Source organism: Reyranella sp. GW821-FHT12G01 (genome assembly GCF_058806575.1).
This window is the reverse complement of record NZ_JBXAPV010000003.1, coordinates 55,113-790,173: the sequence shown is the minus strand read 5'-3', so window position 1 is coordinate 790,173 and position 735,061 is coordinate 55,113. Positions and strand designations below refer to the sequence as shown.

General features: G+C 66.6%; 699 protein-coding genes, 3 tRNA genes, 3 pseudogenes and 4 riboswitches (1 of these 709 running past the window's edge). Of the genes and pseudogenes, 397 read left to right on the top strand and 308 right to left on the bottom strand.

What is annotated here, in order from left to right:
• Window positions 1-97 precede the first annotated feature (97 nt).
• The gene (locus AC1RP5_RS28815) at window positions 98-607 is read right to left on the bottom strand and encodes a type III secretion system chaperone family protein (RefSeq protein WP_493116289.1); all 510 of its coding nucleotides are present in this window, start codon (window positions 605-607) and stop codon (window positions 98-100) included.
• A gap of 385 nt (window positions 608-992) precedes the next feature.
• On the opposite strand from AC1RP5_RS28815, the gene AC1RP5_RS28810 reads away from it, so the two are divergent.
• The 12 genes from AC1RP5_RS28810 to AC1RP5_RS28755 all read left to right on the top strand — a co-directional run bounded on the left by AC1RP5_RS28810 (window position 993) and on the right by AC1RP5_RS28755 (window position 10,993).
• The gene (locus tag AC1RP5_RS28810) at window positions 993-2,360 is read left to right on the top strand and encodes an ABC transporter substrate-binding protein (protein WP_493116287.1); all 1,368 of its coding nucleotides are present in this window, start codon (window positions 993-995) and stop codon (window positions 2,358-2,360) included.
• A gap of 171 nt (window positions 2,361-2,531) precedes the next feature.
• A complete protein-coding gene (gene ntrB, locus AC1RP5_RS28805) occupies window positions 2,532-3,380 on the top strand; it encodes a nitrate ABC transporter permease (protein WP_493116285.1) in 849 nt (282 codons plus the stop codon).
• A 7-nt stretch (window positions 3,381-3,387) separates the two neighbouring features.
• Window positions 3,388-4,293, top strand: a complete 906-nt coding sequence (locus tag AC1RP5_RS28800) for an ABC transporter ATP-binding protein (RefSeq protein ID WP_493116283.1) — start codon at window positions 3,388-3,390, stop codon at window positions 4,291-4,293.
• Window positions 4,290-4,736: a cyanase gene (gene cynS, locus AC1RP5_RS28795; RefSeq protein WP_493116281.1), complete on the top strand. Its 447-nt coding sequence runs from the start codon at window positions 4,290-4,292 to the stop codon at window positions 4,734-4,736. The genes AC1RP5_RS28800 and cynS overlap by 4 nt, the downstream gene beginning before the upstream one ends.
• Window positions 4,737-4,851: 115 nt before the next feature.
• Window positions 4,852-5,586, top strand: coding sequence for a GntR family transcriptional regulator (locus tag AC1RP5_RS28790; RefSeq protein ID WP_493116279.1), 735 nt, complete (start codon window positions 4,852-4,854; stop codon window positions 5,584-5,586).
• The gene (locus AC1RP5_RS28785) at window positions 5,583-6,416 is read left to right on the top strand and encodes a transporter substrate-binding domain-containing protein (protein WP_493116277.1); all 834 of its coding nucleotides are present in this window, start codon (window positions 5,583-5,585) and stop codon (window positions 6,414-6,416) included. The genes AC1RP5_RS28790 and AC1RP5_RS28785 overlap by 4 nt, the downstream gene beginning before the upstream one ends.
• Before the next feature lie 13 nt (window positions 6,417-6,429).
• A complete protein-coding gene (locus tag AC1RP5_RS28780; protein WP_493116275.1) occupies window positions 6,430-7,110 on the top strand; it encodes an amino acid ABC transporter permease in 681 nt (226 codons plus the stop codon).
• A complete protein-coding gene (locus tag AC1RP5_RS28775) occupies window positions 7,110-7,769 on the top strand; it encodes an amino acid ABC transporter permease (protein ID WP_493116273.1) in 660 nt (219 codons plus the stop codon). The genes AC1RP5_RS28780 and AC1RP5_RS28775 overlap by 1 nt, the downstream gene beginning before the upstream one ends.
• Window positions 7,766-8,533, top strand: a complete 768-nt coding sequence (locus tag AC1RP5_RS28770; RefSeq protein WP_493116271.1) for an amino acid ABC transporter ATP-binding protein — start codon at window positions 7,766-7,768, stop codon at window positions 8,531-8,533. Before AC1RP5_RS28775 ends, AC1RP5_RS28770 begins: the two co-directional genes overlap by 4 nt.
• A 9-nt stretch (window positions 8,534-8,542) precedes the next feature.
• Entirely contained in the window at window positions 8,543-9,457 is a 915-nt protein-coding gene (locus tag AC1RP5_RS28765; protein ID WP_493116269.1) for an aminotransferase class IV, read from the top strand.
• Window positions 9,458-9,492: 35 nt separating this feature from the next.
• Window positions 9,493-10,128: a hypothetical protein gene (locus tag AC1RP5_RS28760; protein WP_493116267.1), complete on the top strand. Its 636-nt coding sequence runs from the start codon at window positions 9,493-9,495 to the stop codon at window positions 10,126-10,128.
• Window positions 10,129-10,336: 208 nt separating this feature from the next.
• Complete coding sequence (locus tag AC1RP5_RS28755; protein WP_493116265.1) at window positions 10,337-10,993, top strand: glutathione S-transferase family protein; 657 nt, start codon at window positions 10,337-10,339, stop codon at window positions 10,991-10,993.
• 12 nt (window positions 10,994-11,005) lie between these two features.
• Here AC1RP5_RS28755 and AC1RP5_RS28750 read toward each other — a convergent pair whose 3' ends face one another.
• Window positions 11,006-11,269: an accessory factor UbiK family protein gene (locus tag AC1RP5_RS28750; protein ID WP_493116264.1), complete on the bottom strand. Its 264-nt coding sequence runs from the start codon at window positions 11,267-11,269 to the stop codon at window positions 11,006-11,008.
• 69 nt (window positions 11,270-11,338) lie between these two features.
• On the opposite strand from AC1RP5_RS28750, the gene AC1RP5_RS28745 reads away from it, so the two are divergent.
• The 5 genes from AC1RP5_RS28745 (at window position 11,339) to AC1RP5_RS28725 (ending at window position 14,514) form a co-directional block, all read left to right on the top strand.
• Window positions 11,339-12,073: an enoyl-CoA hydratase/isomerase family protein gene (locus AC1RP5_RS28745; protein ID WP_493116262.1), complete on the top strand. Its 735-nt coding sequence runs from the start codon at window positions 11,339-11,341 to the stop codon at window positions 12,071-12,073.
• A 4-nt stretch (window positions 12,074-12,077) separates the two neighbouring features.
• A complete protein-coding gene (gene proC, locus AC1RP5_RS28740) occupies window positions 12,078-12,875 on the top strand; it encodes a pyrroline-5-carboxylate reductase (RefSeq protein ID WP_493116260.1) in 798 nt (265 codons plus the stop codon).
• On the top strand, window positions 12,872-13,507 hold the full coding sequence (locus tag AC1RP5_RS28735; protein ID WP_493116258.1) for a TetR family transcriptional regulator: 636 nt from the start codon (window positions 12,872-12,874) through the stop codon (window positions 13,505-13,507). Before proC ends, AC1RP5_RS28735 begins: the two co-directional genes overlap by 4 nt.
• Window positions 13,508-13,636: 129 nt before the next feature.
• The gene (locus tag AC1RP5_RS28730; RefSeq protein ID WP_493116256.1) at window positions 13,637-14,071 is read left to right on the top strand and encodes a phasin family protein; all 435 of its coding nucleotides are present in this window, start codon (window positions 13,637-13,639) and stop codon (window positions 14,069-14,071) included.
• Between the two features lie 104 nt (window positions 14,072-14,175).
• The gene (locus AC1RP5_RS28725; protein WP_493116254.1) at window positions 14,176-14,514 is read left to right on the top strand and encodes a tRNA-binding protein; all 339 of its coding nucleotides are present in this window, start codon (window positions 14,176-14,178) and stop codon (window positions 14,512-14,514) included.
• A gap of 102 nt (window positions 14,515-14,616) precedes the next feature.
• Here AC1RP5_RS28725 and AC1RP5_RS28720 read toward each other — a convergent pair whose 3' ends face one another.
• Genes AC1RP5_RS28720 through AC1RP5_RS28710 form a run of 3 tightly spaced genes read right to left on the bottom strand, consistent with a single transcriptional unit; the run spans window position 14,617 to window position 17,578 of the window.
• Entirely contained in the window at window positions 14,617-15,492 is an 876-nt protein-coding gene (locus AC1RP5_RS28720) for an isocitrate lyase/PEP mutase family protein (RefSeq protein WP_493116252.1), read from the bottom strand.
• Window positions 15,493-15,506: 14 nt separating this feature from the next.
• Entirely contained in the window at window positions 15,507-16,577 is a 1,071-nt protein-coding gene (locus tag AC1RP5_RS28715; protein ID WP_493116250.1) for a TauD/TfdA family dioxygenase, read from the bottom strand.
• Between the two features lie 11 nt (window positions 16,578-16,588).
• A complete protein-coding gene (locus AC1RP5_RS28710) occupies window positions 16,589-17,578 on the bottom strand; it encodes a Bug family tripartite tricarboxylate transporter substrate binding protein (protein ID WP_493116248.1) in 990 nt (329 codons plus the stop codon).
• A gap of 106 nt (window positions 17,579-17,684) precedes the next feature.
• On the opposite strand from AC1RP5_RS28710, the gene AC1RP5_RS28705 reads away from it, so the two are divergent.
• Window positions 17,685-18,458, top strand: a complete 774-nt coding sequence (locus AC1RP5_RS28705; protein WP_493116246.1) for a GntR family transcriptional regulator — start codon at window positions 17,685-17,687, stop codon at window positions 18,456-18,458.
• A 161-nt stretch (window positions 18,459-18,619) separates the two neighbouring features.
• On the opposite strand, the gene AC1RP5_RS28700 is transcribed toward AC1RP5_RS28705, so the two are convergent.
• From AC1RP5_RS28700 to AC1RP5_RS28685, 4 genes are all read right to left on the bottom strand, one after another.
• Window positions 18,620-19,714 carry a branched-chain amino acid aminotransferase gene (locus AC1RP5_RS28700; protein ID WP_493116244.1) on the bottom strand — a complete coding sequence of 365 codons (1,095 nt, stop codon included), beginning with the start codon at window positions 19,712-19,714 and terminating at the stop codon, window positions 18,620-18,622.
• A 67-nt stretch (window positions 19,715-19,781) separates the two neighbouring features.
• On the bottom strand, window positions 19,782-21,137 hold the full coding sequence (locus AC1RP5_RS28695; RefSeq protein ID WP_493116242.1) for an ATP-binding protein: 1,356 nt from the start codon (window positions 21,135-21,137) through the stop codon (window positions 19,782-19,784).
• A complete protein-coding gene (locus AC1RP5_RS28690) occupies window positions 21,134-21,832 on the bottom strand; it encodes a response regulator (protein WP_493116240.1) in 699 nt (232 codons plus the stop codon). Before AC1RP5_RS28690 ends, AC1RP5_RS28695 begins: the two co-directional genes overlap by 4 nt.
• Window positions 21,833-21,838: 6 nt before the next feature.
• Window positions 21,839-22,330: a MarR family winged helix-turn-helix transcriptional regulator gene (locus AC1RP5_RS28685; protein ID WP_493116238.1), complete on the bottom strand. Its 492-nt coding sequence runs from the start codon at window positions 22,328-22,330 to the stop codon at window positions 21,839-21,841.
• A 102-nt stretch (window positions 22,331-22,432) separates the two neighbouring features.
• Here AC1RP5_RS28685 and AC1RP5_RS28680 point away from each other — a divergent pair.
• Together AC1RP5_RS28680 and AC1RP5_RS28675 are read left to right on the top strand one after the other, a co-directional pair.
• Window positions 22,433-22,929 (top strand): annotated as a pseudogene (locus AC1RP5_RS28680) (glutathione S-transferase N-terminal domain-containing protein).
• Window positions 22,930-23,061: 132 nt separating this feature from the next.
• The gene (locus AC1RP5_RS28675; protein WP_493116236.1) at window positions 23,062-23,994 is read left to right on the top strand and encodes a branched-chain amino acid aminotransferase; all 933 of its coding nucleotides are present in this window, start codon (window positions 23,062-23,064) and stop codon (window positions 23,992-23,994) included.
• Window positions 23,995-24,004: 10 nt separating this feature from the next.
• On the opposite strand, the gene AC1RP5_RS28670 is transcribed toward AC1RP5_RS28675, so the two are convergent.
• Window positions 24,005-24,565 (bottom strand): hypothetical protein, encoded by a 561-nt coding sequence (locus tag AC1RP5_RS28670; protein WP_493116234.1) that lies wholly within the window; start codon window positions 24,563-24,565, stop codon window positions 24,005-24,007.
• A 57-nt stretch (window positions 24,566-24,622) separates the two neighbouring features.
• A riboswitch (TPP riboswitch) is annotated at window positions 24,623-24,739 on the top strand.
• Here AC1RP5_RS28670 and thiO point away from each other — a divergent pair.
• The 6 genes from thiO to AC1RP5_RS28640 all read left to right on the top strand — a co-directional run bounded on the left by thiO (window position 24,735) and on the right by AC1RP5_RS28640 (window position 29,981).
• Complete coding sequence (thiO, locus tag AC1RP5_RS28665; RefSeq protein WP_493116232.1) at window positions 24,735-25,739, top strand: glycine oxidase ThiO; 1,005 nt, start codon at window positions 24,735-24,737, stop codon at window positions 25,737-25,739. Its footprint overlaps the riboswitch before it by 5 nt.
• Window positions 25,708-25,905: a sulfur carrier protein ThiS gene (thiS, locus tag AC1RP5_RS28660; RefSeq protein WP_493116230.1), complete on the top strand. Its 198-nt coding sequence runs from the start codon at window positions 25,708-25,710 to the stop codon at window positions 25,903-25,905. The genes thiO and thiS overlap by 32 nt, the downstream gene beginning before the upstream one ends.
• A 2-nt stretch (window positions 25,906-25,907) precedes the next feature.
• Window positions 25,908-26,684: a thiazole synthase gene (locus AC1RP5_RS28655; RefSeq protein WP_493116228.1), complete on the top strand. Its 777-nt coding sequence runs from the start codon at window positions 25,908-25,910 to the stop codon at window positions 26,682-26,684.
• Between the two features lie 3 nt (window positions 26,685-26,687).
• Complete coding sequence (locus AC1RP5_RS28650) at window positions 26,688-27,287, top strand: thiamine phosphate synthase (protein ID WP_493116226.1); 600 nt, start codon at window positions 26,688-26,690, stop codon at window positions 27,285-27,287.
• On the top strand, window positions 27,284-28,243 hold the full coding sequence (locus tag AC1RP5_RS28645) for a ThiF family adenylyltransferase (protein ID WP_493116224.1): 960 nt from the start codon (window positions 27,284-27,286) through the stop codon (window positions 28,241-28,243). Before AC1RP5_RS28650 ends, AC1RP5_RS28645 begins: the two co-directional genes overlap by 4 nt.
• 40 nt (window positions 28,244-28,283) lie before the next feature.
• Entirely contained in the window at window positions 28,284-29,981 is a 1,698-nt protein-coding gene (locus AC1RP5_RS28640; protein ID WP_493116222.1) for an FAD-dependent oxidoreductase, read from the top strand.
• Window positions 29,982-30,025: 44 nt separating this feature from the next.
• Here the strand turns inward: AC1RP5_RS28640 and AC1RP5_RS28635 are convergent, their stop codons facing one another.
• The 6 genes from AC1RP5_RS28635 to guaD form a co-directional block, all read right to left on the bottom strand.
• Complete coding sequence (locus tag AC1RP5_RS28635) at window positions 30,026-30,496, bottom strand: molybdenum cofactor biosynthesis protein MoaE (RefSeq protein WP_493116220.1); 471 nt, start codon at window positions 30,494-30,496, stop codon at window positions 30,026-30,028.
• Between the two features lie 4 nt (window positions 30,497-30,500).
• Window positions 30,501-30,752 (bottom strand): MoaD/ThiS family protein, encoded by a 252-nt coding sequence (locus tag AC1RP5_RS28630; protein WP_493116218.1) that lies wholly within the window; start codon window positions 30,750-30,752, stop codon window positions 30,501-30,503.
• On the bottom strand, window positions 30,749-31,360 hold the full coding sequence (gene pgsA, locus AC1RP5_RS28625; protein WP_493116216.1) for a CDP-diacylglycerol--glycerol-3-phosphate 3-phosphatidyltransferase: 612 nt from the start codon (window positions 31,358-31,360) through the stop codon (window positions 30,749-30,751). The genes AC1RP5_RS28630 and pgsA overlap by 4 nt, the downstream gene beginning before the upstream one ends.
• Window positions 31,335-33,221, bottom strand: coding sequence for an excinuclease ABC subunit UvrC (uvrC, locus tag AC1RP5_RS28620; RefSeq protein ID WP_493116214.1), 1,887 nt, complete (start codon window positions 33,219-33,221; stop codon window positions 31,335-31,337). Before uvrC ends, pgsA begins: the two co-directional genes overlap by 26 nt.
• Window positions 33,222-33,503: 282 nt before the next feature.
• On the bottom strand, window positions 33,504-34,229 hold the full coding sequence (locus AC1RP5_RS28615) for a PhoH family protein (RefSeq protein ID WP_493116211.1): 726 nt from the start codon (window positions 34,227-34,229) through the stop codon (window positions 33,504-33,506).
• Window positions 34,230-34,515: 286 nt separating this feature from the next.
• The gene (gene guaD / locus AC1RP5_RS28610; RefSeq protein WP_493116209.1) at window positions 34,516-35,835 is read right to left on the bottom strand and encodes a guanine deaminase; all 1,320 of its coding nucleotides are present in this window, start codon (window positions 35,833-35,835) and stop codon (window positions 34,516-34,518) included.
• Between the two features lie 77 nt (window positions 35,836-35,912).
• Between guaD and AC1RP5_RS28605 the strand changes: the two genes are divergently transcribed.
• A complete protein-coding gene (locus AC1RP5_RS28605; protein WP_493116208.1) occupies window positions 35,913-36,743 on the top strand; it encodes an alpha/beta hydrolase in 831 nt (276 codons plus the stop codon).
• A 68-nt stretch (window positions 36,744-36,811) separates the two neighbouring features.
• Window positions 36,812-37,033 carry a hypothetical protein gene (locus AC1RP5_RS28600; RefSeq protein ID WP_493116206.1) on the top strand — a complete coding sequence of 74 codons (222 nt, stop codon included), beginning with the start codon at window positions 36,812-36,814 and terminating at the stop codon, window positions 37,031-37,033.
• Here AC1RP5_RS28600 and AC1RP5_RS28595 read toward each other — a convergent pair.
• On the bottom strand, window positions 37,030-37,959 hold the full coding sequence (locus AC1RP5_RS28595; protein WP_493116204.1) for a metallophosphoesterase: 930 nt from the start codon (window positions 37,957-37,959) through the stop codon (window positions 37,030-37,032). The genes AC1RP5_RS28600 and AC1RP5_RS28595 overlap by 4 nt on opposite strands.
• 158 nt (window positions 37,960-38,117) lie before the next feature.
• Here AC1RP5_RS28595 and AC1RP5_RS28590 point away from each other — a divergent pair, with 158 nt between their 5' ends.
• On the top strand, window positions 38,118-39,257 hold the full coding sequence (locus AC1RP5_RS28590; RefSeq protein ID WP_493116203.1) for an SGNH/GDSL hydrolase family protein: 1,140 nt from the start codon (window positions 38,118-38,120) through the stop codon (window positions 39,255-39,257).
• Window positions 39,258-39,321: 64 nt separating this feature from the next.
• Entirely contained in the window at window positions 39,322-41,100 is a 1,779-nt protein-coding gene (locus AC1RP5_RS28585) for a GSCFA domain-containing protein (protein WP_493116202.1), read from the top strand.
• 1 nt (window position 41,101) lies between these two features.
• Here the strand turns inward: AC1RP5_RS28585 and AC1RP5_RS28580 are convergent, their stop codons facing one another.
• From AC1RP5_RS28580 to AC1RP5_RS28570, 3 genes are all read right to left on the bottom strand, one after another.
• Window positions 41,102-41,416 (bottom strand): hypothetical protein, encoded by a 315-nt coding sequence (locus AC1RP5_RS28580; protein WP_493116201.1) that lies wholly within the window; start codon window positions 41,414-41,416, stop codon window positions 41,102-41,104.
• A gap of 123 nt (window positions 41,417-41,539) precedes the next feature.
• A tRNA-Ala gene (locus AC1RP5_RS28575) sits at window positions 41,540-41,615 on the bottom strand.
• Window positions 41,616-41,672: 57 nt separating this feature from the next.
• Window positions 41,673-42,035: a TIGR02300 family protein gene (locus AC1RP5_RS28570; RefSeq protein WP_493116200.1), complete on the bottom strand. Its 363-nt coding sequence runs from the start codon at window positions 42,033-42,035 to the stop codon at window positions 41,673-41,675.
• A gap of 160 nt (window positions 42,036-42,195) precedes the next feature.
• Here AC1RP5_RS28570 and aroA point away from each other — a divergent pair, with 160 nt between their 5' ends.
• From aroA to lhpI, 6 genes are all read left to right on the top strand, one after another.
• A complete protein-coding gene (gene aroA / locus AC1RP5_RS28565; RefSeq protein ID WP_493116199.1) occupies window positions 42,196-43,539 on the top strand; it encodes a 3-phosphoshikimate 1-carboxyvinyltransferase in 1,344 nt (447 codons plus the stop codon).
• Window positions 43,536-44,168 (top strand): (d)CMP kinase, encoded by a 633-nt coding sequence (locus tag AC1RP5_RS28560; protein WP_493116198.1) that lies wholly within the window; start codon window positions 43,536-43,538, stop codon window positions 44,166-44,168. The genes aroA and AC1RP5_RS28560 overlap by 4 nt, the downstream gene beginning before the upstream one ends.
• Before the next feature lie 147 nt (window positions 44,169-44,315).
• Window positions 44,316-46,049, top strand: a complete 1,734-nt coding sequence (gene rpsA / locus AC1RP5_RS28555; RefSeq protein ID WP_493116197.1) for a 30S ribosomal protein S1 — start codon at window positions 44,316-44,318, stop codon at window positions 46,047-46,049.
• A 128-nt stretch (window positions 46,050-46,177) separates the two neighbouring features.
• Window positions 46,178-46,540: an integration host factor subunit beta gene (ihfB, locus tag AC1RP5_RS28550; protein WP_493116319.1), complete on the top strand. Its 363-nt coding sequence runs from the start codon at window positions 46,178-46,180 to the stop codon at window positions 46,538-46,540.
• A 73-nt stretch (window positions 46,541-46,613) separates the two neighbouring features.
• Complete coding sequence (locus AC1RP5_RS28545; RefSeq protein ID WP_493116196.1) at window positions 46,614-47,015, top strand: lipopolysaccharide assembly protein LapA domain-containing protein; 402 nt, start codon at window positions 46,614-46,616, stop codon at window positions 47,013-47,015.
• A complete protein-coding gene (gene lhpI, locus AC1RP5_RS28540) occupies window positions 47,012-48,007 on the top strand; it encodes a bifunctional Delta(1)-pyrroline-2-carboxylate/Delta(1)-piperideine-2-carboxylate reductase (protein WP_493116195.1) in 996 nt (331 codons plus the stop codon). Before AC1RP5_RS28545 ends, lhpI begins: the two co-directional genes overlap by 4 nt.
• Here the strand turns inward: lhpI and AC1RP5_RS28535 are convergent.
• Window positions 47,994-49,193 (bottom strand): CaiB/BaiF CoA transferase family protein, encoded by a 1,200-nt coding sequence (locus tag AC1RP5_RS28535; protein ID WP_493116194.1) that lies wholly within the window; start codon window positions 49,191-49,193, stop codon window positions 47,994-47,996. The two genes, lhpI and AC1RP5_RS28535, sit on opposite strands and share 14 nt — an antisense overlap.
• Window positions 49,194-49,501: 308 nt before the next feature.
• On the opposite strand from AC1RP5_RS28535, the gene AC1RP5_RS28530 reads away from it, so the two are divergent.
• The 14 genes from AC1RP5_RS28530 (at window position 49,502) to AC1RP5_RS28465 (ending at window position 65,863) form a co-directional block, all read left to right on the top strand.
• Complete coding sequence (locus AC1RP5_RS28530; RefSeq protein WP_493116193.1) at window positions 49,502-49,978, top strand: MarR family winged helix-turn-helix transcriptional regulator; 477 nt, start codon at window positions 49,502-49,504, stop codon at window positions 49,976-49,978.
• Between the two features lie 58 nt (window positions 49,979-50,036).
• Window positions 50,037-50,867 (top strand): FAD binding domain-containing protein, encoded by an 831-nt coding sequence (locus tag AC1RP5_RS28525; protein ID WP_493116192.1) that lies wholly within the window; start codon window positions 50,037-50,039, stop codon window positions 50,865-50,867.
• On the top strand, window positions 50,864-53,572 hold the full coding sequence (locus AC1RP5_RS28520; RefSeq protein ID WP_493116191.1) for a molybdopterin-dependent oxidoreductase: 2,709 nt from the start codon (window positions 50,864-50,866) through the stop codon (window positions 53,570-53,572). The genes AC1RP5_RS28525 and AC1RP5_RS28520 overlap by 4 nt, the downstream gene beginning before the upstream one ends.
• A complete protein-coding gene (locus AC1RP5_RS28515; protein ID WP_493116190.1) occupies window positions 53,569-54,999 on the top strand; it encodes a 6-hydroxynicotinate reductase in 1,431 nt (476 codons plus the stop codon). The genes AC1RP5_RS28520 and AC1RP5_RS28515 overlap by 4 nt, the downstream gene beginning before the upstream one ends.
• Window positions 54,996-55,841 (top strand): UPF0280 family protein, encoded by an 846-nt coding sequence (locus tag AC1RP5_RS28510; protein WP_493116189.1) that lies wholly within the window; start codon window positions 54,996-54,998, stop codon window positions 55,839-55,841. Before AC1RP5_RS28515 ends, AC1RP5_RS28510 begins: the two co-directional genes overlap by 4 nt.
• Window positions 55,838-56,425 (top strand): amino acid synthesis family protein, encoded by a 588-nt coding sequence (locus AC1RP5_RS28505; protein WP_493116188.1) that lies wholly within the window; start codon window positions 55,838-55,840, stop codon window positions 56,423-56,425. Before AC1RP5_RS28510 ends, AC1RP5_RS28505 begins: the two co-directional genes overlap by 4 nt.
• A 13-nt stretch (window positions 56,426-56,438) precedes the next feature.
• On the top strand, window positions 56,439-56,819 hold the full coding sequence (locus AC1RP5_RS28500; RefSeq protein WP_493116187.1) for a hypothetical protein: 381 nt from the start codon (window positions 56,439-56,441) through the stop codon (window positions 56,817-56,819).
• Between the two features lie 76 nt (window positions 56,820-56,895).
• Window positions 56,896-58,104 (top strand): ABC transporter substrate-binding protein, encoded by a 1,209-nt coding sequence (locus AC1RP5_RS28495; protein ID WP_493116186.1) that lies wholly within the window; start codon window positions 56,896-56,898, stop codon window positions 58,102-58,104.
• A gap of 66 nt (window positions 58,105-58,170) precedes the next feature.
• Complete coding sequence (locus AC1RP5_RS28490; protein WP_493116185.1) at window positions 58,171-60,048, top strand: ABC transporter permease; 1,878 nt, start codon at window positions 58,171-58,173, stop codon at window positions 60,046-60,048.
• The gene (locus AC1RP5_RS28485; RefSeq protein ID WP_493116184.1) at window positions 60,045-60,794 is read left to right on the top strand and encodes an ABC transporter ATP-binding protein; all 750 of its coding nucleotides are present in this window, start codon (window positions 60,045-60,047) and stop codon (window positions 60,792-60,794) included. Before AC1RP5_RS28490 ends, AC1RP5_RS28485 begins: the two co-directional genes overlap by 4 nt.
• Window positions 60,794-61,507: an ABC transporter ATP-binding protein gene (locus AC1RP5_RS28480; RefSeq protein ID WP_493116183.1), complete on the top strand. Its 714-nt coding sequence runs from the start codon at window positions 60,794-60,796 to the stop codon at window positions 61,505-61,507. Before AC1RP5_RS28485 ends, AC1RP5_RS28480 begins: the two co-directional genes overlap by 1 nt.
• 4 nt (window positions 61,508-61,511) lie before the next feature.
• Window positions 61,512-63,557 carry a hydantoinase/oxoprolinase family protein gene (locus AC1RP5_RS28475; RefSeq protein WP_493116182.1) on the top strand — a complete coding sequence of 682 codons (2,046 nt, stop codon included), beginning with the start codon at window positions 61,512-61,514 and terminating at the stop codon, window positions 63,555-63,557.
• A gap of 23 nt (window positions 63,558-63,580) precedes the next feature.
• Window positions 63,581-64,720 carry a mandelate racemase/muconate lactonizing enzyme family protein gene (locus tag AC1RP5_RS28470; RefSeq protein WP_493116181.1) on the top strand — a complete coding sequence of 380 codons (1,140 nt, stop codon included), beginning with the start codon at window positions 63,581-63,583 and terminating at the stop codon, window positions 64,718-64,720.
• Between the two features lie 3 nt (window positions 64,721-64,723).
• Entirely contained in the window at window positions 64,724-65,863 is a 1,140-nt protein-coding gene (locus AC1RP5_RS28465) for a mandelate racemase/muconate lactonizing enzyme family protein (RefSeq protein ID WP_493116180.1), read from the top strand.
• Between the two features lie 60 nt (window positions 65,864-65,923).
• Here the strand turns inward: AC1RP5_RS28465 and AC1RP5_RS28460 are convergent, their stop codons facing one another.
• From AC1RP5_RS28460 to AC1RP5_RS28450, 3 genes are read right to left on the bottom strand one after another with little or no spacing between them, the layout of a single operon-like run.
• The gene (locus tag AC1RP5_RS28460; protein ID WP_493116179.1) at window positions 65,924-67,522 is read right to left on the bottom strand and encodes a GMC family oxidoreductase; all 1,599 of its coding nucleotides are present in this window, start codon (window positions 67,520-67,522) and stop codon (window positions 65,924-65,926) included.
• Window positions 67,523-67,541: 19 nt separating this feature from the next.
• Entirely contained in the window at window positions 67,542-68,312 is a 771-nt protein-coding gene (locus AC1RP5_RS28455; protein ID WP_493116178.1) for an aspartate dehydrogenase, read from the bottom strand.
• 10 nt (window positions 68,313-68,322) lie between these two features.
• Window positions 68,323-69,597, bottom strand: coding sequence for an amidase (locus tag AC1RP5_RS28450; RefSeq protein ID WP_493116177.1), 1,275 nt, complete (start codon window positions 69,595-69,597; stop codon window positions 68,323-68,325).
• A gap of 85 nt (window positions 69,598-69,682) precedes the next feature.
• On the opposite strand from AC1RP5_RS28450, the gene AC1RP5_RS28445 reads away from it, so the two are divergent.
• The 3 genes from AC1RP5_RS28445 to AC1RP5_RS28435 all read left to right on the top strand — a co-directional run bounded on the left by AC1RP5_RS28445 (window position 69,683) and on the right by AC1RP5_RS28435 (window position 72,260).
• Window positions 69,683-70,234 (top strand): VOC family protein, encoded by a 552-nt coding sequence (locus AC1RP5_RS28445; RefSeq protein WP_493116176.1) that lies wholly within the window; start codon window positions 69,683-69,685, stop codon window positions 70,232-70,234.
• Between the two features lie 47 nt (window positions 70,235-70,281).
• The gene (rutA, locus tag AC1RP5_RS28440; RefSeq protein ID WP_493116175.1) at window positions 70,282-71,367 is read left to right on the top strand and encodes a pyrimidine utilization protein A; all 1,086 of its coding nucleotides are present in this window, start codon (window positions 70,282-70,284) and stop codon (window positions 71,365-71,367) included.
• An 89-nt stretch (window positions 71,368-71,456) separates the two neighbouring features.
• Window positions 71,457-72,260 (top strand): transglutaminase domain-containing protein, encoded by an 804-nt coding sequence (locus AC1RP5_RS28435; RefSeq protein WP_493116174.1) that lies wholly within the window; start codon window positions 71,457-71,459, stop codon window positions 72,258-72,260.
• Between the two features lie 201 nt (window positions 72,261-72,461).
• On the opposite strand, the gene AC1RP5_RS28430 is transcribed toward AC1RP5_RS28435, so the two are convergent.
• Both AC1RP5_RS28430 and AC1RP5_RS28425 read right to left on the bottom strand, forming a co-directional pair.
• Window positions 72,462-75,629, bottom strand: coding sequence for an efflux RND transporter permease subunit (locus AC1RP5_RS28430; RefSeq protein ID WP_493116173.1), 3,168 nt, complete (start codon window positions 75,627-75,629; stop codon window positions 72,462-72,464).
• 3 nt (window positions 75,630-75,632) lie between these two features.
• On the bottom strand, window positions 75,633-76,766 hold the full coding sequence (locus AC1RP5_RS28425; RefSeq protein ID WP_493116172.1) for an efflux RND transporter periplasmic adaptor subunit: 1,134 nt from the start codon (window positions 76,764-76,766) through the stop codon (window positions 75,633-75,635).
• A gap of 134 nt (window positions 76,767-76,900) precedes the next feature.
• Here AC1RP5_RS28425 and AC1RP5_RS28420 point away from each other — a divergent pair, with 134 nt between their 5' ends.
• On the top strand, window positions 76,901-78,373 hold the full coding sequence (locus tag AC1RP5_RS28420; RefSeq protein ID WP_493116171.1) for a tetratricopeptide repeat protein: 1,473 nt from the start codon (window positions 76,901-76,903) through the stop codon (window positions 78,371-78,373).
• An 18-nt stretch (window positions 78,374-78,391) separates the two neighbouring features.
• Here the strand turns inward: AC1RP5_RS28420 and AC1RP5_RS28415 are convergent, their stop codons facing one another.
• From AC1RP5_RS28415 to AC1RP5_RS28400, 4 genes are all read right to left on the bottom strand, one after another.
• Complete coding sequence (locus tag AC1RP5_RS28415) at window positions 78,392-81,034, bottom strand: M10 family metallopeptidase C-terminal domain-containing protein (protein ID WP_493116170.1); 2,643 nt, start codon at window positions 81,032-81,034, stop codon at window positions 78,392-78,394.
• A gap of 177 nt (window positions 81,035-81,211) precedes the next feature.
• Window positions 81,212-82,042, bottom strand: coding sequence for a universal stress protein (locus tag AC1RP5_RS28410; protein WP_493116169.1), 831 nt, complete (start codon window positions 82,040-82,042; stop codon window positions 81,212-81,214).
• Window positions 82,043-82,148: 106 nt separating this feature from the next.
• The gene (locus tag AC1RP5_RS28405; protein WP_493116168.1) at window positions 82,149-82,595 is read right to left on the bottom strand and encodes a protein tyrosine phosphatase family protein; all 447 of its coding nucleotides are present in this window, start codon (window positions 82,593-82,595) and stop codon (window positions 82,149-82,151) included.
• A complete protein-coding gene (locus AC1RP5_RS28400) occupies window positions 82,592-83,158 on the bottom strand; it encodes a VUT family protein (RefSeq protein WP_493116167.1) in 567 nt (188 codons plus the stop codon). The genes AC1RP5_RS28405 and AC1RP5_RS28400 overlap by 4 nt, the downstream gene beginning before the upstream one ends.
• 85 nt (window positions 83,159-83,243) lie before the next feature.
• Between AC1RP5_RS28400 and AC1RP5_RS28395 the strand changes: the two genes are divergently transcribed.
• Window positions 83,244-83,762: a DUF4142 domain-containing protein gene (locus tag AC1RP5_RS28395; RefSeq protein ID WP_493116166.1), complete on the top strand. Its 519-nt coding sequence runs from the start codon at window positions 83,244-83,246 to the stop codon at window positions 83,760-83,762.
• A 7-nt stretch (window positions 83,763-83,769) separates the two neighbouring features.
• Here the strand turns inward: AC1RP5_RS28395 and queC are convergent, their stop codons facing one another.
• A complete protein-coding gene (gene queC, locus AC1RP5_RS28390) occupies window positions 83,770-84,483 on the bottom strand; it encodes a 7-cyano-7-deazaguanine synthase QueC (RefSeq protein ID WP_493116165.1) in 714 nt (237 codons plus the stop codon).
• Between the two features lie 84 nt (window positions 84,484-84,567).
• Here queC and AC1RP5_RS28385 point away from each other — a divergent pair, with 84 nt between their 5' ends.
• The 5 genes from AC1RP5_RS28385 (at window position 84,568) to AC1RP5_RS28365 (ending at window position 88,352) form a co-directional block, all read left to right on the top strand.
• Window positions 84,568-84,999, top strand: coding sequence for a CBS domain-containing protein (locus AC1RP5_RS28385; protein WP_493116164.1), 432 nt, complete (start codon window positions 84,568-84,570; stop codon window positions 84,997-84,999).
• Between the two features lie 65 nt (window positions 85,000-85,064).
• Window positions 85,065-85,817, top strand: coding sequence for an SDR family NAD(P)-dependent oxidoreductase (locus tag AC1RP5_RS28380; protein ID WP_493116163.1), 753 nt, complete (start codon window positions 85,065-85,067; stop codon window positions 85,815-85,817).
• Window positions 85,814-86,827, top strand: a complete 1,014-nt coding sequence (locus AC1RP5_RS28375) for a P1 family peptidase (protein WP_493116162.1) — start codon at window positions 85,814-85,816, stop codon at window positions 86,825-86,827. The genes AC1RP5_RS28380 and AC1RP5_RS28375 overlap by 4 nt, the downstream gene beginning before the upstream one ends.
• Window positions 86,828-86,829: 2 nt before the next feature.
• A complete protein-coding gene (gene crcB / locus AC1RP5_RS28370) occupies window positions 86,830-87,207 on the top strand; it encodes a fluoride efflux transporter CrcB (RefSeq protein WP_493116317.1) in 378 nt (125 codons plus the stop codon).
• Complete coding sequence (locus AC1RP5_RS28365; RefSeq protein WP_493116161.1) at window positions 87,204-88,352, top strand: BaiN/RdsA family NAD(P)/FAD-dependent oxidoreductase; 1,149 nt, start codon at window positions 87,204-87,206, stop codon at window positions 88,350-88,352. Before crcB ends, AC1RP5_RS28365 begins: the two co-directional genes overlap by 4 nt.
• 57 nt (window positions 88,353-88,409) lie before the next feature.
• On the opposite strand, the gene AC1RP5_RS28360 is transcribed toward AC1RP5_RS28365, so the two are convergent.
• The 5 genes from AC1RP5_RS28360 to AC1RP5_RS28340 all read right to left on the bottom strand — a co-directional run bounded on the left by AC1RP5_RS28360 (window position 88,410) and on the right by AC1RP5_RS28340 (window position 92,727).
• The gene (locus AC1RP5_RS28360) at window positions 88,410-88,829 is read right to left on the bottom strand and encodes an Ig-like domain-containing protein (RefSeq protein WP_493116160.1); all 420 of its coding nucleotides are present in this window, start codon (window positions 88,827-88,829) and stop codon (window positions 88,410-88,412) included.
• Between the two features lie 269 nt (window positions 88,830-89,098).
• Window positions 89,099-89,539, bottom strand: a complete 441-nt coding sequence (locus tag AC1RP5_RS28355; RefSeq protein ID WP_493116159.1) for an EamA family transporter — start codon at window positions 89,537-89,539, stop codon at window positions 89,099-89,101.
• A 21-nt stretch (window positions 89,540-89,560) separates the two neighbouring features.
• A complete protein-coding gene (locus AC1RP5_RS28350; protein ID WP_493116158.1) occupies window positions 89,561-90,895 on the bottom strand; it encodes an MmgE/PrpD family protein in 1,335 nt (444 codons plus the stop codon).
• 4 nt (window positions 90,896-90,899) lie between these two features.
• Entirely contained in the window at window positions 90,900-91,826 is a 927-nt protein-coding gene (locus AC1RP5_RS28345) for a polysaccharide deacetylase family protein (protein ID WP_493116157.1), read from the bottom strand.
• A 1-nt stretch (window position 91,827) separates the two neighbouring features.
• Window positions 91,828-92,727 carry a polysaccharide deacetylase family protein gene (locus AC1RP5_RS28340; protein WP_493116156.1) on the bottom strand — a complete coding sequence of 300 codons (900 nt, stop codon included), beginning with the start codon at window positions 92,725-92,727 and terminating at the stop codon, window positions 91,828-91,830.
• 94 nt (window positions 92,728-92,821) lie between these two features.
• Here AC1RP5_RS28340 and xdhA point away from each other — a divergent pair, with 94 nt between their 5' ends.
• Window positions 92,822-94,207, top strand: a complete 1,386-nt coding sequence (gene xdhA, locus AC1RP5_RS28335) for a xanthine dehydrogenase small subunit (protein WP_493116155.1) — start codon at window positions 92,822-92,824, stop codon at window positions 94,205-94,207.
• Complete coding sequence (gene xdhB, locus AC1RP5_RS28330) at window positions 94,204-96,522, top strand: xanthine dehydrogenase molybdopterin binding subunit (protein WP_493116154.1); 2,319 nt, start codon at window positions 94,204-94,206, stop codon at window positions 96,520-96,522. The genes xdhA and xdhB overlap by 4 nt, the downstream gene beginning before the upstream one ends.
• Here xdhB and AC1RP5_RS28325 read toward each other — a convergent pair.
• The gene (locus AC1RP5_RS28325) at window positions 96,455-97,093 is read right to left on the bottom strand and encodes a TetR family transcriptional regulator (protein WP_493116153.1); all 639 of its coding nucleotides are present in this window, start codon (window positions 97,091-97,093) and stop codon (window positions 96,455-96,457) included. The genes xdhB and AC1RP5_RS28325 overlap by 68 nt on opposite strands.
• 73 nt (window positions 97,094-97,166) lie before the next feature.
• Between AC1RP5_RS28325 and AC1RP5_RS28320 the strand changes: the two genes are divergently transcribed.
• Window positions 97,167-97,592 (top strand): VOC family protein, encoded by a 426-nt coding sequence (locus tag AC1RP5_RS28320; RefSeq protein ID WP_493116152.1) that lies wholly within the window; start codon window positions 97,167-97,169, stop codon window positions 97,590-97,592.
• A gap of 47 nt (window positions 97,593-97,639) precedes the next feature.
• Entirely contained in the window at window positions 97,640-98,437 is a 798-nt protein-coding gene (locus AC1RP5_RS28315; protein WP_493116151.1) for an SDR family oxidoreductase, read from the top strand.
• Window positions 98,438-98,599: 162 nt separating this feature from the next.
• Here the strand turns inward: AC1RP5_RS28315 and AC1RP5_RS28310 are convergent, their stop codons facing one another.
• Genes AC1RP5_RS28310 through AC1RP5_RS28300 form a run of 3 tightly spaced genes read right to left on the bottom strand, consistent with a single transcriptional unit; the run spans window position 98,600 to window position 101,168 of the window.
• The gene (locus AC1RP5_RS28310; protein WP_493116150.1) at window positions 98,600-99,028 is read right to left on the bottom strand and encodes a GNAT family N-acetyltransferase; all 429 of its coding nucleotides are present in this window, start codon (window positions 99,026-99,028) and stop codon (window positions 98,600-98,602) included.
• A gap of 10 nt (window positions 99,029-99,038) precedes the next feature.
• Window positions 99,039-99,995 (bottom strand): hypothetical protein, encoded by a 957-nt coding sequence (locus tag AC1RP5_RS28305; protein WP_493116149.1) that lies wholly within the window; start codon window positions 99,993-99,995, stop codon window positions 99,039-99,041.
• A 3-nt stretch (window positions 99,996-99,998) separates the two neighbouring features.
• Complete coding sequence (locus AC1RP5_RS28300; RefSeq protein ID WP_493116148.1) at window positions 99,999-101,168, bottom strand: acetyl-CoA acetyltransferase; 1,170 nt, start codon at window positions 101,166-101,168, stop codon at window positions 99,999-100,001.
• 193 nt (window positions 101,169-101,361) lie between these two features.
• On the opposite strand from AC1RP5_RS28300, the gene AC1RP5_RS28295 reads away from it, so the two are divergent.
• From AC1RP5_RS28295 to AC1RP5_RS28265, 7 genes are all read left to right on the top strand, one after another.
• Window positions 101,362-101,763 carry a hypothetical protein gene (locus tag AC1RP5_RS28295; protein WP_493116147.1) on the top strand — a complete coding sequence of 134 codons (402 nt, stop codon included), beginning with the start codon at window positions 101,362-101,364 and terminating at the stop codon, window positions 101,761-101,763.
• A gap of 117 nt (window positions 101,764-101,880) precedes the next feature.
• Entirely contained in the window at window positions 101,881-102,765 is an 885-nt protein-coding gene (cyoA, locus tag AC1RP5_RS28290; protein ID WP_493116146.1) for a ubiquinol oxidase subunit II, read from the top strand.
• Between the two features lie 3 nt (window positions 102,766-102,768).
• On the top strand, window positions 102,769-104,742 hold the full coding sequence (gene cyoB / locus AC1RP5_RS28285) for a cytochrome o ubiquinol oxidase subunit I (protein ID WP_493116145.1): 1,974 nt from the start codon (window positions 102,769-102,771) through the stop codon (window positions 104,740-104,742).
• Window positions 104,739-105,338: a cytochrome o ubiquinol oxidase subunit III gene (gene cyoC, locus AC1RP5_RS28280; protein ID WP_493116144.1), complete on the top strand. Its 600-nt coding sequence runs from the start codon at window positions 104,739-104,741 to the stop codon at window positions 105,336-105,338. Before cyoB (AC1RP5_RS28285) ends, cyoC (AC1RP5_RS28280) begins: the two co-directional genes overlap by 4 nt.
• Window positions 105,338-105,646, top strand: coding sequence for a cytochrome o ubiquinol oxidase subunit IV (cyoD, locus tag AC1RP5_RS28275; protein WP_493116143.1), 309 nt, complete (start codon window positions 105,338-105,340; stop codon window positions 105,644-105,646). The genes cyoC (AC1RP5_RS28280) and cyoD (AC1RP5_RS28275) overlap by 1 nt, the downstream gene beginning before the upstream one ends.
• A gap of 11 nt (window positions 105,647-105,657) precedes the next feature.
• Window positions 105,658-106,167: a hypothetical protein gene (locus AC1RP5_RS28270; protein WP_493116142.1), complete on the top strand. Its 510-nt coding sequence runs from the start codon at window positions 105,658-105,660 to the stop codon at window positions 106,165-106,167.
• A gap of 6 nt (window positions 106,168-106,173) precedes the next feature.
• Window positions 106,174-107,385, top strand: coding sequence for an alpha/beta hydrolase family protein (locus tag AC1RP5_RS28265; RefSeq protein ID WP_493116141.1), 1,212 nt, complete (start codon window positions 106,174-106,176; stop codon window positions 107,383-107,385).
• A 35-nt stretch (window positions 107,386-107,420) separates the two neighbouring features.
• Here AC1RP5_RS28265 and AC1RP5_RS28260 read toward each other — a convergent pair whose 3' ends face one another.
• Window positions 107,421-107,597, bottom strand: a complete 177-nt coding sequence (locus tag AC1RP5_RS28260; protein WP_493116140.1) for a hypothetical protein — start codon at window positions 107,595-107,597, stop codon at window positions 107,421-107,423.
• Here AC1RP5_RS28260 and AC1RP5_RS28255 point away from each other — a divergent pair.
• The 6 genes from AC1RP5_RS28255 to AC1RP5_RS28230 are packed head-to-tail and all read left to right on the top strand — an operon-like array spanning window position 107,596 to window position 115,429.
• Entirely contained in the window at window positions 107,596-107,685 is a 90-nt protein-coding gene (locus AC1RP5_RS28255) for a potassium-transporting ATPase subunit F (RefSeq protein WP_493116139.1), read from the top strand. The two genes, AC1RP5_RS28260 and AC1RP5_RS28255, sit on opposite strands and share 2 nt — an antisense overlap.
• 7 nt (window positions 107,686-107,692) lie before the next feature.
• Window positions 107,693-109,402: a potassium-transporting ATPase subunit KdpA gene (gene kdpA / locus AC1RP5_RS28250; RefSeq protein ID WP_493116138.1), complete on the top strand. Its 1,710-nt coding sequence runs from the start codon at window positions 107,693-107,695 to the stop codon at window positions 109,400-109,402.
• Between the two features lie 12 nt (window positions 109,403-109,414).
• Window positions 109,415-111,463: a potassium-transporting ATPase subunit KdpB gene (gene kdpB / locus AC1RP5_RS28245; protein ID WP_493116137.1), complete on the top strand. Its 2,049-nt coding sequence runs from the start codon at window positions 109,415-109,417 to the stop codon at window positions 111,461-111,463.
• Window positions 111,464-111,474: 11 nt separating this feature from the next.
• A complete protein-coding gene (gene kdpC / locus AC1RP5_RS28240; RefSeq protein ID WP_493116136.1) occupies window positions 111,475-112,065 on the top strand; it encodes a potassium-transporting ATPase subunit KdpC in 591 nt (196 codons plus the stop codon).
• Window positions 112,066-112,080: 15 nt separating this feature from the next.
• Window positions 112,081-114,756, top strand: a complete 2,676-nt coding sequence (locus tag AC1RP5_RS28235) for a DUF4118 domain-containing protein (protein WP_493116135.1) — start codon at window positions 112,081-112,083, stop codon at window positions 114,754-114,756.
• Window positions 114,746-115,429, top strand: a complete 684-nt coding sequence (locus AC1RP5_RS28230) for a response regulator (RefSeq protein WP_493116134.1) — start codon at window positions 114,746-114,748, stop codon at window positions 115,427-115,429. The genes AC1RP5_RS28235 and AC1RP5_RS28230 overlap by 11 nt, the downstream gene beginning before the upstream one ends.
• Here the strand turns inward: AC1RP5_RS28230 and AC1RP5_RS28225 are convergent.
• The 15 genes from AC1RP5_RS28225 to hemP all read right to left on the bottom strand — a co-directional run bounded on the left by AC1RP5_RS28225 (window position 115,395) and on the right by hemP (window position 134,182).
• Window positions 115,395-115,844 carry a hypothetical protein gene (locus AC1RP5_RS28225; protein WP_493116133.1) on the bottom strand — a complete coding sequence of 150 codons (450 nt, stop codon included), beginning with the start codon at window positions 115,842-115,844 and terminating at the stop codon, window positions 115,395-115,397. The genes AC1RP5_RS28230 and AC1RP5_RS28225 overlap by 35 nt on opposite strands.
• Window positions 115,845-115,962: 118 nt before the next feature.
• Window positions 115,963-116,838 carry a hypothetical protein gene (locus AC1RP5_RS28220; protein ID WP_493116132.1) on the bottom strand — a complete coding sequence of 292 codons (876 nt, stop codon included), beginning with the start codon at window positions 116,836-116,838 and terminating at the stop codon, window positions 115,963-115,965.
• A 63-nt stretch (window positions 116,839-116,901) separates the two neighbouring features.
• Window positions 116,902-117,387 (bottom strand): hypothetical protein, encoded by a 486-nt coding sequence (locus AC1RP5_RS28215; protein ID WP_493116131.1) that lies wholly within the window; start codon window positions 117,385-117,387, stop codon window positions 116,902-116,904.
• Window positions 117,384-118,466, bottom strand: a complete 1,083-nt coding sequence (locus AC1RP5_RS28210) for a tetratricopeptide repeat protein (RefSeq protein ID WP_493116130.1) — start codon at window positions 118,464-118,466, stop codon at window positions 117,384-117,386. The genes AC1RP5_RS28215 and AC1RP5_RS28210 overlap by 4 nt, the downstream gene beginning before the upstream one ends.
• A gap of 8 nt (window positions 118,467-118,474) precedes the next feature.
• Window positions 118,475-121,147 (bottom strand): virulence factor SrfC family protein, encoded by a 2,673-nt coding sequence (locus AC1RP5_RS28205; RefSeq protein WP_493116129.1) that lies wholly within the window; start codon window positions 121,145-121,147, stop codon window positions 118,475-118,477.
• Between the two features lie 18 nt (window positions 121,148-121,165).
• A complete protein-coding gene (locus AC1RP5_RS28200) occupies window positions 121,166-124,132 on the bottom strand; it encodes a virulence factor SrfB (protein ID WP_493116128.1) in 2,967 nt (988 codons plus the stop codon).
• A 43-nt stretch (window positions 124,133-124,175) separates the two neighbouring features.
• Window positions 124,176-125,657, bottom strand: coding sequence for a hypothetical protein (locus tag AC1RP5_RS28195; RefSeq protein ID WP_493116127.1), 1,482 nt, complete (start codon window positions 125,655-125,657; stop codon window positions 124,176-124,178).
• Window positions 125,658-125,666: 9 nt separating this feature from the next.
• Window positions 125,667-126,959, bottom strand: coding sequence for a hypothetical protein (locus AC1RP5_RS28190; RefSeq protein WP_493116126.1), 1,293 nt, complete (start codon window positions 126,957-126,959; stop codon window positions 125,667-125,669).
• A 98-nt stretch (window positions 126,960-127,057) separates the two neighbouring features.
• Complete coding sequence (locus AC1RP5_RS28185; RefSeq protein WP_493116125.1) at window positions 127,058-127,837, bottom strand: heme ABC transporter ATP-binding protein; 780 nt, start codon at window positions 127,835-127,837, stop codon at window positions 127,058-127,060.
• Entirely contained in the window at window positions 127,834-128,868 is a 1,035-nt protein-coding gene (locus AC1RP5_RS28180) for a FecCD family ABC transporter permease (RefSeq protein WP_493116124.1), read from the bottom strand. Before AC1RP5_RS28180 ends, AC1RP5_RS28185 begins: the two co-directional genes overlap by 4 nt.
• Entirely contained in the window at window positions 128,865-129,737 is an 873-nt protein-coding gene (locus AC1RP5_RS28175) for a heme/hemin ABC transporter substrate-binding protein (protein WP_493116123.1), read from the bottom strand. Before AC1RP5_RS28175 ends, AC1RP5_RS28180 begins: the two co-directional genes overlap by 4 nt.
• Window positions 129,737-130,786 (bottom strand): hemin-degrading factor, encoded by a 1,050-nt coding sequence (locus AC1RP5_RS28170; RefSeq protein ID WP_493116122.1) that lies wholly within the window; start codon window positions 130,784-130,786, stop codon window positions 129,737-129,739. The genes AC1RP5_RS28175 and AC1RP5_RS28170 overlap by 1 nt, the downstream gene beginning before the upstream one ends.
• 12 nt (window positions 130,787-130,798) lie before the next feature.
• Window positions 130,799-131,575 carry an energy transducer TonB gene (locus tag AC1RP5_RS28165; RefSeq protein WP_493116121.1) on the bottom strand — a complete coding sequence of 259 codons (777 nt, stop codon included), beginning with the start codon at window positions 131,573-131,575 and terminating at the stop codon, window positions 130,799-130,801.
• A 62-nt stretch (window positions 131,576-131,637) separates the two neighbouring features.
• Window positions 131,638-133,887, bottom strand: a complete 2,250-nt coding sequence (locus tag AC1RP5_RS28160; RefSeq protein WP_493116120.1) for a TonB-dependent hemoglobin/transferrin/lactoferrin family receptor — start codon at window positions 133,885-133,887, stop codon at window positions 131,638-131,640.
• A 112-nt stretch (window positions 133,888-133,999) separates the two neighbouring features.
• Entirely contained in the window at window positions 134,000-134,182 is a 183-nt protein-coding gene (hemP, locus tag AC1RP5_RS28155) for a hemin uptake protein HemP (RefSeq protein WP_493116119.1), read from the bottom strand.
• Between the two features lie 90 nt (window positions 134,183-134,272).
• Between hemP and AC1RP5_RS28150 the strand changes: the two genes are divergently transcribed.
• Window positions 134,273-134,770: a hypothetical protein gene (locus tag AC1RP5_RS28150; RefSeq protein WP_493116118.1), complete on the top strand. Its 498-nt coding sequence runs from the start codon at window positions 134,273-134,275 to the stop codon at window positions 134,768-134,770.
• Window positions 134,771-134,781: 11 nt separating this feature from the next.
• Window positions 134,782-135,039: a hypothetical protein gene (locus tag AC1RP5_RS28145; RefSeq protein ID WP_493116117.1), complete on the top strand. Its 258-nt coding sequence runs from the start codon at window positions 134,782-134,784 to the stop codon at window positions 135,037-135,039.
• 2 nt (window positions 135,040-135,041) lie between these two features.
• Here AC1RP5_RS28145 and AC1RP5_RS28140 read toward each other — a convergent pair whose 3' ends face one another.
• Window positions 135,042-136,940 (bottom strand): potassium transporter Kup, encoded by a 1,899-nt coding sequence (locus AC1RP5_RS28140; RefSeq protein WP_493116116.1) that lies wholly within the window; start codon window positions 136,938-136,940, stop codon window positions 135,042-135,044.
• An 89-nt stretch (window positions 136,941-137,029) separates the two neighbouring features.
• Here AC1RP5_RS28140 and AC1RP5_RS28135 point away from each other — a divergent pair, with 89 nt between their 5' ends.
• A complete protein-coding gene (locus AC1RP5_RS28135; protein ID WP_493116115.1) occupies window positions 137,030-137,422 on the top strand; it encodes a carboxymuconolactone decarboxylase family protein in 393 nt (130 codons plus the stop codon).
• A gap of 5 nt (window positions 137,423-137,427) precedes the next feature.
• Window positions 137,428-138,339, top strand: a complete 912-nt coding sequence (locus AC1RP5_RS28130) for a phosphoribosylaminoimidazolesuccinocarboxamide synthase (RefSeq protein ID WP_493116114.1) — start codon at window positions 137,428-137,430, stop codon at window positions 138,337-138,339.
• Window positions 138,340-138,408: 69 nt separating this feature from the next.
• On the opposite strand, the gene AC1RP5_RS28125 is transcribed toward AC1RP5_RS28130, so the two are convergent.
• The 3 genes from AC1RP5_RS28125 to AC1RP5_RS28115 all read right to left on the bottom strand — a co-directional run bounded on the left by AC1RP5_RS28125 (window position 138,409) and on the right by AC1RP5_RS28115 (window position 142,178).
• Window positions 138,409-139,323, bottom strand: a complete 915-nt coding sequence (locus AC1RP5_RS28125; protein WP_493116113.1) for a TerC family protein — start codon at window positions 139,321-139,323, stop codon at window positions 138,409-138,411.
• A gap of 83 nt (window positions 139,324-139,406) precedes the next feature.
• Complete coding sequence (locus AC1RP5_RS28120; protein WP_493116112.1) at window positions 139,407-139,754, bottom strand: hypothetical protein; 348 nt, start codon at window positions 139,752-139,754, stop codon at window positions 139,407-139,409.
• 78 nt (window positions 139,755-139,832) lie between these two features.
• On the bottom strand, window positions 139,833-142,178 hold the full coding sequence (locus tag AC1RP5_RS28115; RefSeq protein WP_493116111.1) for a heavy metal translocating P-type ATPase: 2,346 nt from the start codon (window positions 142,176-142,178) through the stop codon (window positions 139,833-139,835).
• A gap of 38 nt (window positions 142,179-142,216) precedes the next feature.
• On the opposite strand from AC1RP5_RS28115, the gene AC1RP5_RS28110 reads away from it, so the two are divergent.
• From AC1RP5_RS28110 to AC1RP5_RS28090, 5 genes are all read left to right on the top strand, one after another.
• Window positions 142,217-142,492: a metal-sensitive transcriptional regulator gene (locus tag AC1RP5_RS28110; protein ID WP_493116110.1), complete on the top strand. Its 276-nt coding sequence runs from the start codon at window positions 142,217-142,219 to the stop codon at window positions 142,490-142,492.
• A 10-nt stretch (window positions 142,493-142,502) separates the two neighbouring features.
• Window positions 142,503-142,919: a cupredoxin domain-containing protein gene (locus tag AC1RP5_RS28105; protein WP_493116315.1), complete on the top strand. Its 417-nt coding sequence runs from the start codon at window positions 142,503-142,505 to the stop codon at window positions 142,917-142,919.
• Window positions 142,920-142,995: 76 nt separating this feature from the next.
• Entirely contained in the window at window positions 142,996-144,045 is a 1,050-nt protein-coding gene (locus AC1RP5_RS28100; RefSeq protein ID WP_493116109.1) for a TRAP transporter substrate-binding protein, read from the top strand.
• A gap of 13 nt (window positions 144,046-144,058) precedes the next feature.
• The gene (locus AC1RP5_RS28095; RefSeq protein WP_493116108.1) at window positions 144,059-144,658 is read left to right on the top strand and encodes a TRAP transporter small permease subunit; all 600 of its coding nucleotides are present in this window, start codon (window positions 144,059-144,061) and stop codon (window positions 144,656-144,658) included.
• Window positions 144,655-145,941, top strand: coding sequence for a TRAP transporter large permease (locus AC1RP5_RS28090; RefSeq protein ID WP_493116107.1), 1,287 nt, complete (start codon window positions 144,655-144,657; stop codon window positions 145,939-145,941). The genes AC1RP5_RS28095 and AC1RP5_RS28090 overlap by 4 nt, the downstream gene beginning before the upstream one ends.
• Window positions 145,942-146,013: 72 nt before the next feature.
• On the opposite strand, the gene AC1RP5_RS28085 is transcribed toward AC1RP5_RS28090, so the two are convergent.
• Together AC1RP5_RS28085 and AC1RP5_RS28080 are read right to left on the bottom strand one after the other, a co-directional pair.
• The gene (locus tag AC1RP5_RS28085; RefSeq protein WP_493116106.1) at window positions 146,014-148,101 is read right to left on the bottom strand and encodes a hydantoinase/oxoprolinase family protein; all 2,088 of its coding nucleotides are present in this window, start codon (window positions 148,099-148,101) and stop codon (window positions 146,014-146,016) included.
• Between the two features lie 5 nt (window positions 148,102-148,106).
• Window positions 148,107-149,894, bottom strand: coding sequence for a hydantoinase B/oxoprolinase family protein (locus tag AC1RP5_RS28080; protein ID WP_493116105.1), 1,788 nt, complete (start codon window positions 149,892-149,894; stop codon window positions 148,107-148,109).
• A gap of 174 nt (window positions 149,895-150,068) precedes the next feature.
• Here AC1RP5_RS28080 and AC1RP5_RS28075 point away from each other — a divergent pair, with 174 nt between their 5' ends.
• Window positions 150,069-151,250 (top strand): patatin-like phospholipase family protein, encoded by a 1,182-nt coding sequence (locus AC1RP5_RS28075; RefSeq protein ID WP_493116104.1) that lies wholly within the window; start codon window positions 150,069-150,071, stop codon window positions 151,248-151,250.
• Window positions 151,251-151,268: 18 nt separating this feature from the next.
• Here AC1RP5_RS28075 and AC1RP5_RS28070 read toward each other — a convergent pair whose 3' ends face one another.
• Entirely contained in the window at window positions 151,269-152,234 is a 966-nt protein-coding gene (locus AC1RP5_RS28070) for a Bug family tripartite tricarboxylate transporter substrate binding protein (protein ID WP_493116103.1), read from the bottom strand.
• Window positions 152,235-152,315: 81 nt separating this feature from the next.
• On the opposite strand from AC1RP5_RS28070, the gene AC1RP5_RS28065 reads away from it, so the two are divergent.
• Window positions 152,316-153,524 (top strand): CaiB/BaiF CoA transferase family protein, encoded by a 1,209-nt coding sequence (locus AC1RP5_RS28065; protein WP_493116102.1) that lies wholly within the window; start codon window positions 152,316-152,318, stop codon window positions 153,522-153,524.
• Between the two features lie 29 nt (window positions 153,525-153,553).
• On the opposite strand, the gene AC1RP5_RS28060 is transcribed toward AC1RP5_RS28065, so the two are convergent.
• Entirely contained in the window at window positions 153,554-154,279 is a 726-nt protein-coding gene (locus AC1RP5_RS28060) for an alpha/beta fold hydrolase (protein WP_493116101.1), read from the bottom strand.
• A 57-nt stretch (window positions 154,280-154,336) separates the two neighbouring features.
• On the opposite strand from AC1RP5_RS28060, the gene AC1RP5_RS28055 reads away from it, so the two are divergent.
• The 3 genes from AC1RP5_RS28055 to AC1RP5_RS28045 are packed head-to-tail and all read left to right on the top strand — an operon-like array spanning window position 154,337 to window position 157,011.
• A complete protein-coding gene (locus tag AC1RP5_RS28055) occupies window positions 154,337-155,482 on the top strand; it encodes an OpgC domain-containing protein (RefSeq protein ID WP_493116100.1) in 1,146 nt (381 codons plus the stop codon).
• Complete coding sequence (locus AC1RP5_RS28050; protein WP_493116099.1) at window positions 155,479-156,219, top strand: SGNH/GDSL hydrolase family protein; 741 nt, start codon at window positions 155,479-155,481, stop codon at window positions 156,217-156,219. Before AC1RP5_RS28055 ends, AC1RP5_RS28050 begins: the two co-directional genes overlap by 4 nt.
• 15 nt (window positions 156,220-156,234) lie before the next feature.
• Window positions 156,235-157,011, top strand: a complete 777-nt coding sequence (locus AC1RP5_RS28045) for a cyclase family protein (RefSeq protein ID WP_493116098.1) — start codon at window positions 156,235-156,237, stop codon at window positions 157,009-157,011.
• On the opposite strand, the gene AC1RP5_RS28040 is transcribed toward AC1RP5_RS28045, so the two are convergent.
• From AC1RP5_RS28040 to AC1RP5_RS28015, 6 genes are all read right to left on the bottom strand, one after another.
• Window positions 157,012-157,644 (bottom strand): LysE family translocator, encoded by a 633-nt coding sequence (locus AC1RP5_RS28040; protein WP_493116097.1) that lies wholly within the window; start codon window positions 157,642-157,644, stop codon window positions 157,012-157,014.
• Window positions 157,645-158,193, bottom strand: coding sequence for a carboxymuconolactone decarboxylase family protein (locus AC1RP5_RS28035; RefSeq protein WP_493116096.1), 549 nt, complete (start codon window positions 158,191-158,193; stop codon window positions 157,645-157,647).
• Window positions 158,194-158,225: 32 nt separating this feature from the next.
• A complete protein-coding gene (locus AC1RP5_RS28030) occupies window positions 158,226-158,813 on the bottom strand; it encodes a hypothetical protein (protein WP_493116095.1) in 588 nt (195 codons plus the stop codon).
• An 11-nt stretch (window positions 158,814-158,824) separates the two neighbouring features.
• Window positions 158,825-159,595 carry an aldolase gene (locus AC1RP5_RS28025; protein ID WP_493116094.1) on the bottom strand — a complete coding sequence of 257 codons (771 nt, stop codon included), beginning with the start codon at window positions 159,593-159,595 and terminating at the stop codon, window positions 158,825-158,827.
• A gap of 67 nt (window positions 159,596-159,662) precedes the next feature.
• Window positions 159,663-160,388: a DUF1194 domain-containing protein gene (locus AC1RP5_RS28020; RefSeq protein WP_493116093.1), complete on the bottom strand. Its 726-nt coding sequence runs from the start codon at window positions 160,386-160,388 to the stop codon at window positions 159,663-159,665.
• Between the two features lie 111 nt (window positions 160,389-160,499).
• Window positions 160,500-161,240: an RNA recognition motif domain-containing protein gene (locus tag AC1RP5_RS28015; RefSeq protein ID WP_493116092.1), complete on the bottom strand. Its 741-nt coding sequence runs from the start codon at window positions 161,238-161,240 to the stop codon at window positions 160,500-160,502.
• A 288-nt stretch (window positions 161,241-161,528) separates the two neighbouring features.
• Between AC1RP5_RS28015 and AC1RP5_RS28010 the strand changes: the two genes are divergently transcribed.
• The 3 genes from AC1RP5_RS28010 to AC1RP5_RS28000 are packed head-to-tail and all read left to right on the top strand — an operon-like array spanning window position 161,529 to window position 164,560.
• Complete coding sequence (locus AC1RP5_RS28010) at window positions 161,529-161,843, top strand: NIPSNAP family protein (RefSeq protein ID WP_493116091.1); 315 nt, start codon at window positions 161,529-161,531, stop codon at window positions 161,841-161,843.
• Between the two features lie 16 nt (window positions 161,844-161,859).
• Window positions 161,860-163,548 carry a thiamine pyrophosphate-binding protein gene (locus AC1RP5_RS28005; protein WP_493116090.1) on the top strand — a complete coding sequence of 563 codons (1,689 nt, stop codon included), beginning with the start codon at window positions 161,860-161,862 and terminating at the stop codon, window positions 163,546-163,548.
• A 31-nt stretch (window positions 163,549-163,579) separates the two neighbouring features.
• The gene (locus AC1RP5_RS28000) at window positions 163,580-164,560 is read left to right on the top strand and encodes a Bug family tripartite tricarboxylate transporter substrate binding protein (RefSeq protein WP_493116089.1); all 981 of its coding nucleotides are present in this window, start codon (window positions 163,580-163,582) and stop codon (window positions 164,558-164,560) included.
• A 51-nt stretch (window positions 164,561-164,611) separates the two neighbouring features.
• Here AC1RP5_RS28000 and AC1RP5_RS27995 read toward each other — a convergent pair whose 3' ends face one another.
• Window positions 164,612-165,685 carry a helix-turn-helix domain-containing protein gene (locus tag AC1RP5_RS27995; protein ID WP_493116088.1) on the bottom strand — a complete coding sequence of 358 codons (1,074 nt, stop codon included), beginning with the start codon at window positions 165,683-165,685 and terminating at the stop codon, window positions 164,612-164,614.
• 12 nt (window positions 165,686-165,697) lie between these two features.
• Window positions 165,698-166,303 (bottom strand): hypothetical protein, encoded by a 606-nt coding sequence (locus tag AC1RP5_RS27990; RefSeq protein ID WP_493116087.1) that lies wholly within the window; start codon window positions 166,301-166,303, stop codon window positions 165,698-165,700.
• A 296-nt stretch (window positions 166,304-166,599) separates the two neighbouring features.
• Window positions 166,600-166,676, top strand: a riboswitch (SAM riboswitch).
• A gap of 76 nt (window positions 166,677-166,752) precedes the next feature.
• On the opposite strand from AC1RP5_RS27990, the gene AC1RP5_RS27985 reads away from it, so the two are divergent.
• Window positions 166,753-167,964, top strand: coding sequence for an O-succinylhomoserine sulfhydrylase (locus AC1RP5_RS27985; protein WP_493116086.1), 1,212 nt, complete (start codon window positions 166,753-166,755; stop codon window positions 167,962-167,964).
• Between the two features lie 26 nt (window positions 167,965-167,990).
• Window positions 167,991-168,602 carry a TenA family protein gene (locus AC1RP5_RS27980; RefSeq protein ID WP_493116085.1) on the top strand — a complete coding sequence of 204 codons (612 nt, stop codon included), beginning with the start codon at window positions 167,991-167,993 and terminating at the stop codon, window positions 168,600-168,602.
• Window positions 168,603-168,707: 105 nt separating this feature from the next.
• On the opposite strand, the gene AC1RP5_RS27975 is transcribed toward AC1RP5_RS27980, so the two are convergent.
• Window positions 168,708-169,157 (bottom strand): MarR family winged helix-turn-helix transcriptional regulator, encoded by a 450-nt coding sequence (locus AC1RP5_RS27975; protein ID WP_493116084.1) that lies wholly within the window; start codon window positions 169,155-169,157, stop codon window positions 168,708-168,710.
• Window positions 169,158-169,236: 79 nt separating this feature from the next.
• Here AC1RP5_RS27975 and AC1RP5_RS27970 point away from each other — a divergent pair, with 79 nt between their 5' ends.
• The 15 genes from AC1RP5_RS27970 to AC1RP5_RS27900 all read left to right on the top strand — a co-directional run bounded on the left by AC1RP5_RS27970 (window position 169,237) and on the right by AC1RP5_RS27900 (window position 182,347).
• Complete coding sequence (locus AC1RP5_RS27970) at window positions 169,237-169,710, top strand: PaaI family thioesterase (protein ID WP_493116083.1); 474 nt, start codon at window positions 169,237-169,239, stop codon at window positions 169,708-169,710.
• Between the two features lie 130 nt (window positions 169,711-169,840).
• The gene (locus tag AC1RP5_RS27965) at window positions 169,841-170,749 is read left to right on the top strand and encodes a cation diffusion facilitator family transporter (RefSeq protein ID WP_493116082.1); all 909 of its coding nucleotides are present in this window, start codon (window positions 169,841-169,843) and stop codon (window positions 170,747-170,749) included.
• A gap of 60 nt (window positions 170,750-170,809) precedes the next feature.
• Complete coding sequence (apaG, locus tag AC1RP5_RS27960) at window positions 170,810-171,202, top strand: Co2+/Mg2+ efflux protein ApaG (RefSeq protein ID WP_493116081.1); 393 nt, start codon at window positions 170,810-170,812, stop codon at window positions 171,200-171,202.
• A 26-nt stretch (window positions 171,203-171,228) separates the two neighbouring features.
• Entirely contained in the window at window positions 171,229-171,855 is a 627-nt protein-coding gene (gene folE, locus AC1RP5_RS27955) for a GTP cyclohydrolase I FolE (RefSeq protein ID WP_493116080.1), read from the top strand.
• Between the two features lie 33 nt (window positions 171,856-171,888).
• Window positions 171,889-173,058, top strand: a complete 1,170-nt coding sequence (argE, locus tag AC1RP5_RS27950) for an acetylornithine deacetylase (protein WP_493116079.1) — start codon at window positions 171,889-171,891, stop codon at window positions 173,056-173,058.
• 14 nt (window positions 173,059-173,072) lie between these two features.
• Window positions 173,073-173,516, top strand: a complete 444-nt coding sequence (locus AC1RP5_RS27945) for a hypothetical protein (protein ID WP_493116078.1) — start codon at window positions 173,073-173,075, stop codon at window positions 173,514-173,516.
• A gap of 7 nt (window positions 173,517-173,523) precedes the next feature.
• Window positions 173,524-174,396, top strand: a complete 873-nt coding sequence (locus tag AC1RP5_RS27940; RefSeq protein ID WP_493116077.1) for a 2-dehydro-3-deoxygalactonokinase — start codon at window positions 173,524-173,526, stop codon at window positions 174,394-174,396.
• Window positions 174,393-175,022: a 2-dehydro-3-deoxy-6-phosphogalactonate aldolase gene (locus AC1RP5_RS27935; RefSeq protein ID WP_493116076.1), complete on the top strand. Its 630-nt coding sequence runs from the start codon at window positions 174,393-174,395 to the stop codon at window positions 175,020-175,022. Before AC1RP5_RS27940 ends, AC1RP5_RS27935 begins: the two co-directional genes overlap by 4 nt.
• A gap of 68 nt (window positions 175,023-175,090) precedes the next feature.
• On the top strand, window positions 175,091-176,050 hold the full coding sequence (locus tag AC1RP5_RS27930; protein WP_493116075.1) for an alpha/beta fold hydrolase: 960 nt from the start codon (window positions 175,091-175,093) through the stop codon (window positions 176,048-176,050).
• Window positions 176,051-176,109: 59 nt separating this feature from the next.
• Window positions 176,110-177,300, top strand: a complete 1,191-nt coding sequence (locus AC1RP5_RS27925; protein ID WP_493116074.1) for a mandelate racemase/muconate lactonizing enzyme family protein — start codon at window positions 176,110-176,112, stop codon at window positions 177,298-177,300.
• Between the two features lie 186 nt (window positions 177,301-177,486).
• Window positions 177,487-180,285 carry an autotransporter outer membrane beta-barrel domain-containing protein gene (locus tag AC1RP5_RS27920; RefSeq protein WP_493116073.1) on the top strand — a complete coding sequence of 933 codons (2,799 nt, stop codon included), beginning with the start codon at window positions 177,487-177,489 and terminating at the stop codon, window positions 180,283-180,285.
• A 12-nt stretch (window positions 180,286-180,297) separates the two neighbouring features.
• Entirely contained in the window at window positions 180,298-180,594 is a 297-nt protein-coding gene (locus AC1RP5_RS27915; RefSeq protein WP_493116072.1) for a hypothetical protein, read from the top strand.
• Window positions 180,595-180,710: 116 nt separating this feature from the next.
• A complete protein-coding gene (locus tag AC1RP5_RS27910) occupies window positions 180,711-181,304 on the top strand; it encodes a PadR family transcriptional regulator (protein WP_493116071.1) in 594 nt (197 codons plus the stop codon).
• On the top strand, window positions 181,301-181,621 hold the full coding sequence (locus AC1RP5_RS27905) for a DUF2218 domain-containing protein (protein ID WP_493116070.1): 321 nt from the start codon (window positions 181,301-181,303) through the stop codon (window positions 181,619-181,621). The genes AC1RP5_RS27910 and AC1RP5_RS27905 overlap by 4 nt, the downstream gene beginning before the upstream one ends.
• Window positions 181,622-181,690: 69 nt before the next feature.
• Entirely contained in the window at window positions 181,691-182,347 is a 657-nt protein-coding gene (locus AC1RP5_RS27900; RefSeq protein WP_493116069.1) for an FABP family protein, read from the top strand.
• Between the two features lie 6 nt (window positions 182,348-182,353).
• On the opposite strand, the gene AC1RP5_RS27895 is transcribed toward AC1RP5_RS27900, so the two are convergent.
• The 8 genes from AC1RP5_RS27895 to AC1RP5_RS27860 form a co-directional block, all read right to left on the bottom strand.
• On the bottom strand, window positions 182,354-183,868 hold the full coding sequence (locus AC1RP5_RS27895) for an ABC transporter substrate-binding protein (protein ID WP_493116068.1): 1,515 nt from the start codon (window positions 183,866-183,868) through the stop codon (window positions 182,354-182,356).
• 77 nt (window positions 183,869-183,945) lie between these two features.
• Entirely contained in the window at window positions 183,946-185,457 is a 1,512-nt protein-coding gene (locus AC1RP5_RS27890; protein WP_493116067.1) for an ABC transporter substrate-binding protein, read from the bottom strand.
• Between the two features lie 235 nt (window positions 185,458-185,692).
• Window positions 185,693-186,544, bottom strand: coding sequence for a nitroreductase family protein (locus tag AC1RP5_RS27885; protein WP_493116066.1), 852 nt, complete (start codon window positions 186,542-186,544; stop codon window positions 185,693-185,695).
• A complete protein-coding gene (locus AC1RP5_RS27880) occupies window positions 186,544-187,788 on the bottom strand; it encodes an MFS transporter (protein ID WP_493116065.1) in 1,245 nt (414 codons plus the stop codon). The genes AC1RP5_RS27885 and AC1RP5_RS27880 overlap by 1 nt, the downstream gene beginning before the upstream one ends.
• Window positions 187,772-188,614, bottom strand: coding sequence for a fumarylacetoacetate hydrolase family protein (locus AC1RP5_RS27875; RefSeq protein WP_493116064.1), 843 nt, complete (start codon window positions 188,612-188,614; stop codon window positions 187,772-187,774). Before AC1RP5_RS27875 ends, AC1RP5_RS27880 begins: the two co-directional genes overlap by 17 nt.
• 11 nt (window positions 188,615-188,625) lie before the next feature.
• A complete protein-coding gene (locus AC1RP5_RS27870; protein ID WP_493116063.1) occupies window positions 188,626-189,372 on the bottom strand; it encodes an aspartate/glutamate racemase family protein in 747 nt (248 codons plus the stop codon).
• A 2-nt stretch (window positions 189,373-189,374) separates the two neighbouring features.
• Window positions 189,375-190,094, bottom strand: coding sequence for a DNA-3-methyladenine glycosylase I (locus AC1RP5_RS27865; RefSeq protein WP_493116062.1), 720 nt, complete (start codon window positions 190,092-190,094; stop codon window positions 189,375-189,377).
• A gap of 5 nt (window positions 190,095-190,099) precedes the next feature.
• A complete protein-coding gene (locus AC1RP5_RS27860) occupies window positions 190,100-190,864 on the bottom strand; it encodes an alpha/beta fold hydrolase (RefSeq protein WP_493116061.1) in 765 nt (254 codons plus the stop codon).
• Between the two features lie 87 nt (window positions 190,865-190,951).
• Here AC1RP5_RS27860 and AC1RP5_RS27855 point away from each other — a divergent pair, with 87 nt between their 5' ends.
• Window positions 190,952-193,192, top strand: a complete 2,241-nt coding sequence (locus tag AC1RP5_RS27855) for an arylsulfatase (protein ID WP_493116060.1) — start codon at window positions 190,952-190,954, stop codon at window positions 193,190-193,192.
• Window positions 193,189-194,409 (top strand): MFS transporter, encoded by a 1,221-nt coding sequence (locus AC1RP5_RS27850; RefSeq protein ID WP_493116059.1) that lies wholly within the window; start codon window positions 193,189-193,191, stop codon window positions 194,407-194,409. The genes AC1RP5_RS27855 and AC1RP5_RS27850 overlap by 4 nt, the downstream gene beginning before the upstream one ends.
• Here the strand turns inward: AC1RP5_RS27850 and AC1RP5_RS27845 are convergent.
• Together AC1RP5_RS27845 and AC1RP5_RS27840 are read right to left on the bottom strand one after the other, a co-directional pair.
• On the bottom strand, window positions 194,396-195,355 hold the full coding sequence (locus tag AC1RP5_RS27845) for a Bug family tripartite tricarboxylate transporter substrate binding protein (RefSeq protein WP_493116058.1): 960 nt from the start codon (window positions 195,353-195,355) through the stop codon (window positions 194,396-194,398). The two genes, AC1RP5_RS27850 and AC1RP5_RS27845, sit on opposite strands and share 14 nt — an antisense overlap.
• A 10-nt stretch (window positions 195,356-195,365) precedes the next feature.
• Window positions 195,366-196,580 (bottom strand): CaiB/BaiF CoA transferase family protein, encoded by a 1,215-nt coding sequence (locus AC1RP5_RS27840; RefSeq protein WP_493116057.1) that lies wholly within the window; start codon window positions 196,578-196,580, stop codon window positions 195,366-195,368.
• A gap of 138 nt (window positions 196,581-196,718) precedes the next feature.
• Between AC1RP5_RS27840 and AC1RP5_RS27835 the strand changes: the two genes are divergently transcribed.
• The 8 genes from AC1RP5_RS27835 to AC1RP5_RS27800 all read left to right on the top strand — a co-directional run bounded on the left by AC1RP5_RS27835 (window position 196,719) and on the right by AC1RP5_RS27800 (window position 205,351).
• Window positions 196,719-198,170, top strand: a complete 1,452-nt coding sequence (locus tag AC1RP5_RS27835; RefSeq protein WP_493116056.1) for an amidase — start codon at window positions 196,719-196,721, stop codon at window positions 198,168-198,170.
• Between the two features lie 16 nt (window positions 198,171-198,186).
• Window positions 198,187-198,969, top strand: coding sequence for an SDR family NAD(P)-dependent oxidoreductase (locus tag AC1RP5_RS27830; RefSeq protein WP_493116055.1), 783 nt, complete (start codon window positions 198,187-198,189; stop codon window positions 198,967-198,969).
• A gap of 28 nt (window positions 198,970-198,997) precedes the next feature.
• On the top strand, window positions 198,998-200,161 hold the full coding sequence (locus tag AC1RP5_RS27825) for an LLM class flavin-dependent oxidoreductase (protein WP_493116054.1): 1,164 nt from the start codon (window positions 198,998-199,000) through the stop codon (window positions 200,159-200,161).
• A gap of 25 nt (window positions 200,162-200,186) precedes the next feature.
• Window positions 200,187-201,686: an amidohydrolase family protein gene (locus AC1RP5_RS27820; RefSeq protein ID WP_493116053.1), complete on the top strand. Its 1,500-nt coding sequence runs from the start codon at window positions 200,187-200,189 to the stop codon at window positions 201,684-201,686.
• Window positions 201,683-202,465: an aspartate dehydrogenase gene (locus AC1RP5_RS27815; RefSeq protein ID WP_493116052.1), complete on the top strand. Its 783-nt coding sequence runs from the start codon at window positions 201,683-201,685 to the stop codon at window positions 202,463-202,465. Before AC1RP5_RS27820 ends, AC1RP5_RS27815 begins: the two co-directional genes overlap by 4 nt.
• Window positions 202,465-203,691, top strand: coding sequence for a M20 family metallopeptidase (locus AC1RP5_RS27810; protein ID WP_493116051.1), 1,227 nt, complete (start codon window positions 202,465-202,467; stop codon window positions 203,689-203,691). Before AC1RP5_RS27815 ends, AC1RP5_RS27810 begins: the two co-directional genes overlap by 1 nt.
• Before the next feature lie 74 nt (window positions 203,692-203,765).
• Window positions 203,766-204,623 carry an ABC transporter substrate-binding protein gene (locus AC1RP5_RS27805; RefSeq protein ID WP_493116050.1) on the top strand — a complete coding sequence of 286 codons (858 nt, stop codon included), beginning with the start codon at window positions 203,766-203,768 and terminating at the stop codon, window positions 204,621-204,623.
• Window positions 204,624-204,643: 20 nt separating this feature from the next.
• Entirely contained in the window at window positions 204,644-205,351 is a 708-nt protein-coding gene (locus AC1RP5_RS27800; protein ID WP_493116049.1) for an amino acid ABC transporter permease, read from the top strand.
• A 28-nt stretch (window positions 205,352-205,379) separates the two neighbouring features.
• On the opposite strand, the gene dapA is transcribed toward AC1RP5_RS27800, so the two are convergent.
• The gene (gene dapA, locus AC1RP5_RS27795) at window positions 205,380-206,288 is read right to left on the bottom strand and encodes a 4-hydroxy-tetrahydrodipicolinate synthase (protein ID WP_493116048.1); all 909 of its coding nucleotides are present in this window, start codon (window positions 206,286-206,288) and stop codon (window positions 205,380-205,382) included.
• Window positions 206,289-206,321: 33 nt separating this feature from the next.
• Between dapA and AC1RP5_RS27790 the strand changes: the two genes are divergently transcribed.
• The gene (locus AC1RP5_RS27790) at window positions 206,322-209,177 is read left to right on the top strand and encodes an FAD-dependent oxidoreductase (RefSeq protein ID WP_493116047.1); all 2,856 of its coding nucleotides are present in this window, start codon (window positions 206,322-206,324) and stop codon (window positions 209,175-209,177) included.
• On the opposite strand, the gene hydA is transcribed toward AC1RP5_RS27790, so the two are convergent.
• Complete coding sequence (gene hydA, locus AC1RP5_RS27785; protein ID WP_493116046.1) at window positions 209,174-210,619, bottom strand: dihydropyrimidinase; 1,446 nt, start codon at window positions 210,617-210,619, stop codon at window positions 209,174-209,176. The two genes, AC1RP5_RS27790 and hydA, sit on opposite strands and share 4 nt — an antisense overlap.
• 127 nt (window positions 210,620-210,746) lie before the next feature.
• On the opposite strand from hydA, the gene AC1RP5_RS27780 reads away from it, so the two are divergent.
• Genes AC1RP5_RS27780 through AC1RP5_RS27735 form a run of 10 tightly spaced genes read left to right on the top strand, consistent with a single transcriptional unit; the run spans window position 210,747 to window position 220,399 of the window.
• The gene (locus AC1RP5_RS27780; protein ID WP_493116045.1) at window positions 210,747-211,751 is read left to right on the top strand and encodes a BMP family lipoprotein; all 1,005 of its coding nucleotides are present in this window, start codon (window positions 210,747-210,749) and stop codon (window positions 211,749-211,751) included.
• Entirely contained in the window at window positions 211,748-213,274 is a 1,527-nt protein-coding gene (locus AC1RP5_RS27775) for an ABC transporter ATP-binding protein (RefSeq protein ID WP_493116313.1), read from the top strand. Before AC1RP5_RS27780 ends, AC1RP5_RS27775 begins: the two co-directional genes overlap by 4 nt.
• Window positions 213,271-214,368 (top strand): ABC transporter permease, encoded by a 1,098-nt coding sequence (locus tag AC1RP5_RS27770; protein ID WP_493116044.1) that lies wholly within the window; start codon window positions 213,271-213,273, stop codon window positions 214,366-214,368. Before AC1RP5_RS27775 ends, AC1RP5_RS27770 begins: the two co-directional genes overlap by 4 nt.
• A gap of 2 nt (window positions 214,369-214,370) precedes the next feature.
• On the top strand, window positions 214,371-215,291 hold the full coding sequence (locus AC1RP5_RS27765) for an ABC transporter permease (protein ID WP_493116043.1): 921 nt from the start codon (window positions 214,371-214,373) through the stop codon (window positions 215,289-215,291).
• A 1-nt stretch (window position 215,292) separates the two neighbouring features.
• Complete coding sequence (locus AC1RP5_RS27760; RefSeq protein WP_493116042.1) at window positions 215,293-215,682, top strand: cytidine deaminase; 390 nt, start codon at window positions 215,293-215,295, stop codon at window positions 215,680-215,682.
• Between the two features lie 2 nt (window positions 215,683-215,684).
• The gene (locus AC1RP5_RS27755) at window positions 215,685-216,476 is read left to right on the top strand and encodes a purine-nucleoside phosphorylase (RefSeq protein WP_493116041.1); all 792 of its coding nucleotides are present in this window, start codon (window positions 215,685-215,687) and stop codon (window positions 216,474-216,476) included.
• Between the two features lie 5 nt (window positions 216,477-216,481).
• A complete protein-coding gene (gene deoA, locus AC1RP5_RS27750; protein ID WP_493116040.1) occupies window positions 216,482-217,804 on the top strand; it encodes a thymidine phosphorylase in 1,323 nt (440 codons plus the stop codon).
• Window positions 217,801-218,592, top strand: coding sequence for a phytanoyl-CoA dioxygenase family protein (locus tag AC1RP5_RS27745; protein ID WP_493116039.1), 792 nt, complete (start codon window positions 217,801-217,803; stop codon window positions 218,590-218,592). Before deoA ends, AC1RP5_RS27745 begins: the two co-directional genes overlap by 4 nt.
• Entirely contained in the window at window positions 218,589-219,548 is a 960-nt protein-coding gene (add, locus tag AC1RP5_RS27740; RefSeq protein WP_493116038.1) for an adenosine deaminase, read from the top strand. Before AC1RP5_RS27745 ends, add begins: the two co-directional genes overlap by 4 nt.
• Window positions 219,545-220,399, top strand: coding sequence for a 5'-nucleotidase, lipoprotein e(P4) family (locus AC1RP5_RS27735; RefSeq protein WP_493116037.1), 855 nt, complete (start codon window positions 219,545-219,547; stop codon window positions 220,397-220,399). Before add ends, AC1RP5_RS27735 begins: the two co-directional genes overlap by 4 nt.
• A 163-nt stretch (window positions 220,400-220,562) precedes the next feature.
• On the opposite strand, the gene AC1RP5_RS27730 is transcribed toward AC1RP5_RS27735, so the two are convergent.
• From AC1RP5_RS27730 to AC1RP5_RS27670, 13 genes are all read right to left on the bottom strand, one after another.
• Complete coding sequence (locus AC1RP5_RS27730; RefSeq protein WP_493116036.1) at window positions 220,563-221,654, bottom strand: ABC transporter ATP-binding protein; 1,092 nt, start codon at window positions 221,652-221,654, stop codon at window positions 220,563-220,565.
• 6 nt (window positions 221,655-221,660) lie between these two features.
• Window positions 221,661-222,512, bottom strand: a complete 852-nt coding sequence (locus AC1RP5_RS27725; RefSeq protein WP_493116035.1) for a carbohydrate ABC transporter permease — start codon at window positions 222,510-222,512, stop codon at window positions 221,661-221,663.
• A 16-nt stretch (window positions 222,513-222,528) separates the two neighbouring features.
• A complete protein-coding gene (locus tag AC1RP5_RS27720) occupies window positions 222,529-223,458 on the bottom strand; it encodes a carbohydrate ABC transporter permease (protein ID WP_493116034.1) in 930 nt (309 codons plus the stop codon).
• 27 nt (window positions 223,459-223,485) lie between these two features.
• On the bottom strand, window positions 223,486-224,805 hold the full coding sequence (locus AC1RP5_RS27715) for an ABC transporter substrate-binding protein (RefSeq protein ID WP_493116033.1): 1,320 nt from the start codon (window positions 224,803-224,805) through the stop codon (window positions 223,486-223,488).
• 132 nt (window positions 224,806-224,937) lie between these two features.
• A complete protein-coding gene (locus tag AC1RP5_RS27710) occupies window positions 224,938-225,201 on the bottom strand; it encodes a Dps family protein (RefSeq protein WP_493116311.1) in 264 nt (87 codons plus the stop codon).
• Between the two features lie 4 nt (window positions 225,202-225,205).
• On the bottom strand, window positions 225,206-225,421 hold the full coding sequence (locus AC1RP5_RS27705; RefSeq protein ID WP_493116032.1) for a Dps family protein: 216 nt from the start codon (window positions 225,419-225,421) through the stop codon (window positions 225,206-225,208).
• Between the two features lie 230 nt (window positions 225,422-225,651).
• Window positions 225,652-226,869, bottom strand: a complete 1,218-nt coding sequence (locus AC1RP5_RS27700) for an adenylate/guanylate cyclase domain-containing protein (RefSeq protein ID WP_493116031.1) — start codon at window positions 226,867-226,869, stop codon at window positions 225,652-225,654.
• Window positions 226,870-226,885: 16 nt separating this feature from the next.
• A complete protein-coding gene (locus AC1RP5_RS27695; protein ID WP_493116030.1) occupies window positions 226,886-227,863 on the bottom strand; it encodes an ABC transporter ATP-binding protein in 978 nt (325 codons plus the stop codon).
• Window positions 227,856-228,833 carry an ABC transporter ATP-binding protein gene (locus tag AC1RP5_RS27690; protein WP_493116029.1) on the bottom strand — a complete coding sequence of 326 codons (978 nt, stop codon included), beginning with the start codon at window positions 228,831-228,833 and terminating at the stop codon, window positions 227,856-227,858. The genes AC1RP5_RS27695 and AC1RP5_RS27690 overlap by 8 nt, the downstream gene beginning before the upstream one ends.
• Window positions 228,834-228,840: 7 nt before the next feature.
• On the bottom strand, window positions 228,841-229,695 hold the full coding sequence (locus AC1RP5_RS27685) for an ABC transporter permease (RefSeq protein WP_493116028.1): 855 nt from the start codon (window positions 229,693-229,695) through the stop codon (window positions 228,841-228,843).
• Window positions 229,692-230,627, bottom strand: a complete 936-nt coding sequence (locus AC1RP5_RS27680) for an ABC transporter permease (protein ID WP_493116027.1) — start codon at window positions 230,625-230,627, stop codon at window positions 229,692-229,694. The genes AC1RP5_RS27685 and AC1RP5_RS27680 overlap by 4 nt, the downstream gene beginning before the upstream one ends.
• Before the next feature lie 98 nt (window positions 230,628-230,725).
• Window positions 230,726-232,321: an ABC transporter substrate-binding protein gene (locus AC1RP5_RS27675; protein ID WP_493116026.1), complete on the bottom strand. Its 1,596-nt coding sequence runs from the start codon at window positions 232,319-232,321 to the stop codon at window positions 230,726-230,728.
• Window positions 232,322-232,665: 344 nt separating this feature from the next.
• A complete protein-coding gene (locus tag AC1RP5_RS27670; RefSeq protein ID WP_493116025.1) occupies window positions 232,666-234,276 on the bottom strand; it encodes a gamma-glutamyltransferase family protein in 1,611 nt (536 codons plus the stop codon).
• Window positions 234,277-234,371: 95 nt separating this feature from the next.
• Between AC1RP5_RS27670 and AC1RP5_RS27665 the strand changes: the two genes are divergently transcribed.
• Window positions 234,372-235,337: a Bug family tripartite tricarboxylate transporter substrate binding protein gene (locus AC1RP5_RS27665; RefSeq protein ID WP_493116024.1), complete on the top strand. Its 966-nt coding sequence runs from the start codon at window positions 234,372-234,374 to the stop codon at window positions 235,335-235,337.
• Window positions 235,338-235,339: 2 nt separating this feature from the next.
• Window positions 235,340-236,428, top strand: a complete 1,089-nt coding sequence (locus AC1RP5_RS27660) for an LLM class flavin-dependent oxidoreductase (RefSeq protein ID WP_493116023.1) — start codon at window positions 235,340-235,342, stop codon at window positions 236,426-236,428.
• 52 nt (window positions 236,429-236,480) lie between these two features.
• On the opposite strand, the gene AC1RP5_RS27655 is transcribed toward AC1RP5_RS27660, so the two are convergent.
• Entirely contained in the window at window positions 236,481-237,692 is a 1,212-nt protein-coding gene (locus tag AC1RP5_RS27655; RefSeq protein ID WP_493116022.1) for a CaiB/BaiF CoA transferase family protein, read from the bottom strand.
• A gap of 96 nt (window positions 237,693-237,788) precedes the next feature.
• Between AC1RP5_RS27655 and AC1RP5_RS27650 the strand changes: the two genes are divergently transcribed.
• The 4 genes from AC1RP5_RS27650 (at window position 237,789) to AC1RP5_RS27635 (ending at window position 240,713) form a co-directional block, all read left to right on the top strand.
• Window positions 237,789-238,709: a LysR family transcriptional regulator gene (locus AC1RP5_RS27650; protein ID WP_493116021.1), complete on the top strand. Its 921-nt coding sequence runs from the start codon at window positions 237,789-237,791 to the stop codon at window positions 238,707-238,709.
• 114 nt (window positions 238,710-238,823) lie between these two features.
• Entirely contained in the window at window positions 238,824-239,879 is a 1,056-nt protein-coding gene (locus AC1RP5_RS27645; protein WP_493116020.1) for a hypothetical protein, read from the top strand.
• A gap of 11 nt (window positions 239,880-239,890) precedes the next feature.
• Window positions 239,891-240,418: a UGSC family (seleno)protein gene (locus AC1RP5_RS27640; RefSeq protein WP_493116019.1), complete on the top strand. Its 528-nt coding sequence runs from the start codon at window positions 239,891-239,893 to the stop codon at window positions 240,416-240,418.
• Window positions 240,419-240,488: 70 nt separating this feature from the next.
• A complete protein-coding gene (locus AC1RP5_RS27635; protein ID WP_493116018.1) occupies window positions 240,489-240,713 on the top strand; it encodes a hypothetical protein in 225 nt (74 codons plus the stop codon).
• 166 nt (window positions 240,714-240,879) lie between these two features.
• Here AC1RP5_RS27635 and AC1RP5_RS27630 read toward each other — a convergent pair whose 3' ends face one another.
• The 5 genes from AC1RP5_RS27630 to AC1RP5_RS27610 form a co-directional block, all read right to left on the bottom strand.
• Window positions 240,880-241,662 carry a glutathione S-transferase family protein gene (locus tag AC1RP5_RS27630; protein WP_493116017.1) on the bottom strand — a complete coding sequence of 261 codons (783 nt, stop codon included), beginning with the start codon at window positions 241,660-241,662 and terminating at the stop codon, window positions 240,880-240,882.
• 14 nt (window positions 241,663-241,676) lie between these two features.
• Window positions 241,677-242,021 (bottom strand): Lin0512 family protein, encoded by a 345-nt coding sequence (locus AC1RP5_RS27625; RefSeq protein ID WP_493116016.1) that lies wholly within the window; start codon window positions 242,019-242,021, stop codon window positions 241,677-241,679.
• 14 nt (window positions 242,022-242,035) lie between these two features.
• Window positions 242,036-242,374, bottom strand: coding sequence for a Lin0512 family protein (locus tag AC1RP5_RS27620; protein ID WP_493116015.1), 339 nt, complete (start codon window positions 242,372-242,374; stop codon window positions 242,036-242,038).
• A 15-nt stretch (window positions 242,375-242,389) separates the two neighbouring features.
• The gene (locus tag AC1RP5_RS27615) at window positions 242,390-243,385 is read right to left on the bottom strand and encodes a Bug family tripartite tricarboxylate transporter substrate binding protein (RefSeq protein ID WP_493116014.1); all 996 of its coding nucleotides are present in this window, start codon (window positions 243,383-243,385) and stop codon (window positions 242,390-242,392) included.
• A 107-nt stretch (window positions 243,386-243,492) separates the two neighbouring features.
• The gene (locus AC1RP5_RS27610; RefSeq protein ID WP_493116013.1) at window positions 243,493-243,891 is read right to left on the bottom strand and encodes a DoxX family protein; all 399 of its coding nucleotides are present in this window, start codon (window positions 243,889-243,891) and stop codon (window positions 243,493-243,495) included.
• Window positions 243,892-244,101: 210 nt separating this feature from the next.
• Here AC1RP5_RS27610 and AC1RP5_RS27605 point away from each other — a divergent pair, with 210 nt between their 5' ends.
• The 4 genes from AC1RP5_RS27605 to AC1RP5_RS27590 all read left to right on the top strand — a co-directional run bounded on the left by AC1RP5_RS27605 (window position 244,102) and on the right by AC1RP5_RS27590 (window position 248,446).
• The gene (locus AC1RP5_RS27605) at window positions 244,102-245,154 is read left to right on the top strand and encodes an ABC transporter ATP-binding protein (protein ID WP_493116012.1); all 1,053 of its coding nucleotides are present in this window, start codon (window positions 244,102-244,104) and stop codon (window positions 245,152-245,154) included.
• 45 nt (window positions 245,155-245,199) lie between these two features.
• Window positions 245,200-246,528, top strand: a complete 1,329-nt coding sequence (locus AC1RP5_RS27600; protein WP_493116011.1) for an ABC transporter substrate-binding protein — start codon at window positions 245,200-245,202, stop codon at window positions 246,526-246,528.
• Window positions 246,529-246,594: 66 nt separating this feature from the next.
• On the top strand, window positions 246,595-247,551 hold the full coding sequence (locus AC1RP5_RS27595) for a carbohydrate ABC transporter permease (protein ID WP_493116010.1): 957 nt from the start codon (window positions 246,595-246,597) through the stop codon (window positions 247,549-247,551).
• Entirely contained in the window at window positions 247,544-248,446 is a 903-nt protein-coding gene (locus AC1RP5_RS27590) for a carbohydrate ABC transporter permease (RefSeq protein WP_493116009.1), read from the top strand. The genes AC1RP5_RS27595 and AC1RP5_RS27590 overlap by 8 nt, the downstream gene beginning before the upstream one ends.
• Before the next feature lie 3 nt (window positions 248,447-248,449).
• Here the strand turns inward: AC1RP5_RS27590 and AC1RP5_RS27585 are convergent, their stop codons facing one another.
• Window positions 248,450-248,620, bottom strand: coding sequence for a hypothetical protein (locus AC1RP5_RS27585; protein WP_493116008.1), 171 nt, complete (start codon window positions 248,618-248,620; stop codon window positions 248,450-248,452).
• A gap of 86 nt (window positions 248,621-248,706) precedes the next feature.
• Entirely contained in the window at window positions 248,707-248,910 is a 204-nt protein-coding gene (locus AC1RP5_RS27580; protein WP_493116007.1) for a hypothetical protein, read from the bottom strand.
• Between the two features lie 97 nt (window positions 248,911-249,007).
• Here AC1RP5_RS27580 and AC1RP5_RS27575 point away from each other — a divergent pair, with 97 nt between their 5' ends.
• Both AC1RP5_RS27575 and AC1RP5_RS27570 read left to right on the top strand, forming a co-directional pair.
• Window positions 249,008-249,469, top strand: coding sequence for a hypothetical protein (locus tag AC1RP5_RS27575; RefSeq protein ID WP_493116006.1), 462 nt, complete (start codon window positions 249,008-249,010; stop codon window positions 249,467-249,469).
• 24 nt (window positions 249,470-249,493) lie between these two features.
• Window positions 249,494-250,081: a hypothetical protein gene (locus AC1RP5_RS27570; RefSeq protein ID WP_493116005.1), complete on the top strand. Its 588-nt coding sequence runs from the start codon at window positions 249,494-249,496 to the stop codon at window positions 250,079-250,081.
• Window positions 250,082-250,230: 149 nt separating this feature from the next.
• Here the strand turns inward: AC1RP5_RS27570 and AC1RP5_RS27565 are convergent, their stop codons facing one another.
• Together AC1RP5_RS27565 and AC1RP5_RS27560 are read right to left on the bottom strand one after the other, a co-directional pair.
• Complete coding sequence (locus tag AC1RP5_RS27565; protein WP_493116004.1) at window positions 250,231-251,205, bottom strand: Bug family tripartite tricarboxylate transporter substrate binding protein; 975 nt, start codon at window positions 251,203-251,205, stop codon at window positions 250,231-250,233.
• Between the two features lie 25 nt (window positions 251,206-251,230).
• The gene (locus AC1RP5_RS27560) at window positions 251,231-252,151 is read right to left on the bottom strand and encodes an aq_1923 C-terminal domain (protein ID WP_493116003.1); all 921 of its coding nucleotides are present in this window, start codon (window positions 252,149-252,151) and stop codon (window positions 251,231-251,233) included.
• 155 nt (window positions 252,152-252,306) lie between these two features.
• Here AC1RP5_RS27560 and AC1RP5_RS27555 point away from each other — a divergent pair, with 155 nt between their 5' ends.
• Together AC1RP5_RS27555 and AC1RP5_RS27550 are read left to right on the top strand one after the other, a co-directional pair.
• On the top strand, window positions 252,307-252,729 hold the full coding sequence (locus AC1RP5_RS27555) for an OsmC family protein (protein ID WP_493116002.1): 423 nt from the start codon (window positions 252,307-252,309) through the stop codon (window positions 252,727-252,729).
• Between the two features lie 64 nt (window positions 252,730-252,793).
• The gene (locus AC1RP5_RS27550) at window positions 252,794-253,147 is read left to right on the top strand and encodes a hypothetical protein (protein ID WP_493116001.1); all 354 of its coding nucleotides are present in this window, start codon (window positions 252,794-252,796) and stop codon (window positions 253,145-253,147) included.
• Between the two features lie 3 nt (window positions 253,148-253,150).
• On the opposite strand, the gene xth is transcribed toward AC1RP5_RS27550, so the two are convergent.
• Genes xth through AC1RP5_RS27535 form a run of 3 tightly spaced genes read right to left on the bottom strand, consistent with a single transcriptional unit; the run spans window position 253,151 to window position 256,203 of the window.
• A complete protein-coding gene (xth, locus tag AC1RP5_RS27545) occupies window positions 253,151-253,924 on the bottom strand; it encodes an exodeoxyribonuclease III (RefSeq protein ID WP_493116000.1) in 774 nt (257 codons plus the stop codon).
• A gap of 4 nt (window positions 253,925-253,928) precedes the next feature.
• Complete coding sequence (locus AC1RP5_RS27540; protein ID WP_493115999.1) at window positions 253,929-255,785, bottom strand: ABC transporter ATP-binding protein; 1,857 nt, start codon at window positions 255,783-255,785, stop codon at window positions 253,929-253,931.
• 37 nt (window positions 255,786-255,822) lie between these two features.
• On the bottom strand, window positions 255,823-256,203 hold the full coding sequence (locus tag AC1RP5_RS27535; RefSeq protein WP_493115998.1) for a hypothetical protein: 381 nt from the start codon (window positions 256,201-256,203) through the stop codon (window positions 255,823-255,825).
• A gap of 73 nt (window positions 256,204-256,276) precedes the next feature.
• Here AC1RP5_RS27535 and AC1RP5_RS27530 point away from each other — a divergent pair, with 73 nt between their 5' ends.
• Window positions 256,277-257,617: a histidine-type phosphatase gene (locus AC1RP5_RS27530; protein ID WP_493115997.1), complete on the top strand. Its 1,341-nt coding sequence runs from the start codon at window positions 256,277-256,279 to the stop codon at window positions 257,615-257,617.
• A 140-nt stretch (window positions 257,618-257,757) separates the two neighbouring features.
• Here the strand turns inward: AC1RP5_RS27530 and AC1RP5_RS27525 are convergent, their stop codons facing one another.
• The 3 genes from AC1RP5_RS27525 to AC1RP5_RS27515 all read right to left on the bottom strand — a co-directional run bounded on the left by AC1RP5_RS27525 (window position 257,758) and on the right by AC1RP5_RS27515 (window position 265,451).
• The gene (locus AC1RP5_RS27525) at window positions 257,758-257,949 is read right to left on the bottom strand and encodes a hypothetical protein (protein ID WP_493115996.1); all 192 of its coding nucleotides are present in this window, start codon (window positions 257,947-257,949) and stop codon (window positions 257,758-257,760) included.
• A gap of 150 nt (window positions 257,950-258,099) precedes the next feature.
• Entirely contained in the window at window positions 258,100-259,968 is a 1,869-nt protein-coding gene (locus AC1RP5_RS27520; protein ID WP_493115995.1) for an HWE histidine kinase domain-containing protein, read from the bottom strand.
• A 23-nt stretch (window positions 259,969-259,991) separates the two neighbouring features.
• Window positions 259,992-265,451 (bottom strand): HAMP domain-containing protein, encoded by a 5,460-nt coding sequence (locus AC1RP5_RS27515; RefSeq protein ID WP_493115994.1) that lies wholly within the window; start codon window positions 265,449-265,451, stop codon window positions 259,992-259,994.
• A 180-nt stretch (window positions 265,452-265,631) separates the two neighbouring features.
• On the opposite strand from AC1RP5_RS27515, the gene AC1RP5_RS27510 reads away from it, so the two are divergent.
• From AC1RP5_RS27510 to AC1RP5_RS27485, 6 genes are read left to right on the top strand one after another with little or no spacing between them, the layout of a single operon-like run.
• Window positions 265,632-266,381, top strand: coding sequence for a FadR/GntR family transcriptional regulator (locus AC1RP5_RS27510; protein ID WP_493115993.1), 750 nt, complete (start codon window positions 265,632-265,634; stop codon window positions 266,379-266,381).
• Complete coding sequence (gene rpiB / locus AC1RP5_RS27505; protein WP_493115992.1) at window positions 266,378-266,824, top strand: ribose 5-phosphate isomerase B; 447 nt, start codon at window positions 266,378-266,380, stop codon at window positions 266,822-266,824. Before AC1RP5_RS27510 ends, rpiB begins: the two co-directional genes overlap by 4 nt.
• Window positions 266,825-266,867: 43 nt before the next feature.
• Window positions 266,868-267,659 (top strand): transporter substrate-binding domain-containing protein, encoded by a 792-nt coding sequence (locus AC1RP5_RS27500; protein WP_493115991.1) that lies wholly within the window; start codon window positions 266,868-266,870, stop codon window positions 267,657-267,659.
• A 28-nt stretch (window positions 267,660-267,687) separates the two neighbouring features.
• Entirely contained in the window at window positions 267,688-268,371 is a 684-nt protein-coding gene (locus AC1RP5_RS27495) for an amino acid ABC transporter permease (RefSeq protein ID WP_493115990.1), read from the top strand.
• Entirely contained in the window at window positions 268,371-269,015 is a 645-nt protein-coding gene (locus AC1RP5_RS27490; protein ID WP_493116309.1) for an amino acid ABC transporter permease, read from the top strand. The genes AC1RP5_RS27495 and AC1RP5_RS27490 overlap by 1 nt, the downstream gene beginning before the upstream one ends.
• Window positions 269,002-269,745, top strand: coding sequence for an amino acid ABC transporter ATP-binding protein (locus AC1RP5_RS27485; protein ID WP_493115989.1), 744 nt, complete (start codon window positions 269,002-269,004; stop codon window positions 269,743-269,745). The genes AC1RP5_RS27490 and AC1RP5_RS27485 overlap by 14 nt, the downstream gene beginning before the upstream one ends.
• 480 nt (window positions 269,746-270,225) lie before the next feature.
• Here AC1RP5_RS27485 and AC1RP5_RS27480 read toward each other — a convergent pair whose 3' ends face one another.
• Entirely contained in the window at window positions 270,226-270,918 is a 693-nt protein-coding gene (locus tag AC1RP5_RS27480) for a hypothetical protein (protein ID WP_493115988.1), read from the bottom strand.
• Window positions 270,919-270,924: 6 nt separating this feature from the next.
• The gene (locus tag AC1RP5_RS27475) at window positions 270,925-271,650 is read right to left on the bottom strand and encodes an ABC transporter substrate-binding protein (protein ID WP_493115987.1); all 726 of its coding nucleotides are present in this window, start codon (window positions 271,648-271,650) and stop codon (window positions 270,925-270,927) included.
• A gap of 46 nt (window positions 271,651-271,696) precedes the next feature.
• On the opposite strand from AC1RP5_RS27475, the gene AC1RP5_RS27470 reads away from it, so the two are divergent.
• From AC1RP5_RS27470 to AC1RP5_RS27450, 5 genes are all read left to right on the top strand, one after another.
• Window positions 271,697-272,089 (top strand): MmcQ/YjbR family DNA-binding protein, encoded by a 393-nt coding sequence (locus AC1RP5_RS27470; protein WP_493115986.1) that lies wholly within the window; start codon window positions 271,697-271,699, stop codon window positions 272,087-272,089.
• Between the two features lie 9 nt (window positions 272,090-272,098).
• On the top strand, window positions 272,099-273,634 hold the full coding sequence (locus AC1RP5_RS27465) for a carboxylesterase/lipase family protein (protein WP_493115985.1): 1,536 nt from the start codon (window positions 272,099-272,101) through the stop codon (window positions 273,632-273,634).
• Window positions 273,631-274,737, top strand: a complete 1,107-nt coding sequence (locus AC1RP5_RS27460; protein ID WP_493115984.1) for an enolase C-terminal domain-like protein — start codon at window positions 273,631-273,633, stop codon at window positions 274,735-274,737. Before AC1RP5_RS27465 ends, AC1RP5_RS27460 begins: the two co-directional genes overlap by 4 nt.
• 77 nt (window positions 274,738-274,814) lie before the next feature.
• A complete protein-coding gene (locus tag AC1RP5_RS27455) occupies window positions 274,815-275,174 on the top strand; it encodes a hypothetical protein (protein ID WP_493115983.1) in 360 nt (119 codons plus the stop codon).
• 76 nt (window positions 275,175-275,250) lie between these two features.
• Window positions 275,251-275,721, top strand: a complete 471-nt coding sequence (locus AC1RP5_RS27450) for a YaiI/YqxD family protein (protein ID WP_493115982.1) — start codon at window positions 275,251-275,253, stop codon at window positions 275,719-275,721.
• Window positions 275,722-275,849: 128 nt separating this feature from the next.
• Here the strand turns inward: AC1RP5_RS27450 and AC1RP5_RS27445 are convergent, their stop codons facing one another.
• The gene (locus AC1RP5_RS27445; RefSeq protein ID WP_493115981.1) at window positions 275,850-277,436 is read right to left on the bottom strand and encodes an ABC transporter substrate-binding protein; all 1,587 of its coding nucleotides are present in this window, start codon (window positions 277,434-277,436) and stop codon (window positions 275,850-275,852) included.
• Window positions 277,437-277,610: 174 nt separating this feature from the next.
• Window positions 277,611-278,702, bottom strand: a complete 1,092-nt coding sequence (locus tag AC1RP5_RS27440; protein ID WP_493115980.1) for an LLM class flavin-dependent oxidoreductase — start codon at window positions 278,700-278,702, stop codon at window positions 277,611-277,613.
• Between the two features lie 64 nt (window positions 278,703-278,766).
• Between AC1RP5_RS27440 and AC1RP5_RS27435 the strand changes: the two genes are divergently transcribed.
• The 3 genes from AC1RP5_RS27435 to AC1RP5_RS27425 are packed head-to-tail and all read left to right on the top strand — an operon-like array spanning window position 278,767 to window position 282,433.
• Entirely contained in the window at window positions 278,767-279,786 is a 1,020-nt protein-coding gene (locus AC1RP5_RS27435) for an extracellular solute-binding protein (protein ID WP_493115979.1), read from the top strand.
• Window positions 279,787-279,788: 2 nt separating this feature from the next.
• A complete protein-coding gene (locus AC1RP5_RS27430; protein WP_493115978.1) occupies window positions 279,789-280,781 on the top strand; it encodes an ABC transporter ATP-binding protein in 993 nt (330 codons plus the stop codon).
• The gene (locus AC1RP5_RS27425; protein ID WP_493115977.1) at window positions 280,778-282,433 is read left to right on the top strand and encodes an ABC transporter permease; all 1,656 of its coding nucleotides are present in this window, start codon (window positions 280,778-280,780) and stop codon (window positions 282,431-282,433) included. The genes AC1RP5_RS27430 and AC1RP5_RS27425 overlap by 4 nt, the downstream gene beginning before the upstream one ends.
• Here the strand turns inward: AC1RP5_RS27425 and AC1RP5_RS27420 are convergent.
• Complete coding sequence (locus AC1RP5_RS27420; protein WP_493115976.1) at window positions 282,415-283,092, bottom strand: FCD domain-containing protein; 678 nt, start codon at window positions 283,090-283,092, stop codon at window positions 282,415-282,417. The genes AC1RP5_RS27425 and AC1RP5_RS27420 overlap by 19 nt on opposite strands.
• A 131-nt stretch (window positions 283,093-283,223) precedes the next feature.
• Between AC1RP5_RS27420 and AC1RP5_RS27415 the strand changes: the two genes are divergently transcribed.
• Both AC1RP5_RS27415 and AC1RP5_RS27410 read left to right on the top strand, forming a co-directional pair.
• The gene (locus AC1RP5_RS27415; protein WP_493115975.1) at window positions 283,224-284,189 is read left to right on the top strand and encodes a Bug family tripartite tricarboxylate transporter substrate binding protein; all 966 of its coding nucleotides are present in this window, start codon (window positions 283,224-283,226) and stop codon (window positions 284,187-284,189) included.
• Window positions 284,190-284,281: 92 nt separating this feature from the next.
• Window positions 284,282-287,758 carry an AsmA family protein gene (locus tag AC1RP5_RS27410; RefSeq protein ID WP_493115974.1) on the top strand — a complete coding sequence of 1,159 codons (3,477 nt, stop codon included), beginning with the start codon at window positions 284,282-284,284 and terminating at the stop codon, window positions 287,756-287,758.
• Window positions 287,759-287,904: 146 nt separating this feature from the next.
• Here AC1RP5_RS27410 and AC1RP5_RS27405 read toward each other — a convergent pair whose 3' ends face one another.
• Window positions 287,905-288,576 (bottom strand): DsbA family oxidoreductase, encoded by a 672-nt coding sequence (locus AC1RP5_RS27405; RefSeq protein ID WP_493115973.1) that lies wholly within the window; start codon window positions 288,574-288,576, stop codon window positions 287,905-287,907.
• Between the two features lie 75 nt (window positions 288,577-288,651).
• Between AC1RP5_RS27405 and AC1RP5_RS27400 the strand changes: the two genes are divergently transcribed.
• Window positions 288,652-289,347, top strand: coding sequence for an SDR family oxidoreductase (locus AC1RP5_RS27400; protein WP_493115972.1), 696 nt, complete (start codon window positions 288,652-288,654; stop codon window positions 289,345-289,347).
• A gap of 144 nt (window positions 289,348-289,491) precedes the next feature.
• Here AC1RP5_RS27400 and AC1RP5_RS27395 read toward each other — a convergent pair whose 3' ends face one another.
• The gene (locus AC1RP5_RS27395; protein WP_493115971.1) at window positions 289,492-290,154 is read right to left on the bottom strand and encodes an HAD family hydrolase; all 663 of its coding nucleotides are present in this window, start codon (window positions 290,152-290,154) and stop codon (window positions 289,492-289,494) included.
• A 49-nt stretch (window positions 290,155-290,203) separates the two neighbouring features.
• Here AC1RP5_RS27395 and AC1RP5_RS27390 point away from each other — a divergent pair, with 49 nt between their 5' ends.
• The 3 genes from AC1RP5_RS27390 (at window position 290,204) to AC1RP5_RS27380 (ending at window position 292,400) form a co-directional block, all read left to right on the top strand.
• Complete coding sequence (locus tag AC1RP5_RS27390) at window positions 290,204-290,554, top strand: cupin domain-containing protein (RefSeq protein ID WP_493115970.1); 351 nt, start codon at window positions 290,204-290,206, stop codon at window positions 290,552-290,554.
• A 74-nt stretch (window positions 290,555-290,628) separates the two neighbouring features.
• Window positions 290,629-291,912 (top strand): aspartate aminotransferase family protein, encoded by a 1,284-nt coding sequence (locus AC1RP5_RS27385; RefSeq protein WP_493115969.1) that lies wholly within the window; start codon window positions 290,629-290,631, stop codon window positions 291,910-291,912.
• On the top strand, window positions 291,909-292,400 hold the full coding sequence (locus tag AC1RP5_RS27380) for a GFA family protein (protein ID WP_493115968.1): 492 nt from the start codon (window positions 291,909-291,911) through the stop codon (window positions 292,398-292,400). Before AC1RP5_RS27385 ends, AC1RP5_RS27380 begins: the two co-directional genes overlap by 4 nt.
• Here the strand turns inward: AC1RP5_RS27380 and AC1RP5_RS27375 are convergent.
• The 5 genes from AC1RP5_RS27375 to AC1RP5_RS27355 form a co-directional block, all read right to left on the bottom strand.
• Window positions 292,384-292,866: a redoxin domain-containing protein gene (locus AC1RP5_RS27375; RefSeq protein ID WP_493115967.1), complete on the bottom strand. Its 483-nt coding sequence runs from the start codon at window positions 292,864-292,866 to the stop codon at window positions 292,384-292,386. The genes AC1RP5_RS27380 and AC1RP5_RS27375 overlap by 17 nt on opposite strands.
• Before the next feature lie 155 nt (window positions 292,867-293,021).
• Window positions 293,022-293,765, bottom strand: a complete 744-nt coding sequence (locus AC1RP5_RS27370) for a substrate-binding domain-containing protein (protein ID WP_493115966.1) — start codon at window positions 293,763-293,765, stop codon at window positions 293,022-293,024.
• A 7-nt stretch (window positions 293,766-293,772) separates the two neighbouring features.
• On the bottom strand, window positions 293,773-294,696 hold the full coding sequence (locus AC1RP5_RS27365; RefSeq protein ID WP_493115965.1) for a 2-dehydropantoate 2-reductase: 924 nt from the start codon (window positions 294,694-294,696) through the stop codon (window positions 293,773-293,775).
• A 4-nt stretch (window positions 294,697-294,700) separates the two neighbouring features.
• Complete coding sequence (locus AC1RP5_RS27360; RefSeq protein WP_493115964.1) at window positions 294,701-295,252, bottom strand: HutD/Ves family protein; 552 nt, start codon at window positions 295,250-295,252, stop codon at window positions 294,701-294,703.
• A complete protein-coding gene (locus tag AC1RP5_RS27355) occupies window positions 295,249-296,319 on the bottom strand; it encodes an SDR family oxidoreductase (RefSeq protein WP_493115963.1) in 1,071 nt (356 codons plus the stop codon). Before AC1RP5_RS27355 ends, AC1RP5_RS27360 begins: the two co-directional genes overlap by 4 nt.
• Window positions 296,320-296,404: 85 nt before the next feature.
• Between AC1RP5_RS27355 and AC1RP5_RS27350 the strand changes: the two genes are divergently transcribed.
• Window positions 296,405-296,749, top strand: a complete 345-nt coding sequence (locus tag AC1RP5_RS27350) for a helix-turn-helix domain-containing protein (protein ID WP_493115962.1) — start codon at window positions 296,405-296,407, stop codon at window positions 296,747-296,749.
• 4 nt (window positions 296,750-296,753) lie between these two features.
• On the opposite strand, the gene AC1RP5_RS27345 is transcribed toward AC1RP5_RS27350, so the two are convergent.
• Together AC1RP5_RS27345 and curA are read right to left on the bottom strand one after the other, a co-directional pair.
• Entirely contained in the window at window positions 296,754-297,941 is a 1,188-nt protein-coding gene (locus tag AC1RP5_RS27345; RefSeq protein ID WP_493115961.1) for a CaiB/BaiF CoA transferase family protein, read from the bottom strand.
• Window positions 297,938-298,951, bottom strand: coding sequence for an NADPH-dependent curcumin/dihydrocurcumin reductase (gene curA / locus AC1RP5_RS27340; protein ID WP_493115960.1), 1,014 nt, complete (start codon window positions 298,949-298,951; stop codon window positions 297,938-297,940). The genes AC1RP5_RS27345 and curA overlap by 4 nt, the downstream gene beginning before the upstream one ends.
• Before the next feature lie 60 nt (window positions 298,952-299,011).
• On the opposite strand from curA, the gene AC1RP5_RS27335 reads away from it, so the two are divergent.
• The 7 genes from AC1RP5_RS27335 to AC1RP5_RS27305 all read left to right on the top strand — a co-directional run bounded on the left by AC1RP5_RS27335 (window position 299,012) and on the right by AC1RP5_RS27305 (window position 305,384).
• The gene (locus AC1RP5_RS27335) at window positions 299,012-300,148 is read left to right on the top strand and encodes a mandelate racemase/muconate lactonizing enzyme family protein (RefSeq protein ID WP_493115959.1); all 1,137 of its coding nucleotides are present in this window, start codon (window positions 299,012-299,014) and stop codon (window positions 300,146-300,148) included.
• Window positions 300,148-300,744: a YdeI/OmpD-associated family protein gene (locus tag AC1RP5_RS27330; RefSeq protein WP_493115958.1), complete on the top strand. Its 597-nt coding sequence runs from the start codon at window positions 300,148-300,150 to the stop codon at window positions 300,742-300,744. The genes AC1RP5_RS27335 and AC1RP5_RS27330 overlap by 1 nt, the downstream gene beginning before the upstream one ends.
• Before the next feature lie 76 nt (window positions 300,745-300,820).
• Window positions 300,821-302,077 (top strand): ABC transporter substrate-binding protein, encoded by a 1,257-nt coding sequence (locus tag AC1RP5_RS27325; protein ID WP_493115957.1) that lies wholly within the window; start codon window positions 300,821-300,823, stop codon window positions 302,075-302,077.
• A 29-nt stretch (window positions 302,078-302,106) separates the two neighbouring features.
• Window positions 302,107-302,970, top strand: coding sequence for a branched-chain amino acid ABC transporter permease (locus tag AC1RP5_RS27320; protein WP_493115956.1), 864 nt, complete (start codon window positions 302,107-302,109; stop codon window positions 302,968-302,970).
• Complete coding sequence (locus AC1RP5_RS27315; RefSeq protein WP_493115955.1) at window positions 302,967-303,953, top strand: branched-chain amino acid ABC transporter permease; 987 nt, start codon at window positions 302,967-302,969, stop codon at window positions 303,951-303,953. Before AC1RP5_RS27320 ends, AC1RP5_RS27315 begins: the two co-directional genes overlap by 4 nt.
• Window positions 303,943-304,668, top strand: a complete 726-nt coding sequence (locus AC1RP5_RS27310; protein WP_493115954.1) for an ABC transporter ATP-binding protein — start codon at window positions 303,943-303,945, stop codon at window positions 304,666-304,668. Before AC1RP5_RS27315 ends, AC1RP5_RS27310 begins: the two co-directional genes overlap by 11 nt.
• On the top strand, window positions 304,665-305,384 hold the full coding sequence (locus AC1RP5_RS27305; RefSeq protein ID WP_493115953.1) for an ABC transporter ATP-binding protein: 720 nt from the start codon (window positions 304,665-304,667) through the stop codon (window positions 305,382-305,384). The genes AC1RP5_RS27310 and AC1RP5_RS27305 overlap by 4 nt, the downstream gene beginning before the upstream one ends.
• Before the next feature lie 159 nt (window positions 305,385-305,543).
• Here the strand turns inward: AC1RP5_RS27305 and AC1RP5_RS27300 are convergent, their stop codons facing one another.
• The 5 genes from AC1RP5_RS27300 to AC1RP5_RS27280 are packed head-to-tail and all read right to left on the bottom strand — an operon-like array spanning window position 305,544 to window position 310,998.
• A complete protein-coding gene (locus AC1RP5_RS27300) occupies window positions 305,544-306,413 on the bottom strand; it encodes an ABC transporter permease (protein ID WP_493115952.1) in 870 nt (289 codons plus the stop codon).
• Window positions 306,414-306,424: 11 nt separating this feature from the next.
• Window positions 306,425-307,354 (bottom strand): ABC transporter permease, encoded by a 930-nt coding sequence (locus AC1RP5_RS27295; protein WP_493115951.1) that lies wholly within the window; start codon window positions 307,352-307,354, stop codon window positions 306,425-306,427.
• A complete protein-coding gene (locus tag AC1RP5_RS27290; protein ID WP_493115950.1) occupies window positions 307,354-308,352 on the bottom strand; it encodes an ABC transporter ATP-binding protein in 999 nt (332 codons plus the stop codon). The genes AC1RP5_RS27295 and AC1RP5_RS27290 overlap by 1 nt, the downstream gene beginning before the upstream one ends.
• Complete coding sequence (locus AC1RP5_RS27285; RefSeq protein ID WP_493115949.1) at window positions 308,349-309,353, bottom strand: ABC transporter ATP-binding protein; 1,005 nt, start codon at window positions 309,351-309,353, stop codon at window positions 308,349-308,351. The genes AC1RP5_RS27290 and AC1RP5_RS27285 overlap by 4 nt, the downstream gene beginning before the upstream one ends.
• A gap of 10 nt (window positions 309,354-309,363) precedes the next feature.
• Window positions 309,364-310,998 carry an ABC transporter substrate-binding protein gene (locus AC1RP5_RS27280; RefSeq protein ID WP_493115948.1) on the bottom strand — a complete coding sequence of 545 codons (1,635 nt, stop codon included), beginning with the start codon at window positions 310,996-310,998 and terminating at the stop codon, window positions 309,364-309,366.
• Between the two features lie 204 nt (window positions 310,999-311,202).
• On the opposite strand from AC1RP5_RS27280, the gene aqpZ reads away from it, so the two are divergent.
• The 3 genes from aqpZ to AC1RP5_RS27265 all read left to right on the top strand — a co-directional run bounded on the left by aqpZ (window position 311,203) and on the right by AC1RP5_RS27265 (window position 314,456).
• Window positions 311,203-311,895, top strand: coding sequence for an aquaporin Z (aqpZ, locus tag AC1RP5_RS27275; RefSeq protein ID WP_493115947.1), 693 nt, complete (start codon window positions 311,203-311,205; stop codon window positions 311,893-311,895).
• Window positions 311,896-311,956: 61 nt separating this feature from the next.
• Entirely contained in the window at window positions 311,957-312,322 is a 366-nt protein-coding gene (locus tag AC1RP5_RS27270) for a hypothetical protein (RefSeq protein ID WP_493115946.1), read from the top strand.
• A 34-nt stretch (window positions 312,323-312,356) separates the two neighbouring features.
• A complete protein-coding gene (locus tag AC1RP5_RS27265) occupies window positions 312,357-314,456 on the top strand; it encodes an adenylate/guanylate cyclase domain-containing protein (RefSeq protein ID WP_493115945.1) in 2,100 nt (699 codons plus the stop codon).
• A gap of 147 nt (window positions 314,457-314,603) precedes the next feature.
• Here the strand turns inward: AC1RP5_RS27265 and AC1RP5_RS27260 are convergent, their stop codons facing one another.
• The 3 genes from AC1RP5_RS27260 to AC1RP5_RS27250 form a co-directional block, all read right to left on the bottom strand.
• The gene (locus AC1RP5_RS27260) at window positions 314,604-316,541 is read right to left on the bottom strand and encodes a carbohydrate porin (protein ID WP_493115944.1); all 1,938 of its coding nucleotides are present in this window, start codon (window positions 316,539-316,541) and stop codon (window positions 314,604-314,606) included.
• A 111-nt stretch (window positions 316,542-316,652) separates the two neighbouring features.
• Entirely contained in the window at window positions 316,653-317,351 is a 699-nt protein-coding gene (locus tag AC1RP5_RS27255; RefSeq protein ID WP_493115943.1) for a PA4824 family protein, read from the bottom strand.
• A 43-nt stretch (window positions 317,352-317,394) separates the two neighbouring features.
• Window positions 317,395-318,324 carry a histone deacetylase family protein gene (locus AC1RP5_RS27250; RefSeq protein ID WP_493115942.1) on the bottom strand — a complete coding sequence of 310 codons (930 nt, stop codon included), beginning with the start codon at window positions 318,322-318,324 and terminating at the stop codon, window positions 317,395-317,397.
• 79 nt (window positions 318,325-318,403) lie between these two features.
• On the opposite strand from AC1RP5_RS27250, the gene AC1RP5_RS27245 reads away from it, so the two are divergent.
• Window positions 318,404-318,763 carry a hypothetical protein gene (locus AC1RP5_RS27245; RefSeq protein ID WP_493115941.1) on the top strand — a complete coding sequence of 120 codons (360 nt, stop codon included), beginning with the start codon at window positions 318,404-318,406 and terminating at the stop codon, window positions 318,761-318,763.
• A gap of 16 nt (window positions 318,764-318,779) precedes the next feature.
• Window positions 318,780-320,264: a protein adenylyltransferase SelO gene (locus AC1RP5_RS27240; RefSeq protein WP_493115940.1), complete on the top strand. Its 1,485-nt coding sequence runs from the start codon at window positions 318,780-318,782 to the stop codon at window positions 320,262-320,264.
• A gap of 172 nt (window positions 320,265-320,436) precedes the next feature.
• Here the strand turns inward: AC1RP5_RS27240 and AC1RP5_RS27235 are convergent, their stop codons facing one another.
• A complete protein-coding gene (locus AC1RP5_RS27235) occupies window positions 320,437-322,257 on the bottom strand; it encodes a sulfatase family protein (RefSeq protein ID WP_493115939.1) in 1,821 nt (606 codons plus the stop codon).
• 151 nt (window positions 322,258-322,408) lie between these two features.
• Between AC1RP5_RS27235 and AC1RP5_RS27230 the strand changes: the two genes are divergently transcribed.
• Genes AC1RP5_RS27230 through clcA form a run of 4 tightly spaced genes read left to right on the top strand, consistent with a single transcriptional unit; the run spans window position 322,409 to window position 325,595 of the window.
• Entirely contained in the window at window positions 322,409-323,038 is a 630-nt protein-coding gene (locus tag AC1RP5_RS27230; RefSeq protein WP_493115938.1) for a HupE/UreJ family protein, read from the top strand.
• A 49-nt stretch (window positions 323,039-323,087) separates the two neighbouring features.
• Window positions 323,088-323,471, top strand: coding sequence for a cobalamin biosynthesis protein (locus AC1RP5_RS27225; RefSeq protein ID WP_493115937.1), 384 nt, complete (start codon window positions 323,088-323,090; stop codon window positions 323,469-323,471).
• A gap of 54 nt (window positions 323,472-323,525) precedes the next feature.
• On the top strand, window positions 323,526-324,167 hold the full coding sequence (gene bluB / locus AC1RP5_RS27220) for a 5,6-dimethylbenzimidazole synthase (protein ID WP_493115936.1): 642 nt from the start codon (window positions 323,526-323,528) through the stop codon (window positions 324,165-324,167).
• A gap of 57 nt (window positions 324,168-324,224) precedes the next feature.
• Complete coding sequence (gene clcA, locus AC1RP5_RS27215; RefSeq protein WP_493115935.1) at window positions 324,225-325,595, top strand: H(+)/Cl(-) exchange transporter ClcA; 1,371 nt, start codon at window positions 324,225-324,227, stop codon at window positions 325,593-325,595.
• On the opposite strand, the gene AC1RP5_RS27210 is transcribed toward clcA, so the two are convergent.
• The 6 genes from AC1RP5_RS27210 to AC1RP5_RS27185 form a co-directional block, all read right to left on the bottom strand.
• A complete protein-coding gene (locus tag AC1RP5_RS27210; RefSeq protein ID WP_493115934.1) occupies window positions 325,592-326,683 on the bottom strand; it encodes a carboxylesterase family protein in 1,092 nt (363 codons plus the stop codon). The two genes, clcA and AC1RP5_RS27210, sit on opposite strands and share 4 nt — an antisense overlap.
• On the bottom strand, window positions 326,683-328,323 hold the full coding sequence (locus AC1RP5_RS27205; RefSeq protein WP_493115933.1) for a GMC family oxidoreductase: 1,641 nt from the start codon (window positions 328,321-328,323) through the stop codon (window positions 326,683-326,685). The genes AC1RP5_RS27210 and AC1RP5_RS27205 overlap by 1 nt, the downstream gene beginning before the upstream one ends.
• A gap of 15 nt (window positions 328,324-328,338) precedes the next feature.
• The gene (panB, locus tag AC1RP5_RS27200; protein ID WP_493115932.1) at window positions 328,339-329,175 is read right to left on the bottom strand and encodes a 3-methyl-2-oxobutanoate hydroxymethyltransferase; all 837 of its coding nucleotides are present in this window, start codon (window positions 329,173-329,175) and stop codon (window positions 328,339-328,341) included.
• A 24-nt stretch (window positions 329,176-329,199) separates the two neighbouring features.
• Window positions 329,200-330,732, bottom strand: a complete 1,533-nt coding sequence (locus AC1RP5_RS27195; RefSeq protein WP_493115931.1) for a sensor histidine kinase — start codon at window positions 330,730-330,732, stop codon at window positions 329,200-329,202.
• Window positions 330,733-330,919: 187 nt separating this feature from the next.
• Window positions 330,920-331,717: a response regulator transcription factor gene (locus tag AC1RP5_RS27190; protein ID WP_493115930.1), complete on the bottom strand. Its 798-nt coding sequence runs from the start codon at window positions 331,715-331,717 to the stop codon at window positions 330,920-330,922.
• Window positions 331,647-332,177 carry a hypothetical protein gene (locus AC1RP5_RS27185; protein ID WP_493115929.1) on the bottom strand — a complete coding sequence of 177 codons (531 nt, stop codon included), beginning with the start codon at window positions 332,175-332,177 and terminating at the stop codon, window positions 331,647-331,649. The genes AC1RP5_RS27190 and AC1RP5_RS27185 overlap by 71 nt, the downstream gene beginning before the upstream one ends.
• Before the next feature lie 176 nt (window positions 332,178-332,353).
• Between AC1RP5_RS27185 and pepN the strand changes: the two genes are divergently transcribed.
• Both pepN and AC1RP5_RS27175 read left to right on the top strand, forming a co-directional pair.
• On the top strand, window positions 332,354-335,008 hold the full coding sequence (gene pepN, locus AC1RP5_RS27180) for an aminopeptidase N (RefSeq protein WP_493115928.1): 2,655 nt from the start codon (window positions 332,354-332,356) through the stop codon (window positions 335,006-335,008).
• Between the two features lie 140 nt (window positions 335,009-335,148).
• A complete protein-coding gene (locus AC1RP5_RS27175; RefSeq protein WP_493115927.1) occupies window positions 335,149-335,559 on the top strand; it encodes a hypothetical protein in 411 nt (136 codons plus the stop codon).
• Window position 335,560: 1 nt separating this feature from the next.
• On the opposite strand, the gene AC1RP5_RS27170 is transcribed toward AC1RP5_RS27175, so the two are convergent.
• Window positions 335,561-337,135, bottom strand: a complete 1,575-nt coding sequence (locus AC1RP5_RS27170; protein WP_493115926.1) for a GMC family oxidoreductase — start codon at window positions 337,133-337,135, stop codon at window positions 335,561-335,563.
• Window positions 337,136-337,225: 90 nt separating this feature from the next.
• Here AC1RP5_RS27170 and AC1RP5_RS27165 point away from each other — a divergent pair, with 90 nt between their 5' ends.
• Complete coding sequence (locus AC1RP5_RS27165; protein WP_493115925.1) at window positions 337,226-338,464, top strand: Zn-dependent hydrolase; 1,239 nt, start codon at window positions 337,226-337,228, stop codon at window positions 338,462-338,464.
• Between the two features lie 130 nt (window positions 338,465-338,594).
• Here the strand turns inward: AC1RP5_RS27165 and hutC (AC1RP5_RS27160) are convergent, their stop codons facing one another.
• Window positions 338,595-339,314, bottom strand: coding sequence for a histidine utilization transcriptional repressor HutC (gene hutC / locus AC1RP5_RS27160; RefSeq protein ID WP_493115924.1), 720 nt, complete (start codon window positions 339,312-339,314; stop codon window positions 338,595-338,597).
• Entirely contained in the window at window positions 339,311-340,678 is a 1,368-nt protein-coding gene (locus AC1RP5_RS27155; protein WP_493115923.1) for a formimidoylglutamate deiminase, read from the bottom strand. The genes hutC (AC1RP5_RS27160) and AC1RP5_RS27155 overlap by 4 nt, the downstream gene beginning before the upstream one ends.
• A gap of 30 nt (window positions 340,679-340,708) precedes the next feature.
• Between AC1RP5_RS27155 and hutI the strand changes: the two genes are divergently transcribed.
• From hutI to AC1RP5_RS27130, 5 genes are read left to right on the top strand one after another with little or no spacing between them, the layout of a single operon-like run.
• The gene (gene hutI, locus AC1RP5_RS27150) at window positions 340,709-341,908 is read left to right on the top strand and encodes an imidazolonepropionase (protein WP_493115922.1); all 1,200 of its coding nucleotides are present in this window, start codon (window positions 340,709-340,711) and stop codon (window positions 341,906-341,908) included.
• Entirely contained in the window at window positions 341,905-343,446 is a 1,542-nt protein-coding gene (gene hutH / locus AC1RP5_RS27145) for a histidine ammonia-lyase (protein WP_493115921.1), read from the top strand. Before hutI ends, hutH begins: the two co-directional genes overlap by 4 nt.
• Window positions 343,443-345,104 carry a urocanate hydratase gene (hutU, locus tag AC1RP5_RS27140; protein ID WP_493115920.1) on the top strand — a complete coding sequence of 554 codons (1,662 nt, stop codon included), beginning with the start codon at window positions 343,443-343,445 and terminating at the stop codon, window positions 345,102-345,104. Before hutH ends, hutU begins: the two co-directional genes overlap by 4 nt.
• Window positions 345,105-345,151: 47 nt before the next feature.
• Window positions 345,152-345,829 (top strand): DUF1028 domain-containing protein, encoded by a 678-nt coding sequence (locus AC1RP5_RS27135; protein ID WP_493115919.1) that lies wholly within the window; start codon window positions 345,152-345,154, stop codon window positions 345,827-345,829.
• 60 nt (window positions 345,830-345,889) lie between these two features.
• Entirely contained in the window at window positions 345,890-346,042 is a 153-nt protein-coding gene (locus AC1RP5_RS27130) for a hypothetical protein (RefSeq protein WP_493115918.1), read from the top strand.
• On the opposite strand, the gene hutC (AC1RP5_RS27125) is transcribed toward AC1RP5_RS27130, so the two are convergent.
• The 5 genes from hutC (AC1RP5_RS27125) to AC1RP5_RS27105 all read right to left on the bottom strand — a co-directional run bounded on the left by hutC (AC1RP5_RS27125) (window position 346,027) and on the right by AC1RP5_RS27105 (window position 350,233).
• Entirely contained in the window at window positions 346,027-346,752 is a 726-nt protein-coding gene (hutC, locus tag AC1RP5_RS27125; RefSeq protein WP_493115917.1) for a histidine utilization transcriptional repressor HutC, read from the bottom strand. The two genes, AC1RP5_RS27130 and hutC (AC1RP5_RS27125), sit on opposite strands and share 16 nt — an antisense overlap.
• Before the next feature lie 7 nt (window positions 346,753-346,759).
• Window positions 346,760-347,542 (bottom strand): ABC transporter ATP-binding protein, encoded by a 783-nt coding sequence (locus tag AC1RP5_RS27120; protein WP_493115916.1) that lies wholly within the window; start codon window positions 347,540-347,542, stop codon window positions 346,760-346,762.
• A complete protein-coding gene (locus AC1RP5_RS27115) occupies window positions 347,539-348,315 on the bottom strand; it encodes an ABC transporter permease (RefSeq protein WP_493115915.1) in 777 nt (258 codons plus the stop codon). Before AC1RP5_RS27115 ends, AC1RP5_RS27120 begins: the two co-directional genes overlap by 4 nt.
• Window positions 348,316-348,447: 132 nt before the next feature.
• Entirely contained in the window at window positions 348,448-349,401 is a 954-nt protein-coding gene (locus tag AC1RP5_RS27110; protein WP_493115914.1) for an ABC transporter substrate-binding protein, read from the bottom strand.
• Window positions 349,402-349,426: 25 nt separating this feature from the next.
• Window positions 349,427-350,233, bottom strand: coding sequence for a phytanoyl-CoA dioxygenase family protein (locus tag AC1RP5_RS27105; protein WP_493115913.1), 807 nt, complete (start codon window positions 350,231-350,233; stop codon window positions 349,427-349,429).
• Window positions 350,234-350,366: 133 nt separating this feature from the next.
• Here AC1RP5_RS27105 and rutA (AC1RP5_RS27100) point away from each other — a divergent pair, with 133 nt between their 5' ends.
• Window positions 350,367-351,449, top strand: coding sequence for a pyrimidine utilization protein A (gene rutA / locus AC1RP5_RS27100; RefSeq protein WP_493115912.1), 1,083 nt, complete (start codon window positions 350,367-350,369; stop codon window positions 351,447-351,449).
• Window positions 351,450-351,659: 210 nt separating this feature from the next.
• Here rutA (AC1RP5_RS27100) and AC1RP5_RS27095 read toward each other — a convergent pair whose 3' ends face one another.
• Complete coding sequence (locus AC1RP5_RS27095) at window positions 351,660-353,339, bottom strand: dihydroxy-acid dehydratase domain-containing protein (RefSeq protein WP_493115911.1); 1,680 nt, start codon at window positions 353,337-353,339, stop codon at window positions 351,660-351,662.
• A gap of 217 nt (window positions 353,340-353,556) precedes the next feature.
• Here AC1RP5_RS27095 and AC1RP5_RS27090 point away from each other — a divergent pair, with 217 nt between their 5' ends.
• From AC1RP5_RS27090 to AC1RP5_RS27055, 8 genes are all read left to right on the top strand, one after another.
• A complete protein-coding gene (locus tag AC1RP5_RS27090) occupies window positions 353,557-356,709 on the top strand; it encodes an alpha-1,4-glucan--maltose-1-phosphate maltosyltransferase (RefSeq protein WP_493115910.1) in 3,153 nt (1,050 codons plus the stop codon).
• Complete coding sequence (treS, locus tag AC1RP5_RS27085) at window positions 356,706-360,008, top strand: maltose alpha-D-glucosyltransferase (RefSeq protein ID WP_493115909.1); 3,303 nt, start codon at window positions 356,706-356,708, stop codon at window positions 360,006-360,008. Before AC1RP5_RS27090 ends, treS begins: the two co-directional genes overlap by 4 nt.
• A complete protein-coding gene (gene glgB / locus AC1RP5_RS27080) occupies window positions 360,005-362,209 on the top strand; it encodes a 1,4-alpha-glucan branching protein GlgB (protein WP_493115908.1) in 2,205 nt (734 codons plus the stop codon). Before treS ends, glgB begins: the two co-directional genes overlap by 4 nt.
• Window positions 362,209-364,317, top strand: coding sequence for a glycogen debranching protein GlgX (gene glgX / locus AC1RP5_RS27075; protein ID WP_493115907.1), 2,109 nt, complete (start codon window positions 362,209-362,211; stop codon window positions 364,315-364,317). The genes glgB and glgX overlap by 1 nt, the downstream gene beginning before the upstream one ends.
• A complete protein-coding gene (gene treZ, locus AC1RP5_RS27070; protein WP_493115906.1) occupies window positions 364,314-366,083 on the top strand; it encodes a malto-oligosyltrehalose trehalohydrolase in 1,770 nt (589 codons plus the stop codon). The genes glgX and treZ overlap by 4 nt, the downstream gene beginning before the upstream one ends.
• Window positions 366,080-368,125: a 4-alpha-glucanotransferase gene (gene malQ / locus AC1RP5_RS27065; protein ID WP_493115905.1), complete on the top strand. Its 2,046-nt coding sequence runs from the start codon at window positions 366,080-366,082 to the stop codon at window positions 368,123-368,125. Before treZ ends, malQ begins: the two co-directional genes overlap by 4 nt.
• Entirely contained in the window at window positions 368,122-370,632 is a 2,511-nt protein-coding gene (treY, locus tag AC1RP5_RS27060) for a malto-oligosyltrehalose synthase (protein ID WP_493115904.1), read from the top strand. The genes malQ and treY overlap by 4 nt, the downstream gene beginning before the upstream one ends.
• Before the next feature lie 416 nt (window positions 370,633-371,048).
• Window positions 371,049-372,020 carry a hypothetical protein gene (locus AC1RP5_RS27055; RefSeq protein ID WP_493115903.1) on the top strand — a complete coding sequence of 324 codons (972 nt, stop codon included), beginning with the start codon at window positions 371,049-371,051 and terminating at the stop codon, window positions 372,018-372,020.
• A gap of 63 nt (window positions 372,021-372,083) precedes the next feature.
• Here the strand turns inward: AC1RP5_RS27055 and AC1RP5_RS27050 are convergent, their stop codons facing one another.
• The 5 genes from AC1RP5_RS27050 to AC1RP5_RS27030 form a co-directional block, all read right to left on the bottom strand.
• Window positions 372,084-373,694, bottom strand: a complete 1,611-nt coding sequence (locus AC1RP5_RS27050) for a fatty acyl-AMP ligase (RefSeq protein ID WP_493115902.1) — start codon at window positions 373,692-373,694, stop codon at window positions 372,084-372,086.
• 414 nt (window positions 373,695-374,108) lie between these two features.
• Window positions 374,109-375,029 carry a methylisocitrate lyase gene (gene prpB / locus AC1RP5_RS27045; RefSeq protein ID WP_493115901.1) on the bottom strand — a complete coding sequence of 307 codons (921 nt, stop codon included), beginning with the start codon at window positions 375,027-375,029 and terminating at the stop codon, window positions 374,109-374,111.
• A gap of 32 nt (window positions 375,030-375,061) precedes the next feature.
• Window positions 375,062-376,219, bottom strand: a complete 1,158-nt coding sequence (gene prpC / locus AC1RP5_RS27040) for a bifunctional 2-methylcitrate synthase/citrate synthase (protein WP_493115900.1) — start codon at window positions 376,217-376,219, stop codon at window positions 375,062-375,064.
• Between the two features lie 30 nt (window positions 376,220-376,249).
• Window positions 376,250-377,764: an MmgE/PrpD family protein gene (locus tag AC1RP5_RS27035; RefSeq protein ID WP_493115899.1), complete on the bottom strand. Its 1,515-nt coding sequence runs from the start codon at window positions 377,762-377,764 to the stop codon at window positions 376,250-376,252.
• Window positions 377,761-378,180 (bottom strand): acyl-CoA thioesterase, encoded by a 420-nt coding sequence (locus tag AC1RP5_RS27030; RefSeq protein WP_493115898.1) that lies wholly within the window; start codon window positions 378,178-378,180, stop codon window positions 377,761-377,763. The genes AC1RP5_RS27035 and AC1RP5_RS27030 overlap by 4 nt, the downstream gene beginning before the upstream one ends.
• Window positions 378,181-378,316: 136 nt before the next feature.
• On the opposite strand from AC1RP5_RS27030, the gene AC1RP5_RS27025 reads away from it, so the two are divergent.
• On the top strand, window positions 378,317-379,732 hold the full coding sequence (locus AC1RP5_RS27025) for a short-chain fatty acyl-CoA regulator family protein (protein ID WP_493115897.1): 1,416 nt from the start codon (window positions 378,317-378,319) through the stop codon (window positions 379,730-379,732).
• A gap of 171 nt (window positions 379,733-379,903) precedes the next feature.
• On the top strand, window positions 379,904-381,076 hold the full coding sequence (locus tag AC1RP5_RS27020; RefSeq protein ID WP_493115896.1) for a hypothetical protein: 1,173 nt from the start codon (window positions 379,904-379,906) through the stop codon (window positions 381,074-381,076).
• A 7-nt stretch (window positions 381,077-381,083) separates the two neighbouring features.
• Here the strand turns inward: AC1RP5_RS27020 and AC1RP5_RS27015 are convergent, their stop codons facing one another.
• The 3 genes from AC1RP5_RS27015 to metE form a co-directional block, all read right to left on the bottom strand.
• Window positions 381,084-382,160, bottom strand: coding sequence for a ribonucleotide-diphosphate reductase subunit beta (locus AC1RP5_RS27015; protein WP_493116307.1), 1,077 nt, complete (start codon window positions 382,158-382,160; stop codon window positions 381,084-381,086).
• Window positions 382,157-384,091, bottom strand: coding sequence for a ribonucleoside-diphosphate reductase subunit alpha (locus AC1RP5_RS27010; protein WP_493115895.1), 1,935 nt, complete (start codon window positions 384,089-384,091; stop codon window positions 382,157-382,159). Before AC1RP5_RS27010 ends, AC1RP5_RS27015 begins: the two co-directional genes overlap by 4 nt.
• A gap of 261 nt (window positions 384,092-384,352) precedes the next feature.
• Window positions 384,353-386,638, bottom strand: a complete 2,286-nt coding sequence (metE, locus tag AC1RP5_RS27005) for a 5-methyltetrahydropteroyltriglutamate--homocysteine S-methyltransferase (RefSeq protein WP_493115894.1) — start codon at window positions 386,636-386,638, stop codon at window positions 384,353-384,355.
• A 102-nt stretch (window positions 386,639-386,740) separates the two neighbouring features.
• Here metE and AC1RP5_RS27000 point away from each other — a divergent pair, with 102 nt between their 5' ends.
• From AC1RP5_RS27000 to AC1RP5_RS26985, 4 genes are all read left to right on the top strand, one after another.
• Window positions 386,741-387,634 (top strand): LysR family transcriptional regulator, encoded by an 894-nt coding sequence (locus AC1RP5_RS27000; protein ID WP_493115893.1) that lies wholly within the window; start codon window positions 386,741-386,743, stop codon window positions 387,632-387,634.
• The gene (locus AC1RP5_RS26995) at window positions 387,631-388,323 is read left to right on the top strand and encodes an epoxyqueuosine reductase QueH (protein WP_493115892.1); all 693 of its coding nucleotides are present in this window, start codon (window positions 387,631-387,633) and stop codon (window positions 388,321-388,323) included. The genes AC1RP5_RS27000 and AC1RP5_RS26995 overlap by 4 nt, the downstream gene beginning before the upstream one ends.
• A 137-nt stretch (window positions 388,324-388,460) precedes the next feature.
• Complete coding sequence (locus AC1RP5_RS26990) at window positions 388,461-389,933, top strand: calcium-binding protein (RefSeq protein ID WP_493115891.1); 1,473 nt, start codon at window positions 388,461-388,463, stop codon at window positions 389,931-389,933.
• A 40-nt stretch (window positions 389,934-389,973) separates the two neighbouring features.
• Window positions 389,974-391,167 carry a glycosyltransferase family 61 protein gene (locus AC1RP5_RS26985; protein WP_493115890.1) on the top strand — a complete coding sequence of 398 codons (1,194 nt, stop codon included), beginning with the start codon at window positions 389,974-389,976 and terminating at the stop codon, window positions 391,165-391,167.
• Here AC1RP5_RS26985 and AC1RP5_RS26980 read toward each other — a convergent pair.
• A complete protein-coding gene (locus AC1RP5_RS26980) occupies window positions 391,157-395,326 on the bottom strand; it encodes an ATP-binding protein (RefSeq protein WP_493115889.1) in 4,170 nt (1,389 codons plus the stop codon). The two genes, AC1RP5_RS26985 and AC1RP5_RS26980, sit on opposite strands and share 11 nt — an antisense overlap.
• Entirely contained in the window at window positions 395,323-396,006 is a 684-nt protein-coding gene (locus AC1RP5_RS26975; RefSeq protein ID WP_493115888.1) for a response regulator transcription factor, read from the bottom strand. The genes AC1RP5_RS26980 and AC1RP5_RS26975 overlap by 4 nt, the downstream gene beginning before the upstream one ends.
• Before the next feature lie 217 nt (window positions 396,007-396,223).
• Here AC1RP5_RS26975 and AC1RP5_RS26970 point away from each other — a divergent pair, with 217 nt between their 5' ends.
• From AC1RP5_RS26970 to AC1RP5_RS26935, 8 genes are all read left to right on the top strand, one after another.
• A complete protein-coding gene (locus AC1RP5_RS26970; RefSeq protein ID WP_493115887.1) occupies window positions 396,224-396,985 on the top strand; it encodes an alpha/beta fold hydrolase in 762 nt (253 codons plus the stop codon).
• 91 nt (window positions 396,986-397,076) lie between these two features.
• The gene (locus AC1RP5_RS26965) at window positions 397,077-398,399 is read left to right on the top strand and encodes an MFS transporter (RefSeq protein WP_493115886.1); all 1,323 of its coding nucleotides are present in this window, start codon (window positions 397,077-397,079) and stop codon (window positions 398,397-398,399) included.
• Between the two features lie 18 nt (window positions 398,400-398,417).
• The gene (gene cyoA, locus AC1RP5_RS26960; RefSeq protein WP_493115885.1) at window positions 398,418-399,464 is read left to right on the top strand and encodes a ubiquinol oxidase subunit II; all 1,047 of its coding nucleotides are present in this window, start codon (window positions 398,418-398,420) and stop codon (window positions 399,462-399,464) included.
• A gap of 16 nt (window positions 399,465-399,480) precedes the next feature.
• Complete coding sequence (cyoB, locus tag AC1RP5_RS26955; protein ID WP_493115884.1) at window positions 399,481-401,484, top strand: cytochrome o ubiquinol oxidase subunit I; 2,004 nt, start codon at window positions 399,481-399,483, stop codon at window positions 401,482-401,484.
• 3 nt (window positions 401,485-401,487) lie between these two features.
• Window positions 401,488-402,114, top strand: coding sequence for a cytochrome o ubiquinol oxidase subunit III (gene cyoC, locus AC1RP5_RS26950; RefSeq protein WP_493115883.1), 627 nt, complete (start codon window positions 401,488-401,490; stop codon window positions 402,112-402,114).
• Complete coding sequence (gene cyoD / locus AC1RP5_RS26945) at window positions 402,111-402,542, top strand: cytochrome o ubiquinol oxidase subunit IV (RefSeq protein ID WP_493115882.1); 432 nt, start codon at window positions 402,111-402,113, stop codon at window positions 402,540-402,542. The genes cyoC (AC1RP5_RS26950) and cyoD (AC1RP5_RS26945) overlap by 4 nt, the downstream gene beginning before the upstream one ends.
• Window positions 402,539-403,279 (top strand): SURF1 family protein, encoded by a 741-nt coding sequence (locus AC1RP5_RS26940; protein ID WP_493115881.1) that lies wholly within the window; start codon window positions 402,539-402,541, stop codon window positions 403,277-403,279. The genes cyoD (AC1RP5_RS26945) and AC1RP5_RS26940 overlap by 4 nt, the downstream gene beginning before the upstream one ends.
• A gap of 35 nt (window positions 403,280-403,314) precedes the next feature.
• On the top strand, window positions 403,315-405,678 hold the full coding sequence (locus AC1RP5_RS26935; protein WP_493115880.1) for a molybdopterin-containing oxidoreductase family protein: 2,364 nt from the start codon (window positions 403,315-403,317) through the stop codon (window positions 405,676-405,678).
• An 11-nt stretch (window positions 405,679-405,689) separates the two neighbouring features.
• On the opposite strand, the gene AC1RP5_RS26930 is transcribed toward AC1RP5_RS26935, so the two are convergent.
• The 3 genes from AC1RP5_RS26930 to AC1RP5_RS26920 form a co-directional block, all read right to left on the bottom strand.
• Complete coding sequence (locus AC1RP5_RS26930) at window positions 405,690-408,191, bottom strand: nidogen-like domain-containing protein (RefSeq protein ID WP_493115879.1); 2,502 nt, start codon at window positions 408,189-408,191, stop codon at window positions 405,690-405,692.
• A 278-nt stretch (window positions 408,192-408,469) separates the two neighbouring features.
• Window positions 408,470-409,666 carry an iron-containing alcohol dehydrogenase gene (locus AC1RP5_RS26925; RefSeq protein WP_493115878.1) on the bottom strand — a complete coding sequence of 399 codons (1,197 nt, stop codon included), beginning with the start codon at window positions 409,664-409,666 and terminating at the stop codon, window positions 408,470-408,472.
• A 122-nt stretch (window positions 409,667-409,788) separates the two neighbouring features.
• Window positions 409,789-409,878 (bottom strand) — tRNA-Ser (locus AC1RP5_RS26920).
• Window positions 409,879-409,998: 120 nt separating this feature from the next.
• On the opposite strand from AC1RP5_RS26920, the gene AC1RP5_RS26915 reads away from it, so the two are divergent.
• Window positions 409,999-410,346 (top strand): hypothetical protein, encoded by a 348-nt coding sequence (locus tag AC1RP5_RS26915; RefSeq protein ID WP_493115877.1) that lies wholly within the window; start codon window positions 409,999-410,001, stop codon window positions 410,344-410,346.
• A gap of 29 nt (window positions 410,347-410,375) precedes the next feature.
• Here the strand turns inward: AC1RP5_RS26915 and lepA are convergent, their stop codons facing one another.
• The 5 genes from lepA to rpmI all read right to left on the bottom strand — a co-directional run bounded on the left by lepA (window position 410,376) and on the right by rpmI (window position 416,319).
• Complete coding sequence (gene lepA, locus AC1RP5_RS26910) at window positions 410,376-412,178, bottom strand: translation elongation factor 4 (RefSeq protein WP_493115876.1); 1,803 nt, start codon at window positions 412,176-412,178, stop codon at window positions 410,376-410,378.
• Between the two features lie 6 nt (window positions 412,179-412,184).
• Entirely contained in the window at window positions 412,185-414,581 is a 2,397-nt protein-coding gene (gene pheT, locus AC1RP5_RS26905) for a phenylalanine--tRNA ligase subunit beta (protein WP_493115875.1), read from the bottom strand.
• Window positions 414,578-415,657, bottom strand: coding sequence for a phenylalanine--tRNA ligase subunit alpha (gene pheS / locus AC1RP5_RS26900; RefSeq protein WP_493115874.1), 1,080 nt, complete (start codon window positions 415,655-415,657; stop codon window positions 414,578-414,580). Before pheS ends, pheT begins: the two co-directional genes overlap by 4 nt.
• Window positions 415,658-415,752: 95 nt before the next feature.
• Entirely contained in the window at window positions 415,753-416,109 is a 357-nt protein-coding gene (gene rplT / locus AC1RP5_RS26895) for a 50S ribosomal protein L20 (RefSeq protein WP_428685987.1), read from the bottom strand.
• A 6-nt stretch (window positions 416,110-416,115) separates the two neighbouring features.
• Window positions 416,116-416,319, bottom strand: a complete 204-nt coding sequence (gene rpmI / locus AC1RP5_RS26890) for a 50S ribosomal protein L35 (RefSeq protein ID WP_068187876.1) — start codon at window positions 416,317-416,319, stop codon at window positions 416,116-416,118.
• A 204-nt stretch (window positions 416,320-416,523) separates the two neighbouring features.
• Between rpmI and AC1RP5_RS26885 the strand changes: the two genes are divergently transcribed.
• A complete protein-coding gene (locus tag AC1RP5_RS26885; protein WP_493115873.1) occupies window positions 416,524-417,282 on the top strand; it encodes an SDR family NAD(P)-dependent oxidoreductase in 759 nt (252 codons plus the stop codon).
• Here AC1RP5_RS26885 and AC1RP5_RS26880 read toward each other — a convergent pair.
• Both AC1RP5_RS26880 and AC1RP5_RS26875 read right to left on the bottom strand, forming a co-directional pair.
• A complete protein-coding gene (locus AC1RP5_RS26880; RefSeq protein WP_493115872.1) occupies window positions 417,279-418,106 on the bottom strand; it encodes an alpha/beta hydrolase in 828 nt (275 codons plus the stop codon). The genes AC1RP5_RS26885 and AC1RP5_RS26880 overlap by 4 nt on opposite strands.
• Window positions 418,055-418,363, bottom strand: a complete 309-nt coding sequence (locus AC1RP5_RS26875; protein ID WP_493115871.1) for a hypothetical protein — start codon at window positions 418,361-418,363, stop codon at window positions 418,055-418,057. The genes AC1RP5_RS26880 and AC1RP5_RS26875 overlap by 52 nt, the downstream gene beginning before the upstream one ends.
• A gap of 36 nt (window positions 418,364-418,399) precedes the next feature.
• On the opposite strand from AC1RP5_RS26875, the gene AC1RP5_RS26870 reads away from it, so the two are divergent.
• Window positions 418,400-419,299: a hypothetical protein gene (locus AC1RP5_RS26870; protein ID WP_493115870.1), complete on the top strand. Its 900-nt coding sequence runs from the start codon at window positions 418,400-418,402 to the stop codon at window positions 419,297-419,299.
• Window positions 419,300-419,323: 24 nt separating this feature from the next.
• On the opposite strand, the gene infC is transcribed toward AC1RP5_RS26870, so the two are convergent.
• The 3 genes from infC to AC1RP5_RS26855 form a co-directional block, all read right to left on the bottom strand.
• Window positions 419,324-419,860 (bottom strand): translation initiation factor IF-3, encoded by a 537-nt coding sequence (infC, locus tag AC1RP5_RS26865; protein ID WP_493116305.1) that lies wholly within the window; start codon window positions 419,858-419,860, stop codon window positions 419,324-419,326.
• A 57-nt stretch (window positions 419,861-419,917) separates the two neighbouring features.
• Window positions 419,918-421,861 (bottom strand): threonine--tRNA ligase, encoded by a 1,944-nt coding sequence (gene thrS, locus AC1RP5_RS26860; RefSeq protein ID WP_493115869.1) that lies wholly within the window; start codon window positions 421,859-421,861, stop codon window positions 419,918-419,920.
• Between the two features lie 200 nt (window positions 421,862-422,061).
• Window positions 422,062-423,198 (bottom strand): glycosyltransferase, encoded by a 1,137-nt coding sequence (locus tag AC1RP5_RS26855; RefSeq protein ID WP_493115868.1) that lies wholly within the window; start codon window positions 423,196-423,198, stop codon window positions 422,062-422,064.
• A gap of 59 nt (window positions 423,199-423,257) precedes the next feature.
• Between AC1RP5_RS26855 and AC1RP5_RS26850 the strand changes: the two genes are divergently transcribed.
• Entirely contained in the window at window positions 423,258-424,016 is a 759-nt protein-coding gene (locus AC1RP5_RS26850) for an alpha/beta hydrolase (RefSeq protein WP_493115867.1), read from the top strand.
• A gap of 93 nt (window positions 424,017-424,109) precedes the next feature.
• On the opposite strand, the gene AC1RP5_RS26845 is transcribed toward AC1RP5_RS26850, so the two are convergent.
• On the bottom strand, window positions 424,110-424,973 hold the full coding sequence (locus tag AC1RP5_RS26845; RefSeq protein WP_493115866.1) for an SDR family oxidoreductase: 864 nt from the start codon (window positions 424,971-424,973) through the stop codon (window positions 424,110-424,112).
• 36 nt (window positions 424,974-425,009) lie between these two features.
• Here AC1RP5_RS26845 and AC1RP5_RS26840 point away from each other — a divergent pair, with 36 nt between their 5' ends.
• From AC1RP5_RS26840 to AC1RP5_RS26830, 3 genes are read left to right on the top strand one after another with little or no spacing between them, the layout of a single operon-like run.
• Entirely contained in the window at window positions 425,010-425,861 is an 852-nt protein-coding gene (locus AC1RP5_RS26840) for a tetratricopeptide repeat protein (protein ID WP_493115865.1), read from the top strand.
• Between the two features lie 34 nt (window positions 425,862-425,895).
• Window positions 425,896-426,546: a hypothetical protein gene (locus tag AC1RP5_RS26835; protein ID WP_493115864.1), complete on the top strand. Its 651-nt coding sequence runs from the start codon at window positions 425,896-425,898 to the stop codon at window positions 426,544-426,546.
• A gap of 30 nt (window positions 426,547-426,576) precedes the next feature.
• Window positions 426,577-427,191, top strand: coding sequence for a hypothetical protein (locus tag AC1RP5_RS26830; RefSeq protein ID WP_493115863.1), 615 nt, complete (start codon window positions 426,577-426,579; stop codon window positions 427,189-427,191).
• 12 nt (window positions 427,192-427,203) lie between these two features.
• Here AC1RP5_RS26830 and rnhA read toward each other — a convergent pair whose 3' ends face one another.
• Genes rnhA through ispH form a run of 3 tightly spaced genes read right to left on the bottom strand, consistent with a single transcriptional unit; the run spans window position 427,204 to window position 429,577 of the window.
• A complete protein-coding gene (gene rnhA, locus AC1RP5_RS26825; RefSeq protein ID WP_493115862.1) occupies window positions 427,204-427,650 on the bottom strand; it encodes a ribonuclease HI in 447 nt (148 codons plus the stop codon).
• 9 nt (window positions 427,651-427,659) lie between these two features.
• The gene (locus AC1RP5_RS26820) at window positions 427,660-428,625 is read right to left on the bottom strand and encodes a homoserine kinase (RefSeq protein WP_493115861.1); all 966 of its coding nucleotides are present in this window, start codon (window positions 428,623-428,625) and stop codon (window positions 427,660-427,662) included.
• A gap of 1 nt (window position 428,626) precedes the next feature.
• Entirely contained in the window at window positions 428,627-429,577 is a 951-nt protein-coding gene (ispH, locus tag AC1RP5_RS26815; protein WP_493115860.1) for a 4-hydroxy-3-methylbut-2-enyl diphosphate reductase, read from the bottom strand.
• 121 nt (window positions 429,578-429,698) lie between these two features.
• On the opposite strand from ispH, the gene AC1RP5_RS26810 reads away from it, so the two are divergent.
• From AC1RP5_RS26810 to AC1RP5_RS26795, 4 genes are read left to right on the top strand one after another with little or no spacing between them, the layout of a single operon-like run.
• Window positions 429,699-429,941 (top strand): CDGSH iron-sulfur domain-containing protein, encoded by a 243-nt coding sequence (locus AC1RP5_RS26810; protein ID WP_493115859.1) that lies wholly within the window; start codon window positions 429,699-429,701, stop codon window positions 429,939-429,941.
• Window positions 429,938-430,474: a hypothetical protein gene (locus tag AC1RP5_RS26805; RefSeq protein WP_493115858.1), complete on the top strand. Its 537-nt coding sequence runs from the start codon at window positions 429,938-429,940 to the stop codon at window positions 430,472-430,474. Before AC1RP5_RS26810 ends, AC1RP5_RS26805 begins: the two co-directional genes overlap by 4 nt.
• Window positions 430,474-431,820 carry a (Fe-S)-binding protein gene (locus AC1RP5_RS26800; protein ID WP_493115857.1) on the top strand — a complete coding sequence of 449 codons (1,347 nt, stop codon included), beginning with the start codon at window positions 430,474-430,476 and terminating at the stop codon, window positions 431,818-431,820. Before AC1RP5_RS26805 ends, AC1RP5_RS26800 begins: the two co-directional genes overlap by 1 nt.
• Before the next feature lie 7 nt (window positions 431,821-431,827).
• Window positions 431,828-432,172 (top strand): gamma-glutamylcyclotransferase family protein, encoded by a 345-nt coding sequence (locus AC1RP5_RS26795; RefSeq protein WP_493115856.1) that lies wholly within the window; start codon window positions 431,828-431,830, stop codon window positions 432,170-432,172.
• Window positions 432,173-432,181: 9 nt separating this feature from the next.
• On the opposite strand, the gene AC1RP5_RS26790 is transcribed toward AC1RP5_RS26795, so the two are convergent.
• The gene (locus tag AC1RP5_RS26790; RefSeq protein ID WP_493115855.1) at window positions 432,182-432,637 is read right to left on the bottom strand and encodes a carboxymuconolactone decarboxylase family protein; all 456 of its coding nucleotides are present in this window, start codon (window positions 432,635-432,637) and stop codon (window positions 432,182-432,184) included.
• Between the two features lie 78 nt (window positions 432,638-432,715).
• Between AC1RP5_RS26790 and AC1RP5_RS26785 the strand changes: the two genes are divergently transcribed.
• A complete protein-coding gene (locus AC1RP5_RS26785; RefSeq protein ID WP_493115854.1) occupies window positions 432,716-433,585 on the top strand; it encodes a sigma-70 family RNA polymerase sigma factor in 870 nt (289 codons plus the stop codon).
• Here AC1RP5_RS26785 and AC1RP5_RS26780 read toward each other — a convergent pair.
• Window positions 433,582-434,160, bottom strand: coding sequence for a TetR/AcrR family transcriptional regulator (locus AC1RP5_RS26780; protein WP_493115853.1), 579 nt, complete (start codon window positions 434,158-434,160; stop codon window positions 433,582-433,584). The two genes, AC1RP5_RS26785 and AC1RP5_RS26780, sit on opposite strands and share 4 nt — an antisense overlap.
• Window positions 434,161-434,494: 334 nt before the next feature.
• Window positions 434,495-434,585: riboswitch (glycine riboswitch) on the top strand.
• Between the two features lie 3 nt (window positions 434,586-434,588).
• Window positions 434,589-434,692, top strand: a riboswitch (glycine riboswitch).
• Between the two features lie 80 nt (window positions 434,693-434,772).
• On the opposite strand from AC1RP5_RS26780, the gene gcvT reads away from it, so the two are divergent.
• From gcvT to gcvPB, 4 genes are read left to right on the top strand one after another with little or no spacing between them, the layout of a single operon-like run.
• On the top strand, window positions 434,773-435,894 hold the full coding sequence (gcvT, locus tag AC1RP5_RS26775) for a glycine cleavage system aminomethyltransferase GcvT (protein WP_493115852.1): 1,122 nt from the start codon (window positions 434,773-434,775) through the stop codon (window positions 435,892-435,894).
• A gap of 9 nt (window positions 435,895-435,903) precedes the next feature.
• Window positions 435,904-436,281 carry a glycine cleavage system protein GcvH gene (gene gcvH, locus AC1RP5_RS26770; protein WP_493115850.1) on the top strand — a complete coding sequence of 126 codons (378 nt, stop codon included), beginning with the start codon at window positions 435,904-435,906 and terminating at the stop codon, window positions 436,279-436,281.
• A 13-nt stretch (window positions 436,282-436,294) separates the two neighbouring features.
• Complete coding sequence (gene gcvPA, locus AC1RP5_RS26765; RefSeq protein WP_493115849.1) at window positions 436,295-437,641, top strand: aminomethyl-transferring glycine dehydrogenase subunit GcvPA; 1,347 nt, start codon at window positions 436,295-436,297, stop codon at window positions 437,639-437,641.
• Window positions 437,641-439,239: an aminomethyl-transferring glycine dehydrogenase subunit GcvPB gene (gene gcvPB / locus AC1RP5_RS26760; protein WP_493115848.1), complete on the top strand. Its 1,599-nt coding sequence runs from the start codon at window positions 437,641-437,643 to the stop codon at window positions 439,237-439,239. The genes gcvPA and gcvPB overlap by 1 nt, the downstream gene beginning before the upstream one ends.
• A gap of 241 nt (window positions 439,240-439,480) precedes the next feature.
• Here the strand turns inward: gcvPB and AC1RP5_RS26755 are convergent, their stop codons facing one another.
• The 6 genes from AC1RP5_RS26755 to AC1RP5_RS26730 all read right to left on the bottom strand — a co-directional run bounded on the left by AC1RP5_RS26755 (window position 439,481) and on the right by AC1RP5_RS26730 (window position 444,315).
• Window positions 439,481-440,011 (bottom strand): F0F1 ATP synthase subunit B family protein, encoded by a 531-nt coding sequence (locus AC1RP5_RS26755; RefSeq protein ID WP_493115847.1) that lies wholly within the window; start codon window positions 440,009-440,011, stop codon window positions 439,481-439,483.
• A complete protein-coding gene (locus tag AC1RP5_RS26750; RefSeq protein WP_493115846.1) occupies window positions 440,008-440,499 on the bottom strand; it encodes a F0F1 ATP synthase subunit B family protein in 492 nt (163 codons plus the stop codon). The genes AC1RP5_RS26755 and AC1RP5_RS26750 overlap by 4 nt, the downstream gene beginning before the upstream one ends.
• Before the next feature lie 86 nt (window positions 440,500-440,585).
• Window positions 440,586-440,810 (bottom strand): F0F1 ATP synthase subunit C, encoded by a 225-nt coding sequence (locus AC1RP5_RS26745; RefSeq protein ID WP_020698011.1) that lies wholly within the window; start codon window positions 440,808-440,810, stop codon window positions 440,586-440,588.
• Window positions 440,811-440,870: 60 nt separating this feature from the next.
• A complete protein-coding gene (locus tag AC1RP5_RS26740; protein WP_493115845.1) occupies window positions 440,871-441,599 on the bottom strand; it encodes a F0F1 ATP synthase subunit A in 729 nt (242 codons plus the stop codon).
• Between the two features lie 17 nt (window positions 441,600-441,616).
• Window positions 441,617-441,961 (bottom strand): AtpZ/AtpI family protein, encoded by a 345-nt coding sequence (locus AC1RP5_RS26735; RefSeq protein ID WP_493115844.1) that lies wholly within the window; start codon window positions 441,959-441,961, stop codon window positions 441,617-441,619.
• A gap of 152 nt (window positions 441,962-442,113) precedes the next feature.
• Window positions 442,114-444,315 (bottom strand): rhodanese-like domain-containing protein, encoded by a 2,202-nt coding sequence (locus tag AC1RP5_RS26730; protein WP_493115843.1) that lies wholly within the window; start codon window positions 444,313-444,315, stop codon window positions 442,114-442,116.
• Window positions 444,316-444,388: 73 nt separating this feature from the next.
• Here AC1RP5_RS26730 and AC1RP5_RS26725 point away from each other — a divergent pair, with 73 nt between their 5' ends.
• The 6 genes from AC1RP5_RS26725 to AC1RP5_RS26700 all read left to right on the top strand — a co-directional run bounded on the left by AC1RP5_RS26725 (window position 444,389) and on the right by AC1RP5_RS26700 (window position 451,073).
• Window positions 444,389-446,242 (top strand): transglycosylase SLT domain-containing protein, encoded by a 1,854-nt coding sequence (locus tag AC1RP5_RS26725; RefSeq protein ID WP_493115842.1) that lies wholly within the window; start codon window positions 444,389-444,391, stop codon window positions 446,240-446,242.
• A 2-nt stretch (window positions 446,243-446,244) separates the two neighbouring features.
• Window positions 446,245-447,396: a CaiB/BaiF CoA transferase family protein gene (locus AC1RP5_RS26720; protein WP_493115841.1), complete on the top strand. Its 1,152-nt coding sequence runs from the start codon at window positions 446,245-446,247 to the stop codon at window positions 447,394-447,396.
• On the top strand, window positions 447,393-448,016 hold the full coding sequence (locus tag AC1RP5_RS26715; RefSeq protein WP_493115840.1) for a cysteine dioxygenase family protein: 624 nt from the start codon (window positions 447,393-447,395) through the stop codon (window positions 448,014-448,016). The genes AC1RP5_RS26720 and AC1RP5_RS26715 overlap by 4 nt, the downstream gene beginning before the upstream one ends.
• A 90-nt stretch (window positions 448,017-448,106) precedes the next feature.
• Window positions 448,107-449,075, top strand: a complete 969-nt coding sequence (locus AC1RP5_RS26710; RefSeq protein ID WP_493115838.1) for a Bug family tripartite tricarboxylate transporter substrate binding protein — start codon at window positions 448,107-448,109, stop codon at window positions 449,073-449,075.
• Window positions 449,075-449,578 (top strand): tripartite tricarboxylate transporter TctB family protein, encoded by a 504-nt coding sequence (locus AC1RP5_RS26705; RefSeq protein WP_493115837.1) that lies wholly within the window; start codon window positions 449,075-449,077, stop codon window positions 449,576-449,578. The genes AC1RP5_RS26710 and AC1RP5_RS26705 overlap by 1 nt, the downstream gene beginning before the upstream one ends.
• A 10-nt stretch (window positions 449,579-449,588) precedes the next feature.
• The gene (locus AC1RP5_RS26700; RefSeq protein WP_493115835.1) at window positions 449,589-451,073 is read left to right on the top strand and encodes a tripartite tricarboxylate transporter permease; all 1,485 of its coding nucleotides are present in this window, start codon (window positions 449,589-449,591) and stop codon (window positions 451,071-451,073) included.
• Between the two features lie 100 nt (window positions 451,074-451,173).
• Here the strand turns inward: AC1RP5_RS26700 and AC1RP5_RS26695 are convergent, their stop codons facing one another.
• Window positions 451,174-451,647, bottom strand: a complete 474-nt coding sequence (locus AC1RP5_RS26695; RefSeq protein WP_216956439.1) for a cupin domain-containing protein — start codon at window positions 451,645-451,647, stop codon at window positions 451,174-451,176.
• A gap of 161 nt (window positions 451,648-451,808) precedes the next feature.
• On the opposite strand from AC1RP5_RS26695, the gene AC1RP5_RS26690 reads away from it, so the two are divergent.
• The 3 genes from AC1RP5_RS26690 to AC1RP5_RS26680 are packed head-to-tail and all read left to right on the top strand — an operon-like array spanning window position 451,809 to window position 454,128.
• The gene (locus AC1RP5_RS26690; protein ID WP_493115833.1) at window positions 451,809-452,579 is read left to right on the top strand and encodes a hypothetical protein; all 771 of its coding nucleotides are present in this window, start codon (window positions 451,809-451,811) and stop codon (window positions 452,577-452,579) included.
• Window positions 452,580-452,600: 21 nt separating this feature from the next.
• Complete coding sequence (gene moaB / locus AC1RP5_RS26685) at window positions 452,601-453,149, top strand: molybdenum cofactor biosynthesis protein B (RefSeq protein ID WP_493115831.1); 549 nt, start codon at window positions 452,601-452,603, stop codon at window positions 453,147-453,149.
• Window positions 453,142-454,128 (top strand): phosphotransferase, encoded by a 987-nt coding sequence (locus AC1RP5_RS26680; protein WP_493115829.1) that lies wholly within the window; start codon window positions 453,142-453,144, stop codon window positions 454,126-454,128. The genes moaB and AC1RP5_RS26680 overlap by 8 nt, the downstream gene beginning before the upstream one ends.
• Here the strand turns inward: AC1RP5_RS26680 and AC1RP5_RS26675 are convergent.
• Complete coding sequence (locus AC1RP5_RS26675) at window positions 454,123-454,533, bottom strand: hypothetical protein (protein ID WP_493115827.1); 411 nt, start codon at window positions 454,531-454,533, stop codon at window positions 454,123-454,125. The two genes, AC1RP5_RS26680 and AC1RP5_RS26675, sit on opposite strands and share 6 nt — an antisense overlap.
• A gap of 92 nt (window positions 454,534-454,625) precedes the next feature.
• On the bottom strand, window positions 454,626-455,093 hold the full coding sequence (locus AC1RP5_RS26670) for a GNAT family N-acetyltransferase (RefSeq protein ID WP_493115825.1): 468 nt from the start codon (window positions 455,091-455,093) through the stop codon (window positions 454,626-454,628).
• 93 nt (window positions 455,094-455,186) lie between these two features.
• On the opposite strand from AC1RP5_RS26670, the gene AC1RP5_RS26665 reads away from it, so the two are divergent.
• A complete protein-coding gene (locus AC1RP5_RS26665) occupies window positions 455,187-456,320 on the top strand; it encodes a PA0069 family radical SAM protein (protein WP_493115824.1) in 1,134 nt (377 codons plus the stop codon).
• Window positions 456,321-456,488: 168 nt separating this feature from the next.
• Here the strand turns inward: AC1RP5_RS26665 and AC1RP5_RS26660 are convergent, their stop codons facing one another.
• On the bottom strand, window positions 456,489-457,031 hold the full coding sequence (locus AC1RP5_RS26660) for a nucleotidyltransferase family protein (protein WP_493115822.1): 543 nt from the start codon (window positions 457,029-457,031) through the stop codon (window positions 456,489-456,491).
• 69 nt (window positions 457,032-457,100) lie between these two features.
• Here AC1RP5_RS26660 and rnhB point away from each other — a divergent pair, with 69 nt between their 5' ends.
• Genes rnhB through AC1RP5_RS26645 form a run of 3 tightly spaced genes read left to right on the top strand, consistent with a single transcriptional unit; the run spans window position 457,101 to window position 458,719 of the window.
• Window positions 457,101-457,670 (top strand): ribonuclease HII, encoded by a 570-nt coding sequence (gene rnhB / locus AC1RP5_RS26655; RefSeq protein WP_493115821.1) that lies wholly within the window; start codon window positions 457,101-457,103, stop codon window positions 457,668-457,670.
• Window positions 457,671-457,674: 4 nt separating this feature from the next.
• Window positions 457,675-458,070: a VOC family protein gene (locus AC1RP5_RS26650; protein WP_493115819.1), complete on the top strand. Its 396-nt coding sequence runs from the start codon at window positions 457,675-457,677 to the stop codon at window positions 458,068-458,070.
• A gap of 16 nt (window positions 458,071-458,086) precedes the next feature.
• Window positions 458,087-458,719, top strand: coding sequence for a glutathione S-transferase family protein (locus tag AC1RP5_RS26645; protein WP_493115818.1), 633 nt, complete (start codon window positions 458,087-458,089; stop codon window positions 458,717-458,719).
• Between the two features lie 5 nt (window positions 458,720-458,724).
• Here the strand turns inward: AC1RP5_RS26645 and AC1RP5_RS26640 are convergent, their stop codons facing one another.
• The gene (locus AC1RP5_RS26640; protein WP_493115817.1) at window positions 458,725-459,594 is read right to left on the bottom strand and encodes an aldo/keto reductase family oxidoreductase; all 870 of its coding nucleotides are present in this window, start codon (window positions 459,592-459,594) and stop codon (window positions 458,725-458,727) included.
• Window positions 459,595-459,681: 87 nt separating this feature from the next.
• Between AC1RP5_RS26640 and AC1RP5_RS26635 the strand changes: the two genes are divergently transcribed.
• Window positions 459,682-460,575 carry a LysR family transcriptional regulator gene (locus AC1RP5_RS26635; protein ID WP_493115815.1) on the top strand — a complete coding sequence of 298 codons (894 nt, stop codon included), beginning with the start codon at window positions 459,682-459,684 and terminating at the stop codon, window positions 460,573-460,575.
• Between the two features lie 132 nt (window positions 460,576-460,707).
• Window positions 460,708-461,820 (top strand): site-specific DNA-methyltransferase, encoded by a 1,113-nt coding sequence (locus tag AC1RP5_RS26630; protein ID WP_493115813.1) that lies wholly within the window; start codon window positions 460,708-460,710, stop codon window positions 461,818-461,820.
• Between the two features lie 14 nt (window positions 461,821-461,834).
• Here AC1RP5_RS26630 and mutY read toward each other — a convergent pair whose 3' ends face one another.
• Window positions 461,835-462,884 (bottom strand): A/G-specific adenine glycosylase, encoded by a 1,050-nt coding sequence (mutY, locus tag AC1RP5_RS26625; RefSeq protein ID WP_493115812.1) that lies wholly within the window; start codon window positions 462,882-462,884, stop codon window positions 461,835-461,837.
• Between the two features lie 52 nt (window positions 462,885-462,936).
• Here mutY and AC1RP5_RS26620 point away from each other — a divergent pair, with 52 nt between their 5' ends.
• From AC1RP5_RS26620 to AC1RP5_RS26600, 5 genes are all read left to right on the top strand, one after another.
• Complete coding sequence (locus tag AC1RP5_RS26620) at window positions 462,937-464,004, top strand: DciA family protein (RefSeq protein WP_493115810.1); 1,068 nt, start codon at window positions 462,937-462,939, stop codon at window positions 464,002-464,004.
• Window positions 464,005-464,060: 56 nt separating this feature from the next.
• Entirely contained in the window at window positions 464,061-464,723 is a 663-nt protein-coding gene (locus AC1RP5_RS26615; RefSeq protein ID WP_493115808.1) for a DsbA family protein, read from the top strand.
• Window positions 464,724-464,757: 34 nt separating this feature from the next.
• A complete protein-coding gene (locus AC1RP5_RS26610; protein ID WP_493115806.1) occupies window positions 464,758-468,414 on the top strand; it encodes an AAA family ATPase in 3,657 nt (1,218 codons plus the stop codon).
• Window positions 468,415-468,570: 156 nt separating this feature from the next.
• Window positions 468,571-469,758 (top strand): succinyl-diaminopimelate desuccinylase, encoded by a 1,188-nt coding sequence (dapE, locus tag AC1RP5_RS26605; protein WP_493115804.1) that lies wholly within the window; start codon window positions 468,571-468,573, stop codon window positions 469,756-469,758.
• A 4-nt stretch (window positions 469,759-469,762) separates the two neighbouring features.
• Window positions 469,763-470,347, top strand: a complete 585-nt coding sequence (locus tag AC1RP5_RS26600) for a hypothetical protein (protein WP_493115803.1) — start codon at window positions 469,763-469,765, stop codon at window positions 470,345-470,347.
• On the opposite strand, the gene truA is transcribed toward AC1RP5_RS26600, so the two are convergent.
• Window positions 470,297-471,085 carry a tRNA pseudouridine(38-40) synthase TruA gene (gene truA, locus AC1RP5_RS26595; RefSeq protein WP_493115801.1) on the bottom strand — a complete coding sequence of 263 codons (789 nt, stop codon included), beginning with the start codon at window positions 471,083-471,085 and terminating at the stop codon, window positions 470,297-470,299. The two genes, AC1RP5_RS26600 and truA, sit on opposite strands and share 51 nt — an antisense overlap.
• Before the next feature lie 4 nt (window positions 471,086-471,089).
• On the bottom strand, window positions 471,090-472,052 hold the full coding sequence (gene fmt, locus AC1RP5_RS26590) for a methionyl-tRNA formyltransferase (RefSeq protein ID WP_493115799.1): 963 nt from the start codon (window positions 472,050-472,052) through the stop codon (window positions 471,090-471,092).
• A 51-nt stretch (window positions 472,053-472,103) separates the two neighbouring features.
• On the opposite strand from fmt, the gene zapE reads away from it, so the two are divergent.
• The 10 genes from zapE to AC1RP5_RS26540 all read left to right on the top strand — a co-directional run bounded on the left by zapE (window position 472,104) and on the right by AC1RP5_RS26540 (window position 484,421).
• Complete coding sequence (gene zapE / locus AC1RP5_RS26585) at window positions 472,104-473,264, top strand: cell division protein ZapE (RefSeq protein WP_493115797.1); 1,161 nt, start codon at window positions 472,104-472,106, stop codon at window positions 473,262-473,264.
• 83 nt (window positions 473,265-473,347) lie between these two features.
• Entirely contained in the window at window positions 473,348-474,226 is an 879-nt protein-coding gene (locus tag AC1RP5_RS26580; protein ID WP_493116303.1) for a dienelactone hydrolase family protein, read from the top strand.
• A gap of 18 nt (window positions 474,227-474,244) precedes the next feature.
• The gene (locus AC1RP5_RS26575) at window positions 474,245-475,105 is read left to right on the top strand and encodes an alpha/beta fold hydrolase (protein ID WP_493115795.1); all 861 of its coding nucleotides are present in this window, start codon (window positions 474,245-474,247) and stop codon (window positions 475,103-475,105) included.
• Window positions 475,106-475,175: 70 nt separating this feature from the next.
• Window positions 475,176-476,138, top strand: a complete 963-nt coding sequence (gene mdh, locus AC1RP5_RS26570) for a malate dehydrogenase (RefSeq protein WP_493115793.1) — start codon at window positions 475,176-475,178, stop codon at window positions 476,136-476,138.
• Window positions 476,139-476,301: 163 nt separating this feature from the next.
• Entirely contained in the window at window positions 476,302-477,498 is a 1,197-nt protein-coding gene (gene sucC / locus AC1RP5_RS26565; RefSeq protein WP_493115791.1) for an ADP-forming succinate--CoA ligase subunit beta, read from the top strand.
• Complete coding sequence (gene sucD, locus AC1RP5_RS26560) at window positions 477,498-478,373, top strand: succinate--CoA ligase subunit alpha (protein WP_493115789.1); 876 nt, start codon at window positions 477,498-477,500, stop codon at window positions 478,371-478,373. Before sucC ends, sucD begins: the two co-directional genes overlap by 1 nt.
• Window positions 478,374-478,438: 65 nt before the next feature.
• Window positions 478,439-481,345, top strand: a complete 2,907-nt coding sequence (locus AC1RP5_RS26555; protein ID WP_493115788.1) for a 2-oxoglutarate dehydrogenase E1 component — start codon at window positions 478,439-478,441, stop codon at window positions 481,343-481,345.
• Between the two features lie 26 nt (window positions 481,346-481,371).
• The gene (odhB, locus tag AC1RP5_RS26550) at window positions 481,372-482,607 is read left to right on the top strand and encodes a 2-oxoglutarate dehydrogenase complex dihydrolipoyllysine-residue succinyltransferase (RefSeq protein ID WP_493115786.1); all 1,236 of its coding nucleotides are present in this window, start codon (window positions 481,372-481,374) and stop codon (window positions 482,605-482,607) included.
• 127 nt (window positions 482,608-482,734) lie between these two features.
• Window positions 482,735-484,147, top strand: a complete 1,413-nt coding sequence (gene lpdA, locus AC1RP5_RS26545; protein WP_493115784.1) for a dihydrolipoyl dehydrogenase — start codon at window positions 482,735-482,737, stop codon at window positions 484,145-484,147.
• 7 nt (window positions 484,148-484,154) lie between these two features.
• Window positions 484,155-484,421, top strand: a complete 267-nt coding sequence (locus AC1RP5_RS26540; protein WP_493115782.1) for a hypothetical protein — start codon at window positions 484,155-484,157, stop codon at window positions 484,419-484,421.
• 186 nt (window positions 484,422-484,607) lie between these two features.
• Here AC1RP5_RS26540 and AC1RP5_RS26535 read toward each other — a convergent pair whose 3' ends face one another.
• From AC1RP5_RS26535 to AC1RP5_RS26525, 3 genes are all read right to left on the bottom strand, one after another.
• On the bottom strand, window positions 484,608-485,408 hold the full coding sequence (locus AC1RP5_RS26535; RefSeq protein ID WP_493115780.1) for an anti-sigma factor family protein: 801 nt from the start codon (window positions 485,406-485,408) through the stop codon (window positions 484,608-484,610).
• Entirely contained in the window at window positions 485,405-485,911 is a 507-nt protein-coding gene (locus tag AC1RP5_RS26530) for a sigma-70 family RNA polymerase sigma factor (RefSeq protein WP_493115778.1), read from the bottom strand. The genes AC1RP5_RS26535 and AC1RP5_RS26530 overlap by 4 nt, the downstream gene beginning before the upstream one ends.
• Window positions 485,912-485,975: 64 nt before the next feature.
• The gene (locus tag AC1RP5_RS26525) at window positions 485,976-486,362 is read right to left on the bottom strand and encodes a COG4315 family predicted lipoprotein (RefSeq protein WP_493115776.1); all 387 of its coding nucleotides are present in this window, start codon (window positions 486,360-486,362) and stop codon (window positions 485,976-485,978) included.
• 201 nt (window positions 486,363-486,563) lie between these two features.
• Here AC1RP5_RS26525 and AC1RP5_RS26520 point away from each other — a divergent pair, with 201 nt between their 5' ends.
• Window positions 486,564-488,309, top strand: a complete 1,746-nt coding sequence (locus AC1RP5_RS26520; RefSeq protein WP_493115774.1) for a cation:proton antiporter domain-containing protein — start codon at window positions 486,564-486,566, stop codon at window positions 488,307-488,309.
• Between the two features lie 9 nt (window positions 488,310-488,318).
• Here the strand turns inward: AC1RP5_RS26520 and AC1RP5_RS26515 are convergent, their stop codons facing one another.
• Entirely contained in the window at window positions 488,319-488,999 is a 681-nt protein-coding gene (locus tag AC1RP5_RS26515) for a site-2 protease family protein (protein WP_493115773.1), read from the bottom strand.
• A 124-nt stretch (window positions 489,000-489,123) separates the two neighbouring features.
• On the opposite strand from AC1RP5_RS26515, the gene AC1RP5_RS26510 reads away from it, so the two are divergent.
• Genes AC1RP5_RS26510 through AC1RP5_RS26495 form a run of 4 tightly spaced genes read left to right on the top strand, consistent with a single transcriptional unit; the run spans window position 489,124 to window position 492,202 of the window.
• Complete coding sequence (locus tag AC1RP5_RS26510; RefSeq protein WP_493115771.1) at window positions 489,124-489,951, top strand: dienelactone hydrolase family protein; 828 nt, start codon at window positions 489,124-489,126, stop codon at window positions 489,949-489,951.
• 20 nt (window positions 489,952-489,971) lie between these two features.
• Entirely contained in the window at window positions 489,972-491,249 is a 1,278-nt protein-coding gene (locus tag AC1RP5_RS26505; RefSeq protein WP_493115769.1) for a carbohydrate porin, read from the top strand.
• A 12-nt stretch (window positions 491,250-491,261) separates the two neighbouring features.
• A complete protein-coding gene (locus tag AC1RP5_RS26500; protein WP_493115767.1) occupies window positions 491,262-491,789 on the top strand; it encodes a dihydrofolate reductase family protein in 528 nt (175 codons plus the stop codon).
• Window positions 491,786-492,202 carry a GNAT family N-acetyltransferase gene (locus AC1RP5_RS26495; protein WP_493115765.1) on the top strand — a complete coding sequence of 139 codons (417 nt, stop codon included), beginning with the start codon at window positions 491,786-491,788 and terminating at the stop codon, window positions 492,200-492,202. The genes AC1RP5_RS26500 and AC1RP5_RS26495 overlap by 4 nt, the downstream gene beginning before the upstream one ends.
• Here AC1RP5_RS26495 and AC1RP5_RS26490 read toward each other — a convergent pair.
• From AC1RP5_RS26490 to fsa, 4 genes are read right to left on the bottom strand one after another with little or no spacing between them, the layout of a single operon-like run.
• Window positions 492,180-492,884: an aspartate/glutamate racemase family protein gene (locus tag AC1RP5_RS26490; RefSeq protein ID WP_493115764.1), complete on the bottom strand. Its 705-nt coding sequence runs from the start codon at window positions 492,882-492,884 to the stop codon at window positions 492,180-492,182. The genes AC1RP5_RS26495 and AC1RP5_RS26490 overlap by 23 nt on opposite strands.
• Before the next feature lie 2 nt (window positions 492,885-492,886).
• Entirely contained in the window at window positions 492,887-493,819 is a 933-nt protein-coding gene (locus AC1RP5_RS26485; protein WP_493115763.1) for a tyrosine recombinase XerC, read from the bottom strand.
• A gap of 7 nt (window positions 493,820-493,826) precedes the next feature.
• The gene (locus AC1RP5_RS26480; protein WP_493115762.1) at window positions 493,827-494,558 is read right to left on the bottom strand and encodes a DUF484 family protein; all 732 of its coding nucleotides are present in this window, start codon (window positions 494,556-494,558) and stop codon (window positions 493,827-493,829) included.
• Window positions 494,559-494,573: 15 nt separating this feature from the next.
• Entirely contained in the window at window positions 494,574-495,230 is a 657-nt protein-coding gene (gene fsa, locus AC1RP5_RS26475; RefSeq protein WP_068192649.1) for a fructose-6-phosphate aldolase, read from the bottom strand.
• A 109-nt stretch (window positions 495,231-495,339) separates the two neighbouring features.
• On the opposite strand from fsa, the gene AC1RP5_RS26470 reads away from it, so the two are divergent.
• From AC1RP5_RS26470 to AC1RP5_RS26440, 7 genes are all read left to right on the top strand, one after another.
• Window positions 495,340-497,511, top strand: coding sequence for a primosomal protein N' (locus AC1RP5_RS26470; RefSeq protein ID WP_493115760.1), 2,172 nt, complete (start codon window positions 495,340-495,342; stop codon window positions 497,509-497,511).
• Window positions 497,512-497,698: 187 nt separating this feature from the next.
• Window positions 497,699-498,253: a F0F1 ATP synthase subunit delta gene (locus AC1RP5_RS26465; protein ID WP_493115758.1), complete on the top strand. Its 555-nt coding sequence runs from the start codon at window positions 497,699-497,701 to the stop codon at window positions 498,251-498,253.
• On the top strand, window positions 498,254-499,780 hold the full coding sequence (gene atpA, locus AC1RP5_RS26460) for a F0F1 ATP synthase subunit alpha (RefSeq protein ID WP_493115756.1): 1,527 nt from the start codon (window positions 498,254-498,256) through the stop codon (window positions 499,778-499,780).
• A 15-nt stretch (window positions 499,781-499,795) separates the two neighbouring features.
• Window positions 499,796-500,680: a F0F1 ATP synthase subunit gamma gene (locus tag AC1RP5_RS26455; protein ID WP_493115754.1), complete on the top strand. Its 885-nt coding sequence runs from the start codon at window positions 499,796-499,798 to the stop codon at window positions 500,678-500,680.
• Between the two features lie 36 nt (window positions 500,681-500,716).
• Entirely contained in the window at window positions 500,717-502,141 is a 1,425-nt protein-coding gene (gene atpD / locus AC1RP5_RS26450) for a F0F1 ATP synthase subunit beta (protein ID WP_493115752.1), read from the top strand.
• 4 nt (window positions 502,142-502,145) lie between these two features.
• Window positions 502,146-502,559, top strand: coding sequence for an ATP synthase F1 subunit epsilon (gene atpC / locus AC1RP5_RS26445; RefSeq protein WP_493115750.1), 414 nt, complete (start codon window positions 502,146-502,148; stop codon window positions 502,557-502,559).
• 113 nt (window positions 502,560-502,672) lie between these two features.
• Window positions 502,673-503,491 (top strand): ferritin-like domain-containing protein, encoded by an 819-nt coding sequence (locus AC1RP5_RS26440; RefSeq protein ID WP_493115749.1) that lies wholly within the window; start codon window positions 502,673-502,675, stop codon window positions 503,489-503,491.
• Window positions 503,492-503,543: 52 nt separating this feature from the next.
• Here AC1RP5_RS26440 and AC1RP5_RS26435 read toward each other — a convergent pair whose 3' ends face one another.
• From AC1RP5_RS26435 to rplU, 12 genes and pseudogenes are all read right to left on the bottom strand, one after another.
• A complete protein-coding gene (locus tag AC1RP5_RS26435) occupies window positions 503,544-504,014 on the bottom strand; it encodes an RNA pyrophosphohydrolase (protein ID WP_493115747.1) in 471 nt (156 codons plus the stop codon).
• A complete protein-coding gene (locus tag AC1RP5_RS26430; protein WP_493115746.1) occupies window positions 504,011-505,186 on the bottom strand; it encodes a divergent polysaccharide deacetylase family protein in 1,176 nt (391 codons plus the stop codon). Before AC1RP5_RS26430 ends, AC1RP5_RS26435 begins: the two co-directional genes overlap by 4 nt.
• Window positions 505,187-505,207: 21 nt before the next feature.
• Window positions 505,208-506,608: a S41 family peptidase gene (locus AC1RP5_RS26425; RefSeq protein WP_493115744.1), complete on the bottom strand. Its 1,401-nt coding sequence runs from the start codon at window positions 506,606-506,608 to the stop codon at window positions 505,208-505,210.
• A 130-nt stretch (window positions 506,609-506,738) separates the two neighbouring features.
• Window positions 506,739-508,331, bottom strand: a complete 1,593-nt coding sequence (gpmI, locus tag AC1RP5_RS26420; RefSeq protein ID WP_493115742.1) for a 2,3-bisphosphoglycerate-independent phosphoglycerate mutase — start codon at window positions 508,329-508,331, stop codon at window positions 506,739-506,741.
• Window positions 508,331-508,804 (bottom strand): PM0630 family protein, encoded by a 474-nt coding sequence (locus AC1RP5_RS26415; RefSeq protein WP_493115740.1) that lies wholly within the window; start codon window positions 508,802-508,804, stop codon window positions 508,331-508,333. The genes gpmI and AC1RP5_RS26415 overlap by 1 nt, the downstream gene beginning before the upstream one ends.
• A 213-nt stretch (window positions 508,805-509,017) precedes the next feature.
• Window positions 509,018-509,476 carry a 23S rRNA (pseudouridine(1915)-N(3))-methyltransferase RlmH gene (gene rlmH / locus AC1RP5_RS26410; protein WP_493115738.1) on the bottom strand — a complete coding sequence of 153 codons (459 nt, stop codon included), beginning with the start codon at window positions 509,474-509,476 and terminating at the stop codon, window positions 509,018-509,020.
• Window positions 509,473-510,546 carry a nicotinate-nucleotide adenylyltransferase gene (locus tag AC1RP5_RS26405; RefSeq protein WP_493115736.1) on the bottom strand — a complete coding sequence of 358 codons (1,074 nt, stop codon included), beginning with the start codon at window positions 510,544-510,546 and terminating at the stop codon, window positions 509,473-509,475. Before AC1RP5_RS26405 ends, rlmH begins: the two co-directional genes overlap by 4 nt.
• Window positions 510,543-511,826: a glutamate-5-semialdehyde dehydrogenase gene (locus AC1RP5_RS26400; RefSeq protein ID WP_493115734.1), complete on the bottom strand. Its 1,284-nt coding sequence runs from the start codon at window positions 511,824-511,826 to the stop codon at window positions 510,543-510,545. The genes AC1RP5_RS26405 and AC1RP5_RS26400 overlap by 4 nt, the downstream gene beginning before the upstream one ends.
• A 16-nt stretch (window positions 511,827-511,842) precedes the next feature.
• Window positions 511,843-512,958, bottom strand: coding sequence for a glutamate 5-kinase (gene proB / locus AC1RP5_RS26395; RefSeq protein WP_493115733.1), 1,116 nt, complete (start codon window positions 512,956-512,958; stop codon window positions 511,843-511,845).
• Window positions 512,955-513,980, bottom strand: coding sequence for a GTPase ObgE (gene obgE / locus AC1RP5_RS26390; RefSeq protein ID WP_493115731.1), 1,026 nt, complete (start codon window positions 513,978-513,980; stop codon window positions 512,955-512,957). The genes proB and obgE overlap by 4 nt, the downstream gene beginning before the upstream one ends.
• A 73-nt stretch (window positions 513,981-514,053) precedes the next feature.
• Window positions 514,054-514,326 (bottom strand): 50S ribosomal protein L27, encoded by a 273-nt coding sequence (gene rpmA, locus AC1RP5_RS26385; RefSeq protein ID WP_493115730.1) that lies wholly within the window; start codon window positions 514,324-514,326, stop codon window positions 514,054-514,056.
• Between the two features lie 28 nt (window positions 514,327-514,354).
• Window positions 514,355-514,648: pseudogene (gene rplU, locus AC1RP5_RS26380) on the bottom strand (50S ribosomal protein L21); the annotation flags it as partial.
• 356 nt (window positions 514,649-515,004) lie between these two features.
• Here rplU and AC1RP5_RS26375 point away from each other — a divergent pair.
• Window positions 515,005-515,094 (top strand) — tRNA-Ser (locus AC1RP5_RS26375).
• A 118-nt stretch (window positions 515,095-515,212) separates the two neighbouring features.
• Here the strand turns inward: AC1RP5_RS26375 and AC1RP5_RS26370 are convergent.
• Window positions 515,213-515,716, bottom strand: coding sequence for a DUF2059 domain-containing protein (locus AC1RP5_RS26370; RefSeq protein WP_493115728.1), 504 nt, complete (start codon window positions 515,714-515,716; stop codon window positions 515,213-515,215).
• A gap of 279 nt (window positions 515,717-515,995) precedes the next feature.
• Here AC1RP5_RS26370 and AC1RP5_RS26365 point away from each other — a divergent pair, with 279 nt between their 5' ends.
• The gene (locus AC1RP5_RS26365) at window positions 515,996-516,388 is read left to right on the top strand and encodes a hypothetical protein (RefSeq protein ID WP_493115727.1); all 393 of its coding nucleotides are present in this window, start codon (window positions 515,996-515,998) and stop codon (window positions 516,386-516,388) included.
• A gap of 25 nt (window positions 516,389-516,413) precedes the next feature.
• Here the strand turns inward: AC1RP5_RS26365 and AC1RP5_RS26360 are convergent, their stop codons facing one another.
• The gene (locus tag AC1RP5_RS26360; protein ID WP_493115726.1) at window positions 516,414-518,315 is read right to left on the bottom strand and encodes an ABC transporter substrate-binding protein; all 1,902 of its coding nucleotides are present in this window, start codon (window positions 518,313-518,315) and stop codon (window positions 516,414-516,416) included.
• Between the two features lie 311 nt (window positions 518,316-518,626).
• On the opposite strand from AC1RP5_RS26360, the gene AC1RP5_RS26355 reads away from it, so the two are divergent.
• Window positions 518,627-519,694 carry an acyltransferase family protein gene (locus tag AC1RP5_RS26355; protein WP_493115724.1) on the top strand — a complete coding sequence of 356 codons (1,068 nt, stop codon included), beginning with the start codon at window positions 518,627-518,629 and terminating at the stop codon, window positions 519,692-519,694.
• A gap of 12 nt (window positions 519,695-519,706) precedes the next feature.
• On the opposite strand, the gene AC1RP5_RS26350 is transcribed toward AC1RP5_RS26355, so the two are convergent.
• Genes AC1RP5_RS26350 through AC1RP5_RS26340 form a run of 3 tightly spaced genes read right to left on the bottom strand, consistent with a single transcriptional unit; the run spans window position 519,707 to window position 521,430 of the window.
• Window positions 519,707-520,327, bottom strand: a complete 621-nt coding sequence (locus AC1RP5_RS26350) for an SGNH/GDSL hydrolase family protein (protein WP_493115723.1) — start codon at window positions 520,325-520,327, stop codon at window positions 519,707-519,709.
• 39 nt (window positions 520,328-520,366) lie between these two features.
• Window positions 520,367-521,035 (bottom strand): TVP38/TMEM64 family protein, encoded by a 669-nt coding sequence (locus AC1RP5_RS26345; protein WP_493115722.1) that lies wholly within the window; start codon window positions 521,033-521,035, stop codon window positions 520,367-520,369.
• Window positions 521,035-521,430: a GtrA family protein gene (locus AC1RP5_RS26340; protein WP_493115720.1), complete on the bottom strand. Its 396-nt coding sequence runs from the start codon at window positions 521,428-521,430 to the stop codon at window positions 521,035-521,037. The genes AC1RP5_RS26345 and AC1RP5_RS26340 overlap by 1 nt, the downstream gene beginning before the upstream one ends.
• 109 nt (window positions 521,431-521,539) lie before the next feature.
• Here AC1RP5_RS26340 and AC1RP5_RS26335 point away from each other — a divergent pair, with 109 nt between their 5' ends.
• From AC1RP5_RS26335 to AC1RP5_RS26325, 3 genes are read left to right on the top strand one after another with little or no spacing between them, the layout of a single operon-like run.
• Window positions 521,540-523,093 (top strand): hypothetical protein, encoded by a 1,554-nt coding sequence (locus tag AC1RP5_RS26335; protein ID WP_493115719.1) that lies wholly within the window; start codon window positions 521,540-521,542, stop codon window positions 523,091-523,093.
• 56 nt (window positions 523,094-523,149) lie between these two features.
• Window positions 523,150-523,884: a bifunctional nicotinamidase/pyrazinamidase gene (gene pncA / locus AC1RP5_RS26330; RefSeq protein WP_493115717.1), complete on the top strand. Its 735-nt coding sequence runs from the start codon at window positions 523,150-523,152 to the stop codon at window positions 523,882-523,884.
• 11 nt (window positions 523,885-523,895) lie between these two features.
• On the top strand, window positions 523,896-524,891 hold the full coding sequence (locus tag AC1RP5_RS26325; RefSeq protein WP_493115714.1) for an aldo/keto reductase: 996 nt from the start codon (window positions 523,896-523,898) through the stop codon (window positions 524,889-524,891).
• A 12-nt stretch (window positions 524,892-524,903) separates the two neighbouring features.
• On the opposite strand, the gene AC1RP5_RS26320 is transcribed toward AC1RP5_RS26325, so the two are convergent.
• On the bottom strand, window positions 524,904-525,530 hold the full coding sequence (locus AC1RP5_RS26320) for a hypothetical protein (protein ID WP_493115712.1): 627 nt from the start codon (window positions 525,528-525,530) through the stop codon (window positions 524,904-524,906).
• An 87-nt stretch (window positions 525,531-525,617) separates the two neighbouring features.
• Between AC1RP5_RS26320 and AC1RP5_RS26315 the strand changes: the two genes are divergently transcribed.
• The gene (locus tag AC1RP5_RS26315) at window positions 525,618-526,232 is read left to right on the top strand and encodes a glutathione S-transferase family protein (RefSeq protein ID WP_493115711.1); all 615 of its coding nucleotides are present in this window, start codon (window positions 525,618-525,620) and stop codon (window positions 526,230-526,232) included.
• Window positions 526,233-526,249: 17 nt separating this feature from the next.
• Here AC1RP5_RS26315 and ybaL read toward each other — a convergent pair whose 3' ends face one another.
• Window positions 526,250-527,917: a YbaL family putative K(+) efflux transporter gene (gene ybaL / locus AC1RP5_RS26310; RefSeq protein WP_493115709.1), complete on the bottom strand. Its 1,668-nt coding sequence runs from the start codon at window positions 527,915-527,917 to the stop codon at window positions 526,250-526,252.
• 95 nt (window positions 527,918-528,012) lie between these two features.
• On the opposite strand from ybaL, the gene AC1RP5_RS26305 reads away from it, so the two are divergent.
• Window positions 528,013-528,990, top strand: coding sequence for a Bug family tripartite tricarboxylate transporter substrate binding protein (locus tag AC1RP5_RS26305; protein ID WP_493115708.1), 978 nt, complete (start codon window positions 528,013-528,015; stop codon window positions 528,988-528,990).
• A gap of 63 nt (window positions 528,991-529,053) precedes the next feature.
• Complete coding sequence (locus AC1RP5_RS26300) at window positions 529,054-530,031, top strand: Bug family tripartite tricarboxylate transporter substrate binding protein (RefSeq protein WP_493115706.1); 978 nt, start codon at window positions 529,054-529,056, stop codon at window positions 530,029-530,031.
• A 21-nt stretch (window positions 530,032-530,052) separates the two neighbouring features.
• Here AC1RP5_RS26300 and AC1RP5_RS26295 read toward each other — a convergent pair whose 3' ends face one another.
• Window positions 530,053-531,213 carry a mandelate racemase/muconate lactonizing enzyme family protein gene (locus AC1RP5_RS26295; RefSeq protein WP_493115704.1) on the bottom strand — a complete coding sequence of 387 codons (1,161 nt, stop codon included), beginning with the start codon at window positions 531,211-531,213 and terminating at the stop codon, window positions 530,053-530,055.
• Window positions 531,214-531,407: 194 nt separating this feature from the next.
• Here AC1RP5_RS26295 and AC1RP5_RS26290 point away from each other — a divergent pair, with 194 nt between their 5' ends.
• Together AC1RP5_RS26290 and AC1RP5_RS26285 are read left to right on the top strand one after the other, a co-directional pair.
• Window positions 531,408-531,998, top strand: a complete 591-nt coding sequence (locus AC1RP5_RS26290) for a biliverdin-producing heme oxygenase (RefSeq protein WP_493115702.1) — start codon at window positions 531,408-531,410, stop codon at window positions 531,996-531,998.
• Entirely contained in the window at window positions 531,991-534,552 is a 2,562-nt protein-coding gene (locus AC1RP5_RS26285) for an HWE histidine kinase domain-containing protein (protein ID WP_493115700.1), read from the top strand. Before AC1RP5_RS26290 ends, AC1RP5_RS26285 begins: the two co-directional genes overlap by 8 nt.
• Here AC1RP5_RS26285 and AC1RP5_RS26280 read toward each other — a convergent pair whose 3' ends face one another.
• On the bottom strand, window positions 534,553-535,770 hold the full coding sequence (locus AC1RP5_RS26280) for an MFS transporter (RefSeq protein WP_493115698.1): 1,218 nt from the start codon (window positions 535,768-535,770) through the stop codon (window positions 534,553-534,555).
• A 2-nt stretch (window positions 535,771-535,772) separates the two neighbouring features.
• A complete protein-coding gene (locus tag AC1RP5_RS26275; RefSeq protein WP_493115696.1) occupies window positions 535,773-536,717 on the bottom strand; it encodes an SMP-30/gluconolactonase/LRE family protein in 945 nt (314 codons plus the stop codon).
• Between the two features lie 87 nt (window positions 536,718-536,804).
• On the opposite strand from AC1RP5_RS26275, the gene AC1RP5_RS26270 reads away from it, so the two are divergent.
• The gene (locus AC1RP5_RS26270) at window positions 536,805-537,686 is read left to right on the top strand and encodes a hypothetical protein (RefSeq protein ID WP_493115694.1); all 882 of its coding nucleotides are present in this window, start codon (window positions 536,805-536,807) and stop codon (window positions 537,684-537,686) included.
• A 145-nt stretch (window positions 537,687-537,831) separates the two neighbouring features.
• Window positions 537,832-539,697: a dihydroxy-acid dehydratase domain-containing protein gene (locus AC1RP5_RS26265; RefSeq protein ID WP_493115693.1), complete on the top strand. Its 1,866-nt coding sequence runs from the start codon at window positions 537,832-537,834 to the stop codon at window positions 539,695-539,697.
• Between the two features lie 151 nt (window positions 539,698-539,848).
• Here AC1RP5_RS26265 and AC1RP5_RS26260 read toward each other — a convergent pair whose 3' ends face one another.
• From AC1RP5_RS26260 to AC1RP5_RS26240, 5 genes are all read right to left on the bottom strand, one after another.
• Entirely contained in the window at window positions 539,849-541,522 is a 1,674-nt protein-coding gene (locus AC1RP5_RS26260) for a hydantoinase B/oxoprolinase family protein (protein WP_493115689.1), read from the bottom strand.
• Window positions 541,519-543,585 carry a hydantoinase/oxoprolinase family protein gene (locus AC1RP5_RS26255; RefSeq protein WP_493115686.1) on the bottom strand — a complete coding sequence of 689 codons (2,067 nt, stop codon included), beginning with the start codon at window positions 543,583-543,585 and terminating at the stop codon, window positions 541,519-541,521. Before AC1RP5_RS26255 ends, AC1RP5_RS26260 begins: the two co-directional genes overlap by 4 nt.
• Before the next feature lie 2 nt (window positions 543,586-543,587).
• Window positions 543,588-544,550 (bottom strand): Bug family tripartite tricarboxylate transporter substrate binding protein, encoded by a 963-nt coding sequence (locus AC1RP5_RS26250; protein ID WP_493115685.1) that lies wholly within the window; start codon window positions 544,548-544,550, stop codon window positions 543,588-543,590.
• Window positions 544,551-544,574: 24 nt separating this feature from the next.
• Window positions 544,575-545,723: an aminotransferase class V-fold PLP-dependent enzyme gene (locus AC1RP5_RS26245; RefSeq protein ID WP_493115684.1), complete on the bottom strand. Its 1,149-nt coding sequence runs from the start codon at window positions 545,721-545,723 to the stop codon at window positions 544,575-544,577.
• 120 nt (window positions 545,724-545,843) lie between these two features.
• Entirely contained in the window at window positions 545,844-546,032 is a 189-nt protein-coding gene (locus AC1RP5_RS26240) for a CsbD family protein (RefSeq protein WP_493115683.1), read from the bottom strand.
• 353 nt (window positions 546,033-546,385) lie between these two features.
• On the opposite strand from AC1RP5_RS26240, the gene otsB reads away from it, so the two are divergent.
• From otsB to AC1RP5_RS26225, 3 genes are read left to right on the top strand one after another with little or no spacing between them, the layout of a single operon-like run.
• On the top strand, window positions 546,386-547,147 hold the full coding sequence (gene otsB / locus AC1RP5_RS26235; protein ID WP_493115682.1) for a trehalose-phosphatase: 762 nt from the start codon (window positions 546,386-546,388) through the stop codon (window positions 547,145-547,147).
• Window positions 547,144-548,943 carry a glycoside hydrolase family 15 protein gene (locus tag AC1RP5_RS26230; protein WP_493115680.1) on the top strand — a complete coding sequence of 600 codons (1,800 nt, stop codon included), beginning with the start codon at window positions 547,144-547,146 and terminating at the stop codon, window positions 548,941-548,943. The genes otsB and AC1RP5_RS26230 overlap by 4 nt, the downstream gene beginning before the upstream one ends.
• A complete protein-coding gene (locus tag AC1RP5_RS26225) occupies window positions 548,928-550,310 on the top strand; it encodes an alpha,alpha-trehalose-phosphate synthase (UDP-forming) (RefSeq protein WP_493115679.1) in 1,383 nt (460 codons plus the stop codon). The genes AC1RP5_RS26230 and AC1RP5_RS26225 overlap by 16 nt, the downstream gene beginning before the upstream one ends.
• Window positions 550,311-550,316: 6 nt before the next feature.
• On the opposite strand, the gene AC1RP5_RS26220 is transcribed toward AC1RP5_RS26225, so the two are convergent.
• Genes AC1RP5_RS26220 through AC1RP5_RS26205 form a run of 4 tightly spaced genes read right to left on the bottom strand, consistent with a single transcriptional unit; the run spans window position 550,317 to window position 553,834 of the window.
• Entirely contained in the window at window positions 550,317-550,835 is a 519-nt protein-coding gene (locus AC1RP5_RS26220) for a GNAT family N-acetyltransferase (RefSeq protein WP_493115677.1), read from the bottom strand.
• A 57-nt stretch (window positions 550,836-550,892) separates the two neighbouring features.
• The gene (locus AC1RP5_RS26215) at window positions 550,893-551,732 is read right to left on the bottom strand and encodes a protein NO VEIN domain-containing protein (protein ID WP_493115675.1); all 840 of its coding nucleotides are present in this window, start codon (window positions 551,730-551,732) and stop codon (window positions 550,893-550,895) included.
• 12 nt (window positions 551,733-551,744) lie between these two features.
• On the bottom strand, window positions 551,745-553,121 hold the full coding sequence (locus AC1RP5_RS26210) for a CoA transferase (RefSeq protein WP_493115673.1): 1,377 nt from the start codon (window positions 553,119-553,121) through the stop codon (window positions 551,745-551,747).
• Window positions 553,118-553,834 (bottom strand): alpha/beta hydrolase, encoded by a 717-nt coding sequence (locus tag AC1RP5_RS26205; protein WP_493115671.1) that lies wholly within the window; start codon window positions 553,832-553,834, stop codon window positions 553,118-553,120. The genes AC1RP5_RS26210 and AC1RP5_RS26205 overlap by 4 nt, the downstream gene beginning before the upstream one ends.
• A gap of 57 nt (window positions 553,835-553,891) precedes the next feature.
• Between AC1RP5_RS26205 and AC1RP5_RS26200 the strand changes: the two genes are divergently transcribed.
• From AC1RP5_RS26200 to AC1RP5_RS26190, 3 genes are read left to right on the top strand one after another with little or no spacing between them, the layout of a single operon-like run.
• Window positions 553,892-554,164, top strand: a complete 273-nt coding sequence (locus tag AC1RP5_RS26200) for a FeoA family protein (RefSeq protein WP_493115670.1) — start codon at window positions 553,892-553,894, stop codon at window positions 554,162-554,164.
• 23 nt (window positions 554,165-554,187) lie between these two features.
• On the top strand, window positions 554,188-556,074 hold the full coding sequence (feoB, locus tag AC1RP5_RS26195; RefSeq protein WP_493116301.1) for a ferrous iron transport protein B: 1,887 nt from the start codon (window positions 554,188-554,190) through the stop codon (window positions 556,072-556,074).
• Window positions 556,075-556,076: 2 nt separating this feature from the next.
• The gene (locus tag AC1RP5_RS26190) at window positions 556,077-557,393 is read left to right on the top strand and encodes a PepSY-associated TM helix domain-containing protein (RefSeq protein ID WP_493115668.1); all 1,317 of its coding nucleotides are present in this window, start codon (window positions 556,077-556,079) and stop codon (window positions 557,391-557,393) included.
• Here the strand turns inward: AC1RP5_RS26190 and AC1RP5_RS26185 are convergent, their stop codons facing one another.
• The 4 genes from AC1RP5_RS26185 to AC1RP5_RS26170 all read right to left on the bottom strand — a co-directional run bounded on the left by AC1RP5_RS26185 (window position 557,394) and on the right by AC1RP5_RS26170 (window position 562,125).
• On the bottom strand, window positions 557,394-559,133 hold the full coding sequence (locus tag AC1RP5_RS26185; RefSeq protein ID WP_493115666.1) for a glycosyltransferase family 39 protein: 1,740 nt from the start codon (window positions 559,131-559,133) through the stop codon (window positions 557,394-557,396).
• 116 nt (window positions 559,134-559,249) lie between these two features.
• Window positions 559,250-559,612, bottom strand: coding sequence for a DMT family protein (locus AC1RP5_RS26180; RefSeq protein ID WP_493115664.1), 363 nt, complete (start codon window positions 559,610-559,612; stop codon window positions 559,250-559,252).
• An 8-nt stretch (window positions 559,613-559,620) separates the two neighbouring features.
• Window positions 559,621-560,586, bottom strand: a complete 966-nt coding sequence (locus AC1RP5_RS26175) for a Bug family tripartite tricarboxylate transporter substrate binding protein (protein WP_493115662.1) — start codon at window positions 560,584-560,586, stop codon at window positions 559,621-559,623.
• A 102-nt stretch (window positions 560,587-560,688) separates the two neighbouring features.
• Complete coding sequence (locus AC1RP5_RS26170; RefSeq protein WP_493115660.1) at window positions 560,689-562,125, bottom strand: amidase; 1,437 nt, start codon at window positions 562,123-562,125, stop codon at window positions 560,689-560,691.
• Between AC1RP5_RS26170 and AC1RP5_RS26165 the strand changes: the two genes are divergently transcribed.
• From AC1RP5_RS26165 to AC1RP5_RS26155, 3 genes are read left to right on the top strand one after another with little or no spacing between them, the layout of a single operon-like run.
• Window positions 562,124-562,939 (top strand): TSUP family transporter, encoded by an 816-nt coding sequence (locus tag AC1RP5_RS26165; protein WP_493115658.1) that lies wholly within the window; start codon window positions 562,124-562,126, stop codon window positions 562,937-562,939. The genes AC1RP5_RS26170 and AC1RP5_RS26165 overlap by 2 nt on opposite strands.
• The gene (locus tag AC1RP5_RS26160; protein ID WP_493115657.1) at window positions 562,936-563,136 is read left to right on the top strand and encodes a hypothetical protein; all 201 of its coding nucleotides are present in this window, start codon (window positions 562,936-562,938) and stop codon (window positions 563,134-563,136) included. Before AC1RP5_RS26165 ends, AC1RP5_RS26160 begins: the two co-directional genes overlap by 4 nt.
• Window positions 563,133-563,936 carry a crotonase/enoyl-CoA hydratase family protein gene (locus tag AC1RP5_RS26155; RefSeq protein WP_493115655.1) on the top strand — a complete coding sequence of 268 codons (804 nt, stop codon included), beginning with the start codon at window positions 563,133-563,135 and terminating at the stop codon, window positions 563,934-563,936. Before AC1RP5_RS26160 ends, AC1RP5_RS26155 begins: the two co-directional genes overlap by 4 nt.
• Before the next feature lie 51 nt (window positions 563,937-563,987).
• Here the strand turns inward: AC1RP5_RS26155 and AC1RP5_RS26150 are convergent, their stop codons facing one another.
• Window positions 563,988-564,800, bottom strand: a complete 813-nt coding sequence (locus AC1RP5_RS26150; RefSeq protein ID WP_493115653.1) for an enoyl-CoA hydratase-related protein — start codon at window positions 564,798-564,800, stop codon at window positions 563,988-563,990.
• A 17-nt stretch (window positions 564,801-564,817) separates the two neighbouring features.
• On the opposite strand from AC1RP5_RS26150, the gene AC1RP5_RS26145 reads away from it, so the two are divergent.
• Together AC1RP5_RS26145 and AC1RP5_RS26140 are read left to right on the top strand one after the other, a co-directional pair.
• Complete coding sequence (locus tag AC1RP5_RS26145; RefSeq protein ID WP_493115652.1) at window positions 564,818-565,843, top strand: alpha/beta hydrolase; 1,026 nt, start codon at window positions 564,818-564,820, stop codon at window positions 565,841-565,843.
• 6 nt (window positions 565,844-565,849) lie between these two features.
• Window positions 565,850-566,398 (top strand): hypothetical protein, encoded by a 549-nt coding sequence (locus AC1RP5_RS26140; protein WP_493115650.1) that lies wholly within the window; start codon window positions 565,850-565,852, stop codon window positions 566,396-566,398.
• Between the two features lie 4 nt (window positions 566,399-566,402).
• Here AC1RP5_RS26140 and AC1RP5_RS26135 read toward each other — a convergent pair whose 3' ends face one another.
• Window positions 566,403-567,266: an isocitrate lyase/PEP mutase family protein gene (locus AC1RP5_RS26135; protein ID WP_493115648.1), complete on the bottom strand. Its 864-nt coding sequence runs from the start codon at window positions 567,264-567,266 to the stop codon at window positions 566,403-566,405.
• Between the two features lie 113 nt (window positions 567,267-567,379).
• Between AC1RP5_RS26135 and AC1RP5_RS26130 the strand changes: the two genes are divergently transcribed.
• Window positions 567,380-568,366: a Bug family tripartite tricarboxylate transporter substrate binding protein gene (locus tag AC1RP5_RS26130; protein WP_493115646.1), complete on the top strand. Its 987-nt coding sequence runs from the start codon at window positions 567,380-567,382 to the stop codon at window positions 568,364-568,366.
• Window positions 568,367-568,401: 35 nt separating this feature from the next.
• Here the strand turns inward: AC1RP5_RS26130 and AC1RP5_RS26125 are convergent, their stop codons facing one another.
• Together AC1RP5_RS26125 and AC1RP5_RS26120 are read right to left on the bottom strand one after the other, a co-directional pair.
• Window positions 568,402-569,364 (bottom strand): Bug family tripartite tricarboxylate transporter substrate binding protein, encoded by a 963-nt coding sequence (locus tag AC1RP5_RS26125; protein ID WP_493115644.1) that lies wholly within the window; start codon window positions 569,362-569,364, stop codon window positions 568,402-568,404.
• Between the two features lie 38 nt (window positions 569,365-569,402).
• Entirely contained in the window at window positions 569,403-569,894 is a 492-nt protein-coding gene (locus tag AC1RP5_RS26120) for a GFA family protein (protein ID WP_493115643.1), read from the bottom strand.
• A 56-nt stretch (window positions 569,895-569,950) separates the two neighbouring features.
• On the opposite strand from AC1RP5_RS26120, the gene AC1RP5_RS26115 reads away from it, so the two are divergent.
• Together AC1RP5_RS26115 and AC1RP5_RS26110 are read left to right on the top strand one after the other, a co-directional pair.
• Window positions 569,951-570,739, top strand: a complete 789-nt coding sequence (locus AC1RP5_RS26115) for an SDR family NAD(P)-dependent oxidoreductase (protein ID WP_493115641.1) — start codon at window positions 569,951-569,953, stop codon at window positions 570,737-570,739.
• Window positions 570,736-571,110, top strand: coding sequence for a lysozyme inhibitor LprI family protein (locus tag AC1RP5_RS26110; RefSeq protein WP_493115639.1), 375 nt, complete (start codon window positions 570,736-570,738; stop codon window positions 571,108-571,110). The genes AC1RP5_RS26115 and AC1RP5_RS26110 overlap by 4 nt, the downstream gene beginning before the upstream one ends.
• Before the next feature lie 140 nt (window positions 571,111-571,250).
• On the opposite strand, the gene AC1RP5_RS26105 is transcribed toward AC1RP5_RS26110, so the two are convergent.
• From AC1RP5_RS26105 to AC1RP5_RS26095, 3 genes are read right to left on the bottom strand one after another with little or no spacing between them, the layout of a single operon-like run.
• Window positions 571,251-572,144: a DMT family transporter gene (locus AC1RP5_RS26105; RefSeq protein ID WP_493115638.1), complete on the bottom strand. Its 894-nt coding sequence runs from the start codon at window positions 572,142-572,144 to the stop codon at window positions 571,251-571,253.
• Window positions 572,141-573,214 carry an LLM class flavin-dependent oxidoreductase gene (locus AC1RP5_RS26100; RefSeq protein WP_493115636.1) on the bottom strand — a complete coding sequence of 358 codons (1,074 nt, stop codon included), beginning with the start codon at window positions 573,212-573,214 and terminating at the stop codon, window positions 572,141-572,143. Before AC1RP5_RS26100 ends, AC1RP5_RS26105 begins: the two co-directional genes overlap by 4 nt.
• A gap of 16 nt (window positions 573,215-573,230) precedes the next feature.
• The gene (locus AC1RP5_RS26095; protein WP_493115634.1) at window positions 573,231-574,208 is read right to left on the bottom strand and encodes a Bug family tripartite tricarboxylate transporter substrate binding protein; all 978 of its coding nucleotides are present in this window, start codon (window positions 574,206-574,208) and stop codon (window positions 573,231-573,233) included.
• A gap of 297 nt (window positions 574,209-574,505) precedes the next feature.
• Between AC1RP5_RS26095 and AC1RP5_RS26090 the strand changes: the two genes are divergently transcribed.
• A complete protein-coding gene (locus tag AC1RP5_RS26090; protein ID WP_493115632.1) occupies window positions 574,506-576,410 on the top strand; it encodes a DEAD/DEAH box helicase in 1,905 nt (634 codons plus the stop codon).
• Window positions 576,411-576,413: 3 nt separating this feature from the next.
• Here AC1RP5_RS26090 and AC1RP5_RS26085 read toward each other — a convergent pair whose 3' ends face one another.
• Window positions 576,414-577,343: a 3-hydroxyacyl-CoA dehydrogenase family protein gene (locus tag AC1RP5_RS26085; RefSeq protein ID WP_493115631.1), complete on the bottom strand. Its 930-nt coding sequence runs from the start codon at window positions 577,341-577,343 to the stop codon at window positions 576,414-576,416.
• 86 nt (window positions 577,344-577,429) lie between these two features.
• Here AC1RP5_RS26085 and AC1RP5_RS26080 point away from each other — a divergent pair, with 86 nt between their 5' ends.
• Genes AC1RP5_RS26080 through AC1RP5_RS26070 form a run of 3 tightly spaced genes read left to right on the top strand, consistent with a single transcriptional unit; the run spans window position 577,430 to window position 579,425 of the window.
• Window positions 577,430-578,203, top strand: coding sequence for an enoyl-CoA hydratase/isomerase family protein (locus tag AC1RP5_RS26080; RefSeq protein WP_493115629.1), 774 nt, complete (start codon window positions 577,430-577,432; stop codon window positions 578,201-578,203).
• Window positions 578,204-578,214: 11 nt separating this feature from the next.
• On the top strand, window positions 578,215-579,018 hold the full coding sequence (locus AC1RP5_RS26075) for an SDR family NAD(P)-dependent oxidoreductase (RefSeq protein ID WP_493115627.1): 804 nt from the start codon (window positions 578,215-578,217) through the stop codon (window positions 579,016-579,018).
• Window positions 579,019-579,023: 5 nt separating this feature from the next.
• Window positions 579,024-579,425 (top strand): DUF423 domain-containing protein, encoded by a 402-nt coding sequence (locus tag AC1RP5_RS26070; protein ID WP_493115625.1) that lies wholly within the window; start codon window positions 579,024-579,026, stop codon window positions 579,423-579,425.
• Window positions 579,426-579,427: 2 nt separating this feature from the next.
• Here AC1RP5_RS26070 and AC1RP5_RS26065 read toward each other — a convergent pair whose 3' ends face one another.
• The gene (locus tag AC1RP5_RS26065; protein WP_493115623.1) at window positions 579,428-579,910 is read right to left on the bottom strand and encodes a CinA family protein; all 483 of its coding nucleotides are present in this window, start codon (window positions 579,908-579,910) and stop codon (window positions 579,428-579,430) included.
• Between the two features lie 3 nt (window positions 579,911-579,913).
• A complete protein-coding gene (locus AC1RP5_RS26060) occupies window positions 579,914-580,258 on the bottom strand; it encodes a DOPA 4,5-dioxygenase family protein (RefSeq protein WP_493115621.1) in 345 nt (114 codons plus the stop codon).
• Window positions 580,259-580,345: 87 nt separating this feature from the next.
• Between AC1RP5_RS26060 and AC1RP5_RS26055 the strand changes: the two genes are divergently transcribed.
• Together AC1RP5_RS26055 and AC1RP5_RS26050 are read left to right on the top strand one after the other, a co-directional pair.
• Entirely contained in the window at window positions 580,346-581,470 is a 1,125-nt protein-coding gene (locus AC1RP5_RS26055) for an acyl-CoA dehydrogenase family protein (protein WP_493115619.1), read from the top strand.
• 9 nt (window positions 581,471-581,479) lie between these two features.
• Entirely contained in the window at window positions 581,480-582,703 is a 1,224-nt protein-coding gene (locus AC1RP5_RS26050; protein ID WP_493115617.1) for an acyl-CoA dehydrogenase family protein, read from the top strand.
• Between the two features lie 170 nt (window positions 582,704-582,873).
• On the opposite strand, the gene AC1RP5_RS26045 is transcribed toward AC1RP5_RS26050, so the two are convergent.
• The 3 genes from AC1RP5_RS26045 to AC1RP5_RS26035 are packed head-to-tail and all read right to left on the bottom strand — an operon-like array spanning window position 582,874 to window position 585,826.
• Window positions 582,874-583,842 carry a tripartite tricarboxylate transporter substrate binding protein gene (locus tag AC1RP5_RS26045; protein ID WP_493115616.1) on the bottom strand — a complete coding sequence of 323 codons (969 nt, stop codon included), beginning with the start codon at window positions 583,840-583,842 and terminating at the stop codon, window positions 582,874-582,876.
• A 14-nt stretch (window positions 583,843-583,856) separates the two neighbouring features.
• Complete coding sequence (locus tag AC1RP5_RS26040; protein ID WP_493115615.1) at window positions 583,857-585,356, bottom strand: tripartite tricarboxylate transporter permease; 1,500 nt, start codon at window positions 585,354-585,356, stop codon at window positions 583,857-583,859.
• Entirely contained in the window at window positions 585,356-585,826 is a 471-nt protein-coding gene (locus tag AC1RP5_RS26035) for a tripartite tricarboxylate transporter TctB family protein (protein WP_493115613.1), read from the bottom strand. Before AC1RP5_RS26035 ends, AC1RP5_RS26040 begins: the two co-directional genes overlap by 1 nt.
• A gap of 104 nt (window positions 585,827-585,930) precedes the next feature.
• On the opposite strand from AC1RP5_RS26035, the gene AC1RP5_RS26030 reads away from it, so the two are divergent.
• A complete protein-coding gene (locus AC1RP5_RS26030) occupies window positions 585,931-586,734 on the top strand; it encodes an SDR family NAD(P)-dependent oxidoreductase (protein ID WP_493115612.1) in 804 nt (267 codons plus the stop codon).
• A 4-nt stretch (window positions 586,735-586,738) separates the two neighbouring features.
• Here the strand turns inward: AC1RP5_RS26030 and AC1RP5_RS26025 are convergent, their stop codons facing one another.
• Window positions 586,739-587,197, bottom strand: coding sequence for a flavodoxin family protein (locus AC1RP5_RS26025; protein ID WP_493115610.1), 459 nt, complete (start codon window positions 587,195-587,197; stop codon window positions 586,739-586,741).
• A gap of 25 nt (window positions 587,198-587,222) precedes the next feature.
• On the opposite strand from AC1RP5_RS26025, the gene AC1RP5_RS26020 reads away from it, so the two are divergent.
• Complete coding sequence (locus tag AC1RP5_RS26020) at window positions 587,223-590,582, top strand: carboxyl transferase domain-containing protein (protein ID WP_493115608.1); 3,360 nt, start codon at window positions 587,223-587,225, stop codon at window positions 590,580-590,582.
• Window positions 590,583-590,631: 49 nt separating this feature from the next.
• On the opposite strand, the gene AC1RP5_RS26015 is transcribed toward AC1RP5_RS26020, so the two are convergent.
• Complete coding sequence (locus AC1RP5_RS26015) at window positions 590,632-592,536, bottom strand: ABC transporter substrate-binding protein (protein ID WP_493115606.1); 1,905 nt, start codon at window positions 592,534-592,536, stop codon at window positions 590,632-590,634.
• Between the two features lie 181 nt (window positions 592,537-592,717).
• On the opposite strand from AC1RP5_RS26015, the gene AC1RP5_RS26010 reads away from it, so the two are divergent.
• Window positions 592,718-593,812: an alpha-hydroxy acid oxidase gene (locus AC1RP5_RS26010; RefSeq protein WP_493115604.1), complete on the top strand. Its 1,095-nt coding sequence runs from the start codon at window positions 592,718-592,720 to the stop codon at window positions 593,810-593,812.
• Window positions 593,813-593,850: 38 nt separating this feature from the next.
• Here the strand turns inward: AC1RP5_RS26010 and AC1RP5_RS26005 are convergent, their stop codons facing one another.
• Together AC1RP5_RS26005 and atzF are read right to left on the bottom strand one after the other, a co-directional pair.
• Window positions 593,851-594,603: an SDR family oxidoreductase gene (locus AC1RP5_RS26005; protein WP_493115602.1), complete on the bottom strand. Its 753-nt coding sequence runs from the start codon at window positions 594,601-594,603 to the stop codon at window positions 593,851-593,853.
• 69 nt (window positions 594,604-594,672) lie between these two features.
• Complete coding sequence (gene atzF / locus AC1RP5_RS26000; RefSeq protein ID WP_493115600.1) at window positions 594,673-596,448, bottom strand: allophanate hydrolase; 1,776 nt, start codon at window positions 596,446-596,448, stop codon at window positions 594,673-594,675.
• Between atzF and AC1RP5_RS25995 the strand changes: the two genes are divergently transcribed.
• The 4 genes from AC1RP5_RS25995 (at window position 596,419) to hpxZ (ending at window position 598,739) form a co-directional block, all read left to right on the top strand.
• Window positions 596,419-596,694 (top strand): hypothetical protein, encoded by a 276-nt coding sequence (locus AC1RP5_RS25995; RefSeq protein ID WP_493115598.1) that lies wholly within the window; start codon window positions 596,419-596,421, stop codon window positions 596,692-596,694. The two genes, atzF and AC1RP5_RS25995, sit on opposite strands and share 30 nt — an antisense overlap.
• Before the next feature lie 69 nt (window positions 596,695-596,763).
• The gene (locus tag AC1RP5_RS25990; RefSeq protein ID WP_493115596.1) at window positions 596,764-596,952 is read left to right on the top strand and encodes an AtzG-like protein; all 189 of its coding nucleotides are present in this window, start codon (window positions 596,764-596,766) and stop codon (window positions 596,950-596,952) included.
• On the top strand, window positions 596,949-598,331 hold the full coding sequence (locus AC1RP5_RS25985; RefSeq protein WP_493115594.1) for an AtzE family amidohydrolase: 1,383 nt from the start codon (window positions 596,949-596,951) through the stop codon (window positions 598,329-598,331). Before AC1RP5_RS25990 ends, AC1RP5_RS25985 begins: the two co-directional genes overlap by 4 nt.
• 9 nt (window positions 598,332-598,340) lie before the next feature.
• Entirely contained in the window at window positions 598,341-598,739 is a 399-nt protein-coding gene (gene hpxZ, locus AC1RP5_RS25980; protein WP_493115592.1) for an oxalurate catabolism protein HpxZ, read from the top strand.
• Here the strand turns inward: hpxZ and AC1RP5_RS25975 are convergent.
• Window positions 598,736-599,461, bottom strand: coding sequence for a FadR/GntR family transcriptional regulator (locus AC1RP5_RS25975; RefSeq protein WP_493115590.1), 726 nt, complete (start codon window positions 599,459-599,461; stop codon window positions 598,736-598,738). The genes hpxZ and AC1RP5_RS25975 overlap by 4 nt on opposite strands.
• 119 nt (window positions 599,462-599,580) lie before the next feature.
• Here AC1RP5_RS25975 and AC1RP5_RS25970 point away from each other — a divergent pair, with 119 nt between their 5' ends.
• From AC1RP5_RS25970 to AC1RP5_RS25945, 6 genes are all read left to right on the top strand, one after another.
• Window positions 599,581-600,600, top strand: coding sequence for a TRAP transporter substrate-binding protein (locus AC1RP5_RS25970; protein WP_493115588.1), 1,020 nt, complete (start codon window positions 599,581-599,583; stop codon window positions 600,598-600,600).
• A gap of 10 nt (window positions 600,601-600,610) precedes the next feature.
• The gene (locus AC1RP5_RS25965; protein WP_493115586.1) at window positions 600,611-602,485 is read left to right on the top strand and encodes a TRAP transporter large permease; all 1,875 of its coding nucleotides are present in this window, start codon (window positions 600,611-600,613) and stop codon (window positions 602,483-602,485) included.
• A 49-nt stretch (window positions 602,486-602,534) separates the two neighbouring features.
• Window positions 602,535-602,858, top strand: a complete 324-nt coding sequence (locus AC1RP5_RS25960; protein ID WP_493115584.1) for a hypothetical protein — start codon at window positions 602,535-602,537, stop codon at window positions 602,856-602,858.
• The gene (locus tag AC1RP5_RS25955; RefSeq protein ID WP_493115582.1) at window positions 602,855-603,841 is read left to right on the top strand and encodes an NAD(P)-dependent oxidoreductase; all 987 of its coding nucleotides are present in this window, start codon (window positions 602,855-602,857) and stop codon (window positions 603,839-603,841) included. Before AC1RP5_RS25960 ends, AC1RP5_RS25955 begins: the two co-directional genes overlap by 4 nt.
• Before the next feature lie 56 nt (window positions 603,842-603,897).
• Window positions 603,898-604,083: a hypothetical protein gene (locus AC1RP5_RS25950; protein WP_493115580.1), complete on the top strand. Its 186-nt coding sequence runs from the start codon at window positions 603,898-603,900 to the stop codon at window positions 604,081-604,083.
• Between the two features lie 177 nt (window positions 604,084-604,260).
• The gene (locus AC1RP5_RS25945; RefSeq protein ID WP_493115578.1) at window positions 604,261-605,397 is read left to right on the top strand and encodes a sensor domain-containing diguanylate cyclase; all 1,137 of its coding nucleotides are present in this window, start codon (window positions 604,261-604,263) and stop codon (window positions 605,395-605,397) included.
• Between the two features lie 54 nt (window positions 605,398-605,451).
• On the opposite strand, the gene AC1RP5_RS25940 is transcribed toward AC1RP5_RS25945, so the two are convergent.
• Window positions 605,452-606,483: a C-terminal binding protein gene (locus AC1RP5_RS25940; protein ID WP_493115577.1), complete on the bottom strand. Its 1,032-nt coding sequence runs from the start codon at window positions 606,481-606,483 to the stop codon at window positions 605,452-605,454.
• A 71-nt stretch (window positions 606,484-606,554) separates the two neighbouring features.
• Here AC1RP5_RS25940 and AC1RP5_RS25935 point away from each other — a divergent pair, with 71 nt between their 5' ends.
• The 5 genes from AC1RP5_RS25935 to AC1RP5_RS25915 all read left to right on the top strand — a co-directional run bounded on the left by AC1RP5_RS25935 (window position 606,555) and on the right by AC1RP5_RS25915 (window position 612,338).
• Window positions 606,555-608,087 carry an alkaline phosphatase family protein gene (locus AC1RP5_RS25935; protein ID WP_493115575.1) on the top strand — a complete coding sequence of 511 codons (1,533 nt, stop codon included), beginning with the start codon at window positions 606,555-606,557 and terminating at the stop codon, window positions 608,085-608,087.
• Between the two features lie 21 nt (window positions 608,088-608,108).
• Window positions 608,109-608,813 (top strand): protocatechuate 3,4-dioxygenase subunit beta, encoded by a 705-nt coding sequence (pcaH, locus tag AC1RP5_RS25930; protein WP_493115573.1) that lies wholly within the window; start codon window positions 608,109-608,111, stop codon window positions 608,811-608,813.
• On the top strand, window positions 608,810-609,373 hold the full coding sequence (gene pcaG / locus AC1RP5_RS25925) for a protocatechuate 3,4-dioxygenase subunit alpha (RefSeq protein WP_493115571.1): 564 nt from the start codon (window positions 608,810-608,812) through the stop codon (window positions 609,371-609,373). Before pcaH ends, pcaG begins: the two co-directional genes overlap by 4 nt.
• Before the next feature lie 5 nt (window positions 609,374-609,378).
• Window positions 609,379-610,680: a 3-carboxy-cis,cis-muconate cycloisomerase gene (pcaB, locus tag AC1RP5_RS25920; RefSeq protein WP_493115570.1), complete on the top strand. Its 1,302-nt coding sequence runs from the start codon at window positions 609,379-609,381 to the stop codon at window positions 610,678-610,680.
• Between the two features lie 74 nt (window positions 610,681-610,754).
• Window positions 610,755-612,338, top strand: coding sequence for an ABC transporter substrate-binding protein (locus tag AC1RP5_RS25915; RefSeq protein ID WP_493115568.1), 1,584 nt, complete (start codon window positions 610,755-610,757; stop codon window positions 612,336-612,338).
• Window positions 612,339-612,435: 97 nt separating this feature from the next.
• Here the strand turns inward: AC1RP5_RS25915 and greB are convergent, their stop codons facing one another.
• Window positions 612,436-612,987, bottom strand: a complete 552-nt coding sequence (greB, locus tag AC1RP5_RS25910; protein WP_493115566.1) for a transcription elongation factor GreB — start codon at window positions 612,985-612,987, stop codon at window positions 612,436-612,438.
• Between the two features lie 66 nt (window positions 612,988-613,053).
• Here greB and AC1RP5_RS25905 point away from each other — a divergent pair, with 66 nt between their 5' ends.
• The 14 genes and pseudogenes from AC1RP5_RS25905 to urtE all read left to right on the top strand — a co-directional run bounded on the left by AC1RP5_RS25905 (window position 613,054) and on the right by urtE (window position 624,728).
• Window positions 613,054-613,848, top strand: a complete 795-nt coding sequence (locus tag AC1RP5_RS25905) for an urease accessory protein UreD (RefSeq protein ID WP_493115564.1) — start codon at window positions 613,054-613,056, stop codon at window positions 613,846-613,848.
• A 49-nt stretch (window positions 613,849-613,897) separates the two neighbouring features.
• Window positions 613,898-614,200 carry an urease subunit gamma gene (locus AC1RP5_RS25900; protein WP_216956016.1) on the top strand — a complete coding sequence of 101 codons (303 nt, stop codon included), beginning with the start codon at window positions 613,898-613,900 and terminating at the stop codon, window positions 614,198-614,200.
• Between the two features lie 11 nt (window positions 614,201-614,211).
• Window positions 614,212-614,454: pseudogene (locus tag AC1RP5_RS25895) on the top strand (urease subunit beta); the annotation flags it as partial.
• A 75-nt stretch (window positions 614,455-614,529) separates the two neighbouring features.
• Entirely contained in the window at window positions 614,530-616,257 is a 1,728-nt protein-coding gene (ureC, locus tag AC1RP5_RS25890; protein ID WP_493116299.1) for an urease subunit alpha, read from the top strand.
• 2 nt (window positions 616,258-616,259) lie between these two features.
• Window positions 616,260-616,748: an urease accessory protein UreE gene (locus AC1RP5_RS25885; protein WP_493115562.1), complete on the top strand. Its 489-nt coding sequence runs from the start codon at window positions 616,260-616,262 to the stop codon at window positions 616,746-616,748.
• Window positions 616,741-617,424, top strand: coding sequence for an urease accessory protein UreF (locus AC1RP5_RS25880; protein ID WP_493115560.1), 684 nt, complete (start codon window positions 616,741-616,743; stop codon window positions 617,422-617,424). The genes AC1RP5_RS25885 and AC1RP5_RS25880 overlap by 8 nt, the downstream gene beginning before the upstream one ends.
• Before the next feature lie 8 nt (window positions 617,425-617,432).
• Window positions 617,433-617,849 carry a DUF3995 domain-containing protein gene (locus AC1RP5_RS25875; RefSeq protein ID WP_493115559.1) on the top strand — a complete coding sequence of 139 codons (417 nt, stop codon included), beginning with the start codon at window positions 617,433-617,435 and terminating at the stop codon, window positions 617,847-617,849.
• On the top strand, window positions 617,846-618,469 hold the full coding sequence (ureG, locus tag AC1RP5_RS25870) for an urease accessory protein UreG (RefSeq protein WP_493115557.1): 624 nt from the start codon (window positions 617,846-617,848) through the stop codon (window positions 618,467-618,469). Before AC1RP5_RS25875 ends, ureG begins: the two co-directional genes overlap by 4 nt.
• Window positions 618,470-618,490: 21 nt before the next feature.
• The gene (locus AC1RP5_RS25865; protein WP_493115555.1) at window positions 618,491-619,063 is read left to right on the top strand and encodes a HupE/UreJ family protein; all 573 of its coding nucleotides are present in this window, start codon (window positions 618,491-618,493) and stop codon (window positions 619,061-619,063) included.
• Between the two features lie 139 nt (window positions 619,064-619,202).
• On the top strand, window positions 619,203-620,459 hold the full coding sequence (gene urtA, locus AC1RP5_RS25860; RefSeq protein WP_493116297.1) for an urea ABC transporter substrate-binding protein: 1,257 nt from the start codon (window positions 619,203-619,205) through the stop codon (window positions 620,457-620,459).
• A 75-nt stretch (window positions 620,460-620,534) separates the two neighbouring features.
• On the top strand, window positions 620,535-622,148 hold the full coding sequence (gene urtB / locus AC1RP5_RS25855) for an urea ABC transporter permease subunit UrtB (protein ID WP_493115553.1): 1,614 nt from the start codon (window positions 620,535-620,537) through the stop codon (window positions 622,146-622,148).
• Window positions 622,145-623,263, top strand: a complete 1,119-nt coding sequence (urtC, locus tag AC1RP5_RS25850) for an urea ABC transporter permease subunit UrtC (protein ID WP_493115551.1) — start codon at window positions 622,145-622,147, stop codon at window positions 623,261-623,263. Before urtB ends, urtC begins: the two co-directional genes overlap by 4 nt.
• Window positions 623,260-624,030 carry an urea ABC transporter ATP-binding protein UrtD gene (urtD, locus tag AC1RP5_RS25845; protein ID WP_493115550.1) on the top strand — a complete coding sequence of 257 codons (771 nt, stop codon included), beginning with the start codon at window positions 623,260-623,262 and terminating at the stop codon, window positions 624,028-624,030. The genes urtC and urtD overlap by 4 nt, the downstream gene beginning before the upstream one ends.
• Window positions 624,031-624,032: 2 nt before the next feature.
• Window positions 624,033-624,728 (top strand): urea ABC transporter ATP-binding subunit UrtE, encoded by a 696-nt coding sequence (gene urtE / locus AC1RP5_RS25840; protein WP_493115548.1) that lies wholly within the window; start codon window positions 624,033-624,035, stop codon window positions 624,726-624,728.
• Between the two features lie 132 nt (window positions 624,729-624,860).
• Here urtE and AC1RP5_RS25835 read toward each other — a convergent pair whose 3' ends face one another.
• A complete protein-coding gene (locus tag AC1RP5_RS25835) occupies window positions 624,861-626,537 on the bottom strand; it encodes an N-acyl-D-amino-acid deacylase family protein (protein ID WP_493115546.1) in 1,677 nt (558 codons plus the stop codon).
• Window positions 626,538-626,647: 110 nt separating this feature from the next.
• Here AC1RP5_RS25835 and AC1RP5_RS25830 point away from each other — a divergent pair, with 110 nt between their 5' ends.
• From AC1RP5_RS25830 to AC1RP5_RS25815, 4 genes are read left to right on the top strand one after another with little or no spacing between them, the layout of a single operon-like run.
• Window positions 626,648-627,769 carry an NADH:flavin oxidoreductase/NADH oxidase gene (locus AC1RP5_RS25830; protein ID WP_493115544.1) on the top strand — a complete coding sequence of 374 codons (1,122 nt, stop codon included), beginning with the start codon at window positions 626,648-626,650 and terminating at the stop codon, window positions 627,767-627,769.
• A 30-nt stretch (window positions 627,770-627,799) separates the two neighbouring features.
• A complete protein-coding gene (locus tag AC1RP5_RS25825; RefSeq protein WP_493115542.1) occupies window positions 627,800-629,014 on the top strand; it encodes a CoA transferase in 1,215 nt (404 codons plus the stop codon).
• Entirely contained in the window at window positions 629,001-630,179 is a 1,179-nt protein-coding gene (locus AC1RP5_RS25820; RefSeq protein ID WP_493115540.1) for a 3-hydroxybenzoate 6-monooxygenase, read from the top strand. Before AC1RP5_RS25825 ends, AC1RP5_RS25820 begins: the two co-directional genes overlap by 14 nt.
• Before the next feature lie 40 nt (window positions 630,180-630,219).
• Window positions 630,220-630,729, top strand: coding sequence for an anthrone oxygenase family protein (locus AC1RP5_RS25815; protein WP_493115538.1), 510 nt, complete (start codon window positions 630,220-630,222; stop codon window positions 630,727-630,729).
• A 25-nt stretch (window positions 630,730-630,754) separates the two neighbouring features.
• Here AC1RP5_RS25815 and alsS read toward each other — a convergent pair whose 3' ends face one another.
• The gene (gene alsS / locus AC1RP5_RS25810; RefSeq protein WP_493115536.1) at window positions 630,755-632,416 is read right to left on the bottom strand and encodes an acetolactate synthase AlsS; all 1,662 of its coding nucleotides are present in this window, start codon (window positions 632,414-632,416) and stop codon (window positions 630,755-630,757) included.
• 89 nt (window positions 632,417-632,505) lie between these two features.
• Here alsS and budA point away from each other — a divergent pair, with 89 nt between their 5' ends.
• The gene (gene budA, locus AC1RP5_RS25805; protein ID WP_493115534.1) at window positions 632,506-633,342 is read left to right on the top strand and encodes an acetolactate decarboxylase; all 837 of its coding nucleotides are present in this window, start codon (window positions 632,506-632,508) and stop codon (window positions 633,340-633,342) included.
• Between the two features lie 81 nt (window positions 633,343-633,423).
• Entirely contained in the window at window positions 633,424-634,356 is a 933-nt protein-coding gene (panE, locus tag AC1RP5_RS25800) for a 2-dehydropantoate 2-reductase (protein ID WP_493115533.1), read from the top strand.
• A 36-nt stretch (window positions 634,357-634,392) separates the two neighbouring features.
• On the opposite strand, the gene AC1RP5_RS25795 is transcribed toward panE, so the two are convergent.
• A complete protein-coding gene (locus AC1RP5_RS25795; protein ID WP_493115531.1) occupies window positions 634,393-634,755 on the bottom strand; it encodes a hypothetical protein in 363 nt (120 codons plus the stop codon).
• Between the two features lie 339 nt (window positions 634,756-635,094).
• On the opposite strand from AC1RP5_RS25795, the gene AC1RP5_RS25790 reads away from it, so the two are divergent.
• Together AC1RP5_RS25790 and AC1RP5_RS25785 are read left to right on the top strand one after the other, a co-directional pair.
• Window positions 635,095-635,517: an ester cyclase gene (locus AC1RP5_RS25790; protein ID WP_493115529.1), complete on the top strand. Its 423-nt coding sequence runs from the start codon at window positions 635,095-635,097 to the stop codon at window positions 635,515-635,517.
• Between the two features lie 4 nt (window positions 635,518-635,521).
• Window positions 635,522-636,106, top strand: coding sequence for a TetR/AcrR family transcriptional regulator (locus AC1RP5_RS25785; RefSeq protein WP_493115527.1), 585 nt, complete (start codon window positions 635,522-635,524; stop codon window positions 636,104-636,106).
• On the opposite strand, the gene AC1RP5_RS25780 is transcribed toward AC1RP5_RS25785, so the two are convergent.
• Both AC1RP5_RS25780 and AC1RP5_RS25775 read right to left on the bottom strand, forming a co-directional pair.
• The gene (locus tag AC1RP5_RS25780) at window positions 636,060-637,694 is read right to left on the bottom strand and encodes an MFS transporter (RefSeq protein WP_493115525.1); all 1,635 of its coding nucleotides are present in this window, start codon (window positions 637,692-637,694) and stop codon (window positions 636,060-636,062) included. The two genes, AC1RP5_RS25785 and AC1RP5_RS25780, sit on opposite strands and share 47 nt — an antisense overlap.
• A 10-nt stretch (window positions 637,695-637,704) precedes the next feature.
• On the bottom strand, window positions 637,705-638,835 hold the full coding sequence (locus AC1RP5_RS25775) for an HlyD family secretion protein (protein WP_493115523.1): 1,131 nt from the start codon (window positions 638,833-638,835) through the stop codon (window positions 637,705-637,707).
• 64 nt (window positions 638,836-638,899) lie between these two features.
• Between AC1RP5_RS25775 and AC1RP5_RS25770 the strand changes: the two genes are divergently transcribed.
• The gene (locus AC1RP5_RS25770) at window positions 638,900-639,622 is read left to right on the top strand and encodes a retropepsin-like aspartic protease family protein (RefSeq protein WP_493115521.1); all 723 of its coding nucleotides are present in this window, start codon (window positions 638,900-638,902) and stop codon (window positions 639,620-639,622) included.
• Window positions 639,623-639,632: 10 nt separating this feature from the next.
• Here AC1RP5_RS25770 and AC1RP5_RS25765 read toward each other — a convergent pair whose 3' ends face one another.
• From AC1RP5_RS25765 to AC1RP5_RS25745, 5 genes are all read right to left on the bottom strand, one after another.
• The gene (locus AC1RP5_RS25765; protein ID WP_493115519.1) at window positions 639,633-640,595 is read right to left on the bottom strand and encodes a Bug family tripartite tricarboxylate transporter substrate binding protein; all 963 of its coding nucleotides are present in this window, start codon (window positions 640,593-640,595) and stop codon (window positions 639,633-639,635) included.
• A gap of 115 nt (window positions 640,596-640,710) precedes the next feature.
• The gene (locus AC1RP5_RS25760) at window positions 640,711-642,438 is read right to left on the bottom strand and encodes a hydantoinase B/oxoprolinase family protein (protein WP_493115518.1); all 1,728 of its coding nucleotides are present in this window, start codon (window positions 642,436-642,438) and stop codon (window positions 640,711-640,713) included.
• 147 nt (window positions 642,439-642,585) lie between these two features.
• Window positions 642,586-644,679, bottom strand: a complete 2,094-nt coding sequence (locus AC1RP5_RS25755) for a hydantoinase/oxoprolinase family protein (RefSeq protein WP_493115516.1) — start codon at window positions 644,677-644,679, stop codon at window positions 642,586-642,588.
• Window positions 644,676-645,815: a CaiB/BaiF CoA transferase family protein gene (locus AC1RP5_RS25750; RefSeq protein WP_493115514.1), complete on the bottom strand. Its 1,140-nt coding sequence runs from the start codon at window positions 645,813-645,815 to the stop codon at window positions 644,676-644,678. The genes AC1RP5_RS25755 and AC1RP5_RS25750 overlap by 4 nt, the downstream gene beginning before the upstream one ends.
• A 101-nt stretch (window positions 645,816-645,916) precedes the next feature.
• Complete coding sequence (locus AC1RP5_RS25745) at window positions 645,917-646,687, bottom strand: ferredoxin--NADP reductase (protein WP_493115513.1); 771 nt, start codon at window positions 646,685-646,687, stop codon at window positions 645,917-645,919.
• Window positions 646,688-646,953: 266 nt separating this feature from the next.
• Between AC1RP5_RS25745 and AC1RP5_RS25740 the strand changes: the two genes are divergently transcribed.
• Window positions 646,954-647,688 carry a DUF1194 domain-containing protein gene (locus AC1RP5_RS25740; RefSeq protein ID WP_493115511.1) on the top strand — a complete coding sequence of 245 codons (735 nt, stop codon included), beginning with the start codon at window positions 646,954-646,956 and terminating at the stop codon, window positions 647,686-647,688.
• Between the two features lie 32 nt (window positions 647,689-647,720).
• Here the strand turns inward: AC1RP5_RS25740 and AC1RP5_RS25735 are convergent, their stop codons facing one another.
• Window positions 647,721-648,722 (bottom strand): Bug family tripartite tricarboxylate transporter substrate binding protein, encoded by a 1,002-nt coding sequence (locus AC1RP5_RS25735; protein ID WP_493115509.1) that lies wholly within the window; start codon window positions 648,720-648,722, stop codon window positions 647,721-647,723.
• Between the two features lie 141 nt (window positions 648,723-648,863).
• On the opposite strand from AC1RP5_RS25735, the gene AC1RP5_RS25730 reads away from it, so the two are divergent.
• Window positions 648,864-649,118 carry a hypothetical protein gene (locus tag AC1RP5_RS25730; protein ID WP_493115507.1) on the top strand — a complete coding sequence of 85 codons (255 nt, stop codon included), beginning with the start codon at window positions 648,864-648,866 and terminating at the stop codon, window positions 649,116-649,118.
• 24 nt (window positions 649,119-649,142) lie between these two features.
• Here AC1RP5_RS25730 and AC1RP5_RS25725 read toward each other — a convergent pair whose 3' ends face one another.
• The 6 genes from AC1RP5_RS25725 to psrA form a co-directional block, all read right to left on the bottom strand.
• Window positions 649,143-650,735 (bottom strand): ABC transporter substrate-binding protein, encoded by a 1,593-nt coding sequence (locus AC1RP5_RS25725; protein WP_493115505.1) that lies wholly within the window; start codon window positions 650,733-650,735, stop codon window positions 649,143-649,145.
• Window positions 650,736-650,871: 136 nt separating this feature from the next.
• Entirely contained in the window at window positions 650,872-652,464 is a 1,593-nt protein-coding gene (locus tag AC1RP5_RS25720) for an ABC transporter substrate-binding protein (RefSeq protein WP_493115503.1), read from the bottom strand.
• A gap of 88 nt (window positions 652,465-652,552) precedes the next feature.
• Window positions 652,553-653,347 (bottom strand): phosphonate ABC transporter, permease protein PhnE, encoded by a 795-nt coding sequence (gene phnE, locus AC1RP5_RS25715; RefSeq protein WP_493115501.1) that lies wholly within the window; start codon window positions 653,345-653,347, stop codon window positions 652,553-652,555.
• A 3-nt stretch (window positions 653,348-653,350) separates the two neighbouring features.
• The gene (gene phnC, locus AC1RP5_RS25710) at window positions 653,351-654,202 is read right to left on the bottom strand and encodes a phosphonate ABC transporter ATP-binding protein (RefSeq protein WP_493115499.1); all 852 of its coding nucleotides are present in this window, start codon (window positions 654,200-654,202) and stop codon (window positions 653,351-653,353) included.
• Window positions 654,203-654,228: 26 nt separating this feature from the next.
• The gene (gene phnD, locus AC1RP5_RS25705) at window positions 654,229-655,236 is read right to left on the bottom strand and encodes a phosphonate ABC transporter substrate-binding protein (RefSeq protein ID WP_493115498.1); all 1,008 of its coding nucleotides are present in this window, start codon (window positions 655,234-655,236) and stop codon (window positions 654,229-654,231) included.
• Window positions 655,143-656,255 carry an iron-containing alcohol dehydrogenase PsrA gene (gene psrA, locus AC1RP5_RS25700; RefSeq protein WP_493115496.1) on the bottom strand — a complete coding sequence of 371 codons (1,113 nt, stop codon included), beginning with the start codon at window positions 656,253-656,255 and terminating at the stop codon, window positions 655,143-655,145. Before psrA ends, phnD begins: the two co-directional genes overlap by 94 nt.
• Window positions 656,256-656,374: 119 nt before the next feature.
• Here psrA and AC1RP5_RS25695 point away from each other — a divergent pair, with 119 nt between their 5' ends.
• Entirely contained in the window at window positions 656,375-657,286 is a 912-nt protein-coding gene (locus tag AC1RP5_RS25695; protein WP_493115494.1) for a LysR substrate-binding domain-containing protein, read from the top strand.
• Here the strand turns inward: AC1RP5_RS25695 and AC1RP5_RS25690 are convergent.
• From AC1RP5_RS25690 to AC1RP5_RS25650, 9 genes are read right to left on the bottom strand one after another with little or no spacing between them, the layout of a single operon-like run.
• A complete protein-coding gene (locus AC1RP5_RS25690) occupies window positions 657,240-657,998 on the bottom strand; it encodes an SDR family NAD(P)-dependent oxidoreductase (protein WP_493115493.1) in 759 nt (252 codons plus the stop codon). The genes AC1RP5_RS25695 and AC1RP5_RS25690 overlap by 47 nt on opposite strands.
• 33 nt (window positions 657,999-658,031) lie before the next feature.
• A complete protein-coding gene (locus AC1RP5_RS25685; protein WP_493115492.1) occupies window positions 658,032-658,832 on the bottom strand; it encodes an SDR family NAD(P)-dependent oxidoreductase in 801 nt (266 codons plus the stop codon).
• Window position 658,833: 1 nt separating this feature from the next.
• Window positions 658,834-659,388, bottom strand: a complete 555-nt coding sequence (locus AC1RP5_RS25680; RefSeq protein WP_493115490.1) for a carboxymuconolactone decarboxylase family protein — start codon at window positions 659,386-659,388, stop codon at window positions 658,834-658,836.
• 35 nt (window positions 659,389-659,423) lie between these two features.
• Window positions 659,424-660,239, bottom strand: coding sequence for an SDR family NAD(P)-dependent oxidoreductase (locus AC1RP5_RS25675; protein WP_493115488.1), 816 nt, complete (start codon window positions 660,237-660,239; stop codon window positions 659,424-659,426).
• Window positions 660,240-660,248: 9 nt separating this feature from the next.
• Complete coding sequence (locus tag AC1RP5_RS25670; RefSeq protein WP_493115487.1) at window positions 660,249-661,088, bottom strand: SMP-30/gluconolactonase/LRE family protein; 840 nt, start codon at window positions 661,086-661,088, stop codon at window positions 660,249-660,251.
• A complete protein-coding gene (locus AC1RP5_RS25665; RefSeq protein WP_493115486.1) occupies window positions 661,085-661,966 on the bottom strand; it encodes an MBL fold metallo-hydrolase in 882 nt (293 codons plus the stop codon). The genes AC1RP5_RS25670 and AC1RP5_RS25665 overlap by 4 nt, the downstream gene beginning before the upstream one ends.
• A 27-nt stretch (window positions 661,967-661,993) precedes the next feature.
• Window positions 661,994-663,106 (bottom strand): S-(hydroxymethyl)glutathione dehydrogenase/class III alcohol dehydrogenase, encoded by a 1,113-nt coding sequence (locus tag AC1RP5_RS25660; protein WP_216955902.1) that lies wholly within the window; start codon window positions 663,104-663,106, stop codon window positions 661,994-661,996.
• 56 nt (window positions 663,107-663,162) lie between these two features.
• On the bottom strand, window positions 663,163-664,143 hold the full coding sequence (locus tag AC1RP5_RS25655; protein WP_493115484.1) for an NAD(P)H-dependent flavin oxidoreductase: 981 nt from the start codon (window positions 664,141-664,143) through the stop codon (window positions 663,163-663,165).
• Window positions 664,144-664,146: 3 nt separating this feature from the next.
• Window positions 664,147-666,366: a CaiB/BaiF CoA transferase family protein gene (locus tag AC1RP5_RS25650; RefSeq protein ID WP_493115482.1), complete on the bottom strand. Its 2,220-nt coding sequence runs from the start codon at window positions 666,364-666,366 to the stop codon at window positions 664,147-664,149.
• Between the two features lie 124 nt (window positions 666,367-666,490).
• Here AC1RP5_RS25650 and AC1RP5_RS25645 point away from each other — a divergent pair, with 124 nt between their 5' ends.
• A complete protein-coding gene (locus AC1RP5_RS25645) occupies window positions 666,491-667,705 on the top strand; it encodes an LLM class flavin-dependent oxidoreductase (protein WP_493115481.1) in 1,215 nt (404 codons plus the stop codon).
• A gap of 66 nt (window positions 667,706-667,771) precedes the next feature.
• Here the strand turns inward: AC1RP5_RS25645 and AC1RP5_RS25640 are convergent, their stop codons facing one another.
• Window positions 667,772-668,596 carry a metal-dependent hydrolase gene (locus AC1RP5_RS25640; protein ID WP_493115480.1) on the bottom strand — a complete coding sequence of 275 codons (825 nt, stop codon included), beginning with the start codon at window positions 668,594-668,596 and terminating at the stop codon, window positions 667,772-667,774.
• A gap of 127 nt (window positions 668,597-668,723) precedes the next feature.
• Here AC1RP5_RS25640 and AC1RP5_RS25635 point away from each other — a divergent pair, with 127 nt between their 5' ends.
• The 3 genes from AC1RP5_RS25635 to AC1RP5_RS25625 are packed head-to-tail and all read left to right on the top strand — an operon-like array spanning window position 668,724 to window position 670,897.
• Complete coding sequence (locus AC1RP5_RS25635; RefSeq protein ID WP_493115478.1) at window positions 668,724-669,896, top strand: thiolase family protein; 1,173 nt, start codon at window positions 668,724-668,726, stop codon at window positions 669,894-669,896.
• A gap of 3 nt (window positions 669,897-669,899) precedes the next feature.
• Entirely contained in the window at window positions 669,900-670,295 is a 396-nt protein-coding gene (locus tag AC1RP5_RS25630) for a Zn-ribbon domain-containing OB-fold protein (protein ID WP_493115477.1), read from the top strand.
• 5 nt (window positions 670,296-670,300) lie between these two features.
• Window positions 670,301-670,897: an SH3 domain-containing protein gene (locus AC1RP5_RS25625; protein WP_493115475.1), complete on the top strand. Its 597-nt coding sequence runs from the start codon at window positions 670,301-670,303 to the stop codon at window positions 670,895-670,897.
• On the opposite strand, the gene AC1RP5_RS25620 is transcribed toward AC1RP5_RS25625, so the two are convergent.
• A complete protein-coding gene (locus AC1RP5_RS25620; RefSeq protein WP_493115473.1) occupies window positions 670,898-673,234 on the bottom strand; it encodes a xanthine dehydrogenase family protein molybdopterin-binding subunit in 2,337 nt (778 codons plus the stop codon).
• A 79-nt stretch (window positions 673,235-673,313) separates the two neighbouring features.
• Here AC1RP5_RS25620 and AC1RP5_RS25615 point away from each other — a divergent pair, with 79 nt between their 5' ends.
• From AC1RP5_RS25615 to AC1RP5_RS25605, 3 genes are read left to right on the top strand one after another with little or no spacing between them, the layout of a single operon-like run.
• Window positions 673,314-675,011 carry a hydantoinase B/oxoprolinase family protein gene (locus AC1RP5_RS25615; protein WP_493115472.1) on the top strand — a complete coding sequence of 566 codons (1,698 nt, stop codon included), beginning with the start codon at window positions 673,314-673,316 and terminating at the stop codon, window positions 675,009-675,011.
• The gene (locus AC1RP5_RS25610; protein ID WP_493115471.1) at window positions 675,008-675,535 is read left to right on the top strand and encodes a hypothetical protein; all 528 of its coding nucleotides are present in this window, start codon (window positions 675,008-675,010) and stop codon (window positions 675,533-675,535) included. Before AC1RP5_RS25615 ends, AC1RP5_RS25610 begins: the two co-directional genes overlap by 4 nt.
• Complete coding sequence (locus AC1RP5_RS25605) at window positions 675,532-676,551, top strand: asparaginase (RefSeq protein WP_493115470.1); 1,020 nt, start codon at window positions 675,532-675,534, stop codon at window positions 676,549-676,551. Before AC1RP5_RS25610 ends, AC1RP5_RS25605 begins: the two co-directional genes overlap by 4 nt.
• 12 nt (window positions 676,552-676,563) lie before the next feature.
• On the opposite strand, the gene AC1RP5_RS25600 is transcribed toward AC1RP5_RS25605, so the two are convergent.
• Window positions 676,564-676,950, bottom strand: a complete 387-nt coding sequence (locus AC1RP5_RS25600; protein ID WP_493115468.1) for a DUF983 domain-containing protein — start codon at window positions 676,948-676,950, stop codon at window positions 676,564-676,566.
• Between the two features lie 75 nt (window positions 676,951-677,025).
• Here AC1RP5_RS25600 and AC1RP5_RS25595 point away from each other — a divergent pair, with 75 nt between their 5' ends.
• Genes AC1RP5_RS25595 through cydB form a run of 3 tightly spaced genes read left to right on the top strand, consistent with a single transcriptional unit; the run spans window position 677,026 to window position 680,837 of the window.
• Window positions 677,026-678,402 carry an aminotransferase-like domain-containing protein gene (locus AC1RP5_RS25595; protein ID WP_493115466.1) on the top strand — a complete coding sequence of 459 codons (1,377 nt, stop codon included), beginning with the start codon at window positions 677,026-677,028 and terminating at the stop codon, window positions 678,400-678,402.
• A 12-nt stretch (window positions 678,403-678,414) separates the two neighbouring features.
• The gene (locus AC1RP5_RS25590) at window positions 678,415-679,833 is read left to right on the top strand and encodes a cytochrome ubiquinol oxidase subunit I (RefSeq protein ID WP_493115465.1); all 1,419 of its coding nucleotides are present in this window, start codon (window positions 678,415-678,417) and stop codon (window positions 679,831-679,833) included.
• Window positions 679,830-680,837 (top strand): cytochrome d ubiquinol oxidase subunit II, encoded by a 1,008-nt coding sequence (gene cydB / locus AC1RP5_RS25585; RefSeq protein WP_493116295.1) that lies wholly within the window; start codon window positions 679,830-679,832, stop codon window positions 680,835-680,837. The genes AC1RP5_RS25590 and cydB overlap by 4 nt, the downstream gene beginning before the upstream one ends.
• A gap of 111 nt (window positions 680,838-680,948) precedes the next feature.
• Here the strand turns inward: cydB and AC1RP5_RS25580 are convergent, their stop codons facing one another.
• Complete coding sequence (locus tag AC1RP5_RS25580; RefSeq protein WP_493115463.1) at window positions 680,949-681,299, bottom strand: hypothetical protein; 351 nt, start codon at window positions 681,297-681,299, stop codon at window positions 680,949-680,951.
• Window positions 681,300-681,348: 49 nt separating this feature from the next.
• On the opposite strand from AC1RP5_RS25580, the gene AC1RP5_RS25575 reads away from it, so the two are divergent.
• From AC1RP5_RS25575 to AC1RP5_RS25560, 4 genes are read left to right on the top strand one after another with little or no spacing between them, the layout of a single operon-like run.
• Complete coding sequence (locus AC1RP5_RS25575; protein ID WP_493115461.1) at window positions 681,349-682,143, top strand: alpha/beta fold hydrolase; 795 nt, start codon at window positions 681,349-681,351, stop codon at window positions 682,141-682,143.
• A 5-nt stretch (window positions 682,144-682,148) separates the two neighbouring features.
• On the top strand, window positions 682,149-683,324 hold the full coding sequence (locus AC1RP5_RS25570) for a M20 aminoacylase family protein (protein ID WP_493115459.1): 1,176 nt from the start codon (window positions 682,149-682,151) through the stop codon (window positions 683,322-683,324).
• On the top strand, window positions 683,321-683,854 hold the full coding sequence (locus AC1RP5_RS25565) for a hypothetical protein (RefSeq protein WP_493115457.1): 534 nt from the start codon (window positions 683,321-683,323) through the stop codon (window positions 683,852-683,854). The genes AC1RP5_RS25570 and AC1RP5_RS25565 overlap by 4 nt, the downstream gene beginning before the upstream one ends.
• Window positions 683,851-684,459 carry a DsbA family protein gene (locus AC1RP5_RS25560; protein ID WP_493115455.1) on the top strand — a complete coding sequence of 203 codons (609 nt, stop codon included), beginning with the start codon at window positions 683,851-683,853 and terminating at the stop codon, window positions 684,457-684,459. Before AC1RP5_RS25565 ends, AC1RP5_RS25560 begins: the two co-directional genes overlap by 4 nt.
• Window positions 684,460-684,471: 12 nt before the next feature.
• Here AC1RP5_RS25560 and AC1RP5_RS25555 read toward each other — a convergent pair whose 3' ends face one another.
• Both AC1RP5_RS25555 and AC1RP5_RS25550 read right to left on the bottom strand, forming a co-directional pair.
• Window positions 684,472-684,855: an HPF/RaiA family ribosome-associated protein gene (locus tag AC1RP5_RS25555; protein WP_493115453.1), complete on the bottom strand. Its 384-nt coding sequence runs from the start codon at window positions 684,853-684,855 to the stop codon at window positions 684,472-684,474.
• A gap of 130 nt (window positions 684,856-684,985) precedes the next feature.
• Entirely contained in the window at window positions 684,986-685,240 is a 255-nt protein-coding gene (locus AC1RP5_RS25550) for a DUF6356 family protein (protein ID WP_493115451.1), read from the bottom strand.
• Between the two features lie 109 nt (window positions 685,241-685,349).
• Here AC1RP5_RS25550 and AC1RP5_RS25545 point away from each other — a divergent pair, with 109 nt between their 5' ends.
• The 3 genes from AC1RP5_RS25545 (at window position 685,350) to AC1RP5_RS25535 (ending at window position 687,946) form a co-directional block, all read left to right on the top strand.
• Entirely contained in the window at window positions 685,350-685,811 is a 462-nt protein-coding gene (locus AC1RP5_RS25545) for an Lrp/AsnC family transcriptional regulator (protein ID WP_493116293.1), read from the top strand.
• Between the two features lie 75 nt (window positions 685,812-685,886).
• Window positions 685,887-686,882 carry a hydroxyacid dehydrogenase gene (locus tag AC1RP5_RS25540; protein ID WP_493115450.1) on the top strand — a complete coding sequence of 332 codons (996 nt, stop codon included), beginning with the start codon at window positions 685,887-685,889 and terminating at the stop codon, window positions 686,880-686,882.
• 83 nt (window positions 686,883-686,965) lie between these two features.
• A complete protein-coding gene (locus AC1RP5_RS25535; protein WP_493115449.1) occupies window positions 686,966-687,946 on the top strand; it encodes an aldo/keto reductase in 981 nt (326 codons plus the stop codon).
• On the opposite strand, the gene AC1RP5_RS25530 is transcribed toward AC1RP5_RS25535, so the two are convergent.
• Window positions 687,916-689,157, bottom strand: coding sequence for an MFS transporter (locus AC1RP5_RS25530; protein ID WP_493115447.1), 1,242 nt, complete (start codon window positions 689,155-689,157; stop codon window positions 687,916-687,918). The genes AC1RP5_RS25535 and AC1RP5_RS25530 overlap by 31 nt on opposite strands.
• Before the next feature lie 80 nt (window positions 689,158-689,237).
• On the opposite strand from AC1RP5_RS25530, the gene AC1RP5_RS25525 reads away from it, so the two are divergent.
• Genes AC1RP5_RS25525 through AC1RP5_RS25505 form a run of 5 tightly spaced genes read left to right on the top strand, consistent with a single transcriptional unit; the run spans window position 689,238 to window position 693,796 of the window.
• Entirely contained in the window at window positions 689,238-689,996 is a 759-nt protein-coding gene (locus AC1RP5_RS25525) for a TerC family protein (protein WP_493116291.1), read from the top strand.
• Window positions 689,997-690,037: 41 nt separating this feature from the next.
• Window positions 690,038-690,790 (top strand): SDR family oxidoreductase, encoded by a 753-nt coding sequence (locus AC1RP5_RS25520; RefSeq protein WP_493115445.1) that lies wholly within the window; start codon window positions 690,038-690,040, stop codon window positions 690,788-690,790.
• 1 nt (window position 690,791) lies between these two features.
• Entirely contained in the window at window positions 690,792-691,634 is an 843-nt protein-coding gene (locus tag AC1RP5_RS25515; RefSeq protein WP_493115444.1) for a phytanoyl-CoA dioxygenase family protein, read from the top strand.
• Window positions 691,635-691,636: 2 nt separating this feature from the next.
• On the top strand, window positions 691,637-692,551 hold the full coding sequence (locus tag AC1RP5_RS25510; RefSeq protein WP_493115443.1) for a polysaccharide deacetylase family protein: 915 nt from the start codon (window positions 691,637-691,639) through the stop codon (window positions 692,549-692,551).
• Window positions 692,552-692,566: 15 nt separating this feature from the next.
• The gene (locus AC1RP5_RS25505; RefSeq protein ID WP_493115441.1) at window positions 692,567-693,796 is read left to right on the top strand and encodes an adenylate/guanylate cyclase domain-containing protein; all 1,230 of its coding nucleotides are present in this window, start codon (window positions 692,567-692,569) and stop codon (window positions 693,794-693,796) included.
• Window positions 693,797-693,918: 122 nt separating this feature from the next.
• Here the strand turns inward: AC1RP5_RS25505 and AC1RP5_RS25500 are convergent, their stop codons facing one another.
• Genes AC1RP5_RS25500 through AC1RP5_RS25490 form a run of 3 tightly spaced genes read right to left on the bottom strand, consistent with a single transcriptional unit; the run spans window position 693,919 to window position 698,030 of the window.
• A complete protein-coding gene (locus AC1RP5_RS25500) occupies window positions 693,919-695,082 on the bottom strand; it encodes a serine hydrolase domain-containing protein (protein WP_493115439.1) in 1,164 nt (387 codons plus the stop codon).
• Window positions 695,079-697,163 carry a S9 family peptidase gene (locus AC1RP5_RS25495; protein WP_493115437.1) on the bottom strand — a complete coding sequence of 695 codons (2,085 nt, stop codon included), beginning with the start codon at window positions 697,161-697,163 and terminating at the stop codon, window positions 695,079-695,081. The genes AC1RP5_RS25500 and AC1RP5_RS25495 overlap by 4 nt, the downstream gene beginning before the upstream one ends.
• Window positions 697,164-697,181: 18 nt before the next feature.
• Entirely contained in the window at window positions 697,182-698,030 is an 849-nt protein-coding gene (locus tag AC1RP5_RS25490) for an HpcH/HpaI aldolase family protein (protein ID WP_493115435.1), read from the bottom strand.
• Between the two features lie 112 nt (window positions 698,031-698,142).
• Between AC1RP5_RS25490 and AC1RP5_RS25485 the strand changes: the two genes are divergently transcribed.
• Complete coding sequence (locus AC1RP5_RS25485; RefSeq protein WP_493115433.1) at window positions 698,143-699,057, top strand: D-2-hydroxyacid dehydrogenase; 915 nt, start codon at window positions 698,143-698,145, stop codon at window positions 699,055-699,057.
• A gap of 36 nt (window positions 699,058-699,093) precedes the next feature.
• Here the strand turns inward: AC1RP5_RS25485 and AC1RP5_RS25480 are convergent, their stop codons facing one another.
• Window positions 699,094-701,454: a DUF6600 domain-containing protein gene (locus AC1RP5_RS25480; RefSeq protein WP_493115431.1), complete on the bottom strand. Its 2,361-nt coding sequence runs from the start codon at window positions 701,452-701,454 to the stop codon at window positions 699,094-699,096.
• Between the two features lie 167 nt (window positions 701,455-701,621).
• On the opposite strand from AC1RP5_RS25480, the gene AC1RP5_RS25475 reads away from it, so the two are divergent.
• Window positions 701,622-702,203, top strand: coding sequence for a hypothetical protein (locus AC1RP5_RS25475; RefSeq protein ID WP_493115429.1), 582 nt, complete (start codon window positions 701,622-701,624; stop codon window positions 702,201-702,203).
• Window positions 702,204-702,222: 19 nt separating this feature from the next.
• Here AC1RP5_RS25475 and AC1RP5_RS25470 read toward each other — a convergent pair whose 3' ends face one another.
• Together AC1RP5_RS25470 and AC1RP5_RS25465 are read right to left on the bottom strand one after the other, a co-directional pair.
• On the bottom strand, window positions 702,223-703,242 hold the full coding sequence (locus AC1RP5_RS25470) for an LLM class flavin-dependent oxidoreductase (RefSeq protein ID WP_493115427.1): 1,020 nt from the start codon (window positions 703,240-703,242) through the stop codon (window positions 702,223-702,225).
• A gap of 24 nt (window positions 703,243-703,266) precedes the next feature.
• Entirely contained in the window at window positions 703,267-704,115 is an 849-nt protein-coding gene (locus AC1RP5_RS25465; RefSeq protein WP_493115426.1) for an amino acid ABC transporter substrate-binding protein, read from the bottom strand.
• A 75-nt stretch (window positions 704,116-704,190) separates the two neighbouring features.
• On the opposite strand from AC1RP5_RS25465, the gene AC1RP5_RS25460 reads away from it, so the two are divergent.
• Both AC1RP5_RS25460 and AC1RP5_RS25455 read left to right on the top strand, forming a co-directional pair.
• Window positions 704,191-704,649, top strand: coding sequence for a VOC family protein (locus AC1RP5_RS25460; protein ID WP_493115425.1), 459 nt, complete (start codon window positions 704,191-704,193; stop codon window positions 704,647-704,649).
• Between the two features lie 73 nt (window positions 704,650-704,722).
• Entirely contained in the window at window positions 704,723-706,219 is a 1,497-nt protein-coding gene (locus AC1RP5_RS25455; RefSeq protein WP_493115423.1) for an aldehyde dehydrogenase family protein, read from the top strand.
• A gap of 95 nt (window positions 706,220-706,314) precedes the next feature.
• Here the strand turns inward: AC1RP5_RS25455 and AC1RP5_RS25450 are convergent, their stop codons facing one another.
• From AC1RP5_RS25450 to AC1RP5_RS25440, 3 genes are read right to left on the bottom strand one after another with little or no spacing between them, the layout of a single operon-like run.
• The gene (locus AC1RP5_RS25450; RefSeq protein ID WP_493115421.1) at window positions 706,315-707,736 is read right to left on the bottom strand and encodes an amidase; all 1,422 of its coding nucleotides are present in this window, start codon (window positions 707,734-707,736) and stop codon (window positions 706,315-706,317) included.
• Window positions 707,733-707,933 (bottom strand): hypothetical protein, encoded by a 201-nt coding sequence (locus AC1RP5_RS25445; RefSeq protein WP_493115420.1) that lies wholly within the window; start codon window positions 707,931-707,933, stop codon window positions 707,733-707,735. Before AC1RP5_RS25445 ends, AC1RP5_RS25450 begins: the two co-directional genes overlap by 4 nt.
• Before the next feature lie 10 nt (window positions 707,934-707,943).
• On the bottom strand, window positions 707,944-708,840 hold the full coding sequence (locus AC1RP5_RS25440) for an acyl-CoA thioesterase (RefSeq protein WP_493115418.1): 897 nt from the start codon (window positions 708,838-708,840) through the stop codon (window positions 707,944-707,946).
• Between the two features lie 186 nt (window positions 708,841-709,026).
• On the opposite strand from AC1RP5_RS25440, the gene AC1RP5_RS25435 reads away from it, so the two are divergent.
• The 5 genes from AC1RP5_RS25435 (at window position 709,027) to AC1RP5_RS25415 (ending at window position 713,105) form a co-directional block, all read left to right on the top strand.
• The gene (locus AC1RP5_RS25435; protein WP_493115417.1) at window positions 709,027-709,326 is read left to right on the top strand and encodes an HU family DNA-binding protein; all 300 of its coding nucleotides are present in this window, start codon (window positions 709,027-709,029) and stop codon (window positions 709,324-709,326) included.
• A 172-nt stretch (window positions 709,327-709,498) separates the two neighbouring features.
• Window positions 709,499-710,287: a YdcF family protein gene (locus AC1RP5_RS25430; RefSeq protein ID WP_493115415.1), complete on the top strand. Its 789-nt coding sequence runs from the start codon at window positions 709,499-709,501 to the stop codon at window positions 710,285-710,287.
• Window positions 710,284-711,303 (top strand): ABC transporter substrate-binding protein, encoded by a 1,020-nt coding sequence (locus tag AC1RP5_RS25425; RefSeq protein ID WP_493115414.1) that lies wholly within the window; start codon window positions 710,284-710,286, stop codon window positions 711,301-711,303. The genes AC1RP5_RS25430 and AC1RP5_RS25425 overlap by 4 nt, the downstream gene beginning before the upstream one ends.
• 21 nt (window positions 711,304-711,324) lie before the next feature.
• A complete protein-coding gene (locus tag AC1RP5_RS25420) occupies window positions 711,325-712,485 on the top strand; it encodes an acyl-CoA dehydrogenase family protein (protein WP_493115412.1) in 1,161 nt (386 codons plus the stop codon).
• A gap of 71 nt (window positions 712,486-712,556) precedes the next feature.
• Window positions 712,557-713,105: a hypothetical protein gene (locus tag AC1RP5_RS25415; RefSeq protein ID WP_493115410.1), complete on the top strand. Its 549-nt coding sequence runs from the start codon at window positions 712,557-712,559 to the stop codon at window positions 713,103-713,105.
• Here AC1RP5_RS25415 and AC1RP5_RS25410 read toward each other — a convergent pair.
• Complete coding sequence (locus tag AC1RP5_RS25410; RefSeq protein ID WP_493115409.1) at window positions 713,102-713,461, bottom strand: winged helix-turn-helix transcriptional regulator; 360 nt, start codon at window positions 713,459-713,461, stop codon at window positions 713,102-713,104. The genes AC1RP5_RS25415 and AC1RP5_RS25410 overlap by 4 nt on opposite strands.
• A gap of 108 nt (window positions 713,462-713,569) precedes the next feature.
• On the opposite strand from AC1RP5_RS25410, the gene AC1RP5_RS25405 reads away from it, so the two are divergent.
• Window positions 713,570-714,436 carry an NmrA family NAD(P)-binding protein gene (locus tag AC1RP5_RS25405; RefSeq protein ID WP_493115407.1) on the top strand — a complete coding sequence of 289 codons (867 nt, stop codon included), beginning with the start codon at window positions 713,570-713,572 and terminating at the stop codon, window positions 714,434-714,436.
• A complete protein-coding gene (locus AC1RP5_RS25400) occupies window positions 714,433-714,909 on the top strand; it encodes an anthrone oxygenase family protein (protein WP_493115406.1) in 477 nt (158 codons plus the stop codon). Before AC1RP5_RS25405 ends, AC1RP5_RS25400 begins: the two co-directional genes overlap by 4 nt.
• Here AC1RP5_RS25400 and AC1RP5_RS25395 read toward each other — a convergent pair.
• Window positions 714,906-715,592: a DJ-1/PfpI family protein gene (locus AC1RP5_RS25395; protein WP_493115405.1), complete on the bottom strand. Its 687-nt coding sequence runs from the start codon at window positions 715,590-715,592 to the stop codon at window positions 714,906-714,908. The genes AC1RP5_RS25400 and AC1RP5_RS25395 overlap by 4 nt on opposite strands.
• 79 nt (window positions 715,593-715,671) lie before the next feature.
• Between AC1RP5_RS25395 and AC1RP5_RS25390 the strand changes: the two genes are divergently transcribed.
• Complete coding sequence (locus AC1RP5_RS25390) at window positions 715,672-716,631, top strand: GlxA family transcriptional regulator (protein ID WP_493115403.1); 960 nt, start codon at window positions 715,672-715,674, stop codon at window positions 716,629-716,631.
• Here AC1RP5_RS25390 and AC1RP5_RS25385 read toward each other — a convergent pair.
• The 3 genes from AC1RP5_RS25385 to AC1RP5_RS25375 all read right to left on the bottom strand — a co-directional run bounded on the left by AC1RP5_RS25385 (window position 716,620) and on the right by AC1RP5_RS25375 (window position 720,127).
• The gene (locus AC1RP5_RS25385) at window positions 716,620-717,939 is read right to left on the bottom strand and encodes an MFS transporter (protein ID WP_493115402.1); all 1,320 of its coding nucleotides are present in this window, start codon (window positions 717,937-717,939) and stop codon (window positions 716,620-716,622) included. The two genes, AC1RP5_RS25390 and AC1RP5_RS25385, sit on opposite strands and share 12 nt — an antisense overlap.
• A gap of 71 nt (window positions 717,940-718,010) precedes the next feature.
• Complete coding sequence (locus AC1RP5_RS25380; RefSeq protein ID WP_493115401.1) at window positions 718,011-718,886, bottom strand: TauD/TfdA dioxygenase family protein; 876 nt, start codon at window positions 718,884-718,886, stop codon at window positions 718,011-718,013.
• Window positions 718,887-718,897: 11 nt separating this feature from the next.
• Window positions 718,898-720,127 carry a serine hydrolase domain-containing protein gene (locus tag AC1RP5_RS25375; protein WP_493115400.1) on the bottom strand — a complete coding sequence of 410 codons (1,230 nt, stop codon included), beginning with the start codon at window positions 720,125-720,127 and terminating at the stop codon, window positions 718,898-718,900.
• A gap of 75 nt (window positions 720,128-720,202) precedes the next feature.
• On the opposite strand from AC1RP5_RS25375, the gene AC1RP5_RS25370 reads away from it, so the two are divergent.
• The 3 genes from AC1RP5_RS25370 (at window position 720,203) to AC1RP5_RS25360 (ending at window position 723,799) form a co-directional block, all read left to right on the top strand.
• Window positions 720,203-721,102: an SDR family NAD(P)-dependent oxidoreductase gene (locus AC1RP5_RS25370; protein WP_493115399.1), complete on the top strand. Its 900-nt coding sequence runs from the start codon at window positions 720,203-720,205 to the stop codon at window positions 721,100-721,102.
• 25 nt (window positions 721,103-721,127) lie between these two features.
• The gene (locus tag AC1RP5_RS25365; RefSeq protein WP_493115398.1) at window positions 721,128-722,102 is read left to right on the top strand and encodes a Bug family tripartite tricarboxylate transporter substrate binding protein; all 975 of its coding nucleotides are present in this window, start codon (window positions 721,128-721,130) and stop codon (window positions 722,100-722,102) included.
• A 104-nt stretch (window positions 722,103-722,206) separates the two neighbouring features.
• Window positions 722,207-723,799 (top strand): ABC transporter substrate-binding protein, encoded by a 1,593-nt coding sequence (locus AC1RP5_RS25360; protein ID WP_493115396.1) that lies wholly within the window; start codon window positions 722,207-722,209, stop codon window positions 723,797-723,799.
• Between the two features lie 63 nt (window positions 723,800-723,862).
• Here AC1RP5_RS25360 and AC1RP5_RS25355 read toward each other — a convergent pair whose 3' ends face one another.
• Window positions 723,863-724,543, bottom strand: a complete 681-nt coding sequence (locus tag AC1RP5_RS25355; protein ID WP_493115395.1) for a hypothetical protein — start codon at window positions 724,541-724,543, stop codon at window positions 723,863-723,865.
• A 168-nt stretch (window positions 724,544-724,711) separates the two neighbouring features.
• On the opposite strand from AC1RP5_RS25355, the gene AC1RP5_RS25350 reads away from it, so the two are divergent.
• The gene (locus tag AC1RP5_RS25350; RefSeq protein WP_493115394.1) at window positions 724,712-725,215 is read left to right on the top strand and encodes a hypothetical protein; all 504 of its coding nucleotides are present in this window, start codon (window positions 724,712-724,714) and stop codon (window positions 725,213-725,215) included.
• A 27-nt stretch (window positions 725,216-725,242) separates the two neighbouring features.
• Here the strand turns inward: AC1RP5_RS25350 and AC1RP5_RS25345 are convergent, their stop codons facing one another.
• Window positions 725,243-726,664 (bottom strand): amidase family protein, encoded by a 1,422-nt coding sequence (locus AC1RP5_RS25345; RefSeq protein WP_493115392.1) that lies wholly within the window; start codon window positions 726,662-726,664, stop codon window positions 725,243-725,245.
• A 31-nt stretch (window positions 726,665-726,695) separates the two neighbouring features.
• Between AC1RP5_RS25345 and AC1RP5_RS25340 the strand changes: the two genes are divergently transcribed.
• The 3 genes from AC1RP5_RS25340 to AC1RP5_RS25330 all read left to right on the top strand — a co-directional run bounded on the left by AC1RP5_RS25340 (window position 726,696) and on the right by AC1RP5_RS25330 (window position 728,384).
• A complete protein-coding gene (locus AC1RP5_RS25340; protein ID WP_493115390.1) occupies window positions 726,696-727,088 on the top strand; it encodes a hypothetical protein in 393 nt (130 codons plus the stop codon).
• Between the two features lie 70 nt (window positions 727,089-727,158).
• Complete coding sequence (locus AC1RP5_RS25335; RefSeq protein ID WP_493115389.1) at window positions 727,159-728,046, top strand: MBL fold metallo-hydrolase; 888 nt, start codon at window positions 727,159-727,161, stop codon at window positions 728,044-728,046.
• A gap of 11 nt (window positions 728,047-728,057) precedes the next feature.
• Window positions 728,058-728,384, top strand: a complete 327-nt coding sequence (locus AC1RP5_RS25330) for an NIPSNAP family protein (protein ID WP_493115387.1) — start codon at window positions 728,058-728,060, stop codon at window positions 728,382-728,384.
• A gap of 3 nt (window positions 728,385-728,387) precedes the next feature.
• Here the strand turns inward: AC1RP5_RS25330 and AC1RP5_RS25325 are convergent, their stop codons facing one another.
• Window positions 728,388-729,377, bottom strand: a complete 990-nt coding sequence (locus AC1RP5_RS25325; RefSeq protein ID WP_493115386.1) for a Bug family tripartite tricarboxylate transporter substrate binding protein — start codon at window positions 729,375-729,377, stop codon at window positions 728,388-728,390.
• Window positions 729,378-729,422: 45 nt separating this feature from the next.
• Here AC1RP5_RS25325 and AC1RP5_RS25320 point away from each other — a divergent pair, with 45 nt between their 5' ends.
• The 6 genes in view from AC1RP5_RS25320 to AC1RP5_RS25295 are tightly spaced (at most 40 nt apart) and all read left to right on the top strand, a layout consistent with a single transcriptional unit that may run on beyond the window.
• Window positions 729,423-730,397 carry a Bug family tripartite tricarboxylate transporter substrate binding protein gene (locus AC1RP5_RS25320; RefSeq protein WP_493115385.1) on the top strand — a complete coding sequence of 325 codons (975 nt, stop codon included), beginning with the start codon at window positions 729,423-729,425 and terminating at the stop codon, window positions 730,395-730,397.
• A gap of 2 nt (window positions 730,398-730,399) precedes the next feature.
• Window positions 730,400-731,209 carry an alpha/beta fold hydrolase gene (locus AC1RP5_RS25315; protein ID WP_493115383.1) on the top strand — a complete coding sequence of 270 codons (810 nt, stop codon included), beginning with the start codon at window positions 730,400-730,402 and terminating at the stop codon, window positions 731,207-731,209.
• A 40-nt stretch (window positions 731,210-731,249) separates the two neighbouring features.
• The gene (locus AC1RP5_RS25310; protein WP_493115381.1) at window positions 731,250-732,617 is read left to right on the top strand and encodes an ABC transporter substrate-binding protein; all 1,368 of its coding nucleotides are present in this window, start codon (window positions 731,250-731,252) and stop codon (window positions 732,615-732,617) included.
• A gap of 36 nt (window positions 732,618-732,653) precedes the next feature.
• A complete protein-coding gene (locus AC1RP5_RS25305) occupies window positions 732,654-733,532 on the top strand; it encodes a carbohydrate ABC transporter permease (RefSeq protein ID WP_493115378.1) in 879 nt (292 codons plus the stop codon).
• Window positions 733,529-734,383: a carbohydrate ABC transporter permease gene (locus AC1RP5_RS25300; protein ID WP_493115376.1), complete on the top strand. Its 855-nt coding sequence runs from the start codon at window positions 733,529-733,531 to the stop codon at window positions 734,381-734,383. Before AC1RP5_RS25305 ends, AC1RP5_RS25300 begins: the two co-directional genes overlap by 4 nt.
• A 39-nt stretch (window positions 734,384-734,422) precedes the next feature.
• Window positions 734,423-735,061, top strand: partial view of a DUF3142 domain-containing protein gene (locus tag AC1RP5_RS25295; RefSeq protein ID WP_493115375.1) — the 5' portion only. Its footprint extends 579 nt past the window's final position; only the first 639 of its 1,218 coding nucleotides appear in the window; its start codon is at window positions 734,423-734,425; its stop codon lies beyond the right edge, outside the window.

The window sequence follows — 735,061 nt, the reverse complement described above, 5'->3', positions numbered from 1 at the left end:
CCCCCCCCCCCCCCCCCCCCCCCCCCCCGCTGGGGACTATCCGAACAATGAAGTTTTTGTTTTTAGCGAGAGGGGGCGTCGGAAGGTCCTTGTCGGCTCAGGCTTCGCCGACCGTCTCCAGGATGGAGGCGGTCAACGCGTCGGCGGGGCTCTTGCCGGCCCAGACGACGTACTGAAAGGCGGGATAGAAGCGCTCGCTCTCGGTGATCGCCACCTCGACGAGGTCGTTCAGCTGTTCTGCCATCAAGCCCTTGGTCCCGCGCAGCGGGATGGCGTGGCGGAACATCGGCAGGCCTTCTTCGGTCCACAGATCGAAGTGGCCCAGCCACATCTTCTCGTTGATCAGCGCCAGCAGGCTGTGAATGTCGGTATGACGCTCGACCGGAATGCGCACGTCGTACGCGCAGGTGAAATGCAGCGCCTCGACGTCGTCGCGCCAGCTGAAGAACATGCGGTAGTCGCACCAGCGACCCGCGACTTCGACGGCGATTTCCCGATCGGAGGTCCGGTCGAAGGGCCAGTCGTTGGCGGTGACGACCTTCTCGATCATCTCGAGCGGGTTCAGGTCACCCTTCTGTCTGAGCCGCTCATGTCGAGATAACGCCATCGACCCACTCCCCAACCATTCCGCCGTGCGGCTCCAAGCGAGCCATTCTTGAGGCGGGTGGCCGACATATCGTGGTGGGCACCCAACAACCCACTAGCGCTAGCCTGCCACAATGGGGTCTTGGTTCGCAATTGGGAAATCCGACGGGTATGGGGAAAAGAGTCAGGGATTCCATGAATTTAATCCCCAACGTTAAGATTCGAGTCCGGAGATTCCGCAGGACGAATCGACGGAAGTTGCCAAAAATTTAAGCAATTATGACTCCGACCAGCGGATTACCCCGCATTTGCGCACCTCCTGAACGATTGGCACACGCCTTGCCTTTTCAGCCTCCAAGCACGGCCGGCGCCTGAGATGCCGGCGCAAAGACGTGGAGGAGGTTTTCATGTTCAAGGACCCGTTCGACCCCAAGGCCCTGCTCGGCCGCGGGACCTGCAGCTGCGGCGGCAACCACGCCCAGGCCGACCATGCCCGGCTGACCGCGTCCGCCGTGCCGGCCGGTGAGGAGGATCGCTGGAACCGTGTGGTCGACGCCGCCGTCCTGCGCGCGGTGTTCCCGGTGGATGCCCAGCGCCGCCAGTTCCTGAAGACGGTCGGCGCCGCCACGGCGATGGCCGCGATCTCCTCCGTCCTGCCGCTCGGCGCCGCCCGCGAGGCTTTTGCCCAGGGTGGCGCGCCGGAGAAGAAGGACCTCAAGGTCGGCTTCATCCCGATCACCTGCGCCACCCCGATCATCATGGCCCATCCGATGGGCTTCTATTCCAAGCAGGGCCTCAACGTCGAAGTCGTGAAGACGGCCGGCTGGGCGGTGATCCGCGACAAGTCGCTGGCCAAGGAATACGACGCCTCGCACATGCTCTCGCCGATGCCGATCGCCATCTCGCTGGGTGTCGGCTCGAACCCGGTGCCGTGGACGATGCCGGCGATCGAGAACATCAACGGCCAGGCGATCACCCTGGCCAACAAGCACAAGGACAAGCGCAACCCGAAGGACTGGAAGGGTTTCCGCTTCGCCGTCCCGTTCGACTACTCGATGCACAACTACCTGCTGCGCTATTACGTGGCCGAGCACGGGCTCGATCCCGACAAGGACATCTCGATCCGCTCGGTGCCGCCGCCGGAAATGGTCGCCAACCTGCGCGCCGACAATATCGACGGCTATCTCGGCCCCGATCCCTTCAACCAGCGCGCCGTGTTCGACGGAATCGGCTTCATCCACCTGCTGACCAAGGAACTGTGGGACGGCCATCCCTGCTGCGCCTTCACGGTCAGCAAGGAGTTCGCCACCCAGAACCCGAACTCCTATCGCGCGCTCCTGAAGTCGATCATCGACGCGACCGCCTATGCCCACAAGCAGGAGAACCGGAAGGAGATCGCCAAGGCGATCGCGCCGGCCAATTACCTGAACCAGCCCGAGACTGTGCTGGAGCAGATCCTGACCGGCACCTATGCAGATGGCCTTGGCGGCGTGAAGAAGGACCCGGAGCGCATCGACTTCGATCCGTTCCCCTGGAACCAGTTCGCCATCTGGATCATGACCCAGATGAAGCGCTGGGGTCAGCTCAAGGCCGACGTCGACTACGCCAAGGTCGCGTCCGAGGTCTACCTCGCCACCGACACCTCGACCATGATGAAGGAGATGGGCCTCACCCCGCCCGATCCGTCGAAGAAGACGATCGTGGTGATGGGCAAGCCCTTCGACCCCTCCAAGCCCGACGAGTACGTCAACAGCTTCGCGATCAAGCGGACCTGATCTCGTGACTTTGTCGGCTGGATCAAAGACCGGCCTCATCCTGAGGAGGCTGCGCAGCAGCCGTCTCGAAGGATGGGCTGCAGGCGCGGTGTCCGTGGCTCATCCTTCGAGACGCTCGCTGCGCTCGCTCCTCAGGATGAGGTCGTTACTCTTGGTGCGAGGGTGGCGCGCATGCTGAAGAACTCGCTCGGGCTGCGGGCGGGCCTGCTGTCGGTCCTGATCTTCCTGGCCATCGTCGGCATCTGGCAGCTTGCCACGATGCCGACGGCGGCGAGCGGTCCGGCGGTTGATCCGGAATACGCCAAGCTGGTCGGCGCCGCGGCGGCCACGGGACAGAAGTCGGCGATGCCGACGCCGGCCGATATCGGCGCCACGATCTGGAAGCACCTCTCCGATCCTTTCTATATCCGCGGCAGCAACGACAAGGGCATCGGCATCCAGCTCGCCTATTCGCTGGGCCGCGTGTTGCTGGGCTTCGGCCTCGCCGCCCTCGTGGCGATCCCGCTCGGCTTCCTGATCGGCATGTCGCCGCTGGTCTATCGCGCGCTCGATCCGTTCATCCAGATTTTGAAACCAGTGTCGCCGCTCGCCTGGATGCCGCTCGCGCTCTACACGATCAAGGACAGCGCCATCTCCTCGATCTTCGTGATCTTCATCTGCTCGGTCTGGCCGATGCTGATCAACACCGCGTTCGGCGTCGGCAGCGTGCGCCGCGAATGGCTGAACGTGGCGCGCACGCTCGAGGTCGGGCCCTTCCGCACCGCCTTCAAGGTGATCCTTCCGGCCGCGGCGCCGACCATCATGACCGGCATGCGCATCTCCGTCGGCATCGCCTGGCTGGTGATCGTGGCGGCCGAGATGCTCGTGGGCGGCACCGGCATCGGCTACTTCGTGTGGAACGAGTGGAACAATCTCTCGATCGCCAACATCGTGACCGCGATCCTGCTGATCGGCCTGGTCGGTCTCCTCCTCGATCAGGGCCTGGCCTATCTCGCCAGGCTCGTCACCTATCCGGAATAGGCGCGCCATGGAGCACCGTCCCCTGATCAGCGTCGAAGGGCTCGCGCGTCGCTTCGGCGAGACCGGCCAGCCAGCCGTGTTCGAGGACATCTGGTTCGGCATCGACAAGGGCGAGTTCTGCTGCCTGATCGGCCATTCCGGCTGCGGCAAGACCACGATCCTGAACGTGCTGGCCGGACTCGATAGTCCGAGCGGCGGCGCCGTCATCGTCGACAATCGCGAGATCGACGGGCCGAGCCTCGACCGCGCCGTGATCTTCCAGGGCCATGCGCTGCTGCCGTGGATGACGGTGATCGGCAACATCGCCTTCGCCGTCTCCTCGCGCTGGCCGAGCTGGGATCGCGCCAAGGTGCAGGAGCATGCGCGGAGGTTCATCGAGCTGGTCGGCCTCGCCGGCGCCGAGAACAAGCGGCCGGCGCAGCTCTCGGGCGGCATGAAGCAGCGGGTCGGCATCGCGCGTGCGCTTTCGATCCAGCCCAAGATGCTGCTGATGGACGAGCCGTTCAGCGCCCTCGACGCGTTGACGCGCGGCATGCTGCAGGACGAGGTGCTGCGCATCTGTGCCGACACGCAGCAGACCGTGTTCATGATCACCCACGATGTCGACGAGGCGATCCTGCTCGCCGACAAGATCGTGCTGATGACCAACGGCCCGGGCGCGCGCATCGCCGAGATCGTGGTCAACACCATGCCGAAGAACGAGCGGCATCGGAACGACCTGCACCGGCATCCGCAGTACTACGCGATCCGCAACCATCTCGTGGAGTTCCTGGTCAACCGCTCGAAGGCGTTCGACCAGGAGATCGCCGCGCATGGCTTCGATCCGAAGCGGCCGAAGCTGGTGAAACCAGGATTGTCGGCGGTCAATCCGCCGGCCGAGATCGTGCCTTTAACAACCGGGAGACGGCAATGAAGCGGGCTGAAGTCACAGAGAAGATCCTGACGGTCAAGCGGCTGAAGGAGATGACCTGGGAGGAGATCGCCAAGAAGATCGGCGGTGCCTCGAAGATCATCGTCACCGCGGCCTGCATGGGTCAGATGAAGATGACCAAGGAACAGGCCACCAAGGCCGGCAAGCTGTTCGGCCTCGGCAAGGAAGAAGTCCTGCTGCTGCAGGAAGTGCCCTATCGCGGCTCGCTGCCCCAGATCCCGCCGACCGACCCGCTGATCTATCGCTTCTACGAGCTGGTGCAGGTCTATGGCACGACCTGGAAGGAACTGATCCAGGAAGAGTTCGGCGACGGCATCATGAGCGCCATCGACTTCGACATGACGATGGAGCGCCAACCCGACCAGAAGGGCGACCGGGTGAAGATCGCCATGTCGGGCAAGTTCCTGGGCTACAAGAGCTACTGAGGTCGACCTCAAACGCCTCCCCATTCAAATGGGGAGGAAAGCCGACTTCTTGTGGAGTCGTCGTTCGATATGCCAGATTGTTGACAATCGACGATCAGGGTCTCCCGGAGGATTTTTGGCTCTTTCCGATCTTTCGACACCGGACGTAGGCGCGATTTTCCAGCGTGTGCCGAAGGCGACGTTGCGCGCGCACATCGTCGAGCGGCTGCGCGTGGCGATCCTCGCGGGCGACATTCCGCCCGGCGCGCCGCTGGTCGAGACGGCGCTATCGGAGCGGTTCGAGGTCAGCCGCGGGCCGTTGCGCGAGGCGCTGCGGCAGCTGATCGAGGAGACGTTGGTCGTGACGGTGCCCTACACCGGCACGCATGTCGCCGAGCTCTCGGTCGAGGACGTCCACGAGATCTATTCGCTGCGCACGGTGCTGGAGACCTTCGCCTTCGAGCAGGTCTGGCCACGCCGCGACGATCGCTTCCGCGCCGAACTCAGACGCCGCAACGAGGTGCTGATCGCCTCGATCGATGCCGGCGACGATCGCGCCAGCATCCTGAACGAGCTCGAGTTCCACGGCCTCGTCTACGAGGCGAGCGGCCACAAGCTCCTGCAGCGGGCCTGGCACGGTCTGCGCGGCCGGCTGCAACTCTACTGGGCGGCGCATCATCGCGCGCACGGGCGTCGCGGCCCCAGGCGCGACAGCCACGACAGTTACATCAAGGCGGCGTTCGGCTCGGACTTCGAGGCGATGAAGGCCGAGATCGCCGATCACATGCGCCGTGGCGTGGAAACGACGGAAAAGTTTCTGCGCACGATGCCGGGTTTGTCTGGGAAGCCGAAACGGGGAGACAATTCATGACCATCAATCGACGTTCACTGCTGACTGTCGCGGCCGCGAGTGCCGCGGCGCTGGCCATTCCCTTCGTCGCGCAGGCCCAGAGCACGCTCGACGAGGTGAAGAAGCGCGGCGTGCTGAGGGTCGGCGTCACGCAGGCGCCGCCCTGGTACTCCAAGGACCCCAAGACCGGCGAATGGGCGACGGGCCTCGGCATCTCGATGGGCAAGGCGATGGCGCAGTCGCTGGGCGTGAAGTTCGAGCCGGTCGAAGTGACGTGGGGCAATGCGATCGCTGCCCTCCAGGGCGACAAGATCGACCTGATGTTCATGCTCGACGCCACTTCAGAGCGTAAGCAGGCCGCCAACTTCCCGGAGGCGCCGCTCCTTTGGTATTCGCTCGCCGTCCTGGCGCGCGACGACCTCGACGCCAAGACCTGGGAGGGGCTCAACAAGCAGGGCGTGCGCATCGCCGTGCCGCAGGCCTCGACGATGGACCGCTGGGCGACCGAGCACACGCCCAAGGCCGACATCCAGCGCTTCCCCGGCAATGCCGAGGCGATCGCCGCCTTCCAGTCGGGCAGGGTCGATGCCGTGCTGCTCTTCCATCCGCCGCTTCTCGCCGCGCGCCAGCGCTTGGGCAAGGGCAAGATCGTGGTGCCGCTGCCCGCCGAATCGCAGCCGTCGAGTGCGGCGCTGCGCAAGGGCGACACCGCCTTCACCGAATGGGTCGATAAGCAGTTCGCCGACTACTACAAGAGCGGCCAGACGCAGAAGTGGTACGAGCAGGCGATCGCCGACTTCGGTCTCGATCCCAAGCTCGCGCCGCCGGTCATGAAAGAAATGATCAAGTAGGCGGCTCGGCCTCTTGGCCTATCAGTGGGACTTCTCGCCGGTCCTCGCCAACGCACCGTTGTTGGCGCAGGGCCTGGCGAACACGCTCAAGATCACGGGCACGGCGCTGGTCTGCGGCGTCGCGCTCGGTCTGGCGCTGGCCCTGCTGCGTCTTTCGCCGCGGCGGTTCCTGTCGTGGCCGGCCGGCTTCGTCATCGAGGTGTTCCGAACGACACCGCCTTTGGTGCAGCTCTTCTGGTTCTTCTTCGCCCTGCCGATCCTGGTCGGCATCGAGATGACGCCGTTCGTGGCCGGCGCCGTCACCTTCTCGATCCAGTCGGCGGCGTTCTTCGCCGAGGTGTTCCGTGCCGGCATCCAGTCGATCGAGCGCGGCCAGTGGGACGGCGCGCGGGCGATCGGCATGCGCCATGACCAGGCGATGCGCCGGATCATCCTGCCGCAGGCGGTGAAGCGCATGATCCCGGCCTTCATGGAGCGCGCCATCGAGCTCATGAAGACGACGACCCTGATCGCCACCATCTCCTATGCCGACCTGCTGTTCGCCGCCAACGAGGTCTCGCAGAAGACATTCAGGCCGCTCGAGACCTACACGGTCGTGGCGCTGATCTACTTCGTCGTGATCTTCCTCGCGAGCCAGATTGCGCGGCTCGTCGAGCTGCGTCTCGCGCGCAGCGGCGAATCGACGGTGCATTGATGCGCTGGGATTTCGCCTCCGTCTTCGACAACACCGACGCGCTGCTGGTCGGTGCGGCCGGGACCTTGCGCATCTTCGCGATCTGCCTGGTGCTGGGCCTCAGTCTCGGCCTCGTCGTTGGACTCGGCCGCTACTCCCGCAATCGTCTGCTCCACATACCGGCCACGATCTTCGTGGAATTCTTCCGCAACACGCCGGTGCTCGTGCAAATCCTGTGGTTCTACTTCGCGCTGCCGATCTTGCTGCCCTTCCAGATCTCGCCGCTCGCCGCCGCCTCGCTCGGCATCTCGCTCAACTCGGCGGCCTTCTCTGCCGAGATCTACCGCGGCGGCATCCAGTCGATCGAGACCGGCCAGTGGGACGGGGCGCGGGCGCTGGGCATGCGCTGGGGCCAGGCGATGCGGCGCATCATCCTGCCCCAGGCGCTGAAGCGCATGCTGCCCGCGTTGACCAACCGCGCCATAGAAATCTTCAAGATGTCGACGCTCGCCTCGGCCGTCGCCTATGTCGAGCTGCTGCAGCAGGGCAAGCTGATCGCTTCGCTCAACTACAATCCGATCGAGGCCTATACCGCCGTCGCGGTGATCTTCTTCGTCTTCCTGTGGCCGCTGGTGCAGTTCAGCTATTTCCTCGAGCGCCGGCTGAAGAGGGACGAATGACCATTCTTCACGTCTCGGGTCTCACCAAGCGTTTCGGCGCCACCGACGTGCTGCGCGGCATCGACCTCGACGTGAAGCGTGGCGAACGCATCGCGATCCTGGGCGCCTCGGGTTCGGGCAAGAGCACGCTGCTGCGTTGCCTCAACTTCATGGAACGTCCCGGCGGCGGCACGATCGCGCTGGATGGCCAGATGCTGGGCCGCGAGGGCCGGGCGGGGGAGCGAACCTATCGCGAGAGCGAGCTGATCCAGGTGCGCCAGCGCGTCGGCATGGTGTTCCAGCAGTTCAATCTCTTCCCGCACATGACGGCGATCGGCAATGTGATGGAAGGGCTGCGCACCGTGCGCGGCATGCCGAAGCCCGAAGCCGACGCACGAGCGCGCAAGGAATTGGCGCGCGTGGGACTCGCGGAGAAGGCGGACACCTATCCGGCCCATCTCTCCGGTGGCCAGAAGCAGCGCGTGGCGATTGCGCGCGCGCTGGCGATGGACCCGGAGATGCTGCTGTTCGACGAGCCGACCTCGGCGCTCGATCCGGAGCTGGTGGGCGAAGTGCTGAACGTCATCCTCGCACTGGCCGAGGAAGGCCGCACCATGCTGCTGGTCACGCACGAGCTGGGCTTCGCCTACCACGTCGCGACGCGCGTGATCTTCCTGGCCGACGGCGCGATCCACGAGCAGGGCACGCCGGACGAAGTCCTCAAGGATCCGAAGAAGGAGCGCACGCGCGCCTTCCTCGCCAGTCACAAGCAATTCAGCTTCTAGGGAAACGTCATGAGCAACGAGCAAGCGAGCGCCCAGGCCTATCTGGCCGATGCGCGCAACGACCAGGTGCTGGTCTACGTGAATGGTGCCTTCGCGCCCCGCAACGAGGCCAGCGTCTCGGTGTTCGATTCCGGCTTCGTGCTGGGCGATGGCGTGTGGGAAGGGCTGCGCCTCGTGAAGGGTCGCCTGATCAGCCTCGATGCGCACATGGACCGGCTGTTCGAAGGCGCGCGCTCGATCGATCTCGACATCGGCCTCGACCGTGCCGGCGTCATCAAGGTCGTGACCGACACCCTGGCGAAGAACGGCATGACCGATGGCGCGCACGTCCGCCTGATGATCACGCGCGGCCTGAAGAAGACTCCCAATCAGGATCCGCGCTTCGTGATCGGCAAGGCGACGATCGTCTGCGTCGCCGAATACAAGACGCCGATCCCCGAAGCCAAGGCCAAGGGCTATACGCTCTTCACCTCGACGTTCCGCACGACCAACCCCGACCAGTTCGACCTGCGCCTTAACTCGCATTCGCGGCTGAACCTGATCCAGGCGCTGATCCAGGCCATCAAGGCCGGGGCCGACGAAGCGCTGATGCTCGACCCGCGCGGCTTCGTGGCCTCGTGCAACTCGACCAACTTCTTCATCGTGCGCGGCCGCGAACTCTGGACCTCGACCAGCCTCTACAGCTTCAAGGGCATCACCCAGCAGAACGTGATCGACGCCTGGCGCGCCGCGGGCAACGTCGCGAAGGAATGCGACTTCACCCTTGCCCAGGTCTATTCCGCCGACGAGGCTTTCGTAACTGGCACCCTGGGCGGCGTCACCCCGGCCACGAAGATCGACGGCCGCCCGATCGGCGACGGCAAGGCCGGCAAAGTCACGAAGGAAGCGAGCGACCTCTATCTGAAGTCGGTCGGGGCGCTGTAGGCTCCCGGGTATCGTGACTCGGCACTGATTGGAACATGGGCATCAGGTCTCTTCCGCGGTTCCCAGTTCTCCTGAGTTGCCTGGCGATCGCCTTTGGCGACGTGGTGCTGACGGCCAACGTCGCCGTTGCACAGAACGCGGCATGGGTGATAGAGCACCCGAAGTTCGACGAACTTTGGCGTCGAATCTTGCCGATGCTCCAGGAACGCGACGGGTTCGTCGAGAAAGAGGACATCGAACGCGCCCTCGGCATTGACCTGCAGGAACTCGACGCGAGTGCGGTCAACGCCGCCAGATATGCCGTCGCATTCATACCGTTCATGCTGCGGGTCGAGTGGCGTCTCGACGGGAATACAACGCCCGCCGATCGCGCCGCATATCCGGACGTTACTGCCAGGTCGAGCGTGGTCATCCACTGGTACGAAGCCACCTTCGAAGCCTTCAATGCCAGTGCTGCCCTTGGGCTGGCCCGCAAGGATCTGCATCAGACCGGCTTCTTTTCGTGCCCACCTCCCTCGCCCCCACAGATCGGTGCCTCGCCTGCATGCTTCAGGAGGGTCCGTGGAGGGCCGTATCCCGCCACTGTTCGCGTCGACATGAACGCAAAGGACCCCGATAGGCGCTACACCATCGAATTCTACGGGGTGACTCGGGCAGAGTCGGCAAAGTGAAGAATGAGAAGGGTCCCTCGCTCCGCTCGGGATGACAGTTTTGCCCTCGCGCATGACGTGCGTTCCAACAACGTTGTGATCCCGAGCGTAGCGAGGGACCTTTGCTTCGCCGCGACAGCGCGAAAGTCACTCCAGAGGCAAGTTTCTTTCATCCACGACTTACCGAACTCCGTTCGGCAGAGCGGCCCGAGCAGTCTAGGCTCGCGCCATGAGCCAACCTTCGCCGACCTATCGCCTCCATTACTTCCCCGAGTCGGGCAACAGCTACAAGCTGGCGCTGATGCTGACCCTGTGCGGCCAGACCTTCGAGCCGGTCTGGACGGACTTCGGTGGCGGCGTCACGCGCACGCCGGAATGGCGCGCCACGGTCAACGAGATGGGCGAGATCCCCGTGCTTGAGGTGGACGGCGAGCGCTTGACCCAGACCGCGCCGATCCTGCTGCAACTGGCCGCTCGCTATGGCCGGTTCGGCGGCGAGAGCGAGGCGGAGAAGTTCGAGATCCTGCGCTGGCTGTTCTGGGATAACCACAAGCTCACCGGCTACATGGCGACCTACCGCTACAACCGCGCCTTCCTGCGGTCGGTCGATCCCGTCGTGCTCGACTTCCTGCGCAAGCGCATCGACGACTATCTCGGAATCCTGAACGGTCATCTAGCGGATCGCGCGTTTGCGATCGGCGACCGGCCGACCATCGCCGACATCTCGATGATGGCCTACCTGTCGTTCCCCAAGAACGAAGCCGGCTACGATCTCGCAGTCAGCCATCCCGCCGTGAATGCGTGGCTTCTGCGCATGGCGGCGCTTCCCGGCTGGAAGGCACCGTACGACCTGCTGCCCGGCAAGCGGCTGCACTGCTACGTGTAGCTACTCCGCCGCCTACGCTTCCGTGGTCGGCGTCCCGAGCTTGGCCTGCAGCTCGGCGATCTGCTTCTTCAGCTCTTCGTTTTCCTCGCGCGCCTTGGCGGCCATCGCCTTGACGGCGTCGAACTCGTCGCGACGCGGAATGTCCATGCCGTCCAGGATCTTGGCGATCTGGTCGCGGATGCGCGCCTCGACCTCGTCCTTCACGCCGGTCAGCGCACCCATCGCGCCGTTGGCTACCTTGGTGAGGTCGTCGATGAAGGGATTGCGGGTTTGCATGGCAGCTCTCCTGATGCGGCGAGTATGGGCGGCTGGTAGCATCCCGCGCAAGAAGCACTGGAGGACGCCGTGAGCCTGGTAAAAGTCGAGTCGAGCGAAGGTATCACCACCATCACCATGATGCGCCCGGAGAAGCGCAACGCGCTGACCCAGGAATTGTGTGACGGACTCTACGACGCCTATCGCGCCTTCGAGGAAGGCGACGACAAGGTCGCCGTGCTGCAGGCCGAGGGCCCTGCCTTCTGCGTCGGCGCCGACCTCACCAATGCGCCCGCCGCCATGTGGAAGGCCGTGCCACATGTCAGCCATCCCCTGACCAAGCCGGTCATTGCCGCCACCCAGGGATGGGTGATCGGCGGCGGCATCTGCCTCGTCATGACCTGCGATCTCATGGTGTCTGCGGATACGACGAAGTTCATGTACCCCGAGGCCAAGGTCGGCGTGTTCGGCGGCCTGATGCCCGGCATCGTTTCGCGCATGCCGCACAAAGTCGCGATGGAGCTGCTGCTGCTCGGCGAGGAGATCTCGGTGAAGCGCGCCTATGACGTGGGCTTCGTGAACAAGGTCGTGCCGCTGGGCCAGGAACGCGCCGAGGCGCGCCGCATGGCCACGATCATCGCCCAGTCCGCGCCGCTGGTGATCCGCACCCTGCGTGACTTCGCCAACCAGACGCTGCCGCGCGGCCCGGCCGAGAACTTCATCCCGGAGCGCTACAAGCTCGAAACCATCGCCAACTCCGAGGACCGCAAGGAAGGCGCCGCCGCCTTCCGCGAAAAGCGCTCCGCCAAATTCAAGGGACGCTGACATCATGGGCAAACTCCTGCTGGTCGGTTGCGGCAAGATGGGCGGCGCCATGCTGGATGGCTGGCTCGCCCGCGGACTCGTTGCAGCCGACATCGTCGTCGCCGAACCGGTCGAGGCGATCCGGCCCCGGCATGCCGGCGTCCGCGTCGTTTCCTCTTCGACCGAGATGGCGGAGACGCCGGAGATCGTCGTGCTGGCGGTCAAGCCGCAGTCGATGGACGAGACGCTGACCGATCTGCGGCGGTTTGCCGGCCAGGGTTCGGTGTTCCTCTCGATCGCGGCCGGCAAGACGCTGGGCTACTTCGCGGCGCGTCTCGGCCATACCGCCAAGATCGTGCGCTCGATGCCCAACACGCCGGCGGCGGTGCGTCAGGGCATCACGGTCGCGACGGCGGCAGCCAGCGTGACCGACGCCGAGAAGAAGCGCTGCCACGAATTGCTCGAAGCCGTCGGCCAGGTCCTGTGGGCCGACGACGAGGCGCTGATGGATCCGGTCACGGCACTGTCGGGCAGCGGCCCGGCCTATGTCTTCCTGCTGGTCGAGGCGATGGCCGCGGCGGGCGTGAAGGCGGGGCTGCCGGCCGAGATGGCCATGCAGCTCGCGCGCGCGACGGTCGCGGGCAGCGGCGAGCTGCTGAAGCAGTCGAAGGAGCCCGCGTCGCAATTGCGCGTTAACGTGACCAGTCCCGGCGGTACGACCGCCGCAGCCCTGCAGGTCCTGATGGCAAGCGACGGAATCCAGCCGGTGTTCGACAAGGCCCTCGCCGCGGCCTCGCATCGCTCGAAGGAGCTGGCGGGTTGAGCGAGACCGGGGATCAAACGGCAGACAAAGCCCTCGACGCCTTTCTCGGCCTGATCGCCGAGAAGGGCTTCGCCGCCGTGTCGTTGCGCGAGGTGGCGCAGGCGGCGGGCGTGGGCTTTGCCGATCTCTATCGGCTGCATCCCGACAAGATGTCCCTGGCGGCCGCGTTCATGGCGCGCATCGATGCCGAGGTCCTGGCCGGAACGGCGTCGACCGACGATCCCGAGGAGACCGCGCGCGACCGGCTGTTCGACGTGATGATGCGCCGCTACGACGCGCTGAAGCCCCATCGCGCGGCGCTGCGCGCGCTGCGCCGTGCGGGCACGCACGACCCGATGGTGGCCCTGGCGATGGGGCCGGCGCTGCGCCGATCGATGTCGGCGATGCTGGAGGCGGCGTCGGTGCCCAGTGAAGGCGTGTCCGGTGCGCTGCGGCAGAACGGGCTGCTGGCCATCCACTACGCCGTCTCGCGCGTGTTCGACAACGATGACACGGGCGATCTTTCGAAGACGATGGCAGCCCTCGATGGTCGCCTGAAGACGGCGGAGCGCTGGGCGCAACTCTTTGAAAAATATACGAAATCGCCGCGTTCACGTGATGCCGAAGAGGCGCCGGTTTCGCCCGCATGGTGAACGTTTTGTGCAGTGCACAAAAACAACCCTTGACTCGCTGCAGCGCATCCCTATTTTAGGCTTCGTTGTGCACCGCAGCAAAGGCGGGGCACCTAGCTCAGCCTTTGTTAGTCCTGCAGGAGAACTTCCATGTACGCCAACGGCGCCTTCAAGAACCCCTTCGCCGACTTCGACTTCAGCAAGATCTCCAGCGAGTTCAAGCTGCCGGCCGTCAACGTCGAGACCTTCGTCGAGACCGCCCGCAAGAACTTCGCGACCATCACCTCGGTCAACACCGCCGCCGTCGAGTCGATCAAGACGATCGCGCAGCGCCAGGGCGACATGGTCCGCGCCGCGATGGAAGACCTCTCCAAGCACGGCAGCGAAGTCCTCGCCGCCGCGACCGTCGAGGAGAAGGCCGCCAAGCAGATCGACTTCATGAAGAAGTCGTACGAATCGGCGATCACCAACTCCAAGGAGCTGGCCGACCTCTACACCAAGGGCCAGACCGAAGCCGTGACGGCGCTGAGCGCCCGCGTCGCCGAGCTGACCGAAGAGGTCAAGGCCGCGATCGCCAAGAAGTAAGCGTTTTTAGAGTAAGCGTGGGTCGGCCTGTCGCCGATCCGGAAAAAGGGGCCGCGTACGTGGCCCCTTTTCTTTTGCGTGCGGCGCTCTAGGGTCGTCGCATCATGACGACCATCGCTTACGAAGATTTCGAACGCGTCGACATCCGTGTCGGCACCATCGTCGAGGCCGCCCCCCTCGAAGGTGCCCGCAAGCCCGCCTATCGTCTGCTGATCGATTTCGGCGGCGAGATCGGCACGAAGAAATCCTCGGCGCAGATCACCGTGCACTACACGCCCGAAGAGCTGGTCGGCCGCCAGGTCGCCGCCGTGGTGAACTTCCCGCCGCGCCAGATCGGCAAGTTCATGTCGGAAGTCCTGACGCTCGGTTTCCCGGCCGGCGACGGCAGCGTGGTCCTGATCGCGCCGACCAAGCCCGTGCCGAACGGCGGGAAGCTGTTTTAGCCAGACGCGAGACGGCGATCACGGAGCGCGCAACTCCAGTTGCGCTCATGCCTTGATCGTCGGCCCAGTCCGAGCGCCACTGGAGTGGCGCGCTCCAATGACCTACTCCGCCGCCTTCGGCAGCGGCTCGCGGAAGCGGGTGCGGTAGCCGTCCCATTCGTCGGCGCCGGAGAGGCGGAAGCCCTGTTGCGGCGTGATGTCGGACAGCGGCGCGGGATGGCGGCCCTTGGCCTTGAGTTCGGCCAGCGCCGCGTCGCAGGCGCCGACCACGGTGCGCGTCAGCACGCCCGGCAGGATCATCACCGCGTAGTTCATCTTGCCGGCCTCTTCGATGGAGAGGTCCGGCGTCTTGCCCCTCCACACCATGTTGAGCAGGCACGGGCCCTTCACCAGCTTCGGCACCGAGGCCGTTTCCTCGAGCGTCTGCGGCGCCTCGACGAAGGCCATGTCGGCGCCGCCTTCGATCGCGGCATTGGCGCGGCGGATTGCTTCCTCGAAGCCCAGCACGGCGCGAGAGTCGGTGCGCGCGATGATGATGAAGTTGGGATCGACCTTGGCGCTCACCGCGGCGCGGATCTTGGCGACGTAATCCTCGATCGGCACGATGGTCTTGTCCTCGAGATGGCCGCACTTCTTGGGGAAGCCCTGGTCCTCGATATGGATGCCGGCGACGCCGCGCTTCTCGTACTCGCGCACGGTGCGGATCATGTTCAGCTCGTTGCCGTAGCCGGTATCGGCATCGGCGATCACCGGCAGCTTGATCGCGGTGGCGATGCGGCCGGCATTGTCGGCCATCTCCGACATGGTGACGAGGCCGTAGTCGGGATAGCCGAGGCTGGCCGCCGTGCCGGCGCCGGTCATGTAGACCGCCTCGAAGCCCGCGCGTTCGATCGAGCGGGCGGTGATGCAATCGAAGCAGCCCGGTGCCGCCACCATCCCGCGCTTCATGGCGTCACGGAAGATCTTGCCCTTAGACATGTCGCTTCTCCTCCTCAGGCGGCCTTCATGCCCATGGCCGTGGCCTGGCGGGCGTCGAAGCCCTGCCGTACTTCATCGTAGTTCTGGCCCTTCATCACGCCGCGCACGGCGCCGGGTTCGACAGTGCCATAAAACACCTCCCAGCTCTGCGGCAGTCGCCGCGAGTCGGGACGGGCCAGCCACAGCCGGTAGAGCGTGCGCTTCTTCCCCTCGTCGGCATGGTCCTCGAAGCTGGTGCGCGAGTGCAGCATCGTCTGGTTGCACAGGATCTGGAGGTCGCCCGGTTCGAGGTTCATGCAGAACATGTTCCCGGGCCGGCGCAGGATCGTGTCGAAATACTCCATCGCTTCGATCTGCAATTCCGAGAGCGGCGTCGCGCCATCGAGCTTCTGTGCGTTGACGATACGGTTGCGGTTCCACTTGCAGAAGACGCGCCCATTCTCCTCGGTGACGATCGGCGCGGGATACCAGGGGGCCTCGCCCTCGGACTGCTCGCCGTTGCGGCTGAACGTATAATCGGTCGCCAGGGCCGCGGCATAGTCGGGCCGCTCCACTTTGAGGATGTCGTAGGCGGTGGCGGCGCTTGCGCACATGCTCATGCCGCCGACCGGCGCCTGGTTGTAACAGGAGAGCAGCACGACGTCGGACCCATCGACATGGAAGTCGAGCTCGGCGTTGGAGTTGTAGCCGCGGCCGGTCGGGCTGCGGTAGCTCATGCCGGCGTTCTTCACTTCGGTGATGTAGTCGCTGGCGCGGTTCTGCGGACGCGCGACGCCGAAATGCAGGCCGATCGCCCAGGTCATCAGCCTGAATTCATCGGGTGTGACGCCCTCGCGCGGCAGGTTTTTCAGCAGGGCCATGCCACGCCCGTCGCGCACTTCGCGGAACGCAGCGGCGAGCGTCGGCACCGCGGAGCCCAGATCGAAATCCTCGCGGCGCCACGACAGGATCGGCCGGTCGGCCGGACCCGCCTTGCGCACCGTCGCGATCAGGTCGGCGCCCTCGGCCGGCGACAGCGCGTAGATCCAGCCTTTGTCCGTCTCGACATCGGCGACGGTCCAGGAAGTGGGAGAGGTCTTGGTCATCATGTCCTCCGTCAGTCCGCGGTCATGCCGAGCCGGCGGATCGTTTCGCCGGACTCCTTGAGGTCGCGCTGGAAGCGTTCGGTGAAGGCGGCCGGCGTGTCGCCGCCGGGCAGCGAGCCGTATTCGATGATCTTGTCGCGAAACGCCGGGACCGCGAGCACGCTGGCAATGTCCTTCTGGATCGCCTCGACGGTGGCGGGCGGCGTGCCGGCCGGCGCGAACAGGCCGTACCAGGAATTCTCGTCGAGGCCGGAGAAGCCCTGCTCCTTGAAGGTCGCGACGTTGGGCAGAGCGGGGATGCGCTGCGTGCCCATGATGCCCAGCGCCTTGAGCTTGCCCGCGTTGATCAACGACAGGCCCGAGGTGACGCTGGCGATGCCGACGTCGACCCTGCCGGCCGAGATGTCGCCGACGAACGAGGCCGCGCCCTTGTAGGGAACATTCATCAGCTTGATGCCGGCGCTGTCGAAGATGCGCTCGGCGAGCAGGCGGCTGCCGGGATCGGGACTGGCAGAGGTGCGCTTCTCGGGGCCCTCCTTGCGCACCAGTTCGACCAGGCCTTTCAGGTCGTTGGCCGGCAGGTCGGGCGTCGCGAGCAGCGTCGCGACCGGATAGGCGACCGCGGTGACCGGCGCGAAGGCCGTCGCCGTGTCGTAGGGCAGCTTCATCAGGTGGGCGTTGATCGCGATGCCCGAGACGGCGAGCACCAGCGTGTGCCCGTCGGGCTGGGCGCGGGCGACGAGGGCCGCGCCCACCGAACCGTTGCCGCCGGTGCGGTTGTCGACGATGACGGTCTGGCCCCACTTCTCCTCGAGGGCCTTGGCCATCAGGCGGCCGACGGCGTCGGTGCCGCCGCCCGGGCTGTAGGGCACGATGATGGTGACGGACTTGGTGGGGGTGAAAGCCGACTTGGAAGGTGAGGCGTTCTGCGCCACAGCAGGAGCCATGAGGGCGAACGCGAGCGCGATGCCGGCAAACGCGGCTGTGATACTCCTAGCCATCCTCTTTCCTCCTTTTTCATTGGTATATAGTTAGTACAACATGGTCATGGATACAGGCGCAAGCGGCCCCGGCAGTCAGGACCGAAAGGCGAAATCGGGTGTCGGCATGAAGCTGAACGCCGCCGGCGCGTTGTTGCACCGGCAGCTCTACGTGCTGCTGAAGGAGCAGATCGTCTCGGGCCGCTATCGGCCGGGAGAAGCGCTGCCGACGCAGGAGGCGCTCTGCCGAGAATTCTCGATCTCGCGGATCACGGTGCGGCGTGCGCTGTCGGACTTGGCCGACGATGGTTTCGTCCAGAACCGCCAGGGAGTCGGCGCCTTCGTCACGGCCAAGACCAGCGACACCAAGCACGGTCCGGATTTCAGCTTCATCGGCGACCTGCGGCGCACGCTCAAGGAAACGACGATGAGGATCCTGGCGCTCGATGTGGAGCGCTGCCCGCAGCCGATCGCCATTCCTCTCGGCCTGGCCGACGGCGAACAGGCGCTGCATCTCGTGCGCGTGCGGTCCTTCGAGAACCAGCCGGTGACCCTGCTCGACGGCTGGATTCCGCTGCCCTTCGCCACCTCGGTTACCGAGGAGGCGCTGAAGACCACCTCGCTGCACGAGCTGATCGCCGGCAGCTTCGAGCGGTTGGGCGGCGTCGCGCAGGAGGTCAATGCAGCCCTCGCCGATCCGTTCGTCGCGCGCGCGCTCGACGTCGAGATCAACTCGGCGACTCTCAAGATCGATCGCCTGGTGCACAACCGCGAGGGTGCGCCGGTGCACTACGTCACGGTGTGGACGACGCCCCAGCGCACCCGCCTCGTCATGGAGGTGAGTGCCGACGATATCGATGGCTACAACGTCGGGCGGCTGCTGCACGACGTCGGGAGATGATGTCGGATTCACCAACACAAACCTCATGCTGAGGAGCGCTCCGCGGGAGCGCGTCTCGAAGCATGGGCACGAGCACCGCGCCTGTTGCCCACCCTTCGAGACGCCGCGCTACGCGCGTCTCCTCAGGGTGAGGTGGATTGGTCGATTCGGGAAAGTAGCGCCTAGTAGACCTTGTGGATCCAGCCGTGCGGATCGGGCGCGCGGCCGCGCTGGATGCCGACCAGGGCGGCCTTCAGGTCCTCGGTCTTGGCGCCGGAGCCGCCATTGCCGATCTTGAACTCGCCGTCCTTGCTGCGCACCGTGCCGATCGGCGTGACGACCGCGGCGGTGCCGCAGGCGAAGGCCTCGCGCAGGCGGCCGCTGGCGGCATCGGCGCGCCACTGGTCGATCGAGTAGCGCTCCTCGCGGACGTCGACGCCCTTGTCCTTGGCGAGCGTGAGCAGCGAGTTGCGCGTGATGCCCGGCAGGATCGTGCCGCCGAGCGGCGGGGTGATCATCGAGCCGTCGTCGAAGACGAAGAAGATGTTCATGCCGCCCAGCTCCTCGACCCAGCGCTGTTCGACGGCGTCGAGGAACACGACCTGGTCGCAGCCATGGCGTGTCGCCTCGGCCTGCGCCTGCAGGCTGGAGGCATAGTTGCCGCCGCACTTGGCGGCGCCGGTGCCGCCCGGTGCCGCGCGGGTGAAATCCTGCGAGACCCAGACCGACACGGCGGGCGCATCGGTCTTGAAGTAGGCGCCGACCGACGAGGCGATGACGATGAACAGGTAGTCCGACGAGGGCTTCACGCCGAGGAAGATCTCGTTCGCGAACATGAAGGGCCGGATGTAGAGGCTGCCGTCGCCGTCGGGGATCCAGGCGCGGTCGATCTTCACGAGCTGGTCGACGGCCTCGAGGAACACGTCCTCCGGCAGGACCGGCATCGCAAGGCGCTCGGCCGACTGCGCGAAGCGGCGGGCGTTCTCCAGCGGGCGGAACAGCGTCGCGCCGCCGTCGGCGGTGCGGTAGGCCTTCAGCCCCTCGAAGATCTCCTGCGCGTAGTGGAGGACGGCCGAAGCCGGGTCCATCGGGATCGGCGCGCGCGGCTCGACCCGGGCGTCATGCCAGCCCTGGGACTCGTGATAGCGGATGGTCACCATGTGGTCGGAGAAGACCCGGCCGAAGCCCGGGTTCTTGAGCAGCGCCGCGCGCTGTTCGGCGGGAAGCGGCGACGAATGAAGATGGCGGCTGAACTGAAGCGACTGTGTCTTGGACATTTTTCTCTCGAAATATTTCCGTCACTCTATCACAGGCGGCCGGCCTGCAAGCCCCAGCGCGCAACGCTCATAGCGGAATTCGCACGATCACGCGCAGACCGCCGAGCGAGGAGGGGGCGAGCGTCACGTCGCCGCCATGGCTGCGCGCCACGTCGCGCGCGATGCTGAGGCCGAGGCCCACCCCGCCGGTATCGACGTTGCGCGATTCGTCGAGGCGGAAGAAGGGCCGGAACACGTCCTCGTACTTGTCCGGCGGGATGCCGGGGCCGTTGTCGTCGACGGTGATCTCGACCGAGGTCCGGCCGCGCACTGCCTCCAGCCGCACGTGGCTGGCATAGCGCAGCGCGTTCGACACGATGTTGGTCAGGCAGCGCTTGATGGCGATCGGGCGCAGCTCGACGGTCATGTCGCCCTTCCAGCCGAGGTCGAGGCTGGCATTGTCGCGCCGCGCGCCGGCCGCCACGTCTTCGAGGATCTCCGACAGGTCGGTCATCACCGGATCCTCGTCGCCCTCGCCGCGCGCGAAGGCGAGATAGCCCTCGATCATGCGCTGCATGTCGGCGACGTCGTCGGCCAGTTCCTTGGTCTCGGGCGAATCCGGCAGCATCGCCAGCGAGAGCTTCATGCGCGTGAGCGGCGTGCGCAGGTCGTGGCTGACGCCGGCCAGCATCTCGGTGCGCTGCTGGATCGAGCGCCGCAGGCGGATGCGCATCGTATGGAAGGCGGTGGCGGCGTTGCGCACCTCGCGGGTGCCGCCGGAGAAGGCGAAGTCGGGCACGTCGCGCCCCTTGCCAAGCGCGTCGGCCGCCACCCCGAGATGTTCGATGGGCACGAGTTCGCGTCGCATGAACCAGATGGCGAGGCCGAAGAGGACGAGGGCGAGGCCGAGCTGCGCCACGACATAGGCGAAGCTCGAGCCGAAGGTGAGGCGCACATGCGGCACCAGCACGTCCATCACGTCGCCGTCCGAAAGCTGGATCTCCACCAAGAGCTGGCCGCCGCCGATATTGTTGTCGAGGAAGAAGGGCCGCTTCAGGTCGGCGTTGAGCGCGCCCTGGACCTCGCGCGCGACGATGTCGAAATATTCCGGCTCCTTGAAGGGTCGCACGATGCCCTTGCGGAACGACACGAACAGCAGCAGGTCCTGGGCCGAGCGGCGCAGGATCCAGTTGCGGTGCTCGTCGTCGGGAAAGTCGGAGCGCAGCGAGATCAGCAGGCGCAGGTCGCGCACCAGCAGGATGGCCAGTCGGTTGGTCACGTTGTCGCCGCGCTGGCTGTAGAACCACCAGGCCGACAGCGCCTGCAAGAGCAGCATCGGCACCACGATGATGATCAGCGCGCGCGCGAACAGGGTTTGCGGAGAGTGCTTGTCCGACCAGTGTGCGATGCGCTCGAAGACGTCGCCGATCGCGCTCCACCTCATGCGTCGACCAGCCGGTAGCCCTGGCCGCGGACGGTGCGCAGGTAGCGGGGGAACGACGGGTCGGGTTCGATCTTGCGGCGCAGGCGCGTCACCTGCACGTCGATGGCGCGCTCGTTCACGTTGGCGCCGACCATCTTGCACAGCGTCTCGCGGCTCAGCACCTCGCCGATGCGGCCGGTGAAGGCGCGCATCAGGGTGATCTCGGCGTCGGTCAGCGCCACGCGCTTGCCCTTGTGGGTGAGCTCGCCCAGCTCGAGGTCGAATTGCATCGGGCCGAACGAGACCTCCCGCTGCGGTTCGGACGACGCGGTGGCGGGGCGTCCGCGGCGCAGTACGCTCTGGATGCGCAGCAGCAGCTCGCGCGGCTCGAACGGCTTGCCGAGATAGTCGTCGACGCCGGTCTCGAGGCCGGCGATGCGGTCCTTGGTCTCGACCATCGCCGTCAGCATGAGGATCGGCACGTCGTCGGTGCGGCGAAGCTCGGCCGCGAATTCGAGGCCGGTCTCGCCCGGCATCATGACGTCGAGCACGATCAGGTCGAAGTCGAGCGAGGTGATCCGCTGTCGCGCCTCCGCGGCGTTGGCCGCGGTCGAGACGCGGAAGTCGTTGCGCGACAGGAAGGACTTCAGCAATTCACGCAAGCGCGTGTCGTCGTCGACAACCAGGATGTGCGGCTTGTCGGACGAAACGTCCATGGCCCGCTAGCGGCCGCGCAAGCGCTTGTCGACCACCAGCCGCTCCGGCGGATCGAGCAGTCCGAGCAGGACCTTGCGGAAGCCCTCGACCGCTTCGGCGCCGGTCTCGCGATAGGCGCGCGCGAAGCGCTGGCTCTGGCGGTCGGTCAGATCGCGTTCCAGCTCCTGGCCCTTCGGAGAAAGCCACAGCAGCCGCTCGCGGCGGTCGCGGGCGCCGCTCTTCTGCTCGACATAGCCCTGCTCGATCAGATCCTTCAGCACGCGGCTGATCGACTGCTTGGTGACCTTCAGGATCGAGAGGAGGTGGCCCACGGTCTGGCCGGGATGTCGGCCGATGAAGTAGAGCGCGCGATGATGGGCACGGCCCAGCTGGTAGTGCCGGAGTTGCTGGTCGGACTCGAAGGTGAAGTCGCGATAGGCATAGAACATCAGCTCGATGCCCTGGCGCAGCTCTTCGTCGCGCAGGAACAGGGGATTGGCGGGGGCTCTGGATTCCACGTCATCTTTATAGAGCGGGCGCGTTGCGTTGACACCCCGCGCGAGCGGGTGTTACGGCGCGAGCCTCCTTCCAGACATTTTCTTTCTCCGTGCGAGGACGCCATGCTGACCGTTCACCATCTCGGCAAGTCGCAGTCCGAACGGATCGTCTGGCTCTGCGAGGAGCTGGGCATTCCCTACGACCTGAAGATCTACGACCGCGATGCGGTCACCCGGCTGGCGCCGCCCGACTACAAGGCACTGCATCCGCTCGGCTCTGCGCCGGTGATCCAGGACGGCGACGTCGTGCTGGCCGAGTCCGGCGCTATCGTCGACTGGATCATCGCGAAGCATGGCAAAGGCCGGCTGGTGCTGCCGCCCGACCATCCCGACTTCGCGCAATTCCTCTACTGGTTCCACTTCGCCAACGGCACGCTGCAGCCCGCGACGGGACGCAACATGATCCTGGGGAGGCTCGATCTCCCGGCCGACAATCCCCTGCTCAAGGCGATGACGGGGCGTCTCGGCCTCGCGCTCGGCCTCTTGGAAGCGCGGCCCGCCCGGCCTACCGGCGTGCGATGGAAAAGGGCGATCCCGGCATGGCGCTCCTCCTCACCTGAAAATCCTGACGAAAGATTCTTGCGCGGTCAGTGTGATTGACAAGGTCAGTATTATTGACCTAATTGAATAGATAGTTGTGATCTGTCGATCTCAAAAGACCCATTCGGAATCAATCTCAGGAGGATATCGCAATGTCCTTAACCATGGACGATCGGGACGGTTTCATCTGGCTGGACGGCAAGCTGGTGCCGTGGCGCGAGAGCCGCATGCATGTGCTGACCCATGCGCTGCACTACGGCTCCGCCGTCTTCGAGGGCGAGCGCATCTATGACGGCCGCGTCTTCCGCCTCGCCGCCCACAGCGCCCGCCTGATCCGCTCGGCCAACCTGCTCGACTACGACCTGCCCTGGTCGCGGGAACAGATCGACGAGGCGACCCGCGCCGTGGTGAAGGCCAACAACCTGAGCGCCGGCTACATCCGCCCGATCGCCTGGCGCGGCTCGGAGGTGCTGGGCGTGTCGGCGGTCGGCACGACGGTCCATCTCGCCATCGCGCCCTGGGCGCAGGAAGGTCGCCTGTCGGTGCAGGCGCGTGACGCCGGCATCAACGTCACCATGGCGAAGTATCGCCGGCCTTCGCCCGAGACGGCGCCGGGCCACGCCAAGGTGGCCGGCCTCTACGTGATCTGCGGCATCGAGAAGGACCGTGCACTGAAGGCCGGCTTCGACGATGCGCTGATGCTCGACTGGAAGGGCCGCATCGCCGAGACGACGGGTGCCAACATCTTCCTGGTGATCGACGGCAAGCTCGTGACCCCGACGCCGCACAACTTCCTCGACGGGATCACGCGCCGCGCGGTGATGGGCATGGCGAAGGCGCGTGGCTGGACGGTCGAGGAGCGCGACGTGATGCCGGAGGAGTTGGCGCAAGCCAGCGAGGTCTTCCTCTGCGGCAGCGCCGCCGAGATCGTGCCGGTCGGTTCGATCGACCAACATCACTTCCAGGCCGGCCCCATCGCCAAGACCCTGATGGCCGACTTCCAGAAGCTGGTGCGCCAACCCGACAGCGAGGGCTTCGGCGAGGCCACGCATCTCATGACGCCGGCCTCGTCGCTGGCGGCGTGACCTTCGCCGTCTACGGATCGTAGACGGCGACGAAGAGCACGGCCTCCCACGCTTCGACCCGCAAGGTCTTGCGGCGGGAGGCGAACCAGCACCGGACACGGCCATGGGCGATGCTCTTGCCCAGCTCATGGCCTCGCCGCAGATAGCCGATCTGCACGGTGGATCGGTCGGGCAGATCGACCTCGGCGCGCACTGCGTCCTCGCGATCTGTATTGTCGGGCTCGAGGATGAGGCGAACCTCGGCTCCGATCGTCACGTCGCCGATCCGCTCGAAGTCGCACGAGATCGCCGCGTAGGAGCCGCGCCAGCCCGACGACAGCGCCGCCTTGGCGTCCTTGTCGGCCTGCAGGGCCGCCAGAATCCCGTCTGTTGCCTCCCGGGGCAGCTCACGCGGCTTGATGCCGGTGGGCACGGTCTTTCGCCGATCGAGACCCAGGCTGCTGCCAATCGCACGGAAGACCGGCCGGAACAGCCAGACGACGACGCCAAGCACCAGTTCGGCGGCCAGGCCGATGACGGCAAAGACGGCTTCGAAGAGCGAGCCGATGATACAATCTCCATGGGCAGCCATGAATCATAAGCGATGCCGCTCCCGCTTGACATCGGGGGCCGCAATCCCCTTTTCTCGATGACGTCCGAGGGGTGCCCGACCTTCCTGCGGAAGACGGGCTGAGACAGCCGTATGGCTGAACCCTTTGAACCTGATCCGGGTCATGCCGGCGAAGGAACGGGAGCAAGCGTTGGATCGACCTGTCGTATCAATCATCGGAGCCGGCGTCGCAGGACTTGCCTGTGCCACGGAGCTCGCCGATCGCGGTATCGCCGTCGAGGTGCTGGAGCGCGCCGCCCATCTGGGCGAGGGCGCCTGCTCGTGGATGGCGGGCGGCATGCTGGCGCCGTGGTGCGAGCGCGCGACCACCGACGAAGCGGTGGCGCGCCTGGGCGCACCGTCGATCGACTGGTGGCGCAAACATTTCCCCGGCACGGTCAGCAAGGGCAGCCTCGTGGTCGCGCCGGCGCGCGATGCCGCCGATCTCACGCGCTTCGCCGCGCGCACCGAGCGGCACGAATGGCTCGATGGCGACGGCATCGCCGCACTCGAACCCGATCTCGCCGGTCGCTTCCGTCGCGCGCTGTTTTTCCCCGACGAAGCTCATCTCGAGCCGCGCAAGGCACTGGCATCCCTCGCGGCGGGTCTTGCAGCGCGTGGCGTTCCGATCCGGTTCGGGGTTGGCGCGACGCTGTCCGATGCTGGTTCGGACTTCGTCGTCGATTGCCGCGGCCTCGCGGCGCGCGATGCCTTGCCCGACCTGCGCGGCGTGCGCGGCGAGATGGTGGTCGTGCACACCAACGACATATCGCTGGCGCGGCCGGTGCGGCTGCTGCATCCGCGCATCCCGCTCTACATCGTGCCGCGGGGCGACGGGATTTTCATGATCGGCGCCACGATGATCGAGAGCGAGGAGCGCCGCGGCGTCAGCGTGCGCTCGGCGGTCGAATTGCTGAACGCGGCCTACACGTTGCACCCGGCCTTCGGCGAGGCGGAGATCATCGAACTGGGCGCCGACCTGCGGCCGACTTTTCCCGACAATCTGCCGTGCGTGCGACGCAACGGCCGCGTGCTGCACGCCAACGGTCTTTTCCGGCATGGTTTCCTGCTTGCGCCCTGGCTGGCGCGGGAAGTGGCCGACGCCGTTCTTCTGGAGACGAGAGATGCGGATATTCCTGAACGACGACATGCATGAGGTCGCGCCGGGCACTTTGGCCGCGGCACTCGAATCGCTTGGCTTCGGCGGTCGCAAGATCGCGACGGCGGTGAACGGCCGCTTCGTCGCCGCCGCCGCGCGGCCGCGCACCGAACTGGCCGACGGCGACAAGATCGAAGTCGTCGCGCCGATGCAGGGAGGATAACGATGTCGTCCTTCTATGGCGTCGAGCTGAAGTCGCGGCTGCTGCTCGGCACGTCGCGCTATCCCTCGCCGGCGGTCCTCGAACGCGCGATCAAGGCGTCGGCTGCGGAAGTCGTGACCGTCTCGCTGCGGCGCGAGAGCGGCGCGGGGAAGGCCGGGCAGGCTTTCTGGTCTCTCATCCAGTCGATGGGCGTGCGCGTGCTGCCCAACACCGCCGGCTGTCATTCTGTGAAGGAAGCGGTGACGACCGCCCACATGGCGCGCGAGCTGTTCGATACGCCGTGGATCAAGCTCGAGGTGATCGGCGAGGCCGACACGTTGCAGCCCGACGTGTTCGGCCTCGTGGAAGCCGCACGCATCCTCTCCGAGGACGGGTTCGAGGTGTTTCCCTACACGACCGAGGATCTGGTCGTGGCCGAGCGATTGGTCGAGGCAGGCTGCCGGGTGCTGATGCCGTGGGGTGCACCGATCGGTTCAGCGCGCGGCCTCAACAACGTCTATGGCCTGCGCTCGATGCGCGCGCACTTCCCCGACATCCCACTGGTGGTCGATGCCGGACTGGGCGTGCCCTCGCATGCCGCCGCTGCGATGGAACTCGGCTACGACGCGGTGCTGCTGAATACGGCGGTCGCTGAAGCGGGCGATCCAGTCGAGATGGCACGAGCCTTCGCGCTCGGCGTCGAAGCCGGCCGCGCCGCCTATCTTGCGCGCCCGATGGAACCGCGCGACATGGCCGTGCCGTCGACGCCGGTGATCGGCAAAGCCGCGCTTGGAGATTAAGAGATGCTCGATCCCTTCTATCCGGTGGTGCCCAATTCGGATTGGGTGCTGAAGCTGGTGCCCGTCGGCACGAAGCTCATTCAGCTCCGCATCAAGGACCAGCCCGAGGCCGAGATCCGCCGTCAGGTGCGCGAGGCCAAGGCGGTGTGTGTGCAGCACGGCGCCGACCTGATCGTGAACGACTACTGGCAGGTCGCCATCGACGAAGGCTGCGCCTGGGTCCATCTCGGCCAGGAGGATCTGGTCGATGCCGACGTGAAAGCGGTGCGCCGCGCCGGCATCAAGATTGGCGTCAGCACGCACGACCACGCCGAGCTCGACAAGGGTCTCGCCATCGATCCCGACTATGTCGCCTTGGGCCCGATCTGGCCGACCGTGCTGAAGCAGATGCCTTGGGCGCCGCAGGGCACCGAGCGTCTGGCCGAATGGAAGAAGCTCATTGGCGACAAGCCGCTGGTCGCGATCGGTGGCCTCACCCTGGAACGCGCGCTGCTCTGCCTGAAGGCGGGCGCCGACATCGCGTCGGTCGTGGGTGACATCGTCAATCACGCCGATCCGATCGCCCAGGCCAGGGCCTGGATCGCCGCGACGAGAAAGAAATGACCAACCGCTACGCCCGCCAGGCCGTGCTGCCCGAGATCGGCGAAGCGGGGCAGGCGCGCCTTGCCGCCGCCTCGGTGCTGGTGGTGGGTGCGGGCGGCCTCGGCTGTCCGGTGCTGCAGTATCTCAGCGGCGCCGGCGTCGGCCGTCTCACCATCGTCGATCACGATACGGTCGAGGAGACGAACCTCCATCGCCAGCCTCTCTACGGCATGTCCGACATCGGCAAGCCGAAGGTCGAGGCGGCGCGGGCTGTCCTGCAACGCTTCAATCCCGGCGTGCGCATCGACACGGTGCAGGAGCGCCTGACGCCGCAGAACGCCCAACGCCTCGTCGCGGATGCGGATGTCGTCGTCGACGCCGCCGACAGTTTTGCCGTGACCTACATGCTGAGCGATGCCTGCCATGCCGCGGCCAAGCCACTGGTCAGCGCCTCGGTGATCGGCATGACGGGATATGCCGGCGCCTTCTGCGGCGGCGGCCCCAGCTATCGTGCGGTGTTTCCCGAAGTCTCGGTCGATGGCGGCACCTGCGCCACGGTGGGCGTGATCGGCACCGCGGTCGCGGTGCTGGGCGGCCTGCAGGCGCATCTCACCCTTCATCTGCTGCTCGGCCTCGAACCGACGGCGCTGGGCCGCGTCGTCACCTTCGACGCGCGGCGGCTGGCGTTCGGAGGTTTCGGCTTCGAGGGTAGTCCGGAACCCGAAGGCCAGGTTTCGTTCATCGCGCCCGATGCCGTGCGGCCCGACGATATCGTGGTCGACCTGCGCGGTCTCGACGAAGCGCCGGTCTCGCCCTTCGCCGGCGCAAAGCGTCTGGTCGTCGATACGATCGACGAGCTCGGCACGCCCGACGGCCGGGTCGTGCTGGCCTGCCGCAGCGGCCAGCGCGCGTTGATGGCGGCGGACCGGTTGCGCGAGCGTGGTGTCACAAATCTTGCGCTGGTAGCCCTCGGCTAGAGCGGCCACAGTGGCCGCACTAGCCTGAAGGAGTTGCTGCGTGGCCGATCCTGTTCCGACGATGGAAGAAGCCCGTCGTCACCAGATGTATCCCGTCCTGTCGGCGGCGGAGCTGAAGCGCATCGGGCGCTTCGGCAAGAAGCAGCAGTTCAAGGCCGGCGAATTCCTGGCGCGGACCGGCGAAGACAGTCCCGGCATGTCCGTCATCCTGTCCGGCCGGATCGCGATTCTGGGTCATGACGGGCTGGGCCACGTCTCGCCCATCACCGACATGGGACCGGGCGATTTCGCGGCCGAGCTGGCCGAACTCTCCGGCCAGCCGGCGATGGTCGACGTCCGCGCCGAGGAAGACGTCGAGGCCCTGATCGTGCCGCACGACAGGCTGCGGGCGCTGATGGTGGCCGAAGCGGAGCTGGGCGAACGCATCATGCGGGCGCTGATCCTGCGCCGCGTCCGCCTGATCGAGGTCAACCTCGTCGGGCCGATCCTGGTGGGCGAACTCACCCAGCCCGGCATGATCCGCCTGCAAGGCTTCCTGACGCGCAATGGGCAGCCGCATACAATTCTCGATCCCGAGAACGATCCCGACGCGGCGAAGATGATCGAGCGCCTGTCGCCCGATCCCGAGGAGTATCCGCTGGTCGTCTGTCCCGACGGCACGGTCCTGCGCAATCCCAGCGAACAGGAGCTGGCGCTCTGCATCGGCCTGTTGCAGGAGAGCGCCGAGCCGAGGATCTACGACATCGCGATCGTGGGCTCCGGGCCGGCCGGTCTCTCCACCGCCGTCTATGCCGCGTCGGAAGGCCTGTCGGTGCTGGTGGTCGAAACCCGTGCCTTCGGTGGCCAGGCCGGCGCCAGCGCCCGTATCGAGAACTATCTCGGCTTCCCGACCGGCATCTCGGGCCAGGCGCTGACCGCACGCGCCTTCGTGCAGGCGCAGAAGTTCGGCGCGCAATTCGTCATCCCGCTCGAAGTAGCGCGGCTCGATTGCGGCGGCGGACTCGAACGCCCGATGACCCTGGAGATGACCGACGGCTGGCGGGTGCAGGCGAAGACGGTCGTGATCGCCTCGGGCGCGCGCTATCGCAAGCTCACGCTGCCCAACCTCGATCACTTCCTCAATCGCGGCCTGTGGTACTGGGCCTCGCCGATCGAGGCCAAGCTCTGCGTCAATGCCGAGGTGATCATCGTCGGTGGCGGCAACTCGGCGGGACAGGCGGCGGTGTTCCTGTCGGGCCATGCCGCGAAGGTCTGGATCCTCGTGCGCGGCAATGGCCTCGCCGACACCATGTCGCGCTACCTGATCGATCGCATCGCCTCGGCGCCGAACGTCGAGGTGCTGTCCGAGACAGAGATCGTCGAACTCGTCGGCTCCGAACAGGTCGGCCTGCGCAGCGTGAAGTGGCGACATCGTCCGAGCGGTGAAGATACGCATCGCCCGATCCGTCACGTCTTCCAGTTCCTGGGCGCCGAGCCCGCGACCGAATGGATGAAGGATTGCGGCATCGACGTCGACCGCACTGGCTTCATCCGCACCGGCGCCGACGTCGAGGCGCCGTGTCCCGAACGTCCGCCGGTCGCCTACGAGACCAACGTGCAGGGCGTCTTCGCCGTGGGCGACGTGCGTTACGGATCGGTGAAGCGTGTGGGTGCCGCGATCGGCGAGGGCGCGAACGTCGTCGCGCAGATCCATGGCGTGCTGGAAGCGATCAACGAGGCGGCCGAGAAGACGGCTTAGCTCATTTGGACCGCGGGCCTGGAGGCTCGCGGTCCGATGAGGAGCTACTTCTTCTCCCAGCGGGCGGCGGCTGCGTCGTCGTCCTGGTGGGCGCCGACCCATTGATCGCCCTTGGGCGTCTCTTCCAGTTTCCAGAAGGGCGCCTTGGTCTTCAGCCAGTCGACCAGGAACTCGCAGGCCTCGAAGGCAGCCTCGCGATGCGGCGAGCCGACGGCAACCAGCACGATGCGCTCGCCCGGTTCCATGCGGCCGTAGCGATGCACGATCAGGGTCGCTTCGAGCGGCCAGCGCTTCTGCGCCTCGGCCTCGATCTCCTCCAGCGCCGTCTCGGTCATGCCGGGATAGTGTTCGAGTGTCAGCGCATCGACCCGGTCGCGGTGATAGCCTTCGCGCACATGCATTTCGCGCACGAGACCGACGAAGATCGCGAGGCCGCCGATCCGCTTGTTGCCGTCGGTGAGGCGGGCCAGTTCCGCGCCGACATCGAAGTCGGCTTCCTGGACACGCACGGTCACGGGATCAGCCGCCGGTGAAGGGCGGGAAGAAGGCGACTTCGCGCGCGCCCGCGAGCTTCACGTCGAAGGTCGCCGTGCGCTGGTCGACAGCTGCGCCGAAGGCGGCCCCTTCGGCCAGCGCTTCGGCATGACCGGGGCTGCGATCGCGCAGCCACACGATGAGATCGCCCACCGTGTCGAGGTCGGCCGGCGGTGTGACCTCTTCCTCGGGCACGCCTACGGTCTTCTTCATCCAGGCGAAGTAGCGGATCTTCACTTCTGACCGCCCGACGCCGGCGTATCCTCCGCCATGTGGCGCAGGCCGGTGCGCAGATAGTCGTAGCCGGTGATGAGCGTCAGCGCAGCGGCGATCCAGATGAGCACGATGCCGGCCTGCGTGACCCACGGCGAGGCGGCATCGCCCACCAGCAGTGCGGCGATCGCGACCATCTGCACGGCGGTCTTCCATTTGGCGAGCGCGCTGACCGGCAGGCCGACGCGCAGCTCCGCCAGGAATTCGCGCAGGCCCGAGACCAGGATCTCGCGTGCGAGGATGATGAGCGCGGCCAGCACGTTCACGCCGGCCAGGGTGCTGTTGTCGACCAGCATGACCAGCGCGGCGGCGACCAGCAGCTTGTCGGCGATCGGATCGAGGAAGCGGCCGAAGCGCGAGATCTGGTGATAGCGCCGCGCGAAATAGCCATCGAACCAGTCGGTCACCGCGGCGGCTACGAACAGCGCCATCGACAGCCACTGCGTCCAGCCGCGATCGAGCCAGAAGCAGGCGACCACCAGCGGGATCGCCACGATCCGCGACAGGGTGAGCATGTTGGGAAGATTGAACAGCATCGCCGCAACCTTACCGGCCACCCCGGAAGTGGTCATGGATTTTTTGGGCGAGCGCCCCGGAGATTCCGGGCACCGACTTGATGTCCTCCAGGGTGGCTCCCGATACCGCACGGGCGCTGCCGAAATGATTGAGCAGCGCGCGCTTGCGGCCCGCGCCGATGCCCGGCACCTCGTCGAGCGCCGACCGGGTCAGGTCGGCCGCACGGCGCGTGCGGTGCGTGCCGATCGCGAAGCGATGCGCCTCGTCCCTCAGCCGTTGCAGGAAGTAGAGCACGGGATCGCGCGGCTCGAGCGAGAAGGGCTGCTTGCCGGTCATGAAGAACCGCTCGCGGCCCGCATCGCGGTCCGGGCCCTTGGCGATGCCGACCAGAGGAATGTCCTCGAGGCCGAGTTCGGCCATCACACCGCGCACGGCTTCGAGCTGGCCCTGGCCGCCGTCGATCAGCAGCAGATCGGGCCACTGCTCGTCGTCGCGCTCCGGGTTCTCCTTCAGCGCGCGCCCGAACCGTCGGTTCATCACTTCGCGCATCATGGCGAAGTCGTCACCCGCCGCGCCCTCGGTCTTGATGTTGAACTTGCGATACGAATTCTTGGTGAAGCCCTCGGGGCCGGCCACGATCATCGCGCCGATCGCCGCCGTGCCCTGAATGTGACTGTTGTCGTACACTTCGATGCGCTCGGGTGGAGCGTCGAGGCCGAACACGCGCGCCACGCCTTCGAGCAGGGTGCGCTGCGTGCCGCGTTCGGCCATGCGGCGGGCCAGCGCTTCGCGCGCATTGTTCACCGCCTGGTCGAGCACGTCCTTCTGGTCGCCGCGCTTGGGCTGGCGGATCTCGACCTTGTGGCCGGCCGAGAGCGCCAGCGCGTTTTCCATCAGCTCGCGCTCCGGGATGTCATGGCTGGTCAGGACCAGCTTGGGCGCTTGGCGCGCTTCATAGAACTGACCCATGAAGGCTTCCAGCACCTGCGGCTCGTCGAGGTCGCGTCCATGGCTCGGGAAGTAGGCGCGGTTGCCGAGGTTCTGGCCCGCGCGCAGGAAGAAGACCTGGATGCAGATCTGGCCGCTATCGGCGTGGGCCGCGAAGATGTCCGCCTCGTCGATCGACGGCAGGCTGATCGACTGGTGCGACGTGATGTGGGCCAGCGCGCGGATACGGTCGCGCAGGATGGCGGCGCTCTCGAATTCGAGATTGCCCGACGCCTGCTCCATGCGCTTGGACAGCGTCTGCTGGATCTCGCGATTGCGGCCGCCGAGGAAGCCGCGCACATCCTCGACGATGGCGTCGTATTCGGGCTTCTCGATGCGGCCGACGCACGGCGCCGTGCAGCGCTTGATCTGGTACTGCAGGCAGGGCCGCGTGCGGGTCGAGAAGACACCGTCCGAGCAGGAGCGCAGCGGGAAGGCGCGCTGCAGGGCGTAGAGCGTGCGGTTGACCGCGGTGGCCGAGGCGAAGGGCCCGAAATATTCGTTGGCCGGCTCGCGCGTGCCGCGATGCTTGGCGAGTTGAGGCCAGTCGGTGTCACGGCGGATCACGATGTAGGGGAACGACTTGTCGTCGCGCAGCAGCACGTTGAAGCGCGGCCGGAAGCGCTTGATCAGGTTGTTCTCGAGGAGCAGCGCCTCGGCTTCGCTGTCGGTGACGGCGAATTCCATGGTCCGCGTCGCCGAGACCATCCGGATCAGGCGCGTGGCGAGCCGGTTCGGCTGGGTGTAGGCGGCGACCCGGCTGCGCAGCGAGCGCGCCTTTCCGACATACAGAACCTCGCCCTCGGCCGAGATCATGCGGTAGACGCCGGGCTTGCGCGGCAGGGTCCGCACGAAGTCGGCGATGATCCGCATGCCGTCGGCAAGCGAGCCTTCGCTGGGGGGCTGATCGAGGTCGGTTTCGTCGGTCACGGGAGGCGGAGAATGGTGTCGCCGTCGCGCCCATACAAGGCAAACGGCGGCATGTGGGGAAGTCTGTGAAGAAGCCTGACGACCATCGGGCGTTACCGAAGAGTCACCATATTGACTCAATGTAAGAGGGGTGGCAGTCGCCTGCCACCCCTCCTTTAACCTTATGTTTTGACTAGGGTATTTCCCCTTTTATCTCAGTACAGAAAAAGCTGGCGATCCTTTTTGTTCCCGGATTGGTCCAATCGGCTGTCCCGCTTCGATCTGTGGATAAAATCGGTGGCTTTACAGCACCGACAGCATGCGGCCGACCAGCGGATGACGGACCACGTCGCCCTGCGTCAGGCGCACCACGGCGACGTCCTCGAGCCCTTCCAGTTTGGTGCCGATCGCGGCCAGTCCGGACAGTTCCGGCAGCAGATCAGTCTGGTCGGGATCGCCGGTCATCACCATCGTCGAATGCCAGCCGAGGCGGGTCAGCAGCATCTTGAGCTGGCCGTAGGTGCAGTTCTGGGCCTCGTCGATCAGCACGAAGGCATTGTTGAGCGTCCGGCCGCGCATGAAGGCGACGGGCGCGATCTCGATCGTGCCGTCGTCGAGATGCTGGGCGAGGCGCTTGGGGCCCAGGCGGTCGTTCAGGGCATCCCACAGCGGGCGCAGATAGGGATCGAGCTTCTCGCGCATGTCGCCCGGCAGGAAGCCCAGGTTCTCGCCCGCCTCGACGGCCGGCCGCGACAGCACGATGCGCGAGACGGTGCCGTTTTCCAGGGCTTCGACGGCGGCGGAGATCGCCAGGTAGGTCTTGCCGGTGCCCGCCGGCCCGAGGGCCACGGTCAGCGGTTTGGATTCTATCGCTTCCATCAGGACCCGTTGGTTGTCGCTGCGCGGCCTGACTTTCTTGATGTAGCTCTGGTCACGGTCATTGGCCGGAGTGTGGTCGAAGATGACGTTGTGAATACGGGCACCATCGATGGCGTGCAGCTTGGCTCGGCGTGCGGCGCGTTTGGCCATATTCTTACTCCGGTGTCTTGGTCAGGGGAGCGGGACCGATCGCCCAAAACAAAAACGCCCCCGGCGAGCGGAGGCGTTGGCGATCGATGGTCTGGCTGAAGGGTGATGCCGATAGGGCACGCGGTGGGAGTTCCACCGGTGAACCAAATTCCGTCGGGGGACATGTCCTCGAACGGATAAAAACCCTCCTTCAGCTACCGAAGGAACCCTAGTCCCAATCTCGCCCTTCGGCCACCATATTTATGGTCTGCCACTGAAATTTAACGCTAGGGAAAGCAATTCGTCTTCAGCGGGAATGGGCCAGCCGGCCGGCCACGTAGGTCGCCTGGACCGCCCGGTCGTCGCCCAGGATCATCTGCACGAAGAGCTGCTCGGCGAAGTCGCGGGCCTCGTCCATGCGGAAGGCGATCAGCGGCGTCGAGCGCATGTCGAGCACCACGAGATCGGCTTCCATGCCCGGGGCGATGCTGCCGACCTTGTCTTCGAGATGCAGCGCCGCCGCGGAGCCGCGCGTCGCGAGATAGTAGGCGTGGCCGGCCGACAGGGACTGGTGGTTGAGCTGCGCCGCCTTGTAGGCCTCGTTGAGCGTCTGCAGGATCGAGAAGGACGTGCCGGCGCCGAGATCGGTGCCGAGGCCGACGCGCACCGGCCGCTCGGCCCGCGTCGCGCGCGTGATGTCGAACATGCCGCTGCCCAGGAAGAAGTTCGATGTCGGGCAATGGGCGATCGCGGCATCGGCCGCATGCAGGCGCTGCAGTTCTTCGTCGCCCAGCCAGATGCCATGACCGAACACCGCGCGCTTCCCGCAAAGCCCGTGATGATCGTAGACGTCGAGATAGCTGCCGCGCTCGGGGAACAGCTCCTTGATCCACGCGACCTCGGCCCGCGTCTCGGCGATGTGCGTCTGCATCAGGCAGTCGGGATGCTCGCGCCACAGGGCGCCGGCAGCGGCGAGTTGCTCGGGCGAACTGCTGCCGGCATAGCGCGGCGTGATGGCGTAGAGCAGGCGACCGCGACCGTGCCATTTGCGGATCAGCGCCAGCGACTCGTCGTAGCCCGACTGGGCGGTGTCGCGCAGACCGTCCGGCGCGTTGCGGTCCATCAGCACCTTGCCGGCGGCCAGTCGCAGGCCAAGCGCCTCGGCTTCCTCGAACAGGATCTCGGCCGAATGGGCGTGGACGGTGCAGTAGACGCAGCTCGTCGTGATGCCGTTGCGCAGGTTCTCCTGCAGGAAGGTGCGCGCCACCTTTCGCGTATAGGCGCGGTCGGCGAACTTCAGCTCGGTCGGAAAGGTGTAGCGATCGAGCCAGTCGAGGAGCTGCGAGCCGTGGCTGGCGATCATCGGCGTCTGCGGGAAGTGCACGTGGGTGTCGACGAAGCCCGCCGAGATCAGTGCGTCCTTGCCGAAGTCGCGGATCTCGGTGCCGGCCGGCAGCAGCGGCGCGATACGGTCGGCGGGGCCGAAATGCGCGATGCGCCCGTCCTGCATGGCCACGATCGCGTCGGGTTCGTGGACGAGGGTCCGGTCGAGGCCGTCGCGGAACGGATCGCCGGTGTACGTGAGGGCCGGTCCGCGGATGGCCGTCAGTCGCGCTGGGGAAGACATCGCCGCGACGTTCGCACCGAACGTCAAAGCAGGAAAGGGTCGTGCTAGAGAAGAGGCCGGCAACGGAAGAGGTTGGAATGAGCGAGATCGTGTGGCGTGGCATGACGCGGGCTGAACTCGACAAGGCCTACGACAATACCAATGCGGTGGCCGATTCGGCCGCGCGCCGCGACGGCTGGATCGCGCGCAGCGAACGCTTCCGGGCGAGCCACGCCGAGGGACTCGACCTCGCTTACGGCCCGCGCCCGCGCAACAAGCTCGACCTGTTCCGCTGCGGCGCGGCCAAGGCGCCGCTGTTCGCCTTCATCCATGGCGGCTACTGGCAGCGCAACGCCAAGGAGACCTTTGCCTGCATGGCGGCCGGTCCGCTGGCCAACGGCATGGACGTCGCCTTCTTGGGCTACACGCTGGCGCCCGAGGCGACGCTGCCGCAGATCGTCGACGAGATCGCCCTTGCCGTGCGCTGGCTGCGCCGCGAAGGGCCGGCCCACGGCGTGGCGCAGGGGCGGCTGGTGGTGTCGGGCTGGTCGGCGGGCGGTCATCTTACCGCGACGACGCTCGCGATGGACGAGGTCGATGCCGGCCTCGCCATCAGCGGCATCTACGACGTCGAGCCCTGCCGGCTGAATTACCTCAACGACAATCTGCGGCTCACGGCGGCGCAGGCGGCGGAGACGAGCCCGATCCTGCATCTGCCGAAGAAGAGCGCGCCCGTCGTCGTGGCCTACGGCACCGGCGAACTGCCGGAACTGCAGCGCCAGTCGGTCGACTATCACGAGGCGCGCCGCGCGGCCGGCCTCGCCAGTGAGTTGTTGCCCCTGGGCGGCTTCAACCACTTCTCGATCATGGACCAGCTCGAAGCGGCGGACGGCGCGCTCGCGACGACGGCGGCGCGCCTCGGCAGGTGAAGATTCACTTCGCCGATGCATGACAACGTCAGGGCAGCGTAAGCAACCGCCTCTAGGTTCGCGCGCCTATGACGTTCCCCGAACTCAGCCATCACCAGCAGATCATCGTCCGGCGCCTCGCCCTCGGCCTGTCGCTGATCGGCCTTGGCGTGCGCCAGGATCTTTCGCATCTCGCGCGGCTGGGATTGGTGACGGGGAACCGGGACTTTCCGCAGCTCACCGACGAAGGCTTCGCCTGCCTGCATGCGATGCCGACGGACAAGGCGACGAACTCCTCCAGCCTGCGCTAGCGTCCGCAGCGCAAGGTGATGACGGCGATCTCGCCGCGGCAGTTGAAGCGGACCGGCGGATAGGCAACGCCGAGGCCTGAATTCGTGTAGCCGATCATCCGTCCGTGGCTCCAGCGACCGACGGCGCCGTGCCGGCATCTGGTCAGGGTGCTGAACACGGGCCGGCCTCCCGGCATGCAGATCTGGCCGCCATGCGTGTGTCCCGCGAGATAGAGCGCATAGCCTGCCGCCGACGCATGGTCCGCCATTTCCGCGGAATGGATCAGCGCAATGCGGCAGGTCTCCGATGATCCGCCGAGCGCCTGGCGCGCGGCCTCGGTGTAGAAGCTGTTCACGTCGTCCAGGCCGGTGACGCCCAGCCGCTCGCCGTTGCGCTCGATCACCGTCGACCGGTTGATCAGCACGTCGAACCCCAGGCTTTCGAGCGTGTCGGCCATCGCCTCGGAATCGTGATTGCCGAGGATGGCGAGGCGCGGTCCGCGCACCGTGACGCCCTGCAGCGCTTCCATGAGCAGGCCGGCCGACAGCGCGACCGGCGCGTGGTGGTCGCCGTGGACATCGCCGGTGAGGGCCATAAGATCGACCTCGACCCCGTCGAGCAGGCGGCGGGCCGCGGGAACCAGTTCCGGCAGCACGTCGAGATGCGTGTCGCTGAGATGCAGGATGCGATAGCCGTCGAAGGCCGGCGGCAGGCCAGGCACCTCGACCTCGAATTCGGTCCGCCGCAGGTCCAGGGCATTGCGAACGCCACGGCGGTAGAACGGCGTCAGCTTCAACCCCCAGGCGAACAGATCGAGAAGGCGTGTGAAGAGCGCCTTGTTGCGGCGCGAGCGCGGCCCGTCGGGCCCGTAGAAGCAGTCGCCGCCCTCGATCTGGCGCCGCACGGTAGCCCAGTGCGGGTCCCGGCCTTTGTCGGCTTCTGTCACGCTTGGTCCCTTATCGGACGAAGAAGGTGCCCTTCTTAATGCGCGGCATGCCCTGCGACAGTCAAATTTTTGCCTTTTCTTTCGGCGATTCGTATGACGTGCGTCACATGCTCTGTGGAGTTTCCTCAATGTTGGTTTGCCTGCCGGGAGGTTAAGGCATGAGCGTCGATCGAGAGGCGGCAAAAGCTGCCCCGAAGGGCGAACAAACGCCCGTCAAGAAAAAAGCCGGGATGGCGGCGACCTTGGTACTAACAGCAGGCTCGGTCCTGTTGTCGCTGGTGTTGCTCGAACTCGCGTGTCGCCTGTTGCTGCCGGGTCCCGGGACCCTGACGCACTGGCCCAACCTGGCGCGCGAGCGGATGGGCACCGGCCCGGACGTTGCCAGCATCCGATGCCAGTATGCGTTCGATGCGCAGATCGGCTGGACGTCGCCGCCCAATTGCAAGTCGCGCACCTACAACGCCGACGCCGACGGCTTCCGCCGCACGAACGTCACGACATCGCTCGCCGAGCCGCCCGTGCTGGTGACCGGCTCGTCCTTCGCCAAGGGCGACGAGGTGAACGACGACGAGACGTGGCCGGCCGATCTCCAGGCGCTGACCGGCCGCAAGGTCGTCAATGCCGGCGTCAGCGGATACGCGTTCGACCAGTCCGTCCTCAGCACCGAGAGGCTCGTCCCAAAGGTGAAGCCGCTGTTCGTCGTGATGAGCTTCACGCCCGGCGACATCAAGCGCAGCGAGCTGAAGGTCGCGTGGAGTCGCGAGAAGCCGTACTTCACCGCGACCGGCGGCAAGCTCGAGGAACACAACGCGCCGGTGCCGGGCCAGCCGAATGCGCCCGTGCCCTTGCCCGAGCCGGCGCGATGGCTCGGCCGTTTCGCCCTCGCCGATCTGATCGTGCAGCGGCTCGGCATCATGCAAGGCTGGTACTTCGACGAAGTCCGCGGCGCGCCGGCCGGCAGCGGCGAGGCCATCACCTGCCTGCTGATGCCGAAGCTTGCCGCGCTCGGCGTGCCGGTCGTGGTCATGGCTCAATACAGCCGCGAATACTGGACGCAGAGTGCGTCGCGCCGGGCCGAGGATCAGCGCGCCATCCAGACCCTCATGGGATGTGCCTCCAAGGCGGGGCTCATCCCATTCGACCTGTCCACGCCGATGAAGGCGGTGGTCGATGCGAAGGGTGTCGACGCGCTCTATCGCTCCGACCACCATTCGGCCGAGGGCAATCGGGTGGTGGCTGACATCGTCCTGCGCGAGCTGGTCAGTCGTGGCCTCGTGACCCAAACGGCGAACCGCTAGCGGCTGGACGCTTCCGGGAAGGCAATGTATCTGAAAACTGCGGATACATTGCGAGAACCTCCGGATGCCCGTTCGACGCATAAACGCCGCCGATGCCTTCGACACGTTGAAGGCAAATCCCGACAGTAGCTGGCCGCGACGCGACGATCCCGAGAACCGGTTCGCCCACTTCGCCGATCCTTCCTTTTCGCCCCGTTTCACGCTGGAGCCGGGGCAGCGCATCTTCACCATCGGCTCGTGCTTCGCCCGCAACGTCGAACGGACCCTGTCGACGCGCGGGTTCGACGTTCCGACGATGGCCGTCCACAACAGTGATTGCGGCCTGGGCGCCGACTGGGGCGGCGACCGTCTCGCGGCCATGAACAATTACGTTCCGGCGGCGATCGCGCCGCAGATCCGCTGGGCCTTCGGGCTCGACACGTTCGATATCGCGAAGCACGCCGTCGCGATGGGTCGCGATCGCTACGTCGATCTCCAGCTTCCGTCGGGCTTCCGGCCGATGTCGGCCGACGCGATCCTCCGGCGCCGCAACGTCATCAGCGAGATCTACCGCAGCCTCGCGGACAGCCAGGTGGTGTTGATCACGCTCGGGCTGATCGAGGCCTGGTACGACAATCTTTCCGGCCTCTACATCAATTGCCCGCCGCCGAAGAGCGCGATCCGCTCCGATCGCTCGCGGTTCGAGCTGCACGTCCTCGACTACAACGAGGTGGTCGCCTCGCTCGAACATCTCGTCGCGCTGCTGGGCCAGATCTGTCCGTCGGGCCATCGGGTGATCCTCACCGTGTCGCCGGTGCCGCTCACCGCGACGTTCACGACGTCGGACGTGGCGGTCGCGAACATGTACAGCAAGTCGGTGCTGCGGGCGGCGGTGGAGCCGCTGGTCGCTGCCCACGAGCACATCGAGTATTTCCCCTCCTATGAGAGCGTGGTCCTGACCGACCGCTCGGCGGCTTACGAGAACGATCAGGTGCATGTCGACGGCACGCTCGTGCGGTTCAACGTCGACCGCATGGTCAGGCGCTACGTGCGGGACGAGGCAAGCGCCACCGTCGCGGATGTGATCAGCCAGTCGCGCGCCGACGCCAAGGCGGGATTGTTCGGGGTCGGGCTGAAGCGTCTGCAGGAGGCCTGGACGCACCATGCCGGCGATCCCGCGCTCGCCGTTGCGCTGGCGCGGGCCCATCTCCGCGCCGGCAATGGCGCGGTGGCCGAGCGCCTTCTGCTGAAGCTCCTCGAGGCGAGCGAGAGTGTCGCCGCCCGCAACGTGCTGGCCAGCTACTACAACAAGAACGGGCGGCACCAGGAGGCGGCGCTGCACGCGGAGAAGGCGTGCGAAGCGGGCATGGTGCGCAGCGGCCGGCCGCTGCGGCTGAACAGGTCGCTCGAACGCATCGTCGCCTACTATCACCTGCAGCGCTTCGAGGAAGGGTTGGCGGTGCTGAACCGCACGACCTACGACCCGGAGAAGAGACCTCTGGTGGTCTACTGGAAGGCGCGCTTTCAGGAGAGGCTGGGCAAGACCGAGGAGGCCGAAGCCCTCTATCGCGAATGCAACGGATTGGCCGAGCAGACTGCCTACCAGGCCGCCTTCGCCGATTTCCTCGTTGCCCAGGGCCGCTGGCAGGAGGCCGCGGGATGGGTCGATCGCATTCTCGTCGTTGCGCCGGGAGACAAGGCGGCGCTGCGGCTGCGGACCGAACTGCGCAAGCGCGAGATCGGCAACGGCGCGACGGGCCGGATCAGTTCCCAGTTCCGGCTCCTGGGTCTGGCCCAGCGGCTCGGGCAGGCGCTTCCCTTTCGCGGCAAGCGCGAATCCGCCGCGCCCGATCAGAGCGATTGAGTTACGGCGTGGACGCTTGTCGGAGCGGCGGCGACAGCCAGATCGTGCCGGCCGGGCACAGGTTCACGATGTTGGAGATCAACTCGCCATTGGTCTCGAGAACGATCTCGCACTTACCGTAGCCGACCTCTTTCTCGAAGATGTGCAGGGAGCCCCGGTCGTAGATCGACTTCGCGCTGGCGTTCCTCGCCGCGAAGTCGCTGACCGGCTGGCCGATCCAGCTCGGTGACGGCGGCGCATTCTCGCGGCCGAGTTTGATTTCGCCGCAGCCGGCGAGGAGCAGGGAGAACAGCACGAGGGCGACGGTACGGAACATGCCGCGACGGTGCCCCGGAACGGCAGGGGCTGCAACTCTCATCCGTTCAGAGGACCTGCACCGGGAGCAGGCGTGTCGGCAAAACAAAAGGGCCAGCTCTTTCGAGCTGACCCTCTGTCTAGATGGTGGAGCCAAACGGGATCGAACCGTTGACCTCTACAATGCCATTGTAGCGCTCTCCCAGCTGAGCTATGGCCCCGAATTCCTTGGGAAGGCGCGAGGTTATAGTTCCTGCCTCGCGCGCTGGCAACAGCGTCTAGCGGTCGCCCTCTCCCTTGTCATCAACTTCGACTTCGACCTCGATATCGTCCTCGTCGTCATCGAGATCATCCCCTGTCAGCGCCTCGTCGCCGTCGACATCGGGCAAGTCGTCGCCGTCCAGGTCGTCCGACTTCTTCTTCGCGGCGGCCTTGGCGGCCGCTGCGGCCACGGCGGCGGCGGCTGCCGCTGCGGCGGCCGTCGCGGCGGCGGAACCGCGGCCACGGCGGACCTTAACGAAGTCCTCGCGATCGTGCTCACGCCCGCACTTGGGGCATTTGATCGGGCTCTTGCCCAGGTCGTAGAAGCGCGCTGCACAGCTCTGGCAGGTGCGTTTGGTGCCCCAGCTCGCTTTGACCACGCTGAATCTCCTGCAAATGCGCTGGAATCGGCCGAATGGGCCGCGAGGGAGGGCGTATGTCACGCGTCTTTCACCCTGTCAAAACCAAATTCCGGCATGCTACGAGGGCGCCGCGCCGCAATCCCGCCTTCTGCGCCCGCCTACTGTCGTGGAGTCCGCCTTGTCCGCTCACGCCGCCCCGGCCAAGCTGATCGCCCGCCCCGTCGACCGGCTTCAGGGCCGCGTCCGGGCGCCCGGCGACAAGTCCGTTTCGCACCGCTCCCTGATGTTCGGCGCCCTTGCGCTCGGCGAAACGAAGATCACCGGCCTTCTGGAAGGCGAGGACGTGCTGGCCACCGCCGCCGCCCTGCGCGCGCTGGGGGCACAGGTCGATCATGAAGGCGGCGGCGCATGGCGCGTGCGCGGATTTGGCGTCGGCGGCGCCCGCGAGCCCGACAATGTGCTCGACCTCGGCAATTCCGGTACCTCGGCCCGCCTGCTCTCCGGCATCCTGGCCAGCCATCGGTTCACCAGCTTCATGACCGGCGATGCCTCGCTGCGCCGCCGGCCGATGCAGCGGGTCATCGTGCCCCTGTCGCAGATGGGCGCGCGGTTCGAGGCGCGCGAGGGCGGCCGCATGCCGCTCGCCATCGTCGGCACCGACGAGATGGTGCCGATCGAATACCGCCTCCCCGTGGCCTCGGCCCAGGTGAAGAGCGCGATCCTCCTGGCGGGCCTCAATACCGCGGGCGAGACCACCGTGATCGAGCCCGAGGCGACGCGCGACCATACCGAGCGCATGCTGCGCCACTTCGGCGCCGAGGTGCGGGTGGGCCCGGCCGACGGCGGCGGCAAGCGCATCACCGTGGTCGGCTGGCCCGAGCTCAAGGCACGCGACATCGTCGTGCCGGGCGATCCCTCGTCGGCGGCCTTCGCGGTCGTGGCGGCGGCGATCCGGCCGGGCAGCGACGTGACGGTCGAGAATGTTGGCCTCAACCCGCTGCGCGCCGGTCTCTACGACACGCTGCGCGAGATGGGTGCCGACATCACCGCCGAGAACGCGCGCGAGGTCGGCGGCGAGCCGGTGGCCGATCTGCGCGTCAAAGGCAGCGAGCTGCGCGGCGTGGAAGTGCCGCCGGAGCGGGCGCCCTCGATGATCGATGAGTATCCGATCCTCGCCGTGGCGGCGGCTTGCGCCCGCGGCACGACGCGCATGCTGGGTCTGGCCGAATTGCGCGCCAAGGAAAGCGATCGGCTGGCCAGCGTTTCGGCGGGGCTTGCGCTGAATGGCGTGCGCCACGAGATGGGCGCCGACACGCTGTTCGTGCACGGCACCGGCGAAGCCCCGGTGGGCGGCGGGACGGTGGTCACCCATCTCGACCATCGCATCGCCATGTCGTTCCTCGTGCTGGGCTTGGCCTCGCGCGAGGGCGTGGCGGTCGACGACGGCTCGCCGATCGACACCAGCTTCCCCGGTTTTGCCCGTCTGATGGGCGCGCTCGGGGCCAGGATCGAGGCGGCGTGAGCAGAAGGCCGGTCATCACCATCGACGGGCCTGCCGGCGCCGGAAAGGGCACGCTCGCCCGCCGGCTGGCCGACCATTTCGGACTGCCCCATCTCGACACCGGCCTGCTTTACCGGGCGGTCGGGCTAAAGGCCGAGAAGACGGGACGCCCGCCGGTCGAGATCGCGGCGGGGCTGCAGCCGTCCGACCTGGCCGATCCCGAGCTTCGGACCGATGTGGCGGGCCAGGCGGCCTCGAAGGTGGCCGCGATTCACGAGGTTCGGGCCAACCTGCTGGATTTCCAGAGGAAATTCGCCCAGCAGCCGTCGGGCGCGGTTCTCGACGGCCGTGATACGGGCACGGTCATTTGCCCCGAAGCGCCGGTGAAATTGTTCGTGACGGCCAGCGCCGAAGCGCGCGCGGAACGGCGGTTCCGGGAGTTGCGCGACAAGGGGGTGGACACTATAAAGCCGCGCGTTCTTGCCGAGATGGCGGAGCGGGACCGTCGCGACAGCGAACGGGCGGCAGCACCACTCAAAGCCGCACCCGATGCTTTCCACCTCGATACCAGCGACATGGATGCCGATGCGGCTTTCGCCGCGGCTTTGGCATTCATCGAGCGCAAGGGCTTTCGATCTTCCGGGCCGTAAGTCGCCGCCGGCGGATCGAAGACTTTCAGCGGCGATTGCGCCGGGACGTGTCGTCCTTGCGTCGGTGTTTCAAGGCAGTGGATCCGCCGGACTTAACCGGTTGGCCGACGGGGCAAGCGTCCCGGGATCGATGATGGAGAGTTCTACATGGCTAAGGGCAGCGCCCTCCGTAAACCCGCGAACGACACGTCGAGCGACGAGTTCGCAGCACTTCTCGACGAATCGCTGGGCGGTTCGACGAGCTTCGAAGGACAGGTCGTCAAGGGCCGCGTCATTCGCATCGCCAACGATTTCGTCACCATCGACGTCGGCTTGAAGTCCGAGGGCCGCGTTGCCCTGCGTGAGTTCGCCAACGGCGGAACCGGGGCCCCCGAGGTCAAGGAAGGCGACACCGTCGACATCTTCGTCGACCGCATGGAAAACAAGGAGGGCGAGGCCGTCCTGTCGCGCGACAAGGCTCGCCGCGAAGAGGCCTGGACCGTTCTCGAGAAGGCTTTCACCGACCAGGAACGTGTCATGGGCACGATCTTCGGCCGCGTTAAGGGTGGCTTCACGGTCGACCTGTCGGGTGCCGTGGCCTTCCTGCCGGGCAGCCAGGTCGACGTGCGCCCGGTGCGCGATGTCGGTCCGCTGATGGGCCAGGCCCAGCAGTTCGCGATCCTCAAGATGGACCGCCGCCGCGGCAACATCGTCGTGTCGCGCCGCGCCGTCATGGAAGAGACCCGCGCCGAGGACCGCACCCGTCTGATGGGTGCACTGTCCGAAGGCCAGGTGCTCGACGGCGTCGTCAAGAACATCACCGACTACGGCGCGTTCGTGGATCTGGGTGGCGTCGACGGCCTGCTGCACGTCACCGACATCGCCTGGAAGCGTATCAACCATCCGTCGGAAGCCCTCACCATCGGCCAGCAGGTCAAGGTGCAGGTCGTCCGCTTCAATCCCGAGACGCAGCGTATCTCTCTCGGCATGAAGCAGCTGATGAGCGATCCGTGGGACGGCGCGGGTGCGAAGTACCCGGTCGGCCTCAAGCTCAAGGGCCGTGTCACCAACATCACCGACTACGGCGCGTTCGTCGAGCTGGAGCCGGGTGTCGAGGGTCTGGTCCACGTCTCCGAGATGAGCTGGACCAAGAAGAACGTGCACCCCGGCAAGATCGTTTCGACCTCGCAGGAAGTCGAAGTGATGGTGCTGGACGTCGACATGTCCAAGCGCCGCATCTCGCTCGGCCTCAAGCAGTGCATGGCCAACCCGTGGGAGAGCTTCGCCGAGAAGTTCCCCGCCGGCACCGAGCTCGAGGGCGAGGTTCGCAACATCACCGAGTTCGGCCTGTTCGTGGGTCTGCCCGGCGACATCGACGGCATGGTCCATCTCAGCGACCTGAGCTGGGACAAGGCCGGCGACGAGGCGATCCGCGACTTCAAGAAGGGCGACCAGGTCAAGGTCAAGGTCCTCGACGTCGACATGGACAAGGAGCGTATCTCGCTCGGCATCAAGCAGCTCGCCAACGACCCGTTCGAGACGGTCGGCGTGGTTGCCAAGAAGGGCGATGTGGTCACCGTCATCGTGGCCGGCATCCAGGACAACGGCATCGACGTCACGGTGCAGGACGGCATCCCGGGCTTCATCCGCAAGACCGAGCTCAGCCGCGACCGCTCCGAGCAGCGTCCCGACCGCTACGCGATCGGCGACAAGCTCGACGCCAAGATCACCAACATCGACAAGGCCTCGCGCCGCGTCGTGCTGTCGGTCAAGGCGCGTGAGCTCGACGAGGAGAAGAAGGCGATGGCCGACTTCGGTTCGTCCGACTCCGGCGCCAGCCTGGGCGACATCCTGGGCGCGGCCCTCAAGAAGAAGGCCGAGGCCGGCGACGACGACAAGTAGTCGTTTTCTCAAGGTTTACGGAAAGGCCGACCCGCAAGGGTCGGCCTTTTCTTTTGGTTTCAAGGGCTTAGGCTTGACGAGGCCGTTATTGAGTTTAATATCAAAGACTTAATCATTGTGCTCTGGGGCTGCATCGCCCCGCCCATGGAAACGCGATGACCAAGTCCGAGCTGATTGCCCGCCTGGCGGCCCGGAATCCGCACCTCTACCAGAGGGACGTCGAGCGGATCGTCGCCACCGTGTTCGACGAGATTTCCAAGGCGCTGGCCTCCGGTCACCGGGTCGAGCTGCGCGGTTTCGGTGCGTTCTCTGTGAAGAAGCGCGATCCGCGCACCGGCCGCAATCCGCGCACCGGCGAGCAGGTCGCCGTCGCGTCCAAGCGGGTGCCCTACTTCAAGACCGGCAAGGACCTGCGCGACCGCCTGAACAAGGAGGCCGCCCGCGCCGCCGGCCTGCTGCCGCCCGAACCGGCGGGCGACGACAAGAAGTAGCGCCTCGAAACAGCCTCTGCGCTGATCGTCCGCCTCGCGTCGCGGGGGCGCGGTGTGGCATGCTCCGCCCCGCATGAAATACCTCAGCCGCGCCTTTTTCCTGCTCTTCATCCTGATCGGCGTCCTGGTCGCCGTCAGCAATACGCAGCTGGTGCAGCTTGCGCTGTGGCCGCTGCCGCACATCGTCGTCCTGCCGGTCTATCTCCTGGTCATCGCCATGCTGATGCTCGGCGTCCTGGCGGGGCTCAGCATGGGCTGGTGGGCCGGACGGCATCATCGTCGCCGGGCCCGCGAAGCCGGCGGCGAGGCAGCGCGCCTCGATCGCGAAGTGACGCGTCTGCGGGCCGCGCAGAGCGTGCAGCAGGCCGCCGCGTCGACCGGTCCCGCGCCGCGCGACCAGCGCGCCCTGGAGCGGCAGAGCGCCCTGGTGGCGCCCGAACTCGGCTCGCCGGTCAGGCGAGGCCCGCTTTCATGAAGGTCCTCTCGGCGTCGGAGATCGACGCCGCCCTGGACGACCTCACGCTGATCGACCGGCTCGACGCGCTGTTTCGCGCGGGCTGCGAGATGCCGACGCGGCATCATCATCCGATCCGGGAGCCGCTCGGCCCCAACTCTGCCGATGCCATGCTGCTGCTGATGCCGGCCTGGACGACGGGTGCCTCCGGTCGCGTCGGCGTCAAGGTCGTGACGGTGTTCCCCGACAACGGCAAACGCTCGCTGCCCTCGATCTATGGCCAGTATCTGCTGCTCGACGGCAGCACCGGCGCGACGCTGGCGCTGCTCGACGGGACGATGCTCACCAAGCGGCGCACCGCCTGCGCCTCGGGTCTCGCCTCGCGCTACCTGTCGCGGCCCGACGCGTCGCGCCTGCTGATGATCGGCACCGGCGCGCTGGCGCCCGAGCTGATCCGCGTGCACGCCAAGGTGCGGCCGATCCGGGAGGTCGCGATCTGGGGCCGCACGCCGGCCCAGGCCGAGGCGCTGGCCGCCCGATTGTCGGCCTCGCTGCCGGCGGTGCTCGGCCGTCCGGTCGCAGTCCGGGCAGTTGCCGACCGCGAGGCCGCGGTGAAGGAAGCGGACATCATCTCCTGCGCCACGCTGTCCAAGGCGCCGCTGGTCGAGGGCGGCTGGCTGCGCGAGGGCCAGCACGTCGACCTGGTGGGCGCCTACACGCCGCAGATGCGCGAAAGCGACGATGCGGCCGTGGCACGCGCCCGTCTCTACGTCGACACCCGTGCCGGCGCCCTGAAGGAGGGCGGCGACATCGTCCAGGCGATCACGAGTGGGGCGATCCCGGCCGATGCCGTGATCGCCGACCTGTTCGAACTGACTCGTGGCCTGCAGGCCGGCCGTGCGGCCGGCGACGGCGTGTCGATCACGCTGTTCAAGTCGGTCGGCGCGGCGCTGGAAGATCTCGCCGCGGCCGAGCTTGCTGTGGAATTGGCGGCCGACGCTAGGGCTCGATAAGCGCGCCCGAGGTCTTCAGCGCCTCGATGTCGGTGGCACTGACGCCGGCCTCGGCCAGCACGGCGCGTGAATCCTGCCCCTGCAGCGGCGCCAGGGTGCGGATCGACGGCGGCGTCTTGCTCATGGTCATCGGCGGCTCGACCATCATGATCTCGCCTTCCGACGGATGCGGATATTTCTTGAAGAGCTTGCGCCAGACGAGGTGCGGGTCCTCGAACAGGTCGGCCGGCTTGGAGACCGGCGCGTTGGGGATCTGCGCCTGGTCGAGCAGCTTCACCCATTCGGCGGTGGTCCTCGAGGGCGCAATCGCCTCGACCATGGCGTACATGTCGCCGATATGCATCGAGCGCGCATTGATGGTCGAATAGCGCGGGTCCTGCAGCACCTCGGAGCGACCGACCAGTTCGAAGAAGTTGCGCCAGTGCTTGTCGTTGTAGGGCAGGATCGCCATCCAGCCGTCGAGCGTGCGGTAAGGCTTGCGGGTCCGGGCCAGCAGGCGCGTGTAGCCGACCTCGCCCTCGTCGCTGAAGGTCCGCTCCCACAGATGCTCGACCAGCAGCCAGGCCGACATGGTCTCGAACATCGGCACCTCGACGAACTGGCCCTCGCCGGTGCGCTGGCGGTGCATCAAGGCTGAAAGGGTCGAGAAGGCGAAGGTGAGGCCCACCGTCTTGTCGGCGATGATGGTCGGCGGATACTTCGGAACGTCGTCGCCGGCGGCGCGGCCCATCAGGTCGGCGATGCCGAAGCGGGCCTGGATGGCGTCATCGTACGCAGGCAGTTTTCCGTAAGGACCTTCAGCGGAATAGCCATAGGCGCCAACATAGACGATGTCGGGCTTAACCTTGCGGATCTCCTCGTAGCCAAGCCCGAGGGCCTCGATCGCCTGCGGCCGCAGTGCATGCACGAAGGCATCGGCCGTCGCCACGACCTTGAGCAGGGCCGCGCGCGCCTCCTTGTTCTTGAGGTCGAGGCAGAGCGAGCGCTTGTTGCGATTCACATAGAGATAAGTCGGTCCCATGCCCGGGGTCTTGCCGGGCTTGCCGATGTGGCGCACGGCATCGCCTTCGGGGGCCTCGACCTTGATGACGTCGGCGCCCTGGTCGGCCAGCAGCATCGTGCCGTAGGGGCCGAGGATGATGTTGGTGAGGTCGACGATCCTGATGCCTTCGAGCGCGCCGGGCATTGCTTCATCCTGTGTTGCGGGACTGTGCGGTCACACTGCCATTGCCTCGCCCGCACGTCATCGTCCCTGCCACTGCGTCGCAAAACGCTGGCGGAAATCCTTGAAGGCACAAAGATAAATGCCCGGCGGCCGAGAGGGACTCTGCGACCATTGGAACGGCAGGTTGCACGGACTTGAGAAGTTCGCGCTGCCGCTTCGTCATTGATGAGTCAAGCGCCTCGCGCATTCACCTTCGACAAAGAGTGTTATGTGACCGTTGTGCGACGCGCCTTGTCGGTGTAGCCAAGGAGCAGCAAGCCGGGGGGGCGATGCGAAGCAACGTTGCAAAGAAGCAGCTCGAGCCGAAGACGGCATCGAGCACGGCGGCATCCAGGCCCTATCGCATCGAAGACCAAATCGGCTACTTGCTGAGGCGCGCCCATCAGCGCGCGAGCTCGATCTTCCAGGGTGGCATTGGCGACCCCAACATCACGCCGACGCAGTATTCGAGCCTGGCGAAGCTGAACGAATATACCGAGCTGTCGCAGAACCTGCTGGGCCGTCTCGTCGGCATGGACAAGGCCACCATGCAGGGCGTGGTGCGGCGCTTGAAGGAACGCGGCCTGGTCGATTCGCGCCCCGATCCGGGTGACGCGCGTCGCACCTTGCTCAGCCTGACCACCGAAGGCCAGAAGCTGGTCAACCGGCTGCTGCTGAACGGACCGGCGGTCTCGCGCGAGACGCTGAAGCCGCTCAGTGCGCAGGAGCAGAAGCAGCTGCTCGATCTTCTCTCGCGGATCATCTGAACCCGACTCATTCGTTTGACTCGTCGATGGCGTGTGTCATCGTACGTACACGAACGACATGGGCGATTATCTCCGACCCCGAGACCTCGACGAGGCTCTCCAGGCACTGACCCGACCCTTCACGGTGCTCGCCGGCGGCACCGACTTCTATCCTGCGCGAGTCGGTCGGACGGTCACCGAGGACATCCTCGACATCGCGGGGATCGCGGCCCTTCGCGGAATTTCAGAGACCGAGAGCGGCTGGCGTCTTGGCGCCACCACGACCTGGAGCGAACTGGTCGAAACCAGCCTGCCGCCCGCGTTCGACGGGCTTAAGCAGGCGGCGCGTGAAGTCGGCGGCCGGCAGATCCAGAATGCCGGTACGATCGCGGGAAATATCTGCAATGCCTCGCCGGCGGCCGATGGCGTGCCGGCCTTGCTGGCGCTCGATGCCGAGGTCGAACTGGCGAGCCGCGAGGGCGTGCGTCGCCTGCCGCTCGCTTCCTTCATCACCGGCGTGCGCAAGACCGAGCGGCAGCCCGGCGAACTCGTCGTGGCGCTGCATGTGCCGCGTCCGCGCCATGACGCGCGAAGCGCGTTCCTGAAATTGGGTGCCCGACGCTATCTCGTGATCTCGATCGCGATGGCCTCGACTTTGGTCGAAGTCGAAGGCGGCAAGGTCGCGGCAGCTCGTGTCGCCGTCGGTTCCTGTTCGCCGGTGGCGCAACGCTTGCCGGCTCTGGAGCAGGCGTTGATCGGTGCACCGTTCGACGATCGTCTCGGCGAGCGGGTCGCGGCGGATCATATCGCGCCGCTGTCGCCGATCGACGACGTGCGCGGCAGCGCGGGCTATCGCAGCGATGTGGCCCTGGTCTTGCTGCGCCGCCTCCTGTCGAAGGTGGCCGCATGAAACTGGAATTCACCCTCAACGGACGCGACACGAGCTGGGACGGTGCGCCGGTCACGCGGCTGGCCGCGGCGCTACGCGACGATCTCGGTGTCACCGGCACCAAGATCGGCTGCGATGCCGGTGATTGCGGCGCCTGCACCGTGTTGCTCGATGGCCGGCAGGTCTGCGCCTGCCTCGTCGCGATGGGACAGGTCGGTGGGCGAAGCGTCGAGACGGTCGAAGGCCTCGAAAGCGGCGAAGACACGATCGCTGCGCTCCAGCAATCGTTCCTCGATCATGGCGCGGCGCAGTGCGGCATCTGTACGCCCGGCATGCTGATGGCCGCGCAGGAACTGGTGCGCCGGAACAGCAAGCCGACCCGTGCCGAGGTCGAGGACACGCTGGGCGGCGTGCTGTGCCGCTGCACCGGCTACGGCAAGATCGTCGATGCGGTGATGGATGTCGTGGCGCCCGTGCCCGCCGCCGCGCCATCGGCTGGCGAGGCCGTCGGTGCGCGCATCGTGAGGGTGGACGGGCACGTCAAGGTCACCGGACGCGACGTGTTCGGCGCCGACGCCATGCCGAAAGACGCGCTGTGGGTCAGGGTCGTGCGCTCGCCCTATGCGCGGGCGCGCTTCGAACTCGGCGATCTGGAGCCTTTGCGTCAGCGTCTCACCGCCGTGTTGACCGGGGCCGATGTGCCTTTCAACGGCTACGGCATCTATCCCGATATCAAGGACCAGCCGGTGCTGGCCGACGGGCTGGTGCGCTATCGCGGCGAGGCGGTCGTGGCGCTGGTCGGCGAGCGCGCCGAAGTCATGGCGATCCGCGACGACGAAGTGCCGATCACCTGGATGCCCGAGCCGCCCCTGTTCGGCGTCGATGCCGCGATGGCCGAGGATGCGCCGCTGGTCCAGGCCGACAAGCCGGGCAATCTTCTGCTGAAGGGCGGCGTGAAGCGCGGCGATGCGGCGGCTGCGTTCGAGGCGTGCGCTGCAGTGGCCGAAGGCACGTTCGAGACCGCCTTTGTCGAGCATGCCTATATCGAACCGGAGGCCGGCTGGGCCCTGCGGGTCGGCGACCGCATCGAGATCCATGCGACCACGCAGACGCCCTACATGGACCGCGACGAGGTCGCGAACCTGATGCGCCTGAAACCCGAGGCGGTTCGCATCGTGCCGACGGCCTGCGGCGGCGGCTTCGGCGGCAAGCTCGACCTGTCGGTACAGCCGTTGATCGCCATCGCGGCGTGGACGCTGGGACGCCCCGTGGCGCTGGTCTACACGCGGCCCGAAAGCATGGCCGCCAGCACCAAGCGGCACCCTGCGCGGGTGAAGGCCAGGTTCGGGTGCGATGCCGACGGCAAGCTTTTAGCCTGCGACGTGACCGCGATCTTCGACACCGGCGCCTATGCTTCGTGGGGACCGACCGTCGCCAATCGCGTGCCCGTCCATGCGATGGGGCCCTACGCCATTCCCAACGTGCGCACCTGGGGCGAGGCCTTCTTCACAAACGGCCCGCCGGCCGGCGCCTTCCGTGGCTTCGGCGTGCCGCAGGCGGCCATCGCGCATGAAGCGATGCTGGACGAGCTGGCCGACCAGCTCGGCATCGACCGGCTGGAGTTCCGGCATCGCAACGCCCTGCGCGCCGGCGACACGACGGCAAGCGGCCAGACGCTCACCCATTCGGCCGGTCTCGCACAGTGCCTCGACGCGCTGCGGCCGCATTGGAAGAAGGCGCATGAAGAGATTGCCGCCTTCAATGCAAAGGGCGGTTCGCATCGTCGCGGCATCGGTGTCGGCTGCATGTGGTACGGCATCGGCAACACCTCGATGTCGAACCCCTCGCGCATGCGCGTGGGCCTGTCGCCGGCCGGGACGCTGACGCTCTACAGCGGCGCGCTCGACATCGGGCAGGGCAGCAACACCATCATGATTCAGATCGCCGCCGATGCGGTCGGCCTGCCGGCGTCGCAGTTCGCGCTGGTGACTGGCGACACCGATCTCACCGCCGATGCCGGCAAGACCTCAGCGTCGCGCCAGACCTTCGTGTCGGGCAAGGCGGCGGAAAAAGCCGGTCAGGACCTGCGCCAGCAGATCCTGCGGCTGGCCAATGCCGGTCCCGATGCGACCCTGTCGCTCGATGGCGCGAAGCTCTCGGTGCGTGACGGGGCCGAGGTGCGCACCATCGATCTCGTCACGGCGGGGCCGCTGATGGGTGAGGGCACGTTCGATCCGCCGACCACGCCGCTCGATGCCGACGGCCAGGGCGTGCCGTATGCGACCTATGCCTTCGCGGCCCAGCTCGCCGAGGTCGAGGTCGATGTCGAACTGGGCACGGTGAAGGTGCTGCGCATCGTGGCCGCGCACGATGTCGGCCGGGCGATCAACCCGACCCTCGTCGAAGGCCAGATCCATGGCGGCGTGGCACAGGGGCTGGGCCTCGCGCTGATGGAGGAATATCTGCCCGGCCGCACCGAGAATCTGCACGACTATCTGATCCCGACTGTCGGCGACGTGCCCGAGATCGACTGCATCCTGATCGAGGATCGCGAGCCACTGGGCCCGTCCGGCGCCAAGGGGATCGGCGAACCCGCTCTCGTCCCGACGGCGCCGGCCATTTTGGGCGCGGTCCATCACGCGACCGGCGTCCGCGCCCACCGCGTCCCGCTGTTGCCGCACCGCCTGCGCGAGGCCATCGTCGCCCTGAAGGGAAAGCCGCAATGAGCGACGACATTTCGCTCTCGGAGGCCGAACGTAGCGCCGGCATCGTGCGCTGCGATGCCTGTCCCGTGCTCTGCCGTATCCGCCCCGGCCGCGCCGGCGCCTGCGATCGCTACGCCAACGAGAATGGCGCGCTCGTGCGGGTCGATCCGCTGGTGCTGCTGGCCAAACCCGATCTGCCGCGCGTCGCCTTCGTCGAGGGCAGCGAGGCGTGGCGCGGCGAACTGGGCAAAGGGGAAGGCGCGTTCGTCACCGGGATCGGCGCCACCACGACCTATCCCGACTACAAGCCCGCACCGTTCATCGTCTCGTCGAAGCATGACGGCGTCGACATGGTCACGGTCGTGACCGAGGGAATCTTCAGCTACTGCGGCGTCAAGGTGAAGATCGACACCGACCGCTATCTCGGGCCCGAGCAGGCGGCGGTGCGGGTGAAGGGCGAGGCGGTGGGGCATGTCACCACCGCCGAATACGGCTCGCAGATGCTGTCGCTGGGCGGCGTGCATCATCTCACCGGCGGCAGCAAGAAGGAGGGCGTCGTCACCTGCGACGCGCTGCTGGCGCTGTGCAATCGCGAGGCCGTCGAGCTCAGCATCGACGGCGGCTCGACGGTAGTGGTGCAGGCCGACAAGCCGCCGATCGTGAACGGCACGCTCGAGGAGCGCATGCGGGTCGGTTGCGGTTCGGCCGCCATCGGCATGTTCGCGCCGCAATGGAGGGACCATGTCGACGAGGTGATCGTGGTCGACGACCACATCACCGGCGTGCTGAGCGAGCATCAGGGCGGCGCCTTCCTCGACATGAAGCCGGCCGGCATCCGCGTGCGTGGCCGCCGCTCGACGCCGGGCCGCTACTTCCAGGTGGCCGAACCGGGCCTCGGCTGGGGCGGCACCAATGTCAGCGATCCGCTGGAGATCATCGAGAAGATCGATCCGAAGCAGGCCTGGCCCGGCTTGAAATTGCTGATGGTCTCGACGACCGGTGAGCATTCGGCCTGGTTCACGCTCGACGACGAGCTGAAGCCGCGGCCCGCCGAGATGCCGGTGCCGGTGCGCCATGTCGTCGAACGCATCGCCGAGAATTGCGAGCCGGCGCTCTGTACCGTGCTGTTCATGGCCGGGGCCGGCGGCTCGCTGCGGGCCGGCGTCACCGAGAACCCGGTGCGGCTGACGCGCTCGGTGCGCGAGACGCTGACCAAGGTGACCTTGGGCGGCGCGCCGGCCTTCGTCTGGCCGGGCGGCGGCATCACCCTGATGGTCGACGTGGCGCGCATGCCGGAGAAATCGTTCGGCTATGTGCCGACGCCGGCACTGGTCGCTCCCATCGAGTTCACCCTGCGCGCCGAGGATTATGCGGCGCTGGGTGGCTATGCCTCGCGCGCCGTCACGCTGGAAAGCGTGCTGGCGCATCACAAGGTCCGCATCGAATGAGCGCCGTCGCCGCCCGCCTCGGCGATGGACGACTGCATCTGCAGCACGGCCCGATCGACCTTTTAGTCGAGGCCTTCGGCGCGGCGGACGAAGTCGAGCGCGCCTATGGGCAGGCGGTCGAGCACTTTGGCGATATCCTTGCGACCTTGGTGGGCGAGCTTCCCGTGCTGCGCCGGTCGGTGACGGAGGCCTATCCGCTTCTGCAGGGACCGGTGGCGCGGCGGATGGCCGAGGCCGTGTGGCCGTATCGCGACGTCTTCATCACGCCGATGGCGGCGGTCGCCGGGGCCGTGGCCGACGAGATGCTGCAGGCGATGGTCCGCGGCCGTACGCTCGACAAGGCCTATGTGAACGACGGCGGCGACATCGCGCTCCATCTGGCGCCGGGCCAGTCGCTGCGCGCCGGCATCTTCGCGCAAGCCCTCGACGGCGTGGCGCTGCTGACGCACGAACGGCCGGTGCGTGGCATCGCGACCTCGGGCCGCGGCGGGCGGTCCTTCTCGTTGGGCATCGCCGATTCGGCGACGGTACTGGCGGCGACGGCGGCGGCGGCCGATGCGGCGGCGACGATGATCGCCAATGCGGTGAATGCCGATCATCCCGCCATTGAACGTCAACCGGCCCATGCGCTCGATCCGGACAGCGACCTCGGCGAGCGGCTGGTGACTGTCGCGGTGGGTGAACTGCCGTTGGAGATCGTCGACGCGGCGCTTGATCGTGGGTTGGCGGAAGCGCGGCGGCTCAGGCTGTGCGGGCTGATCGACAGCGCGGCGCTTTCGCTGCAAGGACATTGGAGACTCGAAACAGGCGGCACGCCGCTTGCTCTGTCGGAGGCGGGATGAGCGATCTGGTGAAGGTGCGGAAATACGTGGCGACGGTCGAGGAGACGCTGCACGACTTTGGCCCGGCGCTGGCGCGGCCGGTGACCAAGGCCGTGGTCGGCGGCGTGATCGCCAATCCCTATGCCGGCCAGCATGTCGAGGACATCCAGCCGATGATGAAGGCACTGGAGCCGCTCGCCATCGATCTCACTGAACGCGTGATGAAGATCCTGGGTGCCAAGGGCTCCGAGCTGGAAGCCTACGGCAAGGGCGCCATCGTCGGGCTGAACGGCGAGCTGGAACACGCCGCACTCTGGCACCAGCCCAGCGGCTTCGGCATCCGCCATGCGATGGGCGGCGCCAAGTCGATCGTGCCCTCCACGGTGAAGGTCGCGGCCGCCGGATCGCGCATCGACATTCCGCTGCATCACGTGACGGCGGCCTATGTGCGCAGCCATTTCGACGCCATCGAGTTCTGCGTGCCGGATGGGCCGCGTCCCGACGAGATCGTCTTCATCGTCGCCGCCTCGATCGGTGGCCGTCCCCATGCGAGAGTCGGCGGGCTGACGCCGGCCGAGATCAAGCTGGGGGATGGTCAGCGATGATCGGGAGGCAAGAATGAACGAAGACGCGCTGGCGGCGGCCATGAAGTCGATGGACGACTATATCGACGGGCTCAATCGCGGTGACGAGGCGGCGGTCAACAACGCCTGCAATTTCCCGCATGTGCGGCTGGCCGGCGGCAAGGTCGTCGTCTGGCCTAACCATGGCGACTACAAGCTCGGCGATTTCGTCGCCCGCGCCGGTGACGGCTGGCATCACAGCAAGTGGGACGAGCGCACGCCGATCCATGTCGGCCGCGACAAGGTCCATCTCAAGGTGAAGTTCAGCCGCTGGCGCGCGGACGATTCGCTGCTCAGCGTCTTCGAGACGATCTACATCGTGACCTTGCAGAACGGTCACTGGGGAATACAGGCGCGGTCGAGCTTCGCCGACTGAACGCTTGTGGGAGAGGGGCCGGCCTCGCTAGGGTCGGTTCACAGGGAATGTTTCACTCATAGAAGAGGGGGATCTCATGCTGACCCGCAATCGCCTGCTCGCCGGCACCGCCGCCCTCGTGGCGCTGTCGCTCGTCGGACCGGCCCACGCACAGGCGCCGATCAAGATCGGCGAACTCAACAGCTACAAGGTCTTCCCGGCCTTCCTCGAGCCCTACAAGAAGGGCATCGAGCTGGCGGTCGAGGAGGTGAATGCCGCCGGCGGCCTGCTGGGCGGCCGCAAGATCGAGGTCATCAGCCGCGACGACAACGGCAATCCGGGCGACGCCGTGCGCGTCGCCGAGGAACTGCTGAGCCGTGAGGGCGCCTCGTTCCTGATCGGCACCTTCCCGTCGAACGTCGGCCTCGCCGTCGCCGACTTCGCCAAGCAGCGCAAGGTGCTGTTCATCGCCGCCGAGCCGCTGACCGATAAAATCGTCTGGGACCAGGGCAACGCCTACACGTTCCGCCTGCGCACCTCGACCTACATGCAGACGGCGATGCTCATTCCCGACGCCGCCAAGCTGAACAAGAAGCGCTGGGCGATCGTCTATCCGAACTACGAATACGGCCAGTCGGCGACGGCGGCCTTCAAGAAGCTCCTGAAGGAGAAGCAGCCCGACGTCGAGTTCGTCGCCGAGCAGGCGCCGCCGCTCGGCAAGATCGATGCGGGCGCCGTGGCGCAGGCGCTGGCCGACGCCAAGCCCGACGCGATCTTCTCCTCGCTGTTCGGTCCCGACCTCGCGAAGTTCGTGCGTGAGGGCCAGACCCGCGGCCTGTTCAAGGGCGTCGAGGTGTTCAATCTCCTCGCCGGCGAGCCGGAATATCTCGATCCGCTGAAGGAGGAGTCGCCCGACGGCTGGTACGTCACCGGCTATCCGTGGAGCGAGCTGAAGACGCCCGAGCACACCAAGTTCCTCAACGCCTACCAGGCCAAGTTCAAGGACTATCCGCGCCTGGGCTCGGTCGTAGGCTACGCGACCGTGATGTCGGCTGCCGAAGCCATCAAGAAGTCGGGCTCGCTCGACCAGGAGAAGCTGGTCGCTGCCATGAGCGGGCTCAAGCTCATCACGCCGTTCGGCATGATCGAGTACCGGCCGATCGATCATCAGTCGACCATGGGCGCTTATGTCGGCCAGATCGGCATGAAGGACGGCAAGGGCTACATGAAGAACTGGCGCTTCGTCGACGGCAAGGACGCCCTGCCGAGCGACGCCGACGTCCAGAAGATGAGGCCGAAGAATTGATCATCGGACCGCGGACCTCCAGGTCCGCATCAAGATCATGAGCGGGTCTGGAGACCCGCGGTCCACATGACCCTTGCTTCCGTCATCATCCAGCTCCTGAACGGGCTGGCCGCCGCGGCGTCGTTGTTCCTCGTGTCGGCCGGCCTGTCGCTGATCTTCGGCGTCACGCGGATCGTGAACTTCGCGCACGGTTCGCTCTACATGCTGGGGCTCTACGGCACCTATTCGCTGATCCAGTTCTTTGGCCGCACGCCCCTGGGTTTCTGGGGCGCGGTCGTGCTGGCGGCACTCGCCGTCGGGCTGGTCGGCATCCTGATCGAGGTGCTGGTGCTGCGGCGCATCTATCGCGCGCCAGAGCTGTTCCAGTTGCTGGCGACCTTCGCGGTCGTGCTGGTGATCAAGGACATCGCGCTCTTCACCTGGGGCGCAGAGGACCTAGTCGGCCCGCGCGCGCCCGGCCTGTCGATGGCAGTGGAGATCATGGGCCGCCGCATCCCGGCCTACGACCTGCTGCTGATCGCCATCGGCCCGGTCGTGCTGGGCCTCATCTGGCTGCTGCTCACGCGCACGCGCTGGGGCGCACTGGTAAGGGCCGCGACGCAGGATCGCGAGATGGTGGGCGCGCTGGGCGTCGACCAGGCCAAGCTCTTCACCTCGGTGTTCTTCGTCGGCTCCGTGCTCGCTGGACTGGGCGGCGCGCTGCAGATCCCGCGCGAGCCGGCCAATCTCGAACTCGACCTCGCGATCATCGCCGACGCCTTCGTGGTCACGGTCGTGGGTGGCCTGGGCAGCATCGGCGGCGCGTTCCTCGCCGCCATCATCATCGGTGTCGCCAAGGCCTTCTGCATCGGCATCGGCACGGTCACCTGGTTCGGCTTCGAGATCTCGTTCTCGAAACTCACCCTCGTGGTCGAGTTCCTGATCATGGCGCTGGTGCTGGTGGTGCGGCCCTACGGCCTGCTCGGCAAGCCGCAGGCCGCGCAGCGCGCCGCGTCGGAGCCCGCCCCGCCGCTGCAGGTGCCGTCCTGGACCTTCGCGCTGGTCTGGCTGGCGCTGCTCGCAGCTGTGCCGCTGGTTGCCGACCGCTACGCCACCATCCTGCTGACCGACATCGTCTGCTTCGCGCTGTTCGCGGTCTCGCTGCACTTCATCATGGGCCCGGCCGGCATGGTCTCGTTCGGCCACGCCGCCTATTTCGGCATTGGCGCCTATGCGGCCGGTCTCCTGCTGAAGCGCTTCGGCCTGCCGATGGAGGCGGCGCTCCTGCTGGCGCCGCTGGTCGCCGGCCTCTTCGCCATCGTCTACGGCTGGTTCTGCGTGCGGCTCTCGGGCGTCTATCTCGCCATGCTGACCATGGCGTTCGCACAGATCAGCTGGTCGATCGTCTTCCAGTGGGATTCCGTCACCGGCGGCAGCAACGGCGTGTTCGGTGTCTGGCCGTCGGCGTGGCTCGCCGACAAGACGGTCTATTACTATCTGGCGCTCGTCCTGTGCGGCGCCGGCATCGTGTTCCTGTGGAGGGTGCTGTTCTCGCCGTTCGGCTATGCCCTGCGCGCCGGCCGCGATTCGCCGTTGCGCGCCGAGGCGATCGGCATCGACCTGCGCGGCTTCCAGTGGGCGGCCTTCGTGCTGGTGGGTGCGCTGGCCGGTCTCGCCGGCGCGGTCTACGCCTTCTCCAAAGGCAGCATCTCGCCGTCGAGCATTTCGATCGCTCAGTCGACCGACGGCCTGATCATGGTCCTGCTGGGCGGCGTCGAGACCCTGACCGGCCCGGTCGTGGGTGCGGCGATCTTCACCTGGCTGCGCGACGCGGTGGCGCGCAACACCGAGTTCTGGCGCGCCGTCATGGGCTGCGTGATCCTGCTGATCGTGCTGCTCTTCCCGCAGGGACTTGTAGGCGGCCTGAAGGCGCTGGTCGCGCGCTGGCGGGAGCAGCGCGCATGAGCGACGCGGTGCTGCAGGTCGAGGGGCTGCACAAGGCATTCGGCGGCGTGCAGGCGGTGGCCGACGTCTCCTTTGCCGTCTCGGCGGGCGAGATGCTGGCGCTGATCGGGCCGAACGGCGCGGGCAAGAGCACCTGCTTCAACATGCTGAACGGCCAGCTCGCGCCGGACTCCGGCATCGTGCGCCTCGAGGGGCGCGACATCGTGGGCCTGCGCCCGCGCGCGATCTGGCGGCTGGGCGTCGGCCGCACGTTTCAGATCACCGCCACCTTTGCTTCGCTCAGCGTCCGCGAGAACGTGCAGATGGCGCTCTACTCCCACGCCGGCCGCCTGCGCTCGCTGCTGTCGCGCTTCGGTGCGGCGTTCATTGCCGAGGCCGATGCGTTGCTCGACCAGGTCGGCATGCTCGATCAGGCGGAGCGGACCTGCGGCGTGCTGGCCTATGGCGACCTGAAGCGGGTGGAACTCGCCATCGCGCTCGCCAACGAGCCGCGCCTGCTGCTGATGGACGAGCCGACGGCCGGCATGGCGCCCAAGGAGCGGGTCGCGCTGATGGAGCTGACGGCGCGGCTCGCACGAGCGCGCAACATCGCGGTGCTGTTCACCGAGCACGACATGGACGTGGTCTTCACCCAGGCCGACCGCATCATCGTGCTCGACCGTGGCGTGCTGATCGCCGGCGGCACGCCGCAGGAAGTGCGCGCCAATCCGAATGTTCGCGCGGTCTATCTCGGGAGCACGCACTGATGCTCCCGGCGATGCTCCAGGTCGCCGACCTGCATGCCTTCTACGGCCGCGCCCATATCCTGCACGGCATCTCGCTGGAGGTGCGCGCGGGCGAGGTCGTGGCGCTGCTGGGCCGCAATGGTGCGGGCAAGTCGACGGCCATGAAGGCGATCATGGGTCTGGTGCCGCCGGCCCGCGGCGAAGTGAGCTTCGCCGGCCAGCGCATCGAGCGCCTGCCGCCGTATCGGATAGCGCGCCTCGGCCTCGGCTACGTGCCGGAGGAGCGGCGCATCTTCACCGAACTGTCGGTGATGGAGAATCTCGAGGTCGGTCGACAAGGTGCGCGCGCGGGCGTGCCGGTCTGGACCAAGGAGAAGCTGTTCAAGCTGTTCCCCAACCTCGCGCGCATGCGCGAGCGGCCGGGCGGGCGCATGTCGGGCGGCGAGCAGCAGATGCTCACCATCGCGCGCACCCTGATGGGCAATCCGAGCTGCGTGCTGCTCGACGAGCCGTCGGAAGGGTTGGCGCCCATCATCGTCGAGGAGATGGGCAATTCCATCCGCGCGCTGAAGGGCGAGGGCGTGTCGGTGATCCTGTGCGAGCAGAACCTGCACTTCGCGCTGGGTGTCGCCGACCGCGCCTACATCATCGAGAAGGGCCAGATCCGCTTCGGCGGCTCGATGGCCGAGCTGGCGGCCAACGATTCCCTGCGCGAACAATATCTGTCGGTCTGAACCCATGACGCCCAAAAGCACCTTCACCGTCGGCATCGATGTCGGCGGCACCTTCACCGACCTGCTGGCGATCGATCCGGCGTCCAACGAAGTGCGACTCGCCAAGGTGCCGACGACCGTCGACAACCAGGCGATCGGCTTCATGGCGGCGCTTGCAGCGGCGAGCCTCGATCCGGCTTTGCTGCAAGCCGTGGTGCACGGCACGACGACGACGACCAACGCGCTGCTCGAACGCAAGATCGCCAAGGTCGGCCTGATCACGACGAAGGGCTTCCGCGACGTGCTCGAACTGGGCCGCCGCACGCGGCCGCAGGCCTACGGGTTACGCGGCACCTTCACGCCGATGATCGACCGCGAAGTGCGGCTCGAAGTGCCCGAGCGCATGGATGCCGACGGCAAGATCCTGACGCCGCTCGACGAAGCCGCCGTGGCCGACGCCGCTAAAAAGCTGCTGGCGATGGGCTGCGAGGCGGTCGTCATCCATTTCCTGCACAGCTACATCAACGCCGCGCACGAACGCCGCGCCGCTGAGATCGTGCGCGGCCTGTGGCCCAACGACTATGTCACGGCAGGCCATGTCATCCTGTCGGAGTATCGCGAGTACGAGCGCGGCGTGACGGCGGCGGTGAACGCCTCGGTGCAGCCGGTGCTCGACCGTTATCTCTCGCGACTACGAACGGAACTGAAGGCCAAGGGCTTCGACCGCGACCTGCTGGTGATGCAGGGCAATGGTGGCACCATCTCCTCGCAGCTCATTGCCGAAGCGGCGGTGAACACGGTGATGTCCGGCCCGGCCTCGGGCGTGATGGCGGCGGCCTATACCGGCCGTGCCTCGGGCCATCCCAACCTGATCACCTATGACATGGGCGGCACCTCGACCGATGTCGGCCTGATCGAGAATGCCGTGCCGCAGGTCTCGGGCGAACTCGAACTCGAATATGCGATGCCGATCCATGTGCCGATGGTCGACGTGCACACGATCGGCGCAGGCGGCGGCTCGATCGCCTCGGTCGATGCGGCCGGCATGCTGCGTGTGGGACCTGAGAGCGCGGGCGCGCGTCCCGGTCCGATCTGCTACGGCCGCGGCGGTTCGGAACCCACCATCACCGACGCCAACCTGGTCCTGGGCCGGCTCAACCCCGACAAGCTTTTAGGCGTCGACCATCCGGTGACGCTCGACCATGTGCGCGGCCTCGTGCTGGAGAAGGTCGGCCAGCGGCTCGGCCTCGATGCCGAAGCGGCGGCCGCCGCGATCCTGCGCATCGCCAACGACCGCATGGCCGGCGCGGTGCGTCTCGTCTCACTGTCGCGCGGCCACGATCCGCGCGACTTCGCGCTGTTCGCCTTCGGCGGCGCCGGCCCCTTGCACGCGACGGCGCTGGCGCGCGAACTCGGCATCCCGACGGTGCTGGTGCCGGCGCGGCCCGGCATCACCAACGCGCTGGGCTGCGTCGTGGCCGACCTGCGCCACGACTATGTGCGCACGGTGAACAAGCCCTTGTCGGCCGTCGACGATGCCACGGTGGCGCGCATCTATGCCGAGCAGGCGACCGAGGGCGAGGCCACGATCGCGCGCGAGGGCGTGCCGGTGCGCGAACTGCGCTGCGTCCTCTCGGCCGACATGCAGTTCCAGGGGCAGAGCCATATCCTGTCGGTCGGTGTCGACAGCGCCGAGATCGGCGTCGCCGGCCTGCACAAGGCCTTTGCCGCTGCCTACTTCCGCCGCTTCGGCATCGAGCTGCCCGAGATCCCGCCGGTGCTGGTCAACCTGCACACGGCGGTGATCGGCGTGCGCCCGGAAATCTCGCTGGGTGCGCTCGCCGCCACCGAGCGCAGCACCACGCTGGCCGCCGCGAAGCTCGGCGCGCGCCGCGTCTGGTTCAGCGACGGCTGGCATGACACGCCGGTCTATGCCCGCGAGAAGCTGCCGCTCGACGCCACGCTCGAAGGCCCGGCGATCCTCGAACAGCTCGACTGCACCACCGTCGTCGAACCGGGCGACAAGGTGCGACAGGACACGCTCGGCAATTTGCTGATAACAGTCAGCTAACGAATAAAAGTCTGGAGGAAACGATGAAGGTGACGGACGTCGTCTGCCACATCCTGAGCTGCAAGGTCGACAAGCCCTTCGTCTCGGCGCGCGGCTGGGTCTATGGCACGCGCTCGACCTGTCTGGTCGAGATCACGACCGACGAGGGCATCACGGGCTGGGGCGAGTGCTACGGCCCCGCCGCCGTCGCCAAGACCTTCATCGAGACGCAGTACAAGGCGCGCGTGATCGGCAAGGATCCGTTCGATGTCGAGGCGATCTGGGAAGATCTCTACAACAGGATCAAGGATTACGGCACGACCGGCATGGCGATCTCGGCCATCTCCGGCATCGACATCGCGCTGTGGGACATCATGGGCCGCGCCGTGAACAAGCCGGTGCACAAGCTGATCGGCGGCGCCTATCGCAGCGAGGTCATTGCCTACGCGACCGGCCTCTACTTCATCGACATGAACAAGTTGATCGAAGAGGCGGTCGAGGAAGCGCTGGAGTTCAAGCATGACGGCTTCCAGGCGATCAAGATGAAGATCGGTCTGGGCGACCTGAAGCTCGACACGAGGCGCGTCACCGCGGTGCGCGAGGCGATCGGGCCCGGCGTTAAGCTGGCGGTCGACGCCAACCACTGTTTCTCGGTGCCCAACGCCATCAAGCTTGGCCGCATGCTGGAGGAGCAGGACATCCTGTGGTTCGAGGAGCCGGTCAGCCCCGAGGACCATGACGGCTATATCGAGGTGACGCGCGCCCTCGACATGGCGGTGGCCGGCGGCGAGAACGATTTCACCCGCTGGGGCTTCCGCGACATCATCGCGAAGAAGGCGATGGACATCGTGCAGCCCGACCTCTGCGCGGCGGGCGGCTTCTCGGAATGCCGCAAGATCGCGACGCTGGCCTCGGCCTTCGGCGTCGAATGCGTGCCGCATGCCTGGGGCTCGGCCATCGGCCTCGCCGCCACGGTGCAGTTCCTCGCCGCGTTGCCGGACCAGCCGCCGGCCTTCCGCCCGATGCCGCCGATGCTCGAGTTCGAGCAGACGCCGAACCCGCTGCGCGATCACCTGGCGCTGGAGCCGATCGTGCAGAAGAAGGGCATTGTGACCGTCCCGACGGGTCCGGGTCTCGGCATCGAGATCGATCGCGAAGTGCTGAAGAAATACAAGGTGGCCTGAGCGATGAAGATCGTCGACGTAAAGGCCTATCCGACCAGCTATCGCGTGCCGAAGGAGCTGCAGGTCTCGCTCGGCATCGGCACCATGACCAAGCGCGACTGCGTGATGGTCAAGGTGACGACCGAGGACGGGATCGTGGGCTGGGGCGAGAGCCATCATGCGCGTTCGCCGGGCAGCATCGGGCACCTGATCAACACGACGCTGAAGGGTTTCGTGGTCGGCATGGACGCCACCGACACGGTCGGCATCTGGGCCAAGATCTACAAGTTCCAGCTCGGCAGCCACGGCATGGGCGCAGCCACCGCCATGGCGATGAGCGGTCTCGACCAGGCGCTGTGGGACATCAAGGGCAAGGCCGTCGGCTGGCCGCTCTACAAGCTTTTAGGCGGCTCCAACAGACCGGTGCCGGCCTATGCCGGCGGCATTTCGCTCGGCTACCAGGCGCCGGAATCGCTGGCCGACGAGGCCGGGCCGATGGTCGCGGCGGGCTACAAGGCGCTGAAGCTCAGGGTCGGCGACAGCGTGAAGAACGACATCGCCCGCATGACGGCGGTGCGTAAGCGCTTCGGCGACGACATGGTGCTGCTGACCGACGCCAACACCGGCTACACGGTCGAGGATGTGCGCCGCGTGATGCCGGCGATGGACGAGCTCGGCATCGCCTGGCTGGAGGAACCGTTCCCGGCGCACGACCATCGCTCCTACGCGATGGCCAAGGGCTGGGGCGTGACGCCGCTGGCGGCCGGCGAGAACCATTACACGCGCTTCGAGTTCCACCGGATCATCGAGGACGGCAACATCTCGATCCTGCAGCCCGACCTGTCGAAGAGCGGCGGCATCACCGAGGTGCAGCGCATTGCGGCGGCGGCCTCGATGTGGAAGCTGCCGATCCATCCGCACAGCTCGATGACCGGCCTCAATCACGCCGTGTCGATCCACTTCCTGGCGTCGATCGACAATGGCGGTTACTTCGAGGCCGATCTTTCTGTGGCGAACAAGTTCCGCGACGAGCTGGGCAGCGCGCCGTGGGAGATCGACAAGGACGGCAACGTCCGCCCGCTCGACAAACCCGGCATCGGCGTCGAGATCGACGAGAAGTTCCTGATCGCCCACCCGGTGATCGAGGGGCCGGGTTACGTCTGACCGGACCGCGGGCCTCCAGGCCCGCTCATGATGCGGGCCTGGAGGCCCGCGGTCCGATGATCAAGTCGCCGGAATGAGATCGGACGCCTTCTCCGCGATAGCGTTGGTCGCGGCGTAGGTGTTGCCGGAGACCATGGTCGGCATGCAGGAGGCGTCGGCGACGCGCAGGCCTTCGAGGCCGATCACGCGCATGCTCAGCGGATCGACCACAGCCATCGGGTCGGTGCCGAGCTTGGCGGTGCCCACCGGGTGATAGGTGGTCGAGCCTGTGGCGCGGGCATGGGCCATCCATTGCTCGTCGGTCTGCACCGCCGGGCCCGGCAGGTTCTCCTCGACCACGTAAGAACTGAGCGGCGACGTGTTGATCAGCTTGCGCAGGTACTTCATCGCCGCCAGCAGCGCGTCGCGATCGTGCTGGACGGCGAGATAATTCGGCTGGATCTCGGGCTTGGCCGTGGGATCGGCGCTGGTCGCCTTGACATGGCCGGTGCTCTCCGGCCGGAGCTGCGAGACGCCGAGCGTCATGCCCGGCACGCGATCGAGTTCCGAAGTGCCGTAGCGGCCGGGCATGTAGCTGGCCGGCGCGAAGTAGAGCTGCATGTCGGGCGTGGCGAGGCCCGGCCGTGTCTTGAAGTAGCCACCGGCATGGCTGGGCGCCGCCGTCAGCAGCCCCTTGCGCGTGAAGGCATAGCGCAGAACTTCGCCGACCAGCGGCAGGCCGCGGCTCTTCTCGTTCAGCGAGCCCGCGCCTTTCACGAGCGCCGAGACGCGCACCGCATAGTGGTCGCGGAAGTTGCGGCCGACGCCCGGCAGGACGTGCTTTGCCGCCACGCCGATCTCGCGCAGATCGTCGGCATTGCCGATGCCCGAGAGCTGCAGGAGCTGCGGTGTGTTGATGGCGCCGCCGGACAGGATCACGTCGCGGCGGGCGCGGACCTGCCTGGTCTGGCCGTCCTGGCGATAGGTGAGGCCGATGGCGCGCTTGCCGTCGAGGTCGATGCGCTCGACCAGCGCGTGGGTGATCACCTTGAGGTTCGGGCGATTCATCGCGGGCCGAAGATAGGCGTCGACCGGGCTCCAGCGCCGGCCGCCGCGCATCATGTTCTGATAAAGCATGGTGCCTTCCTGGTCGCCGCTGTTGTAGTCGGGCGAGCGCTTCAGCCCGAGCGTCTCGTTGGCGTCCATGAAGGCGTCGCTCAACACGTGCGGGTCGCGCTGGTCCTCGATGAAGAGCGGGCCCGCACGGCCACGTGTTTCGTCGCTGCCGCCGACCCGGCTCTCGGCGCGCTTGAAGTAGGGCAGCAGGTCATCCCACGACCAGCCGCGGCAGCCGAGCTGCGCCCAGGTGTCGTAGTCGGCCGACTGGCCGCGCACATAGAGATGGCCGTTGATCGAGCCCGAGCCGCCCAGCACCTTTCCGCGCGGGAACCTGATCCTGCGGCCGTCGATATGCGGGCCGGGCGCGGTCTCGTAGCCCCAGTTGAGATTGTCGTTGTAGACCGTCTTGTTGAAGCCGGCCGGCACCTTGATCCAGATATGGTTGTCCTTGCCGCCAGCCTCGATCACCGCGACCGTGTTCTTGCCCGAGGCCGACAGGCGATTGGCCAGCACGCACCCCGCGGCGCCGGCTCCGGCGATGACGTAGTCGAACTCTTCCATCTGGCGTTTCCTTTTATTGTCAGGCGGCGACCACGAGGGTCGACGCCAGTTGGCGCACCGACTTCACCATCGCCATGGCGACCAGCTTGCCGGTCTTGCGGTTCTCTTCGCTGACGGTCACGTCTTCCATGAAGGTGAAGCGGCCGAACGCGCCCTTGGCTTCCAGCTCGACGATGTGCGTGGTGATGGTGGGATCGGCCACGATCACGACGCGCGTCCGGTCGAGGCCGAGACCGGCGATCGCCGCGGCGGCGGAGATGTTCACGTTCTGCGGATAGAGGCGGGCGCCTTCGCGTACCGGCCCGTCGAACACCGTGTGCGGCGCCTTCAGCCCGTCGAGATCGACCAGCGTCTCCGCGACCGTGCCTTTCCAGGCCGACGGGTCCTTGCGCACCGTGACGGTGACGCTGTCCAGCCCGCCGACGGCCGCGCTGCTCAGGATATCGAGCGCACCGATGCCGCCCGAGGGCAGGATCAATCGTGCACCGTTGGCCTTCGCCGCCGCCAGCAATCGATCGAACAGCGCCGTGTCGGTGAAGGCGCCGACGGAGGTCACGAGGAAATCCGCGCCGCTCTCCAGCACGCGTTGCCCGTGCGTGCGAACGGCCTCGTGGCCCGCGCATTCGGCCACGGCATCGAAGTCGTGGGCGAAGAACCGGTCGGGGTCGTGCGTCAGGACACCTTCCTGTCGCGGCCGGCGCACCAGGACGGAGACCAGCTCGATATTCTCGAGGCCGGCCGCTTCGACATGCTTGCCGATCGCGCCGTAGCCGATCAGGCCCAGCTTCACGAATCCACCTTCACGAGAGGCGGGCCTCCACCCAGCGGGCCCAGGCGATGAGCTGGTCGTCGCTGCGCAGCGGCGCGATCAACTGCACCGACAGCGGCAGGCCGAACGGTCCGGTGTTGAACGGCAGGGCGATGCAGGGCGTGCCTAAAAGGGTCCAGAAGCGGTTGAAGATCGGATCGCCGGTGTAGCCGAGGCCGGCCGGCGCTTCGCCGCGGGCGGCAGGGGCCAGCAGGAAGTCGAAGTGCTCCCAGACCCGGCCGAGATCGGCCAGCGCGCGTTGCTTGCGCTTCTTCGCATCGGCGAGCTGGGAGCGGGTGACGCTGTCGCCGACTTCTAGGCTCGCCGTCAGGCTGGGCGACAGGAGATGGGGGAAGCGGGCGCGTTCCGGTCCGTAGTGCTGGGTCGCTTCCTTGGTCATCACCCGGTTGTGCGCGGTGATGAGTGGCCCCCAGCTTTCGGGCATCTCCCAGTCGCGCACCTTGGCGCCGCCGGCCCGCAAGGTGCGGGCGGCGAACTCGATGTTCTTTCTGTTGTACGGGTCGGCCTGGTCCCACCACAGGGTACGGCAGAAGCCGATCCGCGGCGCGTGCAGGGGCGGGTCGGCCGGGGCATGGCCGTAGGCGGCGCGGATCAGCGCAAGGTCGTTGGCCGTGCGCGTGAAGAAGCCCAGCGTGTCGAGGCTCTTGGCGTAGGTCTTGATGCCCGTCGTGTCGGCCCAGCCGTAGGTGCCCTTGTAGGCGACGACGCCGTTGAACGCGCCCGGGCGGATCACCGAGCCCGAGGTCTGCGTGCCGTAGCCGATGGGCGCCATCGTATCGGCGACCGCGGCGGCGGAGCCCGAGGAGGAGCCGGCCGGCGTATGGCGCAGGTTGTGCGGGTTGTGCGTCTTGCCGGCATGGGCGCCGGCAAATTCCGTCGTCACCGACTTGCCGAGCACGATGGCGCCGGCGTTCACGAGCTGCGTCACGCAGGCGGCGTCACGGCCCGCGACATGGTCGCGGTAGATCGGCGAGCCGCAGGTGGTGGGCAGGGTCTTCGTCGAGATGATGTCCTTCACGGCGAGCGGGATGCCGTGCAGCGGGCCGACCGGTTTGGCGCGCTTGTCGAGCATGTCGGCGCGCTTCAGCGCACCTTCGGCGTCGATCGCTTCCCAGGCGTGGACCTGGCCTTCGCGCAGCTTGATCCGGTCAAGGCAGGCTTCGACGAGATCGCGCGCCTTCAGGCGCTTCTGCGACATGCGCAGGACCGCCTCGCTCGCCGACAGCTTGTTGGGCGATTTCGCCATGCGCTCGTTCCCCTTTCAGTATGTTGGGCGCATGATGGCCGAGCCCCGGACAGAAAGGTAGTCCGGCCAGATATGGGAGCGGGCAATGCCCCAGGGTCTTCCCTTCAAGGTCCAGAAGCTCGGCCATGCGGTGGTGAACGTCGCCGACCTCGACCGGTCGCGGCGCTTCTATACCGAGGTGCTGGGCTTCAAGATTTCCGACGTCTATCCCGGCAACATGATGCCGGGCGGCATGGTGTTCCTGCGCTCCAACGGCGACCATCATTGCCTGGCGCTGGTCGGCGGCGCGTCCGCCACGGATGCCCAGGCGCGCACTTTGCATCATCTGGCCTTCGAACTCGCCACGCTCGACGAGGTGTTCCGCGCCCGCGATCACCTGAAGGCGCACGGCGTCGAGATCGTCTACGAAGGCCGCCGCCGTGCCGGCTGCCAGGTCTCGGTCGAGTTCCTCGATCCCGACGGTCACCATCTCGAACTCTACTGGGGCGTCGACCAGATCGGCTCCGACGACCGCGCCCGCCCGGCCGAGGAATGGCGCCAGACCCTGACCCTCGAGGACGCCGTGCGCACCGCGCCGCCCGGACAAGACACGACCCTGCACGATTCCGAGCTCAAGAGGCGCATTTCCGGCGGCTAGGCTGGCATGCCGCTTGCTGCCTGGAGCCCGTACGCAAGGAGGGCTCCATGGACATCGGTGTGTTCATTCCGATCGGAAACAATGGTTGGCTGATCTCCACCACGTCGCCGCAGTATATGCCGAGCTTCGATCTCAATAGGCAGATCGTGCAGAAGGCCGAGGGCTATGGGCTCGATTTTGCCCTGTCGATGATCAAGCTGCGCGGCTTCGGCGGCGAGAGCGAATTCTGGGATCATAATCTCGAATCCTTCACCCTGATGGCAGGCTTGGCCGCGGTGACCGAGCGCATCCGTCTCTACGCCTCGGTTGCGGTGCTCACCATTCCGCCGGCCATCATCGCGCGCATGGCCTCGACCATCGATTCGATCTCGCACGGCCGGTTCGGCGTCAACATCGTCTCGGGCTGGGCCAAGGACGAGTACGAGCAGATGGGCATGTGGCCGGGCGAGAAGTATTTCGGCTATCGCTACGACTATTCGACCGAGTTCGTGACGGTGATGAAGGAGCTGTGGGAGACCGGCACCTCCGACTTCAAGGGCAAGTACTTCCAGATGTCGGACTGCAAGCTGAGCCCTCGCCCCAAGACGCCGATCAAGATCGTGAGTGCCGGCCAGAGTCCGCGCGGCATGGAGTTCGGTGCGACCTACTGCAACTACAACTTCACTCTGGGCAAGGGCGTGAACACGCCGACCGCCCATGCGCCGACCAACCAGATGATGGTCGAGGCGGCGGCTAAGACCGGTCGTGACGTCGGCAACTACGTGCTGATGATGGTGATCGCCGACGAGACCGACGAGAAGGCGATGGCGAAGTGGAAGCTCTACAACGAGGGAGCCGACATGGGCGCGCTGGCCTGGATGTCGGGCCAGGCCGACGCCGATCCCAATGCCGACGATGGAGGCACCGCCAAGCGCATCTCCGCTCCTGAGGGCGCGATCAACTTCAACATGGGCACGCTGGTGGGCTCCTATGCGAGCGTGGCGAAAATGCTCGACGAATGCGCTACGGTGCCCGGCACCAAGGGCATCATGCTGACCTTCGACGACTTCCTGGTTGGCATGGACCAGTTCGGCCAGCACATCCAGCCGCTGATGAAGAGCCGCAGCGATCGGCTGGTCAAAGCTGCTGCCTAGGCCGAGCTTTGCTCGGCCTGTGAGCGTCAGGACATCGCGAAGCGATGTCCGGGAGCGCCGCTTTCAGTCGGACCTGCTAGCATGGTCGGATGACGACCCTGGAAAGCCCTGAACGCTGGCGACATCACGGAGCGATGTCGGCGCCCGGTAATGGACCGCTGAACTTCGATGGATTGCCCGTCGATGTCGGAGCGCTCTGCCGCGTCGTGCAGGGCGTCCTGATCCATTCCGACTGGCTCGCGGCTTACGGTGCTAGCGAGGCGCAGTTCCGGACCGTGTCGCGCGCGACCTTGCCGCTGGCGGGTCGGTTGCAGCAGATCGCCGATCTCGACGGATCGGCGTTGACGGCGGAGCGGGCGCTGGACCGGCGCGCGGTCGGCACCTGCCGCGACTACGCGCTGATGCTGTGCGGGATGCTCCGCCAGCAGGGCGTGCCGGCGCGCGTGCGGTGCGGCTTCGCCACCTACTTTCGCCGGGAGTGGGAGGACCACTGGATCTGCGAGTACTGGCGCGACGGTCGCTGGCGCCGGGCGGATGCCCAGCTCGACCGCATCATCGCGCCAAGTCTCGGCGTCGACTTCGATCTTACTGATTTGCCGGACGACAAGTTCATCGCCGCCGGCGAGGCCTGGCGGCGTTGCCGTTCAGACGAGGCCGATCCGACGAGCTTCGGCCACGGCGAGCAGGCGGTTGGCCTGTGGTTCGTGCGGGTCAACGTCATGCGCGACCATCATTCGGTGAACGGGCGCGAGACATCTGACTGGGATACGTGGCGGCAGGCGAAGCTTGCCCACCATGTCTTGTCAGACAGCGAGTGTGTTGAGACCGACGGGATCGCCGCCCATCCGACGGAGCCGTTGGCCGAACCACACCCACCGTGGCTCGGCCCTTAGGGGCTTTCAGGACGAAGCAGGATTACCTCCCTCCCCATTCAAATGGGGAGGTGGCGGCGTCTTACGCCGTCGGAGGGGTCATGGCTCCCGGACATCGCATCGCGATGTCCTGACGCTATCGGGCCGAGCTTCGCTCGGCCCATGACCCCATCGCCCCGTATGACGGGGCACTTCCCCATCTGAATGGGGAAGCAATTGAGGTCAGTGCTCCGGCTTGGCCGCGGGCGGCGCCTGCGGCGGTGGCGCCGGCTTCGCGCCCATCCAGCCCTTCACCGTCTCGCGGAAGCGCTGGAACGCCACGTAGAGGCCCGGGATCACGAAGATGCCGAGGAACGAGGCCGCGATCATGCCGCCGAACACCGCGGTGCCGACGGCGCGCTGGGTGGCGGCACCCGCGCCCGACGAGATGACCAGAGGCACCAGGCCCAGGATGAAGGCGAAGGATGTCATCATGACCGCGCGGAACCGCAGGCTGGCGGCGGTCGTCGCGGCGGTGACCACGTCGGCGCCCTTGTCGCGTTCGGCCATCGCGAACTCGATGATCAGGATGGCGTTCTTGGCCGCGAGCGCGATCAGCACCACGATGCCGATCTGGGCGAAGATGTTGTTGTCGAGGCCGGCGACCAGCAGCGCCGTCACCGCGCCGAACAGGCCGACGACGACCGACAGCAGCGCCGCCACCGGGATGGCCGTGCTCTCGTAGAGGCCGACCAGGAACAGGTAGGCGAACACGACCGCGAGGCCCAGGATGAAGCCGGTCTGGCCGCTGGCCGCCTTTTCCTGCAGCGCCGTGCCGGTCCATTCGAAGCCATAGCCGGCAGGCAAGGTGCTCTTGGCCAGCTTCTCCATGGCGGCGATGGCGTCGCCCGAGGAGTAGCCCGGCGCGGGCGCGCCGTTCACCACCACGGAGCGCAGGTTGTTGTAGCGCACGACCGAGGAGGGCGCGGTCACCATCTCGATGTTCGCCACCGCCTGCAGCGGCACCAGTTCGCCGCTCGCCGCGCGCACCCGTACGCGGAACACGTCGCTCACCTTGCTGCGGTCGGTGGCGTCGGCCTGCACCTTCACCTGCCAGGTCCGGCCGAACAGGTTGAAGTCGTTGGTGTAGGCGCCGCCAAGCGAGGTCTGCATGGCGGAGAAGATGTCGGAGATCGAGATGCCCAGCGCCTGGGCGCGTTCGCGATCGAGCTTCAGGTTGATCTGCGGCGTCGAGGCGCTGTAGGTCGTGTAGACCCCGGCAAGCTCCGGCACCTGCTGTGCCGAGATCATCACGCCCCGCGCCACGGATGCAAGCTCGGTCGGCGTGGCGCCCGCGAGCGACTGCACCACGAACTCGAAGCCCGACGAATTGCCGAGACCCATGATGGGCGGCAGGTTGAAGGCGAAGACGTTGGCCGAGGCGATCTGGCTGAAGGCGATGTTCAGTTCCTTCAGCGCGCTGAACACCGAGAGAGACGGATCCTTCCTCTGGTCGAACGGCTTCAGCTCGACCACGACCAGCGCGCGGTTGGGGAGCGCCAGGCCGTCGATCATGCTGTAGCCCGAGACGGTGAAGACGCTCTGCTTCCACGGCTTGTCGGCGATGGTCTTCTCGACCTCGGCGACGGCCGCCAGCGTGCGGTTGGTCGAGGCCGCGTCGGGGAGCTGCACCTCGGCCATGAAGGCGCCCTGGTCCTCGTCGGGCAGGAAGCCCGAGGACACCATGGAGCCGATGCCGCCGGTCGCGGCGGCGAAGCCCACGACCAGCAGGAGAGCCACGACGCCGCGTCGCGCCAGCGGGGTCACGACCTTCACGTAGCCGTCGCGCGTCTTGTCGATGCGGCCCTGCATCCAGCCCATCACGCCGGTCGGCTTCTTTCGATGACGCAGGATCAGCGAGCACAGCGCCGGCGACAGCGTGAGCGCATTGATCGCCGAGATGATCATCGAGACCGACACCGCGACGGCGAACTGCGCGTAGAGCTGGCCCGAGATGCCGGGGATGAAGGCGGTCGGGATGAACACCGACAGCAGCACCAGGGTGATGGCGATGATCGGTCCGGTGACCTGGCCCATGGCCTTCTCGGTCGCCTGGGCGACCGTGAGTTCGGGCTCGTGTTCCAGGATGTGCTCGACCGCCTCGACCACGACGATGGCGTCGTCGACCACGATGCCGATGGCCAGCACCAGCGCCAGCAGCGAGATCGTGTTGGCCGAATAGCCCAGCGCCAGCATCACGGCGAAGGTGCCGATCAGCGCCACCGGCACCGCGATGATCGGGATCAGGGTGGCGCGCAGGTTGCCGAGGAAGATGAAGACGACGATGCCGACCAGCACGAAGGCCTCGATCAGCGTCTTGATCACGCTCTTGATCGTGGCCTGCACGAACACGGTCGTGTCGTACATGACGTTGTAGGCGACATCCTCGGGGAAGCGCGGCTCCAGCGCCTTGATCGCGTCGCGCACGCCCTGGGCGGTGGCGAGCGCATTGGCGCCGGGGAGCTGGTAGATCTGGATGCCGGCGGCGGCCTGGCCGTTGTAGCGGCCGAGCTGGTCGCTGGTCTTGGCGCCGAGCTCGACCCGGGCGATGTCCTTGACCCGGACCAGCGCGCCGTCGGACTTGGCGCGCACCACGATGTTCTCGAATTCCTCGGTGGTGACGAGACGGCCCTGGGTGGTGATGTTGAGCTGGAAGCTGACATCGTCGAGCAGAGGTGCTGCGCCCACCAGGCCGACCGCGGCCTGGACGTTCTGGCTTTGCACCGCCTGCACCACCTCGTTGGGGGTGATGTCGAGGCTCGCCATGCGTTCGAGGTTCAGCCAGATGCGCATCGAGTAGTCGAGCGCGCCGAACAGGGTGGCGTCGCCGACGCCCGGTACGCGCCGCAGCGTGTCGAGCAGGGTGATGGTCGCGAAGTTCGACAGGAACAGCGCGTCGCGCGTGCCCTTCGGCGAATAGACCGCCACGACCTGCAGCAGTGCCGAGGACTGCTTCTTGGTGGTGACGCCCAGCCGCTGCACCTCGGGCGGCAGCAGGGCCATCGCCTGGTTGACGCGATTGGTGACGTTGACGGTGTTGAGGTCGGGGTTGGAGCCGACCTCGAAGCTGACGCTGAGCGCGTAGCTGCCGTCGCCGCCCGACGTCGACTTCATGTAGATCATGCGCTCGACGCCGTTGACCTGCGCCTCGATGACCTGCGCCACGCTTTCCTCGACCGCCTGGGCCGAGGCGCCGGGATAGGTCGCGGTGACGCGGACCTGCGGCGGCACGATGTCGGGGAACTGGGCCACCGGCAGCGCCATCATGGCGATGATGCCGGCGATGGTGATGACCGTGGAGATGACGAACGCCAGCCGCGGCCGGCGGATGAACAGCGACGAGATCGTCATGGCTTACTGCTTCTGCGTCGTCGAGGGCGAGGGCGGTGCCATGGTGGGATTGACCGTCATGCCCGGCCGCACGCGCTGCTGGCCCTGGACGATGACCTTCTCGCCGGCCTGCAGGCCCGAGGTGATGGCCGTGAGGCCGTCCCGCGACACGCCGGTCTTGACCCGCTTCTGCTCGACCACGTTCTTGTCGTTGACGACGAACAGGTAGGCGCCGCTCTGGTCCTGGGCGATGGCCGCCTGCGGCACGGCAACCGCCATCGGCACCTTGTCGCCCTCCAGGATCACGCGCACCGTCTGGCCGTCGGTGAGGAGGCCGCCCTTGTTGTCGAAGGTGGCGCGCACGATCTGGCCGTCGGTCTTGGCGTCGACCGTGTTGTCGATGAAGTCGATCTTGCCCTTTTCCTTGTAGATCGAGCCGTCGGCCAGCCGGATGCGGACCAGCAGGCTGTCCGGATCGGCGGCCTGGTCGCGCTTGGCCTCGAGCAGCTCGCGCTGCGTCACCGGGAAGAGCACGCGGATCGGATGCTCGCTGACGACCGTCGCCAGCACGCCCGAATCGGGGCTGACGAGGTTGCCCGGCGAGAAGGCGGCACGGCCGATGCGGCCGTCGATCGGCGACTTGATCTCGGTGTAGGAGAGCTGCAGTTCGGCGTCGCGGAGCTGGGCGCTGGCGTCCTCGACCTGGGCCTTGGCCTGGAGCTGCTCGGACAGGCGCTGGTCGTAGGTGACCTGGGTGCCGGTGTTGGTGCGCAGCAGCTCGGCGGCGCGCTTCAGTTGCGTCTCGGCGTTGGCCAGCGCCGCCACCGCGGCATCCCGCTGGGCCTTCTTCTGGTCGACGGCGGCCTGGTAGGTCTCGGGCTCGATGGTGAAGACGACTTGGTCCTTCTTGACCTGGTCGCCATCGGCGAACTTGCGGGGCCCGAGGAAGCCCTTCACCCGGGCGCGCAGCTCGACCTTGTCGACCGCGGCGGCGCGGCCGATGAATTCGGCCTGGTCGGCGATCGGCTTCATCTCGGCAGCCTGGACCAGGACGGCGGGGGGCGGGCCGCCTTGCTGAGCACGCGCAGGCGTCGTGCCGCAGACAGCCAAAAGCGCCGAAGCGACGAGCATCGATGCCGTCGAACGCCGGTTTGTCATTCTCAATCCCCGCTCAAATCTAACGCCAGAACAGTGCCTTAATTACCCTAGATGGTCACGGCAATTCAGGCGGATTGGGCCTTGCAAGAGCGTGCGTGATCGGAGAGGAGTCAGGAATGGCGGCATTGCGGTGGTTGACTATCGTTCTCGCGGCGGCACTCGCCGTCGCGTCATTCGACGTCGCCGCGCAGACGCAGCCTCAGGGTCAGACTCCTACGGCGGCGCAGCCCCAGGCCCCGGCGCAGAACGCGGCGCCGGCCGCGACGCAGAGTCCGCGCAGCAACTTCTCCAATCCCGCCGAGTACGACAGCTACATGGCGGCGCTGAACACCAAGGATCCGGCGCGCAAGGCGCAGGCGATGGAGGTATTCATCGCCTGGTATCCCGCCAGCGTTCTGCGGCTGGAGGCCCATGAGCAGGCGATCTCGGCCTGGCAGGCCGCCAACCAGCCGGCCAAGGCCGACTTTCTGGTCGCACGGCTCCTGCAAGTCGATCCCGACAATGTCCGCGCGCTGGCGAATCGCGCCTATGTCGGCCGCCTCAAGGCGGCGGGCGGCGAGGTTGGAGCGCTGGCCACCGCGGTGACGGCCTCGCAGCGCGGGCTCGCCGTGATGCCCAAGTGGCAGAAGCCGGCCCTGCTCGACGATGCCGGCTTCGCGCGCACCAAGGAGCAGCTTGCCGGCGTCTTCAACGGCGTGCTCGGTTTCGCGGCCCTTCAGGAGAAGGACTACGACAAGGCGCGTCCGTACTATCGTGAAGCGGTCGCCGCCGATCCCACCAACCTGCAGGACGTCTATCAGTACGCGGTCGTGCAGCTCGAAGGCTCGCCGGTCGACGCGCTGGGCTTCTGGTACGGCGCGCGCGCCATCGCCATCGCCAAGGCCGCGAAGAACGATTCGGCCGCGCAGGACATCGACCGTTACGTCCGCTCGCGCTATCGCGTCTATCGCGGCAGCGAGGAGGGATGGGACGCGATCGTGACGCGTGTCGCCAACGAGACCGCGCCGCCCGCCAACTTCAAGAAGTCGATCCCGCGCGCCATGACGCCGCCGGAGCAGGCGCTTGAGATCCTCGAGGACAATGAACCGGCCAAGCTGACGCCGCCGCAATGGGTGCTCGTGCTGCGCCATCGCGACGTCAGCCCGGCCAACAAGCGCGCGGCCGAGGCGGTGTGGAAGGCGATCGGCGAGAAGCAGGGCGCTTCGCGGCTGAAGCTGATGTTCAAGGTGATCTCGGTCACGCCCGAACGTATCGAGGGTGCGATCACCGACGAGGCGCAGAACGGCAACCTCGTCGACATCGAGGTGACGCCGTCGCGGCCGCTCAGCCCTCCGCCCTCGGTGGGGACCAAGATCGCGATGTTCGGCACGCTGAGCGAATACCAGACCCAGCCGTTCCTGTTTCGGTTCGTCCGCGCCGAGCTCGCGCCGGAATCGATGCCGGTTGCCGGAGGGCAGTGCGCCGATCCGCGGCCGCAAATGTGCACCAAGGATTACCGTCCGGCCTGCGGCCAGCTCCGAGATGGCTCGCGCAAGACCTACGGCAACGCCTGCACCGCGTGCAGCGACCCGCAGGTCGTGAGCCAGGGCGCCGGCGCCTGTCCCTGATGCACGCGCGTTGGCGGGCTAGACCACCAACAGGTTGTCGGCGTTGGTCGTGATGCCGATCACGATGTCCTGGAAATCGTTGTCGCCGTTGAACTGGTCCTCGAAGCCGATCTGAAGCTCGCGGCCGCCCATCGTGACGCCGGACAGGGCCTGATGGGCGTCGCCGGGATTGAGCGTCGAGAATGAGTGGAAAATCGCGGCGTTGTTGAGCTGGCCGAGCGTGGCGCTGCGCAGGGCCGGCGGCAGGCCGTCGTCGAGATCGGTTGCGGTCGACGTGCCGGGAACGACGAAGGACAGGTTGTCCGGCAGGTTGCCGTAGCGGTTGAAGCCGTCCTGGATCACGAAGAAGCCGATCTTCTCGCCATCGCCGGGCGAGCCGAGGCTCACGGTCCGCGCGCCCGCGGCGACGTTCAGCGTGTTGGCGAAGACGACATGCACGTCGAAGATCGTGCCGTCGGTCGCCACCCGATAGGTGCCGAGCGTATTGGCGTAGGCGGAATCGGCAGACTTCAGGGTGAGCGTGAAAGTGGCCGCGCCACCGCCGGTGAGGAAAGCCTGGTCGACGACCCCGTTGATCTTCGACGGATCGACGGCGACGCCCTCCCGCAATTCGAGCAGGTGGTTCTGGAAGGTGATCACGGTATGGGCGTCGAGGCCGGTGCCGCGCGCCGCCGTGATGAACTCGCCATTGGAGAAATCGCCCTGGAGCTGGAACGACACGCCGCCGACCGAGAGCGTCGCGAGGCTGGTGCCGAGCGTCACGGCGAGATTGTTGCGCCCGATCAGCGCGCCGGTGATGTCGATCGCATCGCCGGGCGCAAAGCTCGAAATGAGATCGCCGTTCAGGTCAGCCAGCGCATCGCGCACCGTATCCTTGCCGCCGCTGGCGAGATCGATCGTGTCGGCGCCACGCATGCCGCTCAGCAGGTCGTCGCCCAGTCCGCCGGTGATGGTGTCGTTGCGCAACGAGCCGATCAGGGTGACGGCGGTCGCGTTGCCCTGGTTGCTGACGTCGAAGCCCTGCGGTGCGAGGCCGGAATCGGAAACATGGGAGAGGTCGATGCTGTGGCCGTCGGCCACGACGAACACCCGTCCGCGATTGGTCGTGGCCACGGTCGGAGTCCAGTCGGCAACCAGCTTCCCGCGCAGCGTGCCCGCCGTGTCGACGACGATCTCGTCGGCGCCGAGGCCCAGGTCGAACACGAAGGCGGTGCCGGCATCGACGATGAACCGGTCACGGCCCAGCCCGCCGGTCAGCTCGTCCTCACCATCGACGCTGAACAGGTAGTCGTCGCCGTTGCCGCCGGTGATGGAATCGCTCCTGATGGAGCCGATCAGCAGGACCGCCGTGTCGTTGCCGATATTGTGGAGCGTGTAGCCGCGGCCTGTGTCGAAGGCCTGTTGCACGCTGACAGTGTGGCCGTTCGCCTGGATGGTCGTGTTGCCGAGGTTGAACGTCTGGGACGTCGCGGCCCAGTTGTCGGCCGCGAGCGCGAGCAGCGAGGCCCCCGATCCGACGCGGAAGAAGTCGGCGCCGCCCAAGCCCAGATCGGTGATGATGTCGTTGCCGGTGACGGCGAACTCGTCGACGCCGAGGCCGCCGGTCAGCGTGTTGCTGCCGGTCGAGCCGACCAGCCGGTTGTCGAGCGCATTGCCCTTGATCGTGTCGTTGCCGGCGCCGCCGATCGCGGTCTCGATGACCGTATTGAAGTCGATGGCGATATTGTTGATCAGCCCGCCCGCGCTGGAGAAAGAGCCCGGCTCCAGGTTGATCGTCGAGCCGACGGAGAATTGCGACAGGTTCAACGTGTTGTTCGTGCCGGTGCTGAACAGCGTGATGACGGGTCGCTGGAACAGATTGGCGAAATCGTAGAACTCGGCCAGCGGTCCGGTGATGGTGCTGTTGTAGCCGAACGTATCGTTGCCGTTCAGCGGTGAGTTCGTCGGCGCGCCGTAGAGCCGCTGGAGTGCCAGGATGTCGAGCGGCATCGGTGTGGAGGGACGAAGGCCCTGCCAGAAGGTGCCGGTCAATGGATAGGCGGTGGAATATTGCGCCGCATCGCTTTCGCCGATGTACGACATGACGGTCCACGGGATCGTGTCGTACGGACCGAACTGTTGAGTGAGCGGATTGACGTCGTAGTTGTACGCGCCGCCATGTCCGAGGCCGAGAACGTGGCCGATCTCGTGAATGAGCGTGAAGTAGGCGTCCGTGCCGCGCGGATGCTCGCCGCCGACCGTGTTGCCGGGACTGTTCGAGAAGTACGATGTTTCGACGCGGTCCAGTTCGAGGACGCGTGTCGAGCCGTCGGGGACCGGGATGCTGGCGTCGACGACGAGATTGGCCGTTGCGGTGCTGCTGGTGCCGCTCACATCCTTGTTGCGAAAGAAGGTGACGTCCGCGCTGCTACTGGCGGAAAGCGCAAAGCTGACGTTCGCGAAAGCCGACCAGAGAGCCAGCGTGTCGTTGACGGTTTGCTTCTCGAGGTCCGCCCAGCCCGACGCCGCATCGAACCAGTACGAGATCGTCCCGCTGGCCGTGCCGATGAGCGGATCGCCCCATTTCTGGGGAGGTTGATAGTGGGGGCTGGCGATATGCCCTGTGCTGTCGACGCCGGAAAGAAAGGTTGCTTCGGAATCCACGTCGGGCAGCAGGGGCATTCGTCACCTACGGTCGGATTGCGTCATAGCAAGCAACGTAACCGTACGAGCGAAGTTGCACGACAGATGAATTGTGGAGCCGCAGGGCAGAATCTGTATGTCGTGGGAGCCGCGTTTGGGATCACGGCAAAGACGCTTTCCCTTTGCGAGGCCGCAAAGGGAAAGCATCCGATCGTTTTAGTGCGCCATCAACAGCGGCACGCGGCAGGACGAGATCACCTTGCCGGTGGCGCCGCCGAGGCCAAGGAAGCTCATCACCTGGCCGCGGCCATAGGCGCCCATCACCAGCAGGTCGGAGCCCTTGCCGTGCGTGTAGTCGAGCAGCGCGCGGCCGCGGGCGCGACCCGACACGGCGCCGGGATCGATGGCGTCGATGGTGGTCTTGATGCCGTGACGGCCGAGATTGCGCGCGAGGTAAGAGGCGCCGACATCGTCGGCCTTGGAGCCCACGACCAGCAGGGTCACGTTGCTGGCCTTCGCCAGGAACGGCAGGGAGTATTCGACGGCGCGGGCCGCCTGGAAGCTGCCGTTCCACGCCACGATGATCGAGCCGAAGCCGCCGGTGCCAGCCGTCGGCGGGGCAATCATGACGGCGCGGGCGCATTCGTGGATCGCGGCCTCGACCGTGGCCGGCGCCACGTTCTCGGGGTCGGAGCCCGGACGGCCGAGCACGAGCAGGTCGGAGCAACGGCCCATCGCGACCAGCGTGTCGAGCGTCGCGGTCTCGGCGGCGGTGTAGGTCGCGCCGGCGAGGCCACCGAGCACGGTCTTGTAGGCGCTCTCCGACGCCTTGCTGCGCTCTTCGAGACGGTCGTCGTCGAGGTTCATGATCAGCGGCATGGCTTCGCCGCTCATGGCGAGACCGCCGACGGCGCCGCCGGCCGGGCCGACCGGCAGATGCAGGGCGTCCACGGTCGCGTCGAAGATGCCGGCAACGCGAGCAGCCAGCCCGAACGACATCGCGGCATCGGGACCGCCCTCGGACACGGCCAGAATCGACTTCATCATGTGGACATTCCCCCAACGGATCTTTTAGGACGCGCGATTAAGGAGCGGCGGCGCGCCGGGTGCAAGACAAGTCTTTCGGTCGGCGGTTTTGCCGCCATTGCAAGGCTCAGGCGCGTGCCGCCTGGGCGAGACCGGTCATCAGTTCGGCGGCGCCGCTCAGTTCCTGACCGGCATTGCGGGCGCCCTGCAGGACCTCTTCGAGCGACCGGCCGTTGGCCATCGAAGCGGCGCCCCACAGAAGCGCCGAACGCATGCCGCTCTTGCAGAAGGCCGCGACCCGATCGTCGCCGGAGGCCAGCAGGTCGGCCAGCGCACGCACCTGATCGGGCGTCGCACGCGGACCGGAAAAGGGCAGGTCGAGGAATTTCAGTCCGGCTGCTTCGGCGGCCGCGCGCAGGTCGGCCGTCTTGGGCTGGCCGAAGAAAGCCTCGCCGTCGGGCCGGTTGTTCACGACGGCGGTGAAGCCCGCGGCGGCGAGCTCCTTCATGTCGTCTGGAGAGATCTGGCCGGAGACGGAAACCCGGTCGTCGACCGGCAAAAGGGAAAGGCTCATGTCGACAACTCGCGTTTGCGGATCCAGTGGATGAAGGGGAGCGCCAGCAGCACCATCCAGAGCTTGCCCAGGATCTGGCCGGTCACATAGTCGAGGCTGCCGAAGGCAAGCCACAGGAAGAGGATGCTGTCGGCGATCAGGCCGACCACGCTGCTGGCCAGGACGGCGAGCACGAGGCCGCGCGACTGCAGCGGCGTATAGACCGCGAAGTCGGCCAGTTCGGACAGCAGGAACGCCGCCGTCGAGGCGATCAGGAGCTGCGGCGGCGCGACGGCGCCGGACAGCGCGGCGCCCGCCACGATGGCGGCGAGGGCCACGCCACGTCCGAGCTTGCGTTGCACAAGATCGCGCAGGACCAGCGCCAGGCCGATCATCAGCACACCCGACGGCGCCATCAGCGGCTTGTCGCCGGGGCCCCACGGCCATACCGGCACGAGGCAGGGTCCCTGCGGCACGCACACGAAGCCGACATGGCCGATCATCCAGTTGGCGAGCGGGATGCAGGCCACGAAGCCCAGGAAATAGGCCAGGCCTTCGAGCTTGGCCTGTCTTGGTGAACTCATGCCCGCGCTCCTAGCAGGTGCAACCCAGGAGGGGAACCCGGTCGGGTTGGCGGCGTTCTAGCGGACACAATCCAGGAGACACTTCATGCAGCCCATCGCCCGCCGCTCGATCCTGCTCGGTATCGCAGCCCTCCCCGCCGTGTATGCCACCGCCGCGCTCGCCGTCGACGCGCTGCCGGACTCGCGCTTCGTGGGCTTCGCGCAGCAGTTCAACGATTTCGAGATCGCGTCGGGCCGTCTCGCGCTCGCCAAGTCGATGAACGAGAACATCCGCGGCTTCGCCTCGCGCATGGTCGCCGATCACACCGAGGCCGCGCAGTTCCTGAGCAAGGCGCGCTCCGAGGCTGGCGTCTCCTATGCGCCCGATCCCAACAACACGCCGGGCACGGTCGCCACGCTGCAGCGTCTGAATGCGCTGGAAGGCGTCGAGTTCGACACCGCCTACGCCAACGCCCAGCTCGCGATGCACATCGATGCCAACGCGCAGTTCGGCGCCTACTCGCAGGACGGCAGCAATGGCGCGCTCCGTCGCTACGCCCAGGGTCAGCTTCCGAAGATCCAGCAGCATCTCACGGGCGCGCGCCAGCTCGCCGGCGGCCGCTAGGTCCTCGCTAGACCGAGGGCGTGCCCTCACGCCACGCTAAAAAGCCCCGCTTGCGCAGACCGCAGGCGGGGCATTCGCCGCAGCCATAACCCCACTCGTTCCGCGGACCGCGCACGCTGTCGTAACAGGTGTGCGTGTGTTCCAGGATCAGCTCGACCAGCGGCGGGCCACCCAGTTCGCTGGCCAGGCCCCAGGTCTCGGCCTTGTCGAGCCACATCAGCGGCGTGTGCAGCACGAAGGCGCGATCCATGCCGAGGTTGAGCGTGACCTGCAATGCCTTGATCGTGTTGTCGCGGCAGTCGGGATAGCCCGAGAAATCCGTCTCGCACATGCCGCCGATCAGGTTGCGGATGTTGCGCCGCCAGGCGACGGCGGCGGCGAAGGTGAAGAACAGGAGATTGCGGCCCGGCACGAAGCTGTTGGGCAGCCCGTCCTTCTCCATCGCGAAGGCGACGTCGCGCGTCAGCGAGGTGTCGCTGATCTGGCCCAGCACGCCCATGTCGATGAAATGGTCTTCGCCCAGCCGGTCGGCCCATTGCGGAAATTGCCGCCGCACCTCGTCGAGAACGATAAGCCGTTGATCAAGCTCGATTCGATGCCTCTGACGGTAGTCAAAAGCGACCGTTTCAACATGCGTGAATCGCTCTAGCGCCCAGGCCAGACACGTGGTGGAATCCTGACCGCCGGAGAAGAGGACGAGGGCTGACCGAGCATCGTTCATGAGGGGCTTTATCGCCCGCAACCTCGCTCCGCGCCACAGCGTTGGCTTGTTTACCAGACCTGCAACCACGGAAGGGGGGAACCCATGTTCGTCTCCGATATCCTGTCGCTCAAGGGTGGTCTCGTTTACACGATCACGGCGGGCACCACGGTCAACCAGATTGCCCAGCAGCTGAGCACGCGTCGCATCGGTTCGGTGCTGGTGCTCGATGCCGAAAGCAACGTCGTGGGCATCGTCTCCGAGCGCGACCTGGTGCGCGAGTTCGCCCGCCACGGCGTGGCGGCCCTCGACCTCGAAGCACGCAACGTCATGACCCGCGATGTCGTGACCTGCGATCCCGACGATTCGATCGACCATGTCATGCAGCAGATGACGCGCGGCCGCTTCCGCCACCTGCCGGTGGTGCGCCATGGCGAACTGCTCGGCCTCGTCTCGATCGGCGACGTCGTGAAGGCGCGCCTCGAGGAGGCTCATCACGAGACCGAGGCACTGCGCGCCTACATCGTCGCCGGCTGACGGCTGCGCTTAAGTTCGCGCACGATCTCCGCTAGGGTCCCTGCCGGACCCTGGGCGGAGATCGCATGTCATTACCCCTGCAAGGAAAAGTCGCGCTGGTAACCGGCGCGGGCAAGAATATCGGTCGCACGATCGCGCTGACCCTGGCGCGCGACGGCGCGTCGATCGTGGTCAACGGACGCTCGGACAAGGCGGCGGTCGATGCCGTCGTGGCCGAGATCGAAGCGGCCGGCGGCAAGGCGATGGCCGCGATGGGCGATGTTTCCGATCCTGCCGTGCCACCGCGCATCGCAGCCGAGGCCGCGGCCAAGTTCGGCGGCGTCGATATCCTGGTCAGCAACGCGGGCCTGCGCCGTCAGACTTCGTTCCTCGACATGTCGTTCGACGAATGGCGCGAGATCATGTCGGTCGCGCTCGATGGCGCGTTCCTGCTAGGCAAGGCGATCGTGCCGCAGATGGTGGCGCGCGGCGGCGGCGCCTTCGTGGCGCTGTCCGGTATCTCGACGCATGTCGGCACGCCCAATCGCTGTCATGTCTCGGCGTCGAAGTCCGGCCTCGAAGGGTTGATGCGCGCGCTGGCGGTCGAACTCGCGCCGCACAAGATCACCTGCAACGCGCTGGCGCCCGGCGCCATCGACACAACACGCGGCGCGGCGGCAGGCGCGGCGCCTGCGAATCGCGTGAACCGTCCCATCCCGCTGAAGCGCTTCGGCACGGTCGAGGAGATCGCCGCGATGGTGCGGCTGCTGGTCGGTCCGGAAGGCACCTTCATCACCGGCCAGACGATCCACGTGAACGGCGGTGAGTTCCTGACATGAGGAACCTGATCACCGACGTGCCGGGCGTCCTGGTCGGCAACGCGCAGGACATGCGCGCCGCGACCGGTGCGACCGTTGCGATCTTCGAGCAGGGCGCGGTCGCCAGCATCTCGACCCTGGGCGGCGCGCCGGGCGATCGCATGGGCACCTCGCTCGAACCCGAAGCGGTGGGCCAGGCGATCGATGCCGTCGTGCTGTCGGGCGGCTCGGTCTACGGCCTCGACGCCGCGGGTGGCGCGTCGGCGGTGCTGTGCCAGCGCGGCCAGGGGCGGACCTTTGGCGGCATCTCCATTCCCGTCGTCGTGCAGGCGATCCTCTTCGACCTGATCAATGGCGGCGAAAAGGACTGGATGCGTGAGCCGGTGAAGCACATGCCGCCTTACTGGAATCTCGGCCGCGATGCCGCGCTGGTCGCCGCGCACGACTTCGCACTGGGCACGGCCGGCGCTGGGGTGGGCGCGACGACGGCCGGGCTGAAGGGTGGGCTGGGTTCCGCGAGCATGAAGACGAGCCAGGGCTTTACCGTCGGCGCGCTGGTCGCAGTGAACGCGGTCGGTGCGGCCACGATCGGCAGCAGCCCGAATTTCTGGGCCGGCGCTTTTGAGCAGGGCAACGAGTTCGGTGGCCTCGGCTGGCCAGCCAAGCTGCCCGACGATGCACTGAAACTGCGCTTCAAGGGGCAGCCGCTGCCGGTGACCGCGACCACCATCGCGCTGGTCGCGACGGACGCGACGCTCACCAAGGCCGAGTGCAAGCGCATGGCCATCATGGCCAATGACGGGCTGTCGAAGTCGCTGCGGCCGGTGCATGCGCCCAACGACGGCGACACGGTGTTTGCCGCGGCAACCGGCAAGCTCGGCCGCGGCGGCGATCCGCCGGTGCTGATGGAAATCGGCACGGCCGCCGCCGATTGCCTGGCGCGCGCGGTGGCACGCGGCGTCTACGAGGCGACGGCGCTGCCGTTCCCCGGCGCCGTGCCGGACTGGAAGACGAAGTTCGGAGGTCGCTGATGGTGTCGTATCTGGTCGTGTTCGTCGGAGCCGGTATCGGCGGCGCGGCTCGCCACGGCATGAACATCTGGGTGGCGCGGCTGCTGGGCTCGCATTTCCCGTGGCATACGCTGACGATCAACATCCTGGGCTCGATCGTGATGGGCCTGATCACCGGCTGGTTTGCCGAACGGATCGGCGCGGCCGGGCATCTGCGCCTGTTCCTCGCCACCGGCGTCATGGGCGGCTTCACCACCTTCTCGGCTTTCTCGCTCGACGCCGTCCTGTTGTGGGAGCGGCACGAGTATCTGATGGCCGCGCTTTATGTCGGCGGCTCCGTCGCCGGTGCGATTGCGGGCCTGGCGCTGGCGCTCTGGATCATGGGCAAGGCTCTGGCGTGAGCCAGGCTTTCGACGTCGTCGTCCTGGGCGGCGGCGCTGCAGGCTTGATGTGCGCGATGCGGGCGGGCCAGCGCGGCCGCAAGGTCCTGCTGCTCGATCACGCCGAGAAGGTCGGCAAGAAGATCCTGATCTCGGGCGGCGGTCGCTGCAACTTCACCAACCTCGACGCGCGACCCGAATCCTTCCTCTCGGCCAATCCGCATTTCTGCAAGTCCGCGCTGGCGCGCTACACGCAGCACGATTTCATCGAGCTGGTGAACAGGCATGGCATCGCCTGGCACGAGAAGACCTTGGGCCAGCTTTTCTGCGACGGCTCGGCGCGCCAGATCGTGAAGATGCTTTTAGACGAATGCGCAGCGGTCGGCGTCGATGTGCGCGTCGCGCACAAGGTTACGCGGGTGGAGAAGGCGGACCGCTTCACCGTCGCGACCGATCACGGCGATTTCTCCGCGGCTTCCGTGGTGCTCGCGACCGGCGGGCTCTCGATTCCCAAGATGGGCGCGACCGGTCTGGCGCACGAAGTCGCGCGTCAGTTCAGGCTACGGGTCACCGAGACACGGCCGGCCTTGGTGCCGCTGACCTTGCCGGTGCCGGAGATCAGCGGCGTGTCGCTCGACGTCGAGGCGCGCTGCGGCCGAACGAGCTTCCGCGAAGCGCTGCTGTTCACGCATCGCGGCCTGTCGGGGCCGGCGATCCTGCAGGTCTCGTCCTACTGGAAGCCCGGCCAGGAGATCGTCGTCGACCTGCTGCCCGACCTCGACGTTGCGTCGTTCCTGAAGGAGCGCAAACGGACGCGACCCAAGGCCGAGCTGCGCACGATCCTCGCGGAAATCCTGCCGCAGCGCCTGGCGCAAAGTCTCGCGCCTGAAGGCACCATGGCTGGCCAGCGCGACCGCGATCTCGACGCCTTGGCAGCGCGCCTGAAAGTCTGGACGTTTACGCCGAACGGCACCGAAGGTTATGCGAAAGCGGAGGTCACTCTCGGCGGCATCGACACCGACGGCCTCTCTTCGAAGACGATGGAGACGAAGAAGGTTCCCGGTCTCTTCGCCATCGGCGAGGCAGTCGACGTCACCGGCTGGCTCGGCGGTTACAATTTCCAGTGGGCCTGGTCGAGCGGCTGGGTGGCGGGTGAGGCGGTCTAGGCATTCGGATCGCTTAGGCGTCCCTCGTAGGGCGACGAGGCCGATCGCTCCGAGCTGCTATCGCACCTCAATAGTCACAGCGCGCAAGCCTTGAGGGCCGCCGCTCTTGGAAATTTCACGCATGTTCTGATCCGTACGATTGTAGGTGAAGGTATCGGAGCCGGTGAAGCCTGGGTTCGGAGTGTAGTAGATGCCGGTGCCCACGAGTTCGTTCGTGCAATCCTTGTCCTTGGCCTTTACTGGTCGGGTCGTGACCTTGCCGTTCTTGGGCGGCGTGACCACTTCCAGTACGACGGTGCCGCCCTGGTTGCAGTTCAATTGACCGGAATTCGGCTTGAAGACATTCACATGGACATTGATCAGTGTCTCAGTGTCCTTCTTGACGGTCTTTTTCAATGTCTGGGCTGACTGAGCAAACAGCGTCGGCGCCGCGAGAAGCAACGTCATGGCTGCCGCGATGGAAGCGATGTTACGCACGAAATCTCCTTTTCGTTCAGAGGCGTCGAGTTGCCGAATGAACCTGTCGCGATTGGAAGTCCTATTCCAACGTGTTTCTTGTAACGTTTATGCATGTTTCGGTTGTAATGGAAGCCGCAATAGCCTGCACATGAACTGAGTTTGCGGGATGACCCGCCTGGGATTGGTAATGCGCTTGTTAAATGAGGGTTAAGCTGATCCCTCGTCCTGCCGGACAGCGGCGCGGTTGACGTGACCGGCTGGCTGGGCGGCCGCTGAGACGGCCTGACTTATCCTTTGTAAGCGACAAGCAGCGCGCCGGCGGCGATCAGCGCGACACCGGCCCAGTTCGTGGTCGAGAGCTTTTCACCCAGGAAGAGCACGCCGAACACCGCGACCAGCACGATGCTCAGTTTGTCGATGGGCGCGACGCGGGCGGCGTCGCCCAGCTTGAGGGCGCGGAAGTAGCAGATCCACGAGCCGCCGGTCGCGAGGCCGGACAGGATGAGGAACAGATAGGTGCGCTGCGAGACCGAGGCGAGCGGTTGCCACTGGCCGGTGCCGACGAGGATCACGCCCAGCACGCCCATGATCACGATGGTCCGGATGAACGTCGCGAAGTCCGAATTGACGTTCTCGATGCCGACCTTGGCGAAGATCGCCGTCAGCGCGGCGAAGGCGGCTGATAGCAGCGCCCAGAACTGCCAGGAGTCGAAGAGGTTGGACTGCATGGTCTAAAAGCCTCCCGGCCGTCAGCGGGCGAACACCGTGCGTATGTCGGCGATGCGATCCAGCATCAGGATCTTCTTCCTGATGTCGTCGGCAACTTCATGAGGCAACATCCGTGCCGTCAACGAAAAGAACTTGCCCGTGAGCTCGTCGCGCGAATAGGGATCCTGGTCGTCGCCGCGATTGGCCTCGACGGCGGCGGTGAGGGTGCGGCCATCGCGCAATTTGAGATCGATCCTCGCCGGCCGGAACTGCGGCAGTTTCGCCGTCATCGCCTTGTCCTCGACCACGAACACGCGCTTGGCCAGCGTCAGCACCCGCTCGTCGCGCAGCGCGTCCCACGTGAAGTTCTCGACCCGCGAGGATCCGCGCACCAGCCGTGTAGCCACGGCGAAGGGCACGGAGAACTTGCCGGCCAGCGTGTTGAGCGGGGACTGATCGTCGAGCTCGGCGGCGTAGAGATAGCTCGCGACATCCACGCGCTCGACCGAGTCGGCGGTGACGGCTTCCTTCGCGAGCAGGATGTCGAGCGCGTCAAGCGCGCCGTGATTGTAGCGGCAGCAGGAGTGGAGCTTGAAATAGTTCTTGTCGATCTGCCAGTCGCGACCCAGCCCCTCCATCATGCGCGCGGTGTCGAAGCGCTCGGACACGACCTTGCCGAACACGCTGGAAAGCCCGTCGCGCTCGCCGATGAAGCCGGCCTCGACCAGGTCGATCGCCATCAGCGCCATGCGGTTGGAGATGCCGGCATAGGCGTTCCGCACCGTGCCGCCCTCCAGCATGGTGCGCTTGGAAGAGGCGAGCGTGAGCGAGGAGGCGACGTTGATGGTCTCGCGGATCTGTGCGGCGTTGTAGCCCAGCAGCTTCGCCACGGCGCCGGCCGAACCGACCGTGCCCCAGGTCCCATGCGGATGCATGTCGGGGCGCAGCGCCGCCGCGATGCCGATGCGTGCACCGACCTCGTAGCCCAGGATCAGCGCTTCCATCACGGCTTTGCCGGACAGGCCCTTGATCTCGGCCATGGCCCAGACGGCGGGCAGGGCATGGATGGAGGGGTGGCCCTTGGCGAAGCGATTGCCCTCGTCCATTTCGAGGAAGGTGCCGGCGGTGCCGTTCAGGAATGCGGCCGCGGCCGACACGGCGGTCTTGCCGGCGCCCATCACCGTGGCCTCGCCAACCGGGCTGACGGTGAGCTTCGCGGTCAGGGCCTGCATCTCGGGCTCGGCCGCGCCGCCCACGATGGCGCCGACCGTGTCGAGGATGACGTAGGAGGTCTGCTCGACGGTGGCCGGGGCAAGCGAATCGAAGCGGAAGCCCGCGATGAATTCCGCGAGCGTATCGAGCCAGAAAGCGGTCACGGCATCAGCCCATCATCGTGTCGGCGTAGTGTTTGGCGATGTCGCCGGGCGTCGCCTGCCAGACATTGCCGAACCGCTCGATGCGCCGCAGCGCCTCGTCGAGATATTTGATGCGATGCGCCATGCCCATCAGCCAGGGATGGATCGACAGGCTGAACACCTGTCCGCCCTCGTGGTGCAGCAGCTCGAAGGCGTCGCCTACGATGTCGGGATAGCGCGTGGTGTTGATGCGCCGCAGCCACAGCTGCTGCACGTCGTCCCATTCCGGCTGGTTGGGCATCGACACGAACTTGCGGCCCGGGCCGACATGCATGGGATAGGGCTGGTCGTCGTTGGGCCAGTCGAGCACGTAGTCGATGCCGGCATCGGCCAGCAGGCCCGGCGTGCGCTGGCTCTCGCCGAATTCCTGGCCGAGCCAGCCTTTGGGCGCCGCGCCGGTCGCCTTCTCGAGGGCGGCGATCGAGGTCGCGATCTCCTGCTTCTCCTCGGCCTCGCTCATCTTCGAACTGATCATGCGGTTGGCCGAAACGCCGTGGCCGATGATCTCGTAATTCCGCTTCTTGAATTGCTCGATCAGGAAGGGATAGCGCTCCGCCGCCATCGCATTGACCGCGACGCCGGCCCGGATCTGGTAGCGGTCGAGCACGTCGAGGACGCGGAAGATGCCGGTGCGGTTGCCGTATTCGCGCTGCGTCCAGGTGCGGTAGTCGGGATGGTAGGTGCCGAACTCGCCGGTGAAGCGGCTGTCCTTCACGACGCCGTCGGGCGGCAGCAGCTCGTAATATTCGAGATGCAGCACGACGCAGAAGGCGACGCGGGCGTTGCGCGGCCAGTTGAGCTTTGGCCGCTTCGGGTACGGGATGTAGTCGTACCAGGGATTGTCCATGCCGGCGGGCAGCGGTGGCGGGTTCTTGGAAACGGGAGTGCTCATGTCACGCCTCCTTCCCGAGATGGTCCTGATAGCGTTTCAGCCCGTTCGCGACGTACCAGTCGTGGATCTCCTCGGCGGTGCAGACCCAGGCATCCTTGTGCTTGCGGATATAGGACAGCGCGCGGTCGAGGTGTTTCAGCCGGTGCGGCGCCGCCATCATGTAGGGATGCAGCGCGAGGCACATGACCCTGCCGTTCTCGCTGCCTTCGCGATAGACCGTGTCGAAATGGTCGATGATCATCTGGGCGAATTCCTCCGCCTCGACCGGCTGGCGGTAGATCATCGCGTCGTTGAGGTCCATCGAGTAAGGGACGTGGATCAGCGTGCCATGCTTGGTGGCGAGCGGCGTCGGCTGGTCGTCGTGATAGAAGTCGCAGAAATAATCGAGGCCGGCTTCCTTCACGAGATCGGGCGTATTCACCGTGTTGGAGACGGCGGGCGAGAACCAGCCGCGCAGCTTGCGGCCGGTGAGGCGCAGATGCGTCGCCTTGCTGTGCTCGATGACCTCGCGCTCTTCCTGTTCCTCGTAACCCCAGTGATAACGCGTGTTGAAGTAGCCGTGGCTCATATACTCCCAGCGGCGCGCTTCCATCGCCTCCAGGATCTCGGGATACATCTCGATCACCGACATCGAGAGCGAGACGGTGCAGCGGATGTTGTGCTTGTCCATCACCTCGAACATGCGCCACAGGCCGACCCGGTTGCCGTAGTCGCGGCCGCCATAGCCCAGCACGTCGGGATGCGGCATGCGCGGCCACGGATTGCGAATGCGGACCTCGGCCGGGATGTATTCGTAATGCTCGATGTTGGGGCAGACCCAGACCGCAACCCGCGCATTGTTGGGCCAGGAAAGCTTGGGACGTTCGACGATGGGGGAATAGCCGAAACGGTAGGGGTCCATCCGGGGATTCTCTTTCATTGGTTGGCGCGCTTTCGTTGGCACGGCGAGTGCAACACGGGTTGCGCCGCACTTCAACGCCCAGCATCCTGTTCGCATGGCGGATAACATTCGCTTCACACTCAACGACAGACCTGTAGAGGTCGTCGGCGTCACGCCGATGACGACCCTGCTCGACTGGCTGCGCGACCATCGTGGCCTGCGCGGCACCAAGGAAGGCTGCGCCGAGGGCGATTGCGGCGCCTGCACCGTGGTGCTGGAGCGCGAGGGCCGCCGCGATGCGATCAATTCCTGCATCGTGCTGATGGGCCAGGTCGACGGACAGTCGGTGCGCACGGTCGAGGGACTGCATGGGCCCGAGGGCGGGCCGCATCCGGTGCAGACCGCGATGGCCGAGGCCGATGCCACGCAATGCGGTTTCTGCACGCCGGGCTTCGTCATGTCGGCGGTGGCCTATGCCGGCAGTGGCGGGACCGCCGATCCCGACGCGATCCACGAGGCGCTGGCCGGCAACCTCTGCCGCTGCACCGGTTACCGGCCGATCGTCGAGGCGATGACGCGGATCGCGAGCCTGGCCGTCGAGCCGCCAGCGGCGTCCGCCATGCCGACGCGTAAAACATCGATCGCGTTCGACGGCGCCTTCTTCGCGCCGCGCACGCTGGGCGAGCTTCTGGCTTTGCGGGCCGATCATCCCGAAGCCCTGCTGCTGTCCGGCGGCACCGACCTCGGCCTGCTGGCCAGCCGCGCGCGCAAGCCGCCGAAGGAAGTGATCCATCTCCGGCACGTGCCTGAGCTGACGGCGATCTCCACGACCGGCGAGAAGATCATTCTTGGCGCGGCCGCGACCTACAGCGATGCGGCGCCGACGCTGATCGCGGCCTTTCCCGCGCTGCGCCCGTATCTCTCGCGGCTCGGCTCGCGGCAGATCCGCAACATGGGCACGATCGGCGGCAATATCGGTACGGCCTCGCCGATCGGCGACATGCCGCCGGTGCTGCTGGCGCTCGAAGCCAGCCTGACGCTGGTGTCGAAGCGGGGCATGCGCGAGATCCCGCTCGACGAGTTCTTCCTCGACTATCGCAAGACTGCGCTGGCGCCCGACGAGATCGTCCAAAGCGTTTCGATGCCGCGCCTGTGGGAGGGCGAGACCTTCCATTGCGACAAGGTGAGCAAGCGCCGCGACCAGGACATCTCGACCGTCGCCGGCGCCTATCGCGTCCGCATCCGCAATGGCAGGATCGAGGATGTACGGCTGGCCTTCGGCGGCATGGCGGCGACGCCGCGCCGGGCGCGTGCCGCCGAGGCGGCCTTGCTGAAGGACGGGTTTGCGGCGGCGATCGCCGCCGTCGCGACCGACTTCAAGCCGGTCGACGACTGGCGTGGCTCGGCCGCCTATCGCCTGCAGGTCGCGGCCAATCTGCTGCGGCGGCTGGAACTGCGGCTCGCCGATCCGGAGCGCGTGCTCGAGGTCGAGGCGCTGTGAAGGCCGCGGTCCATACGGCGCAGCGCCATGACAGTGCGCTGAAGCATGTCACGGGACAGGCGCTCTATATCGACGACATGCCCGAGCCGCCGGGCACGCTGCATGGCGCTTTGGTGTTGAGCAGCATCGCCTGCGGGCGGCTGGTGAAGACCGATTTTACCGCGGCCTCTGCCATGCCGGGCGTCGTCGCGGTGCTGGGACCGCAGGACATTCCCGGCAAGAACGACGTCGCGGCCATCGGCCAGAACGAGCCGCTGTTCGCCATCGACCGGATCGAGTTCGCGGGCCAGACGCTGGCCATGGTCGTCGCGGAAACGCTCGACGCCGCGCGCGCGGCCGCCGAGAAGGTCGTCGTCGAGATCGAGGTCGAGGAGCCGATCCTCGACATCGCGACGGCGCTCGCCCGCAAGGCCTATGTGCAGGCGCCGTCGACGGTGCTGCGCGGCGATCCCGATGCGGCGATGGCAAGCGCGCCTCACAAACTCTCTGCCGAATTCAGCGTAGGCGGCCAGGAACATTTCTATCTCGAAGGCCAGATCGCCTTCGCGCTGCCGGGCGAGGATGGCGACCTCACGGTCCATTCCTCGACCCAGCATCCGACCGAGGTCCAGCATATCTGCGCCCGGCTGCTGGGCTGCGACTTCAATCGCGTGACCGCAGTGGTGCGCCGGCTGGGCGGCGGTTTCGGCGGCAAGGAGAGCAATGCATCGTGGGTCGCGGCCGCCGCCGCGATTGCCGCCAACCATAGCGGGCGCCCCGTAAAACTGCGCCTGCCGCGCGAGGTCGACATGGTGGCGACCGGCAAGCGCCACGGTTTCGATTATCGCTACACGGTGGGCTTCGACGATGAGGGCCGCGTGCTGGCGCTCGACGCGGTGCTGGCGGCCGATGCCGGCTGGAGCCTCGATCTCACGCCCGGCGTCGTGGCGCGTGCGCTCACCCATACCGACAACGCCTACTGGATTCCGCACTTCCGCGCCGTCGGCTATGCCTGCCGCACCAACAAGCAGTCGAACACCGCCTTCCGCGGCTTCGGCGGGCCGCAGGGCGTCGTGATCATGGAGGATGCGCTCGACCGCATCGCGATCCATCTCGGCCGCGATCCCGTCGAGATACGGGCGCTGAACTTCTACGCCGAGGGGAAGGACGAAACGCCCTACGGCCAGAAGGTCGACGAGAATCACCTGGAACGCTGCTGGGCCGAGGTGAAGACCGGGGGCGAGGTCGAGCGGCGGCGCGCCGAGATCGATGCCTTCAACGCCGCGAACCCGGTGCTGAAGCGCGGGCTCGGCCTCTTCCCGCTGAAGTTCGGCATCTCCTTCAACCTGCCGCACATGAACCAGGCCGGCGCACTGGTGCATGTCTATACCGACGGCTCGATCCGCCTGAACCATGGCGGCACCGAGATGGGGCAGGGGCTGTTCATCAAGATCGCCCAGATCGTGGCCGAGGTCTTCAAGGTCGACATCGACCGCATCCGGGCGTCCGCGACCTCGACCGCGGAGGTGCCCAACACCTCGCCGACCGCGGCCTCGACGGGAACGGACCTCAACGGCTGGGCGGCGTGGGAGGCGGCCAACACGATCCGCCGGCGCATGGTGGCCTATGCCGCCGAGCATTTTGGCGTCGCCGAGGCCGACATCGAATTCGCCGACGGCAATGTCCGTATCGCGAAGCCGGGCAGTAACCAGGTGCTGAGCTTCGGCGAGCTGGCCAAGCTCTGCTGGCTCGGCCGCGTGTCGCTGTCATCGACCGGCTACTACAAGACGCCGAAGATCCACTGGGATCCCGTCGCGATGCGCGGCCGGCCGTTCTTCTACTTTTCCTTCGGCGCGGCGATGGCCGAAGTGGCGATCGACACCTTGACCGGCGAGAGCCGCGTGCTGCGCGCCGATCTCGTGCAGGATTGCGGCGAGTCGCTCAATCCCGCCATCGACCTCGGCCAGATCGAAGGCGCCTTCGTGCAGGGCCAGGGCTGGCTCACCTGCGAGGAGCTGTGGTGGGACGCCAAGGGGCGGCTGCGCACGGCAGGGCCGTCGACCTACAAGATCCCCGGCAGCCGCGACGTGCCGCCGGTGTTCAACGTCAGGCTCTTAAACAACGCGCCCTCGCGCGAAGCGACGATCTTCCGCTCCAAGGCGGTGGGCGAGCCGCCGCTGATGCTGGCGACGGCCGTGTGGACCGCGCTGAAGGATGCGATCGGCGCGGTGGGCAACGGCAAGGTCGCCGTGCATCTCGACGCGCCGGCTACGCCCGAGCGCGTGCTCGCGGCGGTCGAGCGGGTGCGGCAGGGAGCGCGAACAAGCGGTCCATGAGCTGGACCAAGGTGCGGTCCATCTCACGCCGCGCGGCCTTCTCGTCCTTCGCTTCGGCGACCCACAAGGCGGCCTCGTTGAAGGCGCCGGACAGCAGGAAGGTGACCGGCTCGACGCTTAAGCCCTGACCGGGATGCGCGGCGAGAACCGCCGTGACGCCTTCGCGCAGCGAGCGCACGCCGTGCGGCGCGTCGATCTCGCGCCAGCGATGCCAGCCCAGCACCGCCGGCGCATCGATCAGATAGATGCGCCGCACCGCGGGGTCGAGACAGGCATCGAGGAAGGCGCGCGTGCCGTCGATCAGCGCCTGCAACGGCTCGGGAGCCGGCTCGGCCATGTCGTCGATCGAGCCCGCGATCTCGCGCGCCACCTCCTCGACGATGGCCTCGAACAAGGCCCGCTTGTCCTTGAAGTGATAGTAGAGCGCGCCGCGCGTGACCTTGGCGCGCTTCACGATCTCCTCGGTCGCGGCCGCCTCGTAGCCCGAGGTCGCGAAGATCGACCGTGCCTCTTTCATCAGGATCGCGCGCGTCGCGGCCAGCCGCTCCGCCTGGGTTCGGGGTCTTGACATACATACAGCCTGTATCTAAATGACGATGCATCACATACAGTTTGTATGTAAATCGCAACGACAGAGAGGGCAAATGCAGCTCAGGGATTTCTACACGGTGCTCTGCACCGACGACGTCGCCGGCACCGCCGCCTTCTGGGAGAAGCATTTCGGCTTCCGTCGCGTCTTCGAGGCGGACTGGTATGTCCATCTCACCAGCACTGCGTCGGACAAGGCCAACCTCGCGATCCTCGACTATCGCCACGAGACGATTCCCGCGCCGTTCCGCAGGAAGGCGGCGGGCGTGCTGGTGAACTTCGAGGTCGACGATGTCGACGCGCTCTATGCGAAGGCGCAGGCGGACGGGCTGAAAATCCATCTCACCTTGCGCGACGAGCCTTTCGGCCAGCGGCACTTCATCACCGAGGACCCGAACGGCATTGCCATCGACGTGATCAAGCCGATTCCGCCCAGCGCCGAGTTCGCCCAGCAATACGCGCCGGACTCGCTGCCGCGCTGATCGAAAGCTAAGGTGCCGCCCGATTTTGCCGATTTCGGGAGGACAAGATGGACGTACGTATGGATGGCCGCGTGGCCGTGATCACCGGCGCGAGCACCGGCCTTGGCCTGGCGATGGCCAAGGAGTTTGCCGCGTCCGGCGCATCGGTCGCGCTGCTGGCGCGCAAGCAGGACGCGCTGGACGCGGCCAAGGCCGAGGTGGCGAAGGCCGCCGGCAAGGCCAACATCAAGATCGAGGCCTATTCCTGCGACGTCGCGAAGGCCGCGCCGATCGCCGACACGTTCAAGAAGATCGAGGCCGAGTTCGGCAAGGTCGACATCGTCGTGAACAATGCCGGCATCAGCCACGCCAAGTCGTTCGAGACCGTGACCGACGAGGACTGGCAGGGCGATCTCGATCTAAAACTGTTCGCCGCCATCCGTCTCGCCCGCGCAGCGATCCCCGGCATGCGGACGCGCAAGTGGGGCCGCATCGTCAACGTGCTGAACATCGGCGCCAAGGCCCCGACCGCCAACTCGACGCCGACCAGCGTCAGCCGCGCGGCGGGCCTCGCGCTCACCAAGGCGATGAGCCAGGAACTCGCCAAGGACAACATCCTCGTCAACGCGATGCTGGTCGGCCTGATCGAGAGCGACCAGTGGGCGCGCCGCCACAAGGGGCCGGCGGGCGAAGGCAAGACCTACGAGGAGTTCCTGGCCGGCATGGCCAAGGGTCGCATCCCGCTCGGCCGCATGGGCAAGGCCGAGGAATTCGCCCGCATGGCGTGCTTCCTCTGCTCCGACGCAGGCTCGTTCATCACCGGCGTCGCGATCAACGTCGACGGCGGCGCGAGCCCGGTGGTCTGAGCGATAAGCACGACGATCAAATAAGACCTCATGCTGAGGAGGCCGCATCGCGGCCGTCTCGAAGCATGGGCACGAGCACCACGCCTGTTGCCCACCCTTCGAGACGCGGTCCTGCGGACCGCTCCTCAGGGTGAGGTCGTTTTTGACTACGGCGCGAAAGCTTTAGAAATCCTTCGACAGAAAGAAGCGCGTGTTGCCGGGTGGGTAGTCGGGGATTTCGCCGAACACCCGGTAGCCGTTGCGCTCATAGACCCGCTTGGCGTCGGCGTTCAGCGTCTCGAGCCAGGCGCCGAGGCAGTTCCGGCGCTTCGCCTCGGCTTCGGCCTGTTGCAGCAGCTTCGTGCCAAGGCCCTTGCCGCGCAGCGCCTCGGAGATGAACAGCAGTTCGACGAACAGGCGGCGGAAGCCCGTGCGGCCGTAGAGGCCGCCGAGCAGCGTTCCGTCTTTTGACCGGATCGTGATCGCAAGCGGCGCGCCGTCGATCGGCCCCAGCAGCTCGACGTTGAAGGCACGCAAACCCTGGCCCAGCTCGTCGCGCAAGGTGGCGGGCGGCGCATCGGTCAGCGCGATGTCGAAATCGGTGTCGGTCACGGCAGCGCTTCTAGCGCGGGCGGCCCGGCGGCGTCACGTTCCACTGGCGGCGCAGCGCGTCGAGGTCGTGCTCGACCCAGTCCCAGACGTGCCATTTGGGATCGAAGATGTCGGCCGTCATCTCTGCGCCGCGCGCCCAGGCATGCCAGAACTCGTCGGGATCGAGGCCACCTTTGCCGGCATGGCCGACATCGTTGAGTTGCTCGCCGAAGTGAAAGAAGAAGATCACGGGCAGGATGTGGCCGCTCATCGGATTGATCGGATGCATGCCGGCCGTGAAGGTCGAGACCAGCAGCTCGCCGCGTGCGCTGGTGTCGTAGCCCGAGATCACATGCGTCGAATCGTGCGCCGTGCCGAAGGCGGCGTTCAGCGCCGCGGGATCGCCGGGGAAGGGGTAGCCGTTGGTCTTGTCGAAATCCCACAGCGCCTTGCCGAACGTGTTCTGCGGCAGCTTGCCCAGCGCCTCGTAGCGCGCGACCAGGGCGGGATCGGCGTTGGCGCCTTCGTAGGGGCGGATCCAGACGTTGGGATCGAGTCCTTCTGAAGAGCGGCTCAGCACGCTGTCGAAGTTCTTGCGCCACATGTCGGCGGTGGCCCAGGCGAGGTGGCCCGACGCCGCCTCGACGAGATCGGTGAGATAGTCGGCCTCGATGTCGAGCGCTCGGGAATATTCCAGCACGCGCTTCAGCTTGCTGTGATCGAGTGAGCCGTCGACCATCGCCATGATGGCGAGATATTTTACCGCTTCTTCGGCGAGGGACTTGTCCTTCAGGACGGCGACCAGGTCGGCCGGCTCGGCCGCGGGCAGCGTGCCGAGATCGACCAGCCCGTGGCGGCGCAGGAGATAGTGCCCGGCCGCCCGGATGCTCGCCGTGTCGGCGTAGGTGATCGTGTGTCCGCCGGCCAGCGCCACCTGGCGCATGGCGCCCAGGATGGCGTCGCTCTCGCGAGGACCGACGGCGCGCACGTTCTACCGCAGCGGCTCGAGGATGCTCACATAGTTGGCGACCGCCGCGCCTCCCATGTTGAACACGCCGCCGAGCTTGGCCTTCGGCAGCTGCAGCCCTTCCGGCGCGGTGCCGGCGAGCTGCATGGCCGTCATCACGTGCATCGAGACGCCGGTGGCGCCGACCGGATGGCCCTTGGCCTTGAGGCCGCCCGAGACGTTGACCGGCAGCTTGCCGTCGCGCTCGACCCAGCCTTCGAGGATGGCGCGCTCGCCTTCGCCCGGCGCGGTGAGGCCCATCGCCTCGTATTCGATCAGCTCGGCCGAGGTGAAGCAGTCGTGGCTCTCGACGAAGGAGAGGTCGAGCAGGTCGAGATGCGCCGACTTCAGCGCCCGCTGCCAGGCAAGCTGCGGCCCCTCGAACTTGATGATGTCGCGCTTGCTCATCGGCAGGAAGTCGTTGACGTGCTCGGCCGCGCGGAAGGCGATCGCCTGCTTCATGCCGAGCGCCGTGCCGACGTCGGTCAGGATCACCGCCGCCGCACCATCGGTGACGGGCGAGCAGTCGGTGCGCTTCAGCGGACCGGCGACGAACGGGTTCTTGTCCGACGGGGTGCGGCAGAACTCGTAGGCGAATTCCTTCTGGAAGTGGGCGTAGGGATTCTTCGCGCCGTTCTTGTGCGCCTTGACCGCGATCCTCGCGAGCGCGTCGGACTTGTCGCCGTAGCGCTGGAAGTAGGCCGAGGTGATCTTGCCGAAGATGCCGGCGAAGCCCGCCTCGATGTTGGCTTCCTCGGCGACGTAGGAGGCCTTGATCAGCACCTCGCCCGCCTGCGTCGAGTTGAGCTCGGTCATTTTCTCGACGCCGACCACCAGCACGAAGCGCGCCTTGCCGGCGGCCAGGGTGTTGAGGCCCATGTGGATCGCGGCCGAACCGGTGGCGCAGGCATTCTCGACCCGGGTCGAGGGCTTGAAGCGCAGGTCGGGGTGGGTCTGGAGCGGCAGCGAGGAGTGGAACTCCTGGCGCACGAAGCCGCCGTTCATGTTGCCGACATAGATGACGTCGACGTCCTTGGGCTCGATGCCGGCATGGGCGATTGCCTCCGACGCCGCCTTGACGATCAGCGACTCGCTGGTCTCGCCGTCGAGCTTGCCGAATTTGCCGTGGGACCAACCGACGATGCACGCGGTCATGGAACTCTCTCCTTGGTTCGTGGCGGCGACCCTAGACGCGGCCGTGGGACCGGTCGAGAGGGCGCCATTCTGTGCATATACACTTATATCGCCGTCCGGACGGCGCAAGAGCCTTGGCGGGGCCCGCCCTGCGCCCAAATTCCGCCGCGCGGCGGGTATTGACTGCACCCTTGAACCGGAGCCTCACTGGCATATGGCCGACGCCCTTCCGCCTCCCGAGCGTTCGATCCCCACGCAGTCCATCCCCGTGCAGTCCACGCCGCGCTGGCCCTGGATTCTGGGCGGCCTGGTGGGGGGCTTCTTCCTGCTCGCCGCCGGTCTCGGCCTCGGCTGGTACCTTTTCTACCGTCCGATCGTGAACGTAGCGGTCCAGTTGCCCGCGCCACCGGCTCCCCCGGCGCCCGCCGGTCCGGATGCAGCGCAGGTCAAGGCGCTCGAGGAGCAGATCGAGAAGCAGAAGGCCGCCAACAAGCAGATCGAGGACCAGATCGCGACCTTGAAGGAGCGGCTGCGCGCCGACGTGTGTACGGCGAAGGATCCGGCGGGCAAGGCGCCGCCCGCATCGACGCCTGCACCCGCGGGTCAGAAGACTTGAGCGGGAAGATCTCGCCGCAGTCCTAGGCGCAGACCTAAACGTAACAAAAGAATCGTTGCTCAATACAACAGCTAGCTTCACTCTGCCCTGACAGTGCAATAGGTCGGGCGGGGGAGCGTGAAGCTGGCTGTAACTCGATGGTGGGGAGCGGCGTCGGCGGTCGGCTTGGCCGTTCTGACGGGTGCTTGCGACCTCAGGCGGGCTCCCGTGCTGGATCCCAAGGGTCCTATCGCTCTGGCAGAGCGCGACCTCCTGTTCGATGCCTTCTGCGTGATGATGCTGGTGATCGTTCCGATCATCATCCTCACCCTGTGGTTCGCGTGGAGGTATCGCGCCTCCAACACCAAGGCCAAGTACACGCCGACCTGGTCCACTTCGGTCAAGCTCGATGCCCTTACCTGGTTCGTGCCGACCCTGATCGTCATCGCCGTCGCCGTGCTGCTGTGGCGCAGCACCCACCGGCTCGATCCCTACCGTCCGCTGGAATCCAAGGAAGCGCCGTTCGACGTCCAGGTCGTGGCGCAGGACTGGAAGTGGCTGTTCATCTATCCGGAACAGGGGATCGCGGTCGTGAACCAGCTTGCCTTCCCGGCGGGCCGGCCGGTCAGCCTGCGCATCACCTCCGACACGGTGATGAATTCCTTCTACGTGCCGCAGCTCGCCGGGCAGATCTACGCCATGGCCGGCATGCAGACTCGCCTGCAGATGCTGGCGGACCAGCCCGGCAAGTTCGTCGGCCGCAACAGCCAGTACAGCGGCGGCGGTTATTCCGATCAGCATTTCGAGGTGCTGGCCATGACACCGGCCGACTTCGACGCCTGGGTGGCGCGGGCCAAGCAGAACGGCACCGCGCTCGATGCCAACGCCTACAAGGCGCTGGCGGCCAAGAGCCGGGCCAACCCCATCACCTATTATTCGACGGTCGAACCCAAGCTGTTCGACTCGATCATCGACAAATACAGGCACAGCGGCCATGCGCATCCTGCGCCGGCCGGGAGATAGTTGATGTTCGGCAAACTGACGATCGACGCTCTGCCGTTCTACAGCCCCATCGCCGCGGGCGGCGCCGCCGTCACCGTGGGCGGTGCGCTGCTGGTCGCGGCCGTGCTGACCTACCTGAAGGCCTGGAAGTATCTCTGGACCGACTGGCTGACCAGCGTCGACCACAAGCGCGTCGGCATCATGTACATCGTGCTGGCGCTGATCATGCTGCTGCGCGGCTTCGTCGACGCCCTGATGATGCGTGCCCAGCAGGCGATGGCGTTGAACGGCGGCGGCTACCTGCCGCCCGAGCATTTCGACCAGATCTTCAGCTCGCACGGCACCATCATGATCTTCTTCATGGCGATGCCGTTCATGACGGGGCTGATCAACGTCATCATGCCGCTGCAGATCGGCACGCGCGACGTGGCCTTCCCGTGGCTGAATGCCGTCAGCCTGTGGCTGGGCGCGGCCGGTGCGGCACTGGTCATGGTCTCGCTGGTGATCGGCAAGTTCTCGACCGCGGGCTGGACCGGCTATCCGCCTTACTCAGGCATCGACTACAGCCCCGGCGTCGGCGTCGATTACTGGATCTGGGCGATCCTGATATCGGGCGTCGGCTCGACCATGTCGGGTATCAACTTCATCGTGACGATCCTGAAGCGCCGCGCGCCGGGCATGACCCTGATGCGCATGACGCCCTTCGTGTGGACCGCGCTCGTCGCCTCGGTCCTGATGGCCTTCGCCTTCCCGGCCATCACCGTGGCCTGCGGTCTCCTTGCCCTCGACCGCCTCGCCGGCATGCATTTCTTCACGAATGCAAACGGCGGCAACATGATGAACTACGTCAACCTGTTCTGGATCTGGGGCCATCCGGAAGTCTACATCCTGATCCTGCCGGCCTTCGGCATTTTCTCCGAGGTCGTGTCGACCTTCTCGCGCAAGCGCCTGTTCGGCTACGAATCGCTGGTCTATGCGACGGCGGCGATCGGCATCCTGTCCTTCACCGTCTGGCTGCACCATTTCTTCACCATGGGCTCCAGCGCCGGCGTCAACGCCTTCTTCGGCGTGATGACCATGATCATCGCGGTGCCCACGGGCGTGAAGGTGTTCAACTGGCTGCTGACCATGTATCGCGGTCGCATCGAGTTCCATCCCTCGATGATGTGGAGCATCGGCTTCATCGTGACGTTCGTGATCGGCGGCATGACCGGCGTGCTGCTGGCCATCCCGCCGGCCGACTTCTTGATGCACAACACGACCTTCCTGATCGCGCACTTCCACAACATGATCATCCCGGGCGTGCTGTTCGGCTATCTCACCGGCTACATGTACTGGTTCCCCAAGGCCTTCGGCTTCGCCTTCCACCGCGGCTGGGGGCTCGGCGCCTTCTGGTGCTGGATCATCGGCTTCTATCTCGCCTTCATGCCGCTCTACCTGCTCGGCCTGAAGGGCATGCCGCGCCGCATGGAAACCTACAACGACCCGACCTGGCAGCCCTACCTGATGGTCGCCGCCCTCGGCGCGGTGGTCGTGCTGTGCGGCATCGGCTGCATGGTGATGCAGCTCTACGTCTCGATCCGCGACCGCAACAAGACGCGCGACCTGACCGGCGATCCGTTCAACGGTCGTACGCTGGAATGGTCCACCTCCTCGCCGCCGCCGCCGTACAATTTCGCGGTGATCCCGACGGTGAGCGACCGCGAGGCGTTCCTGGAGATGAAGGAAAAGGGCACTGCCTACCAGCGGCCGGCCACCTACCAGCCGATCCGCATCCCGTCGAACACGCCGATCGGCGTGATCCTGGGCGCCTTCGCCTTCGTCGTGGGCTTCGCCATGATCTGGCACATCTGGTGGCTGGTGATCGTCTCGGGACTGATCATGCTGGGCGCCGTGATCGTGCGCTCGTCCAATGACGATCAGGAATTCACCATGTCGGCCGCCGAGGTGAAGGCCATCGAGGACGAACGATTCCGTCTCATGGGGAGCAAGCCATGAGCGTCACCCACATGAGCGAACACGAGCGCGAGGAGATCGAGACCCACGAGCAGCGGGCGCTGGGCTTCTGGCTCTACCTGATGGGCGATGCCGTGATCTTCGCCCTGCTGTTCGCGACCTACGCCATCATGATCCCCGGCACCGCCGGCGGTCCCACGGGCAAGCAGCTGTTCGACCTGAACAACGCCGCCCTCGAGACGGTGCTGCTGCTGGTCTCCAGCACGACTTTCGGCTTTGCCAGTCTCCAGTCGAAGGCCGGCAATCGTGGCGCGGTGCTTGGCTGGCTCGCCATCACCTTCCTGCTGGGCGCGGGCTTCGTGTTTCTCGAGGTGCGCGAGTTCGCCGGCATGATCGCCAAGGGCGCCGGTCCCGATCGCAGCGGCTTCCTGTCGGCGTTCTTCACGCTGGTCGGTACGCACGGCGTCCATGTCAGCATGGGCCTGATCTGGATCGTGATCCTGGGCGCGCAAGTCGCGTTGAAGGGCCTCACCTTGCCGGTCACGTCGCGGCTCTTCCGTCTCGGCCTCTTCTGGCACTTCCTCGACATCGCCTGGGTCGGCATCTTCTCCATCGTCTATCTGCCGGGACTGCTCTGATGGAACACCAAACCCCGCACGCCCTGCGTTCCTACCTGATCGGGTTCGTGCTGGCCGTCGTGCTGAGCGCGGTCCCCTTCTGGCTGGTCTACACGCACGCCCTGCCGCCGCAGCGCACGCTGCTCGTCATCGGCGTCGCCGCCGTGCTCCAGGTGCTGGTCCATCTGCGCTTCTTCCTGCACATGAACTTCACCACGACGCCGCGCGAGAACATGCTGGCGCTGGTCTTCACCGCCATCCTGCTGTTCCTCATGGTGGGCGGCAGCTTCTGGATCATGTTCGACCTGCACGCCCGCATGGCGCTCTAGCCGGCGGTCTGATGGCACAAGCCAAGTCGAAGATGACGCCACTCCTCACGTGGGAGTGGGTTGTCGGTCTGTCTCCCGTCGCGGCGACGGTCCTCGCCTACCTCGCGCTCACCAACCTGTCGCTGGAAGCGACGGCGATCGGCTTCACGGCGGCCGCGCTCGACGGGTTGTGCGCGGCCGGCCTCCCGGCCTTCTGGTGCCGCATCCCCAAGCCGGTGACCCTGCTGGCGGCGGTGCAGTTCCTGAGCTTCCTCTGGTTCATCGTGGCGTCGGCCTACATGTTCTGGCGCGTGCGCTTTGGTCCCTACCGGAAGCCCCCGGCCTACATTCCCGGCTCGTCGTCGCTCTTCGAGATGGCCAGTTGGGGTGGCATCTGGTTGTTCATGCTGATCGGCGGGCAGATCTTTCCCTATCGTGGCATGCCACTCGCCGAGCCCAGCCTGCTGTTCGCGATGCTGGGCCTCAGCCTTGCCGTCCTGTCGCTGCGCATGCTCGCGGTCAGCCTGCGGTTCCGGCAGTAGGCCGCGATGAAGCTCTTCAAGGACGAGCTTCACGAGGATTTCGGAACCTGGCCTCTCGCCTATATCCGCTACGGCGGGCCGGACTTCGGCGAGATCGCCGCGGTCGCCGAAGCCGTGGGCGACGGCGACGATTCGGCCTTTTATTCGGCATGGGTCGCCACCGGCGACCGGCTGGCGAGCGAAGCACAGGATGTCCTGGCGCGCGGCCATCGTGGTTCCGCGCGGGAACTGTTCCTGCAGGCGAGCGTCGCCTATGCCGCCTCGTATCATCTGCTGTTCGGCACGCCGGTCGATCCAAGGCTCGTGTCGGCATTCCGCAAGCAGATCGACGTCTTCGACAAGGGCCTCGCGCTGGGCGAGCCGCCGGTCCTGCCGCTGCGCATTCCCTTCGAGGGTGGATCGCTTCCGGCCTATTTCATTCCCGCCGCCGGAAAGGCCGGCACGGTGCGGCCGCTGGTCATCCAGGTCGACGGCTACGACGCCACGGTGACCGATCTCTATTTCGCGTCGGCGGTGGCGGCCTCGCAGCGCGGCTACCACTGCCTGATCTTCGACGGGCCGGGGCAGGGCGAGATGCTCTACGAGCATGGGATGCCGCTACGACCGGACTGGGAGGTTGTGGTGCGTGCGGTGGTGGACTTCGCCGTGTCGCTCCCGGGTGTCGATCCTGCGTGCATCGCGCTGAGCGGCGCGAGCCTCGGCGGTCATCTCGCCTTGCGCGCGGCGACCGGTGAGCCGCGTCTGGCCGCCTGCATCGCCGATCCGGGCCTGTGGAGCGTGGCGTCGTCGGCGCGTGTATTCGCCAGCCGCCTCGGCGCCGACCTTGCTGCCGACGCCAGCCTGTCCACGCTCGACCAAAGCGTGCTCGATACCATGTTCGGGATCATCCAGGCCGACCGAGGATTGCGCTGGAAGATCGTGCAGCGCGGCTTCTGGGCCAACGGCGCCAAAGATCTCCGCGACTATCTGCGGCTCATCGAGGGTTTTAGCCTCGAAGGCCGTATCGAGGGCATCAGGTGCCCCGTGCTGCTCACGCACGCGGAAAACGACAGCCTGGCCTCGGAGACGCAGACCGTGTTCGACGCCCTGCGCTGCCCCAGGCAGATCGTCCGGTTCACGGCGGCCGAGGGCGCGGGCGATCATTGCGAGATGGGGAACCGCTCGGTGCTGAACCGCCGCGTGTTCGACTGGCTCGACACGGTGATGGCCGCCCGCTGAACCGGTGCCCCGGCGGGCGCCTGTCCAAAAATTTCCTATGAGATTCCTATGCCGGCCGCGCGGTCGCCGGCTCGAATTCCTATGCCCTGCAGCCCTTCTATGACGGCGAAGGAGTTCCCATGCTCGACATTCTGTTTTTCGGCGGCGGCCTGGTGCTGTTCTGCCTGCTGATCGCCTACGAACGCCTGTGCCACCGGCTGTGAGGCGATCATGAGCTTCGATTACCTGCTTGGCGGCGGCCTCGCCGTCCTTTTGCTCGTCTACCTCACGGTCGCGCTGGCGCAGCCAGAGAAGTTCTGAGGCGGTCATGACTCTCAACGGCTGGGCGCAGATCGCCCTTTTCTGCGGCCTCGTGCTGCTGCTCACGCGGCCGCTCGGCGGCTATCTCGACAATGTCCTGGCGGGACGGCGCACGCTTCTGTCGCCCGTGCTGCGCCCCATCGAGAACGGCTTCTATCGCCTCGCCGGCATCGACCCGGCGGAGGAACAGAGCTGGTGGGTCTATGCCCGCGCCATGATCGTCTTCCACATCGTGGGCTTCGCGTTTCTCTACGCTCTGTTGCGCGTACAGGACCTGCTGCCGCTCAATCCGCAGGGCATGAGCGCCGTGCCGCCCGATCTCGCGGGAAATACTTCCGTGAGCTTCCTGACCAACACCAACTGGCAGAGTTACGGTGGCGAATCGACGATGAGCTATCTCTCGCAGATGGCCGGTCTCTCGGTTCAGAGCTTCCTGAGCGCCGCCACCGGCATTGCGCTGGCCGTCGCGCTGGTGCGTGGCTTCGCGCGAGCCGAATCCAAGGGCATCGGCAACTTCTGGGCCGACATGGTGCGCGCCACGCTCTATGTGCTGCTGCCGTTCTGCTTGCTGCTGACGGTCTTCTACGTCTGGCAGGGCGTGCCGCAGAACCTCTCGCCCTATGTCGAGGCGACGACGCTCGAGGGCGCCAAGCAGACCATCGCGCAGGGCCCCGTGGCCTCGCAGCTCGCCATCAAGATGCTGGGCACCAACGGCGGCGGCTTCTTCAACGCCAACTCCGCGCATCCCTACGAGAACCCGACGGCGCTCTCGAACCTGGTGCAGATGCTGTCGATCTTCGTGATCGGCGCCGCTCTCACCAACGTGTTCGGCCGCGCCGTCGGCGACGAGCGCCAGGGCTGGGCGATCCTCGCGGCCATGGGCGTGCTGTTCCTGGCCGGCGTGGTCGTCTGCTACTGGGCCGAGGCTGGCGGCAATCCGCTGCTGAGCGCGCTCGGCGTCGACAATGCCGCCGGCAACATGGAAGGCAAGGAAGTCCGCTTCGGCGCGTCCCTGTCGGCCCTGTTCGCCGTGATCACCACCGCCGCCTCGTGCGGCGCGGTGAACGCCATGCTCGACAGCTTCATGCCGCTCGGCGGGATGATCCCGCTGATCAACATGCTGTTGGGCGAGATCATCATCGGCGGCGTCGGCGCGGGCCTCTACGGCATGCTGCTGTTCGCCATCCTGGCGATCTTCCTGGCGGGCCTGATGGTGGGTCGGACGCCCGAATACGTCGGCAAGAAGATCGAGGCGCGCGAGGTGAAGTTCACCATGCTCGCGATCCTCTGCGTGCCGCTCGCGGTGCTGGGCTTCACGGCGCTGGCCGCCGTCGTCCCGGCGGGCCTCGCCGGTCCGGCCAATGCCGGCCCGCATGGCTTCAGCGAGATCTTCTATGCCTACACGTCGGCGGCGGCGAACAACGGCAGCGCCTTCGGCGGCCTCTCGGCCAACACCGTCTTCTACAACGGCACCTTGGCCGTCGCGATGATGGTCGGCCGCTTCGCCATCATCATCCCGATGCTGGCGGTTGCGGGATCGCTCGCCGCCAAGCGCAAGGCCGCGATCTCGGCTGGTACCTTCCCGACGCAGGGTGGCCTGTTCGTCGGCCTGCTGGTCGGCGCCGTCCTGATCGTCGGCGGTCTCACCTTCCTGCCAGCCCTGGCCCTCGGCCCGATCGCGGAGCATTTCGCGCTGCTGGCCGGCACGCTGTTCTAGCGAGGCGTCATCATGAGTAAGCGCGATAAATCGCAGTCCCTGTTCGACCCCGCGATCCTGAAACCGGCCCTGCTGGGCAGCTTAACCAAGCTCGACCCGCGCGAGTTGGTGAAGAACCCGGTGATGTTCACCGTCGAGATGGTGGCGCTGGCCGCCACCATCCTCACCGTGCGCGACGTCGTAACCGGCGTGGCGGGCAGCGGCTTCCAGATCCAGATCGTGATCTGGCTGTGGGTCACCGTCCTGTTCGCCACGTTCGCCGAGGCGGTCGCCGAGGGCCGCGGCAAGGCCCAGGCCGACACCTTGCGTCGCATGCGAAGCGAGACCATGGCCAAGGTCTTGCTGGGCGTCGGCGACACGTTCGAGCCGCGCCGTGCCCATACGCTGAAGGTCGGCGAAAAGGTGCTGGTCGAGGCCGGCGACCTGGTGCCGGGCGACGGCGAGATCATCGAGGGCGTGGCGACGATCGACGAATCGGCCATCACCGGCGAATCCGCGCCCGTGATCCGCGAGGCCGGCGGCGACCGTTCCGCCGTCACCGGCGGCACGCGGGTGCTGTCGGACCGGATCAAGGTCCGCATCACCGCCGAGGAGGGATCGAGCTTCCTAGACCGCATGATCGCCCTGGTCGAGGGCGCCGCCCGCCAGAAGACGCCCAACGAGCTGGCGCTCAGTGTCCTGCTGGCGGGCCTCACCCTGATCTTCGTGCTGGCCGTCGTGACCATCCCGAGCTTCGCGACCTATGCCGGCGGCGCGGTCTCCGTCGTCGTGCTGATCGCGCTGTTCGTCACGCTCATTCCGACGACCATTGGCGCGCTCCTGTCGGCCATCGGCATTGCCGGCATGAACCGGCTGGTGCGCTTCAACGTGCTGGCGACTTCCGGCCGTGCCGTCGAAGCGGCGGGCGACGTCGACACCTTGCTGCTCGACAAGACCGGCACCATCACCCTGGGCAACCGCCACGCGACGCAGTTCATCCCGGTGACCGGCGTCACCGAGGACGAGGTGGCCAAGGTGGCCCAACTCGCCAGCCTGGCCGACGAGACGCCCGAGGGCCGTTCGATCGTCGTGCTGGCCAAGGAGAAGTACGGCCTGCGCGGTGTCGACGTGGCCGACCTGCGCGCGCAGTTCGTGCCCTTCACGGCGCAGACCCGCATGAGCGGCGTAGACCATGAGGGCGCGGTGATCCGCAAAGGCGCGATCGATTCGGTGCTCGAGCATGCGCGCTCGCTCGGCATCGTGCCGCCGGCCGAGGAGGTGAACCGCATCGCCTCGACCGTCGCCAAGGAGGGCGGCACGCCGCTCGGTGTTTCCCAAAACGGAAGGATCCTGGGCGTCGTCTACCTGAAGGACATCGTGAAGGGCGGTATCCGCGAGCGCTTCGCGGAGCTGCGCGCCATGGGTATCCGCACGGTGATGATCACCGGCGACAATCCGCAGACCGCGGCCGCCATTGCCGCCGAAGCGGGCGTCGACGACTTCCTGGCGCAGGCGACGCCCGAGGCCAAGCTGCGCCTGATCCGCGAGGAGCAGGCCAAGGGCAAGCTGGTGGCGATGTGCGGCGACGGCACCAACGATGCGCCGGCGCTGGCCCAGGCCGATGTCGGTGTGGCCATGCAGACCGGCACCAATGCCGCGCGCGAGGCCGGCAACATGGTCGACCTCGACAGCGACCCGACCAAGCTCATCGAGATCGTGGCCATCGGCAAGCAATTGCTGATGACGCGCGGCGCGCTCACCACCTTCTCGATCGCCAACGACGTGGCGAAATACTTCGCCATCATCCCGGCGATGTTCATCGCCTTCTACCCGCAGCTCGGCGTGTTGAACGTCATGGGCCTGGCGACGCCGCAGAGCGCCATCCTCTCGGCCATCATCTTCAACGCCGTGATCATTGTGGCGCTGATCCCGCTCGCCCTGCGCGGCGTCCAGTACCGCCCGAGCGGCGCCGCCTCGCTGCTGCGGCGCAACCTGCTGATCTATGGAATCGGCGGCCTGATCGTACCCTTCGTCGGCATCAAGCTGATCGACGTCGTGGTCGCGGCCGCCGGCCTCGCCTGAAGGAGACTGTCATGCTTCGTCATTTCCGTGCGTCCGTCGTCATGCTGGTGCTGATGACCGTGCTGTTGGGCATTGCCTATCCGCTGGCCATGGTGGGCGCTGCGGGGGCGATCTTCCCCGGACAGGCTGCGGGGTCGCTCATCGAGAAGGGCGGCAAGGTCGTGGGATCGAGCCTGATCGGCCAGTCCTTCACCGGCGAGACCTACTTCCATGGCCGCCCCTCGGCCACGACTGACACCGATCCGGCGGACCCCACCAAGACCGTCGCCGCGCCCTACAACGCGGCCAACTCGATGGGCTCCAACCTCGGCCCGACCGCCAAGGCGCTGGTCGACAGGGTCAAGGAAGATGCCGACAAGCTCGGCAAGGGCGTGCCGGTCGACCTCGTCACGACCTCGGGCAGCGGCCTCGATCCGCACGTCTCGCCCCAGGCCGCCTCGTGGCAGGTGGCGCGCGTCGCCAAGGCGCGCAGCCTGCCGGAAGCCGAGGTGCAGGCGCTGGTGACGCAGCACACCGAGGGCCGCATGTACGGCCTGCTGGGCGAGCCGCGGGTCAACGTGTTGCAGCTCAACCTCGCCCTCGACGCGATGCCCAAGCGGTGACAATGATCCGGACGAATGGCCAGCACCGCTGACGATCTCCGGCCCTCGCCCGACGCACTCCTGAAGGCGGCGGAGAAGGAATCACGCGGCAAGCACAAGATCTTCCTCGGCGCCGCGCCCGGTGTCGGCAAGACCTACGAGATGCTCTCGGCGGCCCATCGCCGCCTGCGCGAAGGCATCGGCGTGGTGGTCGGCGTCGTCGAGACGCACCGCCGCGCCGAGACCGAGGCGCAGCTCAAGGGGCTAGAAATCCTGCCGCGCCGGTCCGTCGAGTATCGCGGCCGCACGCTCGAGGAGATGGACCTCGACGCCATCCTGAAGCGGCGGCCGGCGCTGGTGCTGGTCGACGAGCTTGCGCACACCAATGCCGAGGGCAGCCGCCATCCCAAGCGCTATCTCGATGTCGAGGAGCTTCTGGCCGCCGGCATCGACGTCTATTCGACCCTGAACGTCCAGCATATCGAGAGCCTGAACGACGTGGTGGCGCGCATCACGCGCATCCGCGTGCGGGAGACCGTGCCCGACCACGTGGTCGATGCCGCCGACGAGGTCGAGCTGATCGACCTGACACCGGCCGACCTGATCGCCCGCCTGGCCGAGGGCAAGGTCTATGTCCGCGACCAGGCGCAACGCGCGCTGCGCCATTACTTCTCGCCGGGTAACCTCACCGCCCTGCGCGAACTGGCGCTAAGGCGCACCGCCGTGCGCGTCGACGAACAGATGCGCAGCTACATGCGCGAGCACGCCATCACCGGCCCTTGGGCGGCCGGCGAACGGGTGATCGTCTGCCTCGATCCCGGACCCGGTGCGGCCAATGCCGTGCGCGCGGCCAAGCGCAGCGCCGACGCGCTTGATGCCGAGCTGATCGCGCTCTATGTCGAGACCGACCGGCACGCGACGCTCTCCGAAACCGAGCATGCGCGTCTTGCGGAGGCGCAGCGGCTCGCGGCCCAGCTCGGCGCCGAGATCGTGACCCTGCCGGGCCGCTCGGTCGTCGAGGAGATCGTGGCCTTCGCCCGCTCGCGTAACGCCACGCGGGTCGTGGTCGGCAAGTCGCGGCGGTCGCGCTGGTTCGAGCTGCGCCACGGCTCGGTGGTCGACGAGCTTGTGCGCTCCGGCTCGGGCCTCGCCGTCGAGGTCGCGCCCTCGGCCGAGGCCGAGCAGAAGAGCAGCCCGCAGGACTGGCTGCGCGATGTGCCGATGACGCCGGGGCCTTATCTCGAAGGGACTCTGGCGACAGCGGTCGCGACGGCGGTCGGCGTCCTGATCGACCGGCTGATCGTGCTGCCCAACATCTCGCTGGTCTACGTGCTGCCCGTGCTCTTCGCGGCGGCGCGGCACGGGCTGGTGCCGTCGCTCTGGGTCTCGGCGCTGAGCGTCGCCTGCTTTAACTTCTTCTTCCTGCCGCCGCTCTACCAATTCACGATCTCCGATCCCGCCAACGTGATCGCGCTCTTCCTGTTCGTGGTTGTGGCGGTCATCGCGAGCGCGCTGGCGGCCCGCACCCGAACGCAGACGGAGTCGGCGCGCCGCGAGGCCCAGACCACGGCGGGCCTCTACGCCTTCAGCCGCAAGATCGCCGGCGTCGTCGATCTCTACGATCTGCTGTGGATCGTGGTTTCGCATCTCGCCCGGCTGCTGAAGGCCGAGGTCGTCGTGCTGATGCCGCAGGACGGCGAGCTCGTGACGAAGGCGGCTTTTCCGCCGGACGGGGCGCTGAGCGACGCCGATCTCGCTGCCGCCCGATGGTCGTGGGATGCCGACCGTCCCGCAGGGCGCGGCACCGATACCTTGCCGGGCGGGCGCTGGCTGTTCGTGCCGATCCGCACCAGCCGCTCGGCGGTCGCAGCGATTGGCGTCCTGCCGCAGAAGGAAGGATATCAGCTCTCGGCCGGCGAACGCCGCCTGCTCGAAGCCGTCGGCAACCAGGCCGCCGTCGCCATCGAGCGGGTGACCCTGGCCGAGGATATCGACCAGGCGCGGCTGGGCGCGGAGCGCGAAAGGATGCGTTCCTCGATGCTGACCTCGGTGTCGCACGATCTGCGCACGCCGCTGGCCTCGATCATCGGGTCGCTGTCCAGCCTGCGCAGCTTTGGCGAACGCTACGACGCGGCGGCGCGCGAGGAATTGTTGTCGACGGCGCAGGGCGAGTCCGAACGGCTCGACCGCTTCGTCGGCAACCTTCTGGACATGACGCGGCTCGATGCCGGCGCGATCGTTCCCAGGCGCGAGGCGGTCGAAGTGGGCGATCTCGTTTCGACCGCCTTGCGACGCGCAGCACCTTTGGTGGCGGGGCACGAGGTCTCCAGCATCGTGCCGCCGGGATTGCCCGCCCTGTCGCTCGACTTCGTGCTGGCCGAGCAGGCGCTGTTCAACCTGCTCGACAATGCCGCCAAGTATTCCCCGCCCGGTGGCCGTCTCTCGGTCGAGGCGAAGTCGGCGGGCGCGCGGGTCGAGATCGTCGTGCGCGACGAGGGGCCGGGCATCGCCGAAGCGGATCTCGAACGCATCTTCGAGAAGTTCTATCGTGCCGAATCAGGCGACCGGCGCCGCGCCGGCACGGGCCTGGGCCTTGCCATTGCCCGCGGTTTGGTCGAAGCCATGGGCGGCACGCTGTTAGCGCGCAATCGGGACGATCGCAGCGGTGCGGAGTTCATGGTGAGTTTTCCGGTATCCCCGAATGACGGCTGACGGCGCCACCATCCTGATCGTCGAGGACGAGCCGCCGATCCGCCGGCTGCTGCGCACGACCCTGGCGGCGCACGACTACCGCACCCTGGAGGCCGGCACGGGCGCCGAGGCGCTGCAGGCCGTGCGGCATCACCGGCCCGATCTCGTGCTGCTCGATCTCGGCCTGCCCGATCGCGACGGGCTCGACCTGATCGGCGACCTCCGCAAGCTCGGGCCCGTGCCCATCGTGGTTCTGTCGGGACGCGGCGAGGAAGCGGCCAAGGTGGCGGCCCTCGATTCTGGCGCCGACGACTATGTCACCAAGCCGTTCGGCGCCGAGGAGCTGATGGCGCGCCTGCGCGCCGCCTTGCGCCACCGGCTGCAGGAGCAAGGCGCGGAGCGCGGCTTCACCAGCGGCACCCTGAAGGTCGATCTGGTGCGCCGGCTGGTCGAGAGGAACGGCGAGGCGGTGAAACTCTCGCCCAAGGAATACGACATCCTCGAACAGCTCGCGATCCATGCGGGGAAGGTGCTGACGCATCGCCACCTGCTGCGCGAAGTCTGGCGTGACGAGGCCGTCGATCCGCAGTACCTGCGCGTCTACATCCGCCAGCTTCGCCAGAAGATCGAGACCGATCCGGCCTCTCCGCAGCATGTCCTCACCGAGCCGGGCGTGGGCTACCGGTTGGTCTGAGGACGAGCCGGCCCGCCACGTGATCGAACGACACCACGTCGAGGCCCGCATCGGTCACGCGATCGCAAACGGCTGAAAGGCCGTTGCGGCAGGTGCATTCGCTGCCTTCGACGATCACGCGCCCCTGAGCGCCGGTCCGGCGACGCGCGGCCTGCAGCGCCTCGCAAAGCTCATCTTCGTTGGCGACATCGACGATCCACGCAAGGTCGGCGGCCTCGCCATCCGGCGACACCGCGTCGGGCCGCAGGCTGCGTACGCAGGCACAGCCACGACGCATCAGCGCGAGAAGGAGAGGCAGGGTGTGATGACCGATGACGGCAACACTCGCCGTCGAGGGCAGGTGCGCGGCCGCCATGACCTGATCGACGAGGACCGCCGAGGGATCGTCAGGGGCGGCAGACGGGATATCGAGCATGCGAAGACCTCCGGGACGCCGCCGATATGGCGGAGCGTCCCGTAGGAATTCGAGAGGGAAGGAAGCGGCCGGGCATAGCCCCGCCATAAAGGCGGGGCCGCCCGTACCGGATGAGGAACTACTTCGCGACCTTGGCGCCGGTCGCGACGTTGATCACCGAGCCGTCCTCGAGGCTCAGGCGATAGATCTCGCGCAGCACGTTGCCGGCGAAGCCCAGTTCGACGATCGACACCGTCTTGAAGGCGGTCGGGATGCCGTCGGGCAGGATCTGGTTGAACTCGACCGCGGTCTGGTTGAAGGCCGCCTGGATCTCCGGCGTGAACTTGGCCATCGAGTAGACCAGCGTGTTGTGCGGATTGTGCGGGCGCAGTTCCTTGCCGTCCTTGACGGTGTTGATGCCGCTGACGCCGACCGTCCGGACGAGTTCCTTGCCGGCATCGGCCATCGCCGCATAGACCGGCCCGGTGACGCGCGGCAGCGGGCCGTCGCGCAGCGGCGTCAGGGCCGGCGTGGCCAGGGTGTTGAAGGCCATCATCGCCTCGAAGCCCGCGCCTTCCTTCACGATGCCGAGGTCGAGCCACCAGGGATGGCCCGCGCCCTTGGCGGCTTCGGTCGTATAGAAGGTCTTCAGCGTGACGTTCAGTACCGGCGGCAGCTTCGGCATCGCCTTCAACATCTTTTCCGGCGTCGTCGGATCGGCATTGTGGATGTGCAGCACGGTGACGTGCGGAATGTTGAAGCGCAGCGCCTCGTCGATGAGGTTGGCGTTCAGGAGCTTCTCGCGCAGCAACCCGCCGATCGTGATGTTGAGAAGGTCGTTCACTTCCTTCGGCAGCGTGTAGACCAGCCCGAAAGTGCGCTTGTGCTCGCGGAAAGCAGCCGCGCCGATCGAGCTGTTGTCGATCGCGCCCTGCGCCAGGGCCGGTTGAACGGCCAGCAATGTCGAGCCGGCAAGTGCAATGGCGGTCAGCGCGCTGAAGACTTTGGATTTCATAAGTTTCCCCGTTTGCAGGCAATGCACAGTAAATGCAATTAGCATGCCTGCTGACAAGGGGATTTAGAACGCGCACTCCGCTCGCATCGCCGGCGAGATGGGATCGGCCGGCATGTTGAGCTTGCAGTGATAGTCGAAGGCCGCCCGGTAGGGGGCCGCGATCCGCGCCTTGGCCTGGATGGGCAGGACGAACCGCGCGCCACGCTTGTCGATCTGCTGGCGGCCGTAGCCGATGTTGGTGCCGTCGGCGAAGTAGGCGTCGAAGAACGAGTGGCCGGCTGTCGAGGTGAACTCGACCGTCAGCACCGCGCCGTCGATGCAGTCGAAGCGCGGGCCGCTCTTCAGCACGCCGGTCTCGGTGTTCTTTCCCGCAGGACCGGAGACCGTCCAGTTCGAGGTCGCGCCCGTCTTCGTGGTCTCGGCCTTCAGGACTCCGCAGGCGAGGTTGCTCGGCGGTGGCGGGCTGACGGGCTTGGTCGACGCTGTCTGCGCGTGTGCCGGTCCGGCTAGAAACGCTGCCATCGTCAGCAGCGACAGGCTCTTGTTCATTTGGGCAGACCGTCCAGTGCCTTTTTCGCGTCGGCGTCGTTCTGCGCCGCCGCCTGTTGCAGCCAGACCTTGGCCTTGGTCGCGTCGGCAGTGAGGCCGGCGCCGCCCTTGGCGAGCAGCAGCCCGAGCTTGCGCTGCGCCTCGGCGAGACCGGTCAGCGCGGCGCGCTCGTACCAGTCGGCGGCCTGCGCGCCATCGTGCGGGAAGCCTGCCTTGGCCGGCGTCGTCGGATCGTAGAAGGACGCGAGTTCGACCTGGGCCGGCACGCTGCCCTGCTCGGCAGCCTGGCGATAGACCAGGAAGGCGGCGCCGGTGTCGCCGGCCTTGGTGAATTCCTGGGCCTTGGCGAGCATCGCTTCCGGCGTGGGCTTGGTCGCGAGATACTCGGCGACGGTCTCGCGCACCGATTTCTTCGGCGGCTCCGCGGGAGTTGGTGTCACCGGCGGTGGCGCCGTGGCGACGACCGGCTCGGGCGGATGCAGATGGTTGGTCCAGTAGTAGTAACCGCCACCGACCGCGAGCAGCACCAGCACGGCCGCGATCATCCAGCCCGTTGCACCGGAGCGCCTGGGGACATCGGCCAACGGATCGCGTGCCGCCCGCAAGTCGGGACGCGGCGGCGGAGGAGGCGGCTCGGGAGCGATCTCCAGCGGCGGCGGTAATTCGGGTTCGGGCGGCGGGGCTGCCTGCTGGCGGCGACGCAGCCGCACCGTGTCGTCGTAGGTGCCCGAAGCGCCGGCCGCGCCCGAGGTCAGCATCGCGGGCCAGGCAACGACGGTGGTGCCGACCACGCCGATGTCGGGCTCGCGCACGCGCAGGCGGATCGTGGCGATGCCGGCCAGCCGGTCGCAGATCTCGGGGCCGAGATGGAATTCCAGAACCTCGCCGTTGCGCGTCACCTCGTCGGGCATCAGCCAGGTCTCGGTGCGTCGCCAGCCATCATCCGCCAGATGCGTATCGGGGCCCTGCTGGCGCTGGATCGAGATGGTGAGGCCGTCAGGCGAAGCGTCGAGCTCGCTCACGCGCAGCAGTGCGTGGCCGGGTTCCGGCAGCGGGGCAATGGACGCGCGGACGGGCATCGAATTCCTCAGGCAGCCACGGTGCGCAGGATGGCGCCCAGCCGGTCGTTCTGCTCGGGCGTGATCTCGCGACCGCCCTCATAGCCGACATTGTCCATGGCAAGCTGCAGGAAAGCGCGCATCCAGTCCTTGCAATAGTCGGCGTAGATCGGCGCCGGATTCTCGCTGAGCTGCGGGATGCCGTCGATCATCAGCGTCGGCTGCTCGAACACGCGACGCAGCGGCGCATTCGGCGGCAGGCCGGGCCGCTGATCGAGCGGCAGCTTGTCGAAACCCAGTGCACTCACATAGCCGTTGAGGGCCGAGGAGGCGGTGCGCACCTGGCGCTCGGCGATCTCTTCCCACTTGGCGTTGGCGGCATTCTCCAGCTCGCGCACCTCGTGGGAGAGCTGGTCGATCAGCTTCAGGCGATGGGCGCCCACGATCAGCTCGTCGATCAGCCAGCCGAGATGCTGGCGGTCGACACCGTAGTGGGACAGCGCCTTCTCGTCGGCGCCGACGCGCCGCATGTTCTCCAGCCAGTATTCCGCGGCCTCGCGGGCAAAGCGCTCGGCGCGATCCTCGATCACGCCGGATGGCGGCGGCGCGCGACCGGGCTCCTCGCCAAAGACGTCGGCGAAGATCGCACCGATGTCGACGGCGGCGCCGGTCGACTGGGCGGCGGCAGCCGGCGCCTTGCCGTTCTTGCTGCCGTTGCCTTCGTCGGAGGGCCGCGCCGTGGCGATGCGGAAATAGATCTCGCGCAGGGCGGTGTCGGCAATCTGCAGGGCGGCGACCAGTTCACCGAACAACTGCTGCTGGATGACGTTCGCCAAGCCACGCAGCACCGTATGGATGAGGTCGCGCTTCTTGGTGCGCGCGTCGCCGTCGGAGGCGCTGTGGAAGCCGGCCAGCCGGTCGACCAGACGGCGCAGCTGCACGTCGAGCTGGCCGCGCACCTGCGCCCGCTTGATCGCGGGATCGCAGACCGGGATCAGGCTCTTGACCAGATGCGCCACGCCGCCGTCGTTGGCGCGGAACGCCTCGTCCCAGGCGCGGGCCGGGTCGGCGAAGTGGCGGCGCACATCCTCGTTCTCGACGAAGTGGCGGCGCAGCTCGCCGGCGCGCTGGGCAAAGGAATCGGCGATGCCGACCTCGCGCCCGCCGTCATAGTCCATCAGCCGCTCGTCGATGACGGTCGGATTGCGCAGCCAGAAGCTGTTGTCGAACGGCTTGCCGTTCCAGTTCAGCGGCCACTCGCCGCGGAAATTGTTGACCAGCGAATTGCCGAGGCGGGCGCTCCAGCGCAGGCGGCGCGATTCCTCGGTCTCGCCGGCCTTCTGCTCGAACTCGCGGTCCATCTTCGTAAGCACGAGGAACAGCGCGTTCTTTTGCTTGGCGCGATCCGCCGGCGTGCCGCCGATCGTCTGGTCGATCCACGCCGTCATCATGTCGGAGAGGTCGCGGACTTCCTGGTTGCCGTCGGGAATGCAGAGAAGGATGGCGCTGAGCTCGCGCTCGGCCGAATAGCGCTGGAAGAGATAGGCGACCTTGCCGCGCAGCAGCAGCTCGCGCAGCGGGTTCGCGCCCTCGGCCACGCCCTTGGTCTTGGCGACGTCGTCGAGATTGGCGAGCTTCAGGCGCGAGCGGGCGCCGGGGAAGTCGAGCAGGTCGGTGTGATCGAAGAAATCCCACGGCTTCTCGTCGATCGCGACGTTCAGCTCGGCGGTGAGGGCGCAGACAAGCGAGCGCGGCAGGCGGGCATCGGGCGAGTTGCGGCCGTCGGCCTGCTTCGGCCGCACCAGCAGCGGGTCGTCATCGTCGGCGCCGAGGCGGTCGAGCGTGAGAACGTCGACGATGCTCTTCTCGCGCGGGATCAGCGCGTCCATGCCCAACAGCGCCTCGGGCGCGTGGCTGAGCTTCTGCAAGCCATCGTAGAGCGTGAGATAGAGATCGGTGAAGGGCTGGAAGTCGTACCACAGAACCGACCACAGCCGGGCGCGGTCGTGGCCCGACAGGCGTGGCGCGAGATCGATCGCCTCGCGCCAGAAGTCGGTGCGCAGCTCGGCGGTGACGCCCGCGAAGAAGGTGTCGAAATACTCGATCAGATCGAGCACGTCGTCGGAGTCGAGATCGCCGACCGGCGTCGGCTCCGCTTTGGCGCGCAGCTCCGACAGGCGCTTGCGGATGGCCGCGCCATCGGGGCCTACGAACTCGGCCTTCTGGTGATCGAAGTCGAGCAGGAACGAATTGCCCAGGATCTTCACGATGTCGGTCTGGGTCAGCAGACGTACGCGCACCGGGAACTCCGACGAGCCGTCGCTGAGGCCGAGACCGAAGCGCGTGACCAGGCCGGTCGACTCGCGATTGCCCGGCGGGTTGATCTCGCGCAGGAAGTCGTAGGTCTTGTCGGCGAAGCGTGCCTGCAGCGGTCGGCCATCACGGCTCGCCAGGATCGACACGAGGTAGGACTTGCCGGCCTGGCTCGGGCCAAACACGCCCACGCACATGCGGCGTCGCGCGGCGCGCGCCAGCTTGCGGCTCTGGTTGCGAACCTTCTGCAGTTCGCTCACCAGCGACGGCGCCTGCTGCGCCACGGTCGGCGACTGTTCGGCGGCGTTCTTCAGCCACGCCACGCCCTCGCTCGCCGCGACGGCCAGCGCTTCGCAGTCCTGGGCCAGCTTGAGATCGACTGTGTCCATGATCTTTCCGAGGGTCCCTTAACCTGTCTTGAGCATGCCCGTGTCGAGCCAGTAGCCCTCACGGCGCGGCAATGTCTGCAGGCGGAGAGTCAGGCGATCGAGCGCGACGGCACGGCCGTCGCGGTTGGTCACCTGACGCAGACGGAAACGTTCGACGTCGCCCGAGTCCTTGTCCTTGGGCTTCACGCGGGCGAGCGCGATCTTGAACGGCGTCTCGCGGGCGTGCCGCTCGGCATATTCCGGCTTAGCGAATTCCAGCGCGTAGAGCCGTGCCGCCGGCCAGCGCACCAGGTCGAGCTGGCGCGCGCCCAGCCACATGGGACCGCGGAACTCGAAGGCGATCTCGGGCAGTTCGAATTCGCGATTGTCGAGGTCGACATCGCGATAGATGAGGTCTTCCTTCTGCAGGCGCCCGCCGCCGTCGAGCTTGCCGATGAACCGGGCGATGCTCTTGGAGCGCAGCAGGTCGGAGCGGAAGGAGAAATCCGGAAGCTGCGACTGTGCGAGTGCGGCGATCATCGCGCCGACTGCCACCGTGGTCTTGGGATCTTCCACGCGCAGGCGTGCATCGCGGAACGGATACCAGGCGCCGACGCGATACTCGTGCAGCGAGATCACGCGTTCCGGCGGCAGGGGCAGCAGCTCCATGACCAGCGCGCGGATGCCGGGCAGGCGCGAGGGCCGACCCGATAGCAGCAGCACGTCGCAATCGTAGGCGTGGACGATCTCGGCGAGCGGCGCCAGCACGCGGCCCATCTCGGCCCGCACCGTCTTGTCGAGGCCCGGCAGGTCGACCGGGAAGACGACCTCGCGCAGGTCGAAGTTCTGGGCACCGCGCTTGCGCGCCGCTTCGTTCACGAAGGTGACGACTTCCTCGGACGGCTTGGCGCCGCCGGGGAAGAAGGTCTCGTAGGGACGCGGCTCGGCCGCGACGACACCGGAGGTCGGATCGTACGTCTCCGCTGCGCGCAAGAATTCGAGCGCGAGCGGATGGGCGATCTGCAGCGCGAACTGCTGGCGCAGGTTGCGCTGGATCACGTCCTCGCCGCCGCGGTCGCCGCCCACCAGCTCGGCCATAAGATCGGCCGGGTTGCCGATGCCGGCCGTGCGCAGTGCCGCTTCGATCGGCGGCAGCACGTGGCCCTGGACCACACGCAGCAGGATGTCGTCGCCCGCGACGCTAAAACCCTCGCGGAACTTCTGCTCCGGGAACAGCGTCACGGAAGTGCCGGCGCCCTCGAGGCGATAGGAGTTGATGATCAAGTCGGTCGTGCCGCCGCCGACATCGATGCTGGCGATGTTCAGCACGTCGTCGGCAGGCTTGCCGCGCGGCTTGCGCGTGATCTGGAAGAAGCGGCGCGCGTCGCCGCCGAAATTGCGTGCGACCTCGGTGTAGAGATAGACGAGCTGGGTGCAGCTTGCCTCGTCCCAGTCGGTGAGCACGCGCGGCGCCGGTGCTGCCGGATCGTCGAGCTTCCAGCCCAGCATCATCCAGACGAGATCGCGCGCGGCCTCGGCACGCTTGCGGAAGATCAGGCGCTCGGCCAGCGGCATGCCGGTCGGCAAAGTGAGCACGATGCGGCGCAGGCGGCGCGGCGTCTCGGCATGGGCACGGCGGCCGCGCTGCTGCGGCGAGTTCATCAGGGTCAGCGCCTGCAACAGCACTTCGGTGAGGACGAAGGTCATCACCGAGGAGCGCGAGTAGAGCGGTTCGAACACCGGCAGATGGTCGGCCGAGTCCGCATCGGCATCGACGAGATGCAGCGGCTCGCCCTTCTGGTTCACGAGCTGCGCCATCGGCCCGGCTGCGGCCGGCATCGGTGTCTGGTCCTGCGCGTAGGCCACGTTGAAGCGCCATTCGCGGGTCTGCGGCTCCTCGTCCCACAGATAGCGCTTGGGACTCGACATGCCGGTGTTGCCCTCGGTGCCGCGACGACGCGCGGCGAGGCGCGTGGCCTCGGGTCCGACGCGGGTCATGGTCGGCCAGACGAAAGCATCGGCGCGACCGCCGAGACGCGAGAGATGGTTCTTGCCGAACCACGCCTGGGCGAACTCGACTCGCGACTCGAACGGGCGCGTATGAACGACCTCGGGATGCGAGAGATCGCGCAAGGCGAGTTCGTACGAGTCGTTCAGGTTGACGCCCAGCTCGCCCGCCGCCTCGATCAGCAGACCGCAGGTGCGCGAGTTGCCGACGTCGAGCACGAGGTCGACCTCGATGGCGCCGCGGCCGGGACGCTCGGCATCACCGACCAGCTTGACCGGCGGGAAGTGCGCGGCGGCGGCCAGCAGGCCGAGGAAGGCGAGATAGCGCGCGGTGGCTTCCTGCGGCTTCTGCTTGATGTCGTTGTCGATCTCTTCGGCCGTGGCGCGCGGATGCAGCTCGTGGAACAGCTCGTCGAGCCACTGCACCATCCAGCCCTGGCGCAGCAGCCAGTGGTTGGCGCGCTGCTGCGGCGCCAGCGCAAACAACGCGCCCGCCGTCACGTCCTTCGGCGACGGTGCCAAATAAGCGCGGCCCTCGGCCTCGGCGATCAGGCCGGTGTCGAAGGCCAGCACCGCGCGATAGCGGTTGCCCTGTTCGTCGCGATAGCCCGAGCCATAGCGCGCCTCGAGGTCGACCACGCGCACCCGCGCCCAGTCAGCAGGACCTTCGCGGAACTGGTTGTTGGGCCGCACCTGCAGGAACGGCACCGGCACCCACTTGTCGAGAAAGGGCGCGAGCGCGTCCTTGGCGGTGATGACGAGGTTGGGATCGGCGGCGCGGCGGCGGCCGTTCTCGACCACCTCGTACTGGCCGCGGCCTTCGTCGAAGTCGAGCTGCACCAGATCGTCGACCGCCTTGGTGGCGGCGGCATCATGGAAGCCCCATTCGCGCACCTTGAGGCGCACGGGATCGAAGCCGAAATCGAGAAACTGGATGCCGGAGCGGGCAATCAGCGTCGTCGGGCTGGGATAGCTCGGCAGGCGGGCAAGGTCGCTCATGTCAATCCAGTACGGCTATCGTGCTTCATGTGTATGTAGGGTCTCAACGCCCGATCTGCACCTTGTAGCTGCGCGGGTCGCCGGGCTGGCTGCCGTTGCATTGTGCCGCGCCGTCGGCGCCGACCTCGCAATTCACGGTGTTACGCGCATAGGTCTTGCCGTCGCTGCAGCGCGGATTGCTCTTCTCCTCGATCACCAGCTTGGTACCGTCCCAGCGTGCTTCGGCGGGCGCCTCGCAGGTCGCACCGTTCTTCTGGGTGAACGAGACCTTGCCCTTGCCCTTGTCGTCCAGGGTGTAGGACGGCCGGATGTCCTTCTCGCCGGTCGCGGTGGCGAGGCCGGTGCGCGAGCGCCAGTCGCCCTTCAGGAAGGCGAGGTCCTGTTTCTGCTTGGCCTCGGGCGGCACGACCATCGGCTTGGGCTCGTCCTTCTTGTCGTTGCCGGCACCGTTCTTCGGATCGTTCTTCGCCGCGGTATTCTTGTCCTTGGTCTGCTCGTCCGGCCCCTTGGTGTCCCCTTTGGCATCCTTGCCGTTCGGACCCATGGCTTCCTGCCGGTCGAGATCCTTGGACGCGTCCTTCGTGGGATCGTTGCCGGCGACGCCGAGGTCGGGACCGGCGCCGCGCTCGATCGGCGGGCCGCCGACCGAACCCACGATCACGCCGCCCGGGCCGATGATGCCGGCGGCGCAGTCGCCGCCGCGACGCGACAGCTCGTCGGCGAGACGGGCCAGTTCGAGGCGCAGCGTTTCATTGTCCTGCACCAAGGTGGAAACGCGGGTCTGTTGCAACTCGCCCGGCTGGCGGACGGCGAAGCTCAATGCCCGCTCGCGCGCCTCGGCTTCGATATAGGGTTCGAGGCGCGGCAGGTAGGGCCGCACGAGCCAGGCGAGCAGCGCCAGGATCAGCATCAGCAGGACGCCGAGCAGCAGCCACTGCCACCATACGGTGCGCGTGCCCGCAACGGCGGCGACGGCCGGCGCGGAGACCATCACGGCTTCGGGCCGTCCGAGCGTCGGCGCGGCCGCAACACGTGGCGCCACGGCGGGCGGCGGGCTGGCCAGAAACACGCCGGGCAGCGCTGCATCGGCGGTGAAGCCCCAGAAGGTCATGACCGGGCGGCCGTCGACGACGTAGAGCGTCTCCTCGCCGGGCGCGGTCAGTGCGTGACGCAGCAGGCGCGCGAAGTTGCGCTCGGCGTTCGAGCGATCCACGGCTTCCATCTGCGTGGCGAGGCCCGCGATCTCGCCGTGCAGGCGCTGCACCTTGTCGAGGATCTCGCGGCGCTCGCTGTCGCCCAGGTCGCTGAGGCGCTTCACCTCGCCGTCGAACGGCGCGTACCAGTCGATCGTGCGGCCGCTCGGCTCGGCCTCGGGCAGCGCCAGCAGGTCGGCATGCTCGCGCGACAGGCGCGCGGCGATCGCGGCGCGCAACTGTCCCGCGGCGCGCCATACCGGATCTCCGCCCAGCCCCAGCGCGCGATAGCGCTGCAGCGGTTCACTGACGAGTAGCGGACCTGCGGCCATCTCAGCTCCTCAACGCCTGCCACCACGGGGGCAGGCAATGGCGTAGTTCCAACGCGTGCCGTGTAGCTCACCTGTTACGATCACATCGACCGAATAATCCCCGCCGACCGGATTCCAGTCGAACCCGAAACCGCCACGTCCACTGCGCGGGCCGCCGGTGCCGGCGATCTGGCGGCCGCGATACATGACCTTGATGTCGTCGGGCGCCACGAACAGCTGGTAGTTGAGCGCCACGAAGCCGGGCTTGTCGCCCAGATAATGCTTGTTGCGCGTTATGCCTTCGCCGCCGGAATCGCCCGACCAATCGCAGGGAAGCTGTCCCGGCGGCGGCCGGTTGACCGGCGGCGCGGCGGCCTGCTGCTGCGGTGGTGGTTGCGGCGGCGGGGGAGCCGGCGTGGGCTTGGGCGGTTCGACCTTGGCCACGGGCGGCGGGGCCGGCGGCGGCGGCGGTTTGGGCGGCTCGATCGGCTTGCACTGTTCGAGCTTGTCCTTCAGCTCGGCCTGCAGCGCGGCGAGTTCGGCCTTGAGCTTCTGTGCCTCGTCGCCCGACGATTCGAGCGCCGCCTTCAGCAGCGGCGTCGGATCGGGCGGCGCTTCGGGAGCGGGCGGAGCCGGCGTCTCGAGCGTGGCGACGTTCAGGGTGGGATCAACTGGCACGCAGGCCCGCAGCAGCCACGAAGTCAGCAGCAGCAGAAGCAGCAGCATCAACCCGAACAGCAGCGCGCTGAACCAGGGCGCCCAGCCGACGATGCGCGTCGCCGGCAGTGTCACGGCGGCCGGCGCGCTGGCGAACACGGCCTGGCGCGGGGCGGCGACGGGAACGGTCGCAAGGGTGAAAGCGGGCTGCAGGCTCGCCGCGGCATCGGCTTCGTAGCCCCAGGCGACGATCACCGGCTGGCCGTCGACGACGAAGACGAAATCGTCGGATGGACGCGAGGTCGAGAGTTCGAGTGAGCGGCCGATCAGCCGCGCTTCCTCGCTGGTCTGCGAGTCCTTGAGCTGCGCGCCCAGGGTGCGGATGGCGGCGAGTTGCTCTTCGACCGTGCGCAAGGCCTCGGCGCGCTCGGTCTCGCCAAGTTCGGAGAGGCGCTGCACCGTGCCGGTGCGCGCGGCGTACCAGTCGATGCCGTCGCCGGACTCGCGAAGCTGCGGATCGGCCAGCAGGTCGGCCGGACCGTCACCCAGCCGACGGCGGATGACGGACAGAAGCTGGCCTGCCACCGAATGCAGCGGTTCGCCTCGCACGCCCAGAGGGCGCACGCCGAGGCGCGTCGTCATCAACAGAGTGGGGCGTTCGCCCATGGATGCCCGAGGTCAGAAGTCTGAATACTGGCTGAGGCATCATATCATCGTTCGAATCCGGCGGGTTTATGTCGGATTGAACACCGATTCGCGGTGAATCAGCCGGGGCTCAGAAATGCAGTGCCGCCCGCCGCCTCGATTCGCACAATGGGTGTCGCGAACACGGCTGAAAGCCGTTCGGGGTCCAGCGTCTCGCGCGTCGGTCCCAGATTTGTCACACGGCCGTTCTCGACGATGCCCACCCGGTCAGCGTAGCGCGCCGCCATGTTGAGGTCGTGCAGGACCGCGAGCACGCCCAGTCCGCGATTGGCGCGGCGGCGGGCGCTAGCCAGCGCGGCATGCTGGTGCGAGAGGTCGAGGCCGGTGATCGGTTCGTCGAGCAGCAGGAAGGGCTGCGCGGCAGGTTCGGCATCGCACTGAGCGAGAACCCGCGCGAGCTGGATGCGTTGCCGTTCGCCGCCGGACAGAACGGTGTAGGGACGGTCCGCGAAGGCGAGCGCCTCGGTCTCCTCCAGCGACTTTTCGGCCAGCGCCTGCATCTCGCGTTCCGACAGGGTGCCGCGAAAGGCGAGCAGGCCCAAAGTCGCGATCTGCAGGCCGGTGAAGTCGAAGGCCACCGACGAATGTTGCGGCAGCACCGCGCGGCGTCGCGCCAGCTCGAGCTTGCTCCACTGCACCAGGGGGCGTCCGTCGAGCAGGATTTCGCCAGCCGCGAGCGGGCGGTCGCCCGCAAGGGCGTTCAACAAGGTGCTCTTGCCGGCGCCGTTGGGGCCGATGATCGCCACGAATTCGCCTTGTCCGACCTCGAGCGAGACGTCGCGCAGCAGCGACTTGGTGCGCGCGCGCACCTCGATGCCGATCGCCTGGAGCATCTTCATAGGCCACCTCGCGCGGCGCGGCTCGCCAGCAGCCAGAGGAAGAAGGGACCTCCGACCAGGGCCGTCAGCACGCCGATCGGCAGTTCCGCCGGCGAGACCATGGTGCGGGCCAGCGCATCGGCCAGTACGAGGAAGGCGCCGCCGAACAGAGCGGCGGCCGGCAGCAAGGTGCGATGCGAGGGGCCGAGCAACAGGCGCACGATGTGCGGCGCGATCAGGCCGACGAAGCCCACGATGCCTGAGATCGCGACACCCGCGCCGACCGCCAGCGCGACCTGCGCCACGAGGCGCTTCTTCAGCCGTTCGACATCGACACCGACATGACCCGCTTCGCGTTCGCCGAGCGCCAGTGCGTCGAGCAAGTGCGCGGTCGGCAACAGGGTCGGCACGCTGATCGCCAAGATCAACAGCGCAGGAAAAATCGCCACCCAGGTGACGGAGCCGAAGCCGCCCATGGTCCAGAAGATCAGGGTGCGCAGTTGCTGGTCGTCGGCCACGAACACCAGCATGCCGATGCCGGCCGAGGTGAGTGCGTTGATGGCGATGCCGGCCAGCAGCAACGTGCCGACAAGCGTCACGCCTTCGCGCGCGGCGATGCGATAGACGACCACGGTCGCGGCAAGGCCGCCGAGGAAGGCCGCGATCGGCAGGCACCAGGGCCTGAAGCCCGGCGGCACGATGTGCATCACCTTCTCGCCCAGCACGATCACCGACACGGCCGCGAGCGCGGCGCCGCTCGACACACCGAGAAGTCCGGGATCGGCGAGGGGATTGCGGAACAGGCTCTGCATCGCAGCACCGCCGGCTGCGAGCGCCGCGCCGACGGCGAAGGCCGCGAACACGCGCGGCGCCCGGATGGCGTAGAGGACGGCCGCGGTCGTGTCGTCGAGTGGCACGTTCGACAGGCCGACCGCCGACAGGAGCTGGCCGAAGCCCACGGGGAAAGCGCCGATGCAGAGGCTGGCGACCACGCTCGCGAGGGCCGCGAGCGCGAACAGCGGGATCGGACGCCGCAGCGCGACCGACGTCACGGCTTGCTGACGAGGTCGGGATGCAGCGCCATCGCGAGTTCGGTGGCCGCCTCCGGTGTGCGCGGGCCGAAGCCGAGCAACAGCAGCGTATCGAACTCGATGATCTTGCCGGCCTTGCCTGCGGGCGTGCGGTTGAGCGACGGCTGGTCGAGGATGGCCTGCTTGCCGCCCATGGCCTGCACCGTCTGGCTCGTCACCAGGACGAAGTCGGCATTGGAGGCAATGACCGATTCCGGCGTGAGCGGCCGGTAGCCCGAATAGCCGTCGACCGCGTTGACGCCGCCCGCCAGCTTGATGATGCCGGCGGCCGCCGTGTCGCGGCCCGCGGCCTGCGGCGCGCCGCCGCTCATGGAGAGCAGGAACAGCACGCGCGGATGGGTCTTGGCGGTCGCGAGCTTCGCCGCCAGCGACTTCATCGCCTCGGTTCCCTTGGCGATCATCGCATCGGCCTGGGCGACCTTGCCGGTCACCTTGCCAATGGCCGCGATCTTGGTGACCACGCTGTCATAGTCGTACTTGTCCGGCAGGATCATGACCTCGATGCCGGTCGCCTTGAGCTGGTCGAGCGCGCCGGCCGGACCGGCCGCCGTGGTCGCGATGATGAGTGTCGGCTTTAGCGACAGCACGCCTTCGGCCGATAGAGCGCGCATATAGCCGACCTGCGGCAGTTTCCGCGCGGCCTCGGGATAGAGGCTGGTCGTGTCGACGCCGACGATCAGGTTCTCGGCACCGAGCCCGTAGAGGATCTCTGTGATCGAGCTGCCGACCGACACGATGCGCGGCGGCTGCTGCGCGTGCGCCGGGAGAACGGCGGCAGTCGCGGCCGCTGCCAGTCCCAGTCTCAGGCCGATTGCGGTACGGCGCTTCATCACGAAGCCGCCTGCTTCTCGACATTGGCGACGATGCTGCGCCATTCCTCGAGCTCCGGCTTGCCGGGCTTGCGGGCGCCGAACATCAGCAGGATGTTGCGGCCGCGCGCGTCGAAGGCTTCGAGCGAGGTGACGATGCCGTCCTCGGTGGGCTTGCGCACCGAGAAGACGCGGGCCACGCCCTCGTCGCGCAGGTGCAGGTTGAACTCCGGGTCGAGCACGTTGAACCAGCCGTGCACGTCGACCAGGCGCTTCACCGGGCCGGTGTGGATCTGGATGCAGCCATGGCTGCCGACGAAGATCATGATCGGCGTGCCGTCGGCCGCCGCGGCCTCGAAGGCCGAACGCAGCGATCGCGCCGGCAGCTCGCGCGCGAGATCCTCGCCGACCAGGCGCAGCGCCTGGACGCGGCCGACCTTGAACTTGCCCAGCATGCCGAAGAACTCGTGGGTGTCCTTCATGCCGAGCCACGCCGCGCGCAGGCCCGCGACGTCGATCTCGAAATCGGGACGATCGACGGCGTCGGGCGCGCGGGCCACGATCTTCATTTCCGGCGGCGTCTCGGCGGTGTAGCGCGCGATCAGCGCGTCGAAGGCGGCGCGATCGGTCTCGTCGGTGGCGTAGATTTTGTGCACGGCTTCGCCCGCACCGTCGAAGAACTGCAGACTGAGCCGCTCGCCCTGCTTCAGCGGTTCGCGCACGGCGAAGCCATGCTTCCAGCTGCCGAGGAACAGGCGCAGATCGATGTCCGGCCCGAGCACGATGCCGTGCGGTCCCTTCACGTCGACGCCCTCGAAGCGGCCATGGCGCTCGTGCACGCAATGCTCGTTGCGCGTCAGGCACATCACGCGGCCGACGCCCGGCATGTCGTTCAGGATGCCGCGCCAGTCGGCCTTGAGCGGCGTCGCCGTCTTGCCGATGCCCAGCGCCACCAGTTCGGCTTCACCGACGCCCAGGGTCACGGCGGCGTCGCGGATGCGCAGGGTTGGCTTCTCGCCACGCAGGGCGTTCCAGCGGGTGGCGAGGTCTGCATTCGAAGGTGAGAGCATCGGGCTATCCTTTCAACGAAGATGGAAACGAACGGGAATTTCGACCCAGGCGGCGACCGGGCGGCCGTCGCGCATGGCGGGAAGGAACTGCCAGCCGCGCACGGCCGTGAGGGCCGCGCGATCCAGCAAGGGGAAACTGCTGCTGCGCCACAGCACGATCTCGGCAGCCGAGCCGTCAGGCTCCAGGCGCACGCGCACCATGACTTCGCCCTGCTGGTTCAACTCAAGGGAGCGGGGCGGATAAACGGCTGGCGTCGGCGGCACACGATAGCGCGGCTTGCCCTCGAACACGATGAGGGACGAGGAACTGGCCGCCTGCTGTTGCGTGATGGTGGCATTGCCAGTGTCGGGCGAAGGCGCCTTGGTGACGACCGCCTGCGCATTGGGGCGCGGCGCGGCTGCCGGTTTCGGCGCGGGCGGCTTGGGCTTGGGCGGCTCGACCGGTTTCATCTCGGCGGCCGTGGGTGGTGGCACTTCGTCGGGCGGCGGCAGCTCGACCTTGATCTCGGGCTCGGCGGCGGCGACCTCCTGTGGAGGCGGCGGGTCCGGCTCGGGCGGTGGCGTCACTTCGGTCTGTTCGACCGGCGGCGTCGGCGGCTCGGGCTGCTGCTGCGTCTCGGGCGTGGCCTCTGGTTGATTGGCTTCTGCCGCGGGACCGGGCGTGGGCGCCGCGAGCGAGAGCTCGACCATCAGGGCGGCCGGCTGGTCGTCGTTGGCGCTGCTGCCGGCCATGCCGGCAAGGAGAAGAGGAACGATGGCGAGCCCGTGCAGCGCAAGTGACAACGCCACCGACACACGAGGACCGCGTGTCGGTGGCGCCGGCAGTCGCTCGGCAGAGAGGGCTGCCGGGACTACCACTTGGCCGTTAGGTTGACGCCGAAGTAGCGGCCCGGCTGGGCATAGAGATCGATCTGCGGGTTGGTCGCCGCGACGCCGATCATGTCCGGGGAGTTCCAGTACTTGGCGTTGGTGATGTTGAACGCGCCGGCATTGAACTTGAAGTGTTCGTTGAAGACGTAGCCGACGGTGGCGTCGAGGTTGAAGTAGGCCGGCGCCTGGAAGTAGGTCGGGTTGCTGACCGCGGTGTGTGCCGCGCCCACCGTGCCGATCAGCTGCGCCACCCAGCCCTTGTCGAAGCCGTAACGGATGCGCGCCTGCGTGGTCCACGGCGACACCGAGTCGACCGGCAGACCGGTACGCTGGTCGGTGCCCTGCGCGAACGCCGTCCAGCCGGCGACCGCCCATTCCGGCGCGAAGCGGTATTCGCCGCGCGCTTCGATGCCCCAGATCGTCACGTTGGTGAGGTTGACGTACTGGAACTGGGTGACCGGGCCGACCATGCCGACGACGGTCGTCTCGATGAAGTTGTTGTAGAGATTGTAGAAGCCGGTGAGCTGCCAGCTCGAGCCGTTCTCGTACTTGCCGCGCAGGCCGACTTCGAACGAGTTGGCGGTCTCGGGCTTCAGGTTGGCGTTGGGCAGGATCTGGTAGAACGACGCGGCGTTGGTGAAGCCGAAGTTGGCGTTGTCGTACGGCGGCGCGCGGAAGCCCGTCGCGTACTGGAAGTAGCCCGAATAGGTATCGTCGAAGTGATACAGCAGGCCGAGCTTCGGCGAGGCCGAGACGTAGGTGGTGGCCGTCGGGACGGCGTTCAGCGTGGCGCCCGTCGAGTTCCAGAAGTAGCGGTCCGGATTGGGCGTCATGTTGTAGTAGTCGAGACGCACCGCCGGCGTGATCTTCAGGCGGCCGCCCAGCGCGCTGATTTCATCCTGGACATAGGCGCCGGCCTGGATCGTATCGGTGTCGGGGAAGTTCTTGTTCGGATAGGTCTCGCCGCCCACCGAATTCGTGGTCGCGCCGGTCGCCAGCGTGATCTGCGTGCGATTGCGCGGCCGTGTCGTCGAGGTCCAGGAGAAGCTCAGGCCATAGGTGAAGAAGTTGTCGAGGCCGCCGATCTGGCGATCGGTGTGCATCTGCAGTTCGCCGCCCGAGACGTTCTGCGTGTAGTAGAACTGCGACGCGCGGGCGTTGGTCGGGATGAGGCCGTTAAAGGCGCCGCGCAGCGTGTAGGTGTCGGCCTGCTGGTAGACCGAGTTGAAGTAGGCGAGCAGGCTGAACCGGTCGACGAAGCCGATCGGCGCGCTGTGCTCCCACTGGCCGCTGATGCGGTAGGTGTTGGTGTAGTCCTGGCCCCATTCGTCGAAGACGCGGGCGAACAGAGTGGCGAAGTTGCCGGCGGCGGACAGCACGTTGGTGCTCTGGCGGCCCTGGTTGTAGGAGCCGGTCAGGCGGAACGTGTCGACCTCGGTCGGCTTGATCACGAGCTTGGCGAAGAAATTGTTGTTGGACCAGATCGTGGGATTGGGCGCGATCATGGTCTGCGCCGGCGTGTACTGCTGGCCATCGCGACGCGTGTAGATGCCCATGAACTCGACGTTGCCCGAGCGCACGGCGCCGGTGAACGATTCCGTGAACTGCGAGTTGGCGCCGCTGTAGGCGGCCTTCGCGCTGGCGTAGAAATCCTTGCCGCCCAGCATGTAGTCGCCGGGGTCCTTGGTCGTGTAGGCCACGACGCCGCCGATCGCGTCGGAGCCGTAGAGCGCCGAAGCGGGGCCGCGGATGATTTCGACGCGCTTGATGTCCTCGAGGTCGGGCTGCTCGCGCGAATAGGTGCCGGCGCCCTGGTTGCTGTCGGGGAAGTCGGGCGTGCGCATGCCGTCGACCATCAGCAGCACGCGATTGCCGCCGATGCCACGGATCACGAAGTTCTGGAAGCCGGCGCGCGTCGGGTTGTTGCCGACGGTGACACCGGGCTCGTTGCGGACGAGATCGCGAATGTCCTGCATGTTCTCGCGATCGATGTTCTCGGTCGTGATCACCGACACGGTGGCTGGCACGTCGTCGAGCGGACGGCGGCTGCGCATGGCGGCGGTGGTGACGGCGTCGAGCTGGGTCGGTACGGCCTGCGTCGCGGACGGCGGCTGGTTCGGATCGGCAGCGGGTGCGGCCGGCGGCGAGGTCTGCGCCCAGGCGGGCGCAGCGAGGGGCGCCACGATGGCGGTCGTCGCCATCAGCGCATAGCAAAGCGTGCGAATTTTCATTTTAAGCCAAGGCCCCAAGAAAAAAGGACGCCTGGCTTGCAAGGGCTCCCTCAAAGGGCGCCGGCTGGCTGGGCAGTTTAGCCGAGGAGGGATGGCCCCTCGGGGTCTCCGATTACTTTGTCAGAATGAGTTTGTTCGAGGCGGTGAGGCGCAGGCGGTACTGTTCCGTGCCGTGGCGAATGATGAGTTCACGCCGTCCTTGCAGGATCGCGACACTCTCCACCGCCGGCGTGTTCAGCTCCGGCCTGTCGCGCTGCGTTTCGTCCCCACGAAACGGACGAGTCATCTCGTTCATATCGCTCCTCTCACCCCTTTTAGGTTGCGAACGACTCTCAATTGCATAGACTGACGCCTCAGTCAAGCTCCTTCAACTTTTGGTGAGGGCATGGAAACGTCGCAAGAACAAAGGCTTAGCCCCCTGCACACCAATCCGAAGCCGGGGTGCGGCCGGGCCGATTGCGCCTGCGCCCTGCCGGTGAGCGAGCGCTTCGTGCTGTGGGCGCTTCGCCAGTGGCAGCACGACCGGGCGCTGCCCAGCGAAGGATCGATCCTCCATCGCGGCTTCAAGGTCGCGGGCCTGCTCGACGTCCTGCCGGACTTCGCCATCGCCATGGATGCGTTCCTGTTCGGCGCGCGGCGGGCCATCGAAATTCATGTCCCGACCTGCTCGAGCGTGAGCCGTGACGAGGCGGTGCTGGTGGCGCTGTGCGGCCTGGCCCAGGCCGATCACGACCGGCCGCTGGCCGCGTCACTCGACATCATGATGGCGCCGACGGCCTCGCGCGTGGCGGCCATCCGCCTCAAGGCGTTCGCCGTGGCGCTTGCGGGCGCGGGTCTCAGGCTCGCGCCGGCGGCGGGCGCCGCGGCTGGCCGTCTCAATTGAAAGCCGCCGCCATGACCGCACCGATGCCCGATCGCCTCTCCGACCTGCAGCACGCGATGCGCGTGATCTCCAACGCCGTCGAAGGCTTGCCCGAGGAATGCCGCGACCTCGCCGGCAACGCCCTGCTCAACATCGCGGCCGAAGCGGTGGCGCAGGATGTCGGCTGCAGCGAAGCCAGCCGCATCTTCGCCCGGCTGGCCGATCTCCTGTCGCGTGGCCTGCAGCCGCCGGCCGAGGATGCAATCCGCCTGACCGGCTTCGACGCCTAGAGTCAGATCTCGATGCGGCTGCCCAGCTCGACGACCCGGTTGGCGGGCAGGCCGAAGAAGTCGCCGGCACTGGCGGCGAAGCGCGACAAAGTGAGGAACAGTTTCTGTTGCCAGCGCGGCAACAGCGGCTTGCTGGCGCGCACGAAGCTGTTGCGGCCCACGAAGTAGGACGTCCGCATCGGGTCGAACGGTATGCCCTTGTCTTCCAGGACGGCGAGATCGCTGGTCACGTCGGGCTGTTCCATGAAGCCATAGTGCAGGACGACGCGATGCACGCCCTTGCCGAGATGGGTGACCTGGGCGCGGCCTTCCGGAGATACGAAAGGTATGTCGGGAACCTCGATGCTCAGCAGCACGACATGCTCGTGCAGCACTTCGTTGTGCTTGAGATTGTGCAGCAGGCAGCGCGGTGCATTGCCGGAGAAGGCCGTGAGGTAGACGGCGGTGCCCTGCGGGCGATGGACGCGGGCAGGGTTGATGCTCTCCAGTAGCGTCTCGAGCGGCAGCGCCTCCTCCTGCTCGCGTTTGGCCACGGCCATGCGGCCGGTCAGCCACGTCCACATGCAGAGGAAGATCATCGCGGCGATGGCCAGCGGGACCCAGCCACCGTCGAGGAACTTCAGCATGTTGGAGGAGAGCAGCGCGAGGTCGAGCGCCATGAAACAGCCGAACACCAGGATGCTGAGCGGCCAGCCCCAGTTCCACTGGCGCACCGCGATCACGAAGACCAGCGTGCTGGTGATCAGCATCGTGCCGGTGACGGCGATGCCGTAGGCCGAGGCGAGGTTGGTCGACGACTTGAACGCCATCACCAGGATGACGACGCCCAGCAGCTGCAGCCAGTTGACCACCGGCAGGTAGACCTGGCCGAACTCGCTGGCCGAGGTGTGCTGGATATGGACGCGCGGGCTGAGCCCGAGCAGCGCCGCCTGCTTGGCCATCGAGAAGGCGCCCGAGATGGTGGCCTGTGAGGCGATGACGGTGGCGGCGGTGGCGAGGGCGACCAGCGGGTAGAGCGCCCAGTCCGGTGCGAGGTTGAAGAACGGATTGGCCAGCGCCGACGGATCGTTGAGGATCAGCGCGCCCTGGCCGTAGTAATTGAGGAGCAGCGCGGGCAGCACGAGGCCGAGCCACGCCATCCGGATGGGCTTGGCGCCGAAATGGCCCATGTCGGCATAGAGCGCCTCGGCGCCGGTGATGGCGAGCGTGATCGCCCCCAGCGCCACGAAGGCCACGAACTTCTCGCGCACCGCGAAGCCGATCGCATGATGCGGCGACAGCGCCATCAGCACTTCGGGGCGCTGCACGATCTGGTGTGCGCCCAGCACCGCGATCACGATGAACCAGATCAGGGTGATCGGCCCGAACCACTTGCCGATGCCGCTGGTGCCGAAATGCTGCACGGAGAAAAGTGCGACGATCACGCCGATCGCGATCGGAATGACCATCGGCTGGAACGCCGGCGTGGCGACGGTCAGGCCCTCGACGGCGCTCAGCACCGAGATCGCGGGCGTCAGCAAACAGTCGCCGTAGAACAATGCCGCGCCGGCGATGCCCAGGATGAGATAGAAGCGTCGTCGCCACGGCGAGGGGATGTTGGTCTGGCCGGAGACCAGCGCCATCAGCGCCAGCACGCCGCCCTCGCCCTTGTTGTCGGCGCGCATGACGACGACCACGTATTTCAGCGTGACGACGACGATCAGCGCCCAGGTGATCAGCGACAGCATGCCCAGCACGTTGTCGTGCGTCGGCACGATGCCGGTGTAGTCGCTGAAGCACTCCTTGACGGTGTAGAGCGGGCTGGTGCCGATGTCGCCGAACACGACACCGAGGGCGGCCAGGGTCAGCGCCGCCCGGCGCCGCCGGCCGGCGGGTTCAACTACTGTGCCGCTGGCGGCCATTGTCTCGTCACGTCTCCCCTTCGGACGATTGATCCTACCCGCGATTTCCGGGACGCTGCAGTCCAGAATTCGTAACAAAGGAGGAAACGATGGCTGAGAGCGAAAACTACAAGAAGGGCAGCGCGATGCGCGCCAGCCTGATGGGCGAGAAGTTCGCCGCCGACATGAACAAGTCGGTCTACGACGACCCGATGATGAAGAAGTTCGGCGACTACGCCCGCGAGGCGGTGTTCGGCATGCTGTGGTCGCGGCCGGGCCTCGACCTCAAGACCAAGACGCTGATCTGCGTTATTTCAGACACCGCGCAAGCGCGCTGGCCCGAGCTTGCCATCCACCTGCGCATGGCCCGCCGGCAGGGCTGGACCGAGGACGAATTGTCCGAGGCGCTGATGCACCTTTGCGGCTATATCGGCCTGCCGTCGGTGCGCGAGGCCATGCTCACCGCCAAGGAAGTGTTCGAGGAACTGCGCAAGGAAGGCTGAAGCCGATGCTGATGACGGTGAGTGACCTGCCGCTGGAGCGGATCGCGCGCGGCAAGGTGCGCGATGTCTATGCGGTGGATGCAGACTGGCTGCTGCTGGTCGCGACCGACCGGGTGAGCGCCTACGACGTGGTGATGGCCGAGCCCATCCCGCAGAAGGGCGCCGTGCTGACCCAGGTCAGCGCCTGGTGGTTCCGCCAACTGGGCGGCCTCGTCGATCATCACATGATCTCGGCCGACGCCGACGAGATCATCGCCGCGGTGCCCGCGCTCAAGGGCCACCGCGCCGAGATCGCCGGCCGCGCCATGCTGTGCCGGCGCGGCACGGTCTTCCCGATCGAGTGCGTGGTGCGCGGCTACATCACCGGCTCGGCCTGGCGCGAATACGCCAAGGCCGGGACGCTGGCGGGCGAGACCCTGCCCAAGGGCCTGAAGGAAAGCGGTCGCCTCGATCCGCCGATCTTCAGCCCGGCGACCAAGGCTGAGAGCGGCCACGACGAAAACATCACCGTCACCCAGATGCAGAAGCAGCTGGGCGCCGACGTCACGGCCGAGCTCGAGCGGCTGACGCGCCTCGTCTACATGCGCGGCCGCGATGTCGCGCTGAAGCAGGGCATCATCATCGCCGACACCAAGTTCGAGTTCGGCCGCACCGCCGACGGCAGGATCCTGCTGATCGACGAGGTGATGACGCCGGATTCGTCGCGCTTCTGGCCGCTCGACGGCTATGCCGAAGGAAAGCCGCAGCCCAGCTTCGACAAGCAGCCGCTGCGTGACTGGCTCGACGTCGAACGCCATGCCGGCCGCTGGAACGGCGAGGCGCCGCCGCCGAAGCTGCCGCCCGAGGTCGTCGACGCGACCAGCAAGCGCTACCTCGAAGCCTATCGCCGGCTGACCGGCGCCGACCTGTCGGTATAGGGCGCTAACTCAAAAGGAAACGCCGCCGGCACAAGTGCTGGCGGCGTAGCCGTTTCCGGTGAGGCCGCCTCAGCCCTGCGGGCTGCGGGCCAGGCGGTCGTTGCGCAGCATCATGCGCTCGCGCACCCACAGGAAGAACGCGGCGAACGGCAGCCAGCCGATCCAGCGCAGGCCCTCGATCAGGTACTCGCCCGGCGTGGTCGCCATCAGGTAGTCGACCTGGACCTTCCAGACGCTCGACACGATCTCGAAGCCCAACATCCAGATCAGGATGGCCGGCAGTAGCACCGTCAGCGGCTTCATCTGCTCGCTCAGGCGCTCGGCGTACCAGGGCGCCAGGGCGATCGAGAAGGCCAGAACCGCCAGCACCAGCTTGGCAGCCTTGTGCTCCTCGAACCACGCGATAAGCATCGGCTCGCGGGTGATCATGCCGTAGGCCGTCCAGCAGAGCACCGCGCCGCCGATCAGGATCACCGACGGATAGCGGTCGACCAGCTTGATCACGAGCTGGCTGCCCCAGACGATGATCGGCACGCTGATGGCGAGGCCCAGCAGGATCAGCAGGATCGAGCCGTGCGAGGCGCCGCCGATGGCCAGCACGTTGTCGATGCCCATCACCGCGTCGGCGATGATGATCGTGCGCACTGCCGCGGCGAAGCTCGCGGCCGGCGCCTTCACGAGGCTGCTTTCCTCGGCATTTTCCTGCGGGGTGACCAGCTTGCGCGCGATCCAGACGAGCGCGAGGCCGCCGGCCAGCATGAAGCCCGGCACCGCCAGGATGTAGACCACGAGGATGGCCATCAGGGCGCGGATGGCGATGGCGCCGAAGGTGCCCCAGAAGATGACCTTGTTCTGGCTCTCCTTGGGAAGGTTACGCGCGACCAGGCCGATGATGAGCGCATTGTCGCCCGCCAGGACGAGGTCGATCAGGATGATGGCAAGGAGCGCCGAAAAGAATGCGCCCGAAAACAGTTCGAGTTCCATGAAAGTCTCCAACAACAAGTGAATGCGTGCCGTCGCCGCGCGCTTCCTCGTGGAAGGGCGGTCGCCGGTAGTTCAACCAGTCGTCAGAGCTTGATCGGCACTTTCTCTAGAGCGTCCCGATGGGCGGGATCGAGCGGCCGGAAGAAGGCCCCGCTCACGATCCGAAGCACCATGATGCCCGCCGCCATCACGGTGCCGGCGAACATCAGTTCGATCAGGTGCCAATGGCGCATCGCCATCACGGAGAGTTCGCCGCCGAAATCGAACAGGGCGAACTCGAGGCCCACTTCGCCCAGCCAGGTCGGATCGACCGCATCGCCGAACGAAGCCAGGATCATGCAGATCACGATCGACGCAACGAACAGCTCGCCGCTCGGAGACACGGTCCGGACGGCGTTGGCGGCGCGATGCGATCGATGGATCAGGCGCATGGTTCGATCAATTTCCGGCCGGTCTGGCCGCAGATCAAGTGCAAAGCGACACGACCGTCCCGAAATGTCGCAGCTGGCTCAAATCTCCAGCCGTCGCAGTCGGAGTGCATTTCCGATGACGCTGACCGAGCTCAGGGCCATGGCCGCGGCGGCCAGGATCGGGCTCAGCGTGAGGCCGAGGACCGGATAGAGAACGCCCGCCGCCACCGGCACGCCGGCCGCGTTGTAGACGAAGGCGAAGAACAGGTTCTGGCGGATGTTGGCCATGGTCGCCCGCGAAAGGTGGCGGGCGCGGGCGATGCCCAAAAGGTCGCCCTTCACCAGGGTGATCCCGGCGCTCTCGATGGCGATGTCGGTGCCGGTGCCCATGGCGATGCCGACATCGGCGGCGGCCAAAGCGGGGGCGTCGTTGACGCCGTCGCCGGCCATCGCCACCACGCGGCCCTCCGCCTTCAGGCGCTGGACGATCCGGGCCTTGTCCTCGGGCAGCACCTCGGCCTCGACCGTATCGATGCCCAGCCGCGCCGCGACCGAGGCGGCGGTCCGCCGGTTGTCGCCGGTCAGCATGACGATGTGCAGCCCGTCCGCGCGCAGGCGCTTCAGGGCTTCCGGCGTGGTGTCCTTCACGGGATCGCTCACCGACAGCAGCCCCTCGACCGCGCCGTCGACCGCCAGCAGCACGACGGTGGCGCCCTGCTCGCGCAACGCATCGGCCTTCGCGTCGGCTGCCGTCACGTCGAGGCCGGCTTCACGCAGGAAGGCAGCGTTGCCCAGCAGCAGGCGTCGTTCGTCGACGGTGCCCGACACGCCCTTGCCGGCGGGCGAGGCGAAGCCTTCGACGCTGGCCGTCGTCACGCCGCGCGCCTGCGCCCCGGCCAGGATCGCCGCGCCGATCGGATGCTCGCTGCCGCGCTCCAGGCTGGCGGCGAGCCGCAGGATCTCGGTCTCCGGCAGGCTGCCCAGCAGCTCGATCGCCGTCAGGGTCGGCTTGCCGAGGGTGAGCGTGCCGGTCTTGTCGATCACCAGCGTGTCGACCTTCTCCAGCCGTTCGAGCGCCTCGGCGTTGCGGATCAGGATGCCGGCGGCGGCACCGCGTCCGACACCGACCATGATCGACATCGGCGTGGCGAGGCCGAGCGCACAGGGGCAGGCGATGATCAGCACCGAGACGGCCGCGACCAACGCGTAGGAGAAGGCGGGCGCCGGGCCCCAGATCGACCAGGCAACGAAGGCGAGGACCGACACGGCGATCACCGTCGGCACGAACCAGCCGGCGACGAGATCGGCCAGCCGCTGGATCGGCGCGCGGCTGCGCTGTGCTTCGGCCACCATGCGCACGATGCGCGACAGCATCGTGTCGCTGCCGACCAGCTCGGCCTTCATGACGAAGGCGCCGCTCACGTTCACCGTGCCGCCGATCACCTTGGCGCCGGCGGTCTTGGAGACGGGCATCGGTTCGCCGGTGATGCTCGATTCGTCGACCGAGCCCGCGCCTTCGACGATCGCGCCGTCGACCGGCACCTTCTCACCCGGACGCACGCGCAGCCGGTCACCGACCAAGATCTGGTCGATTGCCACTTCGGCGTCGTTGCCGTGGGCGTCGATGCGTAGCGCAGTGCGCGGCGCCAGTCCCAGCAAGGCCTTGATGGCGCCGCCGGTCGCGTCGCGGGCGCGCAGTTCGAGGACCTGGCCGACCAGCACCAGCACGACGATGACGGCAGCCGGCTCGAAATAGACCGGCACCATGCCGTCGGCGCCGCGCAGGCCGGCGGGGAACAGGCTTGGCGCTACGGTGGCGATCACGCTGTAGGCCCAGGCGACGCCGGTGCCGAGCGCGATCAGGGTGAACATGTTGAGATGGCCGGTGCGCACCGACTGCCAGCCGCGCACGAAGAACGGCCAGCCGGCCCACAGCACGACCGGCGTTGCGAGCACCATCAGCAGCCAGGGCGTCAGCCCGTGCGGCAGGAAGCGATGCAGGTCGAACAAATGCCCGCCCATGTCGAGCGCCACCACGGGCACGGCGAGCGCACCGCCGATCCACAGGCGGCGCGTAAAGTCCAAGAGCTCTTCGTTCGGCCCGTCGTCGAGCGAGACCTCGGCGGGTTCGAGCGCCATGCCGCAGATCGGGCAGCTTCCCAGGCCGAGCTGGCGGATTTCGGGATGCATCGGACAGGTGAAGATCGTACCGGCCGCGACCGGCGGGGCGGGCGACGCCTCCTCGGGCTTCAGGTAGCGCACCGGGTCGGCGGTGAACTTCTGCAGGCACTTGGGATTGCAGAAGTAATAGGTCTGCCCCTCGTGCACGGTCGTGTTCTTCGCGCCCTCGATCTTCACCTTCATCCCGCAGACGGGGTCGATGGCGATGTTGGGGTCGGCAGGCGACGTGGGCGCGTGGGACGCGTGGCAGCAGGCGTGGCTCATGCTTGCTATCTATACCCTACGGGGGTATGGTTCAAGGCATGGACGAGAAACTCAAGAAGTCGCAGCTCGCGCGCCTCAGCCGCATCGAGGGCCAGGTGCGCGGCGTTGCGCGCATGCTCGAGGACGACCGCTACTGCATCGACGTGCTCACCCAGATCCGCGCCGTGCGCGCCGCGCTCGACAAGGTCGAGCAGGAGACCCTGAATGACCATCTGCAACACTGCGTCGCCCACGCGTTCCACGCCGGCTCCGAGAAGGACCGCCAGATCAAGATCGACGAACTCCTGGAGGTTCTGGACAGTCGTCGCCGCTAGCCTCGTCGGCATCGCCACGGCGCACGCGCATGGCGGTCACGAGGAGAGGGCGTACGGCAAGCCGGGCGATCCCGGCACGCCGCTGCGCATCGTGCAGGTCGTGATGCGCGAGCACGATGGCCGCATGCTGTTCACGCCGGACAAGCTCACCGTGCGCGCGGGCGAGCAGGTGCGCTTCCTGTTGCGCAACAACGGTGCGATCGAACACGAGTTCGTCGTCGCTACGCTCGAGGACAATCTTCGCCACATGAAGGCGATGGAAGCCAATCCCGACATGCGCCACGAGGAGCCGAACGCGCGGCGCCTCGATCCGAAGCAGACGGGCGAAATCCTCTGGCGCTTCACCAAGCCCGGCACGTTCGACTTCTCCTGCCTCATTCCCGGTCATCGCGAAGCCGGCATGTTCGGCACCATCACCGTCGAGTAGGCCTGCCGCCTCGCAACGCGTGGCATGCAAATTGCTGCATCGTTCCTTGAAATTCGGGGACGATGCAGGGGGTCGCATGTTTCATCGTTTGTTGTCCGGTCTGGCTCTGGCTGCCGCGTTCGTCTCCGTCGCCGCCGCGCAGGATCTGCCCAAAAGCCAATTCAAGGTGATCGGGCTCAACAGCCCGACGCCGGTCTCGATCCACGACGAGCTGCCGTTCTGGCGCAAGACGCTGCCCGAGGCGTCGAAGGGCGCGATCACGGCCGACGTGACGCCGCTCGACCAGATGGGCATCGACGACAAGACGATGCTGCGCCTGCTGAAGCTCGGCGTCATGGACTTCGCCGCCATGGACATCTCCAAGATGGCCGGCGACGACCCGCGCTTCGAGGCCTGCGACCTCGCCGGCCTGACGTTGACGCCGGACAAGGCCCGCGTCGCCTGCGACGCCTATCGCGGCGTCATCGACCGCCAGATGCAGAAGAACTGGAACGCCAAGCTGCTGGCCTTCGGCGGCAACACGCCCCAGGTTTTCTGGTGCAAGGACGTGGCGACCGGACTGGCCGGCCTCAAGGGCAAGAAGATCCGCGTGTTCAACAACACGATGCGCGACTTCCTGGGCGGCGTCGGCGGCACGGCCGTCAGCATGGCCTTCGCCGAGGTCGTGCCGGCGCTCAGCGCCGGTGTGGTCGATTGCGGCGTGACCGGCAGTCTCTCGGGCAACACCGCGGGTTGGGCCGAGGTCACCAAGTCGATCTATCCGATGTCGCTGGGCTGGAGCATCAACGTGCTGGCCGTGAATCTCGACACCTGGAAGCGCCTTGATCCCAAGACGCAGGCCTTCCTGACCGAGCAGTTCAAGGCCTACGAGGAGAAGATGTGGTCGACCATCAAGACCACGACCGCCGAGGCCGACAACTGCAACACCGGCGTGCAGCCCTGCACCATGGGCAAGCTCGCCAAGACCACCATCGTGCCGGTGAAGCCGGAGGAGATGGACACGCACAAGAAGCTGGTCGAGGGCGCCGTGCTCGCCGGCTGGGCCAAGCGCTGCGGCGTGGAGTGCACCAAGGAGTGGAACGACACGGTGGGCAAGGCACTCGATCTCAAGGCGCCGACGCCGTAAGGACGATCACCAGATGAATCGCCTGCAGGCGGCCGCCGAAGGAATATCCCGCATCGGCGCAATCATCGGCGGCGCGATGCTGCTGGTCGCGTCGATCCTGATCTGCATCGACATCACCTTGCGCTACACGATGTCGGTCACCCTGGGGGGCGCCGACGAGCTGTCGGGCTACGCGCTCGCCATCTCCAGCGCCTGGGGCTTCTCCTCGGCCCTGCTCAGCCGCTCGCACATCCGCATCGACACGATCTATGTGCGGCTGAAGTCGGCGGGCGCGCGGGCGATCCTCGACCTGGTCAGTCTCGCGACCCTGATGGGCTTCTTTGGCATGGTCGCCTGGTATGCCTGGGGCGTGGTGAAGCAGTCCTGGGTGTCGGACTCGCATTCATTGTCGGCGATCGAGGCGCCCTTGGTGATCCCGCAGGGCCTGTGGTTCGCGGGGCTGGTCTTCTTCGTGCTGCTCTGCGCGCTCCTGTTCGTGCGCGGGTTCCTCGCCTTCATGGCCGGCGACTATCCCGGCCTGTTCGCGATGATCGGCTCGAAATCGGCGCTCGACGAGGCGGAGGAGGAGATCGCCGCGGTGGCGCACGGTCTCGAGCAGGAGAAGAACCAATGACCGCCGGTGTCTCCCTGATCATCTTGCTGGGCCTGCTCGGCAGCTCCATCGCGGTCGCGGCCGGCATGGGCCTGGCCGGCCTGATCCTGAACGGCATCTATTCGCCGATGCCGATGAACCGCATCGTCGGCGAGCTCACCTGGTCGACGACCAGCAACTTCATCCTGACGGCCATTCCCTTCTACATCATGTTCGGCGAGATCCTGCTGCGCAGCGGCACGGCCGAACGCATGTATGCGGCCCTCGTGCAGTGGCTGTCGTGGCTGCCGGGCGGGCTGATGCATTCCAACATCGGCTCCTGCGCACTGTTCGGCTCGGTGTCGGGCTCCAGCGTCGCGACCGCGGCGACCATCGGCGTCGTGGCGATGGGGGAGATCGACAAGAACAAGTACAACGAGCCGCTGTTCCTCGGCACGCTGGCGGCCGGCGGAACACTGGGCATCCTGATCCCGCCCTCGATCAACATGATCATCTATGGCGTGATGACCGACACGTCGGTGCCCAAGCTCTATCTCGCGGGCTTCCTGCCGGGCTTCATCCTGACCGTGCTGTTCAGCCTCACCGTGCTGGTCGCCTGCGTGTGGAAGCCGGAATGGGGCGGCAAGAAAGTCGAGACCAACTGGGAGATGCGGATCAAGCTGCTGCCCGACCTGCTGCCGCCGCTGGCGCTGCTGCTGATCGTGATCGGCGCCATCTTCTTCGGCATCGCCACCGCCACCGAGGCGGCCGCCGTCGGCATCGTGGGCGCGCTGGCGATCACCTGGCAGCAGGGACGGCTGTCGTGGCGCATGCTGCGCGACGTTTGCGAGGGCACGGTGCGCACCACGGCCATGGTCGTGGCGATCCTGGTCGGCGCCTTCTTCCTCAACGTCATCATCCAGACGATCGGCCTCACCCAGCAGCTCAGCCTGCTGATCACCCACTGGCAGCTTTCGCCGGTGCAGGTGCTGGGCGCGGTGATCGTGCTCTATCTCGTGCTCGGCACCTTCATGGAGGAGCTCTCCATGATGATCTCGACCATCCCGATCACCACGCCACTGATGGTCCAGGCAGGCTACGACCCGGTCTGGTACGGCATCCTGCTGGTGCTGCTGATCCAGACGGCAATGATCTCGCCGCCCTTCGGCATCAACCTGTTCGTGATCCACGGCATCCGCGGCCGCGGCAAGCTCTCAGATGTCGAGAAGGGCTCGGCCCCGTTCGTCATCGCCCTGCTGGCGATGATCGCGATGATCTGTGTCTGGCCCGATATCGTGATGATCGCGGTGCGCTGGTTCGGATAGCTGCTCGAACGGACCGCGGGCCTCCAGGCCCGCTTCATGTCTGAGCAGACCTGGAGGTCCGCGGTCCCTGATCTAAAGCGTGATCACGATGTTCCCGGCGCTGTCGCGTTCGGCGCGGGCGCCGGGCGGGACGACGCAGGTCGTATCGTATTCGTCGATGATAAGCGGGCCGGTCTTGGCTTCGGCGAGATCGGCGCGGCTCATGATCGGCGTGTCCATCCAGCCATGCTTGTCGCCGAACCAGGCGCGGCGCGAGGCCCGCGCCCCGGACTCAGGCCGGCTCGACCGCACGTTCTGGGGCACGCCACTGCCCTCGCGCAGGCCCGCGCCCACGAGCTGGATGGCGACCAGCTCGACCGGCTCGTCGGGCCCGGCGCGATGACCGTAGGTGCGTTCATGCTCCTGGCCGAACGCCTCTTCGAGATGCGCGACCATGCGCGCGTCGATCGGCCCGTCCGGGACCGGCACGGTGAGCTCGTAGCTCTGCCCCTTGTAGTGCAGCGCTGCCGACCGCTTCAGCCGGGCGCCGGTGCCGGTAAAGCCTTCGACGGCGAGCTGGCCGTCGGCCTGCTGCGCCATCGTCGTCCAGGCGCGGTCGATCTCACCGAGATCGGCCTGGCGCAACAGGCGCCGGAAGGTCCGCGCATAGTGATGTTCGACGTCTGCATAGAGCAGGCCGAAGGACGAGAAGAGGCCGGCCGACGGCGGCACGATCACCTTGCCGATGCCCAGCGCCGCGGCCATGCCGGCCGCGAACAGCGGTCCGTTGCCGCCGAAGGCGAACAGCGAGAATTCGCGCGGATCGCGGCCGCGTTCGGTCGACACCGCCTTGATGGCGCGGATCATGTTCGACGCGGCGATCAGGTGCGCGCCATAGGCCGCGCGCTCGATCGTCATCCCGAGCGGCCTGGCGATCTTCTCCTCGAACACCGCGCGCGCCTTGTCGGCATTGAGCTTCACCGCACCGCCCACGAGATGGCCGGGATTGATGTAGCCCAGCAGCACGTTGGCGTCGGTGATGGTCGGCGCCTCGCCACCCTTGTCGTAGCAGACCGGGCCGGGGAAGGCGCCGGCGCTCTCCGGTCCCGCCTGCAGTGCGCCGCCCGGATCGATCCAGACATGGCTGCCGCCGCCCGCGCCCACTTCGGCGAGGTCGATGGCGGGAACCTTCAAGGTGTAGCCCGCGCCGGTCAGAAGGCGAGAACCGATCATGATGCCGGCGCCTACGGCATATTCCTGGGCGCGCGCGACCTCGCCGTCCTCGACCATCGACGCCTTGGCGGTGGTGCCGCCCATGTCGAAGGTAATGATCTTCTCGAGGTTCTTGGCGCGGGCCAGTGCCTGCGCGCCGACCACGCCACCGGCCGGACCGGACTCGATGATGTTCATCGGCCGCTCGGCCGCGGCGGTGTCGGTGGTGAGGCCGCCGTTCGACTGCATCAGCAGCAGGCGCGCGGGGATGCCGGCGCCGTCGAGGCCGCGACGCAGCGCGTGCAGGTAAGTCGCCACGATCGGCATCACATAGGCGTTGATGACCGTGGTCGAGGTCCGCTCGTATTCCTTGATCTCGGGCAGCACCTCGCAGGAGACGCTGAGCGGCAGGTGCGGCGCCTTTCGGGCGACGATGTCGCGCAGCATCAGCTCGTGCGCGGGATTGGCGAAGGAGTTCAGCAGGCAGATCGCGATCGCCTCGACCTTCTCGGCCAGCAGCGCATCGACGGCGCGTTCAGCGTCTGCGGGATCGAGCGCACGGTCGACCTTGCCGGCATGATCGACGCGCTCGTCCACGACCCGACGCAGATAGCGTTCGACCAAAGGCTCCGGCTTGGTCCAGGTCAGATCGTAGAGCTTGGGCATGCGCAGGGTGCGGATCTCCAGCACGTCGCGGAAGCCCTTGGTGGTGATCAATCCAACGCGGGCGCCCTTGTGTTCGAGGATCGCGTTGGACGCGACCGTGGTGCCATGGCGAATCTCCTCGATGGCGCCGCCGTCGAGGCCGGTCTCGCGGAAGACCTCGCTCAGGCCGTCGACGATCGCCTGGGCGTAGTTGCCGACGCTGGAAGAAATCTTCTTGGTATGGATGGTGCCGTCGGAACCGAGCAGCACGATGTCGGTGAAGGTGCCGCCGATATCGACACCGACGCGATAAGTCACGGTCATGGCGGCTACTCCGCGGCCCGGGCGAGTGGGGCGGGATCGTGCCATTGCACCTTGGGCGTCTCGGTCCAGCCGCGCGCCTTGGCGATCCCGGCGCGATTGCGAGCCGTCGCGGCGGCGTCGACCGTCCACGTCTTGGTGTCGATCGCGACGCCATAGTCGGCGAGCGCTTTCGCGGGCGAGAGCAGCTCGTTGCGCACGTCGCGCAGCACGGCCGCGGGATCGCGCTCCAGCGGATCGCCCCAGCCGCCGGCGCCGGCCAGCACATGACGGAAGATGTCGCCACCCTTCACCGTCATCGTGAGCTTCGATGGCAGCAACCGGTTCTCATCGTCGGGATTGAGATAATTCTCCGACGGGCCACCGGGACTGCCGCCGTAGAGGCCAAACGGGCGATGGTCGCGGCGGTCGGAGCGGACCTGCAGCATGCCTTCGGTCTCGAGGAACTTGTAGTCGCGCAGGAACGGCACGCCACCGCGATACTTTCCGGCGCCGGCCTTGTCGGCCACGAACTCGTAGGCCAGCAGCTTGATCGGCTGCTCGGCCTCGGTGACCTCGATCGAGTGCGAGGCCATGTTGGCGAACATGTGCGAATTGCCGTCGAGCCCGTCGGCGAAGGGCCGCGCGCCCCAGGCGCCGCAGGTGAAGTCGACATAGACGAAGGGCTTGCGCTCGGCGTCGTAGCCGCCGATCGAGATGCCGGTGTTGCCGCCGTCGCCGGCCGCCTTCACCCGGTCGGGCAGCATCATGGCGAGCGCGCCGAACATGCAATCGGTCATGCGGAAGCCGGTCAGGCCGCGCGCCGCGCAGGCCGCCGGTAGCACGCCGTTGCCCACGGTGCCGGGCGGGCAGATCACCTCGATGGCGCGGAAGACGCCTTCGTTATTGGGAATGCCCGGCGGCAGCACCGAGCGCACGCCGGTGTAGGAGGCGGCCTTGGTGAAGGAGAGCGTGTTGTTGATCGCGCCCTTCACCTGCGGATTGGTGCCCGTCCAGTCGACCACCATGTGGCCGCCCTTTTTGGTGATGGTGACGAACAGGCGGATCGGCTTGCCGTAATCGACGCCGTCATCATCGATCCAGTCTTCGAAGCTCCATTGTCCGTCCGGCAGCTCCTGGATCGCCGCGCGCGTCAGGCGCTCGGCATAGTCGATGACTTCGTTGAGATAGAACTTCGTCTCTTCCGCCCCATGGCGTGAGACCAGCTCGGCGAACTGCTTTTCACCGATATGGCAGGCCGCGAGCTGGGCGCGCAGGTCGCCGAACAGCTGGACGGGCAGGCGGACGTTTTTCTCGATGAACGTCATGATCGTCTTGTTGAGGACGCCCTTGTCGTAGAGCTTCATCGGCGCGATGCGCAGGCCCTCGGCGTAGATCTCCGTCGAGTCGGATGCGTTCGAGCCGGCGACCCGGCCGCCCACGTCGATGTGGTGGCAGACGGTGCAGGCGAAGGCCAGCCGCTCGCCCGCGTGGAACAGCGGCTTGATCACGAAAATATCCGGCAGGTGCATGCCGCCATCGAACGGATCGTTCATGATGAAGACGTCGCCTTCGGCCATGTCGTCCTTGAAGTGACGCATGATCGATTCCATGGCGGTTGGCACCGAACCCAGATGCCCCGGCAGGGTCAGGCCCTGGGCCGCGAGCTTGCCGTTGGCGTCGGCGAAGCCCGTGGAATAATCCATGTTGTCCTTGAGCACGCCGGAATAGGTCGTCCGGAAGACGGTGAGGGCCATCTCGTCGGCGATCGAGAAAATGGCGTTCTTGAAGAGCTCCAAAGCAATCGGATCGGACACCGGCACTTTTGTCTTCCTCCCGTAACTTGCGGCTGACATTTGGCGAGCCTCGCCATGCAATTTGCAAGCCGCTCCGCCTGACGATTTTTGCCCGGCAGACGTGTGCGACCGGTCGCATGGGCTAGATCACCCCGGTCGGGCTAGATTGCGCCAACCTTTTCCGAAGGAACCTCGATGTCCAAGATCAAGATCGCGCTCGCCTGCCAGGGTGGCGGCAGCCAGACCGCCTTCACGGCCGGTGCCGTGAAGACCCTGTGCCAGGCCAAGCTCGGCGAGGAATTCGAGTTCGTGAGCATCAGCGGCACGTCGGGCGGCGCCGTGTGCGCCACACTGCTCTGGTACTCCTTCATGAAGGGCGAGCGGCCGGTCTGGCAACGCATGATGAATTTCTGGGAGGAGAACACCGCCCAGGGCCCGGTCGAGCACGCCATCAACCGGTTCATCGTCGAATCGGTGCGGATGGTGAATTCGGGCATGATGCCGACCCTGCAGCTCAGCCCGTCCTCGCCCGTCATGCAGTCGATGATGGAGTTCATGACGGCCGGCCAGCGCATGGGCTTTTCCGATTTCCGCGGCCTGCTCGAAAAGCACATCGATTTCGCCGAGATCGCCTCGTGGGGCGCGCAGCCGGGCCGGCCGGTGCTGATGCTGGGGGCGGCCAATATCACGAGCGGCGCGCTGGCGAAGTTCGTGTCGACCCAGGAGCCGATCAAGGTCGAACATGTCCTGGCGTCCTGCGCCGTGCCGAACATCTTCCCGGCGGTGCAGATCGGCGACCATGCCTACTGGGACGGTCTCTTCTCCGACAACCCGCCCGTCGAGGAACTCATTCGCCCGCGGTCGGTTGGCGAGGACAACATTCCCGACGAGATCTGGCTGATCAAGATCAACCCGACGGCCAGCCAGCGCGTCCCGAAGAAGCCGGGCGAGATCGTCGACCGGCGCAACCAGCTCGAAGGCAACATCTCGCTGTTCCAGCAGCTCGGCCATCTCGAGTTCATGAACGACCTGATCCTGGCCGACGCCTTCCGGCCGGAGTTCCTGTCGCGCTTCGACATCAAGGCGCCGGTGCGCATCCCGAAGTCGTTCCACAGCGACGCCGACAAGCCCTACCATATCCCCTGCATCGAGATGCCGGTCGAGCTGCAGGACCTGCTCGACTACGAAGGCAAGATCGACCGTGGCTCGGAGAACATCTCCCGGCTGACCGCCGAGGGCGAGAAGGCGGCCGCTCTCTTCCTGCGCCAGCGCGCGGCGGTCGTTGCTGGCTCGTCGCTGGGTGAAGACCAGACCGCCGGGCAAGCCGAGAGCGGCGCGCCCAACGATCTGCCTTTGTCGCGCTGGAAGGAATCCTAGGCCGAGCGAAGCTCGGCCTTACTGCGGCTCGATCTTCGCGATCTTGACGTAGTCGGCCCACTTGGCGCGCTCGTCGCGGTCCTGTGCCGCGCACTGTTCGAGCGTGAGCGGCTTGGCGGTGAGGGCGAATTCCTCGGTCAGGCGCTTGTTGTTCTCGGCCGCGCTGATCGCCTCGTTGATCAGCGTGTTCAGCCGCTGCTGGATCGGCAACGGCGTTGCCTTCGGCACGGCGATCGCCAGGAAGCCGGTGCTGGTGAAGCCGGGATAGGTCTCGGCCAGGGTCGGCAGATTTGGATAGAGCGGGCTACGTTCCGGCAGGGTGAGAGCGAGCGGTCGCGCCTTGTCGGCGACGACCTGGCCGCGGCCAGCCGTCAGGTCGACGAACATGAACTGGATGGCGCCGCCGTAGAGATCGGTCCAGGCATTGCCGATCGCCTTGTAGGCGACGCCCTGCCATTCGACGCCGGCGCGCTTGCCCAGCACTTCGGCCGGGACCTGCGAGCTCGCGTTGAAGTAGCCGAAATTGAGCTTGCCCGGGTTCGCCTTCGCATAAGTCGTCAGGTCGGCCAGCGTCTTGAACGGCGAATCTGCTGCCACGACGAGGAAGGCGCCGCTTGAGCCGATGATGCCGACGACCGAGAAATCCTTCTCAGGGTCGTAACCCGGGTTCTTGTACATGTGGACGTTGGCGGCGTTGGTCGAGGTCGTGGCCAGCATCAAGGTGTAGCCGTCGGGCGGCGCAACCTTCACCGACATTGCGCCCACGATGCCGTTGGCGCCCGGCTTGTTCTCGACCACGAAGGGCTGGCCGGTCTTCTCCTCGATGTACTTGCCGACCAGGCGCGCGGTGATGTCGCCCGAGCCGCCCGGCGCGAACGGCACGATGATGCGGATGGCCTTGTTGGGAAAGGTTTCGGTCTGCGCGGCGGCGGGCAGGGCAGCGAGAAGGGGCAGGGCGAAAAGGCTGCGGCGAGACAGCGACATGCGGAATGTGTCCATGGGTGTGAAGTCTAGCGCATATGCGGCGCATGGACAGCGCGCCGCCTGCAGTCCTACCTTGCGCCCATGGCAACATCAGGTCGGCCGCCTCTCGACGGCATTCGCATCATCGATTTCTCCCGCGTGATCGCGGGTCCCATGTGCACCCAGATGCTCTCCGACATGGGCGCCGAGGTGATCAAGATCGAGAACCCCGACGGCGGCGACGACACGCGCAAGGGCGCCGGACCGCGCGCCGGCGGTCCCGGCGGCGAGAGCCACTTCTTCATGACCTACAACAGGGGCAAGAAGAGCGTCGCGCTCGACTTCACCAAGCCCGACGGCCAGGCGATCGTGCACAAGCTGCTCGCCACTGCCGACGTCATGGTCGAGAACTTCCGTCCCGGCGTGCTGAAGAAGTACGGCTTCGACTATGCGAGCCTCGCGGCGAAGTACCCGAAGCTGATCTATCTCTCGATCTCGGCCTACGGCCAGACCGGCCCGTTGTCGGACCGCCCGGGCTACGATCCGGTGCTGCAGGCCGAGTCCGGCATGATGAGCGTCAACGGCGAGGCCGACGGCGAGGGGCTGCGGCACGCCATCGCCATCGTCGACACCATGACGGCGATCCATTCGACGGCCGCGATCAACGCAGCGCTCTACGCGCGCCGCGACACCAACAAGGGCCAGCACATCGACCTCGCGCTCTACGACACCGCGCTGGTGTCGCTGGGCAACATGGGCTCCTACTACCTGATCGGCGGCGACCAGCCCAAGCGCGCCGGCAACGGGCACTTCGCCTCGGCGCCCAACAGCTCGTTCGAGACCGCGAACGGCAAGATCTACATGGCGGTCGCGAACCAGAAGCTGTTCGGCGACACCGCCAGGGCGCTCGGCCATCCCGAATGGTTGACCGATCCGCGCTTCGCCACGGTGGCCGATCGCGTGGCCAACAAGCCCGAGCTGACGCGCCTCATGGAAGAGGTGCTGACGACCGACACCAAGGAGAACTGGGCCCAGAAGCTGCGCCATCTCCCGGCCGGTCCGATCCGCACCATGAAGGAGGCGCTGGACGAGCCGGAAGTGAAGCGTCGCGGCATGCTGAAGCAGTACAAGCACAGCAAGGTGGGCGACGTGCCGTTGATCGGCTCGAACTTCCACTTTTCCGACACGCCGGTCGACGACACGCGGCCGCCGCCGGCGCTGGGTCAGCATACCGACCAGGTGCTGACGGAACTGGCCGGCCTCGGTGCCGCGGAGATCGCCGCGCTGCGGGAAAAGAAGATCGTCGGCTGATGACTCTGTGATCCTGAGCGAAGAGGGGTCTAAACCCGTCGCCGCTCCAGCCACGTCTTCAGGATCAGGTTGGTTTCCTCGGGCTTCTCCATCGTGACGAGATGCCCGCATTTGTCGATCACGACGAGGCTCGCGACCGGTATCGCCTTGGCGATCTCCTCCGACAGGAAGAGCGGCGTCGCCGCGTCGTCGCGGCCGCAGACGACGGTGGTCGGGCACTTGATGCGGGGCAGGTCGGGCCGTCGGTCGGTGCGGATCGCGGCCAGCTCCTCCTGGCGCTTGTAGATCTCGACGCCGATCTCGCCGCACATCGTCATCACCTCGTCGACCAGCGCCTTGTCGGGCAGGCGGTAGGCCGGGATGAAGCGTGTCATCTGCATGCCGAGGACCAGTTCGAAATGTCCCTCGTTGGCGAGGCGGATGCGGGCGCGCCGGATCGCGCGTTCGGCCTCGTTCTGGGCGCGCATGCCGGTGTCGAGCAGGGCGAGCGTGGTCACGCGATCGGCGGCGAACTGCATGATCTCGACCGCGAGCATGCCGCCCAGCGACAGGCCGGCCAGCGCGAATTTCTCCGCCGGCATCTGGTCGACGACCCAGCGGGCGGCACTCTCCCAGCTGTCCCAGATGGACAGCGGCGCCTTGCGCCAGTCCGGCACGACGATGTCGGCCTGGCCTTCGAGGGCGGCGACCTGGGCCGCGAACAGGCGCGGCGAACACAGCACGCCGGGGACAAGCAACAAGGGTGTCTTGGTCATCTCTTTCCTCCGACGCGAAGCGTAGCGCAGACGATTCGGCTGCGGTACCAATAGACCATGGCAGCCGCCTCCGTTCGCGACATCCGTCTCGACCTGTTCCGGGGACTAGCCCTGTGGTTCATCTTTCTCGACCACATCCCCACCAACATCGTGAGCTGGCTGACCGTCCGTAACTACGGCTTCAGCGACGCCACCGAGATCTTCGTCTTCATCTCGGGCTACACCGCCGTCATCGCCTACAGCCGCATGATGGAGCAGGAGGGCTGGCCACGCGCCGCGGCGCGCATCTACCGCCGCGTCTGGCAGCTCTACGTCGCCCATATCCTGCTGTTCGTGGCCTTCACGGCGCAGATCGCGTGGGTCTCGATCGCCCGCGACGCGCCGGCGCTGATCGAGGAAATGGAGCTGCTGGGCCTGGGGCAGAACCCCTATCGCGCCATCCTGGAAGCCGCCCTGCTCAAGTTCCGGCCGGTCAATCTCGACGTGCTGCCGCTCTATATCGTGCTGCTCGCGGCCTTCCCGCTGGTCCTGCCGGTGGTGGTGCGCTGGCCCTGGGCGGTGATCGCCGCCTCGATCGCGCTCTATGCCGCGACCTGCCACTACGACTGGAAGCTGCCGGCCTACCCGGACGAAAAGGTCTGGTACTTCAATCCGATGGCCTGGCAGGTCGTGTTCCATGTCGGGGCGGCTTGCGCCGTGTTCGGTACCGGACTGTCCCGGCTCGACCGCTACCGAACGCCGCTGACGATCCTCGCCATCGCCTTCGCCCTGTTCGCGGCGTTCATCGCCCTGTCCTGGCACTATAATCCGCTGGAACAGCTGACTCCGGCCTGGGTGTCGCGGATCATCTACCCGATCGACAAGACCAACATCGACGTCCTGCGATTCCTGCACTTCCTGGCCATCGCCTGGCTGGTCCGGATCGCGGTGCCGATTGACGCACCCGGCCTCAAATGGCCGATTTGGCGGCCACTTCGCAGGTGCGGCGAGGCATCCTTGCTTATATTCTGCATCGGGACCTTCCTGGCGCTGAGCGGCCAGGTCATCGTGAGCTATTACGAAGATTCGATCTTGTCGCAGATTCTCGTGAGCATCGGGGGCATCGCGATCATGTGCGTGGCCGCCTACATTGCCGCCTGGTTCAAGGGCGGTGGCCCACGTGCGCCGGCGCGCCTCGGCGCCCTGGCCGGGAGCTACAAGTGAAGCGCGCTCTTGTCCTGCTGGCGGCAACCCTCGCGTTCGCGCTGGGCGGAACGGCTTTCGCGCAATCCATGACCCTGTGCCGGGCCAAGCCGGCCATGCTGGCGCTCGGCTCGACTCTCCCGATCGCGCGCAAGGCGATCGCCGAGAAGAAGGCGCTTCGCATCATCGCCCTGGGCTCCTCGACGACCGCGGGCTATGGCGTCTCCAATCCGGCCTACGCCTATCCGACGCAGTTGCGCATTGGCCTCGAGAAGGCGCTGCCGGGCATCGACATCGACGTGATCAACCGTGGCATCGGCGGCCAGGACGTCGAGGAGATGGCCGCCCGCATGCGCGCCGAGATGGAAGGCAACCCGGCCTCGCTGGTGATCTGGCAGACCGGCACCAACGCCGCCATCCGCCACATGCCGCTCGACAAGTTCGACAAGACGCTGCGCGAAGGCCTGAAGCTTGGCACGTCGCTGGGCGCGGACTTCGTGCTGATGAACCTGCAGTACGTGCCCGCCGTCGTGGCCGTCGCGGACAAGGAAGCCTACGAGAAGGTCATGGCCGGTGCGGCCAAGGACTATGGCGCCGGCCTGTTCCGCCGCTACGACATCATGCGCGGCTGGTACGACGACGGCATGCCCTATGCCCAGTTCGTGCAGCTCGACGGTCTGCACCTCAACGATTTCGGCCAGAAGTGCATCGGCAGGCTGCTGACACGCTCGATCGTGGATGCGCTGACCGGTCCCTGAACAAGAGGACGCCCAATGCCCCGTCGTTTCGTCGATCTTTCGATCTATCTCGAAAACGACGTGATCTCCGATCCGCCGCCGTTCGGCCCGAAGATCCAGTATCACAAGCATGCCGACACGGCCGGCCAGATCGCCGGCTTCTTTCCCGGCCTCAAGAAGGAAGACCTGCCCGATGGCGCGGGCTGGGCGGTCGAGAACGTCAATCTCTCGACGCACAACGGCACGCATCTCGATGCGCCCTATCACTTCCATCCGACGATGAACAAGGGCGAGCGCGCCATCACCATCGACGAGGTGCCGCTCGAATGGTGCTTCCAGCCCGGCGTGAAGCTCGACTTCCGCGACAAGCCCGATGGCCACGTCATCACGGCGGCCGAGGTCGAGGAGGAGCTGAAACGGATCGGCCATGAGCTGAAGCCGCTCGAGATCGTCGTCGTCAACACGCGCGCAGGCTCGCGCTATGGCAACAACGACTACGTCAATGCCGGCTGCGGCATGGGCTACGACGCCACGATCTTCCTGCTGGAAAAGGGCGTGCGCCTTACCGGCACCGACGCCTGGAGCTGGGACGCGCCGTTCTTCTTCACCGCCCAGAAATGGGCGAAGGACCACGATCCGTCGATCATCTGGGAAGGCCACAAGGCCGGCCGCGACATCGGCTACTGCCATCTCGAGAAGCTGCACAATCTCGAAGCGCTGCCCGGCGACGGTTTCACCATCGCCTGCTTCCCGCACAAGATCCGCGGCGCCTCCGCCGGCTGGACCCGCGCCGTCGCGATTTTCGAGGAATAGCTAGAGAGAAGCGGGGCGGCGTGCGAACAGGAGGGCGACGCCGAGGGCGGCGATGAGGCCGCCCGCGCCGGTGCGCAGGCGGCGCAGCAGGGTTGGGCGTGCCACGGCCATCGACCGCGCCTGCGATGCCAGAATCGCAACGACGACGTCGACCGCCGTGTTGAGCACCACCGAGATCAGGCCGAGCATCAGGAACTGCAGCCAGACCGGACCCGCCGACGGATCGACGAACTGCGGCAGGAAGGCCAGGAAGAAGGCGGCGGTCTTGGGATTGAGCGCCTCGACCAGGATACCTTCGCGAAACGCCCGCGCCGCGCCGGTCGTCGTCACCCTGGTCTCGAAGGGCATTCGGGATTCGCGGATCGTCTTGATGCCGATCCAGACCAGATAGAGCGCGCCGGCGAACTTCAGGACCGTGAAGGCTTCGGCGCTGGCCATCACCAGCGCGGAGACGCCGACGGCGCCGGCCGCGACATGGACCAGGCCGCCCAGCCCCGTGCCGAAGCTCGACGCCATTCCTTCGGCGCGGCCGCCGGCCAGCGTGCGGGCCGCGACGTAGAAGATGCCGGGCCCGGGCGATACGGCGATCGCCAGGGCCGCGGCAGAGAAGAGTGCGAGGTTCGCGAGATCCACTTACGGCAGCGGGTCGGGTTCGCCCGGCGGCAGCGGCATCTCGAAGACGTTCAGCGTCATCGACACCAGCATGTAGTAGCCGCAGACGCCGACCAGATCGACGACGCCCTTTTCGCCGAACGCATCGACGGCGCGCTTGTAGTTCGGCGGCGCGACCCGGTTGGTCTCGAGATATTCGGTGACGAAGTCGTAGACCACCTTCTCGACGTCGCGCTTGAACGGCGGCGTGGCGCGCAGGCGGACCGCCTCGATGATGTCCTCGGAGAGGCCGGCTTCCTTGGCGAGGCGGGCATGGGCGTAGAACTCGAACTGCGCCTTGAAGTGACGGCCGACCAGGCAGATCGCCAGTTCCGACAGGTCGCGCGGCAGCGAATTGTGGAAGCGGCAGTATTCACCGAGCTTCTGGGCGCGATCGGCGAGAACCGGGCTGCGCAGCCACGGCTCGAAGGGACCGCGCAGGCCGCCGCGCGGGCCGGACATGATCGCGTCGGCGACCTTCTTCTGTTCGGGGTCGAGTTTGTTCAGGTCGAGCGGAGCCAGACGCGGCATGACGTTTCCTCAGTTCTGTTTTGCGAAAGGTTTTAGAGCGGGCAACCGGCTTCGGCGACGCGGTTGTTATCGGCGTTGTCGAAGATGTGGTTCACGATCGACAGGCCGGCCTGCATCGCCTGGCTCGACCTGACGCTGCAGGAGGCGGTCGCCGTCCACAGCACCTTGCCGCCGTTGGCTTCGTAGAGCGTGAGCGAGACGCGCAGGGTCGAGCCCGAGGGCACCTGGATCGTGTCGCGCGGGCCGATCCGGTTGGCCGGCAGCGCGAGGCGCGGATTGGCGCCGGTCTCGTAATCCTGGCTCTGCAGCATCGGGATGTCGCGATCGGCGCCGCCGCTCAGGTCGAAGTAGCTCACGTCCATGCGCATGATGTTGCCGCCGCTGAAGCCGACCTGGTTGCCGCGCTGGCTGAGGCGGACCATGACCTCGCGGCGCAGCTCGCGCGCCAGATGCGTGTCGGAGGTGAGCTGGACGGCGATCTTGACCTTGGGAATCTTCTGGTAGGCCTTGATCTCAAGCTGGCCGAGCTTGGGGCCGGAGCCCACACCATAGCCCTGGGCCGAGACCGGCGCGGCGAAGCAGAGCGCCGAAAGCGCGACAAGAGTGGCGGCGATACGCATTCGTCTTTCCCCTAACGTCCCTCGACCGCCATGAGCCTGCTCCAGCCGGCTTCGTCCCGGTCGAGCATGCGCTTCAGCGATTCGAAATGCAGGAAGGCCTGCTGCGCCTCGCCCGCGATCTGCCTGGCCGTGTGTTCGGCCATCGCCTCGTCGATATTGTGCAGCTCCCGGCCGGTCTGCATGGCCAGGACCTGCACCATCGCCGCACGTTCGAGGTAATAAAGGTCGTCGTAGGCTTGGGCAACGGTCGGACCCGAAACGATGATGCCGTGATTGCGCAGGAACAGGATGTCCTTGTCGCCCATCGCCCGGCACATCCGCTCGCCCTCGTCGTTGGACAGGGCGACACCGCCATACTTGTCGTCATAGGCGATGCGGCCCCAGTAGCGGAAGGCGTTCTGGGTGCACATCTCGATGCGGCCGTCGCGGATCGACGTCAGCGCCGTCGCGTAGGGCATGTGGGTGTGCAGAACGACCTTGGCCTTCGGGTTGCCGGCGTGGATGCGGGCATGGATGTAGAACGCGGTCGGCTCGACCGGATACTTGCCCTCGATGATGTTGCCGTCGCCGTCGGCCATCACGATGTCGGACGGCGTGATCTCGGACCAGTGCAGCCCCTGCGGATTGACGAGGAACAGCTCCTCGCGGCCGGGCACGGTCATGCTGAAATGATTGCAGACACCCTCGTTCAGCCCGTGCCGCGCTGCGGCCCGCAGGGCGGTGGTCAGGTCGATCCGCGCCTGGGTGACCGGGTCGTTCGCCAGCATCTTTTGGGGCTCCATCCTCGACAGCCGTTGCAGCGCCGATGATGCGGCCTCCCGCAATCCGGGCCAAGGGAAATTGGCGAGGTCAGGCCGGCGAAGAGCGTACCGGTCCGTCGGTCGCCGAGATCTCGCGAACCAGCTTGGTGCGCACGGCGCGGCCGAAATGGTCGAAATTGTCGGCCACGATCATGAACGAGCCCGGGCCGCCGATGACGCTCTCCTCGTAATACTTGTCGAGTTCGAGGTCGGGCGGGCGGCCGAAATTGTTGCGGTTCATCATCACCGGCAGGCCGTTCACCACGATGCCCTGCGACACCAGCTTGTCGCGGACGATCTCGGCCGGCGGCCCGTCGTTGGTGCGGCCGTCGCCCGACACGTCGATGACCCGCCGCTTGGCGATGAAGGGCGAGTTCTCGAAGCGCTGGCCGGCATGGGCGAGAGCGGCGCCGACGGCGGTCCAGCTCTGCGACGTGCGCGGCGCCTCGGAGAGCTTCTCGGCGAAGCGGCGTGCGGCCCCTGGACTGTCGATCACGGTCCAGTCGAGGACGACGACCTGGAAATGCGTGCCGGCCCATTCGGTGTAGCAGACGGCGATGCGCTTGTTCTCGCCCGAGAGGATGGCGTCGACGACGCGGTCGTTGGTCAGGGCCTCGATGTAGCCGCGCCGCTGCAGTTCGGCCTCGACCTCGTCGATCGAGCGGGAGACGTCGACGGCCAGCACGAGCTGCAGGTCGACGGGCGTTTGGGCGCGGGCCGACGTTGCCGTCGCCAGGGCCGCCAAGGAGCCTACGAGCGCCGACCGTCGCTTCATGCCCACCTCCGTCGAAGAGGCGAAGCATAACACCACAGGCGCGCGCGCAAACAAAAACGCCGGAGGAAATCCTCCGGCGTTCATGTCGACTGTCAGGACAGTCCGATTTTCCTACTGGTCGTCGTCGAAGCCGCGCTTGCGCGGTTCGTAGTCACGCTCACGACGCGGACGGTCCGGAGCGCCCGTGTGGCGCCGCACCGGCTTGGCGAATTCACCGCCGGGAGCGGCATCAGCCGGAGGAGGGCTGGAGAAATCGGCACGACGATCGCGCATCGGGCCGCCATCGCCACCGGGCGCTGCGCCGCGGTAACCACCGCCGCCGCCGCCGTCACGACCGCCACCACCGTAGCCGCCACCGCCGCCGCCGCCGTCACGACCGCCACCACCGTAGCCGCCACCACCGCCGCCGCGGTATCCACCGCCGCCGCCGTCACGACCGCCGCCACCACCGTAGCCGCCGCCACCGCCGCCGCCACCACCGTAGCCACCACCGCCACCGCCGCCGTAGGGCGGACGCGGACCGCGCGGACGGAAGCCGCCGCCATCACGGCCGCCACCACCGCCACCGCCGCCGTATCCACCGCCGCCGCCACCACCACCGGGCTGACGTTCGACGGCTTCACGGACCGCGATCGAGCGGCCATCCAGCAACGCGCCGTTCATGGCCTGCATGGCCGAGGCGCCTTGGTCATCGGTTTCCATCTCGAGGAACGCGAAGCCGCGGCTGCGGCCGGTCTCGCGATCCACGATCACTTTTGAAGATGTAACGGTGCCGAACTGAGAGAAGGCTTCAGACAGACGCTCAGACGTGACCGAATAGGGCAGGTTGCCCACAAACAATTTGCGACTCATTCAAGGCTCTGGGCTAGAGGAAGGATCGAGCGGAGTCCGGCGCGCGCTTGCTGGACGATTGCGTCCAAGCGTTTCGATGACCTTTGACAGATGACCAAGTAGCTCACGGGAAGACGTTGACCGGTATCGCGCTCCGCGACTGTGTGCCGAGACTCTTGATGATGCTCGTCGGCTAGTGTCGCAATGCAGCACTTATGCGCTGATTCACGTCATGAGTCCACCGCGTCGCGGGGTTGAGACGCAACGAACCACGGCACACAATCACCGCGAAATCGGGAGGGATTGAGAATGATCGTCGACCATCGAACCTACGAACTGCAGCCGGGCCGCCTGCGCGACTTCCTCGCGCTTTACGAAAAGGAAGGGCTGCCAGTCCAACTGAAGCATCTCGGCAACCTCGTCGGCTACTACTCGACCGAGGTCGGCAACGTGAACGAGATCGTTCACATGTGGGGCTATGCCGATCTGGCGGACCGCACCAAGCGCCGCGCGGCGATGGCCGCCGATCCCGCCTGGCAGGCTTATTTGCAGAAGAGCCGAGAATATATGAAGACCATGAACAACAAGATATTGGTGCCCACCACCTTCTCACCCACGAAGTAAGGGAAAGACCGCGAACATGGCTACCGCATACCCGCGCCGCAGCGGCGCGCAGGTTTTGATCGATCAACTGCGTATCCACGGCACCGACACGATCTTCGGCGTGCCCGGCGAAAGCTATCTGGCCGCCCTCGATGCGCTTTACGCGCAGCGCAATTCCATCCGCTATGTGATTTGCCGCCAGGAAGGCGGCGCCTCCTACATGGCCGAGGCCTACGGCAAGCTGACCGGCAAGCCCGGCGTCTGTTTCGTCACGCGCGGCCCCGGCGCGACCAATGCCAGCGTCGGAATGCATACCGGCTTCCAGGATTCGACGCCCATGATCCTGCTGATCGGGCAGGTCGCCCGCGAGCAGACGGACCGCGAGGCCTTCCAGGAAATCGACTACCGCCGCATGTACGGCCAGATGGCCAAGTGGGTGACCCAGATCGAGGACGCCCGCCGCATCCCCGAGATCGTGAGCCAGGCCTTCCATCGCGCGATGAACGGCCGGCCCGGTCCGGTCGTGATCGCGCTGCCTGAGGACATGCTGGTCGACGAGGTCGAGGTTCCGGATGCCGGCCCGTACAAGGTCGCGCGCGGCGCCCCGTCGCCCGATGACATGGCGACGTTGCGCGAGCTGCTGGCCACGGCCAAGCAGCCGCTGGTCATCCTGGGCGGTGGCGGCTGGGACGCGAAGGCCTGCGACGACATCAAGGCGTTCATCGAGGCGAACCACCTGCCGACGACGACGGCGTTCCGCAACCAGGACCTGATCGACAACCGTCATCCCAACTTCGTCGGCGATCTCGGCATCGGCGTGAGTGCGCCGCTCGGCAAGCGCATCGACGAGAGCGACCTCATCATCGCGATCGGTCCGCGCCTCGGCGAGATCACCACCGGTGGCTACACGCTGTTCGACCTGCCGGTGCCGAAGCAGAAGCTGGTGCACGTCCATGCCGGCGCCGAGGAGCTGGGTCGCGTCTTCCAGGCGACCCTGCCGATCAACTCGGGCATGTCGCAGTTCGCGGCCGCCGCGAAGGCGATGAAGCCGGTCGATGCCTCGGCGTGGAAGGCGGGCGTCGCTCCGGCGCGCGCCGACTACGAGAAGAACATCGAGCCGACGCCGCAGCCCGGCTCCGCCAATCTCGCGGAGATCGTCGGCTGGCTGAACAAGCGCCTGCCCGACGACGTGATCGTGACCAACGGCGCGGGTAACTATGCCGGCTACGTCCACCGCTTCTTCCAGTATCGCGGCTTCCGCACCCAGCTCGCGCCGACCAACGGCTCGATGGGCTACGGCGTGCCGGCTGGTGTGGCGGCCAAGGTCGCGGCGCCCCAGCGCACCGTCGTGTCGTTCAGCGGCGACGGCTGCTTCCTGATGAACGGCCAGGAGTTCGCGACCGCCGTCCAGCACGGCGCGAACGTGGTGTTCATCGTCGTCGACAACGGCATGTACGGCACGATCCGCATGCATCAGGAGCGTGAGTATCCGACGCGCGTGCACGGCACCGAGCTCAAGAACCCCGACTTCGCGGCCTATGCCCGCGCCTTCGGCGGTCACGGCGAGACGGTCGAGCGCACGGCCGACTTCGAGGCGGCGTTCGAGCGCTCGCTCAATGCCGGCAAGCCCGCGATCATCCACGTGAAGACCGACGCCGAGGCCATCACCTCGCGCATCACGATGACCAAGCTCCGGGAGCAGGCGCTGGCCAAGCAGAAGAAGTAGACGACAAGAAGAAACAACGAAGGGGGAAACAATGAGCATCACACGTCGCGCTGCACTCGGGTCTCTGGGTGCAGCGTCGCTGGCTGCGGTCGCTGGTCCGGCGCACGCGCAGGCGGAATGGCCGAAAGGCCAGCCGATCAAGGTGCTCATCCCCTTCGCGCCGGGCGGCGTGCCCGACATCATCGCGCGCATCGTCACGCCGAAGATGGCCGAAGGTCTGGGTCAGTCCTTCGTCATCGACAACAAGCCGGGTGCGGGCGGCGGTCTCGCGGGCCAGTTGCTCGCGCAGGCGGCGCCCGACGGCTACACGCTGCTGATGGGCACGGTCTCCACTCTCGCGATCGTGCCCGCGATCAATCCGTCGCTGAAGTACGATCCGACGAGTTTTGCCGCGATCGGCCTCGCCGCGATCGTGCCGATGGTCGTGCTGGTCCGGCCGGAGTCGCCGGCCAAGGACATTCCCGGTCTCATCGCGCTGATCCAGAAGAGCCCGAAGTTCGATTACGGCTCGTCGGGCAACGGCTCGATCCTGCATCTCACTGCCGAGCTCTTCCGCCTGCGCACCGGCGTGAAGATGCAGCACATCCCCTATCGCGGATCGGCGCCGGCGCAGCAGGCGCTGCTCGCGGGCGAGATCGACGTGGTGTTCGATGCGCTCGCGCCGGCGATGGGTCAGATCCAGGCGGGCAAGCTGCGCGCCGTCGGGCTTGCGATGGCCAAGCGCTCGCCCGCGCTGCCCGACCTCAAGACGATCGGCGAGCAGGGCGTCGCCGGTGTCGAGGCCTATACCTGGGCCGGCCTCTATGCGCCCGCGGGCACGCCGGCGCCGATCGTGCAGCGCCTCAATGCCGAGCTGCTGAAGGCGCTGAAGGATCCCGAGGTCGCCAAGAAGATTTCCGATCTCGGCTACGAGATCGCCTCGTCGACGCCGGCCGAGTTGGCTGCGCACACCGCCGCCGAGTTGAAGAAGTGGACCGAAGTCGCCAAGGCCGCAGATGTTAAGCCCGACTGAGTCGTGGCCCGGTCACACTAAGGTAGTGTGTTGGTCGGTGTTACGGATTAGCTAGGCAATTGGTCTGCTAGTCACTAGCCGAAGCTTGGGCCGCTCTTGTGAGATTATCTCGGGCATATCTTCCAGGTAGATGCCCAACATATCGGTCAACTCTTCCGTGGAGTAGCCGAGCTCTCCAGTATGGCTGCGTAACAGGTTTCTGAACACTTTAGGTTCTTCAATGCCCTCGATTTCAATGGGTTCGGCGCTACGCCAGCCTCGCTTGCTAAGCTCAATTTGATAGTAGCGATAGCTTCGTTCGGTCATTCGCTTGAGGTCACGGGCGCGCCGCAGTATTGCCTGCATTGACGCTTTCCAGTGAGACTTAAGGACCATAAGTCTTTCGAGAGACATGCCGTACAATTCGTGTCGGATGTCGTCCTGAGGCATCAAGAAGGCAGCGGCAAACTGGTTCGCTTCGTCTTCTTGTTCGGGGTTGGGAATTGAGTGCATGCAGAGATGCCCAACCTCATGCAGTAAGGAGTAGCGCAGTCGGTCTTTGGCTTTGACGCGTGAATTGAGAAAGATCAGGGGCGGGATCCGATCGACGCCATGCTGGCAAAATGCATCGATAAGATCCGAACCGAAATCGAAGGGCACAATCAGGATGCCCGAATCTTCGATTGTCTTTACGACATTGGAAACGGGACCTCGCGGCAGCATCCAGGCTTGGCGCACTGCCGCCGCGATCTCGTCGATTTTCCCATCGTATTGATCAGGGTCAATAGAGGGTGGCGGGACCTTGGTCGGGACCAGCTCAACTGATCGCAAAAGGCTTTCTATCGAGAAGCGGTAAAGCTCGGCCTTGGCATTGATCCGATCCCACTCCGTCGCGGTGAGCTTCTTCCTCTTGCGATGATAGCTGGCCTGTGGCGGCCGCAATTGCCCCTCTCTCGTAAAAAAGTGTGGTCTAAGCTGCAGCACACTGCTCATCGCATGGACGAGCGCTTCTTCTGGCACAACGATGCCGGCTTCAATTTTGGATACCTTGCTCTGTGAAATATGCAGAGCCTTTGCGAGCTCGGTCTGCGAGAATCCTCGCAGCTGCCGAGCCACGGTCAACATGGCGGCATTAAACAAACCCATAACGCTCACCGATTAACTGTTATCGCGCTTGCGGTCAGCAGGTTGTTTTTTGGCAACTACTCGTGTGCCCTCGTCGGGATCATCGGTCGGCGGAGTCACCGGCGTGATTTCGTGCAGCTGTTCGGCCGGGGCAATGCCAAGCGAAATCACCCAAGTTTCTTCTCCAGATCCCGGGCAAAATAGACGAATATCTGGACACGCCGGGTCGGCTGTATTGGGCACGTACCCCAAAAACAGAATGGTCGCCTTCGCTGGGAGGTTCGGAAGCGTTTCTTGCCTCACTTTGTTTGATCGCAGATCCATCGAGGTCTGATTGAAATTCTTTGCGACTTCGTTGCCTTCGTCGAGCTTGTGAACCTGGAATATCCAATTCTGATCGATGCAGAAGAAGGTTGTTTGGTTTTCCTCGGTAATCTTGATTCGGGGCTTACCGTCCAGAGCAATTCGTAGTTCGTTGGCTACATAGTCCCGCAGAACACGCGTCCGCGTGCCGGGCTCAAGGATATGATTGTCGGCGCGCTTCCAGAGCTTACGCGACGCCTCGGTTATGGCGTCTGCGAAAATAGGAAAATAGGGCGCCAACTCCTTCTCAGCTTGCTCTTTCGGACGAAATGCCATTTTATCGGACCGCCGGATAATCCTTATTGTTCAGCAAGATACCGAGGTGGCTGGCAAAATCAATAGTAATTATTCCGATCTTATTCCAGCCTGTTGGGCGCATGCTGCGCCCTGTTTAGCTGGTGACGCAAGCGGTAGCCGCGTTGGTGTCGGCGGCGTAGCGATCGGAGTGCCTATCGATCCGTGCTCATGGCGGTCTCTCACCTCATCGGCGCTTCAACGTCACGGCGGTTCGGACGCCTTCCGCGTTCACGTGATGAAGCACTAGCTTGCGCCCGACGACCGCCGCCCTTATAGAGGCGGTCCGTGGAGATTTGAGCCGACCGGCTTGCGACCACGTTAAACATCGCTAAAAGGTCGGAGGTTCACGCAAAACCCCCGTCCTTCCAGGTCGGGGGTTTTTCGTTTGCGTCGCCGGGAAAGGGCGCGCGACGAAGAGGAGAAGTGTGATGGACGGATCGATTCCGAAGAAGAAGGCTCAGGCCGATACCACCAAGTGGCGCACCCAGACCCGCGCTGTGCGCGGCGGCCAGGTCCGCAGCAATTTCGACGAGACGTCGGAAGCGCTGTTCCTGACCTCGGGCTACGCCTATTCGAGCGCGGAGGAGGCCGAGGCCACCTTCAAGGGCGAGAGCAACCACTACCAGTATTCCCGCTTCGGCAATCCGACCGTCACCATGTTCGAGAACCGGCTGGCGGCGCTCGAAGGCGCCGAGGCCTGTCGCGCCACTTCGACCGGCATGTCGGCGGTGTTCTTCGCGCTGCTGGCGCTGCTCAAGTCGGGCGACCGCATCGTGGCAGCCCGCCAACTCTTCGGCTCCTGCCACTACATCGTGGCCGAGCTGCTGCCGAAGTACGGCATCCAGAGCGAGCTCGTGGACGGCGGCGACCTCGCGCAGTGGGAGAAGGCGCTCTCCAAGCCGACCCAGGCCGTGCTGTTCGAATCGCCCTCGAACCCGATGCTCGACATCGTCGACGTGAAGGCGGTGTGCGATCTCGCGCACAAGGCCGGCGCCAAGGTCGTGCTCGACAACGCCTTCGCCACGCCGATCCTGCAGCGCCCGCTCGAGTTCGGCGCCGACGTCGTGGTCCACTCGGCCACCAAGTACATCGACGGCCAGGGCCGCACCCTGGGCGGCGCCGTGCTGGGCTCGAAGGAGTTCATCCTCGAGAAGCTGCAGCCGATCATCCGCAACACCGGCCCGTCGCTCAGCCCGTTCAACGCCTGGGTGCTGGTGAAAGGCCTGGAGACGCTCGGCCTGCGGGTCGAGCGCCATTGCGCCAATGCCCGCCGCGTCGCCGACGCGCTGGCCGCGCATCCCGCGATCGGCCGCGTGCTCTATCCGGGCCGCCCCGACCATCCGCAGCATGCGCTGGCGGCCAAGCAGATGTCCGACTTCGGCGGCGTGGTGACGTTCGATCTCAAGGCCGGCAAGTGGGCCGCCTTCGAGACGCTGAACCGCCTGCAGATCGTCGACATCTCCAACAACCTGGGCGATGCGAAGAGCCTCATCACGCATCCGGCGACGACGACGCACATGCGTATCGGCGCCGAGGAGCGCGCGAAGCTCGGCATCACCGACGGCACCGTCCGCCTCTCGGTCGGCCTCGAGGATGCCGAGGACCTGATCGGCGATCTCGTGCAGGCGCTCGGCGGCTGACTTAAACGATAGCTGGAGTACAATGCGTGCCGCTCTCGGCTGATCTGTGGGCGGCGAACGCCGACCTAGCCAACCGCATCCTGTCGCACGGCTTCGTGCGCGGGCTGCGGGACGGCTCGCTGCCGATCCAGTGCTTCAAGGGCTATGTCGCGCAGGACGCCTATTTCCTTGAGGCGTTCGCGCGCGCCTATGCCTTCTGCCTCGCCAACTCGCGCGCGAGGGAGGACCTGTACGGTTTCGCCGGGCTGATCGCCGGCGTCCTGCAGGAGCTGAAGCTGCACAAGAGCTACGCCGAGCGCTGGCAGGTCGACCTGTCGGGCGTCGCGCCGGTCGAGGCGACGCGCGCCTATGTCGATTTCCTTTTGGAGACGGCGCGACGCGGCAATCTCGGCGAGACGATCGCAGCCATGACGCCCTGCATGCGCCTCTACGCCTTCCTCGGCCGGTCGCTGGCGGCCAACAATGCCGCACCGCTCTATTCGGAATGGGTGAAGACCTACGCCGATCCGGGCTTCGAGGCGCTGGCCGCCCAGCTCGAAGCGCTGCTCGACCTGCATGCGACGGACAGCGAACCGGTGCGCGCCAACTACCGCCGCGCGATGGAACTCGAACTGGGTTTCTTCGCCGCGAACGTCTAAGCGGCTGCACTGGAGCGCGCCACTCCAGTGGCGCTCAGGCTTCGTCGATGGTCGGCCACGTATGAGCGCAACTGGAGTTGCGCGCTCCGTTGAGAGACCTCGTCTTTAAAGCGGCGCGAGCTTTTCCATCGAGCGGTCGAGGGCGCCGTGGAGATCGGCGGTGAGCTTCGCACCCATCGCATCGCGCACTTCCTGCTCGGCCTCGGACCACAGCGGCAGGGCGCGCTTGAACAAGGCGCGGCCGGCCAGGGTCGCGACCAGCTCGTGCCGGCGCTTGTCGCCTGCGGCCGCGCGTTCGATCACGCCCGAGGCCAGCAGCGGCCGCAGGTTGCGCGTCAGCGTCGTGCGATCGGTGGCCAAGAGGTCGGACAGTTCGGTGATGCTGACGGGGCCGCGCGAGATCACGTAGCCCAGCAGCGAGAACTGCGAGATGCGCAGGCCGGTCGGCGCGAGGTGCCGGCTGTAGATCTGGGTGACGCGGCGCGCCGCGCTGCGCACGCGAAAACAGGTGCACTCGGCGGGCGACAGGCGGATCGGGGGCGTGACGGCTGTCATGGACCCGAGATTATCGCCGCTTCTTGCGCCGGCAAAGCCTCAATGTGTATATGCACATAAAATTGCGACGGAGACGGAGATGGCTGGAGAAGCTGGATTTGGCTTGGTGCCGATCGAGGTGGCGCGCACTCTTGACGGACTCGAACTGTTCAAGGGCCTGCTGGAAGGGCGTTATCCGGCGCCGCCGATCAACAAGGTCATGGGCTCCCGCCTGCTGGAGGTCGAAGCCGGGCGCGTCGTCTTCGGCTACACGCCGGTCTTCGACCATTACAATCCGCTGGGCTCGATCCATGGCGGCATCGCCGCCACCCTGCTCGATTCGGTGATGGGGTGCTGCATCCATACGATGCTGAAGGCCGGCACCGGTTACACGACGGTCGAGATCAAGGTGAACTACGTGCGCGCCATGACCGACAAGACCGGCCCGGTCCGCGCCGAGGGCAAGGTCATCAACGTCGGCTCGCGCATCGCCACGTCCGAAGGCCGCCTGACCGACGCGTCAGGCAAGCTGCTGGCGCACAGCACGACCACCTGCCTGATCTTCCCGATCTGATTTTCATGTTCCTCTCCCCCGCTAGGGGGAGAGGCTAGGTGAGGGGGCCACGCACGACCCGCCTCGAGTAACCCCCTCACCCAACCTCTCCCCCTAGCGGGGGAGAGGCGCATGATGTCTAGTCGGGATCATGCTGAACGCGGCCGCCGAACAACGACTGTTGAAGCTCTCCATCGCCGTCACCATCGCGGTGGCGGCGTTCGGCGTGCTGTTCGGGCTGCTGTCGGGATCGATGTCGATCCTGTTCGACGGTGTCTTTTCCGCGATCGACGCGGCGATGTCGGGGCTGGCGCTGTTCGTGTCGCGGCTGGTCACGCGCGTCGCCGACAACCGGCGGTTCCAGTTCGGCTACTGGCACATCGAGCCGATGGTGCTGGCGTTCAATGGCGGCACGCTGATGCTGCTCTGCTTCTATGCCTTCCTGAATTCCGTCGACAGCCTGCTGGCCGGCGGGCGGCAGCTCAACTTCGATTGGGCGATGGCCTACGCGGTGCTGGTCTGCGGCGCCTGCTTCGGCATGTTCTTCTACGAACGCCGGCTCAATCGCGGCATCGGTTCCGACTTCGTGCGGCTCGATGCGCAGAGCTGGCTGATGACCGGCTCGATCACCTCGGCCCTGTTCGTGGCCTTTGCGCTGGGCGGTTCGCTGAAGGGCACGGCCTACGCGCATCTCGCGCCCTATGCCGACCCGGCGGTGCTGGCGCTGCTGACGATGGTGCTGGTGTTCGTGCCGATCCAGACGGTGCGCAAGGCGCTGCAGGAGATCCTGCTGATCACGCCGCCCGACCTCGATGCGCGCGTGCGCCAGGTGATGGACGAGGTGATCGCCCGCCACGAGTTCAAGACCTACACCAGCTATGTCGCCAAGGTCGGTCGCGCGCAGTTCATCGAGATCCATATCGCCGTGCCGCCCGAGTCCCCGATCGACAGCGTGGGTGAAGCCGATGCGATCCGACGCGAGATTGCCGAGGCGATCGGCGGCGAGGGGCCTCAGCGCTGGCTCACGATCGACTTCACTGCCGACCCGAAGTGGCTGTAGACGCGTTTGACCTTTTGGGCCGAAACTCCCATGTCAGAGGCGTAAGGAATTCGCACGAGCATGTACAAAGCCACCACCCGTGCCATCCAGGTGACGGTTGAACCGCAATATCTGCCCGACCAGTCGGAGCCGGCGAAATCGCAATTCGTCTGGTCCTACAAGGTGCGCATCGAGAACAAGAGCGATGTCGCAGTGCAGTTGCGCAGCCGCCATTGGAAGATCACCGACGGTCTCGGCCGCCTCCAGGAAGTGAAGGGCCCGGGTGTCGTCGGCAAGACACCGTTGCTGCGCCCCGGTGAGATGTTCGAGTACACTTCCGGCACACCGCTCTCCACGCCATCCGGCATCATGGGCGGCACTTACCAGATGGTGGACGAAGCGGGCGTGAAGTTCGACATCGAGATTCCGACCTTCTCGTTGGACACGCCGACGGCGCAGCGCAGCCTGAACTAGGCGATGCGGATCAAGGGAGAGAGACAATGAACAAGATGGCGAAGCCGAGCGGGATGGCGTCGCTCGCCACCGGCCTGCCCCGTCCGTCGCGCGAGGAAGCCGAGGCCGCCGTGCGCACGCTGATCCGCTGGTCCGGTGACGATCCTGCCCGCGAGGGACTGGCCGGCACGCCCGATCGCGTCGTCCGCTCCTACGAGGAATTCTTCGCGGGCTACGACCAGGATCCGCGCGACATGCTGCAGCGGACCTTCGAGGAGGTCGAGGGCTACGACGAGGTCGTGGCGCTGCGCGACATCCGGCTGGAGTCGCATTGCGAGCACCACATGGTGCCGATCATCGGCAAGGTCCATGTCGGCTACCTGCCCGACAAGCGCGTCGTGGGCATCAGCAAGCTCGCCCGCGTGGTCGACGCCTTCGCCCATCGCCTGCAGATCCAGGAGAAGCTGACGGCGCAGATCGCAAACACACTTCAGGAAGTGCTGCAGCCGCGCGGCGTGGCCGTCGTCATCGAGGCGGCGCACCAGTGCATGACGACACGCGGCGTTCACAAATCCGACGTAACCATGGTGACCAGCCGTATGCTGGGGGCTTTCCGCGACAATGGCGAGACACGGCGCGAATTCCTCACCATGATTGGTCGCACGTCCATCTAGGGCACAACGACTTTCGAGTAAGACAAGGACATCATGGCCGGAGAGATCATCAGTTCCGTCGAAATGCTGCGCAAGCTCGTGGCCTTCGACACCACCTCGCGCTACTCCAACCTCGCCCTGATCGAGTATGTGCAGGGCTACCTGAAGGGCCACGGCATCGAGTCGAAGCTGGTGCCCAACGAGGATGGCTCGAAGGCCAATCTCTTCGCCACCATCGGCCCCAACGTGCCGGGCGGTGTCGTCCTGTCGGGTCACACCGACGTGGTGCCGGTCGATGGTCAGCCCTGGGTCACCGACCCTTGGACGCTCACCCTCAAGGACGGCAAGTATTACGGCCGCGGCACCTGCGACATGAAGGCATTCTACGCCATCGGCCTCGCCATGCTGCCGGAGTTCCTGAAGGCGCCGCTCAAGAAGCCGATCCACTTCGCCCTGTCCTACGACGAGGAGATCGGCTGCTTCGGTGCGCATTCGCTGGCCGCGCGCATGGCGAGCGAAGTGCCGAAGCCGCGCGTCATCATCATCGGCGAGCCGACCATGATGACGGTCGTGCATGCCCACAAGGGCAGCCAGAGCTACGTCACCAAGTTCACCGGCTTCGAGGCGCACTCCTCGATGACCCATCTCGGCGTCAGCGCCATCCATTTCGCCGGCGAGTTCGTGCACTACCTCAACACGGTGCAGGAAGAACTCGAGGCCGCCGCGCCCAAGGACAGCGAGTTCATGCCGGCCGCCGCGACCTTCAACGTCGGCACCATCATCGGCGGCACGGCGGGCAACATCCTCGCCCGCGAATGCGAGGTCCTGTGGGGCTATCGCGAGCTGCCGACCCGGCCGATGGACGAACTGGGCGAGCGCGCCAAGAAGTGGCTGAAGGAAGTGCTGCTGCCCAAGATGAAGGCCAAGCACCCGGCGGCCGCGATCGAGACCGAGCTGCGCTCCTCGACGCCCGCCTTCTCGCCCGAGGGCAACGACGACGCCAAGACGCTGGCGGGAAGCTGGTCCGGTTCCAACACGGTCGGCGCGGTGGTCTATGCCACCGAGGCCGGCATCTTCCGCAAGGTGCTGGGCGTGCCGACGGTCGTCTGCGGCCCCGGCGACATCGCCCAGGCGCACCAGCCCAACGAATTCATCCTGGCCTCCCAGATCGATGCCGGCGAGGAGTTCATGAAGCGCATGCTCGAGTGGTCCTGCCGGGACTAGGCTTGGAGAGGCCGATGGCGAAGGTTCCTGGTCCGTGGGAGATGGCCGAACGCCTGATCGGCCCCGGCCCGTGGGCAGGACCTTCGATGCAGCCGGCGCGGCCGGCGCCGCCGATCGTCGACGATCCCGGCAAACTCATTCCGGACGAGCTCACCGTCGTGACGCCAGATCAGTTCGATCGGGCCTTCGAGGCGTACAGCAAGTTCGGAAGGTCCGGTCCCGTCGACAAGCTGTGGCCTGCGGTGATCCCCGATGTGGATCGCTCCAGCTATTCTGCGTTGGAGGCCAAGTGCGACGAGATCAGGTGGACTGTCGCGCGATGGGATGATGACGTGAGATGCGGTCGGATTCGCGACGAGGATGATGTCGTGAAGCGGATGGTCGCGATCAGGTATCCCTATCTGACGCCACAACATCAGATTGCCGTCCGGATCTACGCATCTTTCGTCAACAGATGAGTTGTTCGTGCCGCACCTGATCGCCGTTGACTGGGGCACGAGCTCGCTGCGCGGCGCCCGCCTTGATGCGGCGGGCGGCGTGATCGAGGAGAAGAGCGCGCCGCTCGGGATTCTCAACGTCCCGAACGGCGATTTCGCGGGCGTATTCGCGTCTCTGTTTTCCGAGTGGATGAAGCCGGCCGGCAGCGTCTGCCTGATCTCGGGCATGGCCGGCAGCCGGCAGGGCTGGGTCGAGGCGCCCTATGCGGCGTGCCCGGCCGGACCCGAGGAACTCAAGCGTCACCTGCACTGGATCGAGCCGGGCCGGATCGCGCTCGTGCCCGGCCTCAGCGTCGAGCAGGGCGAGGTTCCCGACGTGATGCGTGGCGAGGAAGTGCAGATCTTCGGTGCGATGCGGCTGGCGGGTCTCACCGACGGGCTGTTCGTGTTGCCGGGCACGCACAGCAAGTGGGCCACGGTCGCAGGCGGCCGGGTCACCGGCTTCCGCACCTATATGACGGGCGAGTTCTACGGGCTGCTCAGCCAGCATTCGATCCTGGCGCGAACCCTCGACGCCGATGCACCGCTCGACGAGGCGATGTTCCTGCGCGGTGTGACGCGGGCCGGCGAAGGTGAGGGCCTGCTGCACAACGCGTTCGGCGCCCGCGCACTCAGCCTGTTCAACCGCCTGTCGCCGGCCCAGTCGACGAGCTATCTCTCGGGCCTGCTGATCGGCGAGGAGCTTTTAGCGCAGGAGCTGCCGCCCGGCCGCGACGTGATCGCGATCGGCGCACCGGCACTCACGGCCCGCTATGCGCTGGCTCTCGGACCGGCAGGTGCGCGGGTACACCGCTTCGGCGCCGAGGCGACATGGGCCGGCTTGAGAGCTCTGCACGAATGACCACCGTCGACAGGTTCCGGGCCGCGCTGCAGGCGCTGCCCCTCGTCGCCATCCTGCGCGGGCTGAAGCCCGAAGAGGCGCCGGCGATTGGCGACGTACTGGTCGAGGCGGGTTTTCGCCTGATCGAGGTACCGCTCAACTCGCCTCGGCCGCTCGACAGCATCGCCGCCTTGCGCAAGCGCTTTCCCGACGCGGTGATCGGCGCGGGAACGGTGCTGACGGCCGCCGAGGTGCGCGAGGTGGCGTCGGCCGGTGGCGAGCTGATCGTGGCGCCGAACTTCGATCGCGCCGTCGTCGAGGAGACGGTGCGGCTCGGGATGGTGAGCATGCCCGGCATCATGACGCCCACCGAAGCCTTCGCCGCCCTGGGCGCGGGCGCCCATGGGCTAAAACTTTTTCCCGCCGAACTGGCTTCCCCCGCCGTCGTGAAGGCAATGCTGGCGGTACTGCCCAGAGGCACGAAGCTGATCCCGGTCGGCGGCATCGGCGCGGACAATATGGGCGCCTGGCGCGCGGCCGGCGCGGCGGGCTTCGGTCTCGGCTCGTCGCTCTACAAGCCAGGTGACGATGCCATGACGGTCCGCGCCAAGGCGGCGTCCATCGTATCGGCCCTGCGGCGCGGTTAGGTCTGCACACTCTCCGGTAGAAAGATCGCGACGGTGCACGTTAGTCTGCCCTCGAGGGAGGGCAGCTCATGACCACAACTGTCTACTTTGCGACCAACCGCACCATCAACCATCCGCAGGATCGTCCGGGCAGTTACACCTTCAACATCGTCTCGCCCGCGAAGCCGCAGGAAGTGACCTACGCGACGGCCTTCGTCGACAGCGCGAACCTCACCGCCGACACGGTCGGCGCGATCAGGTCGATCCAGGACATCACCCAGGGCGGTTTTAGCCAGGCGGCCATCGACGACCTGTCGATGGGCAACCGCAACATCCTCGTGTTCATCCACGGCTTCGCCAACAGCTTCGAGAACGCGATCACGCGCGCCGCCTTCAATCGCGAATGGCTGGCGCAATCGGGCGCCAGCGAAGCCGATACCACCGTGGTTGCCTTCAGCTGGCCGTCGCGGGGAGAGGTGCTCCTGCCGCCGTTCCCGTCCTTCGCCTATCGCTGGGACCAGACCACGGCCGGCCAGTCGGGCATCCATCTCATGAGCTTTCTCGCCAATCTCCTGCCGATCCTCGAAGCGGCGCGCGCGAATGGACGGCGTACTTTCCTGCTGGCCCACAGCATGGGCAACTGGGCGCTGCAGGCCGCCGTCGAAAGCTGGTTCATACACGGCAACGGCGATGCTTCGATGTTTGACGAGGTGTTCCTGGCCGCGCCCGACGAGATCGACACGACCTTCGACTTCGGGCCCTTCGGTCGGCTGAGCGCCCTCAGCCGTCTCGCGCGGCGTATCTCGATCCTCTACAACCGGGGCGACAAGGTGCTCGATATCCTGAGCGAAACGCTGAACGGCTCGAAGCGCCTGGGCCAGGACGGGCCGCGTGATCGCAACGATGCCGGCCACTTTCCAGCCGCCACCTATCGCATGTTCGATTGCAGCGGCTTCACCGACTACGTCGCCGACTTCCAGGGATCGCACCAGTATTACCGGCGGTCGCCCGGGGTTCGCGATGCGCTGGCTGGGATGATGAGGCCGTAGGACGCGCCGCCAGTCGCGCGATACACTCGCGCGACGGCAACGGTCCGGGGGAGACGACAATGAAGATCAAGAGCTACGAGATTTTCCGCTGCGACGCGGGCTGGCGTCTCTTCTCCTTCCTCAAGCTGGTGACCGATACCGGCCCGATCGGCTGGTCCGAATACAATGAGAGCTTCGGCAGCCCGGGCCTCACGGGCGTCATCGAGAACCTGATGCCGAACGTGATCGGCATGGACCCGATGGACATCGAGCTGGTGAACGCCGTGCTCGGCACCAAGTCGACGCAGTCGCGCGGCAGCGTGGTGCGGCAGGCGATCGCCGCCATCGAGAACGCACTGCTCGACATCAAGGGCAAGGCGCTGGGCGTGCCGGTCTATCAGCTGCTGGGCGGCAAGCTGCGCGACCGCATCCCCGTCTACTGGTCGCATTGCGGTTCCTACCGCATGCGCAATCCCGACATCTGCGGCACGCCCGCGGTGCGCACCTACGACGATTTCATGCGCACCGGCGAGGAGGTGCGCAAGAAGGGTTTTACCGCCTGCAAGACCAATATCGCGATGGAAGTCGACGGCAAGCTGCGCGCCTATCGTCCCGGTTTCGTCGTCGGCAAGGGCTTCCCCGAGCGCAACTGGGACGCCTTCATCGCGCGCAGTGCCGCCAAGACCGTCGAGGCGTTCCGCGCCGGCATCGGGCCCGATGTCGGCCTCATGCTCGACACCAACTTCCATTTCCGCACCGAAGGCTTCAAGCGCATCGCCGACGCGGTGGGACCGGCCGGTCTCACCTGGCTCGAGCTCGACATCCACGATCCGAAGTCGATCGCGATGATCCGCCGCGATGCGCCGTGCCCGATCGCCTCGGGCGAGACCTTGCTGGAGCGCCGCGACTTCCGTCCCTACCTCGAGGCCTATGCCTTCGACACCGCCATCGTCGACGTGATCTGGAACGGCTTCGCCGAGTCGCTGAAGATCGCGGCGATGGCCGACGTCTACGAGGTGAACGTGGCGCCGCACAATTTCTACGGCCATCTCGCCAGCGCCATCTCGGCGCATTTCTGCGCCGCCGTGCCGAACTTCCGCATCATGGAGATCGACATCGACGGCGTGCCGTGGCGCGACGAGATCGTCGACAACCCGCCGGTCTTCGAGAACGGCGACTACATCCTGCCCAAGGGACCGGGCTGGGGCGTCGAGCCGAACGAGGCGGCGATGCGCCGTCATCCACCCAAGACCTACGTCGTTTCGCAATAATAGTTACACGACATTCCCGCTTTCCGTGTTGCCAACGCATAGTATGTGAGGCCAACTCGGCGCCGCTGACTCGGGGGGAAGGGATTGCATTTGCGCGCGCCGCATCGCGGAAGACGCCGTCGTGGCGCGCTACCGAAGAGGGGGCGAGCACGAAAACTGGCGGTTCTCGCCGTCGCCATCGTGTCGATGGCGACGCCCGCATCGGCGCAGGACTCGCGCTGGGACGCCATTCTCTCGAACTCGAACTGGTACGTTCCGGTTCCCGGCCTGGTCGCCTACGCCACCGGCAGCAGCAGCACGACCATCAACCCGGTTCCGATCGGCGACCAGACTTTGTGGGCGCTCGGCACCGCGACCAACGGCGTCTTCACCGGGCAAAGCCTGGTGAGCTTCGCGATCGGGGGATTGGTGACCCCGCCCGGCAGCTCCTCGATGCAAGGCATCGTCACCGAGTCGGGCCAGATCAGGATTTCCTTCAGTTCGCCCGATAGCCCGACCGTCATCGGCATCGGCCAGATGCGCGAGATCGGCGGCGTGCCGTTGATGGAAATGCAGATGATCACCGGCTCGTCGCTGCTGATCACCCACTGGGCCTACATGACGCCCTACAATCCCCTGGTCTTCACGCCGCCATCGCCCACCCAGTATGTCAGCACCGATATCACCTCGCCGGAATGGCGCTGGACCGCCGGCACGACCTGGCGGGTCTCGAGCCCGACGGTGTTCGGCACCGCGACTCCCGGCACGTTCAAGATCACCAACTACAGTAACGGCTACTACTGGGGCGTGGGCGCCGCGCCGCTCGACAGCACCGTCGGCAACTACACCGTGCTGGGGTCGATCACGCCCGAGGGCAATGTCCTGTTCAGCCTGTTGTTCGGCGGCACGTCGCTGGAGAGCTTGTCGGGACTGATCACCGGCGACGCCACGACCGGCAACATGGCGTTGCGCGCCTACACCCTGTCCGGACCGACCGGTGCGCCTACTGTCGCCGACATCATGCCGGTCTCAACCATCGCGACCGGTCAGACCTACTTCCTGAGCAATGTCGGCTCGACCGTGATTCCGGCCTTCACCGGCGGCACCTTGCAGGTCGACGCGAGCGGGATCTTCGGTCAGAATTTCATCGTCGACGGCTCGTCGACCAACCGCCTCGATCTGCGCGGCAACTCGGCGGTGTTTACGGGCGTGTTGTCGGATGCCGTGCCGGGCACGCCAGGCAATCTCACCATCGCCAACAGCGGCACTGGTGGACGGGCCTCCTTCGCGGGCGCCAACACCTACACCGGGCTCACCACCATCGATACCGGTGCGACGCTCTCGGTCGACGGCTCGATCGTCTCGCCAGTCTCGGTCAACGGCGTGTTGCGCGGCACCGGCACGGTGAGCGGCGCCACCACGGTGCAGAGCGGCGGCACGCTGGCGCCGGGCAACAGCCCGGGCACGCTCACCTTCAACGCGCCGGTCGTCATGCTGCCGGGCAGTGCGCTCTCGCTCGACATCGATGGCATGGGCACCGGCGCGGGCGCCGGCAATTTCAGCCGCGTGCTGGTGACGGGCGCCGGCAACAGTTTCACCGCTGGCGGCACGCTGCAGCCGGTGCTGCGCGACATCACGGGCTCGGCCACCAACAGTTTCACGCCCGGCATCGGCCAGCAGTTTCTGGTCGTCGCAGCCGAAGGCGGCGTGCAGGGAAGCTTCACGGGCCTTGTACAGCCGGTGGGTCTCGCCGCCGGCACGCGCTTCGACGCTCTCTACGCGCCGTCCTCGGTCTCGCTCGTGGTGACGCCGGCCGCCTACGGCAATCTCGGCGCCGCCGGCTTGCCGCAGACGTCCAGCCAGATGGCGGTCGGTCAAGCGCTCGATGCATTGCGTCCTGCGGCCGGATTGCGCTTGAGCGGACTTGCACAGACGCTCTTCGCGCCGCTTTACAGCCTGCCGGCCTCGTCGATCCCGCAAGCGCTCGACCAGCTCTCGCCCAGTCTCTATGGCGACATGATGCTGTCGGCGCGGCAGGGCTTTTATGGATTCGCCGATCAGGTGACGCAGCGACTGGGCACGCGCCGCGCAGCGCAGGGCGGTGTGTCGAACGTCGCCGAAAGCTGCGGCCAGACCTGCGCCGGCCTGCCGAATGCCGCGCCCACTGCGGTGGCGGGTCCGCTCGGAACGACGGCTTGGCTCTCCGGCTTCGGCCAGTGGACGCAGGTCGCCGCGGGCGCCGCGCCCGGCTTCCAGTCGTCGCTGACCGGCGTGATGGCCGGCCTCGACAAGGAACTGGCGCCGGGCGTCGTCGCCGGTGTCGCGGTGGGTGGCGGCAGCGCCAACACCTTTGCCGGCAATGGCGCGACAGCGCTGGGCTCGGCGCTGCAGGCGATGGTCTATGGCGAGTACGCGGCAGGAGCGTTCTTCGTCGGCGGCCAGGCGGCCTATCTGCGCTTCGATCGATCCATGACGCGTCCGCTCGGCGCGTGGAACAGCGTGACGCGCGACAGCCTCGTCACGAACGGCGTGGGCGGCCAGGTCGCCACGGGCATGCGACTGCCCTTCAGTGGCTGGCAGGTTGAGCCGACGATCTCTTTTGCCGCTGCGGGATGGTCGAGCCCCGCGACAGTCGAGCAGAACGCCAACGGGCTTGCGCAGCAGATCAACGGACAATCGCTGACCAGCCTGCGCGGCGCGCTCACCCTGCCGGTGAGCCGCACGCTCACGCTTGGCGACGACCGGTCGATGACGCTTCGCGGCCTGTTGGGCTGGACGCATGAGTTTGCCGACATCGCCGCGACGACCCAGGCCGCTTTCGTGGCCGCACCCGGCGTGCCGTTCGCCACCACGACCGCGGCGATCGCGCGCGATTCGATCCTGCTCGGCCTGTCCGTCGACTATGCCGTCAGCGATGGCGTGGCGGTGTTCGCGGGCTGGCAAGGCGCGCTCGGTGCGTCTTCAAGCACTCAAACGCTGCGCGCCGGCTTGCGCATGACCTGGTAGGGGGAGGACATAATGATTCGAACGATTGCAGGCTTGTCGCTTGGTCTGATGCTGACGGCGACTTCGGTTGAGGCCCAGGTCTATTGCCGGGCGGAAGGCGTGCCGCGTGGCTGCGTCTGGGCGCCGGCCGCCAGTCCGGGCGTCGGTGCACCCGGTGTCGGAGTAACCCCGGGCGTGGGTGCGGGCGCACCTGGGGTCGGCGTGACGCCCGGTGTCGGCGTGGGCGCGCCCGGAGCCGGCGTGACGCGGGACGGCGTCGATGGGGCGGTAAACGGCGGCGGTCCGGTCAATCGCGCCGGTCGTCGGTAAGTGCCTGATTATAAATAGGAATTAGGATCTGTAGCCGAAATTGATTTCGCGGGCCTTGTATTTGAGAACAATCAAGATATATCTTGGATATGTTCAATCATAACAGGACGCAAACAATGAGAGCTTTCCATCATCATCACCGGGGCGAAGAGAGCCGCGGCCACCGCCATCATTTTGGACGGCGCGGCTTCGGCGGTCCCGGCCATCACTGGCACGGCGACGCGGGCGAGGGTCGCGGCGGACGCGGCCGGCGGCGGGTCTTCGACGCGGGCGAGCTGCGGCTCGTGCTGCTCAAGCTGATCGCCGACCAGCCGCGGCACGGCTACGAGCTGATCCGCGCCATCGAGGAACTGACCGGCGGCAGCTACGTGCCGAGCCCCGGCATGATCTATCCGACGCTCACGATGCTCGACGAGATGGGCCACATCGCCGAGACCAAGTCGGACGGCGCGCGAAAAGCCTTCGCGGTGACGCCCGACGGCACGATCCACCTCGTCGAGCGCAAGGCCGAGGTCGACGCGCTGTTCGCGCGGCTGGCGGAACTCGCCAACGTGCAGGAGCGCACCGATGCGGCGCCGGTTCGCCGTGCCATGAACAGCCTGCGCGAGGCGCTGATCCATCGGCTCGGCCGCGAGGGCGTGCAGAAGCAGACGGTCCACGACGCGGTCGCGATCATCGACGAGGCCGTTCAGAAGATCGAACGCTTATGAGCACCCACAGCACCGCGCGCGTGCCGACCAAGAACGGCAGCCGCTACCTCCAGCAGCTCTGCAAGCACTGGAGCCACAATCTCGAGGTCGAGTTCACGCCGGAGAAGGGCAGGGTCGTGTTCCCGCGCAATGCCCGCGGCGCGGACTGGCCGGGCGATGCGACGCTCCTGCTCGAAGCCCACGCCGATGGGCTGGAGTGTCGCCTCGACGCCAGCGCGCCGGAACAGCTCGAAGCGTTGAAGGGCGCCGTCGCGCGCCACATCGACCGCTTCGCCTTCCGCGAGGCGCCGCTCACCTACGACTGGCGCGACGCGTGACAAGCCGCGCGCTTGTTATCCCGGGGGCGCACCTGCACATTCCGCGCGAGTGCAGCCCCTGAGGATCCCATGTCGAGTATTCCGGAAGACGTCTTTACCGAGCCCGAAGATTTTTCGCCGGATACGCTGGCAAACCTGGGACCGCTGGCCCGCCTCGCGGGCGAATGGGAATCCGACAAGGGCATCGATATCGCGCCGAAGGCGGAAGGGCCGGAGCAGCGCAACTTCCGTGAGCATATCCGGATGGAGCCGATCGACCCGCAGCCCAACGGGCCGCAGCTCCTTTACGGCCTGCGCTACCACATCCACATCAACACCGACGAGGAAGCCATCACCTTCCACGACCAGGTCGGTTACTGGTTGTACGAGCCGGCCACCGGCCTGATCATGCAGTCCATCGCCATCCCGCGCGGCCAGGTCGTGCTGGCGGGCGGCACGGCGAAGCCGGGCGACAAGACCATCTCGGTCGAGGCCAAGCGCGGCGATACCCGCTTCGGCATCTGCTCGACGACCTTCCTCGAGGAAGCGTTCCGCACGGACTATTACCGCATCGACATCACCTTCAACGATGACGGCACCTGGTCCTACGTGACGCGCACCGATCTCGCGGTGCGCGGCAAGACCCCGGCCTTCAACCATCGCGACACGAACACCTTGCGGCGTGTGGCGGCGCCGGCAGAGAACCCGATGGTCGGCCTGCTGAAGACCGGCAAGTACGACGAATAGCGACTGCTACTTCAGCTTCAGGCCGATCACCCGCACCAGCCCGTCCGGCATGGGCTTGTAGCCCTCGAGCCGGTCGATGTGCGCGATCAGGATCTGCGGGTGATAGAGGTAGAAGATCCAGCCTTCTGACAGGAACTTCGCGGCGATCTTCTCGTAGATCGCCTTGCGCGCGGCGGGGTCGGTGGTGGCGCGCGCTTCCTGGTGCCAGCCGTCGATCTCCTTGTCGCAATACTTGCCCATGTTCTGCGGCGCGCCGCAGGTCTGGTAGATCACCGAATTGCCGTCGGGATCGCTGCGACCGCTCCAGGTGTTCATGTAGACCTGGAAATTGCCGTCCTCTCCCTGCTTCAGCGCGGTGGCGACTTCGGTGACGCGGATTTTCAGATCGAAGCCGGCCTCGGCCGCCATCGACTGCACGACCTCGGCCACGGCGCGTGTCTCGGGCGTGTTGCTCACCATGAAGTCGAGCACGAGCGGCGTGGTGACACCGGCTTCCTTCAGCAGTGCCTTCGCCTTGGCGACGTCGCGCTTCGGGACCGGGAATTTCTGCTGGTAGTAGGGGTTCTGCGGACTGACCCACTGGTTGCCCGGCACGAATTCGCCGTTGAACACGACCTGGTTGATGGTCTCGCGATCGATTGCCAGATCGAAGGCGCGACGCACCCGCGGGTCCTTGCCGAAGGGCGTGTCGGCCTTGGGACCGTTGGCGACATTGGCGAACAGGGCGAACCAGCCCAGCGACACCGCCTTGCTGAGCTTGAGCTTCGGCGTGTCGCGCACCGTCTTGATGTCGGTGGCCAGCACGCGCTCGATCAGGTCGAGGCCGCCCGAACGAAGGTTGGCCAACCGCACGGTCGCATCGACGATCGGCAGGTAGGTGATCTTGTCGATGAACACCTGGTCCTTGTTCCAGTAGTCGGCGAACTTCTCGACGACGATGCGGTCCTGCTGGACCCGCTCGACCAGCTTATAGGGACCTGCACAGACCGGCTTCAAACCGAACTTGTCGCCCGCCGCCTCGGCCGCCTTGGGGGAGACCATCATGCCGGCGCGGTCGGTGAGCTGAGCCAGCAGCGGCGAGAAGGGCTGCTTCAGGTTCAGCTTGATCGTCAGCGGGTCGACGACCTCCACCGTGTCGATCGTGCCGATCTCGGGCTTGCGGAACGAGCTCTTCATGTTGAGGTGGCGGTCGAGGCTGTATTTGGCAGCCGCCGCGTCGAAGACTTCGCCGTCATGGAATTTCACATTCGGACGGAGCTTCACGATGACCGTCTTGCCGTCGGCCGAGGTCTCATGGCTCAGCGCAAGCTGCGGGACGATGCCGAGCTTCTCGTCGATGTCGAACAGCTTGTCGCAGATCGAGGCGAAGACGATGCGCGCCGTGTAGGTCCGCGACAGCGTAGGGTCGAGAACGTCAGGGTCGTCACCGAGCCCGATGCGCAGATGGCTTTGCGCCGAGGCGGCGGTCGCCGCCATACAAAGAGTGGCAGCCACGACGAAGCAGCGAGCGATCGATCCCATGATCCCCTCCGGTCTGTCCCCGGAGGAGATGGTGCACACGCCGTGCCAGCGGCGTGGATTCCTATTCTACAGGCGCGCTACTTCAGCTTGAGGCCGACCACCCGCAGCAACCCGTCCGGCACCTTCCGGAAGCCTTCGAGGCGGGCGGTGTGGGCCGCCAAATTCTGCGGATGGTAGAGGTAGAATATCCAGCCCTTGTCGAGAAAGCGCTCGGTGATCTTGCGATAGACCGCCTTGCGCGCCTCCAGATCGGTCGCGGCGCGGGCTTCCTGGTGCCAGCCATCCAGTTCCTTGTCGCAATACTTCGCCATGTTCTGCGGCGCGCCGCAGGTCTGATAGATCACCGAATTGCCGTCGGGATCGCTGCGGCCGCTCCAGGTCAGCGCATAGACCTGGAAGTCGCCGTCTTCGCCCGCCTTCAGCGCGGTCGCCACCTCGACGACGCGCAGCTTGAGGTCGAAGCCGGCTTCCGCGACCAGCGACTGCACGACCTCGGCGATGGCGCGCGACTCGGGCGCGTTGTTCACCATGTAGTCGAGCGTCAGCTTGCCGGTGATGCCGGCTTCCTTCATCAGCGCCTTGGCCTTGGCGATGTCCCGCTTCGGGATCGGGAAGTCCTTCTGATAGTAGGGGCTCTGCGGGCTGATCCACTGGTTGCCCGGCACGAACTCGCCGTTGAACACGACCTGGTTGATGGCATCGCGATCGAGCGCCAGCTCGAAGGCCTTGCGTACCCGCGGGTCCTTGCCCAGCGGGTTGTTCGACTTCGGCCCGTTGTCCTGGTTGATCATCAGGCCGAACCAGGCCAGCGACACCGAGTTGGCGAGCTTCAGCTTGGGATCGCCGCGCACCGTCGGGATGTCGGTCGCCAGGATGCGCTCGGTGAGGTCGATGCCGCCGGAGCGCAGGTTGGCGAGGCGCACGGTGGTGTCGACGATCGGCAGGTAGGTCACCTTGTCGATGAAGACCTGGTCCTTGTTCCAGTAGTCGGCGAACTTCTCGACGACGATCCGGTCCTGCTGGACCCGCTCGACGAACTTGTAGGGGCCGGCGCACACCGGCTTCAGCCCGAACTTGTCGCCTGCCGCTTCGGCGGCCTTCGGCGAGACGATCATGCCCGACCGGTCGGTGAGCTGGGCGATCAGCGGCGAGAAGGGCTGCTTCAGGTTCAGCCTTATGGTGAGCGGATCGACCACGTCGACGCTGTCGACGATGCCGATCTCGGGCTTGCGGTAGGAGCCCTTCATCGTGAGATGACGGTCGAGGCTGTACTTGGCCGCGGCGGCGTCGAGCGGCTCGCCGTCATGGAACTTCACGCCGGGGCGCAGCTTGATCGTGACCTGCTTGCCGTCGGCCGAGGTCTCGTGGCTGAGCGCAAGCTGGGGAACGATCGCGAGAGTCTCGTCGATGTCGAACAGCTTGTCGCAGATCGAGGCAAAGACGATGCGGCCGGTGTAGGTGCGCGACAGCGTCGGATCGAGCACGTCGGGATCGTCACCGATGCCGATCCGCAAGTGGCCCTGCGCAGAGGCGGTGCCTGCCGCCGCGCAGAGAGCCAATGTCATAAGAGCGTGCCGAACCGTCCGCATGCTGCCTCCCATCCTAACTGTCAGGAGACTCCAGCATGCGGCATGCCACGGGGCTACAGCGTTCTAAAGAAAGATGCGCTGCTTGGAAAAAGCCCGTCGTCCTGAGCGAAGCCGCCCAAAGGGCGGCGCAGTCGAAGGACCTCTTTTCCGGCGCACGGCCTGTCGAAGTGAAAAGAGGTCTTTCGACTACGCTGCGCTCCGCTCAGGACGACGGATACTTCTTCCCGGAAAGACCCTAGCGAATCTCGAAACCCATCTTGGCCAGCGCGGCGCGCAGGGTCTCGCGGCCGTTCATCGCCTTGATCGGGGCGAGGCGGTTCAGCACGCGCTGCGTCCAGGTCGCGGCCTGCAGCTCGTGGCGGGCCGAGAACTTGCTCATTTCGGCATCGTAGGCGGCGCGGAGCGCCTCTTCTTTCGAGGCGTCGTAGCGTTCCTTGTGGAGCACCGCCGACTGCGGCAGGCGCGGCTTCACCTCACCTTCGCCCTTCTCGGTGGCGTAGCCGACGCAGAGGCCGAACACGACGACGGCCTGCGGCGGCAGGCCCAGCAGTTCGGCGACCTTGATCGGGTCGTTGCGCATGGCGCCGATATAGACCGTGCGCAGGCCGACCGACTGGGCGGCGACCACGGCGTTCTGCGCGGCCAGCGCGGCGTCGATCGAGGCGACCATGAAGGTCTCGAGCCACGGCATCGTCTCGAACTCGGTCCTGGTGGCGTTCGAGATGCGCTGGTTGCGCGACATGTCGGCAACCCAGGCGATGAACAGCGGGCACTGCTCGATATGCTTCTGGCCGCCGGCGATCTCGGCCAGCACCTTCTTCTTGGCGGGATCGGTGACGGCGACGGCCGACCACCACTGCATGTTGGAGCTGGTCGCGGCCGACTGGGCGGCGGCGATCATGCTTTCAAGCGTGCCGGCCGGCACCGGATCGGGCTTGTAGCCGCGCACCGAGCGGTGATCGAGCATGGTGGCGATCGTCTCGTTCCAGGCGCCGATCGAGGGCACCGCGTCGGCGCCGTAGCGGCGGACGAGGGCGTCGGTGGCGGCGTCGGTCTTGGGGGCGGTAGCGGGCGTCAGGGAGTCCATCAGGCAATGCTCTCGGGTTTGCGGCGGGTGATCGCGGTGACCAGCGCCAGGAAAATGAAACCGGTGACGATCATGAAGATGGCACGCGGTTCGTCGTGATCCATCAGGAAGGCATAGAGCAGCGGAGCGACCATGCCGCCCAGGTTGAAGCCGGTGCTGACGAAGCCGAACACCTTGCCGAACGAACCTGGCGGCGTGACGGCGCGCACCATCATGTCGCGCGAGGGCTGGATGATGCCATTCAAGAGACCGCCCGCGGACATGACCGCGACCAGCACAAAGCCCGGCATGTTCACCCAGGCCATCAGGATCGCCATTGTCGAGGTGCAGGCGAAGCCGACGGCGGCAACGCGCTCATGGTGCGGCGTGCGATCGGCGATGATGCCGCCCAGCAGCACGCCGCCGGCGCTGCACAGAAGGAAGGCGGAGAGGGCCACCGCCGCGATATCGGCAGGCGTGCCGTGGATCTTCCCCATGCCGACGATGGTGTAGGTCTGGATGCCGCCATTGGCCATGGCGAGGCAGAAGAAGAACAGCAGGTTGCGCAGGATCGGCGCGCTCAGCAGCAGGTCGAGTCCGACCTTCTGGCCGGCTTTCGCCGCGTCCTGCCCGGGCTTGTGCGAGATGCGCGGCAGGATGCTGCCTGCCACGATCAGCACGAAGGCGGTCGCGATGGAGAGGCCGGCGACGAACAGGAAGGCGCCATGCCAGCCCCAGATCGCCGCGCACCCGAGCGCCAGCGCGGGCGTCACGCCCGAGCCGAGATAGCCCGCGAAGGTGTGGATCGAGAAGGCCTTGCCGATCCGCTTGTGGTCGACGGTGGCCGACAGGATCGAATAGTCGGACGGGTGATAGACGGTGTTGGCGAGGCCGAGGAAGCCGTAGGCGATGACGAAGAACCAGTAGCCCGGCAGCAGCGCGGCCGCGGCGATGGCGATGCCGCCCAGGATCAGGCCGCCGGTGAGCATGGCGCGCGGGCCGATGCGGTCGACCAGGAAGCCGGCCGGAGTCTGGAACAGGGCCGAGGCGGCGTTGAAGGCCGTGAGTGCGAGGGCGATGTCGACATAGTCGACGCCGAGCGCTTCCTTCACCTGGCCGAACAGCGGCGGCAGCAGCATGATGTGCACGTGGCTCACGAAATGCGCCACGGCGATCAGCGCGATCACCTTGAATTCGCGGGCCTTCTTCGCATCCGTGCCGGTATCGCTCGCCGGCAGGTCGAAAGGATCACTCGTCGACGACATTTACGCCCAAAGTCCCTATGCCTGAGATCTCGACCTCGACCTTGTCGCCGGTCTTCATCCAGAGCGGCGGCTTTCGGCCGGCGCCCACGCCGTCGGGCGTGCCGGTGGCAATGACGTCGCCCGGCTCGAGCCAGGTCACGGTCGAGAGATATTCGATGATGGTCGCGACATCGAAGATCATGTGATCGGTCGTGTCGTGCTGAACCACGGTGCCGTTCAACCGCGTCGTGAGTTCCAGCCGCTGCGGATCGGCGATCACGTCGGACGTGACCATCCAGGGTCCGAGCGGTCCGGTCGCGGGGAAGTTCTTGCCGGCAAAGACCGAATGCTTCTGGAAGTCGCGCACGCTGCCGTCGATGAAGCAGGTGTAACCCGCAATCACCGAGAGCGCGCTGGCGCGCGAGACGTGGCGGCAGCGTTCGCCGATCACGATGGCGAGTTCGCCCTCATAGTCGAAGTCGATCGAGGCGCGCGGCCGCACGATGTCGCCGCCGTGCGGCACCAGCGTGTTGTGCAGGCGGGAGAAGACGCTGGGCACCGTCGGCATCTGGCGTCCGACTTCGCCGACATGGCTGGCATAGTTGAGGCCGACGCAGAGGATCTTCCCGGGATCGGGAATGACCGGCAGCAGCTCGACGTCTTCAAACTGGAGATCGGCCGCTGCGTCCTTCGTCATGGTGCGCAGTTCGTCGAGCACGTTCGCCGCGATGACGGCACGCAGGCTTTCCCAGCGTCCGTTCGTGCGCGCCGACAGATCGACGATGCCGCCCTCGACGGCCGCGCCGAATTTGTTCGCGCCCGCATGGCGAAAGCTGACCAACCGCATGGGGACGGACCCTAGGGCGATTGGAGGAGCTTCGAAAGACCTTTGGAGAGTTTGATGCTGTCGACCGCGCCCGGCTTCGCAAGTGCACCATTGCTGGCTTTCGCCGGCTTCTGGAGCGCGAGCCCTTCGGCCATCGAGATCGCACAGGCGACGCCGTCGAGCAGCGGCGCATCGACCATGTGCTTCAGCTTGGCTGCAAGACCCGCCAGGCCTGCGCCGCCCAGGATGACGACGTCGGCGCCGTCTTCCTGGACGCAGGCGCTGCAGCCTTTTGCCAGTAATTCCATGGCGGCCTTGGGGTTACGCGCGATGTCGGCGCCGGTCGGCGCGACGGTACGCACCGAGGCCAGCCGCGAGGTGAGACCGTGGCTCGCCACGAATTCCTCGAGCATCGACTTCCAGCGCTCGCCGCCGGTGACGATGGAGAAGCGGTTGCCGATCGCACAGGCTTGCAGGATCGACGCATCAGCCATGCCCACGACCGGGACCGGACTGACCTCCTTCAGGGCGGCGAGGCCGGGATCGCCGAAGCAGGCGAGCACCACGACATCCTTCGGCCCGCGATCGTTGGCATAGGCGTCGAGCGCGGCATGGCTTGCAATCGCGTAGGCCGCGCGCGAGGCGATGTAGCGCGGACCGAACGCGCCGGTGAGGGCGCGCAGCCGCGTGCCCTTCGACGCGAAGGTCTTGGCGGTCCTGAGCACGAGGTCGGTGATCGATTTCGTCGTGTTGGGATTGATCAGCAGGATGTTGGTCATGGTCACGTCCGCATGTTTTCCGCGAGCCGCGCGGCATCGTGATTCTCGCCGATCGACATCGAGCAGATGCGCGAGATCTGGGTGAGCGGCAGGCCGCTCTCCTTCGCCCATTCGTTGATCTGCGCTTGGGCGAGCTTCTGGTCCTTCTTCGAGGTGCCCTTCTCGCTGATCGGTACGCCGGAATCGCGCAGGCACATCATCAGGTCGGCCGTCAGGATGAACGAATCGCGGCCGAGGAAACGCAGCAGGTACTGGCCCGAGAAGCCGCCGAGGCGGGAGCCGCGCTTGGCGAAGACTTCGAGCAGGCCGATCTGGTCGTCGGCGGGCCAGGCGGCCAGGAACTTGCCGAAGCTGCCGTGCTCGGCGGCGATGTCGGTGACGAACTTCGCGTTGTCGCGCACCGACTTGATGCTGGTCGGGTTGCGCACGATGCGCGTGTCCTTGGTCAGCTTCTCCCAGAACTCGGCGGGCTGAAACAGGAGCCGCTTGGGATTGAAGCCTAAAAAGGCTTCCTCGAAGCCCGGCCATTTCTTGTCGATGACGCTCCACACGAAGCCCGCGCAAAAGACGCGGCGCGCCATCTCTGCCAGCACGCGGTCGTCGGTCAGCTTCGCCAGGGCCTTGTTGTCGCGCTTCTTCGGCATCAGCGACGCCAGCACCTTCTCGCCGCCCTTGCGCTTGGCGGCGCGCGCCTGGATCGACTTGAAGCTGACCCGCGCCACGATGGCTACTCGAGCCAGCCGTCGAAGAAGTCGAACACGGTCGCCTTGAACATCGGATGGCCGATGCAGGAGAAGTGATCGCAGCCCGGCAGGGTCACGGCCTTGGCACCGGGAATGGCGTCGGCCAATCCCTGCGGCGGTCCGGCGAGCTGGTCGCGGGCGCCGGCGACCACGGCGGTCGGGCGGCGGATCGCCATCAGCGAATCGCGTGTGAGCGGGATGCGCGCGCCACGAGAGCAGGCGGCCAGCGCCAGCCGGTCTTCCTTCTGCTCGTCGGCGAACTGCCGGAAGCTTTTAAGCATCGGGTCGGCGATCTCGTCGGGGGAGGCTGCTTCCATGGCTTGCGCCATGGCGCCTTCCTCGCGCGGCGGATCGAACAGCTTGGCGCCGACGCCGGCCACCACCAGATGATCGATGCGCCCGGGATCGACCAGTGCCGCCGTCAGCGCGATGTGCGCGCCCATCGAGAAGCCCAGCACATGCGCACGCTCGACGCCGGCATGGTCCATCAATGCAAATACATCGCGGGCCATCGCCTCGCGGTCGTACTTGGCGGGATCGTGCGGCTTGGCGCTTTCGCCGTGGCCGCGATTGTCGAGTGCGAAACCGCGAAGACCCTTGGAGGCGATGGCGTCGTACCAGCTCATGCGTTTCCAGTTTTCGTAGCGGTTCGCGGAGAAGCCGTGCACCAGCACGATCGCCTTGCGGCCATCGGCGGGACCGAATTCGTCGTAGGCCAGGTCGAGCCCATCGGAGGTGAAGTGAGCCATGACTTTCCCTAACAAGCGGCATGAATTGCGACAAGGTTGATCGCGGCCGCCAAGTGTCGGACAACCGCGTCAACCAAGAGGAAACGCATGACCGAACACGGCGGCAAGATCGGCAAGACGGTCCAGGACTCACAGCCTTACTGGCCCGAGACCCCCAAGCGTCCCAAAGGCGCGCCCAATATCCTGGTCATCCTGTTCGACGATGTCGGGTTTTCGGATCTGGGCTGCTACGGCTCGCCGATCGAGACGCCCGCCATCGACGCCATCGCCAAGCGCGGCCTGCGCTACACCGGCTTCCACACGACGGCCATGTGCTCGACCACGCGCGCGGCGCTCCTGACCGGCCGCAACCATCATTCGGTCGGCGTCGGCTGTCTCGCCAATTTCGATTCCGGCTATCCCGGCTATCGCGGCAAGATCAGCCGCGAGGCCGGCACCATCGCCGAGATGCTGCGCCCGCACGGCTATCGCAACTACATGCTGGGCAAGTGGCACGTGACGCCGCTCACCGAATCGGGCGCCACCGGCCCGTTCGATGGCTGGCCGCTCGGCCGCGGCTTCGACCGCTACTACGGTTTCATGGACGCCGAGACCGACCAGTACGCGCCCGAGCTGGTGCGCGACAACACGCCGGTCGATCCGCCGGGCACCTTCGCCACCGGCTATCACCTGACGTCGGACCTGGTCGACCAGTCGATCCGCTACATCGCCGATCACGTCGCTGACAATGCCGAGACGCCGTGGCTCACCTGGCTGGCGTTCGGCGCCTGCCATGCGCCGCATCAGGCGCCGTTCAACCTGATCTCCAAGTACGATGCGGTCTTCGCTGAGGGCTGGGACGTCGAGCGCGAGAAGCGCCTCGCGCGCCAGATCGAGATGGGTATCGTGCCGAAGGGGACGACCCTGCCGCCGCGCAACGATTCGGTGCGGCCGTGGGCCGACGTGGCCGAGCCCGAGCGCCGCATGTTCACGCGGCTGCAATCGGCCTATGCCGCCATGCTCGATCATGCCGACCAGCATATCGGCCGCCTGATGGCCTTCCTCGAAAGCGCCGGCCAGCTCGACGATACGCTGGTCATCGTCATGTCCGACAACGGCGCCAGCCAGGAAGGCGGTCCGTTCGGCATGATCAACGCCATGGGCCCCTACAATCTCCGGCGCGAATCGCTCGAGGAGAAGATCTCGCGCATCGAGGATATCGGCGGGCCCGACACCCATTCCAACTTCCCGTGGGGCTGGGCGATGGCGGCCAACACGCCGCTGCGCCGCTACAAGCAGAACACCCATGGCGGTGGCATCCGCGACCCGCTGGTGATGGCCTGGGACAAGGGCATCGCCGCGCGCGGCGAGCTGCGCCACCAGTTCTGCCACGCCAGCGACCTCGTGCCGACCCTGCTCGACGTGGTCGGCGTGAAGCCGCCCAAGGTGATCAACGGCGTGAAGCAGATGCCGCTCGAAGGCACGTCTTTCGCGAAGAGCCTCAAGAACAAGAAGGCCAAATCGAAGGCCAAGGCGCAGTATTTCGAGATGTTCGGCCATCGCGGCCTGGTGCAGGACGGCTGGAAGGCGGTCTCGTTCCATCCGCCGGGCGCCGACTTCGCCAACGACAAGTGGGAACTCTACCACCTCGACCAGGACTTCAACGAGACCAACGACCTCGCCGAGAAGGAGCCGGAGCGGCTGAAGGCGATGATCGAGGAATGGTGGCGTCAGGCCGAGGCGAGCAAGGTGCTGCCGCTCGACGACCGCTTCGCGCCGCGCTTCGCCGACAATGCCAAGCGTTTCCACGGGCCCCGCAACCGCTTCGTCTTCCATGCCGGCATGGGCCATGTCCCGACCGACGTGGCGCCCGACGTGCGCAACCGCACCTACACGATCGAGGCCGACGTCCATGTCGACGGGCCGATGACCGAGGGCGTGCTGATCGCCCATGGCGACATGACGACCGGCTACTCGCTCTACATGAAGGACGGCAAGCTTAGCTACGACATGAACATCGGCGGTGAGCATCACCTCATCACGTCCGACCGTCCGGTGGCGGCGGGCAACCGCAAGCTCGGCATCCGCATGCGCCGCAACCAGGGCCGCAACCTCGCGACCCTGCTGATCGACGGCGAGCCGGCCGGCAGCTTCGACACCCAGAACGGCTTCGTGAGCTTCATTTCCTGGTCGGGCCTCGACATCGGCCGTGACCGGTCGAGCCCGGTCTCGCACTACGAAGCGCCGTTCGCCTTCACCGGCAAGCTGCGCAAGGTCACCGTGCTGATGGACGACGACCAGGTGCTCGACGCCGACAAGGCGGCCGCGGCGGCGCTGGCCCGCGAGTGAGCGACGCCCCGCAGCGGGCCGGCATCGACAGTGCCTACGCCTGGCGACTGGCGTGGGTCTCGATGGCCTGCGTGGCGATGGGCGGTGGTGGCATCTACCTGCCGATGGTCGGGCTGAAAGAGATCGCGGCCGACTTCGGCGACCAGCGCGCGGTGCCGTCCTTCGCCTACATGGTCGGCTTCTTCGGCATGGGCATCGGCGGCGTCTTCATGGGCTGGCTGGCCGATCGCACCAGCCCGCGTATTCCGTTGCTGATCGCCGGCATCTCGGTCGCGATCGGTGGCTGGGTCGCCTCGCATGGTGGCGAACTCATGCTCTACGGTGGCTACGCGATCCTGCTGGGCTTTCTCGGCAATGCCGGCACCTTCACGCCGGCGATGAACAACGTGCAGGCGTGGTTCGACAAGAAGCGCAACATGGCGGTGGCCCTGATCTCCATCGGGCCGGCGGTCGCGGGTTCGGTGTGGCCGCAGGTCTATCGCCTGCTGCTGCCGGAGATCGGCTGGCGCGACACCTTGCTGGTCTATGGCCTGTCGGCGGGCTTCCTGTTGCTGCTGGGCGCGCTCTATGTCCGGGCGGCGCCGAACGCGCACGGGCCGGGCGGACGGCGGCGCGAGGAGAAGGTGCACCTGCCGCTGCCGTCCTCGACCATCATGGTGCTGCTGTCGGCGGCCGGCTTCTGCTGCTGTGCGGCCATGGCGATCCCGTTCGTGCACATGGTCGCCTTCTGCGGCGACCTCGGCTATCCCGCCGCGCGCGGCACCGAGGCGGTGTCGCTGGTGCTGCTGTCGGCCATCGTCGCCACCTTCGTCATGGCGCGGCTCGCCCAACGCATCGGGCCGCTGCCGGTCAGTCTCCTGTGCTCGCTGATCCAGATCGGCTCGCTGGTCGGCTTCCTCTACGTGCGCGACATCAACGGCATCTATGCGCTGTCGCTGCTGCACGGCATCCCGTTCATCGCCATCGTGCAGGGCTATGCGCTCAACCTGCGCTTCCTGTACGGCCCGACGATCGCCGGCTGGCGGCTGGGCGTGGTGATGCTGTTCGCGATGGCCGGCATGGCCTCGGGCGGCTGGCTGGGCGGCTTCATCTTCGACGCCACGCTCTCCTACAACTCGGCCTTCCAGTCGGCGCTGGCCTTCAACCTGCTGAACCTGATGTTGCTGGGCATCCTCTACATGGCCCAGCGCCGGCGGCACATCGTCAGTCTGCCTTGATGCCCGACTGGGCGATTACCTTGCTCCAGCGTTGATCCTCGCTTCTGAGGAACGCCGCGAACTGCGCGGCGTCCATGGGATGCGGGATCGCGCCGACCGCGAGGAACTTCTTCTGCATGTCCGGCGTGCCGACCACCTTCACCACGGCATCCGACAGTCGCTTCACCTTGTCGGCCGGCGTCTGCGCCGGCAGCAGAACCGCCAGCCACGCACTGGCCTCGAGGCCGGGAAAGCCCTGCTCGGCGATGGTCGGCGTGTCGGGAAAGAAGGACAGGCGCTCCAGCGTGCTGACGGCGATCAGGCGCATCCGGCCGGCGTCGATGTGCGGCTTGGTGACGGTGACCGTATCCAGCGCGACCTGCACCGTCCCGGCGACGAGGTCGTTCATGGCCGGCGGGCTACCCTGATAGGGCACGTGAAGGATGCGGATGCCCGCCTTGGTCTTCAGTTCCTCCATCGCGACATGGCTCAGGGTGCCGTTGCCCGATGAGGGATGGCTGAGCTTGTCCGGGTTGGCCTTGGCGTAAGCGATCAGCTCCGGCAGCGTTTTAACCGGCAGCGACGGATGCACCACCAGCACCAGCGGCAGGTCACAGACGCGCGCCACCGGCTCGAAGCTGGTGAGGCTCTGGTAGGCCACGTTCTTGTAGAGATGCGGGTTGATGGCCAGCGCCGCCAGCGGCGACAGGATGAAGGTCGAGCCGTCGGGTGCCGCGCGGGCCACGAGGCCCAGCGCGATGCTGCCGCCCTGGCCCGGCCTGTTGTCGACGATCACCGTCTCGCCCAGCTCGGGCTTCAGCGCGTCGGCCAGCAGGCGGGCGATGATGTCGGTCGCCTGACCGGCCGGAAAGCCGACGATCAGCTTGGAAACCTTGTCGCCCTGCGCATGGGCCGCGGGCGCGACGAGACTGGCGAGCGCCAGCCCGCCGAACGTGCGTCGTAGCATTGGGTCCTCCCTAGATGACCTTGCGTGCCTTGAGTGCCGCGATCTCCGCCGCGGACAATCCCAGGCCGCCATAGACTTCTTCATTGTGCTGGCCCATGGCGGGCCCGGCATGGCGCACGGCACCCGGCGTCTCCGAGAAGCGCGGCACGACGCCCTGCATGCGCACCTGACCCAGCTCGCCGTCGGGCACGCTGACGATCGCGTTACGCGCCGCGAACTGCGGATCGGCGAAGACGTCGGCGATGTCGTAGATCGGCGAGAAGCCGACCTCGTGGCGCGTAAAAGTCTCGCGCAGCTCGGCCAGGGTCAGCTTGCCGATGGCGGCGCCGACGATCACGTCGAGTTCCAGATAATTCTTCACCCGCGCTGGATTGAGCGCGAAGCGTGGATCTTCCAGCAGATGCTTCAGGTCGAGCGCCGCGCAGAGCCGCACGAAGATGCTCTGCGTCGAGGCCGCGATCGAGGCCCACTTGTCGTCGGCGGTGCGATAGACGTTGCCGGGCGCGGCGTACTGGCTGCGGTTACCCGACCGTGTGCGCACGGCGCCGAGCTGGTCGTACTCGATCGCCAGGAATTCGAGCGTCCGCATCATCGCTTCCGTCGCCGAGCAGTCGATCTCCTGGCCACGTCGCTCCGGGTTCTTTGCGAGATCGTGCAGGGCAGCGAGGATGCCCAGCGCACCGAACAGGCCCGCGACGGCATCGGAGATCGGATAGCCGAGATGCAGCGGCCGTCCGTCCTCCTCGCCGCAGATCTGCGTAAAGCCGCTCATCGCCTCGAAGATGCGCGCGAAGCCCGGCCGTTCGGCATAGGGCCCGTCCTGACCGAAGCCGGTGACCCGCAGGATGGTGAGGCGCGGGTTGAGGCCCTGCAGCCAGGCGCGGGTGATGCCCCAGCCATTGAGCGTGCCGGGCCGGAAGTTCTCGACCAGCACGTCGGCATCGGCCACCAGCTTCGAAAACAGCTCGCGACCTTCGGGCAGGCGCAGGTCGAGGGTGACGCCCTTCTTGTTGCGGTTGGTGACCTTCCACCACAGCGGCACGCCGTCCTTGTGCGGCGCCAGCGCGCGCAGCGAATCGCCGACGCCCGGCATCTCGACCTTCACGATCTCGGCGCCGAAGTCGCCCAGCAGGCCGGCAGCAAACGGGCCCGCCACGACGGTCGAGATGTCGACGATGCGCAGGCCCTTCAGCGGGCCGGCCGGCTCTTTTTCAGTTGTTGTCATTGTGCGTTTCCTCTGACGGCGAGTGTAGGGACGGCGGCTCGCATGCAGAACCGTCAAGCCAGCTAAACTAGGTTTGCGGGATATGGATGGCAGACAGGAAGCGGCGAAGGCTGGCACACTACCTGCTGGAGGCAATACATGAGCAACGAACTTTGGCGTCTCACCGCGGTCGAGGCCGTATCCCGTCTCAAGAAGAAGGAGATCACGCCGCTCGACCTGGTCGAAGCCTCGGCCAAGCGCATGGCGGAAGTGGAGCCGGCCGTGAACGCCATGCCGACCCTCTGTCTCGATCGCGCCCGCGATCACGCCAAGAAGATCATGACCGGCAAGGCCAACGAGGCTGAGGGCGAGGCGGGCTGGCTGGCCGGTCTTCCGGTCTCGATCAAGGATCTCACCGACGTGGCGGGGGTGCGCACCACCTACGGCTCGCCGATCTTCGCCAATCACGTGCCGGAGAAGTCGAACCCGCTGGTCGAGCGCATCGAGCGCAAGGGCGGCATCGTCATGGGCAAGTCGAACACGCCGGAGTTCGGCGCCGGCGGCAGCACCTTCAACGAGGTCTTCGGCCGCACGCGCAATCCCTGGAACACTTCGCTTACCTGCGGCGGCTCGACCGGCGGCGGTTCGGTCTCGGTGGCGACCGGCGAGGTCTGGCTGGCGCACGGCTCCGACCATGGCGGCTCGCTGCGGCGGCCCGGCACCTATTGTTCGACGGTCGGCATCCGCCCGTCGGCTGGCCGCGTGACGCGCGGCACCTCGAACAATCTCTATTCGCCGCAGTCGGTGCAGGGCCCGATGGCGCGCAACGTCGCCGACCTCGCGCTGTTCCTCGACACGATGTCGGGCTTCTGCCCCCACGACGCCATGACCTTCGATGCGCCCGCCGTGTCGTTCAGCGACGCGGTCGCCAATCCTGTCCTGCCGAAGCGCGTCGCCTTCACCATCGATTTCGGCGGCCGCTTCGAGGTCGACCGCGAGATCCGCGAGATCTGCACGAAGATGGCGCAGCGCTTCGAGGAGATGGGCTGCATCGTCGAGGAAGTCTCACCCGATTTCGGGCCAGTCGACGAAGTGTTCATGGCTTTCCGCAGCCAGCAATTCCTCGTCGATCGCGAGCTGCAGATCCAGCAGCACCGCGACAAGTTCAAGCCCGACATCATCTGGAACACCGAGCTCGGCATGAAGCAGACGACCAGCCAGCTCGCCTGGGCCGAGCGCGAGCGGGCGGCGCTGTACCGCCGGATGCTCACCTTCTTCCAGACCTACGACCTGCTGGTGACGCCCGGCGCGCCGACGGCGGCCTTCGACGTCAACCTGCGGGCGCCGGCCACCATCGCCGGCAAGAAACTCGAAAACTACATGTCGGGTTCGACACTGAACTCGGCCATTACCGTGACCGGCAGCCCGGCGATCGCCGTCCCCTGCGGCTTCGACAGTTTCGGCCGGCCCGTGGGCCTGCAGCTCGTCGGCAAGCCGCGGGGCGAGGCGGCGCTCCTGCAGGCTGCTGCCCTTTACGAGAAAATGGCCGGATTCGATCAACTCCTCCCCATCGACCCCAAGCCGGGAACCGTGCCACCATCCTCCCCATAAAACGGAGGAACAAACGATGCGGGTCGTCATCACCGGCGCAAGCCGTGGCATCGGTCGTGCGACCGCCTTGAAACTGGCCGCCGATGGCGCGGAGGCGATGACCCTCTGCGACGTCGCCTACCTCGACGAGCTTGAGGCGCTGGCGACCAACCTGCGCACCTCGGGCTGCAAGGTGCGCACCCTGAAGGCCGACATGGCCAAGCCGACGGAGCCCGCCAAGGTGATCGCCGCCGCCGTCAAGTCGATGGGCGGCATCGATGCGCTGGTCGGCAATGCCGGCATCACCGCGCCGTCGAAGCTGGTCGACCTCGACCTCGCGACCTGGAACCGCGTGTTCGACATCAACCTGCGCGCCAACTGGCTGCTGGCGAAGGCGGCGCATCCGCATCTAAAGCGTTCGCGCGGCGCGATCGTGATGCTGGCCTCGATGGCCGGCGTGGTGCCGCAGCTTCCGACCGGCGCCTACAGCCCGACCAAGGCGGCGCTGATCATGCTGACCGAAATGATGGCGCAGGAATGGGCGCCCGATGGCATCCGGGCCAACGCCGTCTGCCCGGGCTTTGTCCATACCTCGATGACGGAAGCCATCTACAGCAAGCCCGCGCTGGCGCGCGGCCGCGCCAAGCTGGTGCCGCTCGGCCGCGTCGCCAAGCCCGGCGACATCGCCGACGCCATCGCGTTCCTGCTGGGACCGCAGGCCAGCTACATCACCGGGCAGTCGCTGCTGGTCGATGGCGGTCTCGTCCATTCGGTCCTCAACCATGTGCCGGGAGTCGCCGCGACACCGAAGTCGAAGTGAAAAACAAGATGACATGAAAGGGAGTGAAATGAAGGCATCTCTCTTCTATCTGCCCAGCATCGCCAGCCGGGCGGAGATCGAGGCCGGCATGGCCGGCATGCGGCCCGACTTCTACCAGCGCATGCTGAAGGAACTGTCCGAACAGATCCGCCTCGCCGACGATCTCGGCTACGATTCGGTGAGCTTCACCGAACATCACTTCCACATCGAAGGCTTCGAGCTTTCCAACAATCCGGTCCTGCTCGACCTCTACTTCGCGATGCAGACCAAGCGGATTCGCGTCGGGCAGCTTGGCATCGTGCTGCCGGCCTCGAACCCGATCCGCGTGGCCGAGGACATCGCCATGCTCGACCACATGACCGGCGGTCGCGCCAATGCGGGCTTCGCGCGCGGCTACCAGCGGCGCTGGGTCGACATTATGGCGCAGCAGACGCACGGCATTCACGGCGCGCTGCCCAACCAGCACGACGAGATCGACAACGCCAATCGCCTGGCGTTCGAGGAAAACTTCCGCATCGTCAAGAAATGCTGGACCGAGGAGATGCTCACCCACGACGGCAGGTTCTGGAAGATCCCGGCCGGGCCGACGCCGTGGACGCTGGACACGACCGAGAAGTGGGGCAAGGGCGTCGAGAACGGCATCCTGAAGTCGGTCGGCGTCGTGCCGAAGCCGTTGCAGAAGCCGCATCCACCATTGTTCCAACCGTTCGCCAGCTCCGAGAACACCGTCCGCTTCTGTGCGCAGGAGAACGTGACGCCGATCCTGCCGCCGATGCATCCGTTCCACGAGGACAAGCTCTACAGCGTCTATGCCCAGGTCTCGGGCAAGCCCAAGGGGCAGGGCACGGGCGTGCTGCGCGATGTCATCATCGCCGACACCGACGAGGAGGCGATGGCGCTGTGGCAGGATTCCGGGCAATTCTCCGGCCGCGCCTGGTTCGAGCCGTTCGGCTTCCGCAAGGGCATGGCCGATCCCAAGACCGGCCGGTTTCCCACGCCGGAAGAGGTGATTGCCGAGGGCTATGCCTATGTCGGCACGGTCGACACGGTGCTGCGCGCCATGGAAGTGCAGCAGAAGCGGCAGCCCGTCGATTGGGTCTTCTGCTACACTTACAACAGCCTGGTGCCCCATCCGGTCCTGATGAAGTCGATCGAGAGCTTCTGGACCAAGGTGATGCCGCGCTTCCGTTAGACCCCTAGCTCCCGCGAGGACCGCCATGGGCATGTTGAGCGACGAGGAACATGGCGGCCTTCTGCCGGCCCGGCTGGCCGGCAAAGCGACTCCGGTGCCGACGCAGGTCGTCTCCAGCGACGAATTCCTGCCGGTGCCGCAGACCGAGCAGCAGAAGAAGGTCGAAGCGCGCATGAACGCGCTGGGCGACGAGTTTGGCCAGAAGAACGGCCTGTCGCGCCGCCGCTTCTTCCAGACCGCCGCCGGCATGGCCACGGCTTTCGTCGCCATGAACGAGATCTACGGCCCGCTCTATGGCGCCTCGCCGGCCGAGGCCAAGAGCGTCGATCTCGCCCAGGCGCGGGCGGACGGGCTGAAGGACCAGTTCGTCATGGACGTGCACACGCACTTCCTGCGCGACGACACGCGGCTCGAGGGCTTCGTGCGCGGCCGCGAGGCGGTGGGTCAGGCCGGCTGGAATCCGGGACTGGTGAACAAGCCGCAGACCATCGACGACCTGAAATATCCGAACTGGTTCAAGGAGATCTATCTCGACAGCGACACCAAGGTGGCGCTGATCAGCGGCTCGGCCTCGGAGGATCCGCGCGACTGGTTCCTCACTAACGAGATGAAGGCCGAGGCGCGCGAGAAGGTGAACAAGGCCGCCGGCTCCAAGCGCTGCCTGTCGCACGCCATCTTCACGCCGGGCTACGACGGCTGGATGGACGAGGTCGACAAATGCATCGCGACGCTGAAGCCCGATTCGTGGAAGGGCTACACCATCGGCGACAACACCAACAAGGACCTGGCGCGCCATCCCTGGCGCATGGACGACGAGAAGCTCGTCTATCCCTTCTATGAAAAGATGCTGAAGGCCGGCAACGACATCGTCTGCGTGCACAAGGGCCTCTATCCGCCCTCGGTCTCGCAGCGCTGGCCGCATCTCACGCAGTACGCGACGGTCGACGATGTTGGCAAGGCGGCCAAGGACTGGCCGCAGATCCGTTTCGTCATCTATCACTCCGCTTTCCGCTGGACCGGCGCGCCCGGCGCCTCGGCCAGCGGTTACGAACAGTTCGAGAAAACAGGTCGGGTCGACTGGACCAGCGACCTCGCGGAGATTCCCGCCAAGTACGGCGTCAGCAACGTCTATGCCGACCTGGGCCAGATCTTCGCCCAGACGACCGTGACCGAGCCGCGCCTGTGTGCGGCCCTGATGGGCATGCTGATCAAGGGCATGGGCGTCGACCATGTCGTGTGGGGCACCGACGCCGTCTGGACCGGCGCGCCGCAATGGCAGATCGAGGCGCTGCGTCGTCTGGAAATTCCCGAGGACATGCAGAAGAAGTTCGGCTTCGCCCCGCTCGGCAGCGCCGACGGCCCGGTGAAGCGCGCGATCTTCGGCGAGAACTCGGCGAAGATGTACAAGTACGACATCAAGAAGGCCGCCTGGCGCGACGACCGCTTTGCGGCGATCAAGTCGGACTACGAGCGCGCGGGCCGCGAGCCGTCGAACTTGCGTTACGGGTTCGTCGTTCCCTCGTGACTCGCTATGGCATTGTCGGCTTCGGACGGATCGGCCGACGGCTGGCGGAACGCATGCCCGGCGTCGCGGCGGTTCTGGTGCGGCCCGCGCAAGCATCGGAGGCCGCGGTAATCGTGGGCCGCGCGGCCGTTTGCACGACGCTCGAGGAGTTCATCGGGCGTGGACCGGCGCTTGCGATCGAATGTGCATCCGCTTCGGTGCTGGCCGAGACGGGATCTCGGTTGCTGGCCCATGGCATCGATCTGATACCGCTCTCGCTGACGGCCTTCGCTGATCCGTTGATCGAGCGCCGTCTGATGGATGCCGCGGAAGCGGGGCCGGGCCGCCTGGAGATCGCGCCCGGTGCAATCGGGACGCTCGACCTGCTGGCAACGGCGCGCGAGGAGGGGCTGAGCCGCGTGATCTATCGCCAGCTCAAGTCACCTGCCATGTGGCGATTGACGCCGGCCGAACGCCTGGCGGATCTGGCGTCGATCCAGACGCGCCATGTCTTCCTCAAGGGCAGCGTGCGGGAAGTCGCGCGGCACTTCCCCAACAACCTCAACACATCGGTCGGCGTCGCGCTGGCCGGACTCGGGCTCGATCGCACGGAGGCCGAACTGGTGGCCGACCCATCGATCAGCGAGACCGGCCATGAACTCGAGATCCACGCCGCGCCGGGTAATGTCGTGCTGAAACTCGGAGGACGCGACGTGCCGCCCGACGGCGATCCGATCGACTACACGACCTTCAGCCTGATCAGGCTGCTGAAACGACGGCAAGCGCGGGTGGCGATCTGATGGGCGACTCGGTTTCCTTCCTGCGGCAGCTCATTCGCGCCCAGACAGGCGGCGAAGCGGCCGTTCAGAACGTCGTTGCCGATGCGGCGCGCGCTCTAGGCTGCACCGTCGATACAGTGCGCTACAAGCCGGCTGACGTGCCCATGGTGGGCGAGTTCGCGGAGAGTCGCGCCATGGTCGAAGGCGAGCGCGAAAGCGTCGTCGCGACCTTCAAAGGGGCAGGTGAAGGGCGGAGCGTCATCTTCTTCGCGCATCCCGATGGTGAGCCCCTTGCCGGCACCGACGCATGGTCCCGCGATCCTTTTGGCGGCGCCGTCGACGGGGGGCGTATCCACGGCTGGGGCGTGGCGGACGATCTGTCCGGCGTGGCGATGATGGTCGACGGGCTGCGGACATTGCTTGCGTCGGGTCGGCGGCCAGCCGGAGATGTGATCCTGGCCAGCACGCCCAGCAAGCGCCATGCACGTGGCGTGTCGGCCTTGCTCCATGGAGGGCTGAGAGCCGATGCGGCGGTCTACTGTCATCCCGCCGAATCGGGTCTGGGCATGCGTGAGATCAAGGCCTTCTGCCTCGGCCAGCTCGACTTCCGCATCACCGTCGAGGGGAAGCCGCCTGCGACCAATGAGATCAGCCATCTCGCCTTCGCCCATCAGGCCGAGAATCCCGCCGACAAGCTCATGGAGGTCCATTCCCGGCTGAAGGCGCTGGCGGACCGGCGGGCAGAGGCCGATCGCCACCCGCTGCTGGAACAGGCGGTCGGCCGCTCGTCCAACCTGCTCATCTCTCACATGAGTGTCGGTACGCCGGGCACGCACACCCGGATCGCTTCGCAAGGCCTCATCGAGGGGGCGCTGTCGTTGCTGCCGGGACAGGACATGAACCATGTCCAGGCTTCCGTCGAAGAGACCGTGAGGGGGCTGGCGCGCATCGATTGGGTGTCGGGCATATCGGGCGCCGAAGTGCCGATGGGGAGCCCGCTCTACCAGATCGTCGCCGACGCCATCGTCCGGACCACCGGCGCACGGCCGCAGGTCAATCCGCTGCACACCGCCAGCGACATCCGCAACCCGATCGTCCAGGCCGGCATCCCGACAGTCGGACTGGGACCTCTCGGCGGCGATCTCACGCAGAACGGCCTGCACGATGAATGGGTCGACGTGGAAGATTATCGGCGGGCGGTCGAGGTCGTGTCGGACATCATTGTCGGCTGGTGCGGCACCGCCTGAAACAGCCCGGGACAAGAGCGGATTTCGGCGTCAAAATTGCATCCAACTGTGAAATCGTTCGCCCTGGGGAAATCATGAACAGTTTCAACGACATCAAGCTCGGTCGCCGTGGTCTTCTCGGCGCCGCCGCTGCCGCATCGGCCATGACCCTGGCGCCGGGCGCGCTGCGCGCCCAGCCGAAGATCGCGCCGCCCACCATCGTCAAGGCGGGCACGCTGATCATGTCGATCAACCCGACCCTGCCGCCGCTGCAATATGTCGACGACAAGGGCCAGCTGAAGGGCATGCGGGTCGAGCTCGCCGACGAGTGCTGCAAGCGTCTCGGCCTCGCTCCGGAATATATCCGCACGGAATTCGCCACCATGATCCCCGGTCTCGCCGCCAAGCGCTGGGACATGATCAACACCGGCATCTTCTGGACCGAGGAGCGGTCCAAGCTGATGTACATGGTGCCGACCGAGCAAGCGGCCATCAGCTTCCTCGCGGCAAAGGGCAATCCGCTGGGCCTGAAGACAGTCGACGATCTTGCCGGCAAGCGCATCTCGGTCGAGCTGGGCGGCATCGAGGAGCGGCGCACTCGCGAGGTCGCCGACATGGTGGCGAAGAAGGGCCTGAAGCCTGTCACCGTCATGACCTTCAACAACTTCGCCGAGGCTTTTCAGGCGCTCAAGGCCGGTCAGTCCGACGCCGCTACCAGCATCGACGCCACGGCGATGTTCATGCAACAGCGCGGCGACTTCACCCGCGCGATCAGCGGCGTGTTTCCCCAGATTGCCTGTTTTGCCTTTGCCAACAAAGCTCTGGCCGAGGCGATCGTCGGCGCGCTGAACGAACTCAAGAAGGACGGCTACTACGACAAGCTGCTCGACCAGTACGGCGTGCTGAAGATCGACGAGCCGACCTTCTCCATCAAGGGGCCGGGGCCGGCCTAGCGCGCAGCATCGGTGCCGGCATGACGGTCTGGAACTGGGAAGGTTTCTGGGGGTACTTCACCAACCTCTACCTTCTCGAGGGTGCGCTGTGGACGATCGGTCTCACGATCAGCACGCTCATCCTGGGCGGACTCCTCGGGCTCCTGCTCGCCGTGATGCGGCTCAGCAAGCACAAGGGCCTGTCGCGCGCGGCCCAGACCTATATCTGGATCTTCCGCGGCACGCCGCTGCTGGTGCAGCTCATCATCATCTACACCGGCCTGCCGCAGCTCGGGCTTGTGCGCTTCAACGTGCTCGAATCGGCGATCATCGGCCTGGCGCTGAACGAGGCCGCTTATCTCTCGGAAATCCTGCGCGGCGGCATCCTGTCGGTCGCCAAGGGACAGACCGAGGCGGCGCGGGCGATGGGATTGACGCCCTTCCAGATCTTCCGCCTGGTCGTGCTGCCGCAGGCCTTGCGCGTCATCATCCCGCCGCTCGGCAATTCGGTGAACGGCCTGCTCAAGACCACGTCGATCGCCTCGGTGATCTCGATGGAAGAGGTGCTGCGGCGCGGCCAGATCCTGATGCAGCAGAAATTCCAGGTGCTCGAAGTCTTCATCGTCGTGGCCATCATCTACCTTGCGATGACCACCTGCTGGGATTTCGTGCAGCGCCGCATCGAAGCCTATTACGGCAAGGCCTATGGGGCGACGACCGACCACCAGCTCGCGCGTGACGATCACTGACCCAGGCGCTGGTTTCCCGGGTGCTGGTCTAGGCGCGGGCGCGCGCCTTCTCTTCGGGCAGCACGCCCATCTGGCGCAGAACCTCGCGCAGGGCGGGGAGCTGGGCCTCGGGCAGCGGCAGGCGCGGCGCGCGGGGCGGGCCCATCGGCATGCCCATCATCTCGAACGCGGCCTTGGTACCGGAAACGTAACGCGGGCCGCCAACCCACCAGAGCAGCGGCGTCATCTTCATGTAGAGGGCGAGAGCGGCGTCCATGTCGCGCTTGTCGGCAACGAGGTTGAACAGCTCCGCCGACCAGCGCGGGATCACGTTCGAGCAGACCGCGACCCAGCCTTCGGCGCCCAGCCAGAAGGATTCGTATCCGAGCACGCCCGCGAAGACCGTCATCTTGTCGCCGGCGAGGCGGATGATGTCGCGCACCCGCGTCGGATCGAGGGTCGATTCCTTGACGTAGAGGCAGTTCGGAATCTCGGCGATGCGCGCGATCAGCTCCGGCTGCATGTCGACATTCGCCGTCGCCGGATTGTTGTAGACCATGATCGGAAGCGAGATCGCGTCGGCCACTTTCTTGTAGTGGGTGAAGAGCTCGTCGTCGGTCGGCACGCTGTAGAAGGGCGGGATGATCATCACGCCGTCGGCGCCCATCGATTCGGCCTCGCGGCTTGTCCGCACGACTTCGTCGGTCCATTCCGCGCCCGTGCCGATCAGCACCGGCACCCGGCCGGCGGCCTGCTTCACCACGATCTCCACGATCTGGCGCCGCTCGTCGGGCGTCACGCTCAGGAACTCGCCGGTGCTGCCCAGCGGGATCAGGCCGTGGATGCCCTCGGCGATCTGGAAGTCGACCAGCCGGCGCAACGCCGCTTCGTCCACCTTGCGGCCGTCGGCCGTGAAGGGCGTGATCATGACCGTGTAGGTGCCGCGGAACTTCTTCATGCTGAGCCTCCGCGAACATTGTAGACCTTTTGCATGCGCCTGAAACACCCCGACATGCGGCCCACGGGCGCGCCCGTCCGCATCTCCTTCGACGGGCGCGAGGTCGAGGCGATGCCGGGCGAGACGATCGCGGCCGCGCTGGCGGCATCCGACATCGTCGCCCTTCGGCAGGCCCGCTCCGGCGCACCGCGCGGTCCCTTCTGCGGCATGGGTGTCTGCTTCGACTGCCTCGTCACGGTGAACGACCGCCCCAGCCAGCGCGCCTGCCTCACCAAGGTCGAGGCCGGCATGGACGTGCGCTCCTCGCCTGTGACGACGGCGCCCACGGCAAATGCGCCCGTCACCGAGCCGGAAGAAATCGCCTGCGACGTGCTGGTGGTCGGCGCCGGGCCGGCGGGCCTGGTCGCCGCCCGCGCGCTCGCCGTGGCGGGGGCGTCCGTCGTCGTCCTGGACGAACGCCTTCATCCGGGCGGACAGTACTTCAAGCCGCTGGCGCCCTCGCACGACGCCGACTTCGCTGCTCTCGATCGCCAGTTCCGCGACGGCGCGGTGCTGCGGCAATCGACCTTGGCGGCGGGTGCCCGCATCCTGAACGACGCGACCGTCTGGGCCGCCTTCTCGCCGCAGGAGATCGCCGCCGTGGTCGCAGGCCGGGCGACCCTGTTTCGTCCGCGTCGCCTCGTGCTGGCGACGGGCGCCTACGAGCAATCGCTTGCCGTGCCGGGATGGACGCTGCCCGGCGTGATGACCGTCGGCGGTCTGCAGACCCTCGCGCGTTCCTACCGCGTGGCGCCGGGTCAGCGCATCGTGATCGCGGGCAACGGACCGCTTTGCCTGCAGACCGCGGCCGAGCTGATCGACGGGGGCGCCAACGTCGTCGCCGTGTTGGAAGCCGCGCATCGGCCCGGCCTCGCGCGATGGCGCGCGTTGGCGAAGGCGGCCGCCGCCGATCCGTTTCTCATCGCCCAGGGCGCACGTCTCGCCGGACGGCTGGGCGATCTGCTGCGTTGGGACTCAAAGGTCACGCGACTGGTCGGCGAGGATCGCGTGCGTCGTGTAGAGGCCGGCGCCTTTGCCATCGACGCCGATATCGTGGCGCTGGGCTACGGCTTTGCCTCGCAATCGGAGCTGGCCCGCTCGCTGGGCTGTGCCCACCGCTTCGTCGCGCGCGGCACCGGATCGATGGAGACACTGACCGACGCCGAGGGCCGCACGAGCCTGCCGGAAATCTTCGCGATCGGTGATGGCGCGCGATTCGGCGGTGCGCACGCGGCGATGGCACAGGGAACGATTGCAGCCGCTGCAATTGCCGGCGATCTCGGCCTTACGGTTGCGAAGATCGACGATGCGCGGCGGACGTTGAAGCGAGCCCGCCAATTCCAGACCGCGCTGTGGCAATTGTTCGAAGCACCTCCGCTCGATCCCGCAAAGATCGAGGACGCCGCGATCGTCTGTCGCTGCGAAGAGGTGACGGCGGGCGATCTCCGGGCACTGATTGCGGCGGGTCACGATTCGCCCGCATCGCTGAAGCGGAAATGCCGGGTCGGCATGGGCCGATGCCAGGGACGTTATTGCGCTTCCCTGGTGGCGCGCATGACGACGGGCACGGTGGGCGAATTCGACCTGTTCGCGCCGCGTCCGCCGGTCAAGCCCGTGCCGGTTCGTGCGCTGACCGTCGAGCAAGGGGAATGGGGCGGGCACAAGGAGTTCGAGCCGCCCGACATGTCGCGGCCGCGCGAGATCGAGCCCTTGTCGGCCGAGACGGTCGACACGCTGGTGATCGGCGGTGGCATCATGGGTTCCTGCGTGGCCTATTGGCTGGCGCGCGAGGGCATCGAGACCTTGGTCGTCGAACGCGACGAGGTGAATCTCCAGGCCTCGGGCGCCAATGCCGGCAGCCTGCATGTCCAGCTCCTGTCGTTCGACTTCGGCGCCAAGGCCCAGGCCGGCGGTGGCCCGGCGGCGGATACGTTGCCGCTCGGCCCCGCCTCGGTGGCGCTGTGGCGCGAGATCGCGATCGATAGCGGCCAGGACCTCGAGATGAAGGTCATGGGCGGGCTGATGCTGGCCGAGACCGAGCGCGACGTGGAGTTCCTCAAGGCCAAGATCGCGATCGAGCGGGCGCACGGTGTCGAGGCGGAACTGATCGATGCCCATGAGTTGCGCCGCCTCGAACCGGCCGTGAGCGACGTCGCGATCGCCGCGGAATGGTGTCCCGGCGAAGGCAAGATCAATCCGCTGCGGGCGACCTATGCCGTGGCCGAACGAGCGCGTGCGTTGGGTGCCCGCTTCCGCAGCGGCAGCGATGTCAGGGCGATCGAGCGGATGGATCGCGGCTATCGTGTCATCACCAGCCGCGGCGAGATCGTCTGCCGGCGCATCGTGAACGCAGCCGGCGCCTGGACGCCGCAGGTCGCAGCACTTCTCGGCGTGACGATCCCTGTGAAGGGCGCGCCGCTGCAGATGATCGTCACCGAGCCGGCGCCGCCCGCGATCGAGAAGCTGATCGCCCATGCCGACCGCCATCTCACCCTGAAGCAGATGGCGTCGGGCGCGTTCCTGATCGGTGGTGGTTGGACGGCAGGCCTGGACGAGCAGCAGCGCCTGTCGCGTGCCTTGCGGTCGAGCGTCGAGGGCAATCTCTGGATCGCCAGCCGGGTCATTCCCGCGATCGCCGATCTCCATGTCGTGCGCATCTGGGCCGGCATGAACGTCAACGTCGATGGCGCGCCGATCGTGGGCGAAGTCCCGGGCCTGCCGGGCTTCTACAACTGCGTCGGTTCGAACGGCTACACCCTGGCGCCGGTGCTGGCGCGCCTGACGGCCGAGATGATGGCTGGCCGCAGCACGAGCCTGTCGGTGGCGCCCTACTCGATCGAACGCTTCTAGTTGAAGATCGACGGATCGATCAGCGGGCGGCCACGCGGGCGGGCGGCTTCGGGGCGGTCGCACTTCTGGAACTGGCCACGGCCCGCCGAGCCGCTCATGCGGCCTTCCTCCATCACCACCTCGCCGCGCGACAGGGTCATCACCGGATAGCCGGTGAGTTCGCGTCCCTCGTAGGGCGTGTAGTCGCAATTGTGATGGAGGATCGAGTTGGTGAGGCTCACGCGGCGATTGGGGTCCCACAGCACGATGTCGGCGTCGGCGCCCACGGCGATCGTGCCCTTGCGCGGATGCAGGCCGTAGATCTTGGCGGCGTTGGTCGAACTCAGCGCCACGAACTGCTGCAGGCTGATGCGGCCCTTGTTGACGCCTTCGGAGAAGAGGAGCGGCAGCCGCGTCTCGACGCCGGGCACGCCGTTGGGGATCTTGCGGAAGCTCTCGCGGGCGCCCGGCAGCTTCTTGCCACGCACGTCGTCGAACCTGAAGGCGGCGTGGTCGGACGACAGAACCTGGAAGGTGTTGGCCGCCAGGCCGGTCCAGATATGCTCCTGGTTGTCGGTGCCGCGCGGCGGCGGCGAGCAGACGCACTTGGCGCCCTCGTCGCCCGGCTTCTCGAAATCCTCTTCGCTGAGGAACAAGTATTGTGGGCAGGTCTCGCCATAGACCCTGAGGCCACGCGCCTGCGCGCGCTGGATCTCGTGCATGGCTTCCTTGGCCGAGACATGGACCAGCAGCATCGGCACGTCGAGCATCTCGGCGAGCGAGATGGCGCGGTGCGTGGCCTCGCGCTCGACCACGAAGGGCCGCGACGTCGCGTGGAACTTCGCGGCGGTCATGCCCTTCAGCTCCAGCCGCTCGGTCAGCCAGGTGATGCAGTCGGAGTTCTCCGCATGGATCATGAGCATGGCCTGCTCGCGCCGCGCCGCCGCCAGCGCATCGAGCATCTCGCGGTCGGTGAGCTTCACGTCGTCATAGGTCATGTAGACCTTGAACGAGGTGTAGCCGTCGGCGACAAGGGCGGTGAAATCCTGACCCATGATCTTCTCGCTGGCGTCCGACAGGATCACGTGGAACGCATAGTCGATCAGCGACTTGCCCTCGGCGCGCTTGTGATACTTGTTCACCGCATCGCGCAGCGGCTGGCCCTTGTTCTGGTAGGCGAAGGGAATGATGGTCGTGGTGCCGCCGGCCGCGGCGGCCCGGCTGCCGCTCTCGAAATCGTCGCAGAAGACCGAGCCGTCGGCCGTGTCCTGGTCGAAATGGACGTGGGCGTCGATGCCGCCCGGGACCGCGATCCGGTCGGTGCCGTCGATCTCGCGGCGGCCCTTGTCGAGACGCTCGCCAAGGGCCACGACCCGCCCGCCGACGATGCCGATATCGCCGTTCACGACATCCGAAGCCGTGGCAATCGTCGTGTTGCGGATGACGAGATCGTATTCGGCCATGGGGTTCCTCCTGGGGCGGCTTTGGCCAGCAGTGTAGCAAGTCCCATGCCCGGTTTTCGCTCCCCGTCTTCACCTAGACCCCGGACCCGGCACGGTCCAAACTCACGATAACAATGTGGGAACCTCAATGAAACGCTGGGTCGGACCCTTGATCGCGCTGCTGGCTGCCGCCGGTATCGGCGCTTTGGCTCAGGCGCAGGTCGCGATCAAACCGGCCGTCGTCTTCAGCACCGGCGGCAAGTTCGACAAATCCTTCAACGAGGGCGTCTGGCAGGGCGCCGAGCAGTTCAAGAAGGACACGAACATCGCGGTCGCCGAGTTCGAGCCGAGCAACGAAACCCAGTTCGAGCAGGCGCTGCGCAGGTTCGCGCAGCGTGGCCAGGACCCGATCATCGCGGTCGGTTTCGCTCAGGCGGTGGCGCTCGAGAAGGTCGCCAAGGAATTCCCCAACATCCATTTCACCCTGATCGACAGTGTGGTGAACCTGCCCAACGTCCAGTCCGTCGTGTTCAAGGAGCAGGAAGGCTCGTTCCTCGTCGGCATGCTGGCGGCGATGGCCTCGAAGACCGGCAAGATCGGCTTCGTGGGCGGCATGGACATTCCGCTGGTGCGCCGCTTCCAGTGCGGCTTCGAGCAGGGCATCAAGTACGCCAATCCCAATGCCGAGCTGATCACCAACATGACCGGCACGACTCCGGCCGCGTGGAACGATCCGGGCCGCGGCGCCGAGCTCGCCAAGGGCCAGTTCGATCGCGGCGTCGACGTCGTCTATGCCGCTGCCGGCAGCACCGGGCTCGGCATCCTGCAGGCCACCAAGGATCGCGGCAAGCTGGGCATCGGCGTCGATTCCAACCAGAACCATCTCCATCCCGGCAACATGCTGACCTCGATGCTGAAGCGCGTCGATCTCGCGACCTACAACAGCTTCAAGGCCGCCCAGGACAATCAATGGAAGGGCGGCGTGCAGGTGATCGGCCTCAAGGAAGGCGGCGTCGATTGGGCGCTCGACAAGGACAACGAGAAGCTCATTACGCCGGAGATGAAGGCCAAGGCCGATGCCGCGAAGGCCGCGATCATCTCGGGCCAGATCGTCGTCCACGACTATATGAGCAACAATTCGTGCAAGAGCTGACGGCCGACGCTGCCATCGAGCTTCGGCGGATCGACAAGTCGTTCGGCGACGTGCACGCGGTGCGCGGCGTGTCGCTGCGCATCGAGCGTGGCAGCATCACCGGCATCGTGGGCGAGAACGGCGCCGGCAAGTCGACCCTGATGAGCATCCTCTACGGGCTCTATCAGGCCGATGCCGGCGAGATCGCGGTCGACGGCAAGCCGGTCGCGATGGCGAGCCCGCGCGACGCCATCGGGCACGGCATCGGCATGGTCCATCAGCACTTCATGCTGGTCGACAGTTTCACCGTGCTGGAGAACCTGGTGCTGGGCGCCGAGGGTGGCGCGCTGCTGGCCGGCGGGCTGGCGGCGGCGCGGACCGAGCTGGCGCGGCTTGCGCGCGAGTATGGCCTCGCCGTCGATCCCGATGCGAGGGTTGGCGATCTCTCGGTGGGCGAGCAGCAGCGGGTCGAGATCCTCAAAGTGTTGTTCCGCGGGGCACGTATCCTGGTGCTCGACGAGCCCAGCGCCGTGCTGACGCCGCAGGAGACCGACCGGTTGCTGGAGATCCTGCGCGTGCTGCGCGATCGCGGCGTGACCGTCGTGCTGATCACCCACAAGCTGCGCGAGATCCTCAGCGTCACCGACAAGGTGGTCGTGATGCGGCGCGGCGAGGTCGTGGCCGAGCGGCGCACCGCCGAGACCAATGTCGAGGAACTGGCCGAGCTGATGGTCGGCCGCAAGGTACGCTTCGACCTCGACAAGGCGCCGGCGCGCAAGGGCGAGGCGCTGCTGGTGGCCAAAAGCCTGTCGCTGGTCGATGGCCGCCGCGTGCGCCTGCTCGACGATATCTCGCTGGAAGTGCGCGCGGGCGAAATCGTCGGCATAGCGGGCGTCTCCGGCAACGGCCAGACGGAGCTGCTGCAAGTCCTGTCCGGCATCCGTCGCCCGAGCGGAGGAACGCTCGAAGTCTGCGGCCGCACGGTCGATGCGACCCATCCCGTCGATCCCGCCGAGATGCGCGACCTCGGTGTCGCGCATGTACCGGAGGATCGCATCCGCCAGGGGTTGGTGCCGGCTTTCCTGGCTTCGGAGACGTCCATCCTCGGCTACCAGGATCGCGAGCCGTTCTGCCACAACTACCTGCTGGACGGGCCCGCGGTCGGCAAGCATTGCGAGGGTCTCATGGAGCGCTTCGACGTGCGGCCGCGCACGCCGGGCCTGCGTTCGTCGAACTTCTCCGGCGGCAACCAGCAGAAGTTGATCCTGGCGCGCGAGATGGCGCGCAATCCGAAGGTGCTGCTGGTCGGCCAGCCGACACGCGGCGTCGACATCGGCGCCATCGAATTCATCCGCCGCGAGCTTTTGGCCAGCCGCGACGCCGGCTGCGCGGTGCTGGTCGTGTCGGTCGAGCTGGAGGAGATCCTGTCGCTGGCCGACCGCATCCTGGTGATGTTCGGCGGCCGCATCGTGGGCGAGGTCGCGGCTGGCGAAGCCGACGAGCGGACCCTGGGCCTGATGATGGCGGGCGCTCAGGCCGCATGAGCGCGCTGCGCCGTCCGCTGCCGGGCTGGGTCGAGATCGGCCTGCTTCCGCTCGCCAACATCGCGATGGCCTTCCTCGTCGTCGGCCTGATCGTGAAAGTGATCGGCGTCGATCCCTTCCATGCGCTGAAGCTGCTGGTGCTGGGCGCCGTCGGCTCGTCGGAATCGATCGGCTACACGCTCTATTACGCCACCAACTTCATCTTCACCGGCCTCGCGGTGGCGGTCGCCTTCCACGCCGGCCTGTTCAACATCGGCGGCGAAGGTCAGGCATATATCGGCGGGTTGGGCTGCGGTCTCGCGGTGTTGGCGCTCGATCGCTACCTGCCGGGCCTGCTGATGATCCCGGTCGCGATCCTGGCGTCGGCGGCGTTCGGCGCGGCGTGGGCCGCCATACCGGCCTGGATGCAGGCATGGCGCGGCAGCCACATCGTCATCACCACCATCATGTTCAACTTCGTGGCCTCGGCGCTGATGGTCTACCTGATGGTGAACGTGCTGATCGCGCCGGGCTCGATGACGCCGCAGAGCCGCGGCTTTGGCGCATCGGCCGCGGTGCCGTCGATGCAGGCGGCGCTGCAATGGATCGGCATCGCCGTCGCGCCCTCGGCGCTCAACCTGTCGCTGCTGCTGGCGCTCTTGAGCTGCGTCGGTGTCTGGATCTTCCTGTGGCACACGCCCTGGGGCTACGGCCTGCGCACCATGGGCCACAATCCCGAAGCGGCCCTCTACGCCGGCACCAACCTGAAGCGCACGACCATGCTGGCCATGTGCCTGTCGGGCGCGCTGGCGGGCGGTGTCGCGGTCAACGAGCTGCTGGGCGTGCATCACCGGCTCGTGCTCGACTTCGCGGCGGGCTACGGCTTCACCGGCATCGCGGTCGCGCTGATGGGGCGCGGCCATCCGCTGGGCATCGTGCTGGCGGCGCTGCTGTTCGGCGCGCTGCAGCAGGGCGGCGCCGAACTCGCCTTCGAGATCCCCTTGATCACGCGCGAGATGGTGGTCGTGATCCAGGGTCTGGTGATCCTGTTCTCGGGCGCGCTCGTCCACCTGCCGCGGCCGTGGCTGCAGGCTCTGTTCGCGCGGAGGGGCTAGGGGTGGAGGAAGCGCTCACCCTCGTCACCCTGACGCTCGCCGCGACCTTGCGTGTGGCGACGCCGTTGGTGCTTTGCGCCATGGGCGGGCTGTTCTCCGAGAAGAGCGGCATCATCGATGTCGGCCTCGAAGGCAAGATGCTGATGGCGGCGTTCTTTGCGGCCGCCACGGCGGCAGTCACCGATTCGGCCTGGATGGGCGTCGGCGCCGCGATCCTTGCCGCCGAAGTGCTGGCGCTGCTGCACGGCTTCGCCTGCATCACCCATCGCGGCAATCAGGTCGTGAGTGGTGTCGCCATCAACATCCTGGCGATGGGCCTCACCGTGGTGCTGGGCACTGCCTGGTTCGCGCGCGGTGGCCAGACGCCGCCGCTGGCCGATGGCGAGCGTCTCAACCCGATCTTCTTTCCCGTCGCCGGCGACAACATCCTGGTCTATGTCGCGCTCTTCTCGGTGCCCTTCGCCTGGTGGTTGATCGAGCGCACGCGCTTTGGCTTGCGCCTGCGCGCGGTGGGCGAGGTGCCGCTGGCGGTCGATGCCGCGGGCATTTCCGTGGCCTGGCTGCGCTATCGCGCGGTGCTCCTTTGCGGCCTGTTCGCGGGTCTTGCCGGCGCCTATCTCTCGATCGCCCAGAACGCAGGTTTCAGCCGCGACATGACGGCGGGGCAGGGTTTCATCGCGCTGGCGGCCATCATCTTCGGCCGCTGGCGGCCGTTTCCCGCGTTCGGCGCCTGCCTCGCCTTCGGACTGCTCGACGCCATCGCCATCCGCCTGCAGGGCGTCAGGCTGCCGGGGATCGGTGAAGTACCGGTGCAACTGATCCAGGCCATGCCGTATCTTCTCACTCTATTCCTGCTGGCCGGTTTCATCGGCCGCACCGTCGCGCCGAAAGCGGCCGGCGTCCCTTACGAGAAAGAGCATTGAGATGAATGACCTTCTCCATCTGGCGCAGCGCATGATGCTGAGGGCCCATGCGCCCTATTCGAAGTTCCATGTCGGCGCCGCGCTGCGCGCCGAGGACGGCTCGATCCATGGCGGCTGCAACGTCGAGAACGCGGCCTATCCGCAGGGGCTTTGCGCCGAGGCGGGCGCCATCGCGGCGCTGGTCGCGTCGGGCAACAAGCGTATCCTCGAATGCGTCGTGGTCGGCCCCGGCCCGGAAGTCATCACGCCGTGTGGCGGTTGCCGCCAGAAGCTGCGCGAGTTCGCCGGCGACGAGATGCCGGTCCATCTCTGTGGTCCCGACGGGCTGCATCGCACGGTGACCCTGGGGCAGCTCCTGCCGATGTCCTTCGGTCCGCAACATTTCGGCTGACCGTGAGCGATATCCTCGAACGCGCCGCGCCTGGTTTTCGGCCGAAGGTTGCCCTGATCCTCGGCTCGGGGCTCGGCAGCTTCGTGGAAGAGGTGGCTGAGGTCGCAGCGCTTCCCTATGCCGAGCTGCCGGGCTTTCCGCAGCCGACGGTCGGCGGCCATGCCGGGCGCCTGGTGCTGGGGCATGTCGGCCCGACTCCCGTCGCCGTTATGCAGGGCCGCGCGCATTACTACGAGCGCGGCAAGGCCGACGAGATGCGGGGCGCCATCGAGGCCGTGGCGAAACTCGGCTGCGAGACCCTGCTGCAGACCAATGCCGCCGGCAGCCTGCGGCTCGACATGCCGCCAGGCTCGGTCATGGCGATCAGCGATCACATCAACTTCGCCGGCATCAATCCGCTGTTCGGCATCGGGCCGGGCGACAGCCGCTTCGTCGACATGATCGACGCCTATGATCCGGCCTTGCGTGCGAAACTGATGGAAGCGGCAAAGGCGGCGAACGTGGTCTGCCACGAGGGCGTCTACATCTTCTTCAGCGGGCCGAGCTTCGAGACGCCGGCCGAGATCCGCGCCGCGCGGGTGCTGGGCGCCGATGCGGTCGGCATGTCGACCGCGCCCGAGACCATTCTGGCGCGCCATGCCGGCCTGAAAGTCGCGGCGCTGTCGCTGATGACGAACTATGCCGCGGGCCTCGTGCCCGGCGTGCTGGCGCACGAGCAGACGCTCTCGGTGGCGGCTGCGGCGGCAAGCAAGGTTCGCGTCGTGCTGCGTACCTTCCTCGAACGCTACGCCTAGCCGCGATGCTGCCGCAGGAGATCATCCGCCGGAAGCGCGATGGGCACGAACTCTCCGCCCAGGAGATCGCCTTCGTCGTGCGCGGTATCCATGACGGCAGCCTGAGCGAGGGTCAGGTCGCGGCCTTCGCGATGACCGTGTTCTTTCGCGGCATGACCGTGCCCGAGAGAGTCGCGCTGACCTTGGGCCTCGCGCGCTCGGGTATCATGCTCGACTGGCGCGATCTCGGCCTGCCCGGCCCGGTCATCGACAAGCATTCGAGCGGCGGCGTCGGCGACAAGGTGAGCCTGATGCTGGCGCCGATCGTGGCGGCCTGCGGCGGCTTCGTGCCGATGATTTCCGGCCGTGGTCTCGGCCATACCGGCGGCACGCTCGACAAGCTCTCGTCGATCTCGGGCTATGACGTGCAGCCCGACATCGCGACGTTCCGCAAGGTCGTGCGCGAGGTCGGTTGCGCGGTGATCGGCCAGACCGACGATCTCGCGCCCGCCGACCGGCGGCTCTACGCGACGCGCGACATCAGCGGCAGCGTCGAATCGATCCCGCTGCTGGTGAGCTCGATCCTCAGCAAGAAGGTCGCCGAGGGGCTCGACGGTTTGGTGATGGACGTGAAGTGCGGCTCCGGCGCCTTCTGCGACACCGAGGAGATGGCGCGCGACCTGGCGCAAAGCCTCGTGGACGTCGCCAACCAGGCCGGGCTGCCGACGGTGGCGCTGATCACCGACATGGACCGGGTGCTGGGCCGTGAGGTCGGCAACGCGCTCGAAGTAACCGAGACGGTGGCCTATCTCACCGGCAACGGCACGCGCGAGCCGCGCCTGCACGAGGTCACCATGGCGCTGGCCGGCGAGATGCTGGCGCTGGGCAAGCTGGCGTCGGACGCCGCCGAGGGCCGGGCAAAGGCCGAAGCGGCGCTGGCCGACGGCCGTGCGGCGGAGGTGTTCGCCCGCATGGTCTCGGCACTGGGCGGGCCCGATGATTTTCTCGAACACAGCGGCCGTTATCTCGGCCATGCCCCGGTCGTGCGGCCCTGCACCGCCGAACGCTCCGGCCATATCGCCGGCATGAATGCACGCGAGGTCGGTATTGCCGTCGTGGCGCTGGGGGGAGGGCGCCGTCATGCCGACGACGCCATCGATCCCGCGGTAGGCCTCACCGAGTTCGTCGATGTCGGCCAGCGTATCCGCAGCGGCGAGCCGCTGTGCCTCGTGCATGCCGCCAGCGATGCCGATGCCGACGAGGCGATTGCCCTGATCCGCCGCGCCGTTCGTATCGAAGACCAGGCGCCTGTCGAGCGCCCGGCGATCATGGAAAGAGTGGCGCTGTGATCGACCTCGAAGCCTATGCGCGCGACGGCTTCGCGATCCTGCCGGACTTCGTGACGGCGGCGGAATGCGAGGCGCTCAAGGCGCGGGCGGCCGAGCTGGTGGCGGGCTTCGATCCGGGCACCGCACCCACCGCCTTCTCGACGCGCGACCAGGCGCATGCACGTGACCGTTATTTCCGCGAGTCCGGTGTTGCCATCCGCTACTTCGTCGAGGAGGAGGCGCCGGACAAGCTGAACAAGATCGGCCATGCGCTGCACGACCTCGATCCGGTGTTCGAGCGTTTCTCGCGCCAGCCGCGTATGGCCGCACTCGCCCGCGAACTCGGACTCGCGGCGCCGCTGCTGCTGCAGTCGATGTATCTCTTCAAACAGCCGCATGTCGGCGCCGAGGTCGGCTGGCACCAGGACGCGACCTTCCTGCGCACCGATCCGCCGAGCGTCACCGGGTTCTGGATCGCCCTCGACGATGCCGACCGCGACAATGGCTGCCTGGTGGCCCTGCCGGGCGCCCATCGCGGGCCGCTGCGCCAATGGTTCGGCTATGAGGGCGACAACCTCGTCACCCGGACGGTCGATGCCACGCCCTGGCCGGCGGTCGAGCCGGTGGCGCTAAAAGTCCGGCGCGGCACGCTGATCGTGCTGCATGGGCTGTTGCCGCATGCCAGCACGGCCAACCGCTCGTCACGACAACGTCATGCCTACAGCTTGCACCTGATCGACGGTCGGGCCGATTATCCGGGGGACAACTGGCTGCAACGCCCCGACCTGCCGCTCCGAGGTTTCGCGTGATTCCCAAGGCTGAAATCCACTGCCACCTCGAAGGCTCGATCCCGCCGAAGCTCGCCATCGAACTGGCGGATCGCAATGGCATCGCCCTGCCGCCGAACCTGTTCGACGCCAAGGGCCACTACGCCTGGACGGATTTCTGGAGCTTCCTCGAGTCCTACGACCGCGTCTGCACCGCGCTCAAGAAGGCGCGCGACTTCCGCGACGTGATCTACACTTATCTCGCCGGCGCGGCGCGCGAGGGCGCGGTCTATGTCGAGATGTTCTGCTCGCCCGAGCGGCCGGCGGCGCTTGGCATCTCCTATGCCGATTGGCTCGGTGCGCTGGTCCAGGGCATCGACGACGCGCAGCGCGACTTCGGCATCGTCGGCCGCATCGTCATCATCTGCATCCGCCATCTGGGACCGGAGCGGGCTACCGCGATGGTCCGCGCGATGATCGCCGAGCCGCACCCCTATGTCGTGGGCTTCGGCATGGGGGGTGACGAGGCCAAGCTCGCGCCCATCGACTTCGCGCCGGCCTATCGCCTGGCGCATGAGCACGGCTATGGCTGCACCGTGCATGCCGGCGAGGTCGTCGGCCCGGAGAGCGTGTGGGCTGCCATCCGCGACCTGCCGGTGACGCGCATCGGGCATGGCGTGCGCTCGGCGGACGATCCGGCGTTGATGGCGGAGCTGGTGCGGCGCGGCATCGTCCTCGAAGTCTGCCCGGGCAGCAACATCGCGCTTGGCCTTTATCCCGACCGCGCCGCGCATCCGCTGCACCGGCTGATCGAGGCAGGCGTGCGGGTCACGCTGAACTCCGACGATCCGCCGTTCTTCCACACCACGCTCGGCACCGAATACGACCTGGCGGGTCTCGACGAGCGCGGCCTGCGCGCCATCTGCCGCACGACCATCGAGGCGTCCTTCGCCGACGAGGCGACGAAGCGGCAATTGCTGGCGGGGATCGCGCCATGACGGCACGCAAGACCCTGATCCTGGGCGTCCTGCTGGCGGCGCTGTCGGGCGGCGCGGTGCGAGCGCAGGAGACGCGGCCGGCGCACGACATGCTGCTGGCCAATCTCTGGATGCAGCGCGCCGTCGAATACAAGGCCAATGCGCTCTCGATCTATGCCCTGGCGCGCCTCCGTCTCGACGAGGCGCTGGCCGACAAGAACTGGACGGCGGCGCCGGCCGAGCAGAAGGGCGACTTCCAGAATCTGCCGCCGGCGGTCGTGCTCGATGTCGACGAGACCGTGCTCGACAATTCGAAGTACGAAGTCTGGCTGATGCGGGCCGACCAGAGTTTCAGCACCAAGACCTGGAACCAGTTCTGCGCGGCGCAGATTTCGGCGGCGATCCCCGGCGCCGTCGAGTTCACGAAGTACGCCGATTCGAAAGGCGTAAAGGTGTTCTACGTCACCAATCGCGGCGCGGAGACCGAGAAGGACACCCGCGAGAACATGCAGAAGCTCGGCTTTCCCATGGGCGGGAACGTCGACACGTTCCTGATGCAGGGCGAGAAGCCGGAATGGACCGGCGCCAAGAGCGCGCGCCGCGCCGCGATCGCCCGGGATTACCGCGTGCTGCTGAACATCGGCGACAATCTCGGCGACTTCGACGACCGCTACCGCACCAGCGAGGCCGATCGCATCAAGGCCTTCGAGGCCGGCATGCCCTATTGGGGCAAGCAATGGCTGATGCTGGCCAACCCAACCTACGGTTCGTTCGACACGGCGCCCTACGGCCACGACTTCAAGAAGTCGCGCGACGAGCAGCGCAAGGCCAAGTGGGACGTGCTGGAAGGGTGGAGCGGGCCGGCGCCTTAAAACGCACCAAGCCAGTCGCAAAAAAAAGCCCGTCGTCCTGAGCGGAGCGCCGAAGGCGCGCAGTCGAAGGACCTCTTTTCCGGCGCACGAATGGTTGAAGCGAAAAGAGGTCCTTCGACTGCGCCGCCCTTTGGGCGGCTTCGCTCAGGACGACGGGCTCTTTTCAGATCGCGACCTCGGTCTCGGCGTCGAACAGGTGCAGGCGTTCGGGCTTCAGGGACAGGCGCAGCCGGTCGTTGCTGCGGATGCGCATCGTGGGCTCGACGCTGGCGACGACCGTTGCCGGTCCGACCCGCGTGTCGAGCAGGATTTCCGAGCCGAGCTGTTCCACGACTTCGACATTGGCATCGAAGCAGAGATCGGGCGGGTCCCGGTCGGTCGCGACGTGCACGTCCTCGGGGCGGATGCCCAGGGTGACGGTGCGGCCGGCCTTGGCGCGGGCCCGTGCGGCGAGCGCGCCCGGCAGGGCGAGGCGCAGGCCGGGGGCTTCTGCGACGACGGCGCCGTTGCTCTCGTTCAACGTCGCATCGATGAAGTTCATCGCCGGCGAACCGATGAAGCCCGCCACGAAGCGGTTGGCCGGCGTGTTGTAGAGTTCGAGCGGCTCGCCGACCTGCTGCACCCAGCCGTCCTTCATCACGACGACGCGGTCGCCCAGGGTCATCGCCTCGACCTGGTCGTGCGTCACGTAGATCGCCGTCGTGCCCAGCCGCTCGTGCAGCTTCTTCAGCTCGACCCGCATCTGCACGCGCAGCTTGGCGTCGAGATTGGACAGCGGCTCGTCGAACAGGAAGACCTTGGGATCGCGCACGATCGCGCGGCCCAGCGCCACCCTCTGTCGCTGGCCGCCGGAGAGCTGGCGCGGCTTGCGTTCCAGCAGGTTTTCTATGCCGAGGATGGCGGCGGCGCGCTTGATGCGGGTCTCGATCTCGGGTTTGGCGAACTTCCGCATCTTCAGGCCAAAGGCCATGTTGCCGGCGACGCTCATGTGCGGATAGAGCGCGTAGTTCTGGAACACCATGGCGATGTCGCGATCCATCGGCGGGACCTCGTTCACCACCGAATCGTCGATCAGGATCTGGCCCGAGCTGATGGCTTCTAGGCCCGCCACCATGCGCAAGGTCGTCGTCTTGCCGCAGCCGGAGGGGCCGACCAGCACGACGAACTCCTTGTCGCGGATTTCGAGGTCGACGTCCTTCACCACATGGGTGACGTCGAACATCTTGTTGAGCTTGCGGATGCTGACCTCGGCCATGATGCGCTACCCCTTGACCGAGCCGGTGAGGCCCGAGACGTAGTGTTCGACGAAGAATGAATAGACGATCGCGACCGGGATCGAGCCCAGCAGGGCGCCGGCCATCAGCGGGCCCCAGAAGAACACGTCGCCGCGGATCAGCTCCGAGGTGACGCCGACGGGAACGGTCTTCTGGTCCGGCGAGGACAGGAAGACGAGGGCGTAGATGAACTCGTTCCACGAGAGCGTGAAGGCGATGATGCCCGAGGACAGGATACCGGGCACGGCGACCGGGATGACGATGTAGACCATCGCCTTCCAGCGCGACGCGCCGTCGATCCGTGCGCACTCCTCCAGCTCCTTCGGGATAGCCTTGAAGTAGCCCATCATCAGCCAGGTGCAGAAGGGGATCAGGAAGGTCGGATAGGTCAGGATCAGCGACCACGGCGTGTCACCGAGCTGGAAGTTGCGGATGATCTCGGCCAGCGGGATGAACAGCAGCGTCTGCGGCACCAGGTAGGTGATGAAGATCGCGGTGCCGAGTCCGCCGGCATAGGGGAAGTTGAGGCGGGCCAGCGCATAGCCCGCCAGCACGCCGCAGAACAGCGAGATCACCGTCGACACGAAGGCGATCACCATCGTGTTCAGCATCCAGCGCATGAAGTTCGTTTCCTCGAACAGGTACTTGATGTGTTCGAGGGTCGGATTGTTGGTCCAGAACGGCATGTAGTTGGCGGCGTTCCACGGCCGGTAGAGTTCGCCGTCGGGCCGGAAGGTCGTGATGATCATCCAGTAGAACGGGAACAGCAGGACGAACACGAACAGGATCAGCGGGATGTTGTAGAAGACCCATCGCCGCCACAGCGCGCCTTCGATCATCAGCGGGTCTCCCGGCTCATCTGGTTTCAACCCGTCTGATGTAGAGGAGCTGCACGACCACGATGATGAACAGGAACGGGAACATCGCGAGCGAGATTGCAGCGCCCTCGGCCAGCAGCCCGGTTCCGATGCCGAGCTGGTAGGCGTAGGTGGCGAAGAGGTGCGTGGCGTTGGCGGGCCCGCCGCCGGTCATGACGTAGACGAGCTGGAAGTCGGCGAAGGTCTGGATCACCGAGAACAGCACGACGACCAGGGTCACCGGCATGAGCAGCGGCCACGTGACATGCCAGAACCGCGCCCACGGACGCGCGCCGTCGATGGCGGCGGCCTCGTGCAGTTCCGGGCTGATGGTCTGCAGGCCGGCGAGAAGCGTGATGGCGAAGAACGGCACGCCGCGCCAGATGTTGATCACGATGATCGACGACATTGCGAGGTCGGCATCGCCCAGCCAGTTGATGCGCGTGGTGATCAGGCCGAGCTGGAACAGCGTCCAGTTGATGACGCTGAAGGTCGGGTCGAACATCCACTTCCAGGCGAAGGTCGAGAGCACGGTCGGGATGATGAACGGCAGGAGGATGAAGGCGCGGATGATCGCCTTGCCTCTGAAATGCCGGTTCAGCAGGATCGCCAGCCATAGGCCCAGCGCCAGCTTGAACACCGTCGTGACGCCCGTGTACCAGAACGTGTTCCACACGGTCGTGCGGAAGATGTTGTCGTTCCAGACCTTCTCGAAGTTCTTCAAGCCCACGAAGTGGCCGGGATCGCCGACGCGGGTGCTGCTGAGCGACAGCATGACACCCTCGAAGAAGGGATAGGCGATGAACAGGCCGAGCAGCACGGCCGTCGGCGTGAGCAGGACGAGCGCCAGCCAGCGCTCGTCCTCGAGACGCCGCAGACGCGGAGAGGGACGCTTGCCCTCCGCGCCTGCGAGTGCGGTTACGGCCATGATCCGGGCGCCTCTACGGGGCCGGGCTCAGACGTAGATCTTCTTGAGTTCGCCCTCGGCCCATTTCACCGCATCCTCGGCGGGCATGCCCTGCACCGCCTTGGCGTACATGTCGGTGACGATGTACTTCGACAGCGCTTCGGCGGCCTTGGCGTTCGGCGGGCCGGCATGGCCCGGCGCCTGGCCGAGCTTGGCCGCGACCTTGAACGGCGCCATGACGGGATCGTCGGTCCAGACCTTGTGGCCTTCCCACTTCTCGGTGCAGGGCGTGGCGAAGCCCTTCTGCGAGATGAACCACTTCTCGAAGTTCTTCTCGGCATGGATCCACTTCAGGAACTCCTTCGCGGGTTCCTGGTTCTTCGAATACTTCATCAGCATGTGCGACTGCAGCAGGTGCATGCCGAACTGTCCTGCAGGGCCCGCCGGCAGCGGCGAGTGCAGGATGTCCTTGTTCATCGGCGTGCCCTTCTCGGTCTGGTACTGCTCGGGCTTGCGCAGGGTCTCGATGTAGATCGAGGCGCCGTTCAAGGTCGCCGAGATCGTCTGAGACAGGAAGGCGCGGTTGTTGTTGGTGTCGTCCCACGCGAGGCCGCCCTCGTCGCAGCCGTCCTTCCAGAAGCCCTGCATGAACTTCACCGACTCGAGCGTCGCCGGCGAGTTGATGATGACCTTGCCGGCGGGATCGACCTCCATGCCGCCCCACGACCACAGGTAGGGATAGGTGAAGGTCGGCGCGTCACCGAACGTGTGGCCGAGCGTCTGGCCGATCGGATGGCCCTTGGCCTTCAGTTTCTTGGCGACGTCGCGATACTCGACCCAGGTCTTGGGGAAGGAGGTGGCGCCCACTTCCTCGAACCACGACTTGCGATAGGCGATCATGCCGCCGATTACCGCCCATGGCATGCCCATGAACATCTTGCCGTCGCTGCAGATCGTGCGGGCGTACTTGTACATGCCGCCTTCCGCCTTCGCGACGGACTCGGCGATGTCGGTGAGGTCGACCACGCTGTTGGAATACAGATAGGTCTGGTTGTTGAACGCCATGATCAGGTCGGGACCGGCGCCCGACTGGATCCCCGCGGTCACGCGCGGCTGCAGGTCGTTGCCGTTGACCGTCTCGAGATTGATCTTGAGGCCCAAGGCCTTCTCGGCCTCCGGCAGCATCTCCTTACGGAGCAGCGCATCCGAGGCCGGCACGAAGTCGACCCACTTGAGCCAGTGGACCGTTCTCTGCTGGGCAAAGGCGGGCATCCGGCCGGTTGCGAGAATGACGGCCATGCCGCCCATGGACGCAGCGGCAGCGCCGCCGGCAAGCTTAAGCACGCTACGACGCTTAGTCTTGGCCATGTTGTCCTCCCAAGGACTGCCGCCTCGTTGGACGGCTTTGTGATTGCCGTCATCGTAGGCATCTGGGAGGACATGGCGCAAGCCGGCATACGGAATTTTTACCGGCGATATTAGGTATCGCCTGGCGAATCCCTATTCGAGCAGCGACCGCAGCATCCAGGCCGACTGTTCGTGAACGGTCAGGCGCTGCGTCAACAGATCGGCGGTCGGCTCGTCGCCGGCCTTGTCGGCCAGCGGGAAGATGCCGCGCGCGGTGCGGGCCACGGCCTCGTGGCCGGTGACGAGGATGCTCACCATGTCGAGCGCCTTGGGCGGCTTGGCCGGCGCATCGGCCAGCGAGCTCAGTTTGCCGAACTGGCCGTAGGAGCCGGGGGCGGGATAGCCGAGCGAGCGGATGCGCTCAGCGATCGGATCGACGGCGTTCCAGAGCTCGGTGTACTGGGGTCATGAACATCGTGTGGAGCGACGTGAACATCGGCCCCGTGACGTTCCAGTGGAAGTTGTGCGTCGTGAGATAGAGCGTGTAGGTGTCGGCCAGCAGATGGCTCAGCCCCTCGGCGATCTTCTTGCGGTCTGCTTCCTTGATGCCGATCGAGATGGCGGGTGACTTTGCCATGGGCTGCTCCTTGGATGGTCCGGCGAAGGTATCGGGCCTTCCCACGCGGACAAGCCGGGCGAACGTCGAGGTCTTTCCGCTTCAAATTCACCCGCACAACCTCATCCTGAGGAGCGCGCCGCAGGCGTGCGTCTCGAAGGATGGGCGACAGGCGTGGTGCTCGTGCCCACCCTTCGAGACGCGGTCCTGCGGACCGCTCCTCAGGGTGAGGTCGTTGCTGGGCGAAAGCTCTAAAGCAACTCCGGATCGAGCGTGAACAGGTCCTGCGCCTTGCCGACGCCGCGCAGCGCGAAGCGGCCGACGGAGACCATGCGGGTACGTTCCTCGGCGGGAAGCGCCTCGGCGAAGGTCGAGGAGACGAGCAGGGGACGGTCGACCGAGCGGCACATCGAGGCGATGCGGCTGGTCTCGTTGACCGCGGGACCGACGACGGTGAAGTCGAGCCGGTCGAAGCTGCCGATGTTGCCGTAGAACACTTCGCCGACATGCAGGCCGATATAGACGTTGGTGATCGGATGCTCCTCGGCCTGTCGCTTCTCGTTCAGCTCCTTCATGCGTGCCCGCAAATTCTCCTCGGCGCGCAACGCGCACCGGCAGGCCTCGGCCGGATCGTCGGCCCGGAAGACCGCGAGCGTTCCGTCGCCGATCAGCTTCAGCACGTCGCCGCCGGCCTCGTGGATCGAGGTGATGACCGCCTCGGCATAGTCGTTCAGGAGCGGGATGATCTCGCTGGGCTGGGCCTTGTCGGTGATGGCGGTGAAGCTGCGCAGGTCGGAGAACCAGAGCGCTGCCTCGATGCGATCGGCGACGCCGCGCTGGATCCTGCCTTCGAGCACCCGCCGGCCGGCATCGCGGCCGAGATACACCTGGACCAGCGTGTCGGCGATGCGCGCCAGGGCGGCGCTCTTGATCGTGAGGGCCAGCGCCGGCACCAGGCGGCGTAGTGCCACGATATTGGCGTCGCTGAAGCCTTCCGAATGGCGCGTCGACCAGGCTGAATAGACGCCATCCATGTCGCCGATCTTGGTATCGCCGGCGAAGCGATGGATGAAGACGATATAGTCGGTGTGCCCGAGGTCCTTCATATCCTGGATGATGCTGAAGTCGGCCTCTTCGCCGAAGCCGATGCGGCGACGCAGCTCTTCTCCGCCGGTCTCGAGCAGATGGAAGAAGGGGCTGCGTTGCCACGACTCGGCGGCAGGACCGCCCTGATCGGTGCGGGCATAGTCCGTGGCGGCTTCTTCCTCGACGGAATCGTCGCGCCAGCGATAGATGCGACCTTCATGTACGGGATGCAGCGTGTCGATGAAGGACAGCGCGCGCGAGAGCATGAGGCCGGCTTCGCGGCACTTCTCGCAGAATTCGCGCAGGAGCTGGGCCTCGTCCGCCCCGTCGAGGCCGCGGCGGACGATCCAGTCGAGAAGGATATCGGTATCGAGTGGGGTCATGGGGCTTCTAGCCCCATCAACTCACGCGGTCGCGGAAATGACAAGCCGCGCGATGGCCGGGCGAGACCTCGCCGAACGCCGGATACTCGGCCACGCAGACGTCGGCCTTGAGCGGGCAGCGCGGATTGAAGTGACAGCCCGGCGGCGGATTGAGGGCGCTCGCGATCTCGCCGCGCGCCTTGGCATTGGCGCCGATGGCGGCGCGATGGAACGGGTCGGGGATCGCCGCGATCAGCGCGCGCGTATAGGGATGGCGCGGGTTCTCGAAAATCTCCTGCCAGCCGCCCTGCTCGACGATGCGGCCGAGATACATCACGGCCACGCGGTCGCTGACATGTTCGACCACGCCGAGATCGTGGCTGATCATGATGTAGGACAGACCCATCTCGTCCTTGAGTTCGAGCAGGAGATTGATGATCTGGGCGCGGATCGAGACGTCGAGCGCCGACACCGGCTCGTCGCAGAGCACGAGCTTGGGCTTCAGGATCAGCGCGCGGGCGATGCCGATGCGCTGGCGCTGGCCGCCGGAGAATTCGTGCGGATAGCGGTCGGCCTGCTCGGGGCGAAGTCCGACCTTGGCCATCATGTCGATGACGCGGGCCTCGACCTCGGCCTTGTCGGTGACGCCGTGCAGGCGCAGCGGATCGGCCAAAGTCCGACGCACGGTCTGGCGCGGATTGAGCGAGGCGTAGGGGTCCTGGAAGACCATCTGCACCGTGCGCGCCATCTTCATGCGGTCGGGCGGCGTGCTGCCGGAGATCTGCTGGCCGTCGATGCCGATCGTGCCGCGCGTCGGCGGCAGCAGGCCCATGATGGCGAGTGCGAGCGTGGACTTGCCGCAGCCCGATTCGCCCACGAGGCCCAGGCACTCGCCCGGCTTCACATCAAGCGTGACGCCGTCGACCGCCTTCAGTGTCCGGACGCCGCCGCCCAGCGCATTGCCGATCTTGAAATGAACCGCGAGGTCGTCGAGCGAGAGCAGGCCGTCAGCCATGATGATGGCACCTCACGAGACCTTCGGCCGGCAGCGGTGTCGCGTCGGGCACGACCGAACGGCAGACGTCGGTGACGGCGGGGCAGCGCGGGTTGAACCGGCAGCCCGGCGGATAGTTGGCGATCGAGGGCACGACACCGGAAATCTCGCGCAGCTTCTGGCGGCCGCGCCGTGCGCGTTCGCCGAGGCGCGGCAGCGAATCGATCAGCCCTTGAGTGTAGGGATGGCTCGGCCGCGCGAAGATCGCGTCCGCCACCTGGCTCTCGACGATGCGGCCGGCATACATGACGGCGACGCGCTTGCACATGTTGGCGACCAGCCCGAGATCGTGGCTGATCATCAGGACCGCCGTGCCCTTGGCCGCGCAAAGCTCGGCCATCAGGTCGATGATCTCGGCCTGCACCGTGACGTCGAGCGCCGTGGTCGGCTCGTCGGCCACCAGCAGGTCGGGGCCGCAGGCCAGCGCAATGGCGATCATCACCCTCTGGCGCATGCCGCCCGAGAGCTGGTGCGGGTAATCCTTGATGCGGCGCTCGGGCGAGGGCACGCGGACCTGGCGCAGCGCATCCTCGGCGCGATCCATCGCCTCGTTCCAGCTGGCGCCCTGGTGCAGCACGAACATCTCGGCGATCTGCTTGCCGACCGGCGACAGCGGATTGAGCGCGGTCATCGGCTCCTGGAAGATCATGGCGATGCGCTTGCCGCGCAGGCGCCGCATCTCGGCGGCGGAGACGTTCTGGATTTCCTCGCCGTCGAGCACGATCTTGCCGCCGCCCAGTGACAGCGGTCGGCGCAACAGGCCCATCACCGAGAGCGCGGTGATGCTCTTGCCGCAGCCCGATTCGCCCACCAGCCCGAAGGCCTCGCCACGGCCGATCTCGAACGAGACGTTCTCGACCGCATTGTAGGTGACGCCGTCACCGGCCAGCGCGATGCGCAGGTTCTCGACCTTGAGGAGGGGCGTGGTCATCGTGCCCTCAGCCCCGCCGCGTCGTCGATTGCGGGTCGAGATAGTCGCGCAGGCCGTCGCCCAGCAGGTTGAGGCCGAGCACGGTGAAGAAGATGGCGAGGCCGGGGAAGACCGACAGCCACGGCGCGGTGGTGATCTGGTCGCGCGCCTCCGACAGCATGCTGCCCCAGCTCGGGAAGGGCGGGCGGATGCCGAGGCCGAGGAACGAAAGGGCTGCTTCGGCGAGGATGGCGCCGCCCATGCCGAGGGTCGCGATGACGATCAGCGGGCCGAGGATATTGGGCAGGACCTGCGTGAACATGATCCGCAGGTCGCCATAGCCCAGGATGCGCGCGGCCTGGATGTAGCCCTGGCTCTTCAGCGACAGGACCTGGGCGCGCGCGATGCGGCAGGAATAGGACCAGCTGGTTAGGCCGAGCGCGATGACGAGGCTGACGAGGCCCGGTCCCAGGATCGCCATGATGGCGAGTGCGAAGACCAGCGAGGGGATCGCCAGCATCAGGTTGGTGAGGCCGCTCACCATATCGTCCCACCAGCCGCCCCAGTAACCCGCGGTGAGGCCGAGCGTGACGCCGATCAGGCTGTTGCAGATCTGGCTGATGATGCCGACGCTCAGCGACACGCGCGCGCCCCACACGATGCGGGAATAGATGTCGCGGCCCTGCGCGTCGGTGCCGAACGGGAACTCCCAGCAGGGCGGGATCTCGGCGTTCATCAGGTTGGCGTCGAGCACCGGATCGGTCAGCGCGATCCACGGCGCCAGGATCGCCGAGCAGATGGCGATGGCGACCAGGCCGCCGCCGACCCAGAGGGACGATCCGCCCTTCAACCGCAGGCGAGGGAGCTTCAGGGCAATGCTCATCGGTACCGGATCCGGGGGTCGATCACGACGTAGGCGATGTCGACCAGCGTGTTGATGACGAGGAAGAACAGCACGATCATCAGGATGCAGCCCTGGACCGTCGGCATGTCGCGCTGGAACACCGAGTCGACCATCAGCGAGCCGACGCCGGGCCAGGCGAACAGCTTCTCGACGACGACCGCCTGGCCCATCAGCGAGCCGAACTGCAGGCCGACGATGGTGATGACCAGGACCAGCGCGTTGCGCAGCACGTGCCATTCGACGACGCGGCGCTCGCTCATGCCCTTGCTGCGCGCGGTGCGGACGAAGTCGGCGTTGAGCACGTCGAGCACGGCGGCGCGCGTGGTGCGGGCGAGCAGGGCCATCGGCCCGACGCCGAGCGCAATCGCCGGCAGGATGAGGTTGCGCAGGCCGCCATCGCCGTAGCCGAAACTCGGCAGCCACTGGAGCTTGAGCGCGAACAGGTACATCAGCATCAGGCCGAACCAGAACTGGCTAAGCGAGAGGCCGGAGATGGCACCGACCATGGCGGCGGTATCTATGAAACTCCCGGGCTTGAGTGCGGCCAGGAAGCCCAGAGTGACGCCGATCAGGATGGCGAAGGTCATGGCCGCGAGGACCAGCTTCAGCGACGGCCAGATGCGCCCGGCCAGCATCTTGGTGACCGGCTCGCGCGTGCGGAAGGAGGTGCCGAGATCGCCCGTGGCGGTGGCGGCGACGTATTTGGCGAAGCGCTCGACCAGCGGGTCGTCGAGGCCCATCTCCTTGCGCATGCGCTCCATGACCGCGGGGTCGATGGTCGAGCGGCCGTCCTCGTTCATGCCCGAGATGAAGCTGCCGGGCAGGACGGAGAAGAGCAGGAAGACGAGCGCCACGACGGCGAGCAGCGTCGGGATGATGTTGGCGAGGCGACGGCCGAGGACGAGGAGCATTGCGGGGATTCTAAAGGTCCCGCGCCGTCCCCCGGAGTGACAGGGAGCCTGTCATCCCGAGCGGCAGCGAGGGACCCTTCAACTTTCTGCTTTCGCCGTTATTTGGCCGGCGAGCTTGCGTCGACCCAGATGTTCTCCGGGTACTGATGCGTGATCTCGGTCGGGTTGGGCTGCAGGCCGTGGACCCACGGCTGGAACGCCAGGACCGCCTTGTTGTAGTTGAAGAACCAGACCGGCGCTTCGTCGTAGAGCAGGTTGTTGGCCTTCTTCAGCAGATCGTCGCGCTTGGCCATGTCGCCTTCCTGGGCGGCATCGTCGAGCAGCTTGTCGAAGTCGGCGTTGTTGAAGCCGGTGTAGTTGCAGGCCGTGCGCGGCGTCTTGGAGTAGTAGCAGCGCAGGGTGGCCAGCGAGTCCGGACCGGTCAGGCTCGACGAGATCAGCGACTGGTGGTCGCCCTTCATCAGGATCTCGGTCAGCACCGTGACCTCGACCAGCTTCGGCTTGGCCTTGATGCCGACCTTGGCCAGCATCGGGATCACCGCCTCGACGATCGGCAGGCCCCAGCTCTCGTTCTGGCTGGTCGTCCATTCGAACTCGAAGCCGTTGGGATAGCCCGCCTCGGCCAGCAGCTTCTTGGCCTTCTCGGGGTCGTAGGGGTAGGGCTTCACGTTCTTGTCAAAAGCGGCCGACGAGGGCGGCAGCCAGCTGGTGGCGCGATAGGCCTTGTCCTTGACCAGGCGCGAGATGATCAGGTTCGAGTCGATCGCGTAGTTGATCGCCTGGCGCACCCGCTTGTCCTGGAACGGCTTGATCGAGTTCAGGTTCATGTGCATGGCGCGCGTGAACATCTCAGGCACTTCGAGGATGCCCTTGGCGAGCTGCGGATCGGCGCGATAGGCGACGTACTGCGCCGGGCCCAGGATCGAGGTGTCGATCTCCTTGTTGCGGAAGGCGACGTCGCGGGCGGCGGCCTCGGCCATGATCAGCACCTCGATCTTGTCGAGGTAGGGCTGGCCGGTCTTGTAGAACTTGTCGAAGCGATCCATCACGACGCGCGAGCCGGGGATGTGCTCCTTGAACTTGAAGGGTCCGAGGCCGACCGGGTTGGACGCGTAGTTGCCCTTCTCGACTTCCTCCTTGGGCAGGATCGCGGTCGAGCCGCCGAAGAAGTAGTAGCCGGGATCGACGCGATCGGTGATCGTCATCTCGAGCGTGTTGTCGTCGATCTTCTTGAGGCCGGAAATCTCCTTGGCCGTGCCCTTCTCGACGTCGATCGCACCCTTGATCAGGCGGACGAAGCGCGCGCCGGGATAGCCCTTGGTGCCGTCCATGATGCGCGTGAAGGAGAAGATGATATCGTCGGCCGTCATCTTGCGGCCGTTATGGAAGAAGGCGTCGTCGCGCAGCTTGTAGGTGTAGACGAGGCCGTCAGCCGAGACCGACACCGACTTGGCCAGCTCCAGCGACAGCTTGTTGGCGGCGGTGTCCCAGTTGTAGAGCGAGCGCTGCAGCGCCTTGCCGACGATGTCGTCCTGGGCGCGCGGCGTCACGTGCGGGTCGAGGCTGCCGAAGCTCGCGGCGTAGGGCGCGGTCATGCGCAGGGTGCCGCCCTTGCGCGGCGTCGTCTGGGCATTCGCCGTGCCGGCGCCGATGACGGCGATCGCGGCGACCGCGAGCCATGCAAGTTTACGCATAACCATCCCCCTCCTGAACATTCTCGTTGGAACGCATTCCATCTTGCATTGTCTCCCAGTGCAAGAGGAATGCCTGGGAGCGTCAGGACATTGCGCAGCAATGTCCGGGAGCGCCGAAGAACGAGCGCCCAGCTCCCCATTTGAATCAGACTGTCGCGTACAAAATCTTCCGTCGTCTCGACCGTAGCGCGCAGCGCGGAGTGGGGAGACCTTTTTTCCACTTGAAGCCGTCAAATCGAGGAAAAAAGGTCCCTCCACTCCGCTTCGCTCCGGTCGGGACGACGGGGAAATGGGGGGGCAAATGTGACTGCCCCGCTATTTGAATGAGCGGGAGGGCGTTTCCTCTACGCCGGGACGCAGTAACCGTCGCGCCGCGGGTCGCAGCCGCCGGTGAAGATGCCGGTTTCCTGGTCGATGGCGACGCCCTGCATGCCGCCCACCTTCATGGTCCATTCCGGACCGGTCGTGATGTTGTGGCCGAGCTTGCGCAGGTCGGTGTGGACGTCCGGCGGCAGGCGCGATTCCAGATAGACCTCGGCGCCGTCGGTTAGACGGCCGCGCGGCGCCTCGATCGCCTGCTGCAGCGGCAGGCCGAAATCGACGTGCTGGACCATCGCCTGCGGCTGGGTCTGCAGGATGCCGTAGCTGCCCGGCGTGCCCAGCGCGAGGATCGGGTTGCCGTCCTTGGTCGAGATCGAGGGCGCCATGCACATCGGCAGCTGGTCGCCCGGTTTCACCCTGTTGGGGCTCTTCGGGTTCACGTCGGCCCAGTAGAGGAAGTTGTTGAGGCAGAGGCCGGTGCCGGGCACCACGATACCCGAACCGAACACGCTGCCCAGGCTCTGCGTCAGGCAGATCAGGTTGCCCTCATTGTCGGCGATCGAGAACGACGTGGTGTGGCTCTCGTCGGTCGGCGAGACCGGCTCCGGCGGCGTCCACTGCTCGGTCGGGCCGATGATCGGCTTGCCGTCGCGCACGCGGGCGCGCAGCGTCTCGACATGGGCGTCCGAGAGGATCTCGGCCAGCTTCTGCGGCGCCGGCACGCCGGTCGCGATGCGCACGCCGGCGGCGAGGCGGACGGCGCGCAGCACCGTGTCGACATGCTCGGTCGAATTGCGCTTCATCTTGGCGAGGTCGAAGCCTTCCAGGATGCGCAAGGTCAGCAGGAACTGGAAGCCTTCGCAGGGCGGCGGCGGCACATGCACGGTGCGGCCGCGATAGGTGACGGCGACGGGATCGCGCCAGGTGGCCTTCGCGGCCAGCAGGTCGTCCATCACCATGCAGCCGCCGAGTTCGGTCAGCCGGTCGAGGATCTTCTTGCCGAGCGCACCGCCGTAGAGAAGGCCGGGGCCTTCATTGGCCAGCGCCTCGAGCGTGCGCGCGAGGTCGGGCTGCTGCAGCACGAAGCCCGGCTTCACGTTGCCGGCGCCCGCCGTATAGACGCGCGACCATTCGGGATGCAGCGCCTTGTAGCCCGCGAGTTCGCCGGCGACGCCCTGGATTTCCTCGATGTTGAATTCGATCAACTGGAAGCCGTCGCGCGCGATGGCGATCGCGGGCGCAAACAGTTCCGGCAGCTTCTTCTTGCCGTGCGCGCTGTTCAGCTCGCACCAGCCGGCGAGATTGCCGGGCGCACCGACCGCGAGCGCGCCGCGCTGGAGCTGCGAGCGGTTATTGAGCTTGTCGACCGGAAAGTTCTTCGAGATCGGTCCGACGAAGTCGAGCGTGCGGACGCGCTTTTCCTTGGCGATGTAGCAGGTCGCGACGCCGCGGCCGGCGAGGCCCGACATATAAGGTTCGACGACGTTCAGTGCGGCTGCGGTGGCGACCGCCGCATCGAAGGCGTTGCCGCCGTTCGACAGGATGCGCGCGCCCGCGGCCGCGGCCAGCGGATGGGCGGCGGCAACCATGCCATGCCGCGATGCGATTGTCGGACGCTTACCGTGCTGCAGCATAAGATCTCCTGAAAAGTTGGCGGATCGTGCCGCCTCTTTCGCGCTTCGACCAGCGCCAATTGCGCATCGGTGCTGCCGCTTGCATAAGGATCGGCATGAGCATCAGCCGACGCAAAGCCCTCACGATCCTTGCCGCGGCGTCCGCGGCGGCAACTCCCGCGCGCGCCCAGAGCTGGCCCGCGAAGCCGCTTTCCATCGTCGTGCCCTATGCCGCAGGCAGCGCCACCGACACCCTGGCCCGCCTGATGGCGGAGTATCTCGGACCCAAGCTCGGCCAGCCGGTGATCGTCGACAACAAGGGTGGTGGCAACGGCTCGATCGCCGCCAACTACGTCGCGAAGGCGCCGGCCGACGGCTACACGCTGATGATCGCGACGGCGGCCACGCATGCCGGCAATCCCAACCTGATGAAGTCGGTGCCGTACGATTCGCTCGTGGATTTCGCGCCGGCCGGCTTCTACGGCTTCATCCAGTTCGTGCTGCTGGTGCGCGCCGATGTCGGCATGGACACGCTTCCCGATTTCATCAAGCGCGCCAAGGCCAAGCCCGCGCTGACCTCGGGCGCCGGCACGCCCTCGGCCCGCGTCATCACCGCGACGCTCGCTGAACGCATCGGCGCCGACATTACCTATGTGCCCTACAAGTCGGCACCGCAGGCGCTGGCCGATCTCCTGTCGGGTCAGATCGACATGACCTTCGCGGATGTCGCCATCGCCGTGCCGCAGGTCAAGGCGGGCAAGGTGAAGGCGCTGGTGATGGCCTCGGACTCGCGCTCGCCGCTGCTGCCCGAGGTGCCGACCTTCCAGGAAGCCGGCCTCGGCCAGTTCGCGCTCGATGCCTGGTTCATCATCATGGCGCCGGCCAAGACGCCGCCCGAGGTCGTGGCGAAGATCGACAAGGCGGTGCAGGAGATCGTGACCGATCCCGAGGTGATCAAGCGCCTGCGCGGCATCTCGTTCGAGCCGCAGCGCAAGGCGCCGGAGGATGTCCGGCCCTTCATCAAGTCGGAGATCGAGAAATGGGGCCGGTTGTCCAAGGCCGCCGGCATCGAGAAGGAATGAAGATGGCTGACCCGAAGCGTCTCGAATTCGGCTGGTTCCTGCCCACCGCGGGCGACACCACCGCCTATGGATTGGCGAGCGCCCAGGTGGCGCCGTCGCTGGAGCTGTTCGACAAGGTCGTTGGTGCGGCCGAAGCGGCGGGCTTCGAATACATGCTGGTGCCGGTCCAGACCGCGTGCTGGGAGGCATGGATCTCCAGCGCCATGATGGTGGCGCGCTCGAAGTCGATGCGCATGCTGGTGGCGGCGCGGCCGAGCTACATCAATCCGGTGCTGCTGGCGAAGATGATCACCGCCTTCGACCAGCTCTCGGGCGGCCGCATCTGCATCAACCTGATCGCCGGGCAGAGCGAGGCCGAGAACGCCTCCGAAGGCATCAAGTGGGGCAAGGAAGAGCGCTACGAGATCATGGACGAGGAAGTCTCGATCCTGAAGGCGCTGTGGACCACCAAAGGCCCGGTCAACTTCGACGGCAAGTTCTATCAATTGAAAGGCGCGCAGATCCGGCCCTATCCGCTGCAGCAACCGCATCCGCGCTTCTATCTCGGCGGCGGCTCGAAGCAGGCCTGGGAGATTTCAGCCAAGCATTCGGATGTGCACCTCTTCTGGGGCGACACCTACGAGCGCATCCGCGCCAACATGGCGGAGATCAAGTCGATGGCGGCACGCCATGGCCGCGAGAACGAGATCGGCTTCGGCATGCGCCTGCAGGTCGTCTGCCGCGAGACCGAGAAGGAAGCCTGGGACTTCGCCCACGGTCTGGTCTCGCACGCCAACGAAGCGCAGAAGGCTTTCGTGAAGGAACGCTTCGCCACCTCCGAAGCCAACCGCCGCGTGCGCGAGCTGGCCGCGATCGGCGAGACGATCGAGCCGCATCTGTGGACCGGCATCACCCAGGTCCGTCCCGGCGCCGGCATCGCCATCGTCGGCGATCCCGAACAGTGCGCCGACACGCTCCAGAAGTTCATCGACCTCGGCTGCCACTCCTTCTGCCTCTCGGGCTACCTGCACGACGAGGAGGCCGAGCGCTTCGGAAAATGGATCATGCCGATCCTGCGCCAGCGCAACCCCGGGCGCATGCTGGCGGCGTAATTTACCCGTCGCCCTGAGCGAAGCCGCCCGCTCCGCTCAGGACGACGGATCATCAGATCACACGGCTCTTGCGCAACTCGGCGATCTCTTCGTCCGACTTGCCGAGGACGCGCCGCAGCACGTCGTCGGCATCGGCGCCGAGCAGCGGCGCGGCCTTGGCCGAATCGATCGGCGTGCGTGAATAGTGGATCGGATTGCCGACGACCGGCGCGCGTTGGCCCGTCGTGCCGGCGGCCGGTTCGACCACCAGTCCGCGCGCGGCGATCTGCGGATCGGCGAAGACCTGGTCCATCGTGTTGATCGGCCCGGCCGGAATGTTCTCGCGGTCGAGGCCGGCCAGGATGTCGGCCGACGGGCGCGCCTTCAGGAGAGGCTCGACGATGGCGAGCAGGGCGGCGCGGTTGGCGACACGACCGGCATTGGCGGCGAAGCGCGGATCGGTGGCGAGGGCGGGCTGCCGCAGCACGGCGCAGAAGCGCGCGAACTGCGTGTCGTTGCCGACGGCGATCACGATGTGCCCATCCTGCGTCGCGAAGGCCTGATAGGGCACGATGTTGGGATGCGCGTTGCCGTGCCGCGACGGCACCTTGCCCGAGGAGAGGTAGCCCGAGGCCTGGTTGACCAGGGTGGCGATCTGCACGTCGAGCAGCGCGAGGTCGATCTGCTGTCCGAGGCCGCTCTCGCGCCGCTCCATCAGGGCGGCGAGGATCGCGTTGCTGGCGTAGAGGCCGGTGAAGATGTCGGCCGTGGCGACGCCCACCTTCATCGGCTGGCCGTCGGGCTCGCCGGTCACGCTCATCAGCCCGCCCATCGCCTGCACCAGCAGGTCGTAGCCGGTGCGATGGCGATGCGGGCCGGTCTGCCCGAAGCCGGTGATCGAGCAGTAGACGAGCCGCGGATTGCGCTTCGAGAGCGTGGCGTAGTCGAGCCCGGCCTTGGCGAGGCTGCCGACCTTGAAGTTCTCGACCAGCACGTCGCATTCGGCGGCGAGATCGGCCACCAGCCGGGCGCCGGCTTCGGTCTCGAAATCGACGGCGATCGAGCGCTTGCCGCGGTTGGTGCAGAGGAAATAGGCGCTGATGCCGCCCGGCTGGCCGTCGCCGGCAACGAAGGGCGGCCCCCAGCCGCGCGTGTCGTCGCCGCTGCCCGGCCGCTCGACCTTGATGACCTCGGCGCCGAGATCGGCGAGCAGTTGCGTGGCCCATGGACCCGCCAGGACCCGGGTGAGATCGAGAACGCGCACCTTGTCGAGCGGCATGGGCATGGTTTTTCCTCCGGTGCGGCCAGCTTCGGGTGCGATCGCTATTCTTAGCAATTCGTTTCTGATATCGCCGATAATTCCATTTCGAGCATTAGTGCCATGGCCCAGCCCGCCCTGCCGGATTTCAGCGCCCGCCAGCTTCAGGCCGTCCTGGCCGTCGGCGAATATGGCAGCTTCATCGCCGCGGCCTCGCGGTTGCGCATCTCGCAGCCGGCGCTGACGCGCACCATCAAGAGGGTCGAGACGGCGCTCGGCGTGCGCCTGTTCGAGCGCAGCACACGCCACGTCCAGATCACGCCGGCCGGCCGCGAATTCGCCGCCGTGGCCGAGCGCATGCTGAACGACCTGCGCATCACCGTGCGCTCGATCCGCGAGGTCGCCGAGGAGAGGCGCGGCCGGCTGACCATCGCCAGCATCATGTCGGTGGCGAGCGGCGCGCTGCCGCTGCTGCTCGCGGCCTATCGCGCCGACCGGCCGGGCATCGAGATCAACGTGAACGAGGGCGTGCACGGCAGCGTGATCGAAGCCGTGCGCAGCGGCGCCGCCGATCTCGGCCTCACCTATGTCGACGAGCTGCCCGATGCGATTTCGGGCGAGGCGCTGCAGCGCGAGACCTTCTGCCTCGTCGTGCCGCGCCGCCATCGCCTGGCCGGCCGCCGCAGCATCGCGCTCGCGGAGTTGCGCGACGAGCCGCTGGTCGCCCTGCCCAGCGATTCGCGCACCCGGCGCACGATCGATGCGGCGGCTTCGGTAGCTGGCCTGCCGCTGCGCCAGATGATCACCGTCAGCCAGTTCGCGACCCTGATGGGCTGCGTGCGGGCGGGTGTCGGGCTCGCCATCGTCCCGACCGGCGCGACCGGCCTTTTCCTCGGCCGCGACCTGCGGGCGATCCCGCTCGGCGAGCCGAAACTCTCGCGCCGCCTCGGCATCGTCCTGCTGCGGGAGCGCGAGCCGTCGCCTTCGGCGGCGGGCTTCCTCGCGCTGGCGCGACGGGCCTGGCCGAAACCGGTCCGGCTTTGATGCGCTAAGTGAAATAATCGCGGCTATCAGGTTGCGGTTGGCATAGGCGCCAGGAAGATTATCCTGCGAGAAAGCCGCCCGGCGTCCTGTGCCCGGAGCGGTGGAGGAAACAGCGTGCAGTTTGCATCCCGATCCTACTCGGCCGACAGCATCTCGGCTGTCCAGGAACTCTATCATTCCAACGGCTGGACCGACGGTCTGCCGATCGTGCCTCCGACCCGCGAAGCGGTTCAGGAATGCCTCGAATGGGTGATGATGCCGCCCGATCAGCTCATCGGCATCGAACCGGTGCGCGGTCTCGCCATCACCGCCGAGAAGCTCGCGATCAATGCCGTCATGGCGGGCTGCCTGCCCATGCATTTCCCGGTCGTCGTGGCGGCCTGGACCGCCATGATGCAGGAAGAGTTCCTGATGCACGGCGCCACCGCCAGCACCGGCGGCTGTGCCGTGCTGGTCATCCTGAACGGCCCGATTCGCCTGGAACTGGGCGCTACCGGCACGTTCAATGCGCTCGCCAATTCCGACCGCGCGACGGCGGTCATCGGGCGCGCCATCCGGCTCTGCCTGATCAACCTGCTGGACGACCGGCCGGGCGTGATCGACCGGTCGACGCTGGGCCATCCCGGCAAGTTCAGCTACTGCGTCGCCGAGGACGAGGAAGACACGACCTGGCTGCCGCTGGCGGAACATCGCGGCGTGCCGAAGGGTGCGTCATCGGTCACGGTCATGGCGGCCGGCGCGCCGCGCCAGCTCATGAACGAATGGACGACCAAGCCCGAGGAGATCCTGGAAACCTTCGCGGCCGAGATGCGCGCCAACATGCGCCACTACTCGATCCATCCCGGCAATTACGCGATCGTCATTCCCAAGCAGCTGCGCGAGCATCTGCAGGCGGGCGGCTGGACCAAGGCCGACATCGCGACCTTCATCCATGAACGCGCGCGCATCCATCGCCGCGAATGGGCCGATGTCGGCAAGGGCGCCGTCGTGCGCGATCGCGGCGACAGCGTCTATACGGCGATGGAATCGCCCGACCAGTTGCTGGTCGTGGCGGCCGGTGGGCCGGCCGGCGGCTTCGGCGCCGTCATCCCGCCGTGGCTCGGGCACAAGAGCCATGCCGTCACCCTTCCCCTCGGCGTCTGCGTCGATTGCGAACCTCCCAAGAAGTAAGAGGAACCCTCATGTTCGAAGTTCTCGATCCCACCCCGGGCACCGCCCCGCCGGCCGGCCGGCTCGCCCCGCGCCTCGACACGCTGGAAGGCAAGACCATCGGCTTCATCTCGAACGGCAAGGAAGGCACCAAGGGCTTCTTCAAGCACCTCGACCAGATCCTGCGCGAGGAATACGGCGTCGCCAATGTGGTGAGCCGCACCAAGTCGAACTACAGCGCCCCGGCCGATCCGCACATCGTGGCCGAGATCAAGGGCTGGGATGCCGTCGTCTCAGGCCTGGGGGATTGAGGGTCCTGCTCATCGTGCAGTCTGCACGACTCAGTGACCGCCGAACGACTTGAAGTTCCCGCGTTCAGCGTGATGACCACGCGGTTCGCCAGCGCCGCCGACATGATGAGCCGCGTGCTCGGCATGCCGGGCTATGCCTTCGCCCAGATCGGCCATCCGGTCAGCAGCGCGACCGACGACCAGCTCCGCGACATGGCCCGCACGGCCATCGAGCAGGGCCTGGCGATGCTGGTGAAGCCGAAGGCCTGACCTCCCTGAAGGCAACCTCGGGCAACATTTTGCGTTGCCCGGGGGAACCAAGAAACAGGGAGTTCACGGCATGAAGCCGATGGCAATTATGGGCATTCTTCTGATCGCGATCGGCATTGCCGGTCTGGCGATCGACAACATCTCGTTCACCGAGCGCAAGACGATCGTCGATGCCGGCCCGCTCAAGGTCACGGCCGACGAGCAGCGCACGATTCCGATCCCGACCATCGCCGGCATCATCGCCGTGGTCGCCGGCGCGGGCCTGCTGTTCATGGGCCGCGCGGCGCGCGGCTGAGGTTTTTTAAGTAGTAGGTAGAAGCACCACCAATAACCTCATGCTGAGGAGGCTGCGGAGCAGCCGTCTCGAAGCATGGGCACGAGCACCCCGCCTGTTGCCCACCCTTCGAGACGCTGCGCTACGCGCAGCTCCTCAGGGTGAGGTTTTTTAGGTTTAAGGTTTCTCAGCCCAACGGCCAGGTGAAGCGGATGTTGTTCTTGGCCAAGCCGTCGAGAACGACCTGCTGGCCGCCCGACTTCATCATCCATTCCAGGCGATGATCGCGATATTCGCGCCGGATCTGTCCCGACGCGAGGCGCTCGTGCGCGCTCGCCATGCCGGCGGCAGCGGCTTCGAATTCCTTGAAGGTCGCGGCGACGGACGGGCGCTCGATGAGCCGCTCGCGCCACCGCGTCAGCGATGATCCGGCTGGCGCGCCCAGCCCATAGAAGTACGAACGGTTGAGATAGGGCGCGACGCTGAGGTCGGCCCAGCCGAAGCTGTCGCCGTTGAACCACGGCCGGTCGCCGAGCTTGCCCGCGAGCCAGGCCTGAAGCTCGACGGTCTGCCGCGCCGCCGTCGCCTTCATCTTCTCCGCCTGCTCGCCCTCGGCGCGCTTGAACCAGCGGATCTCGCTCAGGCCCCAGTTCACCGCCTCGTAGAGCGTGTCGCAGAGGTCCTCGATCATCCGCGCTTCGGCGCGCGCCGCGGGATCGCGCGGCAGCAGGGGCGGGGAGGGATGCTTGTCCTCGAGATATTCGAGGATGATCGTCGAATCGAAGATGCGCGCGCCGCCGTCGATCAAGGTCGGTACTTCGTTGCGCGGGCTCGCCGCCGCGAACACGCCGCCGGCCGTGCCGGTGCCCAGTGCTGCAGGAGTCTCGACCTTGAAGTCGAGCCCCTTCTCGCGCAGCGCGATCTTCACCTTCTGGGCATAGGACGACAGCGGGTGTTCGTAGAGCAGCATGACGCAGGCTCCTGTCAGGGAATCTCCATCCGGACCGCGATGGCCGCACTTGCGATCACCGCCGGGTCGTTGTTTTCCGGATCGGCGATGTCGAGGCCGCCCTTCACCACCTTCACGGTGACGATGCCGTGCGGCAGGGAGGCCTTCACCTTCTCGGCGTCGACCTTGTCGGGCTGCTGCACGCCGATCGTGACGTCGACGAACATGCCGGTCTTGGTGTTGATCTTGAGCGCCCGGATCATGGCGAGCGAGGAATGGTGCAGGGCGTCCTGCACCGCGCGCAGGGCGGCCTTGGTGTAGTCGCCGCCGTGCAGGTCGTTGCCGGTGCCGAGTTCGAGGATCACGCGCTTGGCGGTCATGGTCTTGGCTCCCGTCACAGGTCGAGGCGGACGATGGCGGCCGCCTGCGCGATCACCGTCTTGTCCGTGCCGGCTTCGTTGGCGATCTCGAGGCCGCCCTCGAACACCTTCACCGTGCCGGTGCCGTGCGGCAGCACCGCCAGCACCTGCGCGGTGTCGACCTGGTCGGGCTTGGGCACGCCGATCAGGACTTCGACGACCATGTCGTCGCTCGACTTGCCCAATGCCGTCGCGATGGTGAGCGAGTTGTGCCACAGCGCGTCCCGCAGGGCGCGGACGGCGGCCTTGGTGTAGTCGCCGCCCCTGATATCGGTGCCCATGCCGATCTCGAGGGCCACCTTCTTCAACGCCATGGCTAAAACTCCTCCTCAGGACTTCGCGAGGCCCGCCTTGATCAGCAGCGGCTTCACGTCGTTGTAGTACTTCTCGGCGAAGGCGCGGAACTCGGCCGGGTTCTTCTCCCACGGCACCTGGATGAACTTCGCGAGATATTCGGTCACCTTGGGTTCGGTCGAGGCCTGCTTGAAGGCTTCGTAGAGCGTGTTGACGATCTCCGGCGGCATGCCCTTGGGGCCGAGCAGGCCGTAGGGGCTCTGGCCGACGACGTTCACGCCGAGCTCGATCATGGTCGGCACGTCCGGGTAGCGCGGGATGCGCTTCTCGGTGGCGAAGGCCAGGATGCGGCACTTGCCGTCGTCGACGAACGGCGCCCATTGCGCGGCATCGGCGATGAACTGGATCTCGCCGCCCATCAGCGCCTGCATCCATTCCGCGCCGCCCTTGTAGGGGACATGGGTGAACTTGGCGCCCGTGGCCTGCTCGACCTCGATCATCATGAGCTGGCCGGTGCCGCCCACGCCCGAGGTGCCGTAGTTGAACTTGTCCGGGTCCTTCTTGCCGGCGGCGATCATGTCCTGGAACGTCTTCCAGGGACTGTCGGCGCGCACGACGATGCCCATCGTGTAGCCCGAGAGACCGGTGATGTAGGTGAAGTCGGTCAGCGGGTTCCAGTTGGTCTGCTGGTAGTGCGGATAGCGCAGCGTGTTGATGCTCATCACCGCCAGCGTGTAGCCGTCGGGCTTGGCGTTGAGCAGCATCGCCGGCGCCAGCGTGCCGGCGGCGCCCGCCTTCACGTCGATGACGATCTGCTGGCCCAGGATCTTGGTCACGGCCTCGGCGAGCAGGCGCATGTGCACGTCGGTGACGCCGCCCGCGGCGAACGGGTTGTAGATCGTGATCGGCTTCTCGGGCTTCCAGCGCGCCTGGGCGCTGGCCAGGCCGGGGGCGAGCAACGGGGCGGTGAGGGCCGTTGCGCCGGCGAGGGCGGCAAAGCGGCGACGGTTGATCGAGACCGGATGGGACATGAACGCTCCTCCTGTTTCTTTTCTTTTTAAGTCTTGCACACATCGAAACGGCTGCACGAGGCAGCCGTCCGACGTTCCATAGCTTTTTGGCGGAGGCGCGTTAAGCGCTACTTCCGGCGCGCCGCGTCGATGCTCCAGGGGCCGGGGCCGGCCGCCGCGAGATAGAGGAAGACGAAGCAATAGAGGACGGCAAGCTCGCCCTTGTTGAGGATCGGATAGAAGCCCTGAGGGGCATGGACCATGAAATAGGCCACGGCCGTCATGCCCGACGCGATGAAGGCGGCCGGGCGGCTGAACAGCCCGATGACCAGCAGGATGCCGCAGACGAACTCGATCATGCCGGCATAGCCCGGCATCGACATGAGGTTGAAGTTGGCCGGAACGACGCCTGCCGGAAATTTCAGCAGCTTGCCGGTGCCGTGCTGGAGCAGGAGAAGCCCGCTCATGATTCGTAGAATGCTGAGCAGGCGCGGCGCCCAGGCCGCGCCGAGAGCGTCGAAGTTCATCGCGGTAATTCCCCAAAATCTAATTGCACTTTGGGCATCCTGAATGTGGTTCGCACTTCCGACAAGCGATTGCTGGTGATCGGGTTACCAATCCGTCAGTGAGTACTCGCACTTCCCGTAAGGTTTGCCTATGATCCCGCCGCGACCGGTCGAAAGAGCCGGCAAAAGTACAAGCAATAAGCGGCCCGAGGCCGCACGCGTGGAGGAAGTATGGCGACGGTCGAAGTCCGCAAGGCGCGGAAGGCGTTCGGGCCGGTAGAGATTCTACATGGCGTAAGTGTCGACATCGCCGATGGCGAGTTCGTGGTCCTGGTGGGTCCTTCGGGTTGTGGCAAGTCCACCCTGCTGCGCATGCTGGCGGGCCTGGAGAACATCACGTCGGGCGAGATCGCGATCGGCGGGCGTGTGGTCAACACGGTCCCGCCGAAAGATCGCGACATCGCCATGGTGTTCCAGAACTACGCGCTCTATCCGCACATGACGGTCTACGACAACATGGCCTTCTCGCTGACCTTGGCGAAGGCGCCGAAGTCGGTGATGGACCAGGAAGTCGGGCGGGCGGCGAAGATCCTGGGCCTCGAACAGCTCCTGCACCGCTTCCCGCGCCAGCTCTCGGGCGGCCAGCGCCAGCGCGTCGCGATGGGCCGCGCCATCGTGCGCAACCCGCAGGTCTTCCTGTTCGACGAGCCGCTGTCCAACCTCGACGCCAAGCTGCGCGTGCAGATGCGCTCGGAGATCAAGGAGCTGCACCAGCGGCTCAAGGTCACCACCGTCTACGTCACCCACGACCAGATCGAGGCCATGACCATGGCCGACAAGATCGTGGTCATGAACAACGGCCATATCGAGCAGATCGGCGCGCCGCTGGAACTCTACGACCGGCCGGCCAATCTTTTCGTCGCGGGCTTCATCGGCTCGCCGGCGATGAACATGGTGAAGGGCACCGTCTCGAACGGCGCGCTGCGCATGGAAGACGGCACGGCCTGGCCGCTGCCGACCAATGGCGGCCGTCCGGTCGACGGTCCCGCCGTCTACGGCGTGCGGCCCGAGCATCTGATGCTCGATGCCGGCGGCATCCCGGCCACCGTGCAGGTGGTCGAGCCGACCGGTTCGGAAACCCAGGTCCTGCTGCGGATCGGCGGCCAGTCGGTGATCGGCGCCTTCCGCGAACGTGTTACGGCGAAGCCCGGCGAGATCCTGCCCGTGAGGCCCGATCCCGCCCTGGTCCATCTGTTCGACCAGCAGTCGGGCCAGCGCCTCTGAGAACGGGGAAAAAGACAGAACAAGGTCAATCAGGAGGAAACGAAAATGGCGTTCATCATCAAGCGTCGTGAGTCGATCATTTTGGGTGCCGCGGCGGCGGCAATGGCGATGGCCCGCGGGGCCAACGGCCAGACCATTCCCAAGGCCGACGTGGCGCCGCCCAAGCTGCCGATCGAAAGCGGCGCGACGCTGCGCCTGATCCGGCCCGCGCGCTTCGTCGAGCCCGACGAGGTGATCTTCCGTGCCAACAGCGCCAAGTTCGCCAAGGAAACCGGCGTCGAGGTCAAGGTCGACCTGGTGGGCTGGGAAGACATCCGCCAGCAGACCGCCGTGTCGGCCAACACCGGCGCCGGCCCCGACATCGTCCTGGGCTGGGCGGAGGATCCGCACATCTACGCCGACAAGGTGATCGAACTCACCGACATCGCCGAATATCTCGGAAAGAAGTACGGCGGCTGGATGTTCTTGGGCGAGAAGTTCGGCAAGAAGGCCAAGACCAACAACTGGATCGGCCTGCCGATGGGTGGCTCGGGTGGCCCGCTCGTCTATCGCGCCTCGGCACTCAAGGAAGCTGGCTTCGACAAGGTCCCGACGACCCATGCCGACCTGCTGAAGCTCTGCCAGCAGCTCCAGAAGATCAAGAAGCCGGCCGGCTTCGCGCTCGGCAATGCGGTGGGCGACGCCAACGGCTTCGCCAACTGGATGCTGTGGAGCCATGGCGGCGCGCTCGTCGACGAAGACGGCAAGGTCATCCTGAACAGCAAGGAGACGATCAACGCGCTCAACTTCGTGAAGGAGCTCTATCCGACCTTCATCCCGGGCACGATGTCGTGGAACGACATCAGCAACAACCGGGCCTATGCGTCGAACGAGCTGTTCTTCACGGCCAACGGCGTGTCGATGTACTTCGCCCTCAAGAACGACCCGGCAACGAAGGCGATCGCCGACGACACCGAGCATGCCAACCTCGTGCAGGGTGTCGCCAGTTCGGCGCCGATGAGCGCCACGGTGCTGAACGGAATGGTGTTCAAGCACACCAAGTTCCCGAACGCCGCCAAGGCCTACCTGACCTTCATGATGGAAGCCGAGCAGTACGACCCGTGGCTGACCGGCTGCCTGGGCTACTGGTCGCATCCGCTCAACGCCTATGACAAGAGCAAGGTGTGGGAGAGCGATCCCAAGATCGCGCTCTACCGCAGCACGATGAACAATCGCTTCTGGAGCGGCTACAAGGGCCCCATCACCCAGGCCGCCGGCACCGTCGCCGCGGAATACATCCTGGTGCAGATGTTCGCCTCGGTGGCTTCGGGCCAGGCGACCCCGGCCGACGCGGCCAAGGAAGCGGAGCGTCGTACGCGCCGCTACTACCGCTAGGACCTGACAGGGAATGGCGCGACCGGCTTGACCGGTCGCGCCGCTCTCCCGCTCTTCGGAGGGAAGATGACCGTCGCCACGATGACAGACTGGAACCGGACCCGGACGCAGCACGGTTGGCTGGCGCGCCTGTTCGACAACAAGGCGTTCCTGATTTTCATGTGCCTGTTGCCGGCCTGCGGCCTGCTGATGGTGTTCCTCACCTATCCGCTGGGCCTCGGCATCTGGCTGTCCTTCACCGACACCAAGATCGGCGGCACCGGCAAGTGGATCGGTCTCGATAACTTCGAATACCTGATGGAGGACCCGCAGTTCTGGACCGCGGTCTTCTACAGCGTCTTCTATACGGGCGTCGCGACGTTCGGAAAGTTCGCGCTGGGCCTGTGGCTCGCACTGCTGCTGAACCGCCACCTGCCGCTCAAGAACCTGCTGCGCGCCATCATCCTGCTGCCGTGGATCGTGCCGACCGTGCTGTCGGCGCTGGCCTTCTGGTGGATCTACGACCCGCAGTTCTCGATCATCTCCTACTTCGCGGTCGACGTGCTCGGCATTCGCAGCAAGCCGTTCGACTTCCTGAGCACGACCTGGCCCGCGCGCTGGTCGCTGATCGCGGCCAACATCTGGCGCGGCATCCCGTTCGTGGCGATCTCGCTGCTGGCCGGCCTGCAGACGATCTCGCCCTCGCTCTACGAGGCGGCGCTGCTCGACGGCTCCACGGCGTGGCAGCGCTTCCGCTACATCACCTTCCCGCTGCTGCTGCCGATCCTGGCGATCGTGATGACCTTCTCGATCATTTTCACGTTCACCGACTTCCAGCTCGTCTACGCGATTACCCGCGGTGGCCCGATCAACTCGACCCATCTGATGGCAACGCTCGCCTTCCAACGCGGCATCGCCGGCGGCGAGCTGGGCGAGGGTGCCGCGATCGCCGTCGCCATGATCCCGTTCCTCGTGTTCGCCACGCTGTTCAGCTACTTCGCGCTCGCGCGCCGCAAGTGGCAGCAGGGAGAGGCCAATGACTAACGTCGCCACAGAGGCCCTGACGCCGACCAGCTCGACCGCTCCCGCCGAGGACATGGTCTGGGAGAGCCGTGGCCGTCGGCTGGTCACGATCTACCTGCCGCTGATCTGCTTCGTGATCCTGCTGCTCTTCCCGTTCTATTGGATGGGAATCACGGCCTTCAAGCCGAACGCGGAGCTGTACGACTACAAGACGTACAATCCGTTCCTGATCGGCAGCCCGACGCTGGATCACATCTACAAGCTCTTGTTCCAGACCTCGTATCCGAAGTGGCTGATGACCACGATGGGCGTGGCGGTCTGCTCGACCTTCCTGTCGCTGCTGTCGAGCGTGCTGGCGGCCTACGCCATCCAGCGCCTGCGCTTCCGGGGCAGCCAGTATGTCGGCCTCGGCATCTACCTTGCCTACCTGGTGCCGCCGTCGATCCTGTTCATTCCGCTGGCGACGACGGTCTATCAGCTCGGCCTGTTCGACACGCCGCTGGCGCTGATCCTGACCTACCCGACCTTCCTGGTGCCGTTCTGCACCTGGCTGCTGATCGGCTACTTCAAGTCGATCCCGTACGAACTGGAAGAGTGTGCCCTGATCGACGGCGCGACGCGCCTGCAGATCCTGCGGCGCATCACGCTGCCGCTGGCGGTGCCCGGCCTGATCTCGGCCGGCATCTTCTCGTTCACCCTCTCGTGGAACGAGTTCATCTACTCGCTGGCCTTCATCCAGAGCAGCGAGAAGAAGACCGTGCCGGTCGCGATCCTGACCGAGCTCGTGTCGGGCGACGTCTATCAGTGGGGCTCGCTGATGGCGGGCTCGCTGCTGGGCTCGCTGCCGGTCGCGATCTTCTATTCGTTCTTCGTCGACTATTACGTCTCCTCCCTCACCGGCGCGGTGAAGGAGTAAAGGTCAAGCCACGGGGCCCGGCGGGCCCTGTGGATGCGGCACCGGCGTCGGCATGTCTTCCGGCGCGGGCATGCCGGGCTGGGCCGGCATCTCCGGCGGCACGGGATCGACCTTGCCGGGAGCGGGCGGAACGGCGGGGACTTCGCGCGGTGGGTCTGCGGCCTGTAGGGTCATCGTCGCGCTCTCCTGTTTGATTTCTTGAAGTTCAGAAAAACGAATGCCCGCCTCTCGGCGGGCATTCGGCTTTCAGGGATCAAGGACTAGTGGTCCTTGTTCTGCGGCTGCTGCTGCGGCTGACCAGGCTTCTGGTTCGGCTGCTGGTTCTGCTTCTGCTGCTGCTCGCGCTGGACCTGCTCACGCTGCTGGCGATCGCGATCCTGGCCCTGCGAAGGATTCTGCTTCTGGTCGTTCATGGTGTCGTTCTCCATGTTCGCCGCGATCGCCGGAATGGCGACCGCTGCCAATAAAACGTCCCGTTCGGGAACGTGGTTGCGCGACGCACCGTTTCTTTCGCTGCAGTCGATGACACGCGAAAAAACCCAACGATTACGGAGCGTTCCAATGACACGCAAACTTGCACAGGCCGCGATCTTCGCGGTTGCGTTCGCCGCCGTACCTCATTTCGCCTTCGCCGCGAACGATGCCGACTGCGCCGCCGAGTGGGCGCAGGCCGACGCCAACAAGGATGGCGTGATCGCCGGTCCCGAGGCGGATCGCTACATCGCCTATATCCGCATCCGCGCGCAGGCCGCGCCGCAGGATGGCCGCATTACCAAGGATGCATTCATGGCCGCCTGCAAGGGCGACGTGTTCAAGGCAAAGGCGCCGGACGCCGGCGCGCCGCTGAAGGGCGCCAACTCCTTCACCGAGAGCCAGGCCAAGGATCGCGCCGTCGCGGCCGGCTACACCGACATCGCGACCCTTGCCAAGGACAATGACGGAATCTGGCGCGGCGCGGCCAAGAAGGGCAGCGACCCGGTGAACGTCGCCGTCGACTTCAAGGGCAACGTCGTCTCGCAGTAACCAACCCTCACAAGGAGAGCCAACATGAAGACCATCGCGCGCGTCTATGACAGTTACGGTCAGGCAAGCCAGGTCGTGGCCGATCTCGAAGCGGCCGGCGCCGCCTCGTCCGACATCAACATCATCGCCAACCGCTATGTCTGCGAGGAGAGCGTGCGCGCCGAGGAGCCGTCCGGCGCGGGCGCCGGGGCCGGCATCGGCGCGGCGCTGGGCGGCACGGCGGGACTTCTGGCGGGGCTCGGCATGATCGCCATTCCGGGTCTCGGCCCGGTGGTCGCGGCGGGCGCGCTGGCGACGACGGCGCTGGGCGCGATCGCGGGCGGCACGGCTGGCGGCGTGGTCGGCGCGCTCGTGTCGGCAGGCGTGCCCGAGTCCGAGGCGCAGGTCTATTGCGAGGCGGTGCGCCGTGGCGGCACGATGGTGAGCGTCCGCACGTCGGAGGCCGACGAGCCGCGCGTGCTGCGCATCATGGATCAGCATCGCCCGATCGATTACATCGCGCGCGAGGCCGACTACCGGAAGGCCGGCTGGAAGAGCTTCGACCCTAAGGCCGATCCCTATACGCCGAGCCAAGCCGAGATCGAGCGCCTGCGCCGGCCGTATACGAACTAGGGCGAGCAGAGCTCAGATGCTTCCCCATTCAAATGGGGAAGTGCCCCTTCATAAGGGGCGATGGGGTCATAGGCCGAGCAAACCTATGACCCCTCCGTCGTCGTAAGACGACGACACCTCCCCATCTGAATGGGGAGGACGTTGGGTCCTTAGTTTTCCGGCACCTTGCCGATACGCTCGACGGCGATCTTCAGCCGGGCCGCGTCCTTGTCGAGGAAGGCCTGGAACTCGGGCGCGTCGAGATAGGCGATGGGCGTCTCGATCTTGGCCATCGCTTCCTTGAACTCCGGATCCTCGACCGTGCGCTTGGCCGCGTCGCGCAGGATGGTCAGGATCGGCACCGGCGTCGCCGCCGGCGCGAACAGGCCCGACCAGATGTAGAAGGTGGCGTCGTAGCCCAGCTCCTTCATGCTGGGCACGTCGGGCAGCGAGGCGAGGCGCTTGTCGCCCCACACCGCGAGCGCGCGCATCTTGCCCGCCTTGATCTGCGCCATCGCCGCCGACGGTCCCGAGGCAAGTGCATCGATCTGGCCGGCCAGCAGCGCCGCGACGGCCGGGCCGCCGCCCTGGTAGGGGATGTGGAACAGTTTTATGCCGGCGGCATTGGCGAATATCTCCATCGCCACATGCAGCGTGCCGTAGACGCCCGACGAGCCGTAATTGATCGTACCCGGCTTGGCCTTCGCGGCTTCGACCAGGTCCTTCAGCGTCTTGTAGGGGCCGTCCTCGCGCACCACGAGCACCGTGGGATCGGCGCTGATCAGGGCGATCGGCGCGAACTGGTCGAGCTCGTAGGACGGCGTGCGGCCCTGCAGCACATCGGCCACCGGCAGCACCGAGATCGACGACAGCGCCATCAGCAGCGTGTAGCCGTCGGGGGCGGAGCGGGCGGCCTGGGCCGTGCCCACCGCACCGCCGGCGCCGCCCTTGTTCTGGACGACGATCGACTGCTTCAGCAGCTTGCCCATCACATGCGCCGTCGGCCGGCCGGTGATGTCGGCCACGCCGCCGGGGGGGAAGGGCACGATCATGGTGATCGGCCGCGACGGATAGGCTTCCTGCGCCCGCGCGGGAAGGCCGAGCGGCAGCAGGGCTGCACCGGCCAGCAGGGAACGGCGCTTCATCTTTTCCTCCACTTTTTCTTGTTCGTTACTTCTTGCCGCCCGCCTTGGCCGCACCGGCGCGGGTGCCGGGATAGGTGGCGGTGAAGCCGAAGATGTCGGAGAGGGCGTTGGGCACCATGATCTTGTCGAGATCGTCGAGGCCCGCGGTCTTGGTGGGCTTCAGGCCCAGCACCAGCGGGCCCTTGGGCGCCTTCCAGTCGGTGATGAACGAGACGACCGCGTCGAGCGCCTTCAAGGTCTCACCGCTCTGGGCCTGGGCGAAGCCGCCGATCGCTTCGAGACCCGTGTTGACCAACTCGTCGGGCGTGATGCCCTCTTCCTTGGCGGCGGCGGGGACGAGCTTGGCGAACAGTTCCTTGTCGTCGATGGTGAAGGAGGCGCTGCGCAGCCGGCCCTCGTCCTTGGCAGTGTCCATGTCCGACTTGTCGCTCACGCCGTCGACGATCATCGACAGGGCAAAGCGCGCCTGGCCGCGCAAGGTCACTTCCAGCATGTTCAGGGTCAGCACCTTGGCCGCCGGATCGATGCGGTAGTCGAGCGCGATGTCGAACGGCACCTTCGGCACGCCGTAGGGCTCGAGCGCGGTGAACAGCTCGTCGTCGCCGGTCATGCCTTCGAGCTTGAGCTTGGCGAAGCGCGGGGCGAGATCGTCCTTGGCACCCTTCTTCAGGCGATCGAAGTCGAGATCCTCGACCGTCACCTTGTCGATCTTGACCGTGCTCTCCTTGTCGCCGGTCGCGGCGTTGGCCGGGACGACCGCGACGACGTCGTTCAGGACGAAGCCGGAGGCGCCGAGCGGCTGGGCGCTGCCGTAGGTGAATTTCTTGAGCTCGAACTGGGGCTTGATCTCCTTCTCGAAGCGCTCCAGCCCGTTCTGCGCCGAGGCGCCGGTGGCAAATCCAAACAGCAGCAACGCCGATACCAGCGCCGCGAAAACAACCCGCATGAGAGTCTCCCCATTGCCCGAACGCGGACACTAGCAGCGCAGGCAGACTGCGACGAGACTGGATATGGGTGCCCTCACCTATGCGAAGGGATGAATCGCTTCTGTCATGTGGCCGGGGCATGGTGCGCCCATCCAGATCCGACAGGAGACGAGACATGATCCGCAAGGCAAAGGCCGAATGGCGCGGCACCGGCAAGGACGGCACCGGCGATATCAGCAGCGATTCCGGCGTCCTGTCCAAGACGCCCTATTCCTTCAAGACGCGCTTCCAGGGCGAGAAGGGCACCAATCCCGAGGAGCTGATCGCCGCCGCCCATGCCGGCTGCTTCACCATGGCTTTGGCATTCCAACTGCAAACAGCTGGCTTCACGCCGACCCTGCTCGAGACCGAGGCCGCCATCTCGCTCGACCAGGACGGCGCCGGTTTCAAGATCAGCAAGTCCGCGCTGACCCTGGTGGCCGAGGTGCCGAACCTCGACCAGGCGACCTTCGACAAGCTGGCGGAGGCGGCCGAGAAAGGCTGCCCGGTCTCCAAGCTGCTCAAGGCGGAGATTACGCTCACCAAGACGTTGAAGTAGGTTCGATTACCAATCCCGGGGCGCCGTGTTTCGCGGCGCCTCTTCAGCCCAGGGGAGAAAACCAATGTTCCGTATGTTCGCCCGTTCGCTCGCACTGCCCGCCGCGCTGCTCGTCCTGCCGCTCGCGACGGCTTCCGCCCAGACGCTCAAGAAGGAAGACGCCGAGAAGATGGTGATCGGCCTCTACGCCGTGTCCGTCGCCGTCGACACCTGCGACCTCGACATCACCAAGGACCAGGAGAAGCGCCTCGAGTTCTGGATCGAATGGGCCGAGAAGCAGCTCAACATCGCCGATCGCAAGCTCGACAAGACCTACGACGCGATGGAGAAGGAAGCCGAGAAGAACAAGAAGGACTTCTGCGAGAAGATGATGCCGATCGCCAAGCAGGCGCTGAACGATCTGCCCGCCTCTATGTAGGGGCTACTTCTTAAGCTCGATCCACGCGGGCGCGTGGTCGCTCGGACTTTCCCGCCCGCGTTCTTCCCGGTCGACGCCGCCGCGCTTCAGGCGCGAGGCGAGGCCGGGGCTCAGCAGCAGATGGTCGAGGCGCAGGCCCGCATCGCGTTCCCAGCGTTGCCGCATGTAATCCCAGAACGTGTACATCGGCTTGTCGGGATGCAGGGTGCGCAGGCTGTCGGTCCATCCCTGCGCCAGCAGCTTCCTGAAGGCCGCGCGCGGCGCCGGCTGGACCAGCGCGTCGTTCTTCCAGGAGCGCAGCGAATAGATGTCGAAGTCGGTCGGCACGACGTTGTAGTCGCCCGCGAGCACGACCGGCGCGCCGCTCTTCAGCAATGACTTTGCGTGCATCTGCAGGCGGCGCATCCAGTCTAGCTTGTAGGTGAACTTCGGCCCGGGCTGCGGATTGCCGTTGGGCAGATAGAGACAGCCGACCACCAATCCTTTCACGGCCGCCTCGATGTAGCGGCTCTGCACGTCGGCACGATCCCCCGGCAATCCCTTGCGCGTCAGCACGGGCGCCGTCCTGCGCCCGAGGATGGCGACGCCGTTCCAGGTCTTCTGTCCGTGCCACACGGCGTGATAGCCGGCGCGCCGCAGCTCGGCCTCGGGGAACGCCTCGTCGGCCGCCTTCAGCTCCTGCAGGCAGACGATGTCGGGCTTGGCGCGCTTCAGCCAGGCCAGCAGGTTGGGCAGCCGCCGGTTCACGTTGTTGACGTTGAAGGTGGCGATCTTCATGGCGTCAGCGATAGCCCGCGGCCTGCAACTCGAAGAGCTCGGCGTAGCGGCCCTGCTGCGCGATCAGCTCTTCGTGCGTGCCCTGCGCCTCGACCTTGCCCTCGGCCAGCACCAGAATACGGTCGGCCATGCGCACGCTGGAGAAGCGGTGCGAGATCAGCACCGCGGTCTTGCCCGCGCTCAGCTCCTTGAAGCGCTTGAACACCTCGTATTCGGCGCGGGCGTCGAGCGCGGCGGTCGGCTCGTCGAGGATCAGCACCTCGGCCTCGCGCATGTAGGCGCGAGCGATGGCGATCTTCTGCCACTCGCCGCCGGACAGCTCGACGCCGTTCTTGAAGCGCTTGCCGACCATCTGGTCGTAGCCGTGCGGCAAACGGCCGATCACCTCGTCGGCCTGGCTGCGGTTGGCGGCGCGCGCGATGCGCTCGTGGTCGCCGCGGGCCTCGATCCTGCCGACCGCGATATTCTCGCCGGCCGGCAGGTTGTAGCGCACGAAGTCCTGGAAGATGACACCCATGCTGCCGCGCAATTCGTCGAGCCCGTAATCGCGCAGGTCGCGCCCGTCCAGCAGGATGCGGCCCTCGTCGGGGTCGTAGAGCCGCGTCAGCAGTTTTACGAGCGTGGTCTTGCCCGCGCCGTTCTCGCCGACCAGCGCCACGACCTCGCCCGCCTTCAGGGTGAAGGAGAGATGGCGCACTGCCCAGCGCTCTGCGCCGGGATAGATGAAGCCGACATCCTCGAACACGAAGCCTTCGCGAATCGGCCTGGGAAAGGACAGGGGATCGGCGGGCGAATGGATCTCCGGCTGGACCTCGAAGAAAGAAAAGAGATCGTCGAGATAAAGTGCCTGTCCCGCCACCGAGGAGAAGCCGCTCAGCAGCGATTCCAGCAGGGTGCGCAAGCGGCGGAACGAGCCCGCCAGGAAGGTGAGATCGCCCACCGAGAATTCGCCAGTGAGCGTGCGCCAGGCGATGTAGGCGTAGGCGAAGTAGTAGCCGATCGTGCCGATGGTGGTGAACAGCCCGCCCCAGCCGGCGCGGCGCAGCGCGAGGCGACGGTTGGCGTCGTAGAACGACGTCGCGAGTTTCCGGTAACGCTCGATCAGGAAGTTATTGAGGCCAAAGATCTTCACTTCCTTGGCAGTCTCGACGCTGGCCGCGGTCTGGCGGACATAGTCGAGCTCGCGCCGCTCGGGCGTGCGGCCGAAGTCGAGCGAGTAACTTTGGGCGTTGAAGTGGGCTTCGCCGAGGAACGCCGGCACCAGCGCCACCAGCAGCAGCACGATCAGCCACGGCGCGAAGACGATGAGGCCGGCCGCGAGGCTCGCCACGGTGACGAGGTCCTGTGCCTGCGAGAAGAGCTGGCTCATCAGCGTCATGCGCCCGCTGGTCTGGCGGCGCGCGCGTTCGAGCTGGTCCTGGAATTCGGCATCCTCGAAATCTTCGAGGTCGAGCGTCGCGGCATGTTCCATCAGCCGCACGCTCGACGAGGTACTGACCTGCTCGGCCAGAAGACCATCGACGAAGGTGACGATGCGGCCCAGCACGTCGGCCAGCACCGCGACCGCGAACTCGGCCGCCAGCAGGAGACCGAGCTTGTTGAGATGGCCGCTGTCGAGCCATTGCTGCAGGCTCACCGGCTTGTCGGGCAACTGCACCAGCATCACGACGTCGTCGATGATCAGCTTGCCGATGTAGAGCGTCGCCACCGGCAGCAGCGCGCGCAGCAGGCGCAGCACGATGGTGGCGGCGGTGAGCGACGGGCTCGCTGCCCAGACCATGGCGAGGAACGGCCGCAGGTTCCTGAGTGCGCCGACCCGTTCGCGGAAGGAGCTGGCAGTGATCGCCGACGGTGAAGGCATCCCGGTCTAACCCCCGTGAGGGGGTGCGGGTTCCCGCTCAGGCATCCGGCAGCGACTGGGCATCCAGCCACTGCCGCGCGAGATGCAGTTCGCGGAAGATGGCGAGGGGGCGCCGCGCCGTGGCGGCGGCCGCGAAGACCTTGGCCTGCTCGAAGCTGCTGTCGGAGGCGGCGACGATCGCCAGCGGACCGACCTGGCCGTGCTGGGCGTAGAGCACGACCCTTGCGCCGAGCGCCTGCAGGTTCTCGCTGCTGAGAGCTGCGGGCGTGTGGGTGATCTCGAAGATCTTGCGATAGCCCATCGCGCCGTCGGCGGTGACGCCGGCGAAATAGCGCTCGATGTCCGCCACCGTCACCTGCTCCTTGGCGACGGCAACGACCAGTCGGTCTGCATGCGAGATCGTCCACTGAACGGGCATGGGCGGAATTCTAGCACGGAACGGATGACGGGCGGGACCCGGAGACGGCATAGTGCGGCCCGGGGGAGTTACCATGAGCATCCGCGTCCGTACCGTCGTCCTCGCCGCCTGGTTCGTTGCCTCGATCCTGGCGGCTCTCGCACCGGCCCAGGCCGAAATCCTGCCGACCCCGCCGGGGTGGCAGATCGAGCGGGCCGTCGTGCTGAACCGGCATGGCGTGCGTTCGCCAACCGCCCCCAACGATCAACTCGACAGATACAGTGCAACGGCCTGGCCGACCTGGCCGGTCGAGCCCGGCTTCCTGTCGCCGCGCGGCGAGGAGCTGATACGCCTGATGGGCGGCTATTACCGCGTGCTCTACGGCGGGCGTGGCCTGATCCAGGCCGACGATTGCCCGACCGTTGGCACGGTCGCGGCGTGGACCGACCTCGACCAGCGCACCCGCGCCACCGGAGCGGCGATCCTGGCCGGCATGTATCCGCGCTGTGCCAACCTGCCGCTGCGCAACCAGGCCAATTTCACCGTGCCCGATCCGCTGTTCCGTCCGCAGCCGACCGCTTCCTGCCCGATGAACGCCACCGCCAACCGCGCCGCCATCATGGCGCGGCTGGGCGGCAGCTTCGCCGGGACCCAGAGCGACTACGCCCCGCAACTCACGATGATGCAGTCCGTCCTCTGCCCGTCCGACGCGACCAAGGGCGTGGGCGGCGGTAGCTGCGGCGAGGCCGGCGTGGCGTCGAGCGTCGTCAGCGATGCCGACGGCTGGGTCCGGATTCGCGGACCGATCGGCTATGCCTCGTCGGCCGCCGAGAATTTCCTGATGCAATCGGCCGACGGCATGCCGAAGGATCAAGTGGCGTGGGGCCGGCTGGCGAGCGACGCCACGCTGAGGGAGTTGCTGTCGATCCATCAGTTCGCGCAGGACCTCACCCAGAAGACGAAGCCGATCGCCCAGCAGCGCGGTTCAAATCTTCTGTCGCTGATCGGCGCCATCCTGGTGAACGGTCACAACTTCCCCGGCCATGCCGCAACCGGCCAGCCGGTGCGCCTCGGCCTGCTGGTCGGTCACGAGAGCAACATCCACAACGTCGCCGCGCTGCTGAACCTCTCCTGGCAGATTCCGGGCTTCCTGCCGGCCGAAGCGTCGCCGGGCGGTGCACTGGCGTTCGAGCAGTTCCACGAGATCCGCGGCGGCAAGCGCTACGTGCGCATCGCCTACTACGCGCAGACGCTGGACGAGATGCGCCGCCGCGCGCCGCTCAACTATCGCGACCCGCCGGGCATGACGCAGGTCGCCCTGCCGGCCTGCGCCGCGGAGTCGGTCAACAACGCCTGCCCGCTCGAGACCTTCCTCAAGATCATCAAGGAAGCGGTCGAGCCTGCGTGCGTCACGTCGAACGCGGGGAATTACTAAGAGCAGCTTCCTTCCTCCCCATTCAAATGGGGAGGTGGCGGCGTCTTACGCCGCCGGAGGGGTCAGAGGTGCAGCGCCACCGCGGATGACCCCATCGCCCCGTATGACGGGGCACTTCCCCATTTGAATGGCGAAGAACTCTAACGATCCGACACCAGCCGCTCACGGCCGAGTGCCGTGATGGCGTCGCCTTCATGTGTGCTTTCGATCAGCGCGAGATGAAGAAGGCGCGCGCGATGCTCGTCGGGCATCGAAAGCGCCACGCCGTCGCCCAATGCACGCAACGAAGCGAGGGCCGCCTGCGTCAACGGTGCGATCAGGCCCTTGGGCATAGTTCGAATGTCTCTTGGCATCACGTATATCGACCTCCGTATTGGAGGTGTTAACGCGAGGGTCTTGCGGAAGTTGACCGCGCACAGCTCGATAACGCCGGGAACCGCCCCGACTTTGCCCAGTTTCGCGGCCGGCGTTTGCGTTGAAATCTAGGCTTCGGCGGCGACTCGCGACGGCGGTTCGAGCAACGACACCAGCACACGTTCGAGCGTCTCTGACTCGAGCGGCTTCGGTAGAACCGGAATGTTGGCGTAGCGCCGGTCGATGCTGTCGCGCTGGTAGCCGGTGATGAAGATGAACGGCACGCCGCGCGCGATGAGAAGATCGGCGAGAGGATCGGCCAGTTCGCCGGCAAGATTGAAGTCGAGCAGGGCTCCGTCGAAGCGTTCGCTGCGCGCCGCCGCCATGCCGTCGGCGAGGCCACCATAGGGACCGACCACCGTGGCGCCGAGATCCTCCAGGATGCGCTTGGCCATCATGCCGACCAGCACCTCGTCCTCGACCATCAGCAGGCGCCGGCCGGCGAGACTGCGCGGGCGGGGCGAGGGCGCGATGCGGGGGCCTTCGGTCGCCGGCTTCGGCACGGGCGTGGGGCCGACGATCTGGGCGCGCGGAATGGAGAGGCGGCAGTGCAGCCCCTCGGGCCGCCATTCGTAGAGCACGCCGCCGCGGAACTGCGCCTCGATCGAGGAACGCACGATCGACAGACCGAAGCCCAGCGACTTGGGCTCGGCGGCGGGTGGACCGCCGGTCTCGGTCCAGTCGACGACCAGCGCCTGGTCGTCGATCGTCCAGACGAGGCGCAGATGGCCGGTATCGGTCGACAGCGCGCCGTACTTGGCGGCGTTGGTTGCAAGCTCGTGCAGCGCCAGCGCCACAGCTTGCGCGGTGGCGGGCAGGAGCATGGCGGGCGGACCGCCGGATTCGATCCTCTGGCGATGGTCGGTGCGGTAGGGCGCCAGTTCCTCGTCGACGATCTGGTTCAGGTTCGCGCCCTGCCAGCGTGTCGCCGACAGGAGATTGTGCGTGGCGGCGAGCGCATGGATGCGACCCTCGACCGTCGACACGAACTCTGGCGTGCTCTTGGCCTTGGTGAGGCGCAGCACCGACAGGACCACGGCCAGCATGTTCTTGGCGCGATGATCGACCTCGCGCGCCAGCACGAGCTGGCGCTCCTCGGCGCGCTTGCGGTCGGTGATGTCGACGGTGACGCCGTTCATGCGAACCGCATTGCCGTCGGTGTCGCGCAGGATCACGCCGGCGCCGTAGCACCAGCGGATCTCGCCGCTCGGGCGGATGACACGGAACTCGACCTGGAAGCGGCTGTCGCCGGCGGCGACGATGCTGCCGACCGTGTTCTTCTCGCGGTCCTCGGGATGCATCATCGCCTCGACGCGCTCGACCGTCGGCACGAAGGTGGTCCGGTCGACGCCGAAGATGCGGTAGGCGCCGTCGTCCCATTCGACCTGGCCGGTTGCCACGTCGACTTCCCACGATCCCATGTCGCCGGCGCTGAGAGCGATCGAGCGGCGCTCCTCGCTGCGGCGGAGCTGCTCGGTCTGCGCCTCAAGCTCGGCGGTGCGCTCGGCGACCCTCTTCTCCAGTTCCTCGTTCATCGCCTCGAGCTGGCGGGTCTTGCGGTAGAGCTCGATGAAGACGCGCACTTTTGCGCGCAGTACCTCAGGGACGACGGGCACCGTCACGTAGTCGACCGCGCCGATCTCGTAGCCGCGCAGATGGTCGGTCTCGGCAATCTGCACCGCGGAGACGAAGATGATCGCGAGCTTCTGGAAGCGCGGATGCTCGCGGATCATGGCGGCAAGCTGGAAGCCGTCGATCTGCGGCATCACCACGTCGATCAGCACGACCGCGACGTTCTCCAGCTTGAGCAGCAGGCCCAGCGCCTCGTGCGGCGAGTTGGCCTTCACGAGATTCTCGCCCAGCTCGCCGAGAATGACCTCGTAGCTCAGCAACTTCGCCGGCTGATCGTCGATCAGCAGGATGTCGACCTTGTCCATGGGGGCTGAAACCGGGGCCAAGGTCAACGATGCAGCCAGAGACGCAGCGCCGAGAAGAGCTGCTCGGTGTTGACCGGCTTGGCGAGATAGTCGGACGCGCCGGCCTCCAGGCATTTCTCGCGGTCGCCCTTCATCGCCTTGGCGGTCAGCGCCAGGATGGGCAGACGGCGCAGCGCCGGCTTGCTGCGGATCAGCGCCATGGTCTCGTAGCCGTCCATCTCCGGCATCATGATGTCCATCAGCACGATCGAGACGTCCGGCGACTTCTCGAGGATCGAGATGGCCTCGTGGCCGGTCGTGGCCGTCAGCACCCGCATGCCGCGCCGCTCCAGTGCGCTCGACAGCGCGAAGATGTTGCGAGCGTCGTCGTCGACCACCAGCACGGTCCGGCCGGCCAGCACCTCGTCGGATCCGTGCAGGCGCTCCAGCATGCGCTGCTTCTCGGGCGCGAGTGCGGCCGCGGCGTGATGCAGGAACAGCGACGTCTCGTCGAACAGCCGCTCGGGCGAGGCCGCGCCCTTGACCACGATGCTGCGCGCCATCGAGTGCAGGCGGCCTTCCTCCTCGGCCGTGAGGTCGCGGCCGGTGAAGACCACGACCGGCAGGTCCGCGAGCGCCGGATCGGCCTGGATGGCTTCCAGTACCTCGAAACCCGACATGTCGGGCAGGCGCAGGTCGAGCACCATGCAGTCGTGCCGCTGGGTGTGCAGCAGCTCCAGTGCCTCCTTGCCCGAACCGACGGTCGTGATCTCGACATCGGGATGATCGAGCAGGGCCGCGACGCTCAGGCGCTCGCCCTCGTCGTCCTCGGCGATCAGCAGCCGCTTGCGGCGCGGCTGGACGTAATCGTTGATACGCGCCAGCGCGGCGCTCAGGCCCTCGGTCGTGGTGGGCTTGCTGAGATAGGAGAAGGCGCCGCGTGACAGTCCCTGCTGGCGGTCCTCGTCCATGGTGAGGATCTGCACCGGGATGTGGCGCGTCTCCAGCGTGCGCTTGAACTGGCTGAGCACGTTCCAGCCCAGCATGTCGGGCAGGAACACGTCGAGCGACATGGCGACGGGCTTGTACTGCAGCGCGAGGTCGAGCGCTTCGGAGCCGCGCGACGTCACGACCGCTTTCAGTCCGGCGGCATGCGCGGCATCGACCATGATGCCGGCATAGTTGGCGTCATCCTCGACGATCAGCAGGGCGCGGTCGCCGGCCTGCAATTCGTGACGGTCGTCGGGGAACTGGTCGGCGAGATGCTCGGGCAGCGCCACCATCGGCAAAGGCTGCGAGCCCGCTCCTTGGGTCGGCTGGCGCACGGCCGTGCGCGGGCCGGTGTACATCATCGGCAGGAACAGCGTGAAGGTGCTGCCGACGCCGGGCGTGCTGCGAAGGGTCAGCTCGCCGCCCAGCAGGCTCGCCAGCTCGCGGCTGATCGCGAGGCCGAGACCGGTGCCGCCATACTTGCGGCTGGTGCTGGCATCGGCCTGCTGGAAGGCCTCGAACACGATCTTCTGCTTCTCCATCGGAATGCCGACGCCGGTGTCGGTGACCTCGAAGGCCACGACCGAACTTGCCTGATTGAGCGCCCCGTTGTCGGTTCGCCAACCGCCCGTCACCGGCACGGCCCGCAGCCGCACGCTGCCCTCGGCGGTGAACTTCATGGCGTTGGACAGCAGGTTCTTCAGGATTTGCTGCAGGCGCTTGGAATCGGTGACGATGGACCGGCCGAGATGCGGATCGGCCTGGACCTCGAAGGTGAGGCCCTGCGATTCGGCCTGATGGCGGAACGGGCGGGCCACCGTCTCCAGCACGTTGGCGAAATAGATCTCCTCGGCATCGACGGTGACGGTGCCGGATTCGATCTTGGAGAGATCGAGGATGTCGCTGATCAGGTTCAGGAGATCGGTGCCGGCGCCGTGGATGGTGCGGGCGAACTCGACCTGCTTGGCGCGCAGGTTGCCGTCGGGATTGTCGGCGAGCTGCTGGCCCAGGATCAGGATGGAGTTGAGCGGCGTGCGCAGCTCGTGGCTCATGTTGGCCAGGAACTCAGACTTGTAGCGCGAGGTCAGCGCCAGTTCGGACGCCTTCTCTTCCACGGCGCGTCGGGCCTGCTCGATCTCCTGGTTGGCGCGCTCGACCTCGGCGTTGCGCTCGGCGAGCTGCGCGGCTTTCTGTTCGAGCTGGTCGTTGGTCTGCTGCAATTCGCCCTGCTGGCTCTGCAGCTCACCCGCGAGTTTCTGCGACTGCTGCAGCAGGCTCTCGGTCTGCATGGTGGCTTCGATCGAGTTCAGCACGATGCCGATCGAGGCGGTGAGCTGTTCGAGGAAGACGATCTGCAGTTCGGTGAAGGTGCTGAGCGAGGCCAGCTCGATCACCGCCTTGACCTGGCCTTCGAACAGCACGGGCAGCACGATCAGGCTCTTCGGTACCGCGCGGAACAGGCCCGAGGTGATCGGGCGCGCCGCTTCCGGCATGGTCGAGATGTGGATCGGCCGCCCGTCGGCGGCGCACTGGCCGATCAGGCCCTCGCCGACCCGCATGAACTCGGGGTGGCCGTCGCCCACGGCGTCGGCATAGACGGACAGCAGGCGCAGACGCGGCGTGCCGTCGTCCTGGGTCTGGTAGATCACCGCCTGGTGGGCGTCCACGAGCGGCGTCAGTTCGCTCAGGATCATGCGGCCGACGGTGCTGAGGTCACGCTGGCCCTGCAGCATGTTGGTGAACTTGGCGAGGTTGGTCTTCAGCCAGTCCTGCTCGGTGTTGCGCTCCGTCGTGAGACGGAGATTGTCGATCATGGTGTTGAGCTTGTCTTTCAGCTCCGCCACTTCGCCCAGCGCGTCGACCTGAATGGACCGCGTCAGGTCGCCCTTGGTGACGGCGGTCGCCACCTCGGCGATGGCGCGCACCTGGGTGGTGAGGTTGGCAGCCAGCAGGTTCACGTTGCCGGTGAGGTCCTGCCAGGTGCCGGCGACGCCCGGCACCTGCGCCTGGCCGCCGAGTTTTCCTTCCGTGCCGACCTCGCGCGCCACGCGCGTCACTTCGCCGGCAAAGCCGTTCAGCTGATCGACCATCGTGTTGATGGTCTCCTTCAGCTGCAGGATCTCGCCGCGCACGTCGACGGTGATCTTCTTGGAAAGGTCGCCGGTCGCGACGGCGGTGGTGACCTCGGCGATGTTGCGGACCTGGGTGGTGAGGTTCGCGGCCAGCAGGTTCACGTTGTCGGTGAGGTCCTTCCAGATGCCGGCGACGCCCGGCACCTGCGCCTGGCCGCCGAGCTTGCCCTCGGTGCCGACTTCACGCGCCACACGGGTCACTTCGCCGGCGAATCCGTTCAGCTGATCGACCATCGTGTTGATGGTGTCTTTCAGCTGCAGGATCTCGCCGCGCACGTCGACGGTGATCTTCTTCGAAAGATCGCCTGTCGCGACGGCGGTCGTCACTTCGGCGATGTTGCGGACCTGGGTGGTGAGGTTCGCGGCCAGCAGGTTCACGTTGTCGGTGAGGTCCTTCCAGGTACCGGCGACACCGGGCACCTGGGCCTGGCCGCCGAGCTTGCCCTCGGTGCCGACCTCGCGCGCCACGCGGGTCACTTCGCCGGCGAAGCCGTTCAGCTGATCGACCATCGTGTTGATGGTGTCTTTCAGCTGCAGGATTTCGCCGCGCACGTCGACGGTGATTTTCTTCGAAAGGTCGCCGTTGGCGACGGCGGTCGTCACCTCGGCGATGTTGCGCACCTGGCCGGTGAGGTTGGTGGCCATGAAGTTGACGTTGTCGGTCAGGTCCTTCCAGGTGCCGGCGACGCCCGGCACCTGCGCCTGGCCGCCGAGCTTGCCTTCGGTGCCGACCTCGCGTGCGACACGCGTCACTTCGCCCGCGAAGGAGTTCAGCTGATCGACCATCGTGTTGATGGTCTCCTTCAGGCGCAGGATTTCGCCCGAGGCATCGACGGTGATCTTCTTGGACAAGTCACCGCCGGCCACCGCGATGGTGACGTCGGCGATGTTGCGGACCTGGGTGGTGAGGTTCGCGGCCAGCAGGTTGACGTTGTCGGTGAGGTCCTTCCAGGTGCCGGCGACACCGGGCACCTGCGCCTGACCGCCCAGCTTGCCCTCGGTGCCGACCTCGCGCGCCACGCGGGTCACTTCGCCGGCAAAGCCGTTCAGCTGATCGACCATCGTGTTGATGGTCTCCTTCAGCTGCAGGATCTCGCCGCGTACGTCGACGGTGATCTTCTTCGACAGGTCGCCGGTCGCGACGGCGGTCGTCACCTCGGCGATGTTTCGGACCTGCGCGGTGAGGTTGGTCGCCATCGAGTTGACGTTGTCGGTGAGGTCCTTCCAGGTGCCGGCGACGCCCGGCACCTGCGCCTGACCACCGAGCTTTCCTTCGGTGCCGACCTCGCGCGCCACGCGCGTCACTTCGCCGGCGAAGCCGTTCAGCTGATCGACCATCGTGTTGATGGTGTCCTTCAGCTGCAGGATCTCGCCGCGCACATCGACGGTGATCTTCTTGGAAAGATCGCCGCGCGCCACGGCGGTGGTCACGTCGGCGATGTTGCGCACCTGGTCGGTGAGGTTGCCGCACATCGCGTTCACCGAATCGGTGAGATCCTTCCAGGTGCCGGCGACGCCCGGCACGATCGCCTGGCCGCCGAGCTTGCCCTCGGTGCCGACCTCGCGCGCCACGCGCGTCACTTCCGAGGCGAAGGAGCGCAGCTGATCCACCATCGTATTGATGGCTTCTTTCAGCTGCAGGATCTCGCCGCGCACGTCGACGGTGATCTTGCGCGACAGGTCGCCGTTGGCCACGGCGATGGTGACGTCGGAGATGTTGCGCACCTGGGCCGTCAGGTTGTTGGCCATCGAGTTGACGCTCTCCGTCAGCTCGCGCCACACGCCCGTCACTTCGCTCACCTTGGCCTGGCCGCCCAGCTTGCCGTCGGTGCCGACCTCGCGCGCCACGCGGGTCACCTCGGAGGTGAACACCGACAGCTGCTTGATCATGGTGTTGACGATGGTGGCGGCGCGCAGGAACTCGCCCTTCAACGGGCGGCCGTCGACGTCGAGCCGCACCGTCTGCAGCAGGTCGCCCTGCGCCACGGCGCCGATCACGCGGGTGACCTCGGTGGTCGGCCAGACCAGGTCGTCGATCAGCGTGTTGACCGAGCCTTCCATCTCGCCCCAGGCACCGGCCGACAGGCCGAACTTCACCCTCTGGCGCGTGCGGCCCTGCTCGCCGACCGACTTGCCGATGCGCTCGAGCTGGTAGGCCATGCTCTCGTTGCCGGCCGCGATGTCGTTCACCACCGCCGCGATCTTGCCCAGGGTGCCGTCATGGTCGCCGGTCAGGCGGACGGTGAAGTCGCCGCCGCGCAGGGCTTCGAGCACGCCCAGCAGGTCGCGCAGATCAGGGGTCGGTGGTGCGGCCCGGCGGGCTGTCGGGGGCGTCGTGCTGGTCGGCCCGTTGGCCAATGAAGAGCCGGCGTCGGCGGTCATGCAGAAAGCCCCCTCGGATCGGGAGCACACCGGCTGCGGATTTATTTCGGTTCCTTTGGAACCGCCTCCGTGCCCGGTTAGACCCCCCGCAACGACAGACAACGCGGGTCGCTGCCGCGGGTTGCACGTTCTCACGCAGATGACTTAGAGTGGTCAGACCACGGACTGACCAAGGGCGAAATGCTCGATATCGTTCGGCAGGACAACGAGGAAACGCCAAGCGGCGCAGACCGCGTCTTCACCTTCTTCCGCGACCGGCTGCTGTCGGGCGAACTGAAGGCGGGCGACCGGCTGCTGGGCGAACGGGAGCTCGCGCTGGCGCTGGGCGTCAGCCGGCCGGTGCTGCGCGAGGCGCTGCGCTCGCTCGCGATGCTCGGCCTGCTCGAAATCCGCCACGGCCGCGGCACCTATGTGCGCTCGGCCGACGCCTCGGTGCTGGGCCAGGCGCTCACGCTTTGCCTCGCGCCCGAGCCCAACATCCTCGACGACGTGCTGCAGGCCCGCATCGCCATCGAATGCCAGGCCATTCGGCTCGCCTGCGCGCGGGCCAGCGAACGCGACCTGCAGGCGATCGCCGCACTTCTGGATACGCTGGTCGATTCGCTCGACGATCCCGAGCGCGGCGGCGAGGCCGACTATGCCTTCCATCTCGCGCTGGTGCGGGCGAGCGGCAGCGGTGCGCTGATGAAGATCTACGAGGCGATTTCACCCTTGCTGATGCGCAGTCATGTCGAGCGCCGGCGCGACACGTTCCGCGAGCCCGCGATCACCTCGGGCCTCGTCGACGCCCATCGCCAGGTGTTTCTGGCGCTGGCGGAGCGCAATCCCGACGAGGCCGAGAAGCGCCTGCGCGAACACTTCGCGATCGGCGACGGGCTTCGCCGCAACAACCTCATCTCCACCTATCAGACAAAGGGCACCAACCCATGAAGATCGTCGTCGGATCGGATCACGCGGGCTTTCCCATGAAGGCCGAACTGCTCGCCTTCCTGCGCGAGCGTGGCCACGAGGTGGAGGATGTCGGCTCCTACGATCCCAACCCGGTCGATTTCCCCGACGTCGCGCGCAAGGTCGCGGCGTCGATCACGTCCGGCAAGGCCGAGCGCGGCCTGATGGTCTGCGGCACCGGCGTCGGCGCTTCGATCGGCGCCAACAAGATGAAGGGCATTCGGGCGGCCGTGTGCCACGACGTGCATTCGGCGCATCAGTGCGTCGAGCATGACGATGTGAATGTGATGTGCATCGGCGCACAGATCGTCGGTCCCTGGCTCGCCAAGGACCTGATCGCGGCCTACCTCGACGCCAAATTCTCGACCGCCGAGGAGTTCCGCCGGCGCGTGGCAAAGCTCGCGGAGATGGATGCGGGCCGCTAAGCTCGGGCAACGATAAGACGCAAAAAATCAAACGGAGGAAACGATGAAGAAGATGATGACGGCCGTCGCGATCGCGGCGGTGGCGATGATGGGCACCGCGCAGATCGCCAACGCCGATGCGCTCGACGACATCAAGAAGTCCGGCAAGATCCGCATCGCCGTCGACCTCGGCGTGCCGCCCTACGGCATGACCGACGACAAGATGCAGCCCTCGGGCTCCGACATCGACACCGCCAAGGCTCTGGCCAAGGATCTGGGCGTCGAGTTCGTGCACGTGCCGGTGACCGGCGCCTCGCGCATCCCCTCGCTGCAGACCGGCAAGGCCGACCTGGTGATCTCCTCGCTGTCGGTGACGCCCGAGCGCGCCAAGGTCATCGACTTCTCGATGCCCTACGCGGTCCTGCGCACGGTGATCGCCGCGCCGAAGAACGTGAACGTGAAGAGCATGGCCGAACTCGACGGCAAGACCGTCGGCACCGTGCGCGGCACCACGCATGATACGCAGCTCACCAAGGAAGGTCCCAAGGGCATGAAGCTGACGCGCTACGAGGACGACGCCACCGAAGGGCAGGCGTTCCTCAGCGGCCAGGTCGACATCTTCTCGACCGCCGAGATGCTGGTCGGCCAGCTCAACAAGAAGAACCCGAACCGCCAGGCCGAGGTGAAGTTCGTCCTCGACACCTTCAAGCTCGCCATCGGCGTCAAGAAGGACGAGGACCGTCTGCTGGCCGAGGTGAACAAGTGGATCGCCGCCAAGATCAAGGACGGCACCCTGAACGCCATCTACAAGAAGCAGTTCAACACCGACCTGCCCGACGTGATCCTGAAGCAGTAAGGGACATCGCGCACACCCGGTCCGGCCCGTGTCGTACAAGCTCGATTTCGCGTTCCTGGCCGACAGGTGGCCCGACTTCGTGGCGGGCGCCTGGCTCACCATCCAGCTCACCGTGGCGTCGATCGCGCTGGGCTTCGTGGTCGGCACGGTATGCGCACTGGGCCGCGTCTATGGCGGCCCGGTCCTGAGGCGGCTGGTCGGCGCCTATGTCGAGACGATCCGCAACACGCCGCTGCTGATCCAGATCTTCATCGTCTATTTCGGACTGGCGAGCCTCGGCCTGAAACTCAGCGCCGAGGTCTCCGCCATCGTGGCGCTCACGGTCAACATGGGCGCCTACACGACGGAGATCATGCGGGCCGGCATCCAGTCGATCCAGCGCACCCAGCTCGAGGCCGCCGATTGCCTGGGCCTCACCCGGCTGCAGACTATCCTGCACATCGTATTGCTGCCGGCGATGGAGCGCGTCTATCCCGCGCTCTCCAGCCAGTTCGTGCTGCTGATGCTGGCCTCGTCCATCACCTCGCAGATCTCGACCGAGGAGCTGACGGCGACCGCCAACCTGGTGCAGTCCGACACCTACCGCAGCTTCGAAGTCTACATGATCGTGGCGGTGGTCTATCTCGCGCTGTCGGCGCTCTACCGCCTCGCGCTCTGGGCCATCGGGCTCGTGCTGTTCGAGCGCAAGCGCCGGCTGGGGACGCCGCTGTGATCCAGCTCGGCGCCAACCAGATCCTCTACATCGTCGAGGCGGCGCGCTGGACGATCCTGCTGTCGCTGATCGCCTTTTTGGGCGGCGCGATCGTGGGCCTGCCGCTGGCGCTGATGCGCGTGTCGGAGTCGAGGATCCTGCGCGGCCTCGCCAGCGCCTACATCCAGATCATCCAGGGCACGCCGCTGCTGATCGTGCTGTTCCTGTCCTATTTCGGCCTCGGCATCCTGGGCCTGAAGCTCGATCCGCTGATCGCCGCCGGGCTTTCCCTCACGCTCTACGCCGCGGCCTTCCTGGCCGAGATCTGGCGCGGCTGCATCGAGGCGGTGCCGAAGACGCAATGGGAGGCGTCGGACTGCCTGGGTCTGAACGCCTTCCAGCAATATGCCTATGTGATCCTGCCGCAGGCCGTGCGCATCGCCACGCCGCCGACCGTGGGCTTCATGGTGCAGATCGTGAAGAACACCTCGCTCGCCTCGGTCATCGGCTTCGTCGAACTCGCGCGCGCGGGACAGATCGTCAACAACTCGACCTTCGAGCCGTTCGCGATCTTCGCCATCGTCGGCGCGATCTATTTCGTCCTCTGCTATCCGCTGTCGCTGGCGAGCCGTCATCTCGAGAGGAAGGCCCATGCCGGACGGTGATACCGTCATCCGCGTCCAGGACGTCGTGAAGGAATTCGGGCCGCTGCGCGTGCTGAACGGCGTCGGCTTCGACGTGACGCGCGGCCAGACCGTGGCGATCGTGGGCCGCAGCGGTTCGGGCAAGAGCACGCTGCTTCGTTGTATCGCCGGGCTGGAGACGATCCAGGGCGGCGCCATCGAGGTCTGCGGCCATGCGGTCGGCCGGCCAGGCAGCGAGGCGCGCGCCCAGTTGCGGCGCGACGTCGGCATGGTGTTCCAGAGCTACAATCTCTTCCCGCATCTCACGGTCGAGCGGAACATCACCTTGGCGCTGACGCTGGTGAAGAAGCAGCCGAAGGAAGAGGCGAAGAAGGTCGCGGCGGAAGTGCTGGCGATGGTCGGCCTCACCGACAAGCTGCTGTCCTATCCCGAGCAGCTCTCGGGCGGCCAGCAGCAGAGGGTCGCCATCGCGCGCTCGCTGGCGCTGAAGCCGCAGGTGATGCTGTTCGACGAGGTGACCTCGGCGCTCGATCCCGAGCTCACCGCCGAGGTGCTGGCGGTGATGGAGGATCTCGCGCGGCGCGGCATGACGATGATCACCGTCACCCACGAGATGGGCTTCGCCCGCCGCGTGGCCGACCTCGTCGTGTTCATGCATCGTGGCAAAGTCTGGGAAATCGGCCCGACCGCCGAACTATTCGCCGATCCAAGGACCGCCGAGTTCAAGCAGTTCGTCGGCAGCGAGCTTTAGTTTTGAACGCCTATGCATTCTTCCACCTCCCTCGTCACACTCCCGTCGTCCCGACCGGAGCGAAGCGGAGGGACCTCTTTTCCTCGGCTCAACGGCTGAGGGTGGAAATCGGATGGCGCGGCCGGAGAGAGGGGTTTACCGGCCCCCGAGGACCACGGCGCGAACGTCGTTGGGTCGTCTGACAGAAAGTCCTCTCCGGCCGATCTGAATTTCGTGCCGAAAAGTGGCGGCGGCAAGGACGATCTTGGCGGGTTGCGCGCCGATCTCGAGGCGGCCGGCCGGGCCGTGAAGGACGCTCAGGTGGCGTCGGGCCGTGCGATGGGGAACCCGGGATGATCGAAGACTGCCTGCGAGCCGCCGTTTCGAGCGGGCGCCTGAGCGAGAAGGGCAAGCTCTCTCCACTCCGCGCTGTGCGCTCCGGTCAGACGACGGAAGATTTTGTATGCGATGGCCCTACGTACGACGGGGCAAGAGCTGAGATCACTGCTCCGCGAACTGCTCGGCTTCCTGGCGGCCGGCCTGTTCACTGGCCATCATCACCAGCCCGTAGGTGACCACCAGAGTGAACACGATCGTGGCGTAGAGCGTGTAGGGATGCGTGGCGGCGGCGGCTCCCGTCGGCAGCACGTGGATCACCTCGAAGGCCAGGACGCCGGCGCGAATCACGCGGGCGATGCCGAGGCCCACGAACGCCAGCGCGGCGGGCAGCCGGCTGCGCAGATGGTCCCGGGTCCGGCCCTGCCAGATCTCCCAAGCCGAGGCGAGGCCCAGCAGGCCGAGGAACAGCGAGAAGGGGATCGAGGCCGCCTGCCGGCCCGCGCCGATCGCGCGCAACACAATGAATAGCGCGAGGAAGGCGATGCTGACGGCCATGGAAAGCAGGACCAGCCGCGCGAGATCGTTGCGGTTCTGGTTGGCGAACCGGAGGCTCAGCCACATGCCCGCGAAGCCCGCGACCACGAACATGTCGGCCGCGAGCATCAGCGACAGGTCGGTCTGATGGCCGCCGAGGCGCAGCATCAGGGCGCCGAGGCTGGTCAGCAGCAGGGCTGCCGTCCAGGCGCGAAGCCCCGGCGCATCGCGATGGTGATACCAGGTCAGGAACGCTGCCCCTGCGCCGCAGACCGTGACGATGCCGCCGATCAGGTAGAGCGTCTTGACGTTGAGTTCCATGAACGCTCAGGCGGGCGGAGCGACGGACAGGCCCTTGACCTTGTGGCGATCGATGAAGCTCTGGACCAGGCCGGACTTCTTGGCCTTCTCGACGAAGTCGGCGAGGAAGGCCGCGCCCTCGACGTTCGGCTTGGCTGTGCCGACCGCCTGCTGCACGGCGGTGAACTTGCCGTCGAGGATCTTCAGGCCCGGCGCCTTCTCGACATCCTTGAGCAGGCCGGGGCGCAGGCCCGCCAGCACCTCGAGCTTGTCGCTCATGAACTTGTCGTAGGCGGCGTCGAGGCCGCTCACCTGCACCAGCGTGGCGTTCTTGATGTTGTTGACCAGCCACAGGTCGTAAGCGGAGCGGGCGGAGACGGCGATGCGCACGCCCTTCTTGTCGACGTCGGCGATCGATTTGATCGGCGAGCCCTCGGGCACCATGTAGGTCGCCTCGATCTCGACATAGGCGGCGGTGAACTGGATCTTCTCGGCGCGCTGCGGCTCGGCGCCGATCAGGCCGATGTCCCAGATGCCCTTGCCGACCTGGTCGCCGAGCTCGCCCGGCGTCTTGAACGGCACGTAGTGCACGGGCACGCCCAGCGCGGCGGCGATCTCGCGCGCCATGTCGGGCGCGACACCGACCGGCTCGGACTTTTCGCTGCGGCCGGTGACCAGCAGGAAGTTGGAGAGGTTGATACCGGCGCGCAGGACGCCGGTGGGGGCAAGTTGGGCTCGGGCTTTGTCAGTCATGCCGCCAGTCTATGGCCAACCGCGGCCGGATGGTAGGTTGATGAGCATGTCCAAGCAGCTCACCGCCCGCCTGCGCTCGATCTGCCTCGCCCTTCCGGAGGCCGCCGAAAAGGAGGCCTGGGGCGACCCGACCTTTCGCGTGCGCGAGAAGATTTTCGCCATGGAGAAACGCGGCGACGGGCGCGTCTCGGTCTGGTGCAAGGCGGCGCCGGGTAGCCAGGCCATTCTGGTGGGCGCCGAGCCTGCGCTTTTCTACATTCCGCCATATGTCGGATCGAAGGGCTGGATCGGCATGCGGCTCGACGCCCAGCCGGACTGGAACGAGGTTGCGGCGGTTGTGCAGCGCAGCTACCGGCTGATCGCCCCCAAGAGACTGGTCGCGCAGATAGGCGAAATTGATGGGGTCCAACCACAGCGCCGGCCCGCGCGTTCGCGCTAGACTGCGGCCATGAGCAAAGAGATCATCGTCGAGACCACCGCCGGAAAAATTCGCGGCACCAGCGATCGCGGTGTCGAGATCTTCAAGGGCATTCCGTATGCCGAGCCGCCGCTCGGCGACCTGCGCTTCCGACCGCCGCGCAAGCCGACGCCCTGGACCGACGTCCGCGACGCGACCGAGTACGGCAACATGGCGGTGCAGAGTACGAACGTCTTCGCGCTACCCGACGACCTGCTGCGCATCTTCACCCTGGCGGGCAAGCAGAAGCTCGACGAGGACTGTCTATATCTCAACGTCTGGACCTCGGGCCGCGAGGGATCGGAACGGCCGGTTCTCTTCTGGTGCCATGGCGGCGCCTTCATCACCGGTTCGGGCTCGTCGCCGTGGTCCGACGGCGCCAATCTCTGCCGGCTCGACGATGTCGTGGTCGTCTCGTTCAATCATCGCCTCGGCGCGCTGGGCTATCTCCATCTCGAGGACATGGCCGATGGCTTCGAACATGCCGGCCTCGCCGGCGTGCTCGACATCGTCGCGGCGCTCGAATGGGTGCGCGACAACATCGCCCGCTTCGGCGGCGATCCGCGCAACGTCACCATCTTCGGCGAATCGGGCGGCGGCGCGAAGGTGAGCGTGCTGATGGCCATGCCGCCGGCCAAGGGCCTGTTCCACAAGGCCATCATCCAGAGTGGACCGGCCGTGCAGATGGCCAATCGCGAGGATGGCGCCAAGACGGCGCGGCAGATGCTGGAGCATCTCGGGCTCGACGCCGCCGATGCCGGCAAGCTGCGCAAGCTGCCGGCGGCGAAGATCCTCGAAGCGCAGGTCAAGGTACTGGCGGGCGTCAGCCGCGCGGCCTTCGCCGACCGGCGGCGGCTCGGCTTCAATCCGGTGATCGACGGCACGCTGTTTCCCGGCGGTCCGTTCGCGCCGAAGGCGCCGCTGCCGTCGCTCAACGTGCCGCTGATGATCGGCAGCAACAAGGACGAGATGACCCTGTTCCTCGGCCACATGCCGTGGGTCGCCGACGCCACGTTCGAGAGCCTGCCCGAAGCGCTCACGCCCTATCTCGGCGCGCGTGCGGCGGAGATCGTCGCGACCTACCGCAAGGCACAGCCGAGGCTTCGCCCCGACGAGATCGCCATCGCCATCGTGTCCGACCAGGGCATCCGCGCGCCCTCGCTGTTGATCGCCGAGCGCAAGCTCGAACAGGAAGCGGCGGAGGTCTTCGTCTATCTCTTCGCCTGGGAGACGCCGGTGCTGGGCGGCAGGCTTCGCTCCTGCCACACGCTGGAAATCCCGTTTGTTTTCTCCAACCTCGAAGCGGCGGAGCTGACCGGCGACGATCCCGCGCGCCTGCCGCTCGGCGAGGCGATGAGCCGGTCGTGGATCGCCTTCGCGAAGAAGGGCAATCCCAACCACGAGGGATTGCCGGTGTGGCCCGCCTATACGGCGGCCATGCGCGCCACCATGATTTTCGACGAAGTCTGTCACCTCGATATCGATCCGCAGGGCGCAGAGCGGCGGGTCTGGGAGATCAGGAAATGAAGATCACCGACGTCACGCTGACGCTGTTCGCCTGGGACGATATTCCGCCCACGACCTACGGCGCACATACCGGCCGCTTCTCCGGCAAGAGCGCGCTCGGCCTGCTGCGCATCCTCACCGACGACGGCATCGAAGGGCACGCCTTCCTGGGCTCGGCGATGAATCCCGCGACGACCGACGGGCAGGGTCTGATCAATCACCTGAAGCCGGTGCTGCTCGGCAAGGATCCGTTCCAGCGCGAACTGATCAACCAGGAGATCTGGAAGCGCCAGCGGTCGGCCGGCGTGCGCTCGATCGGTGCGGTCGACGTGGCGCTGTGGGACCTGGTCGGCAAGGCGATGAACCAGCCGATCCATCGCCTGCTCGGCACCTATCGCGAGACCGTGCCGGCCTATGCGAGCTCGGCCGTGCTGGCCTCGCCCGCCGAATACGCCGCCGAAGCCGTGCGCTTCAAGGAATATGGCTGGGCCGCCTACAAGATCCATCCGCCGACGCGCTGGAAGGAAGACATCAAGGTCTGCGAGGCGGTGCGCCGCGCCGTCGGCGACTACACGATCATGCTCGACTCGACCTGGAGCTACGACTATCCGGCCGCCATCCGCGTCGGCCGCGCCGTGCAGGAGATGGGCTTCTACTGGTATGAGGACCCGCTCGCCGACCAGGACATCTACAACTACACCAAGCTGAAGCAGCAGCTCTCGAACCCGATCATGGCGACCGAGTATCCGCAGACCGGCCTCGATTCCTACCAGCCGTGGATCCTGCAGCAGGCCACCGACTACCTGCGCGGCGACGTGGCGGTGAAGGGCGGCATCACCACCCTGGTAAAGACGGCGCATCTCGCCGAGGCCTTCCGCATGAACTACGAGGTCCATCACGGCGGCAATTCGCTGAACAATGTGGCCAACCTCCATGTCATCGCCTCGATCCGCAACACCGAGTTCTTCGAGGTGCTGCTGCCTGACGGCGCGCAGAAGTACGGGCTGGAGCGCGACATCGTCGTCGGCCGCGACGGCATGGTGCGGGTGCCGAACGGTCCGGGCCTCGGCGCCGCGATCGATTTCGCATTGATCGAGCGCAAGAAAGTTGCCGTTCTGACCTGAGAACGGCGGACTTGCGGGCGCAACTCGTCCGCGATCGGTGGCGTTGGTCGGGCATCCCAATTCGAGAGGAGGTCCCGATGATCAAGCGTACCCTGTTCACCCTCGCCCTGGTCGCTTCCGCCGGTGCAGCCTATGCGCAAGGCGAGCCGTCCGATCCCTATGGCCGCCCGCTGATCGGCCGCGAGGACTGGGTGCGCCAGCCGGGCGACCAGCCCGGTGGGGCGTCCGGCATGGGCCAGCCGATCTCGCGCCCTGCGCCGATGACTTCGGCACCCATGCCTTCGGCGACCATGAACGCCGACATGGCGATGGCGCCGGCACCGATGAACACGGCCCCGACCGTCCAGGGCGAGCCGCGCGATCCCTATGGCCGTCCGCTGCTGGGTCGCAACGACTGGGTTCGCCAGCCGGGCGATCAGCCGGGCCCCACTCGCTAACGGGCTTTCGTCGTCCTAGATTCTTTTCTGTTACCTTGCTTGCCCCGGCGTCGTTGGACGGCGCCGGGGTCGAAGCATGAGCGAGGAGGAAAGAATCGAGATCTATATCGATGCCGACGCCTGTCCGGTGAAGGCCGAGGTCTATCGTGTGGCCGAGCGCTACGGGCTGAAAGTCTTCGTCGTGGCGAATTCCTACATGAACGTGCCGCGCGATCCGCGCATCGAGAGGGTCGTCGTGAGCGACGGGTTCGATGCGGCCGACGACTGGATCGCCGAACGGGCCGGGCCCGACGACATCGTCATCACCTCCGACATCCCGCTCGCCGACCGCAGCCTCAAGAAGGGCGCGACCGTGATCGGCTCGACCGGCGTCCCGTTCACCATGTCATCGATCGGAATGGCGATGGCCAGCCGCGAGCTGATGTCGAACCTGCGGGCGATGGGCGAGGTGACCGGCGGCCCCAAGCCGATGGCTGCCCGCGACCGCTCGCGCTTCCTGTCGGCGCTCGACGAGGCGATTCAGAAGATCAGGCGGCGCAAAAGCTAAGAGATGACCCCTCCGCCCCTTCGGGGCACCTCCCCATTTGAATGGGGAGGAAAGCGGAGAGTCATTGCCTCCCCATTCAAATGGGGAGGTGTCGACGTCTTACGTCGACGGAGGGGTCATGACGGCCCTCAACGCCGGTCGATCCAGACATCCTCGAAGCGGAAGCCGTTATAGGAGCTGTTGGTCTGCGGCACGTAGCCCTGCACATAGGGCTGCCAGCAGGTCGCGGCCTTGTTCCACATCAGCGGCGGGCGGGCGGCGTCGGCCAGCAGCTTGGCGTCGATGTCCCAGGCGAGGCGGCGGCGCTTCTCGACGTCGAGTTCGGAGGACTGCGCCTCGAACAGCCGCTCGATCTCGGGATTGCAGTAGTGGTTGTAGTTGCGCTCCGAGCGGCAGGCGAAGGTCTCGTAGAAGATCTGGTCGGGATCGTCGACGGCGTTGCCGGTCGTCTCGATGGCAAGCGCATAGTCGCGGCGCTGCAGACGCGTGAACCAGTGCACCGTCTCGACGACGTCGAGCGTCGGCTCGATGTAAATCTCCTGCAGCTGCGTCGCCAGCACGGCGGCCGGGCTGCGATAGAGCGAGACGGCGCGGGTGAAGATCTTCAGCGGCAGCAGCTTGTCGGGTCCGTAGCCCGCCTTGCGCATCAGCTCGCGCGCTTCCTCGCGGTTCTTCTCGAGGTTGGGCCCGAAACCCGGCATGCCCGCCAGCGCCTCGGCCGGCATGCCCCAGCGGCCTTCGGGCGGCGGCTGGAGATGACCGCCGATCACGCCGCTGCCCTCGAGCGCGTCCATGAAGCCCTGCCGGTCGATTGCCAGCGCGAGCGCGCGGCGGATGTCGGGATTGTCGAACGGCGGCGCCTCGCGGTTCAGCATCAGGTTGGTGTTGTTGTTCATCGCCGTCGCCTCGCACATCACCTTGGGCGACTGGCGCTTGACGTCGCGCAGCTGCGTCATCGAGACGTCGCTGGGGAAGGTCATGTCGTAGCGGCCGGCGACGAAACTCAGCAGTGCGGTCGAGCGGCTGGCGACCACCGAGAATTCGATGCCGTCGAGATAGGGACGACCGGCCTTCCAGTAGTCGGGATTGCGCGCGAGGCGGATGCGGTCGAACTGGTTGAAGGTCTCGAGCTTGAAGGGCCCGGTGCCGACCGGCTTCACGCGCATCTGCGCGAGCGGCACGTGGCAGGGGTAGATCGGCGTGAAGCCCGACGCGAGCATCGACAGCAGCGAGGGCTGCGGCCGGTTGAGGTGGATCGTGACGTCGAAGTCGGTCCGTGCCTGGATGAAGTTGATGTTGCCGAACCACGAGCCGCGCGGATTGGTGCGCAGCCGATTGCGCGCGCGGTTGGTCAGCAGGTTGAAGGTGCATTCGACGTCGCTCGACGTGAACGGCACGCCATCGTGCCACTTCACGCCGCGGCGCAGCTTGAACGACAGCTCGGTCTTGTCGTCGTTCCACGACCAGGATTCCGCCAGGTCGGGGATGATCGATTCCTCGGTGTTCTGCGGCACCGCCGGATCGAAGACCACGAGGTTGTTGAAGATCGGCATGAACGCCACGACGGTCGACGAGTTGGTCTCTTCGAGGATCGAGGCGCTGGTCGGGTTGTCGCGATGGAAGATGCGGAGCACACCTCCGCCACGCTGGGCGAGCGCGACATCGCACCAGCACAACACCAGGGCCAGAGAGCCGATCAACAGCCTGGTACGCATCGCCAACCTTCACGCCTTGCCGGACCCGTTGGCCACAGCTTTATCTCAAAGCTGACAGCTTCGCGGACCGGACGGTAGTTTCATTCCTGCACACTAGGGCGCGCGAACACCCTTCGGGAAGGCAACAGACGCTCTGAAGATACAAGCAATACAATTACGCAACGGATAACGGGATCAGGCAGCGCGAACCGCTCGCATCGTGCTTGAATAGCGGGGGCAGACCTCTCGGGCGAAGCGGGTCATCATGTGCTGCCGCAATGCCAGTGGTGTGCCGGGCGTTGCCGATGACACCATGAAGTAGTTGAAGCCCAGAGCGGCGAGCTGGTCGATGCGCCGGCAGATCGTCTCGGGACTGCCGACCAGATTCGAATCCATGAACGGTCCCAGCTCCGACGGATCGGTGAGCTTGCGCAGGTTGGCGAACATGCGACTGAAGTCCTGGTACTCCGGTATGTCGGCCCATGGGTTGGCGTCGGATTCGTAGTGGGTGCACTGCAGGTCGAAGTACGGCGGATAGAAGCGGCGGCCGAGATCGCGGGCTTCCTCGTCGGTGTCGGCGATGAACATCTTCACCGAGATCGGCAGGATCGCGTCCTTTCCCGCAGCACCTGCGCGGGCCCGCCAGCGTTCGAGGATCCTGGACAGGAGCTTGTCGGGAAAGGTCGAGAGGCAGATCGGTGCGACGCCGAGATCACCCATCACCTCCGCACTCGCGGGGCTGCCGATGGCGCCGTAGAAGTTGACCTTCTTCGTGGTGGGATCGGGCCGCAGCTTGATCGGCTTGTCGATCTTCCAGAACGGACCGTCATGGGTGAAGGGCTCGCCGGTGAGCCCCTTTTCGACGATGCGGTAACATTCGGTGAAGCGGGCGCGCGCCTCGTTCATGTCGACGTTGTAGGCGTCGTATTCCATCTTGGCGGTGCCGCGACCGATGCCGAGATGCAGCTTGCCGTTGGTCATGCTGTTCAGCATGGCGATCTCCTCCGCCAGCCGCAGCGGATGATACCAGGGCAGCACCAGCACCGAAGTGCCGAGCGACAGGTCGGGGAAGGCCGCCGCGATGTGCGCCATGAAGAGGAGCGGGCTCGGCGTCGGGTAGTAGTCGCTGAAATGGTGTTCGAGCAGCCAGGCGGCGTCGAAGCCCAGCTTTTGGCCCAGCGCGCAATCCTCCATCACCTCGCGATAGAGCGCCTGGTCCGACTTCTGGACGTCGCTGGCCGGGGCCGCCTGAAATCCAAAGGCAATGTCGCCCGCAATATCAGCCATCGTCGTCGTTTCCCCTTCTGGTTCCCTGACTATATAAAGCGCCGACGTTCTAGGGGAGGGCCGAATGGGACCGACGACGACGAGACGCTGCATTGCAACATTGGGGTTGATGTTCGCCGCGGCGACAGTGCTGCCGGTGGCGGCGCAGGCGCAGCAGAAGAAGGTCGTGATCTACACGTCCAACGAAAGCACCCTGAACGACCTCGCGTTCGCGGCCTTCACCAAGGAAACCGGCATCGCCGTCGAGCCGGTGGTCGCGGGCTCCGGCGTGGTCATCCGCCGCCTGCAGGCCGAGAAGGAACGGCCGCTCGGCGACATCGTCTGGGGCATCAGCCGCTCGCTGCTGCAGACCAACAAGGCGCTGTTCGCGCCTTATGCCTCCAAGAACAAGGACGCGACGCCGGTCGAGTATCGCGACCCGACCGATCTCTGGGTCGGCAACAACCTCCACCTGCTGGTGATCCTGCAGAACACCAAGATCCTGCCGGCCGACCAGGGCCCCAAGGGCTGGAACGACCTGCTCGATCCGAAGTGGAAGGGCAAGATCGCCTTCACCGATCCGGCCAACTCGGGCTCGGCCTACACCACGGTCACCATGCTGGTCGACCTGTGGGGCGGCGGCGATGCGGGCTGGAAGAAGGTGGGCCAGCTGTTCAAGAACCTGAAGGTGCTGAACCGTTCGTCGCTGGTGTTCCAGGGTGTGGGCAACGGCGAGTATCCGCTGGGCATCTCGCTGGAATATGCCGGCCCGATGTGGGCCTCGGGCGGCGCGCCGGTGAAGACGATCTATCCGGCCGACGGCACGCTCGCCACCATGGAAGGCGTCGCCATCATCAAGAACGGTCCCAATCCGAACGAGGCCAAGGCCTTCGTCGACTTCGTGAACCGCAAGGACGTGCGCGAGATGATCCTCAAGGCCACCTTCCGCCGGCCGACGCGCACCGACCTCGATCTCGCGAACCTGCCGGGCGGCCTGCCGCCGATGAGCAGCCTCAACATCGTGAAGTATGACGAGGATGCCTGGACCGACAAGCGCAAGGAAACGCTCGAGAAGATCAAGGACCTCCTGCAGGAGTCTCGCTGAGCGTGACCGGCATTGTCATTGAGGGCGTAACCCGGATCTTCGGAACGGTGCGCGCGGTCGACGATGTGAACCTCACCGTCGGCGAAGGCGAGTTCTTCACCCTGTTGGGGCCTTCGGGCTGCGGCAAGACCACGTTGCTGCGCATGATCGCAGGCTTCAGCGAGCTGAATGCGGGCCAGATCCGTTTCGGCACGAAGCGGATCGACACCTTGCCGGCGCACACGCGCGACATCGGCATGGTGTTCCAGAACTATGCCGTGTTTCCCAACCTCACGGTGGCGGGAAATGTCGCCTACGGTTTGAAGGCGCGGAAGGTGGCGTCGGCGGACATTGCGCGCCGGGTCGAAGAGGCGCTGTCGCTGGTCCAGCTCGGCGGCTACGGCGAGCGCTGGCCGCATCAGCTCTCGGGCGGTCAGCTCCAGCGGGTCGCCATCGCCCGTGCGCTGGTGATCCGCCCGCAGGTGCTGCTGTTCGACGAGCCGCTCAGCAACCTCGATGCGCGCCTGCGGGTCAGCATGCGCGCCGAGATCCGTGAGCTGCAGAAGTCGCTGGGCATCACCGCGATCTACGTCACGCACGATCAGGAAGAGGCGATGTCGGTGTCCGACCGCATCGCCCTGATGCAGAGCGGCAAGCTCGAACAGGTTGGCGCACCGGCCGAGATCTATCGCAACCCCGCCTCGCGTTTCGCGGCCGAGTTCATGGGCACGACCAACCTTTTGGAGCCGAAGGTGCTGGGCCTCACGGGCAGCGGCATGGTCTCGCTGCGGCCCGAGGCGCTGCGTCTCGACGCCGAGGCGCCCGCCGGTTGGCCGCGGCTGTCGGGCTCGGTGGTGCATGTCGAGGTGCTGGGCCCGATCACGCGCTTCGACGTGAAGCTGGGCGACGGATCGCTGATCCGTGTCGCGTCGCTCGATGAGCCGCATCGCACGCTCGCGACGGGCGCGCAGGTGACGCTGGCTTACGATCCCGCGCGTGTGACCGTGCTGCCGTGACCCTGAGCATTCCGCATCAGCAACGCCTGCCGCTGACGATTGCCGCGCTGGGCTTCCTGTTCCTGGGCCTGTTCCTGCTCTATCCGCTGTTCAACGTCTTCGGCGCCAGCGTGCTCGACGGCGATGGCGAGAAGTTCACCTTCGCCAACTACGTAAAAATCCTCGGCCGCTCCTTCTATCGCGGCGCCGTCGCCAACACGCTGATGATCGGCGTCGCGGCCACGATCACCACCATCCTCGTGTCGGTGCCGTTCGCCTTTGCGCTGGCGCGCCTGCCGGTACCGGGCAAGGCCGCGATCATCGCGCTGGCGGCCATGCCGCTGGTCCTGCCGTCCTTCGTCAGCGCCTACGCCATCGTGCTGCTGCTGGGCCGCGCCGGCGTGGTGACGCAGTGGCTCAATTCCTGGGGCATCGGCTTCGGCTCGATCTACGGCGCCGGCGGCATCGTGCTGGTGTATACGCTGACGCTCTATCCCTATGTGCTGCTGCCCACGATGGCGGGCTTCAAGGCGGTCGATGTCTCGATCGAGGAAGCCGCGCAAAGCCTCGGCTCCTCGCCGCGCCGCACGCTCTGGACCGTGACCCTGCCCATCGTCGTGCCGTCGATCCTCGCGGGCGGTCTCCTGGTCTTCATCGAGACGCTGGAGAATTTCGGCGTACCCTTCGTGCTGGCCGAGGACATGCCGATCTTCGCCGTCGAAGCTTTCAAGCTGTTCGTCGGCGAGACCGCGCCCAACCCGTCGTCGGCCGGCGTGCTGGGTGTGCTGCTGATCCTGATGACCTCGATCGTACTGCTGATCCAGCGCCGCTTCCTGGCCAACCGCCGATTCGCGACGGGCGCGCGCGCCGCGCCGCCGATCCTGAAGGTCGGCCTTAGCCTCAGGATCGCCGCGACGGTCTATTGCTGGTCGGTGGTGCTGCTGGCGCTGGTGCCGTTCTTCGCCATCGTCGTGCTGTCGTTCATGGAGTTCCGCGGCCCCGTCCTCCATCCCAATTTCAGCACGGCCAACTTCGCGGCCCTCTTTGAACGCTCGACGCGGCCGCTGCTCAACACGCTGATGTTCGCGACGCTGGCCGCCATCGGCGTCACGCTGATCGGCGTGCCGATCGCCTATGTCGTGACGCGGCTGCGTTCGGGTCTCGCCGCGGTGCTCGACGTGCTGGCAACCTTGCCGTTCGCCGTCGCGGGCACGGTGCTCGCCATCGGCTTCGTCGTGTCGTTCAACAGCGGCTGGCTGATCCTGACGGGCGGGCCGTTCATCATGGTGCTGGCCTACACGGTGCGCAAAATCCCGTTCGCGGTGCGCTCGTCCAGCGGCATCCTGCACCAGATCGATCCCTCGCTGGAGGAAGCCTCGATCAGCCTCGGCCGCTCGCCGCTGCAGACCTTCGGGCGAATTCTCGTGCCGCTGATGCTGGGCGGCATCATGAGCGGCTTCGTGCTGACCTGGGTGACGATTGCCTCGGAACTCAGCGCCACCGTCGTGCTCTACAGCGGCCAGTGGCGCACGCTCACGGTGGTGATGTTCCAGGCGCTGGAAGGGGGCGGCGGCGGCATCGCCACGGCGGCGGCCTCGACCCTGATCGTCGTGACGCTGGTGCCGATCGCGCTGCTCTACCGCCTGATCCGCCGCTACGAGCTCGCGTCCTGATGCTCGATCGATTTCAGGAAGCGGCCGCGCCCGGCGCGTGAATGGGCCTCGGCGCGTTCGCGCGCCAGGCTGGGCTCGCCGGCCAGGATGGCGTCGAGGATCGCGCGATGCTCGGCATTGGATTCGGCCATGCTGGCGCTGCGGTCGAAGGCGCGGCGGCGCGAGAGCTGCAGCTTGCGCGTCTGGTCGAGATAGATCGCCTCGATCTGGCGATTGCCGGCAAAGCCCACGATGCATTCGTGGAACTCGACGTTCAGTGCGAAGTAGCGCGCCCCATCGCCGGCGGTCGCGGCGGCTTCCATGCCGTCGAGCAGGCGGCGCAGGTGCAGCGCCTGCTCGGCGCGGATGCCGAGTGCCAGCTGCGCCGCGCCAAAGGCGAACAGCAGCCCGTTCAGGATGTAGCTCTCCAGCGCCTCGTCGAGCGGCACGCTGCGCACGAAGGCGCCGCGGTTGCGGATGACGGTGACGAGGCCCGCCCGTTCGAGCGCCCGCGCCGCCTCCCGGATCGGCCCGCGACTGACGCCCAGCCGGCTGGCCAGCGCCACCTCGTTGAGCTGCGTGCCCGGCGCCAGGGTCCCGTCGAGGATCATGCGCTCGAGCTGGCGGCGGACGCGGTCGCCCAGCGGGGCGTCGCGGGCCTCGCGATCTATTGTCAACAATTCAAGGAAGTCTGGCGGCATTCCGCTCAAGGATAACGACTGTATCATGCTTCAAAAGGGAAATTATTGTTTACAATCTGACAAGGCGCTTTCAGGCTCGTTTCATAAGAAGAGCGGTCTGGGAGGATCGGATGAAGCGGCGCGTGTTCGTGGCGGGCAGTCTTGTGGCGGCCGGATTCGGCCCCATGGCAAGGGCTGCGGAGCCCTATCCCTCCAAGCCGGTGCGCTGGGTCGTGCCCTATCCGGCGGGCGCCTTCACCGACGCGGCCGCCCGGGTCATCGGCAAGCGGCTGGGCGAGCGGCTCGGCCAGCAGTTCGTGATCGACAACAAGACCGGCGCGGGCTCCAACATCGGCACCGAGATCGTCGCGAATGCAGCCCCCGACGGCTACACGCTGCTGTTCATCAGCACCGCCAACGTGATCAACACGTCGCTCTACAAGACGCTGCCGTTCGACTTCCGCCGCGACATCCTTCCCGTGGCCGGGCTGGTGCGCATGCCGCAGCTCATCGTGGTCAATCCGGCGGTGCCGGCGAAGACGACGGCCGAGTTCATCGCCTACCTGAAGGCCAATCCGGGCAAGGTGAACATGGCCTCGGCCGGCCTCGGCACGGGCAACCACCTGGCCGGCGAGATCTTCCAGTCGATGACCGGCACCAAGATGACCCACGTGCCCTATCGCGGCACCGCGCCGGCCATGGCCGACCTGATCGCGGGCCAGGTCCAGGTGATCTTCGACAATGTCGCGACCTCGCTGGAGCACATCCGCGCGGGAAAGATCCGCGCCATCGCGACCACGACCAAGGAGCGGCTGCCGCTGCTGCCGGACGTGCCGCCGGTGGCCGACACCGTGCCGGGCTACGAGGCGATCTCCTTCTACGGCGTCGGCGTTCCCAGGGGCACGCCGCCGGAAATCGTCGACAGGCTCAACCGCGAGATCAACCTCGCGCTGGCCGATCCCGAGATCGAGCGCTTCTTCCTGGCGCTGGGCACCCTGATGGCGGCCGGCAGCCCGGCCGATTTCGGGCGGCTGATGGACACCGAGGGCGCCAAATGGGCCAAGGCGGTGAAGGAGACGGGCGCCACCTTGGAATAGCCCCAAAGCGGGGCCTCAATTAGACTGCAGCGGGCATCCTGCGACGGCCCCGGGCGTTCTCACGCCTGCCGGCGTTCACGAGGAAACGGCCAATGCAGAGGCGTACCAAGATCCGGATCGGAGCAGCCGTCGTGGCGTTTTTCGCCCTGATCGCGCTCGTCGGCCTGGCCGCGCCCACGCTCCTGAACGTCGAACAGTACAAGCCGGCCATGATCGCCGCCGTGAAGGAGGCGACGGGCCGCGAGCTGGTGATCGAAGGCCCGCTGAAGCTCACCTTCTTCCCGACGCCGCGCATCAGCGCGCGGCAGGTCCATTTCGCCAACGCCGTGGGCGCCAAGGGCGCGCAGATGGTCGACGTGCGCTGGATCGGCGTCTCGCCCTCGCTGGGTGCACTGCTGCGCGGCAAGATCGAGGTCGGCCGGCTGACGCTCTTCAGGCCGAACATCGTTCTCGAGACCGATGCCGACGGCGTGCCGAACTGGGAGTTCAATCCCGGCGCCGGGGCGGCGCAGCCGGATGGCGCACCGAGCAGCGGCCTTCATCTCGCCATCGGCACCCTCAAGATCCGCGAGGGCACGCTCAGCTACACCAATCCCAAGACCAACCAGACGCTGAAGGCCGAGAACGTCGAACTGCTGGCGTCGGTCGGGTCCTTCCAGGGCCCGTTCAGCCTCGACGGCACCGCGACGGTGAACGGCGTGCCGCTGTCGCTGGTGGCGGCCGTCGGCGCGCCGACGGACAAGGGCAACGACATGTCCTTCAAGCTCAACGTGCGGAGCGGCACGTTGAATTTCGACGGGCATGTCAGCCGCATCGCCGTCGATGCCGATGTGAAGGGCAAGGTCGCCCTCACGACCGGCGGGCTGACGGATTTCATGAGCAGCCTGGTGCGGGCCGGCGGTCAGGAACCGCCAGTCTTCGACGCCTCGGTCATCGGCAATGTCGCGTTCGACGGGAACATCGACCTGACGGCCGAGAAGCTGGCGCTCACCGATTTCAAGCTGTCGATCGGCAGTGAAAGCGTATCGGGCAGCGTGACCCTGATCAGCGGCGAGAAGCCGTCGCTCGAAAGCCACCTCTCGCTACCCAAGCTCGATGCCGAGAAGTGGATCGCGCTCTTCTCCAATCCGGAGGTCTTCCGGCCGAAGCCTGTCGCCGCGGCAAAACCCGCGGCGCCCGCTGCAACGCCTGTGACACCTGCTGCGCCGACCGCCCCTGCTGCTCCCGCTGCGCCGGCCGGTACAGCCAAGCCGCCGGCTGCCGCCACAGCCGCGCCTGCAGCACCAGCCAAGCCGGCTGCCGCTCCAGCAAAGCCGGCTGCGCCCGCAACGGCCGCCGCCAAGCCACCGGCGACGACGGCTCCCGCGGCGACGGCACCGGCGTCACTGTCGCCATTCCCGCCGGCCTTCACGGTCCTGCTGTCGATCGAGGCGGAGGAAGTCCTCTATCGCAAGGGCGTGGTGCGCGATGTGGCGCTCGCCGTCGAGATCAAGAACGGCGTGATCGCCGTGCCGCGGCTCAGCGCGACCTTGCCGGGCGACATGGTCGTGAAGGCAAACGCCGCCGCGGCAGCACCCGTGGCGCCAGCGGCGGGCGCCAAGCCGGCCGCCAATCCTGTCCAGTCGGCCGGTGAGTTCAGCCTCGTCGGACCGCGGCTGCGCGAGACCCTGGCCTGGGCCGGGATCGACACGTCGGGCATACCCGCCGACAAGCTCCGCGCGGTGTCGGTCAAGGGCAAGGTCGCGGCGACCGCCAACAGCCTGCAGATCTCCGATCTCGCGATGGATCTCGACAGCCAGCCCGCGACCGGCAGCGGCAGCATCACCTTCGCCGTGCCGCTCACCGTGGCGACGTCGGTGACGCTCGATCGCTTCGATCTCGATTCCTACATGCCCAAGCCGAAAGAGCCGTCGCCGCTGTCGGCCATCGTGCCGGCTTCCGTGACGACGGCGCCGGCCCCGGCGGCGGCCGCACCAGCCGCGCCGACTCCCGCCGCCGCGACCGTGCCCGACAAGACGCTGCCTGTGCTCGGCCTCAAGGCCAAGGTCGCCAAGCTTCTGTTCCGCGGCGAGACGCTGAACGGCATCGAGGCCGATCTTGCCGTGCAAGGCAATTTGCTGAAGGTGAACGGCCTCAAGCTCGCCGACGTGCTGGGCGCCAAGTTCGACTTCAAGGGCCAGGTCGCCGACTTCGGCACGGTGCCGCGCTTCGACGTCACCTTCAACGCGAACATGCCGGACACCGACAAGCTGCTGGTCTATGCCGGCCTGCCGAAGTTCCTCAATGGCAAGCTCGGCGCCTCGACCGCGGGCGGCAGCGTTGCCGGCACGATGGAGGCGCTCACCCTGCGCAACGCCTCGGTCACCGCGGCCGGCGCCACCGCGCATGCCACGGGTTCGCTGGTGCTGGGCGACAAGTTCTCCTTCGATCTGTCGAACTTCAGCGTGCAGACCCAGGATGCGAGCAAGCTGGTGTCGGTCGCGACGGGCCGCTCGCAGGCCGGCCTCGGTGGGCTCGCGGCCGAAGGCGCGTTCAAGGGTAACGACCAGCGCGCCTCGTTCGACGGCAGCCTGACGGCGATGGGCACGCAGATGAACGGTCGCATCGACGCGACCCTGGGTCAGCGGCCCAACTTCAATGCCAACCTGCGTATTCCCGGCACGCTCGACCTCGACGACTGGCTCGGCGTCACCGACGGACCGGCACAGGCCGTTCCCACGCCGGCGATACCGGCCGCTCCCGGCGGGGCGAATGCCGAGTCCGTGCCGCTGCCCAGCAAGGGTCCGCGCGCGGCGGCGCCCAAGCAGATCGATCTCTCGGGCCTGCGCGCCTTCGACGCCACCCTGAATCTCGAGACCAGCGCGATCGAGTTCGGGTCGCTCAAGGTGACGTACGCCGACATGGACGCGACCCTGCGCAACGGCGTGTTCAAGGTGTCGAAACTGACAGGGCAGTTCTACAGCGGCGCCGTCGACTTCGGCGGCACCGTCGATGCGTCGAAGGACACGATGACGGTCGACGTCGCCGGCACCCTGCAGGGCATCTATCTCGGCGAGATGCTGCGTGGCGCGGCGGGCCAGAACGTCTTCGGCAACGAGCACCTGATGGTGGCGGTCGACGGCAAGATCAACGTCATGAAGATCGCGTTGCAGGGACAGGGCAACTCGCCCGAGCAGATCCGCAATTCGCTGACGGGGCAGGGTCACCTGTCCGGCGTACTCTATCCGTCGGTCGCCAAGGGCTCGCTGGGCTTCGCCTCGTTCGCGACCGGCGTCGGCAGCATCTTCAGCACCGAGATGGGCTTCGGCTCGGCGGTGATCTCGGGCTTCATCAATGCGCAGAGCACGATCGAGGGCGACATCACGCTCTCCAATGGCGAGATCAACCTGCAGAACCATGCGGTCACCGGACCGAACGCGACGGCGCGCATCAACAGCCGCACCAGCCTGACCAACGCGACGACCGAGACGACCATCGCGCTCGACGCGGGTTCGAACGGTGCGACCGATTATGTGATGACGGTGAGCGGGCCCGTTGCGTCGCCGACGATGAGCATTCAGGGGAAGTAGGCGAATACGCCGTCGTCTCGACCGAAGCGCCGAAGGCGCGTAGCGGAGAGACCTTCTCTCCACCAAAAGCCGTCTAATCGTCGAGAGAAGGTCTCTCCGCTACGCCTCGCTGCGCGAGGCTTCGGTCGAGACGACGGGATTTTTGTCTAAGCCGCCTGGTTCTTCAGGATTTCCCACGCCCGGCGGAAGGTCTGCGCCATCTCTTCGGCGGGCACGGCGCCCGAGAAGAGCACATGGCCCTGCAGCGCGAAGCTCGGGACGCCCTGAATGCCGGCGTTGCGCGCCATCTGGTCGCCGGCCAGCACTTCGCGGCGGCCCTCGTCGCTCATCAGCATCGCCAGCGCTTCGGCGCGGTCGAGACCGGCTATGCCCGCGATGTCGGCGAGGATCTTGGAATCGCCCACGTCGGCGCCCTTGCAGAAGTAGCTCTCGAACAGCTCCTCGACGAGCGCGTCCTGCTGGCCGCGCTGGCCCGCGAAACGGATCAGGCGATGGGCGTTCACGGTGTTGGGCGTGCGCACGATGCGATCGAGATGGAATTCGAGGCCGACGGTTGCCGCGGTCTCGGTGATGCGCTCGTCCATCTGTTTGGAGCGTTCAAGGCTGCCGAACTTGGAGATGCGATAGCTCGTGCGCTCGACGCCTTCGGCCGGCATGTCGGGGTTGAGCTGGAAGGGGTGCCAGGCGACGGCGACCCGGCAATGCTGTGTGGCGAGGAGATCGAGGGCGCGTTCGAGCTGGCGCTTGCCGATGTAGCACCAGGGGCAGATCACGTCGGAGATGACGTCGATACGGCCGGTCGGTTGGACCTGGTCCATGGCTTTGTTTCCTTCCCTATTGCCTGGAAGCGTATACCTGCAGGCAATATCCGGCAACGAGAGGACCCAAGGACCATGCCGAAATATCGCTCCGCCCTGATCGTCGGGACCGGCCCCGGCCTCAGCGCCTCGCTCGCCCGCCTGTTTGCCCGCAACGGCCTGTCGGTTGCACTGGCGGCCCGCCAGACGGCCAAGCTCGCTGCACTTGCGAAGGAGACCGGCGCGTCGGTCCATGCCTGCAACGCCGCCGATCAGAAGGACGTCGCGGCCCTGTTCGAGGCCTTGGACGCCGCCGGTCGCACACCGGATGTCGTGGTCTACAACGCCAGCAACCGGGTGCGCGGCGCGCTGGTCGATCTGCCGCCGGACGACGTGAAGCGCGCCATCGAGATCAGCGCCTTCGGTGCGTTCCTGGTCTCGCAGCAGGCGGTGAAGCGCATGCTGCCCAAGGGCGAAGGTGCCGTGCTGCTGTCGGGCGCGACGGCGGGTGTAAAGGGCTTCGCGCTCTCGGCCACCTTCGCGATGGGCAAGTTCGCGCTGCGTGGCCTTGCGCAATCGATGGCGCGCGAGCTCTCGCCCAAGGGCATCCACGTCGCCCATTTCGTGATCGACGGCGGCATCCGCAGCGAGGCGCGCCCCGTGCCCGACGACAAGCCCGACAGCCTGCTCGATCCTGACGCCATCGCCGAGACCTACTGGCACGTGCTCCACCAGCACCGCAGCGCCTGGAGCTGGGAGGTCGAGGTGCGGCCGTGGGTCGAGAAGTTCTAGGATCAATTTCCTCCCCATTCAGATGGGGAGGTGGCGGCGTCTTCGCCGATGGAGGGGTCATGGCTTTGCGACGCCCATGACCCCATCGCCCCGTATGACGGGGCACTTCCCCATTTGAATGGGGAAGGGAAATGATGCCGAACTCTAAAGCGCTTCCTCGAGCATCAGCCTTGCCGCGTGCAGGTCGTCGAACACGTGCAGGCACTTCGCGCGGACCTCGGGCAGCGGCGGCAGGATGTCGGGGACCATGAAGGCCATCGTGCCGGCGGCGTGCGCGGCGGTGAGGCCGACGTTGGAATCCTCGAAGGCGATGCAGCGTTCGGGTGACACGCCGAGGCGACGCGCGGCTTCAAGGTAGACGTCGGGCGCGGGCTTGGCGTTCACGACATCGTCGCGTGTGGCGACGGCGCTAAAGCGGTCGATCAGGCCGGCGCGGGTGAGGTGACGATCTGCGGTGATCCGGCCGGAGCCGGTGGCGACGGCGAGACGGAGGCCGCGCGCCGCGAGGAAGTCGAGCATCTCCACGACGCCGGGCTTCACCGGCAGGTGGGTCTCAAGACGCCGCTTGGCGTGGCCCGAGAAGCGCTCGCGGAAGCGGTCGATGCTGAAGCCGGACCCATAGAAATTCTGGATCATGACGTCGCACTCGCGCCCCGATATGCCGATCATCGAATGGCAGAATTCGAGCGACATCTCGACCTCGAGATCGCGGGCGGCATCCTGCAAAGCGTCGATGTAGACGGCCTCGGTGTCGATCAGCAGACCGTCCATGTCAAAAAGAACGGCTTCAACGGGTTTCCTCAGCATGCTTTCGTTCTAAGCTGTGCGCCGCAGAGAGCAAGGGAGAGAAAAATTCATGCGCATCCATAATCTGTATGTCGACGACAAGGGTGAAACCCATTTCCGCGACATCGAAGTCGAGTGGAAGAACGAAGGCCCGGGCGGCAAGACCTCGGCCACGCTGCCGGCCACCGGCATCATCTTCCGTTCGACGCCCGGCACCTACGACTACGACTGGCACCCCGCGCCGCGCCGCCAGTACATCATCAATCTCGATGCCGGTGTCTCGATCTCGGCCAGCGACGGCGAAACGCGCGTCATCGCCGCCGGCGAAGTGATCCTGGTCGAAGACACGCACGGCAAGGGCCATTGCTCCAAGGCCATCGAAGGCAAGCTCCGCCACTCGATCTTCGTTCCCATCGAATAGTCGTGGCGGGAAGCGCGTCCCAGGAATGGCGCGCTTCCTGCTCCGGCTCCCACTTCCAACGCGTAGAGGCATCCATGAACGTCCAGGCTCCCGTCGATCCCACCAACGACCTCGTCGAGCAGGCGCGCCGCGTGCTGCCGGGCGGCACCTTCGGCAACATGCCGGCCGAGGTGATCCTCAAGGAGGGCAAGGGCGGCCGGATCTATGACGAGGCCGGCAAGGAATATGTCGACTTCCTGCTGGGCTCCGGCCCGATGTTCATCGGACATGCCCATCCCGCCGTCACGGCGGCGGTGCAGGAGCAGGTTCCGCTCGGCACGACCTTCTTCGGCAATAACCGCCACGGCATCGCGCTCGCCGAGGCGATCGTCGACGCGGTGCCCTGCGCCGAGCAGGTCCGCTTCGTCTGCTCCGGCACCGAGGCCGATCTCTACGCGATGCGCGCCGCGCGCGCCTTCCGCAAGCGCGACAAGATCCTGAAGTTCGAGGGCGGCTATCACGGCATGAGCGACTATGCGCTGGTGTCGCTGGCGCCCAAGGCTCCCGGCAATTTCCCGCGCGGCTCGATCGATTCGGCCGGCATTCCGAAGTCGGTGGCCGACGAGATGGTGGTCGCGGCCTTCAACGACATCGATATGGTCAGAAGCCTGATCGAGGAGCAGAAGGACGAGCTGGCCGGCGTCATCGTCGAGCCGTTTCAGCGACTGATCCCGCCCAAGCCCGGCTTCCTGCAGGCGCTTCGCGAGGTGACGGCCGAGCACGGCATCCCGCTGATCTTCGACGAGGTCGTGACCGGCTTCCGCTTCGCTTATGGCGGCGCCCAGGAATATTACGGCGTCACGCCCGACCTCTGCACCCTGGGCAAGATCGTGGGCGGCGGCTTCGCGTTGGCGGCCATCGCCGGCCGCGCCGACATCATGAAGCACTTCGATCGTCTGGCGATGACCGACGACGACTTCATCTTCCAGGTCGGCACGCTCTCGGGCAATCCCGTCGCGGCGGTCGCGGGCCTCGCCACGCTCGAGGTGCTGAAGCAGCCCGGCACTTACGAAAAGGTCTTCGCCAACGGCCGCAAGCTGATGGACACGCTCTCGGAGCTCCTGAAGAAGCACGGTTTCAAGGCGCAGGTGATCGGCGAGCCGCCGCTGTTCGACATCATTTTCACCGACCAGCCGATCAAGGACTATCGCGACACCCTGAAGGCCGACACCGCGATCCTGAAGCGCTTCAACCAGGCGCTGCGCGCCCGCGGCATCATGAAGGGCGACAGCAAGTACTATGTCAGCGTGGCGCACACCCAGGCCGACATCGATCACACGATCGGTGCGTGGGAGGAGGCGCTGAAGGAGATCAAGTGAGCAAAGCGCGACCGACGACGAAGGCGAGCGCGGCCCCTGCCGCGATCGCCTCGGGCCAATGCCTCTGCGGCGCGGTGGAGGTCGAGATCGAGATCCCGGCCCGCTGGGCCTGGCACGATCATTCCGCCGCGACGCGTCGCGCCCATGGCGCCGCCTATGCCACCTATCTCGGGAGCTGGCGGCGCCGGTTTCGCGTGACCGAAGGCGCCGACCGCCTCACGCGCTTCAAGGACGAGAAGACAGGAACGACGCGCAGCTTCTGCGCCACCTGCGGCACGCCGATCCTCTACGAGCGGGCGCGCTCGGCGCACATGGTCAACGTGCCGCGCGCGCTATTCGCCGGCCGCACCGGTCGCGAGCCGCGCTATCACGTGGCCATCGGCGAATTGCAGGACTGGACCTATCGGGGCGAGAAACTCGTTCCCCTGAAGGGCTTCCCCGGCATCGTGTGGGAGCGCCCGATCCGGAAGGTCAGGGCCTCGCGCTGAGCAGGTTGCCGAGGATCAGGCCGAGCGCCAGATCGTCCTCGGCGCCGAAACTGTGCCGCGCGATGCGGCCCTCGCGATCCACGATCACCGTCGAGGGCGTGCCCCTGAAACCGTAGGCCGCCATGGTTTGCGGGATCGGTCCCTCGGTCGCGGCGCGATCGACGGCGACCGGGAAGGTGATCTTGTATTCGTGCAGGAAGGCTTCGAGCGACACAGGTGTCATCGCCGCGTGATGCTCGAACACGGTGTGGAGGCCCAGCACCACCAGCCCGTCGATCGACTTCGCGATCTCGTTCAGCTTGCGCGCCTGCGGGATCGCGGTGGAGACGCAGCCGGGGCACAGCATCTGGAAGGCATGCAGAACGACGATCCGGCCGCGCAGGCTTTCGAGCGTGAGCGACTGGTCGGTGTTGAACCAGCGCTCGACGAGGAGCGGTGGGGCGAGGGGGCGTGTGGGGTCGGTCATTTGCTTTCTCGCCCTTCAACAAAAGACCTCACCCTGAGGAGCACTGCGTAGCAGTGCGTCTCGAAGGGTGGGCACGCGCACCTCGTTCGTTGCCCATCCTTCGAGACGCACGCCTTCGGCGCGCTCCTCAGGATGAGGATGTGCGTGGAAAAGCTCTACGGACTATCCAGCCCCTTAGACTTCAGGATCTTCCCGTTCTCCGGATTGGCCAGCGCCAGCAACAGCGCGTCGGCGGCGGCGCGGTTGCCCGAGCCCAGCGCCACGCCGCCGGAATAGATCGTGTAGTTCTGCACCATCAGCGGGATCGGGCCGACGAACTGCACGCCCGGCACGCCCATCAGCTCGCTGCTCTGCTGGAGCGCGATGTCGGCCTTGCCGTCGACGATGCGGTCGGCGACCAGGCCGCCCTGGACCAGCACGGTCTTGGACTTGAGCTGGTCGGCGATGCCCATCTGCTGGAAGAGCTGGGCGAGGTAGATGCCGCTCGAGCCGCCGGCCGCCGGATCGATGTAGGCGATGGAACGAGCCGCCAGCAGCGCCTTCTTGAAGCCGTCGACCTCGGAGATGTCGGGCACCGGGGCGCCTTGCTTGATGGCCATGCCGACGCCGGCGCGGGCCAGTTCCTTGGCGCTGCTTTCGTCGACGCGGGTTGTCAGCAGCGGCGCCATCGCAATCGGCGGGATCACCACCACGTCGAAATACTCGCCGCCGGCGACCCGCTTCTGCAGCGCGCCGGCGGTGCCGGTGTCGATCGTGACCTTGTGGCCGGTCTTCTTCTCGAAGTCGGCGACGATCTCGACCGCGGCCGACTTGTAGGCGCCGGCGGTCAGCAGCTTGAGGTCGGCGGCCGAGGCACTGCCGGCGGCGAGGGCGAACAGAAGGACGAGCAGGACGCGCATGATTTCCTCAGGCTGGCGTGCCCATGACGTAGGGCTTCAGCGCAGCATACATCAGCGCGTGTGTCGGTGTCGGGACATTATGCTTCCTGCCCAGTTCCACGACCTTGCCCGACAGCCAGGGCAGCTCGATCCGGTTGCCGCGCAACAGGTCGACCGCCATGGAAGCCATGAGATGGGGAGGGGCATTGCGGTTGAAGTTGAAGGTCCGTTCGACGATGTCGCCGGGCAGGGCGACGCCGAGCGCCCGGCCGACCGCGGCCACTTCCTCGTAGGCAGCGCCGAACATCGCGTTGACGTCGGCATCGTCGCGCAGTTTGCCGACCGGCAGGCGGGTCAGCGCCATGACGCCGGCATTGGAGGCCAGCAGCACGAACTTGATCCAGAGGTCGGTCATGATGGCTTCGCTCAGCACACCGTCGATGCCGGCTTTCTTGCACATTTCCAGGAAGGCGACCGCGCGCGGGCTGCGGCTGCCGTCGGGCTCGCCGAACACCATGCGCATGACGGTGCCGGTCTGGCGGATCAGGCCGGGCTCGGCGATGGTGGCGCTGATGTTGGCCACGCCCGGCATGACGGCGCGGGCGCCCAGGATCGGGATCAGCCGCTCGTGGGCGTCGACGCCGTTCTGGAGCGTGATGACTGCAGTGTCGGGCCCCACCATCGGCTTGATCGCCGCGCCGGCGCTCTCGACGTCCCACAGTTTCACGCAGAACAGGACATAGTCGACTGGGCCGACCTCGGCCGGGTTTTCCGTGCCCTTGGTCGGCTGAAGATGGGTGTTGCCGCGAGGGCTCTCGACGCGCAAGCCCTCCTTCTTCATGGCCGCGAGATGCGCGCCGCGCGCGATGAAGGTGACGTCGGCTCCGGCATGCGCCAGCGCCGCGCCGTATCCGCCTCCGACGCCGCCGGCGCCGACAACCGCAATCCGCATCGAACTACCCCTGTTTGGTGATGACGCTGGCGACCAAGGTGCAGGCCGAGACGCCGGTCAATCGCGTCGGTCCGGTGACCTCGAGCCGCAGCGCATGATCCGCCGCCAGCTTCCTTTCGTCGCCCTGCACGGCAATCGTCGAGTCTCCATGCGGGGTGTAGGCAATGTGCGTGCCGGGCTCGAGGTGCAGGGTATGGCCCTCGTCGAGGATCGCGATGTCGATCTTCACCCGGTCGCGGCGGCCGATCAGGTTCACGACCTCGACCGGTCCGGCCTCCAGCCGGCTCACGATCTGCGTCTCGCCGGTGAAGCGCACAGGATGGAAGGGTTGGCGCACGTCGATCTCGCCCTTCGGCGTCTCCAGCACGAGTCCGCTGCCGGAGACCAGGACCTGCACGCGGTCGAACCCGGTGTAATCGGAAAAGGGGCCCGGCTTCACGATCGGCGTGCGGCCGAACCGCCAGACATCCTCGACGAAGGCGATGTCGACGGTCGTGCCGCCGCCGTTCTTCCACGGTGTGCGGAGGTAGCTGGCGGGATCGAGCAGCGTGATCATGGGACGATTCTTTCTTTGCGGAAGCGCGTCAGCAGGCGTTCGAACATCGCTTCGGTGTCGACCACCTCGTGGAAACCGTGCAGGCGGCTCTTGGTGACGTCGGACATCACGTCCCAGTCGGAGCCGAACACATAGTCGGCGAACGGCCAGGCGACGAGCTGGCCGAAGTCGAACTTCTTCAGCTTGTACTTTTTCGTCATCTCGGCCCACAGCTCGCCCTTGTCGGCCATGTGCTGGGTGAGGCTGATCGTCTGCAGCTCGCCCACCTTCATGTCGAAGACCTGGGCGATGCGTGGCCAGACGTTGCGCCAGCGGAAATAGTCGCCGTTGGTGATGTTGTAGGCCTGGTTGGCAGCGCGCTTTTCGGTGGCGGCCCACAGCGCGGCGCCCGCGAAGTGCGAGGACTCCGTCACCTGATAGATCGTGCCATAGGCACCCGGCTTGCCGGGGAAGCGCAGCGGCAGGCCGAGCTCCTTCGAGATCGCGGCATAGACGGCAATGGCCGGCATGATGCTCATCGCCGTGCCGGGCGCGAAGCCGCACAGGGTCTGGGGCCTGAGTTCCGTCCAGCTCCATGCCTTGCCGCGCTGGAAGCCGGTCAGCCAGTCGATCTGGTCGAAATAGAAATCGGGCGGCATGTGGCGCGGATCGGTCTCGCGCATCGGCGTCTTCAGCGGCCCGAGATGCGTGCCGTAATATTTCGTGCCGGTGACCAGCACGACCCTCTGCAGCTTCTTCGATGCCCTGGCGATGGCGGTGACCGAATTCACCAGCATGTCGCGATTGGGCGCAATCACCGAAGCGTAGCCCGCCGCGTTGCCGGTGCCGGGCTGAAAGGCGGCGTAGAAGATGTGCGTGACGTCGCGCAGATCCTTCAGCTTGTCGGCGACGTCGTCGAGATCGAGCAAGTCGACCGACACGTGGCGATAGCGCGGTCCGTTCTTCTCCGCGCGGCGCGACAGGCCGATCACCTGCCAGTCGCCCTCGGCCACCAGCCGCTCGACGATGTAGCGGCCGATGACGCCAAGCGCGCCGACCACGACGGCTGTCTTTTTGCCTGTGGGCACGATTTCCTCCTGCTGAACGGCCATTCTAGCCATGGGATGGCTCGAATCGCTGGAAAAAATGTCGCCGAACGGCGACATTTACCCGATGCCCGATCGTTCCATCCGCAGCGTCGAGGCGCTGGGCGCCGCCATTCGCAAGCGTCGCCGCAAATTGGGCTGGGACCAGCAATATCTCGCCGATCGGGTGCGCGTGAGCCGGCAATGGATCGTCGAGATCGAAGCCGGCAAGGAGCGCGCCGAGATCGGCCTGCTGCTGAACACGTTGCGCGTGCTGGACCTGCGCATGGATATCCAGCCCGAGGATGCGTTGCCGAAGTCGGCGCTCGACCTCATCGCGGCGCATCGCTTGCGCCGCCACGTCGATCCCGATCTGGACCTGGACCTCGAGTCCGACGCCGCTTCCGAACCGCAACGCCGCCGGCGGAAGTGAACGCCTAGCCCGTCGTCGCGACGATGCCGCTGGCGAGCAGGGACGCGATCTCGCCTTCGGAATAGCCGTGCTCTTCCAGGATCGCGCGACTGTGCTGACCGGGGACCGGGGCTTCGGCGCGCGACGTGCCCGGCGCGGGCGGCAGCATGCCGGGCAGGGCGGGCACCGGCACCTTCTGTGGCACGCCGGCCTGTTCGAGCCAGTGGATCAGGCCGGTTTCCTTCACATGCGGCTGGTCGATGAAGTCGGCGTAGCTGTTCAGCCGCTCGTGCATCAGCTTGGCCTCGGTGAGCTTCCTGCTCCAGTGCGCCGAAGGCTTCGCGGCGATCATCGGTCGGATGATGGCATAGAGTTCGGCTTCGTTGGCGATGCGCGCCGCCGCCGTGGCGAAGCGCTCCTCGTGCGCCAGAGCGGGCACCTCCATCAAGGCGCACAGGCTCTGCCAGTCATTGTCCTTGATGGCGAGGATCGACATCCAGGCGTCGGCCGTCCTGAACACGCCACCGGGAACACCGCCGGGCTTCATCGTGCCGCCTTCGAGATGGCAGGCCATCAGCCGGATCGACTGCAGCGCCGTTGCCGACTGCATCAGGCTGACGTCGATGTAGCGCCCCTTGGTTTCGTCGCGGCGCGCATAAAGCGCGGCGCTGACCGCCTGGAAGGCATAGAGCGCCGTCGACATGTCGACCACGATCACCGGCACGCGATGGGGAATCCCGTCCTCGCCGCGATTCTCCGACATCAGGCCGGTATAGGCCTGCAGTACCGGATCCATCGCCGGCCGCTCGGCCAGCGGTCCCGTCTGGCCGAAGCCCGAGATCGAGACGTAGAGTAGGCGCGGCACCTTGGCCGACACGGCTTCATAGTCGAAGCCCAGTCGCTTGATGACGCCCGGACGAAAGCCTTCGAGGAAGATGTCGGCGTCTTTCAGCAGGCGCCACACGATCTCCTTGCCGGCCTCGCTCTTGAGGTCGACCGAGAGGCTGCGCTTGCCCATGTTGCCGATGATCGAGAAGGCGCTGTGGTGTTCGTAATGAACCCCCAGGATGCGCGCCCAGTCGCCTTCACCGATTCCCTCGACCTTGATCACCTCGGCGCCGTGCTGCGCGAGCAGCATGGCGCAGTAGGGGCCGGCGATGCCCTGGCTCAGGTCGACGACTTTCAGGCCGGCGAAGGGCGCGTCGTAGCTCATGCGAGCTTCACCAGCATCTTGCCGAAGTTCTCGCCACGCAGCAGGCCGATGAAGGCGCGCGGCGCCTTGTCGATGCCCTCGACGATGTCCTCGCGGTACTTGAGCTTGCCGTCGCGGATCCATTCGCCCATCTGGCGCATGGCCGGGCCGTAATGCTGCGCGAAGTCGGTGACGATGAAGCCGCGCGCGTTCACGCGCTTGCCGACGAAGGTGCCGAGCAGGCGCGGTCCCATCGAGGCGCCGGTGGCGTTGTACTGCGAGATCGAGCCGCAGAGCGCGATGCGGCCGAAGAAGTTGATGTTGCGCAGCACCGCGTCGGTGATCTCGCCGCCGACATTGTCGAAATAGACGTCGGGTCCGTTGGGGCAGGCGGCGCGCAGCGCGGCATCGAGGTCCTTCTCGGCCTTGTAGTCGATGCAGGCATCGAAGCCGAGCTCGTCCTTCACGAAGGCGCACTTCTTCGCGCCACCCGCGATGCCGACGGTGCGGCAGCCCATGATCTTCGCGATCTGGCCCACCACCTGGCCGACCGCGCCGGAGGCAGCTGACACGACGACGGTCTCGCCGGGCTTGGGCTGGCCGACATGGAGGAGGCCGAAATAGGCGGTCATGCCCGGCATGCCCAATACGCCGTTGGCGGTCGAGATCGGCGCCAGCGAGGGATCGACCTTGCGCAGCGCCGGGCCGCCGCCGATCGCATATTCCTGCCAGCCGAGACGATCCTCGACGATGTCGCCGACCTTGAAGGCGGGATTCTGCGAGGCCACGACCTCGCCCACGGTGCCGCCGGTCATCACCTCGCCGAGGCCGACGGGCGAGGCATAGGAGGCGGCGTCGCGCATGCGGCCGCGCTGGTAGGGATCGAGTGAAAGATAGTGCACCTTGACCAGCACTTCGCCATGGCGCGGCTCGGGAACGGGCGCCTCTTCGACGCGGAAATCGGATTCGGCCGGCTCGCCGGGCGGACGACGCACGAGAACGACGCGGCGATGAGTCTTGGGGATCGTCATGAGCGGTTGCCTCCGATTGGCTTTGGACCCCACCATAGCGCGGGATTTGCAGGAGCTGCCATGCCGACGATCCGGCGTCTTTCGTTCATCGGACTCGAATATGCCTTCGCACCGGAAAAAGCCTACGGCATGTCGCGCGGTGGCGGTTTTCGTCGCCAGGGCGGGCTGGTCGAGGTCGAGACCGACCAGGGCGTGACGGGCATCGGCGAGGCCTTCGGCAATCCGATGGTCACGCGGGAATATTTCCGCATGCTCGAGCCGATGTTCGTCGGCCGCAGCATCTTCGACTTCGACCATGTCGAGGCGAAGGTGCGCAACGGGATCTATCACCTGGGCGTCGGCAACCAGCTCACCTCGTGCCTCGCCGGCATCAACGTGGCACTTTGGGATGCGATCGCGCGCGGCTTCGGCGTCCGGGTCTGCGACCTGATCGGCGGCTGCGGCGCGACGCGCTTCCCGGCCTATGCCTCGACCGGCTTCTTCTCCAACGATCCCGACCGCCAGCTCGAACACATGATGGCGGAGGTGGTGGCCCATCCCTATGCCGGCACCAAGATCAAGATCGGCCGCGGCATCAAGAGCGACGTGGAGAGGGTGAAGCTCGCGCGCGAAGCGATCGGGCCGGACAAGCTGCTGCTGGTCGACATCAACGGCGCCTACACCGCCGACGTGGCGCTGGAATGTGCGCGGGCGATCGAGCCGTTCGACATCCACTGGATCGAGGAGCCGCTGCCGCCGGGCGATTTCCGTGGCTATGCCGAACTGCGCGCCCGCTCGCCGATCGCGCTGGCGGCCGGCGAGGCCCATCACACGGTCCGCGATTTCCGCGCGCTGATCGACGGGCGCTGCATCGACATCGTGCAGCCTTCCATTCCGGGCGTCGGCGGCATCACAGAGGCCAAGCGCATCGTGGCGCTGGCGCATGCGCAGAACCTCAGGGTCGCGCCGCATGTCTGGGGCGGCGCCGTGGGTCTCGCGACCGCCTGCCACTTCCTCGCGGCGCTGCCGGCGACGCCGCACACCGACCATCCGCCGCATCCCGCGATGCTGGAATACGACATGAGCGACAATCAGCTGCGCACCAAGCTGCTGAAGACGCCGCTCAAGCTGGAGGCGGGGCACGTCCTGCTGCCGGAGGGGCCGGGCCTCGGCATCGAACTGGATAGGGATGCCGTCGAACGCTACCGGGTGTGCTGATGGCGCCGGTGAAGGTCGATCCCGACAAGGTCCATGAGTTCCCGACGGAAGCCAGCTTCCACAAGTGGCTGGGTAAGCATCACGACAAGGAAAGCGAAGTCTGGATCAAGATCCACAAGGTCGGCTCGGGCCTGAAGTCGATCACGCCGAAGGAGGCGATCGACGTCATCCTGTGCTGGGGCTGGATCGACGGAATCCGCAAGGGCTTCGACGACAAGAGCTTCCTGCAGCGCTACACGCCGCGCGGCGCCAAAAGCGTCTGGAGCCAGATCAACGTCGACAACGTCGCCCGCCTGGTCGAGGCCAAGCGCATGACCGCGCACGGGCTGAAACAGGTCGAGGCGGCCAAGGCGGACGGCCGCTGGGATCGCGCCTACCGGACCAAGGGATCGAAGATCCCGGACGATCTCCAGGCCGCCATCGACGCCGAGCCCAAGGCCAAGGCGATGCTGGCGAAGCTCAGCGCCCAGAACCGCTTCGCGCTGGTCTTCCGGACGGAGAACATGAAGACCGAGGTGGGCCGCAAGAAGAAGATCGCGGACTTCGTCCAGATGCTGAAGCGTGGCGAGACCATCTATCCGCAGCGCGCGAAGTAGTACCCTGTTTGCTGGCCGCGGTGTGGCGTGCCAAGATTTGCAATCGGGTTAAGGGCACCTCTGGGGGAAACATAAAATGATCAAGGCCACTCGTCGAAAGATCGCGGCCGTTGCCGCCCTAGCGCTCCTCGGCTTCACGGCCGATGCAACCGCGCAGCAGGTGGTGAAAATCGGCGCCGTCTATCCGCTCAGCGGCAACTCCGCGAGCACCGGCAACTACGCCAAGATGGCGTTCGAGATGGGCGCCGACATCATCAACAACGGCAATGCCGAGCTCGCCAAGGTGATGCCGCTCGCCAAGGGCGGCGGCCTGCCGGGCCTAAAGGGCGCCAAGATCCAGATGGTGATCGCCGACAACCAGGGCACGCCCGCGGCCGGTCAGAACCAGACCCTGCGCCTCATCACCGAGGAGAAGGTGGCGGCGGTCATCTGCTGCTACCAGTCGGGCATCACGCTCACCGCCAGCGCCGTCGCCGAGCGCTACGGCGTGCCGTTCCTCAACGCCGAATCGGTCGCCGCCAACCTGACGGAGCGCGGTTTCAAGTGGTTCTTCCGCACCACGCCGGTCGCCGCCGACTTCGCCAACGCCTATTCGGTGTTCCTCAAGGAGCAGAAGGCCGCCGGCCAGAAGGTGAACTCGATCGCGATCGTCCATGAGAACACCGAGTACGGTAACTCGGTGTCGAGCGTGATCTCCGACACGTTTGCCAAGAACGGCCTCAACGTGACGCAGAAGGTCGCCTATTCGGCCAACTCGACCGACGTGCAGCCGCAGGTGCTGCAGCTCAAGGAGAAGAACCCCGACGTCGTGATCTTCATCTCCTACACATCGGACGCGATCCTCTACGCCAAGACGATGAAGGAGCTGAACTGGAAGCCGGCGATCCTGATTGCCGACGATGGCGGCTTCAACGACCCGGCCTTCGTGAAGGCGATGGGCTCGGTCACCGAAGGGCTGATCAGCCGCTCGGTCTTCGCTTCGGGCAAGCCCGGCAGCGTCGCGGCCATCCTCGACGACCTCTACAAGAAGAAGACGGGCGGCGACGGACTCGACGACGTGTCGGCGCGCGTGCTGCAGGCCTTCTTCGTGATGGCCGAGGCGATCAACAATGCCGGTTCGACCGATCCGGCCAAGATCCGCGACGCGCTCCGCGCCGTCGAGATGAAGCCCGAGCAGCTCGTCGCCGGCTATGACGGCGTGAAGTTCGACGACAAGGGCCAGAACATCCAGGCCTCGACCTTGATCACCCAGATGCGCAACGGCAATTACGTTTCGGTGTGGCCGAAGTCGCGCGCCACGGCCGATCTGATCCTGCCCTACAAGGGCTGGTAAGCAGCGACCGCGTCGGAAGGCGTTCCGCGATGTCGATGACCCTGGTGCAGGTCGTGGTGAGCGGCCTGCTGCTGGGCGCCGTCTATGCGCTCTTCTCGTCGGGCCTCACGCTGATCTGGGGCATGATGAACGTCGTGAACTTCGCGCACGGCGATTTCGTCATGCTGGGCATGTACACCGCCGTCATGGTCTGGACCGCGCTGGGCGGCGGGCCGTGGGCCTCGGTGCCGGCCGCGGCCATGGTGATCGGGACGCTCGGCATCGCGAGTTACTTCCTGCTGGTCCGCCACATCATGCGCGGGCCGATGCTGGCGCAGATCCTGGGCACGTTCGGGCTGGCGCTGTTCCTGCGCTATGGCGCGCTGTGGGCGTTCGGCGCCAACTTCAAGACCCTGCCCGACGACCTGGTCGGCCATTCGTTCATCCTGGCCGGCATCCGCTTCGAGGGATCGCGGGTCCTGGCCGGCGCTGTCGGTCTCATCGTCACGATCCTGCTGCACCTGCTGTTGACCCGCACCTCGATCGGCAGCCGCATGCTGGCCGTCTCGGAGGATGCGACGGCGGCGCAGCTCATGGGCATCCGGCCGCAGCGCATGCAGGCGCTGGCCTGGGGCATGGCGGGCGCGGCGACCGGCATCGCCGGCGCGCTGATCGCCACGTTCTTTTACACCTCGCCCACGGTCGGCGAGACCCTGGCCATCGTGGCCTTCGTCACCGTCTCCCTCGGCGGCTTCGGCAGCGTCATGGGCGCGCTGGTCGCGGGGCTGCTGATCGGCGTGGTCGAATCGCTGTCGGCCTACCTGATCGGGCCGGTCTACAAGGACGTCATCGTCTACATCCTGTTCGTGCTGGTCCTGTGGTTCCGGCCGCAGGGCCTGATGGGCAAGGCATGAACGCGCGTCGTCTCTTCCAGATCGCGCTGGTCGTGCTGGTGCTGGCCTATCCCTGGCTGACCCTCGACTCGCCGGTCTACGGTCGCCTCGGCGCGCTGGTGCTGCTGGCCGCGATCGGCGCCTCGGCCTGGAACATCGTCGGCGGCTATGCCGGCCAGGTCTCGGTCGGCCATTCCGTGTTCTTCGGCATCGGCGCCTATTCGGCGGTGGTGGCCTATGTCCATCTCGGCCTGCCACCGATCGCCGGCGCGCCGCTCGGCATGCTGCTGAGCGTCGCCGTCGCCGCGGTGATCGGCGTGCCGACGCTGAAACTCTCTGGCCACTATTTCAGCATGGCGACCATTGCCGTCGCCGAACTGGTACGCGTGCTGAGTTCGACGTCGGAGTTCTTGGGCGGGGCGCAGGGCCTCGGAGGCCCGCCGATCCCGCGCAGCGTCCTCGATCTCTCGTTCATCTCCGCGACGCCCTATTACTACATCTTCCTCGCCGTGCTGGCCGGGCTGCTGTGGCTGACGCATGCGATCGAGCGCGGCCGCATGGGCTTTTATCTGCGCGCCATCAAGGACAGCGAACGCGCCGCGCGGTCGCTGGGCGTCGCGGCGGGCCGCTACAAGCTCTACGCTTACATGCTGAGTGCCGCCTTCACCGCACTGGCGGGCTCGCTCTATCTCACCATGTTCGGCTTCGTCGATCCGGAGTCCGGTTTCGGCATCCTGATCTCGGTGAAGATGCTGGTGATGGCCGCACTCGGCGGCGCGGGCCAGCTCTTCGGGCCGCTGGTCGGCGCGCTGATCCTGGTGCCGCTGGAGGAGCTGTCGAACTCCTATCTCGGCGGCAAGGGCGCCGGCATCACCTTCGTCGTCTATGGCGCGATCATCGTGATCATCGCGCGCTTCCTGCCCGCGGGGCTGCTGTCGCTGGTCAAGCCGCGTCGTGCTCCGGCGCCGCCCCCAGCGAAGGTTGTGGACGGCCATGCTGATTGAAGCGCGCAGCGTCACCAAGGCGTTCGGCGCCTTCAAGGCGGTCGACAATGCATCGGTCAGCGTCGAGGAGGGCGATATCCTCGGCCTGATCGGCCCGAACGGCGCCGGCAAGTCGACCTTCTTCAACTGCCTGACCGGCGACCTGCCGCCGACGGCCGGCAGCGTGCACTTCGCCGGTGTCGACGTGACGCGCGATCCGCCGGAGGCGCGGGCACGGCTCGGTCTCGCGCGCAGCTTCCAGGTGCCGCTCACCTTCGAATCGATGTCGGTGCTCGAGAACACGATGATCGGCGCCATGCTGCGCCATCCCAAGGCCGCCGATGCGCGCGCCAAGGCGCTCGACGTGCTGGACAAGGTCGGTCTCGCGCGGCTGGCCGAGCAGCCGGCCCGCAGCCTCGGCACACCGGGGCGCAAGCGCCTGGAGATTGCCCGCGCACTGGCGTCGGAGCCCAAGGCGCTCTTGCTCGACGAGGCGATGGCCGGCCTGACGCCGACCGAGGTGCGCGAGGCGATCGAGCTGGTGCGCCGCATCCATGGCGGCGGCATCACCATCGTGATCGTCGAACACATCATGGAGGTGATCGTCTCGCTGACACGTCGCGTCGTGGTGTTCCATCAGGGCCGCGAGATCGCGCGCGGCACGCCGCGCGAGGTGACGAGCAACCCGGTGGTGATCGAGGCCTATCTCGGCCGCCGCAAGGTGAGGCACGGATGAGCGCGCCATTGCTCAGGATCAGCCACCTCGAAGTGCGCTACGGCGACCTCATAGGCGTGGCCGACGTTTCGCTGGAGGTCCCGAAGGGCGCGGTGGTGGCGCTGCTGGGCTCCAACGGCGCGGGCAAGACCACGGTGCTGAACGCCGTCGCCGGCATCGCCACGGCCTCGGCCGGCACGGTCGAGTTCAAGGGCGAGAACATCGCGGGCCAGCCGGCCTATGCGATCGTGCGCAAGGGCCTGGCGCTGTCGCCCGAGGGCTGGCGGCTGTTCGCGCAGCAGAGCGTCGAGAACAACTTGCTGCTGGGCGCAACGCCGCTCGCCGACCGCTCGCGCATCCCGCGCCTGCTCGATCGCGCCTACACGGTGTTCCCGCGGCTCGCTGAACGGCGCCTGCAGCGCGCCGGCACCATGTCGGGCGGCGAGCGCCAGATGCTGGCGGTCGCGCGTGCGCTGATGAGCGAACCGGAGCTGCTGCTGCTCGACGAGCCGAGCCTCGGCCTCGCGCCGGCCATCGTCGATGTGATGTACGACAGCTTCGCCGCCCTTCACAAAGAGGGGCAGACCATCCTGCTCGCCGAACAGTCGGTCGATCTCGCCCTCGAAGCGGCCAGCCACGCCTACGTGCTGCAGGTCGGCCGCACGGTGCTGGAAGGCCCGGCGAAGGAGATGCTCGACAATCCGGATGTGCAGCGCATCTACCTGGGTGTCGAGTAGGGCGACCAAAAATAATTCCGTCGTCTCGACCGGAGCGCCGTAGGCGCGCAGCGGAGAGACCTCCGCTCCACCAAAAGCCGGCTTGATCGTGGAGAGAAGGTCTCTCCACTCCGCCGCGCTACGCGCGGCTTCGGTCGAGACGACGGAGTCTTTTATTGTCTACCGCAACGTCGGATCGAGCTTGTCGCGCAGCCAGTCGCCTAAAAGGCTGATCGAGAGCGTCGTGACCACGATGGTCGCTGCCGGGGCCAGCATGATCCACGGCGCGTGGCTGATGTATTCGCGGCCGTAGCCCACCATGTTGCCGAGCGAGGCGAGCGGCGGCTGGACGCCGAGGCCGAGGAACGACAGGCCGCTTTCCAGCAGGATGATCTCGGGGAAGGTGAGCGTCATCGACACGATCAGGGTCGAGGCGATGTTGGGCAGGATGTGGAGCCCGTAGATGCGCGCGGGGCTCGCGCCAAGCTGGCGAATGGCGGCGGCGTAGCCCTGCTCGTTGGCCGCGAGCGTGAGGCCGCGCGAGATGCGGGCGTAGCGTTCCCACGAATGGAAGCCCATCAGCGCGATGAACAGCGGCAGGCTGTTGCCTAAAAAGGCCAGCACCGCGAGCGCGATGATCATGAAGGGCATGCTGGCCTGGAAGTCGATGGCCATCAGCACGATCTGCTCGACGTACTTGCGGAAGTGCGCGGCGAGGAAGCCCAGCGCGGTGCCGAGCGTGGCGGCGATGATCGTGCCGAACAGTGCGATCAGCAGGCTCATGCGGATCGACATGATGAGGCGCGAGAGCACGTCGCGGCCGAGCTCGTCGGTGCCCAGCACATGCGCCCAGGTCCCGCCCATCAGGACCGGCGGCGCCAGCCGCGCCTTGAGGTCGAGGGCGGTAAATGAATACGGCCGCAGGAAATCCGCGCCGAGCGCGGTCACGATCATCAGGACGAGCCAGGCGATCGCCAGGATCACCCCGAACGGTAGCGTGAGCAGGCGGCGGCGAACGGGGACGGCGGGGAGTCTTTCGGCGATGGCCATGGTCGTTCCCGTCAGTGCGCCGCGGCGGTGCCGCGCACCCTCGGATCGAGCCAGCCATAGGCGAGATCGACGGTGAGGTTGGCCATCACCATCCAGGCCGCGATCACCATCAGGATCGCCTGCACGATGGCGAGGTCGCGGTTGGCGACGGCCGAGACCAGCAGCCGGCCGATGCCGGGCCACGAAAAGACGCTTTCGACCACGACGGCGCCGGCCACCAGGCTGCCGACCATGAAGCCCACGATGGTGACGGTCGGGATGGCGGCATTGGGCAGCGCGTGCCGCGTGACGACCGTGTGCCAGGTCACGCCCTTCGCCGAGGCGGCGCGGATATAGGGCTGGCCCAGCACTTCGAGCATGGCCGAGCGCGTGAAGCGCGCCATGATGGCGGCACCCCCGGTGCCCAGCGTCAGGATCGGCAGGATGGCGGACGAGAGCCCGTCGCTGCCGCTCGCCGGCAGCCAGCCGAGCTGGACGGCGAAGACCAGCACCAGCAGCAGCGCCAGCACGAAGCTCGGCATGGTGAAGCCCGCGACCGAGGCCGCCATGGTGAGGCGATCGGCCATCGAGTTGCGATGGAGCGCGGCATAGATGCCGGCGGGAATGCCGAGGCCGATCTTGAGCGCCAGCGCCGGCAGGGTGATGGCGAGCGTCGCGGGTACGCGTTCCATCACGAGGTCGATGGCGGGTCGGCCATCGCGCATCGACTTGCCGAAGTCGCCGGTCAGCGCGTGGCCGATATAGGCGAGATACTGTTCCCAGATCGGCTGGTTGAGGCCCCAGGATTCGCGAAAGGCCGCGATCGCCTCGGGTGGCGCATCGACCGACATGATCATCAGCGCCGGATCGCCGGAAAGGCGCAGCACCACGAAGGCGAAGGTCATCACGAACAGGATGGTGAGACCGGCGCGCAGCAGCCGCGAGGTGGCGAACATCAGCATCAGGCGGCGACCTGCAGGGCGGGCTCATGCACGCGATGGCAGGCGACCATGCGGCCACCGGAGAGAGGCTGCAACGTCGGTGCCTCGGCGCGGCAGTGCGCGGTGGCGAAGGGACAACGTGTGTGGAAGGCGCAGCCCGACGGCACGTTCACCGGATTGGGCGGATCGCCCTGCAGCAGCATCTTCTCGCGCTTCGGGCCGCCGCCGAAACTCACGGTCGGGATCGCCGCCACCAGCGCACGCGTATAGGGATGCGCCGGCGTGGCGAACAGGCTCTCGGCCTCGCCCTGCTCGACGATGCGGCCGAGATACATGACGGCGACGTCGTGGCTCACCTGGCGCACGACCTTGAGATCGTGGCTGATGAACAGATAGGCGATGCCCAGCCGTTCCTGCAGGTCGAGCAGCAGGTTCACCACCTGCGCCTGGATGGAGACGTCGAGCGCGGAGATCGGCTCGTCGCAGACCAGCAGGTCGGGGCTCGTCATCAGCGCGCGCGCCAGCACGACCCGCTGGCGCTGGCCGCCCGACAGTTCGTGCGGATAGCGTTCGTACTGATGCGGCTGCAGGCCGACCGATTCCATGGCGGCCCGCGCGCGCTCGCGGCGCTCGGACGGCGAGACCTGTTCGTGGATGGCGAGCGGCTCCTCGATCTGCGTGCCGATCGGCAGGCGGCGGTCGAGGGCGCCCAGCGGATCCTGATAGACCATCTGGATATGACGGCGCAGGCCGCGCCAGGCGGGAGTGCCAACGGCGGGCAACGGCTCGCCGCGATAGCGCACCGTGCCGGAAGTCGGCGGCACCAGGCCCAGCACCAGCTTGCCGGTCGTCGACTTGCCGCAACCCGACTCGCCCACCAAGCCAAGCGTGCGGCCGCGTTCGAGGGTGAAGGACACGCCATCGACCGCGCGCAGGGTTGCCTTGGGGGCGAACAGCCCCTGGCCGGTGCGGACCTGATAGTGACGCCTGAGGTCGTTGGCCTGAAGCAGCGCGCTCATTCCGCGGCCTGCGGCAGGGCCCATACGGAGACGCCGCGCTCGATCGGACGATGGCAGGCGGCGGCATGGAGGAAGCCGACGGAGCGCGACGGCGGCGGGACGGTCGCGCAGCGCGTCTCGGCCACGGGACAGCGCGGCGCGAAGCGGCAGCCGGCCGGCATGTTGCCGGGCTCCGGCACGGTGCCGGGGATGGCGGCGAGGCGGCGGCGCGGGCCAGTGAGGGCCGGCAGCGCCGCGAGGAGGCCTTGCGTGTAGGGATGCCGCGCCGCGCCGAACAGGTCGGCGCCGGGCGCTTCCTCGACGAGGCGGCCGGCATACATGACGGCGACGCGATCGACGTTCTCGGCAACGACGCCGAGATCGTGGCTGATCAGGATCAGCGCCATGCCGGTGTCGCGGCGGATGCTGCCCAGCAGCGCCAGGATCTGCGCCTGGATGGTGGCGTCGAGCGCCGTCGTCGGCTCGTCGGCCACCAGCAGGTCGGGCTGGCCGGCCAGCGCCATCGCGATCATCACGCGCTGGTTGAGGCCACCGGAGAGAAGATGCGGATAGTCGGCGAGACGACGCCTGGCATCGGCGATGCCGACCTGGTCGAGCAGGCGCAGCGCCTCGGCTTCGGCCGCACGTCCGGCGAGCCCGCGATGCAGGCCGAGCGCCTCGACGAGCTGGCGGCCGATGCGATGCACCGGATTGAGACAGCTCGACGGGTCCTGGAAGATCATCGCGATGCGACTGCCGCGCACCTGCTCAAGCGCGTTGCGCGAGGCGCCGACCAGCTCCTGCTTTTCGAGCTTCACCGAGCCGGTCACGCGCGCCTTGGTCGGCAGCAGGCCGAGTGCCGCCAGCCACGTCACGCTCTTGCCCGATCCGGATTCGCCCACGATGCCCAGCGCTTCGCCGGGCGCGATTTCGAGGCTCACCCCGTCGACGGCGCGCGAGACCTGCGCGCCGTTGGCGAAATCGACCGTGAGGTCGCGCACCGCGACGAGAGGAGCGGTCATCGCCCCGTCCTCAGACGGAGAAGTTGTTGGCGCGGAACTCCATGGCGAAGGACGGCGAGGCCTTCCACTTGATGTCCTTCCGCTTGGCCGTGAAGGTCGCGTTCTGGTGCAGCACCGTGTAAGCCGGGTCTTCGCGCTCGCAGATCTCGAGCATGCGCTTGAACATCGCCTTGCGCTTGGACATGTCGGTTTCGACTTCCATCGCGACCGAGAGCTTGTTCATCTCCTCGTTGGCCCATTCGCCGACCTGCTGCTGCTGCCCCTGCGGACCGTGCTGCGCGACGATGGAAGAGATCGGGTCGTTGAAGCCGGCGCTGTTGGACCAGTCGCGCACCGCGCGCGGGCTGTTGGTGTCGAACACCTGCTGCCAGTTCTCCTTCATCTCGATCTGCACGTTGAGGCCGGCGGCGCGCCACATCTCGACCAGTACCTGCGCCGTCGAGACCTGGTTGGTGTAGTAGTTGTTCAGCAGGCGGTAGGGGATCGGATCGCCCTTGTAGTTGGCTTCCTTCAGCAGCGCCTTGGCCTTGGCGAGATCGTAGGCCGGCACCGACCAGTTCTCGACGAACATCGGGCCGTAGAATTCCCACTGCAGGCCCGGCGGCACGCGGGTGCGGCCCGACCACAGCGCATCGACGATCGCCTGACGGTCGATCGCGTGCGTGAAGGCCTGGCGGATGCGCGGATCGGCGAGGCGGGGATGGTTCTTGTCGAACACCGTGATGCGGTGATTGACGATGGTGCTGCCCAGCACCTCGAACTTCGGGTTCTTCTCGATGCCGGGGATCTGGTCGGGCGGCACGTCGCAGATGAAGTCGAACTGGCCGGCGAGCAGGCCGTTGATGCGGGTCGCGACCTCAGGGACCACGACGATGCGCACGCTCTTCAGCGGCGGGCGGCCGCCCCAGTAATCGTCGTGCGCGTCGAGGGTCAGCGACTGGTCGGCCACGAACTCGCGCACCTTGTATGGACCGGTGGCGACCGGCATGCGCGCCCAGTCGAGCCAGCTCTTGGCTTCGTCGTAGGCGCGGCGCGAGACGATATCGCTGCCGAGGCGGCCGATGCGGCCTTCCATGGTGACGTCGGGCGTGCGGTTGACGAAGCGCACGGTGTACTTGTCGACGGCCTCGACCTTCTCGAGTGCCGGGAACAGGCGCTTGGCGACGGCCGGCACTTCCGGCGGCAGGTTCTTGCCCTGCACCGCGTCGCGGATCAGCACCGAGGTGAACAGCGTCTTGTTCGAGGTGATGTCGTAGTCCGGCCCGAACATGCGCTCGCGACTGAAGGTGAAGACCACGTCGTCGGCGGTCATCTCGTCGCCGTTGTGGAACTTCACGCCCTTGCGCAGGGTGAACTCGACGGTGCGGTCGTCGAGGCGCTTCCAGCTCTCGGCGAGGCCCGGCACTTCTTCCAGCTTGCCGAGCAGGTCCTGCATGATCAGGCGCTCGAACATGAACGAGAAGGCGCGCTGGCCGACGTTCGACTGCTCGCGCAGCGGCTCCAGGGCGGCGCTGTTGGCGATCTGCTGCACTGCGATGGTGATGCTGGGCCGACGGTCGGCCTGGGCCAGCGCGATGCGCGGCAGGGCGAAGCTGGTGGCGGCGAGGCCAGAGGCGGCGATCAGGCTGCGGCGGCGCAGGAACATATGGTGTGAACTCCCCTCGAAAGCGAGCGCGCACGCTAGGTCGCTTCCGTGAACGGGAGGTTTCCGTTCGGTGACGCTTCGCGTGCTGCGGTGCGGGAGATCATCCACCGATGTGCAAAAGCGTCCGCCAGATGTTCATGCATGGACTAGGAGAGCAGGTGGGAGGCGCGTAGATTCATTTCCGGCAATTCGGGGAGAGAGAACATGCCGATCACCAATCGTCTTTATGCAGAATTCCTCGGGACCGCCTGGCTGGTGCTGGGCGGCTGCGGCAGCGCCGTGCTGGCCGCGGGCTTCCCGCAGCTCGGCATCGGCTTCGCGGGCGTGGCACTGGCCTTCGGTCTCACCGTCCTCACGATGGTCTATGCCGTGGGCGGCGTCTCGGGCGGTCACTTCAACCCGGCCGTGACGGTCGGCCTGGCCGTCGGCGGCCGCTTCCCGATGGGCGAGGTCATCCCCTACGTGGTCGCGCAGGTGCTGGGCGGCATCGCGGGTGCGGCCATCCTCTACGTCGTGGCGACCGGCAAGGCGGGCGCCGAGATCGGCGGCTTCGCGACCAACGGCTACGGCGATCGTTCACCGGGCGGCTACGGGCTGACCGCCGCGCTGGTCATCGAGGTCGTGATGACCTTCGGCTTCGTGACGATCATCCTGGGCGCCACCGACAAGAGGGTCACGCCGGGCATGGCCGGCCTCGCGATCGGCCTGGCGCTGACGCTCATCCATCTGGTGAGCATTCCCGTGACCAACACCTCGGTGAACCCGGCCCGCAGCACCGCGCCGGCGCTGTTCGTCGGCGGTGCGGCCCTGTCGCAGCTCTGGCTGTTCTGGGTGGCGCCGTTGCTGGGTGGCGCACTGGCGGGCGGTGCCTACGGGCTGCTGCGCAGCAAGGACTGACGGGGCGGTCCTGCCGATGTAGGGTGGGGGCTCAGCCCCCGCCAACGAAGGACGATCACCCATGCTCATCAAACGACTCGTCACGCTCGCCCTGGTCGGGCTGATGCCGCTCGCCGCGATGGCCCAGCAGGACGTCGAGGTGAAGTTCCGCTTCAAGGAAAACCCCAACAGCGTGTCGGGCTGCATCCAGGCCGACCCGTCCTTCACGCGCGAGCACACGTTCCAGATCGCGAACGGCCAGGTCGAGTTGAAGTCGGCTGGTGGGATCGACGTCAAGATGAAGCCGATCCGCGACAAGGTCTATCAGGGCAATTTCGATCTGGGCATGATGAACCTGACCTACACGGCCGACCTCGGCGCGACGCCGCCGACCCTGGTTGCCCAGAACCGCGACGGCAGCTGCAAGTGGAATGCCGTGAAGGCGTAGGCGTCACGGTCTTCGCCTTCAAGCGATAGAGGTCATGAAGCAGGCACGGCGATCGATTCCATTCAGCATCACCATGCTGATGCTGATGGCGCTGGTCGTCGTGCCGCTCACCTCGGTGCTGCTGTGGCTCGGTTGGCGCTCCGTCACCCTGCTGGAACAGCGCAGCGCCGACCAGCGCGTGTCGAATCTCGAAGCGGCGGTCGAGGGTTTCCTCACCGACGGATTGCATGTGGTGGTTTCGGTCGGCCAGACGCTGGCCGAAGGGCCGAGCTTCAACGCCACGGAAAACCCGCTGGTCGAAGAGGAGCGCCGGCGTCAGCTCGTCGCCATGCTGGGACGCCACCCGGCGGTGCAGTCGGCCTTCGTCGGCTATGGCGACGGCAGTTTCATCTACGCCGGAAGGCCGGGAAGCCTGACCATCGCCCAACGGCTGGAGTATGACGCGCCGGACGGCGAGTCGATCATCGTGCGGGTGATCGAGGCGGGCGCGCCGCCGCGACAGGAGACCTACTGGTTCTATCTGCCCGACGGCAGCCGCACCAAGGCCCAGACGACGACCTCGTATTTCGATGCCCGCACGCGGCCCTGGTACGTCGACGCCATGCGCGCCAAGGCGGCGATCCTCACCGAGCCCTATCGCTTTGCCCAGACTCCCGACGCCGGCATATCCGCAGGCATCCCGCTGCACAGCGGCCTCGGAGTCGTCGGCTTCGACTTCACCTTGCGCACGCTGTCCGAACTCCTCACCGCCTACAAGATCACGGAGAATTCGGTGATCGTGGTCGGCCATTCCGGCGGTGGGGTGGAGATCGAGTCCGCTCCCTGTGCGCCGACGCTGCCCGGATGCCTGCCGAGCGACGAGCTGGTCCGCAAGATCCTGCACAAGGCCGTGCAGGAGGCGATCGACACCGACACCAAGATCGACCGTCAGGTCGAAGCGGGCGGCCATGCCTATCGCCTGATCGTCCATCGCATGCCGCTGCTGCTGGGACAGCGGTTCGTGATCGCCGCCGCGGTGCCGATCCTCGAACTCACGGCGCAGTCGCAGGTGTTGCTGCAGCGCGCCGGCATCGCCGCGGCAATCGCCGTGGCGCTCGCGGTGCTCGGCGCACTGGTGGCGTCGCTGGTCCTCTCGCGTTCGATCGCGCGCGTCACGCTCAAGACCGAGCGCATCCGGCAGCTCGACTTCTCCGAACAGCAGCCCATCCACAGTCGCATCACCGAGATCGTGCGCCTGTCGGACGCGGTCGAGAACATGCGCGAGGGGCTGGAGATCTTCGGACGCTACGTGTCCAAGGACCTCGTGCAGCAGATCATGCGCTCGCCCGAGAGCAGCGGCGTCGGTGGCACGCGCCGCGAGATCACCGTGATGTTCACCGACATCGAGGGCTTCTCGCTGCTCAGCGAGACGATGGAGCCGGAGCTGCTGACCAGCCGCCTGTCGCGCTACTTCGAGGCGCTGGGCTCGGCCATCTCGGCCAATCGCGGCATGATCGACAAGTATATCGGCGACAGCATCATGGCCTTCTGGAACGCGCCGGAGACCGATCCAGAGCACATCGCCAATGCCTGCCGCGGCGCACTGCAGGCCGCCGCTGCGGGCCGCGCGCTCTCGGAGAAATGGCGCGATCGCGGTCGCCCGGGCTTTCGCACGCGCTTCGGCCTGCACACGGGGCCGGCGGTCGTCGGCAATGTCGGCGCCCGCGAGCGCATCAACTACACGCTGGTCGGCCAGGTCGCGAACCAGGCCTCGCGCCTCGAAGGCATGAACAAGGTCTACGGCACGGAGATCCTGGCGAGCGGCGAGATTGCCGGGCCGACCGCCGAGCTCTTCGTGTGGCGCCACATCGACCGGGTGATCGCGGTCGGCACGACCGAGGCGCACGATGTCTACGAGCCCCTGGGCGAGATCGAGGGCCGGGCCGAGCATGCGTCCTTCCTCGCCGCCTGGGATCGCGCCCGCAAAGCCTATGTCGCAGGCCGCTTCGACGAGGCGCTGGCGGGATTCCGCAGCGCCGCGGCGATGCGTGAGGAAGACGCGCCCTGCCGGATCTTCATCGAGCGCTGCGAGAGATTCCAGAAGGACGGTGCGCCGCCGGACTGGGACGGCACCTGGCACATGGACCAGAAGTAGGAATCACCTTCCTCCCCATTCAAATGGGGAGGTGGCGGCGTCTTACGCCGGCGGAGGGGTCATGAGCCTCGTGTGATTACTCTTCCTTCGGCGCTCCCGGACATCGCTTTGCGATGTCCTGACGCTCATTAGCCGAGCTTCGCTCGGCTAGAAACGTGCCGACAGTCGCCCGCTGAACACGTGTACCGGACCGCGCACGGTGTTGTAGGCGGGATTCACCAGGAGCTGGTAGTCGGCGGTGGCGATGAGGCCCTTCACGAGCTGGAAGGCGTAGTAGGTTTCGACGACGGCCTCGGAGGCGTAAGAGAGCGCGCCGTCGCCGACCAGCACGCCGAGACCGCCATTCGCCAGATAGCTGCTGTGATCGGGCGACAGGGAATTGAGCGCGCCCGCGATGCCGATGCGGTCGTCGGGACGGCCCCAGCGCGTGCCCTTGATCGACGCGCCCAGCGAGAGGCTCGAGTCGATGTCGGTGAAGGCCATGATCTCCGACGCGCCGTTGTTCCAGCTGAAGCGGCCGAACAGGCCGACATCGTCGGTGATCTCCTGCTCGAGATTGAGATAGAAGCCGTACTTGGTGCGCCCGCGCCGCGTCTGGGCGATCGTGTCGTTGGCCGTCAGGCCGGGCGTTTGCGCCGCCAGCGTCACAGCCTCGCTGTAGGAGCCGGAGAAGGCGCTGTTCATCCAGGTGCCGATCTTCATCGCGCCCGGCCGGTCGAACGGCCGGTAGCGCAGCTCGAGTTCGCCGACATAGCCGCCGCGGGAAAACAGCGCGAGGTCGAAGGTGTTGGCATTGGGCTGGTTGCCGACCAGGAAGTAGCCGGCGCGCACCGCCCAGTCCGGCTTGTTGAGTTCGGCGGTAAAGCCCCAGGTGAGCCCGAGACGATCGGCGGGATAATCGAACGCGCCCGACGCCCAGATCGACCAGTTGAGGAAGTCGACCCGGGGGTCCTCGGCGTAGGTGTTGCCGTCGAAGATGTCCTTCACCGAATACTTGCCGGCCTGCAAGGTGACGCGCGAGACGTCGCGCTCGCCGGAGAGCTGGCCGTATTCACCTTCGACCTTCTCGCGCTCGCCGCCCAGCCCGATCTCCTGCCGCAGGAACAGGCGCGAGGTGTTGTAGCGCGGGTAGGGGAAGTTCGACTTCTGCGCCTCGCCGTTGGGATAGCCGCCGGCGCCCGTCGTGTTGGCGACGCCGAAGCCCTGCAGGAATTCGGGATTGTAGTAGAACTCACCGCCCTCCCAGAGGCGCACGCCAAGAAAGGCCGAGACCGTCCAGGTCTCGCGACTCTGGCCCTCGGGCGGCAGGCTGTTGGCGCCTGAATAAGAGGCCGGGATCGGCGGATAGCCCTGGAAGATGAACGTCGACTGGCCGTGGATCTCCCACGAGCCGGGACCGCGATCGGGCTTGTCGTCCTGCGTCTCTTCGCTGGCGCCAAACTTGTAGTTCAGGCCGACCCGGAACCGGTGCAGGTCGTAGAGCGAATCGTAGCGCGCGGGAGCGGCGAAGACGAAGCCGTTCAGCGGCAGGCTCGTATAGAGATACTCGGCCCGCGCCGACCATTTCGAATCGAGTCGATAGTCGACGCCGGCGCCCAGCGCATAGCCGACGCGGACGTTGCTTGGAGTCGCGGCATCGTTGCCGGTCGTGAGGTCGATGCGGTCCGAACGCGTGCTGGCCCAGGCGATGCCGCCGCTGACGAAGGGCGTCCATCTATCGATCGCGTAGCCCACGCGCGCGCGCAGGCTGGCGAGATATTCGAGCTGCTGGTTGGCGGCTGCCGTCGAGGTCGCGCGATAGGACAGGACCTGCGCCAGGTCCTCGGCGCTGGCAAAGGACATGTCGAGTTCGAGGCCGAGCATCAGGCGCGAGGGGAAATAATGCTCGTAGCCCGCCTGCACGCCACCGAAGAACGCGCCGTAGGGCGTCGTGCCGCCGGCCGTCGCACCGGGAACCGGATCGGCGAACGCCGCGGTGGCCGTGCCGAACAGGTAGCCGACATGGCCGCCGGCGTAGAAGCCCGAACGCGGCGTCGCGGGATCGTCAGCCATCGCAGGTGAAGTGAGCAGAAGGGCAGCCGTCATCGCGACGAAGTATCGTCGTGCCGTGGCGCCTGTCTGCGCCGTGCAGGGGGACCGTCTGCCCGTCATCGGCCCCCGATATCACGGCGACGACGATCAGGCCCTGCGACGATTTCAGAAGCGGATGGTTACACCCAGGGTGAAGAACTTGGTGTTCACCGTGTCGTAGGTCGTGCCCGCGAGCAGGTCGAAATCGAACCTGGGATGGGCGGACGGCGTGTAGCGCAGGCCGATCTGGTTGCCGATGATGCCGGGCGAGCGGCCGAAGGCTTCCATCATCAGCGTGACGTCCCAGCCGACATCGACCTCGACCTGGCCGCCCCAGAAGAAGGCCGTGGGATGGTCGCTGCGCAGATAGCTCCAGCCGCCGTTCACGTTGATCCTGAACTTCTCCGTGACCGGAATGGTGACCAGGGCGGTCAGTCCGGCGAGGCCGAGATCGCCCGTCCGCGCATTGACGCCGGCATTGAGGCCAAGCCCGAAGCCCACGCCCTTCGACGAAGGTTGGAAGTTGATCTTCATCTGCGGCCCGATCAGCGGCCCGTTGATGGTCTGGTCCCAGTAATGTGCGTAGGCCACGCCCATTTCGAGCCAGGGGATCGCGAGGGCGGTGCAGGCGGGGGCGACGTTGCCGTAGCCGTCGCCCGGCACGAAGTCCGCGACCCAGAGCTCGACATGGCAGGTCCCGGGCGTCTCGACCTCGGAGTCGTCGACGACGTGAGCGCCACCGGCGGCCAGGGTCGGGCCGGCGAACACGGCGGCGGCCACCCACAGTAGAGTGGCAATGAAGATGCAGTAGCTATTACTTTTCACGCGGCCAGAAGGTCGCTCAGGACTGTTACGCGCGCAAGTCGCTTTAGCGGCTCATCAGCGTCCGCACGTGGGTTGCGACGGATTCCGCCAGAGCGGCGAGGTCGTAACCGCCCTCCAGGACGGAAACGAGGCGGCCGCCGGCGTGCCGGTCGGCGATGGCCAGCAGCTCCTCGGTCAGCCAGACGAAATCCTCGGTCTCGACGTCGAGCTGCGCCAAGGGATCGCGGCGATGGGCGTCGAAGCCCGCCGATACGATGACCAGCTCGGGCGCGAAATCGTCGAGGGCCGGCAGGAGGCGTTCGCTCCAGGCCGCCCGGAACTCGGCGCTGCCGCTGCCGGCCGGCAGGGGCACGTTGACGACATTGCCCGCGATGCCCCGCTCGCGCGGCGAGCCGGTGCCGGGATAGAGCGGATACTGGTGGGTCGAGGCGTAGAACAGGTCCGGGTCGGTTTCGACCACGGCCTGGGTGCCCTGGCCGTGATGGACGTCGAAGTCGATCAGGGCGATGCGCTGGAGCCCGTAGGCGGCGCGGGCATGCAGCGCGCCGATCGCTGCATTGCTGAACAGGCAGAAGCCGCCGGGCACGTCGGGTGTCGCGTGATGGCCGGGCGGTCGCACGGCGGCGAAGGCCGTGCGGTCCTCGCCGCCCAGCACGCCGTCGACCGCGGCGATCACGGCGCCCGCGGCGTGGCGGGCGGCGTTGGCGCTGCCGGTGCTCATCACCGTGTCGCCATCGACATGGACGAGCTCACCGGGCGGCGGCCGGATGCCGAGGATCGCGTCGACATATTCCTGCGGATGGACCCGCGTGAGCTGCTCGATCGTGGCCTCGGGGGCCAGCAGGCGGGTGAGGCCCGCGAACTCCTCGTCGGCCAGGGCCGCCGTCACCGCGCGCAGCCGGTCCGGCCGCTCGGGGTGGTAATCGCCCGTGTCGTGCTCGAGGAATGACGGATGGCTGATCAGCAGCGTCATGCTTCCCCCTCTAGCGCGCTTCGTCGATCTGCGACAGAGTCGTCCGCAACCCGTCGTTCGCTGTGAGGTTGTTTTGTCCATGTTGCGCTCTCTGGCCGTCGCCGCCCTCGTCCTCTTTGCAGGGCAGGCCTCCGCCCAGGAAACCACCTTCCGGCTGAAGAATTCGATGCAGTATCCGATCTCCCAGCTTTCCGTGTCGCCGACCCAGCTCAACATGTGGGGACCGAACTTCCTGCGTCCCCCCATCATCAAGCCGGGCGAGGCGCGCGAGGTCTCGTTCCGGGGATCGCCCGACTGGTGCATGGGCGACCTCAAGGTGACCTTCGCCGACGGCGGTCCGCCCGCCGTCTGGGGCTATCTGAACCTCTGCACCCTGGACAAGATCGCGCTCCACTACGACCGCATGAGCGGCATCACCACCGCGCGCTACGACGAGTAAGGAAGCGAGAACGACCATGGACAGCCTGCCGGGCCTGCCGTTCGACAACAGCTACGCAAGGCTGCCGGAGCGGTTCTATGCCCGGCTGCCGCCGACGCCGGTCGCGGCGCCGAAGCTGGTGAAGCTGAACCGGGCGCTCGCCCTGCAGCTCGGTCTCGAGCCTGAGGTACTGGCCTCGCCCGAGGGCGTGGCGATGCTGGCCGGCAACAAGGTGGCGCCGGGCTCCGAGCCGATCGCGCTGGCCTATGCCGGCCACCAGTTCGGAAACTTCGTGCCGCAGCTCGGCGACGGTCGCGCCATCCTGTTGGGCGAGGTCGTGGATCGCGACGGCGTGCGCCGCGACATCCAGCTCAAGGGCTCGGGCCCGACGCCGTTCTCGCGCAGCGGCGATGGCCGTGCCGCGGTCGGCCCGGTGCTGCGCGAATACATCGTGAGCGAGGCGATGGCGGCACTCGCCATCCCGACGACGCGCTCTCTGGCGGCGGTCACGACCGGCGAGCCGATCTGGCGCGACGGCGAACTGCCTGGCGCGGTGCTGACAAGGGTCGCGTCGAGCCACATCCGGGTCGGCACTTTCCAGTTCTTCGCCGCACGCAGCGACACCGAGGCGTTGCGCCTGCTCGCCGACCATGTGATCGCGCGGCACTATCCCGAGGCGCGTGACACCGCAGCACCTTATCGCGCGCTGTTCGAGGCCGTGATCGGACGACAGGCGGCGCTGGTCGCGAAGTGGCTGCTGGTCGGCTTCATCCATGGCGTGATGAACACCGACAATTGCTCGGTCGCCGGCGAGACCATCGACTACGGCCCCTGCGCCTTCATGGACGCCTACAATCCCGAGACGGTGTTCAGCTCGATCGATCAGGGCGGGCGCTATGCCTACGCCCACCAGCCGAGCATCGCGCACTGGAACCTGGCGCGTTTCGGCGAGACGCTGCTGCCGCTGCTCGACGAGGACAGCGACAAGGCGCTCGCCATCGCCAACGAGGCGCTGGGCACCTATCGCGCGCGCTATGTCGACGCGCTGATCGGCGGGCTGCGCCGCAAGCTCGGCCTGTTCACCGAGGAAGAGGGCGATCCGGCGCTGGCGCAGGACCTGCTCAACGCGATGACCGACGCCCAGGCCGACTTCACCCTGACTTTCCGCCGCCTGGGCGATGCCGCCGCCGATCCGGCGCGCGAAGGCGAGGTCCGCCGTTTGTTCGAGGCCAAGCCCGAAGCGTTCGACGCCTGGCTGCCGCGCTGGCGCGAACGTCTGTCGCGCGAGCCGCAGGACGGCGCTGCCCGCCGCGCGGCGATGCACGCGGTCAACCCGATCTACATTCCGCGCAACCATCGCGTCGAGCTGGTGCTTGCGGCCGCCGCCGAGCGCGAGGACTACGCGCCGTTCGAGGAACTGCTCGCGGTGTTGGCGAATCCCTACGAGGAGCGGCCGGGCTTCGAGGCCTATGCCGAGCCGGCTCCGGACCAGGGGACCTACAAGACCTTCTGTGGGACGTAGAGAGAAGACGAATTGAGGTCGACTCTCAGAGCCTCCGTCGTCTCGACCGGAGCGCGAAGCGCGGAGTGGAGAGACCTTTTATCGACTAAAAGCCGGCAAATGGTGGAGAGAAGGTCTCTCCACTCCGCCTCGCTGCGCTCCGCTCCGGTCGAGACGACGGGTTCGTACTATCTCAAATATTGATCGCCGAGGGCCCCGCGTCCTTCCAGTCGATCCATTCGTCGAGCTTCATGAACCTTCCATCGTCGACGCCGATCTCGCGTTCGATCAGCGTGTTCAGCTTGGCGTTCATGATCGCGATCAGGTCGCGGTTGCGCTCGAAATCGTGGGCCAGGTTCACGACCTCGTCGGGATCGTTCACGAGGTCGTAGAGTTCGAGGTCGTTGTTGGCCTTGAGCTCTTCCAAGGTCGTCGGCGTGTTGAAGCCGCGGAACGAGAAGTAGCGGCTGAACTTGTAGCGTTCGTCGACGATGGAGCGGATGCAGACGCGCAGCTTCCAGTCGATCGGGAACGATTCGATCTTCTTGAACAGGTCCGAGCGCGCGATCGATTTGTCCAACAGCGTATCGTAGAGCGTCCGCGTGAACGTTTCGTCGTGGACCATGAGCTGGCTGTAGCAGAACAGCACGCCGCCGCGGCGCTGCGTGAAGGCCGGATCGGCAGGCTCGCGTAGCAGCGGCGAGAAATCCTGCCCCTTCATCTGCGCCATCGTGTCGGCGACCGGCGCCGTCGGCTTGCCGGTGAGGGCCACGATGGTCGGCACGAAGTCGAGATGCGACGTCGTCTCGAGGCAGCGCTGACCGCCCTTGATCTCGGGATGCACGACCAGCATCGGCACGTGGTTCTGCTGGCGGTAGGCCGTCGTGCCCTTGCCCTGCAGGCCGCCATGACTTGCGAGCAGATCGCCATGATCCGACGTGAAGATCACGATGGTCTTGTCGGTGAGGCCAAGCTGGTCGAGCTGCTCCAGCACCTGCACGACCTGCCGATCGACATCGCGGATGGCATTGAAGTAGTAGTTCTGGCGCAGTCGCATGCGCCATTCCTCCTGCGGGATCAGTCCCGTCAGGACGGCATTGGCGCCCTTGTAGATGCGATGCGCCGGCACGCGGTCGGGCGTGTCGAGCGACTGCTGCCAGGTCTTCTGCAGCGGGATGTCGTTCCATTCCTGCCGGTAGAACGAATCGTTCGGCGGGTAGGCGATGTTGAGCTTGGCCTTGACCGCCTGTTCCGGAGGCTGGCCGGGCTTGTCGGTGTTCACCCACATCACGTCGTGCGGGTTCACGAGATTGACCGCGAGAAACCAGGGCTGATTCCTGTCAGTCATCGGCCGGCCCTTGGCCTTCAGCCACTGGATGCCCTGCGCCGCGGTGATCTGGTCGTACTGGTAGCCGCCTTGGGCTCCTTCGATGAAATCGCCTTCGCCGGTGTAGTCGTAGAAGCCGTAGTCGCGATCCATCATGGTCTCGAACAGCGCCTTGATGTCGCCGGCGCGGTTCTCCATCGCCATCGCGCCGTTCAGGTGCCACTTGCCCTTGTAGGCGGTGTAGTAGCCGAGCTTGCGCAGGATCTTGCCGATGGTCGGCAGCCTGGGATCCAGGCTCTTCATGTAGGGCACGCCGGCATTGTCGAAGATGCCGTTATGCGGCGTGTGCAGGCCGGTATAGATCACCGCCCGCGAGGCCGAGCACATGTCGGACGCAATTTGATGATTCTCGAAGTAGGTGCCGGTGGCGCGCAGCCTTTCATGTCCGGGCAGCGGGATGGGCCAGCGCGGGCCCATATAATGTTCTTGGTCGGTCAGGATGAAGAGGATGTTGTAGCCGCCGTCGTTCGATCCCGGCGCGTCGGCCGACGGGAAGGACGATTGCGTGCCGCCGGTGATGCGGGCCTGCGTTTGCGCCTGTGCGGGCGTATCGCAGGCGGCGCCGGCCGCCGTTGCGGCAACAGCCGCAGCGCCCGTGATGAAAGTCCTGCGGGATGAATTGGTCACGACGCCCCTTTAACCGACTGCTGCAACAAAGGTCTGCAATATTTTCACCGGCGGTGCGATGAATTGCGTTGACGGGCTGCGACGCCCGACCCTATCTGAGACGGATGCGCGCCCCAAGACGCGCGCCCAAGAAGCACTTCCCGGGAAGGTGATGTCGATTTCCGCTCGATGGCTCGGCCTGGCGACGACCGTACTGCTGGCAACCCAGCAGGCCGCGGCCTTTGCCCAGACGGTGATCGAGGAGGATCCGCCCAAGACCTTCGCCGAAGGCTTCATGCAGGGCGTCGGCCTGCCGGTTATCAGCATCTATCATCTCGCGGCGATGATCGGCATCGGCATCCTCGTGGGTATCGCGGCGCGCGGCATCGTTCCGGTCCTGGCCTTCGGCGTCGCTGCCATCGCCGGTGTGGCGATCCAGCTCAGCCCCTACGATATCCCGGCAGATGGCGCTTTCGTGGCGCTGACGACGATGGTCATCGGCGTCCTCATCCTGATGCGTCAGCCGCTCAGCCCGAAGGTCGCGTCGGTGGTCTTCGCCATCGCGGGATTGGTGCACGGCTATTCGCTGGGCGCGGTCCTCGTTGGGGCCGACGCCATTCCGATTGCCGCGTACATCGCGGGGTTGCTGGTCGCCCAGACGGCGCTGGGCGTCGTGTCCTGTGCGATCACGCTAGGGGCGACCAAGTGGCCCGCACAGCGTACTGTGCTGGTGGTCGCCGGTTGCCTGGTCGTCGTGGCAGGTGGCGTCGCCGCCATCGAAGCAGCCGGCCTGATCAGCTGAGTCCGGCGTCCCTCGCAACGGCGCCGGCAGACCCGTCGTTGAGGAAGCCATGATCGTCGCAGGTGTGGGATGTCGGCGCGAGACCTCGGCCGACGAGATCGAGCGGGTCGTGCGCATGGCACTCGGCCTGTTCGACCTGCCGGTCGAGCGCCTCGACGCGCTGGCGACCGAGTCGGAGAAGGCGATCGATCCGGTTTTCGCCGAGGTCGTGCGACGGCTGTCGGTGAAACTGGTCGCCTGCACCGCGGACGATCTCGATCGCATCGCGGGGCGCGTGCTTACGCCGTCGAAGCTGGTGCTCGAAGCCAAGGGCCTGCCGTCGATCGCGGAAGCCTCCGCGCTGGTGGTGGCGGGTCGCGACGGGCGCCTGCTGGGAACGCGCGTGGCGACCGAACGCGCGACCTGTGCCATCGCCATCGGCGAGGGGCGATAGCGTCGCGCCTCGTGGCGATGCTAGCTACTGTCGGATAATCGTTTGGTGGAGTTGATGGCGACGCATCCGGATTTCGACGCGGCCTTCCGGGCCGAGTTTCGCGAGCTTGTCCTGTGGCGGCGCGACGTGCGCCGGTTCCGCACCGATCCGGTGGCGCGCGAGCGCATCGACGCGCTTCTCGAAGTCGCGAGCCACGCGCCGTCGGTCGGCCTCAGCCAGCCTTGGCGCTTCGTGCATGTCGAGTCGGCGGAGCGCCGCCGCGCCGTGGTCGAAAGTTTTACGCAGGCCAACGAGCAGGCTCTGGCCGGCTATGGCGGCGAGAAGCACGCGATCTACGCCAACCTGAAGCTCGCGGGCCTCAAGGAAGCGCCGGTGCATCTCGCGGTCTTCTCCGACGACGGTACGCACACCGGCAGCGGGCTCGGTCAGCAGACCATGCCCGAGACGCTGCATTATTCCGTGGTGGCGGCGATCCAGACCCTGTGGCTGGCCGCGCGCGCCGACGGGATCGGCATGGGCTGGGTCTCGATCCTCGACCCGAAGAAGGTGACGAAGGCGCTCGACGTGCCGGCCGGCTGGAACCTCGTGGCCTATCTCTGCCTTGGTTTCCCGGCCGAGGAGCATCTCGATCCCGAGCTCGAGCGGCATCACTGGGAAGTGCGCAGCGACCTTTCCGACGTGGTCTTCACGCGCTGACGCTTTGACACTCCGGTCTCGGCGGGCATTATTGCCTCTCATCATCGGAGGCGGCGCGTGACTTCAGGAGATCGACCGGCGGGCCAATCGATCTCCGATGCCGCCTTGTACCTTTTGGCCGCGCTGTGTGGCGGCGCCACCGGCGTCCTGGGCGCCGGCTTCCATCTCGTCGTCGATACGCTGGTCCGCTGGCCGGCGTGGCTGGTGGCCTATCTGGGACATGGGCCTCTCACCATCGCCGCCGCCGCCGGGATCGCTGCCGTCGCCCTCGTCCTGGCTTTCTATCTCACGCGCCTCGTCGCGCCCGAAGCGGCCGGCAGCGGCGTGCAGGAAATCGAAGGCGCCATGGAAGGGCTGCGCGAAGTACGCTGGAAGCGCATCCTGCCGGTGAAGTTCGTGGGTGGCGTGCTCGCTCTGTCGTCGGGCCTCGTGGCGGGCCGCGAGGGGCCGACCATTCACATGGGCGCGTCGATCGCGCAGGCCGTCTCCGAACGCCTGAAGCTCAGCGAAGCGGAGTTGCGCGGCCTGCTGGCGGCGGGCGCGGCTGCGGGTCTCGCCGCTGCCTTCAACGCGCCACTGGCCGCGATCCTTTTCGTGATCGAGGAAACGCGCAAGCAGTTCCGCTACACGCTGCGTTCCTACACCGCCGTCATCATCGCCTCGACCGCCAGCGCCATCGGCATGGAACTGGTCGGCGGCACGGCGCCCCAGCTCAAGCTCGACAATGCCGAGATGCCGTTGTCGCTGCTGCCGGCCTTCCTGGTGCTGGGCGTGTTTTTGGGCGGGCTGGGCATCGTCTTCAACAAGACGCTGCTCTTCCTGCTCGACTGGGTGGCAGCGACTTTCAAGAAGGTGCCGTTCGTGCCGGCGCTGCTGGTCGGCGCCGCCGTCGGCGCGCTGGCGCTCGTGCTGCCGCAGGCGGTGGGCGGCGGCGAGCTGCTGATCCCGGGCATCGTGACCGCGAACCTGCCGATCACGACGCTCCTGCTGCTCTGCCTGCTGCGCTTCGTCGGCGTCATGCTGAGCTATCCGGTGGGCGTTCCCGGCGGCATCTTCGCGCCGCTGCTGACGCTCGCTACCACGGTGGGCCTGGTCGCGGCGTGGCTGCTGCAGACCGCGGTGCCGCTGCCGCCGCTGGCGGGCGCCGCCTTCGCCATCGCCGCGATGGGTGGTCTCTTCTCGGCGTCCATCCGCGCGCCGCTGGTCGGCGTCGTACTGGCGGCCGAGCTGACCAACGGCTACGCGCTGATCCTGCCGCTGATCGTGACCTGCGTGACCGCCAACGCCACCTCGCAGGCGCTGGGCGGCCGGCCGATCTACGAACTGCTGCTGGAGCGCACCTTGCGGCTCGCCGGCAAGGTGGCGCCGCCGCCGGTCACGACCGGCGTGCTCTCCCCGGTCGGCGTGGACGAGGATCGCCGCTCCTAACGCGGAGAGGGCAGGAACCAGTCGAGGATCCGCGCATTCTCGTCGCGCGGATAGGTGTGCGAGAGGTCGGCGATCTCGCGGTAGACGACATTGGCGCCAGCCTGTTCGAGGGCGCGTTGCGCGCCTTGCGCCATCTCCGGCGGAAACATCCAGTCCTGCGTGCCGTGGATGATGTGGACCGGCAGATCGCGCACGCGAGCGGCGTCGGCGAAGGTCATCAGCATGGGATGGAAGCTGGCGGCGATTGGCGCGAGATGGGTGAAGCCGCAATCGCCGCGCAGGCCGATCACATAGGTGAAGGTGCCGCCGTCGCTCATGCCGGTCAGGAGCTGGCGCTCGTCGTCGATGTTCCAGTCGTTGGCGACATCCGATGCCATGCGGTGGATGCGTGGCCCGTCAATCTCCGGCTCCATCAGCGACCAGGTGGCGCCAGAGGCCGTGGGCGCCATCACGATGAAACCGCGCGTGCGTGCCTCGCGCACCCAGCTCCACAGGAAGGCGCCGCCATTGCCGCTACCGCCATGCAGCGCCACGACCAGCGGCCAGCTTTTCGCGGGGTCGTAATATTCGGGCACGTAGAGCGAGAAGGCGCCGCGTGTGCCCGAGGGCCCGGCGATGTGCATGAAGCCCACACCCTCGCGCGTCGGATCGGCGGCCGCGAGGCGCGCCTGTAGCTCGGCGTCGCCGCGCGCGTCCTGTTCGAGGAAGAAGTTGCTGATGGGTTTCAGATACGGCGACAGCGGATAGAGCGATTCGCAGGCGCGCGGATAACCGCGCAATGCGCGATAGGCGGCGACGATCGGCTGCGGCGCCTCGGGTGCGGCGAGCAGGCCCGCGATCGCCTCGCCGGCGAACACCGCCGCCCGCTCCAGATGATCGCGCACCGGGGCCAGCCGTCCCGGCCAGTCGAGCGCGCGCGAGGCGTCCAGCGCCGGGCTGAGATCGTCGTTGCGGCCGGCCAGCGCTTCGAGCACCTGCGGCAGTGTCTGCGGCGAGAGGTGCCGCGCCGCGAACTCGATGGCGTGCAGCGCGCGTAGGGTGGCCGGCACCAGCGCGGAGAGGGCGTCGATGGCGGCCTCTTCGGCCATCAGTCCTTCAACACCGTGGCTTCGAGCGCCGGCTTGCCGCGGATCATGTCGGCCGCCTTTTCGGCGATCATCAGCACCGAGGCGTTGAGGTTGGCGGACGGCATGGTCGGCATGATCGAGGCGTCGACCACGCGCAGGCCTTCCAGGCCGCGCACCCGCAGCTGGTCGTCGACGACGGCGGTCGGATCGTTGTCGGGCGCCATGCGGCAAGAGCCCATCAGATGGAAGGTCGTGGTGCCGCGCTCCTTGGCCGCCTGCATCAGCTCGGCGTCCGACTGCTTCTCCGAGCCGGGGAATTCCTCGCGGTCGTAGTATTTGCTGAGCGCCTTGGAGCCGATCAGGCGGCGTGCCAGCTTCATGCCGGCCAGCAGCACGCGACGGTCGCTTTCCGCGCCAAGGTAATTCGGCTGGATGATGGGATGCTCGAACGGATCGGCCGAGCGGACGCGGACATAGCCGATCGAATCGGGGCGCTGCTGCCACGAGGCGATGGTCATGCCGGGGAAGTCGTCGAGCGTAGATTGCACGCCTTCCTTGTAGCTCGCCGGGGTGAAGGTGAGCTGCAGGTCGTAATTCTCGATGCTCTCGTCGGACTTCCAGAAGACGTAGATCAGCGTCGGATTGAGCGTCAGTAGGCCCTTGCGCGTCGTGACGTATTTCAGGATCTCGCCGGCCAGGCGCAGTCCCTTGGAGCGCTCGTTGATGCTGGTGGCGTTCTTCACCCTCGCGACGAAGCGCGGCGCGTAATGGTCGCGCAGGTTCTCGCCGACGCCGGCCAGTTCGTGCTTCACCTCGATGCCGAGCGACTTCAGCAGCGGCGCCGGGCCGATGCCCGAGATCTGCAGGAGCTGCGGCGAGTTGATCGTGCCGCCGCTCAGGATCACTTCCTTCCGGGCGCGCACTTCCATCGGCGTGCCGTTGCGGCCGCCCTTGCGGTAGCGCACGCCGACCGCGCGCTTGCCTTCCAGTACGATCGAGGTCGCCTGCGCGTGCGTGCGCACCGCGAGGTTGGGGCGCGACATCGCGGGATGGAGATAGCCGCGCGCGGCGCTGACCCGGCGGCCGTTCTTGATGATGCGCTGAACGTAGCTCACACCCGCCTGCATCGTGCCGTTGTAGTCGGGGTTGCGCGGGATGCCCTGTTCGACGGCGCCCTCGATGAAGGCCTCGCACAGGGGATCGCGCCATTCGAGGTCGGTGATCGGCAGGTTGCCTTCGCTGCCGCGGAAGGTCGGATCGGCGTCGCCCGCCATGCGATGCTCGCTGCGGCGGAAATAGGGGAGCACGTCGGAATAGCCCCAGCCGCGATTGCCGCGCTGCGCCCAGCCGTCGAAGTCGAGACGCTGGCCGCGATTGTAGATGTGGCCGTTGATCGAGCTGGAGCCGCCCAGCGTCTTGCCGCGCGGGGCGGCGATCGCACGGCCGCCGGTCCATTCGCTGGGCTCGGACTTGTAGAGCCAGTTCACCTTGGGATCGACCAGCGTGTACATGAAGCCGGCCGGGATATGGATGAAGGGGTGCCAGTCGCTCGGCCCCGCTTCGAGCACGCAGACCGTGACGTTGGGATCCTCGCTCAACCGGCTGGCAAGCACGCTGCCCGCCGATCCGGCGCCCACGATCACGTAGTCGAAACTCTCCATCCGGTTGATTCCTCCCTACCGGGATTGACCACCGGATTTGGGCAGGAAGCAATGCTCCATCGCGGGAAAACGACGGGCTTTCACGTCGGCCGAGTAGGCGGCGGCGGCTTCGGAGATCTTGCCGCTGAGATCGGCATAGCGCTTCACGAACCGCGGGGTGAAATCGCTGAACAGGCCGAACACGTCCTCGGAGACCAGGACCTGGCCGTCGCAGGCGGGCGAGGCGCCGATGCCGATGGTCGGGATGGCGATCGACTTGGTGATCGCGGCGGCCACCGGCTCCAGCGTTCCCTCCAGCACGATCGCGAAGGCGCCGGCGGCGGCGATCGCCTCGGCATCGCGCGTCACCTGCCTTGCTTCTTCCTCGGAGCGGCCGGTCGCCTTGAAGCCGCCGGCCACGTTCACCGCCTGCGGCATCAGCCCGACATGACCGCAGACCGGGATGCCGCGCTGGGTGAGAAAGCGCACCGTCTCAGCCATGACCTCGCCGCCCTCCAGCTTCACGCCGCTGGCGCCGGTCTCGGCCATGACGCGCGCGGCGCTGTGGAAGGCCTGCTCGGGGCTGGCCTGGTAGCTGCCGAAGGGGAGATCGACGATCACGCAGGCGCGCGACGAACCGCGCGTCACCGCCCCGCCGTGGGCGATCATCATGTCGAGCGTCACGGGCACGGTGCTGTCGAAGCCGTACACCACCATGCCGAGCGAATCGCCGACCAGCAGGAAGTCGACATGCGGGTCGAGCCAGCGCGCCATCTGCGTGGTGTAGGCGGTCAGGCACACGATGGGCTCGCCGCCCTTGCGGGCGCGAATTTGGGGCGTGCTGATTCTCTTGGCTGAGGTGACGGCGCTCATGGTTCCCAGACCTTTCGACGGCAACTAGTGGATGACGGCGCGAGGCAACAACATCCGGATCGACAGACCGCCGCCGGGGCGATTGGCGGCGATCACCTGGCCGCCCAATGCCTCGACGTTGCGCCGAACGATCCAGAGGCCGAGGCCCGAATGCTCGACGGCACGGTCGCTGCCTATGCCATCCTCGGGGCGCAAAGAGAAGTAGCGTTGGAAGACGCTTTCGATCCTGTCGGCGTCGATTCCGGGCCCCTCGTCCTCGATCGCCAACTCGACGGTTTCGGCGGAAACGCGCAGCGAAACGGTGATCCGCGTACCGGCGGGAGAAAAGCTGATCGCGTTCTCCAGCACGTTCTGCAGGACGATCTCCATCATGCCCGACGCGGTGCGCACGATGGCGCCGCGATCGAGCTTCACGGTGAGGCCGATCTCGCGCGCCGCGAGAATCTCGCGGAAGTGCCGCGCCGCATCCTCGACCAGCGGCGCGAGGTCGGTCGGCATGCGCGGCGCATCGATCAGGTCGGCGGTGCCCATGTCGTGGCGCTGCGCCGCGTTCACCAGCCCGAGCAGGCGGGCGAGCGAGGAGTCGATGATCTCCAGCGCCCGGCGCGCGCGCTGGTCCTCCTCCGGCACGGCGCGATGCACCGGCCGCAGCGCCGATTGCACGGCGGCGAGCGGCGTCTTGAAGGAATGGGCATTGTCTTCCGCCGACTGGCGGATCTCGCGCGACACGCGTCGCAGCTCGTGGACCAGCCGGTCGAAGTCGCGCGCGATGCCCGACAGTTCGGGCACGGTGTTGCGCTGGACGAAGGTCGCGTCGACGGCGCGGCCGAGCGCGATCTCGTCGGCGACGTTGCGGAAGCGCCGGAGGCTGAGCCGCATGCCCAGCGCCACCAGCACGGCCAGCACTGCGCCGCCGAGATAGATCGCGGCGGCGATGCGGACCTCGCGCGTCTGCCAGTAGGGACGGCCGATCGAGGTGTCGAGGAACTCCGAGGCGACGTGCGTGGTCGTCAGGATCCAGCAATTGCCGCGCGCGCGGATCGGGATGATCGAAGTCAGCAGCTCGACCGTGCCGTCGGCGCGGCTGTAGCGCATCTCGTCGGAGGCGTTCCAGGTGCAGGCCTCCGACAGGCGCTGCAGGATGCCGCGCTGGCTCAGCTCCTCCAGCTCGGCGGACACGGCGTCGGGGGCGAGCGGCGGCGCGGAGCCCACCAGATAGAACCGGCTTGCCGTGCGCGCGGCGGGCGGCTGGTACATCAGCTTCAGCACCGTGCCGCTGCTCGAATACTTCTCGAGCTCGCGATTGAGGTTCATCGGCGCGGCGGGGTCGGTGTCGCGCAGGATCGGCGTCAGCGCCTCGGCGATCAGCGAGCTTCGATCCTGCAGCGCGCGTGTCACCAGGCTCTGCATCTGGCTGTCGGCGCTCTCGAACTGCCCGTACAGCACGATGGGCAGCGCCAGGAACAGGCCGATCAGCGCCACCAGCTTCAGCGTCAGCGAGGCGGCGAGACGGCGCAGCACCGGAAGGCCGGCGTTGGACGATCTATGGCTCGACACGAAAAGACTCCGTCGTCTCGACCGGAGCGCGCAGCGCGGAGTGGAGAGACATCCTCTCTACAAGCCGACGACCATTAGTCGAGAGAAGGTCTCTCCACTCCGCACCTTCGGTGCTCCGGTCGAGACGACGGGGCCTTTTTTTCAGGCTCCGATTTCTTCGGCCGGGAGAACCTGACTTCATCCCACGTTAGTCCTTGCCCCAGCGATAGCCGAACGACTGGTAGTTCTGGATCTCGGCGAACTCGGGGTCGATGGCGCGGAACTTGTTGCGGATGCGCTTGATGCAGGAGCGGACGTTGGTCCGGTAGCCGTTCTCGCCGCTTCCCGCGATGAAGCCGACGTAATGCATGCAGTCGTAGACGGCGCGGTAGCTGACATAGCTGCCGATGTTGGCGGCGAGCGCATGCACGATCTTGAACTCGGTCACCGTGAGGTTGAGGTCGACTTCGTCCCAGAAGGCGCGGCTCACCGTGGGCTTCAGCAGCAGGCGGCCGCAATGGAAGTTGCCCTCGCCATCCGCCGTCATCGGATTGCCGGCGCGGTCGGCGATCAGCCGGAGGCGACGCGCGAGGATCGGCACGCCGCGCGACTTGTCGACGAAGTCGATGGCGCCGCGGTCGAGCGCGAGCTGCTCGTAGTTGGGCTCGCTGTGACCGGTCAGGAACACCACCGGCAGGTTGATGCCGGCGCGCTGCAGCTTGGGCAGCAGGTCGATGCCCGAGACGCGCGGCAGGCTCCAGTCCAGCACGACGATCTCGATGTCGCCCGCAGTCTCCAGGAACTCGACCAGGCCGGTGCCGTCACGGAAGGCCGCGACGTCGAAGCCGTAGTCGCCGAGCTCACCGCTCGCGGCCTCGCGGAAATCGTCATCGTCCTCCACGAAGGCGATGCGGACCCGCCGGCCGTTCTCGACCTCAGCGTCGGGCGGCAATCCGGGATTGGAGCTGGGCCAGACAGAGCCGTCGTCCTTCGTCTGTGTCGTCATCGCTCTTCACCTTGTACGCGAGGGTTCCGTACTGCTTGGTCTCGACATCCGGATAGAGCTGGATGTCGAGGGTGCACTTGCCGTTGCGGTAGCGCCACTGCTTGCCGGGAGGATGGTCCTCCTCGCTTGTCGGTGGGCCGAGCATCGCGCGCAGCTCCGACTCACGAAGGCCCGTCAGCGCCGGTGGCGCAGCATCGGTGGCCGGCGCAGACGCGACCGAGAGATCGGCCGTGGCGTCGGCGGCCGCGACGATCGCCGGCTTCGTGGGCCGTGCGGCCGCGACCGGCTGCGGGGTGGGCGTGGCTTTGCGCACGGGTGGGGCAGGAGGGGGCGGTTTGGACGAGCTGAGGCTCGCGAGGTCGTCGCGCGCGGCGCGCATCACGTCGCATCCGGAGAGGAGCAGAACGCCCAATCCGACGCCGAGGGTCCGTGTCGCCAAAGATCCAATCGTCATCCGCATCCAAAAGCCTGCTGACAGGCCTAAAGTGGCCGTGTGGCGGGTTTGCGGCACGGTGCCGTGCCACGACAGCGCGATTCCCGTGGGAACGACGCTTTCGATCCCTCAGGATTGCGGCGAACCGTCATCCGGGGCAAGTCCGATTTCGCGGAGCGGCGCGGCCGTCGTATGGAGAAACCATGGATATCAGCAAGGACATGACCACCACGCCCGGGACAATTCGTCGTGAGGACTACACGCCGCCGCCCTTCCTGATCGAGACCGTCGACCTCGATGTCGAACTGGGACAGGAGACGACTTCCGTCGTCGCGCGCCTCAGCGTCCGCCGCAATCCGGCGGCCGCGACGAAGCCCGCCGACCTGGTCCTCGACGGCAAGAAGATGGAACTCGTGTCGGTCCGGCTCGACGGCAAGCCCGCGGTCCACGAGGTGACGTCCGAGACGCTGACGGTTCGCGGCGTACCCGATGCCTTCTCCTTGGAGATCGCAACGCGGCTTCGTCCGCAGGACAACACCGAGCTCACCGGCCTCTACAAGTCGCGCGACCTCTTCTGCACGCAGTGCGAGGCCGAGGGCTTCCGCCGCATCACCTACTTCCTCGACCGGCCCGACGTGATGGCGCGCTACACGACGCGCATCGTGGCCGATCGCGCGCTGGTGCCGGTCATGCTGTCCAACGGCAACCTGGTCGACAGCGGCGCACTCGCCGATGGCCGGCACTTCGCCAAGTGGGAAGATCCGTTCCCCAAGCCGTCGTATCTCTTCGCGCTGGTCGCGGGGCCGCTCGAATGCCTGGAAGATCGCTTTACGACGCGCTCGGGCCGCGAGGTCACGTTGCGCATCTATGTGCGGCCGGGCGATGTCGGGCGCTGCGCGCACGCCATGGAATCGCTGCAGAAGTCGATGAAGTGGGACGAGGACGTCTACGGCCTCGAATACGATCTCGACATGTTCATGATCGTCGCTATCGACGACTTCAACATGGGGGCGATGGAGAACAAGGGGCTGAACGTCTTCAACTCGAAGCTCGTGCTGGCCAACCCCGAGACCGCGACCGACCTCGACTATCATTCGATCGAATCCGTCATCGGCCACGAATACTTCCATAACTGGACCGGCAACCGCGTCACCTGCCGCGACTGGTTCCAGCTTTCGCTGAAGGAAGGGCTGACGGTCTTCCGCGACCAGCAGTTCTCGGCCGACATGGGATCGGCCGCCGACTCCCGCATCGACGACGTGCGCCGCCTGCGCGCCGGCCAGTTCCCTGAGGATGCGGGGCCGATGGCGCATCCGGTGCGGCCGGATTCCTACATCGAGATCAACAATTTCTACACCGCGACCGTCTATCAGAAGGGCGCCGAGGTGGTGCGGATGATGCACACGCTGCTGGGGCCGGAGCGCTTCCGCAAAGGCATGGATCTGTACTTCCAGCGTCATGACGGCCACGCCGTCACCTGCGACGACTTCGCGAGCGCGATGGAAGACGCCTCGGGCGTCGACCTGAAACAGTTCCGCCTCTGGTACGCGCAGGCCGGCACGCCCGACCTCAAGGTCGAGGGCAGCTACGACGCCGCCAACCGGCGCTACACGATGACGGTCGACCAGAGCCTGCGGCCGACGCCGGGTCAGCCGGACAAGAAGCCGATGCACATTCCGCTGTCGGTCGGCCTGCTCGACGGTGCTGGCAACGACCTGCCGCTGCGGCTGGCGGGCGAGGCATCGGCCGGCGGCACCACGCGCGTCCTCGACGTGCGCAAGCCGCGCGACGTGTTCGTGTTCGAGGATGTCCCGGAGAAGCCCGTGGCCTCGTTGTTGCGGGAGTTTTCCGCGCCGGTGAAGCTTGCGGCGGTACGTTCGGACGACGAGCTGACCTTCCTGATGGCCCATGACAGCGATCCGTTCGCGCGTTGGGAAGCGGGCCAGCAGCTCGCCGCGCGGCTGATCCTCGAGATGGTCGAGGCGCGCAAGGCGGGCAAGCCGATGGAGGTGCCGGACCATTTCGTCGACGCCATCCGCCGCACGCTCGACGATCAGCGGCTTGACCGGTCGTTCATCGCCGACGCCGTAACCCTGCCGGGCCTCGCCTTCCTCGGCGAGCTCATGCCCCAGATCGACATCGAGGGACTGTGGGCCGCGCAGCAGCGCGTCCGCGCCGTACTGGCGGATCAGCTCGGCGATCGATGGAGCGCCGTCTACGATTCCAACCGCGCGGCCAGCGGTCCCTACCGCTACACGCCCGAGGACGTGGGCCGGCGTCGCCTGCGCAGCACGGCGCTCTCCTACCTGGCGACGGACAAGAGAGAAGCGGCGCGACGACGGGCGGTCTTCTATTTCGAGGCCGCGAGCAACATGACCGAGCAGGTCGCAGGCCTCACGGTGCTCGCCGAGCTGGGCGGCGCCGAGGGCGAGGCGGCGCTCGCCTCGTTCTACGAGCGCTGGAAGAACGAACCGCTGGTGCTCGACAAGTGGTTCGGCATCCAGGCCCGCACACCGACCGAGGGCACGCTCGACCGGGTGAAGCGCCTCATCGACCATCCGGCCTACGACCGTAAGAACCCCAATCGCGTCTATTCGCTGATCGGCGCCTTCGCATCGGGTAATCCCGTGCAGTTCCACGCCGCCGAGGGTGCCGGCTACCGCTTCCTGGCCGACCAGGTGCTGGCCACCGACAAGCTCAACCCGCAGATCGCTGCCCGCCTGCTGAGTCCGCTCGGCGCCTGGCGGCGCTACGATCCGCGGCGGCAGGAGCTGATGAAGCGCGAGCTCCAGCGTATTGTCGCGGAGCCCGGGCTGTCGCGGGACGTCTTCGAAATCGCCTCGAAGAGCCTCGCCTGAGGGCGGAGAATTATTTCTTCACCGGGACTGCCATCTGAAAGGTTGCTGTAAGGCTGCGAAATTATATATCCCGGCGTGGGAAAACGAGTTCCGGGGCGGCGCGTGGGGCGCTACCCCCGGAGCCCTTGGGATCTAAGCACATGGAAAACAAGACGAAATTCATCATTTCGGCTGTGACGGCTGCTGTCCTGACGATCGCCGCCGTGGCCTACGCGCAGACTGCCGGGCTCACCGATTCGACCGGTCCGCAGGGCGCCACGCCGCAGACTGCAGCCGTGCCGCAGCCCGGCATGCCGGGTGAGGCGACCTGCGCGTCGCAGCACCAGGAGCAGCCCGGCCTCTCGACCTCGGACCTGCTGGCCGACTCCTACGAGATCAAGGCGGCCGTTCCGGGCGGCGTCTGGCTGCAGAAGAAGAAGGACGTCTTCTACTGCAATTCCGGCGTCACCAAGGACGACGAGACGATGTGCTGGAAGATCCGCGCCCCGCTGAAGGGCCAGGATTGCAACGCCGCGCTCAGCAAGGCGCGCGCGAAGGACCTCCGCACCTGATCTAGGCGCTGATGCGCGGACGGGCCTGTTTCAACTCGTCCGCCATCTTCTCCGCGATCATGACCGTCGTGAAATGCGTGTTGGCGCGCACGACGGTGGGCATGACTGACGCGTCGATGACGCGCAGTCCCGTGCAGCCGATCACCCGGCACTCCGGATCGACCACCGAGCGCGGATCGTCGGCCGCACCCATGCGGCAGGTGCCGCTGGCATGCTGGGCGTCGGAGCATTCGTCGAACAGCCAGTCGTCCAGCGCCTTGGCGTCGAACGGGTCCTCGATCGAGCGACCCGTCGTGCCGTACTGGACGAAGGTCGAGATTTCCTTGAAGGCGGGCTGCAGGCACAGGATCCGCATCCGCTGCACGCCGTCGCGCATGCGGATCAAGTCACTCTCATCCGACAGCATGCGCTCGTCGACCTGGGGATCGATGGCGGGATCGCGCGTCGTGATGCGGACGCTGCCTTCGCTGAACGCCTGGAAGGCCGAGACCGCGAGGCGCGCCCGCGCCGTGCCGCCGTCTTCCTCGGGCCGCAGGTTGCCCGCGATCATGATCATGTCGTTGATGCCCGCGCCCGCCAGCTCCGAGGAGTAGCGCAGGCAGCAATTGGTGTGGCGGTGCATCAGGGTGCTCACCCGCGAATCGTCCTTCAGGTCGAGCATGAGGCCGACGATCGGGTGGTCGAGCAGATGCTCGCCCACCGGCCGGTCGGCCACGACCTCGATGCCGAGCCGGTCGAGCAGCGCGCGGGGGCCGATGCCGGAGCGCTGCAGGATCGCCGGCGAATGGATCGCGCCGGCCGACAGGATGACTTCCCGCCGCGCCCGCACGTTGCGCGCCTCGCCGCCGGCATTCACGCGTACGCCGCTGACATGCGGGCGATTGCCCTCGAATTGCAGCGTGTCGACGATGGCGTTGCCCACGATAGTAAGGTTGGAGCGGCCGCGCGCCGGCTCGAGATAGCCGTCGTTGGTCGAGATGCGCAGGCCCTGCCGGCTGTTGATCGCGTAGGGCCCGACGCCCGTGCCGCTGGGCGCATTGTGGTCCTCGCACCAGGGATAGCCGACGCCGAGGGCCGCCTCACGCAGGGCGCGATCGACGGTGCCCCACTGGTCGATGGGCGCGCGATAGACGGGCAGGGGCCCGCTGTCGCCGTGATAGGACGCGTCGCCGAAATCGACGTCGGTCTCGAGCTTGCGGAAGTAGGGGAGTGTCGCCTCCCAGCCCCAGCCGGCGGCGCCCATCGACTCCCAGTCCTCGAAATCCTCCGGAATCCCGCGGATGGCGATCTGGCCGTTGATGGTCGAACTGCCGCCGATCGCCCGGCCGCGCCATAAAAGCTTCGGCTCCTGCCGCTCGGTGCGGCGCGCCAAAAGCTTCGGATAGCGGTAATTGTCGTCGCCGATGGCGCGCAGCGGATTGGGAATCCTGAGATGATGCGGCGTCTCGGCGGTGCGGAAGTCGCGCCCGGCTTCGAGCAGCAGCACGCGGATCGTGGCATCCTCGCTCAGCCGGGCGGCCAGCGTTGCGCCAGCCGAACCGCCGCCGATGATGATGTAGTCGTACTCGTTGTCCATGGATCGCCTTCGCTGTCCCGAGGGGCTGGCATGCTTCTTGGGTAGAATGCCATCGCCCGTTCAGAAAGCCGCACGCAAAAGGAGCGCCGCATGGTCGCAAATGTCCTGGAGATCAATCCCGAGCGTCTTTGGGACACTCTGGAACAGTCTGCCGAGATCGGACGCTTCCGCGACGTCGGCCTGCGCCGCCTTGCCCTGTCGGCCGAGGACAAGCAGATGCGCGACCTCTTCGTGGAGTGGGCGAAGACGGCGGGCTGCACCGTCGAGGTCGATCGCCTGGGCAACATCTTCGCACGGCGGGCGGGCACCGATCCGTCGCTGCCGCCGGTCGCGATCGGCAGCCATCTCGACACGCAGATCTGTGGCGGCCGCTATGACGGCATCCTGGGCGTGCTGTGCGGCCTGGAGGTCGTGCGGACGCTGAACGATCGCGGCCTGCCGACCAAGCGCGGCATCGAGGTGATCTGCTGGACCAACGAGGAAGGCGCGCGCTTCAACCCGCCGATGATGGGGTCCATGGCCTTCGCCAAGGTGATCTCGATGGAAAGCGTGCTGGCGACCACCGACGATGCTGGCATCACGGTCGAGCAGGCGCTCGACGAGATCGGCTATGCCGGCGCAGCCCCTGTGGGCCGCACCTTCGATTCCTATCTGGAGTTGCACATCGAGCAGGCGCCGGTGCTGGACCGCGAGGGCTGCGACGTCGGCATCGTGGTCGGCGGCTACAAGACCCAGGCGCTGCGGCTCACGATCAACGGCGACACCGGCCATGCCGGCGGCACGCCGATGGCGCAGCGGCGCAACGCGCTGGTCGGCGCCGGCTATGTCATCGCCGCGGTCAACGATATCGGCCTCGCTTATGCGGCCGATGAGGGCCGCACCACGACGACGCGTATCGAGAGCTTCCCCAATCTGGCCGGCACCTACGCCGAGCAGGTGAAGCTCACCATCGACTTCCGCCACATCGACGCCGACCGCTTCAAGGCGATGCGCGCCGAGGTCGATGCCGCGATCGTCGCCGCGGCCAAGAAGGCCAATGTCGAGATCGAGGTCTCGGAAGGCTGGAGCTGGGGCAGCGAGCTGTTTGCGCCGGAATGCATCGAGCTGCTGAAGACGACCGCCAAGGAACTCGGCCTGCCCTATCGCGAGATGCGCAGCCAGGCCGGCCACGATGCTTATGCGGTGGCGACCCTGGCGCCGACGGCGATGATCTTCACGCCCTGCTTCGAGGGCATCAGCCACAACGTCAACGAAGCGATCGAACTCACCCGATCGGTGCCCGGCGCCAACCTCCTGCTGAACGCCGCCGTGGCGCGGGCGAATCGGTAGATTCTCGTCGTCCCGAGCGAAGCGCCGTAGGCGCGCAGTCGAGGGACCTCTTTTCCGGCGCACGGCCTGTCGAAACGAAAAGAGGTCCCTCGACTTCGCTGCGCTCCGCTCGGGACGACGGTAACTGGTGTCAGGCCTGGGTCGGCGTGAAGCGGGCGACGAGCTGATGTGAGTCGCCGGGATAGGTGAGGCGCACGTGCGTGACGGGCAGGGCCGCGCGCCAGGTGCGGCGCTCGACGATCAGGCAGGCGGTGCCCGCCGGCACTGACAGAAAGGTGGCGACAGGCTTGGCGGCGTTGCTGGCGCTGATCTGGTGCTCGGCCGCGGTCCAGGGGACGCTGTCGAGCAGCCAGCGGCCCGGTGCCACCTTGTCGAAGCTTTGCGTGGCGGCTTCGGGCACGGCTTCGAGGTTGATCAGCCGCTCTTCCAGACAAAACACCTTGGGGCCGGCGAAGTGACGGGCGGACAAAGCGAGGAGGCGGCCAGCCGACTTGGTGTCGAGCAGTTCGCGATCGGTGGCGGTGCTGCGCCGCGCCGTGCGCGACACCAGTTCGAAGCGGTAGGGAAGGCCCAGCGCCAGCACCTCGGCCTTGATGTCGTGGATTTCGAGGACGGCGGCCTGCGACTGCGGCCGCGTCACGAAGGTGCCGGCCTTGCGGCGGCGCTCGACCAGACCGGCGCGGGCAAGCTTGGCCAGCACGTTGCTTACCGTCATTCGCGAGCAGTCATAGGCTTCGGCCAGCTCGTGCTCGGTGGCGATGCGCGCGCCGGGCGCGAGCTTGCCCGACAGGATCTTGCCCTGCAGGTCGCCGAGGATTTTCTGGTGAAGGGAAGTCGCGGTGCTGCTCATGAGGCCTGCAGCACCTTCTGCAGTGCCTGCCGGTAGCGCTTGCCGATGGCGTCGCGATGGATGTGCCGTCCGCCGTTCACCAGCTTCGCCCCGGCACGCCAGACGCAATCCACGGTCTGGCGACCGCCCGAAAAGATCCAGCCATCGAGCCAGCGGTCATGGTGCCGATGCGCGAGTGCCGTGTCGTCGGCTTTCAGGCTTACCAGATCCGCCGGCTGTCCAACGGCCAGTGTCGATGAGGCTCCGAGCGCCTGCGCACCGCCCGTAAGCGCGGCATCGAACAGGCTGCGTCCGACCGAGGGCGTCGAAGGCTTGGCCAGCGCGTTGCGTGTGCGCAGGGCGAGCCGCTGGCCATATTCGAGCAGGCGCAATTCCTCGGCGGCGTCGATCAGGACGTTGGAGTCCGAGCCGACACCGAACCGGCCGCCGCGCTCCAGGAAAGACTGCGCGGGAAAGAGACCGTCGCCGAGATTGGCTTCGGTGATGGGGCACAGGCCCACGGTGGCGCCGCGCGCAACGATGCCGTTGGTCTCGGCTTCGGTGACATGCGTCGCATGGACGAGGCACCAGCGTTCGTCGACCGGCAGGCGATCGAGCAACAGCTCCACAGGGCGCTGGCCGGACCAGCCGAGGCAATCCTCGACCTCCTTCACCTGCTCGGCGACGTGGATGTGGACGGGGCCGCCCTGGGCAAGCGGCAGGATCGCCGCGATCTCCTCAGGCGTCGCCGCGCGCAGACTGTGCGGCGCGATGCCGACCACCGCGCCGGGCAGCGACGACACGGCCGTGCGGCTGGCCTCGATCAGTCTGGCGTAGCAATCGACGTCGTTGATGAAGCGCCGCTGGCCCGGCGCGGCGGGCAGGCCGCCGAACCCGGCATGGAGATAGAAGACGGGCAGCAAGGTCAGCGCGATGCCGGTCTCGCCGGCAGCGGCGGCGATGCGCGCCGCCAACTCCGCGATGTTGGAATAGGGCGCGCCGCTGGCATCGTGATGGACGTAATGGAACTCGCCGACACGGGTGAAACCGCTTTCGAGCATTTCCAGGAACGCTTGTGCCGCGATCGCCTCGACCTCGTCGGGACCCATATGGTCGACGAAGCGGTACATGGCCTCGCGCCAGGTCCAGAAGCTGTCGGTCGTGCTGCCGCGCTGCTCGGTGAGGCCCGCCATGCCGCGCTGGAAAGCGTGGCTGTGCAGGTTGGGCAGGCCGGGCAGGCCGATCTCGTGACGTTCGTCCTCCGCCTCGGCCGGGACGTCCTTCATCAAGGTTTCAATCCGGCCGTCCACCATGACGAGGCGCACGTGGTCAGCCCAGCCGTCGGGCAGGAGCAGGGAGCGGAACCAGAGGGCGGTTCTGGACATATTATTATGTATAGTCATAATAAGGCCGCCATGCAATGTGACCGCCTCTGGAAGAACGCACGTCTCGCGACCCTGACAGGCGAGGGACTGGGCATCGTCGACGACGGGCTTTTAGCCGCGCGCGACGGCCGTATCGTCTATGCCGGTCCGGCGGCTGCCGCGCCGTCGCTCGATGCCGCCGAGACGATCGATTGCGCCGGCCGCTGGATCACGCCGGGCCTGGTCGATTGCCACACCCATATCGTCTATGGCGGCAACCGCGCACACGAGTTCGAGCTTCGGCTGGCGGGCGCCAGCTACGAGGAGATCGCACGGGCGGGCGGCGGCATCGTCTCGACCATGCGCGCGACCCGCGCGGCGGACGAAGACGAGCTGGTCGCGAGCGCGCTGCCGCGGGTCGATACGCTGATGGGCGAGGGCGTCACGACTCTGGAGGTCAAGTCGGGCTACGGGCTCGACACGGCCACCGAGATGAAATCGCTGCGTGCCGCCCGCCGCGTCGGCGAGGCACGGCCGCTCTCGGTCAAGACGACGTTTCTCGGCGCGCATGCGCTGCCGCCGGAAGCCAACGGCGACAAGGATGCGTACATCGCCGCCGTCTGCGACGAGATGCTGCCGGCCGTCGCCAAGGCGGGCCTCGCCGATGCGGTCGACGCTTTCTGCGAAGGCATCGGCTTTACGCCGCAACAGGTCGAGCGCGTGTTCGAGGCCGCGAAGGCGAAGGGCCTGCGCGTAAAACTCCATGCCGAGCAGCTCTCCAACCTCCACGGCGCCAGCCTTGCGGCACGTTACGGCGCGCTATCGGCCGACCACCTGGAATATGTCGACGAGCCGGGCGTTGCGGCGCTGGCCCAGGCCGGCACCGTCGCCGTGCTGCTTCCTGGCGCCTTCTACTTCGTGCGCGAGACGCACAAGCCGCCGGTCGAGCTGCTGCGCCGGCACGGCGCGAAGATCGCGCTCGCATCCGACAGCAATCCTGGCTCCTCGCCGCTCACTTCGCTGCTGCTGGCGATGAACATGGGCGCGACGTTGTTCCGGCTCACGGTCGACGAGTGCGTGGCCGGCGTGACGCGCGAGGCGGCGCGGGCGCTGGGCTGTCTTGACGAGGTGGGAACGCTCGAAGCCGGCAAATGGTGCGACCTCGCGATCTGGGACATCGAGCGCCCGGCCGAGCTGGTCTACCGCATGGGCTTCAATCCGCTGCACGCGCGGGTCTGGAGGGGCAAATGAAGTCGATCGTGATAACGCCGGGAACGGTTCCGCTCGCGGCCTGGCGCGACATCTATCGCGGCGCCGCAGTGAGCCTCGATCCCGCCGCCTATGACGTGATCGAGAAATCGGCGCGGGCGGTGTCTTCCATCCTCGCCAGGCACCAGCCCGTCTACGGCATCAACACCGGCTTCGGAAAGCTGGCCAGCGTCCGCATCGACGAAGCCGACCTGCAGACCCTTCAGCGCAACATCGTGCTGAGCCACGCGGCCGGCGTCGGCGCGCCGATGCCCGTGCCTGTCGTGCGTCTGATGATGGCGCTGAAACTCGGCAGCCTGTCGCAGGGCGCGTCGGGCGTGCAGCCCGCGACGGTGCGGCTGCTGGAAACGCTGCTGGCCGAAGGCCTGACGCCCGTCGTGCCCTGCCAGGGCTCGGTCGGCGCCTCGGGCGACCTGGCACCGCTCGCGCATATGAGCGCGGCAATGATCGGCGTCGGCGATTTCATCGTCGGGGGCAAGATCGTAACGGCCGCGAAGGCGCTGGCCGATGCCGGACTGAAGCCGCTGGTGCTGGGCGCCAAGGAAGGGCTCGCACTGCTGAACGGCACGCAGTTCTCCACCGCCTATGCGCTGGCCGGTCTCTTCGAAGCCGAGAACCTCCATGGTGCGGCGCTGGTGACCGGCGCGCTCTCGACCGATGCGGCGCGCGGCTCGGATGCGCCGTTCGATCCGCGCATCCATCATCTGCGCCGTCACGGCGGACAGATCGCGGCGGCCGAAGCCCTGCGCCGCCTGATGTCTGGTTCGGCGATCCGCGCCTCCCATCTCGTGGGTGACGAGCGGGTGCAGGATCCCTATTGCCTGCGCTGCCAGCCGCAGGTCATGGGCGCGGTGCTCGACATCCTGCGCCAGGCCGCGACGACGCTGGAGACGGAAGCCAACGGCGTCACCGACAATCCGCTGATCTTCACCGATCCCGACGAGGCATTGTCCGGCGGCAACTTCCACGCCGAGCCGGTGGCTTTCGCCGCCGACATTATCGCGCTGGCTCTTTGCGAGATCGGCTCGCTGGCCGAGCGGCGCATCGCCATGCTGGTCGACCCGGCTCTGTCGGGCCTGCCGGCCTTCCTGACTCCGCGGCCCGGCCTCAACTCGGGCTTCATGATCCCGCAGGTGACGGCGGCCGCGCTCGTCTCCGAGAACAAGCAGCGCGCCTATCCCGCCAGCGTCGATTCGATCCCGACCTCAGCCAACCAGGAAGACCATGTCTCGATGGCCGCGCACGGCGCGCGCCGCCTGCTCGACATGGCAACCAACCTCTCTTCCGTGATCGGTATCGAGCTTCTGGCGGCGGCGCAGGGCTGCGACTTCCATCGCCCGCTGGCCTCCAGCCCGCCGCTCGAAGCGGTGCGCACCCTGCTGCGCAGCGCAGTGCCCCATCTCGAGGACGACCGCCATTTCCATCCCGACATGGAGAAAGCCACCGCGCTCGTCGCGAATGGCACGATCGTCGCCACCGTCGGCACCGGCTTCCTGCCTGCCCTTCAGGAGACACCATGAACCGCATCGACAATGCCCGCACCGTCCGGGCGCCGCACGGCACTGAACTCTCCGCCAAGAGCTGGCTGACCGAGGCGCCGCTGCGCATGCTGATGAACAACGTCGATCCCGACGTGGCCGAGAAGCCGGGCGAGCTGGTGGTCTATGGCGGCATCGGCCGCGCGGCGCGCGACTGGGAGAGCTTCGACCGCATCGTGGCCTCGCTGCGCAAGCTCGAAGCCGACGAGACGCTGCTGGTGCAGTCGGGCAAGCCGGTCGGCGTGTTCCGCACCCATGTCGATGCACCGCGGGTGCTGATCGCCAACTCCAACCTCGTGCCGCGCTGGGCGACGTGGGAGCATTTCAACGAGCTCGATCGCAAGGGCCTCATGATGTACGGCCAGATGACGGCCGGCTCGTGGATCTACATCGGCAGCCAGGGCATCGTTCAGGGCACCTACGAGACCTTCGTCGAGATGGCGCGCCAGCATTACGGCGGCAGCCTCGCGGGCCGCTGGATCCTGACGGCGGGCCTGGGCGGCATGGGCGGCGCGCAGACTTTGGCCGCGACGATGGCCGGCGCCTCGTGCCTTGCCATCGAATGCCGGCCGAGCAGCATCGAGTTCCGCCTGCGCACCGGCTACCTCGACGTCCAGGCCAAGGATCTCGACGACGCGCTCGCGATCATCGCCAAGGCGACCGCCGAGAAGAAGGCCCTCTCGGTCGGCCTTTTAGGCAACGCCGCCGACATCCTGCCCGAGTTGCTGCGCCGCGGCGTGCGGCCGGATTGCGTCACCGACCAGACCTCGGCCCATGATCCGGTGAACGGCTACCTGCCCAAGGGCTGGACGCTCGCCGATTGGGAGGCCAGGCGCGCCACCGATCCGGCCGGCGTCGCCAAGGCCGCGAAGCAGTCGATGGCGGGCCATGTCCGCGCCATGCTGGAATTCCACAAACTCGGCGTGCCCACGGTCGATTACGGCAACAACATCCGCCAGATGGCGCTGGAAGAGGGCGTGGCCGATGCGTTCGCCTTCCCGGGCTTCGTGCCGGCCTATATCCGGCCGCTGTTCTGCCGGGGCGTCGGGCCGTTCCGCTGGGCCGCGCTCTCGGGCGATCCCGAGGACATCTATCGTACCGACGAGAAGGTGAAGGAGCTGCTGCCCGACAACAAGCATCTCCACAACTGGCTCGACATGGCGAAGAAGCGCATCAAGTTCCAGGGCCTGCCGGCGCGTATCTGCTGGGTCGGCCTCGGCGACCGCCATCGCCTCGGCCTCGCCTTCAACGAGATGGTGGCGAAGGGCGAGCTCAAGGCGCCGATCGTGATCGGCCGCGATCATCTCGACTCGGGTTCGGTCGCCAGCCCCAACCGTGAGACCGAGGGCATGCGCGACGGTTCCGACGCCGTGTCCGACTGGCCGCTGCTCAACGCACTTCTCAATTGTGCCTCGGGCGCGACCTGGGTGTCGCTGCATCACGGCGGCGGCGTCGGCATGGGCTTCTCCCAGCATGCCGGCATGGTCATCGTCTGCGACGGCACCCCGGAAGCATCGAAGCGGGTCGAGCGCGTCCTCTGGAACGACCCGGCGACCGGCGTCATGCGCCACGCCGATGCCGGCTACCAGGAAGCCATCGACTGCGCCCGCGAGAAGGGGCTCAATCTGCCGAGTTTGTAGAAAAACACCCGTCGTCCGACGGAGCTTTTGGAGATAGGAGCGCTGACATGACCTTCTCGCTCGTCGGACGATGCGCCCGGACCGGGATGCTGGGGGCGGTCGTTACCACTTCGTCGATCTCGGTCGGGTCGCGCTGCTCGCATGCGCGGGCGGGCATCGGCGCGGCGCTGACGCAGCATCGGACCGATCCAAGATTGGGGCCGCTGGCGCTCGACCTGCTGGCCCACGGCTTCTCGGCGCCGGAGGCGATGCAGGCCGTGGTCGCGGCAACACCGCACCGCCACTGGCGGCAGATGGCGCTGATCGATGCAGCCGGCCGCACCGCCGTCTATTCCGGCGCCAATGTCCGCGCCGAGCGCGGGGAAGCGCAGGGCAGGGATTGCGCGTCCATCGCCAACATCGTGCGCTCCGCCACCCTGCCGCAGGCCATGGTCAGCGCCTTCGAGGCCTCGCCCGACCAGCCGCTGGCGCGCCGCCTGCTCGATGCGCTGGCGGCGGGCGAGGCGGCCGGCGGCGAGTTCCAGCCGGTGACCTCGGCGGCGCTGCTGGTCGTCGACCGGGAGTCTTTCCCTTACGTCGACCTGCGCGCCGACGATCATGCCCAGCCGATCGCCGAACTGGCCCGTCTCTGGGCCAAGTACGAGCCCGAAGCCGAGGCCTATGTGATCCGCGCCGTCGATCCGGAAGCCGCGGTGCCGCCGCCCGGCATGAAGCTAAAGGCATGAAACTCAAAGCGACTTGATCTTGTCGTGCAACTTTATCGCGGGTCGTGACGTTTGGTTCGCATGCCCCGCGATCATCTCCCTTCAGAAGAACCTGCCGACAAGGTCGCGCGCGAGCGGCTCGAAGCCGCGATGAAGCGGGCGCTGTGGGCGCAGCAGGCGTCGCGCTCGTGGGCGGCCCTCACCGCCACCCAGGCCCTTCAGCCCAATCGCTGATTTCCGACCGCGTCGAAGCGGCAGCCCAGCCTGTACCTCGATGACGGGTGCAGGCAGCGCACCATCGTGACCGGCACCGTGCGCGTCCAGGTGCGGCGCGTCAGCAGCAGACAGGGCTCCGAGGCGTCGATCTGCAGCCGGCTCGCCTGGTCGGGCGTCGGCAGCACGGCATCCACCACATGCTCGATCTCGTCGAACGGCACGTTCTGCACGAGATATTCGCCGGGCGGCGTCTCGCTGAAATCCTGGTCTAGAAAGTCCGGCACGACCTGCGGATTGACGTAGCGCTCCTCGAATTGCACCGGCACCTCGTTCTCGAGATGAAGGCACACCGAATGAAAGACAGACTGGCCCGAGCGCAAACCGAGCCAGGCTGCGATGTCACCGGGCGCCGCGACCCTCTCGGCCGAGAGTAGCGCGCAGCGATAGTCGTGGCCGCGCTGGCGGACCTCACGGGCAATGCTGGCGATGTGCAGCAGCGTGGACTGCGGCTTGTCCTCGGCGACGAAGCTGCCGACGCCGGCCACGCGAACGATGCGGCCCTGCTGGACGAGGTCGCGCAGCGCGCGGTTCACCGTCATGCGCGACATGCCGAAGCGGCTCACCAGATCGTGCTCGGAGGGCAGCCGGTGGCCGGGTGGCCACGAGCCGTCTTGGATATGGCGCACGATATAGTCCTCGACCTGCTGGTAGAGCGCGGTCGGTTCCATGCTGCCCTCAGTGATCCGCGGCGATGGCTTCGACCCGGATCTCCTCGGTGAGGCGGGCCTTCAGCGCCATGAATTCAGGGGTCGTCTTGACCGTGTAGTGCCTCGGATGCGGCAGGTCGACGGTCAGCTCGGTCTTGATGCGGCCGGGGCGGGCGCTGAACACGACGACACGGCTGGCCATGAAGATGGCCTCGTCGATGTCATGGGTGATGAACATCACGGTCTTCTGCGCCTGTTCCCAGATGCCGAGCAGCAGCTCCTGCATCAGCACGCGCGTCTGGTTGTCGAGCGCGCCGAACGGCTCGTCGAGCAGCAGGATCTTGGGATCGTTGGCCAGAGCGCGGGCGATCGCCACCCTCTGCTGCATGCCGCCGGAGAGCTGCTTGGGAAAATGATCCTCGAAGCCGCGCAGGCCGACCTGGGCAATGAAGCGGTCGCTGATCTCGCGCTGCTCCGACAGCTTCATGCCCTTCTCGCGCAGGCCGAAGCAGATGTTCTGGCGCACGTTCAGCCAGGGGAAGAGCGTGTAGCTCTGGAACACCACGCCGCGATCGGCGCCGGCGCCCTCGATCTTCGTGCCGTCCAGCTTGATCTCGCCGGTGGTCGGCGTTTCGAGGCCGGCGACCAGCCGCAGCAGGGTGGACTTGCCGCAACCCGAGGGGCCGAGCACCGTGATGAAATCGTTGTCGCCGACTTCGAGATCGACAGGCAGCAGCGCCTGGGTCGGCGGCACGTTGCCGCGGTGGCCGGGGAAGACCTTGGAGACGCCGCGGATCGAGAGCCGGCTCATCGCAGCAGGCTCCACGAGAAGAGGTGCTGGTTCACCTTCTTGAACAGGACGTCCGAGAGCAGGCCGACCAGGCCGATCACCACGATGCCCGCGATGATGTGGTCGGTCGCCATCAGCGCCTGGCTGTCGGTGATCATGTGGCCGATGCCCGACGAGGCGCCGATCAGCTCGGCGACGATGATGTAGGTCCAGCCCAGGCCCAGCACCTGGCGCAGCGCCTCGGCGATGTCAGGCGCGGCGCCCGGCAGCACGACGCGGCGGATGACGCCGCTGTCCTTGCAGCCCAGCGTATAGGCGGCCTCGACCAGGTCGCGGCGCGTGCCGCTCACGATCATCGTGATCATGAGGGTGAGCTGGAAGAAACAGCCGATGAAGATGACGGTGAGCTTCTGCGCCTCGCCGATGCCGACCCACAGGATCAGCAGCGGAATGAAGGCCGAGGCCGGCAGGTAGCGGGCGAAGGAGACGAAGGGCTCGAAGAAGGCCTCGATCGGCTTGTAGACACCCATCGCGATGCCGAGCGGCACGGCGATGACGGCCGCGAGCAGGAAGCCGCCGACGACGCGCCAGATCGTCATGCCGACGTCGTTGGTGAAGCCTTGCGTCGCAAAGAGGTCGTATCCCGAGGCGACTGTCTGCCACGGCGAGGCGAGGAAGTGCTTCGGCACGGCGCCGGTCCAGGTGATCAGCCACCACAGCGCGACAAAGGCGATGAAGAACGCCACGCCCAGGACGATGCGATTCTCCCGTTTGACGGGAACCAGCAGTTTCATGCGTCTCTTCTCAAGCCGCCTCCCCATTCATATGGGGAGGTGTCGGTGTCCTACGCCGACGGAGGGGTCATGACCCCTCCGCCTCGTAAGACGAGGCACCTCCCCCGCTGACGGGGGAGGAGAACTGACTCGTTACTTGATGTACGTCGTGTCGAACAACGTATCCATGTTGTCCGGCTTGGCCTTGATCACGCCGATCTCGAGCAGCAGCTCCGCGGCTTCCTTGTTGAAGGCCTGGATCTCGCCGTTGAAGAACTTCTTGTTGGCTTCGCGGTCGGCCCACTTGATCTTGGACTGCGACTTCTCGAACTGCTCGGCGGTCTGCTTCACGTCGGCGCCCATGATGGTGAAGGCCTTCTGCTTGTCCTTCTCGATCATGTCGAGGGCCTGGAAGTAGCTCTCGGTGAGCGCCTTCGCGGCCTTCGGGTTCTCCTTGATGAACTTCGGCGTGCAGCCGAACGAGTCGAACACCATCGGGTACTGCAGCGAATCGGCGATCAGCTTGCCGGTCTCGGGCTTGTCGCGGACGAGGCTGAGATAGGGCTCGTAGGTGACGGCGGCGTCGAGGTCGGTGCCGGTGACGAAGGCGTTGGCGGCGGGCGCGGGCTCGAGCGTGACGAGCTTCACGTCCTTCAGCGACATGCCGTTCTTCTTCAGGATCCAGGCCAGGGTGAAGTGCGGGTTGGTGCCCGGCGCGGAGGCCGCGATGGTCTTGCCCTTGAGGTCGGCGACCTTGGAGATGCTGTTGCGGGCGACGATGCCGTCCGAGCCCATGCCCTGATCCATCTTGAAGAGCTGGGTCGTGGCGATGCCGTTGGTGTTCCAGACGATCCAGGTCTCGACCGTGGTCGCGGCGCACTGCAGGTCGCCCGAGGCGATCGCGAGGTGGCGGTCCTTCTGCGGGATCTTCTTGATCGTCACGTCGAGGCCGTTGGCCTTGTAGATGCCGGCTTCCTTGGCCAGCGTGATCGGCGCGAAGCCCGTCCAGCCGGAGATGCCGATGGCGACCTTGGTGTCCTGCGCGGCGGCGCCGCCGGCGAAGGCCGTTGCCGCCAGCACGGCGGCCACTGCTGTGAACTTGGACATGACGAAGCTCCCTTTGACCTGAGTGTTACGAACGATAGACGACGGGAAAGAGCGGGGTATCGAGCGGCTCGCCGTCCTGCAGCCCGAGATCGGGGAAGGGCGGTGAGGTCCGGCCGGCGCGCCTGGCGAAGACGGCATCGTCGCCGACCCAGCGCGCCGAGAAGACGCGGCGCGAGCGCGGCGACTGGTTGCCCGGCGCGCCGTGCACGGTGCGGAAATTGAAGGCGATGGCGTCGCCCGGCTGCATGTCCCAGCCCGCAATGTCGAGCGTCGGACGCAGTGCCTCGATGTCGGGCATCACCTCGAAATCGTCGTTGGCATAGAGCCGCGTGCCGTCGAAGCGCATCGGCCGGAACCCCTTGCCCCAGGTGTGCGAGCCCTTGATGCACTCCATCACCACGTCGCGCGGCACCGGATCGAGCGGGATCCAGAAGCTCACGCTCTGCCGGCCTTCGACGCAGTAATAGGGCTGGTCCTGGTGCCACGGCGTGACCGTGCTGCCGCCCGGCTGTTTCACGAGCACATGATCATGGAAGAAGCGCGCGGTGCGCGAGCCCATCAGGCCGGCCGCGATCTCGGCGGCGGGCGACTTGTAGACGAAGGCCTCGAACTCGGGGATGCGCTGCCAGTTGCACAGGTCCTGGAAGAACGGCGCCGAGCCGTCGGCGGGCCGCACCGTCCGTTCGAGCGGACTGGGATTGGCCATCAACGCGTCGATGCCGGCGCGCAGCGGCTCGACCCAGTCGTTGAACACGCCGCGCAGCACGATCGCGCCGTCCTGGCGATAGCGCTCCGCGTCGTCCGATTGCTGCAAATTCTGTTCGGTCCCCATGCCTAGCCTGTAGCCTGTCTATACAGGTCGAGTCAGCAGATTCTGTGCCAGTGCGACTGAATCGGGAGGATTCGGACCCAGCGTGGCTGGCATGGCGCTTGCTGCCTGCTCCCCATTCAAAGGCAGGTGCAGCATGGAAATCGGAGTCTTCATTCCGATCGGCAACAATGGCTGGCTGATCTCGTCGACCTCGCCGCAATACACGCCGAGCTTCGATCTCAACCGCGAGGTCGTGCAACGCGCCGAGCGCTACGGCTTCGACTTCGCCATGTCGATGATCAAGCTGCGTGGCTTCGGCGGGAAATCGCGCCACTGGGACGACAATCTCGAATCCTTCACCCTGATGGCGGGCCTCGCCGCGGTGACGACGCGCATCGACCTGATCGCGACGGTCGCCGTGCTGACCCTGCCGCCGGCGATCACTGCGCGCATGGCGGTGACGATCGACAGCATCTCAAAGGGTCGCTTCGGCGTGAACCTGGTCACCGGCTGGCAGAAGGCCGAGTACGACCAGATGGGCCTGTGGCCGGGCGAGGAGCATTTCAAGCATCGCTACGAGATGGTCACCGAGTACGTCACGGTGATGAAGGAACTCTGGGAGAAGGGGCAGTCCGATTTCAAGGGCAACTACTTCACCATGAACGACTGCCGGCTCTCGCCGCAGCCCAGCCGGCGGATCAAGCTGATCTCGGCGGGCACCAGCGACGCCGGCATGAAGTTCGCGGCGAACCACTGCACCTACAATTTCTGCAGCGGCCAGGGCGAGGCCAACGATCCGCGCGATTGCGCCGAGGCGGTCGGCCGCCTCAAGGCCGCCTGCGCCATCGCCGGTCGCGACGTGAAGGCGCTGGCGCTCACCATGATCATCGCCGACGAGACCGACGAGGCGGCGATGGCCAAGTGGGAGCACTACAAGGCGGGCGTCGACCTCGACGCCATCGACTGGCGCTCCGACCAGGCGGCGTCCGACAAGTTCGCCGCCGCCAATTCGACCGCCGGCCGCATCCGCCGCCGCGAGCCGCTGCCCAACAACGGCTCGCGCCTGATCGGCTCCTACGCCACCGTTGCGCGCCTGCTCGACGAGATGGCCGAGATCGACGGACTGGCCGGCGTGATGCTGACCTTCGACGACTTCATCATCGGCATCGAGCAATTCGGCCAGCGCATCCAGCCGTTGATGCGCAGCCGCGCCAGGTTCGCCGCGGCGGCGTCGTGAGAGCGACCGAAGTCAGTGGTCAGGATGAAAGTGTGAGGCGCGCAAGGAGATATCCGTCGTCTCGACCGGAGCGCGCAGCGCGGAGTGGAGAGACCTTCCCTCAATGATTTGCCGGCTTTTAGCGGAGAGAAGGTCTCTCCACTCCGCACCTTCGGTGCTCCGGTCGAGACGACGGAGCTTTTACCAAGCCGCTATTTCTTTCGGTTGTCTCTAAACAACGCAGCCGTAATGCGCTGACGAGACCAGCTTCGTGTACTTGTCGTGCACGGAGCCCGGACGCGGGCGGTCGGCCGCGGCGGGTGGACGCCAGTCGGCCATGCGCTTTGCCAGCTCCTCGTCCGAAATCTCGAGGTTGAGCGTGCGCTTGCCGGGATCGATGACGATGATGTCGCCGTCGCGCACCGCCGCGATCGGGCCGCCGCGCGCGGCTTCCGGCGAGATGTGGCCGATCAGGATGCCGTGGCTGACGCCAGAGAAGCGGCCGTCGGTGATCAGCGCCACGTCCTCGCCCAGCCCGCGTCCCTGAAGCTGGATGGTGAGCATCACCATCTCGGGCATGCCGGGCCCGCCCACGGGACCGACATTGCGCACCACGACGACGTTGCCGGGCACGACTTCGCCGGCGCGGATCGCCTTCATCGTGTCGGCCTCGGATTCGAAGACGCGCGCGATGCCGCGGAACTCGCCCTTTTCCAGAGTCTTGCCGCTCAGCTTCAGCAGGCAGCTTTCCGGTGCGAGGTTGCCCTTCAGCACGCTGATATGGTTGTTCGCCGGCGCTGCGGGCTTGGACACGGGAAGGACGATGTCCTGTTTCCCGAGTTCCTCGAGGGTTGGCACCGAGGCGAGGTTCTCCGCCAACGTCTTGCCGGTCACGGTCATGACGTCGCCATGGAGGAAGCCGTTGCGCAGCAGCTCCTTCATCACGATCGGCACGCCGCCGATCTCGTGCAGGCTCACCATCGCATAGGGGCCGTGCGGCTGCAGATTGCAGATCAGCGGCATGCGCTCGCCAACCTGCTGGATGCGCTCGATGGTGATCGGCACCTGCGCCTCGCGCGCGATGGCGAGCAGATGGAGATACATGTTGGTCGAGCCGCCCATCGCATAGACCGTGGCGATGGCGTTCTCGAAGGCCTTCTCCGTCATGATGTCGCGCGGTCGGATGTTGGCCGCCATCAGGGCATAGAGCGCATCGACCGAAGCCTTGGCCTGGGCGCGCACGTCGGCATGGATGTCGCTGCCGGCCTTGTAGTCGGCGGGATGGGAGGCGCCGCGCGGCAGCATCATGCCCATCGCTTCGGCAATGGTGCTCATCGTGTTGGCGGTGAACATCGCGCCGCAGGTGCCGCTGCCCGGCATCACGTTGCTTTCCAGTTCGAGCAGCTCCTCGCCCGAGATGCGGCCGGCCTCGTTGGCGGCGCGACCCTCGACGTAATCCATGATGGTGAGGTTGTTGCCCTTCGACGCCCAGGCGCCGAACGAGACGCGGCCGGGCGAGCTGGTGCCGGGATAGAGGACCAGGCCGAAGGCGTTGGTGCGGGCGAGCGGCATCAGGGCGGCGGCGCCGGTCTTGTCGCAGCCCGAGATCACGATCATCGCATCGCCGTGATGGGCGTAGTGGCCGATCTCGAAGCAGTCGGCCACGACGTCGCGCGACACGAGACTGTAACCGGCCGTGGGCGTGCCCTGCGTCAGCGCGTCCGACACAGCCGGCGCACCGACGATCAGCCCGTTGCCGCCGCGCTCGGCCAGCAGCTCGACCAGCAGGTCGCTGATGGTGCGGACGCGATTGTTGCAGCGATGGGCGTTGGTGTAGGCGCTGGCGATGGTGACCACGGCGCTGGTCTGCGCCGTCTTGTCGGGTTCGAAACCGGCGGCGCGAAGTTCCACGCGGGATTTTTTCCAGTAAGTGCTGCTGTCTTTTTTCATGTTGTTTCCGCGAAGTAGGAGAGCCGGTCCCGATAGAGGGAGAAGTACCCAACCGTTCAGTAAGGTCAAATTACCGCGTTCGGCCACCGAAATACCCTCGTCCCTTCGCAGTGCAACCTCTTCGCAGGTGCGGGGTTTCTTTCTCATGAGGGAGAGTTCGATATCGGGGGCGCCTGTCGTGCCGGCCACCGTGAAGGGGCGCGCGATAAAAGTGCTGCACCTTGATCTGCGACGCCTGCCGACCCTCCAGGCCTGCCAGGACGCCATAAGCGGCGCGGCGAACGCGGGCTTCAATCATGTCTGTGCCGGCCCGGTCTTCGATCTGGGCCCTGCCGCCGATCCTCTTCTCGTCTTCAATCATTCGCGGCCCGTGGCGCATCTCGGTAGTACCGGAGCGTCACGCGATCTGGTGAAATCGCTGCGGCAAGCCTGCGAGAAGGCGGGCCTCGCATTTTTCGTCGATATCGTTCTCGATCGCATCGCTCTGGATGGCGCGTCGGCGAAAGCGCTGGCTGGCGTCTATGACAGCCTGCCGGGCCTCAATCCCCTCGATCCGCGCGTCGGTCGCCGCGAAGCCTCCTCCGCGATGCTCCGGAAGGAATCGGCGGAAGCTGCTGCTGCCTGGTGGTCCAAGCTGCTGGCGGAGTTGGTCACCGCGGGTGCGCAGGGGTTCCGGCTGCTCGGCCTCGCCGACCTGCCCCCGAACGCATTGGGCAGGATTCTGGATCGCGTGCGCGCCGAGACTGCGTGTGCCTTCTGGGGATGGACGCCGGGCGTTGCCTGGTCGCGTTACAGTGAACTCAGGACGGCAGGGCTCTCGGCGGTCTTCGCCTCGACCTGCTGGTGGGACGGCCGCGCCGCGTGGTTCGTGGAGGAACACGAATTGCTGCGTCGGATCGGGCCCGTGCTGGGAGTCGCAGCCGTCCCGTTCGACGTGATGGACCAATCACCGAATGCGCTCGATCGCACGTTGATGTTGGCGGCGGCCACGTCCGAGGGTCTTTTCGTCTCCCAAGGGGTGGCCGATGACGACACCTTGCGCCGTGCGGCAGCGGTCGCCGATGGGATGGCGTGCAAGGGCATCACCGGCGGGCTTCGCTCGCTGACCAGCCCCGCCGCCGACGTCACGATGCTGCTGCGGATCGACAGCCACGATGTACGCGAGGCTCGGCACGGCGCGGCCATCGCACTCAATACCGATCTTTTTCATGCGCGCAGTCTGCCTTTCGACCTCGCGGTGCTGCCCTCGACCGCGGGGGCGGCGCTCGCGGTTGCCGAGAGCGTGGCCGGCGAAAGGGCGCGTGCAAACCTGGAACCGGGAGAAGTCCGAGTGTTCGACGTAACGCCAACTCCCGTTGTCCGTAGCGGCAAGAAAGCCGGCAAGCGCGAGGCCAATGCGGCGGCTGCCCAATCGCCCGTCGTCATCGAACGCGTTAGCCCGGCGGTGAACGGCGGCGCCTTCGCCGCCAAGCACATCGTCGGCAAGCCGCTGATCATCGAGGCCGACATCTTTGCCGACGGCCACGATCTGCTGGCCGCGGAGGTGCTGTGGTGGTCGGCCGACGAAGACGAACGGCGGACCGCGAAGCTGACGCACGTCTCCAACGATCGCTGGCGCGCGACGTTCACGCCGGACCGGATCGGCCGGCATTATTTCTCGGTCGAGGCGTGGCGCGACGAGTATGGCAGCCTGTCGCACGGGCTCGAGGTCAAGCATCGTGCCGGCATCGACGTCGCCGTCGAACTGACGGAAGCGGCGGCCTTCCTGTCCGATCTCAGCGACGAACCCAGGATCGAGGCCCTGCTGGCGGAGGCCAAGGCGGCCGCGCCGGCGGAGGCGGTGGCGCTGCTCACCTCGGCCGCTTCGCGCGCCACTGTCGCGGCGTCGGCCGAACGGCGCTTCCGGACGGACGAGGGGCCGTTTGTTCTGGATGTCGAACGGCCGCAGGCCGAGTTTGCCTCCTGGTACGAGCTCTTCCCGCGCTCTCTCACCGACGACGCCAAGCGGCATGGCACGTTCGACGATGTCATCGCCGCCTTGCCGCGCGTGCGCGACATGGGCTTCGACGTCCTTTACTTCCCGCCCATCCATCCGATCGGCAAGGCCAACCGCAAGGGCCGCAACAACACCCTGACGCCGGGACCGGAAGACGTGGGCAGTCCCTATGCGATCGGCGGTGAGGGCGGTGGCCACGATGCGATCCATCGCCAGCTCGGTACGCCGGAGGATTTCCGTCGCCTGGTCGCCGCCGCCCGCGAGCAGGGGTTGGAGATCGCGCTCGACTTCGCCATCCAGTGCTCGCTCGATCATCCCTGGCTGCGCGAGCATCCGGAATGGTTCCGCCATCGGCCGGACGGCACCATCAAGTACGCCGAGAATCCGCCGAAGAAGTACGAAGACATCGTCAATGTCGACTTCTACGCCGAGGGCGCGATCCCCTCCCTGTGGCTCGCCTTGCGCGATGTCGTGCTGCACTGGGTGGAAGAGGGCGTCCGCATCTTCCGCGTCGACAATCCCCACACTAAGCCGCTCCCGTTCTGGCACTGGATGATCGGCGATATCCGCGGTCGCTATCCCGACGTGATGTTCCTGTCGGAAGCCTTCACGCGGCCCAAGATGATGTACCGCCTGGCCAAGGTCGGCTTCTCCCAATCCTACAGCTACTTCACCTGGCGCAACGGCAAGCAGGAGATCACCGACTATCTGCGGGAGCTCGCGACGACCGAGGTCGCGAACTATTTCCGGCCGAACTTCTTCGTCAACACGCCCGACATCAATCCGATCTTCCTGCAGGGTTCGGGACGCGCCGGCTTCCTGATCCGCGCCGCGCTGGCGGCAACGTCGTCGGGCCTGTGGGGGGTCTATTCCGGCTTCGAACTCTGCGAGGCTGCCGCCCTGCCGGGACGCGAGGAATATCTCGATTCCGAGAAGTATGAGATCAGGCCGCGTGACTTCTCCGCGCCCGGCAACATCGTCGCCGAGATCACGCAGCTCAACCGCCTGCGCCGCTCCCATCCCGCGCTGCAGAGCCATCTCGGCGTCAGCTTCTACAATGCCGGCAACGACCAGATCCTGGTCTACGGCAAGCGGGCGCCGGGCGCCGACGACATGGTCCTCGTGGCGATCAATCTCGATCCCCATCATCCTCAGGAGACCGGCTTCGAAATCCCGCTGTGGGAATGGAAGCTGCCCGACGACGGCGCGATCGAGGTCGAGGATCTCGTGCGCGGCGATCGCTTCACCTGGCACGGCAAGAACCAGCATCTGCGACTGGATCCCGCCGTCCTTCCCTACGCCATCTGGCGGCTGTCGCCCCGGAGGGCTTCATGAACGCACCCATCGCCGACGACAAAGCTATCCTGCCGGTCGCCACCGATCCGCAGTGGTACAAGGACGCGGTCATCTACCAGCTTCACGTGAAGTCGTTCTTCGATTCGAACAACGACGGGATCGGTGATTTTCCGGGGCTGATCGCGCATCTGTCCTACATCGCCGAACTGGGCATCAACACGATCTGGCTGCTGCCGTTCTATCCGTCGCCGCGCAAGGACGATGGCTACGACATCGCCGAGTACACCGCCGTGCACCCCGAGTACGGCAATCTCGACGACGTGAAGCGGCTGATCGAGGAGGCCCATCGCCTCGGTATCCGCGTTATCACTGAGCTGGTGATCAACCACACGTCGGACCAGCACGCCTGGTTCCAGCGCGCGCGTCAGGCGCCGCCGGGATCGCCGGAGCGCGATTTCTACGTCTGGTCCGACAGCGACGAGAAGTATGCCGGCACGAGGGTCATCTTCATCGATTCGCTGCGTTCGAACTGGACCTGGGACCCGGTGGCCAAGGCCTATTTCTGGCATCGCTTCTATTCCCACCAGCCCGATCTCAACTTCGACAATCCCGCGGTGCTCGAAGCGGTGCTGGGCGTGATGCATTTCTGGCTCGACATGGGGATCGACGGGCTGCGCCTCGACGCGGTGCCGTATCTCGTCGAGCGCGAGGGCACGAACAACGAGAACCTGCCCGAGACGCATGAGATCCTGAAGAAGATCCGCGCCGAGATCGACCGCGCCTATCCCGGCCGCATGCTGCTGGCGGAAGCCAACCAGTGGCCCGAGGACACCAAGGAGTATTTCGGCCAAGGCGACGAATGCCACATGGCGTTCCACTTCCCCCTGATGCCGCGCATGTACATGGCTCTGGCGCGCGAGGATCGCTTTCCGATCACCGACATCATGCGCCAGACGCCGCAGATTCCCGACAACTGCCAGTGGGCGATCTTCCTGCGCAATCACGACGAGCTGACGCTCGAGATGGTGACGGATTCCGAGCGCGACTATCTCTGGGAAACCTACGCCACCGACCGGCGCGCGCGGCTCAACCTCGGGATCCGCCGGCGTCTCGCCCCGCTGCTGGAGCGCGATCGCCGTCGCATCGAACTGATGAACTGCCTGCTGCTGTCGATGCCGGGGGCGCCCGTCATCTACTACGGCGACGAGATCGGCATGGGCGACAATATCCGCCTGGGCGATCGCGACGGCGTGCGCACGCCGATGCAATGGTCGCCCGATCGTAACGGCGGCTTCTCGCGCGCCGACCCCGCGGCGCTGGCGCTACCGGCCATCATGGACGCGCTCTACGGCTACGAGACGGTCAACGTCGAGGCCCAGACGCGCGACGTCCATTCGCTGCTGCACTGGACGCGGAAGATGATCGGCGTGCGCCGCACCCATGCCGCCTTCGGCCGGGGCACGCTGCGCTTCCTTTATCCAAAGAACCGCAAGGTGCTGGCCTATCTGCGCGAGCTCGACGGCGAGGTCATCTTCTGCGTCGCCAACGTCTCGCGCACGCCCCAGGCCGTCGAGGTCGACCTGTCGGAGTTCGCCGGTCGCGTGCCGGTGGAGCTGAACGGCGGCTCGCTGTTCCCGCCGATCGGACAACTCACCTACCTGCTGACCCTGCCGCCCTACGGCTTCTACTGGTTCATCCTGGCGAGCGAAACCGAGGCCCCGTCATGGCATACGCCCGCGCCGGAGCCGTTGCCGGACTATGTCACGGTGGTGCTGCGCGGGCCGCTGGGCGAGGGGGTGCAGGCGGCCGCGCCGACCCTGGAGCGGGAGTCGCTGCCACCGTACCTCGCCAAGCGCCGCTGGTTCGGCGCCAAGGACAAGGCGCTGAAATCCTCGCGCTTTGCCTATCTGGCGCGCATTCCCGGTGGGGGTAGTCGCGAACTGCTGTTGGGCGAAATCGAAGTGGCGGCGGGCGACGAGACCAGCCGCTGGCTGTTGCCCCTGTCGATCAGCTGGGAAGACGAACAGGCCGCAGCGCTGCCCGCGCAGTTGGCGCTGGCGCGCGTGCGCCGGGGTCGCCGCATCGGCCTGCTTACCGACGCGTTCGCCGTTCCGGAGTTTGCGCGCGAGATGCTGGCGGCCATGGCGGCCGGCACCACGATCGACGGGCCGGAGGGCAAGATCGTGTTCGAGGCGACGCCGGACAAGGTCGATCTGTTGCAGCGCCCCGCCGACGCCGCCGTCATGTGGCTCTCGGCCGAGCAGTCGAACAGCTCCCTGATCGTCGACGATGCGGTGATGCTGAAAATCTTCCGGCGCATCCAGCCGGGCGAGCATCCCGAAGCCGAGATGACCCGCTATCTCACCAGTCACGACTTCGCCAACGCGCCGGCGCTGGTGGGCGAGGTGAGCCGTATCACGCCCGATGGTACGCGACACGCGCTCGCGGTAGCACAGGCCTTCGTGCGCAATCAGGGCGATGCCTGGACCTGGACGTTGAACCAGTTCAATCGCGCGCTCGACAATCTCGCGAGCCGCGAAGCCACCGCCGAGTCGCGCGACGACGATATCGAGGACTATCACGCCTTCGCCGGCACGATCGGCCGCCAACTCGGCGCGATGCATCAGGTGCTGGCGCGTCCGACATCCAACGAAGCCTTCTCGCCCCGAACGGCCGGCCCCGACGACATTGCGGCGTGGGCGAAGCGGGCGACAGCCATGCTCGATCGGGCAATGGAGACGATCGCCGGCATTACGAGCTGGGATAGCGAGGCGGCCGCGGCCGATGCCAAGCGCCTGCTCGACCGGCGCGAGGCGCTGACGACCTTGCTGGAGCAGCTCGTGCAGAGCGGCCTGGCCTCGATCGTGACGCGCATCCATGGCGATTTCCATCTGGGGCAGGTGCTGATCGCCAGCGCCGACGCCTACATCATCGACTTCGAGGGCGAGCCCGCGCGTCCGCTGGAGGAGCGGCGCCGCAAGGCCAGTCCGATGCGCGACGTCGCCGGCCTGTTGCGCTCGTTCGACTATGCAGCGGCCGCGACGCTCGATCCGAAGAACCTGATCGTGAACCGCGTTCCCCCGGCGCGGCGCCTGACGCTCGTCACGCGCTTGCGCAAAGGCGCCCAGCGCGCCTTTCTCAAGAGCTACCGCGAAGCGACCGTCGGTCTGGCCGGCATGGATCATGGCGAGCTGCTCGACTTCTTCCTCGCCGAGAAGGCGGCCTACGAGATCTGCTACGAGGCCGCGAACCGGCCGTCCTGGGTACCGATCCCGCTGTCGGGCCTGTCGCGGCTGGCCGCCCGCCTGCTGCGGGAAACGCCGCAGGAGAATTCATGAACGCCGTGACGCCCTCCGGTCGCCTCGATCGCGAGACGGCCGAGGCGCTGGCGGCGGCACGGCCGCTCGACGTCTTCGCGGTGCTCGGGTCGCATGACAGCAAGGCGGGCCGGGTCGTGCGCGCCTTCCTCCCCGGGGCGCGCGCCGTCGAGGTGATCGGTCGCGCCGACGGCCTGTCCTGGGGCGAGCTGACTCCGGGCGCCGCTTCCGGGCTGTTCGAAGGACCCGTCTCCAGGTCCGGCGCCTATCTCCTGCGCATCCACTGGCCGGAGGCCGTGCAGGAGACCGAGGACCCTTATTCATTCGGCCCGGCACTGGGCGATCTCGATCTTCATCTCTTCAATGAAGGCCGCCATTTCAAGCTGGCCGAAGCGCTGGGCGCCAACGTCACCTCGATGGACGGCGTCGAAGGGGTACGCTTCGCCGTCTGGGCACCGAACGCCCAGCGCGTCGCCGTCATCGGCGACTTCAATTCATGGGACCGGCGGCGCCATCCGATGCGGCTGCGCCCTTCGGCCGGCGTCTGGGAAATCTTCATCCCGCGCGTCGGCGCCGGCGCCCGCTACAAGTTCGACATCGTCGGCCCAACCGGTGCGCGCGTGGCCGACAAGGCGGACCCCGTGGCGCAGCAGGCCGAGCTGGCACCGGCCACCGCATCGATCGTCGCCGATCCCTCGCCGCTTCGCTGGAACGACGAGGCCTGGATGACGGCGCGCGCCGGGCGCCAGTCCGCGAAAGCACCGATCTCCATCTATGAAGTCCATCCGGCCTCGTGGATGAAGCAGGCGACGGCGGTGGGACAGCCCGAGCGACCGCTGTGGGACTTCCTGACGGAGCGGCTGGTTCCCTATCTCGCGGAGATGGGGTTCACGCATGTCGAACTGCTGCCGATCACGGAGCATCCGTTCGGCGGCTCCTGGGGCTATCAGCCGCTCGGTCTCTTCGCGCCGGCGGCGCGCTACGGTTCGCCTGAATCCTTCGCGCGCTTCGTCGATGCCGCTCATCAGGCCGGCATCGGCGTGCTGCTCGACTGGGTGCCGGCGCATTTTCCGACAGACAGTCACGGGCTCGCCCGGTTCGATGGCACGGCGCTCTACGAGCATCTCGATCCGCGCGAGGGCTTTCATCGCGACTGGAACACCTACATCTACAATTTCGGGCGGCGCGAAGTTCAGGGCTTCCTGATCGCGAGCGCGCTGCATTGGCTGGAGCGTTTCCACGTCGACGGGCTGCGGGTCGATGCCGTCGCCTCGATGCTCTACCGCGACTACAGCCGGCCGGCCGATGCCTGGATTCCAAACATCCATGGTGGCCGCGAGAACCTCGAGGCCATCGGCTTCCTGCGCCATCTCAACGCCGTGGTCGCCGAACGCTGTCCCAGCGCGATCATGGTGGCCGAGGAGTCGACCGCGTGGCCCGGCGTCACCGCGCCGCTGCCGGACGGGCTCGGCTTCTCGTTCAAATGGAACATGGGCTGGATGCACGACACGCTCCAGTTCATCGAGCACCAGCCGATCCATCGGGCCTATCATCATCACGAGATGACGTTCGGGCTTCTCTATGCCTTCTCCGAACGCTTCGTACTGCCGATCTCGCACGACGAAGTCGTGCACGGGAAAGGGTCGCTGATCGGCAAGATGCCCGGCGACCGCTGGCAGAAGTTCGCCAATCTCCGCGCCTATCTGGGATTCATGTGGGCCCATCCCGGCAAGAAGCTGCTGTTCATGGGCAGCGAGATCGCCCAGGAGCGCGAGTGGAACCACGACGGCGAAGTCGACTGGCACCTGCTGGAAGACGGCAGCCACGCCGGAATGCAGCGTCTCGTCCGCGACCTCAACCATCTCTACACGTCCGAACCGGCGCTGCATGCCTCCGACAGCGACCCGTCGGGCTTCGCCTGGATCGTGGGCGATGACCGCGCGAATTCGGTTTTTGCCTTCTTCCGCACCTCTGGTACGGCGCCGCCGTTGTTGGTCGTCTGCAACATGACGCCGGTGCCGCGTCATGGGTATCGCATCGGCGTGCCGAAGGGCGGTCGCTGGCGCGAGGTCGCCAATACCGATTCGCGCTTCTATGGCGGCAGCGACCTCGGCAATGACGGTGCGGTCACGGCTCTCGAGGAGCCCTCGCATGGCCAGGCCCATTCGGTTCAGCTCACCCTGCCGCCGCTCGCGACGGTGATCCTGCGCAGCGAGGATTGATGGCCGCGTCGCCGTGGCCCGACCGGCTCCTGCCCGGAACCTCATATCCGTTGGGGGCAAGCTGGGACGGCCTCGGTACCAACTTCGCGGTCTTCTCCGCGCATGCGACCCGGATCGAACTCTGCCTGTTCGATCCTTCGGGCCGGCGGGAGATCACGCGCTTCGACCTGCCGGAATGCACCGACGAGGTCTGGCACGGCTACCTGCCCAACGCCCGAGCGGGCCTGGTGTACGGCTACCGGGCGCATGGCCCCTACGAGCCGCAGGAGGGGCATCGCTTCAATCCGCACAAGCTGCTGCTCGATCCCTACGCACGCCGCCTCACCGGCGAGATGCGCAACGCCGATGCGCTCTACGGATATCGCGTCAACTCGGCGCGCGCCGACCTGTCGTTCGACCGGCGTGACAGCGCGCCCGGCGTGATGAAGGCGGTCGTGGCCGACGAAAGCTTCAACTGGGCTGACGACCGGCCGCCCGCCGTGCCCTGGTCCGACACCGTGATCTACGAGACGCATGTCCGCGGCCTCAGCATGATGCGCCAGGATTTGCGGCCCAACGAACGCGGTACCTTCGCCGCCCTCGGCGATCCGGTCTTCATCGATCATCTGCGCCGGCTGGGCGTCACGACGGTCGAACTGCTGCCGATCCATGCCTTCGTGCAGGATCGCTTCCTGCTGCAGAGGGGGTTGCGCAATTACTGGGGCTACAACAGCATCGGCTTCTTCGCGCCGGAGCCGCGTTACCTGTCGGACGGCACGCTCGACGAGCTGCGCATCGCGGTCCGCCGCCTCCATGCGGCGGGCCTCGAGCTGATCCTCGACGTCGTCTACAACCACACGGCCGAAGGCGGCGAGATGGGTCCGACTCTGTCGTTCCGCGGCCTCGACAATGCGAGTTACTACCGGCTGGTCGCCGACAATCCACGCTACTGCGTCAACGACACCGGGACCGGCAACACGCTCAACCTGTCGACTCCGCGCGTCCTGCAGATGGTCATGGATTCGCTGCGCTACTGGGTCACGGTGTTCCATATCGACGGTTTCCGCTTCGATCTCGGCGTGACCTTGGGGCGCGAGGCGCACGGTTTCGATCCCTGCTCGGGCTTCTTCGACGCGATCCGGCAGGACCCGGTGTTGCAGAAAGTGAAGCTGATCTCCGAGCCGTGGGACATCGGCCCGGGAGGCTACCAACTCGGCAATCATCCGCCGGGCTTCGCCGAATGGAACGACCGCTTCCGCGACGGCGTGCGGCGCTACTGGCGTGGCGATCCCGGCCAGCGCGCCGACTTCGCCGCGCGGTTGGCAGGTTCCAGCGACCTGTTCGATCGGCGTCACCGGCGTCCCTGGGCCTCGGTCAATTACGTGGCGTCGCACGACGGGTTCACGCTGCTGGACGCGGTGAGCTACGTCGATCGCCACAACGAAGCCAACGGCGAGGACAACAAGGACGGCCACGGCGAGAACCACACGTCCAACTGGGGTGTCGAAGGGCCGAGCGAAGATCCCGCCATCCTCGACACGCGCCAGCGGCTGCAGCGGGCCATGCTCGCGACGCTGTTCCTGGCGCAGGGCACGCCGATGCTGCTGGGCGGCGACGAGTTCGGCCGCACGCAGCACGGCAACAACAATGCCTACTGCCAGGACAACGAAACGTCGTGGATCGACTGGAGCCTGCTGGAGAAGCCGGAAGGCAGGAGCCTCGCGACCTTCGTCGGGCGCCTGCTGGCGCTGCGCCATCGCCACGCGGTGCTGCGGTCGCCGTACTTCCTGCACGGTCGCGAGTTCCCGGCCGAGGGCGTGCCCGATATCGCCTGGTTCGATGCGTCGGGCGAGATCGTTTCCAACGAGTCCTGGAACAACGCGGAAGACCGTTGCCTTGCGTTGAGGCGAACCAGTCCCAACGACGATGGTTCCGTCACCATGCTGACCGTCCTCTTCAACTCCGGAACGGCGGACTGCCGTTTTCGTTTGCCTGAGCCACGTTGGCCGGCGCGGGTCGTGCTCGATAGCGCGATACCCGATGCGCCGGAGCGTGAGTTGCAGGAGGAAGAAATCGTGGTCGCACCTCGCAGTGTCGTCGTGGCGCTTGCTATCAGGGCCCCCCAGTGACCGATCGTTTCGCGCGCGACCTGCCGTTTGGCGCCTCCCTGCTCCCGTCGGGCGCAACCCGCTTCCGTTTCTGGGCGCCCGCCCAGAAACGTGTGAGCGTGGAAATCGAAGGACTTCCGGCTGTGCCGATGAGGGCCACCGGCGACGGCTGGTTCGAGGCCGAAGTGCCGTGTCGTGCCGGCGCGCGTTATCGCTACCGCCTCGGCAGCGACTTGGCCGTGCCCGATCCTGCTTCGCGCGGGCAGGCCGAGGACGTGCACGGGCCGAGCCTCGTGGTCGATCCGCGCAGTTACAAATGGCGGCACGTCGATTGGCGCGGCCGTCCGTGGCACGAGACCGTGCTGTACGAGCTGCATGCCGGCGCCTTCGGCGGTTTCGCGGGCGTGCAGGCCGCTCTGCCCGCGCTAGCGGAGCTGGGCGTCACCGCGATCGAGCTGATGCCGGTCAACGATTTCCCGGGCAGCCGCAACTGGGGCTACGACGGCGTGCTGCCGTTTGCGCCCGATCGCAGCTATGGCACGCCCGACGAATTGAAGGCGCTCGTCGATTCGGCGCACGGGCTCGGCCTGATGATGTTCCTCGACGTCGTCTACAATCACTTCGGCCCCGACGGGAACTACCTCGGCGCCTACGCGCCGGGCTTCTTCCGCGACGACATCGCCACGCCCTGGGGGGCGGCCATCGACTTCCGCCGCGCCGAGGTGCGGCGCTACTTCACCGAGAACGCGCTCTACTGGCTGCACGAATATCGCTTCGACGGGCTGCGCTTCGATGCCGTTCACGCGATCTCCGAAGCCGACTGGCTGGACGAGATGGCGGCCGAGGTGCGGCGATCTCTCGAGCCGGGACGCCATGTCCATCTCGTGCTGGAGCATGACGGCAACGTCGCCGATCACCTGCGCTGCGATTTCGATGCCCAGTGGAACGACGACGCCCATCACGTGCTGCACGCAATGCTCACGGGGGAGAGCGACGGCTATTACGCCGACTATGCCGATGAGCCGGCACGCCGACTGGCGCGCGCGCTCTCCGAAGGCTTCGTCTACCAGGGCGATGCCTCGGCCTATCGCAACGGCGAGCCGCGCGGAACGGCCAGCAAGGACCTCCCGCCGATGTCCTTCGTGCTGTTCCTCCAGAACCACGACCAGATCGGCAATCGTCCCTTCGGCGACCGCCTTACGAGCCATGTCGATGCCGACGTGCTGGAGGCGGCGGTGGCGTTGCAGCTTCTCTGCCCGCACGTGCCGATGATCTTCATGGGGGAGGAGAATGCCAGCACCACGCCGTTCCTCTACTTCACGGACCATGCCGGCGACCTCGCCGACGCGGTGCGGGAAGGACGGCGGCGCGAGTTTGCGGGCTTCAAGGGCTTTGCGCCGGGTGAGGGCATGTCGAGCATCCCCGATCCCAACGAGGCCGCGACGTTCGAGCAAAGCCGCCCCTTGTCCGATGCCAAGCAGGGTACGGCCCGGCACCGCCTCTATCATGAACTTCTCGCGCTCCGGGCGCGGGCCCTGATGCCGCGTCTCGCGGGCACCCGCTCGCTCGGAGCGGAGGTGGCAGGGCCGTCCGCGGTCGTGGCGCGCTGGGAGCTGGGCGACGGGGCGATCCTCACCCTTGCGTCCAATCTCGGCCGGCAGCTCGCCGAGATCGCAGGCGTGCGGGGCGATCTCCTGTTCGAGTCCCGCGCCGGCGCGGCCCGGGCCGCCCGCGAGGGCCGTCTCGCGGGCGCGACCACGGTGGCGGTGCTGGTGCCGGCGCCATGAGCGACGAGGACGTTCGGCAACTCGCCCGCGCGGCCGGCCTCGCCGAGGCCTGGACCGATGCGACCGGAATCCCGCAACAGGTTTCTCCCGATTCGCTTCACCGCATCCTGGCGTCGCTGGGGCTTCCCTCGGCAACGCCCGCCGACATCGAAGACAGTCATCGCAAGCTTGCGCCGCAGGACACGCTTCCCCCGCTCGTGACGATGCAGGCGGGTTCGCGCCTGATCCTGCCGCGCGGCGCGGCACGCGGGCTGCTCACCTATGAAGACGGCGGCACGGCGACCCTGAGGTTTTCCGTGCGGGCGGGTCGGCTCTTCGGTCCGGTCATCGATCGAGTGGGTTATCACCGGCTGGAGATTGCCGATCAGCAAGTGACGGTCGCCGTGGCGCCGCCGCGCTGCGTCACGATCGCGGATCGTGCGGAGGGCAAGCGGCTGTGGGGCGTGGCCGCGCAGATCTACGGACTGCGCCGGGCCGGCGATGGTGGCATCGGCGATGCGACGGCGGTGCGCGAACTGGCCATTGCCGCGGCAGGTCACGGCGCCGACGCGGTCGCGCTCAGCCCCGTCCACAGCCTGTTTGCCGCCGATCCCGGCCGTTACGGACCCTATTCGCCATCGAGCCGCCTGTTCTTCAATCCGCTGTTCGCCGATCCCGACATCGTATTCGGGCGCGAGCGCGTCGCCCGGCATCGCCGGGAGCCGGCGGCGTTCGAGCATGCGCCCCTGGTGGACTGGCGGCCCGCCGCCGAAGCCAAGCTCGGCCTGCTGCGCCGGCTGTTTGACGATTTCGAAGCCCACGACATGACGGGCAACACCGAACTCGCAAAAGCGTTCGCCGACTTCGTCCGCGACGGCGGCGATCTGCTGCAGGGGCATGCGCTGTTCGAGACCCTCCATGGCAAGTGGCTCGGCAGCGAACCGGCGCTGGGCTACTGGCGCGACTGGCCGCCTGCCTTCCGGCAGGGCCTCGCACGGCCGGACGATGCCGAGATGAAGGCATTCCTTGCCGCCGAAGAGAGCACGGTGCGCTTCCACCAATTCCTGCAATGGCTCGCCGCGCGTTCCTTCGCGGCGGCGCAGACGGCAGCGGTGGAGGCCGGTATGCGCATCGGCCTGATCAGCGATCTCGCCATCGGCATGGACCGCGCCGGCAGCCACGCCTGGTCGCGCCAGAGCGACCTGCTGCTGGGACTCGGGATCGGCGCGCCGCCCGACGAATTCAACAAGCAGGGCCAGGATTGGGGCCTGTCGGGCTTCTCGCCCCAGGCGCTCGTGTCGACCGGCTTCGAACCGTTCCTGTCGACGGTGCGGGCGGCGATGAAACATGCCGGCGGTGTCCGCATCGATCACATCATGGGACTGCAGCGCCTGTGGCTGGTACCCGAGGGCGCGCCCTCCTCGGAAGGCGCCTATCTCGCCTATCCGCTGGACGACCTCCTGCACCTGCTGGCGCTGGAATCGCATCGTCACGGCGCCGTGGTGATCGGCGAGGATCTGGGGACGGTGCCGCGCGGCTTCCGTCGCCGTCTCACCGAAGCCGGCATCGCCGGCATGGATGTGATGTGGTTCGAACGTAATCGCGGCGGCTTCCGCACGCCGGCGCGCTGGCGCAAGGACGCCGTGTCGATGACCACGACGCACGATCTGCCGACGGTTGCCGGCTGGTGGCGTGGCGCCGATATCGAAGTGAGGGGTGCGCTCGGCCTGGCAGGTGCGGGAGAACCCGAAGCGCGCCAGGTCGACCGGCGGCGACTTTGGCGGGCTTTCACTGCGGCCGGCATGGCTGAGGGCCCCGCGCCTGCGGCCGACGATCCGGCGCCTGCGGTCGATGCGGCGCTGGGCTATGTCGCCAGTTCGCCGGCGCCGCTCATGCTGGCGCCGCTCGAGGACCTGCTGGGGCTGGCTGAACAGCCGAATCTGCCGGGCACGATCGACCAGCATCCGAATTGGCGGCGGCGCCTGGAGCCGCCGGCGGCCCGGCTGTTCGACGATCCCGTCGTCGAGCGTCGCGCGGCCTCGATCGTCGCGCGCCGCAAATGATCCCGCGCGCCACGCTGCGGCTGCAGTTCCATCGCGATTTCACCTTTGCCGATGCAGCCCGTCATGTGGACTGGTTTGCGTCGCTCGGCGTCAGCCACATCTATGCCTCGCCCATCGCCGTCGCGCGGCCGGGCTCGATGCATGGCTACGACGTCATCGACCCTGCCCGCGTGAATCCGGAACTGGGCGGCGAGGCGGGTTTGTTGTCCTTTGCCGCCAGATTGCGCGCGGTCGGGCTCGGGCTGATCCTCGACATCGTGCCCAATCACATGGCGGCCGATCCCGGTAACGCCTGGTGGCGCGACGTGCTGCGCCACGGTCGCGCCAGCCGCCATGCCGAATGGTTCGACATCGATTGGGATGCCGGGGGCGAGCGTCCGGCGAAGGTCCTGCTGCCCGTGCTCGGACGCCCGCTCGACGAGGTTCTGGAGGCCGGCGAGCTTTCGATCGGACAGGACGCCGAGGGGCGGCCGGAACTACGCTATTTCACGCATTCCTTCCCGCTGTGCGACGGCAGTGCCGAGGGGCGAGGCAGTCTCACCAATCTGCTGGCGCGGCAGCATTACCGGCTCGCCTCATGGCGCGTGGCGGGCGATCGCATCAACTGGCGCCGCTTCTTCGACATCAACGAACTGGTCTGCCTGCGGATGGAACGGCCGGAGGCGTTCGAGGCGGTTCATGCCCTGCCGCTGCGCCTCTACGCCGAAGGCGTGATCGACGGTCTGCGCATCGACCATGTCGACGGGCTCACCGATCCCGCCGCCTATTGCCGGGACCTGCGTGCGCATCTCGACGCGCTGGCGAAGCAGCATGGCCGGCCGAGAGCCTGGCTCGTCGTCGAGAAGATCCTCCTCAAGGGCGAGACGTTGCCGAAGGACTGGGGCTGCGACGGCACCACCGGCTACGACTTCATGGACGAGGTGAACGCGCTCCAGCATGACGCCCGGGGCGAGCCGTTGCTGGCGAAAAGCTGGTCCGAACTCAGCGGCCGGCCGGCCACGTTCGCGCCGGAGGAATTGAAGGCGCGGCGCGAGATCGTGGCGCGCAGTTTTTCCGCGCAGCTCGAAGCCTGTGTAGTGGCGTGGCAGGCGATCACCGGAGACCGCGTGCCGCGGCCGACCCTGCGGCGGCTGCTGGCCGAGTTCCTGGCGCACGTGCCGGTCTATCGCACCTATGGCGCCGGGCACATTCTGTTGGAACGAGATGCGACGATCCTGCGCGATGTCGCGGCCCATGCATCGAAGACCTGCCTGGCAACCGACCGGTGGGCGGTCGAGCCGCTGCTGGCGGCGATGCTGTCGCCCAAGCCCTCATCCGGCTCGTGGCCGCGCGCGATGGCGCGCTTCCAGCAGTTGAGCGCGCCGGTCGCCGCCAAGTCGGTCGAGGATACCGGCTTCTACCGCTACGGCCGCCTGCTCTCGCGCAACGATGTCGGCTTCGACGTCGAGACGTTCGCGATCGATGCCGATGCTTTCCATGCCCGCATGCAGGCGCGTCACGCCGATTATCCGCACACGATGCTGGCGACCGCCACGCACGATCACAAGCGCGGCGAGGATCTGCGCGCGCGCCTCGCGGTGCTGAGCGAACTCGCACCGGACTGGACGGAGTTCCTGTCGCGCCGGATCGATGTGTCATCGTCTTCGCCGACGCCGGGCGACGTCGCGATGCTGTTGCAGATGGTGGTTGGCGCCTGGCCGCTCGACCTCGCGCGCGACGATGCGAAGGGACGCCACGCCTTTGCCGAGCGGCTGTCCGGCTGGCAGCAGAAGGCCTTGCGCGAAGCCAAGCTCAGGAGCGACTGGGCCGATGTCAACGAGACGTACGAGGAAGCGGCGCGCGCCTTCACGATGCGCCTCGTGGCCGAGGACGCCATGCCCGATCTCCTCGGCGAGCTTCTGGCGTTCGTTCGCCGCATCGCGCCCGCCGGCGCGGTGAACGGCCTCGCGCAATGCCTGCTGAAGCTTACGGTGCCGGGGGTGCCGGACCTCTACCAGGGCACCGATCTTTGGGACTTCAGCCTGGTCGATCCGGACAATCGCCGGCCGGTCGACTTTGCTGCACGTGCGAAGATGTCTGACCTGCCGCTGTCCGATTTGATGCCGTCGTGGCGTGACGGCCGGCTCAAGCAGGCGCTGATCCGGCGGACACTCGCCTTGCGCAAGCGCGTGCCACATCTCTTTGTCGACGGCGCCTATCGCCCGGTTGAGGTGGAGGGACCTGGCAGCGAGTCAGTCGTCGCGTTCCGGCGGCAGGCCGGCAACGACTGGCTGCTCGTCGTTGTGCCGCGGCTGGTTCTGCCGCTGATGTCTGGAGAGGGCAGCCTTTCGTTACGGCATGATGCTTTCATGGGCACGACCCTCGTGATGGATGATTTAGGGCAAAGCCGACCGGCGTACGATGTTCTGAGCAATCGCAGCATGGATTTGGCGCCGGACGGAATCGCACTGAATCTGCTGTTCGGCGTACTTCCGATCGCCTTGGTTTCGTCCGTTTCGCTGGGTTGAATCACTGTTGATAACGCCACTGGCGGGCGCTCCAGCGCCCGTGTAAGGGCGATATCACTCGCGGCGGCGTGGAACGCAGACACGCAGCTCGACGCACGGGAGCCGGGGAGGGTCCACCTTGAGCGGGGGCACGCCCACAAGCGGATATCCGGATAGCAGCGACCATGACCTCACGGTGCGTAGGTAGCGAAACATGGTCAGCCGGCGTGGCGCCCGGCCCGCGAGAATTACTGCGAGTGATGCAACGAAGCCTCAGCGCGGTCTGATCTCCGCGCCCGTGGAACTTGTCCAGAAAATGGGCGTTCCGCTCCTCAACTGAGGAGATTTTCCATGAATGGCATCATCTATCTGGTCGGTCTGGTCGTCGTCGTCATGTTCATCCTGTCCTTCCTTGGTCTTCGGTAGGAGCGCGAACCATGGCCGTCGCCACCACTGCGGTTCCCGCAGCGATTCCCGTCGAGACCGCACCGCTTCGTTATCTTGATTGGGGTCCCGTTCTTCTCGGCGCCATAGGCGCTGCCGCGATGACCATCGTCCTGCTGGCGTTCGGCTCGGCGCTCGGTTTGAGCGTCGTCTCGCCTTACCCCTATGCCGGCATCTCGGCGAAGGGCGCTGCCATCCTCGCGGCCGTCTATCTCGCCCTCGTCATGGTCGCGAGTTTCGCGGCGGGCGGTTACATCGCCGGGCGCATGCGCACCCCGTGGCGCACGACCGACGAAACCGAGATGCACTTCCGTGATGGCGCCCATGGTTTCGGTGTCTGGTCGGTCGGTGTCCTGCTGGGCGCTGCGCTCGCGGCTTCCGGCGTCGGTGCGGTCGTCTCCGCGGCCGGCAAGGCCACGACCGCGATCGCCGCGGCCGGCACCGCCGGTGCGGCTTCCAATCCGGCGATGGGCCAGCTCTCGCTGCGTCCGACCGACTACGCGATCGATCGCCTGCTGGCGCCGGCGCCTGCCGCCGCTGCTGCTCCCGCCACGACCGCCGCTCCCGGCGCTACGCCCGCTCCAGTCGCAGCCACGCCCGCGCCGCGTTCGCGCGCCGACCTCGAGGCGCCGATCGCGCGCGTCTTCGCGGCTGGCCTTGCGAACCCGCAGCTCGATGCCCGCGACCGCACCTATCTGGCGAGCATCGTCGCCAACCAGACGGGCATGTCGCAGGCCGATGCGGAGAAGCGCGTCGACGAGACCTATGCCGACCTGAAGGCGGCCGAACAGAAGGCCCGTGATGCGGCCGAGGCTGCCCGCAAGACCGCGATCATCGCGGCCTTCCTCGCGGCGGCGACCCTGGCGATTGGTTGTGCGGCGGCCTGTGCCGGCGCCGCCTTGGGCGCCCGTCATCGCGACGAACGGACGGCGGTCGTCTTCCTGGGTTCGACCCGTTTCTGGTAACGGCAGCAACGACTGGCTGCGAAGAGGAGAGGGCAGCAATGCCCTCTCTTTTTTGCGTGTGGTCTAGGCGGCGGTCGCCTTCAGGGGCGTGAGCGAGCCCGCGATGAACATCGCCTTGGCGCGTGAACGGCTGAGCTTGCCCGACGAAGTGAGCGGCAGGCCGGCCTGTCGCGAGACGAGCTCGATCCGGCAATCGACGCCGGCCGTCTCCTTGACGATCTGCTTCACGTCGCCGATCAGCGCGTCGAGCTCGGCCTTGTCGCCGAGGAAGCTCTGGACCAGCACGACGACCTGCTCGCCTTCCGTGGTGTCGACCGAGAAGGCGCAGGCATCGCCGCGCCGCAGGCGGGGCAATGCCTCGACGGCCCATTCGATGTCCTGCGGCCAGATGTTCCGGCCGTTGACGATGATGAGGTCCTTGGCGCGACCGGTGATGACCAGCTCGTCGCCGCGCCAGTAGCCGAGATCGCCGGTGTCGAGCCAGCCATTCTCCAGGACGGCGCGCGTCTCTTCTTCCTGCAGATAGTAGCCGGGCATCACGCTCGGTCCGTTGGCGAAGATGCGGCCGACGCGGCCTTCGCCCAGCACCTGGCCGGTCTCGCTGCGGATCTCGAGGCGATGGCCGGGCAAGGGGCGGCCGCACATCACGAAGTCGCGCGAGCCCATGCGGTCGGTCTTGTAGCCTTCGAAGCGTCGGTTGAAGCTGAGGCCGACGCAGACCTCGGCCATGCCGTAGCTCGGATAGAAGGCACGTGCATCGAACCCGTAGGCGGCGAAGGTCTCCGCGAACCGGTTCAACACCGACGGCTGGATCATGTCGGCGCCGATGCCGGCCAGGGTCAGGCTGGACAGGTCGAGGCCCTCGGGCTTCTTGGCCTGCGCGCGGCGCGCGACGAGGTCGTAGCCGAAGGACGGGCTGTAGGTGATCGTGGCGCGGCGGCGCGAGATCAGCGACAGCCACTGCAGCGGCCGGCGGGCGAACTCGCGCGGCGCCAGCAGGTCGACGCTGCGCTGCGCGCACATCGGCGCGAGCACGAAGCCAATCAGGCCCATGTCGTGATAGAGCGGCAGCCAGCTCACGCCGGAATCGTTCTCGTTCAGCTCCTGCTGTCCGATCGATCCGTCGATGTTGGCCATCAACTGGTCCTGGCGGATGTCGACGCCGAGCGGCGTGCGCGTGCTCCCCGAGGAGAACTGGATGTAGCAGCGCTCACCGGCAGCGAGCGGCTGCATCTCCGTCGTGGCCTCGGGCAGGTTCTCGAACGACGCGAGCGTTCCCGCGAAGCGCGACCAGGTCCCTTCCGCGGCGGTCTCGGCGAACTCGACCAGCTCGTCCGGGGCGATCACGGCGACCGCGCCGGAGGCGACGATCTGGCGGCGAAGCTGCTCGATGTAGCTTTCCTTGGCGCCGAGGCCCACCGGCACCGGCACGGGGACGGGCAGGACCCCGGCATACTGGGCGCCGAAGAAGGCGACGCAGAATTCCGCGCAGGTGTCGGCGATGAGCACGATCCGCTCGCCGCGGCCGATGCCGGCGCCGACCAGGCGGCGCGCGAAGCCCAGCGCGCGGGTACGGAGATCGGCATAGGGCAGCCGCTCCAGCAGCTTGCCGCGCGCATCGAAGAAATTCAGGCCGGTCTCGCCTTGCGCCGCATAGTCGAGGGCGCTGGCCAAGCTCGGGAAGCCGCCGCGGCGGAACGGCAGCTGCGAATTGTGGGTGGGCGTGGGGTCGCTTGCCGGGCGCGGAGCCGAATGCGTCCCTCCGTGCGACCCGCTGGAACCAGGGGACTCGCGCGTACTGGAGACTGGAGCAGGAATCCCGCTCGGCTTCGACATCAACGCGGCTCCGACCTTTACCTGTTTAAGACAACGCAGTTTCGTAGAGCCGGCGGGCACTCGTAATCAATAAAATGCGGATATTGGCCAAGGATCATGCGCGATTATGGCAAATTTCCGCAGTTCCGCTTAGCGATCTGGAGTTCCCGGGGGCGGCGGCGGGACCTTATGGACGTGAGGGGGCGTCATCGTCAAAGGCCGCCCGGCCTCTGACGATGTCTTTGTGACGGCCCGTGTCTCGGAGGCGCCGTCTCAGCGCTGCGGCATTCCCTGGGGGACGACGGTCGCCACGATCGAGGCGTCGAGCGCTTCGTAGTCCTCGTATCCGATGGCGGCGTAGAGCTCCGCCCGGGTCTGCATCCTGTCGAGCATCTTGTGCGTGCCGCCGTCGCTCTTCAGGGCGGCGAAGAGCTGCTGCTGGGCCTTGTTGGCGACGCGCAGCGACGAGACGGGCCAGATCACCATCCGGTAGCCCATCTCCTCGAACTCCGAGGCGGTGAAGAACGGCGTGCGGCCGAACTCGGTCATGTTGGCCAGCAGCTTCACGCCCGGCATCGCCTTGGCGAAGGCGCGGAACATCTCGGCGTCGTGCAGCGCCTCGGGGAAGATCGCGTCGGCGCCGGCCTCGATGTAGAGCTTGGCGCGGGCGATGGCGCCCTCCATGCCTTCGCTCGCGGCCGCGTCGGTGCGCGCGATGATGCAGAGGTCGCGACGCGCCTTGGCCGCGGCCGCCACCTTGGCCGCCATGTCGTGCGGCTCGGCCAGCTTCTTGTTGTTGAGATGGCCGCACTTCTTGGGAAGGATCTGGTCCTCGATGTGGACCGCACCGGCGCCGGCCTCCTCGAAGGCCCGCACCATGTGCATCACGTTAAGCGCTTCACCGTAACCGGTGTCGCCGTCCACCAGCACCGGCAGGCCCGCGGCGCGCGAGACCTGGCGGATGAAGAAGCACACCTCGTCGACGGTGATGATCCCGAGATCGGGCAGGCCCATCGAGGCCGTCATCGCCGCGCCCGAAAGATAGAGCGCCTCGAAACCCGCCGCCTTGGCCTGCAGCGCGGCCATGCCGTTGTGGGTACCCGGCATCTGCAGGATACCCGGCCGTTCCAGGAGCTTGCGGAAACGGGCTCCGGCGGAACCGGACGGCAGGTCGGAGGCGACGAGATAGGGCATGTCTTTCTCTCTCAGGCGACGCGGGCGGAGGTTTACTTGCCGCGCTTTGCCAGGGGCACGAACGGCGTGTTCTCCGGGCCGGTGTAGTTGGCTGCCGGCCGGATAATCTTGTTGTCGATGCGCTGCTCGATGACGTGCGCAGCCCATCCCGAGGTGCGGGCGATCACGAACAGCGGCGTGAACATCGCCGTCGGAACGCCCATCATGTGATAGGAGACGGCGCTGAACCAATCGAGGTTGGCGAACATCTTCTTGGCGTCGGCCATCACCTTCTCGATGCGCTCGGCGACTTCGAACAGGTGGGTCGAGCCCGCTTCCTCGCTGAGCTGGCGGGCAACGCGCTTGATCACCTCGTTGCGCGGATCGGCGATCGTGTAGACCGGATGGCCGAAGCCGATCACGACTTCCTTGGCCGCGACCCGGCGACGGATGTCGGCTTCCGCCGTGTCCGGATCGGGGTAGCGTTCCTGGATCTCGAACGCGACTTCGTTGGCGCCGCCGTGCTTGGGACCGCGCAGCGCGCCGATCGCGCCCGTCACCGCCGAGTAGAGGTCGGCGCCGGTGCCGGCGATCGCGCGGGCGGTAAAGGTCGAGGCGTTGAACTCATGCTCGGCATAGAGGTTCAGCGAGGTGTGCATCGCGCGGACGTGCGAGGCCGAGGGCTTCTTGCCGTGCAGCAGGTGCAGGAAGTGCGCCGCGATGCTGTCGTCGTCGGTCTCGACGTCGATCTGGCGGCCGTTCTGGGAATAGTGATGCCAGTAGAGCAGCATCGAGCCCAGCGACGCCATCAGCCGGTCGGCGATGTCGCGCGCGCCCGGATGGTTGTGGTCGTGCATTTCGGGCAGCACGCAGCCCAGCGCCGAGACGCCGGTGCGCATCACGTCCATCGGGTGGGTCGCCGCCGGCAGCAGTTCCAGCGAGCGCTTCACCACGATCGGCAGGCCGCGCAGCGCGCGCAGCTTCGCCTTGTAGGCCTTGAGCTGGACCTCGGTCGGCAGGGTGCCGTGGACCAGCAGGAAGGCGAGCTCCTCGAACTCGCAGGTCTCCGCGATTTCGAGGATGTCGTAGCCGCGATAGTGCAGGTCGTTGCCGGTGCGGCCGACGGTGCACAGCGCCGTGTTGCCGGCGGTGACGCCGGACAGGGCGACGGACTTCTTGGGCGCGTTCTTGAGGGGGGCGGGCTCAGCCATGGTTTCCTCCAGTTTCTTGCAAGCGGTCGGCTAGGACTTGTAGTCGAACAGGCCGTGCGCCTTGCCCGACGCCAGGGCCTTGGGATCGACCGAGAAGTTGAGTTCGCCGAGTTCGGCGGCGGTGAGATCCGGCAGCCGGTCGACGGCGGCCAGGAAGCGGTTCTGCTCGGCCTCGGAGACGATGCCCTCGGCGAGGATGCGGAACTTGCCGACATAGTTCGGGCGAACCCACGGCGTGGCGCCCAGCGGATGGGCGTCGGCAACGGCGAGCTCGTCGGAGATCTCGCGGCCGTCCTCGAGCGTCACGGTGACCTTGCCGCCGAACGCCTTCTTCGACGGATCGCTGGTGTGATAGCGCTCGGTCCACTCGGGGCCTTCGACCGTGCTGATCTTGTGCCACAGCGCGATCGTGTCGGGCCGGTTGGCGCGCTCGGGCGCGTAGGAGCGCTCGTGGTGCCAGCCGCCGTCCTGCAGGGCGACCGCGAAGATGTACATGATCGAATGGTCGAGCGTTTCGCGGCTGGCCTTCGGATCCATCTTCTGCGGATCGTTGGCGCCGGTGCCGATCACGTAGTGCGTGTGATGGCTGGTGCGGATGACGATGCTGCGCACCTTCGACGTGTCGCCGACCTTCGGGCCCATGCGGCGGGCCAGGTCGATCAGCGCCTGGCTCTGGTATTCCGCCGAATGTTCCTTGGTGTAGGTGTCCATGATGGCGCGCTTGGATTCGCCACGCTCGGGCAGCGGCACGACGTATTCGGCCTTCGGGCCACCCAGCAGCCAGGCGATGAAACCGTCCTCGCCTTCATAGATCGGCGCCGGGGCGCCTTCGCCGCGCATCGCGCGGTCGACGGCCTCGATTGCCATCTTGCCGGCGAACGCGGGAGCGTAGGCCTTCCAGCTCGAAATCTGACCCTTGCGCGACTGGCGCGTCGTCGTCGTGACGTGCAGCGCCTGCTGCACCGCCTGGAAGACGGTTTCCGCCGGCAGGCCGAGCGCGGCGCCGATGCCGGCCGCGGCCGACGGGCCGAGATGGGCGATATGGTCGATCTTGTGCTCGTGCAGGCAGATGCCCTTCACGAGGTCGACCTGGATTTCATAGCCCGCCGCGATGCCGCGCAGCAGCGCCGCGCCGTCGAGGCCGCAATGCTGGGCCGCCGCGAGAAGCGGCGGGATGTTGTCGCCGGGGTGCGAGTAGTCGGCGGCGAGGAACGTGTCGTGATAGTCGAGCTCACGCACGGCAACGCCGTTGGCCCACGCCGCCCACTCGGGCGAAAGCCGCTGGTTGCTCGGCAGGCCGAACACGGTGGCGCCGGCCTTGTAGGGATGAGCCAACGCCTGGGCGCGGGCATTGATGACCGGCTGGCGGTTGAGCGAGGCCGCGGCGACCGCGGCATTGTCGATGATCCGGTTGCCGATCATCTCGATCACGTCCTTGTCGAGCGGCACGGGATCGACGGCGACTTCGGTGATCTTCCAGGCGAGCTGTTCCGAGCGCGGCAGCGGTTCGGCGGACTTGTAGGTTCTGACGCGATGCTGCTTCACGCTATGGACTCCTCTGTAGGACGAATTTGGTCGGGCGGCTCTATCATAGTCGGCCGGCCCTTGGCATCTAGCGCAACCATTTCGAATTGTCCGCACATGGCGAGGGTGCGCTGACCGCTTAGCAGTGTCTCGGAAATCATTTCGACGGCGACGGTCATGGAGGTGCGGCCGGTTCGCACGACGCGGGCATCGAGTTCGACGAGCTGGCCCACTTTGACCGGCGCATGAAACTCGATCTTGTCGGACGCTTTCATGACGATGGTCTGCCGCGAGTGCCGGCTGGCGGCGATGAACGCCGCCTTGCCCATCAGGCTGAGGCCGGTGCCGCCGAACAGGGTGCCGTAATGGTTCGATTGCTCGGGAAAGATCATTTCCAGAAACCGTGTTTCCGGCGGTGGCGGCGGGGCGGTCGTCATGAAGGCCTCCAGTCTTGCAAAACAAGGTGGTGTCCGCAATATCTGCAACCGGGCAAGATATTGAAATTGCTGAATTTGCAATGTTCTGCGGATGTATCTCTGCGGACTTGCGAAGTTTGCGAACTTCGAGGGCCGAATGCGCAAGACCTTCATGGGCGTGCGGTTGAGGACGCTGCGCGAGGAGCGCCGTCTCACGCAGGCAGCACTCGCCGAAGCACTGGGACTCTCGACCAGCTACCTCAGCCAGCTCGAGAAGAACCAGCGGCCGCTCACCGTCTCGGTGCTGCTCAAGATCAACGCGGTGTTCGGCATCGACGTGCAGCTCTTCTCCGACAACGACGAGGCGCGGCTGATCTCGGACCTGCGCGACGCTCTGTCCGAGGCGCAGACCGGCGAGAGCGTTCCGCTTGCCGAATTGCGCGAACTCGCAGCCGGCATGCCGGCGGTGGGACGTGCGCTGGTCAATCTGCACCGGCGCTATCGCGCGGAAGCCGATCGCGCGGACGCGATGGCCGCGCGACTGGGCGACGACGGGCTCACCTCGACACCCGCGCCGGTCCCGTTCGAGGAAGTGCGCGACTTCTTCTATGCGCGGCAGAACCATGTGGCCGAACTGGATGACGCGGCCGAGCGTCTCTACGAGGCCGCCGGCCTGTCGGTCGGCAATCTCAATGCAGGTCTGGTCGATTACATGACGCGCCGGCACGGCGTCAGGATCGTGCGCGATGGCGACGACGAACCGGCGGGCGTGCAGCGGCGCTACGAACAGTCGACCCGGGTGCTGCATCTCTCGCCACAGCTAAGGCCCGGTCAGCACGCCTTCCAGATGGCGACGCAGCTTGCGTTCCTCGAAGTCGGCGACCTGATCGGAAAGCTTGTCGACGAGACGCCGTTCTCGGGCAGCGATGCACGTGCGCTCGCACGCATCGGTCTCGCCAACTATTTCGCCGGCGCGCTGATGCTGCCCTACACCGCGTTCCTGCAGGCCGCCGAAACGGTGCGCTACGACATCGAGCGTCTGGGGCGATGGTTCGGCGTGGGCTTCGAGACGATCTGCCATCGGCTCAGCACCTTGCAGCGGCCGCAGGCGCGCGGCGTGCCGTTCTTCTTCGTGCGCGTCGATCGCGCCGGCAACATCTCCAAGCGACAGTCGGCGACGGACTTCCACTTCTCGCGGGTCGGCGGCTCGTGTCCGCTGTGGAACGTGTACGAGGCCTTCGCTCATCCCGGCCGCATCCTGACGCAGCTCGCGCAGATGCCCGACGGTCGCACCTATCTATGGATCGCCCGCACCGTGCAGCGCGGTCACGGCGAATATGGCGCGCCCGACAAGACTTTCTCGATCGGCCTGGGTTGCGATCTGCGCCACGCCTCGCGCCTGGTCTATTCGAAGGGTCTCGATCTCAACGACGCCGCCAGCGCGACGCCGATCGGCACGGGCTGCAAGGTCTGCGAGCGGCCGGCCTGTCCGCAGCGCGCCTTTCCGCCGATCGGCCGGCCGCTGGCGATCGACGAGAACCGCAGCCGCTTCACGCCCTATTCGGTGTCCTGACGTCTGCTGCATTGCACATAAATAGCGGGAAGAATTACCCGCGTGCCTTGACGGGGTACCGCAACGGCCAGCGTTGACGGGCGTTTCCGCTTGCGCAGGTTTTCGGTGCGGCGCACAATTTGGATGCTGCATCGCAAAACGAATGCGCGGACAACCGAACGGGAAGCGGCGATGACGACCACCGACCTCAGGAATACCAAGCAGGCGCCGGCCGATTTCAAATGGCCCGGCCTCACGCACCCCGCCGGGGAGCGCCTTCGCCTGAACCATCAGGATTTCGTCGCCGTCGATCGCGACCGGGATGCGTCCTACGACGCCATCTATCGTCCGCAGGCGCTGTACAACATCGCGACCAACGGCCTGCGCTCCAACCACGACACGTTCCTGTTGCAGGAAGTGGCGACGAGCCTGCCGATCTATCGCCCCGACACCGGTCCGACCGACTTCCACATGCACCTGCCGCCGGGTGGCTACCAGTTCGTGCTGGTGACGTCGGGCATGTTCACCTTCGATTACGACGGCAAGATTCACTATGTCGGTCCGGGCGCGGTGATCATGCAGAGCGCGATCGTGCATCGGCAGCTCTTCTACACATGGTCGGGCCTGCCGGCGGAAGAGAACCTGAAGACGCCGCAGACCGCGGTGCCGGATGCGCTCTCGATGGGCTACTCGGGCAAGTTCCTCGAAGCCTTCATCACCGAGCCCGCGACCTTCCCGAATCCGACCGTCGTGGCGCAGGACCAGATCGTCGAGGCCGAGACGCCGCGCATCGCCTGGGGTCATCCCGTGCACGACCGTCCGATCGATGCCGGCTTCTGGTATCAGGATCCGCTGGCGCTGGACGCACTCTACAAGCCGCTGACGGCCGACCTGCCGGGCGGGCCGATCAAGTCGGCCTCGACCGTCTATGTGCGCGATCTCGGGATCGAGACGCCGAGCGGACATCTCACCACCGGCCACATCATCGCGACCGACCCGGCTGGCCGGTCGCTGTTGCCGAAGAGCTCGTCGGTCGTCGCGGACGTGGCCGATCTCTCGAAGGGTGAGGTCGTGGTCTATCGCATGATCCGCGGCACGGCCGAATTCAGGGACGGCGCCGGCAAGATCATCGAACTCGCCACGGGCGACACGGTCACCGCCGGCAAGCAATCGCTCAGCCTGGTCGGGATCGGCGAGAACACGCAGATCCTGCGGCTTGGCCTCTTGAAGGGGATCGAGAACCTCAACAAGTGGACGCCGACGCAGCGCGAGGACATCGACGGCCTGGCCGGCCAGATCATCACGGCCCAGGAACTGCGTCCGCTGCGCACTGAAGGCCCGCCGGTCGGATACCTCTACGAGTAGCCCGAGTTCAGGTCGCGCGGCGGCGATTCTCGAACTTCGCCCAGACGCCGCTGTCGCCATCCCAGCTGCCGCGACTCGCGCCCTTCGAATATTCCGTGGCGCGCTGCTCGAAGAAGTTCGCGTGCTCGACGCCGTTCAGGATCTCCACCAGCCACGGCAGCGGATGTCCCTTCAGGGCGCGATAGCCGCTCGCGCTCTCCTCGAAATGACCGAACACCGGCGGCAGCCTGAGCTGGGTCAGGCGCCAGTCGGCGATGTAGCGGACGTAGGACTTGATGTCGTCGGCGGTCATGCCGGCGATGCCGCCCAGGCCGAAGGCCAAGTCAACGAAGCGTTCCTCCAGCATCACCGTCGTCTTCGCCACGTCGATGATGTCGTCGCGCACCGCGCGCGTCACCGCGCCGGTCTCTCGGTTCCATTGATGGAACAGGCGGAGGATGCCCTCGCAGTGCAGGCTCTCGTCGCGCACCGACCAGCTCACGATCTGGCCCATGCCGTTCATCTTGTTGTGGCGCGGGAAGTTCAGCAGCATCGCGAAGCTCGCGAACAGCGACATGCCCTCGGTGAAGGCGCCGAACATCGCCAGCGTGCGCGCGACGTCGGCCACGGTGTCGACGCCGAAGCTGTGCATGTAGTCGGCCTTGGCGCGCATCTCGGCATAGTCGCGGAAGGCCTCGAACTCGGTCTTCGGCATGCCCAGCGTCTTCAGCAGCAGGGCGTAGGCGTCGATGTGCACCGTCTCCATGTTGCTGAAGGCGGCCATCATCATCTGCACTTCCAGTGGCTGGAAGAGTGGCACGTAGCGCTTCAGGTAGTTGTCGCCGACCTCGACGTCGCTTTGGGTGAAGAAGCGGAAGATCTGCGTCAGCAGCGCGCGTTCGGCCGGCGTCACCCTCTCCGACGACCAGTCCTTGATGTCGTTGCCGAGCGGGACTTCCTCGCCCATCCAGTGGGTCTGCTGCTGGCGCTTCCAGAACTCGTAGGCCCAGGGGTAGCGCTCGACGTCGTACGTCCCGGTCGCGGTGAGCAAGCCCACCTGGCCGGTGCCGATCAGCAGGCGAGGATCCGTGCTTCCCGCGATCACTGGCAAGCGAGGCAATCCTCGTAGTCGGTCGGTCCCTCGATGGAGAGGACGGGATCGGCCTGCTGGAGCTGCCCCGCAAAGCCCGCGCGGCTGATCGACTTGGAGCGGCAGTAGTAGAGGCTCTTGATGCCGCGCTCCCAGGCCGTCCAGTGCAGCATGTGGAGGTCCCACTTGTCGATGTCGGCCGGCAGGAACAGGTTGACCGACTGGCTCTGGCAGATGAACGGCGCGCGGTCGGCGGCGAGTTCGATGATCCATCGCTGATCGATCTCGAAGGCCGTGCGATAGACCTGCTTCTCGTCGTCGCTCAGCCGGTCGAGATGCTGCACCGATCCTTCATGCTCGACGATCGACTGCCAGGTCTCGGGCGTGTCCATGCCTTTTGCCGCGAGCAACCGCTGCAGCGACGGATTGCGCACCGACACCGCACCCGACAGGGTCTTGTGCGTGTAGATGTTGGCCGGGATCGGCTCGATGCAGGCGCTGATGCCGCCGCAGATGATGCTGATCGAGGCGGTCGGCGCGATCGCGATCTTGTGGCTGAACCGCTCCTTGGCGCCGCGCTCGGCGGCGTCGAGGCAGGGGCCGCGTTCCTCGGCCAGGACATGCGAGGCGGCGTCGGCATCGTGGCGGATCTTGCGGAAGATGCGCAGGTTCCACGACTTGGCCATCGCGCCCTCGAGCGGAATGCCGCGCGATTGCAGGAAGGTGTGGAAGCCCATCACGCCCAGCCCGACCGAGCGTTCGCGCAACGCCGAATACTTGGCGCGCGCCATGCTGTCGGGTGCGCTCTCGATGAAGCTGGTCAGCACGTTGTCCAGCATGCGCATCACGTCTTCGATGAAGTCGGGCGCCTCGCTCCACTGGTCCCAAGCCTCGATGTTCAGTGACGACAGGCAGCACACGGCGGTGCGGTCCTTGCCGTCATGGTCGGGGCCGGTGGGCAGCGTGATCTCGCTGCACAGGTTGGAGGTCGAGACTTTCAGGCCGAGGTCGCGCTGGTGCGCCGGCAGTGCGCGGTTCACCTGGTCGATGAACAGCAGGTAGGGCTCACCGGTCTGCAGGCGCGTCTCGAGGATGCGCTGCCAGAGCTGGCGCGCATCGACCCGGCGGATGATCTCGTCGCTCTTGGGGCTGCGCAGCGCGAAGGTCGCGCCGTCGCGCACCGCTTCCATGAACTCGTCGGTGACGTTGATGCCGTGATGCAGGTTGAGGCCCTTGCGGTTGAAGTCGCCGCTGGCCTTGCGGATCTCGAGGAACTCCTCGATCTCGGGATGGTGCACGTCGAGATAGACGGCCGCCGAGCCCCGCCGCAGCGAGCCTTGGCTGATCGCAAGGGTGAGGCCGTCCATCACGTGGATGAAGGGGATGATGCCGGAGGTCTCGCCGCAGCCCTTAACCGCTTCGCCGATCGAGCGGACCTTGCCCCAGTAGGTGCCGATGCCGCCGCCGTTCGACGCCAGCCAGACATTCTCGTTCCAGGTCGAGACGATGCCTTCGAGCGAATCCGACACCTCGTTCAGGAAGCAGGAGATCGGCAGACCGCGCGTGGTGCCGCCGTTGGAGAGGATCGGCGTCGCCGGCATGAACCACAGCCGCGACATCGCATCGTAGAGCCGCTGGGCATGCGCGCGGTCGTCGGCATAGGCACAAGCGACACGCGCGAACATGTCCTGGAAGCCTTCGCCCGGCATCAGGTAGCGGTCGGTCAGGGTGGCCTTGCCGAAGGTCGTCAGCAGGTCGTCGCGGCGGCGATCGAGCTTGAGGTCGCACGGCGCCGGCTTGTGCCGCAATGGCCCCGGCATCGGTGCAGGCCGTGCTGGCACTTTCCGCACCACCGGTTCCGGACCCGGCCGCGACTCCAGGGAGGCGAACGCCGGCTCGGCTTCACGCTGGCTGGAAATGTCGAAATCGAAGGCCGAGGAAGACATCGCTTCTTTCCAATCTGCCGCTCGGGGGGACGAAGCGGACGCCCTGTTTTAAGTGGCGTCTCGATCGTTAATCTGCAAGCCGTGGCGGGCGTTTGCGAGCCTTCTGAACAACGCGAAACAACCGTAAAATGAGCGCTCGCTCACGACGATTTGACCGCGCGATTGTACCACGTCGCCAGCCGGGGAAGGGCCCCGAAACGCAGGCATGAAAAAGCCGCGCGCACCGGCCGATGCGCGCGGCTTTTCCGGAGCGGCTGACGGCTAGGCGCGAAGCGCCTTGGCCGCCGCCACCATGTTGGTCAGCGCCGGCAGGACTTCCGCCCACTGGCGGGTCTTGAGGCCGCAATCCGGGTTCACCCAGAGGCGTTCGGCGGGGATGCGCTCGGCCGCCTTCTTCATCAGCTGCTCGATGTGCTGCTGCGTCGGGATGTTCGGCGAATGGATGTCATAGACACCCGGGCCGATCTCGTTCGGGTACTTGAAGGTGTCGAACACGTCGAGCAGCTCCATGTCAGAACGCGACGTCTCGATGGTGATTACGTCGGCATCCATGTCGGCGATCGACGCGATGATGTCGTTGAACTCCGAGTAGCACATGTGGGTGTGGATCTGCGTCTCGTCCTCGACGCCATTGGCGGTGATGCGGAACGACTCCACGGCCCAGTCGAGATACTCCTTCCACTGCGACTTGCGCAGCGGCAGGCCCTCGCGCAGCGCCGCCTCGTCGATCTGGATGACGCGCACGCCCGCCTTCTCGAGGTCGAGCACTTCCTCGCGGATGGCCAGCGCCAGCTGATAGCAGGAGACGGAGCGCGGCTGGTCGTCACGCACGAACGACCAGTTCAGGATGGTGACCGGGCCGGTCAGCATGCCCTTCATCGGCTTGGCCGTCAGCGACTGGGCGTACTTGATCCACTCCACGGTCATCGCCTTCGGGCGGCTGATGTCGCCGAACAGGATCGGCGGCTTCACGCAGCGCGAGCCGTAGGACTGCACCCAGCCGAACTGGCTGAACGCGTAGCCGTCGAGCTGTTCGCCGAAATACTCGACCATGTCGTTGCGCTCGGCTTCGCCGTGCACCAGCACGTCGAGACCAAGCTCTTCCTGCTCGCGCACGCTGCGGGCGATCTCGGCCTGCATCGCGGCCTTGTAGCCGGCCTCGTCGAGCTTGCCCGCCTTGAACTGGCTGCGGGCGTGGCGGATCTCGCCGGTCTGCGGGAAGGAGCCGATGGTGGTGGTCGGATAGGCCGGCAGCTTGAGGTGCGCAGCCTGCTTCGGCGCACGCACCGCGTAGGCGTGCTTGCGGTTGCCCAGCGCCGCATCGAGCTTGGCGATGGCGGCCTTCACGGCGGGATTGTTGGTGCGTGGCGAGGTGCGGCGCGACTCGACCGCCGCCTGGTTCGTGGCCAGCGCGTCCTTCACGCTGTCGCGGCCCTTGTTCAGCGCGTCGGCCAGAACCTTCAGCTCGTCGAGCTTCTGCAGCGCATAGGCCAGCCACGACTTCAGTTCGGGATCGAGTTTCTCCTCGCGGGCGAGATCGACCGGCACGTGCAGCAGCGAGCAGGACGGCGCGATCCACAGACGATCGCCCAGTTGTTTGGCGATCGGCTCGAGCCAGGCCAGCACGCCGTTGAGATCGGTCTTCCAGATGTTGCGGCCGTTGATCACGCCCAGCGACAGGACGCGGTCCTTCGGCAGCTTCGCCAGGACGGCTTCGACCTCGCCGCGCGCGTTGATGGCGTCGAGATGCAGGCCCTGCACCGGCAGCTCGCAGGCCAGCGGCAGGTTTTCGAGCAACTGGCCGAAGTAGGTGGCGACCAGCAGCTTCACCTTGGCGGCGCCCAGCGTGGCGTAGGCGGTGCGGAAGGCCTGCTGCCATTCGGCCGACAGGTCGGTGACGAGGATCGGCTCGTCGATCTGGACCCACTCGGCGCCCTGCGCGGCCAGCGTCGCCAGCAGCTCGGCATAGACCGGCAGCAGGCGCGGCAGCAGGGCGAGCTTGTCGGAGTCGTCCTTGGCCTTGCCGATCGACAGGTAGGTGAGCGGACCGACGATGACCGGCTTGGCCTTCACGCCCTGCGCCCTGGCCTCGGTGAGCTGCTCAAGCAGGCGCGAGGCGTCGAGCTTGAACTGGGTGGCCGCGGTGAATTCGGGGACGATGTAGTGGTAGTTGGTGTCGAACCACTTGGTCATCTCGCCGGCGGCGATGCCGCCGCAGCAGGCGGCGTGGTCTTCGACGCCCTTGGCGGAGCGGCCGCGCGCGACGCGGAAATAGTTGTCCAGCACGTCGCCGTGAAAGCCGCGGGCGCGCTCGGGCAGGTTGCCGAGGGTGAAGCTCATATCGAGGATCTGGTCGTAGAAGGCGAAGTCGCCCACCGGCGCCAAGTCGAGGGCGGACTGGGCGGCCCAGTGGCGGCGGCGCAGGTCGGCGCCCAGCGCCTTCAGCTCGTCGCGGGTGGACTCGCCCTTCCAGTAGGCTTCCTGGGCGAACTTGAGTTCGCGCCGGGCGCCGATGCGGGGGAAGCCGAGATTGTGGGTGGTGATCATGGGGAGGCCCGTATTCCAGTGAGGGATCGGGCGAACCTAGAGACCTTGTATATGAAGTATAATGGTCTTATTTCAGAGATCCATGAATAGGGCTCATTGATCATGCTGGAGCGGACGCATCTCTCCATCATCCGCGAGGTCGAGAAGCAGGGTTCGCTGACCGCGGCGGCCGGCGTGCTGTGCCTCACCCAGTCGGCCCTGAGCCACGCGGTGAAGAAGCTCGAGGCGCAGCTCGGGACCGACATCTGGCTGCGCGAGGGCCGCACCCTGCGGCTGACCCAGGCGGGGCAGTATCTTCTCGCCGTCGCCAACCGGGTGCTGCCGCAACTCGACGTGGCGGAGGAGCGTATGCGCCAGTTCGCCGAGGGCGAGCGCGGGACGCTGCGCATCGGGATGGAATGCCATCCCTGCTACCAGTGGCTGCTCAAGGTCGTGTCGCCCTATCTGGAGCACTGGCCGGACGTCGACGTCGACGTGAAGCAGAAATTCCAGTTCGGCGGCATTGGCGCGCTGTTCGCCTACGAGATCGACCTGTTGGTGACGCCGGATCCCATTCACAAGCCCGGCCTGCGGTTCGAGCCGGTTTTCGACTACGAGCAGGTCCTGGTCGTGGCTAGCGACCACCGACTGGCCGGCGTTTCCCATGTCGAGCCGCAGCAGATCGCGCGGGAAGTGCTGCTGACATACCCGGTGGCCATCGACCGGCTCGATATCTACAACCAGTTCCTGCAGCCGGCAGGCATAACGCCCCGGCGGCACAAGGCGATCGAGACCACCGACATCATGCTGCAGATGGTCGCGAGCGGCCGGGGCGTCGCGGCCTTGCCGCGCTGGCTGGCCCTTGAGTACATGGACAAGATGGATATCGTCTCGGTGCGCCTGGGGCGTTCCGGCATCGCCAAACAGATATTTCTCGGCGCCCGCGAGACGGATATCGCAACCGACTACCTGAAGGCCTTCATCGACCTGGCGCGCCAGTCATCGGATCTCACATGACCCAGTCAACCGAACGCAAACCGCTTCCGCTGCCCGACGGCCAGAACAAGGTGCTGCTGCATTCCTGCTGCGCGCCCTGTTCCGGCGAGGTGATGGAGGCCATGCAGGCCTCGGGGATCGACTACACGATCTTCTTCTACAATCCGAACATCCATCCGCTGAAGGAATACGAACTGCGGAAGGACGAGAACATCCGCTTCGCGGAGAAATGCGGCATCCCGTTCATCGACGCCGACTACGACCGCGACAACTGGTTCGCGCGCGCCAAGGGGATGGAGAACGAGCCCGAGCGCGGCGTTCGCTGCACCATGTGCTTCGACATGCGCTTCGAGCGCACGGCGCTCTACGCGCACGAGCACGGCTTCCCGGTCATCACCAGTTCGCTCGGCATCTCGCGCTGGAAGAACATGCAGCAGATCAACGAGTCCGGCGTGCGCGCGGCCTCGAAGTATCCGGGCCTGAGCTACTGGGAATACAACTGGCGCAAGGGCGGCGGCTCCGCGCGCATGATCGAGATCAGCAAGCGCGAGCAGTTCTACCAGCAGGAATATTGCGGCTGCGTCTTCTCGCTTCGTGACACCAACGCGCATCGCATTGCGTCGGGTCGCGAACGAATCCGGTTGGGCGAGTTGTTCTACGGCCAGCCGCCGGCGACGCCGCCTCGCGACGACGAAGGTTCGTCCAGCTGACGATCTCATTCTACGCTTCTCTCGCTGTGTTTATTCATAGAGACAGAAGCGGGAACTTCGTCATTGCGGGGCATCGCTCTGCGCCCGATTATCGGTGAGACGATGAGAGCAAAGTCGAACCAGGGACAGGGCTCGCTATGAATGGAACCGATGGCGACGACCGCATGGTCGGCAGCGCGGGTGTCGACGAACTGGTCGGCGGACTGGGCAACGATCGCTATTACATTCTCGATGCCAGCGTCGAAGTGGTCGAGGCGGTGGGCGGCGGCGACGACAGCGTCCGCACGAAGGTGAGCTACACCCTGGCCGCGGGCCAGGAGATCGAGCAGCTTCGCGCCTTTCCGGGAAGCACGCCGCTCACGCTGACGGGCAACGAGTTCGACAACACCATCATCGGCGCGGACGGCAACGACACGCTGTTCGGCGGCCTCGGCAGCGACGTGCTGACCGGCGGCCTGGGCGCCGACTCGATGAGCGGCGGTGGCGGCGACGACCGTTACTATGTCGACAACAGCCTCGATCAGGTGTTCGAGGCGTCGGGCGGTGGCACCGACACGGTCTTCACCAAGGTCGCCTTCACGCTCGCCGCCGGCCAGGAGATCGAATATCTCCGCGCCTATGCCGACGCGCCGGGACTGATGCTCACCGGCAACAACCTCGACAACCACGTGATCGGCGCGTCGGGCAACGACACGATCGATGGCGGCACGGGCAACGACTGGCTGAGCGGCCGCGACGGCGACGACCTGATCACGACCTCGGGCGCCAGCGCCAAGATCTTCGGCGGCGACGGCGACGACGTGATCCGGCTCGATGGCACGAGCGCCTCCACCGGCTACGCCGACGGAGGTGCCGGCAACGACACCGTGCGTTCGGCGGATCTCGGCGGCTTCGTCATTCGCAACGTCGAGACCCTCGATACCTATTACGGCTTCGTCAACGGCACGGTGAAGCAGATCGCGGCGTTCGATCACTACACCGCCGACCTGGTCGATCCCGATGCGCAGATCTCGATCTCGCTGCGGGGCGACGGCGGTACGCTGGACTTCACGACGGGAATCAGCGGGCAGAACTCGGTCGAGATCCGCGATGCCGGCCTCACGTCGGCCATCCGCATCACGGGATCGGTCAACGACGACACGCTGATCGGCTCGGACTTCAACGACGTGCTGAACGGCGGCAACGGCAACGACGTGCTGTGGGGCAGCGTGGGCGACGACCGCATGAACGGCGGCGACGGCGCGGACAGGTTGAACGGCGGCTACGGCAACGATCACCTGACCGGCGGCGCCGGCAGCGACACGTTCGTGTTCGACACGCCGATCAGCGGCGGCAACAACATCGACCGCATCAGGGATTTCACGCCGGGCGTCGACAAGATCGAACTGAGCGAGGCGTCGTCCTACTTCGCCGGCCTGACCGTGGGAGCGCTCGATCCCGCGCAGTTCGCGCGGGGCACCGCGACGGGGACAGGCCCGCAGATCGTCTACGATCACTCGACCGGCGCGCTCTACTACGATAGCAACGGCGCGACGGCGGGGGGCGAGAGTCAGTTCGCCATCCTCACCTCGAGGCCGGATCTGCACGCCTCCGACATCCTGGTCGTTTGACCGCCGCGCGACGTGTGCCGCACGGCACTTGGCCCTCATCATGACCGACAACCCGACCTCCGACGATGCCGTCCTCTTCCTGGATGGGCCGAGATCGCACGATAGCGTCAAGGCAATCCTCGATATCGACGCCTTCCTGCACGACAAGGAGTATCCGGTATCGGTGCTGCGCTATCACTCCCGCGTCACCGCCGGTTCACCGCCCCGTGTTTCGCCTCCGTTGTTCGTGGGCGGAATCAACGATGCGAAGGTCAGCAGCCATAGATTCATGGTCGCCGCGGGCGACGTGCTTGTCGGCGAGACCTTGTCGCGCGGTCTTCGAATGGAATTCAACAAGACCCGGGCCCGGAGAAAGCCCGGGATGGCCAGGATCGAGCGCACCCTTCGACAGACGCTGGCGAAGCACAGCGGCGTTCATTTCGAGGGGACTTCGGCCCTGCTGGCGCAGGCAAACAAGAACTACGGCCATTGGCATATCGACGTGCTGCCGAGTCTCGCGCTGTTTCAGGAGCTCCAGATCGCGGACAAGGTCAGGCTCCTGACTTCGCCCCTGCATTCCTACCGGCGGCGTAGCCTGGAATTGCTGGGTGTCGATTTCAGCCGGGTTCGGGAGATCGAGAATCTGGAAGGGCACTTTTCCTGCGATCGTCTCCTGTTCCCCTCTCCCCTGTCGGTCCACTACGGGAACGTCGCGCTGTCGCAACGGTCCGTGTACGACCGCATCCTCGCGGCCGTGATGCGCGAGAACGAACTGCCCAAGCCGCAACGCATCTATGTCGATCGATCGACTGACCCGAAGCGCAGTTGCCTGAACGAGAGAGAGCTTGCGGACGGGCTCCGAAAGAGCGGATTCCTCGTGGTGCGTCCCGCGGAGCTTACCTACGACCAGCAGGTGCTGCTTTTCGCGCAGGCCGACGTCGTCGTGGGGCCGATGGGAGCCGGCCTCGTCAATGCTGTGTTCTGCAAGCGCGGAGCCATCGTCGTGGAAATAAAGCCGCCGGGACAGCAAGCGGACGCGCTCTGGCAGATCTATGCCACGCGGGCCGGCGCCACCCACCACGCGATAAACAGCCCTCCCGAAGCGGCGCGCGACGGCGATAGCTGGGTCATTCCCGACGTCGACGGCCTCGTGGCCTACATTCGACACCTGTCGGACGCGGGGGAGCTGAAACAGGAATCTCCGACCGAAGTTGCCGCGCCTCGGCTGGAGAACCACGAACTGTTCACGTTCTAGCTTCGCCGTTTTCCGCGACCGCGAGCTTGAGGGCGGCGAGGTCGTCGGCGAGCGGCGTTCCGTTCGCGCAGGCCTGTTCGATGCGGTCGATGACGTCCGCGACGGACGGCGCACCGAACTGGGCTGCCAGTCCCGATAGTTTGTGGGCGTGCTTCTGGATCTCGATGCGGGGCTGATCGGTCTCCACGAGATCGATGAGTTCGGCCACCCGCTTCGAAATCTCCTGCGTGGCTTCGACGGCAAGTCTGGCCATCTCGACATCGAAATCGTCGCGGGCCGGCGCGACGTCCATGCCGCCGCACGCCCGGGCAATCGCCGCGCGCAGGTCGGTTGCCGCGATCGGCTTGCGCAGGACGGTGCCGCCGGCCTGGGCCACCCGATCGCCGGTCTCGCGCGTCGCGGCGGCGGTGAGCACGATGACCGGCGGCCGGCGATGTTCGAAGGGCCAGCGGGCGAGCAGCGACAGGCCATCGCCGTCGGGCAGATGAAGGTCGAGCAGCAACAGGTCGAGCCTGTGCCGCCGCGCCATCTCCACCGCCTGCGAAAGCGTCTCCGCCTCGATCAACTCATGTCCGTCGTTGCTCAGCAGCCGCACCATCAGCCGGCGCACGAGCGACGTGTCCTCCACGATCAGGATGGTGAGAGGGCGGGCGAGGGGCCGCGGGGCGAGCGAGGGCGGCGCGGGGGCGACAAGCTTCGCGGCGAACGACAGCACGAATCGCGCGCCGCCTTCCGCGCGGTTCTCTGCCGTCAGCGAGCCTCCCATGCGCTCGGCGATGCGGCGCGACAGAAGGAGACCGAGGCCCAGCCCCTTGGAATCCTGCCGGCCGGCACGGGCGAACGGTTCGAAGAGATGAGACAGGCGCTCTTCGGGAATGCCGGGGCCTGTATCCTCGACCGCAAGCCGGACCATGGGATCGGGACCGTCGCCGACGTTCGCGCGCAGCACGATGCCGCCATGGTCTGTGTACTTCACCGCGTTCGACAGCAGGTTGCGCACGACCTGGCGCAGCCTGTCGGGATCGACGTCGAAGTGACGTCCGTCCACGGCGGCGAAATCGGGGCTGAGCGAGAGGCCCTTCTGGCGGGCGCCCTCGTGCACGAGTGCGAGCTCCGATCCCAGCAGGGCGCCGAGGTCGGTGGGCCGCATGTTCAGCGGTGCTTCCGCGCCGAGCGCGCCCACTTCGATGAGATCGTCGACGACGGTCTTCAGGCTGCCGAAAACCTCGCGGATTTCGCCGATGTCGACTTCCTGCGGACGTTCGGCGGCGAGGTCGAGCAGGCCCTGGATCGCCTGCATCGGTGTGCGCAGCTCGTGGCCGACCTCGGCGAGGAAGCGCGACTTGGCGCGCTCGCCGCGCTGCGCCATCGCCGACTGTGCCTCCGCTTCCGCGAGCTGTGCGCGGATCGAAGGATCGAGCTGGGTGGCCTGGTACATGGCGAGCTTGCCCAGCGCGCCCCAGCTAGACCAGGTCGCGAGCGCGATCTCGCGAAACCGCCGGTGCGCGGCCTCGTCGCCCAGTTCGCGTGCGGCGACGCTGGCGCATTCCGCGGCCAGGCCCAGTTCGAGGCGTGACGAGCCGTTCTGCATCGCCTCGACGGCGGCGGCGTAGGCGAGCAGGCAGTCCTTCTCGCCATCGCGCCAGGCCCGCTCCGCACGCAGCAGCAGCGGCTTGCCGAGTTGATCCGTCGGATTGGCCTGGGCGGCGCGCTCGATGAACTTGAGGTCCTTGCGGTCGAGCGGCAGGCCGGTCTTGAGACGGGCGAGATTCTCGTAGAAGCGCCAGCTCACGCCCACCGGATAGGAATCGAGCGTATTTCGCTTGGGTTTGTAAGCGGTGGCGATCCGCAGGATGGCCTGCCAGTCCTCCGTCAGGCTGAGATACTCCACCGCCACCATCGGTGGCTCGGCAAGCTTGCCCGTGATGAACGTGTCGAGCTGGCTCGACGACAGCGGCTCCGGTTGCCGCAGTCGCCGGACGAGTTCGGCCAGCAACGCCATCTCGGCCCGCGCCCGCACGACGCCCAGGCGCATCGCCTTGCCGTCGCACTCCGCGAGTTTCACCGCGACTTCCTCGAGGGTCGGTGCGCTGCGCCACGTCCACACGGCTTCGTTGAGGACGGCGTTGCCGGCGCCGATCAGGTCGCTCTCGACGATGCACAGATCGTAGATCTGGCGATTGCTCTCGATCAGTGTCGCGCGCGGGTCGCGCCACATCTTGCCGAAATACACGGCGCGATGGATCGTCATGCCGCGCCCGACCTGGAGATCCTTCAGGTGGGCCAACGCCTGGTCGCCGAACGACGCGGCCGCGCGATAGTCCTTGAGGACGGCGGCGATCAACGCATCGGTGCTCAGCCAGAGCGCGGAATTGTAGCCCATCAGGCGCGCGCGAATGGCGAGCTGGATGGCCATGTACGCGACATGGCGCGGGCTGCGTTCCCAGACCGTGTAGCCGGCGGAGTTGGCGAAGGAGGCCAGCGCCTGTTCGGTTCGCGCATCGTGCCGCAGCAGCCGGCGCGCCTTTCGTCCGATCAGGCGCCAGACGGTCGACGCCAAAGCGAGATGCAGGTTGCCGACGCGGTCGGGCAGGTGGACGTGGAAGCGCCCGAAGCCCTCGCGGCAGAAGACCCAGGCATCCGCCGACGTGCCCGCCAGGCGCATGGCGACGACGCTGCGCTCATAGGCATCGGCGGCCTCCGCGTCGTCGATCGTCGCGGCGATCATCTCCTTGCAGCGCTCGCGGGTCGTCTCGACCTGATGGTGGTGTGCGGCGGCAAAGCAGGCCTCGCGGAGCACATTCAGCCGCTGGCCGCGATCGGGGTCGGCGACGCGCTGGTAGATCGACCAGGCCGCCTCGCCGAAATCCGCGGCAAGGTCGAACTGCGCGGCGAGGCGTGCCGATTCGGACCCGGCGGCGAACAGGTTGGCCAGCCGGGCGTCGCGCACCCCGTCCAACCCACCAAGCAGTTTCAATCTCAACGCGATCTGCCGGTGCATCGCCGGGTTCCCGCCCAGCACGCTGTCGGCCATGGCGTGGGCGAGGGCCTTCAGCTCGGCAGGTTGCGGCACCTCCAGCAGGCTGGTCCTGATGCGGTCGTGCGGGAAGGCGCTCTCGTCGCCCTCGAGGCGCAGCAGCCCGTTGGCCTGCAGGATTTCCGCCGTCGATCTCGTCTCTTCCGGCGACAGGCCGAGGCAGGCGCCGAGCTGGTCGAGGGGCGCACGATCGCCCCACAGGGCGGCGGCGATACCAAGGCGCTGGATCTCCGGCGGCAGCGTGCGCACGCGCTGGACGATCAGCCGGTTGACGTCGCGATGGTCGATGGTGGCGGCGCGTGCGAGATCGATGCGATGCGCCTGACCGCTGCCGGCAAAGGCCTGCTGGCGGTCGAGCGCCAGCGCGATCTGGCAGAGATCGAACGGCAGGCCGCTCGACTGGTCGCCCAGCCACTCCAGCATTGCCTGCGCGCGCGCGGCGTCGCCCAGCAGGCCGGTCAGAAGCTCGACCTGCTGGTCGGCGCCGAGCGGCCCCAGCTCGATGACGGACGCGGTCGCGGGATAGGCGGCGGTGCCTTCGCCGCGGGCCGCGAGGATCAGCTTGAGCTGGCTCGCCTCGCCGCGCTGGCTGCAGGCATGGACGAAGCCCACCGCTTCGTTGGGCGCGCGGTGCCAGTCGTCGATGAACAGCACGACCGGCAGCGCGAATCCTTCCAGCCATTGCAGCACGCGCACCAGCGCATCGACCAGGCGCACCGTGCCTTCTCGGCTGAGCAGCGCGGCCGTCGCCGACGGGACGCCGCCACCGGTCAATCCCATGGCACCGAATCCCGCGGCCACGAGCGTGTCGTACTGCACGCCCACCAGCTTGCGCAGCGAATCCGCGCCGGAGACCGGATCGTAGAGACGTCCGAGCGCCGCATCGACCGCCTGCGACAGCGCATCGACGACAGGACGCAATCCCGTGCTGACCGACTGTTCTGCATATTTGGCGTAGCCCAGGATCGGCGCGGTCTGCGCCACGTCCTGCAGCGCCTGCTCGATCAGCGCCGTCTTGCCGACGCCCGAGGGCCCGCGCACCACCACAACTCCCGAATCGCGGCTTTCGAGCGCCCGACGAAGGAACCGTCTCTCGCGCAGCCGGCCGGCAAAGGCCGTCACATGTCCTCGGGCATGGTCGCGAGGCGATAGCCGAAGCCGGGGGCGGTGACGATCACGCTGCTGCTGTCCAGCTCGTTGAGCTTGCGCCGCATCCGGCTGACCAGCGCATCGACCGAGCGCAGGTCGGACTCCTGGGGCGAGCGGCTGATCACCGACAGCAACGCCTCGCGGGTGACGATCTTGGTGCCCGCCTGCATCAGGCGCGTGAGGATGTCGAACTCGCCGCGCGTCAGGTTGGCGGCCTCGTTGCCCTTGCTGACGGTGCGCGCCTTGAGGTCGACGATCCAGTGGCCGAGCCGCTTGCGCCGTCCGCGCTCACGACCCGAGCGGCGCAGCACGCTGCGGACGCGGGCAGCCAGCTCGCCATAGTGGATGGGCTTCACCAGGTAGTCGTCCGCCCCGAGGTCGAGTGCCGCGATCCGGGTCTCCGCCGCCGACTGGCGCGTGACGATGATCAGGCCGACGTCGGAGTTGCTGCGCAGCTCGCGCGCGAAGCTCATGCCGTCGATGCCCGGCAGGCCGAGGTCGAGCACCACCAGGTCGAGGCGGGTCTGGCGCAGCAGCGCCCGGCAGGCCAGCGCATCGCTCGCCTCGTGCACGGTGTACCCGGCCTGCCGCAGCGACAGGGTGATCGCCTTGCGGGCCAGCATCTCGTCTTCGACAACGGCGACGTCGTACAAAATGCTCCTCCCCCGGTCGGAGACCTATCCCGTAGGGCGCTATTTTCCAATGGTTTCGGCGTCCTGGCCACCTCGCCGGTCACATCCCGTCAACATCTGCAACGTATGAAGCGGCCAGCGCGGGCAATTCCCGTGTGGATCGGTCGTTTTTCTGGCTGTTAGATCGGGCCGCAACCATTCGCGCCGGCCAGGGCCCGTCGCTTCAGGGGAGAGTCGTATGCCGTTCTACCAAAGGGGTGACGTCCGCATTCGCTACGAGGAGGCCGGCTCCGGCTTCCCGCTGCTGGTCACGCCCGGGGGCGGCTTGAACTCGCGGATCAGCAATTGGCCGAACGCCGTCATCAACGCGATGGAGGAGTTCAAGGGCGACTTCCGCTGCATCACCATGGACCAGCGCAACGCCAATACCGGCGGCTCCACGGGGCCGGTGCCGACCGAGAACGCCTGGGAGGCGTTCGCCGACGACCAGCTCGGCCTGATGGATCATCTCGGGATTCGCGAGTTCTTCTACATGGGCTACTGCATCGGCGGCTGCTTTGCCGGCAAGCTGCTGCAGCGGGCGCCCGAAAGAGTCGTCGCCGCCGTGTTCTGCCAGACCGTGGGACACCGGCCGGAAGATCCCGATGTGATGGTCCGGCACAGCGAGCAGAACTGGCTGGCGAATTTCCGGGCCGATCGACCCGAGGTGCCGATGGAGACGATCGAGAAGTACCTCCACAGCCTGTGGCGCGTGCAGCCCGACTTCCTCTACAGCGTGCCGCGCGATTTCATCGCCAACTGCCAGACACCGATGCTCGTGCTGCCGGACGACACGTCGTCGCATCCGCTGCCGACATCGATCGACGTTGCGTCGCTGGCCCCGAATGCGGAGATCACGGTGTTCCCCTGGCGCGATCCGCCGGAACTCAAGGCCCGCACGATCAACCGCGTGCGCACGTTCCTCAAAACGCACATGCCGAAGGACACTGCGCTGCGTTGAAGTCGCGCAGGCTGCTCGACTTCGCGTTGTTCGGGTTTTCTTGCACACTAAAACTTGGTAATTATGCGAACCGAGCCACAGGGTCGACACGATGACGTACCCGTCTTCAGAGCCTCTCGAGCGCGACGCACGCCTCGTTTCTTCTGATCACAAGGTGGCCCCGAGTGAGATCGCCATCGGCGTGATCATCGGGCGCGCGGCGGAGTATTTCGATTTCTTCGTCTTCGCGATCGCTTCGGTGGTGGTGTTTCCCAGGGTCTTCTTCCCCTTCGCCGATCCGTTGAGGGGAACCCTCTATGCCTTCGCGATCTTCGCGCTGGCCTTCGTGGCGCGGCCGATCGGGACGGTCCTGTTCACCCGGGTCGACCAGCGGCATGGCCGTGGCGTCAAGCTCACGGCGGCGCTCCTGCTGCTCGGCATCTCGACGATGGCGGTCTCGTTCCTGCCGAGCTACGGCTATATCGGCGCCTGGTCGATCTACCTGCTCTGCATCCTGCGGATCGGGCAGGGGCTGGCGCTCGGCGGCGCCTGGGACGGGCTTGCCTCGCTGCTCGCGCTGAATGCGCCCATCGGACGCCGCGGTCTCTATGCGGCGATCGCGCAACTGGGAGCGCCCCTCGGCTTCACTGTCGCCGCCGTGCTCTTTGCCTTCTTCCTGCTCAATCTGTCGGAAGCCGACTTCCTCGAGTGGGGCTGGCGCTATCCGTTCTTCTGCGCCTTCGCAGTCAATGTCGTGGCGCTGTTCGCGCGCCTGCGACTGGTCGTCACCGAGGAATTCTCGCGGCTTCTCGAGATGGGACGCCTGATACCCACTCCCGTCATGCCGATCGTGCGCACCCAATCACGCGAACTCCTGATCGGCGCGTTGATTCCGCTCGCGAGCTTCGCGTTGTTTCATCTGGTCACGGTGTTTCCGATCAGCTGGATCAACCTCTTCACGCACCGTTCGGTCGGCGAATTCCTGATGATCCAGTGCTCGGGCGCCTTCATCTGCGCCGGCGCGATCGTGGCTTCCGGACTGCTGGCCGACCAGATCGGACGCCGGCGGCTTCTCTTCATCTCGTCGGGCCTGATCGGACTGTTCGCGATCTGCAGTACGATCGCGCCGCTCCTCTTCGAGGAGAACGCCATCGGGCAGACCATCTACGTCAACGCGGGCTTTGCGCTGCTGGGCCTCTCCTACGGACAATCCTCGGGCGCGGTGACGGCGAGGCTCGATCCGCTTTACCGCTACACCGGCGCCGGCCTGACGAGCGATCTCGCCTGGCTGCTGGGCGCGGGCTTCGCGCCGCTGATCGTGCTGGGCCTCTCGGCCGACTACGGCCTTGCTTGCGTGGGGCTCTATCTCCTGTCCGGTGCGGTCACCAGCCTGATAGCGCTCGGCCTGACGCGCTCCGAAGTCCGGCAGGTCTGAGCGATGAGTGCGAAGCGCGTGCCTCTGTTGACCGTCTTGCGAGCCCTCGTCCTGGTGGGCCTGGGCGGCGCTCTTTCCGGCTGCAAGATGGTGCTGCTCGATCCATCCGGCGACGTCGCGTTGCAGCAGCGCAATCTCATCTACGTCGCCACCGCGCTGATGCTGCTGGTGATCGTGCCGGTGATCGTGGCCACCTTCATTTTCGCGCGACGCTACCGGGCCTCCAACCGCGATGCGACCTACGATCCCGACTGGGCCCATTCCACGCAGCTCGAGGTCGTGATCTGGACCGTCCCGCTGCTGATCGTCATGGCGATCGGCGCGATGACCTGGATCAGCACGCACACGCTCGATCCCTACCGGCCGCTGTCACGCCTGGGACCGAACCGGCCGATCCCGCCCGGCGTGAAGCCGCTCGAGGTGCAGGCGGTCGCGCTCGACTGGAAGTGGCTGTTCATCTACCCGGAATACGGCGTCGCGAGCGTCAACGAACTGGTCGCGCCGGTCGACCGGCCGGTCACGTTCCGGATCACCTCATCCTCGGTCTGGAACACGCTCTCCATCCCGGCGATCGCGGGGATGATCTACGCCATGCCCGGCATGGAGACCCAGCTCAACGTGGTCGCCAACAAGGAAGGCGAGTTCAGGGGCCTTTCGGGTCACTACAGCGGCTCCGGCTTCTCGCGCATGAACTTCGCGTTCCGGGCCCTGCCGCAGCAAGGCTTCGACGACTGGGTGGCCAAGACCAAGGCCGCCCAGGACAAGCTCGATCGTAACGCCTACCTGGCTCTCGAACGGCCGAGCGCGGGCAACCCCGTGCAATTGTTCGGATCGGTCGAGGACCGCCTCTTCGAGGCCATCCTCGGCCTGTGCGTCGCGCCGGGACAGATGTGCCTCAGCGAGATGCATCACCTCGATCGCAAGGGCGGCGATGCCCGCAACAGCGAGGCGAACCGCAAGCGACTCCAGTACGACAACCGACGCCTGACGAGCGCCGAACCGCAGGCGAGCCCGACGGCGCCCGGTTCCGCGCCTGCCGCTGCGCCGGCCGGACACCGGCACTGACCGAGACAGGACGCCCATGTTCACCAACATCGACCTCCAGCAGTTCCTGTTAGGCCGTCTCACGCTGCAGGCGATCCCCTACGATCAGCCCATCCTCGTCTGGACCTTCGCGGTGGTCGCGCTGCTGGGCGTGGCGCTTCTCGGCGCTGTCACCTGGTTCGGCCAGTGGGGCTACCTCTGGCGGGAATGGTTCACGACCGTCGATCACAAGAAGATCGGCATCATGTACGTGATCCTGGCCATCATCATGCTGCTGCGCGGCTTCGCCGATGCGGTGATGATGATCACCCAGAAGGCGCTGTCGGTCGGCGCCGCCGAAGGCTACCTGCCGCCGCATCATTACGACCAGATCTTCAGCGCCCACGGCTCGATCATGATCTTCTTCATGGCGATGCCGTTCGTCACCGGCGTGATGAACTACGTCATGCCGCTGCAGATCGGCGCGCGCGACGTGGCCTTCCCGTTCCTGAACAATCTCAGCTTCTGGATGACGGTCGGCGGCGCGGTGCTGACCATGACCTCGCTGTTCGTGGGCGAGTATTCGCAAGCGGGCTGGCTCGGTTTCCCGCCGCTGTCGGGCGCCGACTACAGCCCCGGCGTGGGCGTGGACTACTACCTCTGGGCGCTGCAGATCGCCGGCGTTGGCACGACCTTATCGGCGGTCAATCTCATCGCCACGATCGTCAAGATGCGCGCGCCCGGCATGACCATGATGAAGATGCCGGTCTTCTGCTGGACCACGCTCTGCAGCAACGCGATCATCCTCACAATCTTCCCGGTGCTCACCGCCACGCTCGCGCTGCTGGCGCTCGACCGTTACGTCGGCCTGAAGTTCTTCACCAACGACTTCGGCGGCAACTCGATGCACTACATGAACCTCATCTGGATCTGGGGGCATCCGGAGGTCTATGTGCTCATCCTGCCGGCGTTCGGGATCTACTCCGAGGTCGTCTCGACGTTCTGCGGCAAGCGCCTGTTCGGCTACACGTCGATGGTCTACGCGACGGCGGTCATCGCGCTGCTGTCCTGGCTGGTCTGGCTGCACCATTTCTTCACCATGGGCGCCGGACCGACCGTCAATTCCTTCTTCGGCATTGCCAGCATGATCATCTCGATCCCGACCGGGGCGAAGGTGTTCAACTGGCTGTTCACGATGTATCGCGGGCGCATCCGCTTCGAGCCGGCGTTCCTGTGGGTGCTGGGCTTCATCCCGACCTTCGTGGTCGGCGGACTGACCGGCGTGCTGCTGGCCGTGCCGCCGGCCGACTTCATCCTGCACAACACGCTGTTCCTGGTCGCCCACTTCCACAACGTCATCATCGGCGGCGTCGTGTTCGGCCTGATGGCCGGCGTCCAGTACTGGTTCCCCAAGGCCTTCGGCTACAAGCTCGATCCGTTCTGGGGGAAGATGTCGTTCTGGGGCTGGCTGATCGGCTTCTGGACGGTGTTCACGCCGATCTACGCGGTGGGCCTGATGGGCTACACCCGCCGCACCCAGCACTTCGACGATCCCAGCGTGCAGCCCTACCTGACCGTCGCCGCGATCGGCGTCCTGATCATCGCGTTCGGCATCCTGGCGTTCGTCATTCAGCTTATCGTGAGCTTCTTCCGGCGCGAGCAGCTCCGCGACGTGACCGGCGATCCTTGGAACGGCCGCACGCTCGAATGGTCGACCTCCTCGCCGCCGCCGCCCTACAACTTCGCCTTCACCCCGGTCGTGCACGATCTCGATGCCTGGTCGGACATGAAGAAGCGCGGCTCCGTCCGTCCGGTCAGCGGCTTCAGGCCGATCCACATGCCGAAGAACACCGGCACGGGCGTGGTGCTGGCCGGTTTAAGTACCGCGCTCGGCTTCGCCCTGGTGTGGCACATCTGGTGGATGGTGGCGGTCTGCGCCGTGGCGCTCCTGGTGGTCGCGATCTGGCACACCTTCAATTACGACCGCGATCGCTGGCTGCCGGCCGACGATGTCGCGCGGCTCGAAGCCGTGCGGACGGCCCGCCTGGCGGGAGGAGCCTGAGCCGTGCACGAGAACAGCCCTCCGCCCGGAGCCAGTGCGCCAGTCTTCCACGTCCTCGAAGATCACGCCCATGGCAGTGGCCCGACGCTTTTCGGGTTCTGGCTCTACCTGATGAGCGACTGCCTGCTGTTCGCGGCCCTGTTCGCGACCTACGGCGTGCTCGGCGGCAACTTCGCGGCGGGACCTTCGGGGGCGGATCTCTTCGACCTGCCGCTGGTCGCGCTCAACACCAGCCTGCTGCTGGTCTCCTCGATCACCTACGGCTTCGCCATGCTCGAGATGGCGCGCAACAGAACCGGCTCGACCCTGGCCTGGCTCGCGGTCACCGGCCTGCTGGGCGCGGCCTTCGTCGGCTTCGAGCTCTATGAGTTCACGCACCTGTTCCGCGAAGGCGCGCCGCCGCAGCGCAGCGCCTTCCTGTCGTCCTTCTTCGTGCTGGTGGGTACGCACGGCCTGCATGTCACGTTCGGCATCGTCTGGCTGATCACGCTCATGCTGCAGGTCCGGCGGTTCGGGCTGATCGCCGAGAACCGGCGCCGGCTGATGTGCCTTTCCATGTTCTGGCACTTCCTCGACGTGGTCTGGATCGGCGTGTTCACCTTCGTCTACCTGATGGGGTCGATGCGATGAGCGAGACCAGCGGAACCGCATCCCATCCCGTGCCGGACCCGTCCGGCGCATCGGCTCATGGCGACGCCGAACATCCGATGGGCACGCTGCGCGGCTACCTCACCGGTTTCGTCCTGTCCGTCATCCTGACGGCCATCCCGTTCTGGCTGGTGATGGGCAACGTGCTCGGCGACAAGGTGCTGACCGGCATTGTGATCATGGGCTTCGCGGCCGTGCAGATCATGGTTCACATGGTCTACTTCCTGCACATGAACACCAAGTCGGAAGGCGGCTGGACCGTCATCTCGATGGTGTTCGCGCTCACCCTCGTCGTCGTGACCCTGGCCGGCTCGATTTGGGTCATGTACCACCTCGACCAGAACATGATGCCGATGGCTCCGCACGGGTCGCCAAGTGGGGCGCCAAACGGGACGCCAACGCGGCCGTGACCGGCCGGCGTATCGCAGCGCTGGTCCTGTTCGACCTCGCAGCCATCGCAATCGTCGCCGCGCTGGTGGCGCTGTCGGTCTGGCAACTGCAGCGCCGCACCTGGAAGCTCGATCTGATCGCGCGCATCGAGGCGCGGGTGAACGCACCGGCCGTTCCGGCGCCCCGGCTCGACAGATGGGCGGGCGTCTCCGCCGCGACCGACGAATACAGGCACGTCGATGCGACCGGGCGCTGGCTCGATGCCCGGGCGGTCCTGGTGCAGGCGGTGACGGAGCATGGCGGCGGCTACTGGGTGCTGGCGCCGTTCGGTCGCGACGACGGAACGACGGTCTTCGTCAACCGCGGCTTCGTGCCGTCGGACAAGCGCGATCCGGCCTCCTGGCGGGCCTCGCCCGCACAGACCGAGACCGTGACCGGGTTGCTGCGCCTGAGCGAGCCGCGCGGCACCGTCCTGCAGAGCAACGACCCCGCGGCCGAGCGCTGGTACTCGCGCGATGTCGAGGCGATGGCCCAGGCGCGAGGCCTCAGTGGCGTCGCGCCTTACTTCATCGATGCCGAGCGCAAGCCGGGTGACAGCGGCATCCCGGTGGCCGGGCTGACGGTGGTGACCTTCACCAACAACCATCTGGTCTATGCGATCACCTGGGCGGTCCTGGCCGTGATGGCTGCGGCGGGCGCGATCTTCGTCCATCTCGATGTGCTGAAACGGTCGCGCGGGGTTGCAGCCGCGAGGTGAAAAGGGCCATCGTGACTCCGGACTGGAGAACGTAGATGGCTGAAGCGCAGAAGATTGCGGCCTTTTGCACGCAGTGCCGGTCGCGCTGCGGCTGTGTCGCGATCGTGCAGGATGGGCGCTTGCAGGGGATCGAGCCGTTGCCGGAGCATCCCACGGGCCAGGCGCTCTGCCCCAAGGGACGGGCGGCGCCAGAACTCGTCTATCATCCCGATCGGGTGACGCGTCCGCTGCGTCGCACGCAGCCGAAGGGCGCCGCCGATCCCGGCTGGACGCCGATCAGCTGGGACGAGGCGCTGGCCGAAATCTCCGGCCGACTGTCCGAGATCCGCAAGACGCACGGCGCGGAGCAGGTGGCCTTCTCCGTCACCACGCCGAGCGGTTCGCACATGTCGGATTCGATCTCGTGGGTCGAGCGCTTCATCCGCGCGTACGGCAGCCCGAACACGATCTACGGAACCGAGATCTGCAACTGGCACAAGGATTACGCCTCGCGCTTCACCTACGGCCACGACATCGGCACGCCGGATTTCGCCAACACCGGCTGCGTCGTGCTGTGGGGCAACAATCCCGCGGCCACGTGGCTCGCGCGCCAGGTGGAAATCCTGAAAGGCCTCAAGCGTGGCGCGCGCCTCGTCGTGATCGATCCGCGGCCGACGGCGATGGCAAAGCGCGCGACCCAGTGGCTGCGGGTGCGGCCCGGCACCGACCAGGCCGTCGCCCTCGGTCTGGCGAACCTGCTGATCTCGGGCGGCCGCTTCGACCACGCCTTTGCCGCGACCTGGACGAACGCCAGCCTGCTGGTGCGTTCCGATACCGGCCGCTTCCTGCGCGAGAGCGATCTTCGAGCCGATGGACGGTCCGAGATTCTGTTTTCGCATGCGGGCGATGGCGGCGGCCTGCTGGCCTACAATCCCAAGAGTGGAAGCTGCGATGGCGGAAGTACCCTGCGCTGGCAGGGCATCGTCGAGACGCTGACCGGGCCCGTCCTGTGTCACACCGCGCTGGAGTTGTTCGCGCGGGCCGCTGCGGAGTTTCCGCCGGAGCGTGTCGCCGAAGTGAGTGGCGTCGAGCCCGCCGATCTCGCAAAGGCCGCCGATGTCATCGGGGGCGCGGAGTCGGTTTCCTACTACGCCTGGAATGGCGTCGGGCAGAGCGCCACGGCCACGCAGACCGATCGCGCGATTTCGATACTCTACGCGCTCACCGGCAGCTACGGCCGCAAGGGCGGTAACGTGCCCGGCGGCGCGGCGTCGTTCGTCGATATTTCCGGTCAGGATCTTTTATCCGCGACACAGCGCGGCAAGGCGCTGGGTCTGGCCGAGCGGCCGTTGGGTCCGGGTCTTCAGGGTTGGGTGACGGCGCGCGACGTCTACAAGGCGGTGCTGACGAAGGCGCCCTATCCGGTGCGCATGCTGATGTCGTTCGGCACCAACCTGCTGGTGTCGCAGCCGGACACGGAGACGGCGCGCAAGGCGCTGTCCGCGCTGGAATTCCACGTCCATGCCGACTTCTTCATCAACGCGACGGCGCGCTACGCCGACATCATCCTGCCCGCCGCGACCTCGTGGGAGCGGGAAGGGCTGCGCACCGGCTTCGACGGCAGCCTCGACGGGCTGCGGCACGTCCAGCTGCGGCCGCCCGTCGTCGCACCGGTCGGCGAGGCGCGCTCCGACACTGACATCGTGATGGGGCTCGCGGCGGGGCTGGGCCTCGGTGACCGGATGTTCGATCTCGACGCCGACCGTGGCCACGATGCGGCCCTGGCCAAGACCGGATTGACGGTCGAGATGCTGCGCGGCTCTCCGGCGGGCATCGTCGTCGAGGGAAAGGCGCAGCTCGATGCCCAGTCGATCGTGCAGGACGGCCGTCCGCGCGGCTATCCGACCCCGACCGGGAAGATCGAGATCTATTCCGAGCGGCTGATGCTCTCCGGCTATCGGCCGATCCCGAGCCTCGGCGCCGACGATCTCGCGCCGGCCGAAGCAGGCTATCCGTTGCGCCTCGGCAGCGCCAAGAGCGTCGCCTACTGCCACAGCCAGCATCGCAACATCGCCTCGCTGCGCCGGCTGCTGCCCGATCCGATCGTGGAGATGTCGCCGGTCGATGCCACCGCCCGTTCCATCGTGCAAGGTGACTGGGTCAGCATCAGGACGCAGAGCGGCAACGTAGTCGCCCGCGCCGCCATCGTGCCGGGCCTCGCCTCAGGCGCCGTGTTCGGCCAGCACGGCTGGTGGGTCGAGGGCGGCGAAGGCACGCCGTACGATCGCAGCCATCCCTTGGCCGCGAACCTGAACGGCGCCATCGGCACCGACCGGGCCGATCCCGTCAGCGGCTCGATTCCGCTGCGCTGCTCGTGGTGCGAGATCGAAAAGATATCGGGCGCGCCGTCCCCGGGGTGACGGCGTCGACCTCAGGTAAACAGGATGTCGCCGATCGCAACGGCATGGGGTCCGACGAGGGCAATGGCCAGGTCGGTGGCGGCATTGAACTGGCCCGCGGTGTGCTCGACGTAAACGCTCGTGGAGGCTCCGTCCGACTGGATCAGGACATGGGACGCGTCGGTGGCGAGCGCCCGGAAGTCGAGCTTGCTCACGCCCGAGACAAAATCGCCGATCGTGTCGTAGCCGGTGACGAGGTTGCTGTCGGCATAGCTGGAGAAGACGAAGACGTCGGCGCCGCCACGGCCCCAGAGCACGTCCGCGCCGGCACCGCCCGTCAGCCTGTTGGCGTCTGCGTTGCCCACCAGCGTGTCGGCGTTCGAGCCGCCGATGAGATTCTCGATCGAGTTCATCTCGTCGGTCAGCACGCCGTTGACCCAGCCCGCCTGGACGCCGAGGTCGGCATAGACCACGCCCGTGGTGGTGGCGTACGAGGCGGTGTCGCTGCCTTCGCCGCCCCACAGCTGGTTGGTGCTGCCCGACGGGACCGCGCCGCCGATCAGGATGTCGTCGCCGCCCTGGCCGTACAGATAGTCGATGCCGGAGCCGCCGGTCAGCACATTGGCGTCGCCATCTCCGACCAGCGTGTTGGTGCCCGACCCACCGGTCAGGTTCTCGATCGAGTTCATCGTGTCGACCAGCACGCCGTTGACGTAGCCGGCCAGCGCCGCGATGTCGGCATAGACCGTTCCGGTCGTGCCGACATACGAGGCGGTATCGGTGCCGTCGCCGCCCCAGAGCTGGTTCGGCGCAGCGCCGGCGGCGCCGCCGATCAGGATGTCGTCGCCGCCCTGGCCATAGAGGTAATCGGTGTTGTCACCGCCGCTCAGGATGTTGTGGCCCGAGTTGCCGATCAGGATGTTGCTCAGGTCGTTGCCGGTGCCGTTGACGTCGTCGGTCCCGATCAGGACCAGGTTCGAGACATAGAGCGGCAGCGTGTAGCTCGCGCTGGTCAGGACCAGATCGGGATGCTCGTCGTTGCGGATGACGCCGGTGGCCGACGCCGTGTCGATGACGGTGCCTTCGCTGGCATCGGACAGGGTGACGACGAAGCTCTCGTCCCGTTCGACCAGCGTCTCGCCCAGGACCCAGACGGTGATGGTCTTGGAGCTTTCCCCGGCGGCGAAGGTGACGTGACCCGACGGCATCTCGCCGCCGTAGAGCGAGAATTGCGGGTCAGCGGCATCGCCGTCGGACGGGATCTGGTTGAAGAAGACGCCAAGATCGGAAGCGGTCTGGGACAGGAGGTTGGCGGAGTCCAGAAGCTCGTCGAAGGGAATGAAATCGGCGTCGAAGACGTCGGATCCGCTGACGGCCCAGTGCACGCTGCTGGTGGTGCTGAGGTCGCCGGTGCGGGTGACGGTGAAGGTGAAGGGCGTCGCGCCCATGTCGCCTTCGGCCTTGTCCGCGCTGGCGGCGGCGATCGACAGCGTCGTTGTCACGATGTCGTCGTTGACGATCGTGCCCGTCGCGCTGCTGCCGAGGATCAACGCGCCCTCCGACGGATCGGACAGGGTGACGGTGAAGGTCTCGTTGCCCTCGACGACCGAATCGCCGATGACCTCGACGAGGATGTTCTGCTGCGTCTGCCCGGGCTCGAAGGTGAGGGTGCCGCTCTGGGCGACATAATCCTGGCCGGCGAGGGCGGTGCCGTTCGCCGTCGTGTAGTGGACGGTGACAGTCGAGCTGGACGGCGCGGTCAGGAAGACCGGAATGCTCACATAGTTGGGCTCGCCGCCGTTGCCCTCGTCGACCGAGGCGTCGCCGACGCTGACGCTGACCGTCGGCACACCGTTGCGCACCGAGAAGATGTAGGTGCCCGGGACGCCGACGTTACTTGCGCCTTCCAGCGCGAGCAGCGCCGCCTGGTTGCCCGATTGCGGCAACTCGAAATAGTCCTCGCCGTTGCCGGCGCTGTAGCCCGCCCGGGCCGGCGTGCCACCGAGGCCATTGCTGCCGCCGGACGAGTTGCCGGTCGTCCAGTCGATGTTCTCGTACCGGAAGGTGATGTCGAAATCGCCGTCCGAGTTGATCTCGTGGATGCTGAGCTGGAAGGCGTTCAGCTTGTTGGTCTGGCTGTTGTAGTAGCCGACATCGTCCCAGGTGGCGGTGAAGGTGTGGGTGACGGGATCGAGGTCGTACCAGAGCAGGTTGCTGCCGGTCGACGTGCCGCCGGACGTCGCCGTGACCGCGCCGCCGCGCGTGTCGATGTCGGCCCAGTAGGCGGCGATGATGGGATTGCTGGTCGATCCGGTGATCGAGCTCGGCGTGAAGCTGCTGGTGGCCGCGTTGAAGGTCACGCTGCCGTTATTGTTGAGGTAGAAGCCGGTGTAGTAGTGGCCGAAGAAGTTGATGCCTTGCGCGCCGAAGATCGGGGTAAGGTCGATGAAGGCCGTCGACCCGTCGTCGTTGCGCGAGAGCGAGAACTCGCCGAAGCCGGCGGTGCCGCCCAGATTATTGACCAGCGACGTCATGACGGCCCCCCAAATGGCCTGCCTGGACCCGTCTCACGGGTCCGCACGATTTGCTGTCGTCGGATTGTTCCACCCCGCCGCACAACCTAATAGCAGGGGCACCGGATGGCAACGAAACCGCCCGACCATGGCGCCTGACGGTTTCGTGAGTTCCTGGCCTTCACTGCAAGTCTCGACCGCGAATTTGCAGTCGAAAACAGGCAATTTTACGAGCCTGAGGCCACTCGGTTCAGTTGCATACCGAGTGACTGTCGCGTCGGCGACGCCCTGCCGGTCGGTCAGTAAGCGGCCTCCAGCAGCCGCTGGGCCGCGGCAATGCGCTCGCTGTCGGAGCGAACGCCTGCGTTGGCGTTGAAGTTCTTCACCGTCTGCCCGGCAATGAGGGCAAGCGCCGATCGCGGGATATTCATTTCGCTGAGACGAATCGGCATCCCAACGCTGCGGTACAGTCGTTCCAGCTCATCGGCGATGGCGAGCTTGATCGGCTTGGAGCCATGATTGAGACCGAGCGCTTCGGCGACGACCTGCGCCTCGGCCGCATCGCCACTCTCTGACAGTCGGATCTTGGTGGCGTGGATGGTGGAGATCGACTCGCCCTGACCGACATGCGGGAACTCGACATGCAAGGCGGTGGAAACGGCGTAGTCGCCGCCAAAGGCGGAACTGGCGCCCATGCGGGCTCCATCGTCCTCGGCACGGTTCTGCAGGAATGCCGCGACGCAGAGATCGGCACGCGAGGCGGCATCGTCGCGGTTCTGGGCAAGGGCCGAATAGGCGCGCAAGGCGAGGCGGAAAGCCTGAAGGCGATCGCCTTCGACCAGTGGATTGGATTCGGCAGCGGCGATCGCTCCGACAGCGCTGGAGAAGACGGTGGTGGCGGTCGAACGGTGCGAGGCGGAGGGTGTCGTCATCAGGACCTCGTGGTCCAGCAGGATGGCCTGCGGCCGGGTCTTGGGGTCGAAGAACTCCATCCGATGATCCAGGTCGGCATTCTTCAGTCCCGTTCCGGCGCGATTCATGGCGCTGGTGGGCGTGGTCGGGATGTTGACGATGGGAATCTTCGGCGCGTTCAGGCGCGGGCTGTAGGCCGGCTTTCCGGCCGGGTACTGCGTCATGAGCTCGAAGGGATCGCGGTCTTCTCCGAGGAAGATGGCGACGGCACGCGTGGCGACCAGCACGCTTCCGCCACCGACCGCGACAAGAAGATCGGCATTGGCCTCGCGGGCGGCATCCCTGGCGGCGCAGACGTTGGGGTAGGGGCAATCCTTTTCGATCTGATCGAAGACGCCGGCGAAGGTCGACCCCAGAGCCTTTTCAATGCGGTCGACGATGTCGGTTCGCCGCTTGATGGACGGTGAGCAGACGACGAACACGCGCTTGGCGCCGGCACGAGCCGCGACCTCCTGGAGGGATTTCTCAAGGACGTTCGATCCGCAGTACAGACGCCAGTTATGGCCCGAGGCACGAAAGCTCACTCGATCTCTCCTGATATTGAGAGTGCACTTATAGCCTTTGCCTTGATCGTGCGCTGGCTTAGCTCGTTGGTGGATGCCGCCAGGGAAAATGGGCCGGTTCGTCGGCCGTTTTCTTCGAGCAATGGCGGACAGGGCGGGATTCGAACCCGCGGTGGCTGTTACACCACGCACGCTTTCCAAGCGTGTGCCTTAAACCGCTCGGCCACCTGTCCGGGAAGCGCGGTCGGCCGCTCTTATACATCGGTGGATGGTTTGGGCAACGTCCTTCCCCGGTCCCGCCGGCTTGGCTACGGTCACCCCGTGCTTGACCGGAGCTTGGGGGAGTAATGGTCGTGTTTCGTACCCTGGGCTGGCTTCTTCTGGCCCTGGCTGTCGCAGTGATCGTGCATGACCTGCTCACCTGGTGGTCCGAGGGCAGCTACCCCTTCTCGACCCTGGGGAGCCTATGGTCGCACCTCGATCCCACATCGCTCGGCAACACACAGAATTCGGTGCGTCGGCCCCTGTCGGGCGCCCTGTGGACCTGGCTGATGCGGCCGTTGCTCACCGTGCCGGCCGTCCCGGCGTGCCTCGTGCTGGGCATCGTCCTGGTCTGGCTCGGCCGCCGCGACAGCGGCCGGTCGGACTCCGGCTTCCTCGCGGGCTCGCGTCCCCGCCGCCGGCGCGGCGGGCTTTCCTGAGCCTGGCCTGACCTCGGCCTGATCCGGGCCTAGCGGCTGTCCATCTTGAGGGCGGCGATGAAGGCCGACTGCGGGATCTCGACCTCGCCGATCTGCCGCATGCGCTTCTTGCCCTTCTTCTGCTTCTCCAGGAGCTTCTTCTTGCGGCTGATGTCGCCGCCGTAGCACTTGGCCAGCACATCCTTGCGCATCGGGCTGATGGTCTCGCGGGCGATCACCCGGCCGCCGATCGCGGCCTGGATGGCGATCTTGAAGAGCTGGCGCGGAATCAGGTCCTTCAGCCGCTCGCAGAGCTGGCGGCCGCGGCTCTCGGCGGCGTTCTTGTGCACGATCATCGACAGCGCATCGACCGGCTCGGCGTTCACCAGGATGGCGAGCTTCACCAGCTCGCTCTCCTCGTAGCCGTCCATCTCGTAGTCGAAGCTCGCATAGCCGCGCGTCATCGACTTCAGCCGGTCGTAGAAGTCGAACACGACCTCGTTCAGCGGCAGGCGATAGACCGCCATGGCGCGCGTGCCGGCATAGGTGAGCTCGATCTGCTGGCCGCGACGATCCTGGCAGAGCGTCAGCACCGAACCGAGATGCTCGTCGGGCGTGATGATCGTGGCCTTGATCCACGGCTCCTGCATCGACTCGATCTTCATCGGGTCGGGGTAGTCGGCTGGATTGTGCAGTTCCATCGCCGTGCCGTCGACCATCGCGACCTTGTAGACGACCGACGGGGCGGTCGTGACGAGGTCGAGATTGAACTCGCGTTCCAGCCGCTCCTGCACGATCTCGAGATGCAGGAGACCCAGGAAGCCGCAGCGGAAGCCGAAGCCAAGGGCTGCACTGGTCTCGGCCTCGAAATGGAACGAAGAATCGTTCAGGCGCAGCTTGGACAGCGATTCGCGCAGCGTCTCGAACTCGGCGGCGTCGGCCGGGAACAGGCCGCAGAACACCACCGGGACGCTCGGCTTGAAGCCCGACAGCATCTCCGAGGCGGGTTTGCGGTCGTCGGTGATCGTGTCGCCGACCTTGCAGTCCGCGATGGTCTTGATGCCGGCGATGATGAAGCCGATCTCGCCCGGGCCGAGCTCGGCCACGTCGGTCGCCTTGGGCGCGAAGATGCCGACCTTGTCGAGGTCGTAGGCCGCGGCGGCGGCCATCATGCGGATCTTCATACCCCGGCGCAGGACGCCGTCCTGCACGCGCACTAGGGTCACGACGCCGAGGTACGGGTCGTACCAGCTGTCGACCAGCAGCGCCTTCAGCGGCGCGTCGCGCTCGCCCTTGGGCGCCGGCAGGCGCTTCACCATGGCTTCGAGCAGGTCGTCGATGCCGAGGCCGGTCTTGGCCGAGACCTTCACCGCCTCCGACGTGTCGATGCCGACCACGTCCTCGATCTCGCGACAGACCCGCTCGGGCTCGGCCGAAGGCAGGTCGATCTTGTTCAGGACCGGGATGATCTCGTGGTTGGCGTCGATCGCGTGATAGGCGTTGGCCAGGGTCTGCGCCTCGACACCCTGCGAGGCATCGACCACCAGCAGCGAGCCCTCGCAGGCCGCCAGCGACCGGCTGACTTCGTAGGCGAAGTCGACGTGTCCGGGCGTGTCCATCAGGTTCAGGATGTAGGTCTTGCCGTCGTGCGCCTTGTAGTTCAGGCGGACGGTCTGTGCCTTGATGGTGATGCCGCGCTCGCGCTCGATGTCCATCGAATCGAGCATCTGGTCGTGGAACTCGCGCTCCGTCACCGCCCCGCAGGCCAGCAGCAGGCGATCGGCCAGCGTGCTCTTGCCATGGTCGATATGGGCGATGATCGAGAAGTTACGGATCAACGACAGGTCGGTCATTTCACTCTAACCACGCAACACGGCGCCCGTGGCTTTCACCACCTGGGCCACGATCTTATCGGAAACCGCCTCGATCTCCGCATCGGTCAAGGTACGCTCGACCGGTTGCAGGGTGACGGCGATGGCCAGCGACTTCTTGCCCTCGGGCACGCCCTTGCCGGCGTAGAGGTCGAACACGCGGGCAGCCGTAATCAGCGCCTTATCGGCGTTGCGCGCGGCGCGCACCAGCTTGTCGGCCTCGACGCCCGCATCCACCAGGAAGGCGAAGTCGCGCTCAAGCGGCTGGAAAGCCGACAGGACGAGCTTCGGCCGCGCCTTGGTGGCCTTCGCCTTGGGCAGCGGCGGCGCATCGAGGAACACTTCGAAGGCAGTGACCGGACCCTTGAGGTCGGCGCCGGCCACGATCTCCGGATGCAGCTCGCCGAAATAGGCCATCACGCGATCACCGAGCTTGAGCGCGCCGGAACGGCCGGGGTGATACCAGTCTGGGGCGCCGGCCTGCGCCGACAGCGTGTCGGGCGCACCGATGGCGGCCAGCACGGCCAGCGCATCGGCCTTGGCGTCGAAGGCGTCGACGGTGCGTGCAGGTCCGGCCCAGTTGCGCGGCACCGCCATGTGATGGCGGATGCCGGCCGCGACAGTGCGCTGGCCCTGCGGTGTCGCATCCTTGTACTGCGGGCCGACCTCGAACAGCGCCGGATCGGACAGGCCGCGCGCCTCGTTGCGCGAGGCCGCGTCGATCAGGTTGGGCAGGATCGACGGGCGCATCGTGTCGAGCGTCGCGTCGATCGAGTTGAGCAGGCGCACGTCGGCACCGCCGCCGCCGAAACGCTCGGCCTTCTTGAACGGCAGGAACGACCAGGTGACGGCCTCGTTCAGGCCGCGCGCGGCCAGAGCCCGGCGCGCCTGCGGTGTGCGCCGCTGCATGGCGTCACGCACCGGCCGTGACGTCGCCGAGAGGCGCGGCAGCGAGGTGGTCGGGATGTTGTCGAAGCCGAACACGCGCGTGACTTCCTCGACGAGATCCGCCTCGCCCACGATGTCGGGACGCCACGACGGCACGGCGGCGGTCCACGGGCCGCTGCCGCTCACGGCGAAGCCGAGCTTCTTCAGGATGGAGGCGGTCTCCGTTCCCGGTACGTCGATACCGGTCAGCGTCTTCACGCGATCGGCGCGCAAGTCGAAGCTGCGCTGCCAGGCCGGCATCACGCCGCTCGACACCAGCTCGCTGCATTCACCGCCGCAGAGTTCGAGGATCAGGCGCGTCGCCACCTCGGCGCCCCACCAGCAGGATTCCGGATCGATGCCGCGCTCGTTGCGGTAACGCGCATCGGACAGGATGCCGAGCTTGCGGCCCGACGCGGCGATGCCGATCGGCTGGAAGTAGGCGGCTTCGAGGAACACCTCGGTGGTGGTCTCCTGAACGCCAGTCTCCTCGCCGCCCATGATGCCGCCGATGCCATGCACCGCCTTCGAATCGGCGATCACCGAAACCGCGGGATCAAGCGTGTAGGTCTTGCCGTCGAGCGCCAGGATCTGCTCGCCCTCGCGCGCCTGGCGCATGACGAGGTCGCCGGAGAGCTTGGCGGCGTCGAACACGTGCAGCGGGCGATTGAGGTCGAAGGTCACGAGGTTGGTGATGTCGACCAGGATCGAGATCGGGCGCAGGCCGATCGCCTTCAGGCGGCGCTGCAGCCAATCGGGCGAGGGGCCGTTCTTCACGCCGCGGAAATGGCGGCCGACCACGATGGCGCAGGGGCTGTCGGGCTTGGCCTCGTAGCCGTGCGTCCACTTGATCGGGCTCTTGTAGACGCCGGCGATCTTGTCCGTCTTCACCGGCTTCAGGGTGCCGAGGCCCGCGGCGGCGAGGTCGCGCGCGATGCCGTGCACGCCCAGGCAATCGCCGCGGTTCGGCGTCACCTTGATCTCGATCACTGCGTCGTCGAGGCCAAGCGCCTCGGCCGCTGGAATGCCGGTCACGGTCTCGGCCGGCAGGTCGATGATGCCGCTATGGTCGTCGCCGAGCTGCAGCTCCCGCGAGGAGCAGAGCATGCCGTTCGACTCCTCGCCGCGGATCTTGCCGACCTTGAGGTGCAGGTCGGTGCCGGGAATGTAGCTGCCCGGCGGCGCGAAGATGCCCTTCATGCCGGTGCGCGCGTTGGGCGCGCCGCACACGACCTGGACGATGCCGGCACCGGTATCGACCTTGCAGACCCGGAGACGGTCGGCGTTGGGATGCTGCACCGCTTCGACCACGTAGCCGACGACGAAGCCTTTCAGCGCTTCGGCTGGATCGGTGATGCCCTCGACCTCGAGGCCGAGCATGGTCAGCGCGTCGCGCAGCTGCACGAGCGTCGCGTCGGTGTCGAGATGCTCCTTGAGCCAGGACAAAGTGAACTTCATCGCACGGCCTCCAGAGCCGAGAAGCCGTAGTGGCGCAGCCAGCGCAGGTCGGCGTCGAAGAAGGCGCGCAGGTCGGGGATGCCGTACTTCAGCATGGCGATGCGATCGATGCCCATGCCGAAGGCGAAGCCCTGATAGACGGCGGGATCGAGGCCGCAATTGGCGATCACGTTGGGATGCACCATGCCGGAGCCCAGGATTTCCAGCCACGAATCGCCGGCGCCGATCTTCAGCTCGCCGCCCTTCCACGAGCAGCCGATATCGACCTCGGCCGACGGTTCGGTGAACGGGAAGTAGGAGGGGCGGAAGCGCAGCGGCAGGTCGTCGACCTCGAAGAAGGCGCGGCAGAAATCAACCAGGCAGCCCTTGAGATGGCCCATGTGCGTCGTGCGATCGATCACCAGGCCTTCGACCTGGTGGAACATCGGCGTGTGCGTGGCGTCGCTGTCGATGCGGAAGGTGCGGCCGGGCACGATGATGCGGAGCGACCCGCCGTCGGCCAGCCGCTTCTGCACATCCTTGTTCAGCATGGTGCGCGCCTGCACCGGCGAGGTGTGGGTGCGCAGCACCATCGGCGTGCCGTCGGCGCGCGTCGGCAGATAGAACGTGTCCTGCATCTGGCGCGCAGGATGATCCGGCGGGATGTTGAGGGCGGTGAAGTTGTGCCAGTCGTCCTCGATGTCGGGACCGTCGGCCCAGGTGAAGCCCATCTCGCCGAAGATCGCGCCGACCTCGTCCATCACCTGGCCGATCGGATGCAGCGAGCCTTCCGCGACGGGGCGCACGGGCAGCGAGACGTCGATCTTCTCCGACGCGAGCCTGGCTTCGAGCGCCGAGGCGCTGAGCGATCCCTTGCGGGCTTCAAGCGCGGCTTCGATCTCGCCCTTGAGCTGGTTCACCCGCGCGCCGAATTCCTTGCGCTGTTCCGGGGCGAGTGCGCCCAGCGTCTTCATCAGGCCGCTGACGGTGCCCTTCTTGCCGAGCGCCGCCACGCGGGCGGCCTCCAGGGCGCCGAGATCGGCGGCGGCCTGCACGGCGTCGAGCGCCTCGCTGCGAATCGTCGAAAGATCGTCCATCTTTCCCACTCTCGAAACCGAACACGAAAAAAGGGAGCCTGTGGTCCAGGCTCCCTCTTTGCGATGTCTGTCAGCCGCGCGTTACGCGCAGAAGACTACTTGAGGGCGGCCTGGGCCTGATCGACCAAAGCCTTAAACGCTGCCGGCTCACGCGTGGCGAGATCGGCCATGACCTTGCGGTCCATCTCGATCCCGGCCTTGATGATGCCGTTCATGAACTGCGAGTAGGTCATGCCATGCTCACGGGTCGCAGCGTTGATGCGCTGGATCCAGAGGCCACGGAACGCGCGCTTCTTGTTGCGGCGGTCGCGGTAGGCATATTGCAGGCCCTTCTCGACCTTCTCGATGGCGACGCGGAACGCCGCATTCGAACGGCCGCGATAGCCCTTCGCGAGCTTGAGAACCTTCTTGTGACGAGCGTGTGCAGCCACGCCCCGCTTAACGCGTGCCATGGTCTACTACCTCTCGTACGGGAAGAAATTGCGCTTCAGGATGCGGGTATCGGGCTCGGACACGATGGCCATGCCGGTCGCCTGACGGAGGAAGCGGTTGCCCCGCTTGCTCATGCCGTGGCGCTTGCCCACGACCCCATGCTTTGCCTTGCCGGACGCGGTGAAGCGAAAACGCTTCTTGGCCGCGCTCTTGGTCTTCATCTTGGGCATTTTTGTTCCTTTTCAAAGGGTTAGCGCTTGCGCGCCGGTCCCGGCCCCCTGTGAAACAGACGACCGGAAAGTCCTTACAAAGCAGCCGAGGCAATGCCCTTATTGGCCAAGCCACTCGAAGGAACGGGGCTTATACAGAGACGGCCCAGTCCGTGCAAGCATACCGGGACGGGGCCAAATGGCCTTCCGACGGGGGATTTTCGCATGAAATTGGCAGGCAAGGTGGCTTTGGTGACCGGGGCCCAGCAGGGCATCGGGGCGGCGATCGCCCGGGCGCTAGCGGGCGAGGGGGCGAACGTGGCCGTGAGCTGGCTCGACGACCGGGCCGGCGCCGAGGCGGTGGCGCGCGACATCGCCCAGGTCGGCCGGCAGGCCTACCTGCTGAAGGCCGACGTCTCGAAGGTCTCCGAGATCGAGGCGATGGTCGCCGAGACGGTGAAGGTGCTGGGGCCGCCCGACATCCTGGTGAACAATGCCGGCGTCTATCCGCGGGTGCCGCTGCTCGAGATGCGCGAGAGCGACTGGGACTACCTGATGGACATCAACCTGAAGGCCGGCTGCTTCGCCGCCATCGCCGTCGCCCGGGCGCTGATCGCCGCCGGCAAAATGGGTGGCTCGATCATCAACCTGTCCTCGCAGTCGGTGCGCGGCGCGGTGCGCGGCGTGCACTACAGCGCGAGCAAGGGCGGCGTGGTCTCGATGACGCGGGCGATGGCCCTCGAACTCGCGCCCCACGGCATCCGGGTCAACGCCATCGCGCCGGGCACCACCGACACCGCCCAGCCGCACTACGGCAACACCCACGCCGAACTGGTCGAGATGGCGCGCGCCAACATCCCGCTGGGCGGCAAGCTGCTTGCGCCCGAGCAGATCGCGCGCACGGCGGTCTTCCTCGCGTCGGACGATTCGGACGCCACCACGGGCCAGGTGCTGCACGTGAACGGCGGGTCGTACATGCCCTAGCAGGGCGGTTGCTTCTCGCCTGTCTGGATGAAGGTCGCGAAGCAGGCGCCGAACTTGCGCACGAAGGCGGAGTCGGAGCCGGCGCCGTGGCCCTTGAAGCCGTCGGGCGCGTCGATGATGTCAGCGTCGACGCCGTTTTTGGCCAGGATCGAGCGGGCATCGTTCATGCGGCCGCCGACATCGTAGGGATCGTCGGCGAAGTTCACGACGATGAGGCGCGGACCGCGCTTGATGCCTTCGAGCACGTACTGCCATTCCGAACGGGCGCGCGTCAGGTCGTGCATCTTGTCGATCTTGCCGTGATGGGCGGCCGCGATCGAGATGACGCCGTCGGCCGCCGCGCCGCGCTGCAGGGCGGCCAGCGACACCCAGGCGCCCGCCGACTGGCCGGCCAGGATGACGCGCCGGTAGCCCATGGCCTTCGCCTTGTTGACGGCGTCGGCCAGCGCCGTGGCGTCGCTCGCCCAGTCGGTGATCCATTCGCGGTCGAAGCGGTAGAGGTCGTAGCCCAGGCGCGTGAACTGGCCGATCCACGATTGCGGCGCGCTCTCGGTGGAGTTCTTGCCGGCCATGTAGCCGTGGCTCCACACGACCAGGCCGGTGGCGAGCTGGGGCCCGCGCATCGACCAGTAGGGCTGCGGCCGCAGCCGGCCGATATCGACCGCGCCGACCGAACGGGCGGGCACGAGCTCGCGCCAGTCGTGGCCGGTCACGGTGTAGTTGTTGACGATGTGGAGCTTGCAGTCCTCCTTGGCGCGCTCCTGGCAGCGTTTTAGCGCGGCGGCGATCGCCAGGCTGGGATCGGGCCGCTGGCGCCCGCCCACCAGCTTGCCCGCCCGTCCGGCGCCACGACGAAGGCGCGGTGCGGCCCGAAACTCAGGAAGTCGGAGAAGGTGCGGGCGGCCTCGCTGCCGGGCGTCGCCTGCGGGGGCGGTACCGGTGTGGCGGCGGGCTTGGGAGCCGCCGGCGGGATCATCGGCGGCGGCGCCTGAGGTGCCACTTGAGGGGACGTTTGCGCGACGGCGGAGCCGGCCGCCGCGACGACGACCGCAACGATGAGGGCCTTGATGCGTTGTCTCACGGGCGAAATCTACCATCCCACCGGGATTCGAACACGATGAAGACTGTAGCGATCGTCCTTCTGGCTGTCCTCGCTGCGGCCCCCCTGCAAGCTCAGGCTCAGCCACAGGTCCAGTCGCTGGCACCCCAGCCGGCTTCGCCCTCCACGCTCAAATTCGATCCGCCGGCCGCGCCGCCGGCCAATGCCCAGGCGGCCGCCCTGCCGCTCACCGCGCTCTCCAGCTCCGACAAGGTGCGGGACAATCCGGGGATGCAGTACCTGTTGATGAAGACGGTGGTCGCGCAGTCGATCGGCGTTCAGAAGACGCGTGCGCTTCCCGTCGAGGCGGGCGGTTACAATCTCCTCAAATACTGCTGGACGCCGGAGAACGTGCTGGGCGGCTGGGGCGAGAGTTCGGGCCTCACCGGCGAGATGGCGGTGCGTGCGCTCGAGACCCAGTCGTGGTCGCGCGATCTCGCGAGGGCGGGCTATCCCGAGGCGCCGGTGGCGGAAGCGATCGGCCGTTATGAGGCGGCGCTGGTGGCCGCCAGCTTCGCCAACGCCGCCCGCACGCGCGCGCTCGATGCGCTGCGCGCTGAACTCGAAGGCCTGCAGTTGCGCACGCCGGGATCGTCGGAGATCGTCGCCCGCTATCGCTGCAACCAGCAGCCTTCGTCATTTGCGCTCAAGGTCGCGACGGCGCCGGAAGGCGGGCTCGCCCGCTTCATTCCCTACGTGCTGCACCAGTTCTGCCTCGCGCAGCAGATCGATCCCGCGGACGCGGTGCGGTGCGACTACTGGCAGACGGTGAAAGGCGAGGGGCCGATGTCGTTCGCCGCCGAGACGGTCTTCAGCGTGACCTGGCCGGAGAACCTCGTGACGACGGGGCGTTTCAACCCCGATGAGCAGCGCACCGCCGGAACGGTGACCCTGCGGCAGCGGCCCCAGAAGAAATAGGGGCCGCCTGCCCGGTGCCTGGCGTCACTTGGGCGCCAGCACCATGATCATCTGCCGGCCTTCCATGCGCGGCATCGATTCGATCTTGGTCACCGGATCCATCTCGCCGCGCACGCGGTTCAACACCTGCATGCCGAGATCGGCGTGCACCATCTCGCGGCCGCGGAAACGCAGGGTGACCTTCACCTTGTCGCCTTCCTCGATGAACCGCTTCATGGCGCGCATCTTCACTTCGTAATCGTGGTCGTCGATGTTCGGGCGCATCTTGATCTCTTTGACCTCGATGACCTTCTGGTGCTTGCGCGCCTCGTGGGCCTTCTTCTGCGCCTCGTACTTGTACTTGCCGTAGTCGGAAATCTTGGCGACCGGCGGTACGGCGTTGGGCGAGATCTCGATCAGGTCGAGGCTGGCCTCTTCGGCCATTTCGATGGCTTCGCGCGTGCTGACCACGCCGACCATCTCGCCATTCTCGTCGATCAGGCGGACTTGCGCGGCACGGATCTCGCTGTTGACGCGCGGACCCTCGCGGGTGGGCGCAGTCTGTTGGGCAGGTCTTGCTATGTCTTTCTCCTGTTTTGAAGCCCCGACATCGGGGCGGGTAGCGAAACCGGGCCGCCCCTAGAAGGGCGGCCGGGCCTCGGTTGAAAGTGTAGTGACGGCGGCCCCGAGTTCAAGGACCTCCTGCTTGTCGGAGCCGAGCCGGCGGATCGCCACCGTCCGGGCTTCCATGTCGCGCCGGCCGACCGCGAGGATCAGCGGCACGTGGGCCAGCGAGTGCTCGCGGACCTTGTAGTTGATCTTCTCGTTGCGCAGGTCGGTATCGACCCGCATGCCGGCCGCCCGCAACGCCGCCGCGACCTCCTCGGCATAGCCATCGGCGTCGTTCACGACCGTGGCTACCACCGCTTGCGTCGGCGCCAGCCAGAGCGGGAAGCGACCGGCATAGTTCTCGATCAGGATGCCGATGATGCGCTCGAAGCTGCCGAAGATGGCGCGGTGCAGCATGACGGGCCGCTTGCGCGAGCCGTCCTCGGCCACATAGTTCGCATCCAGACGCTCGGGCAGGACGAAATCGACCTGCAGGGTGCCGCACTGCCAGTCGCGGCCGATCGCATCGCGCAGCACGAATTCCAGCTTCGGCCCGTAGAACGCGCCCTCGCCGGGATTGAGGATGAGGTCGAGCCCGGCGGCCTTCGACGCCGCCTTGAGCGCGCCCTCGGCCTGGTCCCACACCGCGTCGGAACCGGCGCGCACCGGCGGCCGGTCGGAGAACTTCACGAAGTAATCCGGGAAGCCCAGGTCGCGGTAGATCGAGCCCAGCAGTTCGCAGAAGCGGATCGTCTCGCTCTCGATCTGCTCCTCACTGCAGAAGATGTGGGCATCGTCCTGCGTGAAGTTGCGCACGCGCATGATGCCGTGCAGCGCGCCCGACGGCTCGAAGCGATGGCACGAGCCGAACTCGGCCATGCGCAACGGCAGCTCGCGGTAGCTGCGAAGGCCCTGGTTGAAGATCTGCACGTGGCAGGGGCAGTTCATCGGCTTCAACGCGAAGATGCGCTTGTCGTCGTCGGCGATGAACTCGCGCAGGCCTTCCTCGTTCTCGCTGAGATACATGTTCTCGCGGAACTTCTCCCAGTGGCCCGACGCCTCCCACAGCTTGCGATCGACGAGCTGCGGCGTCTTCACTTCCTGGTAGCCGGCGGCATCGAGCTTGCGCCGGAGGTAGCTCTCAAGCGTGCGCCAGAACGTCCAGCCCTTGGGGTGCCAGAACACCATGCCCGCGGCTTCTTCCTGCTGATGGAAGAGGCCCATCTCGCGACCGAGGCGGCGATGGTCGCGCTTCTCGGCTTCCTCGATGCGATGCAGGTAGGCCTTCAGGTCCTTGTCGGAGAAGAAGACCGTGCCGTAGACGCGCTGAAGCTGGGCGTTGTTCTTGTCGCCACGCCAGTAGGCGCCCGACACTTTCGTGAGCTTGAACGCCTTGCCGAGCTTGCCCGTCGAGGGCAGGTGCGGCCCCAGGCACATGTCGAGCCAGTCGCCCTGCTTGTAGACGGAAATCTCCTCGTCCTTCGGCAGCTCGTCGGCCCACTCGGCTTTGAACTTCTCGCCGTGCTGGACGAAGTAGTCCTTGATCTGCGCGCGGTCCCACACCGAGCGTTCGATCGGCAGGTCGCGATCGACGATCTCGCCCATGCGCTGCTCGATCTTGGCGAAGTCCTCGGGCGAGAAGGGCTGGTCGCGCACGAAGTCGTAGTAGAAGCCGTCCTCCGTCGAGGGGCCGAACGTGATCTGCGTTCCGGGGTAGAGTTCCTGGACCGCCTGCGCCAGCACATGCGCCGCGTCGTGACGCAGCAGTTCCAGTGCATCGGGATCGCGCGACGTCACGATTCCGATCTTGGCGTCGCGATCGACCACATGGGCGAGGTCGACCATCTTGCCGTCGACGCGCAACGCGAGGGCGGCCTTGGCGAGGCCGGGACCGATCGAGGCGGCGATGTCTGCGCCGCTCACCGGCTTGTCGAAGGATCGGACCGAACCGTCCGGCAGGGAAATATTGATCATCTTGTTCACCAGCTAACGAAATTCCGAACACAACTCATCTGCCGACACGAACGGTCGGCAGCGGTGGGCCGGGAGACCGCACAAGTGTGCGCGCCCGGCCGATTCAAGTTCGGACGGTGGTGATAACGGCAGGAGCGGTGAAAAACCGTCGTTCCATGAGGTGGGAGATAAGTGCCCGACCCCGGTGAGTCAAGCTGCGCTCAGCGGGCAGCCAGGCGGTGATAAAGCGCCAGGAGCTGCTGGTTGGACTGCGCCAGGCTGTAATTGCCGCGCACATGCTCCTGCGCGGCCCGCGCGAGCTCGGCCCGCCGTTCGACCGACAGCGAAAGTGCCGCCTGCAGGGACTGGGCCAGCGCCGCCGGATCGCCGGCCGGCGCCAGCCAGCCGGTCACGCCGTCGGGGCGGATCGTCTCGGCAGCACCGCCGCCATCCTCGGCGACCACGGGTCGTCCCATCGCCTGCGCCTCGACCAGGGTGCGGCTGAAGCCCTGCCGCTGGCCGCCGGTCGACACCACGACATCGGCCAGCATGTAGGCGGCCGGCATGTCGTCGACATAGGGACCGATCTGGACGCGGCCGTTCAGTTGCGCGGCCTCGATGGTGCGCTCGAGTTCCTTCTCGAACGGCGTGGGCGCGCCGGTCGAACCCAGCAGCAGGCAGAACACATCGTCGCGGCCCAGCTGCCGGATCGCCTCGACCAGGATCTTCTGGCCATTGTCCTCGCCGAAGCGGCCGGGGCAGAGCACGAGATGCATGCCGTCGGGCACGCGCAGTTCGCCGGCCAGACGAATCAGCCGGTCGGCGCGCACGATCGCCGGATCGAAGCGGTCGAAGTTGATGCCGGGCGAGATGATTTCCAGCCGGTCCTGCAGCGCGGGGAAGCGTTCGATCGCATCGCGCGCGACGTGCTGCGAGACGGCGATCACCGCATCGGCGCGCGACTGCCGCCGCTCGACGAAGCGGCCCGCAAGATCGGACGCGAGGAACGGCCGGTGCAGCGTCGCGATCCACTTGATGCCGAGACGACGCGCCAGCGCGCGCGCGACCCAACCGGTGGCGGGCGAGCGCGCTTGCACGACGTCGACCTTCGCGTCACGCAGGCTGGACGCGAGCTTGCCGGGCAAGGTCAACCGTCCCCACACCGCGTGGCTTCGGTCGGGAAGTTCGAGATGGCTGGCGCGCAGGCGCAGCAGGTCGGGCACCATGCTGCCGCCGGGCGAGGCCACGATCGCCGAGCCGCCTGACGCGATCACGGCCTGCGCCGCTTCGAGCGTGGCACGTGCCAGGCCGCCGCCGGCCAGGGTCGGAACGATCTGAAGCAGGGTGGGCGCGGACACGGGCGTTGCTTTTGGCTACACGATTAACGGGAGGCAGCAGGTAACACGGGAGGAACAACGTGGGTAGGGTCGAGCGGCTGCAGCGCGGCGATGACAACACCATCGCCTATGCAACGACACGTGCGACGAAACCGGGACCGGCGCCGACCGTCGTCTTCCTCGGTGGCTTCCGCTCCGACATGACCGGCACCAAGGCGGTGGCGCTCGAAGCCTGGGCGGAAAAGACCGGTCACGCGTTCCTGCGTTTCGATTATCTTGGCCACGGCCAATCGTCGGGGCGCTTCGAGGACGGCACGATCGGCCGCTGGCTCGACGATTCGCTGGCCGCGATCGATCAGCTCACCGCGGGCAAGCTGGTGCTGGTCGGATCGAGCATGGGCGGCTGGCTGTCGTTGCTGGCGGCGCGCGCGCGACCCGAACGGCTCGCCGGCCTCGTGCTGATCGCGGCCGCGCCCGACTTCACCGAACGCATGCTGTTCAATGGCCTCTCCGCCGAAGACCGCGCGACCTTGCAACGCGACGGCAGGCTCGAACGTCCTTCGCAATATTCACCGGAGCCGTCCGTCTTCACCTGGAAGCTGATCGAGGAAGGCCGCAATCACCTGCTGCTCGACAAGCCGCTCGCGCTGCCGTGTCCGGTGCGCCTGCTGCACGGCCAGAGCGATCCCGATGTGCCGTGGGAATATTCGCTGCAGATCGCCAAGCATCTCGACGCGCCGGAAGTGATCACGACCTTCATCAAGGGTGGCGACCATCGTCTCAGCACGCCGTCCGACATCGCGCGCCTGATCGCGACGGTCGAGGAGCTGATGCGTTAGTCGTCCTGAGCGCAGCGAAGGACCTTGCGGAACGACCAACGGACTCCGTGGCCAGCAAGAGATCCTTCGCTTCGCTCAGGATGACAAGCGAGCCTAACCGCTCGCGGCCGCGATCGCCTTCAGGCCCTCGCGATAGGTCGGATAGCGCAGCACGACGCCCAGTTCGCGCCTGAGCTTGTCGTTCCTCACCTTGCGGCTCTCCGCATAGAAGGAGCGCGCCATCGGTGACATTTTAGGCGCGACCTCCGCCCACGGGATCAGGGGCGGCACGGGGCGGCCCAGCAATTCGAAGGCATAGGCCACGACATCGGCATTGGCCGCCGGCAGGTCGTCGGCCACGTTCCATATCTCCGTGCCGTGCTCGCGGTCCATGGCCTTCAGCGTGCTGACGGCGATGTCCTCGACATGGATGCGCGAGAAGAACTGGCCGGGCTTGTCGATGCGTTGCGCCGTGCCGGTCAACACGCGGTCCAGCGGACTGCGGCCCGGACCGTAGATGCCGGGCAGTCGCAATATATGAAGAGGCGCGCCGGTCTCGGCGGCGAGGTCGCGCCAGTCCTGCTCGGCGGCGATCCGCTCCAGGCTGCGTGGCTGCGTCGAGAGAGTCGGCGTCGTCTCGTCGACCCAGCCGCCGTCATGATTGCCGTAGACGCCCGTCGTCGAGAGGTAGCCCAGCCAGCGCGCGCAGCCGAGCAGCGCGCGGCAGGCCCGCAACGCCGGATCGCCGGCGGCGCCCGGCGCCACCGTGCAGACGACATGGGTGGCGTTGCCGAAGGCATCGGCCGCGAGAGGAAAGGCGCCATCGAAGACATGCGCCTCGATCCCCAGTTCGCGCAGCCTGCGTGCCTTCTCTTCGCTCGTGCAGGTGCCGGCCACCGCCCAGCCCTGCGCCTTCGCAAGCTTGGCGATTTCAAGGCCGCTGTAGCCCAGGCCGAAAATGAAAAGTCGTCTTGTCATCTTGTCAGGAACGCGCGCGCGCGGTTCTTTGCAACCATGTTGTTTCGTCTCAAGCCGCTCTGGCCGCTGGTCGGATTGCTCATCGCGTCGCCCTTGCTGGCGCAGCCGATTCCCGTCGTGCCCGCCAAGCCCCTGCCCGGGCCGCCGGGCCTGGAAACGAGCCCCGATCATCTGAAGCGCTACACCGACTGCATGCGACTCGCGCGCATGGAGCCGTTGCGGGCGCTGCCGGCGGCCGAGAAATGGATCGTCGAAGGCGGTGGTCTCGGCGCCCGTCACTGCGTCGCCGTCGCCATGTTCCAGTCGGGCAAGCACGCCCAGGCCGCCGCCCAGTTCGAGGCGATCGCCCGCGACATGGGTTCGGACCGGCCGGGCCTGCGCGCCGAACTGTGGGCACAGGCGGGCCAATCCTGGATGGAAGCCGGCGGTGCCGAGAAGGCGGCCGCTGCCCAGAGCAAGGCGCTGGAGCTGAAGCCCGACGATCCCGATCTCTGGGTCGATCGCGGCCTGTCTTACGCCGCCATGCAGGCCTGGCCGCGCGCCATCTCCGACTTCGACCGCGCCATCCGCCTGCGCCAGGACGATGTCGACGTGCTGGTGCTGCGGGCCGCGGCGTGGCGCAACGCCCAGGACCCCGGCCGTGCGCTGGTCGATGCCAACCGCGCGCTGTCGATCGCGCCCGATCATTCCGAGGCGCTGCTCGAACGCGGCTTCGCCAATCTCGCCCGCGGCTCGAAGGACGCGGCGAACGCCGACTTCAACCGCGTGCTGAGGCTGGTGCCGCCGGCCTCCGCCGCCGCGCGTCGTGCCGAAGCGGGCCTTGCCGGCGGGGCCGCCAATGCGCCCGCCGCGCCCGCTGCTCCGGCGAAACCCGCCCAGAAGCGATAGCGCCTTAGAAGTCCCTCAGGTAAAATCCCGACAAATGAACAAATCCCTCTCGTCGCTCGCTCTCATCGGTGCCGTAGCCTTCGCCGCGCCGGCCTTCGCGCAGGCGCCTGCTGGCCAGACGCAGCCACCTTCTTCCTACTATCCGGCGCCGCCGCCGGCTCAGGCGCCGGTGGTCGAGAAGGGCGCTTCGACGTCGACCCTGTCCTCGCCCTTGCCGACCGCGCCACACGCGGTCGAGCGCACCGCGATCGATTCCGATGCCGAGGCACAGCTCTTCGCTGAAGCACGCAAGATCGCCTGGGGCCGCTACGCCAAGATCAAGGGCGCCAAGGCCGGCGAAGTGACGGTGACGCGCCAGGGTCCCGTGTGGGTCGTGAAGGGCCGCCTCGACAGCGTGGCGCCGGGCACCGAAGGCGACTGGGTCGCCATCGACGGCGTCGTCGAGCGCATCGGGGCCGGCGTCGTTCAGATTCGCGGCGAGGTGGCGTTCCGTGTCGCCAAGGTCGAGAAAGGCACGCCCTGCAAGGTGGGCGGCCTGCTCACCTTCCGCCGTTCGGGCAAGTCGCAGGTCTGGCGCCTGGCCGAGGGCGACAATCCCTGCGACGGCACGCGCGAGGGTTTCGACCTCGTGATGGAAAAGCCGGTCGAGAAGAAGCCCGTTCCGGCCCAGCCGAAGCGGAGCTGAGTTCCGCCGGACCGACGCACCGAACGGTCCATGCGCATGAACAGGTTCCTCGCGTCGATCGTCCTCGGCGGTATCGCAGCGTTCGTCGTGCCGGCTGTCGCGCAGGCGCAGAACGGATCCTCTTCCTACTATCCGGCACCGCCGCCGAACCGCGCGCCGGCGGTCGAGAACGGCGCCTCGACCTCGAACCTGTCGTCGCCCTTGCCGGCCGTGCCGCCTGTGGTGACGCGCACCGCCATCGACTCCGACGACGAAGCCGAGTTGCTCTCCCGAGCGCGCAAGATTTCCTGGGGGCGCTACTCCAAGCTCGAAGGCGCCACGCCGGGCGATCTCTTCATCACGCGTCAGGACGGGCCGGTCTGGGCGGTGAAGGGGCGACTCGACAGTGTCGCGAAAGGCACCGAGGGAGACTGGGTCTCGATCGACGGCGTCATCGAGCGTATCCGCGAGGGTGTCGTGCAGATCCGGGGCGAAGTCGCCTTCCGCGTTGCCAAGGTCGGGACGGGCGCGCCCTGCAAGGTCGCTGGCCTGCTCACCTTCCGCCGCTCCTTCAAGTCACAGGCCTGGCGGCTGGCCGAGGGCGACAATCCCTGCGACGGCACGCAGGAAGGCTTCGACCTCGTGATGGAAGTTTCGACTCTGTGAGGGAAACCGCCGTTAGGACTTGAGCGCGGAGATCGCCGCGCGCGCCAGCGCGTCGGCACGTTCGTTCTCGGGGTGGCCGCTATGGCCCTTCACCCAGCGCCATTCGACTTGATGAGGCGCGCGGGCGGCGTCGAGGCGTTGCCACAGCTCGACGTTCTTCACCGGCTTCTTGTCCGACGTCTTCCAGCCGTTCTTCTTCCAGCCGTGGATCCACTTGGTGACGCCGTCCTTCACGTAGGTGCTGTCGGTGAAGAGGCGGACGTTGCAGGGTCGCTTCAACGCTTCCAGCCCCTGGATCGCGGCCATCAGCTCCATGCGATTGTTGGTCGTCGCGCGGTCGCCGCCGGAGAGTTCGCGTTCCTTCTCGCCCATGCGCAGGATCGTGCCCCAGCCGCCCGGGCCGGGATTTCCGCTGCACGCGCCGTCGGTGAAGATTTCGACTTTCGCTGTCTCGCTCACAAGCCCCTCTTACAAGCCATAGTCCGAAAGAGAGGGCGCCGCGCGATGGAAGCGCAGCTTGGCGAGATATTCCTGCGGGTCCTTGCGCTTGACCAGCGCATCGGCCGGCGTGTGCACCCAGTCGTAGAGACGGGTCAGCAGGAAGCGCAGCGCCGAGCCGCGCGCCAGCAGCGGCAGCGCCTGTTTCTCCTCGTCGCTCAGTTTGCGCACGCGCTCATAGCCCTGCAGCAGATTGCGCGCCTTGGTGGCGTTGAAGGAATTGTCGATCTCGAAGCACCAGGCGTTGAGGCAGATCGCAACGTCGTAGGCCAGCAGGTCGTTGCAGGCGAAGTAGAAGTCGATCACGCCCGACAGCTTTTCCTGCAGGAAGAAGACATTGTCGTTGAACATGTCGGCATGGATCACACCGGCCGGCAGGTCCCTGGGCCAGTTCGCTTCGAAGAATTCGATCTCGGCGCCGAGTTCGCGGTCGAGTGCCGCATCGATGTGACGGCGCGAGCCTTCCCAGAGCGGACGCCAGCCCGCGACCGACAGCGCGTTGGGGCGCTTCAGTGCGAAATCCTGTCCGGCGAGATGCATGACGGCCATGGCTTCGCCGACCGGCGCGCAATGCGCGACCGTCGTGCGACGCGGCCACATGCCGTGGAGGAAACTCGTGATCGCTGCCGGCTTGCCCGCGAGCGTGCGCAGCGCCTTGCCGTCACGGCCATGGATCGGTCGCGGGCAGGTGAGGCCACGGTCGGCAAGGTGGTCCATGAGGCCGAGGAAAAACGGCAGGTCGTTGGGATCGACGCGCTTCTCGTAGAGCGTGACCATGTATTGACCCGCACCGTTCGGGCCGCCGGTCGTGGTCAGCACATAGTTGGTGTTCTCGACGCCTTCGGCGATTCCCTTGAAGGAATCGGCCTCGCCGATGTCGTACTGGGCGAGAAAGGCTTCGAGCTCGGTGTCGCCGACTTCCGTATAGACCGCCACGTCAGGCCACCAGCGCGCGCGGCAGCTTGAAGACGACGCTTTCCTCGGTCGTGCGCACTTCCTCGACGGTGACGTCGTAGCGCGCGCGGCAGGCCTCGATCAGCTCGTCGACCAGCAGCTCGGGCGCCGACGCGCCGGCGGTGATGCCGAGACGGCGGGCATCGCCCAGCCACTCCCAGTCCATGTCGACGGCGCGCTGCACCAGGCGCGATTTCTTGCAGCCGTAATTGGCGGCGACCTCGACCAGCCGCATCGAGTTCGAAGAATTCGGCGCGCCGATCACCACCATGGCGTCGCAGCGCTCGGCGATCGCCTTGACCGCGGCCTGGCGGTTGGTCGTGGCGTAGCAGATGTCTTCCATCTTCGGTCCCTGGATCGACGGGAACCGGCGGCGCAACGCGGCCACGATGCCGGTCGTGTCGTCGACCGACAGGGTGGTCTGGGTCGCGTAGGCCAAGTTCTCCGGATCGGCGATGTCGAGCGTCTCGGCCTGCGTGACGTCTTCGACCAGCACCACCTTGCCCGGCGGCAGCTGGCCCATCGTGCCGATCACCTCGGGATGGCCGGCATGGCCGATCAGGATGACGGTGCGGCCCGACTGGGCGTGACGCTCGGCCTCGCGATGGACCTTGGAGACCAGCGGGCAGGTCGCGTCGACATAGAGCAGGTTGCGGCGGGCGGCTTCGGCGGGCACCGATTTCGGCACGCCATGCGCGGAAAACACGACCGGCCGGTCGTCGGGCACCTCGTCGAGCTCGTCGACAAAGATCGCGCCCTGGGCCTCGAGGTTCTCGACGACGAAACGATTGTGCACGATCTCGTGGCGGACATAGACCGGGCGGCCATAGCGCTCCAGCGCGCGCTCGACGATCTGGATGGCGCGGTCGACGCCGGCGCAGAAGCCGCGCGGGCTGGCGAGCAGGATCGTGAGCGGGGTCTTCTGGGCAATCATGAAAATCGTTCGATGGGAGGACGGCCCGCTCGCTTGCGGGCCTGCGGACCATTGCCTAGAGTCCGTGCAGTACGGATTTGGCGCGGCACCGTAACAAAGCCGCCGCAACGGGGAAAGCAACATGACCGAGCCGGTTGTCGCGGCCAAGGCGCCTGCGAAAGTGGCGCTGGAGGCGGGCAAGGACTACTGGTGGTGCGCATGCGGCTTGAGCAAGTCGCAGCCCTTTTGCGACGGCAGCCACAAGGGCACCGGTCTTGCGCCGATGAAGTATTCCGTCGAAAAGGCCGGGGACTACTGGTTCTGCACCTGCAAGCACTCCTCCAAGAAGCCCCTCTGCGACGGCTCACACAAGACATTGGCATGACCCTGAACATGTATTTCCGCGCCGCGCCTGTCGCGCTGGCGCTTCTTCTCACCGCCTGCGGCGGCAGCAAGGACGACGACGCGGCCAGCATCTATTGTCCGCCGCCGTTCACGGTGCAGGACGCCGGCCGGCTCACCCATTTCAAGGATGGGGCAGGGCGCGATCCGCGCGACGTCGAATATGAAGCGGCGCTGAACGGCGTCGGCACCAAGTGCAACCTGCGGCGCAACCAGATGGAAGTGACCCTGGTCATGCGCGTCGCGGTCAGCGCCGGTCCCGCGGTCACCGCGGGTGCGGTGCGCGTGCCGTACTTCGTGCGCGTGCTGGGCGGGACGAACCAGGTCGTCCAGGGCCAAGACTTCACCGCCGACTTCCGGCTGTCGGGCAGCAACCCGCGCGGCCAGTCGCAGGAAGAGCTGACGCTCACCCTGCCGTTCAACCAGATCTCCGAGCTCGGCGCCTATCGCATCGCTGTCGGCCTCAAGCCGACGCAGGAAGAGCTCGAGTACAATCGGCGGCAGAGCGCACGCTGATGAGCGCCTATGCCGACAGGCTCGAAGCATTGGCCGCCGAAGCGGCCGATCGTTGTACGACCTGCGGCAAGTGCTTCGAGGCCTGCCCGACGGCGCGCGAGAGCGGGCTCGACATGGGCCAGGCCGTGCAGCGTGTCGGCGAACTCGTCTCGCTCACGCGTGACGGCGGCGGCGCCGCACCGTTGCTCGACAAGTGGCTGAATGCCTGTGACGGCAGTGCGCAGTGCACCGCGGCGTGCCCCGAGGACATCAACGTCCGCCAGTGGGTGACCATCGCCAAGATGAAGTCGCTGCAGGCGACGCGTCCGGTTCAGGAAGGCGCGACCAACGCGGCCGGCCGCTTCCGCCACATGGCGCAGGCGGTGCGGCTGCTGGCCAGCATGCAGCTGCCGTCCGAGACGCTGAAGAAGATCCTGGCGCCGGCCGAGCGGCGCACCGCCGACGTTCTTTTCTATACGGGCTGCAACGTGCTGCGCACGCCGCACATCGTGCTGAACGTCATGGACATCCTCGACGCGCTGGAGTTCGACTTCGACGTGGTCGGTGGCACCGCACATTGCTGCGGTGTCTACCAGTTCCAGGAAGCCGATCTGGCGACCTACGAGCGCGTGGGCCATCGCACCTTCCAGCGTTTCGGCCAGTCCGGCGCCTCGAAGGTGCTGACCTGGTGCCCGACCTGCACCAAGAATTTCGACGAGCTGGAGAAGGACGTCGAGGAGCCCTCGTTCGACCTCGGTCACGTGAGCGAGTTCCTTGCCGCCAACCTCGACGCGCTGAAGGTGCGCTTCAAGGCCGAGCAGCCCAAGCGCCGCGTCGTGATCCACGAACACCAGGGCATCGGCGCCACGGTCGAGAGCATCCGCAACCTGCTGCGCGCGGTGCCGAACCTCGAACTGGTCGAGCTGCCGCAGGATTCCGGCTTCTCATATGCCTGCGGCGGCCAGGCCGCGAAGTTCAAGGCGCGTGAACAGGCGATCCACCGCGACCTGGTGATGGGCGCGGTTGATGCCGGCGCCGACACGATCGTCACCATGTATCATTCCTGCCATCGCGCGCTGTCCGGCGCCGAGGCGATCTATCCGTCGCTCAAGGTCGTGAACTTCACCGACGTGCTGGCCGAGGCGCTCGGCCGCGGCGGCCATCCCGACTACTACCAGCTCTACAAGCGCGGCGGCGCGATGGACGAGGCCGTGAAGGCTGCACGCGGCTTCCTCGAGAACAACGGCGTGCGCATCGACGAGAACGCCGTGAAGTCACTGACCGCCGACATCTTCAACGAGACCGGTGTCGGCGGCCCGCGCGAAGCCTTCGTCGAAGCCTTCACCGCGCTCGCCCGCGAGGGCTGATAGCGACGTGACGACGGCCGACGTCTGGCTCTTCTCCTACGGCACGCTGCAGCAGGAAGACGTGCAGCTTGCGACCTTCGGGCGACGGCTCGAGGGCCGTGTCGATGCCTTGCCGGGCTACGCGACCTCGCTGCTGGAGATCAAGGACGCCGAGGTCGTGAAGACCAGCGGCAAGACCCATCATCTGATCGCGCAACCCTCTGGCCGTGCGAGCGACGAGGTGCCCGGCGTCGTGTTGAAGATCACGCCCGCCGAGCTTGCCGCCGCCGACACCTACGAGGTCTCGGACTACAAGCGCGTCGCGGTGCGCCTGAAGTCCGGCCTCGAAGCCTTCGTCTACGTCGCGGCTTGAGCCGCGATCTCAGCCGAACGAACCGGCGACCTGGCGGGTCGCAGCGTTCAGCCGGTTCCACACGTTGATGCTGGCGATCGCGAGCAGCAGGCCAGAGATCGCCGTCTCGTCATAGTGGCGGCGGGCCTCCTCCCAGACATGATCGGGAACGGCGTCTTCCTTGTCGGCAAGGCGCGTCGTGGCTTCGGTGAGGGCGAGCGCCGCGCGCTCGGCATCGGTGAACCACGGGGCTTCGCGCCAGGCGGCGACGGCATAGATCCGGTCGTCGCTCTCGCCCGCCTTCTTCAGTTCGCGCGAGTGCATGGCCACGCAAAGGCTGCAGCCGTTGATCTGGCTGGCCCGCAGATGGACCATGTAGAGCGTGGTCTGAGGGACACCGGCCTTGTGGGCGATCGACCCCAGCGCCAGCAGGGCCTTCATCGCCTCGGGCAGGACCAGGGCCGGGTTCTTCATTCTTGGCTGCATGATTTCTCTCCTTCGATGTCACACCGGCCGTGTTCGGGCCGTCATTGCATTGACGGATCGCGACGGGAGAATGTGACGATGGACGAGCAGAAATTTCTGGCCGAGCGCTTCGAGGCCAACCGGCCGCACCTGCGGCGCGTGGCCTACCGGATGCTGGGCTCGGCCGCCGAGGCCGAGGATGCGGTGCAGGAGGCCTGGCTGCGGCTCAGCCGCAGCGACACCGGCGACGTCGACAATCTCGGCGGCTGGCTGACGACGGTCACCGCGCGCATCTGCCTCGACATGCTGCGGTCGCGCAAATCGCGGCGCGAGGAGACGCCCGACGAGTCGCCGGATGCGCCCGCGACGCAAGAAGCCGGCGGCTTCGAGCCCGAGCAGGAAGCCTTGCTGGCCGATTCGGTGGGCCTCGCAATGCTCGTGGTGCTGCAGGCGCTGACGCCGGCCGAGCGCGTGGCCTTCGTGCTGCACGACATGTTCGACATTTCCTTCGACGAGATCGCCTCGGTCGTCGGCCGCACGCCGGAAGCGACGCGGCAGCTCGCCAGCCGTGCACGGCGCCGTATCCAGGGTGCGCCCGCGATTCCCGAAGCCGAACTCGCGCGTCAGCGCGGCGTGGTCGATGCCTTCCTGGCGGCCTCACGCGGCGGCGATTTCGAGGGGCTTTTAACGCTGCTCGATCCCGACGTCGTGCTGCGCGCCGACGCGGCGGCGGTCGCCCTCGGCGACAAGGCCGAGACACGCGGCGCCACGCCCGTCGCACAGTTCTTCAAGGGACGGGCACAGCTCGCGCGCAGCGCACTTATCGATGGCCGCATCGGCGTGGTCGTGGCGCCGAAGGGCCGGCTGCTGCTGGTCCTGCTGCCGATCGTGGTCGGAGACCGGATCGCGGAGATCGAAGTGGTGGCCGATCCGGATCGTCTCACCACCTTCGATATTGCGACCGGCTAGGCGCTTTCCGACGCCGCCAGCACTGCCCACGCGGCATTGGCGAAGAAGGTCACGTGGTCGGAGAGGGGGCCTTCGAAGCGGCCGTAGACCTTGTAGGTCGCGGGCTGCATCACGGTGCCGATCGCCGAGGCCGCGGCGAGGTCGGGGTCACGCGCGGGAATCTCGCCCGCGACCATGGCGCTGGCGATGACCTCGCGCACGACGTCGACCGGATTGGGCGTGCCGTCGGGCACCATCGCCAGGAACAGGTGCTGGGTCAGCAAATGGTAGGCGAACAGGGACCAGTCCCTGTCCGCCCATTCGCAATAACAACGCACGATGGCGTCGATCTTCTCACGCAAGCCCGGGGCGGGCTGGTGCGCCTGGGCCAGCGCCTCGGCCAGCGCACGGTGGTGGCCGAGGAAGATGTCGAGGGCGAGCTGCTCCTTGCTGGGGAAGTAGCGGTAGATCGTGCCCTCGGCGATCGACGCCGCCATGGCGATCTCCCGGGTCGTGGTCTCCGCAACGCCGCGCGCCACGAACAGGGTGAGTGCGGCGCGCTCTACGCGGGCCTTGGTGTCTTCGGCTTTGCCCATGCCCCGCAGTCTATGAGGGAGCGCTCACTCGGAAAAGAGACGCCCTCTGCTTCGGACGCATACAGCCAGCGCCAATCGATGACCCAGTCCCGGGATGCGGCCGGTGCCGGGGGCGCGTCGCTCTGGAGCTTGAGGAATTCGTCGAACGACCGGCGGATGAACATACCAACCTCCTTAAGGTGAGTAAGTGCTCACAAATTAAGTGAGCAATCACTCAATTTCAAGGGAAATATTAAATCGTTGGTTTTGGCGGCTTTTCCCCGCGATTCGGAGGCGATTTCGCCCTTTGTGCGTGGACGGAAAGGAGGGGCCTGCCTATGGTCGGTTCACCCAGACGAACCCTGTGGGAGAGCCCATCCGCAAGGATGGCGCCGAAGGAGCAACCGGCCCCGGAAACTCTCAGGCAAACGGACCGCAGGGGAATGGGTCTCTGGAAAGCGGCAGGCGCCTCATTCGGCGCAGGCCCACCGACGAAGTAAGCCGGCCCTCTTTTGAGAGGCTCCCGGCGAATCTTTCAGGTCTCCGGACAGAGGGGGTCGCGAACGGCGCATTTCATGCGTCGTGACAGCGCGACTCCGGTCGCGTCGAACGCGACCTTTGACGGAGACTGTTTTGACCGAAACTCCCGCCGGCCCCCTGAAGCGCACGCCGCTTTACGATCTCCATCGCGAGCTGGGCGCGCGTCTGGTGCCGTTCGCCGGCTACGAAATGCCGGTCCAGTATCCGACCGGCATCCTGGTCGAGCACAATCACACCCGCACCGCCTGCGGCCTGTTCGACGTCTCGCACATGGGCCAGGTACGGCTCACCGCGAAGCCCGGCCAGAACGCGGCGAAGGCGATGGAAACGCTGGTGCCCGGCGACATCACGGGCCTGCAGCCCGGTCAGCAGCGCTACACCCAGTTCACCAACGATGCCGGCGGCATCCTCGACGATCTGATGGTGACCAGCACGGGCGATCACTTGCTCGTCGTCATCAACGCCGCCTGCAAGGATGCCGACCTCGCGCACATGCAGAAGCATCTCTCTGCCACCTGCGAGATCGAGCCAATGTTTTCGCGCGGTCTCCTGGCGCTGCAGGGACCGCAGGCCTCCGCCGTGCTGTCGCGGCTGGTGCCGCAGGTCGCCACCATGAAGTTCATGACCGGCGCCTATGTCGTGATCGACGGCGCGCGCTGCTACGTCACGCGCTCGGGCTACACCGGCGGCGACGGCTACGAGATCTCGACGCCGGCCGATCAGACCGACGCCATCGCGCGCAAGCTGCTGGCCAATCCGGAAGTGAAGCCGATCGGACTCGGCGCGCGCGATTCGCTGCGGCTCGAGGCCGGGCTCTGCCTCTACGGCCACGACATCGACACGACCACGACGCCGGTCGAAGCGGTGCTGCTGTGGAGCGTCGGCAAGGAGCGCCGCGTGCAGGGCGGCTTCCCGGGCGCCGCGGTCGTCCAGAAGCAGATCGCCGAGGGCTCCACGCGCAAGCGGGTCGGCCTGCTGCCGGAAGGCAAGGCGATCGCGCGCGAGGGCGCGGAGATCGTGATCGGCGGCAAGACCGTCGGCATCGTCACCTCGGGCGGCTTCGCGCCGACCATGGGTCGCGCCATCGCCATGGGCTACGTCGAGCGCAGCCAGTCAGCCAATGGAACCAAGGTCGATCTCATGGTGCGCGGCAAGCCCGTGCCTGCCGAGATCGTCGCTATGCCTTTCGTCAAACACGCCTACTACCGCGGATAGGAGAGCAAGATGGCCGAGACCAAGTACACCGAAGAGCATGAGTGGATCCGCGTCGAGGGTGACGTCGGCACGATCGGCATCACGCAATACGCGCAGGAGCAGCTCGGCGACGTCGTGTTCGTCGACGTCCCCGCCGCCGGCCGCAAGATCACGAAGGGCGAGTCCGTCGCCGTGGTCGAATCGGTGAAGGCCGCCTCCGACATCTACGCGCCGGCTACCGGCGAAGTGGTCGAGAGCAATGCAGCACTTGCCGAGACGCCGGGCGACGTGAACGCCGAGCCGACCGGCAAGGGCTGGTTCTTCAAGATGAAGCTCTCCGACAAGGGCGAACTCGCCGGCCTGATGGACGAGGCGGCCTACGACGCCTTCGTGAAGAGCCTCGGCTAAAGCGGAGCCCTCGATGCGTTATCTTCCCCTCACCGAGGCCGATCGCCGCGAGATGCTGAGCGTGATCGGCGCCAAGTCGGTCGACGAGCTGTTCCGGGACGTGCCGGCCTCGGCGCGGCTGGCGGCCAAGGTCGGCGGCCTGCCCGATCACCAGGGCGAGCTCGAAGTCGAACGCGCCTTCCAGGGCTTCGCGGCGAAGAACCTCTCGCCCGCGAGCACGCCGTTCTTCATCGGCGCCGGCGCCTACCGCCATCATGTGCCGGCGACCGTCGACTACATGATCCAGCGCGGCGAGTTCCTGACCTCGTACACGCCGTACCAGCCGGAGATCACGCAAGGCACGCTGCAGTACCTGTTCGAGTTCCAGACGCAGGTCACGCTGCTCACCGGCATGGAGGTCGCCAACGCCTCGATGTACGACGGCTCGACCGGGACGGCAGAAGCCGTGCTGATGGCCAACCGCATCACGCGCCGCCACAAGGCGCTGATCTCGGGCGGACTGCATCCTCAGTATCGCAGCATCATCGAGACCACGGCGAAGTGGGAAGGTTTTACCGCCACCCTCTCGAAGACCGACTCGGAGGGCCTCGAAGACCTGATCGCGGCGGTCGATCGCGACACGTCCTGCGTGGTCGTGCAGAACCCGAGCTTCTTCGGTCACGTCCGTGACTTCACCAAGCTCGCGGAAGCCTGCCACGCTGCCGGCGCGCTGCTGATCGTCGTGGTGACGGAAGTCGTGTCGCTGGGACTGCTGACACCGCCGGGCGAGATGGGCGCCGACATCGTGGTCTGCGAGGGCCAGTCGATCGGCAACGGTCTGGGCTTCGGCGGTCCCTACGTCGGCCTGTTCGCGACCCGCGACAAGTACATGCGCCAGATGCCGGGCCGTCTCGTCGGCGAGACCGTCGATGCCGACGGCAAGCGCGGCTTCGTGCTGACGCTGTCGACCCGCGAGCAGCACATCCGCCGCGAGAAGGCGACGTCCAACATCTGCACCAATGCCGGCCTCTGCGCGCTGGCCTTTACGGTGCACCTCACTTTGCTGGGCGAGGCGGGCTTCACCCGGCTGGCCGAGCTCAACCACGCCAAGGCCTCGCAGCTTGCCGACAAGCTCAGCGCCGTGCCTGGCGTCTCGGTCGTGAACGACAGCTTCTTCAACGAGTTCACCGTGAAGCTGCCCAAGCCGGCGGCCGAAGTCGTCGAGGCGCTGGCGGCCAAGCGCATCCTGGGCGGATTGCCCGTGTCGCGCCTGATCCCGAACGATCCCTCGGTCGCGAACCTTCTGCTGCTGGCGGCGACCGAGACGGCGACCGAGGCGGGCATGGACCCGCTTGTCGCCGCGCTGAAGGAGGTGCTGTGATGGTACAGTCGCTCGACCGTAGCCAGGGACGCGCGGGTGGCGTCGCCACCGGCTCCGTCAACACGCATGGCACCTTCACCGGCAACCGCGCGCTCCAGATCGAGGAGCCGCTGATCTTCGAGATGGGCCAGGCCGGACGCTGCGGCGTCGACTTGCCCGAACCGCCGAAGGTGAAGGACCGGCTGAACGGCCTGCGCCGCAAGGGCACGATCGGCCTGCCCGGCCTCTCTGAGCCGCAGGTGGTGCAGCACTTCACGCGTCTCAGCCAGAAGAACTACGCCATCGACATGGGCGTCTACCCGCTGGGCTCGTGCACGATGAAGCACAATCCCCGCATCAACGAGAAGGTCGCGCGCCTGCCCGGCATCGGCGATCTTCATCCGCTGCAGCCGGTCTCGACCGTGCAGGGCGCGCTGGAGCTGATCGACGGGCTGGCGCACTGGCTGAAGACGCTCACCGGCATGCCGGCCGTGGCGATGTCGCCGGCCGCCGGCGCGCATGGCGAGATGTGCGGCATGATGGCGATCGCCGCGGCCCTCGAGGCCAAGGGCGAGCGCGCGCAACGCAAGACCGTGCTGGCGCCGGAATCGGCGCACGGCACCAATCCCGCCACGGCAGCGGCGCTCGGCTTCGTCGTGAAGCCGATCCCGGCCAACGATCGCGGTCGCGTCGACCTCGCCGCCCTCAAGGCAGCGCTGGGTCCCGACGTGGCGGCGATCATGCTGACCAATCCCAACACCTGCGGCCTGTTCGAGAGCGAGATCGTCGAGATCTCCAAGGCCGTGCACGAGGCGGGCGCCTACTTCTACTGTGACGGCGCCAACTTCAACGCCATCGTCGGTCGCGTGCGGCCGGGCGACCTCGGCGTCGACTGCATGCACATCAACCTGCACAAGACCTTCTCGACGCCGCACGGCGGCGGCGGCCCGGGTGCCGGTCCGGTGGTGTTGTCGGCGGCGCTGGCGCCTTACGCGCCCTACCCGTGGATCGTGAAGGATGGCGACAAGTGGCGCGTCGCGGAAGACGGCGCCAAGGTCGAGGGCACGCCTCTCGGCCGGCTAAAAGCCTTCCATGGCCAGATGGGCATGTTCACGCGCGCGCTGGCCTACATCATGAGCCACGGCGCCGATGGCCTGAAGCAGGTGGCCGAGGACGCGGTCCTCAACGCCAACTACGTGATGGCCGCCCTGAAGGACGTGATGAGCCCGGCCTTCGAGGGGCCGTGCATGCACGAGGCGCTGTTCGACGACAGCTTCCTGAAAGACACGGGCGTCAGCACGCTCGACTTCGCCAAGGCGATGATCGACGAGGGCTATCACCCGATGACCATGTACTTCCCGCTGGTGGTGCATGGCGCGATGCTGATCGAGCCGACCGAGAGCGTGGCCAAGGAAGACCTCGACCAGTTCATCGGCGCGCTGCGCTCGCTCACGGCCAAGGCCAAGACGGGCACCGCGGCCGAGGACTTCAAGGCCGCACCGCTCTACTCGCCGCGCCGCCGTCTCGACGAGACGCTGGCCGCCCGCAAGCCGGTGCTGCGCTGGAAGCCGTCGAACAATCCGCCGGGAACCGATCCGCTGAAGCAGGCGGCGGAATAAGTAGCGAACTCTTCCCCTTTGCGGAGCCCGCAAAGGGGAAGTGCCCTCGTCTTACGAGGGCGATGGGGTCATGGGCGTCTCAACGCGTATGACCCCTCCGTCGGCGTAGGACGCCGCCACCTCCCCATTTGAATGGGGAGGCAAGCTCAGCAAGTGGACAAAGAAAAAGCCCCCGCCTTGCGGCGGGGGCACCAGGTTGCCCGCTCTTGTTATTTGCGGGCGATCCCTACGTTTCTGAAAGTCAGTGCAGACGGCGCGGCAGTTCGGCGATGGCTTCGTCGATCATCGCGGTGGTGCGGCCCTGGCCAACCTGGTCGCGCAGCAGCGCCCGGGTCGCGGCGAGCGCCACGTCGACGGCGGTGTTACGCACTTCCTTGGTCGCCTGAACCTCGGCCTGGGCAATGCGATCCTTGGCCTGCTGCTCGCGACGGGCGATCATCGCCTCGCGCTCCTCCGCGGCATGCTGCGCGAGGCGCACGGCCTCCTGCTTGGCCTGCGTCACGATATCCTGCGCGAGCTGGGCGGACTCGGTGAGGCTCTTCTGAGCCTCGTCACGCGCCTTCTGCGCTTCGTTGCGGAGCTTCTCCGCCTCGCCCAGCGTCCGGGCGATCAGCGCCGTGCGGTCGTCAAGGAGCTTGGTCACTCCCTTGACGAGCTGCTTGCCGGCGATGGCCAGGAAGAGGACGAAAGCGACGGCCACCCAGAACGTCGGATCGGAGAACAAGCCTCCGCCGCCGCCGTGTGCGTCGGCAGCCCATGCGGTACCGATCATTGCTTGCCTGCCTTTGCTGCCTCGTCGACGGCACGGGCGACCTGTGCGGGATCAGCCGATCCCCCCAGCTTGCCCAGTACTGCCGTGGCGATCTCGCCCGACATGGTCGTGAGACCCGCGAGGGCCTGCGTGCGCTGCTCGCCGATCCGCTTTTCGGCGGCGACGATGTCGGCACCCAGCCGGTCGCTGACTTCGTGCAACTTCGCCGAGGTCGCGGCCGCAGCGGCCTCCGAGGCCTCGCGGATCAGGCCGGAAGCCTGGCCGCGCGCTTCGGCAAGCGCCTTGTCCTGCTCGACACCAGCGGCACGGGCCGCGTCGTTGGCCTTTTGGGCCGCGTCGAGGTCTGCCTGGATCTTGTGCTCGCGGCTTTCGATCGTCTTGCCGATCTTCGGCAGGACGGCCTTGGCCATGAGGAAATAAAGAACGGCAAAGCACACCACCAACCAGAAGATCTGGGTGGGGAACCTCGTGAGGTCGAACTGCGGCATGCCGGCCGCCTGCGCGGCAAACGGCAGCCCGATCAGGGCTGCCGCGGCGACCGAAGTCCGGAGTGCCTGAATGGGCACGATCGAACTCAGGCGAAGAGGGCGATCAGCGCGACGATCAGCGCGAACAGCGCGATGGCCTCGGTGACGGCGAAGCCGATCCAGATGTTGGCGCCGATTTCGGCCTTCGAGGCCGGGTTGCGCGACAGAGCCGTGATGTAGCTCGCCCAGACGTTGCCCACGCCGATGCCGGCGCCGATCATGCCGATGGCGGCGAGGCCTGCACCGATGAACTTGGCGGCTGAAGCGTCCATTTCTATCTCCTGTTTTCTCTTGGCTTTGACGTGATGGATCGATGAGTACGGGCGCGGCGCCTAGTGCAGGTGCAGCGCGTCGTTCAGGTAAATGCAGCAGAGGATCGTGAAGATGTAGGCCTGCAGCAGCGCGACCAGCAGCTCCAGCGCCGTGATCGCGACCAGGACCACCAGCGGCACCACACCGAAGATGCCGAGCGCCACGACGAAGCCCGCCAGCACCTTCAGCAGCACGTGGCCGACCGTCATGTTGGCGAACAGTCGGACCGACAGGCTGATCGGGCGGCTCAGATAGGAGACCAGCTCGATCGGGATCAGGATCGGCGCGGTGAACAGCGGCGCGCCGTGCGGGAAGAACAGGGAGAAGAAGTGCAGGCCGTGCTTGAACAGGCCGATCAGCGTCACGCCGAGGAACACCACCATCGCCATGAAGAAGGTGACGGCGATCTGGGACGTGAAGGTGTAGCCGTAGGGCAGCATGCCGAGGATGTTGCCGAACAGCGTGAAGATGAAGAGCGAGAAGATGAACGGGAAGAATTTCTTGCCGCCGCTGCCGACATTGTCCCGGATCATGTTGGCGATGAACTCGTAGAAGAGTTCGGCCATCGCCTGGATGCGGCCCGGGATCATCGCGCCCTTGCCGGCGCCCGCGAGCAGCAGGCCCGACGAGAGGACGACGGCGCCCATCATGAAGATGGCGGAGTTGGTAACGGCGATATGATGGCCACCGATGCTGAACAGCGGGGCGGTGTAGTCCTGGATAGCAAACTGCTCGAGCGGGCTGGCCACGTTACTCTATCCCCAAATCAGCTCTTCTTTTCATCCTGGGCTGCTTTGCTGCGCCGCTCTTCAGCCTGCGCAACCCGGTAGACGTTCAAGAACGCCGCACCGCACCCCAGTACGAACCCCACGATCAGCAACCAGGGTTTCGTCCCCAGCCACCGGTCAGCCATCAGGCCGAGAAAGGCCCCCGCAACGACGCCCGCCACCAGTTCGACTGCGATCCGCATGCCGACGCCCAGCTTTTCGCCTCCGGCGCCGCGCGTTGCGGGTCCTGACGACCGTCCCGTTCCCGCCTGGTAGGCCTGCCGGACACCTTTCAGGCGCCGATCCAGCTCGTCAGGGGTCGTTTTCCGATCGTCCTCAGCCATAACCGGATGCTCCGCTCCGGGCTTCCCACCGTGCCCGCGCCAAGACGGTGCGGTCACAATGAAAAACGCGCCGGAACCTATTGGCAGGCCCGGAGGGTGTCAAGCGTACGCGACGATGTGACAAGCCCCTTAAATGCAAGCGTTCCGCCGTTCTACCGCTTCAGGACGGAGAACCGGGCGTCGCCGTCGCGATCGACCTGCGGGACGAGGTCGACCTCCCAGTCCAGGTACTGCCGCATGGCCGCCTCGACGTCCTCCTTGAAGTCGTAGGGGCGGTACCAGACGTCGGTAGGCGGATCGGCCATGCGGACATGGCCGGTTTCGACGGCAAGGCTGGCCTCGCGCCAGGATTTCATACCGCCTGTCAAAACTGCGACGGGCAGACCTCCGGTGGCGTCGGCGATTTCGGCCGCGGCCAGCGCGCCGATCTCGGCGTCCGGGGCGACCAGCACGACCCGGGTGGCGCCGGCTTGCTTGGCCGCCATTTCCGGCAGGGTGCGCGCAAGATTGGCGCGCTTGGCGAACCAGGCGCCCGGCACATGGCCGTCGCGATACTTGAGGCTGGTGTCGAGGTCGACGACCAAAGTGGTCGCCAGCGACTTCTGCAGCTCGGCGGCCGTCACCGTCGCGACCTTCGGCACGGTGAAACCGGCCGGGTAGCGCGGCTCGGCAACCGTCGTGAGTTCGGAAGCGGCCGGCTTGTGGTCGAGAACGTAAGTCTCGTTCCAGCCCATCTGCAGCAGCCAGTGCGCCGTCATGGTGGCGCGCACGCCGTCATTGTCGTGCAGCACGATCGTGGCGTTGCGGGCACCGACATATTGATCGGTCGCCTGCACGAGCTGGCCGCCGGCAGCATGGCGGAAGCCCTTGAGATGGCCTTGCGCATATTCGGCGGGATCGCGGACGTCGAGGCGATAGAGCGGGCCGCCCTTCTTCTCGAGCGCGGCGAGGCCCGCCGCATCGATCTTCCGGATGCCCATCTTGCCCGCGATGTTTGCTGCGGCCGCCTGAGCGAACTTCGCGGCTTCCGGTCCCTGCGGGCCGAAGCTCTTGGTCTCGCCGCGCGCCACCTTGAGGCCGGCCAGATGCCAGCCCATCGTGCCGTTCTTCAGCGCCATCACCTTGTTGGGCAGGCCGGCATTGATCAGCGACTGCGCGCCGATGATCGAGCGCGTGCGGCCGGCGCAATTGACGACGACCAGCGTCTCGGGCCGCGTCACGAAGTCCTTCACGCGATAGACCAGCTCGGCGCCGGGGCAGTCGACGCCGCCGGGGATCGACATGTTGGTGAATTCCGGCAGCGGCCGCGAATCGAGGATCACCATGTCGGCCTTGGAATCGATCAGCTTCTGCACGTCGGCGGCGTCGATGCGTGGCGTGTCGTTGCCGTGCTCGACGATCTCGCCGAACGCCTTGCTGGGGACGTTGACGCCGGTGAAGACCTCGTAACCCGCGTCGCGCCACGCTTTCAGGCCACCGCTCATGACCGCGAGGTTGGTGTAGCCCAGGCGGCTGAGCGTTGCGGCGGCGCGATTGGCGCGGCCAGCCCACTGTGCATCCTGGCCTTCCTCGCCGCTGTCCATCAGCACGATGCGGATGTTCGGATCGGGCAGTAGCGCCAGCGCGCGCGGCTCCAGGCGCGAGAGGGGAAGCGGCGTCGCGAACAGCGGATGGCCCTGGGTCGAGAACTCGCCTTCCTCGCGCACGTCAAAGAACGCGAAGATCTCGCCCGACTTCAGCATCTCCTTCACTTGCTGCACCGTGAGCAGCGGCGTCAGGATCTTGGCCTTCGCCATGAAGCGCTTGGCGGCGCTGGTCTTCATGTCGACGGTCAGGCGGTCGGGCAGATGTTCCAGACTGAGCCCGTAGAAATGAAGATGCAGCGCGTTGCCCGAGCCGACCGGCGTTTCGATGTGATGGAAGTCGTCGGGCAGGAAGGTGATCACGTCGCCGCGCTTCAGCGTCTTTTCCTTCGACGGCGTCTCGCGCAGCTGCACGACGTTTTCCTGCGCACCATTGTCGAGGCGTTCGTAGACGACGTTGCGCTCGGCGCCATGGACGCCCGCGATGATCGCCCAGGTCGTGTGATTGTGCGGCGGCACTTTCTTGCCGGGTCCGCCGGCCGAGGCGTAGAGCGCGAAGCGGTTGTCGGGATCCTCGCTCAGGCGATAGATGCCACCGTCGGCGCCCAGCGGAAACTCTTCCCGCGGGAAGAGATCGGCACGGCTGGCGAGCGACGAGAGAAGGCCGCCGATCTTCTCGAGGTTGGCGTAGGTGACGCCGCTCTTTTCGATCGTGCGGGCTTCGTCGATCAGTCGCCGCACGGCCGCGGCACGCTCTTGATGCAGGCTCATTGGTTCCTCCGTTGGGCACAGTATAAGCACAGCGGCCCTTGTCGCCCCAGCTAGAGTCAAACTACGGTGCGCCATGCGAACAACCCTTTCCGCCGTCCTGCTCGGGGCGGCCGCCCTGTTGGCGACCCAGGCTTCGGCGCAGACGACAGCCAAGAAGCCGGTCCAGACCCAGGCGACCAAGCCCGCCACGACCAAGGCCGCCGTGACCCGACCGGCCGCGCGACCGACGGGACGCCCGGCCCCTCGTGCTGCGGTCTATGTCCCGCCGCCGCCCGTCCTCGAACTCGATGAGAATGCAGTCGTCGCCGACCTGCCGACTGTTCTGGATAATGAAACGCGCGATCGCTACCGCCGCATTTTCCAGGCGCAGCAATCCGGCAACTGGGCGCAGGCCGACGACGAGATCCGCCAGCTTTCGGACAAGACCCTGATGGGTTACGTCGGTGCCCAGCGCCTGCTCAGCCCGAACTATCCCGCCCGTTACGAGCAGCTCGCCGCCTGGCTGCAGGACTACAACGACAATCCCGATGCACCCGCGATCTACAAGCTGGCGCTGGCGCGGCGCACGCCGGGTGGCGCGGAACTGACGCCGGCGACCTTTGTGGGCTCGACGCCGGGCTCGCCCAATTTCGCGGCTGCCCGCACGGTGAATGGCGCCGATGCCGGCCGCGCCGCCGAGCTGCGCTCGCGTCTGCAGAGCATGGCCGACGATGGCGGCTTCAACGCCGCCTTCGTGCTGCTCGATCGCAAATCGTCGAGCGAGATTCTGGGACCTCAGGAAGTCGAGCTGTGGCGCGGCCGCCTGCGCACGCGTCAGCTCGAAGCCGATCCGCAGCGCGGCGTGCAGATCCCGGTCGAAGCCAGCATGCCGCCCGACGCCAACTGGAATGCCGCGATGACGGCGTTCACGCGCGGCAACATGGCGGAGGCGGCGCGACGCTTCGAGCTGGTGGCCGATGCCTCGCCGGATCAGGCCTCGTCGTGGACCTTGTCCGCCGGTTCGTTCTGGGCGGCGCGCGCCAACCTGCTGGCCGGCAATCCGCAGAAGTACGCGCCTTACCTGAAGCGCGCGGCGCTGCATGGCCGCACCTTCTATGGCCTGGTCGCGCAGAAGGCGCTGGGCATGCAGATCCAGCCCGACTTCGAAGTGCCGCCGCTCGACCGCAAGCGGGCCGACATGCTGCGCGACGATCGTGCCGCCCGGCGCGCGCTCGCGCTGCTGCAACTCGGCGCCACGACGGCGGCGGAGCGCGAGCTGTTCGCCGCTTCGATCGACAACGATCCGAAATACGTCGAAGCGGTGATGGCGCTGGCGCTCAAGGCGCAACTGCCCGCGCTCGCGGTGAAGGTCGGCAACGCCAACTGGGACCAGCGTCACAACATCAAGGGCTATGACGGCGGCATGTATCCGATCCCGCCGTGGCAGCCCTCCAGCGGTTCGAGCGTCGATCGCTCGCTGGTCTATGCCTTCATGCGCCAGGAGTCGGCATTCAATCCCAAGGCGCGCTCGGTCGTCGGCGCGATGGGCCTGATGCAGCTCATGCCGGCGACCGCACGCGCCGTCTCGACGCGCTATGCGCCGGAAACCGCGGGCGCCAATCCGTGGGATCCGTCGGTCAACGTATCGCTCGGGCAGGCCTATATCTCGATGCTGCTGAACGAGACCGACGGCAATCTCGTGCGCACCACCGCCGGCTACAATGGCGGACCGGGCAACGTGATGCGCTGGGACAATTCGCTGAACGCCTCGCAGGATCCGCTGCTCTATATCCAGTCGATCCCGCTCCACGAGACGCGCGACTTCGTGCAGCGCGTCCTCACCAATTACTGGATGTACCAGCTTCGTCTCGGCCAGCCGACGCCGTCGCTCGACCAGATCGCCTCGCACGACTGGCCCCGTTACATCGCGCAGGATGGAAGCCGCTGATCATGTTGCCGCTTGCAGGTGTAAGAGTCGTCGAGTTCTGCCAGGTCCTGGCGGGTCCTTATTGTGGAATGCTGCTGGCCGATCTCGGCGCCGAGGTGATCAAGGTCGAGCCGCCGGAAGGCGACATGATGCGGCAGTGGCCGCCGATCAGCGAGGGCTACAGCGAGAACTTCGCCTCGATCAATCGCAACAAGCGTTCGGTCGTGCTTGATCTCAAGGACCCGGCGCAAAAGGCGGCGGCGCGGCAGCTCATCCTGACGGCCGATGTGGTGCTGGAGAACAACCGGCCGGGCGTGATGGATCGTCTCGGCCTCGGCTACGAATCCTTCCGCGCCGAGAAGCCCGGCCTCGTCTATTGCTCGATCTCGGCCTTCGGCCAGAGCGGTCCGCGCTCGGGTGAGGGCGGCTTCGACGTCACCGTGCAGGCGATGAGCGGCATCATGAGCGTGACCGGCGAGCCCGATGGCGCGCCGGTGAAATGCGGCGTGCCGGTTTCCGATGTCGGCACCGGCCTCTATGCCGCGCTCACCGTCGTGTCGATCCTGCGCCGCGTCGCGGGCGGCGGAGCGGGTGCGCATGTCGATGCCTCGATGCTCGGCTGCAGCCTCGGCATGGCCGCACTCCAGACCAGCGAGTTCTTCGGCACCGGCAACGATCCGAAGAAACTGGGCTCGGCGCATCCGCGCAACGCGCCTTACCAGGCATTCAAGGCGGCGGACGGACATTTCGTCATCGCCGCCGGCAACAACAAGCTGTGGGAAGCGGTGACCCAGGTGGTCGGACGCCCCGACCTGTTCGCCGACCAGCGCTTCGCCACCACGCAGTTGCGCGCGGCCAACCAGGTCGTGCTGAAGGATCTTCTCGAGGTCGAGTTCGCCAAGCAGGGCGTCGATCACTGGCTCTCCGCCTTCGAGAAAGCCGCCGTGCCGCAGGGACGCATCAACACCTACAGCCAGATCCTGGCCGATCCGCAGGTCGCGCACATGGGCTGGGTCGAGGAGATGGAGCTTCCCTCCGGTGTGAAGACGAAAACCTTCGGCAGCCCGGTCCGGATCTCCGCCACCGACATCACGAAGCGGCGCGATCCGCCGGCGCTGGGCGCCGACACGGAAGCAATCTTCGGAAACACCTTCCTGCGAAAGGCCGCGGAATGAGCATCGATCGCCTGCGTCGCTTCATCGGCGACATGACTTCCCTCACCGGCGGCGCCTGGCAGGACAAGGACGAGAACGCGATCGTCGAAGTCGGCGCCAAGCTTTTGGGCGAACTGTGCAAGCACGACGACTGGCTGCCGGAGCAGGCGGCCAAGGTGCCGGCGCACGGTTATGCGCAGAACCTGCTGTGGTGCGATCCCTTCGAACGTTTCTGCGTCGTGAGCTTCGTGTGGGCACCCAAGGCCAACACGCCGGTGCACGATCACGAGATGTGGGGCCTGGTCGGCATGCTGCGCGGCTCGGAGACGTCATTGGCTTTCACGCGCCATCCCGAGACCGGCGTGCTGGTGCCGGGTGAGCTCACCAAGCTCGAGCCGGGTGAGGTCGAGATCCTGGTGCCGGCGCCGCGCAATCCCAAGGGCGACATCCATCAGGTGACGAACGCGTTCGACGATCGCGGCTCGATCAGCATCCATGTCTATGGCGGCAACATCGGCGCGGTGCGCCGGCACACCTACGACGTGAAGACGGGACAACCCAACCTGTTCGTGTCGGGCTACACCAACCGCGAGCAGCCCAACATCTGGGACCGCTCGGCCGAGGTGCGCGCCGCGTCGTAAAAGTTCGCGTACCGGCACTCCTCCCTTGACCGGATGCGGGACTGACAAGCACTGTCAGCCGCACTGAAAAAAAGAAAGGGAGGAAGCAAGATGAACCGTAGAACCGTATTGAAGGGCGGCACCGCCCTTGCCGCCGTTTCCATTGCCGCACCGGCCATCGGCCAGTCGAGCAAATGGCCGGCCCGTGAAATCTCGCTGATCAACCCCAATGCGCCGGGCGCCTCGACCGATCTCACCGCGCGCATCATCGCGCAGGCGCTCGAGAAGCGGCTGAACGCGACCGTCATCGTGAAGAACGTGGTCGGCGGCGCGGGCGCGCTGGGACCGACGACGCTCGCCCAGTCGACGCCCGATGGTCACACGATCGGCCTGGTCGCGATCTCGAGCCATGTCGCCGTGCCGAACATGATGAACGTCGCCTACGATCCGTGGAAGGCGTTCGACATCATCGGCCAGGTCGCGGCGCTGCGCTACGGCGTCGGCGCGCGCGCCGACGGTCCGATCAAGTCGATCGAGGATCTCGTCAACCAGGGCAAGCAGAAGCAGCTCACCTACAGCTCCAACAACGTCACCAACGTCGTGGCGATGTTCCAGCTCGCCAAGCTGAGCGGCGCCAAGTTCCGCTGGGTCGTGTTTCCGGGCGGCGTCGAGTCGGTCACGGCGGCGATCGGCGGCCATGTCGATGCCGTCATCCAGACCGTCACCGAGATGCGGCCGCAGATCGAGGCGGGCAAGCTGCGCTTCCTCGCCTCGGCCGCCGAGGCGCGCTGGCCCGACTATCCCGACGTCAAGACGCTGCGCGAGCTGGGCTACAACGCCGTCAGCAACGGCCCGTTCGGCTATGCCTTCCCGACCGGCGTCGATCCGGCGATCAAGGAGCGCATGGACAAGGCGCTGGCCGACGTCATGAAGGACGAGTCGGTGACCAGCCAGATCGACAAGCTCGGCATCCAGGCGATCTATCGCGACGGCAAGGAGTACGGCGCGCTGCTCAAGAAGATCGAGGAAGAGCTGGTGCCGATCCTCAAGGAAACCGGCATGGCCAAGAAGCCGGCGTGATGAGCCCTTTCGGCGTCAAACTGAGCGGCACGCGGATCGCGTCGCTTGGCCTGCTGGTCGCGGCGCTGATCGGTCTGTGGAAGGCGCTGGAACTGGAGAGCTGGGGCTTCGACGGTCCCGGCCCCGGCTTCTTCCCGCAGCTCATGGCCGGCATCTGCGTGGCGCTCGCCCTCGTCGTCCTGTTCTTTCCCGGCCAGGCCGGCGAGACCGAGGGCGGCGATACCGACGACGTCGAGGCGACGAAGGAATCGAACCGGACCTTCGCGGTCTACATCGCCACCTTCGCGGTGTTTGCGCTGGGCGCGATGTATGCAGGCTTCGTCGTCACGACCGTCGCCGTTACGATCGTGATCATGCGCTTCGCCGAGCGCCGCTCCTGGCTGTCCTCGATCGTCTACGGTTTGGCCTGTGCCGTCGTGGGCCTGGTCTGCTTCGGCTGGCTGCTGCGTGTCGATCTGCCGGAAGGGCCGATCGAGCGCACTTTCTACACCTACGTTCGCTGAGGTTCGACGCATGGAAGCGCTGCTCGGCGGCTTCGCCACCACGCTGACCCTCGACAACCTGTTCTACTGCTTCGTCGGCGCCTTCCTCGGCACCGTCGTCGGCATCCTGCCGGGCCTGGGGCCGCTCACCACCATCGCGATCCTGTTGCCGATCACGTTCAAGATGGACGTGACGTCGGCCATCATCATGCTCTCGGGCATTTATTACGGGGTGGCCTATGGCGGCACCGTGACCTCGGTGCTGATGCGCATCCCGGGCGAGGCCTCCTCGGTCGTGACCTGCCTCGACGGCTACGAGATGGCGCGCAAGGGCCGCGCCGGCGCGGCCCTGGGCATCGCCGGCATCGGCTCGTTCTTTGCGGGCACGGTCGGTGTCATCGGCATCTCCTTCCTCTCGCCGCCGCTCGCCGAGCTGGTCATCAAGTTCGGCCCCGCCGAATACGCGACGCTGATGTTCGCGGGCCTCACCATGGTCACCTACATGTCGAGCGGGTCGCTGCCGCGCGCGCTGCTGATGGCGGCGTTCGGCCTGCTGCTCGGCACCATCGGCAGCGACCCGCTCAACATGACGCCGCGATTGACCTTCGGCATCCTGGCGCTGGGCGATGGTGTGAATCTCGTGCCGCTGGCGATCGGTCTTTTCGGACTCTCGGAAGTGCTGTTCATGGCGCGCCAGAAGCCCGACGAGATGAAGGTCCTGCCGCCGCCCTCGCACCTGCTGGGCTTCATGCCCTCGCGCGAGGAAGCGAGGCGGTCAGTCGGCCCCGTCGTGCGCGGCACAGTCATGGGCTTTCTGGTCGGCCTCCTGCCTGGCGGCGGCGCGGTGCTGGCCTCGTTCCTGTCCTATGGCATGGAGCGCAAGCTCTCGAAGAATCCCGAGGAGTTCGGGAAGGGCGCCGTCGAGGGATTGGCCGGTCCGGAATCGGCCAACAATGCCGGCACCGCCGGCGCCTTCGTGCCGCTGCTCTGCATGGGCATTCCCGCGAACGCCGTCACGGCGCTGCTGCTCGGCGCCTTCATCATCCACGGCGTCACGCCGGGCCCAACCATCCTGGAGCGCCAGCCGCAGATCTTCTGGGGCGTCGTGGCCAGCATGTATATCGGCAACATCATGCTGCTGATCCTGAACCTGCCGCTGATCGGCCTGTTCGTGCGCATCCTCGACATCCCGCGCGCCTATCTCACGCCGATGATCCTCGCGGTCTGCCTGATCGGCGTCTATTCGTCGAACGGCAATCCGGCCGACGTGGTGATCTCGGTGATCTTCGGCTTCGTCGGTTACGGCCTGCGCCGCCACGGCTTCGATCTCGGCATCGTCATCCTGGCCTACGTGCTGGGCCCGATCTTCGAGCGCTCGGTGCGCCAGGCGCTGGCGATCTCCGACGGCGATCCGACGATCTTCTTCCACAGCGCGCTCTCGACCGGCTTTGCGGTCGTGGCGGTCCTGCTGCTGGTGGCGGGGCTTTGGCCGAAAAAGAAGAAGGCGGCCGGGTAGGGCCGCCTTTGAATTCTTATCTATTCTGAACCGTGCGGGCTCTCGCGCTTGAGTACAAGCGCTGCCGCCCGCCGATCCGCATAAACACTGACGCGAAGCGTCAGTGTTTATGCGGATGGGGATGCGTCGGGTCGACCCAGTACACCTCTTCGACCTTCTCGGCCGGGGTGATGTCGATGTTGATCGCGACCGCCTCGTTGTCGGAGCGGACCAGCACGCATTCCAGCGGCTCGGTCTCCGAGGCATTGATCTCCTGGTGCGGCACGTAGGGCGGCACGTAGATGAAGTCGCCGGGGCCGGCCTCGGCGGTGAACTGGAGCTCGTCGCCCCAGCGCATGCGGGCACGGCCCTTCACCACGTAAATTACGCTTTCCAGGTGCCCGTGATGGTGGGCGCCGGTCTTGGCGTGGGCGTGGATGGTCACTGTGCCGGCCCACAGCTTCTGGGCGCCGACGCGGGCGAAATTGATGGCCGCGGCCCGGTTCATGCCCGGGGTCTGCGCGGTGTTGGTGTCGAGCGATCCGGCGGGGATGACCCGCACGCCGTCGTGCTTCCAGTCGGTGGGGCCGGTCATGATGTCTCCGAGCTTTGAGTGTCAGCTTCTCTAGGGGCGCGGTGTTACGGAAGCAATGAAGTGATTCTGCGGTGAATTTCCACCCGGCAATCACTAAAACTCCATTTCGGGGAGTCAATGGAAAGCCCTGATGCTTTTACGGCGGTTCGAGGAAAAATCCTTTGGCGGCATTTCTGATTCTCGACCTCTGCGTCATCGGCTGGTTGCTCTATTCGCGAAGCCAGGAACGGGCGCCTCGCCGGTTCGACTGGAAGGGCGTGTTGGCCGTCTGCATGGGTTTCTGGTCTGTGCTCGTCGCCCTCAACTTCAACGCCTTCTCGCCGCTGGTTGTGACGCTGGGACTCATTCTGATCCTCGCTCTCTTCCGCGTCGTCACGGCGGATCTCTTGTCGCTATCGCCCGGAAGCGTCGCCGGATTCGCAGTCGTTTTCATTGTCGTGATCGGGGTGTTCCTCTGGCGCGCACCCCCCAGGATGCGCCTTGCTGTAGTCAGCCTCGCGCTCTGTGGAACCTTCGTCTTTGCTCTACGGGGCATTACTACCGACATTGGGAGACATATCGATTTTCTGGGTCCACCTCTTCTCGGCGCGGCTGGCGTTGCTGTGATCTGCGCCGGGCTGGTCGGGGTGATCGCCCGGCGCGCGCCGCTTGTGGTTCATCTGGCAGTGCTCTTCTCCGTATTCGGCGGCGTGTTCCTCGTCTGGGCGGAGGCACGGCGCAGCCATCTCATGGAGGTGGCGATCGCTGCAATTGCGCCGGACTGCTCACGCCAGGCCTCGTTCCTGAGTTCGCTTCGATCCGCAGGCGATTGGCCCCAATTTTTCGTCCACGCGATCCTGAAGAAGGGGCCTTCGACTCAGATCTGGAGCTATCGCGAGATGAAGTTCGTCGATCTTCCGGATTCCGCCCGGGCAAACATCGAAGGTTGCTGATTCCTGGGGTATATTGGGCGCATGAATCGCATCGATGAAACCAAGCCCTTCAAGCCGGTGAACATCGCCGTTCTGACCGTTTCGGACACGCGGACGCTGGAGACCGACAAATCGGGCGACACGCTGGTCGAGCGCATCGCGCGCGATGGCCACGTCCTGATCGACCGCGCCATCGTCACTGACGACGTCGCGCTGATCCGCGCCCAGGTGCAGAAGTGGATCGACGATCCGCGCATCGAGGCGGTGATCTCGACCGGCGGCACCGGTGTCACCGGCCGCGACGTGACACCCGAGGCGCTGGAGGCGCTGTTCGAGAAGAAGATCGAGGGGTTCGGCGAGACCTTCCGCTGGATCAGCTTTCAGAAGATCGGCACCTCGACCATGCAGAGCCGCGCCACCGCGGGCGTCGCGAACGCGACCTATATCTTCGCGCTGCCGGGCTCGACCGGCGCCTGCAAGGACGGCTGGGACGACATCCTGCGCCAGCAACTCGACATCCGCTTCCGCCCCTGCAACTTCGCCGAGCTGATGCCGCGCCTCAACGAAGGCAAGATGCCGCGCAGTGGCTGATCTCCTCGCCGCCATTCGCGAAGGCGAGGAGCTGCCGGCGACCGGCACGGCACACGGCCATGTCAGGCTGAAGGACGGAAGACTCGCGCGGATCGCCTATGCCTATGAAGACGATCCGACGGCGGCTGCGCGCTTGCATCTGCAGGCCGAAGCCTTTCGTCATCTCGCGCCGGCGGAGCGCACGCCCAAACTTCACGAAGTGATTGAGCCGCAGCCCGGCCTGCCGGGTGGGGCGTTGATCGTCGACTTCATCGAGGGGCGTGCGCCACGCCTGCCGGATGAACTCGATGCGATGGCGGATACGCTGGCGCGCCTCCACTCGTTGCCGCTGCCTTCGCCAAGCTCGCCGATCCCGCGACAGGACAATCCGTTTCGCACGACTCTCGATGTCGTGGAGCAGGGCGCTCAACGCTTTCTCGACAAGGCGATCACTGATCCCGGCGCTCGCGCCGAGATCGTCGAGGAACTCGAACTGATGCGCGAGATGGCGGTGACGCTGGCAAGCCGGCCGCAGCCTTTGTCGATTGCATTGGCCGACACGCACCCCGGCAATTTCATCGTCGATCGCGACGGCATCGCCTGGTTCGTCGATCTCGAGAAGGCACATGTCGGCTCGGCGGCGATCGACCTCGCGCACGCCACCTTGCCGACCTCGACCGTGTGGCATCCCGATGTCGGCAAGGTCCTGTCGCGCCCCGAGGTCGACGGCTTCTACGAGTCCTATCTCGCCAGGGTCGGCGAGACGCGCGCCGCCGAATTTCGGCCATGGCTGCAGCCGATGCGCCGGCTGACCTGGTTGCGCACGACGATGTTCATGGCGCGCTGGAAAGTTCAGACGGAAGCGCCGCGCGATCCGTCCGATCCCTCGCAATGGAGCGACGCCGGTATGGAGCCTGCCATGAAGGCTCATCTGCGGGTCCGGATCGACCAGTGCTTCGACCGCGGCTCCATCCGCGCCCTTCGCGCCGAGTGGCTATGACGGCCTCGGAGGGTTGATGGTTTCCGCCTTGAACGCGGCGCTACTTTCGTCCTCGGCGTGTATTAGGACCAAAACCGGCGAACCGCGGCGCTTTTCCAGCCAGGCGTAGGCCTCGGCGAAGAGGCCGCTCAAGACGTCGGTCTCCGGCTGATATATCGAGGCGACTCGCATAACATAGCGGCCACGCTCTTCTTCTGAGTCGTCTCTCTCCGGGAATAAATGGATGTAGCCCCGGCGCCGTCCATCGCCGTCCACGGCGATGAAGATCGCCGATTTATCGGCCGTTGAGGCCCCTTCAACGGTGAGGCGGGCTTGCGAGGTGAGTTCCTCATCGTCCGGCGGCGCGAGCTTGGCGATGAAATCGATGTCATCGTGACTCGCAGTCCTGACCTCAATATCTACCATCTGCTGTCTCTCGAGAAAGATAGGCGTCAGCACTCATTCTAGCTTGTGTTTTATAATATTTGTACAACCAGTGGTATAAATGTGCCGAGCGGCTATAGCGGCTTCACCATGCGCAGTGTCTCGGTCTGGAAACCGCGGCGCTCGTAGAACTCGACGGCGTGGCGGTTGTCGGCGAACACGTCGAGGCAGAGGAAACGATAGCCCTGCGCGCGGGCCCAGCTCTCGGCCTCCTGCATCATCAGGTGGGCGATGCCCCGGCCTTCGGCTTCCTCGACGAGCGCCAGCAGCGAGACGTAGCCGCAGGGCTCGTCGGTCACGCCATCCTTGAACGGGCGCATATGGATGTAGCCCAGCCGTTTGCCGTCGGCCGTCCAGGCGACGAGCGTCTGCGCGCCCTCTTCGACCTTGGCGAAGGTCGAGGCCATATAGCGGTCCTGGAAGCCGTCCATCGCGGCGAGGTCGTGCCAGGCGGGGCCGGGCACGCCGGACAGGCGGGGCGACAGGCTCATGAGGAAGTCGCGGTCCTCGGGGCGGGCGGTGCGTAACTCGATGGCTTGCATGGCTTTCTCTCTAGGGATGGCCGTGGCGGGAGACAATGAACCCCTTGAGACAGTGGCTTGACTCGTTCCTCTTTTGTTCTAAGAGTCGGGCCTATGAAAGAGCCCGTTCAGCCGCTTTATCCGGACGACCAGATCGCCGAGCCGCAGCACAACGGGCGCGGCGCGATCAGCAACGCGACCAGCCGCTTCGACGACGAGAAGCGCATCCGCACCAACGACGGCTGGGACATCGAGGAAGAGCTGCCGCCGCTACGCACGACGCTGACGAAGGACGCCACGCGCACCATCCTCGCGCGCAACACCTCGCCGGACATTCCCTTCGACCGTTCGATCAATCCCTATCGGGGCTGCGAGCATGGCTGCATCTACTGCTTCGCGCGGCCGACCCATGCCTATCTCGGCCTGTCGCCCGGCCTCGATTTCGAGACCAGGATCCTGTTCAAGCCGGAGGCTGCGAAGCTGCTGGCGGCCGAACTCGCCTCGCCGAAATATCGCTGCGACGTGGTGGCGATGGGCACCAACACCGATCCCTACCAGCCGGTGGAACGCGATCTCAAGATCACGCGCCAGATCCTCCAGGTGCTGAGCGACTTCAACAATCCCGTCGGCATCGTCACCAAGAACCACCTGATCACGCGCGACATCGACATTTTGGGCGACATGGCCAAACGCAACCTGGCCGAGGTGTTCCTGTCGATCACCACGCTCGACCGCGATCTTGCACGCACGATGGAACCGCGTGCCTCGGCCCCTCATCGACGGCTCGACGCGATCGGCGAGCTGGCGGCGGCCGGCATTCCCGTCGGCGTGATGACGGCGCCGATGATCCCAGGCCTCAACGACCATGAGATGGAATCGATTCTCGATGCGGCGACCGCGGCTGGCGCCACGCGTGCCGGCTACACGGCGTTGCGCCTGCCGCTCGAGATCAAGGACCTGTTCGAGGAGTGGCTGCGCGCCAACCGGCCTGACCGCGCCGAGCGCATTCTCTCGCTCGTTCGCCAGATGCGCGGGGGCGAACTCTACAAGGCCGAGTTCGGCACGCGCATGAAGGGCGAGGGTCCGATCGCGCAGTTGCTGAGCCAACGCTTCGCTGCTTCGATCAAGCGCCTCGACCTCAACCGGGTGCGCTACCGCCTCGACACGATGCGCTTCGCCGTTCCCGCCGCCGCGCGCACAGCGTTGGTCGATGCCAAGCGCGACGCACGGCAGATGAAGCTCTTCTAGCCAAAAACTCCGTCGTCCTGAGCGAAGCCGCCCATGGGGCGGCGCAGTCGAAGGACCTCTTTTCCGACGCACGCCGTGTTGAAACGAAAAGAGGTCCTTCGACTGCGCGCCTGCGGCGCTCCGCTCAGGACGACGGACTTGTGTTGTCGAACCCAGGCTCAGATCGTTCTAGTCGAGGAACACGACCTTCGGCCAAAGCTCGCGCCAGCGCTTGGCCTCGACGCGAGCATCGTATTCGTGTCGCCTCTCACGCCCGAACGGCGTGGGACGGCAGCGCAGGTTCAAAAGATCGTCGGTGCCAAGCGGCGCGATGACCGAGAGCGTGTCGTCGGCTTCGAGGCGCACGCCGATGCCGGTCACGGTCTCCAGCCAGTAGGTCATGGCGTCGGCGGTGTCGCGGTGTGGGAGCACGTCTTTCCAGACATGCATGCGCGCCTGGTTGCGGACCTGCCAGGGCAGGCCGGGCAGCAGCACGTCGAGCCGTCGCTCGAACGCCGCCTCGCTCTCGCGCGAGACGTCGTCTGCGTCGAAATAGATGACGTCGATATCCACAGGCAGTCGTGCCGGCACGATGCCGTGCAGGTGATCCCAGACGCGATTGCGCACGAATCCCGCGGCAATGCACCAGTCGGGCAGGGTCAGTTCGCGCACCGCACGAAGCTGTTCCATCGCGATGGCGTCTTCTGCGATGATGCGGGTGATTAGGGACATGGCTCAGTCTAGCCGGCCTCGATGGGGATAATGCCAAGCTTTCGATTCGAACTGCGTTGCGAAGGACGGGTGGCCGGCATCGACGAAGTCGGGCGCGGGCCGCTGGCCGGGCCCGTGATGGCCGCCGCGGCGGTGATCGACCGCACGCGCGCGGCGCGCAAGCTGCTGCGCATGATCGACGATTCCAAGAAGCTGACGCTCGAACAGCGCGAGGAAGCCTACGAGGCCATGATCGCGTCCGGTGTCGTGCAGTTCGCCGTGGCCGAAGCGAGCGTCGAGGAGATCGACCGCATCAACATCCTGCAGGCCACATACCTGGCTATGCGCCGCGCCGTGCAGGCGCTGGCCGAGCAGCCCGAGGTCGTGCTGGTCGACGGCAATCGCGTGCCGCCGCAACTGGGCTGCCGCGCCGAGACCATCGTCGGCGGCGACGCGCATTCCTATTCGATCGCCGCCGCCTCGATCTTCGCCAAGGTGACGCGCGACCGCTACATGCACACGCTCGCGATCGTCCATCCCGGTTATGGCTGGGAGACCAACCGTGGCTATGGCAGCCAGCAGCATCTCGAAGCGCTGTCGCTGCTGGGTCCCACGCCGCATCACCGGCGCAGCTTCGCGCCGGTCGCGCGCCTGGTCTGACGCCATGGGCATCGGATCGATCCGCAACATCGACTACGTGGTGCTGCTCTGCGAGGACCTGGTCCGCGCGCGGCAGTTCTATCTCGACGTGATGAAGCTCCGCATCGAGCGCGAGACGCCGCGCTGGGTAAGCTTTTATCTGGGCTCGGGTTTCCTCTGCCTGCGTCCGCGCACGCTCGAAGGCGTCTTCCAGGACGGACCGGGCGGCCCGCCGGGTTCGGCCTCGGTGCAGCTCGCCTTTCGCGTCGCGCCGCCCGAGATCGACGAATGCCAGGCCGAGCTTGCCGCGCATGGTGTCGCCTTGATGGGCCCGCCGCGCGACATCCCGTCATGGGGGCATCGCGCGATCTTCTTCCGCGACACCGAAGGCAACGTCATCGAGATCTACGCCGAAGTCTGACGCCGGAACCCGAACCATGCTCAAGCTCTATTACACCGCCCACACCTGTTCGCTCGCCACGCACATCGTGCTGGAGGATGTCGGCGCCGACTATTCGACGGTGCGCATCGACTTCAAGACCGAGCAGCAGAAGTCGGTCGACTATCTCAAGGTCAATCCCAAGGCACGCGTGCCCGCGCTGGTGACTGACAAGGGCATCCTGACCGAGACGCCGGCGATGCTGGTCTACGTCGCACAGAGCTTCCCCGCCTCGCGGCTTGCGCTGATGGACGATCCCTTCGCCTTCGCTGAGGTGCAGTCGTTCAACTCTTATCTCTGCTCGCACCTGCACGTGGCGCACGCGCACCGCATGCGCGGCCATCGCTGGGTCGATGCCGACGACGCGGCGTCGATCGCGGCCATGCAGCGCAAGGTGCCGGAATCGGTCGGCGGCGCCTTCGAGATGATCGAGCGCGAGATGTTGAAGGGCCCGTGGGTGATGGGCGAGCACTACACGATCTGCGACGCCTATCTGTTCACGCTCGCCCAGTGGCTCGAAGCCGACGGCGTCGACCCCGCCCGCATCCCGCGCGTGGTCGATCACCGTCGCCGTATGTCGGAGCGTCCGAACGTGAAGAAGGCGATCGCCGAGGAACTAAGCCCGCTCTGATCGGTCTATTTGCCGATCGCGCTCAGCCGCGCGAACACTTCGTCCGTTAGCTTGAGGTCGGCGGCGGCCAGGTTCTGCTGCAGATGAGCGACCGAGGACGTGCCCGGGATCAGCAGGATGTTGGGGGCGCGGCGCAGCAGCCAGGCGAGCGCCACCTGCATCGGCGTCGCGCCCAGCTCCTTGGCGATGTCGGACAGGCTCGACGACTGCAGCGGCGTGAAGCCGCCCAGCGGGAAGAAGGGCACGTAGGCGATGCCCAGCCCCGCGAGTTCGTCGACCAGCGCGTCGTCGTCACGATGGACGATGTTGTACTGGTTCTGCACGCAGACGACCGGCGCGATGCTGCGGGCCTCGGCGACCTGTTTGCGCGTGGCGTTGCTGACGCCGAGGTGGCGGATCAGGCCTTGCCGCTGCAACTCGGCCAGCGCGGTGAACTGCTCCGCGATCGAGCCTTCGCCCGGCCCATGACCGTCGCCCATCATGACGCGCATGTTGACGACATCGAGCGCCGGGACGCCGAGGTTCTTCAGGTTGTCGTGCACGGCCCGCTCGAGATCGGCCGGCGTCTGCGCCGGATTCCAAGAGGCGTCGTTGCCGCGCACCGCGCCGACCTTGGTCACGATCGTCAGGTCGGCAGGATAGGGATGCAGCGCCTCGCGGATGATCTGGTTGGTGACATGCGGCCCGTAGAAGTCGCTGGTGTCGATATGGTTCACGCCGCTCTTCACCGCCTCGCGCAGCACGGCGACCGCCGCGGCGCGATCCTTGGGCGGACCGAAGACGCCGGGGCCGGCGAGCTGCATGGCGCCATAGCCCATGCGCTTCACGGCTCGGTTGCCCAGCTGGAAAGTCCCGGCGGCGGTGATGTCGGTCATGAAAACCTCCGAAGTTGAACAGCCCCAACATAGGCATCGTGCATTACAGCGATAATCCCGCATAATCGGAACAGGCTGTGCGGGAATATGGCGGCTGACCTCAACGATCTCTCGGCCTTCGTGGCGGTGGCGCGCGCCGGCGGCTTCCGCGACGCTGCGCGGCTGGGCGGCGTATCCGCCTCGAGCCTGAGCGGCGCCGTCCGGCGGCTGGAAGCGCAGCTCGGCATGCGCCTGCTCAATCGCACGACCCGCAGCATCGCCCCGACCGAGGCGGGCGCGCGCCTGCTCGAACGACTGAGGCCGGCGCTGGGCGAAGTCGAAGCGGCGCTCGACGTGGTGAACAGTTTTCGCGACCGGCCGGTCGGAACGCTCAGGCTCAACGTGCCCGGCACCGCCGCGCGTCTGGTGCTGCCCGCGATCGTGGCGCCGTTCCTGAAAGCCTATCCGGACATCAGGCTGGAGGTGGTCGTCGAGGATGGCTTCGTCGACATCCTGGCGGCGGGCTGCGACGCCGGCATCCGCTACGACGAGCGATTGGAGCAGGACATGGTCGCGATCCCGATCGGCCCGCGGGTGCAGCGCTTCGCGACCGCCGCCTCGCCCGCCTATCTCGCGGCGCACGGGCAGCCCGAGCATCCGCGCGATCTGCTCGGCCACGCCTGCCTGCGGGGGCAATTCTCCAGCGGCGCGATGCCGACCTGGGAATACGAGCGCGAGGGCGAGATCGTCCGGGTCGATCCCTCGGGACCGCTGGTCGTGAGGTTGGGCGCGGCCGTGGATCTCGCGATCAGCGCCGCCGTCGATGGAGTCGGCATCGTCCATCTCTTCGAGGAGTGGCTGCGCCCTCATCTCGACAGCGGCGCGCTCGTGCCCGTGCTTGCCCCCTGGTGGCAGAGTTTCTCCGGGCCCTTCCTCTATTATCCCGGCCGTCGTCAGCTTCCGGCGCCGCTGCGCGCCTTCGTCGACTTCATCCGGAATTAGGGGCGCAACACGTTCTCTAGGTCTGGTAGTGATGGTGGGTCATTGCGCCTCGATCTTGTGGATGGATCGCGTAAACAATTGAATCAATTGTAGTTTCTTGACTGCGACTCCCTGTGGACTCATTTTCCACAGATGATCGAAGACAAGCAGGACCGTGTATTCGTGGGCGATTGCATCGAGCTGATGCAGGCTCTGCCCGAAGCTTCCGTCGACATGGTCTTCGCCGACCCGCCCTACAATCTCCAGCTTGGCGGTGACCTGCTGCGACCCGACAACAGCAAGGTCGACGCGGTCGACGACGACTGGGACAAGTTCGGAAATCCCTCCGAGTCCGTCGGGGAGAGCTTCGCGCTCTACGACAAGTTCACCCGCGCCTGGCTCGCCGCCGCGCGGCGCGCGCTGAAGCCCGAGGGCACGCTCTGGGTGATCGGCAGCTACCACAACATCTTCCGCATCGGCACGGCGCTGCAGGACCAGGGCTTCTGGCTGCTGAACGACATCGTGTGGCGCAAGTCGAACCCGATGCCGAACTTCCGCGGCAAGCGCTTCACCAACGCGCACGAGACGCTGATCTGGGCGGCGCGCGACAAGGCGGCCAAGCGTTACACCTTCAACTACGATTCGATGAAGGAACTGAACGAGGGCACGCAGATGCGCTCCGACTGGCTGCTGCCGCTCTGCACCGGCGGCGAGCGCCTGAAGGGCGAAGACGGCAAGAAGGCGCATCCGACGCAGAAGCCCGAGTCGCTGCTGTTCCGTTGCATCATGGCCGCGTCCAATCCCGGCGACACGATCCTCGACCCGTTCTTCGGCACCGGCACGACCGGCGCCGTGGCGCGCCGCCTCGGCCGCCGCTTCATCGGCCTCGAGCGCGATCCCGACTATGCCGCGATCGCGCGCAAGCGCATCGCCGAGATCACGCCGCTGGCGGCCGAGGACGTGACGCCCAAGCCCAGCAAGCGCGCCGAGCCGCGCATCCCGTTCGGTGTGCTGATCGAGGCGGGGCTGCTGCGGCCCGGCACGGTCCTGTCCGATCCCAGCGGCCAGTTGCACGCCCGCGTGCGCGCCGACGGTTCGCTCTCGGCGTCGAACGCGCTGGGCGATCATCGTGGCTCGATCCATCAGGTGGGTGCCGCGGTGCAGGGCGCGCCGGCCTGCAACGGCTGGACGTTCTGGCATGTCGACGTCGCGGGCGCGCGCCGTCCGATCGACCATCTCCGCCAGCAGGTCCGCGCGGGCCTCTAGGCCTACTCTCTCGGCTAATCCTTGACGGCGTGCTCGATGACCTTGCGCATGACCGTCGGCAGCGCGCGTTCGTCGAGCTTGTCGAGCGCCGCCCAGGTCGTGCCGCGTGCCAGCTCCGCGAGTCGTCCGGTCGTGGCGATGGCGCGGGCGACGGTGAGTTCGAGATGGAAGTGCGTGAAGGTGTGACGCACGAGGCCCGGCATCACCACCCAGCGCGCCGGCACCGGTGCTTCCTTGAGCGAAGTCGCCTCGACGAACGGCCCTTCACGCCAGGCGCTCGACGGCACCTCGTCCATGCCGCCTAAAAGGCCCTTAGGCGGGCGCTTCCGTAAAAGTACGGCGCCGTCCTTGCGCAGCAGCACGAAGGCGAGGCCGCGACGGGTCGGCTTCTCGGCCTTGGGCGCGCGGCGCGGCAGCTCCTCTGCAATGCCGAGCTTGCGGCCCTTGCAGCCCTGCATCAGCGGACAGATGACGCAGCGCGGATTGCGCGGGATGCAGACGGTGGCGCCGAGATCCATCATCGCCTGCGCGTAATCGCCGGCGCGTTGCTGCGGCACCAGCCGCGCGGCGCGGACATGGATGTCGGGCTTGGCGTCGGGCAGCGGCGTCTCGATCGCGTAGAGGCGGGAGATCACCCGTTCGACATTGCCGTCGACCGCCGATGCGGGATGGTCGAACGCGATCGAGCGAATGGCCGCCGCCGTGTAGGGGCCGACGCCGGGCAACGCCCGCAGGCCCGGCTCGTCCTCGGGGAATTGGCCGCCATGGAGGGTGGCGACGGCCTGGGCGCAGGCGTGCAGGTTGCGGGCGCGGGCGTAGTAGCCGAGACCCGCCCAGGCCGAGAGCACGTCGTCGAGCGGTGCCTCGGCCAGCGCCTCGACCGTGGGCCAGCGTTCGACGAAGCGGCGGAAATATTCACCCACCGTGGCGACGGTGGTCTGCTGCAGCATGATCTCCGACAGCCAGACACGGTAAGGCGGCGTGCGCTCTCCCGGGGCTGCGCGCCAGGGGAGGGTGCGACGATGTCGATCATACCAGGCGAGCAGTCGGGCGGCGTGGGTCATGGTCACTTGCGGGGGCGTGGCCTACCATACGGAGCGGAGTTTGAAAGGGTCCATGCGCGAAAACGGCTTCCGTGCGATCGGCGGTCTGGCCCAGAAGCTCACGTCTGGCATGGCGAAGGGCCGCAGCACCTCTCTCATTCGACTGAAGGCCGACTGGCCGGCGGTCGTGGGACCGGAGCTCGCCCGCACCACCCGGCCCGACGCGCTGCTGGCCGGGCGAGGTGCGCGTGCCGGCAAGGCATTGCGGCTGAAGGTTTCCGGCGCCGCTGCCCTAGAGGTCCAGCACAGGAGCGGCCAGATCGTGGAACGGGTTAACGCCTATTTCGGGCACAGGGTGATCGACGACGTGCGGATCGTGCAGGGCGCCATCTCGGCGCCGCGGCCCGCACCCAAGGTGCAGCGGCCCGATCCGGTCGTCGAACAGACGATGGCCAGCCGTACGGCCAGCGTGCAGGACCCCGATCTGCGCAAGGCGCTGGCCAAGCTGGGCGCGCGCATCGCCACCGGCCGGCGCGGTTTCGTGTTGGGGAGCCTCGGTGCGATCGGCGCGGCCTGCCTGCCCGACCGGGCGCGTGCGCAACTGCCGCCGCAAAAGCTGCTCGAGCCGCTGCCGGACGACCATGTGCTGGGCAAGCCCGATGCGCCCAACGTGCTGATCGACTACGCCTCGTTCACCTGCCCGCATTGCGCGACCTTCAACGCCGCCGTGATGCCGGCTCTGAAGCGCGACTGGATCGATACCGGCAAGCTGAAGCTGATCCACCGCCACTATCCCTCGGATGCGATCGCCACGCGGGCCAGCCTGCTGGCCGAGTGCGCCGGACCCGACAAGTTCTTCGACGCCGTCGACACCATCTTCCGCACCCAGGTCCAGTGGCTGACCGCGCCCGATCCGGCGGCGGAACTGATGACCGTGCTGGCGAAGCGGGGGGTGACCGAGGCCCAGGCGCAGGCCTGCATCGCCAATGACCGGCTTTTGGACAAAGTCATCGCCGACGTGCAGTCCGGGCAGACGCTGGGGGTCACTTCGACCCCCACTCTGTTCATCAACGAGCAGCCGTACGGCAATCCCGGCGGCATGGAAGCGATCGCAGCGATTTTAGCCCAGGTGGGGCGGTAATTGTTTGACTCCCCACAGGCGTAATTCCCAAGATGTAGTGGAGAGGGTAGGGGCAAATGCGGAATATCTTGATCGTCGCCGGCGGTGTCGTGGCGGTGGCTGCGATTGCGGCCGGCGTCTACTTCGGCACCCGTGCGCCGTCGTCCCCGCCGCCGGTCGCGGCCGCCTCCGCGTCCGCGCCGAACAAGGCCGCGCTCGAGTCCGTGCAGCCCGGCGACCATATTCTGGGTGACCCGAAGGCGCCGATCACCGTGATCGAATACGCCTCGCTTACCTGCTCGCACTGTGCGCATTTCCACACGCAGGTCCTGCCCGAGATCAAGAAGAAGTGGATCGATACCGGCAAGGTGAAGCTGGTCTATCGCGACTTCCCGCTCGACCAAGTCGCGGCCAAGGCCGCCCAGATCGCGGAGTGCTCGGGCAACGACCGCTATTTCGGCGTGATCGACCTCATCTTCCGCAGCCAGCCGCAATGGGCGGTGGCCAGCGATCCGGTGGCCGAACTCGCCAAGCCCCTGCGCATCGCGGGCCTCGGCGAAAACGAGATCAAGACCTGCCTCGCCAACGAGGCGATGAGCAACGCGGTGATCAACGACTACAAGGGCGGCGAGACGATGGGCGTGAACTCGACGCCGACCCTGTTCATCAATGGCCAGCTCTATCGCGGGTCGCGCACGGTCGAGGAACTCGACGGCGTGTTCGGCAAGCTCGCCAAGTAGACACTCAGGCAAGTAACCAGACAGGCGTGGTGTAATGGTCCAGTTCGACAAGCTCCGGCTCTCCGGTTTCAAGTCCTTCGTCGACCCGACCGAGCTCAGCATCGAGCCGGGCATGACCGGGATCGTGGGACCCAATGGCTGCGGCAAGTCGAACCTGGTCGAGGCGCTGAAGTGGGTGATGGGCGAGACCTCCGCCAAGCAGATGCGCGGCAGCGAGATGGAGGACGTCATCTTCGCCGGCTCCGGCCAGCGCCCGGCGCGCAACATCGCCGAGGTGATGCTGTCGCTGGACAACAAGACCCGCACCGCGCCGGCGATGGTGAACGATACCGACCAGCTTGACGTCGTGCGCCGCATCGAGCGCGGCAACGGCTCGGCCTATTCGGTGAACGGCCGCGAGATCCGCGCCCGTGACGTGCAGACGTTGTTCGCCGACGCCGCCACGGGGTCGCGTTCGACGGCGCTGGTCAGCCAGGGCCGCATCGGCACGCTGATCAATGCCAAGCCGGCCGATCGCCGTTCGGTGATCGACGAGGCGGCCGGCATCACCGGTCTCTACGCCCGCCGTCATGAGGCCGAGCTGCGCCTGCGCGCCGCCGAGCAGAACCTCGCGCGCGTGCAGGACGTGCTGGTCGCGCTGGAAGAGCAGCACAAGGGGCTGAAGCGCCAGGCCCGCCAGGCCAGCCGCTACCGCAACCTGTCCGACCATATCCGTCGCGCCGAAGCCGCCGTCCTGGCGCTGAAGCTCGCCAATGCCGAGCGTGACCTGGCCGAGTCGGCCGAGCGCCTGAAGGAAGCCGAGGCGCAGGTCTCCGACCTCACGCGCCTGGTCGGTCTCGCCACCACGGCGCAGGCCGAAGCCGCGACCGCGTTGCCGCCGCTGCGCAACGACGAGGCCGCCGCCGCGGCCGGCCTGCAGCGCCTGCGCGTCGCGCACGATGCGCTGACCGCCGAGGGCGAGCGTGTCGCCGCCGCGCAGTTCGAGGCTGAGCGGCGCCTGCAGCAGACCGAACAGGATCTGTCGCGCGAGCGCGGCCGCAAGGGCGACGCCGAGACGGCGATCGCCGATCTCGACAGCCAGCGCGAGCGGCTCGAAGAAGAGCGTTTCGGCGAAGAGGATCGCGCCTTCGCCGCCGAGGAAGCCCGCGACACCGCGCGCACCGGGACCAACGAAGCCGAGGCCGAGCACGACGCGCTGACGCGCCAGATCGCCGACGACGAGGCGCTGCGCCAGAGCGTGGGCCGCGAGATCGCCGAACTGCAGGACCGGCTGCGCCGCCTGTCGTCGCGCCGCGACGAGGTCACCGCGCAGCAGCAGCAGCTCGAAACCGAACTGTCGAACCTGCCGGCGCTGCCGGAGGTCGAGGCAGAACTCGAAGCGGCGCGTGTCGCGCTCGAGGAAACGCGCTTCACCAGCCAGGAGGCAATCGAGGCCGCGCGTGAGGCCGAGCGTTATGAATCGGATGCCGCGCGTGTCGCCGTCGCCAAGGCCGAAGCCGAGCGGCTCGACATGGAGCGCGCCCGCGCCGCCGAGCGCGAAGCCGCCGAAGCGAGCCACGCCACGGCCGTCGAGACCGTCCAGAAGACCAATGCGCGCCTGACCAAGCTGCGCGCCGAGGAAGCCGGCGTCGCCGCCGCGCTGAAGTCGGCCGCCGATTCGCTGTGGCCGCCGTTGCTCGATGCGCTGACCGTCGAGCCGGGCTTCGAGAAGGCCCTGGGCGCGGCGTTCGGCGACGAGCTCGAAGCCTCGTCCGATCGTGGCGCGCCGGTTCACTGGCTGCCGCTCGACTCTCTGACCGACACGCCAGCCCTGCCCGAGGGCGCGACGCCGCTCGGCGCGCATGTCGGTGCGCTGCCGGAACTCGCCCGTCGCCTGGCCTTCATCGGCATCGTCGCCAACGACGAGATTGGTGCTGCGCTGCAGGCGGCGCTCAAGCCCGGCCAGCAGCTCGTGACCCGCGAGGGCGCCGTGTGGCGCTGGGACGGCTACACGATGCGCGCCGGTGCGCCGTCGACCGCCGCGGTGCGTCTCAGCCAGCGCAACCGCCTGGCCGAGATCCGCTACCAGATCGACGGCGCCGTCGCCGAGCAGACGATCGAGCAGGCGCGCGTCGATGCCGAGAAGACCTGGCTCGCCGCCGCCCGCGACGCCGAGAAGACCTGCGTCGACCAGGCCCGCGCCCATGAGCGCAGCGTGGCCGACGCCGCCCGCCGCAAGGCGCAGGATGCCGGCGAGGCGACCCGCGCCGCCGAGCGTGCTGCCCAGTCGGCCATCGGCACCGCCGAGCGCCTGGCCACGCAGGCCCGCGACCGTCACGTCGAGATCGCCCGCCGCACCGACCAGCTCCGCACCCGCCTTGCCGGCATCGAGACGGTGGTGGCCGAAGTGCTGGGCGACATCGCCGACGTCGAGATGCGCCGCACCTTCCGCGAGGCGCGCCTGTCGTCGATCTCCGATACCCAGGCCGATCGCGCCGCCGCCGGTGCGCTGCGCGTGCGCATCGCAGAGCTGCGGGCCGCGCTCGTCGAGGCCGAGAGCCAGTGCAGCCGTCTCGCCCGTGAGTCGGCGATGCGAGTCGAGCGTCTGGCGCAGATCGCGCAGGACCATGCCGGCTGGAGCAAGCGCCTGAGCGAGGCCGACGGCCAGATTGTCGAACTCGAGGCGCGGCACGAGCAGACCGCCGCCGCGATCGCCGAACTCGCCGCCAAGCCGGCCGAGATCGAAGAGAAGCGCATGGTGCTCGGCGAGGAGATCGAGAAGGCCGAGTTCAACCGCCAGGAAGCGGCCGATCGTCTGGCGATCGGCGAGACCCGCCTGGGCGAAGCCGACAAGGCGCTGCGCCAGGCCGAGACCGAAATGGGCAACGCGCGCGAGAATCGTGTCCGCCGCGAGGGCCAGGTCGAACAGGCCACCAAGGATCGCGAGTCCGTGGTCGAGCGTATCCTCGAGCGGCTGCGCTGCGAGCCCGACGGCGTGATGGCGCTGGCCGAGGTCCAGTCGCTGGAAGAGCTGCCGGAACTCGACAAGGCCGAGCACAAGCTCGAGCGTCTGGTGCACGAGCGCGAGACGATGGGCGCCGTGAACCTGCGCGCCGAGGAAGAGGCCAACGAACTCGAGCAGCAGATCACCGGCATGACGACCGAGCGCGACGACCTGGTCGCCGCCATCGGCCGCCTGCGCCAGGGCATCCAGAGCCTGAACCGCGAGGGCCGCGAGCGCTTCCTCGCCGCCTTCGAGCAGGTCAGCGGCCACTTCCAGCAGCTCTTCACCAAGCTGTTCGGCGGCGGCAAGGCCGAGCTGCGGCTCACCGAGTCGGAGGACCCGCTCGAGGCCGGCCTCGAGATCCACGCCTCGCCGCCAGGCAAGAAGCTGCAGGTCATGTCGCTGCTCTCGGGCGGCGAGCAGGCGCTCACGGCACTCTCGCTGCTGTTTGCGGTGTTCATGACCAACCCGGCCCCCATCTGCGTGCTGGACGAGGTGGACGCGCCGCTGGACGACCTGAACGTGGAACGCTTCTGCGGCCTGGTGAACGACATCGCCGGCCGTACCGACACGCGCTTCCTGATCATCACCCATCATCGCGTCACCATGGCGCGCATGGATCGCCTCTACGGCGTGACCATGGCCGAGCGGGGCGTGTCCCAGCTCGTCTCGGTCAATCTGCAGGAGGCCGACCGCATGGTGGCCTGAGGCCATCGATCCGACCGAGTTCAATCAAGCAAGACTATCTTCCTCTCTCTCAAGATGACTGGGCGCCGGCGGGCCTGAGCCGGCGCCCTTTTTCTTTTGCCGCGCTTCCCGGGGCCGCACTTCTCAGGGCGGGAGCGGGGCTGTAGTGTCCGGCCCATGCCCGATACGCTCAGCACCAACGCCACCGATGTCATCGAACTGACGCGCACGCTCGTCCGCTGCGAGAGCGTGACGCCGCGTGAAGCAGGGGCGCTGCAACTTCTCGAGCAGACGCTGGCGCCGCTCGGTTTCACGTGCGAGCGCATGGATTTCACGCAGGCCGGCACCGACGACGTCGCCAACCTCTATGCCCGCATCGGCACCGCGGGTAAGCACTTCTGCTTCGCGGGCCATTCCGACGTGGTGCCGGTCGGCGACCTGTCGTCCTGGACGATCGGACCGTTCGCGGCCGAACTGTCGGGCGGCTATCTGTTCGGCCGTGGTGCGGCCGACATGAAGGGCGCGATCGCGGCCTTCACCGATGCGACCGCCCGTTTCCTCAGTCGTCGCGGCCGCGATTTCGGCGGCTCGATCAGCCTGCTGATCACCGGCGACGAGGAAGGTCCCGCCGTCAACGGCACCGTGAAGATGCTTCAGCGCCTGGCCGAGCGCGGCGAGACGATCGATGCCTGCATCGTCGGCGAGCCCACCAGCTCACGCCGGTTCGGCGACATGATGAAGATCGGCCGTCGCGGCAGCATGACCGTCGACATGACCGTGCGCGGCGTGCAGGGCCATGTCGCGTATCCCGAGCGGCTCGACAATGCGATCCACCGGCTCTCGGCCATGATCGAGGCGCTGGTGCGCGAGCCGATCGACAAGGGCAGCACGCATTTCCAGCCGACCTCGCTGCAGTTCACCACCGTCGATGTCGGCAACCCCGCGACCAACATCGCGCCGGGCGTCGCCAAGGCGCGGTTCAACACGCGCTTCAACGATCTCTGGACCTCGAAGACCTTGCTCGCGCACCTGCAGGAGCGCATCGAGCGCGCCAATGCAGCGCTCGGCGGCAACGGCACCGTCGAATACAGCGTCCAGGTCTCGGGTGAATCGTTCTACACGCCGCCCGGCCCGCTCAGCGACCTCGTCGCCGGCGCGGTGCGCGACGTGGCGGGCGTCGAGACCGAGCTGTCGACGACCGGCGGCACCTCCGATGCGCGGTTCATCCGCAGCTATTGCCCGGTGCTCGAGTTCGGGCTGGTCGGCGAGAGCATGCACAAGGTCGACGAGAAGAGTGCGGTCGCCGATCTCAAGACGCTGGCCCGTGTCTACGAAACGGTGCTCGACCGTTACTTCGCGGTCTGATTGCGTGCTCAACGCCGGCGAAATCGCCCGTGGCATGCAGGGCGCCCTCGGGCTCCTGAAGCGCGACCCGGCGTCCCCGTCCTACTTCGACAACACGCTGGAAGCCTGCGTGCGCTCGTTCCAGGTGATGATCCTGGTGGCGCCGCTGCACGTCACGCTGATGCTGATCCGCTATGCCGGCGTGACCCCGGCGGCCGACGATCTCGAGATCGTGCTGGTCGAGACGCTGCGCTACGTCGTCGATTGGCTGTTGTTCCCCGTGCTGTTCTACGAGATCGCGCGGCGGCGCAACTGGCTGGGTTCTTTCCCGCGCTACATCTCGGCGCTGAACTGGGTCAACCTGCCGGCGATGATCGTGGCGGTGATCGGCGTGGTGCTGGCCACGCTGGTTCCCTCGGCGCTGGGCGAGCTGATCCGCATCGGCTTGCAGGGGCTGTTCTTCTACTGGTTCCTGGTGACGACGCGGACGATGCTGGGGGTGAGCTGGCCGCTCGCCTCGCTCCTGCTGATCGTCAACTGGGTGCCGTCGCTCTTCCTGTCACTGATCGTCGACCGTTTCCTCGGCATCGGCATGGCGGTCGGCGCCTAGATCGTAGCGCACTTCCATCAGGCAAAGTCCCTGGGGCGGCGCCGTCGGTCCGGCGCGTGTGCGGTCGCAGGCGGCGAGCGCCTCCTCGACATCGCGACGGGACCACTGACCGCGCCCGACGAGCGTCAGCGTGCCGACCATGATGCGCACCTGATTGTGCAGGAACGAGCGTGAACTGACGTCGACGTGGATCTCCTCGCCGACGCTCGTCACGTTGAGCAGGTCGAGCGTCTTCAGTGCCGACGGTGCCTGGCAGGAGGTCGAGCGGAAGCTGTTGAAGTCGTGGTGCCCGACCAGCACCGAAGCGGCATCGGCCATCGCGGCGACGTCTAGCGAAGCCGGCACGTGCCAGAGCTGGCCGCGATCGAGCGCGGGCGGGGCGCGGCGGTTGATGATGCGATAGCGATAGCGCCGCCCCGTCGCCGAGAAGCGCGCATGGAAGCCCGGCGGCGCCATTTCGGCCGAGAGCACCGCGACGGGCTGGGGCTTCAGGTGGAAGTTGATCGCCGAGCGGATGGTCTCGACCGGCTTCTCTTCGCTGAAGTCGAGATGCACGACCTGGCCGCGCGCATGCACGCCGGTGTCGGTGCGGCCGGCGGCCTGCACGAGCGGGCGCTCGCCGCTGTAGGCGAACACGGCCTCCTCGAGGGCGGCCTGGACGGAGGGACCGTTCGGCTGACGCTGCCATCCCACGAAGGGCTCGCCGTCATACTCGATGGTGAGCTTGTAGCGCGGCACGGCGTCAGGTCGGCAGCCGCACGACTTCGGGAGAAGCGAGCACCGTGCCTGTGCTGAGCGCAAAGCCGCGCAAAAAGGCATCGGCCGCCTGCGCCGACTTGCCGGGCCGTTGCAGCTTCAGGAGCTTCAGGCCGCCGACACCGCAGGCCACGACCGGAAATCCGTCGCGCGCGATGGTGACGCTGCCCGGCGTTCCGCCCGTCAGGGCGAGCGCCGCTTCCAGCACCTTAATGCGTTCGACGCCGCCATCCTTCGGCGCCTCGAACGAGGTGCCGGGCCAGGGATGGAAGCCGCGCACCTTGCGCTCCAGCTCGGCAGCCGGACGGCGCCAGTCGAGGATGCCTTCCTCCTTGCCGAGCTTGTGGGCGTAGGTGACGCCCTCGGTCGGTTGCTCCACGGCTTCGATGCTTCGGCGCAGCAGCCCGTCGAGGGTCGAGACAATCAGCTTCGCGCCGAGGTCGGCCAGCCGGTCATGGACGCTCTCGGCGGTGTCGCCGGCGGAGATCGGCGTGCTCTCGGCCAGCAGCATCGGGCCGGTGTCCAGGCCTTCGTCCATGCGCATGATGGTGACGCCCGTCTCGGCGTCGCCGGCCAGGATGGCGCGGTGGATCGGCGCCGCACCGCGCCAGCGCGGCAGCAGCGAGCCGTGGATGTTGATGCAGCCCAGGACCGGCGTGTCGAGGAAGCTTTTAGGCAGGATATGGCCATAGGACACGACCACGGCGGCATCGAGGTCGAGCGCCTTGAAGGCCTGCGCCTCCTCGTCGTTCTTCAGGGTGCGCGGCGTGCGGACGGCCAGCCCCAGTTCGTGGGCGAGTTCGTGCACGGGCGTGCGGCGCTCCTGCTGGCCGCGGCCGGCGGGCTTGGGGGCCCGCGTATAGACGCAAGCGACGTCGTGGCCCGCTTCGACCAGCGCCCGGAGGGCCGGGACGGCGAAGGCGGAAGTGCCGAGGAACGCAATCTTCATCGCCGCACCTTATAGGCAGCCGCGCGGCGGTGAGCTAGGTATGCCGCCGCAATGGAGTCCAGCACCCCCTCGACCGGCAAGGGCCCGCTCGCCAATCTCGCCGCGCGCCGCGCCGCGGGCGAAATTCATGCCGATCCCGTGCAGGAGAAGATCGTTCTGCGATTGCAGGCGATTCACGACCAGCTCGGCGCGATGGCCACGGCGCAGCCTGCCAAGACCGGCTTCCTGGCCCGTCTCGGCTTCGGCCATGCGCCGAAGGCGCCGGAAGGGCCGCACGGCCTCTACATCTGGGGCTCGGTCGGGCGCGGCAAGTCGATGCTGATGGACCTCTTCTTTGCCGACGCGCCGGTCGAGAAGAAGCGCCGCGTGCACTTCCATGAGTTCATGCTCGAGGTGCAGGCCCGCCTGCACAGCCGCCGCGAGGAGCTGGCGGCCAAGGGCGCACCGCCGGAATCCGACACGATCGTGCCGATCGCCAAGCAGATCGCCAGCGAGACGCGGTTGCTCTGCTTCGACGAATTCCAGGTGACCAACATCGCCGACGCGATGATCCTCGGCCGGCTGTTCGAGACGCTGTTCGCCGAAGGCATCACGGTGATCGCCACTTCCAACCGCGCGCCCGACGATCTCTACAAGAACGGCCTGCAGCGCGACCGCTTCCTGCCGTTCATCGAGCTGGTGAAGCAGCGGCTCGAGGTGCTGGAGCTGGGCGGCGCGCAGGATTACCGGATGGGCCGGCTGCGCGAACTCGATCTCTACCTGACACCGCTCGGCGCCTGGGCGACGAAGAAGCTCGACGATGCGTTTCGCGCGCTGAGCAACGGCGCCGAAGGCGAGCCGCGCGTGCTGCGCACCCAGGGCCGCGACGTCGAGGTGCCGCGCGCGGCGCCCGGTGTCGCGATGGCGCATTTCATGGACTGGTGCGCCAAGCCGATGGGCGCCGCCGACTTCCTCTGCATCGCCGACAATTTCCACACCGTCATTGTGGCCGAGATCCCCAAGATGGGACCGGACAGCCGCGACAAGGCCGTCCGCTTCGTGACGATGATCGACACCTTCTATGAGAGGAAAGTGAAGTTCATCTGCTCGGCGGCGAGCAACCCGAATGGCCTTTACCCCGAAGGCGACGGTTCCTTCGAGTTCCAGCGCACCGTCTCGCGACTCATGGAAATGCAGAGCCCGGAGTATCTGAACCTGGATCACATCGCCTAATTGTGATTGTGGGCAGGTCCTCCTGCGGCATAGGCTCTGCGGCGTTTTTCAAGATCAGGAGGCAGGACATGGACGGCGATCGCATGATTTCCCTGAACGAAGGCGGCGTGTCGCGTCGCAATGCCATGAAGGTCACGGCGACCGGCGCGGCGCTCGGCACCACCTTCGCGCTGTCGGTGCAGCCCATCCAGGCGCAGACGATGATCACCACGCCGTCGGACGGCCTCACGGCCGGCGTCGTCAAGGTGAAGACCAAGGACGGCAAGGAGATGAACGCCTATCGCGCCATGCCGGCGTCGGGCCAGGGCTTCGGCACGATCCTCGTCGTGCAGGAGATCTTCGGCGTGCACGCGCACATTGCCGATCTCTGCCGCCGCTTCGCCAAGGCCGGCTACTACGCCGTCGCGCCGGATCTCTACTTCCGTCAGGGCGATGCCACCGCCGTCAGCGACATGCAGGCTCTGCTGCGCGACATCGTCTCGAAGGTGCCGGACGAGCAGGTCCTGGGCGATCTCGACGCGACCGTCGCGTTCGCCAAGGGTGAGGGCAAGGCCGACACCGCCAAGCTCGGCATCACCGGCTTCTGCTGGGGCGGCCGCATCGTCTGGCTGTATGCCGCCTACAGCGCAGGCCTCAAGGCGGGCGTGGCCTGGTACGGCCGCGTCGTCGGCGACGCGACGCCGCTCACGCCCAAGCATCCGATCGACATCGTCAAGGATCTGAAGGCACCGGTGCTCGGCCTGTACGGCGGCGCCGACACCGGCATCTCCAACGAGAGCGTCGACAAGATGCGCGCTGCCCTGAAGACCGGCAGCCCGGCCGCGCAGAAGTCGCAGATCGACACCTATCCGGACACGCCGCACGGCTTCAATGCCGACTACCGCCCGTCCTTCCGCAAGGAGCAGGCGGAGGACGGCTGGAAGAAGGCGCTGGCCTGGTTCAAGGCCAACGGCGTCGCCTGATCGGCCCTGCGCCGGATCATGGTCGAGACGACGAACCTCAAGACCCGATCGGGCCTGACATTCACCACGGATGTCGAGGGCCCGGTCGGCGGACCGCTCGTGCTGATGCTGCACGGGTTTCCCGAATCGCGGCATAGCTGGCGCGCGGCCCTGCCGGCGCTGGCGGCCTCGGGCTATCGAGCCGTCGCGCCCGATCAACGCGGCTATTCGCCGGGCGCACGGCCCGATCCGGCTGACCTTTCCAACTATGCGTTTGAAAAGCTGGTGAACGACGCGATCGAGATCGCGGCGGCCGCGGGCTACGAGGGCAAGCGCTTCCATCTCGTGGGCCACGACTGGGGCGGCCAGGTCTCGTGGGGCGTGGCGGATGCGCATCCCGGTCGCCTCGCGTCGCTCACGATCCTGTCGCGGCCGCATCCGGTGTCGTTCCGCCAGGCCCTGCTCAAGGAAGACGGCGACCAGAAGCATCGCTCGCGCCACCATCGCGCCTTCCTCGAACCGGAGACCGGCAAGCTGCTGCTGGCCGACAATGCCAAGCGCCTGCGCGACGGGCTGTTCGGCCAGGGCGTGCCCTCTCAGGCATTGGAGGAGCATCTCTCCGTGCTGGGCAATCCCGAGGCGCTCGAAGCGGCGCTGGCCTGGTATCGCTCTAACAAGGGGCTGGCCGCCGATATCGGGACCATCAAGGTGCCGACGCTCTATATCTGGGGTGATGTCGACGCGACGGTCGGACCCGATGCGGCCTACGGCACGGCGGAGTTCGTGAAGCCGTCGTTCGCGATGGAGGTCCTGCCCAACGTCGGTCATTTCGTGATGGACCAGGCACCGGTCAAGACGACCGATCTGCTGTTGGCGCACCTAGCGAAACATCCCGTCTGAAGCCGTCTGCCTTGCTGCCCCGGGCGAATCGCGCTACCACGCGGCGCCTTTAAGAACGGGAGTTTTTCGCATGGCTCGCAAGAAGATCGCGCTGATCGGCGCCGGACAGATTGGCGGCACGCTCGCGCTGCTCGCCGGCCAGAAGGAACTGGGCGACGTCGTCCTGTTCGACATTCCTGCCGCTGAAGGCACTGCCAAGGGCAAGGCGCTCGACATCGCCCAGCTCAGCCCGGTCGAGGGCTTCGACACCAAGTACAGCGGCTCCTCGGACTACAAGGACATCGAGGGCGCCGACGTCGTGATCGTCACCGCCGGCGTGCCGCGCAAGCCCGGCATGACCCGCGACGACCTGGTCGGCATCAACGCCAAGGTCATCGACGCGGTCGGCAAGGGCATCAAGCAGCATGCGCCGAACGCCTTCGTCATCGTCATCACCAACCCGCTCGATGCGATGGTCGGCCTGATGCAGGAAGTCACCGGCTTCCCGCCCGCGAAGGTCGTCGGCATGGCCGGCGTGCTCGACAGCGCCCGCTTCCGCCTGTTCCTCGCCGAGGAATTCAACGTCTCGGTCGAGGACGTCACGGCCTTCGTGCTGGGCGGCCACGGCGACACGATGGTGCCGCTGCTGCGCTACTCGACCGTCGGCGGCATTTCGCTGCACGATCTGGTCGATATGGGCTGGACCACCAAGGAGCGCCTCGAGCAGATCGTCCAGCGCACCCGTGACGGCGGCGCCGAGATCGTGGCCCACCTCAAGACCGGTTCGGCCTTCTATGCCCCGGCGGCCTCGGCCATCGCCATGGCGGAGTCTTACCTCAAGGACAAGAAGCGCATGATCCCGTGCGCCGCGCTGCTGAACGGCGAATACGGCGTGAAGGGCCTCTACATCGGCGTTCCCGTCGTGATCGGCGCCAAGGGTGTCGAGCGCATCGTCGAGGTCGAGTTCAACGCCGAGGAAAAGGCGATGTTCGACAAGTCGGTGGCTGCCGTGCAGTCGCTGATCGACGCCACCAACAAGATCGTTGGCCGCTAGGAAAGTAGGGTCTTTCGACTTTGGTCGAAACGACCCGAAACCTTAATCAGTCCATCGTTGCCAAGGGCCTGTGGCGCTCATAAAGTGCCGCATCCCTTGGTCAGTTGCGTTTAAAAACTGAGGGGCCGCGCTGCTCACCCGCAGCCCCGAATGATAGGACTCCATGAATATCCACGAATATCAGGCCAAGGCACTCCTGGCCAAATTCGCCATCCCCCTTTTGAAGGGCGGAGTCGCCTACACCAAAGACGAGGCGATGGATGTTGCCCGCAAGCTGGGCGGCGCCGTCACGGTCGTGAAGGCGCAGATCCATGCCGGCGGACGCGGCAAGGGTCACTTCAAGAACGATCCCAACGGCAAGGGCGGCGTTCGCATCTCGAAGTCGGCTGAAGATGTCGGCGCGCAGGCGGCGGCGATGCTCGGCCAGGATCTCGTCACCAAGCAGACCGGTGCGGCGGGTCGCACCGTGAAGCGGCTCTACATCGAGGACGGCTGCGACATCAAACGCGAGCTGTATCTCTCGATGCTGGTCGATCGTGCCGTCGGCCGCATCGCGGTCGTGGCCTCGACCGAGGGCGGCATGGACATCGAGACGGTGGCGCACGAGACGCCGGAAAAGATCATCACGCAGGCGATCGATCCGGCCGCCGGCTACCAGGCCTATCAGGGCCGCAAGATCGCGTTTGCGCTCGGCCTCACGGGCAAGCAGGTCGGCGCCTTCACGGCGCTGCTGGGCAATCTCCATCGCGCCTATGTCGATCTCGACGCCTCGCTGATCGAAATCAATCCGCTGGTCGTGACTGGCGCGGGCGACATCGTGGCCCTCGATGCCAAGATGAACTTCGACGACAACGCGCTGTACCGTCACAAGGATCTCGAAGAGCTGCGTGACGTCGACGAGGAAGATCCGGCCGAGACCGAGGCCGCGAAGTACGCGCTGAACTACGTGAAGCTCGACGGCCAGATCGGCTGCATGGTGAACGGCGCGGGTCTCGCGATGGCCACCATGGACATCATCAAGCTCTACGGCTCGGAGCCCGCCAACTTCCTCGACGTCGGCGGCGGCGCCACCAAGGAGCGCGTGACGGCGGCGTTCAAGATCATCCTCAAGGATCCCAACGTCGAGGGCATCCTGGTCAACATCTTCGGCGGCATCATGCGCTGCGACGTGATCGCCGAAGGCGTCGTGGCCGCTGCGCGCGAGGTCAACCTGCACGTCCCGCTGGTCGTCCGGCTGGAAGGCACGAACGTCGACCTCGGCAAGAAGATCCTCAAGGAATCCGGTCTCAAGATCACTTCGGCGGAGAACCTCGCGGATGCCGCCGAGAAGATCGTCAAGGCCGTGAAGGAGAGCAACTGATGGCCGTCCTGGTCGACAAGAACACCAAGGTCATCTGCCAGGGCATTACCGGCTCGCAGGGCACCTTCCATTCCGAGCAGGCGATCGCCTACGGCACCAAGATGGTGGGTGGCGTGACGCCGGGCAAAGGCGGCTCCAAGCATCTCGATCTGCCGGTGTTCGACACCGTGGCCGAGGCGGTCGAGAAGACCGGCTGCACCGCGTCGGTGATCTACGTGCCGCCGCCGTTCGCCGCCGACTCGATCCTCGAGGCGATCGACGCGGAAATCCCGCTGATTGTCTGCATCACCGAGGGCATTCCGGTGGTCGACATGGTCAAGGTGAAGCGTGCGCTCACCGCGTCCAAGTCGCGGCTGATCGGCCCGAACTGCCCCGGCGTCATCACGCCGGACGAGTGCAAGATCGGCATCATGCCGGGCCACATCCACAAGCGCGGCAAGATCGGCATCGTCTCGCGTTCTGGAACGCTGACCTACGAAGCCGTGGCGCAGACCACGGCCGCGGGCCTCGGCCAGACGACCTGCATCGGCATCGGCGGCGATCCGGTGAACGGCACGAACTTCATCGAGTGCCTCGACATGTTCATCCGCGATCCCGAGACCGAGGGCATCGTGATGATCGGCGAGATCGGCGGCGACGCCGAGGTCAAGGGCGCCGAGTTCCTCAAGGCGTCGGGCACGAAGAAGCCGATCGTCGGCTTCATCGCCGGCCGCACCGCCCCTCCGGGCCGTCGCATGGGTCATGCCGGCGCGGTGATCTCGGGCGGAAACGACACGGCTGAGTTCAAGGTCGACGCCATGCGCGCGGCCGGCATCAGCGTCGCGGATTCGCCTGCGGCACTGGGCCAGGAAATGCTTAAAGCCATGAAGGGCTGACAAGCGGGATTGCCGCCCAGCCTCTGCCAGGCGGCCAGCAAAGACAGGCCAGGGAGTATCGGGCCATGAGAGCAGAACAGACGTCGTTCCTGTTCGGCGCAAACGCGCCATTCATCGAGGAGCTCTACGCGCGCTTCCTCGCCGACCCCAATGCGGTCGACGAGGAATGGCGCACTTTCTTCGGCGCGCTCGCCGAGCAGAAGGGCGATGTCCTCGCCGAGGTGCGCGGCGCCTCCTGGGCGCCCAACGGCCCGCGGGTGATCGGTGCCGTCGATCCGGACAGCGTGCCGGCGCCGGCCAACCGCAACGTGAAGGGCGGCAAGGCCGCCAGCGGCGCGGCGGCTCCCGCCATTGCCGGCAAGACCGAGGAAGAGATCCGCAACGCCGCGCAGGACACCGCGCGGGCGCTGATGCTGATCCGCGCCTACCGAATCCGCGGCCATCTCGCGGCCGACCTCGATCCGCTCGGCCTCGTGCACCAGGCGCCGCATCGCGAACTCGATCCCGCGACCTACGGTTTCACCGAGGCCGACTGGGACCGTCCGATCCTGATCTTCGGCTCGCTGGCGCTGGGCGAGTCCGCCACGCTGCGCCAGATCATGGAGCGCCTGCGCAAGACCTATTGCGGCAAGATCGGCGTCGAGTTCATGCACATCTCCGATCCCGACCAGAAGGCGTGGATCCAGGAGCGCATCGAGCACATCGAGAACCACACCGAGTTCACGGTCACCGGCCGCAAGATGATCCTCGAGCGCGTCGGCGAAGCCGAGGGCCTCGAGCGCTACCTGCATGTGAAGTTCGTCGGCACCAAGCGCTTCGGCCTCGACGGCGGCGAATCGCTGATCCCCGGCATCGAGCAGATCCTGAAGCGCGGCGGCCAGCTCGGCGTGAAGGAAGTGATGATCGGCATGCCGCACCGCGGCCGCCTCAACACCCTCGTGCACGTCATGCACAAGAGCTACACGGCGCTGTTCTCGGAATTCCAGGGCCGCTCCTCGCAGCCCGAGGAAATGCGCGGTTCGGGCGACGTGAAGTACCATCTGGGCGCGTCGGCCGATCGCGAGTTCGACGGCAACGTGATCCATCTCTCGCTGTCGCCCAATCCCTCGCATCTCGAGGCGGTGAACCCGGTCATCCTGGGTAAGGCGCGCGCCAAGGAAGACCAGCGCGGCGACACCGACCGCAGCCAGGTCATGTGCATCCTGATGCACGGCGACGCGGCCTTCGCGGGCCAGGGCCTGGTGGCCGAGAGCCTCGACCTCTCCGACCTCGCGGGCTACCGCATCGGCGGCACGATCCATTTCATCGTGAACAACCAGATCGGCTTCACGACCCTGCCGACCGAATCGCGCTCGGGTCCTTACTGCACGGAAGTCGCCAAGATCGTGCAGGCGCCGATCCTGCACGTGAACGGCGACGATCCCGAGGCGGTGGTCCACGTCGCACGTATCGCGACGGAGTTCCGTCAGCACTTCAAGCGCGACATCGTCATCGACATGTTCTGCTACCGCCGGCACGGTCACAACGAGGGTGACGAGCCGATGTTCACCCAGCCGCTGATGTACAAGGAAATCGGCGCGCATCGTTCGGTGAAGGAAGTCTACGCCGCGGCGCTGGAAGCCGCGGGCGTGGTGACGGCCGACGAGGTCGCCGCCATGGACAACGCGCTGCGCGAGAAGCTCGACAAGGCGCTGGAGGCCGCGACCAACTACAAGCCCAACAAGGCCGACTGGCTGGAAGGCAAGTGGGCGGGCTTCACGGTTGCGCCGGGCGAGGAGGATCGCAAGGGCGTCACCGCCGTCGATCTCGACAAGCTCAAGGCCGTCGGCCAGGCGATCTCCGAGCCGCCGAAGGATTTCGACCTCAACCGCAAGATCGTCCGTCAGCTTCAGGAGAAGCGGAAGACGATCGACACCGGCGAGAACATCGACTGGGCGACCGGCGAGGCACTGGCCTTCGGCACGCTCCTGTCGGAAGGCACGCCGGTGCGTCTCAGCGGCCAGGACTCCGGCCGTGGCACCTTCTCCCAGCGCCATTCGGTGCTGGTCGACCAGGCGAGCGAGGCCAAGTACGTCCCGCTCAATCACGTGGGCGAGGGCCAGGCCCGCTTCGAGGTGATCGACAGTCCGCTGAACGAGGCGGGCGTGCTGGGCTTCGAGTACGGCTACTCGCTGGCCGAGCCGAACGCGCTGGTTCTGTGGGAAGCGCAGTTCGGCGACTTCGCCAACGGCGCGCAGGTCATCATCGACCAGTTCATCTGCTCGGCCGAGAGCAAGTGGCTGCGCATGTCGGGTCTCGTCATGCTGCTGCCGCACGGCTACGAGGGCCAGGGTCCGGAGCACAGCTCCGCGCGCCTCGAACGCTACCTGCAGCTTTCCGCCGAGGACAACTGGCAGGTCATCAACCCGACGACGCCGGCCAACTACTTCCACGCGCTGCGCCGCCAGATGCGCCGCACCTTCCGCAAGCCGCTGGTGGTGATGACGCCGAAGTCGCTGCTGCGTCACAAGGATTGCGTCTCGACCCTTGCCGACTTCGGGCCGGGCAGCTCGTTCCGCCGCATCCTCGCCGAGACCGACCAGCTGGTCGACGGCGCCAAGGTGCGTCGCGTCGTTCTCTGCTCGGGCAAGGTCTACTTCGATCTCGTCGCCGAGCGCCGCAAGCGCAAGATCGACGACATCGCCATCATGCGCATCGAGCAGCTCTATCCGTTCCCGTTCACGCGGCTCGGGGTGCGGCTCGCGCAGTATCCGAACGCCGAAATCGTGTGGTGCCAGGAAGAAGCCGAGAACATGGGCGCCTGGCACTTCGTCGATCGTCGCATCGAGCGCGCCCTGGCGAACATCGACGCCAAGGCCAAGCGTCCGATCTATATCGGCCGCGCCGAAGCCGCGTCGCCCGCCACTGGTTCGGCGCGCACGCATCTCAAGGAACAGGTCGATCTGGTCGACCGCGCGCTCACCATCGGTTGAGCGCGGCTAGCGGAGGGGTTGTAGTTATGGCCGTCGAGATCAAGGTTCCGACTCTGGGCGAATCGGTCACCGAGGCGACCGTTGCCAAGTGGCTGGTGAAGGCGGGCGACGCGGTCGCCGTCGACCAGCCCTTGTGCGAGCTCGAGACAGACAAGGTCACCGTCGAAGTGAATGCCAGCGTGGCCGGCACCATCACCGAACTCGCCGTGGAAGAGGGCGCCTCCGTCCAGGTCGGTGGCGTGCTCTGTCACATTGAGGCGGGCGCCGCCGGTGCCGCCGCGCCGAAGGCGGCCGCTCCGGCTGCTCCGAAGCCGGCCGCCGCTCCCGCACCTGTGCCGGCTCCGGCTCCGGCCGCGGCGCCTGCGGGCGCCAATCTCGCTGCATCCGGCCCGGCCGCGCGCAAGCTCGCCGAGGAGAAGGGCGTGTCTGCCGCGTCCATCCAGCCCAGCGGTAAGGACGGTCGCGCCACCAAGGAAGACGTGCTGGCTGCGATCTCGTCGATCCCGGCCGCTGCCGCGCCGGCCGCCAAGCCCGCCGCGCCCACGGGTCCGCGCCTGAAGGCCGACCGCGAGGAGCGGGTGAAGATGACGCGCCTGCGTCGCACCATCGCCAACCGCCTCAAGGACGCGCAGAACACCGCCGCCATGCTCACCACCTTCAACGAGGTGGACATGACCAACGTGATGGCGCTGCGCGACCGGCTGAAGGACGATTTCGAGAAGAAGCACGGCGCTCGTCTCGGCTTCATGTCGTTCTTCGTGAAGGCCTGCATCGCGGGGCTCAAGGAGCTGCCGGCGGTCAATGCCGAGATCGAGGGCGATGAGCTCGTCTACAAGAACTATTACGACATCGGCGTCGCCGTCGGCACGCCGCAGGGTCTCGTCGTGCCGGTGCTGCGCGATGCCGACGCGCTCGACTTCGCGGGCGTGGAGAAGGGCATCGGCGATCTCGGCCGCAAGGCGCGCGACGGCAAGCTGTCGATCGCCGACCTGACGGGCGGCACGTTCACGATCTCCAACGGCGGCGTGTACGGCTCGCTGATGTCGACGCCGATCCTGAACCCGCCGCAGTCGGGCATCCTCGGCATGCACAAGATCCAGCAGCGGCCCATGGTGGTCGGCGGCGAGATCAAGGCGCGCCCGATGATGTACCTCGCTCTGTCCTACGACCATCGCATCATCGACGGCCGCGAGGCCGTGCTGTTCCTGGTGAAGGTCAAGGACTGCATCGAGGATCCCGAGCGCCTGCTGCTCGGCGTCTGAGACGCACAATGATTGCCCCGCTCTCGGTGTCATCCCGAGCGTAGCGAGGGACCCTTAGTCGGGCGCCGCGAAAGGTCCCTTGCTGCGCTCGGGATGACATCGAGTGTGGATCAGCCGGTGTAATGACATGGCAAACGAATCCTTCGATCTCGTCGTGATTGGCGCCGGTCCGGGCGGCTACGTCGCCGCGATCCGCGCCTCGCAACTCGGCCTCAAGGTCGCTGTCGTCGAGAAGCGCGCGACCCTGGGCGGCACCTGCCTCAACGTCGGCTGCATTCCCTCGAAGGCGCTGCTGCAGTCCTCGCACCTGTTCGAGGAAGCGGGCCACGATCTCGGCGTGCACGGCATCGTCGTGGAAGCCCCGAAGCTCGATTTCGCCCAGCTGATGAAGCGCAAGGGCGAGGTGGTCGAGGCCACGACCAAGGGCGTCGCCTTCCTGTTCAAGAAGAACAAGATCGCCTCCTACACCGGCGCGGGTCGCATTGAAGCGCCGGGCTCCGTCGCCGTGCTGGGCGACGACGGTGCGGTGAAGGATACGCTGTCGGCGAAGAACATCCTGATCGCCACGGGCTCGGAAGTGACGCCGCTGCCGGGTGTCACGATCGACGAGAAGAAGATCGTTTCCTCGACCGGTGCGCTCGAACTGACCGAGGTGCCGAAGCGCCTCGTCGTGGTCGGCGCCGGCATCATCGGCCTCGAACTGGGCTCGGTGTGGCGCCGTCTCGGCGCCGACGTGACGGTGGTCGAGTTCCTCGACCGCATCACGCCGGGCGTCGACGACGAGGTCACCAAGTTCTTCCAGCGCGCGCTCACCAAGCAAGGCCTGAAGTTCAAGCTCGGCGCCAAGGTCACCAAGGCCGATGCCTCCGGCGCCGGCGTCACGCTCACCGTCGAGCCTGCCAAGGGAGGTGCTGCCGAGACGCTCGAAGCCGATGTCGTGCTGGTCTCGATCGGCCGCCGGCCGTTCGTGCAGGGCCTCGGCCTCGACAAGGTCGGCGTGAAGATGACCGAGCGCGGCCGCATCGCCGTCGACGGCCACTTCCAGACCTCGGTGCCCGGCATCTACGCGATCGGCGACGTGATCGACGGGCCGATGCTCGCGCACAAGGCGAGCGAGGATGGCGTCGCCTGCGTGGAGACCATCGCGGGCCAGAAGGGCCATGTGAACTGGGATCTCGTGCCCTCGATCATCTACACCCAGCCCGAGGTGGCCTGGGTCGGCAAGACCGAGGAACAACTGAAGTCTGCCGGCGTTGCCTACAAGGTCGGCAAGTATCCGTTCACCGCCGACCCGCGCAGCCGCGCGAACGGCGCCACGGAGGGCTTCGTGAAGGTTCTGGCCGACAAGGCGAGCGACAAGGTGCTGGGCGTCCACATCTTCGGCGCCGAGGCCGGGACGATGATCGCGGAAGCCGCGATGGCGATGGAGTTCTCCGCCTCGGCCGAGGATATCGGCCGCGTCTGCCACGCCCATCCCACGGTCAACGAGGCGATGAAGGAAGCCGCGCTCGCCGCCTGGGACAAGCCGATCCACCTCTAGGACCGGCATGCGCAAGCCGCTGATGGCGCTTGCGATCGCAGCCTGCCTGGTGATGTCGGTGGTGGGCGGCTTCGTGCCGATCCTGCAGGGCTGGATCTTCTTCGTGCTCGCGCTCTACCTCCTTGCCACCGAGTTCGAAACGGGGCGCAAGTGGGTGACGTCGGCCCGCCGTCGCTGGCCCATCCTCGACCGGTGGATCGTGAAGGCCCGCGACCACAAATGGGCGCCGCGCCACCTCAAGGAATTCGAGGATCTCACCGATCCGACGAAGTGAAGGCTCGGGTCTTAGCCTTGAGTTAAACAACACCACCTCATCCTGAGGAGGTCGCGTAGCGACCGTCTCGAAGGATGGGCAACAGACGTGGTGCTCGTGCCCATCCTTCGTGACGCTCACTGCGTTCGCTCCTCAGGATGAGGTTTTTGCTGAAGCTCGATGCGAGTCGAGCCAGTCGGAAAGACTCTAACTCTTTCCTTCAAGCCCGCGATAGACCGCTTCGGCGATCGGCAGCAACTCCTCGCGGCTGGCTGTCGCCGTCACGGCGAAGCCAAAACCTTGGTCGATCCAGGCGAAGGTCGAGGCCTCGCCTTCCTTCTGGAAGCGGAAGGCCGTCTCCGTGCCGTCGGCCGCGCGCACGTAGATCGTGAGCCGCTTGCCGCTGGCATCGTCGTACATGAGCTGGGCCGCCGCGCCGTTGCCGCCCGGCAGCAGGCGTCCGCCCATCAGCTTGTAGCCGAAGCCCGAGAGATCGGGTGCGGCGAGCTTGCGGCCCAGTCGCTTCGAGAGCCACTGCAGCAGGTGCGTTTCCTGCTGCACGCCGACCTCGACCGGATGGGCGACCTCGACCACGTAGGTGCGGTAGGCGGCATGCGCGCCCTGCGCCACACTGGCGGTCGGTGCGATCGGCAGCGGCGCGGGCGCGATCTCGTTGGCGAACCAGCCCGCGGTGGCGCCGACCACGAAGATCGCGACCGCGGCGGCGGCACTGGCCCAGCTGCGCGCCCAGAAGGTGCGCCGCGCGGCGCGCAGGTTGGCGATGCGCAGACGCGCGGGAATGGGCTCGCCGAACTTGGCGTCGAGGCGACTGCGCAGCATGGCGCGCTGGCGGCGCTCCACGGCGATACGCTCGGCGAGCTCGGAATGGGCCGCGAGATGGGCCTCGACGGCGGCGCGGCGTTCGCCGTCCAGCCGCTCGTCGACGAACGCCTGCAGGTCATCCTCGCCGACGGGGAAATCGCTTCTTGGCGTATTCGGGCCTGTCATTTCACTCTCCGCAGGAGCGTGGTGCGCCCCGTCTCCAGCAGCGTGCGCAGCTTCTGCCGGCCACGCGCCAGCCGCGACATCACCGTGCCCATCGGCACGCCCATGATCTTCGCGGCATCGTCGTATGAAAGATCTTCCACGCCGACCAGCAACAGCAACGACTTCTGCTCTTCCGGGAGCTGGTCGAGGGTCGACAGGATGTCCTGGACCTCCATGCCGTTTTCCTGCTGCGCGGCGGTCGATGGCGTCGTCACGTCGTCGAGTTCGACATGCGCACCACGACGCTGGCCCTGGCGCAGCGCCGAAACGTGCAGGTTGCGCTGGATGGTGAAGAGCCACGCCCTGAGATCGCCGTCGCTCCGTCGCAGGGACCAGCGCGACAGCGCCCGCTCGAGCGTGTCCTGCACCAGATCGTCGGCCGCGTCGTGATCGCGCACCAGCGCATAGGCATAGCGGCGCAACGCGGGGATCAGCGGTTCGAGCAGGGCTTCCGCATCGGCCATGGCGTTACTCTACTACAGGAAGGTCGGCGCCGGCCGGATCAGGCCGGCGCCGCGTTCCGGACTGTTACTTGGCGATGTGCCAGGCGCCCTGCAGGAAGCCGTCGCCCGTCGTGTCGCCGGCCTTGGTGTCCTTGGCGAAGGCATAGAGCGGCTTACCCTTGTAGGCCCACTGCTTCAGGCCGTCGTCGCGGGTGATGATGGTCCAGTCGCCCGACGCCTTGGCGCCATCGGCGACGAGGGCCGGCGGCCAGTTGGTGGCGCACGGGCCGTTGCACACCGACTTGCCGGGCGTCGCGTCCTTGTCGAACGTGTAGAGGGTCATGCCGCTCGCGGTGACGAGCATGCCGTTCTTCATCATCGGCGGGGTGGCGGTGGCGGGGTCGGCGGCGAAGGCGCTGCCGGCGGCGAGGATCGCCAGGGCGGCGGCGGTGGAAAGGATCGATTTCAGCATTCTCTGACTCCCATGCAGCTGTTGGTCTGCAGGGGAGAGACGCTGCCGCCGGGCGGATTATTCCCGGACCTTTCCGATTTATTGCGCACGCCCCGCGCCGGGGCCGGCTTCGCTGCGACGATCACGCAGGTTCACATTGAGTGCAATTCTGGCGCTGCACCCTTAAAATCGGGTCCTCCCCAACCACCGACGGGCCCGCACGTGCATCACGAAGCGACGTTGATCTCCACCATCGCCATCGGCTTCGTGCTCGCCTTCGGCTTCGGCTATGTCGCGGACCGGCTGCGCCTGCCGCCGCTGGTCGGCTATCTCGTGGCCGGCATCCTGATCGGTCCGCACACGCCGGGCTTCGTGGCCGATGGCGCACTCTCCTCGCAGCTCGCCGAAGTGGGCGTCATCTTGCTGATGTTCGGTGTCGGCCTGCATTTCTCCGCCTCCGATCTTCTGGCCGTCCGCGGCATCGCCATTCCCGGCGCCATCGGCCAGATCGTGCTGGCGACGCTGCTCGGCATGGCGATGTGCTCGCTGTGGGGCTGGAGCCTCGGCACCGGCCTCGTGGTCGGTCTCAGCCTTTCGGTGGCGAGCACGGTCGTGCTGTTGAAGGCGCTGGAGGAGCGCAACATGGTCGACAGTCCCAACGGCCGCGTCGCCGTGGGCTGGTTGATCGTCGAGGACCTCGCGATGGTGCTGGCGCTGGTGCTGCTGCCGGCCTTCGCCGAAGTGCTGGGCGGCAAGCCGGTCGAAGGTCACGCGCCCTCGGGCATGCCGATCGCGCTGGAACTCGCCGTCACCTTGTCCAAGGTCGCGGCCTTCGCCGTCATCGCCATCCTGATCGGACCGAAGGTCGTGCCGTGGATGCTGGCCCGCGTCGCCCGCACTGGCTCGCGCGAGCTGTTCACGCTCTCGGTGCTCGCCGTCGCGTTGGGCATTGCCTACGGCTCGGCGCAGATCTTCGGCGTGTCCTTCGCGCTCGGCGCCTTCTTCGCGGGCGTCGTGCTGAGCGAATCTTCCTTCAGCCACAAGGCCGCCGCCGATTCGCTGCCGCTGCAGGACGCCTTCTCGGTGCTGTTCTTCGTCTCGGTTGGCATGCTGTTCGATCCGACGATTCTCTACCGCTCGCCGGGCGCGGTCCTGTCGGTGCTGGCGTTGATCATCTTCGGCAAGTCGCTGATCGCCTTCGCCATCATCATGCTGTTGCGCTACCCGATCGGTACCGGGCTAGTGGTGTCGGCCAGCCTGGCGCAGATCGGCGAGTTCTCGTTCATCCTGATCGCACTCGGCATCTCGGCGGGCCTCGTGCCGGGCGAGGGCCGCGACCTGGTGGTCGGTGGTGCGCTCTTCTCGATCATGCTCAATCCGCTGATCTTCCATCTGGTCGGCTTGCTGCAGAAGCGCGTCGCCCGGCCCGCCGGTGCGGCCTTCTATGGGCAGCGGCACTACGAGTCGCTCGGCCACCAGCTCGACGTCATCAAGGCGCGCCAGGAAGAGCGGACGAAGGCCGAGGACCTCAAGCTGCACAGCCTGCTGGAACGCTTCCCCATGCTGCAGCTCGTCGAGCGCCAGGACCAGGAAGCGCTGCTGCTGATGTTCCGCCCGAAATCGGCATCACCCGGCGATCGCGTCATCCGTCGCGGCGACCGCGCCGACGGCATGTACTTCCTTTCGTCGGGCGCCGTCGAAGTGCATGTCGGCGAGCGGACCATCCGGCTCGAAGCCGGCGCCTATTTCGGCGAAATGGCTCTGCTGACCGGCGAGCGCCGCACCGCCGACGTGATCGCCGTCGACTTCTGCCAGTTCCTGGTGCTCGACCGCCGTGAGTTCAACCAGTTCATGGCGCGGCATCCGGGCGTCCGTGCCGCCGTCGCCAGCATCGCCGAGGAGCGGCAGGCGATGAACCTCGCCCCGCCGCAGGCTGACCCTGCGCCGGCGGGCGAGGTGCGGACCTGAGACTCGCCGTCAGCCGTTGCCGGTGACTCGGATGACGAGGTTGATCAGCCAGCCGACGGGTTCGCTCAGGACCCAGCCGATCACGTTCAGGTCCGTGCCGAGCTGATTGCCGATCAGCGGCAGGACGAAGATCAGGCCGAGCAGGATCGGCATACCGTAGGGCTCGAGCCGGGCGAGCGGCAAGGCGAGGCTGTCCGGCAGCAGGCCGACAGCGACGCGCCCGCCATCCAGCGGCGGCAATGGAATCATGTTGAAGACCGCCAGCAGCACGTTGATGAGGATCGCGTTCTGCAGATTGAGGATCGTCCAGCTCGCGACCGGCATCGGCAGCATAACCGCGAGGTGCGCCAGCAGGCCGGCGGCCAGGGCCATGAAGACGTTGGTGGCGGGACCAGCCGCGGCGACCCACACCATGTCGTGCCGCGGATTGTTCAGCGCACGGAAGTTCACCGGCACGGGCTTGGCGTAGCCGAACAGGAAAGGCGCGTGCAGGAAGATCAGCAGGCCCGGCATGAGGATCGTGCCGAACGGGTCGATGTGCTTCAGCGGATTGAGGGTCACGCGGCCCTGCTGCTGCGCGGTCCGATCGCCGAAGCGAAGGGCAACGAAGCCGTGTGCGGCTTCATGCAGTGTGATGGCGAGGATGGCGGGAATCACCCAGGTGGAGATCGTGTAGAGCGTGTCGTTCACTGTGAAACCACCTGTTGTCTCTGCCTTCGCTTCGTTTACCGTCCGGCCGATGCATCTTCGACGGACGAACGGACGCGGGCAAGGTGAAGCCGTCGCGGCCAGAGCGTGGGCGAGCCTGGTCGTCGTGCTTGCGCTTGTACTCGCGCTCCTGGGCGTCCTGCCTGCGATGGCGCAGCAGAATGTCCGTGTGCCGGTCGAGCAGGGCGGTCGCACGGTGCAGCTTGCCGCGCAACTCTTTCGTCCCGCTCATGCCGCCACGCCGACGCCTGCGGTCGCGCTGTTTCATGGCTGTGGTGGACCGGGACAGAACACGTCGCGCATGGCCGGGCTGCTCGCCTCCTGGGGCTATGCCGCCCTGGTCGTGGACAGCTTCTCGGCGCGCGGGCTCAAGGACGTGTGCGGTCGCAACTGGCCGACGCAGGCCGCCGCCGAGGCACGAGCTGGCGACATCGATGCAACGCTCGCGTGGCTTGCCAAGCAGCCGGGCATCGATTCTCGGCGGCTCGCCTACATGGGATATTCCTACGGCGGTGGCGTTGCGATGCTGCGCGCGCTCTCGGGCAAGCCGGAGGATCAGACACAACCTGTCGCGCGGGCGGTCGTGCTGCTCTATCCCGACTGCGCGCTGGCCGATGCGCTGGGACCACGCCTTGCCGTGCGCCAGCCCACGTTCCTCGCGATGGGCGCGCTCGACGACTGGACGCCGGTCTCGCAATGCCGTGCCGTGCTGGAGCGCGTGGTGCGCGGCCAGGACCTGATCGAAACAAAAGTTTATCCGGGGGCGCATCACAGTTTCGATGCGCTCGGCCTGCCGGTGCGCTATCTCGAAGGCGTTGGCAACCGCAGCAAGCCCGGCGGTTGCTGCGGTGCGCATTACGGTGCCCATGAGCCTGCCTGGAAGCAGTTCGTGGTCGACGTGAAGGCGTTCCTCGACAAGGCAATGAAGCCGTAACGCGGGCCGGCAGGAACCGCATGCGCTCGACGGCCTGGATTGGCGGGTTGGCCGCCCTGATCCTTCCGATCGCGGAGGAGGTCCGGGCGCAGGATGCGGATCAGACGGCGTCGGTGGCGGCTTCTTCCGAGGCGTCCGACGAGCGTCATGTCGGCAAGGTCCACAGCCGGATGCGTGCGGCCGAGGCGCGCGAGCAGCATTCGCTGGACGAGGAATTCGACACTGCCGCCAAGCAGTATGCGCAGGCCAAGAAGCAGATCCAGAACTCGACAGGCATCTTCTACACGATGACCTCGTCTGTCCTCAGCCAGTGGGGCGCACCCGGCAGCGACTATGGCGCGGTGCAGGCGCAGTTCTCGCCGGCGGTGAACTGGAAGGTGTTCAACGATCCCGACATCGGCGCGGGCTCCTTCCAGTTCGCCTACCTCGCGACCCAGTACTGGTCGGGGCCGACCGGAACCAGCCTGCAGAACCGGCTCAACCTCAACAGCCCGGTCAACGACTATCCGGCCAACCAGCTCACCTTCGCGCAGGTGAGCTACACGCACGATTTCCCCGGCCATTTCGTTTCGGTGACACTGGGGCAGTTCCCGCTCTCCAATTTCGACGGCAACGCCTACGCCAATAACCAGCAGGTGAATTTCATCGGCTATTCGCTGGCGCAGAACGGCAGCCAGAACTATTCGCAGGGCAGTCTCGGCGCCTACACGCAGATCAACCCGAGCAAGGAGCTGACCTTCGCCGCGGGTTTCCAGGACGCCAACAACGTCGCGGCCACCAACTACATCCAGTTCAACACCGCGGGGCAGGGCCAGTATGCGTGGTTCGCCTATGCGGCCTGGCTGCCGAAATTCGCCAGGCTCGGGCGCGGCGACTATTCGCTGCTCTACTACAACATCCCGAGCGTCGTGATGCAGCCGCAGGCCAGCGCTGGCCTGTCGTTCAACGCCTCGCAGCCGCTCGGCAAGCAATGGGGCGTGTTCCTGCGCGCCAACACGGCCTGGAATTCGAGCTGGTACATCCAGTCGTCGATCGCCGGCGGCGCCGTCTACAACAACCCGCTGGGCCGCGCGCCGCTCGACCAGATCGGGCTGGGTTTCGCCTGGAACAAGGTGAACCAGAATCTCTATGCCGGCGCCCTCGTGCAGCCCAGCGAGACGATGGTCGAGCTCTACTGGAACTGGTCGATCAAACATCTGTTGATCACCCCCGACGTCCAGGTCTATTTCCAGCCGGCGCTGACGCCGACGCAGCAGATCGCTGCGGTCTTTTCGCTTCGCCTGTCCGTACTGTTCTAGGAGTTCGTTCCGATGACCAAGACGATCTGGCATTGCCATATCGCCGTGTCGCTCGATGGCAAGATCGCGCGCGCCGACGGTTCGTTCGACTGGCTGGAAGGCCATCCCGCCGAGGAGTTCGGCATCGAGCCTTTCCTGAAGAGCGTCGAGGCCATCGTCATGGGGCGCGACACCTACGACGTCATGCGCGGCCTCGGCGAATGGCCCTATGGCGACAAGGCAACGATCGTCATGACCAACCGTCCGCTCCCAGATCCGCCGCGCGGCGTCGAGGTGCGGTCGGGCGACCTCGCGGTCGTCGCTGCCGAACTTGAGGCGCGCGGCTACGGGCGTGTCTGGGTCGAGGGCGGCGCGCAGGTGATCCGCGGCATGATCGCCGCCGGCAAGCTCGACGTGCTGGAAATGGCGATCGTGCCGATCCTGCTGGGCGACGGCATCCCGCTCATTCCGCCCGGCACGCCCGAGCTGAAGCTCACGCTCAAATCGTGCGAACCACGCAGCGGCGGCGCCCTGCATGTCGTCTATGAGGCAACGCGATGATCCGCAAAGCCACGCTCGCCGACCGTCCCCGCATCTCGGAAGTGCGCCTCGCGGTTCGCGAGAACCAGTTGAGTGCCGCCTCGGCGGGCAAGGTCGAGACCACCGCCAACTGGATCTTCGAGAACGCGACCTTCTGGGTCTGGGAGGAGGCGGGCGCGGTGCAGGGCTTCTCGGTGGCCGATCCGCGCGACGGTACGATCTTCGGCCTGTTCATCCATCCCGACTATGAAGGGCGTGGCCTTGCGCGGGCGCTGCTGCCGCTGGCCTGCGAGGATCTGCGGGCGGCGGGCTTTGCGGAAGCAAAGCTGACGACCGGCCCCGGCACGCGCGCCGAGCGCTTCTATCGCACCAATGGCTGGGAGGAGATCGGGCGCCAGGACAATGGCGAGATCATCTTCCGGAAGACGCTGTAACGGCGCGCTTCAGGGCCGCGCGGGCGAGGAGCCGCGTCGAATCGAGCGTCGGCAGGGGCGAGTTGCCGTCGTTCATGATCAGCGGGATTTCCGTGCAGCCCAGGATGACGGCATCGCAGCCTTCGGCCTTCATGCGGCCCATCACGCGCTGATAGGCGGCGACGGCTTGCGGCGTGAAGATGCTCTGCACCAGCTCGTCCATGATGATGCGGTTGGTCTCGTCGCGCTCGGCATCGGTGGGACGTAGCCACACAAGCCCCTGCGCTTCGATCTTCTCAGGATAGACCTCGCTGTCGATCAGCCAGCGGGTGCCGGTGATGCCGAGCTTTTTGTAACCGCGCGCCCTGGCCTCGGCGGCGACCACCTCGGCAATGTGCAGCCAAGGGAGCGGCGAGCGCGGCAGCACATGCGCCATCGCCTGATGGATCGTGTTGTCGGGGCAGATCAGGAAATCGGCGCCGGCCGCGGCGAGCTTGTTGGCCGAGGACAGCATCAGTTCGGCGACGCCAGCGCGGTCGCCGCGATCGAGGCATTCGACGTAGTCGGCCAGCGAATGCGTGTGCATCGAGACTTCGGGATGGGCGTGCGCACCCATCAGCTTTGAACCCTCGACGCAGATTGTCTTGTAGCAGAGCGCCGCGCCCTCGGCGGAGCAGGCGACGATTCCGATGTGCTGGGTCATGGTCAGCCTTTGGCGCGCGGATGCGCGGCGCGATAGACGGCGGCGAGACGGGCGGAGTCGACGTCGGTGTAGCGCTGCGTCGTCGACAGCGAAGCGTGGCCAAGCAGTTCCTGGATGGTGCGCAGGTCGCCGCCGGCGCCCAGCAGGTGCGTGGCGAAGGAGTGGCGCAGCGCATGCGGCGTCACGCTCTCGGCAAGGCCGAGGTCGCGGCGGATCTCGCGCACCCGCTTCTGCACGATGGCGGGATCAAGCGCGCCGCCGCGCGCGCCCACGAAGACGCGGTCCGACGGCTTGGCCGCGGCCAGCCACGGGCAGGCATCGCGATAGGCTTTGAGGGCCTGCAAGGCCTGCGGCAGCAGCGGCACCAGCCTTGTCTTGTTGCCCTTGCCGGTGACGGAGAGCGTGTCGCGGCCGCCCTTGAGGAGATCGTCGACCTGCGCCTTGGTGAGCCCCAGCGCTTCGCCGATGCGCAGGCCCGCGCCGTAGAGCAGGATCAGCACGGCGGCGTCGCGCAGGTCGATCCACGGCGCGCGCTCCTGATCGGATTCGGCCTGGAGAACGTCCTCCATGTCGCGCTCGCTCAGCGCTTTCGGCACGGAGCGCGGCAGCTTGGGCGTCTGGATCGTGGCGATGCTCGCATTGTGCGCGAGTTTGTTCTTGTCGAGGAAGCGGAAGAACGAGCGCACCGAGGAGAAGGCCCGCGCCGTGGAAGTGCGCGCCATGCCCTGGCGCGAGCGCTCCGCGAGCCAGGCGCGGAACTCGGCGGGCTTCAGCCGCGCGAGCGCATCGAGCGTCGGCGTCTCGCCGAGATAGGTTGCCATGAAGCCGAGGAAGGTCGCGACGTCGTGCTCGTAGGCGGTGAGCGTATGGACGGCGAGCCGCCGCTCGCTCTTCAGCCAGTCGCGCCACGCTTCCTGTGCGTCTGCGACACTCAACGCAATGTCACTCGGGCAGGTCGAGCCAGGCGCGGATGGTGTTCTCCAGCACCTTCGACAGGAAGAACAGGAGTTCGGTCGACATCTCCGGGCCGAAGGCCTCGGGGTCGCGCGCGCCAAAACACATGACGCCATCGGGCGAGCCCGACGAGACCTGCAGGCGCATCAGCACGTCGGACTTCACGAAGCGCGCGACGTCGCCGAAGAAGGCTTCCTCGCCCACGATGTTGGAGCGCAGGCGGGCATGCTTGTCGGGGCCGATGGCGGCATCGATGGCGCCGGGCGCCAGCACATAGACGCCACGCACGGGCACGCGCTTGGGCGCATCGGCATTGGCTTCGATCGCCATGGTGATGAAGTCGACGTCGAGCAGCTCCGGCAGCTCATGCGTGACGACGTGGATCATCTTCTCGAACGTCGTCGCCTGGATGATGCTGATCACCGCCGCCTGGATGCGGTTCTGGACGATCTGGTTCTGCTTGGAATTGGCGATGATCTCGGTGCGCTCGACCTTGAGCTTCTCGATCTCGCCGCGCAGGCGCTTCAGGATCGCCTGCTGCATGTCGATGACGCCCGGTCCCTGGACCCGGGGCGTGACGCCCATTTCCGTGGCGAGTTCGCCGTGCTTCTCGAAGAAATCGAGATGCGCCTTGAGATAGGCCACGACGTCATCGGCGGTGATCAGCTTCACCTGCCGGCCTGAGCCGTCGGGCGCCGGGATCGTGCCGTCATTGGCCATGCGCCCGTCTCCGGGTCAGAGGATCGACTGGCCGGTCTTGGCCCAGTCGTCGAGGAAGGCCTTCAGGCCGTTGTCCGTCAGCGTGTGCTTGAAGAGCTGGCGCAGCACGTTGGGCGGAAGGGTGCCGACATGGGCGCCGAGCTTGGCCGCGGCAATCACATGCTGCGTATGGCGGATCGAGGCCACCAGCACCTCGGTCTTGAAGTGCGGATACTGGCGATAGATCGTCATGATCTCGCCGATCAGATGCATGCCGTCCTGGCCGATATCGTCGAGGCGGCCGACGAACGGCGAGATGAAGGTCGCGCCGGCCTTGGCCGCCAGCAGTGCCTGCGCCGCCGAGAAACACAGGGTGACGTTCACCATCGTGCCTTCGGATGTCAGCACCTTGCAGGTCTTGAGACCGTCCGGCGTCAGCGGCACCTTCACGGTGACGTTCTTGGCGAGCTTGGCGAGCTTGCGGCCCTCTTCGAGCATCGTCTTGTGATCGGTCGCGACCGTTTCGGCGCTGACCGGGCCCGGGACGATGGCGCAGATCTCCTTGATGACGTCGAGCATCTGCCGGCCCGACTTGGCGATCAGCGACGGGTTGGTCGTCACCCCGTCGAGCAGGCCCGAAGCCGCCAGATCCTTGATATCGGCGACATCGGCGGTATCGACGAAGAACTTCATGTAAAATGCCCCAATGGCCAGTGGTTCGGACTCGCCTATTGCCACAATTTCTAGCGATTCCCCCTCGGAGCCACAAGCCAAGGGGGACGCGTCGTCGCGTCTCGAACCGGTGGAAAACACGGTCAAGGTCCTGCTGCCGCTGCCGCTCGGCGATGCCTACGATTATCGCGTGCCCGAAGGCATGGTGGTGGTGCCGGGACATTTCGTCGTGGTGCCGCTCGGCAAGCGCGAAACGATCGGTGTCGTCTGGGGGGAGGGAACCGGCGAGGTCGCGTCGGCGAAACTGCGTGACGTGGTCGGCGTGCTGCCGGCCTTGCCGATGGCCGATGCGATGCGCCGCTTCGTCGACTGGGTGTCGGCCTACACCTTGATGCCTGCAGGCGCCGTGCTGCGTATGGCGATGAGCGTGCCCTCGGCGCTCGAGGCGCCCAAGACGGAACTGGTCTATCGCGCGGCCGCACCGACCGATGATACGCCGCTGAAGCTCACCGCCGCGCGACGTCGCGTGCTGGAACAATTGAAGGACGGACCTTCGATGGCTGCCGCGGAACTGGCGCACCTCGCGGCCGTCGGCACATCGGTCGTGAAGACGATGGCGAATCTCGGATTGCTGGAGACCGAGGAGCGGATCGTCCGCCGTTCCTTTCCGCAACCCGACGGATTGCATGACGGGCCGACCCTGTCGCCGGCGCAGCGCATCGCCGCCGACGGGCTGGTCGAGAAGGTGAAGGCGCATGCTTTCTCTGCGACCCTGCTCGATGGCGTGCCGGGCGCGGGCAAGACCGAAGTCTACTTCGAGGCCGTCGCGGCCTGCCTCGCCGCTGGCCGGCAGGTGCTCGTGCTGCTGCCCGAGATCGCGCTGACGGCGCAGTGGCTAAAACGCTTCGAGGATCGCTTCGGCGCCCTGCCGTCGCCCTGGCATTCCGGCCTCACCAGCCTGGAGCGCCGCGAGACGTGGCGCGCGATTGCCGAGGGCAGGGTGGGCGTCGTGGTTGGCGCACGGTCCGCGCTGTTCCTGCCCTTCGCCAATCTCGGCCTCATCGTGGTCGACGAAGAACACGACAATTCGTTCAAGCAGGACGAAGGCGTCGTCTACAACGCACGTGATATGGCCGTGGTGCGTGCGCGGCTTGCGTCCGCGCCGATCGTGCTCGCTTCGGCGACGCCGTCGCTCGAAAGCGTCGTCAACGTGAAGACCGGTCGCTACGGCGAAGTGCATCTCCCCGGACGTCACGGCGGGCATCAGCTTGCGGCCCTGTCGGCGATCGACCTGCGCCGCGAGCCGCCGCCGCGCGCCAAATGGCTGTCGCCGCCGGTGGTCGAGGCGATGAAGCAGACGCTGGCGGCGGGTGAGCAGACGCTGCTGTTCCTCAATCGCCGCGGCTATGCGCCGATCACGCTCTGCCGCGCCTGCGGCCAGGGACTGGAATGTCCGCAATGCTCGGCCTGGCTGGTCGAGCACCGCTTTCGCCGGACTCTTGTCTGTCATCATTGCGGCTACTCCGAGCCGCCGGCGCAGACGTGCCGCCATTGCGGCGCGGTCGATCAATTCGTCGCCTGCGGTCCCGGTGTCGAGCGGCTGGCGGAAGAAGCACTGGAACTATTCCCCGAAGCGCGACTCGAACTCTTCACTTCCGACAGTCTGATGAATCGCGATGAGGCGTCGGCAGCGGTCGATCGCATGGAGAAGGGCGACATCGACATCCTGATCGGCACGCAGATGGCGGCGAAGGGCCATCACTTTCCGAACCTGACCTTGGTGGCGGTGATCGATGCCGATCTCGGCCTGAACGGCGGCGACCTGCGCGCGGCCGAGCGGACGTTCCAGCTCCTTTATCAGGTGGCGGGGCGTGCGGGTCGCGACGGAAGGCCGGGCCGGGCGCTGATCCAGACCCACAATCCCGAGCATCCGGTGATGCAGGCTTTGGTGTCGGGCGATCGCGACCGATTCGTCGACGTAGAACTCCAGGATCGCTCGCTGGCCGGCATGCCTCCTTATGGACGGCTGGCGTCGCTGATCATTTCCGGACCCGATCCCGCGGCGGTGGACAATGTTTGCGCAGCCCTCGCGCGCCATGCGCCACAGCAGGAGGGCGTTACGGTTCTGGGACCGTCGGTCGCACCGATGGCGTTGTTGCGCGGTCGGCACCGCCGGCGCTTCCTGCTCAAGGCCGGCCGGGACATTGCCGTACAGCCGTTGCTGCACGCCTGGTTGGAGCAGATTGGCCTGCCCGGCTCAGTTCGCCTGCAGGTCGATGTCGACCCCTATTCCTTCCTTTAGATCGGCTGCGCCCAAAAACCGCTGTAGATCAGGGCTTTGCCGACGTTGCGCCGGGAAATGCAGCATGGTAGCAACGCGCGCTTTTCCGGGGTGGGGCGGCAAGCGACGCGGGGCGTTCTGCTAGGGAAAAGTGTGTGAATTCAATGGCTTGCCGGCCGCGTTCCGCGGCAGGGGAGAGGCTCTAGACGTGACCACCGCAACCACCGGCGTTGCCGGACGCTACGCCAGCGCCCTTTTTGAACTTGCGGATAGCTCCAAGTCCCTCGATCAGGTGGCTCAGGATCTAGCCACTTTCCGCAAGCTTCTCGACGAGAGCGCCGATCTTTCGCGCCTCATCGCCAGCCCGATCATCGGACGCGCTCTGCAGGGCAAGGCGTTGCTCGCCGTGCTCGACGCCGCCGGCATCTCCGGCCTGACGCGCAATTTCATCGGCACCGTGGCCGCCAACGGTCGTTCGCGCGACCTGCCGGCGATGGCGTCGGCGTTCCTCGCCGAACTGGCCCGCCGCCGTGGCGAGACCACCGCGACGGTCACGACGGCCGTTCCGCTCACGCCCGCCCAGCTGCAGCAGCTCAACGACACGCTGCGCTCGGTGCTGGGCAGCAACAAGGTTTCCATCGACGCGCGCGTCGAACCCGACATTCTCGGCGGTCTCGTCGTGAAAGTCGGTTCGCGCCTGTTCGATTCGTCCGTCCGCAGCAAGCTGCAGCGCCTGCAGCTTGCCATGAAGGGAGTTGCCTAAATGGATATCCGTGCCGCCGAAATTTCGGCCATTCTGAAGCAGCAGATCGCCAACTTCGGCACCGAGGCCGAAGTGGCCGAGGTCGGCCAGGTCCTCTCGGTCGGTGACGGCATCGCGCGCGTCTATGGCCTCGACAGCGTCAAGGCCGGCGAGATGGTCGAGTTCCCGGGCGGCATCAAGGGCATGGCGCTCAACCTCGAGAGCGACAATGTCGGCGTCGTTATCTTCGGCGAGGATCGCACGATCCGCGAAGGCGACACGGTCAAGCGTACCGGCACCATCGTCGACGTTCCGGTCGGCAAGGGCCTGCTCGGCCGCGTGGTCGACGGTCTCGGCAACCCGATCGACGGCAAGGGCCCGATCGTGGCGACCGAGCGCAAGCTCGTCGAAGTGAAGGCTCCCGGCATCATTCCGCGCAAGTCGGTGAACGAGCCGATGCAGACCGGCCTCAAGGCCGTCGACTCGCTGGTCCCGGTCGGCCGCGGCCAGCGCGAGCTGATCATCGGTGACCGCCAGACCGGCAAGACCGCCGTTGCCATCGACACCTTCCTGAACCAGAAGGGCATCAACAAGGGCACCGACGAGGGCCGCAAGCTCTACTGCGTCTACGTCGCCATCGGCCAGAAGCGCTCGACCGTCGCCCAGATCGTGAAGACGCTCGAGGACAACGGCGCGCTGGAATACTCCATCGTCGTCGCCGCCACCGCGTCCGACCCGGCCCCCATGCAGTTCCTCGCGCCGTACACCGGCTGCGCCATGGGCGAGTACTTCCGCGACAACGGCATGCACGCCGTGATCGTGTATGACGATCTTTCCAAGCAGGCCGTCGCCTATCGCCAGATGTCGCTGCTGCTGCGCCGCCCGCCGGGCCGCGAAGCCTATCCCGGCGACGTGTTCTATCTCCATTCGCGCCTGCTCGAGCGCGCCGCCAAGCTGAACGAGAAGAACGGCTCGGGCTCGCTGACGGCGCTGCCGATCATCGAGACGCAGGCCGGCGACGTGTCGGCCTACATCCCGACCAACGTCATCTCGATCACCGACGGCCAGATCTTCCTCGAGACCGAGCTCTTCTATCAGGGCATCCGTCCGGCGATTAACGTCGGTCTGTCGGTCAGCCGCGTCGGCTCGGCCGCGCAGATCAAGGCGATGAAGCAGGTTGCCGGCACCATCAAGCTGGAGCTGGCGCAGTATCGCGAGATGGCCGCCTTCGCCCAGTTCGCCTCGGACCTCGACGCCTCGACCCAGCGCCTGCTCGCGCGTGGCCAGCGCCTCACCGAGCTGCTGAAGCAGGGTCAGTTCGTGCCGATGCCGGTCGAAGAGCAGGTGATCTCGCTCTACTCCGGCACCCGCGGCTTCCTCGACACGCTGCCGGTTGGTCGTATCAACGAGTTCGAGCGCCAGATGCTCGACGCGATCCGCGCCGAGGGCTCGATCCTCGCCTCGATCCGCGAGAAGCGCGAAATCGTCAAGGAGACCGACGACAAGCTGAAGGCGTTCCTCGCCGACTTCGTCAAGAAGTTCGCCTAACTCCCGAAGGTTTCGATGCCTAGCCTCAAAACCTTCCGCCTCAGGATCCGAAGCGTCCAGTCGACGCAGAAGATCACCAAGGCCATGAAGATGGTCGCGGCTGCGAAGCTGCGGCGCGCGCAGGAGCAGGCCGCCGCGGCCCGCCCGTACGCGGAGTCCATGGACAAGATCCTGGCGTCGCTTGGCGCGAGCTTCCAGGGCGCCACCGGCGGTCCGCGTCTGCTCGTGGGCACCGGTTCCGACCAGGTTCACCTGGTCGTCGTCGCCACCGGCGACCGCGGCCTGTGCGGCGGCTTCAACAGCACGATCGTGCGCGAGGCGCGCCGGCAAATCCGCGCGCTGCTGGCCGACGGCAAGACGGTCAAGATCTTCTGCGTCGGCCGCAAGGGCCGCGACCAGCTGCGCCGCGACTTCGGCGCACTGATCGTCGAGACCATGACCGATCTCGGCCGGCCGCGCCTGTCCTTCGCGGATGCCCAGAAGATCGCCGCGCGCATCACGGAAATGTATGACGCGGGCGAATTCGACGTCGCCAAGGTGATCTTCAATCACTTCAAGTCGGCGATGACCCAGGTCGTCACCGTGCAGCAGCTCATCCCGCCGCCGATGCCGGAAGCCTCGGCCGCGCCGGCCGCTACCGGCGGCGCGATCTACGAGTTCGAGCCCGACGAGGGCGAGATCCTCGCCGACCTGCTGCCGCGCAATCTCACCGTCCAGATCTTCCGCATCCTGCTGGAGAATGCCGCGAGCTTCTACGGCTCGCAGATGACGGCCATGGACAATGCCTCGCGTAACGCAGGCGACGTGATCAAGAAACTGACGCTGCAGATGAACCGCTCGCGCCAGGCCTCGATCACCAAGGAACTCATCGAGATCATCTCGGGCGCCGAGGCCGTCTAGGCCGGCTGCCAAGCAATCGAAGGAAAGGGCTCCGTAATGGCTACCAACAACATCGGCACGATCACCCAGATCACGGGCGCGGTCGTGGACGTGCGCTTCGACGCCGACCTGCCGAACATCCTGAACGCGCTGCACGTGAACGCCGACGGACGCCTGATCGTGCTGGAAGTCGCCCAGCATCTCGGTGAATCCGAGGTTCGCACCATCGCGATGGACACGACCGATGGTCTGGTCCGCGGCGAGAAGGCGGTCGATACCGGCTCTCCTATCCAGATGCGGGTCGGCCCCGAGACGCTCGGCCGCATCCTGAACGTCATCGGCGAGCCGATCGACGAGCGCGGCCCGGTCGGCAACAAGAGCACCCTGCCGATCCATCGCAGCGCGCCGGAGTTCGTCGAGCAGTCGACGGAAGCGCAGATCCTGGTTACGGGCATCAAGGTCATCGACCTGCTCGCGCCGTACGCCAAGGGCGGCAAGATCGGCCTGTTCGGCGGCGCCGGTGTCGGCAAGACCGTGACGATCATGGAGCTGATCAACAACGTCGCGAAGGCCCACGGCGGCGTGTCGGTGTTCGCCGGCGTCGGCGAGCGTACCCGCGAGGGCAACGACCTCTATCACGAGATGATCGAGGGCGGCGTCATCAAGCTCGACGGTCCGGGCTCGAAGGTGGCGCTGGTGTACGGCCAGATGAACGAGCCGCCGGGCGCCCGCGCCCGTGTCGCGCTGTCGGGCCTTACCGTCGCCGAATACTTCCGCGATGCCGAAGGCCAGGACGTGCTGTTCTTCGTCGACAACATCTTCCGCTTCACCCAGGCCGGCTCGGAAGTGTCGGCGCTGCTGGGCCGCATCCCGTCGGCGGTGGGTTATCAGCCGACGCTGGCCACCGACATGGGCGGTCTGCAGGAGCGCATCACCTCGACCAAGAAGGGCTCGATCACCTCGGTGCAGGCCATCTACGTGCCCGCCGACGACTTGACCGATCCGGCGCCTGCCGCTTCGTTCGCCCACTTGGACGCCACGACCGTGCTCAGCCGCTCGATCGCCGAGCAGGCGATCTTCCCGGCCGTCGATCCGCTCGACTCGACCTCGCGCATGCTCGACCCGCGCGTCGTCGGCCAGGAGCACTACGAGATCGCCCGTTCGGTCCAGCGCGTGCTGCAGCAGTACAAGTCGCTGCAGGACATCATCGCCATTCTGGGCATGGACGAGCTGTCAGAAGAGGACAAGCTGGTCGTGAGCCGCGCCCGCAAGATGCAGCGCTTCCTCAGCCAGCCGTTCCACGTCGCCGAAGTGTTCACCGGCACGCCGGGCGTGTTCGTGAAGCTCGAAGATACGATCAAGGCGTTCAAGGGCATCCTCGCCGGCGAGTACGACGATCTGCCGGAGCCTGCCTTCTACATGGTCGGCACGATCGAGGAAGCCGTCGCCAAGGCCAAGAAGCTCGCGGCCGAGGCGGCCTAAGCACATGGCCAAGGTCTCCTTCCGTCTGGTGATGCCCGAGCGCGAGTTGCTCGCGACCGAGGCCGACATGGTCGTCGTTCCGGGCAGCGAAGGCGACTTCGGTGTCCTGCCGGGCCACGCCCCGCTGATCTCGACCGTCCGTCCGGGCGTGCTCGAGGTCTATCAGGGCAGCAAGGTCGAGCAGCGCTTCCTGGTGGCCGGCGGTTTCGCCGAGGTCACGCCCGAGCGCTGCACGGTTCTCGCCGACGAGGCGGTGCCGTTCGAACAGATGACGGTTGCCCAGCTCGACGAGCGCGAGCGGGCAGCCCGCAACGACATTACTGACGCCGCTACGCCCGCCGAGAAGGCCGCCGCCGAGAAGAACCTGGCCATCGCTCAGGACCTCAAGCGCGCCCAGGCCTTCTACGCCAGCCGCTGATTTCAGCGCTACTGCGCATTTTTCAGTCGAGAAGTGCACCGGTCTGCCATTGAAAGGCAGGCCGGAGGTGGCTTTATTACGCTGGTAAGACAACGCGCCGAGGGTGCTCGTTCATGGGTAACTGGACACTCGAGACGATCGCCTGGGATCGCTTCGATGCGTCGAAGGTCGATCCGGAGATCCTCCGCAACATCAAGGCCGCAGCCCTGGTGGAGCGGAACGGTGCCGATTACGGCATCTATCTCGGCCGGGTGTTCGCCGACGATGCGGCCTTCATGGGCGCGGTCGACAACTGGGTTGTCGAGGAAGTCCAGCACGGCCTGGCGCTCGGACGCTGGGCGCAGCTCGCCGATCCGTCCTGGGATTTCGATGTCGCCTTCGAGCGTTTCCGCACCGGCTACAAGCTGCCGCTTCATGTGAGCGAATCGGTGCGCGGCAGTCAGGCCGGCGAGATGATCGCCCGCTGCATCGTCGAGACCGGCACCAGCTCCTATTACAGCGCGCTCAAGGATGCGACCGAGGAGCCGGTGCTGAAGCAGGTCTGCCAGAAGATCGCGGCCGACGAGTTCCGTCACTACAAACTCTTCTACGAACACCTGAACCGTTGCCTGAAGCGCGATCGGCTGAACCGCTGGGCCCGCCTGCGCATCGGCTGGGGCCGCCTCGCCGAGAGCGAGGACGACGAACTGGCCTACGCCTACTTCGCGGCGAACGAGCCGGCGGACGCGGTCTACGACCGCAAGCGCAACATGCAGGCCTATGCCCGCCGCGCCTATCCGCTCTACCGCCAGACCCACGTTCAGCGCGCCATGGCGATGGTGCTGAAGGCGATCGGCCTCGAGCCGCAGGGCTGGCTCAATCGCCTGATGACCCGCGCGGGCCTTTGGTTCCTGCGCCGCAACGCCGCCAAGCTGGCCGCGCAGGGCGCCTAGAAAAACACGCCGTCGTCCCTCGACTGCGCTCCACTCGGAACGACGGTGGTTTTCAGGAAATCAGATCCGCGAATTCCGCGAACACCGCGTCGTAGACGGCGCGCTTGAAGGGCACGATCAGCGACGTGAGTTCGGCCGGGGCGATCCAGCGCCAGGCGACAAATTCCTGGTCGTGCGCGTGGATGTCGATGTCGGCCTCCGTGCCCGTGAAGGCCAGCGCGAACCACTTCTGCGCCTGGCCGCGCCAGCGACCCTTCCAGTACGGAGGCCGCCGCTCCTCGGGCACGTCGTAGGAAATCCAGGTCTTGCTTTCGCGCAGCAGCAGCGCGCGGCTCGTGCCGACCTCTTCGTGCAGTTCGCGGCAGGCGGCTTCGATGGGCGTCTCGCCCTTGTCGATGCCGCCCTGGGGCATCTGCCAGGCGTCGGGCTGGTTGGCGCGGCAACCGACGAAGAGGCGCCGGTCCGGCGCGATCAGCATCAGCCCGACATTGGGGCGATATCCTTCGGCGCGGCCGGTCGTCATGGGCGAAGCTGCTGGGGTTGGGTGCGGATCCGGGCCATGCAGGCATCGCGGCATTCGAAGTGTCCGATGATCGGCACGAATGACACGGTTTTGCGCGCCTGCTGCCCCTTGTACCAGCCGCGAAGGGCGACGATCGCCTCCTCGTCGGGCTGCACGACGCCGAAAGCGTGGCGCGGGGAGCGCTCGGGCGAGGGCTCGCCGACCCAGGTCGCGAGCCGGTCGAGATTGCCCACGACGCCGTCGCCCGCGAGCTTGTAGTCGAGCACGTCGGTGCTGCGGGCATAGCCCACGCCCAGTTCGTCGGTGAGACGCTGGATCGCCGCCGTTCCCGGTGTTGGATTGATCTCGATCAGCGCCAGGCCGCGCTCGGCGATTTCCTTCACGAGGGGGCGCAACACCGCTTCGGGCGGCGCCGGACGGCCGGGCATGGTGAGCACCAGTCCGACATAACCTTCGCCGCGGCCCAGGATGGCCCGCAGGCGCTTCAGGTTCTCCGCCGGGTCGGCCGTCGCCTCGATCGGGCGCAACCCGCGCTCGGCGACGACGGGATCGTCCATCGGCAGCATCAGGTAGCTTTCGTGACCGAACGTCCGCGCCTGCTGCAGCCAGCGCGGCAGGTCGGGCGTGCCCGGCAGGAAAGCGAGACTCACTTCGGGCGGAAGCTCCTCGATGGCGCGACGCATCGCGACCTCGTTGAGGCCGACGTTGATCACCAGCAGGCCGAGCCGAGCGCTGGCGCCGGTGGGATCGAAGCGGCGGGCGTTGGCGATCCACGGCATCCAGCCCGAGGGCGAGACGCGCGGCAGGCGAAGGCCGTCGGCCGTGGTTTCGATCATGCCGGCGAGTTCTTCGGCCGGCAGCTTGCGGAAGGCCGCCGATGGCGCGGGACGCGGCGGGAGCGCCAGCGATGGCATCTCTGCCGGCGGCGCCGTTGCCGGCTCTGCATCGGACGTCAAAGCGACGGATGGCGCAGTGACAGGCGGCGTTGCAGACGGCGGCGAGGCAGCCACGGCGCTGTCGACGATCTTCGGTGCCTTGCCCTCGAAGCTGCCCGAGGCAATGCCTGCCGCGACCGCGATCAATCCGCAGACGAGAAAGTAAGCGGCGACCAGGCCGCGAAAGCCTGGTCGCCCGTTTACGCTTCTGTCGACGCTTCGGCCGGAACGGGCCATGGCGTCATCCCCGAAAGCCGATCAGTTGGCCTTGCCGCTATAGAGCGAGATGCCACGGATCAGGTCGGCCGCGCGCAGCAGCTGATAGTCGGAGGCCTGCTCCTTCGGCGGCTCGTCCGGATCGCCCGACGGCGTGGCCTGCGGAGTCTGGCCCGCGGCCTTGTCGTCGGTCTTGTCGCCCGGCTTGGCGGCTTCCGGCTTGGCGTCGGCGGGCTTCGCCGGCACCGGCGGGGCCACCGGCTTGTCGTTCGGGTTGGTGATCGAGCGGCGCAGGTTCTCCTCGCGGAAGCCCGAACGCTGCTGGATGTTCTCGATCTTCGCGGGCTCGACCTCGATGTCCGGCTTGATGCCTTCCTTCTGGATCGAACGGCCCGACGGCGTGAAGTAGAGCGCCGTGGTCAGGCGGATCGCGCCGCCGCCGGTCACCTGCATGATCGTCTGGACCGAGCCCTTGCCGAACGAGCGGGTGCCGAGAATGATCGCGCGGCGGTGATCCTGCAGCGCACCGGCCACGATCTCCGAGGCCGAGGCCGAGCCGCCGTTCATCAGGACGACGATCGGCAGGCCGCCGGCGACGTCACCCGGCTTGGCGTTCCAGCGCTGGACCTCGTCGTTCTTGCGCGCCTTGACCGAGACGATCTCGCCCTTGTCGAGGAAGGCGTCGGACATCGCGATGGCCTGGTCGAGCAGGCCGCCCGGGTTGTTGCGCAGGTCGATGATGTAGCCCTTCAGCTTGTTGCCGGCTTCCTTCTTGAGCTTCTCGACGGCGTCGAGCACGCCCGGCGTCGTCTGCTCGGTGAAGGAGGTGACGCGGATGTAGCCGATGTCGCCGCCTTCGAGGCGGAACTTGACCGGTTTCACCTTGATCGTCTCGCGGGTCAGCGTGACGTCGAACGGGTCCTTGGTGCCGCGGCGGATCGAGACCTTGATCGGCGCGCCGACCTTGCCGCGCATCTTCTCGACGGCTTCCTGCAGGGTGAGGCCCTGCACCGGCTCGCCGTCCAGCGCGAAGATCAGGTCGCCCGGCATGATGCCGGCCTTGGAAGCGGGCGTGTCGTCGATCGGCGACACGACCTTGATGACGCCGTTGTCCATCGTGACCTCGATGCCGAGGCCGCCGAACTCACCCTTCGTCTGGACCTGCATGTCCTTGTACGACTTTGGGTTCATGTAGCTGGAGTGCGGGTCGAGCGCGCTCAGCATGCCGTTGATGGCATTCTCGATGAGCTGCTTCTCTTCGACCGGCTCGACATAGTCGCGGCGGATGCGCTCGAGCACGTCACCGAACAGGTTGAGCTGCTGGTAGAGCTCGCTCTTGTCGCCACCGGCGGCCTTCGGATCGGCCGGCTTGTCCTGGGCCAGGACGGGTGCGGCCAGGAAAGCCACGGCCGTGGCAAGTGAGGCTAAGCGCAGAAAGGTCATTTGGGTGCCTTCAGGAGGGAAGTCGCCGGGGGCATTGAGGCCCGGCGATCCGGTGTTTTAGCGTGGAAGGGAGGATACAGGGGCGTCTTTGGCAGGATCAAGGCGTCGGGGTCCGGCGCCGCTTCACAAATCAGGCAGAGGCTGCGGCCGCTGCGCGCGGGGTAGTCAGGACGGAAGGCCGCGAGGACGCCGAAAGCATCGATTTGCCGGTCATTTCCGCGGGCTGCGCCACGCCCATCAGGGCGAGCAGCGTCGGGGCGACATCGGCCAGCTTGCCGTCGCCCAGCGAATGGACCGCGGCCGGGGCGTTGAACAGCAATGCCGGCACACGGTTCAACGTGTGCTGGGTGTGTTTCTGGTGCGAATGCTCGTCGTACATTTGCTCGGCATTGCCATGGTCGGCGGTGACGAACATCACGCCGCCCGCCGACTGGATCGCCTGCATCAGCCGGCCGAGGCAACCATCCACGGCTTCGACCGCCTTGATGGCAGCGCCGAGGTCGCCGGTGTGACCGACCATGTCGGTGTTGGCATAGTTGACCACGATCAGGTCAAACTTGCCCGAGCCGATCGCCTCGACGAGCTTGTCGGTGACTTCGCCGCTGCTCATCTCCGGCTTCAGGTCGTAGGTCTTCACCTTCGGTGACGGCACGAGGATACGCTCCTCGCCGTCGAACACGCGCTCCTCGCCGCCGTTGAAGAAGAACGTGACGTGCGCGTACTTCTCGGTCTCGGCGATGCGCAGCTGCTTCAGGCCGGCCTTTGACACGGTCTCGCCCAGGCCCATCTTGATGACCTCGGGCGGGAACAGCGTCTTCAGGAACGGATTGAGCGCCGCGGAATAGTCGACCATGCCGACCTTCGCCGCGAAGTCGACCACGCGCGAACGGTTGAAGCCGTCGAAGTGCGGATCGAGCAGCGCCGTCAGGATCTGGCGCGCACGGTCGGAGCGGTAGTTGAACATCAGGAGGCCGTCGCCATCCTTCATGCCGGTGTAGCCGTCGATCACCGTCGGCAGCACGAACTCGTCGTCGAGCTTCGCGGCATAGGCCTTGTCGACTGCTTCCTTCGGCGACGTCGCGCGCTCGCCCTTGGCATCGACCATGGCGTCATAGGCCAGGGTCACGCGCTCCCAGCGCTTGTCGCGGTCCATCGGATAGAAGCGGCCGGCCACGGTGGCGAAGCGGATCGGCAGGCCGGGCTTCAGGCCCGCCTCGATATGGGCGAGGCATTCCAGCGCGCTGCGCGGCGGCATGTCCCGCCCGTCGAGGAAGGCGTGGATCCAGACCGGAACGCCATGGCCGGCAAACAGGTTGGCGAGGAAGATCAGATGGTCCTGATGCGCATGCACGCCGCCCGGCGAGGCGAGGCCCATCAGATGCAGCGCGGCGCCGCTCTTCTTCAGCGTGGCGATGGTCTCGCCGAGGATCGGGTTCTTGGCCAGCGAGCCGTCTTCGATCGCATTGTCGATGCGCGGCAGGTCAGGCACCGCGACGCGGCCGGCGCCGAGGTTCATGTGGCCGACCTCGGAATTGCCCATCTGGCCCTTGGGCAGGCCGACGAAAGTTTCCGAAGCGTCTATGAGACCCTGCGGGCAGGTCGCGATCAGCCGGTCGTAGTTCGGTGTGCTTGCGTCGAGGATCGCGTTGTTCGACGGATCGGTTCGATGGCCCCAGCCGTCGAGGATGCAGAGCAGGACGGGGCGCGGAGCGTTGGCAGTCATCACGACGCCTTCTTCGGCTGCGGCTGGGCGCGTTCGACGGCGTTGAACTTGTTGGGGCAGCTCAGCTCGCGCGGGTCGGTGTTGGGATTCTGGTCCGGCACCTCGATGGCGCAGAACACGAACTCGCCGCGCGGTTCGCCGTCGATGCTGACATCGTAGGTGTAGGTGCCCGCCGGATCGCCCGGGATGATGCACCACGAGCGCTGCAGCACGCCGTCCTGCACCGTCTCGAGCATGCGGGTCGTGGCCTTGGTCTTGTCGGCGCTGACTTCGGTCTCGGGCCCGGCGATGACCTGCTCGGCCGGCTGCGAGGTCGTGAGCACCTCCTTCAGAGACACGACGCGATTGGGGCCGCCGAGATACATGCGCCAGCCGAAGCAGGCGCGATGGAACAGCAGCGGAATGGCGTTGGTCTCGTAGTGGCGCTGCTTGCCGTCCTCGCCCGTGATCGACACGTAGGGGATGCTGCGCACGGACTTCGTACCCGGCTTCTCGGCCGAGTTGGCCGGGGGGCTTGTCGGAGGCCTGGTGGGGCTCGTCGACTGGGCCAGAACGACCGTCGAGGCGGCAGCCACGAGGAGGGCGGACGACGTGGCCAGGAGCCACCGGGAAAAGGCGTGCATGGCGCCAATGTAGCCCCGGTTTTTCGTCAGAACAGAGGCAAAATCGCCTTTTCAGGCGAGATGTCAGGCGCGGTGATAGGGATGGCCGGCCAGGAGCTGCTGGGCGCGGTAGATCTGCTCGGCCAGCATCCCGCGGGCGAGCTGGTGGGGCCAGGTCATGGCGCCAAATGACAGGATCAGGTGGGCTTTTTTGAGCAGGGCCTCGGTGTGCCCGTCGGCGCCGCCGATCAGGAACGCCACATCCGACACGGAACTGTCACGCCAGGTCCCCAGGCGGGCCGCGAAGGCCTCGCTGTCGAGCACCTTGCCACGGCGATCGAGCATCACCAGCGTCGCCCCGGCCGGCGCGGCTTCCAGCAGCAATTCGCCTTCACGCTGCATGAGCTGGGGCGCGGGAAGCTTCCGCTTCTCCTCGAGTTCCCGCAGCGCGAGCGGCCAGCGGATCCGGCCGGCATAGTGGTCGTACAGATCGCGCTCCGGCCCGCGCGAGGCGCGGCCGATGGCGGCGATCGTGATCCTCAAGAGGCGCGCTTGCGCCGTGCCGCGGGCTTCGCGGCCGCTTTCTTGACCGTGGCCTTCTTGACCGGCTTCGCGGCAACTTCGTCCTCCAGCGCCCACATCTTCTCGAGCGCGTAGAAGGCGCGCGGCTCGGGGCGGAAGAGATGGACGACGACGTCGCCGGCATCGACCAGCACCCAGTCACCGGTCTGCTTGCCCTCGACGGGGACGTAGCCGCGTCCCGCCTGCTTCAGCTTGTCGGCGAGGTTCTCGGCGATGGCCACGACCTGGCGGGTCGAGCGGCCGGATCCGATCACCATGTAATCGGCGAAGGCGGACTTGCCCTTGAGGTCGATGACGACGACGTCCTCGGCCTTGCTGTCGTCCAGCGATTCGCGCACCAGCTTCAGGAGCGCGTCGGAGGCTTTGCTTCGATCGGGAAGCGTGCGGGTCTGGTCGGAGATGGTCTTTCCTTTCGCTCTGGTCCGTCGCGGGCGCACGGCGCGGATGGCCGTGGCCGAATGGCTGTCCAGCCTGCTCGGGATAAAACACCAGGCCGGCGGCTCGCAAGTGGGGAGCCGGCGGGCCTCGGTGGCCTGCAGGCGGAAACGCTCGAAGGTTCGCGGCGCGGTGGAGGCCAGGGCGGCATAGCCCCAGCCCGGGCGCGCGAAGGCGGCGATGGCGATGGTGCCGAACAGGTCGCGCCAGCCTGCCCAGTCGACGAGCTGGGGCAGGATGTCGGCGCCCATCAGCCAGACGAACTTGGCGTGAGGGTAGACCCGCTTCAGCGCCCGCACCGTGTCGAGCGTGTAGCGCGTGCCCAGCACCAGCTCGGGCGCATCGACGCGGATCTTCGGATGGCGGGCGATCTGGCGGGCGCGGGCGACGCGCGTGGGCAGCGGCTCCATGCCGTCGCCGCTCTTCAGCGGATTCTGCGGTGAGACCAGCCACCAGACCTCGTCGAGGCCGAGGCGCTTCATCGCCTCCAGGCTGATATGCCGGTGGCCGGCATGGGCGGGGTTGAACGAGCCGCCGAGCAAGCCGATGCGCCGCGTCGTGGCGCGCGACACGCCCGGCATCGGATGCGAAGTCACGGCCTGAGCGTACCCTTGCCGCGCACGATGTTCTTGTAGGTCGTGAGCTCGACCAGCCCGACCGGTCCGCGCGCATGCATGCGGTTGGTCGAGATACCGATCTCGGCGCCCAGACCGAACTCGCCACCGTCGGCGAACTGCGTGCTGGCATTGTGCATTACGATGGCGCTGTCGACTTCGCCCAGGAAGCGCTGCGCTGTCGCGTCGTTGTCGGTGACGATCGATTCGGTGTGCTGGCTGCCGTAGCGCGCGATGTGCTCGATCGCGCCGGCGACGCCGTCGACCGTGGCGACCGAGATGATCGGCTCGAGATATTCGGTGCGCCAGTCCTTCTCGGTGGCGGCTACGGCCTGCGGATCGCGCTTCTGCACTTCCGCATCGCCGCGCACTTCGCAGCCCAGCTCGTGCAGCTTCGCCAGCACGGGCGCGAGATGCGTGTCGAGCGCGGCGCGATCGATCAGCAAGGTCTCGGCGGCGCCGCAGACGCTGACCCGGCGCATCTTGGCATTGGCCACGAGGTCGCGCGCCATCGCGACGTCGGCATCGCGGTCGACATAGACGTGGCAGATGCCGTCATAGTGGCGCAGCACCGGCACGCGGCTTTCCTGCGTCACACGGTCGATCAGCGAACGCCCGCCGCGCGGCACGATCAGGTCGAGCCAGTCCATGGCGCGCAGCATCTCGCCCACGGCGGCGCGATCGGTGGTCGGCACGAGGGCGACGCAATCCTCGGGCAGGCCGGCGCCGGCCAGCGCACGACGCAGCAGCTCGACGATGGTGCGCGAGGAATGGAAACTGTCGGAGCCGCCGCGCAGCACCACGACGTTGCCCGACTTGATGCAGAGCGCGCCGGCATCGGCGGTGACGTTGGGGCGGGCTTCGTAGATCACGCCGATGATGCCGATCGGCACGCGGACGCGGCTCAGCGCAAGGCCGTTGGGCCGCTGCCACTCTTCGATGACCGCGCCCACGGGATCGGGGAGCGCTGCAATCTCGTCGAGGCCCTTGGCCATCGCCTCGATGCGCGCATCGTTCAGCAGCAGCCGGTCCTGCAGCGCGGTGGTCATGCCGGCGGCCTTGGCCGCCTCGATGTCGCGCGCATTGGCGGTGAGGATCGCTGCCTTCTCGGCGCGGATCAGGCGGGCGGCGTCGAGCAGCGCCTTGTTCTTGGCGTCGGTCGGGGCGTTGCGCAGGGAAGCGGCGGCGGCCTTCGCGCGGCGGCCGAGTTCGGCCACGATGGCAACGGCATCTTCCGTCGCGGGCTTGGTCTGGACGTTCATGGGACGCTCCGGCTCTTCACTCGACCACGAGGTCGTCGCGATGGACGATCTCGTCGCGGCCGCGGAAACCCAGCAGCCGCTCGATCTCCACGCTCTTGCGGCCGGCGATGCGGCGGGCATCTTCGGACGCATAGGCGACCAGGCCGCGCGCCAGCACGCGGCCGCCACGATCCTTCACGTTCACCACGTCGCCGCGGCGGAACTCGCCATCGACCGAGGTGACGCCGGCCGGCAACAGGCTCTTGCCCGTCGAGAGCGCGCGCACCGCGCCGTCGTCGACGATCAGCGTGCCGTTGGTCTTGAGCGAGCCCTTGATCCACTTCTTGCGCGCCGACAAAGGCGAGGCTTCGGGCAGGAACCAGCTGCAGCGCGCGGTGCCGTCGATCAGCGCGCCCAGCGCGCCGACGCCGCGTCCGTCGGCAATGGCCATGCGGCAGCCCGCGGCCATCGCGATCCGGCCAGCCATCAGCTTGGTCACCATGCCGCCGTTGGACATCTCCGACGCAGCGACGCCCGCCATCGCCTCGATCTCGGGCGTGATCTCACGGATCTCGGGAATGAACGTCGCCGAAGCGTCGCTGCGCGGATCGCCGGTGTAGAGACCGTCGATGTCGGACAGCAGCACCAGCGTGTCGGCCGAGATCATTTCGGCGACGCGCGCGCCCAGGCGATCATTGTCGCCGAAGCGGATTTCGTCGGTGGCGACGGTGTCGTTCTCGTTGATCACCGGGATGGCGCCGAGGCCCAGCAGGGTCGCCATGGTCTGGCGGGCATTGAGGTAGCGGCGGCGCTCCTCGGAATCATGCAGGGTCAGCAGGATCTGCGCGACGGTGATGCCGTGCCGCGCCAGCGCTTCCTGATAGGCCTGCGCGAGCTGGATCTGGCCGGTCGCCGCGGCGGCCTGGCTTTCCTCGAGACGCAGCGGGCCGGCGGCGAGCTTGAGGTGCGTGCGGCCAAGGCGAATGGCGCCGGACGACACCAGCACGACCTCGCAGCCGCCCTTGTGCAGGCGCGCGACGTCGTTGGTCAGCGCTTCGAGCCAATCCCGCCGGACCTCGCCCCTGGTCTCGTCGACCAGGATCGACGAGCCGATCTTGACGACCAGCCGTCGGGCGCCGGCGAGAGGGGTCATGCCGCTTCCTTGGAGGGCGAGCGCTGCTTGTCGACGAGCTTCATCAGCTCGTGGAGCAGGGGAGGCACGCCCTGGCGCGAGACGGCCGAGATGACATGCACGGTCTTGCGGCTCGCCTTGGCGAGCTGGGTGCGCTTGGCCTCGATGTCTTCCGGTGTCATGGCGTCGGTCTTGTTGAGCGCCACGATTTCCTTCTTGCGCGCGAGATTGCCGCCATAGGCCTTGAGCTCGCCGCGCACGGTGCGATAGGCGCCGACCACGTCGTCCTGCGTGCCGTCGACCAGATGCAGCAGCGCGCGGCAGCGCTCGACATGGCCGAGGAACCGCGTGCCGAGGCCGGCGCCTTCATGGGCGCCCTCGATGAGGCCCGGAATGTCGGCCATCACGAACTCGCGCGCATCGGAGCCGTCGCCCACCTTCACCACGCCGAGGCCGGGATGAAGCGTCGTGAACGGATAGTCGGCGATCTTGGGCCGCGCGTTGGTATTGGTGGACAGGAACGTCGACTTGCCGGCGTTGGGCAGGCCGACCAGGCCAATGTCGGCGATCAGCTTCAGGCGCAGCCACAGCGCCATCTCCACGCCCGGCCAGCCCGCATCGGCGCGGCGCGGTGCGCGGTTGGTCGAGGTCTTGTAGTGCAGGTTGCCGTAGCCGCCGTCGCCGCCCTTGGCGATGACGATGCGCTGGCCGATCTCGGTCATGTCGACCAGCAGCGTCTCGTTGTCCTCGGCGAAGATCTGCGTGCCGCGCGGCAGGCGCAGCACGATGTCCTTGCCCTTGCCGCCGGTGCGCTGGCTGCCCATGCCGTGATGGCCGGTCTCGGCCTTGAAGTGCTGGGCGTAGCGATAGTCGATCAGCGTGTTGAGGCCGTCGACGCATTCGACGATCACGTCGCCGCCGCGCCCGCCGTCGCCACCGTCCGGTCCGCCGAACTCGATGAACTTCTCACGGCGAAAGCCCGCGCATCCCGCGCCACCGTTGCCGGAGCGGATGTAGATCTTGGCTTGGTCGAGGAATTTCATGAGATGGGGTCCAGAAAAGAAAAAGGGGGAACGGCGACCCGCTCCCCCTTCTCAATCCGATGGGATGGAACGGCTATTCAGCGGCCAGTGCCGGCGCCGGGACAACGTTCACTTCGACCTTGCCGCCCGAGCGGGTGCGGAAGGACACGACGCCGTCGGCCATGGCGAACAGCGTGTGGTCGCGGCCGACGCCGACATTCTCACCCGGGTTCATCTTGGTGCCGCGCTGGCGGACCAGGATGTTGCCCGACACGACCTTCTGGCCGCCAAAGCGCTTCACGCCCAGGCGCTTGCCGTCGGAATCGCGGCCGTTACGCGAGGAGCCGCCTGCTTTCTTATGTGCCATCGTACTACTCCGGTCGCTCTGCTCAGGCGACGATCTGTTCGATCTTGACCACCGTCAGGTCCTGACGATGACCGTTCTTGCGCCGCGAGTTCTGGCGACGGCGCTTCTTGAAGATGATGACGTGCTCGCCGCGGGCCTGCTTGACGATCGAGCCCACGACCTTGGCGCCGGCCACGGTCGGCGCGCCGACCTTGTCGCCGACCATCAGCACGTCGGTGAATTCGATCTTGGCGCCGGCCTCACCGTCGATCTTCTCGACCGTGAGCTGGTCGTCGGCGGCGACCGTGTATTGCTTTCCACCCGTGCGGATAACGGCGATCATGATGACACCTGGCTTGAAGTTCCCCGGCCCAAAAACGCCGGAAAACACGAAAGAACGCGGCGGACCGCAGGGCCCGCCGAAGAAGCGCGGAATATACGCACGCCGGCTCTTGAGTCAACGACGGAGACGGACCGGCCGCGGCGCCGCCGATTGGGCGCTCTGGAGGTAGAAAAGTCAATTATTTCAAGGTGTTGTGCCTGGGGCAGCTCGCGACCGGTGCGAAGGGCCATCGCTCGCGCCTCCAGCCTGTGTGCCGCTAATAGCTTGATTCGACGACTTTATTGCGCATTCGCGCCGTCCTCGGCGGGAAGCTGTTGCTCCCCCAATTGCGCACGCCTATAAACCCGCCCGCGCCCGGAGGGGTGCTAGAGTGGTCGATTAGGACAGTCTCGAAAACTGTTGTGCGTGCAAGCGTACCGTGGGTTCGAATCCCACCCCCTCCGCCAGTAGCCTGAAAATCCGAGAAAATCAGGTTTTCGCGTGCTCCGGCCGACGATGAGCGGTTCTGGATCGCCGGCCGGCGTTGAGCCGTGTCGATAAGGGAGAAATTCCTCCCTCGTTTCCTCAGGTCTTGTTCAGCTTCAGCTTGCGCTTCTCGATCTCGGGCTGGAGCTTGACCATCACTTCCATCGCCATCTTCTGGGCGAAGGTTTGGGCCACGGTCATCGTCTCGGAGACGATCTGCGGCATCTCCTTCACCATCTTGCGTCCCGCCGGCGAGTCATAGAAGGCGCCGATCTGGGTCAGCTCCTCGGTCGTGAAATGCTTCGCATAGATCGTGGCGATGGCATCGATCATGAGCGGCAGCTGCTTGGCGAATTCGGTCTGCATGAGACCGACCACCTCGTTGATCTCTGCCGTCTTGCCGGGATTGGCCTGCTCGAGAGTGGCCTTCTGCGCGTTCATGATGGCGGTCGCCATCTGCTGGCCGATCGCGGCGGAGCCGGATTTTTCGAGAACGATCTTGGCCTGGGCAAGGGCCGCCGGATCGGCAGGCTTCGGCGCTTGGGCCATTGCGGGCGCTGTGAAGGCAAAGGCGAGGGCAAACAACAGAATGGGAAGACGCATGTTTTCCTTCAATCAGTACGAAAGCACCATTGAGACAGCCTGAGGCCGCCTCCACCCGCGACATGCGGGTAGGCGTAAGTGCAAATGCCGCCGGCGCGTTACGGTTCCCAACAAGATTTGATGACGGTCGGGTGCCCAACGGAATTGATGCGCGATGCCTTCAAAACGGCGCGATTTTAGCCTTGAGTGAGGGTAGAGTTTTCGGTGCCGGCCCAGCGATGGGTGCCCCTGCCGCGACCGGCAAGAGATTGCTGCATCCTTCTGATGAGGGGAATGACGATGCTGAAGAAAGTAGCCGTGGTCGCCTTGGCCGCCCTGCTTCCCGTGTTGCCGGCCTCGGCCGAGCCGGCCGTTTGGACCTGGACGGGATATGGGTTGAACGTGCCGGGAAGCGGCAAGTGCCCGACCTATAAGATGGTCATCGACGTCACCGTCAACGGCACGGATGTAGTTGGCTGGTTCCAGCAGGAAGGCCGCCCCGAGCGCGGCTTTAAGGCGACGTTGGGCGCCGATCAGAAGTTCAAGACGACGACCATTGTTGGCGGCGGCAACAAGATGGACGTCGTGGGCTCGGTCAAGCCGGGCGCCGCGACGATCATGCTCGACGGCTATTGCCTGTTCGAGGGCCCGCTGACGCCGAAGCAGGGGAAGGCGCGGACCCCCACCGGGTGATCCGGCCTTATCCGGTTCTCCAGACCTACTTGGTCATCCAGAACGTGTCGGGCTCGTAGAGCCCGATATAGCCGCCCGGATCCCAGGCCCAGTAGCCTTTCGCCGGCACGTTGCGCACCTTCTTGCCGACCGTTATCGGCTGGCTCACCTCGTTGACGGTGCCGATCGAGTACACCTGCTCGGCATTCACCGCGAGGATGTCCTCCCAGGCCTTGCGGCGTTCGGCGTTGTCGGCCGAACGTTCCCACACCTGCAGCAGGTCGAGCAGCTTCTTGCCGTCCTCGGTGTCACAGGGCTCGCCCTGCTTGCCTTTGGATTCGACGTAGAGACCCCATTTCGGCCACTGCAATCCGCCCTGCATCACCGGCGTGAATTCGCGCGGGCTGGTGTCGACGGTCGGCGCGGCGGTGGTGACGCCGGCATAGGCGGTCATGATCGCCTCGCCCGACGTGGTGCGCAGGCGGAAATTGTCGGTGGTCTGGGGCTTCAGCAGCGCCTTGATGCCGATCTTCTTCCACTGGTCGAGGACCAGGGTCATCGTGTCGACTTCGTCGGCCTTCTCGCTGGAATGCTCGATCACGAACATCGCCGGCTGGCCGTTGGGCAGCAGGCGGATGCCGTCGCTGCCTTTCTTGTTGAGCCCGATCTCGTCGAGCAGCTTGTTGGCAGCCTTCAGGTCGAGGGTCGCCCATTTGCTGGCGTATTCCGGCTTGAACAGCGGCGAGCGCGGCATGATGGTGTTGGCCGAGGGCTTGGCCAGGCCGTGATAGACGACCTCGTTCAGCTCCGTGCGGTCGATCGCCATCGACAGCGCGCGGCGGAAGCGGACGTCGCGGTTCAGCTTCTTCCAGGTCTCGTCGTTGGCGTTCATGTTGGGATAGAAGGCGACCTCGGAGCCCGAGCCCTTCTCCCACAGCAGCGCCTTGATGCCCGACGTCTTCCCCGCGTCATGCAGGAAGGTGTAGTCGCGCAGGCCGAGATAGCGCGGCTGCAGATCCGACTCGCCGAGGCCCGCCTTGGCAGGAATCAGATTGGACGCGACCACGGTCATGATCACGTCGTTGATGTAGGGAAGCTGCTGGCCCTTGCTGTCGATGCGGTGGAAGTAGGGATTGCGCACGAAGACGAAGCGTTGCGCCGGCGGGACCGTCGTGAGGACCCACGGGTTGAGCGACGGCAGGTCGACGTTGCTGTTGCCGTACATCGCGTCCTGGCGCTTGAAGACGTTGGACCAGCGACTGCCTTTGTACTGCTTGAGGATTTCCTCCTCGGGCGTGTACTTGCCGTGGAGCTTCTTCAGGTAGTGGGCGGGGCGGAACAGGAAGAGGGGGGCAGCGCGCGCCTGGCTCTCGATGAAATCGGGGTTGGGCTTGGCCCAGCTGTAACGGATTGTCACCTCGTCGATGATCTCGACCTTCGGAGGCTGGCCCTCGACCAGGAGTTCGACGGAGGGACCGTTCGGCGACAGTTCCTTGTCGTTTGCGACGTCCTCCCAGAAGAAGCGGAAGTCCTCGGTCGTGAAGGGATGGCCATCCGACCATTTGTGACCGGCGCGCAGCTTCAGGGTGAACTCGCGACCCTCCTTGACCTCGTAGCTCTCGAGGATGTCGGGATGCAGCGTGAACTTGTCGTCGTAGATCATCAGCCGCGTGTAGCTGTAGATCGTCATCAGGCGGGTATCGCGCGTGGCCGTGACCAGCATGTTGAGCTGGCCGCCGTGCTGGCCGAGGCCATCGGCGCCCGCGAACTTCTCGATGACGCGGGGATTCTTGGGAAGGCGCTTGTCGATCGGCGGCAGGGCGCCGGATTTCACCTTGTCCAGCAGACCCGGCGTTTCCTGCAGGGGAGGCAGCGGATCGGCGGCAAAAGCCGGCACCCGCGCCACAAGACCCATCAACAGCGCCTGCGTCAGAACACGTCTCTTCATCGCTAGCCTCACTGTTTGCCGGCCGACCCGCTGCGGATCGTAATGCTCACACCGCCAGTATGATCCTTAAACTAAGGCAGAAATCGTTGAATTTATGAAGAATCCTGCGGAAAGCCCGGAATTTCGAGGGGCGCGCGCCCGGTCCCGGTGCCGCTGCTTGTCTCCCCGCTGGCGACGATGCACCATGACCGCCGGGTGACGGGGAAAATCACATACAGGGAGCCGTGCGGTGTCACGGCGGTGACGGAGGCGGGCGCCGGCGCCGGCCGGGCTCGTTCGATGCGCGCTTTCCTGCCGATTAGACCCTAGGGATGGGCGTTCTCCGCATCCTGCTCGCCCTGTCGGTACTGGCGGACCATACCTCGGGCATCCTGGGCAATCGCCTCGTCACCGCGGGAGTGGCCGTTCACCTGTTCTTCGTGGTGTCGGGCTTCTACATGGCGTTGATCCTGACGAACAAATACCAGGATCGCGGGACGTTCTACGTGAACAGGTTCCTGCGGCTCTGGCCGACCTATCTGGCGGTCCTGATCGCCAGCTACGCCTGGTTCTATTTCTGCTGGTACTACACAGGCAAGCAGCCGCCGCCGCTCTGGATCGGTGCCGCCTACGATGCGATGTCGTGGTGGCAGGCGCTCGCCCTGCGGGTGGCGAACTTCACCATGCTGGGATTGGATATTCCGTATTACTTCGCCTACCAGCCCGGCACCGGCTTCATGCCGTTCCCTCCCGGTGCCCTGCCGGCGGATACCTATCGGGCGAACGCGTTCGTGGAAATCGGCCAGGCATGGTCGATCTCGATGGAAATCTGGTTCTATTTCCTCGCGCCCTTCCTGGTCCGGCGAAGCGTCGCTTTCCTCTCGTGCCTGATCCTCGCCAGCGCCGCCCTGAACCTGTCGTCGGATGCGCTGGGATTGCCGACCTACTTCTTCTTCCCCTCGCAGCTCTACCTGTTCGTCATCGGAATCCTGACCTACCGGTTCTATGCTAGCCAGCGGGCGGCGATCGAGGCGCGTCCTCCTCTCGGCTCCATCCTGATCTATGCCATCGTCGTCGCGGTATTGGCCTATCGCTGGCTTCCCGCTGCGGTGGCGCCGTATCTCCTGTTCGCCCTCTGCGTTCCCGCGATCCCCTGGCTCTTCGCGCGGTTCCGCAACACTCGCTGGGACACCGAGCTCGGCAACCTCTCCTACGCGCTCTATCTCTGCCACGCGTTGGTGAACCTGATATTGGTGACCGCATTCCACATCCATAGCGGCGCGCTGGTGGCGGTCCTGTCGATCATCGTGTCGCTGGCGCTCTATCTGCTGATCGAGAAGCGGGTCGACAGGATCCGCCAGGCACTGGCGTCGAGGTCGATGGCAGCGTCGTCTCCTTAAGCGGGCGTTCCGTCAGCCGGGTTTGCAGTTCGGGGCCAGCGCGCTGACGATGGCCGGCACGGTGATGGCGAGATGCGCGGCCCGCGTCGGGTGCAGCCCGTCGGGAATGTCGCGCTCGGTGGCCTTGGCCCAGGCGTCGGACGTATCGATCACCGCTGCCACGCCTTCGAGGGCCAGCTCCCGATACATCCCGTAGAACTCGGCGAGTTTCGATCGCGACAGCCCCTGGGGCCCGCGAACGGGATTGGTGATCATCAGGTAGATCTGCGCCGACGGCTTTGCCGCGCGGATCGCCTCGACGATCGACTTGGTCTGCGCGCGGCTGCGGGCGAGGTCGGCGCCGATGTCCGGATGCTCCACCGCGTCGTTGATCGCGAATTCGACGATGGCGATGTCCGGCGCGGCGGCGACGACGCGGCCCACGTTACCGATGCCCCAGGTCGATCCCTTGCCGCTGGCGCCTTCGTTTAGGACGACGAGGTTGCGCGACAGGCAGCGCCGCAGTTCCTTCTGCAGCTCGCGCTGCCAGCCGCCGGCTTCAGTAAGACTCGTCCCGAAGGTCACGACCCGCGTTGGCGCGCCTTGTCCAACCGCGGCGGTCGTCGCTGCGAAGAGCAGCAGGAGGGCGGCCATCCCCCGGCGAACTCCTGCTGTCAGCGGGGCGGAAGGCATTTACTTCCGCCAGCGCGACACGAGGATCTGCGCGCCAAAGGCCACGGCGCCGTAGGCCGCAACGCAGAGGGCCAGCAGCACGATGCCTTCGAGGGAAGGGGCCTGCAGGAAGGCCATGATGCGGTTGCCCATCACGGACACGATGATGAGACCCGGCATCATGCCGATCAGCGTTCCGACGATGAAATCCGGGAACCGGATCCCGCTCGCGCCGAGGGCCAGATTGGTGAGCGTTCCTGGAGCGGCCGGCACGATCCGGAAGCCGACGACGACGAGCACGCCGCGTTCTTTCGCCACCCGGAGAACGGGCTGTATTTTGGGGCCGAAGTTGCGGGCGACCGCATCCTTGCCGAGCCAGGCGCCGATGAAATAGGGGATCCAGCCGCTGAAGAAGACGCCGACGGCGGAGTAGGCGAAGCCGGTCCAGCCGCCGAACACGGTCGCCGTGGCGAGAATGACCCCGTGGATCGGGAAGACGACCATCCCTGCAATCAGGAACGCGCCCACGACGACGGCGGGCGCCCACGGGTGGCCGCGTGTCGTTGCCAGCCACTCTCCGATCTTTTCGGGCGTCACGATGCCCAGCGATCCGACCGCCCACCAGGCAACCGCGACGGCCAGAACGACGACCAGAAGCGCAACGGCTGCGAGGAGGAAGCGGAGCCGCATTACGTTGGGGAGCCGAAGACGAAGCGCTTGTCGAGCCGGTACTTCACCCAGTACCCGATCGCCAGGCCGATCACGCCGCCGACATACCGCATGCTCGTCGTATGGAAGGTGTACCAGAAGGCCAGTTCGACGGCCCAGAAGATCGCCGTCGTCGCGACACCCATGACGGCATAGAGCAGGAAGGTGATGAAATCGTGCGCGGTCGACGCCGGCCGGTAGGCGAAGATCAGCCGCTTGTCCCACACGTATTTCACGAGCAGGCCGACACCCGTGCCCGCGACCATTGAATAGTAGAGGCCGGTGTCACCGAGCAGGCGCCAGACCAGCTCCTGGCTTGCAACGTTCGCCATCGTTGCAACCAGCGCACCCGCCAAATATATGACAACCAGATTCATTGATCGCGGCAATATATACTGTTCACGCGACCGGAGGAGGGAATTGCGTGGGGCCGCCTCCGCAGGATCCACCTCCCGGCCTCGGATAATGTGGCAGGCGACATACGGCATGAAAAAGATTTTCCCTGTCCTTCTCCTTGCCCTGATCGGCGCGTGCCTGGTGTTCAAGGCCGCTGACAGCTTCCACCGGCTGATGTCATCCGACTTCGTCGCCGTCGCCTTCGCCGAGGGCGGCGACGATGCCTACTATTATCTGACGATCGCCCGGAACACCGCCCGCGGACTGGGCATCACCATCGACGGGGTGGAGTGGACGTCCGGCATCCAGCCTCTCTGGGGTCTCGTCTGTGCCGTGGCCTACCTGGCGGGCTCTGACCGCGCGGCCTTTGGGCTGCTTTATCTGACGAGCTATCTGCTCTGGATCGCGGGCGCGATCATGCTCATCCTGTTCGTCCGGCGTGCGACGCGATTGCCGTTCCCCGTGCTGGCAATTCCCCTGATCGTGGGCCTGTTCTTCTGGGACCGGCAGCTCAACGACCTCTATGTGAATGGCATGGAAAGCGGCCTCTACCTCACCGCCCTGCTGTTGTTCCTGCTGGTCGGTCAGCGCAGCGCCGAAACCAGGGTCGAGGCCTTAAGCTTCAAGCGTGCCGTCGTATTCGGCCTGTCGGCCGGTCTGCTCATGCTGGCGCGCAACGACGGCATCTTCGTCTGCGCGTTCCTCATGCTCGGGCTGCTGATCGTGGACCGCTCGCTGGCGCGCCTCTACGAGCTCATCGTCGCGGGCGTGATCGCCTGCGCGCTGGTGCTGCCCTGGATCGCCTACTGTTACTGGGTGGCCGGGCTGTTCGTGCCGCAAAGCGGCGTCGCGACCTCGGTGGCGCTGCGGCCGTTCAGCCATCCGCTCGACACGATCCGCGCCTTCATCGTCTCCTTCGTCCCGATCCTGTTCATCCGCATGAGGATGTATCTGACCGCGTCGCCGGTCGCCGGCGGATTGATCGCCGGGATCCTGGCGGTCGGACTTGCGGTTGCCGTGTTCCGGCCGCGGTTCCAACTGGCCGACAAGCCGACGCGTCTCGTCCTGTTGGCCCTTGCTGCCTCGAACCTGGTGCTGATGGCCTACTATCCGCTGGTCAGCTCGGCGGTGCAGTTCTACGAGCGCTACTTCGGGCCGGTGAAGCTGCTGATCGTCATCATGCTCTCGCTTGTGATCGTCGGCGCCGCGCGGCGGTTCGAAGCGTCCAAGGTGTTCGCGGGCGTTGCGTCGCTCGCGCTCGTGGCCGCGATTTTCTCCAACGCCTACTGGATCGCCGAGCAATGGAATGCGCCGTACAGGGGCTACTTCGGTTCGTCGGCCTATGCGCTCGCCCGGTCGCCCTTCATGTCGGACAAGTCGCGCATCGGCATGATGGAGTCCGGCCGTTTCGGCTTCATGCTGCCGGATCGGGTCGTGAACCTCGACGGCAAGATGCGCGTGCCCGCCCTGCGCGCCCTGCAGCAGGGCAAGCTCGACGAGGAAATCCAGCGCGGCAACTTCGACTACATCCTGCTGAACATCTTCGACGAGGCTTTCTTCGACGAGCGCGCGCCGGCGTGGCGCCAGCGCTACGCCAACGTCGGCAAGCTCGGCACGCTCGCGGTGTTCAAGCGCAAGCAGTGACTCCCGTCGTCCGGCGGCGTTAGACTGGGGCACAATCCAACGTCGGAGTGTGTGCCATGACATCGAACACAACTCGTCTGTCGCGTCGGTTTTTCATTCAGTCGACGGTCGCGCTCGGCGCCGCAGCCGGTGTCGTGACACGGACTGCCCTCGCGGCCGATCCGGTCAAGCCTGGCGCCAACAGCGCGCTGATCGTGATCGACGTTCAGAACTGCTTCATCGATGGTGGCACGCTGCCGGTGAAGGGCGGCGCCGAGGTCGTGCCGATCATCAACAAGCTCGCGGGATCGTTCCAGAATGTCGTCGTGACGCAGGACTGGCACACACCGGGACATGCCTCGTTCGCGAGCGCACACGCCGCCAAGAAGCCGTTCGAGACGATCGGCCTGTCCTATGGCACGCAGGTCCTGTGGCCGGATCACTGCGTGCAGGGCTCCGACGACGCGGCCCTGCACAAGGACCTCAAGCTGCCGACCGCGCAGCTCATCATCCGCAAGGGCTTCAACAAGGATGTCGACAGCTACTCCGCCTTCGAGGAGGCCGATCGCAAGACCGCGACCGGCCTCGCGGCCTATCTCAAGGCGCGCAACATCGACACCGTTTTCCTGGCGGGCCTGGCCACCGACTTCTGCGTCGCCTGGACGGCGCTGGATGCGCGCAAGCTCGGCTTCACGACCTACGTGATCGACGATGCCACGCGCGCCATCGACCTCAACGGTTCGCTGGCGGCGGCGTGGAAGCAGATGACGGACGCCGGCGTGAAGCGCATCAAGTCGAGCGACATTTCCTAGAGAGGATGCACATGACTTCGAACAGGGTTCGATCGCTCGGCAAGAGCGGCATCGACATCTTCCCGATTGGCCTCGGCTGCATGTCGCTGTCCGGCGCCTATGGAAGCAGCGACGATGCAGCGGCGATCCGTCTGATCCATCATGCGATCGATCGCGGCGTCACCTTGCTCGACAGTTCCGACATGTATGGCTGGGGCCACAATGAGACCCTGCTCGGCGAGGCGTTGGCCGGCGGCAAACGCGACAAGATCGTGCTGGCGACCAAGTTCGGCCAGATCCAGCGACCGGGCGGGCTGAACGGCGTGGACGGCAGCCCGGCCTATGTGAAAGCGGCCTGCGACGCGAGCCTGAAGCGGCTGGGAGTCGAGGTGATCGATCTCTATTACCAGCACCGGGTCGATCCCTCGGTGCCGATCGAGGATACGGTCGGCGCCATGGGCGAGCTGGTGAAGGCTGGTAAAGTGCGCGCACTTGGCCTCAGTGAAGCCAGCCCCGAGACGATCCGTCGGGCCGCCAAGGTGCACGCCATCGCCGCCGTGCAGAGCGAATACTCGCTGCTTTACCGCGCCGATGCCGAGGAGACGCTGGAGACGACGCGGGCGCTGGGCATTTCGTTCGTGGCCTATTCGCCGCTCGGCCGCAGCCTGCTGACCGGTGCGGTGCGCCAGGCCTCGGACATTCCCGCCGGCGACAATCGCGGCCGCCATCCGCGCTTCGCGCCCGACAATCTCGCCCGCAACCTCGAACTCGTCTCGGAGATCGAGGCGGTGGCTGCCGCGAAGAAGTGCACGCCGGGGCAGGTGGCGCTGGCCTGGCTGCTGGCGCGGGGGCCCGACATCGTGCCGATCCCCGGCACCAAGCAGGCCGCACGGGTCGACGAGAATGTCGGTGCGGTTGGCGTCGGCCTCTCAGCGGAAGAGATGGCGCGGTTGTCGGCTGCCTTGCCGCCAGGCGGTCCCGCCGGCACGCGCTATCCGGAGGCGCAGATGAAGGCCGTGCACGTCTGACGGCGGCGGCCGTTACTGCGGCCAGCCGAGTTCGATCGCGATGACGGTCGGCTTGGTCTGCCGCACGGCGCTGTCGGTCGACAGGAACTCGACATCGCCGTTCACCTTGTCGAGCGCGTCGGCCGGAGCGTCCTTGGCCGGGTCGAAACGTAGCGCGAGGTTGCAGCCGCCGACCGGCTTGTCGAGGCGGCCGCCGTCCCAGCCATTGCTGTAGCCGCCGAGGTCCCAGCCGAATCCGGTCAGGGCGAAGGGCTTGCCGTTCATCGTCTCGATCTCCGCCAAGGTGGCGCCGTTGGCGAGCGGCTTGTCGAGGCCGGCGATGGCGACCGGCCAAGTCGAGCCGTTGCGGATGATGACGACGTTGGGGCGCGCGTAGTTGTCGTGCCAGAGGATGTCGATGCGCTTCTCAGGCTCCTTCGGGAAGATGGCTGTGCCGGGTTCGGTGTTGCCTTCGCCGACGGGAATGTCCGCGCGTTCGACATTGGCCGCGCCAAAGATGCGCGCGAGGGTGCGTTCGTCGGCGTTACGGGCGAACGGCCCGGTGCAGTCGAGGACCGACGGTGCCTGCGCGAATGCAGGCAACGCAAGCACTGCAGGCGTGATGCAAAGGAGACAGGCGACGCGCAAGGAAAGGGACATCTCGCTCTCGAACCGCTCTGGCGGCAGGGACCATCCGACCGTCATAGTAAGCCGCCGCCACCGAACGACTCTCCAGGGAGCCGCAGCATGACCGACGAAATCGTCTTCTACCACAACCCGCGCTCGCGGGCGCAGATGGCTCACTGGATGCTGGAAGAGGTCGGCGCGCCCTACCGGATCGTGCCGATCGATTTCGAGAAGGGCGAGCACAAGACGCCGTCCTTCCTGGCCCTCAATCCCATGGGCAAGCTGCCGACCATCGTGGATCGCGGCACCGTCGTCACCGAGACGGCGGCGATCATCGCCTATCTGGCCGACGCCTTCCCGAAGGCAGGTCTCGCGCCACCGGCCGGCGATCCGTCGCGCGGCACCTATTACCGCTGGCTGTTCTTCGGCGCCGGCTGCTTCGAGCCGGCTCTGCTGGACACGATGCTGAAGCGGCCGCCGCCGGAGCGGAAGATGGCGGTCGGCTGGGGCAGCTACGAGGACGTGCTGACCACGCTGAAGGCCGCGCTCGCCAAGGGCCCGTATCTGCTGGGCGATCCGTTCAGCGCCGCCGACGTCTATGTCGGCTCGGAACTGCGCTGGGCGATGATGTTCGGCGCGCCCGGTCTCAAGGGCGAAAAGGTGTTCGACGACTACGTCGCGCGTCTATCGGCCCGGCCGGCCCTGCAGCGTGTCACGGCGACCGCTGCGGGCTGACCTGGGGCGAGGGCAGGTCACACCGGCGCGGCCGACAGGTCGCCGCGCCCGCGCTCCAGCATGCGATGGGCAATCTCGGTCTCGCCCAGCACGATGAGATTGGCGCCCAGCTTTTCGAAATGCTCCACCGTCGCGGCCGAATGTGCGCGCGCCAGGATATCGAGCTTGGGATTGGCGGCACGGGCCTGCTGGATGATCTGGCCGGCCTCGAAGGCTTCGGGAATGGTGACGTAGAGGCGGCGCGCGCCGGCGAGATTGATCGCGGCGATGAGTGCGGGTTCGGCGGCATTGCCCGAGAAGACTTCCGCGCCGTCTTTGCGGGCACGCTCGACGCCACCGTCGCTGGCTTCGACGACGACCAGACTGCTGCCATCGGTGCGCAGTCCGGCGCCGACCAGGGCGCCCACGCGGCCGTAACCGATCACGATGTCATGGCCGGTCTGTGTCGTCGGCACGAGGTCGCTGGCCGGCTCGGCGGGCTTGTCCGCCGGCTTGGCCTCCTTGTCGCTGCCCAGGCGTTCGAGCAGCGTGAAGACGAAGGGGTTCACCATGATCGACACGATGGCGCCCGCCAGGATCAGGTCGCGCGACTCCTTCGGCGCCATGTTCAGGCCGATGCCGATCCCGATCAGGATGAACGAGAACTCGCCGATCTGCGCAAGGCTCGCCGAGACGGTGAAGGCGGTCGACCGGCTGTGGCCGAAGGCGCGCACGATCAGGTAGGCGGCGGCCGACTTGCCGACGATGATGATGGCGATGGTGGCGAGCACCGCCAGCGGCGAATCCACGAACACGCTCGGGTTCAGCAGCATGCCGACCGAGACGAAGAACAGCACCGCGAAGGCGTCGCGCAGCGGGATGGCTTCTTCCGCCGCGCGCTGGCTGAGGTCGCTCTCGCCCAGCACCATGCCGGCGAAGAAGGCGCCGAGCGCGAAGGAGACGTCGAAGAAATAATGCGCGCCATAGGCGACGCCGAGTGCCACGGCATAGACGGCCAGCCGGAACAGCTCGCGCGATCCGGTGTGCGCGGTGTGATGCATCAGCCACGGAATGACCCGCCGTCCGACGATCAGCATGATCGCCACGAAGATCGAGACCTTGGCCAGCACGATCAGCAGCGAGAACAGGATGCGCGTGGCGGGCACGCCATTGCCCGCCGTCGCCAGCGCCAGCGCCGGCAACAGGACGAGGGCCAGGACCATGACGAGGTCCTCGACCACCAGCCAGCCAACGGCGATGCGGCCGCGCTGGGTCTCGAGGATGTGACGGTCCTGCAGGGCGCGGATGAGGACGACGGTACTGGCGACCGAGAGGGCCAGGCCAAACACGAAGCCGGACAGCGGCGGCCAGCCCAACGCCCAGGAGAGACCCGCGCCCATCAGGGTCGCGACGGTGATCTGGCCGATCGCGCCGGGGATGGCGATCTTGGCGACCGAGAGCAGGTCCTTCAGCGAGAAGTGCAGGCCCACGCCGAACATCAGCAGGATGACGCCGATCTCGGCGAGTTCGGTGGCGAGGGCAGGGTCGGCCGTGAAGCCCGGCGTGTAGGGGCCGACCATGACACCGGCCAGGAGATATCCGACCAGGGGCTGAATACGCAGCCTCTGGGCAATCAATCCGAAGATGAAAGCGAGCATCAGACCCGCAGCAATGGTGGCGATGAGCGGGGTGTGCTGCTCTGGCATCCGGTGTTTCTCTCAGCGAGTGATGGGGCCCACTCCGATGTGGCGTTCACGGGCGGAAATTGCAATCTGTCTGAAGGGGATTGGGAGGATTCGATATGACGATATCGCGACGTACTTTGCTCGGGACCGGCCTCGCGCTCACGGCGACGGCAGCGACGGGCGCGCCCGCCTGGGCGCAGAATTTCCCGAATAAGCCGATCCGCTGGATCGCTCCCTTCGCGGCCGGCGGCAATTACGACGTCACGTCGCGCCTGGTCGGCGAGGGCATGTCGCGCAACCTCGGCCAGCAGGTGATCGTCGACAACCGGCCCGGCGCCGGCGGCCTGGTGGGTGCCGAGGCTGCGGCCAATGCGCCCGCCGACGGCTACACCGTCGTGATGGGCAGCTTCAGCGTGCTGTTCGTCTCGCCCTATCTGGCGGGCAAGCCCTCGCTGGTTCCGCAGTTCGCGCCGATCAGCATCCTCTCCACCGTGCCGATGGTCCTGGTGGGCAAACCCGATGGCCGCTTCGCCGACATGAAGGCGGTCCTGGCCGAGGCCAAGGCCAAGCCCGGCACGGTCAGCATCGGCCATGCCGGCAACGGCACGACCAACCACATCGCCATCCTGCGCCTCGAGGTGAACGAGGGCGTGAAGTTCAACATCATCCCGTACAAGGGCTCGGCGCCCGGCCTGAACGACCTGATGGCCGGCCAGATCGACCTCTACATGGACCAGCTCACGACCTCGCTGCCTCACATCAAGTCGGGCAAGCTGAAGGGCATGCTGGCGATGAGCCCCGAGCGCGTCGCGCAGGTGCCCGACATGCCCTCGCTCACCGACATCGGCAGCAAGCCGTTCGACGGCGGCACCACGGCCGGCCTGTTCGCGCGTGTCGACACGCCCAAGCCGATCCTGACGACGCTGAACACCAGCGTCGTCACGGCGCTGAAGGACCCCGGCATCGCCGCAAAGTTCGCCGAGCTCGGCGCCGTCGTGCGGCCCTCCACGATGGAGGAGTTCGCCGCTTACATGAAGGAACAGGAAGTGGGCGTCAGCGCCCTCGTGAAGTCCGGATTGCTGAAGCCGGAGTGAGCGCAGACTCCCGGGGGCGGTTGGGATAAATTCGGTCCCAACCAGAAAACCAAGGGAGGGCTCATGAAACTCGACAGACGTGGCCTGCTGGGCGGCGGCATTGCCGGCCTCGCGATGGCCGGCCTGGGGCGCCCCGCGGCGGCGCAGGCTTTTCCTACCAAGCAGATCCGCTGGGTCATCCCCTTCGCGCCGGGCGGCAACTACGACGTCACCGCCCGCATCGTGTCCGATCCGATGGGGCGGCATCTCGGCCAGGGCATCCTGATCGACAACAAGCCGGGCGCCGGCGGCGTCGTGGGCCTGGAAGCCGCGCTCAACACGCCGGCCGACGGCTATACCATCTCGATGGCGAGCTTCACGGTGGCCTACGTGGCGCCGATCTTCGCGGGCAAGCAGCCGCTGCTGCCGGTGATGGCGCCGGTCAGCATCCTCACGACCGTGCCGACGCTCGTGGTCACCCGCGCCGACAGCCGCTTCAAGGACATGAAGAGCGTGATGGCCGAGGCCAAGGCAAAGCCCGGCGCCATCTCGGTCGGCCATTCCGGCAACGGCACGACCAACCATGTCGGCATCCTGCGTCTTCAGCTCAACGAGGACATCAAGCTCAACATCATTCCCTATCGCGGCGCCGGCCCTGGCATCGCCGATCTGCTGGCCGGCAATCTCGACCTGTTCGTCGACCAGCTCACCAGCTCGATGCCGCATATCCAGTCCGGCAAGCTGCGCCCGCTCGCGACCTTCAGCCTGCAGAGCGTGCCCGACCTGCCCAACGTGCCGACCCTGGGCGACCTCGGCCTGAAACCGTTCGACGGCAACACCACGGCCGGCGTGTTCACCAATCCCGACACGCCCAAGCCGATCATCGCCCGCCTGAACGAAGGCGTGGTGGCGGGCCTCAAGGACGAGGCGGCGAACAAGAAGCTGCGCGAGCTGGGCGCCATCGTGCGCCCCTCGACGCCGGAGGAATTCACCGCGGCGCTGAAGGCCGACGAGGCCAACGTGTCGGAGCTGTTGAAGCTCGGGTTGCTGAAGCCGGAATAGAGGCCGAACTTCGCTCGGCCTCTACGCAATCTCCTTCATCACCGACCACAGGTCGGCCTTGTGTTCGAAGCCGATGCCCGGCGTGTCGGGCATCGTCACGCGGCCGTCGACCACGGCGCAGTCGTCGGCGAAGCCGCCGAACGGTGCGAAGACCTGCGGGTAGGATTCGTTGCCGCCGCACTGCAGGCCGACGGCAATGTTCAGCGCGAACTGGTGGCCGCCGTGCGGCACGCAGCGCCGCGGCGACCAGCCGTGCGCCTTCAGCATCTCGATCGTGCGCAGATACTCGACCAGTCCGTAGGAGAGGGCGGGGTCGTATTGCAGGATGTCGCGGTCGGGCCGCAGGCCGCCATGGCGGATCAGGTTCCGCGCGTCCTGCATCGAGAACAGGTTCTCGCCGGTGGCGAGCGGCGGCGCGTATTCGGTGGCGAGCGCGGCATGCGCCAGATAGTCGAGCGGGTCGAGCGGCTCCTCGTACCAGCGCAGGCCGAAATCCTTGATCGCGCGGCCGAACTCGATGGCGGTGGTGAGGTCGAACTTGCCGTTCACGTCGACGGCCAGGCGCTCGCCGGCGCCGACGATCTTCAGCACCGCCTCGATACGCTTCAGGTCCTCGGCCAGCGGCACGCCGCCCACTTTCATCTTCACGCAAGCGTAGCCGAGGCCGAGATAGTGCTTCATCTCGTCCTGCAGCGCCTCGAGGCCCTTGCCCGGGTAGTAGTAGCCGCCGGCGGCATAGACCCACGCCTTCTCGTCGGCCTGGCCGCCATTGTAGCGGTCCGCCAGCAGCTTCCAGAGCGGCACCCTCTTGGCCTTGGCGACCGCATCCCAGATCGCCATGTCGAGCACACCGACGGCGACCGAGCGCTCGCCGTGGCCGCCGGGCTTCTCGTTGGCCATCATCACCGACCAGCATTTCGCCGGATCGATCAGCCCTTCGGCGTCGAGCAGCGAATCGGGCTTGGCCTGGCTGAGGCGCGGGATGAAGCGTTCGCCCAGCAGGCCGTGCTGCGCGTAGCGGCCGTTGGAATTGAAGCCGTAGCCGATCACCGGCTTGCCATCGACCTGCACGTCGGTGACCACGGCCACGACGGAGGCGGTCATCTGGCTGAAGTCGATGTAGGCGTTGGCGATGTTGGAGCGGATGGGCGAGACGATGTCGCGGATGGCGACGATGCGCATGGGGTCGTCCGTATCTGGAAAGGCCGTGTCGGGCCGGGTCCAGAGGTTCTACAGGCGCCTGCACGTGACGGCCAGCCGCTCTCCACAGCTACACATCCAGCTTCGCGGCGAACGCATTAACGCCGTTCCAGCCCGCGGGTTCCTGAAAAATATAGGCGGGCGGCCATCGAACATACGGGTAAATTTTGCGTAATATGACCCGAATGCCGCGAGTGCTTGATGTCACTGCGCGCGAACGACCTTCCGCCCGCCAGATGCTGCGTGCAGCGACGGCTGAACTTCATGCGGAGGTCGACGCGCGCTTTTCCGGTCCTTTCGACACGGACAAGGATGCCTATCGGGCGTTCCTGACGGCGCTTGCCCGCGCGGTGCTCCCGCTCGAGCGGGCGCTGGAGGAGGGCGGCGTCGATCGCCTCCTGCCGGACTGGCCGGCTCGCCGCCGCTCGGAAGCGCTGTTGCGCGATCTGGAAATTCTCGGCGCGACCGTGCCGGACCCCGTATCCGTGCCGGTGACGACCGACGAGGCCCGCCTGTTCGGCCGCCTCTATGTGCTCGAAGGCTCGCGACTGGGCGGCAAATTGCTGGCGAGGCGCGCCCGCGAGAATGTCGACGCGCAAGTCCGCGAGGCCACGCACTATCTTGGCCACGGTGCCGGCGCCGATTTCTGGCGCGAGTTCCTGCAGCGTCTCGAAGCGTCGGAAGCGGTCGCCGCATCGCCACAACGGACGATGCTGGGCGCGCGCGAGGCCTTTGGCCTGTTCGGGGCGGAACCGGCGCATGTCTGACGCCCCGAACGAAATCGGATCCGCTGCCCCCATTGGCACCGTCGACCTTACCAATTGCGACCGCGAGCCGATCCATCTGCTGGGCGCCGTCCAGCCCTTCGGCTTCCTGGTCGCCGTCGACAGCAAGCAGTGGACGATCACGCGGGTGTCGCGCAACGCCGTGGACTGGCTCGGCGTGGGCGCGATCGAGTTGCTCGGCCGTCCGGTCGAGGACGTGTTTACCCACGACGCGATCCACCTGATCCGCGGCCAGCTCCAGACGGCGGTCTTCACCAATACCGTGGCGCGTTCCTTCTCCGTGCCGCTGCTGACGAACGGCGCGCGGTTCGACATCGCCGTGCATGTCGTCGACGATTCCATCGTCATCGAATGCGAACCCTGCGTCGACGAGCAGGGCGTGAATTCCGGCGCGCTGGTCCGCGCCATGATCGCCCGGCTGCAGCAGACCACCGAGCTCAGGACCTTCTACCGGGTCGCGGCGCGTGAGATGCGCGGCCTCACCGGCTTCGACCGCGTGATGGTCTATCGCTTCGACCATGACGGGTCGGGCGAGGTGATCGCCGAATCGGCGCGCGGTGGGCTCGAAAGCTATCTCGGCCTGCACTATCCCGCGTCCGACATTCCCAAGCAGGCGCGCATCCTCTACGAGCGCAACTGGCTGCGCATCATCCCCGACATTTCCGCGCCGCCGGCCGCTGTGGAGCCCGGCATCATCAACGGGCGGCCGCTGGACCTCTCCATGAGCGTGCTGCGCACCGTCTCGCCGATCCATATCGAGTACTTGCAGAACATGGGCGTGGGCGCGTCGATGTCCGTGTCGATCCTGCGCGACGGCAAGCTGTGGGGCCTGTTCGCCTGCCATCATTATGCGCCGCACAACGTGCCGTTCGAGCGGCGCACCGCGGCCGAGTTGTTCGGGCAGATGTTCTCGCTCTTGATGGAGAGCCGCGAGCGCGACAACGAATCGACCTACGAAGCGCGCGCCCGCAAGCTGCACAACCAGCTCGTCACCCTGATGGCGGTGGAGGCGACCCGCTTCGACAGCATCGTCTCGCATCTCGACGAGATTGCCGACCTGCTGTCGTGCGACGGCATCGGCGTGTGGACGGGCGGCCATGCCACCTTGCAGGGCATGGCGCCGACGCAGGACCAGTTCACCGGTCTCATCGAACATCTGGCGCGGCGCGATCTGGGCGACGTGCTGGCCAGCCACGAGATTGCCGCCGAGTACCCGGCCGGCCGGGAATTCGCGGATCGCGCGGCGGGCATGCTCGTCGTGCCGCTGTCGCGGCCGGCCCGCGATTTCCTGATCTTCTTCCGCAAGGAAGTGGCTCGCTCGGTGAACTGGGCCGGTGATCCAAGCAAGCCGATGAGCATCGGCCCGCTGGGCGCGCGCCTGACGCCGCGCAAGAGCTTCGAACTGTGGCGCGAGACGGTGAGCGGCCAGTCGATCCCCTGGCAGCCGGTCGACGTGCGCATCGCCGAGAGCCTACGGGTCAGCCTGCTCGAGGTCATCCTGCGCCTCTCCGACATGACCGAGGTCGAGCGCAAGCGGGCGCAGGAGCGGCAGGAGCTGCTGATCGCCGAGCTGAACCACCGCGTTCGCAACATCCTGGGCCTGATCCGCGGTGTCATTTCGCAGAGCCGCGACCCCTCGCTGACGGTCGATGCCTTCACCGAGGTGGTCGGCGGACGCATCCAGGCACTGGCCCGCGCCCACGACCAGATCACCGCCGACAATTGGGGCCCGGCCTCGTTCCGCGGCCTCGTCTTCGCCGAGGCGGGAGCCTATCTCGGCGGCAAAGCCACGCGCGTGCGCCTCACCGGACCGGAAGTGCTGCTCGAACCGCAAGGCTTCACGACCCTGGCACTGGTCGTCCATGAGCTGATGACCAATTCGGCCAAGTACGGCGCGCTCAACGACAGTCACGGCCATATCGACATCGAGACCCGGCTCGATCCGCAGAAGAATCTTCACATCGTCTGGACCGAGAGCGGCGGCCCGCCGGTGAAGCCGCCGACGCGGCGCGGCTTCGGCACGACCGTCATCGAACGCTCGATTCCCTACGACCTGAAGGGCGAGGCTTCGGTCGACTACAACGTGGCGGGCGTGCGGGCGACGTTCGTCGTGCCGGCGGCCTACGTCCGCGCCGCGCCGGGCGTGCTGCCCGAAGCGGTCGAGGAGGCCGCGACAGGAATGGGCGCTGCCGACCTGCCGCGCGACGTATTGATCGTCGAGGACAACATGATCATCGCGCTCGATGCGGAGAGCGCCCTGATGCGCGCCGGCATCGAGACGGTGCGTGTCGCCGCCAGCGTGGCGCAGGCCATGAAGGCCATCTCCACGCGCGCGCCCGACTTTGCGCTGCTCGACATCAACCTGGGGCGCGAGACCAGCTTCGCCATCGCCGAGCATCTCGCCGCGCTTGGCATCAGGTTCGTCTTCACCACCGGCTACGGCGAGGACATCGCCTTTCCGCCCAAGCTTTTAGGCGTGCAGCGCGTGCGCAAGCCCTACACCGGCGACGCGCTGCTGGCGGCGATGCGCGGCTAGCTAGCCGGCCGCGAAGACGTTGCGGCGGTTCTGGCGGAACAACAGCCACCAGGCGACCGCACCGTTCAGCAGGTTCCAGGCGATGCCGTTGATGAAGGCGGCCCGGTAGGAGCCCGTCATGTCGAACAGCACGCCGCCCATCCAGCCGCCCAGCGCCATGCCGATCAGGGTCGAGGAAATCGCGAGGCTGACCCGGAAGCCTGCTTCCTTCGGCGAGAAGTATTCCCGCACGATGATGGCGTAGGACGGCACGATGCCGCCCTGGAACAGGCCGAACAGGGCCGAGGCCAGGTACAGCGAGTTGACCGAATCGTCGACCAGGTAGAAGACCAGCGCCACGCACTGCAAGGTCGAGCCCAGCAGCAGGGTCTTGATGCCGCCGACCCGGTCGGCGATCCAGCCCGAGGCGATGCGGCTCACGATGCCGAAGCCCAGCATCAGCGACAGCATCTCCGCGCCGCGCGCCACGCCGTAGCCGAGGTCCGCACAGTAGGCGACGATATGGACCTGCGGCATCGACATGGCGATGCAGCAGCCGATGCCGGCCACGATGAGGACGGCCTGCAGCCCGTTCGGCGAAAGCCCGAGCGAGCGCGGCGAATGGAGGGCGCCGCCGGGTGCACCCTGGGCCGCCGAGGTCTGCTCCTGCGGCGGCTTGCGGCGCAAGGTCAGCGCCAGCGGGATCATCGCGATGAAACACAGCGTGCCGGCGGCCCAGTAGGTCACTCGCCAGCCATGATCGGCGATCATGTGCTGGATGATCGAGGGCCAGATTGCGCCGGCCAGATAATTGCCCGACGCCGCGATGGCGACGGCGATGCCGCGACGCTTGTCGAACCAGTGCGAGATGTCGGCGACCAGCGGCGCGAAGGTCGCCGCCGCGCTAAAACCGATCAGCACCTGGGCCAGGGCGAACAGGGCCAGCGACGGCGTGAACGGCGCCAGCGCAAAGCCGACGGCGAGGCCTGTGGCGCTCAGGATGGCCGTGAGCACGATGCCGCGCTTGTCGACCAGCCGGCCCCAGGTGACGCCGCCGGCGAAGAAGCCCAGCGTGTTCATCGTGTAGGCGAACGAGATGTCGGCGCGCGTGATGCCGAGATCCTGCTGGATCGACGGCAACGCCACGACGAGGCACCACATGCCGATGCCGCCGACCGTGCTCAAGGTCACGCTGGCGGCAAGCCGCCACCAGGCGTAACTCGACTCGACTCCAGACATGATCAGCCGCCGATCGCGCCCTGCGTGTTGACGTAGAGCGCGTAGAGCGAGTGGCTGGCCGCCATGAACAGGCGGTTGCGGTAACGTCCGCCGAAGCAGACGTTGGCGCAGCGCTCCGGCAGGTCGATATGGCCGATCGGCTTGCCCGACGAATTGAAGATGCGCACGCCGTCGAGATCGTCGGAGCCCATGCCCCAGCCGCACCACAGGTTGCCGTCGACATCGACGCGGAAGCCGTCGGGCGAGCCGCCCGGACCGGCATCGATCAGCACCGAGCCCTTGCCGAGCGACGTGCCGTCGGCCGAGACGTCGTAGGACAGGATCGTGCGATGCGGCTCGGCGCGCGAGGCCACGACATAGAGCTTCTTCTCGTCGGGCGAGAAGGCGAGGCCGTTGGGACCGGGAATGTCGTCGACCATCATGGTGAGCTTGCCGGTCGTCGGATCGAGTCGGTAGACGGCGGGCTTGTTCTGGCTCTCTTCCTTGTGGCCCTCGTAGTAGCCGAGGATGCCGAAGGTCGGATCGGTGAACCAGACCGAGCCGTCGGACTTCACCACCACGTCGTTGGGCGAGTTGAGCGGCTTGCCGTTGTAGGAATCGGCCAGCACCGTGATGGCGCCGTCATACTCGAAGCGCACGACGCGGCGGGCATCGTGCTCGCAGGCGATCAGCCGGCCGCGGCGATCGCGCGTATGGCCGTTGGCGTTGTTCGAGGGCTTGCGGAAGATCGAGACGTTGCCCGTCTCCTCGTCCCAGCGCAGCACACGGTTGTTGGGAATGTCGCTCCACAGGAGGTAGCGGCCATCACCGAACCAGACCGGGCCCTCGGACCAGCGGCAGCCCGTGTAGAGCCGTTCGACCGAGGCCAGCATCAGCCGGTACTGGTTGAACGACGGATCGAGCACGCGCACCGCCGGATCGGGGTAGCGCTCGTTGGGCTGCCACATCTTGGTTTCCTCGTTTTATTTCGGCGCAGAGACTAGCGCCAAGCGGGCGCGCGCGCCTCCTTGGAATTGCAGGGCGACCGTGCGGGCATGGAGGACCTGCTGTTTCATCGTGTAGTTGCAATTCATCAGCAGGCTCTGCAACCTCTCGCCCGGAAATCGGGGGCGGGGATGAAACTGTTCGGCTTTATCAAACTGCTGACCTTGCTGGTCGCGATCGACCTGGGAACAGTCGCGGCGGCGATGGCGCAGCCTGCAACGTCATCGTCGGTCAAGGCAGACGACCCATTCACCTATTACTATCGCGACCCCCGGCCCGAGCGTCTGGTTGGCGTGCTCGATGCCCTTGGCAGGAAGCCGCAGGACTGGATCGCTTATCCACCCGTTGCCGGCCTTCTCGCCGTGGTGTTCTCGACCCAGCCGGGTTGGATCGAGAAGCTTGTTCCGGCTCAACTCGATGCCCGGTTGGCCACGACGATTGCCGCGGCCGTTCAACTGTCCGGCCAGCCCGTCCCGAAGAATTTGCAGGCCCGTCTGGCCCAGGCCGGAACGGATCCGACGCTTGCGGCCCAGTTCGCGGGCCTGCCGAACCGGTTGACCGACCTCAGGATCGCGATTCCGACCCACCTCGACATCCTGTGGGGGGCGTCTTTCGCCAGCGGAGACGGCCGATACGTCCTGATGATCATCGACTTCATGGCCCGGACGGCCAACCGGTCCGAACCCATCGCACTCGATGTCGCGCGGGTCGCCGCGGGGGCCGCACGCAAGGATTTTGGCGAACTGGGCAAGCTCAAGGACAAGTACGATCAGAGGCTTCTGCTCGAAATCGCGTATGCCGGGACGGCCGCCTGGGCGCTCACCTCCAACGCCCGTCAGCACGGCTTCGTCGATGCCACCGTGAAGCGCTACGTTTCCGAGCATCCGGAGACTTGGGCGGCGAAGGTGTTAGCCGTGCTGAAGGCCTCGTAAGGGCCGTCCTCGCTGGGTTTCGGGAAGCGGCCGGCGGCCTGTCACGGGACAGAAGAAATCGCGGGAATGGCCCGGCGGGCTTGTGATATATGACCCGCTCGCCCGAAGGCGGGCCAATGTCTGCAAGTCGTATGGGATGGTTGTGATGAAGCCGAAGTTTGTGACCATTGACCGGCACCCGGGCCGCTCGGCCCAGACCATCGGAGTGGCGCGCGCGCTCGGGACGGATGAGAACCTCATTCACGAGCCGTCGGTCGGCGTCGTCGGCACCAAGGGCGACAGCCAGTGCTATCTCGGCGTCCTGTCGAAGGTCGAGGCGATCCATGAGCAGCTCAAGGCGCGCATCGGCACGGGCCCGAACCAGCTCAAGATGCGCCTGGTCCAGCCCGAGTACACGATCGCCACCTCGGACGGCATCCGCAACGGCACGCGCGAGATGCGCTACTCGCTGATCGGTCGCGAAGTGACCCAGGACGCGCTGTGCGAGCATCTGAGCGCCACCGGCCTTGCCGGCACGATCGCGGTCGTGGCCTGCGACAAGCCGCCGGTCGGCACGCTCTCCGCACTGCTCGAGCACAATCTGCCGTCGATCATCATGTCGGACGGCGCGATCCACCCCGGCAAGGAGCCTAACACCGGCGAGGCGCTCGACATCGTAAGCGCCTACCAGGTCGCCGGCCATCCCGATGCCGACTACCGCCACCTGATCGCCTGCCATGCCTGCCCGGGCTACGGCAGCTGCGGCGGCATGTTCACCTACAACACCATGCAGACCTTCATCGGCGTGGTCGGCATGCAGCCGCTGCACATGGTGGCGCCGCCGTCGGACGATCCGCGTCGCACCGGCGAGTTCGCCGCCGAGCTGGTCGACCATCTCGCCAACCTGATCAAGAACGACTTGAAGCCGCGCGACATCGTCGTGCGCGATTCGATCCGCAACGCGATGATCGTGGCGATGGCGGTCGGCGGCTCGACCAACGTCGTGCTGCATGCTCCGGAAATCGCCCGCGCCGCCGGCTTCGGCGACTTCTGGAAGGACGTCGTGACGCCGGAGGAGTTCAACTACCTCTCGCAGAACATCGTGCCGGTGCTGACCGACGCGCGGCCCTACGGCAAGTATTCGATGGTCGACATCGACAAGGTGGGCGGCGTGCAGGTGATCGTGCGCGAGCTGCTCGACGCCGGGCTGCTGAACGGCGACGTGCTGACCTGCACCGGCGAGACGCTGGCCAAGCAGGTCGAGCGTCTCGGCGCCAAGAAGGCCGACGGCAAGGTCGTCTATCCGGTCGAGAAGCCCTACAAGCCGACCGGCGGCCTGCGCATGCTGGGCGGCAACCTGTCGCCGGACTTCTCGGCCATCCTGAAGCTCGCGGGTGTCGAAGGCGGCCTCGAGAACAACCTGTTCCGCGGCCGCGCCCGCGTGTTCGAGGGCGAGATGGGCTTGCTCAAGGCACTCGACGAGACGCCGGACACCTTCCAGAACCACGACATCGTCATCGTGCGCTACGAAGGACCGAACGGCGCCCCGGGCATGCCGGAGATGCTCGATCCGACCTCCCGCATCACGACGCTGTGCCGCGAGCGCAACATCGTCGTGGCCCTGATGACCGACGCGCGCTTCTCGGGTGGCTCGGTCGGCCTCGTGATTGGCCATGTCGGGCCTGAGGCCGCGATCGGCGGCCCGATCGGCCTGATCGAGGAGGGCGACGAGATCGTCGCCGACCTCAACATCAACGAGCTGAACTGCACCCAGCTCGCCGACCCGGCCATCTATGCCAAGCGCAAGGCGGCGTGGGACAAGGTCGTCGCCGACAATGGCGGCATCCATCCCAATTGCGGCATCGCCGACACGCGACTGCTCCATCGCGCCCGCACCAGCGCGGTGCCGGCGACGCGCGGCGGTGGCCTGCATCCCAACCGCGAGGTCTGGGTGCGTGCGCCACGCAAGGCCGAGCGCCAGAACTTCAAGCTGCGCAACAAGCACCGCCCGGAGTTCGACAAGAGCTTCTGACGTATTGCCGTCGTCTCGACCGTAGCCTCGCGCAGCGAGGCGGAGTGGAGAGACCTTTTTTCGGCGATTTGCCGGCTTGTGGTGGAGAGAAGGTCTCTCCACTCCGCGCTGCGCGCTCCGGTCGAGACGACGAAGCTTTTAGTGTTGCGCTCTAGTCGCCCTCGATGCCGTAGGCGGCTTTCGCCGCTTCCTTACTGACGAGGCCGAGCTTGATGTCGCGCTTGACGGCTTCGGGGTCGCGCTTCGCGGGATCGCCGTAGCCGCCGCCGCCGGGCATCTCGACGACCAGTCGCTCACCGGCCGGGATGGTCTGGAAGCCCTTGGCCTTCAGCTCCTGGCCCGAGGCCAGCGACAGGCGGCCGTTGCCGCCGGAGTGGCCGCCCTCGCGGCCGCGCGCCGGATACTTTACCCGCTCGAAGGTCGCGAAGATGCCGAACGGCGCTCCCTCGCGATGCTCGACCTCCATCACCTGTCCGAGGCCGCCGCGTTGTTCGCCGGCGCCGCCGGAATCCTGGCGGTACTCTTTCTTCCACACGACCACGGGCGCAATGGTTTCGGTGATCTCGACCGGCACGTTGCGCACGCCCGAGGGGAACGGCGTTGCCGACAATCCGTCGAGCGTCGGCCGCGCGCCGGTGCCGCCGGAATGGAAGGTCGTCACCATGAAGGGCCGGCTGTTGCCGATCGTGCCGGTCATGCCGTGGCCCGCGCCGAGCTTCAGGTTCCAGAGGTTGGATGTGCCCTCGGCCGGGACCTGGCCCGGGATCACCTGGTGCAGGGCGTCGAAGCAGACGTCGGGCAGCATGTGGCCGATCGTGCTGCGTGCGTTCACCGCCGCCGGATAAAGCGCGTTCACGATGGTGTTGTCCGGTGCCGTCACCAGGATCGAATCGAGCGTGCCGGCATTGTTCGGGATGGTCGGCGCCACGACGCACTTGATGCCGAAGGCGGTGTAGGCCTCGGTGTAGCACATCGGCGAATTGATGCCGTAGATCGACGAGCCCGAGGTGCCGGCATAGTCGACGGCGATGTGGTCGGCGTGGATCGTAACGGCGGCGTGCAGGTCGATCGGCGCGTCGTAGCCGTCGATGCGCATATGGCCCTTCCAGGTGCCGCGCGGCAATTTGGAGATGGCGGCGATCATGCCGGCGCGGCTCTTCTCGATGATGTGCGTGCCGAGTTCGTCGAGATTGTCGATGGCATGCTCGGCCATCATGTCGGAAAGCCGCTTCTCGCCGATGCCGTTGCAGCCGACCAGCGCATGGATGTCGCCCTCGACCTGCACCGGCTCGCGGACGTTGGCGCGCACGATGCGCATCACGCTCTCGTCGATCACGCCCTCGCGCATCAGCGGCAACAGCGGCAGGAACAGGCCCTCGTGGAACACCTGCCGCCCGTCGGGCGACTGGCCGAGGCCGCCAATGTCGACCACGTGCGTGGTGCAGGAGAACAGCGCCACCAGCTTGCCGTTGTGGAAGGCGGGCGAGGTGACGACGATGTCGTAGAGATGGCCGGTGCCTTTCCACGGATCGTTGGTGATGTAGGCATCACCTTCCTTCATCGTCTCGACCGGGAATTCGCGGATGAAGTGGATGACGCTGCGCGCCATCGAGTTCACATGGCCCGGCGTGCCGGTCACGGCCTGTGCCAGCATGCGGCCTTCGAGGTCGAACACGCCGGCCGAAATGTCGCCGGCCTCGCGCGCGCTGGTCGAGAAGGCGGTACGCACGAGGGCGCGGGCCTGCTCCTCGACGACCGAGAGCAGGCGGTTCCACATGACCTGCAGACGGATATCACCAAGCGGCGACTTCGTTGTCGTGCTCATGCGCGGTCCTCCAGGACGATCTGGCCCACTTCGTTGATATGGGCGGTGAAGCCATTGGGAACGACGGTGGTGGTGCCATCCTCGACGATCAGCGCCGGCCCGTCGAACGTCATGCCGGGCTGCAGCGCGTTGCGCTCGTAGAGCGCGGCCTGCTCCTTGTGGCCGCTGGCCGGATCGAGCACCTCGCGATGCCCCGACGGCGCCGGCGCGGCTTTCTTTGCAACCGGCCTGGCGGGAGCGGGCAGCGGACGGTCGGTGGCAAGCGACAGGGTCCAGGTCAGCGCCTCGACCTCGAGCTTGGGAATGGCACGACCGAACACCTGCTCGTAGGTCGCCTCGAAGCGGCGGCGCAGTTCGCCCGCCCCATCGGCGGCGAAGGGTGCGTTGGGCAGCGGCACGGCGATCTCGTGGCCCTGGCCGCGGTAGCGCATGAAGGCCTGGCGGGATTCGACCAGCGTCTCGCCGGGCGCCGCCGGTCGCACGACCGCTTCGGCCTCGGCGCGCATCGCCGCAAACAGCTCGTTCAGCATCTTGGCGTCGAGCATGTCGAGCCGCATGTGGCGCGTGCGCACGACCTCGTAGGCGATGGAGGCGCGCAGGAAGCCGAAAGCCGAGCCGACGCCCGCGCCGACCGGCACGATCACCTGCTTCATGCCGAGCTTGCGAGCGAGGCGCGCGGCATGCAGCGGTGCCGCACCGCCGAACGCGATCAGCGCGCGGTCGGCCGTGTCCTTGCCGTTCTCGACGGCATGCACGCGGGCGGCACTTGCCATCGTCTCGTCGACGATCTCGGCCACACCGGCGGCTGCGCCCTGCGCATCCGTCTGGAGCGGGCCGGCGAGCGATTGCAGCGCCGCCTCGGCCTTGTCGCGATGGAGCGGGATGGCGCCGCCCGCGAAGCGCGTCGGATCGAGGCGGCCGAGGGCGGTGTCGGCGTCGGTCACGGTGGGCTCGGTGCCGCCGCGGCCATAGCTTGCCGGGCCGGGCACGCTGCCGGCCGAATCGGGGCCGACCTGGATGCGGCCCAGCGCATCGATGCGCGCGATCGAGCCGCCGCCGGCGCCGATCTCGACCAGCTCGATCACGGGAATGCGCACCGGCAGGCCGGAGCCCTGCACGAAGCGATAGGCGCGCGCGACCTCGAACTGGCGCGAACGCTGCAGTTCGAGATCGTCGAGCAAAGTGAGCTTGGCGGTGGTGCCGCCCATGTCGAAGGCGACGGCCTTGCGGGCATCGTTTTCGGCCGCAACGGTGCGAGCGAGGATTGCGCCGCCGGCCGGCCCCGATTCGACCAGGCGCACTGGATAGCGCCGTGCCGTGTCGACGGTCGTGATGCCGCCCGACGACATCATCAGCAGGAGCGGGCCCGCGATGCCTTCCTTCTTCAGGTCGGCTTCGAGCTGGCCGAGGTAGCCCGCCATGCGCGGCAGCACATAGGCGTTGGCGATTGTCGTCGAGGTGCGCTCGTATTCGCGAATCTCGGGGCAGACCTCGCAGGAGAGCGACACGGCGATGCCGGGTAGTTCCTCGGCGAGGATCGCACCGGTGCGACGCTCATGCGCCTCGTTGGTGAAGCTGTGCAGGAAGCAGACGGCGACGGCCTCGATCTTCTCGGCCTTCAACTGCTTCGCGACGCGGCGCACGGCTGCCTCGTCGAGCGCCAGCAGAACTGCGCCGTCAGAAGCGACGCGTTCGGGCACGCCGAAGCGCAGGTCGCGCGACACCAGCGGCTGCGGCCGCTCCATATAGATGTCGTATTGCTCGAAGCGGTGCTCCCAGGCCATCTCGACGGAATCACGGAAGCCTTCCGTGGTGATCAGCGCAGTGCGCGCACCCTTGCGCTCGATCAGCGCGTTGGTGGCCAGCGTCGTGCCATGCACGACCAGGCTCACATCCTGCGGCCGGCATTTCGCTTCGGCCAGGATGGAGCGCACGCCTTCCAGCACGGCGCGCTCAGGCGCGTCGGGCGTGGTCAGGACCTTGGTGGCGTGGGATTTCGTGCCGGTTTCGAGCACGACGTCGGTGAATGTGCCGCCGATATCAACGGCCAGACGGGATGACATTTCTACTCGTCGATCTTGATGTTGCCCTTGCGCACCACGTCGCCCCAGGTGACGGAATCGCGCTTGAGGAAGGCCGTGAAGTCGGCCGGGGAGAGAAGGGCTGGGGTGAGGCCGTTCTCGTCGTACTTCTTCTTCACGTCGGGCTCGGCCAGCACCTTGGCAATGGCGGCGTTCAGCCGGTCGACGATGGGCTTGGGCGTGCCGGGAGGGGCGGCGAGCCCGTACCAGTTCTCCGCCTCGTAGCCCTTCACGGCTTCGGCGAGCGCGGGCGTATCTGGCAGGACGGGCCAGCGCTCGGGCGAGGTCACGGCCATGGCGCGCGCCTTGCCGCCGCGGATCAGGCTGAGCGTCGCGGGATCGCCGAAATAGGCGTCGACGACACCGGAGGCGAGATCGTTCAGCGCCGGGCCGGTGCCGCGATAGGGCACATGCACCATCTTGAGGCCCGACATCTGGGTGAAGAGTTCGCCCGCGAGATGCTGGCTGGTGCCGATGCCGCCCGACGCCCAGCGCAGTTCCTGCTTCTTCGCCAGTTCCATGAACTCGGGCAGTGTCTTGGCCGGCAGGTCGTTGCGCACGGCGACGATGAAGGGCATGCGCACCAGCCGCGTGATCTGCGTCAGCGCCATCGGATCGTAGGGCATCTTGCGCAGGTGCGGCCCGGCCGTCAGCGTGCCGGCGCCGGTCAGCGAGAGCGTGTAGCCGTCCGGCGGTGCATGCGACATCGCCTCGACACCAATGATGCCGCCGGCGCCACCCTTGTTCTCGACCACGATCGTCTGGCCCAGTTCCTTCGACAGCGGCTCCATCATCAGCCGAGCCGTCAGGTCGACGCCGCCGCCGGGCGGGAAGGGCACGATGATCTTGATCGGCCGTTCGGGATACTTGGCCTGCGCCGAAGCGGCGCGGGCGATCAGCGGCGACGCGAGTGCCGCGACCAAAATCTGTCGACGAGTGTTACGCAAAACGATCCCCTTCTCAGCGCCTGGTTACAGCGCGACCTTCTTGAAGACTTCGACGAAGCGGTCGACATCCTGCTCGTCGTTGTAGACGTGCGGGCTGATGCGCAGGCGGCCGAGGCGCGGCGCGGCATAGACATTTTCCGCGGCGAGCTTCTTCGGCAGATCGTCGTCCATGCCCTTGGGGAACTGCAGGCAGAGGAGGTGCGGCGCGCGCAGCTTGCGATCGAGCACGCGCACGCCGCTGTTGGCCAGCCCGTCGGCCAGCCGGTCGGTCAACATGCCGAGACGCGCGACGATCGGATCGTTGCCCCAGCCCGCCATCATCTCCATGCCGACCGCGGCCATTTCGAGGGTGATGAAGTGGTCGCGCTCGCCCATGTCGTAGCGGCGCGCACCGTCTGCATAGGAGAGGTCGCGGAAATAGACCTTCTGCTCGGCCGCGACGCCCTTGCGCGCCGGCGCGGTCTGCTCCAGCGGCACGCCGTTCTGGTGGCGCTTGGCGACATACAGGAACGCGCGCCCGTAGGGGCCCAGCACCCACTTGTAGGTCGGGAAGATCAGGAAGTCGGGATCGAGCGTCTTAACGTCGATGCGGCGGACGCCGGCATCGTGCGTCGCATCGACCAGGAAGGCCGCGCCCTTCTGCCGGATCGCCTCGGCGATGCGCGACAGGTCGAGCGAGCCGCCATCCGACCAGTGCACCGAGGAAATCGAGACCAGCGAGAGTGGTGCCGCATCCTTGCGGGCAATCGCTTCCAGCACGGCCGCGGTCCAGTCGCCGTCGCCCGGCTGCTTCACCTGCTCGACGGTGTAGGCGCCTTGCTCGGCGCGGCTCATCCATTCGAGCACCGGAGACGTGTGGTCGTCCTGCAGCACCAGCACGCGGCTGCCGCGCGGCAGGGTCATCACCTTGCCGGCGGTCGAGACGCCGTAGCCGACCGATGGGATGAGGGCGATGTCGGCAGCATCAGCGCCGATCAGCATGGCGGCCGCGCTACGCGCGCGCTCGTACTGCTTCGACATGAAGTCCGCATCGAGCTTCCACGGCTGGCCCTTGCGGCCGACGCCGATCCTGCCGGCTTCCTGCACCGCGAGCGGCAGCGGGCTCCAGGCGGCAGCATTGAGGAAGCAGATGTCGCGCGGGATGTCGAACAGATCGCGTTGGGAGGGGAGCATTGGAGCCGTCGTCGGTGAAGAGACGGCGAGCCTAGGCCAATCGCGGGCAAAGAAAAAGGACGCCCGCCTTGCGGCGGACGCCCTTTCACTCTCTTCCGAAAAGCTTCGGAGGCGGCGACCTTAGTTGTCGATCGCCTTCTTCAGCGCTTCCTTGGCATTGCCGACGGCCTGCTGCGCATGGCCCTTGGCTTCCTGCACGGCGCCCTCGACCTTCATCTTGTCGCTGTCGACCGCGTTACCAATGCCCTGCTTGGCCTTGCCGACGGCTTCGTTGGTGACGCCCTTGATCTTGTCGGTAGTGCTGCTCATGACAGTCTCCTCTGGTGAATGATTTCGTGCCTGTTCAACGCCGCCTGTGCGAAGGCGTTGCTGCGTTTGCGTCATTACCGTCGGTCATTGTGGCGCACCGCCTGTCTGCCAATGCCTGCGCAGCCTCCGGGCAGGCGAATCGTTCTCTATGTAGATGGGTCTGCTTCCCTGACCCATTCGCCTCACTATTGCCGTAGCGAAACGGCTTTTGGGGGGAACCACCGTCGTTTCGGAGCGTTGAACGACCACGCGCTAGGCGCGGCCGCTCGCTCGGGACGGCCCCCGAACCGCGGCGTGTTGTGGTCGAGAGAGCCCCTTCGCGCCCTAGGCATCCAAGGCGCAAAGGGGACGAGATGGCTGCAACGGATTTCGACTACGGTTCTGCTCTATTCCTCGATCTCGACGGCACCTTGCTGGAGATCGCCGCGACGCCGGAGTTGGTCGTCGTACCGCCGGCGCTGCCCGGACTTCTCGCTCATCTCCATGCGCTGCTCGGGGGCGCGCTCGCCATCGTGAGTGGGCGCTCGCTCAAGACCATCGATCAACTCCTGAAGCCGTTCACCTCGGCTGCAGCAGGCGAGCATGGAGTCACTTTACGATTCAGTGATGGTACCGTCGAAGAGATGCCCGCCGGTATTGCCGTGACCGAAGCGTGGCGCGATTCGCTCGTGGCCGCCACCGAGCGTTGGCCCGGCGTCCTCATCGAACCCAAACCGCATGGCTGCGCGATTCATTACCGTCTGGCACCGGAGCGGCATGACGATGTGTGGCGGGTCGTGCGTGCGCTCGTGCCCGACGATCATCCATGGTTCCGCCTGATCCCGGCGCGCGAGGCCGTGGAGATCGGGCCGCGCTCCACCTCCAAGGGGCATGCGGTCGAGCGATTCATGAAGGACAGCGCCTTCAAGGGGCGCCGGCCGATCTTCGTGGGCGACGATTTCACCGACGAAGCGGGCATGAGTGCGGCGCGACGGCATGGCGGCGAAGGGTTGCGGGTGCAGGAAGTGTTCGACGGCGATCCGGCGCAGGTGCGCGCCTGGCTGTCGCGCAATGCCGAGCGCCTGGCGGGAACGCCTTCCGTGCAGCAGCCGGCGGCGGCGGGCGCCTCTGTATGAGCAGCCTCGATCTCGGGGTTGTCGGCAACTGCTCGATCGCGAGCCTGATCGATCGCAACGGTCGCCATGTCTGGCACGGGCTGGGACGGCTCGACGGTGACCCGGTGTTCAACGCATTGCTGGGCGGCAAGGACCCGCAAGCAGGCTTCATGGACGTCGTCGTCGAAGGCATGAAGGAGAGCCGGCAGCGCTACGTGCCCAACACGGCGATCCTCGAAACGACGATCGACGGCGCTGGCGGCACCGCGCGCATCTGGGATTTCGCACCGCGCTTCCGCCGCTTCGGCCGCATGTTCCGCCCGCCGATGCTGGTGCGCCGGCTGGAGCCGATCGCCGGCCGGCCGCGCGTCACGGTGCGCCTGCGTCCGACCTTCGACTACAACGCCCACAAGGCGCAGGTCACCGTCGGCAGCAATCACATCCGTTACTATGGCGATGCCTCGGTGCTGCGTCTCACGACCGATGCTTCGCTGAACTACGTATTGCATGAAACCGAATTCTCGCTCGACCGTCCGCTGACTCTGATCGTCGGCGCCGACGAGAGCATCACCGACAATGTCGACCAGCTCTCGCGCTCGTTCCTGTCCGAGACCGAGGTCTATTGGCAGGGCTGGGTCCGCGACCTCAACATCCCTTTCGACTGGCAGGTCGCGGTGATCCGCGCCGCCATCACCCTGAAGCTCTGCAGCTACGAGGACACCGGCGCGGTGCTGGCGGCGCTGACCACGTCGGTGCCGGAGGCGGCCGGCACGGTGCGTAACTGGGATTACCGCTTCACCTGGCTGCGTGACGCCTTCTTCACCGTGACGGCGCTCAATCGCCTGTCCGCGACGCGTACCATGGAAAGCTACGTGCGCTTCATCGTCGATGTGGTCGAAGCCGGCAGCACGCGCGGCGAGGTCCACAACGTGGCGCCTCTGTTCCCGATCGCTCCCGGCACCGACACGATGGAACGGCTGATCGAGACCTTGCCGGGCTATCGCGGCTATGGGCCGGTGCGCATCGGCAATGCCGCCGTCGGCCAGCGCCAGAACGACGTCTATGGCTCGATGGTGCTGACGGCAGCGCAGATGTTCTGGGACGAGCGCCTGCCGCGCCAGGGCGACGTCGAGCTCTATCGCCAGCTCTGCGTCGTCGGCAACGAGGCGCACCGTGCGGCCCTCACGCCCGATGCCGGTCTCTGGGAATATCGCGAGCGTGAGGAGGTCCATACTTTCTCGGCTGCCATGTGCTGGGCCGCGCAGCATCGGCTCGGCCTGATCGCGCGCCGCGTCGGCTTCGACGGCGAATCGCGCGAATGGCTCGCCAAGGCGGGCGTGCTGCGCCAGGAGATCCTGCAACGTGGCACCACGTCGGAAGGCTGGCTGTCGGGCGTGCTCGATCGCGACATGGCCGACGCTTCCAGTCTTGTGTTCCCGGAGATCGGCCTGCTGCGCTCCGACGATCCGCGTTTTCATGCGACGCTCGACATGGTGTCGAAGAAGCTGATGAAGAACGGCTTCCTGATGCGCTACATCGAGTCCGACGATTTCGGCGCGCCCTCGAACGCCTTCCTGCTCTGCACCTTTTGGTACATTGATGCATTGGTCAGCGTCGGCCGGCGGGAGGAAGCGCTCGAGCTTTTCAACAACGTGCTGTCGCGGCGCAATCACGTTGGTCTCCTTTCGGAAGACCTCGATCCGCGCACCGGCGAACTGTGGGGTAACTTCCCGCAGACCTACAGCCAGGTCGGCTTGATCCTATCGGCCATGCGGCTCTCGCGGAGCTGGGAAGAGGGGCTATGGCACGCCTCGTAGTCGTCTCCAACCGGGTGCCGGTGCCGAAGGCGCGCAGCGCGGCGGCGGGCGGTCTGGCGGTCGCCCTGAGCGACCTGATGACGCCTGGCGCCATGTGGTTCGGCTGGAGCGGTCGCCTCAGTTCTGAACCGTCGCCGCATCCTGCCATCGTCGAAGCGCGCGGCGTGACCTATGCCACGGTCGACCTGATGCCCGACGCCTATCGCGGCTTCTATGTCGGCTTCGCCAATGGCGCGCTGTGGCCGTTGCTGCATTTCCGTCTCGGCCTGATGCATTTCCGGCGCGAGGATTACGAAGGTTATCTTTCGGTCAATCGCTCGTTCGCCTCGGCGCTGGCGCCTCTGCTGCAGGGCGACGACACGGTCTGGGCGCACGACTACCATCTCATCCCCTTTGCCCGCCTGCTGCGCAAGGAAGGCTTCGGGGGTCGCATAGGCTTCTTCCTGCACGTGCCCTTCGTGCCGCCGTCGATGCTCGAAGCCATGCCGGTGGCACGCGAACTGGTGGCCGATCTCTGTGCTTACGATCTCGTGGGTTTCCAGACTGAAGAGCATGCGCGCGACTTCCGCGACTGCGCGCAGCGCATGCTGGGCGCCACGGTCGAGGGCGAGTGGATCCGCATCGCCGGCCGCAAGGTGCGTGCGTTCGCCGACCCGATCGGAATCGATGCGCAGACCTTCGCGCAGGACGCCGAACGCGCCGAAGGCGACAAGGCGGTGCAGATGGTCGCCGGCAGCCTGCTCAATCGCGCACTCGCGATCGGCGTCGATCGGCTCGACTATTCCAAGGGCCTGCCGCATCGCTTCGAGGCGTTCGGCCGCCTGCTGGAAAAGCATCCCGAGCACAAGCGGCAGATCCATTTCCTGCAGATCTGTCCGCGCTCGCGCGAGGAGGTCGACGAGTATCGCAAGCTGCGCACCGAGCTCGATCGGCTGGCGGGACGAATCAACGGCCGCTTCTCGGAGTTTGATTGGACACCGTTGCGCTATTCGACGCGCGGTGCACCACGGTCGACGCTTGCTGGTCTCTATCGCCTTGGCCGCATCGGCGTGGTGACGCCGCTGCGCGACGGCATGAACCTGGTGGCCAAGGAATTCGTCGCCGCCCAGTCCGACGAGGATCCGGGCGTGCTGGTCCTGTCGCAATTCGCCGGCGCGGCGCAAGACCTCACCGAGGCGCTGATCGTCAATCCATTCGATCCCGACGCCATTGCGGATGCCATGCATGTGGCGCTGACGATGCCGTTGTCGGAGCGGCAGGAGCGGCACAGCGTGCTGAAGGAGAAGGTGTTGCGCACGACGGCCGAAGCCTATTGCCGGCGCTTCATCGAGGCGCTCGAGGCGCCGGTAATCGCGCGCGCCGCTTAGGTGCGGTCAGGAAACCAGGCCGAACGCCGCCGGATAGACCACCAACCCGTCGTCGCCGTCGAGAGCGCCGGGCACCAGCTCCAGCGCCATGAAGGAATCGCCCTCGAAGGGCGCATCGAGGCCGCTCGCCAGTTCGGCCGAGAAGCCGAAGCGCGGATAGTAGTCGGGATGGCCCAGCACCACGACGGCCTGCCATTCGCGCCGCCGTGCCAGTTCCAGCCCGGCTTCGACCAGCGCACTGCCGATGCCCATGCCCTGATGGGCGGGATGAACGCACATCGGCGCGAGCGACAAGGTCGGGATGGCGTCGTCGTCGACCATGGTCGTCAGCGCACTGAACAGGATGTGGCCAACGACTTCCCCGTTCTCGATGGCCACGAGTTCGACAGCGTCGATGAACGCATCGCGCAGCTCCTCGATCAACTTGCCCTCGAACGTGCCGCCGAAGACCAGATCGTTGAGTTGCCGGATCGCATTGTCGTCCGACGGTTCGCGCTCGCGAATTAGCACGGTATTAGGATCCATTTCCGGAGTGCTTTCTGGTCGCATCGATCTCTTGATATATAGTGCATGCTTCTTCCGCTATTTCAGCGATGCACGAAATGTCAAAGCCTCAAGGTGCAATACAGCTTCAAGCGGCGGTGTCAGAGTAAACAGGCCGGGGCGCTGCGAAAAGTCGTGAAGGCGATATAACCTGAAAGTATCTGGCCGCTCCTTCGCAACTTCGTTTTCATTGCTGGTTAGATAAAAGGGCGTCGCGCTGCCACCACGTGTCGTTTTGACTTCGATCCATCGCTCAGATCCTGATGGATCGTAGGATCGAATATCATAGCCGGCTCCATCTCCGTCTTCTTGAGAGACCCATCTGACTTTCTTGGCGAGATCAGGGCGATCGGCTGAGATGAGCAACTGTTGCTCGCGTCTGTAGATCAATTCTTCACCCGCTACTCCAAGAGAGCGATTGAGTTGATCTCGAAGCGCCGGGTCAAATTTCCTCGCCACGCGCTCAAAGGCTTTCTTTGCTTTCTCCTTGATTGGAAGCGCCACGGGTGGGGTGCTTTCGAAGAGAAGCTGTGAATCCGCGAATCCAACCAATGGTCCTGCGAACAATGGAATAGGATCGGGGTGGATATTCAGGTAGCGGCCAATTGCATCAGCGATCGCGCCCTGGAAGTTCTGAGCGGGAACATAACCACGAATTCGAGGAAGGCCGAGGCGAATAAGGACTGCGGAAATATTCTGGTGCTTGAACTCTATTGAACCGTTCGTACGCTTGATAAGTTTCATTAGAGCGAGGCGATGCTCCGTCTTCCGAATGGTTTCGCCTGCCTGCTCTTCCTTCAACATAGCGAAGTAGTCGGCAACGATGAGGTCAAGCTCCTCGCTTGACCAGTCGGTGCCGGCGACTTCGATGCCTGTCATAAGCGTCCCGGTTTACGCCCACCGCGCCGGCGAGGTGCCGAGCGGTTCGGCAGGCTTGGCGTAATAGGCGGGCGTCGTGCCGAGTTGCACCACCGGCTTCAGGTGACGCAGGCGGCCGAGCGGGCCGACGCTCTCGGTGAAGAGCGGCAGCAACGCGGCCTCGGGTAGTTCGGCGGCACCCTTCGACGCATCGACCATGCCGAGGTTCGCGAGCCAGTGCGCAACCTGAACCAGAGAGACGCGGACCTGCCACGAGCCGCCCTGCTCGACCCGGCGCGCCAGGGCCACGAGTGCGCCCAGCGCGCCGAGATAGCCCGCGATGTAGTCGAGGGCCTGGACCGGCAGGTTGCGCGGCTTGTCGAGCGAGCCCTGCGTCGCGGCAAGGCCGGTGACGTTCTGCACGATCGAGTCGAAGCCGCGCCGCGACGACCACGGGCCTTCGTGGCCGTAGGCACAGAGGGTGACGCAGACGATGCCGGGACGCAGCGCTGCCACCTGCTCGGGCGAGAAGCCGCGCGCGGCGAGCGTGCCGGGGCGATAGCCCTGGGTGAAGATGTCGGCGTCCTTCAGCAGCGCCTTCATCGTTTCGACGCCAGCCGGTTCGCGCAGGTCGATCCAGGTGCAGCGCTTGCCGTGGCCGGTATCCATCAGCAGTTCGGCCTGATAGGGCAGATGGGGCGCCGCGACGTGCAGCACGTCGGCGCCATTCTCCGCCAGCACGCGGCCGCTCGTCGGGCCGGCCAGTACGCGCGTGAGATCGAAGGCACGTACGCCCGACAGCGGGCGATCGCCCTTGGGCAGGGGCTGCGCCGGCGCATCGCCGATCTTCACGATGTCGATCAGCGGCAGCTTCGAGATGGCGATGCCGTGCGGATGGGCATTCCATTCCTCGCGGCTGCGCGTCAGGCCGCCGACACAGCCGCCGTCGGCGATGGCCTGCTCGATCGCCAGCCCGTCCCACTTGGCGACGGCAGCAGCCAACTCCTCGCGCGTATCGCCCTCGGCGCCCGCGATGCGCAGCGCACCGGCGCGATGATGCGGATGGTTGGTGTGGATGAACATGTGCCGGCCGTCGCGCGTCGGGTAATGACCCGACAGCGGATCCCAGGAGACCGGCCGCTCGCCGTTGCGCAGCACATAGGTGTTGGAGCGCAGCGAGGCCGTCGCGCCGCCGATGTCGACCGAGACGGACTGCGGCGTGCCGGTCTTCAGCCGCCAGAGGTCGGAAACGGCAAGGCCGACGGCGCCCAGCGCCGCCGAGCCCGCCGTGCCGACCCTCCACGGCGTCTGAAACACCGGGTCGCCATCGCCAGTGATCGTGAGCTGGTCGTCGGGCCGCTTGGCGCGGCCGAGCTGGCCCAGGATCGAGTAGGTGAGATCGGTGTTCACTTGCCGCCCGCCATGATCTTGGTCAGCAGCGCCATGAACTCGTTCGGGCAGGTGATGTGCGGGTTGTGGCTGGTGTCGAGCTCGTGACAGGTCCAGCCGGCCTCGTTGCGGGCGCGATCGGCGAACTGGCGGAACACGTCACCCGGCCCGCTGCGTGTCGCATAAATGTAATCGCGCGGCGGCAGCGACTCCTTGGACTCGAGCTTGATGCGCTGCTCGAAGGTCTTGATCGGCTGCGGCCGGCGGCGCGGGCTCGCCCAGGCGACATCCTCGGGCGACGTATCCTGCGGCATCGGGTTGATCGGCAGCTTCCAGCCGTCGCCGTCCTTCTCCGCGCCCTTCCGCATGTTGCCCTCGGCCTTGGGGCCGACCAGGTCGAACAGGCTCTGCCCGTCCTTGGGTGCGAAGGCGTCGATGTACACGATGCGTGCAAGACGGCCGCCGATCTTGTCGGCAACGCCGGTGGCGACCATGCCGCCATAGGAATGGCCGAGCAGGACGACGTCGCTCAGGTCCTCGAACTCGATCTCCGAAACGATGTCCTGCACGTGGGTGGACAGATCGACGCTGGGGGAGGCGAGGTGGGCGCGCGCGCCGAGGCCGGTGTAGGTCGGCGAGAAGAACTGATGGCCGGCGTCGCGCAGAAGGGGCCGCATTTTCTTCCAGGCCCAGGCCGCAGACCATGCGCCATGCGCCAGAACGATATTTGCCATGCCACTTTCCTCCCGCTGGCGAGACTTCAGCTTCGATGCTACTACGACTTACTCTCAATGAGCACCCAACCAACCATAGCACTTGGCACCGCCCGCGTGGGCTTTCGTGGACGCATTCATGCCATCGCGGCAGGGCGCGTCGCCGCAGGCATGCCGGCCCCTGAACTCGAACGTCGGCTGATCGAGCTGGGCTTCGTGGAGGGCGCCGACGTCGAGGTGCTGCACCAGGGCCTGTTCGGCGGCGATCCCATCGCCGTGCGCGTCGCCCACACCACGATCGGCCTCCGTCGCCGCGAGGCGATGGCCATTCTCGTCGAGGTCGGAGCCTGACCGTGAACGCCACCGCAACCGCCATCGCTCCCTCCGCCGCCGCATTCGTCCGCACGCCCGTCGTCGCGCTGGTCGGCAATCCCAATTGCGGCAAGACCGCTCTGTTCAATGCGCTGACCGGCAGCCGCCAGAGGGTCGCCAACTATCCCGGCGTCACCGTCGAGAAGAAGGTCGGTCCGCTGACCACGCCGGCCGGCCGCACCGTGCGCATCGTCGACCTCCCCGGCACCTATTCGCTGCGCGCCCGCTCGCCCGACGAGGAAGTGACGCGCGACGTCGTGCTGGGACGGACCCAGAACGACGTGATCCCCGATCTGATCGTCTGCGTGGCCGACGCCTCCAACCTGCGCCTCGCCCTGCGCCTCGTGCTCGAGCTGAAGCAGGTCGGGCGGCCGGTGATGCTGTCCCTCAACATGATGGACATTGCGCGCAAGCGCGGCATCGAGGTCGATACCGAGAAACTCAGCCGCGAACTCGGCCTGCCCGTGGTGACCTCGGTCGCCGTGCGCCGCGGCGGCACCGACGCGCTGCTGGCCGAGGTCGACCGGCGGCTCGAAGCGGCGCAGGCCGCGACCGGCACGCTCTGGAAGGCGCCGGACGCCGCCGGCCTGCGCAGCGCCCAGCGCGAGGCCGACCGTATCCTGGCCGCGGTGGTCAAGGGGCAGGGCAAACCCGACAGTCTCACGACACGAGCCGACGCGATCCTGCTGCACCCGGTGCTGGGGCTGATCGTGCTGCTCGCCATCCTGTTCGTGATGTTCCAGGCGGTGTTCGCCTGGGCGCAGCCTGGCATGGATGCGATCGAGGCGGGCTTCCATTTCCTGGGCGACCTCGTCGCGAGCCTGCCGCTGCCCGATCTGCTCAAAAGCTTCCTGAAGGACGGGCTGATCGGCGGCGTCGGCAGCGTGATCGTGTTCCTGCCGCAGATCGTGATCCTGTTCTTCTTCATCCTCATGCTCGAGGATCTTGGTTACATGGCGCGCGCGGCGTTCCTGATGGATCGCATCATGGGCGGCGCCGGCCTGCACGGGCGCGCCTTCATCCCGCTGCTCTCGTCCTTCGCCTGCGCCATCCCGGGCATCATGTCGACGCGCGTGATCGACGATCGCCGCGACCGGCTCACCACCATCCTGGTGGCGCCGCTGATGACCTGCTCGGCGCGCATACCGGTCTACACGCTGATCATCGGCGCCTTCATTCCCGACCGCGAGGTCTGGGGCTTCGTCGGTCTGCAGGGGCTGGTGATGTTCGGCCTCTACACGGTCGGCATCGCGAGCGCGCTCGCCGTGTCGTTCGTCGTGAAGCGCCTGATCTGGCGCGGCAAGCCCGGCGAGCCCTTCATGCTCGAACTGCCGGACTACAAGATCCCGCAGGCCAAGAGCATCGCCATCGGCCTGTGGACGCGCGCCACGATCTTCCTGAAGCGCGCCGGCACCACGATCCTGTCGATGATGATCCTGATCTGGGTGCTGGCCTCGTTCCCGCAGCCGCCCGAAGGCGCGACGGAACCGGCGATCAACTACAGCCTGGCCGCCAAGATCGGCACGGCGATCCAGCCGCTCACCGAGCCGCTGGGCTTCAACTGGCAGATCAACGTCGCGCTGATCCCCGGCATGGCGGCACGCGAAGTGGCGGTCGGCTCGCTGGGCACGATCTACGCGATCAGCGGCGGCGAAGAGGCGACTGACAAGATCGCTGCGGCGCTCAGTTCGCAATGGAGCCTCGCCACGGCGCTGGCCTTCCTCGCCTGGTACGTGTTCGCGCCGCAATGCGCCTCGACCTTGGCCGTGATCCGCCGCGAGACCGGCGGCTGGCGTTGGCTGTGGGTGACGTTCTTCTACATGCTGGCGCTGGCTTACGTGGCGGCCTTCCTCACGTACCGCATCGCCGTCGCCTTCGGCGGAGGTTAGCGATGGCGAAGGGTCCCAAGCCGCAGCGGCGCACGTTCCGCTACTGGCTGCAGCAGATCCATCTTTGGATCGGCCTGATTCTGCTGTTGCCGCTGGTGATGATGGGCATCACCGGCGCGGTGCTGGTCTACGCGCACGACATCGAGCACCTGTTCGGGCAGGGCGAGCCGGACGTAAAAACCGCCGGCGAATGGCAGTCGGCCGCCAAGCTGATCGAGGCAGCCAAGGCCGCGAACAGCGAGCCCGGCCGCGTCCCCATGGCGGTGCGCTGGCCGATCGAAGTCGGCGAGCCGGCGGCGGTGCGTCTGTCGCGCCCCGGCATGGCCAACGAGCGACCGCAGTTCCGCGGCGGCCAGCAAGGGGGCCAAGGCGGCGGACAAGCCGCAGCGCCAGGAGCCGCGCCGCAGCCCGGCGCGCCCGCACAGGGCCGCGTGCCGACGCAGAGCCCGTTTGCCGGCAGCCTGCAGATCCTGATCGATCCGGTGTCGCTGCAAGTCCTCGAAACCCAGCAGGCGATGAGTGGCTGGGTGCGCTTCTTCCACGACCTGCACGGCCACATCTTCATTCCGGGCGGTCTCGGCCGCGAGATCGTGGGCTGGCTCGGTGTGGCAATGCTCGTGCTGGGCTGCTCCGGCCTCTATCTGTGGTGGCCCAAGCCCGGTCAGTGGAAGGCGGCCTTCATCGTCCGCCGCAAGGCCAAGGGCCTGCGCCTGAACCGTGAGCTGCATGGCGCGGTCGGCATCTGGTCGCTGGTGATCTTCATGCTGGTGAACTTCACCGGCGTCTATCTCGCCTTCCCGCAGCAGATTTCGGCCGCGGTCAACTTCGTGTCGCCCGGCCGCGACATGCGCGCCGCGATGTTCCAGGCGCGGGTCGAGCCGATGCGCGGCACGCCTGCGATGGACGTCGACGAGGCCATCGAACTCGCCAGGGCGCGCGTTCCCGGCACGCGCTTCCTGAACGCCTTCCTGTCGCTGCGCCCCGATCAGGCGGTGCGCGTCGGCCTCATCCGGCCCGGTCACGAGGAAGGCGCGCCGATCATCACCGTGATCATCGATCCCTATCGCAAGACCGTGGTCGACGTGTTCGATCCGCAGGCGATGTCGGCGGGCGAGAAGGTCATCGCCTGGCAGCGCGCGCTGCATTACGGCATCGGGCTGGGCGGCGTTTACAAGTTCCTGGTGTTCGTGTCGGGCGTGATCATTCCGATCTTTGCCGTCACCGGCTTCCTGATGTGGTGGATCAAGCGCCGCAACCGTCGCGCCGGCGAACGCGCGAAGCAGGCGATCCTGCAAGGGGCCGGCCAGGCCGCTGAATAGTCAGCGTTCGGTCGCGCGCGGGTTGAGGTCGTAGAGACCGATCGTGCGGCGCGTCTCCGGTGGCTGCGAGCGCCACAGCGCGGGATTGACCGGCATGGCGCGAGCCCGCACCCAGGCATCGAACTCGGCGGGACGGCGCACCGACGACAGCAGCACGTAGCGCACCTCGCCGCGCTTCACCCTTTCGGCGAAGGCGTCGAGGCTCATGATCGGGTCGTTGCCGAGGTAACCGCCGAAGGCGATCACCGGCTCGCCGCTGCGGATGATGAGCGGTGAGGCCAGCAACGCGTTGGGCGCGGCCACCAGGAAGCGCGCCGTGCCGCGCTGGGCCTGCAGGAACGCCAGCAGCTTGGGATCGTCGCTCAGCGTCCTATGCTGGCGCGAGAGGATCACCCCGCGCCCGTCGTCCATCCCGAGCCAGCGTGGCAAGCTGGCCGACGGCAGCGTGAGATTGCCCGGCGCGAAGATCGGGCTGAGCGCCCACGCCGTGGGCAGCACCAGCAACGCGACGATGCCGATCAATGCGGTCAGGCGCCGGTCGCGCCATGCCGCGGCCATGGCCGCGAGCAGCGCCACGGTAGGAAAGCCAATCCAGGTCGCGGTCCAGCCCAGTGTCTCGCCCGTGAGATAGGCCTGCCAGAGCGCCGTCGCCGCAACACCGAGAGCCAGCGACGCGGCACCGCGCCGCCAGAGTTCCACACCGCCGATCGCCGCGAGGGCCGCGAGCGGTGGAGCGAGCGTCGCCAGATAATAGATATGAAAGATGCCGCCGGCGGCGCTGTAGACGAGACCGTAAGTCAGCGCCCATCCGGCCCAGAGGGCGATGGCGGCACGTCGCCGCCACCAGGCGAGCACGGCACCCAGCACCGCGAATGGCAGTGCCCAGGCGAACTGCCCGGCCAGCATCGGGTCGGCGAGGCGCAGCGGTCCGACCGGAACGGCATCGTAGGCAGCGACGCGGGGCGTTTGCGAGGGCGCCGGTGTGGAGGCTGACGGCGGCGTGGGGCGGTTGCGCACGAAACGCTCGATGCCGTTGTGGACGACAATCAGCTCGAGCATGGAGCCGCTCTTGCTGCTACCGGCCTGTGGTCGCAGCCGCTCCGGCGTCAGGTCGAAGATGACGGCCCAGGAGAGCGACACGACCGCCAGCATGATCGCGCCCGCAAACATCCACCCAACCCGCCGCTGCCAGTCGAGCGTGCCGGAAAGCCACCAGCCGGCCAGCAGAGCGGGGCCGCAGATGAGAGCCGCCAGCATCTTCACGTTGAAGGCGAAGCCCAGCGCCACCATCGCGAAGACGAGGGACAGGCCGCGTCCCCTCAGTGCGAGCCACGCTGCGATCAGCAGGAAAAGAACCAGCCAGGAATCGGTGTTGTTGGAGCGATCGGCGGCAACGGCGATCGGCGACAAGGCCAGCAGGAGCGCCGCCAGAAGCGCCACGGTCCGGCCGAAAGGCTTGCGCAGCAGGAAGTAGAGCAGCACCACCGAGGCGGTGCCGGCCAGCGCCTGCGGCAAGTGGATCGCCCAGCCGCTGTAGCCCAGCACGGCGGCGAAGATCGTCTGGATCCAGAAGGCGAGCGGCGGCTTGTCGAGCGACACCAGTCCGGCTGGATCGAAGGCGTTGTAGAAGAAGAGCCCGATGCCCTGCAGCATGCTGCGCACGCCGGCCGCGTAGTATTCGTTGCCGAACCCGTTGGCCGACAGATCCCAGAGACGCAAAGCAACCGCAAGGGCCGCCACGGCCGCGAGCAGCCCGTATTCAAGTCGTCGTCCGGGTCGGATTTGCGTCAGCCGTCGTTCCCCCTGGAGAGACTACGCAGCGACGGACCGCTCCATCCCGTGCCGGGCCGGCGATTTCACCAGGACGGGAGCGGTCCCTTGAAGATGAAGAAGGCGCCGCCGCAGATCAGGGCGAAGCCCACGAGATGGTTAGAGGTGAAGCGTTCGCCGAGATAGAGCACCGAGAAGGCGGCGAACACGACGAGCGTGATCACCTCCTGCATGGTCTTGAGCTCGGCGGCCGAATAGATCGCATGGCCGTACCGGTTGGCCGGGACGGCGAAGCAGTATTCGACGAAGGCGATGCCCCAGCTTGCCACCACCACCAGCCACAGCGGCTTGTCGGTGAACTTCAGATGCCCGTACCAGGCGAACGTCATGAAGACGTTCGAGATCAGCAACAGGACGATCGGCGTGATAGTGGCGGGCAGGAAGGACATCTAACGGGCTACTCCGGTTTGATCTGCAGCTTCTTGATGAGCGGAACGACCATCTTGTCCTCGGCGTCGAACATCGCCGCGGTCTCCTGCGGTGTGGTCGGATAGGCCTCGGCCGTGAGTTCGTCGAAGCGCGCGACGACGGCGGGGTCCTTCAGGACCTTGACCATCGCCTCGTTGATCTTGGCCACCAGCTCGGGCGACATCTTGGCCGGGCCGAACAGGCCGGTGAAGGTCGCGAAGGTGAAGTTTTCGAGACCCTTCACGCCGCTTTCCTTGAAGGTCGGCACGTCGGGAAGCTGCGGCACGCGCTTGTCGGACGAGACGGCGATGGCGCGCAGCTTGCCCGACTTGATGTTGCCGATGGCGGCGTTGAGCTGGTCGACCTGGGCCGGGACCTGGCCCGCCATGACGTCGATCATGGCGGCGCCCGATCCCTTGTAGTGGACCAGCGTGTACTTGGTGTTGGTCGCCTCGCCGATCAGCTCGATGGCGATATGGTTGGTGGTGCCGACGCCGGAATCGGCGACCGGGAACTTGCCGTCCTTACCCAGCGCGATGAAGTCGGCCAGGGTCTTGATCGGCGAGTTGGGCGGCACGACCAGGACGGCCGGCACGCGCTGGATGTGGGTGATCGGCGTGAACGCCGTGCGCCAGTCGTAGGGCGCGTTGCCGTAGATGGCGGGCACCGCGACCAGCGAGTTGGCCGAGACCAGCAGGTTGGTGCCGTCGGGCGCGGACCGGGCGACAATGTCGCTGCCGATCATGCCGCTGGCGCCGGCCTTGTTCTCGACGATGACGGTGACGCCCGTCACCTCGCGCAATTTGTCGGCGATGATGCGCGCCGTGACGTCGATATTTCCGCCCGGCGCGTAGGGCGCCATGATCTTGATGGGCTTGTCGAAAGCCTGCGCGAAGGCCGTTCCCGACCCGAACGCGAGCCCGGCAAGGGCTCCGATAACCGCAACCAGACGCATAGAATCCTCCTGTTCATGTTTGGGAGGAGCCTAGAAGAACGTCCCCGGCCGCGCAAAGCTCCGATGCCTGCGCGGCCCGCGTTGCGATTGATCAGAGGGCGCTTAGAGCGCCGGCGGTCGGTGCTGGGCCCAGGGCCGCGCACCCTCCAGCAGGGCGCCCATCCGAAGCACGTCGGTCTCCGCGCCCCACTTGCCCACAACCTGAACCGAGGTCGGCAGGCCGTCGGTGCCGAAGCCCGACGGATAGGCACAGGCCGGGTGGCCGGTGAGGTTGAAGGGGTATTGGTAGGAGGTCCAGCCCTGGCGGGTGATGCCGCACTTCACGCCGTCGACGATGACCTCGTCGTTGGCCGCGTCATGGGTCACGTCGAGCGCGGTGCGCGAGTTGGTCGGCATCACCAGGAAGTCGTAGCGCTCGAACAGCGACTGGATCTTGCGGAACAGGGTCGTGCGCGCGTACTGCGCGTTGCGGAAGTCGGCCAGGGTGAACTTGGCGCCGCGTTCCATGAACGCGAGCGTCACCGGGTCCATCTGGTTCTGCCACTGCGGCAGGTACTGTGCGCAGAACACGGCGAAGTTCGCCTGATAAAGCACGCGGCCCTCGTACTCGATCCAGTCGATCTTGTCGGTGACCTCCTCGACCGCCGCGCCCATCGCCTCCCAGGCGGCGAGCGAGGCGCGGGTGTTGGCGCGCACGTCGGCCGCCACGCGCGGGTTGGCGGTGCGTTCGATGTAGCCGATGCGCACGGCCGCGAGATCGTTGCCCGAGAGCTTGGGCGAGAGCGGCTTCTGCGCGCTGCCCGACAGGGTCCACGGATCCTTGTCGCTGGGGCCGACCAGCACCGAATGCATGATCGCGGCATCGGTCACAGAACGCGCCAGCGGGCCGGCGTAGATGTTGTTGCCGTAGGCATCGCGCGTCGTGTCGTAGGGGACCGCGCCCAGGGTCGGCTTGAGGCCGACGAGGCCTGAGCAGGAGGCGGGGCCGCGCACCGAGCCCGCGCCGTCGGTGCCGAGGGACAGCGGGCTGAGGCCGGCGGCCACCGCGGCTGCGCCGCCGCCGCTCGAACCACCCGGCGTGCGCTCGAGGTTCCAGGGATTGCGCGTCACGCCAAACGGACCGTCGGTCAGGCCCTTCACGCCGAACTCGGGCGTCGTCGCCTTGGCGAAGATGACCGCGCCGGCCGCCCGCAGGCGCTGCACCAGGAGATCGTCGGCGGCAGCCGGGCCGTTGCCCTCGTAGATCGCCGAGCCGTGGCGCGTCGGCGCGCCCGCGACGTCGACCAGGTCCTTCACGCTGATCGGCACGCCGTGCAGCGGTCCCAGCTTTTCACCCCGTGTGACGGCTTCCTCGGCTGCCTTCGCCTCGCGGCGCGCCTGGTCGACCATGACTTCGCGGAAGCAGTTGATTTTGGGGTTGGCCCGCTCGGTCGCCTTCAGGATCGCGTCGAGATATTCGACGGGCGAAAGCTTCTTGGTGCGGATGAGGGTGGCCGCCTGAACGGCCGGGGTGAAGAGGAGATCAGTGGTGTCGGTCATGGCGCGCACACTAGCCCATCCTCGACACGGTCTGCACGCTGCGCTACGCCCGCTGGCGATGTTCTCGATTTCCGTAATGGCGGCGCTCGCGGGCGTTGCCGTCGTGACCTCGTTTGTCTCCGGCATCTTCGGCATGGCGGGCGGGATGCTGCTGATCGGCTTCCTGCTGGTGCTGCTGCCGGTGCCGGTCGCCATGGTGTTCCACGGCGTGATCCAGATTGCGGCCAACGGCTGGCGCGCGTGGCTGTGGCGCCATCACGTGAACTGGAATGTCGTGCTGCAGTTCGGCGCGGGGGCGGGCTCTTCGCTGATCGTCTTCTCCTTCTTCGATTTCGTGCCCGACAAGGCGCTGGTGCTGATGGCCGTCGGCGCGACGCCGTTCATTGCGCTCGCGGTGCCGCAGCGCATCGCGCCCAACATCGAGCGTGGCGGGCAAGCGTTCCTGGCCGGTGCGATCGGCGGCGCCATCCAGCTTGTGTCGGGCGTGACCGGGCCATTGCTCGATATCTTCTATGTGCGCACCGGCATGACGCGGCAGGTCAATGTCGCCACCAAGGCGGCCGCGCAGGTACTCGGTCATCTGACCAAGGTGCTCTATTTCGCGATGGTGATCGAAGGTCCGGCCGGCCGCGATCTCGAACAGTGGCTGGTCATGGGCTATGCGGCGGTCTTCGCGGTGGTGGGCACGACCTTGTCGCGCAGCTTCCTCGATCGCATGTCGGACAAGCAGTTCTATCACTGGACGCGCCGCGTGATCCTGGCGCTGGGCGCAGTCTACATAGGGCAGGGTATCTGGCTGATGGTGACACGATGAGCGAAGTGAAGGATCAGGTTCGGGCGTTGCTCGACCGCTTGCCGGACGATTGCACCTTCGCCGACGTGCAGCGCGGCATTGCGGTGATGATGTGGCCCAAGCGCGACGACGGCAGCCTCGAGCCGCCCAAGCGCCTCGATCCGGAAGAAGTGAAGCGCCGCCTGCGCGAATGGATGAAATCGGAGAGTGAAAAATGAAGGATCGCGTCTCGATCGACCTCAAGGACGGCGTGGCCGATGTCCGCCTGATCCGCACCGACAAGATGAACGCGCTCGATCCGGCGATGTTCGAGGGCATCATCGAGGCGGGCGCCAAGCTCGCCGCGATGCCCGGCCTGCGCTGCGTCGTGCTGTCGGGCGAGGGCAAGGCCTTCTGCGCCGGCCTCGACATGGGCAGCTTCGCCGCGATGAAAGCGGAAGGCGACGCGGTGCCCGGCGTGCGCGATCTCACCAAGCGCACCCACGGCATCGCCAACCGGCCGCAGCAATGCGCCTGGCTATGGCGCGAGCTGCCGGTGCCGGTGATCGCCGCGGTCCATGGCGTGGCCTTCGGCGGCGGCTTCCAGATCGCGCTGGGACCGGACATTCGCTACGCCACCGCCGACACGCGCTTCTCGGTGATGGAGATCAAGTGGGGCCTCGTGCCCGACCTCGCCGGCACGCAGCTCATGCGCCATCTCGCACGCGAGGATGTGGTGCGTGAGCTCACCTATACCGGCCGCATCTTCGACGGCACCGAGGCCCGCGAGATGGGCTTCGTGACCTACGTGGTCGACGATCCGCGCGAGGCGGCGATGGAGACGGCGCGCGAGATCGCGTCCAAGAGCCCCGACGCCATCCGCGCCAACAAGCGGCTGCTCAACGCCGCCGTCGCGACCGACGCCGCGTCGGGCCTGATGATGGAATCGGTCGAGCAGCAGAAGCTGATCGGCTCGCCGAACCAGCTCGAAGCCATCATGTCGAACCTGCAGAAGCGTCCGGCGAACTACAGGGATTGAGCTTTTGGGACAGCGAAGCGCGCCACTCGGTGGCGCACTTCGCCGAGATCCTTAACGTCCCTTGAAAACCGGCTTGCGCTTCTCGACGAAGGACGCGACCGCTTCCTTGTGATCCTCGGTGCGTGACGACTGCACCAGGCGCTCGGCTTCGCGATAGTGCGCGTCCGAGTAATTGATGTGCAGCGCCTCGTCGAGATTGTCCTTCATGTGGCGCAGCGCAACGCGCGGGCCTTCTGCGATCGATTTGGCAAAGGCGAAGGCCTCGTCCTGCAGCTTGGCGTCGTCGACCACGCGGTTCACGAGGCCGATCTGCTCGCAACGCTCGGAGCTGACTTTCTCCGAAGTGAACATCAGCTCGCGTGCCCGCATCGAACCGATGGTACGCGTCAGCAGCCACGAGATGCCGTAGTCGCCCGAGAGGCCGATCTTGGCGTAGCCGGTGGTGCAGAAGGCCGACTTGGCGGCGATGCGGATGTCGCAGGCGAGCGCAATCGCGAGGCCCGCGCCGGCCGCGGCGCCGGGGAGGGCGGCGATGGTGGGCTTGCGCACCGCGACCAGCGCGCCGGTGAGATGGGTCTGGCGCCAGCGCAGGTCGGCCAGCCGCTCTTCATACGTCATCTGGCCGCGCGGACCACGGCCGCCCATGCCCTTCACGTCGCCGCCGCTGCAGAAGGCGGTGCCGGCGCCGGTGATCAGCAGCGCGCCCACGGCATCGTCGTCGCCGCGCGCCTTGATCTGGTTGCGCAGCGCTTCCGTGAGGTCGGGCGACATCGCGTTGCGCGCGTCGGGGCGGTTCAGCGTGATCAGCGCGACGCCGTCGCGGACGCTGCACAAGAGTTCGGTTGTGCCGGTATCGATTTCCATGGGACGTTCTCCTTGCCATGACATTCCCGATCACCGAACACACCGTCAAGACCGCCCGCCACACGACGGGCTATCTCGCCTGCGGAGCGAAAGACGCCCCGCTGCTGGTCTTCGTCCATGGCTGGCCCGAGCTGTCGCTGTCCTGGCGACACCAGCTCCCGGCCTTTGCGGCCCTGGGCTTCCGTTGCATCGCGCCCGACATGCGCGGCTACGGCCGCTCCAGCACTTACGCTCGGCATGAGGATTTCGCGCAGGAAGAGATCGTTGCCGACATGGTCGAGCTGCTGGCGTCGCTCGGTCGCGACAAGGCGGTGTGGATCGGCCACGACTGGGGCAGCCCCGTCGTCTGGAACATGGCGGCGCATCATCCCGACAAGACGGTGGGCGTGGCGAGCCTGTGCGTGCCCTATCTGTCGACCGGCTTCACGCTCGACACGGTCGTGCCGCTGGTCGATCGCGCACTCTATCCCGAAGCGCAGTTCCCGGCGGGACAGTGGGACTACCAGTTCTTCTACGAGGAGAGCTTCGACAAGGCCTGCGCCAGCTTCGACGCCAATCCGCGCAACTTAGTGAAGGCGCTGTTCCGCAAGGGCGATCCGTCGCGGGTCGGCAAGCCCGCGCCGACGTCGATGGTGCGCAGGGCCGGCGGCTGGTTCGGCGGCGCGGCCTGCCCCGATGTGCCGCGCGATCCCGACGTGCTGACCGAACAGGACATGGAGGCCTATGCCGCTGCGCTGACGAAGAACGGCTTCTTCGGTCCGGACTCCTGGTACATGAACCACAAGGCCAATGGCGCCTATGCGCAGCGTGCCGCCAATGGCGGCAGGCTCGCGATGCCGGTGCTCTTCCTGCACGGCGCCTACGACACGACCTGCGAGACGATGACCTCCAAGCTCGCTGATCCGATGCGCCGCGATTGCGCCGATCTCACCGAGGTGGTCGTGCCCTCCGGCCACTGGATGGCGCAGGAGCAGCCTGTCGCCGTAAATGCGGCGCTTGCCAAGTGGCTGGCGGCCAAGCTGCCGGATTACTGGAAGGCGTAGCTGACGATGGGGCGCCTGCGGTTGCTGCTGGCGCTGGCCGTCCTGGCCCTGATGTCGAGCCTGTCGGCTGCGCCGGCCCTGACGCCGATCTCACCCGAACAGTTGCTCTGCGACGCGAACACCATCTTCGCGGGCCGCGCGGTCGAGGCCACGGCGGCGCGGCGCCGAGCCGATGCGCAGGACGCCAATGGCGTCGACCTCACCTTAGTCGTCCGTCGGGTGATCGGACGGAAGGAATTGTCTGGAGGACCGATACCGATTCTCGCGCCCGGCGACAGTCTCCGGGCCTACGCCCGGGCATCGGCCTCGCCCAATCCGGCGCTCGGGCGTTTCGATGAGCATGCAGGCCTCGCCTTCGTCGGCCCGTACGACAGTCTCGTGCCCGAGGCCGAACTGGTGCAGGCCTACACGTCGGAGGATTTCATCTACGCCGCTCACGTCGTGCCCGGCGTGCGGTCGTTCGTGAGGACGTGGCCGCTCGACCAGGAGGATTGGGTTCGCAAGACGATGGCCTCCTACGCGAAGATGGGCCAGGCCTGCTCGTCGCCTCGTTAGCGCTCTAAGGCTTCTCCGTCGTCCGCTTCTCGATCTCGATCAGCATCGGCAGGTCGACGGTCTTGTGCTGTTCCTTCTGCAGGCGCGTCCAGTCGTCCTGCGGGCGGGAGCGGATGGCGAAGCCGTTGTCCGCAAGCTCGGCATAGACCTTCTTCATCGCCTCGTAGGCGGCCAGCAGTGGCGTCGCCGGATCGATCAGCAGGCGGAAGCCGCAGGCATGCAGGTCTGCCGCCGTCATGTCGAGCGAGGCGAGGCCGCCCGGCTTCAGGATATTGACCAGCGGCGGCTCCAGCCGCTCGCCGATGTAGCGCACCGCTTCCTGCGTGTAGGGAATGAGCAGCAGCGAATCGGCGCCGGCCTTTTTGTAGGCCTCGCAGCGGCGGATGGCGTCGTCGGTGTTCGTCGAACGCACGGCGATGGTGCGCGCGATGATGTGCGTGTCGGGATTGCGCCGCGCGCGCACAAGCTCCTTGATCTTGTCGACCATGTCTTCGAGCGGGATCATGTGCTCGATGCCGATGTGATGATGCGCGCGCTTCGGCAGGATCTGGTCCTCGACCTCGATGGCGGCAAAACCCGCGGCCTCGGTCATGCCCATCGTGCGATGCATGTGCATCGGGTCGCCGAAGCCGGCGGCGGCATCGAAGATCAGCGGCAGGCGGGAAGAGGTGCGGATCTCCAGCGCCGTCTGGCAGAGCTCGGTCAGCGTGAGGTTCGCTTCGAGATAGATGCGCTGATAGCCGGTGGCGCCGCCGCCGAGATAGAGCGCCTCGAAGCCTGCTTCTTCGGCCATGCGCGCCATCATCGGATCGAGCACCAGCGGCGCCAGCACCGGCGTCGGGCCCTGCATCATCTTCGTGAGACTCATCGGCTCGTTCCTCCCAATCGCGTGATGTTTGCGGCCTGCGGAATGAGCGTCCAACGATTTCTTGTCGGTACCCGACCGCTGTTTCATCGTGCGGGCCAACGGGAGGAACAAAGATGCGAAACGGACGGCGAGCGGCTGTCGCGCTGCTGATGATGCTGGCAGCGACCATGATGGGTGCGGGCACCGCCTCGGCGCAGGCCTGGCCCACCAAGCCGATCAAGCTGATCAACGGCTTCCCGCCGGGCGGCGGCACCGACATCCTGGCGCGCCTCGTCGCCGAGAAGCTGACGGGTGTTTTGGGGCAACAGGTGATCGTCGAGAATCGCACAGGCGCCAACGGCCTGATCGCAGCGCAAGCCGTCGCCTCCGCGCCGGGCGATGGCTACACCATCCTGCTCTACACGATGAGCATGGCCTCGACGGCGCCGGTCATGCCGGGCGTCACGCTCTCCTTCGATCCCGACAAGGACCTGATGCCGGTCATCATGATCGCCGGTGTCGAGAACCTGCTCTATGTGAACCCGAAGCTGCCGTTCAAGACGGTGAAGGAGATCATCGACTACGCCAAAGCCAATCCGGACAAGCTGACCTACGGCTCGTCGGGTGTCGGCAGCTCCTACCAGCTCTGGGCCGCGCTCTTCACCTCGATGGCCGACATCAAGATGCTGCACGTGCCGTTCCGCGGCGGCCCGCCGGCCATCGCCGAGATCATCGCCGGCCGCGTCGACATGATGTTCGGCAATCTTGCCGAGGTGTTGCCGTATATCCGCTCCGGCGCGGTGCGCGCCATCGCTTTCACCAGCGCGCCGCCGTCGCCCGAATTGCCCGGCGTGCCGACCATCGCGCAGTCGGGCCTGCCCGACTATCGCGCCGACAACTGGTTCGGCATCGGCGCGCCCGCCGGTACGCCCAAGGAAGTGATCGACCGCCTCAACACCGAGATCGGCAAGATCGTGGCGACCAAGGAGTTCGGCGAGCGCCTGCAGTCGCTGGGCTTCCAGCCATTGGGCGGCAGTGTCGAGGACATGAAGCAGGCGATCGTGCGCGATCGCGCCAAGTGGAAGGCCGTGATCGACGCCCAGGGCATCCGCGCCGAGTGAGGCGACGCGGATGCGTGGGTCGGGAAAGCTGACGGCTACTCGGCCGTGATCTTCCCGACCTCGATGACGTTCTTCCAGCGGGCGATCTCGCCCGCCAGGAACTTGCGGAACTCCTCGCCATTGCTGGCGACGACCTCGAAGCCCACCGCCTCGAACTGCGCCTTGATGTCGGGCGAAGTCGCCGAGGCGATCAGCTCGGCTTCGAGCTTCTTGCGGACGTCGGCCGGCAGGCCCTTCGGCGCGGCCGCAGCCTGCCAGGAATAGACCTCCAGGTCCTTCACGCCGCCTTCGGCCATGGTGGGAACGTCCGGCAGGGCTGGCGCCCGCGCGGCGCTGGTGACGCCCAGCGCCTTCAGCTTGCCCGACTTCACCTGCTGGGCGATGGCGCCCAGGTTCTGGAACGAGACGTTCGCGTGGCCCGAGATCAGGTCGCTGATGGCCGGGCCGCCGCCCTTGTACGGAACGTGGATGCCGGTCGTGCCGGTCTTCTGCAGGAACAGCGCCGCCGTCAGGTGATCGGACGAGCCGGTGCCGGACGAGGCGAAGGTCACCTTGTCGGGATTCTTCTTCAGGTACTCGACCAGCTCGGCGACCGTGTTCGCCGGAAAGCCGGGATTGGCCACCAGCACGTTGGGCGTGCGCACGGCGACGCTCAGCAGGTCGAAATCTTCCAGCGGATTGTAGCGCAGGTCCTTGAACAGGGCCGGGTTGATGCCGAACACGCCGATCGAGCCGACGAGGAACGTGTAGCCATCAGGCTTGGCCTGCTTCAGGCCGGTCGCGCCGATCGAACCGTTGGCGCCGCCGCGATTATCGACAACCACCGACTGGCCGACGCGTTCGGACAGCTTCTTGGTCAGCAGCCGAGCGGTCTGGTCGGAGGCGCCGCCGGGCGGGAAGGGGACGATGACCGTGATGGCCCGGTCGGGATACTCGGCCTGCGCCGACAGGCTCGCAAAGGCGGTCAGGACGAACGCCAGTACGCTTAACGCTTTCATAATTTTTTACACTCCCTGTGACTCTGACTGGACCTATATCAGGTCGCGGCTTTCGCCCTCAACGCCGTAAAGCGGTCGAGGCTCTCCTTCGGCCAGAGTTCGTTGCGGTCGTAATACTCTTCTACGGCGGGAACGCCGGCGGGCAGGGTGACCCAGGGTTGTTTGCTCATGGTGAAGATATGGACGTCGGGCGGCAGCCGGTCGGGCTGGTCGAGCGTGCCGACCCGCACGAAGTGAACGGTCGGGCCCGCGCCCGAATAATTGCTCCACACCGCGATGCGGCACTTCGGGCAGCGCGAGATCTTCTGGCCCTTGCCGCTCAGGGTCGGCGTGTCGATCACCTCGACCTCGCCGCCCAACCTCTCGACCCGATCGGCCTCGATCATGGCGTTCATCGCGAAGGCGGTGCCTGAATCGCGCTGGCACCAGCGGCAGTGGCAGCAATTCACGAATAGCGGCTTCGAGGTGAGTCTGTAGCGAATGTTGCGACAGGTGCAGCCGCCCTCGAACGTCTCTGTCTCGCTGGTCATCGCGTTCATCTCCCGGTTAAGGTCCGCGCCTGAAAACATCTTGGCGGAGAGTAGACATGGCCGGACGGCTGCAGGGCAAGGTAGCGGTGGTGACGGGCGCAGCGCCGCGCGGCGAGGGCGTCGGCAACGGCATGGCGACGGCGCTGCTGTTTGCCAAGGAAGGCGCCAAGGTCGTCCTCGTCAATCGCAGCGCCGAGCGCGCAGAGGCATTGGCCAAGCAGATCAAGAGCGAGGGCGGCGAGGCGTCCGTGTTTGCGGCCGACGTGGCGAAGGCCGATGACTCCGAGGCGATGGCCGACTTCGCGATGAAGACGTATGGCCGGCTCGACATCCTGCACAACAATGTCGGCATCGGTGGACCGGGCACGCCCGAGACCGTGACGCTCGAGACCTGGAACAAGGTGCTCGAGGCTAACCTCACGACGACGATGCTCTGCACCAAGGCCTGCCTGCCGCGAATGAAGGAAGGCGGCGGCGGCTCGATCATCATGGTGTCGTCGATCGCCGGTGCGCTCGGCCTGATGGGCAGCGCCGGCGCGGTCGCCTATGCGACGGCCAAGGCCGGATTGCATGGTTTCACCATGTCGGTCGCGGCCGACTATGCGACGCAGAACATCCGCGCCAACTGCATCATCGTGGGCTCGGTGCACACGCCAATGGTGGCGCATCTCGGCGCTGAGGCGCGCGACCGGCGCAAGAAGATGGTGCCGATGCAGGTCGAGGGCACGGCCTGGGACATCGCCCACGGCGCGGTCTATCTCGCCTCCGACGAATCGCGCTGGGTGACCGGCGTCATGCTGCCGATCGACGGCGGCCTCGTGGCGCTGCGGGCCTGGCCGCGATGATCCGGCCGCTGGTCGCGCTTCTCCTGGCGGCCGTGGCGGTGCAGGCGCCCGTCCATGCGCAAAGCCAGATGGAGCTCAACCAGCAGGCGGGCGCGGCGCTGCAGGCAGCCGACCAGCAATTGAACGCGGCCTACACGAAGTTGCGGGCGCGCCTCGGCCCCGAGAGTCGCGCGCGCCTGCAGGCCGCGGAAGAGGCGTGGATCCGTTTCCGTGACAAGGAATGCGAGTTCGTGGGCGGGCCGACGATCGGGGGCTCGATCCACGGAATGATGGTCGCCTACTGCCAGGAACGCCTCACGCTCGTGCGCGTGAAGGATCTCGAAGCCCAGCTCAATTGCCAGGAAGGCGATCTGTCCTGCGTCCGGAATTAGGGCGGACAGAAACACCTCCCGTCGTCCTGAGCGGAGCGCCGAAGGCGCGTAGTCGAAGGACCTCTTTTCGTCTCGACACACTGTGCGCCGGAGAAGAGGTCCCTCGACTTCGCTTCGCTCCGCTCGGGACGACGGAGATTTTATTTTGCTCTAACCGCCGCCCGCCGCTCGTGCTGCCAGGTGTAGAGACCTGAGGCCACGATCACGGCGGCGCCGGCCAGGGTCCAGTGGTCGGGGATGTCGCCGAACACGATCGCGCCCAGGATCGTGACGAAGACCAGCAGCGTGTAGCTGTAGGGCTGGACCGATCCCGCCTCGGCATAATCCAGCGCCTTGATGAGAGAGTAGTGGGCGAGTGCGCCCAGCAGCGCGATGGCGATCAGCAGCGCCCAGCCGGTCGCGTCGGGCCATTGCCATTGCCAGGGGCCCACCAGAGTCGTCGCGCCGAAGGCCACGAAGGCCGACCAGACCAGCGTCGTGTCGGGCGTGTCGGTGCGCGAGCAGAGGCGGATCAGGATTTGATAGGCGCCCCACAGGATCGCACCCGCGACCGGCAACAGCAGGACCAGGTCGAGTTCGCGGAAGCCCGGGCGCACGATCAGCATCACGCCAGCGAAGCCCGCTGCAACGGCGGCCCAGCGCGCCGGCCCGGCCTTCTCGCCGAGGAACAGGACACCGAGCGCAATCACGATCAGCGGCGAGGTTGCGGCGATGGCGTGCGTGTCGGCCAATGGCAGGTAGTGGAAGGACAGCACGAACACCGCGCTCTCGATCACCGCCAGCAGCGCGCGGCCGAGCTGCAGCCACGGCCGGTTCGAGCGCGCGGCCGAACGCAGGCCATGGCGGCGCACGACGAACCAGGCGAACAGGCAGAAGATGGCGTAGCGCACCCACATCATCTGGCCGATCGGATAGTCGGCCACCATCCACTTGGTGATGGTGTCCATGCTGGCGAAGCCCAGCATGGCGAGCATGGTGAAGATCGCGCCGCGTGAGTTGTTGCTGCGGCCCGGAGCGGCCGCTGGCGGCGTCATTCCGCGGCAGCGACGCGATGCGCCGGAGGCCGGAAGGCGGGGATCACGCGCTCGGCGAAAAGCTTCAGGCTCTTCATCGTCTTCTCGCGCCCGTAATAGGGCGGGTAGTGCAGCAGCAGCGAGGTCATGCCGGTGCGCGCCTGCATCTCGCGCAACTTTGCGATCACCGTCTCGGCCGAGCCGTGCAGCAAGGTCGTGTTCAGCAGGTCGTCGTAGCTGAGCTGAGTGCCTTTCTCCGACACCGAGCCCAGATAGCCGCCCGTGCCGGTGCCGCCGAAATGCGCGATGTGGCGGACGATCGCTTCCTCGGTTTCGGCGCGCGCCTGCGCATCGGTGTCGGCGATGTAGACCCAGCGCGCGATGTCGATCTGGCCGGCCGCGGGATTTTTAGCGCGCTCGGCCGAGGCGTTCGCCAGTTCGCGTTTGTAGAGCGCGGTCTGCGCCGCCAGCGTCTCGATGCCCGGCAGCGTCGAGAGCATCAGACCGAAGCCGTTGCGGCCGCAATAGCCGATCGAGCGGTCGGTGCCGCCGGCCATGTAGAGCGGCGGATGCGGCATCTGCACGGGCTGCGGCAGCAGCTCGTAGGGCTCTGCGACGGTGCCGCTGAAATACTTGCCCTTGTGGTCGTAGCGATGGTGATGGAAGGCGTCGAACATCAGGCCGACCGCCTCCTCGACCATGTCGCGGCGGCCCTCGAAATCCTTGCCGAGACCCACGAACTCGTAGGGGCGATAGCCCGAGCCGATGCCGAGCATCACGCGGCCGTTCGACAGGATGTCGACGAAGTTGGCGTTCTCCACGACGCGGATCGGATCGTAGAGCGGCAGGGTGATCACGCCAGAGGCCAGCTTGATGCGGCTGGTCTTGGCAGCGAGGTAGGCCATGTAGGCGAAGCAGTCCGGCATGATGCCGTAGCTCGTCGAGAAATGATGCTCGGCGATCCAGGCCGTGTCGTAGCCCAGCCGTTCGGCCTCCACGACCTCGTCCGTCGTGCGCGCGTGCACGGCGCGATGCGGATAGGGCTCTTCCTTCGGATTGGCGTGCGAGGTGAAGAGGATGCCGAATTCCATGGCTGTCTCCCGCAGCTTATTCGAGCTTGATGCCGGTATCCTTCACCACCTTCGCCCAGTTTTCGACCTCGCGTGCACGCCATGTATCGCTCTGCGCGGGCTTGTAGAGGACCGGATCGGCGCCGAGCTCCTTCAGGCGCGCCGCCACTTCGGGGATCTTGGTTGTCTTCTCGATCTCGACATAGAGCCGCTCCAGCACTTCCGGCGGCGTGCCCTTGGCGGCGAGGAAACCCTGCCAGCTTCCCGTCACGAAATCCTTGATGCCGGCCGCCTCGATCACGGTTGGAAGCTCGGGCGCCAGCTCGTTGCGCGTGGCGCTCGACACGGCGAGCCCGCGCAGCTTGCCGCTCTTCACGTGCGGGAGCGTGGCGATCATGCCGTTGAACAGCGCATCGGCGTGGCCGCCCGCGACCTGCTGGATCGCCTCGGCGCCGCCCTTCATCGGGATGAAGGTGATCTTGAGGCCGAGCGAATGGGCGAACAGCGCGCCCGCGAGATGCGGCGCACTGCCGAGGCCCGCGGTCGCGTAATTGAGCTTGTCGGGATTGGCCTTGGCGAAGGCGATCAACTCGGCCGCCGTCGTGTAGGGCCGCTCGGGCGCGGAGGCGAGCAGGTGCGGCGTGTAGGCCAGCACCGTGACCGCGTTGAAGTCCTTGGCGACGTCGAACGGCAGCTTCATCACCGACGGCGAGATGGTGAGGTTGCCGAGATCGGTCAGCACCAGCGTGTAACCGTCGGGCGCGGACTTCGCGATCATGTCGACGGCGATGTTGCCGTTGGCGCCGGTGCGGTTCTCGACGACGACCGACTGGCCGAGGGCTGCCTGCAGATGCGGCTGCATCAGGCGGGCCAGGATGTCGGAAGTGCCGCCCGGCGCGTAGGGAATGAGGATGCGGATCGGCTTGTTGGGAAAACCCTGGGCCCAGGCGTTGGTCACGATCGCCGGGGCGGCCATCGTCGCGGCGGTGAGACTGAGAAGGTGTCGGCGGCGCATCGCTTGCTCCCTGTAAGTGCTTGTTTTGCCGCTACTTTAGGGTGCAGTTCGTCTGAAGGCCAGCATTCGGCTTGACTTCGCTGCGCTGCACCATCATATACGCGCCAGCCCGCAGGTAGCGGGCCTACAAAGATTTCTCGCGATCGCGCGACGCGCCCCATTCCTTTGTGACGGCGCCTCATCCCGAGACAATCCCCCAGGACAAGAGCCGTCCCAGCCGCGCGCGGGAACGGGCCTAAAGCCGCCACAGATGCGCGTGCCCGGGATGGCATGCCAGGCGGCATGTAAGGATTTTCAGTGAGTGAAGTTACGTTTGCGGATCTCGGTCTGGCCGAGCCGCTGCTGCGTGCGTTGAACGCGGCGAACTACACCGTGCCGACGCCCATCCAGGCGCGCACCATTCCCGCCCTGCTGCAGGGCCGCGACGTGCTGGGCATCGCCCAGACCGGCACCGGCAAGACGGCGGCGTTCGCGCTGCCCGTGCTGCAGCATCTTTTCGAGAACAAGGAACGCGCCCAGCCCAAGAGCCCGCGCGCCCTCGTGCTGGCGCCGACCCGTGAACTCGCGGTCCAGATCGCGCGCAGCTTCGACACCTACGGTCGCGGCCTCGGCCTGCGCCTGTGCACCGTCGTCGGCGGTCTGGGCTACGGCCGTCAGATCGAGACCCTGGCGCGCGGCGTCGACATCCTGATCGCCACGCCCGGCCGTCTGCTCGACCTGGTCGAGCGCGGCAACGTGAAGCTCGGACAGGTCAGCTTCTTCGTCCTCGACGAAGCCGATCGCATGTTCGACATGGGTTTCATCCGTGACGTCCGTCGTATCGCGGCCTCGGTCTCGAAGAACCGCCAGACCCTGCTGTTCTCGGCGACGATGCCGAACGACATCGCCAAGCTCTCCTCGGAAATCCTCAAGAACCCCGAGAAGGTCGAGATCGCGCCGCAGGGCCGCACCGTCGAGCGCATCGACCAGCGTGTCTACTTCGTGAACGCCGGCCTCAAGCGCACCCTGCTCAACCATCTCCTGACGGACGAGAGCCTCGAGCGCGTCATCATCTTCACGCGCACCAAGCGCGGCGCCAACCGCGTCGCCGAGGCGCTGGAAGATCGCGGCGTGCGCTCCGAGGCGATCCACGGCAACAAGTCGCAGAACGCCCGCCAGAAGGCGCTCGACAACTTTGCCCGCGGCAAGGCCCGCGTCCTGGTCGCGACCGATCTCGCCTCGCGCGGCATCGACGTGCAGGGCGTGACCCACGTCATCAATTTCGAGCTGCCGGCCGACGCCGAGAGCTACGTCCATCGCATCGGCCGCACCGCGCGCGCCGGCGCCTCGGGCATCGCGATCTCGTTCTGCGACGGCAGCGAGCGCGGCCAGCTCAAGGGCATCGAGCGCCTGACCAACCAGCGCATCCCGGTCGTGCCGACGCCGGCCAACGAGGACATGCCGCAGCTGCCGCCGGCCAAGGCGCGCGCCGAGGACGACGATCGCGATGATCGTCGCGACGAGCGTCCCCGCGAGGGCCGTGGTGGTCCGCGTGGCGGCGGCCGTCCCGGTGGTGGTGGCCGTCCCGGCGGTCATCGCTCGTTCGGCGATCGCGCCAACCACGATCGTTCGCGCGGCGACCGTCCGCCGGCGCATGCCGACAATCAGTTCCGCGGCGGCGACTTCCGCGATGCCCCGCAGGGTGAGCGTCCCCAGGGTGACCGTCCGCGCGGCGAGCGTCCGCACGGTGATCGTCCGTATGGTGATCGCCCGCAGGGTGACCGTCCCTACGGTGACCGTCCGCGTGGCCCGCGCCCGCAGGGTGATCGTCCGTTCGGCGATCGTCCGCGCGGCGACCGTCCTCACGGCGATCGCCCGCACGGCGATCGTCCCCACAATGATCGCCCGCACGGCGAGCGCTCGTTCGGCGACCGTCCGCGCGGCGACCGCTTCGATCGCGCGCAGGGCGATCGTCCGAACCACAATGGCGGCGGTGGACAGTATGTGTCCCGCCCGCACGGCGATCGTCCGCAGGGCGACCGTCCGCACAATGATCGCCCTCACGGTGATCGCCCCCATGGTGACCGTCCCCACGGTGACCGTCCGCAGGGTGAGCGTCCCTACGGCGATCGTCCGCAGGGTCCGCGTCCCCAGTGGAAGGGCCGTCGCTTCGGCGGCGGAGGCGGCGCCGGTGGTGGTCGCGGCCGGGGCCGCGCCGCCTAGCTTCTAGAGAATTCCTTCCTCGCGGAAGATTTCCAGGCACTTTGAAAGAGCGCGCTCATATCGGGCGCGCTCTTTTGCTATCGAGGCATCATCCCAATCGAAGAAGCCGCCCTTGGTCTTGAAGCCGATGCGGCCCTTGTCGACGTTGTTCTGGAGCACCGGCGGCGGGCCGTCCGAATTGTTGAGGTCGGGCCAGATGATCTTGGCAACGGCACAGGTCGTGTCCCAGCCGGAATGCTCCTTCTGGGTGATCGGGCCGGCGGCGGCGTAACGGAAGCCGAAGGACAGGCGCACGGTGGCGTCGATGTCTTCCGGCGAGGCGACGCCTTCCTCGATCAGCCACAGCGCCTCGCGCATCAGCGCGCCCTGGATGCGGTTGCCCAGGAAGCCGATCACGTCCTTCTTCACCTGCACCGGCCGCTTGCCGAGTTCGCTCATCATCGCGCCGACCTGCTCGGCGAGTGCCACATCGGTGTGGATGGAGCGCACGACTTCGACCAGCGGGATCAGGTGCGCGGGCATGAAGAAGTGCAGGCCCATCATGCGGTCCTGGGTCTTGAGGCCCTTGCCGATCTCGCTGATCGGGAAGCTCGACGAGTTCGAGGTCAGCGGCACGCCGGGGCGGGAAAGCCGCTCCATGTCGGCGAATATCTTCTGCTTGAGCGCCAGGTCCTCGGTCACGGTCTCGACGACGATGTCGATCTTGGCCCAGGGTGCCTCCTCGAGGGTCGCGTAGGTCGCAAGACCCGACACGTCGTCCGGCTTTCCCATGGCCTTGAGCGCCCGTGCGGTGACCGCGGGTAACCCGTCGCGGGTCGAGGCGGAGCGCGACACGACGTCCACCTTCCAGCCGCCGCCCAGGAACATGGCGATGATTCCGACGCCCATTGTGCCTCCGCCCAGCACCAGGGCGTGACGTTCGCTTTGCGGCATTCTCTTTCCTCCCGTATCGACGCGTGCCCCCTGCCGGGGCAGTATCCGGCCCAAGTTAACCGGATTTTCAACGTGGGAGAAAACGTATGAGCGCCACCTTCAAGGATATCGGTGTCAGCACTGAAGGCGCGGTCGGAATCGTCGAGATTCAGCGGCCGCCGCACAACTTCTTCGACAACTCGCTGATCAACCAGATCGCGGACGCCTTCGAGGCGTTCGATCGCGACGACAAGATCCGCGCCTACGTGCTGTGCGCCCAGGGCAAGTCGTTCTGCGCCGGCGCCGATTTCGCCAACCGCCCGCAGACCGGCGCGGCCGAGAGCGGCAAGCATCTCTACAAGGAAGCCACGCGCCTGTTCCGCTCGAAGAAGCCGAGCGTCGGTGCGATCCAGGGCCCGGCGATCGGCGGCGGCCTCGGCCTCGCCCTGATGCCGGACTTCCGCGTCGCCGCACCGGAAGCGCGCTTCGCCGCCAACTTCACGCGTCTCGGTTTCCACCCGGGCTTCTCGCTCACCTTCACCCTGCCGCGCCTGATCGGCCAGCAGAAGGCGAACCTGATGTTCCTGACCGGCCGCCGCATCGGTGGCGAGCAGGCCGTCGAGTGGGGCATGGCCGACGTGTTGGCGCCGCTCGCCGACGTGCGCAAGGAAGCGATCAAGCTCGCGCAGGAAATCGCCGAGAGCGCGCCGCTCGCCGTGATGTCGACGCGTGAGACGATGCGTCGTGGCTTCGCCGACGGCGCCGAGGCCGCGACCGAGCGCGAGCTCACCGAGCAGGATTGGACGCGCAAGACCGAGGACTTCAAGGAAGGCGTCAAGTCATACGCCGAGAAGCGCCCCGGCAACTGGAAGAACCGCTAAGGGAGCGTTCCATGGCACAGGTCGCGGGCAAGGTCGCCGTCGTAACAGGCGGTGCCTCGGGCATCGGAGAGGCCTGTGCCGAAACGCTGGCGCGCGAAGGCGCGTCGGTCCTGATCACCGATATCGACGACGCCCTGGGCAAGGGTGTCGTCGAGCGAATCACCAAGGCGGGCGGCAAGGCGCACTACCTGCGCCATGACGTGCGTGACGAGGCGGCGTGGCCGGGCATTATCGCCGAGGCCGAGAAGCGCTATGGCTGCCTCGACATCATGGTGGCCAATGCCGGCATCGGCATCATGTCGCCGATCGCGACCATGGCGCTCGCCGACTGGCAGAAGCAGCAGGCCATCAACCTCGACGGCGTGTTCCTCTCGATCAAGCATTCGATCCCGGCGATGAAGCGCGGGGGCGGCGGCTCGATCGTGCTGATGTCGTCGGTGGCCGGCCTGCGCGGCGCGCCGGGCCTCGCGGCCTATTCGGCAACCAAGGGCGGCGTGCGGCTGCTTGCCAAGTCGGTCGCGCTCGAACATGCGGCCGACAATATCCGCTGCAATTCGGTGCACCCCGGCATCATCGCCACGCCGATCTGGGAGAAGATCCCGACCGGCGCCGAGGGCAATCGCCGCAACGCGCCGATCGATCCGCGCGAGCGGGCCGCCGTTTCGGTGCCGCTGCCGCGCGTGGGCGAGGCGCAGGACATCGCCAACGGCGTGCTGTTCCTCTGCACCGACGCCGGCAACTACATCACCGGCCAGGAGTTGGTGATCGACGGCGGCATGACCGCCGGCGGACGGCCGTCGCGGCCGTTGCAGTAACGCCGATGGGCGGCGCGGCGGGGAGAGGCTGGATCGTCGTTGCCGCGCTGAGCGGCGCCGTCTCCGTCACGATGGGCGCCTTTGCCGCCCATGGCTTCGATGTCGGCACCGAAGCCAGCCGCAGGGCGCGGGACCTGCTGCAGACCGGGAGCCACTACGAAATCTTCCATGCCCTGGCGATGCTGGGCGTGTGCGCCCTTGCCGGCGCGAAGCTGGTGAACGTCCGGCTGGCCGTCGCCGGCCTGTGGCTCTTCCTCGCCGGCAGTATCCTGTTTCCCGGCGCGCTCTACAGCCTGGCGCTCGGCGGCCCGCGATGGTTCGGCGCTGTCGCGCCAGTCGGCGGTCTGGCCTTCATCGCGGGCTGGGTGCTTCTCGCGGTCGCCGCGCTGAGGCGACCCGCTCCCTGATCTCAGGAAAGCTGTTCGTCGAGAAGCTTGAGCGCTTCGGCGGCGAAGGCGCGCATGTTGGCCACGCGATCATCGGAGCCGGTGCGCAGGGTGCGGGCGACGCTGCCGTTGGGGCCGACGACGGCCACGCAGGTATGGCCCGCCGGATCGCCATAGGAATTGCCGGTCGGGCCCGAGGCGCCGGTCTCGGCGAGACCCCAGGTCGTCTTGAGACGCCCGCGCACATGCTCGGCGGCCAGCAGCGCCCACGGCTCGGAAGAAGAGCGGACGCCGGCGCGCTTTTCGCGCGGCACCGCGAGGAAGGCATCGCCCGCCGGTCGCGTGTAGACCACGGCGCCGCCCATGAAGTAGGCCGAGGCGCCGGGGACGGCGAGCAACGCGGCGGAAACCAATCCACCGGCCGAGGATTCGGAAATGCCGACGGTCTCTTTGCGGGCCTTCAGTTTTTCGCCGACGCGCTGGGCGAGCGGGAGCAGGGAGTCCATCGGTCAATCCTTCTTCGTGAAGATGTCGAGGACCAGCGGCACCTGCTGGCCCATCCAGATCGCGCGGTCGCGATGATCTTCGAGATCGTGCCCGGTGTTGGGATGAATGAACACCGTAAGATCGCCGCGGTTCAGGGTCAGCCACGACATGAACGGCAGGAACTGCTCGTTCTTCACGCCGACCTGGTAGCTGAAGCGGGGATGCGGTCCCACCGGCCTCTCATGGAAGCGGCCCATCTCGATGGGGAAGCTCTTCTCGATGCGCTCGCGGAGCGCCCATGCGGCCTCGCGCGACGCCTCGTCGAAGTAGACATGTGCGTGCCAGTCCTTGATTTGGTCAGCATTCATGACGTTCACCGTAATACGAAACACAACCCGCCTGTCGGAACCTAGAACCGTTCCCCGAGCCGAGCGGGCTTGCTAGGGTCCGGCATCATGAACTTCGATTTCTCCGACGACCAGAAGCTGCTCAAGGAGCAGGTTCGCAAATTCCTCGCCGACAAGTGCCCCACCAAAGTGGTGCGGCGCGTGCTCGACGGCAATGAAACCCATGCGGATGATGTCTGGAAAGGCCTCGTCGATCTTGGCGTGCCGGCCCTTGGCATTCCCGAAGAGTATGGCGGCATGGGCCTGTCGCCGCTGGAGGTCTGCGTCGCGGCCGAGGAGGTCGGCCGTGCGGCGGCGCCGGTGCCGTTCGACACCTCGGTCGTGCTGGCCACCGAAGCGCTGAAGCTGGCGGGCTCGGACGCGCAGAAGAAGAAATGGCTGCCGGAACTTGCGTCGGGCAAGGCGATCGGCACGCTGGCCATCGCCGAGGGCGCGCAGCCGCCCAAGCCGCGAAACACTCGCACGACCTTCGGTGGCGGCCGCCTCAACGGCAAGAAGCTGCCGGTGACCGACGGCGAGGCCGCGACCTTTGCCATCGCGCTCGCCAACACCGGCGGCTCGGGCGATCGCGCCGTGTCCCTTGTGCTGGTCGATCTCACGCAGAAGGCTGTCACGAAGAAGCGCATCGAGACGATCGATCCGGCGCGCAAGCATGCCGAACTCACCTTCAGCGATGCCTCGGCCGAATTGCTGGGCGGCGAGGGCGAAGGCTGGCGCCTGCTCGAACGGCTGTACGACGCGGCGGCTGTCTACTTCGCCTTCGCTCAGGTGGGTGGCGCCGAAGCGGCGATGTGGATGGCGCGCGACTATGCGCTGCAGCGCAACGCCTTCGGCCGCGCCATCGGCTCCTATCAGGCGATCAAGCACAAGCTGGCGGACTGCTACGTGAAGCTCGAGCTGGCGCGCTCGAATGCCTATTACGGCGCGATGATGCTGACCGAGGGCGGCGCCGACCTGCCGCTGGCCGCCGCGGCCGCGCGCATCGCGGCGACGGATGCCTACGACTTCGCGGCCAAGGAGAACATCCAGACCCATGGCGGCATCGGCTTCACCTGGGAGGCCGACACGCAGTTCCACTATCGCCGCTCGCGCCTGATGGCGCTGTCGATCGGCGGTCCGATGGCCTGGAAAGACAAGCTGGTGACCCGTCTCGAACAGAAGAACGCGGCCTAGGAGGGAACGATGGACTTCAACGATACCCCCGAAGAAGCCGCCTTCCGCAAGGAAGTGCGCACCTGGCTCGACGCAAACGCCACGCGCAAGAGCGACGACAAGCAGAGCTTCCGCGCCCGCAACGACGATCCGGAGCTGCTGAAGAAGGCCAAGGAGTGGCAGGACAAGAAGGCCACCGCCGGCTACGCCCGCCTCACCTGGCCGAAGGAGTTCGGCGGCCGCGGCGCTTCGCCGATCCTCCAGGTGATCTATCAGCAGGAAGAAGCGAACTACCTGGTGCCGCTGGGCTTCTTCGACATCGGGCTGGGCATGTGCATCCCGACCATGATGGCCTATGCCAAGCCCGAGCAGTTGCAGCGCTACGTGAAGCCGGCGCTGCACGGAAAGGAAGTCTGGTGCCAGCTCTTCTCCGAGCCGGCGGCAGGATCCGACGTGGCCGGCATCCGCACCAAGGCCGAGCGCGATGGTGATGACTGGATCATCAACGGCCAGAAGGTCTGGACGTCGGGCGCGCACTATTGCGACTTCGGCATCGTGATCACCCGCACCGATCCGAATGTTCCGAAGCACGCCGGTCTCACCATGTTCTTCCTCGACATGAAGACGCCTGGCGTTGAAGTCCGGCCGATCAAGCAGATGTCGGGCGGCGCCAACTTCAACGAGGTGTTCTTCACCAACGTGCGCATTCCCGACAGCCAGCGCCTCGGCAAGGTGGGCGAGGGCTGGAAGGCGGCACTCACGACGCTGATGAACGAGCGCCTCGCCGTCGGCCTGCCCTCGGGCGGCCTCGACATCGACGAGCTGATGGAACTGGCGCGCGAGACCGAGCTGGAAGACGGCGCGGCGATCCGCAACCAGCAGGTCCGCTCGAAGATCGCCGACTGGTACGTCCAGCAGCAGGGCCTGAAGCTCACGCGCTACCGCACGCTGACGGCGCTCTCCAAGGGTCAGACGCCGGGGCCCGAGTCCTCGATCATCAAGATCGTGGCGGCGCCCAAGATGCAGGACATGGGCGCCTTCGCCATGGAGCTGATGGGTCACGCCGGCATCATGAAGGAGGATGTGCCGTTCGCGGCCGGCTTCCAGGCGCAATGGATCGGCGGCGCGGGCTTCCGCATTGCCGGCGGCACGGATGAGATTTTGAGGAATATCGTGGCGGAGCGGGTGCTCGGACTGCCGGCCGACATTCGGGTCGACAAGGATATTCCGTTCAATCAGCTCGGGAAGAAGTAGGTAGGACACCTTCCTCCCCTTCGCGGGTCCCGCGAAGGGGAGGTGCCCTCGTCATACGAGGGCGGAGGGGTCAAAGCTGCAGCAAGAATATTCTTATCTATTCTGCGCGGTGTGGGCTCTCGCGCTTGATTACAAGCGCTGCCGCCCACCAGGGCTTTCTGACGAAAGCCCTAGCGTTGCTTAAGCGCCCACTCCGTGTACTTCGTCGCCGCCGCATGCGAGTCCGCGTAGTACTTCGCATAGTCCGCGCCGACGAGCGGCTTCAGGGCGAGGCCCTGTTCGTCCATCTTCTTGATGTGCTCGGGATCGTTGATCGCCTTGAGGAAGGCGGTCTCCAGCACCTTGATCACGTCGGCGGGCGTGCCCTTCGGCACGGCGATGCCGCGGGTCGAGGAGGAGATCACCGACGGCATGCCGAGTTCCTTGGTCGTGGGCACGTCCGGCAGGAACTTGGAGCGCACATCGTCGGTGACGACGAGGGCGCGCAGTTCGCCCGACTTCACGCGCTTCACGATGCCGCCGACATTGTCGAAGGCACAGTCGACATGGCCTCCCAGCACGCCGGTGAGCTGCTGCGCCGAGCCCTCGAAATGGACGATGCGGAAATCGACCTTGGCCGCGTCATCGACCATCAGGATCGCCAGGTGGTCGTCGCTCAGGATGCCGGTGGTGCAGGCGCTGATCTTGCCCGGCGCCTTCTTGGCCGCGTCGAGCAGGTCGGCGAAGGTCTTGTAGGGACTGTCGGCCTTCACCCACACGACGCCGGGATCGAGCACCTGGTTCACGACGGGGATGAAGCTGTCCATCTTGAACGCCGCCTTGCGCTCGGGATCGAGCACGATGGTGCTGACGCTCGGCAGGTTGATGAAGGTGACGGTGTAGCCGTCCGGCCGGGCGCGGGCGCCCTCGGTGAAGCCGATCTGGCCGCCGGCGCCGCCTTTGTTAACGACCGTGATGGGCTGGCCCAGTTCTTTCTCGGCGATCGAGGCGAGGATGCGCGCGCCGATGTCGGTGTTACCGCCGGCCGGGAAGGCGACGATCATCTGCACCGCCTTGCGCGGGAAGGCGGGCTGCGCCAGGGCGGGGCCTGCAAGGGCGGTGGCGCCGGCCGCGGCGATCAGGGTGCGTCTGCGAAGCATGTGAGTCCTCCTTGTTATTCGATGTCTGTTTGTCTCAGGTTGGCGAAGGCGCGTGGCCGCACGATGATCGCGACCAGCACCATCACGGGGATCGCCAGCAACGCGAGCGCCAGCGGACGGTCGAGGAAGATCGCGAAGCTGCCGCCCGAGATTTCCATCGTCGTTCGCAGCGACTTCTCCATCATCGGCCCCAGAATCAGCGCCAGGATCGCCGGCGCGATCGGGAAGTCGAGCTTGCGCAGGATGTAGCCCAGCACGCCGAAGCCCAGCATGACCCAGACGTCGAACAGGCTCTGCTTCAGCCCGTAGGCGCCGATGATGCAGAAGATCAGCACGCCGGTGCAGAGATAGGAGAAGGGGATCTTGAGCAGCCGCGCCCACAGGCCGACCAGCGGCAGGTTCAGGATCAGCAGCAGCACGTTGCCGACGAAGAACGAGGCGATGACCGTCCACACCAGTTCCGGCTTCTCCTGGAACAGGAACGGACCCGGCGTCAGCCCGTTGACGATGAAGGCGCCCATCAGCACTGCGATCGTGGGCGAGCTCGGCACGCCCAGCGCCAGCAATGGCACCATCGAGCCGTTGGCATAGGCGTTGTTCGCCGTTTCGGCCGAAGCCACGCCTTCGATCGCGCCCTTGCCGAAGCGCTCCGGCGTCTTGGAAACGCGCTTCTCCAGCACGTAGGCCATGAAGGTCGGCACGATGGCACCGACGCCGGGGATCAGGCCCAGGATGAAGCCGATCACGGTCCCGCGCCCGATGGCGCCGGTCGAGCGGCGCCATTCGTCCCGGCTGGGATACCATTTCTTGAGATCGGCCTGGATCAGGTGCGTCTGGCGCGCTTCCGCCGCCAGCAGCAATTCGCCGACGCCAAACAGGCCCATCACCACCGGCACGAAGCCGATGCCGTCGTAGAGATCCTCTATGCCGAACGTGAAGCGCGGCGCGCCGCGCACCGGGTCCATGCCGATCAGCGACAACAGCAGGCCGAGCGACGTCATCAGCAGGGCGGCCAGGATGTTGCGGCCAGCAAGGCCGACCACGAGGCAGAGGCCCGCGACCATCAGGGCGAAGAATTCTGCCGGGCCGAATTTCAGCGCGAGGCTGGCGAGCGGTGCCGCGACCACGACCAGCAGGATCGTGGCCACGGTGCCGCCGACGAACGAACCGATCGCGGCAATGGCGAGCGCCGAGCCCGCGCGTCCCTGCTTGGCCATCTGGTAGCCGTCGATACAGGTGACGACCGACGCCGCTTCACCCGGCACGTTGATCAGCACCGAGGTGATCGTGCCGCCGTACATCGCGCCATAGTAGATGGCGCACAGCATGATGATGGCGCCGGTCGCATCGAGGTTGAAGGTGAGGGGGATCAGGATCGCGGTGCCGGCGGCCGGTCCGAGGCCCGGCAGTACGCCGATCAGGGTGCCGAGCACGCAGCCCACGAAGGCGAACAGCAGATTGTTGAGCGAGAGGGCGGCGCCAAGGCCTGCCATCAGGTGTGTGAGTGAGTCCATCAGGCGGCCCAGGGTCCGGGTGGCAGCAGCACGTCGAGCCAGCGCGTGAAGACGTAATAGACGCCGAAGCTGCCGGCGATGGCGAACAGGCCGATCGCATACCAGCGCCGTTCGCCGAGGGCAAAGGTGAGCACGGCGATGAAGGCAAGCATGGCAAGCTCGAAGCCGACCCACCCCATCAGCAGGGTCGCACCGGCAACGGCGCCGATGATGATCAGCACGCGGAAGGCGCTTTCGCCACGCGGGAAGAGTGTCTCGTCGCTGTCGATCTGCGGTTTGCGCCAGACGTCGAGGATCAACAGTCCGGCGAACACAACACCCAGCAGGGCGAGCCAGAAGGAAAAGAAGCCGGGGCCGGGGCCGAGCTTGTCGGTGAGAGACAGAAGCAGCGACTGCCAGATGGCGAAGATGCAGATCGCCATCATTGCCGCCGCCGCGACCAGCCAGCCGCGCCGCGCGTTTCGCGACATGGTTTGAATTTCCTCCCGAACGTCCGTTGCTCTCGGCGTTCTGCCTTGCGCGGACCATAGCGGCTTTGGGATGGTCGGTAAAATAATCAGGAGGAAGACGCATCATGAACAGGCTCGATGGCAAGGTGGCATTCCTGTCCGGCGCCGCGCGCGGCATTGGCGGCGAAGCGGCGAAACTGATGGCCAGCGTCGGCGCCAAGGTGGCGATCGGCGACGTGCTGGAAGAGCGCGGTCGCCAGACGGCGAAGGAGATCGAAGCGGCCGGCGGCCAGGCGATGTTCGTTCCCCTCGACGTGACGCAGGAGGCGAGCTGGACCGCTGCCATCGATGCGACGGTCAAGAAGTTCGGCGGGCTCGATATTCTCGTGAACAATGCCGGCGTCTTCGTCGGCAAGGGCGTCGAGGAAGCGTCGATGGACGAGTGGCACAAGCTCGTCGCCGTCAACCTGACGGGCGTCGTGCTGGGCACGCGCGTCGCACTCCCGCATCTCAAGGCAAGCGGTGCCAAGAGCGCGCACGGTTCGGCGATCGTGAACCTCGCCTCGGTGGCGGGCCTCGTCGGCTCGCAGCTCGATCCGCTCTATTCGCTGACCAAGGGCGGCGTCACCCTGTTCACCAAGTCGACGGCGCTGGAGTTCGGCCGCAAGGGCTACAAGGTGCGCGTCAACTCGGTGCATCCCGGTGTCATCGATACCGACATGGGCCAGCAGACCTTCGCTATGCGGGCACGGGCGCTCGGCAGCAACGACACCGAAGCGACGCGCAAGACCTCGCAGACCATGCACCCGATCGGCCGACTGGGCGTCGCCGAGGACATCGCCAAGGGCATCGTGTTCCTGGCGTCGGACGATGCCGGCTTCATGACCGGCTCGGGCCTCGTCGTCGACGGCGGCTACACCGCGCAGTAGGGCGTCAGAAGATCCCGGCGGCGAGACCGGCCGCCATGGCCGCGCCTAGCTCCTCGCACTGCTCGACGAAGGCGGGTTGCCAAGGACCCTTGCACAGAAGGGGCTCCTGGACGGCACGCCAGCGCAGGCCCGTGAGGATCGTCTCGACGCCACGGCGCGTGCCGGTGCCGTCGCTGCCGGCCCGAATGTAGAGGGCGCAGGGCATCCCTTGCGTCTTCTCCAGGCAGGCATTGTAGCTGCGGTCGAAGAAGTCTTTTAGCGCGCCGCTCATGTAACCGAGGTTTTCGGTCGTGCCGAGGATTACGGCCTGGGCGGCCAGCACGTCGTTGGGGCCGGCCTGCAAGGGAGCGATCACCCGAACGTCGATATCCGTTTCGCTGCGCGCGCCGCGTTCGACAGCCTCTCTCAGGGAGAGGGTGTTCTCCGACGGGGCGTGCGCCACAATGAGCAGCCTTTTCGACATGGAGGGGGTTTTACCCCACGCAGACATGCTCAAGAAACTCCTGATCGCCAACCGCGGCGAGATCGCCATCCGCATCGCCCAGGCCGCCGCCGAACTCGGCATCGCAACCGTGGGCGTCCATTCGGAGGACGACGCGACCTCGCTGCATGTTCGCCGCGTTGACGAGGTGCGGCCGCTGAAGGGACGCGGCGCGGCCGCCTATCTCGACATCGCCGGCGTGATCGCGGCAGCCAGGGACGCGGGCTGCGACGCGGTGCATCCGGGCTACGGCTTCCTGTCGGAAAATGCCGCCTTCGCGAAGGCCTGCGCCGAAGCGGGGCTTGTCTTCGTCGGCCCGACACCGGAGCAGCTCGATCTGTTCGGCGACAAGGCGCGGGCGCGCGCCCATGCCGGGAAGAACAAGGCGCCTGTCCTGTCGGGCACCGACGGCGCCGTCGATGTCGCAGGCGTGAAGGCGTTCTTCGCCAAGCATCGCAAGGCCGGCATCGTCATCAAGGCGATCGCGGGCGGCGGCGGTCGCGGCATGCGCATCGTCACGCGGGAAAGCGAGATCGAAGAGGCCTTCGCGCGCGCGTCGGCCGAGGCACAGTCGGCCTTCGGAAACGGCGCGCTGTACGTCGAACGGCTGATCGCGCGTGCGCGTCACATCGAGGTGCAGATCGTGGGCGACGGCAAGGGTGGCATCGTCGCGCTCGGCGAGCGCGAATGCACGATCCAGCGCCGCAGCCAGAAGGTCGTGGAGCTGGCGCCCAGCCCCCATCTGGCGGAGGCGATGCGTCAGCAGATCATCGAAGCGGCGGTGACGATGGCCAAAGCCGTGAACTATCGCAGCCTCGGCACCTTCGAGTTCCTGGTCGACGATGCGGCGGTGGATTTCTTTTGCTTCATCGAGGCCAATCCACGCCTGCAGGTCGAGCACACCGTCACCGAGGAAGTCTGGGGCGTCGATCTGGTGAAGACGCAGCTTCGTCTCGCCGGTGGCGCTTCGCTCGACGAGACCGACGTCGGCAAGGCGTCGCCGCGCGGCCATGCCATCCAGCTTCGTATCAACATGGAGACCATGACGGCCGACGGTTCGGCCAAGCCGGGCGGCGGCACGCTTACTTCGTTCGAACCGCCTTCGGGCCCCGGCATCCGCGTCGATACCTATGGCTATGCAGGCTATCGCACCAACCCCAGCTTCGATTCGCTGCTGGCCAAGGTGGTCGTGCATGCAGGCGACTTCGACGGCGCATTGCAGCGGGCGGAGCGTGCCCTCGCGGCCTTCAGGCTGGAAGGCGCACCCTCGAACATCGCGTTTTTGCGCGCGCTCATTGCTCATCCGGACTTCCGCGCCGACAAGGTCCATACGCGCTTCGTCGACGAACAGGCTGCGTCGCTGATCGAGACCGCGGGCAAGCTGAAGGCCGGCCTCTACTTCGAGGGCGCGGCGCCCGCGGCTGCGTCGACGCGCCAGGTCGGTGCAAGGGTCGACAACGTCGATCCGCTGGCGGTGCTGGCCTTCGGCAAGGCGAAGGTCGAGACCGCGTCGGTTGCCGTCGAAAGCGAAGCCCCCGAAGGCACGGTCGCGGTGCCGGCGCCGATGCAGGGCACGATCGTCAGCTTGTCGGTGAAGGAGGGCGATGCGGTCGCGGCCGGCCAGGCGCTGCTGGTCATGGATGCGATGAAGATGCAGCACGAGATCCGCAGCCCCGCGCGCGGCTATGTGCGGCGCATCGCCGTCGAGGCCGGCGAAACCGTGTACGAAGGTCACTCGCTGCTGTTCGTCGAGGAGGCCGAGGTCGAGGTGAAGGGCACTTCGGTCGAGGAGAAGATCGACCTCGACCACGTTCGCCCCGACCTCGCGGAGTATCTCGAACGCCGGGCGATGACGCTCGACGAGAAGCGGCCGGAGTCGGTGGCGCGGCGGCGCAAGACCAACCAGCGGACGGCGCGCGAGAATCTCGACGACCTCGTCGATCCCAACAGCTTCGTCGAGTACGGCGCCTTCGCGATCGCCAGCCAGCGCACGCGCCGCACGGTCGAGGACCTCATCGAGAAGACGCCGGCCGACGGCTTGATCACCGGCATCGGTCGCGTGAACGGTTCGCTGTTCGGACCCGAGCGCAGCCGGGTCGCGATCGCCCACTACGATTACACGGTGCTGGCGGGCACGCAGGGCAAGAACAACCACCACAAGAAGGACCGCCTGTTCGAGATCGTCGAGAAGCAGCGCATTCCGCTGGTCTTCTTCACCGAGGGCGGCGGCGGACGGCCGGGCGACATCGACGTGCAGTCGGTGGCCGGTCTCAACACGATGGCGTTCCATATCTTCGGTCGGCTGAGCGGCGTCGCGCCGCTGGTTGGCATCAACTCGGGTCGCTGCTTTGCCGGCAATGCCGCGATCCTCGGTTGCTGCGACGTGGTGATCGCGACGAAGAACTCGTCGATCGGCATGGGCGGTCCGGCGATGATCGAAGGCGGCAATCTCGGCGTCTTCTCGCCTGAGGAAGTCGGTCCGATGGGCGTGCAGGTGCCCAACGGCGTGGTCGACATCGCGGTCGAGGACGAAGCCGAGGCTGTAGCCGTCGCCAAGAAATACCTCTCGTACTTCCAGGGTGCGTTGCCCGAGTGGCGCGCCGCCGACCAGCGCCTGCTGCGCCGCGCGATCCCGGAGAACCGGTTGCGCGTCTACGACGTGCGCGACGTCATCGCGACCCTGTGCGACGAGGACTCGGTGCTCGAAGTGCGCCGCGCCTTCGGCCCCGGCATGGTGACGGCGTTCGGCCGCATCGAGGGCAAGCCGCTCGGCATCGTGGCCAACAATCCCGTGCATCTCGCGGGCGCCATCGACAGTGACGGTTCGGACAAGGCGGCGCGCTTCCTGCAGCTCTGCGACGCCTACGACATCCCGATCCTGTTCCTGTGCGACACGCCGGGCATGATGGTGGGGCCGGAGATCGAGAAGACCGCGCTGGTCCGTCACTGCTCGCGGCTGTTCGTCACCGGCGCCAACCTCACCGTACCGTTCGGCACCATCGTGCTGCGCAAGGCCTATGGGCTCGGCGCGCAGGCGATGGCCGGCGGCTCGTTCCATGCGCCGGTCTTCGCGCTCTCCTGGCCGACCGGCGAGTTCGGCGGTATGGGTCTGGAAGGCGCGGTGAAGCTCGGCTTCCGCAAGGAGCTGGAGGCGGTGAGCGACCCGAATGAGCGCCGCGCCCTGTTCGACAAGATGGTCGCGGCGGCCTACGCGCGCGGCAAGGCGCTCAGCACCGCGACCTACTTCGAGGTCGACGAGGTGATCGATCCCGCCGATTCACGGCGCTGGATCGCCACCGCGTTGCTGGAAGCCAAGCCGCGGCCGGCGCACAGCCACAAGAAGCGTCCAAACATCGACACCTGGTAGCAAAGAAAAAGGCCCCTCGATGAGGGGCCTTTCGTTTTGTGTCGGATCGTTACTGCGCGATCCAGAACGTGTCGGGCTGGTAGAGGCCGATGTAACCGCCCGGATCCCAGGCGTAATAACCTTCCTTCGGCACGTTGCGGACCTTCGGTCCGACCACGATCGGCTGGCGGATGCCGTTGACCGTGCCGATCGAGAAAACCTCGTCGGCGTTGGAGGCGAGAATCTTGTCCCAGGCCTTGCGCCGGTCATCCGGCGTGGCGCCGGTCTCCCACTCCTTCACGTAGTCGAGAAGCTTGCAGGCCGATTCGAGATCGCACTTCTCGCCCTGCTTGCCCTTGGATTCGACGAACATGCCCCACCGCGACCATTGCAGGCCGCCCAGCATCGTCGGCGCGAACTCCTTCGGGCTGGTGTTGGGAGTCGGGACCGCCGTCACCGCACCGGCAAAGGCGGTCATGATGGCTTCACCCGAGAAGGTGCGGAGGCGGAAGTTGTCGCGGGTCTGCGGCTTGGTCAGCATCTTGATGCCGATCTTCTTCCAGTTGTCGGCGATCAGGGCGAGGGCGTCGTTGTCCTCGGTCTCCTCGCTGGAATGCTCGACGACGATGGTCGCGGGGCGGCCGTCGGGCAGCAGACGGAAGCCCTGGCTGTCCTTCTTGGTGAGGCCGACTTCGTCGAGCAGCTTGTTGGCGAGCTTCGGATCGTAGTTGGCCCACTTCGTCGCGTATTCGGGCTTGAACAGCTCGGAGCGCGGCATGATCGTGTTGTTCGAGGGCTTGGCGAGGCCGATATAGACGACCTGGTTCAGCTCCTCGCGGTCGATCGCCAGCGACAGCGCCCGGCGGAAGCGCACGTCGCGCATCAGCTTGCGCCATTCCTCGTCATTGGCGGTGAGGTTGGGATAGAGCGCGAGCTGCGAGCCGGAGCCCGACTCCCAGAGACGCACGTTCACGCCCGAGGTCTGCGCGCTCTTCTGCAGGAAGGTGTAGTCGCGCATGTTGAGGTAGCGCGGCTGCAGGTCGGCCTCGCCGAGGCCCGCCTTGGCCGGCACCAGGTTCGCCGCCGCTACGGTGAAGATCACGCGGTCGACATAGGGAAGCTGCTGCCCCTTCTCGTCGATCCGGTGATAGTAGGGATTGCGGAGGTAGACGAAGCGTTGCGCCGGCGACGCCGTCGTGTTGACCCACGGGTTGAGCGTCGGCAGGTCGATATTGTCGTTGGCGTACATCACGTCGAGCCGGCGGTAGATCGCCACCCAGCCCTGCTGGCCGCCCTTGGCCGACTTCAGGATCTCGGCCTCGGGCGTGTACTTGGCGTGGAACTTCTTCAGGTAGTGCGCGGGACGGAACAGGAAGAGCGGAGCGGCGCGTGCCTGGCTCTCGAGGAAGTACGGGTTGGGCTTCTCCCACGTGTACTTGATCGTGAGCGGGTCGATGATCTCGACCTTGGGCGGCTGGCCATCGACCAGGAGCTCGACATTGGGACCTCCGGCCGAGAGGTCCTTGTTGTTGGCGACGTCTTCCCAGAAGAAGCGGAAATCCTCGGTGGTGAAGGGCTGGCCGTCCGACCATTTGTGCCCGGCGCGCAGCTTGAAGGTGAATTCCTTGCCGTCCTTCTCCTCGAAGCTCTCGAGGATGTCCGGCTTCAGCTTGAACTTCTCGTCGTGAACGATGAGGCGCGTATAGCTGTAGACCGTCATCAGGCGCGTATCGCGCGCGCTGGCCACCAGCATGTTGAGCTGGCCGCCCTGCTGACCGGGGCCGTCGCCGCCGGCGAAATAGTTGACCACCCAGGGCTGCTGCGGGATGCGCTTGTCGACCGGAGGAAGCGCGCCGGACTTCACCTGGTCGGCGAGCATGGGCGTTTCCTTCATCGTGGGCACCGGATCGGCGGCCCACGCAGGCCCCGCCAACAACCCGAGGACCATGGCCGTCGTCAGTGCGCGTCTCTTCATTTCAAGTCCTTATGATTGCCCGCTGCGCGGGCTATCCCTGCAGGTTTCGCCGAGCGAATGCCCGGCGGAGATCAAATCGTCCGAAGCCGCTATCGTCAATGCCAGCGACCGATGACGCCACGTTGACGTGACGCCGAAGGACGCGCAAGAAACCGTCGACACTGCAAGATTCGAGGAAACAATGGCGAGCGGCCTTGAGAACGAATTCGTCACGCTACACGAAATCGTAAAAGCGGCGAAAATCCGGCTTAATCCCAATATCTGGGATTATTTGATCGGCGGCACCGAGACCGAAACCACGCTGCGCCGCAACAGGCTTGCGCTCGACACGATCGCCTTCAAGCCGCGCGTCCTGCGCGACGTCTCGAAGATCGATCCGTCCTCCGAAATGTTCGGCCGCAAGATCCGCCTGCCGCTGATGCTGGCCCCCGTGGGCTCGCTCGAATCCTTCGAGCCGGGCGGCGGCATCACGGTCGTCAAGGGCGCCGGCGCGGGCAATGTCGGCATGCTGATCAGCTCGGTGACGACGCTGAAGCTCGAGGACATCGTGAAGGGCGGCGGCGGCCCCAAGATCTACCAGCTCTACGTACGCGGCGACGATGCCTGGGTGGCCGACCGGGTGAAGCAGGCGATGGACGCGGGCTACGACGCCTTCTGCATCACCGTCGACACCCAGGTGTATAGCCGTCGCGAACGCGACATCGCCAAGCGCTTCGTGAAGTCGTGGCGCTCCTCGGCGACCGGCCAGGACCATCAGGCCGCCTTCTCGTGGAAGAACTTCACCACGGTCCGAGACAAGTTCCCCGACGTGAAGTTCATGCTGAAGGGCATCGGCACGGGTGAGGATGCCGAACTCGCCTGCCAGCACGGCGTCTGGGGCGTCTACTGCTCCAACCATGGCGGTCGCCAGCTCGACCACGGCCGCGGTTCGGCCGAGGTGCTTCCGGAGATCGTCGAAGCCGTGGCGGGTCGCGCCAAGGTGGCTGTCGACGGCAGCTTCAGCCGCGGCAGCGACATCGTGAAGGCGATCTGCATGGGTGCCGACTGGGTCGGCATCGGCCGTCTCTATTGCTACGGCCTCGCCGCGGCGGGCGCGGCGGGCATCGAGCGCGTGATCGAGCTTCTCGAGGAAGAGATGAAGGAGGCGATGGGCCTTCTCGGTGTCACTTCGTTGTCGCAGCTCGACAAGAGCTATATCGCGAAGAGCTGGCCCACCAACCTGACCGGCGTGCACAGCGCCTTCCCGCTGCTCAACCTCAAGGACGAGGGCTACTAGCCCTCGTCAGCGGACTGCCGGAGGTTAGCGCTGGCGCGCTAACCCCTGCCGACGAACGGCATCTTCGTCGCCATCACCGTCATGAACTGCACGTTCGCGTCGAGCGGCAGGCTGTCCATGTAGACGATGGCGTTGGCCACGGCAGACACGTCCATGCGCGGCTCGGCGATGGTCGTGCCGTTGGGCTGCAGCACGCCCTTGGTCATGCGCTCCGTCATCGGCGTCACGGCATTGCCGACGTCGATCTGGCCGCAGGCGATGTCGTAGGCGCGACCGTCGAGCGACGTCGACTTGGTGAGGCCGGTGATGGCGTGCTTGGTCGAGGTGTAGGCCACCGAGAAGGGCCGCGGCGCATGCGCCGAGATCGAGCCGTTGTTGATGATGCGGCCACCGCGCGGCTTCTGGTCCTTCATGATCTTCATGGCTTCCTGCGTGCACAGGAACGGGCCGGTCAGGTTCGCCGCCACGACGCTCAGCCACGTCTCGTAGGGCAGCTCTTCCAGTGGTACGGGCGGGGCGCCGCCGCCGGCATTGTTGAACACCAGGTCGAGCCGGCCCCAGGTCGCCTTCACCTTGGCGAACAGAGCCACGATGTCGTCGCGCTTGGTGACGTCGGTCGGCACGGCGAGCGCGTTGGGCGCGTTGTTGCCAGCCATCGAAGCCGTCTCGTCCAGCGCATCCTTGCGCCGGCCCGCCAGCGCGACCTTGTAGCCGTTGTTCAGCAGGGCGAGCGCCGAGGCGCGGCCGATGCCGCTGCCCGCGCCGGTGACGACTGCGATCTTTCCACTCATGATTTTCGTTTCCTCCTCGAAGGAGCGGACCCTAGCAGACCGGGCCCCTGCAATTGAAGGGCCGCGGACCTAGGCCAGCGTTTTGGCGTAGGCCCGCCAGCCGCCCAGCGAAGTGATGTCCTTCGCGCCCTCGGTCGCGTGCGCCTCGCACAGGAATCCGGGAACCGACGTGCCGTCGGCCAGGCTGACCATGCCGAGGCCGAGCGGCGCGGGAATCTTGCGCAGAAGGTCGCCGATCCTTGCGGCGGGCAGGCTCCACACTTCGAGTTCGATCGCGCCGCCGCCCTCGGCCACGCGCACCAGGCCCGGCCGATGCGGCGGGCCGCCCGGCAGGGCGTAGAAGCGATAGGCGGGCGCGGTCTTGCCGGCGCTCTCCAGCCGGCCGCCCAGTTCGAGAAGCTGGCCGTTCAGGGGAAGGCCGCTCATGTGCGCACCGACCACGGCAACCGGTACGCGATCTTCGGCGATGACGGGATCGGTCTCGGTTGGCGGCAGCCGGCTCGCCGTCTTGCCGAGCGGCAGCGGCACGGCGCGTTGCCAGCGCGCGCCGAAGGCCAGCAGGGCGCGCTCGGCATTGGCCTGCGCGATCAGCGTGATGCCGAACGGCATGCCGTCGGAGCGGAAGCCCGCGGGCACGGCCAGCGCCGACAAGCCGAAGAAGTTCACGAAATTGGTGTAGTGGCCGAGATGCGAATTGTAGAGCACGGGCTCGCGTTCGAGATCGGCCAGCTTGTAGATCGTGCCCGCCGTCGGGACCGCGAGGAAATCGAGGCCCTTCATTTGGGCGGCGGCGCGTGCCTTCAACTCGGCGAGGCGATACTGGCCCTCGAAGGCATCGACGGCGCTGTACTTGCGACCGCCCAGCACGATCTGCTGCGTCGTCGGCCAGACGCCCGACTTGTCGTCGGCGCTCTCCATGAACGCGCCGACAGCCGCCGTGCGCTCGGCGACCCAGGGGCCGTTGTAGAGCAACTGCGCGGCATCGCGGAACGGCGCGTAATCGATCTCGACCGGTGTTCCGCCCAATCCCTTCAACCGCTCGATCGATTGCGCGTAGAGCACGGCATAAGCAGTGTCGCCGAAGAACTCCGCATCCTTCGTGCCGAGGATGCCGAAGCGGAACGACCTTCCAATCGCGGGCGTCACATGCGGCTCGGCCGCGACGGCGAGAACCGCATCTGCATCGGCGCACGAGAGGGCGAACACCGAGGTGCAGTCGAGCGAGCGGCAGGCCGGCACCATGCCTCCGTTGCTGAGCAGGCCGGGCGTCGGCTTGAGGCCGACGATGTTGTTGAAGCCGGCCGGCACGCGACCCGATCCGGCCGTGTCGGTTCCCAGCGAAAAGCTCACGAGGCCGGCCGAGACCGAGACCGCCGAACCCGAGCTCGAACCGCCGGGCACGTAAGCCGCGTCGAACGGATTGCGCGGCACGCCGTAAGGCGATCGCACGCCGACGAGACCGGTGGCGAACTGATCGAGGTTGGTCTTGCCGATGACGATCGCGCCGGCATCGACCAGGCGCTGCACGACTTCGGCGGAGGTCTTCGCCTCGTAGGCGAAGCCCGGACAGGCGGCGGTCGTCACCATGCCGGCAACGTCGAGATTGTCCTTCACCGCGAAGGGCACGCCATAGAGCGGCAGCTGGTCGATCTCGCCGCGTCGCGCATCGAGCGCGGCGGCCTGTGCACGCAGCGCGTCGTCGGACGCGCGCGATATCCAGACCTTGTCGTCGCCGGCTTGCGCGATGCGCTTCAGCACCTCGTCGATCGTCTGCTGCACGTTGAGCGTGCCGGCGCGGTAGGCGCGGAGCAACGCATGAACACCGAGGTCGAGAAGGGCTGTCATGTCCCGGTTGTAGACAAGCGCCACACCGATTGCAGCCACCAGATTCGCGCAGTGATTGGCACGTTCCTTGCCTTCCCGATCGAACGGGGAAGCAGGAAGCGGGGGCATGCCATGAAGCGTCGCACAGTTGAGCCGGTGGCGTCCGGGTCGGCGATCGGCTTGGCACTCCTGGGCCTTCTCCGGCAACTGAAGCACGAGCTTGGCGTGAGCTGTCGACTCATGAGCCGCGATCTCCATATCGTCTGAGGCGGGTCTTGCGTCGTGTCGTCCCGGCGCGGCAGGCTGCCGCCTGGCTTTGAGGAAAGAAGGATCGTGATGGCCGAAGAGAAGCCCGACGTCGCGCGCATGGTCGAGGAGGGCGCGAAAACCCTCGGCCTCACGATCGCGCCGGAATACCGAGCCAACGTGATCCTGAATGTCGAACGCTCGATGACCATCGCGCGGCCGTTGCTCGACCTGGAACTCGAGGACGACCTGATGTCGGGTCCGGTGTACCGGCCATGAGCGATCCGCTGTCGAAGGCCGCCACCGCGACGGAGATCGCGGGCGCGGTGATGAGCGGCAAGGTCAAGGCCACGGCCGTGATCGACGCCAGCCTGAAGCGCATCGAGGCGGCCGAGCCCACCATCAATGCCTTCACAGATGTGGTCGGCGAACGTGCCCGCAAGCGCGCGGCGGAGATCGATGCCGGCCTTCATCGCGGGCCGCTGCTGGGCGTGCCCTTCGCGGTGAAGAACCTGTTCGACATCGAAGGCCTGCCGACGCGCGCAGGCTCGAAGATCAATGTCGACGGGCCCAAGGCCACGCGCGACGGATCGCTGGTGCGCAAGCTCGAAGCGGCCGGGGCAATTCTGGTCGGCGGCCTCAACATGGGTGAGTACGCCTACGACTTCACGGGCGAGAACATTCATTACGGTCCGTCGCGCAATCCGCACGACACCACGCGCATGTCCGGTGGCTCGTCGGGCGGTTCGGGTGCGGCCGTGGCGGCGGGCGAGGTGCCGTTGTCGCTTGGCTCCGACACCAACGGCTCGATCCGCGTGCCGTCCTCACTGTGCGGCCTGTTCGGGCTTAAGCCGACTTACGGGCGGCTGAGCCGCGCCGGCTCGTTTCCGTTCGTCGATTCCTTCGACCATCTCGGCCCGATCGCGCGCTCGGCCGAGGATCTCGCGCTGTCGTTCGACGCCATGCAGGGTTGGGACCCGGACGATCCGGTCTGCACCGATCGGCCTGCCGATCCGACGCTGCCGCGGTTGATCGAGGGCATTGGCGGCCTGCGCATCGCCATCGCCGGCGACTATTTCTCGAAGGGCGGCGAGCCCGAGGCGTTCGAGGCGGTGGCGACCGTGGCCAAGGCACTGGGCGCGACGAAGACCGTTGTCCTGCCACAGGCGGCCGCGGCGCGTGCGGCGGCCTATGTCATAACCGCCATCGAGGGCGCGCAGCTTCATCTGCCACGCCTGCGCGCGCGGCCGCAGGATTTCGATCCCGACACGCGCGAGCGCTTCATGGCCGGCGCGCTGCTGCCCGGCGCCTGGTACGTGAAGGCGCAGCGGTTCCGCCGCCAGTATCGCGCGCACGTGCTGAAGCTGTTCGAGGAAGTGGACGTGATCCTGGCGCCGGCCACGCCCTGCACCGCCCCGAAGCTCGGCCAGAAGACGATGATGCTCGATGGCGTCGAACTGCCGGTGCGCGCCAATCTCGGCGTGTTCACCCAGCCGATCTCCTTCATCGGCCTGCCGGTCGCAGTGGCGCCCTTGCAGCGGCCAGGCGGCCTGCCGATCGGCGTGCAGCTCATCGCCAAGCCCTTCAACGAACAGGCGGCACTGCGCGTCGCCGCCCATCTGCAGAAGCAGGGCGTGGCCGCCGCGCCGCCCGCGTAAGGAGCCGACATGGAGATCAACATTCCGGAGGTGGTCGCCGAGGTGACCGCCGCCTTTAATCGCTACGAGGCGGCCCTCAATAGCAACGACGTCGAGGTGCTGGACGAGCTTTTCTGGAAGAGCCCGCACACGTTGCGCTACGGCGTCGGCGAGCAGCTTTACGGCTACGATCAGATCGCGGCCTTCCGCTCGGGCCGCAATCCGCAGTTCGTGCAGAATCGCGACCTGCTGAAGCTGTGGGTCGTGACCTACGGCCGCGACTTCGGGACCGCGAACTGCGAGTTCCTGCGCCACGGTGCGGCCAAGCCCGGCCGGCAGAGCCATACCTGGATGCGCACACCCGACGGCTGGCGCATCGTTGCCGCGCACGTCTCCCTGCTGGGCGAAGCGACGCCGATGAAGAGCTAGCGCTTCCCGCGCGGTGCTTCCGCGCGAATGCGCTCGATGTCGTCGGAGGCGTTGCCCAGCAGCACGTGCGTCGCCTTGCGCGCCCGCTCCGGATCGCGCGCGACGACGGCTTCCATCACTTCGCGATGTTCATCGAAGGCACGGGGACGGTGGTCGCCCAGTGCGGCCAGGCGGAAGCTTTCGCGCAGCGTGATCTCGAAGAGCTGGGCGATCGGCCAGAAGAACTCGTTGCGGCTGGCGATGTAGAGCCGCTTGTGGAACGCGATGTCGGCGACGACGAAGGCATCGTTGTCTCGCGCGGCGACCATCGCCTCCCAGGCTGCGCGCAGGCCGGCGCGATCGGCGTCGGTGGCCGCGGTCGCGGCCAGCGCCGCGGCGGTCGGCTCCATGGCGTTGCGGAGCTGGAACACCTTGGCGAGGTAGGTGTCGAGATCGGTGTGGTCGAGCTGCCAGCGCAGCACGTCGACGTCGAGCTGGTTCCACTCCTCGCGTGGGCGCACCCGCGTGCCGCTCTTGGCGCGCGACGTCACCAGCCCCTTGCCGGTCAGCATGCGGATGGCCTCGCGCACGACCGTGCGGCTGACGTCGAGCGTCTCGCACAGCTTCATCTCCGACGGCAGCGGCTCGCCGGGCGCGACGTCGCCGCGGACGATCAGCGCGCCGATCCGGTCGGCGACCTGGCTGTGGACGTTGCGCGCAATGGCAGCGCTGTTTCCGAACATTTTGCTCCCTGTCTGGGCGATCCCTGCTTGTCGTCGAAAGTCATTGCGGCGCTTTCGAATCTAGTCATACATTATGACCAGATTGAACAGGGCGCCAGACCCTATCCGGAGGAGACCCAATGCTGAACCGCTCGATCGGTCGTCGTTCGCTCGTGTTTTCCGCGGCTGCCACCCTCGCTGCGCCGGCCCTGATCGGGCGGGCGCACGCCGCGACGATGAAGCTGAAGCTCTCGTCGTCGCTTGCCAACGATCCGAAGTACGCGAATGGGCGCGTCTACTACGACAACCTCTTGAAGCACGTGAAAGGCAACGGGCTCGGCGAGCAGGTCGAGATCGCGTTCTTTCCCGACAACCAGCTCGGCCAGGAGATCGACGTCATCAACTCGGTGAAGCTCGGCGTCATCGACATGATGGTCTCGGGCTCCTCGATCTCGGCGAACCTCGTGCCGCTCGTGGGCACCTTCGACCTCGGCTACCTCTTCTCGAGCTTCCCGCAGCAGACCAAGGCGTTCGATGCCGGCGCGGCCAAGCCGATCGAGGATGCGCTGCTGAAGGGCGCGAACATCCGCATCATCGGCTGGGCCTACAACTTCGGCTCGCGCAGCGTGCTGGCGCGCAAGGCCGCCAGGACACCCGAGGACCTGATGGGCCTGAAAATCCGCACGCTGCCCAATCCTGTCATCACCGAATGCCTGCGCCTCATGGGCGCGGCGGCGACACCGCTGGCGTTCGGCGAAATCTACACCGCGCTGCAGGCCGGTGTGCTCGACGGGCTGGAGCACGATCCGCCGACCATCCTGTCGAGCAAGTTCTACGAGACGGCGAAGTTCTACTCGCTGACTCAGCACAACTTCTCGCCGCTTGCCGCCTACTTCAGCGACGCCACCTTCAAGCGGATGGACCCCAAGGTGCGCGAGGGCTTCCTCGATGCGGCGAAGAAGGCCGCCGTCGACACGCGCGCGCATGGCCTCATGGTCGAGAAGGAAGCGCTGACCGTGCTGGGCGAGAAGGGCGTCACCATCGTCGAATGCGACAAGGAGGCGTTCCGCAAGCGCGTCCTGCCGCAGACCGAAAACTTCGTGAAGGCGCGACCGGAAGCCAAGCCGGTCGTCGACATGATCAAGTCGACGTCGGTCTGAAGACCGGCCCATGTCGACTGCCCTCGATCATGCCGGCGTCGCCTCCGCAGCGACGCCGACGGCGGGACCGCGTCCTCTGCTGCTGGCCAGCGATGCCATCGCCGCGATCCTGCTGGCGGCCGACCTGGCGGTCGTCGTCGTCTCCGTCATCCTGCGTTCGGTCTTCCATTCGCCGGTCGAATGGGCCGACGACGTGGCGCGCGGCCTAATGGTGGGCTCGAGCTTCTTCGGCGCCGCGAGCGCCATCGCGCGCAGCGAGAATCCCGGCGTGTCGTTCTTCGCCGACATGCTGCCGGCGCAAGTGCGTCGTGCCGTCGACTCCACGGGCGCGCTGCTGGTGCTGGTCGTGTCGGCCTACGTCGCCTGGAACGCGATCGCGCTGGGCTGGCTGACGACGGGCCAGACGACCGGATCGGGCCTGCCGCTCGAATGGACCTTCTATCCGATGGGCTTTGGCGCGCTGTTCATGACGGCCTTCGCGCTCGATATCTTCCGGCGCCGGGCGGTGGCCGACATCGTCGTGTCGATCCTCGTGCTGGCCTTGGTCGCCGGGCTGCATTTCGCCTGGACCGAGCTGTCGCCGAACACCGTTCCGTCCTCGATGACGTTCATGTTGGTCGGCTTCTTCTTCGTGCTGGTCGGCGGCTTGCCGATCGGCTTTGCGCTGGCGCTGGCGGCGCTCATCTTCATCTGGGCCGAGGGCACGCTGCCCGGCGTGATCTTCGCGCAGCAGATGGCTCGCGGCATCGACAACTTCGTCCTGCTGGCCATCCCGTTCTTCATCCTGGTCGGCTACCTGATGGAGGCGAACGGCATGTCCGTCCGCCTGATCGCGCTGCTGCAAAAGATGGTCGGACGGCTGCGCGGCGGGCTGAACGTCGTGATGGTCATGTCGATGGTGCTGTTCTCCGGCATCTCGGGCTCGAAGATGGCCGACGTTGCCGCCGTCGGATCGGTGCTGATCCCGGCGGCGCGGCGCTCCAAGCAGAATCCCGGCAGCGCGGTGGCGCTGCTGGCCGCTTCGGCGGTGATGGCCGAGACGATTCCACCCTGCATCAACCTCATCATCCTGGGATTCGTCGCCAACCTCTCGATCGGCGGCCTGTTCGTGGCGGGCCTGCTGCCGGCCGGTCTGATGGCGCTGGCGCTGATCGCCGTCTCGATCATCTTCGGCAAGCGGCCGACCGGAGCGGTGGACCTGGGCCCCGCGATGTCCTCGCGCAGCCTGTGGGGCGGCGGCATCGTCTCGCTCGGCCTGATCGCCATGATCTTCTTCGGCTTCAAGAGCGGCTTTGCGACGGCGACCGAGATCTCGGCCTTCGCCGTCGTCTATGCGCTGGTGGTGGGGGCGGCGGTCTTCCGCGAACTGGGGCCTCGCGCGGCGGCGCAGAGTTTCATCCATGCGGCGACCCGGTCGGGGCTCGTGCTGTTCATCGTCTCGGCGGCGCAGTCGCTGGCCTTCGTGCTCACCCTGCAACAGGTGCCGCATGCGCTGGGCGACCTGCTGATCGGCCTGTCGGGCTCGCACGGGACGTGGCTGTTCATGCTGCTGTCGATCGCCATCCTGATCGTGATGGGCTCGGTGCTGGAAGGCGCGGCGGCACTGATCATCTTCGGGCCGCTGCTGATGCCGGTGGCGGTGAAGCTCGGAATCGATCCGCTGCATTTCGGCGTCGTGCTGGTGTTCGGCATGGGCCTCGGCCTGTTCGCGCCGCCTCTCGGACTTGGCCTCTACGGCGCCTGCCTGATCGGCAAGGTGCCGATCGAGGAGACGGTGAAGCCGATCATGGGGTATCTCGGGTTGCTGTTCCTGTGCCTGCTGGTCATTGCCTTCGTGCCGTCGATCAGCACCTGGCTGCCGCACGTCTTCGGCTACGGACACTAGGGAAGCGCTCGCCGTCGTCGTAAGCTCGACGGCGACTGAGGAGGCATCCATGGCCAAGCCGTTCCAAGTTTCGCTCGCGCCCGAGAAGCTCTGGCAGGCGATCAATCCGCTCAGCTTCTACCAGCCGGGCGCGCAGTTCGGCTTCTTCAACATCAACCTCGGGCAAACGTCGCGACCGGAGGTCGAGCAGGAAATCCTTGAGCGGGTCGGAAGCTACGGCAAGCAACTCGGCCGCATCGGCGACGCGCTGGAAGTCCTGCTGAAACACGTCAAGCTGGACGGTCTCACCGATGGTGAGCGCGATACGCTGCAGATCCTGATGGGACAGCTCGCCGAGGTCCGGAAGGTCAAGAAAGGCACTGCGAACGCATGACCATGAAGAAGCTGCTGCTGACCCACGTACCGCTCGCGCGGCGCCAGTATTACGGCGCCCGTGCGCTTGCCCGCCTGCAGGAACTGGTCGAGGTCGTCCTGCACGAGGGTGATGCGCCGCTCGATGCCCAGGGCGTGATCGGCATGGCACGCGGCGTGGACTTCATCGTCGCTGACCGCGCGACCGCCGTGCCGGCGATCGTCTTTGAGAACCTGCCGGGCCTTCGGGTCGTGATGCGCAGCGCCATCGACATCCGCAATATCGACGTTGCGGCGGCGACCAAGGCGGGCGTGCTGGTGACGCATGCCGAAGCGGGCTTCGTGCCGTCGGTGGTCGAACTGACTCTTGGTTTCCTGGTCGATCTGTCGCGCGGCATCACGCGAGCGGCCACGTCCTATCACGAGGGCACGAAGCCCGAAATCAAGGTCGGGCGGCAGCTCGGCGGATCGACCGTCGGCATCATCGGTTACGGCCGCATCTCGCGCGCGCTGGCGCCTGTGCTGGCCCAGCTCGGCATGACCGTGCTGGTATCCGATCCCTATGCCCAGATCGACGACCGACGCTTCGTGAAGCTGCCGATGGAAGAGCTGCTGGCCCGGTCCGATTACGTGATCTGCCTCGCCATCGCCAACGAGGAGACCGAGAACCTGCTCGACGCGGCGGCCTTCGCACGCATGAAGCCCGATGCCTTCTTCATCAACATGTCGCGCGGCAACCTGATCGACGAGGTGGCGCTGGCGAAAGTCCTGGCGGAGGGCCGGATCGCCGGCGCGGCGATGGATGTCGGCCGCGCGCCCGACCAGATGCCGTCGCCCGAACTGGCGCGCCTGCCCAACGTCATCGCCACGCCGCATATCGGCGGCCTGACGCCGCCCGCCAGCGAGAGCCAGGCGATGGACACGGTCCGCCAGGTCGAGGCTCTGGTGAAGGACGAGGTGCCGCCCGGCGCCGCCAATCTCGCGGGCTGGACGCGCCGCATCTGAGGGGTGGGCCTGAGGGCAGGGTTGCAATGCCCACCAGAGGGGCGCATGTGCAGTGAATGCGCACGCCCAAGGATCTGATCGCCGTCCATGTGCCCACCGAGGATCTGGGCGATTACAATCTGACTCAGACCGGCTGGTACGCGCTGGACGACGGCGACCACGTCATCCTCGGGCCCTTCGAGAGCCTCGCCCAATGCGACAGGGCGATCCGCGACCGCCTGCAGCAGCAAAAATCACTTTGATTTTAAGTGGATAGGGCCGATCGGGGCACGATTCCCGAGGTATCTCTACATAACGCTTCTGTAATGCAATTTTCGTGATCCGATGTGAGACGCTGGCGTAAAATACGCTAGAGACCTGTCGCGCCCTCTTGGGAAATTGGGGCGCGCGGGGATGTCTTGGGGTACAGGGGTACGCTTATGAACATCGGTACTTATTCACTGCAGGAGACTCCGCAGGAGAAAACGGCTGCGCCGTCGCTCTGGTACGTCGGCGCCATGGAGCACCTGGTCGATGTCGTGCAGCGGCTGTCGCTGGCGCGCGACCTGCAGTCGATCATGGACATCGTCCGGCACGCCGCCCGGCAGTTGACTGGCGCCGACGGAGCGACCTTCGTCCTGCGCGACGACGACAAGTGCTTCTACGCGGAAGAAGACGCGATTGCCCCGCTGTGGAAGGGACTGCGCTTCCCGCTGGAGACCTGCATCAGCGGCTGGGCGATGATGAACAAGCAGAGTGCGGTTATCCCCGACATCTACGTCGATTCACGCATTCCGGCGGATGCCTACCGGCCGACCTTCGTGAAGAGTCTGGCGATGGTGCCGATCCGCACCATCGATCCGATCGGCGCCATCGGCAACTACTGGGCCCAGAACCACCATCCGACGCCCGAGCAGGTGAAGGTGCTGCAGAGCCTGGCCGACGTGACGGCCGTCGCGATGGAGAACGTGCAGGTCCTCAACAATCTCGAGACGCTGGTGGCGGAGCGCACGGCCGAACTGAAGGCCACGAACGACCGGCTGCAGGCCGAGGTCGAGCGCCGCCGGCGGGCCGAGGAAAGCGCCCATCGCCAGTCGATCACCGACGAGCTGACGGGCCTCCACAATCGCCGCGGCTTCTTCCACTTCGCGACCCAGCAGCTGAAGCAGGCTTGCCAGGCCAACCAGAGCAGCTGGCTGCTGTTCGCCGATGCCGACGGCCTCAAGACGGTCAACGACCGCGACGGTCACGAGGCCGGCGACCGGCTGTTGATCGCCGTGGCCAAGGCGCTGCGGCAGGCGTTCGGCGACGAGCATGTCGTCGGCCGCCTGGGCGGTGACGAATTCGCCGTCTACGCCTCCGGTCCCGACCGATCGTCCGCCGAGCTGCGGCAGCGCCTCGCCGAAGCGGTCGAGAACGTCAATCGCACCGACGGCATGAACATCTCGATCAGCGTCGGCATCACGCGATGCGAGCCCGACGGCGCGATTCCGTTCGAGGATCATCTGCGCCTCGCCGACAACGCGATGTATGTCGAGAAACAGGCGAAGCGCCCGAAGCGTCGCCTCGACGCCTGAACGCGGCGCAAGGAAACGCCGGGCGGTCGTCGCCCGGCGCTCAGCCGCTTCGGCTCAGTTGCCGGGGCCGCGTTCCATCGAGAAGGGCTGCCAGCGCTGCAGCTTGGACTTCTCCAGCACCATCGGATTGACGCAGGCGCGGGGCCACTTGCCGCCCAGGACCAGCGAGAGTTCCGCGCCGACGCGGCGCTTGCGCGCGAGGTCGAAGCGGCTCGAGGCCGAGGCGACGTGCGCGGTCAGGATCACGTTGTCCATGCCGAGCAGCGGATTGTTGTGGCCGACCGGCTCGGTCTCCAGCACGTCGAGGCCGGCGCCGGCGATCCAGCCTTCCTGCAGCGCCTTGATCATCGCCGGCTCGTCGACGGTGGAGCCGCGGCCGGTGTTCACGAACAGCGCCGTCTTCTTCATCTGACGGAAGTGCTGTTCCTTCATCAGGTGGTGCGCGTCCTTGGTGCCGGGCGCATGCATGCTCACGATATCGGAGCGCTGCAGCAACTCGTCGTAGCCGACCGGCTGCACGCCGTAGTCGGACATCACCAGCTCCTCGATGTAGGGATCGTAGGCCAGCATCTGGAAGCCGAACGGCGCGGCCCGCTTGGCGACGGCGCGGGCGACGTGGCCGAACGAGATGAAGCCCAGCGTCATGCCCATGAGGCGCGGGAACTGATAGAGGTGCGGCCGCGCCTTGGTCCACTCGCCCTTGCGCACCATCTGGTCCTGCACCACGAGGCGCCGCCAGCTCGCCAGGATGAGCGTCATGGCATGGTCGGCCACTTCCTCGATGAAGGTGTCCGGCACGTTGGTGACCGGGATGCCGAGCTGGGTGCAGACATCTACATCGACCGAATCGACACCGACGCTGCCCAGCGACACGACCTTCAGCTTCTTGCCGGCTTCGATCACCTTGGCGGTGATGCGCGGACGGCCCTTGCCGTAGATGGCGTCGGCATCGGCGACCGCCTTGATGAGCTCGGCCTCGTCGCCCGAAACTTCGACGATCTCCGCGCCGATGGCGCCGAGGGTTTCCATTTCCAGCGAATGGTCGGTCTTGCCCGGTCCGGTCGTCACGATCTTGAAACGCGCCACGTGTTGTCTCCTCCGTCAATTTGGCGGCACTCTAGCGCAATCCTGCGGCCGTCCAACCTCGGTGAATGAGCATGCCTGCGCCCAAGAATGTCCTGATGATCGTCGTCGACCAGTGGCGCGGCCTGATGTTGCCCAAGCTCGGGGCGGACTATCTCAAGTTGCCCAATCTCGACCGGCTGTGCGCGGAGGGCGTCACCTTCCGCAACCATTTCACCCAGGCTGTACCCTGCGGTCCGGCGCGCGCCAGCCTGCTGACCGGGCAATACCTGATGAATCATCGCGCGGTGCAGAACACCATTCCGCTGTCGTCGCGTTTCACCAACCTGGCGCACGAGCTGCGCCGCGGCGGCTACGATCCGGCGCTGGTGGGCTACACGACGACGACGCCCGATCCGCGCCAGACCGCGCCGAACGATCCGCGCTTCTTCGTGCTGGGCGACATCATGGAAGGCTTCCATTCGGTCGGCGCCTTCGAGAATCGCGACGCCTATTTCGGCTGGGTGGCCGGACAGGGATTCAAGCTGCCGAAGAACCGCGACGAGGTCTGGTTGCCCCAAGGCGAGCCGGGCGCGGGAGCGACCGGGCGACCGGCGGTGATCCCGAAGGAGCTGTCGGACACCGCCTGGTTCACCGAACGCGGGCTCACCTATCTGCGCGGCCGCGCCGGCAAGCCGTGGTTCCTGCACCTCGGCTACTACCGGCCGCATCCGCCGTTCATCGCGCCCGAGCCGTACAACTCGATGTACCGGCCCGAGGACATGCCCAAGCCGGTGCGCGCGGCGTCGGCGGCGGAGGAGGGCAGGCAGAACGCGCTGCTCGACTACTATGTGAAGAACGTGAAGCAGGCGAGTTTCTTCCAGGACGGACAGGATCTCGCCTCGGACATGACCGAGGAGCAGGTGGCGCAGATGCGCGCGACCTATTGCGGCCTGATGAGCGAGATCGACGATCACCTCGGCCGCGTGTTCGACTACCTGAAGGAAACCGGCCAGTGGGACGACACGCTGATCGTCTTCACCTGCGATCACGGCGAGCAGGGCGGCGACCATCATCTGCTCGGCAAGATCGGCTACTTCGACGAGTCTTATCGCATCCCGATGATCATCCGCGATCCGCGGGCCGAAGCGAACGGCACGCGCGGCGGCATCGTCGAGCGCTTCACCGAGACGATCGACACCATGCCGACCATCCTCGAATGGATGGGCCTGCCGGTGCCGCGCCAGTGCGATGGCCGCTCGCTGCTGCCGTTCTGCGAGGGCATCACGCCCGCCGACTGGCGCACCGAGGTGCATTACGAGTTCGACTTCCGCGACCTGCACTACACCAAGCCTGAATCGGCGCTGGGCGTGCCCATGGACAAGTGCTCGCTGGCCGTCGTGCAGGACGAGAAGTTCAAGTACGTGCACTTCGCGGCCCTGCCGCCGCTCCTGTTCGACCTCCGGAAGGATCCCGGCCAGTTCGTCAATTGCGCCGCCGATCCGGCCTATGCCGCGACGGTCGCGGAGTATGCCCGCAAGATGCTCGACTGGCGGCTGGGCTTCGCCGAACGCAGCCTGACCGGCTATCGCGCCACGCCCAACGGCCTGGAGGTGCGCGCGGCCTGAGCGGGCGCTAAGCTCGGTGACATGAAAGAGGAAACGTACCGCCGGCCTGTCGAAGGACGGGATCATCCGTCCAACCTTTCGCCTGCCTACAAGTCGACGGTGAGCCGCTCGCCGTCGAAGCCCGCGATCGTGTTGCCGCATACGCTGTCGGAAATCACCGGGCCGCTGCTGCGTGAGGAGCGGCTCGATTCGATGGAGAACGACCTTACGCGCCGTCGTATGGGCGAACCGCTCGGCGAACGCATCATTGTCCAGGGCCGCGTGCTCGACGAGGAGGGCCGGCCCGTTCCCGAGGCGCTGGTCGAGATCTGGCAGTGCAATGCCGCCGGCCGCTACCATCATCCCGGCGACCAGCACGACGCGCCGCTCGATCCGAATTTCTATGGCGGTGGCCGCGCCCGCGCCGATGCCGACGGCAATTACAAGTTCATCACCATCAAGCCCGGCGCCTATCCGTGGGGCAACCATCACAATGCCTGGCGGCCGGCACACATCCACTTCTCGCTGTTCGGCCCCGCCTTCGCGACGCGCCTGATCACGCAGATGTATTTCCCCAACGATCCATTGTTGGCCTTCGACCCGATCTACAACTCGGTGCCCCAAGGCGCGCGCGGGCGGCTGCAGGCGGCGTTTGACATGGAGGCGACCCAGCCACAATGGGCGCTGGCCTATCGTTTCGACATCGTGCTGCGCGGCCGCAATGCCACGCCGATGGAGAATGCATGAGTCGCGCCCTGACGCCGTCGCAGACGATCGGCCCGTTCTATTTCGGGACGCTGGCCAATGCCTGTCGCCATGATCTCGCGGTGCCCGGCGTTACCGGCGAGCGGATCGAGATCGCGCTCACCTTGCACGATGCCGCGGGCGCCATCGTGCCCGACGGCCTGCTCGAAATCTGGCAAGCCAACAGTCACGGCCGCTACAACCATCCCGAGGATCGCCGCAACCTGCCGCTCGATGCCGGTTTCGAAGGTTATGGCCGTGCTTCGACCGATCCGTCGGGCTGCGCGCGCTTCGGCACGGTGAAACCCGGTCGCGTGCCGTGGCCAGCCGGCGGCCTGCAGGCAGCGCACATCAACATCTCGGTATTCGCGCGCGGTGTCCTCAATCGACTCGCGACGCGCCTCTATTTCGACGGAGATGCGGCTCTGGCCGAGGATCCCGTGCTGAAGCTCGTCGAGCCGGCGCGACGCACTTCCTTGATCGCGACGCGCGACGGCGATGGCGTGTGGCGGTTGCCGATCCATCTCGGCGGTCCGAACGAAACCGTCTTCTTTGACTGCTGATCCCTATGACCGTTCGTCTCGTCTCTGCGCTGGGCTCCTCGGCGGCGACCGCCGACTGCTTCTCCGACACCGCCACCTTGCGCCATATGCTGCGTTTCGAAGCGGCACTTGCCGAAGCGACGGCAGCAGCCGGCCTGATCCCGAAGCGCGCCGCCTCGGTGATCGTCAAGGCCTGCGACGCTTCGCTCTACGATCCCGCACCGCTCGCTGCAGCGGCGCGCCGCACGGCGACGCTCACCGTGCCAGTCGTGAAGGCGCTGACCGAGCAGGTCCGCCAGCGCGATGCCAAGGCCGCCGACTATGTCCATTGGGGCGCCACCAGCCAGGACGTGATCGACACGGCGATGGTGCTGCAGCTCGGCGAGGCGCTGCCGCCGTTGCTCAAGACACTCGACGGCATCGTTGCGGCCTTCGCGCGTCAGGCAAAAAAGCACCGCGCGACGCCTATGCTGGGCCGCACCTTGCTGCAGCCGGCAACGCCCTTGGCGCTGGGCCAGAAGATCGCCGGATGGGCGTCCGACATCGACCGCGCCAAACGGCGGCTCGCGGCGAGCTTTTCGGAAACGCAGATCGTTCAGTTCGGCGGCGCCTCGGGCAGCCTGACGGCGCTCGGCCCCAAGGCCGAGCCGGTGATGAAGGTGCTGGCGAAGCGGCTGAAGCTCACCCTGCCGCCGGGCCCCTGGTTTACGCAGCGCGTCCGTGTCGCGGGCCTGGCGCAGGACTGCGCGCTGGTCGTCGGCGCGCTCGCCAAGGCCTCGCGCGACATCTCGTTGATGATGCAGATCGAGGTGGGCGAGGCCGCCGAGCCGTCGGGTCCGGGCCGCGGCGGCTCCTCGACCATGCCGCACAAGCGCAATCCGGTCGGCGCGGCGCTCGTCCTGTCGGCGGCAACGCGCGCGCCGATGCTGGCGGCGACCATCGTGGCCGGCATGCCGCAGGAGCATGAACGCGCGCTGGGTGGCTGGCAGGCCGAGTGGCCGACGCTGTCGGCGCTGGTCGAATGCCTGGGCTCGGCCGTCGAGGTGATGGCGGAAGTCGCCTCTGGCTTGACCGTCGATCCCGACGCGCTGCAGGCAAACATGGATGCCGCCGAAGCCGCCGTCCTCGCCGAGCGCGCGACGTTCCTGCTCGCCTCGAAGATGGGCAAGCGCGAGGCGCATGCGCTGGTCGAGAAGGCGCTGGCCAAGGGCGGTTCCTTTACCCAGGCGTTGGGTCGGCTCGAGAAGGAACTCGCCGACGAAGCGGCGCTCCTCGGCTACTCGCCGAAGTTCGTCGACCGGTTGCTAGTGGACCTCAAACGCAGGTGATCTCGGCGATCTGAGTCGACTCTGGCACGAGAGTCGCATGCCTCGGGCGGATACTTCCCCGTCAGGAGGCGACCATGAAGCTCTCGCGCCGCTCGCTGTTGGCTGGAACTGCAGCGCTTTCCCTGCCGCACGTGGCCTGGGCGCAGGAAAAGACCGTCCGCTACGGCATCCCGATGACCGATATTCCGCTCACGACGGGCCAGCCCGATCGCGGCGCCAACGCCTATCAGTACACCGGCCTCACGATCTACGATCCGCTGATCGCCTGGGAACTCGACGTGTCGGACCGGCCGGGCAAGATGATCCCGGGCCTCGCGACCGAATGGAAGGTTGGCGACGCCGACAAGACCTTGTGGACCTTCAAGCTGCGTGAGGGCGTGAAGTTTCACGACGGCTCGCCGTTCGATGCCGACGCCGTGATCTGGAACTTCGAGAAGATTTTTAACAAGGATGCCGCGCAGTTCGACCAGCGCCAGGCAGCCCAAGTACGCCCGCGCCTGCCCAGCATGGTCGGCTACAAGAAGACCGGTCCGATGGAGGTCGAGATCAAGACCAAGTCGGTCGATTCGCTCTTCCCCTATCAGCTCCTGTGGTTCCTGGTGTCTAGCCCGGCGCAGTGGGAGAAGACCGGCAAGGACTGGAACAAGTTCGCCTCCGCGCCCGCCGGGACCGGCCCGTTCAAGCTCGCCCGGCTGGTGCCGCGCGAGCGCGCCGAACTGGTGAAGAACGAGGACTACTGGAACCCCAAGCGCATGCCCAAGGTCGATCGCATCGTCCTGATCTGCGCGCCCGAGGATTCCGGTCGCAGCGCCGCATTGATCTCCGGTACCTTCGACATGATCGACGCGCCGGGTCCGGACATCATCGACCGGCTGAAGCAGAGCGGCGCGCGCATCAGCAGCAATATCACGCCGCACGTCTTCAACTATCACCCGTCACTGGTCGAGGGCTCGCCATGGATCGACATCCGGACACGCAAGGCGGCGAACCTGGCGATCGATCGCGACGCGATCGTGAAGCTGATGAACGGGCTGGTGCAGCCGGCTTACGGCGAGGTCGACCGGACCAGCCCGTGGTTCGGTAAGCCGACCTTCGAGATCAAGTACGCGCCCGATGCCGCGCGCAAGCTGATGACCGAGGCGGGTTACGGCAAGGCCAACCCGATGAAGGCCCGCATCTCGATCCAGGCCGGCGGCACCAACCAGATGGTCAACGAGGCCATCCAGGAGATGCTGAAGGAGAGTTTCATCGCCATCGACTTCAAGCCGGTCGAACTCGAAGCGTTGATGACCGGCTGGCGCAGCGGCGCCAGGGCCGAGATGAACAAGGACGTGACGGCGACCAACGTCACGCACGTCACGTCCGATCCCTTCTATGCCGTGAACCGCTTCTTCGCGTCGGATCAGGTGGCGCCGGTCGGCGTGAACTGGAGCACCTACAAGAATCCGGAGGTCGATAAGCTCGTTATCGAACTGCAGAACACTTTCGATCCCGCGAAGCAGGACGAACTGGCCGCGCAGATCCATGCCAAGGCCGTCGACGACGCCGCGATGATCTGGGTCTATCACGACCGGACACCGCGCGCGCTGTCGTCCCGGATCAAGTCCTACACGCAGGCGCAGAGCTGGTTCCAGGACCTGGCGCTGGTTGCGATGTAGTGCCTCTTGTCATCCTGAGCGCAGTGAAGGATCTCACGGTCGCTATGGAGGCCGTTGGTCGTTCCGTCAGGTCCTTCGCTGCGCTCAGGACGACAGATCAGACGTACTCGACCTTCAAAATCTCGAGCTCTTCCTCGCCGGCGGGCGTCATCATGCGCACGGCGTCGCCCTCATGCGCACGCATCACGGCGCGGGCGATGGGGGAGATCCAGCTCACATGGCCGCGGCCAGGATCGACCTCGTCGACGCCCACGATCTTGACCGTGCGCTCCTCGTCCTTCGAATTGACGTAAGTCACGGTGGCGCCGAAGAACACCTGGTCGGTCTTGGCGCGCTTGGCCGGATCGACGACCTCGGAGCGTTCGAGGCGCTTGCTGAGGAAGCGGATGCGGCGGTCGATCTCGCGCAGGCGCTTCTTGCCGTAGAGATAGTCGCCATTCTCCGAGCGGTCGCCGTTGGCCGCGGCCCACGACACGACCTGGACGACCTCAGGCCGCTCCTTGCGCATGAGCGACATCAGCTCTTCCCGCATGCGCTCGAAGCCCTGCGGGGTCATGTAGTTCTTCGCGCCGACCGGCAGTCCGCCCACATCGTCGGGCAGGTCGTCCTCGTCGCCGTCGTCGCTTTCCTTGGTGAAGGCCTTGCTCATTTCGGTCCTTAATCTATCAAGTCGGGGCCGATGACCACCAGCCCGTCCCCGAAACCACTCCCCCGCATGCAGCGCTCCTCCGGCGAAAGCCGCGTGGCGTTCGACCTGCGGGACGGAAAAACGCGTCTCGGCGACCTCTATCAACGCGATCCCTGCCGGGTTTTGTTCCCCAAGTCCGAGCCGGGCGAACCGCCGCAGGCCGTGATGATCACCACCTCGGGCGGGGTCACGGGCGGCGATGCGCTGAAGATGTCCGTCGAGATTGGGCCGGGCGCGGAAGCGGTGGCGACCACCCAGGCAGCGGAAAAGATCTATCGCGCCTCGCGTGGCAGCAATCCCTGCACCATCGACGTCGAGGTGCGCGTGGCCGAGGGCGCGACCCTCGACTGGCTGCCGCAGGAGACCATCGTCTTCGAAGGGGCGCGACTGAAGCGGCGCACGGTGGCGGAAGTGGTCGAGGGCGGCTCGCTGCTCGCCTGCGAAATGGTGGTGCTGGGCCGCGGCGCCTCGGGCGAGCGCTTCACCACGGGCCTGCTGCTTGATGCCTGGTCGGTGCGTCGCCCCGGCCGTCTCGTCTGGACCGACACGCTGAAGGTCGAGGGCGAGACGCCGGACGGCGCCGGATTCGGCGCGGCCAACGCGCTGGCGACGGTGATCGGCGTGTGGGATGCGCCGCAGCCTCACTTTGAGAAAGCCCGCACGTTGCTTGAAGCTGCAGACGAGGTGCGTGCCGGCGTCACCCTCGTGAACGGCATCATGGTCGCGCGCCTGCTGGGCGAGGCGACGGCGGTGCGCCATGCGACCATCCGGTTTCTCACCGAGTTCCGGGGCCGCCGGCTGCCGCGCGTTTGGCATGTTTGATGCAAACTCGGTCGCGCTATAGTCGGGGCCAACCGGCAAGGGGAAACGCATGAATCTGACGCCGCGCGAGAAAGACAAGCTTCTGGTGGCCATGGCAGCCGTGGTGGCTCGCCGCCGCCTGGAGCGCGGCGTGAAGCTCAACTATCCCGAAGCCGTGGCGCTGATCACCGATTTCGTCGTCGAGGGCGCGCGCGATGGCCGCTCGGTCGCCGACCTGATGCGCGACGGCGCGCATGTCATCTCGCGGGCGCAGGTGATGGACGGCATCGCCGACATGCTGGCCGAGATCCAGGTCGAGGCGACCTTTCCCGACGGCACCAAGCTCGTCACCGTCCACGCACCGATCCGCTGAGGAGACGCGCCATGATCCCGGGTGAAATCCTCCCCAGCGCCGGCGAACTCGAACTCAACAAGGGCCGCAACCCGATCACCATCGAGGTCGCGAACACCGGCGACCGGCCGATCCAGGTCGGCAGCCACTATCATTTCTTCGAGACCAACGACGCGCTGAAGTTCGATCGCAAGCGCGCCAAGGGTATGCGGCTCGACATCGCTGCCGGCACTGCCGTGCGCTTCGAACCCGGCCAGTCGCGCACCGTGCGGCTCACGCCCTATATGGGGGCTCGCGAGAGCCACGGTTTCCAGGGAAAGGTCGGTGGCAAGCTCGGCCCGATCGCCAAGGTGGGACCGTCCAACGAAGGCCCGACGCGCATCTCGCGCTCGGCCTATGTCCACATGTTCGGCCCGACCGTCGGCGACAAGGTGCGGTTGGCCGATACCGATCTCTTCGTCGAGGTCGAGAAGGACCACACGATCTACGGCGAAGAGGTCAAGTTCGGCGGCGGCAAGGTGATCCGCGACGGCATGGGCCAGAGCCAGAAGACGCGCGCGCAGGGCGCCGTCGACACGGTCATCACCAATGCGCTGATCGTCGATCATTGGGGCATCGTGAAGGCCGATATCGGCCTCAAGGACGGCGTGATCATCGCCATCGGCAAGGCCGGCAATCCGGACGTCCAGCCGGGCGTCGACATCATCATCGGACCCGGCACCGAGGCGATCGCGGCCGAGGGCAAGATCATCACCGCAGGCGGCATCGACTGCCACATCCACTTCATCTGCCCGCAGCAGATCGACGACGCGCTCTACAGCGGCGTCACGACCATGATGGGCGGCGGCACCGGCCCGGCGCACGGCACGCTCGCCACCACCGTGACTCCGGGCCCCTGGCACATGGGCCGCATGCTGCAGGCCGCCGAAGGCCTGCCGATGAATCTCGGCTTCTTCGGCAAGGGCAACACCAGCAAGCCCGCCGGCATCAAGGAGCAGATCGAGGCCGGCGCCTGCGGTCTCAAGCTGCACGAGGACTGGGGCACGACCCCGGCCGCCATCGACAACTGCCTCAGCGTTGCCGACCGCTACGACGTGCAGGTGGCGATCCACACCGACACCTTGAACGAATCGGGCTTCGTCGAGACGACGCGCGCCGCCTTCAAGGGCCGCACCATCGCGACCTTCCATACCGAAGGCGCGGGCGGCGGCCATGCGCCGGACATCATCCGCCTCGCCGGCGAGAAGAACGTCCTGCCGAGTTCGACCAATCCGACGATGCCCTACACGGTGAACACCGTGGACGAGCATCTCGACATGCTGATGGTCTGCCATCATCTCGATGCCGCCATCCCCGAGGACGTGGCCTTCGCCGAGAGCCGCATCCGCAAGGAGACCATCGCGGCGGAGGACATCCTCCACGATATCGGCGCCTTCTCGATGATGTCGTCCGACAGCCAGGCGATGGGCCGCGTCGGCGAGGTCGTGATCCGCACCTGGCAGACCGCCGACAAGATGAAGAAGCAGCGTGGCCGCCTGAAAGAGGAGAAGGGCGACAACGACAATTTCCGCGTGAAGCGCTACGTCGCCAAGTACACGATCAATCCCGCCATCACCCACGGCATCGCCAAGCATGTCGGCTCGGTCGAGGTCGGCAAGCGCGCCGATCTCGTCATGTGGTCGCCGGCCTTCTTCGGCGCCAAGCCCGACATGGTGCTGATCGGTGGCTCGATCATCGCCGCCCCGATGGGCGATCCCAACGCCTCGATCCCGACGCCGCAGCCGGTCCATTACCGGCCGATGTTCGGCGCCTTCGGTCGCGCACTGGTGACGAGCCCGGTCCTGTTCGTCTCGCAGGCCTCGATTACCAAGGGTGTCGCCAAGAAATGGGGCCTGACCCGTTCGCTGCTGCCGGTGAAGGGCACGCGCAAGATCGGCAAGAAGAACATGGTCCACAATTCGACCTGTCCGAAGATCGAGGTCGATCCCGAGACCTACGAGGTGCGGGCCGACGGCGAGCTGCTGACCTGCGAGCCGGCGACGTCGCTTCCCATGGCGCAGCGCTACTTCCTGTTCTAGCCATGAAGCGCGCCATCGAAGTCGTGCGCGCCGGCCGTTGGCCGGCGGCGGAACGCACGGATACCGTCACTCTCCTGTTCGACGATCGCTATCGCCGGCGCCTGCGCATGCTGGGCGATGGCGGGCTCGATTTCCTGCTCGACCTGATCGAGCCCGTGGTGCTGCACGAGGGCGATGGGCTCAAGCTGGAGGAGGGCGGCTTCGTCGAGGTGAAGGCGGCGGACGAGGATCTCGTCGAGGTGCGCGGCCGCGACGCCGCGTCGTTTGCGCGGCTGGCCTGGCATCTCGGCAACCGCCATCTACCGACCCAGATCGACGCCGACCGCATTCTGATCCGCGACGACCATGTCATCGTCGACATGCTGAAGGGGTTGGGCGCCGAGGTGCGCAAGGTACGCGTGCCGTTCGATCCCGAAGGCGGCGCCTACGGCCAGCACAATCACGACACGGGTCATCGGCATGGCGGGCTGCACGCGGAGCGTCATGGCTAGCGACCCGCTTTACCGGTTGCTGGCCTGGCTCTCGCCGGCCTATCCGATCGGTGCTTTCAGTTATAGTCACGGCGTCGAAACCGCCGTCGAAGAAGGGCTGGTGAAGGACCGCGTCATGCTGGTCGCCTGGCTCGACAGCGTGTTGAGACGCGGCACCGGCGCGGTCGATGGCGCATTGTTTGCGGCGGGCTGGCGGGCTGCCCACGAAGGAAACTGGCCGGCATTCGACGTTATTGCCGAACGTGCCGCCGCTTGGCGCGGCACCTCCGAAATGGCGCTGGAATCCCGCCAGCAGGGTGGTTCGTTCCTGTCGATCACGCGCACCGCCTGGCCGCACGCCGCTCTCGACGAAGTGCACCAGCGGCTGGGCGGTGAACTGGCCTTGCCGGTGGCCGTGGCGCTGGCTGCCGCGGTCCATGACATCGCGCTCGAACAAGCGCTGGCGGGCTATCTCCACGCCTTTGCTGCCAATCTCATCTCGGCCGCTCTGCGCGCCGTGCCGCTTGGCCAGACCGATGGCCAGATTGCCTTGGCCGCGCTCGAAGCTTCGGTTAACGATGCGGTGCAGGCCGCGATTACGGTCGACGCCCTGGACGATGTCGGTACGGCGACGCCGCTGCTCGACTGGTGCTCTCTTCGTCACGAAACGCAATACACACGGCTTTTTCGCTCATGACCGCCTTGATGGCTCTTCTCCTGACGATCGGTGTCGGCGCGATCGCCGTGATCCATGTGATGTGGGGCATGGGCAGCCACTGGCCGGAAGCCAGCGAGGAGGCCCTGGCGCTGAGCGTCGTGGGCGATGGCCGCCGGCGTATGCCGCCGCCCTGGCAGTGCTTCGCGGTGGCGCTCGTCCTGGCTGTGATGGCCCTGTGGCCCTGGTACGCGCTGGGCCGGATCGGCGATCATTTGGTGCTGGCCGGCACCTACTCGATCGCCGGCATCTTCATGGCGCGCGGCATCGCGGGCTTCAGCGCCCGCTGGAAGTCGCACTTCACCACCGAGCCGTTTGCCACGCGCAACCGGAAATACTATTCGCCTTACTGCCTCTTGCTGGGCGTGGGGTACATCGCCCTGGTGGCTGGAGAACTGGACAAATGAACGCTCGTGGTCCGCTGAGAGTAGGGGTCGGCGGCCCCGTCGGATCGGGCAAGACCGCCCTGGTCGAGCGCTTGTGCAAGCGCATGCGCGAGACCTACGACATCGCCGTCGTCACCAACGACATCTACACCAAGGAAGACGCCGAGTTCCTGACCCGCGCCGGCGCGCTGGAGCCCGAGCGCATCGTCGGAGTCGAGACCGGCGGCTGCCCGCACACGGCGATCCGCGAGGACGCCTCGATCAACCTCGCCGCGGTGTCCGACATCGTGCGCAAGTGGCCGGACCTCGAAGTCATCTTCGTCGAATCCGGCGGCGACAACCTGGCCGCGACCTTCTCGCCCGAGCTGGCCGACCTCACGATCTACGTGATCGACGTCTCGGCTGGCGAAAAGATTCCGCGCAAGGGCGGACCGGGCATCACGCGATCCGACCTGCTGGTGATCAACAAGATCGACCTCGCGCCGCTGGTCGGCGCCGATCTTGGCGTCATGGATCGCGACGCCCGAAGGATGCGCGGCCAACGGCCTTTCATTTTCTCCAATCTCAAGGAGAATAAGGGTCTGGAAGATATCGCGGCCTTCATCGTGCGGCAGGGCGGCCTGCCGGCGCGATTGAGCTGACAAGATAAAGAGGAGAACGCAATGAACCTTCGATCGATCCGCCTGGCGGCCCTGCTCGTGACGGTGGCAAGTCCCGTCCTGGCTCACTCGGGGCACGAGGCTTCGGGATTTGCCCATCCCTTCACCGGACTGGACCATCTGCTGGCGATGGTTGGTGTCGGCGTCTGGGCCTCGATGCTGGCGGTCAAGCGCCCCGCCGCCGCATATCTCGTGCCGGTTTCTTTCATCGCAATGATGCTTGTCGGGGCAGCTGCCGGATTCGCGGGCATTAAATTGCCTCTCACGGAGGCGGCAATCGTTGCCTCCGTCCTGATCCTAGGCGCCCTCATCATGGCTGCAGTGCGTCTCCCGTCTGTAGCCGCGATGGTCGTCGTCGGGTTTTTTGCAGTGTTCCACGGATATGCCCACGCTATCGAAGCGCCGACCAGCGGCACCAGCCTCTACATCTTGGGCTTCGTGGCGGCGACGGCTCTGTTGCATGCCGCCGGCCTGGGACTCGGCTGGGTTGCGCGCCGGTCGCTCGGCGACGTGGCGCTGCGCGCTCTGGGCGGCGCGGTGATGGCCGGCGGCGCGCTGGTCCTGATCGCCAACTAATCCTTTCCCCAAGGGCATCCGTTCGTTTGGCACGACTTTCGCTTCCCTTGATTTCCGGCGGGGAGATTCCGTCGGGAACAAGGAGAGCGGGATGAAGTTGGGAACACTCATGCGGACGGGCCTCGTCGCCGCCGGCCTGATGGCCAGCGCGGCGACCAGCGCGTTTGCGCAGGCGGGGGATACGATCAAGGTCGGCATCCTCCATTCACTGTCGGGCACGATGGCGATCAGCGAGACGACCCTGAAGGACGTCGTGCTGATGATGATCGAAGAGCAGAACAAGAAGGGCGGCCTCCTGGGCAAGAAGCTCGAGGCCGTGGTGGTCGATCCGGCGTCGAACTGGCCGCTGTTCGCCGAAAAGGCGCGCGAGCTGCTGCAGAAGGACAAGGTCGCCGTGGTGTTCGGCTGCTGGACCTCGGTCAGCCGCAAGTCGGTGCTGCCGGTGTTCGAGGAGCTGAACGGCATCCTGTTCTACCCGGTCCAGTACGAGGGCCAGGAGAGCCAGCGTAACGTGTTCTACACCGGCGCCGCGCCGAACCAGCAGGCGATCCCGGCCGTCGACTACCTGATGAGCAAGGACGGCGGCGACGTGAAGCGCTGGGTCCTGGCCGGTACCGACTACGTCTATCCGCGTACGACCAACAAGATCCTCGAAGCGTACCTCCTCCAGAAGGGCGTTCCGAAGGAAGACATCATGATCAACTACACGCCGTTCGGTCATTCCGACTGGCAGTCGATCGTGGCCGACATCAAGAAGTTCGGCTCGGCTGGCAAGAAGACCGCCGTCGTGTCGACCATCAACGGCGACGCCAACGTTCCGTTCTACAAGGAACTCGGCAACCAGGGCATCAAGGCCAAGGACATCCCGGTCGTGGCGTTCTCGGTCGGCGAAGAAGAGCTCGCCGGTATCGACACCAAGCCACTGGTCGGCCATCTGGCGGCCTGGAACTACTTCCAGTCGGTCAAGGACCCGACCAATGCCGAGTTCATCAAGACCTGGCAGGCCTTCACCAAGAACGCCAAGCGCGTGACCAACGACCCGATGGAAGCCTCCGTGATCGGCTTCAACATGTGGGTCGCCGCGGTCACGAAGGCCGGCACGACCGATCCCGACAAGGTGATCGACGCGATCATCGGCATCAAGGTCCCGAACCTGACGGGTGGTGTCTCCGAGATGCTGCCGAACCATCACATCACCAAGCCGGTGCTGATCGGCGAGATCGAGGGCAATGGCCAGTTCGACGTGGTGTGGAAGACCCCCGGCCTCGTCCCGGGCGCCGCGTGGTCGCCGATCCTCGACGACTCCAAGAACCTGAAGGCTGACTGGACGAAGCCCGTGAACTGCGGAAACTTCGACACCGTCGCCAACAAGTGCATCGGCAAGGCGGCCAAGTAGGTCACCGCGCAGGACTCACAGGACGGGGCGACTTTCGGGTCGCCCCGTTTCCATCTCCCGGGTAAGTCACAGCACATGCTTCGTCTTCGACCGCTTTCGGTCCTCCTCTCCGTGTTGGTGTCACTGACCCTGACCGGAATGGCTCTCGCGGCCGACCTCACGGCCCTCGTCGGCAATCTCACCTCCGGCGGTTTGAGCGAGCGCGAGGCGGCGATCACCGCGCTGGCGACCTCGGGCGAGGAGCGCGCCGCACCGATCCTCGAAGCCCTGGCTGCCGGCCAGCTCTACATCCGCAATTCCGACAAGCTCGCCGTCATCGGCACGACCGACGGCAACAAGCTGGCGCTCACCGAAGCGGTGTCTGGCAAGCCGGCCGGCAGCGCCGTCGAAGCCGACCTCGACCGCGTGCGGGTCAACAATCGCCTGCGCGGCACGATCGAAGCCGCGGTCGGTTCGCTCACCCTGATGAGCCCCAATGCCAGGATCCGGCTCAGCGCCGCCGACGCGCTCTTCAAGCGCCGCGACGCCACCGCCCTGGCGGCCCTCGACCAGGCGCTCGCCGCCGAGAAGGACGCCCGCATCAAGCGCGCGATGAGCGAGGCGCGCGCCGCCATCGTGCTCGCGGCGGCCGATACGCCGCCGGCGCAGAAGCTCGCCGCGATCGCCCTGCTCAAGGATCGTGGCGATCGCGATTCGCTCGGTATCCTGAACACCGCCGCGACTGCTTCCGACGGCGAGGTCAAGACGGCCGCCGCGGCTGCCGCTGGTTCTATCGAGCAGACGCTGGCCGCCTGGCAAATGGCGCAGAACGTCTGGTACGGCATTTCGCTCGGTTCCGTGCTGCTGCTGGCCGCCATCGGGCTGGCCATCACCTTCGGCACCATGGGCGTGATCAACATGGCGCATGGCGAGATGGTCATGCTGGGCGCCTACACGACCTTCGTGGTGCAGGAAGTCATCCGCACCTCGGCGCCGCACCTGTTCGACGTCTCGTTGCTGATCGCGCTGCCGCTCGCCTTCGTGGTCTCGGGCGCCATCGGCATCCTGATCGAGCGTACCATCATCCGCTTCCTCTACGGCCGCCCGCTCGACACGCTGCTCGCGACCTGGGGCCTGTCGCTCGTGCTGCAGCAGGCGGTGCGCTCGATCTTCGGCTCGTCCAACCGCGAAGTCGGCGCGCCGTCGTGGATGTCGGGCGCCTTCCAGCTCGGTCAGCTCAACATCACCTATGGTCGCCTCTGGATCGTGGTGTTCGCGCTGATCGTCTTCGCCTCGCTGATCCTGCTGCTGCGCAAGACGCCGCTCGGCCTCTACATGCGCGCCGTGACGCAGAACCGCCCGATGGCAGCGGCGGTCGGCATCCGCACGCCGCGGGTCGATGCGCTGACCTTCGGCCTCGGCTCGGGCATCGCCGGCCTTGCCGGCGTGGCGCTGAGCCAGATCGACAATGTCAGCCCCAACCTCGGCCAGGGCTACATCATCGACTCCTTCATGGTCGTGGTGTTCGGCGGCGTCGGAAACCTGTTCGGCACCCTGATCGGCGCGCTGACGCTCGGCGTCGTGAACAAGTTCCTCGAACCCTATGCAGGTGCGGTGCTGGGCAAGATCCTGGTGCTGGTGTTCATCATCATGTTCATCCAGCGCCGGCCGCGCGGGCTGTTCGCGCTTAAGGGTCGGTCCGTCGAATGATCACGCGTTTCCTCTGGCAGGGCATGACCCGCAACCTGCGCATCTTCGTCCTGCTGGTTCTGGCGGTCGGCATCCTCGTGCCGCTGTCGAACCTGCTCCTGCCGCCGGGCAGCCCCTTCCGCATGCCGTCCTGGGCGGTGCAGCTCGTCGGCAAGTATCTCTGCTACGCCTCGCTGGCGCTGGCGGTCGATCTCGTCTGGGGCTTCTGCGGCATCCTCACGCTGGGCCATGCCGCCTTCTTCGCGCTCGGCGGCTACTGCATGGGCATGTACCTGATGCGCCAGATCGGCACGCGCGGTGTCTACGGCAATCCGCTGCTGCCCGACTTCATGGTATTCCTGAACTACAAGGAGCTGCCCTGGTTCTGGCACGGCTTCGACAGCTTCTGGTTTGCCGCACCCATGATCGTGCTGGTGCCCAGCGTCCTGGCGCTGGCGCTCGGCTGGTTCGCTTTCCGCAGCCGCGTCACCGGCGTCTATCTCTCGATCATCACCCAGGCGATGACCTTCGCCCTGCTGCTTGCCTTCTTCCGCAACGACATGGGGCTGGGCGGCAACAACGGCATGACCGACTTCAAGGACATCCTCGGCTACTCGGTGCAGTCCGATACGACGCGCGCCGTGCTGTGCTTCGTCTCCGCACTGGCGCTGGCGATCTTCCTGGTGATCTCCGCCGCCATCGTGGGCTCGCGCTTCGGCAAGGCGCTGACCGCGGTGCGCGATGCCGAAAGCCGCATGCGGTTCCTCGGCTACCGGGTCGAGCGCTACAAGCTGTTCGTGTTCGTGCTGTCGGCGGCGATGGCCGGCATTGCCGGTGCGCTCTACGTGCCGCAGGTCGGCATCATCAATCCCAGCGAATTCTCGCCCGGCAACTCGATCGAGGCGGTGCTGTGGGTCGCGGTCGGCGGGCGCGGCACCTTGATCGGTCCGGTGATCGGCGCCTTCCTCGTGAACTTCGGCAAGACTTGGCTCACCGGCGCGCTGCCGGAGGTCTGGCTGTTCGCGCTGGGCGCCCTGTTCATCGTGGTGACGCTGTTGCTGCCCAAGGGCGTGGTCGGCCTGTGGAACCAGTTCAGGAGCCGGTCGCGCGAGCGGCAGGCGAGGGCAGCGGCATGAAGGCCCCCGGCATTACCCACGCGCGCAGCACCTCGGCGCTGCTTTATCTCAGCGGCGTCAGCGTCTCGTTCGACGGCTTCAAGGCGCTGAACAATCTCTCCCTGCTGATCGAGCCGGGCGAGATGCGCGCCATCATCGGGCCCAACGGCGCCGGCAAGACCACGATGATGGACGTCATCACCGGCAAGACACGCCCCGATTCGGGCGAAGTGGTGTTCGACGGCCGGGCCGACCTCACCAAGCTCGACGAAGCCAACATCGCCACGCTGGGCATCGGCCGCAAGTTCCAGAAGCCCACCGTGTTCGACAACCACACGGTGCGCGACAATCTCCTGCTGGCGCTGGCCGGCATGCGCAGCTGGTACCGGTTGCTGCTGGCGACGCCCAGCAAGGCCGAGAACGACCGCCTCGAGGAAATCCTGTCGATCATCCGCATGGGCCCGCAGCAGCACATGCTGGGCGCGCGGCTGAGCCACGGCCAGAAGCAATGGCTCGAAATCGGCATGCTGCTGGCGCAGAACCCGAAGCTGATGCTGGTTGACGAGCCGGTCGCCGGCATGACCGACATCGAGACCGAGACCACCGCGCAGGTGCTGCGCGAGGTCAACAAGTCCCATTCGGTCGTCGTCGTCGAGCACGACATGAGTTTCGTGCGCGCGCTTGGCGTCAAGGTGACGGTGCTGCACGAGGGTTCGACCCTGGCCGAGGGATCGCTCGACCAGGTCAGCGCCGATCCGCGTGTCGTCGAAGTGTATCTCGGGCGATGACGATGCTTTCAGTCCAGAACGTCAATCTCTACTACGGCGCCGCCCAGGCGCTGCGCGGCGTGTCGCTTTCGGCCACCATTGGCAGGGTGACCTGCCTGCTCGGTCGCAACGGCGTCGGCAAGACCAGCCTGCTGCGTGCCATCTCCGGCATGCAGTCGATTGCGTCGGGCACTATTCAGGTCGACGGTCAGGAGATCTCGAAGCTGGCGCCCTACGACCGCGCGCGCCGTGGCGTGGCGCTGGTGCCGCAAGGCCGCGAGATCTTCCCGCTGCTGACGGTGAAGGAGAATCTCGAGACCGGCTTCGCGCCGGTGAGCCGCGAGCACAAGAAGGTGCCGGACGAAGTGTTCGAGCTGTTCCCGGTGCTGCAGTCGATGCTGAAGCGCCGCGGCGGCGATCTTTCGGGCGGCCAGCAGCAGCAGCTCGCGATCGGCCGTGCGCTCACGATGCGGCCGAAGCTCCTGTTGCTCGACGAGCCGACCGAAGGCATTCAGCCGTCGGTCATCAAGGATATCGGCCGCGCCATCACCTACCTGCGCCAGCGCGGCGACATGGCGATCGTGCTGGTCGAGCAGTATCTCGACTTCGCCCACGAACTCGCCGACGATTTCGCGGTCATGGATCGCGGTGAAGTCGTGATGTCAGGTACGCGCGAGACCTTCGACGTCGAGGCCGTGCGCAAGCATATGACGGTGTAGAAAAATCCGTCGTCTCGACCGGAGCCCCGAAGGGGCGGAGTGGAGAGACCTTCTCTCAACGATTAGGCGGCTTCTAGTGGAGAGAAGGTCTCTCCACTCCGCGCTGCGCGCTCCGGTCGAGACGACGGGAACCTATTGCGCCGCCTGCGCCCCACGCACCAGCCGGCCCGGGCGTTCGCCGGTCAGCTCGTCGTTCTGCAAGGTCTCGACGCCGGCGTTGAACGTGTGCTTGTAGCCCGAGGCGCGCTGGACCAGGCGGCGGCCGCCGGTCGGCAGGTCGTAGGCCACTTCCGGGCGCTTCAGGGTGAGATTGTCGAAGTCGATGACGTTGATGTCGGCCTTGTGGCCCGGCGCCAGCAGGCCGCGGTCCATCAGCCCGTAAGCCTCGGCCGTGCCACGCGTCTGCTTGGCGATCAGGAATTCGAGGTCGAGCTTCGGTCCGCGCGTGCGGTCGCGGCCCCACAAAGTGAGCAGCGAAGTGGGCGAGGAAGCGTCGCAGATCACGCCGACATGGGCGCCGCCGTCGGCGATGCCGAGGACCGACGCGGGATCGGTGATCATCTCGTGCACCACGTCGAGGCTGCCATAGGCATAGTTCTCGAACGGCAGCATCAGGAGGCCCTTGCCGCCGCGCGACATCATCTCCTCGAGTGCCACTGCCTGCGGCGTGCGTCCCGTGCGCTGCGCGATGGCCGCGATCGAGTCCTTCTTGTCGGGCTCATAGTCCGGCCGCTCGCCGATCGGGAACATCCGATCGAAGGCTTCCGCCATGAAGGCGCGCGGATTGGGTTCCTGCTTGCCCTCGGTCAGCACGCGACGCAGGTCGGCGTCGGCGACGAGGCGCTGGTAGCGCTCCCCGGGTGACAGCTTGCGCATGTCGAGCCAGGCGCGATGGCCGGCGAAGGGATGTGCCGTCGTCTCGAGGCCCATGATGACGCCGATCGGACGCGAGCCCACCTGCGCATTGGCCACTCGGCCGCTGCGGCGCACCGCGTTGATCTGGTCGAGCGTCTCGCGCCACAGCTTGGGCTGCGCGTCGACCTGCACCAGCAGGCAGGAGAGGGGCCGGCCCGCCAGCTTGGCGGCCGCGTCCAGCGCCTCGAACTCGCCGGGACCGAAGTCGGAGTTGACCTGCAGCACGCCGCGACCGGCGCGCTTCATGCCCTGGGCGATGCCGAACAGCTCGGCTTCGCGGGCGCTGAGCGTCGGCGTGAAACGGCCGTCGCGCGCCTTGTGCTTGGTGGTGCGCGAGGTGGTGAAGCCCATCGCGCCGGCATGCAGCGCTTCCTCGGTGAGGCGGGCCATCTCCTCGATCTCGTGTTCGGTCGGGACTTCGGCGTGCTCGGCGCCGCGATCGCCCATGACATAGAAGCGCAGAGCGCCGTGCGGCAGTTGCGCTGCCACGTCGACTGCACGGTCCATCGAGGCCAGCGCGTCGAGATAGTCGGGGAAGGACTCCCAGTTGAACTTCACGCCCTCGCTGAGAACGGTGCCGGGAATGTCTTCGACGCCTTCCATCAGGTTGATGAGATAGCCCGAGGCACCCGGACGGACCGGCGCGAAGCCGACGCCGCAATTGCCGAACACCGTCGTCGTGACGCCATGCCACGAGGACGGCGTGACGAACGGGTCCCATGTCGCCTGTCCGTCGTAATGCGTGTGGATGTCGACGAAGCCGGGCGCCACAACGAGGCCGGCGGCGTCGATCTCGCGCTTCGCAGGGCCAAGCTTGGGGCCGACGGCGGCGATCCGATTGCCCTGCACTGCAACATCGGCGATCCGGCGCGGGGCGCCCGAGCCGTCGATCACGGTTCCGTTTCGGATAACGAGGTCAAACATGGCCGGGAGGATAGGCCCTGAGGGCCGCCCCGGTCTATGTTCGCCTCCTCGAATAGCCATCCCGTCCGGGGGACCGACCTTTGCAGAAACCGCTTCTCTTCTCGCCGCTCAAGATGCGTGGCGTCACGGCACCCAATCGGTGTGTCGTTTCCCCCATGGTCCAGTTCCGCGCGACGGACGGGCTGGTGAACGATTTCCACCTCGTCCATCTCGGCAAGTTCGCGCTGGGCAAGTTCGGGGTCGTGTTCACCGAGAACTGTGCGGTGGAGCCGCGCGGCCGCGTCACCCAGGGCGATCTCGGCCTCTGGGACGACAGCCAGATCGCGAGCCACAAGCGCCTGACCGACTTCATCCGCGGCGAGGGCGTGCTGTCGGCCACGCAGATCACGCATTCGGGCCGCAAGGGCTCGACGCCGCGCACTTTCGACAAGCGCGGGCAGTTCGGCCCCGAAGGTGCCGGCTGGCAGAAATGGGAAGTCGTCGGCCCGACCGATCTCGCCGCTGCCGAAGGCTGGCTGAAGCCGCGCGCTCTGTCGGTCGAGGAGATCGAGGGGCTGGTGCAGAAGTTTGCCGCCGCCGCGAAGCGTGCCGATGCCGCGGGCTATGACGTGCTCGAAGTGCACGGCGCGCACGGCTATCTGCTGGCGCAGTTCCTTTCGCCGATCAGCAACACGCGCAACGACCAGTATGGCGGCGACCGCGCTGGCCGCATGCGTTTCCCGCTCGACGTGGCGCGTGCCGTGCGCCAGGCGTGGCCCGAGAACAAGCCGCTGTTCGTGCGTGTCTCGGCGGTCGATGGCGGCGGCGGCTGGGACGTCGACGACACGGTCGCCTTCGCCCAGGAGCTCAAGGCGATCGGCGTCGACGTGATCGACTGCTCCTCGGGCGGCATCGCCGGTGCCGCGACGGCGGCGGGCGTGAAGCGCGGCCTCGGCTTTCAGGTGCCGTTCGCGTCGGCCGTGAAGAAGGGCGCCGGCATCCCGACGATGGCGGTGGGGCTGATCCTCGACGGGCCGCAGGCCGAGGCGATCCTGCAGGAGGGCGATGCCGACCTGATCGCGATCGGTCGCCAGGCGCTGTACGAGCCATTCTGGGCATTGCACGCCGCGCAGGCTCTGGGCTGCGATCCGGACTTCGATCTCTGGACGCCCGAATATGGTTGGTGGCTGGAAAAGCGCGAACACACGCTCGGCCGCAAGTAGCGAACAAGCATCAAGATACGGGAAACGCATATGACTGGTATTCTCGCGGGCCTGCGCGTCATCGAAGGTTCGGCCTTCATCGCAGCCCCGATGGGCGGCATGACCCTGGCGCAGATGGGCGCCGACGTGATCCGCTTCGACGACATCAAGGGCGGCCTCGACAGCGACCGCTGGCCTCTGACCAAAGACGGCCATTCGATCTATTGGGCCGGCCTCAACAAGGGCAAACGCTCGATCGCCGTCGACCTGCGCAACCCCAAGGGCCGCGAACTGCTCTCGGCGCTGATCACCGCGCCGGGCGAGGGCGCCGGCATCTTCTCGACCAACATGCCGGCGCGCGGCTGGCTCGCGCACGAGGAGCTCACGAAGAAGCGTGCCGACCTGATCTCGCTCAACATCGTGGGCGACCGCCATGGCGCGGCGAACGTCGACTATACGGTGAACTCGGTGACCGGCTTCCCGCTGGTGAGCGGCCCGGTCGGCCATGCGGGACCGGTGAACAACGTGCTGCCGGCCTGGGACATCGCGACCGCCTACGCCGCGGCCATGGCGATCCTGGCGGCGGAGCGGCATCGCCGCCTGACCGGCGCGGGCCAGAAGATCGTGCTGCCGCTGCAGGACATGGCCCTCGCGGCGGTGTCGGCCACCGGCTACATCGCCGAGGCCGTCATCAACAAGGTCGACCGGCCGCGTTACGGCAACGAAATCTACGGCACCTTCGGCCGCGACTTCCGCACGAAAGACGGCCGCTACGTGATGATCTGCATCTTCTCCGACCGTCATGTCGATGCGCTCGCCAAGGCGGGCGGCTTCGCCGAGGCGTTCAAGAAGATCGAGAGCGACAAGGGCGTCGATCTCAAGCTCGAAGCCGACCGTTGGAACGCGCGTGCCGAGCTGTGCGCGGTGATCGAGCCGTGGGTGGCAGGCCAGACCGCGGACGAGGTCGGTGCGAAGCTCAAGAAGGAAGGCGCGCTGTGGGCGCCCTACCGCACCTTCCGCGAGCTGGCGGCGGACAAGGACACGGTGCTCGACAATCCGATGTTCACGATCCTCGACCAGCCGGGCATCGGCAGCTATCCCGTCGCCGCCTCGCCGCTGCAGTTCGGCGCCGTGCCGCGCGAGGCGCCGCAGCCGGCGCCCGTGCTCGGCCAGCATACGGACGAGATCCTTTCGGGTATCCTTGGTCTGCCCGCACACGAGATCGCCCGGTTGCATGACGACAAGGTTATCGGTGGCCCCAGATAGGATCCTCATCGCCGGTGGTGGCATCGGCGGACTGGCGGCGGCGCTTGCCCTGGCGCAGAAGGGCATCGCCTCGCAGGTGCTCGAGAAAGCCAGCCGTCTCGGCGAGATCGGCGCCGGCATCCAGCTCGGGCCCAACGCCTTCCATTGCTTCGACAATCTTGGCGTCGGCGAGGCGGCGCGCGGCATGGCGGTCTACATCGACCAGCTTCGCCTCATGGACGCGCTGGCCGATGGCGAGATCTGCCACATCGATCTCGGCGACAGGTTCCGCGCCCGCTTCGGCAATCCCTATGCCGTGGTCCATCGCGGCGACCTGCATGGCGTGCTGCTGAAGGCTTGCCAGGACCATCCGCTGATCGAGCTGCGCACCAGCGCCGAGGTGAAAGGTTACGACCAGGACGGGACCACCGTTTCGGCCCGCCTCGGCAACGGCGAGACCGTGAAGGGCCGTGCCCTGATTGGCGCCGACGGGCTGTGGTCGAACGTGCGGGCGCAGGTGACGAAGGACGGGCCGCCGCGCGTGTCGGGACACACGACCTATCGCTCCGTGATCCCGACCGAGCAGATGCCGGAAGATCTGCGCTGGAACGCCGCCACGTTGTGGGCGGGGCCGAAGTGCCACATCGTCCATTACCCGCTGTCGGGCTGGAAGGTGTTCAATCTCGTCGTCACCTACCACAACCATGCGCCCGAGCCCGTGGCCGGCAAGCCGGTGGACACGGAAGAGGTGCGCAAGGGTTTCACCCATGTCTGCGAACGGGCGCAGAACATCATCCGCCACGGCCAGAACTGGCACATGTGGGTTCTGTGTGACCGCGATCCGGTCGACGACTGGGTCGATGGCAGGGTGGCGCTGCTGGGCGACGCCGCACACCCCATGCTGCAATACATGTCTCAGGGCGGCTGCATGGCCATGGAAGACGCGGTGTGCCTGGCCGATTCTCTCTCGAAAAGCACCTCGATCGAGGCCGGGCTGATGACCTACCGCGACCGCCGGGTATTGCGCACAGCAAGAACACAGCTGATGTCCCGCGCCATGGGCGATCATGTCTACCATCCGGCCGGTCCGCATGCGGCGCTGCGCAATGCAATGATGGGCGCCCGGACGCAGGATCAGTGGCTCGATACGCTGGAGTGGCTTTACGGCGGCAACGGCCTCGGCTAGGGCTGCTGCTGCCGTAGGGTGGGTCAGCGGAGCTTCAGGAATGCGCCACGTCTTCTTCGTCCTCGCCTTGCTGTGCACCGCGCTGAGCGCGGGCATCTTCTATTCCTTCTCGACCATCGTCATGCCGGGCCTCGATCTTGGCGGCGCCGCGTCGGCGGTGAACGCCATGCACGGCATGAATACCACCGTGCGCGGCCCGATCTTCGCCATCGTGTTCTTCGGCGCGCTCATCCTGCCGCTGCTGGCGGCGCTGGGCGCCCGCTCGGCCGGCCATCGCGGCGCGGCGCGGCTCGCGGCCCTCGCGGCCTTGATCCATGCCGCCGCCGTGATCGGCGTCACCCTGCAGGTCAACGTCCCGCTGAACGAGACGCTCGCCACGGTGGCCGGCGCCGACGCCAATGCCGCCAGCTTCTGGAAGGACTTCTCGGTCCCGTGGGCGCTGTGGAACCACGTCCGCACCCTGGGCGCGGTCCTGGCGTTCCTCTGCCTGCTGGCCGCCTGGGCAGTCGACCTGACCTCGGTCAACCGCCGGTCCTACGGCCTGCGCTGAGTCCAGCTTCTCGCGGACGAGGGCGTCAGATGATGACGTCCTCGTGCATCGCGGCCATCAGGCTCGCATTGTCGCGATAGTCGACATGGACACCGACCAGCACCGGGCCGTCCATTGCCATCGCCTTGCGCAAGGTCGGCTCGATCGACGCGGCATCCTTGATCATGAGACCCTGCGCGCCCATCGCCTCGGCGAACTTCACCAGGTCCACGGGGCCGAAATGCACGCCTGAATCGCGGCCGTAGGCGGCGACCTGCTGGATGCCGACCATGTTGTAGCTGCCGTCGATCCAGACGATGTGCACGAAGTTGCACTTGAGCCGGACCGCCGTCTCCAGTTCGACGGCGGAGAAGAGGAAGCCGCCGTCGCCGGAAATCGAGATCACCTTGCGGCCGGGCTCGGCGAGGCAGGCGGCGATGCCCCACGGCAGGGCGACACCCAGGGTCTGCTGGCCGTTGCTGATCATGATCTGACGCGGCCGGTGGCTGATGAGATGGCGCGCCATCCAGATGTGGAACGAGCCCATGTCGGAGCAGAGGGTCACGTCCTCGTCGATCAGCTTCTGCAACTCGTGCACCAGCCGGAGCGGATGGACCGGCGCGCCGTTGCGCTTGGCCGCTTCGGCGGCGACCGTCGTACGCTCGCGATGGATCTCGGCCAGAAGGTCCGACTGCGTCGGCCGTTCCTTGGGCTTCAGCAGCGCCGACAAAGCGCGCAGGGTGGCGGCACTGTCGCCCATCAGCTCGATGTCGGGGCGGTAGCACTGGTCGTAATCGGCCGGGATGCAGTCGATGTGGATCAGCTTGCGCTTGCGCTCGGCATTCCAGAGCCCGGGATCGTACTCCACCGGATCGAAGCCGATCGTGATGATCACGTCCGCCTGGTCGAGCAGGCGATCGGCCGGCTGGTTATGGAACAGCCCGACCCTTCCGCCGAAGCAGTCGACCCGGTCGCGCGGCACCACGCCGGCGGCCTGATAAGTGCCGGCGACGGCCAGCCGCGTCTTGGCGAGCAGGCTGCGCACGGCCTCGGCAACAGGGCCCTGGCTCGCCAGCATGCCGACCAGGATCACCGGCCGTTCGGCGGCGTCGATCATCCTGGCGGCTTCGGCGATCGCCTCGCTGTTGGCCGCGCCCATTCGCGGCACGACCGCTGGCGTCAGCACGGGGCCGGAGGCGGGGGCCTTCATCACGTCCTTGGGCAGGCCGAGAAAGGCCGTGCCCGGGCGGCCGGATTCGGCGGCGCGGAAGGCCGAAGCGACGGTCTCGGAGATGGCCGACGGCGAATCGATCTCGGCGGCATACTTGGTGATGGGCCGCAGCAGTGCGACCGTGTCCATGCTCTGGTGCGCCTGCTTGAGCCGGTCGGCGATCGGCACCGCGCCGCCCAGCGCGACCACGGGATCGCCCTCGGTGTTGGCGGTGGCGAGGCCGGTGGCGAGATTGGAGACGCCGGGACCCGACGTCACGAGCACCACGCCCGCCTTGCCGGTCAGGCGACCCAGGCCACCCGCGATGAAGGTCGCGTTCTGCTCGTGGCGACAGACGGTGAGCTTGATCTTCGAATCGACCAGCGCGTCGAACACCGGATCGATCTTGGCGCCGGGAATGCCGAATATGTGCTCGACGCCCTGGGCTTCGAGGTTGCGCACCAGAAGGTGCGCGCCGTTCTTCGGATCGCTGCTCATCGTGTCGCTCCGCTCTCGATTCCGGGCCGTGTCCGGGCGATCATGCCTGCCCGGGCATTCCTTGTCGCCCGCGATGGAAGGATGGCGCAATGCCGAGGCTGACGGTCGAAGTGTATCAATCGCTCATGGACGCGCTGGTGGCTCATTGCGAGAAGACCGGCGAACCGTTGCGCCATTTCGTGTCGCGAGCGCTCTCGGATGCGCTGGATCTCGACCACTCCACCCTGTTCCAGGTCTCGACGACGGGTGCGCTGGTCCAGGGCGTCTACAACAAGGCTGTCACAGTCGGCGGTCTCAAGCCTCATGGCGACTTTGGCCTCGGCACCTTCGAAGGGCTGGACGGCGAGATGGTCGTGCTCGACGGCAGGTTCTATCAGGCACATGCCGACGGCAGCATCACCTCGCCCGCCGACAATGCCTCGGTGCCTTTCGCGACCCTCACCAACTTCAAGCCGCAGCATCGCGGCAAGATCACCGACATCGACTCCATGACATCGCTCATCGCCGCACTCGACAAGCTACGGCGCTCGGACAATCTTTTCTTCGCCGCGCGCCTCGACGGCCATTTCGAGGAGGTCTACTGGCGGGTCGCCTGCAAGGTCGAGGCGGGCGTTCATCTCGACAAGGCAACCGACGCGCAGGCCGAGTTCCGCAAGCAGGACCTCAAGGGAACGATGCTCGGCTTCTGGACACCGGCCTATTCGCGCACCATCGGCGTGGCCGGCTGGCACCTGCATTTCCTCACCGAGGACCGCAAGAGCGGCGGACACGTGCTGGGCGCCAAGGCCGCTTCGCTCGACGTTCAGGTCCACGACCTCGACAATCTCCACCTCGCCGTCCCCGAGACGCGCGAGTTCCTGCATGCCGACCTGACGCAGGATCCGGGTGCCGCGCTCGAAAAGGCCGAGATGGCAAAAGATCGCTAGGCCATCACCAAGGAATTGTCGCGCGAAGCCGCGTCCGGCCTTCTCTAAGGTCGATGGCAATCGAACCTGAGGGACTTGGACATGCGTATTCTCGTGGTCGGCGCCGGCGCGATCGGCGGCTATTTCGGTGCGCGCCTGCTGGCGGCCGGACGTGACGTCACCTTCCTGGTGCGGCCGGGCCGGGCGGCTCAGCTCGCGAAGACCGGCCTCGTGGTGAAGAGCAAGCTGGGCGATCTCGACCTGCCGCCGCCGCCGACGGTCACCGCCGACAAGCTGTCCGGCCCCTACGATCTGGTCCTGCTGAGCTGCAAGGCCTTCGACCTCGACAGCGCGATGGACTCCTTCGCACCGGCGATCGGGCCGAACACCGCGATCCTGCCGCTGCTGAACGGGATGAGCCATATCGACTCGCTGGTGGCGCGCTTCGGCGAAGACGCCGTGCTGGGCGGCCAGTGCGCCATCTCGCTGGTGCTCGATCCCGAAGGACGTGTGCTGCACCTGAACGATGGCGGCACGATCTCCTTCGGCGAACGCGCCGGCCCGCGCACGCCGCGCGTCGATGCCATCGCCGAAGCCTTTGCCGCGGCGAAAGTCCAGGGCGGCGCCAGCGACACGATCGTCCAGGAGATGTGGGAGAAGTGGGTGTTCATCTCCACGGCGGCTGGCATCACCTGCCTGATGCGCGCGGCCGTGGGCGATATCGTGGCGGCGGGCGCGGCCGACCAGACCCTGGCGCTGTATGACGAGATCGCCGCCGTTGCCACCTCGCAAGGCTTCGCGCCGCGGCCGGCGTCGGCGCAACGTGGCAAGACCATGCTCACGGCGGCGGGCTCGCCCTTCACCGCCTCGATGCTGCGCGATGTCGAAAGCGGCCGCGCCATCGAGGCCGATCACATGGTGGGCGACCTGCTGAAGCGCAGCGGACGGGAGGACGGTTTCCCTGTGCTGCGGATGGCCTATGCCCATCTCAAGGCATACGAGGCACGCCGCGCTCGGACTCAACTCAAGTCGTAGAATGACGCCGGCCTGCGAGGCCGGCGTCATTCTGGATCAGGTCTTGGGTGTAGGCGGGTTCGCCAGAATCTCGGCACAGGCGCGGGCCACGTCGGAATCGGCATCCTTGGCGCCGGGCATGGTGGCGAAGCCGCTGCGGGCGATCAGGTTGCCGCGGTCCCAGCTGCTCGCCTTGCTGAGTTCCGTGATCTTCATCGCGGCGTCGCTCTGACCCTTGAAGCGGTCGACGCAGATCGGCGCTAGCGCGACGACCACGGCATCGCGGACCGCAGATGCCGCGTCCTTGCGCGCCGTGCCGCCGGTGACCCAGCCGCCCCAGGTGAAGCCGATGACCATGCAGAGGACGGCGCCGCCGACGGCGCTCCAGACCAGGGTCGAGATGTTCTTTGGCATTGTCATGGAAAGTCCTTCCGGGGCCGTGCGGCCCCCGTCATCCGGCGTGCGCAGGATTGCACAGCCGGCGATCGACAGAATGACGAAGCTCGTGAAATGGGGCCGGCCGTTCGGGCCAGTCCAGATGCGGTCGCCTCGGTACACGGGCGGGAGCACACGCATCTCTCAGCCATCGCAGGCCTACCGTTTGGTGGGCGATGGTATTCGTTTCGTACACGCTGCGCGCGGGAGTGTCCAACTGGCCTCGATCGCCGGTTAGCTACTGATGATATTTTCGTCTTGATTTGAGACAAGTGTCTCATTAGAAGGCGGCATCTTCAATCGATGCGCTTTCAGGAGAGGACCATGGCGCTCAGCCCGGCACAGATGGACAGCAAGATGGACGAGCATTTCGGCTTCGAGGCACGCGACGACGTGCAAGGCGTCTTGGCGACGCTGACGCCGGATGTCGAGCACGACATCGTCGGTTGGCCGACGGGCCCGACCTTCGGGCGCGAGCGCGCCAGCGGCTTCTACGAAGCTCTGTTCACCGACCTGAGTGACGGCAAGTTCGAACGCCTGCGCCGGCTGTACGGCCCTAACTTCATGGTCGACGATTCGATGTGGTACGGCCGCGCGCCCGGCCGGCCGTTTGGCCTCGAGGGGCGGGACCGGCCGTTGAAGTTCCGCTTGCTGCACGTGATCGAGTTCGCCGAAACCGGCGACATCAAGCGCGAGAACGTCTGGGTCGACCTGGCGTCCATCCAGCAGCAGCTTCCGCAGCGCTGATCCCGTGCGCCCCAACCAGAAGCGACGCACCCGCAAGGACCTGCTGCAGGCGGCATCGACCCTGATGAAACAGGGTCGCCGGCCAAGCCTCGACGAAGTAGCGGAGGAGGCACTGGTCTCGCGCGCCACCGCCTACCGCTACTTCCCGTCGATCGAGGCGCTGCTGGCGGAAGCCTCGGCCGACATGGTGACTCCGGAGCCCGCGCAGCTCTTCGCCGATGGCGGGCCGGCCGATCCCCTGGCACGCGTCGAGAGGGTCGATGCGGCGCTGCACGACACGGTGCTGGCCAACGAGCCGGCATTGCGGCTGATGCTGGCCAACGTGCTGCAGCAGGGCGTGCGTGCCGAGGGCACCGCGGCGCTGCCGTTGCGCCAGAACCGCCGCACGCCGCTGATCGAGGCGGCGCTCGAACCCGCCCGCAAGCAGTTCAAGCCGGCGAGCTACGACATGCTCGGTAAGGCACTGGCGCTGGTGATCGGCACCGAGGCGGTGATCGTCTGCAAGGACGTGCTTCAGCTTCCCGACGCCGAGGCGCGCAAGGTCAAGCGCTGGGCGATCCGGGCGCTGGTGGAGGCGGCGAAGCGGTAGGCGGCAGCACGCGCGGGGGCGTCAGCGGATTGGGCGGCGGCGCCTTGAGCAGCAGCAGGAGCGGCACGCTCACGGTCAGGACCCAGGCCACGAGCCAGAAGGCGTCGACATAGGCCTGCACATAGGCTTCGCGCCGGATCAGGCTGCCGATGGTGAGGACGGCGGCGCCCGTCGAATTGGCAAGCCCTGCCCAGTGATCGCCGAGGAATTGCGATAGCAGCGCCGTTCGGTCCTCGGTCACGCCCTCGCCGATGCTGACATTGAGGCCGATCAGGTTCGAATGGACCTGTTCCTGGACGCGCACGTAGCTCTGGATGTAGGCGGCGCCGATCTCGCTGCCCAGCAGCCGGCCCGACTGGATCATGCCCGCGATGGTGATCACCTGCGCCGGCGTGATGTTGGCGATGCCGAAGAAGATCAGCGACGTGATGCCGAGCGCCAGGCCCACGGCTTCGACACATTGCGACAGCATGAAGTTCTCGCCGACCCAGTCGTGGGTGAGGCCGACGTTCATCCAGCTTCCGATCGCCATCACCGCCAGGCCGACCGCGAACACCAGCCGCGCTTCGAGATAGCGCAGGAGCCAGGCGATCAACGGCACGAGCAGGATCTGCGGCAGGGCGATCCAGTTCAGCACCTCGCCGATCTGCAGGGAGCGCAGGCCCTGCACGCGCGTGAGATAGTCGGGCACCAGGAAGCTCGTGGCCGAGGCACCGAAGCCGTAGACGCCGATCATGATCGTGGGCACCCAGACATTGGGCTGCGCGGCCACCTTGAAGTCGATCAGGGGCCGCTCGACGGTCAGCTCGGCGACGACGAACGCCACGAACATCAAGCCCGCCGCAACCAGGAGCCCGACGATCACGCCCGAGTTCAACCAGTCCAGCCGGTTGCCCTGGTCGAGGGCTGCATAGATGAAAGCGAGACTGGTGCCGCCCAGCACGATGCCGAGCCAGTCGCCACGCGCCAGCGCCGCGCGATCGACCGGCTGCCGGCTCATGCCGAGGCGAACCAGGATCAGCATGACAGGCGTGAGCACGATGTTCTGCCAGAACATCCAGGGCCACATTCCGTGGTCGCCGTAAAAGGCTTCGAGCGACGAGGTGATGTTCTGCGAGAAGACGAAGCGGAACGCGTAGGCCGCGAGTCCCCAGCCCCAAAGTCGCGGCGGCAGCTCGCGCAGGATGAAGCCGATGGTCGCTGGGATGAAGCTCCCGACCGCAAGGCCGCGCACGAGTTGGATCAGCAGGAGCTCGGTCGGATCCTGGGTGAAGGGCGGCAGCAGCGACAAGACGCAGAAGACCGTGCCGGACCAGAGCAGCAAGCGCCGCGGGCCGAAGACGAGCGCGAACCAGGCCGCCGACATGCACACGACCATCTGCGAGGCCGCGAATACCGTCGACAGCCACGAGCCCTCGTCGAAGCCGAGCGACAGGCCGCCGCGAATGTCGGCCAGGCCGACCGAGGTGAGGCGCGTGTTGATCGTCGAGATGAACGCGCCGATCAGTACGGCGGCGACGCCCAGCATCGGGCGATGCGTGTCGCGAACCGCGGTCTGGACCGGCGTCGGAGAGGCGATCACGGACACGGGGCCCCGCTCATGGCGGCGTGGGAACCGGGTCGGTGAAGACGGTGGCGGTGACGGACATGCCGGGGCGCAGGCGGCCGGCCAGCGGATGGCCGGACTTCAGCACGATCTTCACGGGGATGCGCTGCACGACCTTGGTGAAGTTGCCGGTGGCATTGTCGGGCGGCAGGAGGCTGAACTGCGAGCCGCTGGCCGGCGAGATGCTATCAACGAAGCCTTCAATGACGGTGCCGGGGAAACTGTCGACGATGATGCTGGCGCGCTGGCCGGGTGTCATGCGCGTGAGCTGGGTCTCCTTGTAGTTCGCCAGCACCCAGACCGATTCCAGCGGCACGACCGAGATGACCTGTACGCCCGGCCGGACATACTGGCCTGCGCGCACGCCGCGTTCGCTGACCATGCCGTCGATCGGCGCCGCGATCTTCGTATAGCCGAGCTGGATCTTGGCGAGATCGAGAGCCGCCTGCTTGCCCTTGAGATCGGCGCGAAGCTGCAGTTCCTGCGTGTCGAGCACGGCCATCTGGCGGCGCTGGGTGTCGACCTCGGCCTTGTCGCGCGCCAGGTTGGCAGTCAGCCGCTTCTGGTCGGCGACCGCCTGTTCGAGGCGCTGCGGCGTGCCGTAGGTGGTGTTCACCAGAGCGCGTTGCCGGTTGGCCTCGAGTTGCGTGCGTTCGACGTCGGCCTCGGTGGCATGGACGGTGCTCTCGGCCTGCACGATCTGCGCTTTCTGCTGCGCCTTGTGCGACTTCAGGTTCTCGATGGCGGCTTCGGCGCCGGCAACTGTCGCCTCGGCCTGCGCGACGCGCGCCTTGTAGTCCTCGTCGTCGATCTCCACTAGAAGCTCACCCGCCTTCACGCGCTGATAGTCCGTGACGTAGACCTTGCGCACATAGCCTTCGATCTTGGCGCTGAGCGGCGTGATGTCGGCTTTGACGTAGGCGTCGTCGGTGGTCTGCGCGACCCGCCCGGAGACCCAGCTGTCCCAGCGCGTCGCGAACAAGACGGCGAGGGCGGCCGCGATCACCACGATGCCCAGCGCGACCGGCAGGCCGAGCCAGCGCCGCGATGGCGCCGGAGGTGGCGCAGGCGGTGGTGCAGGAGACGGGCCGGGCGATGCAGGCGCAGCAGAAGGATCGGACATAGGGCTGTCTCCGGAGATCGCCTATTCTAGTCCGGCGAAGATTGGTTCGGGAGACGGCGCGGCGATGAATACCAGGATCCTGTTTGCGGCATTTGCAGTAGCGCTGCTGTTCGCTGTTCCGTTCGCGGGGGCCCAGTCCGGCGGCGATGCCGGGCAGTTCATCTCCCAATGGCAGGCAAGCAACGCGCTGTGCCGCAATCCCGCGACGCCAGCGCTGGAAGCGATCGGCGCCTGCGAGCAGCGCGACACCTACTCCAAGCTGCTGTCGGCCTCGAACTACTGCTACGGGCCGGGCGAGGGCACGGCGCCGGCTGGCTGGACGCCGTGCGGCGGCGATCCGGCGGCCGGCAAGCCCAGCGCCAAGGCGCTGAAGGACGCCGCGCTGGCGCGCGCGACCGAGCGGTTCCAGCGCATGGGCGGCGTGGCCGTGCTGCCGGCCACGGTGAACGGCAGCTCCACGGCCTACTTCATCGTCGATTCAGGCGCGTCCAACGTGCAGATCCCCGAGGAGTTTGCCGAGGAGATGAAGCGCAAAGGCACGCTCACGGAAGCCGATTCGCTCGGCCAGCGACGGTTCACCCTGGCCGATGGCAGCGGCCTTCAGCAGCGCATCGTGCGCCTGCGCTCGCTCAAGATCGGCGAGCGCACGATGGAGAACGTCATGGCGTCCGTCAGCCCGCCGCACAGTCGGGCCTTGCTCGGCCAGAGCTTCCTGCGCCGGCTGAGCTCCTGGAAGATCGACAATGTGAAGAACTCGATCGAGTTCGAGTTCACGGGGTCGTTTTAGAGGTCGTGCTCTACGCCGGAGCGGGGATCTTCGCGTCCTTGATGACCTTGCGCCAGCGCACGGTCTCGTCGGCCAGGCGCTTCACGTAGGCTTCGGACGTGCCGCCGGTCGGGATGAAGCCGAGCGACATCAGCCTCTCACGCACCGCTTCGACCTTCAGCGCAGCATTCACCGCCGCGTTGAGTTGCTGGATGATCTCCGGCGGCGTACCGGCCGTCGTTGCCACGCCGAAATAGACAGCGGCCTCGAGATCCGGTGCGCCGAGTTCGCTGGCCACCGGCACGTCGGGAATGTTGGCGACGCGGGTCTTGGCGCCGCAGATCAGGCCGCGCATCGTGCCGGCGCGAATCTGCGCATCGACCGGCGTGGTCACATCGACAAAGGCCGGCACGTGACCGGCAACCGCGTCGCGCAGCGCTTCGGCCGCGGCCTTGTACGGGATGTGCTGGAGCTTGCCGTTGGTGCGCGTGGCGATCAGTTCGCCCCAGAGATGCGGCAGGCCGCCCGAGCTCGAGGTCGAATAGTGCACGGGGCCGGGCTGCGCCTTCACCCATTCGATGAACTCGCCGAACGTCTTGGCCGGGTTGTTGGCGTTGACCGCGAGCACGCAGGGAATGTCGGCGAGCTGGGCGATCGGCGCGAGGTCCTTCTGCGGATCGATCGGCATGGGCACGTCGAAGGCCGGCTGCAGCGCTGCCGTGGTAGTCAGCACCATCAGGCTGGTGCCGTCAGGCTTGCTCTTGGCGACGTTCACCATGCCGACCATCGTGCCGCCACCGGGGCGGTTCTCGACCACGATCGTCTTGCCGGTGTCGGTCGACATGCGCTCGGCCAGCACGCGGCCGGCCGTGTCGGTCGAACCGCCCGGACCGTACGGCACGACGAGACGGATCTGCCCGCTCTGCCCGAAGGCGATCGAAGGGAGCGTGAGGGCGGCAGCGGTGCCGGCCACGAAAGTGCGGCGCTGGATCATGTGATTTCCTTCCCTGGATTCATTCTTTATCGGGAAGGAAATTAAGTCTGCGCCTCGCGCTCGGGCAAGGATCGGAGGTGCCGTCCCACCGCCAGCCGAACGGCAGATGGCGGTTTCAGGGCAGGGCGGATCGCAATTTATCCGTGTGCGCGCGATCGATGCCGCGGCCGTCCGAAGTTATCGCCACGGCATAATCCTTCCGGGCGCTTTCGACGCTGACGATCCCGTCACGCACGTCGCGCAGCACCCGCTCGGGATCGCGAGTCCTCGGATCGCCGTAGCCGCCGCCGCCCGGCGACAGTGCGCGATAGGTGCCCATGCCATGACGCTCGACGCCGTACTTCGGCGCCTGGATGCGCTTGCCGCTGGTCAGGGTAAGGCTCACCTCGCCGCCCGCACCGGCCCGGCCGCCCGCAACGCCGAAGCTCGACGGGGCGCCGGCGCCTTCGCCGCGGAAGGCGTAGTCGGCCGGGGTGAAGATCTCGACTTCGTAGTCGCAGCCGGCGCCGCCACGGAAACGGCCGGGGCCGGCGGTGTCCTGGCGCAATTCCTGGCGGTGGAAGCGCGCCGGGTAGAGCTGCTCGTAGGTTTCGAGGTTGGGCAGCGTAAGCCCACCGAGCGTGATGAGATGGCCGATCAGGTGGAAGCCGTCCCGGCCCTCGACGCCGCCGCCCGCGGGCGCACCGGCCCACTGGTACATGACATAGCGACCGCCATCTTCGCGCAGGCCGGCGGTGACGGCGTGCACCGCCTTCGACCAGCCGGCCGAGGCGCGCTCCGGCAGCGCCTGTGCCAGTGCCTTCCACATCGCGTGGATGATCTCGTGCGCCACGAACACGGTGTTCATGGTCATCGGTGCGGGCATGCGCGCGTTCACCAGCGTGCCCTCGGGCAGGCGGATCTCGACGCTGCGGAAGGCGCCTTCGTTCTTCGGCAGGTCGGGCTCGAAGAACGACGCGAGCGACATGAACACCGCCGAGGTCGAGTTGGCGATCGAGCTGTTCTTGAAGCCGCGCACCTGCGGCGAGGTGCCGGCGAAGTCGACGACCAGCTTGCGGTCCTTCACCGTGATGGCGACGGCGATCTTCGCGTCGATCGGCTCGAAGCAATCGTTGTCGACCGGCTCCTCGCCCTTCCAGACACCTTCGGCGAGGCGGTCGATGCAGGTCTGGAAGCGGCGGTCGGCGTGATCGAGCACGCCCTCGAAGAATTCGTCGGCGCGATCGACGCCCAGCTCCTCGACCAGCAATGCCAGTCGCTCCGCGCCGATGCGCGTCGAGCCGATCATCGCGCGCAAGTCGCCGTCGAGCGCATCGGGCAGGCGCGTGTTCAACATCAGCAGGCGCCACAGGTCGTCGCGCACCTTGCCGGCTTCGATCAGCTTCAGAACGGGCAGGCGGATGCCTTCGTGGAAAATTTCGGTGGCAGCCGCGTTGTAGGTGCCAGCCACGCCGCCGCCGATATCGGCCTGGTGCGCGCGGTTGCAGGCGAAGGCGACCAGCTTGCCGCCGACGAACACCGGCCGCGTGATCACCCAGTCGGGCAGGTGATTGCCGCCCGCCGTGTAGGGATCGTTCAGCAGGAACACGTCCTCGGGCGCGATGGCGTCCTTGAAGTCGCGCAGGATGGCGCGCACCGCGAAGCCACCGCCGCCAGTATGGATCGGGATGCCGTCGGCCTGGCTGATCAAGGTGCCGCGCGCATCGGCGATGAAGCAGGAGAAGTCGTGGCTCTGGCTGAAGATCGGCGAGCGCGCGGTGCGCGTCATCACCCAGCCCATCTGATGCGAGATGTGATCGAGCCGGTTCTGCACCAGCGCGAGCGTGACGGGATCGAGGTTCATCGGCTGATCCTCCAATAGAACGCCTCACCCTGAGGAGGCCGCGCAGCGGCCGTCTCGAAGGGTCGGCACGAGCACATTGCCTGCGGCCCATCCTTCGAGACGCACGCCTGCGGCGCGCTCCTCAGGATGAGGTGGTGTGGGTGTGGGCTACGCGGCATTGGCGCCGACATGCACGAGGAAGTCGTCGCGCTCGTCGACTTCGAGCACGTCGTTGGGGCCGACGAAGGCGGTCGTCGTGCGCTCCTCGACCAGCAATGGGCCGTCGAGGCGACAGCCGGGCCGCAGGTCGGCGCCGTCGTAGATCGGGACGTCGCGCCAGCCCGTCGCCGGATCGATCCAGACCTTGCGTGTCTCGCGCGGGCGAGGCGTGTCGGTCTGGGGCGAGCGCGACGCGGGCGGTGTCCAGTCGAGACGGCCGCGTGCCACGACGCGCAGCGCGGTGATGTCGATGCGGCCGCCGGGCTGGATATGGCCGAACAGGCGCTGATGCTCGGTCTCGAAAGCGGTGCGCGCTGCGGCGGCATCGAAGCCCGACGCGGAAAGTGGCGCGCGCACCGGCCATTGCTGGCCATCGTAGCGCAGGTCGAGCTGGCGCTCGATCGCGACCTCATCGGCGCCGAACCCGTCGCGGGCCAGCGCCTCGCGGGCGCGCGTCTCGAGCTGGGCGAAGCCTGCTTCGAGGGCCGAGGCCTCGACCTTGTCGAGGTCGGCCAGGAAGACCTGCAGGTAGTCCTGGCGCACGTCGGACTGCAGCATGCCCATGGCGCAGAAGGCGCCGGCCGCACGCGGCAGCAGCGCGCGGCGGCTGCCCAGCGCGCGCGCGACGTTGCTGCCGTGCATCGGCCCAGCGCCGCCCGCGGCGACCAGGGTGAAGGTCGCGGGATTGTGGCCGCGTTCGATGCTGAGCCGCTCGACGGCATGCAGCAGGTTCTGCTCGAGCAGGCGGATGACGCCGGCCGCGGCATCCTCGACCGAGAGGCCGAGCGGCTTGGCCAGCTTGGTCTCGATGGCCTTGTGCGCGAGGTCCGCGTCGAGCGTGACGGCACCGCCGGCCAGCGGGCCGGGGCGCAGGCGGCCCAGCACGAGTTGCGCATCGGTGACGGTCGGGTTCTCGCCGCCCAGCCCATAGGCCGCGGGACCGGGGCGCGCGCCAGCGCCTTGCGGGCCGGCATGGAGGAGGCCGGCATCGTCGACCCAGGCGACCGTGCCGCCGCCGGCGCCGACCGTGTGGATCTCCACCGACGGCGTCGTGAGGTGATAGCCGTCGATTGTGAGTTCGTCGGTGACCGGCACGTCGCCGCGCGCCATCACCATCACGTCGCAACTCGTGCCGCCGATCTCCATCGAGATGAGGTTGGCTTTCTCGCCCGGCGCCGCGCAGCCCTTCAGCGCACCGACGCCGGCGGCCGGACCGGACAGGACCAGCATCACCGGCCGTGCCGCGACCTGGTCGACCGACACGGCGCCACCATTGCTCTGCAGGAGCAACAACGAGCGCGGCAGGCCGAACTGGCGCAGCTGCTCGTCGAGCGCGCGCAGGTAGCTCGTCACCTTGGGCGCGACATAGGCGTTCACGACGGCGGTTGAGCCGCGTTCGTATTCGCCCATGGTCGGCATGACCTCGCTCGACAGCGAGACCCACTTGCCGTTCCACGCCTTGGCGAGCTGGCCGCCGACGCTGCGTTCATGTGCGCCGTCGAGGAAGGAATTGAACAGGCAGACCGCGACCGATTCGACGCCTTCCTCGGCGAAGATTTTTGCGGCGGCGTCCACGTCCTCGGACTTCACGGCTGTCAGTTCAGTCCCGTCGGCGTCGATGCGGCCCCGCACCGGCAGGCGCAGGTAGCGCGGCACCAGCACCTGCGGGAAGGGCGAGCGATGGTCCCACTGGTTCTCGCGAATGCCGCGGCGGATCTCGAGCGAATCGCGGAAGCCCTCGGTCGTCAGCATGCCGACCTTGGCGCCCTTCTTCTCGAGGATCGTGTTGGTTGCCACGGTCGAGCCATGGACGAACAGCGCGCAGTCGCGCAGCAGCGCCGTCAGCGTGAGGTCGAGCTGCTGGGCCGCCAGCCGCAGCACGCCCAGTACGCCCTCACTGGGATCGGCCGGGACGGACGGCGACTTGAAGATGCGCACGGCGCCGGCGGCGTCGCGCAGCACCATGTCGGTGAAGGTCCCGCCCACGTCGACGCCGATGCGCCACGGGGCGAGAAGGGCGGGAGACGGGGCGGGGGCCGTCACTTCGGCAGGCTTCCCAGCACTTCGTCGGTATGTTCACCGAGCGTCGGCGCGGAGCGCGGGGAATGCGGTCTCACATGGTCGAACGCGATCGGCAGCCCGACCACCTTCGGCCCACCGGGCAGCTGTTGGATAAGCTTCGAGGCTTCCATCTGTTCGGTGCGCGCCAGCTCGCCGATGTCGTTCACGGCGGCGCAGGGCACACCGGCTTTCTCCATCGCTTCCAGCCATTCGGCACGCGGCCGGGCCTTGAGCGCCTCGGCGATCATCGGCAGCAGCTCGGCCTTGTGGGCCACGCGCTGGGCGCTCTTGGCGAACTTCGGATCGGTCGCCCATTCGTCGTGGCCGAGCACCTTGGCGCAGCGTGCCCACAGCCGGTCGTTGCCGGGCGCCAGGCAAATCGGATGGTCGGCCGTGTCGAAGGTCTGGTAGGGGACGATCACCGGGCTGCCGGTGCCGTGGCGCTTGGAAACCGTGCCGTTGGCGAGATAGCCGTTCACCTGGCCCTCGACCCAGTGCACGGCCGAGTCGAACAGCGAGGTATCGACCAGGCAACCCTTGCCGGTCTTGTCGCGCAGCCTGAGCGCCGCGAGCGCGCCGATGGTGCAGAACATGCCGGTCGCCTTGTCGTTGATCGAGGCGCCGCAGAAGGTCGGCGGGTCCTCCGGCCGGCCGGTCACGCTCATCATGCCGCCATAGGCCTGCAGCAGCGGATCGAAGGCCGGCTTCATGCGCAGCGGGCCCTGGTAGCCGAAGGCCCAGATCGAGCAGTAGATCAGGCGCGGATGGCGCGCGAGCATGGTCTCGGGCCCGATACCGACCTCGTCGACCACACCCGGCCGCAGGTTCTGGATCAGGATGTCGGCGGTCTCGCAAAGCTTGTGCAGCTTGTCGACGTCTTCCGCGAGCTTGAGGTCGAGCACGACCGAGCGCTTGTTGCGGTTCTGCGAGTAGAAGTAGAGCGAGGTCTTGCCGTCGGGTCCGAACGGAGGGCCCCAGATGCGGGCATCGTCACCGCCGTCGGGCTTCTCGATCTTGATGACGTCGGCGCCCATGTCGGCCAGCAGCACGCCGGCCAGCGGACCGGCCAGCGCCTGGCCCACTTCAATGACGCGAACTCCCTCGAGCGGTAATGTCACTTTGGTCCTCTTCGCGAGCCTGATCGCAGGCGTTTCGATCGCCGGCATCCTAGCCGCCAGCGACCGTCACACGCTACTTGCAGAACCTCGCGAAGCGGAACCTACTCGACGAAGGCTTTTTCGACGACGAACTCGCCCGGTGTCGTCGTGCTGCCCTCGGTCAGGCCCATGCCTTCCAGAAGGGACTTGATGTCGGCCAGCATCTGGACGCTGCCACACAGCATGAACCGGTCGTTCTCGCGCGACATCGGCGGCAGGCCCACATCCTTGGCCAGGGTACCGTTCTCGATCAGGTGCGAAATGCGGCCGCGATACTTGAACGGCTCGCGGGTCACGGTCGGATAGTAGACGAGCTTGTCGCGCACCATGTCGCCCAGAATCTCGTCGGCCGGCAGCTCGTCGGCCAGGGTCGAGCGGTAGGCGAGGTCGCGGACATGGCGACAGCCATGGACCAGGATGACCTTCTCGAAGCGCTCGTAAACGTCGGGGTCGCGCACCAGCGACAGGAACGGCGCGAGGCCGGTGCCGGTGCCCAGCAGGTAGAGGTTGCGGCCCGGGGTGAGGCTGTCGAGCAGCAGCGTGCCGACGGCCTTGGCGCCGACCAGCACGGGATCGCCCGGCACCAGGTTCTTGAGGTGCGAGGTGAGCTTGCCGTCGGCGACCTTGATGGAAAAGAACTCCAGCTCGTCGACATAATGCGGGCTGGCGATCGAGTAGGCGCGGAGTACCGGCTTACCCTCGACCTTCAGGCCGATCATGGTGAACTGGCCACTGGCGAAGCGGAAACCCTTGTCGCGGGTGGTCCGGAAGCTGAACAACTCGTCGGTCCAGTGATGCACCGACAGAACGGTCTCGTTTCTCAACGCGCTCACGCTGACACTCCTACGCAACGGCCGGCCACAGGCGCCGGGACGGATGGATATAGTGCAGTGCAGCATGAAAAGCCATATCTGCGAGTAATTCGCAATAGCATATTTGTCGCGTCCTAACCCCCTTTGGCGGAAGGACTTTCCTCCGCGGTGCGGTTCCGGAGAAATTCGTAGCCCGGCCCGCAAGCCGATCGCAGGACCGCGCGCGCGTCCTATACTGAAGGGCGCTCAACGCCGTTTTCGGCCCACAGTGTTCGGAGTTCCGTGCGATGAAGATGATGGTAGCGCTGCTGAGCCTGATCCTGGTGTCCGTCTCGCCGTCTTCGCGAGCGGCCGAGCCGGTCGACATGCTGTTGGTGCTGGCCGCCGACGTCTCGCGCAGCGTGACCGAGCCCAAGTTCCGGCTTCAGCGCGAAGGCGCCGCCGCCGCCATCACGCATCCCGACGTGGTCCGGGCGATCACCTCGGGGCCGAACCGCCGCATCGCCATCTGCTTCGTCGAATGGGCGTCGGCCAACATGCAGAACGTCGTGATCGACTGGATGGTGATCGGCGACGGCGCTTCGGCGCGCAATTTCGGCGACAAGCTGATCGAGACACCGCGCTCCTTTGCCGGCAGCACCTCGATCAGCGCCGCCATCGACTTCGCGGTGGGGCAGCTCGAGCGCGCGCCGTTCGTCTCGGACCGTCGGGTGATCGACGTGTCGGGCGACGGCAACAACATCGCCGGCCGCCTCGTGACCGACGCGCGCGACGATGCGGTCGCCAAGAACATCACGATCAATGCGCTGGTGATCCTGACGCCGCTCGAGGAAGCGTTCCGTCCCGAGCACACCAATCCCCCCGGCGGCCTCGAGAAATATTTTCAGGACAATGTGATCGGCGGTCAGGGCGCCTTCACCATCGTCGCCGAAAACCACGGCGCCTTCGGCCGCGCCATGACCAAGAAGCTGATCCAGGAGATCGCGGGGGCGCCGCGCACCAAGTTCGCCGCCGCGGATTAGTTGGGAACTCCTGTCGTCCTGGGAAAGGGCGCTTATTCCGCCGTCGCGCCGGATTGCTTGATGATCGGCAGCCACAGCGCCTGATCGTCGGCGATCAGCTTGCGGGCCTGGGCTGGCGTGTCGGGCGGCAGCACCTCGAAACCCTGGACTAAAAGCTTCTCCTTCACCTGCGGCATCTGGGCGATGCGGCCGATCTCGGCGTTGAGGCGGGCGACGATGGGCGCGGGCGTGCCGGTCGGCACTGCGAAGCCCAGCCATGTGGCGACGACGAAGTCGGGCAGGCCGGCCTCCATCATGGTCGGCACTTCGGGCATGATCACCGAACGGTCCTTGGTGGTGACGGCTAGCGCCTTCAGCTTGCCGGCCTTGATCTGGCCGACCACGGTCGGCGCGTTGAAGAAGCCCATCGTCACCTCGCCGTTGACCACGGCGAGGACGGCGGCCGGTGCGCCGCGATACGGAACGTGCTGCAACTTCACGCCGGTGCGCTGCTCCGTGATCACGCCCGACATATGGAGGCTGCTGCCGACGCCGCTCGATCCATAGGTGAGCTCGCCCGGCTTGGCGCGCGCCTGGGCGATCACGTCGGCGACGGTGTTGGCCGGGTTGGCGGTCGAGACGACCATCACGTTGGTTAGGATGCCGGTGGTTGAAACCGGGATGAGATCCTTCAGCGGATCGTAGCCCGGCGCCTTGTAGAGCCCCATGTTGAACACGGTCGCGCCCTGGGACGTGAGCAGCAGCGTGTAGCCATCGGCCGGTGCGCGGGCGCCTTCCGCGGTGCCCAAAAGCCCGCCGGCGCCGCCCTTGTTGTCGATCACGACGGGTTGGCCCAGCGCCTTGGCCAGTTCCTCGCCGAAGGTGCGTCCCACCGTGTCGGCGCCGGCGCCGGCCGCGAACGGGATGATCATGCGGATCGGCCGCTCCGGCCAGTCGGCGGCGCGTGCAGGTGCGGAGGCCAGGAGGGGCAGCGAGAGAAGCAGCGAGCCGGCCAGGGCCTGCCGGCGCGAAAGAACCTGTCGTGGCGAGATCATAGTCGGCTTCTCCCTGGAATGCGGCGTCCGGCTCATGGCCGGATCTGGTTGTCTCCCGACAGTACTACCGTGCTTGAACTTGTGTCAGTCGGCATCACATTGGCGGGGAGGGCCCAACTCTCTCAACGAAGGAGACCGGCCATGAAGCTCGGTTCGATTGCGGCGATGGCGGTGGCGCTTGGAACGCTCGGCGCCTGCCAGAGCGTCAGCTACGAGAAGGCGGGCGCGACGCCCCAGCAGGTCCAGGCCGATACCAAGGCCTGCCAGGATTATCAGTTGCGCCGTTGGGGCGCGATGGGCGGCGATATCGTCGAGAACATGGATCCCGACGAATTCGAGAAGCCGTGCATGCAACAGCGCGGCTACCGGCAGGTCACGGTACCGGGCCGCTCGTAGCGGCCCGGCATCAGTGCTTTCGGCTTACTTGTCGAGCCAGACGTCCTCGAAGCGTGAGCCGTTGTAGAGGCTGTTCACCATCGGGCGGAAACCCTTCACGTAGGGGTGCCAGCAGCTTGCCGCGGCATTCCACATGATGATGGGGCGGAAGCCCTCCTCGAGGATCTGCTTGTCGATCTCCCAGACGAGCTTCTTGCGCTTCTCGAGGTCGCGTTCGGCCGACTGGATCGGGAAGAGCTTCTCGATCTCGGGATTGCAGTAGCCGACATAGTTGCGCTCCGACTTGCAAGCATAGTGCTCGAAGTAGGTCTGGTCGGGATCGTCGACACCATTGCCGGTGGTGTTGAGGCCGACCGAATAGTCCTTGCGGGCGACCTTGTTGAACCACAAAGCGGTGTCGACCAGATCGAGCTCGCCCTCGATGTAGATCTCCTTCAGCTGGTCGATCAGGATCACCGCTGGATCGCGATAGAGCAGGTGGTTGCGTGTCGCGACCTTGAGCTTCAGTCTGTTGTCGGGGCCGTAGCCCTTCGCCTTCATGATCGCCTGCGCCTCGGCGCGGTTCTTCGCGACGTCCGGTCCGTAGCCCTTCACCTGGTCGAGCATCGCCTTGGGCATGCCCCAGACGCCGCTCGGCCCGGGCTCCATGACGCCGCCGGCATCGGCCTGGCCCTGGTTGATGATGTCGATGAACGACTTGCGGTCGATGGTCAGCAGCATCGCGCGCCGGATGTCGGCGTCGTTGAACGGTGGTGCGTCGCTGTTCACGATCAGGTTGGTGCTGTTGTTCATCGACGCCGTCTCGCAGATCGCGGTCGATGCCTGGGCCTTGATGTCCTTCAGCAGCGGGATCGTGACGGCGTAGGGCGCCGTCATGTCATATCGGCCCGAGACGAAGCCCAGCATGGCCGTGCCGCGCGCCGGCACGATCGGCATCTCGATTGCGTCGAGATAGGGTTTGCCCTTCTTGAAGTAGTCCGTGTTGCGGACGAGCTTCACGATCTCCTTCTGCTTGAACTCGCCGAGCTTGAAGGGGCCGGTGCCGATCGGCTTGGTGCGCATCTGCGCCGTCGGCACGTGGCAGGCATAAACAGGACTGTAGCCCGAGGCGAGCAGCACCAGGAGCGAGGGCTGCGGCTGGCCGAGATGGAAAGTCACCTCGCGGTCGCCGTTCGTCGTCACGTCCTGGAGATTCCAGTACCAGGAGGAGCGTGGGTTCTTGCGCAGCTTCTGGGTCTCGCTCTTGCCGGTGAGCATGTCCCAGGTGCACTTCACGTCGGCCGAGGTGAAGTGCTTGCCGTCGTGCCACTTGGCGTTCCCGACCAGCTTGAAGGTGAGTTTCTTGCCGTCCTCGCTCCACGCCCAGCTCTCCGCGAGATCCGGGCGGATCGTGTCGAGGCTGTTCTGCGGGATCTGCTGATCGAAGACGACGAGATTGTTGTAGAGGCCCATGAAGGGCACGACGGTCGAGGTCGTGGCTTCCTCGTGGATCGAGGTGCTGGGCGGGTTGTCCGCGAAGTACAGTTTGAGCGTGCCGCCGCTCTTCTGTGCGAGCGCCGGCGCCATCGACAGGCCTAGCGTCGCTATCACGCCAAGAAATCCAACACTTAAACGCATTGTTTTTTCCTCCCTTGACTTGTTGCAGGGAGGATGACGCGACAGGGGCCCTCCGTCGAGAGGGCCCCGGGAACGCGGCTAAAAGCAGGTTCTGGCGCCGGGCTGCCTCCTGGCGGCCCGGCCTTTCTTCATCGGGCTACTTGTCGAGCCAGATGTCCTCGAAGCGCGAGCCGTTGTAGAGGCTGTTCACCATCGGCTTATAACCCTTCACGTAGGGTGCCCAGCAGGTTCCCGAGGCATTCCACATGATGATCGGGCGGAACCCCTCTTCGAGGATCTGCTTGTCGATCTCCCAGACCATCTTCTTGCGCTTCTCGATGTCACGCTCGGCCGACTGGATCGGGAAGAGCTTCTCGATCTCCGGATTGCAGTAGCCGACATAGTTGCGCTCGGACTTGCAAGCGTAGTGTTCGAAGTAGGTCTGGTCGGGATCGTCGACGCCGTTGCCGGTCGTGTTGAGGCCGACCGAGTAATCCTTGCGCGCGACCTTGGCGAACCACAGGGCGGTGTCGACCAGGTCGAGCTCGCCGTCGATGTAAATCTCCTTCAGCTGGTCGATCAGGATCACCGCCGGGTCGCGATAGAGAAGGTGGTTACGCGTCGCGACCTTGAGCTTCAGCTTGTTGTCGGGCCCGTAGCCGTTCTTCTTCATGAGCGCCTGGGCTTCGGCGCGGTTCTTCGCGACGTCGGGCCCGTAGCCCTTCACCTGATCGAACATCTCCTTCGGCATGCCCCAGACGCCGCCGGGCGCCGGTTCCATGACGCCGCCGGCTTCGCCGGCACCCTGGGCCAGGATGTCGATGAACGACTTGCGGTCGATGGTGAGCAGCATCGCGCGGCGGATGTCGGCATTGTTGAATGGCGCGGCATCGCTGTTCACGATCAGGTTGGTGCTGTTGTTCATCGGCGCGACTTCGCAGACCGCATTGGCCGCCTGGGCCTTGATGTCCTTCAGCAGCGGGATGGTGACGGCATAGGGCGGCGTCATGTCGTAGCGGCCCGAGACGAAGCCCAGCAGCGCCGTGCCGCGCGCCGGCACGATCGGCATCTCGATCGCGTCGAGATAGGGCTTACCCTTCTTGAAGTAGTCGGTGTTGCGCGTGAGCTTGATGATTTCCTTCTGCTTGAACTCGGCAAGCTTGAAGGGGCCGGTGCCGATCGGCTTGGTGCGCATCTGCGCCGTCGGCACATGGCAGGAGTAGACGGGGCTGTAGCCCGAGGCGAGCAGGATGAGCAGCGAAGGCTGCGGCTGGCCGAGATGGAAGGTGACCTCGCGGTCGCCGTTGGTCGTGACTTCCTGGAGGTTCCAGTACCAGGAAATGCGCGGATTCTTGCGTAGCTTGTGGGTCTCGCTCTTGCCGGTGAGCATGTCCCAGGTGCATTTCACGTCGGCCGACGTGAAAGGCTTGCCGTCATGCCACTTGGCATTGCCGACCAGCTTGAAGGTCAGCTTCTTGCCATCCTCGCTCCACGCCCAGCTCTCGGCGAGGTCCGGCCGGATCGATTCCAGACTGTTCTGCGGAACTTGCTGATCGAAAACGACGAGGTTGTTGTAGAGGCTCATGAAGGGCACGACGGTCGATGTCGTCGCCTCTTCGTGGATCGAGGTGCTCGGCGGATTGTCCGCGAAGTACATCTTCAGTGTGCCGCCGCTCTTCTGTGCGAGCGCCGGCGCAGCCGACAGGCCGAGCGCCGCGATGGCACCGAGAATTCCGACCGATAGACGCATAAACTCTACTCCTCCCATACCCCGTTGCAGAGAGGATGACGCGGAGCGTTTTCTGCGTCGAGAGGGCGGGTCCGACTAGCGGATCAGGCTACCGGATCATGGCACGCAGCTTCGATGACATGAGGTCGGCGGCAAGCACGAGGATCAGGATCACGATCACGCAGGCGGCCGTGTCCTCGTAGGCGAACAGCTTCATTGAACTGATGAGCTCGAAGCCGATTCCACCGGCGCCGACCATGCCCAGCACCGTCGAGACGCGGATGTTGGTTTCGAAGCGATAGAGCACCACGCCGATCCAGGCGGGCAGGACCTGCGGCAATACGCCAAAGACGATTCGCTGCAAGGTGCCCGCACCGGCGGCCCGCAGAGCGTCGAGCGGGCCCTCGTCGATCTCCTCGATCGCCTCGGCGAAGAACTTGCCCAGCATGCCTGCGCCGTGCAGCGCGATGGCCAGCACGCCGGCGAACGGGCCGAGGCCGACAGCGGCGACGAAGATCAGCGCCAGGATGATCTCGTTGATGCCGCGCATCACGTTCAACACCTGGCGCAGCCCGTGGAACACCCAGGCATAGGGCGACAGGTTTCGCGCCGCGAAGAAGCAGACCGGCAGGGCCAGCACGATGCCGAGCAGGGTGCCCCACAGCGCGATCTGTACCGTCTCGATCGCCGGCTTCACCAGCTTCTGCATGAAGGTAAAGTTCGGCGGCAGCATGCGGCCGATGAAGTCGCCGATCCACGGCAGCCCGTCGATGAAGCCGGTGACGCTGAGATTGGTGCCGACGGCCGACCACCAGAGCGCGGCGACCGTGGCGCCCAGGATCGGGACCATGATCCACCAGCCGAGCGGACCGCGTGGCTTGTTGACGACGAATTGCAGGGACATTTTTTAAGCCCTCTCTTCGACGGTGGGGGCAGAGGCAGCAGTGGCGGCGAGTGCGATCTCGGCTTCCGCCGCGGCACGACGGCGTTCGGTGAGGCGCTGGGCGGCGTCGAGCACGTTGGGATCGTCGAGGCCGGGATAGATGCTGCGGATCACGTCGCCGCTCACGCCCGCCGGCGGACCGTCATAGACGACGCGGCCGGCCGACAAGCCCACCACACGTTCGGCGAATTCCAGCGCATAGTCGATCTGATGGAGATTGCAGAGGACCGCGATGTTGGATTCCTTGCAGCTCTTCTTCAGGTAGTTGAGCACGATGCGCGAGGTCTTGGGATCGAGACTTGCCACCGGCTCGTCGGCCAGCATGAACTTGGGCTGCTGGGCCAGCGCACGGGCGATGCCGACCCGCTGCTGCTCACCGCCCGACAGCGCGTCGGCGCGATTGCGGGCCTTGTGGGACATGGCGACCTGCTCGAGGCAGTGCATCGCGATCTTCACGTCGGCTTCGGGAAAGAGCTGCAGGCTGCTGAGGATCGGCGAGAGGTCGGCCATGCGACCGACCAGCACGTTCTTCAGCACGCTGAGGCGCTTCACCAGATTGTGCTGCTGGAAGATCATTGCGACGTTGCGCCGGAGCAGGCGCAGGTCGCGGCGGTTGGACGACAGCGACGTGCCGTCGACCACGATGTCGCCGGCGGTCGGTTCGATCAGCCGGTTGATGCAGCGCAGAAGCGTCGACTTGCCGGCGCCAGACGGTCCCAGCACGACGACGAACTCGCCGGGCCGGATCGAAAGGTTGACGTCGCACAGCGCCTGGTGGTCGCCATAGGATTTGGCGAGGCCGCGGATTTCGATCATGGCTCGATCTCCCTCTGGGCGGGCGGCTACTTCTGCTTCTTCAGGTCGATGTTCGCGAGCTTCGCGGTCTCGCGCACGATGTCGTAGGCTTGGTCGTTGGTTTCCTTGAAGCCGTTCAGCTTGCCCTGGTCGGACCAGTTGAGATCCTTGATCGACAGGAACGCGGCCTTCACCTTGGCCTTCGTCTCGGGCGAGAGGTCCTTGCGCCACACCATCGGCGATTCCGGGATCGGCGGCGATTCCCACACGGTCTGGATCTGGTCGGCCTTGATGTGGCCCTTGGCGATGGCGGCGTCGAGGATGCGGTCGGCGATGGTCGCGGCATCGACCTTGCCGTTGGCGACGGCCAGTGCGTTGGCATCGTGCGCGCCGGTGAAGATCACGGTCTTGAAGTCGCGCTTGGGTTCGATGCCGGCCTTGAGCAGGCCCGCGAGCGGGAAGGCATAGCCTGAGGTCGAGGCGGGATCGACGAAGGCGAAGTTCTTGCCCTTGAGATCGTCGAGCGTTTTGATGCCGCTCGATTTCAGGGCGATGATCTTGGAGTGATAGTAGGTGCGGCCGGCCTTGGCGGTCTCGGCGATGGCGAAGGCCTCGACCGGCGTCACGGTGGTGGCCAGCACGTAGGAGAACGGCCCGAGATAGGCGATGTCGAGATGCTTGGCGCGCAGGGCCTCGATGACGCCGTTGTAGTCGGTGGCGACGAAGCCCTGGACCTTCATGCCGGAGTTCTTCTCGACCGCGTCGAGAATGTCCTTGCTCTGCGCGAGCATCGCCCGTGAATCCTCGGAGGGGATGAGGCCCACTTTGAGGACCTGCGGGGCCTGGGCGTGAGCCGCGCGAGGGTGCCGCCCGCCAGCAGCGAGCCGGCGGTTAAAAACCCGAAATCGCGACGCGTCATCCTGGTCATTTTTGTTTCCTCCGTGGTTTCTTGCTTTGACGTCTAAGCGGCCATTTCGGCCAACAGCGCCTCCCGGCGTCCGATGAAGTTGCGGCCGCGATCGCCCGCCAGCGCGTCGTCGACCAGACGCGCCCAATCGCGGGCGGCGATGCCGTGGTCGGTGGCATCGGGCGAGATGCCGAGTTTCTTCAGGAAGGTTTCGAGGCGCGCGGCGCCCGCCATCAGGTCGTTGCCGAAGATGCGGCGCAGCGAGGCGTCGCAGGCGGCGTTGCAGCCGGCCACCGCGCGCATCACCATCGGCAGGCTGAACGAGCAGGCGATGCCGTGCGGCACGCCGTGATGCAGGGTCAGGTGATAGGATAGCGAATGGGCAAGCGCGGTGCGCGTGTTGGAGAAAGCCAGCCCCGCGAACAGGCTGGCGCGCGCCAGCCGCGTGCGCAGCGCCTCGCTTTTGAGGTCATCCGCGAGGAGCGGCAGGGCGTCCAAAACCTCGCGCGCGGCGACCTCGGCGAGCGAGCTCGAGACCGGGTTGGCGTTGACGTTCCAGATGCTCTCCAGCGCGTGGCTCAGCGCATCGAGGCCGGTGCTGATCGTGACGGCGCGCGGCAGGCCGAGCGTCAGCAACGGATCGACGAGCGCGGCTTCGGGATAGAGCGTCTCGCGCGCCAGCGAATACTTCTTCATCGCGCCGGTGTCCCAGACTGTCGCCCAGGACGTGACTTCGCTGCCGGTGCCGGCCGTGGTGGGGATGGCGATGATCGGCGTGTGGCCGAGAGAGTCGCCGTCCTTGCCGGTCTGCAGGTGATGCCGCACCGTATCGAAGTTGCCCTTGGCGGCGGCCAGCACCTTGGCGGCATCCATCACCGAGCCGCCGCCCAGCGCCACGATCGCCTCGACGGGCCGCGTCGCGGCGGCATAGGTGCGGCACGATTCAGTGAGGCCGACGAAGTCGGGATTGGGGCCGATGTTGCTGACCGTGACGGCAGGAGCGCCCGCCTGGGCCACGACGCGGCGCGTGAGGTCGGCGAAGACGCCGCCGCCGTTGGCGTCGTCGTAGGTCACGAGGCAATAGGCGCGGCCGGCCAGAACCTTGCCCAGCGTCTCGAAGACGCCGGCGCCGAACTTCACGTCGACCGGATTACGGTAACGCCACATCCGCGCTTCACTCCCATGGCTTTTACGGCTCAGGCCTTGTCGGCCTTTTGACAATCTTCCGGCCGGCTCTCACATTTAACCAATTCAAACATTCTCGAATTGGCATTGAGAAAATCAATATGAGGCACACGCAGCTCCGCTCCTTCCATGCGGTGGCGCAACGGCTGAGCTTCACCTCTGCCGCGCGCGAACTGGGCGTCAGCCAGCCCACCATCACCACGCAAGTGAAGTCGCTGGAGCAGGAATTCGGCGTCGAGCTGTTCGTGCGCCGCGGCCGGCGCATCGAACTCACCGAAACCGGCGGCGGCCTTTTGGATATCACGCGCCGCCTGTTCGCCGACGAGAAGGAAGCGGCCGACTATCTCAACGAGACGCGCGGCCTGAAAACCGGCCACCTGCGCGTCGGCGCCGTCGGGCCCTATCACGTGACCGACATGCTGGCGGCCTTCAACGCGCGCCATCCCGGGCTCTACGTTTCGGTCACCGTCGGCAATTCACGCGACACGCTGCGCGACCTGCTGGATTACCGGACTGACGTGGCGGTGCTGGCCCATGTCGATCCCGATCCGCGGCTGGTCGCCATTCCCTATCGCCGCCACCGCGTGATCGCCTTCTGCCCCATCGACCATCCTTTCGCGCAACGCCGCAGCATTCGCGCACGCGACATGGAAGGTCAGCGCCTCGTCGTGCGTGAAGCCGGATCGACGACCCGTCGTGCCTTCGACCAGGCGATGCGCGAGGCCGACGTGCGGCCCAAGGTCGTGATGGAGATCGGCAGCCGCGAATCGATCCGCGAGGCGGTGGCCAAGGGGATCGGCATGGGTGTGGTGTCGGAGGCGGAGTTCATCCCCGATCCGCGCATCAAGCCGCTGCCGATCACGGATGCCGAAATCTTCACCTACGCCCATGTCGTGCATCTCAGGGAGCGGCAGAATGCGCGTCTCGTGCGCGCCTTCCTGCAGGTGCTGGCCGGGCTGCTGCCGGTCAGTTCGCCATCCAGCCGCCGTCGACCATCAAATTCTCGCCGGTGATGAACGTCGCCTCGTCGGAGGCGAGGAAGAGGGCGGCGTTGGCCACGTCCTCGGAGCGGCCGAGGCGCGGCAGCGGCGTGCGGACGTTCGAATAGTCGATCCAGCGCGGCTCGATCGCACGACCGGTCTTGCCGGTGAGGATTTTGCCCGGCGCCACGGCGTTGCAGATGATGCTGTCACGGCCGTAGTCCGAAGCGATCTGGCGGGTGATGTAGACCACCGCCGATTTCGAGACGCCGTAGGAGAAATCCTCAGGTGAGGAGATCATGCCGTGCTGCGAGGAGATGTTGACGATGCGCCCGCGCGCCTCGTTGCGGATCTCCTGCGTCAGCATCTGGCGCACGGCGGCGCGGCACATCAGGAAGACGCCGGTGACGTTCACCTCCATCACCCGGTTCCATTCCTCGAGGCTGGTGTCGGTCAGCTTCTTGCCCGAGCGGATGACGGCATCGTTGACCACGATGTCGAGCCGTCCGGTCGGCAGGGCGGCCTGGCGCACGGCCTCCTCGACGTCCTTCTCGTTCGACACGTCGCCCTGGAAGAAGGGCACGTTCAGGATCTTGTGCGTCGGCTCGCCGCCCTCGACGACGGCTTCCGTGATGTCCATCAGCAGAAGGGTCGCCCCTTCCGCCTGGAATCTTTTAGCGATGGCGCGACCGATGCCCGAGGAGGCACCGGTGATGAGGGCGGTCTTGCCGGCGAGTCGGTTCATGGGCTCGCCGGACGCAAGGTTCGTGCCTCCAGCCTAGCCGCGCCGGACACTGGCGCCGCCATCGACCGGCAGGGTGACGCCGGTGATGAAGCTCGCCTCGTCGGAAGCGAGGAAGAGGGCGGCGTTGGCGACGTCCCAGCCGGTGCCCATCTTCTTGCCGAGCGGCACCTTGGCATCGCGCTCGGCCTCGACCTCGGCGCGGCTCTTCTTGAATTCGCGCGCGCGCGTGTCGACGGCCATGGGCGTGTTCATGAGACCGGGCAGGATGACGTTGGCACGGATGCCATACGGCGCGTTCTGGTAGGCGAGTTGCTCGGTGAAGGACACCATCGCCGACTTGGTCGCCTTGTAAGCCACGTACGGATAGGTGGTGATCACCGCCATCGACGAGATGTTGATGATCGCGCCGCTCTTCTGCTCGCGCATGATCGGGATCACGTGCCGGGCGGCGAAGATGCAGCTCTTGAGGTTGATCGCGACGCAGCGGTCGAAGGCTTCCTCGGTGATGGTGAGGAGCTCCGCGTCGCCGCCCGAGAGCGAGACGCCGACATTGTTGTGCAGAATATCGACCCGGCCCCAGCGGGCGTGGGCGTCGGCGACCATCGCCTTGATCTCGGCTTCCTTGGTCACGTCGGCCTTGAAGGCGACCGCCGTGCCCTGGTTGACGCCGATCATCTCGACGGTTTCCTGCGCCGAGGCGAGATTGTGATCGACGCAGAGGACCTTGGCGCCCTCGCGCGCGAAGGTGAGCGCAGTGGCGCGGCCGTTACCCATGCCTTCGCCGGGGCTCTGGCCGGCGCCGACGACGATGGCGACGCGATCTTTCAGGCGCATGCTACTTCACTCCCGGAATCGGGTACTGCTTGAGTACCTCTTTGTACTGAGGCTCGTTGTCGATCTGCATCGTGGCGAGCACGCGGACGACGGCGCAGTAGAAGGCGATGGTGAGCACCAGGTCGGTCATGTGCTCGTCGGACAGGTCCTTCTTGATCTCGGCGAAGGTGGCGTCCGACATGGCGAGGTTCTTCACCATCTCGCGGGCGCCCTTGAGGATCGCCTTGGCCAGCGGCTCGAGCTTGGAGGGCTTGCCCTCGGTCTCGGCCATCAGGCCCTGGATGTCCTCGTCGGTGACGCCGAACTCCTTGCCGATCTTCACATGATGGGTGAACTCGTATTCCGACTTCTCCATCCAGCCGACTTGAAGAATTGCGAGCTCGCGCAGGCGCGTGTCGAGCTTGCTCTTGAAGCGGATGTAGCCGCCCAGCCCGCTGAAGGCCCGCGCCATGTCGGGCGAGTTGACCAGCAGCTTGTGCAGGTTTGTGTTGCGCTTGAGCATGTCGCGATATTCGGGCGCGACCTGTTCGGGCTCGAGGTAGGGCAAGCGGGCCATCTTGGTAGTTCTCCCTTTATCTGTGGTTGATTTGGTCAGTGATCTTGCGAATCGCGCGACGGGCCCTGCAGGGTCACGCCGCCGTCGACGACGATGACCTGGCCCGTGATGTAGCGGGCGTGGTTGCTCAGCAGGAAGCGCACGGTGTGGCCGATGTCCCAGCCGGTGCCTTCGATCTTGAGCACCGAGGCGTTGGCGCGCTGGGCCCGATTGGCCTCGCTCATGCCGTTGCCGCGATTGACCATCGGCGTGTACATCGGGCCGGGGCAGATGCAGTTGACGCGGATATGGTCCTTGCCATGGTCGACCGCCATCGCCTGGCTGAGGCCGATCACGGCGGCCTTCGAGGTCGTGTAGGTCGTGAGGCCGCGCGGACGCAGCGCCGAGATCGAGGAGATGTTCACGATCGAGCCGCCCTTGGCCGTCTTGATCATCGCCGGGATCGCATGCTTGGAGAGCAGGAACATCGTCTCGACGTTCACCTGCATCACGCGGCGATATTCCTCGGGTTTCTCGTCGACGACCGAGCCGCGGCTGCCGATGCCGATATTGTTGTCGAGGAAGTCGAGCCGGCCCCAGCGATCGACCGCGGCATCGACCAGCCGCTTGCACTCGACTTCCTGCGTCATGTCGCCGGCATGGGCCGCGGCGTGCCCGCCCTCGGCCTTGATCATCTCGACGGTGCGTTCCGCCAGCTTCAGGTCGCGGTCGGCCACCAGCACGTTGGTGCCGGCGCGCGCGAGCAGGATTGCGGCCGCCCGGCCGTTACCAATGCCGTCGCCCGCGGCGCCACCGCCGGAAATGATCGCAACCTTGCCGGCCAGACCGGCATCGTCTTCTGGACCCTTCATGATTCTCTCCTAAGGCAGGCCGGCGCCGGGAACGTCGACGCGCATCGTCTCGATGCGACCGTCCTTCTTGTCGGCGATGGCAGGCCCGCTGCCGCTGTTGGTGACGACGAAAAGCGTTTTACGGTCCTTGCCGCCCAGCATGCAGGCGTAGGCCGCGCGCGCGCCGAGGTCGAGCGCATGCGTGACCTTGCCGCCTTCGAGCACGCGGACCATCTGGTGAGTGAAGGCGCCGGTAACCCAGATGCCGCCCTCGGCATCGAGGCAGATACCGTCGGGATTGCAGGTCGGCGTCTCAGCCCAGACGCGCCGGTTGGACAAGGTGCCGTCGGCGGCGATGTCGAAGGCGGTGAGGCGCTTGGCGAAGGTCTCGCCGATGATCATGGTCTTGCCGTCGGGCGTGATGACGGTGCCGTTGGGGAACATCAGCTCGTCGGCTGCGGCATGGACGGAGCCGTCGGGATCGATCCTGGCCAGCACCGCGGCGCGTGGCTTCTCGCCGGCATGGCGATCGAAACCGAAATTGCCGACATAGGCGCGGCCCTTGGCGTCGACCACCATGTCGTTGCACAGGCCGGTGGCGATCGAACTCAGCTCGGCTTCGACGGTGAGCTTGCCGTTCGCGAAGCGCATCAGGCGACGATCGGTCATGCTCACGATCAGCATCGTGCCGTCGGGCCGCCAGCCCAGGCCCGAGGGACGGCCCGGCACCTCGACGATCGTCTCGGCCTTGCCGCTCTCGTCGACGGTCCGCACCTGGTGGACATAGAAGTCGGAGAAATAGAGCCGGTCGTCCCGCCAGCGCGGGCCCTCACCGAAGGAAAGGCCATCGAGCAGCGGTTCGAGTTTCATGCGCGGTCCCAGTCGATCCTGAAGGAGTTGCCTTCGGGCTTTACGTAGCCCGCGTTGGCGCCGGGGAAGTGGGCGGGGCAGAGGAGGGCGTTGGTCTCGACGCAGTCTTCCAGCAGCTTGCGGCGCGAGACGGCGGACATTGCCTGGTCCCAGCAGAACTGGCTCGACCAGTCCGGATGATAAACCTGGATCGGGTGATGCATGATGTCGCCCGAGAAGCAGGCCTGCTTTCCCTGATCCTTGAGGTTGATGGCGATCGAACCCGGCGTGTGGCCGGGATAGTCCTTGATGGTGAGCAGCGGGTCGGGTTGGTGATCCTTGTCGATCATCACCGCCTTGCCGGCCTCGACGATCGGCAGGACCGAATCGTCGAACGAGCCGTCGTTGACCTTGCCCTCACCCTGGCTCTTCCGCTCGCTTTCCCAGTGCGCGTATTCGCGCTTGGCAAACAGGTACTTGGCGTTGGGAAAAGTCGGGACCCAGCGGCCGTTCTCCAGCTTGGTGTTCCAGCCGACATGATCGACGTGCAAATGCGTGCACATCACGAAATCGACCGACTCGGGCGCGCAGCCGCAGGCCTTCAGCCGGTCGAGGAACGGTGTGTTGAGATTGTTCCAGCCGGCATTGTGGCGCTGCTTGTGATTGCCAAGACAGGTGTCGATCAGGATCGTGTGCTTGGGCGTCTTGACGATCCAGGTATGAACCGAGCCGATCAGCCGGTCGCTGCCGTCCTGCACATGCTCCGGCACCATCCAGCTCTTCTGGGCGTCGAAGGCTTCCTGGTCGAACTTGGGGAACATGCGGCCGGGCTTGAAGCCCGGGCCGCAGATTTCCTCGACCTTCTCGATGGTGGCTCCGCCCAGCTTTCGCACGGTCATGGCGTGGCTTCCTTCAGGAATTGACGACTAGAAGGTGACGACGCTGCGGATCGACTCGCCCTTGTGCATCAGGTCGAACGCGTCGTTGATCTTCTCGACCGGCATCGTGTGGGTGATGAGCGAATCGATGTCGATCTTGCCGTCCATGTACCAGTCGACGATCTTCGGCACGTCGCGGCGGCCTTTGGCGCCGCCGAAGGCGGTGCCCATCCAGGTGCGGCCGGTGACGAGCTGGAACGGGCGCGTGGCGATCTCCTGGCCGGCGCCGGCGACGCCTATGATCACCGACTTGCCCCAGCCGCGATGGCAGCATTCCAGCGCCTGGCGCATCAGTTTGGTGCTACCGACGCATTCGAAGCTGTAATCCGCGCCGCCGTCGGTCAGCTCGACCAGATGCGCGACGAGATCCTTGTCGCCGAGATCCTTCGGATTGACGAAGTGCGTCATGCCGAACTTGCGGCCGAGCGCCTCGCGCGCCGGGTTGAGATCGACGCCGACGATCATGTTGGCGCCGACCATGCGCGCGCCCTGCAGGACGTTGAGGCCGATGCCGCCTAGGCCGAACACCACGACATTGGCGCCGGGTTCGACCTTGGCGGTGTTGATCACGGCGCCGATGCCGGTCGTCACGCCGCAGCCGATGTAGCAGACCTTGTCGAACGGCGCGTCGGGGCGGATTTTCGCCAGCGCGATCTCAGGCAGCACCGTGTAGTTCGAGAAGGTCGAGCAGCCCATGTAGTGATGGATCTTCTTGCCCTTGATCGAAAAGCGCGAGGAGCCGTCGGGCATCACGCCCTGGCCCTGCGTCGCGCGGATCGAGGTGCAGAGGTTGGTCTTGCCCGAGAGGCAGGATTTGCACTGCCGGCATTCGGGTGTGTAGAGCGGGATCACGTGGTCGCCCTTCTTCAGCGACACGATGCCAGGCCCTACGTCGACCACGACGCCCGCGCCTTCATGGCCGAAGATCACCGGGAACAGGCCCTCGGGATCGCCGCCGGAGCGCGTGAACTCGTCGGTGTGGCAGACACCCGACGCCTTGATCTCGACCAGGACCTCGCCGAACTTCGGCCCTTCGAGATCGACGGTCTCGATCTCGAGGTTCTTGCCGGCTTCGAAACAGACGGCTGCCTTTGTCTTCACGCGATGACCCCCTCAAAACTTGGTCGTGAAGCCTAAAGCAGGGGGCCGCCCACCGTCTACGCTGCGGCGCGACCGGCGAGCGTGCGTGCCATTTCAGACTTCGCCTCGCGGTATTGGCTGACGAGGCGCCGGACGAGATCGGACGCGGTCGGTACGTCCTCGATGTTCCCGACGCCGTGGCCGGCCGTATAGATGTCCTTCCAGCGCTTCTTGTTCTCCTGTGCGCCGACGATCTTGCCGGGCAGGGTCGTGCGCAGCACGTCGAGGTCGATGCCGGCCGCGAGCAGGCTCGGCGTCAGCCAGTTGGCCGGCGCGCCGTCGACCGAGGCGGTGAGGAACACATCCGTCGCGCGCGTGGCGAGGATCATGTCCTTGTGCGCCTGTGCCGCCATTGCTTCCTGGGTCGCGATGAAGCGCGTGCCGATATAGGCGAGGTCCGCGCCCATCGCCTCGGCCGCGAACACGTCGCGACCCGTGGTCTGGCCGCCGGCCAGCACGACGGCGAAGCTGTCACCGAGCTGTCGCACTTCGTTCATCAGCGCAAATGGATTGATCGTGCCGGTATGGCCGCCGGCGCCGCCCGCCACGGCGATCACGCCGTCGACGCCCGCTTCCAGCGCCTTCTCGGCATGCCGCCGGTTGGCGATGTCGTGCAGCGCGACGGCGCCCCAGCCGTGGATGCGCTTGATCGCATCGCCCGGCGCGCCCTTCGAGGTGAGCACGACCGGCACCTTGTACTTCTCGACCAGTTCGAGATCGCCCTGGTAACGCGGGTTCGAGGCATGGACGACGAGGTTCACTGCCCAGGGCGCGGGCTTCTTGCCGGCATCCTCAAGCCGCTTCATGCCCTCGACCATCTCGTCGAGCCAGCCCTGGAACTCCTCGCGGCTGCGCGTGCCGTGGGCGGGGAAGCTGCCCATCAGGCCCTCGCTGCAGCAGGCCAAGGTCAGCGCTGGATTGGAGACCAGGAACATCGGCGCGGCGATGGCGGGGATCGTCATGCGCTCCATCAACTTGTGCACTTCGGCGCGCGGCATGGTTCAGACCTCTCCGATGGTGGGCGTGGTGGATGTCACGCCGCTGTCGTTCAATTGTTCAAGTCGGGCATCGTCGTAGCCCAGCAACTCGCGCAGCACGGCATCGGTGTGCTGGCCGAGATCGGGGGCGGGACGTTCGATGGCGAGACCCTTGCCGTCGAGGCGGTAGGGCAGGCCCTTCACGAGGCCGCCCTTCTCGTCGCGCACCAGGGTCACGCCCTGCAATTCTGTGTCGCGCAAAAGGTCGTTGCCATCGAAGCAGGGCGCAGCGGCGATGCCCTTGGCGAGCAGCGCGGCGACGGCAGCATCACGGTCCTGGCCGGCGCAGAAATCCGCCATCGCAGAATCGGGCGCGTCGAGCGTGACCGCCAGCCATTTGCCGTCGGCGCACTTGTAGGAGTCCTGCAGCGCCACGCCGGCTTCTGTATTGCCGCGCGGCGCGAGCCGATGCTTGGGATCGGCCGAGGCCGCGAGGATTTCCTCGCCCAGGGTGAAGGACGCGACTTCGCGCTGGGAGAAGTCGAGGAATGCGCCCTTGTTCGTGCGGCGCGCTTCGGTGACGGCGGCGATCACGATGCCGGTGGCGAACAGCGACACGATCTGATCGGGATAGTTCACGTCCATGCCGGAGATGCGCGGCTCCTCGCCCTCATAGCCGGTGAGCGAGGCGATGCCCGACGTGGCATCGAGCGTGCTGCCGAACGAGACGTTCATCCGCTCCGGCCCGGTGTCGCCCTGGCTGGAAATGGCGGCGAAGACGAGGCGCGGATTGATCGCGCTTAAATCCTTGTAACCAAGGCCCGCGCGATCGAGGACGCCGCGCCGGAAGTTCTCGACTACCACATCGCAGGTCGCCGCGAGTTCACGGATGATCCTCTGGCCCTCTGGATCTTTCAGGTTCAGTGCCAGTCCGCGCTTGTTGCGATTGGTGAAGCGGAACTGTGGCGAACGGTTCCACCAGCCGTCGTCATTGTCGATCTTGCCGACGACGCGGAAGGGATCGAGATAGGCGCCGGATTCGATCTTGATCACATCGGCGCCGAGATCAGCCAGCATCGCCGAAGTGTTGGCGCCCGCGGTCAGCAGCCCGAAGTCCAACACGCGGATACCAGCGAGGGGACGCTCATTTGCCTCCCCATTCATAGGGGGAGGTGTCGCGGTCTTCCGAGGCGGAAGGGCCACGGATTGCGCCGGCGCCGGCTTTGGTGCGAAGGAACGGCCATTCCATTGCACGGGCAGTTGCGGCAAGCGCAGCGTGCCTTCGGTCGGATGAAGCATGTCGGCCAGGAAGCCGCGTGCGACGTACTGCTCCGTCCGTAAAAGCTCGGCCGGCGAGAAGATCGGGCCGAAGGGCACGCCCTTGGCCTGTGCTGTCTTCTGGATCTCCTCGCGCGTCTTGTCGGCAAACCAGGGTGCGAGCGCCGCATAGAGCTCGGCAATGTTCTTCCGTCGCCCCGCGCGCGTGTTGAACTTCGGATCGTCGAGACGCTTGTCGCCCACCAGCGCGCGGGTCGCGGGCCACTGTGTCACCGTGTAGACGACGGCCACGTGACCGTCGCGGCAGGGCAGCACCTGGAACTCCGAATTCTTGCCCTCGCGGCCGGGCGAGGTGCCGGACGCGGCGGCGCCGGAGGCCGCCTTCCAGTTCACCCACTGCATTACCTCGGCCAGCGACACGCGCACCGACGGCGCGGGACGACCGGCATCGCGCGCGGCAAGAGCGGACATGAGGCCGGTGAAGGCGGTGAGGCCGGCCGGATACGACGCCTGATGGCCGCCCAGCTTCAGCGGCTTGCGCGCCGGCTCGCCCACCATGTGCATCAGCCCGCCCAGCGCCTGGATTGCCAGTTCGCTGACGGGCCGTTGCGCGGCATTCATCTCGACCGGAAAGGCCGCGATCTCGACCGGCGTGGCCTTGCCCGCGCCCAGCATCGACGCGACGGAGGCGGGCTCCTCGAACAGGACGACGTCGGCGTCGTCGACCAACTGCGCAAGCGCGGCGCGGCCGGCTTCGTCGCCGAGATCGAGCGTCAGGGAACGCTTCGACGTGTTGAGGAACTGGAACAGCGCGCTTTCGCCCTGCGGCAGCAATGGCGGCGCGCGGCGCACGGGATCGCCGCCGGGCGGTTCGATCTTGAGCACGTCGGCGCCGAGATCGGCCGCGATCTTCGCGGCAAGCGACGTCGCCAAACGCAGGCAGAGCGGCACATTTGCGTCGTTCACTTCGACGATCCTGAAACGTGCCAACGGAAGGGAAGAAGCCTCGGTCATCGCCGGATGATCTGCGCAAGCCAGTGCTGCGGTCAATGTCGCGCGCATGCTACCGTCGCGCGAGACGGAGGGCTTGATGGCACAGACTGGTAATCACAAGGGACTGACGTTCGGCATCTTCCTGGCGCCGTTCCATCGCGTGGGCGAGAACCCGACGCTCTCGATGGCGCGCGACATGGAGCTGATCGAGTGGATCGACGGGCTGGGCTACGACGAGGCCTGGATCGGCGAGCATCACTCCGCCGGCTGGGAGACCATCGCCTCGCCGGAAGTGTTCATCGCCGCCGCCATCGAGCGCACGCGCTACATCCGCCTCGGCTCCGGCGTGACCAGCCTGCCGTATCATCACCCGCTGATGGTCGCGAACCGCTTCGTGCAGCTCGACCACATGTCGCGCGGCCGCACGATGCTGGGCTGCGGCCCGGGCGCGCTGCCGTCGGACGCCTACATGATGGGCATCGATCCCTCGACCCAGCGGCCGCGCATGGAAGAGGCGCTCGAGGCCATCATGCGTCTGCTCGAATGCAAGGAGCCGGTCACCATGAAGACCGACTGGTTCGAGTTGAAGGAGGCGCGGCTGCACCTCGCGCCCTACAGCTATCCGCATTTCCCCATCGCCTGCGCCAGCACTATCACGCCCTCGGGCATGATCGCCGCCGGCAAGCACGGGCTCGGCGTCCTGTCGATCGGCGCCGGCATCCCGGGCGGACCGGAGATGCTCGGCAAGCAGTGGGGCATCTACGAGGAGACGGCGGCCAAGCACGGCAAAACTGCCGACCGCTCGAAGTGGCGCGTCGTCGTGAACGCGCACGTGACCGAGGATGACGAACAGGCGCTTCGCGAGGTCCATGCCGGCGAGCGCCGCGAGACCGTGACCTACTTCGAGGACACGCTGGGCCGGCCGCCGGGCCGCGCCGACGATCCGCTGCGCGACGGCGTGAAGATGGGCACGACCCTCGTCGGCAGCCCCGACACGGTCGCCAAGGGCATCGAGCGGCTGCTGGGCTTTTCCAACGGCGGCTTCGGTGGCGTGCTGTTCCGCGCGCACGAATGGGCGACGCGCGAGCAGACGATGCGCTCCTACGAGCTGTTCGCGCGCTACGTGATGCCGCGCTTCCAGGGCTCGCTCGACACGATCGTCAATTCGAATCAGTGGGCGAAGGACAACCGCAAGGGCATCTTTGGCCCCAACGTCGCCGCGGTGAAGAAGGCCTTCACTGACGCCGGCCGCGAGGCGCCCGAGGAGTTCCGCAACCGCACGCCGGGTGCGCGCGACGTCGCCGGCGACTAATCCATTGCTTGGCGGCGCGCCACTTAAGCGCGGGGGCTACCCCGCGCGCAGTGGCGCGCCCCCAGCCTAGAACTGCTTCTTCGTCCCGGGTTCCGCGTCGATCACCTCGATCGACGACTGGCCCATCGCCGCCTTGAACTCGGCCGGCGTGCCGCGGAGGAACGGGTTGCTGGCGTAGTGGATGGGCCACGCCATCTTGGGCTTGATCAGCTCCTTGGTGGCGTAGGCGGCGGCCTTCGGGTCCATCACGTAGTGACCGCCGATCGGGATCAGCAGCAGGTCGGGCTTGTAATATTCGCCGATCAGCTTCATGTCGCCGAACAGGCCGGTGTCGCCCATGTGCCAGATCTTGAAGCCGTTCTCGAGCTCGATGATGAAGCCGCAGGGTTCGCCCGCGGCATAGCTCGTGTCCTTGCCGGTGGCCGGGTCCTTCAGGATCATTTCCGACGAATGGTCGGCATGGACCATGGTGATCTTCACGCCGGGGAAGGGTTCGATCGTGCCGCCCTTGCTCATGCGCGGCGTCAGGTTCGCCGGCATCAGGCCCAGGGTCTGCAGGGTCTGGTTGAGACCGGCCGGCGCCCAGATCGGCACGTTGTTCTTCTTGGAAATCTCCAGCGCGTCGCCCAGGTGATCGCCATGGCCATGCGTGACCAGGATCAGGTCGACCTTGCCGATCTTGTCGAGGTCCTTCAGCTCCGGCGGGATCTTGGTGGCGCCCATGATCCACGGATCGATCATGATGACCTTGCCGCTCTGGGTGGTGATCTTGAAGGCGGCCTGGCTGTACCAGAGCAGCTCGGCTTTGCCCGGCGCGGGCGCCTGGGCATTCGCCGTGCCGGCGACGGCCAGACAGGCTGCGGCGATGACGGAAAGAAGACGGAAGATCATGTGAAGCGGCTCCCCGATTGTTTCGCTCAGCCTATCATCGTTTTTCGCAGCGAAAGAGCGCACTTTCCTGTGAGCCTCCGATCCCCCACCATGTGCACCGCACAATGACCAGGGGGATGGCTCGCCGATGAGCATCAAGGGCAAGGCCTATATCGCCGGAATTTACGAGCATCCGACGCGGCTCGCGAAGGACATATCGCTCGCGCAGATCCACGCGCAGTGCGCCAAGGGCGCGCTGGAGGACGCGGGTCTCACCAAGGACGATGTTGACGGCTATTTCTGCGCCGGTGACGCGCCCGGCCTCGGACCGATGTCGATGGTCGAGTACATGGGACTGAAGGTCCGCCACGTCGATTCGACCGACACCGGCGGTTCGTCCTACGTGCTGCATGTCGGCCACGCCGCCGAGGCGATCGCCGCCGGCAAGTGCAAGGTGGCGCTGATCACGCTCGCCGGCCGGCCGCGCGCCGAGGGCATGGCGACCGGCACCGTGCCGCGCAGCCGTGGCGGCACGCCGACGCCCGACGATCCGTTCGAGTTCCCCTACGGCCCGACCGTCGTGAACATGTACGCCAACTGCGCCATGCGTCACATGTACGAGTTCGGCACGACCTCCGAGCAGCTCGCCTGGATCAAGGTCGCGGCCTCGCATCACGCGCAGTACAATCCGCATGCGCTGCTGAAGGACGTGGTCACGGTCGAGGAGGTCGTGAACTCGCCGATGATCTCCGATCCGCTGCATCGCCTCGACTGCTGCGTCATCACCGACGGCGGCGGCGCGATCGTCGTCGTGGCGCCGGAGATCGCGGCCAAGCTGAAGCGGCCGAAGATCAAGCTGCTGGGCTCCTCGGAGTTCATCAAGACGCAGATGGGCGGCAAGGTCGACCTGACTTACTCCGGCGCGCGCTTCACCGGCGCGGCGGCCTTCGCCGAAGCGGGCGTCAAGCCGTCGGACATGAAGTACGCCTCGATCTACGACAGCTTCACCATCACCGTGCTGATGCAGCTCGAGGATCTCGGCTTCTGCGAGAAGGGCAAGGGCGGCGCGTTCGTGGCCGACGGCAACCTGATCTCGGGTACCGGCAAGCTGCCGTTCAACACCGACGGCGGCGGTCTCTGCAACAACCACCCCGCCAATCGTGGCGGCCTCACCAAGGTGCTGGAGGCCGTGCGTCAGTTGCGCGGCGAGGCGCATCCGAAGGTGCAGGTGAAGAACTGCGATCTGGCCATCGCGCACGGCACGGGCGGTTCGCTCGGCCTGCGCCACGGCAGCGCGACCGTCATTCTGGAGAGGGAGTAGACCATGGCCGAGACCAAAGAGCGCAAGCTGCCGCCTCCGGCCGTCAGCGAAGAAACGCAGGCCTATTGGGACGCCGCGGGCAAGGGCAAGCTGCTGGTGCGCAAGTGCACCGCCTGCAACCAGGCGCACCATTATCCGCGCACGATCTGCCCGTTCTGCTTCAGCGACAAGACCGAGTGGGTCGAGGCGTCGGGCAAGGGGACGATCTATTCCTACAGCGTGATGCGCCGCGCGCCGGTGCCCTACGCGATCGGCTACGTCACGCTGGCCGAAGGCCCGCGCATGCTGACCAACATCGTCGACTGCGACTTCGACAAGCTGAAGTGCGATCAGGCGGTGACGGTCACCTTCAAGCCGACCGACGGCGGCCCACCGCTGCCGATGTTCACGCCGGCCTGAGCCGCGTGACCCGCCGCTTCCTCGCCGTGGCGCTGGGCGGGCTTTTGGCCTCCGTCCACGTCGCGGCGAGCGCGGCGCCGGTCGAGACAACGGGTGCATCCCAGTGCCGGGCGCGAGGCTTCTCGACCGATCTAGATCCTGCCGGAACGAACGTCCGGAGCGCGCCTCGCGCCGATGCACCCGTGATCGGCCGCGTGGCGCCGCGCGCCAAGATCGGTCCCGACACCCATGAAGGCGTCGAGTTCGAGATCGTGGGATCGAAGGACGGCTGGCTGCTGATTCAGAGGCCCGATCCCGAGGACGGCCTGAAGCTCGATGCGGCGCATGTCGCCGGAGGACGCGGCTGGATCTCCGGCAAGCTCGTCGGCGTCACGCCGGGCAGCCGCGCGTTGCGTTCGGCGCCGCGCCGCGATGCCTCGGTTGTCGCCGAGCTGTCAGGTTCGGATTGGGGCCCCGACAGTTTCATCGTCTCGACCGTGCATGCCTGTGACGGCAAGTACGTCGAGATCAGCGGCGCACACCGTCCGGCCAAAACGCTGCGTGGCTGGTCCTATGCTCCTTGTTCGAACCAGCTCACGACCTGCGACAATGGCGGCGAATAGCTAGCTGTTCAGCGCTTCCCACACGCGCTCGGGCGTCGCCGGCATGTTGATGTGCTTGCCGCCCAGCGCGTCGGAGATGGCGTTCATCACCGACGGCAGCGAGCCCGCGCAGCCGGCCTCGCCGCAGCCCTTGGCGCCCAGCACGTTCGTCTTCGCCGGTACCGAGTGATAGTCGATCTTGAACGACGGGGCGTCGCCCGCGCGCGGGATGGCGTAGTCGGTGAAGCTGCCGGTCAGCGGCTGGCCTTCCTCGCTGTAGACGACGTGCTCGAAGATCGCCTGGCTGATGCCCTGCACGACGCCGCCATGGCTCTGGCCCTCGACCAGCATCGGATTGATGACCGTGCCGAAGTCGCCGACCATCGTGTACTTCACGACCTCGACATGGCCGGTGTCGGGATCGACCTCGACCTCCGCCACATGCGTGCCGTTGGGATAGGCCGAGGGGGCGGCCTCGTGAACGTGGCTGACGTCGAGCGTCGTGGGCACGCCCTCGGGCAGCTTCATGCCGCTGCGCAACTTGCCTGCCAGCTCCATGATGCCGATGCCACGATCGGTGCCGACGATCTCGAAGCGGCCGAGCTTGAACTCGATGTCGGCGGCCGAGGCTTCGAGCGCCACGCCCGCGATCTCCTTGCCCTTCTCGATCACCTTGTCGGAGGCTTCCATGATCGCCGCGCCCGAGGCCATGATCGACTTCGAGCCGCCGGTGCCGCCGCCCGCGATCAGCAGGTCGCTGTCGCCCTGCTTCAGCTTGATCCTGTTGAACGGGATGCCGAGCTTCGTCGTCAGCACCTGCGCGAAGGCCGACCAGTGACCCTGGCCGTAGTCGAGCGTGCCGGTGATGATCGTGACGTCGCCGTTCTCCTCGAAGCGAAGACCACCCATCTCGTTCATCGGCGGCGCCGTCACTTCGAGATAATCGCCGATGCCGAGGCCGCGCAGCTTGCCGCGCTTCTGGCTCTCTTCCTTGCGTGCCTCGAAGCCCGCGACGTCGGCCAGTTCCAGCGTCTTGTCGAGCAGCACGCTGAACTCGCCACTGTCGTAGACCGTGCCCGACGCCGTCTTGTAGGGCATCTCTTCCGGCTTGATGTGATTGCGCCGGCGCATCTCGACCTGGTCGAGGCCCATCTCGCGGGCCGCGGTGGTGATCAGGCGCTCCATGAAGTAGTTGGCCTCGGGCCGGCCTGCGCCGCGATAGGCGCCGATCGGCGTGGTGTGGGTGAAGGCCACCTTGGTCTGCACCTCGATCAGCGGCGTGCGATAGACCGCGGCGAGATTGCGCGACACGCCGAGAGCACCCATGGCGGCACCGACGTTCGACAGATAGGCGCCGATATTGGCGTAGCCCTTGAGGCGCACCGCGAGAAAGGTGCCGTCCTTGTCGAGGGCGAGCTCGGCGTCGAAATCGTGGTCGCGGCCGTGCTGGTCGCTGAGGAAGCTGCCCGAACGGTCGTCGGTCCATTTCACCGGACGGCCCAGAATCTTCGAAGCATGGAAGAGGCCGGCATATTCGGGATAGGGCGAGCCCTTCATACCGAACGAGCCGCCGACATTGCCGGTGACGACCCTCATCTGCGCCGGCTTGATGCCGAGCAGCGCCGCCATCTGGTTCTTCAGGCCGAATACGCCCTGGCAGCCGGCATAGAGCGTCGAGCGGTCGGTCTCCTTGTCGTAGTGGCCGATTGCGGTGCGCGGTTCCATCGCGCAGACGACGATTCGGTTGCTGACGAGATGCAGCTTGGTGACGTGCGCGGCCTTGGCGAAGGCTTCGGCAACGACGGTGCTGTCGCCGTATTGGAAGTCGGCGCAGACATTCTCCGGCACGTCGTCGAACACGATCGGCGCGCCGGGCTGGGCGGCCTCGCGCGCACTGGTGACGGCGGGCAGGGGCTCGATGTCGAGCATCACGGCCTCGGCGGCATCGCGCGCCTGCGCCTGGGTCTCGGCGACGACGAAGGCCACCGGGTCACCGACGAAGCGCACCTTGTCGGTGGCGAGAGAATAGCGCGTCGGCGTCTTCATCTGCGAGCCGTCGCGGTTCGGCACCATCATCACGGTCTTGAGCGCGCCGTACCCGGCGGCGTTGAGATCGGCGCCGGTCCAGATGCCCAGCACGCCCGGCATGCCGCGCGCTTCCTCGGCGTCGATGCCCTTCAGGAGGCCGTGGGCAACCTGGCTGCGGACCATCACCGCATAGGCCTGGCCGGGGAGATTGATGTCGTCGGTGTAGCGGCCCTGGCCCTGCAGCAGGGTCGGGTCTTCCTGGCGCGGCACGGGCTGGCCGACGCCGAACTTCATAAGGTCGAGATTGTCGGCGGCAAGAGGCGCGTTCATGGGGATTCCGCTTCGAAAAGTGGGAGATTTGACCGCCATCATAGCGCAGCGAGGCATGGGCTGTGCTAGTGATTCGGACATGTCGAACCTCGATCCCGTCACTTTGACAGTCATCCAGAACGGCCTGATCCAGGTCTGCAACGAGATGGATCTGGCCTTCGTGCGTGCGGCCTTCTCGCCAGTGATCTCGGAGGGCATGGACCGCTCCGACGGCATCTACGACACGGTCGATGGCTCCCTGATCGCCCAAGGCGAGCTCGGCCTGCCGGTATTCGTCGGCACCATGCAGTTTTCCACCCGCGCCGTGATCGAGCGGGTGAAGACGCACTATGCCGGCAAGGTCGATCCGGGCGACGTGTTCATCGTCAACGATCCCTATCTCGGCGGCACCCACCTGATGGACGTGCGCTTCGTGAAGCCGTTCTTCTACAGGGGCGAGCTGTTCGCCTGGCTGGCCAATACCGGCCATTGGCCCGATGTCGGCGGCATGGTGCCAGGCGGCTTCTCCGCCAGCGCGACGGAAGTCGAGCAGGAAGGCCTGCGCCTGCCGCCGGTGAAATTCTTCAAGAAGGGCGAGATGGACCAGGAGATCCTGTCCATCATCATGTCCAACATTCGCATCGCCGATCAGCGCATCGGCGACATCAAGGCCCAGGCCGCCGCGCTCACGACCGGTGAGGTGCGCCTCACCGAACTGATCGACCGCTACGGCGCCGAGGTGGTCCGGGCGGCGATCGCGGAGATGCGCCACCGCGCCGAGCGCCAGATGCGCGCCAAGATCGCCGACATTCCCGACGGCGTGTACGAGGGCGCCTCGCAGGTCGACAGCGACGGCGTGGTCGACGAGCCGCTCACCATCCGGATGAAGATCACGAAGAAAGGTGACGAGCTCACCTTCGACATGACCGGATCGAGCCCGCCCTGTCGCGGTCCGATGAACAGCGTCATCGCCACGACCAAGTCGGCGATCTATCTCGCCGTGAAACATGTCTTTCCCGATGTGCCGATCAATGCCGGCACCTTCGAGCCGCTGCGCATCGTCGAGCCCGGAGGCACGTTCCTGTATGCCAGGTATCCGCGGCCTGTGTCGGGCTGCGCGGCCGAAGTGAGCCAGCGCATCGCCGAGGCGGTGTTTGCCGCGCTGACGAAAGCGATCCCCGATCTTCTGTTCGCGGCGCCCGCCGGCACGTCCGGCAACCTGGGCGTCGGCGGCTACGATCCGGAGCGCAAGCGCAACTACATCATGTATCTCTTCACTGGCGGCGGGTACGGCGGCTTCCAGGGCGGCGATGGTCTCAGCAATGGCTGTTCGACCATCGGTATCTCCAAGATGCCGCCGGTCGAGGTGTTGGAGCAGTTCTATCCGGTGCTGTTCGAAGAGTTCTCCCTGCGCGAAGGCTCCGGCGGCGCCGGCGAGTTCCGCGGCGGCTTCGGCATCAACTACGCGATCAAGCTCCGGCGCGGTGAGGCGAGGGTATCGATGGTGATGGACCATGGCCGCACCGGCCCGCAGGGCGTGCTGGGCGGCAGCGCTGGCGGCACCAACACGGTGCAGGTCGACCAGGGCGGTAAGACCTATCGCCCGCCACATCTCTCCAAGGATCAGGATATCGAGATCGGCGTCGGCGACGTCGTGCGCGTCTCGACGCCGGGCGGCGGCGGCTTCGGCGATCCCGCGAAGCGCAGCGCCCAGTCGATCGCGCGTGACGTGGCGCGCGGCTACTACACCGCGGCCGAGGCTCGCGAGAAGTTCGGTCCGGCGCAGGCTGCAGAATGACCCAGTACAGGCGGTCTTTCCTCGCGCTGCCGGTCGTCGTGTTGGCGGGCGATGTGCTGGCGCAATCGGTGTCGTGGTTTCCGGTCGAGAGTGCCGACAAGTCGTTCTTCGTCGAGATGCCGGCCGCGCCGCTCTACAAGAAGGTCGACACCGCGTCGCCCGGCGGCACGCCGTTCGCCTATAATTCCTACAGCCTCGAATATCGCCGCCTGTCCTTCGTGGCGCAGAGCGCGCTCTATCCCGCGGATGTCGACGTGCGCCAGCCCAAGCGCAACCTGCAATCCGCGCTCGACGATCGCGCGCAGCGTCTCGCCGGCGGCAAGTGGACCCAGGTCGACTGGAAGACGGTGCAGGGCGCGCCGGCCGTCGAATCGATCGGGCCTCTCACTGGCGGCAACGCGCTGCGCCAGCTCGTCGTGCTGAAGGGCAGCCGCTACGTCTCGCTGGGCTATCTCGCGCCGGCCGATGCGATGCGTGCCCCCGAAGCCGAGCGTTTCTTCCGTTCCTTGAGGCTCCTGTCATGACGCTTCCGCGTATTCATATCCTGGCCCTCGGTGGCACCATCGCGACCGCGCCGGACGCGTCGGGCGCCATGCAGATGGGGCTGGGCGCCGACGATCTCGTCAACGCCGTGCCGCTGCTCGCCACGCTGGCCGACATCCGCGCCGAGACCGTCTCGCGCGTCGGCAGCCATTCGCTGTCGTTCGACCAGATCCATGCGCTGGCGCAGAAGATCATGGGTCTCGACGTCGACGGTGTGATCGTGACGCAGGGTACCGACACGTTGGAGGAGACGAGCTTCCTGCTCGACCTGCTGGTCGATCGCGACATTCCGGTGATCGTGACGGCCGCGATGCGCAATCCCGCGCTCACCTCACCGGACGGACCGGGCAACCTGCTCGCTGCCGTGCGCGTCGCCTGCGACCCGTGGGTGAAGGCGCATGCGAAGTCGTTGGGCGTCATCGCCGTGATGCTCGATGAAATCTACGCGGCGTCCGATGTGCTGAAGATCCATCCGACGCGGCTCAATGCTTTCGCCTCGCCGCAGACTGGCCCGCTGGCGGCGCTGGTCGAGGATCGGGTTGTGCCGTTGTCTCTGCCGGTGCGTGCGCCGGTTGAAGCGGCGCGCAAGCGATTGGGAATGGTGTCGGAGAGCCGGGAGCAGCCGGTGGCGCTCCTGTGGATGGGGCTCGACGAGCCGGGCTACATCCTGGAAGCGATGGTCGATCACCGTGACCAGCTCGGCTATCGCGGCGTCGTGATCGGAGCGATGGGCGGCGGCCATGTGCCGGAGCGGGTCGCGTCGCTCGTCGGCCAGCTTGGCGAGATCATCCCGACCGTCGTGGCGCCGCGCGCCGGCGGTGGACCGCTGCTGCGCCAAACCTATGGCGGCCCGAGCTCGGAGATCGCGTTGCGCAAGGCCGGCCTCATCTGGGGCGGCCGTCTTAATCCGCTGAAGGCGCGCGTGCTGCTCGAAACCTGCCTGCGCGCCAAGCTCGATCCCGCGGCGATCGCCGAGGTGTTCGAGGCGTTCGGCTGACCGAACCTTCGGTCAGCAGTATTCGGCGCGTTCCTGCTTCGCGGCGGCGAAGCCATGCATGCCCATGTGCCATTGCAGCGCGACGATCATGCCCTTGATAGGCTGAAGCAGGCCGATCGATAGCAGGATCACCATTGGCGCCCACAGCACAGTGTGGAGCCAGTAGGATGGCTGGTAGACGATCTCGACGTACATCGCGATCGGCACGACCAGATGGCCGACCAGAAAGATCGTCAGGTAGGCCGGGAAGTCGTCGGCGCGGTGATGGTGGAAATCCTCGCCGCAGGCCGGGCAACGGTCCGCGACCTTCACGAAGGCGCGGAACAGCTTGCCTTCGCCGCAGGCCGGGCACCGCCCCATCATGCCCCTCATCAGATAAAGACCACCCTTCCCAGCCATTCTGTCCTCCTCGAATTGTCGCGCTTGTATATCCATACGATAAGCCATACATTCAAGAACAAGGAGACAAATTGTATGGATTGGAGCCCTACACTCGATGCCACCGACGGGCCCGTCTACGAGGGCATCGTCGAGGCGCTCGAGCGCGATATTTCCTCGGGCCGGCTGCATCGCGGCGAGCGGCTGCCGACCCACCGGGCGCTGGCCAAGGCGCTGGGCGTCGACCTGACGACGGTCACGCGTGCCTACAATGAGGCGCGGCGTCGGGGCCTGACCGACGCGCGGGTGGGGCAGGGCACCTTCGTTTCCGAAAGCCGTGCCCGGCCGGCCGGCCACGCGGCGGCGGGCATCGCCGTCGACCTGTCGATGAACCTGCCGCCGTCGCCCATCGAGGCCGATCTAGAAGGCCGCATCATGCGCGGGCTGGCGGCCCTGCAGCGCGACCACGGTTTCTCCGATTTGCTGAGCTACCAGCAGGCGGGCGGCAGCGCCGTCGATCGCGGCATCGCGGCCGACTGGCTGCGGCGCAGGGTGCGCACCGTCGAGGCCGACCGGCTCGTCATCTCGCCCGGCACGCAAAGCGCGTTGATGGCGCTGCTGCTGGCGGTGACGCGGCCCAGCGACGTCGTGCTCACCGACCGTCTCACCTATCCCGGCTTCAAGTCGGCGGCCGCGTCGCTCGGCGTGCGCCTGGTCGGCGTCGCGTCGGATGAACAAGGCATGGACCCGGCCGCGCTCGCGGAGGCCTGTCGCCTGCATGCGCCCAAGGCGGTGTATCTCCTGCCGACGATCCACAATCCGACGACGCAGACGATCGGACAGGCGCGACGCGAACAACTCGCGGCGGAGATCCGTCGCCACGATCTCGTGCTGATCGAGGACGATGCGTACGGAAATCTCGAGCCGAAGGTGCAGCCGATCGCCACGCTGATCCCCGAGCGCAGCTATCTCGCGATGACTCTGTCGAAGTGCATGGCGCCGGGTCTGCGCATCGCCTACGTGCTCGCGCCCGATCGCGCCGCTGCGTCGGTGCTCTCCAATGCGTTGCGCACAGTGTCGCAGATGCCCGTGCCGCTGATGGTCGCGCTGGTCTCGCGCTGGCTCACCGACGGCAGCGCCGATGCCATCATATCGGCGGTGGCAGCTGAAGCCGTGGCACGACAGAAGCTCGCCGAGAAAGCGCTCTCCGGTCAGAACTATCTCGCCCATCCGAAGGGTCATCATGTGTGGCTGCGCTTGCCGGCCGCATGGACCCGCGCGGAGTTTGCCGCGCATGTTCAACGACAGGGACTGGCGGTGGTGACGAGCGACAGTTTCAGCGTCGACGGAGATCCGGAGCATGCCATTCGCATCGCCCTGGGCGCGGCACGCAATCGCTCGGAACTCGTGGCGGCGCTGGACGTACTGGTCGTCGCGCTGAAATCGCCCGCCTATGCGTCGCGTATCGTCTAGGAGGAAAACGCCATGTTCGAAGGATTGGACGCAATCTTCCTGGCGAGACTCCAGTTTGCCTTCACCGTCTCGTTCCACTTCATCTTCCCGTCCTTCTCGATCGGCCTCGCGAGCTATCTCGCCGTGCTCGAGGGCCTGTGGCTGTGGACTGGCCGCCAGGTCTATCTCGACCTGTTCAAGTACTGGCTGAAGATCTTCGCGCTCGCCTTCGGCATGGGCGTCGTGTCGGGCATCGTCATGTCCTACCAGTTCGGCACCAACTGGTCGGTCTTCTCCGACAAGGCCGGGCCAGTCATCGGCCCGCTGATGGCCTACGAGGTGCTGACCGCCTTCTTCCTCGAAGCGGGCTTCCTGGGCGTCATGCTGTTCGGCATGAATCGCGTCGGCAAGGGCCTGCATTTCACCGCGACGCTCGCCGTCGCGATCGGCACCTTCTTCTCGGCCTTCTGGATCCTCGCGGCCAACAGCTGGATGCAGACGCCGGCAGGCTACGCGATCAATGCCGGCGGCCAGTTCGTGCCGGCCGACTGGTTCGCCATCATCTTCAATCCCTCCTTCCCGTACCGGCTCGTGCACACGGTGTTCGGCGCCTATCTCACGACGGCGCTGGTCGTCGGCGCGGTCGGCGCATGGCATCTCCTGCGCGAGCGCGGCAACGAGGGCGCGCGCGTCATGTTCTCGATGGCGATGGGCATGATCACCGTCGTGGCGCCGCTGCAGATCTTCGCGGGCGACCAGCACGGGCTGAACACGCTGGAACATCAGCCGGTCAAGGTCATGGCCATGGAAGGCCACTTCCAGAGCCATCCCGACGGCGCGCCGCTGGTGTTGTTCGCCTGGCCCGACGAGGCCGCGGGCAAGAACCTGTTCGCCATCGAGATTCCCAAGGCCTCGTCGCTGATCCTGAAGCATTCGTGGGACGCGCCGATGAAGGGCCTCGACACGGTCGATCGCAAGGATTGGCCGCCGGTGCCGGTCGTGTTCTGGGCGTTCCGGATCATGGTCGGCATGGGCATGCTGATGCTGACCCTGGCGATGTTCAGCCTGCTCGCGCGTGTCCGCCGGAAACTCTACGACTGGCCGCTGCTGCATCGCTTCGCCCTGGCGATGGGTCCGGCGGGCTTCGTCGCGGTGATCGCGGGCTGGGTGACGACCGAGGTCGGCCGCCAGCCCTACACGGTGCACGGCCTGCTGCGCACGGTCGATTCGGCGTCCAAGCTCGACGCGCCGGCGGTCGGCACCTCGCTCATGGCCTTCGTCATCGTCTACTTCTTCGCGTTTGGCGCGGGCACCTATTACATCCTGAAGCTCATGTCCCATCCGCCGCATCGCGGTGAGGAGGGGCCACGCCGCGACCAGCCGGTGCGGGCCGCGGGCATCACGCCCGCACCCGCCGTCGCTGAAACGCTCGCGACCGGAAAGGGGGCCTGATCATGCCGTTCGACCTCCCGATCTTCTTCGCCTTCATCATCGCCTTTGCGATCCTGGCTTATGTCGTCATGGACGGCTTCGATCTCGGCATCGGCATCCTGTTTCCGTTCCTGCCGGTCGGCCGCGAACGCGACAGCGCCATCAATTCGGTGGCGCCGGTCTGGGACGGCAACGAGACCTGGCTGGTGATGGGCGGCGGCGGCCTGCTCGCGGCCTTTCCGCTGGCCTACGGTATGATCCTCTCGGCGCTCTACGCACCGATCATCGCGATGCTGCTGGCGCTGGTCTTCCGTGGCGTCGCCTTCGAGTTCCGCTGGCGCGACCCGCGCCATCGCGCGCTGTGGGACGTGGCGTTCAGCGGCGGCTCGATCGTCGCCACCCTGGCGCAGGGCATCACCCTCGGCGCGCTGCTGCAGGGCATCGCGGTCCAGAACCGTACCTATGCCGGCGGCTGGTTCGACTGGCTGACGCCGTTCAGCGTTCTCGTCGGGGTAAGCCTTCTCTGCGGCTATGCGCTGCTGGGTTCGACCTGGCTGGTGATGAAGAGCGAAGGCTCGCTGCAGGAGCGTTGCTACCGGCTGGCCTTCCGCCTCGGCATTGCGACGGTCGTCGCCATGGCGGTCGTGAGTGCGGCGACTCCGTTTCTGCGCGACGCCTACTGGATGCGCTGGTTCGCCTGGCCGCAGGTCCTGTTCACGGCGCAGGTGCCGGTGCTGGTCGCGATCGTGACCTTCGTGCTGTTCTGGAGCCTGAAGCGCGGGCACCACTACACGCCGTTCCTGATGGCGCTCGCTTTGTTCGGTCTCGGCCTCGCGGGTCTCGGCATCAGCCTCTATCCGAACGTGGTGCCGCCGTCGGTCTCGATCTGGGATGCCGCGGCGCCGCACGACAGCCTGGCGTTCATGCTGCCTGGGGTGCTGATCATCGTGCCGATCATCCTGGCCTATACCGGCTTTTCCTATTGGGTGTTCCGCGGCAAGACCGGTCACGAGGGCTATCACTGATGCCGGGGCTGCGTCAGTGGTTGTGGTTCGTCGGCCTGTGGGCCGGCGGCGTCGGCGTGACCGCGCTGGTCGGCTACGCCATCAAGTTCTGGCTGAAATAGAAAAGCGGCCTCAGGTCGTGCGGCGCAGTGGCTGGCAATTGGTGGCGAGCGGCGAGCCGCCGCTCAACGCCTTGAGCGTGCCGGCGTTGGCCGGGCCGGACCATTCGGTCGAGGAATCGGCATAGCGGAAGCCGGGGCTGCCGCCCTGGTATTCCATGCGCCACGTCCTGTCGCCCAATGTCACCGAGGCGCGGTTCTTGGCGTAGACCACCGACACTTCCTTCCGGCCCTCGCAGAGATAGGCGATGCCCGAGGGCGTCGCCTCTTCGGGCGCCGGGCGTGGAATGTTCGAGGTCACCGGCTGCTCCTGGGGGGTGCAGCCGCTCATCAGGATCAACGCAACAATCGACAGGCGCTTCATGGTGCGCTTTCCTCCCGGGGCGAACATAGCAAATGGCTTAGGAGACGGAATGCCCCTGTTCAAGCTGCGCGATGGCGCCGAACTCCATTACGAGGTGCAGGGCAGCGGTCCCGTGCTGTTTCTCGTCGCTGGCCTGGGCGGTGACGGGCGCTGGTGGGGCGACAACGTGTCCGAGCTGGCGCGTAAATTCACGGTCGTCGTGCACGATCACCGTGGCACGGGGCGCAGCTCCCTGTCGAAGATCACCTACAGCGTCGCGCAGATGGCCGACGATGCGCGGCAGCTCATCGAGGGGCTGGGCTACGACAAGGTGCACTGGTGCGGCCACTCGACCGGTGGCGCCATGGGGCAGATCCTGGCGATCGAGCATCCTGCACGCATCGACCGGCTGGTGCTGAGCGCCACCTGGGCCAGGACCGACGCCTTCTTCCGTCGCCTGTTCGAGATGCGCTCCCTGATGCTGCGCGAACTCGGGCCCGCGGCCTATCTCAAGTCGAGCGCGCTGGCGCTCAACTCGCCGTCCTGGGTGCGCGACCACGATGCCGACCTGATTGCGGCCGAAGGGAAGGCCGCCGACACGATCCCCGATCCCGAGATCGTCCTGTCGCGCATCGCCGCCATCGTGGCGCATGACCGCCGCGAGCAATTGCAGAAGGTGACGGCGCGCACTCTGGCCATCTGCGCCCGCGACGACACCGTGACGCCGCTCTATTTCACCGAGGAGCTGGTGCGCCTGATCCCCGGCGCCCGCGCCTATGTGCTGCCGGACGGCGGGCATGCATATCCGAACGTGCATGGCGCGGAATTTCGTCGTGTAATGACCGCCTTCCTGCTGGAGTCCTGACCGCCATGAAAATCGAACCGCTGATTGCCGCCGCTGCAGCCGAATTGAAAGCCATCCGGCGCGACATCCATGCCCATCCGGAGCTGGGCTTCGAGGAAGAGCGCACGAGCACGATCGTGGCGCAGAAACTGAAGGAGTGGGGCTGCGAGGTCACCACCGGCATCGGCAAGACCGGCGTCGTCGGCACGATCCGCGTCGGCAACAACCCGCGCGCGATCGGCCTGCGCGCCGACATGGATGCGCTGCCGATGGACGAGCTGAACACGTTCGATCATCGCAGCACGCACAAGGGCCGCATGCATGCCTGCGGCCATGACGGCCACACCGCGATGCTGCTGGGCGCCGCCAAGTACCTGGCCTCGACGCGCAACTTCGACGGCACGGTGCACCTGATCTTCCAGCCGGCCGAGGAAGGCCGCGGCGGCGCCGAGGCGATGGTCAAGGACGGGCTGTTCCAGAAGTTCCCCTGCGAGATCATCTTCGGCATGCACAACAGGCCGAAGCTCGACGTCGGCAAGTTTGCGATCCGCTCCGGCCCGCAGATGGCCGGCGGCGGCCTGTTCGACATCCACATCACCGGCAAGGGCGCGCACGGCGCGCGGCCGGAATCGGGCATCGATCCGGTGATCATTGCGACGCAGATCATCTCGGCGCTGCAGACCGTCGTGTCGCGCAACGTGGCGGCGCTCGATTCGGCGGTGATCTCGGTCACCCAGATGCATTCGGGCGACGCCTACAACGTGATCCCGCAGGAAGCCGTGCTGCGCGGCACGATCCGCGCCTTCAAGAAGGAGACGATGGCGCTGGTGAAGGAGCGCATCGAGACGATCTCCAGCGGCATCGCCCAGACCCTGGGCGGCAGCGCCAAGGCCGATGTGCGCATCGCTTTCCCGCCGCTGGTCAACGACAAGGACGCGGTGAAGTTCATCGCCGACGTCGCGGCCGAGATCGTGGGCCCGGAGAACATGAACCGCGAGGGGCCGTTCGTGATGGCCTCCGAGGATTTCTCCTACATGCTGGAGCAGGTCCCGGGCGCCTTCATCAACATTGGCAACGGCGGCGGCGAGGGCGGCTGCGAGGTCCACAATCCCAGCTACGACTTCAACGACGACGCGCTCACCCTGGGCTCGACCCTGTGGGCCCGCGTCGTCGAGAAGCGTCTGGCGAAGGATCCGCGTTGAGCACGGACACCGGCACCACCAACCGGCACTGGCTGCTGCGGGAGCTTCCCTATGTCGCCATGCTGGCGCTGGCCGTCGGTGGCGTGATCCTGACGGGATTCCGCGGGCCGACGACCTACGCCTACTGGATGGTGCTGGCGCCGATCTACGGGCTGGCCTGCATCTTTTCGGGCTGGCGGGAGGTCGACAAGACGGCCGACCATCTGCGGCTCGTCGTGACGCAGGCGCTGCACTGGCTCGCCTTCCTGGCGGCGATGTGGCTGATGTTCCTGCCCGAGGTGCGCGGCGTCGTGAATGACAATGCGACCAGCCTCGCGCTCCTGATCCTGCTGGCGCTCGGTACCTTCGTGGCGGGCGTGCATGCCCGGGTCTGGCGCATCTGCCTCGTGGGCCTCTTCCTCGCGCTGTCGGTGCCGACGGTGGCGTGGATCCAGGATTCCGCGATGCTGCTGCTGGTCGGGGCGCTGCTGGTCGCGGCGGTGGGCGGCCTGTTCTGGTGGCTCATGCGGCGCGAGTCCCGCCGGCTATGACGGCGGCCAAGAAGGTCGTTCTCTGGACAGACTATGTCAGCCCCTACGCCTTCGTTGCCAAGGCGTGGGCTTACGAACTCGAGGCCGACTACGAGATCGACCTCGAATGGCGGCCCTACACGCTCGACATCGCCTCCTTCCAGGGCTCGGTCGAGCAGCGCGATCCCCATCACTGGCGCCGCGTGCGCTACGCCTACATGGATGCCCGCCGCTTCGCCAACAAGCAGGGCCTGACCCTGATGGGACCAAAGAAGATCTATTATGCGCGCGTGATCAACGCCGCGATGCTCTATGCGCAGCAGCACGGCGTGTTCCGCGCCTACAACGATCTCGCTTTCGATCTCTTCTGGCGCCGTGAACTCGATCCGGAGAATCTGGAGGCGGTCACCGCAGTCCTCGAACAGGCCGGCGCACCCGCAGGCTTTGCCGCCTTCCTGGAGGGCGAAGGTGGTGCGCGGCATGACGCGCTGCGCACCGAAGCCGAAGCGGCGGGCATCTTCGGGGTCCCGAGCTTCGTCCTCGATGGCGAGATTTTCTGGGGCGGCGATCGAGTCGTCCTGTTGCGTGAAAGACTCGACGAGAAAGGTGTACCCCGCCGGCGCTAGCGGCTGCTGGCGCTAGGGTTCCGGGCGATCCAACGTCCGGTCGATCCGCTCGTGAAGGCTCTTCACGTCGCCGCGTTGCTTGCGCGCCCGTTCCTTGATCTGGCGCTTGGCGCGTCGGAACGCGTCGTTCACCGCAAAGGTCGGATCGGAAAACCGTTCATCGTCGTGCGATGTGTGATCGATGTTCACATCGATATTGCCCGGCAGCGCCATGTGAATGTTGACGCTGAAGAGGTTGCTGGTGCGGTGATGCCGCTCCGGCACCTGCACGATCACCTGGCAGGACGTCAGCCGGCCATGAAGTTTCTCGAGCGTCTCGACATGGTCGTTGATGAGAGTGTTCAGCGCTTCGCTGGGCGTGCCGCCCTGGTAGCTGATCCGCACGGGTGTTTCCATTCGAGCCTCCGCTGCTGTGTCGCTCCCCCGTCTAGGAAACGTAACATGGAGTGAAGGGGTTGCGGACTCTGATTGGAGGGTCTGCCGGGCGCTTGCGCCTTGAGATGGCCGCCTTTGTCGGGCTGCGAGGCTAGTCGCCCGCCGCGACGCTCGCCGTGCCGCTTTCCGGCGCGGCCGGCTTGGCGGTGCGATGGCTCACCATGCGGTGATGCAGGGCTCGAATCGTGTCGCTTCCGCGGGTCAGGCAGAGCCAGGGGAAGATGCCGTGCACGAAACAGCCCAGCGAGCCGAGCAGCATCCTGGAGCCGAAGCCGAAGGCCATGCCCATGTGCTGGAAGTAGGTCTCGTTGACCGAGGCGGGGTGTTCGGTGAAGCGGCGGATCATGAGAGGAATTGTATCGGTCGAAGCTGGAAACGGCTTGCTACCTTTGCGCTGGCGCGGCCAAACTTGAGAAACTCATTCCTCGGGAAAGCCAATGGCCGGAAAATTCACACTGGATTCCTTCGACAAGAAGATTCTGGATTGCCTTCAGGACAATGCCGACATGCCCCTGGCCGAAGTGGCCAAGCGGGTCGGCCTGTCGACCACGCCGTGCTGGCGGCGCATCAACCGCCTGCAGGAGGAGGGCATCGTGCGCTCACGCGTGGCGCTGCTCGACCGCAAGGCGGTGAATGCCGGCGTCACGGTGTTCGTGGCGGTGCGCACGGCGCAGCACAATGCCCAGTGGCTGACCCGCTTCGCCAAGGCCATCGCCTCGTTTCCCGAGGTCATGGATTGCTACCGCATGAGCGGTGAAATCGACTACCTGATCCGGCTCGCACTGCCCGACATCGAGGCCTACGACGCCTTCTACAAGCGGCTGATCGCCAAGATCGAGCTGTCCGACGTGACCTCGATGTTCGCGATGGAGGAGATCAAGTCCACCACGCGGTTGCCGCTGAACTACTTGCCCTGATTGCCGGCTCTGGCCTCCCGCGCCGGCCGGCCTTAGGATCGCGCCCGTTTGCATGACAAGATCGCAGGGGAAACGATGAATACGGGCCCGAATACTGGCAAGAATCGCAAGAAAGTGCTGATCGTCGGCCGCATGCCGGAGGCGGGAATCGCCGTCCTCAAGGCACGCGACGATGTCGACTACGAAATCCTGACCAACGACGCGGTGCCGTCGCTCCATCCCAAGCTCGCGGATGCCAATGCGGTGACCCTGGGCGCCACGCCGTTCCGCCAGGCCGAACTCGATGCGGCCCCTGGCATGCTGGTGGTGGCCCGCCTCGGCGTCGGCTTCGATGCCGTCGAGATCCCGGCGCTGAACAAGCGCAAGATCCCGCTGATGACCACCGGCATCGCCAATTCGGTCTCGGTCGCCGAGCACGCGATGTACATGCTGCTCGCCGCCGCGCGCCTCACCAAGAAGTCCGATCGCTGGGTGCGCACCGGCGCCTGGGCCGAGCGTCTGAGCGACCTGCCGTCCGACGTCGCGGGCAAGAAGGTGCTGGTCATCGGCATGGGCCGCATCGGCTCGCGCACGGTCAAGCGCTGCGTCGCGTTCGAGATGGAGACCTATGTGCTCGATCCCAACGTGTCGAAGGCCGACATCGAGAAGGCCGGCGCCACCAAGGTCACCGATCTCAAGGCGATCCTGCCCGAGGTCGACTATGTGTCGATCCACTGCCCGAAGGGGCCGGAGACGATCAACATGTTCAACACCGAGACGCTGGGGCTGATGAAGCCGACGGCGTTCCTGGTGAACACGGCGCGCGGCGGCATCGTCAACGAAGACGCGCTCTACGACGCCCTGAAGGGTGGCAAGCTGCGCGGTGCCGGCCTCGACGTGCTCGACCGCGAGCCGCCGGATCCGAAGAACAAGCTGTTCGAGCTGGAGAACGTGTTCTTCAGCCCGCACATGGCGGGCGTCACCCAGGAAGCCAGCGACCGCATGGCCATCACCGCCGTCGAGAACATCCTGAGCGTGTTCGACGGCCGGCCCAACGCGGCGAACGTCGTGAACAAGGAAGTGCTCGGCTAAGGCGCCGGCACGCAATCGGAACGTGGATTGGCGGCATCGGTCGAAGGCGACCGGTGCCGCAGCTTTTTCAGGGGGGATTATCGATGAAGTACGGACCGCTCGGCCGCTCGGGCCTGATCGTCAGCAGGATCTGCCTCGGCGGCAATTCGTGGGGCGCCAAGGGGCGGCGCGGCTGGGGCAAGTTCGACGAGTCCGAGGCGCCGGCCTACTTCAAGCGCGCGCTCGACGTGGGCATCACCTTCTTCGACACCGCCGACGCCTATAATTTCGGCCGCTCCGAGGAGATCATGGGCGCCACGCTCATGAAGATGGCCAAGCGCGAGGATTTCGTGCTGTCGACCAAGGTCGGCATCCGCATGAGCGAGAACCAGAACGACGTCGGCACCGGCCGCAAGCATCTGATGGCGGCGGTCGACGCGCAGCTGAAGCGCCTGCAGACCGACTATATCGACGTCTATCAGGTCCATCGCCTCGACCCGCACACGCCGATGGAAGAGACGATGTACTCGCTCGACCAGATCGTGCGCTCGGGCAAGGTCCGTTACATCGGCGGTTCGACCATGCCGGCCTACAAATTCGCGCAGATGGTCATGATCGCCGACTGGAAGGGTTACTCCCGGCCGATTGCGATGCAGAACCTCTACAATCTGATCCAGCGCGAGGAAGAACCCGAGATGAACCGGCTCTGCCACGAGCAGGGCGTCGGCCTCATTCCCTATTCACCGCTGGCGCGTGGCTTCCTGGCGGGCAACCGCAACAAGGACGGCGGCGGTTCGACCGAGCGCGCGAAGAACGACTCGGTCGTGAAGGATGGCACCTATCGCGACTGTGACTGGGAGATCGTGAAGCGGCTGAAGAAGATCGCCAAGGAGAAGGGCTGCACGCCGGCCCAGGTGGCGCTCGCCTGGCTGTTGCACAAGCCGTACATGGGCTCGCCCATCATCGGCGCCACCGATCTCGACCAGCTCACGTCGGCGGCGAAGTCGACCGAAATCTCGCTGACCGCCGACGAGAGCAAGCTGCTCGAGGCGCCCTATGAGTTCCGCGTTTCGCCGGTCAACTGAGCGCGCCGGCTGATCGCGGCCGAGAACCAGAAAGCCAGCAGCGGCAACACGATGGCCGCCACCCAGAAAACAGGTGGCGCGCCCCAGCGGTCGACGATCGGCGCGGCGATCGGCACACCGACCGCCTGGCCGACGAACAGGCAGAGCGCGAACAGCGCCATGCCGGCGCCGCGGGCCTCGGGCGCCATCTGCGTGCCGTTGGTCTGCAGCGTGTTGTGGAGCATGTAGAACGACACGCCCGACAGGACGATGGCGGCGAACTCGACCTCGGCGGTCGGCGCCAGCGCCATGGCCGCGAAGGCGAGACCCAGGCCCGTGCCGCCCCAGGTGCAGAGGCCGCGCTCGCCCAGGATGCGCACCAGATGATGCGCCACCATCACGTAGAGGAAGCCGCCGGCGCCGAAGGCCGCCACCGCGAGGCCGATCGCGGCGAAGCCAAGATCGAAGCGCTGGTGCAGGTCGGCGCCGACGAAGGTGAAGGCGCCCCAGAAGACGCCGCCTTCCAGCGCCACGACCAGGATGACCGTGCGGGCCCAGGGCCTTTTGAGGACGCCGACCATCTGGCCGATCATCGAGCCCGCCGCGCGTTCGCCGGGCCGGGCGATGTCGGGCCGGGCGCGCATGACGAGGAACAACGCGCTGCCGGCCATCACGTAGATCGCCGCCAGCACCCAGAACACCGAGCGCCAGCCCAGCCAGTCGCCGATCGCGCCACCCAGCGCCGACCCGGTCATCAGGCCCAGCGTCTGGCCGGTGAGGAAGCGCGCGAGCGTCGCCTGCCGCTTCTCGTAGCTCACATTGTCGCCCACCCAGGCGATGGCGAGCGGGATGATCGCCGAGCCGGTCACGCCGGTCAGGAAGCGCGCCAGGGTCAGCATGCCCAGCGACCCCGAGATTGCGCTCAGCATGCAGCACAGCGCCGCGCCGATGCAGGCGATGGCGACCACCGGCATCTTGCCGTAGCGGTCGCCGAACGGGCCGTGCACCAGCACGAAGACGCCGTTGGCGAACAGGAAGGCGGTGGCCGCGATCGAGGCCGCGCCGACCGTGACGCCGAAGGCGGCGGAGAGCTGGACCAGCAGCGGGTCGATCACGCGCATGTTGGCCGCCGACGCGAAGGCGGCGACGGACAGGAGCACGATGGCGATCGTGGGGGCCGTGGGCGGCGCAGAACCGGGAGAGGGGCGCGCCGGGGCGGCGGGAGAAGACATCGGTTGCGGGCTTACCGGCTCGGCTGCGTAAAATAAAGGTCTCTTGGCGCGACCCAGCAATGACCTATGGTGGTGGGATGATGGAAGAGCTTTTGGCCCTCGCCCGCGACCCGCAAGCATGGGCCGCGCTGGCGACCCTTGTGATCATGGAAGTCGTGCTGGGCATCGACAACCTGATCTTCATCTCGATCCTGACCAACAAGCTGCCGGAGGAGAAACGCTCCAATGCCCGGCGCATCGGCATCGGCCTTGCGGTGTTCCTGCGGCTCGGCCTGCTGAGCGGCGTCGCCTTCATCGTCCAGCTCACCGCGCCGATCTTTTCACTTTTCGGTCATGGCTTTTCCTGGCGCGACCTCATCCTGATCGCCGGCGGCCTGTTCCTGATCTACAAGGCGACCAGTGAAATCCGCGACCATGTCACGGCCGACCACGAACACGAGGAGGTCACGGCCGGCGGCGCGGCGCGCGCCACGGTCGCGGGTGTGATCGGGCAGATCCTGATCCTCGACCTGGTCTTCTCGCTCGACAGCATCATCACCGCCGTTGGCATGACCGACGATATCCCGATCATGGTGATCGCCGTGATCTTTGCCGTCGCCCTGATGCTCGCGGCGGCCGACGGCCTGGCGAAGTTCATCGGCAACAACCCGACCATCGTCATGCTGGCGCTGGGCTTCCTGCTGATGATCGGCATGACCCTGATTGCCGACGGCATGGGCGTGCATGTGCCCAAGGGCTACATCTACGCGGCGATGGCCTTCTCGGGGTTGATCGAGGGACTCAACATGCTGGCGCGTCGCGCGCAGAGCAGACGTCCGTTGCGCAAGCGTCCGCGCTGACGCGCTGACAAGCGGCGGCGGAGCGGTCTAAGCTCCCCGCCATGAAGCTGAAGGATCAGGTGGCCATCGTCACGGGCGCGGCGTCCGGCATCGGCGCGGCGACGGCCCGGCTCCTCGCGAGCGAAGGCGCCCGGGTCGCGCTGGTCGATCTCGACGAAGCGGGGCTGGCGGCGGTCGCCGGCGGGATCCAAGGAGAAGCGATCGCCATTGCCGCCGACGTCACCAGCGACGAGCAGGCGCGGGCGGGTGTTGCTCGCGTGCTCGAAAAGTGGGGACGCGTCGACGTGCTGGTGACGGCCGCCGGCGTGTCGCTCGGTGGCACGGTCGACAAGATCGACGAGGCGACGTGGGACCGGACCTTTGCGATCAACGTGAAAGGCACCTTCCTCTGGGTCCGTCATGCCATCCAGCCGATGATCGCGGCGAAGTCCGGCGCCATCGTCACCCTGGGCTCGCAGCTCGCGCAGTCGAGCCTTGGCAAGAATGCTGCGTACATCGCCTCCAAGGGCGCGATCGTCTCCTTCACCAAAACCATCGCCGTCGATCACGCAGCCCAGGGCATCCGCGTCAACGCGTTGATGCCCGGCGTGATCGACACGCCGATGCCGGCGCGTTCGCTGAAGCGGCAGGCCGATCCCGAAGCCGCGCGCGCCGTGTGGAAGACGCGTCATCCGATGGGCCGCATCGGCCAGCCGGAGGAGGTGGCCAAGGCCGCGCTCTTCCTTGCCTCTTCCGATTCCTCCTTCACCACGGGAACGCTGCTGTTCGTCGACGGCGGCTGGACGGCGCACTGACATGCCGCGAAAACTCACGCCTGAGCAGATCGAAGGCTATGCGCGTGACGGCTATGTCTGTCCGGTCGATGGCTTCTCGACCGAGCGCACACGGGCCTGGCGCGACAAGCTCGAAACCTTCGAGCGTGCGCAGGAGCAGAAGCTGACGCGCGGCCACAATTTCAAGCCGCATCTGCTTTTTCCGTGGGTCGACGAGATCGTGCATTCGCCGGAGGTGCTCGACGCGGTCGAGGACCTGATCGGCCCGGACATCCGCCTGTTTCATCTCAGCGTCTGGCCCAAGGATGCGGGCTCCGGCGCCTATGTGAGCTGGCATCAGGACGCGACCTACTTCGCGCTTGAGCCGGCCTGCCACGTCACGGCCTGGGTCGCGCTGACCGACGCGCCCGTCGAGGCGGGCTGCATGGAAGTCGTGCCGGGCTCGCACAAGCTCGGCCAGCTTCCGCATGCGGAGATGCAGGACCCCGAGAACCTGCTGTCGCGCGGCCAGGAGCTGGCGGGCAACTTCGACCGCAGCCGCACGGCGTTCATGCCGGTGAAGGCGGGGCAGTTCTCGCTGCACCACACGCACCTCGTCCACAATTCGCGGCCCAACCGCTCGAACGATCGACGCATCGGGCTCGGCATCAGCTACATCCCGACCTCGGCGCATTGCACGTCGGCCACGCGGGTCAGCGCCATGCTGGTGCGCGGCGAGGACAGATACGGGCACTTCGACGACGAGCGCCGGCCGGTGCAGGACGCAGGACCCGAGGAACGCGCCTTCCATGCCGAGGCGGTCGATCGTTTCCGGAAAATGAATACAGAGCAGACCGACAACAAGGTTGCGGTCGTCAAGAGGTAGGAATGCACACGATCAAGCTGCCGTATCACGACCGTTACGCCTATTCGCCGATCACCGAGCGCAAGGACTATTCGTGGCCGGAGGGCAAGCGGCTCGCGGTCTATATCGGACTCAACATCGAGCACTTCGCGTTCGGCGCGGGCGAGGGACATCTGCTCACCGTTGCCAACCCGCCGCCCGATCCGCGCACCTTCGCCTGGCGCGACTACGGCAACCGCGTCGGCGTGTGGCGTTGCCTCGAGCTGTTCGACGAACTGAACCTGCCGGCGTCGCACCTGATCAACACGACGGTGTTCGATTATGCGCCGCAGATCGTCGATGCGCTGAAGGCGCGCGGCGACGAATTCGTCGGCCATGGCCGCACCAATGCCGAGCGCCACGGCGGCATGTGGGAGGCCGACGAGAAGCGCTTCCTGCAGGAGATCAGCGATTCGATCGAGAAGGCCTCGGGCAAGCGGCCGCGTGGCTGGATGGCGCCGTGGATGGCCTCGACCCGCGTCACGCCCGATCTTCTCAAGGAGACCGGCTACGACTTCCTGATGGACTGGCCCAACGACGACCAGCCGATCTGGATGAAGACGCGCTCGGGCCCGTTGATGAGCGTGCCGTATCCGATCGAGGTCAACGACAGCCCGCAGATCCTGGTGCGCCACCATAGTGGCGACGAGTTCCGCGACATGATCATCGCCCAGTTCGAGGAGTTGCTGCGACAGTCGGCGAAGCAACCGCTGGTCTGCGGCATCGCGCTCCACACGATGATCGTGGGCCAGCCCTACCGGCTGCGCGCGCTGCGCGAGGCGCTGTCGCACATCGCGAACCATCCGCAGAAGGACAAGGTCTGGTTCACGCGGCCGAGCGACATCTACGATCACTGCGCCGCGCTGCCGGCAGGAACGATGACACCGCCGCCGAAGTGACGGCACGGTGAAGCCATGAAGCCGATCGACCTCGCGGGCTGGCTGTCGCAGGCCGGCCTGCGCAACATGGCTCTCGAAGAGCTGGTCGACGGCTTCGGGCGCCGCCTGAATGAGGCGGGCCTGCAGGTCGAACGCATGTTCGTCGGCATGAACACGCTGCATCCGATGGTGCGGGCGCGCAGCCTGATCTGGGATTCGGGCGAGGGCGTGGGCAAGCATTTTGAGTTCGCCCATTCCGAGATCGACTCCGAGGAGATCCGCAACAGCCCCTTCGCGGTAATGCTGCGCGACGGCATCACCGAGCGCCGCTGTCGCTTCGACACGAATGAGGCCCTGCCCGACGTCCCGGTGTTCGAGGAGCTGCGCACCGCCGGGATGACCGAATGGATGGGCTGGGTGCAGCCCTTCGGCGAGCTGGCGCCGCGGTTCGGCAGTCCCACCGAAGCCGATCATGCCGAGCGGCTGTGGCTGGTCTTTTCGGCCACGACCGACCGGCTCGGCGGCTTTTGCGAGAAGGACATCGCCTTCCTGCGCGAGGTGCTGCCGGTTTTCTGCGTGGCCGTGAAGGCCACCAGCCTGCGCGGCATCGGCCATGGGCTGCTGGCGGCCTATCTCGGCAACGATCCGGCGAGCCGGGTGCTCTCCGGCACCGTGCTGCGCGGCGAGGTGCAGAGCGTCGAGGCCGTGGTGTTCTTCACCGATCTGCGCGGCTTCACGTCGCTCGCCGATACGATGCCCGGCCGCGAGCTGATCGCGCTGCTCGACGACTACTTCAACTGCATGGTCCAGCCGATCGTCGCGCGCGACGGCGAGGTCCTGAAGTTCATGGGCGACGGCATGCTGGCGGCCTTCGCCGTGGTGCTGGACGATCGCGCCGAAGTCTGCGCCGCCGCTCTTGCGGCCGCGGAAGAGGTGCTGGCCCGTATCGAGGCGCTGAACGAGGAGCGGCGCAGCGCCGGGCAACGCACCACTACGCTCGACATCTCCCTACACATCGGCCGCGTGCTCTACGGCAATGTCGGCTCGGATACGCGGCTCGACTTCACGGTGATCGGACCCGCGGTCAATGAAGCCGCGCGCATCGAGGTGCTCTGCCAGCCGCTCGACCAGGCGCTGCTGATCTCTCAGGCCTTCGCCGAGGCGGCGACCTCGAGCCGTGCCCGCCTCGTCTCGCTCGGCCGCCACCGCCTGCGCGGCGTGCGCGAGGAGACGGAGTTGTTTGGTTTAAACACCCCGTCGTCCTGAGCGGAGCGCCGAAGGCGCGTAGTCGAAGGACCTCTTTTCGTTTCGACACACTGTGCGCCGGAAAAGAGGTCCTTCGACTGCGCCGCCCTTCTGGCGGCTTCGCTCAGGACGACGGAGTTGTTTTACCGCCCGTACACCGCGCTCTCGAAGGCATAGAACAGCGGCAGCGACTTCACGTCGGCGAAGGGCAGGATCTGGGTCATGTAGACGCCGCCCAGGCGCTTCTTGCGGTCGATCCAGTAGTAGGTGTTGGGGAGGCCCGCCCAGCAGAGGCTGCCGGCGGAGCGGCCGGTCGGCGCCTCGGTGTTGTTGATCATGAAGCTCAGGCCCCACTGCTTGGTGACGCCGGGGAAGAACTCGGCATCGTTGGACACGGCCGGCATCACGGTCTTGAGCAGGCTCACCGTCGAATCGCCCATCGCATTGCCGGCCATCGCATCGACTGTCTCGGACTTCATCACGACGTCGCCGCGTGCCGACTTGCCGTCATCCAGCACCATGCGCACGAACTTCAGGTAGTCGTTGGCCGTCGAATAGAGGCCACCGCCGCCCGCCTCGAACTCCGGATCCTGCGGGATCTCACGCGTCAGGTCGGCGACCAGGCTGCCGTCCTTCTTGCGAAGATGGACCTTGGCCATGCGGGCGCGCATCGCCGGCGTGATGCGGAAGGCGGTGCTGTCCATGCCGAGCGGGGCGAACAGATCGTCGCGCATCACCTGGCCGAGCTTCCGGCCCGTGACGGCCTCGACCATCTTGCCGGCCCAGTCGATGCCGATCCCGTACTGCCAGCGCGCGCCGGGATCGAACAGGAGCGGCGTCGTCAGCGCCTTGTCGAGGCCGGTGCCGATGGTCGGCACATCCATGGCCTCGCGATACTGCAGGATCTCCGGATTCCAGATGTCGTAACCGAAGCCCGCCGTGTGCGTGAGCAGATGGCGCAGGGTGATCTCGCGCACGGGCTTGCGCAGGTGCGGCTTGCCGGCGGCGTCGAAGCCTTCCAGCACCTGCACCTCGCCGAGATAAGGGATCACCTCTTTCGCCGGCGCATCGAGCTTGAGCGCCCCACGCTCGACCTGCTGCATCGCCACCGCGCCGGTAACCGCCTTGGTCATCGAGGCGAGCCAGACGACGGTGTCGGGCGTCATGTCGGCGTCCTGGCCCAGCACCGCCTTGCCGAAGCCGCCTTCGTAGATCGTGCCCTTGCCATCGGTCGCGACGGCGGCAACGCCAGGGACGTCGCCGCGCTGCACGGCCTCGTTCAGCAGCGTGTCGATGCGCGTCTTCATGGCTTGGCTCCCGCAAGTCCCACCGTATCCAGCGCGAAGGCGTAGGCGATCGCGACCTCGTCGAGGCGGCTGAAGCGGCCCGACGAGCCGCCATGGCCCGCGCCCATGTTGGTGCGCAGGACCACCGGACCTCCGCCCGTCATCGTCGCGCGCAGGCGGGCGACCCACTTGGCGGGCTCCCAGTAGGTCACGCGCGGATCGGTGAGGCCGGCCATGGCCAGGATCGCCGGATAATCCTGCGCCGCCACGTTGTCATAGGGCGAGTAGGAGCGGATGTAGTTGAACGCCGCCGCATCAGTGATCGGGTTGCCCCATTCGGGCCATTCCGGCGGCGTGAGTGGCAGCTTGTCGTCGAGCATCGTGGCCAGCACGTCGACGAAGGGCACCTCGGCGATAATGCCGGCAAACAGGTCCGGCGCCCGGTTGGCGACCGCGCCCATCAGCATGCCGCCCGCGCTGCCGCCATGGCCGACGATGCGCTTCGCCGAGGTGTAGTTCGCGGCGACCAGCGCACGGCCCGCGGCAACGAAATCGTCGAACGTGTTGGTCTTCTTCTCGCGCTTGCCGTCGAGATACCACGACCAGCCCTTGTCGGCGCCGCCGCGGACATGAGCGATCGCATAGACGAAGCCGCGATCGACCAGCGACAGGCGGTTGGCCGAGAAGGAGGCCGGCATCGCCATACCGTAGGAGCCGTAGCCGTAGAGCAGCAGCGGCGCGCTGCCGTCGCGCACCAGGTCGCGGCGATGCAGGATCGAGACCGGCACCTCGGCGCCGTCGGCCGCAACGGCCAGGATGCGCGTCGTGACATAGGCGTGCGGATCGTGACCGGACGGGATCTCCTGCCGCTTGCGCAAGGTGCGCTGCCGCGTCGCCATGTCGTAATCGTAGACTTCGCTCGGCGTCGTCATCGACGAGTAGGCGAAGCGCAGGGTCGTCGTCTCGAACTCGTAGCCACCGATCATGTCGAGTGAATAAGCGCTCTCGTCGAAGGCGATCGTGTGTTCGGTATGAGTCGCGAGGTCGCGGATCACGATTGAGGGCAGGGCGTTGGTGCGCTCCAGCCGCACGAGATGGCCGGCATGGAGATCGATGCCCAGGATGTAGGTGCCGGGTCGATGCGGCACCAGCTCGCGCCAGTTGGTGCGCTCTGGCGTGGCGAGCGGCGCGGTGACGATCTTGAAATCGATCGCGCCGCCCTCATTGCTGAGGATGAACAGCTCGTCGCCGCGATCGGCCACGCTGTAGCGCACGCCTTTCTCGCGCGGCGCGATCAGGCGCGGCGCGGCATCGGGCACCGAGAGATCGATCAGCCATTCCTCGGACGTGTCGTGATCGCCGCCCGAGATGACGCAGAAACGGCCGCTGGCGCTCTCGCCGATATGGGTGAACCAGCCGATGTCCTTTTCTTCGTAGACGAGGACGTCGTCGGCCTGTGCCGTGCCGAGACGGTGCCGGAAGACCTTGAGCGGCCGATGGTTCTCGTCGACCTGGATGTAGAAGAAGAACGAGGAATCACGGCCCCAGACGACGCTGCCGCCGGTCTCGGTCAGGATGTCGGGCAGGTCCTCGCCCGTGTCCCAGCGGCGGACACGCAGGGTGAAATACTCGGAGCCGCGCAGGTCGGCGCTCCACGCCTCGAGCTTGTGGTCGGGCGAATGGCGCGTGCCGCCGAACTTGAAATAGTCCGACGCCTTGGCCAGCGCATCGCCGTCGAGGATCGTCTGCATCTCGCCGCCGTCGCGCGGCGTGCGGCCGATCTGCTGATGCTGGCCGCCTTCACGGAACTTCCAGAGATAGGAAAACGGTCCGTCCGGCGTCGGCACGCCCGAATCGTCTTCCTTGATGCGGCCGCGCATTTCCGCGACCAGCGTTTTCTGCAGCTCCTTCGTCGGTCCGAGCCGCTCCTCCGCATAGGCATTCTCGGCCTCGACATAGGCGCGGATGTCGGGATCGAGCAGCGACGGATCGCGCAGCACCTCCTGCCACTTTTCGTCTTTCAGCCAGGCGTAGTCGTCGGTGACGGTCACGCCGTGCAGCGTGCGCCGCGACGGTCGTCGCGGCGCGATCGGTGGCTTCATGAGGGGCTCGCGGAGAGGTTAGTAGTTGCCGGCCTTGGCCGGCGCCTTCGCCGGGGCAGCAGGCTTGTCGCCCAGCAGGCCGCGCATCTCGGCGCCCTTGGTATCCCACCAGTCGGCGAGGATGCGGACATCCCAGCCGATGCAGAAGTGCTTTACGCCCATGTCGAGATACTTCTTGGCCTGGCTCGGGTCCCGCAGTTCGACGCGCGGATGCAGGCCTTTCTTCAGCGCCATCTCGATCGTCTTCTTCTCGGCGGCCACCACGTCGGGGTGGGTGGCCTGTCCGGTGAGGCCGAGGCTCATCGAATAGTCGGAGGCGCCGAACTGGACCATGTCGAGGCCGGGGATCGAGAGGATGGTGTCGAGATCGTCCACGCAGGACTTCTTCTCGACCATGATGGCGATCACCACCTCGTTCAGCGCGTCGACGTAAGCCGGCGAGCCGCCGGTACGGACCGTGCCGACGTCGCGGCGCATGCCGACGCCGAGGCGTCCGCGGCCGCGCGCGCCCTCTGCCATCGTCGTCTCGGCGCGCACCGCATCGACCGCGGCCTTGGCGTCCTCGACCGAGCGGATGTCGGCGAACAACACGCTCTGGAAGCCCGAGCCGATCGCGCGCATGGCCTGATGCGTGTACTGGGTCTGCTCGATCTTGATCATGCCCGACATGCCCATCAGCTCGAACGAGCGGCCGAGATTGTCGAGGTCGTGCATGGTGAACGGCGCGTATTCGGCCGTGAACTCGACGTAGTCGTACTGTTTGGAATGGCCGATCAGCTCGACCAGGGTCGGCCAGGCCGACAGGATATGCGTGCCGACGGTGGGCTTGCCCGCGTTCAGGGCTTCACGAAGTGGATTGCGGCTCATCTTGTTCCCCCAGGGTGGTCGTTCGGGCTAGTGTGGCACCTTGTACTGGGGGAGTTCCATGTTTCCGACGAGAGATAAGCTGACAATCTGCTTCGCGCATGCGGCATACCAGATGAAGGCGCGGTTCGATGCCCGGAATACCGGCATCAACAGCTTCCAGGTCCGCAGCTATGACGAGTTCGTGCAACGGGTGGGCGAGGCTGACGTCGTCTCGGCGTCCGGCATGTGGAAGAACGACATCATCCCCCACGCCACCAAGCTGAAGTTCGTGCAGTCGATCAGTTCGGGCATGGACCAGTATTCCAAGGAATTGCTGGGCGCAAAGGGCATCCGCCTGGCGAGTGCGGCCGGCGTCAATGCCCGCGCCGTGGCCGAGCACGCGCTGGCGCTGATCCTCGCCGTGTTCCGGCGGATTCCCGAGGCGCGCGACAACCAGCACAAGAAGGTGTGGCGCGGCATGCTGGGCGACCTGACCCAGCGCGAGGACGAGCTGGGCGGCAAGACCGTGCTGATCGTCGGCATGGGCCGCATCGGGAGTCATCTCGCCAAGCTCGCCAAGGCCTTCGACATGAAGGTGATCGGCATCCGCCGCGATCCGAAGGCCGGCACCAACGGCGCCGACGAGATCTACGGCATGGGCGACCTGGTCAAGCTGGTCCCGCAGGCCGACATCGTGGCGCTGACCTGCGCGCTGACGCCCGAGACCACGGGTCTGATGAGCGCGGCGGCCTTTGCCGGCATGAAGCCTTCGTCGGTGTTCGTGAACGTCGCGCGCGGCAAGGTCGCCGACGAGGCAGCTCTCATCAAGGCGATGGAAGGCAACAAAATCTGGGCGGCGGCACTCGACGTCACCGCCGAGGAGCCGCTGCCGGCGGCGTCGCCGCTGTGGACGTTGCCGAATGTCTTCATCACCCCGCACACCGCGGGCGAAACGCGCGCCTATGAAGACAACGTCATCGACATCCTGATCGAGAACCTCGACCGCCTGTGGCGGGGCGAGGCGACGCTCCGCAACCAGGTTCTGTAGGCCTAACGTCCAGGCCTGCTGCTCAAGAGGGACAAGCTAGTCTTTGTCCTTCTTGTTGCCGCCGCCGTTGTTGCCACGCTGAGGCTGCTGCTGTTGCTGCGGCGGCTCGGCCTTCGGCGGCTGGGCGATCTGCTGGTTCTGCTGCGGGGCAGGCGCGCGAGTCTCCTTGTCCCTTTGCGGCTGCTGCTGTTGCGGCTGGGGCTGCGGGCGCGGCGGCTGAGCCTGTTGCGGCTGTTGCTGCTGCGGCGCCTGCTGCTGAGGCTGGGGACGCGGAGGCTGGGCCTGCTGCTGCGGGGGCTCAGCGCGCGGCTGGGGCGCAGGAGCAGGGGCGGCCTGGCGAGGAGCCTCCTGACGCTGCGGTTCCTGACGCTGCTGCTCTTGGCGGGGCGCCGGCTGCGGAGCAGCCTGCTTCGGCTCTTCCTGGCGCGGCTGCGGAGTGGCAGCCGGCTTCTGTTGGGCGGGAGCAGCCTGCTTCGGCTCGTCCTGCTTGGACTGCGGAGCCGCGGCGGGCTTCTCCGCAGCAGGCGCTGCCTGCTTGGGTTCTTCCTGACGCTGGGGTGCCGCGTTCGGCTTCTGGGCGGGCGTCGCCTGCTTGGGCTCGTCCTGTCGCGCGGGTGACGGGTCGCGCGACGGCAGCTCCGGCTTCGGCGGGGCGGGCGCGGCCTGACGCTGCGGCTCGGCGCCCGGCTTGCCCGGTTCCTGTTTCGCAGGCTCCTGCTTGCCCGGCTCCTGCTTCGCCTGGGGCTGGCCGGCCGGCGGCGTCGCGGACTTGTCGGTCTCCTTCAGCTGCGGCGGTGCAGCACCCTGACGCGGCTGCAGCGGCGGCGTGGCAGGCTTTGCGGCCTTGGTGTCGCCGGTCGACGCCTTGTTGTCGGTCCCGGCCTTGGTGTCGACCGAGGCGATCTTCGGGCCCGGCGCGGACTTGGTTTCCGTCGCGGCCGGCTTGGCGAGCGTCTGCATGTCCGCGACCGCGGTCTTGCTGACGGCCACGTCGGGAGCAGCGGTCTTGGCCTTGGCTTCAGCCGCAGCCTTTGCTTCAGCCGGGGCCTTCGCGTCGGCCGGTGCTTTCGGATCGGCCGCCGTCTTCGCGTCGGGCTTGGCGGCGGTCTTGGCGTCCATCACGGCGGCGACCGAAGCGGTCGGCGCGGGCGGCGCCGAGACGGGCGCGACCGCGGCCTTCGCGATCTGGTTGGCCGAGACGTTCAACGCGGCACGCTGCACCGGCTGCGAGCGCACGAAGGCCTGTGACGGCACCACGGTCGCGAAGCGCTGGTTAGCCAGCACCGAGTTCTGGCCCGCGACGAACGCCTCGCGACGCTGTGCGCGTTCCCAACGATCGTTGAGGTCACGATCCTGGATCGCCGCCGCGCGGTTGATGCGCTGATAATAGTCGCGGTTGGTCGTGTAGGGCGGCACGTAGACCTCACGCGGTCCCAGCGGGAACCAGCCCACGGGGCCGGTATTGCGGCCCTGGTTGCCGAGCTGCGCCGCCAGTTCGAGGCCGCCCACGAAGGCGACCAGCGCCGGCGCATAGACCGGCCGCTGTTCGCGCTGCGGCGGTACCCACACCCAGCGATTGTTGCTGTTGGCCCAGCGGCCGTAGTGATACGGCGCGAAACCCCAGGGCTGCTCGTCGATCCAGGTCCAGCCCCACGGCTTCACATAGGACCAGTGGCCGGTGCGGTAGGGCGCCCAGCCGCTCGGCGTCGAGCGCGGCACCCATACCTGGCCGTAGCTGCCGTCGTTGACCCAGTTGCCGTAGGCGTTGAGGTCCTCGTAGCCGGTCATGCCGGCCGGTACGTATTGCGGCTGCTGGTCGTAGACCACCTGCCGGTCGCGCGTGGCCCACGAGGCGGCCGGCGCCGGCGGCGCGGCCTGGATCGTCTTGAGCTGCATCGAGCTGCCGTCACCGAACACCTCGCCGACTTCGCCGGGACGAACCGCCAGCATCTGGCCGTTCAGGCCCTGGATCTGCGCGGCGCCGGCGCGCACGCCGAGCCGCGTCGGGTCCTGCTGCGAGCCCGCTTCGACGTAGTAGTCGCCCTGCTGCTGCAGGGTGATCGTGCCGCGCGGCGTCACGATCTGATAGGGCTGGGCGGCATCCATGGCGAAGGTCTTCACGTCGACGCGGCCCTGCGCCAGTTGCAGGCGCACCTGGCTGTCGTCGATCTGCGACATGTCGAGTTCGGTGGAACCGTCCATGCGGATGCGCGTGCCGGCGAGCGACACCTCGCTGCGTGCGTTCGGTTCGGTCCAGATGGCATCGCCCGTTGTCAGCGGCGTGTTGACGACGGCCGGGGTCCAGCCGCTCTGCTCGTCATCATGGAACGAGACGGTGCCGTCCACGAAGGCCAGTCGGCCGACACGGCCCGGCGGCTCGCTTTGTGTCTGCGCCATGGCAGCAACCGCGACCAATGAAACTCCGATGACACCACCCAGAAGCTTCAATGTCGTCCGACCAAAGGCTTCGCCCATTCCGGGACCTCCTGCTAGGCTAGGCATCGTGAACGCCCGCCGGTTGCGGCGGTTGCGTCGAGAGGCAGAAGAACCACGGGGAGAAGAGAATGAGCGTCGCCGATCCGCATCGCGTCGTCCTGACGGGCGAGAATCCGTTCCTTCGCCTCAGCGAGAAGGACGGCGATCCCAATTCGACCGACGCCAGCTACTGGCGGATCCTGTTCTGCCCGGCCGGCCCCGGCCACGTGCTCTATCTCAAGAGCGAGCTGACGCAGGACAAGTGGCGCATCTATTCCGACAACATTGCCATGGCGCGCTGGCTGCAGCAGACCGTGCAGGGGATGCTCAATCCCGAGCTGAAGGACCTGTCGATCCCGGTGATCGATGCCGACTTCAGCAAGTCGGGCGACCCGCGCTATTTCTGGACCGAGTACGTGTCCGCCGCCGACGCGGAGATCGCGCTCACCTGGCACGATATCGGCGATCCGCTGCTGATCCACACCGAGCCCAACCAGGCGCCGAACCCGCGCCCCTACGGCGTCTGCACCGTTCTGGTCCCGGCACTCTCCGGTCGCCTGACGCTGAACGGCGAGCAGGCTCGCGGCAAGCCGTGGCCCCGCGAACGCGAAGGTCGCGCCTTCAGCACCTCGGCGCTGGCGTTCTCTGAGAGCTGGACGGAGCCGCGCTGATCGCGGCTCGGCGGCAAGCCTACGGCGCGAAGCCGTAGGCCTTGGCGAGTTCGGCGTAGCTGTCGCGGCGGACCTGTTCGTCGTGGGTCCAGGTGACGACGGCCATCTCGTCGACGCCGACGTGGTCCTTCAGTTCGGTGATGCGGGCCGCGACTTCGGGGCCGGTGCCGACGAAGGAGTCCTTGCGGAACTGTTCTATCTTGGCGCGCTCGAAATCGGCGAGCGGCGCTTGCGCGGCTTCTTCGGGCGGCAGCAGCGGCCCCAGGATGTTCTTGTCGCGGTTGATGCGGCTCAGCGCCCGCGACGTGAAGTGGTACTGCGCCTTCTCCATCGACTGGGCGGCCAGCGCCCAGACGCAGAGGGCGGAGCGCGGCTCAGGATGCCGTTCGCTCGGGCGATAGCTTCGCTTGTAGAGATCGATGGCGCGTTCGCCGCCGGCGCCGTCGCTGAAGAACCAGGCGTAGCAATAGGGCAGGCCGAACAAAGCCGCGACCTGCGCGCCGTAGTCGGAGCTGCCGAGGATCCAGACTTCCGGCGCGGTGGCGCCTTGCGGGAATGCCTTCACGGCGGCGAACGGATGACGCTCGACCAAGGGTTCGTTGTGCACCCAGGCGATCAGGTCGCGCACGTCGGCGGGGAAATGCTCGGGCCGTTCGTTCGCGGCGGGATTGAGCGCGAACGCCGTGCGGCCATCGGAGCCCGGCGCGCGGCCGAGACCCATGTCGATGCGGCCTGGCGCCAGCGCGTCGAGCACACGGAAGACCTCCGCCACTTTGAACGGCGAATAGTGCGGCAGCATGATGCCCGCGCTGCCGATGCGGATGCGCTCGGTGGTGGCGGCGATCGCGGCCATCACGATCTCGGGTGCGGTACCTACGATGGTCGGATGGTTGTGATGCTCCGATACCCAGAAGCGCTCGTAGCCCAGCGCCTCGCAGTGCTTGGCGAGCGCCACGGTGTTGCGGATCGACTCGCCGTGGGGCCGTCCGGAGACGGCGATCGACTGGTCGAGGACGGAAAGGCGGAAGGGACGCGACATGGATCGGGAGATGGGGCTTGCAGGCTATTCCGGCAAGGTCGCGATCATGTAGAGCGACTGGAGTTGGGGTGTCGGCCGCGCGTTCTTGCCGAACACGTTGCTGAAGATCGTGGCGATCTGGCCCGACCGGTAGATATGGCTCAGCGCCCGGTCGACGGCGAGGCGGAACGGACCTTCGCCCAGCTTCATGGCCAGCGCGAAGGGTTCGAGGCTGAGATAGGTGTTCGCCAGCAGAATCTTGGCGGCATCCTTGTGATCCTTGATCATCGCCGTGAGCATCGCGCCGCCCGCGAAGTAGGCCGAGATCTCGCCCTTTTCCAATGCCGTCATGGCCGCGGTGAAATCGGTGAAGGGCACGACGGTCGCGTTGACGTGGATCGAGGTCAGCGCCTTCTTCAGCTCTTCCTCGGTCAGGGTGCCGGCGACCGCGCCGACCTTCTTGCCGGCGAGCTCTTGCATGTCGCGCGGGCCGTCGTTGCGGATCGCGAAGCTGGTGCCGTCGACGAAGGTGGTGATCGAGAAGTCGACCACGGCGCGGCGGTCGAGCGTCTCGGTGAAGGAGTCGCAGAGCAGGTCGATCTTGCCCTGCTTGATCATGTCGAGCCGGTTCTCGGTGGTGACCGGCACGAACTCGACCTTCAGGCCGGGCAGCTTGAGCTGCTTGGCGATGTCGCTGGCGACCGCCTCGCAGAGCTGGACCATGAAGCCATTGGGCGCGCCGTTGGTGCCCTTGTAGGCGAAGGGATGGGCGTTCTCGCGGTAGCCGCCGCGCAGGACGCCGTTCTTCTGGATGTCGTCCAGCGTGCCGGCGAAGGCGTTGCCGGCTGCCAGAAGACCCATGCCCATGGCGAGGCCGCTCAGGAATCGCTTCATCTCGTCCCTCTTCGAATGACGGCGAAACAATCCGATATTCGGCCCGTTGTGACCACTGGAAATCCGGAGGACGCCATGGCCCGTGCAAAGTCTGGTCCCGTATCCCGTGTCGTCGGTATCGACCATATCTCGATCAGGGTCAGCGACTACGGAAAGTCGAAGGCCTTCTATGGCGGCCTGTTCACCTTCCTGGGCTTCGAGATCTCGGACGAGTATCCCTCGACCATCGGCTGGACCAACGGCAAGACGCGCTACTGGATCGCGCCGGCCGAGGGCCGCAAGACGCACCGCATCGGCGATGTCGGCTTCCATCACTATGCATTCGAGCTGCGCAGCCGCAGGGACGTCGACGCGCTGCAGGGCTACCTGGAGGGGCAGGGCGTGCGGATCGTCGATCCGGCGGCCGAGTATTACGAGGATTACTACGCCGTGTTCTTCCTCGATCCCGACGGGCTGAAGCTCGAAGGCATGAAGTACGGCGAGCTGACCGCGAAGCGGAAGCGCGCGCGGAAGTCCTCGAAGAAGAAGGGGTAATCGCAGGCCGGTACGGCTTGTAGCGCCGCGTCCTGCGGGCCAAACTCCGGCCCTCAAATTCCGGAGGAAGCCCATGGATACCGTGACCCCCACCCAGCTGTCGCCCGCATCGGGCACCTATCAGCCCAAGGGCCAGCTCATTGGCGGCAAATGGATCGGCAGCGTGTCCGGCAAGGTCATCACGATCGAGAACCCCGGCAAGAAGACGTCGATCGCCCAGGTGCCACACGCTGGCCCCGAGGACGTCGAGTTGGCCGTGACCGCCGCCGAGAAGGCGTTTCCGTCCTGGAAGAACGTCGTGCCGCGCGAGCGCGGCAAGCTCCTGCTCAAGATCGCCGAGGCGATGGAAGCGCGCGTCGAGGAGATGGCGCGCACGATCGCCATGGAGACCGGCAACGCGTTGCGCACCCAGGCGCGCGGCGAGGCCAAGCTGGCGGCCGACATCTTCCGTTATTTCGGTGGTCTCGCGTCCGAGCTGAAGGGCGAAACCGTGCCGCTGGGCGAGAGTGTGCTGTCCTACACGCGCCGCGAGCCGCTCGGTATCGTGGGCGCCATCATCCCCTGGAATGCACCGGTCATGCTGGGCGCGCTCAAGATCGCGCCCGCGCTCTGCGCCGGCAACGTGCTGGTGATGAAGGCGGCCGAGGACGCGCCGCTCGCGGTGTTGATGATGGCGGACATCACGAACGAGTTCGTGCCGCCCGGCGTGCTGAACGTGATCACCGGATACGGCGCGGACTGCGGCGGTGCGCTCGCCAACCATCCGAAGATCCGCAAGCTCTCCTTCACCGGCTCGACCGAGGTCGGCAAGGTGATCATGCGCGCCGCCGCCGAGCGCATCGTGCCGGTGTCGCTGGAGCTGGGCGGCAAGAGCCCCTCGATCGTCTATCCGGACGCCGACGAGGATTGGGCGGTCGACGGCATCATCAATGCCATGCGCTTCACCCGCCAGAGCCAGAGCTGCACCGCGGGATCGCGCATGTTCCTGCACGAGGACATCTTCGACAGCTTCCTCAAGAAGCTCGAGAAGAAGGTCACGGCGCTGAAGATCGGCGATCCGCTGGACGAGGCGAGCGACATCGGCTCGATCATCAACAACAAGCAGTACTCCAAGGTCTGCAAGTACGTGCAGGACGGTCTCGACCGCGCCGACGCCAAGCTGGTGTTCGGCGGCCTGCCGCCCAAGACCGGCCCGCTGAGTGAAGGCTACTTCACCATGCCGACCGTGTTCGCCGACCGCTCGAACGACTGGCGCCTCGCGCGCGAGGAGATCTTCGGGCCGGTGCTGGTGGCGATCCGCTGGAGCGACGAGGCCGAGGCGATCCGCATGGCCAACGAGAGCCATTACGGTCTCGCGGCCTATGTCTGGACGCACGACATCGGCAAGGGCCTGCGCGCCGCGCATGCGATCGAGTCAGGCTGGGTGCAGGTCAACCAGGGTGGCGGCCAGACGCCGGGCATGTCCTACGGCGGCTACAAGCAGAGCGGCCTCGGCCGCGAATTCTCGCTCGAAGGCATGCTCGACAGCTTCACGCAGCGCAAGAGCGTGACCGTCAACCTCGCGGTCTGATCTTCAATCGGACCGCGGGCCTCAAAGCGCGGGGGTTACCCCGCGCGAGCCCGCTTCATGATCATGAGCGGACCTGGAGGTCCGCGGTCCGAAGATTAAACCGGCACCTTCAAATGATGCTCGGTCGCGCCCTGATAGGCGTGACCGATCCGGTAGAGCATCGCTTCGTCGAACGGGCGGCCGACGAGCTGCATCCCGATCGGCGCGCCGTTGGTGTCGAAGCCGCACGGCACCGACAGCGCCGGGATGCCCAGCGTATTGAACGGCCGCGTCAGGCCGGTGAAACCCGCCACCATCTTCAGCACGGCGGGGCCGCCCTTGGTCTCGGTGTCCGTCTCTTCGATCGTGGGGAGCGGGAAGGGGATCGCCGGCAAGAGCGCAGCATCGACGCCCTCCATCGCCGTCGACAGGAACTCCTTCACGAAGTGCGCGCGCAAACGTAGCGCGTCGATGTACTGCGTCGCGGGAATGAAGAAGCCCGCCTCCATGCGCGTGCGCACCTGGTTGGCGTAGAGTTCCGGCGTCTTCTCCATCCACGGCCGGTGCATGGCGGCAGCCTCGCACTTCACCATCACCTCGGCCGAGCGATAGAGCGCGGTGAAGTCCGGCAGCGTGACGGTCGTGACCTTCGCGCCGAGGCGGCCGAGCGCATCGGCAGCGGCCTGGATCGCGGCGCCGACTTGAGGATCGATGGGCGCCGGCCCGTCGTTCGGCAAGGCGAGCCCAATGCGCAGGCCCGCAATGCCGCCTTCCAGCAGCGCCTCGTAGTCGGGCACCGGCTTCTCGCTGGTCGTCGAATCCTCGGGATCGTAGCCCGCGATGACCGACAGCATGCGGGCATTGTCGCGCACGGTGCGCGTCAACGGTCCGACATGGTCCAGGCTCCACGAACGCGCGACGGCGCCCGCACGGCTGACGCGGCCGTAGGTCGCCTTCATGCCGACCACGCCGCAGGCCGCTGCCGGCAACCTGATGGAACCGCCGGTGTCCGAGCCCAGCGCGCCATAGACCATGCGTGCGCCGACCGAGGCGCCCGAGCCGCTCGAACTGCCGCCGGTTACGCGCGTCTGGTCCCAGGGATTGCGGCAGTGGCCGTGGTGGACGTTGTGGCCGGTCGGACCCGCGGCGAACTCCGCCATGTTGAGGAAGCCGAGTTCAACGACGCCGGCCGCGTCGAGCTTGCCCAGCACCGTGGCCGTCACCGGCGCGACCCAGTCGCCGCGGATCTTGCTGCCGCCGGTCGAGACCTCGCCCTTGCGGTAGTACATGTCCTTGTGCGCCATCGGCACGCCATGCAGCGGCCCACGGCTCTTGCCGGCGGCAAGCTCGGCATCCATCGCTGCCGCCTGCGCCAGTGCTTTCTCCTTGTAGACACGCAGGAAGGCGTTGGTGCGCGGCTGCCACGCCTCGATGCGGGCGAGGCAGGCTTCGGTCGCCTCGACCGAGGTGATGCGGCGCGAGGCGATCGCGTCGGCGATGGTCGAGAGATCTTCCAGCGCGAGATCGTCGTTTCTCATTTGCGCGCTTCCTTCGCCATGACGCTGGCGAACGCCGCGGGATCGTCGTCGAAGGTGAGGCGCGCGGCCGCCGCCTTGCGCACGGCGTCGTTCAGGATCTCGACCTCGGCCGCCAGTTCGGCGAGCCTCTTGTCGTCGTACTTCATGCCCTGAAGGCCCGCGGCAATGCCGGCCGCCGTCTTCGTCTTCTCGTCCATCGCCTTCTCCTCAGAGCCTGAGACGCTGCGCTTCCATGCGGGCGCGATCCTCGGGCGGGAAAGTCATGATCTTGCGGATCTTCTGGTCGAACTTCATGCCGACGGCTTCGGCACAAGCAGCAAGTGTGCCGCTCTCCGCCTCGAACAGGAAGTGCGTGAAGACGACGATCTTGTCGGAGAAGCTCGCGAGACCGCTCATCACCACGGCAATGTCGCCGGCCTGTAGCGGACGGCGATAGTGGTTCAGCATCTCGACCACGACCGAACCTTCCTGCCGCTCCTGCATCGCTGCGCGGTCGAAGCCCATGTGGTTCCACAGGACGGGCGCGCCGTCGGAGTAGCGGCCGAAATGATGGCGCGGCAGGAACTCGCCACGCTCGTCGCATTCGTCGGGCGTGATCTGCGTGCGACCGACTTCGATCAGGCCGACCGACGCTGCCTGGGAAAGATGCAGGTCGGGCAGGGTGAGCTTGCCGACGCTGCGCGGCCGGGCCGTGTCGGGCAGGGCGATGCGGGCGGCCTCGGCACGCGCGCGGACCTCGGCAGGCCACGGCCGATCGCAGGCGATGCGGCGGCGGATGGTTGCGGCGATCTCGCCCTTCGCGGGGTTGCGCACCTCGTGATAGGCGACGAGATGGCGCTCGCCGACCTCGACCGGAGCGGAATGGACCTCGACCGGTTCGACCACGCGGAACTCGCGGACGTACCGGACATGGTCGTCGGCCGCCCGTGTGACGGCGCCCGCTGCACGCTGGGCGCGCGGACCGAAGCCCAGGTTGGCCAGCAGGCTGGCCGAGGCCTCGTGGGCGAACTCGGTGTAAAATTGGACGTTCAGATGGTTGTTTTCATCGCACTGCCAAGTGTTCACGGCGGTGCTGAAAGTCGGGATCAGGGCGGGACTCGACACGCTAAACGCTCTCTGCAATCTGTGGATGACTGCCTTTGATGGCCTAAAAAGCCCCAAGAATCGACATTTTCCGTGGATTCCGGACTTGCGGGGGATCGATTCGTGGATAACCTTGGCGCCGTCAACGGTGCCCTGGGGCGTCAGGAGACGTTGGCGAAACCAAGAAATGTAAGGGACCCCCTCAACATGGCTACCAAACCCACTACCGTTCCTACCGTTCCGCTTTCGAAGGTCGCAGCTGAGCTGGCCGAAAAGACGGGCATGACGAAGAAGGACGCGAGCGGCGCTCTCGACGAGTTCGTCGGCCTGGTCGTTCGTCACCTCAAGAAGGGCAACAAGGTCCGCATCACGGGCCTCGGCATCCTTCAGGTCCGCGCCCGTCCGGCGCGCATGGGCCGCAACCCGGCGACCGGCGAAGCGATCAAGATCAAGGCCTCCAAGAAGGTTGCCTTCCGCGTCGCGAAGGATCTCAAGGAAGCGATCTAACTCGTTTTTCGACGGGTCAAGATCGGGCGGGTTCCGGCGCAAGCCGGGCCCGCCCTTCTTTTTGGGCTCGTTTCAGCCAAACTGCCATCATCGCAGAGCGAGATCGTCGCGATGGTTTGAACAAGCGTGCGGGGCTTTGTTCTAGTATAGCCGGAGCGCGACGCGGACCGGCATGAACACCTTCATCTTCCTGAAAATCCTCGCCAACCTGATGTTGCCGCCGGCTTCCCTGGCGGTCGGCGTTTTGTTGTGGCTGCTGATGCGGCTGGTGGGCTGGCGCCGTCTGGCGTCCGTGGTGCTGGGGCTCGCGCTCTTCCAGACTCTCATCCTGTCGTTCACGCCCGTTTCCACCATGCTGACGCGTGTGCTCGAAGCCGAGGCGCGCAGGCTCGTCGCCGACAACAAGCCGTGCTGCTACGAGGCGATCGTCGTCCTGGGGGGAGCCATCTCGCCGGCCTCGCCGCCCTACACGATGGAGCCGGAGCTGACCGACGCCTCCGATCGCGTCTGGGCTGCGGCGCGCATGTTCCATGCCGGCGCTGCGCCCAAGCTCATCGTCAGCGGCGGCTCGTTCATCGAGCAGCAGGGCGGCCCGGCGACGACCGAGGCCGAGGCCATGCGGCGCTTCCTGATCGCGCTCGGCGTTCCCAACGACGTGATCGTGTCCGAGGGCAAGGCGCTCAACACGATCGAGAACATCCGCAACGTGCGCGAAATGGTGAAGGACGGAAAGGTGGCGATCGTCACGTCGGCCTTCCACATCCCGCGGGCGGCGAAGCTTGCCAGGCGCGCGGGCCTCAACTTCGCGATCTTCGGCGTCGACTGGAGCGTTCCCGACGAGGCGGCCCTGTGGTGGGACTACTGGATGCCGTCGATCGGTGCGATGGGCGAATCGAGCATGGCGATCAAGGAACTCGTGGCGATCAACTTCGACCGCCGCGGCGACAGTCTCGCGCCATGACCGCCTATCGCCTCAGCCGCCGGGCAGCACTGGGCCTTGCTACCCTGCCATTCCTGCTGCCGCTCGCGCGTCCGGCGCGCGCGCAGACGCTCGACAAGCTCACCTTCCAGACCGATTGGCGCGCCCAGGCCGAGCATGGCGGCTACTATCAGGCGGTGGCCGCCGGCCTCTATCGCAAGGCCGGCATCGATTGCGACATCCGCCAGGGCGGACCGAGCCTCAACATCGGCCAGCTCCTGCTGACCGGCCGGGTCGACATGACCATGTCGAACAGCTTCGAGGCCTTCACCTATGTGCGCGAGAACGCGCCGTTCTTCACCATCGCCTCGATCTTCCAGAAGGACCCGCAGGTCCTGATCGGCCATCCCGACACCGGCTTCAATGGCTTCGAGAACCTGAAGGGGCGGACCCTGCTGATCGGCGCCGGTGGACGCGTCACCTACTGGCCCTACCTGCGCAAGAAGTACGGGCTGAGCGACGACCAGCTGCGGCCCTACACGTTCAACATGGCGCCGTATCTCGCCGACAAGAACATCGTGCAGCAGGGCTTCATCTCGTCGGAGCCCTATTCGATCTCGCAGGCCATCGGCCGCATGCCGCCCTACCTGCTGATCGCCGATGCGGGCTTCAGCGCCTACCAGACCACGATCGCGATCTCGCGCAAGCTGGCGGGGGAGAAGCGCGATCTCATCCAGCGCTTTGTCAATGCGACGCTCGAGGGTTGGGCGCAGTATCTGAAGGGCGGGCCGGCCATCGAGGCGGCCAATGCCCTGATCAAGAAGGCCAACCCGGAGCAGACCGACGATCGCATCCAGTACGCGATCAAGGTGATGAACGAGCGCGGCATCGTGATGTCGGGCGATGCGGTGCAGGGCGGCATCGGTGCGATGACCGCGGCGCGCTGGCAGAACTTCTATCAATCGATGGTCGACGTCGACGTGCTGCCCAAGGGAATTGACGTGGCCCGGGCCTACACGCTCGACTTCGTCAACAAGGGCATCGGAAAGCCGACCTAACCGGATTCAGGAGGAACAGTCATGTACCAGGTCAACGAAGAACATCAGATGCTGCGCGATCTCGTGAAGAAGTTCGTGCGCAACGAGCTGATGCCGCTCGAGAAGAACGTGCTCGAACGCTTCGCCTCGGGCCAGCAGGCCTCGCTGTCCGACGACGAGAACGCCAAGCTCTTCAAGCAGTGCAAGGATCTGGGCCTGTGGGCGCTCGATGTCCCTGAGGAAGTGGGTGGCGCCAATCTTCCCGCGGTGGCGCTGGTCGGCGTCAACGAGGAGCTGGGCTACACCTGCGTGCCCTTCACCTTCCCGCCCGACTCGCCCAACCTGCACATGCTGCTGGCGACGGCCAATCCGGAACAGCGCAAGAAGTACCTCGAGCCCTACGCCGCCGGCGAGACCAGCTCGGCCATCGCCATCTCCGAGCCCGGCGCGGGCGGCGACCCCGCCGGCATGAAGACCAAGGCGGTCAAGGACGGCAACGACTGGGTGATCAACGGCCGCAAGATCTGGATCAGCCGTATCGCCAAGGCCGACTTCACCATCGCCATGGCCGTGACCGATTCCAACCTCGGCTCGCGCGGCGGCATCACCGCCTTCCTGATCGACAAGGGTACGCCGGGTCTGGTCGTGGCGCGCGCCATCCCGATGCTCGCAGGCCAGCGCACCTACGAGGTCGTGTTCGAGGATTGCCGCGTGCCCGAGACGCAGGTGCTGGGTCGCATCGGTGCGGGCTTCGCGCCCATGCAACTCCGCCTCACCGTGCGCCGCCTGCAGATGGGCTCGTGGTGCATCGGCATGGCCCAGCGCGGCCTCGACATGCTGGTCGAGCATGCCGCTCAGCGCGTGACCTTCGGTGAGAAGCTGGCCGACCGCCAGGCCATCCAGTGGTGGGTGGCCGATGCGGCGATGAAGCTGCACGCCTGCCGCCTGATGGTGATGGACGCGGCCGTGAAGCAGGACGAGGGCCGCGACGTGCGCATGGAAGCCTCGATGATCAAGGTCTATGCGACCGAGATGGCGAGTGAGGTTCTCGATCACGCCCAGCAGGCGTTCGGCGCCATGGGTGTGACGCAGGAACTGCCGCTGTCGATGATGGCGCAGAAGGTGCGCACCATGCGCGTCTACGAAGGCCCGTCGGAAGTGCACCGCATGGTCATCGCCCGCCGCATCTTCGGCGGTCGTTGACACGGGCCGGGAGGCGGGCGGATCATTTCCGCCTGCCTTTTCAGGCCATGATTTTCTGAGGGAGCCGCCGCATGACCTACACACTCGACACCTTCGTCAAGGATGCGCAGTCCGCGCTCAAGACCCATGAGGGACCGGCCGGCCGCGAGCAGGTTCGCGTGCTGCTGGAGAAGCTGTTGGCCAATCCGTCGTTCGTCGACGAGGCGGTCGGTCCGGCAGCGCCGATCGGCACGCGCAAGCTCTACGAGGACAAGGACCTCGGCTTCGTCGTGCTGGCGCACTGCAATCCCAAGCAGCACAAGAGCCCGCCGCACGATCACGGCGCCTCGTGGGCGGTCTATGGCCAGGCGGTGAAGTACACCGACATGAGCGAGTACAAGCGCCTCGACGGCGGCAGGGACGCGGGCGACGCCAAGCTGGAGCAGGTGAAGGCCTATCGTCTCGAGCCGGGCCATGCGGGCGTCTACGATGTCGGCGCGATCCACGCGATCGACTATCCCGAGGGCAGCCGCTTCGTGCGTGTCACCGGCCGCGACCTCGACTATGTGCGCCGTCTCAAGTTCGACATGGCGGCCGGCAAGGCCATCACCATCGAAAGCGCGACGGCCGGCGCGAACTAGCGCGCCTGCAGGGCCGTCTCGGCCCGCTCCCGTCCGCGCCGGCGCGGACGATGTGCTTCGCCCCATTCCTCCATCGCATCGAGGATGGGGCCAAGGCTCAATCCTTTCTTCGTGAACGAATACTCGACGTGCGGCGGCACGGTGTCGTGCACCTTGCGCGACACGATCCCGTCCTGCTCGAGCGAGCGCAGTTGCAGGGTCAGCATGCGCTGCGTGATGCCCGGCACGAGGCGGCGCAACTCGTTGAAGCGGCGCGGCTGGTCCTTGAGGTAGAACAGGATGTTGAGCTTCCAGCGTCCGCCGATCACCTCGACGGTCGCTGCTACGGGACACCAGGGAGCCTTGATCTCGGCCATCGCGCGCCTCGCTACGTATCCATGATTGATACCTAGTATAAAAAATGTGCGTACTTATGGAAAGCGAACCGGGATGTTAGGGGCGAACTCACAAACAGGGAGTTCGCAATGTTCGTTATCATGGGAGCCACCGGTCAGGTCGGCGGTGCAGCGCTCGAGACCCTGAAGCGGCGCGGTGTGAAAGTGCGCGCGGTGTCGCGCGATCCGGCGAAGGCTCAAGGCCTCGGTGTCGAAGTCGTCCGCGGGGACGCGTCGGATACGGCGGCACTCTCGGCCGCCTTCCGGGGCGCGGAGGCGGTCTTCGTGATGCAGGTTCCGCCGGTGCAGGCGAAGGACGTGCTGGCGGAAGCCAACGCCGCCTCGCGGTCGATCGCCGCCGCCGTGCGGTCGGCGCGCGTGCCGCATGTCGTGGCGCTTTCCTCGGTGGGCGCGCATCTCTCCGAAGGCAACGGCATCGTGCGGGCGCTGCACGACTTCGAGGTCGCTCTTGCCGGTGCCGCGCCCTCGATCGCCTTCCTGCGGCCGGGCGATTTCCTGGAGAACTGGGCAGCCGTGTTGCCCGCTGCGCAGGACGCAGGTGTGCTGCCGTCGGGCAAGCTGCCGCTCGAGGCTCGCAACGAAGCGGTTTCCGCAGTCGATGTCGGCCGCGTGGCGGCGGAGCTGCTGTTCGATCCGGGGCCGGGCGCGCGCATCGTCAATGTCCTGGGCCCCGCACAGTACTCGGCACTCGATGCGGCGGAGATCCTGTCGCGACTGTTGGCCAGGACAGTGACGGCGGTCCCGTCTTCGCGTGAGGAAACGGTGGCAGGCCTCGTGGCCGCAGGCCTGGGCGCCGACTATGCCGGAAAGCTCGCGGACCTCGATGAGGCGTTCAATGCCGGCCGCCTGGGCTTTCCGTCGGACGGCGGCGAGATGCGTCGCGGAACGGTGACGCTCGAAGACGTGCTGCGGCGTCTTGCGGGAGGTGGCCTATGATCGACAATGCGATCTTCTATGTGACCTTCGCCGCCGCCGTCGGCAGCGGGCTGGTCGCCGGCATCTTCTATGCCTTCTCGTCCTTCGTGATGGGGGCGCTCGGCCGCTTGCCGGCGGCGCACGGTCTCGAAGCCATGCAGGCGATCAACATCGTCGTCATCAACCGCAGCTTCATGCTGGTCTTCATGGGCACGGCGATCCTGTGCCTCGCGCTGCTGGCCGCCGCGTGGCTGCGCTGGAGCGGTGGCGGCTGGCTGCTGCTATGCGCCAGCCTGCTCTATCTCGTCGGCACGTTCGGCGTGACGATGGTCTTCAACGTGCCGCTCAACAATGCGCTGGCGGCGGCCCAGCCGGGAACGCCGGAGGCCGCCACTTTCTGGGCGCACTATCTCGATCGCTGGACGATGTGGAACACGGTGCGGACGGTCGCGCCGACCGCCGCCATGATCCTGTTCGTCGTCGCGCTGCGCTAGGAAAGCCGCGCGGCGGCGGCTTCGTTGGCTTCCAGGCGCTTCTGCAGCATGCCGTGGATGCGCTCCTTCAGCCGCTTCACGCGCTCCGGCCCGGCTTTTTCCGGGCTGCCGGAATCGAAGGGCGGCTGCGGATCGTATTCCAGCGCCAGCTGGATGGTCCTGGCAGCCTCTTCGCCCGCGAGTTCGGCGGCCAGGCTGAGGCCGAAATCGATGCCCGCCGTGACGCCGCCGCCCGACACGCGATTGCGGTCGCGCACCACGCGCTCGGCAACCGGCGTTGCGCCGAACGCCGTCAGGAACTCGCGCGACGACCAGTGGCAGGCCGACTTGTAGCCCTTGAGCAGGCCCGCGGCGCCCAGCACTAGCGAGCCGGTGCACACGGACGTGACGTAGCGTGCGTGCTCCGCCTGCTTGCGCAGGAACGACAGTGTCTCCTCGTCGGTCATCAGGGCGACCTGACCGGCACCGCCCGGCACGCAGATCACGTCGAGCTGCGGGCAGTCGGCGAAGGTCGTGGTCGGCACGATCGAGAAGCCGACATCGGTCGGCACGGGATCGAGCGTCTTCCAGATCATGTGCAGCTTGGCGTTGGGCACGCGGCACAGGAACTGGGCCGGCCCCGTCGCGTCGAGCTGGGTGACGTCGGGGAAGAGCAGGATGCCGATATGGACGGTGTCAGCCATGGAATGTCTCCTCTGTTGACCCGGACGTTAGGCGATCCCACCTCTGGCAGAAATGACAAATATACGATAATTTCTGCCAATGCCCAGATCACACCGCATCGCCATCCTCGCCTACGAGGGCTGCCAGCTCCTCGACGTCACCGGGCCTGCCGCCGTGTTCGGCGCGGCCAATGAAGGGCGCGAGCGGCCGGTCTACGACGTCGAGATCGTGTCGCCCGACGGCGACGCCGTCACGTCCAACTGCGGCGTCGCGCTGATGAGTCGGCGCATTGGCGGTCGCTACGACACGCTCCTCGTCGCGGGCGGCTCGCGTGGACTGAAGGCCGTCATGGCGCGCGACGACGTGCGGCGATGGCTGCTCAAGGCCGCGCCGCAGACCAAGCGCTTCGGCTCGGTCTGCACCGGTGCCTTCGTGCTGGCGGCGGCGGGCCTGCTCGACGGTAAGCGGGTGGCCACGCACTGGGCGAGCTGCGCGCGGCTGGCCGAGAAATTTCCCGATCTCACGGTGGATGCGGAGGCACTCTACGTCGTCGACGGCAAGGTCTGGACCTCGGCGGGCGTGACCACCGGCATCGACATGGCGCTGGCGCTGGTCGAGGCCGACCTCGGTGCGGCGATCGCCAACCTGATCGCGCGGCACTTCGTGCTCTATGCGCGGCGGCCGGGCTACCAGTCGCAGTTCAGCCCGCTCCTGCAGGCGCAGACCGAGGTCGATGCGCCGTTCGCGCGGCTGATCGAATGGATGCAGGGTCATCTCGACGAGCCGCTCGACGTGCCCGCGCTGGCCGCGCGTGCGGGACTCTCGGAGCGCAGCTTCTATCGCAAGTTCGTCGAGGCAACCGGCAAGACGCCGGCGCACTTCGTCGAAGGGCTGCGGCTCGATGCGGCGCGCACGCTATTGGCCAAAGGGCTGTCGCTCAAATCGATCGCGGGCCGTGTGGGCCTGCGTTCGTCGGCGCGGCTCGGACAGGCGTTCGAGCGCCGCTTCGGCATGGCGCCCTCGCTGTTCCGCGAGATGCACGCGGCCTCAGTGTCGTAAGCGCAGGCTGCTCAGGATCAGGGCCGTGACGGCAAAGCCGGCGCCCAGCCAGATCGCCGCCCGTGCGGCGTCGGCCGCGCCACCACCCGAGAAATCGAACAGGCCGAACACCAGCGCGACCAGCGCGGCGCCCATCGTCTGACCCAGGGTACGCGCCGAGGCGATGATGCCGCCTGCGCTGCCGCTGCGGTCGCGCGGCACGGCATTCATCATCAGCCGGTTGTTGGGCGAGGCGAAGATGCCGAAGCCCGCACCGCACAGGACCAGCCGCCACATGATGTTGAAGGCCGAGGGGTCCGGAGGCAGCAGCGCGGTCAGGATCAGGCCCGAGGCCATGCAGGTGAGGCCGATCGAGCCCAACGCGCCGGCATGGTGGCGATCGGCCAGCCGGCCCGCGATCGGCGCCACGCCCGCCAGCGCCAGCGGCCAGGCCGTCAGCAGCAGGCCGGTCGCCGTGGCGTCACGGCCCAGCACGGTATGAAAGAAGAATGGCAGGCTGACGAAGGCCAGGCCTTGCGCTGCAAAGGTACAGGTGGCGGCCGAGATCGAGAGCGAGAAGATTGGCCGGCCGAAGACGTCGATCGGCATCATCGGATCGGCGAGTCGCCGCTGGCGCCAGACGAACAGCGTGCAGAGCAGGGCCGAACCGACCAGTTCGGCCACGATCACCGGCACGGGATGATTATGGCCAACGCCGTCGATACCGAAGATCAGCAGGCCGAACATGCCGCCCGAAAGGACCGCCGAGAGCACGTCGAAGGGGCGCTTGGCATGGGTGGTCACCGGCAGGAACCGGCCGGCCAGGAAAAAGGAGATGACGCCGAGCGGGATGTAGACCGCGAACAGGATCGGCCAGCTCGTGATGGCGAGCAGCGCGGCGCCGAGGCTGGGGCCGGCGGCCAGCGAGGTCGCCACGACGGTGGTGTTGAAGCCGAGGCCGCGGCCGAGCGCGGCGCGCGGATAGATCGAGCGCACCAGGGCGGGCTGGATGGCCATGATGGCCGCGCCTCCCAGCCCCTGCAGCGTGCGCGCGGCGATCAGCCAGGAAAGCGAAGGCGCCAGCACGCAGCCGATCGAGGCCAGAGAAAAAACGACGAGGCCCCAGCGATAGACGGTGCGGTAGCCCACGATGTCGCCCAGCGCCGCAACCGGCAGCAGCATGATCATCAAGGCGATCTGGTAGGCGTTGACGATCCAGATCGAGCTCTCCGCCGTGATCGCGAGATCGTGCGCGATATAGGGCAGGGCCAGATTGGTCATCGAGTTGCTGAGCACCGCCATCGACAGGCCGATGGTGATGGTGGCCACGGCGGCGAGGCGCCTTGGCCCCGACGGCATTCCGTCGGGGAGCGGGCCGGCTGAAACGGTTTCGGACATTCTTACTGCGGGACCGTCAGTTCATCGCCGCCGATGGTGGTGCGCTGCATCAGGCGCTTGTGCTTTACCGCATCGTAATGGGTGGCGCGATGCAGCACGGCGCGATTGTCCCAGACGATCACGTCGCCCTCGCGCCAGGCGTGGGACATCATGAACTCCGGCTGCTCGGCGCGCTGCGCCAGCTCCCAGAGGATCGCCTTCGACATCGGCTCGGGCCAGTCGAGGATGCGGCCGGCATGGGCGCCGATATAAAGCGCGCGGCGGCCGTTGATCGGGTTGTCACGGAACATGCGCTGCTTCACCGGCGGCAGCTCCGACAGCGACTTGGCGCTCAGGATGCCCTTCTGCACGCGGTCGCGCGAATGGGCGAGCGCATGCTCGGCAACGAGAGGATGGATCGTTGCCTGCAGGGCCGGTGGCAGCGCGTCCCAGGCGGCACGCATGTTCAGGAACTCGGTGTTGCCGCCCTCGGGCGGGCAGATCCGCGCCGTCAGGATCGAGCAGAGCGAGGGGATGCGCTTGAACGAGGAGTCTGAATGCCAGAAGTAATTGGCCTTCTGGTAGATCATGCGCATGTCGTCCGGCGGGATCGGCTCGCCGGTCATGATGTCGAGATTGGACTGGCGTGCGAACTTGGTGCCGGCGGCGGGATTGGCGCTGAGCGTCGTCTCGAGCGGGCCGAAATTCTCGCTGAAGGCGATCTGCGTCTCGTCGTCCATCGCCTGGTCGCGGAAGAGGAGCACGGAATGCTCCTCGAACGCGGCGCGGATCGGCCCGAACTCGCGCGCCGAGAGCGGGCGCGTGATGTCGATGCCGGTGATCTCCGCGCCGAACAGCGGATGGAGCTTGCGGACTTCGATGCTGCCGGTGTTGCGCATGACTTCGTCCCTCAGTCGATGATCGCCTGGTAGGTGAGCACGCGCAGCTCGCGGCGGATCGGATAGGTCGAGGAGGGCATGAGCTGCGTCAGCAGCACCACGGCCATGTCCTCGACTGGGTCGATCCAGAAGGCGGTCGAAGCCGCGCCGCCCCAGGCATATTCGCCCGGCGTGCCGGCAATGTAGGCCTTGGCCGGATCGATCATCACCGAGAAACCGAGACCGAAGCCGATGCCGGTGTAGGTCGATTCCGAGAAGCGCGGCGTACCCATGTCGGCCATGTCGCCCTTCAGATGGTTCATCGTCATCAGCTCGACCGTCTTGCGGCCGAGCAGCCGCACGCCGTCGAGCTCGCCCTTGTTCAGCATGAACTTGCAGAAGCGCAGGTAGTCGGAAGCGGTCGAGACGAGGCCGCCGCCGCCCGAGTTCACCTTGCGCGGCGCCAGGTAGCGGCTCTTGCCCGGATCGTCGATCAGGTCGAGCTTGCCGCCCGCGCCCGCGGCGTAGTTCGCGGCGAAGCGATCGTGCTTGGCGGCCGGGACGTGGAAATCGGTGTCGACCATGCCGAGCGGATCGATGACCTGCTCCTTGAGATACTTCTCGAAGGCCTGGCCGGAGATCACCTCGACCAGGTAACCCAGCACGTCGGTGGAAACCGAATAGTTCCAGGCCTTGCCCGGCTGGGCGATCAGCGGCAGCTGCGCCAGCCGCTCGACGACCTGCTTCAGGCTGGTGTCGGCGGTCTGGAAATCGACGCCGTCCTGCTTGGCGCGGTAGGCGGCATCGACCGGATTGCTCTCCATGAAGCCGTAGGTCAGGCCCGACGTGTGGGTGAGCAGGTCACGGAAGTTGATCTCGCGCTCGGCCGGTACGGTCTCGATCTTGCCGCGGCTGCCGCCCGCCATGACGCGCGGGTTGGCGAAGGCGGGGATGAACTTCGAAATCGGGTCGTCGAGCTGAAACTTGCCCTGTTCGTAGAGCATCATGATCGCCGTCGAGGTGAGCGGCTTGGTCATGGAGTAGATGCGGAAGATCGTGTCGGCGCGCATCGGCTTGTTGCGAGCCAGGTCCGACTTGCCCACGACCTCGGCAAAAGCCAGCTCGCCCTTGCGCATGACGCAGGTGACCATGCCGGCCAGCTTCCCGCTGTCGACCCACTGGTTCATCCAGGTGCGCACGCGGTCGAGCCGCGCTGCGGAAAGCCCGACCTGTTCGGGGGTGACGAGCGGCAGCGTGTCCATGGCGATCCTCCTGTAAGCCCCGCTAGACTAGCCCAGGACGACAGGTTTCAGACACGCAAAAGACGGGAGGGAGCAATGGCGAGATTGTGCGAGGGACGGGTTGCGATCGTGACGGGCGGCGCCCGCGGCGTCGGCCGGGAACATTGCCTGATGCTGGCCGAGCATGGCGCCAAGGTGGTCGTGAACGACCTGGGCGGCGACCGGGCCGGCAAGGGCAACGACGTGGGCCCCGCCCAGCAGGTCGTGAACGAGATCAAGGCGATGGGCGGCGAGGCCGTGGCCAACGGCGACGACGTCTCCGACTGGAACGGCGCCAAGCACATGATCGACCAGGCGGTCGAGGCCTTCGGCAAGCTCGACGCCGTCGTGCTCAATGCAGGCATCCTGCGCGACCGCATGCTCGTGAACATGAGCGAGGACGAGTGGGACGCCGTCATCAAGGTGCACCTCAAGGGCACCTTTGCGCCGGCCCGCCATGCGGCCGCCTACTGGCGCGACCAGGCCAAGCTGAAGGGCGGCCCGGTGGATGCGCGCATCATCACCACCACCTCGGTCTCGGGCATCTACGGCAATATCGGCCAGACCAACTACGGTGCGGCCAAGGCCGGCATCGCCTCGTTCACGGTCATTGCCGCACGCGAACTCGGCCGCTACGGCGTCACGGTGAACTCGATCTCGCCGTCGGCCTTTACGCGCATGACCGAGGACCTGCGCGAGTACACCGAAGAGGACAAGAAGCGCCGCGACCCGAAGTGGATCGCCCCGGTCGCGACCTGGCTGGTGAGCGAGGACAGTCGTGAGGTGACGGGTCGCGTCTTCCAGGCCGGAAACGGCATTTTCGCCGTTGCCGAGGGCTGGCATAAGGGCCCCACGGTCGACCAGATCATGGATCCGGTTCAGGCCGGCAAGGTGCTGGGCGAGATCGCCAAGAAGGCGCGCAAGAACGCCGGGATGAACGGTCTCGATCTGGACTGAACAAACAGGGAAGAAGGAAAAACACATGAAGACGATCAATCGCCGCACGGCGCTCGCGGCAACCGCTGCGGCTGCCTTGATTCCGGGCGCCGCGCGCGCCCAGGCGTGGCCCACCAAGCCGATCCGCTGGGTCGTGCCCTACACGGCAGGCGGCCTCACCGACGTGGTGACGCGCCTCACGCTCGAGAAGATGAACGTCGGCCAGACCTTCGTGGTCGACAACAAGCCCGGCGCCAATTCGCTGATCGGCGCGGAAGCCGCGGCGAACGCCACGCCCGACGGCTACACGTTCCTGACCGTCATCGCCGCCCATGCCGCGAACAAGACGCTGTATGCCGGCAAGCTCAAGTTCGACCCGGTGAAGAGCTTCGCCCCGGTCTCGCTGGTCGGCGTCGCGCCGCTGATCATCTGCGTCACCAACGACCTGCCGGTGAAGAACGTGGGCGAGCTGATCGCCTATGCCAAGGCCAACCCCAACAAGCTGTCGTTCGGCTCGTCGGGCGTCGGCGCGGCCGCGCATCTCACCAGCGAGCTGATGAAGCAGGTGACCGGTATCAAGATGGAGCACGTCCCCTACAAGGGCACGGCGCCGGCGCTGGCCGATCTCGCCTCGGGCAATATCCAGGTGCTGATCGACGCCCCGATCGGCGTCATCACCCAGGTGCGCGCCGGCAAGGTGCGCGGCCTTGCGATGCTGTCGAAGAACCGCGTGCCCGGCGTCGAGGAGATCCCGACGATCGTCGAATCCGGCGGTCCGCTGATCGAATCGTCGAGCTGGGTGATGTTCCTGGCGCCCACCGGCACGCCGAAGGACATCGTCGACAAGCTGTCGGCCGAAGTCAGCCGCGCGGTGAAAGACGAGGCGCTGCGCAAGCGTCTGGCCGAGCAGGCCGTGATCCCGGTCGGCGCGACGCCGGAAGACACCGGCAAGTTCCTCCAGGACGAGATCGACAAGTGGGAGAAGGTCATCACGACCGCCGGCGTCAAGGCCGACGCCTGATCTTCGCGACCTGATCGCGCCGGTGGGTCGGCCTTCCTTTTGACCCATGGCGTAGAATTTGCTCCCCTCCTTCGGTGGCGCGTGGTCGCCGAAGGAGGGAAGCCGTGCTGAAGCTGCTACGCCGGAGCCTGACAACCGCCGCCGCTGCGCTGGCGGTGACCGCACCGTTCGCGGTCATGGCGCAGGGAACGCCGCAGACGTTGCGCGCGGTGATGCATTCCGATCTCAAGGTCATCGATCCCATCTGGGTGTCGGCCCAGATCGCGCGAACGCATGGCTACATGGTCTACGACACGCTGTTCGCGCTCGACGCCGACATGAAGGCGCAGCCGCAGATGGTCGACAGCTACAAGCTGAGCGACGACAAACTCACCTACACCTTCACCCTGCGCGACGGCCTGCAATGGCACGACGGCACGCCCGTCACCGCAGCGGACTGCGTGCAGTCGATCAAGCGCTGGGCCGAACGCGACGGCGTGGGCCAGCGCCTGATGCAGAACACCAAGACCCTCGAAGCGGTCGACGACAAGACGTTCCGCCTCGTCGTCAACGAACCCTACGGCTTCGTCATCGAATCCTTCGCCAAGCCCGGCAGCACGGCGCCCTTCATGATGCCCAAGCGCATCGCCGACACGCCGGGCACGACGCAGATCCGCGACGCGACCGGCTCGGGGCCGTTCATCTTCAAGACCGACGAATGGAAGCCGGGCGAGAAGATCGTCTACGTCAAGAATCCGAACTACAAGCCGCGCGCCGAGCCGCCTTCAGGCCTGGCCGGCGGGAAGATTGCGAAGGTCGACCGCGTCGAATGGCTGGTCATGCCCGACGTGCAGACGGCGGTGAATGCGCTGCAGAACAACGAGATCGACGTCATCGAGGCATTGCCGCCCGACCTGCTGCCGATGCTGCAGTCGAACAAGTCGATCGTCTACGAGCGCGGCAAGTATCCCGGCCAGTACACATTCCGAATCAACTGGCTGCATCCGCCGTTCGACAATCCGAAGATTCGCGAGGCCGCCGGCTACGCGATCGACCAGAAGCCCTTCCTCGACGCACAGGTCGGCGACGAGAAGTTCTATCAGGTGTGCAAGGCGTACTTCGTCTGCGGCACGCCGCTCGCCACGACGGTGGGCATGGACGGTCGCCTGGAGGGCAACGTCGCCAAGGCCCGCGAACTCCTCAAGGAAGCGGGCTACGACGGCACGCCCATCGTGCTGATGCGCAGCACCGATCTGCCGTCGCTGGTCAATCTCGCGCCCGTCGCCAAGGCGCAGCTCGAGAAGGCCGGATTTAAGGTCGACATGCAATCGGCCGACTGGCAGACCACCGTCGCGCGCACCAACAAGCGCGACGCGCCGGCCAACGGCGGATGGAACCTGTTCCTCACCAGCTGGGGTGCGCTCGATTCCTCCAACCCGATCGTGTCGCAGAACCTCAACGCCTCCTGCGAGAAGGCGACGCCCGGCTGGCCGTGCGACAAGAAGATCGAGGAATTGCGCGACCAGTTCGCCAAGGCGCCGGACCTGGAAGCGCAGAAGAAAATCGCGGCCGAGATCCAGGTGCGCGCCGCGACGCTCGGCACGCATTATCCGCTCGGCGAATGGTACGGCATGATGGTCCACCGCACGAACACCAAGGGCTGGCTGCCGCCGATGACGGCGATGCTGTTCTGGAACGTCGAGAAGACCGGACCCTGATCGCAAATAAGTGTCGTCGTGGCGCCGCCGGGCCGGCGCCACGCCATCACGTTTGATTGATCGTCAGTTGGCCGCGAAGCAGTAGAGCAGGCCGGCGCCGCCGGTGGTCACCAGCGCGGGCAGGTCGCAGCCCCGCGACGGGTGCGAAGTGTTCCAAGACTTCGACGGCGCGTCGTCGCGCAGGCCCATGCGATCGGTATGACCGACCATGGCGCTGCCTTCGCCGTTCTTCGTCCAGTTGCCGCAGGTCATGTCCTTGTCCGGCGGGAAGGCAGTGCCATCGGCCTGCGTGCCGGTCAGGATGTCGTGCTGGTTCACCGTGTAGAGACGGCTCGGGATCAGCTTGCCGGTCTCGGCCACGCTGGTCTCCGCGGTGAGCTTGATGTTGGCCGAATGCAGGTCCTCGACGCTGGCTGCGATCTGAACGCCGTTGGCGTTCACCCACGGTCCCTTGCCGATGCGATCCTTGGCGTTGACGGCCGTCGCGCCGCCGACGGCCTGGGTGCTGAGATAGGCACGCCAGGTCTTGCCGCCGGCGCCGGCCCGGGCGGCCAGCGTCTGGCAATGACGGTCGGCGCCTTCGAGGCCGCCATAGTTGGCGCCCTGCGGACCGCCCGTGCTGGTGATGAAGAAGGTCATGTTGGGAAATTGCGGCGGGGTCTGCTGAGCCTGCGACGACGTGGCCGAAAAAGTCGCTACAAGCGTCGTTACGGCAACCGCCGCCAATCTCGATTTGATCGTCATGTCGTTTTCTCCCTGTATTTTCAGCTTTCCGACGGCTTGATCCTCGCTTTCATTGGCTGTGAGGCCCAGTCAACTTCTCGTGGGCTGCAGTTGTAGAAACCCCCAGCCGACAGTGCTTGTGCAGCCTCAGCGCTTTACTCGCTTCGCTGCGTATCGTTTGCTCCCGACATGGTTTCGGCTCTCAGTCTGGCGAACGGCCTCACACTCCTGTTCGCTGCCCTCTGCCTCTGGACGATGGCCGCGCAGTCGCGCGGCGGCGTCACGACGCTGGGCCGTGTCGCGCTGCCGGGTGGCTTCGCGCTGATGGCGACACTGATGCTTCTCGCCGGCGTGTTCGAGGCGAGCTTCCTGTTCGACATACTCTGGGTCGCGGCGTTCGCGCTGGGCTCGGTGATCGGCCGCATCCGCGGCTGGATGCTGAGCGTGCAGACCAACCAGGAGTCCGGTCTCGTGTCGCTGCCCGCGACGGTCGATGGTCTCGTCGCTGCGCTCTTCCTCGTGGCGCTTTCCATCATCGACTTCACCTCCGCGATGATGGGTGAAGCCCTGGTCGAACCGGGATACATCGCGGCCGCCAGCGCGCTCTGCGCCGGCTTCCTCGGTTATCGCGTTCTCGTCATCGCGCTGCGCGTCGTTCGTCCGACGCCCAACAAGATGTCGCGCCCGGCCTGATCGGCCGCTGACGGTGAGGCAATCGCCTCACAATCCTTTCAACGTCTCGAGCACCTTCGCCTGCGGCCATATCCAGCCGCTCGCGCTCTCGTAGGCGCGCATCGCGCGCAGCACGGTCTCGTCCGCGCGCGGCGCGCCGATGATCTGCAGGCCGACCGGCAGGCCGGCCTTTGTGAGTCCTGCGGGCATCGAGGCGGCGGGTTGGCCGGTGAGGTTGCAGGGCAGCGTGTAGGGCGCACCCTTCGTCCAGCGCGGGAAGGCGTCCGAATTGTAGAGCGTCTCGACCGACGGTGCGGCGGTCGGCGTGACCGGGGCGAGCAGCAGGTCGTACTTGCGATGCCAGAGCGCGAGGTCGCGTGCGAGTTTGCTCTTGGCCTCGAAGGCCTTGGCGTAGTCGGCGAGGGTGATCGACAGTCCCTTCTCGGCGAGCGCGCGCATGCCGGGATCGAGCTTGTCGTGAAGCTGCGTCGGGATCTGGCGGAAGCGCGTCGCGAAGCTGCCGATCCACAGCGGCTCGAAGTGCTGCTGCAGCGGTTCGAACATCGGGCCGACATCCTCGACATGCGCGCCGAGATCCTCGAAGCGCTTCGCTGCCGCCGCCACCAGATCGCGGACCTCGGGATCGGCCTTCACATGGCCGAGGTCGAGGCTGAGTCCGATCTTCCAGCCGCGCACGCCGGCGTCTAGACCGATCGTGTAGTCGCGTGCCTCGGCGGGCAGCGAACGCCAGTCGCGCGGGTCGGGGCCGGCCGTGAGGTTCAACGCCATCGCGGTGTCGAGGACCGAGCGCGCCAGCACGCCCTGGCTGATGACGTCGGCGAACGGCGCGTCGGCGGGGGATTGCGGGATGCGTCCATAGGACGGTTTCAGTCCGACGAGGCCGGTGTGGGCGGCGGGAATGCGGATCGATCCGCCGCCGTCATTGCCATGATTGAATGGATTGACGCCCGCCGCGGTGAGCGCCGAAGCGCCGCCGGAAGAGCCGCCCGGCGAATGGGCGAGGTTCCACGGATTGCGCGTCGTGCCGTGCAGAGGCGAGTCGGTGAGAGCCTTCCAGCCGAATTCCGGCGTGGTCGTCTTGCCCAGAATAATCATGCCCCCGGCAAGGAACCTGTCGACGACAGCCGCGTTCTCGGTCGCCGGAGTCTCATCCGTCGAATGCGATCCGAGGCGAGTCGGCCAGCCCTTTACGTTCGTCGTATCCTTGATCGTCGTCGGAATGCCGTCGAACGGCGACAGCGGCTGGCCTTTTTGCCAGCGGGATTCTGCAGCTTTTGCAGCAGCTTGCGCGCCTTCGGCGTCGATCAGAACAAAAGCGTTGAGATGAGGTTGCAGCGCCGATGCACGCTTCAACATGGCGTCCACGATCTCGACGGGTGACACCTCACCGCGCGCCAACAGTTTTGATAGTTCCGCTGCGGAAAGCCAGTCGAATGCAGAGTCAGACATGCGCATTTGGTCGGTTCTCGACGAAGGTTAGATGTTTCAGAGTGTGTGTGAAGCAAAGAGTGTCGACTCTGATTTCTCCCAAGTCGAGAGCGTATTGGAGGACGTGATGATGATGATGGAAACCGTAACAGCGCTTGTCGCCGCTGGAGCCGCCTTTGGGTTGAGCTACCTCATCGGCCGATCGCTGACCGCTTCCTTCCTGCTCGTCGCCTTGGGCGGCCTGTTGGCCGGTGCGGGCTTTGCCGTTCTCTTCTTCGTCTCGACCGTGACGGTCGGGCACATGATGCCGGGACTGTTCGATCCCTGGATGCTCGGCATCCACTTCATCGTCCTCGCCATCGTTGCGCCGTTGGGCGGTGCCGCCATCGCGGCGCTCACCCATCGGCATGTCGAACGTGTCGACGCGTCGCGCCTGCCGTTCTGATCGCGAAACGGCCGCCTTTCCCATACTGGTCTTGCAACGCTAAGCTCCCCGGCAAATCGGGGAGGCAGGGATGGTTGAAGTAAAACTCGGCGCCGGCACGGCCGTGCGCATCGAGGAAAGTTACGAACCCAACTTCGACGCCAAGGCCTTCTTTCCCGACTGGGATCCCGCCGTCGTCGATCGTCATCGCAGCTGGCTCGTGCCGGCACACTACGATGAAGCGTCCGCCTTCCTGAAACTGAGCATCCATAGCTGGCTGCTGAAGATCGGCGGCAAGACGATCCTGATCGACACCTGCGTCGGTAATCACAAGCCTCGTCCGCATCGGCCGAAATGGCATCTGATGGAGACGAAGTATCTCGAGCGGCTGAAGGCGGCCGGCGTCGAGCCCGACCAGATCGACATGGTGATGTGCACCCATCTCCACGTCGACCATGTCGGCTGGAACACGCGGCTCGAGAACGGCAAATGGGTGCCCACGTTCAAGAACGCGAAGTACGTGTTCAGCCGCACCGATTACGATCACTACCTGAAGCTCGACAGCGATCCCGCGACCGGCCCGGTCAACGCGGGCTCCTTCCGTGATTCGGTGCTGCCGGTGGTCGAGGCGGGGCTGACGCAGATGATCGATGGCGCCGCCCAGCTCGACGAGAACCTCAAGGTCGAGCCGGCGCCGGGGCATACGCCGGGCACGATCGCCATCAAGTTCGAATCGCGCGGCGAGAAGGCGCTGTTCTGCGGCGACATCCTTCATCACGCGCTTCAGGTCTATCACCCCGAGTGGAACAGCTTCGCCTGCGCCGATGGCGAGGGCGCGCGCAAGAGCCGGCGCGAGGCGCTGGAGCATTGCGCCGGCAGCGGCGCGCGGCTGATGCCATGCCATTTCGGGGCGCCGTTCAGTTGCCACATCGACCACAAGGGCGATGGGTTCGTGCCGCGCTTCGGCGGGCAATTCTAGGGAGAGAGAAGATGATCTACGAAATGCGCGTCTACAGGTGCGTGCCGGGCAAGCTGCCGGCGCTTCTCAATCGCTTCAACACCATCACGCTCAAGATCTGGGAGCGGCATGGCATCAAGCAGGCCGGCTTCTTCACGACGCTGATCGGCGAGTCCAACCAGGAGCTGACCTATTTCCTGGCCTGGGAATCGCTCGCTGACCGCGAGAAGAAGTGGAACGCCTTTGCCGCGGATCCGGAATGGCTGGCCAAGCGCGCCGAAACCGAGAAGGACGGCGCCATCGTCGAGAACGTCGCGGTGCAGATGCTGACGCCGACGGGCTTCTCGTCGGTTCAGTAGAGATCACTCCGCCTTGAGGCCCGCTTCCTTGGCGAGGCGGGCCCATTTGGCGAAGTCCTGGGCCACATAGGCCGCGAACTCCGGCGGCGATCCGAATTGCGGATCGGCGCCGAGGCCCACGAATTTCTTCGCGATGTCGGGCGAGCGGATCGTGGCATCGATGGCCGCGTGCAGCCGCTCGACCAGTGCCGTGGGCGCGCCGGCCGGCAGGAACACGCCGTAGGAGATGGCGGCTTCGTAGCCGGGCAGGCCCGACTCCGCGATGGTCGGGATGTTGGGCGCCGCGGGCGACCGCACCAGCCCGGTCTGTCCCAGCGCGCGCATCTTGCCGGCCTTCACGTGCGGCAGCGCGGTCGAAAGTCCGCCGAAATAGAGATCGACCTGGCCCGCCATGAGATCGGCCATCGCCGGGCCGCCGCCCTTGTAGGGCACGTGCACGATGTCGAGCCTCGTCATCGCCTTGAACAGCTCGAGCGCGAGATGGGTCGCGCCGCCGGCGCCGGCCGAGGCGCCGTTCAGCTTGCCCTGATGCGCGCGCGCCAAGTCGAGCAGTTCGGCGACGGTCTTCACCTGCAGGTCGGGCCGCACAACCAGCAGCATCGGGTTGATGCCGACCGGCGCCACGGCCACGAAGTCGGTGCGGATGTCGTAGGGCATGTTGCGGCTGAGCGCCGGCGCGACCGTGGTCGAACCGTTCGAGGCCAGCATGAAGACGGAGCCGTCGGCCGGGCTCTTGGCGGTGAAGCTGGCCGCAATCTCGCCGTTGGCGCCGGCCTTGTTCTCGACCACGACGGTACGTCCGAGGCGCTCGCCGATGCCGGGCGCGATCAGCCGCGTCAGGAGATCGTTGGGGCCGCCCGGCGGGAAGCCCACGATGAAGCGCAGCGGTTTGTCGGGAAAGTCCGGCGACTGCGCGCGGCTCGGCGCCCACTTGGATACCAGAGGGAGGGCGGCGAGGCCGGTGAGCAGGGAGCGGCGAAGGGGCTTGCTCATTCGAGAATTATGCTAGGCTTTTTGCAACACAGGGAAGGAAACAAAATGCAACGCAGAACATTCGCGGGCGCGGGCGCCGCTGCCTTGATCGGATCGCTGGCGGGATGGCCCGCGCGGGCCCAGACCATCACCGGCGACGTGCGCTTTCTCTGCGGCTTCGCGCCGGGCGGCACCGCCGATCTTCTGTGCCGCATCCTGGCGGAGGCCGCGACGTCGGAAGTCGGGCAGAAGGTGATCGTCGACACCAAGACCGGAGCCAGCGGTTTCATCGCCAACGAGGCGCTGGCCCTCGCGCCGCCGGACGGCCGCACGATCGGCCTCGCGGCGATGGCCGCGCTCTGCGTCTCGCCGGTCATGCCGGGGCAGAAGCTGCCGATCAACGTCGACACCGACCTGACGCCGATCGCCAACATCGCGGGCGTCACCAACATCCTGGTCGTCGGCAAGCACATGAAGTACCGGACGATCCCGGAGATCATCGACTTCGCGAAGGCCAATCCCGACAAGCTCACCTATGCCTCGGCGGGCAACGGCACGTCGCAGCATCTCGCGGCCGAGCTGTTCAAGAAGATGGCGGGCATCAAGATGGTTCATGTGCCCTATCGCGGCGGCGCACCGGCGATCCAGGACATGATCTCGGGCAATTGCGACATGATGTTCGGCAACATGCCGGAGTTCCTCGGCCAGATTAACGGCGGCGGCCTGATCCCGGTCGCTTTCGGCTCGCCCAAGCCTTCGCCGCTCTTCCCGAACCTGCCGTTGATCTCGAAGTTCCTGCCGGGCTTCGAGGTCGTGAACTGGTTCGGTGTGTTTGGGCCCAAGGCGCTGCCGGCCAACCTGACCGATTACTGGAACAAGGCGCTGCGGGCCGCGGTGGGCAAGCCCGACGTCCAGAAGCGCTTCACCGAGAACGGCATGGATTCACTCGTCGGCTCGCCGGAAGAATTCAAGGCGACCATCATGGCCGACCGCAAGAAATGGGCGGAGGTCATCCAGGCCGCCGGCATGCGCGCCGACTGATCATGCCGCTCGCCGATACCGCACACGGAACGCTTCACTACGACGTCGTCGACCAGGTGGCGCCGTGGCGGCCGGCAAACCTGCCGATCCTGTTTCATCACGGGATCGGCGCCAGCGCCGGGATCTGGATGGGCTGGCAGCCGGCACTGAGCGACGCCTACCGGCTCGTCACCTTCGACATGCGCGGCTACGGCCGCTCGAACATCCCGGCCGAGGATTTCAAATGGTCGCTCGATCTCTTGGTCGACGACGTGTTCGCCGTGGCCGATGCGGCCGGCCTCTCGCGCTTCCACCTCGTGGGCGAATCGATCGGCGGCACCGTGGCGATGGCGGCGGTGCTTGCCCGGCCGGAACGGATTGCGACGCTCATCGTCAGCAACGGCGCCCATCTCGGCGCCTCGATCCAGCGCGCCGACGCCTGGCGTCGGCAGCTTGACGAGGGTGGCTCGAAAGGCTGGTCGGACGCCTTCCTGCGCGACCGTTTCCATGATGGCGCGCTGTCGCCGGAGCGTCTGGCCTGGTTCGCGGCCGAGCAGGAGAAATGGCAGCGCGCCTCGATCCTGAATGCGCTCGGTGTGCTGATCGGCACCGACCTCGCGCCGCGCCTCGCGGACATCAAGTGCCCGACCCTGCTGCTGCATCCCGACGGCAGCCCGTTCATCCCGGTCGGGGTGGTGGCGGACCTGCTGAAGGGGCTGCCGGATGCCGAGTTGAATGTCTTCGGCCGGTCACGCCATGGCCTGCCATTCTCGCACGCTGTGCAATGCGCACAGGTCCTTCGGTCTTTTCTCGACTCCCGCAGAGCGGACTGATAATCGAGTTGTCAGACAACTAAGAAAACGAGGGAAACAAATGAGACGGATTCTGGCTGGCGCCGCAGCGCTGGCGATCGCCTTTTCGGCCGCTCCGGGCTTCGCCCAGGAGAAGCTCAGCGTCTGGTGGGTGAAGGGCTTCTACAAGTCCGAGGACGATGCGCTGTTCGCCGCGATCAAGAAGTTCGAGGCCAAGACCGGCGTGAAGGTCGACCTGTCGCAGTATGCCGTGCAGGACATGATCCCCAAGACGGTCGCCGCTCTCGATTCGGGCTCGCCGCCGGACATCGCCTATTCGGATACCTATGACGTGCAGGTCGCGGGCAAGTGGGCCTATGACGGCAAGCTCGAGGACATTTCCGACGTCATCGAGCCGATCAAGGACCGCTTCGCGCCGGTCACGATCGAGACGGCTCTCCTCTACAACGACAAGGCCAAGAAGAAGGCTTTCTACGGCTTCGTCCTGAAGCAGCAGACGCTGCACATCCAGTACTGGAAGGACATGCTGGCGACGGCGGGCTTCAAGGAAAACGACATTCCCGGCACCTGGAAGGAATACTGGTCCTTCTGGTGCGACAAGGTCCAGCCGGCCTACCGCAAGGCCACCAACAGCCGCGTCTACGGCATCGGCAGCCCGATGGGCGTCGAATCGACCGACTCGTTCCAGTCGTTCCTGAGCTGGGTCGATGCCTACAACGTCAAGCTGGTCGACGATTCCGGCAAGCTGTTGGTCGACGATCCCAAGGTGCGTGAAGGCCTGATCTCGGCGCTGCGCGACTACACCGACATCTATGCCAAGGGCTGCTCGCCGCCCTCGTCGACGACCTGGAAGGACCCCGACAACAACGTCGCCTTCCACAATCGCACGACGATCATGACGCACAACTACACGATCTCGATCGCCGCCAAGTGGCTCGACGACGCCAACAACGAGCAGCTCACGCCCGAGCAGCGCGCCGCCGGCCGCAAGGCCTACGACGAGCTGATCGCCACCGCAGGCTTCCCCAAGAAGCCCGACGGCACGCCGATGGTCTATCGCACGGCGGTCAAGGTCGGCGTGATCTTCCAGGACTCCAAGAACAAGCCGCGCGCGCGCGAGTTCCTGAAGTTCCTGCTCGAGGAAGAGAATCTCCGCCCCTATGTCGAAGGCGCGCTCGGCCGCTGGTTCCCGGTGACCAAGGCCAGCCAGGAGAGCCCGTTCTGGCAGGCCGACAAGCATCGCAAGGCCGTGTACGACCAGTTCAAGGCCGGCACGCTGCCGTTCGAGTTCACCAAGAACTACAAGTTCACGATCCTCAACAACGAGAACATCTGGGCCAAGGCGATGAACCGCGTGGTCAGCGAGAAGGTCGCGGTCGAGAAGGCCGTGGACGAAATGATCGCGCGCATGAAGGAAGTGGCCAAGTAGGCCTCGATCGTTAAGCCTGCTTTCGCGAGTACGCGTATGACGGCGACTGCCATCGAAACGACGACCCCCCGGGAGAAATCCCGGTGGGCCGGCTTCGGCCTGTCGGAGCGGCAGGCCTGGAGCCTGCTGTTCGTCGCACCCTACATCGCGATCTTCATCGGCTTCGTGGTGTTCCCGGTCGGCTACAGCTTCTGGCTGGCGCGCAGTCCGCATCTGTATGTCGAGCTGGCGGCCGATCCGATCTTCCTGCGGACGGTCATCAACACTTTCATTTTCCTGGTCGTCGCCATCAACGTGAAGATGGCGCTGGCCCTGTTCCTGTCGGGCTTCTTCACGCACAAGCGCTGGTGGGTGAAGGTGCTCGCCGTCCTGTTCGTGCTGCCCTGGGCGGTGCCGTCGATCCCGACCATCCTGTCGGTGCGCTTCATGCTCAATCCAGAGTGGGGCGTCATCAACCAGCTGATCTTCAGCCTGACAGCCGAGGACGGGCCGAACTGGCTGAACGATCCCGCGCTGGCGCTCACGCTCTCGATGCTGGTGCACATCTGGAAGTCGCTGCCCTTCTGGACCTTGATCCTGCTGGCCGGTCGCCTCGCCATCCCGGGCGAGCTCTACGAGGCCGCCGCGGTCGACGGAGCAGGGGCGTGGCACCGCTTCCGCTACATCACCTGGCCGTCGATGAGCACGCTCTACGTCACCTGTACCCTGCTCTCGATGATCTTCACGGTCGGCGACTTCAACAGCGTCTACCTGTTGACCGGCGGTGGCCCTGCGGACCTGACGCACGTCCTGGCGACGCTCGGCATCCGCTACCTGCGACTCGACCAGGTCGGCCTCGCCATGGCGTCGATCGTCTGCGCGCTGCCGCTCATCCTGCCGCTCGTCTACTTCATGATGCGGCGGCTCTCGAGATGAGCCCGCGCAAGCTCCTGCGCAACATCGGCTTCGAGACTGGGCTGCTGCTGATCGGCATCCCGGTGCTGCTGTGGACGCTGATCCCGATCTACCACATGTTCCTGTTCGCGATTTCGCCCAAGGATGCGGCCTTCTCGGGCCAGCTCTGGCCGACCAACCCGACCATGCGCAATTTCGAGATGGTGGTGGGCCAGAAGCATCACTTCCTCAATCACTTCTGGCTGCAGATGTTCAACTCGGTGATCATCTCGATCGGCACGGCGGCGATCACGCTGTTCGTGGCGACGGCGGCCGCCTTTGCGATCAGCCGGCTGCGCATGAAGGGCGGCCGCACGGTGATGAACCTGGCGCTGCTGACCTACTTCATTCCGGCCGCGTTCCTGGCGGTGCCCATGTACAAGACGATGGGCATGTACGGGCTGCTGAACAACGACTGGGCGCTGGTGATTGCGATGGCGACCATCGCCTCACCCTACGCGATCTGGATCCTGCGCCAGGCCTCCGACAAGCTGCCGGTCGAGCTCGACGAGGCCGCCATGATCGACGGTGCCTCGCCGTTCCAGCTCTTCCGCATGATCTACCTGCCGCTGATGGTGCCGTCGCTGATCGCCGTCGGCACCTATGCGCTGCTGCTGGCGTGGAACGAATATCTCTACGCGTTCCTGCTCCTGTCCAAGGACACGGCGATCACTCTGCCGGTGGCGCTGGGCAACTTCCTATCGGCCGACGATTCGCCGTGGGAACTGCTGATGACGGCGGGCTTCCTCTACGCGCTGCCACCGGCCGCGATCTACTATGCCTTCCGCCGCTACATGTCGTCGGGGCTGACGGCCGGGGCCGTAAAGGGCTAAAATGACGGCCCGGGGCTGAACGCCCCGCGTAGGGAAGTCATGCGCGTATTGGCAGCACTGTTGCTGTGCCTGGTGGGATTGACGGGATCGACGTCGGCGATCCGCGCCACGGGCGAGCCGCTGCCGCACGATGCCTATGTCTGGCAGCGCGTCTGGACGCCCGCCGTCACCTCAGCCGCCACTCGATCCGCCGACATCATCCGGACTTGGCGCATTCTCCTCGCCGAAGGCGACCGGTCGGGCCGCTGGACGACGGTTTCCGTGCCCTGGGGCGACGTTCGTGCGACCGGACGGCCCGTCGTCGGTGTGATCCGGATCGACGGCCGTCTCGACGAGGATCGCATGAGCCTGTTGCTCGACCGCGTCGTCGCGACGGTGTCGGCGCCGAAGACGCTAGAGGCGATCACGGGCGTCGAGATCGACTACGATTGTCCAACCTCGAAGCTCGCGACCTACGCCAAGTTCCTCTCCGCACTGCGCGCGCGTCTTTCGCCGTCGATCGCACTTTCGATCACGGCGCTGCCGACCTGGCTGTCGTCGCCATCACTGGGAAGCCTCGCGACGAACCTCGATGAGGTCGTCCTGCAGGTGCATATGGTCGACGATCCGCGCCGCGGCCTGTTCGATCCCGATCAGGCCGAACGCTGGGTCCATGAATTCGGGCGGCGCATCGGCCGC

Bases quoted from the DNA above. Each gene is read 5' to 3' on its own strand.
- AC1RP5_RS28815 (WP_493116289.1), bottom strand. From the start codon at position 607: ATGGCGTTATCTCGACATGAGCGGCTCAGACAGAAGGGTGACCTGAAC.
- AC1RP5_RS28810 (WP_493116287.1), top strand. From the start codon at position 993: ATGTTCAAGGACCCGTTCGACCCCAAGGCCCTGCTCGGCCGCGGGACC.
- ntrB (WP_493116285.1), top strand. From the start codon at position 2,532: ATGCTGAAGAACTCGCTCGGGCTGCGGGCGGGCCTGCTGTCGGTCCTG.
- AC1RP5_RS28800 (WP_493116283.1), top strand. From the start codon at position 3,388: ATGGAGCACCGTCCCCTGATCAGCGTCGAAGGGCTCGCGCGTCGCTTC.
- cynS (WP_493116281.1), top strand. From the start codon at position 4,290: ATGAAGCGGGCTGAAGTCACAGAGAAGATCCTGACGGTCAAGCGGCTG.
- AC1RP5_RS28785 (WP_493116277.1), top strand. From the start codon at position 5,583: ATGACCATCAATCGACGTTCACTGCTGACTGTCGCGGCCGCGAGTGCC.
- AC1RP5_RS28775 (WP_493116273.1), top strand. From the start codon at position 7,110: ATGCGCTGGGATTTCGCCTCCGTCTTCGACAACACCGACGCGCTGCTG.
- AC1RP5_RS28770 (WP_493116271.1), top strand. From the start codon at position 7,766: ATGACCATTCTTCACGTCTCGGGTCTCACCAAGCGTTTCGGCGCCACC.
- AC1RP5_RS28765 (WP_493116269.1), top strand. From the start codon at position 8,543: ATGAGCAACGAGCAAGCGAGCGCCCAGGCCTATCTGGCCGATGCGCGC.
- AC1RP5_RS28760 (WP_493116267.1), top strand. From the start codon at position 9,493: ATGGGCATCAGGTCTCTTCCGCGGTTCCCAGTTCTCCTGAGTTGCCTG.
- AC1RP5_RS28755 (WP_493116265.1), top strand. From the start codon at position 10,337: ATGAGCCAACCTTCGCCGACCTATCGCCTCCATTACTTCCCCGAGTCG.
- AC1RP5_RS28750 (WP_493116264.1), bottom strand. From the start codon at position 11,269: ATGCAAACCCGCAATCCCTTCATCGACGACCTCACCAAGGTAGCCAAC.
- proC (WP_493116260.1), top strand. From the start codon at position 12,078: ATGGGCAAACTCCTGCTGGTCGGTTGCGGCAAGATGGGCGGCGCCATG.
- AC1RP5_RS28730 (WP_493116256.1), top strand. From the start codon at position 13,637: ATGTACGCCAACGGCGCCTTCAAGAACCCCTTCGCCGACTTCGACTTC.
- AC1RP5_RS28725 (WP_493116254.1), top strand. From the start codon at position 14,176: ATGACGACCATCGCTTACGAAGATTTCGAACGCGTCGACATCCGTGTC.
- AC1RP5_RS28720 (WP_493116252.1), bottom strand. From the start codon at position 15,492: ATGTCTAAGGGCAAGATCTTCCGTGACGCCATGAAGCGCGGGATGGTG.
- AC1RP5_RS28715 (WP_493116250.1), bottom strand. From the start codon at position 16,577: ATGACCAAGACCTCTCCCACTTCCTGGACCGTCGCCGATGTCGAGACG.
- AC1RP5_RS28710 (WP_493116248.1), bottom strand. From the start codon at position 17,578: ATGGCTAGGAGTATCACAGCCGCGTTTGCCGGCATCGCGCTCGCGTTC.
- AC1RP5_RS28705 (WP_493116246.1), top strand. From the start codon at position 17,685: ATGAAGCTGAACGCCGCCGGCGCGTTGTTGCACCGGCAGCTCTACGTG.
- AC1RP5_RS28700 (WP_493116244.1), bottom strand. From the start codon at position 19,714: ATGTCCAAGACACAGTCGCTTCAGTTCAGCCGCCATCTTCATTCGTCG.
- AC1RP5_RS28695 (WP_493116242.1), bottom strand. From the start codon at position 21,137: ATGAGGTGGAGCGCGATCGGCGACGTCTTCGAGCGCATCGCACACTGG.
- AC1RP5_RS28690 (WP_493116240.1), bottom strand. From the start codon at position 21,832: ATGGACGTTTCGTCCGACAAGCCGCACATCCTGGTTGTCGACGACGAC.
- AC1RP5_RS28675 (WP_493116236.1), top strand. From the start codon at position 23,062: ATGTCCTTAACCATGGACGATCGGGACGGTTTCATCTGGCTGGACGGC.
- AC1RP5_RS28670 (WP_493116234.1), bottom strand. From the start codon at position 24,565: ATGGCTGCCCATGGAGATTGTATCATCGGCTCGCTCTTCGAAGCCGTC.
- thiS (WP_493116230.1), top strand. From the start codon at position 25,708: ATGCGGATATTCCTGAACGACGACATGCATGAGGTCGCGCCGGGCACT.
- AC1RP5_RS28655 (WP_493116228.1), top strand. From the start codon at position 25,908: ATGTCGTCCTTCTATGGCGTCGAGCTGAAGTCGCGGCTGCTGCTCGGC.
- AC1RP5_RS28650 (WP_493116226.1), top strand. From the start codon at position 26,688: ATGCTCGATCCCTTCTATCCGGTGGTGCCCAATTCGGATTGGGTGCTG.
- AC1RP5_RS28645 (WP_493116224.1), top strand. From the start codon at position 27,284: ATGACCAACCGCTACGCCCGCCAGGCCGTGCTGCCCGAGATCGGCGAA.
- pgsA (WP_493116216.1), bottom strand. From the start codon at position 31,360: ATGACCACTTCCGGGGTGGCCGGTAAGGTTGCGGCGATGCTGTTCAAT.
- AC1RP5_RS28615 (WP_493116211.1), bottom strand. From the start codon at position 34,229: ATGGCCAAACGCGCCGCACGCCGAGCCAAGCTGCACGCCATCGATGGT.
- guaD (WP_493116209.1), bottom strand. From the start codon at position 35,835: ATGTCTTCCCCAGCGCGACTGACGGCCATCCGCGGACCGGCCCTCACG.
- AC1RP5_RS28605 (WP_493116208.1), top strand. From the start codon at position 35,913: ATGAGCGAGATCGTGTGGCGTGGCATGACGCGGGCTGAACTCGACAAG.
- AC1RP5_RS28600 (WP_493116206.1), top strand. From the start codon at position 36,812: ATGACGTTCCCCGAACTCAGCCATCACCAGCAGATCATCGTCCGGCGC.
- AC1RP5_RS28590 (WP_493116203.1), top strand. From the start codon at position 38,118: ATGAGCGTCGATCGAGAGGCGGCAAAAGCTGCCCCGAAGGGCGAACAA.
- AC1RP5_RS28585 (WP_493116202.1), top strand. From the start codon at position 39,322: ATGCCCGTTCGACGCATAAACGCCGCCGATGCCTTCGACACGTTGAAG.
- AC1RP5_RS28580 (WP_493116201.1), bottom strand. From the start codon at position 41,416: ATGTTCCGTACCGTCGCCCTCGTGCTGTTCTCCCTGCTCCTCGCCGGC.
- rpsA (WP_493116197.1), top strand. From the start codon at position 44,316: ATGGCTAAGGGCAGCGCCCTCCGTAAACCCGCGAACGACACGTCGAGC.
- AC1RP5_RS28545 (WP_493116196.1), top strand. From the start codon at position 46,614: ATGAAATACCTCAGCCGCGCCTTTTTCCTGCTCTTCATCCTGATCGGC.
- lhpI (WP_493116195.1), top strand. From the start codon at position 47,012: ATGAAGGTCCTCTCGGCGTCGGAGATCGACGCCGCCCTGGACGACCTC.
- AC1RP5_RS28535 (WP_493116194.1), bottom strand. From the start codon at position 49,193: ATGCCCGGCGCGCTCGAAGGCATCAGGATCGTCGACCTCACCAACATC.
- AC1RP5_RS28530 (WP_493116193.1), top strand. From the start codon at position 49,502: ATGCGAAGCAACGTTGCAAAGAAGCAGCTCGAGCCGAAGACGGCATCG.
- AC1RP5_RS28525 (WP_493116192.1), top strand. From the start codon at position 50,037: ATGGGCGATTATCTCCGACCCCGAGACCTCGACGAGGCTCTCCAGGCA.
- AC1RP5_RS28520 (WP_493116191.1), top strand. From the start codon at position 50,864: ATGAAACTGGAATTCACCCTCAACGGACGCGACACGAGCTGGGACGGT.
- AC1RP5_RS28515 (WP_493116190.1), top strand. From the start codon at position 53,569: ATGAGCGACGACATTTCGCTCTCGGAGGCCGAACGTAGCGCCGGCATC.
- AC1RP5_RS28510 (WP_493116189.1), top strand. From the start codon at position 54,996: ATGAGCGCCGTCGCCGCCCGCCTCGGCGATGGACGACTGCATCTGCAG.
- AC1RP5_RS28505 (WP_493116188.1), top strand. From the start codon at position 55,838: ATGAGCGATCTGGTGAAGGTGCGGAAATACGTGGCGACGGTCGAGGAG.
- AC1RP5_RS28500 (WP_493116187.1), top strand. From the start codon at position 56,439: ATGAACGAAGACGCGCTGGCGGCGGCCATGAAGTCGATGGACGACTAT.
- AC1RP5_RS28495 (WP_493116186.1), top strand. From the start codon at position 56,896: ATGCTGACCCGCAATCGCCTGCTCGCCGGCACCGCCGCCCTCGTGGCG.
- AC1RP5_RS28490 (WP_493116185.1), top strand. From the start codon at position 58,171: ATGACCCTTGCTTCCGTCATCATCCAGCTCCTGAACGGGCTGGCCGCC.
- AC1RP5_RS28485 (WP_493116184.1), top strand. From the start codon at position 60,045: ATGAGCGACGCGGTGCTGCAGGTCGAGGGGCTGCACAAGGCATTCGGC.
- AC1RP5_RS28480 (WP_493116183.1), top strand. From the start codon at position 60,794: ATGCTCCCGGCGATGCTCCAGGTCGCCGACCTGCATGCCTTCTACGGC.
- AC1RP5_RS28475 (WP_493116182.1), top strand. From the start codon at position 61,512: ATGACGCCCAAAAGCACCTTCACCGTCGGCATCGATGTCGGCGGCACC.
- AC1RP5_RS28470 (WP_493116181.1), top strand. From the start codon at position 63,581: ATGAAGGTGACGGACGTCGTCTGCCACATCCTGAGCTGCAAGGTCGAC.
- AC1RP5_RS28465 (WP_493116180.1), top strand. From the start codon at position 64,724: ATGAAGATCGTCGACGTAAAGGCCTATCCGACCAGCTATCGCGTGCCG.
- AC1RP5_RS28460 (WP_493116179.1), bottom strand. From the start codon at position 67,522: ATGGAAGAGTTCGACTACGTCATCGCCGGAGCCGGCGCCGCGGGGTGC.
- AC1RP5_RS28450 (WP_493116177.1), bottom strand. From the start codon at position 69,597: ATGGCGAAATCGCCCAACAAGCTGTCGGCGAGCGAGGCGGTCCTGCGC.
- AC1RP5_RS28445 (WP_493116176.1), top strand. From the start codon at position 69,683: ATGCCCCAGGGTCTTCCCTTCAAGGTCCAGAAGCTCGGCCATGCGGTG.
- rutA (WP_493116175.1), top strand. From the start codon at position 70,282: ATGGACATCGGTGTGTTCATTCCGATCGGAAACAATGGTTGGCTGATC.
- AC1RP5_RS28435 (WP_493116174.1), top strand. From the start codon at position 71,457: ATGACGACCCTGGAAAGCCCTGAACGCTGGCGACATCACGGAGCGATG.
- AC1RP5_RS28430 (WP_493116173.1), bottom strand. From the start codon at position 75,629: ATGACGATCTCGTCGCTGTTCATCCGCCGGCCGCGGCTGGCGTTCGTC.
- AC1RP5_RS28425 (WP_493116172.1), bottom strand. From the start codon at position 76,766: ATGACAAACCGGCGTTCGACGGCATCGATGCTCGTCGCTTCGGCGCTT.
- AC1RP5_RS28415 (WP_493116170.1), bottom strand. From the start codon at position 81,034: ATGCCCCTGCTGCCCGACGTGGATTCCGAAGCAACCTTTCTTTCCGGC.
- AC1RP5_RS28410 (WP_493116169.1), bottom strand. From the start codon at position 82,042: ATGATGAAGTCGATTCTGGCCGTGTCCGAGGGCGGTCCCGATGCCGCG.
- AC1RP5_RS28405 (WP_493116168.1), bottom strand. From the start codon at position 82,595: ATGAGCCTTTCCCTTTTGCCGGTCGACGACCGGGTTTCCGTCTCCGGC.
- AC1RP5_RS28400 (WP_493116167.1), bottom strand. From the start codon at position 83,158: ATGAGTTCACCAAGACAGGCCAAGCTCGAAGGCCTGGCCTATTTCCTG.
- AC1RP5_RS28395 (WP_493116166.1), top strand. From the start codon at position 83,244: ATGCAGCCCATCGCCCGCCGCTCGATCCTGCTCGGTATCGCAGCCCTC.
- queC (WP_493116165.1), bottom strand. From the start codon at position 84,483: ATGAACGATGCTCGGTCAGCCCTCGTCCTCTTCTCCGGCGGTCAGGAT.
- AC1RP5_RS28385 (WP_493116164.1), top strand. From the start codon at position 84,568: ATGTTCGTCTCCGATATCCTGTCGCTCAAGGGTGGTCTCGTTTACACG.
- AC1RP5_RS28380 (WP_493116163.1), top strand. From the start codon at position 85,065: ATGTCATTACCCCTGCAAGGAAAAGTCGCGCTGGTAACCGGCGCGGGC.
- AC1RP5_RS28375 (WP_493116162.1), top strand. From the start codon at position 85,814: ATGAGGAACCTGATCACCGACGTGCCGGGCGTCCTGGTCGGCAACGCG.
- AC1RP5_RS28355 (WP_493116159.1), bottom strand. From the start codon at position 89,539: ATGCAGTCCAACCTCTTCGACTCCTGGCAGTTCTGGGCGCTGCTATCA.
- AC1RP5_RS28345 (WP_493116157.1), bottom strand. From the start codon at position 91,826: ATGAGCACTCCCGTTTCCAAGAACCCGCCACCGCTGCCCGCCGGCATG.
- AC1RP5_RS28340 (WP_493116156.1), bottom strand. From the start codon at position 92,727: ATGGACCCCTACCGTTTCGGCTATTCCCCCATCGTCGAACGTCCCAAG.
- xdhA (WP_493116155.1), top strand. From the start codon at position 92,822: ATGGCGGATAACATTCGCTTCACACTCAACGACAGACCTGTAGAGGTC.
- AC1RP5_RS28325 (WP_493116153.1), bottom strand. From the start codon at position 97,093: ATGTCAAGACCCCGAACCCAGGCGGAGCGGCTGGCCGCGACGCGCGCG.
- AC1RP5_RS28320 (WP_493116152.1), top strand. From the start codon at position 97,167: ATGCAGCTCAGGGATTTCTACACGGTGCTCTGCACCGACGACGTCGCC.
- AC1RP5_RS28315 (WP_493116151.1), top strand. From the start codon at position 97,640: ATGGACGTACGTATGGATGGCCGCGTGGCCGTGATCACCGGCGCGAGC.
- AC1RP5_RS28300 (WP_493116148.1), bottom strand. From the start codon at position 101,168: ATGACCGCGTGCATCGTCGGTTGGTCCCACGGCAAATTCGGCAAGCTC.
- AC1RP5_RS28295 (WP_493116147.1), top strand. From the start codon at position 101,362: ATGGCCGACGCCCTTCCGCCTCCCGAGCGTTCGATCCCCACGCAGTCC.
- cyoB (WP_493116145.1), top strand. From the start codon at position 102,769: ATGTTCGGCAAACTGACGATCGACGCTCTGCCGTTCTACAGCCCCATC.
- cyoC (WP_493116144.1), top strand. From the start codon at position 104,739: ATGAGCGTCACCCACATGAGCGAACACGAGCGCGAGGAGATCGAGACC.
- cyoD (WP_493116143.1), top strand. From the start codon at position 105,338: ATGGAACACCAAACCCCGCACGCCCTGCGTTCCTACCTGATCGGGTTC.
- AC1RP5_RS28270 (WP_493116142.1), top strand. From the start codon at position 105,658: ATGGCACAAGCCAAGTCGAAGATGACGCCACTCCTCACGTGGGAGTGG.
- AC1RP5_RS28265 (WP_493116141.1), top strand. From the start codon at position 106,174: ATGAAGCTCTTCAAGGACGAGCTTCACGAGGATTTCGGAACCTGGCCT.
- AC1RP5_RS28255 (WP_493116139.1), top strand. From the start codon at position 107,596: ATGAGCTTCGATTACCTGCTTGGCGGCGGCCTCGCCGTCCTTTTGCTC.
- AC1RP5_RS28260 (WP_493116140.1), bottom strand. From the start codon at position 107,597: ATGATCGCCTCACAGCCGGTGGCACAGGCGTTCGTAGGCGATCAGCAG.
- kdpA (WP_493116138.1), top strand. From the start codon at position 107,693: ATGACTCTCAACGGCTGGGCGCAGATCGCCCTTTTCTGCGGCCTCGTG.
- kdpB (WP_493116137.1), top strand. From the start codon at position 109,415: ATGAGTAAGCGCGATAAATCGCAGTCCCTGTTCGACCCCGCGATCCTG.
- kdpC (WP_493116136.1), top strand. From the start codon at position 111,475: ATGCTTCGTCATTTCCGTGCGTCCGTCGTCATGCTGGTGCTGATGACC.
- AC1RP5_RS28235 (WP_493116135.1), top strand. From the start codon at position 112,081: ATGGCCAGCACCGCTGACGATCTCCGGCCCTCGCCCGACGCACTCCTG.
- AC1RP5_RS28230 (WP_493116134.1), top strand. From the start codon at position 114,746: ATGACGGCTGACGGCGCCACCATCCTGATCGTCGAGGACGAGCCGCCG.
- AC1RP5_RS28225 (WP_493116133.1), bottom strand. From the start codon at position 115,844: ATGCTCGATATCCCGTCTGCCGCCCCTGACGATCCCTCGGCGGTCCTC.
- AC1RP5_RS28220 (WP_493116132.1), bottom strand. From the start codon at position 116,838: ATGAAATCCAAAGTCTTCAGCGCGCTGACCGCCATTGCACTTGCCGGC.
- AC1RP5_RS28215 (WP_493116131.1), bottom strand. From the start codon at position 117,387: ATGAACAAGAGCCTGTCGCTGCTGACGATGGCAGCGTTTCTAGCCGGA.
- AC1RP5_RS28210 (WP_493116130.1), bottom strand. From the start codon at position 118,466: ATGCCCGTCCGCGCGTCCATTGCCCCGCTGCCGGAACCCGGCCACGCA.
- AC1RP5_RS28205 (WP_493116129.1), bottom strand. From the start codon at position 121,147: ATGGACACAGTCGATCTCAAGCTGGCCCAGGACTGCGAAGCGCTGGCC.
- AC1RP5_RS28200 (WP_493116128.1), bottom strand. From the start codon at position 124,132: ATGAGCGACCTTGCCCGCCTGCCGAGCTATCCCAGCCCGACGACGCTG.
- AC1RP5_RS28195 (WP_493116127.1), bottom strand. From the start codon at position 125,657: ATGGCCGCAGGTCCGCTACTCGTCAGTGAACCGCTGCAGCGCTATCGC.
- AC1RP5_RS28190 (WP_493116126.1), bottom strand. From the start codon at position 126,959: ATGGGCGAACGCCCCACTCTGTTGATGACGACGCGCCTCGGCGTGCGC.
- AC1RP5_RS28185 (WP_493116125.1), bottom strand. From the start codon at position 127,837: ATGAAGATGCTCCAGGCGATCGGCATCGAGGTGCGCGCGCGCACCAAG.
- AC1RP5_RS28175 (WP_493116123.1), bottom strand. From the start codon at position 129,737: ATGAAGCGCCGTACCGCAATCGGCCTGAGACTGGGACTGGCAGCGGCC.
- AC1RP5_RS28170 (WP_493116122.1), bottom strand. From the start codon at position 130,786: ATGCTCTCACCTTCGAATGCAGACCTCGCCACCCGCTGGAACGCCCTG.
- AC1RP5_RS28160 (WP_493116120.1), bottom strand. From the start codon at position 133,887: ATGAAAATTCGCACGCTTTGCTATGCGCTGATGGCGACGACCGCCATC.
- hemP (WP_493116119.1), bottom strand. From the start codon at position 134,182: ATGAACGAGATGACTCGTCCGTTTCGTGGGGACGAAACGCAGCGCGAC.
- AC1RP5_RS28150 (WP_493116118.1), top strand. From the start codon at position 134,273: ATGGAAACGTCGCAAGAACAAAGGCTTAGCCCCCTGCACACCAATCCG.
- AC1RP5_RS28145 (WP_493116117.1), top strand. From the start codon at position 134,782: ATGACCGCACCGATGCCCGATCGCCTCTCCGACCTGCAGCACGCGATG.
- AC1RP5_RS28140 (WP_493116116.1), bottom strand. From the start codon at position 136,940: ATGGCCGCCAGCGGCACAGTAGTTGAACCCGCCGGCCGGCGGCGCCGG.
- AC1RP5_RS28135 (WP_493116115.1), top strand. From the start codon at position 137,030: ATGGCTGAGAGCGAAAACTACAAGAAGGGCAGCGCGATGCGCGCCAGC.
- AC1RP5_RS28130 (WP_493116114.1), top strand. From the start codon at position 137,428: ATGCTGATGACGGTGAGTGACCTGCCGCTGGAGCGGATCGCGCGCGGC.
- AC1RP5_RS28125 (WP_493116113.1), bottom strand. From the start codon at position 139,323: ATGGAACTCGAACTGTTTTCGGGCGCATTCTTTTCGGCGCTCCTTGCC.
- AC1RP5_RS28120 (WP_493116112.1), bottom strand. From the start codon at position 139,754: ATGCGCCTGATCCATCGATCGCATCGCGCCGCCAACGCCGTCCGGACC.
- AC1RP5_RS28115 (WP_493116111.1), bottom strand. From the start codon at position 142,178: ATGAGCCACGCCTGCTGCCACGCGTCCCACGCGCCCACGTCGCCTGCC.
- AC1RP5_RS28110 (WP_493116110.1), top strand. From the start codon at position 142,217: ATGGACGAGAAACTCAAGAAGTCGCAGCTCGCGCGCCTCAGCCGCATC.
- AC1RP5_RS28100 (WP_493116109.1), top strand. From the start codon at position 142,996: ATGTTTCATCGTTTGTTGTCCGGTCTGGCTCTGGCTGCCGCGTTCGTC.
- AC1RP5_RS28095 (WP_493116108.1), top strand. From the start codon at position 144,059: ATGAATCGCCTGCAGGCGGCCGCCGAAGGAATATCCCGCATCGGCGCA.
- AC1RP5_RS28090 (WP_493116107.1), top strand. From the start codon at position 144,655: ATGACCGCCGGTGTCTCCCTGATCATCTTGCTGGGCCTGCTCGGCAGC.
- AC1RP5_RS28085 (WP_493116106.1), bottom strand. From the start codon at position 148,101: ATGACCGTGACTTATCGCGTCGGTGTCGATATCGGCGGCACCTTCACC.
- AC1RP5_RS28075 (WP_493116104.1), top strand. From the start codon at position 150,069: ATGTCCAAGATCAAGATCGCGCTCGCCTGCCAGGGTGGCGGCAGCCAG.
- AC1RP5_RS28070 (WP_493116103.1), bottom strand. From the start codon at position 152,234: ATGTCGCTGTCTCGCCGCAGCCTTTTCGCCCTGCCCCTTCTCGCTGCC.
- AC1RP5_RS28065 (WP_493116102.1), top strand. From the start codon at position 152,316: ATGGCAACATCAGGTCGGCCGCCTCTCGACGGCATTCGCATCATCGAT.
- AC1RP5_RS28060 (WP_493116101.1), bottom strand. From the start codon at position 154,279: ATGACCAAGACACCCTTGTTGCTTGTCCCCGGCGTGCTGTGTTCGCCG.
- AC1RP5_RS28055 (WP_493116100.1), top strand. From the start codon at position 154,337: ATGGCAGCCGCCTCCGTTCGCGACATCCGTCTCGACCTGTTCCGGGGA.
- AC1RP5_RS28045 (WP_493116098.1), top strand. From the start codon at position 156,235: ATGCCCCGTCGTTTCGTCGATCTTTCGATCTATCTCGAAAACGACGTG.
- AC1RP5_RS28035 (WP_493116096.1), bottom strand. From the start codon at position 158,193: ATGCCGCGTCTGGCTCCGCTCGACCTGAACAAACTCGACCCCGAACAG.
- AC1RP5_RS28030 (WP_493116095.1), bottom strand. From the start codon at position 158,813: ATGCGTATCGCCGCCACTCTTGTCGCGCTTTCGGCGCTCTGCTTCGCC.
- AC1RP5_RS28025 (WP_493116094.1), bottom strand. From the start codon at position 159,595: ATGGAGCCCCAAAAGATGCTGGCGAACGACCCGGTCACCCAGGCGCGG.
- AC1RP5_RS28020 (WP_493116093.1), bottom strand. From the start codon at position 160,388: ATGAAGCGACGGTCGGCGCTCGTAGGCTCCTTGGCGGCCCTGGCGACG.
- AC1RP5_RS28015 (WP_493116092.1), bottom strand. From the start codon at position 161,240: ATGAGTCGCAAATTGTTTGTGGGCAACCTGCCCTATTCGGTCACGTCT.
- AC1RP5_RS28010 (WP_493116091.1), top strand. From the start codon at position 161,529: ATGATCGTCGACCATCGAACCTACGAACTGCAGCCGGGCCGCCTGCGC.
- AC1RP5_RS28005 (WP_493116090.1), top strand. From the start codon at position 161,860: ATGGCTACCGCATACCCGCGCCGCAGCGGCGCGCAGGTTTTGATCGAT.
- AC1RP5_RS28000 (WP_493116089.1), top strand. From the start codon at position 163,580: ATGAGCATCACACGTCGCGCTGCACTCGGGTCTCTGGGTGCAGCGTCG.
- AC1RP5_RS27995 (WP_493116088.1), bottom strand. From the start codon at position 165,685: ATGGGTTTGTTTAATGCCGCCATGTTGACCGTGGCTCGGCAGCTGCGA.
- AC1RP5_RS27990 (WP_493116087.1), bottom strand. From the start codon at position 166,303: ATGGCATTTCGTCCGAAAGAGCAAGCTGAGAAGGAGTTGGCGCCCTAT.
- AC1RP5_RS27985 (WP_493116086.1), top strand. From the start codon at position 166,753: ATGGACGGATCGATTCCGAAGAAGAAGGCTCAGGCCGATACCACCAAG.
- AC1RP5_RS27975 (WP_493116084.1), bottom strand. From the start codon at position 169,157: ATGACAGCCGTCACGCCCCCGATCCGCCTGTCGCCCGCCGAGTGCACC.
- AC1RP5_RS27970 (WP_493116083.1), top strand. From the start codon at position 169,237: ATGGCTGGAGAAGCTGGATTTGGCTTGGTGCCGATCGAGGTGGCGCGC.
- AC1RP5_RS27965 (WP_493116082.1), top strand. From the start codon at position 169,841: ATGCTGAACGCGGCCGCCGAACAACGACTGTTGAAGCTCTCCATCGCC.
- apaG (WP_493116081.1), top strand. From the start codon at position 170,810: ATGTACAAAGCCACCACCCGTGCCATCCAGGTGACGGTTGAACCGCAA.
- folE (WP_493116080.1), top strand. From the start codon at position 171,229: ATGAACAAGATGGCGAAGCCGAGCGGGATGGCGTCGCTCGCCACCGGC.
- argE (WP_493116079.1), top strand. From the start codon at position 171,889: ATGGCCGGAGAGATCATCAGTTCCGTCGAAATGCTGCGCAAGCTCGTG.
- AC1RP5_RS27945 (WP_493116078.1), top strand. From the start codon at position 173,073: ATGGCGAAGGTTCCTGGTCCGTGGGAGATGGCCGAACGCCTGATCGGC.
- AC1RP5_RS27935 (WP_493116076.1), top strand. From the start codon at position 174,393: ATGACCACCGTCGACAGGTTCCGGGCCGCGCTGCAGGCGCTGCCCCTC.
- AC1RP5_RS27930 (WP_493116075.1), top strand. From the start codon at position 175,091: ATGACCACAACTGTCTACTTTGCGACCAACCGCACCATCAACCATCCG.
- AC1RP5_RS27925 (WP_493116074.1), top strand. From the start codon at position 176,110: ATGAAGATCAAGAGCTACGAGATTTTCCGCTGCGACGCGGGCTGGCGT.
- AC1RP5_RS27920 (WP_493116073.1), top strand. From the start codon at position 177,487: ATGGCGACGCCCGCATCGGCGCAGGACTCGCGCTGGGACGCCATTCTC.
- AC1RP5_RS27915 (WP_493116072.1), top strand. From the start codon at position 180,298: ATGATTCGAACGATTGCAGGCTTGTCGCTTGGTCTGATGCTGACGGCG.
- AC1RP5_RS27910 (WP_493116071.1), top strand. From the start codon at position 180,711: ATGAGAGCTTTCCATCATCATCACCGGGGCGAAGAGAGCCGCGGCCAC.
- AC1RP5_RS27905 (WP_493116070.1), top strand. From the start codon at position 181,301: ATGAGCACCCACAGCACCGCGCGCGTGCCGACCAAGAACGGCAGCCGC.
- AC1RP5_RS27900 (WP_493116069.1), top strand. From the start codon at position 181,691: ATGTCGAGTATTCCGGAAGACGTCTTTACCGAGCCCGAAGATTTTTCG.
- AC1RP5_RS27895 (WP_493116068.1), bottom strand. From the start codon at position 183,868: ATGGGATCGATCGCTCGCTGCTTCGTCGTGGCTGCCACTCTTTGTATG.
- AC1RP5_RS27890 (WP_493116067.1), bottom strand. From the start codon at position 185,457: ATGCGGACGGTTCGGCACGCTCTTATGACATTGGCTCTCTGCGCGGCG.
- AC1RP5_RS27885 (WP_493116066.1), bottom strand. From the start codon at position 186,544: ATGGACTCCCTGACGCCCGCTACCGCCCCCAAGACCGACGCCGCCACC.
- AC1RP5_RS27880 (WP_493116065.1), bottom strand. From the start codon at position 187,788: ATGTCGTCGACGAGTGATCCTTTCGACCTGCCGGCGAGCGATACCGGC.
- AC1RP5_RS27875 (WP_493116064.1), bottom strand. From the start codon at position 188,614: ATGCGGTTGGTCAGCTTTCGCCATGCGGGCGCGAACAAATTCGGCGCG.
- AC1RP5_RS27870 (WP_493116063.1), bottom strand. From the start codon at position 189,372: ATGACCAACATCCTGCTGATCAATCCCAACACGACGAAATCGATCACC.
- AC1RP5_RS27860 (WP_493116061.1), bottom strand. From the start codon at position 190,864: ATGGCTCACTTCACCTCCGATGGGCTCGACCTGGCCTACGACGAATTC.
- AC1RP5_RS27855 (WP_493116060.1), top strand. From the start codon at position 190,952: ATGACCGAACACGGCGGCAAGATCGGCAAGACGGTCCAGGACTCACAG.
- AC1RP5_RS27845 (WP_493116058.1), bottom strand. From the start codon at position 195,355: ATGCTACGACGCACGTTCGGCGGGCTGGCGCTCGCCAGTCTCGTCGCG.
- AC1RP5_RS27840 (WP_493116057.1), bottom strand. From the start codon at position 196,580: ATGACAACAACTGAAAAAGAGCCGGCCGGCCCGCTGAAGGGCCTGCGC.
- AC1RP5_RS27835 (WP_493116056.1), top strand. From the start codon at position 196,719: ATGAGCAACGAACTTTGGCGTCTCACCGCGGTCGAGGCCGTATCCCGT.
- AC1RP5_RS27830 (WP_493116055.1), top strand. From the start codon at position 198,187: ATGCGGGTCGTCATCACCGGCGCAAGCCGTGGCATCGGTCGTGCGACC.
- AC1RP5_RS27825 (WP_493116054.1), top strand. From the start codon at position 198,998: ATGAAGGCATCTCTCTTCTATCTGCCCAGCATCGCCAGCCGGGCGGAG.
- AC1RP5_RS27820 (WP_493116053.1), top strand. From the start codon at position 200,187: ATGGGCATGTTGAGCGACGAGGAACATGGCGGCCTTCTGCCGGCCCGG.
- AC1RP5_RS27810 (WP_493116051.1), top strand. From the start codon at position 202,465: ATGGGCGACTCGGTTTCCTTCCTGCGGCAGCTCATTCGCGCCCAGACA.
- AC1RP5_RS27805 (WP_493116050.1), top strand. From the start codon at position 203,766: ATGAACAGTTTCAACGACATCAAGCTCGGTCGCCGTGGTCTTCTCGGC.
- AC1RP5_RS27800 (WP_493116049.1), top strand. From the start codon at position 204,644: ATGACGGTCTGGAACTGGGAAGGTTTCTGGGGGTACTTCACCAACCTC.
- dapA (WP_493116048.1), bottom strand. From the start codon at position 206,288: ATGAAGAAGTTCCGCGGCACCTACACGGTCATGATCACGCCCTTCACG.
- AC1RP5_RS27790 (WP_493116047.1), top strand. From the start codon at position 206,322: ATGCGCCTGAAACACCCCGACATGCGGCCCACGGGCGCGCCCGTCCGC.
- hydA (WP_493116046.1), bottom strand. From the start codon at position 210,619: ATGGCCGAATACGATCTCGTCATCCGCAACACGACGATTGCCACGGCT.
- AC1RP5_RS27780 (WP_493116045.1), top strand. From the start codon at position 210,747: ATGAAACGCTGGGTCGGACCCTTGATCGCGCTGCTGGCTGCCGCCGGT.
- AC1RP5_RS27770 (WP_493116044.1), top strand. From the start codon at position 213,271: ATGAGCGCGCTGCGCCGTCCGCTGCCGGGCTGGGTCGAGATCGGCCTG.
- AC1RP5_RS27760 (WP_493116042.1), top strand. From the start codon at position 215,293: ATGAATGACCTTCTCCATCTGGCGCAGCGCATGATGCTGAGGGCCCAT.
- deoA (WP_493116040.1), top strand. From the start codon at position 216,482: ATGCTGCCGCAGGAGATCATCCGCCGGAAGCGCGATGGGCACGAACTC.
- AC1RP5_RS27735 (WP_493116037.1), top strand. From the start codon at position 219,545: ATGACGGCACGCAAGACCCTGATCCTGGGCGTCCTGCTGGCGGCGCTG.
- AC1RP5_RS27730 (WP_493116036.1), bottom strand. From the start codon at position 221,654: ATGGCCGAGGTCAGCATCCGCAAGCTCAACAAGATGTTCGACGTCACC.
- AC1RP5_RS27725 (WP_493116035.1), bottom strand. From the start codon at position 222,512: ATGATCGAAGGCGCGCTGTGGCGGCGATGGGTCTTCTACAACATCCCG.
- AC1RP5_RS27720 (WP_493116034.1), bottom strand. From the start codon at position 223,458: ATGGCCGTAACCGCACTCGCAGGCGCGGAGGGCAAGCGTCCCTCTCCG.
- AC1RP5_RS27715 (WP_493116033.1), bottom strand. From the start codon at position 224,805: ATGGCCAAGACTAAGCGTCGTAGCGTGCTTAAGCTTGCCGGCGGCGCT.
- AC1RP5_RS27705 (WP_493116032.1), bottom strand. From the start codon at position 225,421: ATGGCAAAGTCACCCGCCATCTCGATCGGCATCAAGGAAGCAGACCGC.
- AC1RP5_RS27700 (WP_493116031.1), bottom strand. From the start codon at position 226,869: ATGACCCCACTCGATACCGATATCCTTCTCGACTGGATCGTCCGCCGC.
- AC1RP5_RS27695 (WP_493116030.1), bottom strand. From the start codon at position 227,863: ATGGCTGACGGCCTGCTCTCGCTCGACGACCTCGCGGTTCATTTCAAG.
- AC1RP5_RS27690 (WP_493116029.1), bottom strand. From the start codon at position 228,833: ATGACCACGCCCCTCCTCAAGGTCGAGAACCTGCGCATCGCGCTGGCC.
- AC1RP5_RS27685 (WP_493116028.1), bottom strand. From the start codon at position 229,695: ATGAGCATTGCCCTGAAGCTCCCTCGCCTGCGGTTGAAGGGCGGATCG.
- AC1RP5_RS27680 (WP_493116027.1), bottom strand. From the start codon at position 230,627: ATGCTCCTCGTCCTCGGCCGTCGCCTCGCCAACATCATCCCGACGCTG.
- AC1RP5_RS27675 (WP_493116026.1), bottom strand. From the start codon at position 232,321: ATGCGTAAACTTGCATGGCTCGCGGTCGCCGCGATCGCCGTCATCGGC.
- AC1RP5_RS27670 (WP_493116025.1), bottom strand. From the start codon at position 234,276: ATGCTGCAGCACGGTAAGCGTCCGACAATCGCATCGCGGCATGGCATG.
- AC1RP5_RS27665 (WP_493116024.1), top strand. From the start codon at position 234,372: ATGAGCATCAGCCGACGCAAAGCCCTCACGATCCTTGCCGCGGCGTCC.
- AC1RP5_RS27660 (WP_493116023.1), top strand. From the start codon at position 235,340: ATGGCTGACCCGAAGCGTCTCGAATTCGGCTGGTTCCTGCCCACCGCG.
- AC1RP5_RS27655 (WP_493116022.1), bottom strand. From the start codon at position 237,692: ATGCCCATGCCGCTCGACAAGGTGCGCGTTCTCGATCTCACCCGGGTC.
- AC1RP5_RS27650 (WP_493116021.1), top strand. From the start codon at position 237,789: ATGGCCCAGCCCGCCCTGCCGGATTTCAGCGCCCGCCAGCTTCAGGCC.
- AC1RP5_RS27635 (WP_493116018.1), top strand. From the start codon at position 240,489: ATGAAGCCGATGGCAATTATGGGCATTCTTCTGATCGCGATCGGCATT.
- AC1RP5_RS27630 (WP_493116017.1), bottom strand. From the start codon at position 241,662: ATGCTGCTCTACGAACACCCGCTGTCGTCCTATGCCCAGAAGGTGAAG.
- AC1RP5_RS27625 (WP_493116016.1), bottom strand. From the start codon at position 242,021: ATGACCGCCAAGCGCGTGATCCTCGAACTCGGCACCGGCAACGACCTG.
- AC1RP5_RS27620 (WP_493116015.1), bottom strand. From the start codon at position 242,374: ATGGCGTTGAAGAAGGTGGCCCTCGAGATCGGCATGGGCACCGATATC.
- AC1RP5_RS27615 (WP_493116014.1), bottom strand. From the start codon at position 243,385: ATGTCCCATCCGGTCTCGATCAACCGTCGCCGCTTTGCCGCCCTCGCC.
- AC1RP5_RS27610 (WP_493116013.1), bottom strand. From the start codon at position 243,891: ATGAACTTCGACGCTCTCGGCGCGGCCTGGGCGCCGCGCCTGCTCAGC.
- AC1RP5_RS27605 (WP_493116012.1), top strand. From the start codon at position 244,102: ATGGCGACGGTCGAAGTCCGCAAGGCGCGGAAGGCGTTCGGGCCGGTA.
- AC1RP5_RS27600 (WP_493116011.1), top strand. From the start codon at position 245,200: ATGGCGTTCATCATCAAGCGTCGTGAGTCGATCATTTTGGGTGCCGCG.
- AC1RP5_RS27595 (WP_493116010.1), top strand. From the start codon at position 246,595: ATGACCGTCGCCACGATGACAGACTGGAACCGGACCCGGACGCAGCAC.
- AC1RP5_RS27590 (WP_493116009.1), top strand. From the start codon at position 247,544: ATGACTAACGTCGCCACAGAGGCCCTGACGCCGACCAGCTCGACCGCT.
- AC1RP5_RS27585 (WP_493116008.1), bottom strand. From the start codon at position 248,620: ATGACCCTACAGGCCGCAGACCCACCGCGCGAAGTCCCCGCCGTTCCG.
- AC1RP5_RS27575 (WP_493116006.1), top strand. From the start codon at position 249,008: ATGACACGCAAACTTGCACAGGCCGCGATCTTCGCGGTTGCGTTCGCC.
- AC1RP5_RS27570 (WP_493116005.1), top strand. From the start codon at position 249,494: ATGAAGACCATCGCGCGCGTCTATGACAGTTACGGTCAGGCAAGCCAG.
- AC1RP5_RS27565 (WP_493116004.1), bottom strand. From the start codon at position 251,205: ATGAAGCGCCGTTCCCTGCTGGCCGGTGCAGCCCTGCTGCCGCTCGGC.
- AC1RP5_RS27560 (WP_493116003.1), bottom strand. From the start codon at position 252,151: ATGCGGGTTGTTTTCGCGGCGCTGGTATCGGCGTTGCTGCTGTTTGGA.
- AC1RP5_RS27555 (WP_493116002.1), top strand. From the start codon at position 252,307: ATGATCCGCAAGGCAAAGGCCGAATGGCGCGGCACCGGCAAGGACGGC.
- AC1RP5_RS27550 (WP_493116001.1), top strand. From the start codon at position 252,794: ATGTTCCGTATGTTCGCCCGTTCGCTCGCACTGCCCGCCGCGCTGCTC.
- xth (WP_493116000.1), bottom strand. From the start codon at position 253,924: ATGAAGATCGCCACCTTCAACGTCAACAACGTGAACCGGCGGCTGCCC.
- AC1RP5_RS27540 (WP_493115999.1), bottom strand. From the start codon at position 255,785: ATGCCTTCACCGTCGGCGATCACTGCCAGCTCCTTCCGCGAACGGGTC.
- AC1RP5_RS27535 (WP_493115998.1), bottom strand. From the start codon at position 256,203: ATGCCCGTTCAGTGGACGATCTCGCATGCAGACCGACTGGTCGTTGCC.
- AC1RP5_RS27530 (WP_493115997.1), top strand. From the start codon at position 256,277: ATGAGCATCCGCGTCCGTACCGTCGTCCTCGCCGCCTGGTTCGTTGCC.
- AC1RP5_RS27525 (WP_493115996.1), bottom strand. From the start codon at position 257,949: ATGCCCAAGGGCCTGATCGCACCGTTGACGCAGGCGGCCCTCGCTTCG.
- AC1RP5_RS27520 (WP_493115995.1), bottom strand. From the start codon at position 259,968: ATGGACAAGGTCGACATCCTGCTGATCGACGATCAGCCGGCGAAGTTG.
- AC1RP5_RS27515 (WP_493115994.1), bottom strand. From the start codon at position 265,451: ATGACCGCCGACGCCGGCTCTTCATTGGCCAACGGGCCGACCAGCACG.
- AC1RP5_RS27510 (WP_493115993.1), top strand. From the start codon at position 265,632: ATGCTCGATATCGTTCGGCAGGACAACGAGGAAACGCCAAGCGGCGCA.
- rpiB (WP_493115992.1), top strand. From the start codon at position 266,378: ATGAAGATCGTCGTCGGATCGGATCACGCGGGCTTTCCCATGAAGGCC.
- AC1RP5_RS27500 (WP_493115991.1), top strand. From the start codon at position 266,868: ATGAAGAAGATGATGACGGCCGTCGCGATCGCGGCGGTGGCGATGATG.
- AC1RP5_RS27485 (WP_493115989.1), top strand. From the start codon at position 269,002: ATGCCGGACGGTGATACCGTCATCCGCGTCCAGGACGTCGTGAAGGAA.
- AC1RP5_RS27480 (WP_493115988.1), bottom strand. From the start codon at position 270,918: ATGGAACTCAACGTCAAGACGCTCTACCTGATCGGCGGCATCGTCACG.
- AC1RP5_RS27475 (WP_493115987.1), bottom strand. From the start codon at position 271,650: ATGACTGACAAAGCCCGAGCCCAACTTGCCCCCACCGGCGTCCTGCGC.
- AC1RP5_RS27470 (WP_493115986.1), top strand. From the start codon at position 271,697: ATGTCCAAGCAGCTCACCGCCCGCCTGCGCTCGATCTGCCTCGCCCTT.
- AC1RP5_RS27465 (WP_493115985.1), top strand. From the start codon at position 272,099: ATGAGCAAAGAGATCATCGTCGAGACCACCGCCGGAAAAATTCGCGGC.
- AC1RP5_RS27460 (WP_493115984.1), top strand. From the start codon at position 273,631: ATGAAGATCACCGACGTCACGCTGACGCTGTTCGCCTGGGACGATATT.
- AC1RP5_RS27455 (WP_493115983.1), top strand. From the start codon at position 274,815: ATGATCAAGCGTACCCTGTTCACCCTCGCCCTGGTCGCTTCCGCCGGT.
- AC1RP5_RS27450 (WP_493115982.1), top strand. From the start codon at position 275,251: ATGAGCGAGGAGGAAAGAATCGAGATCTATATCGATGCCGACGCCTGT.
- AC1RP5_RS27445 (WP_493115981.1), bottom strand. From the start codon at position 277,436: ATGCGTACCAGGCTGTTGATCGGCTCTCTGGCCCTGGTGTTGTGCTGG.
- AC1RP5_RS27440 (WP_493115980.1), bottom strand. From the start codon at position 278,702: ATGGCTGATATTGCGGGCGACATTGCCTTTGGATTTCAGGCGGCCCCG.
- AC1RP5_RS27435 (WP_493115979.1), top strand. From the start codon at position 278,767: ATGGGACCGACGACGACGAGACGCTGCATTGCAACATTGGGGTTGATG.
- AC1RP5_RS27415 (WP_493115975.1), top strand. From the start codon at position 283,224: ATGAAGCGGCGCGTGTTCGTGGCGGGCAGTCTTGTGGCGGCCGGATTC.
- AC1RP5_RS27410 (WP_493115974.1), top strand. From the start codon at position 284,282: ATGCAGAGGCGTACCAAGATCCGGATCGGAGCAGCCGTCGTGGCGTTT.
- AC1RP5_RS27405 (WP_493115973.1), bottom strand. From the start codon at position 288,576: ATGGACCAGGTCCAACCGACCGGCCGTATCGACGTCATCTCCGACGTG.
- AC1RP5_RS27400 (WP_493115972.1), top strand. From the start codon at position 288,652: ATGCCGAAATATCGCTCCGCCCTGATCGTCGGGACCGGCCCCGGCCTC.
- AC1RP5_RS27395 (WP_493115971.1), bottom strand. From the start codon at position 290,154: ATGCTGAGGAAACCCGTTGAAGCCGTTCTTTTTGACATGGACGGTCTG.
- AC1RP5_RS27390 (WP_493115970.1), top strand. From the start codon at position 290,204: ATGCGCATCCATAATCTGTATGTCGACGACAAGGGTGAAACCCATTTC.
- AC1RP5_RS27385 (WP_493115969.1), top strand. From the start codon at position 290,629: ATGAACGTCCAGGCTCCCGTCGATCCCACCAACGACCTCGTCGAGCAG.
- AC1RP5_RS27375 (WP_493115967.1), bottom strand. From the start codon at position 292,866: ATGACCGACCCCACACGCCCCCTCGCCCCACCGCTCCTCGTCGAGCGC.
- AC1RP5_RS27370 (WP_493115966.1), bottom strand. From the start codon at position 293,765: ATGCGCGTCCTGCTCGTCCTTCTGTTCGCCCTCGCCGCCGGCAGTGCC.
- AC1RP5_RS27365 (WP_493115965.1), bottom strand. From the start codon at position 294,696: ATGCGGATTGCGGTTGTCGGCGCCGGCGGCGTCGGAGGCGGATACGGC.
- AC1RP5_RS27360 (WP_493115964.1), bottom strand. From the start codon at position 295,252: ATGATCACGCTGCTCGATCCCGCCAGCTACCTCCGCACACCGTGGAAG.
- AC1RP5_RS27350 (WP_493115962.1), top strand. From the start codon at position 296,405: ATGCCCGATCGTTCCATCCGCAGCGTCGAGGCGCTGGGCGCCGCCATT.
- AC1RP5_RS27345 (WP_493115961.1), bottom strand. From the start codon at position 297,941: ATGAGCTACGACGCGCCCTTCGCCGGCCTGAAAGTCGTCGACCTGAGC.
- curA (WP_493115960.1), bottom strand. From the start codon at position 298,951: ATGACGATCCCCAAGACTCATCGCCGCGTCGTTCTCGTGCGTCGTCCG.
- AC1RP5_RS27335 (WP_493115959.1), top strand. From the start codon at position 299,012: ATGCCGACGATCCGGCGTCTTTCGTTCATCGGACTCGAATATGCCTTC.
- AC1RP5_RS27330 (WP_493115958.1), top strand. From the start codon at position 300,148: ATGGCGCCGGTGAAGGTCGATCCCGACAAGGTCCATGAGTTCCCGACG.
- AC1RP5_RS27325 (WP_493115957.1), top strand. From the start codon at position 300,821: ATGATCAAGGCCACTCGTCGAAAGATCGCGGCCGTTGCCGCCCTAGCG.
- AC1RP5_RS27320 (WP_493115956.1), top strand. From the start codon at position 302,107: ATGTCGATGACCCTGGTGCAGGTCGTGGTGAGCGGCCTGCTGCTGGGC.
- AC1RP5_RS27315 (WP_493115955.1), top strand. From the start codon at position 302,967: ATGAACGCGCGTCGTCTCTTCCAGATCGCGCTGGTCGTGCTGGTGCTG.
- AC1RP5_RS27310 (WP_493115954.1), top strand. From the start codon at position 303,943: ATGCTGATTGAAGCGCGCAGCGTCACCAAGGCGTTCGGCGCCTTCAAG.
- AC1RP5_RS27305 (WP_493115953.1), top strand. From the start codon at position 304,665: ATGAGCGCGCCATTGCTCAGGATCAGCCACCTCGAAGTGCGCTACGGC.
- AC1RP5_RS27300 (WP_493115952.1), bottom strand. From the start codon at position 306,413: ATGGCCATCGCCGAAAGACTCCCCGCCGTCCCCGTTCGCCGCCGCCTG.
- AC1RP5_RS27295 (WP_493115951.1), bottom strand. From the start codon at position 307,354: ATGCTGATGTTCGCCACCTCGCGGCTGCTGCGCGCCGGTCTCACCATC.
- AC1RP5_RS27290 (WP_493115950.1), bottom strand. From the start codon at position 308,352: ATGAGCGCGCTGCTTCAGGCCAACGACCTCAGGCGTCACTATCAGGTC.
- AC1RP5_RS27285 (WP_493115949.1), bottom strand. From the start codon at position 309,353: ATGACCGCTCCTCTCGTCGCGGTGCGCGACCTCACGGTCGATTTCGCC.
- AC1RP5_RS27280 (WP_493115948.1), bottom strand. From the start codon at position 310,998: ATGTTCCTGCGCCGCCGCAGCCTGATCGCCGCCTCTGGCCTCGCCGCC.
- aqpZ (WP_493115947.1), top strand. From the start codon at position 311,203: ATGCCGATCACCAATCGTCTTTATGCAGAATTCCTCGGGACCGCCTGG.
- AC1RP5_RS27270 (WP_493115946.1), top strand. From the start codon at position 311,957: ATGCTCATCAAACGACTCGTCACGCTCGCCCTGGTCGGGCTGATGCCG.
- AC1RP5_RS27265 (WP_493115945.1), top strand. From the start codon at position 312,357: ATGAAGCAGGCACGGCGATCGATTCCATTCAGCATCACCATGCTGATG.
- AC1RP5_RS27260 (WP_493115944.1), bottom strand. From the start codon at position 316,541: ATGACGGCTGCCCTTCTGCTCACTTCACCTGCGATGGCTGACGATCCC.
- AC1RP5_RS27250 (WP_493115942.1), bottom strand. From the start codon at position 318,324: ATGACGCTGCTGATCAGCCATCCGTCATTCCTCGAGCACGACACGGGC.
- AC1RP5_RS27245 (WP_493115941.1), top strand. From the start codon at position 318,404: ATGTTGCGCTCTCTGGCCGTCGCCGCCCTCGTCCTCTTTGCAGGGCAG.
- AC1RP5_RS27240 (WP_493115940.1), top strand. From the start codon at position 318,780: ATGGACAGCCTGCCGGGCCTGCCGTTCGACAACAGCTACGCAAGGCTG.
- AC1RP5_RS27230 (WP_493115938.1), top strand. From the start codon at position 322,409: ATGTCGATTTCCGCTCGATGGCTCGGCCTGGCGACGACCGTACTGCTG.
- AC1RP5_RS27225 (WP_493115937.1), top strand. From the start codon at position 323,088: ATGATCGTCGCAGGTGTGGGATGTCGGCGCGAGACCTCGGCCGACGAG.
- bluB (WP_493115936.1), top strand. From the start codon at position 323,526: ATGGCGACGCATCCGGATTTCGACGCGGCCTTCCGGGCCGAGTTTCGC.
- AC1RP5_RS27210 (WP_493115934.1), bottom strand. From the start codon at position 326,683: ATGGCCGAAGAGGCCGCCATCGACGCCCTCTCCGCGCTGGTGCCGGCC.
- AC1RP5_RS27205 (WP_493115933.1), bottom strand. From the start codon at position 328,323: ATGGAGAGTTTCGACTACGTGATCGTGGGCGCCGGATCGGCGGGCAGC.
- panB (WP_493115932.1), bottom strand. From the start codon at position 329,175: ATGAGCGCCGTCACCTCAGCCAAGAGAATCAGCACGCCCCAAATTCGC.
- AC1RP5_RS27190 (WP_493115930.1), bottom strand. From the start codon at position 331,717: ATGACGACACAGACGAAGGACGACGGCTCTGTCTGGCCCAGCTCCAAT.
- AC1RP5_RS27185 (WP_493115929.1), bottom strand. From the start codon at position 332,177: ATGCGGATGACGATTGGATCTTTGGCGACACGGACCCTCGGCGTCGGA.
- pepN (WP_493115928.1), top strand. From the start codon at position 332,354: ATGGATATCAGCAAGGACATGACCACCACGCCCGGGACAATTCGTCGT.
- AC1RP5_RS27175 (WP_493115927.1), top strand. From the start codon at position 335,149: ATGGAAAACAAGACGAAATTCATCATTTCGGCTGTGACGGCTGCTGTC.
- AC1RP5_RS27170 (WP_493115926.1), bottom strand. From the start codon at position 337,135: ATGGACAACGAGTACGACTACATCATCATCGGCGGCGGTTCGGCTGGC.
- AC1RP5_RS27165 (WP_493115925.1), top strand. From the start codon at position 337,226: ATGGTCGCAAATGTCCTGGAGATCAATCCCGAGCGTCTTTGGGACACT.
- hutC (WP_493115924.1), bottom strand. From the start codon at position 339,314: ATGAGCAGCACCGCGACTTCCCTTCACCAGAAAATCCTCGGCGACCTG.
- AC1RP5_RS27155 (WP_493115923.1), bottom strand. From the start codon at position 340,678: ATGTCCAGAACCGCCCTCTGGTTCCGCTCCCTGCTCCTGCCCGACGGC.
- hutI (WP_493115922.1), top strand. From the start codon at position 340,709: ATGCAATGTGACCGCCTCTGGAAGAACGCACGTCTCGCGACCCTGACA.
- hutH (WP_493115921.1), top strand. From the start codon at position 341,905: ATGAAGTCGATCGTGATAACGCCGGGAACGGTTCCGCTCGCGGCCTGG.
- hutU (WP_493115920.1), top strand. From the start codon at position 343,443: ATGAACCGCATCGACAATGCCCGCACCGTCCGGGCGCCGCACGGCACT.
- AC1RP5_RS27135 (WP_493115919.1), top strand. From the start codon at position 345,152: ATGACCTTCTCGCTCGTCGGACGATGCGCCCGGACCGGGATGCTGGGG.
- AC1RP5_RS27130 (WP_493115918.1), top strand. From the start codon at position 345,890: ATGCCCCGCGATCATCTCCCTTCAGAAGAACCTGCCGACAAGGTCGCG.
- hutC (WP_493115917.1), bottom strand. From the start codon at position 346,752: ATGGAACCGACCGCGCTCTACCAGCAGGTCGAGGACTATATCGTGCGC.
- AC1RP5_RS27120 (WP_493115916.1), bottom strand. From the start codon at position 347,542: ATGAGCCGGCTCTCGATCCGCGGCGTCTCCAAGGTCTTCCCCGGCCAC.
- AC1RP5_RS27115 (WP_493115915.1), bottom strand. From the start codon at position 348,315: ATGAAACTGCTGGTTCCCGTCAAACGGGAGAATCGCATCGTCCTGGGC.
- AC1RP5_RS27110 (WP_493115914.1), bottom strand. From the start codon at position 349,401: ATGTCCAAGTTCACAGCAGTGGCCGCCGTGCTGGCGGCAACGGCCTTC.
- AC1RP5_RS27105 (WP_493115913.1), bottom strand. From the start codon at position 350,233: ATGGGGACCGAACAGAATTTGCAGCAATCGGACGACGCGGAGCGCTAT.
- rutA (WP_493115912.1), top strand. From the start codon at position 350,367: ATGGAAATCGGAGTCTTCATTCCGATCGGCAACAATGGCTGGCTGATC.
- treS (WP_493115909.1), top strand. From the start codon at position 356,706: ATGAACGCACCCATCGCCGACGACAAAGCTATCCTGCCGGTCGCCACC.
- glgB (WP_493115908.1), top strand. From the start codon at position 360,005: ATGAACGCCGTGACGCCCTCCGGTCGCCTCGATCGCGAGACGGCCGAG.
- glgX (WP_493115907.1), top strand. From the start codon at position 362,209: ATGGCCGCGTCGCCGTGGCCCGACCGGCTCCTGCCCGGAACCTCATAT.
- malQ (WP_493115905.1), top strand. From the start codon at position 366,080: ATGAGCGACGAGGACGTTCGGCAACTCGCCCGCGCGGCCGGCCTCGCC.
- treY (WP_493115904.1), top strand. From the start codon at position 368,122: ATGATCCCGCGCGCCACGCTGCGGCTGCAGTTCCATCGCGATTTCACC.
- AC1RP5_RS27055 (WP_493115903.1), top strand. From the start codon at position 371,049: ATGGCCGTCGCCACCACTGCGGTTCCCGCAGCGATTCCCGTCGAGACC.
- prpB (WP_493115901.1), bottom strand. From the start codon at position 375,029: ATGCCCTATCTCGTCGCCTCCGACCTGCCGTCCGGTTCCGCCGGAGCC.
- prpC (WP_493115900.1), bottom strand. From the start codon at position 376,219: ATGGCTGAGCCCGCCCCCCTCAAGAACGCGCCCAAGAAGTCCGTCGCC.
- AC1RP5_RS27030 (WP_493115898.1), bottom strand. From the start codon at position 378,180: ATGACGACCGCCCCGCCGCCACCGCCGGAAACACGGTTTCTGGAAATG.
- AC1RP5_RS27025 (WP_493115897.1), top strand. From the start codon at position 378,317: ATGCGCAAGACCTTCATGGGCGTGCGGTTGAGGACGCTGCGCGAGGAG.
- AC1RP5_RS27020 (WP_493115896.1), top strand. From the start codon at position 379,904: ATGACGACCACCGACCTCAGGAATACCAAGCAGGCGCCGGCCGATTTC.
- AC1RP5_RS27010 (WP_493115895.1), bottom strand. From the start codon at position 384,091: ATGTCTTCCTCGGCCTTCGATTTCGACATTTCCAGCCAGCGTGAAGCC.
- metE (WP_493115894.1), bottom strand. From the start codon at position 386,638: ATGATCACCACCCACAATCTCGGCTTCCCCCGCATCGGCGCCCGGCGC.
- AC1RP5_RS27000 (WP_493115893.1), top strand. From the start codon at position 386,741: ATGCTGGAGCGGACGCATCTCTCCATCATCCGCGAGGTCGAGAAGCAG.
- AC1RP5_RS26995 (WP_493115892.1), top strand. From the start codon at position 387,631: ATGACCCAGTCAACCGAACGCAAACCGCTTCCGCTGCCCGACGGCCAG.
- AC1RP5_RS26990 (WP_493115891.1), top strand. From the start codon at position 388,461: ATGAATGGAACCGATGGCGACGACCGCATGGTCGGCAGCGCGGGTGTC.
- AC1RP5_RS26985 (WP_493115890.1), top strand. From the start codon at position 389,974: ATGACCGACAACCCGACCTCCGACGATGCCGTCCTCTTCCTGGATGGG.
- AC1RP5_RS26970 (WP_493115887.1), top strand. From the start codon at position 396,224: ATGCCGTTCTACCAAAGGGGTGACGTCCGCATTCGCTACGAGGAGGCC.
- AC1RP5_RS26965 (WP_493115886.1), top strand. From the start codon at position 397,077: ATGACGTACCCGTCTTCAGAGCCTCTCGAGCGCGACGCACGCCTCGTT.
- cyoB (WP_493115884.1), top strand. From the start codon at position 399,481: ATGTTCACCAACATCGACCTCCAGCAGTTCCTGTTAGGCCGTCTCACG.
- cyoD (WP_493115882.1), top strand. From the start codon at position 402,111: ATGAGCGAGACCAGCGGAACCGCATCCCATCCCGTGCCGGACCCGTCC.
- AC1RP5_RS26935 (WP_493115880.1), top strand. From the start codon at position 403,315: ATGGCTGAAGCGCAGAAGATTGCGGCCTTTTGCACGCAGTGCCGGTCG.
- AC1RP5_RS26930 (WP_493115879.1), bottom strand. From the start codon at position 408,191: ATGACGTCGCTGGTCAATAATCTGGGCGGCACCGCCGGCTTCGGCGAG.
- lepA (WP_493115876.1), bottom strand. From the start codon at position 412,178: ATGACCGACCTGTCGTTGATCCGTAACTTCTCGATCATCGCCCATATC.
- pheT (WP_493115875.1), bottom strand. From the start codon at position 414,581: ATGAAGTTCACTTTGTCCTGGCTCAAGGAGCATCTCGACACCGACGCG.
- pheS (WP_493115874.1), bottom strand. From the start codon at position 415,657: ATGGACGATCTTTCGACGATTCGCAGCGAGGCGCTCGACGCCGTGCAG.
- rplT (WP_428685987.1), bottom strand. From the start codon at position 416,109: ATGGCACGCGTTAAGCGGGGCGTGGCTGCACACGCTCGTCACAAGAAG.
- rpmI (WP_068187876.1), bottom strand. From the start codon at position 416,319: ATGCCCAAGATGAAGACCAAGAGCGCGGCCAAGAAGCGTTTTCGCTTC.
- AC1RP5_RS26885 (WP_493115873.1), top strand. From the start codon at position 416,524: ATGAAATTGGCAGGCAAGGTGGCTTTGGTGACCGGGGCCCAGCAGGGC.
- AC1RP5_RS26870 (WP_493115870.1), top strand. From the start codon at position 418,400: ATGAAGACTGTAGCGATCGTCCTTCTGGCTGTCCTCGCTGCGGCCCCC.
- thrS (WP_493115869.1), bottom strand. From the start codon at position 421,861: ATGATCAATATTTCCCTGCCGGACGGTTCGGTCCGATCCTTCGACAAG.
- AC1RP5_RS26845 (WP_493115866.1), bottom strand. From the start codon at position 424,973: ATGACAAGACGACTTTTCATTTTCGGCCTGGGCTACAGCGGCCTTGAA.
- AC1RP5_RS26840 (WP_493115865.1), top strand. From the start codon at position 425,010: ATGTTGTTTCGTCTCAAGCCGCTCTGGCCGCTGGTCGGATTGCTCATC.
- AC1RP5_RS26835 (WP_493115864.1), top strand. From the start codon at position 425,896: ATGAACAAATCCCTCTCGTCGCTCGCTCTCATCGGTGCCGTAGCCTTC.
- AC1RP5_RS26830 (WP_493115863.1), top strand. From the start codon at position 426,577: ATGCGCATGAACAGGTTCCTCGCGTCGATCGTCCTCGGCGGTATCGCA.
- ispH (WP_493115860.1), bottom strand. From the start codon at position 429,577: ATGATTGCCCAGAAGACCCCGCTCACGATCCTGCTCGCCAGCCCGCGC.
- AC1RP5_RS26810 (WP_493115859.1), top strand. From the start codon at position 429,699: ATGACCGAGCCGGTTGTCGCGGCCAAGGCGCCTGCGAAAGTGGCGCTG.
- AC1RP5_RS26805 (WP_493115858.1), top strand. From the start codon at position 429,938: ATGACCCTGAACATGTATTTCCGCGCCGCGCCTGTCGCGCTGGCGCTT.
- AC1RP5_RS26800 (WP_493115857.1), top strand. From the start codon at position 430,474: ATGAGCGCCTATGCCGACAGGCTCGAAGCATTGGCCGCCGAAGCGGCC.
- AC1RP5_RS26790 (WP_493115855.1), bottom strand. From the start codon at position 432,637: ATGCAGCCAAGAATGAAGAACCCGGCCCTGGTCCTGCCCGAGGCGATG.
- AC1RP5_RS26785 (WP_493115854.1), top strand. From the start codon at position 432,716: ATGGACGAGCAGAAATTTCTGGCCGAGCGCTTCGAGGCCAACCGGCCG.
- AC1RP5_RS26780 (WP_493115853.1), bottom strand. From the start codon at position 434,160: ATGGGCAAAGCCGAAGACACCAAGGCCCGCGTAGAGCGCGCCGCACTC.
- gcvH (WP_493115850.1), top strand. From the start codon at position 435,904: ATGGCCGAGACCAAGTACACCGAAGAGCATGAGTGGATCCGCGTCGAG.
- gcvPA (WP_493115849.1), top strand. From the start codon at position 436,295: ATGCGTTATCTTCCCCTCACCGAGGCCGATCGCCGCGAGATGCTGAGC.
- gcvPB (WP_493115848.1), top strand. From the start codon at position 437,641: ATGGTACAGTCGCTCGACCGTAGCCAGGGACGCGCGGGTGGCGTCGCC.
- AC1RP5_RS26755 (WP_493115847.1), bottom strand. From the start codon at position 440,011: ATGATCGGTACCGCATGGGCTGCCGACGCACACGGCGGCGGCGGAGGC.
- AC1RP5_RS26750 (WP_493115846.1), bottom strand. From the start codon at position 440,499: ATGCCGCAGTTCGACCTCACGAGGTTCCCCACCCAGATCTTCTGGTTG.
- AC1RP5_RS26745 (WP_020698011.1), bottom strand. From the start codon at position 440,810: ATGGACGCTTCAGCCGCCAAGTTCATCGGTGCAGGCCTCGCCGCCATC.
- AC1RP5_RS26735 (WP_493115844.1), bottom strand. From the start codon at position 441,961: ATGGCTGAGGACGATCGGAAAACGACCCCTGACGAGCTGGATCGGCGC.
- AC1RP5_RS26730 (WP_493115843.1), bottom strand. From the start codon at position 444,315: ATGAGCCTGCATCAAGAGCGTGCCGCGGCCGTGCGGCGACTGATCGAC.
- AC1RP5_RS26725 (WP_493115842.1), top strand. From the start codon at position 444,389: ATGCGAACAACCCTTTCCGCCGTCCTGCTCGGGGCGGCCGCCCTGTTG.
- AC1RP5_RS26720 (WP_493115841.1), top strand. From the start codon at position 446,245: ATGTTGCCGCTTGCAGGTGTAAGAGTCGTCGAGTTCTGCCAGGTCCTG.
- AC1RP5_RS26715 (WP_493115840.1), top strand. From the start codon at position 447,393: ATGAGCATCGATCGCCTGCGTCGCTTCATCGGCGACATGACTTCCCTC.
- AC1RP5_RS26710 (WP_493115838.1), top strand. From the start codon at position 448,107: ATGAACCGTAGAACCGTATTGAAGGGCGGCACCGCCCTTGCCGCCGTT.
- AC1RP5_RS26705 (WP_493115837.1), top strand. From the start codon at position 449,075: ATGAGCCCTTTCGGCGTCAAACTGAGCGGCACGCGGATCGCGTCGCTT.
- AC1RP5_RS26700 (WP_493115835.1), top strand. From the start codon at position 449,589: ATGGAAGCGCTGCTCGGCGGCTTCGCCACCACGCTGACCCTCGACAAC.
- AC1RP5_RS26695 (WP_216956439.1), bottom strand. From the start codon at position 451,647: ATGACCGGCCCCACCGACTGGAAGCACGACGGCGTGCGGGTCATCCCC.
- moaB (WP_493115831.1), top strand. From the start codon at position 452,601: ATGAATCGCATCGATGAAACCAAGCCCTTCAAGCCGGTGAACATCGCC.
- AC1RP5_RS26675 (WP_493115827.1), bottom strand. From the start codon at position 454,533: ATGGTAGATATTGAGGTCAGGACTGCGAGTCACGATGACATCGATTTC.
- AC1RP5_RS26670 (WP_493115825.1), bottom strand. From the start codon at position 455,093: ATGCAAGCCATCGAGTTACGCACCGCCCGCCCCGAGGACCGCGACTTC.
- AC1RP5_RS26665 (WP_493115824.1), top strand. From the start codon at position 455,187: ATGAAAGAGCCCGTTCAGCCGCTTTATCCGGACGACCAGATCGCCGAG.
- AC1RP5_RS26660 (WP_493115822.1), bottom strand. From the start codon at position 457,031: ATGTCCCTAATCACCCGCATCATCGCAGAAGACGCCATCGCGATGGAA.
- AC1RP5_RS26650 (WP_493115819.1), top strand. From the start codon at position 457,675: ATGGGCATCGGATCGATCCGCAACATCGACTACGTGGTGCTGCTCTGC.
- AC1RP5_RS26645 (WP_493115818.1), top strand. From the start codon at position 458,087: ATGCTCAAGCTCTATTACACCGCCCACACCTGTTCGCTCGCCACGCAC.
- AC1RP5_RS26640 (WP_493115817.1), bottom strand. From the start codon at position 459,594: ATGACCGACATCACCGCCGCCGGGACTTTCCAGCTGGGCAACCGAGCC.
- AC1RP5_RS26635 (WP_493115815.1), top strand. From the start codon at position 459,682: ATGGCGGCTGACCTCAACGATCTCTCGGCCTTCGTGGCGGTGGCGCGC.
- AC1RP5_RS26630 (WP_493115813.1), top strand. From the start codon at position 460,708: ATGATCGAAGACAAGCAGGACCGTGTATTCGTGGGCGATTGCATCGAG.
- mutY (WP_493115812.1), bottom strand. From the start codon at position 462,884: ATGACCCACGCCGCCCGACTGCTCGCCTGGTATGATCGACATCGTCGC.
- AC1RP5_RS26620 (WP_493115810.1), top strand. From the start codon at position 462,937: ATGCGCGAAAACGGCTTCCGTGCGATCGGCGGTCTGGCCCAGAAGCTC.
- AC1RP5_RS26615 (WP_493115808.1), top strand. From the start codon at position 464,061: ATGCGGAATATCTTGATCGTCGCCGGCGGTGTCGTGGCGGTGGCTGCG.
- AC1RP5_RS26610 (WP_493115806.1), top strand. From the start codon at position 464,758: ATGGTCCAGTTCGACAAGCTCCGGCTCTCCGGTTTCAAGTCCTTCGTC.
- dapE (WP_493115804.1), top strand. From the start codon at position 468,571: ATGCCCGATACGCTCAGCACCAACGCCACCGATGTCATCGAACTGACG.
- fmt (WP_493115799.1), bottom strand. From the start codon at position 472,052: ATGAAGATTGCGTTCCTCGGCACTTCCGCCTTCGCCGTCCCGGCCCTC.
- zapE (WP_493115797.1), top strand. From the start codon at position 472,104: ATGGAGTCCAGCACCCCCTCGACCGGCAAGGGCCCGCTCGCCAATCTC.
- AC1RP5_RS26580 (WP_493116303.1), top strand. From the start codon at position 473,348: ATGATTTCCCTGAACGAAGGCGGCGTGTCGCGTCGCAATGCCATGAAG.
- AC1RP5_RS26575 (WP_493115795.1), top strand. From the start codon at position 474,245: ATGGTCGAGACGACGAACCTCAAGACCCGATCGGGCCTGACATTCACC.
- mdh (WP_493115793.1), top strand. From the start codon at position 475,176: ATGGCTCGCAAGAAGATCGCGCTGATCGGCGCCGGACAGATTGGCGGC.
- sucC (WP_493115791.1), top strand. From the start codon at position 476,302: ATGAATATCCACGAATATCAGGCCAAGGCACTCCTGGCCAAATTCGCC.
- sucD (WP_493115789.1), top strand. From the start codon at position 477,498: ATGGCCGTCCTGGTCGACAAGAACACCAAGGTCATCTGCCAGGGCATT.
- AC1RP5_RS26555 (WP_493115788.1), top strand. From the start codon at position 478,439: ATGAGAGCAGAACAGACGTCGTTCCTGTTCGGCGCAAACGCGCCATTC.
- odhB (WP_493115786.1), top strand. From the start codon at position 481,372: ATGGCCGTCGAGATCAAGGTTCCGACTCTGGGCGAATCGGTCACCGAG.
- lpdA (WP_493115784.1), top strand. From the start codon at position 482,735: ATGGCAAACGAATCCTTCGATCTCGTCGTGATTGGCGCCGGTCCGGGC.
- AC1RP5_RS26540 (WP_493115782.1), top strand. From the start codon at position 484,155: ATGCGCAAGCCGCTGATGGCGCTTGCGATCGCAGCCTGCCTGGTGATG.
- AC1RP5_RS26535 (WP_493115780.1), bottom strand. From the start codon at position 485,408: ATGACAGGCCCGAATACGCCAAGAAGCGATTTCCCCGTCGGCGAGGAT.
- AC1RP5_RS26530 (WP_493115778.1), bottom strand. From the start codon at position 485,911: ATGGCCGATGCGGAAGCCCTGCTCGAACCGCTGATCCCCGCGTTGCGC.
- AC1RP5_RS26525 (WP_493115776.1), bottom strand. From the start codon at position 486,362: ATGCTGAAATCGATCCTTTCCACCGCCGCCGCCCTGGCGATCCTCGCC.
- AC1RP5_RS26505 (WP_493115769.1), top strand. From the start codon at position 489,972: ATGCGCTCGACGGCCTGGATTGGCGGGTTGGCCGCCCTGATCCTTCCG.
- AC1RP5_RS26500 (WP_493115767.1), top strand. From the start codon at position 491,262: ATGACCAAGACGATCTGGCATTGCCATATCGCCGTGTCGCTCGATGGC.
- AC1RP5_RS26495 (WP_493115765.1), top strand. From the start codon at position 491,786: ATGATCCGCAAAGCCACGCTCGCCGACCGTCCCCGCATCTCGGAAGTG.
- AC1RP5_RS26490 (WP_493115764.1), bottom strand. From the start codon at position 492,884: ATGACCCAGCACATCGGAATCGTCGCCTGCTCCGCCGAGGGCGCGGCG.
- AC1RP5_RS26480 (WP_493115762.1), bottom strand. From the start codon at position 494,558: ATGGCCAATGACGGCACGATCCCGGCGCCCGACGGCTCAGGCCGGCAG.
- fsa (WP_068192649.1), bottom strand. From the start codon at position 495,230: ATGAAGTTCTTCGTCGATACCGCCGATGTCGCCGATATCAAGGATCTG.
- atpA (WP_493115756.1), top strand. From the start codon at position 498,254: ATGGATATCCGTGCCGCCGAAATTTCGGCCATTCTGAAGCAGCAGATC.
- AC1RP5_RS26455 (WP_493115754.1), top strand. From the start codon at position 499,796: ATGCCTAGCCTCAAAACCTTCCGCCTCAGGATCCGAAGCGTCCAGTCG.
- atpD (WP_493115752.1), top strand. From the start codon at position 500,717: ATGGCTACCAACAACATCGGCACGATCACCCAGATCACGGGCGCGGTC.
- atpC (WP_493115750.1), top strand. From the start codon at position 502,146: ATGGCCAAGGTCTCCTTCCGTCTGGTGATGCCCGAGCGCGAGTTGCTC.
- AC1RP5_RS26440 (WP_493115749.1), top strand. From the start codon at position 502,673: ATGGGTAACTGGACACTCGAGACGATCGCCTGGGATCGCTTCGATGCG.
- AC1RP5_RS26435 (WP_493115747.1), bottom strand. From the start codon at position 504,014: ATGACGACCGGCCGCGCCGAAGGATATCGCCCCAATGTCGGGCTGATG.
- AC1RP5_RS26430 (WP_493115746.1), bottom strand. From the start codon at position 505,186: ATGGCCCGTTCCGGCCGAAGCGTCGACAGAAGCGTAAACGGGCGACCA.
- AC1RP5_RS26425 (WP_493115744.1), bottom strand. From the start codon at position 506,608: ATGACCTTTCTGCGCTTAGCCTCACTTGCCACGGCCGTGGCTTTCCTG.
- gpmI (WP_493115742.1), bottom strand. From the start codon at position 508,331: ATGACTGCCAACGCTCCGCGCCCCGTCCTGCTCTGCATCCTCGACGGC.
- AC1RP5_RS26400 (WP_493115734.1), bottom strand. From the start codon at position 511,826: ATGAACGTCCAGACCAAGCCCGCGACGGAAGATGCCGTTGCCATCGTG.
- proB (WP_493115733.1), bottom strand. From the start codon at position 512,958: ATGACCCCTCTCGCCGGCGCCCGACGGCTGGTCGTCAAGATCGGCTCG.
- obgE (WP_493115731.1), bottom strand. From the start codon at position 513,980: ATGAAATTCCTCGACCAAGCCAAGATCTACATCCGCTCCGGCAACGGT.
- rpmA (WP_493115730.1), bottom strand. From the start codon at position 514,326: ATGGCACATAAGAAAGCAGGCGGCTCCTCGCGTAACGGCCGCGATTCC.
- AC1RP5_RS26370 (WP_493115728.1), bottom strand. From the start codon at position 515,716: ATGCGTCTTCCCATTCTGTTGTTTGCCCTCGCCTTTGCCTTCACAGCG.
- AC1RP5_RS26365 (WP_493115727.1), top strand. From the start codon at position 515,996: ATGCTGAAGAAAGTAGCCGTGGTCGCCTTGGCCGCCCTGCTTCCCGTG.
- AC1RP5_RS26360 (WP_493115726.1), bottom strand. From the start codon at position 518,315: ATGAAGAGACGTGTTCTGACGCAGGCGCTGTTGATGGGTCTTGTGGCG.
- AC1RP5_RS26355 (WP_493115724.1), top strand. From the start codon at position 518,627: ATGGGCGTTCTCCGCATCCTGCTCGCCCTGTCGGTACTGGCGGACCAT.
- AC1RP5_RS26350 (WP_493115723.1), bottom strand. From the start codon at position 520,327: ATGGCCGCCCTCCTGCTGCTCTTCGCAGCGACGACCGCCGCGGTTGGA.
- AC1RP5_RS26345 (WP_493115722.1), bottom strand. From the start codon at position 521,035: ATGCGGCTCCGCTTCCTCCTCGCAGCCGTTGCGCTTCTGGTCGTCGTT.
- AC1RP5_RS26340 (WP_493115720.1), bottom strand. From the start codon at position 521,430: ATGAATCTGGTTGTCATATATTTGGCGGGTGCGCTGGTTGCAACGATG.
- AC1RP5_RS26335 (WP_493115719.1), top strand. From the start codon at position 521,540: ATGAAAAAGATTTTCCCTGTCCTTCTCCTTGCCCTGATCGGCGCGTGC.
- pncA (WP_493115717.1), top strand. From the start codon at position 523,150: ATGACATCGAACACAACTCGTCTGTCGCGTCGGTTTTTCATTCAGTCG.
- AC1RP5_RS26325 (WP_493115714.1), top strand. From the start codon at position 523,896: ATGACTTCGAACAGGGTTCGATCGCTCGGCAAGAGCGGCATCGACATC.
- AC1RP5_RS26320 (WP_493115712.1), bottom strand. From the start codon at position 525,530: ATGTCCCTTTCCTTGCGCGTCGCCTGTCTCCTTTGCATCACGCCTGCA.
- AC1RP5_RS26315 (WP_493115711.1), top strand. From the start codon at position 525,618: ATGACCGACGAAATCGTCTTCTACCACAACCCGCGCTCGCGGGCGCAG.
- ybaL (WP_493115709.1), bottom strand. From the start codon at position 527,917: ATGCCAGAGCAGCACACCCCGCTCATCGCCACCATTGCTGCGGGTCTG.
- AC1RP5_RS26305 (WP_493115708.1), top strand. From the start codon at position 528,013: ATGACGATATCGCGACGTACTTTGCTCGGGACCGGCCTCGCGCTCACG.
- AC1RP5_RS26300 (WP_493115706.1), top strand. From the start codon at position 529,054: ATGAAACTCGACAGACGTGGCCTGCTGGGCGGCGGCATTGCCGGCCTC.
- AC1RP5_RS26295 (WP_493115704.1), bottom strand. From the start codon at position 531,213: ATGCGCATCGTCGCCATCCGCGACATCGTCTCGCCCATCCGCTCCAAC.
- AC1RP5_RS26290 (WP_493115702.1), top strand. From the start codon at position 531,408: ATGACCCGAATGCCGCGAGTGCTTGATGTCACTGCGCGCGAACGACCT.
- AC1RP5_RS26285 (WP_493115700.1), top strand. From the start codon at position 531,991: ATGTCTGACGCCCCGAACGAAATCGGATCCGCTGCCCCCATTGGCACC.
- AC1RP5_RS26280 (WP_493115698.1), bottom strand. From the start codon at position 535,770: ATGTCTGGAGTCGAGTCGAGTTACGCCTGGTGGCGGCTTGCCGCCAGC.
- AC1RP5_RS26275 (WP_493115696.1), bottom strand. From the start codon at position 536,717: ATGTGGCAGCCCAACGAGCGCTACCCCGATCCGGCGGTGCGCGTGCTC.
- AC1RP5_RS26270 (WP_493115694.1), top strand. From the start codon at position 536,805: ATGGAGGACCTGCTGTTTCATCGTGTAGTTGCAATTCATCAGCAGGCT.
- AC1RP5_RS26265 (WP_493115693.1), top strand. From the start codon at position 537,832: ATGAAGCCGAAGTTTGTGACCATTGACCGGCACCCGGGCCGCTCGGCC.
- AC1RP5_RS26260 (WP_493115689.1), bottom strand. From the start codon at position 541,522: ATGAGCACGACAACGAAGTCGCCGCTTGGTGATATCCGTCTGCAGGTC.
- AC1RP5_RS26255 (WP_493115686.1), bottom strand. From the start codon at position 543,585: ATGTCATCCCGTCTGGCCGTTGATATCGGCGGCACATTCACCGACGTC.
- AC1RP5_RS26245 (WP_493115684.1), bottom strand. From the start codon at position 545,723: ATGCTCCCCTCCCAACGCGATCTGTTCGACATCCCGCGCGACATCTGC.
- AC1RP5_RS26240 (WP_493115683.1), bottom strand. From the start codon at position 546,032: ATGAGCAGCACTACCGACAAGATCAAGGGCGTCACCAACGAAGCCGTC.
- otsB (WP_493115682.1), top strand. From the start codon at position 546,386: ATGGCTGCAACGGATTTCGACTACGGTTCTGCTCTATTCCTCGATCTC.
- AC1RP5_RS26230 (WP_493115680.1), top strand. From the start codon at position 547,144: ATGAGCAGCCTCGATCTCGGGGTTGTCGGCAACTGCTCGATCGCGAGC.
- AC1RP5_RS26225 (WP_493115679.1), top strand. From the start codon at position 548,928: ATGGCACGCCTCGTAGTCGTCTCCAACCGGGTGCCGGTGCCGAAGGCG.
- AC1RP5_RS26220 (WP_493115677.1), bottom strand. From the start codon at position 550,835: ATGGATCCTAATACCGTGCTAATTCGCGAGCGCGAACCGTCGGACGAC.
- AC1RP5_RS26215 (WP_493115675.1), bottom strand. From the start codon at position 551,732: ATGACAGGCATCGAAGTCGCCGGCACCGACTGGTCAAGCGAGGAGCTT.
- AC1RP5_RS26205 (WP_493115671.1), bottom strand. From the start codon at position 553,834: ATGGCAAATATCGTTCTGGCGCATGGCGCATGGTCTGCGGCCTGGGCC.
- AC1RP5_RS26200 (WP_493115670.1), top strand. From the start codon at position 553,892: ATGAGCACCCAACCAACCATAGCACTTGGCACCGCCCGCGTGGGCTTT.
- AC1RP5_RS26190 (WP_493115668.1), top strand. From the start codon at position 556,077: ATGGCGAAGGGTCCCAAGCCGCAGCGGCGCACGTTCCGCTACTGGCTG.
- AC1RP5_RS26180 (WP_493115664.1), bottom strand. From the start codon at position 559,612: ATGTCCTTCCTGCCCGCCACTATCACGCCGATCGTCCTGTTGCTGATC.
- AC1RP5_RS26175 (WP_493115662.1), bottom strand. From the start codon at position 560,586: ATGCGTCTGGTTGCGGTTATCGGAGCCCTTGCCGGGCTCGCGTTCGGG.
- AC1RP5_RS26165 (WP_493115658.1), top strand. From the start codon at position 562,124: ATGGCGCGCACACTAGCCCATCCTCGACACGGTCTGCACGCTGCGCTA.
- AC1RP5_RS26170 (WP_493115660.1), bottom strand. From the start codon at position 562,125: ATGACCGACACCACTGATCTCCTCTTCACCCCGGCCGTTCAGGCGGCC.
- AC1RP5_RS26160 (WP_493115657.1), top strand. From the start codon at position 562,936: ATGAGCGAAGTGAAGGATCAGGTTCGGGCGTTGCTCGACCGCTTGCCG.
- AC1RP5_RS26155 (WP_493115655.1), top strand. From the start codon at position 563,133: ATGAAGGATCGCGTCTCGATCGACCTCAAGGACGGCGTGGCCGATGTC.
- AC1RP5_RS26150 (WP_493115653.1), bottom strand. From the start codon at position 564,800: ATGGAAATCGATACCGGCACAACCGAACTCTTGTGCAGCGTCCGCGAC.
- AC1RP5_RS26145 (WP_493115652.1), top strand. From the start codon at position 564,818: ATGACATTCCCGATCACCGAACACACCGTCAAGACCGCCCGCCACACG.
- AC1RP5_RS26140 (WP_493115650.1), top strand. From the start codon at position 565,850: ATGGGGCGCCTGCGGTTGCTGCTGGCGCTGGCCGTCCTGGCCCTGATG.
- AC1RP5_RS26135 (WP_493115648.1), bottom strand. From the start codon at position 567,266: ATGAGTCTCACGAAGATGATGCAGGGCCCGACGCCGGTGCTGGCGCCG.
- AC1RP5_RS26130 (WP_493115646.1), top strand. From the start codon at position 567,380: ATGCGAAACGGACGGCGAGCGGCTGTCGCGCTGCTGATGATGCTGGCA.
- AC1RP5_RS26125 (WP_493115644.1), bottom strand. From the start codon at position 569,364: ATGAAAGCGTTAAGCGTACTGGCGTTCGTCCTGACCGCCTTTGCGAGC.
- AC1RP5_RS26120 (WP_493115643.1), bottom strand. From the start codon at position 569,894: ATGACCAGCGAGACAGAGACGTTCGAGGGCGGCTGCACCTGTCGCAAC.
- AC1RP5_RS26115 (WP_493115641.1), top strand. From the start codon at position 569,951: ATGGCCGGACGGCTGCAGGGCAAGGTAGCGGTGGTGACGGGCGCAGCG.
- AC1RP5_RS26110 (WP_493115639.1), top strand. From the start codon at position 570,736: ATGATCCGGCCGCTGGTCGCGCTTCTCCTGGCGGCCGTGGCGGTGCAG.
- AC1RP5_RS26105 (WP_493115638.1), bottom strand. From the start codon at position 572,144: ATGACGCCGCCAGCGGCCGCTCCGGGCCGCAGCAACAACTCACGCGGC.
- AC1RP5_RS26100 (WP_493115636.1), bottom strand. From the start codon at position 573,214: ATGGAATTCGGCATCCTCTTCACCTCGCACGCCAATCCGAAGGAAGAG.
- AC1RP5_RS26095 (WP_493115634.1), bottom strand. From the start codon at position 574,208: ATGCGCCGCCGACACCTTCTCAGTCTCACCGCCGCGACGATGGCCGCC.
- AC1RP5_RS26085 (WP_493115631.1), bottom strand. From the start codon at position 577,343: ATGCCGCAAAGCGAACGTCACGCCCTGGTGCTGGGCGGAGGCACAATG.
- AC1RP5_RS26080 (WP_493115629.1), top strand. From the start codon at position 577,430: ATGAGCGCCACCTTCAAGGATATCGGTGTCAGCACTGAAGGCGCGGTC.
- AC1RP5_RS26075 (WP_493115627.1), top strand. From the start codon at position 578,215: ATGGCACAGGTCGCGGGCAAGGTCGCCGTCGTAACAGGCGGTGCCTCG.
- AC1RP5_RS26070 (WP_493115625.1), top strand. From the start codon at position 579,024: ATGGGCGGCGCGGCGGGGAGAGGCTGGATCGTCGTTGCCGCGCTGAGC.
- AC1RP5_RS26065 (WP_493115623.1), bottom strand. From the start codon at position 579,910: ATGGACTCCCTGCTCCCGCTCGCCCAGCGCGTCGGCGAAAAACTGAAG.
- AC1RP5_RS26060 (WP_493115621.1), bottom strand. From the start codon at position 580,258: ATGAATGCTGACCAAATCAAGGACTGGCACGCACATGTCTACTTCGAC.
- AC1RP5_RS26055 (WP_493115619.1), top strand. From the start codon at position 580,346: ATGAACTTCGATTTCTCCGACGACCAGAAGCTGCTCAAGGAGCAGGTT.
- AC1RP5_RS26050 (WP_493115617.1), top strand. From the start codon at position 581,480: ATGGACTTCAACGATACCCCCGAAGAAGCCGCCTTCCGCAAGGAAGTG.
- AC1RP5_RS26045 (WP_493115616.1), bottom strand. From the start codon at position 583,842: ATGCTTCGCAGACGCACCCTGATCGCCGCGGCCGGCGCCACCGCCCTT.
- AC1RP5_RS26040 (WP_493115615.1), bottom strand. From the start codon at position 585,356: ATGGACTCACTCACACACCTGATGGCAGGCCTTGGCGCCGCCCTCTCG.
- AC1RP5_RS26035 (WP_493115613.1), bottom strand. From the start codon at position 585,826: ATGTCGCGAAACGCGCGGCGCGGCTGGCTGGTCGCGGCGGCGGCAATG.
- AC1RP5_RS26030 (WP_493115612.1), top strand. From the start codon at position 585,931: ATGAACAGGCTCGATGGCAAGGTGGCATTCCTGTCCGGCGCCGCGCGC.
- AC1RP5_RS26025 (WP_493115610.1), bottom strand. From the start codon at position 587,197: ATGTCGAAAAGGCTGCTCATTGTGGCGCACGCCCCGTCGGAGAACACC.
- AC1RP5_RS26020 (WP_493115608.1), top strand. From the start codon at position 587,223: ATGCTCAAGAAACTCCTGATCGCCAACCGCGGCGAGATCGCCATCCGC.
- AC1RP5_RS26015 (WP_493115606.1), bottom strand. From the start codon at position 592,536: ATGAAGAGACGCGCACTGACGACGGCCATGGTCCTCGGGTTGTTGGCG.
- AC1RP5_RS26010 (WP_493115604.1), top strand. From the start codon at position 592,718: ATGGCGAGCGGCCTTGAGAACGAATTCGTCACGCTACACGAAATCGTA.
- AC1RP5_RS26005 (WP_493115602.1), bottom strand. From the start codon at position 594,603: ATGAGTGGAAAGATCGCAGTCGTCACCGGCGCGGGCAGCGGCATCGGC.
- AC1RP5_RS25995 (WP_493115598.1), top strand. From the start codon at position 596,419: ATGAACACCGAGGTCGAGAAGGGCTGTCATGTCCCGGTTGTAGACAAG.
- atzF (WP_493115600.1), bottom strand. From the start codon at position 596,448: ATGACAGCCCTTCTCGACCTCGGTGTTCATGCGTTGCTCCGCGCCTAC.
- AC1RP5_RS25990 (WP_493115596.1), top strand. From the start codon at position 596,764: ATGGCCGAAGAGAAGCCCGACGTCGCGCGCATGGTCGAGGAGGGCGCG.
- AC1RP5_RS25985 (WP_493115594.1), top strand. From the start codon at position 596,949: ATGAGCGATCCGCTGTCGAAGGCCGCCACCGCGACGGAGATCGCGGGC.
- hpxZ (WP_493115592.1), top strand. From the start codon at position 598,341: ATGGAGATCAACATTCCGGAGGTGGTCGCCGAGGTGACCGCCGCCTTT.
- AC1RP5_RS25975 (WP_493115590.1), bottom strand. From the start codon at position 599,461: ATGTTCGGAAACAGCGCTGCCATTGCGCGCAACGTCCACAGCCAGGTC.
- AC1RP5_RS25970 (WP_493115588.1), top strand. From the start codon at position 599,581: ATGCTGAACCGCTCGATCGGTCGTCGTTCGCTCGTGTTTTCCGCGGCT.
- AC1RP5_RS25965 (WP_493115586.1), top strand. From the start codon at position 600,611: ATGTCGACTGCCCTCGATCATGCCGGCGTCGCCTCCGCAGCGACGCCG.
- AC1RP5_RS25960 (WP_493115584.1), top strand. From the start codon at position 602,535: ATGGCCAAGCCGTTCCAAGTTTCGCTCGCGCCCGAGAAGCTCTGGCAG.
- AC1RP5_RS25955 (WP_493115582.1), top strand. From the start codon at position 602,855: ATGACCATGAAGAAGCTGCTGCTGACCCACGTACCGCTCGCGCGGCGC.
- AC1RP5_RS25950 (WP_493115580.1), top strand. From the start codon at position 603,898: ATGCGCACGCCCAAGGATCTGATCGCCGTCCATGTGCCCACCGAGGAT.
- AC1RP5_RS25945 (WP_493115578.1), top strand. From the start codon at position 604,261: ATGAACATCGGTACTTATTCACTGCAGGAGACTCCGCAGGAGAAAACG.
- AC1RP5_RS25935 (WP_493115575.1), top strand. From the start codon at position 606,555: ATGCCTGCGCCCAAGAATGTCCTGATGATCGTCGTCGACCAGTGGCGC.
- pcaH (WP_493115573.1), top strand. From the start codon at position 608,109: ATGAAAGAGGAAACGTACCGCCGGCCTGTCGAAGGACGGGATCATCCG.
- pcaG (WP_493115571.1), top strand. From the start codon at position 608,810: ATGAGTCGCGCCCTGACGCCGTCGCAGACGATCGGCCCGTTCTATTTC.
- pcaB (WP_493115570.1), top strand. From the start codon at position 609,379: ATGACCGTTCGTCTCGTCTCTGCGCTGGGCTCCTCGGCGGCGACCGCC.
- AC1RP5_RS25915 (WP_493115568.1), top strand. From the start codon at position 610,755: ATGAAGCTCTCGCGCCGCTCGCTGTTGGCTGGAACTGCAGCGCTTTCC.
- greB (WP_493115566.1), bottom strand. From the start codon at position 612,987: ATGAGCAAGGCCTTCACCAAGGAAAGCGACGACGGCGACGAGGACGAC.
- AC1RP5_RS25905 (WP_493115564.1), top strand. From the start codon at position 613,054: ATGCAGCGCTCCTCCGGCGAAAGCCGCGTGGCGTTCGACCTGCGGGAC.
- AC1RP5_RS25900 (WP_216956016.1), top strand. From the start codon at position 613,898: ATGAATCTGACGCCGCGCGAGAAAGACAAGCTTCTGGTGGCCATGGCA.
- AC1RP5_RS25885 (WP_493115562.1), top strand. From the start codon at position 616,260: ATGAAGCGCGCCATCGAAGTCGTGCGCGCCGGCCGTTGGCCGGCGGCG.
- AC1RP5_RS25880 (WP_493115560.1), top strand. From the start codon at position 616,741: ATGGCTAGCGACCCGCTTTACCGGTTGCTGGCCTGGCTCTCGCCGGCC.
- AC1RP5_RS25875 (WP_493115559.1), top strand. From the start codon at position 617,433: ATGGCTCTTCTCCTGACGATCGGTGTCGGCGCGATCGCCGTGATCCAT.
- ureG (WP_493115557.1), top strand. From the start codon at position 617,846: ATGAACGCTCGTGGTCCGCTGAGAGTAGGGGTCGGCGGCCCCGTCGGA.
- AC1RP5_RS25865 (WP_493115555.1), top strand. From the start codon at position 618,491: ATGAACCTTCGATCGATCCGCCTGGCGGCCCTGCTCGTGACGGTGGCA.
- urtA (WP_493116297.1), top strand. From the start codon at position 619,203: ATGGCCAGCGCGGCGACCAGCGCGTTTGCGCAGGCGGGGGATACGATC.
- urtB (WP_493115553.1), top strand. From the start codon at position 620,535: ATGCTTCGTCTTCGACCGCTTTCGGTCCTCCTCTCCGTGTTGGTGTCA.
- urtC (WP_493115551.1), top strand. From the start codon at position 622,145: ATGATCACGCGTTTCCTCTGGCAGGGCATGACCCGCAACCTGCGCATC.
- urtD (WP_493115550.1), top strand. From the start codon at position 623,260: ATGAAGGCCCCCGGCATTACCCACGCGCGCAGCACCTCGGCGCTGCTT.
- urtE (WP_493115548.1), top strand. From the start codon at position 624,033: ATGCTTTCAGTCCAGAACGTCAATCTCTACTACGGCGCCGCCCAGGCG.
- AC1RP5_RS25825 (WP_493115542.1), top strand. From the start codon at position 627,800: ATGACTGGTATTCTCGCGGGCCTGCGCGTCATCGAAGGTTCGGCCTTC.
- AC1RP5_RS25815 (WP_493115538.1), top strand. From the start codon at position 630,220: ATGCGCCACGTCTTCTTCGTCCTCGCCTTGCTGTGCACCGCGCTGAGC.
- alsS (WP_493115536.1), bottom strand. From the start codon at position 632,416: ATGAGCAGCGATCCGAAGAACGGCGCGCACCTTCTGGTGCGCAACCTC.
- budA (WP_493115534.1), top strand. From the start codon at position 632,506: ATGCCGAGGCTGACGGTCGAAGTGTATCAATCGCTCATGGACGCGCTG.
- panE (WP_493115533.1), top strand. From the start codon at position 633,424: ATGCGTATTCTCGTGGTCGGCGCCGGCGCGATCGGCGGCTATTTCGGT.
- AC1RP5_RS25795 (WP_493115531.1), bottom strand. From the start codon at position 634,755: ATGACAATGCCAAAGAACATCTCGACCCTGGTCTGGAGCGCCGTCGGC.
- AC1RP5_RS25790 (WP_493115529.1), top strand. From the start codon at position 635,095: ATGGCGCTCAGCCCGGCACAGATGGACAGCAAGATGGACGAGCATTTC.
- AC1RP5_RS25775 (WP_493115523.1), bottom strand. From the start codon at position 638,835: ATGTCCGATCCTTCTGCTGCGCCTGCATCGCCCGGCCCGTCTCCTGCA.
- AC1RP5_RS25770 (WP_493115521.1), top strand. From the start codon at position 638,900: ATGAATACCAGGATCCTGTTTGCGGCATTTGCAGTAGCGCTGCTGTTC.
- AC1RP5_RS25765 (WP_493115519.1), bottom strand. From the start codon at position 640,595: ATGATCCAGCGCCGCACTTTCGTGGCCGGCACCGCTGCCGCCCTCACG.
- AC1RP5_RS25760 (WP_493115518.1), bottom strand. From the start codon at position 642,438: ATGAACCTCGATCCCGTCACGCTCGCGCTGGTGCAGAACCGGCTCGAT.
- AC1RP5_RS25740 (WP_493115511.1), top strand. From the start codon at position 646,954: ATGAAGATGATGGTAGCGCTGCTGAGCCTGATCCTGGTGTCCGTCTCG.
- AC1RP5_RS25735 (WP_493115509.1), bottom strand. From the start codon at position 648,722: ATGATCTCGCCACGACAGGTTCTTTCGCGCCGGCAGGCCCTGGCCGGC.
- AC1RP5_RS25730 (WP_493115507.1), top strand. From the start codon at position 648,864: ATGAAGCTCGGTTCGATTGCGGCGATGGCGGTGGCGCTTGGAACGCTC.
- AC1RP5_RS25725 (WP_493115505.1), bottom strand. From the start codon at position 650,735: ATGCGTTTAAGTGTTGGATTTCTTGGCGTGATAGCGACGCTAGGCCTG.
- AC1RP5_RS25720 (WP_493115503.1), bottom strand. From the start codon at position 652,464: ATGCGTCTATCGGTCGGAATTCTCGGTGCCATCGCGGCGCTCGGCCTG.
- phnE (WP_493115501.1), bottom strand. From the start codon at position 653,347: ATGTCCCTGCAATTCGTCGTCAACAAGCCACGCGGTCCGCTCGGCTGG.
- phnC (WP_493115499.1), bottom strand. From the start codon at position 654,202: ATGATCGAAATCCGCGGCCTCGCCAAATCCTATGGCGACCACCAGGCG.
- psrA (WP_493115496.1), bottom strand. From the start codon at position 656,255: ATGTGGCGTTACCGTAATCCGGTCGACGTGAAGTTCGGCGCCGGCGTC.
- AC1RP5_RS25695 (WP_493115494.1), top strand. From the start codon at position 656,375: ATGAGGCACACGCAGCTCCGCTCCTTCCATGCGGTGGCGCAACGGCTG.
- AC1RP5_RS25690 (WP_493115493.1), bottom strand. From the start codon at position 657,998: ATGAACCGACTCGCCGGCAAGACCGCCCTCATCACCGGTGCCTCCTCG.
- AC1RP5_RS25685 (WP_493115492.1), bottom strand. From the start codon at position 658,832: ATGCGCCTGAAAGATCGCGTCGCCATCGTCGTCGGCGCCGGCCAGAGC.
- AC1RP5_RS25680 (WP_493115490.1), bottom strand. From the start codon at position 659,388: ATGGCCCGCTTGCCCTACCTCGAGCCCGAACAGGTCGCGCCCGAATAT.
- AC1RP5_RS25675 (WP_493115488.1), bottom strand. From the start codon at position 660,239: ATGAAGGGTCCAGAAGACGATGCCGGTCTGGCCGGCAAGGTTGCGATC.
- AC1RP5_RS25670 (WP_493115487.1), bottom strand. From the start codon at position 661,088: ATGAAACTCGAACCGCTGCTCGATGGCCTTTCCTTCGGTGAGGGCCCG.
- AC1RP5_RS25665 (WP_493115486.1), bottom strand. From the start codon at position 661,966: ATGACCGTGCGAAAGCTGGGCGGAGCCACCATCGAGAAGGTCGAGGAA.
- AC1RP5_RS25655 (WP_493115484.1), bottom strand. From the start codon at position 664,143: ATGCCGCGCGCCGAAGTGCACAAGTTGATGGAGCGCATGACGATCCCC.
- AC1RP5_RS25645 (WP_493115481.1), top strand. From the start codon at position 666,491: ATGGCACAGACTGGTAATCACAAGGGACTGACGTTCGGCATCTTCCTG.
- AC1RP5_RS25640 (WP_493115480.1), bottom strand. From the start codon at position 668,596: ATGATCTTCCGTCTTCTTTCCGTCATCGCCGCAGCCTGTCTGGCCGTC.
- AC1RP5_RS25635 (WP_493115478.1), top strand. From the start codon at position 668,724: ATGAGCATCAAGGGCAAGGCCTATATCGCCGGAATTTACGAGCATCCG.
- AC1RP5_RS25630 (WP_493115477.1), top strand. From the start codon at position 669,900: ATGGCCGAGACCAAAGAGCGCAAGCTGCCGCCTCCGGCCGTCAGCGAA.
- AC1RP5_RS25620 (WP_493115473.1), bottom strand. From the start codon at position 673,234: ATGAACGCGCCTCTTGCCGCCGACAATCTCGACCTTATGAAGTTCGGC.
- AC1RP5_RS25615 (WP_493115472.1), top strand. From the start codon at position 673,314: ATGTCGAACCTCGATCCCGTCACTTTGACAGTCATCCAGAACGGCCTG.
- AC1RP5_RS25610 (WP_493115471.1), top strand. From the start codon at position 675,008: ATGACCCAGTACAGGCGGTCTTTCCTCGCGCTGCCGGTCGTCGTGTTG.
- AC1RP5_RS25605 (WP_493115470.1), top strand. From the start codon at position 675,532: ATGACGCTTCCGCGTATTCATATCCTGGCCCTCGGTGGCACCATCGCG.
- AC1RP5_RS25600 (WP_493115468.1), bottom strand. From the start codon at position 676,950: ATGGCTGGGAAGGGTGGTCTTTATCTGATGAGGGGCATGATGGGGCGG.
- AC1RP5_RS25595 (WP_493115466.1), top strand. From the start codon at position 677,026: ATGGATTGGAGCCCTACACTCGATGCCACCGACGGGCCCGTCTACGAG.
- AC1RP5_RS25590 (WP_493115465.1), top strand. From the start codon at position 678,415: ATGTTCGAAGGATTGGACGCAATCTTCCTGGCGAGACTCCAGTTTGCC.
- AC1RP5_RS25580 (WP_493115463.1), bottom strand. From the start codon at position 681,299: ATGAAGCGCCTGTCGATTGTTGCGTTGATCCTGATGAGCGGCTGCACC.
- AC1RP5_RS25575 (WP_493115461.1), top strand. From the start codon at position 681,349: ATGCCCCTGTTCAAGCTGCGCGATGGCGCCGAACTCCATTACGAGGTG.
- AC1RP5_RS25570 (WP_493115459.1), top strand. From the start codon at position 682,149: ATGAAAATCGAACCGCTGATTGCCGCCGCTGCAGCCGAATTGAAAGCC.
- AC1RP5_RS25560 (WP_493115455.1), top strand. From the start codon at position 683,851: ATGACGGCGGCCAAGAAGGTCGTTCTCTGGACAGACTATGTCAGCCCC.
- AC1RP5_RS25555 (WP_493115453.1), bottom strand. From the start codon at position 684,855: ATGGAAACACCCGTGCGGATCAGCTACCAGGGCGGCACGCCCAGCGAA.
- AC1RP5_RS25550 (WP_493115451.1), bottom strand. From the start codon at position 685,240: ATGATCCGCCGCTTCACCGAACACCCCGCCTCGGTCAACGAGACCTAC.
- AC1RP5_RS25540 (WP_493115450.1), top strand. From the start codon at position 685,887: ATGAATACGGGCCCGAATACTGGCAAGAATCGCAAGAAAGTGCTGATC.
- AC1RP5_RS25535 (WP_493115449.1), top strand. From the start codon at position 686,966: ATGAAGTACGGACCGCTCGGCCGCTCGGGCCTGATCGTCAGCAGGATC.
- AC1RP5_RS25530 (WP_493115447.1), bottom strand. From the start codon at position 689,157: ATGTCTTCTCCCGCCGCCCCGGCGCGCCCCTCTCCCGGTTCTGCGCCG.
- AC1RP5_RS25525 (WP_493116291.1), top strand. From the start codon at position 689,238: ATGGAAGAGCTTTTGGCCCTCGCCCGCGACCCGCAAGCATGGGCCGCG.
- AC1RP5_RS25520 (WP_493115445.1), top strand. From the start codon at position 690,038: ATGAAGCTGAAGGATCAGGTGGCCATCGTCACGGGCGCGGCGTCCGGC.
- AC1RP5_RS25515 (WP_493115444.1), top strand. From the start codon at position 690,792: ATGCCGCGAAAACTCACGCCTGAGCAGATCGAAGGCTATGCGCGTGAC.
- AC1RP5_RS25510 (WP_493115443.1), top strand. From the start codon at position 691,637: ATGCACACGATCAAGCTGCCGTATCACGACCGTTACGCCTATTCGCCG.
- AC1RP5_RS25505 (WP_493115441.1), top strand. From the start codon at position 692,567: ATGAAGCCGATCGACCTCGCGGGCTGGCTGTCGCAGGCCGGCCTGCGC.
- AC1RP5_RS25500 (WP_493115439.1), bottom strand. From the start codon at position 695,082: ATGAAGACGCGCATCGACACGCTGCTGAACGAGGCCGTGCAGCGCGGC.
- AC1RP5_RS25495 (WP_493115437.1), bottom strand. From the start codon at position 697,163: ATGAAGCCACCGATCGCGCCGCGACGACCGTCGCGGCGCACGCTGCAC.
- AC1RP5_RS25490 (WP_493115435.1), bottom strand. From the start codon at position 698,030: ATGAGCCGCAATCCACTTCGTGAAGCCCTGAACGCGGGCAAGCCCACC.
- AC1RP5_RS25485 (WP_493115433.1), top strand. From the start codon at position 698,143: ATGAAGGCGCGGTTCGATGCCCGGAATACCGGCATCAACAGCTTCCAG.
- AC1RP5_RS25480 (WP_493115431.1), bottom strand. From the start codon at position 701,454: ATGGCGCAGACACAAAGCGAGCCGCCGGGCCGTGTCGGCCGACTGGCC.
- AC1RP5_RS25475 (WP_493115429.1), top strand. From the start codon at position 701,622: ATGAGCGTCGCCGATCCGCATCGCGTCGTCCTGACGGGCGAGAATCCG.
- AC1RP5_RS25470 (WP_493115427.1), bottom strand. From the start codon at position 703,242: ATGTCGCGTCCCTTCCGCCTTTCCGTCCTCGACCAGTCGATCGCCGTC.
- AC1RP5_RS25465 (WP_493115426.1), bottom strand. From the start codon at position 704,115: ATGAAGCGATTCCTGAGCGGCCTCGCCATGGGCATGGGTCTTCTGGCA.
- AC1RP5_RS25460 (WP_493115425.1), top strand. From the start codon at position 704,191: ATGGCCCGTGCAAAGTCTGGTCCCGTATCCCGTGTCGTCGGTATCGAC.
- AC1RP5_RS25455 (WP_493115423.1), top strand. From the start codon at position 704,723: ATGGATACCGTGACCCCCACCCAGCTGTCGCCCGCATCGGGCACCTAT.
- AC1RP5_RS25450 (WP_493115421.1), bottom strand. From the start codon at position 707,736: ATGAGAAACGACGATCTCGCGCTGGAAGATCTCTCGACCATCGCCGAC.
- AC1RP5_RS25445 (WP_493115420.1), bottom strand. From the start codon at position 707,933: ATGGACGAGAAGACGAAGACGGCGGCCGGCATTGCCGCGGGCCTTCAG.
- AC1RP5_RS25435 (WP_493115417.1), top strand. From the start codon at position 709,027: ATGGCTACCAAACCCACTACCGTTCCTACCGTTCCGCTTTCGAAGGTC.
- AC1RP5_RS25430 (WP_493115415.1), top strand. From the start codon at position 709,499: ATGAACACCTTCATCTTCCTGAAAATCCTCGCCAACCTGATGTTGCCG.
- AC1RP5_RS25425 (WP_493115414.1), top strand. From the start codon at position 710,284: ATGACCGCCTATCGCCTCAGCCGCCGGGCAGCACTGGGCCTTGCTACC.
- AC1RP5_RS25420 (WP_493115412.1), top strand. From the start codon at position 711,325: ATGTACCAGGTCAACGAAGAACATCAGATGCTGCGCGATCTCGTGAAG.
- AC1RP5_RS25415 (WP_493115410.1), top strand. From the start codon at position 712,557: ATGACCTACACACTCGACACCTTCGTCAAGGATGCGCAGTCCGCGCTC.
- AC1RP5_RS25410 (WP_493115409.1), bottom strand. From the start codon at position 713,461: ATGGCCGAGATCAAGGCTCCCTGGTGTCCCGTAGCAGCGACCGTCGAG.
- AC1RP5_RS25405 (WP_493115407.1), top strand. From the start codon at position 713,570: ATGTTCGTTATCATGGGAGCCACCGGTCAGGTCGGCGGTGCAGCGCTC.
- AC1RP5_RS25400 (WP_493115406.1), top strand. From the start codon at position 714,433: ATGATCGACAATGCGATCTTCTATGTGACCTTCGCCGCCGCCGTCGGC.
- AC1RP5_RS25395 (WP_493115405.1), bottom strand. From the start codon at position 715,592: ATGGCTGACACCGTCCATATCGGCATCCTGCTCTTCCCCGACGTCACC.
- AC1RP5_RS25390 (WP_493115403.1), top strand. From the start codon at position 715,672: ATGCCCAGATCACACCGCATCGCCATCCTCGCCTACGAGGGCTGCCAG.
- AC1RP5_RS25380 (WP_493115401.1), bottom strand. From the start codon at position 718,886: ATGCGCAACACCGGCAGCATCGAAGTCCGCAAGCTCCATCCGCTGTTC.
- AC1RP5_RS25375 (WP_493115400.1), bottom strand. From the start codon at position 720,127: ATGGACACGCTGCCGCTCGTCACCCCCGAACAGGTCGGGCTTTCCGCA.
- AC1RP5_RS25370 (WP_493115399.1), top strand. From the start codon at position 720,203: ATGGCGAGATTGTGCGAGGGACGGGTTGCGATCGTGACGGGCGGCGCC.
- AC1RP5_RS25365 (WP_493115398.1), top strand. From the start codon at position 721,128: ATGAAGACGATCAATCGCCGCACGGCGCTCGCGGCAACCGCTGCGGCT.
- AC1RP5_RS25355 (WP_493115395.1), bottom strand. From the start codon at position 724,543: ATGACGATCAAATCGAGATTGGCGGCGGTTGCCGTAACGACGCTTGTA.
- AC1RP5_RS25350 (WP_493115394.1), top strand. From the start codon at position 724,712: ATGGTTTCGGCTCTCAGTCTGGCGAACGGCCTCACACTCCTGTTCGCT.
- AC1RP5_RS25345 (WP_493115392.1), bottom strand. From the start codon at position 726,664: ATGTCTGACTCTGCATTCGACTGGCTTTCCGCAGCGGAACTATCAAAA.
- AC1RP5_RS25340 (WP_493115390.1), top strand. From the start codon at position 726,696: ATGTTTCAGAGTGTGTGTGAAGCAAAGAGTGTCGACTCTGATTTCTCC.
- AC1RP5_RS25335 (WP_493115389.1), top strand. From the start codon at position 727,159: ATGGTTGAAGTAAAACTCGGCGCCGGCACGGCCGTGCGCATCGAGGAA.
- AC1RP5_RS25330 (WP_493115387.1), top strand. From the start codon at position 728,058: ATGATCTACGAAATGCGCGTCTACAGGTGCGTGCCGGGCAAGCTGCCG.
- AC1RP5_RS25325 (WP_493115386.1), bottom strand. From the start codon at position 729,377: ATGAGCAAGCCCCTTCGCCGCTCCCTGCTCACCGGCCTCGCCGCCCTC.
- AC1RP5_RS25320 (WP_493115385.1), top strand. From the start codon at position 729,423: ATGCAACGCAGAACATTCGCGGGCGCGGGCGCCGCTGCCTTGATCGGA.
- AC1RP5_RS25315 (WP_493115383.1), top strand. From the start codon at position 730,400: ATGCCGCTCGCCGATACCGCACACGGAACGCTTCACTACGACGTCGTC.
- AC1RP5_RS25310 (WP_493115381.1), top strand. From the start codon at position 731,250: ATGAGACGGATTCTGGCTGGCGCCGCAGCGCTGGCGATCGCCTTTTCG.
- AC1RP5_RS25305 (WP_493115378.1), top strand. From the start codon at position 732,654: ATGACGGCGACTGCCATCGAAACGACGACCCCCCGGGAGAAATCCCGG.
- AC1RP5_RS25300 (WP_493115376.1), top strand. From the start codon at position 733,529: ATGAGCCCGCGCAAGCTCCTGCGCAACATCGGCTTCGAGACTGGGCTG.